At 57.5% G+C, this 904,698-nt stretch carries 851 protein-coding genes, 10 tRNA genes, 3 rRNA genes, 1 other RNA gene and 25 pseudogenes (2 of these 890 running past the window's edge); 468 read left to right on the top strand and 422 right to left on the bottom strand.

Annotation, left to right across the window (positions count from 1 at the left end; all coding sequences use genetic code 11):
• The 3 genes in view from rnr to dapE are tightly spaced (at most 36 nt apart) and all read right to left on the bottom strand, a layout consistent with a single transcriptional unit that may run on beyond the window.
• Positions 1–1,731 carry the 5' portion of a ribonuclease R gene (rnr, locus tag ACZ1G7_RS13955; protein WP_472659992.1) on the bottom strand. 525 nt of this gene lie to the left of the window's left edge, so only the first 1,731 of its 2,256 coding nucleotides appear in the window; its start codon is at positions 1,729–1,731; the stop codon falls past the left edge of the window.
• A 36-nt stretch (positions 1,732–1,767) separates the two neighbouring features.
• Positions 1,768–2,355, bottom strand: coding sequence for a TIGR04282 family arsenosugar biosynthesis glycosyltransferase (locus ACZ1G7_RS13950; RefSeq protein ID WP_472659991.1), 588 nt, complete (start codon positions 2,353–2,355; stop codon positions 1,768–1,770).
• Positions 2,324–3,472 (bottom strand): succinyl-diaminopimelate desuccinylase, encoded by a 1,149-nt coding sequence (gene dapE, locus ACZ1G7_RS13945; RefSeq protein WP_472659990.1) that lies wholly within the window; start codon positions 3,470–3,472, stop codon positions 2,324–2,326. Before dapE ends, ACZ1G7_RS13950 begins: the two co-directional genes overlap by 32 nt.
• Positions 3,473–3,767: 295 nt before the next feature.
• On the opposite strand from dapE, the gene ACZ1G7_RS13940 reads away from it, so the two are divergent.
• Together ACZ1G7_RS13940 and ACZ1G7_RS13935 are read left to right on the top strand one after the other, a co-directional pair.
• The gene (locus ACZ1G7_RS13940) at positions 3,768–5,348 is read left to right on the top strand and encodes a Hint domain-containing protein (protein ID WP_472659989.1); all 1,581 of its coding nucleotides are present in this window, start codon (positions 3,768–3,770) and stop codon (positions 5,346–5,348) included.
• A gap of 135 nt (positions 5,349–5,483) precedes the next feature.
• Positions 5,484–6,131 (top strand): Hint domain-containing protein, encoded by a 648-nt coding sequence (locus tag ACZ1G7_RS13935; protein ID WP_472659988.1) that lies wholly within the window; start codon positions 5,484–5,486, stop codon positions 6,129–6,131.
• Positions 6,132–6,142: 11 nt separating this feature from the next.
• Here ACZ1G7_RS13935 and ACZ1G7_RS13930 read toward each other — a convergent pair whose 3' ends face one another.
• A complete protein-coding gene (locus tag ACZ1G7_RS13930; RefSeq protein WP_472659987.1) occupies positions 6,143–6,478 on the bottom strand; it encodes a hypothetical protein in 336 nt (111 codons plus the stop codon).
• Between the two features lie 85 nt (positions 6,479–6,563).
• Here ACZ1G7_RS13930 and ACZ1G7_RS13925 point away from each other — a divergent pair, with 85 nt between their 5' ends.
• Positions 6,564–7,616, top strand: coding sequence for a transporter substrate-binding domain-containing protein (locus ACZ1G7_RS13925; RefSeq protein WP_472659986.1), 1,053 nt, complete (start codon positions 6,564–6,566; stop codon positions 7,614–7,616).
• A 3-nt stretch (positions 7,617–7,619) separates the two neighbouring features.
• Here ACZ1G7_RS13925 and dapD read toward each other — a convergent pair whose 3' ends face one another.
• Positions 7,620–8,447 (bottom strand): 2,3,4,5-tetrahydropyridine-2,6-dicarboxylate N-succinyltransferase, encoded by an 828-nt coding sequence (gene dapD, locus ACZ1G7_RS13920; protein ID WP_472659985.1) that lies wholly within the window; start codon positions 8,445–8,447, stop codon positions 7,620–7,622.
• A 231-nt stretch (positions 8,448–8,678) separates the two neighbouring features.
• Between dapD and ACZ1G7_RS13915 the strand changes: the two genes are divergently transcribed.
• Both ACZ1G7_RS13915 and ACZ1G7_RS13910 read left to right on the top strand, forming a co-directional pair.
• Positions 8,679–9,296 (top strand): choice-of-anchor C family protein, encoded by a 618-nt coding sequence (locus ACZ1G7_RS13915; RefSeq protein WP_472659984.1) that lies wholly within the window; start codon positions 8,679–8,681, stop codon positions 9,294–9,296.
• 119 nt (positions 9,297–9,415) lie between these two features.
• Positions 9,416–10,252: an LOG family protein gene (locus ACZ1G7_RS13910; RefSeq protein ID WP_472659983.1), complete on the top strand. Its 837-nt coding sequence runs from the start codon at positions 9,416–9,418 to the stop codon at positions 10,250–10,252.
• Here ACZ1G7_RS13910 and ACZ1G7_RS13905 read toward each other — a convergent pair.
• The 4 genes from ACZ1G7_RS13905 to ACZ1G7_RS13890 all read right to left on the bottom strand — a co-directional run bounded on the left by ACZ1G7_RS13905 (position 10,249) and on the right by ACZ1G7_RS13890 (position 14,056).
• Positions 10,249–11,139, bottom strand: coding sequence for an esterase-like activity of phytase family protein (locus ACZ1G7_RS13905; protein ID WP_472659982.1), 891 nt, complete (start codon positions 11,137–11,139; stop codon positions 10,249–10,251). The two genes, ACZ1G7_RS13910 and ACZ1G7_RS13905, sit on opposite strands and share 4 nt — an antisense overlap.
• Positions 11,112–12,023, bottom strand: coding sequence for a penicillin-insensitive murein endopeptidase (gene mepA, locus ACZ1G7_RS13900; protein WP_472659981.1), 912 nt, complete (start codon positions 12,021–12,023; stop codon positions 11,112–11,114). Before mepA ends, ACZ1G7_RS13905 begins: the two co-directional genes overlap by 28 nt.
• Positions 12,005–13,411: an MFS transporter gene (locus tag ACZ1G7_RS13895; protein WP_472659980.1), complete on the bottom strand. Its 1,407-nt coding sequence runs from the start codon at positions 13,409–13,411 to the stop codon at positions 12,005–12,007. The genes mepA and ACZ1G7_RS13895 overlap by 19 nt, the downstream gene beginning before the upstream one ends.
• Positions 13,412–13,528: 117 nt before the next feature.
• Positions 13,529–14,056 carry an acyl-CoA thioesterase gene (locus ACZ1G7_RS13890; RefSeq protein ID WP_472659979.1) on the bottom strand — a complete coding sequence of 176 codons (528 nt, stop codon included), beginning with the start codon at positions 14,054–14,056 and terminating at the stop codon, positions 13,529–13,531.
• 134 nt (positions 14,057–14,190) lie between these two features.
• On the opposite strand from ACZ1G7_RS13890, the gene ACZ1G7_RS13885 reads away from it, so the two are divergent.
• The gene (locus ACZ1G7_RS13885) at positions 14,191–14,463 is read left to right on the top strand and encodes a YggT family protein (RefSeq protein ID WP_472659978.1); all 273 of its coding nucleotides are present in this window, start codon (positions 14,191–14,193) and stop codon (positions 14,461–14,463) included.
• Here ACZ1G7_RS13885 and msrA read toward each other — a convergent pair.
• The 3 genes and pseudogenes from msrA to ACZ1G7_RS13870 form a co-directional block, all read right to left on the bottom strand.
• Positions 14,460–15,093 (bottom strand): annotated as a pseudogene (msrA, locus tag ACZ1G7_RS13880) (peptide-methionine (S)-S-oxide reductase MsrA). The gene ACZ1G7_RS13885 and the pseudogene msrA sit on opposite strands and share 4 nt — an antisense overlap.
• 84 nt (positions 15,094–15,177) lie before the next feature.
• Positions 15,178–16,254 carry a M48 family metallopeptidase gene (locus ACZ1G7_RS13875; protein ID WP_472659977.1) on the bottom strand — a complete coding sequence of 359 codons (1,077 nt, stop codon included), beginning with the start codon at positions 16,252–16,254 and terminating at the stop codon, positions 15,178–15,180.
• Between the two features lies 1 nt (position 16,255).
• Complete coding sequence (locus tag ACZ1G7_RS13870; RefSeq protein WP_472659976.1) at positions 16,256–17,434, bottom strand: YjgN family protein; 1,179 nt, start codon at positions 17,432–17,434, stop codon at positions 16,256–16,258.
• Positions 17,435–17,571: 137 nt separating this feature from the next.
• Here ACZ1G7_RS13870 and ACZ1G7_RS13865 point away from each other — a divergent pair, with 137 nt between their 5' ends.
• Entirely contained in the window at positions 17,572–18,270 is a 699-nt protein-coding gene (locus ACZ1G7_RS13865) for a sulfotransferase-like domain-containing protein (protein WP_472659975.1), read from the top strand.
• Positions 18,271–18,341: 71 nt separating this feature from the next.
• On the opposite strand, the gene ACZ1G7_RS13860 is transcribed toward ACZ1G7_RS13865, so the two are convergent.
• Positions 18,342–19,565, bottom strand: a complete 1,224-nt coding sequence (locus ACZ1G7_RS13860) for an argininosuccinate synthase (RefSeq protein ID WP_472659974.1) — start codon at positions 19,563–19,565, stop codon at positions 18,342–18,344.
• Between the two features lie 142 nt (positions 19,566–19,707).
• Here ACZ1G7_RS13860 and ilvA point away from each other — a divergent pair.
• Positions 19,708–20,954: pseudogene (ilvA, locus tag ACZ1G7_RS13855) on the top strand (threonine ammonia-lyase IlvA).
• Positions 20,955–20,975: 21 nt separating this feature from the next.
• Here the strand turns inward: ilvA and ACZ1G7_RS13850 are convergent.
• Positions 20,976–21,257, bottom strand: coding sequence for an Hpt domain-containing protein (locus ACZ1G7_RS13850; RefSeq protein ID WP_472659973.1), 282 nt, complete (start codon positions 21,255–21,257; stop codon positions 20,976–20,978).
• Between the two features lie 161 nt (positions 21,258–21,418).
• Between ACZ1G7_RS13850 and ACZ1G7_RS13845 the strand changes: the two genes are divergently transcribed.
• Positions 21,419–22,720, top strand: coding sequence for a SpoIIE family protein phosphatase (locus tag ACZ1G7_RS13845; protein WP_472659972.1), 1,302 nt, complete (start codon positions 21,419–21,421; stop codon positions 22,718–22,720).
• Between the two features lie 17 nt (positions 22,721–22,737).
• On the opposite strand, the gene ACZ1G7_RS13840 is transcribed toward ACZ1G7_RS13845, so the two are convergent.
• Complete coding sequence (locus ACZ1G7_RS13840) at positions 22,738–23,181, bottom strand: NUDIX hydrolase (RefSeq protein WP_472659971.1); 444 nt, start codon at positions 23,179–23,181, stop codon at positions 22,738–22,740.
• A 157-nt stretch (positions 23,182–23,338) separates the two neighbouring features.
• On the opposite strand from ACZ1G7_RS13840, the gene hslO reads away from it, so the two are divergent.
• The 8 genes from hslO (at position 23,339) to ACZ1G7_RS13800 (ending at position 32,415) form a co-directional block, all read left to right on the top strand.
• Entirely contained in the window at positions 23,339–24,340 is a 1,002-nt protein-coding gene (gene hslO, locus ACZ1G7_RS13835; RefSeq protein ID WP_472659970.1) for an Hsp33 family molecular chaperone HslO, read from the top strand.
• Complete coding sequence (locus tag ACZ1G7_RS13830) at positions 24,324–24,929, top strand: CoA pyrophosphatase (protein ID WP_472659969.1); 606 nt, start codon at positions 24,324–24,326, stop codon at positions 24,927–24,929. The genes hslO and ACZ1G7_RS13830 overlap by 17 nt, the downstream gene beginning before the upstream one ends.
• On the top strand, positions 24,929–26,074 hold the full coding sequence (locus ACZ1G7_RS13825; RefSeq protein WP_472663738.1) for a CCA tRNA nucleotidyltransferase: 1,146 nt from the start codon (positions 24,929–24,931) through the stop codon (positions 26,072–26,074). The genes ACZ1G7_RS13830 and ACZ1G7_RS13825 overlap by 1 nt, the downstream gene beginning before the upstream one ends.
• On the top strand, positions 26,071–26,607 hold the full coding sequence (locus ACZ1G7_RS13820) for a LysE family translocator (protein WP_472659968.1): 537 nt from the start codon (positions 26,071–26,073) through the stop codon (positions 26,605–26,607). Before ACZ1G7_RS13825 ends, ACZ1G7_RS13820 begins: the two co-directional genes overlap by 4 nt.
• 83 nt (positions 26,608–26,690) lie before the next feature.
• Complete coding sequence (locus ACZ1G7_RS13815; protein ID WP_472659967.1) at positions 26,691–28,535, top strand: ABC transporter ATP-binding protein; 1,845 nt, start codon at positions 26,691–26,693, stop codon at positions 28,533–28,535.
• Positions 28,532–30,406 (top strand): ABC transporter ATP-binding protein, encoded by a 1,875-nt coding sequence (locus ACZ1G7_RS13810; protein WP_472659966.1) that lies wholly within the window; start codon positions 28,532–28,534, stop codon positions 30,404–30,406. The genes ACZ1G7_RS13815 and ACZ1G7_RS13810 overlap by 4 nt, the downstream gene beginning before the upstream one ends.
• 6 nt (positions 30,407–30,412) lie before the next feature.
• The gene (locus tag ACZ1G7_RS13805) at positions 30,413–31,624 is read left to right on the top strand and encodes a class I SAM-dependent RNA methyltransferase (RefSeq protein WP_472659965.1); all 1,212 of its coding nucleotides are present in this window, start codon (positions 30,413–30,415) and stop codon (positions 31,622–31,624) included.
• 23 nt (positions 31,625–31,647) lie between these two features.
• Entirely contained in the window at positions 31,648–32,415 is a 768-nt protein-coding gene (locus ACZ1G7_RS13800) for an ion transporter (RefSeq protein ID WP_472659964.1), read from the top strand.
• Here ACZ1G7_RS13800 and dxs (ACZ1G7_RS13795) read toward each other — a convergent pair.
• The 6 genes from dxs (ACZ1G7_RS13795) to ACZ1G7_RS13770 are packed head-to-tail and all read right to left on the bottom strand — an operon-like array spanning position 32,412 to position 37,558.
• A complete protein-coding gene (gene dxs, locus ACZ1G7_RS13795) occupies positions 32,412–34,340 on the bottom strand; it encodes a 1-deoxy-D-xylulose-5-phosphate synthase (RefSeq protein ID WP_472659963.1) in 1,929 nt (642 codons plus the stop codon). The two genes, ACZ1G7_RS13800 and dxs (ACZ1G7_RS13795), sit on opposite strands and share 4 nt — an antisense overlap.
• 18 nt (positions 34,341–34,358) lie before the next feature.
• Positions 34,359–35,222, bottom strand: coding sequence for a polyprenyl synthetase family protein (locus ACZ1G7_RS13790; RefSeq protein WP_472659962.1), 864 nt, complete (start codon positions 35,220–35,222; stop codon positions 34,359–34,361).
• Positions 35,223–35,465: an exodeoxyribonuclease VII small subunit gene (locus ACZ1G7_RS13785; protein WP_472659961.1), complete on the bottom strand. Its 243-nt coding sequence runs from the start codon at positions 35,463–35,465 to the stop codon at positions 35,223–35,225.
• Positions 35,462–36,397, bottom strand: coding sequence for a histone deacetylase family protein (locus tag ACZ1G7_RS13780; protein ID WP_472659960.1), 936 nt, complete (start codon positions 36,395–36,397; stop codon positions 35,462–35,464). Before ACZ1G7_RS13780 ends, ACZ1G7_RS13785 begins: the two co-directional genes overlap by 4 nt.
• Before the next feature lie 27 nt (positions 36,398–36,424).
• Positions 36,425–37,126 (bottom strand): response regulator, encoded by a 702-nt coding sequence (locus ACZ1G7_RS13775; RefSeq protein ID WP_472663737.1) that lies wholly within the window; start codon positions 37,124–37,126, stop codon positions 36,425–36,427.
• Between the two features lie 9 nt (positions 37,127–37,135).
• Complete coding sequence (locus tag ACZ1G7_RS13770) at positions 37,136–37,558, bottom strand: MarR family winged helix-turn-helix transcriptional regulator (RefSeq protein WP_472659959.1); 423 nt, start codon at positions 37,556–37,558, stop codon at positions 37,136–37,138.
• A 256-nt stretch (positions 37,559–37,814) separates the two neighbouring features.
• Between ACZ1G7_RS13770 and ACZ1G7_RS13765 the strand changes: the two genes are divergently transcribed.
• Complete coding sequence (locus ACZ1G7_RS13765) at positions 37,815–38,684, top strand: branched-chain amino acid aminotransferase (protein ID WP_472659958.1); 870 nt, start codon at positions 37,815–37,817, stop codon at positions 38,682–38,684.
• 56 nt (positions 38,685–38,740) lie between these two features.
• On the opposite strand, the gene ACZ1G7_RS13760 is transcribed toward ACZ1G7_RS13765, so the two are convergent.
• Positions 38,741–39,673: a DMT family transporter gene (locus ACZ1G7_RS13760; RefSeq protein WP_472659957.1), complete on the bottom strand. Its 933-nt coding sequence runs from the start codon at positions 39,671–39,673 to the stop codon at positions 38,741–38,743.
• 11 nt (positions 39,674–39,684) lie between these two features.
• Positions 39,685–40,836, bottom strand: a complete 1,152-nt coding sequence (locus ACZ1G7_RS13755; protein WP_472659956.1) for a HupE/UreJ family protein — start codon at positions 40,834–40,836, stop codon at positions 39,685–39,687.
• Between ACZ1G7_RS13755 and ACZ1G7_RS13750 the strand changes: the two genes are divergently transcribed.
• The gene (locus tag ACZ1G7_RS13750; protein WP_472659955.1) at positions 40,835–41,644 is read left to right on the top strand and encodes a DUF4198 domain-containing protein; all 810 of its coding nucleotides are present in this window, start codon (positions 40,835–40,837) and stop codon (positions 41,642–41,644) included. The genes ACZ1G7_RS13755 and ACZ1G7_RS13750 overlap by 2 nt on opposite strands.
• A gap of 235 nt (positions 41,645–41,879) precedes the next feature.
• A complete protein-coding gene (locus tag ACZ1G7_RS13745) occupies positions 41,880–42,224 on the top strand; it encodes a DUF2794 domain-containing protein (protein ID WP_472659954.1) in 345 nt (114 codons plus the stop codon).
• A gap of 3 nt (positions 42,225–42,227) precedes the next feature.
• Here the strand turns inward: ACZ1G7_RS13745 and ACZ1G7_RS13740 are convergent, their stop codons facing one another.
• From ACZ1G7_RS13740 to ACZ1G7_RS13730, 3 genes are all read right to left on the bottom strand, one after another.
• Positions 42,228–43,055 carry a C40 family peptidase gene (locus ACZ1G7_RS13740; protein ID WP_472659953.1) on the bottom strand — a complete coding sequence of 276 codons (828 nt, stop codon included), beginning with the start codon at positions 43,053–43,055 and terminating at the stop codon, positions 42,228–42,230.
• Positions 43,052–44,434 carry a leucyl aminopeptidase family protein gene (locus ACZ1G7_RS13735; protein ID WP_472659952.1) on the bottom strand — a complete coding sequence of 461 codons (1,383 nt, stop codon included), beginning with the start codon at positions 44,432–44,434 and terminating at the stop codon, positions 43,052–43,054. The genes ACZ1G7_RS13740 and ACZ1G7_RS13735 overlap by 4 nt, the downstream gene beginning before the upstream one ends.
• A 71-nt stretch (positions 44,435–44,505) precedes the next feature.
• The gene (locus ACZ1G7_RS13730; protein WP_472659951.1) at positions 44,506–44,886 is read right to left on the bottom strand and encodes a hypothetical protein; all 381 of its coding nucleotides are present in this window, start codon (positions 44,884–44,886) and stop codon (positions 44,506–44,508) included.
• Positions 44,887–45,038: 152 nt separating this feature from the next.
• Between ACZ1G7_RS13730 and ACZ1G7_RS13725 the strand changes: the two genes are divergently transcribed.
• Together ACZ1G7_RS13725 and ACZ1G7_RS13720 are read left to right on the top strand one after the other, a co-directional pair.
• Positions 45,039–45,686, top strand: a complete 648-nt coding sequence (locus ACZ1G7_RS13725) for a carbonic anhydrase (RefSeq protein ID WP_472659950.1) — start codon at positions 45,039–45,041, stop codon at positions 45,684–45,686.
• A gap of 109 nt (positions 45,687–45,795) precedes the next feature.
• Positions 45,796–46,500: a hypothetical protein gene (locus ACZ1G7_RS13720; RefSeq protein ID WP_472659949.1), complete on the top strand. Its 705-nt coding sequence runs from the start codon at positions 45,796–45,798 to the stop codon at positions 46,498–46,500.
• A 4-nt stretch (positions 46,501–46,504) separates the two neighbouring features.
• On the opposite strand, the gene ACZ1G7_RS13715 is transcribed toward ACZ1G7_RS13720, so the two are convergent.
• Both ACZ1G7_RS13715 and ACZ1G7_RS13710 read right to left on the bottom strand, forming a co-directional pair.
• On the bottom strand, positions 46,505–48,139 hold the full coding sequence (locus ACZ1G7_RS13715; protein WP_472659948.1) for a DUF4139 domain-containing protein: 1,635 nt from the start codon (positions 48,137–48,139) through the stop codon (positions 46,505–46,507).
• A gap of 64 nt (positions 48,140–48,203) precedes the next feature.
• A complete protein-coding gene (locus tag ACZ1G7_RS13710) occupies positions 48,204–49,226 on the bottom strand; it encodes an aspartate-semialdehyde dehydrogenase (RefSeq protein WP_472659947.1) in 1,023 nt (340 codons plus the stop codon).
• A gap of 171 nt (positions 49,227–49,397) precedes the next feature.
• Here ACZ1G7_RS13710 and ACZ1G7_RS13705 point away from each other — a divergent pair, with 171 nt between their 5' ends.
• On the top strand, positions 49,398–51,575 hold the full coding sequence (locus ACZ1G7_RS13705; protein WP_472659946.1) for an ABC transporter ATP-binding protein: 2,178 nt from the start codon (positions 49,398–49,400) through the stop codon (positions 51,573–51,575).
• On the opposite strand, the gene ACZ1G7_RS13700 is transcribed toward ACZ1G7_RS13705, so the two are convergent.
• Genes ACZ1G7_RS13700 through ACZ1G7_RS13690 form a run of 3 tightly spaced genes read right to left on the bottom strand, consistent with a single transcriptional unit; the run spans position 51,572 to position 53,000 of the window.
• On the bottom strand, positions 51,572–52,060 hold the full coding sequence (locus ACZ1G7_RS13700) for a glycosyltransferase family 4 protein (protein ID WP_472659945.1): 489 nt from the start codon (positions 52,058–52,060) through the stop codon (positions 51,572–51,574). The two genes, ACZ1G7_RS13705 and ACZ1G7_RS13700, sit on opposite strands and share 4 nt — an antisense overlap.
• A 35-nt stretch (positions 52,061–52,095) precedes the next feature.
• Complete coding sequence (locus ACZ1G7_RS13695; protein ID WP_472659944.1) at positions 52,096–52,608, bottom strand: hypothetical protein; 513 nt, start codon at positions 52,606–52,608, stop codon at positions 52,096–52,098.
• An 8-nt stretch (positions 52,609–52,616) separates the two neighbouring features.
• Positions 52,617–53,000, bottom strand: coding sequence for a hypothetical protein (locus tag ACZ1G7_RS13690; RefSeq protein ID WP_472659943.1), 384 nt, complete (start codon positions 52,998–53,000; stop codon positions 52,617–52,619).
• 87 nt (positions 53,001–53,087) lie between these two features.
• Here ACZ1G7_RS13690 and ACZ1G7_RS13685 point away from each other — a divergent pair, with 87 nt between their 5' ends.
• Entirely contained in the window at positions 53,088–54,083 is a 996-nt protein-coding gene (locus tag ACZ1G7_RS13685) for a LacI family DNA-binding transcriptional regulator (RefSeq protein ID WP_472659942.1), read from the top strand.
• Positions 54,084–54,138: 55 nt separating this feature from the next.
• Here the strand turns inward: ACZ1G7_RS13685 and ACZ1G7_RS13680 are convergent, their stop codons facing one another.
• The 3 genes from ACZ1G7_RS13680 to ACZ1G7_RS13670 are packed head-to-tail and all read right to left on the bottom strand — an operon-like array spanning position 54,139 to position 57,302.
• Positions 54,139–55,296 (bottom strand): Gfo/Idh/MocA family protein, encoded by a 1,158-nt coding sequence (locus tag ACZ1G7_RS13680; RefSeq protein WP_472659941.1) that lies wholly within the window; start codon positions 55,294–55,296, stop codon positions 54,139–54,141.
• 9 nt (positions 55,297–55,305) lie between these two features.
• Positions 55,306–56,193, bottom strand: coding sequence for a sugar phosphate isomerase/epimerase family protein (locus ACZ1G7_RS13675; protein ID WP_472659940.1), 888 nt, complete (start codon positions 56,191–56,193; stop codon positions 55,306–55,308).
• Between the two features lie 14 nt (positions 56,194–56,207).
• A complete protein-coding gene (locus ACZ1G7_RS13670; RefSeq protein ID WP_472659939.1) occupies positions 56,208–57,302 on the bottom strand; it encodes a Gfo/Idh/MocA family protein in 1,095 nt (364 codons plus the stop codon).
• A 121-nt stretch (positions 57,303–57,423) separates the two neighbouring features.
• Here ACZ1G7_RS13670 and iolD point away from each other — a divergent pair, with 121 nt between their 5' ends.
• Genes iolD through ACZ1G7_RS13650 form a run of 4 tightly spaced genes read left to right on the top strand, consistent with a single transcriptional unit; the run spans position 57,424 to position 61,953 of the window.
• Positions 57,424–59,295 (top strand): 3D-(3,5/4)-trihydroxycyclohexane-1,2-dione acylhydrolase (decyclizing), encoded by a 1,872-nt coding sequence (iolD, locus tag ACZ1G7_RS13665; RefSeq protein ID WP_472659938.1) that lies wholly within the window; start codon positions 57,424–57,426, stop codon positions 59,293–59,295.
• A 1-nt stretch (position 59,296) separates the two neighbouring features.
• Positions 59,297–60,280 carry a 5-dehydro-2-deoxygluconokinase gene (iolC, locus tag ACZ1G7_RS13660; RefSeq protein WP_472659937.1) on the top strand — a complete coding sequence of 328 codons (984 nt, stop codon included), beginning with the start codon at positions 59,297–59,299 and terminating at the stop codon, positions 60,278–60,280.
• Positions 60,281–60,289: 9 nt separating this feature from the next.
• Positions 60,290–61,132 carry a 5-deoxy-glucuronate isomerase gene (locus ACZ1G7_RS13655; RefSeq protein ID WP_472659936.1) on the top strand — a complete coding sequence of 281 codons (843 nt, stop codon included), beginning with the start codon at positions 60,290–60,292 and terminating at the stop codon, positions 61,130–61,132.
• A complete protein-coding gene (locus tag ACZ1G7_RS13650; RefSeq protein WP_472659935.1) occupies positions 61,129–61,953 on the top strand; it encodes a class II fructose-bisphosphate aldolase in 825 nt (274 codons plus the stop codon). Before ACZ1G7_RS13655 ends, ACZ1G7_RS13650 begins: the two co-directional genes overlap by 4 nt.
• Before the next feature lie 196 nt (positions 61,954–62,149).
• On the opposite strand, the gene iolG is transcribed toward ACZ1G7_RS13650, so the two are convergent.
• The 9 genes from iolG to ACZ1G7_RS13605 form a co-directional block, all read right to left on the bottom strand.
• Positions 62,150–63,151 (bottom strand): inositol 2-dehydrogenase, encoded by a 1,002-nt coding sequence (gene iolG, locus ACZ1G7_RS13645; protein WP_472659934.1) that lies wholly within the window; start codon positions 63,149–63,151, stop codon positions 62,150–62,152.
• Positions 63,152–63,925: an ATP-binding cassette domain-containing protein gene (locus ACZ1G7_RS13640; RefSeq protein WP_472659933.1), complete on the bottom strand. Its 774-nt coding sequence runs from the start codon at positions 63,923–63,925 to the stop codon at positions 63,152–63,154.
• An 11-nt stretch (positions 63,926–63,936) separates the two neighbouring features.
• A complete protein-coding gene (locus ACZ1G7_RS13635) occupies positions 63,937–65,010 on the bottom strand; it encodes an ABC transporter permease (RefSeq protein WP_472659932.1) in 1,074 nt (357 codons plus the stop codon).
• 75 nt (positions 65,011–65,085) lie between these two features.
• Positions 65,086–66,024, bottom strand: coding sequence for a substrate-binding domain-containing protein (locus ACZ1G7_RS13630; protein ID WP_472659931.1), 939 nt, complete (start codon positions 66,022–66,024; stop codon positions 65,086–65,088).
• A gap of 88 nt (positions 66,025–66,112) precedes the next feature.
• Positions 66,113–66,892, bottom strand: coding sequence for a TIM barrel protein (locus ACZ1G7_RS13625; RefSeq protein WP_472659930.1), 780 nt, complete (start codon positions 66,890–66,892; stop codon positions 66,113–66,115).
• Between the two features lie 182 nt (positions 66,893–67,074).
• Entirely contained in the window at positions 67,075–68,106 is a 1,032-nt protein-coding gene (locus ACZ1G7_RS13620) for a LacI family DNA-binding transcriptional regulator (protein WP_472659929.1), read from the bottom strand.
• A gap of 76 nt (positions 68,107–68,182) precedes the next feature.
• Positions 68,183–69,160 (bottom strand): DMT family transporter, encoded by a 978-nt coding sequence (locus ACZ1G7_RS13615; protein WP_472659928.1) that lies wholly within the window; start codon positions 69,158–69,160, stop codon positions 68,183–68,185.
• A gap of 18 nt (positions 69,161–69,178) precedes the next feature.
• Entirely contained in the window at positions 69,179–70,288 is a 1,110-nt protein-coding gene (gene leuB, locus ACZ1G7_RS13610) for a 3-isopropylmalate dehydrogenase (RefSeq protein ID WP_472659927.1), read from the bottom strand.
• A 60-nt stretch (positions 70,289–70,348) separates the two neighbouring features.
• Positions 70,349–71,284 carry a LysR family transcriptional regulator gene (locus ACZ1G7_RS13605; RefSeq protein ID WP_472659926.1) on the bottom strand — a complete coding sequence of 312 codons (936 nt, stop codon included), beginning with the start codon at positions 71,282–71,284 and terminating at the stop codon, positions 70,349–70,351.
• Positions 71,285–71,373: 89 nt separating this feature from the next.
• Between ACZ1G7_RS13605 and ACZ1G7_RS13600 the strand changes: the two genes are divergently transcribed.
• Positions 71,374–72,327, top strand: a complete 954-nt coding sequence (locus tag ACZ1G7_RS13600) for a Rossmann-fold NAD(P)-binding domain-containing protein (RefSeq protein ID WP_472659925.1) — start codon at positions 71,374–71,376, stop codon at positions 72,325–72,327.
• Here the strand turns inward: ACZ1G7_RS13600 and ACZ1G7_RS13595 are convergent.
• The 4 genes from ACZ1G7_RS13595 to leuC form a co-directional block, all read right to left on the bottom strand.
• Positions 72,217–73,116, bottom strand: coding sequence for an endonuclease/exonuclease/phosphatase family protein (locus ACZ1G7_RS13595; protein ID WP_472659924.1), 900 nt, complete (start codon positions 73,114–73,116; stop codon positions 72,217–72,219). The genes ACZ1G7_RS13600 and ACZ1G7_RS13595 overlap by 111 nt on opposite strands.
• A gap of 95 nt (positions 73,117–73,211) precedes the next feature.
• A complete protein-coding gene (locus ACZ1G7_RS13590) occupies positions 73,212–74,048 on the bottom strand; it encodes a hypothetical protein (protein WP_472659923.1) in 837 nt (278 codons plus the stop codon).
• A 363-nt stretch (positions 74,049–74,411) separates the two neighbouring features.
• Positions 74,412–75,017 carry a 3-isopropylmalate dehydratase small subunit gene (gene leuD / locus ACZ1G7_RS13585; RefSeq protein WP_472659922.1) on the bottom strand — a complete coding sequence of 202 codons (606 nt, stop codon included), beginning with the start codon at positions 75,015–75,017 and terminating at the stop codon, positions 74,412–74,414.
• A 199-nt stretch (positions 75,018–75,216) separates the two neighbouring features.
• The gene (gene leuC / locus ACZ1G7_RS13580; RefSeq protein ID WP_472659921.1) at positions 75,217–76,626 is read right to left on the bottom strand and encodes a 3-isopropylmalate dehydratase large subunit; all 1,410 of its coding nucleotides are present in this window, start codon (positions 76,624–76,626) and stop codon (positions 75,217–75,219) included.
• Between the two features lie 235 nt (positions 76,627–76,861).
• Between leuC and ACZ1G7_RS13575 the strand changes: the two genes are divergently transcribed.
• Positions 76,862–78,229: a mechanosensitive ion channel family protein gene (locus ACZ1G7_RS13575; protein ID WP_472659920.1), complete on the top strand. Its 1,368-nt coding sequence runs from the start codon at positions 76,862–76,864 to the stop codon at positions 78,227–78,229.
• Here the strand turns inward: ACZ1G7_RS13575 and ACZ1G7_RS13570 are convergent.
• Together ACZ1G7_RS13570 and ACZ1G7_RS13565 are read right to left on the bottom strand one after the other, a co-directional pair.
• Positions 78,226–78,432: a helix-turn-helix domain-containing protein gene (locus ACZ1G7_RS13570; RefSeq protein WP_472659919.1), complete on the bottom strand. Its 207-nt coding sequence runs from the start codon at positions 78,430–78,432 to the stop codon at positions 78,226–78,228. The genes ACZ1G7_RS13575 and ACZ1G7_RS13570 overlap by 4 nt on opposite strands.
• The gene (locus tag ACZ1G7_RS13565; RefSeq protein WP_472659918.1) at positions 78,432–78,971 is read right to left on the bottom strand and encodes a hypothetical protein; all 540 of its coding nucleotides are present in this window, start codon (positions 78,969–78,971) and stop codon (positions 78,432–78,434) included. Before ACZ1G7_RS13565 ends, ACZ1G7_RS13570 begins: the two co-directional genes overlap by 1 nt.
• 71 nt (positions 78,972–79,042) lie before the next feature.
• Between ACZ1G7_RS13565 and ACZ1G7_RS13560 the strand changes: the two genes are divergently transcribed.
• The 6 genes from ACZ1G7_RS13560 to ACZ1G7_RS13535 all read left to right on the top strand — a co-directional run bounded on the left by ACZ1G7_RS13560 (position 79,043) and on the right by ACZ1G7_RS13535 (position 84,147).
• Positions 79,043–79,576, top strand: a complete 534-nt coding sequence (locus ACZ1G7_RS13560; RefSeq protein ID WP_472659917.1) for a hypothetical protein — start codon at positions 79,043–79,045, stop codon at positions 79,574–79,576.
• A gap of 71 nt (positions 79,577–79,647) precedes the next feature.
• On the top strand, positions 79,648–80,547 hold the full coding sequence (gene chlG / locus ACZ1G7_RS13555) for a chlorophyll synthase ChlG (RefSeq protein WP_472659916.1): 900 nt from the start codon (positions 79,648–79,650) through the stop codon (positions 80,545–80,547).
• Positions 80,544–81,827: a BCD family MFS transporter gene (locus ACZ1G7_RS13550; protein ID WP_472659915.1), complete on the top strand. Its 1,284-nt coding sequence runs from the start codon at positions 80,544–80,546 to the stop codon at positions 81,825–81,827. Before chlG ends, ACZ1G7_RS13550 begins: the two co-directional genes overlap by 4 nt.
• Before the next feature lie 2 nt (positions 81,828–81,829).
• The gene (locus ACZ1G7_RS13545) at positions 81,830–83,008 is read left to right on the top strand and encodes a geranylgeranyl diphosphate reductase (RefSeq protein ID WP_472663736.1); all 1,179 of its coding nucleotides are present in this window, start codon (positions 81,830–81,832) and stop codon (positions 83,006–83,008) included.
• A 13-nt stretch (positions 83,009–83,021) separates the two neighbouring features.
• Positions 83,022–83,546 (top strand): isopentenyl-diphosphate Delta-isomerase, encoded by a 525-nt coding sequence (idi, locus tag ACZ1G7_RS13540; RefSeq protein ID WP_472663735.1) that lies wholly within the window; start codon positions 83,022–83,024, stop codon positions 83,544–83,546.
• A gap of 280 nt (positions 83,547–83,826) precedes the next feature.
• Positions 83,827–84,147, top strand: a complete 321-nt coding sequence (locus ACZ1G7_RS13535) for a hypothetical protein (RefSeq protein WP_472659914.1) — start codon at positions 83,827–83,829, stop codon at positions 84,145–84,147.
• A gap of 167 nt (positions 84,148–84,314) precedes the next feature.
• On the opposite strand, the gene dxs (ACZ1G7_RS13530) is transcribed toward ACZ1G7_RS13535, so the two are convergent.
• The 14 genes from dxs (ACZ1G7_RS13530) to ACZ1G7_RS13465 all read right to left on the bottom strand — a co-directional run bounded on the left by dxs (ACZ1G7_RS13530) (position 84,315) and on the right by ACZ1G7_RS13465 (position 96,672).
• Positions 84,315–86,219 (bottom strand): 1-deoxy-D-xylulose-5-phosphate synthase, encoded by a 1,905-nt coding sequence (gene dxs, locus ACZ1G7_RS13530; RefSeq protein WP_472659913.1) that lies wholly within the window; start codon positions 86,217–86,219, stop codon positions 84,315–84,317.
• A 229-nt stretch (positions 86,220–86,448) separates the two neighbouring features.
• Positions 86,449–86,688, bottom strand: coding sequence for an RC-LH1 core complex protein PufX (gene pufX / locus ACZ1G7_RS13525; protein WP_472659912.1), 240 nt, complete (start codon positions 86,686–86,688; stop codon positions 86,449–86,451).
• Between the two features lie 12 nt (positions 86,689–86,700).
• Positions 86,701–87,624: a photosynthetic reaction center subunit M gene (gene pufM / locus ACZ1G7_RS13520; protein ID WP_472659911.1), complete on the bottom strand. Its 924-nt coding sequence runs from the start codon at positions 87,622–87,624 to the stop codon at positions 86,701–86,703.
• Positions 87,624–88,472 (bottom strand): photosynthetic reaction center subunit L, encoded by an 849-nt coding sequence (gene pufL, locus ACZ1G7_RS13515; protein ID WP_472659910.1) that lies wholly within the window; start codon positions 88,470–88,472, stop codon positions 87,624–87,626. Before pufL ends, pufM begins: the two co-directional genes overlap by 1 nt.
• A 115-nt stretch (positions 88,473–88,587) precedes the next feature.
• Positions 88,588–88,752: a light-harvesting antenna LH1, alpha subunit gene (pufA, locus tag ACZ1G7_RS13510; RefSeq protein WP_472659909.1), complete on the bottom strand. Its 165-nt coding sequence runs from the start codon at positions 88,750–88,752 to the stop codon at positions 88,588–88,590.
• Positions 88,753–88,764: 12 nt separating this feature from the next.
• Positions 88,765–88,923 carry a light-harvesting antenna LH1, beta subunit gene (gene pufB / locus ACZ1G7_RS13505; protein WP_472659908.1) on the bottom strand — a complete coding sequence of 53 codons (159 nt, stop codon included), beginning with the start codon at positions 88,921–88,923 and terminating at the stop codon, positions 88,765–88,767.
• A gap of 155 nt (positions 88,924–89,078) precedes the next feature.
• Entirely contained in the window at positions 89,079–89,306 is a 228-nt protein-coding gene (gene pufQ / locus ACZ1G7_RS13500; protein WP_472659907.1) for a cytochrome PufQ, read from the bottom strand.
• The gene (bchZ, locus tag ACZ1G7_RS13495) at positions 89,303–90,763 is read right to left on the bottom strand and encodes a chlorophyllide a reductase subunit Z (RefSeq protein ID WP_472659906.1); all 1,461 of its coding nucleotides are present in this window, start codon (positions 90,761–90,763) and stop codon (positions 89,303–89,305) included. Before bchZ ends, pufQ begins: the two co-directional genes overlap by 4 nt.
• 91 nt (positions 90,764–90,854) lie before the next feature.
• Positions 90,855–92,417, bottom strand: a complete 1,563-nt coding sequence (gene bchY / locus ACZ1G7_RS13490) for a chlorophyllide a reductase subunit Y (protein ID WP_472659905.1) — start codon at positions 92,415–92,417, stop codon at positions 90,855–90,857.
• Positions 92,414–92,581: a hypothetical protein gene (locus tag ACZ1G7_RS13485; RefSeq protein ID WP_472659904.1), complete on the bottom strand. Its 168-nt coding sequence runs from the start codon at positions 92,579–92,581 to the stop codon at positions 92,414–92,416. Before ACZ1G7_RS13485 ends, bchY begins: the two co-directional genes overlap by 4 nt.
• Positions 92,574–93,593, bottom strand: a complete 1,020-nt coding sequence (locus ACZ1G7_RS13480; RefSeq protein ID WP_472659903.1) for a chlorophyllide a reductase iron protein subunit X — start codon at positions 93,591–93,593, stop codon at positions 92,574–92,576. Before ACZ1G7_RS13480 ends, ACZ1G7_RS13485 begins: the two co-directional genes overlap by 8 nt.
• Positions 93,590–94,531: a chlorophyll synthesis pathway protein BchC gene (gene bchC, locus ACZ1G7_RS13475; RefSeq protein WP_472659902.1), complete on the bottom strand. Its 942-nt coding sequence runs from the start codon at positions 94,529–94,531 to the stop codon at positions 93,590–93,592. Before bchC ends, ACZ1G7_RS13480 begins: the two co-directional genes overlap by 4 nt.
• A 125-nt stretch (positions 94,532–94,656) precedes the next feature.
• Positions 94,657–95,781 carry a methyltransferase gene (locus ACZ1G7_RS13470; RefSeq protein ID WP_472659901.1) on the bottom strand — a complete coding sequence of 375 codons (1,125 nt, stop codon included), beginning with the start codon at positions 95,779–95,781 and terminating at the stop codon, positions 94,657–94,659.
• Between the two features lie 6 nt (positions 95,782–95,787).
• Positions 95,788–96,672 carry a polyprenyl synthetase family protein gene (locus ACZ1G7_RS13465; protein WP_472659900.1) on the bottom strand — a complete coding sequence of 295 codons (885 nt, stop codon included), beginning with the start codon at positions 96,670–96,672 and terminating at the stop codon, positions 95,788–95,790.
• Between the two features lie 115 nt (positions 96,673–96,787).
• Here ACZ1G7_RS13465 and crtD point away from each other — a divergent pair, with 115 nt between their 5' ends.
• Both crtD and crtC read left to right on the top strand, forming a co-directional pair.
• A complete protein-coding gene (crtD, locus tag ACZ1G7_RS13460) occupies positions 96,788–98,311 on the top strand; it encodes a 1-hydroxycarotenoid 3,4-desaturase CrtD (RefSeq protein ID WP_472659899.1) in 1,524 nt (507 codons plus the stop codon).
• A gap of 29 nt (positions 98,312–98,340) precedes the next feature.
• Positions 98,341–99,177 (top strand): carotenoid 1,2-hydratase, encoded by an 837-nt coding sequence (gene crtC / locus ACZ1G7_RS13455; RefSeq protein ID WP_472663734.1) that lies wholly within the window; start codon positions 98,341–98,343, stop codon positions 99,175–99,177.
• Here crtC and tspO read toward each other — a convergent pair.
• The 3 genes and pseudogenes from tspO to ACZ1G7_RS13440 form a co-directional block, all read right to left on the bottom strand.
• Complete coding sequence (gene tspO / locus ACZ1G7_RS13450) at positions 99,174–99,653, bottom strand: tryptophan-rich sensory protein TspO (protein ID WP_472659898.1); 480 nt, start codon at positions 99,651–99,653, stop codon at positions 99,174–99,176. The two genes, crtC and tspO, sit on opposite strands and share 4 nt — an antisense overlap.
• A gap of 20 nt (positions 99,654–99,673) precedes the next feature.
• A complete protein-coding gene (gene crtB / locus ACZ1G7_RS13445) occupies positions 99,674–100,696 on the bottom strand; it encodes a 15-cis-phytoene synthase (RefSeq protein ID WP_472659897.1) in 1,023 nt (340 codons plus the stop codon).
• Positions 100,693–102,241: pseudogene (locus tag ACZ1G7_RS13440) on the bottom strand (phytoene desaturase). Before ACZ1G7_RS13440 ends, crtB begins: the two are co-directional and overlap by 4 nt.
• Before the next feature lie 123 nt (positions 102,242–102,364).
• Between ACZ1G7_RS13440 and crtA the strand changes: the two are divergent.
• The 5 genes from crtA to hemF all read left to right on the top strand — a co-directional run bounded on the left by crtA (position 102,365) and on the right by hemF (position 107,516).
• Entirely contained in the window at positions 102,365–103,069 is a 705-nt protein-coding gene (crtA, locus tag ACZ1G7_RS13435) for a spheroidene monooxygenase (protein ID WP_472659896.1), read from the top strand.
• The gene (gene bchI / locus ACZ1G7_RS13430; protein ID WP_472659895.1) at positions 103,066–104,073 is read left to right on the top strand and encodes a magnesium chelatase ATPase subunit I; all 1,008 of its coding nucleotides are present in this window, start codon (positions 103,066–103,068) and stop codon (positions 104,071–104,073) included. The genes crtA and bchI overlap by 4 nt, the downstream gene beginning before the upstream one ends.
• Positions 104,073–105,704, top strand: coding sequence for a magnesium chelatase subunit D (locus ACZ1G7_RS13425; protein WP_472659894.1), 1,632 nt, complete (start codon positions 104,073–104,075; stop codon positions 105,702–105,704). The genes bchI and ACZ1G7_RS13425 overlap by 1 nt, the downstream gene beginning before the upstream one ends.
• 36 nt (positions 105,705–105,740) lie before the next feature.
• The gene (gene bchO / locus ACZ1G7_RS13420; RefSeq protein ID WP_472659893.1) at positions 105,741–106,562 is read left to right on the top strand and encodes an alpha/beta fold hydrolase BchO; all 822 of its coding nucleotides are present in this window, start codon (positions 105,741–105,743) and stop codon (positions 106,560–106,562) included.
• Positions 106,563–106,646: 84 nt separating this feature from the next.
• Positions 106,647–107,516, top strand: a complete 870-nt coding sequence (gene hemF, locus ACZ1G7_RS13415) for an oxygen-dependent coproporphyrinogen oxidase (protein WP_472659892.1) — start codon at positions 106,647–106,649, stop codon at positions 107,514–107,516.
• A 135-nt stretch (positions 107,517–107,651) separates the two neighbouring features.
• On the opposite strand, the gene hemE is transcribed toward hemF, so the two are convergent.
• The gene (gene hemE / locus ACZ1G7_RS13410; RefSeq protein WP_472659891.1) at positions 107,652–108,686 is read right to left on the bottom strand and encodes a uroporphyrinogen decarboxylase; all 1,035 of its coding nucleotides are present in this window, start codon (positions 108,684–108,686) and stop codon (positions 107,652–107,654) included.
• Between the two features lie 100 nt (positions 108,687–108,786).
• Here hemE and hemC point away from each other — a divergent pair, with 100 nt between their 5' ends.
• Entirely contained in the window at positions 108,787–109,737 is a 951-nt protein-coding gene (gene hemC / locus ACZ1G7_RS13405) for a hydroxymethylbilane synthase (protein ID WP_472659890.1), read from the top strand.
• Between the two features lie 25 nt (positions 109,738–109,762).
• Here hemC and ACZ1G7_RS13400 read toward each other — a convergent pair whose 3' ends face one another.
• The 15 genes and pseudogenes from ACZ1G7_RS13400 to bchF form a co-directional block, all read right to left on the bottom strand.
• Positions 109,763–110,158 carry an ACT domain-containing protein gene (locus ACZ1G7_RS13400; RefSeq protein ID WP_472659889.1) on the bottom strand — a complete coding sequence of 132 codons (396 nt, stop codon included), beginning with the start codon at positions 110,156–110,158 and terminating at the stop codon, positions 109,763–109,765.
• 62 nt (positions 110,159–110,220) lie between these two features.
• Complete coding sequence (gene hemA, locus ACZ1G7_RS13395; protein WP_472659888.1) at positions 110,221–111,435, bottom strand: 5-aminolevulinate synthase; 1,215 nt, start codon at positions 111,433–111,435, stop codon at positions 110,221–110,223.
• Positions 111,425–112,225, bottom strand: coding sequence for a putative photosynthetic complex assembly protein PuhE (gene puhE / locus ACZ1G7_RS13390; protein WP_472659887.1), 801 nt, complete (start codon positions 112,223–112,225; stop codon positions 111,425–111,427). The genes hemA and puhE overlap by 11 nt, the downstream gene beginning before the upstream one ends.
• Positions 112,225–113,352 carry a magnesium-protoporphyrin IX monomethyl ester (oxidative) cyclase gene (gene acsF, locus ACZ1G7_RS13385; RefSeq protein WP_472659886.1) on the bottom strand — a complete coding sequence of 376 codons (1,128 nt, stop codon included), beginning with the start codon at positions 113,350–113,352 and terminating at the stop codon, positions 112,225–112,227. Before acsF ends, puhE begins: the two co-directional genes overlap by 1 nt.
• A complete protein-coding gene (locus tag ACZ1G7_RS13380) occupies positions 113,349–113,645 on the bottom strand; it encodes a hypothetical protein (protein ID WP_472659885.1) in 297 nt (98 codons plus the stop codon). Before ACZ1G7_RS13380 ends, acsF begins: the two co-directional genes overlap by 4 nt.
• Before the next feature lie 25 nt (positions 113,646–113,670).
• On the bottom strand, positions 113,671–114,141 hold the full coding sequence (gene puhC / locus ACZ1G7_RS13375) for a photosynthetic complex assembly protein PuhC (protein ID WP_472659884.1): 471 nt from the start codon (positions 114,139–114,141) through the stop codon (positions 113,671–113,673).
• A 5-nt stretch (positions 114,142–114,146) separates the two neighbouring features.
• Complete coding sequence (gene puhB, locus ACZ1G7_RS13370) at positions 114,147–114,791, bottom strand: photosynthetic complex putative assembly protein PuhB (protein ID WP_472659883.1); 645 nt, start codon at positions 114,789–114,791, stop codon at positions 114,147–114,149.
• A gap of 57 nt (positions 114,792–114,848) precedes the next feature.
• The gene (gene puhA / locus ACZ1G7_RS13365; protein ID WP_472659882.1) at positions 114,849–115,622 is read right to left on the bottom strand and encodes a photosynthetic reaction center subunit H; all 774 of its coding nucleotides are present in this window, start codon (positions 115,620–115,622) and stop codon (positions 114,849–114,851) included.
• Between the two features lie 34 nt (positions 115,623–115,656).
• Positions 115,657–117,057, bottom strand: coding sequence for an MFS transporter (locus ACZ1G7_RS13360; RefSeq protein ID WP_472663733.1), 1,401 nt, complete (start codon positions 117,055–117,057; stop codon positions 115,657–115,659).
• A 23-nt stretch (positions 117,058–117,080) separates the two neighbouring features.
• Positions 117,081–117,753 (bottom strand): annotated as a pseudogene (gene bchM, locus ACZ1G7_RS13355) (magnesium protoporphyrin IX methyltransferase).
• Positions 117,754–118,644 (bottom strand): ferredoxin:protochlorophyllide reductase (ATP-dependent) iron-sulfur ATP-binding protein, encoded by an 891-nt coding sequence (gene bchL, locus ACZ1G7_RS13350; protein ID WP_472659881.1) that lies wholly within the window; start codon positions 118,642–118,644, stop codon positions 117,754–117,756.
• A 19-nt stretch (positions 118,645–118,663) separates the two neighbouring features.
• Positions 118,664–122,206, bottom strand: coding sequence for a magnesium chelatase subunit H (locus ACZ1G7_RS13345; RefSeq protein ID WP_472659880.1), 3,543 nt, complete (start codon positions 122,204–122,206; stop codon positions 118,664–118,666).
• Positions 122,196–123,746, bottom strand: coding sequence for a ferredoxin:protochlorophyllide reductase (ATP-dependent) subunit B (gene bchB / locus ACZ1G7_RS13340; RefSeq protein WP_472659879.1), 1,551 nt, complete (start codon positions 123,744–123,746; stop codon positions 122,196–122,198). The genes ACZ1G7_RS13345 and bchB overlap by 11 nt, the downstream gene beginning before the upstream one ends.
• A 112-nt stretch (positions 123,747–123,858) precedes the next feature.
• Complete coding sequence (locus tag ACZ1G7_RS13335) at positions 123,859–125,142, bottom strand: ferredoxin:protochlorophyllide reductase (ATP-dependent) subunit N (protein ID WP_472659878.1); 1,284 nt, start codon at positions 125,140–125,142, stop codon at positions 123,859–123,861.
• The gene (bchF, locus tag ACZ1G7_RS13330) at positions 125,139–125,627 is read right to left on the bottom strand and encodes a 2-vinyl bacteriochlorophyllide hydratase (protein ID WP_472659877.1); all 489 of its coding nucleotides are present in this window, start codon (positions 125,625–125,627) and stop codon (positions 125,139–125,141) included. Before bchF ends, ACZ1G7_RS13335 begins: the two co-directional genes overlap by 4 nt.
• A gap of 358 nt (positions 125,628–125,985) precedes the next feature.
• Here bchF and ACZ1G7_RS13325 point away from each other — a divergent pair, with 358 nt between their 5' ends.
• From ACZ1G7_RS13325 to ACZ1G7_RS13315, 3 genes are all read left to right on the top strand, one after another.
• The gene (locus ACZ1G7_RS13325) at positions 125,986–126,681 is read left to right on the top strand and encodes a cobalamin B12-binding domain-containing protein (protein ID WP_472659876.1); all 696 of its coding nucleotides are present in this window, start codon (positions 125,986–125,988) and stop codon (positions 126,679–126,681) included.
• Between the two features lie 37 nt (positions 126,682–126,718).
• The gene (gene ppsR / locus ACZ1G7_RS13320; protein WP_472659875.1) at positions 126,719–128,122 is read left to right on the top strand and encodes a transcriptional regulator PpsR; all 1,404 of its coding nucleotides are present in this window, start codon (positions 126,719–126,721) and stop codon (positions 128,120–128,122) included.
• A 123-nt stretch (positions 128,123–128,245) separates the two neighbouring features.
• Entirely contained in the window at positions 128,246–129,073 is an 828-nt protein-coding gene (locus ACZ1G7_RS13315) for a cobalamin B12-binding domain-containing protein (protein WP_472659874.1), read from the top strand.
• Between the two features lie 129 nt (positions 129,074–129,202).
• On the opposite strand, the pseudogene ACZ1G7_RS13310 reads toward ACZ1G7_RS13315, so the two are convergent.
• The 3 genes and pseudogenes from ACZ1G7_RS13310 to ACZ1G7_RS13300 form a co-directional block, all read right to left on the bottom strand.
• Positions 129,203–129,763, bottom strand: a pseudogene (locus ACZ1G7_RS13310) (LysE family translocator).
• Between the two features lie 112 nt (positions 129,764–129,875).
• Positions 129,876–130,310, bottom strand: a complete 435-nt coding sequence (locus ACZ1G7_RS13305; protein WP_472659873.1) for a RidA family protein — start codon at positions 130,308–130,310, stop codon at positions 129,876–129,878.
• Positions 130,311–130,582: 272 nt separating this feature from the next.
• Positions 130,583–131,032, bottom strand: coding sequence for a c-type cytochrome (locus ACZ1G7_RS13300; RefSeq protein WP_472659872.1), 450 nt, complete (start codon positions 131,030–131,032; stop codon positions 130,583–130,585).
• Positions 131,033–131,308: 276 nt separating this feature from the next.
• Here ACZ1G7_RS13300 and rsfS point away from each other — a divergent pair, with 276 nt between their 5' ends.
• The 5 genes from rsfS to ACZ1G7_RS13275 all read left to right on the top strand — a co-directional run bounded on the left by rsfS (position 131,309) and on the right by ACZ1G7_RS13275 (position 133,950).
• Entirely contained in the window at positions 131,309–131,656 is a 348-nt protein-coding gene (gene rsfS, locus ACZ1G7_RS13295) for a ribosome silencing factor (protein ID WP_472663732.1), read from the top strand.
• Positions 131,656–132,126 (top strand): 23S rRNA (pseudouridine(1915)-N(3))-methyltransferase RlmH, encoded by a 471-nt coding sequence (gene rlmH / locus ACZ1G7_RS13290; RefSeq protein WP_472659871.1) that lies wholly within the window; start codon positions 131,656–131,658, stop codon positions 132,124–132,126. The genes rsfS and rlmH overlap by 1 nt, the downstream gene beginning before the upstream one ends.
• Positions 132,127–132,129: 3 nt before the next feature.
• Positions 132,130–132,915 carry an NAD-dependent epimerase/dehydratase family protein gene (locus tag ACZ1G7_RS13285; RefSeq protein WP_472659870.1) on the top strand — a complete coding sequence of 262 codons (786 nt, stop codon included), beginning with the start codon at positions 132,130–132,132 and terminating at the stop codon, positions 132,913–132,915.
• Between the two features lie 2 nt (positions 132,916–132,917).
• On the top strand, positions 132,918–133,601 hold the full coding sequence (locus ACZ1G7_RS13280) for a sugar transferase (RefSeq protein ID WP_472659869.1): 684 nt from the start codon (positions 132,918–132,920) through the stop codon (positions 133,599–133,601).
• Positions 133,602–133,689: 88 nt separating this feature from the next.
• Entirely contained in the window at positions 133,690–133,950 is a 261-nt protein-coding gene (locus ACZ1G7_RS13275; RefSeq protein WP_472659868.1) for a spike base protein, RCAP_Rcc01079 family, read from the top strand.
• A 2-nt stretch (positions 133,951–133,952) separates the two neighbouring features.
• Here ACZ1G7_RS13275 and ACZ1G7_RS13270 read toward each other — a convergent pair whose 3' ends face one another.
• Positions 133,953–135,173, bottom strand: coding sequence for a polysaccharide pyruvyl transferase family protein (locus ACZ1G7_RS13270; protein ID WP_472659867.1), 1,221 nt, complete (start codon positions 135,171–135,173; stop codon positions 133,953–133,955).
• Positions 135,174–135,215: 42 nt separating this feature from the next.
• Entirely contained in the window at positions 135,216–136,460 is a 1,245-nt protein-coding gene (locus ACZ1G7_RS13265) for a Coenzyme F420 hydrogenase/dehydrogenase, beta subunit C-terminal domain (RefSeq protein ID WP_472659866.1), read from the bottom strand.
• 39 nt (positions 136,461–136,499) lie between these two features.
• On the opposite strand from ACZ1G7_RS13265, the gene ACZ1G7_RS13260 reads away from it, so the two are divergent.
• A complete protein-coding gene (locus ACZ1G7_RS13260) occupies positions 136,500–137,738 on the top strand; it encodes an oligosaccharide flippase family protein (RefSeq protein ID WP_472659865.1) in 1,239 nt (412 codons plus the stop codon).
• Here the strand turns inward: ACZ1G7_RS13260 and ACZ1G7_RS13255 are convergent.
• Positions 137,735–139,966 (bottom strand): hypothetical protein, encoded by a 2,232-nt coding sequence (locus ACZ1G7_RS13255; protein ID WP_472659864.1) that lies wholly within the window; start codon positions 139,964–139,966, stop codon positions 137,735–137,737. The two genes, ACZ1G7_RS13260 and ACZ1G7_RS13255, sit on opposite strands and share 4 nt — an antisense overlap.
• Before the next feature lie 200 nt (positions 139,967–140,166).
• Entirely contained in the window at positions 140,167–140,679 is a 513-nt protein-coding gene (locus tag ACZ1G7_RS13250) for an acyltransferase (RefSeq protein WP_472659863.1), read from the bottom strand.
• A 54-nt stretch (positions 140,680–140,733) separates the two neighbouring features.
• Here ACZ1G7_RS13250 and ACZ1G7_RS13245 point away from each other — a divergent pair, with 54 nt between their 5' ends.
• Together ACZ1G7_RS13245 and ACZ1G7_RS13240 are read left to right on the top strand one after the other, a co-directional pair.
• Positions 140,734–142,029: an O-antigen ligase family protein gene (locus ACZ1G7_RS13245; RefSeq protein WP_472659862.1), complete on the top strand. Its 1,296-nt coding sequence runs from the start codon at positions 140,734–140,736 to the stop codon at positions 142,027–142,029.
• The gene (locus ACZ1G7_RS13240; protein WP_472659861.1) at positions 142,029–143,003 is read left to right on the top strand and encodes a glycosyltransferase family 2 protein; all 975 of its coding nucleotides are present in this window, start codon (positions 142,029–142,031) and stop codon (positions 143,001–143,003) included. Before ACZ1G7_RS13245 ends, ACZ1G7_RS13240 begins: the two co-directional genes overlap by 1 nt.
• On the opposite strand, the gene ACZ1G7_RS13235 is transcribed toward ACZ1G7_RS13240, so the two are convergent.
• The 3 genes from ACZ1G7_RS13235 to ACZ1G7_RS13225 all read right to left on the bottom strand — a co-directional run bounded on the left by ACZ1G7_RS13235 (position 142,950) and on the right by ACZ1G7_RS13225 (position 144,604).
• Positions 142,950–143,471 carry a glycosyltransferase gene (locus tag ACZ1G7_RS13235; protein ID WP_472659860.1) on the bottom strand — a complete coding sequence of 174 codons (522 nt, stop codon included), beginning with the start codon at positions 143,469–143,471 and terminating at the stop codon, positions 142,950–142,952. The two genes, ACZ1G7_RS13240 and ACZ1G7_RS13235, sit on opposite strands and share 54 nt — an antisense overlap.
• Entirely contained in the window at positions 143,417–143,848 is a 432-nt protein-coding gene (locus ACZ1G7_RS13230) for a UDP-N-acetylglucosamine--LPS N-acetylglucosamine transferase (protein WP_472659859.1), read from the bottom strand. The genes ACZ1G7_RS13235 and ACZ1G7_RS13230 overlap by 55 nt, the downstream gene beginning before the upstream one ends.
• Positions 143,849–143,980: 132 nt before the next feature.
• Positions 143,981–144,604, bottom strand: a complete 624-nt coding sequence (locus tag ACZ1G7_RS13225; RefSeq protein ID WP_472663731.1) for a polysaccharide biosynthesis/export family protein — start codon at positions 144,602–144,604, stop codon at positions 143,981–143,983.
• A 265-nt stretch (positions 144,605–144,869) separates the two neighbouring features.
• Between ACZ1G7_RS13225 and ACZ1G7_RS13220 the strand changes: the two genes are divergently transcribed.
• The 8 genes from ACZ1G7_RS13220 to ACZ1G7_RS13185 all read left to right on the top strand — a co-directional run bounded on the left by ACZ1G7_RS13220 (position 144,870) and on the right by ACZ1G7_RS13185 (position 152,552).
• Positions 144,870–146,057, top strand: a complete 1,188-nt coding sequence (locus ACZ1G7_RS13220; protein ID WP_472659858.1) for a GumC domain-containing protein — start codon at positions 144,870–144,872, stop codon at positions 146,055–146,057.
• A gap of 16 nt (positions 146,058–146,073) precedes the next feature.
• Positions 146,074–146,907: a P-loop NTPase family protein gene (locus tag ACZ1G7_RS13215; protein ID WP_472659857.1), complete on the top strand. Its 834-nt coding sequence runs from the start codon at positions 146,074–146,076 to the stop codon at positions 146,905–146,907.
• Entirely contained in the window at positions 146,888–147,499 is a 612-nt protein-coding gene (locus ACZ1G7_RS13210) for an acyltransferase (protein WP_472659856.1), read from the top strand. Before ACZ1G7_RS13215 ends, ACZ1G7_RS13210 begins: the two co-directional genes overlap by 20 nt.
• A 29-nt stretch (positions 147,500–147,528) precedes the next feature.
• Positions 147,529–149,046, top strand: a complete 1,518-nt coding sequence (gene gpmI, locus ACZ1G7_RS13205) for a 2,3-bisphosphoglycerate-independent phosphoglycerate mutase (protein WP_472659855.1) — start codon at positions 147,529–147,531, stop codon at positions 149,044–149,046.
• A complete protein-coding gene (locus ACZ1G7_RS13200; RefSeq protein WP_472659854.1) occupies positions 149,043–150,056 on the top strand; it encodes a murein hydrolase activator EnvC family protein in 1,014 nt (337 codons plus the stop codon). Before gpmI ends, ACZ1G7_RS13200 begins: the two co-directional genes overlap by 4 nt.
• Positions 150,057–150,173: 117 nt before the next feature.
• Positions 150,174–151,511 carry a S41 family peptidase gene (locus ACZ1G7_RS13195; protein ID WP_472659853.1) on the top strand — a complete coding sequence of 446 codons (1,338 nt, stop codon included), beginning with the start codon at positions 150,174–150,176 and terminating at the stop codon, positions 151,509–151,511.
• Complete coding sequence (locus tag ACZ1G7_RS13190) at positions 151,511–151,999, top strand: RNA pyrophosphohydrolase (RefSeq protein ID WP_472659852.1); 489 nt, start codon at positions 151,511–151,513, stop codon at positions 151,997–151,999. Before ACZ1G7_RS13195 ends, ACZ1G7_RS13190 begins: the two co-directional genes overlap by 1 nt.
• A gap of 79 nt (positions 152,000–152,078) precedes the next feature.
• On the top strand, positions 152,079–152,552 hold the full coding sequence (locus tag ACZ1G7_RS13185; protein WP_472659851.1) for a hypothetical protein: 474 nt from the start codon (positions 152,079–152,081) through the stop codon (positions 152,550–152,552).
• A 19-nt stretch (positions 152,553–152,571) separates the two neighbouring features.
• On the opposite strand, the gene ACZ1G7_RS13180 is transcribed toward ACZ1G7_RS13185, so the two are convergent.
• Positions 152,572–153,465, bottom strand: a complete 894-nt coding sequence (locus ACZ1G7_RS13180) for an AraC family transcriptional regulator (protein ID WP_472659850.1) — start codon at positions 153,463–153,465, stop codon at positions 152,572–152,574.
• Positions 153,466–153,623: 158 nt separating this feature from the next.
• Here ACZ1G7_RS13180 and ACZ1G7_RS13175 point away from each other — a divergent pair, with 158 nt between their 5' ends.
• Positions 153,624–154,571 carry an SDR family oxidoreductase gene (locus ACZ1G7_RS13175; RefSeq protein WP_472659849.1) on the top strand — a complete coding sequence of 316 codons (948 nt, stop codon included), beginning with the start codon at positions 153,624–153,626 and terminating at the stop codon, positions 154,569–154,571.
• Between the two features lie 139 nt (positions 154,572–154,710).
• On the opposite strand, the pseudogene gltB reads toward ACZ1G7_RS13175, so the two are convergent.
• From gltB to ACZ1G7_RS13160, 3 genes and pseudogenes are all read right to left on the bottom strand, one after another.
• Positions 154,711–159,235, bottom strand: a pseudogene (gene gltB / locus ACZ1G7_RS13170) (glutamate synthase large subunit).
• An 82-nt stretch (positions 159,236–159,317) separates the two neighbouring features.
• Positions 159,318–160,085 carry a hypothetical protein gene (locus ACZ1G7_RS13165; RefSeq protein WP_472659848.1) on the bottom strand — a complete coding sequence of 256 codons (768 nt, stop codon included), beginning with the start codon at positions 160,083–160,085 and terminating at the stop codon, positions 159,318–159,320.
• Between the two features lie 39 nt (positions 160,086–160,124).
• On the bottom strand, positions 160,125–161,558 hold the full coding sequence (locus ACZ1G7_RS13160) for an NAD(P)-dependent oxidoreductase (protein WP_472659847.1): 1,434 nt from the start codon (positions 161,556–161,558) through the stop codon (positions 160,125–160,127).
• A 212-nt stretch (positions 161,559–161,770) separates the two neighbouring features.
• Here ACZ1G7_RS13160 and ACZ1G7_RS13155 point away from each other — a divergent pair, with 212 nt between their 5' ends.
• Positions 161,771–162,574, top strand: a complete 804-nt coding sequence (locus ACZ1G7_RS13155; RefSeq protein WP_472659846.1) for an undecaprenyl-diphosphate phosphatase — start codon at positions 161,771–161,773, stop codon at positions 162,572–162,574.
• Here the strand turns inward: ACZ1G7_RS13155 and ACZ1G7_RS13150 are convergent.
• Positions 162,571–163,548, bottom strand: coding sequence for a complex I NDUFA9 subunit family protein (locus ACZ1G7_RS13150; RefSeq protein ID WP_472659845.1), 978 nt, complete (start codon positions 163,546–163,548; stop codon positions 162,571–162,573). The genes ACZ1G7_RS13155 and ACZ1G7_RS13150 overlap by 4 nt on opposite strands.
• Before the next feature lie 138 nt (positions 163,549–163,686).
• Here ACZ1G7_RS13150 and ACZ1G7_RS13145 point away from each other — a divergent pair.
• Both ACZ1G7_RS13145 and ACZ1G7_RS13140 read left to right on the top strand, forming a co-directional pair.
• Positions 163,687–163,772, top strand: a tRNA-Leu gene (locus ACZ1G7_RS13145).
• Positions 163,773–163,885: 113 nt separating this feature from the next.
• Positions 163,886–165,145, top strand: coding sequence for a tyrosine-type recombinase/integrase (locus ACZ1G7_RS13140; RefSeq protein ID WP_472659844.1), 1,260 nt, complete (start codon positions 163,886–163,888; stop codon positions 165,143–165,145).
• Positions 165,146–165,234: 89 nt separating this feature from the next.
• Here ACZ1G7_RS13140 and ACZ1G7_RS13135 read toward each other — a convergent pair whose 3' ends face one another.
• From ACZ1G7_RS13135 to ACZ1G7_RS13120, 4 genes are all read right to left on the bottom strand, one after another.
• Positions 165,235–166,143 carry a hypothetical protein gene (locus tag ACZ1G7_RS13135; RefSeq protein ID WP_472659843.1) on the bottom strand — a complete coding sequence of 303 codons (909 nt, stop codon included), beginning with the start codon at positions 166,141–166,143 and terminating at the stop codon, positions 165,235–165,237.
• Between the two features lie 3 nt (positions 166,144–166,146).
• Positions 166,147–166,695, bottom strand: coding sequence for a hypothetical protein (locus tag ACZ1G7_RS13130; protein WP_472659842.1), 549 nt, complete (start codon positions 166,693–166,695; stop codon positions 166,147–166,149).
• Positions 166,696–167,892: 1,197 nt separating this feature from the next.
• Positions 167,893–169,374, bottom strand: coding sequence for a recombinase family protein (locus ACZ1G7_RS13125; protein WP_472659841.1), 1,482 nt, complete (start codon positions 169,372–169,374; stop codon positions 167,893–167,895).
• A 223-nt stretch (positions 169,375–169,597) separates the two neighbouring features.
• On the bottom strand, positions 169,598–170,758 hold the full coding sequence (locus tag ACZ1G7_RS13120; protein WP_472659840.1) for a type IV secretory system conjugative DNA transfer family protein: 1,161 nt from the start codon (positions 170,756–170,758) through the stop codon (positions 169,598–169,600).
• Between the two features lie 188 nt (positions 170,759–170,946).
• Between ACZ1G7_RS13120 and ACZ1G7_RS13115 the strand changes: the two genes are divergently transcribed.
• The 9 genes from ACZ1G7_RS13115 (at position 170,947) to ACZ1G7_RS13075 (ending at position 179,761) form a co-directional block, all read left to right on the top strand.
• Entirely contained in the window at positions 170,947–171,477 is a 531-nt protein-coding gene (locus tag ACZ1G7_RS13115) for a DUF3768 domain-containing protein (RefSeq protein ID WP_472659839.1), read from the top strand.
• A 193-nt stretch (positions 171,478–171,670) separates the two neighbouring features.
• On the top strand, positions 171,671–173,929 hold the full coding sequence (locus tag ACZ1G7_RS13110; RefSeq protein WP_472659838.1) for a hypothetical protein: 2,259 nt from the start codon (positions 171,671–171,673) through the stop codon (positions 173,927–173,929).
• On the top strand, positions 173,914–174,357 hold the full coding sequence (locus ACZ1G7_RS13105; protein ID WP_472659837.1) for a hypothetical protein: 444 nt from the start codon (positions 173,914–173,916) through the stop codon (positions 174,355–174,357). Before ACZ1G7_RS13110 ends, ACZ1G7_RS13105 begins: the two co-directional genes overlap by 16 nt.
• Positions 174,358–174,733: 376 nt before the next feature.
• A complete protein-coding gene (locus ACZ1G7_RS13100) occupies positions 174,734–175,081 on the top strand; it encodes a helix-turn-helix transcriptional regulator (protein ID WP_472659836.1) in 348 nt (115 codons plus the stop codon).
• Positions 175,082–175,091: 10 nt separating this feature from the next.
• Positions 175,092–175,553, top strand: a complete 462-nt coding sequence (locus ACZ1G7_RS13095) for a hypothetical protein (protein ID WP_472659835.1) — start codon at positions 175,092–175,094, stop codon at positions 175,551–175,553.
• Positions 175,554–175,677: 124 nt separating this feature from the next.
• Positions 175,678–176,295, top strand: a complete 618-nt coding sequence (locus tag ACZ1G7_RS13090; protein WP_472659834.1) for a hypothetical protein — start codon at positions 175,678–175,680, stop codon at positions 176,293–176,295.
• A 211-nt stretch (positions 176,296–176,506) separates the two neighbouring features.
• Positions 176,507–176,860 carry a hypothetical protein gene (locus ACZ1G7_RS13085; RefSeq protein WP_472659833.1) on the top strand — a complete coding sequence of 118 codons (354 nt, stop codon included), beginning with the start codon at positions 176,507–176,509 and terminating at the stop codon, positions 176,858–176,860.
• Entirely contained in the window at positions 176,860–178,935 is a 2,076-nt protein-coding gene (locus tag ACZ1G7_RS13080) for a type IV secretory system conjugative DNA transfer family protein (RefSeq protein WP_472659832.1), read from the top strand. Before ACZ1G7_RS13085 ends, ACZ1G7_RS13080 begins: the two co-directional genes overlap by 1 nt.
• A gap of 19 nt (positions 178,936–178,954) precedes the next feature.
• Entirely contained in the window at positions 178,955–179,761 is an 807-nt protein-coding gene (locus tag ACZ1G7_RS13075) for a replication-relaxation family protein (protein ID WP_472659831.1), read from the top strand.
• Positions 179,762–180,244: 483 nt separating this feature from the next.
• Here ACZ1G7_RS13075 and ACZ1G7_RS13070 read toward each other — a convergent pair whose 3' ends face one another.
• Entirely contained in the window at positions 180,245–180,634 is a 390-nt protein-coding gene (locus ACZ1G7_RS13070; protein ID WP_472659830.1) for a hypothetical protein, read from the bottom strand.
• Positions 180,631–181,443, bottom strand: coding sequence for a VPLPA-CTERM sorting domain-containing protein (locus ACZ1G7_RS13065; protein WP_472659829.1), 813 nt, complete (start codon positions 181,441–181,443; stop codon positions 180,631–180,633). Before ACZ1G7_RS13065 ends, ACZ1G7_RS13070 begins: the two co-directional genes overlap by 4 nt.
• 18 nt (positions 181,444–181,461) lie before the next feature.
• On the opposite strand from ACZ1G7_RS13065, the gene ACZ1G7_RS13060 reads away from it, so the two are divergent.
• Positions 181,462–181,956 (top strand): tyrosine-type recombinase/integrase, encoded by a 495-nt coding sequence (locus ACZ1G7_RS13060; RefSeq protein ID WP_472659828.1) that lies wholly within the window; start codon positions 181,462–181,464, stop codon positions 181,954–181,956.
• Positions 181,957–182,174: 218 nt separating this feature from the next.
• Here the strand turns inward: ACZ1G7_RS13060 and ACZ1G7_RS13055 are convergent, their stop codons facing one another.
• Both ACZ1G7_RS13055 and ACZ1G7_RS13050 read right to left on the bottom strand, forming a co-directional pair.
• Positions 182,175–182,540, bottom strand: coding sequence for a hypothetical protein (locus ACZ1G7_RS13055; protein WP_472659827.1), 366 nt, complete (start codon positions 182,538–182,540; stop codon positions 182,175–182,177).
• A 9-nt stretch (positions 182,541–182,549) separates the two neighbouring features.
• Positions 182,550–183,605, bottom strand: a complete 1,056-nt coding sequence (locus ACZ1G7_RS13050) for a hypothetical protein (RefSeq protein WP_472659826.1) — start codon at positions 183,603–183,605, stop codon at positions 182,550–182,552.
• A gap of 509 nt (positions 183,606–184,114) precedes the next feature.
• On the opposite strand from ACZ1G7_RS13050, the gene ACZ1G7_RS13045 reads away from it, so the two are divergent.
• Positions 184,115–185,440, top strand: coding sequence for an SIR2 family protein (locus ACZ1G7_RS13045; RefSeq protein ID WP_472659825.1), 1,326 nt, complete (start codon positions 184,115–184,117; stop codon positions 185,438–185,440).
• Positions 185,427–187,439, top strand: coding sequence for an ATP-binding protein (locus ACZ1G7_RS13040; RefSeq protein WP_472659824.1), 2,013 nt, complete (start codon positions 185,427–185,429; stop codon positions 187,437–187,439). The genes ACZ1G7_RS13045 and ACZ1G7_RS13040 overlap by 14 nt, the downstream gene beginning before the upstream one ends.
• 242 nt (positions 187,440–187,681) lie before the next feature.
• Here the strand turns inward: ACZ1G7_RS13040 and ACZ1G7_RS13035 are convergent, their stop codons facing one another.
• The 4 genes from ACZ1G7_RS13035 to ACZ1G7_RS13020 all read right to left on the bottom strand — a co-directional run bounded on the left by ACZ1G7_RS13035 (position 187,682) and on the right by ACZ1G7_RS13020 (position 190,997).
• Positions 187,682–188,818 (bottom strand): XRE family transcriptional regulator, encoded by a 1,137-nt coding sequence (locus ACZ1G7_RS13035; RefSeq protein ID WP_472659823.1) that lies wholly within the window; start codon positions 188,816–188,818, stop codon positions 187,682–187,684.
• 103 nt (positions 188,819–188,921) lie between these two features.
• The gene (locus ACZ1G7_RS13030; RefSeq protein WP_472659822.1) at positions 188,922–189,638 is read right to left on the bottom strand and encodes a hypothetical protein; all 717 of its coding nucleotides are present in this window, start codon (positions 189,636–189,638) and stop codon (positions 188,922–188,924) included.
• A 322-nt stretch (positions 189,639–189,960) separates the two neighbouring features.
• Positions 189,961–190,509, bottom strand: coding sequence for a hypothetical protein (locus ACZ1G7_RS13025; RefSeq protein ID WP_472659821.1), 549 nt, complete (start codon positions 190,507–190,509; stop codon positions 189,961–189,963).
• A gap of 311 nt (positions 190,510–190,820) precedes the next feature.
• Positions 190,821–190,997 carry a helix-turn-helix transcriptional regulator gene (locus ACZ1G7_RS13020; RefSeq protein WP_472659820.1) on the bottom strand — a complete coding sequence of 59 codons (177 nt, stop codon included), beginning with the start codon at positions 190,995–190,997 and terminating at the stop codon, positions 190,821–190,823.
• A 246-nt stretch (positions 190,998–191,243) separates the two neighbouring features.
• Between ACZ1G7_RS13020 and ACZ1G7_RS13015 the strand changes: the two genes are divergently transcribed.
• The gene (locus tag ACZ1G7_RS13015; RefSeq protein WP_472659819.1) at positions 191,244–191,591 is read left to right on the top strand and encodes an H-NS histone family protein; all 348 of its coding nucleotides are present in this window, start codon (positions 191,244–191,246) and stop codon (positions 191,589–191,591) included.
• A 104-nt stretch (positions 191,592–191,695) separates the two neighbouring features.
• Here ACZ1G7_RS13015 and ACZ1G7_RS13010 read toward each other — a convergent pair whose 3' ends face one another.
• From ACZ1G7_RS13010 to ACZ1G7_RS12980, 7 genes are all read right to left on the bottom strand, one after another.
• On the bottom strand, positions 191,696–193,006 hold the full coding sequence (locus ACZ1G7_RS13010) for an HlyD family type I secretion periplasmic adaptor subunit (protein WP_472659818.1): 1,311 nt from the start codon (positions 193,004–193,006) through the stop codon (positions 191,696–191,698).
• Positions 193,003–194,742, bottom strand: a complete 1,740-nt coding sequence (locus tag ACZ1G7_RS13005) for a type I secretion system permease/ATPase (RefSeq protein WP_472659817.1) — start codon at positions 194,740–194,742, stop codon at positions 193,003–193,005. The genes ACZ1G7_RS13010 and ACZ1G7_RS13005 overlap by 4 nt, the downstream gene beginning before the upstream one ends.
• A 58-nt stretch (positions 194,743–194,800) precedes the next feature.
• Positions 194,801–195,358, bottom strand: coding sequence for a calcium-binding protein (locus ACZ1G7_RS13000; RefSeq protein ID WP_472663730.1), 558 nt, complete (start codon positions 195,356–195,358; stop codon positions 194,801–194,803).
• Positions 195,359–195,447: 89 nt separating this feature from the next.
• Complete coding sequence (locus ACZ1G7_RS12995; protein ID WP_472659816.1) at positions 195,448–198,021, bottom strand: calcium-binding protein; 2,574 nt, start codon at positions 198,019–198,021, stop codon at positions 195,448–195,450.
• Positions 198,022–198,056: 35 nt separating this feature from the next.
• Positions 198,057–198,578 carry a hypothetical protein gene (locus ACZ1G7_RS12990; protein WP_472659815.1) on the bottom strand — a complete coding sequence of 174 codons (522 nt, stop codon included), beginning with the start codon at positions 198,576–198,578 and terminating at the stop codon, positions 198,057–198,059.
• Complete coding sequence (locus tag ACZ1G7_RS12985) at positions 198,559–199,086, bottom strand: hypothetical protein (RefSeq protein WP_472659814.1); 528 nt, start codon at positions 199,084–199,086, stop codon at positions 198,559–198,561. The genes ACZ1G7_RS12990 and ACZ1G7_RS12985 overlap by 20 nt, the downstream gene beginning before the upstream one ends.
• Before the next feature lie 12 nt (positions 199,087–199,098).
• On the bottom strand, positions 199,099–199,440 hold the full coding sequence (locus ACZ1G7_RS12980) for a hypothetical protein (RefSeq protein WP_472659813.1): 342 nt from the start codon (positions 199,438–199,440) through the stop codon (positions 199,099–199,101).
• A 402-nt stretch (positions 199,441–199,842) separates the two neighbouring features.
• Here ACZ1G7_RS12980 and ACZ1G7_RS12975 point away from each other — a divergent pair, with 402 nt between their 5' ends.
• The 7 genes from ACZ1G7_RS12975 to ACZ1G7_RS12945 all read left to right on the top strand — a co-directional run bounded on the left by ACZ1G7_RS12975 (position 199,843) and on the right by ACZ1G7_RS12945 (position 207,424).
• Positions 199,843–200,676 (top strand): FAD binding domain-containing protein, encoded by an 834-nt coding sequence (locus ACZ1G7_RS12975; protein WP_472659812.1) that lies wholly within the window; start codon positions 199,843–199,845, stop codon positions 200,674–200,676.
• On the top strand, positions 200,666–203,404 hold the full coding sequence (locus tag ACZ1G7_RS12970) for a molybdopterin-dependent oxidoreductase (protein ID WP_472659811.1): 2,739 nt from the start codon (positions 200,666–200,668) through the stop codon (positions 203,402–203,404). The genes ACZ1G7_RS12975 and ACZ1G7_RS12970 overlap by 11 nt, the downstream gene beginning before the upstream one ends.
• The gene (locus tag ACZ1G7_RS12965; protein ID WP_472659810.1) at positions 203,401–204,891 is read left to right on the top strand and encodes a 6-hydroxynicotinate reductase; all 1,491 of its coding nucleotides are present in this window, start codon (positions 203,401–203,403) and stop codon (positions 204,889–204,891) included. The genes ACZ1G7_RS12970 and ACZ1G7_RS12965 overlap by 4 nt, the downstream gene beginning before the upstream one ends.
• Positions 204,891–205,751, top strand: a complete 861-nt coding sequence (locus ACZ1G7_RS12960; protein ID WP_472659809.1) for a UPF0280 family protein — start codon at positions 204,891–204,893, stop codon at positions 205,749–205,751. Before ACZ1G7_RS12965 ends, ACZ1G7_RS12960 begins: the two co-directional genes overlap by 1 nt.
• Complete coding sequence (locus ACZ1G7_RS12955; protein ID WP_472659808.1) at positions 205,744–206,325, top strand: amino acid synthesis family protein; 582 nt, start codon at positions 205,744–205,746, stop codon at positions 206,323–206,325. Before ACZ1G7_RS12960 ends, ACZ1G7_RS12955 begins: the two co-directional genes overlap by 8 nt.
• Positions 206,322–206,906, top strand: a complete 585-nt coding sequence (locus ACZ1G7_RS12950; RefSeq protein ID WP_472659807.1) for an amino acid synthesis family protein — start codon at positions 206,322–206,324, stop codon at positions 206,904–206,906. Before ACZ1G7_RS12955 ends, ACZ1G7_RS12950 begins: the two co-directional genes overlap by 4 nt.
• An 80-nt stretch (positions 206,907–206,986) precedes the next feature.
• Positions 206,987–207,424: a MarR family winged helix-turn-helix transcriptional regulator gene (locus ACZ1G7_RS12945; protein ID WP_472659806.1), complete on the top strand. Its 438-nt coding sequence runs from the start codon at positions 206,987–206,989 to the stop codon at positions 207,422–207,424.
• 67 nt (positions 207,425–207,491) lie between these two features.
• Here the strand turns inward: ACZ1G7_RS12945 and ACZ1G7_RS12940 are convergent, their stop codons facing one another.
• The 7 genes from ACZ1G7_RS12940 to ACZ1G7_RS12910 form a co-directional block, all read right to left on the bottom strand.
• Entirely contained in the window at positions 207,492–208,655 is a 1,164-nt protein-coding gene (locus ACZ1G7_RS12940) for an amidohydrolase family protein (RefSeq protein ID WP_472659805.1), read from the bottom strand.
• A gap of 102 nt (positions 208,656–208,757) precedes the next feature.
• Positions 208,758–209,453 (bottom strand): ABC transporter ATP-binding protein, encoded by a 696-nt coding sequence (locus ACZ1G7_RS12935; protein WP_472659804.1) that lies wholly within the window; start codon positions 209,451–209,453, stop codon positions 208,758–208,760.
• Positions 209,446–210,177, bottom strand: coding sequence for an ABC transporter ATP-binding protein (locus ACZ1G7_RS12930; protein WP_472659803.1), 732 nt, complete (start codon positions 210,175–210,177; stop codon positions 209,446–209,448). The genes ACZ1G7_RS12935 and ACZ1G7_RS12930 overlap by 8 nt, the downstream gene beginning before the upstream one ends.
• Positions 210,165–211,109, bottom strand: a complete 945-nt coding sequence (locus ACZ1G7_RS12925) for a branched-chain amino acid ABC transporter permease (protein ID WP_472659802.1) — start codon at positions 211,107–211,109, stop codon at positions 210,165–210,167. The genes ACZ1G7_RS12930 and ACZ1G7_RS12925 overlap by 13 nt, the downstream gene beginning before the upstream one ends.
• A complete protein-coding gene (locus ACZ1G7_RS12920) occupies positions 211,106–212,032 on the bottom strand; it encodes a branched-chain amino acid ABC transporter permease (protein ID WP_472659801.1) in 927 nt (308 codons plus the stop codon). Before ACZ1G7_RS12920 ends, ACZ1G7_RS12925 begins: the two co-directional genes overlap by 4 nt.
• A gap of 34 nt (positions 212,033–212,066) precedes the next feature.
• The gene (locus ACZ1G7_RS12915; RefSeq protein WP_472663729.1) at positions 212,067–213,359 is read right to left on the bottom strand and encodes an ABC transporter substrate-binding protein; all 1,293 of its coding nucleotides are present in this window, start codon (positions 213,357–213,359) and stop codon (positions 212,067–212,069) included.
• Positions 213,360–213,454: 95 nt separating this feature from the next.
• Positions 213,455–214,216 (bottom strand): hypothetical protein, encoded by a 762-nt coding sequence (locus ACZ1G7_RS12910; protein ID WP_472659800.1) that lies wholly within the window; start codon positions 214,214–214,216, stop codon positions 213,455–213,457.
• Positions 214,217–214,897: 681 nt separating this feature from the next.
• Here ACZ1G7_RS12910 and ACZ1G7_RS12905 point away from each other — a divergent pair.
• The 10 genes from ACZ1G7_RS12905 (at position 214,898) to ACZ1G7_RS12860 (ending at position 228,443) form a co-directional block, all read left to right on the top strand.
• Positions 214,898–215,665, top strand: coding sequence for a copper chaperone PCu(A)C (locus ACZ1G7_RS12905; RefSeq protein WP_472659799.1), 768 nt, complete (start codon positions 214,898–214,900; stop codon positions 215,663–215,665).
• Positions 215,666–215,970: 305 nt separating this feature from the next.
• Positions 215,971–218,703 (top strand): serine/threonine protein kinase, encoded by a 2,733-nt coding sequence (locus ACZ1G7_RS12900; protein ID WP_472659798.1) that lies wholly within the window; start codon positions 215,971–215,973, stop codon positions 218,701–218,703.
• Between the two features lie 39 nt (positions 218,704–218,742).
• Entirely contained in the window at positions 218,743–219,615 is an 873-nt protein-coding gene (locus ACZ1G7_RS12895) for an FHA domain-containing protein (protein ID WP_472659797.1), read from the top strand.
• Entirely contained in the window at positions 219,599–220,618 is a 1,020-nt protein-coding gene (locus tag ACZ1G7_RS12890; RefSeq protein ID WP_472659796.1) for a PP2C family protein-serine/threonine phosphatase, read from the top strand. Before ACZ1G7_RS12895 ends, ACZ1G7_RS12890 begins: the two co-directional genes overlap by 17 nt.
• Positions 220,619–221,902, top strand: a complete 1,284-nt coding sequence (locus tag ACZ1G7_RS12885) for a hypothetical protein (protein ID WP_472659795.1) — start codon at positions 220,619–220,621, stop codon at positions 221,900–221,902. It begins immediately after the preceding gene.
• A 191-nt stretch (positions 221,903–222,093) separates the two neighbouring features.
• On the top strand, positions 222,094–224,271 hold the full coding sequence (locus ACZ1G7_RS12880; RefSeq protein WP_472659794.1) for a dynamin family protein: 2,178 nt from the start codon (positions 222,094–222,096) through the stop codon (positions 224,269–224,271).
• Complete coding sequence (locus ACZ1G7_RS12875) at positions 224,268–225,461, top strand: dynamin family protein (protein WP_472659793.1); 1,194 nt, start codon at positions 224,268–224,270, stop codon at positions 225,459–225,461. Before ACZ1G7_RS12880 ends, ACZ1G7_RS12875 begins: the two co-directional genes overlap by 4 nt.
• A 77-nt stretch (positions 225,462–225,538) precedes the next feature.
• The gene (locus ACZ1G7_RS12870; protein WP_472659792.1) at positions 225,539–225,880 is read left to right on the top strand and encodes a hypothetical protein; all 342 of its coding nucleotides are present in this window, start codon (positions 225,539–225,541) and stop codon (positions 225,878–225,880) included.
• Positions 225,873–226,646 carry a hypothetical protein gene (locus tag ACZ1G7_RS12865; protein ID WP_472659791.1) on the top strand — a complete coding sequence of 258 codons (774 nt, stop codon included), beginning with the start codon at positions 225,873–225,875 and terminating at the stop codon, positions 226,644–226,646. The genes ACZ1G7_RS12870 and ACZ1G7_RS12865 overlap by 8 nt, the downstream gene beginning before the upstream one ends.
• A gap of 210 nt (positions 226,647–226,856) precedes the next feature.
• Positions 226,857–228,443 (top strand): phosphate ABC transporter substrate-binding/OmpA family protein, encoded by a 1,587-nt coding sequence (locus ACZ1G7_RS12860; RefSeq protein ID WP_472659790.1) that lies wholly within the window; start codon positions 226,857–226,859, stop codon positions 228,441–228,443.
• 57 nt (positions 228,444–228,500) lie between these two features.
• Here the strand turns inward: ACZ1G7_RS12860 and ACZ1G7_RS12855 are convergent, their stop codons facing one another.
• The 3 genes from ACZ1G7_RS12855 to ACZ1G7_RS12845 form a co-directional block, all read right to left on the bottom strand.
• On the bottom strand, positions 228,501–229,595 hold the full coding sequence (locus ACZ1G7_RS12855) for a LysM peptidoglycan-binding domain-containing protein (protein WP_472659789.1): 1,095 nt from the start codon (positions 229,593–229,595) through the stop codon (positions 228,501–228,503).
• A gap of 42 nt (positions 229,596–229,637) precedes the next feature.
• The gene (locus ACZ1G7_RS12850) at positions 229,638–231,149 is read right to left on the bottom strand and encodes a PstS family phosphate ABC transporter substrate-binding protein (protein WP_472659788.1); all 1,512 of its coding nucleotides are present in this window, start codon (positions 231,147–231,149) and stop codon (positions 229,638–229,640) included.
• A 251-nt stretch (positions 231,150–231,400) separates the two neighbouring features.
• Positions 231,401–232,147 (bottom strand): SDR family NAD(P)-dependent oxidoreductase, encoded by a 747-nt coding sequence (locus ACZ1G7_RS12845; RefSeq protein ID WP_472659787.1) that lies wholly within the window; start codon positions 232,145–232,147, stop codon positions 231,401–231,403.
• Between the two features lie 411 nt (positions 232,148–232,558).
• Between ACZ1G7_RS12845 and ACZ1G7_RS12840 the strand changes: the two genes are divergently transcribed.
• A complete protein-coding gene (locus tag ACZ1G7_RS12840; RefSeq protein ID WP_472659786.1) occupies positions 232,559–235,180 on the top strand; it encodes a M10 family metallopeptidase C-terminal domain-containing protein in 2,622 nt (873 codons plus the stop codon).
• Positions 235,181–235,418: 238 nt separating this feature from the next.
• Here the strand turns inward: ACZ1G7_RS12840 and ACZ1G7_RS12835 are convergent, their stop codons facing one another.
• Genes ACZ1G7_RS12835 through ACZ1G7_RS12820 form a run of 4 tightly spaced genes read right to left on the bottom strand, consistent with a single transcriptional unit; the run spans position 235,419 to position 239,488 of the window.
• Complete coding sequence (locus ACZ1G7_RS12835; RefSeq protein WP_472659785.1) at positions 235,419–236,168, bottom strand: glycosyltransferase family 2 protein; 750 nt, start codon at positions 236,166–236,168, stop codon at positions 235,419–235,421.
• Positions 236,169–236,172: 4 nt separating this feature from the next.
• Positions 236,173–237,294, bottom strand: a complete 1,122-nt coding sequence (locus tag ACZ1G7_RS12830; protein WP_472659784.1) for a DegT/DnrJ/EryC1/StrS family aminotransferase — start codon at positions 237,292–237,294, stop codon at positions 236,173–236,175.
• Between the two features lie 5 nt (positions 237,295–237,299).
• Positions 237,300–238,244: a Gfo/Idh/MocA family protein gene (locus ACZ1G7_RS12825; protein ID WP_472659783.1), complete on the bottom strand. Its 945-nt coding sequence runs from the start codon at positions 238,242–238,244 to the stop codon at positions 237,300–237,302.
• A gap of 8 nt (positions 238,245–238,252) precedes the next feature.
• Complete coding sequence (locus ACZ1G7_RS12820) at positions 238,253–239,488, bottom strand: nucleotide sugar dehydrogenase (RefSeq protein WP_472659782.1); 1,236 nt, start codon at positions 239,486–239,488, stop codon at positions 238,253–238,255.
• 142 nt (positions 239,489–239,630) lie between these two features.
• Between ACZ1G7_RS12820 and ACZ1G7_RS12815 the strand changes: the two genes are divergently transcribed.
• The 5 genes from ACZ1G7_RS12815 (at position 239,631) to ACZ1G7_RS12795 (ending at position 243,550) form a co-directional block, all read left to right on the top strand.
• The gene (locus ACZ1G7_RS12815) at positions 239,631–240,290 is read left to right on the top strand and encodes a hypothetical protein (protein ID WP_472659781.1); all 660 of its coding nucleotides are present in this window, start codon (positions 239,631–239,633) and stop codon (positions 240,288–240,290) included.
• A gap of 332 nt (positions 240,291–240,622) precedes the next feature.
• The gene (locus ACZ1G7_RS12810; protein WP_472659780.1) at positions 240,623–240,919 is read left to right on the top strand and encodes a hypothetical protein; all 297 of its coding nucleotides are present in this window, start codon (positions 240,623–240,625) and stop codon (positions 240,917–240,919) included.
• Positions 240,919–241,992: a glycosyltransferase family 4 protein gene (locus tag ACZ1G7_RS12805; RefSeq protein ID WP_472659779.1), complete on the top strand. Its 1,074-nt coding sequence runs from the start codon at positions 240,919–240,921 to the stop codon at positions 241,990–241,992. The genes ACZ1G7_RS12810 and ACZ1G7_RS12805 overlap by 1 nt, the downstream gene beginning before the upstream one ends.
• Positions 241,989–242,897: a DapH/DapD/GlmU-related protein gene (locus ACZ1G7_RS12800; RefSeq protein ID WP_472659778.1), complete on the top strand. Its 909-nt coding sequence runs from the start codon at positions 241,989–241,991 to the stop codon at positions 242,895–242,897. The genes ACZ1G7_RS12805 and ACZ1G7_RS12800 overlap by 4 nt, the downstream gene beginning before the upstream one ends.
• Positions 242,894–243,550: a PIG-L deacetylase family protein gene (locus ACZ1G7_RS12795; protein WP_472659777.1), complete on the top strand. Its 657-nt coding sequence runs from the start codon at positions 242,894–242,896 to the stop codon at positions 243,548–243,550. Before ACZ1G7_RS12800 ends, ACZ1G7_RS12795 begins: the two co-directional genes overlap by 4 nt.
• Here ACZ1G7_RS12795 and ACZ1G7_RS12790 read toward each other — a convergent pair.
• From ACZ1G7_RS12790 to ACZ1G7_RS12780, 3 genes are read right to left on the bottom strand one after another with little or no spacing between them, the layout of a single operon-like run.
• The gene (locus ACZ1G7_RS12790) at positions 243,474–244,673 is read right to left on the bottom strand and encodes a glycosyltransferase (protein WP_472659776.1); all 1,200 of its coding nucleotides are present in this window, start codon (positions 244,671–244,673) and stop codon (positions 243,474–243,476) included. The two genes, ACZ1G7_RS12795 and ACZ1G7_RS12790, sit on opposite strands and share 77 nt — an antisense overlap.
• Positions 244,670–245,335 carry an ABC transporter ATP-binding protein gene (locus tag ACZ1G7_RS12785; protein WP_472659775.1) on the bottom strand — a complete coding sequence of 222 codons (666 nt, stop codon included), beginning with the start codon at positions 245,333–245,335 and terminating at the stop codon, positions 244,670–244,672. Before ACZ1G7_RS12785 ends, ACZ1G7_RS12790 begins: the two co-directional genes overlap by 4 nt.
• Positions 245,332–246,423: a KpsE/RkpR family capsule polysaccharide export protein gene (locus ACZ1G7_RS12780; RefSeq protein WP_472659774.1), complete on the bottom strand. Its 1,092-nt coding sequence runs from the start codon at positions 246,421–246,423 to the stop codon at positions 245,332–245,334. The genes ACZ1G7_RS12785 and ACZ1G7_RS12780 overlap by 4 nt, the downstream gene beginning before the upstream one ends.
• Before the next feature lie 155 nt (positions 246,424–246,578).
• Between ACZ1G7_RS12780 and ACZ1G7_RS12775 the strand changes: the two genes are divergently transcribed.
• The 6 genes from ACZ1G7_RS12775 to rfbA all read left to right on the top strand — a co-directional run bounded on the left by ACZ1G7_RS12775 (position 246,579) and on the right by rfbA (position 252,185).
• Positions 246,579–247,421 (top strand): ABC transporter permease, encoded by an 843-nt coding sequence (locus ACZ1G7_RS12775; RefSeq protein ID WP_472659773.1) that lies wholly within the window; start codon positions 246,579–246,581, stop codon positions 247,419–247,421.
• An 88-nt stretch (positions 247,422–247,509) separates the two neighbouring features.
• Positions 247,510–248,832, top strand: a complete 1,323-nt coding sequence (locus ACZ1G7_RS12770; RefSeq protein WP_472659772.1) for a UDP-glucose dehydrogenase family protein — start codon at positions 247,510–247,512, stop codon at positions 248,830–248,832.
• Positions 248,833–248,861: 29 nt separating this feature from the next.
• Positions 248,862–249,416: a dTDP-4-dehydrorhamnose 3,5-epimerase gene (rfbC, locus tag ACZ1G7_RS12765; protein ID WP_472659771.1), complete on the top strand. Its 555-nt coding sequence runs from the start codon at positions 248,862–248,864 to the stop codon at positions 249,414–249,416.
• A gap of 21 nt (positions 249,417–249,437) precedes the next feature.
• Complete coding sequence (gene rfbB, locus ACZ1G7_RS12760; RefSeq protein WP_472659770.1) at positions 249,438–250,475, top strand: dTDP-glucose 4,6-dehydratase; 1,038 nt, start codon at positions 249,438–249,440, stop codon at positions 250,473–250,475.
• A 1-nt stretch (position 250,476) separates the two neighbouring features.
• A complete protein-coding gene (gene rfbD, locus ACZ1G7_RS12755) occupies positions 250,477–251,322 on the top strand; it encodes a dTDP-4-dehydrorhamnose reductase (protein ID WP_472659769.1) in 846 nt (281 codons plus the stop codon).
• On the top strand, positions 251,319–252,185 hold the full coding sequence (gene rfbA / locus ACZ1G7_RS12750; RefSeq protein WP_472659768.1) for a glucose-1-phosphate thymidylyltransferase RfbA: 867 nt from the start codon (positions 251,319–251,321) through the stop codon (positions 252,183–252,185). The genes rfbD and rfbA overlap by 4 nt, the downstream gene beginning before the upstream one ends.
• 6 nt (positions 252,186–252,191) lie before the next feature.
• Here the strand turns inward: rfbA and ACZ1G7_RS12745 are convergent, their stop codons facing one another.
• The 5 genes from ACZ1G7_RS12745 to ACZ1G7_RS12725 form a co-directional block, all read right to left on the bottom strand.
• On the bottom strand, positions 252,192–253,388 hold the full coding sequence (locus tag ACZ1G7_RS12745; RefSeq protein WP_472659767.1) for a hypothetical protein: 1,197 nt from the start codon (positions 253,386–253,388) through the stop codon (positions 252,192–252,194).
• Between the two features lie 29 nt (positions 253,389–253,417).
• Positions 253,418–254,512 (bottom strand): hypothetical protein, encoded by a 1,095-nt coding sequence (locus ACZ1G7_RS12740; RefSeq protein WP_472659766.1) that lies wholly within the window; start codon positions 254,510–254,512, stop codon positions 253,418–253,420.
• A 176-nt stretch (positions 254,513–254,688) separates the two neighbouring features.
• The gene (locus ACZ1G7_RS12735) at positions 254,689–255,312 is read right to left on the bottom strand and encodes a 3-oxoacid CoA-transferase subunit B (protein WP_472663648.1); all 624 of its coding nucleotides are present in this window, start codon (positions 255,310–255,312) and stop codon (positions 254,689–254,691) included.
• Entirely contained in the window at positions 255,309–256,004 is a 696-nt protein-coding gene (locus ACZ1G7_RS12730; protein WP_472659765.1) for a CoA transferase subunit A, read from the bottom strand. The genes ACZ1G7_RS12735 and ACZ1G7_RS12730 overlap by 4 nt, the downstream gene beginning before the upstream one ends.
• Positions 256,005–256,113: 109 nt before the next feature.
• On the bottom strand, positions 256,114–257,736 hold the full coding sequence (locus tag ACZ1G7_RS12725; RefSeq protein ID WP_472659764.1) for a thiamine pyrophosphate-binding protein: 1,623 nt from the start codon (positions 257,734–257,736) through the stop codon (positions 256,114–256,116).
• 168 nt (positions 257,737–257,904) lie between these two features.
• Here ACZ1G7_RS12725 and ACZ1G7_RS12720 point away from each other — a divergent pair, with 168 nt between their 5' ends.
• The 12 genes from ACZ1G7_RS12720 (at position 257,905) to ACZ1G7_RS12665 (ending at position 267,007) form a co-directional block, all read left to right on the top strand.
• Positions 257,905–259,710: a CHASE domain-containing protein gene (locus tag ACZ1G7_RS12720; protein ID WP_472659763.1), complete on the top strand. Its 1,806-nt coding sequence runs from the start codon at positions 257,905–257,907 to the stop codon at positions 259,708–259,710.
• Positions 259,711–260,151 carry a response regulator gene (locus ACZ1G7_RS12715; protein WP_472659762.1) on the top strand — a complete coding sequence of 147 codons (441 nt, stop codon included), beginning with the start codon at positions 259,711–259,713 and terminating at the stop codon, positions 260,149–260,151.
• A 30-nt stretch (positions 260,152–260,181) separates the two neighbouring features.
• On the top strand, positions 260,182–260,643 hold the full coding sequence (locus ACZ1G7_RS12710; RefSeq protein WP_472659761.1) for a response regulator: 462 nt from the start codon (positions 260,182–260,184) through the stop codon (positions 260,641–260,643).
• Positions 260,644–261,345 (top strand): sensor histidine kinase, encoded by a 702-nt coding sequence (locus tag ACZ1G7_RS12705; RefSeq protein ID WP_472659760.1) that lies wholly within the window; start codon positions 260,644–260,646, stop codon positions 261,343–261,345.
• A gap of 92 nt (positions 261,346–261,437) precedes the next feature.
• Positions 261,438–262,088, top strand: coding sequence for a response regulator (locus ACZ1G7_RS12700; RefSeq protein ID WP_472659759.1), 651 nt, complete (start codon positions 261,438–261,440; stop codon positions 262,086–262,088).
• Positions 262,089–262,225: 137 nt separating this feature from the next.
• Complete coding sequence (locus ACZ1G7_RS12695; protein WP_472659758.1) at positions 262,226–262,837, top strand: ribonuclease D; 612 nt, start codon at positions 262,226–262,228, stop codon at positions 262,835–262,837.
• Between the two features lie 19 nt (positions 262,838–262,856).
• Complete coding sequence (locus tag ACZ1G7_RS12690) at positions 262,857–263,822, top strand: KpsF/GutQ family sugar-phosphate isomerase (RefSeq protein WP_472659757.1); 966 nt, start codon at positions 262,857–262,859, stop codon at positions 263,820–263,822.
• On the top strand, positions 263,822–264,421 hold the full coding sequence (gene lptC / locus ACZ1G7_RS12685) for an LPS export ABC transporter periplasmic protein LptC (RefSeq protein ID WP_472659756.1): 600 nt from the start codon (positions 263,822–263,824) through the stop codon (positions 264,419–264,421). Before ACZ1G7_RS12690 ends, lptC begins: the two co-directional genes overlap by 1 nt.
• An 8-nt stretch (positions 264,422–264,429) precedes the next feature.
• Positions 264,430–264,939: an LptA/OstA family protein gene (locus ACZ1G7_RS12680; protein WP_472659755.1), complete on the top strand. Its 510-nt coding sequence runs from the start codon at positions 264,430–264,432 to the stop codon at positions 264,937–264,939.
• Positions 264,939–265,700 (top strand): LPS export ABC transporter ATP-binding protein, encoded by a 762-nt coding sequence (lptB, locus tag ACZ1G7_RS12675; RefSeq protein WP_472659754.1) that lies wholly within the window; start codon positions 264,939–264,941, stop codon positions 265,698–265,700. The genes ACZ1G7_RS12680 and lptB overlap by 1 nt, the downstream gene beginning before the upstream one ends.
• Before the next feature lie 237 nt (positions 265,701–265,937).
• Positions 265,938–266,513: a ribosome hibernation-promoting factor, HPF/YfiA family gene (gene hpf, locus ACZ1G7_RS12670; RefSeq protein WP_472659753.1), complete on the top strand. Its 576-nt coding sequence runs from the start codon at positions 265,938–265,940 to the stop codon at positions 266,511–266,513.
• Between the two features lie 29 nt (positions 266,514–266,542).
• Positions 266,543–267,007, top strand: a complete 465-nt coding sequence (locus ACZ1G7_RS12665; protein WP_472659752.1) for a PTS sugar transporter subunit IIA — start codon at positions 266,543–266,545, stop codon at positions 267,005–267,007.
• Here the strand turns inward: ACZ1G7_RS12665 and ACZ1G7_RS12660 are convergent.
• From ACZ1G7_RS12660 to cysQ, 8 genes are all read right to left on the bottom strand, one after another.
• Complete coding sequence (locus ACZ1G7_RS12660) at positions 267,004–268,419, bottom strand: sulfotransferase family 2 domain-containing protein (RefSeq protein ID WP_472659751.1); 1,416 nt, start codon at positions 268,417–268,419, stop codon at positions 267,004–267,006. The two genes, ACZ1G7_RS12665 and ACZ1G7_RS12660, sit on opposite strands and share 4 nt — an antisense overlap.
• Positions 268,420–270,120, bottom strand: a complete 1,701-nt coding sequence (locus ACZ1G7_RS12655) for a DUF5927 domain-containing protein (protein ID WP_472659750.1) — start codon at positions 270,118–270,120, stop codon at positions 268,420–268,422.
• Complete coding sequence (locus ACZ1G7_RS12650; RefSeq protein ID WP_472659749.1) at positions 270,117–271,127, bottom strand: glycosyltransferase family 2 protein; 1,011 nt, start codon at positions 271,125–271,127, stop codon at positions 270,117–270,119. The genes ACZ1G7_RS12655 and ACZ1G7_RS12650 overlap by 4 nt, the downstream gene beginning before the upstream one ends.
• Positions 271,128–271,255: 128 nt before the next feature.
• A complete protein-coding gene (locus tag ACZ1G7_RS12645; protein WP_472659748.1) occupies positions 271,256–272,245 on the bottom strand; it encodes a glycosyltransferase family 2 protein in 990 nt (329 codons plus the stop codon).
• Between the two features lie 52 nt (positions 272,246–272,297).
• Complete coding sequence (gene galE, locus ACZ1G7_RS12640) at positions 272,298–273,281, bottom strand: UDP-glucose 4-epimerase GalE (RefSeq protein ID WP_472659747.1); 984 nt, start codon at positions 273,279–273,281, stop codon at positions 272,298–272,300.
• 20 nt (positions 273,282–273,301) lie between these two features.
• Positions 273,302–274,195, bottom strand: coding sequence for a UTP--glucose-1-phosphate uridylyltransferase GalU (gene galU, locus ACZ1G7_RS12635; protein ID WP_472659746.1), 894 nt, complete (start codon positions 274,193–274,195; stop codon positions 273,302–273,304).
• A gap of 130 nt (positions 274,196–274,325) precedes the next feature.
• Positions 274,326–275,126 carry a 3-deoxy-manno-octulosonate cytidylyltransferase gene (gene kdsB, locus ACZ1G7_RS12630; protein WP_472659745.1) on the bottom strand — a complete coding sequence of 267 codons (801 nt, stop codon included), beginning with the start codon at positions 275,124–275,126 and terminating at the stop codon, positions 274,326–274,328.
• Positions 275,126–275,923: a 3'(2'),5'-bisphosphate nucleotidase CysQ gene (gene cysQ / locus ACZ1G7_RS12625; RefSeq protein ID WP_472659744.1), complete on the bottom strand. Its 798-nt coding sequence runs from the start codon at positions 275,921–275,923 to the stop codon at positions 275,126–275,128. Before cysQ ends, kdsB begins: the two co-directional genes overlap by 1 nt.
• A 117-nt stretch (positions 275,924–276,040) precedes the next feature.
• Here cysQ and ACZ1G7_RS12620 point away from each other — a divergent pair, with 117 nt between their 5' ends.
• A complete protein-coding gene (locus ACZ1G7_RS12620) occupies positions 276,041–276,862 on the top strand; it encodes an ABC transporter permease (RefSeq protein ID WP_472659743.1) in 822 nt (273 codons plus the stop codon).
• 3 nt (positions 276,863–276,865) lie between these two features.
• On the opposite strand, the gene ACZ1G7_RS12615 is transcribed toward ACZ1G7_RS12620, so the two are convergent.
• Complete coding sequence (locus ACZ1G7_RS12615; protein WP_472659742.1) at positions 276,866–277,471, bottom strand: alpha-ketoglutarate-dependent dioxygenase AlkB family protein; 606 nt, start codon at positions 277,469–277,471, stop codon at positions 276,866–276,868.
• A gap of 227 nt (positions 277,472–277,698) precedes the next feature.
• Here ACZ1G7_RS12615 and dnaK point away from each other — a divergent pair, with 227 nt between their 5' ends.
• Together dnaK and dnaJ are read left to right on the top strand one after the other, a co-directional pair.
• Complete coding sequence (gene dnaK / locus ACZ1G7_RS12610) at positions 277,699–279,627, top strand: molecular chaperone DnaK (protein WP_472659741.1); 1,929 nt, start codon at positions 277,699–277,701, stop codon at positions 279,625–279,627.
• Positions 279,628–279,708: 81 nt separating this feature from the next.
• Positions 279,709–280,845, top strand: a complete 1,137-nt coding sequence (gene dnaJ, locus ACZ1G7_RS12605) for a molecular chaperone DnaJ (RefSeq protein WP_472659740.1) — start codon at positions 279,709–279,711, stop codon at positions 280,843–280,845.
• Between the two features lie 37 nt (positions 280,846–280,882).
• Here the strand turns inward: dnaJ and ACZ1G7_RS12600 are convergent, their stop codons facing one another.
• Positions 280,883–283,141, bottom strand: coding sequence for an NADP-dependent malic enzyme (locus ACZ1G7_RS12600; protein WP_472659739.1), 2,259 nt, complete (start codon positions 283,139–283,141; stop codon positions 280,883–280,885).
• A gap of 157 nt (positions 283,142–283,298) precedes the next feature.
• Between ACZ1G7_RS12600 and mutS the strand changes: the two genes are divergently transcribed.
• A complete protein-coding gene (gene mutS, locus ACZ1G7_RS12595) occupies positions 283,299–285,923 on the top strand; it encodes a DNA mismatch repair protein MutS (RefSeq protein WP_472663728.1) in 2,625 nt (874 codons plus the stop codon).
• Here the strand turns inward: mutS and ACZ1G7_RS12590 are convergent.
• Together ACZ1G7_RS12590 and hrcA are read right to left on the bottom strand one after the other, a co-directional pair.
• Positions 285,906–286,460 (bottom strand): nucleotide exchange factor GrpE, encoded by a 555-nt coding sequence (locus ACZ1G7_RS12590; RefSeq protein WP_472659738.1) that lies wholly within the window; start codon positions 286,458–286,460, stop codon positions 285,906–285,908. The two genes, mutS and ACZ1G7_RS12590, sit on opposite strands and share 18 nt — an antisense overlap.
• Before the next feature lie 9 nt (positions 286,461–286,469).
• Positions 286,470–287,532, bottom strand: a pseudogene (gene hrcA, locus ACZ1G7_RS12585) (heat-inducible transcriptional repressor HrcA).
• A 103-nt stretch (positions 287,533–287,635) separates the two neighbouring features.
• Here hrcA and rph point away from each other — a divergent pair.
• From rph to hemW, 3 genes are read left to right on the top strand one after another with little or no spacing between them, the layout of a single operon-like run.
• Positions 287,636–288,346 (top strand): ribonuclease PH, encoded by a 711-nt coding sequence (gene rph / locus ACZ1G7_RS12580; protein ID WP_472659737.1) that lies wholly within the window; start codon positions 287,636–287,638, stop codon positions 288,344–288,346.
• Positions 288,343–288,954, top strand: a complete 612-nt coding sequence (gene rdgB, locus ACZ1G7_RS12575) for an RdgB/HAM1 family non-canonical purine NTP pyrophosphatase (protein ID WP_472663727.1) — start codon at positions 288,343–288,345, stop codon at positions 288,952–288,954. The genes rph and rdgB overlap by 4 nt, the downstream gene beginning before the upstream one ends.
• Positions 288,944–290,101 (top strand): radical SAM family heme chaperone HemW, encoded by a 1,158-nt coding sequence (gene hemW / locus ACZ1G7_RS12570; RefSeq protein ID WP_472659736.1) that lies wholly within the window; start codon positions 288,944–288,946, stop codon positions 290,099–290,101. Before rdgB ends, hemW begins: the two co-directional genes overlap by 11 nt.
• On the opposite strand, the gene ACZ1G7_RS12565 is transcribed toward hemW, so the two are convergent.
• The 7 genes from ACZ1G7_RS12565 to ACZ1G7_RS12535 form a co-directional block, all read right to left on the bottom strand.
• On the bottom strand, positions 290,098–291,000 hold the full coding sequence (locus ACZ1G7_RS12565; protein WP_472659735.1) for a ParB/RepB/Spo0J family partition protein: 903 nt from the start codon (positions 290,998–291,000) through the stop codon (positions 290,098–290,100). The genes hemW and ACZ1G7_RS12565 overlap by 4 nt on opposite strands.
• A gap of 10 nt (positions 291,001–291,010) precedes the next feature.
• Positions 291,011–291,790 (bottom strand): ParA family protein, encoded by a 780-nt coding sequence (locus ACZ1G7_RS12560; RefSeq protein ID WP_472659734.1) that lies wholly within the window; start codon positions 291,788–291,790, stop codon positions 291,011–291,013.
• 3 nt (positions 291,791–291,793) lie between these two features.
• Positions 291,794–292,429 carry a 16S rRNA (guanine(527)-N(7))-methyltransferase RsmG gene (gene rsmG / locus ACZ1G7_RS12555; RefSeq protein WP_472659733.1) on the bottom strand — a complete coding sequence of 212 codons (636 nt, stop codon included), beginning with the start codon at positions 292,427–292,429 and terminating at the stop codon, positions 291,794–291,796.
• Complete coding sequence (gene mnmG / locus ACZ1G7_RS12550; RefSeq protein WP_472659732.1) at positions 292,426–294,300, bottom strand: tRNA uridine-5-carboxymethylaminomethyl(34) synthesis enzyme MnmG; 1,875 nt, start codon at positions 294,298–294,300, stop codon at positions 292,426–292,428. The genes rsmG and mnmG overlap by 4 nt, the downstream gene beginning before the upstream one ends.
• Before the next feature lie 5 nt (positions 294,301–294,305).
• Positions 294,306–295,580 carry a tRNA uridine-5-carboxymethylaminomethyl(34) synthesis GTPase MnmE gene (gene mnmE, locus ACZ1G7_RS12545; RefSeq protein ID WP_472659731.1) on the bottom strand — a complete coding sequence of 425 codons (1,275 nt, stop codon included), beginning with the start codon at positions 295,578–295,580 and terminating at the stop codon, positions 294,306–294,308.
• Between the two features lie 54 nt (positions 295,581–295,634).
• Complete coding sequence (gene rho, locus ACZ1G7_RS12540) at positions 295,635–296,939, bottom strand: transcription termination factor Rho (RefSeq protein WP_472659730.1); 1,305 nt, start codon at positions 296,937–296,939, stop codon at positions 295,635–295,637.
• Between the two features lie 133 nt (positions 296,940–297,072).
• A complete protein-coding gene (locus ACZ1G7_RS12535) occupies positions 297,073–297,471 on the bottom strand; it encodes a CopD family protein (RefSeq protein ID WP_472659729.1) in 399 nt (132 codons plus the stop codon).
• A gap of 434 nt (positions 297,472–297,905) precedes the next feature.
• Here ACZ1G7_RS12535 and ACZ1G7_RS12530 point away from each other — a divergent pair, with 434 nt between their 5' ends.
• Genes ACZ1G7_RS12530 through dnaQ form a run of 4 tightly spaced genes read left to right on the top strand, consistent with a single transcriptional unit; the run spans position 297,906 to position 300,652 of the window.
• A complete protein-coding gene (locus tag ACZ1G7_RS12530; protein ID WP_472659728.1) occupies positions 297,906–298,505 on the top strand; it encodes a Maf family protein in 600 nt (199 codons plus the stop codon).
• Positions 298,502–299,335, top strand: a complete 834-nt coding sequence (locus ACZ1G7_RS12525; protein WP_472659727.1) for a shikimate dehydrogenase — start codon at positions 298,502–298,504, stop codon at positions 299,333–299,335. The genes ACZ1G7_RS12530 and ACZ1G7_RS12525 overlap by 4 nt, the downstream gene beginning before the upstream one ends.
• Complete coding sequence (gene coaE / locus ACZ1G7_RS12520; protein ID WP_472659726.1) at positions 299,332–299,931, top strand: dephospho-CoA kinase; 600 nt, start codon at positions 299,332–299,334, stop codon at positions 299,929–299,931. The genes ACZ1G7_RS12525 and coaE overlap by 4 nt, the downstream gene beginning before the upstream one ends.
• The gene (dnaQ, locus tag ACZ1G7_RS12515) at positions 299,924–300,652 is read left to right on the top strand and encodes a DNA polymerase III subunit epsilon (RefSeq protein ID WP_472659725.1); all 729 of its coding nucleotides are present in this window, start codon (positions 299,924–299,926) and stop codon (positions 300,650–300,652) included. The genes coaE and dnaQ overlap by 8 nt, the downstream gene beginning before the upstream one ends.
• 135 nt (positions 300,653–300,787) lie before the next feature.
• On the opposite strand, the gene ACZ1G7_RS12510 is transcribed toward dnaQ, so the two are convergent.
• The 3 genes from ACZ1G7_RS12510 to ACZ1G7_RS12500 all read right to left on the bottom strand — a co-directional run bounded on the left by ACZ1G7_RS12510 (position 300,788) and on the right by ACZ1G7_RS12500 (position 303,158).
• Complete coding sequence (locus ACZ1G7_RS12510) at positions 300,788–301,390, bottom strand: GNAT family N-acetyltransferase (RefSeq protein WP_472659724.1); 603 nt, start codon at positions 301,388–301,390, stop codon at positions 300,788–300,790.
• Between the two features lie 65 nt (positions 301,391–301,455).
• A complete protein-coding gene (locus tag ACZ1G7_RS12505) occupies positions 301,456–302,109 on the bottom strand; it encodes a hypothetical protein (RefSeq protein WP_472659723.1) in 654 nt (217 codons plus the stop codon).
• 107 nt (positions 302,110–302,216) lie between these two features.
• Positions 302,217–303,158, bottom strand: coding sequence for a homocysteine S-methyltransferase family protein (locus tag ACZ1G7_RS12500; protein WP_472659722.1), 942 nt, complete (start codon positions 303,156–303,158; stop codon positions 302,217–302,219).
• Positions 303,159–303,315: 157 nt separating this feature from the next.
• Between ACZ1G7_RS12500 and ACZ1G7_RS12495 the strand changes: the two genes are divergently transcribed.
• Positions 303,316–304,842 carry a winged helix-turn-helix domain-containing tetratricopeptide repeat protein gene (locus ACZ1G7_RS12495; protein ID WP_472659721.1) on the top strand — a complete coding sequence of 509 codons (1,527 nt, stop codon included), beginning with the start codon at positions 303,316–303,318 and terminating at the stop codon, positions 304,840–304,842.
• A gap of 114 nt (positions 304,843–304,956) precedes the next feature.
• On the opposite strand, the gene ACZ1G7_RS12490 is transcribed toward ACZ1G7_RS12495, so the two are convergent.
• On the bottom strand, positions 304,957–305,775 hold the full coding sequence (locus tag ACZ1G7_RS12490) for a GNAT family N-acetyltransferase (RefSeq protein ID WP_472659720.1): 819 nt from the start codon (positions 305,773–305,775) through the stop codon (positions 304,957–304,959).
• Between the two features lie 83 nt (positions 305,776–305,858).
• On the opposite strand from ACZ1G7_RS12490, the gene ACZ1G7_RS12485 reads away from it, so the two are divergent.
• A complete protein-coding gene (locus ACZ1G7_RS12485) occupies positions 305,859–306,092 on the top strand; it encodes a hypothetical protein (protein ID WP_472659719.1) in 234 nt (77 codons plus the stop codon).
• Positions 306,093–306,326: 234 nt separating this feature from the next.
• Here ACZ1G7_RS12485 and secB read toward each other — a convergent pair whose 3' ends face one another.
• Positions 306,327–306,824 (bottom strand): protein-export chaperone SecB, encoded by a 498-nt coding sequence (gene secB, locus ACZ1G7_RS12480; protein WP_472659718.1) that lies wholly within the window; start codon positions 306,822–306,824, stop codon positions 306,327–306,329.
• Between the two features lie 80 nt (positions 306,825–306,904).
• Entirely contained in the window at positions 306,905–307,408 is a 504-nt protein-coding gene (locus ACZ1G7_RS12475) for an FxsA family protein (protein WP_472659717.1), read from the bottom strand.
• 108 nt (positions 307,409–307,516) lie between these two features.
• On the opposite strand from ACZ1G7_RS12475, the gene ACZ1G7_RS12470 reads away from it, so the two are divergent.
• From ACZ1G7_RS12470 to ACZ1G7_RS12460, 3 genes are read left to right on the top strand one after another with little or no spacing between them, the layout of a single operon-like run.
• Positions 307,517–308,185: a Tim44/TimA family putative adaptor protein gene (locus ACZ1G7_RS12470; protein WP_472659716.1), complete on the top strand. Its 669-nt coding sequence runs from the start codon at positions 307,517–307,519 to the stop codon at positions 308,183–308,185.
• A 9-nt stretch (positions 308,186–308,194) separates the two neighbouring features.
• Complete coding sequence (gene mltA / locus ACZ1G7_RS12465; RefSeq protein WP_472659715.1) at positions 308,195–309,232, top strand: murein transglycosylase A; 1,038 nt, start codon at positions 308,195–308,197, stop codon at positions 309,230–309,232.
• A gap of 3 nt (positions 309,233–309,235) precedes the next feature.
• Positions 309,236–309,805, top strand: a complete 570-nt coding sequence (locus ACZ1G7_RS12460; RefSeq protein WP_472659714.1) for a Smr/MutS family protein — start codon at positions 309,236–309,238, stop codon at positions 309,803–309,805.
• A 7-nt stretch (positions 309,806–309,812) separates the two neighbouring features.
• On the opposite strand, the gene ACZ1G7_RS12455 is transcribed toward ACZ1G7_RS12460, so the two are convergent.
• The 3 genes from ACZ1G7_RS12455 to hslU form a co-directional block, all read right to left on the bottom strand.
• Complete coding sequence (locus ACZ1G7_RS12455; RefSeq protein WP_472659713.1) at positions 309,813–310,160, bottom strand: hypothetical protein; 348 nt, start codon at positions 310,158–310,160, stop codon at positions 309,813–309,815.
• A 133-nt stretch (positions 310,161–310,293) separates the two neighbouring features.
• Positions 310,294–311,514, bottom strand: coding sequence for an MFS transporter (locus tag ACZ1G7_RS12450; RefSeq protein ID WP_472659712.1), 1,221 nt, complete (start codon positions 311,512–311,514; stop codon positions 310,294–310,296).
• 115 nt (positions 311,515–311,629) lie between these two features.
• Positions 311,630–312,937 carry an ATP-dependent protease ATPase subunit HslU gene (hslU, locus tag ACZ1G7_RS12445; RefSeq protein WP_472659711.1) on the bottom strand — a complete coding sequence of 436 codons (1,308 nt, stop codon included), beginning with the start codon at positions 312,935–312,937 and terminating at the stop codon, positions 311,630–311,632.
• A gap of 176 nt (positions 312,938–313,113) precedes the next feature.
• Here hslU and ACZ1G7_RS12440 point away from each other — a divergent pair, with 176 nt between their 5' ends.
• Positions 313,114–313,485, top strand: coding sequence for a DM13 domain-containing protein (locus tag ACZ1G7_RS12440; RefSeq protein ID WP_472659710.1), 372 nt, complete (start codon positions 313,114–313,116; stop codon positions 313,483–313,485).
• Here the strand turns inward: ACZ1G7_RS12440 and hslV are convergent.
• The 11 genes and pseudogenes from hslV to pip form a co-directional block, all read right to left on the bottom strand.
• The gene (gene hslV, locus ACZ1G7_RS12435) at positions 313,482–314,039 is read right to left on the bottom strand and encodes an ATP-dependent protease subunit HslV (RefSeq protein ID WP_472659709.1); all 558 of its coding nucleotides are present in this window, start codon (positions 314,037–314,039) and stop codon (positions 313,482–313,484) included. The two genes, ACZ1G7_RS12440 and hslV, sit on opposite strands and share 4 nt — an antisense overlap.
• A gap of 162 nt (positions 314,040–314,201) precedes the next feature.
• Positions 314,202–316,691, bottom strand: coding sequence for a translation initiation factor IF-2 (infB, locus tag ACZ1G7_RS12430; RefSeq protein ID WP_472659708.1), 2,490 nt, complete (start codon positions 316,689–316,691; stop codon positions 314,202–314,204).
• Positions 316,688–317,323: an RNA-binding protein gene (locus tag ACZ1G7_RS12425; RefSeq protein WP_472659707.1), complete on the bottom strand. Its 636-nt coding sequence runs from the start codon at positions 317,321–317,323 to the stop codon at positions 316,688–316,690. The genes infB and ACZ1G7_RS12425 overlap by 4 nt, the downstream gene beginning before the upstream one ends.
• Positions 317,324–317,347: 24 nt before the next feature.
• Positions 317,348–318,967: a transcription termination factor NusA gene (gene nusA / locus ACZ1G7_RS12420; protein WP_472659706.1), complete on the bottom strand. Its 1,620-nt coding sequence runs from the start codon at positions 318,965–318,967 to the stop codon at positions 317,348–317,350.
• A gap of 3 nt (positions 318,968–318,970) precedes the next feature.
• Positions 318,971–319,543, bottom strand: coding sequence for a ribosome maturation factor RimP (gene rimP, locus ACZ1G7_RS12415; RefSeq protein ID WP_472659705.1), 573 nt, complete (start codon positions 319,541–319,543; stop codon positions 318,971–318,973).
• Between the two features lie 172 nt (positions 319,544–319,715).
• On the bottom strand, positions 319,716–321,764 hold the full coding sequence (locus ACZ1G7_RS12410) for a DEAD/DEAH box helicase (RefSeq protein ID WP_472659704.1): 2,049 nt from the start codon (positions 321,762–321,764) through the stop codon (positions 319,716–319,718).
• Positions 321,765–321,880: 116 nt separating this feature from the next.
• The gene (locus ACZ1G7_RS12405) at positions 321,881–323,422 is read right to left on the bottom strand and encodes an ABC transporter substrate-binding protein (protein WP_472659703.1); all 1,542 of its coding nucleotides are present in this window, start codon (positions 323,420–323,422) and stop codon (positions 321,881–321,883) included.
• A 75-nt stretch (positions 323,423–323,497) separates the two neighbouring features.
• Complete coding sequence (locus ACZ1G7_RS12400) at positions 323,498–325,144, bottom strand: ABC transporter ATP-binding protein (RefSeq protein WP_472659702.1); 1,647 nt, start codon at positions 325,142–325,144, stop codon at positions 323,498–323,500.
• Between the two features lie 10 nt (positions 325,145–325,154).
• A pseudogene (locus ACZ1G7_RS12395) lies at positions 325,155–326,352 on the bottom strand (ABC transporter permease).
• On the bottom strand, positions 326,349–327,350 hold the full coding sequence (locus ACZ1G7_RS12390; RefSeq protein WP_472659701.1) for an ABC transporter permease: 1,002 nt from the start codon (positions 327,348–327,350) through the stop codon (positions 326,349–326,351). Before ACZ1G7_RS12390 ends, ACZ1G7_RS12395 begins: the two are co-directional and overlap by 4 nt.
• Before the next feature lie 121 nt (positions 327,351–327,471).
• Entirely contained in the window at positions 327,472–328,437 is a 966-nt protein-coding gene (gene pip, locus ACZ1G7_RS12385) for a prolyl aminopeptidase (protein WP_472659700.1), read from the bottom strand.
• A gap of 54 nt (positions 328,438–328,491) precedes the next feature.
• On the opposite strand from pip, the pseudogene ubiG reads away from it, so the two are divergent.
• Positions 328,492–329,228, top strand: a pseudogene (gene ubiG / locus ACZ1G7_RS12380) (bifunctional 2-polyprenyl-6-hydroxyphenol methylase/3-demethylubiquinol 3-O-methyltransferase UbiG).
• Here ubiG and ACZ1G7_RS12375 read toward each other — a convergent pair.
• From ACZ1G7_RS12375 to ACZ1G7_RS12360, 4 genes are read right to left on the bottom strand one after another with little or no spacing between them, the layout of a single operon-like run.
• Positions 329,225–329,677: a MarR family winged helix-turn-helix transcriptional regulator gene (locus tag ACZ1G7_RS12375; protein ID WP_472659699.1), complete on the bottom strand. Its 453-nt coding sequence runs from the start codon at positions 329,675–329,677 to the stop codon at positions 329,225–329,227. The pseudogene ubiG and the gene ACZ1G7_RS12375 sit on opposite strands and share 4 nt — an antisense overlap.
• The gene (locus ACZ1G7_RS12370) at positions 329,670–330,506 is read right to left on the bottom strand and encodes a carbon-nitrogen hydrolase family protein (protein WP_472659698.1); all 837 of its coding nucleotides are present in this window, start codon (positions 330,504–330,506) and stop codon (positions 329,670–329,672) included. Before ACZ1G7_RS12370 ends, ACZ1G7_RS12375 begins: the two co-directional genes overlap by 8 nt.
• Positions 330,507–330,761, bottom strand: coding sequence for a glutaredoxin 3 (gene grxC / locus ACZ1G7_RS12365; protein ID WP_472659697.1), 255 nt, complete (start codon positions 330,759–330,761; stop codon positions 330,507–330,509). It lies immediately after the preceding gene.
• A 35-nt stretch (positions 330,762–330,796) separates the two neighbouring features.
• Positions 330,797–331,510 carry a ComF family protein gene (locus ACZ1G7_RS12360; protein ID WP_472659696.1) on the bottom strand — a complete coding sequence of 238 codons (714 nt, stop codon included), beginning with the start codon at positions 331,508–331,510 and terminating at the stop codon, positions 330,797–330,799.
• A 49-nt stretch (positions 331,511–331,559) separates the two neighbouring features.
• Between ACZ1G7_RS12360 and ACZ1G7_RS12355 the strand changes: the two genes are divergently transcribed.
• Positions 331,560–332,402, top strand: a complete 843-nt coding sequence (locus ACZ1G7_RS12355) for a methyltransferase domain-containing protein (RefSeq protein WP_472659695.1) — start codon at positions 331,560–331,562, stop codon at positions 332,400–332,402.
• Entirely contained in the window at positions 332,402–333,457 is a 1,056-nt protein-coding gene (hemH, locus tag ACZ1G7_RS12350) for a ferrochelatase (RefSeq protein ID WP_472659694.1), read from the top strand. Before ACZ1G7_RS12355 ends, hemH begins: the two co-directional genes overlap by 1 nt.
• A 225-nt stretch (positions 333,458–333,682) precedes the next feature.
• Here hemH and mutT read toward each other — a convergent pair whose 3' ends face one another.
• Genes mutT through ACZ1G7_RS12335 form a run of 3 tightly spaced genes read right to left on the bottom strand, consistent with a single transcriptional unit; the run spans position 333,683 to position 336,171 of the window.
• Complete coding sequence (gene mutT / locus ACZ1G7_RS12345) at positions 333,683–334,081, bottom strand: 8-oxo-dGTP diphosphatase MutT (RefSeq protein ID WP_472659693.1); 399 nt, start codon at positions 334,079–334,081, stop codon at positions 333,683–333,685.
• Positions 334,078–335,310, bottom strand: coding sequence for a bifunctional glutamate N-acetyltransferase/amino-acid acetyltransferase ArgJ (argJ, locus tag ACZ1G7_RS12340; RefSeq protein ID WP_472659692.1), 1,233 nt, complete (start codon positions 335,308–335,310; stop codon positions 334,078–334,080). Before argJ ends, mutT begins: the two co-directional genes overlap by 4 nt.
• 21 nt (positions 335,311–335,331) lie before the next feature.
• A complete protein-coding gene (locus ACZ1G7_RS12335) occupies positions 335,332–336,171 on the bottom strand; it encodes a peptidylprolyl isomerase (protein ID WP_472659691.1) in 840 nt (279 codons plus the stop codon).
• A gap of 193 nt (positions 336,172–336,364) precedes the next feature.
• Here ACZ1G7_RS12335 and secA point away from each other — a divergent pair, with 193 nt between their 5' ends.
• From secA to ACZ1G7_RS12320, 3 genes are all read left to right on the top strand, one after another.
• The gene (gene secA, locus ACZ1G7_RS12330) at positions 336,365–339,058 is read left to right on the top strand and encodes a preprotein translocase subunit SecA (protein ID WP_472659690.1); all 2,694 of its coding nucleotides are present in this window, start codon (positions 336,365–336,367) and stop codon (positions 339,056–339,058) included.
• 113 nt (positions 339,059–339,171) lie between these two features.
• A complete protein-coding gene (locus ACZ1G7_RS12325) occupies positions 339,172–340,008 on the top strand; it encodes a hypothetical protein (RefSeq protein WP_472659689.1) in 837 nt (278 codons plus the stop codon).
• A gap of 135 nt (positions 340,009–340,143) precedes the next feature.
• Entirely contained in the window at positions 340,144–341,565 is a 1,422-nt protein-coding gene (locus tag ACZ1G7_RS12320; protein ID WP_472659688.1) for a phosphate ABC transporter substrate-binding/OmpA family protein, read from the top strand.
• A gap of 3 nt (positions 341,566–341,568) precedes the next feature.
• On the opposite strand, the gene radC is transcribed toward ACZ1G7_RS12320, so the two are convergent.
• Both radC and map read right to left on the bottom strand, forming a co-directional pair.
• Positions 341,569–342,321 carry a RadC family protein gene (gene radC / locus ACZ1G7_RS12315; RefSeq protein WP_472659687.1) on the bottom strand — a complete coding sequence of 251 codons (753 nt, stop codon included), beginning with the start codon at positions 342,319–342,321 and terminating at the stop codon, positions 341,569–341,571.
• Positions 342,322–342,357: 36 nt separating this feature from the next.
• Positions 342,358–343,194, bottom strand: coding sequence for a type I methionyl aminopeptidase (gene map / locus ACZ1G7_RS12310; RefSeq protein ID WP_472659686.1), 837 nt, complete (start codon positions 343,192–343,194; stop codon positions 342,358–342,360).
• An 84-nt stretch (positions 343,195–343,278) separates the two neighbouring features.
• On the opposite strand from map, the gene ACZ1G7_RS12305 reads away from it, so the two are divergent.
• The 4 genes from ACZ1G7_RS12305 to ACZ1G7_RS12290 all read left to right on the top strand — a co-directional run bounded on the left by ACZ1G7_RS12305 (position 343,279) and on the right by ACZ1G7_RS12290 (position 346,200).
• Positions 343,279–344,001: a competence/damage-inducible protein A gene (locus tag ACZ1G7_RS12305; RefSeq protein ID WP_472659685.1), complete on the top strand. Its 723-nt coding sequence runs from the start codon at positions 343,279–343,281 to the stop codon at positions 343,999–344,001.
• A 178-nt stretch (positions 344,002–344,179) separates the two neighbouring features.
• Positions 344,180–344,713: a GNAT family N-acetyltransferase gene (locus tag ACZ1G7_RS12300; RefSeq protein ID WP_472659684.1), complete on the top strand. Its 534-nt coding sequence runs from the start codon at positions 344,180–344,182 to the stop codon at positions 344,711–344,713.
• A gap of 12 nt (positions 344,714–344,725) precedes the next feature.
• Positions 344,726–345,289 carry a peroxidase-related enzyme gene (locus tag ACZ1G7_RS12295; protein WP_472659683.1) on the top strand — a complete coding sequence of 188 codons (564 nt, stop codon included), beginning with the start codon at positions 344,726–344,728 and terminating at the stop codon, positions 345,287–345,289.
• Positions 345,286–346,200, top strand: a complete 915-nt coding sequence (locus ACZ1G7_RS12290) for an OmpA family protein (protein ID WP_472659682.1) — start codon at positions 345,286–345,288, stop codon at positions 346,198–346,200. Before ACZ1G7_RS12295 ends, ACZ1G7_RS12290 begins: the two co-directional genes overlap by 4 nt.
• A gap of 49 nt (positions 346,201–346,249) precedes the next feature.
• On the opposite strand, the gene ACZ1G7_RS12285 is transcribed toward ACZ1G7_RS12290, so the two are convergent.
• The 6 genes from ACZ1G7_RS12285 to ilvD form a co-directional block, all read right to left on the bottom strand.
• Entirely contained in the window at positions 346,250–347,155 is a 906-nt protein-coding gene (locus ACZ1G7_RS12285; protein WP_472659681.1) for a LysR family transcriptional regulator, read from the bottom strand.
• Between the two features lie 401 nt (positions 347,156–347,556).
• On the bottom strand, positions 347,557–349,581 hold the full coding sequence (locus ACZ1G7_RS12280; protein WP_472659680.1) for an FAD-dependent oxidoreductase: 2,025 nt from the start codon (positions 349,579–349,581) through the stop codon (positions 347,557–347,559).
• Positions 349,582–349,741: 160 nt separating this feature from the next.
• Positions 349,742–350,110 carry a hypothetical protein gene (locus ACZ1G7_RS12275; RefSeq protein WP_472659679.1) on the bottom strand — a complete coding sequence of 123 codons (369 nt, stop codon included), beginning with the start codon at positions 350,108–350,110 and terminating at the stop codon, positions 349,742–349,744.
• 12 nt (positions 350,111–350,122) lie between these two features.
• On the bottom strand, positions 350,123–350,896 hold the full coding sequence (locus tag ACZ1G7_RS12270) for a DUF6478 family protein (protein ID WP_472659678.1): 774 nt from the start codon (positions 350,894–350,896) through the stop codon (positions 350,123–350,125).
• An 89-nt stretch (positions 350,897–350,985) separates the two neighbouring features.
• Positions 350,986–351,708 carry a hypothetical protein gene (locus ACZ1G7_RS12265; RefSeq protein WP_472659677.1) on the bottom strand — a complete coding sequence of 241 codons (723 nt, stop codon included), beginning with the start codon at positions 351,706–351,708 and terminating at the stop codon, positions 350,986–350,988.
• A 4-nt stretch (positions 351,709–351,712) separates the two neighbouring features.
• A complete protein-coding gene (gene ilvD / locus ACZ1G7_RS12260) occupies positions 351,713–353,476 on the bottom strand; it encodes a dihydroxy-acid dehydratase (protein WP_472659676.1) in 1,764 nt (587 codons plus the stop codon).
• A 120-nt stretch (positions 353,477–353,596) separates the two neighbouring features.
• Here ilvD and ACZ1G7_RS12255 point away from each other — a divergent pair, with 120 nt between their 5' ends.
• From ACZ1G7_RS12255 to ACZ1G7_RS12235, 5 genes are all read left to right on the top strand, one after another.
• Complete coding sequence (locus ACZ1G7_RS12255) at positions 353,597–354,490, top strand: lysostaphin resistance A-like protein (protein ID WP_472659675.1); 894 nt, start codon at positions 353,597–353,599, stop codon at positions 354,488–354,490.
• Positions 354,487–355,404, top strand: coding sequence for a lysostaphin resistance A-like protein (locus tag ACZ1G7_RS12250; protein WP_472659674.1), 918 nt, complete (start codon positions 354,487–354,489; stop codon positions 355,402–355,404). Before ACZ1G7_RS12255 ends, ACZ1G7_RS12250 begins: the two co-directional genes overlap by 4 nt.
• Before the next feature lie 54 nt (positions 355,405–355,458).
• Positions 355,459–356,382 (top strand): acetyl-CoA carboxylase, carboxyltransferase subunit beta, encoded by a 924-nt coding sequence (gene accD / locus ACZ1G7_RS12245; RefSeq protein ID WP_472659673.1) that lies wholly within the window; start codon positions 355,459–355,461, stop codon positions 356,380–356,382.
• The gene (locus ACZ1G7_RS12240; RefSeq protein ID WP_472659672.1) at positions 356,379–357,665 is read left to right on the top strand and encodes a bifunctional folylpolyglutamate synthase/dihydrofolate synthase; all 1,287 of its coding nucleotides are present in this window, start codon (positions 356,379–356,381) and stop codon (positions 357,663–357,665) included. Before accD ends, ACZ1G7_RS12240 begins: the two co-directional genes overlap by 4 nt.
• A gap of 159 nt (positions 357,666–357,824) precedes the next feature.
• Positions 357,825–362,948, top strand: coding sequence for a Hint domain-containing protein (locus ACZ1G7_RS12235; RefSeq protein ID WP_472659671.1), 5,124 nt, complete (start codon positions 357,825–357,827; stop codon positions 362,946–362,948).
• A 27-nt stretch (positions 362,949–362,975) separates the two neighbouring features.
• Here the strand turns inward: ACZ1G7_RS12235 and zapE are convergent, their stop codons facing one another.
• Positions 362,976–364,046, bottom strand: coding sequence for a cell division protein ZapE (gene zapE / locus ACZ1G7_RS12230; protein ID WP_472659670.1), 1,071 nt, complete (start codon positions 364,044–364,046; stop codon positions 362,976–362,978).
• Between the two features lie 82 nt (positions 364,047–364,128).
• On the opposite strand from zapE, the gene ACZ1G7_RS12225 reads away from it, so the two are divergent.
• Complete coding sequence (locus ACZ1G7_RS12225; RefSeq protein ID WP_472659669.1) at positions 364,129–365,370, top strand: MFS transporter; 1,242 nt, start codon at positions 364,129–364,131, stop codon at positions 365,368–365,370.
• On the opposite strand, the gene ACZ1G7_RS12220 is transcribed toward ACZ1G7_RS12225, so the two are convergent.
• From ACZ1G7_RS12220 to ACZ1G7_RS12210, 3 genes are read right to left on the bottom strand one after another with little or no spacing between them, the layout of a single operon-like run.
• Positions 365,367–365,990, bottom strand: coding sequence for an HAD family hydrolase (locus tag ACZ1G7_RS12220; RefSeq protein WP_472659668.1), 624 nt, complete (start codon positions 365,988–365,990; stop codon positions 365,367–365,369). The two genes, ACZ1G7_RS12225 and ACZ1G7_RS12220, sit on opposite strands and share 4 nt — an antisense overlap.
• On the bottom strand, positions 365,987–366,817 hold the full coding sequence (gene fghA / locus ACZ1G7_RS12215; protein WP_472659667.1) for an S-formylglutathione hydrolase: 831 nt from the start codon (positions 366,815–366,817) through the stop codon (positions 365,987–365,989). Before fghA ends, ACZ1G7_RS12220 begins: the two co-directional genes overlap by 4 nt.
• A gap of 27 nt (positions 366,818–366,844) precedes the next feature.
• On the bottom strand, positions 366,845–367,771 hold the full coding sequence (locus ACZ1G7_RS12210) for an AEC family transporter (protein ID WP_472659666.1): 927 nt from the start codon (positions 367,769–367,771) through the stop codon (positions 366,845–366,847).
• Between the two features lie 140 nt (positions 367,772–367,911).
• Here ACZ1G7_RS12210 and ACZ1G7_RS12205 point away from each other — a divergent pair, with 140 nt between their 5' ends.
• Together ACZ1G7_RS12205 and ACZ1G7_RS12200 are read left to right on the top strand one after the other, a co-directional pair.
• Complete coding sequence (locus tag ACZ1G7_RS12205) at positions 367,912–368,154, top strand: hypothetical protein (RefSeq protein WP_472659665.1); 243 nt, start codon at positions 367,912–367,914, stop codon at positions 368,152–368,154.
• Positions 368,155–368,285: 131 nt separating this feature from the next.
• Positions 368,286–368,903, top strand: coding sequence for a TetR/AcrR family transcriptional regulator (locus ACZ1G7_RS12200; protein ID WP_472663726.1), 618 nt, complete (start codon positions 368,286–368,288; stop codon positions 368,901–368,903).
• Positions 368,904–368,906: 3 nt separating this feature from the next.
• On the opposite strand, the gene ACZ1G7_RS12195 is transcribed toward ACZ1G7_RS12200, so the two are convergent.
• The gene (locus ACZ1G7_RS12195; RefSeq protein WP_472659664.1) at positions 368,907–370,019 is read right to left on the bottom strand and encodes an S-(hydroxymethyl)glutathione dehydrogenase/class III alcohol dehydrogenase; all 1,113 of its coding nucleotides are present in this window, start codon (positions 370,017–370,019) and stop codon (positions 368,907–368,909) included.
• A 136-nt stretch (positions 370,020–370,155) separates the two neighbouring features.
• On the opposite strand from ACZ1G7_RS12195, the gene ACZ1G7_RS12190 reads away from it, so the two are divergent.
• On the top strand, positions 370,156–370,464 hold the full coding sequence (locus ACZ1G7_RS12190; protein WP_472659663.1) for an I78 family peptidase inhibitor: 309 nt from the start codon (positions 370,156–370,158) through the stop codon (positions 370,462–370,464).
• On the opposite strand, the gene ACZ1G7_RS12185 is transcribed toward ACZ1G7_RS12190, so the two are convergent.
• Positions 370,465–370,875: a c-type cytochrome gene (locus tag ACZ1G7_RS12185; protein ID WP_472659662.1), complete on the bottom strand. Its 411-nt coding sequence runs from the start codon at positions 370,873–370,875 to the stop codon at positions 370,465–370,467.
• Between the two features lie 220 nt (positions 370,876–371,095).
• Here ACZ1G7_RS12185 and mtgA point away from each other — a divergent pair, with 220 nt between their 5' ends.
• The 5 genes from mtgA (at position 371,096) to ACZ1G7_RS12160 (ending at position 374,913) form a co-directional block, all read left to right on the top strand.
• A complete protein-coding gene (mtgA, locus tag ACZ1G7_RS12180) occupies positions 371,096–371,722 on the top strand; it encodes a monofunctional biosynthetic peptidoglycan transglycosylase (RefSeq protein ID WP_472659661.1) in 627 nt (208 codons plus the stop codon).
• A gap of 57 nt (positions 371,723–371,779) precedes the next feature.
• Entirely contained in the window at positions 371,780–372,445 is a 666-nt protein-coding gene (fzlA, locus tag ACZ1G7_RS12175) for an FtsZ-binding protein FzlA (protein WP_472659660.1), read from the top strand.
• Positions 372,446–372,447: 2 nt separating this feature from the next.
• Positions 372,448–373,470 (top strand): tRNA epoxyqueuosine(34) reductase QueG, encoded by a 1,023-nt coding sequence (gene queG / locus ACZ1G7_RS12170; RefSeq protein ID WP_472663725.1) that lies wholly within the window; start codon positions 372,448–372,450, stop codon positions 373,468–373,470.
• The gene (locus ACZ1G7_RS12165) at positions 373,467–374,327 is read left to right on the top strand and encodes an SDR family oxidoreductase (RefSeq protein ID WP_472659659.1); all 861 of its coding nucleotides are present in this window, start codon (positions 373,467–373,469) and stop codon (positions 374,325–374,327) included. Before queG ends, ACZ1G7_RS12165 begins: the two co-directional genes overlap by 4 nt.
• Positions 374,328–374,409: 82 nt before the next feature.
• A complete protein-coding gene (locus ACZ1G7_RS12160) occupies positions 374,410–374,913 on the top strand; it encodes a L,D-transpeptidase family protein (protein ID WP_472659658.1) in 504 nt (167 codons plus the stop codon).
• A 22-nt stretch (positions 374,914–374,935) separates the two neighbouring features.
• Here ACZ1G7_RS12160 and dalA read toward each other — a convergent pair whose 3' ends face one another.
• Positions 374,936–375,445, bottom strand: coding sequence for a divisome-associated lipoprotein DalA (gene dalA / locus ACZ1G7_RS12155; RefSeq protein ID WP_472659657.1), 510 nt, complete (start codon positions 375,443–375,445; stop codon positions 374,936–374,938).
• Positions 375,446–375,600: 155 nt separating this feature from the next.
• Between dalA and ACZ1G7_RS12150 the strand changes: the two genes are divergently transcribed.
• Both ACZ1G7_RS12150 and ACZ1G7_RS12145 read left to right on the top strand, forming a co-directional pair.
• Positions 375,601–376,182 carry a L,D-transpeptidase gene (locus ACZ1G7_RS12150; protein ID WP_472659656.1) on the top strand — a complete coding sequence of 194 codons (582 nt, stop codon included), beginning with the start codon at positions 375,601–375,603 and terminating at the stop codon, positions 376,180–376,182.
• A gap of 150 nt (positions 376,183–376,332) precedes the next feature.
• Complete coding sequence (locus tag ACZ1G7_RS12145; protein ID WP_472659655.1) at positions 376,333–376,518, top strand: hypothetical protein; 186 nt, start codon at positions 376,333–376,335, stop codon at positions 376,516–376,518.
• Between the two features lie 63 nt (positions 376,519–376,581).
• Here ACZ1G7_RS12145 and rlmN read toward each other — a convergent pair whose 3' ends face one another.
• Together rlmN and ACZ1G7_RS12135 are read right to left on the bottom strand one after the other, a co-directional pair.
• Entirely contained in the window at positions 376,582–377,769 is a 1,188-nt protein-coding gene (gene rlmN, locus ACZ1G7_RS12140) for a dual-specificity RNA methyltransferase RlmN (RefSeq protein ID WP_472659654.1), read from the bottom strand.
• 98 nt (positions 377,770–377,867) lie between these two features.
• Complete coding sequence (locus ACZ1G7_RS12135) at positions 377,868–378,395, bottom strand: invasion associated locus B family protein (protein ID WP_472659653.1); 528 nt, start codon at positions 378,393–378,395, stop codon at positions 377,868–377,870.
• A gap of 183 nt (positions 378,396–378,578) precedes the next feature.
• Here ACZ1G7_RS12135 and ACZ1G7_RS12130 point away from each other — a divergent pair, with 183 nt between their 5' ends.
• Complete coding sequence (locus tag ACZ1G7_RS12130; protein WP_472663724.1) at positions 378,579–379,556, top strand: asparaginase; 978 nt, start codon at positions 378,579–378,581, stop codon at positions 379,554–379,556.
• Here the strand turns inward: ACZ1G7_RS12130 and ACZ1G7_RS12125 are convergent.
• The gene (locus ACZ1G7_RS12125; protein WP_472659652.1) at positions 379,531–381,648 is read right to left on the bottom strand and encodes an ATP-binding protein; all 2,118 of its coding nucleotides are present in this window, start codon (positions 381,646–381,648) and stop codon (positions 379,531–379,533) included. The genes ACZ1G7_RS12130 and ACZ1G7_RS12125 overlap by 26 nt on opposite strands.
• A gap of 135 nt (positions 381,649–381,783) precedes the next feature.
• Here ACZ1G7_RS12125 and ACZ1G7_RS12120 point away from each other — a divergent pair, with 135 nt between their 5' ends.
• Entirely contained in the window at positions 381,784–387,222 is a 5,439-nt protein-coding gene (locus tag ACZ1G7_RS12120) for an alpha-2-macroglobulin family protein (RefSeq protein WP_472659651.1), read from the top strand.
• Positions 387,219–389,254, top strand: a pseudogene (pbpC, locus tag ACZ1G7_RS12115) (penicillin-binding protein 1C). The gene ACZ1G7_RS12120 and the pseudogene pbpC overlap by 4 nt, the downstream one beginning before the upstream one ends.
• Here pbpC and ACZ1G7_RS12110 read toward each other — a convergent pair.
• Entirely contained in the window at positions 389,251–390,426 is a 1,176-nt protein-coding gene (locus tag ACZ1G7_RS12110) for an acetyl-CoA C-acyltransferase family protein (protein WP_472659650.1), read from the bottom strand. The pseudogene pbpC and the gene ACZ1G7_RS12110 sit on opposite strands and share 4 nt — an antisense overlap.
• Positions 390,427–390,562: 136 nt before the next feature.
• Between ACZ1G7_RS12110 and ACZ1G7_RS12105 the strand changes: the two genes are divergently transcribed.
• Together ACZ1G7_RS12105 and ACZ1G7_RS12100 are read left to right on the top strand one after the other, a co-directional pair.
• Positions 390,563–390,721 carry a hypothetical protein gene (locus ACZ1G7_RS12105; protein WP_472659649.1) on the top strand — a complete coding sequence of 53 codons (159 nt, stop codon included), beginning with the start codon at positions 390,563–390,565 and terminating at the stop codon, positions 390,719–390,721.
• 26 nt (positions 390,722–390,747) lie between these two features.
• On the top strand, positions 390,748–392,310 hold the full coding sequence (locus ACZ1G7_RS12100) for a hypothetical protein (protein WP_472659648.1): 1,563 nt from the start codon (positions 390,748–390,750) through the stop codon (positions 392,308–392,310).
• Here ACZ1G7_RS12100 and ACZ1G7_RS12095 read toward each other — a convergent pair.
• The 3 genes from ACZ1G7_RS12095 to ACZ1G7_RS12085 are packed head-to-tail and all read right to left on the bottom strand — an operon-like array spanning position 392,297 to position 395,787.
• Positions 392,297–393,019 carry a metallophosphoesterase family protein gene (locus ACZ1G7_RS12095; protein ID WP_472659647.1) on the bottom strand — a complete coding sequence of 241 codons (723 nt, stop codon included), beginning with the start codon at positions 393,017–393,019 and terminating at the stop codon, positions 392,297–392,299. The genes ACZ1G7_RS12100 and ACZ1G7_RS12095 overlap by 14 nt on opposite strands.
• A complete protein-coding gene (serA, locus tag ACZ1G7_RS12090) occupies positions 393,019–394,614 on the bottom strand; it encodes a phosphoglycerate dehydrogenase (protein WP_472659646.1) in 1,596 nt (531 codons plus the stop codon). The genes ACZ1G7_RS12095 and serA overlap by 1 nt, the downstream gene beginning before the upstream one ends.
• A 33-nt stretch (positions 394,615–394,647) precedes the next feature.
• Complete coding sequence (locus tag ACZ1G7_RS12085; RefSeq protein ID WP_472659645.1) at positions 394,648–395,787, bottom strand: phosphoserine transaminase; 1,140 nt, start codon at positions 395,785–395,787, stop codon at positions 394,648–394,650.
• 158 nt (positions 395,788–395,945) lie between these two features.
• On the opposite strand from ACZ1G7_RS12085, the gene serB reads away from it, so the two are divergent.
• Complete coding sequence (gene serB / locus ACZ1G7_RS12080; RefSeq protein WP_472659644.1) at positions 395,946–396,821, top strand: phosphoserine phosphatase SerB; 876 nt, start codon at positions 395,946–395,948, stop codon at positions 396,819–396,821.
• On the top strand, positions 396,818–397,441 hold the full coding sequence (locus ACZ1G7_RS12075; protein ID WP_472659643.1) for a class I SAM-dependent DNA methyltransferase: 624 nt from the start codon (positions 396,818–396,820) through the stop codon (positions 397,439–397,441). The genes serB and ACZ1G7_RS12075 overlap by 4 nt, the downstream gene beginning before the upstream one ends.
• Here the strand turns inward: ACZ1G7_RS12075 and ACZ1G7_RS12070 are convergent.
• From ACZ1G7_RS12070 to ACZ1G7_RS12055, 4 genes are read right to left on the bottom strand one after another with little or no spacing between them, the layout of a single operon-like run.
• Positions 397,438–398,226, bottom strand: coding sequence for a carnitinyl-CoA dehydratase (locus ACZ1G7_RS12070; protein WP_472659642.1), 789 nt, complete (start codon positions 398,224–398,226; stop codon positions 397,438–397,440). The two genes, ACZ1G7_RS12075 and ACZ1G7_RS12070, sit on opposite strands and share 4 nt — an antisense overlap.
• The gene (locus ACZ1G7_RS12065) at positions 398,223–400,244 is read right to left on the bottom strand and encodes an acetate--CoA ligase family protein (protein WP_472659641.1); all 2,022 of its coding nucleotides are present in this window, start codon (positions 400,242–400,244) and stop codon (positions 398,223–398,225) included. Before ACZ1G7_RS12065 ends, ACZ1G7_RS12070 begins: the two co-directional genes overlap by 4 nt.
• Before the next feature lie 3 nt (positions 400,245–400,247).
• Complete coding sequence (locus ACZ1G7_RS12060) at positions 400,248–401,408, bottom strand: acyl-CoA dehydrogenase family protein (RefSeq protein WP_472659640.1); 1,161 nt, start codon at positions 401,406–401,408, stop codon at positions 400,248–400,250.
• A gap of 48 nt (positions 401,409–401,456) precedes the next feature.
• Positions 401,457–402,206 (bottom strand): class II aldolase and adducin N-terminal domain-containing protein, encoded by a 750-nt coding sequence (locus tag ACZ1G7_RS12055; protein WP_472659639.1) that lies wholly within the window; start codon positions 402,204–402,206, stop codon positions 401,457–401,459.
• A 98-nt stretch (positions 402,207–402,304) separates the two neighbouring features.
• Here ACZ1G7_RS12055 and ade point away from each other — a divergent pair, with 98 nt between their 5' ends.
• The 4 genes from ade to ACZ1G7_RS12035 all read left to right on the top strand — a co-directional run bounded on the left by ade (position 402,305) and on the right by ACZ1G7_RS12035 (position 407,025).
• On the top strand, positions 402,305–404,107 hold the full coding sequence (gene ade, locus ACZ1G7_RS12050) for an adenine deaminase (RefSeq protein WP_472659638.1): 1,803 nt from the start codon (positions 402,305–402,307) through the stop codon (positions 404,105–404,107).
• The gene (locus ACZ1G7_RS12045) at positions 404,104–405,588 is read left to right on the top strand and encodes an AMP nucleosidase (RefSeq protein WP_472659637.1); all 1,485 of its coding nucleotides are present in this window, start codon (positions 404,104–404,106) and stop codon (positions 405,586–405,588) included. Before ade ends, ACZ1G7_RS12045 begins: the two co-directional genes overlap by 4 nt.
• Positions 405,589–405,717: 129 nt before the next feature.
• Entirely contained in the window at positions 405,718–406,008 is a 291-nt protein-coding gene (locus ACZ1G7_RS12040) for an HU family DNA-binding protein (protein ID WP_472659636.1), read from the top strand.
• A 150-nt stretch (positions 406,009–406,158) separates the two neighbouring features.
• Entirely contained in the window at positions 406,159–407,025 is an 867-nt protein-coding gene (locus ACZ1G7_RS12035; protein WP_472659635.1) for a DMT family transporter, read from the top strand.
• A 69-nt stretch (positions 407,026–407,094) separates the two neighbouring features.
• Here the strand turns inward: ACZ1G7_RS12035 and aroC are convergent, their stop codons facing one another.
• Positions 407,095–408,189, bottom strand: a complete 1,095-nt coding sequence (gene aroC / locus ACZ1G7_RS12030) for a chorismate synthase (RefSeq protein ID WP_472659634.1) — start codon at positions 408,187–408,189, stop codon at positions 407,095–407,097.
• A gap of 169 nt (positions 408,190–408,358) precedes the next feature.
• Positions 408,359–408,541 (bottom strand): hypothetical protein, encoded by a 183-nt coding sequence (locus ACZ1G7_RS12025; RefSeq protein ID WP_472659633.1) that lies wholly within the window; start codon positions 408,539–408,541, stop codon positions 408,359–408,361.
• Between the two features lie 176 nt (positions 408,542–408,717).
• Between ACZ1G7_RS12025 and ACZ1G7_RS12020 the strand changes: the two genes are divergently transcribed.
• Positions 408,718–409,134: a VOC family protein gene (locus tag ACZ1G7_RS12020; protein WP_472659632.1), complete on the top strand. Its 417-nt coding sequence runs from the start codon at positions 408,718–408,720 to the stop codon at positions 409,132–409,134.
• A 66-nt stretch (positions 409,135–409,200) separates the two neighbouring features.
• On the opposite strand, the gene ACZ1G7_RS12015 is transcribed toward ACZ1G7_RS12020, so the two are convergent.
• The 3 genes from ACZ1G7_RS12015 to petA are packed head-to-tail and all read right to left on the bottom strand — an operon-like array spanning position 409,201 to position 411,939.
• Positions 409,201–410,010, bottom strand: a complete 810-nt coding sequence (locus tag ACZ1G7_RS12015) for a cytochrome c1 (protein ID WP_472659631.1) — start codon at positions 410,008–410,010, stop codon at positions 409,201–409,203.
• A gap of 14 nt (positions 410,011–410,024) precedes the next feature.
• Positions 410,025–411,368, bottom strand: a complete 1,344-nt coding sequence (gene petB, locus ACZ1G7_RS12010) for a cytochrome b (protein WP_472659630.1) — start codon at positions 411,366–411,368, stop codon at positions 410,025–410,027.
• A 13-nt stretch (positions 411,369–411,381) separates the two neighbouring features.
• Positions 411,382–411,939 carry a ubiquinol-cytochrome c reductase iron-sulfur subunit gene (gene petA, locus ACZ1G7_RS12005; protein ID WP_472659629.1) on the bottom strand — a complete coding sequence of 186 codons (558 nt, stop codon included), beginning with the start codon at positions 411,937–411,939 and terminating at the stop codon, positions 411,382–411,384.
• A 151-nt stretch (positions 411,940–412,090) separates the two neighbouring features.
• Here petA and ACZ1G7_RS12000 point away from each other — a divergent pair, with 151 nt between their 5' ends.
• A complete protein-coding gene (locus tag ACZ1G7_RS12000) occupies positions 412,091–412,552 on the top strand; it encodes a tRNA (cytidine(34)-2'-O)-methyltransferase (protein ID WP_472659628.1) in 462 nt (153 codons plus the stop codon).
• Here ACZ1G7_RS12000 and ACZ1G7_RS11995 read toward each other — a convergent pair.
• The 7 genes from ACZ1G7_RS11995 to ACZ1G7_RS11965 are packed head-to-tail and all read right to left on the bottom strand — an operon-like array spanning position 412,549 to position 417,628.
• Complete coding sequence (locus ACZ1G7_RS11995; protein WP_472659627.1) at positions 412,549–412,974, bottom strand: GNAT family N-acetyltransferase; 426 nt, start codon at positions 412,972–412,974, stop codon at positions 412,549–412,551. The two genes, ACZ1G7_RS12000 and ACZ1G7_RS11995, sit on opposite strands and share 4 nt — an antisense overlap.
• Positions 412,971–413,582 carry a glutathione S-transferase gene (locus tag ACZ1G7_RS11990; protein WP_472659626.1) on the bottom strand — a complete coding sequence of 204 codons (612 nt, stop codon included), beginning with the start codon at positions 413,580–413,582 and terminating at the stop codon, positions 412,971–412,973. Before ACZ1G7_RS11990 ends, ACZ1G7_RS11995 begins: the two co-directional genes overlap by 4 nt.
• Positions 413,583–413,601: 19 nt before the next feature.
• On the bottom strand, positions 413,602–414,216 hold the full coding sequence (locus ACZ1G7_RS11985; protein ID WP_472659625.1) for an FMN-binding negative transcriptional regulator: 615 nt from the start codon (positions 414,214–414,216) through the stop codon (positions 413,602–413,604).
• Positions 414,217–414,272: 56 nt separating this feature from the next.
• Positions 414,273–414,899: a glutathione S-transferase gene (locus tag ACZ1G7_RS11980; protein WP_472659624.1), complete on the bottom strand. Its 627-nt coding sequence runs from the start codon at positions 414,897–414,899 to the stop codon at positions 414,273–414,275.
• A complete protein-coding gene (gene mtaB, locus ACZ1G7_RS11975) occupies positions 414,896–416,155 on the bottom strand; it encodes a tRNA (N(6)-L-threonylcarbamoyladenosine(37)-C(2))-methylthiotransferase MtaB (protein ID WP_472659623.1) in 1,260 nt (419 codons plus the stop codon). The genes ACZ1G7_RS11980 and mtaB overlap by 4 nt, the downstream gene beginning before the upstream one ends.
• Positions 416,145–416,987 (bottom strand): diaminopimelate epimerase, encoded by an 843-nt coding sequence (gene dapF / locus ACZ1G7_RS11970; protein WP_472659622.1) that lies wholly within the window; start codon positions 416,985–416,987, stop codon positions 416,145–416,147. Before dapF ends, mtaB begins: the two co-directional genes overlap by 11 nt.
• A gap of 41 nt (positions 416,988–417,028) precedes the next feature.
• Positions 417,029–417,628, bottom strand: a complete 600-nt coding sequence (locus ACZ1G7_RS11965; protein WP_472659621.1) for a COG3904 family protein — start codon at positions 417,626–417,628, stop codon at positions 417,029–417,031.
• A gap of 119 nt (positions 417,629–417,747) precedes the next feature.
• Between ACZ1G7_RS11965 and ACZ1G7_RS11960 the strand changes: the two genes are divergently transcribed.
• Positions 417,748–417,823, top strand: a tRNA-Lys gene (locus ACZ1G7_RS11960).
• Positions 417,824–417,955: 132 nt separating this feature from the next.
• The gene (locus ACZ1G7_RS11955; RefSeq protein WP_472659620.1) at positions 417,956–418,135 is read left to right on the top strand and encodes a PLDc N-terminal domain-containing protein; all 180 of its coding nucleotides are present in this window, start codon (positions 417,956–417,958) and stop codon (positions 418,133–418,135) included.
• Here ACZ1G7_RS11955 and ACZ1G7_RS11950 read toward each other — a convergent pair.
• Together ACZ1G7_RS11950 and ACZ1G7_RS11945 are read right to left on the bottom strand one after the other, a co-directional pair.
• On the bottom strand, positions 418,132–418,908 hold the full coding sequence (locus ACZ1G7_RS11950; RefSeq protein ID WP_472659619.1) for a sigma factor-like helix-turn-helix DNA-binding protein: 777 nt from the start codon (positions 418,906–418,908) through the stop codon (positions 418,132–418,134). The two genes, ACZ1G7_RS11955 and ACZ1G7_RS11950, sit on opposite strands and share 4 nt — an antisense overlap.
• Before the next feature lie 103 nt (positions 418,909–419,011).
• Positions 419,012–420,043, bottom strand: a complete 1,032-nt coding sequence (locus ACZ1G7_RS11945; protein ID WP_472659618.1) for a LacI family DNA-binding transcriptional regulator — start codon at positions 420,041–420,043, stop codon at positions 419,012–419,014.
• Between the two features lie 213 nt (positions 420,044–420,256).
• Between ACZ1G7_RS11945 and ACZ1G7_RS11940 the strand changes: the two genes are divergently transcribed.
• The 3 genes from ACZ1G7_RS11940 (at position 420,257) to ACZ1G7_RS11930 (ending at position 421,652) form a co-directional block, all read left to right on the top strand.
• Positions 420,257–420,333, top strand: a tRNA-Arg gene (locus ACZ1G7_RS11940).
• Positions 420,334–420,576: 243 nt separating this feature from the next.
• A complete protein-coding gene (locus ACZ1G7_RS11935) occupies positions 420,577–420,891 on the top strand; it encodes a Dabb family protein (RefSeq protein WP_472659617.1) in 315 nt (104 codons plus the stop codon).
• An 8-nt stretch (positions 420,892–420,899) separates the two neighbouring features.
• Positions 420,900–421,652 (top strand): phosphate/phosphite/phosphonate ABC transporter substrate-binding protein, encoded by a 753-nt coding sequence (locus tag ACZ1G7_RS11930; RefSeq protein ID WP_472659616.1) that lies wholly within the window; start codon positions 420,900–420,902, stop codon positions 421,650–421,652.
• A gap of 34 nt (positions 421,653–421,686) precedes the next feature.
• Here ACZ1G7_RS11930 and ACZ1G7_RS11925 read toward each other — a convergent pair whose 3' ends face one another.
• Positions 421,687–422,415, bottom strand: coding sequence for an SDR family NAD(P)-dependent oxidoreductase (locus ACZ1G7_RS11925; RefSeq protein ID WP_472659615.1), 729 nt, complete (start codon positions 422,413–422,415; stop codon positions 421,687–421,689).
• A gap of 681 nt (positions 422,416–423,096) precedes the next feature.
• On the opposite strand from ACZ1G7_RS11925, the gene ACZ1G7_RS11920 reads away from it, so the two are divergent.
• Together ACZ1G7_RS11920 and ACZ1G7_RS11915 are read left to right on the top strand one after the other, a co-directional pair.
• Positions 423,097–428,958: a DUF7507 domain-containing protein gene (locus ACZ1G7_RS11920; protein WP_472659614.1), complete on the top strand. Its 5,862-nt coding sequence runs from the start codon at positions 423,097–423,099 to the stop codon at positions 428,956–428,958.
• Between the two features lie 11 nt (positions 428,959–428,969).
• Positions 428,970–432,506 (top strand): hypothetical protein, encoded by a 3,537-nt coding sequence (locus tag ACZ1G7_RS11915; RefSeq protein WP_472659613.1) that lies wholly within the window; start codon positions 428,970–428,972, stop codon positions 432,504–432,506.
• Positions 432,507–432,524: 18 nt separating this feature from the next.
• On the opposite strand, the gene ACZ1G7_RS11910 is transcribed toward ACZ1G7_RS11915, so the two are convergent.
• A complete protein-coding gene (locus tag ACZ1G7_RS11910; RefSeq protein WP_472659612.1) occupies positions 432,525–433,223 on the bottom strand; it encodes a winged helix-turn-helix domain-containing protein in 699 nt (232 codons plus the stop codon).
• Positions 433,195–433,488: a hypothetical protein gene (locus ACZ1G7_RS11905; protein WP_472659611.1), complete on the bottom strand. Its 294-nt coding sequence runs from the start codon at positions 433,486–433,488 to the stop codon at positions 433,195–433,197. The genes ACZ1G7_RS11910 and ACZ1G7_RS11905 overlap by 29 nt, the downstream gene beginning before the upstream one ends.
• 150 nt (positions 433,489–433,638) lie before the next feature.
• On the opposite strand from ACZ1G7_RS11905, the gene ACZ1G7_RS11900 reads away from it, so the two are divergent.
• From ACZ1G7_RS11900 to ACZ1G7_RS11885, 4 genes are all read left to right on the top strand, one after another.
• Positions 433,639–434,073: a hypothetical protein gene (locus tag ACZ1G7_RS11900; protein ID WP_472659610.1), complete on the top strand. Its 435-nt coding sequence runs from the start codon at positions 433,639–433,641 to the stop codon at positions 434,071–434,073.
• Positions 434,074–434,174: 101 nt separating this feature from the next.
• The gene (locus ACZ1G7_RS11895) at positions 434,175–434,786 is read left to right on the top strand and encodes a ribonuclease HII (RefSeq protein ID WP_472663723.1); all 612 of its coding nucleotides are present in this window, start codon (positions 434,175–434,177) and stop codon (positions 434,784–434,786) included.
• Positions 434,787–434,895: 109 nt separating this feature from the next.
• Complete coding sequence (locus ACZ1G7_RS11890) at positions 434,896–435,996, top strand: DNA methyltransferase (RefSeq protein ID WP_472659609.1); 1,101 nt, start codon at positions 434,896–434,898, stop codon at positions 435,994–435,996.
• 149 nt (positions 435,997–436,145) lie between these two features.
• Positions 436,146–437,174 carry an NADP-dependent oxidoreductase gene (locus ACZ1G7_RS11885; protein WP_472659608.1) on the top strand — a complete coding sequence of 343 codons (1,029 nt, stop codon included), beginning with the start codon at positions 436,146–436,148 and terminating at the stop codon, positions 437,172–437,174.
• A 105-nt stretch (positions 437,175–437,279) separates the two neighbouring features.
• Here ACZ1G7_RS11885 and ACZ1G7_RS11880 read toward each other — a convergent pair whose 3' ends face one another.
• On the bottom strand, positions 437,280–438,419 hold the full coding sequence (locus ACZ1G7_RS11880) for an alkane 1-monooxygenase (protein ID WP_472659607.1): 1,140 nt from the start codon (positions 438,417–438,419) through the stop codon (positions 437,280–437,282).
• A 58-nt stretch (positions 438,420–438,477) separates the two neighbouring features.
• A complete protein-coding gene (mutY, locus tag ACZ1G7_RS11875) occupies positions 438,478–439,530 on the bottom strand; it encodes an A/G-specific adenine glycosylase (RefSeq protein ID WP_472659606.1) in 1,053 nt (350 codons plus the stop codon).
• A gap of 82 nt (positions 439,531–439,612) precedes the next feature.
• On the opposite strand from mutY, the gene ACZ1G7_RS11870 reads away from it, so the two are divergent.
• Both ACZ1G7_RS11870 and ACZ1G7_RS11865 read left to right on the top strand, forming a co-directional pair.
• The gene (locus tag ACZ1G7_RS11870) at positions 439,613–440,158 is read left to right on the top strand and encodes a DUF721 domain-containing protein (protein WP_472659605.1); all 546 of its coding nucleotides are present in this window, start codon (positions 439,613–439,615) and stop codon (positions 440,156–440,158) included.
• Between the two features lies 1 nt (position 440,159).
• A complete protein-coding gene (locus ACZ1G7_RS11865; RefSeq protein WP_472659604.1) occupies positions 440,160–440,816 on the top strand; it encodes a DsbA family protein in 657 nt (218 codons plus the stop codon).
• Here ACZ1G7_RS11865 and lpxK read toward each other — a convergent pair.
• From lpxK to ACZ1G7_RS11840, 5 genes are all read right to left on the bottom strand, one after another.
• Positions 440,813–441,790 carry a tetraacyldisaccharide 4'-kinase gene (gene lpxK / locus ACZ1G7_RS11860; RefSeq protein ID WP_472659603.1) on the bottom strand — a complete coding sequence of 326 codons (978 nt, stop codon included), beginning with the start codon at positions 441,788–441,790 and terminating at the stop codon, positions 440,813–440,815. The two genes, ACZ1G7_RS11865 and lpxK, sit on opposite strands and share 4 nt — an antisense overlap.
• Positions 441,787–443,079 (bottom strand): 3-deoxy-D-manno-octulosonic acid transferase, encoded by a 1,293-nt coding sequence (locus tag ACZ1G7_RS11855; RefSeq protein WP_472659602.1) that lies wholly within the window; start codon positions 443,077–443,079, stop codon positions 441,787–441,789. Before ACZ1G7_RS11855 ends, lpxK begins: the two co-directional genes overlap by 4 nt.
• A gap of 9 nt (positions 443,080–443,088) precedes the next feature.
• Positions 443,089–443,331: a DUF4170 domain-containing protein gene (locus ACZ1G7_RS11850; RefSeq protein ID WP_472659601.1), complete on the bottom strand. Its 243-nt coding sequence runs from the start codon at positions 443,329–443,331 to the stop codon at positions 443,089–443,091.
• 85 nt (positions 443,332–443,416) lie between these two features.
• A complete protein-coding gene (locus ACZ1G7_RS11845; RefSeq protein ID WP_472663722.1) occupies positions 443,417–444,196 on the bottom strand; it encodes an inositol monophosphatase family protein in 780 nt (259 codons plus the stop codon).
• Positions 444,189–445,535 (bottom strand): TldD/PmbA family protein, encoded by a 1,347-nt coding sequence (locus tag ACZ1G7_RS11840; protein WP_472659600.1) that lies wholly within the window; start codon positions 445,533–445,535, stop codon positions 444,189–444,191. Before ACZ1G7_RS11840 ends, ACZ1G7_RS11845 begins: the two co-directional genes overlap by 8 nt.
• Positions 445,536–445,640: 105 nt before the next feature.
• Between ACZ1G7_RS11840 and ACZ1G7_RS11835 the strand changes: the two genes are divergently transcribed.
• Together ACZ1G7_RS11835 and ACZ1G7_RS11830 are read left to right on the top strand one after the other, a co-directional pair.
• Positions 445,641–446,249: an enoyl-CoA hydratase/isomerase family protein gene (locus ACZ1G7_RS11835; RefSeq protein WP_472659599.1), complete on the top strand. Its 609-nt coding sequence runs from the start codon at positions 445,641–445,643 to the stop codon at positions 446,247–446,249.
• Entirely contained in the window at positions 446,242–447,417 is a 1,176-nt protein-coding gene (locus ACZ1G7_RS11830; protein ID WP_472659598.1) for an FAD-dependent monooxygenase, read from the top strand. Before ACZ1G7_RS11835 ends, ACZ1G7_RS11830 begins: the two co-directional genes overlap by 8 nt.
• On the opposite strand, the pseudogene ACZ1G7_RS11825 reads toward ACZ1G7_RS11830, so the two are convergent.
• The 5 genes and pseudogenes from ACZ1G7_RS11825 to ACZ1G7_RS11805 form a co-directional block, all read right to left on the bottom strand.
• Positions 447,414–448,008, bottom strand: a pseudogene (locus tag ACZ1G7_RS11825) (glutathione S-transferase family protein). The gene ACZ1G7_RS11830 and the pseudogene ACZ1G7_RS11825 sit on opposite strands and share 4 nt — an antisense overlap.
• Position 448,009: 1 nt before the next feature.
• Complete coding sequence (gene holA / locus ACZ1G7_RS11820; RefSeq protein ID WP_472659597.1) at positions 448,010–449,032, bottom strand: DNA polymerase III subunit delta; 1,023 nt, start codon at positions 449,030–449,032, stop codon at positions 448,010–448,012.
• Position 449,033: 1 nt separating this feature from the next.
• Complete coding sequence (locus tag ACZ1G7_RS11815) at positions 449,034–449,510, bottom strand: LPS assembly lipoprotein LptE (RefSeq protein WP_472659596.1); 477 nt, start codon at positions 449,508–449,510, stop codon at positions 449,034–449,036.
• Positions 449,497–452,026 (bottom strand): annotated as a pseudogene (gene leuS / locus ACZ1G7_RS11810) (leucine--tRNA ligase). Before leuS ends, ACZ1G7_RS11815 begins: the two are co-directional and overlap by 14 nt.
• Positions 452,027–452,100: 74 nt before the next feature.
• Positions 452,101–452,634: a DUF3576 domain-containing protein gene (locus tag ACZ1G7_RS11805; protein WP_472659595.1), complete on the bottom strand. Its 534-nt coding sequence runs from the start codon at positions 452,632–452,634 to the stop codon at positions 452,101–452,103.
• A 254-nt stretch (positions 452,635–452,888) separates the two neighbouring features.
• On the opposite strand from ACZ1G7_RS11805, the gene ACZ1G7_RS11800 reads away from it, so the two are divergent.
• Together ACZ1G7_RS11800 and ACZ1G7_RS11795 are read left to right on the top strand one after the other, a co-directional pair.
• Complete coding sequence (locus ACZ1G7_RS11800) at positions 452,889–453,872, top strand: porin (protein WP_472659594.1); 984 nt, start codon at positions 452,889–452,891, stop codon at positions 453,870–453,872.
• Between the two features lie 107 nt (positions 453,873–453,979).
• Positions 453,980–454,633 (top strand): YggS family pyridoxal phosphate-dependent enzyme, encoded by a 654-nt coding sequence (locus tag ACZ1G7_RS11795; RefSeq protein WP_472659593.1) that lies wholly within the window; start codon positions 453,980–453,982, stop codon positions 454,631–454,633.
• On the opposite strand, the gene ACZ1G7_RS11790 is transcribed toward ACZ1G7_RS11795, so the two are convergent.
• Both ACZ1G7_RS11790 and ribA read right to left on the bottom strand, forming a co-directional pair.
• Positions 454,624–455,121, bottom strand: a complete 498-nt coding sequence (locus ACZ1G7_RS11790; protein WP_472659592.1) for a L,D-transpeptidase family protein — start codon at positions 455,119–455,121, stop codon at positions 454,624–454,626. The two genes, ACZ1G7_RS11795 and ACZ1G7_RS11790, sit on opposite strands and share 10 nt — an antisense overlap.
• On the bottom strand, positions 455,118–456,188 hold the full coding sequence (gene ribA, locus ACZ1G7_RS11785; protein ID WP_472659591.1) for a GTP cyclohydrolase II: 1,071 nt from the start codon (positions 456,186–456,188) through the stop codon (positions 455,118–455,120). The genes ACZ1G7_RS11790 and ribA overlap by 4 nt, the downstream gene beginning before the upstream one ends.
• Before the next feature lie 160 nt (positions 456,189–456,348).
• Here ribA and ACZ1G7_RS11780 point away from each other — a divergent pair, with 160 nt between their 5' ends.
• From ACZ1G7_RS11780 to ACZ1G7_RS11755, 6 genes are all read left to right on the top strand, one after another.
• Positions 456,349–457,035 carry a response regulator transcription factor gene (locus ACZ1G7_RS11780; protein WP_472659590.1) on the top strand — a complete coding sequence of 229 codons (687 nt, stop codon included), beginning with the start codon at positions 456,349–456,351 and terminating at the stop codon, positions 457,033–457,035.
• A gap of 111 nt (positions 457,036–457,146) precedes the next feature.
• Complete coding sequence (locus ACZ1G7_RS11775) at positions 457,147–458,106, top strand: alpha/beta fold hydrolase (RefSeq protein WP_472659589.1); 960 nt, start codon at positions 457,147–457,149, stop codon at positions 458,104–458,106.
• A gap of 95 nt (positions 458,107–458,201) precedes the next feature.
• Positions 458,202–458,990, top strand: coding sequence for an exodeoxyribonuclease III (gene xth / locus ACZ1G7_RS11770; RefSeq protein ID WP_472659588.1), 789 nt, complete (start codon positions 458,202–458,204; stop codon positions 458,988–458,990).
• Between the two features lie 51 nt (positions 458,991–459,041).
• On the top strand, positions 459,042–459,956 hold the full coding sequence (trxA, locus tag ACZ1G7_RS11765; protein WP_472663721.1) for a thioredoxin: 915 nt from the start codon (positions 459,042–459,044) through the stop codon (positions 459,954–459,956).
• Between the two features lie 26 nt (positions 459,957–459,982).
• Positions 459,983–460,624 (top strand): LON peptidase substrate-binding domain-containing protein, encoded by a 642-nt coding sequence (locus ACZ1G7_RS11760; RefSeq protein WP_472659587.1) that lies wholly within the window; start codon positions 459,983–459,985, stop codon positions 460,622–460,624.
• Positions 460,621–460,806 (top strand): Trm112 family protein, encoded by a 186-nt coding sequence (locus tag ACZ1G7_RS11755; protein WP_472659586.1) that lies wholly within the window; start codon positions 460,621–460,623, stop codon positions 460,804–460,806. The genes ACZ1G7_RS11760 and ACZ1G7_RS11755 overlap by 4 nt, the downstream gene beginning before the upstream one ends.
• Here ACZ1G7_RS11755 and ACZ1G7_RS11750 read toward each other — a convergent pair.
• On the bottom strand, positions 460,803–462,062 hold the full coding sequence (locus tag ACZ1G7_RS11750) for a UbiH/UbiF/VisC/COQ6 family ubiquinone biosynthesis hydroxylase (RefSeq protein ID WP_472659585.1): 1,260 nt from the start codon (positions 462,060–462,062) through the stop codon (positions 460,803–460,805). The genes ACZ1G7_RS11755 and ACZ1G7_RS11750 overlap by 4 nt on opposite strands.
• Before the next feature lie 48 nt (positions 462,063–462,110).
• Between ACZ1G7_RS11750 and ACZ1G7_RS11745 the strand changes: the two genes are divergently transcribed.
• The 4 genes from ACZ1G7_RS11745 to ACZ1G7_RS11730 all read left to right on the top strand — a co-directional run bounded on the left by ACZ1G7_RS11745 (position 462,111) and on the right by ACZ1G7_RS11730 (position 468,218).
• Positions 462,111–463,442: an amidase gene (locus ACZ1G7_RS11745; protein WP_472659584.1), complete on the top strand. Its 1,332-nt coding sequence runs from the start codon at positions 462,111–462,113 to the stop codon at positions 463,440–463,442.
• 127 nt (positions 463,443–463,569) lie between these two features.
• Positions 463,570–464,751: an aminotransferase class I/II-fold pyridoxal phosphate-dependent enzyme gene (locus tag ACZ1G7_RS11740; RefSeq protein ID WP_472659583.1), complete on the top strand. Its 1,182-nt coding sequence runs from the start codon at positions 463,570–463,572 to the stop codon at positions 464,749–464,751.
• 16 nt (positions 464,752–464,767) lie between these two features.
• Positions 464,768–467,533: a DNA translocase FtsK gene (locus ACZ1G7_RS11735; RefSeq protein ID WP_472659582.1), complete on the top strand. Its 2,766-nt coding sequence runs from the start codon at positions 464,768–464,770 to the stop codon at positions 467,531–467,533.
• 76 nt (positions 467,534–467,609) lie between these two features.
• Complete coding sequence (locus ACZ1G7_RS11730) at positions 467,610–468,218, top strand: LolA family protein (protein ID WP_472659581.1); 609 nt, start codon at positions 467,610–467,612, stop codon at positions 468,216–468,218.
• On the opposite strand, the gene ACZ1G7_RS11725 is transcribed toward ACZ1G7_RS11730, so the two are convergent.
• Complete coding sequence (locus ACZ1G7_RS11725; RefSeq protein WP_472659580.1) at positions 468,215–468,799, bottom strand: transglycosylase SLT domain-containing protein; 585 nt, start codon at positions 468,797–468,799, stop codon at positions 468,215–468,217. The two genes, ACZ1G7_RS11730 and ACZ1G7_RS11725, sit on opposite strands and share 4 nt — an antisense overlap.
• Before the next feature lie 87 nt (positions 468,800–468,886).
• Positions 468,887–469,768 carry an AEC family transporter gene (locus ACZ1G7_RS11720; protein ID WP_472659579.1) on the bottom strand — a complete coding sequence of 294 codons (882 nt, stop codon included), beginning with the start codon at positions 469,766–469,768 and terminating at the stop codon, positions 468,887–468,889.
• 86 nt (positions 469,769–469,854) lie between these two features.
• On the opposite strand from ACZ1G7_RS11720, the gene hspQ reads away from it, so the two are divergent.
• Positions 469,855–470,184, top strand: a complete 330-nt coding sequence (hspQ, locus tag ACZ1G7_RS11715; RefSeq protein WP_472659578.1) for a heat shock protein HspQ — start codon at positions 469,855–469,857, stop codon at positions 470,182–470,184.
• A gap of 6 nt (positions 470,185–470,190) precedes the next feature.
• Here the strand turns inward: hspQ and ggt are convergent, their stop codons facing one another.
• The 3 genes from ggt to ACZ1G7_RS11700 form a co-directional block, all read right to left on the bottom strand.
• Entirely contained in the window at positions 470,191–471,771 is a 1,581-nt protein-coding gene (ggt, locus tag ACZ1G7_RS11710; protein WP_472659577.1) for a gamma-glutamyltransferase, read from the bottom strand.
• A 517-nt stretch (positions 471,772–472,288) separates the two neighbouring features.
• The gene (locus ACZ1G7_RS11705; protein WP_472659576.1) at positions 472,289–472,669 is read right to left on the bottom strand and encodes an ATP-binding protein; all 381 of its coding nucleotides are present in this window, start codon (positions 472,667–472,669) and stop codon (positions 472,289–472,291) included.
• An 87-nt stretch (positions 472,670–472,756) separates the two neighbouring features.
• A complete protein-coding gene (locus ACZ1G7_RS11700) occupies positions 472,757–473,101 on the bottom strand; it encodes an STAS domain-containing protein (RefSeq protein ID WP_472659575.1) in 345 nt (114 codons plus the stop codon).
• A gap of 93 nt (positions 473,102–473,194) precedes the next feature.
• Here ACZ1G7_RS11700 and ACZ1G7_RS11695 point away from each other — a divergent pair, with 93 nt between their 5' ends.
• Both ACZ1G7_RS11695 and ACZ1G7_RS11690 read left to right on the top strand, forming a co-directional pair.
• Positions 473,195–474,367, top strand: a complete 1,173-nt coding sequence (locus tag ACZ1G7_RS11695; protein ID WP_472659574.1) for a thiolase family protein — start codon at positions 473,195–473,197, stop codon at positions 474,365–474,367.
• On the top strand, positions 474,364–474,822 hold the full coding sequence (locus ACZ1G7_RS11690; RefSeq protein ID WP_472663720.1) for a GAF domain-containing protein: 459 nt from the start codon (positions 474,364–474,366) through the stop codon (positions 474,820–474,822). Before ACZ1G7_RS11695 ends, ACZ1G7_RS11690 begins: the two co-directional genes overlap by 4 nt.
• Positions 474,823–474,889: 67 nt before the next feature.
• Here ACZ1G7_RS11690 and ACZ1G7_RS11685 read toward each other — a convergent pair whose 3' ends face one another.
• Positions 474,890–475,516, bottom strand: coding sequence for a hypothetical protein (locus ACZ1G7_RS11685; protein WP_472659573.1), 627 nt, complete (start codon positions 475,514–475,516; stop codon positions 474,890–474,892).
• Positions 475,517–475,809: 293 nt separating this feature from the next.
• Here ACZ1G7_RS11685 and ACZ1G7_RS11680 point away from each other — a divergent pair, with 293 nt between their 5' ends.
• The 10 genes and pseudogenes from ACZ1G7_RS11680 to ACZ1G7_RS11635 all read left to right on the top strand — a co-directional run bounded on the left by ACZ1G7_RS11680 (position 475,810) and on the right by ACZ1G7_RS11635 (position 485,906).
• Positions 475,810–476,382: a helix-turn-helix domain-containing protein gene (locus ACZ1G7_RS11680; protein ID WP_472659572.1), complete on the top strand. Its 573-nt coding sequence runs from the start codon at positions 475,810–475,812 to the stop codon at positions 476,380–476,382.
• Positions 476,382–477,002 (top strand): LysE family translocator, encoded by a 621-nt coding sequence (locus tag ACZ1G7_RS11675; RefSeq protein ID WP_472659571.1) that lies wholly within the window; start codon positions 476,382–476,384, stop codon positions 477,000–477,002. The genes ACZ1G7_RS11680 and ACZ1G7_RS11675 overlap by 1 nt, the downstream gene beginning before the upstream one ends.
• Entirely contained in the window at positions 477,002–477,385 is a 384-nt protein-coding gene (locus ACZ1G7_RS11670; protein ID WP_472659570.1) for a GFA family protein, read from the top strand. Before ACZ1G7_RS11675 ends, ACZ1G7_RS11670 begins: the two co-directional genes overlap by 1 nt.
• A 5-nt stretch (positions 477,386–477,390) precedes the next feature.
• The gene (locus tag ACZ1G7_RS11665) at positions 477,391–478,014 is read left to right on the top strand and encodes a LysE family translocator (RefSeq protein ID WP_472659569.1); all 624 of its coding nucleotides are present in this window, start codon (positions 477,391–477,393) and stop codon (positions 478,012–478,014) included.
• Positions 478,015–478,025: 11 nt separating this feature from the next.
• Positions 478,026–480,478, top strand: a pseudogene (locus tag ACZ1G7_RS11660) (GcvT family protein).
• Positions 480,479–480,557: 79 nt separating this feature from the next.
• Positions 480,558–481,427: a homocysteine S-methyltransferase family protein gene (locus ACZ1G7_RS11655; protein ID WP_472659568.1), complete on the top strand. Its 870-nt coding sequence runs from the start codon at positions 480,558–480,560 to the stop codon at positions 481,425–481,427.
• The gene (locus ACZ1G7_RS11650) at positions 481,424–481,879 is read left to right on the top strand and encodes a pyridoxamine 5'-phosphate oxidase family protein (RefSeq protein WP_472659567.1); all 456 of its coding nucleotides are present in this window, start codon (positions 481,424–481,426) and stop codon (positions 481,877–481,879) included. Before ACZ1G7_RS11655 ends, ACZ1G7_RS11650 begins: the two co-directional genes overlap by 4 nt.
• Complete coding sequence (locus ACZ1G7_RS11645; protein WP_472659566.1) at positions 481,876–484,317, top strand: GcvT family protein; 2,442 nt, start codon at positions 481,876–481,878, stop codon at positions 484,315–484,317. Before ACZ1G7_RS11650 ends, ACZ1G7_RS11645 begins: the two co-directional genes overlap by 4 nt.
• A gap of 61 nt (positions 484,318–484,378) precedes the next feature.
• Positions 484,379–485,265, top strand: a pseudogene (gene rarD / locus ACZ1G7_RS11640) (EamA family transporter RarD).
• Positions 485,262–485,906 (top strand): pseudouridine synthase, encoded by a 645-nt coding sequence (locus tag ACZ1G7_RS11635; RefSeq protein WP_472659565.1) that lies wholly within the window; start codon positions 485,262–485,264, stop codon positions 485,904–485,906. The pseudogene rarD and the gene ACZ1G7_RS11635 overlap by 4 nt, the downstream one beginning before the upstream one ends.
• On the opposite strand, the gene ACZ1G7_RS11630 is transcribed toward ACZ1G7_RS11635, so the two are convergent.
• Positions 485,903–486,523, bottom strand: a complete 621-nt coding sequence (locus ACZ1G7_RS11630; protein ID WP_472659564.1) for a class I SAM-dependent methyltransferase — start codon at positions 486,521–486,523, stop codon at positions 485,903–485,905. The genes ACZ1G7_RS11635 and ACZ1G7_RS11630 overlap by 4 nt on opposite strands.
• A gap of 84 nt (positions 486,524–486,607) precedes the next feature.
• On the opposite strand from ACZ1G7_RS11630, the gene ACZ1G7_RS11625 reads away from it, so the two are divergent.
• Positions 486,608–487,501 carry a LysR family transcriptional regulator gene (locus ACZ1G7_RS11625; RefSeq protein ID WP_472659563.1) on the top strand — a complete coding sequence of 298 codons (894 nt, stop codon included), beginning with the start codon at positions 486,608–486,610 and terminating at the stop codon, positions 487,499–487,501.
• Between the two features lie 7 nt (positions 487,502–487,508).
• Here ACZ1G7_RS11625 and ACZ1G7_RS11620 read toward each other — a convergent pair whose 3' ends face one another.
• A complete protein-coding gene (locus tag ACZ1G7_RS11620) occupies positions 487,509–488,936 on the bottom strand; it encodes an aldehyde dehydrogenase family protein (protein ID WP_472659562.1) in 1,428 nt (475 codons plus the stop codon).
• Positions 488,937–489,194: 258 nt separating this feature from the next.
• Here ACZ1G7_RS11620 and ACZ1G7_RS11615 point away from each other — a divergent pair, with 258 nt between their 5' ends.
• Entirely contained in the window at positions 489,195–489,845 is a 651-nt protein-coding gene (locus tag ACZ1G7_RS11615; protein WP_472659561.1) for a peroxiredoxin, read from the top strand.
• Positions 489,846–489,916: 71 nt separating this feature from the next.
• On the opposite strand, the gene ACZ1G7_RS11610 is transcribed toward ACZ1G7_RS11615, so the two are convergent.
• From ACZ1G7_RS11610 to rbfA, 13 genes are all read right to left on the bottom strand, one after another.
• Positions 489,917–490,483, bottom strand: a complete 567-nt coding sequence (locus tag ACZ1G7_RS11610; RefSeq protein ID WP_472659560.1) for a L,D-transpeptidase — start codon at positions 490,481–490,483, stop codon at positions 489,917–489,919.
• Positions 490,484–490,668: 185 nt separating this feature from the next.
• Positions 490,669–492,549 carry a PhoX family protein gene (locus ACZ1G7_RS11605; RefSeq protein WP_472659559.1) on the bottom strand — a complete coding sequence of 627 codons (1,881 nt, stop codon included), beginning with the start codon at positions 492,547–492,549 and terminating at the stop codon, positions 490,669–490,671.
• 174 nt (positions 492,550–492,723) lie between these two features.
• Complete coding sequence (locus ACZ1G7_RS11600; protein ID WP_472659558.1) at positions 492,724–493,548, bottom strand: spondin domain-containing protein; 825 nt, start codon at positions 493,546–493,548, stop codon at positions 492,724–492,726.
• A 351-nt stretch (positions 493,549–493,899) separates the two neighbouring features.
• Complete coding sequence (locus tag ACZ1G7_RS11595; RefSeq protein ID WP_472659557.1) at positions 493,900–494,922, bottom strand: SGNH/GDSL hydrolase family protein; 1,023 nt, start codon at positions 494,920–494,922, stop codon at positions 493,900–493,902.
• 126 nt (positions 494,923–495,048) lie between these two features.
• Positions 495,049–497,181, bottom strand: coding sequence for a polyribonucleotide nucleotidyltransferase (gene pnp, locus ACZ1G7_RS11590; protein WP_472659556.1), 2,133 nt, complete (start codon positions 497,179–497,181; stop codon positions 495,049–495,051).
• A 200-nt stretch (positions 497,182–497,381) separates the two neighbouring features.
• Complete coding sequence (locus ACZ1G7_RS11585; protein WP_472659555.1) at positions 497,382–497,759, bottom strand: DUF6404 family protein; 378 nt, start codon at positions 497,757–497,759, stop codon at positions 497,382–497,384.
• Positions 497,760–498,148: 389 nt separating this feature from the next.
• The gene (locus tag ACZ1G7_RS11580) at positions 498,149–499,084 is read right to left on the bottom strand and encodes an NAD(P)H-binding protein (RefSeq protein ID WP_472659554.1); all 936 of its coding nucleotides are present in this window, start codon (positions 499,082–499,084) and stop codon (positions 498,149–498,151) included.
• A 185-nt stretch (positions 499,085–499,269) separates the two neighbouring features.
• Positions 499,270–499,539, bottom strand: coding sequence for a 30S ribosomal protein S15 (gene rpsO / locus ACZ1G7_RS11575; RefSeq protein WP_472659553.1), 270 nt, complete (start codon positions 499,537–499,539; stop codon positions 499,270–499,272).
• Positions 499,540–499,654: 115 nt separating this feature from the next.
• Positions 499,655–500,161 carry a DUF1643 domain-containing protein gene (locus tag ACZ1G7_RS11570; RefSeq protein WP_472659552.1) on the bottom strand — a complete coding sequence of 169 codons (507 nt, stop codon included), beginning with the start codon at positions 500,159–500,161 and terminating at the stop codon, positions 499,655–499,657.
• A gap of 32 nt (positions 500,162–500,193) precedes the next feature.
• Positions 500,194–500,682, bottom strand: coding sequence for a hypothetical protein (locus ACZ1G7_RS11565; RefSeq protein WP_472659551.1), 489 nt, complete (start codon positions 500,680–500,682; stop codon positions 500,194–500,196).
• Between the two features lie 202 nt (positions 500,683–500,884).
• Entirely contained in the window at positions 500,885–501,790 is a 906-nt protein-coding gene (truB, locus tag ACZ1G7_RS11560) for a tRNA pseudouridine(55) synthase TruB (protein WP_472659550.1), read from the bottom strand.
• 61 nt (positions 501,791–501,851) lie between these two features.
• On the bottom strand, positions 501,852–502,499 hold the full coding sequence (locus ACZ1G7_RS11555; protein WP_472659549.1) for a phosphodiester glycosidase family protein: 648 nt from the start codon (positions 502,497–502,499) through the stop codon (positions 501,852–501,854).
• A gap of 70 nt (positions 502,500–502,569) precedes the next feature.
• Positions 502,570–502,968, bottom strand: a complete 399-nt coding sequence (gene rbfA, locus ACZ1G7_RS11550) for a 30S ribosome-binding factor RbfA (RefSeq protein WP_472659548.1) — start codon at positions 502,966–502,968, stop codon at positions 502,570–502,572.
• Positions 502,969–503,047: 79 nt separating this feature from the next.
• On the opposite strand from rbfA, the gene dapB reads away from it, so the two are divergent.
• Together dapB and ACZ1G7_RS11540 are read left to right on the top strand one after the other, a co-directional pair.
• Positions 503,048–503,857 carry a 4-hydroxy-tetrahydrodipicolinate reductase gene (gene dapB, locus ACZ1G7_RS11545; protein WP_472659547.1) on the top strand — a complete coding sequence of 270 codons (810 nt, stop codon included), beginning with the start codon at positions 503,048–503,050 and terminating at the stop codon, positions 503,855–503,857.
• Between the two features lie 99 nt (positions 503,858–503,956).
• Positions 503,957–504,289, top strand: a complete 333-nt coding sequence (locus ACZ1G7_RS11540) for a dihydrodipicolinate reductase (protein WP_472659546.1) — start codon at positions 503,957–503,959, stop codon at positions 504,287–504,289.
• A 13-nt stretch (positions 504,290–504,302) separates the two neighbouring features.
• Here ACZ1G7_RS11540 and ACZ1G7_RS11535 read toward each other — a convergent pair whose 3' ends face one another.
• Entirely contained in the window at positions 504,303–504,482 is a 180-nt protein-coding gene (locus ACZ1G7_RS11535) for a DUF1674 domain-containing protein (protein ID WP_472659545.1), read from the bottom strand.
• Positions 504,483–504,520: 38 nt separating this feature from the next.
• On the opposite strand from ACZ1G7_RS11535, the gene ACZ1G7_RS11530 reads away from it, so the two are divergent.
• The 9 genes and pseudogenes from ACZ1G7_RS11530 to ACZ1G7_RS11490 all read left to right on the top strand — a co-directional run bounded on the left by ACZ1G7_RS11530 (position 504,521) and on the right by ACZ1G7_RS11490 (position 516,189).
• Positions 504,521–505,837 (top strand): RsmB/NOP family class I SAM-dependent RNA methyltransferase, encoded by a 1,317-nt coding sequence (locus ACZ1G7_RS11530; RefSeq protein WP_472659544.1) that lies wholly within the window; start codon positions 504,521–504,523, stop codon positions 505,835–505,837.
• A 119-nt stretch (positions 505,838–505,956) separates the two neighbouring features.
• Complete coding sequence (locus tag ACZ1G7_RS11525; protein WP_472659543.1) at positions 505,957–507,612, top strand: heparinase II/III family protein; 1,656 nt, start codon at positions 505,957–505,959, stop codon at positions 507,610–507,612.
• Between the two features lie 53 nt (positions 507,613–507,665).
• The gene (gene purH, locus ACZ1G7_RS11520) at positions 507,666–509,252 is read left to right on the top strand and encodes a bifunctional phosphoribosylaminoimidazolecarboxamide formyltransferase/IMP cyclohydrolase (RefSeq protein WP_472659542.1); all 1,587 of its coding nucleotides are present in this window, start codon (positions 507,666–507,668) and stop codon (positions 509,250–509,252) included.
• Between the two features lies 1 nt (position 509,253).
• Positions 509,254–509,736, top strand: coding sequence for a signal peptidase II (gene lspA, locus ACZ1G7_RS11515; RefSeq protein ID WP_472659541.1), 483 nt, complete (start codon positions 509,254–509,256; stop codon positions 509,734–509,736).
• Between the two features lie 55 nt (positions 509,737–509,791).
• A complete protein-coding gene (locus ACZ1G7_RS11510) occupies positions 509,792–510,316 on the top strand; it encodes a DUF3035 domain-containing protein (protein WP_472659540.1) in 525 nt (174 codons plus the stop codon).
• 96 nt (positions 510,317–510,412) lie between these two features.
• Positions 510,413–511,756: a M16 family metallopeptidase gene (locus ACZ1G7_RS11505; RefSeq protein WP_472659539.1), complete on the top strand. Its 1,344-nt coding sequence runs from the start codon at positions 510,413–510,415 to the stop codon at positions 511,754–511,756.
• Positions 511,753–513,063 carry a M16 family metallopeptidase gene (locus ACZ1G7_RS11500; RefSeq protein ID WP_472659538.1) on the top strand — a complete coding sequence of 437 codons (1,311 nt, stop codon included), beginning with the start codon at positions 511,753–511,755 and terminating at the stop codon, positions 513,061–513,063. Before ACZ1G7_RS11505 ends, ACZ1G7_RS11500 begins: the two co-directional genes overlap by 4 nt.
• 56 nt (positions 513,064–513,119) lie before the next feature.
• A pseudogene (gene mutL / locus ACZ1G7_RS11495) lies at positions 513,120–514,966 on the top strand (DNA mismatch repair endonuclease MutL).
• The gene (locus tag ACZ1G7_RS11490; RefSeq protein WP_472659537.1) at positions 514,963–516,189 is read left to right on the top strand and encodes a DNA recombination protein RmuC; all 1,227 of its coding nucleotides are present in this window, start codon (positions 514,963–514,965) and stop codon (positions 516,187–516,189) included. Before mutL ends, ACZ1G7_RS11490 begins: the two are co-directional and overlap by 4 nt.
• Before the next feature lie 362 nt (positions 516,190–516,551).
• Here ACZ1G7_RS11490 and ACZ1G7_RS11485 read toward each other — a convergent pair whose 3' ends face one another.
• Positions 516,552–517,199: a ChrR family anti-sigma-E factor gene (locus tag ACZ1G7_RS11485; protein ID WP_472659536.1), complete on the bottom strand. Its 648-nt coding sequence runs from the start codon at positions 517,197–517,199 to the stop codon at positions 516,552–516,554.
• Positions 517,200–517,207: 8 nt separating this feature from the next.
• Positions 517,208–517,744: a sigma-70 family RNA polymerase sigma factor gene (locus tag ACZ1G7_RS11480; protein ID WP_472663719.1), complete on the bottom strand. Its 537-nt coding sequence runs from the start codon at positions 517,742–517,744 to the stop codon at positions 517,208–517,210.
• A 225-nt stretch (positions 517,745–517,969) separates the two neighbouring features.
• On the opposite strand from ACZ1G7_RS11480, the gene ACZ1G7_RS11475 reads away from it, so the two are divergent.
• The 6 genes and pseudogenes from ACZ1G7_RS11475 to fdhF all read left to right on the top strand — a co-directional run bounded on the left by ACZ1G7_RS11475 (position 517,970) and on the right by fdhF (position 525,473).
• A complete protein-coding gene (locus ACZ1G7_RS11475; RefSeq protein WP_472659535.1) occupies positions 517,970–519,265 on the top strand; it encodes an NAD(P)/FAD-dependent oxidoreductase in 1,296 nt (431 codons plus the stop codon).
• Complete coding sequence (locus tag ACZ1G7_RS11470) at positions 519,262–520,020, top strand: DUF1365 domain-containing protein (protein ID WP_472659534.1); 759 nt, start codon at positions 519,262–519,264, stop codon at positions 520,018–520,020. Before ACZ1G7_RS11475 ends, ACZ1G7_RS11470 begins: the two co-directional genes overlap by 4 nt.
• Positions 520,017–521,255: an MFS transporter gene (locus tag ACZ1G7_RS11465; protein ID WP_472659533.1), complete on the top strand. Its 1,239-nt coding sequence runs from the start codon at positions 520,017–520,019 to the stop codon at positions 521,253–521,255. The genes ACZ1G7_RS11470 and ACZ1G7_RS11465 overlap by 4 nt, the downstream gene beginning before the upstream one ends.
• A gap of 3 nt (positions 521,256–521,258) precedes the next feature.
• The gene (locus tag ACZ1G7_RS11460) at positions 521,259–521,837 is read left to right on the top strand and encodes a DUF3833 domain-containing protein (RefSeq protein ID WP_472659532.1); all 579 of its coding nucleotides are present in this window, start codon (positions 521,259–521,261) and stop codon (positions 521,835–521,837) included.
• Positions 521,834–522,571, top strand: a complete 738-nt coding sequence (locus ACZ1G7_RS11455) for an SDR family NAD(P)-dependent oxidoreductase (protein ID WP_472659531.1) — start codon at positions 521,834–521,836, stop codon at positions 522,569–522,571. Before ACZ1G7_RS11460 ends, ACZ1G7_RS11455 begins: the two co-directional genes overlap by 4 nt.
• Positions 522,572–522,711: 140 nt before the next feature.
• A pseudogene (gene fdhF, locus ACZ1G7_RS11450) lies at positions 522,712–525,473 on the top strand (formate dehydrogenase subunit alpha).
• A gap of 26 nt (positions 525,474–525,499) precedes the next feature.
• On the opposite strand, the gene ACZ1G7_RS11445 reads toward fdhF, so the two are convergent.
• Positions 525,500–525,664: a hypothetical protein gene (locus ACZ1G7_RS11445; RefSeq protein WP_472659530.1), complete on the bottom strand. Its 165-nt coding sequence runs from the start codon at positions 525,662–525,664 to the stop codon at positions 525,500–525,502.
• A gap of 163 nt (positions 525,665–525,827) precedes the next feature.
• Here ACZ1G7_RS11445 and ACZ1G7_RS11440 point away from each other — a divergent pair, with 163 nt between their 5' ends.
• From ACZ1G7_RS11440 to ACZ1G7_RS11400, 9 genes are all read left to right on the top strand, one after another.
• The gene (locus ACZ1G7_RS11440; protein ID WP_472659529.1) at positions 525,828–527,795 is read left to right on the top strand and encodes an AMP-binding protein; all 1,968 of its coding nucleotides are present in this window, start codon (positions 525,828–525,830) and stop codon (positions 527,793–527,795) included.
• 55 nt (positions 527,796–527,850) lie between these two features.
• Positions 527,851–528,669 carry an ABC transporter ATP-binding protein gene (locus ACZ1G7_RS11435; RefSeq protein WP_472659528.1) on the top strand — a complete coding sequence of 273 codons (819 nt, stop codon included), beginning with the start codon at positions 527,851–527,853 and terminating at the stop codon, positions 528,667–528,669.
• On the top strand, positions 528,662–529,162 hold the full coding sequence (locus tag ACZ1G7_RS11430; protein ID WP_472659527.1) for a hypothetical protein: 501 nt from the start codon (positions 528,662–528,664) through the stop codon (positions 529,160–529,162). Before ACZ1G7_RS11435 ends, ACZ1G7_RS11430 begins: the two co-directional genes overlap by 8 nt.
• Positions 529,163–529,165: 3 nt before the next feature.
• A complete protein-coding gene (locus ACZ1G7_RS11425; RefSeq protein WP_472659526.1) occupies positions 529,166–530,152 on the top strand; it encodes a branched-chain amino acid ABC transporter permease in 987 nt (328 codons plus the stop codon).
• Positions 530,153–530,224: 72 nt separating this feature from the next.
• Positions 530,225–531,301, top strand: coding sequence for a branched-chain amino acid ABC transporter permease (locus ACZ1G7_RS11420; protein WP_472659525.1), 1,077 nt, complete (start codon positions 530,225–530,227; stop codon positions 531,299–531,301).
• A gap of 67 nt (positions 531,302–531,368) precedes the next feature.
• Complete coding sequence (locus ACZ1G7_RS11415; RefSeq protein WP_472659524.1) at positions 531,369–532,643, top strand: ABC transporter substrate-binding protein; 1,275 nt, start codon at positions 531,369–531,371, stop codon at positions 532,641–532,643.
• Between the two features lie 60 nt (positions 532,644–532,703).
• Entirely contained in the window at positions 532,704–533,534 is an 831-nt protein-coding gene (locus ACZ1G7_RS11410) for an ABC transporter ATP-binding protein (RefSeq protein WP_472659523.1), read from the top strand.
• Between the two features lie 41 nt (positions 533,535–533,575).
• Positions 533,576–534,724, top strand: coding sequence for a phenylacetate--CoA ligase family protein (locus tag ACZ1G7_RS11405; RefSeq protein ID WP_472659522.1), 1,149 nt, complete (start codon positions 533,576–533,578; stop codon positions 534,722–534,724).
• Positions 534,725–534,974: 250 nt separating this feature from the next.
• The gene (locus ACZ1G7_RS11400) at positions 534,975–535,265 is read left to right on the top strand and encodes a hypothetical protein (RefSeq protein WP_472659521.1); all 291 of its coding nucleotides are present in this window, start codon (positions 534,975–534,977) and stop codon (positions 535,263–535,265) included.
• 182 nt (positions 535,266–535,447) lie between these two features.
• Here the strand turns inward: ACZ1G7_RS11400 and ykgO are convergent, their stop codons facing one another.
• Positions 535,448–535,573 (bottom strand): type B 50S ribosomal protein L36, encoded by a 126-nt coding sequence (gene ykgO / locus ACZ1G7_RS11395; protein WP_348495204.1) that lies wholly within the window; start codon positions 535,571–535,573, stop codon positions 535,448–535,450.
• 86 nt (positions 535,574–535,659) lie between these two features.
• Positions 535,660–535,734: transfer RNA gene (locus ACZ1G7_RS11390), tRNA-Val, on the bottom strand.
• A 146-nt stretch (positions 535,735–535,880) separates the two neighbouring features.
• On the opposite strand from ACZ1G7_RS11390, the gene ACZ1G7_RS11385 reads away from it, so the two are divergent.
• Together ACZ1G7_RS11385 and ACZ1G7_RS11380 are read left to right on the top strand one after the other, a co-directional pair.
• Complete coding sequence (locus tag ACZ1G7_RS11385; RefSeq protein WP_472659520.1) at positions 535,881–536,741, top strand: N-formylglutamate amidohydrolase; 861 nt, start codon at positions 535,881–535,883, stop codon at positions 536,739–536,741.
• Between the two features lie 258 nt (positions 536,742–536,999).
• On the top strand, positions 537,000–537,953 hold the full coding sequence (locus tag ACZ1G7_RS11380; protein ID WP_472659519.1) for a type IV pili methyl-accepting chemotaxis transducer N-terminal domain-containing protein: 954 nt from the start codon (positions 537,000–537,002) through the stop codon (positions 537,951–537,953).
• A 28-nt stretch (positions 537,954–537,981) separates the two neighbouring features.
• On the opposite strand, the gene ACZ1G7_RS11375 is transcribed toward ACZ1G7_RS11380, so the two are convergent.
• The 3 genes from ACZ1G7_RS11375 to ACZ1G7_RS11365 all read right to left on the bottom strand — a co-directional run bounded on the left by ACZ1G7_RS11375 (position 537,982) and on the right by ACZ1G7_RS11365 (position 542,651).
• Positions 537,982–539,235, bottom strand: a complete 1,254-nt coding sequence (locus tag ACZ1G7_RS11375) for a DNA polymerase IV (RefSeq protein ID WP_472659518.1) — start codon at positions 539,233–539,235, stop codon at positions 537,982–537,984.
• Positions 539,236–539,747: 512 nt separating this feature from the next.
• A complete protein-coding gene (locus ACZ1G7_RS11370) occupies positions 539,748–541,181 on the bottom strand; it encodes a hypothetical protein (protein WP_472659517.1) in 1,434 nt (477 codons plus the stop codon).
• 618 nt (positions 541,182–541,799) lie between these two features.
• Positions 541,800–542,651, bottom strand: coding sequence for a ParB/RepB/Spo0J family partition protein (locus tag ACZ1G7_RS11365; RefSeq protein WP_472659516.1), 852 nt, complete (start codon positions 542,649–542,651; stop codon positions 541,800–541,802).
• A 138-nt stretch (positions 542,652–542,789) separates the two neighbouring features.
• Here ACZ1G7_RS11365 and ACZ1G7_RS11360 point away from each other — a divergent pair, with 138 nt between their 5' ends.
• The 3 genes from ACZ1G7_RS11360 (at position 542,790) to ACZ1G7_RS11350 (ending at position 544,557) form a co-directional block, all read left to right on the top strand.
• The gene (locus ACZ1G7_RS11360) at positions 542,790–543,683 is read left to right on the top strand and encodes an SPFH domain-containing protein (RefSeq protein WP_472659515.1); all 894 of its coding nucleotides are present in this window, start codon (positions 542,790–542,792) and stop codon (positions 543,681–543,683) included.
• A complete protein-coding gene (locus ACZ1G7_RS11355; RefSeq protein ID WP_472659514.1) occupies positions 543,683–543,970 on the top strand; it encodes an NfeD family protein in 288 nt (95 codons plus the stop codon). The genes ACZ1G7_RS11360 and ACZ1G7_RS11355 overlap by 1 nt, the downstream gene beginning before the upstream one ends.
• A 296-nt stretch (positions 543,971–544,266) precedes the next feature.
• Complete coding sequence (locus tag ACZ1G7_RS11350) at positions 544,267–544,557, top strand: hypothetical protein (protein WP_472659513.1); 291 nt, start codon at positions 544,267–544,269, stop codon at positions 544,555–544,557.
• 86 nt (positions 544,558–544,643) lie between these two features.
• Here ACZ1G7_RS11350 and ACZ1G7_RS11345 read toward each other — a convergent pair whose 3' ends face one another.
• The gene (locus ACZ1G7_RS11345; RefSeq protein ID WP_472659512.1) at positions 544,644–545,792 is read right to left on the bottom strand and encodes a M24 family metallopeptidase; all 1,149 of its coding nucleotides are present in this window, start codon (positions 545,790–545,792) and stop codon (positions 544,644–544,646) included.
• 290 nt (positions 545,793–546,082) lie between these two features.
• Between ACZ1G7_RS11345 and ACZ1G7_RS11340 the strand changes: the two genes are divergently transcribed.
• Positions 546,083–546,373, top strand: coding sequence for a hypothetical protein (locus tag ACZ1G7_RS11340; protein ID WP_472659511.1), 291 nt, complete (start codon positions 546,083–546,085; stop codon positions 546,371–546,373).
• A gap of 85 nt (positions 546,374–546,458) precedes the next feature.
• Here ACZ1G7_RS11340 and ACZ1G7_RS11335 read toward each other — a convergent pair whose 3' ends face one another.
• From ACZ1G7_RS11335 to ACZ1G7_RS11325, 3 genes are all read right to left on the bottom strand, one after another.
• A complete protein-coding gene (locus ACZ1G7_RS11335) occupies positions 546,459–547,169 on the bottom strand; it encodes a hypothetical protein (RefSeq protein WP_472659510.1) in 711 nt (236 codons plus the stop codon).
• A gap of 98 nt (positions 547,170–547,267) precedes the next feature.
• Positions 547,268–547,957 (bottom strand): orotidine-5'-phosphate decarboxylase, encoded by a 690-nt coding sequence (gene pyrF / locus ACZ1G7_RS11330; protein ID WP_472659509.1) that lies wholly within the window; start codon positions 547,955–547,957, stop codon positions 547,268–547,270.
• 57 nt (positions 547,958–548,014) lie between these two features.
• Positions 548,015–548,323 carry a hypothetical protein gene (locus ACZ1G7_RS11325; RefSeq protein ID WP_472659508.1) on the bottom strand — a complete coding sequence of 103 codons (309 nt, stop codon included), beginning with the start codon at positions 548,321–548,323 and terminating at the stop codon, positions 548,015–548,017.
• A 243-nt stretch (positions 548,324–548,566) separates the two neighbouring features.
• Here ACZ1G7_RS11325 and clpB point away from each other — a divergent pair, with 243 nt between their 5' ends.
• The 4 genes from clpB to ACZ1G7_RS11305 all read left to right on the top strand — a co-directional run bounded on the left by clpB (position 548,567) and on the right by ACZ1G7_RS11305 (position 553,261).
• Complete coding sequence (clpB, locus tag ACZ1G7_RS11320) at positions 548,567–551,182, top strand: ATP-dependent chaperone ClpB (RefSeq protein ID WP_472659507.1); 2,616 nt, start codon at positions 548,567–548,569, stop codon at positions 551,180–551,182.
• A gap of 72 nt (positions 551,183–551,254) precedes the next feature.
• A complete protein-coding gene (locus tag ACZ1G7_RS11315; RefSeq protein ID WP_472659506.1) occupies positions 551,255–551,902 on the top strand; it encodes an HAD family hydrolase in 648 nt (215 codons plus the stop codon).
• Positions 551,903–552,161: 259 nt separating this feature from the next.
• Positions 552,162–552,452 (top strand): hypothetical protein, encoded by a 291-nt coding sequence (locus ACZ1G7_RS11310; RefSeq protein WP_472659505.1) that lies wholly within the window; start codon positions 552,162–552,164, stop codon positions 552,450–552,452.
• A gap of 518 nt (positions 552,453–552,970) precedes the next feature.
• A complete protein-coding gene (locus tag ACZ1G7_RS11305; protein ID WP_472659504.1) occupies positions 552,971–553,261 on the top strand; it encodes a hypothetical protein in 291 nt (96 codons plus the stop codon).
• A gap of 56 nt (positions 553,262–553,317) precedes the next feature.
• Here the strand turns inward: ACZ1G7_RS11305 and ACZ1G7_RS11300 are convergent, their stop codons facing one another.
• On the bottom strand, positions 553,318–554,076 hold the full coding sequence (locus ACZ1G7_RS11300) for a vWA domain-containing protein (protein ID WP_472659503.1): 759 nt from the start codon (positions 554,074–554,076) through the stop codon (positions 553,318–553,320).
• Positions 554,077–554,132: 56 nt separating this feature from the next.
• On the bottom strand, positions 554,133–554,615 hold the full coding sequence (locus ACZ1G7_RS11295) for a fasciclin domain-containing protein (RefSeq protein ID WP_472659502.1): 483 nt from the start codon (positions 554,613–554,615) through the stop codon (positions 554,133–554,135).
• 273 nt (positions 554,616–554,888) lie between these two features.
• Between ACZ1G7_RS11295 and ACZ1G7_RS11290 the strand changes: the two genes are divergently transcribed.
• From ACZ1G7_RS11290 to ACZ1G7_RS11220, 15 genes are all read left to right on the top strand, one after another.
• The gene (locus ACZ1G7_RS11290; RefSeq protein ID WP_472663718.1) at positions 554,889–556,385 is read left to right on the top strand and encodes an FMN-binding glutamate synthase family protein; all 1,497 of its coding nucleotides are present in this window, start codon (positions 554,889–554,891) and stop codon (positions 556,383–556,385) included.
• Positions 556,386–556,499: 114 nt separating this feature from the next.
• On the top strand, positions 556,500–556,796 hold the full coding sequence (locus ACZ1G7_RS11285; protein WP_472659501.1) for a hypothetical protein: 297 nt from the start codon (positions 556,500–556,502) through the stop codon (positions 556,794–556,796).
• A gap of 72 nt (positions 556,797–556,868) precedes the next feature.
• The gene (gene msrP, locus ACZ1G7_RS11280) at positions 556,869–557,783 is read left to right on the top strand and encodes a protein-methionine-sulfoxide reductase catalytic subunit MsrP (RefSeq protein WP_472659500.1); all 915 of its coding nucleotides are present in this window, start codon (positions 556,869–556,871) and stop codon (positions 557,781–557,783) included.
• On the top strand, positions 557,783–557,992 hold the full coding sequence (locus ACZ1G7_RS11275) for a mercury resistance system transport protein MerF (protein WP_472659499.1): 210 nt from the start codon (positions 557,783–557,785) through the stop codon (positions 557,990–557,992). The genes msrP and ACZ1G7_RS11275 overlap by 1 nt, the downstream gene beginning before the upstream one ends.
• The gene (locus ACZ1G7_RS11270) at positions 557,989–558,639 is read left to right on the top strand and encodes a protein-methionine-sulfoxide reductase heme-binding subunit MsrQ (protein WP_472659498.1); all 651 of its coding nucleotides are present in this window, start codon (positions 557,989–557,991) and stop codon (positions 558,637–558,639) included. Before ACZ1G7_RS11275 ends, ACZ1G7_RS11270 begins: the two co-directional genes overlap by 4 nt.
• 683 nt (positions 558,640–559,322) lie before the next feature.
• Positions 559,323–560,788, top strand: a 16S ribosomal RNA gene (locus ACZ1G7_RS11265).
• A 153-nt stretch (positions 560,789–560,941) separates the two neighbouring features.
• Positions 560,942–561,018 (top strand) — tRNA-Ile (locus tag ACZ1G7_RS11260).
• An 18-nt stretch (positions 561,019–561,036) separates the two neighbouring features.
• Positions 561,037–561,112: transfer RNA gene (locus ACZ1G7_RS11255), tRNA-Ala, on the top strand.
• A gap of 410 nt (positions 561,113–561,522) precedes the next feature.
• A 23S ribosomal RNA gene (locus ACZ1G7_RS11250) occupies positions 561,523–564,354 on the top strand.
• 93 nt (positions 564,355–564,447) lie between these two features.
• Positions 564,448–564,562 (top strand): 5S ribosomal RNA (rrf, locus tag ACZ1G7_RS11245).
• Together the 16S, 23S and 5S rRNA genes with 2 tRNA genes alongside form the textbook arrangement of a ribosomal RNA operon.
• A 289-nt stretch (positions 564,563–564,851) precedes the next feature.
• Positions 564,852–565,376 (top strand): hypothetical protein, encoded by a 525-nt coding sequence (locus tag ACZ1G7_RS11240; protein WP_472659497.1) that lies wholly within the window; start codon positions 564,852–564,854, stop codon positions 565,374–565,376.
• Positions 565,377–565,535: 159 nt separating this feature from the next.
• Entirely contained in the window at positions 565,536–566,504 is a 969-nt protein-coding gene (locus ACZ1G7_RS11235) for a glycine betaine ABC transporter substrate-binding protein (protein ID WP_472659496.1), read from the top strand.
• Positions 566,505–566,562: 58 nt separating this feature from the next.
• Complete coding sequence (locus tag ACZ1G7_RS11230; protein ID WP_472659495.1) at positions 566,563–567,594, top strand: ABC transporter permease; 1,032 nt, start codon at positions 566,563–566,565, stop codon at positions 567,592–567,594.
• Between the two features lie 7 nt (positions 567,595–567,601).
• Positions 567,602–568,642 carry a quaternary amine ABC transporter ATP-binding protein gene (locus tag ACZ1G7_RS11225; RefSeq protein ID WP_472659494.1) on the top strand — a complete coding sequence of 347 codons (1,041 nt, stop codon included), beginning with the start codon at positions 567,602–567,604 and terminating at the stop codon, positions 568,640–568,642.
• A 75-nt stretch (positions 568,643–568,717) separates the two neighbouring features.
• Positions 568,718–568,794: transfer RNA gene (locus ACZ1G7_RS11220), tRNA-Met, on the top strand.
• A gap of 62 nt (positions 568,795–568,856) precedes the next feature.
• Here the strand turns inward: ACZ1G7_RS11220 and manD are convergent.
• From manD to ACZ1G7_RS11200, 4 genes are all read right to left on the bottom strand, one after another.
• Positions 568,857–570,083: a D-mannonate dehydratase ManD gene (gene manD, locus ACZ1G7_RS11215; protein ID WP_472659493.1), complete on the bottom strand. Its 1,227-nt coding sequence runs from the start codon at positions 570,081–570,083 to the stop codon at positions 568,857–568,859.
• The gene (locus ACZ1G7_RS11210) at positions 570,080–571,954 is read right to left on the bottom strand and encodes an ABC transporter ATP-binding protein (protein WP_472659492.1); all 1,875 of its coding nucleotides are present in this window, start codon (positions 571,952–571,954) and stop codon (positions 570,080–570,082) included. The genes manD and ACZ1G7_RS11210 overlap by 4 nt, the downstream gene beginning before the upstream one ends.
• A complete protein-coding gene (locus ACZ1G7_RS11205) occupies positions 571,951–573,249 on the bottom strand; it encodes an MATE family efflux transporter (RefSeq protein WP_472659491.1) in 1,299 nt (432 codons plus the stop codon). Before ACZ1G7_RS11205 ends, ACZ1G7_RS11210 begins: the two co-directional genes overlap by 4 nt.
• A gap of 129 nt (positions 573,250–573,378) precedes the next feature.
• On the bottom strand, positions 573,379–574,071 hold the full coding sequence (locus ACZ1G7_RS11200; protein WP_472659490.1) for a GntR family transcriptional regulator: 693 nt from the start codon (positions 574,069–574,071) through the stop codon (positions 573,379–573,381).
• A gap of 146 nt (positions 574,072–574,217) precedes the next feature.
• Here ACZ1G7_RS11200 and ACZ1G7_RS11195 point away from each other — a divergent pair, with 146 nt between their 5' ends.
• The 7 genes from ACZ1G7_RS11195 to ACZ1G7_RS11165 all read left to right on the top strand — a co-directional run bounded on the left by ACZ1G7_RS11195 (position 574,218) and on the right by ACZ1G7_RS11165 (position 582,216).
• The gene (locus ACZ1G7_RS11195; protein ID WP_472659489.1) at positions 574,218–575,294 is read left to right on the top strand and encodes an ABC transporter ATP-binding protein; all 1,077 of its coding nucleotides are present in this window, start codon (positions 574,218–574,220) and stop codon (positions 575,292–575,294) included.
• A gap of 4 nt (positions 575,295–575,298) precedes the next feature.
• The gene (locus ACZ1G7_RS11190) at positions 575,299–576,270 is read left to right on the top strand and encodes an ABC transporter permease (RefSeq protein ID WP_472659488.1); all 972 of its coding nucleotides are present in this window, start codon (positions 575,299–575,301) and stop codon (positions 576,268–576,270) included.
• A gap of 13 nt (positions 576,271–576,283) precedes the next feature.
• Entirely contained in the window at positions 576,284–577,165 is an 882-nt protein-coding gene (locus ACZ1G7_RS11185) for a carbohydrate ABC transporter permease (RefSeq protein WP_472659487.1), read from the top strand.
• 36 nt (positions 577,166–577,201) lie between these two features.
• The gene (locus ACZ1G7_RS11180) at positions 577,202–578,743 is read left to right on the top strand and encodes a type 2 periplasmic-binding domain-containing protein (protein ID WP_472659486.1); all 1,542 of its coding nucleotides are present in this window, start codon (positions 577,202–577,204) and stop codon (positions 578,741–578,743) included.
• Between the two features lie 94 nt (positions 578,744–578,837).
• The gene (locus ACZ1G7_RS11175) at positions 578,838–581,132 is read left to right on the top strand and encodes a DUF4962 domain-containing protein (protein ID WP_472659485.1); all 2,295 of its coding nucleotides are present in this window, start codon (positions 578,838–578,840) and stop codon (positions 581,130–581,132) included.
• A gap of 15 nt (positions 581,133–581,147) precedes the next feature.
• Entirely contained in the window at positions 581,148–581,891 is a 744-nt protein-coding gene (locus tag ACZ1G7_RS11170; protein ID WP_472659484.1) for an SDR family NAD(P)-dependent oxidoreductase, read from the top strand.
• Between the two features lie 13 nt (positions 581,892–581,904).
• Positions 581,905–582,216 carry a cupin domain-containing protein gene (locus tag ACZ1G7_RS11165; protein ID WP_472659483.1) on the top strand — a complete coding sequence of 104 codons (312 nt, stop codon included), beginning with the start codon at positions 581,905–581,907 and terminating at the stop codon, positions 582,214–582,216.
• A gap of 67 nt (positions 582,217–582,283) precedes the next feature.
• Here the strand turns inward: ACZ1G7_RS11165 and ACZ1G7_RS11160 are convergent, their stop codons facing one another.
• From ACZ1G7_RS11160 to ACZ1G7_RS11135, 6 genes are read right to left on the bottom strand one after another with little or no spacing between them, the layout of a single operon-like run.
• Entirely contained in the window at positions 582,284–582,760 is a 477-nt protein-coding gene (locus tag ACZ1G7_RS11160) for a hypothetical protein (RefSeq protein ID WP_472659482.1), read from the bottom strand.
• 15 nt (positions 582,761–582,775) lie between these two features.
• Positions 582,776–583,507 (bottom strand): flagellar type III secretion system pore protein FliP, encoded by a 732-nt coding sequence (gene fliP / locus ACZ1G7_RS11155; protein WP_472659481.1) that lies wholly within the window; start codon positions 583,505–583,507, stop codon positions 582,776–582,778.
• A gap of 7 nt (positions 583,508–583,514) precedes the next feature.
• Positions 583,515–583,787 (bottom strand): FliM/FliN family flagellar motor switch protein, encoded by a 273-nt coding sequence (locus ACZ1G7_RS11150; protein ID WP_472659480.1) that lies wholly within the window; start codon positions 583,785–583,787, stop codon positions 583,515–583,517.
• The gene (locus tag ACZ1G7_RS11145; protein ID WP_472659479.1) at positions 583,780–584,373 is read right to left on the bottom strand and encodes a FliH/SctL family protein; all 594 of its coding nucleotides are present in this window, start codon (positions 584,371–584,373) and stop codon (positions 583,780–583,782) included. The genes ACZ1G7_RS11150 and ACZ1G7_RS11145 overlap by 8 nt, the downstream gene beginning before the upstream one ends.
• Positions 584,373–585,410 (bottom strand): flagellar M-ring protein FliF C-terminal domain-containing protein, encoded by a 1,038-nt coding sequence (locus tag ACZ1G7_RS11140; RefSeq protein WP_472659478.1) that lies wholly within the window; start codon positions 585,408–585,410, stop codon positions 584,373–584,375. Before ACZ1G7_RS11140 ends, ACZ1G7_RS11145 begins: the two co-directional genes overlap by 1 nt.
• Positions 585,411–585,438: 28 nt before the next feature.
• On the bottom strand, positions 585,439–585,966 hold the full coding sequence (locus ACZ1G7_RS11135; protein ID WP_472659477.1) for a hypothetical protein: 528 nt from the start codon (positions 585,964–585,966) through the stop codon (positions 585,439–585,441).
• Positions 585,967–586,101: 135 nt separating this feature from the next.
• Between ACZ1G7_RS11135 and ACZ1G7_RS11130 the strand changes: the two genes are divergently transcribed.
• From ACZ1G7_RS11130 to ACZ1G7_RS11085, 10 genes and pseudogenes are all read left to right on the top strand, one after another.
• Positions 586,102–586,578: a flagellar basal body-associated FliL family protein gene (locus ACZ1G7_RS11130; RefSeq protein WP_472659476.1), complete on the top strand. Its 477-nt coding sequence runs from the start codon at positions 586,102–586,104 to the stop codon at positions 586,576–586,578.
• Positions 586,579–586,685: 107 nt separating this feature from the next.
• Entirely contained in the window at positions 586,686–586,997 is a 312-nt protein-coding gene (locus tag ACZ1G7_RS11125; RefSeq protein ID WP_472659475.1) for a hypothetical protein, read from the top strand.
• 47 nt (positions 586,998–587,044) lie between these two features.
• Positions 587,045–587,575 carry a MotE family protein gene (locus ACZ1G7_RS11120; protein ID WP_472659474.1) on the top strand — a complete coding sequence of 177 codons (531 nt, stop codon included), beginning with the start codon at positions 587,045–587,047 and terminating at the stop codon, positions 587,573–587,575.
• Positions 587,576–587,612: 37 nt separating this feature from the next.
• Positions 587,613–588,481, top strand: a pseudogene (gene motA, locus ACZ1G7_RS11115) (flagellar motor stator protein MotA).
• Positions 588,478–590,550, top strand: a complete 2,073-nt coding sequence (locus tag ACZ1G7_RS11110; protein WP_472659473.1) for a hypothetical protein — start codon at positions 588,478–588,480, stop codon at positions 590,548–590,550. The pseudogene motA and the gene ACZ1G7_RS11110 overlap by 4 nt, the downstream one beginning before the upstream one ends.
• Before the next feature lie 71 nt (positions 590,551–590,621).
• Entirely contained in the window at positions 590,622–590,954 is a 333-nt protein-coding gene (locus ACZ1G7_RS11105) for a hypothetical protein (protein WP_472659472.1), read from the top strand.
• Positions 590,941–593,019, top strand: a complete 2,079-nt coding sequence (flhA, locus tag ACZ1G7_RS11100; RefSeq protein WP_472659471.1) for a flagellar biosynthesis protein FlhA — start codon at positions 590,941–590,943, stop codon at positions 593,017–593,019. The genes ACZ1G7_RS11105 and flhA overlap by 14 nt, the downstream gene beginning before the upstream one ends.
• A complete protein-coding gene (locus ACZ1G7_RS11095; protein ID WP_472659470.1) occupies positions 593,016–593,792 on the top strand; it encodes a flagellar biosynthetic protein FliR in 777 nt (258 codons plus the stop codon). Before flhA ends, ACZ1G7_RS11095 begins: the two co-directional genes overlap by 4 nt.
• Positions 593,792–594,874, top strand: a complete 1,083-nt coding sequence (locus tag ACZ1G7_RS11090) for an EscU/YscU/HrcU family type III secretion system export apparatus switch protein (protein WP_472659469.1) — start codon at positions 593,792–593,794, stop codon at positions 594,872–594,874. Before ACZ1G7_RS11095 ends, ACZ1G7_RS11090 begins: the two co-directional genes overlap by 1 nt.
• Positions 594,871–595,212 carry a hypothetical protein gene (locus ACZ1G7_RS11085; protein ID WP_472659468.1) on the top strand — a complete coding sequence of 114 codons (342 nt, stop codon included), beginning with the start codon at positions 594,871–594,873 and terminating at the stop codon, positions 595,210–595,212. The genes ACZ1G7_RS11090 and ACZ1G7_RS11085 overlap by 4 nt, the downstream gene beginning before the upstream one ends.
• On the opposite strand, the gene ACZ1G7_RS11080 is transcribed toward ACZ1G7_RS11085, so the two are convergent.
• The 9 genes from ACZ1G7_RS11080 to ACZ1G7_RS11040 are packed head-to-tail and all read right to left on the bottom strand — an operon-like array spanning position 595,209 to position 599,738.
• Complete coding sequence (locus ACZ1G7_RS11080) at positions 595,209–595,712, bottom strand: flagellar basal body-associated FliL family protein (RefSeq protein ID WP_472659467.1); 504 nt, start codon at positions 595,710–595,712, stop codon at positions 595,209–595,211. The genes ACZ1G7_RS11085 and ACZ1G7_RS11080 overlap by 4 nt on opposite strands.
• Before the next feature lie 9 nt (positions 595,713–595,721).
• Positions 595,722–596,450 carry a flagellar basal body L-ring protein FlgH gene (gene flgH / locus ACZ1G7_RS11075; protein WP_472659466.1) on the bottom strand — a complete coding sequence of 243 codons (729 nt, stop codon included), beginning with the start codon at positions 596,448–596,450 and terminating at the stop codon, positions 595,722–595,724.
• A gap of 9 nt (positions 596,451–596,459) precedes the next feature.
• Complete coding sequence (flgA, locus tag ACZ1G7_RS11070; protein WP_472659465.1) at positions 596,460–596,885, bottom strand: flagellar basal body P-ring formation chaperone FlgA; 426 nt, start codon at positions 596,883–596,885, stop codon at positions 596,460–596,462.
• A complete protein-coding gene (gene flgG, locus ACZ1G7_RS11065; RefSeq protein WP_472659464.1) occupies positions 596,882–597,667 on the bottom strand; it encodes a flagellar basal-body rod protein FlgG in 786 nt (261 codons plus the stop codon). The genes flgA and flgG overlap by 4 nt, the downstream gene beginning before the upstream one ends.
• 13 nt (positions 597,668–597,680) lie before the next feature.
• Positions 597,681–598,397: a flagellar hook-basal body complex protein gene (locus ACZ1G7_RS11060; protein ID WP_472659463.1), complete on the bottom strand. Its 717-nt coding sequence runs from the start codon at positions 598,395–598,397 to the stop codon at positions 597,681–597,683.
• A 3-nt stretch (positions 598,398–598,400) separates the two neighbouring features.
• The gene (locus tag ACZ1G7_RS11055) at positions 598,401–598,667 is read right to left on the bottom strand and encodes a flagellar biosynthetic protein FliQ (protein WP_472659462.1); all 267 of its coding nucleotides are present in this window, start codon (positions 598,665–598,667) and stop codon (positions 598,401–598,403) included.
• Positions 598,667–598,942, bottom strand: a complete 276-nt coding sequence (gene fliE / locus ACZ1G7_RS11050; RefSeq protein ID WP_472659461.1) for a flagellar hook-basal body complex protein FliE — start codon at positions 598,940–598,942, stop codon at positions 598,667–598,669. Before fliE ends, ACZ1G7_RS11055 begins: the two co-directional genes overlap by 1 nt.
• An 8-nt stretch (positions 598,943–598,950) precedes the next feature.
• Positions 598,951–599,343 (bottom strand): flagellar basal body rod protein FlgC, encoded by a 393-nt coding sequence (gene flgC, locus ACZ1G7_RS11045; protein ID WP_472659460.1) that lies wholly within the window; start codon positions 599,341–599,343, stop codon positions 598,951–598,953.
• Positions 599,344–599,351: 8 nt separating this feature from the next.
• The gene (locus ACZ1G7_RS11040) at positions 599,352–599,738 is read right to left on the bottom strand and encodes a FlgB family protein (protein WP_472659459.1); all 387 of its coding nucleotides are present in this window, start codon (positions 599,736–599,738) and stop codon (positions 599,352–599,354) included.
• A gap of 92 nt (positions 599,739–599,830) precedes the next feature.
• Between ACZ1G7_RS11040 and ACZ1G7_RS11035 the strand changes: the two genes are divergently transcribed.
• Entirely contained in the window at positions 599,831–601,183 is a 1,353-nt protein-coding gene (locus tag ACZ1G7_RS11035; RefSeq protein ID WP_472659458.1) for a FliI/YscN family ATPase, read from the top strand.
• A 42-nt stretch (positions 601,184–601,225) separates the two neighbouring features.
• Here the strand turns inward: ACZ1G7_RS11035 and ACZ1G7_RS11030 are convergent, their stop codons facing one another.
• Genes ACZ1G7_RS11030 through ACZ1G7_RS11005 form a run of 6 tightly spaced genes read right to left on the bottom strand, consistent with a single transcriptional unit; the run spans position 601,226 to position 607,270 of the window.
• Complete coding sequence (locus tag ACZ1G7_RS11030) at positions 601,226–603,199, bottom strand: thiamine pyrophosphate-dependent enzyme (protein WP_472659457.1); 1,974 nt, start codon at positions 603,197–603,199, stop codon at positions 601,226–601,228.
• The gene (locus ACZ1G7_RS11025; protein ID WP_472659456.1) at positions 603,192–603,473 is read right to left on the bottom strand and encodes a hypothetical protein; all 282 of its coding nucleotides are present in this window, start codon (positions 603,471–603,473) and stop codon (positions 603,192–603,194) included. The genes ACZ1G7_RS11030 and ACZ1G7_RS11025 overlap by 8 nt, the downstream gene beginning before the upstream one ends.
• The gene (locus tag ACZ1G7_RS11020) at positions 603,473–604,234 is read right to left on the bottom strand and encodes a hypothetical protein (RefSeq protein ID WP_472659455.1); all 762 of its coding nucleotides are present in this window, start codon (positions 604,232–604,234) and stop codon (positions 603,473–603,475) included. Before ACZ1G7_RS11020 ends, ACZ1G7_RS11025 begins: the two co-directional genes overlap by 1 nt.
• The gene (locus ACZ1G7_RS11015; RefSeq protein WP_472659454.1) at positions 604,231–605,289 is read right to left on the bottom strand and encodes a Rieske 2Fe-2S domain-containing protein; all 1,059 of its coding nucleotides are present in this window, start codon (positions 605,287–605,289) and stop codon (positions 604,231–604,233) included. Before ACZ1G7_RS11015 ends, ACZ1G7_RS11020 begins: the two co-directional genes overlap by 4 nt.
• Positions 605,286–605,663 (bottom strand): hypothetical protein, encoded by a 378-nt coding sequence (locus tag ACZ1G7_RS11010; RefSeq protein ID WP_472659453.1) that lies wholly within the window; start codon positions 605,661–605,663, stop codon positions 605,286–605,288. The genes ACZ1G7_RS11015 and ACZ1G7_RS11010 overlap by 4 nt, the downstream gene beginning before the upstream one ends.
• On the bottom strand, positions 605,660–607,270 hold the full coding sequence (locus ACZ1G7_RS11005) for a glutamate synthase-related protein (protein ID WP_472659452.1): 1,611 nt from the start codon (positions 607,268–607,270) through the stop codon (positions 605,660–605,662). The genes ACZ1G7_RS11010 and ACZ1G7_RS11005 overlap by 4 nt, the downstream gene beginning before the upstream one ends.
• A gap of 322 nt (positions 607,271–607,592) precedes the next feature.
• On the opposite strand from ACZ1G7_RS11005, the gene ACZ1G7_RS11000 reads away from it, so the two are divergent.
• From ACZ1G7_RS11000 to ACZ1G7_RS10985, 4 genes are all read left to right on the top strand, one after another.
• A complete protein-coding gene (locus ACZ1G7_RS11000) occupies positions 607,593–608,105 on the top strand; it encodes a CoxG family protein (protein WP_472659451.1) in 513 nt (170 codons plus the stop codon).
• A 13-nt stretch (positions 608,106–608,118) separates the two neighbouring features.
• Positions 608,119–608,601 (top strand): (2Fe-2S)-binding protein, encoded by a 483-nt coding sequence (locus ACZ1G7_RS10995; RefSeq protein WP_472659450.1) that lies wholly within the window; start codon positions 608,119–608,121, stop codon positions 608,599–608,601.
• A 4-nt stretch (positions 608,602–608,605) separates the two neighbouring features.
• The gene (locus tag ACZ1G7_RS10990; protein WP_472659449.1) at positions 608,606–609,397 is read left to right on the top strand and encodes an FAD binding domain-containing protein; all 792 of its coding nucleotides are present in this window, start codon (positions 608,606–608,608) and stop codon (positions 609,395–609,397) included.
• Between the two features lie 118 nt (positions 609,398–609,515).
• Complete coding sequence (locus tag ACZ1G7_RS10985) at positions 609,516–609,956, top strand: carboxymuconolactone decarboxylase family protein (protein ID WP_472659448.1); 441 nt, start codon at positions 609,516–609,518, stop codon at positions 609,954–609,956.
• Here the strand turns inward: ACZ1G7_RS10985 and ACZ1G7_RS10980 are convergent.
• On the bottom strand, positions 609,941–611,293 hold the full coding sequence (locus tag ACZ1G7_RS10980) for an aminotransferase class III-fold pyridoxal phosphate-dependent enzyme (protein ID WP_472659447.1): 1,353 nt from the start codon (positions 611,291–611,293) through the stop codon (positions 609,941–609,943). The genes ACZ1G7_RS10985 and ACZ1G7_RS10980 overlap by 16 nt on opposite strands.
• 127 nt (positions 611,294–611,420) lie before the next feature.
• Here ACZ1G7_RS10980 and ACZ1G7_RS10975 point away from each other — a divergent pair, with 127 nt between their 5' ends.
• From ACZ1G7_RS10975 to ACZ1G7_RS10945, 7 genes are all read left to right on the top strand, one after another.
• Positions 611,421–612,221, top strand: coding sequence for a S49 family peptidase (locus tag ACZ1G7_RS10975; protein WP_472659446.1), 801 nt, complete (start codon positions 611,421–611,423; stop codon positions 612,219–612,221).
• A 168-nt stretch (positions 612,222–612,389) separates the two neighbouring features.
• Entirely contained in the window at positions 612,390–613,352 is a 963-nt protein-coding gene (locus tag ACZ1G7_RS10970; protein ID WP_472659445.1) for a calcium/sodium antiporter, read from the top strand.
• Positions 613,353–613,355: 3 nt separating this feature from the next.
• Positions 613,356–614,138, top strand: coding sequence for an SDR family oxidoreductase (locus ACZ1G7_RS10965; RefSeq protein WP_472659444.1), 783 nt, complete (start codon positions 613,356–613,358; stop codon positions 614,136–614,138).
• Between the two features lie 309 nt (positions 614,139–614,447).
• Positions 614,448–616,325, top strand: coding sequence for an excinuclease ABC subunit UvrC (gene uvrC / locus ACZ1G7_RS10960; RefSeq protein ID WP_472659443.1), 1,878 nt, complete (start codon positions 614,448–614,450; stop codon positions 616,323–616,325).
• A gap of 149 nt (positions 616,326–616,474) precedes the next feature.
• Entirely contained in the window at positions 616,475–617,140 is a 666-nt protein-coding gene (pgsA, locus tag ACZ1G7_RS10955; protein ID WP_472659442.1) for a CDP-diacylglycerol--glycerol-3-phosphate 3-phosphatidyltransferase, read from the top strand.
• Entirely contained in the window at positions 617,140–617,388 is a 249-nt protein-coding gene (gene moaD, locus ACZ1G7_RS10950; protein ID WP_472659441.1) for a molybdopterin converting factor subunit 1, read from the top strand. Before pgsA ends, moaD begins: the two co-directional genes overlap by 1 nt.
• 3 nt (positions 617,389–617,391) lie before the next feature.
• Entirely contained in the window at positions 617,392–617,838 is a 447-nt protein-coding gene (locus tag ACZ1G7_RS10945; protein ID WP_472659440.1) for a molybdenum cofactor biosynthesis protein MoaE, read from the top strand.
• Here the strand turns inward: ACZ1G7_RS10945 and ACZ1G7_RS10940 are convergent.
• From ACZ1G7_RS10940 to ubiA, 4 genes are all read right to left on the bottom strand, one after another.
• Positions 617,835–618,791, bottom strand: a complete 957-nt coding sequence (locus ACZ1G7_RS10940) for a DMT family transporter (RefSeq protein WP_472659439.1) — start codon at positions 618,789–618,791, stop codon at positions 617,835–617,837. The two genes, ACZ1G7_RS10945 and ACZ1G7_RS10940, sit on opposite strands and share 4 nt — an antisense overlap.
• Positions 618,792–618,881: 90 nt before the next feature.
• Positions 618,882–619,208 (bottom strand): hypothetical protein, encoded by a 327-nt coding sequence (locus ACZ1G7_RS10935; RefSeq protein ID WP_472659438.1) that lies wholly within the window; start codon positions 619,206–619,208, stop codon positions 618,882–618,884.
• On the bottom strand, positions 619,195–621,084 hold the full coding sequence (locus tag ACZ1G7_RS10930; RefSeq protein ID WP_472659437.1) for an OmpA family protein: 1,890 nt from the start codon (positions 621,082–621,084) through the stop codon (positions 619,195–619,197). The genes ACZ1G7_RS10935 and ACZ1G7_RS10930 overlap by 14 nt, the downstream gene beginning before the upstream one ends.
• A gap of 60 nt (positions 621,085–621,144) precedes the next feature.
• Positions 621,145–622,116 carry a 4-hydroxybenzoate octaprenyltransferase gene (gene ubiA / locus ACZ1G7_RS10925; protein ID WP_472659436.1) on the bottom strand — a complete coding sequence of 324 codons (972 nt, stop codon included), beginning with the start codon at positions 622,114–622,116 and terminating at the stop codon, positions 621,145–621,147.
• Positions 622,117–622,127: 11 nt separating this feature from the next.
• Between ubiA and ACZ1G7_RS10920 the strand changes: the two genes are divergently transcribed.
• The 3 genes from ACZ1G7_RS10920 to ACZ1G7_RS10910 are packed head-to-tail and all read left to right on the top strand — an operon-like array spanning position 622,128 to position 624,799.
• On the top strand, positions 622,128–622,853 hold the full coding sequence (locus ACZ1G7_RS10920) for a 16S rRNA (uracil(1498)-N(3))-methyltransferase (protein WP_472659435.1): 726 nt from the start codon (positions 622,128–622,130) through the stop codon (positions 622,851–622,853).
• Positions 622,850–623,371 (top strand): hypothetical protein, encoded by a 522-nt coding sequence (locus tag ACZ1G7_RS10915; RefSeq protein ID WP_472659434.1) that lies wholly within the window; start codon positions 622,850–622,852, stop codon positions 623,369–623,371. The genes ACZ1G7_RS10920 and ACZ1G7_RS10915 overlap by 4 nt, the downstream gene beginning before the upstream one ends.
• Before the next feature lie 57 nt (positions 623,372–623,428).
• Positions 623,429–624,799, top strand: coding sequence for a glutamate--cysteine ligase (locus tag ACZ1G7_RS10910; RefSeq protein WP_472659433.1), 1,371 nt, complete (start codon positions 623,429–623,431; stop codon positions 624,797–624,799).
• A 3-nt stretch (positions 624,800–624,802) separates the two neighbouring features.
• Here the strand turns inward: ACZ1G7_RS10910 and ACZ1G7_RS10905 are convergent, their stop codons facing one another.
• From ACZ1G7_RS10905 to ACZ1G7_RS10880, 6 genes are all read right to left on the bottom strand, one after another.
• A complete protein-coding gene (locus tag ACZ1G7_RS10905; protein ID WP_472659432.1) occupies positions 624,803–625,159 on the bottom strand; it encodes a DUF805 domain-containing protein in 357 nt (118 codons plus the stop codon).
• A 77-nt stretch (positions 625,160–625,236) separates the two neighbouring features.
• Positions 625,237–625,848: a glycerol-3-phosphate 1-O-acyltransferase PlsY gene (gene plsY, locus ACZ1G7_RS10900; protein WP_472663717.1), complete on the bottom strand. Its 612-nt coding sequence runs from the start codon at positions 625,846–625,848 to the stop codon at positions 625,237–625,239.
• Positions 625,848–626,474: a hypothetical protein gene (locus ACZ1G7_RS10895; RefSeq protein ID WP_472659431.1), complete on the bottom strand. Its 627-nt coding sequence runs from the start codon at positions 626,472–626,474 to the stop codon at positions 625,848–625,850. Before ACZ1G7_RS10895 ends, plsY begins: the two co-directional genes overlap by 1 nt.
• A gap of 15 nt (positions 626,475–626,489) precedes the next feature.
• On the bottom strand, positions 626,490–627,779 hold the full coding sequence (gene pyrC, locus ACZ1G7_RS10890) for a dihydroorotase (RefSeq protein WP_472659430.1): 1,290 nt from the start codon (positions 627,777–627,779) through the stop codon (positions 626,490–626,492).
• A 19-nt stretch (positions 627,780–627,798) separates the two neighbouring features.
• Entirely contained in the window at positions 627,799–628,329 is a 531-nt protein-coding gene (locus ACZ1G7_RS10885) for a hypothetical protein (RefSeq protein WP_472659429.1), read from the bottom strand.
• Between the two features lie 109 nt (positions 628,330–628,438).
• A complete protein-coding gene (locus ACZ1G7_RS10880) occupies positions 628,439–629,389 on the bottom strand; it encodes an aspartate carbamoyltransferase catalytic subunit (protein WP_472663716.1) in 951 nt (316 codons plus the stop codon).
• Between the two features lie 199 nt (positions 629,390–629,588).
• On the opposite strand from ACZ1G7_RS10880, the gene ACZ1G7_RS10875 reads away from it, so the two are divergent.
• From ACZ1G7_RS10875 to ACZ1G7_RS10860, 4 genes and pseudogenes are all read left to right on the top strand, one after another.
• Entirely contained in the window at positions 629,589–630,359 is a 771-nt protein-coding gene (locus tag ACZ1G7_RS10875) for a uracil-DNA glycosylase (RefSeq protein ID WP_472659428.1), read from the top strand.
• The gene (gene moaB, locus ACZ1G7_RS10870) at positions 630,356–630,886 is read left to right on the top strand and encodes a molybdenum cofactor biosynthesis protein B (protein WP_472659427.1); all 531 of its coding nucleotides are present in this window, start codon (positions 630,356–630,358) and stop codon (positions 630,884–630,886) included. The genes ACZ1G7_RS10875 and moaB overlap by 4 nt, the downstream gene beginning before the upstream one ends.
• A gap of 88 nt (positions 630,887–630,974) precedes the next feature.
• Complete coding sequence (locus ACZ1G7_RS10865) at positions 630,975–632,432, top strand: efflux RND transporter periplasmic adaptor subunit (protein WP_472659426.1); 1,458 nt, start codon at positions 630,975–630,977, stop codon at positions 632,430–632,432.
• Positions 632,433–632,435: 3 nt separating this feature from the next.
• Positions 632,436–635,824 (top strand): annotated as a pseudogene (locus ACZ1G7_RS10860) (efflux RND transporter permease subunit).
• Here ACZ1G7_RS10860 and ACZ1G7_RS10855 read toward each other — a convergent pair.
• Positions 635,821–636,627 (bottom strand): protein-disulfide reductase DsbD domain-containing protein, encoded by an 807-nt coding sequence (locus ACZ1G7_RS10855; protein WP_472659425.1) that lies wholly within the window; start codon positions 636,625–636,627, stop codon positions 635,821–635,823. The pseudogene ACZ1G7_RS10860 and the gene ACZ1G7_RS10855 sit on opposite strands and share 4 nt — an antisense overlap.
• A 134-nt stretch (positions 636,628–636,761) precedes the next feature.
• On the opposite strand from ACZ1G7_RS10855, the gene ACZ1G7_RS10850 reads away from it, so the two are divergent.
• On the top strand, positions 636,762–637,337 hold the full coding sequence (locus ACZ1G7_RS10850) for a YqgE/AlgH family protein (RefSeq protein ID WP_472659424.1): 576 nt from the start codon (positions 636,762–636,764) through the stop codon (positions 637,335–637,337).
• Between the two features lie 7 nt (positions 637,338–637,344).
• On the opposite strand, the gene ACZ1G7_RS10845 is transcribed toward ACZ1G7_RS10850, so the two are convergent.
• On the bottom strand, positions 637,345–638,298 hold the full coding sequence (locus ACZ1G7_RS10845) for an L-threonylcarbamoyladenylate synthase (protein ID WP_472659423.1): 954 nt from the start codon (positions 638,296–638,298) through the stop codon (positions 637,345–637,347).
• A 147-nt stretch (positions 638,299–638,445) separates the two neighbouring features.
• Here ACZ1G7_RS10845 and ACZ1G7_RS10840 point away from each other — a divergent pair, with 147 nt between their 5' ends.
• The 6 genes from ACZ1G7_RS10840 (at position 638,446) to ACZ1G7_RS10815 (ending at position 642,679) form a co-directional block, all read left to right on the top strand.
• A complete protein-coding gene (locus tag ACZ1G7_RS10840) occupies positions 638,446–640,152 on the top strand; it encodes an acyl-CoA dehydrogenase (RefSeq protein WP_472659422.1) in 1,707 nt (568 codons plus the stop codon).
• Complete coding sequence (locus tag ACZ1G7_RS10835; RefSeq protein WP_472659421.1) at positions 640,149–640,376, top strand: hypothetical protein; 228 nt, start codon at positions 640,149–640,151, stop codon at positions 640,374–640,376. Before ACZ1G7_RS10840 ends, ACZ1G7_RS10835 begins: the two co-directional genes overlap by 4 nt.
• A complete protein-coding gene (locus ACZ1G7_RS10830; RefSeq protein WP_472659420.1) occupies positions 640,369–641,400 on the top strand; it encodes an MBL fold metallo-hydrolase in 1,032 nt (343 codons plus the stop codon). Before ACZ1G7_RS10835 ends, ACZ1G7_RS10830 begins: the two co-directional genes overlap by 8 nt.
• A 4-nt stretch (positions 641,401–641,404) precedes the next feature.
• Positions 641,405–641,863, top strand: coding sequence for a DUF6173 family protein (locus ACZ1G7_RS10825; RefSeq protein WP_472659419.1), 459 nt, complete (start codon positions 641,405–641,407; stop codon positions 641,861–641,863).
• A 74-nt stretch (positions 641,864–641,937) separates the two neighbouring features.
• Complete coding sequence (locus ACZ1G7_RS10820; RefSeq protein WP_472659418.1) at positions 641,938–642,072, top strand: aa3-type cytochrome c oxidase subunit IV; 135 nt, start codon at positions 641,938–641,940, stop codon at positions 642,070–642,072.
• Between the two features lie 10 nt (positions 642,073–642,082).
• Positions 642,083–642,679: a hypothetical protein gene (locus ACZ1G7_RS10815; RefSeq protein ID WP_472659417.1), complete on the top strand. Its 597-nt coding sequence runs from the start codon at positions 642,083–642,085 to the stop codon at positions 642,677–642,679.
• Positions 642,680–642,729: 50 nt separating this feature from the next.
• Here the strand turns inward: ACZ1G7_RS10815 and ACZ1G7_RS10810 are convergent, their stop codons facing one another.
• Positions 642,730–644,268: a peroxidase family protein gene (locus tag ACZ1G7_RS10810; RefSeq protein WP_472659416.1), complete on the bottom strand. Its 1,539-nt coding sequence runs from the start codon at positions 644,266–644,268 to the stop codon at positions 642,730–642,732.
• A 274-nt stretch (positions 644,269–644,542) separates the two neighbouring features.
• Here ACZ1G7_RS10810 and ACZ1G7_RS10805 point away from each other — a divergent pair, with 274 nt between their 5' ends.
• Positions 644,543–646,237 (top strand): peptidoglycan-binding protein, encoded by a 1,695-nt coding sequence (locus tag ACZ1G7_RS10805; RefSeq protein WP_472659415.1) that lies wholly within the window; start codon positions 644,543–644,545, stop codon positions 646,235–646,237.
• Positions 646,238–646,283: 46 nt separating this feature from the next.
• Positions 646,284–646,706, top strand: a complete 423-nt coding sequence (locus tag ACZ1G7_RS10800) for a hypothetical protein (RefSeq protein ID WP_472659414.1) — start codon at positions 646,284–646,286, stop codon at positions 646,704–646,706.
• Between the two features lie 156 nt (positions 646,707–646,862).
• On the opposite strand, the gene rpsU is transcribed toward ACZ1G7_RS10800, so the two are convergent.
• Positions 646,863–647,069, bottom strand: a complete 207-nt coding sequence (gene rpsU, locus ACZ1G7_RS10795; RefSeq protein ID WP_298294005.1) for a 30S ribosomal protein S21 — start codon at positions 647,067–647,069, stop codon at positions 646,863–646,865.
• A 105-nt stretch (positions 647,070–647,174) separates the two neighbouring features.
• On the opposite strand from rpsU, the gene ACZ1G7_RS10790 reads away from it, so the two are divergent.
• Positions 647,175–647,867, top strand: coding sequence for a COQ9 family protein (locus ACZ1G7_RS10790; RefSeq protein WP_472659413.1), 693 nt, complete (start codon positions 647,175–647,177; stop codon positions 647,865–647,867).
• 23 nt (positions 647,868–647,890) lie between these two features.
• Positions 647,891–648,859: an NAD(P)H-quinone oxidoreductase gene (locus ACZ1G7_RS10785; RefSeq protein ID WP_472659412.1), complete on the top strand. Its 969-nt coding sequence runs from the start codon at positions 647,891–647,893 to the stop codon at positions 648,857–648,859.
• 318 nt (positions 648,860–649,177) lie between these two features.
• Here the strand turns inward: ACZ1G7_RS10785 and ACZ1G7_RS10780 are convergent, their stop codons facing one another.
• Positions 649,178–649,807, bottom strand: a complete 630-nt coding sequence (locus ACZ1G7_RS10780; protein ID WP_472659411.1) for a ribonuclease T2 family protein — start codon at positions 649,805–649,807, stop codon at positions 649,178–649,180.
• Between the two features lie 127 nt (positions 649,808–649,934).
• On the opposite strand from ACZ1G7_RS10780, the gene ACZ1G7_RS10775 reads away from it, so the two are divergent.
• The gene (locus tag ACZ1G7_RS10775; protein ID WP_472659410.1) at positions 649,935–650,693 is read left to right on the top strand and encodes a DUF1013 domain-containing protein; all 759 of its coding nucleotides are present in this window, start codon (positions 649,935–649,937) and stop codon (positions 650,691–650,693) included.
• Positions 650,694–650,811: 118 nt separating this feature from the next.
• Here ACZ1G7_RS10775 and ACZ1G7_RS10770 read toward each other — a convergent pair whose 3' ends face one another.
• The 3 genes from ACZ1G7_RS10770 to clpS are packed head-to-tail and all read right to left on the bottom strand — an operon-like array spanning position 650,812 to position 652,995.
• Positions 650,812–651,618: an SDR family NAD(P)-dependent oxidoreductase gene (locus ACZ1G7_RS10770; protein WP_472659409.1), complete on the bottom strand. Its 807-nt coding sequence runs from the start codon at positions 651,616–651,618 to the stop codon at positions 650,812–650,814.
• Positions 651,619–651,660: 42 nt separating this feature from the next.
• Positions 651,661–652,653, bottom strand: a complete 993-nt coding sequence (locus ACZ1G7_RS10765) for a class I SAM-dependent methyltransferase (protein ID WP_472659408.1) — start codon at positions 652,651–652,653, stop codon at positions 651,661–651,663.
• A gap of 21 nt (positions 652,654–652,674) precedes the next feature.
• Positions 652,675–652,995: an ATP-dependent Clp protease adapter ClpS gene (clpS, locus tag ACZ1G7_RS10760; RefSeq protein ID WP_472663715.1), complete on the bottom strand. Its 321-nt coding sequence runs from the start codon at positions 652,993–652,995 to the stop codon at positions 652,675–652,677.
• 105 nt (positions 652,996–653,100) lie between these two features.
• Here clpS and ACZ1G7_RS10755 point away from each other — a divergent pair, with 105 nt between their 5' ends.
• Positions 653,101–653,799, top strand: coding sequence for an HAD family hydrolase (locus tag ACZ1G7_RS10755; protein ID WP_472659407.1), 699 nt, complete (start codon positions 653,101–653,103; stop codon positions 653,797–653,799).
• Between the two features lie 85 nt (positions 653,800–653,884).
• On the opposite strand, the gene recR is transcribed toward ACZ1G7_RS10755, so the two are convergent.
• From recR to ACZ1G7_RS10730, 5 genes are read right to left on the bottom strand one after another with little or no spacing between them, the layout of a single operon-like run.
• Positions 653,885–654,481 carry a recombination mediator RecR gene (gene recR / locus ACZ1G7_RS10750; protein WP_472659406.1) on the bottom strand — a complete coding sequence of 199 codons (597 nt, stop codon included), beginning with the start codon at positions 654,479–654,481 and terminating at the stop codon, positions 653,885–653,887.
• On the bottom strand, positions 654,481–655,650 hold the full coding sequence (locus tag ACZ1G7_RS10745) for a TraB/GumN family protein (protein WP_472659405.1): 1,170 nt from the start codon (positions 655,648–655,650) through the stop codon (positions 654,481–654,483). Before ACZ1G7_RS10745 ends, recR begins: the two co-directional genes overlap by 1 nt.
• 20 nt (positions 655,651–655,670) lie before the next feature.
• Positions 655,671–656,015 carry a YbaB/EbfC family nucleoid-associated protein gene (locus ACZ1G7_RS10740; protein ID WP_472659404.1) on the bottom strand — a complete coding sequence of 115 codons (345 nt, stop codon included), beginning with the start codon at positions 656,013–656,015 and terminating at the stop codon, positions 655,671–655,673.
• A gap of 19 nt (positions 656,016–656,034) precedes the next feature.
• Positions 656,035–656,511, bottom strand: a complete 477-nt coding sequence (locus ACZ1G7_RS10735) for a hypothetical protein (RefSeq protein WP_472659403.1) — start codon at positions 656,509–656,511, stop codon at positions 656,035–656,037.
• A complete protein-coding gene (locus tag ACZ1G7_RS10730) occupies positions 656,504–658,252 on the bottom strand; it encodes a DNA polymerase III subunit gamma/tau (RefSeq protein WP_472659402.1) in 1,749 nt (582 codons plus the stop codon). The genes ACZ1G7_RS10735 and ACZ1G7_RS10730 overlap by 8 nt, the downstream gene beginning before the upstream one ends.
• A gap of 180 nt (positions 658,253–658,432) precedes the next feature.
• Here ACZ1G7_RS10730 and ACZ1G7_RS10725 point away from each other — a divergent pair, with 180 nt between their 5' ends.
• Positions 658,433–659,362 carry a calcium-binding protein gene (locus ACZ1G7_RS10725; RefSeq protein WP_472659401.1) on the top strand — a complete coding sequence of 310 codons (930 nt, stop codon included), beginning with the start codon at positions 658,433–658,435 and terminating at the stop codon, positions 659,360–659,362.
• A 90-nt stretch (positions 659,363–659,452) separates the two neighbouring features.
• On the opposite strand, the gene ffs is transcribed toward ACZ1G7_RS10725, so the two are convergent.
• Positions 659,453–659,551: signal recognition particle sRNA small type (gene ffs / locus ACZ1G7_RS10720), an RNA gene on the bottom strand.
• A gap of 74 nt (positions 659,552–659,625) precedes the next feature.
• Between ffs and nudC the strand changes: the two genes are divergently transcribed.
• Positions 659,626–660,603, top strand: coding sequence for an NAD(+) diphosphatase (nudC, locus tag ACZ1G7_RS10715; protein WP_472659400.1), 978 nt, complete (start codon positions 659,626–659,628; stop codon positions 660,601–660,603).
• Positions 660,604–660,635: 32 nt separating this feature from the next.
• Positions 660,636–661,115, top strand: a complete 480-nt coding sequence (locus tag ACZ1G7_RS10710) for an SRPBCC family protein (RefSeq protein ID WP_472659399.1) — start codon at positions 660,636–660,638, stop codon at positions 661,113–661,115.
• Between the two features lie 114 nt (positions 661,116–661,229).
• On the opposite strand, the gene ACZ1G7_RS10705 is transcribed toward ACZ1G7_RS10710, so the two are convergent.
• On the bottom strand, positions 661,230–662,063 hold the full coding sequence (locus ACZ1G7_RS10705; protein WP_472659398.1) for a prephenate dehydratase: 834 nt from the start codon (positions 662,061–662,063) through the stop codon (positions 661,230–661,232).
• 132 nt (positions 662,064–662,195) lie between these two features.
• Here ACZ1G7_RS10705 and ACZ1G7_RS10700 point away from each other — a divergent pair, with 132 nt between their 5' ends.
• The 5 genes from ACZ1G7_RS10700 (at position 662,196) to ACZ1G7_RS10680 (ending at position 668,600) form a co-directional block, all read left to right on the top strand.
• Complete coding sequence (locus ACZ1G7_RS10700) at positions 662,196–662,720, top strand: c-type cytochrome (RefSeq protein WP_472659397.1); 525 nt, start codon at positions 662,196–662,198, stop codon at positions 662,718–662,720.
• A gap of 170 nt (positions 662,721–662,890) precedes the next feature.
• Positions 662,891–664,801, top strand: coding sequence for an extracellular solute-binding protein (locus tag ACZ1G7_RS10695; RefSeq protein ID WP_472659396.1), 1,911 nt, complete (start codon positions 662,891–662,893; stop codon positions 664,799–664,801).
• Between the two features lie 15 nt (positions 664,802–664,816).
• Entirely contained in the window at positions 664,817–665,908 is a 1,092-nt protein-coding gene (locus tag ACZ1G7_RS10690; protein WP_472659395.1) for a microcin C ABC transporter permease YejB, read from the top strand.
• On the top strand, positions 665,905–667,011 hold the full coding sequence (locus ACZ1G7_RS10685; protein ID WP_472659394.1) for an ABC transporter permease: 1,107 nt from the start codon (positions 665,905–665,907) through the stop codon (positions 667,009–667,011). Before ACZ1G7_RS10690 ends, ACZ1G7_RS10685 begins: the two co-directional genes overlap by 4 nt.
• Entirely contained in the window at positions 667,008–668,600 is a 1,593-nt protein-coding gene (locus tag ACZ1G7_RS10680) for an ABC transporter ATP-binding protein (RefSeq protein ID WP_472659393.1), read from the top strand. Before ACZ1G7_RS10685 ends, ACZ1G7_RS10680 begins: the two co-directional genes overlap by 4 nt.
• Here the strand turns inward: ACZ1G7_RS10680 and ACZ1G7_RS10675 are convergent, their stop codons facing one another.
• The 4 genes from ACZ1G7_RS10675 to ACZ1G7_RS10660 all read right to left on the bottom strand — a co-directional run bounded on the left by ACZ1G7_RS10675 (position 668,601) and on the right by ACZ1G7_RS10660 (position 673,532).
• Positions 668,601–669,938, bottom strand: coding sequence for a D-alanyl-D-alanine carboxypeptidase family protein (locus ACZ1G7_RS10675; protein ID WP_472659392.1), 1,338 nt, complete (start codon positions 669,936–669,938; stop codon positions 668,601–668,603). It lies immediately after the preceding gene.
• Positions 669,939–670,240: 302 nt separating this feature from the next.
• Positions 670,241–670,615 (bottom strand): hypothetical protein, encoded by a 375-nt coding sequence (locus ACZ1G7_RS10670; RefSeq protein ID WP_472659391.1) that lies wholly within the window; start codon positions 670,613–670,615, stop codon positions 670,241–670,243.
• A gap of 43 nt (positions 670,616–670,658) precedes the next feature.
• Complete coding sequence (locus tag ACZ1G7_RS10665) at positions 670,659–672,050, bottom strand: mechanosensitive ion channel domain-containing protein (protein ID WP_472659390.1); 1,392 nt, start codon at positions 672,048–672,050, stop codon at positions 670,659–670,661.
• Positions 672,051–672,101: 51 nt separating this feature from the next.
• Complete coding sequence (locus tag ACZ1G7_RS10660) at positions 672,102–673,532, bottom strand: FAD-binding oxidoreductase (protein ID WP_472659389.1); 1,431 nt, start codon at positions 673,530–673,532, stop codon at positions 672,102–672,104.
• Between the two features lie 78 nt (positions 673,533–673,610).
• Between ACZ1G7_RS10660 and ACZ1G7_RS10655 the strand changes: the two genes are divergently transcribed.
• Positions 673,611–673,687, top strand: a tRNA-Met gene (locus ACZ1G7_RS10655).
• Between the two features lie 64 nt (positions 673,688–673,751).
• Here the strand turns inward: ACZ1G7_RS10655 and ACZ1G7_RS10650 are convergent.
• From ACZ1G7_RS10650 to ACZ1G7_RS10610, 9 genes are all read right to left on the bottom strand, one after another.
• A complete protein-coding gene (locus ACZ1G7_RS10650) occupies positions 673,752–675,653 on the bottom strand; it encodes a beta-galactosidase (protein ID WP_472659388.1) in 1,902 nt (633 codons plus the stop codon).
• A complete protein-coding gene (locus ACZ1G7_RS10645) occupies positions 675,650–676,501 on the bottom strand; it encodes an SMP-30/gluconolactonase/LRE family protein (RefSeq protein ID WP_472659387.1) in 852 nt (283 codons plus the stop codon). The genes ACZ1G7_RS10650 and ACZ1G7_RS10645 overlap by 4 nt, the downstream gene beginning before the upstream one ends.
• Positions 676,498–677,103: a 2-dehydro-3-deoxy-6-phosphogalactonate aldolase gene (locus ACZ1G7_RS10640; protein ID WP_472659386.1), complete on the bottom strand. Its 606-nt coding sequence runs from the start codon at positions 677,101–677,103 to the stop codon at positions 676,498–676,500. Before ACZ1G7_RS10640 ends, ACZ1G7_RS10645 begins: the two co-directional genes overlap by 4 nt.
• Positions 677,100–678,005: a 2-dehydro-3-deoxygalactonokinase gene (locus tag ACZ1G7_RS10635; protein WP_472659385.1), complete on the bottom strand. Its 906-nt coding sequence runs from the start codon at positions 678,003–678,005 to the stop codon at positions 677,100–677,102. Before ACZ1G7_RS10635 ends, ACZ1G7_RS10640 begins: the two co-directional genes overlap by 4 nt.
• Positions 678,005–678,775 carry an SDR family NAD(P)-dependent oxidoreductase gene (locus tag ACZ1G7_RS10630; RefSeq protein WP_472659384.1) on the bottom strand — a complete coding sequence of 257 codons (771 nt, stop codon included), beginning with the start codon at positions 678,773–678,775 and terminating at the stop codon, positions 678,005–678,007. Before ACZ1G7_RS10630 ends, ACZ1G7_RS10635 begins: the two co-directional genes overlap by 1 nt.
• A gap of 97 nt (positions 678,776–678,872) precedes the next feature.
• Positions 678,873–680,972, bottom strand: coding sequence for an alpha-galactosidase (locus ACZ1G7_RS10625; RefSeq protein WP_472659383.1), 2,100 nt, complete (start codon positions 680,970–680,972; stop codon positions 678,873–678,875).
• 9 nt (positions 680,973–680,981) lie between these two features.
• The gene (locus tag ACZ1G7_RS10620; protein WP_472659382.1) at positions 680,982–681,827 is read right to left on the bottom strand and encodes a carbohydrate ABC transporter permease; all 846 of its coding nucleotides are present in this window, start codon (positions 681,825–681,827) and stop codon (positions 680,982–680,984) included.
• A gap of 1 nt (position 681,828) precedes the next feature.
• Complete coding sequence (locus ACZ1G7_RS10615; RefSeq protein WP_472659381.1) at positions 681,829–682,749, bottom strand: carbohydrate ABC transporter permease; 921 nt, start codon at positions 682,747–682,749, stop codon at positions 681,829–681,831.
• A gap of 147 nt (positions 682,750–682,896) precedes the next feature.
• Positions 682,897–684,156: an ABC transporter substrate-binding protein gene (locus tag ACZ1G7_RS10610; protein ID WP_472659380.1), complete on the bottom strand. Its 1,260-nt coding sequence runs from the start codon at positions 684,154–684,156 to the stop codon at positions 682,897–682,899.
• A 118-nt stretch (positions 684,157–684,274) separates the two neighbouring features.
• On the opposite strand from ACZ1G7_RS10610, the gene ACZ1G7_RS10605 reads away from it, so the two are divergent.
• The 8 genes from ACZ1G7_RS10605 (at position 684,275) to ACZ1G7_RS10570 (ending at position 691,861) form a co-directional block, all read left to right on the top strand.
• Positions 684,275–685,072: an IclR family transcriptional regulator gene (locus ACZ1G7_RS10605; protein ID WP_472659379.1), complete on the top strand. Its 798-nt coding sequence runs from the start codon at positions 684,275–684,277 to the stop codon at positions 685,070–685,072.
• Between the two features lie 21 nt (positions 685,073–685,093).
• Complete coding sequence (locus tag ACZ1G7_RS10600) at positions 685,094–686,152, top strand: ABC transporter ATP-binding protein (RefSeq protein WP_472659378.1); 1,059 nt, start codon at positions 685,094–685,096, stop codon at positions 686,150–686,152.
• Positions 686,153–686,254: 102 nt separating this feature from the next.
• Entirely contained in the window at positions 686,255–686,917 is a 663-nt protein-coding gene (locus ACZ1G7_RS10595; RefSeq protein ID WP_472659377.1) for a c-type cytochrome, read from the top strand.
• A 267-nt stretch (positions 686,918–687,184) separates the two neighbouring features.
• On the top strand, positions 687,185–687,940 hold the full coding sequence (locus ACZ1G7_RS10590; protein WP_472659376.1) for a DeoR/GlpR family DNA-binding transcription regulator: 756 nt from the start codon (positions 687,185–687,187) through the stop codon (positions 687,938–687,940).
• Between the two features lie 185 nt (positions 687,941–688,125).
• Positions 688,126–688,629, top strand: coding sequence for a P-loop nucleotide/nucleoside kinase family protein (locus ACZ1G7_RS10585; protein WP_472659375.1), 504 nt, complete (start codon positions 688,126–688,128; stop codon positions 688,627–688,629).
• A gap of 192 nt (positions 688,630–688,821) precedes the next feature.
• Positions 688,822–689,412: a TRAP transporter small permease gene (locus tag ACZ1G7_RS10580; protein WP_472659374.1), complete on the top strand. Its 591-nt coding sequence runs from the start codon at positions 688,822–688,824 to the stop codon at positions 689,410–689,412.
• On the top strand, positions 689,412–690,755 hold the full coding sequence (locus tag ACZ1G7_RS10575; protein WP_472659373.1) for a TRAP transporter large permease: 1,344 nt from the start codon (positions 689,412–689,414) through the stop codon (positions 690,753–690,755). The genes ACZ1G7_RS10580 and ACZ1G7_RS10575 overlap by 1 nt, the downstream gene beginning before the upstream one ends.
• A gap of 32 nt (positions 690,756–690,787) precedes the next feature.
• A complete protein-coding gene (locus ACZ1G7_RS10570) occupies positions 690,788–691,861 on the top strand; it encodes a TRAP transporter substrate-binding protein (RefSeq protein WP_472659372.1) in 1,074 nt (357 codons plus the stop codon).
• A 99-nt stretch (positions 691,862–691,960) separates the two neighbouring features.
• Here ACZ1G7_RS10570 and ACZ1G7_RS10565 read toward each other — a convergent pair whose 3' ends face one another.
• Positions 691,961–692,428, bottom strand: coding sequence for a tetratricopeptide repeat protein (locus tag ACZ1G7_RS10565; RefSeq protein ID WP_472659371.1), 468 nt, complete (start codon positions 692,426–692,428; stop codon positions 691,961–691,963).
• Positions 692,429–692,479: 51 nt separating this feature from the next.
• Between ACZ1G7_RS10565 and ACZ1G7_RS10560 the strand changes: the two genes are divergently transcribed.
• The 11 genes from ACZ1G7_RS10560 (at position 692,480) to hisD (ending at position 705,222) form a co-directional block, all read left to right on the top strand.
• Positions 692,480–693,694, top strand: coding sequence for a cytochrome-c peroxidase (locus ACZ1G7_RS10560; protein ID WP_472659370.1), 1,215 nt, complete (start codon positions 692,480–692,482; stop codon positions 693,692–693,694).
• Positions 693,694–694,566, top strand: coding sequence for a PfkB family carbohydrate kinase (locus ACZ1G7_RS10555; protein ID WP_472659369.1), 873 nt, complete (start codon positions 693,694–693,696; stop codon positions 694,564–694,566). Before ACZ1G7_RS10560 ends, ACZ1G7_RS10555 begins: the two co-directional genes overlap by 1 nt.
• Entirely contained in the window at positions 694,557–695,582 is a 1,026-nt protein-coding gene (locus tag ACZ1G7_RS10550) for a tagatose 1,6-diphosphate aldolase (RefSeq protein WP_472659368.1), read from the top strand. Before ACZ1G7_RS10555 ends, ACZ1G7_RS10550 begins: the two co-directional genes overlap by 10 nt.
• Positions 695,583–696,938: an L-fucose/L-arabinose isomerase family protein gene (locus tag ACZ1G7_RS10545; protein WP_472659367.1), complete on the top strand. Its 1,356-nt coding sequence runs from the start codon at positions 695,583–695,585 to the stop codon at positions 696,936–696,938.
• Complete coding sequence (locus ACZ1G7_RS10540) at positions 696,935–698,026, top strand: Gfo/Idh/MocA family protein (RefSeq protein WP_472659366.1); 1,092 nt, start codon at positions 696,935–696,937, stop codon at positions 698,024–698,026. The genes ACZ1G7_RS10545 and ACZ1G7_RS10540 overlap by 4 nt, the downstream gene beginning before the upstream one ends.
• The gene (locus ACZ1G7_RS10535) at positions 698,023–699,009 is read left to right on the top strand and encodes an aldose epimerase family protein (protein WP_472659365.1); all 987 of its coding nucleotides are present in this window, start codon (positions 698,023–698,025) and stop codon (positions 699,007–699,009) included. Before ACZ1G7_RS10540 ends, ACZ1G7_RS10535 begins: the two co-directional genes overlap by 4 nt.
• A 5-nt stretch (positions 699,010–699,014) precedes the next feature.
• Positions 699,015–700,457, top strand: coding sequence for an NAD-dependent succinate-semialdehyde dehydrogenase (locus ACZ1G7_RS10530; RefSeq protein ID WP_472659364.1), 1,443 nt, complete (start codon positions 699,015–699,017; stop codon positions 700,455–700,457).
• Positions 700,458–700,570: 113 nt separating this feature from the next.
• Positions 700,571–701,554, top strand: a complete 984-nt coding sequence (locus ACZ1G7_RS10525) for a membrane dipeptidase (RefSeq protein ID WP_472659363.1) — start codon at positions 700,571–700,573, stop codon at positions 701,552–701,554.
• An 8-nt stretch (positions 701,555–701,562) separates the two neighbouring features.
• Complete coding sequence (locus tag ACZ1G7_RS10520; RefSeq protein ID WP_472659362.1) at positions 701,563–703,194, top strand: hypothetical protein; 1,632 nt, start codon at positions 701,563–701,565, stop codon at positions 703,192–703,194.
• Positions 703,170–703,796: a hypothetical protein gene (locus ACZ1G7_RS10515; RefSeq protein ID WP_472659361.1), complete on the top strand. Its 627-nt coding sequence runs from the start codon at positions 703,170–703,172 to the stop codon at positions 703,794–703,796. Before ACZ1G7_RS10520 ends, ACZ1G7_RS10515 begins: the two co-directional genes overlap by 25 nt.
• Before the next feature lie 118 nt (positions 703,797–703,914).
• The gene (hisD, locus tag ACZ1G7_RS10510; protein ID WP_472659360.1) at positions 703,915–705,222 is read left to right on the top strand and encodes a histidinol dehydrogenase; all 1,308 of its coding nucleotides are present in this window, start codon (positions 703,915–703,917) and stop codon (positions 705,220–705,222) included.
• A 189-nt stretch (positions 705,223–705,411) separates the two neighbouring features.
• On the opposite strand, the gene ACZ1G7_RS10505 is transcribed toward hisD, so the two are convergent.
• The 8 genes from ACZ1G7_RS10505 to pdxR form a co-directional block, all read right to left on the bottom strand.
• Complete coding sequence (locus tag ACZ1G7_RS10505) at positions 705,412–706,290, bottom strand: dimethyl sulfoxide reductase anchor subunit family protein (RefSeq protein WP_472659359.1); 879 nt, start codon at positions 706,288–706,290, stop codon at positions 705,412–705,414.
• A complete protein-coding gene (locus ACZ1G7_RS10500) occupies positions 706,290–707,030 on the bottom strand; it encodes a 4Fe-4S dicluster domain-containing protein (RefSeq protein WP_472659358.1) in 741 nt (246 codons plus the stop codon). Before ACZ1G7_RS10500 ends, ACZ1G7_RS10505 begins: the two co-directional genes overlap by 1 nt.
• Positions 707,027–707,653 carry a LysE family translocator gene (locus tag ACZ1G7_RS10495; protein WP_472659357.1) on the bottom strand — a complete coding sequence of 209 codons (627 nt, stop codon included), beginning with the start codon at positions 707,651–707,653 and terminating at the stop codon, positions 707,027–707,029. Before ACZ1G7_RS10495 ends, ACZ1G7_RS10500 begins: the two co-directional genes overlap by 4 nt.
• The gene (locus ACZ1G7_RS10490) at positions 707,650–710,460 is read right to left on the bottom strand and encodes a molybdopterin oxidoreductase family protein (RefSeq protein ID WP_472659356.1); all 2,811 of its coding nucleotides are present in this window, start codon (positions 710,458–710,460) and stop codon (positions 707,650–707,652) included. Before ACZ1G7_RS10490 ends, ACZ1G7_RS10495 begins: the two co-directional genes overlap by 4 nt.
• Before the next feature lie 10 nt (positions 710,461–710,470).
• On the bottom strand, positions 710,471–711,232 hold the full coding sequence (locus tag ACZ1G7_RS10485; protein ID WP_472659355.1) for a TSUP family transporter: 762 nt from the start codon (positions 711,230–711,232) through the stop codon (positions 710,471–710,473).
• Positions 711,229–712,167: a phosphate acyltransferase gene (locus ACZ1G7_RS10480; RefSeq protein ID WP_472659354.1), complete on the bottom strand. Its 939-nt coding sequence runs from the start codon at positions 712,165–712,167 to the stop codon at positions 711,229–711,231. Before ACZ1G7_RS10480 ends, ACZ1G7_RS10485 begins: the two co-directional genes overlap by 4 nt.
• 89 nt (positions 712,168–712,256) lie before the next feature.
• Positions 712,257–714,026 carry a sulfoacetaldehyde acetyltransferase gene (gene xsc, locus ACZ1G7_RS10475; protein ID WP_472659353.1) on the bottom strand — a complete coding sequence of 590 codons (1,770 nt, stop codon included), beginning with the start codon at positions 714,024–714,026 and terminating at the stop codon, positions 712,257–712,259.
• A gap of 240 nt (positions 714,027–714,266) precedes the next feature.
• On the bottom strand, positions 714,267–715,733 hold the full coding sequence (gene pdxR / locus ACZ1G7_RS10470; protein ID WP_472659352.1) for a MocR-like pyridoxine biosynthesis transcription factor PdxR: 1,467 nt from the start codon (positions 715,731–715,733) through the stop codon (positions 714,267–714,269).
• A 500-nt stretch (positions 715,734–716,233) separates the two neighbouring features.
• Here pdxR and ACZ1G7_RS10465 point away from each other — a divergent pair, with 500 nt between their 5' ends.
• Complete coding sequence (locus ACZ1G7_RS10465; protein ID WP_472659351.1) at positions 716,234–717,442, top strand: aminopeptidase P family protein; 1,209 nt, start codon at positions 716,234–716,236, stop codon at positions 717,440–717,442.
• Positions 717,443–717,594: 152 nt separating this feature from the next.
• Here the strand turns inward: ACZ1G7_RS10465 and ACZ1G7_RS10460 are convergent, their stop codons facing one another.
• On the bottom strand, positions 717,595–719,010 hold the full coding sequence (locus ACZ1G7_RS10460; RefSeq protein ID WP_472663714.1) for an aminotransferase family protein: 1,416 nt from the start codon (positions 719,008–719,010) through the stop codon (positions 717,595–717,597).
• 489 nt (positions 719,011–719,499) lie between these two features.
• Here ACZ1G7_RS10460 and ACZ1G7_RS10455 point away from each other — a divergent pair, with 489 nt between their 5' ends.
• From ACZ1G7_RS10455 to ACZ1G7_RS10440, 4 genes and pseudogenes are all read left to right on the top strand, one after another.
• Entirely contained in the window at positions 719,500–720,492 is a 993-nt protein-coding gene (locus ACZ1G7_RS10455) for a taurine ABC transporter substrate-binding protein (RefSeq protein WP_472659350.1), read from the top strand.
• Between the two features lie 97 nt (positions 720,493–720,589).
• Positions 720,590–721,396 (top strand): ABC transporter ATP-binding protein, encoded by an 807-nt coding sequence (locus ACZ1G7_RS10450; RefSeq protein ID WP_472659349.1) that lies wholly within the window; start codon positions 720,590–720,592, stop codon positions 721,394–721,396.
• Positions 721,397–721,401: 5 nt separating this feature from the next.
• Positions 721,402–722,703 (top strand): ABC transporter permease, encoded by a 1,302-nt coding sequence (locus ACZ1G7_RS10445; protein ID WP_472663713.1) that lies wholly within the window; start codon positions 721,402–721,404, stop codon positions 722,701–722,703.
• Between the two features lie 91 nt (positions 722,704–722,794).
• Positions 722,795–724,194, top strand: a pseudogene (locus tag ACZ1G7_RS10440) (L-serine ammonia-lyase).
• Positions 724,195–724,476: 282 nt separating this feature from the next.
• Here the strand turns inward: ACZ1G7_RS10440 and ACZ1G7_RS10435 are convergent.
• Positions 724,477–725,460 (bottom strand): ester cyclase, encoded by a 984-nt coding sequence (locus tag ACZ1G7_RS10435; protein ID WP_472659348.1) that lies wholly within the window; start codon positions 725,458–725,460, stop codon positions 724,477–724,479.
• Positions 725,457–726,176 carry an aspartate/glutamate racemase family protein gene (locus tag ACZ1G7_RS10430; RefSeq protein WP_472659347.1) on the bottom strand — a complete coding sequence of 240 codons (720 nt, stop codon included), beginning with the start codon at positions 726,174–726,176 and terminating at the stop codon, positions 725,457–725,459. The genes ACZ1G7_RS10435 and ACZ1G7_RS10430 overlap by 4 nt, the downstream gene beginning before the upstream one ends.
• Positions 726,177–726,269: 93 nt before the next feature.
• Between ACZ1G7_RS10430 and ACZ1G7_RS10425 the strand changes: the two genes are divergently transcribed.
• From ACZ1G7_RS10425 to ACZ1G7_RS10390, 8 genes and pseudogenes are all read left to right on the top strand, one after another.
• Entirely contained in the window at positions 726,270–727,955 is a 1,686-nt protein-coding gene (locus ACZ1G7_RS10425; protein WP_472659346.1) for a thiamine pyrophosphate-binding protein, read from the top strand.
• Positions 727,943–729,079, top strand: coding sequence for an enolase C-terminal domain-like protein (locus ACZ1G7_RS10420; RefSeq protein ID WP_472659345.1), 1,137 nt, complete (start codon positions 727,943–727,945; stop codon positions 729,077–729,079). Before ACZ1G7_RS10425 ends, ACZ1G7_RS10420 begins: the two co-directional genes overlap by 13 nt.
• 142 nt (positions 729,080–729,221) lie before the next feature.
• A pseudogene (locus ACZ1G7_RS10415) lies at positions 729,222–730,482 on the top strand (NAD(P)/FAD-dependent oxidoreductase).
• Positions 730,483–730,540: 58 nt separating this feature from the next.
• Complete coding sequence (locus ACZ1G7_RS10410) at positions 730,541–731,524, top strand: TRAP transporter substrate-binding protein (RefSeq protein ID WP_472659344.1); 984 nt, start codon at positions 730,541–730,543, stop codon at positions 731,522–731,524.
• 65 nt (positions 731,525–731,589) lie between these two features.
• Complete coding sequence (locus ACZ1G7_RS10405) at positions 731,590–732,105, top strand: TRAP transporter small permease (protein WP_472659343.1); 516 nt, start codon at positions 731,590–731,592, stop codon at positions 732,103–732,105.
• Between the two features lie 5 nt (positions 732,106–732,110).
• Entirely contained in the window at positions 732,111–733,424 is a 1,314-nt protein-coding gene (locus tag ACZ1G7_RS10400; RefSeq protein WP_472659342.1) for a TRAP transporter large permease, read from the top strand.
• Positions 733,424–734,356, top strand: a complete 933-nt coding sequence (locus ACZ1G7_RS10395) for a hypothetical protein (protein WP_472659341.1) — start codon at positions 733,424–733,426, stop codon at positions 734,354–734,356. Before ACZ1G7_RS10400 ends, ACZ1G7_RS10395 begins: the two co-directional genes overlap by 1 nt.
• Before the next feature lie 36 nt (positions 734,357–734,392).
• On the top strand, positions 734,393–735,223 hold the full coding sequence (locus tag ACZ1G7_RS10390) for an NAD-dependent epimerase/dehydratase family protein (RefSeq protein ID WP_472659340.1): 831 nt from the start codon (positions 734,393–734,395) through the stop codon (positions 735,221–735,223).
• Between the two features lie 58 nt (positions 735,224–735,281).
• Here ACZ1G7_RS10390 and ACZ1G7_RS10385 read toward each other — a convergent pair whose 3' ends face one another.
• Complete coding sequence (locus tag ACZ1G7_RS10385) at positions 735,282–736,043, bottom strand: DeoR/GlpR family DNA-binding transcription regulator (protein WP_472659339.1); 762 nt, start codon at positions 736,041–736,043, stop codon at positions 735,282–735,284.
• Between the two features lie 95 nt (positions 736,044–736,138).
• On the opposite strand from ACZ1G7_RS10385, the gene glpD reads away from it, so the two are divergent.
• Genes glpD through ACZ1G7_RS10370 form a run of 3 tightly spaced genes read left to right on the top strand, consistent with a single transcriptional unit; the run spans position 736,139 to position 740,618 of the window.
• Entirely contained in the window at positions 736,139–737,722 is a 1,584-nt protein-coding gene (gene glpD / locus ACZ1G7_RS10380; RefSeq protein WP_472659338.1) for a glycerol-3-phosphate dehydrogenase, read from the top strand.
• Positions 737,719–739,203, top strand: coding sequence for a glycerol kinase GlpK (glpK, locus tag ACZ1G7_RS10375; protein WP_472659337.1), 1,485 nt, complete (start codon positions 737,719–737,721; stop codon positions 739,201–739,203). Before glpD ends, glpK begins: the two co-directional genes overlap by 4 nt.
• Positions 739,204–739,220: 17 nt before the next feature.
• The gene (locus ACZ1G7_RS10370; RefSeq protein ID WP_472659336.1) at positions 739,221–740,618 is read left to right on the top strand and encodes an MATE family efflux transporter; all 1,398 of its coding nucleotides are present in this window, start codon (positions 739,221–739,223) and stop codon (positions 740,616–740,618) included.
• Here the strand turns inward: ACZ1G7_RS10370 and ACZ1G7_RS10365 are convergent.
• A complete protein-coding gene (locus ACZ1G7_RS10365; protein ID WP_472659335.1) occupies positions 740,574–741,161 on the bottom strand; it encodes a gamma-glutamylcyclotransferase family protein in 588 nt (195 codons plus the stop codon). The genes ACZ1G7_RS10370 and ACZ1G7_RS10365 overlap by 45 nt on opposite strands.
• Before the next feature lie 108 nt (positions 741,162–741,269).
• On the opposite strand from ACZ1G7_RS10365, the gene ACZ1G7_RS10360 reads away from it, so the two are divergent.
• Positions 741,270–741,473, top strand: coding sequence for a dodecin family protein (locus ACZ1G7_RS10360; protein WP_472659334.1), 204 nt, complete (start codon positions 741,270–741,272; stop codon positions 741,471–741,473).
• Positions 741,474–741,547: 74 nt separating this feature from the next.
• Here ACZ1G7_RS10360 and ACZ1G7_RS10355 read toward each other — a convergent pair whose 3' ends face one another.
• The 5 genes and pseudogenes from ACZ1G7_RS10355 to ettA all read right to left on the bottom strand — a co-directional run bounded on the left by ACZ1G7_RS10355 (position 741,548) and on the right by ettA (position 745,211).
• Positions 741,548–741,754 carry a cold-shock protein gene (locus ACZ1G7_RS10355; protein ID WP_472659333.1) on the bottom strand — a complete coding sequence of 69 codons (207 nt, stop codon included), beginning with the start codon at positions 741,752–741,754 and terminating at the stop codon, positions 741,548–741,550.
• 190 nt (positions 741,755–741,944) lie between these two features.
• On the bottom strand, positions 741,945–742,163 hold the full coding sequence (locus ACZ1G7_RS10350) for a hypothetical protein (RefSeq protein ID WP_472659332.1): 219 nt from the start codon (positions 742,161–742,163) through the stop codon (positions 741,945–741,947).
• A 110-nt stretch (positions 742,164–742,273) separates the two neighbouring features.
• Positions 742,274–742,642, bottom strand: coding sequence for a hypothetical protein (locus ACZ1G7_RS10345; RefSeq protein WP_472659331.1), 369 nt, complete (start codon positions 742,640–742,642; stop codon positions 742,274–742,276).
• 134 nt (positions 742,643–742,776) lie between these two features.
• Positions 742,777–743,433, bottom strand: coding sequence for a glycine zipper 2TM domain-containing protein (locus tag ACZ1G7_RS10340; RefSeq protein WP_472659330.1), 657 nt, complete (start codon positions 743,431–743,433; stop codon positions 742,777–742,779).
• A gap of 121 nt (positions 743,434–743,554) precedes the next feature.
• A pseudogene (ettA, locus tag ACZ1G7_RS10335) lies at positions 743,555–745,211 on the bottom strand (energy-dependent translational throttle protein EttA).
• Between the two features lie 119 nt (positions 745,212–745,330).
• Here ettA and mgrA point away from each other — a divergent pair.
• Both mgrA and ACZ1G7_RS10325 read left to right on the top strand, forming a co-directional pair.
• Positions 745,331–746,362: an L-glyceraldehyde 3-phosphate reductase gene (gene mgrA / locus ACZ1G7_RS10330; protein WP_472659329.1), complete on the top strand. Its 1,032-nt coding sequence runs from the start codon at positions 745,331–745,333 to the stop codon at positions 746,360–746,362.
• Positions 746,362–746,961, top strand: coding sequence for a nicotinate-nucleotide adenylyltransferase (locus ACZ1G7_RS10325; RefSeq protein WP_472663712.1), 600 nt, complete (start codon positions 746,362–746,364; stop codon positions 746,959–746,961). The genes mgrA and ACZ1G7_RS10325 overlap by 1 nt, the downstream gene beginning before the upstream one ends.
• Here ACZ1G7_RS10325 and ACZ1G7_RS10320 read toward each other — a convergent pair.
• A complete protein-coding gene (locus tag ACZ1G7_RS10320; RefSeq protein WP_472659328.1) occupies positions 746,936–747,784 on the bottom strand; it encodes a DMT family transporter in 849 nt (282 codons plus the stop codon). The genes ACZ1G7_RS10325 and ACZ1G7_RS10320 overlap by 26 nt on opposite strands.
• A gap of 65 nt (positions 747,785–747,849) precedes the next feature.
• On the opposite strand from ACZ1G7_RS10320, the gene dacB reads away from it, so the two are divergent.
• On the top strand, positions 747,850–749,370 hold the full coding sequence (gene dacB / locus ACZ1G7_RS10315; protein WP_472659327.1) for a D-alanyl-D-alanine carboxypeptidase/D-alanyl-D-alanine endopeptidase: 1,521 nt from the start codon (positions 747,850–747,852) through the stop codon (positions 749,368–749,370).
• Positions 749,371–749,377: 7 nt separating this feature from the next.
• Here the strand turns inward: dacB and ACZ1G7_RS10310 are convergent, their stop codons facing one another.
• Together ACZ1G7_RS10310 and ACZ1G7_RS10305 are read right to left on the bottom strand one after the other, a co-directional pair.
• Positions 749,378–750,451, bottom strand: coding sequence for a sensor histidine kinase (locus tag ACZ1G7_RS10310; RefSeq protein WP_472659326.1), 1,074 nt, complete (start codon positions 750,449–750,451; stop codon positions 749,378–749,380).
• A gap of 86 nt (positions 750,452–750,537) precedes the next feature.
• Positions 750,538–750,972 carry a tellurite resistance TerB family protein gene (locus ACZ1G7_RS10305; protein WP_472659325.1) on the bottom strand — a complete coding sequence of 145 codons (435 nt, stop codon included), beginning with the start codon at positions 750,970–750,972 and terminating at the stop codon, positions 750,538–750,540.
• Between the two features lie 125 nt (positions 750,973–751,097).
• Here ACZ1G7_RS10305 and ACZ1G7_RS10300 point away from each other — a divergent pair, with 125 nt between their 5' ends.
• The 3 genes from ACZ1G7_RS10300 (at position 751,098) to ACZ1G7_RS10290 (ending at position 754,198) form a co-directional block, all read left to right on the top strand.
• The gene (locus ACZ1G7_RS10300; RefSeq protein ID WP_472659324.1) at positions 751,098–752,675 is read left to right on the top strand and encodes a lysine--tRNA ligase; all 1,578 of its coding nucleotides are present in this window, start codon (positions 751,098–751,100) and stop codon (positions 752,673–752,675) included.
• A 232-nt stretch (positions 752,676–752,907) separates the two neighbouring features.
• The gene (locus ACZ1G7_RS10295; protein WP_472659323.1) at positions 752,908–753,738 is read left to right on the top strand and encodes a LysR family transcriptional regulator; all 831 of its coding nucleotides are present in this window, start codon (positions 752,908–752,910) and stop codon (positions 753,736–753,738) included.
• A gap of 49 nt (positions 753,739–753,787) precedes the next feature.
• Positions 753,788–754,198, top strand: coding sequence for a DUF4864 domain-containing protein (locus ACZ1G7_RS10290; RefSeq protein WP_472659322.1), 411 nt, complete (start codon positions 753,788–753,790; stop codon positions 754,196–754,198).
• A 5-nt stretch (positions 754,199–754,203) separates the two neighbouring features.
• Here the strand turns inward: ACZ1G7_RS10290 and ACZ1G7_RS10285 are convergent, their stop codons facing one another.
• From ACZ1G7_RS10285 to ACZ1G7_RS10275, 3 genes are all read right to left on the bottom strand, one after another.
• Positions 754,204–754,512, bottom strand: coding sequence for a hypothetical protein (locus tag ACZ1G7_RS10285; protein WP_472659321.1), 309 nt, complete (start codon positions 754,510–754,512; stop codon positions 754,204–754,206).
• A 185-nt stretch (positions 754,513–754,697) separates the two neighbouring features.
• Positions 754,698–755,036, bottom strand: a complete 339-nt coding sequence (locus ACZ1G7_RS10280; protein WP_472659320.1) for a DMT family transporter — start codon at positions 755,034–755,036, stop codon at positions 754,698–754,700.
• Positions 755,037–755,112: 76 nt separating this feature from the next.
• Positions 755,113–755,538: a hypothetical protein gene (locus tag ACZ1G7_RS10275; protein ID WP_472659319.1), complete on the bottom strand. Its 426-nt coding sequence runs from the start codon at positions 755,536–755,538 to the stop codon at positions 755,113–755,115.
• A gap of 164 nt (positions 755,539–755,702) precedes the next feature.
• Between ACZ1G7_RS10275 and ACZ1G7_RS10270 the strand changes: the two genes are divergently transcribed.
• Positions 755,703–756,713, top strand: coding sequence for an SIR2 family protein (locus tag ACZ1G7_RS10270; protein ID WP_472659318.1), 1,011 nt, complete (start codon positions 755,703–755,705; stop codon positions 756,711–756,713).
• On the opposite strand, the gene uvrB is transcribed toward ACZ1G7_RS10270, so the two are convergent.
• On the bottom strand, positions 756,710–758,917 hold the full coding sequence (gene uvrB / locus ACZ1G7_RS10265) for an excinuclease ABC subunit UvrB (protein WP_472663711.1): 2,208 nt from the start codon (positions 758,915–758,917) through the stop codon (positions 756,710–756,712). The genes ACZ1G7_RS10270 and uvrB overlap by 4 nt on opposite strands.
• A 160-nt stretch (positions 758,918–759,077) precedes the next feature.
• Here uvrB and ACZ1G7_RS10260 point away from each other — a divergent pair, with 160 nt between their 5' ends.
• From ACZ1G7_RS10260 to ACZ1G7_RS10245, 4 genes are all read left to right on the top strand, one after another.
• On the top strand, positions 759,078–759,611 hold the full coding sequence (locus ACZ1G7_RS10260) for a Pvc16 family protein (RefSeq protein ID WP_472659317.1): 534 nt from the start codon (positions 759,078–759,080) through the stop codon (positions 759,609–759,611).
• On the top strand, positions 759,608–760,345 hold the full coding sequence (locus ACZ1G7_RS10255; RefSeq protein WP_472659316.1) for a hypothetical protein: 738 nt from the start codon (positions 759,608–759,610) through the stop codon (positions 760,343–760,345). Before ACZ1G7_RS10260 ends, ACZ1G7_RS10255 begins: the two co-directional genes overlap by 4 nt.
• A 15-nt stretch (positions 760,346–760,360) precedes the next feature.
• Complete coding sequence (locus tag ACZ1G7_RS10250; protein WP_472659315.1) at positions 760,361–761,914, top strand: phage tail sheath family protein; 1,554 nt, start codon at positions 760,361–760,363, stop codon at positions 761,912–761,914.
• A gap of 82 nt (positions 761,915–761,996) precedes the next feature.
• Entirely contained in the window at positions 761,997–762,308 is a 312-nt protein-coding gene (locus tag ACZ1G7_RS10245) for an ETC complex I subunit (protein WP_472659314.1), read from the top strand.
• Between the two features lie 82 nt (positions 762,309–762,390).
• Here the strand turns inward: ACZ1G7_RS10245 and ACZ1G7_RS10240 are convergent, their stop codons facing one another.
• Positions 762,391–764,346 (bottom strand): acyltransferase family protein, encoded by a 1,956-nt coding sequence (locus tag ACZ1G7_RS10240; protein WP_472659313.1) that lies wholly within the window; start codon positions 764,344–764,346, stop codon positions 762,391–762,393.
• 69 nt (positions 764,347–764,415) lie between these two features.
• Between ACZ1G7_RS10240 and ACZ1G7_RS10235 the strand changes: the two are divergent.
• Positions 764,416–764,879: pseudogene (locus ACZ1G7_RS10235) on the top strand (DDE-type integrase/transposase/recombinase).
• 99 nt (positions 764,880–764,978) lie between these two features.
• On the opposite strand, the gene ACZ1G7_RS10230 reads toward ACZ1G7_RS10235, so the two are convergent.
• The 7 genes from ACZ1G7_RS10230 to ACZ1G7_RS10200 all read right to left on the bottom strand — a co-directional run bounded on the left by ACZ1G7_RS10230 (position 764,979) and on the right by ACZ1G7_RS10200 (position 771,119).
• Positions 764,979–765,938, bottom strand: a complete 960-nt coding sequence (locus tag ACZ1G7_RS10230) for a phosphatidate cytidylyltransferase (protein ID WP_472659312.1) — start codon at positions 765,936–765,938, stop codon at positions 764,979–764,981.
• Positions 765,935–766,576, bottom strand: a complete 642-nt coding sequence (locus ACZ1G7_RS10225; RefSeq protein WP_472659311.1) for a lysophospholipid acyltransferase family protein — start codon at positions 766,574–766,576, stop codon at positions 765,935–765,937. Before ACZ1G7_RS10225 ends, ACZ1G7_RS10230 begins: the two co-directional genes overlap by 4 nt.
• Before the next feature lie 279 nt (positions 766,577–766,855).
• Complete coding sequence (locus tag ACZ1G7_RS10220) at positions 766,856–768,436, bottom strand: Hint domain-containing protein (protein WP_472663710.1); 1,581 nt, start codon at positions 768,434–768,436, stop codon at positions 766,856–766,858.
• The gene (locus ACZ1G7_RS10215) at positions 768,331–769,179 is read right to left on the bottom strand and encodes a hypothetical protein (RefSeq protein WP_472659310.1); all 849 of its coding nucleotides are present in this window, start codon (positions 769,177–769,179) and stop codon (positions 768,331–768,333) included. The genes ACZ1G7_RS10220 and ACZ1G7_RS10215 overlap by 106 nt, the downstream gene beginning before the upstream one ends.
• A 212-nt stretch (positions 769,180–769,391) precedes the next feature.
• On the bottom strand, positions 769,392–769,682 hold the full coding sequence (locus tag ACZ1G7_RS10210; protein ID WP_472659309.1) for a hypothetical protein: 291 nt from the start codon (positions 769,680–769,682) through the stop codon (positions 769,392–769,394).
• 27 nt (positions 769,683–769,709) lie between these two features.
• Positions 769,710–770,387 (bottom strand): PspA/IM30 family protein, encoded by a 678-nt coding sequence (locus ACZ1G7_RS10205; protein ID WP_472659308.1) that lies wholly within the window; start codon positions 770,385–770,387, stop codon positions 769,710–769,712.
• A gap of 96 nt (positions 770,388–770,483) precedes the next feature.
• The gene (locus ACZ1G7_RS10200; protein ID WP_472659307.1) at positions 770,484–771,119 is read right to left on the bottom strand and encodes a TetR/AcrR family transcriptional regulator; all 636 of its coding nucleotides are present in this window, start codon (positions 771,117–771,119) and stop codon (positions 770,484–770,486) included.
• Positions 771,120–771,189: 70 nt separating this feature from the next.
• Here ACZ1G7_RS10200 and ACZ1G7_RS10195 point away from each other — a divergent pair.
• Positions 771,190–771,266, top strand: a tRNA-Arg gene (locus tag ACZ1G7_RS10195).
• A 154-nt stretch (positions 771,267–771,420) separates the two neighbouring features.
• Here ACZ1G7_RS10195 and ACZ1G7_RS10190 read toward each other — a convergent pair.
• Entirely contained in the window at positions 771,421–771,831 is a 411-nt protein-coding gene (locus ACZ1G7_RS10190; protein ID WP_472659306.1) for a hypothetical protein, read from the bottom strand.
• Between the two features lie 157 nt (positions 771,832–771,988).
• Here ACZ1G7_RS10190 and ACZ1G7_RS10185 point away from each other — a divergent pair, with 157 nt between their 5' ends.
• From ACZ1G7_RS10185 to ACZ1G7_RS10175, 3 genes are all read left to right on the top strand, one after another.
• Positions 771,989–773,578 (top strand): tetratricopeptide repeat protein, encoded by a 1,590-nt coding sequence (locus ACZ1G7_RS10185; protein WP_472659305.1) that lies wholly within the window; start codon positions 771,989–771,991, stop codon positions 773,576–773,578.
• Positions 773,579–773,700: 122 nt separating this feature from the next.
• Positions 773,701–773,967: a hypothetical protein gene (locus tag ACZ1G7_RS10180; protein WP_472659304.1), complete on the top strand. Its 267-nt coding sequence runs from the start codon at positions 773,701–773,703 to the stop codon at positions 773,965–773,967.
• A gap of 45 nt (positions 773,968–774,012) precedes the next feature.
• The gene (locus ACZ1G7_RS10175; protein WP_472659303.1) at positions 774,013–774,423 is read left to right on the top strand and encodes an HAD family hydrolase; all 411 of its coding nucleotides are present in this window, start codon (positions 774,013–774,015) and stop codon (positions 774,421–774,423) included.
• Here the strand turns inward: ACZ1G7_RS10175 and ACZ1G7_RS10170 are convergent.
• Genes ACZ1G7_RS10170 through ACZ1G7_RS10145 form a run of 6 tightly spaced genes read right to left on the bottom strand, consistent with a single transcriptional unit; the run spans position 774,416 to position 777,140 of the window.
• Positions 774,416–774,919, bottom strand: a complete 504-nt coding sequence (locus ACZ1G7_RS10170) for a hypothetical protein (RefSeq protein WP_472659302.1) — start codon at positions 774,917–774,919, stop codon at positions 774,416–774,418. The two genes, ACZ1G7_RS10175 and ACZ1G7_RS10170, sit on opposite strands and share 8 nt — an antisense overlap.
• The gene (locus ACZ1G7_RS10165) at positions 774,870–775,271 is read right to left on the bottom strand and encodes a hypothetical protein (protein WP_472659301.1); all 402 of its coding nucleotides are present in this window, start codon (positions 775,269–775,271) and stop codon (positions 774,870–774,872) included. The genes ACZ1G7_RS10170 and ACZ1G7_RS10165 overlap by 50 nt, the downstream gene beginning before the upstream one ends.
• Before the next feature lie 26 nt (positions 775,272–775,297).
• Entirely contained in the window at positions 775,298–775,522 is a 225-nt protein-coding gene (locus ACZ1G7_RS10160; RefSeq protein WP_472659300.1) for a hypothetical protein, read from the bottom strand.
• Positions 775,519–775,761, bottom strand: a complete 243-nt coding sequence (locus ACZ1G7_RS10155) for a hypothetical protein (protein WP_472659299.1) — start codon at positions 775,759–775,761, stop codon at positions 775,519–775,521. Before ACZ1G7_RS10155 ends, ACZ1G7_RS10160 begins: the two co-directional genes overlap by 4 nt.
• Positions 775,762–775,793: 32 nt before the next feature.
• A complete protein-coding gene (locus ACZ1G7_RS10150) occupies positions 775,794–776,492 on the bottom strand; it encodes a hypothetical protein (protein ID WP_472659298.1) in 699 nt (232 codons plus the stop codon).
• Between the two features lie 57 nt (positions 776,493–776,549).
• On the bottom strand, positions 776,550–777,140 hold the full coding sequence (locus tag ACZ1G7_RS10145) for a hypothetical protein (RefSeq protein ID WP_472659297.1): 591 nt from the start codon (positions 777,138–777,140) through the stop codon (positions 776,550–776,552).
• Between the two features lie 104 nt (positions 777,141–777,244).
• On the opposite strand from ACZ1G7_RS10145, the gene ACZ1G7_RS10140 reads away from it, so the two are divergent.
• From ACZ1G7_RS10140 to ACZ1G7_RS10130, 3 genes are all read left to right on the top strand, one after another.
• The gene (locus ACZ1G7_RS10140) at positions 777,245–777,481 is read left to right on the top strand and encodes a helix-turn-helix domain-containing protein (protein ID WP_472659296.1); all 237 of its coding nucleotides are present in this window, start codon (positions 777,245–777,247) and stop codon (positions 777,479–777,481) included.
• 83 nt (positions 777,482–777,564) lie between these two features.
• A complete protein-coding gene (locus tag ACZ1G7_RS10135; protein ID WP_472659295.1) occupies positions 777,565–777,822 on the top strand; it encodes a hypothetical protein in 258 nt (85 codons plus the stop codon).
• A 244-nt stretch (positions 777,823–778,066) separates the two neighbouring features.
• Positions 778,067–779,599, top strand: coding sequence for a diguanylate cyclase (locus ACZ1G7_RS10130; protein WP_472659294.1), 1,533 nt, complete (start codon positions 778,067–778,069; stop codon positions 779,597–779,599).
• Positions 779,600–779,809: 210 nt separating this feature from the next.
• Here ACZ1G7_RS10130 and ACZ1G7_RS10125 read toward each other — a convergent pair whose 3' ends face one another.
• Entirely contained in the window at positions 779,810–780,559 is a 750-nt protein-coding gene (locus ACZ1G7_RS10125) for a DUF4259 domain-containing protein (protein ID WP_472659293.1), read from the bottom strand.
• Between the two features lie 411 nt (positions 780,560–780,970).
• Between ACZ1G7_RS10125 and ACZ1G7_RS10120 the strand changes: the two genes are divergently transcribed.
• Complete coding sequence (locus ACZ1G7_RS10120; protein WP_472659292.1) at positions 780,971–781,879, top strand: helix-turn-helix domain-containing GNAT family N-acetyltransferase; 909 nt, start codon at positions 780,971–780,973, stop codon at positions 781,877–781,879.
• Between the two features lie 75 nt (positions 781,880–781,954).
• On the opposite strand, the gene ACZ1G7_RS10115 is transcribed toward ACZ1G7_RS10120, so the two are convergent.
• A complete protein-coding gene (locus ACZ1G7_RS10115; RefSeq protein ID WP_472659291.1) occupies positions 781,955–782,089 on the bottom strand; it encodes a hypothetical protein in 135 nt (44 codons plus the stop codon).
• A gap of 396 nt (positions 782,090–782,485) precedes the next feature.
• Positions 782,486–782,701, bottom strand: coding sequence for a hypothetical protein (locus tag ACZ1G7_RS10110; RefSeq protein WP_472659290.1), 216 nt, complete (start codon positions 782,699–782,701; stop codon positions 782,486–782,488).
• Positions 782,702–782,968: 267 nt separating this feature from the next.
• Here ACZ1G7_RS10110 and ACZ1G7_RS10105 point away from each other — a divergent pair, with 267 nt between their 5' ends.
• Entirely contained in the window at positions 782,969–783,139 is a 171-nt protein-coding gene (locus ACZ1G7_RS10105; protein WP_472659289.1) for a hypothetical protein, read from the top strand.
• Between the two features lie 301 nt (positions 783,140–783,440).
• Here ACZ1G7_RS10105 and ACZ1G7_RS10100 read toward each other — a convergent pair whose 3' ends face one another.
• Complete coding sequence (locus tag ACZ1G7_RS10100) at positions 783,441–783,605, bottom strand: hypothetical protein (protein ID WP_472659288.1); 165 nt, start codon at positions 783,603–783,605, stop codon at positions 783,441–783,443.
• Between the two features lie 736 nt (positions 783,606–784,341).
• Here ACZ1G7_RS10100 and ACZ1G7_RS10095 point away from each other — a divergent pair.
• Positions 784,342–784,530, top strand: a complete 189-nt coding sequence (locus ACZ1G7_RS10095) for a hypothetical protein (protein ID WP_472659287.1) — start codon at positions 784,342–784,344, stop codon at positions 784,528–784,530.
• A gap of 106 nt (positions 784,531–784,636) precedes the next feature.
• Here the strand turns inward: ACZ1G7_RS10095 and ACZ1G7_RS10090 are convergent, their stop codons facing one another.
• The 10 genes from ACZ1G7_RS10090 to ACZ1G7_RS10045 form a co-directional block, all read right to left on the bottom strand.
• Complete coding sequence (locus tag ACZ1G7_RS10090; RefSeq protein ID WP_472659286.1) at positions 784,637–784,939, bottom strand: hypothetical protein; 303 nt, start codon at positions 784,937–784,939, stop codon at positions 784,637–784,639.
• Complete coding sequence (locus tag ACZ1G7_RS10085) at positions 784,939–785,223, bottom strand: hypothetical protein (RefSeq protein ID WP_472659285.1); 285 nt, start codon at positions 785,221–785,223, stop codon at positions 784,939–784,941. Before ACZ1G7_RS10085 ends, ACZ1G7_RS10090 begins: the two co-directional genes overlap by 1 nt.
• Positions 785,220–785,585 carry a hypothetical protein gene (locus ACZ1G7_RS10080; protein WP_472659284.1) on the bottom strand — a complete coding sequence of 122 codons (366 nt, stop codon included), beginning with the start codon at positions 785,583–785,585 and terminating at the stop codon, positions 785,220–785,222. The genes ACZ1G7_RS10085 and ACZ1G7_RS10080 overlap by 4 nt, the downstream gene beginning before the upstream one ends.
• Positions 785,582–786,019 (bottom strand): hypothetical protein, encoded by a 438-nt coding sequence (locus ACZ1G7_RS10075; RefSeq protein ID WP_472659283.1) that lies wholly within the window; start codon positions 786,017–786,019, stop codon positions 785,582–785,584. The genes ACZ1G7_RS10080 and ACZ1G7_RS10075 overlap by 4 nt, the downstream gene beginning before the upstream one ends.
• Before the next feature lie 318 nt (positions 786,020–786,337).
• On the bottom strand, positions 786,338–787,456 hold the full coding sequence (locus tag ACZ1G7_RS10070) for an AAA family ATPase (RefSeq protein WP_472659282.1): 1,119 nt from the start codon (positions 787,454–787,456) through the stop codon (positions 786,338–786,340).
• 238 nt (positions 787,457–787,694) lie between these two features.
• Entirely contained in the window at positions 787,695–787,913 is a 219-nt protein-coding gene (locus ACZ1G7_RS10065) for a transcriptional coactivator p15/PC4 family protein (protein ID WP_472659281.1), read from the bottom strand.
• A 114-nt stretch (positions 787,914–788,027) separates the two neighbouring features.
• The gene (locus ACZ1G7_RS10060) at positions 788,028–788,333 is read right to left on the bottom strand and encodes a winged helix domain-containing protein (RefSeq protein WP_472659280.1); all 306 of its coding nucleotides are present in this window, start codon (positions 788,331–788,333) and stop codon (positions 788,028–788,030) included.
• Positions 788,334–788,457: 124 nt separating this feature from the next.
• Positions 788,458–788,658 (bottom strand): hypothetical protein, encoded by a 201-nt coding sequence (locus ACZ1G7_RS10055; protein WP_472659279.1) that lies wholly within the window; start codon positions 788,656–788,658, stop codon positions 788,458–788,460.
• 55 nt (positions 788,659–788,713) lie between these two features.
• Positions 788,714–789,550, bottom strand: a complete 837-nt coding sequence (locus ACZ1G7_RS10050; protein WP_472659278.1) for a hypothetical protein — start codon at positions 789,548–789,550, stop codon at positions 788,714–788,716.
• Positions 789,547–790,794 carry a tyrosine-type recombinase/integrase gene (locus ACZ1G7_RS10045; protein WP_472659277.1) on the bottom strand — a complete coding sequence of 416 codons (1,248 nt, stop codon included), beginning with the start codon at positions 790,792–790,794 and terminating at the stop codon, positions 789,547–789,549. Before ACZ1G7_RS10045 ends, ACZ1G7_RS10050 begins: the two co-directional genes overlap by 4 nt.
• A gap of 404 nt (positions 790,795–791,198) precedes the next feature.
• Here ACZ1G7_RS10045 and ACZ1G7_RS10040 point away from each other — a divergent pair, with 404 nt between their 5' ends.
• From ACZ1G7_RS10040 to ACZ1G7_RS10020, 5 genes are read left to right on the top strand one after another with little or no spacing between them, the layout of a single operon-like run.
• Positions 791,199–792,179: a glycosyltransferase family 2 protein gene (locus ACZ1G7_RS10040; protein WP_472659276.1), complete on the top strand. Its 981-nt coding sequence runs from the start codon at positions 791,199–791,201 to the stop codon at positions 792,177–792,179.
• Positions 792,180–792,182: 3 nt separating this feature from the next.
• Entirely contained in the window at positions 792,183–793,856 is a 1,674-nt protein-coding gene (locus ACZ1G7_RS10035; RefSeq protein WP_472659275.1) for a hypothetical protein, read from the top strand.
• A gap of 8 nt (positions 793,857–793,864) precedes the next feature.
• Positions 793,865–795,055 (top strand): glycosyltransferase, encoded by a 1,191-nt coding sequence (locus ACZ1G7_RS10030; RefSeq protein WP_472659274.1) that lies wholly within the window; start codon positions 793,865–793,867, stop codon positions 795,053–795,055.
• On the top strand, positions 795,052–795,891 hold the full coding sequence (locus ACZ1G7_RS10025; RefSeq protein WP_472659273.1) for a class I SAM-dependent methyltransferase: 840 nt from the start codon (positions 795,052–795,054) through the stop codon (positions 795,889–795,891). The genes ACZ1G7_RS10030 and ACZ1G7_RS10025 overlap by 4 nt, the downstream gene beginning before the upstream one ends.
• A 3-nt stretch (positions 795,892–795,894) precedes the next feature.
• On the top strand, positions 795,895–796,869 hold the full coding sequence (locus ACZ1G7_RS10020; protein WP_472659272.1) for a hypothetical protein: 975 nt from the start codon (positions 795,895–795,897) through the stop codon (positions 796,867–796,869).
• Here the strand turns inward: ACZ1G7_RS10020 and ACZ1G7_RS10015 are convergent.
• Both ACZ1G7_RS10015 and irrA read right to left on the bottom strand, forming a co-directional pair.
• Positions 796,866–797,447: a hypothetical protein gene (locus ACZ1G7_RS10015; protein WP_472659271.1), complete on the bottom strand. Its 582-nt coding sequence runs from the start codon at positions 797,445–797,447 to the stop codon at positions 796,866–796,868. The two genes, ACZ1G7_RS10020 and ACZ1G7_RS10015, sit on opposite strands and share 4 nt — an antisense overlap.
• Before the next feature lie 21 nt (positions 797,448–797,468).
• On the bottom strand, positions 797,469–797,885 hold the full coding sequence (gene irrA / locus ACZ1G7_RS10010; protein ID WP_472659270.1) for an iron response transcriptional regulator IrrA: 417 nt from the start codon (positions 797,883–797,885) through the stop codon (positions 797,469–797,471).
• A 174-nt stretch (positions 797,886–798,059) separates the two neighbouring features.
• On the opposite strand from irrA, the gene fabA reads away from it, so the two are divergent.
• The 4 genes from fabA to ACZ1G7_RS09990 all read left to right on the top strand — a co-directional run bounded on the left by fabA (position 798,060) and on the right by ACZ1G7_RS09990 (position 801,669).
• A complete protein-coding gene (fabA, locus tag ACZ1G7_RS10005; RefSeq protein ID WP_472659269.1) occupies positions 798,060–798,569 on the top strand; it encodes a bifunctional 3-hydroxydecanoyl-ACP dehydratase/trans-2-decenoyl-ACP isomerase in 510 nt (169 codons plus the stop codon).
• A 287-nt stretch (positions 798,570–798,856) separates the two neighbouring features.
• Positions 798,857–799,483 carry a hypothetical protein gene (locus tag ACZ1G7_RS10000; protein ID WP_472659268.1) on the top strand — a complete coding sequence of 209 codons (627 nt, stop codon included), beginning with the start codon at positions 798,857–798,859 and terminating at the stop codon, positions 799,481–799,483.
• Between the two features lie 163 nt (positions 799,484–799,646).
• Positions 799,647–800,876, top strand: a complete 1,230-nt coding sequence (gene fabB, locus ACZ1G7_RS09995; protein ID WP_472659267.1) for a beta-ketoacyl-ACP synthase I — start codon at positions 799,647–799,649, stop codon at positions 800,874–800,876.
• Between the two features lie 4 nt (positions 800,877–800,880).
• Positions 800,881–801,669, top strand: coding sequence for an enoyl-ACP reductase FabI (locus ACZ1G7_RS09990; RefSeq protein WP_472659266.1), 789 nt, complete (start codon positions 800,881–800,883; stop codon positions 801,667–801,669).
• An 87-nt stretch (positions 801,670–801,756) separates the two neighbouring features.
• Here ACZ1G7_RS09990 and ACZ1G7_RS09985 read toward each other — a convergent pair whose 3' ends face one another.
• Positions 801,757–802,140: a VOC family protein gene (locus ACZ1G7_RS09985; protein ID WP_472659265.1), complete on the bottom strand. Its 384-nt coding sequence runs from the start codon at positions 802,138–802,140 to the stop codon at positions 801,757–801,759.
• Positions 802,141–802,241: 101 nt separating this feature from the next.
• On the opposite strand from ACZ1G7_RS09985, the gene ACZ1G7_RS09980 reads away from it, so the two are divergent.
• From ACZ1G7_RS09980 to ACZ1G7_RS09965, 4 genes are read left to right on the top strand one after another with little or no spacing between them, the layout of a single operon-like run.
• A complete protein-coding gene (locus ACZ1G7_RS09980) occupies positions 802,242–802,928 on the top strand; it encodes a haloacid dehalogenase type II (protein WP_472659264.1) in 687 nt (228 codons plus the stop codon).
• Positions 802,925–803,749 (top strand): alpha/beta fold hydrolase, encoded by an 825-nt coding sequence (locus ACZ1G7_RS09975; RefSeq protein WP_472659263.1) that lies wholly within the window; start codon positions 802,925–802,927, stop codon positions 803,747–803,749. The genes ACZ1G7_RS09980 and ACZ1G7_RS09975 overlap by 4 nt, the downstream gene beginning before the upstream one ends.
• Positions 803,746–804,726 carry a threonine ammonia-lyase gene (locus tag ACZ1G7_RS09970; RefSeq protein ID WP_472663709.1) on the top strand — a complete coding sequence of 327 codons (981 nt, stop codon included), beginning with the start codon at positions 803,746–803,748 and terminating at the stop codon, positions 804,724–804,726. Before ACZ1G7_RS09975 ends, ACZ1G7_RS09970 begins: the two co-directional genes overlap by 4 nt.
• Entirely contained in the window at positions 804,723–805,901 is a 1,179-nt protein-coding gene (locus ACZ1G7_RS09965; RefSeq protein WP_472659262.1) for an endonuclease/exonuclease/phosphatase family protein, read from the top strand. Before ACZ1G7_RS09970 ends, ACZ1G7_RS09965 begins: the two co-directional genes overlap by 4 nt.
• Before the next feature lie 97 nt (positions 805,902–805,998).
• On the opposite strand, the gene ACZ1G7_RS09960 is transcribed toward ACZ1G7_RS09965, so the two are convergent.
• Positions 805,999–807,213 carry a TCR/Tet family MFS transporter gene (locus ACZ1G7_RS09960; protein WP_472659261.1) on the bottom strand — a complete coding sequence of 405 codons (1,215 nt, stop codon included), beginning with the start codon at positions 807,211–807,213 and terminating at the stop codon, positions 805,999–806,001.
• 59 nt (positions 807,214–807,272) lie between these two features.
• Positions 807,273–808,061, bottom strand: coding sequence for a 3-oxoadipate enol-lactonase (gene pcaD, locus ACZ1G7_RS09955; protein WP_472659260.1), 789 nt, complete (start codon positions 808,059–808,061; stop codon positions 807,273–807,275).
• Between the two features lie 146 nt (positions 808,062–808,207).
• Between pcaD and ACZ1G7_RS09950 the strand changes: the two genes are divergently transcribed.
• Together ACZ1G7_RS09950 and ACZ1G7_RS09945 are read left to right on the top strand one after the other, a co-directional pair.
• Positions 808,208–809,296 carry a zinc-binding dehydrogenase gene (locus tag ACZ1G7_RS09950; protein WP_472659259.1) on the top strand — a complete coding sequence of 363 codons (1,089 nt, stop codon included), beginning with the start codon at positions 808,208–808,210 and terminating at the stop codon, positions 809,294–809,296.
• Between the two features lie 120 nt (positions 809,297–809,416).
• Complete coding sequence (locus tag ACZ1G7_RS09945; protein ID WP_472659258.1) at positions 809,417–810,649, top strand: mandelate racemase/muconate lactonizing enzyme family protein; 1,233 nt, start codon at positions 809,417–809,419, stop codon at positions 810,647–810,649.
• A gap of 9 nt (positions 810,650–810,658) precedes the next feature.
• Here the strand turns inward: ACZ1G7_RS09945 and ACZ1G7_RS09940 are convergent, their stop codons facing one another.
• The 4 genes from ACZ1G7_RS09940 to ACZ1G7_RS09925 all read right to left on the bottom strand — a co-directional run bounded on the left by ACZ1G7_RS09940 (position 810,659) and on the right by ACZ1G7_RS09925 (position 813,926).
• Positions 810,659–811,426 carry an FCD domain-containing protein gene (locus tag ACZ1G7_RS09940; RefSeq protein ID WP_472659257.1) on the bottom strand — a complete coding sequence of 256 codons (768 nt, stop codon included), beginning with the start codon at positions 811,424–811,426 and terminating at the stop codon, positions 810,659–810,661.
• A 96-nt stretch (positions 811,427–811,522) separates the two neighbouring features.
• Positions 811,523–812,173 (bottom strand): YiaD family glycine zipper/OmpA-like lipoprotein, encoded by a 651-nt coding sequence (locus ACZ1G7_RS09935; protein WP_472659256.1) that lies wholly within the window; start codon positions 812,171–812,173, stop codon positions 811,523–811,525.
• Between the two features lie 118 nt (positions 812,174–812,291).
• Positions 812,292–812,927 carry a YiaD family glycine zipper/OmpA-like lipoprotein gene (locus tag ACZ1G7_RS09930; RefSeq protein WP_472659255.1) on the bottom strand — a complete coding sequence of 212 codons (636 nt, stop codon included), beginning with the start codon at positions 812,925–812,927 and terminating at the stop codon, positions 812,292–812,294.
• 150 nt (positions 812,928–813,077) lie between these two features.
• Positions 813,078–813,926, bottom strand: a complete 849-nt coding sequence (locus ACZ1G7_RS09925) for a methylated-DNA--[protein]-cysteine S-methyltransferase (RefSeq protein ID WP_472659254.1) — start codon at positions 813,924–813,926, stop codon at positions 813,078–813,080.
• Between the two features lie 119 nt (positions 813,927–814,045).
• Here ACZ1G7_RS09925 and nth point away from each other — a divergent pair, with 119 nt between their 5' ends.
• The gene (gene nth / locus ACZ1G7_RS09920; protein WP_472659253.1) at positions 814,046–814,690 is read left to right on the top strand and encodes an endonuclease III; all 645 of its coding nucleotides are present in this window, start codon (positions 814,046–814,048) and stop codon (positions 814,688–814,690) included.
• On the top strand, positions 814,687–815,679 hold the full coding sequence (locus tag ACZ1G7_RS09915; RefSeq protein WP_472659252.1) for an adenosine kinase: 993 nt from the start codon (positions 814,687–814,689) through the stop codon (positions 815,677–815,679). The genes nth and ACZ1G7_RS09915 overlap by 4 nt, the downstream gene beginning before the upstream one ends.
• Before the next feature lie 16 nt (positions 815,680–815,695).
• Here ACZ1G7_RS09915 and ACZ1G7_RS09910 read toward each other — a convergent pair whose 3' ends face one another.
• Positions 815,696–816,514 (bottom strand): sulfotransferase family protein, encoded by an 819-nt coding sequence (locus tag ACZ1G7_RS09910; RefSeq protein WP_472659251.1) that lies wholly within the window; start codon positions 816,512–816,514, stop codon positions 815,696–815,698.
• 167 nt (positions 816,515–816,681) lie between these two features.
• Between ACZ1G7_RS09910 and ACZ1G7_RS09905 the strand changes: the two genes are divergently transcribed.
• The 3 genes from ACZ1G7_RS09905 to ACZ1G7_RS09895 all read left to right on the top strand — a co-directional run bounded on the left by ACZ1G7_RS09905 (position 816,682) and on the right by ACZ1G7_RS09895 (position 818,950).
• Positions 816,682–818,259 (top strand): DUF5928 domain-containing protein, encoded by a 1,578-nt coding sequence (locus tag ACZ1G7_RS09905; protein ID WP_472663644.1) that lies wholly within the window; start codon positions 816,682–816,684, stop codon positions 818,257–818,259.
• A 13-nt stretch (positions 818,260–818,272) separates the two neighbouring features.
• Positions 818,273–818,644 (top strand): histidine triad nucleotide-binding protein, encoded by a 372-nt coding sequence (locus ACZ1G7_RS09900; RefSeq protein WP_472663643.1) that lies wholly within the window; start codon positions 818,273–818,275, stop codon positions 818,642–818,644.
• A 114-nt stretch (positions 818,645–818,758) separates the two neighbouring features.
• Positions 818,759–818,950, top strand: a complete 192-nt coding sequence (locus tag ACZ1G7_RS09895) for a zinc-finger domain-containing protein (protein WP_472663642.1) — start codon at positions 818,759–818,761, stop codon at positions 818,948–818,950.
• A gap of 10 nt (positions 818,951–818,960) precedes the next feature.
• On the opposite strand, the gene ACZ1G7_RS09890 is transcribed toward ACZ1G7_RS09895, so the two are convergent.
• Positions 818,961–819,332 carry a hypothetical protein gene (locus ACZ1G7_RS09890; RefSeq protein WP_472663641.1) on the bottom strand — a complete coding sequence of 124 codons (372 nt, stop codon included), beginning with the start codon at positions 819,330–819,332 and terminating at the stop codon, positions 818,961–818,963.
• Between the two features lie 50 nt (positions 819,333–819,382).
• Here ACZ1G7_RS09890 and polA point away from each other — a divergent pair, with 50 nt between their 5' ends.
• Entirely contained in the window at positions 819,383–822,181 is a 2,799-nt protein-coding gene (gene polA / locus ACZ1G7_RS09885; protein WP_472663640.1) for a DNA polymerase I, read from the top strand.
• A gap of 74 nt (positions 822,182–822,255) precedes the next feature.
• Here the strand turns inward: polA and ACZ1G7_RS09880 are convergent, their stop codons facing one another.
• The 3 genes from ACZ1G7_RS09880 to ACZ1G7_RS09870 all read right to left on the bottom strand — a co-directional run bounded on the left by ACZ1G7_RS09880 (position 822,256) and on the right by ACZ1G7_RS09870 (position 824,058).
• Positions 822,256–822,957 (bottom strand): hypothetical protein, encoded by a 702-nt coding sequence (locus ACZ1G7_RS09880; protein ID WP_472663639.1) that lies wholly within the window; start codon positions 822,955–822,957, stop codon positions 822,256–822,258.
• 104 nt (positions 822,958–823,061) lie between these two features.
• Positions 823,062–823,337: a DUF2798 domain-containing protein gene (locus ACZ1G7_RS09875; protein ID WP_472663638.1), complete on the bottom strand. Its 276-nt coding sequence runs from the start codon at positions 823,335–823,337 to the stop codon at positions 823,062–823,064.
• Between the two features lie 121 nt (positions 823,338–823,458).
• Positions 823,459–824,058 (bottom strand): DUF1285 domain-containing protein, encoded by a 600-nt coding sequence (locus tag ACZ1G7_RS09870; RefSeq protein WP_472663708.1) that lies wholly within the window; start codon positions 824,056–824,058, stop codon positions 823,459–823,461.
• Between the two features lie 61 nt (positions 824,059–824,119).
• On the opposite strand from ACZ1G7_RS09870, the gene ACZ1G7_RS09865 reads away from it, so the two are divergent.
• From ACZ1G7_RS09865 to ACZ1G7_RS09850, 4 genes and pseudogenes are all read left to right on the top strand, one after another.
• Positions 824,120–825,127: an AAA family ATPase gene (locus tag ACZ1G7_RS09865; RefSeq protein ID WP_472663637.1), complete on the top strand. Its 1,008-nt coding sequence runs from the start codon at positions 824,120–824,122 to the stop codon at positions 825,125–825,127.
• Positions 825,124–826,026, top strand: coding sequence for a DUF58 domain-containing protein (locus ACZ1G7_RS09860; RefSeq protein ID WP_472663636.1), 903 nt, complete (start codon positions 825,124–825,126; stop codon positions 826,024–826,026). The genes ACZ1G7_RS09865 and ACZ1G7_RS09860 overlap by 4 nt, the downstream gene beginning before the upstream one ends.
• A pseudogene (locus tag ACZ1G7_RS09855) lies at positions 826,023–828,772 on the top strand (DUF4159 domain-containing protein). Before ACZ1G7_RS09860 ends, ACZ1G7_RS09855 begins: the two are co-directional and overlap by 4 nt.
• A gap of 1 nt (position 828,773) precedes the next feature.
• On the top strand, positions 828,774–830,840 hold the full coding sequence (locus tag ACZ1G7_RS09850; protein ID WP_472663635.1) for a hypothetical protein: 2,067 nt from the start codon (positions 828,774–828,776) through the stop codon (positions 830,838–830,840).
• 4 nt (positions 830,841–830,844) lie between these two features.
• On the opposite strand, the gene ACZ1G7_RS09845 is transcribed toward ACZ1G7_RS09850, so the two are convergent.
• Together ACZ1G7_RS09845 and ACZ1G7_RS09840 are read right to left on the bottom strand one after the other, a co-directional pair.
• Positions 830,845–831,201, bottom strand: coding sequence for a hypothetical protein (locus tag ACZ1G7_RS09845; protein WP_472663634.1), 357 nt, complete (start codon positions 831,199–831,201; stop codon positions 830,845–830,847).
• A gap of 1 nt (position 831,202) precedes the next feature.
• A complete protein-coding gene (locus ACZ1G7_RS09840) occupies positions 831,203–831,913 on the bottom strand; it encodes a DUF599 domain-containing protein (RefSeq protein WP_472663633.1) in 711 nt (236 codons plus the stop codon).
• Positions 831,914–831,999: 86 nt separating this feature from the next.
• Between ACZ1G7_RS09840 and ACZ1G7_RS09835 the strand changes: the two genes are divergently transcribed.
• The 19 genes and pseudogenes from ACZ1G7_RS09835 to ACZ1G7_RS09745 all read left to right on the top strand — a co-directional run bounded on the left by ACZ1G7_RS09835 (position 832,000) and on the right by ACZ1G7_RS09745 (position 854,650).
• Complete coding sequence (locus ACZ1G7_RS09835) at positions 832,000–833,433, top strand: FAD-linked oxidase C-terminal domain-containing protein (RefSeq protein WP_472663632.1); 1,434 nt, start codon at positions 832,000–832,002, stop codon at positions 833,431–833,433.
• A 43-nt stretch (positions 833,434–833,476) separates the two neighbouring features.
• Entirely contained in the window at positions 833,477–834,583 is a 1,107-nt protein-coding gene (gene glcE / locus ACZ1G7_RS09830) for a glycolate oxidase subunit GlcE (RefSeq protein WP_472663707.1), read from the top strand.
• Positions 834,584–834,586: 3 nt separating this feature from the next.
• Positions 834,587–835,906: a glycolate oxidase subunit GlcF gene (glcF, locus tag ACZ1G7_RS09825; protein WP_472663631.1), complete on the top strand. Its 1,320-nt coding sequence runs from the start codon at positions 834,587–834,589 to the stop codon at positions 835,904–835,906.
• Between the two features lie 66 nt (positions 835,907–835,972).
• Complete coding sequence (locus ACZ1G7_RS09820; RefSeq protein ID WP_472663630.1) at positions 835,973–836,788, top strand: trypsin-like serine peptidase; 816 nt, start codon at positions 835,973–835,975, stop codon at positions 836,786–836,788.
• Positions 836,789–836,940: 152 nt separating this feature from the next.
• Complete coding sequence (locus tag ACZ1G7_RS09815; protein ID WP_472663629.1) at positions 836,941–837,420, top strand: Hsp20 family protein; 480 nt, start codon at positions 836,941–836,943, stop codon at positions 837,418–837,420.
• A gap of 375 nt (positions 837,421–837,795) precedes the next feature.
• Positions 837,796–838,794 carry a hypothetical protein gene (locus tag ACZ1G7_RS09810; protein WP_472663628.1) on the top strand — a complete coding sequence of 333 codons (999 nt, stop codon included), beginning with the start codon at positions 837,796–837,798 and terminating at the stop codon, positions 838,792–838,794.
• A 311-nt stretch (positions 838,795–839,105) separates the two neighbouring features.
• Positions 839,106–840,785 (top strand): 30S ribosomal protein S1, encoded by a 1,680-nt coding sequence (rpsA, locus tag ACZ1G7_RS09805; RefSeq protein WP_472663627.1) that lies wholly within the window; start codon positions 839,106–839,108, stop codon positions 840,783–840,785.
• A 414-nt stretch (positions 840,786–841,199) separates the two neighbouring features.
• Positions 841,200–841,487 carry an integration host factor subunit beta gene (ihfB, locus tag ACZ1G7_RS09800; protein WP_472663626.1) on the top strand — a complete coding sequence of 96 codons (288 nt, stop codon included), beginning with the start codon at positions 841,200–841,202 and terminating at the stop codon, positions 841,485–841,487.
• Positions 841,488–841,493: 6 nt separating this feature from the next.
• The gene (locus ACZ1G7_RS09795; protein WP_472663625.1) at positions 841,494–841,844 is read left to right on the top strand and encodes a lipopolysaccharide assembly protein LapA domain-containing protein; all 351 of its coding nucleotides are present in this window, start codon (positions 841,494–841,496) and stop codon (positions 841,842–841,844) included.
• Between the two features lie 9 nt (positions 841,845–841,853).
• Entirely contained in the window at positions 841,854–842,495 is a 642-nt protein-coding gene (locus ACZ1G7_RS09790) for a phosphoribosylanthranilate isomerase (RefSeq protein WP_472663624.1), read from the top strand.
• A gap of 212 nt (positions 842,496–842,707) precedes the next feature.
• Positions 842,708–843,403, top strand: a complete 696-nt coding sequence (locus ACZ1G7_RS09785; protein ID WP_472663623.1) for a VPLPA-CTERM sorting domain-containing protein — start codon at positions 842,708–842,710, stop codon at positions 843,401–843,403.
• 90 nt (positions 843,404–843,493) lie between these two features.
• Positions 843,494–844,747 (top strand): tryptophan synthase subunit beta, encoded by a 1,254-nt coding sequence (gene trpB / locus ACZ1G7_RS09780; RefSeq protein WP_472663622.1) that lies wholly within the window; start codon positions 843,494–843,496, stop codon positions 844,745–844,747.
• A gap of 115 nt (positions 844,748–844,862) precedes the next feature.
• Positions 844,863–846,095 (top strand): helix-turn-helix domain-containing protein, encoded by a 1,233-nt coding sequence (locus tag ACZ1G7_RS09775; RefSeq protein ID WP_472663621.1) that lies wholly within the window; start codon positions 844,863–844,865, stop codon positions 846,093–846,095.
• A gap of 147 nt (positions 846,096–846,242) precedes the next feature.
• A complete protein-coding gene (locus ACZ1G7_RS09770; RefSeq protein WP_472663620.1) occupies positions 846,243–846,425 on the top strand; it encodes a hypothetical protein in 183 nt (60 codons plus the stop codon).
• A gap of 418 nt (positions 846,426–846,843) precedes the next feature.
• The gene (locus tag ACZ1G7_RS09765; protein WP_472663619.1) at positions 846,844–847,824 is read left to right on the top strand and encodes an efflux RND transporter periplasmic adaptor subunit; all 981 of its coding nucleotides are present in this window, start codon (positions 846,844–846,846) and stop codon (positions 847,822–847,824) included.
• 7 nt (positions 847,825–847,831) lie between these two features.
• Positions 847,832–850,884: pseudogene (locus ACZ1G7_RS09760) on the top strand (efflux RND transporter permease subunit).
• Positions 850,885–851,328: 444 nt separating this feature from the next.
• On the top strand, positions 851,329–852,360 hold the full coding sequence (locus ACZ1G7_RS09755; RefSeq protein ID WP_472663618.1) for an amino acid ABC transporter substrate-binding protein: 1,032 nt from the start codon (positions 851,329–851,331) through the stop codon (positions 852,358–852,360).
• Positions 852,361–852,432: 72 nt separating this feature from the next.
• A complete protein-coding gene (locus ACZ1G7_RS09750) occupies positions 852,433–853,569 on the top strand; it encodes an ABC transporter permease subunit (RefSeq protein WP_472663617.1) in 1,137 nt (378 codons plus the stop codon).
• 1 nt (position 853,570) lies between these two features.
• Positions 853,571–854,650, top strand: coding sequence for an amino acid ABC transporter permease (locus ACZ1G7_RS09745; RefSeq protein ID WP_472663616.1), 1,080 nt, complete (start codon positions 853,571–853,573; stop codon positions 854,648–854,650).
• Positions 854,651–854,726: 76 nt separating this feature from the next.
• On the opposite strand, the gene ACZ1G7_RS09740 is transcribed toward ACZ1G7_RS09745, so the two are convergent.
• Complete coding sequence (locus ACZ1G7_RS09740) at positions 854,727–855,365, bottom strand: VOC family protein (protein WP_472663615.1); 639 nt, start codon at positions 855,363–855,365, stop codon at positions 854,727–854,729.
• A 3-nt stretch (positions 855,366–855,368) separates the two neighbouring features.
• Positions 855,369–856,553, bottom strand: coding sequence for a cystathionine beta-lyase (gene metC, locus ACZ1G7_RS09735; RefSeq protein WP_472663614.1), 1,185 nt, complete (start codon positions 856,551–856,553; stop codon positions 855,369–855,371).
• Between the two features lie 103 nt (positions 856,554–856,656).
• On the opposite strand from metC, the gene ACZ1G7_RS09730 reads away from it, so the two are divergent.
• Together ACZ1G7_RS09730 and ACZ1G7_RS09725 are read left to right on the top strand one after the other, a co-directional pair.
• Positions 856,657–858,963 (top strand): molybdopterin-dependent oxidoreductase, encoded by a 2,307-nt coding sequence (locus ACZ1G7_RS09730; protein WP_472663613.1) that lies wholly within the window; start codon positions 856,657–856,659, stop codon positions 858,961–858,963.
• A 29-nt stretch (positions 858,964–858,992) separates the two neighbouring features.
• Complete coding sequence (locus ACZ1G7_RS09725) at positions 858,993–859,760, top strand: IclR family transcriptional regulator (RefSeq protein WP_472663612.1); 768 nt, start codon at positions 858,993–858,995, stop codon at positions 859,758–859,760.
• A gap of 13 nt (positions 859,761–859,773) precedes the next feature.
• On the opposite strand, the gene ACZ1G7_RS09720 is transcribed toward ACZ1G7_RS09725, so the two are convergent.
• Positions 859,774–860,175 carry a rhodanese-like domain-containing protein gene (locus ACZ1G7_RS09720; RefSeq protein ID WP_472663611.1) on the bottom strand — a complete coding sequence of 134 codons (402 nt, stop codon included), beginning with the start codon at positions 860,173–860,175 and terminating at the stop codon, positions 859,774–859,776.
• Between the two features lie 118 nt (positions 860,176–860,293).
• On the opposite strand from ACZ1G7_RS09720, the gene ACZ1G7_RS09715 reads away from it, so the two are divergent.
• The 19 genes and pseudogenes from ACZ1G7_RS09715 to ACZ1G7_RS09625 all read left to right on the top strand — a co-directional run bounded on the left by ACZ1G7_RS09715 (position 860,294) and on the right by ACZ1G7_RS09625 (position 877,647).
• On the top strand, positions 860,294–861,568 hold the full coding sequence (locus tag ACZ1G7_RS09715; RefSeq protein WP_472663610.1) for an NAD(P)/FAD-dependent oxidoreductase: 1,275 nt from the start codon (positions 860,294–860,296) through the stop codon (positions 861,566–861,568).
• A 3-nt stretch (positions 861,569–861,571) separates the two neighbouring features.
• Entirely contained in the window at positions 861,572–862,702 is a 1,131-nt protein-coding gene (locus tag ACZ1G7_RS09710; RefSeq protein ID WP_472663609.1) for a hydantoinase/oxoprolinase N-terminal domain-containing protein, read from the top strand.
• Positions 862,699–863,505, top strand: coding sequence for a hydantoinase/oxoprolinase family protein (locus ACZ1G7_RS09705; RefSeq protein WP_472663608.1), 807 nt, complete (start codon positions 862,699–862,701; stop codon positions 863,503–863,505). The genes ACZ1G7_RS09710 and ACZ1G7_RS09705 overlap by 4 nt, the downstream gene beginning before the upstream one ends.
• Entirely contained in the window at positions 863,492–863,659 is a 168-nt protein-coding gene (locus ACZ1G7_RS09700; protein ID WP_472663607.1) for a hypothetical protein, read from the top strand. The genes ACZ1G7_RS09705 and ACZ1G7_RS09700 overlap by 14 nt, the downstream gene beginning before the upstream one ends.
• A pseudogene (locus ACZ1G7_RS09695) lies at positions 863,656–864,927 on the top strand (hydantoinase B/oxoprolinase family protein); the annotation flags it as partial. The gene ACZ1G7_RS09700 and the pseudogene ACZ1G7_RS09695, both read left to right, overlap by 4 nt.
• A gap of 107 nt (positions 864,928–865,034) precedes the next feature.
• Complete coding sequence (locus ACZ1G7_RS09690) at positions 865,035–865,301, top strand: hydantoinase B/oxoprolinase family protein (RefSeq protein ID WP_472663606.1); 267 nt, start codon at positions 865,035–865,037, stop codon at positions 865,299–865,301.
• Between the two features lie 3 nt (positions 865,302–865,304).
• The gene (locus ACZ1G7_RS09685; RefSeq protein WP_472663605.1) at positions 865,305–866,051 is read left to right on the top strand and encodes an SDR family NAD(P)-dependent oxidoreductase; all 747 of its coding nucleotides are present in this window, start codon (positions 865,305–865,307) and stop codon (positions 866,049–866,051) included.
• 9 nt (positions 866,052–866,060) lie between these two features.
• Complete coding sequence (locus ACZ1G7_RS09680) at positions 866,061–867,974, top strand: propionyl-CoA synthetase (protein ID WP_472663604.1); 1,914 nt, start codon at positions 866,061–866,063, stop codon at positions 867,972–867,974.
• On the top strand, positions 867,971–868,321 hold the full coding sequence (locus tag ACZ1G7_RS09675; RefSeq protein WP_472663603.1) for a RidA family protein: 351 nt from the start codon (positions 867,971–867,973) through the stop codon (positions 868,319–868,321). The genes ACZ1G7_RS09680 and ACZ1G7_RS09675 overlap by 4 nt, the downstream gene beginning before the upstream one ends.
• Positions 868,322–868,333: 12 nt before the next feature.
• Positions 868,334–869,071 carry an amino acid ABC transporter ATP-binding protein gene (locus tag ACZ1G7_RS09670; protein ID WP_472663602.1) on the top strand — a complete coding sequence of 246 codons (738 nt, stop codon included), beginning with the start codon at positions 868,334–868,336 and terminating at the stop codon, positions 869,069–869,071.
• Positions 869,072–869,379: 308 nt separating this feature from the next.
• Positions 869,380–869,958 (top strand): hypothetical protein, encoded by a 579-nt coding sequence (locus ACZ1G7_RS09665; protein WP_472663601.1) that lies wholly within the window; start codon positions 869,380–869,382, stop codon positions 869,956–869,958.
• The gene (locus ACZ1G7_RS09660) at positions 869,958–870,626 is read left to right on the top strand and encodes an ABC transporter ATP-binding protein (protein ID WP_472663600.1); all 669 of its coding nucleotides are present in this window, start codon (positions 869,958–869,960) and stop codon (positions 870,624–870,626) included. Before ACZ1G7_RS09665 ends, ACZ1G7_RS09660 begins: the two co-directional genes overlap by 1 nt.
• Entirely contained in the window at positions 870,623–871,792 is a 1,170-nt protein-coding gene (locus ACZ1G7_RS09655) for an ABC transporter permease (RefSeq protein ID WP_472663599.1), read from the top strand. Before ACZ1G7_RS09660 ends, ACZ1G7_RS09655 begins: the two co-directional genes overlap by 4 nt.
• 15 nt (positions 871,793–871,807) lie before the next feature.
• Positions 871,808–872,575: a DUF4198 domain-containing protein gene (locus ACZ1G7_RS09650; protein ID WP_472663598.1), complete on the top strand. Its 768-nt coding sequence runs from the start codon at positions 871,808–871,810 to the stop codon at positions 872,573–872,575.
• Complete coding sequence (locus ACZ1G7_RS09645; protein WP_472663597.1) at positions 872,572–872,907, top strand: hypothetical protein; 336 nt, start codon at positions 872,572–872,574, stop codon at positions 872,905–872,907. Before ACZ1G7_RS09650 ends, ACZ1G7_RS09645 begins: the two co-directional genes overlap by 4 nt.
• 2 nt (positions 872,908–872,909) lie before the next feature.
• On the top strand, positions 872,910–873,800 hold the full coding sequence (locus ACZ1G7_RS09640) for a metal ABC transporter substrate-binding protein (protein ID WP_472663596.1): 891 nt from the start codon (positions 872,910–872,912) through the stop codon (positions 873,798–873,800).
• Between the two features lie 1,272 nt (positions 873,801–875,072).
• Positions 875,073–876,623 (top strand): hypothetical protein, encoded by a 1,551-nt coding sequence (locus ACZ1G7_RS09635; protein WP_472663595.1) that lies wholly within the window; start codon positions 875,073–875,075, stop codon positions 876,621–876,623.
• A 97-nt stretch (positions 876,624–876,720) separates the two neighbouring features.
• Positions 876,721–876,796: transfer RNA gene (locus ACZ1G7_RS09630), tRNA-Trp, on the top strand.
• Positions 876,797–876,855: 59 nt separating this feature from the next.
• The gene (locus tag ACZ1G7_RS09625; protein WP_472663594.1) at positions 876,856–877,647 is read left to right on the top strand and encodes an alpha/beta hydrolase; all 792 of its coding nucleotides are present in this window, start codon (positions 876,856–876,858) and stop codon (positions 877,645–877,647) included.
• Here the strand turns inward: ACZ1G7_RS09625 and ACZ1G7_RS09620 are convergent.
• The gene (locus tag ACZ1G7_RS09620) at positions 877,644–878,195 is read right to left on the bottom strand and encodes a hypothetical protein (protein ID WP_472663593.1); all 552 of its coding nucleotides are present in this window, start codon (positions 878,193–878,195) and stop codon (positions 877,644–877,646) included. The two genes, ACZ1G7_RS09625 and ACZ1G7_RS09620, sit on opposite strands and share 4 nt — an antisense overlap.
• A 146-nt stretch (positions 878,196–878,341) precedes the next feature.
• Between ACZ1G7_RS09620 and secE the strand changes: the two genes are divergently transcribed.
• The 11 genes from secE (at position 878,342) to rpoC (ending at position 893,257) form a co-directional block, all read left to right on the top strand.
• Positions 878,342–878,530 (top strand): preprotein translocase subunit SecE, encoded by a 189-nt coding sequence (gene secE / locus ACZ1G7_RS09615; protein WP_472663592.1) that lies wholly within the window; start codon positions 878,342–878,344, stop codon positions 878,528–878,530.
• A gap of 119 nt (positions 878,531–878,649) precedes the next feature.
• Positions 878,650–879,885, top strand: a complete 1,236-nt coding sequence (locus tag ACZ1G7_RS09610) for a sensor domain-containing phosphodiesterase (protein ID WP_472663591.1) — start codon at positions 878,650–878,652, stop codon at positions 879,883–879,885.
• A 177-nt stretch (positions 879,886–880,062) separates the two neighbouring features.
• On the top strand, positions 880,063–880,596 hold the full coding sequence (gene nusG / locus ACZ1G7_RS09605) for a transcription termination/antitermination protein NusG (RefSeq protein WP_472663590.1): 534 nt from the start codon (positions 880,063–880,065) through the stop codon (positions 880,594–880,596).
• A gap of 105 nt (positions 880,597–880,701) precedes the next feature.
• Entirely contained in the window at positions 880,702–881,127 is a 426-nt protein-coding gene (gene rplK, locus ACZ1G7_RS09600) for a 50S ribosomal protein L11 (RefSeq protein ID WP_472663589.1), read from the top strand.
• Positions 881,127–881,825 (top strand): 50S ribosomal protein L1, encoded by a 699-nt coding sequence (gene rplA / locus ACZ1G7_RS09595; RefSeq protein WP_472663588.1) that lies wholly within the window; start codon positions 881,127–881,129, stop codon positions 881,823–881,825. Before rplK ends, rplA begins: the two co-directional genes overlap by 1 nt.
• A 235-nt stretch (positions 881,826–882,060) precedes the next feature.
• Positions 882,061–882,450, top strand: coding sequence for a zinc metalloprotease (locus tag ACZ1G7_RS09590; RefSeq protein WP_472663587.1), 390 nt, complete (start codon positions 882,061–882,063; stop codon positions 882,448–882,450).
• A gap of 11 nt (positions 882,451–882,461) precedes the next feature.
• Positions 882,462–883,127: a matrixin family metalloprotease gene (locus tag ACZ1G7_RS09585; protein ID WP_472663586.1), complete on the top strand. Its 666-nt coding sequence runs from the start codon at positions 882,462–882,464 to the stop codon at positions 883,125–883,127.
• A 282-nt stretch (positions 883,128–883,409) separates the two neighbouring features.
• On the top strand, positions 883,410–883,928 hold the full coding sequence (gene rplJ / locus ACZ1G7_RS09580) for a 50S ribosomal protein L10 (RefSeq protein ID WP_472663585.1): 519 nt from the start codon (positions 883,410–883,412) through the stop codon (positions 883,926–883,928).
• A 70-nt stretch (positions 883,929–883,998) separates the two neighbouring features.
• Positions 883,999–884,379 carry a 50S ribosomal protein L7/L12 gene (gene rplL / locus ACZ1G7_RS09575; RefSeq protein WP_472663584.1) on the top strand — a complete coding sequence of 127 codons (381 nt, stop codon included), beginning with the start codon at positions 883,999–884,001 and terminating at the stop codon, positions 884,377–884,379.
• Positions 884,380–884,620: 241 nt separating this feature from the next.
• Positions 884,621–888,760, top strand: coding sequence for a DNA-directed RNA polymerase subunit beta (gene rpoB, locus ACZ1G7_RS09570; RefSeq protein ID WP_472663583.1), 4,140 nt, complete (start codon positions 884,621–884,623; stop codon positions 888,758–888,760).
• A gap of 255 nt (positions 888,761–889,015) precedes the next feature.
• Positions 889,016–893,257 (top strand): DNA-directed RNA polymerase subunit beta', encoded by a 4,242-nt coding sequence (gene rpoC, locus ACZ1G7_RS09565; protein WP_472663582.1) that lies wholly within the window; start codon positions 889,016–889,018, stop codon positions 893,255–893,257.
• 80 nt (positions 893,258–893,337) lie between these two features.
• Here the strand turns inward: rpoC and ACZ1G7_RS09560 are convergent, their stop codons facing one another.
• The 3 genes from ACZ1G7_RS09560 to ACZ1G7_RS09550 all read right to left on the bottom strand — a co-directional run bounded on the left by ACZ1G7_RS09560 (position 893,338) and on the right by ACZ1G7_RS09550 (position 895,868).
• Positions 893,338–894,264 carry a type IV pili methyl-accepting chemotaxis transducer N-terminal domain-containing protein gene (locus ACZ1G7_RS09560; RefSeq protein WP_472663581.1) on the bottom strand — a complete coding sequence of 309 codons (927 nt, stop codon included), beginning with the start codon at positions 894,262–894,264 and terminating at the stop codon, positions 893,338–893,340.
• A gap of 354 nt (positions 894,265–894,618) precedes the next feature.
• Entirely contained in the window at positions 894,619–895,470 is an 852-nt protein-coding gene (locus ACZ1G7_RS09555) for a glycosyltransferase (RefSeq protein WP_472663580.1), read from the bottom strand.
• Positions 895,371–895,868: a hypothetical protein gene (locus tag ACZ1G7_RS09550; RefSeq protein WP_472663579.1), complete on the bottom strand. Its 498-nt coding sequence runs from the start codon at positions 895,866–895,868 to the stop codon at positions 895,371–895,373. Before ACZ1G7_RS09550 ends, ACZ1G7_RS09555 begins: the two co-directional genes overlap by 100 nt.
• A 417-nt stretch (positions 895,869–896,285) precedes the next feature.
• Here ACZ1G7_RS09550 and rpsL point away from each other — a divergent pair, with 417 nt between their 5' ends.
• Genes rpsL through tuf form a run of 4 tightly spaced genes read left to right on the top strand, consistent with a single transcriptional unit; the run spans position 896,286 to position 900,507 of the window.
• Complete coding sequence (gene rpsL, locus ACZ1G7_RS09545) at positions 896,286–896,657, top strand: 30S ribosomal protein S12 (RefSeq protein ID WP_472663578.1); 372 nt, start codon at positions 896,286–896,288, stop codon at positions 896,655–896,657.
• A gap of 12 nt (positions 896,658–896,669) precedes the next feature.
• The gene (rpsG, locus tag ACZ1G7_RS09540) at positions 896,670–897,140 is read left to right on the top strand and encodes a 30S ribosomal protein S7 (protein WP_472663577.1); all 471 of its coding nucleotides are present in this window, start codon (positions 896,670–896,672) and stop codon (positions 897,138–897,140) included.
• A 15-nt stretch (positions 897,141–897,155) separates the two neighbouring features.
• A complete protein-coding gene (gene fusA, locus ACZ1G7_RS09535) occupies positions 897,156–899,276 on the top strand; it encodes an elongation factor G (protein ID WP_472663576.1) in 2,121 nt (706 codons plus the stop codon).
• A 55-nt stretch (positions 899,277–899,331) separates the two neighbouring features.
• A complete protein-coding gene (gene tuf / locus ACZ1G7_RS09530) occupies positions 899,332–900,507 on the top strand; it encodes an elongation factor Tu (RefSeq protein ID WP_472660257.1) in 1,176 nt (391 codons plus the stop codon).
• A 284-nt stretch (positions 900,508–900,791) separates the two neighbouring features.
• On the opposite strand, the gene ACZ1G7_RS09525 is transcribed toward tuf, so the two are convergent.
• Positions 900,792–902,438: a sulfatase-like hydrolase/transferase gene (locus ACZ1G7_RS09525; protein ID WP_472663575.1), complete on the bottom strand. Its 1,647-nt coding sequence runs from the start codon at positions 902,436–902,438 to the stop codon at positions 900,792–900,794.
• A complete protein-coding gene (locus ACZ1G7_RS09520; RefSeq protein WP_472663574.1) occupies positions 902,435–902,944 on the bottom strand; it encodes a MarR family winged helix-turn-helix transcriptional regulator in 510 nt (169 codons plus the stop codon). The genes ACZ1G7_RS09525 and ACZ1G7_RS09520 overlap by 4 nt, the downstream gene beginning before the upstream one ends.
• Positions 902,945–903,077: 133 nt before the next feature.
• Between ACZ1G7_RS09520 and ACZ1G7_RS09515 the strand changes: the two genes are divergently transcribed.
• On the top strand, positions 903,078–904,133 hold the full coding sequence (locus ACZ1G7_RS09515) for a TAXI family TRAP transporter solute-binding subunit (protein WP_472663573.1): 1,056 nt from the start codon (positions 903,078–903,080) through the stop codon (positions 904,131–904,133).
• A gap of 31 nt (positions 904,134–904,164) precedes the next feature.
• A protein-coding gene (locus tag ACZ1G7_RS09510; RefSeq protein WP_472663572.1) for a TRAP transporter permease crosses the window boundary here: on the top strand, positions 904,165–904,698 show its beginning. 1,773 nt of this gene lie beyond the right edge of the window; only the first 534 of its 2,307 coding nucleotides appear in the window; its start codon is at positions 904,165–904,167; its stop codon lies off the right edge, out of view.

The raw sequence follows: 904,698 nt of genomic DNA, 5'->3' as shown, positions 1-904,698 counted from the left end.
TGCCGCGATCAAAGCGCGGTGCACGATCAGGTCGGCATAACGCCGGATGGGTGAGGTAAAATGCGCGTAGTTGCGCAAGGCCAGCCCAAAATGTCCGAAGTTTTCGGGCGCGTAATAGGCCTGCGTCATGGACCGCAAAGCACTGATATTCATCAGCTCCGCGTGTTCCGTGCCCTCGGCCTGTTCCAACAGGCGGTTCAGATGCCGTGTCTGCAACACCTGGCCCTTGGCAAGGTTGAACCCCGCGCTGCCGGCGATCTCCCGCAGACTTTCCAGCTTCTCAGGTGACGGCTCCTCATGCACGCGGAACAGCAGCGGCATTTTCTTTTCATCCAGCGTCTCGGCGGCGGCAACATTGGCCAGCACCATGAATTCTTCGATCAGCTTATGGGCGTCTAGCCGGTCGCGAAAGGCAACGCTTGTCACATTGCCATCGTCATCCAGCTGAATGCGCCGTTCCGGCAGGTCCAGCTCCAACGGTTGGCGCCGCTCCCGCGCCGACTTCAGCGCCGCATAGGCCGCGTATAGCGGCGCAATCACGCCCTCCATCAGCGGGGCCACTTTGTCATTTGGCTGCCCGTCTTGGCCGGCCTGCACCTCCTCATAATTCAGAGCAGCGGGGGAGTTCATGAGCCCCCGCACAAACCGGTGCGACAGCTTGTTGCCCTCCGCGTCCAGCACCATCCGCACCGCGACGCAGGCCCGCTCTACACCCTCATGAAGCGAGCACAGATCGCCTGACAACGCTTCTGGCAGCATCGGCACGACGCGGTCCGGGAAATAGGTCGAATTGCCCCGTTTCCGGGCCTCGATATCCAGCTTCGATCCGGGCCTCACGTAATGCGCCACATCCGCAATCGCGACCCAGACCACATGGCCGCCGGGGTTTTTGGGGTCATCATCCGCGCTTGCAAAACATGCGTCGTCATGGTCGCGCGCGTCGCTGGGGTCAATCGTCACTAAGGGCAGGTCGCGCAAATCCTCGCGCGCGCCCAGAACGACTGGCTTGGCGGCCTCCGCCTGCGCAATCACATCCGCCGGAAATTCATCGGGAATGTCGTGCTGCTGGATCGCAATCAACGACACGGATCGCGCCGCGCCCGGATCGCCCAGCCGTGCCACCACCTTGGCCACCGGAAGCCCCATTCGCGCTTTCGGCCCGGTCTGTTCGGCTTCCACCAGCTCGCCGTCTTTTGCGCCCTCGGTCGCACCGGCAGGCACCCTCCATTCCTTGTCAGACCCTTTGTCAATCGGTGTGATCCGCCCGCCCTCAGACGCGGCTTTGAAAATCCCCAGAACCTTTTGCGGCCCGGTCCCGATGCGCCGGATCAGACGTCCTTCATAGGCGTAACCCTCGCCCGCAACTTTCGTCAGCCGCGCCAGAACGCGGTCGCCTGCCGCAAGAGCGGGGTCGCCCTTCTTCTCGATGAACAGGATCCGCGGGGCGTCGCCGTCGCCCTCCCACTCCACCGGGGCCAGAAACAAGTCGCCATCCCCGTCCGCGCCCATCACGCGGCACACGCTGACGGGCGGCAGGCTGTCGGGGTCGCGGAACGTCTTGCGCCGCTTTTCCAAATGCCCCTCGGATTCCAGTTCCTTCAGGATGCGTTTCAGGTCGATCCGCGCCTGACCCTTGATGCCAAACGCCCGCGCAATGTCGCGTTTCGAGGTCTTGGTCGGGTTGTCAGAAATCCACTGCAGGATGTCGGCTTTGGTGGGAAGTTTGCTCATGGTTCAACGCCTAACACGCGCGCTGATCGGGCGCACTCACAGATCGTCAACCGTGTCCACATCGCGCAACACCGCCACCTCGGCAATACGCAACCCGCGCAGACTGGCCTTGCTGTCGGCCAAAGCATCCGCACTCGACCAGCGCACGCGATCAAACATCGCCCTCGGCGGGCGGGCCTTCAAACCAACCAACCAATACCCGCCATCTTCCGACGGCCCGAACACCGCATCCGCCGCGCCCAAAGCGGCAAAAGCCTCAGCAATATGAGGACGACGAATGCCCGGAATATCCGCGCCAATGATGCACACCGGCCCCGGCGGGGCATTCATGAACACGCGCTTCATACGGTCACCCAGATTGCCCCCACCTTGCGGGATACGCGGCAAAGAGACAGGCCAAACCCGGCTCAACAGACCTTCCCGATCCGGGGCAACGGCCAAGACGACGTCCCAACGCGGGTCGCTCACCTCCCGCAACAGCCGCCGTACTTGATGGCGAAACCACCACGCGGCGGCGATCAGACCAATGCCCGCACCGAGCCGCGTCTTGACCCGGCCCGGGCGCGGCTCCTTCACCATGACAACGAGGGTTTTATGCAAAATAATCCCGCAAAATGCGGCCATAAATCGCCTTCAGCTGGTGGATTTGCGCGATTTCAACGCGCTCATCAACCGCATGCATGGTCTTGCCCACAAGGCCAAATTCCACCACCGGGCAATGATCCTTCACAAACCGCGCGTCGGAGGTTCCGCCCGTCGTCGACATCTCCGGCACCACGCCGGTTTCGGCCTCAACAGCCGCGCCGATCAGCGCCGACAAGGCGCCCGGCGGCGTGATAAAGCTCTCCCCGGAGACCTTGATCGCCACCTCAACACCCGCGCCGCTTTCCTCAGCGATCCGCGCGGCCTCCGCCCGCAGCCAGTCCGATACTGATGCGGAGCTATGCGCGTCATTGAACCGGATATTCACCGTCGCGCGACACAGGGCCGGGATCACATTTGTCGCCGGGTTGCCCGTATCAATCGTGGTCACCGCCAGAGTGGAGGCATCGAAATGATCGGTCCCCTGATCCAGCTCATGGGTGGCCAGCCGGTCCATCAGCCGCGCCATCACCGGCACCGGGTTCAACGCCCGGTGCGGGTAGGCGGCATGGCCCTGCTTGCCGCGCACGGTAAAAAACGCCGTCATTGAACCACGCCGCCCGATCTTCATCATATCGCCCATGGTCTCGGGGCAGGTCGGCTCGCCCACAAGGCAGTCGGTCATCCGCTCGCCCTGCGCGGCCATCCAGTCCAAAAGCGCGGTGGTGCCATCTGTCGCAGGCCCTTCCTCGTCGCCCGTAATGGCCAAAATCACCGCACCATCAGGCGGTGTATCTCGCACAAAATCAACGGCGGCGGCGGCAAAGGCCGCGACGCCCGACTTCATGTCAGTCGCCCCACGGCCGTAAAGATACCCGTCCTTCACCTCGGCCCCGAACGGGTCAACGCTCCACGCGTCCAGATCGCCAACCGGCACCACATCGGTATGCCCGTTGAAACCAAAGCTGCGGTTCGCGCCCTTCGCGCCCCATCGGGCATAAAGATTGCTGACCTCGCCGCGGTCCACCCGTTGGCATTCAAACCCGGCGCCGCTCAGCAATGCCTCCAAAAGCGCCAATGCGCCGCCCTCCTCAGGCGTGACGGAGGGGCATTTGATCAGGTCAGCGGTCAGCGCAACCGGGTCAATCTTTGCGGACATCAGGCTATCCTTACGTCAACCATTTCAGGGGTTTAGGTCTCGCATGCGGTCCAAAGGCGCGCAACCGTGGCAAAATTGTGTCATCTGGGTCGCAATCACCCGTGAAATCCTTAATAGAGTGTTAACACCCCTTTCTTTTAAGGCTCCGGGGCCTCTAACTACCCCCAATAACAATGCCCGAGGCAGGGCAAGCGGCGCGCAATAGTGTCGCAGAGCAGATCAAGAGTAAGCATTTCGTGCCAAGGCAAACGCCTTGCATCAGTGGCTCGCCTGCCTTTCGGGGACGGAGGCTGATATGGTCGCAGCGGCAGAGCTGACCTACAACACTGGTGCGTCTGCAGTGCAGATGGCGAATGCGATATTCGGCAACGGCGCCACCGTTGTCGGCGCGACCTATTCAGGGTGGAACCAGTCCTCGGCGATTTATTCAGATGGCGACCTGCTGGCACCATTCGCAACACCGGGCGACACAGGTGTTATCCTGTCGACCGGGCGCGCCAGCAGCTACACCAACTCCACAGGCGACTCCAATCAGCGCACCAACACCACCACCAACACGCCGGGCGCCAACAACGATCCCCTGCTCAATGCGGCCGCAGGAACCAGCACATTTGACGCCAGTATCCTGACGGTCGATTTCGTGCCGGATTCCGACAAAATGTCGATCCAGTTCACCTATTCCTCCGAAGAATACCCAGAATTTGTGAACTCCATCTACAACGACGTCGTGGGCGTCTGGGTGAACGGCAACTATGTCGACATCGCGGTTGGTTCCGGCACGAACAACATTGCCAACATCAATGCGGGCAACAACGCCAACCTCTTCGTCGACAACGGAAATGACGCCTATAATACCGAGATGGACGGGTTCACCCTGTCCTTGACCTTGACGCTGGATGTGAACCCCAACGTGGTGAACACCATCCGCATCGGTATAGCTGATGTTGGCGACAGCAATTACGATTCCAACCTCCTGATCGCCGCCGACAGCATCCAAAGCGACGTGCTGCTGGGTGATGACACCTATGACATCGTCCAGGGCGGCACGCGGACCATCGATGTGTTGGGCAACGATACCGACAACACCGGCGGCACGCTGACCATCACCCATATCAACGGGCAGGAAGTCAACGCAGGCGACACCGTAACCCTGTCCACCGGTCAGGAAATTACGCTCAACGCGGATGGCACCTTTACCGTTGAAACCGACAACGATATTGAAAGCATCAACTTCACATACCAGGCCGAAAATGCCAGCGGCGTGGATGATGTGGCCTTCGTTACGATCAATACGATCCCCTGTTTCGTCTCAGGCACCCGCATTCTGACCGATCGCGGCGAACGCCCGGTGGAGGCATTGCAGGCAGGGGACTTGGTGCAAACTCTCGACAACGGGATGCAGCAAATTCGCTGGGTCGGGCAGCGCACCGTTGAGGCGCAGGGGGTGATGGCGCCCATTCAAATCGCGGCTGGCGCGTTTGGTCCGCATCGCGCGCTCTCGGTCTCCCCCCAGCACCGTGTGATGCTCAGCGACATGACGGCCCAGCTTTACTTCGGGCAGGCCGAGGTGCTTGTCGCTGCCAAGGATCTGGTCAATGACCTGACCGTGCGCCGCGTCGCTGACGGAACCCCCGTCACCTATGTCCACGTGCTGTTTGACGAGCATCAGGTCATCTATTCCGAAGGGTTGCTGACCGAAAGCTTCCTGCCAGGGCCCCAGACCATGCAGGGCTTCGCGCAAGAAACCGTTGACGAAATCTGTACACTCTTCCCCGAAATCGACCCGGAAACCGGGCTCGGCTACGGCGCCGCCGCGCGCACATCTCTTAAGGCCTTCGAAACCCAACTGCTGCTAAGGCAAGCCCATGCAGCATAGCCTCGCTCCATCTCTTGTAGAAATTGTCTCAAAATTTCCACAAAAAGACCCTTTGCGGTTCATGATTTGGTTCAGCTTGTCGCGTACTGGATGGGTGTTGAAGCGGTGTATCCGCTCGTTGTTGGATAAAGAGTTATGACGAAAAACAAGAAACACACGGGCAATAAGCTCGCGATCTTGGGGGCACTCGACGCAGTGTTTGAGGTCAAAGCACAGGTAAACGGCTACGAATTTGACCAAACCCCAGCAAATTGGGGTCCGGCCAATTTGGACGACCGTCCGCAAGCGCAGCCGCATACAGGCTTCTGCGGCGATACGCGTGTCATGACGCCCTCGGGCCCAAAACGCGTCCAAGACCTGACCCCGGGCGACGAGATTGTCGATACTGACGGGCACGCGGCCAGATTGCAGCATGTTTTGCGCACGCCGGTGACAAAAACCGCCATCCTGATGCGCGCGCCCTATTTCGGTCTGAACCAGGACCTCGTGGTCGGCGCGCAGCACCGCATCGCCATCACCTCAGACGCCGCTGATTACTTGTTTGGCGAAGAAACTGTCCTCGTACCGGCCTGGGCCATCAAGGACGGGCGCCGCGCCCAGCATTGGGAATTAGCGCCGAAATCCTGCCTGTATCAGCTGCAACTCGACCGCGCCTGCGCGCTGAAAATAGGCAATTGCGCCGTCGAATCCATGCCCAAATCCGGGCAGTCCGTCGGCAAAATTCTCAGCGAGGCTGAGGCGCGTTGCTTCGCAACCGAATACCGCACAGGCATTCACAGCTAAGCTGATTTCAGCTAGGCGTCGCCGTCTTCAAACAGCGTCGTGGTTTGCGCCACAACAACGGAATTTTCGTCAAGCGCCCTTTGCATCAAGGCGCGCTCATCATCGTCGATGTCATGGCCTTCCGCCAATCGCTCATCCAGGCTGCCATAGCCGGTGACGTCCAACGGCGCCAACCCGGCCTGCTTAAGCAGCGCCACGCATTCGCGCACCGCCTCCGCCTCATCAACACCGCTGGAATAGCACACCAAGGCCGCACCGCTGGCGTCCGCCGGCAGGTCGTCACCTTCTTTGCGCCCGATCTGAACCAGCAAAGTGTATACCTTATGGGTCTTTCCCGACTTGGCCATCATCCACCCCCGTTTGCAGTCCCCCTTGTAAAGGCCATTGAGCCTTTGAGGGCAAGGGGTTAGCCTCCCCGCCGGAGGGGTTCAAATGATACGTATGCTATGTCTCGTCTTTTGGACGATGCTGCCAAATATTGTCGCAGCGCAATCCCAGCAAATCACCGTTTCAACCGTCACCCGCACGCCGTTTTCAATGGAAAACAACGGCGCGCACACAGGCTTCAGTATCGAGCTGTGGCAGCTCCTCTCTGCTGAAATTGGCGCGGAAACCACCTTTCAAAGGGCCGATACCTTCCGCGAAATGCTCGATCAGGTGACCTCCGGCACCGCCGATGCCGCAATCGCCAATATCTCCATCACCGCCGAACGCGAAGCCGCGCTTGATTTCACCCAGCCGATTTTCGACAGCGGTTTGCAGATCATGCTGCCCTATGAGGCGGCGACCGGCTCAGTGCTTGGCGCGCTATTCACCCGCGACATCCTCACTGCCGTGGTCATCGCCATCGGGCTTTTGTTTGGCGCCGGTATGGTAATGTGGGTGTTTGAACGTAAAAGGCAGCCATATTTCGACCGAACCGCCCGCGACGCAATCTTTCCGTCCTTCTGGTGGGCGCTCAATCTGGTGGTCAATGGCGGGTTTGAGGAACGCATGCCCATCTCCCGCCCCGGACGGGTTTTCGCCGTGCTTCTGGTGGTGGCCAGCCTCTTTGTGGTGTCGGTCTTCGTGGCGCAGGTCACCGCCGCGCTCACGGTCAAAGCTTTGCAATCCGACATCTCGTCAATCAATGACCTCGACGGCAAGCGCGTGGGCTCGCTTGATGGCTCCACGGCCGCCTTGTTTCTGGAACAGCGCGAAGTCCGGGTCATCACCTTCGCAAATCTAAACACAATGCTAACCTCTTTTGAGGCGGGCGAGCTTGACGCTGTCTTCTTCGACGGCCCGATCCTGTCTTATTACGCGGCGACGCAAGGCGCCGGTAAAGCGCGCATGATCCCACGCGTCTTCAAGCCGGAAAACTACGGTATCGCTTTGCCCAGTGGCAGCGCGCTGCGCGAACCACTGAACCAAAGCCTGCTCAGGCTGCGCGAAGACGGCCGCTATGACACGTTGCGCAAGAAATGGTTTGGCCTTGGGAACTAGGGCCTAGTCGCGCAGCAGCTCGTTGATACCAGTCTTCGACCGGGTCCGCTCATCCACACGCTTCACAATCACCGCGCAATACAGGTTGATCCCGTTCTTCGACGGCATGCTGCCTGCCACGACGACCGAATAGGGCGGCACCTCGCCATACATGACCTCGCCGGTCTCGCGGTCCACGATCTTGGTCGACTGGCCGATGAACACACCCATTCCCAAAACGGACCCTTCGCGCACGATGCAGCCTTCGACCACCTCTGACCGCGCGCCGATGAAGCAATTGTCTTCGATGATTGTCGGACCCGCTTGCATCGGCTCCAACACGCCGCCAATGCCGACGCCGCCCGACAGGTGCACGTTTTTACCGATCTGCGCGCAGGACCCGACCGTGGCCCATGTATCAACCATCGTGCCCTCATCAACATAGGCGCCAAGGTTCACAAAAGACGGCATCAAAACCACGCCCGGCGCGATAAAGGCCGACTTGCGCACAACGCAATTTGGCACGGCACGGAAACCCGCGGCTTTCCACTGATCATCGCCCCAGCCTTTGAATTTGCTGTCGACCTTGTCCCACCAACCAGTGCCTTGCGGCCCGCCGTCTTGCTGCTCCATGTCCTTGATCCGGAACCCCAGCAGCACCGCTTTCTTGGCCCATTGATTGACATGCCAGCTGCCATCATCTTGGCGCTCAGCAACGCGCAAAGACCCGCCATCCAGCGCGTTCAGCGTGTCTTCAATCGCGTCGCGCTGTTCCCCGGTGGTCGCTGGCGTGATCGTGTCGCGCGCCTCCCAGGCGGCCTCGATTGCGGTCTCAAGTTGGGCGTTGGACATGGGTCATTTCCTCGTCTGAATTTTCCCCGGCAATAGAGGCACGCGCCCTCCGATGCAAGGCGGGTCAGACCCGTGCTTTCCGGGCACAAGGGGCCGCAGGCAAAATATGTCGAAACAATTTGTTCTAAATTTAGGGGGCTGTTTGCACAATTCCGCCGCAATGCAGCCGCCCGCCCGCCGCGTTTTCCCATCAAATCGGGGGCAATATGTAATGTATAGTAGGGTAACGAAATGAAACATGTAATTGCAGCGGGTTTTGCCGCGGCCATGATAAGCACAGGCGCACAAGCCGCCGTGGTCAATGGTAGCTTCGAGGATCCGGGCCGCGTTGTCGGCAACTGGGCCACTTACGGTGTCGGCTCATCCGCTCTGACGGGTTGGGATATTGAACGTGGGTCGATCGACCTGATCAACGCGTTTTGGGAACATTCTGAAGGTCGGTACAGCATCAACATTGATGGTGGCAGCCCAGGCACGATTGCGCAAACTCTGACGGGTTTGAAAATCGGCCAAAAGTACCAGCTGGCCTTTGACCTCGCCGCGAACACAGCGGATCCCAATGATGTGGTCTCCGTGACCGCCGCTGTTGGCGCTGATAGTGGCTCCTTCGCATTCGACAGCACCGGAAAAAGCCGGTCGAATATGGGTTGGCAAACATACACGTTAGGCTTCACCGCGTCCGCCGAAAGCCTGCGGATGAGCTTTGCCTCCGACAGCACAAGTGGCCCCTATGGCGCCGCTTTGGACAATATCACGCTGACCGCTGTGCCATTGCCAGCTTCCGGCCTGCTTTTGCTGGGCGGTGTTGGTGCATTAGTTCTGCGCGGGCGCAAAAAAGCAAACGCATAATCGCGCCTGATATCGCGACATCAGACTTGGCCCGTCCCGTTCAATCGGGGCGGGCCTTTTACGTGGCGCAGCGTGGCACGACGCGTTAGCCTGCCGAAAAACAAGCCGTCGGAGACCCTATGTCAGAGCATTCCCTTACCAACCCATTGCGCCATTCCCATCAAGACATCACCGAGGCGCGCGCGGTTCCCGACACGCCCCAAACCCGCTCACCTGCCTATGCGCTTGCCTTTGCAGATGAAGATTTTCTCTGTCAGGACGCGCTGCGCCCGGTGCGATTGCAGCTTGAGCTTTTGAAGCCCGAAATGGGTATGGACGAGCAGAAAATTCGCTCAACCGTCGTGCTGTTTGGCGGTGCCCGTATTCCTGAGCCCGCCAAGAAAGACACCGCCCGCACTCAGACACTGTCTGATCTGTCGCAATACTACGAAGAGGCTCGGATTTTTGCCCGCCTCATGACCGAACGTTCCGACGGGCATGAAAACGTCATCGTCACCGGCGGCGGCCCCGGCGTGATGGAAGCCGGAAATCGCGGCGCGCTTGACGCCGGTGGGCGATCCATCGGGCTCAACATCGTCTTGCCACATGAACAGGCCCCCAACGCCTATGTCACGCCCGAGCTGTGCTACAATTTCCACTACTTCGCGATCCGCAAAATGCACTTTCTGATGCGCGCTTCCGCCCTCGCCGTCTTCCCCGGCGGGTTCGGCACGCTCGATGAAACGTTCGAGGCCCTGACCCTGATCCAGACCGGCCGGATGGAACCCGTTCCTTTCTTGCTCTTTGGCGAAAAGTTCTGGCGCTCCATCATCAACTGGGAGGCGCTCGCCGATGCGGGCACTATCTCTGACGAGGATCTGAAGCTCTTCAAGTTTGTCGAAACCGGCCAGCAAGCCATGGACGTCATCGACGCTTGGGAAAAAGCCCCAGCGCGCGATGCCATTCCGGGCCGCTAAGGCACCAGCCGATATTCGACAAATTCCGTCCTCTGGAAAAACTTGAAATTGTCGTCCGAAATCATCGTGACGCGGGTGACGCCATCCGCGTCACCCCAAACCGAAATGCCCTCAAGGTTGTCATGCGCGCCCGTCGCGGTGGTCAGCAAGATCGTCTCATCGCTCAACGCGTCATTGCCAACCTTGAACCGCCGCACCCGGCTGGCGAACCCGGCAACCCCGTTGAAATACCGCTCCAGCACGTATAGCAGCCCGTCCGGCCCAAAATCCGCGCCGACCAGCAAAAACCCGTCACGGCGCGGGATCTGCAAACGGTCGTCCCACACCCCATCGGCGAACCGCCACACCGGGAACGGCCGGTTCAGCAACCCGGAACGTTCCGGCATCGTATAAAGCCGTCCCAGATCATCTACCGCCAAAGCCTCCAAAGACGAATTTGGCTGCATCGAACTAAAGCTGCGCGGCACGATCACGATCTTTGAAGCACCCTCCACCCGGTCATAAAGCCGGATCATATGCACCCCCTCAAAGGACACATAAATCTCGCGCCCGCGATGCACTGCCAGCCCCTCCGCGTCGCGGTAGCCGCCCGGCAGCACTGCGCCCAACGTGTCCCGCAACGCTTCAAACCGCGCGCCTTTGACGCCCACAATCTCGCCGCCCCGGCGGACCAAAACGCCCTCCGCAAACAGCCCGCGGTCGTTGGTCGCCAGAAAGCTGGTGCCATTGGCCGACAGCTCAAGCGACGAAAACCCGCCAAACCGGTCCATAGGTTCCGACCAGGTGTAGCGCCCGACCAGTTCCAACCGCGCCGCATGCGCGTTTAAAGCCCAGCCCAGCAGCACCAAAAGCGCCAATGTCAGTTTGATTGCAAAACCTCCACGCACTGGCCCGGCAAATCAGCCAGGCGCAGCTCCCGGCGCGGTTTGGGCGCGGGGGCGTTCGGGTCAGGCGGCGGCGGGTTCAAAATGTTGTCCACCCATTTCTGCGCATCGGCGCAACCGTCGCCCGGCGGCGGCGGGGTTTGGTTCACGCAGCCGCGCGCCCCCGCAGGGCAGTTCAGCCGCACGTGAAAATGGTAATGATGCCCCCACCAGGGCCGAATTTTGCGCAGCCAGTTCCGGTCGCCCGTCGCGTCCTTGCACATCTGCACCTTGGCGCCCGGGAACACAAAAATCCGCGCCACCCGTGGGTCGGAGGCCGCAGCCTTCAGCACCTCATGATGGCCGCGCGTCCATTTGTCGTTCACAAAAGCACCGTTCGCGCGGCGCATCGAAATTGCCGAAATGCCTTCGCGCTGCGAGCGATCCAGCGTCATGCTCTTGGCCGGGTTCATCCAGATATCGGCATCCAGCCCGATCTGGTGCGAGCGGTGCCCGGTCAGCATCGGCCCGCCGCGCGGCTGGCTCAGATCGCCCACATACAGCCCCGCCCAGCCTTGCCTGACGGCTACGCGGCTCAGATCCTTAACCATGTCGATCGTGTCGGGATGGCCCCAGTTGCGGTTGCGCGACAGCCGCATCGCCTGCCAGGTCGGCCCGGTCTCGGGCAGTTGCTGCAAGCCCGATGCGCAGCCTTTGGCATAGGAGCCAAACGCGGCAGGCGGTTGCGCCGAGCCGTTGGTTTTCGCCCCAAATAATGTCTTGGCAATCAGCTTGCCTTGCGGGCCAAGGTCGCGCCGCACCTCAGGCGCCGCGTCGCGTTCAGATGGCGCACCGCAGGCCAATAACAAGGCCAAAGCGCCGCAAGGAATTAGTTTTCGGAGGCCCATACCGCGTCATCCTCGCCTTCTGGTTTCACCCAGATTAGCAGGATGAGGCCCAAAAGAAAGAGGGCGATCAAAGGTGTGACGCCAATCCGCTGGCTCTCGGTCAGCGCCGTCACAAGCGCGATCAAACCGGGCGCCAAAAAGGCTGTGGCCTTACCCGCAAGCGAATATAACCCAAAGGCTTCCGTCATCCGGTTCGGGTTAGCCTGCTTGACCAACAGCGCGCGGGAAGACGCTTGCACCGTGCCACCCGCCGCCCCGACCAAGGCGCCGCAAACATAGAACGCCAGGTCAGAGATTGTGCGCCCGGCGATCATCGGGTCTGCGCTGACGCTAATCCACGCCACTTCGCCCGGCGCGATGGAAGCGATCCCAACGGTCGCAAAAATCAAAACAAGAATGGAACCCACAACGACGTTCTTAGAACCGACCCGCTTATCTGCATGCCCACCAAGCCACGCAAAAAGCGCCCCGGTGAGAACTGCAAGAATGCCGAAAATCCCAATGTCGATGACGCTCCAATCTAAGACCAACTTGGCGTAGACACCGCCAAAGGCGTACAGCCCGTTCAACGCGTCCCGGTAGACCATTGAAGATGCAAGATATGCCGTAAGGCTGGGCGTCTTCGGCAGTTTTTTGATCGTATTTTTCAACGCAGAGAGCGCGCTCGATACACCGCCAGAGACGGGTACTTGGGGTGCGCGATCTTCCTTCACCCACAAAACGAAAGGGATCATAAAGACCATATACCATATCGCGGCAAACGGCCCGACCAGACGCGTGCCTTCGCGTGCGTCGGGGTCCAGTCCAAACAGCGGCGCTATGCCCAAAAGCGTCTTGCCCGCGCTGTTTTCAGCAAAAAACAGCAGCATGATCACCAAAGCAACAAGCCCACCTAAATAACCCACGGCCCAGCCTGTACCCGATATCCGGCCCGTTTCCGACGCGGGCCCAAGGTCTGGCAACATGGCATTGGTAAATGTCGTGGCGAATTCCATGCCGATAAAGCCAATTCCGAAGACGATCAGCACGAAGGCAATATTGAAATCATCCGGATAGGCCAGCCACAGCCCCATCGCGCCGAGAACGTAAAGCGCAGAGAACACCCAGATATAGGGCAAACGGCGTCCCGTATTGTCGGCAAGCGCGCCAAGGACCGGAGCAGAAATAGCGATAATCAAGCCGATCACCGATTGCCCCAAGCCCCAAATACTTTGCGCTTTCGCATCAGCAGCGGTCTCGTCCAAACCGCCATTCATATAGAGGTCCGAGACGATTTCCGCGAAATACGGTCCGAAAATAAATGTAAGCAAAAGCGTGTTATATGGTTGGCTGGCCCAATCAAAAGCCATCCAACCGCGCACGCGCTTCTGCAACGGTATTGCCGACATTTGTCCCCCAGACTTTGAGGGGATTAACCACCGCAGCCCTGTTAGAGGCAAGGAAAAACTTACCTTAACTGGTTAATAAGGGGGTATTGCTTTACCCTTAAAAAATTGACGTAAACGTCAGAATGGGGGCCAAGGGCGCTGTGCTTCGGCCGCAATCCATGCGGCAATCCAATCTGGCATCACGGGTGAGACCGCATCGGGCGCCAACACCTCGATCACACGTTCAGGCGGAACAATCCCCGAAGCGTCCGTCACCGCCGAACGATACAGAATATGCGAGGTCGCCTGCCCTTTGCTCCACATCGATTGCTCTAGATACAGGAACTTGTCGTCCCAGCAGACTGCGCGGGACCTGATCTCAACCTTTTGAAACATCCGAACGCGACGCCGATACCGCACCGAAGCGCCTGCCATTGTCAGCCCCCATCGCTGGGTCTTCAGGACTTGGATCAAGCCGACGCGTTTTGCCAAAGGCAGACGCGACAGATCATACAGCGTCAGCGTGCGCCCGTTGTTCAGCTCCATCCAGAGGTCAATGTCCCAGGGCCAGCAGATATGATGCGACACATGTGTGTCGGTCAGGCCCAAATCAGGGGCGTTTCGAAATACAAAAAATTCTTTGATCAAACGAATGAAGGGATACATGGGGGCACTCCTTTTCAGTGCTCAACATGCGTCCCTTTACGTTAACGTCAACGATCACCTAACGTCACCTGCCGCTTGCGAAACCCAAGCAAGCACCCTAGCTAAAGCGCAGCGCGTTTTAAGGAAAAGACCCAATGAGCCAGATTGCCTTCGTGATTCAGCCCCTGTTCTCGGTCATCAAGACCGTGATCTTCATCTATTTCATCATGAGCTGGCTTCTTAGCTTTCAGGTCCTCAACCTGCGCCAACCCTTGGTCGCGCAAATCTGGAACGGGCTGACCATGCTTCTGGAGCCGCTGTTCCGCCCCATCCGCAATCTATTGCCCGCGACCGGCGGCCTGGATTTCAGCCCGCTCGTCGTGCTGCTGATCATCTTGATGCTGGAACGGCTGCTCTACGTCATCTAACCGGCAAACGGCGCAGCACTACCCCAAAGCTGCTTGACCCGCGCGTCGCGCCCGCAGGCGCTGCGGTATTTCTTGTAGGCCCGCGCCTTGCTGACAAGCCCGAACCGGGTCAGCACTTTGTCTTTGCTCTTGTAGTAATCCTGATGCGACGCGTCCGCCGCGTAAAATGGCGCGGCCTTCAAAATCGGGGTCACAATCGCCTGCCCCAAGGCTTTTTCGGCCCGCGCTTTCGCCGCCTCCGCCGCCCGCTGCTCCGCCGCGTTGCTCACAAAGATCGCTGTGCGGTAGCTCCCCCCGGTCGCAGAACTGCCCACCCGCATCCGTCGGATCGATGGACCGGAAAAACATGTCAAACAGCGCAGGCAGCGGCAAGGTCCCCGGGTCGTAGCTGATCTGCACCGCCTCGTAATGCCCGGTGCCGCCCTTGGTCACCTGCTTGTAGCTCGGCTCGGCCACGCGCCCGCCGGTGAAGCCCGACACCGCCTCGCTCACCCCGCGCACGCTTTCAAAATCAGACTCGACGCACCAAAAACACCCGCCCGCGACGGTGATGGTCTTCGATTGCGCAAAGGCGGGCACCGCCAGGCAACTGATCGCGGCGGCAAGAAAAACGGGCAGAAATGGCTTCATGACGGATCTCCTATGGGTCACCGCCAAAATGGTGCAGGCGCCCGGCAAAGCAACCAACAGAACTGTGAGCTCACCGCTTGGTGATCACTCCAACGCCTCGATATAGCCCTCGATCTGCTCAACCCTCGTGTCGCTGTTGGGATGTGTCGACAACCATTCCACAGGCTCCGCGCCCATCTCGGACACGAATTCAAAAAACTCTTTCAACCCGGCAGGCTGGTACCCGGCGGCGCGGGTCAACGCTACGCCAAACTTATCCGCCGACGCTTCGTGCTGGCGCGAGAAATTCAGCGATAGCAGCAGGTTCCCTTCCAGCAATACCTCTTCCAGAAACGGGCCCGTGTCGCCCGCCAAGAAGCCCACCAGCACATAGATACCCAGCGAGCGGTAGGTCTGCCGCATGCCATGCTGTTCAACAACATGGCCGATCTCATGTCCCAAAACGCCTGCGATAATGTCCTCGCCCGGGAAACGTTCAATGAACTCGTCGGTCATGATCACCGTGCCGCCCGGCAGGGCAAAGGCGTTCGGACCAATGCGCGGCATCGAGCGGAAATTCATCGAAAAATTATGCGCGTTCACCTGATCTTCCGGCAAAGCGGCCAGAAGATCGCTGAAAATCCCGCGCACGCGCTCTTGCTCAGCCTCGCTCAGCTGCGTCTCCTCGGCCTTCATCGCAAATTCAATCGTTTGCATGCTGCCGCGGTCAATCTGCTCGACCACAAAGGGCGGCGTTAGCGCCAAGGCCGCGCTCACCAGCAAATCCAGCCCGTAGCGCCACAGCAGAAAACACGCCAGAACCAGCGCGCCAAAAACGCCGATCAGACGGGGGCGAAACGCCTCCCAGCCGTGCAAGGCGTCGCCCGCGGTCTGGCCGGTCAAAACCTCAATCCCGGCGCGATCCGTGCTTTCAAACAATGCACCGTCGGGGAAATGCAGCTTGCGCGCCACCGATCCTAAGACCGGGTCTACCGTGATCTCGGACAGCGGCGCCGCCGTGATCACGACCCCGTCCGCGTCGACAATATCGACATGCACATCATCCGCGCCCAGTGCGGCGCGGGTCAAAAGCCGCGCCTGCGTCAAGGCAGAGCTGTTGGCCGCATAGGCCTGCCCCGCCACGTCCAGCGCGAACCGGTCGCTATGCCCCCCGGCGCTCATGTTACAAAGGCAGCCCGAAATCGACGCCTTCAAGATCGGTATAGGCATCCGCCACCGACATGCCCTGCGCCTCCTGATCGCCAATAAACGCATCAAGCGAAGATCCGGGGATCAAATAGGTTTGATTGGCCATGTATTTGTGCATCCGGACATGTGCCCAGGGCAGCATCAGACCCAATGTGCACAGCGCAACCACAGCGTTCGACACTGCGATCCAGAACAAGACCAAAGGCTTGATCGTCGACCGGAACCGGTGGTTCCCTTCAAGTGCTGCATGGTTGTAGATCGCATTGCGCACGATCGCTTGGTAGATGAATGTCGCAGGCAGAAAAGCCAGGAAGAAGGCGACGTAGATCACGCCAACCATCCCGATAATCTCAGCGCCAGGTTCGCCGCCCGGGGCGTCAAACCCCTGAAAAACCGCGACAACAGTGGCGCCGAACAGGATCATCAAAATGACGCCGACCAAAACCACCCAAGCCAGTGCTGCGGCCATCGCTTTCACAAAAGGCGCAAGCCCGACATCGAGTGCGAACTCGGCTTTGCCCAGCCGCGCGTTGTTAACGACGAAAAGTTTCACGGCCTTGTCGACAATCGGGAAGGCCAAAAACATCACAGCAACCGCCGCGATGCCCAAAAGCGTCGGCAAAATAAAATCGCCAGTTTCCGCCCCGAGATAGGCCGCGCCAAAGATGAGTCCAATCAAGGCCGCATAAGCCAAAATCGGCAGCAGGACGAAGACCACAAAGGCGCGTCCCGTTTTGCCAACGAAGTTAAAGCGCACATTCGAAAAGCTCGACATACGGGCGTTGAACTGCATGGATTTGACAATCAGCCATGGTACCAAAACCAATAAAACAACGGTCAAGACGCCGCCGATAATCGGGCTAAGCGAGAACGAGACCGAAAAGATCACATATCCCACAATGAAGATCAGGCGGCCGATCAGGATTTGCTTGCCGGTCGCGTGGTAGTCGAAATTTCGCCCGGCAATATAGGTGTGATTGTAGAAGTATTTCTTGCGCCGCACCTTGGCCCAGGCCGAATAAATGCCAAATGTCACGATGCTCAGAAGCAGATTGACCAGCCAGATGCCGAACCATTCCTTGGCACTGCCGCGAAACTCAAATTGCTGCGTTTCGCCCGGATGCGTATCTGCGACATTGGCGTCAAAACTCATCGACTTATTCCTCAATCTATAAACTTCGTTTTTTATCAGGTTATACGTTGCTCACGCGGCAGTGAATCCCCAAAATGGGGTGAAAATGAGACCGCTCCTGCGCGCGGCCGCACCCGTGTTGCGAAAAGGAAACCATCATGAGAATCGCCTGTTGGTCCGGCCCGCGGAACCTGTCTACGGCAATGATGTATAGTTTTGGTAATCGCGCCGATTTTTCCGTGATGGATGAACCGTTTTACGCGGCTTATTTGCGCGAAACCGGGCTCGATCACCCGATGGCCGCGCAAATCATGGCCGCGCATGAAACCAATTGGCACAAGGCCGCGGCCCAATGCGCGCGCACGGGGCCGGCGCATGTCTATCAAAAACACATGTGCCAGCACATTCTCGACACCACCCCGCTGGACTGGGCGGAAGAGTGCAAACATGTCTTTTTGATCCGTCACCCCGCACGCGTTTTGGCCAGCTATCAAACCAAGCGCGAAACGGTGACGCTCGACGATATCGGGTCAGAGCAGCAGATTGCTTTGTTCGAAGAATTTGGCGGCATCGTCGTCGACAGCGCAGATCTTCGTGATGCCCCCGAACCCATGCTGCGTGCGCTTTGCGCGGCACTTGAGCTGGATTTTGACCCCGCCATGCTCCGCTGGCCCGCCGGTGGCCATGCCGCAGATGGGATCTGGGCCGAACACTGGTATAGCGCTGCCCATGACAGCACCGGATTTTCCGGCACTGACGGCCCTCTGCCCGAACTGTCCGGCGCTCTGGCCGAGCTGTGCGAAGACGCTCTACCCGCCTACGCCATCCTGCGCACGCAACGGCTGCGGGCAGGTTAATATCGGGTAAAGAAATTTCGAAAGCCGTTTGGTTTGAAAGGCTTACAAGATTCCCCGCATGCGGGGCGGCCTCATTTCAGCCGCTTATCCCGCGCCGCGAGCAATTTCAGACGCAACGCATTGAGCTGAATAAAGCCCGCCGCATCTTTCTGATCATAGGCCCCGGCATCCTCCTCAAAGGTGACGTGAGCTTCTGAGTAAAGCGAATGATCCGACCACCGCGCCACCGTCCGGGCAGAGCCTTTATAAAGCTTCAATTTCACCGACCCCGTCACATGCCCCTGGCTCGCATCAATCGCCGCCTGCAGCATCTCCCGCTCCGGCGAGAACCAGAACCCGTTATAGATCAGCTCCGCATACCGCGGCATCAGCTCATCCTTCAGATGCGCCGCACCCCGGTCCAACGTGATCGATTCAATCCCGCGATGCGCCTCCAAAAGCAGCGTCCCGCCCGGCGTTTCATAGATCCCGCGCGACTTCATCCCAACGAAACGCCCTTCAACAAGATCCAGCCGCCCGCAGCCATGCTTCCCGCCCAGCTCATTCAGTTTAGTCAGGATCGTGGCCGGGCTCATCGCCTCACCATTGATCGAGACGGCATCACCCTTCTCAAACCCGATCTCAACATATTCGGGCTCATCAGGCGCATCTTCGGGATGCACAGTCCGTTGATAGACGTAACCCGGCGCCATCTCCGCCGGGTCTTCCAGAACTTTGCCCTCAGATGAGGTATGCAGGAGGTTCGCATCGACCGAGAACGGCGCCTCACCCCGTTTATCCTTCGCAATCGGAATCTGGTTTGCTTCCGCAAACTCCAACAATTTGGTGCGCGACGACAGGTCCCACTCCCGCCACGGGGCAATCACTTTGATGTCTGGGTTCAAAGCGTAGGCCGAAAGCTCGAACCGCACCTGATCATTGCCCTTACCCGTCGCCCCATGCGCCACAGCATCCGCGCCGGTCGCCTCGGCAATCTCAACCAAACGCTTCGAGATCAGCGGCCGCGCGATTGAGGTGCCCAACAGGTACAGCCCTTCATAGACCGCATTCGCACGAAACATCGGGAAGACGAAATCGCGAACAAATTCTTCGCGAACGTCCTCAATGTAGATGTTGTCGGGATTGATGCCCAGAAGCTCGGCTTTCTTGCGCGCGGGCTCCAGCTCTTCGCCCTGCCCCAAGTCGGCGGTGAAGGTCACAACTTCACAGCCGTATTCAGTTTGAAGCCATTTCAAAATGATCGAGGTATCCAGGCCGCCGGAATAGGCAAGGACGACTTTTTTGGGGGCAGACATGCGCGCGATCTCCATCTCGTTTGCGGGCGGGTTACCGCGCGTCCCGCTCAGGTGCAAGGCCAAGGAGCACCCAGATTGACCTCTGCCGCAAATCCAGCGACAGTTTCATGCCATACCTTCGAGCCCGCGGAGCCCCAAAAAGATGAGCGAATTTGAGACAGCAGCCCGCGTCGCCATGCTTGCTATGCGAGATGTGTTCGAGCCGACCCCGCTGCAACGCAATGATTATCTGTCGAAGAAGTTTGGCGCCGAAATTTTCCTCAAACGCGAAGACCTGTCGCCTGTCAGATCTTACAAAATCCGCGGTGCGTTTAATGCCATGCGCAAACAACGGGCACTAAACCCGGATCAAACGAAATTCGCCTGCGCGAGCGCCGGAAACCACGCCCAAGGCTTTGCGTATGTGTGCCGCAGCTTTGGCGTCTCCGGCGAGATTTTCATGCCAATTACAACGCCACAGCAAAAAATCGAAAAGACGCGTGCATTTGGAGGCGATGCGATCAAAATCCGGCTCACCGGGGATTATTTCGACCAAACACTTGCAGCCGCACAAGCCTATTGTGAGGAGAGTGGTGCCCATTTCCTAGCACCCTTTGATGATGCAGATGTTATTGAGGGGCAGGCCTCCGTCGCGATTGAAATGCTCGACGAGCTTGGTCGCGCGCCTGACATGTTAATCCTGCCTGTGGGCGGCGGCGGCTTGTCTTCTGGCGTAACGAAGTTTTTGAAAACCGCATCCCCTGAAACCTCCATTCGCTATGTCGAGCCGGAGGGCGGAAAGAGCCTCGCAGCCGCATTGGAGCAAGGCGCGCCTGTCACGCTGCCCCATGTCGATTCTTTTGTGGATGGCGCAGCCGTTGCGCGCATCGGAGCAAAAAATTTCAGCGAGTTGTCGCATGTGAACACAGCCCATGTGCTCGCCGCGCCAGAGGATCGGATTTGCGAAACGATCCTTGAAATGCTCAATGTAGAGGGGATCGTCTTAGAACCTGCCGGCGCACTGGTGCTGGATGTTCTTGAGGGGTTACGAAGCCAGATCAAGGGAAAGACAATTGTTTGCGTGACGTCAGGGGGAATTTTGACTTCGAGCGTCTTCCCGAAGTCAAAGAACGCGCCATGCGCTATTCGGGCCGTAAGAAATACTTCATCTTGCGCATGCCCCAACGCCCCGGTGCCTTACGCGATTTTCTTGATTTACTGGGGCCGAATGACGATATCGCGCGGTTTGAATACCTTAAGAAGTCGGCCCGGAACTACGGCACGGTTCTGATCGGGATTGAGGCTAAAACGGCTGATGAATTCACCGATCTGTTCAAGCGTATGTTGGAGAACGGTTTCGAATACCGAGACATCACAAATGACCCGGTGCTTTCAGAATTTCTGATTTAATCGCGCGGGTTTTGCTGGGCCTTACTGCGTCTGCGCGAGGAAGCTCTCCTTTGATTGCAAAAACACAGTTTGCACTTTTTCGAGGATGTCGCGACCGCCTTCTGCCTCCGCGTTCGAGCACACTTTTTGCAAATCCTTGAAACCGAGATTGGCCGCACCGCCCTTTAAGAAATGGTACCCCTCTGACAAGTTCTGCGTCTCCTCTTGGTGCATTTCTTCAAGCTTTTCTTCGACCTCAGCGATGAACATAGATACGATTTCAAGGAAATCATCCTCGCCGAAATCAGAACGCAACTCACTCACTCGATCCCAATCTATCATCACTTTACCAATCCAAACTGCCCGCCCCCAAAGCGCGCAAAACCTCTAGTGCCGCAGAGTTAATAAGTCGTGTTCGAACATCGGAAAGCCTCGCTAATTTTAGGCTTCACCGCTTATTAAGCCCTTGCCTGTGATATGGCGGCATGAACGAAATTAATCCAATACAACGATCCGAAACCGAACAGGCTTTGAGTTGGGAACACGAGAGTATTACCAACTCCGAGACACCACATCTTGTATTGATTGTCGACGATAGCGCTATGCAGCGGAAAATGCTGACCAAGGCGCTGGTGAAATGGGGCTATGAGATCATAGAAGCCGATTCGGCGATCAAAGGCCTTGAGATTTGTAAAACCCACGATGTGACCATGGTCATCAGCGATTGGATGATGCCGGGTATGAATGGTCCTGAATTTTGCCATGCGTTCCGCCAGCTCGACCGTGAGGGATATGGGTATTTCATCTTGTTGACGAGCAAAGGCGAAAGCCGGGAGGTCGCGGCAGGCTTGAATTCCGGGGCAGATGATTTTCTCGTCAAACCCTTTGTGTTTGGGGAATTGAAGGCGCGGATGCGCGCGGGCGAGCGTATTGTTGAAATGCACAGCCAGCTCATTCAAAAGAACCGCCTTGTTAACGAAGCATTTGAGACGATCAGATCGCTCTACGACTCTGTCCAGAGCGATTTGGTCGAGGCGCGCCGTTTGCAGGCTTCGTTGGTGCGCGAGACCCATATTGAGTATTCGGGCGGGGCCGCCTCAATGATGTTGCACCCAAGCGGACATGTCGGCGGCGACCTTGTCGGACAGTTCCAAGTCAGTGAGAATATTGTTGGCGTCTACTCGCTAGACGTATCGGGTCATGGTGTCGCCTCCGCTTTGATGGCCGCGCGTTTGGCCGGGTATCTCAGCGGGCTTTCCCCATCGCAAAACATTGCCTTAATCGACAATGGCGACGGCACATTTGCTGCGCGCGATCCGTCTGAAACAGCTGAACTATTGAACGAAACGCTACTGCGTGAATTAGAAACTGACCATTACTTCACAATGGCTTTGGCTATTGTCGACATGTCGACGGGCAAAGCAATCGGCGTTCAGGCCGGTCATCCGCATCCAATGATCCGCCGCAGAAATGGCGATATCTTATCGATTGGTCCCGGTGGCATGCCCATTGGTCTGATCCCCGGCGCAGAATTTGAAAGTTTCGAATTTCACCTCGCCCCGGGCGAACAGATCATTTTGTTTTCCGATGGATTGACCGAAGCCGAGGACCCTGAGGGCACCCAACTGGAAGAGTCTGGACTGGAGGCTCTATTGCAAAAACATGAGCAACTGCGCGGCGAAAAACTTTTAGACACGCTTTATGATGAACTGAAAGTTTTTGGCCAAAGCGACGACTTTGGTGATGACGTTTCGGCACTGATCTTCGAACTCAAGGCGCAAGACTAGCTACGCGACTTTCTGGTTTAAAGCAGATTGCGCCACATACGTAAAAACGCGCGATCTCCATCATTTCCGAGAAGGCCGACCGCCTCATCCGGGTGCATCCAAAGGGCCGTATGTGAGGCCTCCAATGGCGCACTTCGTTGGAGAACGGGGCGCGCAAAATAGATGTGACATAGCTTCTCAGCCCAAAGATCATATTCAGGCATATACGCAAAACGACGAAACGCCCCCAAACGACGAGGTGTGGCGATTGTCCAACCGGTCTCCTCCATCACTTCGCGGTGCAGCGCTCTGATCGGCGTCTCCCCCGGGTCGATACCGCCGCCGGGCAATTGAACTTCGGGGTCAGGTTCAGACTGAAATGTTGTCAAAAGCCCATGCCCATCCCACAGGATTGCGTAGGCGCCCGGGCGATGCACGTAGCGTTTCGCAGAATTACGAGGCTCTCCAAACCGACGGATCATGACATACTCCACCCTTGTTTCTGCAGGAGCCTTAGCAAGAACCGCGCGAGCCATGCAAAAACTAGTTTGTCGCTTTGTATGTATAGCCCCCTTGGACGCGCCATTGCCCCGCCTATATAGACGCGATAAGCCGGTCCCCGGCGAAAAAGGTACCCCAATGACACTAGGACAAAAAATCGCGTGGGACGACACGGTCCTACCCTTCCAACTTGATCGCTCCGACATCCGCGGGCGCGTGGCGCGTCTTGACGGGGTGTTGGATCAAGTGTTGGCACAGCACAATTACCCGCCCGCCGTAGAAGCCGCGGTCGCCGAAGCCGCAATGCTGACAGCGTTGATCGGGCAGACGATTGATCTGCGTTGGAAACTGTCACTGCAAATCCGCGGCGACGGCCCTTTGCGCCTGATCGCAACTGATTATTATGGGCCCACGAAGGAGGGCGCTCCCGCCCGCATGCGCGCCTATGCTAGCTATGACAAAGACGAGCTGATCCCTGATGCCCCTCATTTCGAGCAGATCGGCAAAGGCTTCTTTGCCATTTTGATTGATCAAGGCAATGACATGAAACCCTACCAAGGCATCACCCCCTTGGCGGGCGGCAGTCTTGCGGATTGCGCGGGAACATATTTCGCTCAATCAGAGCAGCTGCCGACCCGGTTTGCGCTGACTTATGGTCAAAGCCAGGAACCTGGCGAACGACCCAGCTGGCGCGCAGGCGGCGTGATGTTGCAGCATATGCCAAAGGCGTCCCCATTGATGGCCAAGGACCCGGCAACGGGCGAGGGTGGTTTGTTGGACAGCTCAGATTTGTTGCAGGGCGAAGAGGATGACAATTGGAACCGCGCCAACATCCTGCTCGACACGATTGAGGAGATGGAACTGATTGGCCCTTCTGTGTCGCCCACCGACGTGCTGGTCCGCCTGTTTCATGAAGAAAGCCCGGTGGTCTATGATGCACAGCCCGTTACCTTTGGATGCACCTGTTCGGAAGAAAAAGTTCGGTCTTCTATGTCGATCTATTCGGCGAAGGATATCGCGCATATGACGACCGATGAGGGCGTACTGACGGCGGATTGCCAATTCTGCGGCGCGCATTACGAGCTTGACCCAAAGACGCTTGGGTTCGAGGCGGAGGGTCTGGATGACCCGCTCAAGTGAGCTGATAGACCGGATTGAGGCCGCGCTAGGGAAACCCGGCGCGGCCTCATCAGATTTTGATCTGAACCCGGACACGGTCTTGCCCGACAACCGCGTCTTGCGTGATGCGGCCGTTTTGATCTTGCTGAACCATCTGGGTGATGTGCCGGTCGTCACGCTAACCAAACGTGCCTCGGGCCTGAAACATCACCCTGGCCAGATCGCATTTCCTGGCGGCAAACGGGACGCGGCAGATGCAAGCCTGGAGGCCGCGGCCCTGCGTGAAGCGCAGGAGGAGATCGCTTTGCCAGAAGGCGCCGCCCGCATACTTGGCACCTTGCCCCCGCACGAAACGGTGACGGGCTTCACGGTCACGCCATTTGTGGCGCAACAGACGGCACCATTCACGCCAAAATCAGAGATTTGCGAAGTCGCGGAAGTGTTCGACGTCCCGCTTGCGCATCTGCTTGAGCCGCGCAACTACGTCATTGAAGGGCGTCGCTGGCGCGGTGCGCGCCGGTACTACTACACTGTGCCCTACGGCCCCTACTACATTTGGGGCGCAACGGCGCGGATGTTGCGCGCGCTTGCCGACAGGGTCTCGCAATGATCCGCGCAACAGGCGACTGGCTAACACAAAAGCCGACGCAAGACATGTTCGCGTATTTCGCAGAGGCGGGACACAGCTTGCTTTGCGTCGGCGGCTGCGTTCGCAATGCGCTTTTGGGCGAGCCAGTTGCCGATATCGACATGTCCACCGACGCCTTGCCCGAAGCAGTGCTGGAATTGGCGGAGAGGCATGGCTTGCGCCCCGTGCCAACGGGCATTGATCATGGCACTGTAACGATCATTCATAGCAATATTCCTTTTGAAATCACAACATATCGCAAGGATGTCGAAACCGACGGCCGACGTGCGGTCGTAGCCTTCGCAAACACCATTGCGGAGGACGCAGTGCGGCGTGATTTGACCATTAATGCGCTCTATTGCGGCGCAAAGGGCGAGGTCACTGACCCGGTCGGCGGGCTCAACGACATTGCAGCGCGCAGTGTGCGTTTCATTGGCGATCCCCATGCACGGATCCGCGAAGATTATCTGCGCATCCTGCGTTTTTTTCGCTTCTACGCGTGGTATGGCGCAACTGACGGCGGGATTGACGCCGACGGATTGGCGGCTTGCGCCGAGCTCGCCGATGGGCTCGATACCCTGTCGCGGGAACGGGTCGGGGCCGAGATGATCAAGCTTCTTTCTGCCCCGGAACCCGCGCCAACCGTCGCGGCCATGGCGCAGTCAGGCGTTTTGCACCGCGTGATGCCCGGCGCGGAACCCTCGGCATTGACCATTTTGAACCATTTTGAGAACAGGCTCACGCCAGATTGGCACCGGCGCGCATTGGCTCTGGGCGGGGAAGATATTTCGCAAAACTGGCGATTGCCAAATGCAGATGCGCGCAGTCTGGCGCAAATGCGTGTAGACCTTGAGGCAGGAACTGATTTGCGCGAGTTGGCCTACCGTAACGGGCCAGACCATGCCCGCAGCGTTGCATTGGTTCGCGCCGCCAGTACCCAGCAGCCACCCGCGCCCGAACTTGAAGACGTGATCTCAACCGCCTGCAACGCCACGTTCCCAATCAATGCCGCCGATCTGATGCCGCAATTTGAAGGCCCAGCACTAGGCGCCGAACTAAAACGGTTGGAGGCACGCTGGATCGCTTCGGGTTTCACGCTGGGCAAGGCGCAGCTGCTCGGGCAATGATCGACCCGCTCTACGTCTTTGTGTTCGCAGGCCTCTTTTCGCCGGGGCCAAATGTAATACTGCTCACTGCGTCGGGCGCTCGCTTCGGCCTGAAAGCGACATTGCCCCACATTTTGGGTGTGGCGGCTGGTGTCGGCGTCACTTCCGGGCTGACCGCGCTTGGTGTTGGTGGCGCCCTTCTGGCACAGCCCGCACTTGCGTTCGCGTTCAAATTGATCGCAGTTGTCTGGATCTTATGGATGGCATGGGCACTGTTTCGATCAACCCAAAGCCCCGATGCCAAAGCAAAGGAACGCCCTTTTACGTTCCTTGAAGCGGTCCTATTCCAATGGGTTAACCCCAAGGTTTGGGCTGTGGCACTTGCGGCATCTGCCGCTTACGGCGCGGGCATACCACCCACGCAAGAGGCGCTACGCCTCGCCTTCGCGTTCTCGGCGATAAATCTGTTTGTTTGCCTGTTTTGGACCTATGCGGGATCTTTGCTGACTTATCTTTTGACCACCCCCAAGCGTGGACTATCTTCACAACAGTGATGGCCGCCGCGCTCGCCGCCTCGGCCCTGATGGTATTCCTGTCATAAAACTCGGATACGGAACGGCTTATTAAAGGCGCCCGCATGTTTCGGTACTTTGAAAACTTGATCGACCCCTATGTGGCGTATGACGAGGTCGACGCCCCGCCCACCAAGCTGTGGCCGTTCATGCGCGCCTATTCGCAACCGTTCAAGAAGCTGTTTTTCTGGACGGCGCTAATGTCGATTGTCGTGGCGGCGGTTGAGATCTGGCTTATCTACTACATGGGCCGCGTGGTTGACCTGCTCGACACCGCTGACCGCGCGACGTTCTGGCAGGCCCATGGCTTAGAGATCGTGGTCGTCGCGCTGTTCATAATCTTTTTGCGCCCTGTGCTTCAGGCGCTTGACGTGGCTTTGCTAAACAACGCGATCCTGCCCAATTACGGCACATTGTTCCGCTGGCGCGCGCATAAACATGTTCTGCGTCAATCGGTCGGCTGGTTTGAAAACGATTTTGCCGGGCGTATCGCCAATCGGATCATGCAAACGCCGCCCGCCGCGGGTGAGGCGATCTTTCAAGTGTTTGACGCCATCACTTTCGCGCTCGCTTATTTCGTGGGCGCAGCAATTCTGTTGGCCGATGCGGATCCCCGCCTCGCGCTGCCTTTGGCGGTTTGGATCATCCTGTACGGGCTGTTGGTAGCATGGACAATGAAGCGGGTGGGGCCTGCGTCGAAAGCGGCGTCTGACGCCAGGTCCGAAGTCACGGGCCGCGTCGTGGACAGCTATACCAACATCCATTCCGTGAAGCTGTTCGCCCATCACGACCGTGAAATCGACTTCGCTAAAGTGGCGATTGAAAAAACCCGCAAAACCTTCGCGAAGGAAATGCGGATTTTCACCTTGATGGACCTGATGTTGATGACCCTGAACGGGTTGTTGATTGTGGGCGTGGTCGGCTGGGCCATCTGGCTTTGGGCGCAAGGCACGGCCTCCGTCGGTGTCGTTGCGGCTGCGACCGCCCTGACCTTGCGCCTCAATGCCATGACCGGCTGGATCATGTGGGCCATGTCATCTTTTTTCCGCTCGCTTGGCGTCGTGTCCGAAGGGATGGAAACCATCGCGCAACCCGTCACTCTAGTCGATGCGAAAGACGCCAAGCCGCTTCTGCTTAGATCGGGTCGGATTGAAGTGAAAAACCTCAGCCACCACTATGGCGGCGCTGTAAACGGGCTCGACAGTCTGACGATGAGCGTCGCCCCCGGTGAGAAGGTCGGCATTGTCGGGCGGTCCGGCGCGGGCAAATCAACGCTCGTGAAACTGCTCTTGCGGTTTTACGACGCGGAGGCTGGAGAGATCTTGATCGACGGCCAAAACATCACTTCCGTGACGCAAGACAGCCTTCGCAGCTGCATTGGTATGGTCAGTCAGGAGAGCACGCTGTTGCACCGCTCCGTGCGCGAAAACATACTTTACGGTCGCCCCGACGCGAGTGAAGCGGACGTGATAGACGCCGCCAAACGCGCAGAGGCGCATGAGTTCATCCTGACCCTGTCTGACCCTCAAGGACGCACGGGCTATGACGCCCATGTCGGTGAGCGCGGCGTGAAACTGTCTGGCGGGCAGCGGCAGCGCATCACGCTTGCCCGCGTCATGTTGAAAAACGCGCCGATTCTGGTGCTGGATGAAGCCACAAGCGCGCTCGACAGTGAGGTCGAAGCCGCCATTCAAGACACGCTCTACGGCGTCATGGAGGGTAAAACCGTCATCGCAATCGCGCATCGCCTGTCTACGATTGCTCAGCTCGACCGGATCGTTGTTATCGAAGATGGCCGCATTGTTGAGAACGGCACACATGACGCATTGCTCGCCGAAGGTGGGCTTTATGCTGGGTTCTGGCAACGGCAATCGGGCGGGTTTCTCGACACAAGTCAGGCCGCAGAATGAGCGGCATATTGATCGAGAAACTAAGGCCCGCCCTGGACCGCCTTGCCGGTCTCATCGACCCGTTTACCCCTGCAGAAGGCCCGCCCCCGCGCACACTTTGGGCCTTCTCGCGATGGTGCCTCAGCGGCACCTGGCCGATTGTGATAATTGCCGCGACTGTTTCCGCGATCGCGGGCACGATGGAAGCCGTCACGGCACTGCTGTTGGGTTGGGTGATCGACGCCGCCGCGTCCGGCACGCCAAGCAGCTTTTTTGCAGACAATATTGGCCTCGTCGCCACATTCATCATCTTCTTTCTGGTGCTGCGCCCCATGGCCTTTGGCAGCTCGGCTGCGTTCAATAGCATTACCGTACCACCGAACATCTACCCGTTGATCCAAAGCCGTCTGCACCGCTGGACGCTGGGCCATGCCGTCGACTATTTCGACAATGATTTCGCAGGGCGCATCGCGCAAAAGCAGATGCAGACCGCCCGCGCCCTGACCGAGGTGGTAGTCGAGGTCATCAACGTCGTCTTCTTCGCGCTTGCGTCGCTTGTCGGGTCGGTCCTGCTGCTTTTGACCATCGACACACGTATCGCGCTCGCGCTCACTGTATGGCTTGCTGGCTACTTCATGATGATCCGTTGGTTCATGCCGCGCATCCGGGCACGATCCAAGGCCCGAGCCGGCGCGCGCACGATGGTAACGGGTCAAGTGGTCGACACGATCACCAATATCAAAACCGTTAAACTGTTCGGTCATGCACAGCATGAGGATCAATCCGCGCTCGACGCCATGGCTGTGCTTCGCGACAAATCCTTGGCCTTTGGTCGGCTCTCAACCGGGTTCCGCTTTGCCTTGATGACGACGGCAGGCATTTTGCCCGTATTGCTGATCGGCGGCACCGTGATGCTGTGGCAAAACCGCACCGCCAGCCCGGGCGATATCGCAGCCGCGGGCGCAATCGCGATCCGCATTTCGCAAATGACGGGCTGGGTCAGCTTTGCGCTCATGGGGATGTACGCCAATGTCGGCGAGGTTGAGGACGGCATGAACACCCTGACCCCGCCACACGGGCTTACAGACGCTTTGACCGCAAAACCGCTGAATGTGACACAAGGCGCCATCCGCTTCGACGACGTGAGCTTCCAGTATGGCAAAGAAGCTGGCGGTATTGATAACGTCACCTTGCATGTTGAACCCGGTGAGAAACTGGGGCTGGTTGGGGCGTCAGGCGCCGGGAAATCAACGCTCGTAGCCGCTTTGCTGCGGCTTTATGACGTTGAAAAAGGCGCGCTGACGATTGACGGGCAGAACGTCTCCGAAGTCACACAAGACAGCCTGCGCCAGCAGATCGGCATGGTCACGCAGGAAACGGCGATGTTCAACAGGTCCGCCCGCGACAACATTCTTTATGGCCGCCCTGACGCATCTGAGGACGATTTGATCGCCGCTGCCAAAAAGGCCGAAGCGCATGAGTTTATTCTTGGGCTTGAGGACCACAAAGGCCGGAAAGGATATGACGCACATCTGGGCGAGCGTGGCGTCAAGCTATCCGGCGGGCAGCGCCAACGGATTGCCCTTGCCCGCGCCATGTTGAAAGACGCGCCGATTTTGGTTTTGGATGAGGCGACAAGCGCGCTCGATAGCGAGGTTGAGGCCTATATTCAGGACGCGTTGGAAACTGCGATGCAGGGCAAAACCGTCATTGCGATTGCGCACCGCCTATCCACAATCGCCCGCATGGACCGCATCGTCGTTCTAGAGGCCGGACGTATTGTCGAGCAAGGCACCCATGCGGCGCTTCTGGCGCAAAACGGTCTTTATGCTCGCTACTGGCAGCGCCAGTCAGGCGGGTTTATAGGGTTGAGCGACGCAGCCGCTGAGTAATTCAATATGAGCATGATCATCACACGACTGACCGCCGTCGGCGACGGCATGGCAGGTGATCAGGGCCCATTTCCCCGCGTGTTGCCCGGGGAAGAGATTGAACTGGCGCCAGATGGTTCGCCACGCGTCCTCACGCCAACTGCGACACGTGTGAAGCCACCCTGCCGCCATTTCAAAAGCTGTGGCGGCTGCGCGATGCAGCATGCTGACGACGCCTTTGTCGCCGATTGGAAAACGCAAGTGATCGAAACCGGTCTGAAAGCGCGCGGTATCACAGCAGAGATCAAGCCAATCCTCACCTCACCGGCGCAAAGCCGCCGGCGCGCGACGCTGCATGGCAAGCGCACCAAATCAGGCGCAATGATCGGATTTCACGCACGCGGCTCAGACCTGTTGATCGAAACACCAGACTGCCAATTGCTCGACCCTGCACTTGTCGCGGCGATCCCAGCGTTCGAACTGCTGACAATACTCGCCGCGTCGCGCAAAGCGGAACTTGAGCTTGTCGCAACTGTCAGCGAAAACGGGATCGCCCTAGACATGCGCAATTGCAAACCGTTGGGGCCACAACTGGCCCTTCAAGTTGCAAGCCTTGCTGAGAAACACCGTTTCGCCCGCATCGCATGGGATGGTGAAGTTATTGGCCTGCGCGCGCCACCGTCACAAAGTTTTGGCTCAGCGAAAGTCAGCCCGCCACCGGGCGCCTTTTTGCAGGCAACACGGCACGGACAAGACGCGCTGACCGCATGCGTTTTGGAGGCACTTGGCGATGCCAAAAAGGTGGTCGATCTTTTTGCAGGGTGCGGCACCTTCTCCCTTCCGGCCGCGGAAAAGGCAGAGGTCTGGGCGCTGGAAGGCGAAGATGCCCTGATCGCAGCGCTCGACCAGGGTTGGCGCAACGCGACTGGCCTGAAACGCATTACAGCCCAGACGCGCGATCTGTTTCGCAGGCCGGTTCTGACAGACGAATTCAAAAGAACAGATGCCATCATAATTGACCCTCCGCGCGCAGGTGCTGAAGCACAAAGCCACGAAATCGCTCAATCAAACGTGCCCCGCATCGCCGCCGTGTCTTGCAACCCCATCACGTTTGCCCGTGATGCAGAAATATTCATAAATAGCGGTTATCGCCTCGAATGGGTGCAACCTGTCGACCAGTTCCGCTGGTCGTCTCATGTGGAACTTGCAGCGCTCTTCACCAAGACCCATATCGCGTGACAACAAATGAAAGGTGAAGCTGAGTGACCCGAGAGAAAATCCAAAGATTTGTTGAAAGCAATCGGTTCCGCTACTCGATCCTCGGCGTAATCTTGTTCAACGCGGTCCTATTGGGTCTGGAAACAGTAAAGCCGGCTATGGACATGGCGGGGCCATTGATCCTGTTTCTCGACAAGCTATGCCTGTGGATTTTCACCGTCGAGCTTGTGCTGAAACTATATGCCTTAGGCGGCAAATTTTTCCGCGACGGTTGGAACATCTTTGACTTCATCATCGTCGCGATCTCATGGGTTCCCGGATCAGAAGGGCTGTCTGTTCTTCGCGCTCTCCGTGTCTTGCGACTTTTGCGCGTCGTCTCGGTTGCGCCGTCTTTGCGCCGCGTGGTCGAAGGGTTGGTCACGGCGTTGCCCGGCATGGGTTCCGTCTTTTTGCTGATGGCGCTGATCTTCTACATCGGCTCTGTCATGGCCACGAAACTGTTTGGTGCATCCTTCCCCGAATGGTTCGGCGATTTGGGACGGTCGGGATATTCTCTGTTTCAGATCATGACCCTGGAAAGCTGGTCCATGGGCATCGTGCGCCCGGTGATGGAGGTCTACCCCTATGCCTGGATGTTCTTCCTGCCGTTCATTTTGGTCACGACATTCGCGGTCGTGAACTTGCTTGTGGGCTTGATCGTGAATTCCATGCAAGATGCTCACGCCACGGAAGACAACGAGAAAACCGACGCCTACCGCGACGAAATCAAGGAGCGTTTGGAAAAGATCGAGGCGCTTCTAAAAGACCGCTAGGCCCGCTTCGCGTCCAGATCGGCCACGCCCAAAGTATTCAGGACTTTTGCCACGATATGCTCCGCGTTCATCGCGGCGCTTGCGTACATGTCCGCTGGGCTGGCCTGATCGATAAACGTATCGGGCAGCACCATGGAGCGGAATCTCAGGCCGCTGTCGAACACGCCTTCTTCCGCCAACAACTGGCTGACATGGGAGCCGAAACCGCCAACTGCACCTTCTTCGATGGTGATCAGTGCCTCATGGTTTGCGGCCAAATCCAAGATCAGATCACGGTCCAACGGCTTGGCAAAGCGCGCATCCGCAATGGTCGGTGTGATCCCCTTGGCATGCAGGTTTTCTGCCGCCTCTTGCACCTCTTTCAGCCTTGTGCCGAAAGACAGGATCGCAACGCGGGCACCGTCTTGGATCATGCGACCTTTGCCAATTTCTAGCACCTCACCCGATTCGGGCAGGTCGACGCCGACGCCTTCCCCACGTGGGAAGCGGAAGGCAATCGGGCCCTCATCATGTGCCACAGCGGTCGCCACCATATGCACCAACTCTGCTTCGTCGGCGGCGGCCATGACAACCATGCCGGGCAAGTTAGCCAGAAACGCGACGTCAAACGAACCCGCATGTGTTGCGCCATCCGCGCCAACGAGCCCGGCCCGATCAATCGCAAAGCGCACAGGTAGGCGTTGCAGCGCCACGTCATGCACAACTTGGTCATACCCGCGCTGTAAGAAAGTCGAATAGATCGCACAAAACGGCTTCATACCACCCGCTGCAAGGCCAGCGGAAAAGGTCACCGCATGCTGTTCAGCAATTCCGACGTCAAAACAGCGCGACGGATAGCGTTGATCAAACAGGTTCAATCCGGTGCCATCCGGCATTGCGGCGGTGACGGCGACGATTTTGTTGTCGGCCTCTGCTTGCTTGATCAATGAGTTCGCGAACACCTTGGTGTAGCTTGGCGCGTTCGATTTTACTTTCTGCTGCTTGCCCGTGACGACGTCGAATTTCGCCGTTGCATGGCCCCTGTCCATTGCCGCTTCAGCAGGCGCATAGCCCTTACCTTTGCGCGTGATGGCATGGATCAGAATTGGTCCGGTCGCCCGATCTTTCACAGTGCGCAACACGGCCAAAAGCTGCTCCATATCGTGCCCATCAATCGGCCCGACATAGGAGAACCCAAGCTCCTCAAACATTGTCCCGCCAACTGTCATGCCCTTTAGCATTTCCTTGGCACGGCGCGCGCCTTCCTGAAATGGCGGGGGCAATAGCGACACCGCGCCTTTCGCGGCAGCTTTGAATTCCTGAAACGGCGCACCGGCGTAAAGTCGGGACAAATAGGTCGACATTGCGCCGACAGGCGGGGCGATGCTCATCTCATTGTCATTCAGAATAACGATCAGACGCTTCTTCAAATGCCCCGCGTTATTCATCGCCTCATAGGCCATGCCCGCGCTCATCGAGCCGTCACCGATCACTGCTATGCAATCACCAATCCCGTGCTCCGGGGCGCCGCCAAGATCACGCGCAACCGCCATACCCAAAGCCGCCGAGATCGAGGTCGAACTATGCGCAGCCCCGAACGGATCATAAGGCGACTCGGATCGTTTGGTGAAGCCAGACAACCCGTCCTTCATCCGCAACGTGCGGATGCGGTCACGCCGCCCGGTCAGGATTTTGTGGGGATAACACTGGTGCGACACGTCCCAGATCAGCCGATCCTTGGGCGCGTCAAACACTGCATGCAGCGCTACGGTCAGCTCGACGACCCCAAGCCCGGCACCCAGATGCCCACCGGTTTCCGACACTGCAGAAATCGTCTCCGCGCGCAGTTCGGTTGCAAGCTGCGTTAACTCCGCATCCGTCAGACCCTTCATGTCTGCCGGAACGCTGACGCGGTCCAAAACGGGGGTTACGGGGCGGTCGTTCATATCATTCTCTTTCCACGCTCACGCGTCGCGCGAGATCACAAAACGTGCGGCGGCTTTCAGGTTATCCGCCTCTGCGCCGTAGGGCGCAAGCGCCGCTTCGGCCTCATCCACCAGCGCTTTGGCGCGAGTTTTGGCCGCATCCATTCCAAGCAGCGACACGAAGGTCGCTTTACCCGCATCAGCGTCTTTTTGCAGACGCTTGCCCGCTTTCGTAGCGTCGCCTTCAATATCCAAGATGTCGTCTGCAATCTGAAACGCAAGACCCAGCGCTTGGGCATATTGGCGCAGTGGGGTGGGGTCAGCGCGGCCAAGAATAGCGCCCGCGCAAGCGGACCATTCGATCAGAGCCCCTGTCTTTCCTGCTTGCAGCCGCGTGATCTGCGCCAAGTTGAGAGGACTCCCGGCGCTTTCCGCTTCAATATCAAGCATCTGCCCCAGAACCATTCCTTGCGCGCCCGAAGCTTTGGCCAGCGTGGCGATCAATGCAGATTGTACATCCGCCTCGCCGGTGCGCGCATCCGCCAGGACCTCAAATGCCAGTGTTTGCAAAGCATCCCCTGTCAGCACCGCGACGGCCTCATCCCACCTGATGTGTACGGTTGGGTTGCCGCGCCGCAGGTCGTCATCATCCATGCAAGGCAGGTCGTCATGTACCAGCGAATAAGCGTGGACAGCCTCAATCGCCGCCGCGACACGATCGGCCTGCGAAGGGGCGACACTATGAAGGCGCGCGCTTTCCATAACAAGAAACGCCCGCAGCCGTTTGCCACCCTGACACGTGTAACGCATCGCATCAGCGACAGTCCCATCGAGCCCGGCCATTGCCACATCCAAAGCAGCTTGCACGCGCGTTTGCGCGTCTTTCAACGCGGCATCGAACATTTACATGCCTTCAACAGGGGTAGTCCCCGTCGCTTGGCCCTTCGCATCGGTGGAGATTTTAGCGACCTTTTCTTCGGCCTCTGCCAGCTTGGTGGCACAATGCGCTTTCAATTCGGCCCCGCGCTCATAGAGCTTAATCGAGTCTTCCAAGGGCACGTCGCCGCGCTCCAGCTTGTCGACAACGCTTTCCAGCTCCGCCATGGCTTGTTCAAAGGACATGGTCTTTACATCGGCTTCGCTCATTTGCCCCTCGCGATCAAAACTTCCAAATGCGCCTTGGCTGAGGCGCTTAGCGCCTGCAAATCATATCCGCCCTCCAAAGTCGAGACGACGCGGCCCGCGCAATGTGCGTCGGCGATGTTGCAGAGCTGCTCGGTCACCCAGATGAAGTCATCCTCGACCCAGTTTAGATTGGCCAACGGGTCGCTCGTATGTGCATCAAACCCAGCTGAGATCACCAACAGCTCTGGTTTAAAGTCTTGCAGCGCCGGGAAAACAACCCGCTCATAAGCTTTGCGCATGTCCGCGCCGCCCGTTTCTGGCGTCAAGGGCACGTTCAGCACATTGCCATGCGCGCCGCTTTCCTGCGCCGATCCGCTGCCCGGCCAAAGCGGCATCTGATGGGTTGACGCAAAGAGCGCGCGCGGCTCTTCCCAAAGCAAATCCTGCGTCCCGTTTCCATGATGCACGTCAAAGTCCACAACGGCGACACGCGACAAGCCGTGGCGTTCCATCGCATGTCTCGCAGCAATCGCAGCATTGCCAAACAGGCAAAACCCCATCTGCATCGCCTTTTCGGCATGGTGTCCTGGTGGTCGCATCGCGGCGAAAGCATTGTCAGCCTCGCCCCCCAAGACCATATCGACGGCTTTTGTCATCGCGCCGACCCCGCGCAAAGCGGCGGTGAAAGAACCAGGCGACATATGCGTATCGGCATCCAGGCTCGCAAAGCCCGTCTCAGGTTCTGCCGCGCGGATCGCGTCAATATGGTGCTGCGGGTGGGCCAGCAGAATATCGGCTTCGGTGCCCAGCGGTGCATCGACGCGGACCAACGCCGCATCGTCAATTGTATCGACAGCCGCATAGATCGCCATCAACCTATTCACCCGTTCGGGATGGCCAGGCGGCGTCACATGTTTCAAGCAATCAGGATGGGTCAGCAGGGCTGTGGTCATGGTTTTTGCCTCAAGAAATTTGACGCCTCAATCGGGCGCCAACATGTAGCCCGCACCGCGCACCGTCTGTAGGTAACGTGGCTGCTTTGGGTCGGCTTCAATCTTGCGGCGCAGCCGGGTGATCTGAACATCTACCGCGCGTTCCTGAGCCTGACCTTTGTCGCGGCCCAAATCTTCGACCAGCTTGGCGCGCGTCACTGGTTCCCCCACCTTGGCAGAAAAAATCCGCATCAAAGACACTTCCGTGGCGGTCAGGCGGATCAAATCCTCACCTTGCCACATCTCGCCGCGATCAATGTCATAGCGGATCTCGCCCAACTGCAAGACCTTGGGCAGATCCGCTACCTCGGATGATTGCGGCACACGGCGCAAAATGGCGTTGATCCTAAGCAACAACTCTTTCGGCTCAAACGGCTTTGGCAGATAATCATCCGCGCCCGCTTCCAGCCCAGAAATCCGATCACTGGACTCTCCTTTAGCGGTCAGGAGCAAGATCGGAGTGTCCTGCGTCTGGCGCAGCTCCTTGGTAAAGGTGATCCCGTCATCACCGGGCATCATTACATCGAGGATAATTAGGTCGAAGTCCAACCCTTCGAGCAAGCGACGCGCATGGTCAGCGTCCCGCGCAGCTGTCGTCCAAAACCCGTTGCGTGAGAGGAACTGTTTTAGAAGCGTCCGGATCCGCTCGTCATCATCGACGATCAGTAAATGCGAGTCGTTTTGCGTCAAATCCACCATCTAAGACCCGTCCTTCAATTGCTCGAAATGCTCGCGCAGTTTTGGATCCATAATCTGTTGCAGCACATGTTGGAACCCTGCAACCGCTTCGGGCCCCGCTTCGCGGTAAGCTGCGCGCATCCGTTTGCGCTGCGCCTCACTGAGCACGCGTTCCAGATCGCGGCCGTCATCTGTCAGGAAAAGATGCCGTTCCCGGCGGTCTTTTACGCCGACTTTCGACACCACTAAACCGTCTTCAATTAGCGTGCGCAGCACCCGGTTGAGCGATTGCTTCGTGACGCCCAGAATATCGAGCAGGTTGTTGACTGTCGTAGCCGGCGCACGATGAATGAAGTGAAGGGCGCGATGATGCGCTCGGCCATATGATTTTTCCGCCAAGATACGGTCCGGGTCCGCCGTGAACCCGCGATAGGCGAAAAACATCGCTTCAATCCCGCGCCTCAGCTGATCATCCGTCAGGAAAAGTAGGTTCTCTGCCTCGGGGCGGGATTGCCCCCCATGCTATTGTCTGCCATCGTCCCCCTCCTTTGCTTCAGATCGGGGCGTCGGCTGCAGTTTATGTCAGCCTTGTTGACTTTCCAAGACGCGAATGCTAGCGATTCTTACGATTTCTGAAATATTATGTCCGATACGGACGTGTTTTGCGCAATAAATGGAAAGCGCTAGAGAGGATACGGCAATGACTGGTGGCTATGATGATCGTGACGGCGTCATCTGGATGGATGGCAAATTGTTAGATTGGCGTGAGGCCAATGTGCACATTCTGACCCATGGGATCCACTATGCCTCCTCTGTGTTTGAAGGGGAGCGCTGCTACAACGGCACGATCTTCAAATCGCGCGAGCATTCCGAACGTCTGCGGTTTTCCGGCGCAGAGATCGATATGCCAATCCCCTACACGGTCGACGAAATCGAGGCTGCGAAATACGAAGTCCTGAAGGCCAACAGTCTGACCGACGCATATGTGCGCGCAATTTGCTGGCGCGGCGCGGGCGAAGATATGGGTGTCGCTTCCGCCAAAAACCCAGTCCGAATGGCCGTGGCCGCTTGGGAATGGGGCAACTACTACGGCGACGCCAAGATGAAGGGCGCCAAGCTCGACATTTCAAAATGGAAACGCCCGAGCCCGGAAACCATCCCCTGCCACGCCAAGGCCGCCGGTCTTTATATGATCTGCACCATGTCCAAACACGCCGCCGAAGCAAAAGGCTGCTCTGACGCGATGATGTTCGACTATCGCGGCTATGTGGCGGAGGCGACCGGCGCGAATATCTTCTTCGTCAAAGATGGCGAAGTTCACACGCCCACCCCTGATGCCTTCCTCAACGGCCTCACCCGCCAGACGGTGATCGGCATGCTCAAGGATCGCCAGATCAAAGTTCACGAGCGCCACATCATGCCAGAAGAACTTGAAGGCTTCGAGCAATGCTGGCTCACCGGCACCGCCGCCGAAGTCACTCCCGTCGGCCAAATCGGTGACTATAATTTTGAGGTCGGCGCCTTGGCGCGTGACGTCTCCGATTGCTATGAGAAGCTGGTCCGGAGCTAAGGCAACTCGACAAAGATTTTTGAGGGCGCGATTACCGCGCTCTTTTCTTTTCCCGCTTACCCCTGCGGCGTCATCACCTTGCGGGCTTGGGCGCGCTCTTTGCCCAGCTGACGTTCGCGCCAGATGATCAAAATACCGGCTGCCACAATCAAGGCGATACCCACCAGCATGATCAGCGTCGGCACCTCGGCGAAGACAAAATAGCCGATACCAATCGCTAGCAGGATCGAAGAATATTCAAACGGCGCCACCACGGAGGCGTCCGCGTAGCGGTAGCTCGACGTGAGCAATATCTGTCCGATACCGCCCACCAGACCCATTGAGATCAGAAGCAGAATTTCGTTTGTATTTGGCACCACCCAACCGAAAGGCATGGTGATCAATGACAGCGTGGACGCAGTCACACCGAAATAAAACACAATCGCGGCGGTCGGCTCCGTTGCCGTCAGTTTGCGCACGAAGACATGGGCCAAACCCGCAGCGACAGCGGAGCCGAACGCCAATACCGCGCCAAGCGCCAGAAACGGATCGACACCCGCGTCGCTGAACGCCGTGAGCCGTGGCCACATGATGACCAACACACCGGTCATTCCCAATGCGACAGCGCTGAGACGAAAAATACGAACGCGTTCGCCCAGAAACATTGCGGCAAAGATAACCACCAGCACCGGCTGCGCATATTGGATTGCTTTGACCTCAGACAATGGCAAAAGGCCCAGGGCTGCAAAACCAAGCGACATGCCCATAGTGCCAACCAGACCGCGCCACACGTGGCCTTGCAGGTTCGATGTCTTGAGCCCTGTTGCAAGTTCACGCCGCCAACTCAGCCAAACCAGAATAACCGGCAAAGCGCAAAAGGAGCGAAAGAACACGATCTCGCCCGCCGGGATCGTGTCAGAAGCGATTTTGACCAGCGTCGCCATCACAATGAAACAGGTCACAGCCCCCAACTTAGCGAAGATTGCCCGCGCAATATTGGGCTTTGGCATAGAAATTTCGCTCAAAGTAACACGCGCTCAAGTGCCCAGTAGGCCCCAATAAGGGCGATTGCGACAGAGGCCGGGATCGAGATTCTGGCGCGGTACCAGGGCTTGTCACCAAACCAGTAGCCTACGGCCAGATAGGCGAGGCCAATGACGGTCAGTTGCCCGACCTCGACCCCAATATTAAACCCGATTAAGCCCGCCACGAAGTGTCCCGGTGCAAGTCCAAACTCCCCAAGGACGGATGCAAAGCCCAACCCATGCAGCAATCCGAAGGCAAAAATGACAATCGGACGCCACCAGGTGATCTTATTCGTGAAGATGTTTTCTACGGCAACATAGACAATAGAGGCTGCGATCAGAGGCTCCACAATCACGGGGTTGACGGTAACATACCCAAGGCTCGCAAGCGCCAACGTGATTGTATGAGCCAAGGTGAAAATTGTGATTTGGGTAACTAACGGACGAACCTTCAGGCTCAGGAAGAACAGGCCCAAAACAAACAAGATATGATCCAGGCCTTTGGGAATGATGTGATCGAAACCCACGCCTATGTAACGCACAAAGACGTTGAAGGCGGACCCTGTCGCAACGCCCACACGGGGCAACGGATCGCTTAATGCACCGCCATCGAGGAACCCCGCATAGGCGTCATCGCCACCCCCGGTTTGGCGCATGATGATCGGACCGTATGCCGCAATCCAGCCCAGCCGCACATCGGCACCGTTATCCGGCAGCACGCCAGAAAGTTTGATCACCGTATCGCGAGGCAGTTCCAAATCGGACTGCGGCTCGACCTTGACACCGTCCAATTCCAACAAGGTTCGCTTACCATCTGCATCAACAATCACGCCCTCGCGCAGTGTCGGCCACGCGTCACGCACCCTTTCCGCGAAAGCGTCATCTGGCAAAGCGCGCAATGCGTCATAGGCTTCCGCCCCAGGCGCATCGTTGGTGTCTTCGAGCCCTTCAAGGTCGATTCCCGCGACCAGCGCCTCAGCAGAAAGTCTAATTTCCAGCTCTATAAGCTCGGGGTTTAAAGTTGCATCCGCAATGGCAGGCCTGATTTCGTGCGCGAACGCCTGAGACAAGAACGTGATCAGCACGCCCATTGACAGCAGCGCTGCAAGCACCACCCTTGGTGCACTGCATTTAGAAAGGTGTGACATGCGAACGTTTGAATCCGTTTTGATGCTTCTGGTTCTCGCCTGCGTTGCCGGTGCGGCGCAAGCCCATGAATTTTGGATAGACCCAGCCGCCTATCAAGTGCAACCCGGAGATCCCCTAAAGGCGCGCCTCATCGTGGGTCAGGAGTTCAACGGTTCAAGCTACCCATATAGGCCCAGTCAAATCGAGCGGTTCGATTTGGTGGAGGGCGATGTCCCGACCAAGGTCGCGGGCCGGATTGGTGACAACCCCGCGCTTGATACGACAGCACCCGGTGATGGTCTTTTGATCATCGCGCATGAGACCAAGGATAATCGCCTCACCTACACCGAATTCGCTAAGTTCGAAAAATTTGTGGCCCACAAGGCCTTTCCAAACGTCATCGCACAGCATGATGCGCGCGGGTTAAGCCGCGACAAATTTGTCGAAAGCTATCGCCGCTACGCCAAATCGCTCGTTGCGGTTGGCAGCGGTGCGGGATCGGACAGACCCGTCGGGCTGAAAACAGAAATTGTAGCCCTCGCGAACCCCTATACCGACGCGCTTGATGAAATGCCAGTCAAGGTCCTGCTTGACGGCGAGCCGCGGGTGGGCGCGCAGGTCGAGCTGTTTGAAAAAGATGCCAGCGGCGCGGTAGCCATCACACTCTATCGCACCGACGCGCAAGGCATCGCGCGCTTCCCGGTCACATCGGGTCACAGCTATCTTGTCGACGCGGTTTGGGCCGAAGCACTGCCAAATAATGATGTCGAGAAAGGCGCCGTTTGGAAAACCCATTGGGCCGCTTTGACCTTCGCAGTCCCGAAATAAGAAAAAACCCGACACTGAACATCAGTGCCGGGCTTGTTTGCTTTGTAGACCCGACGCGGCCGTCTGGGTGGGGGCTGATCAGACCACGCCGGGCTGAGACTTAACTCGCTACAAGGACAGGTATCGCTTTTGATTTGGGCGCAATTGAGATGCGATTAGGAAGCTTGTTGGCTTTATCAGCGGCATTTTTGGGGCAATGCTTGATTTGATCCACAGATGCGGCCAATCTGGTGTCATGAATGAGGTTACACCATTGCCATTCGTCGCGGCCAAACAGCCCGATAAAGTAGCTTTTCACCGGCTTGAGCTGGGTCCGATCATGACCATCTACGGGCGCATGGTCGCAGCAGGGGAGTGGCGCGACTACGGCATTTCAATGCTGAGGGATGTTGCTGTTTTCTCGATCTTTCGACGCTCAGCCGAACACCCGATCTACAGGATAGAAAAACGTCCCAAACTTGCCGCCAAACAGCAGCAATACGCGGTGATAGGGATGGATGGGCAAATCCTAAAACGTGGATCAGACTTGCGGCAGGTCCTGCGCGTCCTCGAAAAAAAACTGATCCGCGCGATTGATTGAGGCTTAAGGCCGCTTGACGCTGGTTATCGGCCCGCCGCCGTTTTTCTCAATGCGCGCAACCGCTTCATCCAATGGCTCATAGGCCACGGCCATGTGAAACGCGTTCGCATGCAGCAACCGGTTTTGATCTGCAACAAACCCGACATGGCCTTTCCAGAACACCAAATCACCGCGCTGCACGGACGCGGTTTCTGGCAGCGCTACACCAAGCGCCGCTTCCTGCATGTCGCTGTCGCGTGGGCACTCCCGACCGCAAACGCGCCAGGCCAACTGTACCAGCCCAGAGCAATCAATTCCGTAGCGCGACCCGCCACCCCATAAATAGGGCGTACCCAAAAACAGATCTGCCACACCAACCGGGTCATCCCACCGCGCGGTGAGCGGCAGCAAATGCGAACTCGGCACGTAATTCCCGTTGGTAAGCTTTGTCCAAGAACCTTCCTGCGCTTCAACCGCGACCTCAGAACCAAAATACAATGCGCCCTGTGTCATCAGGCGCATATTCGGACCGGGATAGAGATGCGTTTGTGGCACGGAGACCCAATGTGTCGTGTCTTGTGCGGGTTCCAAAAGGTCGGCGCGGACATAACCGCAATACCCGTCATGCACACATTGGCCGAACATATGCCCCGCGCGCCGCTCCAAGCTCAAGAACAGATCACCATAAAGCAGCTGCGATGTCCGCCGCCCGCCCGGTTTGCCCAAGATATCCGCCGCCGCCGCATGGCATTGCATCATCTCGCCCTCGACGAATTTGGCCGACGCGACCTGCCCTTCGAGATGAGAGGCCGCAACCCGACCATTTGCAGGTACCAGGCGGGTATCCGTCATAAGCCCAAAACCTCTGGCAGGGCCTCAAACAACGCTCGAGTACCTTGGCCGACACCGCCTTTCGGACGTGCCGGGGCGGCTGCTGGCTGCCAGCCATAGATATCGAAATGTGCAAAACGGGGCGTCTTTTCGACAAAGCGCCGCAAAAACAATGCCGCCGTTATGCTGCCAGCGAACCCACCCTTGGGCGCATTGTCCAAATCCGCAATCCCGGGTTCAATCATTGCCTCATACGGGTCATGAAACGGCATGCGCCAAACCGGGTCGCGGGCCGCTTCGCCACCCCGAGTAATCGCCTGCGCCAAATCATCGTCATCAGTGTAAAACGGCGCAAGATCTGGTCCGACGGCGACCCGCGCGGCACCGGTCAGCGTCGCCATGCAAATCATAAGGTCCGGTGGGGTTTCATCGGCAAAGGCCAAAGCGTCCGCTAGAACCAGCCGCCCCTCAGCGTCAGTGTTGTTGATCTCAACCGTCAAACCTTTGCGGGAGGTCAAAATATCCTGTGGCCGGAACGCAGTGCCATCAATGGCATTCTCCACAGCCGGGATCAGGACCCGCAGCTGCAATTTCAGCCCTGCGGCCATAATCATATGCGCGAGTCCCAGTACCGCAGCTGAGCCACCCATGTCCTTTTTCATCAGCCCCATTGAACCGGCCGGTTTGATGTTCAGCCCGCCGGTGTCAAAACAAACGCCTTTTCCGACCAGAACAAGGTTTGGACCCGCCTCGCCCCAACGCATGTCGATCAACCTCGGGTCTTGGGACGATGCGCGGCCGACCGCGTGAATCATCGGAAAGTTCTGTGACAGAAGCTCCTCGCCCTCGATCACCCGTATATCGGCCCCGTGCTCTTCCGCCAGGTCGCGCGCGGCACGTTCAAGCGCATCGGGGCCCATATCGCTGGCAGGCGTATTGATTAGGTCTCGTGTCAGCGCTTCGCCGGTTGCGATCTGTTCCAAGGCTGCACCGTCAATACCGTCGGGACAAACCAGCCGCGCCAGATGCGGGGGCGCAGGTTTGTAGCGTTCGAAACTGTATTGAGACAGCAACCACCCCAACGCATGTTCGCGCAGCTCCGCCACTGGATGCGCAGAAGCGATAGCATAGATGCCATCAGGCAACGTCGCCGCCGCGCGCGCCAAGACGAACCGCCCACGCGCCCGCGCCTCATCGCCGCCGGCACCTGCAAGTGCACAGATCACAGCGCCGTTCTTGCCCGGGATCAGGCAGGTTTGGCCGGGCTTACCGGCAAATCCCGACGCATTCACCCAGGCACCATGCGGCTCCGGCTGGCCAACGGCCCAGTCGTCGATCTGGTTTGGTTCAAGAATAAAAAGTGGAATGGCATTGGTGGCGGGGTCGGCGAAACGCAGCATCTTTGCTCCTGCAACTGGATTTGCCCCAGCGTAGCGGGCGCGACCATAGGTGCAAGCGCCGTCGCGCTGCGCTAGCTGGTGATGTCACACAAATCCCATACCGAATTGATCGATTGCCCAGCCACACGTTGCAGGCGGTTTAAACAACTCGCCAATGCCGGAGCATCCGCACGACGCGCACAAGCTTCAACATCCCTTGCAACCTTTGCAAAAAGCCACAGACCCAGATTGTCAGCAATCTGCGACAAGCCTCGTGCCTGTTCAGCCATCACTTCATATTCGTGTCGCCTATGCGCTCCGGCAAGCGCCTCAAGCCCACGCCAGAGATTGTCTACGGAAAGTCCGATCATCTCCTCCGCCCGGGCTTGGCCCATGCTGACCCAAAGCTCGACCAGCCGGTCGCCATCCACGCGCACCGGTTCTGTTACAGACAGTTTCGACAATTGTCCCACGCTCGTCCCATTCCGCGCCCCATGCGCACCTTTCCGGAGCCTCATTGCAATAGTGGCATGAAGAAAGTCTTTCAGCGGAATCCAATTACCGCTCGAATTATTTGAAATTCTTATCTAGTTTCGCCGCCAAAGAACGAGAACGGGACAGAGCTATGCATTTGGCCAAGCCGCTACCAGGCATTTTAGTGCAGCGTTATCACGGTTGGAAAGCAACCACTTATGCCGAGAACGAAACGTGGTACCGCCACCTTGCCGAAGAGGGGCAAAACCCTCGTGCAATGATCATTTCCTGCTGCGACAGTCGGGTTGATGTGATCTCGCTTTTGGGCGCCACCCAAGGGGAGTTCTTCATTCACCGCAATATCGCCAACCTAGTTCCGCCATTCAAGCCGGGTTCTGATCATCATGGCACATCCGCAGCTGTTGAATATGCCGTTACAGCGTTGAAAGTAGCGCATATTATTGTTCTTGGGCATTCCAATTGCGGCGGCGTCGAAGGGTGCCATGAAATGTGCGCGGGACGTGCGCCTGAACTGGAACAAGACACGAGTTTCATTGGCCGCTGGATGGATATTCTGCGCCCGGGTTATGAGCGTGTTCAACATCTCGAAGATAACGCCGCTCGCAAACGGGCCCTTGAAAAGGAAGCCGTTCTGGTCTCGCTCGAAAACCTCCTTGGATTTCCGTTCGTTAATTCTGCTGTTGAGAGCGGACATCTTAGCCTGCATGCGCTTTGGACCAATACTGGCGAAGGCACGTTGGAAAACTACACCCCTGCAACGGGTTTCATACCTGTCTGAGCACTTTGACTAAAGTTAAGGCTAGAAATGCGTCGCAATCGCCCTCGCGTTTAAACTGCGTTCAGAAATCGCGGATTAAGGTCCAACCCGTTCAGTAAAGGGTTGGCCGATGGCAACGTTCACTATCAGCGGATATCAAATGCGCTCAAATGAAGCGCATATGGTTGAAGACATACAACACTCTGAGGTGCAGATCGTATCCTCTTTGGGCATGTCGACGCTGGATTGCAGCTATGTGGGAAGCAGACCAGGGGCAGCCGAGGTTTCTCTGAGCGACTACAACCTGATTTTAGATGGCACTCATCTCAATGATGGGCAATTGCCGGATCGAATCGAGCTGTTTGACCTAACTTGGGGTGTCGAAGGTGAAAGTAGCACCTCGCGCGTTCTCAACCTGGTCTTTTCAGATGCCGAAGGTTGGCGAGATCAAGTCTTTTGCGTTGACCAAAGCCCGCTACCCACATTGTCTAGCCCTGCGCAGGCGAATGCGTTTCTAAGCGCATCTAAATTCGCCCTGGTCGACACGCAGGACACAGACGGATCCTTCCAGATTGCGTTAGATAAGATCCCCAGTGTCGAGATCCGTGGCGTCTTGCTGAAATTGTTCGAAGACGACACGAGCGAAACTGACAGTTTCGCATTCTTGCAGCCTTTCGACGCCGAAGTGGCAAACCCCGGGCTCACAGAGATGGAGTTTCAAAGCGACGATATTCTGTCAGAAACCATCCCGCTTATCCCACTTGCCGAACACGAAGACACACAAAATCAAGATGACTTGCCAGACGATCCCGCTATTGACGAATTTAGTTTTTAGGCTGTCACGGCTGCCACAAGAGTTCTGATCCTTCAGGCCACGTAAAGCCCACGCGAATGCGCACAGTTGTTTTTTGTCCCGGCTCCAGCTCTAGGTCCCAACGTCCGACGCCGCGTTTTTGGTCAAAATCGCCTTCATCCGGCGCTGGGCGCGCAGCAACGCCAAGTTCTAAATCTTCTTGTTCGGCGAAGGGCAGCGCAAACAGTGTTTCAACACTCTTGGTTTCTGTCGTCAGGTTCTCGACGGTGAATTCCATATTTTGTTGCCGAGTGTTGGAGGAGCTCAAGAGACCGCGGTCACCCGTATCATTGTCGAGCAATTCAAAGCCCAATCGAATGCCCTCAAGAGGTCCAAATGACAACTCCGCATCCCCACCCGCTGGTATGAGCGCTACTGCGGATTGGCCAACATAAACACCGTCGCGCATCACTTGCACATCGCCCGGCAAAAGGGGCTCTGACAGGCTGTTGCGCAGCCGGGCGATCGTGAAAGCCGTCCGGTCGAAGCGCGGGGCGGCTCTGTTGAACACGTCCGCCTCCAAGACAGTTTCATCGAGAGTGAGTGCCAATGCGGCACCGCCGGAGGAAATGCTGACAGGTTGCGGGTAGTCGTACCGAACGCTTTCACCCTCAAGTTGCAGCACGGCGCGCTCTTCCACAATCAAGGCTTCCGCGAGCTCGGGCGCAGCTGTATCGTCACGGGATTTGCCACTGTAGGACGACACGCTGCCGCGTCGTGACAGATCAGCCAGAAAGGCGCCACGCGGCTCAACTGGTTGGGGCGAAATCTGTGCAAACGGGTCAGCCGTCGAAAGCGTCAATGCAACGTCTGACCAAAGCTCTTCCGTCCACTGGGAAACAACGACTTTGCGCTCAATCTCGACAACCCCCTGGCCGCGATCCAAATTCATCACATAACTCGGTCGCCAAGACGCCTCAGACACCAGATGAGTCATCGTCAAATTCGCAAAAATGGCATCCGGCGCATCGAGCGTAATCGCCAAAATATCAACGGGGGCCATAGGCGGCGTCAGTCGGTCCAAATCTCGTTTGGCCTGCGCGAGCAAAAGTTCTGCTTCTGTTACAGCAGTCTCGCCTAACCGCGCCGCCTCGATTGCCTGCTGCAAGGCAAGCTGGGCGGCGGCCATCTCTTGCCCCAACATATCACCGATTTCGCGGATATCGGCGGCTTTCAAACCACTTTCGGTACTCGCGGTGACTGAGGTCAGAAAGGCAATCCGCGCCTCATCAGACGCGACCGCTGCCTGTAGCCGGGATAGCTGGTCCCGCACGGTTTGTAATTCATCCTCGGCTGCGCGCTTGGCCTCCAATGCCAAGGTTTGTGCCGGTGAATAGACGCGTTCGGCATCAACAAAATGGCCCGGCAAAACCTCGAAAGCGCCCACTTTCAAATCGCCCAACCCGCCGATCTGCGGCGGCGTATCGAACCGCATTCCGCGTGGCATCGGTAGCAAAACACGATGCGTACCGGCGGGTAGATCGACCAAGAACGCCCGCGTTAATGTCGCGCCCTGCGGGTAGATCTTTGCGGCCAGAACCGGTGCGTTGACTTGAAAATCAGCGGCCAAACCGGGAGCCGAAAGCAAACCGGTTGCCAGAATAAATGCAGTGCGCAACATGAAAAGGGCCTCAAATCAATGCGATCTGAGGCCCAGTCTTCAATGTCTCATACAATTAGGCAAGTCAGCCTTTTTTAAGCACCCGATTGCCAAGTAGCTCTGCGATTTGTACGGCGTTCAGCGCAGCACCTTTGCGCAGGTTGTCCGATACGCACCACAGGTTCAGCCCATTTTCAATCGTCACATCCTGCCGGATGCGCGAAATGAACGTCGCGAAGTCGCCGACACATTCGATTGGCGTGACATAGCCGCCATCTTCACGCTTATCGATCACCATGATGCCGGGCGCTTCACGCAGGATGTCGCGCGCTTCGTCTTCGTCAAGGAAATCCTCGAATTCGATATTCACCGCTTCGGAATGACCCACAAAGACCGGCACGCGTACGCATGTTGCTGTGACTTTGATCGCCGGATCGACGATCTTCTTCGTCTCCGCGACCATTTTCCATTCTTCCTTGGTGTCACCACCATCCATGAAAACGTCGATCTGCGGGATCACGTTAAACGCGATTTGCTTTTGGAACTTTTTCGGCGGCTTATCATCTGTTGGGTTGTAGATCGATTTGGTCTGATCCCAAAGCTCGTCAATCCCATCCTTGCCGGCACCCGACACCGATTGATAGGTCGACACAACAACGCGTTTGATCGTGGCACGGTCATGTAATGGCTTCAACGCGACAACCATCTGCGCGGTCGAGCAGTTCGGGTTCGCGATGATATTCTTGTTTGAATACTGCTCAATCGCGTCTGGGTTCACCTCTGGAACAATCAGCGGGATCTCTGGGTCGTAGCGGTATAGCGACGAGTTATCGATGACAACGCAACCTGCTGCCGCAGATTTCGGCGCATATTTCTTTGTAGCCTCTGAGCCAACGGCCCAAAGCGAGATATCCCAGCCAGTAAAATCAAACGTATCCAAGTCCTTCGTCGTGAGCGTGGTGTCGCCAAAACTGACCTCCGTACCAAGCGAGCGGCGCGACGCAAGCGCGACGATCTCGTCTACGGGAAACTGGCGTTCGGCCAGGATATTCAGCATTTCGCGGCCCACATTGCCTGTGGCGCCAACGACGACGACTTTATAGCCCATGATCCTAAGGGTCCTTTGGAGTTTTAAGAAATGTCCTTGCGGACGCGGCTGCATACCCCCATGTGACACCGGTTAAAACCCCTATTGCGCGGGCAAGCTTGCCGCAAATGGCGCAATCACGCTAAATGTGACCACCAATTCGGCGCTGACGCCGCAAAAAGGCAGGTAAACTTGCAAATTCAGGCGCCCGATCAAGCCCTTTCCATCTCGTCTCAACCGGCCACTCAGCTGTTTGGCCGACTTTGGCGCGGGTATCTACACAAGCATCTTGGATGGATTGTGCTGGCCATGCTTTTGATGGTCATCGAAGGCAGCACGCTGGGCCTGCTCAGCTACATGCTGCAACCGATGTTCGATGTGGTCTTTGTCGAGGGTCAAACAGACAAAGCATTCCTTGTGGCAATCGCGATTTTTGCGCTGTTCGTCGTCCGCGCCTTTAGTGGACTCGCGCAACGCGTGTTGATGACCCGCACATCTTTGATTGCTTCGACCGAGCTACAAGTCGATCTTCTGGGGCACACTCTGGATCTAGATAACGGATTCCACTCCAAGTCATCGCCGGGCGCTTTGATTGAACGGGTGCAAGGCGATGTCAGTTCGATCCAAAGCCTTTGGAACATCATCATCACTGGGGCCGGGCGCGACGCAATTTCGTTGATCTCATTGATGGCCGTCGCGATCTCCATTGATTGGAAATGGGCCGCGATTGCAGTCGTCGGTGCGCCTATCTTGCTGATGCCGTCAATTATCGTGCAGCGCTATATCCGACGCAAAAGCCACCAACTACGGGAAATTGCGGGCCGCCGCACCACCAGGCTAGACGAGATTTTCCACGGTATCACGCCGATCAAACTGAACCGGATGGAAACCTATCAGACCGGCCACTTTTCCGAGCTATCGCGCCACTGGGTAAGGTCGTCAGTAAAAACGACCGCAGGCCAAGCCACGGTGCCAAGCCTTGTCGACATCGCGGTGGGTTTCGGCTTTTTCTGCGTCTTGCTTTATGGCGGGCCAGAAATCGCCAGTGGGGAGAAAACCGTCGGTCAGTTCATGTCTTTTTTCGCGGCGATGTCATTGGCATTTCAGCCATTGCGCAGGCTCGCCGATGTCGCTGGCTATTGGCAGGTGATGCAAGCCAGTCTGGCACGTATTTTTGGGTTGATGGACACCCAGCCAGAGGTCAAAGACGCAGCTTCAGGCACCGTCGAGCTACCGAAAGATAACTCCGTCAGCTTCGAAAACGTATCGCTCGCATATGGCGACCTTCCCGTGCTGAACGATCTTAGCTTCACCGTCCCCAATGGCACCACCACGGCCTTGGTCGGGCAGTCTGGCGCGGGCAAAAGTACGGTGTTCAACGTGCTCACCCGCCTGATTGATGCCCAGTCTGGTAATGTAAAAATTGGCGAAACCGCCACAACTGACCTGAAACTCGAACAGTTGCGCGCGCTTTTTTCTGTCGTCAGCCAGGAGGCTTTGCTTTTTGATGAGACGTTGCGTGAAAACATCGTACTGGGCCGCAAAGACGTCAGTGACGCCCGCCTGCAAGAGGTGCTCGACGCAGCCAATGTCAGCCAGTTTCTCTCAAACCTACCCGACGGTCTAGACACCCAAGTTGGGCCGCGTGGATCCAACCTGTCTGGCGGCCAACGTCAGCGCGTCGCCATTGCGCGCGCTTTGTTGCGCGACACACCGATCCTGTTGTTAGATGAAGCCACGTCAGCGCTTGATGCGGAGTCCGAAAAAGTCGTGCAAAACGCACTCGACCGGCTCGCACAGGGCCGCACCACTTTGATCATTGCGCATAGGCTTTCAACCATTCGCAATGCTGATCAAATCATCGTCCTGGACAATGGCAGCATGTCTGAGGCCGGGGATCATGACGCCTTGATGAATGCAGGTGGCATCTACGCCAATTTGCATGAGTTGCAGTTCCGTACACCCGACGCACGGCCTGAACTGCCTGCCTTTGCGACGGCGCCAAATACCGACGCAGCAATTGCTATTCTGCCAATAACCCAGCGCCCCGGATTGCGCCTCGGACTTGTGCCGTTGGACACATTGGAATGGCCACTAGGACGGCCAGAACGATTGTTGCATGGCACCGTGGCCGATATGGAAGGGACCGATCACCTTATCATCTCCGAGGGCGCTGGAGCGTTCTTGCCCCGCCCTTTCCTTAAGGCGAACCTGTCCTTGATCGCTCATGATGGTCGCAGCAAAGCACGCAAATTTTGCAAGAAATTTCATCGTGTACTGACGCGCAATGAGGCACTCGCAAAACAACTGCCCAACGGGCGATATGTGAGCGCGGCGGATACCCCCGCATCTGCTTTGCAGCGCGGCTAGCCTCCCGCCCAAAGCCCCTCATAAACACCGGCGATGCCGTCGACCTCGGTTTGAATACCATAGCTTTCACATGCAATTTGTCTGGCTTCGGCACTCATCTTGTCCAATCTCGCGGGCTCCGACAGAAGCGTGTTCACTGCATCAGCCGCCTCATCCGGCGCGACCACCAAACCGGCGCGACATTGCCCGGAGAATGCTTTGAAATAACCCGTATCAGTGGCCACAAACGGCACACCCGAGGCCATCCCTTCAAGCGGCGTCATACCGTAGCCTTCATAACGTGGCAGCGGCACCAAAAGCGACAAAGCGCGCATGACGTCTGGCATCCGCTTTCCCTCGATCTCACCTACGAAGAGCAAACGTTCCGACAATCCAGCCGACGCCACTTTCTGTCTCAACCCGTCCAAGAAACCTTGATCCCGTCCGCTTGCTTGCCCGATCACCAACGCTGTCACGTCGGGCTGCTCGGGCAATATTCGCAGCATGGCGTCAACGAAGCGATCTGTCCCTTTTTCCGCCCTTATCCGTCCAACGCAGGCCACACCACGCGTGCCACCATAGCCAAGGGCTTTCCAAGCCGACACACGATCAGGGTCAGAAAAAAGCGTTCTGTATCAACTCCATGCGGCACGACAGCCTTCACGTGGGGCACAAAGCTCGCAGCTTCATCGGTCGTAGCGATCACCGCATCCATCTTCGAAATCAACCAACGTGGAAACGCCGAATGCCGGCGTTGCGCCGCGCTAGTAAAAACCAGCTTTACGGGCCTACGCAGCACGTCCCGCACCCAGATCCCCGTGCGCATTTCAGTGTTGCGCCGCACATGCCAAATCGCAAACGGACGAGCTTTTGGGGCAGTTTGCGACAAACGCTGCGCGTCCGCCCGAGTAATTGGCGCAGGACATCCCGGTAGGGCCTCCCCAACCAAACGCAGATCGAACGTCTGGGCTGTCACAACTCCGGCAATCGTCGCCGAAACACCCGTAAAATTTGGGTTGAAATTAGTGACATATAGCTCTGGCGACGCGCTCATACCGCCACCTAGCCCGCCTTAGACCTTCGCCGCAAGAGCGCCAGAACCACCAACGCCCAAGCCATCATCCCTTGCCCATGTTCTGTCAGCGTCACACGATCAGTGAAGGTCATGATCCGTATCAATTTCAACGGATCTGGCGGTCGCTGGATCACGATTTGCCACGGCAATCCATCGTTCAGAATGAGGTAGAAGATGTAATAGACTTGCGGAGACACCCACAAAAACGCCCAAAATATGCCGAGCGCCAGCAAGACGCGCCACACCCGTTTCAAACCTTCAGTGCCGTACCAGACCAGCCATAAACACATCGCGAACAGAGCCAGCGATAGGCAAATGAGCCCAATGCGGCCTCCGGTACCCAAGGTGAAAAAGCTGTCTTCCGCATACATCGCGCCACTCCTTTGCAAAAGATGATGCAACCGGTTGCAGGATTTTGCAAATCTTTGCTACGATACCGCTGAATTTTAGGAGCACCCATGGCCGTTACCCTCAAAGAAGTTGCCCTGCGGGCGGGCGTGTCGCGCTCCGCCGTTTCGCGGACTTTCACCGAAGGTGCCTCCGTCTCCGCCAAAACGCGTGCCAAGGTTCAAAAGGCCGCGTCGGCGCTTGGCTACCGCCCCAATGCGCTTGCGTCGTCGCTCACGACAGGGCGTACAAAGCTTATTGGGCTGGTGTCTGACAACTTCCACAACCCGATTTTTTTGGAGGTATTCGACCTTTTCACACAAGGTTTACAAGAACGCGGGCTCCGGCCGTTGCTAGTCAATCTATCGCATCAGAAAGACCGCGATCAGGCGCTCAATTTGCTGCGGCAGTATTCTGTCGATGGGGTGATCGTCGCATCGTCAACGCTGCCACCAAGTTTCGCAAAATCCTTCCTCGATGCCGGCATGCCCGTCGTCAATTCTTTTGGTCGACACACGACCAGCCCGGACGTGCATGTCGTTGGAATCGACAACGTTGAATGCGGTCGCATGGCCGCACGCACCCTTGTTGAACGCGGGTATCGCAAGCTGGCTTTCATGGGCGGACCGGAACAGGCCACCTCGACGCAAGATCGGCTGTCCGGCTTCCTGGAAATCGTACGGACGACCCCTGGTGTCAGCCAAACACATAGTTTCGCGACCGCTTATAGTTTCCAAGCAGGGCGATCGGAAATGGCGAAGCTAATCAAAACCGGACCTGCCCACGCATATTTCTGCGGCGATGACGTGCTTTCAATCGGGGCGCTCAGCGCGATCCAATCTGCCGGGTTGAAGACGCCAGAAGACATCGGCTTGATCGGTTTGAACGACATGGAAATGGCAGGTTGGAACAACATTGGGTTAACAACGATCCACCAACCCATTCAGCAGATCATCGCCTCATCAATTGAGCTCGTCACTGCGATGATGGACGATCCCAACCGCTATCCAGAGGCCCGGCTTTTCCCATGTCATATCGTCGAACGAGAGACCTTAAAGCCCAGCTAATATCATCAATCTACACGAAGGAGCTTGTTCGAGGTATGTATGCCGCTTTTCGAATTCAGGTTAACGAATGCGGAGTGGCGTTAACCCATTCCCCATTGTTTTTGGCGGATGCAACGCAGGCATGCACAGCTGCCATTGACCGTAACCCATCGACCGCTTTTGGGTAGTGGGTTGCTGCTGGATCGGGGGCTCGACCTTCTTTCTCAGCCCGGATCACTTCGGCCAAATCGGAATAAATGTTCGCGAAAGCCAAAGGCATCCCTTCAGCATGGCCTATGGTCACACGCGTCGCACGATCCGCCTCGGGCGAAAGGTCTGCCTCACCCCGCTCGATCACCTGAACTCGACCGTTCGTAGGCGTCCAATACAGCTGGTTTGGTTGCTCTTGCGCCCAACGCAATCCACCCTTTTCGCCAAAGACCTGAATCGTCAAACCATGCATCCGACCCACAGCAACGGCAGAAGTCCAAAGCCGACCAACGACCCCACCAGTCATTCTGAAGTTGACCATTGCATCGTCTTCAAGCTCACGGCTGGTGATCGTTGACGCGAAATCTGCGGAGAGTTTTTCGACTTCTTGTCCGGTCACAAAGGACGCCATGTGCATCGCGTGAATGCCGCAATCAGCAAACTGTGCGGAAGCACCCATTTGCGCCGGATCATACCGCCAGCGTATGCGGGGATTGTCCGCCTGCGCCGCATCGGCGTGGTGCCCATGCGAAAACTCAGCGACCACAACACGCACGGCTCCCAAGTCCCCACGCGCGACCATCGCCCGCATATGCCGAACCAATGAATAGCCAGAATAACCATAATTCACAGCGCAAATTTTACCCGATGCAGCGGCGATTTTTGTGATCTCCTCACCCTCTTCGACTGTCATGGTCATGGGTTTTTCGCAGAGCACGTGAAACCCCTTTTCAAGGAAGGCTTTTGTGATCTCAAAATGGGTTGCGTTTGGCGTCGCGACTGTGACCAAATCAATGCGATCTTCGCGCGCGCTTTCGCCCGCGAGCATGTCCTTCCAGTCCCCATAGGCGCGATCCTCAGCGATCCCAAGGCGCTGCGCATAGGCACGTCCTGCGTCCGGGTTATAATCCAAAGCCCCTGCAACCATTGAGAAATCTCCGTCGAGACCGGCCCCAAGCCTATGCGCGGGCCCAATCTGAGATCCTTCGCCGCCGCCAATCATTCCCCAATTCAAACGTGTCATGTCAGCACCTCAAAAGCCGATGGATTGCAGATAACCACGGTTCTTTTTCGCGTCCCCTAGCGGGTCTGGGTCAAGTAGCGGATCGCAGTCTTGTTCAACAGTACACCATCCCTCAAATTCCGCATCGACAAGCACCTGACGCACAGCCGGAAAGTCGACATCGCCGTCGCCGAGATTGCAGAAAATACCTTGCCCACAGGCTTTGTAAAAATCCGTACGATTAGCAACGACATCGGCCTTCACCTTTGGATCGATGTCTTTGAAATGCATGTAGCTGATCCGATCCATATGGCGCGTCATAAAAGCCACTGGGTCGAAGCCCGCATAGGAGTGGTGGCCTGTGTCAAAACAGATTTTCAAGATGCATTCATCGACCTCGCTCAACAGACGTTCAAGCTCAGGTTCGAAATCCATGAAACCGCCAGCATGAGCGTGGATACCAACCGTTAACCCGTACTCCTCCGACCCCATTTTGGCGATTGTTGCGATCTTGTCGCGGAATGCAGTCCATTCTTCTTTGCCCATCTGCTCCGCCTCGTCAGCGCGGCCCGCGGTAGGCGCGCGGCCTGCGGCAATCGAGTCGATCAACACGAGATGTTCAGCACCGTGCGCCTTCAAAGCCTGACATGTTCGCACTGCGCCATCCATCACATCATCCCATTGGTCAGGGTCATGAAAGGCGCGAAAAACAACACCACCGATCAAGGTTTGATCAGCCTCGGAGAGTGCGTCTGCTAGCAACGACACGTCCTCCGGCATGAAGCCGACGGGGCCCAGCTCGATGCCTTTGTAGCCTGCTTCCGCATTCTCTTTCAGGACTGTCCGCCACGTCGGATTACGTGGGTCATTCGCAAATTCTACGCCCCACGAACATGGAGCATTGCCAATTTTGATCATGTTTCTATTCCCGACTAGACCGTCACCCAAGCATTCGCCGCACTCGATGCGAGCGCCGCATGGACCACCTTGTTTACGTTTAAGCCCTCTTCAAAACTGGGCCAAATATCCTCACCAGAGGCAATCGCTGTGAGGAAATCCTTAGCTTCAATGATGATTTGATCCTGATACCCTGTCCCATGCCCTGGCCCTTGGCAAAACCCCAGATAATCCGGGTGTTCGGGGCCGGTCAGTACTTTGCGAAAACCGCGTTCTGCTTCGGGCCCTTCTGCCAAATAGAGCCACAAAGCATTCTGATCTTCTTGATCAAAACGTATGGCGCCCTTCGTTCCATGTAGCTCATAGGCGTAGCCCATTTTTCGGCCTGTCGCGACGCGGCTGAAGAACATGCTTCCCATCACACCATTCTCAAATCGGCACATGATTTGCGCCTGGTCATCATTGGTCACAGCGACCCCGTCGCGGGTTTTGTGAACTGTCTCCACTTCGGCGATCAACTTAGAAATCGGGCCCAACAAAGCATGCGCCGCGTTGATCATATGCGGCGCCAGATCGCCCATCGTACCATTTGACACGCCCTGGCTGCGCCATGTCGCTGGGCCATTCGGATCGGCGTCAAAGTCTTCGGTATGCTCACCCCGAAAATAGGTCACATCACCGATCCGCCCCTCCGCAATCAGCTGTCGGGCGTATTGCGTTGCCGGTGTTCTGACATAGTTAAAACCGACCATATTACGGCATCCGCTGGCCTTTGCTGCGGCCACCATCGCCTCGCTATCCGCAACGGAGGCACCCAATGGCTTTTCGCACAGCACATGCAAGCCACGCGCAAACGCGGCCTCCGCGATTTCGCGATGTGTTCCTTGCGGCGACGCAATTACGATCGCCTGAACAGTGGGATCTTCGATCAAATCGCGCCAATCCACCGCCGCGCGGCGGAACCCGAACGCTTGGCGGTAGCGTTCTGCGGACGCCTGGCTAGAGGCCGCGACCACCTCAAGGCGCGGTCGAAGCTGAGTCCCGAACACAGACGCAACGGATGACATAGCAACCGCATGGGCCTTACCCATGTAGCCACCACCAATAATCCCAATGCCGATTTCAGACATGTCGGGCGTTCCTCCAAAAACGGTTTGCAACCGGTTGCAAAATGGTTATCCTGCTGTCGACCGTCAGGTCAATAGGGCATTCGACTGATTTAGAGATCTTTGTGCTACAGGGAGCAAACAGGTGAGCAAAACATCCGAAACTGTTCGTCTTACAACAGCGCAGGCTATCATTCGGTATCTGGCTGCCCAGTACATTGAAATTGATGGGAAAAAGACGCGCCTCTGCGGCGGCGGTTTTGGTATTTTCGGACATGGGAATGTCACCTGCCTTGGTGAGGCCCTTTACGATCACAAGGATGAACTGCCCCTATATCGCGGGCAAAATGAACAAAGCATGGGGTTCGCCGCCGCCGCATATGCAAAATACCATCTTAGACAGCGGTTTATGTTCTGCACGGCCTCGGCCGGGCCGGGTACTGCGAATTTGCTAACCGCTGCAGCTTTGGCACATGCAAACCGGCTTCCGATGTTAATGCTCTGCGGCGACGCGTTTTTGACCCGCTTGCCCGACCCGGTGCTGCAGCAATTGGAGCATTTCGGCAACCCGACACTGGGCGTAAACGATGCGTTCAAAGCGGTGTCGCGATTCTGGGACCGCATCACACATCCGGCGCAGGTGATCCAGTCGCTGCCCGCCGCGATTGCGACTATGCTGGACCCCGCAGATTGTGGACCCGCCTTCTTGGGCCTGCCGCAGGATGTTCAAGGTTGGGCCTATGACTTCCCAATCGAGATGTTTGAAGAAAAGTTGCACTATATTCGTCGCCAAAGCGCAGATGAAGCTGAAGTCATGGCAGCCGCGAAACTTCTGAAATCTGCCAAGCGCCCTGTGGTGATCGCTGGTGGTGGGGTCCAATACTCCCGCGCTGTCGCGGAGATGACGGCTTTCGCGGAAACGCACGAAATTCCGGTGATCGAAACCATAGCCGGGCGCGCGAATTTCACCAATGAACATGCGCTCAATATTGGGCCGGTTGGTGTGACGGGGTCGGACTCGGCCAATGCAATCGCAGCGGAAGCTGATGTCATTTTATCTGTAGGGTGCCGGCTGCAGGACTTCACAACAGGTTCTTGGACCGCGTTCGCGAAAGATGCGCAGATCATTTCGCTCAACGCCGCGCGTCACGATGCAGGAAAACACCGAAGCCTGCCAGTGGTCGGCGACGCAAAGCTTGGGCTGATTGCCATTGGCAAAGCCCTTGGCAGCTACAAAGCGCCCGAAAGCTGGACGACCCATGCCCAAGCAGAACGCGCGCGCTGGGACAGCTACGTGGCTGAGAATGTTGCACCCGGCAATCGCCCGAATTCCTATGCGCAAGCCATCGGTGTGGTGAACGCCCTTTGCGACCCGCGCGACCGCGTTGTCGCTGCGGCGGGTGGTTTACCGGCGGAGGTCACAGCGAATTGGCGCACCCTCGATATCGGAACCGTGGACGTAGAATTTGGGTTTTCTTGCATGGGGTATGAAATCGCCGGCGGCTGGGGCGCGCGTATCGCGCAATCCGAGCATGAGCCCGATCAGGACACGATCGTATTTTGCGGCGACGGCTCTTACCTTTTGATGAATTCGGACATCTACAGCTCCGTTCTGACCCGCAAGAAGATGATTCTACTGGTGTTGGACAATGGCGGCTTCGCGGTCATCAACAAACTGCAAAACAACACTGGCAACGAGAGTTTCAACAACCTGATCGCTGACACGCCAACCGTACCCGAGGCGTTTGGCGTCGATTTCGAAGCGCATGCCCGATCCATGGGCGCGAATGCCGAAACTGTATCTAACCCAGCGGAATTGGGCGACGCGTTCAAACGCGCAAGAGCGGCGGACAAAACATCCGTCATCGTCATGCAGGTCGACCCCTATGAAGGTTGGACCGATCAGGGCCACACATGGTGGGAAGTTGGAACGCCACATGTGACCGACAACCCCAAGGTCAAAACCGCTCATGAAGACTGGGAAAGCAGCCGCTCCAAACAACGAAGGGGCGTCTGAGATGAGTGCGCTTCTTGACGGCATAAAGCAGAACAATTTTCTGGTTATTGGCCGCGCAGGGATGGATGTATTCCCGCACCCACCCGGCACAAGAACTGAAGACGCAATCGAATTTCGATCTGGCCTGGGCGGATCAGCGGCAAACACAGCAGCTGGAATTTGCCGGTTCGGCGGCAAAGCTGACCTGGTGACATGTGTATCAGACGACAGCGTCGGCAGGTTTTGCACAAGCCAGCTGGAGTCTTACGGCGTTGGGCGCAAACACGTGCGCCCCGTTGGCGGCGAATTTCGCAACTCGCTTGCCGTCTATGAAACGCGCGTCGAAGAGCATCAATCCGTGATTTATCGCAACGGCGCCGCAGATTTCGAAATGTCCGTCGAAGACGTCGAAGCATTGGACTATGGCGCATATGGCGCTTTAATCACCGCAGGTACGGTTTTCGCGGCGGAACCCTCGCGCAGCGCAGCTTTCCGGGCGTTTGATCTAGCCCGTGAGGCCGGTTTACCGATCATCTTTGATATCGACTATCGACCCTATTCCTGGCCATCCCCGCAGGTTGCACAAGACGTGCTCAGTCGCGCAGGCGCTTTGGCTGATATGATCGTGGGGAACGATGAAGAATTCGGTTTTATGGCAGGCGACATCGCGACAGGCCAGGCCAAGGCACAGGAATTGGCGAACAGTTCGGCCAGCATCGTGATCTACAAAATGGGCGAAAAAGGCGCAGTGACCTATGCTGACGACCACGTGATCACAACTGGCATCTACAAAGTCGAGGCTTTGAAGCCCACAGGCGCCGGCGACAGTTTCATGGCCGGTTTGATGGCCGCCATTGCGGCAGGGCATGATCTAAAGGACGCAATCCATCGCGGTTCGGCTTGCGCGGCAATCGTCGTCGGCAAACCCGGATGCGCACCTGCATTGCCCGATTTGGCAGAATTAGAGACATTTTTGAACGCCCACCCCGGCCCAAGCCAACCGTAAGAGGACCCCATGCATATCGCCCCTTTCGACAACCAAAACAAACCCATCGTTGATATCGACGACAGCACCGTCCCGCTCAACTATTTCAATATTGTGAAGCTTAAGAAGGGCGAAGCGTTCGAATACCAGGTGCCGGGCTATGAGACCTGTATCGTGCCTGCAACTGGCAGCGTGAATGTCGAAATCGAGGGTTTCAAAGCTGACGGGATCGGCGGTCGCGTCGGCGATGTTTGGGGCGGAGAGCCTGAAGGCGTTTATGTACCGTCAGGCGCAAAAACCACCTTCGTCTGTACCTCCGATGATACGGAGGCTTTCATTGCAGGTGCGCGCTACGACGAAACTTTGGAGCCTTTCGCCGTGCGCTCCGACGAGCTTGACCATGTGCAATATGGCTCTGATGACACGAAGACACATCGCAAAATCAAGCATATCCTAGGCACAAAATACCACGACAAGGTGGGCCGACTTCTGGTGAGCGAACTGTTCACGGTCGGGGCCGGCGGATGGTCGGGCTTTCCAAGCCACAAACATGACACAGACCGTCTTCCGATAGAAACACGTCATGATGAGACCTATAATTTTCGCTTCAAACCCGACCACGGCTCAGGCGTTCAGATGCTGCAACGGCAAGACGGCAAGCCGGGCGACGCCTATCACATTGTCGACGGCTCCACGATTTGCCTCGATAGCGGTTACCATCCCTGCGCGGTGCTACCGGGTTATGAAATGTATTACTTCACGATCCTGGGCGGGTTGTCGCAGCGCAGCCTGATCCAATATTTCCAGCCTTCGCACGCCGATCAGTTGGAAACGATCCCCGGCATCAAAGACATGATCGCGAAGTTTAAATGACACTGGCCACACTCGCGGAGGTCCTCCAACCCGCCTTGAAGGACGGTTATGCAGTTGGCGGATTGGTGTGCCTCGGCTGGGAAGATATGCGCGCTTATGCCTACGCAGCGGAGGCTGAGGGCTGCCCCGTCATCTTGCAAGCCGGGCCAGGATGCCGCGAACACACGCCGTTGCCCGTTCTGGGCGCAATGTTCCAACATCTGGCAGATGAGGTCAGCGTACCCGTCGTGGCCCATCTGGATCACGGCTACACGTTTGAAGAGTGTAAGGAAGCGCTGGAAAGCGGCTTCACCTCGCTCATGTTCGACGGCTCACGGAAGCCTTTGCAACAAAATATCGACGAGACCGCGGCAATAGTGGAGATGGCGCACAACGCGGGTATCTCCTGCGAGGGCGAGATCGGTTTTGTCGGCTACGCAAATGGGGAGAGATCGGCAGGAACAGACCCGAGTGAAGCCGAAATCTTCGCGCGCGAAACAGGTGTCGACGCCATGGCGATCTCAGTCGGAAATGTGCACCTGCAGGAAGACGCGGGCGCCGGGCTGGACATGGAACGCATCCGCGCCATTGAAGCGGTGACCGATGTACCGCTTGTGATCCATGGCGGCTCGGGCGTGCCGCTTGCGCAGCGCAAAGAACTGGCGACAGGTTCCGCCATTTGCAAGTTCAACATCGGAACAGAGCTGCGAATTGCCTTTGGCGCCGCCTTACGTGACAGCCTAGGATCGGATGAAAAACGTTTCGACCGCGTGCAAATCTTGCGGGACACACATGCGCCTATGGTCACTGCGGCGCGAAAAGTGCTGGCAGGCCTGCGCTAGTCTTCTTTCGGTCCTTCACGATGCGGGTTCTGGATAAAGAAGTTGTATCCAGCCCATCCGCCAAGCCCCCAAAAAAGCGCGCCCCAAAACGTATTTCCGTTTGAGAATTCGAGCAGCCCCCAGCCAATGCAAACCGCAAATGTCGCAACCCGCCGCCACAACGGGTCAAAAAAGGGATGGTCGAAATCGAAGCCTTTCACCCCAGAATCTCCGACATCCGGACTTCGCGCCGCTCCTTGATCGACAAAAGTGCCGCCTCGGCCATAGCGAGCGCGCGCAACCCGTCCTCACCCGTGGTCGGCGGCGGGGCACCATCGCCAACCGCCTTCACAAAAGCCGCAATCTCATTGGCGTAGGCCGCCGTGTAGCGTGTCATGAAAAAGTCCAGCGTCGGGGGGCGATGATAGCCATCCTTATCAGCGACAGTAATATTCGCCTCCAACGTGTTTTCCGCTGAAACAGAGCCTTTTGAGCCATGCACCTCGATCCGCTGATCATACCCATAGCTAGCGCGTCTGCTATTGGTGATCGTGCAGTGTTTGCCCGTTGCCGTACGCATCGTGACATTGGCGCTGTCATAGTCACCATGCTCCCCGATCTTGGGGTTCGTGAGAACCGAAGCGGAGGCGTAAACCGTTTCAACCTCCTCCCCCAGCATCCATCGGGCAACATCGAAATCATGGATCGTCATGTCGCGAAAGATACCGCCCGAGCGGTCGATATAGTCCAAAGGCGGCGCGCCGGGGTCGCGAGAGGTGAGCGTCACCATCTCCACCTCGCCAATCTTGCCGTCATCAATCGCCGCTCTCAGCGCATTGAAATCTGGGTCAAACCGGCGCTGAAACCCGAGCATCAGAGTGCCGTTGGTTTCGGCAACGACATCCAAACAGGCCTTGACCCGCCCCAAATGCAGATCAATCGGCTTCTCACAAAACACGGCCTTGCCAGCCTTGCAGAACTGCTCGATTAGGTCCGCATGGGTATCAGTCGGCGTGCAGATCACAACGGCGTCGATATCGTCGGAGGCCGCGATCTGTTCGATGCTGCGCAAATCGCACCCATATTCAGCCGCAACCTGGTTGGCGACAGCCTCCACCGGCTCTGAAAGTGCGGCAAACTCGGCGCCACGCACCGAGGCAATCGCTTGCGCATGCACCTGCCCGATGCGTCCGGCACCCAGCACTCCAAACCTGATCATCTAGGCCGCACCTTCATATTCCGCGCCCGTCTTGGCGCCAGTGATATAGGCCACCACGTCTTGGCCGTCGGTTTCCTCTTTCCGAAGGTTTGCCACTATCCGACCCCGACGGAAAACGATGATACGATCCACCAGATCAAACACCTGCCGCATGTTGTGAGAGACGAGGATTAAGGGCTCGCCCGCCTCTTTTAACGTGCGGATGATATTCTCCACCTGCGCCGTCTCCTGCACGCCCAAAGCTGCAGTCGGCTCGTCCATGATGGTCAGCTTGGAGGCAAAAGTCGCGGTACGCGCAATTGCAACGCACTGACGCTGCCCACCAGACATGTTCTGGATGGAGTTGCGGATGTTCGGGATCTTAACACCTGTCTTCACAAGCCCCTCCATCGTCGCCTGACGCATAGCCTTATAATCGAGAAAGCGGAACGGCCCGAGCCAGTTGAACTTGGTGATCTCGCGGCCCAGAAACAGGTTGTCGGGCACATCGAGGTCATCCGCCAAAGCCAATGTCTGGAACACAGTTTCAATGCCGGCTTCGCGGGCTTCAAGCGGGCCTGAAAAATTCACCTCCTCACCGTACAGAGAAACCTTGCCACTGGTTCGCTGTTCAACGCCGGTAATCTGGCGCACGAAAGTGGACTTGCCCGCGCCGTTGTCGCCCATGATGGCGACGTGTTCGCCCTTTTTCATCTCGAAGTTGGCACCGACCAACGCGTGAACACCGCCGTAATGCTTGGTCAGGTTTTCGGTCTTTAGAACAATATCGCTCATGTCAGTATCTCCTAAGCCCGATTTCGCTGTCGGTATTGGTCAAACAGGATCGCTGCGATGATAATGCCGCCCATGGCCATCAGTTGATAGGACCCGTCCAGTTTGATGTAGGTAAAACCAGAGCGAATGACGCCCAAAACCATCGCGCCCAATACTGTGCCAATGATCGAGCCACGACCACCTTGCAAAGAGATGCCACCGATGACGGCCATGGCGATTGCGAAGAGTTCGTAAAATTCCCCCATACCAGCCTGCGCGGTTTCGCTCTTGGCGGCGAGGACGACGCCCGCGAAAGCCGCGAGCATTGAGGCGATCATGTAGACCGTCACCTTGTGGCGTTTCACATTGATGCCCGACATACGCGCGGCTTCCTCATTCGAGCCAATCGCGTAGGTGTGTTTGCCATAGACTGTGTAGCGCATGATCACGTGGAATATGACTGCAAGTGACAAGAACCAGACAACCGGCATCATGCCGGAGCCGATGAATTTGAAACTTTCAGTCGGGAAGGAGATCGGGTTACCGCCAGACCACCAGAGCGCGATGCCACGGCAAATCAGGAACATGCCCAATGTCGCGATAAAAGGTGGGATCCGCATATAGGCGATAAACACGCCATTGATGGCGCCGATAAATGCGCCAAAGGCCAAACCCACAATGACCGGGACGAGGACAGGCAAATCCATGGCCCATATACCAAAGAGCGCTTTCGGGTTTGGAAAGCCATTGACAAGCTCGGTCTGTGCGAAACTCATAGCAATCATGGCAGTGGCGGCGACCAAGGGGCCGGAACTTAGGTCAATCCCCGCAGTAATAATGACCTGCGTCACCCCAAGCGCAATAATGCCGATAATGGCGACCTGCAGGATAATGATCTGTAGTCGCGCCTCGTTAAAGATGCTGTCAAAACGGTCCCTTGTGTCGAACAGGAAGCTTTGATCGTTCATGTAGGGCAGCGTCTGCCCAAGAAGTTCGAAGATCGCGATAATCACAAAAAGCGCGAAAAGGATGTTCAGCTCGTTGGGCCAGGATTTCTTGGTTTTGTCGAAGGTTAGCCCGCCAGTGCCGTGGCTGGTATCTGTCATTGGTGCCATTCCCTGTTCAGCGCTTAGGTAGGTCGGGACGGCACAAAAGCGCCGCCCCGTGTCTTGCAATTCGACTTAGTTTTTGTCGAGGAAGTCGCCCATATTCGCAGGTGTAACCAGCTTGAACGGGATGTAGACCTTCTGGTCCACTTTCTCGCCATTGATCAGCTTGATCGCCGCATCAATGGAGCCTGTGCCTTGACCAACAGAGTCTTGGAAAACTGTGACGTCATAGTCACCAGCGGCCATCACCAGCAAAGCGTCCTGAGATGCGTCAACACCGCCAACCTGCACGTCAGCCATGTCCATGCCAGCAGCCTTCATCGCCTGGATCGCGCCGATAGCCATCTCGTCATTGTTGGCCAGAACGAAGTCAAACGGCTCGCCGGAAGACATCCAGTTGGTCATCAAGTCTTGCGCTTCATCGCGCGACCAGTTTGCAGTTTGTTCATCGATGATGGTCATGAAGTTACACATGTCCATGCCGATCACGTCATGCACGTCTTTGGAACGCTGAACAGCCGCTTGGTTCGAAAGCTGACCGTTCATCAGGTAGCCGCGTGCTCCGCCAGCTTTGCCAGCTGCGCGCAGGTTTTTACAGACCTCAAATGCCGACAACGTGCCGGACTCGATCTCGTTGGACGCCACGAACGCTTGGGTCGGTGGCAGTTCGTTTACGTTGTCAGGCTCACGGTTGACGTAGACGAGTGGTGTGTCGCCAGCCGCAGCCGAAACAGCCGCACCCGCAGATGTGTCGACGATGTTCACGATGATCGCATCAACGCCGTTCGCAACGAAGTTTTTGACCTGGTCAATTTGCTTTGCCAGATCGTCGGTCGCATCTTCTTGCTGGTAGTTCAGGCCATCAATTGTCGCGGCATATTCGGTCATGCCGTTACGCAGAACAGTCAACCAGTTGTCATCAAAACGCGAGAATGTCGCGCCGATGTCTTGTGCTATTGCTGATGTGGTCATCAAAGCGGCAAGCGCGCCGCCAATAAGAAGTTTCTTCATGGTCTTCCTCCCAAAATTTGGTGTCCGGCACACCAGTTCTGTTTCGCCGGAGCCCCGTTTTCGGGGGCGTTGATCCATCTCGCCCCGGTCATGCAGCTAGAACCGCAAGGCTGGACTCGATGAAAGAAAGTGACTGCGAAAGTTCTGCTTTCGGGTCGGTGAATGCATGCACTTCGGGCGCAAACGCCTCGATTGAGATCGGCCCCCGATACCCTGCGTCAATCAGCGCGCCAATCTGCGGCAAGTTCCCCAGACGGTCATTTCCATCAACCAAAACGCGGTGCGCATCGACCATTTCAAGGACCGAAAGGGATGTATCCGTAACGCCGGAGACGTGAACAATGGCCGTGTGCTGCGCAAAAACGGGGCCGCCACCAGCCAGATGGTGATGAAACGTGTCATGGATCAGCTTGATCCGGTCCACGGCACGTAAGGCTTCAATGATTTCGACCGCCTCGGATTTGTACTGCATGGAGCAATGCTCAAACCCGAGCGGCTCGACGAGGCCGATCAAATTATGCGCTTCTAGCATCGGTTTCAGCTCGCGCAGGGCGATACGCAAATTGGCCTGACGTTCGCCATTGCCAAGCCCGTAGCCGTCATTCCGCGGAATAAGGCTGATCGCCTTGGCGCCGCTTGCCGCGGCAATTGTCAGCAGCGCTTCCGTCTCGCGCGCCTTGTCATCCGACCAGTCGTTAAAGGCCTTAATCTCGGCTATCGCAAGAATGTCCAGACCTGCGGCGCGCGCGCTTGCGCCAGCCTGCTCAGCCGAGGCGCCATCGAAAATTGCGCCACCAAGATCATTGCGCAACTCGATCCCGCTGCATCCTATGCTAGCGGCAAGCGACACAAGGTCGTTAAACCCCATCCCAGGCGCAGTTGCATGGTTCAAAGACGTTGGCAGTCGCAAAATTCGGGCCTCCCTGCCCAAAGAATGGGCACCCAGTTAATGCTTATGCTGGGGGAGGAGGGGCATCACCGTCAACAAATTGAGTCATTCCGTCTCAATCATGATACTTTTGCAACCGGTTGCATGATATGAAAGTATCATTATGAAAGTTCAGGTATATGCAAAACCGGTTCGAGAAAATGCTGTCCTGCAATCATTGACCGTTCGCCAAGCGCCGCCTTTGACATCAGGTTGAATAGCTCAACACAAAAACTTTGCAGCGGCGTACCAATTGCAGCAGTGACATATCCATCGGCAAGCCCGGCGCGCGAGTCAGGTGTCAGATCGTTGACAACCAAAGCAACATCGCGCGGGGTACGTTCCTCGCGCAGCGCACTGATGGCACCTTCCATCCCTCCACCGGCGACGTAAATTCCAACGATGTCGGGATGTCGCGACAACAGGTCTAGCGTGGCCTCATGGGTCAATTGTTGTGTTTCCAGATTGACCAACGTGTCCAAAACGTCAAAGCGCGGAAGATGCTCACGGAAGAAAGACCGAAACCCGGCCTCGCGCAGATCATGCCCATGCCAACGATGTCCACCGACAAAAATTGCAAGTTTTCCGGGCTTCCTTGTCGTTGAAGATAGCAACCAAGCAGCGCCGCGGCCGACCTTTAAGTTATTGAGACCAATATAGTTTATGCGCTCTCCTTGAGCAAAATCTGATAGCATTGCAAAGGTCGGAACGCCTTTGGCAGACAGGGTGCGTACGGCATCATTGACCTGATGGTGATTGACTGCAGTCGCTCCGACCACATCAACGTCATCCCCCATCGCCAACAACGCAGCGGACACGTCCTTTGGGGATTGCGACGGCGCAAACTCAACAACGACCTCACCGTTTATTCCAGGAATTTGTCCGACAGAGCTCTCAAGCTCCTCAGCCATCATTTGATAAAAGCTCTGCCGTTCCTTTTGCAGCACAAACCCAAATCGGACACGCGGTAGGTCTGGGCGTAGGCGCTGCTCAATCAAATTGGTGCCATGATAACCAATTCGATGCGCCGCTTCCGAAACGCGGCGACCGGTCTCTTCGCGGACAACGACATTGCCCGCCAGAACCCGGTTTACCGTAGCAACACTAACGCCCGCAGCCTGCGCTATATCTTTGATCGTGGGTCGTCGCGCCATGAAGTCATCACATCTGATATTTCTGTGTCATTCCAGGCTATCATTCGTGACACAATTCTCAGATCTGGCAACCACTTTAACCGTCGTCATCCTTATTGTGCCGCAGGTGGTCGGGCAACATAGGGCTGATGCGTGGCGTTGTTCCGGTCTCGGGCCGTGATCTGGTGCGCAGAACCGGTGTCTCCGAGTCGCTGCTGCGGCTCTCACGCAAGACAATGTAAAGCCCGCTGGCGATGATCACGCCAGACCCTAACGCAGTCCCCATATCCGGCGTCTCGTCAAAGAACAAAAACCCATAGGCTGTCGCCCAAATAATCTGCGAATATTGCATTGGGGCGACGATCACCGCCTCACCGGAATTGTAAGCTGCGATCAGAAACCGCCCGGCAATCCACGCAAATACCGCGACCACGCCGACGCGACCCAGATCCTCAATTGGCATCGGGACATAGACCAGCGGCAGCATAGCAGCCATAATCACAAAGTTGGCCATCATCGGATAGAGCAGGAGGACAACGCTGCGCTCCTCCCGTCCGATCTTGCGCACCACAATCGAAGAAAAAGCGCCCCCAATAGCCGCAGCCAAAGCTGCAAGATGGCCCAGTTCCAGCTCTGTCTGCCCGGGACGCAGCACGATCAAAACGCCGCTCAGACCCACCAATACGGCGATCCAACGCCTTATCCGTACCACCTCACCCAGAATGGGGATGGCCAAAATGGTGATCAACAGCGGAGACGCAAAGATAATCGCGTAGACCTGCGCCAGTGGAAGCACCGAAAATGCATAAAAGGCCGAAAACCCGGTCACAACCGCCGCCACAGTCCGCGCGGCCATCCAGTAGGGGTGCTTGGGGATCAACGTCCCACTGGTCGCGTCCCGCATCAGATACAGCATCGCCAAAGGAAAGCTAAACATGACGCTAAAGAAAACGATCTGCACGGGTGAGTAGGTTCCCCCCAGCACCTTAATGAACACGTCATGAGTTGAGAAAATCCCAAACGCGGCAAGCGCAAATAGCGCGCCGCGAGCGTTGGATTTGCTTGGGTCACTCATGGCGTGAGCTTCGCAGGTTTACAGGCTCGCGTCGAGCGCCGCCAAAACCGCATCACCCATCTGGGTGGTCGAAATCGGGTCTTTATCACCGGCCTGCATCAGATCCGCGGTCCGAACACCGCTTGCCAGAACATCCTGCACAGCGGTTTCCAGACGCGTGGCCTCATCGCCTAGGTCAAACGAATACCGCAACGCCATAGCAAAGCTGAGCAGACATGCCGACGGGTTGGCCTTGCCTTGGCCCGCAATGTCGGGGGCAGACCCATGCACCGGTTCATATAGCGCTTTCGGACGACCATTTGCATCCGGTGCGCCCAGCGACGCGGATGGCAGCATACCAAGTGATCCGGTCAGCATCGCTGCGCAATCGGACAAGATGTCACCAAACAGGTTATCCGTTACAATCACATCAAACTGCTTGGGCGCGCGCACCAGCTGCATCGCGCCATTGTCGGCATACATATGGCTCAGCTCGACCTCAGGGTATTCATTTTCATGAACCCAGGTGACTTCCTCCCGCCACAAGATGCCCGACTCCATGACGTTAGCCTTCTCCATCGAGCAGACTTTGTTGTTGCGACGCTTGGCCAGTTCAAAAGCCGAGCGTGCGACACGGCGGATCTCGTTTGTTGTGTAGCGCTGCGTGTTCACCCCAACGCGACCGCCTTGATTGTCGTCCTGAATGCCGCGCGGCTCCCCAAAGTAGACGCCAGATGTCAGCTCACGCACGATCATGATGTCGAGCCCGGCAACGATATCCTTTTTCAAGGACGAAAAATCGGCCAAAGCGTCGAAGCACTGCGCCGGGCGCAGGTTGGAAAACAAATCCATCTCTTTACGCAAACGCAGCAGGCCGCGTTCGGGCTTCAGGCTGAAATCCAGCTCATCATATTTGGGCCCACCGACGGCGCCCAGCAGTACCGCATCGACTTCCATGGCGCGGGCCATGGTTTGATCTGCCAAAGGCACGCCATGCTTGTCATAGGCCGCCCCACCAACAAGGTCGGTCTCCACATCAAACTTCAGCCCGCGCTTTTCGCCAAACCAGTCAATGATGCGTACAACCTGATCCATCACCTCAGGGCCGATGCCATCACCAGGCAGAATAAGAAGGGAAGGATTGGCCATGGGAAGTCTCCGCTACAGTATATGGTGTTTCCAGCGGCCTAGCGCGGGGTGCTCATAGCGTCAAGACGAGCCTCGTCTGTTCATGATCTGGATCGAGCTGTCATGACTGAGCCATGGCGCCAGCCCCTGCTCTAAATACCGCCAAACAGCGTTGACCCGTGGCGTGCTGCGCAGCGCCTCATGCGAGGTCAACCAAAGCTCTAGGCCTGGCATCGGAAAGTCAGGCAACACCGGGACTAATCCCATCTTATGTGCAATATCGCATTGCAAAATTCCGATGCCGCATCCGGCGCGGATCATTTCGCCATGGATAGATTGCTGATCACACCGAAAGACGAAGTCATTCCGCGTCAACGTCCAACCAAGCTCAGCCGCGCCACGAATAAAGCGCTCAGACCGATCGTATCCCAACAGGTCATGATCCATCAGCTCTTCGATCGAGTTTGGAACGCCACGAACCGCCGCATAGTCGTCTGAGGTGAAAAAACCCAGACGCAAGACGCCAAGTTTCTTGGTCACAACCTCCAGCTGGGTTGGGCGAAACATACGCAGTGCCACATCAGCCTCCCGAAACAGCAGATTGTCGGTTTGATCGGTGGCGTTTAGTTCAATTTGGATGTCGGGATGTGATCGTCTGATCTTGGCAACAATCTCGGGAAGGACATATTGCGCAACGAACTCACTTGCTGTGATCCGGACGGTGCCAGAGACCGACATGTCCCGTCCTGCCGCTGTCGTTGCGAACTTGTTTGCAGCTTCGGCCATTGCCATGGCGGCCGGCAACAAAAGCTGGCCTGCCTCAGTCAACACGAATCCTTTTGCCTGCCTCTGGAACAACGTTACGCCAAGCTGAGCCTCAATCGCTTTAATCTGCCGTCCCAACGTCGGTTGGCTGCTGCCAGTTTCACGCGCCGCAGCGGAAAGCGAGCCGCTGTTTGCAACCGCGATAAAGGCCTGAACCAATGACCAATCTAGGCTGTGGAGTCCATCTAGCATTCAAAAATGAATACCATATCATCAAAAAATCTCAATTCCCTTTCACAGATGAATGCCTACCTTAGCGTAAACAGAAGCGAGGGTACGTCATGCAAAAGACAGTCTTGATACTGGGCGCAACGGGTCGATTTGGCCGCAACGCGCAAAGCTCTTTCTCTTGGGCCGGGTGGGATGTGCGGTGCTTTCACCGTGCCAAGGACACGCTTGCCGATGCGGCCTGGGGCGCCGACCTGATCATCAACGCGTGGAACCCGGCATACCCCGATTGGGCTCGCGATGTGCCAGTATTGACGCAAGAGGTGATCGACGTCGCCAAGAACACCGGAGCCACGGTATTGATCCCTGGAAACATCTACAATTACGGCCATGACATGCCGGAAGCCCTGTCCGAGACGACACCGCATCGCGCCACAAATCCGTTTGGCCAAATTCGCATCGATATGGAACGCGCCTATCGCGACGCAGGCGTCAAAACCATTGTTCTGCGCGCAGGCGACTACATTGACACGCAGGCCAGTGGAAACTGGTTCGACAAGATTATCACAGCTAAGGCGCATCGCGGTAGGATCAGCTACCCGGGCAATCCAAGCATTCCGCATGCGTGGGCATTTTTGCCAGATGTCACCGACATGGCAGCGCAGCTCGCAGAGAACCTTGACGACCTAGGCGTCTACACTGAAATTTTTGCTCCGGGTTTCACCCTCACTGGCCACGAGCTAACACAGGCCATTGCGCGTGTCTCTGGGCGGCCACAAAAACTGTTTGAAATGTCTTGGCTTCCCATCAAGATCGCCAGCCCATTTTGGCCAATGGGAAGGGCCTTGCTGGAAATGCGCTATCTCTGGGACACGCCTCACCAGATCGCATCAGTGGCCAAAGATTCCCTGCTGCCTGACTTCATACCAACACCTTTGGAAGATGCGCTTGCCGCGTCACTTCCAGAAGAGGTCAACCCAGACGGGTTTATGTGCCGTCCAGTCTCCCAGGTCGCCGGTTTGCTCTCCACGTTCCACTGCCGCTGCCGCGACTCCCAACCCGGCTGACGGCAAAATATAGTCGACACGCAGGCTGCCAATGTCGCGCGCCCAATCGACAGTGTCACAAGCGTCCGAGCCCGCGAGCCCGGGCGCCTTTGGTTGTACATCTTGCAGGAGCGGATCGTTGAGTAACGCTAGTAAACTTGGCTTCAAACCTTCGCCATCAAGCGGATCGTTGTTCAGCCCGCCCATTAGAACAAATAACGCATCAAGCTGTTGCACATAGTTCGTCCAAAACCTGATCTGGTCGCTATTCCGCAGCCCATTTCTATCCTCGGGTCCATCAAAAACGGGCGGCCCGGTTTGCGCCAGAAGGATATGAAGCCGCCCTTCCGGAAACTGAACAGGCACGTCCCAAGCGCCGATGTCGTGCAGCATCACAACGTCCAGCTCATCGGGCGAGAAATACCCTTGCGGCAATTCTGCGTCGTCGAAATCATTCCACAGAAGTTGCGACAAGTCGCGCGCCTGCCCATGTTCGATGGGGAAACGCGACAGCATCGCGACGCCACCTTGACCGCGAAACAACCCGTAACCCTGACGATCACGCGCCGTATCAAGTTTTCCGTCTCGGTCCAAATCCAACCCTGTCGATAGCCCCGCATTTGGCGCGCCTGAAAAGGAGAATGGCATTTCGTGACCAAGCGCATCTAGCCGCTCTTGCAGCAGCGTCAAAGCAACGCCCTCATAATCATAGTCGAAACTTTGAAGCGCAATCACATCCGGCGCCAATCGTGCAATCCGTGTGAGCGTGGCGACCAAAAGCGCGTCCTCAAACCGCATCAAATCGCGCACCAGAAGGCCCGGGCCCTTTCGGGTCAGCTCCGCGTTATATGTTACAAATCGGTAGGGTTCCGCGCTTGCAGGAGGGCTCCCCGCAAGCAAGCAAATTAGGCCGTAAGCAAGCCAGCTTGCACAGCGCGTGCGCCAAGTTGCCGTTTGTCGTCGATCATGCCCGCAATGCGGTTCATCGCGATGCCACGCATGAACAAGCTTGCCGGCAAAAAGGCCCATATTGCGATCATCCAAACCAAGGTCTGCGGCGTCGCCATCATCGACGCGTCAAATAACCCAGACGCCGCCCGGGCGACTGCTGGCATGAAGAATGGCAGGAAGAAACCTAACATGATGTTAATCCGCGCATCGCGATTCAGGCGTGCCACGATATCGCCGCCCATGGTGGGGTCGAAGGTGGGGAGGTTGGTCCAGAAGTTGAAAGGTTCGGTCTTGTTGGGCCAGCCGCCGAGGCGGAGGGCGATGAGGAAGACTGCGAGAGTGATAAGGGAAATCAAATAGCTCAGGCCCGCGGCGGCGCGGATCAGGCTGACATGCTGGGTGTTCGACGTATCCGGCAGGAGCAGGATCAACAGGCGCACGGGGCTGTAAGGGAAGTCGATCACATGGCCGATCAGCAAGCCAATTGCGGCGACAACGCGGGTCAGCGTCGTCGGCTCGTATTGCCCACGGAACAAAACAGCCAGCAAAAACAGCGTCAAAAAGAGAGAGCAGAAGCGGATCCGGTTGAACGGTGGCGCGTTGCGGAATTCGATCAGGCTTGGGTAGCGTGAGCCATATTCAATCAGTGTGATTGCGGCACCAACGATGGCGAGAAGGCAAATGACCTGACGCGAGTCTTCTGTGACGCCCGGCAGCAAAAGAGCTGGCGTCATCAACAAAAGCATGACGAAAAACGCCCGGACAATCGCCCCAGATACGCGTGCAAACACGTCTACAAACCCCTCAAACTGGCCGAAAGCGATGCTTAGCCGCCCTCTGTTCCACCTTGTGCCTTTGGCTATTGCCGAAAGGTGCCTCATTTTTGCCTCAGTTTTGCCCAGATTCATAAACTCCTTCAACTCTCTGATAAGACTGAGGGATTTTATTGGGAGAATTAGTGGTATTCTTGTGTCACCGGAATCTCGGAGATTCCAGATATGGGCGTCCATAGGCCCTAACCACCTATATATACGACAAAAAGTGGCGCATAAGTGGCGCTAGGATGAACAGCCCCACAAAATTAACGTTAACACCTTTTCAACGAAAAAGGCCGGCTCGCAACGGAACCGGCCTAAAATCGCGCATGTTTCGGATTAGACCCAGGGGCGGTCTGCCGCTGCTTTCGCCTCAAACGTGTCAATTGAGGCGGCTTTTTCCATCGTCAGTCCGATATCGTCGAGCCCTTCGATCAGGCAGCGCTTTTTGAAGCTGTCCACCTCAAAGCTAAACACCTCCCCGTCCGACGAGGTCACAGTCTGCGCTTCAAGATCCACGGTCATTCGTGCGTTCGACCCCTTCTCAGCGTCTTTCATCAACACATCAACGGCCTCTTTCGGCAGCACGATGGGCAGAATGCCGTTCTTGAAGCAGTTGTTGTAAAAGATGTCAGCAAAGCTGGTGGAGATCACGCAGCGAATGCCGAAATCCTTGATCGCCCAAGGTGCGTGTTCACGTGAGGAGCCGCAGCCGAAATTGTCACCGGCGACCAAAATCTCCGTCTCGCGATATTGCGGCTTGTTCAGCACGAAATCGGCAATCTCGTTGCCCTGACGATCAAAGCGCATTTCATCAAACAAGTTCACGCCAAGCCCTGAGCGCTTGATGGTTTTCAGGAACTGTTTGGGGATGATCATATCTGTGTCGATATTCACCAACGGCATCGGCGCCGCGATCCCGGTGAGGGTTTCGAATTTATCCATTTTTGAGTCTCCTGCCGGAAATCCGGCGTACACATTGCGTACACATCCCGTACACACCCTGTAGTGACACGCGCGTCGGCAAACCTTGCCAATTGGTTAAGGTAAACGCTTCGTGTCCGTACGGTGTGGTCAAGTGTCGCATGATTGATTTTCCAAGAAAGAAATTTGGAGAGCGCAACAAGGCGTCACGCCCGTCAAATTACATCATCTCCCGCACATCGGTCAGTTTGCCGGTCACTGCTGCTGCCGCTGCCATGCCGGGGCTTACGAGGTGGGTGCGGCCTTTGTAGCCCTGACGTCCCTCAAAATTGCGGTTGGAGGTGGAGGCGCAGCGTTCGCCCTCGGCCAGTTGGTCGGGGTTCATCGCAAGGCACATGGAACAGCCCGCGAGGCGCCATTCGAAACCGGCTTCTTTGAAGATATCGGCCAGACCTTCTTCTTCCGCTTGCGCGCGGACGAGGCCGGAGCCGGGCACGACCATGGCGCGCATCCCGTCTTTGACCTTCTTGCCTTTGACGATCTCAGCCGCGGCGCGCAGGTCTTCGATGCGGCCGTTGGTGCAGGAGCCAATGAAGACTGTGTCGATTTCAATGTCCGACAGCGGCGTGCCGGGCTCAAGACCCATATAGTCGAGCGAGCGCTGGACAGCGTCCACTTTGCCACCTTCAAAATCGCCGGGCGCCGGTACGGTCGCAGTGATCGGAAGGACGTCTTCGGGTGAGGTCCCCCAAGTGACGGAGGGCGCGATATCTTCGCCTTTGATGGTGATCACCTTGTCGAAATGCGCGCCTTCATCGGTGAAGAGCGTTTTCCAATAGGTGACCGCTGCCTCCCATGCGGCGCCTTTTGGCGCGTGCGGGCGGCCCATGCAGTAATCATAGGTTTTCTGGTCAGGCGCGATCAAACCGGCGCGTGCGCCGCCTTCGATGGCCATGTTGCAGACTGTCATGCGGCCTTCCATCGACAGGTCACGAATGGCCTCACCACAATATTCGATCACGTAGCCGGTGCCGCCAGCCGTGCCGGTCTCACCAATCACAGTCATGGTGATGTCCTTGGCCGTGACGCCGGGGCGCAACTTGCCGGTGATCTCAACCTTCATGTTCTTGGATTTCTTCTGGATCAGCGTTTGCGTGGCCAGAACATGTTCGACCTCAGACGTGCCGATACCATGCGCCAACGCGCCAAAGGCCCCGTGGGTCGCGGTGTGGCTGTCGCCGCACACAACCGTCATGCCAGGCAGGGTCCAGCCCTGTTCGGGGCCAACGATGTGGACGATGCCCTGACGCACGTCAGAGACGGGGTAGTAGTGAATGCCAAAATCCTTGGCGTTCTTATCGAGGGCCGCGACCTGAATGGCGCTGTCCTCTGTCATGTTTTTGGGGTCGTTGCGCCCGGCAGTGGTGGGCACGTTGTGATCAGGCACCGCGATGGTTTTTTCCGGTGCACGCACGGCGCGGCCCGTCATGCGCAGGCCTTCGAATGCCTGCGGCGAGGTCACCTCATGCACCAAGTGGCGGTCGATATAGAGCAGGCAGGTGCCATCTTCGGCCTCATGGGCGACATGGGCATCCCAGATCTTGTCATAGAGCGTTTTTGGGGAACTCATTGGTTCTCTCCTGATGTCTTTGGAAATGGTCTTGGCGTCGGGGGCGGCGACTTAACGTAGCCGCGCCAGAACGGCATGGGTTGCGCCGTAAAAGCGTTCGTTCAGACGTGCGCGGTCATCCATGTCGAATACGGGTGTCATAGCAGTGCGGATACACGGTCGGGCTGAGTCCCGCAAGGGCATGTGCCTTGTCCGCTTGGGGTTTGCGTGGCAGGGTCGGGGAAAAGGGCACCGCATGGCGAACCACACCGAGCAGACGGACGGCATCAACACCACCGAGCAGGTCGAAGAGCTGTTGGACGTGGGCCAGTCGCTGTTTGGGCAGGCCGAAGCGCTGCTGACATCACTGATGCGACCATGGAGCGCCTATCAGCTGGGCATTGCCGTTGGCGTCTTCGCCCTGGCCTTTGTACTGCACCTGATCCTGGGGCCGCGGATCCGCGCCTGGATGGGCACCCGCGAGGGCTGGCCCAAATGGCGGATGCGCATTCTGGTGGTGGTGCACCAGCGATTGCGCGCCATCTTCTTCGTCGCGCTAATGTGGGCCGTGGTGATGACCATGCAGGAGGTCACATGGCCGTCGCGCAGCCACCTTTTGGGGATCATCGCGACGTTGGCCACGGCCTGGCTGCTGGTGGCCCTGACCACCCGCCTGATCCGCGCGCCGTTCCTGCGCCAGATGGTGCGCTACGGCGCCTGGGCCTATGTGACGCTTTATGTGCTGGGCATTCTGGACGAGACGGAACGCGTGCTGGACACCGCCGCGATTGAGGTTGGGGAATTCCGCATATCCCTGCTGTTGATCGTTCAGGGGTTCGTGATCATCGGCGCCTTGTTCGCGCTTGCCCGGTTTGTGACCAGCACCACGACGGCGCGGGTGCAGTCGAACGAGAACATCTCGCCGTCCATGCGGGTGCTGATCGTCAAGGTCATCCAGATCGTGTTCTACGCGCTTGCGTTTTACTTTGGCGTCAAGGCGGTGGGGATCGACCTGACCGGGCTGGCGGTGCTGTCGGGCGCGATTGGTGTGGGCTTGGGCTTTGGCCTGCAGAAGGTGGTGTCGAACCTTGTGTCCGGCGTCATCATCTTGCTCGACAAATCGATCAAGCCGGGCGACGTGATCTCGCTTGGTGACACGTTCGGGTGGATCAACACTCTGGGCGCGCGTTACGCCAGCGTGGTCACCCGCAACGGCAAGGAATACCTGATCCCGAACGAGGACCTGATCACCAATCAGGTGGTGAACTGGTCGCATTCCAACGACTTCGTGCGGCTCGATATCTACTTTGGCACTGCGTATGGCGACGACCCGCATGTGGTGCGCAAGCTGGCGATTGAAGCTGCCAAGGGCGTGGACCGGGTGCTGGCAACCAAGCCGCCCGTTTGCCACATCGTGGGCTTTGGCGACAGTTCGGTCGACTACATCTTGCGCTTCTGGATCCGTGATCCGACGGGCGGGCTGACCAACATCCGCGGCAATGTCTATCTGGCGCTTTGGGACATCTTCAAAGAGAACGAGATCTCCATCCCGTTCCCGCAGCGGGAGGTTCGGGTTTTGGGGGAAAGCGGCAAGGCGCCTGAGGGAAACATGGCGCTCGATTAGTCGCGCGACGCTTCCAATAGATCGCCCGGTTGGCAGTCCAGGACGTCGCAAATCTTTGCCAGCGTCTCAAACCGAATGCCTTTAACCTTGCCCGACTTCAGCAACGACAGGTTTTGTTCGGTGATCCCGATCTGCTGGGCTAGGTCGCGCGACTTCATTTTGCGCATCGCCAGCATCACGTCGAGGCGGATGATGATCTGCATTAGACAAAGGCCCGGTTTTCTTCGGCCTGACGGGACGCTTCCTGCATGGCGCTACCGACCAGGATCAGCATGGCGCCACCAAGCGCGCCTGCGATCTCGAAGGAAGAGAACCCTATGCTGAGCTCCCGCTCACCCGCCGCGTTTCCGACGGTCAACAACACCGAGGAGGCCATGTAATAGAACACGCCCGCGACCGGATAGATCAACAACCCGAAACCCGCGCGCGAGATATGTTGCGCACAGGCGCGGCTGAGCGCTTCGCCCTCAGCATATAGCGCGAACAGGCAGCGCATATGCCACAGAACAAAGAGCTGAATAGCCACGGAAATGCTGCCAACCACAAGCAAAGCGTAAACGATAACCGTCGATGGCGGCGTCTGGATGTTCAGCCCCTGAGGCGCATTATCAACCAGAACCGTGCGGGCCAGTTCAGACAGCATGAACAATCCAACCGTCAGGACTGCCAACCCAATCATCGCCAGCGTCGTCAAATAATAAGACACCCGGGCAATTGAAACAAACCGCGCAGAGAAGGCCATGTGATTTCCTCTTTTCGAATCATTTTTTATTGTTTTACATTAAGTTTTTATTCTCATCAATAGAGGCCATAATGAAATACGTTCTTCCCGCGCTCCTTATCGGGCTGAGTGCATGCACCAACCTTGTCCCCGGGACAGTCGCCCAGCTTTCTGCCCTGTCACCGCTGGAGGCTGATCCGGCAGACATTGCTGTAGCGCTTCGGCTGCCAGACGGCGTAGCTGTTCAACCCGATAGCGCGCAGATCATACTTACAGCCGAGCGGAAGGATACGGGCGAGACAAGCGCCGCCACCTACACGCTTTCTGCCAGCAAAACACCCGATGGCGACAGTATTTACCAAATCGCCGAAGCCGACCACGTCCGACTTCGCGCGCAGCAAAAGCTCATTGCCGGATGGGAGACGGAGAATGCGGATGCAAGTGAGGGATCGCTGGGCGTGCAATTGGCCGGGTGCAAAACACCTGACGAACTAGACCCTGACGCCACACTGGATATCAGCATCCGGACACGCCAAGACGGCGCATTCATGCCCCTTATGCGCGGCGCAAAAGTGGCGCGCGTGTTCAAAGTGGCCGGGATCACCAACCTGCCGCCCTGCGCATGAGGTCGCGACCCCAGATGTAAAGCAAACATAACACTTGCCGACTCTCCATGTGTAACGCTAAGTTTACACTTATGAGTATGTCGAGTTCTCTGCCAGACCGGCGGCTGCCTGAGCCAGCAGCGACACTGCGTCTGATCAAACCCATCACATGGTTTCCGCCTATGTGGGCCTATCTGTGCGGAGTTGTCTCCGCCGGGGTGCCCGCAAGCGGCCATTGGGGTCTTATTTTTCTGGGCGTTTTGCTGGCCGGGCCGATCACCTGCGGGATGAGCCAAGCTGCCAATGACTGGTGCGACCGTCATGTCGACGCGATCAACGAGCCCGACCGTCCGATCCCGTCAGGCCGCATTCCGGGGCGTTGGGGGCTATACATTGCGCTTGCAATGTCGGTCTTATCGCTGACTGTCGGCTACCAGCTTGGCCCTTGGGGGTTTGGTGCGACCATCATTGCGGTGATCGCGGCCTGGGCCTATTCGGCCGAACCCGTGCGGATGAAGCGCTCTGGCTGGTGGGGTCCGGGGCTTGTTGGCCTGAGCTATGAGACATTGCCGTGGTTCACCGGGGCGGCTGTTCTGGCCTCCGGCGCGCCACGCTGGGAGACGGTTTTGATCGCGGTGCTTTACGGCATCGGCGCGCATGGGATCATGACCTTGAACGATTTCAAGGCGCTTGAGGGCGACACGCAGATGGGGGTGAACTCCCTGCCCGTGACGCTTGGGCCCGAACGCGCGGCAAAACTGGCCTGTTGGATCATGGCCGTGCCGCAACTGGCAGTGATTGCGCTGCTGTTTGTCTGGGACAAGCCGTTGCATGCTTTGGGCGTTTTGGCCGTTTTGGCGTTGCAGGTTGCCGCGATGCGCAAGCTGCTGCGCGACCCCAAGCAATACGCGCCTTGGTATAACGGGACGGGCATCACGCTTTACGTGTCCGGCATGATGATCGCGGCCTTCGCTTTACGGGGGCTGGTATGACACTGGGTTGGGGGCAAATCGCGCGGCTTGGGCTAGTGCAGATGTGCCTTGGGGCCGTGGTCGTTTTGACCACCTCGACCCTGAACCGGCTGATGGTGGTGGAGTTTGCTTTGCCCGCCGTTCTGCCCGGGCTGTTGGTGGCGCTGCATTACGGCATTCAACTGTCGCGCCCGCGCTGGGGGTTCACCTCCGACACGGGCGGCAACCGGACGAAATGGATCATTGGCGGCATGGTGGCTTTGGCCCTCGGCGGGTTTTTGGCGGCTTTCGGCGTGACGCTGTTTGCCTCAAGCTACGCGCTTGCATTGGGGCTATCCGTGATCGCTTATGCGCTGATCGGGTTGGGCGTTGGGGCGTCGGGCACCTCCCTTCTGGCATTGTTGGCGACGGCGACCGCCCCGCACCGTCGCGCGGCGGCGGCGACCATCACCTGGCTGATGATGATCTTCGGCATCGCCATGACCGCCGGGCTGGCGGGCAGCTTTCTGGACCCTTATTCCCCGGCGCGGCTTTTGACGGTCGTGGCCGTTGTGACCGGCTTGGCCGTAGCGATCACCGTCTTGGCCATTGGCCGGATCGAACAGCGCGTGGACGCTGTGCGCGCAGCCGCGCCAACACCTTTCATGGACGGCATGCGCGAGATCTGGGCGGAGCCCAAGACCCGCAACTTCACCATCTTCGTGTTCCTGTCGATGAACGCCTATTTCATGCAGGAACTGATATTGGAGCCGTTCGCCGGGCTGGTCTTCGACTTCACCCCGGGCCAGTCGACATCGCTGAGCGGGGCGCAGAATGGTGGCGTGTTCATCGGGATGTTGACCGTCGGCATCGCCGCAACAGGTCTGAAACTGGGCGCTTTGCGGCATTGGGTGATTGCGGGGTGCTTGGGCTCCGGCGCGGTGCTGACGCTGATTGCGTTGACCGGGTTCGGGTCACTGGCGCTGCCGCTGACCGCGCTTGTCGTCGGTTTGGGCTTCTTCAATGGCATGTTCGCCGTCGCGGCCATTGGCGCGATGATGGCGCTTGCCTCTGACGGGCGCGAACAACGCGAGGGCACGCGGATGGGCCTGTGGGGCGCCGCGCAAGCGATTGCTGCGGGCTTTGGCGGGCTGACGGGCGCGGCGGCGGTCGATGTGGTGCGCGCCACCATGGCGGACGGGCCGGCCTTCGGCGCTGTTTTCACCTTTGAAGCACTACTCTTTCTGGCGTCGGCTGTGATGGCCGCGCGCATTATGGACGATAACCGCGCCGCCTCAGGCGCCATGGTACCGGGGGAATGACGATGTATGACGTGGTGGTGGTGGGCGCAGGCCCATGTGGCGCGACAGCGGCGGAAGATCTGGCGCGCTCCGGCAAACGTGTGGCGATGCTGGACCGGGACGGGCGGATCAAACCTTGCGGCGGCGCGGTGCCGCCCCGGCTGATCCAGGACTTCCGTATCCCTGACGGCCAGATTGTGGCGCGGATCAACACCGCACGGATGATTTCACCGACACAGCGACAGGTCGATATCCCGATTGAGAATGGCTATGTCGGCATGGTCGACCGGGAGCATTTCGACGAATTCCTGCGGCTGCGCGCCAAGGGCGCGGGCGCGCATCGTTATACCGGCACGTTTATCCGCATTGACCGCGACGAGGACGGCCCAAAGGTCATCTACCGCGATAAGATCAGCGGCAATGAGCTGGAGCTGGCGACCAAGCTGGTGATCGGTGCAGACGGCGCGCGCTCCAAGGTCGGCCAGCAGGAAGTGCCGGGCGGCGACACCATTCCTTACGTGATTGCCTATCATGAGATCATTGAGGCCCCGGAGCCGACCGCATCCTACGACCCATTGCGCTGCGACGTGATCTATGACGGCGCGATCAGCCCGGATTTCTACGGCTGGGTCTTCCCGCATGGCGCGCAGGCCTCTGTGGGCATGGGCACCGGCATTGACGGCGTGGATCTGAAAGAGGCGACCGCAGCATTGCGCGCGTCATCGGGGCTGTCGGACTGCAAAACCATCCGCAAGGAAGGCGCGCCGATCCCGTTGAAGCCGCTGGACCGATGGGACAATGGCAAAGACGTCGTCTTGGCAGGTGATGCGGCGGGCGTTGTGGCGCCGTCATCGGGCGAAGGCATCTATTATGCGATGGTCGGGGGCCAAGTCGCCGCCATGGCCGCAAGCGCCTGTCTGGCCAGCGGACGCACCCGCGACCTGCAACTGGCGCGCAAGATGTTCATGAAGGAACACAAATCCGTCTTCAAAGTGCTGGGCGCGATGCAGAACGCCTATTACCGCTCGGACGAGCGGCGGGAGCGGTTTGTGTCCCTTTGTCACGATATTGATGTTCAACGTCTGACCTTTGAGGCTTATATGAACAAAAAGCTGGTGGCCGCACGGCCCTTGGCGCATTTGAAAATCGGTATTAAGAACCTAGCGCATTTAACAGGATTGGTGAGCCAAACCCGTGTCTGACACTGCCCAAATCATGATCCCCGCCTGGGTCGACGGCGTCCTGACGCCGGTTGAGAAGCTGGACGCCCATTTGCGGGGGTTGAAGCATAAAGCCGTGTCGGTTTTCGTGCTGAACACGCGGCAGGAAGTTCTGATCCAGCAGCGCGCCATGGGCAAATACCACACGCCTGGGCTGTGGGCGAACACCTGCTGTACGCATCCTGAGTGGGATGAAAGCGCGTCTGACTGTGCCGTGCGGCGGCTGAATGAGGAGCTTGGCATCACAGGCCAACGGGTCGAGCATCGCGGCCAGGTCGAATACCGCGCTGATGTGGGCGGCGGGCTGATCGAGCATGAGGTGGTCGAGGTGTTTCTAAGCCGCGCCACGCCGGATATGCCCCTTAAGCCCAACCCGTCCGAGGTTATGGCCACCCGCTGGGTCGACTATTACGACCTGATGGCCGAGGTGAAACGCCACCCGGATCGGTTTACGCCATGGCTGGCGATCTACCTTGAGAAACACGCCGAGCTTATCTTTGGGGATTTGATTGGGGTTTGAGGGCTTCTTCTTTCGTTGAATGGCTTTGGATAGTTTCATATCTTTTTAGGCGCGGCTTGTGAGCTGGAACCCAATTATCGGCGCATTCTTACTATGTGCGATCATCATTTTCGTTGGAATTTGGGTTCCCGTTCAGCTTTACAACCTCGTTCGGTGTCCAGTATCTGTTTCGGTCCCGTTTTTTGTTTTTCTATCGTTGGCAGACGTTTTTTTGGTTTTTAGAAGGCTCGAATTCTGAGACTGTATGCATCAAAGATCTTCCATAGAATAGGAAAATTAATTGAACAAAACTGACTTCGAGTCGGCCGCGGACAAAACCGTCGAGGCACTAGAGTGTGTCGTCGATGGTCAGACATTCTTGGTGTTCTTGAAAGCCCTTCTAGCCGATTGGCGCGTCGCTAAGAGTTCCGAAGAAGTATCGCCCTCTGGTCCTTATAGTTCAATGTATGGTTGGGAAAATCTTGATATTGAAAGCTTCTTCGAGGCCGCAATTGCAGGTTCCGAAGATCACAAACTGGGGTTTCCTGAAGGTACTTTCTCTAACAACAATCCATGGCGGCAAGCTGCTGAAGCGTTGCTTTTGGGAAAACTCTACGAGTGAAAGGCCCGGAATCAAGCCGAAGGCGCCGGGCCAGCGGCTGCCCGCCCGGACGGGCTGACGCTTTTGCCATCCTCGCGCGCCGTTTGAATGGAAGATGTGTTTGGCTGCCATAAAAGGCTGTAGAAAGACCGATGCAGCGTCATCCCGCGGGCAGCCGCTGGCCCGGCTTAGGTTGCTTTTTCGCCGACTTGCACTCCAGCCGCTTGCAACGCTGTTGCTGCGATGTCGGTCGCTGTGAGCCCCGCGTCGGCATACATTGCATCAGGCGCGGCTTGGTCGATGAAACGATCCGGCAGAGTCATGGTGCGGATGGCGAGGTTGCCGTCCAGAAACCCCTCCCCTGCCAATGCGTGCAGCACCATGGCGCCGAAGCCGCCTTGGGAGCCTTGCTCGACCGTCACCAGCGCGCGGTGGGATTTGGCGAGTTTGCGGATCAGCCCCATATCCAAAGGCTTGGCGAAACGGGAGTCGGCGATGGTGACGCTTGCGCCTTGCGCCTCTATCAGCTCGGCCGCTTTCTCTGTCTCTGCCAGATGCGCGCCGAAGGACAGGAGCGCGATGTCGGAGCCGGTCTTCACAATACGGCCCTTGCCGATTTCCAGCACCTCGCCCACTTCCGGCATTTCGACGCCGTTGCCTTCGCCACGTGGGTAGCGGAAGGCAATCGGGCCATCCTCATAGGCGGCAGCGGTGGCGACCATATGGACCAGCTCGGCTTCGTCTGCGGCGGCCATAACAACCATGTTCGGAAGCGCAGACAGGTAGCCCACATCGAACGCGCCCGCATGGGTCGCGCCGTCGGCCCCAACGAGGCCTGCGCGGTCAATCGCGAAGCGCACGGGCAGGTTTTGCAAGGCCACGTCATGCACGATCTGGTCGTAGCCGCGCTGTAGGAAGGTGGAATAGATCGCGCAGAACGGCTTTAGACCGCCAGCGGCCATGCCGGCGGCGAAGGTCACGCCGTGCTGTTCGGCAATACCCACGTCGAACATGCGTTTCGGGTGGGCTGCCGCGAAAATGTCCATGCCGGTGCCTGAGGGCATGGCGGCGGTGATGCCCACGATCTTCGGATCGCTATCGGCCAGCTTGGTCAGGGCCTGACCGAAGACTTTGGTGTAGCTGGGCGCGTTGGGACGGGATTTGTTTTGGGTGCCGCTTGCGACGTCGAATTTGGAGACGCCGTGGTACTTGTCGGCCGAATTTTCCGCAGGCGCGTAGCCCTTGCCTTTGACCGTGCAGGCATGGATCAGCACCGGCCCGGTGGCCCATGTACGAGTGGAGCGCAGGACCTGTAAAAGCTGGCCCATGTCATGCCCGTCAATGGGGCCGATATATTGAAAGCCCAGCTCTTCGAACAGCGTGCCTTGGCCACCCACAGCCCCCGTCACCAACTGACGGGCGCGGCGCGCGTGGTCGCGTAGGGGACCGGGCAAAGCGGCCTCGAACCCTTCGGCCATGTGGTGCAACTGACCCATGGGGGAGGCGTAAAGCGAAGACAGGTATTTGGACATGGCACCGACCGGAGGCGCGATGCTCATTTCATTGTCGTTGAGGATGACGAACATGCGGCGGCCTTCGGCACCTGCATTGTTCAATGCCTCATAGGCCATGCCCGCACTGATAGACCCGTCACCGATCACAGCAACCGCGTCGCCCGTGGGCTCCCCCATATCGCGCGCGATGGTGAAGCCAAGGGCGGCAGAAATGGAGGTGGAGCTATGCGCGGCACCGAACGGGTCATAGTCAGACTCCGACCGTTTGGTGAATCCGGAGATACCGCCTTCTTGGCGCAAAGTGCTCATCCGGTCGCGGCGACCGGTCAGCACCTTATGCGGGTAACATTGATGACCCACATCCCAGATGATCTTGTCGCGGGGCGTGTCGAACACGGCGTGCAACGCGACGGTCATCTCGACCACACCCAGCGAGGAGCCCAAATGCCCACCAGTCGTGGCGACAGCGGCGATGACCTCGGCGCGCAGTTCATCGGCCAAGGCGGAAAGCTCACTATCCGTCATGCCCTTCAGATCAGAGGGCAGCGTGACGCGGTCCAAATGCGGGGTGTTGGTCATGATGTGTCCTTTCTCGACGGTTGGACAGGTCTCGACTTTGGCAAATGTCCTGTTGGCCCGGGAACAGGGACACCAATACGGGAACGCACGGTGCCACCTGTCTCCCGTAGCCAACAGGAGGGTGCTGGGGTGTCGAGCCCCCAGCGTTTCCAGGCAACCCAAGGGACCGGGCAACCTGAAAGCGGGTCGGCGCAAGCGGGCGAGGCCGCGCCGGTTTTCTCAGGCCCGCCTAGAGGCGGGTCACCTCGTCACCGGGCAGCATATAGCTGAGCGGTGTTGGGTCGGAGGCATCGCGGGATTCCTCTGGCAGCAGCAAGCCGATGCCGTAGAGCGCCCAGATTGCAAAGACGGCGATCAGGCAGAAGATTGCCGCGTAGCCCGCCCCTTTGAGCTGCAAGATCAGCACGCCGGCTTTCAGCTCAAGGTTGGGGTCTTTCTCCATTCCGAGGTAGTCGTGATTGTCAGACATGTGTCTCTCTCCTTAGAGGTCAGGGTCCGCGAAGCCATGCTCCTGCGCCCAGACGAACCAGTTATCAACGACCGTGCCGGTGAGCAGGATGCCGATGCCGCCGGTAAGCGTCGTCAGCACCGCAAACCACCACGCCCAGCGGTGAATGCCTTCCATCGTGGCGTTGAAGCCCATGGTCCAGCGCCAGAACAAAGCGGCGCGCTCGGACGCTGTGCCGCGATCCACGATCTGCTCGATCTCCCGCTCGCCGCCGTAGCGGCTGACCGCCAGAATGGTCGCGCCATGCATGGCGAACAGCAGGGCGGAGCCATAGAGGAACGCGATGCTAAGCGCGTGGAACGGGTTGTAGAACAGGTTGCCATAAGTCAGCGAAAACAGGTTCGTCCAATCCAGATGGCTGAAGATGCCGTAGGGCACGGCTTCCTCCCAACTGCCCATCATGATCGGGCGGATGAGGCCCAGAACCAGAAACAGCCAAATGGCGGAGGCGAAGGCCCAGGAAACGTGTTTTCCCATGCCCAGTGCTTCGGCCCGCAGGTAAGTGCGGATCCACCATGAAATGACGGAGATCAGCAAGAAGAAGGACGCAATGACCCATGCCCCGCCTTCCGCCAAAGGCGCCATGCCAAGGCCGTATTCAGACGAAGGCGGCTCAAGCGAGAACCAGAACAGGTCGCGCAGGAACACGCCGGGGTTATAGCCCGCCTGCGCCCAGAAGCTGATGCCGCAGATCATGAACCAGATGGCACCGGTGGCCAAAGACACCGCGCCGAATGGTCCCAGATAAATCGGTCCCAGCTGCGCGTTGCCAAAGAGGCCGGCGAGGCTGTTAAAGCTTGCGCCCTTGGTGCGTTCGCGGGCGATGTCGCCCGGGTCCACGCCCATTTCGGGTGGGCCTTGGACCTGAACTTGGGTGAAGATGTTTTGATATTCCATTACCCGTTTACCCCTCCTTCAAGGTTTGCCCACCAAGGCAATTCAAGCCACCAGTCCCACCACTCGGCCCATGTGTCGAACCAGATGGTGCCAGAGATGACGATACAAATCGCGGACCAGATGACCGCCTGCAGCGCCAGGAACAGGCCCAAACGGTGGATGCCCAATGGCCCGATCGAGTAGCCGATCAAGTCGCGGAAATAGGTGTCTTCATGATCCGGGCTGGCAATCTCTTCGCCCTTGGGCGTGTTCACCGCCGACAGCACCAACGAGCCGTGCAGCGCAAGCGCCAGACAGGTGGTGAAGAAGAAGGTGATCGCGATCATATGCGCGGGGTTGTAGTGGAAGTTGCCATAGGCGTAGCCCACGTTGTTCACCCAATCGAGGTGGCTGAAAATCCCGTAGGGGAAGCCGTGGCCCCATGCGCCCATCAGGACGGGGCGGATGATGACCAGCGTGACATAGGCCAGAATGGCAATGCTGAACGCGAAGGGCACGTGGTAGCCCATGCCCAGTTTGCGGCAAATCTCCACCTCGCGCATCATCCAGCTCAGGAAGGCGAGCGTGGCGCAGAAGGTGACGATCTGCCAGATGCCCCCCTCAGCCAGTGGTGCGACGCCCAAGCCCACGTCCAGCGACGGCGGGTCAATGGAAATCAGCCAAGGGTTCCAAGTGTCGCCCAAAGCGGCACCGTAAAAAATCATTATCGTGCCTAGCGCGGCAAAAAAGAACGTCGTGACGCCGAAGAAACCGACGTAAAAGGGCCCAACCCAGAAGTCGAACAGATCCCCGCCGATCAACGTGCCGCCCCGAACGCGATATTTTCTTTCGAAGGTGAGCTGTGCCATCTTCTGTCTCCTTATGCGCGTCCAGAGCCTGTCCGGGCCGGTCGCGCCAATCTGTTGGGTCGATTGCTACGGGCAGAGGGTCGCCCCGCCCGCAGCTGTTTTCTTGAAGCTGAGCTTACTCGGCTTGTTCCGCACCAAAGGCGCGGTCAAACCAGTTGGTCTCTGGGTTGCTAAGCAGGACGAGATGAATCATCGCTGCCAGCAAAAAGAGGAACACGCCCTGTGCCACGAATACGCGGCGCGGGTCGAAGATCAGCCAAATCTTGTAGAATTGTGCCATTCTTGATGCTCCTTAACCCCAGCTGAACCAAGGCAGTTTGAAATAGGTCAGAATGTGAGCGACCACTGCAACCGCAGCGAAAAGGTAGAAACCGCTCAGATAGACCGCATGCAATTCCTGCGCTTGCTCATCTGTAAGACCTGTGAAGGACAGGTCGGTTTTATCAGCCATATTTTTTCTCCTTCGAAAAAATCATACTGACGCCGCGAGCCCCCCGCGGCTGGGTTACGACAACGGCTCATCCGCTGCCCTAATCCACCACCCCGGGGGGAGTGGCGAACCTCATGTAACCCATCGTCTCGACCCGACAGATTGAAAGTCGATGCTTACGCTGAGAAGATTCTCGGCGTAATTATCTGCGCTTGGCTCCACGCAGATTTGATGGGGCCGCGTTCCGGCAGCTCCATCCTGCGGGCTGCGGACAGCCCCCAAGTCAAAATGGACAGCGGCAAAGTTGCCACGAAGATCAGGGCAAAATACGCGTAGTATTCGCGTTTCGGCACCGAGCTTGTCCGGCGCGGGCGCGCCGGTGTCTCATGTGTAAAATCAGTCATAATGCTCCTCCCGAAGCTGGCTGCAGACCTTCCACGGTTTCCAAGACAACCCGCTCAGCGCCCTGATCCAGCGCGCGCTTCTCGGCGGCGTCTCGCAGGGTTTTGGCGGCGGAAATCCGTGTCAGGATTGGGTGGCTGGCGACGATCTCGTCCAGCTTTGCTTGCGCATCGGCGTCCCATGGGAAATCGCGTCGCAAGGTCGTGGGTGTCGCCTCGGCCGCGTCCATGTCGGAGGCCAGAGGCAGAATGTGGAACAGGCTGTCGAAAAGGCCGTTGCAGACCTCTTGCACCAAATAAGTTGCGCCCGCGTAGCCCATGAACGGCGTGCCCGTCGCGCGACGGATCGCGGCACCGGGGAAGCTGGCGGGGATAAAGGCCGGGGACGGGCCAAAGCCCGCTTTCATCTCGGCTAGATACATTTTCTCGTTGATTGAGCCCATTACAATCAGCGGGCGTTTCTGGTGCATCCAGGCGCGCACTTCGTCATTGTTGGTCTTCTTGCCAGCGGTCCGCGCGACCGCGAAAGCGCAAGGCAGCCCGAGGTCGTTCTCGAGGAAATTGCGAACCCCGCGCGCGTAGGTTTCATTGGCGACAATCGCGAAGGACGCGGTCGCAAAGAAATCCTGCGTGACGGAGCGCCACAGATCCCAAACGGGCTTGATGGTTGAATGCTTCTCACGCTCGATGAACGGCTCTGGGTCAAGGCCCAGCATCTCGCCCAGCTTGCGCAGGAATTTCGTGGTGCTGTCTACCCCGACAGGCGCTTGTAGATACGGCTTGCCAAGGACCTCGCACAGTCCACGGCCAAATTCCCGGTACATGCAGATATTCACATCCGCATTCACCAGATTGCGCATCTCGGCCACATGGCTGCCCAAAGGCATGACCATGTTGACCTCCGCACCGATCCCCTCGACCAGTCTACGGATTTCGGCAAGGTCCGAGGGCATGTTGAATGTGCCATACATCGGACCCAGAATATTGACGCGGGGGGCGGCGCCCTCTTCGCGTTTGGCCTCCTTCGGCATCCGTCCCTTGGTCATGCCAAATTCGGTGAAAATCCACGTCATCGCGCGGTCCGCGCTTTCCCACTGATCCTCATCAATGGTGCGCGGCAGGAAGCGTTGAATGTTGGTGCCCGCAGGCGTCACGCCGCCGCCGATCATCTCAGCAATTGATCCGGTGACAACGACGGCAGGCAAAGCTGGATCGAGCGTTTTCCAGGCACGTTTCATCGCGTCTTCAGTGCCTGCGCCCATCTCACCTTCGCCCAAGCCGGTCACCACAATCGGCAGCTCATGCGGCGGAAGCGCGTCGGTGTAATGCAGCACGGAAGTGACCGGCAGGTTTTCGCAGCCCACGGGTCCGTCGATCACACATTGCAGGCCTTTGGTGGCGCAGAACGCGTAGATCGCGCCCCAATATCCGCCTGCGCGGTCGTGGTCTTGGATCAGCATGGAGCGCCCTCCTGACCACGGTGTGCAGCCGCAACTTTCTTTGAACGCCGCTTACCTGCACCGGTGGCAAAATATGTCTCATATTTTGCCACTAAATCATCTCCGCCGCTTTGGCGGCCTTGGCGGCGCGTTCCAGTTTCTTGGCATTCACCGCACGGAATTGAGGCTGCTCATTCGGAGACCCTTCCCAGACGCCAGCGGTATCTTCGCGGCCCACACCTTCAAAGAAGGCGCGCATGTGTTCCATGCGGTCTTTGTTGGCCATGGCACCGTTCACGACCTGCGCCAGCGAACCCGCCCCCGCAACGCCCATCAACGGACGCGCCGAGATCAGGTTGGTGAAGTAGAGCGACGGAATACCCAGCTCTTTGCCCTTTTGGACAACCGGTGTGGTGCCAATGGCGAGGTCCGGCTTGATCGCTTCCATCGCCGCGCAATCATCTTCAAGCGAGGCGCGGAATTTGACTTTGACGCCCTTGCTTTCTAGCCATGCGCAATCATCGGCAGACCATTCGGACTTGGCGCAGGCGGTGCCCACGTAAGGAATGTCCGCGCCGCTTTCGATCAGCAGGCGGGCAACCAAAAGCTCGCTGCCTTCATAGCCGGACAATGTGATCGTGCCTTTGACAGGCATCGCCGCAAGCGCGCCTTTGATCGCGGGCAGGAACTGGTTCTGAGCGGCGGCAATTTTGTCTTTGTGGATGTTGAACGCGTCACCAATACCGGCAAGCCAAGTGGCAGTCCCGTCATGACCGACAGGGGCGGAGCCAACAACAGGCCGACCAGCTGCCTGGAATTCACGCACAGCAGCGGTGTAGAACGGGTGGATCGCCGCAACCGCCCCGCAATCGAGAGCGGCATAAAGTTCACGCCATTCGCGGCAGGGCACCACTGGGCCCACGGCCAAATCGAGCGGGGCCAGCATTTGCCCGATCATCATTGGGTCCGCCGGGAACATTTCACCAAGCAACGACACGGTCGGGCGGTCAGATTTGCCGGATGCGGGCATGGCCACCGGACCCGCCTCAATCTCCTTGCGGGCGTAATTGAGCATCGCACCTGCGAGCACGTCTTTCGCCTCTGCATGGGTTGGGATGCCGAAGCCCGGCACGTCGATGCCAACGATGCGCACGCCGTTGATCTCATCGGGCAACAACCGCAACGGAACGCCAGAGGCGGTCGGCACGCAAAGATTTGTCACGACAATCGCGTCGTACTTTTCCGGGTCGGCCATGTCGTGGACGCTTTCGCGGATGTCTTCGAACAGCTTGCCCGTGACCAGCGTTTCCGAATTGAACGGCACGTAGCCCACAGACCGGCGCGCGCCGTAGAAATGCGACACGAAGGTCAAGCCGTAGACGCAGCAGGCGGAGCCCGACAAAACCGTCGCGGCCCGCTTCATCCGCAAACCGACGCGCAAAGACCCGAAGGCGGGGCACATCGATTGCGGCTTGTCATGTGGTCCTTGCGGATAGTCGGCGGCGTATTGATCCAAGATGTCGGAGGCACCGGCCATGCGAGCAGCCTCCTCCATCTTCGCGCCGGAATGGCAGCCCAAACCATCAGCCGGAAGCGGCGCATCGCGCCCTTCAACAGCTGTGCCGGTTTCGACCTCTACCGCGTCAGCGTGGTCATATTTGACCTCATCACTCACGTGGACGAATATTCCTCGATCAGCTTTTTTGAGTAAAGGACTGCAGCTTGTGCACGTTGGCGCAAGGCCTCCCCAGCTTCCCTACGCTCAGCTGCGCGTTGTTGGATGGTTTTGATCTTGTCCAAACCATCTTCCAATGTTGTCAATTTTTGAAGATCAAGCATCGTCGTATACAACCTCCAAGCTTTCTTTGGGTTTCGAATTCTTGCCGCGCATATCCGCGTCTGTTGCTGGCTCTAACACCACGTCGCCGCCGGTTTCGGACGCATCAAACAGGCCAAGCAAACCGTCTTGATCCAGCGGCGCGGGGCGCACGGGAGGCGCGTCAGCGACGTTGTCGCCAAGCGAGGCAAACAAGCTGCCCCATTTGGACGCGTCGGTTCCAACAATTTGGTAATTCGCCGATTTCTTGCGCAGGTCATCGTCTTGCGGGATCGACGCCAGGATCGGGATATCTACGGCTTGTGCGAAGGCGGCTGCTTCGCCGGTGCCGTCATCTTTGTTGATGACCAATCCCGCCACCCCAACGTTACCACCAAGCTTGCGGAAATATTCGACTGCCGAACACACATTGTTAGCAACATAGAGCGATTGTAGATCATTAGACGCCACCAAAATTACCTTCTGAGCCATGTCACGCGCGATCGGCAGGCCAAAGCCGCCGCAGACCACATCGCCGAGGAAATCCAGCAGCACGTAGTCGAAATCCCAGTCGTGGAAGCCCAGCTTTTCCAGCAGTTCGAACCCGTGGATGATGCCACGCCCACCGCAGCCGCGACCGACCTCTGGCCCGCCCAGTTCCATCGCGAAGACGCCGCCGCGCTTGAAGCAGACATCGCCGATTTTGACTTCTTCGCCCGCCAGCTTTTTCTTGGAGGACGTCTCGATGATGGTGGGGCAGGCTTTGCCGCCAAACAGCAAGGATGTTGTGTCAGATTTGGGATCACACCCGATCAGCAACACGCGCTTGCCCTGCTCCGCCATCATGTGGCTGAGATTGGCCAGCGTGAAGGATTTGCCAATGCCACCTTTGCCGTAGATGGCGATGATTTGCGTCTTCGAGGTCGGCTCCTCGTTGATAATATCCGCCAAGTCTTCCGCCGCCTCGTCGCGCAAGCGTTGGTCAAAATCGGAAATCGAGCCGCCATCTTTTAGATTTGGTATGTCGAGCGTCATGCGAAGCCCTCCCAGTCCAGGATCATTTTGAGGCAATTCGTGTCGGTGAACGCCTTTTGATAGGCCTGCGGTGCATCCGCGGCCTTTTGGTGGTGCGTGATAAGTCCGCCCAGCGACAGCGCCCCGCATTCGACCAGCGCACGGGTCGCGATCAGGTCGTCGCGCGTCCATTCGGCGGCGACGCGGAACCGTGCCTCTTTCATGAAGGCGGGCGGAAAGGCAAAGCTGATCGGGTCAGAATAGAAACCGGCAAGGACGATCTCGCCGCCCTTTGCGATCCGCCCAATCAAATCAGCCAGAATGCTGGACTGACCTGAGGCGTCATAGATCGAATTGTAGTCACGGCGGGTGTCTTGCTCGGGATCGAGCACCGCATAGCCTTTCGCGCCGCTACGGCGGGCGGGGTCAATGTCCCAAACCACGGGCGCGGGTGCGCCCGATGCGATGGTAAGCCGTGCAAGCAGGCGCCCCAATACGCCGTGTCCGACAATGAGATCGGGCACTGTATTATTTGGCCCGGCTATCGCGTGGCGTGCGGTTGCGGCCAAGGCCAGCAACGCACCTTCCGGACCCATCTCAGGATCGATCCGGGTCGCGCGTTTGGCATCCGTCACCAGCAAGCTGGACGCACCGCCAAACAACCCAAACGCCCCATCGTAGCAATTTGCGCCCGGCACAAAGACCCGGTCGCCCACTTTGAAATTCGCCTCCGGTCCGGCCTCAACGACTTCGCCTGCGGCTTCATATCCGGGAACCAGCGGGTAGCCCATGCCTGGAAATGGCGGCATTTCACCGGTCCAAAACAGCTTCTCAGTACCAGTAGAAATACCCGAATGGGACACACGCACCACAAGCTGGTCAGCTTGAGGGTCGTTCAATTTAAGGCTCGAAAGCCCCAGATCTTTTGGACCTTGTAGTGTTACCGCCGTAGCGCGCACCGGCCCCTCCCAGTTCAGTTTTTTGGCCTGACCAAGACGCAGAGACTCAGCGTCAGATCGGGTAGAGTTATACGTAAGGTAAAACTGACATACTAATGTGTCAACTTAAATAGACACTTTCCGTGTCAGGGTTTTTTGCAGTGAATGCATTGCGTTATGAAAGGCCGCGCGGCGCGTGGGGCCTGAACATCAACAAACCCGGCGGCTTCGCATAAGCCCCTGATTTCACCGGCAGACCTTGCCTTACCGGTACCCATCGCCATCGTGTAAATTGCGAAATACGCGTCCCCTGCGCGGGTTGGCTTGTCGCCGCCGGACATGGGCTCGGAGATGATCAATTGCCCGCCTGAGGGCAGCGCTTTGGCGCAGTTTTCCAGCAGGGCCACGACCGTCTCATCTGTGTGGTCATAGAGCACTCGGATAAGCGAAATCGCATCCGCGCCGGTTGGCAAATCTTGCGTCCGAAACGACCCAGACAGCGCATCAAACCGCGCGCTCATTCCCGCCTGCGCAAAACGTTCCTGCGCGGCAGGTGCGACTTCGGGCAAATCAAACAGGCGCAGCGCTAGGTCGGGATAGGCGCGGCCCACGGCTTCAAGAAACGCGCCCGTGCCGCCGCCCACATCCATCAGTGTCTTGGCGCCGCCCAGATCAATGGCGCGCAGCGTATCTTCGGCGACCAGAACCTGACTTTGCGCCATCAGGTCTGAATAGTCGCGCGCCACATCTGGGTCCATGTCGCCGCCAAACACGTAGGGCCAAAAGGCGGCAAGCTCCGTCGTGCCCTCGCCACGAAAGAAAGCAACCGGATCCTCAAGATCACGGTAGAGAACATCGTGATGCGCAATCATCTGCGTCAACCCCGGCACCCCGGTCAAAGCCGCGCCGCGTTGCGTCAGGGCCCAGTTTTCGTTGCGCTTTTGTTTGACCAATCCAAGCGCGGTTGCGGCCTTTAGCAAGACGAGCATGCGGGGTTCGGGCACGCTGCAGCGATGCGCAAGCATGCGTGTCGCAGTGGGCCTTTCCATCAAAACGCCCAGCACGTCGAGCTTGACCAGCGCCATTAACACTTGCGAATGGCAGAACCCGGCCAGCAGGTCGAACAGCGCCTCACCTTCCTTGCGCACGAAGCGCCGTGTGAACGGAAAATGCGCGGCCCATTTCTGAAAGCCGCGCGACGCGCTGAGCCGGGCAATCCAGCCCGCGCCTTGCCTTTGCTTTGTCGGCAAATCGGTACGAACGCTGCTCATTGCGGGCTATTCGCCCGGCACAGCCGCGCGGGTCGCACGCCATTTGATCGGCGTCAGCATTTCGGCCTGTGCGGTGACCATCTTGGCCAGGATCGCCTCTCCCGGACATTTCGGGATCGACGAGATCGCGCCACCCAGAATGTCGCGCATCCGGGCGATCGCGCCTTCAACGCCCAGCTCGGTGACCGCATTGGGCCGCCCGTGCAGATCATCTTGGCCAACAGGTTTGCCGAGTGTTTCTTCGTCATAAAGCGCGTCGCGCAAATCGTCGGCGACTTGAAATGCCTCACCAATGCGCGCGCCAAGCTCTTCCCATTGATCGGCATCTTGCCCGGCGGCAATTGCGCCCATCTGCGTGGCGGCAATAAACAGCGCGCCGGTTTTGGCGCGGTGATATGCCGACAAGTCAATCTCGTCTTCGCTTTCCCAGCCTTGGCCGGCACAAATACCATTCGGCATGCCGGTACGGTTGGCCAGCACATCAATCAACTGCGTTGCCCGGATCGGGTCATGCACGGCGGCGCGCGCCAGCACCTGAAACGCGAGAATGATCAGGCTGTCGCCTGTCAACACGGCCAAGGGTTCCCCAAAGGCGCGGTGCACAGCGGGTTTGCCACGGCGGGTGTCGGCATTGTCAAAACACGGCAGGTCATCATGAACAAGGGACGCGCAGTGGATCAGTTCCAACGCCGCCGCCGCTGCATTTGCAAGCTCGGGCTGGTCGTCGCCGCAGGCAGCCGCAACGCTCATCAAGATCGTTGGGCGGATGCGCGCGCCACCGGGCGTGACGGTGTAGTGCAAAGCGGAGGCGAGCTTGGCGGGCGACGGCGCCGCCTGACCCGACCGGATCGCAGAGGAAATCGCGTCATCGATTCGAGTAGCAAAATCCATCAGATACTCCCATTTCACGCCGTGTCAGTATTTTGGTACAGACATGTGTCAACTAAACTGGACACAATATCCGCATCATGTCAATCTCTTCACAGGTGAGGAGACCAAACCAGACATGTCCGAAAGCAGGCCACATATCGGGATTATCGGCGCGGGCATTGGCGGGCTGGCCGCCGCCGCGCGCCTGTCGCATGCCGGTCTGAAAGTCAGCGTGTTGGAACGACACAAAACCGTCGGCGGCAAGATGCGGACGATGGAAACGGTCGCCGGTCCGGTCGACGCAGGGCCGACGGTGCTGACAATGAAGCCCGTGTTTGACGCCCTGTTCGCGGATATTGGCGAGGATATCGAAGACCATGTGACGCTGGAGCAAGAGAGCCTGCTCGCGCGTCATTTCTGGTCGGATGGCACTACACTTGATCTGATGGCAGATCAGGCCGAAAGCGCGGCCAATGTCAGCGCGGTTTTTGGCAGCAAATCCGCGCGCGACTTCCAACAGTTTTCCAAGCGCGCCGCCACGCTGTTTGACGCTTTCGATGCGCCAATGATGCAAGCGCAGGCCCCATCGCAATCGACCCTAACCAAACGCGTTTTGCGTCAGCCGAGCCTTATCGCCGCAATGGCGCCGCATCGGTCCTTGGCCTCAACCCTGCGCGCGCAGTTCAGCGAACCCAAGCTTGCGCAGCTTTTTGGGCGCTATGCGACCTATGTTGGCGGGCGGCCCGACGCCTCCCCCGCGATATTGTCGTTGATCGCGCATGCGGAGGCACGCGGTGTCTGGGCCGTCAAAGGCGGGATGCATAAGCTGGCTCAAGCCATTCGCAGCTTGGCCGCAGCACGCGGCGCAGAATTTTTGTTGGGCCAAGATGTCCAACACATTGCCCCGCGCCCAGACGGCGCGTTTGACGTGTCGACGCATGACGCAACACACCGCTTTGATCAGGTTCTGTTCAACGGCGACCCGCGCGCTCTGCGCAGCGGGCTGCTTGATGAGGAAGTCGTGTCGCACAAAGAAACCGAACCGCGCAGCCTGTCGGCCTACGTCTACAGCTTTGCTGCTGAGGTTTCCGCCCTGCCATTGGCGGGTCACAACGTGTTCTTTGGTGACGATCCCAAAGATGAATTCGGGCCGTTGGCCAATGGCGAGATGCCGCATGACCCAACGCTTTACATCTGCGCGCAAGACCGCCTCGGCGGGCACCAACCCACTGGGCCCGAGCGCTTTGAAATCATCATGAACGGGCCGCCCGCCACAGACGGCGCGCGCCCACGTGAAGAGGAAAAACAGCAATGTCAGACACTCATTTTGGATCAACTGGCGCGTTTCGGGCTGGGCTTCACCCCACCACCGACGCCAGACAGCCTGACAACACCGGCGGAGTTCGGGCAGCTGTTCCCGGCAACGAACGGGTCGCTTTACGGGCGATCCCCACATGGGCTGATGGCCGCGTTTCACCGCCCGACAGCGCGGACACGCTTGCCGGGGTTCTATCTGGTGGGGGGCGGGGCGCATCCGGGGGCGGGGGTGCCGATGGCGACCATCTCCGCCAAGCATGCGGCCGAGGCGATCTTGAGCGACCTCACTTCGACATCGATGTCCCCGCAGGCGGCTACGCGTGGTGGTATGTCGATGGCGTAAGCGATGACGGCAGCCACGCGGTTTCCGTCATCGGCTTCATCGGGTCCGTATTCTCGCCCTGGTATCATTGGTCAGGTCGTGGCAACCCAGCCAATAACTGCTGCATCAACGTGGCCACCTACGGGCCCGGCGGGCGGTTCACGATGACCGACCGGGGCGAAAGCGCGCTGAGGCGCAGCGACACGACCTTTCAGGTCGGACCATCCTCGATGCACTGGACCGGGTCGGAGCTGGTGATAGAGATCAATGAGGTCTCATCCCTGCCTCTCGTCTCACGCGTGCGGGGACGGATCACGGTGACGCCATCGGCACTAACGGAGGTTGAGCTGCCGCTGACCCAAGATGGCGCGCATGTCTGGCGGCCTTTCGCGCCAACGTCGCGCATCAAGGTCGATTTAGAAGCCAAGGGCTGGCAATTCGACGGGCACGGCTATTTCGACGCCAATTTTGGCACCCGCAGCCTGGAAGAAGATTTCAGCTACTGGACCTGGGGCCGCTACCCGACCGGAGCCGGATCGACCTGTTTTTATGACGCCAAGCGCCGCGACGGCACAGCATTGGACGCAGCGATTGCCTTTGATCCGCAGGGCCGCGCGCAAATGATCGACGCGCCGCCCGCCAAGCCGTTCAAACGCACGCTTTGGGCTTTGCGCCGCGAAACGCGGGCCGATCCGGGCACCACCGCACGACAGATCAAACCGATGCTGGATGCTCCGTTTTATTCACGCTCTGTCGTGGAAACGCAGATCAATGGGGAACGCGTGCAAGGCGTCCATGAAGCGTTGGATCTGGACCGTTACGCGCAGCCGCTGTTGAAGCCGATGTTGGCCGTGCGCGTGCCGCGTCGCGCCAAATGGCGGTTCTAGATTTTCGACAGGTCCAGCGGCGGCACGTCTTTGTTCATCCGCCAAACCGTGAAATTCAGCGCGGCGGCAACCGTGACCCAGACCAAATAGGGCAGGAAGGCGAGACCCGCCCAGGTATCGATCTGAAAATGCGTGATCGTAGCACCCAAAACCGCTAGCCAAAGCGGCCCCATGACAAACAAAGCGCCTTTCATCCGGCGCAGCCCGAAAAAGACCGGGGTCCAAAGCGTGCTGAACCCGGCCTGCATCGCCCAAAACGCCAAAGCATAACCGCTGCCATCAAGCCCCGCGACACGTGCGCCCGCGAAGGAAATCAGCAAGTAAATCGACGTCCATGCGACCGGGAACACCCAGTCCGGCGGGGTCCAACTGGGCTTGTTTAGGGTCTTGTACCACTCCCCCGGGGGGAAGGCCGCGCCCGTTGCCCCGGCTGCGCCGCATGTGATGAAAAATATGATGAAAAGCATGATATCCATGCCTAGGGCATAGCCTGTTCTTACTCCGCGGGGAAGCCGTTGCGCGTTTCCTGCGCTTTCAATTCCGCCAAGATGTTTAAAAGCGCGGCTGTCCGCCCGGATTGCGCGCTTGGTGCGTGCGACGCTGCCGCATCGACCAAAAACGCAACCTCTGGAAGTGGTTTGGCGTAAATCACCGGTGATTTGGGCAATGCGACTGTTCCGCCCGCCCGCAACGCCGATTTGGTGATCAAGGCCAGCTTTTGTGCTTTGGTCGTGCGCGCGCGCTGCGACACGGAATCAAACCCGTTGCGCGTCACCGCGCCGCCGATGCCTGCATAGATGTAACGCGCGGCAAAAATCCCTGTTCGTGCGGCGACGGGCAAAGCGCCGATGCCCGCCTCGGACCGGATATAGAGCCTATGCGCTTCGGCCAGCAGTTTACGCACGCAGCGCTTTAGCGCCGGCGTGGCCTGTGGGTTTTCAAGGAAGGCTGCGGGGTCGATGCCCGCCTCCGCCAACCAGTCAAGCGGGAGGTAAATCCGGCCCATCCGAGCGTCTTCGCCGACATCACGCGCGATATTCGTCAGCTGCATCGCAACGCCCAGATCGCAGGCCCGCGCAAGCGCATCCGCGTCGCGCACACGCATCAACACGCACATCATCGCTCCAACAGCCGAGGCCACGCGCGCGGAATAGTCCCGCACACCTGACAGCGTGTCATAACGCTTCTCGACGGCGTCCCATGCAAGGCCTTCTAACAGCGCCTCGGGCAAGGCGCGCGGCATATCAAATTCTTCAATGATCGCTGCAAAGGCACGATCTTCAGGCGCGTTGCGCGGCGTGCCCGCATAGGCCAAATCCAACCGTTCTTGCAGCTGCAACACCGCGCGGGCTTTATGGTCGCCCTCGTCCACCTCGTCATCGGCCAGACGGCAGAACGCATAAAGCGCAAGCGCGGGGTCGCGCACGGTTGCCGGCAATAGTTTAGAGGCCGCATGAAACGACAATGACCCCGTCCGGATCACCGCCCGGCAATGGTCCAGATCTTCTTGCGCAATCATTCAGCGGCCATCCTGATTTCGGTCTTCGCGCGCGCCATATCCGGGACCATTTTCGCGACAACTTCGGCGCTTGCAACGACGCCCGGCAAACCCGCGCCCGGATGGGTCCCGGCACCGACCAGATAGAGGCCCCTCGCCTCCTCACTGACATTGTGCGGCCGGAACCAAGCACTTTGCAGGATGCGCGGCTCGATCGAGAAACCGCAGCCATGGGGCGACAGGTAGCGGGTTTTGAACGTCTCGGGAGTAAACACCATTTCGGTTGAAATCTTGTCGCGGAACCTCGGCATAACAGTCTCTAACACAGCTGAAACCTTGTCGCGGTACCGTGGCTCCTCAGACGCCCAATCGACCGCGTTTTTCCAACCCAGATGCGGAACGGGCGACAAAACGTAGAACGTGTCATCACCTTCAGGCGCGACCGATGGGTCGGTTTTGGCCGGGCGATGAATATAGAGGCTCATATCATCTGACAGATTGCCCTTGATGAAAATCTCCTTCAGCAGGCTCTGAAACCCCTGCCCGTTCAGGATCGTATGGTGCCCCAAATCCGGCCAATCCTGCGCCGTGCCTTTGGTGCCAAAATACCAAACGTAAAGCCCCATCGACCAACGTTTCTTGGCCAGCTTGGTGGTCGTCCAACGCTTGCGCTTATGGTTGCGCAAAAGTTGGTTATAGGTGTGGCCGGCATCGGCATTGCTGACCACCAAAGGCGCTTCGAACAGGCGTCCATCTGTAAGTTTGACCCCAGTAGCGGCCCCATTAAACGTTAGAATTTCGTCCGCTTCGGCACCAAATTCGATCTTGCCACCTTGGCTGCGAATAACGGCGGCCATGGCCTTTGCAATAGCTTGCACACCGCCCATCGCGTAATGCACGCCGAACTCTTTTTCCAGATAGGCCACCAGCGCGTACATTGATGTCACATGCATCGGGTCGCCGCCGATAAACAGCGGATGAAACGACAGCGCCATGCGCAGTTTTTCGTTTTTGACCTCGCTTCGCGGCGAGGCCATAGATTGATGTATCCGCGCGCAGCATCGCAAATTCGGGCAGCACCTTGATGGTTTCCCAAAGCCGGTGCATGGGCTTCGTCAGCATCCCCTCAAAGCCCAGAACGTAGCGTTTTTGGCTGTCTTTGAGGAATTTTTCGTAGCCCGCAACGTCATCAGGGCTGATCTTGGCAACCTCTTGCTTCATCCGATCCGTGTCGGGAAAAGCTTTGAACTTGGTGCCATCGGGCCAGCGAATGTCGTAAAACGGTTCAAGCGGGCGTAGGTCGACATCTTTGTGAAAATCGAGCCCACAGGCTTCCCACAGGTCCTCAAACACTTGCGGCACAGTAACAATCGTGGGGCCAAGATCGAAGCGGTGCCCGTCTTGTTCCAGCGCGCTGCCGCGTCCGCCGGGTGTGTCGAGCCGGTCGAGCACGGTAACGTCATAGCCCTTCGCCCCCAGCCGCATCGCAACGGAAAGCCCACCCAGACCGGCACCAATGACCAGCGCGCGATTGTCGGGCTGCGGGGAAGCTGAGTCTTGTTTCATTTCAAAAGACTACGCATCCACCAACAGACTGTCTAGTTTGCTTTACAGATTGACTGTCAGAATTCTTTGCATTCATGCGAAAATGTGTAAACTCTGACTTACAGCCAAGGGATTCCAACAAAGATGCCACAAGTCGTCTGCCTGAGCTTTTTTCGCTTCGACACCGTCGCGGCACGCGGGTGGGCCTTTGCGATGATGGGTCTTGCACGTGGCGCTATGTCCCGCCTGCCGGGGGTTGGGTTTTGGAAGCTATGCGGCTCTGGCACGGGCGAGGGATTCACTCCGATCCCCAACACCAGCGTCTATGCCATTCTGACCACCTGGCCCGACATGAAAACAGCACGCGCGCAGGTCGAAAACGCCGCCATATTTGAGCGTTACCGCGCCAAAGCCATTGAAAACTGGACCGTCTACATGTCGGCCAGTTCAGCGCGTGGTTATTGGAGCGGTAAGAACCCGTTTGTAGTGTCTAACACACCAGAAAATGGCCCCTTGGCAGCGCTCACTCGCGCAACCATAAAACCGTCAATCCTGGCGCGGTTTTGGCAGCGTGTGCCGAATATCTCCGGCGTGATCGGCAAGGATCCGAACGTCATGTTCAAGATCGGCATTGGGGAGGTCCCATGGCTGCACCAGGTCACATTTTCGATCTGGCCCGACGCAAAGAAAATGGCCCAATTCGCCCGCACCGGATACCACGCAGAAGCGATCCAAGCCGTGCGCGATGAGGGCTGGTTTCGCGAAGAACTTTATGCCCGCTTCCATGTGCTTGCCGATCACGGCAGCTGGAATGGTACGTCCCCACTCAAAACACTGGAAAGTGCATGAAACAGCCCTTCCCCTTCTCGGCCATCGTTGGCCAGTCAGACATGAAACGCGCGATGATCCTGACCGCGGTGGACCCGTCCATTGGCGGCGTTTTGGTCTTTGGTGACAGGGGCACAGGCAAATCTACCGCCGTGCGCGCGCTTGCCGCCCTTTTGCCGCCCATCAAGGCCGTCAAAACCTGCCCCGTGAACAGCGAACGCGCCGCTGATTGTCCCGAATGGGCCGGGGTGAAGACCAAAACGACGCACACGATCCCAACCCCTGTCGTCGACCTGCCCTTAGGCGTGTCAGAGGATCGTGTCACCGGCGCACTGGACATTGAAAAGGCTCTAACAAGCGGTGAAAAGGCTTTTCAGCCGGGTCTATTGGCGAAGGCCAACCGCGGGTATCTCTATATTGATGAGGTCAATCTGCTGGAAGATCACATCGTTGATCTGTTGCTGGACGTCGCACAGTCGGGTGAAAACGTGATTGAGCGCGAGGGCCTGTCGATCCGTCACGCCGCGCGGTTCGTTCTGGTCGGTTCCGGCAACCCGGAGGAAGGTGAGCTGCGTCCCCAATTGCTGGACCGGTTCGGGCTTTCGGTCGATGTAGCCTCCCCTACCGATATTGATGAACGGGTTGAGGTGATCAAACGCCGCGACGCGTTTGAAAATGACTACACCGCCTTCATGCTTCGTTGGCAGGCGGAAGATGCGATGCTGCGTGATCAGATTTTGCAGGCAAGAAAGGCTCTAACCAAGCTGAAAACGCCAGAAAAGGTGCTGCGTGACGTGGCGGAGCTTTGCATCAAATTGGGCTCAGACGGGTTACGCGGTGAGCTGACATTGCTCAAAGCGGCGCGCGCCTATGCCGCCTTCCGCGATGACACCGCGCTGACCCGATCCCATATTCGCGACGTCGCGGGCCTTGCGCTGCGCCATCGTCTGCGCCGCGACCCGTTGGACGATGCGGGAAGCGGCACCCGCGTCACCCGTATTGTCGAAGACGTTCTGGGCGCTTGATGGACGCTTGGGCGCATAGCCTGACGGCACTGTCATTACTGGCCATTGACCCCAAAGGCCTGGGCGGTGCAGTGCTGCGGGCGCGGGCTGGCCCCGTGCGCGACAGGTTTATGCAACATGCAAAGACCCAACTTCCAACCCAAGCGCGATTGCATCCGGCGATGACGCATGAGGATCTGCATGGGGGGCTCGACCTTGCCGCCACGCTTAGCGGCGGCACTCTGGTTAAGCGCGTCGGGCTGCTGGACCAAAAGGGGCGCTGTATAATTCTTCCCATGGCCGAACGCGCTGACCCCGCTATCGTAACCGCATTATCCCAAAAGCTCGATGCGAAAACCGGGCAACTTGTGCTGGCACTCGATGAAGGGGCCGACGAGGGCGAGCGGATCGCAGCCGCCCTTTCTGATCGGCTGGCTTTCCAGATTGATCTGAACGATGTCGCGTTTGGGGGCACCAGTGAGGCGCCCGAACACGCGACATCGGCCGAGCTGACCAAGATCGCCATCCCGGACGCCCTTTGCGAACAGATCGTCACGCTTGCCGTCCAATTGGGCATTTCCAGCCTGCGTGCACCCTATTTCGCATTGCGCGCCGCGCAGGCGCATGCCGCGTTGAATGGACGAAACGAGATCACCGAGGATGACGTGACCCTTGCGGTGACCCTCGTCCTGGCGCCGCGCGCAACGCAGTTCCCAGCGGAACCAGAGGACCAAACAGGCGATGCGCCAGAACAAAGCGATCTGCAGACGTCCCAAGGGTTTGAGATCCCGGAAGAGATCCTGCTCGATGCCGTGAAAGCGGCGTTGCCGGACGGGCTTTTGGCCCAGCTTCAAAGCGGCGCTGCGCGTCAGGCGCAAGGCGCGGGCTCCGGCAAAAGCAAGATCGGAAACAGGCGGGGGCGCCCGATGCCCGCACGGCAGACCCGCGCCAAATCAGATGCGCGCGTTGATTTGATGGCGACCCTGCGCGCGGCGATCCCGTGGCAAAAGATACGCAAACAGGCGCAACCGGACCGCACCGGCGCGATCATCCGCCCCGAGGATTTGCGCGCAAAACGCTACAAAGAGCTGTCCGATCGGCTGCTGATTTTCACGGTTGACGCCTCCGGCTCCGCCGCATTGGCACGGTTGGGCGAGGCCAAGGGCGCGGTCGAACTGTTGCTGTCCGAGGCCTATGCCCGCCGCGATCATGTCGCCTTGATCGCCTTTCGCGGCACTGAGGCGGACGTGCTTTTGCCGCCCACACGCTCACTGGTTCAAACCAAGCGCCGCTTGGCGGACCTGCCCGGCGGCGGCGGCACGCCAACGGCAGCGGGGCTGAACGCCGCGATGAATATGGCAGATATTGCCGCCCGTAAGGGCCTGACACCGACGGTGGTATTGCTCACCGATGGGCGCAGTAATATCGCACTGGACGGCAGCGCCGACAGGCAAAAGGCAGGCGAAGACGCCGAGACCATGGCGCAGGCCTTGCGCAGGAATGGCGTGGACGCATTGATAATAGACACCGGCAACCGCCCGGAGGCGGCGCTTGCAAAGCTCGCAAGCAGTATGGGCGGTCACTACATTGCAATGCCACGCGCCGATGCGAGCAAACTGTCCGCCGCCGTGACCGAAGCGATGGACAGCTGATCCGTGGATTGGGCGCGCCACAAAGACGACTGGCCGATGTCTGAGCATTCGCGCTTTGTGCTGTGCAAACCACATAAATGGCATGTGCAAGAGCTGGGCGAAGGGCCTCTGTTACTGCTGATCCATGGCGCGGGCGGGGCCACCCAAAGCTGGCGCCATTTGATGCCAAAGCTGGCCAAAAATCACCGCGCCATTGCCATTGACCTGCCGGGGCAAGGCTTCACCAAACTGGGCGCGCAACGCCGCTGCGGTTTGGATGAAATGAGCGAGGATCTGCGGCGCCTCTGCGATCAAGAAGGTTGGAAACCGGTCGCCATCATCGGGCATTCCGCTGGCGCCGCAATCGCACTGCGGATGGCCGAAGACATGCAGCCCATCCCGCGCATTGTCGGGATCAACGCGGCTTTGGGCAATTTCAAAGGACTGGCGGGCATGCTGTTTCCGATCATGGCCAGGGCGCTTGCTGCGGTGCCGGGGGTGACGCGCATGTTCACGGCCTCCACCTCCCGACCCGGATCGGTCACACGCCTGATCGACAGCACCGGATCAAACCTATCAAACACCGAAATACGCCATTACCGCGCTTTGGTCAGCGACCGGGCGCATGTCGATGGGGCGCTTTCGATGATGGCGCAGTGGAGCTTGGATGGGTTGCTGTCACGCCTCGGCTCGAACATGGCGCGCACGCTTTTGATCACGGGAAGCAACGACAAGACCGTTCCTGCCAGAACCTCAGCCGAGGTCGCCCGCGAGATGCCAAACGCCAGCTATGTGGAGATCGCAGGGTTGGGGCATTTGGCCCACGAAGAAGATGCCGACGCGGTGTTGAGGCCGATCACGACATTTCTGGCGGCTTGATGTGGATCAAGGAAAACCCGTGGCGCCGCGCCATAGATATGCGACAAGATGAACAGCGATGAGACGAATGACATGTTGGACAGAATGACCGAGTTTGAAACTGAGAAAACCCGCGCCTCCGATTGGTTCCGCAGCTTGCGCGACCAGATCGTGGCGGAATTCCACGCGCTTGAAGACCGCCATGGCGGGTCGGGGCGCGTTGAGGTGTCCAAGACCAAACGCACGGCGGAGGATGGATCAGATGCGGGTGGCGGCGAGATGAGCGTCATGCGCGGCGGCACCGTTTTTGAGAAAGTCGGCGTCAATATTTCCACCGTTTACGGCACGCTGGGCGAGCGGGCGCAGATGGCCATGGCCGCGCGCAAAGGTATTCCGGGGATGAAGGATGATCCGCGGTTCTGGGCGTCGGGTATCTCGCTGGTGGCGCATATGCAAAATCCGAACGCGCCGGCGGTGCATATGAACACGCGGATGTTCTGGACGCCGCATGCGTGGTGGTTTGGCGGCGGGGCGGATTTGAACCCGTGTTTGGAATTTGACGAGGATACCGCGCATTTCCACGCCGAGATGAAGCGCGCTTGCGATCCGCATGGGGACGGGCTGTATGACGAGTTGAAAGCCTGGGCAGACGAGTATTTCTATATCCCGCACCGCCACCGGGCGCGCGGGGTGGGGGGCATCTTTTATGATGACCGCAACACGGGCGATTGGGAGGCGGATTTCAAGCTGACCCAGGATGTCGGATCAGCCTTCCTGCCGGCCTATGTCCCGCTGGTCGACAAGCGGCATCCTGATCCTTGGGGGGAGGATGAAAAGCACGCGCAGCTGGTCCATCGCGGGCTCTATGCGGAGTATAATCTGGTCTATGATCGGGGTACGAAATTCGGGCTGGAAACCGGCCATGATGCGAATGCGGTGCTGATGAGCTTACCGCCTTTGGCGAAATGGGTGTGATTCCCCGCATGCGGGGAATCCTGTAACACCTTGTTTTGACAAGATGATCGAATTTTGTTTACCGGATAGTAACCGTTGCTTGGGGCTCTGCCCCAGGCTGCGCCTTCCCCGGAATATTTTTAAAACAATGACGCCCTAACCGCCGCGCACTGTGTCGATCATCAGTTGAACATTTTCGGGATCGGCGTCGGGTGTGATCCCATGGCCCAAGTTGAAAATATGGGGACCGCCCTTAAGCGCACCCACGATGCGGCGCGTCTCGGAGACGAGCGCGTCGCCGCCGGTGACCATGTGAGATGATTTGAGATTGCCCTGCACGCAGCCGCCGGGCTGCACATAGTCGGCGACCCATGCCGCGTCCACCCCGTCATCCACAGCAATGCAATCAGCGCCGATCGCCGCATGCGCGTCGACATATTTTTCGCCCGCGCCGCGCGGGAAAGCGATGATTGGCACGTCGGGGTGCTTTTCTTTCAGGGCGGCGGTGATTTGCTGCATGGGTTTTATGGAATAATCGGCAAAGTCCGCGCCTGTCAGAGACCCGGCCCAGCTGTCGAAGATTTTGATAACCTCGGCCCCGGCCTCGATCTGTTTGGACATATAGGCGATGGTAGCCTGTGTGATACGGTCCATCAGCCCGTCGAACACGGCGCGGTTTTCCGCCTTCAGCGCATGGGCCGGGCCCTGATCAGGCGTGCCTTGCCCCGCGATCATATAGGTGGCGACGGTCCATGGCGCGCCCGCGAAGCCGATCAGCGTGGTTTCCGACGGCAATTCACGCGACAGGATTTTGACCGTCTCATAGACCGGCGCGAGGTGGTCGTGGATATCATCGGCGGGTTTCAGTTTGGCCAGCTCATCCGCCGTGGTGATGGTCGACAGGCGCGGGCCTTCGCCGGTGACAAACCACAGATCGGCGCCCAAAGCCTGCGGGACCAGAAGGATGTCGGCAAACAGGATCGAGGCATCAAACCCGTAGCGGCGGATTGGCTGCAATGTGACCTCAGCGGCCAGTTCTGAATTGTAGCAGAGCGACAGGAAATCACCGGCTTCAGCGCGGGTGGCGCGATATTCGGGCAGGTAGCGACCGGCCTGGCGCATCATCCAGATGGGGGGTGTATCAAGCGTCTCGCCAGCAAGAGCCCGGAGGATGGTTTTGTCTTTTGTCATAGCGGCGCAGGTCCTGTCTAAATTGCCTGCCCATCATGCTTTTTCATGAAGCGCGACACAAGAGTTGTCAGGCTAGATTTACAGCATTAACAAGGTTGTTATGAGTTATGAATTGCCCAGCCCCGCCAAGCCTTTGAACATCGGTACCCGTGGATCTCCGCTTGCTTTGGCGCAGGCCTATGAGACGCGCGAAAGGCTGGCGAAAGCCTTCGATCTGCCCTTTGAGGCGTTCGAGATAGTGGTGATCAAAACCACCGGCGACAAGATCATTGACCGGCCCCTCAAGGAAATCGGCGGCAAGGGGCTGTTCACCCGCGAGATTGAGGACGATATGCTGTCGGGGCGCATCGACATCGCCGTGCATTCGATGAAGGACATGCCGACGGTGCAGCCGGACGGGTTGCTGTTGGACACCTATTTGCCGCGCGAAGATGTGCGCGACGCATTTATTTCGCCGCGCGCAGGTGGGCTGTCTGAACTGGCAGCGGGCACTGTCGTGGGCACATCTTCTTTAAGACGCAAAGCGCAGTTGAAGCTGCGGCGGCCCGATCTGGAGGTGGTGGAGTTTCGCGGCAATTTGCAGACGCGCCTGAAGAAGCTGGAGGACGGCGTGGCAGAGGCGACATTTCTGGCCATGGCCGGGCTGAACCGGCTGAAAATGGACGAGGTGCCGAAATCCGCGATTGAGGTAGAGGACATGCTGCCTGCCGTCGCCCAAGGCGCGATTGGGATCGAACGGCGCGAAAACGATACGCGCGCGGCAGACATGCTGGCGGCGATCCATGACGGACCGACCGGCCAGCAGCTGGCAGCGGAACGCGCGTTTTTGGCGGAACTGGACGGGTCGTGCGAGACGCCAATTGCCGGGTTGTCAGAGCTGAACGGCACCGCCATGCGCCTGCGCGGCGAGGTATTGCGGCCAGACGGGTCGGAATCAATTGACGACGATATGAGCTGCGCGGTGGAAGACGGCGCCGAGGCCGGGCGCGAAATGGCGCGGAAGCTGTTGAAGCAAGCCGGACCCAGTTTCTTTGAATGGCGGCTTAGCTGAGAAAGCTGACCGCTGGCAAAGCCGGTTAAGAGTTCGACATCTCGTTCAGAACGCGCATCGCGTCCCTCTGCCTGCCATCGGGGACAAACAAATGATCGTGGAAGTATCCCGACACCGGGTTCACGCCCATATCGTGCTTGGCAAGTTCCGTCGCGATGCGGGCCATGAAGCCGACCGCGTCAAGCGAGGAATGAATGTTCAACGTGATCATCCGGCACGGGAAGTCATATGTGAGATTGAGCGCGTCCGCTTCTGATTTCAGGAGGATGTAGGTCGTGCCTTCCGCCTCCGTGAAAGCCATGCGCGGGGCGATGTCGGGGGTTTTCTGACCGGGCGGAACTGTTGCAAAGACGTATAACCCGTCGACAAGAGTCGCAGACATCGACGCAATCAAGACGTCGAGATTTGTCTCACCATTCATTCTGGCAATCCCTGCGCTGCGTTTTGCGGCACGCGGCTGGCGCGCCAAAGGCGTTGTCTAGGTTAGGCCACGGCATGCGCGATGGCGCATTGCTTCCACAACACGGTGAGCGCGGTCAGAAGATGCGCGATGTCATCGTCGGAATGCAAAGGTGAGGGGGTGAAGCGCAGGCGTTCAGTTCCCTTTGGGACGGTCGGGTAGTTGATAGGTTGGACGTAGATGCCCCATTCATCCATCAGGTAATCCGCCAGCATTTTGGTTTTGACCGGATCCTTGATCATCACCGGCACGATATGGCTGTCATTCATCATATGCGGGATGCCCGCGCGGTCGAGCCCGTCGCGCAGCTTGGCGACCTGTTGGCGTTGCCGCATACGCTCCGCATCGGATTGCTTGAGATGCGCGATGGAGGTTTTTGCGGCGGCGGCCACGGCGGGTGGCAGCGCGGTGGTGAAGATGAAGCCGGAGGCAAAACTGCGGATGAAATCGCAGAGCGCGGCAGAGCCGGTGATGTAGCCGCCGACCACGCCGAAGGCTTTGCCGAGCGTGCCTTCGATCAATGTGATGCGGTCCATCAGGCCTTCTTGTTCGGCCACGCCCGCGCCGCGGGGGCCGTAAAGGCCGACGCCGTGGACCTCATCAAGATAGGTCATGGCGCCGTATTTCTCGGCGACCTCGACGATTTCGCGGATCGGGGCGATGTCGCCGTCCATGGAATAGACGCTCTCAAAGGCCACGATCTTTGGGACGTTTGCGGGGAGGGCTGCGAGCTTGGCCTCCAGATCGGCCACATCATTGTGCTTCCACAGCACCTTGTCGGCGCGGGAGTGGCGGATGCCTTCGATCATGGAGGCGTGGTTGCCGGCGTCGGACAAGATCACGCAGTTTTCCAGGCGGCTGCCTAGCGTGGACAATGCCGCCCAGTTGGACACGTAGCCGGAGGTGAACAGGAGGGCTGCTTCCTTTTGGTGCAGGTCGGCGAGTTCCGCCTCCAGCAACAGGTGGTCGTGGTTGGTGCCCGAGATGTTGCGCGTGCCGCCCGCGCCGGTGCCGGTGCGCTGCACGGCCTCGACCATCGCGTCGATCACAATTGGGTTCTGGCCCATGCCGAGGTAGTCGTTCGAACACCAGACGGTGACGTCGCGCTGTTCGCCGTCGACATGGTTGGCGCAGAGGGGGAACTTGCCGCATTTTCGCTCAAGCTCCGCGAAGTAGCGGTAATTTCCCTCTTCTTTCAGGGCGTCGAGCTGGGCATTGAAAAGCGCATCAAAGTTCATGGGTTTTATCCTGTGGTAGAGTGGGCGCGGGAAGCATCCAGCGCCAGAGCTTTGCGTCGGGCAGTGGGACGACCATCAGCCAATGCTCGATTGCGGCAAGCAGGCTGAGGGCGGTGAGCAGGGCGAAGCCTACGATGAAGGGCGCGGTTTCCGACGCAAGCGTGCGTTCGAGAAAACAGGCCGAGGCGAGCGTCAACACGGTGACACCAACCGGGAATGCGAAGGTGAGGCCACCTTGGCGGAAATAGGATTTGATATGCTGCAAAGGCAGCGGCACGAATTCGGTATTGATCCGCGGCACCCCGAAAAACAGGTTCAGCTTGGCGGAGATGCGGGCCACGAACAGCACCAGATAGACCCACATACCAAACGTATTTTCGGCGCCGGTGGACAGCAGCACGATGATAAGCAGCGTCGCGAACAAGAGCAGTTCGTGATGGGCCACGGTATTCCAGGCGCGGGTGAAGCGCGCCATGCCTGTCAGGCCGGGTGGGCAATCGCGGCGTTCCGGCCCGGTGATGATACCGGCGAGAAAGGCCAATTCGATCCAGCCCCAGATCAACAAGACCGACAGGAAGGAAATGTAGACATTGGTCAACGTCATGTCCGCCTGAGACACGACCAGACCCGCAAAGCCCAAAGCCGCCACTGGCACGCTTAGAAACACGGAACGTGCATGCGCGACGGCTTTGCCCCCATCGGACCTGCGCACGATCAGCAGGATCGCCCCGGTGAAGAACCACCAGGCGAACACTGCGAAAATCGCGGCTATCCAGGGGGAGGCCATCATCAGTATGCGGGCTCCATCACGGGGCTTTCGGGCACTTTATGGTGAATTGCCGGAATGGTCAGGATCGAGACAAAGGCGACAGCCGCCTTGGCCATGCCAGCCAGACGAATAGCTGTGCCGCCGATGCCGCCCTCTTCCTTGCCCTTGGCGACTTGGCGCGAGGCCGCTTCCATCCGGTCGAGATTTGGCCGCCAGCGGGGGTGGTCAATATCCAGCGTGAAGGGGAAGACCTGCTTGGAGATTTCCGACGTCTTGCGGAACACTTCTTGGCCGTACCATGTCACGTCGACGCCAAGTGCATCATGGAACAACGGGCGCTGGTGGTCGCGCACCCACATGGTGGAATAGACCGCCGTCAGGAAGAACTTGATCCACATTTTGTTGACGCGGCTTTCCGTCAGCGCCGGATCGGTTTTCATCAGCAGCGCGAAGGCTTCGCCATGCGAAAACTCATCATTGCACCATTCGCGGAACCACTGGAAAATTGGGTGGAACCGCTTGTCCGGGTTCTGTTCGAGATGACGGAAGATGGTGATGTAGCGCGCATAGCCGATCTTTTCGGATAGATAGGTCGCGTAATAGATGAATTTCGGGCGGAAATAGGTGTATTTCTTCTGCTGGGTCAGGAAGCCCAGATTTACCCGGATGCCCGCCTCACGCAGCGCGTCATTGATGAAGCCCGCATGGCGTGCCTCGTCCCGCGCCATCAGCTGGAAGAGAGTGGTGATATCAGTGTTCGAGCCACGACGCTTCATTTCTTTGTACAGCACGCAGCCGGAGAATTCGGCGGTGCAGGATGAGATCAGGAAATCGATGAATTCCGCTTTCAGGGCGGGATCCATCCCCTCCCAATTGGCATCCCAGTCATCGTTTTTCTTGAAATGGCCCTTGTTCGGATCGGCCTTCATACCTGCAATGAGCTTGTCCCAGTCTTCGCGAACGGGGGAGACGTCGATCGCGTCCATCTCATCAAAATCAGTCGTATAGAAACGCGGGGTCAGCAGCGTGTTCTGCATCGCGACTTCGGTGGCCATTTCCGAGGTCATTTCTGGCCCGTCCAAAGCATCCTGCGCGGCGATGGCTTCTTCAGCGGTGTTGGCGAAGGCGGAATGTGTTGGCTTGTTCATGACAGCACCTCTTCGCTGAAGCTGAATTCGCACAGCTCCATAAATTCGAAATCGCCGGTCCAGCGGGTCCATTGGCGTTCAATCCATGAGGCCCGCGTGATGGTGGCGGTGCGCGGCTCGACAACCACTTCGCCGTAGGGGGCCATGATCTCGGCCCCGTGGACCAAGACTGAATCGCCGGGGTTCACGACCGCCCCGTTGAGGAATTTCACATGCGCAGACAGCTCTTCAAACCGGTGCGAGATCGTCACCTCGCAAGGTGCGGTTTCCTTGGTTCGCGTTATCAGTCCCATTTCGAAGTCCCTTTCAAATGAGGTTTCAGTCGATCAGCGTGGCGAAGGCTGCAACATTGTCTTTCCCGTACCCGATCAGCTCGATGCTCCAACCGGTGGCGGGGTCGATGACAGCGGTGTGGCCGTTTTCGCGGCGCACGACGCGCAGCGGGTCATTTCCTGTGACGTCATGGACGAGGCGCTCGCGCTCGATAGAGGTGGCGATCACGTCGATGAAGCCTTTTTTGTCTTCCTTCGAATGCGCAAGCTGAGTGCCATTGGCATCGATCACGGCGAAGCCTGTGTCACGTGTGCCGGTCAGGGTGACTTGCAGCTCCTTGACGACGGGGCTGTCGGGCACGACGCCCGATTGCGGCACGTCGGCCCATTGCGCGTAGCCGACCATGGCAATGGCCGCGACCATCAGCCCGAACATGGCGCGCACCAGCACGCGCGGCACCATTTCGCGGTCGCGATGCTTCATTTGATTGGCGAGGGAAGATGTTTGGCTGGCCATGATGCTTACTCCGCCGCGACAGCGCCTGCGGCGCTATGATCTGGATCAATTCGGGTGATTTTTGGCTGGCTGACGCGGGTTTCTGCGGCATCGGCAAAGATCGCGGCCACTTTTGCGGCATCCGGGATCGACCGGAAGGCGGGCTGCGTCTTGGCCATATGCCACGGGCGCACATGCGGCCATGTCATCAGGTAGGATAGGCGCGTGTCGCCGATCAACTCAAAAGTCAGCGTACCGAGACCGGATTTGCGCGTGCCCAGATCGGCATTGCCGATGCACACATAAGGCAGGTTCAGCGTCATGGTCAGCGCGGCCCCGATGCGCATGGCGACCCGCTTGTTGGTCAGCGTGTAGACGGTGGATTTAGCCTGCACATAGGCCAGCCCGTATATGATGAGCGCGGCCAAAAGCGCGGAGGCCAGAAAGGGGACGCCGTGGCCCATCGCCTCGGTCAGCGGCACGGTGGTGGAGGAAACCCCGATGCGCCAGACCGCAAGCAGGACGAAATACCCGATGACCCAGTTCAACCCCCACGCATCCTTGGCCAGGCGCAGCGCGTTGGGCTGGCCCTGCCACAAGATGTGCTCATCCGCGGGCAATGCCTCTGGCAAGCCGCGAACCGGTTCGAATTTGAAGTCATCATGGTGCATTTTACTGTCCCCTTGGTCGGAACCGGGCCCCGGCTAAGGGCCCGGCTTTCAGATGGTTTAGATCAGCGGCTCACCGCGTTTCGGATCGGCATAGAGCGTGCCACCACCGAAGAAGGCCATGATCTTTTCTTCCTCCAGCAACGTGATGGAGTTGGCCTTTTTGGCCTTCGGGATGTCGCCGATATTGTGCGCGTAAAGCGACCGGATCACGACGCGGTCGCCCTTGATCTTGGCGAAGTTCATCGGGATCAGGCGCGTGTTGCCGTCGCCTTCGGGGTTCACGTCCATGGTCAGGTAGCGCACCATTTGCTCTGGTACGTCGACCCACATGTCGATGACGCGGCCCACGACCTCCCCGTCGCCGGTGACGACCGGCTTGCCGCGCGGGTCCATCCCGGCGGAGACGTGAAAATCGCTCAGCTCGGACATTGGCTGGATTTTGACATGGCCATGCGCGTCCAGCTCTGCGTGGTCCTTGCGCGGCGCCCAGGAGGCGGGGCCAACCCCGTCCTTCATCGGATCACCGGTTGGCACATAGGGGGAACCGGCGGCCTCAGCGGTGCGCTGCAAAGCCAGACTGTCGCGATCACCGCGCTGGCCCGACGGCACCGTCAGCTCACCACGGCCGTCGCGCAGGAGGAAGGTCTTGTCCTTTGGCACCGGGAACGGGCCCTGATTTGGCGCAGGCGCCCCGTCATCATCGGTCATCGGGTAGCCTTCGCGCATGTTTTCCGTCTGCAGATAGAAAATCAGCAACGCGAAGAAGAGATAGAAAAGCCAGATCGCGGCGCTCGCCAGATCGAAATTTCCAAAGAATGTGTTGCCAAGCATAGGGTGTAACCTCCGTCTTATCTTTTTGTGCCGGTCATGTTGGGAAATCAGCCAAGCCGACCGGCCCCGCCTGCGTTTGTGAAATGGCGCGGGCTTTGACCAATGGCCCGAGCGCGATGAGAGTGACAAAGAGCAATCCGATCTCGGTGTGGTAGACCACCGAATAGCCGGTTGCGTTTGAACTGAGCGCCTCGCCCAGTGTGCCGTTTGTGGCGGCGGTGTTGACCAGATCACGCACCGCGCCGCCAATGAAAATAGACAGCCCCGCCGCTGTGGCCTGCGCCGCGCCCCATGCGCCAAGTGCCAGACCCTTGCCAGCCGCGCCTTCGGTGTTGAGCGTCATCGCCGCCGTCAGCGTGGCGACCGCGAACAGCCCGCCGCCTAAGCCGATGCCAAAGGCGCCTATGAAGAAAATCGTGGCGCTGTTCAGCGGGGCCGCGAAGATCACGGCGCTGAAGGCCACGAGGCCTATCAAGATTCCGCGCGCGGCCATGCGATGCGGATCAACCGACGCTTTCAGCCATTTCGCGGCCAGCCCGAAACCAAGCAATGCGCCTGCCGCCCAAAGCGCGGTCAGAAGCGTTGTGGCAGACACTGACAGACCCAGAATTTCGCCGCCATAGGGTTCAAGCAACACGTCCTGCATGTTGAATGCCATCGTGCCGAGGAACACGACCACCAGCAGCCGCCCGGCGTCGCCACCCGAGGTCAGATCATTCCATGCGTCGCGGAAGAGCGGACGTGGGGCCGCGCGTTCTTCACGGCTCATCGGGGTGACTTTTTCCTGCTTCCACAGGGCCACGATGTTCAACAAAAGCGTGACCACCGCCGCGCCTTGTACGACCTGGACCAGCCGTAGAGCGGAGAAGTTTTGCAAAAGCGCGCCGACGATCACGGCAGACACGCCCATCCCGATCAGGAACATCACATAAAGCAACGCGACGACCTGCGGGCGGGTTTCTTCCGTCGCGCGGTCAGCGGCCAAGGCAAGGCCAGCTGTCTGCGTCATATGCATGCCGATGCCGGTCAGCAGGAAGGCCAGCGCCGCGCCCACTTCGCCCGCCCATTCCGGGCCCGCGGCCTGATCGCCTGAGAGAACCAAAAGCCCCATCGGCATGATCGCCAAACCGCCAAACTGCCAGAGCGAGCCGAACCAAAGATAGGGGATGCGTTTCCAGCCGATGGCGGATTTGTAGGTGTCCGACCGGAACCCCAGAAGCGCCCGGAAGGGCGCAACCAGCACGGGGATCGCGATCATGATGGCCACGATGGTGGCCGCGACGCCAAGCTCCACGATCATCACGCGGTTCAACGTGCCCAGCAGCATCACCGCCGCCATGCCGACCGAGACTTGAAACAGCGACAGTCGGAGCAATTGGCCCAAAGGCAGCTGCTCGCTGACCGCATCCGAGAAAGGCAGCATCCGCAGGGTCATGCCTTTTATGGCCTGCTTTGGGATCACGGGCGGAACTCCAACGCTTGGGAGATATAGAAACCGGAGGTCACACGGTCGATCGGCGTCAGCGCGCCGGATGTAACCTTTGTGGCAAGTTTGCTTGCGCTATGGGGCACCATTGTGGGGGACCGATCAGAGCGCGGGAACAGCTTGCCGACGCGCCACATCGCCATCAAAAGCGGCGTGCGCGGCGCAACGGTGAAGACCATCGTTGCGCGCAAACGCGGCTCTATCCGGGCGAGGATCGTGGCGATGTCGTCGGCAGAATAGTAAATCATCGAGATCCATCGCGACGATATGGTCGAAGACGCCCAGCTCTGGGTCGAGCATGTCGCCTGCGTGAAAGCCCATGCTGCCGGGCAGGCCTTTGGGCGCACGTTTGCGCGCGATCTCAATCAGCTGCGGCGAGATATCGACGCCGACCACATCGGCGCCTTTCGAGGCCAGCTCAAACGCCAAAGCGCCGGTGCCACAGCCCGCATCCAGAATGCGCAGCCCGGTCAGGTCCTCGGGCAATTGGTCAATCAGCAGCTGGCGCATTTGGTCACGGCCCGCACGCACCGTCGCACGAATGCCAGAAACGGGCGCGTCCGAAGTCAGACGCTCCCATGTCTTGGTCGCGGTGCTGTCGAAATAGGTTTCGACCTGTGTGCGTGTGGACTCGTAGGTTTGCATTTAGTCGAACCCAAGCAATTCAAAGATTTCGCGGTCGGGCAGCGGTGCGGGCGCCAAAGGTTCGGTCCCGTTCCACAACGTCTCAGCGAGGCGGATATATTCTTTCTGGACGGCGACGATGTCCTCATCGGCGTCCATTTCAAACAGCGTCTTCTTCTTCAGACGGGAGCGGCGGATTGCGTCCAGATCGGGCATATGCGCGATGCGGTTGAAGCCCACGGTTTTGCAGTAGCGGTCGACCTCATCCGTGTCTTTGGAGCGGTTGGCGACGCAGCCCGCCAGACGGACTTTGTAGTTGGTGGATTTGGCCTGCACGGCGGCGATGATCCGGTTCATCGCGTAGATGCTGTCGAAATCATTGGCCGTGACGATCAAGGCGCGGTCGGCATGCTGCAAGGGGGCCGCGAACCCGCCGCAGACCACATCGCCCAGCACGTCGAAGATCACCACATCGGTGTCTTCCAGCATGTGGTGCTGCTTGAGCAGTTTCACCGTCTGGCCGACAACGTAACCGCCACAGCCTGTGCCCGCAGGCGGGCCGCCGGCCTCAACGCATTTGACGCCGTTGAACCCTTCGAACACGAAATCTTCGGGGCGCAGTTCTTCAGAGTGGAAATCGACCTCTTTGAGGATGTCGATCACGGTGGGGACCAGCGACCCGGTCAGCGTGAACGTGCTGTCATGCTTCGGGTCGCAGCCGATTTGCAGCACGCGTTTGCCCAGCTTTGAGAACGCCGCTGACAGGTTCGACGAGGTCGTCGACTTGCCGATGCCGCCTTTGCCGTAAACCGAAAACACCTTCGCGCCTTCGATCTTTGAGGTGTCATGCACTTGCACGGATCCTTCACCGTCGCCCCCGAGATTCGGAATGCTTTTGTCGAGTGGGCTCATGATATTTCCCTTCTGAGGTTCATTCGGCTGCAATGCCCTCTAGTTGATCTTCAATCGCGTCGGCTGCGTTTTGCAGCGCGGCGAGCGTGTCTTCGTCTGGTGTCCAGTAGTCGCGGTCCGACGCCTCCAGCAGGCGGTTGGCCATCCGCATGGAAGCTTGCGGGTTCAAATCGGCCAGCCTTTGGCGCATGTCGTCATCGAGCACGAAGGTCTCCGACAGGCGCTGGTAGACCCACGGATCGACCTTGCCGGTGGTCGCGGACCAACCGACGGTGTTGGTGATATGCGCCTCGATCTGGCGCACACCTTCATGGCCGTGCTGCAAGAGCGGCTCAAAGAATTTCGGGTTGAGGCTGCGCGAGCGGGTTTCAAGCGCGACCTGATCCTGCAAGGTGCGCACCTTGGCGCCGCCACGGGTCTGGTCGCCGATATAGACCGGCGTGTCGTCGCAGCCCTTGGCGCGTTTGACGGCGGAGGCGATGCCGCCCAGCGTGTCGAAATAATGATCCACCGTGGTGACGCCCAGCTCAACGGATTCGAGGTTTTGGTAGGCAAGGTCCACGTTTTTCAGCGTGTCTTGCAGCAAGGCGGCTTGCTGTGTTGCCTCCCCATCTGTGCCGTAGGCGAAGGATTTGCGGGCCTGGTAGGCGTCGGCCAGATCGGCGTCATCGGAAAAGGCGGAGCTGTCGACCAACTGGTTGACGTTGGAGCCGTAGGCGCCCTCAGCATTCGAGAAAACCCGCAGCGCGGCGGTGCGCATGTCGCAATCTTGGGCTTGGGCAAAGGCAAGCGCGTGCTGGCGGATCGGGTTCAGCTCAAGCGGCTCATCGGCCATGGCGCATTGGTATGCGGCGTCAGCGAGCAGTTTGGTTTGCAAGGGCAGAAGGTCGCGGAAAATGCCGGACAGCGTCATGATCACGTCAACACGCGCACGGCCCAGCTCTGCCAGCGGCACCAGATCGGCACCGCAGAGGCGGCCATGGCTGTCAAAGCGCGGCTTGGCGCCCATCAGCGCAAGGGCCTGACAGATGGGACCGCCATTGGATTTAATGTTGTCGGAGCCCCAGAGCACCAGCGCAACAGTGCGCGGCAGGCTTTCATGGGTTTCGATCAGCGCTTGCGCCTGCGCGGCGCCATCTTGCATGGCAAAGGCGGTGGGCATGCGGAACGGGTCAAAGGCGTGGATGTTGCGGCCCGTGGGCAGAATTTCTGGCGCGCGGATCACGTCGCCGCCGGGGACAGGTTTGATGAATTGACCGTTCAACGCGCGCATGAGGGCGGGCAACTCATGATCTTGGGACAGGTTGGCGCGCGCGGCGTCGCGGGCCTGATCGCTGTCAAAGCTCATCAGGTCGAGCATGTCTTCAATGCTGGCCGCAGAGTGCGGCTTGCCGACGATATGCAGCCCGTCAGGGATCAACGCATCTTCGGTCTCGAGCAGTTTCAGCCAGAGCGTGTCCAGATCGGAGGCGTCCAGATCAACAGCGTCGGCTTGTGCGCGGATAAGTTCTTCCAACCCGGTGCGGTCAGGGCCTGCCCGTGCGGCACGCCACTGCGTCAGGCTGTCTTTCAGATCAGCCAGCCCGCGATAGAGGCCGGAGCTTTGCAAAGGCGGCGTCAAATGCGTGATCGTGACCGCGTTGGAACGCCGCTTGGCGAGCGTGGCCTCAGACGGGTTATTGGCAGCATAAAGATACACGTTTGGCATGTTGCCGATCAGGCGTTCGGGCCAGTCATTGCCGCCCAGCCCGTTTTGCTTGCCCGGCATGAATTCCAGCGCGCCATGCATGCCGAAATGCAGCAGCACATCGGCCTCAAAATCATGCTTGAGATATTGGTAGAAGGCGCTGAACGCATGGGTCGGGGCAAAGCCCTGCTCAAAGAGCAGCCGCATCGGGTCGCCTTCATAGCCAAAGCCCGGTTGCACGCCGACAAAGACCTTGCCGAATTGCGCGCCGAGGATGAACACCTCACGCCCGTTGGACTGCACGCGGCCGGGGGCGGGGCCCCAAGTGGCCTCTATCTCATCCAGCCACGGGGTGCGCGCGACGATTTGATCAGCGGAGACTTTGGCGGCAACATTGGCCTCTTGCCCGAAAGTCTGTGCGTTGCCTTTTAGCACAACCGCGCGCAGCGCATCGACGCTGGCGGGCGGTGTCACATCATAGCCGTCCCGCGCCATCTGGTGCAGCGTGTTGTGCAGGCTCTCAAAGACCGACAGATAGGCGGCGGTGCCGACCGCGCCCGCATTGGGCGGGAAGCCGAACAGCACAACGCCAACATTCTTCTGTGCGTTTTCGCGGCGGCGCAAACTGGCCAGCCGATGGGCTTTTTCAGCAAGTGCGTCGATCCGTTCGATGCAGGGCGCCATGGCTTTGACCTGCCCCTGCGCCGCGCAGTTGATCTGGCACCCGGCACAGCCGTCAGGGCCGTGGCGACCGGCAAAGACCGTTGGGTTTGTGGCCCCGTCAATTTCGGGCAAGGCCACCAGCATCGTGGCCTCAATCGGGCTGAGGCCCTGACCGCCTTGCGCCCATTGCTCAAGCGTTTGAAATTCTAAGGGCTGGGCCGCGATATAGGGCACATCCAGCGACGCGAGCGCTTCAACGGCGGCGTCATTGTCGTTGTAAGCCGGGCCGCCCACCAGCGAGAACCCGGTGAGAGAGACCAGCGCATCAACCTGACCCGCCATATAAGCGTCCATCGCCGGGCGCCCGTCGAGGCCACCGGCAAAAGTGGGGATGACGCGCATGCCGCGCGCCTCCATCGTGCGGATGACATGGTCGTAATGCGCAGTGTCGCCGGCAAGAATATAGCTGCGCAGCATCAGCACACCGACCGTGACCTGCGCGTCTGAGTGCGGCAAATCGGCGATATCTGTTGCAATGTGATCGCCCGGCAAATCGGGGTGGTAGAGGCCCACATCGGGGTATTCCACCGGCAGCGCGGCATCGTGTTTTTCCCAAGCCGGGTTGCTCGCATAGCGCCCGATCAGGAAGCGGATCATGTTTTCAATATTGTCGTCGCTGCCGCCCAGCCAGTATTGCATCGCCAGAAACCACGCGCGCAGGTCCTGACTTTTGCCTGGGATCAGGCGCAGGATTTTCGGCAAGCGGCGCAGCATCTTCATCTGCCCAGCGCCGGATTTGCCGGACGCCTTGGACGGTTTGAGCTTTTTCAACAAGCTCATCGCGCCGCTGGCGGGCTTGGACATGTCCAGATCGCCCATCTTGGTCAGCTGGGTGATTTCCTGATCGGAAACCACGCCGACCATCGCATCGCAGGCGTCACGGCGGGCGGTGAGATCGGGCAGGATCGCTTTGATATGGTCTTCAAGGAAAAGCACGCAATTGACGACAATGTCGGCCTCAGCAATCGCGTCTTGTGCTTTCTGCAGTGCTTTAGGGTCTTTTTCCCATTCGGCAGCGGCGTGAATGGACAGGTTCAGGCCGGGATAATCCAGCGCCAGCTTCGGCGTCACCCGCGCGGCAGGCCCGGCGACGTGCCGGTCCAACGTCACGATGACGAAGTTATAAGGCTTATGGATCACCTCATCGCGCATAATGGGCCTTTGCCTCATAGAGCGTGTCGAGCGAGATTTCCTGCAGGCCTTTTTCGGCGGCGAAGGTTTCGGTGTTGCGGCGCGCCTTGCCGCGCACGAAGAACGGGATTTTCTTTAGCTCTTTTTCGGCGTCAGCGAGCCATGTGATGACATCCGTGGCGGGGGTGACATGTGCGGTCTCGGCGGGCATCGAGCCCCCCTCACCCGCGGCCGGGCTGAGCGGTTTGGGCGCGTGGCCACCGTGATGGCTTGGCCCGGCTGCGTCATGGAATTCGAAATCATCGCGGAACATGTGAAGCAGATGTTCCTCCAGCCCCATGACCAGCGGGTGGATCCAGGTGTCAAAGATCACATTCGCACCCTCAAACCCCATCTGAGGCGAGTAGCGCGCGGGGAAGTCCTGCACATGCACGGGCGCGGAGATGACGGCGCAGGGGATGCCCAGACGCTTGCCGATATGGCGTTCCATCTGCGTGCCGAGGATCATTTCGGGTTGCAGCGCCTCGATCGCGCGTTCGACCTCTAGGTAGTCATCGGTGATCAGCGCTTCGAGCCCGTATTCCTTGGCCGTGGCGCGAATGTCGCGGGCGTATTCGCGGTTGTAGCAGCCCATGCCCGCCACCTCGAACCCCATCTCGTCGCGGGCGATCCGCGCGGCGGCTTTGACATGGGTGCCATCGCCAAAGATGAAGACGCGCTTGCCGGTCAGGTAGGTGCTGTCGACGGACCGGGTCCACCATGTCTGGCGCAAGGCCTGCGTGTCGATCTGGGCGGTGCTGCCGGACAGCGCCCGGATTTCAGCGATGAAATCCTGCGTGGCGCCGACGCCGATGGGCACGGTTTTGGTATAGGGCTGGCCGAAGGTTTTCTCGCAGTAACGCGCGGCCTGTTCGCCGGTTTCGGGGTAGAGCAGCACGTTGAAATGGGCCTGCCCCATCTTGGCGATATCAGACGGCGTGGCGGTCATGGGTGCTGTGACATTGACCTCGACGCCCAGCTCATAGAGCAGGTTGGTGATTTCCTGAATGTCGTCGCGGTGCCGGAAGCCCAGCGCGGTCGGGCCCAGCAGGTTGCAGGTAACGCGCTGCGTTTTTTCCATCGGCTTGGCGAGGTGGCGCACGATCTGAAAGAACGTCTCATCCGCGCCAAAATTTTCTTTGCGCTGGTAGCTTGGCAGCTCAAGCGCGATGACGGGGATGTCGAGCCCCATGGTTTCGGCCAGACCGCCGGGGTCGTCCTGGATCAGCTCAGCCGTGCAGGACGCGCCGACGATAATCGCCTCCGGCTGGAACCGGTCATAGGCGTCCTGGCAGGCGGTTTTGAACAGACCTGCCGTGTCAGAGCCCAGATCGCGGGCCTGAAAGGTGGTGTAGGTGACGGGCGGGCGGTGGTCGCGCCGTTCGATCATTGTGAAGAGCAGATCGGCGTAGGTGTCGCCTTGCGGGGCGTGTAATACGTAATGCAAGCCCGTCATGCCGGTGGCCACGCGCATCGCGCCGACATGGGGCGGGCCTTCATATGTCCAGACCGTTAACTTCATGGAGTTCCTCCATGAAGTTCGGTCGGTGCGGGTAAGCGGGTTTCAAAGAAACCTGCGGCCGCACACCCCTGATCATCTGGGCGCTTCTTGAGTATTTTTGACAGAACGAAGCTCATTCGGCGGCCACCCCCAGAATGTCCTTGCGCCGGACGGGTCGGGCAAAGAGGGAGGCGAGATCGCCGGCCTGTTCGTAAAAATGGACCGGGGTGAAGACCAGCTCGATCGCCCATTTGGTGCTGAGACCTTCGGCTTCCAGCGGGTTGGCAAGGCCCAAGCCGCAGACCGTCAGATCGGGGCGCGCTTCGCGGCAACGGTCGAGCTGCAGATCGACGTCCTGCCCTTCTGAGATTTGCGGACCGGACGGCAGCAGGTCCAGATCGGGGCCGTGCAGCGCGTCATGGATATAAGGCGAGCCGACCTCGACCGCGCTCATCCCGCATTCGCGGGTCAGAAAGCGGGCCAGCGGAATTTCTAGCTGACTGTCAGGAAAGAAGAAGACGGATTTGCCGTTCAGCGGCTGGGCCGCCTGCGCAATGGCTTGGCGGGCGCGGCGACGCGGGGCTTCTGTCACGCGGCTGAAGACCTCTTCGCTGACGCCGAATTCCTTGGCAATCGCGGCGAGCCATGCGGTGGTGCCCTCTTCGCCAAAGGGGAAAGGCGCTGCCAAATGGCGGGCGCCGCGGCGCTCTAACGCGGCATGGGTGTCGCCAAGGAAGGGTTGGGTCAGGGCAAAGACGGTGTTTTCGCCGACTGCTGTATCCGCGTCGATATTGCGGGCGGGCAGGACGCGGACCGGGCCAACGCCCATCTCATCCAAAAGACCCAGCATCTGGTCTTCGACCACGTCGGGCAATGCGCCCACAACCATGAGCTCACGCGCGTCGGTTTCGGGCAAGACTGGGACCATGGAGGCAAGGCAGGCGTCTTCGCCTTGGGTGAATGTCGTCTCAATGCCCGAGCCGGAATATTCCAACACGCGGACTTTTGGCGCATAGGTCTGCGTCATCCGCTCGGCGGCGCGCGACAGGTCCAGCTTGATCACCTCCGACGGGCAGGAGCCGACAAGAAAGAGCTGGCGAATGTCAGGGCGGCGGGCAAGCAGCTGTTCAACGGTGCGGTCAAGTTCGGCATGGGCGTCGTTGAGGCCTGCAAGGTCCGATTCCTCCAAAATTGCCGTCGCGAATCGCGGTTCGGCAAAGATCATGACGCCAGCCGCACTTTGCAAAAGATGCGCGCAGGTGCGCGACCCGACGACCAAAAAGAAGGCATCCTGAATTTTGCGGTGCAGCCAAATAATGCCGGTGAGGCCGCAAAACACCTCCCGCTGGCCACGTTGCTTAAGAACCGGGGATTGGCGGCAGCCGAGTGTGGGGGGCGGGATCATTTGATCGGTCATGCGGGCACCTGTGATTGCAAGCGCGCGACGCGCAATTTCCACAAGAACTGACCCGCGTTCACCACATAGGCGGCATAGGCCGCCAGCGCGATTGCGATCAGGGCCGCTGGCGAAAAGCCACCAAGGAAAAGCCCATATAAATAAAGCGTATGAAGTGCGATGACGACGAAGCTGAACACGTCTTCCCAGAAGAAGGCGGGCGCGAAAAGCCACTTGCCAAACACCACTTTTTCCCAGATCGAGCCGGTGATCATGATGGCGTAGAGAAAGCCGGTTTTGATGATGATCGAAAGGGTGGCGATCTCATATCCGAGCCCGGTCGCGAGATAGCGCAGGACCAGCGCCAGAGAGACCAAAAACACCACAAATTGCACCGGCGCGAGCACACCTTGAACAAGGGTCCAGATGCTCTGATCGCGGCGCGCACGTTCTTGCGACGTGTAAAGCGGCTTGGCGTGTAGCTGACGCGGATTTGCGTCGATCATAAGGTCCCCCGATGTCTAACCGTGTCAAAATTTAGTCATTTGCTACACCATGTGTCAACTTTGATTTACATATTGAGAAATCCGTCATTCGGCTGAGGGTTGGAATTTTATTTATATATTGCAGATGCTTATTGGCGCTTTGGCGCAGAATGTCATAAGCATTTGACATATTGCCCGCACTAATAAACCATCTACCCCCAAATGGGTTGGTACGGCGCGCGCGGTACCAATTTCTGACACTTCATCGCAGGGAGGATAGTTTTTGTCGCAGCGCTCCCCCAAAATGGTACCAAAAACGGGCGTGAATTCTGGCGAATTCGCTGTTAGAGCGCTATCACTACTGGCGAAAAACCTGCGCATGGCTGGCCAATTGAAACCGAAACGGATCCCGACCTTCTCCCGCGAACTCAGACGCGCAGTGTCGTCGCGCGACATGGATGCCGGACGCGTGGTGATCGAAAAGATGCGGACGGCGGGCATCACGAGCTTTGACATCGCCGACAATTACATCCCCGAAGTCGCACGCCATCTGGGTGAGGCCTGGTGCGCAGACACGATGGATTTTGCGACCGTCACCATCGGCTCCGCCCGGTTGCAAGGCCTGTTGCGCGGGCTGGGGCCCGATTGGTGCGCCGAGGACCAGCATGTGATCCGCACCGCGCCGCGCTGCATGGTAATCGTCGCGCCCGGCGCGCAACACACATTGGGTGCAACGATCCTGGCAGGCCAGCTGCGCCGCGCCGGAGTGTCGGTTTCTCTTGAAATTGGCAAAGATGTCGCCGCTTTGGGTGAAAAAGCGGCACAATCGCAATATGACGCGTTTTTGATTTCAGCCTCAGAGCATGAGAGCCTTGAAGTCATAAAAAGCATCGTGCACATGGTGCGGCAGCCCGCGTCCAATGCGCCGGTGGTTGTTGGGGGCAATGTTCTTTCCGTGACAAATGATGTGGCACGTGAAACCGGCGCGGATCTGGCAACCAGTGATCTGGAGACCGCAATTCGTTTTTGCGGCTTTAACGCGCGCTTGCTGCACCTTGTGACGGAAGAGGCCTGACCCTGATGCCGCAGCCAAACTCACAGGACCGCCGCGCATGATGACCCGGGCAAACCACAACTGGACCTCGGGCCTTGTCCCGATGATTGAGCCGCAGCAGTTGTCGGACATTCTGGCGCAGGTCTCCGACCTGGCTTTGTTTGTGACCCCGGACGGCGAGATTTCGGGTGCTATGAGCAACCCTAGCTTCATGCCAAAGACCGATTTTTCCAGCTGGGTGGGGCACAACCTGTCCGACAAGCTGACCGTGGAAAGCGTGCCGAAATTCCGCAATCGGCTGGGCGATATTGCCGGTCAGGGCGGCGCCACGAATGCTGTTGAGGTGAACCACCTCGCAACCGACGCCTTCCCCGAATTCCCGATGCGCTACAGCTTCCATCCGGTGGAACAGGGCAAAACCATTCTGATGCTGGGCCGCGACCTGCGCCCGATTGCCGAGATGCAGCAGCAGCTGGTTGCCGCCCAAATCGCGCTGGAAAAAGACTACGAAGCGCAGCGCGAATACGACACCCGTTTCCGCGTGCTGATGACCTCAAGCAGCGAAATCACGCTGTTTGTGAACGTAGCCTCCGGCGCTATCGCCGATTGCAACACCGCTGCCGCCAACTTCTTTGGCAAAAGCCGCGACGAGCTGATGGGCGCGAATTTCGTCAAGCTTTTTGACGCCCAACAGGGCAACGGGCTGATCCGCGCCTTGGTGGATGCCGAAAGCTCCGACCGGGCGGCCCAGATCGGCGCGACGGTCAAAGGAACAGGGCAAAGTGCTGCGATCCGGCCGACGCTGTTTCGGTCTTCCGGCGATCAGGTCGTGCTGTGCCGTATCAACGCCGATGGCGGGGCCACGACACGGTCCAACGAATTGCAGGAAAGCATGGCCGCGCTTTACAAGGACGGGGTCGATGCCATCGTCTTTGTCAACGCGACAGGCGGCATTCTCAGCGCCAACCCGGCCTTTTTCAAGCTTGCCGACGTGACCCATGCGCAATCTATCCGCGGGCGCCCGATCTCGGAATTTCTGAGCCGTGGCAGCGTTGATTTGAACGTGCTGCTGGAAAACACCGCGCGGTCGGGCTCGATGCGGCTTTATGCGACGCGGCTGGTGGGGGAACATGGCACGGAACGCCCGATCGAGGTGTCCACCACGCGGCTAGGCGCAAGCGGCGAGCATGTGTTTGCCCTGATCATCCGCGATGCCAGCCGGGTCGAGGCCGTGCGCACGCCAGCCAGCCAGCTGACCGAGGCCGACATGCGCTCCGTCATCGAGCTGATCGGCAGCCAGACGCTGAAAGACATTGTCGCCAGCACCACCGATGTGGTCGAGAAGATGTGCATTGAAACGGCTGTAGATCTGACCTCAAACAACCGGGTCGCTGCCGCCGAAATGCTGGGCCTGTCGCGCCAGTCGCTTTATGTGAAGCTGCGCAAATACGACCTGCTTTAAAGGGGTCAGAGAAAAGGTAAGCAAAGCCACGCTTGCCTGAATCAGACTCCGCGCTACATTCAACATACTGAGTAAATCAAATTGACGTGAACGTGCACTTAGTTTGTCGAAGGGGCTAAGTTTGTGACGAATGACGACAATGACCTTTTTGAACCGGTAGTGTTCGAACAAAGCTACTCTGAGATTAGCAATCTCAAAGCGCGATTCCCTGAGGAAGTCGTCGCGTCATTGGCGCGTGAGGTCATTGCGCGTTTGGCGAAACACCGAAGCGCATATGAAACGACACCTGCTCCCGTAGCCGACACCCTCATAGAAAGCTTGGCCACCGCCCTGATCAGTCCCGACCAGCGCGCGGCGGCGAAACTGATCCTTGGATTGCGCGCAGATGGCGTCCGCGACGAGTCGCTCTATCTGCGATATTTGTCTGCCGCCGCGCGCAAACTTGGCGATTGGTGGACCGAGGACAAAATCACATTCGCCCAAGTCACAACCGGCAGCGGGCGCATTTATGCGATCATGCGCAGCCTCAAGCCAATCACGTCAACCGGGCCGGTCGCGACGCAGGGCCGGTCCGCCTTTTTCGCCAGCGTCCCGGGTGAGACGCACACGCTTGGCATCAAGATGGCCGCCGATCTGATGCGCAGCGATGGCTGGCATGTCGACCTGTCGTTTGATCAGGATCATGACGCCGTGATGGAAAGCATTGCCGCAGCCAATCACCCGATCGTCGGGCTGTCCGCCGCTGGCGCGCATGCAGTGCCCATGCTGGCCAAGCTGGTCCTCGCAATCCGCATCTGGTCGCCCGGCGCGCTTATTCTGGTCAGTGGCAATGTAGTGGATGTGGCCCGCGACACCGTCGCCTTGATGGGCGTCGATGCAATCACCAGCGACATAGACAATGCCCGATCTGAGCTGGAGCGCCTGTGGTCCGTCGTGGAAAACCGCGCCTAAAAGCCATCGAGACCCGCACGGCAAACGGATCTTCGCTGCAGGTGCAATTTTCGGACTACTGGAACTCACGCATTGCGGGACTTTTCTGCCGCTCAGAAACTTTGGCTGAAGGTCCGCTTTGCTTGCTGTTCACCGTTGGCCATCAAATACGAGCCTCGCCGCCAGACCCCCGAATACCAGCCCAAGGAAATACCGTGGCCATTTCGATATAGCGGCTGAATTTGCAGACAAACTTCTGACGCCACCAGCCAGCCAGATCACCACCGCATGCACGAGAAAATCAATGACCTGAAGAATAATCGCCAGCACCATGATCTGAACAGCGACCGAGCCTGTTTCCGGGTTCAGAAACTGGGGAAAGAGGGCCAGGTAGAAAAGCGCAACCTTTGGATTCAGTAGATTGGTGAGCAAGCCCTGTCTGAAGATTGTCATGAGCGACAATCATTTCGATGGTTCCGAGCTAGAAGCGAAGCTCTCATGCGCCATGAAAGCCTGCCATGCAAGATAGAGCAGGTAGGCGGCTCCGAGGTATCTGACAACGTCGTAGGCGTAGGGAACGGCCAGGAATAGCTGCGATAGACCTAGCGCCAGAATGGCCGCGTGAATGAGCGATCCAAGGGTAACTCCAAGCTGAGTCACCAGACCGGCCACGCGCCCCTGCGCCGCGCTTCTCGCCGCGACTAAGACCATATCTGGCCCCGGGGTTACGCAAAGTGCCAGGCTGGCGGCGCTGAAAAGAAGTACTGTCTGCAAATCCATCATCTAAGAACCCTGCTATGAGCCACCGCGAATGTCTTGCGATCTATTGATGTTTCTCCTGCGCCCCCTCGGGCATGACAAAGCGGTCTGTCGGTATCTCGGCGACGGCCGTGATCTCGACAAGCAACCTGGGATCATAGAGCGACGCGACTTCAAGCGTGGTTGTCACAGGATAGGGTGCCTCAAAGAACCGCGTTCGAATTTCACCACAGCGCATGAAAGCTTGAATATCCGTTGTGAACTGTTGGAGGGAAACGATGTCGCTTGCTCTTCCACCCATCGTGCCAAGAACGTCGCTGATGTTCTGCAAAACTTGGGTGACTTGAGCTGCCATATCGTCTTCACCGACAATTTCCCCGTCCGGTCCAAGCGACACCTGACCCTTCAGGTAGATCGTCTTCCCTTTACCGCCGATCACTGCCTGTGAGAAGGCTCCAAATGGGCTCCAAACGTTCGGAGGGTCGAAGCTGTGTGCCATTTTGGGTATCAGTCCTTTCGGCGGTTGGCCCGGTTCGATTGTGTTAGACTATCTCACGTAGACGGAGGCCTGAAAACCACGTTGTAAGCTGGGTTGAGCTTTACGCCAAAGCGGACGTTCATTTGCAGTGCAGCATTTTGAAGAGTGGGCTCAACGCCGACATTTTTAGCCGGGTTATGCCCTCGCAGCATTGCCAGCGACGCTTGACAGTTGTCCAAATAAAAAGGCCCCCGCATCAGCAGGGGCCTTTCTAAACGCATGAGGCAAAAGCCTTAGCTGGCCGGGCCGACCGAGACCAAATAGGCCCACAGGTTCGCGGCATCGTCAGCGTTTTTCAACTTGAACTGCATTTTGGACTTGGCCTTTTTGTCGTCCAGCACGCGGGCCAGCCACTTCTTGGGGTCCGCGACATACTCAACGAAGTTTGCCTCGTCCCAACCATCTGGGAGCGCGCCGCTTTCGCCGACAGCCGCGATCGACTTGCCATATTTGGTGTAGCCCTCATAGGCGCCCGGTACGCGCTGATACAGGCCGTACAGGTTCGGGCCGGTCTTGCCGCCTTTTTGGATCGCGGTGCCGTCAGCGGCTTCGATCATGTGGCAGGACTTGCACTTCTTGAAAACGTTTTCGCCTTCGGCAGCGTCGCCTGTCGCGTGCCCGTCAGCAAAAACTGGGGCGGCCGCCAGTGACAATGCGAATGTCGCTACAGTCATGAATTTCATAAGAATCACTCCCTTTCGTGTTCGGAACTAACCTAGTGCCCACAGCGAAAGGGTAAAGGCCCGTCTCAGTATTTCCCTTAAAATTGATGTTACTGTGGGATCTCAATTTTCCGCTAAACGTTGAGATTACCCAAAACTATTGCTATCTTAGGGCTATCCACGGTGCCGGGATGGTGCGGCACCTTTTTAACGGAGGTTTGAGCACTGTCTCAACAAGCTGATCTGGGCGCAGTTACCGCCCCGAATAAGACCAACCCGGTCGACACTGACGCACCCCTGTCCAGCGAAGCATTGCTGGAGTGGATTGTAACTTCTTTGAATGACGAAAAGGCCGAAGAGATCGTGCAGATAGATCTGCGCGGGCGCTCTGAGATTGCTGACTACATGGTCATTTGCTCTGGCCGGTCCACCCGGCAGGTCTCGTCGCTGGCCGACAAGCTCACCGCGAAGCTGAAGGAAGATTTCGGCCGCGCCTCCAAGGTTGAGGGCAAAGCCGCCGGCGACTGGGTGTTGATCGACACCGGCGACGTCGTGGTGCATGTCTTCCGCCCGGAAGTGCGCGAATTCTACCAGCTGGAAAAGATGTGGCTGCCCGCGGGCGACACTGACGCCACCTCAAGCTGATGCGCGTGCATGTTTGCGCCGTTGGCCGCCTGCGGGCGGGGCCCGAACATGACCTGATTTCAGACTATCTGACCCGGTTCGACCGCTCTGGCCGCGCCTTGGGTCTTGGCCCGGCCACAATCACGGAGGTCGAGGACAAGAAAGGCGGCAAGCAATCGGTTGAAGCCGATTTGCTGCGTCGCGCCATCCCCAAAGGCGCGCTGGTCTGCGGGCTGGATGAACGCGGCAAAACCCTGACCAGCCCAGAATTTGCAGCGCTTTTGGCCAAGTGGCGCGATGCCGGGAGGCAAGATGTGGCGTTCGTCATTGGCGGTGCTGACGGGATTGCGCCTGATCTGCGCGGCGAGGCGGATCATCTGATCTCCTTCGGGAAGATGGTCTGGCCGCATATGCTGGCCCGCGTGATGCTGTCCGAACAACTTTACCGCGCCGCATCTATTCTGGCCGGCACGCCCTACCACAGGGCGTAGGTGATGCGGCTGTTGGTCCTTGGCGCTGCGGGAAAACTGGGCCGCTTGCTGCGCGCCGCCTGGCCAAACTCGGGTGAAATAGAGCCTATTTGGCACCAAACCCCGCCCTTCGACATTTTGCGCGACACCGACCAATTGGCCGCTGCCATGACGCAGGCAGACGCCGTTCTCAACCTTGCGGGTGTCACCCACGAACGCCCCGGCCGCAGCTTCGCCGACAACCCAGCCATCGCCGAACGCATCCTGGAACAGGCCGGACATCGTCCCGTGCTGCTATGTTCCAGCGCCGCCGTATACGGCGACACCGATGCGCTGTGCCGCGAAGACATGCCGCTGGCGCCACTTTCGGTCTATGGGCGGTCGAAACAGCATATGGAAGATGTTGCCCGCCCGTATCAAAACGCCACCTGCCTTAGGATAAGCAATGTGGCTGGCGTCGATGCGCTGTTGGGCCAGGACCGCGATCACTACACGCTCGACCAATTCCCGGATGGCAGCGTCCCGTCGCGCAGCTATATCGGACCGCATCATCTGGCGCTGGTGTGCCGTGATCTGCTGGTGCTTGCAGGTCAAGGCCACGCGCTGCCCGATGTGCTGAATGTTGCCGCAGACCCGCCCGTCAGCATGGCCGAATTGCTGGACGCGGCGGGCAAAAACTGGACCCCTGTTCCGGCGCCCGAAACCGCAATCGCGCAGGTCCATCTCGATATCTCACGCATGACTAACCTAATCGCAACCAAATCGCCCTACGCTTCCGTTATCGAGGATTTAAACGGTATCAATAGGTAGCTATGCGTCCGGGAAAACGGCTGTTCGATTTTGTCTGCGCCACGGCGCTTGCCCTGCTTATTTTGCCCTGGATCGGCTGGATTGCTTTCCGCATTTGGCGCCAAGGCGACGGCCCCATTCTGTACCGCGCGGAACGGATGCGCGGGGTCGACCGCCCGTTTACGCTGTATAAATTCCGCACGATGCGGCCCGCTGAACAGGCGGAAGATGGCGTCACGGGCGGGCATAAATCGGGCAGAATCACAGAATTTGGCGCGCGGCTACGACGCAGGCATCTTGATGAGCTGCCCCAGCTTTGGAACGTCATTCGCGGCGATATCAGCTTTGTGGGCCCTCGCCCGCCGCTGCGCGCCTATGTCGACCGTTATCCCGCGATTTACCGCGACGTTTTGAAAAATCAGCCGGGCGTCACGGGCTTTGCCACGCTCATCTTCAGCCAACGGGAAGAAGCCTTGTTGGCAACCTGCGCCGACCCTGATGAAACCGACCGCGTCTATAGAACACGCTGCATCCCCGCCAAAGCGCGGCTGGATCGCATCTATCGCCGCAATGCCAGCTTTGGGTTTGATCTTTGGATCATCTGGACAACACTTCGCCAAATCTCGGGACGCGCACCCGACCAGCCGCGCGTGCAAAAGCGCCGAAGCAACGCGCGCAGGTCTTCCCCTTTGTTAACCTCAAACTGAGACAACCCTGTCCGCGCGACGTTTTCTTGTCGCGCCCTTAGTTTCCGGCGTCACCCCATGGCGCCATCACATGGATTGGCAGGATTTTATGGACAAATTTTCGAACTTCCCCACGACCCCGATTTCACCCGCACGCGGCGGCGAACAGGTCACACCCAGCGACACAACGGCGCTGACCCAAATCAGCCGCGCGCTTTATGTTGGTCAGGGCGGCGATGTCAGCGTGATTATGGCTGATGGCGCTGCCCTGTTGTTTGAAGCAGTGCCCGGCGGATCCATCCTGCCTGCCCGCGTTGAACGCGTAGCGTCTTCGGGCACGTCCGCCACTGGCATTGTCGCGCTCTGGTAGACCTATTTTAGCGCGAGGCTATGATCCAAACCTGTCGCCTCCCGTGCGGCAGGTTTTTTCTGTTCTGAGATCACGTCGCGAAACAGCCGCTCAAGCGCTTTTTCATACAGCTGCAACCGCGCCAACCCGTTCAGATGGCCGTTGCGCGCCTCATCCGCCAAGGCATCACGGCGCGCGTAGCCATCCATCACCTGCGTATGGATTTCCGCACCAGTTTGCGCGCAGCAATCGGCCACATGATCATAGCCCAACGCGCCAAACAGTCCCGCGAATTTGCGGCTATAGGCCAAGGGCACGACCGCGACGCCACTGGAAAACGCGGCAATGCAGGAATGCATACGCGCGCCCGTGAAAAACGACATCTGCGCAATGTAGCTTTTCGCCTCTGACGGCGTGTCAAAGGCCGGGGCGCAAACAACGTCGGGAAAACGCGCGGCCAGCTCCCGAATGGCGTGCATATCATCCTCCACCGGCATATCAGGGCTGATCACATGCGGGATCAGATGCACCTCAGGCCGGTCGGGATGCGCCAAAAAGCTTTTGATCATGGACGCACATAGCGCCCCATAATCCACATCCATCCCAAACTGGTTGCGGCCGGTATAGCCGCCCGCCATCAGCAGGCCCGAGACGTTGATCCCAACTTTGGGGCGCCCGGTATTCACCGCGCGGGGTCGCCCGGGCAGCCGCAAGGCCACGTCACACGCAACCAGAACCTCGCGCCGCACCCCCATCGCACGCAAATGCACGGCGGAGGCAACGTCCCGCGCCACAACCAATGCCGACCGGCTTAGAATGAACCGCGCCAACAGCTTACTGACAGGCCGGTTGAACGGCCCAAATGTCTGCGGCGCATGCACCAGCGGCGTGCCCGAGGCCAGACATAACAGCTTCATCCAAATCATCCGTCGCAGCCGCTTGGGCCCATAAATATCGGCAAAACTGTCGCCAGCGCCGATGTCCAGAACCACATCCGCCGCGCGCATGTGTTTGAACACGCCCGATGGTGCCAACAGGTCGCGCCCGGTCACAGTCACGATCTCAAGATCATCGCCCGAAACGCAGGGCGCGCCGCTGTCATTCCAGTCCAGAATGGTGACTTTTAGCGGCTGTCGCAGCCGCTTGGCGATCGAGCGCACAGCGTCCAGCTGCGCGGCCGTCAGCGCGCCGACACCCAAATTGCGTGACCGTGTCGCGTGCATGATGAAACAAATATGAAGCATGCTTAACCCTGTTGCGATTCCGGTTAACGAAGCGTTACGCGCTTAAGAGTTGGACCCGCGTTGTTGCAGGCTGCGCCGCATCATACCCAACGCCACCCGCATCATCCGACCCAGCCCCAAGCTGCGCGAATTGCGCCAAATCCCGGCCTGCCGGTAGCGCGGCGCAGGAAACCCGGCCAAAACACGCCCGATCAGCCGCGCCAGCAGCTCTTGCCGGCGGCGCACCTGACCGGGCTGCATCGGCTCAACCGCATCAATCGGCATCGCGCGCACCACCAACGCGCCCGCCTGACCGGCGTCATGCACCAGCCGCAATCCCAGTCGGGAGCGCGCAAGGATCAGGCTGCGCCCGTCGCGTTCTTCAAATTTCGGGTAACCTTCCGCATCCGTCTCCCAGGCGTCGGCAAAGACGATATCGGCCTCAAGCCCAATCCCGTCCGCGCAAATCTTGCACCGCGTCTGCACATGTTTTGACAGCACGTCGCCCCAGCTTTGCGCGTAGCTGAGCGTGTGTTGCTGCCCGGATTTCAGGGTCAGTTCGCTGCGCCCCGGCCAGCCGCGCCCGCGATAGCGAAACTGCGCAACCTCTGCCAATTCGGCGCCCATCTGCGACACCAAAGCCTCCGCGCCGCGCTGCGACGGGACACCGGCACAAAAGAACGACAGTTTGATGGGAAAAACGGCGTCAATCCGGGAATCAATCCGCGCCCAGTTGCGCAAGCCCGCAATGTCGCAGGGCTTGCCTACAAACGCGTAACGCGCGGTGCCCTCAAGCAATCGTGGCACCTGCAACAAAGGGGCCGACGGGGCATAGCGCGACGCGGCCTGCGCCAGCAACGCGTCACGCGTCCGGCTGACCACCACAGCGTTGCCCAATGGATTGCTCGGATCCGCCGCGACGCTGACGACGCCGTCAACTTCCCCCGTATCCAACAAATGCGCCAAAACGCCGGTTAACGCCCCGCCCGACGCCGCGTCAAACCGGATCGCGGCATCGGTCGACCACCCCTGAAACACTTTGCGGTAAGAGCCCCAAAGCGGGTGCGACTGGTCCCCCAATTCGGTCGGAACCTGCTGCTGGCCGGGGCAAATCTGCGCAATGTCGCGGCGTTGCTTGCGGGTCAATCTGGCGCGGGTGTCGGGGCGCAAAAACCCACTCTCGCCAAGCGAGATCGAGACCGACTTGGGCGCCAAAGCCGCACAGGCGCCGCAGCCCGTGCACAGACCGGCGCTGACGATCCGGTCGGTAATGTCTTGCGCTTGCACCACACGAAGCTCCTCGCCCATTTACGCCTCGTTAACCGTGAACTGGTTAAGCATGTGTAAATGGAAACGTTGACAGGCCCCTTTCCGCGCCAAAACAGGCTCTATCCGCTGCTTGCGCTTTTATCAGGCCACAGCGTCATTGCGGCGCTGACCCTGCTGCGCAATATCTTTGCGGCGCGTCTTATTGGGGTGGAACAATTCGGCATCGCCGCAGGCCTTGCCATCGTCGCAACGGGCGTCGAGATGGCGACAAATCTCGGCGTGCATCAAATGCTGGTCCGCGACGGGCGCGGCGATGCGCCCCGCTTCCAGGGCTCTCTGCATGCCATCCAGTTGCTAAGGGGGCTTTGTGGCGCGGTGCTGATCTATGGTCTCGCCGGGCCAATCGCCGCGTTCTTCAACACGCCGGAGGCCGCATGGGCGTACCGTACCCTCGCCATTTTGCCGGTATTAACCGGTTTGGCGCATCTTGACGCATATCGTTTTCAACGCGCGCATCGGTTCGGCCCGTCCATCGTAATCGGGGTTGGCCCGGCCCTGCTGGCCCTGCTTCTGATCTGGCCCCTTTACCAAAAATATGGCGATTTCAGGGTCTTGCTGACTGCGGCATTTGTCCAAGCCGCAGGCAGCCTGCTAATGTCGCACCTTGTCGCCGAACGCCGCTTCACCATAGCAATCGACAAAAAACACCTGTGCGCCGTGCTGCGCTTCGGCACACCAATGGCTTTGAACGGGCTCTTGCTGCTTGGCGTGTTCCACGGCGAAAAAATCCTGGTCGCGCATCTTAAAAGTCCGGTTGAGTTGGCGTTTCTGGCAATGGGCTTCACCTTGACCCTGACCCCCGCGCTCATCATCGGGCGCAGCTTGCAAACCTTTGCGCTGCCGCGCTTATGCGCTGTGAAAAGACCTGAAGACTTTCGCGAACAGGCCAACCAGCTTATCGCAATTTGCGCCATGATCGCAGTTTGCCTTGCCTTGGCGCTAAGCCTGTTGGGCCTGTTCGTCCCGGTTTTATTGGGGGACGCATTTTCCCCGCTTGTGGCACTTTTTCCCCTGCTCGCGGTGCTGCACGGGCTGCGCGTCGCCCGAACAGGGCCATCCACCGTCGCCTTGACCAAAGGCTGCACGCTGAACGCAGCGCTTGGCAATCTGCCACGCATCTGCGCCTTGCCGATTGTCTATTTTTGGCTGGCAGAGGGCGGCAGCCTGACAGGCATGTTGTGGATCGCAATCGCCGCAGAGACCGCGGGTCTGGCACTGGCCTTTCTGCGCCTGCGCCAAACCCTGAACACAGCCTAGGTCGCGTCGCCACCGACTTTCCAGGCATCCGCATTCACAAGGGCGGGCGGCCCCAGATATTCTTTGTAAGGCGCCCCGCCCGGGTGCGATCCATCGCCCAAAGCATCTTTCCAAACAGCCAGCCGGTCGACATCGGCCACAACCTGATTGGCCCCACTCGCCGTGGCCATCAACAACAAACGTCGGTTGCTGGGCAACGTCGGCGTGGCCGAGGTGAAACCTTCGTCCATAACCAGCACGCCATTGACCCAGATGCGCGCAAAGCCTGCGGCAAGATCAAGCGCGAACCGGATATCTGCCTGCACCCCGTTGATGATCGTACCCGACGCCGTCTGCGCATAATCCACATGGACCACCCCGCCCGTATCGCGCACGCGCAAACGCAGCTTGCCATTGGGCAAGACCTCCAGACGCAGATAGTTGCCCGTCGTTGTCATCAGCATGATCGTCCCGGAGCCCGGCACGGTCGGCGCAAGATCGAAATGGAACTGCATCGCGCCGACGCCCGCGCCCAGCGTCGCCGGGTCATAGAAGAACGGCCCTGACGCGCTGGTCGAAAAGCCCCCGGCAGGGGCGGGAAGCGTGTTGGTCAACACAGCGTCATCGGGCAAGGGTCGCACCGGCACACCGTCAAGCCCCGCCAAGCCGTGATCGACCACCGGCAGGTTCAAATGCGTGCCCGCGAAATGGTCCTCAGGGAATTTGATCATACCCGTGGCCCCGCCTTCGCCAAAGCGGATCACATCGCTTGAGACGAAAATTCCGGCATTGGGGAACAACCGCACGCGGCCTCCGACCACCTCCGCTCGCTCAGCGGGTTGGCCGTTGATTTGCCAGCCCAGAACATCCGTCCAATGCGGCTGGCCGCTTCCCAAAGCGGGCAAGCCGCGTTTCAGGCGTGGCGTGGTGATGTCGCCCGCGCTCGACCAGATCTCGACATAGGTGCCCGATGGCTCCCATTCGGCCTGATCAAAGACCGGCATCGCCCAGCTGGTCAGGCCCGCCGACTGCAAAATCGCATGCGCCATCAAGCGGCCAAACATCGGCGAGCCGTCATCCGTGTTCGCCGATGGGTGGCTTTGATCCGTCCAGCTGCCCGCGCCGTCATCATAGCCGTTTTGATAGGTCAGCGGCTCCAGTCCCAAGGGCAGGAAAAGCCCGTCAGCATTGGGGTTCACCACCATCTCACGCCAGCTTTCACGCGCCAGCTGTTTGTTCAGAAGGTTATTCTGCGTGGCACCACCGGCTAGCACCGTGGCGCTTTGCATGTCGGCCCCAATGTCGAACTTATGCGGGCCAAAGGCGATCCAGCGCGTATGGGCCGGGTCATAGAATTCGCCAAACCAGTGATCCGCCTGGTAGCTGGACGCGGTGCCATAGGGGATCGTGGTCGGGAAGCTGACCGGCGTGCCGTCGCTGGTTTTGCCGGTAAAGAGCGGGAACAGACCCTCTTCATAGCTCGATGAGAAGGACCCCGGCGTCGCAAACCACGACACGGACGGCATGCCCACATGTTGCCCATCCGCCGTGGCAAAGGCGTGCAGCGCGGCGTCATTGGCCCAAAGCCGAGACGGCTCCGCATCATCCACAAGGTCGCGGAACCCGGTGCCTGCGACGGCCTGAAACACCAGCGCAAACTTTTCGCCCGGCCGCTCCGCCATGAACACATTGGCCATCGCCGCCAGCGCCGCCGTGTGCGGGTCCGCATTCGTCAGATACTTGATTTGCGGGCCGCCATCGAACCACATCGCCTGCACGCTATTCTCGTTCAACAAGGGTTCGGCGGGCAGTTGGTCGTAGAAGGTCGAATGCAGCCGCACGACTTCCGATTGCCCCCAAAGCGCGATCACATGGCCAATCCCGAAACGGTGCGGCGTGGTGGCACGGGTCACCGGCTCTGACTGGATACGCGCCTCAACCCGCAGCCACCGCGTATCCCGCGGCAGGGTCAGGGTACCTGACCAGTCGCCCGACCCGTCAATCACGCCAAAAACCTGCCAATCCTGCGGCGCGTCGCCTTCGGGCAGCAGCCGGATCTCGACGGTCTCGCCCTCCGTCCCGGTGCCGCCAATCGCCACGTCCGCCTCTGCGCGGCCAAACGCAGCACCACTGTCAAACAGCGTCATGTCGCGCGAGAAATTGTTGATGGTGATTTCGGTCAAGGGCACGAAAACGCCACCCTTCGGGTTCGAGGTCGCGGCCAAAGGCAGGCCAAGCATCGTGATCATAAGGGTCACCTTCGTTTGGCTCGGCCGAGGGGGCACCGGCGCCAAAGGCGGTTGGCACGTCAGGCCCGCAGAGGGCCCCGTCCTGCGGGAACGAGCGGACTCTGACTGGGAAAGGCGCAGAAATGTCGCCCGAGCAGGCTGATAACACGACAAATTTCAGCGTTGCGCGCGCATATTATGCTGCGCGCCTTGCGTTAACCTTAGGTCAAACCCGCCGCCGCCAGCTCATGTTCGCGCAAATCGGCCTCAGGCAAACGGCCATACGCCCCGGCGCGAATGCCGCGCCGTATCACCTGCGCGGGGTTGCCGGCCACGATGCAGTCGGGGGGCACGTCCCGGGTCACGACCGCACCCGCAGCCACGATGGACCCCGCCCCGATCTCAACACCCGGCAAAATCATCGCCCGCGCGCCAATGAAGCAATCCGGCCCGATCCGGGTGTGCAGATACATCCCGCGCGTGCGGTCATGCGTCAGCACCATCGCCTGCAACGCCACATAGCTGCGCGCACCCACATGCACGCCAATCGGGAAGGTCCGGTCAAGCCGCGCCGACAGCGACAGCTGCGCGCTGGGATCAATATCCATGCCGTAAACCTTCACCAACCAAAGCCGGCGCAGACCCACCAAGCCCGCCCGAAAATGGCGAAGCCGGTTCAGCCCGCGTCGTCGCGCTTTTTGCAGCCCTTGGCTTGGCATCGGCAGGTCGGTCACGGCGCTTTCCTCTTTCCAAAGCAAACGCAAAATAACCGCGCAAATCTTTACAGAATGATAACGGTTAACCGGCAATTTACCTTCATGTTGTCGCGCCAAAACCTCCCGCTTCCGGTCATTCTGTATCTCGCCGTCGTGGTGCTGCCTGTCCGCTTCATGGCCGGGCCCCTGCAAATGACTAGTGTTAGGCTCTATTTGGCTGTGCTTCTGGTCCCGCTTTTGCTGTCACTGGTGCGCCACCGTCCCACCGCAACCGACATTCTGCTGCTGCTTTTTGTGCCTTGGGCGGGCGTCGCGATGTGGATGAACACGCCCAGTCAAGCGGTGGAGCATACTGGCGTCATGCTGCTGGAGATGTTCTGCGGCTACCTTCTGGCGCGCCGCTACATCACAAATGCCGCGCAGTTTCTGGCCCTGATTAAGGCGATCACAGCTCTGGTGCTGCTCTGCCTACCGCTTGCAATCTATGAAACGCTGACCGGCTCGCCGCCCCTGATTGACGCCATCCGCGCGCTGCCGGGCATCACAAGCGTCGACATCGTCGATATCGAGGCGCGCTTGGGCCTCGAACGCGTCCAGGCTATCTTCGCCCACCCGATCCATTTTGGTCTGTTCTGCGCCTCCGCCACCGCCATGGCGTTTGTCGGCCTTATGAAACAGCTGTCTTTGCCGCGCCGCCTCGCCATTTTGGCGCTGACCGTGCTGACCGCCTTCCTGGCCCTGTCCAGCGGCGCGTTCTTATCCGTGTTGATCCAGCTTTTCCTGATCGCATGGGCCGCGTTTTTCGTCCGTAACGCGCAGAAATGGTGGTGGCTAGTGGCGGCGATGCTGGCAGCTTACATTTTCATCGATCTGGTCTCCAACCGCAGCCCGATCCGCGTCTTCCTCAGCTACGCCACCTTCTCGGCGCACAATGCCTATTGGCGGGGCATCATCTTTGAATGGGGCATGATCAATGTCTGGACCAACCCAGTCTTCGGCCTCGGGCTGGAGGAATGGCTGCGCCCCCATTTCATGTATTCCGGCAGCATGGACAATTTCTGGCTGGCCCTTGCCGTGCGCTACGGCTTGCCCGGATTTGCGCTTATGGGGCTGGCCATCTGGCGCGTCGCGCGCAGTGGTACCGCGCCGCAGCACCTAAAAATGGCGTGGCTCTATTGTATGATCGGGCTGACTTTCACGCTGTGCACCGTCCATGTCTGGACCGCGATCTATTCCTATTGCTTCTTTCTGCTCGGCGCAGGTCAATGGATGGCCCTGCGCACCGGGTCAAACCCAAGCCCACAATCCGAAACTTTGCCCTTTGCGCGGCCCTTCCGGCCCAATTTCCAACGCGTGGCCCCCGCCTGATGCTTGGTGTCGTCATCGTCACCTACAACGCGACGGACGTCATCGAGGCCTGTTTAGACACGCTTTTGGCCAGCGATCAGCCGCTCAAGCTGGTGATTGTCGACAACGCATCGCCCGATCACACGGTCGCCACCATCACAAACTGGCGCACCGCGTCTGGCAGCACTGCGCGCGATCTGCCTTTTGTAAAGCCCCGCGCGATCCCGCGACACCGCCGCGCCGCCGTCAGATTGATCGAGGCCGGTCAGAACGCAGGCTTCGCCGCCGGGGTCAATATTGGGCTCAAGCACCTGCGTGCGGTTCCGCAGATTGACCGGTTCTGGATTTTGAACCCCGACACGCTGATCCCGCCGGGCACGCCCAAAGCCCTTGCGGACGCCCCGGATGGTTTCGCGCTGATGGGCTGTCGTTTGCTCTATGCGGACGCGCCCCACCGGGTGCAAATCGACGCGGGCACCATCAACCGTTGGACCGGCGTGACCGGCAACCTGTCCCTCGGCGCGCCTGCTGATGCCCCGCTCGCCGACGCCGCACGGGCCGATTTCATCTCCGGCGCCAGCATGGTGGCCTCCCGCGCCTTCATTGACGCCGCAGGCCCCATGCCCGAGGACTATTTTTTGTATTATGAAGAAGTCGATTGGGCCCAAAGCCGCGCAGACATGCCGCTTACCCTATGCGAAAACGCGCCCGTCTATCACCGCGCGGGCACCGCCATCGGCTCACCCACGCTGGGCAGCACCGCCGCGCCGTTTTCTGTCTATCACAAAAACCGCGCCCGGATGATGTATCTGCGCAAGTTTCACCCGTGGTCCCTGCCCACCGGGTACCTCTATGGACTGGCCAAATCAGGGCAATACATGGTCGAAGGCAATACGGCGCAGGCCACTGCGCTGATGCGCGCCATGCATGGGCTGCCGTTGCTAGCCGATATAGCTGCGCAGCGTCGTGACCAACCCGTCCAAAGACGGGCCTGACGCGATCGGTGGCTCAGGTGCTGCAAATTCCGTCCGGACCAGCGCCTCAAGCTTGTTGGTGTCCCATATCCCGGTAATCCCGTCCCGCCCCAAAAGCTGGCGCACGGTGCCCTGCTGGTGGTCGTTGCGATGCTCACCCAGCGAGGCCCTTCGCGGCACCAAAATCACCGGCACCTGCGCCTGACGCGCCGCCAGCACCGTGCCAATCCCGGCATGCGCCACGACCAGCCGGGCGCGTTCAATGACATCCCCATACCGTTCGCTGCTCATATAGGGCTCTACAATCAGGTTCGGGTAGGGCGTGCCCGCATCGCAGGTTTGCGCAATAACAGGCTCGCATAGCTTGCCCGCAATGCGGTTCATTTCTTCAACGAGGCGCGGGAACGGCAGCTGGGTGCCGACCGTCACAAAGATCATAGCACCGCCCCCGCATAGATCGCGCCAGTCTTGCGCGACACGTCGGGCCATTGTGTCAGCCAAAGCCCGGCAAACGGGCGCGAGAGGCGGCCCGACAGCGACATCCCTTCAGTGTTGGCAATGGAATCGATCCAAATGGTGCGCGCGCGAAACATCCGCGCCACGATCAGCGCGACCAGCCCCGGCAAAGCGCCCGTGGACACCACCACATGCGGCCGAACCCGCAAGATGATCCACGCCACCTGCAAAGCCACCAAAATGCCGCGCCACCATTCGGTGCGGCTGCATTCGCTGATGCAGAATTCGGCAATGTCGGGGTCGGTCGACACGAAGCGGACGTCATGGCCGTCAAAGGCGCCGGTCATGGCGTTAAGTTGGCGCCAATGGCCGCCCTTAGAGGCGACGGCGAGCACGCGTTGCGTTTTCATGGATAGGGCTCCTCCAGGCTATCCGATGTTTCCACCTGGCCCGGATATGGTTGCGGCCAGATGCCCCTATCTTCGCCTGCGCGACCGCACCCTGCGTTCACGAAGCTGGCCGTCGCGCGGCCAGCCGGTCCTTCATTCAAAGAGCTTGCGCTCCGGGACGACAATCACGTCGCCTTGTTGCAAAACCACCATCTGCGCGCCGCCATTCATCATGGATTTGGCGTCGATCCGGTAGGATTTGATCGTCTTGGTCTTGCGGTCCACGCGGCGCAGCATGACGCGGCTGGACGCAGCAAACCGGGTGAACCCGCCCGCCTCCGCCAGGAACTGCATCATCGTGGTGCCACGCGGCACCACCAGCTTGCCAGGCTTGCCCAGCTCGCCCATCGCGAAGACCGAAATTCCGGCAACCCGCGCGGTTCTGGGCGCGGACGCCCGGGCCCGCGCCGCCACGCTGCGCTTCGGGTCGGCCAGCCGCGACACGGAAATGTGGATCGTTGGCAGGTTCACGTAATTGGGCCCGATCTTCTGGCGCACCATCGCTTCGACCTGCGGAACGGTGCGCCCCGCCACCGGGATCGTGCCCGCCAGCGGCAAGGACACGCTGCCATCGGGCAGCACCAGCACGGACCGGCGCATCGCTTCGTCTTCCAGAACTTCCAAGACCAAAGTGTCGCCGGGCTGTATCAGGTAATCCTTTGCGGATGCTGGCACGCCAAAAAGGATCGAGATCAGTATCAAGACTGATTTCCACATCACAATGCGCTCCTTCTCTCAGCTTTTTTCCAAGCGCCAGACGCCGACTCACTGCCGTGTCATGTCGCTGTTCGGATTAAGAAAAGAAACGATTTCGATTAATTATGTCTTAAACTGTCTGCGTTCTTTTCACAGCTATCGTAGCCAGTGAGTAAGGACGCAACATGCTCTATGACAGCTCAGAATTCGAATGGCCCCGGCGCTCAAAGCCGAGCCTGCTTAGCCGCCTTTTCGCTAAAATCACCGCGCCGTTTGGTCGTAACGCATGAGCAACGCACGCATCAGATACTGGCGCTGGAAGCTGCTACGGCAGGTCCCGCTTTCGGTTGGGGTAGCGCTTGTGGGCGTCGCCGCCAGCCTCACCGCGATCGAATTTCTACCAGACCGCTACACCGCCACCACGCGACTGTTGGTCGAAGCCACATCCGTGTCTAACACAGCCCGTGTCAGCGCCGAATCGATGCAACACGCGGCTCAGCTGCAAAGTATTGAGGCGCGTTTGATGACCCAGCCGCGGCTCACCGCGCTGCTCAAGACATTGGGCAGCGACGCCGACCCCAAGACCCTGCAAGACGCGATCAGCTTCGACACGTCCAGCGGGCGCGGCAAGCCAACGACGCTCGAAATCGCCGTCACCGACGCTGACGGCGCCTTCGCCGCCGCGATTGCAAACGCCTTGGCCGATCAGGTCCTGTCGGAACACAGCCAGATCAAAACCGGTCGCGCCGAAAGCGCGTTGTCCTTCTACAGGGAGGAGGTCGTCGATCAAAAGCTGCGCCTCGACGCCGCTTTTGAGGACCTGTTGCGCTTCAAGGAAGCCAACGCAGGTGCCCTACCCGAAGACGCGCCACGCTACCACGACCAGCGCAAAGCACTGTTGCTGCAACGCGCCTCGCGCGGGTTGTCGGTCTCTGCCGATCCGACCCGTGACCGGATAGCGTCTGAATTGCGCTCCGCCGCCGCACTTTATTCAGGCCAGCACCCCAAGGTGCGGTCGCTGTCAGCACAGCTTGAACGCTCCGACGTGCCCGAACAATCAGGCCCGCCCAAGCTGATGAACTCCACCGATATTTCCAAGATCGACGCGGCACTTGCGCTGATCCCAGCCAATGCACTGCGGCTTGAAACGCTGGAAAACGCCCACGCGCTTGCCCTGACGCAATATGAAGACGCCGTCGCGCGGCTGGAAGATGCCGCCGTCGAAGAACGCATCACGCTGACCAGCAAAGGCGACCGTCTGTCCATCGTCGAAGCCGCCACCCTGCCAGACCTTCCCGCTGGGCCACGCCGCAAAATCGCGCTGGCACTGGGCATCGCTTTGTCCTGTCTGGCGGGCCTTGGTCTGGGCATCCTGCGCAGCCGGGGCGATCTGGTGTTGCGGCGCCCCGAAGACCTGATGAACAGCCTGAAAATTGCGCCTTACGCCGTGATCCCCCTCCCAAAACCCGCCTGAATATCGGAGCCACCACATGCAGCATGCCGCCCAAGACGCGACCGCCCCGGACCCCACATTGGAGGACACCACCCAACACGCCAGAGAACCGGTGATCGACAATGCGCGCCCGGTCTCCTTCACGCATAACCCTGATGACTACAAAGTCCTCACCGACCCGACCCGCGCGTGGATGCGGCTGAACGAGGTCTCGATCCCCGCCCATGCCAAGATTAACGACCCGCAAGGCATCGCGCATGAGCGCGCCATTGACCTGATGCGCAGCCGGTTGCTGCGCCAAACCCGCACCGATGGCATCAAGCGTTTGGCCGTGACCGCACCCACCAGCGGCGGCGGCGCAGGCAAGCTGACGGCGCAATTGGCGCTTAGTCTGGCGCGGCAAGATGATCTCAGGATCATGCTCTTTGACTTTGACCTGCGTGATCCAAAGCTGGCGACGCGATTTGGCCTATCGTCTGTCTCCCCAATCTGGAGCGCCCTGACCGGCATCCGCCGCGAATTTGACAGCTCCTGCCTGCGGGTCGGCTCAAATCTGGCGCTCAGCCTGTCGACCCAACCCGCCGAATCCCCGGCGGAACTTCTGGCAACCACCAAATCAACCGCGCTCATGACCCAAATCGAGGAAGACTTCGCGCCAGACCTCATGCTCATGACCCTGCCGCCGGTGCTCAGCACTGACGACGCCGTCAGCGCGGCCGGGCTCTATGATGCGGCGCTTCTGGTGGCACGCGCCGACCACACCACGCGTCCGCAGATCGACCAAGCCGAAAAGCTGATCGCCGAACAAAAGCCCTGTCTGGGCGTGGTCATGACCAATTGCCGGTTCACCGATGACCACACATCTCACTGAGCTGCCCGCCACTTTCATCGAGCGCCCCAAGACCTTCCGTGGCCCGAAATTGCGCGCCTTGCGGGCCGTGGCCTCGCTCGTTGATCCGCGGGCCTGGCTGCATCTGGCAAAGCTGATCAATTACTACAACTACACCCATGTCACGCCCCGCCGCGCGCTCACCTGCGGGCCCGGCACCGCGATCAGCCCGACCGCGTCTTTCGCCAATGCCCATAACATCGCCTTGGGCGCAGGCGCCCATATCGGCGCCCATTGCGCGCTTTGGGCTGGAGAGCATCGCGGCGCAATCGTCGCTGGCGACAACCTGCTACTGGGGCCCAATGTCATGATCACCGCCGCCGGATACCGGTTCAATCACGGCAGCCCAGTCACCAAGCAACCCATGCGGGAGGCTACCGTGCGCATAGGGCGCGACGTCTGGATCGGGTCGCATGCCGTGATCCTGCCCGGCGCTGAGATCGGCGACGGCGCAATCATCGGCGCAGGCGCCGTGATCCGTGGCAAAGTGCCCGCCGCCGCCGTCATCGCCGGTGCGCCGCCCACGCAGATTTCAACACGCGAAATGGTTGAAGGCAGCCGCGCCCCGGCGTAGCGTGCGCGCAACCTCAAAAGGCGCGCGTCATGACCAGCAAAAAACCCGTAGTTCTGTGCATTCTCGATGGCTGGGGCCTGTCTAACAGTGAAACGGGCAACGCCCCCCTGCTGGCCAAAACCCCAAATATCGACCGCATCACCGCCGAATGCCCCAACGCCACGCTGCTGACCTTCGGCCCGGATGTGGGCCTGCCCAAAGGCCAAATGGGCAATTCCGAGGTCGGCCACACCAATATCGGCGCGGGCCGCGTCGTGGCCATGGACTTGGGCCAGATCGACCTGGCCATCGAGGACGGCAGCTTTTTCAAGCGCGAGGCGCTGACCACCTTCATCCAGGACCTCAAAACCAGCGGCGGCACCGCGCATCTGATGGGCCTGGTGTCTGACGGCGGGGTGCACGGTCATACCTCCCACATGCTCGCGGCCGCCAAGGCGCTAACGGATGCGGGCGTCCCGGTGGCGGTCCACGCCATCACCGACGGTCGCGACGTGCCGCCAAAATCCGCCAAAACCTTCCTGCGCGACATCAAGGCGAACCTGCCCGATGGCGCGCAGATCGTCACCGTCAGCGGCAGGTATTTCGCCATGGACCGCGACAATCGCTGGGACCGGGTCGAAAAAGCCTATCAGGCCATGGTGCATGCCAAAGGCGCCGACTATGCCGACCCGCAATCGGTGGTGCGCGACGCCTATGCCCGCGACAAAACCGACGAATTTATCGAGCCCGCCACTATCGGCGGCTACAAAGGCATGAAGGACGGCGACGGCATCTTCTGCCTCAACTTCCGCGCCGACCGCGCCCGCGAAATTCTGGCTGCGATGGGCGATATCCGCTTCGACGGGTTCTCAACCGCGCAGCTGCCCAAGCTGGCCGCAAGGCTGGGCATGGTCGACTATTCCGCCAGCCATAACGACTACATGACCACCGTTTTCCCCAAGCAAAAGATCGACAACACGCTCGGCGCGTGGGTCGCGGCCCAAGGCTTGCGCCAGTTCCGGCTGGCGGAAACCGAAAAATACCCCCACGTCACCTTCTTCCTCAATGGCGGCCGGGAAGAGCCCGAAGAAGGCGAAACCCGCTACATGGCCCAAAGCCCCGCCGTCGCCACCTACGATCTGCAACCTGAAATGTCCGCGCCGGAGGTCACCGAAAAGCTCGTCGATGCAATCTACGAACGTTACGACCTGATCGTGGTGAATTACGCCAACCCCGATATGGTCGGCCATACCGGCGATCTGGACGCCGCGATCAAGGCCTGTGAAGCCGTCGATCAGGGGCTGGGCCGCGCGCTCAAGGCGCTTGATGTGACCGGCGGGGCGATGATCGTGACGGCGGACCACGGCAATTGCGACATCATGATCGACCCTGACACGGGCAATCCGCACACCGCGCATACGCTCAATCTGGTGCCTGTCATCATGGTCGGCGGCCCCGATGGGGCCAAGCTGACCGACGGTCGTCTCGCTGATCTGGCACCCACAATTCTGCAACTGATGGGGCTCGACCAGCCAGAAGATATGACCGGAAAGTCGCTGATCTCGTGATCCGCGCCGCGCTCACCGCATTATTGCTCACACTAAGCGCACCCGCTTTCGCGCAATCCGACCCCGTCACCACCGCCAAACGCGCGGCGCAAATGCTGCAAAAAGCGGCTGACCAGCTTGATAGCGCGCAAAAATCCTCGACCCGGATCAAGGCCCTGACCGAGACCGTGCGCGCCTATGAAGAAGGGCTCGGCGCTCTGCGCGAAGGGCTCAGACGCGTGGCCGTGCGCGAACGCGCGATCCTGCTGGATTTTGAAGCCAAGGAAGACCGCTTGTCGCGGCTGCTGGGCGTGCTGCAAACCATCGGGCGATCCCCCGCACCGCTGCTGATGATGCATCCAAGCGGGGCCATCGGCACGGCGCGGTCAGGCATGATCCTGTCTGATGTCACCCCCGCCCTGCAGGCCGAGGCCGAACAACTAAAAGCGCAGCTGGGCGAACTGTCACTGCTGCGCATCTTGCAAGAAGACGCCGCAGGCCAGCTGACCGCAGCACTTGATGAGATGCAAATCGCCCGCACCACGCTGGCCCAGGCCGTCGCCGACCGGACCGAGCTTCCCGACCGCGTCATCACCGACAGCGCAAAGATGACGCAGCTCGTCTCTGCCGCCGATACGCTGCAAGGCTTTGCCGACAGCCTCGCCACGCTCAGCATCGCTGAAACCGCCAATGCCGCCGACTTCGAAACCGCCAAAGGCAGTTTGCCGCTGCCCGTTGCGGGCACCGTCTTGCAACGTTTCAATGAAGTTGACGCAAACAACCTCTCCCGCCCCGGCTGGACATTGGCGACACCAACGCGCGCACTGCTCACGGCCCCATGGCCCGCAACCGTGCGCTACGCAGGCCCGCTTCTGGACTACGGATCGGTCGTCATTTTGGAACCCGGACGCGGTTATTTGCTGATTCTCGCGGGTCTCAGCCAGCCGCTTACCGAAAGCGGGCAGATCGTGTCACAAGGCGACGCATTGGGTCTGATGGGGGAAATCCACCCGACAGTGACGGTTTTTTGATCTCCGCAAGCAAAGGTGGTGGCGGTAATCTGCAAGAGTCGCTTTATATAGAGCTAAGAAAAGATAACACGGCCATCGATCCGGCAGGCTGGTTCACGGCAGAGTAAGGATAGAAAAATGAAAAAATTCATGCTGGCAGCATTGCTGGGAACAGCCGCAGGCGTTGCTGTGACAACTCAGGTAACAGGGCCCCTTCTGGCGCAGGAATCGGAAAGCAAAGCCAATGTCTACGAACAGCTCGATCTGTTTGGCGACATTTTCGAACGCATCCGCGCGCAATATGTCGAAGACGTCGATGAATCCGAGCTGATCGAAGCCGCCATCAACGGCATGCTGACCTCACTCGACCCGCATTCCAGCTACCTATCCGCCAGCGACTTCGAGGACATGCGCACACAGACCTCCGGCGAATTTGGCGGTCTTGGCATCGAGGTCACGCAAGAAGAAGGCTACGTCAAAGTCGTCACCCCCATGGACGACACGCCAGCCGACAAGGCCGGCATGGAAGCCGGTGACTTCATCACCGCCGTCGATGGCGACAGCATTCTGGGTTTCACGCTGGAACAAGCGGTTGAGCTGATGCGCGGCCCCGTGGGCTCCGAGATCATCCTCACCGTCGTGCGCGAAGGCATGGATGAGCCATTCGACGTTTCCATCATCCGCGACACGATCAAGCTGACCGCCGTGCGCGCCCGCACGGAAGGCGACAGCGTCGTGCTGCGCGTCTCCACCTTCAACCGCCAGACCTACCCCAACCTTGAGGCGGGTCTGAAAAAGCAGATCGAAGAGCTTGGCGGCGACGACAAGGTCAACGGCATCGTGCTGGACCTGCGCAACAACCCCGGCGGCTTGCTGAACCAGGCCATCGCCGTGTCTGACGCCTTCCTCGATCAGGGCGAAATCGTCTCCACCCGGGGCCGCAACCCCCGCGACAGTGAACGCTACAACGCCACCGAAGGCGATCTGTCCGGCGGCAAACCCATCGTGGTCCTGATCAATGGCGGCTCGGCCTCTGCCTCCGAAATCGTCGCAGGCGCGCTGCAAGATCACGGCCGCGCCGTGGTCGTCGGTGAAAACAGCTTCGGCAAAGGCTCGGTGCAAACCGTGGTGCCCGTGCGCGGCGACGGCGCGATGCGCCTCACCACCTCGCGCTACTACACCCCGTCGGGCCGCTCCATTCAGGCGCTCGGCGTGTCGCCCGACATCATCGTCGTGCAACCCCGCCGCCGCCCCGATGAGGAAAACGCCGAGGAAGAAACACGCTCAAACCGCTCCGAGGCGGACCTGCGCGGCTCCCTCAGCAACGACTCCATCTCCGAAGATGAGCGCGCCATCATCGAGGCAGAACGCGAAAAGGCCGAAAAAGCCGCGGAGCTGCGCGAAGAAGACTACCAACTGGCCTACGCGCTCGACATTCTCAAAGGTCTCGAAGCCATCGCGGCCGCGGGCAAATAATGACGCCTGAAGACATCGCGAAACTGCCCTACCGGCCTTGCGTCGGGCTGATGGTGGTCAACAAAGCGGGCCGCGTTTTCGCGGCCCAACGCATCGACAACCCGGGCCCGGCCTGGCAAATGCCCCAGGGCGGCATCGACAAGGGCGAAGCCCCCCGCGACGCCGCCTTGCGCGAGCTGGAAGAAGAAACCGGCCTCACCCCCGACAAGGTCACGATCCTCGCCGAAACGGAGGAATGGCTGCCCTACGACCTGCCTCATGATATGGTCTCCAAGCTCTGGAAGGGCAAATATCGCGGCCAAGAGCAAAAATACTTCCTGCTGCGCTTCGAGGGTCAGGACAGCGACATCAACATCGAAACGGAAGAGCCCGAATTCTCCCGTTGGACCTGGATGGCGATGGACGATCTGGTGGACAAAATCGTGCCCTTCAAGCGCGACACCTATTCCAAGGTCATTGCCGAATTCCGCCCGCTGGTGGGCAGCTGACCCGGCGACACATCGCTCAATTCGCGCCCCCAAAACGCGCCGCTTGAGCCGCCCGGGCAAACCGCGAAAAGATACCGTCATGACACGCCACCTTGCAGCCCTCCTGCTCTTCGCGCTCGCGGCCCAGCCCGCGATTGCGCTGTCCTGCCTCAGGCCGGACGTGGCGAACTCCTACAAAGAGGCGGTCGCCTCCGACAAAACTTACTTCATCCTGAACGGCAGCTTCGCCTTCACCCCGCCCGACGACGCGCAGCCAAAAGGCGCCACAAAAACCTTCATCGCCGATTTCCGCGGACGGGTCCTGACAAAGGCGGGATTCACCCAGAATTTTGAGGTCCCCGTCACGGTCAACCTGACCTGCGCGGCCACGTGGTGCGGCGATCTGGACCCGCAAAGCCCCTACATCGCCTTCGTCGAGCGCACCGGTGAACGCGCCCTGACATTCAACGTCGACCCGTGCTTCACCTTCGCCTTCAAGGATCCCGATGTCGAAACGGTCAAACGCCTCGAAAACTGCGCCCAAGGCGGTGCCTGCACGCCGCTGGCCGACTAAACCTCAAACTATCACAACGCTATTTTATGCCCGCCGGCACGTGTTGGGCGTCGGCCCATTGTCGGGGCGATTGTCCATAGACGCGCTTGAATTCCCGGCTGAACTGAGACGGGCTCACATACCCCACGCCCATCGCGGCTTCAGTGACGGCCAAACCACCCGCAATCTTCATCGCAGCAGTGTTCAGGCGCAATGATTTCACAAATTGAATAGGCGACATCGTTGTCACCTGTTTGAATTTGCGATGAAACACAGCCCGGCTCATGCCTGCACGCATGGCCATGTCATCTATTGAAACCGGGGCATGCAAATTGGACGACACATGCGCGATCGACCGCGCGACGGCATTCCCAGCGCCGAAAGCATGTCGCGCAAAGGCACCCGCCTCGCCTTTCAATATTGCATAATACAGCTCGCGCAGGCGCGCCTCGCCAAGGACCGCTGTATCGGTTTCGCTAGACCCAAGCTGCAACAGCCGCAGCAAAGCATCAGTAAAGGAGAAATCCCATTCAGCAAGCTTGATCGCCTGCGCGCGCAAACTGCCCTTGGCAGACGGTAGGGCACCGCTGGCATTTTCCATTTCCATCGCCAACTCGCCCATCATGCGTGGGTCAAGTGACACGAAAACCCCATAAAGCGGGGCGTCCGGCGATGCTTTGGGCGTTCCTGCAATCACCGGCATCGACATCGGACAACACAGATACTGGCTGTCGTCATAAATGTATCTATGACCGTCCAAAACGGCTTCTTTCGTCCCGCTTACAATAGCCACGACACATGGTTCATAAACCGCCGGCACGCAGGGTATTGAGGTCGTAGCGCGGAACAACCGCACCCCATTTACGCCGGTTTCTGTCAGACCGTCTTTGTCGGTTCGGCTTTCGATAAACTGTTTGATCTGAAGTTTGCTCATACAGTTTATCTAGCGCCGCTCATACGAAGAAAACAACCGTCGTGATACAATTGGGCAAGTATATGCGAGTATGTCGCCTATTTTTTCTCCCATCAGAGACGTATCTACCTAGTCAACATGATCTGCAGCCGCTGGCTGGAAACACAAGGAACACGTCGATGGCAGATACGACATTCGGGCCCAAAGGATGGACGCCAGAACGCCTCAACTCATGCGCGGGGCAAACTTATGTCATCACCGGCGCCAACGCCGGTGCGGGCTTTCAAGCCTCCCGCATCCTGCTGTCAAAAGGTGCAAAAGTGGTGATGCTGAACCGTAGCTCTGAGAAATCAGTTGCGGCAATCAATGATCTGAAAGCAGAATTCGGCCCAGATGCGGATGTCAGTTTCATCCGCATGGATCTGGCTGAACTCGCAAGCGTCCGCGCCGCAGCGACAGAGGCGTTGAGAACCCTGCCCAAGATAGACGCGCTGATCTGTAATGCCGCCATCGCGCAGGTCCCAACACAGAAATTCACCAAGGACGGTTTCGAAAGCCAACTTGGAACAAATCACTACGGCCATTTTGTCCTTTGCGGGATGCTATTTGACCAAATCGAAGCCTCAAAAGGTCGGATCGTCGTTGTCGCCAGCCTCGGCTACAAGTTGGGGATCAGAACGATCCAGTTCGACGACATGAATTGGGACAAAAACTACAGCGCCAATCCCGTCTATAGCCAAAGCAAGTTGGCGCAGATGATGTTCGCTTATGAATTGCAGGATCGCATTGCAGCGGCAGGCAAAAATGTCGAGGTCTATGTCTGCCATCCCGGCTCCTCCGCGACGTCATTGATCAGTACCAGCGGCGGTTTGATGACGCGGATCGCCTGGTGGCTTATGACCAAATCCCCAATGGTGCAAACAGCCGAAAAAGGCGCATACCCCGAGATCATGTGCGCGACTGAAAACGGCTTAGAACAGCGCGCGATCTACGGCCCCACAGGCCGGATGGAATTTGTAGGCCCGGTTGGAAAAGGCACACTAGAACCGCATGCCTATGACAAGGGCGTTATGGAAAAACTGTGGGACAGATCAGAACAGGAAACCGGCTTCAGTTGGGGGCTATAGTTGACCAAAACTGGCAACGCGCCTCGGCACGCAGCGCGTTGCCCATCATCAAGTCAAAAAGGTTAACGCCGCACTAACAGCGCGGCGTTACTTGTTTTTTATCAGTGCCTTACAAGATTCCCCACATGCGGGGGATCGGCTATTCGGCCGGAATTGCCTCGTCTTCGATGCCCAAAGGCGCCGGGATATGCTTGAGCATCTCAATCGGGCAAATCTGCACGAAATGCCGCTTTTCAAGGTCCCAATCCCGCAGCAGACGGCCCGCTTTCTGGCTGCCCGTCTCCAAAGCATGCGCCTCGATCAGACCCTTCAGCTGAGCCTCCCAATGATCGACCGTGACCGGGCACGTGACCAGCGTTTCCATGTTGATCAAGTCAGCCGCCTTGCCATCCGGATCGTAAAGATACGCCATCCCACCGGTCATCCCAGCCCCAAAGTTGGCCCCGATAGATCCCAGAATAACAGCAACCCCTCCGGTCATGTATTCACACCCATTGGTCCCGCATCCCTCAATCACGACCTGCGCGCCTGAGTTTCTCACAGCAAACCGTTCCCCAGCACGACCCGCGGCAAATAACTGCCCATCCGTCGCCCCATACAGAACCGTGTTCCCAATGATCGTGTTCTCCGAAGCCACCAACGGGCTCTCCTGCGCAGGACGCACCACGATCCGCCCGCCAGAAAGACCCTTCCCGACGTAGTCATTCGCATCGCCAAACACTTCCAGCTTCAACCCCGGCGCCGCGAACGCGCCCAAAGCCTGCCCCGCAGAGCCAGTCAGTTTCACCGTCAGATGATCCGGCTGCAAATCATTGCGCATCCCAAACCGTTTCACGATATGGCTCGACACCCGCGTGCCCACCGTCCGGAGAGTGTTTTGCACGGCGTAAGACAGCTGCATCTTCTCCCCATCATTCAGGAAAGGCTGCGCGTCTTTCACGATCTCCGCATCCAGCGTGTCGGGTACAGTATTCCGCGGCTTGTTACGGTCATACTTGATCGCATGCGCCCCATCGACGGTGATCAGCAGCGGGTTCAGATCCAGATCATCCAGATGCGCTGAGCCGCGCGAAACCTGCGTCAGCAGATCAGCCCGCCCGATCACCTCATCCAAGGACCGCGCCCCGATGGAGGCCAGAATGTCCCGCACTTCCTGCGCGTAGAAGGTGATCAAATTGACCACCTTGTCGGCGTTGCCGGTGAACTTCTCACGCAATTCCTCGTCCTGCGTACAGACCCCCACCGGGCAGGTATTCGACTGACACTGCCGCACCATAATGCAGCCCATCGCGATCAGCGCCGCGGTGCCGATGCCGTATTCCTCGGCCCCCATCATCGCAGCCATAACAATGTCACGCCCCGTGCGGAGCCCGCCATCGGTGCGCAAAGTAATCCGCTCCCGCAGGTTGTTCATCGCAAGGACTTGATGCGCCTCTGTCAGGCCCATTTCCCATGGGAGGCCCGCATATTTGATCGAGGTCGCAGGCGACGCACCCGTCCCGCCATTATGGCCGGAAATCAGGATCACATCTGCCTTCGCCTTCGCCACACCCGCAGCAATTGTGCCGACGCCAGAGGCCGCGACCAATTTCACCGTCACCTTACAGCGCGGGTTGATTTGCTTGAGGTCGTAAATCAGCTGCGCCAGATCCTCGATCGAATAGATGTCGTGGTGCGGCGGCGGCGAAATTAGCGTCACGCCCTTCGTCGAATGCCGCAGCCGCGCGATCAGGTCTGTCACTTTCATGCCCGGCAGCTGGCCACCTTCGCCGGGTTTGGCACCTTGGGCGACCTTAATCTCAAGCTCTTCGCAATGGTTCAGGTATTCGGCGGTCACGCCAAAGCGCCCGGACGCCACTTGCTTGATCTTCGCAGACGGGTTGTCACCGTTAGGCTCTGGTACGAAATGCGCCGGGTCTTCACCGCCCTCACCTGAATCCGACTTCGCCCCAATCCGGTTCATCGCCACATTTAGGGTCTTATGCGCCTCAGGGCTCAGCGCCCCGAGCGACATGCCGGGCGTCACGAAACGTTTGCGGATGGAGGTGATGCTTTCCACCTCCTCAATCGCAATTTGCTCACCCAACGGTTTGATATCCAACAGGTCGCGCAAATGAATGGGCGGGTTGGATTTCATGGTCTGGCTGAACTGCTTCCAAAGGTCGTAGCTGGCGCGCGAACAGGCGGCCTGCAGCAAGTGCATGGTCTGCGCCTCCCACGCGTGCTTTTCGCCGCTGCGCCGCGATTTGTAGAAGCCGCCAATCGGCAAAACATCCTGCCCGCCACGCCAGCCGAGCGTGTGAACTTCCATCGTTTTGGACTGAATACCAGTCACCCCGATGCCGGAAATACGCGACTGCATGCCGGGGAAAAATTCATTGACCATCGCGCGCGACAGGCCAACAGCCTCAAAGTTCAGACCACCACGGTAGGAGGAGATCACCGAGATCCCCATCTTCGCCATGATCTTCAACAGGCCTTGATCAATCGCGTTGCGATACCGCGAAACCGCTTCGGTGAGGGTGCAATCAAGCAGGCCCCGTTCGATACGGTCAGCGAGAGAGTCTTCCGCTAGATAGGCATTCACAGTCGTCGCACCGCACCCGATCAGCACCGCAAAGTAATGCGGGTCCACGCATTCCGCCGCGCGCACATTGAGCGAGCAGAAGGTCCGCAAACCTTTTTGGGTCAGCCACGAATGCACGGCAGATGTTGCTAGGATCATCGGCATGCCGACACGGTCCGCGTCCTGCGCGTGGTCCGTCAAAACGATATGGCCAGCACCGGAACGCACTGCATCCTCTGCCTCATCGCGAATGCGCTTCAATGCATCGCGCAAGACACCACCATCGCGTGGGAACGTGCAGTCAATCGTCACCATTTCTGCGTTGAACTGCTCGCACATTTTGTCGAATTGAGCGTTTCCAACAAACGGGCTGTCGAGCACAAGAATTTCTGTCTGGCTCAGAATCTTCGTCCAGCACGTTCTTCAGGTTCCCGAACCGCGTTTTCAGGCTCATCACCCGGAATTCGCGCAGGCTGTCGATGGGCGGGTTGGTTACTTGGCTAAACGCTTGCCGGAAATAATGGCTAAGCGGGCGATATTTTTTCGACAAGACGGCGGAGGGCGTGTCGTCGCCCATAGAGGCCAGCGTCTCTTTCCCATCTTCGGCCATGGGCGCCAGGATTTGTTCCAGTTCTTCAATCGAATAGCCCGCCGCGATCTGGCGTTTGCGCAGCTCAGCGCCGCTGAACATCGCTTTTTCCTGCACGCCCATCGTGATCTCATCAAGGTGGGTGATCCGTTCACACCATTCATCGAACGGCAAAGCCGCAGACATTTTGTCTTTCAGCTCTTCATCGTGGAACAGCTTGCCTTTGCCCATGTGCACGCCGATCATCTGGCCCGGGCCCAACGCGCCTTTTTCGCGCACGGTGGCCTCGTCAGTTGGGACCATCCCAGCCTCTGACCCTGCGATCATCAAACCGTCGCCAGTCACAACGTAACGCATCGGGCGCAAACCGTTACGGTCAAGCCCCGCAACAACCCAGCGGCCATCGGTCATTGCCAATGCAGCGGGGCCGTCCCACGGCTCCATCACGGCGTTGCAGTAGGAATACATGTCCTGCCATTTCTTGGGCATTTCGTTTTGCTGCGACCAGGCCTCGGGCACGAGCATTGTCTTGGCCATGGGCGCAGAACGACCCGCACGTACCAATACTTCAAAAACCGAATCCAGCGCAGCGGAATCGGACGAACCGGACGCCACGATTGGTTTGATATCCCCCGCCATGTCGCCAAATGCGCCAGACGTCATGCGAATCTCATGGCTTTTCATCCAGTTGAGATTGCCTTTAAGCGTGTTGATCTCACCATTATGCGCCAGCATGCGGAAGGGTTGCGCCAACCACCATTGCGGGAAAGTGTTGGTCGAATAGCGCTGGTGGTAAATCGCAAAGGCGCTTTCAAAACGCGCATCCATCAGGTCGGGATAAAAATCTGCGACCTGCTCCGCCAGCATCATGCCTTTGTAAATGATCGACCGGCAGGACAGGGAACAGATATACAGGTCTTTGACATGCGACGCGGATTTTTCGATCCGGCGGCGAATGACGTAAAGCTCCCGCTCAAATTCTTCCTCATCCACGCCTTTGCTGTTGGAGATCAGGATTTGCTCGATCTCGGGCCGTGTCGCATTGGCTTTGTCGCCCAGGCATTCGACATTCACCGGTACATGGCGCCAGCCATAGATGCGGTAACCCATGCGCAGCACTTCGGTCTCAACGATTGTGCGGCATTCTTCCTGTGCGCCAAAATCGGTGCGCGGCAAGAAAACCTGACCAACGGCGATCATCTGGTCTTTGTCCGGCGTATGCCCCGTGCGTTCAATCTGGTCATAGAAAAAAGGCACCGGGATCTGGACATGAATGCCCGCTCCGTCGCCAGTCTTCCCATCGGCATCAACCGCGCCGCGGTGCCAGATCGCTTTCAACGCGTTTATCCCGTTCTCAACCACTTTGCGAGACTTCTTGCCGTCGATGGACACCACAAGACCAACCCCACAGGAGGCATGTTCCTCCTCCGCACGATAGAGGCTGTTCTTAGCCATCCATTCGCGTTTGGTTTCTTCCTGAGCCACCCAGCCTTGGTCGAACGTGGTCATGTCTCGTCTCCTTATTGTGTCGGTGCAGCTGTGCAGCACCCGTTGTCCATTTGGGCGTGGTTGCGCCCGATATTTTGTGCGCTTATGACGCTAACCCTGCGGGCCGATTCGGCCTTGGGTGATCTCTGAAATAGTCCTGCGCCGCTTCGAACGCGTCGTAATGCGCACGTTTCATCCCGCCTGCGCGCGCCACGACCTTGCCCATCCGGCCAGGTCTGTTGTGAATCGCCGCTGTCACGATCTTGCGCAAAACAGAACCCTGCTTGAGACGCGTGACGAAGTCATGATCCGCCCCTGCAAAGATGTAGTGCTTTAGGTTGTCCGCGCGACCAAAAAGGCGCCAATGGCGCTGCTCATCTTCGGTATCACCGTGAAACATGTAAATTTCCGCAGGTGCAGCGGGCAGGGTATCAATCGCCGGATAGGGCCAATCTTCGATCTCCTTACGGAACCACCACCAACGTGTTTCCTCGGGCAAAATCTCGGGATGCACCGAATATTGCGGCGCGAAAGCGATAATGCGGGTCAGAGGCATCAACCGTCCAAGGATGAGCGCGCAATAGGCGCCCATACTTGTACCCAGCGCCATTACCTGCGTGATGCCATGCGCAAGAACATAGTCGCTGATCACCGATTGCACGCGCCACGCTATCCCTTTGCCGTTCATCCAGGATCGGCTGATATCGGTCACAGTGATCACGTGATTGCGGCCTTGCTGCGAGGCCATGCTCACAAATTCCTTTTGTGGCCATGCCTTTCGCTTGTTGCCCACGGAGGTAAAGCTCACCAGCAACCGCCGCGTGGTGCCACGCGCGGCTTCGATCCGCAAAGGATCGCTGTCATGGAGCATTTCAAACTCCAGCAGATCTGGCGCGTGATGCTGCCCCATCTATTCGGCAGCGACCTGCGCGCTTGCATTCATTTGCGCGATCATCGCATCAGCCGCCTCGCGCCCATCGCGAATAGCCCAAACGACAAGGCTCGCGCCGCGCTGAATGTCACCGCAGGCATAAACGCCCGGCAAGTTGGTCTCATGCGTCTCGAAATCGGCCTTAACCGTGCCCCAGCGGGTCACACCTAGTTCTGGAACGCCCCAAAGTGTCGGCAATTCTTCCGGCTCAAACCCCAGTGCTTTAATGACCAAGTCAGCGCCCTCGACATAGTCAGCGCCTTCGATGATTTCTGGCATCTGGCGACCCGTCGCGTCGGCAGCCCCAAGCCGCATCTTGGAGACCATGACACCTTCTACAGCGTCCCCGGTGAACCCCTTTGGCGCGGTAAGCCAGACGAATTCGACGCCTTCTTCTTCGGCATTGGCCACCTCGCGCTGTGAGCCAGGCATGTTGGCCTTGTCACGGCGATAGAGGCATTTGACGGATGTGGCGCCCTGACGGATCGCGGTGCGCACGCAATCCATAGCCGTATCACCGCCGCCAATGACCACGATCCGCTTGCCTTCGGCATTCAGCTCACCGGAGTCAAATTCAGGGACAGCGTCACCAAAGCTCTTGCGGTTGGAGGCGGTCAGATAGTCAATCGCTCGCACGATCCCTTTCGCACCAGCGCCGGGACCCGGCAGGTCGCGCGATTTGTACACGCCCGTGGCAATCAGAATAGCGTCATGGGTGTCTTGCAGTTCAGAAAATGAGATATCCTCACCAACATTGCAGTTCAGCTTGAATTGCACGCCGCCCTGTTCCAGCTGGTCAATGCGCTTCATCACGACATCTTTTTCCAGTTTGAAACCCGGGATTCCGTAGGTCAGCAGGCCACCCGCGCGGTCATAGCGATCATAGACAACCACCTGAACGCCGGCGCGGCGTAAACGGTCAGCAGCCGCCAACCCACCGGGTCCCGCACCGATAATGCCCACGCTCTCCTGACGCTCAAGCGACGGCGCGGCGGGCTTCACCCACCCGTTTTCCCAAGCGGTGTCAGTGATATACTTCTCGACAGAACCGATCGTAACGGTGCCATGCCCGGATTGCTCGATGACGCAATTGCCCTCACATAGCCGGTCTTGCGGGCAGATGCGGCCGCAAATTTCGGGGAACGTATTCGTCGCTTGGCTGATTTCATAGGCTTCTTGCAAACGGCCTTGTGCGGTCAGACGAAGCCAGTCCGGGATATTGTTGTGAAGCGGGCAATGCGACTGGCAATAGGGCACGCCGCATTGGCTGCAACGGCTCGCTTGTTCTTCGGCTTTGGCCTCGGCATATTCTGCATAGATCTCGTCAAAATCCTGCGCCCGCAGGTTCGGAGGACGCTTCTCAGGCATGTCACGCTCGACAGAGACGAATTTGAGCATTGGGTCTTTGGCCATGGGTCACTCCTTTGGTCAGAGGTGTTTGTTACTGGCCTAGTGGATTAAATAAAAGTCATAATAGCTGACCTAAATGAAATATTTTTGTGATTTTGACAAAATATTTCCCCTCAAAGACGCACTTAAAGATCCGACTCGGACCTAAATGGGGACTTTTCTTATGATTCCAATCCTTTAGGTTGGCGCTCGAATAGGAACCTCTCGGACGCGAAATGTCGCTCTTTCATCTTATATTGGTGGCTCTGATACAGGGGCTTACGGAATTTCTTCCCGTTAGCTCGTCAGGTCACCTGATTCTGCTTCCTGCGCTGACTGATTTGCAAGATCAGGGTCAGATGATCGACATTGCGGTGCATGTCGGAACGCTTTTCGCAGTGATCCTATATTTCCGCGCCGATGTTCGGGTTGCAGCAAATGGCGTGCCACGCCTGATCCGGGGAAAAATCGACACCCAAGGCGCTTGGCTCGCAATGTTGCTGATCGTATCGACGGTACCAGTGCTGCTGTTCGGCTTGATCCTCAAACTCACCGGTTTCGATGCTTACTTGCGATCCGTCGCGCTGATCGGCTGGACCATGCTAATCTTTGGGCTGGTGCTTTATTGGACAGACCAAAAGGGCGCCGTCACTAAAACCGCGCCGCAATGGTCGATCAAAGACGCGTTTCATATGGGGCTGTGGCAAGCACTTGCGCTGATCCCTGGCACATCGCGGTCCGGCGCGACGATCTCCGGCGCGCGGTCCTTAGGCTACGCGCGGGAGGACGCGGCGAAGCTTGCCATGCTGATGTCGATCCCGACAATCCTCGCCTCTGGTCTTTTGTTAGGCATCGAAGTGATCGGCGACGCAAACGCAGCGCTCGCAAAAGACGCGGCCATTGCGGCCTTACTGTCATTCATCGCGGCGCTGTTCGCTTTGACCTTAATGATGCGTCTGCTGAAATCGGTTAGCTTCACGCCCTACGTGATCTACCGTGTCATCCTTGGAATTGTGCTGCTGGTCTATGCCTACGCCTAATCCGCGCGCAGGTTCTTGGCGGAATCCTTAATGGCCGCATATTGTCCTGATGGGCGGAACCGCCACAAGTAATCCGGTAGAACCGCTTCCAGAGACGTCGGCGTGATCCCCAGATCCGAAAGCGTCTGAGCCCCTTCACTGACAACGTTGTCCGCGCGCAGCGTGCGCACCTGATCGGCAGTCACAGGGCCTTTGATCAAACCACCGGACAACGCCTTCAGCAGATCAAATGTGCCACCCATTATCGCGCCCACAAAAAATGGAATGTTCAGAACAAGACGGCGACGTTGGATCATCGAAAGCATCTGACGCATCAGCTCGCGGAAGGTACTGACGTCGGGGCCGCCCAACTCATAGGTGCCTTGCGCACCGTCAACCCCGGCCATGGCCGCTTTTGCGATGTCATCGACATAGACAGGCTGGAATTTCGTCTCAGCGCCAATCACCGGCAACACCGGCCCAAGCTTTGTCATATCGGCGAACCGGTTGAAGAATTCGTCCTCGGGTCCGAATACGACTGAGGGGCGCAGGATCATCGCTGCCGGGAAATGCCCCAGCACACCTTCTTCGCCTAGCCCTTTGGACTTGCCATAAAGCGTCTCGCTTTGCGCGTCAGCACCAATGGCGGAGATATGAACCAAACGCGAAACGCTCAGCTCGGTCGCCAAACGCGCGATGCGTTCCGCGCCTTCATGCTGAACCGCGTCGAAATTGTTCTTGCCACCTTTGTCAAAAGTGCCGACGCAGTTGATGACGGCATCGGCGCCTTGCATCACCGCAGCTACGGATGCGTCATCACGGATGTTGCAAAAGACAGGCTCTACCTGACCAACAACGCCGTAAGGTTTCACAAAGATCGCCTCATTTGGACGGCGCACCGCCACCCGCACACGCCAACCAGCCTTGGCCAGCCGACGCACGACATAGCGCCCTACAAAACCTGAACCGCCGTAAACCGTTGCGAGCTTGGACATGGAAGACCTCTTTGAATTGGCTAAAACGGGTTTACCCACCTGTCTGCGCCCAGACAAGTTGGATTTGTGTCGCATTTGCCAAGCGAATCCCGTTGACACGCCACCGAACCGAGCTTAATCACCGCGCTCACGACACCTGCCCAGGTGGCGGAATGGTAGACGCGCTAGCTTCAGGTGCTAGTACTGGCAACGGTGTGGAGGTTCGAGTCCTCTCCTGGGCACCACTCATCCCGAACATAGTTGCTCAAAATCGTTGAAAAAAAAGGGTTTTTCGGCTATACAGCTGAACATAGCTGATCGCCGATACCCGCACAATCGCATCGTTTTACGGGTACTGATGTGGGTATCAGCCGACAATTTAGCTGATTTGGATTCGATACCCGCAATGCCTCTATCTGATCTACAGATTCGCAAAGCAAAACAAAAGGATAAGGCCTATCGACTGAGTGACGGTTTGGGTCTGCATTTGACGGTGAAACCAACTGGATCAAAGCTGTGGCAGTTTCGCTACCGATTCATGGGGCGCGAGAAGCTTCTTAGCCTGGGGCAGTATCCTTTCATCTCTTTGGCTGACGCACGAAGCAAACGAGATGACGCCAAACGACTCCTGGTGGATGGTCTTGATCCCTCTGTCCAGAAGAAGCTCGATGCCATCGATGCTCATGTGAAGGCGCGTATGACCTTCAAAGAAGTGGCGGATGAATACTATGACGCACTGGTAGATCGTGGCCTAGCTGACGCCACTCTGCGCAAGAAGCGCTGGCACATAGATGATCTGGCGAAGCCACTCCATGGCCGTCCTATTGATCAGATAACTGCTGCTGAGCTCTTGCACCTCCTCAAGCCTATCGAGCGCTCAGGACGCCGTGAGACCGCCAAGAAGCTGCGCGCGACCATCTCGGCCGTCTTTCGCTTGGCCATGGTCACCATGCGCGCTCCAGCGGACCCTTCTGCGGCACTCAAGGACGCACTTTTGCCACCTAAGGTGACCGGACGCGCAGCGATAATCGATGAGGTCGAGTTTGGGCAGCTCCTGCGCCGCCTTGATGAGTATCCTGGCTGGCCGGTCATTCCCGCGGCCATGAAGTTCCAAATTCTAACGTGTACTCGTCCTGGCGAGACTAGAGGCGCGCGACTGCATGAGTTTGACCTCGAAGCCCGTACTTGGATCATCCCAGCCATGAGAATGAAGATGCGCCGGGAACACACAGTGCCCCTGTCCCGACAGGCATATGAGATTGTCTTGGAGAACTGGTCTGAAATCAAAGGCGTAGAGCTCCTGTTTCCGTCTCTCCAGTCAAATCGCAAGCTGCTATCCGAGAACGCATTTAACACAGTATTGCGGCGTCTAGGGTATTCGGGGAAGGAGGTGACAGCCCATGGCTTTCGAGTGACCGCAAGCACCATTCTAAATTCGCGGGAGCACAACCCGGATGTAATCGAGGCCATGCTGGCTCATCAAGACCCTAATGCCATCCGTCGCACATATAACCGCACAACCTACTGGGAACAGCGAGTGCAGCTGATGCAGGTATGGGCGGACTTGTGTGACGGGTTTCGTGATATGGAAGCAGGGTCAGAAACGGCGCCCATTTAATTCGATCATCCTCGATGCAAAAATCAACTGCCTAGTCTTAGTGTTCAATATTTAAAGGAAATAATGAATGCGCCGTAACGATGGCAGCCTCAGGCGGAATAACGAGATTTTTCTATAAAAAACACAAAGCTAGCTATAGGTCTCAGACCAACAATACGGAAAAACTGACAAACAAACACCAGGAAAGGTACCAAGAAAAGTGCTAAAAATGACCTGACAGGATGCATTTCAATGTACTGCCCAACTGCGGTCATCTTAACAAAATCGAAGGTTACGAAGTGTAAAAGTGAAAGCACCAAGTAGGCGACGAGAACTAAGACTGTCTCTTTTCCTATGTCATGCAAGTAGAATTTCTCGTCGTCTTTGAAGTCCTCAGCCCTCCGGTGGGTAGAGTTGATGTGAGGAATCCTATGAAGTCTCAAAGCGACTAGAATGAATACAATTCCAAAAACAAAATAAGCCCAATAGCTAAACGCATCTCTTGCGTTTAATACAGCGTACGCTATAAGAATCGTCGATTCAATTGTGAGCAAAATATTGTATTTACTGCTGGTCATCGCGGGTACGGTTGACCAAAAATTTTCGTCTCGTATGACTGTCCAGATGAAGTAAGTCGGATAAACAAACAAAAGGGTCAAAAGAAGACCCCAAATCATCTCAATGTTTTGAATGTTTGCACCAACGAATTTGAACGATGTCACGGTCACTGCGACTACCAACAAAGTCATAGCAACCGATGTGTTACAACTTATTGATTTGCCAACTTTCTCAAGTTTCTTAGTTCTCTCAATCTGGAACTTATGCAGCCTAGCCGTATGCTCTTTTGTGAGTTTCCCACTCTGATCATCATTCATTTCGTAGCCAAATGGGATGATACTAAATGCAAGTTCAATAACGAACTTGACGATCTTCTCAAACAACCCTTGCGAGAATACTATTGATAAAAATAACCCAAAGAACGCAAGTATGATATCTTTGGACTCAAGTACGCTGTCCATCTTTTACCCTATACGTTTTTCAGCCTTAAGGCCTTCAACGGTTTGAGCTTTAAGATGCGTTAGCATTATTGGATCATTGAAGTTCACATCAGCGTTAGCATGTGTCGAATAGTCACCCGTCTTTTGAAACGAACGCCTGCGATACATTCTGTCATCACCAAACGAAACACTTGGAAGCTCTTTCAGGAATGAATCATCTGATCCATCGTAAAAATTCAATTCAAATTTGTCGGTGCCACTGCTAGCGTCTGTCACTGTTCTGTAGAACTCGGTGGAAGTAACTGGAGTGGTGTCTTGGGGATTCCGCAAAGAGACATCAAAGATCAGCTTTGAATTTGGTAAGGACAAAAACTTCGCTACCGCAGCAAGTACGTTACTTCTTTCGAATATCTCGCGCTTGAGACCACGCGCGACAATCCATACCTCGGCTTCGCTATCAAGAAAAAAGCGCTCATAAACCGAGGACGAATCCTCAAACGTGTCATTTTCGATAATCCGATTTATCTTATTCACGGAATGCTCGCGAAGAATAGCCCGATATGTATCTGCCATGGATGGCTGTTTTAAAAGCTTATTGCCATCAACAGAAAAAGGGTCCTTATAAAGTCCAAACACCTTACATACTTTCTTCGATTGCGTTTATTGCATGCCTCAAAATCGGCTCTAAAAATGACTTCATTGAGTAGTCCCCCCAAACCTTGTTTACGATATTTTTATACCTTTTCCTTTTTGATCGCCTCCTTAGGACATGGCTTTCCCAAAGCCCCGAGCGTTTCCTGTGTAACCAAAATAATTCTGTTCACGCTGACCTCGCCCGCGCCTGACTTGTTTAGAGCCGCGGACCAGGTCCGAGCACCCACGTTCCTTGGCCCGACTACCTTAAAAGCCTCTTGCAAGAACTCCGTAATCGTCATGCCGAGAGAGGCCAGGTGAGCTTTTAGGTTTGGAAGCCTGTATTTATCCATCTTTACGCATCATTTCGAGATATATCAAGAATTTTCACGCATTTATGCGCAATTGCGCGCAATTGCAAGCTCTATCGTAAAAGAAACGCACGCTTTGCCTTGCAACAGGCGCCTAACTAAAACGAGACCGAAGCTTGTTCGGTCTCGCTTGCCCATTTCACTTAGCCAAGATGAGCTGTACATGCTTAATTATATATCGCAATAACAAGCACTTGAGAGAGATGGGCCACAAAAGAAAGACCAGATTAAGGTCTTCTGCGCGTTCTGGGGCGTTTCTAGTTTTCGAGCCCACTTGTCTTGGCTCAATACTCAAGTGACCCGCAACGAACATTTTGATGAGCACGGCGTAACCAATCAGCCAGACCAAAATAAGTGAGACAACCAATAGAAGTGACAACTTTTTGTTTCTCCTCTGATAGCTGGACAACATCGTCATGATGATTCATCCAGCTCGCAGAGGAGAACTGTCATGACAGGGCTCAATCTACGTACGACCCATGTCAGTGTAACATACTTTTGGTGTCTTGGTAAAAAGTGCTATTTGCCCAAGCGAATAGATCGCGCAGTTTTAGAAAGAAAGAGTTAAGAAATCAAAAACAACTCGTTAAAATAAGATAGCAAAAACATGCTAGTTAGAGGTCGAAATTCTGTTTCAAGGTCTAATTGTCAAAGCGGGGCGACACGCTCATCGGGCCAAGCCTTAGAACCTCCAACCGTCTTTGCAAAGCTCGCGTTAAATGGGATCAGCGGCCAGGCCAATATTGCAAGAATACACAGTGTTGAACTAGCCTCGTAGCGTATGGGTTGTTCGGTTCGAACTCTCGCGAGAGATACCAGATTTTGATAAAAGTTCGAGAAGTGGTGCGAGCTGGTGCACCTTAGGGGACAGTTCGTCAAATTTTCGACTTACAAGCCAAAAATATGGCTCAAACAAAGGCTCGCTTGCGTGCACCTGCAGGTTCGAGAAGCAATTTTTAAGCAGGAGGCGTTTTTCGTCGCTATCTAGCGAAATATGAAGCTCTGCAACGCTAGAAACAAGTTCGAGAAATTTCACAAGGTTGTCGCGCGAAAGGTCTGATTTCTCTAATTCTGCAAGCTCTTCGCGCAGACTAAATAACTCAAGCGTCAGTTTATGCTTGCGGTCATTGTATGTGTCACGACTAACGACGCCGTCAATTAATAGGTCAGTAAGGCTTTGCTGCCGTTCTTCTACTTTGGCGATGCGGAGTTCGATAGAGTGTTTCAACCCGTTTCTTTCTTCCGCTTCCAAATGTGCAAGCCACGCTTGTGAATTGCTTTCAATATCTTCAGGTTTCATAGCGAGACGTCCATACTCAGCCTGTATTGCCGCTTCTAAACGGTCCTCGCGGATCGTGTTTTTAGGACAGTCTTTCGTTTGGCAGCGATAGTATACGTGCGACTTCTGTTGTTCGGGAACCATCGAGCGTCCACATTCCGCACACGTAAACAATCCGCGATACAAGTGATTGTGGCGCGTGACCTTTTTTCCCGCTCTTCCCGACTTGATATCCTGTATCCGCTTAAATTGGCGCATCGTTACAAGCGGTTCATGGGCCCCGTCATAGGTATCGTTAGTGCGCCTAATGTGAATTATTCCGGTGTAAAATGGGTTGCGAAGAATTGTCTCGATCCCACGCCTTGAAACAGGCTTTCCGCTATGATTGGTAAGGCCGCGCCTTGCCATCTCGGCATGCAGCGAGCTGATGGAGTGCGAACCAGAGAGATATAGTTCGAAGGTAAGCTTGATGAGTGGAGCTTTCTCAGGACACGGCGTTTTGGGTTTGCCCCGTCCATTGTCTAGATAACCAATGGGCGCGCGAAAGGGATACAGACCTTGCTTCAATCGACCGCGCAGACCCTTGATGCATTCTTCTCGCAAGTTGTGGATGTAGTCTTCGGCGATCACTGCTTGTAGGTTCGCAGAAAGGCGTCCGCCGCGTGTCTCCATATCAATGCCATCAACGGCGAAGTATGGCTTAACCCCATGCTTAGGAAGTTCCGACACGAGCGCCCAATCCCGCAGGTTGCGCGCTGAGCGGTCAATTTTGTGCATGACAAGCCCTTGTGCCTTGCCTTGCTTTAGTTGCTGCAACATTTGATTGAAAACAGGACGCCCAGACTTGGCAGCGGTTTCTTTTTCTTCAAACCACTCGACAATTGAGAGACCGTTTTGACTCGCAAAAACCATGATAGAGTCTTTTTGTGCTTCGAGCGATACCCCCTCGCCTTGCTTCTGGGTCGACACTCGGATGTATCCAAAACAAGGTTTCATGGATTATTAGCGTTGTCTTTGGACTCTACCATGTTTGATGAATTTGGCGAATCTGGCTCTTCCTTCCATGGCCAAGAACCATCGCGTTTCATGCGCTCATATACGCGTTTGCACAGTTCGAAATGGCGTTCTAGGTGTTCGTCTCTCGTCATACTGCTCAGCATACGCGGCAGGCTAAGCCTTCCTAGCAGTCAACTTATGCGTTCCCATGATATGGCGGATACATTGACGCAGTGAATGGCTTTAGTCGCGCGGCTCGATGGGTGAGCAAGACATTGGCGCGGTGGTTGGGTTGGTTCTGGAAGTCAAAGGCTGAGAAGGCGGGCATCTGGGTGGAAAAGAACGGCGCATCACTCGCACCGACACGAAATACGATCTGGCTGCCGACGTTCCCAATTATGGCGTCGCGCACATCGGTATCTATCTGCGATAAGTGTTGATGCGCCAAAATCAGACCAAGACCGTACTTGCGAGCCTCAGACAGCATGCCGGCGAACGTCTTGGTGGTAAAGTTGTGAAACTCATCCACGTAGAGGAAAAATGGCCTGCGAGCGACTTCTGGTACGCCGTTACGCGTGAACGCCGCTTGCAGTATGCTAGAGGTGATAAGACCGCCCATTACGTTAGATACGTCCGCACCAAGCCGACCCTTGGCTAAGTTCACTATCAGTATCTGTCCCTGATCCATGATGGACCGAAAGCTGAGAGGTTTTTGCGGTTCACATAGAGCATTTCGTACGGCCGGATGTGCCAGAAACGCACCCAGCTTATTGGCAATCGGTGAGACTCCGTCCGCGCTGGTCTGATAGTTCAACGCTGGAAATTCATGCTTCCAAAAGAACCGTACCTGCGGATCGGTGAGCGCTTCGGTGACCTGTCTACGGTATCCCTTGAAAACAAAAAGGCGCATGAGGTCGCGTAAGTCGGCCTGTGGTTGCTCTAATAGTGCCAATATCGCGTGACGTAGCAAATGCTCCATGCGCGCGCCCCAGGCGTCTGGCCATTGTTTTTTGAGCGTCTCGATCAGGCCGGAAGCTACTAATGGACGGTATTGCTCACTGACGCGTTTGAGTGGGTTGTATCCAAGTCGGCAGGCGGGGTCTGCAACCTCCCAATATAGGTGGGGCGACTTGATGTGCTCGTGCAGGCTATCGGCGAGATCGCCGTGCGGATCAATCAGGCAAAAACCGTTTCCTAACCGACCATCTTGCCAGGCCAGGTTCTGCAACAGCGTTGTCTTGCCAGTGCCCGTCTGGCCGATGGCGTAGGTGTGGAGCAGGCGGTCATGAAAGGCAATGCCAAACGCCGCCGGTTCTAGATAGCGACGGAATGCCAGGCCGATGATAGGAGTGCGCATAATCTAAGTATTGTCGATCTAGCGGTTCCAACTAGCAGCCAAGACATTCGGCATAATTTGAGCGTATTTTTTGACTGCTATGTATCACACGTGAGCACCGGCAAAATACTCCCAGACCGGTCTTCCATCGCCTTCAGCGGAGCGTGCGGGAATTCCTCCTGCTCGCTCCATGCTGAAGGAGATAAACCATGGGAATACTGCAAGAAAACGTAGCTGGCGATATCGGCTCTGTACCGCGTTGCAAGCTTTGTGGATCAGAACGGGTGGTACAAGAGGCTTGGACCTGCTGGAATTTAGAAACCGGATTGTGGGAGCTCGAAACCACCCACGACCAGGCGTTCTGCCGTAGATGTGAGAACCAGACAGAGTTGGTTTGGTCCCGTCCCGAGCAACCGCCAAATAACCGCATCCGTGAACTGAATGATCAGTTTCGAACCACAGGCCAAGGTCAAGGGTCAATCATGCTCACCGCAGGCATTCAGACAAAAGGCGGCGAGTTCGCCGTTGCCGCGGTTAAGGCCGTGCGAGAGTTCGACGAGTTCTCAGGTGATAATGACCCGTGGGGAGAGCACGACTTTGGCGCAATCGATCTAGACGGCGAGAAGGTTTTCTTTAAGCTCGATTACTACGATCCCACAATGCAGCAAGGCTCCGAGAACCCTGCCAACGAGGGCTGCACGCATCGCGTTCTCACGATCATGTTGGCATCTGAGTACTAGATTATGCCGCTCCAGCAGGGGCGGCTTTTACGTTGCGACATCATAGCAGCTAGTAAATCGAAACAAAGGGCTCAGCGTTGGGAACTAGGCCCTTCGGAGGAATTTGAAGACTTTGAAAAGTTGACAAAATGACGAGTAGCCTAAAAACTCTCCGAAAGCCGAATTTATACTGTGTATTGATGGAAACCACTTTATGCGGATCGTTACTTGCATTGCGATTGGATTATCTTGCTTTCTGACCACTTTCCTCGGGCAAAGAGCTGAGGCCTACACCGAGGCTCTTCGAGAACTGCATTCGGAAGGACGATTAGTTCTTCGGGAATCGGACTACGAATTCATCAACAGGTCGTTGCCGCCCAGCTTTAGCTTGGTGCTTGGATATCAGACGGACAGGAATACGGGCTGGCTTCACATCAATATTCAGGGGCTCCCACAACCGGAATTGGTAAATGTCTACATTTTGCCGAAGGAAGACCTTGTACGACTTGGGCTCAATGATGACTCAGTGTGTAAGGCGATAAAGCAAGACGAGATTAGGTATATATTTTGTGATCTTGCTGCCCTCAGGTTTGCCACAAATGAAATGGTTGAATTATTGGGTGGCAGCGTCGAACCCACGTTCTTTTCTCGTTTGGTGCTCGGTCACGAAATGGCGCATCATTTTTATGACCATTCCACCCTGGACCCGAGGTTTTCAACAGATGCGGCGACGGTTCGGGAGTGGGAACGTGAAGCAGACAACGAAGCCGCAATAATGTTGGCAGAACCAGCGTTCAGAGAAGCATTTTTGGAAGCCGTTTTTTCGAGTGCAAAGCCTCCAACGGACCGCAATTTTCTGAACCGCGCGTGGGAGTTTCTTAACCAAAACCGGGCGCAGCACGACAACCTCTCACATCGTTTCGAAAGCATAGCAGCACGTAGTGTCCAAGTTTTTGGTAGCGAAAATGGCTTTTTGGGCCTGGTACCAGAAGTTCCTGAGATCGATCCAACCGATTGTGGCGCACCCTGCTCACAGTCATTTGCTCCGGCAAGCTTGCAGTCCGTAGCGTTTGCTTGGTTTCGCTCCTCTTGGGAAGAGCGCAGGAACCTCGCACAACATGTTATTGCGCGTCGAGATCAAATCGATGGTTCCCCAGAAGAGGCATGGGACCTCTATTTGATGGAATGCCAAGCTCAGTTACTGTTGGGAAACCCATCAAGTTGCGCTGTTGAGCCTGTAGCAGTGATGCAGGCAATGAGAGACATCGCTCCGCTAGAGCACTTTTTCTGGGTAGCGCTTGCCCAAACGATTTTATTGGACCCCAATGACGAGGGATTTGAATGGGCGACACAGTTCATCAACGGAGCGGGGGCAGAGATAGACCAACGGCTTTGGTTTGCATGGTACGGAGATCGCGATTGGTCTCAAACTCCTGGACATCCAATCTACAGTTACTTGGCTTTCTTAGGTGGCGAGGGTATGTTTGTCGATTGTGGCGCGGACTACATGGGGCTACATGAAGAACCTTCTTTCAACTGCGTTGAGTTCGCAGAACAAGTTCGTTGGAACATGCAGCAATGGTCAATATCCGGGATTCACTCACTTAACGTTGCAATGTCTGAGGACCTCAGCATACCTTTTGCACAAGAAAAAGTACTGAAAATTGCGAGCGTTTCGCTAACAAGTGAGTTTGAAGGGACCGTTGTTCCCGCTTGGTTTGCACTATTGCGCGATTTGTCAGCGCGTGATGATATTGCAGATCGCTTCAATACCGATCTGACGCTTGGATTTCTGTATGGGGAGCTGCAAGTTATAGAGCCTGTTCGTAAACATCTGGAATCGGTCGCGCAAAGTTCAGAATTAGAAAACCTGTCATCAGATTTACGCATTCAAATGTTGTTCGAAATATTGTTCGAATGCGAGCGAGACTATGATACTGAATGTGCCTCACCTATCGCCGAGCAAATTCTCGATTTGGTCGATGAATTTGCGGCCAACGACGATAGTTTCGATGTAGAATGGGTTAGCAATCGACGGCAAATAGCCGAGTTCAAGTTGGCCCGTATACACATATTACGAAACGAGGCAGACAAAGCAGTTGAAATTCTTCAGCGGCAAATCGGAGAGACCTCTGACGCTAGGTCGCTAATCGGCATCTGGGAAACCCTGGCCGAAGCGCATATTCAACTTTGTGATGGCCCCAACGCTTCGGCAGCCATGGTGGAAGCTGAAAAAGCCATTGAGAACTATGGAGTGGCGCGCACCGACAGCGAACGACTAAACACCCTAAGTTACAAAAATTCAGCTGCTTTCCTGCTCGGAGATAAAGCCGAAGTGCGAAAGTTGATAAACGAAATCGATCAAATCTCGGTAAGAAATTTTGCTTTCACCTATAGCGGAGCTGAAGTGAGGGTTGCAAAGTGCGGTGACTTCGAGCCGTTAAGTAGCATGTTGGCATGGGCAGAGAACTAGGAAATACGATGACTTTATTACTACAGTTATTTGCATGCATTTTGATGGTTGGAGCAATCATTTTTTCCTTTGATTTCCTTCCAGCGTACGGCGCGAACTTTGACAGTTCGGGTGCTTCAATTTTGGATGGGATTATTTGGATTGCAGTTCCACTTTTTTGTGGGATCGTACTTGGACAAGCGTTTAGATATGTATGGACGCGAAAGACCTCTCGGATACCCTTCTCGCACATTGTGAAATCATTTCGAAACTCTCGTGACACCTATCTCTCAATATTTGTTTCTCCGCTTGTGTTTTTTGCTATCTTTCAAACTGCTGATGGTGGAGTGGAAACAATGCAGACGGTCGCCTTGAGCTTTCAGAATGGTTTTTTCGTCAATCACTTGATTGCAACAGTGGTCACTAAGAAGCCCGGTGATTTAAGTTGATATCTAGTCCAAGCCCTTGCCAAGTGTTCGAATCTGTCCCGCACTGAAATAATTATTTTTCAGTCGCGTATACTAGACAGTCAGCCTCGGCTAGTTCAGCCGCTCTCCGGGGCTTAGAAGCATCAGTCGCGAGATGTTGCTGAGCCCTGTTCTTTTGCATGGAAAAGACGAACACGCAGTTGCGAGCGTTCGCTGGTGGCCGGACCCGTTAGGGGTCCGGTTCCGCGCACCCGCACTTCGCGATACGTTTGCCCTCTCTATCGCGATCCCGCCGAACCTATAATGTCAGATCATAACTTGCCTGCTAGAGACAGGCACCTTGGCGACATAGACTGAGTATCCTCGTGCACGAGGAATTAATCAGTAAGTACAAAGTATGAGTTCTCAATTTGCCCTCGACTTGCGCTTGGCACGCAAGAAAGCGGGCTACACCCAATATGATCTAGCACATTTGCTAGATACCCATCAGCCAGTGGTTTCACAGCTAGAACACGGCAATCGCCGCCCTAGCCTCACCGAAATCATTGATCTGTCGCTCCTCTATGGCCGGTCTTTTGAAAGCCTCTTCGATGAGATGATGACCGAGCGGAAGAAGCACTTATCGGTAAGACTCACAACGCTTCCAGAACCTGGCCGGAAGGCAATGGGCACCTTTAACCGCCGCAGTTCGTTAGCGCGTATGAAGCGCCGATTAAGCGAGAGCCAAGCTCATGGCAGCGCTTAGGGTTCTATCGGTGGCAGTATCGTCTGGTCGTGTTGGTTATGTGTTCCTTGAAGGCACGCAGTTGCTCGATTGGGCGGTAACGACGACCGTCTCAGGCAATGCCACTGATCTCGTTGCCTTCGTCCAAAAACTGATCAACACGCTCAAGCCTGGTGTGGTCGTGACCGAGAAGTGCGACAAGGATTGCCGCAAAGGCAGTCGCTCTCGCCAGCTCATTGCCTCCATCGCGGAGTTGGCTAGCCACAACTATGTTCTTGATGTCGAGGTACCCCGACCGCGCGTCTTCCAATCGAAGTATGAGGAAGCCAAAAACGCTGTGGCGCGACATCCCGACTTAATCGGATACCTGCCTCAGAAAAAGCGCCGCATCTTTGAAACGGAGCCGCGCAACATGATTGTCTTTGACGCCTTAGCGTTGGCCGAGGAGGTGATCGACGGCCCGCCGGATAGGCTGGCTGCCGCCATGGGATAAGCAACGTCTCCATCAGGCGTTGTATCCTCAGAGAAAGCCGCCCGTTCTAACCGGGCGGCTTTTTGGTTGACATAAAACCGGCCACGCGGGCAGCCTTCGATTATATTAGAAGGGAGAAATTTTAATGCGTTCATATGAAGCCGCGCGAGGCCTATTTAGTTTTTTGAGTATTTGCAGCTGGGTTGTGATTGTTGTCGGCGGGATCGTCGCGTTTGGTGGATTGTCGGCGGGATCAAGCTTGGGGAGGAATGCGGGTGCGATGCAGGCAATACTCGCGGCTGCTCCCGGTATCATTATTTCCATGATAGGCTTCTACGGCCTTGCTCTAGTGCAGATGGGACGGGCAGGCGTTGATAGCGCCGAGTATAGCCAGCAATCGCTTCAGGTCGCCCGTGACCAATTGGAAGTCTCAAGACAAGCGCTGCAACAAGGCAAGAGTTTGGCCGCCTCATACACAGGTATGAGCCCTAAACCAGTGCCCAGCGAAACACCCGCAAGCGACGGTATGGAAACTGCGACCTATAAAGGGCGTGATCACTCTAGTGCCTCACTGGAAAACGCGGCGCCAACTGCCGTGCTTCCAGCAGTTGGCGAAGGTCACAGTACCACCGACACCGCCGCAATTCCGCAGATAGTGCACAAAAACGGCGTGTATATGGTCGGCGATCAAATGTTCCAAAGAGAGCACACAGCAAAAGCGTACTTGCAAGAGTTGACCCAAAAGATGGCGGGCCAAGAGTGACCTTCATGACCCCCATACGCACCCCCACCCCCTGTGTGGGTAAAGTATGGGTACCAGCGCGACACTTGGATGAACATAGCGGAGTATTTTGGGAAAAGTTGTTCCCTGACTTCATCTGCTTTTCGCAGATGAAGTTCGCTCGCGCGAAAAATGCTCCCACCAGCGCCCTTGAACCGCCCACCCGTCCATATACGGAAGCTGTGACGTGCGGGTGAGCCTCAAACATAAAACTGTCACTCGTGGTCTTTTGTTTAAGAAAACACTCTATCAAGTGGCTTGTACGGTTCTCTTCACTCATGAAGAAATCCAGGTTTTGCGACTACGCAAACTGTTGGCAACCAAGCTGCTTGATCGACGACCTGCCACCGCCAAAGTCGACGACCGGGACGCGAAATTTGAGCTGGTAATCAACGATCTCATCAACGGCAAAACCGACCGGTTTCTCGCTGCCAACCCAGCGCACGCCAAGCGTTATGAGGAGGCGTTGCTCGATGCCTTGCAACAGCTCAAACTATATATCAGTGACAACGCTGAGCTGGCTGATGACTTCGTAGTGGAATTTTAATGGGTCGTGAGTTTGGTGAACTTTTTGGCAGCTTAGTCGGCGCTGCCTTGATCTGCATTGGCCTGGTGATTTTGGCGATCGTAGTCACCCCACTTTTCTTAATTGGCATCGGCGCTTATGTCGGCGTGCGATTGTGGCTCGAGAGCCCCACGCGGCTCGAGAATCTCGCAAAAGCCGAAACTATGCAACTCTACCGGCATGCCATATTAGGGCAGGTCAGGCTGAGCGACGCAGAGCTTGAAGCTGCGCTCGCGGAGCACTGGCCAAGCGCTACCCCAGAAGCGCTACGCATCCAGTTGCTCGAAATTGGTCGTGCCTTATACGAGGCAGAAGGTCTCTCGCCCGATATTCCACCACCGCCAGAGCTCTGCAACACGGTTGAAGGCGGACGCTATCGCGATCTTCTAGCGCGCCAAGGGCAAGCTAGAAATGACCGAAAAATGCTTTTGTCTGCCCTGGCGGTGATCAGTCAATCACTTGCGCCCATTGCGCGAGCAGCTCCGCCGATGGAGGGAGATGTTCTCGTGTCGGTCGAGCAATTCCTGACACCTCATGGGCCGACCATTGATGAAGTTATCAGCCCGTTATTTCAGGACACCGGATACAACCACTTTAAAGCGCTACGGGATCAGCTGGATCGCAACTTGCGCCAGACCCACCGCACCAACCCGATATACCCGAACGACTATACCGGTGATGATGCGGTTGCCACCTACCTCAAAGGCACCTTGCTGGCTGATCTCTTCGCCTTAAAGACGCCTTTTGCCATTCCCGCTAAGCTACGCTTTGAGCATATGCACGTGGTGGCAGGCAGCGGCCACGGCAAGACGCAAACCTTGCAGCATCTGATCGCAGATGACCTGCCGGACATCGCCAGCCACCAGAAGTCAGTGGTGGTGATAGATAGCCAGGGTGACCTCATCCGCACGATCTTGGCGGCAAAACACCTGCCGCCCGAACAGATCGTGTTGATCGATCCCGAGGACATTGCCTTTCCGGTTTGTCTCAACCTCTTCTCTGTGGGGATGGAGCGCTTTGGTGACTATTCCGCCCTCGAGCAAGAGCGGCTCACCAACTCAATTATTGAGCTCTATGACTTTGTTCTCGGCTCACTCTTGTCCGCCGGGATGACCGCCAAACAAAGCGTGGTGTTCCGCTATGTCACCCGGCTGATGTTCCATATTCCAAATGCCACCATCCATACCTTGCAGGAGCTCCTTGAGCCCGGCGGCACCGAGCAATACCAGGCGTATATCGACAAGCTGGAGGGGACCCCGCGCCGGTTCTTCCAAACCGAATTTGACAGCAAAGAGTTCAATGCCACCAAGACGCAGGTATTGCGGCGGCTGTATGGTGTGCTCGAGAACCAGACGTTTGAGCGGATGTTTTCCAACCCGCGATCTAAATTCGATATGTTCACTGAACTGAATGCCGGGAAACTCATTCTCATCAATACCAGCAAGTCTCTGCTCAAAGAGCAAGGGACCGAAATCTTTGGGCGGTTCTTCATCGCGCTCATCACCCAGGCAGCCCAGGAACGCGCCACCATTCCTGATTGGGAGCGGCTGCCCGTCCACGTCTATATCGACGAGGCGCAAGACTACTTCGACGCCAATATCGGCATAATCCTGAGCCAAGCACGCAAGTATCGGGTGGGCCTCACCATGGCGCACCAATTCCTAGGACAGCTATCTGCTGGCCTGCCCGACGCGATGGAAGCCAATACCTCGATTAAATTAGCCGGTGGCGTCTCCGCTAAAGATGCCCGCGCCTTGGCGAGCCAAATGCACGCCGACGCCGCCATGATCCAAGGCCAACCAAAAGGCACCTTCGCCACCTTCCTGCGTGGATCGACCCAAAAAGCGGTTCCGATTGCCTTCCCGTTTGGCGTCCTGGAGCGGATGCCGAAAATCACAAAAGACGAACGTGAAGCGATCGTGCAACACAGCCGAAAATGCTATGCCGAACCATGGCGGCCCACTGCTGCTCATAGCGAACCAGACGCAGAGAAACCGGAGGTGACGCCGCCAAAAAACGATGGTGACGACCCAATCGCTCCTTCGCCTGAGCTCTAAAACCAGCGATGGTGCGGCTATGACCCACACCAAAGCCACTGTTTCTCCTAATCTCTGTCCCACCGCTCGAGAACTGCGTTGGTTTGCGCAGATTGACCGTCACGGTCCCCAGAGCAGTGAATTTCTTTATGAGGCAACGCGCGATACGCATCGCTGCAAAGACACAGCACTTCGTCGCCTGCAGGCGCTGCGAGAGGCCGGGTATCTGCGTCTGCCACAGCAGCAAGAAGACATCGCCAAGGCCGACTTCAATCCGTATGCCTATGACCTGGGGCCGCGAGGCTTTGAGTGTCTCTCATACCACCAAACACTTGAGCGGAGCACGCGCCCGACCGGACATTGGTGGCATGGGTTTTGGGTGTCGAGTGTCTCAAGTGCGATTGCAATAAACGTCGCCAAGGCTGGCCTTGAATACATCGAAGCGGCGCGCATCCTCGCGATTAAAGATGTACCTGTGGGTATCCGGCTCAAGCGCGGTACTGTCGTCCCCGATCAGCTCTTTGCGATCAAATATGCAGATGGGTACCGAGCTTTTGCACTTGAGGTGGATCGCGGCACTGAACCAGTCCGGTCACCGGCGGCTAGGAAGTCGCTCAAGCGATCAGTCTCGCAGTACCAAGAGGTACTAGATCAGAAATTGCATCATCAGCACTACGGCCTTAAGAGCCCACTCTTTGTCCTGTCCGTCTTTATGAGCAAGGCGCGCGAGCGTCAGTTTAGCGAACTGGTCGGAAACAACACTGCACGGTTTCGAACAATGGTGTTTGCTGGCGGATTTCCAAGGTGGCAAGACGTTTGTGCTGCGTCGCGCTTGGTCGCGTTCTAAGTCGATGGAAGTTCGAAAGTCAAAAGTTAAACAACATTAACTTGCCAATAGCTATTCGTAGCTGCCGATAGCGAGCCTAAAGACTGAGCGACGCGCCAAAAAAGCGATTTCTTGCAGTAGTGAAGGAATTGTTCGGTAGCCGAGCGTACGCTTGACATACGAACGCTCGACGTCACCACTGAGGAGCAGCAGGGCCGACGGAGGTACCAGGACAGCGGAGATACCTAGCTCGCCGATGAGACAGTTATTTGTGTCTACACCTCCGGATAAAAATCCAACCCTCTGTAAACCCTTATACAAGCATACTTAGAACGTCAAAGGACCTTACCAGATTACCCTTGTGACAAAGGCTAGAAGCAGCTGCTAGCCCGCTCCTAGCCCTGCTCGGGTGAGTGTACTTAAGCCATGCTTTCGTTCTATGAACGAATGGGACGATACTGGTTTGTAACAGAAGAGCCGTTGCAGGTGTAGCAACCGCCGCCCCTACCCCTCGTACTTCTGCCCTACTATCTTCGCGCAAGCGATATACGCCTGCACCGCCTCGATAAACGCATCATCAGCGGTGCGCCCAGGTTTAGGGTTCAGCACCATGTCTGGGAACGTTTTGCCGTCGCTAAAGTGCTTCCGTACCGCCCAAATCCGCACGTGGTCACTGCTGGTGCCACAAGTGTTGATCGCATCATGAGTGAAGACCCAAAGGTCTTGGCTGATCGTGCGGTCATGCAGGATCGGATATTGCGGCATGGTGTTGGCCCAGGCAGCCGGTGTGCTGGCCACCTGGGTAACGGCTGGTTTTTCGTCAACCCTTGTTTCCGTCGTGGTCTGGCAGGCTGCCAGAGCAAGGACGCTGAGACTTAGTATTGCTCGCATCATGCGCGCACCCGTCGCAGCAGCCCTAAGCCGCCCATACCGGCGAAGAGCAGCCAGCCAGCTGCAGCCAATGGCACAGTCGCCGGGTTGGGTGTGAGCGCAGCTCTGAGGTCGTCTGTGTACTCAGGTTCAAAGGCAGCGAAAGCCCAGTTGATGGCAGCGGCACCGAGTGCATCACGGATGTAGTACGTGCGCTTTGACATCGGTGGCGTCCCAAAGCCGTTGCTAGTGAAGGTGATAGGATTGCCACCAATGACGATCGTGCGGGTGATATCAGTCCAGCCGAACACGGCTGGATTGGAAGTGCCTTGCAGCTTCGCGCCGGGCTGATCTTCTACCCGTACATTAAACAGAAATGTATCCGACGGATTATCGACATCGAACCGCACGACTTCAAAACCGTCGATCTTCTCCAGCGAAAAATCGACCGTCGCACCAGACAGGTTGGTTGGCAAAATAAGAGCGGCAGCCAGTGCTACCGCAGACAGAAACATACTCTTCACGTTCAGGTTCCCCTGTTGGAGCGTGCCTCTATCCCCAGCTGAGCCTGATACAAAATTGGCAATTTTGTACAATGTCTTCGTTAGCAATGTCTTAGGTAGGTTTTTAACCAGTTTGAGACGCCTTAAAATGAAGTCGCGTCGCCTATATCCCATTGGCAGATAACGATAAAATCGTTGCTGATACAAAATTGCCAATACTGTATCAATCAAAATGTAGGTGGTGTGGCACTCCGCATGCCCATGACACATCAAGCTAGAAGCGATATGCGCTTGTATAACGAGCGCAATGAACGCCTCTATCTCAACCAAAGTGAGGTGAAGCGCTTTATGAGGGTTGCTCGAAAGCGCCCCCCGCCCGAGCGCCTGTTTGCCCTGACACTTGCCCATACCGGGCTGCGTATCTCGGAAGCGCTGTCTCTGACGACCGAGAGTTTTCAGCTTGAAGAGCGGGTGCTGTCGGTGCGTACGCTTAAGCGCCGCAAGTTCGTGATGCGTGAAGTGCCGCTACCAGAAACTTTCATTCCTGAATGTGCGCCCTTTGTACAAGGCGGAAGCGGTTTGCTGTGGGAAGAAGAAGGCAAACCTATCGCCCGCATCACCGCCTATCGTTGGATCAAGGGCGTCATGAGTGAGGCTGGGATCACGGGGGCTAAAGCCTGCCCCAAGGGCCTGCGCCACGCCTTCGGTGTGCGGGCTGTTCTGGCGTCCATCCCGCTTCACATGATCCAACTTTGGATGGGCCACGCGTCCATGAAAACGACGGCGATCTACGCAACCGTGCTCGGGAAAGAGCAGTTGGAGTTGGCGGATCGGATGTGGTGAGTGAGTACGTTTGCAGGTTTTCTACCTGACAAGTTTTGGAGCTGCTACAAACAATCGAAGACCTCGAGCCAAAGCCTTTTCTGGTCAGTAATGCAAACTTTGAGGCTGATAGGTTTCATTATGTTAAACCCCGGCCTTACGGGAGCCGCTTATGGGAGGGGACGAACAGATAGCAAGAACGCCAAACAGACCTTTTGGGAAGATATGGCTTTAGTGTGTTATTTGGCTTTGGACTTAGGCTTGAAAGCGAGGGCCACCTGCAGCAGTTGATCCACAGCGGAGAAGAGAGCAGTCGCTTCTTCAACTTTTGCAATCACACTTTCCAGTTTTAGCAAATCCGTTTCCACGATGCCGATGTTGGTGCGAACCACTGCTGCCGCGTTAGTGTAGTCAGCAGTAGCGAGATTGAAGCGAGAGGCTTCCAGTTCAATCCATTGATCGAGGAGTGCATTAGCAATGCCGTTAATCAGTTTGCGTTCGGGGAATTTCAGCCCATGCTCTGTGCTCATGGCGAGGCTTTGAAGTGTTTCGATGATGTCGTGCAGGTCATCGCGGAGGCTACGTTCGGCTTTTCTGAGTGACATGGACGGCCCTTAATCCTCTTTTTTCGTTATCTCTAAAAATTGCTTGGTCAATTGAGCATAGCGGTCAGTTAAATAGATGAATTGGGCGAGGTCTTCGCGGGTTTTCTCAGAGCGCGCGTAGGTGGTCAGGCCGTCGATGGCTTTGTCGAAACTGTCCATCACCGCCACAAAAGCGACGCGTTGTTTCGCGGCCGTTTCATCTGCGCGCAGGAAGGTGTTGAGGGCGAGAAGGGCTTTTTCGCGCTTCGCGTCAGCAGCTTTTTGGGCTTTCTCGATTACTGCGTCGGTGAGGGAACTACCTTCGTCGTCTTTAGTAGGAATGGTCGTGGCGGCGTCAACCGCATCGCCATAGGCAAAGATGAGCGCGTTTTTCTCTCTGGTTGCGAATAGTGCGCGGGATTGGGATGCAGCCGTGAAATCTTCAACTAGAAGGGCGCTGATGCGTTTGATCTGTGGGTTGATACGCGTAACAGCAGCATCGAGGATTTCAGTGCGTTTTGGGTTAAGCCAAGTGTCCTCGCTGAGCCGCGACGCGATTTGGGTCAGGGGGCCAGAGCCATCGGTACCGACGAGCTGTTGGATCGTGCCGGGGTCTGCCTGAGCCTGGGAGTCTTCTAGTGTTTCGACCAGGCCTGCAACCGAGGTGCCAAGGCTTTGGATTGCGGCGCGCCAGCGCGTTGGAACATCATCTGAGGCGACACTTGAGAGTAAAGCGCTATATTCGGCCATGACCTCGAAGGCCTCGCGGCGGGCTTGAAGAGCTTCTTCGCTGAAACGTCCTTCTTCAATGAGCTTGGCCGCAGCGACAGCACAATCTGCGGGTCCCGCGCCTGCTTCGGCGCGAAGGCGGACAGCGACCACGTCGCATGGATTTGCAGCGGTTTTCAGGTCAGCAAGAATACGGTCTTGGTCCTCTGCGCGAACAGAGAGGATACTTTCTGTCGCAGCTGTTGAAACGACCGTGGTTGCATCTTGGAAATCCGTGATAGCCCTCTGATAAAGGTCAAAATCAGCTGTAGGGGCACATCCAGTGAGGAAAAAAACTGCAACAAAATAGTGTCGCATGGTGCGGTATCCTTAAAATAACTTCACGTAAACCTGTGAGATACACCGCGAGTAAGTCAATTATTTTATGAGTCCGCCACAGAAACGATAGAGCCCGCGCCCGGCATCTACCACCAATGGGTGAGCATAATTCTTGGTTTTTGCACGCCATATGTGATCCGCACCGAAATTGTACACACCCTATCCTGTTGATTTTATTGACGTGAACATATGGTGCGCAGGGCATGATCTATACACCACGCGGTCCAAAGCTGCCCTTAGGGTAGAACACATATAATGACCGGTGCCAGCCCGGAGCAGACCTTTGTTTGGCCTCGCCAGACCAACCCTTTGCAGCAGGGCGGGCGGAAAGCTGTCGTTCGCTGCGTATTGCAGTGCCCGCACTACGTAGGGCAAAAGCGGCCGTTCCGACCCTTCAGGCTGGCATTCACAATCCAAGCCGAAGTATCGTTTTGTGGTAAGACCGACCTATCCCCCCAACATTAGGGAAAAATCCGCACAGTGTATTCGTGGCGAAGGTCGACATTAGGATTGGAGTAAGAGAATTGGTTAACTTTAGAAAAGGGAGCAAAGACGAGTTTGATAAACTCCCGGCCGACACCAATTTCATAGAGCGCGTCGACATCATCCAACGGCATTTGGCAGAGGTTTTCGGCTCAAAGAATCTGTCTTTTCTCATTGGCTCAGGATGCTCCTCATTTATGCAAGGTGAAGAAGAGTTGGGTATACCGACCATGGGACCGCTTGCGCAGGAGTTCCAAAGCACTCTGCAAACGCCAGCCGGTTTGCCACCTGCTGTCAGCTACGTTTCAAATGCGCAACAGGAGACACTCCTCGAGAAACTCGGCATCGACCTGACTCACCAAGATTTCCATTGGAACTTAGAACGACTGATGGAAGTACTGATGACCGCACAACAGTTCTGCAGAACGAGTAACAAAGTCGATGTGAAAGACGCAATCGATACTGTTGACGGAGTAATTGCTGGAATAAAGAAATTCATTCTCCAAAAATGTACTGAAGGCCGTTTCGCACAAGGCGACGAAAGCGTAGTGTCTCTTTACCGCCGCTTCTATCAGTCACTCTCAACTCGATCTCGCGGGCTTGCGCCACCTTGGGTGTTCACCACCAATTACGACCTTTTCAACGAACGGGCGATGGATCGATCCGGTATTCCCTACTCTAACGGGTTCGCCGGCACTGTAGAGCGCCGTTTCAACCCTGCTACCTACCGGCGGGCACTGGCCGAACAGCTCGATATCTCATCGAAGAGGTGGGCTGCAGTCGATGGCTATGTCCATCTCTGTAAACTGCATGGCTCCATCAATTGGACCGAAGAAGAGACCGGCCTCTATCCGATCCGTGAGTCAGCCGGCAAACTCGATCCAACGCAGGATCGCGTCATGATCTATCCAACGCCTTCCAAACAAACGGCGAGCTTTGGTTCGCCCTACTCAGACATGTTCCGAGAGTTTCAGAGGCAGATCGTTCAAGATCAAAGCGTCTTGTTTGTTATGGGTTTCAGCTTTGGTGACGAACACATCAACAACATCATATTTCAGGGGCTCACACTCCCTAGCTTCAGGCTCATCGCATTTCTCAATCCTGACGATGCGAATAATCCAGTGACAAAGGAGCTAGCGGCACTCGGTGATCCTCGAATCTGGTTCATATGGGGCACTGACGAAGGGAACCAGAAAAAGGCACACTACTTCGATACCATCGTGCAAGATTTGATGCCGCTCAGCGTTGATCAAAAGGAAGATCAGGCCATCGAAAAAGTGTTCAAGCGGCTGCTTTCAAAACAACAAGGCGTTGAAGATGGCGAAGAGTGATAAAAGCCGCGCCATCGGCAAGATCGTCAGCGTGTCTGCCGACCGTTTGGTTGTCGAACTGCACAGAGGCAGTGACAACTTCACAGTGGTTGGGTTCGATGACGTTCACTACGTCGCGACCCTCGGTTCATACTTAATTGTGCCTATGCAATCTGAGAGTATCGTACTTGAAGTCATAGGCCTTCGTGAGAAAGACCATTCTCCATCTCTCGGCGGTGGAGCTGAGATGGATAAGGCGACGGCAGCAAAATATCTTGATGTTATTCCGGTAGGCTCGATGCCTGTCCAAGGTGGCTCATTCAAATTTGGTGTATCCACTTTTCCACCACTTTATGCCGATGCGCTCTATGCACGCGACGAGGACTTGGACCGAATATTCAATGTAGAGCAAGTACCTGATGGCGCTACGAAGGTTGATGCTGACGGAATAGAGAAGCTAGGAACAATCCCACATACAATTGAGATTGGCACTTCTGCGATCTTCAAGAACTATCCTGTCAAAGCACAGCTCGACGCCCTTTTTGGTGGGCACGTTGCAGTTCTTGGAAACACAGGAAGCGGGAAGTCCTGCACTGTTGCATCAATTATCCAGTCTGTCTTTGAGCGCGTGAATGAGTTTTGGGCTATAGGCGCTTCGTTTGTAATTTTCGACGTCAACGGCGAGTATCGTCAAGCTTTTGAAGATATGCCCTGGCAAATCGATGCCAGCTACTTCAAAGCAACCAGTTCGGACGCTGAAGCAGAAGGACTTGAGGAGGGCTTCATCGGTGCCGGTTTAGTCGACCGCTTTCGTCTTCCGCATTGGTTCATGACTGTTGATGAATGGGCTCTGTTGTTGCGGGCGAGCGAGCGCTCTCAGCAACCTGCTCTTCGCACCGCACTCGGCCTCACGACCTTGTTCTCTGAACAAGACGAAGGGGTCGTTGAGAGTGCAAACGGTATCGCAGAGATACGCAATCATGTATTGGCGAAAACCTTGCTGGCGATCCTCCAGAGTGATGCCAGCAGCCCAAGCAAGTCAGATCGTCTTGCCGCAATCTTGGCGTCATTTCATACTGACGAAATCAACATCGCACAAATTAGGCATCAGCTTGGTGTGAATTTCGGATCCCTTGCTGACGCGGTCGGTTTGTCCGAGTTCCTGTCTGTTTTTGTTAAGGACGAACCTGTCTTACCGACCTATGCCAACAAGCCTTTCTCATTCGAGAGGCTGCAGGCCGCACTGGATCTCGCTCTCCACTACGAGGAAGCGAACGGAAACAAACAAATTAGAGACTACTGCTCTCAGATGGTTACGCGGCTGAAATCCGTGTCGGACAACCCAGATTTTGAGTTTCTGCGCGCTTCAGTCGAAGACTTGAGTGACCACGACAGAGAACCGACTCAATTTGTTGATAGGCTTCTTGGTCTCGTTCCAGATGGCGCCAGGTACCGAAAGGATCGACAAATCTGCATCATCGATCTCAATGATGCTGCGGACGAAATTGTGGAACTTGCTTCTGCTGTAGTTGCCAGGCTGATCTTTGAGCGGATGCGCCGCGCAGACCCGCGAAACAAGATGCCGGTGCATCTGATCCTCGAAGAGGCGCATCGTTATGTTTCGGAACGTCCAAGTCGCTTCGCTATCGACGCAGGGATTACTTTTCAACGGATCGCAAAAGAGGGCCGGAAGTACGGAGCTTTCTTGGTGGTTGCATCACAGCGGCCGAGCGAGCTCTCGAAGACAGTGCTGTCACAATGCAACAATTTCATAGTTCATCGCATACAGAATCCTGATGACCTATCGCAGATCAGGCAAATGACGCCTTTCATCTCCGATACCGTCTTGAGACGACTGCCGTCCCTACCAAAACAACATGCACTGATCTTTGGCAGCGCGGTAAAGATACCGACGACATTTAGAGTTCGAGACGCCAATCCCACGCCAAACAGCGACGACACTGAGGTGAGAGACCTTTGGTATGTACCCCAAAACCCCGTCTTGCATTGGGATCGCTAGCTGAATTTAATCCATGTTCAGGCGATCTAAGTGTCATGCAGTATAGAAATTGTCTTCATCGAACGGGCATTCTTCCCGTAACATGACGGCGCCCCGCTTCACCGAGTTATCTTCTGTCCCAAATACTTCCACCGAGTGGCGACAGCGGGTGCAGGTGATGACCAGCCCTAGCACTGTCCCGTAGTCTCCGTCCAAATCCTCTTCTGAAATGTCGATGGGTACACGCATGACCTGGCTTTCTCTTAAGACGATTCACGCCGAGAAAACTGGATGACCGATCCCCCTGCAGGAGAAATGGTTTCGCGCGAAGCATCAGATTTAAGGGTCAGAGACACCACATCACCTGTCTTCTTGCTAAACCAGCCAGACGGGAGATTGACCAGGTTCTCGATGTCACCGGGGTGCATGGTGAACTCGACGGACAATAAATCCTCTTTGGTACGCGTGCCGGAATCCACGATCAAGCACAGAGCATCACGCAGCACACGCGGCTTTGGCACCGCCCATTCCTTGTCCATAGGTTCCTGCCGGTTCCAGCCTTTGGCAGAATAGGTCTTATAGAGCTGCGTTGCGTGGTCCTGAGGGATGATTTCCAGATCGACTAGGCGCTTGATTTGGGCTTTTACAGATACCCGCCAGCGTTCTTTCAGCGACAGCAGACCGGCAAGTGAATAATTCGGAATCTCCGGGACATAGGTGGTCTGAGGCATCAAAAATGCGCTGGCGAACCGGAAAGCCTGACGCTCGATCTCCTTCAGATCGTCGCGTAACGCTTCGGCGCTGACGTTCCTATGCAAAACAGCATGGCCCAGTTCATGCGCCGCATCCATCTGGCGCCGAGGTAAATTCATCTTGTCTGAAGAAAGCAATATGTGAGGCCGGTCTTCCGATTTCGACCAACTGCATACTCCGTCCAGCTTTGAGGTACCAATCTCAATAGAGCCGACAACACAACCGATCTTTTCCAGCACGGCAACAACATTGGTGCAGGGGCCTTCCCCCAACTGCCAATGGGCACGCAGGTAACCCGCAATGTCTTCAATATCCTCATCCCGGAGCTGGCTGTAGCTGGCTCCGTCCAAAACGTCAGGGATATCGAGTTCCGGAAAATCCACATAGTGCTGCAAGACATCGCCAATCTCATGCAACCAGTTCACCTGGGATGCCTGATATTCGCGGTCGCGTTTCAGTGTGCTGACCAGCTTGCGGTAAAACAGCGGGCGCGGGCTGTCGAAAACAGGGCGCAAGAAGAATTCACGCCGAACGCGCAAAGCCTTGGCAAGCTCTGCCAAGGCTTCCGCTTCAGGGGCTTGTTTGCCGGTTTCCCAGCGCGATACTGAGCTGGGACTGACGCCCAACATGCGGGCCAGCTCTTTCATGCTTTGAACGCGCCGAGCTGCGCGGGCCTCAACGAGACGTTCCGGCACGAAGCCGGGTGTTCCCACACGCATTTTTCCCTCCTGTCAGTGCCGATGGCACTCTTTACGCCTTGCCGTCCTTTTCGTCATCCGTAGATGGCGATTCTGGGGGCACAAAATTCTTTATTGTGCGTTTCAGACGGACAGCACCGCTGGCAGGCGACGCAGGAGGTGTGGGAAACGGCGAGCTGGGTTCCGACACATCCCCGTCATCCGCGAGGTACTGGTCGATCCGTTCGTAAAACAGGTATTGTTCATAATCGGAGTCAATGACGCCAATGGCCATTTCTTTGATCTTGCCTGCTTGTTCGGGATCACGGGCAAAAAGAAACAGAATGCAAATGTCACCGACTTTCGGAGCGGTCCCGTCAAAGTCGAAATGTGGCGAGAGACGATAGTTCAGCGTCACGCCAGCCTTCCGAGACTTGTTCTTCACTGGCAGCTTGCTGGGTTCCGGCATTGCAGCAAGGCCAAGGATAAAGCCCTGCCCTTCATGTTCGAAACGCATGAACGGCTGAAACACCTTGAAGTCCGTACCGGGAATGATGCCACCATCGAGCAACTTACCGCCATGAAGTTCACAGACTTCCTGAAACCCTTTTTCGTTCATGAAGAAACGCGACATTCCCTCAAGACGTCGTGCACGGAGCGTATCAAGACCCGAGTGGTCCTGAACCATACGATGTGCTTTCAGCGTTTCACCACGGAGGCGGTCTTCCAGATCAATAACAAGGCCGCGATAAATGGCGACGGGAAAGCGGGTTTTCACAAAATCCCCCATAACTGCTCCGATTCTTTGGGGTTGCGTTTTTGGGGATTTTTGCACTCAGAATTGCGTTATGTCAACAGGGCAGTAGTTCGACGAGGCATATTTAGCGGATCAACCCGATGGGTACGCCGCATTTGGCCTCTTCGTGGGTGCCTTTGGAATCAAGGTCTGCTTTTGGCAACGCGGCAATGCAGCGTCTTGACGATGACGAACGGCCGGTATGGGCCGAGCGTGTTAGGCAAATCGGTACTGACCTGGCTGATGCTGCGATGCATCCGAGGTCTGCTTTGAGCCCAATTTGACCAATGCTGCGCGAGCTACCAACGGCTGCTCTTCAACTCTGCTGTGGTGAAACAGCAAATGCGCGCAAGTGCAGTAACCAAAGAATTAGCAATGCCTCGACAACGGGGAGAACCTGCAAAAAAGGACGTCGAAGAGACACTGTTATTTCCTCGGCCCGACCCGCACAGTCTTCTGTCCACGTCTGTACAAAAAGTGCGTCGAAGATGTAGTGCCCTATGTCGTAGACCAATGGTGCAATCAAAATCGCAGCTACAAGAGTGACGAACAAATTCCACACAGATTTGCGCACTCGAAGATCGAAAATATCTTTGCCACCAAGCCTTTTCCTCGTTGAAACGAAGGTGAGTAGGCCGGAAAGAAGAAGAGCGAAGATAGCGTATGGTAGTGCCAGTCGGTAGGCTTGCATTAGCGGAATACCTAAGCTGTCGCACTGCCAGTGTGGCGCGAACCATTGTGGCGCAATGAAAATGTCAGCAACGCTGGCAGGGATCGTCAGCCACACAAGGAAAGCACCACGAAGCCAGTAGAAAATTGGTGTGTGATCAGAGGTCCGCCACCGTTTTTTTGAGCCAGTCGTCATGCGGCCATGATCCGGCAAAACTTGGGTAGTGCAACTGTAAAGCCGCCGTCGGTGCAACTATGGTGAAAGGCAGCAAAGTCCCGCATGACTGTCGTCTAGGCAACTAGAACCAATGTCGGCTTTGCAGACCAAAAAGCGCATAAGCCCTTATATGAAAAACAAACGATAACTTCAGAATCCAATGACTGCCTGATCGTTTTTTTGTTGAGTTCGGCACCGCAGCGGGCTTTCATTTACCGCGCCCTCGGGTCGGACGGCCAGGTTTGCAACCCCGGCCGCCCAGCTCCTTAATACAGGAGTGTCGATTTGATTTATCGCCGCGAGAGGCGCTCTTCGAGCCAGTCCAGAATCTCACGTTCAACCCAGCCCACCCGGTTCGGGCCCAGCGGTACCCGCTTAGGGAATTGGCCTGCCTTCTCAAGGCGAGCAATATGTTGGGGTGAGTACAAGACAAGCTCTTTTACCTGACGTTTTGATAGTATCTTCATCACGATATCTCCAGAATTGAAGAGCATCGCGATGCTCGGGTTTCGACAAGTCTCCCGAGAGACCGTCAGTTTATCTGGGCGAAGTGAATAAGCAATAATTCGATGCAGGCGTTACCACTCATTTTACAAGCAAGGCTGAACTCCAAACGACAAGAACAGCACCGCCGAGCTAAAAGCTCGAAATCAAAACCTTGTATTGGAATGCCACTTTTTGTTAGACGGTGCTACCACCACGAAGGAACCAAAATGAGCATCTCGATCAAAGACCTAGATCGCAAAGAACTACTGAAGCTTGAGAAACAAATTCAAGCGCGACTAAAGCGACTGGAAGAACAAGAGAAGAAGCAAGCCCTTGCTGCGCTCAAAAAGGCGGCCAATGCTAGCGGCTTTACACTGGAGGAACTGCTCGGCGCTCCATCCCACGCACCAACGAACAAAAAGACCAAAAGCGCCAAACCAAAAAACCCAGGTAAACCTGTTTACGCTCATCCAGAAAACCCAGCCCTTACATGGACTGGTAAAGGCCGTCAGCCTGCTTGGTTCAAGGAAGCGCTTGAAGCGGGCAAGAAAGCGGACGAGCTAAAAATCAAATAGCCTTCGTGGCCTGTGCAAAATAATCGGAAGCGGCTTCGTTTGGAGCCGCTTTTCTTATATGGGTATTAAACGGAGCTATTTTTGGCATCCTAAAAAAAACGCGCTCAACTTTCTCTAAACGCCCGCGTAAAATAATCTGTCAGCGGTTTCGCGAGATAGCTCAGCGGAGAGCGGTCACCAGTTTTAATGTAGGCCTCGACCGGCATGCCAGGTAGTAGGTCTTGGCCTCCGAGCTTGTCGAGTTCGCCGTCATCGGGCAGGAGCTCTGCCTGGTAGAAGGACAGACCCGTGGCCTCATCGGTGAAGACATCGGCTGAAAGGTTGGCTACGCGGCCGAATATCTCTGGCGTGAGGCGTTGGTCGAATGCGGTGAAGCGCAAAGAGACTTCCTGCCCAATCTGTACCTGATCAATATGGATCGCCTCGATCCGCGTGGCGACAATCAGCGGTTGGTCTTGCGGGATCACATACATGATGGGCTCGGCGGGTGAGACGACGGCTTGGCGAGCGAAGACGTTTGATCCGTAGATGACACCGGAAACGGGCGCGCGAATGTCCATACGCGACAGGGTCTCGCGCACAGATAAACGTCGCTCGGCCAGCTCAATCTCACGATACTCAAGGTCGCGCAAGGTCGCGATGGCCTCTTCCTGCCGGGCGGTGGTGAGCTTTATGACTTGTATGTCGAGCGCCGCGAGCTGGCCGCGAAGCTGCGCAATAGTTGCATCCAGTTGGCCAATCTCACCCAAGAGTCGGGCTTGCTCCCGTTGCAAAGACGAGACGCGGGAGGCTTGGATCAAGCCCTTCTCGAACAGCTCAGCGCTATCGGCAAGCTCATTGCTGATCAGCTCATCCTGGGTTTTGAACGCTTGCAGCTGCGCTTGAGCCCCAGCTATCTGGTTATGGGCTTGGGCAATCTGTTCCTGAAGTTGTTTGGCTTCGCGTGCCAACGAGTCCACGCGCGCGTCAAACAATCGGGTTTGCCCATCAATCAGATCTTGCACCTCGGGCCGCTCACCAGCAGCTTCTCGAAGTTCGTCTCGCAGAGTCAGTTCTAGCGCACCATCGCGCTCTGCTTCTAGCCTGGCCCGCCGCGCCATTATCTCAAACAGCTGGCCCTCGACGATGGCGAACTCTGATTGCAACAATGTCTTGTCGAGGCTCAAAACAATATCACCGGCCGCCACAGGGTCACCATCACGCGCTAGAATACCGCCCACGACACCGCCTTCAGGGTGCTGGATCACTTGGCGATTGCTTTCCAGTTGGATCAAGCCAGACGCGATCACAGCCCCCGCAATCCGAGACTGAACGCTCCACACGCCAATCACACCGATCAAGATCACCAGAGCTAGAAAGCCAATCGCTAGCGGCAGTCGCGCCCGCCAAACTGGTTTTTGGTATGCGTCGCTCACGCTTCTGCCCCAGTCTGGACCGATGTATTGATCGATTTGTGAATGTCATCAGCATTGCGCAGCATCGAGCGCATCACCTCATCGCGCGGGCCGTCCGCTTCAATTTTACCTTCCTTCATCACGATCAACCGGTCGCATTCGGCAATGGCGCTCGGACGGTGGGTCATGATCACAACTGCCTTTTCTTCCCCCTTAAACTCGCGAATGGCGCGGTTCAGCGCGGCTGACCCCTCTGCATCCAATGCCGAATTTGGTTCATCCAGGACAAGAAGCACCGGGTCTTCATAGAAGGCGCGCGCTAGTGCAATACGCTGGCGTTGCCCGCCTGAGAGCTGACTGTCCTGGCCTTGAATGATGGTCGTATAACCAACGGGTAGGTTCAGGATCATCTCATGCGCGTTAGCTTTTTGCGCGGCTTGGATCACCCGCGCCTCATCAGGGCTGTCTGACATGCGGGCGATGTTCTCGGCCACAGTGCCGTTGAAGAGGGTCACCTGCTGCGGCAGGTATCCGATAAAGCCACCCAGATCGTCGGGATCATATTGATCAAGGGTGGCGCCCCCAAAGCGCACATCGCCTGCTGCTGGGCGCATGAGACCGAGAATGGTTTTGGCCAACGTTGACTTTCCCGCTCCACTATTGCCAATGACGCCCAAAACTTGTCCCGGCTGCACGTCAAGCGTGATCCCGTAAAGCGTCGGACGCTTTGCATCAGGAGCGAAGACCGAAACGCCTTTGAGCCGAAGCTGCGCCTCTGGCCGCGGTAGCTTGATCGTCTCTGCATCCGGCGGCGTTTCTTCCAAGAGCTTGCCGAGCAGGGACCAACCGGAACGGGCGCGCTGCACCGTGGGCCATTGTCCAATGGATTGCTCAATAGGCGCTAGAGCGCGACCTAACAGTATAGAGCCCGCGATCATGGCCCCGGCTGTGAGTTCGCCGCGCAGGACAAGCCAAGCCCCCATGCCCAGCATCGCTGATTGCAACAATAGCCTGAAGGATTTGGTGAGTGCGGAGAACAGCCCTGTCCAGTCGCTGGCCCGGATGGTTTGCTGAACCGCGCTGTCGCGCACTTTGTGCCAACGACCTGCAATTGATCTGCTCATCCCTTGTGAGCGCACGATCTCTGCTGCAAGCCGCGCTTGCTCCGAGAAGGCATGCGCTTGTGCGGAGGCTGATTGCGCCTCAAGCGTTTTGGAACGGGTCAACCAATTGTTCAAAAGCGTCACGATGATCAGTGTCACACCGCCTGCCAGCGCCATCCAGCCCAAAAGCGGATGAAACACAAAAATCGCAGCAATGAATAGCGGCGTCCACGGCACATCAAACAGCGCGAGCATCGCCGGAGAGGTGAAAACCGATTGCATAGCCTCAAGATCACGCAGACCCGATGACGGTGCAGACCGAAACTTCGGCAATAGCGATCGCTTCATCACTGCATCAAAGACACGCCCATCTAATTCCGTCTGAAACCGCGCGCCAAAGCGGGCCAGGACCCGCCCACGGGCATAGTCGAGCACCCCCATCAACATATAGAGTGCTGCCACCAGCAGAGACAGCGCCACCAGCGTCTCCTCAGACCGCGACGCCAGCACCCGGTCATAGACCTGAAGCATATAAAGCGGGCCCGTCAGCATCAGGATATTTACAAAAACACTGAACAAAAACACACTACCCAACAGCCAAGTGCCGGCTCGACGCGCTTGGCGAAGTTCGGGAAGGCCGGGTTTAAGCGCCATTTAGTCGGTACCCGCGCCTAAGTTCTTATAGTCTTCCACGTCAAATGATGCTCGGTTCCTATACAAACAGGAAGTCCTCTTCGGTTAGAAGCGAAAAATCTACCCCTTGAATTGAAACTGCCCCGTTGGTCCAAGACACTAGTGCGTCGGAGCCATTCTGAGAAATGCCCAAATCATTGAAATCAAGACCAGCAATTTGTAGCAAATCACTTCCGTCTTCGAAATCAACGATTGTGTCGGTTCCACTGTCTTCGTTGGAATAAAAAACAAATAGGTCTGCGCCAACGCCACCATCCAAGGTATCATCTCCAGTCCCACCAATAAGTGTATCGCGTCCTATCGCACCAATGAGGTGGTCATTGCCATCCCCACCATTTAGGTAGTCTCCTGCGTCGGAGTCAGAAAGTGAGACAAAACTCCAGATACCGGTTGTTCCAGAGTGCGTAATAACCAGATCGTCGACACCGTCGCCGTCAAAATCGCCTACGTCGTTTGTGAAACTGCCACCGACATCTGGAAGGCTATTGGTCAGTTGGTGTTCAACAACACTTTCAAAACCTCCTAGCCCATCACCCTCAGCCAGGTAAGCTGTGAGCCCTCCCGACGATGAGTAAATTACGGCTAGGTCCGAAAAACCGTCTCCATTAAAGTCGCCGATCCGTTTATCAAACTGGTTAGTTGACCCAAAAGTAGCACTCCCAGAATCTATCTGTCCTGATGTGTTGCCAAGGTATACACCATCTCCAGAACCGGTGACCGTCTGAAATGTTCCATCTCCGTTACCGAGTGCGGTGTATGCCCAAACTCCGGCTGAGCCGGAATAGAACACGACAAGATCGGCGACCCCGTCACCATTAAAATCACCAACATCATTTTGGTAGGTGCTATTGCTGCCAAACGAAGCTCTTTCAGAAGCAAGCTGGCCCGAAGTTCCTCCCCGTATTGGCCGGAACCCGCGCCGATTAAGGTCTGGTAACTTCCATCGCTGTTTCCCAAAGCAGTATAAGCCCATACACCTGAACTTCCGGAATAGATCAGACCAAGATCGTCGATACCATCACCGTTAAAGTCAGCAAATTTTGAAGTATAGAGATTGGTGCTGCCAAAATCAGTTCGTTCAGAAGAGAGCTCACCTGATTGCTCCCCGTTATAAGTGCCTACACCTCGGCCAACCAGTTCCCCAAACGACCCATCGCCGTTACCGAGAGCAGAATATACCCAAACACCGTTCGAACCTGTGTGGACGATCCCAACATCTCCCAATCCATCACCGTTAAAATCGCCCGTATGCTCAACATACGATGTTCCAAAGTTCGTTCGAGCTGAAAGCAGCTGGCCAGAAACACCACCTTGGTATTCGCCATGGCCGCCTGCGACGACTGGTTCGAACGTGCCGTCGCCACGGCCTAAGGACGAATAGACCCAAACCCCACCATTACCAGAATGGATGTTCAACAAGTCGTCGACTTGATCACCATTCAAGTCATTTACGTGATCACTATAAGTGCCGGTCGAACCGAAATTTGATCGATATGAAGCTAATTGTCCCCCAATTGTAGATTCAAATCCATTTGAGACGCCGCCACCGTTGAGCACATCGTTACCAGCGCCGCCGATCAAGATATCGGAGTCGTTACCTCCAATCAGATTGTCAACTCCATCTCCACCATCCAGAATGTCTTGATAGGCGCCGCCGAAAAGCTGATCAGAGCCGCCTTTCCCCTCGATGAAAACGCCCAGAGAAGCCATAGAGGCATCAATGGAATTGCTAGCGTTATCACCCACCGCTCCATTGAAGCCCACCGAAAGAACAGCGTTAGCTGGATATTCTTCTACAATTGATGCATCTACATCGTGTAAAAGCATGTAGGAACGAGATTCTGAAAAATGTAATCCATTTAGCATCTTATTTAAGTCGAGAAATTCCACGTTGCGGCCATTCTCAAAATTATACCGGTGACCAATGGAAGTGACTTCGCGAATAAAACCTATTCCTTCATACAGGAAGGAAAAGTCGCCAACACCCCCAACAATCTTTTCATCTCCTTTATAGTATGAAGAAAAACCATGCCTGGTCACTCCAAAAAAGAAAACATCGTCTTCGATGTCATCAAATGGTGATTGATCATCATATGTCAGATCAATTTGGCTAATTCCCACTTCTGATAGTGTCTTAAGCTCACCATCATCGGTCTCACCATTCAAATTGGAATCTTGCCATACATGTAACTCGCTCCATACCGAATCCGCACTATCGAGCTTAGTGTCATTGTTTAAATCGAAAGCTCGACTGATTGCTTGAAGATCAGTATCACCTTCATTCCCCCAATTTGACCAAACTATTTCCTTAGCTTGATCAATAACTCCGTCGCCACTTCCTCTTGACCCATCTGAGTTCAAATCAATGACAAGAAATCCGTCGTCTTGTCCAATCCAAGAGCCAAACTCTCGCGAACCATCTGCGTCCCAATCAAAAGCTACCGATCCGTTAACTAAAACCTCGACACCATCACCATCGAGATCAAGTAAAATAGGTTTTGCAGTACCGTCAGTCGAATTATCTGGCCGTGGCTGTGGGCGAGGACTTTCTTCACCATCCTCGTTTGTTGTTGTATCACTTGCCCAATCTCTGTAGTCAGCAGACAAGTCTCGCGTGTAGTCATAACTATATTCATCGCCGACAACGTTGTCTCCTATTGCACCATCAACAAATGAATATGGGCGGGCGTTCCCATTTGAATCATAATAGATACCAGTTTGCCCGTTTGTTGCTGCTTTAACCGCTTCGTTAAGGTCAATAGGTGGGTTTCGATCGATAATTTTGTCAATAGCCGTCGTCATCCTAGGATCGTTGAACTCATCAACGATCAGATCGCCGTTGAACGCAGCGTACTCTATGGCTTTTTTGACTTCTTCCCACGACAAGCCTAGTTCCCGCCCTATACTCCCAATCTTTATTCCAACTTCGTTATTGTAAAGGTCTTTAATTGCATCTGGGTTTGTTACACCCTGAAGCCCTTCGCCTGGACTATAGTCTCCGCCAAGAATCTCTTTGGCATACCCCAAATCTCGAGCGTTTTGATCCAGCATAGGTCCAGGGACCCTTGGGCTACCAAATGCTATTTTGGCCGTATCGTATGCGTGAGCCAGTGCATTCGTCTCATAGCGCCCGTTCTGTAGGCCATCAAAACCAATGTTCGACGCAAATTCTTCCGCCTCTCTAGCCTTAAAGGCGACAATTTTGCCCCATGTGTCTCTAACTATATCTTTAATACTCAAGACTAATCCCCCGTATAAATCCAGATTTGACTTACTTATTTTTCTGCAATTATTACTCTTATGACCTCTCGTGATGGAATTTGAACTGAACCAGTATTCTTGGGCAATCCCTTTACTGGCACACTCATGTTTCTTTCAATAGTTACTACTGACTTGAAGTCAGAAAAGCACGTGTTGACCGGCCAACCTAAAATATATTTCTCAGTATCGGCCTCTCTGAAAAGTCCATTGGACAATTCAGAAAGCAGAATTTTGTTATCTGATATTAAGTAGAAATAGGTTTCATTTTCTAGAGCAAACCTGTCGTTCCAGTATGGGTATGAAACACCGAAACTCTTTAGTACTTTCTTACTACTATTAAACTCGCCTATTCCACATATCATACTCGCTTCTGGAAAAATTTCCTGTAATTGAAAGCCGGAGCCTTGAACTAATCTAGATAGTATTTTGTCCTCATTCGGTTCACTTTGGGCGGAAGAAAATCGATATAGAGTAATAGCCCCCAAAAACAACAGGGCGATAATCGAGATCACCTTCTTATTGAATATTTTTTGCATAGTTTCCTCCTGCAAAGTCATACCCTATACGCTTAATAAATTTATGTGTTCGCCCCAAATCGACTCCTGATGAGACGTGGAATAGGACCTCAGAGGCTCCGCGCGCTCGCGACCAACTCTCAATGCCTTTGAGCAAACCAAGTGCGACACGCCCACCTCTAAGTGAATGACGAACGTCTTTAACGACATTCAAATTGTGCACGGTCGTGACTAATACACCAGTTCCAATATGATACTCACCAACAGTACAATGAGCGGCCCCTGCAATCTTGCCATTATACCGACACAGCAAGATACCATGGCGTTTGCGATCGGACAGAGCGCGATTGATAATTAACCGAACTTTTTCTGGTGCGAATTGTATATATGAAAACCGGCTTTCTGCATGGGATTTCTCAGCCAGATCAACTAATTCTTCAATGGCTGCAGGCGTTTCAAGTACTTCAAATGCCACCCCAGAAGCGATGCGCACATTTGGCGCCGCGTCCGCCCCCGCTACATATTTCACTCGCGAATACCCTCAGTATACCTTCTGATCCGCTGTTATCACAGGCGCATCTGGGCGGTCAACAAAGGCAGGTGCGAGATGTTGGGAGTAGGTAATTTCGCGTTCCCATTCACCAATCAGGTATGTTGCTTCAAGCTCTAGATCAGAACGCTTGATGATATAGTCCTCGGGTTTTGGCAGATGGTCTGATAATGTCCAACAAAACGTGAGCCTGTTGCCATCATTATCAGCGACGCAGCCATCTTTCGTTGGCATATCGCCCATAGAGAGTATGGTATCTTGCCGTGATACATCCTGTCCATCGCTCAGGAATAATCGTGTAACTAGCTTATCACCGATGGTCTCCTTGACCAACTTAGCGATCTTGTGTCGCTTGAACTGGGTTGCGAACGACTACACTCTAAGCGTGGAAATGCCCGAATTTGGGTCAGGACTCGAACCTCTAAACTAAAATTGTGCCCGGGTACCGGTGTGTATATCAGGTATTTTCAAAACAAGCATATTCGTTTTTATTCAGATACTTAAGGCTGCTGTATTGAGTCCTCTCCTGGCACCAAATCACTCAAAAATCCCCAAAATGGTTGCGAATAAGTAAGCTGGCATCTGCCTTGCCGGGTCTTTCGGTGTCCGACAAGAGTTTCAGGCAGTTTGCGGCTAGCTTTTTCATCTTTCAAATGCGCTGAACCATGTTGACAACGTGAACAGCGCATCAATATCATTTGCATGCAAACAAAACTCAGATCTTGGGCGAGGTGCATGTACCACACTCCTGTAAAACTGGCTGAGGCGTTGCAGATCGTCGCAGAAGGCAACGGGAAGATCGTCGCAGGCGGGACGGACGTCTACCCCTCTGCACAACAAGGCAAACCCCCGGCCTTTTTTCTGGATGTGACACGGATCGAGGGGCTGAATACGATATCTGTATTTGACGATGGGTTTCGGATTGGGTCTGCGGTGACTTGGTCTCAGCTTATCAAAGCTGACCTACCGCCTGCTTTTGACGCGCTCAAGCAGGCAGCCCGCGACGTTGGAAGTGTTCAAATTCAAAACGTCGGAACTCTTGCGGGGAACCTTTGCAATGCGTCGCCAGCGGCGGATGGTGTACCGCCCTTGTTGACGCTGGACGCGTTGGTGGAAATGGAAAGTTCAGCTACGGGAAAACGCGTTCTGCCACTTTCAGAATTCCTGTTGGGGGCAAGGCGCACAGCGCTTGCGCCAGATGAAGTTGTTACGACTATCATTGTGCCAGCTCAGCCGCCAGGTATGGCGTCCGCATTTGAAAAGCTCGGAAGCCGCCGATACTTGGTGATCTCTATCACGATGACGGCCGCGAATATTGCCTGCGATGACACCGGAAAAATTACTGAGGCGCGTATTTCTGTTGGGGCCTGCTCCCCTGTTGCTCGCCGGTTGTCGGCGCTCGAAGCCAGCCTGATTGGGCAAACTGCCGATAACGTCACTATTGATACACAGCATCTCAAGGAGCTCGCGCCTATTCATGATGTGCGTGGAACCTCGGAGTTCAGGTTTGATGTGGTCGCGGAACAATGCGCCCGCGCCATCAAAAGGGCGGCCAGAAATGGACGATAGCGTTTCCTTGAAAGGCTCCGCTTTTGTCTTGAACGGTGTCCCCGTTGAAGGCTTTCCCGCCCCCGGCACCCGTCTGTCCGAATTGCTGCGCGAAGACATGGATGCGCGGGACGTCAAAATTGGCTGCAATGCGGGCGATTGTGGTGCGTGCACCGTGTTAGTCGATGGCGCGCCGGTCTGCGCCTGTCTTATGCCTGCCCAACAGGCCGAAGGCAAAAATGTTGAAACGCTGCGCGGGTTGCGCGGGTCTGACCCAGTCGCGGAAGCGTTGGCAGACAGTTTTCAAAAACAAGGCGCCGCACAATGCGGGATTTGCACGCCGGGCATGATGGTCTCGGCGGTCGCACTATTGCGCGAAAACCCCAACCCCACCGAAGAAGATGTTAAAGATGCGCTCGGCGGCGTTCTATGCCGCTGCACGGGTTACCGCAAAATAATCGACGCCGTTATGTATGCTGAACCGTCAACACAGGAAGCGTCAGGACAAGTTGGCGATGCAATAGAACGCGTCGATGGCGCCGGAAAACTGGCAGGCACTGAGGCCTTTGGTGATGACGTTGCCCCTTCAGGCACGCTTGAGATTTTTGTCATCCGTTCGCCCTATGCGCGGGCTAGGTTTAAGCTTGGCGATCTACAAGCCTACCTCGCAACGCATCATGGGTTTGAGGCGGTGATTTCAGCCGCAGACATTCCGGGACAAAACGCCTTCGGCGTGATTCCGCAATTTGTCGACCAACCCGTTTTTGCCGAAGACGAAACCCGATACCGCGGGGAGGCGGTCGCCGCCGTGATCGGTACGCCGGATGCGATCAACGCCTTGGACCCAGATGATTTCCCGGTGACATGGGAGGAGCAAGACGCCGTATTGGACGTCACGTCCGCGCAGCAGGCACAAGCAGGCCAATTGCACGCGGGGCGGGATCGCAACGTGATGTGCAGCGGCTTTGTACAATGTGGTGATGCGCAGGCGGCTTTGGCCGATGCGGACATTGTGGTTGAAGGCCACTATGAAAGCGGATTTGTCGAACATGCCTATATTGAGCCTGAGGCCGGATATGCTGAGGTGATTGACGGCCGTGTTGTCGTCCATGCCTGCACCCAGGCCCCGGTGATGGACCGCGACGCACTGGAGGCGATCCTGGCGATGGACGCCTCCCAAATCCGCATCGTTCCAACGGGTGTTGGCGGCGGATTTGGGTCCAAACTGGATATTACGGTGCAGCCATACCTTGCCCTTGCAGCGCTGAAGACGGGCAAGCCCGTGCGCCTGACCTATACCCGTACTGAATCAATGCAGTCGTCGACCAAACGGCACCCGTCCGACATTCGCCTGCGGATCGGGGCAACGCGGGCAGGCAAGATTTCTGGGTTTGATTTTTATGGCGAATTTGACACTGGCGCCTACGCAAGCTGGGGGCCAACCGTGGCCAATCGAGTGCCAGTCCACGCGTCCGGCCCCTACCGCGTCGCGGATTACCGCGCCGAATCCAAAGGCATCCACACAAACAACCCACCCGCAGGCGCATTTCGCGGTTTCGGGGTCCCGCAATCCGCGATTGCGCAAGAAAGTCTGTTTGACGTCTTGGCCGAGAAACTTGGTATGGACCCGCTTGAATTCCGCATTCTCAACGCGCTTGAAAACGATATGCCAACGGTATGTGGCCAAATGTTCAAGCAGGGTGTTGGCATAAAGGCCTGTTTTGAAAGTCTGAAACCCGCCTGGGCGCAGGAACGCGCAGACGCCGCCGCCTTCAACACAGACAATGCCACCGTGAAACGCGGGGTCGGTATAGCGGCTGGGTGGTATGGCTGCGGGAACACTTCTTTGCCAAACCCGTCCACGATCAAATCCGGTGTGTTGGCTGATGGCACAGTCGTATTGCACCAAGGCGCGATGGATATCGGGCAGGGCGCAAACACCGTGATTACACAGATTTTTGCAACCGCCCTTGGCGTTCCGGTGGCACAGATCAAAATCATTGGACCCGACACAGATGTCACCCCGGATGCGGGCAAGACCTCTGCTTCCCGTCAGACCTATGTATCTGGAAATGCCGCCCGCCTTTCGGGTGAAGCGCTGCGCGCCAGCATTCTGGAAAAGATGAACGTGGCGCCCGACGCTGAGCTAACAATTGGGAATAGTCGCATTGTCGCGACAGACAGCGCTGGGTCACAAGAATTGCTGCTAAGCTCACTCTCGCCGGACACAGAAGCCTTCGTATTTCGCGCTGAAGAAACCTACGACCCGCCCACACTGCCACTGGATGAAAATGGTCAGGGCGTGCCCTACGCCCAGTTTGGCTATGCTGCGCATTTGGTCGTGGTTGAGATTGATACCGCACTGGGAACAACCAAGCCGACAAAGTTCGTCGCCGCCCATGATGTCGGCAAGGCAATCAACCCAATGCTGGTCGAAGGTCAGGTTCATGGCGGGATAGCGCAGGGTCTTGGTATGGCCTTGATGGAAGAATACCTGCCCGGGCGCACGGAAAATCTGCACGACTACTTGATCCCCACCATCGGCGACATTCCCCCAATCGAAACCATCATCATCGAAGAGCCGGACGAACACGGGCCCTACGGCGCCAAAGGTTTGGGGGAACATGTTCTTATCCCCACGGCCCCGGCAATTTTGAACGCGATACATGATGCAGTTGGCGTTCGGATCACGCAGGTCCCGGCGACTCCGTCCCGAGTGCGCGCAGCGATAAAGGCAAAAACGCAATGAAGGATGCCACAAAGCCCGAAAAAATCCGCTGCGACGCTTGTCCTGTCATGTGCTTCATCGCGGATGGTAAATCTGGTGCATGTGACCGCTATGCAAATCACGGCGGCGATCTGATCCGTCTTGATCCGCTGACGATCATCGAAGGAACCGATCAGAAACTGGTTCCGTTCCTCAAAGATGGCACATCAGATGATTGGGACGGCGATATCGTCAAAGGGGACCGCCCGTTCGTGACCGCCGTAGGCGCTGGCACGACCTATCCTGACTATAAGCCCGCGCCCTTTATCGTCAGCCAAGAGGTTGAAGGCGTCGATATGGTCACCATCGTGACGGAGGGGATTTTTTCCTACTGCGGCGTCAAAGTGAAAATCGACACGGATCGCCACATTGGACACGAACGCGACGTCGTGCGGGTGGACGGCGAACCCATCGGGCATGTCATGACCTCCGAATACGGGTCGAAGATGTTGTCTTTGGGTGGCGTCGAACATCTGACAGGTGGGTCCAAGAAGGAAGGGCGTGTCACCTGTGACGCGCTTTTGGGACTGTGCAATCGCGAGGCCGTCGAGGTGCAGATCGGCGACGGCGATCAAACAACAACCGTTGTTATTCAAGCGGGCCAGGCACCGATCATCAATGGGACGCCAGAAAAACTGATGCGGGTCGGATGCGGGTCGGCCACCATCGGGATGTTTGCAAAGCAATGGCTCCATCATGCCGACGATGTTGTGGTCGTCGACGATCACATCACAGGCGTCCTGTCCGAGCACGAAGCCGGCAAACAATTGGATGTTCCGCCAACAGGCATCAAAATCATCGGTCGCAGGTCCACGCCCGGACGCTATTTTCAGGTAGCGCAGCCGGGCACCGGATGGGGCGGGACAGACATCGATGATCCGCTGAAAATCCTTGGGCCATTCAAACCGGCCGTGGCCTGGGAAGGCTTGCGGCTTTTGATGGTATCAACGACCGGGGAGCAATTCGCATATTACGAGCTGGACGCAGACCTCATCCCGCAACCAGCCGCGATGCCGGACACACTGACCGCTTCGGCCGAGCTGATCGCAGAGAATTGCGAGCCTTCGATATGCTCGGTGCTGTTCATGGGCGGCGCGGGCGGCAGCCTTCGGGCTGGCGTGACAGAAAACCCGATCCGCCTAACCCGGTCGGTCAAGGATTCATTAACCCACGTGTCTTGCGGCGGCGCCGACAGCTATGTTTGGCCCGGCGGCGGGATCACCGTCATGGTTGATGTTCTTGATATGCCTTCAGGCTCATTTGGATATGTCCCAACCCCGGCACTGGTTGCCCCAATCGAGTTCTCCTTGCGCGTCAGTGACTATCGCACACTCGGTGGTCACATGGACGAAATCCGACCTATTGCCGCGACCCAGACAGAAGACCTGCGCAAAGTCGGGAAAAACACCCGTGGCCATGACCCCATGTCACATGCCAATTTTCGTTGGTCCAAGAAGGACGGGTCTTGATGGGTCCGACAGCGCACTTGTTGTCTGGCGGGACCCGGCTTCATTTGCAGCATGGGCCGATAGATTTGATTATTGGCGTAGACGGTGACAAGCCCCGCGCATTTGCAGCAGCCCAAGATCGGTTTGCGACGATTCTGGAAACGCTTGTGACGGAGCTTGCGATATTACGCGCGCCTATCACACCAGTAAGCGACAGGCCGCAAGGCGCAGTCGCAAGGCGTATGGATCACGCGACCCGCGCCCATGGCACAGGCGTTTTCGTAACACCCATGGCCGCCGTCGCAGGCGCCGTCGCGGATGAGGTTCTAAGCGCCATGACGGCCGCCGCAGAAATGCAGCGCGCCTACGTCAATAACGGCGGCGACATCGCGCTGCATCTTTCCGCTGGCACGACCTACACGACAGCTATTGCAAGCCATGATGGCCGTGACTTGGGTCGCGTAGAAATCAGCTATGACGATCCAGTACGCGGGATCGCGTCCAGCAGCCGCCATGGGCGCAGCCTGAGCCTAGGGATTGCCGACAACGTCACGGTTTTGGCCAGCAACGCCGCCAAAGCGGATGTCGCAGCGACCCTGATTGCAAACGCGGTCGATATTGGGGACCACCCCGCCATCCTGCGCCGCCCTGCCAGTGATCTTGTAGACGAAAGTGATCTGGGTGATCAGCTTGCGGTTGCGAACGTTGGCGCGCTTTCCAAAGCCGAAATGCACAAAGCCTTGGGTAAAGGCCTCACCTATGCAAATGGCTTGGTCGCGCATAAACAGATCCTGGGCGCGGCGCTGTACCTTGGCGCTGAAAACTGCACCACCCGGTCGCCCCAGTTCTTAGGTCCTGAAAGGATACTCGCACATGCCTGACGTCGTCTTGCGGAAAATGGTCACCTCGACCGAAGAGGTTTTTCACGAAGGCGGGCCCGTCCCGGCGGTCTCACTTCGACGCGCGGCTACGCTCGCCATCATCGAGAATCCGTTCGCCGGGCGGTATGAGCCTGACATCCAACATTTCATGGAAGACCTTAAGCCGCTTGGCCTGCAAATGGCGCAAAAACTGATCGAGGCGCTGGGCGGTGCGGACCAGATCGAAGGCTACGGCAAAGGCGCGCTGATCGGCGAAGCAGGTGAGCTTGAGCATGGCGCGCTCTGGCACGCACCTGGCGGCTACGCGATGCGTCAGTTGTTGGACAATTCGAATGCAATCGTTCCGTCCTCCAAAAAAGTGTGCGGTTTAGGCGGGCGGTTAGATGTTCCGATCACGCATATCAACGCCTCCTATGTGCGCAGCCATTTTGATTCCATGGAAGTCGGAACCAGTGACGCGCCGCGCGCCAATGAACTTGCTTTCGTGCTGGTGATGAGCACAGGCGCGCGCATTCACAATCGGGCCGGTGGTCTCGCAGCTGCCGATATTGAGGGAAAGGATGGTTTAAGATGAGCGCTAAAATCAGAAAAATCGCGGTCAATATTGAAGAAACCCATCGCGAAATCGGACGCGAGATTTTGCCAGCGACGCGAAAGGCCGTCGCTGTTGCCGTGATCGAAAACCCCTTTGCCGGGCAGTATCAGGAGGACCTGACCCTGCTCATGGATATCGGCGCGGAGCTTGGCGCGTTGCTGGGCGATAAATGCGTTGCGGCACTGGGCATCGCACCCGCCGATGCGGAAAGCTACGGCAAATCCGCAATGGTCGGCGAGAACGGAGAACTCGAACATGCCGCCGCGATCTTGCATCCAAAGCTGGGCGCGCCGTTGCGTGCTGCCGTGGAAAAAGGGGCAGCTTTGGTGGCGTCTTCGAAGAAAATGGGAAGCCCGGGTCAAGTGCTGGATGTGCCGCTGGGCCACAAAGACGCGGCCTATGTGCGCAGCCATTTTGACGGTATCGAGGTCCGGCTGAATGACGCACCACGCGCGAATGAAATAATGGTGGCGGTTGCAGTGACGGACAGCGGGCGCCCGCTTCCCCGCGTCGGCGGTCTGACACATGAAGATGCCACAGGCGAGGACGGACTCCGCTAGGTTTGACACCCAGTCTCGGCGTGCATGCCCAACCGGGTTATGCAATCATGTGACAGCTATCGCTTCAAAGGCCATTTCAAATGGACTCTGCCCAGAAAGAAAAAAACCAAACCTACAACCTGGACGATCAGGTGGGTTTTTTGTTGCGTCTGGCGAGCCAGAGGCATGCTTTGATCTTTCAAAATCACATTTTCGGTAACCTGACCCCGACGCAATTTTCGACCCTGATGCGTCTGTCAGAGCATGGGCATGTGACCCAAAACCATCTGGGCCGCTTGGCGGCGATGGATATCGCAACAACCAAGGGCGTTGTCGACCGACTGAAAACCAAGGGATTGGTGCGCTCAGAAGCAGACAAAACCGACAAACGGCGGTCGGTCATATCTTTGACCGCGGATGGCTTGGCTTTGATTTCCGAACTTGAAACGGTCGGAAAAGCAATCACGCAAGAAACGCTGTCTCAGCTCAACAAACGTGAACAAGACACGCTGCTTTCGCTTCTCAAAAAACTGTCCTAGCGCAACATCAGGCACAGGGGCGGTCCAAGGTCCCCGGAAATGCGCAAAAATTTTGACCTCTAGAAGATCACAAAAGCCGCTCAGGCAGTCGCTGTGCTGGTGGGGTGTTCCTGCTGCGCTCGCTCCTGACGACGCCGTCGATGACGGTCATCCCAACACCCGGAAGATTTCCAAGCTGCACAGAGTCGAGCATTGTCTTGCCCGGCGCGTGTTGCGCCTGATCCAACAACACAAAGTCAGCGCACATACCCGCCTCGATCAACCCGGTGTCTAGCTTCCGCTGTCTAGCAGTATTACCGTTTCCAAAGCAAAAAGCGATCTCCGCCGGGACGTTGCCGAACGCCGACAGCATCGCGATCATCCGCAAAATGCCCAATGGTTGCACACCTGACCCGGCTGGTCCGTCAGTGCCAAGAATGACCTGATCCAATTTGCCCAACTCGCGCGCGGTGTTGACCGTAAGCACCGCCGCGCGTTCGTTGCCGTTATGGACAATCTCGAACGCTGCTTTGCAACTTTCGCACAGACAAATGATCTGGTCGTCGGGCAGAGCGGAATGGCCACCATTGATATGTCCGATCACATCGGTGCCGGTTTCTATGACCATGTCCGCGTCAATCAATCCCGACCCAGGGATCGACGGCCCGCCCGTGTGGATCGTGCTTTGCATGCCATATTTGCGAGCCCAGCCCACCATCTCTTGCGCGGTTTTCCCGTCTTTGACAGTGCCAAGCCCCACTTCGCCCAGAAGTTTGACACCCGCATCGGCCATGTCCTTGAAGTCTTGTTCGACCATGCCCTTTTCAATGACGGGTGCACCCGCATGCACCTTCATGCCGGAGGGGCGGAAATTTTCGTACCAGCGCTGCGATGCAATCGCCATTGCTTTCAAACCAACTATGTCTTTCGGCCGGCCCGGCATATGAACTTCGCCGGCGGAAATAAGCGTCGTCACACCGCCATGCAGCGTTGAATCGATCCAATGCAATTGCTGCTGCCTAGGGGTGTAGTCGCCAACGACTGGATGAATGTGGCTGTCGATCAAACCGGGCGCCAGAGTCACGCCATGCGCGTCAACAACGGTCGTCGCCTCGTCGCAATCCAGATCGCTCTCTTTCCCCCAAGCGGTGATCTTGCCGTCAATGGCGACCATGCAATCGCCGTCATAAATCGGGTCTTCCATCTTGCCAGACAGAATTTGACCAATGTTCTTAATGACAAGCTTTTCCATCGCGACCAGTCTCCCTTGTTTTATTATTAGCATACAAACATTTGGCACTGATACGTCAAGCCAGTCAGATCGTGATGAAGCTCATCCGTTTGGCGCAGGCCGTCAGACGCCCAAATACTTGGTCAACATAGCCGGTTCGGACCGCAGCGCAGACGCGTCGACAGTTTCACGATTTTGTCCGTTTTCAATAAACGTCACGCGATCAGCGATCGACAGAACAGCCTCAACCCGTTGTTCAACAAGGATGATCGCGTAGCCTTCGGCTTTCATCTTAACCACAACCTGACGGATCAATTCGATCATGGAGGGCTGCAACCCTTCGGTCGGTTCATCGAGCAAAAGAACCTTTGGGCGCAGGCACAGCGCCCGCGCCGTCGCCAGCATCTGTTGTTCCCCGCCCGACAGCGTCCCCGCAACTTGATCCAGCCGTTCGCGCAGACGCGGGAACAGATCAAGCACCCAATCGCGGGTATCTGCCCCTTCGCCGCGGGCCATCAGGCCCATTTCGATGTTCTCCGCCACTGTCAGTTCTTTGAACAATCGCCGACCTTGCGGGATGTAGCCCACCCCTTTGCGCGGAACCAAATGCGCAGGGATATCGCTGAGCAATTCACCGTCCAAACGCACCTCCCCCTGCGACAAAGGAAGCTGTCCCATGATGGCTTTCAAAATGGTGGACTTGCCCGCCCCGTTTCGGCCCATCAAGCAATGAATTTCGCCCGGATTGACCGACAAAGATACGCCAAACAGGACTTTGACCTGATCGTAGCCCGAATGAATATCGCTAATCTCAAGCATCGGGAGTTGACCCCAAATAAGCCGCCTGAACAGCTGCGTTCTTGCGAATTTCAGCAGGGGTTCCCGACGCAAGAAGGCGCCCTTGATCCAGGACCGTCACATAGTCTGCGGTCTCATTCACGACACGCATATTATGTTCGATCAGCAAAATCGTTGTCTCGCCTGCGAGCGATTTCATCAGCGTCACAAAGTCATCTACTTCTTGCTCGGACAGGCCTTGGGTGGGTTCATCGAGAATGAAGACCTTTGGATCCTGCGCCAAACCCATAGCGATTTCCAGAACGCGTTGGTGGCCGTAGCTTAGATCGCCCGCCGTCTGCTCTGCACGCTCAGCAAGTCCGATCCGGGCCAGAACCTCACGTGTCTTGGCATCATGGGCCTGTTTGTCTGTCGCCAGTTTAAGCCCCGCCGCCAAAGCAACATTGTCATAGACCGTCAGCCCCGGAAATATTGAGGTGATCTGAAACGTATATGCCATGCCCAATTGAATGCGCCTATGCGCAGGCAAGTTGCTGATGTCTTGTCCCTCAAATCTGACACTCCCGCGGGTTGGCATGGTGCGCCCGCTGAGCATTCCGACAAAGGTGGATTTGCCTGCGCCATTGGGGCCTATTAGGGCCGTGATCGCGCCTTTGCGTAGCTGAAAATCGATATCGACATTCGCTTCCACGCCGCCATAAATCTTTGTCAGACCCTGCGCTTCAAGAACACTTACGGAAGCCATGCGAACGCCCTCTTGCGTAGTGTTCCGACCAGCCCTTGCGGAGCGAACAGGGTCAAAAGGACCAGTGCGACACCGGCGATCAGCATGTAAGCGTTGGTATAGCTGCTTGAGACGTCAATCAGATAGAACATGAATATGACACCGATCAGCGGTCCAATGGTTGTCCCCGCACCACCCAGCAGAACCCAAAGCAGCGGGAAGATGGAATAATGCACCGCGGCAAAGCTGGCCCCGACATACCCAAACAGCAACGCATAAGCGGCACCGGCGACGCCCGAGAACAGCCCTGAAATAACCAGCGCCCTTAGCTTCAAACTGGTCGCATCATAACCCAGCATTCGAGCGCGTTCCTCATTTTCACGGATCGCAACAAGGCGTTTGCCAAAGGGCATCTGGACCAGTTTGGCGATCACAAGAAAGCTGACCGCGAACAGAATGTATGCCGTGAAAAACCGCGCTGTTTCGGTCGTCAGATCGATACCGGCCAGACTGCGCTGCGCTTGCTGGATCACAAACCCCTCGTCGCCGCGCGTGTATTCACCAAAATACAAGATCACCAGATAGACGGTCTGCGCAAACATTAGCGTCACAATCATGAAGGCGACACCGGCGGTGCGCAGCGCCAAGGACCCAACGATGAAGGCTAGCAAAGCCGCCGCCGCAATCCCAAGGGCAAAGGCCAATGCGACAGGCAACCCAAACAGGTTCACACCCAGGCCGAAACCGTACATGCCCGCCGCAAAAAACATCGCGTGGCCCAGGCTCAGAAGGCCCGTGTAGCCAAACAACAGGTTAAACCCCATCGCATAGATCGCCAGCAACATGATCCGTGAGAAGACCCCGACATGATAGGTCGGCAAGACAAAGAACAGGGCCAGAAGAATGGCCAATACGCTGACATGCAGAATGGTGGACTTCGTCGCCTGCGTCATGTCTCGGCTCGCCCAAGAAGACCCTGCGGGCGAAACACCAGGACCATCGCAACAAGGAACGTCGCTATGATCTTGGCAAGTGTTGGTGAAAAGAACACCGAAATGATCCCATCGCTCATGCCGATCAAAAGGGCTGCGATCACGGTTCCTGGCATGCTGCCGAGCCCGCCAATTATGACAACGATGAAGGCCAGCAACAGCGGGTCGCCGCCCATCAAATAATGTGCCTGTTGAATGGGAACCACCAGCACCGCGCCCAACGCAGCCAATGCCGCGCCCAAGCCAAAGACGTAGGAATAGACTTTGCCCACCGGCACCCCGAAGGCTTGTGCCGTGTCGCTATCTTGTTGCGTGGCGCGCATGATCAGCCCGATCTTTGTGCGCGTCAGAACCAACCAAAGCGCGACAAGTACGGTGGCGGCGGCCGCGATCACGAATAATTTGTAGCTAGTGGTACTCAGCCCCCACGGCCAGATCATCGCAAAACCGTTTTCGCCAAATTCAAACCACGGCAGGGACAGCCTCGTGTTGAACGGCGCTTGCACCGGGCGGGCCTCCGGGCCGTACAGGATCAGCGTCGATTGCTGGATGATGTAGAGCATCCCGATCGTGGCGACGATGGTCCGGTCAGGGTCATAGTTGAGCCGTTTCAAAATCAACCTGTCCGCACCGGCGGCAAGGCAGCCCACCATCACAGGGACAATCAACAATGCCGCGACAAACCCAATCGCCGGATGACCGCCAAGCGTCGTTGTGACCACCCAAGCAAGGACCGCCCCAAGCATAAAGAATTCGCCATGCGCCACGTTCACAACGCGCATGACCCCAAAAACAATGCTCAGGCCCATAGCCGTCAAAACAAGGATAGCCGAGATGACCGCCCCTTCAAGAGAGGCGAGCATCAAGTGAGGCCCAAATTCCATTGGCGGTCTCGCTTACTTGATGGTCATCAGCGGACTAGAAAGACTGGGCCGTATAGTCGACCTCATCCTCGTACAGTCCATCTTCAATGGACGCCGTATGCTCCAGAACAAGGCGGCCATCCGTGACCTTGGAAATGTACTGCTTGCCAAAGACCTGATGCGTTTTGCCGTTAAAGAGCTTGTCACCCTGGGGATGATCCTCTGAAGCAGGAAAATCTGTCATCGCCTCCACCGCCTCAATCAGCTTCGTGCGATCAGCCGGTCCTTGATAGTCCGCGGCCTCCATCCCGGCCTTGATAATGTTGAGCGTTTCCCAGCAGCCAAACATATGCGCATAGGTCGACACATTGGCAGGGTCATCAATCGATGCGCCACGATCATCAACGCCCACAGCCGTGCGATACGCCTTTTCGTAGTCAGCCTGATCCGCCTGCGCATAACGCGGCATGCCCTCCCAGAAATACGTCCCCTCAAGGAACTCAAGGCCGGGGCTTTGGATATCAACGGCCTCTAGGCTGTCGATGAACCCGAAAATCTCTGGTCGGCTGGGCCCGAAAAACTCGCCAAGCTCTTTCACAAATGTCAGCACGGCGGGGCCGACCATGACGTGATAGACCACTTCGGTTTCGCGTGGAATGCTCGGGAAGTAGCGCGTGAAGGTCGTCTCAGTCGGTGGAATGGCAATCTTCGCCACAACTTCGCCGCCCTGCGCTTCAATCGCGGCCGAGAAGAAATCGCGGTGATCATGACCAAAGGCAAAGTCGGGGTAGATCATCGTGACCTTCTTGCCGAGGTTGTTACCGACAAAAGGTGCCATCGATTGAACCTGACTTTTGACGTCCGTGATACCCGGCTGAAGCGTGTAGCGGTTCAACATTCCGCTGGCCACATGGTGCCCCTCGGAGACAACAAAATATGGCAGCTTAAGTTCGCCCGCGCGCGGTGCGGACCCAATGACCACATGGCTGAACAAGGTCCCAAAAGCGACATCGCAATCATGCTGGTTGGCGAATTTCTCCAGAACTTCGGCGCCGCGACCCGGATCCGTTGCATCGTCTTCGACCACGATCTCAACTGGGCGGCCGTTGATGCCACCATTGTCGTTGATCCGTTTGACGGCGGCATCTGTTGTGGCACCGTACCAGCGGCCATAAGCGGCGCCGATGCCAGTCGCGTGCTTTTGAAACCCGATCTTGATGGGGGCCGAGCTTTGGGCCTGCGCGAAACCAAGTGATCCCGGCAAAACACCAGTCGCGGCCATCGCACCCGCGCTGGCCCCAAGGCCAAGCAACGTGTTTCGACGATTTATTTTAGTCGGTTTCTTGATCTCGTGTGTCACAGCAAGTCTCCCCAGTTTGGTTTTTGACCTTTGTCGATTTGATGTCAGCTTGTGTGTATGCAAACAAAAAGTCTAGATTTTTTTCAAACACCGCGCGGGCTTGCCAAAAGCCACAGTCCGAAGATCGTGTAAGCAACCATAAGCAATGACAAACCAATTTGAATGCAGAACACGTCACGCCGGTTGTCGCATAGGCGCTCCGCCGCTCTGTGGCTTAGCAACACCGCAAGAATGTGTGAAAAAACAACGACAGCCGCCTGCGAGATCCAAATGACTTTGACCGTGCTCGGAACCGCCAAAAACCCGACCTTGACCCGCATGCTATCGAGCCAAAACAGGTTCCACCCAAGCGCGAGCGGATCGGCCACCGTGGCCAGAACCACCTGAAACTGGACTAGGAAGGTGACCAGATAGTGAGCAAAGTGATACCCGATTGCTATCGGCAGAAGCGAAATTGAAAACGCGATGAACGCCTCCTTTAGGGTGACTTGATTCGCTACATCACCACGCATCACAGCCAAAAGACCAATCCAGACCGAGGCCGCAAAAAGCAAAATCAGAAGCGGTATTGCGCTGAATAGCCCAATCGTCGTTGTCCAAAACATCGCGGTGCGTCCGGGAAATTCCAGTGGGTTCACGCCCACCTGCCCCAGCCACCAGAATGTTTCATACAATCCGTCAAAGCTGCCCGCTGCCAGAAGGATGAGAATGAAAACCGCTTGGCTCATATCCACGCGCGCTGCTTGCCAACCTGGTACACCAAATCTGACTGTTTCTCCGCTGTTAAAAATGCGCACCTTTCCTATGATATCAAAAAGAACGCTGAAGCATTCAACCTGGCGCATCCAGGCTTGCCTGCCAAAAAGGCTCATCCCGACAAGCGTGAACCCCCAATACCCCAGTGTGAAGGTGGCCAGTCTTGTCGGATCGTTCGGGGCGACATCCGCCAGAACAAATCCTTGAAATGCAGCAAACACGACCACCGCTGGCCAAACGGACAAGCGTTCTGGAAGGTGCAGCACCGGTCGGTCCTGCGGATCAATCAACAGGTGCAGGCCAACCCAAGGGTTTGCCCAGCGCCAGATATCAAAGAAAAACCCCTGCACCACAAACAATGCCATCCAAACGACAGTCCATAGGACGAGCGGCAGAAGGTTCGCTTGCGGATCAGTCGGGCCAAACAGCCCGATAGCAACCAAGCCACCCAGCACAAGCGATGCCCCAAGAGATGTCCAATGCTGGGGCGCAAACCAACGCATATCCAGACCCGTGTCTCGCGGCCTGAAGAGCCGCTCAAGCTGGTTTCCCTTCAAGACAAGCAACAGTAATATCGTGACCACGACCGCGCAGGTTCCCGCGGTGATATAGGCCGTCGTCGGAAGCAGCAGAACAAACCCCTGTTCCGCTGCATGTCCCCACGCAGGTCCCCCGAGAACCGAAAAAGTGATAGCGAAAAGAGAAAGGCTCTTTCGAAAGCAATTCATTTTGTTAGCATACACACAATTAGATCTTCGAGGACAAGCTCAATGAAACGATGGATCGCTGTTCTGGCAATGGTTTTGATTGGCGCCGTCGCTTATTTTCAGTTCGCCCCCAAGCAGAATGCAATCACCATCACAGACGCCCGCGCTATCCCAATAGGGAATGGCGGACAAATGTTCATGGTCACGCTGAACATGCAAAACGACGGACCTGCGGTTGCCTTGACCGGAGTGTCATCTCCCACAGGTGCAAATGTTTCGATGATGAGCCCGAGCCGGACCGGACCCTTGGTTGTTCCGCAAAACTCAAACGGTATCCTTGCAATGGATGGCGCCCATATCATGCTGTCTGTGCCCGCTGGCAGCTTCGCAGAAGGCGCATTCCAACCGATCTCACTGATGTTCGATGACGGGACTGAGCTGGCAACCAGGGTAATGCGCCACACGGCCGAAGACGGAATGGGTGCAATGCAGCACGGGATGGCGCATTCGGTTCAGGTTGATCCTTCCCCCATACTCATCCTGCAACCACCCAAAGGTGTCGACGCGGACGGGTTTGACATCACTCTCGACGTCGAGAACTTCGAATTTGTCCTGGTTGAGGACGGCGCGGCGCATGTTCCAAATCAAGGCCATGCCCATATCTACCTCAATGGTTTGAAGCTCGGGCGGTTGTATGAAGACAGTTTTAGTATCGGGGGACTAAAGGCGGGGGACTATACTCTGCGTGTTGGTCTGAACACCAATGACCACCGTCCTTACGCAACAGCGGACGGTCCCATCGAAGCAATGTTCACGTTTCAAATACAATAACCGGCTTGGTCAACCTGCGGTCAGCGCAGGGTTTTAGAGTCCATATTCGCTGACTTCCGCTGCGCATTCCCACGTAAACACCGAACTTGTTCACAAGCCGGTATTGGCGAAATCTCGCTGTTTTTAAGGGCAATCGTGACGGGCACTACGGAAATTGCGGCACAATCCAAGGTAAAAAAGACAAAGTGTTTCCGTCTCAGAAACATCAAACGTCTGCCCATATTTAGACATTATTAACTGTAAAAAATCCCTCCAAAGGCAGCAGGTTTAGCTGTGGTCTAACTAGGTTGAAGGTAAGTCTTGCTATGGGCAATGCGCAGGAAAAACAGATCGAAGACGAAAGTTTCGTAGACGAGCTCGCACCGGGCACGGAACTTTTGCACGGACAATTCAAGATCGAGAAATTTCTGAACTCGGGTGGGTTTGGCATAACATATCTTGCTCGTGACAGTTTGGACCGTCGGGTAGTCATTAAGGAATGCTTCCCGTCATCCTTCTGCCACCGGTCGCGTGCAATCGTGCAGCCACGCTCACGTGCGCACACCAAAGAGCTGAAATCGGTCGTTGACCTGTTCGTCCAAGAGGCACGCAGCCTCGCGAAGCTGGAACACCCCAATATCGTCGGTGTGCACCAGGTATTCGAAGACAATGCCACGGCTTACATGGTTTTGGACTTTGTTGAAGGGCGCGATCTTCTGGATACGCTTGAAGACAAAAACCACGGCCTGACCGCACCACAGATCAAGGGCATTCTTAAAGACGTGCTCGGCGCTGTTGGCTACATTCACAGCCAGGATATCCTGCACCGCGACATCTCGCCCGATAATATTCTGATCGATGCCGACCTGCGCCCCGTGCTGATTGACTTTGGCGCCGCACGTGAGGAAGCGACCAAGAAAAGCCGCGTCCTATCTGCACTGCGCGTCGTCAAAGACGGCTATTCGCCGCAAGAATTCTATGTTCAAGGCAGCGCACAGACGCCTTCGAGCGATCTCTACGCTCTTGGTGCCACGTTCTATCACCTCATCGAAGGTGACGTGCCGCCCAACAGCCAGGCACGCCTCGCTGCAATCGCGGCAGGTGAAAAAGACACGTATGAGCCGCTCGTTGATCGGGTAAAGGGCTACGATAAGAAATTCCTCGCCGCGATTGATAAGTCGCTTGGCATCTTGCCCAAGGACCGCATCCAGTCGGCACAAGAATGGCTTGATATGATGGAAGGTAAGCGCCGGATGTCACGTGTTGTGACCCCGATTGCAGCGCCACCATCTTCCGCCGCAGCCGAAACAGTTGCCGCAGAGAAAAAGCAAAACTCCAAGCTTGTGCCATTGCTCGGCTCTGCCGCAGTCATTGCGATCTTGGCCGTTGGTGGCCTTGTCGGCACAGGCATTATTCAATTCCCAGGTGGAGCGAACTCAGAAGCAGAGGTGGTGGACGCCACCCCAGCCGTAACTCCAACGCAAGACGTCGCTGCAGCCCCGACTGAGGTTGATGCCGACGCTGCAGGAACGCCATCATCTGATGACATCGGCGCGGTAGCGGAAGCGGACACTGCCGTTACCACACCGTCCTTCCTTGATATCATCGGCTCCGGCACTGAAACGCCTCAGTCAGGGGACGGAACACCGCCTGCCGCGACCACAACCGACCAAACAGCCGAGGAAGCGAAAGCGATCCTTCAGGCTGAAATGGAAGCAGCTCAACTCGAAGCCGAGCTAGAGGCAGAAGCGGCCCGTATCGCAGAAGCCGCGGCCGCTCAAGCAGAGGCACAGCGCCAGGCTGAAATCGCTGCCGCAGAAGCTGAAGCGCAACGCCAAGCTGAAATCGCAGCCGCAGAAGCCGAGGCTGCAAGCCTGGCAGAAGCCGCCGCCGCAGAAGCCGAGGCGCAGCGCCAGGCTGAAATCGCAGCCGCGGAAGCAGAAGCTCAGCGTCTCGCAGACATCGCAGCAGCAGAGGCCGAAGCGCAGCGCGCAGCGGAAGTCGCCGCAGCGGAAGCAGAAGCACAACGCCAAGCTGAAATCGCAGCCGCAGAAGCAGAAGCTCAGCGCCTCGCAGAAGTCGAAGCTGCAGAAGCCGAAGCTCAACGCCAGGCCGAAATCGCAGCAGCCGAAGCAGAAGCTCAGCGCCTCGCAGAAATCGAAGCTGCAGAAGCAGAAGCTCAACGCCTCGCAGAAATCGAAGCAGCGGAAGCAGAAGCGCAACGCCTCGCAGAAATCGAAGCAGCAGAAGCAGAAGCTCAGCGCCTCGCAGAAATCGAAGCCGCGGAAGCCGAAGCTCAGCGCCAAGCCGAAATCGCAGCAGCCGAAGCAAAAGCGCGCCAAGAAGAGGCCGATCTAGCAGCAGCAATCGCTGAGACCAAGCGCCAAGCTGAGGCTGCAGCCGCCGCAGAAGCTGAGGCCACGCGCCTCGCGGAAGCAGCTGCCGCAGAGGCCGAAGCGAAGCGTCAGGCGGAAATTGCCGCAGCCTCAACGATTGGAACAACAAATGTCTTGTCGGCATGGTCTCTGGACCTGCCCTTCACCGGCCAGAACGGCACTAACGTAATCGGCGAAGTCGATATCGTGGCACCAACATGGGCCCAGCCGGGCACCAAAGTGGTCGCCGTCAATGGTCAAGCCGTCGAAAGCATGTCTGACATTTCCGACGTCCTGCGCAACAGCGCCCAGCCAAGCGACAACGCTTTGCAGCTGGTCTCGCTGATGCTCAAGCCGGAAGGTGACGGTCAACTCTTTGAACAGACTTGGGAATTCCCGATTGTTCAGGAAACCGCGCTGCTGAACGGCACAAGCTTTGTGACCCGCTTCAACGGGGAAACCTGGACCACAGTGGTCTCGGCCCTGCCAAACGGATCATCTGAGTTTGAGATTGGTGACGAGCTTATCGCCCTGATGACAACATCCGAGCGGATCGAAGATCGCACGTCCTTGAAGGATGTCATCGACCGTGAATTGTCGAACGGTCAAACCGAATTCAGCTTTGCCGTTTCGCGCGAAGGATCAATGTGGGTCGTCGCGATGACCTATGCCGGCGGCGTCTAAGACCGCTTTGAAAGAGTAGTGAAAAGAAAGACAGGACCCATGAAATTCATTCGAGATCTTCTTTCCCGCAAATCCGCGAGCGCGCCCAAACCCAGTACTCTGGCAGAGGATCTCGCAGAGCCGCGCAAAGCGAAGACACCTGAAATCGCTCCGGTGATGGAAGAGATGGCTGCGCCCGATGCTGATAGCGAGGTGACGCTCAAAGTTGTCGCTGACAATGACGCCGAGGCCAAGCCAGCGGAAACACCCGAGGCGCCCGAGCCTGAAGCTCCTGACGCCGCTTCCGCGGAGATTTTGGAAAAAATCAACGCTCAGGTCGCCGATGAGGCCGCGCAAAAGGCAAGTGCCGCGCCGGTCAGCATCTGGGATCTTGATGGCGATGACGCAGCAGCTGAGGTACCAGAAGAAAAGCCTACGCCACGGCGTCGGCGGCGCAATCAAACCCGCTTGCTAGGCTTTGACGACAACGAAGGGGACGTAGTTTCCGCCTTTGAAAAAGCCGAAGCAGTCGCGCCAACCGCACGGGCTAAATTCCCGGTCGGCTGGGTGATGGTGGCCAGTGGCCCCGGACGCGGCGAGTGCTTTAACCTAGAAGCCGGCATGTCGCAGATCGGGCGCGCCGAAGATCAGGCAATTCAGCTCGATTTCGGCGACAATGCGATTTCGCGCATGAACCACGCCGCAATCGTCTACGACCCGGATACCCACAGCTATATTCTGGGGCACGGCGGCAAAAAGAACATCGTTCGGTTGAATGGCAAGCCCGTCATTTCAAACGAGGACCTGAAAACGGGCGACGAGATCAAGGTTGGCGAAACAACCCTGCGCTTCGTGGCTGCGTGCTCGGAAGAATTCAACTGGGTCGATCAAGACTCTAGCGACGAGGAGACAGACGATGTGGCGATCGCCTGAACCCCGATTTGATGTGGCCTCTGCGATTTGCCAAGGCGGTCGCAGCTACCAAGAAGACGCGATTACGACCGACTTCCCGTTCGGCGCCGACACTGGCATTGTCGTGTTGGCCGACGGTATGGGCGGGCACGCGGCAGGCGATGTCGCCTCCAAGATTGTCGTCACTGAGGTCTTCTCAGAGCTGAAGTTCCAAAGCGCGAATTTCGTGCAAAAGGAAAAGGAAATCCCGGATTTCATGGCCATTGCGACGGCCAATGCCAACACCGCGGTAAAAGACCATGTCAAAGAGCACCCAGAGGTGCGCGGCATGGGCGCCACGCTGGTTTCCGTAATCATGGTTGAAAACCGGATGTTCTGGATGTCCATCGGTGACAGCCCGCTCTATCTGATGCGCGGTGGCAAGCTGAGCCAGCTCAACGAGGACCATTCCATGGCCCCGCAGATCGACTTCATGGCCAAACAGGGCCTGCTGGACGAAGAAGCGGCCAAGAACCATCCCGACCGCAACTGCCTGACATCAGTAATCCTGGGCGACCGTGTTGCAAAATCGGATTGTCCGACGACACCGTTTGAGATCAAAGTCGGCGATATCGTTGTCGTCTCCAGCGACGGGTTGCAATATCTTGAGGAAGCTAAAATCCAAAAGATCCTGCATCGCTACCGCCGCCGGAAATCCGCCGAGATCGCGGGCTACCTTCTGGAAGCCATCTACGCCCTCGCGGACCCGGAACAAGACAACGTTTCCTTTGCGGTGATCAAGCTGAACCACAACAAGCCGATGGAACGGGTCATCGCCCCGAAACCAACGGATGTTGTGGAAGAGCACACCTCCAGCGTTACCCGCGTCGTGCAGCTTGACGAGGTCAAGAAAGACATGCCCGCGTTCAAGTCAAAAAACAGCAAGGCCGCGAAAACAGGTAAGGACGTCAAGGAGCCAGAGATCGAGGCCGAAGCAGAAGCCGAGATCGAACCGCCCGCAAAGATTTCAGTCGGAGAGAAGTAAATGTCCGCACAAGGTGACGTGCAGGAAGCGCATCACGACCTGAAAGAGGCAATCGCCTCGGGAACCCTCTCCGCGCCGCTGCAAAGCCGGGCGGAGAGTATTCTGCAACGCATTGAACGCCCGTTCCGACTTGGCGTTCTGGGTTTGCCGGGCAGCGGCAAATCGACTTTGTTGAACCTGCTTTTGGGCACAAATGTCATCCCTGAAGGTCTGCGTCTGCCGACGTTGCAGCTGTCGCATGGCGCCGAGCCGTCGATGCAATGCACCCTGGGCGATGGGTCCACCCAGACGATGGAAGGCAACGATATGACCGCGCTTGCCGCGCTAAAACCGGCTTTCGCGGAAATGTCGCTGCCGCTTCCGTCGCTGACAAAACTTTCAATGATGGAAGTCGTCGCAGGCGCCGACCCAGCAGAGCAGAAACGCGCCATCAACTGGGCCACAAAGCGTATCGACATCGCTCTTTGGTGCAGCAGCGGTAGCTTTGACGAGGACGAGCAAGATCTGTGGAGCTACGCACCCGAGAAGGTGCAAGACCACGCGTTCTTGATGCTGACAAAAGCCGACGACCCCGCCGGACAAGCGACCCTGAGCCAACGTCTTGGCCATGGCAAAGCGCAAGGCCGGGATTTCTTCAAACAAGTGCTGCCAATCGGTACAAAAACCGCCGTCGCCGCACGCAAGCCCGATGGGTCCGTCGACAAAGACGCGCTGCGCAGCTCTGGCGGTATGGCACTGATTTCAGCAATTCTGCGCGACGTTGAAGCCGCGCGCCAAAGCGCCGTGGATCAGGCCCATGTATTCTTGCGTCAGGTCGATTTCTCATCAGCGAAAGCCGCAGCGGTGCCCGAGACGCCTGTCGAACCTCAGGAAGAAATCGCGCCCGTCGAACCAGAAGCTACGGTTGAGCCGGTTGAGGCCGTCGAAACTGTCGAGCCCGTTGCAATCGAAGCCTACGCTCCGGAATCAAAAGCTGCGATTGAGATCGCCGTTGAACAGCTCTCAGCTGAAGGCGGTGTGATGATCGAAGGTCTCTCCGCCGGTACACTGAACGACGCGACTGTGATCGACACTTGCGTCGACACCGTCACTTGGCTGGCGGACTACCTGTCCAATAGCGGCGTCAGCAACGACGCGGTTTACACGCGGACTTGCGACGCTGCCGTTGATGCAGCCGATCTGATCCAACTGATCCAGTTGGAACCCGGTGACAGCGTCGCCTCCGACGCGTTGAGCTTGATGGTGCAGCTGAAGCAGGAAATGCAGACGAGCCTCGCCGCTTAGGACAGGACGTTGATCGGGACACCATTTCGCATACCGAGACTGTTTGTTTCCAATTTAAATCAAATTGGTGCCACAAAAATGCCGCGCGGAGTCAGTCTTACTAACTCTCAGGGGCCTCATGCCAAAGCTGCGGTGGAGCTCTTACTGAGAAAACGAACGAGTATCGACGGACTGTGTGTGGGAGCCGAGCAATGAAAATAGAGAACATCGCGCCTGATGGCGAAGAACCGGTCGACGCACCGGAAGCATATAACACGGATGCCCTGGCGCCCGAGTTTGCGCGCAATGGCCTGGGTGGCTTGGATATGTTCCAAGAAGAATTGCTCGACCTGCGCGAAGCTCTGCTCGACATCGAAAGCTTCGGCGGCCCTGAGGCCACCAAGAAAGCGCAGAAACTTCTGAATTCTCTTGATGAATTTGAGCCCTCGATCACCATGATCGGGCAGATCAAATCGGGCAAGACTTCACTGGTAAACGCCATGGCGGGCCGCCCCGAATTGCTGCCAGCCGACGTCAACCCATGGACCTCTGTGGTCACGTCGTTGCACTTGAATACCCCGGTGACCGAAGCCGGAACCGTCGCATCCTTCCAATTCTTCGACCAATCCGAATGGGACCATCTGGTCGAAAACGGTGGTCGCATCGGCGAGCTGTCCAGCCGCGCAGGCGCCTCCGACGAATTTGAAAAAGTCCGCACACAAATCGCCGAGATGCGCGAGAAAACCAAGGCACGCCTTGGCCGCAAGTTTGAGCTGATGCTCGGTCAGACCCACAATTACCGCCATCTCGATGATGAGCTGATGCAGCGCTACGTGTGCATGGGCGACGATTTTGGTGACCCCGCGCTACTGGACGCGCAAGGCCAGTTCGCCGACATCACAAAATCCGCAGACCTCTATTTGAACGCGCCGTCGATGCCTGTGCCGCTGTGCATCCGCGACACGCCCGGCGTGAACGACACGTTCATGATGCGCGAACAGATCACGATTAACGCGCTGCGCGGCAGCCGCATCTGTGTCGTCGTTTTGTCCGCCTCTCAGGCGCTCAGCTCGATGGATATGGGGCTCATTCGCCTGATCTCCAACGTCAAAGCGCGTGAGGTCGTCATCTTCGTCAACCGCATCGACGAGTTGGCCAACCCTAAGGACGAGATCCCTGAAATTCAGGCCTCAATCCTGAAGACACTGGCCGACAATCACGGCCCGGAAAACATCGAAGTGCTGTTCGGATCAGCGTACTGGGCCAATATGGCGCTGCGCGAAACTGTGGAGGACATCGTTGAAGACAGCACCGCCGCGCTCAAGAACTACGCGGGCGCAAGTGACGACGCACAAGATCTGCTGACAGCCGAACAGGTCTGGGACCTCTCAGGCGTGCCTGCTCTCTATGACGCAATCGCCCGTCGCATTGTCGCTGGCGAGGGCCGCGAGATGATGAACGCGATCCGCAAACGTGCAACGAACCATTTGCACGGGCTTAAAGCGTCAAGCTCGATCGTCTCCCTGCGTCTCAACGACCAGCAATTGAAGATGATCGACCCCGAGATGCTTGGAAAACGGCTCGACGGGATAGAAGAACGCTTCCACGCGACCCTGAACGAACAAATCAACGGGTTGGTCGAAGGCTATTCGCGGCGCATCGAGCAATCGCATAAGCGCTTCCTTGACCGTGCCCTTGAATCCCTGCTCCAGCACCTTGAAACCAAGGGCGAGAGCGAGCTTTGGCAATACTCCCCCGACGGGCTGCGGATCCTACTTCGTTCCGGCTACCAGTCGATGCGAAAGTCTGTGTCCGGCGCATGCGAAGCGGTATTCGATGCCGCCGCAAAAGAGCTGACCCATACCTATCACAATCTGCTGTCGGCAGATGTCGACGGGTTCACGATCACACCGCCTGCAGTCCCTGAATTCCCGCCACCCGTGACGCTGGGCCAAACCATCGCGCTGGATTTGCAAACTTCCTGGTGGGATGGCTGGTGGAAACGCCGCAAAGGGTACCGCGCCTATGCAGATGCATTCTATGAACTGATCGAAGCCGAAACGCTTCCTATCGTGAACGACCTCAAGGATGGTCAGGTAGAGGACATTCGGCGCATGGCGCTGGAAGAACTCAACGAATTCCTGTCCGAACAGGCCGGGATCCTGACCGATGTCAGCAACAAGTCGCAAATCTCGGTGCGCGAACTCAAAGACCTGTTTGGCATCACCAAGCAGGAAGAACGTGACGCATTGTTCGATATTCTGTTCGAAGAATTCGCCGTCGATGATGACATTCCGGCAGAGGCCGAACTTGACACAGATCGCCCGGCGCGGCCCGCCCGCCCGACCGCAACAGCACAACCAGACCACAACGAAGGAGACGCTGCATGACCGACGCAGCCCGCAAACCACGTATTGCCTTGATGGGTGAATTCAGCGCCGGCAAAAGCACATTGTCCAACCTGCTTCTGGGCGCACGGCCGTTGCCGGAAAAGGTGACCGCGACGCGCCTGTCGCCGGTCTGGATGACCCACGGCACCGACGCCCCGTTCCGCGTTGACGTCAGCGGCGCGGAAGAACCCGTTTCCCTCGATCAGCTCGAAGGCATTGATGTGGACGCTACCCGCGTCATTCGCCTGTTTTTTGAGGCCGATATTTTGCAGGTCTGCGACCTGATCGACTTCCCGGGCATTTCCGATCCGAACATGTCGGCCGAGGTTTGGCAGCGCATGCTGGGCGAAGTTGATGCGATCCTTTGGTGCACCCATGCCACACAGGCATGGCGTCAGTCCGAGGCCGCCGTCTGGGAGACAATCCCAGAAGCAGTGCGCGAACGCTCGGTCCTGCTTGTAACGAAATTCGACAAGCTTACATCTGAGCGCGACAAGTTCCGTGTGCTGGCCCGTCTCGGCAAGGAAACCGAGGGCAAATTTGGCGCGACCTTCCCAATCTCGCTGACAGCGGCGCTCGCAGCTGGTGAAGATTTCGAAGCGTTTGAGCAAAGCGGCGGCGGTGCCTTCCTGGAACACCTCATCCCCCTCATTGACGATCTGAACGGCACCGTTTCGGGCATGACCAAATCCGTCTTTGAAACGGCTTCATCACAAGATGTCGAACCGGTCAAATCCCCGGAAGAGACCGCACAGGCACAACCTGAGCCCGCACCCGCCGCGGAACCAAGCGTTGTAAACGCGCCGATGACATCGCTGAAACAGGCGGTCGACACACAACAGCGCGAAGACCCCGCGCCCGCGCAGCCAGACCTTTCGATGGATGACGGCCCCGCCGTGATGGTCGACAGCGCGCAGCCAGTCATCACCGTTGACAGTTCCGAGCCGGTCATAGCTCCGCCCGCCAGTGCCAATGCAGGTCGGATCATGCCCAAGCGAGTGCGCTCCGGTACCGGCACGCCCTCCGCCCGCCCACGCAGGCCAGCCGCAACCGGTCAGGTTTTGTCGATGAGCGATATGGCAGACGACGCATCTTCCGTGCCGCAACGCAAATCTGCAGAGCCCAATCAATTGCGTTCGATCTTCTCGGGCGAGCAAGGCAGCGCAAAAGATGCACCCGCGTCCCATTAAATTCGGCAACAGCCTGCTTCCATTTCAACGGCGATTGCCTTACCCAAGACGGGACAGGTTAACACGTCGGATAAACGATGGTTCAAAAACTACTCGATACATTGTGCGAGCAGGTGACTGGCTGCGAAACGCTGGCCTTTGTTGATTTGGCCACGCGCATGGTTCTGATTACAAATTCTAACACGGCCGAAAGCCAGGACACATTGAACACGATGTGCCTTGAGGCTGATCTTATGCTCGAAGGCGGCAACACCGCTTTCGTGGCATCGCGCGACAAGATGTGGTTGTTCTTGCGGGCATCGCAGGAACCCACAGATGCGCTTTGCTGTGTTTGCGCGTTGGACACGGATTTCGCTGCGCTCGTGCCAAAGGCACAGAAGTGCCTGGACGAGATTAGCGGCGGCGACGCCAATGAATGACGACCTTCAACGCAAACTTGATGCGCTCGCCGAACCCGGCACGTTCAAGGATGGGGCAATGGTGCTTGGTCCCTCGAACTCGCCCTCTGCGATGGCGGAGGTATTGCATACCGTCGATAACACCATTCTGCCCCGCGTCATCGTGCTCTCAGTGGGCGCGTCGTCTGTATCTTTAAACGCCGGCGGACGGCGTCTGCGCAGCGTCGCGAATGCATCGGATGATCTGACCCCGCCGCAAGACGTGATCGGACAAACGCTGTCAGCCGATGAAGGCGATCTGCTTCAAACAGTTGGAAAGCTATTGCAGCAGCTGATGGCCAGCGACGGCACCTTGATGATGAAGCGCACCACCGAAGCCGCCTCATCCGGGCAGTCTGACGCCGGTGTCGGCATCAGAAAGCTGGCGGAGCTTTGGTCGGTCGACGTCGACGCAAAGCCCCCAACTCTGTTGGAACAATTTGAGGCGTTGTTAGGCGACGCTTTTATTGCAAGCGTCGAATTTGACGGGGCGGAGGCGCTCCGCTCCACTGGCGATGCCGCGATCATCGACAGCCTGCAAGGCACCGCGATGCCCAAAATAAGCGAGCTGGAAGCCAAGCTGACTGAAAAGAACATGCAGCGGAAAAAACCCTTTTTGATGTCCGTCGATGGCCGGCTGCCCGACGGCATCTTGGTCAATTTCTTTGTGTCTGAAACAACCAAAGCCTTGGTTGCAAGCGCACCAAATTCAGTCGCGTCCGTCGCCACTGCTTGGGCGCGCGCCTAAACGACACCGTCGGAAATTGTCGGTCAGACCAATAATTAAGAATTGCCGCCAATTTTCCGCGCTTAAGCCTAAAAAACTTCTCATTTCACCCAAAAAACAGAGCGTGGAGTAAGGAAACCCATACCCTCGCGAAGGTGCTGCGGGCGTCCTTGCAACAGGTTGCGCTTACCCCGCGACCGCTTGTGAAAAGTGTGAACGAGGACCTTGTTAGTGAAGCGCCACCAAACCACCCGAAATAAATCCGCGCTCTGTGGCGCAGCACTTGCAGCCGCAACGCTGTTTCCGACCACAGGGTTGGCAGAAACCGTCAGATTGAAATCCGCCGACGGCACTGTGAATTTCGTGGCAGAGCTGATCGACTTCCGCGATGATCACTACTACGTCAAAACCGGCCTGGGCGATCTGCGCATCGCAGCCTCCCGTGTCCGTTGCGAGGGCGACGCCTGCCCCGTTTTTGAAACAACAACCGCCGATGTCACCTTCGCCGGGTCGGATACGGTTGGACTTGGTGTTATGCCGCTCCTTATGGAAGGCTACGCCTCATTCCGCGACGCGGAGGCCACCATCACCAATACAAATGGCGAAATGCTGGCGAAGCTGGTCGCGCAGGATGGGTTCGGGGAACCCGTCGGCAGCTATTTGGTGACCCCAACCTCCTCAAGCACTGCATTTAAAACGCTGCTCGATGGTACCGCCGACATCGGCATGGCGTCGCGCCGCATCAAACCCGAAGAGGCCAAAGCGCTCGAAGACAGTGGCGCCGGGCAAATGATGGCGGCGGCGCAGGAACATATCATTGCTGTCGACAGTCTGGTCGTCATCACCCATCCCAAAAATCCCATCGATGCCATCACAATGGACCAACTGCGCGATGTCTATTCCGGCGCAATCACAAATTGGTCGCAGCTCGGTGGGGTGGACCAGCCAATCACGTTGATATCGCGTCAGAGCGGATCGGGCACACGTGCCGTGTTCGAAAATCGGCTTTTCGCGGACAGTGACGCCAAACCAAAGCGCGATGCGCTAACCGCAGAGAACCACAACGAAATGGCCGCCATGGTCAACCGCGACGAATCCGCAATCGGATTTGTCGGCTACGCGTTCCAGCGCGGCGCCAAGCCTTTGAAACTTATTAATGAATGCGGCATCTTGACCAGGCCTGACGCGTTCTCAGCCAAGACCGAAGAATACGCCCTTCAGCGCCGGCTCTACATGTACACGCGCAAGGACCGCCCCTCGGAAAGCGCTTCCTCGTTTCTCGATTTCGCCATGTCGCCAAGCGCTGACAACGTGATCGCGAAAGCGGGTTTCATCGATCTCGGCATCAAAACCAAGCCCCAATCCGGGCGGAGCGCCCGGGCCGAAGCCTTGGCTAATCCGACCGCCGATCCGCTCGAAGAAGACACAATGCGCGATATGCGCGCCCGGATGGTCAACTATGATCGCCTTTCAACCACATTCCGCTTTGATACGGGGTCCTCGCTACTGGACGGGCGGGGTGAACTGGATATGGTTCGCCTCGCCCACTACCTTGCCGATCGGCCCCAAGGGACGCGCGTCATGTTCGTGGGCTTCACCGACAGCGTCGGCGCCTTTGAAGACAACCGCGCCCTCTCCACAGACCGCGCCGGTCAGGTGCTCAAAACCTTCTCCGACATTGTCGGAAACAACCTGCCCGCCATTAAAATGGGGCATATAGGTTTTGGCGAAATCGCACCAACCGCCTGTAACACCACCGAAACCGGTCGCGCCGTGAACCGCCGTGTCGAGGTTTGGATCAGCAAAGGTTGGAGCTGACGGCACAAAGAAACGGCGCGCCAGCACAGCGCGCCGTTTCTTTGATTTAACAGGCGCCTAAGTGGTCGATTTGGTCCGGTGCGCAACCATGTGACGGCGCACGATGCCAAACCAATCGCCCGATTCCTTGATCTTCGTCAGCCCGGAATTGAGTATGTCCAGATATTCCTGCATCCGCGGATGCGTGTTTGAAATCACCGCATGCATCGTCACAACCTGGCTTACAGACTCGTTGAACGTGACCATATCGCCAATTTTGAGCTCATTGATCAACCCGGCTGCAGCGTCGGTCGAAAAAGCAACCGCGTCTACGCGACCCGCCTTCAAATCCTCGAAACACGCTTTCGCGGAGGGTGCGCGCACCAAGGTGATGTTCGGCTCAACCAGGTTATGCTCTTCCAGCTGAAACAGCGAGAACGCCGCAGGGCGGCAAATGGTCTTGCCCATTAGGTCGTCATGCGTGTTCAGAACAAGCTCTTCCTTACGGGTAAAATACCCGAAAACCTGTTCAAAAAGCGGCTGTGACCAACCCAAGTTGTTGCACCGGAATTTGGACCCGTCGCCCAAACGCTCCTTGATGTCGCAATTCGGGCGGTACCAAGCCAGCGAGAAATCATAAGCATGATCCGAGATCAGTGGCTGTAAATGCGCGCCCCAATCATTGATAAAATCGATCTGGTAGTTTTCCCCGCCATCAGCGTTCTCCATCGCGACATTGGCAATTTCGACCAACATGCCGCCCTGCTCTTGATCTTCATTGGTAAAAGGCGCCCAGTCGGTCGCTACAACGAAGCGGATCGTACTTGGATCCGGCAAGGGAAGCGCGCCCGTCGTCGTCTTAGGCGCTATCGTCGAAGCGTCCGCTGTCGACGGCGCGAGCGCGGCGTTGAGGCACGGAATTTCAAATTGCATCCCGATCTCAATCGCGCCCGGATTGGGTCCGATCACTTGGGAATTGGCAGTGTAGATCGTCGAAAATTCCTTGGTCGAGCCATAGGCGCGCGCCGAAATACTGCCCAAAGTGTCCCCTGTTTTGACGGTATAGGGAACGCCGCATTGCACTGCGTCCTCCGCCAATGCAGACGCGGCGGTCGAGCTGAGCCCGACAGCCGCAAACAGCGCGCAAGTCGCAAGCCTCTTGGTAGTGCGCATGGTGTGTGTCTCCGTACTAAGTGTGCGACGCCAATGTTTGCGTCAGATTTTTGGCCTGACCCATATTTCGATGAAGCTCTCTTCGCGTCCCGCCACAGAGGCTACGCATTCAACACCCACGCTTCCGTATCCATGGGCGCTCAGGCTAATGGCTTCATTATCCCAGGCCGCCGGGGCGACATCTTTGAAGGCCGCCAGAACATCTTGTGCAGCCTGTTTTGAGCTTTGAATCGCCCGCGCCGCAGTATCGAGGTTCGAAAACCCGACAAAGATGATCTCATGGTTGTCAAAATCGCCCCGTTCAATCGCCTCGGCCAAACGGACAAAGTCGCCACGCATCCGGCCCCGCGCGGCATCCGTAGCAGGGTCGGCATCAAATCGCAGCGACAATTGCTCTGCCACAAACAGCTCGTTTAACATTTGCCCAGCGGTGATTTTCAGGTCTTCCGGCCATTCGGCCGATAAGATCGACGCAAGCCGTTCGCCCTTTATCTCAGAAGAGATCTGGTCGATCCGTTGATGCGCAAAACCTGATGCTGAGATCACGTTTTGGATCGCGTCGCCTGACAGGCTGTCCAGCAGCTTCGTCGTCGCGTCCGGACCAGAGGTCGGCGCAAGGGCGGCATAGCTCGAAACCGTCAGTGGGTAGGTTCCCGCAGAAATTGTGGTGGCGTTTGGATAAACCAGCCCGCCGCAAGCATTGCGGATCGGCGTCGCAATTGATGGATCAATTGCAGTCAAAGTTACCAAACCAATCCCACCGATTGTTTGCGTGGTGGCCAAGGCAAGCTCTTGATCATTTCTCATACGCGAAATCGCCTTACTTGGCGTCAGGCCAAAGGGCGCAAGCACTCCGGCCTCCAAGCTTTCAAGCTGGCTTTGCGCCGTCGCGGCAACAAATGGTTTGATCTCGGTATTGCTGCCACCGAGTTGTTCCCAATTGGTGTAGTCGCCCGAGAAAATCATCGCGACGTCTTCATAGCGCAGCGCATCGACCCCGGTTTTGGCACCCAAGACGATACCAAACGGTTCAATCGCCAGCTCAAAAACCTGACGCTCCGGCGGGCTGCCAGCCGCCAATGGAAGCGCCGCCGCCGTGGCCCGGCTCCCAAGTTCAAAGCGCAGATCTGCACTTCCAGCATCATGGGTATAGTTCAGGGTCGAAATGCCCGACGGGTTCTCAGACTCGATCACAACGCTATCGCTCGCGGTCGTGATCGATACATCCGCGTTGGATGCTACGAAATCCAGTGACAGCAAAGCCTTAAACAACGCCTTCTGCCGCTTGCCTTCAAATGAAACGGTCCATTCTGTGTCGTTCAGCTCAACGGCAACGCCCGGCGGACATGCGCCTTTGCAAACCACCTCGGACGCCGGAACACGAATGACGCCATAGCCGGTTTTGACAGCAATCATCGTGCCATCAAATCCCTGGAACGTCCCTGCAACGCTCAAAAGCCCGTCATCGGTCAGCAATTCAATCTGCTGCGCAGCTGCAAGCTGAGGGCTTGCCAGCACCCCAAACAAAACAACCAAATGCGAAACAGTTTTCATGAAAAAACTCCACCAATTCAAAATCATGAACAAAATCGTCGTGAAATATGGCCAAAACTGGCACGCTTTAAGGTTTTGTTAAGAATTTGGGGTCGTTTGACCTACAATCCGCCCGTTTTCCCCAAACTGTTGAAAATCGTCTGAAACGCGTTTTGTCGCCTCGACCCTCGCGTGGCACCGGCCTGAAACTCGCCGCAGTCTTCATGCCCATCGGGGTGGGGCGTCCAAGGGGCGAGCGACCTGGACGGGCGCTAGTTGCGCAAAGCGGGCAGCCCGACGCCGGTGCTTTCAAACCCGCCATCTGAGGCGATAACCTGCCCCGTCACGTAGCTGGCCTTCTCAGAACACAAAAATACGATCACCTCAGCAATCTCCTGCTCGGTGCCATAGCGGTTCAGCGGAATCGCGTCATGGTAGGCGTCAATAATCTCCTGGGTATGCACCGCCATCGCCAGCTTGGTGCGCACCGGACCGGGGCAAACGCAATTGGCGCGGATGCCAAACTCGCCCAGCTCCGCCGCCTGCTGCTTAGTCAACTGGATCACCGCCGCTTTTGACGTGCCATAGGCCACGCGCAATGTGGACGCTCTCAGCCCCGAAATAGAACCAATATTGACCAATGCCCCGCGTGTTTCTTTCAAAGACGGGATCGCCGCCTGAGAAACCAAAAACACACCATCCAAATTCGTCTCCATCACCCGGCGCCAGCGGGTAAAATCCGTCTCCTCAATCGGGCCGAAATCGGCAACGCCCGCGTTGTTGACGACCGCGTCTATGCGTCCAAATGCGGCGCTAACCGCTACGATCAGCGCCGCCACCGCATCCGGGTCCGAGACATCGCATAGGAATTGCTGCGCGCCCTCAGACGTGGCTTGCGTCAAAGCCTCCGTGTCGCGGTCCACCATCGCGACCGCCCAACCCTGATCCAGAAACAACCGCGTCGTTGCCAACCCGATCCCACGGGCCGCGCCCGTCACCAATGCAACCTTTGTGTCCATGCTCACCCCAAAACCTGACCGCGCCCATCAAAACCAACGCACCACGAAAAGGCCAGCAATAGCTGCAAATAACCCGGTCAAACTTGGCCTCATACACCCCCGGTTGATCCAAATTTTAAAGAGTTTGAGCTTTACGAAACGCCCTCGAATTTGCGATCCAATGCGCGGGTGGCGTGAAACTGTAAACGGTATGAAAATGGCTGTCGCCAATCTGGATCTTCCTACCCACAAGCGGTTTTTCGCCAATAATTTTGCGCCCCACGATCTTTGCGCGATGTTAACGGACCGGATCATAGAAATCAGGCCAATTGAGTTTTTACGAGTATTGCGGCGATCCGAAAACATGCGGATCAAAGCCACTGGTCCCTGCCAGGGCGTCGCGCATCTTTCTGCGAACCGAAAGGGGTTGGCATGATCTTAGCACAGGAAAGTCAAAACGGACGCGGCGCAAATGAAGCAGCGCATCAGCACGGACCCGGCGGCCACGATCCGTCCGCCGCTGATAGTCCATGCGGCTGCGACTATGCCTGCGACTGCGCCTCCAATGAGGTCAATCAAACCATAAACGAAAACGGCGATCAGCCCGGCACGACAGCCAGCACAGCCGCAATTTCCGATGGTGACGTGTTTAACGGCGCCATAGACACAATTGGTGACACCGATTGGATCCGCATCATCGTCCCCGCACAAACCGCCGTCGACATCGTTATGACAGCGTCAGGCGCCGGGTCGGTGCAGGATCCATTCGTGCGGCTGTACGATTCAGAAGGCAATTTTGTCAAAAATGAATCCAGCTACACGGCTGACAGCTCAACGCTGAACTTCAACAACACCAGCGATACAGACCGCACCTACTATATTTCGGCGGAGGATTACGGCAATAACGACACAGGCACCTACGCGCTTACTGCAACCTTTAGCGAAGCGCCGGAGGTTGAAACCTACACGGTCGCGCAGGTCGTCGAGCAGCTGACCGAAGATTTTTGGGTCTGGTCCGGCCAATCCTCGACACCGACCACTTACTCTTGGGATGTTAGCCCCGGCGACGACATTGATGTCGATATTTCAGCACTGGACGCGGGCGGGCAAGCCTTCGCGCTCGCCGCCATGAGCGCATGGACCATGGTTACCGGCATCGGTTTCAACCTGACGTCGCTGACCAGTGGCCAATACGGCATAACCTTTGACGATGCGGTCGCCGGCAGCGCCTATGCCAGCTATTCAAGCTCGGGCGGCGATATCGTAAGTGCCTCCATCAATATCGGCGCCGACTGGATCCAGAATGACTGGTCAAACGATGGCGCAGGCGGCGCAAATCTCGACTATTCCAGCTATTCGCTTCAAACCTATATCCACGAAATCGGCCATGCCATGGGGCTTGGGCATGGCGGCAATTACAACGGCAGCGCGCGCTACGGCGTCGACAACAATTACACCAATGACAGCTGGCAAATGAGCGTCATGTCGTATTTCAGCCAGTCTGAAAATACGGCAATCGACGCGTCATTCGCCTATGTCATGACCCCGATGACAGGCGACATCGCGGCGATGCAGGCGCTCTACGGCGTCGATGGCGCAATCCGCGCTGGCAACACTGTCTATGGCGACGGCTCAACCGCCGGCGGCTACTACAACGACATGTTTTCCGAAAACAGCGCGACATTCACGATCATCGATGATGGCGGTGTCGATCTTTTGGATTTCTCGGACATCACCACCGCAAATCGCATCGACCTCACACCCGGTTCCATTTCCGATTATCGCGGATTACGCGGAAATTTGTCGATCTACACGGATACCGTGATCGAAAACGTCATTCTTGGCAGCGGCGATGATGAGGTTTTGGGCAATGATGCCGACAACATTCTGGTCGGCGGCGCGGGCAATGATGACCTCAACGGTGGCGCTGGCCGCGATGTGATTTACGGCGGCGGGCAAGATGACACGCTCACCGGTGGCGCAGCCAACGACGTTTTCGTTTTCGGCGCCAATCGCGGCCAAATTCTCGATTACAGTTTTTCCGATGTGAACACCCAAACAGGCGTGCTGACTGGCGATATTGTCCACCTTGAAGGGCAAGAAACCTATACGCTGGGCACGGTCGGCGGCATGGTTCAAATCGGGGATCTGGCCATTCAGGCCGTTGCCGCAACTGGCAACATCGCTGTCGTCGCATCGCTGACCACCAACCTGACCAGTGCATGGGACCTCGGCGATCCTAGCTTTGACGACTTTTCGCTCGCCGGAAAGACAGTGAAAGTCCACGACGCCGGTACGGAAGAAGCATTCGCGCAACGCAGCTTCACCTATGACAACAATGCCAACCTGACCGTCTATACAACAAGCAATGACGATGGCAGCTCCGTCACCATCGATCTCGACTCTGATGGCACTCGAACCTGGGAACAAATCTCGTCCTACAAAGACGAACAGGGCCGGGAATATGACTATCGGATCGACTACGACAACGGCATTCAGATACGCACGATCTCAGACGTCGAGGCGATCAACACATGGGATACCATTGAGGAATATCGCGATGGTGACGATGTGCTCTACGACAAACGCACAAATTACGACAATGGCACTCAGCTGCGCGTTATCTTCGACGACGCCAACACCGAAATCTGGGATACAATCCTCGAATACCGCGACACAGCCGACGCGCTCTACGAGAAGCGAACCAACTATGACAATGACACGCAGCTGCGCGTGATTTTTGACATAGACTCCACTCAGACCTGGGAAACGATCTTCGAATACCGCGACGAGAATGATGCGCTCTACGACAAACGCACCAATTTCGATACCGGCGAGCAGACGCGTCTGATCTTTGACGTCGCAGATTCCGGAAACTGGAACTTCATCAATGAGACGCGCGACGCTGCAGATCGGCTCACCAAGAAGGTCACGGATTTCGAGAATGGCAACCAGCGGGTCGCTTTGTTTGACGTCGATGACGAATATACTTGGGACATTTATAATCGAGTATTCGACAGTTCCGGCACACTCTTGTCAGAAGAATACCTCTAGGATCAGACGTCACAGATCTGACCGAGACGACAATCCCGTGACCCCTTTGAAACTTCTCGGACCATTTGGGTTACATTCGCGACATCGTCTAGGTACTCAAAAGAATTAACCGGCAATCACGCAACTTATTTGCGATGCCGAGAATTGCGACAAAATTCCAGTGGACCTAGAAATCCTACGACATAATAGGTGTCAAACCATCGCCGCCAGATTATGCCCAAGCCATGCAATTCAAAGGTTAGCCTCGCACCAACCTGCCAATCGAATGCGACAGAACCGCACCAGTCGCCGCGACCGGCCCAAGTCCGGCCTCTTGTCTCAGCATCGACCAGGTCGCAACTGTCGCTTTGCGAACATCAGCGCTAAGCGACCCCTTGAACCTGCGGTGAACAGCCAATGGATCCGAAAGACCGATGCATTTTTCGGTCCGGCCAAGCAGCTTTAGCCAAAGCGCAAAATCATGGCGCATTGCGATATCTGGCATCGGCTGCTTGCCCAACTGTCGCGTATCATAGACCGCCGTAAGACACCCAATCCTGTTTCCCCACAAAAGGGACTGCCGTGTTATCGCAGGCGGCGGAACCCGCCGGATCGTGCGGTGCGGTGTCTTTTCGACATAGTATCCCGTGCAGGAAAACGCAGCTTCGGTGCGGCACATTTCGTCAATCTGCACATCCAGTTTGCTCGGCAACCAAAGATCATCCGAATCCAAGAAAGAAATGAAGCGCCCCCGCGCGCGTTTAAGGGCCGCGTTGCGCGCACGCGCTGCGCTGTCATATCTGAACGGGTCCAAAATTTTGATCCGCGGGTCATAGATCGCGTCACCCAAATATCGGGTCGCCAAATCCGCGACCCCGTCTTGCGCGATCAACAGCTCCCAATCCTCAAAACTTTGAGCCCGCACAGAAGCAACAGCCTCCGCAACAGTCCCCTGTGCCGCATGAAAAGGCATCAAGATCGACACCAGTGGTCTATAAAGAACACCCATGCTTTCAGGTCACACATGCTTTGAGGCTACGAATGACTGTCTCCTGATCATCACTCGCCAAGTAAGGGTGCATTGGTAAACTCAGAACGGTCTTTGAAAGCTGTTCGGAACAATCCAAACCAGATGGGTCTTTCGGGAAATCCTGATAAGCAGCCAGCAGATGCAGAGGCGTCGGATAGTAAATCTGGGTTGGCACATGTGCCTGTGCCAGTTCTTGTTTGACCCGATCACGCGCTACCAAATCTGGCAACTTGATGGTATATTGCGCCCAGCTCGACACTCGCCCATCGGCAATCACAGGTGTTTTGACATAGTCTGCAAGCGCCGCTGAATAGGCCGTTGCGATATCTTCACGCACCGCCAGTTCATCCGAAAAAATCGCCAGTTTTTCGCAAAGAATTGCCGCTTGAAGCGTGTCTAAACGGGAATTTAGGCCAACCCGCAGATTCTCGTATTTGTGGGTTCCTTTCCCATGAACGCGGAGCGACCGTAGCCGTTCGGCCAAATCTTCATCGTCACAAAAAATCGCGCCGCCATCGCCGTAACATCCCAAAGGTTTCGCTGGAAAAAACGAGGTCGTCGTCAGCACCCCATTTTGGCCGGACGCTTTCCCATTGTAACGACTGCCAAATCCCTGCGCGCTGTCTGAAACAACATGCATTCCAAACGACATAGCGATCTCGGTCAGCGCATCGTAGTCTGCGGGTTGGCCAAACAAATCGACCGCAATCACCACCAACGGGCGCAATCCAAGTGAAACTGCGAGTTCAACACAACGAGCAAGGCTATTTGGATCGATCGTGAATGTAGACAGGTCGCAATCGACCAATACGGGCGTCGCGCCAACCAGTGGTGCCACTTCGGCTGTCGCGGCAAAGGTAAAACTTGGGCAAAATACCGCATCACCTGGCCCGACCCCGAGAGCCATTAAGGAAAGTTGCAACGCGTCCGTCCCATTCGCGCAACTGATCGCGTGTTTCGCGCCGTTGAATTCGCAAAGCGCCTGTTCCAGCTCCTCAATTTCTGGGCCCATGATATAGTGACCATGTGCCAAAACCGACGCGATACGTTGATCAAGCTTGTGTTTGATGCGTTCCTGTTGGGCCGCGAGGTCAATGAACTGCATCAGACCTACTCGACAAGCTGCGCTAAATCTGGGTGCGCCTCACCTGCCTTTGGCTCTAGCTTTGCCCTACGGATCGCTTCGACCATATCAATCGACGGGCGCGCAACATCCAAGCCAAAACCACGCCCATCCAAAACCGCGCTGTAGCTTGCCGTATGCAAATCCGTAAACCCGCCTGAAAACTCGATCTCGGCGCCGTCCACAGTTATGGATCGATAGGTCGACTGCCCGTCAGGTGTTTGCCGGGGCAAATGCGCCCGGTTGATTGACAATAGCCAACGCACTTTCGCCCGCTCGAACTGCAAAAACCCAGCCGCGCAATCATCAGCTCTATGATGGACCGCGCTGTGCTCCAACGCGCCAAAAACGAAGCCGAGCATATCAAAGAAATGGACGCCAATATTGGTTGCGATGCCCCCAGATTTACGGTCATCGCCCTTCCAACTGGAATGATACCAAGCACCGCGAGAGGTGAAATAGCCAAGATCAACCTCGTGCATCTTGCCTTTTGGCGCAGACAAAACACGCTCTCGCAATTCTAGAATTGACGGGTGCAATCGCAGCTGGAGTATGGAATTCACACGCCTTTTCGCGGATGTTTCCAATGCCCCAAGAATGTTCAGATCGTCTGAATTCAGCACCAATGGCTTTTCGCAAATGACATCCGCACCAGCACGCAGCGCGAAACTGATATGTGACCGGTGCAAAAAATTCGGCGAGCAAATGGACACGATATCGACGGCCCGTTCGCCATCCTTCGCCGCGTGTACATAGTCTTCGAATTCTTCAAAAACGGTGAAAAATTTTGCATCGGGAAAGTATCGATCCATGATGCCAACGCTGTCATTGACATCAAAGGCGCAGTCCAAAACCCCGCCGGTCGCTTTGATCGCCTCTAGATGGCGTGGCGCGATATAGCCCGCAGCACCGATCAGGGCGTAGCGTTTCATAGCGCTGCTCAAGCCCGCACGACATTTGTTGCATCAGGAAATTTGCCGCGCGTGTCGACAATCATCTGCGCGTTTTGAGCAATCAGATCATAGTCAAAATCACTATGATCCGTCAGCAAAAGAACCCCGTCATAGCTGGCAATCACATCGGGCGACAAATCAACGGAGGACAAGTCAAAGCTATGATCACGCATTTTGGGGAAAGACGGCACATTAGGGTCTGAATAGGCCACATTCGCCCCCCATTTCTGCAAGATATCCATCACAAAAACCGACGGGCTTTCGCGCATATCGTCAACATTGCGCTTATACGCCACACCCAACGCCAGCAGTTTGGCGTCCTTCAAGCTTTTCCCGTTTTTATTGAGCGCGCGGACGGTCTTATCAACCACATATTGCGGCATGGAGGCATTCACCTCCCCCGCCAGCTCAATAAACCGCGTGTGAAGCCCGTATTCGCGGGCTTTCCACGTCAGATAAAACGGGTCGATTGGGATGCAATGCCCGCCAATTCCTGGGCCCGGATAGTAGGCGGTAAACCCGAAAGGTTTGGTCTTGGCCGCGTCAATGATCTCAAAAATATCCAGGTCCATCGCATCGGTGACCGTCTTCATCTCATTGACCAGGCCGATATTGATAGACCGGTGGATGTTTTCCAGCAGTTTCACCATCTCCGCCGCGCGGGTGGAGCTGACAGGAACCACCTTGTCGATAAAACGCCCATACAAAGCCTGACCCTTTTCAAGACAGGCCTCCGTATGTCCGCCAACAATCTTCGGGATCGCGCGGGTCGGGAAATTCGCGTTGCCCGGGTCTTCGCGCTCGGGCGAATACACAAGATAGAAATTCTTGCCCACTTGCAGGCCGGAATTGATCACGTAAGGCAGCAAAACCTCTTCGGTCGTACCAGGCCAGGTCGTGCTTTCCAGGCTGAGAAGCTGGCCGGGGCGCAGATAGGGCGCAATCGAGTCCATCGTCGCCGTCACATAGCTCAAATCGGGCTGCCTGCGGCTATCCAAAGGCGTCGGCACGCAGATAATCAGCGCGTCACATTCAAGCGCGCGCGAAAAATCCAGCGTCGCTTCAAAACCGTCGCGCCGCATCGCTGCAATCTCGGCATCTGCGAGATGTTTGATCGGGCTGCGACCGGCATTCAATGTTTCAATCCGTTCCGGCTCGATATCAAAGCCAATCACGGATCCACCGGTTTCAGAGATCTCGCAAAGCCAGCGGAATTCCCACATAGCCCAGTCCAAAAATTCCAACAGTTTGCATCAGGGTCCTACTCAGTAACAGGCATGGATCGTCAGGCGGCACGCTTGAAATAACTCCCCGAAAAATGTTAAAAACGAGTTTATTGAAATAACGCGAAAGCCGTTTGGCTGCATGTTCACCAACCGCACGATCCTGCTTTCCGACTTGTTAAAATCCTGCGACCTGACGGTGGTGCGTGACGCTGAAATTGCCTTCGCGGGCAAGCTCTCGACCCCTCTTGAAAACCGAATTGCGCCCGTCGCAAACGCGCAACATTTAGAAACAGCGCTTGCTGAAACAGGCATCACCGCGCTGATCGTGCCCCCGGATTTGGTAGATGAAATTCCGCCCGCTCTTGGCGTCGTCAGCGCAGCCAAACCCTTGATCGGATTGGCGCAAATTCAACATGCCCTGGTGGCACAACCAGACCTGCAATGGACCAGTTTCAAAACCCGGATCGATCCAAGCGCGCAGATCGACGGCACTGCAAAAATTGCGCCCCATGACGTGATCATTGGCGCCCGAACCACCATCGGGCCCGGCGCTGTCATCGAGCCACGCACGCGCATTGGGTCAGATTGTCATATCGGTCCGCACACGCATTTGGGCGCCCCGGGTTTCGAACGGGACGCCACCAGATCCGGGCAACTTTTGCCGCAATCAGGGGGCCTCGACATTGCCGACCGGGTCACAATTCAATCCAGCTGCACCATATCGCGCGCCATTTTTGGCGGCTTTACCCGGATCAGCACGGGCAGTTTGATCGATTCTGCTGGTCTCGATTTCGCATGACTGCCAGATTGGGCCCGACGCAACCATTTGCGCAAAGGCCAGCCTTTCGGGGCGCGTTGTCATCGGCGCGAAAGCTTATATCGGGCCGCAAGCCGCCATTTCCAATGGGATCGCAATCGGCACTGGCGCGCATGTCACCATCGGTGCCACGGTCACCCAAGATGTTCCCGACGGTGCAAAAGTCTCCGGCAATTTCGCACTGCTCCATGACAAATGGCTCAAGCTGATCCGCCAGTTCCGCTAAGAGCTTATTAACCAACTTCCACTCTTATGCCCGTGTTTTGGTGCAAATTCCGGCAACGTCCGGGGCAAGAAGGGTGTGTGTCGCGGCCATGCTGCAAAAGGTCAAAAACAAGCGGGTCGCGATGATCGTCCCGAATATCTGCAACCTCGATTACCGGGTCGTGAAGGAAGCCGAAGCGCTTGCCTCCTGCGGCTATGAGGTGCGGGTTTACTGCATTTGGAAACCCGGCATCAAACTGCCCATCCGCGAAGAGCTGAACGGCGTCACCTATATCCGGCGGGAATGGAACCTCGTGGGGCTGGTCAAACACCAGCTCTTTGGTACGCCGCTTCCGTCAGACACGGTTCGCATCAAACACCGCTACCAAGAGGGGGAGGACACCTAATGAACCCCATCAGACCCCTCGCAAAGCTTGGCAGCCGCTTGCTAAACGCGCGGTTCAAAAAGCTCAGCCTGATGTTTCATACGTGGTTCTGCGACATGTCTCTACGCATGGTGTTTCAAGACGAAATTGCAGAATGGCAGCCCGATATCGTCCACGCCCATGACGGCATCGCGCTGCCGGTTGCCGCCAAAGTCGCGCAAAAATGCGGTGCCAAGCTGGTTTTTGACAGCCATGAACTGGAGGCGCACCGCAATCCACCTCTGCCATGGATCCGTAAAATGCAGGTGGTGCGGCTGGAAAAAACCTATCTGCCAAAAGCCGACATCGTGCTCACTGTCGGCCACAAAATCGCGGAATATCTAGAAAAAACCTACAAAATCCGGCGGCCTATCGTGCTCTATAACAGTCCCCGCCGCGATCCACTGCCGATCCCCGAACGGCTGCGCACACGCGACCGCACGGACCTGCGCGATGAATTGATGATCCCCCGGAACGCTTTCCTGATCGTCCACACTGGCAACGTCACATTCAACCGCGGCATAGAGCAATCGGTCATTGGACTGTCCAAAGCCGCCGAGGACCCTGAATTTCGACGCACTTATAAAGGCGGCATCCACTTCGCGATGGTCGGCAACACCGTTCCCGCGGTCGTCAACCGGATCAACGCGCTACACAAGAAATACGGCGCGGCGATCAGCCTGCACTACGTCCCGCCCATCGCGCCGAACCAGATCATCGACTATATCAAAACCGCCGATGCCAGCATCTCCCCCGGCATTCCGCTGGTTCTGTCCTACGAATTTGGCATGCCCAACAAGCTGTTCGAGGCGATCCTCGCCGGTCTTCCCATCGTCGCCGCCGATTTGGTCGAAAAGAAGAAACTGGTCCACGATTATGGGCTGGGGCAAAGCTATCAAGCCGACGATACCGACCGACTTGCCGACGCGTTCCTGGAGGTCGCGTTGAACTACGAAACCTACCGCCGCGGCGCAAACCGCCAAGCCGAACTGAACGAGCTGTTTTCATGGGAGGCGCAGGAGCAAAAGCTCATCGACGCTTACAGCGAACTATGACCCAACCAACCATCGAAAGCCTCACCACCTATCTAAGCGCCTCATTCAATGGCACCCCAATTGCAGCACCCGGCACGCCCATCGCGAAACCAGTCCCTCTAGGTCGCTTTTCAGCCGGAACAGTGTCTTTTTGTACGAAACCGCAAATCCCTAATTCCGCGCTCAACGTCACGTCTGGCCTGCTTCTTTGCCAACCGGAAGCGGTGCAAGACAACGCCAGCTCAACCCTGTTCCCCGTCGACAACCCGCGCCTTGCATTCGGCAAACTGGTCGCCAAGTTCTTCGCGCCCGAAACGCCGCCAAGCATTCACGCCAGCGCCGTCATTGACCCCTCCAGCTCGATTTCTGACGCCGCCTCCATCGGTCCCGGCGCCGTCATCGGTCCGTCTTGCAAGATCGGCGCCCACACCCAGATCGGCGCCAATACCGTGCTCGAACGCGACGTGCAGGTCGGCGCCCATTGCATCATCCGCGCGGGCTGCGCCATCGGGCAGGCGGGGTTCGGCATAGAAACCGATCTCGACGGCTCCAATTTCCAGCTCCCCCATATCGGCGGCGTCGTGATCGAGGACAATGTCACCATCGGCTGCCTTACGACCATCGCCGCCGGCACGTTAGAGCCGACCCACATCTGCGACGGCGCCATGATCGACGATCAAGTTTTCCTCGCCCATAACGTGCATGTCGGCGCACGCTCCCTCGTCATCGCCTGCGCAGAGGTCAGCGGCAGCGTCCATATCGGCGAAGGCTGCTGGATCGGCCCCAATTCATCCATCATGAACAAGGCCACCATCGGCGCGCGCAGCTTGGTGGGGCTCGGCGCGGTTGTCACCAAATCCTGCCCCGAAAACGTGATTCTGATCGGCTCCCCGGCCCGCGTATTGAAGGAACGTTACCCCGAATGATCCTACAAACAGGCCCTAACAAAGCCAAACACGCCCTCCTTCTGTCGGCCCACACCGATGATTGCGAGATCGGAATGGGCGGCACCATCGCCCGGCTCGTCGAGGCCGGGTTCACCATCAGATGGCTGATCTTTTGCAACGCCTGGCAATCGCTGCCCAAAGGCTTTGACAAGAAGACCCTTCTGTCCGAACAGCACGCCGCCGCCCGCGCCTTTGGGATCAGTGACGGTGCGCTCGACATTTTCGACATCCCGGTCCGCCACTTCCCCGAATTCCGGCAGGAGGTCTTGGAAACCCTCGTCGCCGAGGCCCGCGCGCATCCCCCGGATCTGGTCTTCTGCCCGTCACTGCAAGACCGCCACCAAGACCACCTCACCCTCGCGCAGGAGGCCGAACGCGCCTTCAAACGCACAACCTTGCTGGGCTACCATCTGCCATGGAACCTGACCCACAGCATTCAAAACGCCCATATCGCGATTGATAAGCCGCATCTGTCGAAGAAACTCAGCGCCGTTTCTTGCTATAAAAGCCAGGCCGACCGGCTCTATTTTCAGAAAGGTGCGATCGAAACGATGCTCAGATCCGCCGGTCTTGCCTCCGGGCACGCAATGGCGGAACCGTTCGAGGTAATTCGCCTTCATGCGCCAATTTAGACCCTAAATTAGCCAAAATACTATCATACAGCGCCAACAAAACAGGCGCTTCCCGCTGCCAGCTATACGCGTCCAGCACGGTTTCACGCAGCGCAAAGCGCACCGCGTCCGGCGTCTCAACCGCCGCCTGAATAGCCTCCGCCACATCTATGGCAGGCGCGCCCCATGGCACCAAATGAACGCCATCCGCGAAATCCGTTTCACGCCGCAATCGCTCCGTATCGGTCGCCACGACGGGCAATCGCATCGCAAAATATTCCAGTAATTTCACCGGCAAGGACGACCGATACGCCGGCAACGGCTCCGGCAGGCACAATGCCACATCGCAGCCCGCAAGCCGCTGCGCCACATCTGCCCGCGACAGGGCGCCATGCAGAAAAACAAGGTCGCGCGCCGGATGGGTTTCCAACTCAGAGAAAAGCGCCGGCGCCATGGGCCCGACAAGCTCCAACCGCATCGCAATTCCGGCGTCACGTGCTGCCTGCATCGCATCGAACATCCGAAAAGCACCGCGCGCCCGGGTGATGTCGCCTACATAGATGCATCGGGTCACAGGATCATCGCGTTTTTTCCCCGCAACATCCCATTCAGCACCGACCAGAAAATTGCGCAAAACATGCGCGCCCTGAAACCGGTGTTGAAGCTGCACATCCGCCACGATGACAGCATCCGCACGCCCGGCAGCGTAGCGTTCAACATGATCAAACACGCGCGCCACAATCCGGCGCAACCAATGCGGACCCAGCCAGTCGCGCGACAGCGGCGCTTGGCTGAAATCCTCATGTGCGTCATACACAACCTTGATCCCGGCACGGCGCAACGGGCCGATCAAAGGCAGCAGGTCGGGGTCATGCAGATGTACGATCAGCGGGCGGAAATCCAAAACCCGTATATATAGAGTCTGTTTGAACAGCGTAAACCGCTGCAGACGTCCCTTTGGCCGCGGCTCCGTCAAAAGCCGAACGCCATCTTTGACCCGATCCCGAACGCCATCGCCCGGACCCAAAACACCCACGCGGTAGCCCGCCTGCGCCAGCGTCCGCGCCTGCTTCACAAAAATCCGCGTGTCCGTGACATTATGCGCTGACGTAACATGCAGCACGTCCAATCCGCGCGGGGTCATGCGACGGGCACTTTCATATTCGCGCTGTGATGTTCCAACGCTGCATCCAGATCGTCGTAATAGTGCAAAACCCCTTGCTCCAGCACTGCACCTGACGAACACAGCGACTTCAGAACTGACTCGCTATGCGACACCACAACAGACCCGGCACGGTCCAAACGGTCCTCCAAAACGGCACGGCATTTATCCTTGAAAGACGCGTCACCAACAGACGTGACCTCATCAATCAGGTAGTATGAAAACGGAATACCCATAGAGACGCCAAAAGCCAGCCGCGCCCGCATGCCCGAACTATAGGTGCGCACAGGCATCCAGAAACTGTCCCCCAGCTCCGAAAAATCGAGCACATAATCCTCTAGACCACCGGTATCGATCCCGTAAACGCGCGCAATGAATCGCGTGTTCTGCGCCCCGGTCAGGTCGGGGTGAAAACTGCCCGCAAAGCCGATCTGCCACGAAATGCTGCCAGTGCTCGACACTTCGCCGGAATCAGGGCGCATCGTGCCACCAATGATCTTTAACAGGGTCGATTTACCGGCCCCGTTGCGCCCCAGCAGTGCGACGCATTTGCGTTCCGGAAACACGGCAGAGACATCCCGCGCGATATATTTGCGCCCGTCGCCGATCCGGAAAGATTTGGTCAGGTTCTTCAGCACAATCATCGCCGGTCCCGGATCGAATAGGCGACCATCAAGAAGACCGACCAGATCAACACCAGCAGCGTGCCAGCCACGACGGAGATCAGGATGGTGCGCGGGTAAAGCGGTGCATCGGCAATCGTCGGTTCAATATGCACCGCCAGATACTTGGTCCGCCGTTTTGCATCCGCACGCGCGCTGTCAAAGGCGGCGGCCGCAGACAGAAAGGCCTGTTCCGCAAATTCGCGCTCCACAATCAGCGCCTCATAACTCCCAACAATGGCCACCATGTCGCGATCCACCTCGGACGCCAGGCTCGCGCGCTCGCCCTCCAACCGGGTTTTGATCGCCTCAATCCGACGCCGCGCCTGTTCCAGCCGCGTGTCATTTCGGTTCGAAGTACTTCCTTGCAACAGGTCCAGATCAATCATCGCTTCCGCCAGCTGCTGTTGCAGCGCGGCAGACACGCCGCCCTGGCTTTGCACGTCAATCGTTGGGTCAATCAGCTGCGATTCCGCCCGAAACTGGCTCAGCTTTTGTCGCGCGCGCTTTAACCTTTCGCTTGCGTCATTCAGGTCTGCTTCGGCGTATTTAGTGGCATCCTCGCGTGCCCGAAAGCTCAACGTATCCACCAGTTCCTGCGACTGCCGCAGGATCGCTTCATTGATGTTTTGCGCTGAAACAGCGTCGAAAGCGAAGCTGATCACATGGATCAGGCCGCTTCCTTTGTCCAGATTGGCCTGCACCATCCAACGCCAATGCCGCACCAGCTCCTCAACCGGTACATCGGGCGAAATGGTAAACACCGGATCGTCATCAGACCCCGCATATAGCGCGCGCAGCCCAAGCTCTGCATCGATGCTGCGCACGATCTTCTGGCTGCCGATAAATTCATACACGATCTCTGCATCTGCGGTCGTGCCCGTCGACAATTGCCCGAGCCCAGACAACGACTCCAGCGGGTTCACGAACTCCTCCGACCGGATCGAAAACGACATCTCTGAGGCAAACTGGTCCTGCGACCGCTCATGCAGATACCAGATAACGCCCGCCAAAGGTCCAACAACCATCATCAAGAACGACACAACCAGCAGCCGGTGTCGGCGGCGCATCCGCGCTTTTCGGGCCGCGCGGCGCGGGGAATGGCCTTGTCGGGCATGGAATGTGCGGCCTTTATCGCTAGCGGCCCGGGCGGGGCACAAGAAACTGGTTAATCCCACTGTGCCGCGAAACCCTTACTTAATCCTTTCCAAGGATAACAAAGCTGATGAGCCAACCCGCCGCCAATCCATCCTCCCGCTTCCCGCCGCTCGCCCCAGCGGCGCCCAAGGTGATGCGCCGCCATGTTCCGTTTCAAACACTCCGCGTGGTAGCGGCCCTACTCCTGCGGGAGATGACAACAAGCTTCGGTCGCTCCTCCCTTGGCTATCTTTGGGCCTTGTTAGAGCCTATCGGCGTCATCCTCATCTTCACTCTGGCCTTCTCGCTGGTGTTCAAGCAGCCGCCGCTTGGCAGCAGCTTCCCGCTCTTCTATGCAACCGGCTACCTGCCCTTCGGTATCTACAACGCTGCGCAATCCAAAATTTCGGTCTCGCTCAGCCAGAACAAGGCGCTGCTGTTCTACCCCTCCGTCACCTATACCGACGTGATCCTGGGTCGGTTCATCCTGATCAGCATCACGGAGGTGGCCGTCAGCCTGATCCTGTTCACCGGGCTGCTTGTCCATTCCGGCACCACAATCGTGGCCAGCATCCCCTATATCGCCGCCGCTTTGGGCATGGCGCTGCTGCTGGGGGTGTCAATTGGGCTGATGAACGCCACGCTGTTCGAAATCTTCCCGTCCTGGCGCAGCATCTGGCGCATCATCACCCGGCCGCTCTTTTTCATTTCCGCCATCTTCTACCTGTTCGATTCGCTGCCCGCCGCGATCCAGTCACTCCTGTGGTGGAACCCGCTGGTCCATATCGTCGGCACCTTGCGTGCGGGTTTTTACCCCGAATATGAGGGCGCCTATATCTCCTGGCTCTATGTCTGCATGCTGTCGCTGGCCCTGATGGTGATCGGGCTGGTGAACCTGCGCACATCCAACAAATTTATCATAAACAACTGACTGTTTCCGCCCGCGCCGCCCTAACCTGTTGACAGCTGTAGTCAAAATTCGCATCCCCTGAGCGCGTATCTATTTAAGGATTTGGCTCATGAAGATTGCGATGATCGGAACCGGCTATGTTGGCTTGGTCTCTGGGGTGTGTTTCTCAGATTTCGGCCATGACGTGATCTGCGTCGACAAGGACCCCCGCAAGATCGAGCTGCTCGATCAGGGTGAGGTCCCGATATATGAGCCCGGGCTCGACACGCTGATGCATAAAAACGTCGAAGCGGGCCGCCTGTCCTTCACCACCGACCTCAAAACCGCCGTCGATGGCGCGGAGGCGGTTTTCATCGCCGTTGGCACGCCCACGCGTCGCGGCGACGGGCATGCGGATCTTACCTATGTCTACGCCGCCGCCGAAGAAATCGCGAAAGCCGCGACCGGCTACACCGTCATCGTCACCAAATCCACCGTGCCGCTCGGCACCAACCGGCAGGTGAAAGACGTCGTCAGCAAGGCCGCGCCGTCGCTTGAATTTGATGTCGCCTCCAACCCAGAATTTCTGCGCGAAGGCGCCGCGATTGAAGACTTCATGAAGCCCGACCGCGTGGTCGTTGGCGTCGAATCGGATCGCGCAAGCAAGGTCATGGCCGACATCTACCGCCCGCTATACCTGCGCGACTTCCCGATCATGACCACCGATCTTGAAAGCGCGGAGATGATCAAATACGCCGCGAACGCCTTTCTTGCGACCAAGATCACCTTCATCAACGAAATCGCTGCGCTTTGCGAAAAAACTGGTGCTGACGTCAAATCCGTGTCGCGCGGCATGGGGCTCGACAATCGGATCGGCAATAAATTCCTACATGCCGGGCCCGGTTATGGCGGGTCATGTTTCCCAAAAGATACCAGCGCGCTCGCGCGGATCGGGCAGGAACATGCAGCCCCTATGCAGATCACTGAGGCCGTGATGCGCGTCAATGAAGGCGTCAAAACCCGCATGATAGAAAAGCTGCGCGATATTTGCGGCGGCTCTTTTAATGGCAAGACCATCGCGGTGCTGGGCGTCACCTTTAAGCCCAACACCGATGACATGCGCGACGCGCCGTCGTTGACCATCGTCCCGGCGCTTGTCGGTGGTGGCGCAAAACTGCGCGTCGTTGACCCGCAGGGGCAGCACGAAGGCGAAGCACTTTTGCCCGGCGTCGATTGGCAAGATGACCCTTATACAGCCGCGAAAGACGCCGATGCGCTGGTGATTCTTACTGAATGGAACGAATTTCGCGCGCTCGACTTGACCAAAATGGCACGTGCCATGGCAACTCCGCGAATGGCCGACCTGCGTAATGTCTACGCGCCAAAAGACGCAAAAGACGCCGGGTTCGAGGCATATTGCTCCATTGGTCGCGCTGATTTTGGGATTGAATGAGGTCTCTTTGAAAGAGTTTCGGGTGTTAAATGCAGATTGAGAAGACAAAGCTTGATGGAGTTCTGATCTTAACGCCGAAACGCTTCGGTGATGATCGCGGCTATTTCTCGGAAACGTGGAACCGCAACTTGCTGCGTGACCACGGCATTGACTTCGATTTCGTGCAGGACAATCACTCGCTCTCCGCCAATCCCGGAACGGTACGCGGCTTGCATTTCCAGGCGCCCCCAAATGCGCAGGATAAGCTCGTGCGCTGTGGCGGCGGCGCGGTGCTGGATGTCGCGGTCGATATCCGAAAATCCTCGCCCACCTATGGCCAATCGGTCTCAGTGGTTCTCAGCGCGGAAAACGGCAAACAGCTTTTGGTGCCCAAAGGCTTCCTGCACGGATTCTCCACGCTAGAGCCTAATTCAGAGCTTCTGTATAAGTGCACCGATTTCTACGCGCCCGAAAGCGACGGCGCCGTTCACTATGCCAGCGCATCGTTGGGCATTGACTGGCGACTGGGCGATAACACCCCGGAACTGTCCGGCAAGGACGCCGACGCCATTGATTTTGCCGATTTTGAATCGCCCTTTCCCTAGCGCCAACCCAAGGATGACGAGATGAAGATTTTGGTAACAGGGGGCGCGGGCTTCATTGGTTCTGCTGTTGTGCGTCAGGCCATCGCAGACGGGCATCAGATCGTAAATGCCGACAAACTGACCTACGCCGCCTGCCTTGAAAACCTTTCGATGGTGGCCGGTTCCGACGCGTATGTTTTCGAACAATCCGACATCTGCGACGCCACCGAAATGGCCCGCGTGTTCGACGCCCACCAACCTGACGCCGTCATGCATCTCGCCGCCGAAAGTCATGTCGACCGTTCAATCGACGGCCCACGCGACTTTCTTGAAACCAACATCATGGGCACATTCACCTTGCTGCAAGCCGCGCTGACCTATTGGAACACCCGCGGGAAGCCACAAGGTTTTCGCTTTCACCACATCTCCACCGATGAAGTTTATGGCACATTGGGCGCCGAAGGCCAATTCACCGAGGACACACCCTACGCACCAAATAGTCCCTATTCCGCCTCGAAAGCGTCCTCAGACCACTTGGTTCGCGCATGGGGTGAGACTTACGGTCTGCCTTTTGTGATCACGAACTGTTCCAACAATTACGGGCCCTACCATTTCCCTGAAAAGCTGATCCCGGTTGTGATCCTGAATGCGCTCGCGGGCGAAGATATCCCGGTCTACGGCAAGGGCGAAAACGTGCGCGACTGGCTCTATGTTGAAGATCATGCCGACGCGCTCCTGACCGTTCTGCAAAAAGGCCATAACGCGCGGACCTATAATATCGGCGGTGAGAACGAAGCCCGCAACATTGATATCGTCACCACGATCTGCGCCCTGCTGGATGAGCTGCGCCCCAAAAACAAACCCTACGCCGAACAGATCACTTATGTCACCGACCGCCCCGGCCATGATCTGCGCTATGCCATCGACCCCGAGCGCATCCGCACAGAACTTGGCTGGCGCCCCTCTGTAACGCTGGAACAGGGTCTAAAACAGACGGTCGAATGGTATCTGGCCAATGAAGACTGGTGGCGCGCATTGCAATCACGCCAAGGCGTCGGCGAACGCCTCGGAAAGGCCTGACATGACCATCCTCGTTTTCGGCAAAACCGGCCAGGTCGCGACAGAGCTTGCGGCCTTCCCCCAAACAAACTGCGTCGGGCGTTACACCGCCGATCTCTCCGACCCTGAAAGCTGCGCCGCGCTGATCATGGCCGAACGGCCAACCGCCGTCATCAACGCCGCCGCCTACACCGCTGTCGACAAGGCCGAGGAAGAAGAAGCCCTCGCCACCATCATCAACGCCGAGGCCCCGGGCGCCATGGCCAAGGCCTGCGCGACGCTGAACATCCCTTTCGTCCATATTTCCACCGACTACGTCTTCGACGGCACCGGCACCGCGCCGCACACCCCGACCCAGCCCACCGCGCCCATCAATGCCTATGGCCGCAGCAAGCTGAAAGGGGAGCAGCTCATCGCAAGCGCCGGCGGCGTCCACGCCATCCTGCGTACCTCCTGGGTGTTCTCCGCCCATGGCGCGAACTTCCTGAAAACCATGCTGCGCCTCGGTGCCGATCGCGACGCGCTCAGCATCGTCGCGGACCAAATAGGCGGCCCGACCCCCGCCGACGCCATCGCGCAGGCCTGCATCACCATCGCCGAAACCCTGACCAAAGACACCACCGGCATCTACCATTTCTCCGGCGCGCCCAACGCCAGCTGGGCCGAGTTCGCCGAGGCCATCTTCCAGGCCGCCGGTCAATCCGTCCAGGTCACCGGCATCCCCACCAAAGACTACCCAACCCCCGCGCAGCGCCCACTCAATTCGCGGCTCGATTGCGCCAAGATAGGGTCTAACTTCGCCATAAATCAGCCAGATTGGCGTGACAGCGTCGCGCAAATCGTGCAGCAACTGAAAGCATCCTCATGACACGCAAGGGCATCATCCTCGCAGGCGGCTCCGGCACGCGGCTCTACCCGATCACCATCGGGGTCTCCAAGCAGCTGATGCCGGTCTATGACAAGCCGATGATCTACTACCCGCTCTCGGTGCTGATGCTGGCGGGTATCCGCGAAATCGCGGTCATCACAACGCCCGACGATCAGACCCAGTTCCAGCGCCTGCTGGGCGACGGCAGCCAATGGGGGCTCGACCTGACCTTCATCACCCAGCCCAGCCCCGATGGTCTGGCGCAGGCCTATCTGCTGGCGGAGGATTTCCTGGCCGGCGCCCCCAGCGCGATGGTTCTGGGCGACAATATCTTCTTCGGCCACGGCCTGCCTGAGCTGCTCGCCGCGGCTGACGAAACCACCACAGGCGGCACCGTCTTTGGCTACCGCGTCACCGACCCGGAGCGTTACGGCGTCGTCGCCATGGACGAAAACGGCACCGTCACCGACATCATCGAAAAGCCCGAGGTACCGCCCAGCAACTACGCCGTCACCGGCCTCTATTTCCTCGACGGCACCGCGCCGGAACGCGCCAAATCCATTCAACCGTCAGAGCGCGGGGAGCTGGAAATCACCTCGCTCCTGCAAACCTACCTCGCCGATGGCGCGCTCACCGTCCAACGCATGGGCCGCGGCTTTGCCTGGCTCGACACCGGCACCCATGGCAGCCTGTTGGAGGCCGGAAATTTCGTCCGCACCCTCCAATCCCGCCAAGGCCTGCAAACCGGCTCCCCCGAAGAAATCGCATTCGAGCAAGGCTGGATCACCCCCGACCAACTCCGCGCCCGCGCCGAGTTGTTCAAAAAATCCGACTACGGGCAATACTTGCTGGGGTTGCTCTAGGCGGCCTCAAAGCAGGGTCAAAGCGCCGACAAACACCGTGGCCAGCACAAAGCCCAGGATCTTCTGCAGGTGGAAAAAGCTCTCCGCCCATTCATCCCCATGTTCCATCGTTTTATGGGCTTCTTTCAACTCGACTAGCGGCAGGGCGTTCTCCATCGAATACCACAGCTTCTGCGTCGGTCGCTCTAAAATCGGGGCCTTGCTCCGATAGGCCATCAAAATTCCGGCCAACACCAACAGCGAAAACCACGTCAAAAGATGCAAATAGGGCCGCACACCGGTTCCGTGTCCGATAAACCAGCGCGACACAAACAGCCCCAACTTTTCGCTCAAAGGCGTCCCGTCATAGCGACGCTGGTGTTCAAATTTTTCAAACCGAATATCCTCAGCAATCGCGCCCGCGCCCGAAGCTTCTAACGCGACCGCCAATTGTTCAAACGGCTGGGGATCATAACGCGTGCGCCCCAGCCGCTGCCCATCTGAAATCCAACTAATCAGCTGCGCCGATGTCGCATCCGCCATATTGACATCACTCTCGCTCTCTTCCGCGTTCAGGCCCCCGAGCCGTTCATATCGAAATCCGGTCAAATCCGTCGCAACCCAAGTACCGTGATCCCGCTGCCAAGCACCCATCTCCGCCTGCAAAGCATGCACATCCACGTTGCGCAGAATGAGGCGTACATCTGACCCCCAATTTGGTTTTCCATGAATATCTCGCGGTGAGGAAAGAAGCAGCTCATCTTCAATACGTGCTCCTGTCAGGTCAATCTGACCTTCATAGGTGCTTCCAGAAAGTTGTAGATGTCTCCCAATGCGAGCTCCGATCAACGAAACATCATCTTCATATGACCCGCCTCGCAAAAATAGATGTCCTGAAATGACGATACCGTCGGCAGATAAACCTCCGCCAAAGTTGGACTGTTCTGCATTCAAATCGCCGCCAATTTTGGTTCCAGACAAATTTACCAAACCAATGAAGGTAGCGCCGCCGCTTAGAAACAAGGAACCTACTACATCTAGGTTATTGGCGGTGAATCGACCTTTAAACGTCGAGCCGGTCGCTTCAAGGCTGCCTTCAACCTTAGCGGAAGAAAAAATAGTCTCCTTGTGAAAAATTGCCCCGCCTCGCAGAAAAACAGAGCCTGAAACCTTAAGGTCGTTGCCATTGAAATTCCCCTCAAAAATTGAGTCGACCGCATCCAAGCTGCGCCCAATTTTAGCGGAAACAAAGCCTACTTCGTCTTTGAAGGTTGCCCCCCATTCAAAAATGCTGAGCCAGCTAAATCAATACTGTTGGCTTGGAAAGCGCTTTCAAAGGTGGAACCAGTTGCCTCAAGATTGCCCGCTATCTTGGCATTCAAGAAGTCGACCTTTTCTTTAAATATCGCGCCATCGCGCAGAAAAACCGAACCAGAAACGCTAAGCCCACTCGCGCTAAAATCACCTTCAAAAGTGGAGCCAGTCGCTTCAAGATTCTGACCAATCCTCGCGTTTAAGAAATTAACTTTCTCCTTGAAAACAGAACCCCGGCGCAGAAAAACGTAGCCTGCAACGTCGAGGCCACTCGCGTTAAATTCGCCCTCAAAGATCGACCCGGACGCTGCAAGTGTTCCTTTGACCTGCGCACCCGATAAATCCAGCCAAGACTTAAAATGAGACCCATTTCTCATATGAAGGGGGCCATTTAGATCCACCCGATCTGCTTCAATAGCGCGCTCAAAAACGGACTTATTGAACGACAAAAGCCGGTCAAACTTCGCTTCGATCATGTTAACGCCGCTAAGGACATGGCTGTCCCAAAGTGCAAATGACGGCTCAATATGTTTGTAGTTCAGCTGGATTTGGCCAACGATCTGCGCGCACTGAATATGCAATTTGTTGTCGCGAAAAAGCGGGCGGAAGCTCGGATCCCCAAGCAAGCGTGACAAGGCTTGGCCAGAAATCTTGCGGTGGGACGGGACAATCCCTTCGATGTCAGCCGGGTTGCAGGGCAGGTCTTCTGTTTCGTCCCAGTTTCGATGATCGACATACCCGTCATCAAAGCACAGGCTTTCCAGAACCAACTCAAGGCCGTCAGTCCAGACCAGCCCAACCTCATTGATGACCGCATCGATCTTAGCGACTTCATCACCGCTGAGCGCAAAACACCGCGTCAGCTGTTCCAAAACGTCGGTCCAGCCCACGTCCTCCTCTACAACAACAATCGGCTCGATTGTTTGCGTGGTTTGCGCCAACGAAAACAGGGGCCATAGCGAAAGCCAAACAGCTAAAACAAAACGCATCCCAAAATCCCAAGACTTACAATGACGAAAGACTAGGACAGCCACGCGCGTCTGGCCAGATTTTACGGATCCTAAGCGTTATTTTCGCGTTTAATGGCGCCCTGATTTAGAGCTTACCAAATCGTAAAGAAATTTTTCTTTCTCAATAATAACAATACGTAACAAAAACCCCCGCATGCGGGGCGCCTGCGGGGGTTTGGTATTTCAGGTCATTGAGGCTCTCAAACAATCTTCGCTTCCGTCGCCGCCCTCAGCTGCTCCTCAGAGACGCCGTCGGCCAGCTCGAGGATTTTCAACCCGCCCTCGACCACCTCCAGAACGCCGAGGTTGGTGATGATCATATCGACCACCCCTTTGCCCGTCAGCGGCAGGGTGCAGGCTTTCAAAAGCTTGCTGTCGCCATGCTTGTTCGTGTGGTCCATCACCACGATCACCCGGCCGACACCCGCCACCAGGTCCATCGCGCCGCCCATGCCTTTGACCAGCTTTCCGGGGATCATCCAGTTCGCCAGGTCACCGTTTTCAGCGACCTCCATTGCCCCCAGAATCGCCGCCGCGATCTTGCCGCCTCGGATCATCCCAAACGAGGTCGCGCTGTCGAAGTAAGAGGTCCGGTTCAGCTCCGTGATCGTCTGCTTGCCCGCATTGATCAGGTCCGGGTCTTCCTCGCCCTCAATCGGGAACGGGCCCATGCCCAGCATCCCGTTTTCCGACTGCAGCGTGATGTCCTTATCGCCCACATAATTCGCCACCAGCGTCGGGATCCCGATGCCAAGGTTCACATACATGCCGTCTTCCAGCTCCGCGGCGGCCCGCTCGGCCATTTGATTGCGATCCCACATTATGCTGCCCTCGTCGTGCGTTGTTCGATACGTTTTTCATGCGTGCCCTGGATCAAGCGATGCACATAGATGCCCGGCACATGGATCAGGTCCGGGTCAAGGCTGCCCGTCGGTACGATTTCCTCGACCTCCGCCACGCAGACCTTGCCGCACATCGCCGCCGGAGGGTTAAAGTTCCGCGCCGTCTTGCGGAAGATCAGGTTGCCCGTCTCATCGGCCTTCCACGCCTTCACGATGGAAAGATCAGCAAAGATGCCTTCCTCCATAATGTAGGTCTCGCCGTTGAACTCCTTATGCTCCTTGCCCTCGGCAATCACCGTGCCGACGCCGGTCTTGGTGTAAAACCCCGGAATACCCGCACCGCCCGCGCGCATCCGCTCCGCCAGAGTGCCCTGCGGGTTGAACTCGATCTCCAGCTCACCCGCCAGATACTGCCGCATGAACTCGTCATTCTCGCCCACATAGGAGGACATCATCTTGCTGATCTGCCGCGTGTCGAGCAGCTTGCCCAAGCCAAACCCGTCAACCCCGCAATTGTTCGACGCAATCGTCAAACCCGTCACCCCACTCGCCACAATCGCATCAATCAACAACTCCGGGATCCCGCACAAACCAAACCCACCAGCCGCTATCTGAATGTTGTCTTGCAACAAACCGTCAAGGGCTGACGCCGCATCAGCGTAAATCTTATTCATGCCATATCCTCTGTCAGTCTAAGGGCCCGCCACAGCAAAAACGCGCGGCGTGCGCCCTAAAATTCGGGTACCGCCCGCATTTGCCGCCAAAAGCGCATACTGTTCAACCCTAGATACGCCCATCATAGGCATTGCGACCGATGACAGCCGAAATAAGGGTGAAGCTGTCGCGTGCAAAGGCATCTGTGATTGCGGCATTCAGGCTTTCGCGATCATGGCATTCAGCCCCGTAGCCGCCCATCGCCTGCGCCACGGCGGTAAAATCTGTTCCGCCAAATTCGACCCCAAGATTGGGCATTTGGCTGCCGCGCTGTTTCAGTTCGATCAGGCCAAGTTGCTCATCGACAAAGACCACAATAGGCACGCCAAGTTTCAAATCGCGCGCGGTTGCAAGCTCCCCCAGAAACATCTCAAGGCCCGCATCGCCGACGAAGGCAATGACCGGGCGGTCTGGTTCTGCAAGCTTGCGGCCCATTGCCAAAGGCACGGCGCACCCCATCGTACAAAGCGCGGTCGACTGGATCAGCCCCCGTGGCACATCGGCCTGCCAGATCTGCGACAGCACAATCCGATGCGCGCCGCTATCGACAGTTGCAATCGTGCCGGGCGGGCAGGCGTTTCGCGCTGCATCGACAACTGCTGCCGGGCCCCATTCCTCTGATGATCTGAACGCTTCAAGCAATGCCGCTTTGGCCTCCGCCACATCGCCTTCGACCCACGCACGCGTCGCGCCAGACGGGCCAAGCAAGTCAAGTGTTTCGGCAATACCGCCAACAAAATTCAAAGCTGATTGGTGCATGTAATGCGTGTTGCCCTCGGCAGTGATGTCAATCACCTGCTGATCCGGCGTCACAACATCGCGCCATCCCGGGCGCATCTCAATAGGGTCATAGCCCGCCATGATGATACAATCCGACTGCGCCACCAGGGGCAGCAAAATCTTGTCAGCAACCGGCGACAGCCCGGCGCCACCAAGCGCCAAAATGTGATCCTCAGGCAAAATTCCTTTGGCCTTGTAGGTCGTGATCAGCGGTATATTTCGACCCTGACAAAAGCCAGCAACTGCCTGCGTATTCGTGTCGTCTAACGCATCAACACCTGCAATCACCAATGGTCGTTTGGCCGCTGCTAACCATTCATCGGCTTGCGCGAGCGGCCCCGGCGCCGGCACCATCGCCGCCTCGGGTTGGTGGCGTGGCTGTATCCAGTCTGTGCGGGTCTCCCGTTGGACATCAATCGGGATATCTAGCATCACAGGGCCCGGCCGCCCCGACGTCGCAATTTTCAAGGCCTTGTCGATCAGAATGCCCGCGGTCCCGGATTCGACCCTAAAGCTAGCTTTAGTGACAGGTCTAAGCATCGCGACATGATCAAAAACCTGATGTGTGTAGGTATGCGCATCCGTCGCCGGAACGCATCCGGTCAAAACAATCAGCGGCACGCGATCTTGCCAAGCATTGGCGATTGTATTGGCCGCGTTTGCGATACCCGGCCCAATTGTCGCGAACAACACCCCTGGTGCGCCGGTAGCATGATAAGTGCCCTCAGCCATGAACCCGCCAGAATTTTCATGCTTAACCAAATTCACCGACAGACCCGCGCGGTCCAGCGCATCCATGATCGCCAGGACTTCGCCACCGGGGATCCCAAACGCATATCGTGCGCCAGCCGCATAAAGCTGTTGCCCAATGATGTCTGCCGCCGTTGGCTGCGTGTTCAAATCTTGGGTCATGGCGCTATGTTTCTCCGCAAATCTAACCGGGATTTTCGGCACGCTAAAGCCTGCGCTTTGGAAGCTCCAGCAAATTGCGGTCGACGCGAGAGGAGCTCACAACGACGTGAGAAAACAGGTCCGGTTCGCCTACACTAAATCTTAAATTCTGTGTCTTACGTCGGTTTCATGAAGCCTGAGACGCCAGATGTCGCGATTCCGAATGTTGACTTGGAAGACAGCGTTCCACTTTCGGTGTCGCATATCATCGTGGTGATCGCCTCCTTTCTGCTGACAATCACGGCGTGGCAACTTTCAAAGAACCAAATTAGTTCTCGCGTGGAAGCCCGGTTCGAAACCGCAGCCGACCGCTCTATCGGGCTTTTGCACGACCGGATGGAACGCTATGAGGACGCGCTTTGGGCCGGTGTCGCCGCAATCGATGCGCATGGTGAAACGGTCCCGCATTCCGAATGGACACGTTTTGCCGACAGTTTGCGGCTCCCCGAACGATATCCCGGCATTAATGGGATCGGTGTCATTCGGTTTGTGCCATCCGACGAACTCTCACAGTTTGAGGCTGAGCAGCGACGTCAACAGAGGCAATTCTCGGTCTACCCCAAACACACGCAACCGCTTGCGATGCCAATCACTTACATTGAACCGCTTGCCATGAACCGCGCCGCGCTGGGCTTGGACGTGGCCCATGAGGAAAACCGACGTACTGCCGCACTTGCAAGCCGGGATACAGGTGCCGCACAAATCACCGGTCCGATCATTTTGGTGCAGGATGAAAGCAATACACCGGGCTTTTTGTTCTACGCCCCGTTTTATCGAAACGGCCGCCCATCAGACATGAAGACCCGTCAAGACAGCGCCTTAGGGGCTGTCTACGCGCCGTTCATCGTTCAAGAGCTTATGGAAGGCCTTTTGGCCAAATCCAACCGCGATGTGCGTTTCAGCATCCGCGACGAAAGCACCTTGATTTATGATGAACACAGCGATGAAGATCCACAAAACGATCCCAATCCAATGTTTCGGCGCGACTACAATTTGGATCTATACGGCAGAACTTGGACGCTTGACATAGCGACCAACCTGAACTTTCGGAACCAGAATTCCTATGTTCAGCCAAATGTCGTTCTCTTTGGCGGGCTAGTGATCGAGGGGCTGATTGTCGTCATCCTTTTTGTGATGACCCGCGCTAATAAAAAAGCACGAACCTATGCCCGAAAAGTGACCGCGGCGCTGCGCCGCGAAAAGGAAAAGCTCGCCGCCACCAACCAAGAACTGGAGCAATTCGTCTACGTCGCATCCCACGATCTGAAGACCCCAGTGCGCGGGATTGGGGGGCTCACCGAAATGATCCAGGAGGATTTGGAAGACTATACGCGTTCCGACATCGCGAAGCCCGAAGTTGCCCATAATTTGACCCGTATTCTGGAGCGCGTAGACCGGATCAATGCGCTGACTGACAGCATCATCGAGTTCTCAAAGATAGGCCATGACGCCACCTTTTCAGACCACGTCGTCTCGTCAGAAATCGAACACATGCTACGCTTGGACTTCAATCTGAGCGAAGAGCGCATGCAGTTCACTTCAGATGTCGCATCCGTGCGGTTCGACAGCCGCAATTTCATACGGATTCTGGAGAATCTTGTTGGCAATGCTGTCAAATATCACCACCAACCAGATGCTCTGAAAATAGATGTTTCCATTCGAGACCTAGGGAACTCTCTCGCCGTCACTGTGATTGATAACGGGCCCGGTATTCAAAAGGCGTTCCAGACCAAGGTATTCGAGCCGTTTCAGACCTTGGTCGACAAACCAACGCCCGGCAGCACTGGCATAGGGCTGGCCTCAGTCAAGAAAACCGTCGAGCAGCACGGTTTTAAAGTGCAGCTTACCTCCAACAATGGTCAGGGCTGCCGGTTTGAATTCCAATGGCCCAACCCAATTGAAACACCCACTACATTGCAAAAGGACGCAGCATAGATGCAGGACCAACCGAATATTCTGTTGGTGGACGACAACGATTTGGACGTCGAAATCCTCCAACGCGGATTCACAAAAGCCGGGATGAAGGGCGCCGTCACGCGCGCGCGTGATGGTCTCGAAGCGCTTGATTTATTGAAGAAACATGCGAGCCAACCATCCCTGCCGGAGCCTTTCGTCATTTTGCTTGATATCAATATGCCGCGTATGAACGGGCATGAATTTCTCGAAGAAATGCGGGCGACATCTGGCATCTCAACACACCAGGTCGTTGTGTTCAGCACATCCAGCAGTGCTACGGATGTCAACAAGGCCTACCAAAACCTTGCGAACGGCTACTTCGTCAAACCCAACTCATCAGCCGCACTGTACGACATGCTGGAAGCCATCAAGCAGTATTTCGTCCATTGCGAACTTCCAACATCACAGCACGTGCACTGATGTTCAGAAACACTCGGGGGTAAGGACAACATGGCGGACCAAGATTATTTTTTCGACAGCATTATGATTGTCGACGACGATGAGCTCGACCAGGTCGCATGTCTTCGCGCCTGCAAGAAGGGCAATATTTCCAGAAAGACGATTGCATTCAAAACAGTCGAAGCCGCTTTGACATACCTCACCCATCCAACATCTAAGCAGCCGGATTTGCTGCTGATGGATGTTAATATGCCGCGCATGAATGGTTTGGAATTGTTGGAGCGGGCGCATGATAATCTCGCAAAAAAACACGTCAACGTTGCCCTAATGCTGGCTTGCCCCCTGCCGCGCAGTTTGCACCAGCGCGCTGTTTCGAACCCGAATATTAAGGCGTTTGTGAAAAAACCACTTCGCGAGCATACCATGATCGAGTTGGCCCAGTCTTTGTTGGTGACCGAAGCTGCATCGCCTCAAACGAGCGATAGGTCCGACGTCACGAGGGGCGCAATCTAAATGTCCGTTGGTCAAGATACACTTGATGAATTTATCTACATCGTTAGCCACGATGTCCGCGCAAGCCTACGCGCCCTGCGTGAGGTCCCCAATTGGATCGCCGAAGATATCGTGGCCGAGGGGCATTCGCTCAGCGACAACACGCGTCAAAACGTCGAGCTGCTGACAAAACACGCCCGCAGGCTCGACCAAATGATGGAAGATTTGCTAACCTATTCGCGCGCCGGGCAAAGCGTTGACTCAGCGGAAACCCATATGGGCGCAGCGCTTGACATGGCGCTAGAGAAATTTCCTCTCCCTGATGGGTTTGAACTGACCGTGGATCTGCCTACGGAACCCACTCATGTCGCACAGAGTGAACTGGTTACACTGTTGTCGGCTCTCATCTCAAATACAATCATTCATCATACTGGCAAGCACGGAAAAATCTCTGTCTCTGCGTCAATTGACAACGGTTCGCTCTACATCGATGTGATTGATGACGGCCCAGGAATTAGTCCCAATGACAGGGATCGCGCGCTGAAAGTCATGTCGTCTTTGAACGCAAGTAGCTTGTACCAGAGAACGGGTATGGGGCTTCCGATATCTCAAAAAATAGCTGAGCGCTACGGTGGGTCTTTGTCGCTGCACACGGCCCCCAACGAAAGGGGCCTCCATGTTCATGTCGAACTAGCGCAAAAGCAAAGTGAACATGTTTGCTAAAACCCTCCTCAAATTGAATCCTAAACGGCATCGATCTTTAGACCCTTTTTGTAGAATTGAGCTACTTCAAATGCGAAAGCAAAGGTAAGAAAATGAATAGCGTAAAGAGTGTAAGCATTGAGCAAGCAACGCCCCCAACCCCGCAGATGATCCATGCACTGTTGGTTGATGATAGTGAATTTGACCGCAAGCATATCAAACGTCTCAGCGCGCAATCTGACCTCAACATCCATGTCGTCGAGGCAGGCTCTCTCGACGAGATGAAGCAAAACCTGGCGTCATCAGAATTCGACCTGATCCTACTGGACTATAACTTGCAAGATGGCGACGGGCTTGATGCATTAAACTTCCTGCACACACACGACCGGCCAACCAAAGCTGGCGTTGTTGTCATCACAGGCGACAATCAGACAGACATCGCCGTCTCTGCCTTCCGGGCCGGTTGCCACGATTTTGTGTCAAAGGACACAATGTCGCCTGCGGTGATCAAAGACGCGATCTTAAGGTCTTTGAACGGCGCAAACTCTCGAGCACCAGAGCCCGACGTCGATCTTGAATCGAAAATCGAAACACTAATTGTCAAATCCATTGAAGGAACGCTGCGCGACACCGTCATGCTGCAAAACCAAGTCGGAAGGCAGAATGTGGTTAACGCCTTCATTGCAGAAGATGACCATGTGAAACTTGTCGAATATCTCAACGCGCTTGATGACGACGACGATTCTTTCAATTTCCACAACTAGGGCTAGGTCGCTCAAGGAAGTCTTAGCGTTCCCGCTAAAACTGCTTTTGACGCCCTGCGATCAGGTTGCGTTGCTGCGTTATTGAATATCCATCGCAAAGCAACTATCCCCCGACAGGGCAATACAGGAATTTTTGAATGGCCAACCACTTACATGTCGGCGACCTTCCCGGTGATCTAGATCTGGGCGCTATCGTTGCCATTGACTGTGAAACGATGGGGTTGAACCCGCGTCGAGACAGGCTTTGTGTTGTCCAACTGTCGGGCGGCGACGGCGATGCACACTTGGTTCAGATCCGACTCGGCCAGTCAGAGGCCCCAAATCTGTGCAGACTTCTGGTTGACCCAAACGTTCTGAAGCTTTTCCATTTTGGTAGGTTCGATATTGCGGCAATGTTCAATGCATTCGGCGCGCTGACGGCGCCCGTTTATTGTACAAAGATCGCTTCTAAGATGGTCCGCACCTATACCGACCGGCACGGTTTGAAATACCTGCTTCAAGAGCTCACGGGTGTCGACATTTCAAAGCAGCAGCAATCCAGTGATTGGGGCGCATCTGAGCTTTCGAAAGCCCAGCTAGACTATGCTGCGTCTGATGTTTTGTATCTGCATGAACTAAAACAAAAGCTCGACATCATGCTCGCACGAGAGGGGCGAACAGAAATGGCCCAAGCCTGTTTCGACTTCCTGCCAATGCGCGCACGCCTGGATTTGGCAGGCTGGCCAGAAACTGATATTTTCGCGCATTAAGTCAGCAGTGTAGGACAAAATGACCAAAAGCGAGCTTATGAACACCGGCCGCCGCGTCATTGCGCGTGAGGCGGAGGCCTTGGAGCTGCTCGGTCAGTCCCTCGACGAGAATTTCGTAAAAGCCGCACAAGCCCTGATGTCCACAAAGGGCCGGATCATCGTAAGCGGCATGGGCAAATCTGGCCACATCGCGCGAAAAATCGCGGCAACATTTGCCTCAACGGGCACGCCCGCACATTTCGTGCACCCGGCCGAAGCCAGCCACGGCGATCTTGGAATGATGGCGGTTGGCGATGTTGTGTTGTTGCTTTCGAACTCTGGTGAGACACCGGAGCTATCAGACGTGATTGCCTACACACGTCGCTTTGGGATCCCGTTGATTGCAATCGCAAGCCGAGCTGGATCGACATTGATGACCCAAGCCGACATTGCCTTGCTGCTTCCACAGGCGGAAGAAGCCTGTGGCACCGGCATCGTCCCAACAACCTCAACCACCATGACACTCGCGCTCGGCGATGCGCTCGCGATTGCGATGATGGAATCGCGCAAATTTACGCCAGAGAATTTTCGCGAATTTCACCCAGGTGGCAAACTTGGCGCAAAGCTCGCAAAAGTGTCCGACATCATGCATGTCGGCGATGATTTGCCAACCTGCGCGCGCGGCGACGCAATGGCAGACGCGCTTATCGAAATCAGCCAAAAAGGGTTCGGCGTCGTGGCCGTTCTGAATGAAGATGGAACCTTGGCAGGTATCATCACAGATGGCGACTTGCGCCGCCATATGGATGGCTTGCTTGACCAAACTGCCGAGGCCGTGATGACACCAAACCCTAAAACTGTGCCCGGCAATGCTCTTGCTGAACAGGCGGTGCGGCTCATGGATGAAGGGCAAATCACCTCGCTCTTCGTCACCCGCGTCGAAGAGGACGCGACCCCAGTTGGTTTGATCAAGCTCCAAGACTGCCTCAGAGCAGGCGTGATTTAATGGCGGTCGCGGACAACAGCTATTCCCGTTTTGTCCAATTCGCTAAAATCGCTTTGCCACTTCTTGCATTGGGATTGCTGTCGACCCTTTTCCTGTTTTCGCGCTCGATCAACCCAGAAGACGCGATCCCGTTTGTTGAAGAAGACGCCGAAAGCATCGCCAAAACACAGCGCCTGGCAGCACCAAAATTTTCTGGCGTCACATCCGATGGCGCACGCGTGACGGTCACCGCCGATTACGCGACGCCGAATGCCAGCAACCCGAAAAAAGTCGTCATCACAAATGCAATGGCATCCGTCGTGTTAGACACTGGCACCGAACTAACCGCGACGGCGACCGCGGCTGACTATGACGGCGACGCTAACTTGATGACGCTACGCGGCATGGTCGATATCACCACCTCAAACGGGTATCGTCTGCGCTCTGAAAAACTGACCGCGTCTTTGACCGAAACGCAATTCACCTCGCCTGGTCCGGTCATAGGTGATGCCCCCGCAGGGATTTTGACCGCCGGTAGAATGGAATTGACAGCACTGAACGGTCGTCAGGTTCTGGTTTTCAATCAAGGCGTAAAGCTGGTATACGAGCCAAAGAATTAGAGGGTTCCATGACGTTATTTCGCTCTTTCATACTCATTTGCGTCACACTTTGCTGCGCAGCCACTGCGGTATTCGCCCAAGGCGCAACCGTGGCATTTGGCGGTTTGAAACATGATGCATCGCTGCCGGTCGAAATCACCGCCGATGAGCTAACGGTCGATCAATCCTCAGGACAGGCCACGTTCAGTGGAAATGTCGTCGCGGGGCAGGGAGAAATGCGGTTAAGCGCAGGCCAGGTTCAAGTAAAATACGCAACGACGAATGGCGAAGTGACGGGCCGGATTGATCAGTTGATCGCGACGCAAGGCGTGACGCTTGTAAACGGAGCAGAGGCGGCCGAGGCCAAAGAAGCGATTTACTACGTCGGCCAGTCGCAAATTGTCATGTCTGGCGACGTCATTTTGACCCAAGGGCAAAACGCTCTGTCGGGCGAACAGTTAACCGTCGACCTGACAAATGGCAGCGGCAAAATGACGGGCCGCGTGAAAACGATCTTCCGCAGTGGGGGCACCGACTGATGGCGACCGCGCCAAACTTTCAGGTGACGGAAGGTCTTTCGGGCCTCAAAATCCATGGGCTGCGGAAAAATTACAAAAGACGGCCCGTGATCCGTGATGTATCGCTCGACCTTGCGCGCGGCGAAGTCGTCGCCTTGCTCGGTCCAAACGGGTCCGGCAAAACCACCTGCTTTTACTCTATCGCCGGCCTCGTAACGCCGGAGGCGGGAACAGTCACGATTGACGGTCGCGACGTGACCCTTTTGCCAATGTATCGCCGGGCGAAAATGGGCATTGGCTATCTGCCGCAAGAGATGTCGATCTTCCGTGGCCTAAGCGTCGAGGACAACATCCTCGCCATTCTGGAGATCGCAATTCGCGATCGCACCAAACGCCGCGAACGTTTGGAAGAGCTTTTGAACGAGTTCTCGATCGGTCATTTACGGCGTGCGCCCGCTCTTTCACTGTCGGGCGGTGAGCGCAGACGCGCCGAAATCGCCAGATGCCTCGCGGCCGACCCAAAATACCTGCTTCTGGATGAGCCATTTGCCGGCGTCGACCCGATTGCGGTGGGTGAAATTCGGGGCCTCGTGTCTGATCTTAAGAAACGCGGGATCGGAGTGCTGATCACAGATCATAACGTGCGCGAAACGCTCGAAATCGTGGACCGCGCCTATATTTTGCACGATGGGCACGTACTGATGAGCGGAACAACCGAAGAAGTGGTTAAGGACGAAAACGTACGACGCGTGTATCTGGGCCAGAACTTTCGAATTACCTGAAATTCGCGGAACCAAGCACGAAACCGCGACGTTTTTCGACACGACTCAGTTGACTCAAGGCCCCCTCCTACCGCCAAATGGGGTCAATGACATCGCGAACCTCCTTGGTTTTGGCCATACCTATTTTGAACGGCCCTGCGGAAACGCCCACTCTCTGGGCGCATGTCATTGATCAACCAAAATCTTCAATACATGCGGCAGGTCCCGACCAGCCAAGTGTCGAATAAAGGAGACGCCATGCGCTACCAGATCAGCGGCAAACAAATCGATATCGGAGAAGCACTTCAGAGCCATGTTCAACAGGAACTCTCTGGAATGTTGGGAAAATATGCGGGTCGCCCGACCGATGCGACAGTCGTCTTTTCAAAAAGCGCGCATGAATATGTCTGCGAAGCCACCGTCCATCTCAGCACTGGGTTAACGACTCAGGCCAAGGCCCATGAAACCGAAATCTATGCCGCCTTTGACGGGTGTTCCGAGAAGATGGACAAACAGTTGCGCCGCTACAAACGCAGGCTGAAAGATCACCACAAAGAACGCTCACAACCAGTTGAACTCTCGGAAGCTTCCTCCTATATCCTCGCCGGAACAGCAGATTCGGAAGAGAGCGAACCAGACACGCTGCAACCTATGATTGTTGCCGAAATGGAAACTAAGATTCCATCGCTTTCTGTCGGCGAAGCTGTTATGCAAATGGAGATTGCGGGGGCCCCTGTGCTGGTATTCCGCAACGAGGGAAACAAAGGGATCAACGTCGTGTACCGGCGTGAAGACGGTAATGTCGGCTGGATCGATCCTTCCAGCACCAACTGACGGCCTTGCGCCGTAATTTGAGAGCGGTCATGAAAATTAACGACATTCTGCAACCCGGCTCAGTTCGGAGCGTGTCCTCTATTTCCAGCAAGAAGCGGCTGTTTCAGGAACTGTCTGAAGTCGCTGCCTCTTGCTATGACCTTTCTCAGTCCGATGTGTTTGATGCGTTGCAAGACCGTGAAAACCTTGGGCCCACCGGTGTGGGTCAGGGCGTAGCGCTGCCACATGCCCGCATCGATAGCCTGGACCATGTTGTTGCGGTGTTTTTGCGCCTCGATAAACCTGTCGATTTTGATTCCGCAGACCGGCAGCCTGTCGATCTGTTTTTCTGTTTGTTGGCGCCCAGCGACGCAGGTGTTGAACATTTGAAAGCGCTCGCCTTGGTCTCGCGCACACTCAGACAACAGCAAATTTGCGCCAAGCTACGCGCCAATGACGACGCAACCACCTTGCTCACGATCCTGACCGATACCGAAAATAGTCAGGCAGCTTAACTTTGCGCCCAATCGGTAAAGCCGAAATTTATATAGTCTTTGCGATACGCCTGTCGGCACAAGCGCTCTAGCTCCGGATCATAGACCTGTGCCAAGGAAAATGGCGAAGCCTCCTCTGGAATATGAATATCCGGCGCGTCATATCCGATATCCTGCGCCAAGCGACCCAGATCGCGGTGCAGATCAGTGTCCCGGATCAAAAGATCGGGCGATTGGACCGATGAAATACCTTCCAGAACCGAAGACTGGGTGGCCCAGCGTGGCTCAACCCGCAGACTGGTTTGACCAGCAAGATGGCCTTTCAGAAATGAAAGAAACGTTCCGAAACTAGAACGATGGGCGTCTAAATCTTGGACCGATTGCGGAGGCGTCTCAACCCCGTAACGCTTGGCCATCACACACCGCGCAACGGCAAAGTCTTCATCCTCATGGGACAAAATCTTGTCGCAAAACGCATGGTACGCGCGCGCAAAAGGGTGACGCACCGCTGTAAAGCTCCGGTGGCCCGGGTGCGCTTTTTTCCAAACCCGCAAATCCTTCTGTGAAAAACCGCTTTGCAAATCCGCAGGCGTTGCGCCATCCAACTGTGCAAGCCAGCCAGCAAGCTGATGTTCCAATCCATTCTCTATGGGAAGGTAAATCAGCGGCGCAGAGGGCGCGACAAGATAGCCCGGCACTCCAGGTCCACGTCTTGGTTCAAAATTCGGCAGTTCCGACAGAGCGAAATGGTCAACCGCAGACAGCGCAGAGACCATATCTTCATAGTTCGCGACTTTGTCTCGCAGACCACCAGGATTTTGCTTTTTCGTTTTGTTAGACACTGATTTGATACGATCTTCAGCACCAAGATATGCCGCGAGCCCGTTCAGAACCTCAACATCACCAACGTCTTCATAAGCGATGTAGAACGCCGCTTGGCCGCTTGCTTGAAGTTGGCGCAAAACCTTCTCCTGAAGCTGGCGCCTGGCGCCCAATTCCTTTCGAAATTCTGTGTTATCAAACGTGATCTGTGCCTCGCGGCGCTGGCGCATATCCGACAGTTTCCATTGCCCAGTTGCGGCAGCGATTTTCAACGAAACGTAGCTGTCCAAAGGGTTTCGCGTCAGAACGATTTTCGCGCATTCCCGGTCGTTGAGAACATGGTCTAGAACACGCGCATCATGGTCACGGAACAATCGAAATCCGGCCAAGCCATCCGTGTTTTCCCGCAGAGCATCAAGCAGCGCTAGCGGCTCAGCCTCCCGCGCATCCAACCCAATCCCGAACAGGGCATCCTTATTGTGTTGCCCCACGAAATGCGGATTAAACACCTCGCCATAGCTCGAAATGCCCTCAAAACTGTTCAAGCTCGCCTCAAGGAAATTAGAGCCGGTTCGCATTTCAGCGAGGATCACAAAAGACGTAAACCGCATCTATTTCACCAAATAAGGACGCGACCCGCTCGCCGCATCCGACAGGGTATCCTGATCAACAACAGGGAAATCACCCATCAAATACGGGCTCATCCCCTGATTTTTGAGTTCCTGCAAAAATTGTCCAAAGCCTGTAAGATCCGCCATCTTCGGCACTTCTTTCAAACGACGCTGCGCGCCGCCGCCCAATTCATCTAGCAACATCTGAAGCTTCTCCATTGGGTCCTCGATAAATTCCGCAAGGCTCCACATATTCACGCGCGCTTTCACCCAAGTCAGCTTGAGCGTCTCAAGATACTTCGCTTCGATGCGCTGCAAATAAGCCGCCTCACGGCGGATATCCTCAAATGAGCGTTGAGAATGGAAAAGCGGGATCGCCCATGCGCCTGTGATGATCGAAATCTGGGCATTCTGGTCTGCGACGAAAAACTCCGACACATCTTGCGCGTCATGTGGTCCGAACATGAAGCATTGATGTTCCCCGCGCGTGTTCCAGATCAGGTTCGTAAGAAAGGATTCCGGATTGTAGTCACGCAGCGAAGCACTGTTAGACAAGCATCCGTTAAAGAGCGGCTCATCGCCCGTAAATTCGACCTTTTCCTTCGAAAAAAGATGCCCATGAACGCGGTTGCCGGTGCGCCTGCTCAACCAGGCCTCAAAATCTTCAAAGAGGTAGTCAAACCCCTGAAACACAGAATACCGGCTCGCCGTGCGACTGGTTTCCAACCCGACACCCGGATAGCGCCCTTGCATGTAAAGCCCCGACCGTCCGCGCGTGCGACGTTCCGTGGCCCTGGAAAACAAGCGGTCAATCTTAAGTGGGTTGGGTTCAACACGCTTTAATCCACGATCCGCCGGTGCCAGGAAGGTGCTGTAGAGCTGCTCTGCCTCTGGCCAAATTTTGCGCGCCACAAAGCAGTCAGAGCGCCGCAAAAGTTGCATATGATCATCATAGAAAACATGCGGCTTCCCTTGGAAATCAAATTTCGACAGTGTCAGTGATCTGCTCTCAATTGAGCTGGAATAGAGCCTTGCAAGCGTTTGAAAGTAACTTTCGTCAGGGATCCAAACGCGTTTGAAATAAGTCTCAAACTCCTCACGCCGGGGGCTCTTCAAGATCGCCGTCAAGGTCGCCCGGCTGAGACACCACCACTGAGACCCAAGATGTGGGACCATCCCGTCCGGGATCTTGCGTCGCATCTTCAACCGACGCTGCAGTTCAACATAGCGGTCAAACAATCGCCGCTGGCGTTTCCATGAGAACGGAAACCGCAAGGTGAACCGTTCTCGATCAAGGCCGCCAACAGTCCAATCGACCTCATCAGTCATCACAGATTCAACAAAATCAGTCTCAGGGCGTTCATCCAGATAGCTCTGCAATTCCTCGATTGGTCGCAAAGGCAGGCACGACCCACTCGACAGGTAGACATGGCTGACATGCTCAAACCGGTCGAGCATCATCTCGCTTGCAGTTTGTGTCGCGCTGACAATGCTCCAGCTGCCCCAATCGCAGGCGTGCCGCTCCGAAAAGAGCACATTTTCGCAATCGGAGAGTTTACGCTTCAACCAATGATATTCCTCATCAGCCACACGAAGATCGACATGGATGACAATGGGTTTTCCGTGATCATGCAAATGCCGTGCAACCTGCGCGGCGCGGTCCAGCGCCTCATGAACCAGCATCACAAACCCGACGCTCATGCCCAATTTCCTTTTGACATAAGCCCTAAAATCTCAAGCTGTCGCCAATTGATATAGCGCTCTGACCATTGGCACCAAAGATCAGGATTTTCGTCCAATTTCTGATTGTAGGCCTGATACTCGCGGCTATTCGCATAATGCTGTTGCCGCTTCATTTCTTCCGACGATTTATCGCCAAAGGTATCAAGAAACTTTGCATGCAACAGGCAGCCCGAGGTCTTCTCACCGCCCTTCGCATCATAAACCAGGTTCAACCCTCGCGGTAAAAGCATGTGAGTTGAGCTAAGATAGACATAGCTGCGGTGCCACTTCACCAGCGGAATTTTGTTCATCGCCGGTGCGTGTTTCGCATCCTCCGCGAAAAACTGCCGCGCACGTGGCCCACCTTGAATCCACAGGTTCCAGTAATACGGATTGCGTTCGATTGTGTAGTTGCCGCTGTCGAACCACGGCGCGATCTCGATAGGGTCCTCACCCTCCTCATACACAACCGAATTGATCGGACCCTTTGGGTACATATCCAACATTAGACATCCAAAAGACCGGATCGACGACGCATCCAACCAATCCGTTAACGCGCGAATGGGTCGGGTATCGCAAAACGAATAGACGAAAAACTCATCTGCATCGACCGTCAGGCACCAATGGTCATGTCCGTATAGACGCTGTAACCATTGCATCCAATCGACCCCAAACCGGGCCTTTTTGTAGCTATGAGTGGAATAGAACAGCGACACATCAGCCTGTGCTTTCAGGTACTCGGTCGTCCCGTCATTGGATCCGTTGTCGACGAAGAAAAAATGGTCAACGCCGAGTTCACGGTAATATTTGATGAAGTACGGAAGTCGCCTTCGCTCATTGCGCAGCGTGCAAAACAACAAAACATCAGTGGGGGCGATTTGCGCAGTGCGGTCGACAAGAGTTTGCACCTCCCGCCGCTTGCGGAAAGCACGCAGTCGATATCGCAGACGCTCCCGCCGCAATCGATGTCGTTCCAGCAACTTCACGTTCTTTGCTCAGGCCTCTTATTTCGGCGCCACCGCCGCGTATAACATCCGTTTGGCGAAACAATGTGCCTCAATTATGATTTATTGTCTCAAATATTAAAGAGAATTGAAAAAACGTCATATTTCTATCACGTCCAGCCACCTGATCGGATCAATCCCAGCGTTTCCAGCTGTTCAGGCCCCTCGTAGCGTTGCGCGCCCTCAAACCATAAGGTCGGGTTTTCGGACAGAGCGTCATAAAAGTCGTCAAACTGAACGCTGTTGGTAAAATGCTCGCCACGGCGCTTTTCGATACCCGCACGCGCAACGCTCATCGGCAGAAATTTCGTGTGCACCAGCGCCAAGCTGGGTTGAAGGTTGCCTTTGGCATCAACATAAGCCTCGTTCATCCGCGGCGGCAGCATCGAATGCGTCGAATTCACGTAAACATATCCCGGGCGCCACCTGACCAGCGGAATCTTATTCAGTGTCGGCGACTTCTCCGGCGCATCTTGAAAAAACACGCGTTCCCGCATCCCGCCCTGCACCCAAAGATTTTGCATCGGCCTCTGACGACGAGCGCGGTATGGGCCAGCATCAAAATGGGTCAAAACCTCCAATGGGTCATCACCGCTACTAAACTGTGTGCCACCAATCCGACCTTCGGGATACAGCTCGACCATGAGCCCACCAAGGGTTGGCAATTCTTGCGACGTCATCCAATTCGTCAAGCCACCAAAATAGACCCTATTCATGCCCGAAAAGGCGATATGTTCATCCATATCTACCGTGACGCACCATCGACCGGACCCGTATCTGCGCAGCAGATAATTCATCCAATCCATGCCGAACCGAGCCTGTTTGTAACTAGCGCCAGTGCGCCAAATCGAACAATCCACCTCACCCAACACCAGATCAGACGAACCGTCATCGCTGTCGTTGTCTACAAAGACAAACCCAGTCGCGCCCAATGCGCGGTAATGCCTCAGAAAGGCGGGGAGCCGCTCGATCTCGTTTCGAAAGGTGCAAAACACGATGATAGACTGCGCATCAAACGCATCCGTGTTGTCTTGAACCAGTTTCAGCGAATGCCGGGACCGAAACGCGCGCCACAAGAACCTGCGACGCTTCCACCGCATACGGTACCCATCCAAGGCGCGCCTCCAAAAAGCACGCGGCGGCAAGACCGCGTTACTTGTCGTAATGCCCGTTTTGGTGCCATCGCCAGGCATCGCTCACCATCGCTTCCATCGTCGAGCGCGTCGGCGTCCAGCCAAGTTTTTCACGCGCTGCGTCACTACCAGAAACAAGCTTAGTGCAATCGCCCGGCCTGCGCGCGCCTTCAATGATCGGCACCTCGCGATTTGTGATCGTGCTACTGCTATCAATTACCTCACGCACCGAAAATCCGCTGCCTGTGCCAAGGTTGAACGCGGCGCTGCCTTTGCCGTCAACCAACCATTTTAGACCCAAAACATGGGCCTCGACCAAATCCATCACATGAACATAGTCGCGAATGCAGGTGCCATCAGGCGTATCATAATCCGTCCCATAGATCGTCAGTGCGTCGCGTTTTCCATCGACCGCATCCAGAACCAATGGAATGAGATGTGTCTCAGGTTGATGAAATTCGCCAACCTCCCCATCCGGATCCGCACCCGCGACGTTGAAATACCGAAAAATCACATGCTGCAAGCCGTGGCTGGCTTCGAAATTCTCCAAAATGTCCTCTATAGCGCGTTTGGATGCGCCATAGGCATTAATCGGCGCTTGCGGGCTGTCTTCAGTCAAGGCCACTCCATCCTGTTCGCCATAGGTGGCGCAAGTCGACGAAAAAACGAAGTTTTTGCATCCAGCAGCAACGCTTGCCTCTATCAGGGTCAGCGACCCAATGACGTTATTGCGCCAATATAGACCCGGATCCGCCATGGATTCACCGACCTGGCTAAACGCCGCAAAATGTAGGATGGCTTCTGGTTGATGCGTCGCAAAAATCTCGTCCAAGCGCGCCCGATCCTGCAAATCGGCCTGCTCGAACGGACCGAATTTCACAGCATCCTTCCAACCGGTGGACAGGTTATCGACAGTGACCGGAACGTAGCCCGCCTGCGCCAAAACCTTGCACGCATGCGAGCCAATATAGCCAGCGCCGCCGGTCACCAATACTTTCGTCATTCCACCAGAGCCTTTTGGGACTATTCGGCCGCCTGCCGCATCGAGACCATTTCGTCCAGATAGGAGCCAAATTCGTCCCTCAGCTCTGCACGCGCAAGGCCAAATGCCACAGTTGCTTGCAAATAGCCCGCTTTAGAGCCGCAATCAAAGCGTTGTCCGCGGAAACGGTAGCCATAAACGCCGCGGTCGCTTTCAATTTCCTGCGCGATAGCATCGGTCAATTGAATCTCACCACCCGCGCCCTTTTTGATCTTGTTGAGGTTTTTCAACACATCAGGCGTCAGAATGTAGCGGCCAATCACGGCCAGGTTCGACGGCGCATCTTCGAGCTTGGGTTTTTCAACCATGCCGTTCACCGACACAATTGATCCCATGTCTTCGCGCACATCCAAAACACCGTAAGACGGCGCTTTTTCTGGCGGAACTTCCATTGCGGCTACCATACAGCCACCGGTCTCGGCATGTGCTTCGACCATTTGTTGCAAACAAGGCGTTTCCGCCGCGATCACGTCATCCGGCAAGATCACTGCGAAAGGCTCATTGCCGATCAAGCGACGGGCGCACCACACAGCATGACCAAGGCCCAGCGCCTTGTACTGGCGCATGTACGCGATCGCACCGCTTTCCATATTGGTATTTTTCAGCGCAGCCAGCAGGTCTTTCTTGCCCTTCTTGCGAAGCGAGGTTTCCAGCTCTGGCGCGTGATCGAAGTAGTCCTCAAGCGCGCCTTTGCCGCGCGAGGTTACAAAAATGAATTCCTTAATTCCGGCGGCCCGCGCCTCGTCAATCGCATATTGGATAAGCGGTCGGTCCACCAAAGTCATGATCTCTTTCGGGATCGATTTGGTTGCAGGCAAAAAACGTGTTCCAAGCCCCGCGACGGGGAAAACAGCTTTCGTTACTTTGCGTTTCATTCTGGCCTCAATATTAAGAGTCTACGCTGATATCATTAATCAGGTCGTTAATCGCGAAACATCACGTCATATTTGTGACCGGTGTACCATAATCTTAGGCGATTATGTGTCACGGGGAAACAAACGGGGATTATCCCAGTCCCATCTCACGCATCATTTTTTCTAAGCGAGGAACGTCCTCAGGGTTATTCAATTCCCAAAACTGTCGGTCACGGGCGTCTACTTCGACGCATAAAATCACGTGGCCGTTCTCTAAAAATCTAAGTTGTTCAAGGCCTTCAAGCGATTCGAGCGATCCAACCTGCCACGATATATACTCGGACAAAGCCTGTGGTCGATAGGCATAAACGCCAACATGGTGGAACACCGGCGTGACATCGCTATCGGCGTAATCTTGCGACGTAAACGGGATCACTTCCTTCGAGAAATACAAAGCATGTCGATTCGCATCAAAAACCGCGGTCGTCCCACCAACGCGCCCGGCGCGGCGATCTTCCAGAAATCCATTTAACGCAGCACCATCGGTTGCCAAAACCGGGGTCGCCACCATGCTCGCCGGATCCTTTTGCATTCCGTCAACAAGCGCCTCGATAAACCAGGCGGGCGTCAAAGGTGCGTCACCTTGAAGGTTCACCACAATATCATAGCCGCCGCCAAGCGCATCGTGCGCCTCGGCGCAGCGTTCCGTCCCATTGGCGCAATCGGGGGACGTCATCACAACCTCAGCCCCAAACCCCTCAGCCACATCCTTGATGCGATCATCATCGGTCGCGACAACAACGCGATCTATGCCCGAAACCTCCATCGCCGCCCGCCAGGAGCGCTCAATCAGAGTCTGTTTCTGCCCAGAAGCCCCTTCAAGCGCTACCAAAGGCTTGCCCGGATATCGAGTCGACGCATAGCGGGCAGGGATGATGATAATGACCGACACTAGGCAGACTTCAATGTCACGCCCGGCGCATATGCAATGAAGAACGGGTTTTCATAAATGGGCTTGCCATAGGTGAAGACCGAATGGTCATCAAAGCGAACAACCGACCCACCAGCACCGCGCAAAACCGCGTCGCCGGCAGCCGTGTCCCATTCCATCGTGCGCCCCAGACGCGGGTACAAATCCGCCTCACCCGTCGCCACCAGGCAGAATTTCAAAGACGACCCAGCACCCGTCATGTCGGCAACAGCGTATTTATTGATGTAGTCATCCGTCGCTTGGTCGCGATGCGATTTTGACGCCACAACAATCAGCGCGTCATTGTCAGGCGTCTTCACCGAAATTGCTTTTGTTAGACCCTGTTTTTCAGCATCAAACGGCCCTTCTTCTTCCATCGACACGCCGCTCGCGTCAGTGAAGAATAGCCGGTTCTTCGCCGGGGCATAAACGACGCCACGCGTCGGTGTACCATTCTCCACCAAAGCAATATTCACCGTGAAGTCGCCCCGACGTTTCACAAACTCTTTCGTGCCATCGAGCGGGTCCACTATAATGAAGTCTTTCGCGCTCTCAGAATGGCTGGCGGCCTGTTCCTCGGTCACCACCAAAATGTCCGGGAACGCTTTGGCCAAACCGGCTGAGATATGCGCGTCCGCCGCTTCATCCGCCGCTGTCACAGGGCTGTCATCCGATTTTGACTTCACTTCAAAATCGTCGGAATTGTAGATATCCATAATGATGTCACCCGCCTCCAAGGCGAGCGTGCGAAATACGGTGGCGATTTTTTGATAATCCATAGGGCCTCATCAGCGTCCGAGTTGCTTTGCAATTTGGGGCCCCTTATGATGTGTCCCTAACCAAACGGCAAGATTTCTGACCTAAGATCAGACACCGAAGGCAAAAGGCAGGCAAAAATGTTCAGGACGGAAGAACGCAGTTCGCATTTCCGCTCGGCGCTCGGGCTGTCAGAGCTGATCTATTTCTCGACCGTCCGGCAAATCAGAAAAACCCATCGCAATGCCTTCGTGGGGCTTGCCAGCAACGTGTTCCAAACCGTTGTCTTTGTCGCAGCATTCTATCTGATGTTTACCGTTCTTGGCATGCGCGGCACCGCGATCCGGGGCGATTTCATCCTGTATTTGCTGTCCGGCATTTTCCTCTTTCTAACCCACACAAAAGCCGTCGGCGCAGTCATGAGCTCGGAAGGCCCGACATCCGCGATGATGAAACACGCGCCGATGAACACTGCGATTGCCATTACATCGTCCGCTTTGTCCTCACTCTATCTGCAAGTGCTGTCAGCCGCGCTGATCTTGTTTTTCGTGCATGTCGCCTGGCACCCGGTTGTCTTTTACAAGCCGATCCCAACTGTCGGCATGTTCCTGGTCGCTTGGTTCACAGGTGTCGCAGTCGGCATGGTGTTCTTGGCCATCAAACCGTGGTTTCCCGGTGTCGCGCAGACCCTACAGATGGTCTATAGCCGCGCCAACATGATCGCGTCGGGCAAAATGTTTGTTGCCAACACTATGCCCGGCTACATCCTGGCCTTTTTCGATTGGAACCCACTGTTTCATGCGATCGACCAAGCGCGCGGATTTGCATTCATCAATTACAACCCGCATTTCAGCTCGGTCAGCTACCCGATCTATGTTGGCATCGTTTTGATCATGATTGGCCTGATGGGCGAATTTTACACTCGCAAGCACGCATCCATCAGCTGGATGGCCGGGCGCTAAAACTTAACCGGCAACCCGCATCGTCAGGTTCAACCGACCGCCTTGCTTCAACAGTGAGGACGAACCAAATCGGATCCGGTCGATCCCGTGAAACGCCAAGCGGGCCGCGCCGCCCATCACGACCACATCGCCGGATCGCAGCCAAATGCTCTCCGTTTTGCCTCCGCGGGTAGTATTGCCCATCCGAAACAGCGCCTCGTCCCCAAGCGAGACAGACACGACCGGTCGGTCAAAGTCACTCTCACCCCGATCCTGGTGCATCCCCATTTTGGCCGTATCGCTATAGTAGTTCATTAGACAAGAATCCGGGCGCGTTTGTACCTCGGACACCGCCTCCCAAATCTTCAGCAAGGCCTGTGGGATCGGGGGCCATGGCCTGCCGTTTGGGTGACGCGGTCCATATTGATAGCCGCGTTGATCCGGAACCCAGCCCAGCTGCCCAAACGAGGTGATCCGCACCGACATGCGTTTGCCGCTGGACAAAATCGGCTGAAAGGGCGGCGTATCCGCAATCGCCGCCCGCAGCTCCCCCACAAGGCTTTGCTGTTTGGCAAGCGTTAAGAATTCTGGATAAATTTTGAATCCGCGAAGTTCGATAGGGCCCTGCATGGCCTCACCTAAGGGTCCCACGCCCGGGAGCTCAAGAAAATTGGTTAAATTCCGAGTCTTTTCAGCAATTTCCTGTCCAAACGCGCCTTGCAGCACCTGAGCCCCGTACCTATATACCGCCAGAACTCCGAATGGGGAGCCATCCCCGGTTCATTGGGATTGGAGGGCAGGGGCCACAAAGGGTCTGTCTTCCGCCACATCGCCGAAAGAAAGAAGGACCTACATCTATGGCCAAAGTCATTGGTATTGACCTCGGAACAACAAACTCTTGCGTCGCAATCATGGACGGCTCGCAGCCTCGCGTTATCGAAAACGCTGAAGGCGCTCGCACGACCCCATCCATTGTGGCCTTCACTGACGATGAGCGTCTGGTTGGCCAAGCCGCCAAACGCCAAGCGGTGACCAACCCATCCAACACAGTCTTCGCCGTCAAACGCCTGATCGGCCGTCGTTTCGACGACAAGGATCTCGCGAAAGACAAAAAGAACATGCCGTTCGATATCGTAAATGGCGGTCAGGGCGATGCGTGGGTCGAAGCTGGCGGCGACAAGTATTCGCCCGCGCAAGTTTCTGCCTTCATCCTGCAAAAGATGAAAGAAACCGCTGAAAGCTATCTCGGCGAAGATGTCACTCAGGCGGTCATCACCGTACCAGCCTATTTCAACGACGCCCAACGTCAGGCCACCAAAGACGCCGGCAAGATCGCGGGCCTCGAAGTGCTGCGCATCATCAACGAGCCGACTGCCGCGGCGCTTGCCTACGGTCTCGACAAAAAAGAAACCAAAACCATTGCCGTTTATGACCTTGGTGGCGGTACATTCGACATCACCATCCTTGAAATCGACGACGGCCTCTTTGAGGTGAAGTCTACCAACGGCGACACGTTCCTCGGCGGTGAAGATTTCGACATGCGCATCGTCTCCTACCTAGCGGATGAGTTCAAAAAGGAAAACGGTGGCGTCGATCTGACGAAAGACAAAATGGCGCTGCAGCGTCTGAAAGAAGCTGCCGAAAAAGCTAAGATCGAGCTGTCCTCCAGCCAGCAGACAGAGATCAACCAGCCGTTTATCTCGATGGACCCGAAAGGTGGCCAGCCACTGCACATGGTCATGAAGCTGACCCGCGCCAAGCTGGAAAGCCTCGTCTCCGACCTGATCAAAAACTCGATCAAGCCATGTAAAGAAGCGCTGAAAGACGCGGGACTTTCGACTGGTGATATCGATGAGATCGTTCTTGTCGGTGGTATGACCCGGATGCCAAAGGTTATCGAAGAGGTTACAAAATTCTTCGGAAAAGAGCCTAACAAAGGCGTAAACCCGGACGAAGTAGTCGCCATGGGCGCCGCCGTTCAGGCCGGTGTTTTGCAAGGTGACGTCAAAGACGTTGTTCTGCTCGACGTGACCCCGCTGTCTCTGGGTATCGAGACTTTGGGCGGTGTCTTCACACGCCTCATCGACCGCAACACCACCATCCCGACCAAGAAGTCGCAAATCTTCTCAACCGCTGAAGACAACCAAAACGCGGTAACGATCCGCGTCTTCCAAGGCGAGCGCGAGATGGCCTCCGACAACAAAATGTTGGGCCAGTTCAATCTGGAAGAAATCCCACCAGCACCACGCGGCCTGCCGCAGATCGAAGTGACCTTTGACATCGACGCCAACGGCATCGTGTCGGTCGGCGCCAAAGACAAAGGTACCGGTAAGGAACAGGCGATCACGATCCAGGCCTCCGGCGGTCTCAGCGACGACGAGATCGACCAAATGGTCAAGGACGCCGAAGCCAATGCAGAAGCCGACGCAGAACGCAAAGAGCTGGTCGAAGCCAAGAACCAGGCCGAAGGTCTGATCCACGGCACCAAAAAGTCGCTCGAAGATCACGGCGACAAGGTCGACGGCTCCACTGTGGAGGTCATCGAACTGGCAATCAAAGCGCTTGAGGAAGTTCTGGAAACAGAAGACGCTGGCAAGATCAAAGGCGGCATCCAGAACCTGACGGAAGCGTCGATGAAACTGGGTGAGGCCATCTACAAGGCCAGCCAGGATGAAGCGGCCGCCGCACCCGATGGCGACGCCGAGCCCGACGACACGCCACGCGGCGTAGATGACGATATTGTCGACGCTGATTTCGAAGACCTCGACGACGACAAACGCGCGTAAGTGGCGCTGAAACCCAAACTGTTTGAGGCCGGCCGAACTAAAGCGGCCGGTCTCATGGGTTTTCAGGGGAGACCTGTGTAAATGGCAAAACGTGACTATTACGACGTACTTGGCGTCCCAAAAGGGGCCTCAGCCGATGAGTTGAAAAAAGCCTATCGCGGCAAAGCGAAGGCGTTGCACCCAGATCGCAACCAAGACAATCCAGACGCAGAAGCGCAATTCAAAGAAGCCAATGAGGCCTACGAAGTCCTCAAAGACGCTGACAAAAAAGCGGCTTATGATCGCTATGGCCACGCCGCGTTCGAAGGCGGAATGGGCGGCGGCGGGCAACGCGGCCCCGGTGGCGGCGATTTCTCAAGCGCGTTCTCGGACGTATTCGAAGACCTGTTTGGCGACTTCATGGGCGGGCAGCAACGTGGCGGGCGCGGACGCGCCTCGCGCGGCTCAGATCTGCGTTACAACCTGCGCATCACGCTCGAAGACGCGTTCAACGGCCTGCAAAAAGCGATCACCGTCCCAACATCTGTGTCCTGTACCTCCTGTGACGGCACCGGGGCCGAAGGCGGCGCCGAGCCGCAAACCTGTCCGACCTGTTCCGGGATGGGCAAAGTACGCGCGCAGCAAGGCTTCTTCACTGTTGAGCGTACGTGCCCAACATGTTCCGGCGTCGGCCAGATCATCAAAAACCCATGCAAAACCTGCGGCGGGGCAGGGCGGGAACAAAAAGAACGCTCCCTCTCTGTCAACATTCCTGCGGGCGTCGAAACAGGCACACGGATCCGCCTTGCTGGTGAAGGTGAAGCCGGTTTGCGCGGCGGCCCATCCGGTGATCTCTACATTTTCATCGAGGTTGCACAGCACGATCTATTCGAACGCGACGGCGCTGATCTGTTCTGCCGCGTGCCCGTCTCCATGACCACCGCCGCGATGGGTGGCGATGTCGAGGTGCCGACAATCGACGGCGGAAAATCCCGCGTCAAAGTCCCGTCAGGCAGCCAATCCGGTCGCCAAATGCGCCTGCGCGCCAAGGGCATGCCCGCGCTGCGCGGCAGTGGCCAAGGCGACATGTTCATCGAACTTGCGGTCGAAACCCCGGTCAATCTGACCTCCAAGCAGAAAGAACTGCTGAAGGAATTTGAACAGATGAGCCAGGAAAACAACCCAGAGCTGTCCGGGTTCTTCAAGAAGGTCAAATCCTTCTGGGACGGCTCAGCGTAGCAAAACGCCGGGTGGGTCACAGGCCCACCCGCCCGCCTTACCCGACCTTACACGCAGCCATCACTGCCATGTTCAAAATGTCATTGGCTGTCGACGTATAGGCGCAAAGCTGGACCGGTTGATCCAACCCGCTCAAGATCGGGCCAATCACTGTCGCGCCAGCCATTTCCTGCATCAATTTGACAGAGATCGACGCCGAATGCCGCGCCGGGACCACCAGAATATTCGCAGGGCCCGTCAATTTGCAAAACGGGTAATCCGCCATCACATCAGGGTTCATGGCAACATCAACAGTCATCTCGCCGTCAAATTCAAAATCGACGCCGCGCCGCGCCAAAACCTCTGGCGCATGCGCCATTTTCTCAGCCCGCTCACTGACCGGGTACCCAAATGTCGAAAAGCTGACAAATGCCACGCGTGGCTCTAGCCCCAATGACCGCGCAGCGCCCGCCGCACGTATCGCAATATGTGCCAAATCATGCTCGTCAGGCCATTCATGCACCAGAGTGTCGGAAATCAAGACAATCCGCCCCTTGTGCAGAAGCGCTGTCACACCAACGGCGCCATCGGCCTCCGACACATCAAAAACGTGGTTCAATAGACCCAAAACCTGCGCAGATTTGCGTGTTGCGCCCGTTACCAAACCGTCGCCATGCCCATGCGCCAGCATCAAGGCCGCAAACACATGCCGGTCACGCGCCGCAAGCCGATGCACATCCTGATGATCATAGCCTTTGCGCTGCAAGCGCTGATACAGGAAGTTCCGGTACTCGTCCAAATGCTCCGAATTGCGCGCGTTTACGATTGTTAATTCGCGGTAAGCGTCTGACAACCCGACAGAATCCAACTTCTCGCGTACATCATCTTCGCGCCCCACGACCAAGGCCTGCCCAAGGCCAGACCGCGAATAAGACACCGCCGCACGCAACACCCGCACGTCATCGCCTTCGGCAAAAATCATTCGCGCTTGCGTCTTTTTCGCCCGGTTGAACAACCCGTCCAACATGCTCGCCGTCGGGTCCAGCCGCGCACGCAGGTCGGCCTCATATTGTTCAAAATCAACAATCGGTTTTCGCGACACCGCCGTATCAATCCCGGCCTTCGCAACCGCTGGCGGGATCGTGAAAATCAACCGCGGATCAAACGGCGTCGGAATAATGTAATCACGCCCAAATGTCAGTTTGCGCCCATAGGCCATGGCGACCTCGTCGGGCACATCCTGACGGGCAAGCTTCGCCAAAGCCTCCGCGCAAGCGATCTTCATCGCGTCATTAATCGTGCGCGCGCGGATATCCAACGCCCCCCGGAAAAGATAGGGAAAACACAGTACGTTGTTGATTTGATTGGGGTAATCCGACCGTCCAGTCGCCACAATCGCATCCGGCCGCACCTCATGCGCATCCTCTGGCGTGATCTCTGGATCGGGGTTCGCCATCGCAAAGATCACGGGGTTGTCCGCCATGGATTTCACCATCTCCTGCGTGACAGCGCCCTTTGCCGACACGCCCAGAAACACGTCAGCCCCCTTCATTGCGTCTTCCAATGTCCGATCCGTGGTCTTCGCCGCATGTGCCGATTTCCACTGATTCATGCCATCGGTGCGCCCTTGGTAAATGACGCCCTTCGTATCGCAAGCGATGCAATTGTTGTGCTTGGCCCCCATCGCCTTGATCAGCTCAACACACGCAATCCCAGCGGCCCCCGCACCATTCAAAACGATCTTCACATCTTCGATTTTCTTGCCCGTCAGGTGCAAAGCATTCAGCAACCCCGCCGCACAAATCACGGCGGTCCCGTGCTGGTCGTCATGGAAGACGGGAATGTCCATCTCCTCACGCAGCCGCTGTTCAATAATGAAACACTCCGGCGCCTTGATGTCCTCAAGGTTAATCCCGCCAAAAGACGGCCCCATCAAACGCACCGCGTTAATGAATGCATCGGCGTCTTCAGTGTCTAACTCTAGGTCAATCGAGTTCACGTCGGCGAAACGCTTAAACAATACCGACTTGCCTTCCATCACCGGCTTGGACGCAAGCGCCCCCAAATTGCCCAGCCCCAAAATCGCTGACCCGTTTGAAATGACCGCAACCATGTTGCCTTTGGTCGTGTAGTCATAGGCCGTGTCAGGATTTTCCGCGATCGCTTCCACCGGCACGGCAACGCCCGGCGAATACGCCAGCGAAAGGTCGCGCTGCGTTGCCATCGGGGTCGAGGCGTTGATCTCGATCTTCCCGGGTGTCGGTTCAAGGTGGTAGCTCAGCGCCTCTTCGGGCGTCACGCGCGTGCTTTTGGTCATGATTTAGTTTCCTATTGGGCCGAGGATCATTGTTAACCACGCATTTCCCGTCACACAACCGATTGCCCCTTTCACCCGCCGAACGGCGTTTGTAGACTCGCCCGAACACGCGACCAGGGGGATATTCGTGGCCACGACCAGCGCATCCGTGACGCCCATGATGGCACAATTTCTGGAGATCAAAGCCCAGTACCCCAACGCGCTGCTTTTCTACCGCATGGGCGATTTCTACGAGATGTTCTTCGACGATGCCGTCGCAGCCGCCGAAGCGCTCGATATTGCCCTCACCAAACGCGGCAAACATCTGGGCCAAGACATACCGATGTGCGGCGTCCCCGCGCATTCGTCTGAAAATTATCTGCTGTCCTTGATCCGCAAAGGCTTTCGCGTCGCCGTTTGCGAGCAGATGGAAAACCCGGCAGAAGCGAAGAAAAGAGGCTCTAAATCAGTCGTTCGACGCGATGTTGTCCGCCTTGTCACCCCAGGCACGCTCACCGAAGACACCCTGCTCGACGCCCGGCGCAACAATTTTCTTGCCGCTTTCGCGGATATTCGCGGCGAATGCGCTTTGGCTTGGGTCGATATCTCGACGGGCGCATTTCGCGTCACGCCTTGCCCCTTAGTGCGGCTCGGGCCTGACCTCGCACGGCTTGCCCCACAAGAATTGCTGCTATCAGAAGCCAGTTTCGACAGTTTTGATGAGCTGATTACAGACACCGGCCTCGCCGCGATCCCACTTAGCCGGTCCAGTTTCGACAGCACGTCGGCCGAGAAACGCCTGCTTAACCATTTCGAAGTCGGCTCACTCGACGCATTTGGAAGTTTCACCCGGGCCGAGCTGTCCGCCATGGGCGCGATCTTCGACTATCTCGAAATCACCCAAATAGGCCAAATGCCGCGCCTCAATCCGCCGGTGAAAGAAGAAGCCAGCCGCGTCATGCAAATCGATGCCGCGACGCGACGAAATCTTGAGCTGACACACGCGCTTTCAGGCGGGCGCGAGGGATCGCTGATGTCCGTCATCGACCGCACCATGACAGCAGCGGGCAGCCGTTTGCTCGACCGCCGTGTCGCGAGCCCAACAACCCATTTGGCAACATTGCACCAACGCCAAAGCGCGGTGACCTTTTTCTTCGACACGGCAAAAGCCCGTGACCTGGCGCGCGACGCACTTCGAAAAGTCCCCGATATTGACCGCGCGCTCTCGCGCATCTCACTGGAACGCGCGGGGCCGCGCGACCTGGCATCTGTACGAAATGGACTGGAACAGTGTCTATTCTTGCAAGAAACACTCTCGCAATTTGACCTACCTGATCTCCTGTCAGCGGCTTTGAACAATCTAAAAGGGCACGATGATCTGATCGCGCTGCTAACTGACGCTTTGGTCGCCGAACCGCCCCTGCTCGCCCGCGACGGCGGTTTTGTGGCCAGCGGCTACGACGCCGAGCTTGATGAAATGCGCCACCTGCGCGACGAGGGCCGCAAAGTCATCGCGGAAATGCAGGCAGACTACTCAGAAACAACTGGCATCACCGCGCTCAAGATCAAGCACAACAACGTCCTTGGCTACTTCATTGAAACCACCAGCACCCACGCCGAAAAGATGCTGTCCGCGCCTTTGTCGGAAACCTTCATTCACCGCCAAACCACCGCCAATCAGGTTCGATTCACCACGGTTGAGCTGTCCGAATTGGAAACCAAAATCCTCAACGCCGGCGGTCGCGCGACAGAAATCGAAAAGCGCATTTTTGCGGAACTCAGCCAAAAGGTCGCTGAAGCCGGTGCGCAGCTCACCCAAGCCTCCGACGCATTGTCCGAAATTGACCTCGCATCCGCGCTTGCTGATCTTGCGGTTGCCGAAAACTGGACATTGCCCAAAGTTGACGAAACCCGCGCCTTTGATATCCGCGATGCGCGTCACCCTGTGGTCGAACGCGCCCTGCGTGCGCAAAGTGGTGCGCCGTTTGTCGCAAACTCCTGCGACCTCAGTGTAGAGGACGATAAATCAAACATCTGGTTGCTCACTGGCCCCAACATGGCCGGTAAGTCGACCTTCCTGCGTCAAAACGCAATAATCGCGCTTTTGGCCCAAATAGGGTCTTATGTGCCCGCCTCCAACGCCCATATTGGCCTCGTTTCGCAACTGTTCAGCCGGGTCGGCGCCTCAGATGATCTCGCACGCGGTCGCTCGACCTTTATGGTCGAAATGGTCGAGACCGCCGCGATCCTGAACCAGGCCGATGCCCGGGCCTTGGTCATTCTCGATGAAATCGGGCGGGGCACTGCCACCTATGACGGGCTGTCCATCGCTTGGGCCACGATGGAGCATCTGCACGACGTCAATTCCTGCCGCGCGCTGTTCGCGACGCATTACCATGAACTCACCGCGCTCGCCTCAAAGCTCGACGGTGTCGATTGCGCCACCGTCGCCGTCAAAGAATGGGAAGGCGACGTGATCTTCCTGCATGAAGTGCGCAAGGGGGCGGCCGACAGGTCGTACGGCGTTCAGGTCGCCAAACTTGCTGGATTGCCCGACGCCGTTGTCGAACGCGCGCGCGTGGTTCTGGATGCTTTGGAAAAAGGCGAACGAGAAGGCGCTGCAAATCCAAAAGCCCTGATCGATGACCTGCCGCTCTTTGCTGCGACCCCGGCCCCGGTGCCTCAAAAGCAAAAGGCTTCGCAGTTGGATGCCCGGATGGAAGACATTCTACCCGACGAGCTGACCCCCCGCGAAGCCTTGCAGCTTCTTTATGAACTTAAGGACCTAGCCGGGCGTGGATGACACCCCGACCTGCGCCGCGCGCAGCAGCCGGTCATGCAACATGAACCCTTCGGTCATCACCTGAATGATGTCGCCCGCCTTCGTGTCAGGCAAAGGCGCTTCAAACATCGCCTGATGCAACTGCGGGTCAAACTTATCGCCGACTTCCGGCACAATAGGGTCGATTTTGTGCTTCCCGAAGACCGAAATCAGCTCCCGCAGGGTTAGCTCAACGCCCTCAAAAACGCCCTTCGCGGCTTCGCGTTGCGCCTCGTCCGCCGAATCCAGCGCGCGTTTCAGATTGTCGTAAACAGGCATCAAATCACGGGCCAGTTTTGAACCGCCATACTGCTCAGCTTCACGCCGATCACGTTCGCCCCGTTTGCGAATATTCTCCGCATCCGCCATGGCGCGCAGCAGCCGGTCTTTCAGCTGCTTGTTCTCGTCGCGCAGCTCATCCAGCTCATCAGCAGATTCTTCAACGATATCGACCTCTTCCTCGGCATAAGCCTCAAGCGGGTCTTCCAAAAATTCTTCTTCGTCTCTCATGTCACTCATGTCCGGGCCTTAACCATCCGAAATCATCTTGCCGATCAGTTTCGCGGTGTAGTCGACAATCGGCACGATACGTCCGTAATTCAGACGTGTAGGACCAATCACACCAACGGCGCCAATCACCTTTCGATCAGCGTTCATATAGGGACTTACGACCAGAGAGGAACCCGAAAGTGAAAAGAGTTTGTTCTCTGATCCAATAAAAATGCGCACACCCTCGCCATCTTCGGCCAGTTCCAGAAATTCGGCGATATCGCGCTTACGTTCGAGGTCATCAAACAGCGTGCGGATCTCGGTCCAGCCCTTCGTCATCTTCCTCACCCAACAGGTTGGCACGGCCCCGTACCATCAGTCGTTCGTTGCGCTCACCCTCATTTTCCCAAACCGCGATCCCGGCCTCGACCATATGACGGGCCAGTTCATCAAGCTCTTGCCTGCGGATTTTGATCTCAGCAACGATCCGGTCCTGAAGCTCTGATATCGTGCGCCCCTCAGCCATAGCGTTCAGAAAGTTTGCGGCCTCTCGCATCGACGACGGCGTTTGCCCCAAGGGCGGCTCAAACACGCGGTTCTCAACATGCCCATCCGCAAAGACCAACACCACCAAGGCACGATCCGGGGCCAGGCTGACAAATTCGATATGCTTGATCGGCGCTTCATGTTTCGGCGCCAAAACAAGGCTTGCGCCCTGTGTTAGACCCGAAAGCGCGTTGCCGACATTGTCCAGCATCGTGGTCACATCAGGCTGATTGGTCTTCACCGTCCGCTCAATCTGGCTGCGATCCGCATCGTTCAGATCGCTCACTTCCAGCATGCCATCGACAAACATCCGCAAGCCTTGTTGCGTCGGAATCCGTCCCGCAGACACATGCGGGCTGCCCAACAGCCCCAGATATTCCAAATCCTGCATCACGTTACGAATGGTTGCAGCGCTGACTTTTTCAGACATTTCGCGGGTCAGCGTGCGCGATCCAACCGGATCGCCGCTCACCAGATACCCCTCAACAATCCGCTGAAACACCTCCCGGGAGCGGTCCGTCATTTCGTTCAGAAGGCTGGCGTTTTCAATGCTCATTCAAATGCTCCGACGACATGCCTTTTTAAGGAGCGCCAAAGGTGCTTGCAACCCGAACGGCGCGGGGCGTATGCATCAGACAACCCAATTTACAGGAGCCGGCATGCGACCTTCAGGACGAGATTTAGACACGATGCGCCCGATTTCAATCGAAACCGGCGTCACCAAATATGCCGAAGGGTCCTGCATGATCAAATGCGGTGAAACCCACGTGCTGTGCACCGCCACTTTGGAAGAACGTGTGCCCCCGTTTTTGCGAAATTCCGGCCTTGGTTGGGTGACTGCGGAATACGGCATGCTGCCACGGGCAACCCACACCCGCATGCGACGCGAAGCGAAGAACGGTCAGTCGGGCCGCACACAAGAAATTCAACGCCTTATAGGCCGCGCACTGCGCGCAGGTGTCGACCGCGTTGCCCTTGGCGAACGTCAGATCAGCATCGACTGTGATGTCATTCAGGCCGATGGCGGCACGCGCTGCGCCTCAATCACCGGCGGCTGGGTTGCGCTGCGTTTGGCCGTTAACGCGCTGATGAAAGCAGGCGACATTACATCTGATCCCCTGACCGATCACGTCGCCGCCGTCAGCTGCGGCATCTATGCCGGTCAGCCGGTCCTTGATCTTGACTACGTCGAAGACAGCGATGCCGGCACCGACGCCAATTTCGTCATGACAGGTGCCGGTGGTTTGGTTGAAATCCAAGGCTCCGCAGAAGGCGCGACCTTCTCCCGCCCTGAATTCAATCAGCTTATGGATTTGGCCGAAAAAGGTGTGGCGGAACTGGTCGCGGCCCAGAAAGCCGCTGTCGCCTGATGCGTAAATTCACCGGCGATACCTTGCTTGTGGCCACGCATAACGCGGGCAAGCTGGAAGAAATGGTGCATCTTTTCAAACCCTTGGGCATCACCGTCCAAGGCGCGGCGGAGCACAACCTGCCCGAACCCGAAGAAACGGAAACCACCTTCGTCGGCAACGCCCGAATCAAGGCCCATGCCGCCGCCAAAGCAACCGGCCTGCCCGCCTTGTCTGACGACAGCGGTATCGAAGTCGACGCTTTGGACGGTGCCCCTGGTGTGTACACCGCCGACTGGGCGGAGACGGAAAATGGCCGCGATTTCGTGATGGCCATGACCAAAACCCATACCAAAATCATTGAGACTGGCGCACCAAAACCATGGACAGCGCGGTTTCGCGCAACCCTCGTATTGGCTTGGCCCGATGGCCATGACGAGGTGTACGAAGGCAAAGTCGAAGGCACGCTCCAATGGCCAATGCGCGGCGCAGATGGCCATGGATACGACCCAATGTTCCAACCTCAAGGTTATGACATCACCTTCGGCGAAATGGATTGGGCAGAGAAAAACCGCATCTCCCACCGGGCCGACGCATTCGCAAAACTGGTGAAAGCCTTTGACGCCTGAACCTTGGCGCACAGCCGGTTTCGGGCTCTACATTCACTGGCCCTATTGCCAGGCGAAATGCCCCTATTGCGACTTCAACAGCCACGTAGTGAAGTCCATCGATCAAAACCGCTGGGCCCGCGCGTATCTGAGCGAACTGGATCGCGTCGCAGCCGAAACCGATGGACGCGTCCTCGACACGGTTTTCTTTGGCGGCGGCACACCAAGCCTGATGGATCCGGACTTGATCGACCAAATCATGGATCGCATCCGTCGCAACTGGTCCATCGCCAATGATTTCGAAGCCACGATGGAGGCAAATCCATCATCGGTAGAAGCCGCCCGTTTCAAAGCCTACCGCCATGCCGGCATCGACCGCGTCTCGCTTGGGATTCAGGCCTTAAAAGACATCGACCTAAAAGCTCTCGGACGTCTTCATTCTGTGGCGGAAGCGCAAACCGCGCTCGACATCGCCAGAACCACCTTTGACAGGGTCAGTTTTGACCTGATCTACGCGCGGCAAAACCAGACACTGGACGACTGGCGCACAGAGCTTAACCAAGCCCTCTCTTTTGAAACCAGTCATATGTCGCTTTACCAGCTGACGATCGAGGACGGCACGGCCTTCGGCGACCGCTTTGCAGCCGGGAAGCTGCGCGGCCTACCCGACGAAGATCGCGCCGCCGATATGTATGAGCTGACGCAAGAACTCACCCAAGCCGCCGGCATCCCCGCTTATGAGGTGTCCAATCATGCGCGCCCCGGTCAGGAAAGCCGTCACAATCTGATCTACTGGCGCGGCGGCGACTATCTGGGCATCGGTCCGGGCGCACATGGGCGGCTGACTATCGGCGCAAACCGCATCGCGACCGAAACCAGTCTTATGCCAACGGCGTGGCTGTCGGATGTTGAAACCAAAGGTACAGGCGAAAGCGCGCGTGAAACGCTCACAACCGACGCGCGGGACAACGAATATCTGATGATGGCGCTGCGCATTGATAAAGGTGCTGATTTGAACCGGCTTTCAGACGGCTTCATGGAAAATTATTCCAATAAAATCAATAGCTTGGTAGAAATGGGTTTCCTTAACCTAGGCGCGGACGTGCTCTCCGTGCCAGCCCAGAAACGTCCCCTGCTCAATGCAATCCTGAAAGAGCTCTTAACCTAGCCCGTCACTGTCTTCGAAAGCTTGCGGCACAGTTCGTCCAACTGCTCAAAGCTCTTGTAATTGACAGTCAGCTTACCCGACTCGCCATCTTTGACGTGGTCAATGTTGACCTTCATCCCCAGCGCGGCTTCCAAGTCGCTTTCCAGCGCCCGCGTATCAGCATCTTTCATCTCGGCAGGCGCTGTCGCCGCAGACTCTTTGGCACTTTTCGTCACGCCAGATTTCGCAAGCTTTTCCGTCTCACGCACCGACAGACCTTTTGTGATCACAATTTTGGCAAGACCAGTCGGATCATCTGCCGTAATCAAAGCACGCGCGTGCCCGGCAGACAGCTTGTCCTCCCGCAACCAGGTCAAAACCTCCTTCGGCAGGTTCAACAACCGCATCAGGTTCGCAATATGGCTCCGGCTTTTTCCCAATGCCGTCGACAACTGCTCCTGCGTGTGGCCATAGGTTTCCTGCAACTGCCGGTAGCCCAACGCCTCTTCCACCGCGTTCAGGTCGGCACGTTGCACATTCTCAATGATCGCAATCTCAAGCACTTCGCTGTCAGAGAAACTGCGGATAACAACCGGAACCTCATGCAGCCGCGCCATCTGCGCCGCCCGCCAGCGGCGTTCCCCCGCAACAATCTGGTAGCGCCCATCTGATTTCGGATCAGACCGCACGATAAGCGGTTGAATGATCCCCTTCTCAGCAATCGACGCCGACAGCTCTTTCAGCGCTTCCTCGTCAAAATCGCGGCGCGGCTGGTCCGGGTTCGGGACAACCTGTTCGATCGGCAAGCTCTGATCCGCGGCCTTTGGCGCAGCCCCACGCCCGTCGCGATCCGAAACATCCACATCCGCCATCAATGCCGACAAGCCCCGGCCCAATCCGCGTTTTTCTTTTTCGGCCATTGCGAACCCCCTAAGCTCGTTCAGAAATTTCGCGCGCCAGCGCTTTATAGGCAACAGCGCCACGCGATGTCGGGTCGTAATTGATAACCGGCATCCCGAAAGATGGGGCCTCACTCAGCCTGACATTGCGCGGGATCATCGTTTTGAAAACGAGGTCCTGTAAGTTCTCCCGCGCGTCTTGCTCAACCTGATAACACAAGTTGTTGCGGCGGTCATACATGGTCAACACAATACCTTCGATGCGCAGCGCTGAATTGGCGGTTTCCCGCACTTCCCGCACCGATAGCATCAACTGCGACAGACCTTCCAACGCGAAGAATTCTGCCTGCAACGGGACCAACACAGAATCAGACGAAACCATCGCGTTCAATGTCAAAAGGTTCAACGAAGGCGGGCAATCGATCAGGATGTAATCAAACCCCATCGCGCTCGCGTCCGCGCTGCGCAGTGCATCCTTCAGCAAGAACACACGCCGCGCTGTTGAGACCAGCTCCAAATCGGCGGAACTCAAATCCGTCGTCGCAGGCGTAATCCATAAGTTGGGCGCTGCCGTCGGGATCGCCACGCGCTCCAGCGGTGTTTCGTTCAAAATCAGATCATAGGTCGAGACTTTGCGGTCTTTTTGCTCAATCCCCAAACCAGTAGACGCATTGCCCTGCGGATCCAAATCAATCAGCAAAACCTTCTTGCCCCGCGCTGCAAGCGCTGCGCCCAGATTGATCGTCGTCGTGGTCTTCCCGACCCCACCTTTTTGGTTGGCCACTGAAATAATGCGCGGTGTCGTGGTCATTAATCAGCCTGGCCCAATGTTTGAAACTTCAAGAATGCACGCATCGCTCAGCGTCCTGCTTGGATGTTTTTGAAGATCAAACGCCCGTGACGCAAGCGCTTCCTCTATCTCAGCGTCAACATTCGCGCCCTTCATCAACAAGCCACGCCCAGCAGGGTCCAAATGACGCTCAACCATGCCAATAAGCTTGGGCAACGGGGCAAGCGCCCGTGCAGAAACAACATCTGCGGCCTGCGGATCAGCGTGCTCGATCTGCTTTGCTAACACCGTCACACCTAAATCAAGCTGGGCAGAGACCGTCTGAAGAAACGCACATTTCCTCAGATCAGATTCGATCATGCTGACCTTCAAGTTCGGATGGCTCTCAGCCGCGACAATCGCCAGAATAAGCCCGGGTAAACCGCCACCTGATCCGATATCACACAATGTGCCCGCTGTTTCGGGCAAAAATCTTGCGACTTGGGCAGAATCAACAATGTGGCGCTCCCAAAGATTAGGCAGCGTCGAAGGCGACACCAGATTGATTTTCTGGTTCCATTTCACCAAAAGCGCGGCAAATTCTTCTAATCGGTCGAGTGTTTCACGTGAAACATCGGCGACCTGCTGTAGAGCCCTCTGAGCCGTCTCATCAGCCCTCATGCAGATTTCTTGGCCTTATTCTTCAATGTCGCCAGGATAAGCGTCAAAGCCGCCGGTGTAATCCCGTCAATTTTTGCTGCTTGCGCGATACTCTCGGGCCGGTGCTTCAAAAGCTTCGACTTCATTTCATTCGACAGGCCTTCAATCTCAGCAAACGGAAAATCCACCGGAATCGTAACGCGTTCGTCTTTTTTCAAAGACATCGCATCGCGGTTTTGCCGGTCAATGTAGTTCGCATAAAGTGCATCCCGTTCGATTTGTTCAGCGATCTCGCTAGGCACATTTGCCAGTTCAGGCCAAATTTCGGCAACCTTTGCAAAATTCACATCCGGAAATGCCAGCAAATCCAGCCCACTGCGCCGCTTTCCATCTGCTTTGATCTTTATTCCAGATGGAGCTACGTCCTGCGGTGAAACGGCTTTATCTTCCAAAACGCCCCGCGCATTGTCCAACTGATCCATTTTCGAATGGAAGCGTTCCGCACGCGCATCACCAACCAGGCCCAGTGAAATACCACGTTCCGTTAACCGTTGATCCGCGTTATCCGCCCGCAATGTCAGTCTGAACTCAGCCCGTGACGTAAACATTCGATAAGGTTCGCTCACACCGCGCGTCACCAAATCATCCACCATGACACCGATATAAGCATCAGACCGGCTCAAGCTCACAGCGTCTTGGTATCGCGCAGCCCGCGCCGCGTTCAAACCAGCCAACAAGCCTTGGGCACCAGCTTCTTCATATCCGGTGGTCCCGTTTATCTGCCCGGCTAGGTAAAGCCCTGCGACATCCTTTAGCTCCAAACTGTGTTTCAAAGCACGCGGATCGACATAATCATATTCAATCGCATAACCCGGCTGCAGAATTTCAACCTGCTCCAACCCAGCGATAGATCGGACATAGGCTTCCTGCACGTCCACGGGCAATGACGTCGAAATGCCGTTGGGATAGATCGTCGGATCATCAAGCCCCTCAGGCTCCAGGAACACCTGATGCGAGGTTTTATCAGCAAAACGAACGACTTTGTCCTCGATGGACGGGCAATATCGTGGGCCAACACCGTCGATATGACCGCCATACATGGCCGAGCGTTCTAGGTTTTCACGGATAATCTCATGCGTTTTCTCGTTGGTATGCGTGATTCCGCAGGAGATTTGGTCCGCCTTCGCCCGATCGGACATGAAGGAAAACAGCACCGGGTCCGCGTCACCCGGCTGCATTTCAAGCGCGTCCCACTGAATAGTACGCCCATCCAATCGCGGCGGTGTGCCTGTTTTCAAACGACCAAGCGGCAGACCAAAGCTATCGATCCGCTCTGCAAGCGTTACTGACGGATCATCGCCGACACGCCCACCGGGCCGCGAAACGTCTCCCACATGGATAACACCGCGCAAAAACGTGCCGGCCGTCAAAACAACGGCTTTTGCAGAAATCTCAGACCCGTCGCCCAAGATAACACCAGCCACAGCCCCATCGCTAATCTTTAGGTCTGCAACCTCAGCCTCTATCACATCCAACCCAGCTTGCGCGGCAATCGCGCTTTGGATGGCTCTGCGATACAACGCCCGATCTGCCTGCGCCCGCGGGCCTTGCACCGCGGCGCCCTTGCTACGATTAAGCAAGCGAAACTGAATGCCCGCCGCATCAGCAGCACGGCCCATAAGCCCATCCAGCGCGTCGATCTCCCGAACCAGATGCCCTTTGCCAAGCCCACCAATCGCCGGGTTGCAGGACATAACGCCAATGGTGGCCGCTTTATGCGTCACCAGCGCAGTCTTGGCGCCAACGCGTGCAGACGCAGCAGCCGCCTCCGTCCCTGCGTGGCCGCCACCGATCACAATCACATCGAACTCTGAATGTTTCACGTGAAACATGTCCCTTACTTACCGAGGCAAAAGCTCGCAAAAATTTCGTCTAGCAGAATTTCCGTATCGATACGACCGACCAAGGATTCGAGCGCGCGGATAGCGATTCTTAGCTCTTCCGCCGCCAATTCTGATCTTTCCATGCCGCGATCTAATTCATCCAACGCGTTTTGCAAAGAGGCAGCGCCCGTTTCCAGCGCCTCCAAGTGCCGCGCCCTGATCGCCAGTGAAGCGCCGCTTGCCTTCATTTCAAGCTGCGCAGTCACCTGATCAACCAAATCCGTGACGCCTTCCCCGGTAAGGCCAGAGACGCCAGACCCCGACACATCCGCCTTGCCTTCGACAACCAGATCATTCGGGCCCGGTTGAAATCCCGCTGGCCGCACATCCCCAGCCGTCAGCAAGATACGCAGGTCGGCCCTGTCCGCGCGCTGCAATGCGCGTTCAATACCCAGCGCCTCTACCACATCATCCGTGTCGCGCAAACCTGCCGTATCAAGGAAGGTGACCGGCAACCCGCCAAGGTCCATCCGCACCTCGATCACGTCCCGGGTCGTCCCCGCCACTGAGGACGTAATCGCCGCGTCGCGACCCGCCAGCGCATTCAGCAAAGTCGACTTGCCGACATTGGGCTCCCCCAAAATCGCCACCTCGAAACCGTCCCTGATCCGTTCCGCAGCACGCGCGCCTGATGCCTCATCCTGCAGCTGCGCAAACACGCCAGCTGTCAGCGACTTCACCTCTGGCGTCACATCAACCGGAACGTCCTCATCCGCAAAATCAATCGTCGCTTCCAATAAGGCCGCAGCCCGGATCAAATCACGCCGCCAAGCTTCAACCCGTTCCCCCAGCGCCCCGTCAAACACCCGGATCGCCTGCAGCCGCTGTGCCTCCGTCTCCGCATCGATCAGATCAGCGAGCCCTTCGACCTGCGCCAAATCCAACCGCCCGTTCTCCAACGCACGGCGGGTAAACTCACCTGCCTCCGCCAAGCGAAGACCTTCGACCCGACCAAGCGCTGCAAGAACCGCGGAAATAATCGCGGGGCTGCCATGGGTTTGAAACTCGACAACGTCTTCGCCGGTGAAGCTACGACCGGCCTCAAACCCCAGCACCAAAGCCTCGTCGATCAGCACTCCGTCCGCGTCTGTCAACCGTCGCACACTGCGACCGTTCACCCGTGCCCCACACAAAGACACACACGCATCCTGCGCCAAAGGACCGGACACGCGGATAATCGCAACCCCCGCCTTCCCCCGAGCCGAGGCTAACGCATAAATCGTATCCATCCCAATTAACCTTTTGTTTTAAAACAAAAAATCAGGGATGAGCGCCCGAATAGCCTAGGCGTTCATCGAATCGAAGAATTCATCATTGGTCTTTGTTTGCTTGAGCTTGCCCAGCAAGAACTCAATCGCATCCGTCGTCCCCATCGGGTTCAGAATACGGCGCAGCACAAAGGTTTTCTGCAGATCTTTCGCATCGACAAGCAGCTCCTCTTTCCGCGTACCGGACTTGAGAATATCCATCGCCGGGAAGACGCGCTTATCAGCCACCTTACGGTCCAGAACGATCTCGGAGTTACCCGTGCCTTTGAATTCCTCAAAGATCACCTCATCCATGCGCGACCCGGTATCGATCAGCGCTGTCGCAATGATCGTCAAGGATCCACCTTCCTCGATATTCCGCGCGGCACCAAAGAACCGTTTCGGACGTTGCAGCGCATTCGCATCCACACCACCGGTCAGAACTTTACCCGAAGACGGAACAACCGTGTTGAACGCACGACCAAGTCGCGTGATCGAATCCAGCAAGATGACAACATCGCGTTTATGCTCGACCAAGCGCTTGGCCTTCTCAATCACCATCTCAGAGACGCCCACGTGGCGCGTGGCAGGCTCATCGAAGGTAGAGGACACAACCTCCCCCTTCACACTGCGCTGCATGTCTGTGACCTCCTCAGGGCGCTCATCGATCAGCAGAACGATCAGATAGCACTCAGGATGGTTTTGCTCGATGCTCGACGCGATGTTTTGCAGCAGCACGGTCTTACCTGTGCGCGGCGGCGCCACGATCAGCGACCTCTGGCCTTTCCCAATCGGCGCCACCAGATCGATGATCCGGGCAGAGCGGTCTTTGACCGTCGGATCCGCCGTCTCCATTTTCAGCCGCTCATCAGGGTAAAGCGGCGTCAGGTTGTCAAAGCTCACCTTATGACGCGCTTTCTCAGGCTCCTCGAAATTGATCGAGGTCACCTTGTTGATCGCGAAATAGTTCTGACCTTCTTTCGGCGCATCCATCACACCGTCAACTGTATCCCCCGTCCGCAAGCTATGCTGACGGATCATCTCGGGCGAGACATAAATATCATCCGGGCCCGGCAAATAGTTGGCCTCGGGCGAGCGCAAAAAGCCGAAACCATCCTGCAGCACTTCCAACACGCCATCGCCAGAAATCTCCCATCCATCATCCGCACGTTCCTTAAGGATGGAGAACATGATGTCCCCCTTGCGCATGGTGGACGCGTTCTCAATCTCAAGCTCTTCGGCCATATCAACCAGATCAGCCGGCTTTTGCTTCTTGAGATCAGACAGGTTCAGTTTTTCGTCAGATGTCGGTTCTTCGGACATCTCAATTTCATCAGACATGAAAGTGTTCCTATGACACGCGCCAATCGACCCAGACGGGCCCGCACGATGTTTCAATGTAAATTCGGAAATCAGCCACACCGGACGGCGCGCTGTTTTTTTCTCAACTAAGCGCCCGTACCCTGCGAGTCAATCAAAACGGTCTCACGACGACCGAGATCACGATGACGATCATAAGCACAGTCGGCACTTCATTCATCATCCGGTACTGTTTGCCCGTCAGTACATTCTGACCAGCGACAAAGTCTTTGCGCCGCTTTCCCAGCCAGTGATGAAACCAGGTCATCGCCAGAACGCAGATAAGCTTCAGCCAAGGCCAGACCTCAGACCAATCGATCACCCCAAGCGCCACCATGTATAACCCAGCGGCCCAAGTTACGATCATCGCCGGGTTCATGATGACACGCAGCAGCTTCATTTCCATCATTTGAAACAGCGCGTCCGTCGCGCCACCCACACTGACTTTCTCAGTATGATGGACAAACAGACGAGGGAGGTAGAAGATCCCAGCCATCCAGGAGATCACGGCCATGATATGGACCGCCTTCACCCACGGGTACAAAGAATAGAAAAAGTCGGACAAGTGCCTCTCGCTTTCAAGTATCCCTCTTAAATACAATAAGAAGAAAGAAAAGATGTTGTTGTATGTAGGGCCTGTGGATAACGGGGATCAAATAGGTGTCCACAGTTTTGCGTCATGTGGGAAAAGCCAGAAAACTTATCACGAGAAGTATATTTAATCTTTATATTTCAATGTATTAGATAGATTGAACTCTGTTGATATCCTGTTGGGTAACTCCCGCGTCACCGATTCCCACACAGCCCATCTTTGCAACAGCACACATCCAATAACCTCTGGGACCAAATTAGAGCATTGTTAATGAAACCACTCTTCTGCCAAACAGGCGGGGATAACTAAATATTAATCCATTCGTTTTCCTGCCACTTCCCCTCAGACTTACCCACATGCCCGCGCCGCTTTTGCTTGCCTCTCAATCCGAAATTCGCCGCACGCTGCTGGAAAATGCCGGCGTGATGATAGAAGCTATGCCCGCCCGCATTGATGAAGACACGATCACCGCCAGCCTTTTGGCCGAGGGCGCCAAGCCCCGCGATATTGCCGACGCATTGGCCGAATATAAAGCCCAAAAACTGGCGTCGAAGTATCGCGACCGTCTTGTTCTGGGCAGCGACCAAGTGCTCGATCATGATGGCACCCTGCTGTCAAAACCCCAAAGCCAAGATGACGCCATCGCGCAACTACAATCCTTGCGCGGCACATCGCACCGGCTGTTTTCGGCGGCGGTCATCTATGAAGATGCCAAACCGGTCTGGCGCGCGGTGAAAGAGGCAAAACTCACCATGCGCCATTTTTCCGACGCATATTTGCGCGATTATGTAGACCGCAATTGGAATGAGATTAAATATTGCGTTGGCGGCTATCAGCTGGAAGCCGAAGGCGCGCGACTGTTTGCTCACGTGATGGGCGATTACTTCACCGTGTTGGGGATGCCATTGCTGGATATCCTGAACTACCTAAGTCTAAGAGGGGCGATAGACGGATGAGCCTTCCACCCATCCCTTTGGCCGGTGTCATCGGGCACCCGATCGCGCATTCCAAATCACCGCAGCTGCATGGGCATTGGCTGAAACGCTATGGCATCAATGGCCACTATGTGCCAATGGATGTCGCCAGCAGCGATCTGGCCCATGTGCTCGACATTCTGCCCAAGGCCGGGTTTCAGGGCGTCAACGTCACCATCCCGCATAAAGAGCCCGTGCTCGATATCGCCGACGTCATTTCTGACCGCGCCGCTCTGATCGGGGCCGCCAACACGCTGACCTTTCAAAGCGACGGCAAGCTGCACGCCGACAACACTGACGGCGTCGGCTTCATCTCGAACCTCAAGCAAAACGCACCGCATTGGCAGGCAAGCGATGGCCCGGCGATTGTGCTGGGCGCCGGTGGCGCCGCCCGCGCGGTTGTCGCGGCCCTTCTGCATGAACGCGTCCCGCATATCCTGCTCGCCAACCGCACCCGCGCCCGCGCTGATGCGCTCAAAGCCCATTTCGGCGCCAAGATCGAAGTCGTCGATTGGAACGGCATCACCGCCCGCCTCGATGAAGCACATACCCTGATCAACACCACCTCGCTCGGCATGGCGGGGAAGGAGGATCTGAAACTCTCCCTCGACAACTTGAACGCAAACGCGCTCGTCACCGATCTGGTCTACACGCCGCTGACAACGCCATTGCTCGCCGCCGCGCATGCCAAGGGCTGCGCTGTGGTTGACGGGCTCGGCATGCTGTTGCACCAAGCAGCACCGGGGTTCGAACGCTGGTTCGGCAAAACCCCCGAAATCGACGAAACGCTGCGTAAGGAAATGCTAAGGTGACACAGGGCCCAATCTTGATTGGCCTGACCGGGTCTATCGGGATGGGCAAATCGGCAACCGCGCAAATGCTGGCCGATCACGGCTTCCCGGTCTGGGATGCCGACGCCGCCGTTGGTCGCCTGTATTCTAAGGGCGGCAAGGCGATTGAACCCATCCGAACCCTCGTGCCCGCCGCAATCGTGGACGGCGCGGTCAGCAAAGATGTCCTCAAGGCGGAAATCAAGAAATCCCCCGACCTGCTGCTCAAAATCGAAAGCCTCGTCCACCCGCTGGTCAAGCAAGACCGCCGTGACTTCGCCGAGCAAAACAACGGCGCCGAGATGATCGTGTTCGACGTCCCCCTGCTCTTTGAAACCGGGGCCCACAAAAAGGTCGACCACGTCGTTGTCGTCTCCACCACGCCCGAAAATCAGCGCGCCCGTGTCCTCGCACGCGGCACGATGGATGAGCCGACCTTCAACATGATCATGCGCAAGCAAACCCCGGATGCCGAAAAACGCGCACAGGCCGATACCGTCATCGACACCGCCACGCTGGACGGCGCCCGCGCGCAGGTGCAAGACTTGGTCGAAAGACTAAGGGCAGCACATGCGTGAGATCGTACTCGACACCGAAACCACAGGCTTTGAGCCGGGCGAAGGCGACCGCATCGTCGAAATCGGCGCGGTTGAGCTCAGCGGTCACATGCCCACGGGCCGCGTCTACCACCAATATATCAACCCCGAACGCGCAATGCCCGCCGGCGCGTTTGAGGTGCACGGCATCGGCCCCGATCTGCTGACCCCGCCACAACCCGCGCAACCCGGTCAGGTAATCCTGAAAGACAAACCTGTCTTCGCCGATATCGCGCAGGCCTTCCTTGATTTCGTCGGCGACGCCAAGCTGGTCATCCACAATGCCGCTTTCGACATGAAATTCCTGAATGCGGAGCTCGGCTGGTGCAACAAACCCCTGCTGCCCAATGATCAGGCCCTCGACACGCTCGCCATCGCGCGCAAGAAATTCCCCGGCTCCCCCGCGTCGCTCGACGCGCTATGCCGCCGCTTCGCCATCGACAATACCGCCCGCGAAAAACACGGCGCCCTGCTCGACAGTGAAATTCTGGCGGAAGTCTATCTGGAGCTGATCGGCGGCCGCCAACCCGACCTGGTCCTGAGCGGTACAGGCGGTCAAAACGCAGGCGGCCCCTCCGACGACTGGCGCCCCACCGCCCGCCCGACGCCACTGCCAAGCCGTCTGACAAGTGAAGAAAAAAATGCCCACGACGCTTTCCTAAACCAACTCGGCGACGCACCACTTTGGAAGCAACTGCACTGAATTCAAAAGTCCGCTTAGCACACATAGCAGACATTTTTTTCAGGCTTCACTGATGCAGCATTTGTTTGCGTTTGCGACGGTTCAGATTTTGCGACGCAGCGCCTGTCATCAAACCGGTTGTTGACGCTACCCAGTTCACTGGTCAGCCAATCGCTTGAGTAGCAACAACACATCGCCCGTATAGTAAGGCGGCGCTGGATGGAGCCTTACCGGTTCTTGAGTGCTAGTTGCATAGCCCAGGTTTCGGTAGAGCCGAACAGCGCCAGTGTTTTGGCCGTAGACCTGAATGCTCATAGTGTTAAATCCGTTGAGAACTGCCACGTCTTCTGCCGCTTTGATAAGGCTCGAGCCAATGCCTTTGCCACGATGACCCTCAAACACGGCCAGTGCATTGATGTACCAGGTACCGACCGACAGCTTTTCCAGTGCAACGAAAGGCGCAATCGGGGCTGGTAGATCGTCGGGGTTTTCTGTTGGTGCCTGTGTAATTGCGTAGCTTAGCACCATACCGAGCGCGGCGCCGTTATCTTCTGCGACAAGCGCATTGGTGTATGAGAATCCGTCTTTTCCACGACGGGCGCGCTCTGTGCCTATGTCTAATGGCGATTGGCCTCCAACACAGGATTTGGCCCAGAGCCAGGTTGGAATGCCCTCACCTGCGATATCAATGAGCCGCGCAAGCGCGGTAGCGTCGTCACTGGTTGCGGGACGGATTAGGTGGCGGTTTTTTACATTCATTGTTTTTCTCTTTGGCGTGAGCGCCCGAGAAGCCGTCGACCTCTCGGGTGCAGGGTTTGGGAGGATCAGCTGTTGTCGATCGGACCGACCGGAAAGCCGGAGTCCCAGTCAAGATGAGAGCCCGCAGCGTGCTGGCCGTCGTTATTCCCTTCACCTTGATCATCACGATCCAGGAATGCGGAATCCTCACCTTCAGGCATCTCAAAAGACACATTCACGCCCATGAACTCAGTGAAGCCCAGTAGGGTTTGTGACATGGCACCCTCGATCTGTGCGTAGTCTCCGGTTGCCCCAGTGATCGGGCGCAGATTTGGCACGTTCACATCGGCGATCTCAGTACCTTGTGTGATCACCACCTCGCCGGTGTTGAACTGCATCACCTGACGGGAGATCAACCAGACGCCAGAGGTCGCATCGCCACCTTCACCGACAAACCACCCATCGCACGTCCATGTGCCCAGCACCTTGTCAGGATAGGCCGGACTGCCATCTTCAAGCACGCCGGTCTTGTTCCCAGCCAGCGTACCAGCTGGGTAGATATATCCTTGCGTAACGAACGGATTGCCATGGGCGGGCATGCCGCTGTCATGCACCGGCGTATCCGCAAAAGCGAAGCGCGTGTGATCTTCGGCCACGTCAAAGCCCGATAGAGCCTCGGCTGAAGATTGCGTGGCAAGACCTGCTACAAGGGAGGCGATGAGAAGGGTAGTTTTTAACATTATTTTGGTCCTTAAGTTTGGGTTTTCAGATGTGAGGCAGACGAGCGGGAGCACCCGACTGCAGGTGCAGCCAGTTCCGTTACGTGGTCGGAAACGGGATCGGGGTGTTAGGGCGTCTTAAGCGCCCTGCTCATTTCCGCAACATGGCGGTGATCAGTGCCGCAACAGCCGCCAATCACGGTCAGATTTGGCAAGCGTTGCGCGAGATCACGGTAGAGCGTGCCCAGTTCTTTCGGGTCGCCATCGTCGAGCGTTTCGCAAGCATCAAGCTCGGCGTGGGACATGCGGGAGGCATTGGCGCGCACACCATAGATCCGGTGCTGCCAAGCCTTCTCTCCCGAGAGAACCTCTCTGAAGTGATCTGGATGTGCGCAGTTGACCATAAAGAATGCCGGGCCATCCGCTGTCTCGGAATCTACCTGCGCAATAGCTTCACCCAGGGTTTGGCCACTTGGCAGGCATCCGTCGGTTTCGACTGTGAAGCTAATTGCAACTGGCAACCCGGAGGCCTGTGCAGCGCGCGTAATTCCTATTGCTTCATCTGCATAGGTCATTGTCATAGCCGAAGCCATGTCTGCGCCCATCTCGGTGAACCAGATGATCTGTTGCGCGTGGTACTCCAGCGCCTCAGCGGCGGTAAGGGTCTGCGCCGGTTGATAGCCATCATCCTGCGGACCAATGACACCGTTAATCACAAAGGGCGACGCAGGCGTTTCATACTCGCCGCGCAATGCCAAGAGATAGGCGATTGCTTCGCGGTGAACCTCTTTCAGCTCTTCGGCGGTCATCCCCAGCTCTGCCGCCCATTTCGCGCTGGCCCGCCATGTGGGCGTGTCGAGCACGAAGCCACAGCCCTGCGCCACGGCAAGCTCGGCATAGCGCCGCATGTATCGGTCCATCGCAGCGCTGCCCGCTTCGGTGTCGAAGGCTTTAAAGGCAGCAAAGAGCGGCAAGTCGATTTCGTCATGGAAAATCAGGGTCGTTTCCAATCCGCCGTCGGTCAGCATGCGCTGGCCGTTGAGTTGAGGAAGATGATTTCGGTATTTCATGGCATGTGCCTCTTTCCAGTTTTCTGAGGGCGTTATGCTGCGGTGCCGGGCCTCATGCTTGAGGATTGCCTGAGAAAGACCTGAGAAAATGAAGCCAGTTCTGAGACTATTTGCATTTTTATGGGTTCACAGGTCAAATCTTCTTATGGAACGCGTGATGAACTTCGAAGGCTGGAGCTTCGACCGTGACCGCTTCGTCGTGCAACGGGCGGGGCAGGATCAAGCCTTGACCCCACAGGTTTTCCGGTTGCTGGACCATTTGATCAGTCACAGCGACCGGGTTGTCAGCAAAGACGATCTGATTGAAGCGGTCTGGGGCGACCGGATCGTGACTGAAGCGACGGTGTCGACAGCGATAAAGGAAGTGCGACGCGTGGTTGGCGATACGGGCAAGGCTCAGAGGGTCATCAAGACCATCCATGGGCGCGGGTTCCAATTCGTCGCGGCCCCAATAAAGATAGCAGCCGCGCAGCCGAGGCAGGTACCAATCATCGCAGTCTTGCCCTTCCGCAGCCTCAGCGCTGCGCCCGAAGACAAGTATATCGCCGATGGGTTCAGTGAAGAGATCATCGCAAACCTCACGCGGTTTCGGGACTTGCGGGTGCTCTCGCATCTCACGGCGATTCACCTCCAAAGGTCAGAGATAAGTGTCGAAATGATGCAAAAGACCCATCGGGTCGATTTTGTCATCGAGGGCAGTTTGCGCCGCTCTCCGCAGCGCCTTCGCGTGACGATACAGGCCAGCGATACACGAACAGGCGCGCTGATCTTCACCGAACAGTTCAACCGAGACGCGACGCCAGATGCGATTTTCGACATCCAGGACGAGATTGGCCAATTGACCGCCGGGCGCATCGCGAGCCGCCACGGCGAGGCGGGCAGCCTGATCCGGCGCGACCGTTCGGAGGCACAGACCGCCACCTGGGATGTCTATGCCGCCGTGGGTCAGTTTTATGAGTTTTACAAGACCTATGATCCGACGCTGCACGCTGAACTACGCACGCGCCTGCCGCAGTTGCTGGAGAGCGACGAAGCCTCGTCGGAGGGCTGGTCAGCCTACGCGTTAGTTTTGTTGGAGGAGCGCCGCTATCATCTGAATGAACGTCAGGATGTAGAGTCCACAAGGCTTGGGCTAGAGGCCGCGAAACGCGCCGTTGCCTGCGACCCGCAAAGCGGGTTTGCCCATATGGTCTTGTCGCTTTGTCAGTTTCATACCGGTGATTTGCCGGGCTTTCGCCTGTCGGCACAATCAGCGCTCGACCTGAATCCCGGGCATGCAGATATTCTGGCCGAGATCGGCCATTGTTATGCATTCCTCGGTAATTTCGACAAAGCCATACCCTTGTTGGATAAGGCTATCGACCTCAGCCCGATCCATCCCGGCTGGTATCATTATGCCCACGCCTGGCGTTTTGCTTTGGGTGATTTCTGGCAGGCCGCACTGTTAGAAATTGAGAAAGTCCCGATGCCCGGCTTCGCATGGTATTACGCGCATCTCGCTTGGTTTCACGCGGAGCTTGGGCATGAGGAACGTGCCGACGCCGCCAAGGCTGATCTTCTCAAGGTGTTTCCAACTTTCGAAGCGCACATCCAACATGAGATGGTGTTTCACTACTTCACCGGGCCATTGGTAAAGAAGGCGTTTGCGGGATGGCAGAAGGCTGGGTTGAATGTGCATCTGTAAAGTGCCAGCCAAGCCATATGAGAGCGCGGTTTCGACCAAAGCCGGAATTAACCCGCTACGACAAAACGCGCGCGAAGAGGCACAAGTCATGCCTCTCCCTTGTGCGGGAAGCCATTAATGCTCCGCAGTCATTTGTGAGATATTCATCTCTGTTCTGATCTCAAACCCCATAGAGCGGTAAAGGTCGATCGCGACGGTATTGTCCGCGAATGTATGAAGGAATGGCTTTGCTCCGGATTGGTGAATTCTGTCGATCATGGACGTGACCAATTGCCGGGCAATCCCACGTTTCTGAAAGTCGGGATGAACGCAAACCGCGCTGATCTCGGTCCACCCGCCAAACCTCATGCGTTGACCGGCCATTGCAACCAACGCGCCATTGACGCGCAGGCCGATGAAATCGCCAAGTTGATAGGTCTTCAAGGCAAACGGTCCCGGCTGCGTCATCTGAGCAAGATCCAACATTTCAACCGCATCGGCCGCACCCAAAGAGGCAAACGCGACAACCTGATCCACCGATAGTGCCCGCGTGGGAACCATTTGGACCCCTCGGAGGCGGTTTAGCTCAATTAATCCGCGGGGCACGGTGATTTCGTGCTGATGCACAATAAGGACAGGCGATACGCGTGTTTCTACCAACGAAGTGAGATCATCTAGGGCAGAGGGCGTCGCTTCATCTACAGCAGCAAACGGGCCCATCGTCTCAGGCAAAGCATGGGCCGCACCAAAGCGTTCCGAAACGGTTTTCCAGTTCGCGTTGAACGACGACAAAACGGGGTTCTCTAAGGCCTCAAGCTCAACAGCCAACGGCTGACAATCTAACATTTTCATTCTCCAGACAGGTTTTTGACAATGGTCTTGTGAGGCTTTCTTCGCATTTGGGTCTGGCCGATGCTTGAGGAAGGCGTGGAGGTTTTGTGGAGAAATACCCAAGAATTCCCCATGAGCCCTGCAAGCTTCGAAAGTGAGGGCCGCCTATTCAGACTTCAGTGAAATACCAGCACATGGAGCCCAGAATGAGTATCCAAATACTGCCGTCGGCCACGCGGGAAACCTCTTCGTTTGTCGAGTTTTGGAACGAAATCCTCCCGCCATATATCATCAAGTATCAGCATATCCTGGTCGGTGGCTTGTCACACCACAGCGCTGTCGTCATGCCCACACTTAATGTCAAACGTGGTGATCGCGTTCTGGATGTCGGTTGCGGATTTGGTGCCTCTGGCTTGTTGCCGTCAACGCATCTTGTCTGACGTACATTATCCATGTCGAAGCGCAGGTTGTTCTTGCCGTGACCGGTGTAGCCGTACTGATCCAGACCGCCATGTATCAACGCAAGGGGTTCATCCGCCTGCTTGCGTAGCATCAAAGGGAAATGTGCAGCATCGTGACGTTGGTCTCGAAGCTGAGCTTCATCACTTTCGCCTACAAAACAAAAAAAGCCGCGCTGGGTGAGCGCGGCTTTGAGTGTGATTGTTCGCGCAATTTTAGGCGGTGCCGACCGGTGCTGCACCTTCGGCGGCCTGACGGCGCGCGATTTCGTTGCGGTAGAGTGCGAGGAAATCAATGTTTTCAAGGTTCAGCGGCGGGAAGCCACCGTCGCGGGTCACGTCAGATACGATGCGGCGGATGAACGGGAACAGCATGCGCGGGCATTCGATCAGCAAATAGGGGTGCAGCTGCTCGTCAGGTACATTTTCCACCATGAAGACGCCGGTATATTCCATTTCCAGCAGGAAGATCGGTTTACCGGCTTCCTTGGTCTTGGCGTTGATCTCCAGCTTGACGGTGACGTCATACTGGTTCTCTTGTCCGCGCTTCTTGGCATCGAGGTTCACCTGAACCTGAATATCCGGCGTCGGGTCGCCCTCGCCCAGCCCTTTTTGTGCGGCGATGTTTTCAAAGCTCATGTCTTTGATGAACTGCGCCATGATCTGCATTTTGGGTTGAACTGGTTCTGCGGCGGCGCCGTTTTCTTCGGCCATGTTGGCTACTCCTGAAGCGTGTAAATTCGTTTTGATCCCTCTAACAGGAAGCTGCTCGGGTCTCAACTGGCGTCCTGAGACTAGTGCCGTGTCCAGCCAGAGGGCGGCCCGGATGGCTTATGCGTTGGGTCTTCCAGATCGGTAAATTCGCCGTCAATAATGTCGCCGCCAGTGTTTCTGCTAGGGTTTGGTCGCGGCTGATGGCCCGGATGCTGTCCGGTGTCCACAAAGCTCTGCACTTTCACCCGTTTGCGCACCCAATGAAAAATTGCCAGCCGCACCGGCGGGATCAGCAACGAAAAGCCGACAGCATCGGTGAAAAACCCCGGGGTCAAAAGCAGCAGTCCAGAGGCCAGGATCATCGCGCCATGCGCCAAAGCTTCCGTCGGGTCGCGCAGCTCGTTGAGGTTGGTTTTGATCTGCCCCATGGCCTGCAAACCCTGCGCGCGCACCAGCACGGTGCCCAAAATCGCGGTCAGTATGACGATCCCCAACGTCGGCCAAAGCCCCAGCCAGCCGCCGACCTGGATGAACAGCGCGATCTCCACAATCGGGATCGTGACAAAAAGCAGAAAAAGCCACATAGGCCAGACCTCAGGTTTTGTTTCGCTTAGGTGGACTCGGGGCCCCCTTGCACCTACATAAGGACGGAACCAACGATTTTCCATTCCGCGCCCCCACAGAGGACCCTAATGAGCAGCGAAATGATCCAACTATTAGTGCTGGCCGGCATCGCGGTCTTTCTTATCCTGCGTCTCAAAAACGTGCTGGGGTCCCGCGAAGGCTTTGAAAAGCCGCCGCTTCCCATGCCCGGTCAAAATGACGCAGCCGCTGAGGCCCGCCGCGGGTTTGAGGTGATCGAAGGCGGCCCCGACCGCGACATCACCGACAACGTGCCCGAAGACAGCTCCGCCGCCGACGCGCTGGCCAAGATGAAGGGCGTCGAGCCCTCTTTCGGCGTCAGCGACTTCATGGGCGGCGCCAAGCAGGCCTATGAAATGATCCTCATGGCGTTTGAAAGCGGCGATATCGACGAAATCGCGCCGTTCCTGTCCAAGGACGTCTTTGAAACCTTTCAGGAGGTCATCGACCAACGCGCCGAGCAGGGCCTCACCGTCGACGCCACCTTCGTGGGCGTGCGCGAAACAACGCTGCTGGACGCCGAATTCGATGATGACAGCAAGCTCGCCGAGCTGAAGCTGCGCTTCGTGGGGGAGCTGACCTCCGTGGTGCGCGACGCCGCTGGCGACATCGTCGATGGCGACCTGAACGAGGTCAAACGCCAGAAAGACATCTGGACGTTCGAGCGGGTCATGGGTTCCGACAACCCCAACTGGCAGCTCGTCGCCACGGGCGAATAGGGCCATTGTATGCGCTGGCTCGCGGCCTTGGCATTGGGGGCTTTTATGTCCGCTGATCCTGCCGCCGCGACGCCGGAGACCAAGCCGGACTACGAAATCCTGACCTTCGACCAGCTCAAGGGCTGGGCCGATGACGATCATCAGGCCGCGCTCGATGTGTTCCTCGACACCTGCCCCGATATGGATGACCCGGAATGGGCCTCGCTCTGCGCGCTGGCCACCAGTCAGCCCGACGCCCGCACCTATTTCGAGCTGTTCTTCCGCCCGGTCGCCATCAACCCCAACGACACCGCGCTGTTCACCGGGTATTACGAGCCTGAGCTTCAAGGCTCCCGTCGCCGCACTGGCCCGTACCAGCACCCGCTTTACAAAATGCCGCCTGAGATCACGCCCGGCACCAGCTGGTTCACCCGCGAAGAAATCGAAACGCAGGGCCTGTTGAAAAACCGGGGCCTCGAAATCGTCTACGTCAACGATCCGGTCGATGTGTTCTTCCTGCAAGTTCAGGGGTCGGGCCGCGTCGCCCTGCAAGAAGGCGGTGCCCTTCGTGTTGGCTACGCGGGCAAAAACGGGCGCAACTACAAATCCATCGGGCAGGAACTCGTCCGCCGGGGCGTCTACCAGCCGCATCAGGTCTCCGCGCAGGTCATCAAGCGCTGGGTTCGCAACAACCCCGTCGATGGCCGCGCGCTTTTGCAGCACAACCCGTCCTACGTTTTCTTCCGCGAAGTGTCGGAGGTCCCGGCCCATAAAGGCCCGCTCGGCGCGATGAACCGCTCGATCACGCCAATGCGCTCTATCGCGGTCGACCCCGCTTTCACAAAACTTGGCGCGCCGGTCTGGATCGAAAAGCGCGGCAAGGAGCCGTTGAACCGCCTGATGATCGCGCAGGACACGGGGTCCGCCATAAAAGGCGCGCAGCGTGCCGATATTTACTACGGTACCGGTTCCAAGGCTGGCCGTCGCGCCGGAACAATCAAAGACCCCGGTCGCCTTGTCGTGCTGATGCCGATCCAGATCGCCTACGCCCTCGCGCCGGAGGGTTGATGCATGTCACGCCGCAAACCCCGTGGTCTCAGACCCGATGAACAGGACCTATGGGCCCGTGTGACAGAAACGGCTGAGCCGATCAAAACCCCGCAAACCCTGTTTGTCGACCGACCCAAACCCAAGCCCGCGCCGCCTGCCAAAGCGCCGCTCAAAATGCAGCCTTTCAAGATTGGTGAGAAGGCAAAGCCCGCACAAACGGCCCTGCCGCCGCCCACAGCGCCCGTGGCGATGGACCGCAAAACCTACACCAAGATGAAGCGCGGCAAGATCAGCCCTGACGCCAAAATTGACCTGCACGGTATGACCCAGGACGAGGCGCATCCAGCCCTTGTTTCAACCATTCTGAACGCCCACGCCGCTGGCAAACGCTTGGTATTGGTTGTCACCGGCAAAGGAAAAATGCGCGACGACGGTGGCCCGATCCCTGTGCGTACCGGGGTGTTAAAACACGCCGTGCCGCAATGGCTACGCCAGGCCCCGTTGTTCCAAGTCGTGCTGCAAGTCACCGAGGCCAGCCAAAACCAAGGCGGTTCCGGCGCGCTCTTTGTCTATTTGCGAAGGTTGCGGTAAGGCGGTTCTAGTAACCCATACCTTCGTCACGAACCGGCGCATTCGCATCCCGAAGTTGTCTGCCAAACTCTTTTTCGCAACCTTTCGTTAGATCCCAGCATACAGCCGATATATTGTCTGTTCGGCGCGCATTTTTGCTGGTGCCTTCCGGGAATAGGACCAAGCCTTTTTTCTCAACATCCTTATCTTCAACTGTCGCGGTGGCCGTACCCTCGTAGACATCATAGCGCTTTCCTTCGTACACAAAGACTTGTCCCGTTGAGGTAAATGTGTCCCAACGAAAACCCGGCGTGACCAAACTGCACCCGGCAATGATGCTTATGATAAACAAAGCGCTGAACGTTTTTAGTGCCATTTAACTTCCCCCCAATTAATGAAAAATTCATTGTTGAATACGCAATGCATACAGTATTTTTGCTGCAAAGTCACCGAGGCCAGATTATGGCAACATCTTCAGGTTGTCGCGACACTGAACAAAGGGGCTGAATTTACCCCTTAGTTAGACCCTTCTCAGCCCGCGAAATCCCAACAAAGGCCATCCCGGCGGCAATCACATAGAACGCCGCCACCCACACCATCTGCGCGGCATAATCTACGCCCAAATCAATCACCCAACCGGTCAATCCCGGCCCGATGGCTGACCCCAAAACCATCAAGGCAGTCGCAAGCGCTTTGATTGCGCCCAGATGCCGTGTCCCAAAATATTCCGCCCAAAACGCCGAAGGCAGCGTCGCGTTCATCCCGCTTGAGACACCAAATAAGATCACCCCAATCGCAGCCCCAGTCAGCCCGCCGCTGACTGAGAAAATGAAAAACCCAATAGCTGCCGGGATCAGCACAAAGGGCAGAATCCGCCCCGCGCCAAACCGGTCGATCGCAAATCCGGTGACCAGTGAAATCAGTGTCGCCGTGACCGTGTAGACAGGAAACAGCGCCACCATTTGCAAATGCGACCAACCTTTGATCTCGGCCAGATGCACCTGATGAAAGAAGAATGCTGTGCCAAAGGCCGACGGCCCGGCGATGACCGGCACAAGCATCCAGAACAGCCAATGTTTGACCACCTCGGGTCGGGTCCAGTGTTTGCCGCCAAGTCCGACCGATTGGTTTTCTTCTGCAACGGCCTGCGGCGTGCGCTCTGCCGTCAAAAGGTACAAAAGCACGGGCAAAATCACTGCGACGACGCAAGCCGAGATCACCCAGGATGTGCGCCAGCCGATCACGGTTAAGGCCGCAACCACGATGATGGGCAGCAATGCCTCCCCCAGCAGAAATCCGAAAGATGCAAGGGCAAGCGCGCGTCCCCGCGCCGCCACATACCAGCGCGCCATGGCCACGGACGCCAAATGTGACGCCATGCCTTGGCCTAGAAATCGCAGCAGGAAAATCACAACCGGCAAAAGCCATATGACTGGGTTTATCGCCATGAACAGGCACGCGGCCACCAGCGCGCCCAGCACCAAAGCGCCAAGGCGGCGCACGCGGAACACATCCGTCAGCGCCCCCGCCCAGACCATCAGGATCGCTGAGGCCAACGTGCCGATCATATAGATCCCGCCCCAGCCGCCATGGCTCAGTTCAAACTCCGCCATGATCTCGCCCGCGAAGATCGAAATGAAGAATGTTTGCCCAAAGCATGAGGCAAAGGTCAGCAGGAACCCCGCCGACAGGAATTTCAGGTTGTCACGGATGAAGTGGAGCGTGCCCATATCGACCGCTATAGCGCAGGCGCGCGCCCCCCGATAGGGCGGGTTAATAAGGTCTTAAAAAATTTGAGAAGTCGTTTTGTTTCAGAGGATTACAAGATTCCCCGCATGCGGGGCTCTATAAAACGTAGCGGCTGACATCGGTGGAACGGGAAAGTTCACCCAGATGTTGCTCCACAAATTCAGCATCAACCGTGATCTCTTCCCCTGCCCGATCAGGCGCCGAAAAGCTCAGCTCCTCAAAGACTCGCTCCAGCACCGTATAGAGCCTCCGGGCCCCGATATTCTCGACCGCCTCATTCACATCCGCCGCGATCTTCGCCAGTGCTTTGATCCCGTCAGGAACGAAAGAAACAGTCACCTCCTCCGTCTTCATCAGCGCCGTATATTGCAAGGTCAGCGCATTGTCTGTCTCCGTCAGGATCCGCACGAAGTCATCCTCCGTCAGCGCCCGCAGCTCCACCCGGATCGGCAGCCGCCCCTGAAGTTCCGGCAGCAGATCAGACGGCTTGGCCACATGAAATGCCCCCGACGCGATGAACAGCACATGATCGGTCTTCACCGGGCCATGCTTCGTCGAAACAGTCGTCCCCTCAATCAACGGCAACAAGTCCCGCTGCACTCCCTCACGCGATACATCGGCCCCCCGCGCATCCGCCCGGGCACAGACTTTGTCGATCTCATCCAGAAACACGATCCCGTTCTGCTCCACCGCTTCAATCGCTGTAAGTTTGATACTGTCATCATCCAACAGCTTGTCCGCCTCATCTGCGATCAACAGCTCATAGCTGGATTTGACGGTGGTTTTCACCTTCTTGGTGCGCCCGCCCATCTTCCCGAATAAATCGCCCAGGTTCATCATCCCGCCGCCGCCCATCCCGGGCTGACCTGGGATCTCCATCCCGCCAAACGGGTTGGAGGTGTCGGCGATTTCCAACTCGATCTCTTTGTCGTCCAGCATTCCGTCGCGCAGTTTCTTGCGGAACATCTCCCGTGTTTGTTCACGGGCGCCTTCACCGGCGAGTGCTTCAATCACGCGCGTTTCAGCTGCTTCATGAGCGGAAGCTTTCACGTCCTCACGCATATGTTCGCGCGTCATCACAATTGCCGCGTCAACCAGATCGCGGATGATTTGTTCCACGTCGCGCCCCACATAGCCAACCTCGGTAAATTTCGTCGCTTCGACTTTCAAAAACGGAGCACGTGCCAGCCTGGCCAGACGTCGCGAAATTTCGGTCTTGCCGACGCCGGTGGGTCCGATCATCAGGATGTTCTTGGGATACACCTCGTCGCGCAAATCATCGCCCAACTGCTTGCGCCGCCACCTGTTGCGGAGCGCGACAGCGACAGCGCGTTTGGCGTCTTTCTGGCCGATGATGAACCGGTCAAGTTCCGAGACGATTTCGCGCGGGGTGAGGTCTGTCACGTTGTCTACCTTTGTTTGTCGAGCGTCCCGTAGACTTATGCGATGGGTCGGGAAACTCAAGGCCCTGATCACCGGTCCGCGCACGGAAGATGACGTTTGCGTGTGAAGGGCTATGCGTGGCGCTTGTATTGGATCAATATCGCTACCAAATCAGAATGATATCTAGGAGATCTGACATGACGACACGTCGCACCGTTTTGCAGGGTTTCGCCGCCCTGTCCGCCCTTGCTGCCGCCCCTGCTTTTGCCGGTGGGCATGGGCGTTTGGGTACATTCAAAGGCGCAAGCAACCACGTCACAAGCGGCACGGTCGAAGTGCTGAAAGATGAAGTCGTACTGCTGGATGATTTCTTCTTCGACGGCGCGCCTGACCCGAAAGTGGCCTTTGGTAAAGATGGCTATGATGCAAAGACGTTGATGGGTCCGTTGACGTCGAACTCTGGCAAATCCACCTACAAGATCCCGGCAGGCATCAACCCGGATGACTACAACGAGGTTTGGATCTGGTGCGAGAAGTTCAACGTGCCGTTGGGTGTCGCCAGCATTTAATCGCCAATCGCCTCTACTGTGAGGTTTCCATTGGTGTAGACGCATATGTCTGCAGCAATGGCCATGGCTTCACGCGCGACAGTTTCTGCATCCTTGTCCGTGCCCATAAGGGCGCGGGCTGCTGCCAAAGCGTAGTTTCCGCCTGAGCCAATGGCTGCAACATCATGTTCTGGCTCAAGCACATCGCCCGCCCCGGTGATGACAAAGAGGTCTTTGCCGTCTGTGACGATGAGCATCGCTTCGAGGTTTTTCAGGTATTTATCTGTGCGCCAGTCTTTGGCGAGCTCTACCGCCGCGCGGGCAAGCTGGCCTGGTGTTGTTTCAAGTTTGGCTTCGAGGCGTTCAAGAAGCGTGAACGCATCAGCGGTGGAACCAGCAAATCCGGCGACCACATCATTGCCGCCTGGAGAAAGCCTGCGCACCTTGCGCGCTGTGCCTTTGATGACAGTTTGACCTAGGCTAACTTGACCGTCGCCCGCGACAACCACCTTGCCGCCCTTGCGTACGCCAATGATCGTTGTGCCATGCCAGCCGGGGAATTCTTCTTGTGCCATTGACGTGCTCCTTCACCTGTTGGTTTCATATAGGGGGCCATGGCGCGAAGCGCAAAGTGAACGAATGGCACGCATTCGGCGCACACCAAAATTTATTTGAGTATTTGAGAATCAAATGGAGATGAAAAAACCCCGCCGGGTGTGGGCGGGGTTTTCTGTGTTCTAGGTGAGGGTGCGTTCGACTTCTTCTCGGGTGAAAATCTCGATCACATCATCGGATCGGATATCATCGTAATTTTCAAATGCCATGCCGCATTCCTGACCGGAGATCACCTCGGGCACCTCGTCTTTGAAGCGCTTGAGCGTTTTCAGTGTGCCTTCATGGATCACCACGTTGTCTCGCAGCAAGCGTACCCCGGCTGAGCGGCGTGCGACGCCTTCGGTGACCAAACAGCCTGCAACTTTACCGACGCCGGTGACTTTGAAGACCTCTTTGATCGATGCGTAACCAATGAACGTCTCTTTGATTTCGGCAGAAAGCAGGCCAGATGCGGCTTGCTTCACATCGTCCACCAGGTCGTAGATCACCGAATAGTATCGGATTTCGACGCCTTTTTGGTTGGCGGTGTTACGTGCGGGTGCATTGGCCCGGACGTTGAAGCCAAAGACGGGTGCGCCGGAGGCTTCGGCCAGGCCGATGTCGCTTTCTGTGATCGCGCCCACACCTGAGTGCAGCACGCGGACGCGGACCTCATCATTGCCGATTTTTTCCATCGCTTGCACGATAGCCTCGGCGGAGCCTTGTACGTCAGCCTTCACCACAATCGGCATTTCGGAGACGTCTTCGTCTGCTTTTGCGTTTGCCATCAGCTGTTCGAGCGTTGTGGCAGCACCGGCGGCGGCACGTTTGTCCTTGGCGGCTTTCTCGCGATATTCTGCGATTTCGCGCGCTTGTGCTTCGGTCTCAACCACGTTCAGCACGTCACCGGCCTCAGGTGTGCCGTTCAGGCCAAGAACCTCGACAGGTACCGATGGTCCGGCTTCTTTGACGCGCTTGCCTTGGTCATTTTCCATGGCACGAACGCGACCCCATTGCTCACCAACAACGAAGATGTCGCCTTGCTTGAGCGTTCCTGTTTGCACCAGGACGGTGGCGACCGGGCCGCGGCCTACGTCGAGCTGTGCCTCGATAACGGCGCCAGTGGCGGCGCGATCTGGGTTGGCCTTTAGCTCAAGAATTTCGGCCTGCAAGGCGATGGATTCGAGAAGCCCATCCAGGCCCTGACCTGAGATCGCAGAAACCTCGACGTCTTGCACTTCGCCGGACATTTTCTCGACGATGACTTCGTGCTGCAGCAAATCGGTGCGCACTTTGTCGGGGTTTGCTGCGGGCAAATCGATCTTGTTGATTGCAACGATCATCGGCACTTCGGCAGCTTTCGCGTGGGCAATCGCCTCTATCGTTTGCGGCATAACGGCGTCATCGGCAGCGACGACCAACACGACAATGTCAGTGACCTGCGCGCCACGTGCCCGCATCGACGTGAACGCCGCGTGACCGGGCGTGTCGAGGAAGGTCAGCTTTTGGCCACCCTGCTCAACCTGATAGGCGCCAATATGCTGTGTGATACCGCCTGCTTCGCCAGCAACAACGCGGGCATTGCGGATCGCATCCAACACAGAGGTTTTGCCGTGGTCGACATGGCCCATGACGGTGATGACAGGTGGACGTGGGGAAAGGTCTTCGTCCTTATCCTCGGTCGCTTCGATCACGTCTTCCACGTCGGAGTCTGAAACGCGCACGACGTTGTGGCCAAATTCTTCGATGATCAGTTCAGCCGTATCGGCGTCAATCGTCTGGGTTTGGGTCACCATCATGCCGTTTGTCATGAGCGCCTTGACGACGTCAGCGACACGCTCGGACATACGGTTTGCAAGCTCAGAGACGACAATCGCCTCAGGCAGGTTCACATTGCGGATCACCTTTTCGCGTTCGATATTTCCGCCCATTGCCTTTTGGCGAGCGCGTTCTTGTTTGCGCTTCATCGCGGCCATGGACTTGTGACGGCCTTCGCCGCCGCGAAGCGCTTGGTTCACGGTCAACTTACCGGAACGGCGACCGTCATCCTGGCGGCCTTTGCCTTTGTTGCGGTCGTCTTCGCGCTCGCGGCGCACTGGCGTCGGAGCAGCTTTGCCACCACCACGCGGGCCAGATGGCGCAGCAGCGGGCGCGGCTGCATCCGCAGGAGCCGCTGCTGCTGCAGCTGGGCGTGCTTTGGCAGCTTCGGCTTCGCGTTTCTTGGCTTCTTCTTCTTCAGCCCGGGCGCGCAACGCGCTTTCGCGTTCTTTGTCTTCACGCTCTTTGGCTTCGGCCTCGGCGCGGCGACGTTCGCGGTCTGCTTCGCGCTTCTTCTCTTCTTCTGCACGGCGGGCGACGTCTGCCGCCTCTTGTTCTTTGGCGGCTTGCAACGCCTTCATTCGGCGCTCCATCTCCGCGTCCGAAATGCCAGCCGGGCGTTTCGACGGGTCGGAACCACGTGGCGATGCATTTGGCGCAGGCGCATTTGCGGCACCGGGTTTCGGTACCACAACGCGCTTGCGCTTGGTTTCCACCACCACATTCTTGGTGCGCCCATGGCTAAAGCTTTGCTTCACATTGCCGGGGCGGGCGCCTTTTAGGCCCAGAGGTTTTTTGCCGTCACTATCGCTCATGCGTCGTCTTTTCCTTGCTTGAGGGCCTTTTTGCCGCTCGTCATTCCGCGGACGCCCTTCAAACGAATGCCCTCAGCTTTGACTTGCTTGCTGAGTCCACCCGCCGTTAAGGCGCCATGTATCACACTTTCGCGGCCGAATGCCAAACCCAATTCCTGGGCGGTCAAACTGCCGATAAATACGTCTTTTCCCTCTGGCGAGCGCAGGCGCGATTTGCCCCGCTCTGACCCGTCAGAGGCCTGAACCAAAAGACGGGCGCGTTCCGTCTCCAGCAGGCCTTTTACTTTCTCATATCCAGTCACCGCTTGGCCCGCTTTGCGCGCCAGAGAGATCAAATCGATCAAGCGGCGCGCCAATAGGGCTTCCGTCTGATCAAAAAGATCATCAGGGACCACGACCTGCATCTTGGCAGAACGCGAAAACGCCTTTTTCTTTATCGCCGTCGCGAGCGCGTCTTTGGTTGCACTGACCCACATGCCACGACCAGGTAACTTGCCCATGACATCGGGGACGACCTGATTTTCAGGTCCCACAACGAAACGGATCATCCGAGCAGGATCGCCTACCTCACCGGTTGCGATGCAGCGCCGCTCTGGCCCGTCCTGGTTCTTTTCTCGACCGCCGCGGCTCATAGCCGGCACTCTCGAGGCCTGAAATCAGGCCTCGGTCCCTTCTTCAGCGGCTTCAGTCTCTTCGCCTTCTTCTTCCGAGACGAGATCGGCAGGATCAACCCAACCAAGCTGGATACGCGCCGTCATGATAAGATTCTGCGCCTCCTCCAGAGACATGTCAAATTTCTCCAATACGCCGTCATCTTTTACGCGCTCTTCGCCAACTGTGGTCCAACCACCGGCAAGCTCCCAATCGGCGCAAGTCGCAAAGTCTTCCAGCGTTTTGACATCATCCTCGGCGAGCGCTTCCACCATTTGGGGTGTCAGGCCTTCGAATGCAATAAGGCTGTCCTCAACACCCAATTCACGAGCATGATCTAGCGCCTTCTTGTTCTGCGCTTCCAGATAGTCGCGGGCACGCGCCTGCAGCTCAGACGCAGTGTCATCATCGACGCCATCGATTACCAAAAGTTCGTCGACCTCGACATAGGCAACTTCCTCAAGGGAGGTAAAGCCTTCGGAAACAAGCAGTTGTGCAAAAAACTCGTCGAGGTCGAGGGTGGAGACGAACAGCTTTGTACGCTCCTCGAACTCGGCCTGACGGCGCGCGCTTTCTTCTTCCTCGGTCATGATGTCGATATCAAGGCCCGTCAGCTGCGATGCCAGACGCACGTTTTGACCGCGACGGCCAATGGCCAGCGACAGTTGCTCTTCGGGGACAACGACTTCGATACGCTCAGCTTCTTCGTCCAGAACAACTTTGGACACCTCGGCGGGTTGAAGCGCGTTCACCAAGAAGGTCGGCGTGTCTTCGTTCCAAGGAATGATGTCGATTTTTTCGCCCTGCAGCTCATTCACGACTGCCTGAACGCGGGAGCCGCGCATACCAACACAGGCGCCAACTGGATCGATAGAGTTGTCGTATGAAATCACGGCAATCTTTGCGCGTGAACCGGGGTCGCGTGCCACTGCTTTGATGTCGATGATGCCGTCATAGATCTCAGGAACTTCCATCTTGAACAGCTCCGCCATGAATTGCGGGTCGGTCCGGCTCAGGAAAATCTGCGGGCCGCGCTGTTCGCGACGCACATCCTTGATGTAGACACGGATCCGGTCATTTGGGCGGTACGCCTCGCGACCAATCTTCTCATTCCGGCGCAGGATCGCCTCGCCACGGCCGATATCAACGATAACATTGCCGTATTCCTCGCGTTTGACCTGACCGTTGATGATTGTGCCAGCCTTGTCTTTGAATTCTTCGTATTGGCGGTCGCGCTCAGCTTCGCGGACCTTCTGCAAAATAACCTGCTTAGCGGATTGTGCGGCGATGCGGCCCATTTCAACAGGGGGTACCTCGTCCACAATCGTGTCACCGATTTCCGGGTTGTCCAGATAGTCCTTGGCGTCCTCAACATTCAGCTCAGCACGGTCATTTTCGATCTCGTCATCAGCGACAACGGTGCGCACCCGGGTGAAGGTTGCTTTGCCGGTCTTGCGATCGATAGAGACGCGAATGTCCAGCTCAGCCCCGTAACGCGACTTGGCGGCACGGGCGAGCGATTCTTCCATCGCTTCCACGACCAGCTCCGGGTCGATCATCTTTTCGCGGGCCACGGCTTCTGCAGTTTGCAGCAGTTCCAGCTGGTTTGCTGAGGTAATTGCCATTCTTTATTCCTCCTCACCATCGACGATCTGTTGGACTTCGTCGAATTGGGTTTCGTCAATCTCGCCCGCGTCTTTGCGGTTTTTAAGCACGTCGCGGATCAAATCATCCGTCAGCACCAGTTTTGCGTCGGTCAGCCAGTCGAATTTCAATCCGACCGTGCCTTCTTCAATATTGATAAGAACCTCGTCGCCATCCGTACCGGCAATTTCGCCCTTAAAGCGGCGGCGGCCGTCGATCAGCTCTTCTGTTTCAATCTTGGCCTCATAACCTTGCCACATGTCGAAATCCTTCAACCGTGTCAGGGGCCGGTCGATGCCGGGGCTAGAGACTTCAAGGTTATATTCGCCTGAAATAGGGTCTTCCACGTCCATCACCGCCGACAAAGCGGTTGAGATGCTGGCAAGGTCTTCGACCTCGATCCCGCCTTCGGGCTTTTCCGCCATAACCTGCAAGATATCGGTCTTTCCGCCCATCAACCGTAGGCGCACCAACTCAAACCCCAACCCTTCGATAACGGGCTTGGCGATCTCGGCCAGACGGCGGTCGATAGCGGCTTTTGCGATCAGGTCGGACATGGTTTCCTTAGGCTACGTTTTGAAACTAAAAGTTGAGGCACAAAAAAACGGGCGCGCGGCCCGTTGATGTTTCCCGGTGGGCGCTGGGGGTGGAGACCAGCGCGCCGCTGTTGCAAGCGATATAGGGGAAGGTTTTGCCGACCGCAAGGGCCAAGCGGTTAACGTTCTGCGATTAACGCGACGGTCCCCGCCGTTTCGGGCGCGCATCGCCACCCTTTCCTTTGAAAGCCTTGGGTTTGCCGCGTGACCGCAGTGACTTTGACGGATCGCCTGCGAACTTTGGCTTTGGCTTACCGGCAGGTTTCGCCTTCGCTACCGGCTTCTCATCGTGTTTTGGTTTGGCCGCCGGTTTTGGTTTGCTGTCGTAGCTTGGTTTCCCGCCGGGCTTGGCGTCATATTTCGGTTTCGGCTTACCTTTAGGCTTGTCGTCGTAGCGCGGCTTGCCAGCAGGTTTGCCCTTAAAATCAGAAACGGTTTCTGGGTCGCGCTTCGGCTTCTTTTCTTTCCACTCGCGCGGCTCTTTCGGTGCTTTTCGTGGATCGCCGGCGTCACTTAGTGGTTTGCGTCGGTTCGAAGCCATGCCGCCATGCGGTTTGCCACCGGGCTTTGGCCCTTTGTCGAAGCGCGGCGGGCGCGCAGAAGTATCAGGAACATGGTCCAGTTTGGTGACTTTAGCGCCTTCTTCGAGCACCATGTTGGGGCCAAGTGCGGCCTCAAATCCAGCAACAGAGCCTTTTTTCAGCTCAACAAAGGTTTCCGTTTCCTGCACCCGGATCGCACCGATATCGTCTTTGGAGATATCACCCATCCGGCATAGCATCGGCAGCAACCAGCGTGGTTCTGCCCGCTGATCGCGACCAACTGAGATTGAAAACCACTGTGACGGACCGAATTCTTGACGCGGTTTCGGGGCGTCCTTGGTTGATGGTTTTGCCAAATCTTCCGGCGCGGTTTGACGCGAACGGTAAAGGCGCAAATAGGCAGCAGCGATTTGCTCGGACGTAAAGGTTTCCGCCAATTTAGAGACGAATTCGACCTCGTCTTTCGCGGGTTCATCAGTGAAAGATGGGTCCGCGAACATGCGTTCCTGATCGCGTTCCAAGACCTCATCGGCGGTTGGTGCGGCACCCCATTCGGCCTGAACTTTGGCAAATTTCAGTAAACGCTCTGCTTTTTTCGACCAACGCTGTGGCACGATAATTGCGGAAACCCCTTTGCGCCCCGCGCGCCCAGTGCGGCCCGAGCGGTGCAGCAGCGTTTCGCCGTTATTAGGCAGCTCTGCGTGTACTACCAGTTCCAGATTGGGCAAATCGATCCCGCGTGCGGCGACATCGGTGGCGACACAAACCCGTGCGCGTCCGTCGCGCATGGCTTGTAGGGCATGGGTGCGTTCGTTCTGGCTTAGCTCACCTGATAGAGCCACCACTTGAAAACCCCGGTTCGAAAAACGCGCCGTCAGCCGGTTCACCGTCGCGCGGGTGTTGCAAAACACGATCGCATTCTGCGCTTCATAGAAGCGCAACACATTGATAATGGCGTTCTCGGGGTCGTTCCCGGCGACCAGCATGGCACGATATTCAATGTCAGAGTGTTGGGATTTTTCTGCCGCTGTGGCCAAGCGCACGGCATCGGGTTTTTGGTAATTCTCGGCTAGCCGCGCGATCATTTTTGGTACTGTGGCGGAAAACATCAATGTGCGCCGCTCTTCCGGGGCCTCCGACAGGATAAATTCCAAGTCCTCACGGAAACCGAGGTCCAGCATTTCATCCGCTTCGTCCAGAACCACGGCGCGGATGTCTGACATGTCCAAAGAACCGCGTTTGATATGGTCAACCAAACGGCCCGGGGTGGCGACCACGATATGCGCGCCCCGTTCCAGGGCACGTTTTTCGGTCCGCATGTCCATGCCGCCAACGGTTGATGCGACAGTTGCGCCGGCAAATTCGTAAAGCCAGTCGAGTTCCCGTTTGACCTGAAGGGCCAGTTCGCGGGTTGGTGCGACGATCAATGCCAAAGGTGCGGCGGGGCGGTCGAATCTATCCGATGTGCCTAAAAGTGTCGGCGCAATCGCCAACCCGAACCCGACGGTCTTGCCAGACCCGGTTTGCGCCGAAACCAAAAGGTCTTTTTCCGCATGATTAGGGTCTGTTACAGCTTCCTGAACCTGCGTCAGGGTCGTGTATTCGCGCTTTTCAAGCGCGCGGGCGATGGTCTCGATCATGGGAGGCTTTCTGAAAACTCAAGCGGCTCACCTACGCCCCTTTCGGGCGAATGTATAGGCAAAGAAAAACGCCCCTCCTTTCGAAGGGGCGTTCTATTCGGTCGACTGTCAATCGCTTACGCGAACCACCAGCGCTCCATCAAGCGAGAGCTGTCCATCTGGAACACGTTGCCGATTGTGCCGGAGTTGGCCAGTTTGGTCGAATGCGCATCCACATAGTTCGCGTACATTGGAACCACTGTACCGCCATTGGTGGACATCAGCATCTGCATTTCGGTGTACATCTCACGACGCTTGCCGGAATCGAGCTCCGCACGTGCCGTCAGAAGCAGCTCTTGGAAGCGGGCATTTTCCCAGCCTGTGTCGTTCCAAGGAACGCCGGTTTCATAGGCGGTCGAGAACATCCAGTCCTCGGTGGCGCGGCCGGACCAATAGCAGGCGCACCATGGCTTTTTCAGCCAGACGTTGGACCAGTAACCATCATCGGGCTCTTGCACCACGTTGATGTTGATACCCGCAGCTTTGGCGGAGTTCTGATAGAGCTGCGCTGCGTCAACGGCACCTGCGAAGGCGGCGTTTGCGGCAGACAGGTCCACGTTCAACCCGCTCAGACCGGCTTCCTTGATCAAAGCTGCTGCTTTGTCTGGATCATAGTCGTTTTGCGCCAAGTCGGCTGCGAAGTACTGGTTTGCAGGCCCGATTGGGTGGTCATTGGCGACTTTACCGTGACCCAGCAGGATCTTGTCGACCATTTCCTGACGGTTCACAGCGTGCTTCAGCGCCTGACGCACTTTCAGATCAGAGAACGGATCGAGACCTGTTTGCATTGGGAAGGTGTAGTGCTGGTTGCCAGTCACTTCGAAGATTTCGATTTGCGGGTTGGCTTTCAGCAGCGCTTCGGTTTTGAAGTCCACTCGGTTCACGGCGTCAACCTGGCCGGTCATAAGAGCGTTCATCCGTGCGGAAGCATCGTTGATCGCGATAACCTCGACTTCGTCGAAGTAGCCCGCGTCGTCTTTATAGTGGTTTGCGTAGCGTTTGCCGACAAACCGTACACCTGGGTCGAAGGATTCAACAGTGTAGAGGCCCGTACCGTTGCCTGAAGCAATGGCTTCGTCGATCTCGCCGGCTGGGAACATCAGGATGTGATAATCCGAGAGCAAGAACGGAAAGTCGGCGTTGCCGGCTGCCAGTGTCATCTGGATTTCGTGATCGGAGATTTTTTTCATCTCAGAGATTGCGGAAACGATTGGCTTAGCGGCAGATTTTGCACCTTCAGCTGTGTGCATTTCCAGCGACGCGATCACATCGTCCGCACCAAATGGCTTGCCGGAGTGGAATGTCACGCCCTTGCGCAGCTTGAATGTCCAGGTTTTCGCGTCAGCGGAGGCTTCCCAGCTTTCGGCCAATTCGCCTTTCAGTTGGCCGTCTGCACCCACTTCGGTCAAGCAATCGAACACAGCGCCGTGGGCGCACATGATCATGAAGCTGTCCGAATGCGTCCGACCATCCCAGCTGTCCGAGGTGTTGGCGCCAGCCAAACCCAGACGCAGGCGGCCGCCCCGTTTTGCTTGTGCCATGACAGGCATGCCGGTGGCTGAAAGCACACCTGCTGCGATACCTGATTTTAGCAGGCCGCGTCTTGAAATTTGTGACATGTATAGTCTCCCAGTTGGTAAATTTTTGACGGCGTCCCCGTCCGTTGTCCCGTCACTCTTTCTGAGTGATTCGCGTTACATCTTATCAACAGCTGCGTCGCCGATGTTATCAACTCCGCGTTGTTCGAGCAGATTATCCAGCCAATCGGGGTCCATTTCGGGCACCGAGCTTAGCAGAAGATCTGTATAAGGGTGATGCGGCGGTTGGAACATATCCGCCTTCTCGCCTTGTTCCACGACAACCCCGTCCTTCATCACAACCACCTCGTCGGAGATAGCGCGAACAGTCGCAAGATCGTGCGTGATAAACATATAGCTCAGCCCTAGCTGGTCTTGCAGCTTGGCGAGCAGTTTCAAAATACCCTCGGCGACCAACTGGTCCAGGGCCGATGTTACTTCGTCGCAAATGATGAACTTGGGCTCAGCCGCAAGCGCGCGGGCGATCCCGATGCGCTGTTTTTGCCCGCCCGACAGTTCTGACGGCAGGCGGTGGAAATACTGCGTTGGCTCAAGCTCAATCTCTTCAAGAAGCGTGTCCACTTTGGCGCGTTTTTCTTTGCCTTTGAGCCCAAGGTAGAATTCGACGGGCCGACCAATGGTTTCCCCAATGGTTTTGCGTGGGTTAAGCGCGGTATCAGCCATCTGGTAGATCATCTGCGCCTGACGCAATTGCATCTTGTCGCGTTGGCGGTAATCCAGTGGCAACTGTTTGCCATCAAATTCGATATGGCCAATGCGGGGCGGCAAAAGCCCGGTGATGCAGCGCGCGGTAGTTGATTTTCCGGAACCAGATTCGCCAACCACAGCGACAGTGCGCCCTTCATGGATGTCAAAGCTGACATCGTGCAGAACATCGACCGTTCCATATGCCGCGGTGACGTTTTTGACCGACACAACAGGCGTGGCGCCAGTGATCACCGAAGGTTTCGCGGGGCGTTCAAAGCTGCGAACCGCCCAAAGCGACTTGGTGTATTCTTCGGTCGGCTGTGACAGCATGGTCCGGGTATCAGCTTCCTCAACCTCGTCGCCTTTGAGCAAGACCTTAATCTTGTCCGCCATCTGCGCCACAACAGCGAGGTCATGGGTGATGTAAATCGCGGCAGTGTCGAACTGTTCCACGATATCGCGGATAGACGCGAGCACCTCGATCTGGGTGGTAACGTCCAGCGCAGTTGTAGGTTCGTCGAAGATAATCAGATCCGGGCGGCAGGCCATGGCCATGGCGGTCATCGCGCGTTGTAGCTGCCCGCCGGACACCTGATGCGGATACCGGAAGCCAATTTCTTCCGGATTGGGCAACCGTAGCCTACGATAAAGCTCGATCCCGTCTTCCTGGCTTTCGGCACGTCCCGAAACGCCGTGCTGCGTTGGGCCTTCGGTGTGCTGGTCAATCAGTTTGTGTGCCGGGTTGAAGCTGGCGGCGGCAGATTGTGCGACATATGCAATGCGGCTTCCAAGTAGCGCGCGCTTGTCGGCGGCCGAGGCAGTCACCAGATCGACGCCGTCAAAGACAACAGACCCTTCTGAAATGCGCACACCGTCCCGGGTGAACCCCATCGATGCGAGCCCAATAGTGGATTTACCGGCACCGGATTCGCCGATCATACCGATGACTTCGCCCTTGTTCAGGTCAAGATCGACGCCCTTGATGATTGGGTTCCAGGTCTCGTCTGAACGACCTTCTATCTTGAGGCCACGAATTTTGAGAAGCGGTTCGCTCATTCTTGTGTCCTCACTCTTTCAGGCCCGAAGATTTATGCAGCATCCAGTCCACCACAAAGTTCACGGCCACGGTCAGAAGCGCGATTGCGCTTGCTGCGAGCAATGGAGCCAAGGCCACATTTGGTGCGAAGGCTGCGAAGTTGATGAACTGTGCAAGGTCGCGCACCATTGTGCCCCAGTCAGCCAACGGCGGCTGGATACCGACGCCGAGGAAGGACAGTGATGCGATGGTGAGAAACACAAAGCAAAACCGTAGCCCGAATTCGGCCAGAAGTGGTGCATACGCGTTTGGAAGCATCTCGCGGAAGATAAGATAACCCAAACCTTCGCCACGCAATTTCGCGGCCTCAATGTAGTCCATTACGACGATGTTTAGGCCAACAGCGCGCGACAATCGAAATACGCGGGTCGAGATCGATGACTGCGATAATGATGATCATGTAAATCGTAACTTGCCACGAAGCCGATCCGGCCCAAGCCGTGGCAATTGTGATCAGCAACAAAGCGAAGATCAAAGCCGGAATTGCCATCAGAGCGTCAACTGCGCGCGACAGAAGCTGGTCAAGCCAGCCGCCCAGCGTCGCCGCCAGAAATCCCAGTGAACCGCCGATGAGGAAGGCTAAGCATGTGGTGACAAATGCGATGCCAACCGTGTTTTGTGCCCCAAAGATCAGGCGGGATAAGATATCGCGGCCAATTTGGTCGGTACCAAGTGGGTAATCCGGATTGCCGCCCATGGCGACGTTGCCACCAGGCACGACATTGGCGTTGCCAAGGACTTCTTCTTGTCCATAAGGCGCGATGGCCCCGGCGAAAATCGAAACGACGGCGTAAAGGATAATGATCAAAATCCCAAAAGCAGCGGTCAAAGGCATGGAGCGGAACAGCTTCTTCGAACCTTCTGTCCCAACGCTGCGACCCAAAAGCCTGAACAGGAAGGCAGCAATCGCGAAAACGATGAAGAGTTGAACCGCCCAGCGGAAGAACATCACGCCGGCTTGCGGCACGCCATCCACGTTTTGTGGTTGAACGAAAAGCCAAGCCCCAAAAACCAAAAGGACGGCCGCAAAAACATATCCGTATGCAACGCCGAAGGGCATGTCACGGAAGAACGGCGCATTGGAAGTGGCGGATCGCCCACCCATGCGGAAGACATAGGCAATGCCTGCCAGAACGATCGCTGCTAAGATGAGATAAATCAAAGTCATTTCGGGTGCCTCAGACGTGGGTTGGAGACAATCGAAAGGATGTCAGCGGTGAGGTTAAGCAAGATGTAGACAGCGGCAAAGAGCAGACAGCAGGCTTGCACAGCAGGGATGTCGCGAATTTTGACGCTATCGACGAAATACTGTCCGATGCCGGGATAGACAAAGACCACTTCGACCACGACGACCCCAGTAACAAGGAAGGCAAGGTTTAGCGCGATCACGGTAATAATTGGGGCCAGTGCGTTTGGCAGTGCGTGTTTCACGATCACCCGCATCGGGCTGAGTCCTTTCAGGCGCGCCATCTCAATATAAGGTGATGCCAGAAGGTTGATGATCGCAGCACGTGTCATCCTCATCATTTGTGCGGTCACGGCTAGCGTCAAAGTCAGCGCGGGCAACATAGTGCGATTCAAGCGTTCCGAGAATTCCATCCCTTCAAACACATTCGACAGTGATGGGAAGATCGGGTTCAACACGGCAAGGAAAAGGATCAACACATATGCGATGAAGAATTCTGGGCTGGAAATCGCAGAAAGCGTTGAGACATTCATAGCACGGTCAAAGGCGCTGTTGCGATACAGCGCAGTCAAAATGCCAAGTGTCACGGCCAAAGGCACCGCGATTGCTGCGCTCACACCGGCAAGGAAGAAGGTGTTTTTCAGCTTTGGGATGATCTGATCAACAACGGTGATTACGTCGGGACCGGTCGCTGTGGTGCCAAAGTTCCCTGCAAACAAGGCCTGGCTGAGCGGAACGCCCAAATCACCGCGTAGAACGCCACCAAGCCAAGTTATATAGCGAGACACAGCATTTTGGTTGAGGCCAAGTTGTTCCCGTATAGCGTTAACAGCCTCCGGCGTTGCGCCTTGCCCCAGGATTGCTTCCGCGAAATCACCCGGAAGCGCGTTGACCGCAACAAAGATGATGATGGAAACGACGAATAGGGTCACCAGACCCAGCAGCAAACGCTGCACAATAATTCTCAGTATTCCTGACACGTGTTCGCAAATGCCCCCGTATGTCCCTGAGCCACTAGGGTAACGGGTGAGTGGCGGCTGTAAACCCTAAGCCCCTAAACTGGAGTCATTAAATCTCAATTTTGGGGTCAAACCCCTTATTTTATCCACGCAGCATATTTGTAATACGTACCAACTCGGCAGTAATTCCTGGTTCGGACAGTGCATGCCCTGCTGCTGGCACCATGCTCAACGTGGCTTTTTCCCATCCTTGTGCGAGCGCGTAGGCGGATTGCGGTGGGCAGATCATGTCGTAGCGGCCTTGAACAATCGACGCGGGGATATGCTCAATTGCGGCTCGATTTTCAAGAATCGCATTGTCGGTCTCGAGCCATCCTTGATTAACGAAGTAATGGTTTTCCAGACGGGCAAAGGCGCGCGCATAGTCCGAGGGGCTGTCGCCTGAACTGCGAACGTGCATTGCCGCCAGCGAATTTTCCCACCCTGCCCAGCTGCGTGCAAACCGTATCTCTTGCTGCATGTCGCCGGAAAACAGACGTCGCGCATAGGCCGCGATCAGATCTTGGTGCTCATCCTCGGGGACCAGTTTGACGAATTCTGCCCAACGTTCCGGGAAAAACTGCCCGGCGCCGCCGCCATAGAACCAGTCGAGCTCTCGTTTGGTCATCAAAAAGACACCGCGCAGGATCAAGTGGGAAACCCGGTCGGGATGCGTTTCGGCGTAGATCAAGGCAAGTGTGGCGCCCCAGCTGCCGCCAAAAACGATCCAATCATCGATATCGAGCCCTTCGCGGATCGTCTCGGTATCGCGTACGAGATGCCAGGTCGTGTTGTTTTCAATCGAAGCATGTGGGCGAGACCGGCCACAGCCACGCTGATCAAACAGGATGATCCGGTAGTGTGTAGGGTCGAAATAACGCCGCATGGCAGGGCTGCAACCGCCGCCCGGTCCACCATGCAAAACGACTACAGGTTGCCCATCCGGGTTGCCGCATTGCTCCACATAAATGCGGTGCCCGTCGCCCACTGACAGCATGCGCTGGTCGAACGGCTCAAGGGCCGGGTAAAGATGCGCGGCTGCGCGGTTTTGTCCTGCGGTTCTGTCCATAACGCACTATATAACTACCAAGCGCGGCGAAACCATGCCGAAAAGAGGATACAGATGACGACAACTGTTGACGCAGGAGAGATTGCCAAATTTGAGGCGATGGCCGCCGAATGGTGGGACGTAAATGGCAAGTTTAAGCCACTTCATATGCTCAACCCATGCAGGTTGGATTACATCACCAGCCAAATTGCGGCGGAGTTCGACCGTGACCTTAAAACCCGCAACGCTTTTGCGGGTTTACGCATCCTTGATATCGGCTGCGGCGGTGGGTTGTTGTCCGAACCTATGGCGCGCCTTGGTGCCGATGTCGTGGGCGCCGATGCGGCGGAGCGCAACATCCCAGTTGCGCAGGTTCACGCCGAACAATCCGGCTTGCAGATCGACTACCGTCACACCACGGCTGAAGCTATGGCCGCAGCCGGCGAACAGTTTGATGCAATCCTGAATATGGAAGTCGTCGAACATGTCGCCGATCCGCTGGCCTACCTAACGGCTTGTCAGCAGCTTTTGAAACCGGGGGGATCATGATCTGCTCGACCATTAACCGGAACCCCAAAAGCTATCTTATGGCCATCATCGGGGCTGAGCATGTCATGCGTTGGTTGCCGAAGGGCACGCATGAATGGAGCAAATTCATTACCCCCGACGAGCTGTTCGATTTGCTGAAAAACGCCGGGTTAGACCCTGTTGACCGGACCGGCTTCGTCTTTAACCCAATCGCTTGGAGCTGGTCATTGTCTGAACGTGACCTGTCGGTGAACTACACCACCGCAAGCGTGAAACCTGCTTAGTCGGACTTGCCTAACCGCACGCGGATTTGGCGCAGGATTGGTAGTGTAGCTTTGATCTGATCGCTGCCGACGGCTTCTACGATTTCCGCGATCAGCGGCGTGATGGCTGCCAATGCAGCGTCGCGGGCTGACCTTCCGGCTGGGCTGATGACAACCTGCTTGCGGCGCGCATCGTCCCAATCGGGACTGACATGAATGTGCCCGGCCCATTCCAACTTATGCAGTGTATTTGTCATTGCGCCCCGGGTTAGGTGAAACACCTCAGCCAAACGCGCAGGGCTGCGTGGCGCGTCAACATGCGCGAGATGGTTCAACACAGAAAAATGCGAAAGCTCCATACCTTTGGGCAATGCGCGGCTTAAACGATTGCGCGCCAATTGGTCGGCCATGAACAGCTCTGAAAACAGCGCCGTGGCCAATGGGTCATTTGATGTCTTCGTGTCACTCATCGCCGCGCAGTATAGGTGGTTCGAACGCTCTGTCATGTGAAAGTGACGGGACACGGCGTCGCGCGTCTTGAACGGTGCTTAGGTCAATATCGACGCATGCAACGCCGGGGTCAGTCCCCATATCCAACAGGACTTCACCCCAGGGCGCGACAACCAGTGAATGTCCATAGGTGCTGCGCCCATTATGTTGTCCGGTCTGGGCAGGCGCGATCACAAAGCACCCGGTCTCAATCGCGCGGGCGCGCAGCAAAACATGCCAATGCGCGGCCCCGGTAACGGGCGAGAACGCAGCGGGCACGGTGATTATTTCCGCACCGGCTTGCGCCAATGCCCGGTAAAGATGGGCAAAACGGACGTCGTAGCAGATGGTCATCCCAATCTTGGCGAAGTCGGTCTGCACCAAACTGGTCGCCGTACCCGGGCGGTAGCCATCCGATTCTTTGAATGTTTCGGTCGGGCTGACCTGAACGTCGAACATGTGGATCTTGTCGTAGCGCGCAGCGACGGTGCCCTTGGGCGAAATCATCAGGCTGCGATTGGCAAATCGACCGTCTGTATCTCCGGTTTTCACCCCAAGCGAGCCGATAAGCAGCCAAAGCCCATGCTTTTTCGCGGCTTCGCGCAGAGTGGGAAGCGACAGGTCGTCTTCTTCGAGCGCCAAAACCTTGTTCTGATGTGTCCGGCTGAGCGACAGACAATTGGAGACTTCTGGCGTAAGAACAAAGTCCGCCCCATCGGCTACGGCTTGATCAATGCCGTCCAGCATAGCTTTCAAATTCTCGGAAGGCCTATCGCTGCTATTAAGCTGGATCAGGCCAACACGGGTCATTTAGGCCAACATAGGGTCTAGTTTTCCCGCTTGCTCCAACGCGTAAAGGTCATCACAGCCACCCACATGGGTCCCATCAATAAAGATTTGTGGCACGGTGCGCCCACCATTTGCGCGCTGGATCATTTTGGCTTTCTCGCCCGGGTTCAACGCAACGTTGGTTTCTTCAAATTTAACGTTCTTTGACTTCAAAAGCCGTTTGGCCGCATGGCAAAAGCCGCAAAGCGGTGAGGTGTAGATTTCAACTTTAGCCATGGGGTATCCTTTCGATCTGGCGCGATCATAGGGATTTACGCATCCTTCGCAACGCGCGCCAGTGTCAGCACATCAACGTGATCGGCCCCGGCTTGGTGGCAAGATTCGGTGCACGCCGCCAGCGTTGCGCCCGAGGTCATGACATCGTCCACCAACACCACCGATTTTCCGGCGAGAGAGGCCGCGTGCTTAGGGTTTGCGTGGATCGCATCTTGCAAGACGATGAACCTTGCTTCACGCGTGTGCCCGTCCAGTGGTTTGGTTGGCTTTGGGCGGTGCAACGCGTCAGGAACATAGTCTAGCTTGGCTTGTTTTGCGATCTCGCACGCCAAAATCGCGGCCTGATTGTAGCGCCGTTTCAGAAATCGCCGCCAATGCAGTGGGACCGGTACGACAACGCTTTCCGGCGCAATATCAGGTAATGCCGCAATCATCCACTTTGCGGCCGGTGCGGCCAAATCCGTCCGGTCGCCATATTTGAGCGCCATAACGACGCGCCGCCCTGTACCACTGTACATCAATGCTGCCGCTCCGCGTTCCCAGGGTCGCGCAATGCGGATGCAATCGTCGCAGCGCAGTTGCGCCCCATCTTCTTCGCCCGGCAAAGGGACGCCGCATTGACTGCATTTTGCGCCCCGAATGAAGCTGGCGTCTCGCCAGCAGGTTCCGCACAACGCACCGTCTTCTTCGACCAACTCGCCACATGTCAGACATTGTGATGGGTAAAGCAGCTTTAAGACGGTTTGCATTCGCTCTCCCGAGACTTAAGTACCTGACCAATTCAACTGCGAGGCAGCAATGTCCACCCCGCCCCTTCTTTTTGACCGCAAGGCCCTGCTGGCGCGTCGTTCACGTGCGCAGGCCGGAGGTGCCGCGTTGTTTTTGCATGCGGAAGCAGCGGTTGAGCTAAAGGAAAGACTGAAAGACATTAACAGGACGTTTACCAAGCTAGCGATCGTCACTGGTTTTTGTGATTTCTGGCAAGCTGAATTCCCTAGTGCGGTTGTCGTTACGGATGACGATACGCTTGATCTGCCCGTGCAAAGCTTTGATCTAGTGATTCACGCCATGTGCCTGCATCAGGCCAATGATCCGGTCGGCCAGTTGGTGCAGTGCCAACGAGCGCTGAAGCCGGATGGTTTGCTGCTGGTCACGATGTTAGGCGGGCAAACCCTGACAGAGCTGCGTGGAGCGATCAGTGAGGCTGAAGTTGCGGTCACCGGTGGGCTTTCGCCGCGCATCTCGCCCATGGTTGATATCCGCGATGCAGGCGCACTGCTGCAACGCGCAGGGTTTGCGCTGCCAGTGGCCGATGCCGATCCGCGCGCCGTCAGCTACGCGACGCCTTTGGCATTGATGCAGGATCTGCGCGCGATGGGCGAAACAAATGCCATGGCCGCCCGCGACAAACGGTTTGTCCGGCGCGCTATGTTTGACCAAATGGCGACACTTTATCCCAGGTTGGGCGATAGGGTGGTCGCGACCTTCGAGTTGCTCTATCTGACAGGCTGGGCGCCGGATCACAGCCAACAAAAACCGCTGAAACCCGGGTCCGCCAAGGCGCGCCTCGCCGACGCGCTCAAGACCGTCGAAATGGGTGAAGACGCCCGACCGCTCAAGACTGACGAAAGAGATATTTGATGAAAGACGGCGCCTTTACTGACCTCCCACATGCTGATGTCGATCACCCAAAGGTGCGGTTTGGCAAGGTTGGCATCTTGCTAGCCAATCTAGGCACGCCGGATGATTATACCTATTGGCCGATGCGCCGCTATCTCAGCGAATTTCTGTCAGACAAGCGTGTGGTCGACTATTCAGCCTGGCTTTGGCAGCCGTTGCTGCAGGGCATCATCCTGACAAAACGCCCGTTTTCTAGCGGTGCAGCCTATAAATCTATCTGGAACCATGAGGCCGGCGAAAGCCCGTTGCTGACCATTACCAAGGACCAGACAGCTGCGATCAAAGAGCAAATGCACAAGCAATTCGGCGACAAAGTTGTCGTTGATTTCTGTATGCGCTACGGCAACCCGTCAACAAAATCCAAGGTCCGTGAGCTGGTAGAGCAGGGGTGCGACCGCATCCTGTTCTTCCCCCTCTACCCGCACTACGCAGGTGCAACATCTGCGACCGCAAATGATCAATTTTTCCGCGCTTTGATGGAAGAAAAATGGCAACCCTCTGTGCGCACGGTTCCCGCATATTATGAGCATCCAAGCTATATCGACGCGCTTGCCCGCTCCGTTGAGGAGGCCTACGAAAAGCTCGAACACAAGCCCGACATCCTTGTGACCTCCTACCATGGGGTGCCTAAGCGTTATCTGATGGAAGGTGATCCCTATCATTGCCAATGCCAGAAAACGTCGCGCCTGCTGCGCGAGCGGTTGGGCTGGGACGAGGGATCAATTCGTACAACATTCCAATCCAAGTTTGGACCGGAAGAATGGCTGCAACCCTACACAGTCGAAGAGGTTGCACGCCTTGCCGAAGCGGGCCGCAAGCGGATCGCGGTCATTGCGCCGGCGTTTTCGGCTGATTGCATCGAAACGCTCGAAGAGATCAACGAGGAGATAAAGGAAAGCTTTGAGGAAGCGGGCGGTGAGGACTTCACCTATATTCCGTGCCTCAACGATCAACCGGCGCATATTGCTGCGTTGTCTGAAGTGATCACAGAAAATGTAAAAGGCTGGATCGCGTAGACCCAGCCTTTAATCTTTTATCCGGCTGTTACCGGCCGCCCTTGAAAGAGCTGCTCGCCTACGCGAATGCAAATGCGTCCGTCCGACAGAGCTTTAACAAAAATACCTTGAATCGACACACAAGACCCTATGGTCACAGTTTTTAGCATGGTGTCTTTCCCCCAAAAGAGTATCTGTCAAAATAACGCCACATTTTTGGAAGGCCAGAGGTTTTTTTGCATAGAATCAGATCAAATCACGTAACATTGCAATGAGCGGGATATCCGCAGGCGGCATCGGATAGTCACGCAGGTCTGAGACGCGAACCCACTTGAGAGTTTGGCCCTCTTTCGGCTGCGGCGTCCCGTGCCATTTTCGGCAGGCGAAAAGCGGCATCAACAGATGAAAATCTTCATAGGCGTGGCTGGCGAATGTCAGGGGTGCGAGGCAGCTTTCCCAGGTGTCGATGCCCAATTCTTCGTTTAATTCCCGTATCAAAGCAGTTTCCGGGCTTTCGCCCGCTTCCACTTTCCCGCCTGGAAATTCCCAAAGTCCTGCCATCGATTTCCCCTCGGGCCGTTGGGCCAGCAAGATGCGTCCGTCGATGTCGATCAGGGCGACGGCGGAGACCAAAATGACCTTCATGAGCGGTAGTCTGCATTGATGGAAATGTAGCCATGAGTCAGGTCGCAGGTCCAAGCGGTAAACCGCCGATTGCCCAATCCTAAGTCAACAGTGATCTGGATATGATCTCTTTTCATATAGGCGCTGGCGGCTTCCTCCGAATACCCGGGAGCGCGCCACCCTTTGTCGGCAACCAAAATATCGCCAAAGGAAATGCTCAGAAGGTCGCGATCCGCTTGCGCACCGGATTTCCCCACCGCCATAACGATGCGGCCCCAGTTTGCATCCTCGCCCGCAATTGCTGTTTTCACTAAGGGAGAGTTCGCGCAGGACATCGCCACGCGTTTCGCGTCTGATTGCGTGGCAGCGCCCGTCACTGAAATCTCAACAAATTTTGTGGCACCTTCGCCGTCGCGAACGACTTGATGCGCCAAATCCATCATGACTGAGTACAATCCGGCCTCAAACGCTTCGCTACCTGTCACATCAGCACCTTTGCCCGTCGCCACAGCCAAAAGCGTGTCGGACGTAGAGGTGTCGCTGTCCACGGTGATCGCGTTGAAGCTTGTCTCATTCAAGCGCGACACCATTGCCTGCAGATCAGCCTGCGCGATCTTCGCGTCGGTGAAAATGTAGACCAGCATCGTCGCCATGTCTGGCGCGATCATGCCTGAGCCTTTTGCAATCCCCGTGATCGTCACTGTTTCGCCGTTTATGAGAACATGGGCGCTGCTACCCTTGGCGAACGTGTCAGTTGTCATGATCGCATGGGCCGCAGCTTTAATAGCCGATGCCTCAAGACTGGTTGTTAATTGATCGAGGACATCAACAACCCTATCATGCGGCAACGGTTCCCCGATCACGCCGGTAGAACTGGTGTAGACATGTTCAAGCGGGATCGACATCTTTTGCGAAACGGCCTCAGTTATGGCTGAAACAGACTCTATTCCAGCTCGACCCGTGAACGCATTCGAATTTCCAGAATTGACCAGAATGCCAAATCCGGCCTTCGGCTCGATGACCTTTCCCAACTTGGCTTGGCAATCCAGAACTGGCGCTGACCGCGTTGAAGAGCGCGTGAACACGCCTGCTACAGAAGCACCCGCGCAGACCTCCGCAAGCATCACATCTGTACGGCCCCGATATTTGACGCCCGCCGCATAAGTCGCAAAGCGGATGCCGTCAACGGCTGGCAGGTTTGGGAACCCGCCAGCTGGCGCAAGCGGGGACAGGTCGGTGATCGTAGCCATGCAGCAGGCTCCTTGGTCAGATTATTCCGACAGGAGGTCTACATTGCGAATGATGGAAGGATCAATCTCTACAACGGTCCGCGATACATCCGCTTCCTCTACAACCCGGTCGATTGTCGCTGTCAGTGCCATGGAACGAAGTTCGTTTTCAATCGACTCGCGTACGTCGTCCAAGCTAGGTGCAGCCGTGTTGCGGCTGTCATTGCGCTTAACAACGTGCCAGCCGAATTGCGTCTCTACAGGCGGCGAGAATGTGCCATTCTCCAGAGAAAGCACTGCGTTCTCAAAAGCAGGCACCATTTGACCTTTGCCAAACCAGCCCAGATCGCCGCCGCGTGGGCCGGAAGGACCGGTGGAACGTTCTTTCGCCAATGTCGCAAAATCTGCGCCGCCTTCGAGCATTCCGACAATTTCCAGCGCCTCTTCTTCGGTCTCGACAAGAATATGCGCGGCAGAAAACTGTTCTTCAGGCACAAACTCGGCGAACCGTGCGTCATAGGCAGCTTGGACCTCGGCTTCTGGGAGGTCGGCGCTGCCTTCGCGTGCCAAGAAAGAACTCGATAGGAATGCGTTCACTTCGTTTTCCAGCGCCAGGGTTACTGCGGGCTCTGTGCTGTCTCGAACTTGATCCGCAAGTGCGGCTTGTTGGATCAACTGATCCAGTATGCCGTCAAACAGCACTTGGTCGTCGAGCTCTGCATATTGCGCTGGCAACCGTTCGGTCAGCGCGATCACATGGCCGACGGTAATGTCCTTGCCGTTCACGTTGGCCAGAACGGTGCCCGCGTCCTGCGCGGCGGCAGGCATCGCGACAGTGACGGCAAGGCCGGTGGCACGCAGAAGTGTAGTGAATTTGCCCATTAATCTTGGCTCCTGTTGGGTCGCGGGACCCCCGCGCCGTTGACACTATATCTACCGCCTCTTACATCCCCTTAGGTCTGCAGGCGGCATCGTCTTGGGCAATGAGATATGGGTCCGCCGCCAATGAGGCAAGGCGAACCGTCACACGATGATGTTAAGCGGTCCCTAATGCGCCGCAGTGAGGCTATAGAATATGCTCGGTTTGGGTTCGATTTCCAAGAAGGTGTTTGGCACGCCGAACGACCGCAAGGTCAAGGCTGTGCGCCCGCTGGTCGCCAAGATAAATGAGTTAGAGCCCGAGTTTGAAAAGCTCTCCGACGAGGAGATGAAGCAAAAGACCGAAGACTTGTCGATGCGCGCCCAACAGGGTGAGGATCTCGACAACCTTCTGCCGGAAGCCTTTGCCAATGTGCGCGAAGCGGCCAAACGCGCCTTGGGACTGCGCGCCTTTGACACGCAGCTAATGGGTGGGATTTTCCTGCATCAAGGCAATATCTCTGAAATGAAAACCGGGGAGGGCAAAACCCTCGTTGCTTGTTTCCCGGCTTATCTGAACGCGCTCGCAGGCAAAGGCGTCCATATCGTTACCGTCAACGAATACCTCGTGAAGCGTGACGCAGAATGGATGGGCAATGTCTTCACGCAGCTGGGCCTGAAAACTGGCGCGGTCTATCCGCAACAGCCCGACGACGAAAAGAAAACGGCCTATGCCGCTGACATTACCTACGCCACCAACAATGAGCTAGGTTTTGACTATTTGCGCGACAACATGCGGTCCTCGCTCGAGGAAATGTCCCAGCGTGGCCATTTCTTCGCCATCGTGGACGAGGTCGACTCGATCCTGATCGACGAAGCGCGGACACCGTTGATCATCTCCGGCCCTTCGGAAGATCGCTCGGACCTGTATATCATGATCGACAAGCTTATCCCCGAGATTCAAGACGATCACTTCAAGCTCGACGAGAAAACCCGTGCTGTAACTTTCACCGATGAGGGCAACGAGTTCGTAGAAGAATGGCTGCACCACAACGAGCTGCTGCCAGAGGGTCAAACGCTATATGATCCCGAAAGCACCACCATGGTCCACCATGTGACCGAGGCGATGAAAGCCCACAAAGCCTTCCACAAAGACAAGGACTACATGGTTCGCGATGGGCAAGTGATGCTTGTTGACGAGTTCACAGGCCGCATGATGCAAGGGCGCCGCCTGTCGGGCGGTTTGCACCAGGCGATTGAGGCGAAAGAGGGCTGCGATATCCAGCCCGAAAACGTCACACTCGCCTCTGTCACATTCCAGAACTACTTCCGTCTCTATTCGAAGTTGGCCGGAATGACAGGGACCGCGGCGACAGAAGCTGAAGAGTTTCTCGAAATCTACGGCCTCGGCGTTGTCGAAGTGCCCACCAATAAACCTATTGCTCGGATCGACGAGCATGACGCCATCTACCGCACCGCACAGGAAAAATATGCGGCCATCGTCGAAGAAATCGAAACGGCGCACAAGGTCGGCCAGCCAGTTCTGGTCGGCACAACGTCGATTGAGAAATCCGAATACCTGTCGGACCTGCTGAAAAAAGCGGGTATCACGCATAATGTCTTGAATGCGCGCCAGCACGAACAGGAAGCCCAGATCGTCGCTGACGCTGGCAAGCTGGGCGCTGTCACCATCGCGACCAACATGGCGGGACGTGGTACCGATATTAAACTCGGTGGCAATGTAGAGATGCAGATCATGGAAGCGCTTGCCGCTGATCCTGAAGGCGACGCCGACGCGATCCGCGCCAAGATAGAAGCCGATCATGCCAAGGCAGAAGAAGAAGTCAAAGCCGCTGGCGGTCTGTTCGTTTTGGCGACTGAACGCCACGAATCTCGCCGCATCGACAATCAGTTGCGTGGTCGGTCTGGTCGCCAAGGGGACCCTGGCAAATCTTCGTTCTTCTTGTCGCTGGAAGACGATCTCATGCGCATCTTTGGATCGGACCGGTTGGATAAAATGCTCAATACATTGGGCATGAAGGAAGGCGAAGCAATCGCCCACCCTTGGGTCAACAAATCGCTTGAGAAAGCGCAAGCCAAGGTCGAAGGTCGCAACTTTGATATTCGCAAACAACTGCTGAAATTCGACGACGTGATGAACGACCAGCGGAAAGTCATCTTTGGCCAGCGGATGGAAATCATGGAGGCCGAAGAGGTTGGCGAGATTGCCCAGGATATGCGCCATCAGGTGATCGACGATCTGGTCGACCAGTACATGCCGCCCAAAACCTATGCCGACCAGTGGGACACCCAAGGGCTCTATGTTGCCGTGATGGAAAAGCTGGGCATCGATGTACCCGTCATTGACTGGGCCGATGAAGAAGGCGTCGACAACGACGAGATCGCGGAGCGGCTTTACAAGGCGTCTGACGAATTCATGGCCAAGAAAGCCGTTGATTTCGGCCCTGAGAACATGCGCAACATTGAAAAACAGCTTTTGTTGCAGACAATTGATGGCAAGTGGCGTGAACATCTTCTGGCACTCGAACATCTCCGCTCGGTCGTGGGCTTCCGTGGGTATGCGCAACGCGACCCGCTAAACGAATACAAGAACGATAGCTTCCAACTGTTTGAAGGGATGCTCGACGGTTTGCGCGCCGATGTGTCCGAGAAACTGTCCCGTGTGGTGCCGTTGACCGAAGAACAGCAGCAGCAAATGATGGAGCAGTTTCTTGCGCAACAAAACGCGGCTGCCGGTCTCGCGCCTGCCGAACCCGAAGCGCCAGCCGGTGAAGCGCTACCGGGTTTCGACGAGAACGATCCGTCAACGTGGGGCAACCCTGGTCGAAATGCGCCCTGCCCCTGTGGTTCTGGCAAGAAATTCAAGCATTGCCACGGTTCTCTAAGCTAGGAAAACAAGGCGGATTGGCGCACATCACGCCGGTTTGCCACATTTTCGCCACATTTCGACGTCACTGCTGATTGTAACGTGAACCGAAACAATTCGGTCGATGAGGCAGTATTATGAGCAGTTTTCGCGCCAATGTTTTGGCGGCGACTTTCGCATTCTTACCCCTTTGCGCGCATGCAGACGGAATTCCGCTGACAATACGCGCGTCTCTACCCAACGTTGAAGGTCCCCTTCCAATCCTGCCGCCTGCGCCAAACGGGTTTCAATCTCTCGCGAAATTTGAGCTGCCTAGTGACGAAAGCACCAAGGCCCGAATCCGCGACCAAGCCAATATCAGTGCGTTTGGTTTCCCGTGTGATGAGACCCTGACAGTAACCGCGCAGCCAAGTGCTATGCTGCGTGTCGATATCTCTGCGCCATGCAAACCGGATGCGCGCGTAACCCTTACCCATGCGGGTCTCAGCTTTGACGTGACCCTTCCCTATTCGGGGGAGCTAGTGCTTGAGCTGCCAGCACTTGAGGCCAGCGGGCGCATAGAGCTGCGCTTTGGGCAAGAACAGGGCCTTTTTTCGGAAGCCTATGTTCCCGATCTTCAAGACCACACCCGCATCGCAATCGCCTGGAAAGCCGGTTCGGAGACTGAACTACATTCGAACGCGCCCAAATATCTTACTATGTCCGAATATCAGCTGGGCGACGGCGGTACGTTGCAGATCTTGTCGCATCACACCGATCCAGAACAAACGCCCGGCACCGTGCGCTTGTCACTCTCACGGGAAATTCGCGCTGAAACTTGTAGCCAAGGGTCCGAGGGAGAAGTTCTAAAGTTTTCCCCCGGCCTACCATCCGTGCGATATGCATTAAAACTGGCGGCACCTGGTTGCGCCCGCGTTGGTGAGATGTTTTTGTTGAAAAACATCCTGCAAGATCTGAGACTTGCAGCGGGATAAAAACAGGCCACCTTTTGACCAAGATCAAACGCATGCTTTGCGCAGCCCTGCTCTGCGCGGCTCCTGCCTTTGCGCAGGATGTTTCGCTGACGTCGCGCGATGGCGCAATCCAGATCGATGGGACGCTGCTTAGCTATGACGGCGAATTTTACCGTGTCGATCTCGATCTACGGGCCCCTGACGTTGGATGGGGAAGGCGTCACCTGCAATGGCCCCGGCTGCCCGGATCTGGATGCCTTCATCGCGGAGGTCACCTTCTCCGGTACGCGCCACATGGGCGATGTGTTGATCCCTGCGCTGATCCAAGCCTTCGCCGCACGGAACCAGTTTTCCGTAACGCGAGAGGTCGAGGACGATACGCACTCCACATTTCTGCTTAGCGATGACACACGCGTCCGCGCGCGTTTTGCTTTGAGGTCCAGTACAACATCTGAGGGATATGCTGATCTGATAGCGGAAGCCGCGGATATCGCGATGGTCCTGCGTGAGCCTTCGAAGGCGGAAATAGATTTGGCCAAAAACGCTGATCCGAGCCCGCTGTCACATAACAAGCGCGCCCGCGTCCTCGCGCTTGATGGTCTGGTTGCAATGACGGCGTTGGAACAGCCAATTCAGGCTCTATCATTGCAGAACTTGGCCAATGTGTTTGCGGGAGACATAAAAAACTGGTCTGAGCTCGGGGGTGGAGACGCCCCGATAGTCGCGTTGGCACCGACGTCAAACAGCGGTGTTTTCGAAGCATTTGAGGAGCGCGTCTTGCTTCCGTTCGGCGCAAATAAGCCAAACACAGCAAAGCAAACCGTCGACCCTGATAAACTTGCAGATATGGTTGCAGACGACGTATTCGCGCTGGGACTTGGAACACTAAGCAGTGTGGGCAATGCGGTTCCGATGCGTTTGTCGGGTCAATGTGGTTTCGAACAAATGGCCCGCGTCGCGACCCTGCGATCCGAAGATTACCCACTCACACTGCCGCTCATGCTTTACATACCACCACGCAGGCTTCCTTTGCTGGCGCGGGAATTTCTGGCCTTCACCAGCTCTCCTGCCGCTGACCTCGTGATCCGTCGAACGGGCTTCGTGGACCAAGCAATCACGCACACGGATTTCAACGATCTTGGTGATCGCCTTGCCAATGCCATCACGCAAATCAATTCAGAGACACCTCTGCCCGAATTGCAGCGATTGATCCAAGCGCTACGCAGTCGTGACCGTCTTTCTACAACATTCCGGTTCGAAGGCGGCGTCCGCCTCGACGTGCAATCGAGTGAAAACATTCAGCGTCTCGCCCAAGCGCTTGAAACCGGCCGGTTCGATGGAAAATCGCTGATGTTTGTGGGCTTCAGTGACAGTGAAGGTCCCGCAATTGCCAACAAAGCATTAGCCCTTGAGCGTGCGGAACTGGTCCTTTCTCGCGTGCGGGAGGCTGCCCCCATTGCCGACTTCAGCCAAATTCAACTCTCTGCCAATGGATTTGGGGAGTTGCTGCCGATGGCATGCGACGATACCGATTGGGGCAGAGCCATAAATCGTCGGGTCGAAGTTTGGCTTAAATAGGGTCTAAATGTAGCCTTCAGCACGTAGGGAGCTATGCCGCGACTTACCGATCACCAGATGGTCATGCAGCACAATCCCAAGCGTATCTCCGGCCACTTGAACCGCCTTTGTCATCTCGACATCTTCGGGTGAAGGCGTCGGGTCGCCTGACGGGTGATTATGCAACAAAATCAATGCCGCGGCATTAAGCTCCAACCCGCGTTTGATGATCTCTCGTGGATAAACGGGCACATGGTCGATCGTGCCCGTGCCCTGCGCCTCATCCGCAATCAACACGTTCTTGCGGTCAAGGTACAGGACACGGAACTGCTCGATATCCAAATGCGCCATACGGGTCTGGCAATAGTCTAGTAGGGCGTCCCAGCTCGATAGGACTTCGCGCTTCATGATCTTGGCGCGCGCCATCTTATGTGCGGCGGCTTCTACGATCTTCAATTCTTGGACAACAGCACTTCCGGCGCCCTGAACTTCCGACAGACGTGCCGGGGCTGCCGAAATCACACGGTTGAAATCGCCAAACCGGAAAAGCAGGCGCCGGGCAAGCGACCGAACTTCGCGACGCGGAATCGCGCGGTACAAGATCAATTCTAGCACTTCTTGATCATCAACCGCTTCAGGTCCGACGTTCATGAAACGTTCACGAAGCCTTCCTCGATGACCATCCAAACGAGCCTCGGGCGCATCGATATGCGGTAGGCGAATGGGTTCAAAACCTGGCAGCGTGGCTGCCTCAAACTGGTAACTCTGATCTGTCATGGGAACAGAATAGGAACGATTCTATTTAAAACCGTCTTAAGCCGTGTAAGTTGGGTGGAACTTATTGCTCGGCGACAGCGTAAAAATCTCGACGCCAGTGGCGGTGACGCCAACTGAATGCTCAAACTGCGCTGATAGCGACTTATCGCGGGTCACGGCGGTCCAGTCATCAGCTAAGACTTTGGTCTCAGGCCGTCCCAAGTTGACCATCGGTTCAATGGTGAAGAACATACCTTCTTCCAACACCGCGCCGGTGCCGCTGCGCCCGTAGTGAAGCACGTTGGGTGGGGCATGAAAAACGCGACCTAGGCCGTGGCCACAGAAATCACGAACCACAGACATGCGATGCGCCTCTACATAGGCTTGGATTGCATGGCCAATGTCGCCAAACGTGTTACCGGGTTTGACCGCCTCAATACCCTTGAACAGCGCATCATGCGTGACTTGGATCAAGCGTTCCGCTTTACGGCTCAGCTTGCCAGCGACAAACATTCGCGACGTGTCGCCAAACCATCCGTCAACAATCACAGTGACGTCGATGTTCAGAATGTCGCCCTCTTTCAGCGTCTTGGGTCCTGGGATCCCATGACACACGACATGGTTCACCGAGATACAGGACGCGTGTTCATAACCCTTATAACCAATCGTGGCGGAGGTTGCGCCGGCCTTGACGACTTCGGCCTCGATGAACGCATCCAGTGCCTCGGTCGTGGTGCCAGGAACGACTAAATCTGCAACGTCGTCCAAAATACGCGCCGCCAATGCGCCAGCCTTTTTCATGCCAGCGAAATCCGCGTCCTGATAGATGCGGATGCCCTCTTTGGTGATGCGGCCCTGATGCGTGTCGTCCACTGTGCAAATGCCCCGAGTCATGGTGTTATCGCCCATATAGGAGAGAATGCTGGCAGCTTCCACCCCGGCGCGCTACATCTCGCGCGAGCTTGAAGGAACGCACCCATGACCAACCCCACCGCAGCCATGCTTGTGATCGGCGATGAAATCTTGTCAGGGCGCACCCGCGACGCAAATATGCACCATCTTGCGGGTCAATTGACGGATGCGGGCATCACGTTGCAAGAGGTACGCGTCGTCGCAGATGAGCATGATCGCATCATCGACGCCGTCCAAGCGCTGAGCGCAGCCTATACCTATGTTTTCACATCGGGTGGCATAGGGCCTACGCATGACGACATCACCGCTGATGCAATCGGTGCGGCGTTCGGCGCGAATGTAGATGTTCGCGAAGACGCGCGGGCGCTTTTGGCAGCACATTACGCCAAAACAGGGTCTGAATTAAACGAGGCGCGGCTGCGCATGGCCCGTATCCCGGACGGCGCCACATTGATCGACAACCCGGTCTCAACTGCGCCGGGTTTCAAGCTGAGCAATGTGCATGTGATGGCTGGCGTGCCGGCGATCTTCAACGCCATGGTTCAAAGTGTACTGCCGACATTGACAGGTGGCGCGCCACTACTTTCGAAGACTTTGCGCGTCGAACGCGGCGAGGGCGACCTCGCGGGACCATTGGGGACCATCGCCGCAGCGATGCCGGAGCTGTCCTTTGGATCATATCCCTTTCAGCGTGACGGAATACACGGATCAAATATCGTGGTGCGCGGCACCGATCGGGCGGCGTTACAGGATGCTTTGTCGAAATTGTCGGAGGCGCTGGGCCTCTAATGGATCGCCCAAGACTCATGCGCGCGTTGGAAGTGACCTGGCCCCCGGAAGCTTTGATCAGTGACGGGCCATGGGTATTGCGCCAAAGCGCAGGCGGGGGAAACGTGTCACAGCCGCAAACGCGACTGGTCCTTTTTCATTGTCAGATATCGCTCATGCAGAGGCGCGGATGACGGCAATGGGCCAGACACCACTTTTCACCTTACCGTATGATGACAAATTAGACCCTATTCTAGCCCAAATTGGCTATGAACTCGTTGACGAGACCCTGCTTTACCAAGCCCCAATCGGCCCAATTGCGCAGCAAGATTTACCTTTGGTCACAGCATTTCCGATTTGGCCGCCATTGCAAATCATGCGCGACATTTGGGCTGATGGCGGTATTGGTCAAGATCGGTTGGCCATCATGGAACGCGCCAAATGCGAAAAGACCGCTATACTAGGTCGCATTGATGGCCGCGCAGCGGGATCAGTCTATGTGGGCCTTTGTGCTGGTTGCGCGATGATCCATGCACTCGAAATTCTGAAGCCCCATAGGCGGAAAGGCCTTGCCCAATCGCTTGTGGTCGCTGCTGCGCAATGGGGACAGGCACATGGTGCTGACACACTTGCGCTGCTTGTCACCAAGAAAAACATACCTGCAAATGCGCTTTATCAGGTGCTGGGCATGTCAGCGCAGCCCGGCTATCATTACCGCGTTAAACCTTCATAAAGGCACGCCCAGATGAGCCAAGTCACCGCACTCGACCTGCCGATGATCGACCCGCTACCGGAGCGCGTCGAGAAGTACTTTGATATTTGTCAGGAAAAGCTCGGCCTTGTTCCAAATGTGCTGCAGGCCTACGCCTTCGACGAGGAAAAGCTCAATGCATTCTCCGGACTATACAATGATGTCATGTTGGCGGATTCGGGTCTAACAAAGCTAGAACGCGAGATGATCGCGGTCGCCGTCTCTGCTGTTAACCGCTGCTTTTACTGCCTTACGGCCCATGGTGCTGCCGTGCGGCAATTGTCGGGTGATCCCCATTTGGGTGAGGCTTTGGTTATGAATTACCGCGTCGCTGACCTGTCCGCCCGGCAACGCGCCATGCTCGATTTTGCGGTCCTGATGACAGAAGCCAGCCACACAATCGAAGAACAGCATCGTGAGGAATTGCGCAAGGTTGGCTTCACAGACCGTGATATTTGGGACATCGCGTCTACCGCTGGATTTTACAACATGACCAATCGCATGGCGTCGGCGGTCGATATGCGCCCCAACGCGGACTATCACGCCGCATCTCGGTGAGATTCTTTCTGCCATATGCTTGGGCGCTAGGTCTGGCGCATCCCGCCCTTGCGCTAGAGCTCAGTTTTTCCGGTCCGGCGGAACAGACATTTGCCCAGACGCAGGATTTCGCCAGCTACAAACTACCGATTGGCCCCTACAAGGGCGGGCTGATCCCAACGTTGGTCGCTGAAGGCCCGCAGCAAAGCGTGTCTTGGAAGGTGCAATCTGCATCCGGTACGACGCTCGGCATTGCCGACAATCTGCGTCAACAGATCGAGTCTATAGGGTTCGAACTGCTTTATGAGTGTGAAACGCGCGCCTGTGGTGGATTTGATTTTCGTTTCGGTACACCGGTCCTGCCCGAGCCGGATATGCATGTCGATTTGGGCGACTTTCGCTACCTCGCTGCGCAACGTCTGGGCGGGGCTGTGCCCGAATACCTCAGCCTCTTGATCAGCCGTAGTGACACAATTGGCTACGTGCAGATGATCCAAGTTGGTGGCGGCGATGCGCCAGTGGCGATTGCTGCGCCAAATCTGCCTTCTGGACCGATTTCGCCCCTGATCGACCGTTTGGAAAAACAAGGTTCCGCCGTTCTACAGGACGTGCAATTTGGAACCGGCTCTTCGGAATTGGTTGAGGAGAGGTACGACACACTCGACACTCTGGCTGCGTATCTTATCGCGAACTCAGATCGGAGTATTGCTTTGGTGGGGCACACCGACGCAGACGGCTCCCTCGAAGGTAACATTGCGCTTTCGCGTCGACGGGCGCAGGCAGCACGGACCTGGCTGTTGTCGCTTGGGGTGGATGCGGGCCGGGTTGAGGCTGAAGGCGTTGGCTACCTCGCGCCCGCAGCAAGCAACCTTACGGAAGAGGGCCGCACAAAAAACAGACGGGTCGAGGCAATACTCACCTCGACCCGTTAAGTTGTGCCGCCAACCACGGCCGGCACGAGGGGGAATTCGTACTCTGGCGCTACCAGTTCTCGGGGCCTTTTTCCTTGAAGGCCTCAACCAGGAAATCGATGAAGGTCCGCACTTTTGGCTGCGTGTAGCGGCCGGGTGGGTAGACTGCATAGATGCCTTGTTCCTCAGTGGGCAAACCGGGCATTGCCTCTTCAACAAGACCCTGTTCAAGCGCTTCTGCGTATAGAAAGCTTGGCAAATAAGCGATGCCGAGGCCAGAGACGCAAGCATTCAGCAGGGATTGTCCGTCATTCACAGTGAGCCAACCTTGCGTGCGAACCTGACGCTTTTCTCCCGAGGGTGCGGTCAGCTTCCAGACATTGCCGGCGGACTGGTTCGAATAATGAAGAAGTTTGTGATCATTCAGATCGTCGATCTTTTCGGGGCGACCATATTGCTCAAAATACCCGGGTGCGGCGATCAGGCGTTTGGTGGTTTCGGTCAGCTTACGAGCCCGCAAGGAGCTGTCTTCCATCTCGCCAATACGGATTGCGAGGTCGAACCCTTCTGAAATCAACTCAACATAGCGGTTGTTCAGGACCATGTTCACGGTGATATCTGGGAAATCGGCCAGAAAATCGCCCAAGATTGGCGACATATGGTTCACACCAAAATCAGTCGCAACGGAGATACGCAGCAGCCCAGAAGGCGCAGATTGCATGGAGGACACCAAAGCGTCCGCTTCCCCTGCATCATTTAGAACGCGACGTGCGCGATCATAATAAGCCAACCCAATTTCGGTCGGTGAGACGCGCCGGGTCGTCCGGTTCAGCAAACGGGCCCCCAAGCGACTTTCCAACGAAGACACGTGTTTGGAGACCGCTGATTTGGAAATCCCCATTTTCCGTGCCGCGTCGGTGAAGCCGCCTTGGTCCACCACCGTGGCGAAGGCTTCCATTTCTGTCAGACGATCCATTAGGGACCCCTCAGTTAACTCTTGACGTTTGAGGGATGTTTGATCGCCAATTGGGGCAGAACCGTGATCTGACTGGGGCTATTCAGCGGTTTCTCTAGGGATTGGTTATGGCGCGGAAACAGCGAAACCTCCATTTCCCTGTTTTTCTTAACGAATATTAACTTTTTAAGTGTGGCACGAGTCACCTTGTACAGCAGATCTGATGCGCCGTTTTACGCTTCCTTGCCACATCCGCGCTCTCAAAATTAGGCCTGAACAAAGGGTTCGCTGAGCATGGCTCGGCTATTTTCCGCTTATGTATTTTTGTGGAGATACCCGGCCCCGGTGCACCCGAACAAGTCAAAACCTTCGGGTCTTAAGGTCCATGACACTCGCTCAATGGAAGGTCCTCCCGTTGCGGTTCACAGCATTGCTGCCAGGCGCACGCCTTGATCGATTGCGCGTTTTGCGTCGAGTTCGGCCGCAACGTCTGCCCCGCCAATCACATGGGGCGTCACACCCTGTTCGATCAGTGCGTCGGCCAACCCGCGTTCGCTGATTTGTCCTGCGCAAAGTACAATCGTGTCAGCTTCGATCACCTGTGGGTTCTCGCGCGCCTCACCGTAGGACACGTGCAACCCTTGGGCGTCGATACGTTCGTAATTTACGCCGCCGATCATCTCTACCTGCTTTAATTTCAATGCTGCACGATGAATCCATCCGGTTGTCTTACCAAGATTCCGTCCCAATTTCTCCGACTTTCGCTGCAAAAGCGTGACTTGCCGCGCAGGTTTTTCAGGGCGGGGGCCGGTCGGCACCAGACCGCCGCGCTCATCGCTAGGGTCCGTAACGCCCCATTCTGCCAGCCAAGCGTTCAAGTCTTCGGTCGGGCTGTCCTCTGTCACCAAGTATTCAGCCACATCGAAGCCGATGCCACCTGCACCAACAATAGCGACTTTGTCGCCCGCTTCGACCTCTCCGCGCAAAAGCTCCCGGTAGGACACCGTGTTTGGCCCGTCCTGGCCTGAGATGCCGGGGTCACGTGGGACGACGCCCGTGGCGATCACCACTTCGTCGAAACCCACCAGATCATCGGCGTTGACTTCGGTATTTAATCGAAGATCGATATCACTTTCGCTCAGCATGGTTCGGTACCAATCGACGAGCCCCCAGAACTCCTCCTTACCCGGCACCTGCTTGGCCATGTTCAGCTGACCACCGATCTCAGATGCGCGCTCGAACAGCGTTACTTTGTGTCCTCGGTCTGAGGCCGTCAAAGCGGTCGAAAGCCCAGCGGGGCCGGCGCCAACGATGGCGACTGACTTTGTGGTTTCAGTCGGTGCAACTACCAGCTCGGTTTCATAGCACGCCTGCGGGTTAACAAGACAGGAGCTGATCTTGCCGCCAAAGGTGTGATCAAGACAGGCCTGATTGCACGCAATACAAGGCGCGATCTGCGCGGCGTTGCCCGCCATAGCTTTCGCTACAAAATCCGGATCTGCCAAAAATGGCCGCGCCATCGATACCATGTCAGCGCAGCCATCTGCCAAGACTGCCTCTCCGACCTCAGGCGTGTTGATACGATTGGAGGTGATCACTGGGATCGAAACTTCTCCCATCAGCTTCTGCGTAACCCATGTGAACGCACGACGTGGCACTGAGGTCGCAATCGTGGGAATCCGCGCCTCATGCCAGCCAATGCCCGTATTGATGATCGTGGCGCCCGCTTTCTCGATTTCTTTGGCTAACAACACGACCTCTTCCCAGGTGGAGCCTCCGGGGATCAGGTCAATCATGCTCAGCCGGTAGATCACAATAAAGTCGTCGCGTACGGCGGCGCGTACGCGTTTTACTACTTCAATGGGCAGCCGCATGCGGTTTTCATAGGACCCGCCCCAGCGGTCGTCGCGTTTATTGGTATGGGTCACAAGGAACTGGTTCAGGAAGTATCCTTCGGATCCCATCACCTCGACGCCGTCATAACCCGCCTCGCGGGCGCGCGCCGCTGCGGTCGCTATGTCGGCGATCTGTTTCTCTATCCCTTCCTCATCCAGCTCTTTCGGTGGAAAGGGTGAAATTGGGGATTTGATTGCAGACGGTGCGACGCATTCGGGCCCATACGCGTAGCGTCCGGCATGCAGGATTTGCATCGCTATCTTGCCGCCTGCGTCATGCACCCGGTCGGTCACGATCCGGTGGTTGGCAATGTCTTCGTCAGTAAATAAACCTGCGGCACCTGGAAAGACGCCACCCTCTCGGTTTGGTGCCATGCCGCCCGTGACCATCAAACCGACCTCGCCGCGTGCCCGTGTTGCGTAAAATTCGGCCACCCGGTTCCAATCTTTGGTTTCTTCCAACCCGGTATGCATCGAACCCATCAACACGCGGTTCTTCAAACTGGTAAAACCCAAGTCCAAAGGCGCCAATAGATGCGGATAGGTGGCCATCTGTGTCTCTCCCATATAACACTGCCAATCTGGCGGAAGGTGACGCACACGTCACCCAGAACGCCGCGTCACATTCATTGTTTCAAAAATATTCCGGGGGTGCGGGGGCTGGCCCCCGCGGACGAACTATCGGGGATAAAATGCGGTTAGGGCAGCCGCCTTAACTCGTTTCAACGCAATGACGACGGAAGGCTTTCTTCAGCATGTCCAGCTCCGCGCGTAGCAAATCGACCTCTCCGCGCAGATCATCCTCTACCGGTTGCCCAGTCAGAATAGAAAAACTGTCCAAAACTTCATCGGTCGCGGTATCAACCAAAAGCACGGTTTGGAGGCCATCGGTCAAGATCGTGGCGGGCACAGTGAGGCGCAGGTTCCATCGCGCCGTCCGTTCGGGGACGGGCGTCAACACCACTTCTCCCATTGGCGCATTGGCAAACCGCGCCTCGACGCGTGGCTCTGTTTCGCTTTGAACGACGCCTTCATAAACACCGGCTTGAATGCGCGTCCTCGTCAGAACCATGTCACTCATTGGGCGCCCTCCTCAAAAATCAGCGCGGCGGCGGCGGCTGAACGTCACGTCGCGCAGGTTGATTTCATTCATTTCCGGTCCTTCGAAAATCAGGTCCAGCCACATCCGTTCCAACCGCTTTTCGCTGAGTTTGGTGTGGGCGAGGTCAAATTCTACAGCCGCTATGTCATTGCCAATCGGCATTTCGCGCACGACCTGCTCGACATTTGGACCATATTTGATGTTGAGCCGTGCAAATACCTCTAACGGTTTTTCGGTCTCGATCTCCGCATCAACACGAAGAATGTGGGTACGCTTTAGCCCATCAATGGCATCTGGCGGTAGGTCAAGCACAAGGCTCAAGAAAGAACCGTCAAACTTGAACACATCCATGCGCAGCCCAAATGGGGCCAAATCGCTTTCGCGGCTGTTGCGCACTTGGCGCAGCGTCAGCTCTGAGATTTTGCAATCATGAAATAAAGTGACGGCGCTGCCGATGCGAGTGCGTGTCTTGATTGCAGAATGCCCAACCGGGGAGACCGGGCCCCGCCAAAGCTCCGGCCGGTAGGCCCAGTCCGATTGGGCCGGTTTGCGCATGGCGTTTGTCCCGATCCTTGGCAAGGCCAAGCGGCCATCGGCAATGTGGCTGACCAGATCGACCCGTTTGCGTAGCTGTTTGGCTTGATTGCGCATTTGCCGCAATTGCGACAGATCGATATGAGCGGCGTCGCGCGCGGCCGCTTCCCAGCGCCGCAGACTGTAGCGATGCACCCGGCGTCGGAAAAATTGTCTGACCCGGTCAATCATCTAAGTCCCGTGATCCTGAAAGCTGCCCGCATACGGGTACCATTGTTTCTATATTGCAAACAATGGTTTCAAGGAAATAAACAACTCGCCTAGCGTTGGGTTGGCCGCTGTATCGGGCGTTGTGCGACGTCATTCGGGGACGTTGCCGCTACTGAAAACGGGGCACGCGCGTTGCGGTCTGTAAACCGGCGCAGCACGCTTAGCCCTTCGGGTCCCGAGATCGGCGCATCCTGCAAACCAATGACTGACAAAGCCACCACGGCACTGCCCGCATCGAAATAGCCGCGCCAGTAACTTGTCATTGCGCCGGTGACATGCGGTGGGCTGCGATCGGCAACTTGCAGGTAAACCGCGCCATCTTCTGAAAATCCATCCGCGATCTGAACAGTGCCAGGATCCGCGCTGCGGCTTAAGACCGTTTTGCCAGCATTGCTTTGGAAGAAGCCGACCAACGCGTCAGTTTGCGGCGCAATCGCGCCCTCGCCGGTCAATCCGCTGCTCGACACGGTCGCTGTGACAACTGCCTTAACATAGGGTTGCGCCTGCTTGTTGTTCCCGGTGATCGCTGCGCAATTGCCGAAAACCACAAAGGCCTCAGCCGCGCCGTTTCGGGTTGAAACAGGATCGACGCAAAATCCTTCGGGCGCTGCGAGCGATACGTTGTTGCGCGTCACAGTGATCTTGTTTTGCCCTTTCGGGCCATCATCCACTGCGCCCGACATCAACCCGCCCAGGTCCGGAAACCCGCCCGCGCATCCTGCCAGTGCGAGGCTCGCCAAAAGCAGCCCCGCTTTCATCCCCCAATCAGCCACGCCCTCAGAGGTCCATATAGATGTGTTTTTCTTTGGCGGCGCCGGGATGGGTGCAGGCCCCAAACTTGGCGCTGCCCACAAGCTGCGCATATTTCCAGAGAGCACCGGAGGCGTATATCGTCTCACGGTCGCCTTTCCAGTTTTCTTTGCGGGTGGCCAGCTCATCATCGCTGAGGCCGACCGAAATTGTGCCCTCGATCGCGTTCAGCGTGATCACGTCGCCGTCTTTCAGCAGTGCAATCGGCCCACCATGTGCGGCCTCTGGTCCAACATGGCCGACACAGAAACCGCGCGTCGCGCCGGAGAAACGCCCATCCGTTATCAGCGCAACTTTCTTGCCCATGCCCTGGCCCGACAAAGCGGCGGTGGTCGCCAGCATCTCACGCATTCCTGGTCCACCTGCAGGGCCTTCGTTGCGGATCACCAGGACCTCGCCCTCTTCATAGGCGCGTTCCTGCACGGCGGCGAATGCGTCTTCCTCTGACTCAAACACCCGTGCCGGGCCGGTGAAAATCTGGTGTTGAACTTCCATACCCGCAACTTTCACAATCGCGCCGTCCGGGGCCAGATTGCCTTTTAGGCCAACCACACCGCCCGTTTTCGATAGTGGGTTTTCAACCGGGTAGATCACTTTGCCGTCCGCTTCACCTTTGCAGTCGTCCAGCGTCTCGCCGATGGTCTTGCCCGTCGCGGTGATGCAATCCTCGTGAATCAGCCCTGCCTTGCGCAGCTCTTTCATCACCACAGGAACACCGCCTGCCTCATAGAGGTCTTTGGCGACATACTGACCGCCCGGCTTCAGGTCGACGAAATACGGCGTGTCGCGGAAAATCTCGCACACATCTTCGAGCGTGAATTCAATTCCTGCCTCATGCGCAATGGCGGGCAGATGCAAGCCAGCATTTGTGGAGCCACCGGTGCAAGCCACAACCCGCGCCGCGTTTTCCAGCGACTTACGCGTCACAACATCACGGGCACGGATGTTCTTTTCGATCAGGTGCATCACCGCTTCACCAGACGCGATGGAATACTGGTCGCGGGATTCGTACGGCGCAGGGGCGCCAGAGGAATTTGGCAGTGCCAGCCCAATCGCTTCGGACACGCAAGCCATAGTATTGGCGGTAAACTGCCCGCCGCAAGCGCCCGCCGATGGGCACGCTACGCGCTCCAAAACGTCCAATGCTGCGTCAGACAGGTTGCCAGCTTGGTGGTTGCCCACGGCTTCGAACATATCCTGCACTGTCAGGTCGCGATTGGCATATTCGGCGGGCACATCCGCACCCGCCGGCACTTTGCCCGGCAGAATGGAGCCGCCGTAGATGAAGACCGACGGCGTGTTCAGTCGAACCATGGCCATCATCATGCCTGGCAAGGACTTGTCGCAGCCCGCCAGTCCGACAATCGCATCATAGCAGTGGCCACGCATTGTCAGCTCAACCGTGTCGGCAATTGCTTCGCGTGATGCGAGTGAAGACCGCATCCCTTCATGCCCCATAGCGATGCCGTCAGTAACGGTAATAGTTGTGAACTCTCGAGGGGTACCGCCACCTTGCTTGACGCCAAGTTTTACCGCTTGTGCTTGCCGGTTCAGCGCGATGTTGCAGGGCGCGGCTTCGTTCCAGCAAGTCGCCACGCCAACCCAAGGTTGGTGAATTTCCTGATCGCCAAGACCCATGGCGTAGAAATAAGACCGCTGCGGCGCGCGTGCGGGCCCCTCGGTCACATGGCGGCTGGGCAAGTTGGTTTTGTCGGTGGGTTTCTTAAGCATGGAGGCCTCCCGGTAAGCGTTGCAATTGGGAATAATCGCCCCGCGCATGCGGCACAAGCGTGATTGCACGCACCTAGCGGGGCCATTACGCTGATTTTCAAATCAAAAGAGGCCCAAGCCATGTTCCGCACCCCCGAATTCGAGGCCTTTGTTGAGCCGGCAAAGGCATATCCAAGCATCGTTCGGATCATCGCGGGCATTGTGGTGGCAGCTTTCGTCTACATCGTCCCGATTATAGCGCTGTTCGTGCTTGCCGGGATCATGTTCCCCGAACAGGTCTTTGCCTTGCAAGCCGGACTTACCAGCGCTGTTACCCCCGAGGCGATGTTTGTGCTTCTTGGTACCTTCATCTTCATGGGGCTGGCGGCGATTGCGGCGGCTGGGGCGCATGGCCGCGGACTTGCATCGCTGATCGGGCCGTTTCGCCCGGCTTGTCGTAACTTTTCACGTGCCGTCGTGGCCTGCGCGCTCACCTTTGTGGTCGTTGGTGGTGTCACCTCGGTGGTGTTGCCCGACGAGCTGACCCCAAATCTGGAGCTGTCTCGCTGGCTGGCGCTGCTGCCGGTCGCACTTCCGCTTTTGTTGATTCAAACCGGATCGGAAGAGCTGATCTTTCGCGGCTATCTGATGCAGGCGCTCGCCGCACGGTTCAAATCCGGGCTGATCTGGTTCGTTATTCCGGCGATCCTGTTTGGTTTGGCGCATTACAACCCGGAAGTTGATGACACCCTCGCCCTCGCTTTCATCGCCGCCACCGGGCTTTTTGGCTTTGTCGCCGCCGATTTAACCCGGATCACGGGTAATCTTGGCGCGGCGATAGGCTTCCACTTCACCAATAACTTTTTCGCGCTGTTCCTAGTCTCAATCGAGGGGGAGATGTCCGGCCTGTCGCTTTATCTGACATCCTTTACTATGGCGGATGTCGATACCCTGCTGCCGCTCATAGCGGTAGACATGGTTGCGGTTGTGCTGGTCTGGTGGATGCTGCGCCGCTGGTTGGCGCCAGAAGGATGACAGCGCTCAGAACGCCGGAGTTTGAGAGTTTCATCGCCCCCGCCCGCCGATACCCACAGATTTGGCGCATGGTCTTGGGCATCCCTTGCGGTATCGCCGTGTTCATTTTCGGCTACGGGTTTGTCATTGGATTTTTCTATGCCTTGTTGGGCGACGGCGCTTATGACGTCACTGAGGATTTTGAGGCGCTGAATTCCGAGATCGTGCAAGCTGCCGCCCCAATCGACATGGCTGTGGTTTTGGCGACGTTCATTCCCTACGCGTTGGGGGTCTGCACTATGGCCGCGTGGCATAAGCGCGGGCTGGCGACGCTGTTTGGACCGACGCACACAGCGATGGAAGACTTTGCCCGGGCGGGTCTGGTAGTAGCCGCGCTGTCGTTCCCGTTTCAAGTCACCATTTTCTTTGGGCTGCCTGAAGAGTTGACGCAGCAGCATATGTTCTCTGTTTGGGTCCTAAATTTGCTTTGGGTGGTCCCACTGTTCCTTATCCAGATCGGCGCTGAGGAGCTGCTGTTTCGCGGCTACCTCATGCAGCAATTGGCGGCGCGGTTCCGTTCCCCGTGGATTTGGATGTTCGTGCCGTCCCTGCTGTTCGGCCTCACCCATTGGGAGCCTGAGATGAGCACGGAGCGCATGATAAGCACCGTTGGGGTGCTGACCGTATTTGGGCTGATTGCCGCAGATTTCACACGCATCACCGGCAATCTGGGTGCTGCGTTTGGGATGCATCTGATCAACAACCTGTCCGCAACATTGTTTGTCGCATCTCCCGGTGATCTGTCAGCTGCAGCCTATGCGTTGATGGAGCCTATGCCCGCGAATGATGCCTTCCACCCAATTGGTGTCATATTCAATCTGCTCTTTCTTTTTGTCATCTGGGGGCTGACCCGGCTTTGGCTCAACCGTCGCTGATTGCAATTCTTGCGCGCGACGATTAACTGATTTGCAACCAGACAAGAGGGTGCAATGAACTGGATCTCCAACTACGTCCGCCCCCGGATCAATTCGATCTTTTCCCGCCGCGAGGTGCCGGAGAACCTTTGGACGAAATGCAGCGAATGCGGGACCATGTTGTTCCACCGGGAGCTGTCGGAAAATCTTCATGTCTGCTCCAACTGCGACCATCACATGGTCATCACGCCGCGCGAACGGTTCGGTGCTTTGTTCGATGGCGGAATTTTCACTGAGGTGAAGGTTCCCGAGCCTACCGCCGATCCGCTGCAATTCCGCGATCAGAAAAAATACCCCGACCGTATGAGAGACGCCCGCAAGAAAACCGGTGAGGTCGAAGCGATGCTTGTCGCCGAGGGTGAGATTGGTCGCACTCCTATTGTGGCGTGCGCGCAGGATTTTTCCTTCATGGGCGGCTCCATGAGCATGTTTGTCGGCAACGCCATCATCGCCGCAGCTGAACGTGCGGTGAAGCTCAAACGCCCGTTGATCCTGTTTTCCGCCGCTGGGGGCGCGCGTATGCAGGAAGGCATCCTTGGCCTGATGCAAATGCCACGCTCCACCATCGCGGTCGACATGCTGAAAGAGGCGGGGTTGCCCTACATCGTGGTCCTGACCCATCCCACAACGGGCGGCGTTACTGCGTCCTATGCGATGTTGGGTGACGTCCATATCGCGGAACCTAACGCGTTGATTTGCTTCGCTGGGCCGCGTGTTATCGAACAAACTATCCGCGAAAAGCTGCCTGAAGGGTTTCAGCGCGCAGAATATCTGTTGGACCACGGCATGCTCGACCGTGTCACCCACCGCAAAGATATGAAGGATGAGTTGGTGACGATAACGCGCATGTTGATGGGCGTGGGACCGGCGATCAAAGGTGACCTGCCCGCGCCAGAGGCCGAAAAAGAACCCGCCGGACAGGCGGACGCCAAAAAGTGACCGCGCAGACCAGCGACGCCATTCTCGACCGGATGATGGCCCTGCATCCCAAGATTATTGACCTGACGCTTGACCGGGTTTGGCGGTTGCTCGACGCGTTGGGCAACCCGCAAAATGATCTGCCACCGGTGATCCACATCGCGGGCACCAATGGCAAAGGTTCAACCCAAGCCATGATCCGCGCAGGGCTCGAAGCTTCAGGCAAGACGGTTCACGCCTACACCTCGCCGCATTTGGCGCGCTTTCATGAACGTATCCGCCTCGCGGGTGAGTTGATTTCCGAGGAGTATCTGACCGAGGTGCTCGACGAATGCTACGCCGCCAATGGCGATGAGCCGATCACATATTTCGAGATCACAACCGTCGCTGCAATCCTAGCATTTAGCAGGGTTAGAGCCGATTTTTGTCTTCTTGAGGTCGGCCTCGGGGGGCGGCTTGATGCTACGAACATCCTCGAAAACCCGCGTCTTACCATTATCACCCCCGTTTCCTTCGATCATCCGCAATTTTTGGGCAACACTGTGGCTGAAATCGCGGGCGAAAAAGCTGGTATTCTTAAGCGGCTCCGTCCTGCCATCATCACGGCACAAACCGACGATGCAATGGAGGTTATCGAGGCCCGCGCCGAAAAGCTCGGCTGTCCAGTGATGGTGCAAGGACAGCATTGGCATGTGTCGGAAGAACGCGGTCGATTGATTTACCAAGACGAAACCGGTTTGCTTGACCTACCGCCCCCTGCGCTGATCGGTGCGCATCAGTTTCAAAACGCAGGTACCGCGATCACGGCGCTCCGGCATCTGGGCTTTGATGAAGCGGCGTGCGAGGCGGTTTGCACCAATGTTGACTGGCCCGCGCGGATGCAGCGCCTCGGGCAAGGGGCGCTTACCAACCGTGCGCCCAAGGCTGAGTTCTGGCTCGATGGCGGCCACAACGCTGCTTGCGCGGAAACTTTGGCTGAGACGCTGACGCGCCTGCCCAAGCGAAACACGCATCTCATCTGTGGGTTGATGAACACCAAAGATGTCGCGGGCTATATGGCCCCGCTCGTGCCTCATGTCACAACGTTGCAGGGCGTCTCTATCCCTGGGGAGGTAAATACACTCCCGGCCGACGACACGGCGCAAGCCGCGACTGAAGCTGGTATCAACGCGCGAATAGCGACCGATGTCGGGACAGCCATTGATCATATCGTTGCACGGGATCCTACGGCACGCATTTTGATCTGCGGGTCGCTCTATCTGGCGGGATCGGTTCTGCGCGACAATGGATCGGCGATGCAATAGTGGGCTTCAGCTCGGGCCAATTCATCCCAAAACCAACTTAAATTTTCCATACTTTTCAAACCGCTAACGAAAGCGTTTGCCCGCGATTTTAAACGTTTCTTGGCGCGTGGGCCTTACTCACAAAAGAGCTTTTTTAAAAGTTTGAGTGGGGAAATCGCCATGGCAGTCTATTCGATAACAACGTCCAATTGGAATGATCCATCTTTTTGGGCGACGGTTTCGGAAACGGAAAGCGGGCATACGCTGGATTTCAGCGGCTTGCCCATGACCTATTCCGTTGTGTCTGTTCCCGATGCTGGAATGGTTCAGATCAGTGATGGATCGACGACCTACACGGTTGGCGATGGGAACTATGCGGGAACGCCTGATGTGTCGCTGGGTGGCGCCACCTTGGTTCGATATTTCGACACGACGCAAAACGGTACTGGTAACGACGTCATTGCCGGTAGCTTAGACACGGACACCATCATTTTCACAGGAAGTGCGTCTGAGTATGAATTTCGTGCCGATGGCGTCGGGAACTTTCTGGTCTCAGGCCCCGAAGGCGACGACACAATCTCGGCGGTCGAAACTTTGGAATTCGCCGATGGGACCTATACTGTTGACTGGTATTCGGCCGGGCTTGTTCAGGTCACAGGACCAGATGGACGCATATCGCGGTTTGGACGCGACACGGCCGACGACAATATCCATTTAGGAAGTAGCTACACCGGCCATGGTGGTGACGGAAATGACACGATCACGACGTCTTCTTCGACCTCAAATGCCATCGGTCATGGTGGTAGCGGGGACGACTATCTCTGGGGCCACAATCTAAACCAGACTTTCTATGGCGAAGCCGGGAATGATACACTTGGAAGTGGCGACGACTACGGCACGCAAGACGTCGACATATTGGATGGGGGCGCAGGCGATGACAGTATTTTCTCTGGCTTCTCTGACGCAAATGATACCCATGTTTACGGCGATAAACTTATCGGTGGCGATGGTGACGACACCCTTATAGGTGGCACGGCGCGCGACACGCTTGAGGGTGGCGCCGACAATGACAGCATCGAAGGTGGGTTGGGCAGTGATTTCATCGTCGGTGATTTAGCGGGTATTGCTTTCAATGCGTCTGGTGTGGACGGTGTCGCGACAGCGAGCAACATAGCCGATTTCCCGACTGATAGACTGACATTTGAGATCACTTTCGCATCAACCGATAATTCGAGCGGATCATCATTGATATCCTATGCTGTACCGGACGAAGCCAATGAGTTTTTGGTGTATTTCGACCAATCAAACGCCCTCTTGGTGCATGTTGCAGGGGCTACGCTAAACACGGGCGTCGACACATCTGGGCTGTTTGATGGCAATATCCATACGTTGGCCTTGACTTGGGACAGCGGGAATGGCGCGTTAGAAATTTTCGTCGACGGGGCTAGTGTCTTCGCGGGTACGCATCAGGCAGGTGTTTTGCTCGAACAGGGCGGTACCCTGGCGCTTGGCCAAGAACAAGATTCCGAAGGCGGAACTTACGATACCACTCAAATTTTCCAAGGTGAGATTTACGGGGTCAGCCTCTATGATCAGGTCCGCTCAAATAACGAAATCTACAACTCTGCGTTGACCCCAAACGCGCCGCCGACCAGTGGCGGTCTTGTGGCTAATTGGTTGGTCGATGAAACGACGGGAGCATTTGAAGACGCAATTGGTGGTCATACAATGACCGTCTCCGGCGATGCCCTTCTAGCTTTCACGGAAGGCGAGGACACGATCGATGCGGGTGATGGTGATGACACCATTCTCGCGGGTGGCGGTGCAGATACAATTTTGGGTGGCGCCGGCGCCGACAGTATCGAAGGCGGTGCAGGCGCCGACACGATTTCGGGTGGAGATGGTGATGATTATATCGAGGGTGGCACCGGTGCGGACCTTCTGAAAACAGGTATTGGCCAAGACACGCTGATGGGTGGCGAGGGCAATGATACATTGATGAATTCCGCTGGTGACGACAGCCTCGTTGGCGGTGCCGGTGATGATCTGATCGTGGCCACTGCAGGTCGTGACACGCTAGAGGGCGATGACGGCAACGACACGCTAATGGGCGGCACCGATGGTGACAGTCTCGACGGCGGGGCGGGCGATGACCTGTTGCAAGGCGACTTGGCAGGTGTGACCTTCAATGAGACTGGCACCGACGGGGTCGGTGTCGCGTCAAATATAACGGACTTCCCGTCGACGGCACTGACTTACGAGATCACATTTAGCTCTACTGCCACACTCGATGGGTCAAACTGGCCGCCGCTTGCGTCTTATGACACCGGCACCTACGGCAATGAGTTTTCCATTGCCATTGAGGGTAGTGGTGAATTTCGCATTGGCATAAACCACAGCTTTGTCGACACCGGAGTGCTGGCAGCCCCGTTTTTCGACGGCAATGTACAAACTATCGCCGTGACCTGGGACAGTGCGTCCGGCGAATTGGAACTTTTTGCGAATGGTGCAAGCGTTTACAGCGGGACCCATGCAACCGGCGCGAGCATCGCTTCGGGTGGCACGTTTGCCCTTGGGCAGGAGCAGGATAGCCCCGGTGGCGGATTCAGCGACACACAAATTTTCGAAGGGACGATTTACGGCACCCGGCTTTATGGCGACATCCGTTCACCGGGGGAGCTGATCAATTCGACCCATGGTACGGTTGCTGACGGTTCTGATCCCAATCTGGTAGCGAACTGGGTCGCTGATCCCGCAAATGGGGGCTTCACGGACCTAACCGGAAGCTATGCCATGGCGATGTCCGGCAACGTCTTCATTAGCTACAGCGCGGGCGATGACACGATTTTGGGCGGCGCTGGTGATGATACGATCTATGGCGGCGGTGGGGCCGACGTAATTGACGGCGTTTCTGGCGCTGACTCCATCGAAGGTGGGGACGGGAATGACACGATCTACACCGGTGACGCAGATGCGGCGGCCCCTGTAGGTACAACCATTGTCGATGGCCAGAACGAAACCGGAACCGCCGGTGGCGACAGCTACATCTGGGATACAGATGGCGGTTCGACCACGAACATTGTGCTCGGTGAAGGCGTCAGTACTGGTGGGGCGAATGCTGGCGACGGCGCGGCTGACACAGTGTATGTGGCCGATACGGACGACGGCGGCAGGTTGCAACTTCTGCAGTTTGATGCGGGCATCGATCAGATCGTTTTGCCTGAGGCGCCGACCACTATTGCCAATACGGGCTCTTCGGCAGGGCGCAACGACTTCCTAGTCACCTATGCCAATGGCAACACCCAGACCTTCCGCATTTTTCACAATGGCGGTTCCACGACAGATGACACGCTGTTCTTTGGGGTCGGATCAGGCTCGGGTGGCGCTGGTACTACCGTCTTGGGCGGCGCGGGCGACGATTTGATAACCGGCGGCACGGGCGATGACAGTCTCAGCGGAGGCACCCAGAATGACAGTATTTTCGGTGGCGACGGGGCCGATACGATCTCTGGTGGAGATGGGGACGACTATATCGAGGGTGGCGCAGGCGACGATCTGCTGACAACAGGTCTTGGCCAGGACACCCTGATCGGGGGTGACGGCAACGACACGTTGATGAATTCCGACGGTGATGACAGTCTCGATGGGGGCACGGGCGATGACAGTATCGTCGCGACAGGTGGCAACGACACGCTGCGCGGCGGCACCGGGGCCGACACAATGTACGGCGGCGATGACGCCGACACGTTCATCATTGAAGATGGGTTTGGCAGTGACAGCATCGCCGGTGGCGAGGGTGGAACTGACCACGATGTGCTCGATCTCAGCGCGCTAACTGGTCCTGTTACGGTGACGTATACTGGGGACGAGGAAGGAACGGTCACAGACGGAACTGACACACTGAATTTCGCAGAAATCGAAAAGCTCATCCTGACCGATCAGGCCGACGTGGTTGATGGCTCAACGGATAGCGTAGGGCTAAACATCTTCGGCGGGGCCGGTAACGATACCCTTGTCAGCGGGACCGGAGCTGACAGCCTGGATGGTGGTTCTGGGCAAGACAGCTTTGTTATTAATGATGGTTTCGGCACCGATACCATCACGGGCGGGGAGGCGGGAACCGACGAAGATGTGCTCGACCTTGGGGCGCTAACGAGCGGTGTTACGGTCGTTTATTCCGGCGATGAAGCAGGGACCGCCACAGATGGAACCGATACGCTGGATTTCGCGGAAATCGAAAAGCTTGTTCTGACCGATCAGGCCGACGGCGTGTTTGCATCATATGACACCGCAGGGATCAGCATCGATGCAGGCGCAGGCGACGACTCTGTCGAAGGCGGCAGTGGCGAAGACACGATTGACGGCGGCACCGGCGATGACAGTCTGACTGGCGGCGGCGAGGATGACATCTTCGTTTATGAGGCAGGGGATGGTGACGATACCATCGCCGACTTCAACTTTGGCAATTCGGGAGCGCTTGGGGACAGCGATACGACCAATAATGACTTTGTGGACCTTGGCGATTTCTACTCCAGCTTGTCAGAGCTGCGCGCCGATTTTGACGATGACGGGATCCTCAACCAATCCAACTCCATCGCCAATGGCGGCACAGCAGATTATTCCGACAATACCGACATGGGGGGCGGGAGCCTCAGCTTCACAGGTGCAAACCGCCAAAGCTTCACAACCGACAACACGGGGGTCGTCTGCTTTGCGGCAGGTTCAATGATTGCAACGCCGAGCGGAGAGGTCGCTGTCGAAGCGTTACGTCCGGGCGACATGGTCTTGACCGCTGACAATGGCCCGCAGCCGATTGCTTTGGTGGCCTGCCGCAGATTGCGCAGACCTGAGCTTGAGCAGCACCCCGAATTGCGGCCAATTCTGTTCCAGTCCGGCGCACTTGGGGCGGAACGGTCGCTGATCGTGTCGCCGCAACATGCAATGTTGATCCGCTCTGAGCAGGGCGAGCAATTGGTGCGTGCGCGCCAGCTCTCCCGGTTGAAAGGTGGTTTGGTGCGCGAGATGAAGGGCTCCCAGTCGGTCACGTATGTCCATTTGATCTTCGAGCGCCATCAGATCATTTTTGCAAATGGCCGCCCGTCTGAAAGCTTCTATCCGGGGACACGCGCGCTTGCGGCACTAGACCCATTGGTGCGAGATGAGCTTTTCAAGCTATTCCCGGATTTAATAGGGTCTACAGGCCCCGCGGCCCAGCCTGCATTTCTAACGCCTTCGCGCTCATGGTTGGCCACAAAGCACTTGCCACCGAAACTGAATTATCTCGGGCATCCTTGCTTGGTTTGACGAGGACTGTGTGGAGGGCGCATTGCGTTAGATCACGGCCCAATCCGCGCTTTGCATTTCGCGCAGGCGCGACGCGGTCCGTTCAAATTCAAACAAGCCTGCGCCTTCGATATAAAGCCGTTCGGGCACATTCGCGGCAGACGCGATGAGCACGACTTTCGCCTCATAGAGCGCGTCCACCAGTGTGACAAACCGCTTGGCTTCATTGAAGTTCGAGCGTGACAATTCAGGGATGTCTTCAAGGATCAAAACCCGCACGGATTCGGCCAATGCAAGATAATCCGCAGCCCCGAGTGGCATACCACAAAGATCGAAAAACTTTGCCCGCGCCACCCCGCCAGAGAAAGCCGGCAGAACAACATCGCGCCCTTTGACGCGCAGGGAAAGTGGGGCGGTATCCGGGCCCGCAAGCTTGTTCCAAATCTCAGATATCTGTGCCCGGGCTTCAGCATTGGCAGGGCTGAAATAGACCTTTGATCCGGCCAGCCGATCTTGCCTGTAATCGGTCTCACTGGCCAGTTCATGGACTTCGAGCCGATCCATGATCAGTTCGATGAATGGCACAAACAGGTTGCGGTTTAACCCGTCTTTATAAAGATCATCCGGCACCCGGTTCGAGGTCGCAACGATCACGGTCCCAGCCGCGAAAAGGCTTTCAAACAAACGCCCGACAATCATCGCGTCGGTGATGTCGGTGATTTGCATTTCGTCAAAACACAACAACCTGGCGTCTTTCGCGATCTGGTCTGCGACGGGTGCAATGGCGTCGCTGACGCCTGTTTTGCGCGCAGCAGTCATCCCTTCATGCACCTCTTGCATAAAGGCATGGAAATGCACGCGGCGCTTGCGAGGCTCCGGCGCAAAATCATAAAACATGTCCATCAACATGGACTTGCCGCGCCCCACGCCACCCCACAGATACAAGCCCTTTACAGGAACCTCGTCTGTGCCAAAGATCCCCAGGAACTTTTTCTTGCCGGTCGCCTGATCCATCTCCGTCAACACGCGGTCAAAAAGCGGCATAGCGGCCAGTTGCACCGGATCGGCGGTCAACGTGCCGGCGGCGACGCGGTTGTCATATTCGGTTTTCAAACTCATCTTGGTTCTCATTAGGAACACTTATGATGAACCGCAATAATGTTGAATTGACGCCATAGCGTTTTTCTTGGACCGTCGCCCCATGTCTGAAACACGCGGCTCCCTGTTCACCCCGATCCTGATCGGCGGATGCATCATCATGATGGTGGGTTTCGCCGTGCGGGCCAGCTTTGGGGTGTTCCAAATCCCGATTGCTGAGGAGTTCGGTTGGCCACGCGCCGAATTTAGCCTGGCCATTGCCATTCAGAACCTTGCTTGGGGCATTGGGCAGCCGATTTTCGGAGCGATTGCAGAGAAAATCGGCGACCGCAAAGCAATCATACTCGGCGCGCTGATGTATGCGGCTGGGTTGGTCCTGTCGAGCTTTGCCGTGACGCCTGGGGGGCACCAACTTCTTGAAATACTGGTGGGTTTCGGCATTGCTGGCACTGGATTTGGTGTGATTCTGGCCATGGTTGGCCGGGCCACATCGGACGAAAACCGGTCAATGGCGCTGGGCATTGCAACGGCAGCGGGCTCAGCAGGTCAGGTTTTTGGCGCGCCAACGGCTGAGGTGCTTTTGGGCTTTTTCCCATGGCAAACCGTTTTTTTGATTTTCGCCGCCGTGATGCTTTGCACCCTTTTTGCCCTGCCGATGATGCGGGCGCCTGTCATGGCGGGCAGGGCCGAGCTTGAAGAAAGCATGGGCGCGGTGCTCACACGGGCGTTCAAAGACCCGTCTTATCTGATGATCTTCATGGGTTTCTTTTCTTGCGGGTACCAACTGTCTTTTGTGACAGCGCATTTTCCTGCCTTTGTGACGGAGATTTGCGGACCAATTGATCCGGGTGGCACACTGGCTGGGTTGGGCGTGACCACAACCTCCGCGCTTGGCGCACTCGCAATTTCGTTGATCGGGCTCGCCAATATCGGAGGGACAATTCTGGCGGGATATCTTGGCAAGCGCTATACTAAGAAGTACCTGCTTGCGGGCATTTACACAGGTCGGACGATCCTCGCGGCTTGGTTCATTCTGACCCCCATGACACCAGAAACTGTGATCATTTTCAGTCTCGCGATGGGCTCCCTTTGGCTGGCGACTGTGCCGCTGACCTCTGGCCTGGTCGCGCATATTTACGGGCTGCGCTACATGGGAACGCTCTACGGGATCGTGTTTTTCTCACACCAGCTGGGGTCGTTTATGGGCGTTTGGTTGGGTGGTCGGCTATATGACGTCACAGGCGACTACACGTTGGTTTGGTGGATTGGTGTGGGCGTCGGTGCTTTCAGCGCGCTTATCCATTTGCCAATCCGTGAAAAACGGCCTGAACTGGCGCCCGCTTAGTACGCAGCCTCTTCACGGGTCAAAAGCCCATGTGAGATGAGGCATTCAGCCCACCCCGCAGGTCCGTCAAACAGGTACGTTTGCCATCCGCGCGCTTCTGCTGCTGCGATATTTTCAGCCCTGTCATCGGCAAAGAGAAGCCGCGCGGGTGCGATGTCGCAATCCTGTTCGACCATTTCGTAAATCCGCGTGGCCGGTTTGATGACCTTCATATGGCCGGAGACATATTTTCGGTCAAGCTCATTGAGAAACGCATAAATACTTGCGGCGTAGTCGAAGCTTTCAACACCAAAATTCGTCAGGGCAAAGACCGGAACACCCTTTGCGCGGAGGCTGCGCAGCAAATGCACCGAATGCGGGATAACGGGGGAGGCAAGCGCGATCCAGTCGCGATGCCAGCGAATAATTTCGTCGCGCCATTCGGGGTATTGATCGGCGGTCTCATAAATCACATCGCGCCAGTTTTCACCGCTGTCGATCCGATCATTCATGGCATGTAGATCAACGTCGGCAAACATTGCTTTGCGGCGATCTTCGCCGATCCAATAGTCGTAATGTCGCTCTGGCTGCCATTCGATCAACACATTGCCGATGTCAAAAATGACGGCCTCGATGGTCATGTGTAAAGCGCTTCCGCATGGAAGGCGATGTGGTCTTCCATGAAGCTGGCCACGAAGAAGTAGGAATGATCATAACCCGGTTGATACCGAATGATCGCTTGCTGGCGTTTGGTGGACGCGGCGGAGGCGAAGGCCTCCGGCATGAGCAGATCCATGAACTGGTCCTTGGTGCCGGTGTCGAGCAACATTGGGCCGTCAAACCCCTGTTTGAGCATCAATAGGGTCGCATCATGGTCGACCCAAGCGCTGTCATCGGTCCCAAGATAGGCACCGAGTTGCTTTTTGCCCCAGTCCGAGGCCGTTGGATTGCAGATCGGTGAAAAGGCGGAAACGGATTTGAACCGGCCTTCTTCGCGCATCGCAATCGTCAACGCGCCGTGTCCGCCCATCGAATGGCCCGTAATCGCCTGGCGTGTTGCATCCAAAGGAAATTCCGAAAAGACCAACGCGGTCAGGTCTTTGGTGATGTAGTCATACATCTGAAAATGTTCGGCCCAAGGTGCCTCGGTTGCGTTGACGTAAAAGCCTGCGCCTTGGCCCAAATCATAGGCCTCGTCGTCTGCGACGCCCTCGCCCCGGGGGGAGGTATCGGGAAAAATCAGCGCGATGCCTTGTTCCGCCGCCCAAGCCTGCGCGCCAGCTTTGATCATCGCGTTTTCATGCGTGCAGGTCAGGCCCGATAGATACCACAAAACCGGCACCGGGCCGTCGCGTGCTTCCTCCGGTAGGAACACGGCGAATGTCATATCGCAATTGGTCGTCGCAGAGGTGTGGGTGTAGACGCCCTGTGTGCCGCCGAAGCAGGCATTTTCAGATACAGTTTCCATGGCAAATCCCTTTCGCTTGCCCAAGGGCTAAACGGCGACCCAGCCTATGACAAGCGAAACGGTGATGATGCTGATCATAGTCGAAATCAAAATGGATGCCGACACCCTGGCCGGGGCAACCCCGTAGTGTTGCGCGATCATGAAAACGTTGCCAGCGACCGGAAGTGCTGCGGCTGAAATCAGGACAGCGGCCGCATATCGGTCCACGGGCAAAAGCCAAAGCGCGAAGATTGCAACGGCGAGCGGATGCAAAACCAGTTTGCAAAAGCTCAGCCAGCCCGCGACTTCAATCCGTTCCGCGGATTTGGAGGCCAGCGATGCGCCAATGGCGAATAGCGCGCCAGGTGTAGCCGCACCGCCGAGAATTGTCAGAAATTCGTTCACGGGATTTGATATTGGAAGTGAAGATGCCGACCATGCAAAGCCAAGGCAAATAGACACTATCATGGGGTTTTTGATAAGCCCCAACCCAACTGTTCTTAGCACAGATGGTGACAATCGTCCGTCGCGGGAACCTGTGATCAGGATGACGACAAGGCTGCCAAAAAAGATCAAATCAACCGCAAGCACCATCATGATTGGCCCTAACGCGGCTTCCCCCAACAGCAGCGCGAGCATCGGGATACCCAAAAAACCCACATTGCCAATGACCGCACACTGCGCCTCAATCGCGACCTGTTCGATTGGCAGATGGCGGAATAGGGAAGCACCGCTCGCGATCAAGTAAACGCAAAGGGTGCCGAAGAAATACGCCAAGACCACTTTCGAATCGAATGCGTCAGTCAGGCTCAGGTTCGCCGAGAAGCTGAACAACATGGCCGACAGCGCGAAGTAAAACACGAACTTTGTCAGGTAGGCTGTGGCCTCTTGGCTGAAAAAGCGCGTGCGACCGGCCCAATACCCAAGCCCAATGATCGCGAAAAAAGGCAGTGTTTTCAGGAATATCTCCAGCATGGGCGCTAGCTAGCATGGGTTTTTCGCTGGCGCTATCTTTCAAAATGAACCGATCAGTTCAATTTTGGGTTGATGCGCTAAACTGATCGGTCTACTTATGGCGTAATGAACCGATCAGTTTAGCTTTCAGGAGAGATAAGATGTTATCGAAATCAACTGTTTTTCATATCGCAGCTGCGGTTGCGTTTTTGAGTGCCACACCGATGATTGCCGGTGGGTTTGGTGGGGTGTTCCTGCCAGATTTGACCTTCCCAGAACCGGTCACAGCTCCGACGAAATCAGCGCCCGCGTCGCCGACGGCTTTGCCAAGTATTGAATTGCCAGCAACTGGTGAGGACCGTTTTGGCGGCTGGATTGTCGAGATTCCGGTCGGAAAAGGTTAATACACCAACGGCGAAAACTGATGGCGCAAGCGCAGGCTTGCGCCTTTGTTTTTCGTGAAATGTCGGGCAAGGCTTGTCGGAACTAAACCGTGTGGTCTAAGTTGGTGTCGGGACGGACTGGGAGAATGCTGTTGGACGGCAACGCGGCAGAAATCAAACGTGGGCGCAAATACGAGCAAGTTGTAGCTGGTGCGCGTAAGGTGTTTTTGGCCGAAGGGTTCGAAGGCGCAAGCGTTGACTACATCGCGCGCGAAGCCGGCGTGTCGAAGGCGACTCTCTACAGCTATTTTCCAGATAAACGCATTTTGTTCGTCGAAGTGGCCAAGGAAGAATGCGCGCGCCAAGCGGACCGCGCCATTCAGGTAGAGCGCAAGGACCTGCCTGTACGCGAAGTTCTCAGCCATATGGCACATTCGATGATGGAGTTCCTGACGTCAGAATTTGCGCAACGTATCTTTCGAATTTGCGTTGCTGAATCTGACCGCTTCCCGGAGCTTGGTCAGGAATTCTACATGTCTGGCCCACAATTGATGGAAGACCGGCTGAGCGAATATTTCACTCATGCTGTGGAGCGTGGGGAACTAAAGATCGATGATGTACGGCTCGCGGCGCAACAATTTGAAGCGCTCATGAAAGCGGACATTTTCGTTAAGAAAGTGTTCAATATGCTTGAAACACCACAGCCCGCGCAAATCGACCGCGTCATTGACGGCGCGATCGAAACGTTTTTAGCCAGATACGGCGTTTAGACCCTAATACAGCACAACTGAGCGGATCGACTTGCCTTCGTGCATCAAGTCAAACCCTTTGTTGATGTCATCAAGACCCATCGTGTGGGTGATCATCGGGTCAATTTCAATCTTGCCGTCCATGTACCAATCCACAATTTTCGGCACATCTGTACGACCTGACGCACCGCCAAATGCGGTTCCGCGCCAAACGCGGCCCGTCACAAGTTGGAACGGTCGGGTTGAGATCTCGGCCCCCGCAGGCGCGACGCCGATAATGACGCTTTCGCCCCAGCCTTTATGCGCTGATTCCAAAGCAGTCCGCATCACGCCGACATTGCCTGTTGCATCGAACGTGTAGTCACCGCCGCCGCCGGTCAGCTCCACCAGATGGGCGACCAGATCACCGTCAATCTCGCTTGGGTTCACAAAATCGGTCATCCCAAATTTTTCGGCCATTGCGACTTTGCTGTCATTCAGATCAACACCGACAATCTGATCCGCGCCAGCAAGCCGCAAGCCTTGGACTACGTTCAAACCGATGCCACCCAGTCCGAACACAATCGCGCGCGACCCAATCTCAACTTTGGCTGTGTTGATCACCGCGCCAATACCGGTCGTAACCCCGCAACCAATGTAGCAAATCTTGTCGAACGGTGCGTCCTTGCGGACCTTCGCGAGCGCAATTTCAGGCACAACAGAATGGTTGGCGAAGGTAGAACATCCCATGTAATGCAGGATCGGCGTCCCATCGAGCATGCTGAACCGCGACGTGCCATCAGGCATAACCCCAGCCCCCTGGGTTGAGCGAATCTTCTGGCACAGGTTTGTCTTGGGGTTCAGACAATATTCGCATTCGCGGCATTCGGGCGTGTAAAGTGGGATCACATGATCACCAACCTCAAGGCTGGTCACACCTGCGCCCACTTCGACAACGACACCGGCACCCTCATGGCCCAGAATTGCTGGAAACATGCCCTCGGGATCCGCACCTGACAGTGTAAATTCGTCGGTATGGCAAATCCCGGTCGCCTTCATTTCGACCAACACCTCGCCTTCTTTCGGGCCTTCTAGATTGACCTCCATAACTTCCAGCGGTTTGCCCGCTTCGATGGCGACGGCGGCTCTTGTGCGCATGGCTGTGGTCCTTTCTTCTTAAATTCAGGGCAGCTTCATCCATCATTTGCGCGAAATCAATTCCAATCATGCCGAAAAGTCATGTGTTCCCGCTGAATGCTTGCCGGTACATGTGCCTTGGGGTAACCCTACATTTATGACCAGATTGATGTATTTGCTGCCCGTCCTCATGCTTGCCTGCACACCGGTTGATGACACCGTCGACGCTGAAATCAGCGGTGAAGAAGACGTTGTGAGCGGCCTCGAAGAACGGTTGCCTGACACCTGCAAACTCGGCGATTTCGAAGGGTTTGTAGGTCAACAATTTGCCGCGGTGACCTTTCCAGAAGGTGCAAATATCCGCGTCGTGCAGCCTGGATTGATCGTCTCACAAGTTTACGTCGCTGATCGCGTCAATCTGCATGTAAACGGGAACGGCGAGATCACAAAGGTGATCTGCGGCTAGTCATTTTGCCAAACGGTAACTTTTGTGGCACGCGGTGCAGCTTTGCCCAAGCTGCGTGAAAGCTGCTTTCAACGCGTCCGTCGTTTCGCTTGCCTCGACCCTAAGCGCGGCCTCTTGCATCGCTTCGTTTGCGCGTAGAAATCCGGGCCAATCAGCCCAGATCGCATCCTTTGCTTCGGATTTCGGATCATGCGCTTCGGCTTCAAACAGTGGTACAACTTGGTCTGCATGCGCGCTTAACCTACGCCCGATTTGCTGTACGACTGCAGGTTCAAAGGCACGTATGCCCTTAATAAATTCGCCCAGCTGCTTCGTGTCATCTGCGATCTTGCTCATGACTTGCATCCGCGCCATCACTTGCGGGTCCTTGACCCCGCTATGTGCAAAGGCCGCCCCCGCGAGCAGTAGCATCGCTATCCCAAGTTTAGTGGTCTTCCGCAGCATTTTTCACCCGATCCGCATCGGTCAGACTTGACCAACGCCCTTTGTGTCGCTTTGACACGTTTAAAGATCAAGATAAGGTTTTGTCGTGGCAAAGGCAGCAAAAAACAAAAAGCCTAACAGGACTTTTTTCTGGTGGATCGGTGTTGTTCCGTTTCTGGCTCTCAGGTGGGGGTTGCGTGCTGTTGGCGTGATACTGGTTTTGGTGCTGGTGCTGATTGGCGTCTACGCGTTCGTAAATCCGCCCACGACGATCTACATTGAGCAAGAGCGGAAACGCAACGACAACATCCGCCAAATGTGGCGCGATTTTGAGGATATTTCCCCGCACATGCCCCGCGCTATCGTGGCCGCAGAGGATGCAAACTTTTGCAATCACTGGGGCTTTGACATGTCCGCAATTCGTGTCGCACTTGAGGAAGGATCAGGCCGCGGGGCCTCTACCATTTCGCAACAGACAGTAAAAAACGTGTTCCTTTGGCACGGCCGCAACTACACCCGCAAAGCCTTGGAAGCCGCTTTGACCCCGATCGTTGAAACCTTTTGGTCGAAACAACGGATCCTTGAGGTCTATATGAATGTCGTTGAATTCGACGAAGGTGTCTTTGGCGTTGCCGCCGCTGCTCCTTGGTATTTCGGAGTAGACGCAAAAGACCTGACCGCCCGCCAAGCAGCTGCGCTTGCTGCGGTGCTGCCAAATCCCAAGGCGCGGTCAGCGAAACGGCCCACCGCTTTCTTGCAACGTCGGGCGCGTCAGATCATGAGCGGCGCCGAAACAATCCGCCGAGACGGGCGCTCAACCTGTTTCGAAACTTGAAAAACCTCGGCAAGCTTGCGAAGAGTGGGCACTCAGCTCTTTCGGTCGGATTTTTGAATGAACCGCTTGTACCACGTCCCGCTTTCCCCGTTTTGCCGCAAGGTTAGGCTCGTTTTGGCCGAAAAGAAGGTCGAAGTAGAGCTAATCGAAGAGCGGTATTGGGAACAATCCAGCGAATTCATGCGCCGCAACCCTGCAGGTAAAGTGCCGGTTCTAAAAATTGACAGTCAGACGCTCAGCGACAGCCAGGCAATTTGCGAATACCTTGAAGAAACCCTGCCAGACCCCGCGCTTCTGCCCAAATCGCCTGAGGATCGCGCAGAAGTACGCCGCCTCGTCTTTTGGTTCGATGACAAGTTTCATTCCGAGGTCACGTCGAAACTGCTGTATGAACGCGTGAACAAGAAAATCATGGGCCAAGGCTACCCCGAGAGCCGAAATGTGAAACTTGGGGCGCAGAAGATTAAGTACCACATCGACTATATGGGCTGGCTACTGGATCAGCGTCGCTGGCTTGCGGGCGACCATATGAGCCTCGCAGATTTCGCAGCAGCGGCGCATTTTAGCTGTTTAGACTATATTCGTGACGTCGATTGGAACCGCAACGCTAATGTCAAAGACTGGTACGCGAAGATAAAATCGCGACCAGCCTTTCGGGGACTTCTTGCCGACCAGGTCTCTGGATTCCCGCAACCCACGCATTACTCGGACCTCGATTTTTGAGCTTGAAGGCGCGCTTGCGGGCGCAAACTGAGGCCGAGGGTTTTGCGAAGATGGGCATCTGCCGCCCGGACGCCATCCCTGAGGCCATGCCACGGCTGACCGCATTTTTAGATGCAGGCAACCACGGTCAAATGGGTTGGATGGCTGACCGCAAACACTGGCGCGGCGATCCAAGCGCGCTGTGGCCCGAGGCAAAAAGCATCATCATGTTGGCAGAGCCGTACACGCCTGATCATGATCCGATGGACAATCTGAAAGCATGCGATCGTGCCAATATCTCTGTCTACGCCCGCAACCGCGACTATCATGATCTGGTGAAAAAGCGTTTGAAACGCGTCGGGCGCTGGTTGATTGAGCAGTCGGAAGGCGCTGAGATCAAGGTGTTTGTCGATACCGCCCCGGTTATGGAAAAGCCACTTGCGGCTGCTGCGGGTCTCGGCTGGCAAGGTAAGCACACCAATCTTTTGTCGCGCGACCTAGGAAACTGGTTTTTCTTGGGCGTAATTTTTACGACGGTCGAATTAGACCCTGATGCACCTGAAAGCGAGAACTGTGGCAGCTGCACCGCTTGTCTGGATGTCTGCCCAACCGATGCGTTTACAGCGCCATTTCAGTTGGATGCGCGGCGCTGCATTTCTTACCTGACGATTGAGCATCACGGGCCCGTCGATGAAAATCTGCGCCCGATGATGGGCAACCGTATCTATGGTTGTGATGATTGCTTGGCGGTGTGCCCTTGGAATAAATTTGCCAGCGATGCGCGAGAACTGCGTTACGCCGCGCGCAAGGATTTGGTGCTGCCCGATTTGGCTGAGATGGCCGCCTTGGACGATGCGGCTTTTCGCGCCCGTTTTAGCGGCTCGCCCATCAAACGCATCGGGCGTGATCGCTTTGTGCGGAATGTGTTGTACGCTATCGGAAATTCTGGATCAGAACGGTTGAAGCGCTCTGCTCAGAACTTAGCGCAAGACAAGGACGAGACGGTTGCCGATGCCGCACGCTGGGCCGTCGGGAGGTTGCAATGACACATCATTTGCTAAGCTTTGGTCATGGCTATTCCGCTCAAGCATTAACGCCGCATCTATTGGTCGATGGTTGGAAGGTCACTGGTACGACGCGCAAACCCGAAAATGCCTCGGACTTGGCCGGTTCAGGTATACATGCAGTTGTTTGGCCGGGCGCCGAGATTGATCCATTGCTTGAACAAGCGACTCATATCCTGATTTCCGCTGGCCCGACGGCGGATGGCGATCCTGTCTTGCTCAGCGTTCGGGAAAAGATCGCCAAGCATTCCGAACAGTTTCAATGGGTAGGATATCTGTCAACGACCGGCGTTTATGGCGATCACAAAGGCGGTTGGGTCGACGAAAACACCCCGCTGGCCCCAAGCACGAAACGTGGACAGCTACGTGTCGAGGCGGAGGCCGCCTGGCAAAGGCTCGCAGAAGAAACCGGGCTTCCGCTGCATATATTCCGTCTCGCGGGCATCTACGGGCCGGGCCGGGGGCCATTTGCAAAAGTTCGCAATGGCACAGCGCGCCGTATCATCAAACAGAGTCAGGTGTTCAGCCGCATCCATGTCGAAGACATCGCGCAGGTGCTGTACGCATCAATTAAGCGTCCGCGCCCCGGTGCGATCTACAACCTTTGCGATGATGACCCGGCACCGCCTGAGGACGTGATTGCCTATGCAGCAGAGCTGCTTCAACTTCCAATTCCACCTGCAGTCGCGTTTGAAACTGCTGACATGACCCCGATGGCGCGCAGCTTTTACGCTGAATCCAAGAAAGTCAGAAACGATTTGCTAACCTCTGAGCTGGGCGTCAAGCTACGTTATCCAGACTATCGGACCGGTCTCAGGGCTTTGTTAGAGTCTGAATAATACATTTTCCCTAAATCAATTCAGGCGATTCCCGTAACGGAATTTTTTTGTTAGTGTCGCCCGAAAAAGGGTAGTGGTTCGCATGGTTTCGGCAGTGTTTCGGGGGCTTTTGTTGGTGGCGTTCTTTGCGTTGTCGGCATGCTCATCAAAGTTTATTGACTACGATGGCCCGCAGGTGACGCGCATTCTGGTGCAAAAAGAAAAGCGCAGGATGTACCTACTTAACGGCACACGTGTTTTGAAAGCCTATGATTTCGATCTGGGCTTTGCCCCAAATGGTGACAAACAGTTTGAAGGCGACGGTCGTACGCCGGAGGGGCGATACTATATCGACCGCCGCAATCCCAACAGCTCGTTCTACCTATCGATTGGCATAAACTATCCCAATGCCCGCGACCGTGCGGAAGCACGACGGCTCGGCAAACCGCCGGGTGGTGACATCTTCATACACGGGCAGCCAAACCTTAATCCGAACAAGCGACGCGGGCCTGATTGGACTGCTGGATGTATCGCGGTGACGAACAAAGAAATGCGTGAGGTTTACGCGATGGTCAAAACTGGCACAGTTATCGATATTCTGCCTTGACCCATATGCGGCCAGGATTGGCCTAGGTCCCAGTGATCAACGTCCACCAAATCTTGCCTGTATCTTCCTGGAACCAAGAAAAGCCAAGCTTGCGCGCATCCGCGTCAAGGATCACGTCGCGCGTTTGCGGAAGTTCCATCCATGCGGCGAGCGTTGCCGTCTCATTCTCATAGGTTTCCGAGATATTTTCGCCCACAAGCTTGCCAGTGTAGCCTGCCCGCGCAACACGGTCCAAAGGCGAAGAGCCGTCAGAGCCGAAATGCCAAGGGCGGTTTTGCACCGACATATCGCGTGCATGGGTGGCCGCAGCGGCATTGAGTTTGCTGTCCAGTTCAAGTGGCGATTGCCCTGCACCGGCACGCAACGCGTTGATCGAGTCTAACACGCGGAACTGAATTTTAGCGGTGTCGGAAGACTTGATTCGATAGACCTGTGGCAAGGCTTGCCCATCAGGGCCAATTGCAGGTGGCTGCGGCGTACAAGCAGCCAGAACACCCAAAGACGCAATCAAAAGTAACGCGGAGCGGATCATAATCAGCCATCCCAATTTCAACGCATCACCCTTAGACCGTTCGCAACTGCTGCGCAAATCAACCTGCAGGAAACCGCCAAATGCAAGATTCTTTGATTTGCGACTGCGGCCAAAACGCCATAGCGTCCGCTGCAAATACTTCGGAGATTACCGCTATGACAGATTCATCCAATTTTAAATTCGACCGCAGGACTTTTCTTCTGAGCGCAAGCGCCGGCTTGCTTGCCGCACCCGCCATTGCGCAATCGACCGATCCAATCGGTGGTGGTGATGCCACACGGCGTAACATTTCCAGCTTCCGAGCGCTTGATTGGCGCCCCTATTTTGACACGTTGAAAAATGGGGCGATCCTTGTCGATCTGGACAGTCGCGCCTTGCACATGTGGACCCAAGATGGGGGCTATGCGCTTTACCCGTCTAGCGTCCCGTTGTCGGAAGATTTGACGCGCCGCGGTCGGACTTCCGTTATCCGCAAAGTCGACGGCCCAACTTGGAGCCCGACACCTGCAATGAAGCGGCGCAATCCCGAGTGGCCGGATTTTGTACCCGCCGGCCCTGACAATCCGCTTGGAACTCATGCCTTGTATCTGACCTGGACCTATTATCGCATTCATGGGACCCATGACACGCGCAAGATCGGGCGTCGGTCATCGAATGGCTGTATCGGGCTCTATAATGAGCACATTGCTGAGGTTTTTGGGAAAACCAAAATTGGCACACAAGTGTTGCTAATTTGACGACAATTGGGCGAGCGACTTGGCATTGTAGGCGCATTTCGTTGTAAATTCACCGTCTCTATGGAAATAGAACTCTGTTAGGTAACACTCGAATGTCTGCACATGAGCCGGGGTGGCCAGTGAAGCGGGCATCGTATGAAGGAAAACAAAATGAAAAAAATCGCACTTGCAAGCGCATTTGCTTTGGCAGCGACATCTGCGTACGCTGGCAACCTTGACGCGCCAATCATCGAAGAAGAGCCCGTAGTAGTTGTTGAGGAAACAACATCCTCCGCAGGCGGCGTTCTGGTCCCAATCCTGTTCCTGGTTTTCGCAGCGGCTGTTGCTGCGAACTAAGCGAAACGGGTTAGACATGATTCAAGGCGGCGGGTTATTCCCGCCGTTTTTTTGTTGCGACGGTTAAGCGTTCCCGAGACCGGCTTCCGCTTCGATCTGTTTGCGAGACTTCCGTTCGCGTTGGGTCGCAGACTTCAGCTGACCGCACGCGGCCATAATGTCCTCTCCCCGTGGGGTACGAATTGGGGATGCGTAGCCCGCCTTATAGACGATCTCTGAAAACTCTTTAATCCGCTTCCAGTCGGAGCGCTCGTAGGGCGCGCCGGGCCACTCATTGAAGGGGATCAAGTTGATTTTCGCCGGAATGCCTTTGATCAGGTCCACCAAACGTCGTGCGTCTTCGTCGCTGTCATTCACGCCTTTGAGCATCACGTATTCAAAGGTAATGCGCTCGCTGTTGGACTGCTTTGGATAGGCTTTCAACGCAGAAAGTAGCTCTTCGATATTCCAACGTTTGTTGATCGGCACCAGTTTGTCGCGCACCTCATCAGTCGTGGCGTGAAAAGAAACGGCCAGCAGGCACCCGATTTCTTCAGCGGTGCGCGCGATTTCTGGAACCACACCCGAGGTCGACAATGTGATGCGGCGACGGCCGAGGCAAATCCCTTCAGGGTCCATCGCGATTTTCATCGCATCGCGCACATTCTCAAAATTATAGAGCGGTTCGCCCATGCCCATCAGCACAATGTTGGATAATAGTCTGGGGTGTTCCGCAGGGTTTTGCCCGGGTTCGGGCCACTCCCCCAAATCGTCTCGTGCCAACATAACTTGGCCGATAATTTCGCCTGCTGTAAGGTTGCGCACCAGCTTTTGTGTGCCTGTATGGCAGAAAGAACATGTCAATGTGCATCCGACTTGGCTGGACACGCAAAGCGTGCCGCGCCCCTCTTCGGGGATATAGACGACCTCTACCTCATGCCCGCCGGCAATACGTACCAGGTACTTCCGGGTGCCGTCTTCGCTCACATGGCGGGACACAACCTCGGGCAGTTCAATGACAAAATGCTCAGCCAGTTCAGCGCGATAGGCTTTGGCAAGGTTGGTCATCTCGTCAAAATTGCGCACGCCTTTTTGATATAGCCATTGCCATATCTGGTTGCTGCGCATTTTGATTTGTTTTTCAGGGGTACCCGCTTGGCCCAACGCATCTTTCAACTGCTCACGAGTGAGCCCAACAAGGTTGATAGGCCCGGCCGGCAATTTACGCGGTAGGGTCAATACATCTTGGGTGATCGGCGCGGTGGTGGTCATAGCACTGTCCAAAGGGGGCGATTGCGCTGATATAGGGCCTCGGCCTCGCAATTGCACCCCCGATTTCGCGACGCACAGCGCCCCGACCGGTTTAGAACCTAGCTTGAACAGCGTTTTTCGGCATCTTCCAATGCGGCGGTGAAGCCCAAAAGCGAGAACTTGTCGCGCGTGTTCGTTTCGCGCGATGACACACCTGAGATTGTCGCATCCGCGCCGCGTTTCATTGCAGTGATGATTTTGTTGTCATCGTCAGCGGAGGCGGCCCAAGCGGTTTCTCCATTTGTGAACAGCTCAAACTTGGTGTCGCCGATTTGGAGACTGACGGTACTGCCATCAGCGAACGGGTAGCCTCCGGTGAATGAGACTTCGCCCATTTTACCAGCGCCGGGCCAGTAGCTAACAAACATCAAAATATCACCGCGGTTAACGGCAACAACGCGGCCTTCCTTGGTGTTGACGGTCTCTTTCGGGCTGCTGACAACCCAGCATTGCGTCGGGCTGTCTTCGACAAACACGCTCCAATCGGTGACTGCGTTCACGCGGTTCGTCGATTCTTCTTGTGCAAAAGCGTTCCCAGACACGACCAGGGCGCTTGTTACAACAATGCATTTCATCAGTGTTTTCATAATTCTACAGCTCCAGCTGTGTCTGCCTCTTGTCGCGTGAGCGGGTGTTTTCACCTCGTATCGTTCTGCGCGACCGGTTAACCTGTTCGATAGCGTTAATATAGCGCAAAAAGAAGCGTATGGGGAAGTCCCATTGGCGGAATTTCGCATCCAAAGAGGATCACAAAAGTGGCAGCCGTAAATATGGTCGAAATCTGGCGTGGGGAGCGCCTTGAATCTGTGCATCAAGGCCATGCGGTGATCTGCGATTCTGACGGGCAAATCATCGAAAGCTGGGGTGATGCGGAGAGACTGATCTTTCCGCGGTCTTCTTGCAAAATGCTGCAGGCATTGCCACTGGTCGAAAGTGGCGCAGCAAAGCGTTTTGGTTTGAACCAAGCGCAATTGGCACTGGCTTGCGCGTCACATTCCGGCGCCGCGATCCATACCGAAAAAGTCACGGATTGGTTGGAACAGCTTCAGTTGACAGAAGAGGCATTTCGGTGCGGGCCGCAAGAACCCCAAGACTTACCTGCGCGCGATGCTTTGATCCGGAAACATGAAAGCCCGTGTCGGCGTCATAACAATTGTTCTGGCAAACACTGTGGGTTTTTAACTTTGTCAAAACATCTAGGGGCAGGTCCCGACTATGTGGATATTGACCATCCGGTACAGCGCGCCGTTCGCAATGCGTTTGAAGATGTCACCGGGATGGCCTCGCCCGGATATGGCATCGATGGATGCTCCGCCCCGAATTTCATGACAACGGTTCACGGATTGGCGCGCGCCATGTCTGCAATGACCAAAACGGGATCTGGCGCACGCGCGCAGGCCGCGCATGGTTTGGTTGAGGCTATGATGAAGTATCCTGAGCTTGTCGCAGGTGAAGGGCGCGCTTGTACGGAACTGATGCGCGCCATTGGGTCCAAAGTCGCCATCAAAACAGGTGCTGAGGCGGTCTATGTCGCGATACTGCCGGAAAAACAAATCGGGATCGCGCTCAAAATTGCTGATGGCGGTACACGCGCGGCCGAGGCCGCAATCGCGGGACTTTTAATCAAATATGGGGTGCTGGATGCCAATCACCCGGCGGCGAAAAAGTATACGATTGGCCCAATTCAAAACTGGGATGGGCTGGTGACGGGGTATATGCGCTTTAGTGACGGGTTTCTTCCAAATTGAGCCTTACATGGCCTGCGATCTCGCGTTCCGTTTGTTCAATGTATGCGCTGAGCTCTGCCTTCTTTAGCGGTTTCGTCATGTAGTGGTCGAACCCACCACCCTTGATACGTTCTTCATCGCCAGCGAGCGCATGCGCGGTCATGGCAACCATCGGGATGTGCATGTCGCCCTGTGTCTCCCGGATCAATCCGGCCGCTTCGAGCCCGTCCATCACTGGCATTGAGATATCGAGAAAGATGATATCTGGCCGATCTGCTTTGAACGCGTCGACCGCTTCCTGCCCGTTTTCGACCAAAGTCAGATCGATATCGAGATGCGCCAGCATTTTTGTAAGCACCAGTTGGTTCGTCTTGTTGTCCTCGGCAGCTAGCACTTTGACCGGGCGCGTTTGTTCCAATGGTTCATTGGCGCGGCTCAAAACATTCAACAAACCCGATTGCGTGAAGGGTTTTGGCAGGTCGGCCACTTCATCAAATTGCCCGGCGAAGCTGACAATTGCGACCGTTTTCTGCGTCTCCACAAGGAGCTGTCGGACCGCATCTTGGTCATTGGGGCGCGTCAGGAGCACTTGAAAACTACTCTGGAGCAGCGCTGTTTTGCAGTCTTCTACTGTGGCTACAAACTGTGCGTTCAAGCCCAGTAAATTGAGCTGCCGTTCCAACAACGACCGTTCAAGCGTGTTGTCAGTCAGAACGAGCACATCCGTTAGATTGGTCGGAACATTTGGCCGGGCACCTTCGCCAATGGTGGCGCAGGGCAACGTGACCTTGAACCCAAAGCATGACCCATGGCCGGGCAGACTATCGAGCCAAATGTCGCCTTCCATCGTCTCAACAAGCTTGCGGGTGATCGCAAGTCCGAGCCCGGTACCCTCATATTTGCGATTGGCCTCATCCTCAATTTGGTTGAATTCGCCAAAGACGTGATCCACCATTTGGAGCGGGATCCCGATGCCCGTGTCTTCGACCGTGAAATGCAGCTGACATGCGGAATCGTCGGCATCGCTTAGGCCGACAATGCGCAACATAATCGTCCCAGATTCGGTGAACTTCACGGCATTGCCCAACAGGTTTAGCAGGATTTGGCGCAGCCGGCCTGCGTCGCCCATAAACTCCGTCGGCAGGAATTGGTCATAATCCATCAGCAGCTCGACCGGTTTGTCACGCAAAGAAGGGCCCAGGATCAGGCAGACGTTCTGTGCCAGCTGTTCCAGATCGAATGGTGCAATGTTCAGCTCAAACCGATCTGCTTCGATCTTTGAGAAGTCGAGAATGTTGTTGATGATATCCAGTAGGGCGTGGCTCGAATTTTTGATCGTCTCGGAATAAAGCGTCGCCTCTTCATCCAACTCACGTTCAAGCAGCAGGTCAGCCATCCCGACAACACCATTCATCGGGGTACGCAACTCATGGCTCATCTTGGCAAGGAAGGCAGATTTCGCACGATCTGCGGCCTGCGCCTTGTCACGCGCTTCCGTCAGCTCTTGCTCGCGGTGCATGTCGCTGGTGATGTTGAGCACGAGCGAGACAACACCGCCATCAGCCGTACGTCGATCATTCAGCCGCACATACATGCCGTTCCAAAACCGCAGTGTCGCAGGTTCGATTGTAGGGTGACACCAGCGATCAAGCATCATGTCGTACCAGTCATCTTCTGGCACGCCGCCCAAATCGATCAGCCCGTCATCAATGCAAAGCTCAACGATGGATTGGAAACTGTCGCCCGGTTCAATCCCGCCAGCATCCTCGAACACTTGTAGATAGGGTTTATTGGCGGCGATTAGGCGGTCTTCCGGGTCAAAGATCGCAAACCCGTCCGGGATGGATTCGAGCGCTGCCCATAGCAGGCGTTCCATTTCGACCGCCTTGACGGTGGCGCGTTCCAGATCCTCACTGACGCGGGAATTTTCGCCCTGCAAGTTGGTGACGACTTCGCGTTGGTCGATAATCTGGCCCGATAGCGTCAACGCATGTTCGGACAATTGCCGATTGGCGGTTACCAATTCTTCTTTTTTGAGTTCGAGCATACGTTCGGCGGCAAGCCTGCCGCGCCGTTCCTTCGCCAGCTCTTCTTCAAATTGGTCGCTGTCCATCGGTTCCGAACGTGGTGAATGCGTCTACTCGCGCGTGGTATAGGCTTCCGAAGGTGAAGGGCCGATTAATGGATCTACGTTGATTGATGGCGACCTGCATGCCACGGTTGGGGCATTGTCAGAAGGATTTTGCCCATGTCGATGCGTCTTGCGCTTGCCGCTGCCCTGGTTGTTTTAATCCCGCTACAGGGCGCCGCCCAAAGCGCAATCCCTGAGCGGACCCTGACGATAACGCCCGATGTCGATTTTTTCGGAAATGACCTGACAAGCATTTTCGACACCAGTTTGGAGGCTTGCAAACGGGCTTGTCTGCTTGATCAGAAATGTCAGGGATTTACTTTCAATCAAAGCTCGAATGCGTGTTTCCCTAAAGCTGAGGTAAACCAAAGCGAGGCTTTTGTAGGCGCAGTTTCCGGGCAGGTACGGCAGGCGAGCGCGCAACAGATTTCACAGGCCGAAACCCGCGCGCCGCAGCTAACCTACCTGTCGCAGTCTGATTTGCAGGCCGCACGGGTGCAGGCAAACACGTTGTCGGATCGGCACACGGTTGGCGCGTTTTTTGCGGTTGAGGACTACACAGCCGCCGCAACAAGGGAACGCAACGCCTTGAAATTCGATGCGGCGTTGAATTTTGTCGGTGCGGGTCTGACTTTAACTGACAGCTCCGACCTCTGGGCGCAATACGCGCGCGATGCGTTTGATCACGCGCGCGCAACCGCCCGGCAGCGTGGACGCTTCAATGCCACAGGGTTTTCGGCGGCAATCAATGCCTATCTGCGCGCTGGGTCCGATGCTGAACAGATCAACGCATTGTCTTTGATCGCAAGGGGGTTAGAGGCAAACCGGCGGGGCCGCGATATGATCGCCCCACTTAGGGCCGCAAACCAAATCGCGGCGCGTTCCGATATCGCCAAGCAGCTCGATCGCGCCTTGCGCCTGTACGGGTTCAACCTGTCTGAGACCCGCGTTGAAAGTGACAGCCTGGCGCCGCGAATCTGCGCCGTTTTTACCGAGGCTTTGGATCAGCGGGTTACCTATGATGATTTCGTGCAATCGGCGACGTCAGGCATCAGCGTCGACGCCGAAGGTAAGCAATTGTGTTTCGCCGGGTTGTCGCATGGCACGCGCTATGTGTTCACCTTGCGTCAGGGGCTGCCATCCGCCTCTGGTGAGGTTCTACAAAAACCTATTGAAATCGCCCAATATGTGCGCGACCGGACCCCAGCAGTCCGGTTTCCCGGCAGGGCCTATATTTTGCCCCCAAGCGCTGAGCCTGCGATCCCAGTGGTCGCAACCAATACCGGCCAACTTGATTTAACGCTCTACCGGGTCAGCGATCGCAATATCCTGCGCGCGATGCAAAGCGGGTCCTTTGGTCGGCCTATAGGGGCTTACAATTTGGACCGGTTCGAAAGCCAGCTCGGTGCCGAAATCTGGAAGGGTACGGGGGATGTGCAAACAACGCTGAACCGCGATGTGACGACCCGGTTGCCGATCCGGCAAATGACCGATGAAATGCGCCCGGGCGTCTATGCTTTGATGGCCAGTATTCCGGGCGTCGACCGTTTCCAAAGCCCACCTGCCACGCAATGGTTTGTTGTCAGCGATTTGGGCGTAACTTCGCTTTCGGGAACCGATGGGCTGCATGTCTTTGTGCGCGGGTTGACCGACGCATCGGCGCAAGATGGGGTCGAGGTTGCGCTGCTGTCCCGCGGAAATGAGGTGCTCGCCGAGGCGCAAACGGATGATCGCGGCTATGTTCGCTTTGATCCGGGTCTCACGCTAGGTGTGGGCGCACAGAGCCCGGGCTTGATCACGGTCAAGAAGGGCGACGACTTCGCATTCATGAGCTTGACCGATCCGGAATTCGACCTGTCTGATCGTGGTGTGGAAGGCCGCTCGGCCGCGCCACCTGTCGACGTTTTCCTGACCACTGAACGTGGCGCTTACCGCGCCGGTGAAACGATCCACGCTTTGGCTTTGGCACGGGACGCGCGTGCCAATGCGCTTCTAAGTCTGCCGCTAACAGCAGTGCTGACACGTCCCGACGGTGTTGAATACACCCGTTCCACCTTGGCAGATCAAGGCGCGGGAGGGCGTGTTTTTGCGCTGCCCTTGTCGCCTTCAGTGCCACGCGGGACGTGGCGGCTTGCGGTGTTTGGTGATGTCGATGCCGCGCCGCTCGCCGCACAAAAACTACTGGTCGAGGATTTCCTGCCCGAACGCATAGATGTCGCCCTGTCTATGCCAGACGGCCCGATCACCGCGCAAAACGCACGACCAAGCGTATCTGTGCAGGCCGATTATCTCTTTGGTGCCCCGGGTGCGGGCCTGGCGGTTGAGGGTGATGTGACCCTACAGCCACTTTCCGCATTGGAAGCTTTTCCGGGCTTTGTATTTGGTCGCTATGACGTGCCTCTGCGTGCGCAACGCGGGGGCCTTGAGGGTGGAGTGAAAACCGATCGAGAGGGGTTGGCCCAAGTTGCGCTCACCCTGCCTGAGCTTCAAGAAGTCATGCAGCCATTGGAAGCCGCAATCACCGTGCGTGTTCGCGAAGGTTCCAACCGGCCGGTAGAGCGTCGCATGACGAAATCAGTGCTGAGTGAAGCTGCGTTAATCGGGATCAAACCTTTGACTGACGGCGTCATGCCCGAAAACTCGGAAGCGGCGTTCGATCTGATTGCTGTGGCCCCTGACCTGACACGCACTGCGATGCGGGTGCGCTGGACGATCAACAGGGTCGAGACGCGCTACCAATGGTATTCCAGCTTCGGAAATTGGTCTTGGGACCCGGTGACGACGCGAAGCCGCATTGCGACCGGTCAGATTGAGCTGAGCGCTGATCAACGCGTCACAGTCTCCGCCCCGGTCGAATGGGGGCGCTACGAGATCAAGGTCGAACGGATCGACGGGCCTTATGTCGCCAGCACGGTGGAGGCATATGCAGGTTGGTATGCGACCGCTGATGCCAGCGACACACCCGACCTGTTGGAGGCGTCTTTGGATCAACCCAGCTACCGGCCCGGTGATACGGCGCGGTTCCGCATCGTTCCGCGCCATGCGGGCACAGCACTTGTTACGGTCATGTCAAACCGGCTCATTGAAATGAAATCGGTTGAAGTTGCCGCCGGCGAGAATGTGATTGAGCTGCCTGTAACCGATGATTGGGGCAGCGGCGTCTACGTCGCGGCACAAGTTCTACGTCCTATGGACAGTGCGAGCGGTCAAAACCCGTCACGCGTGCTGGGTCTTGCTCATGGGACTGTCGATCCTGGCACCGCAGCACTGTCAGCTACCTTCCAAGCCCCGGTCGAGGCTATGCCCCGCGCACCATTGGATGTCGCGTTGAAAGTGGACGGCATCCAACCGGGGGAGACGGCCTATGCGAAGATCGCGGCTGTGGATCTGGGCATTTTGAACCTGACCGGTTTCAAACCACCTTCCGCTTCTGATCATTATTTCGGGCAACGCAAGCTGGGCATGGCGCTGCGCGATATCTACGGCCGTCTCATTGATGGCCAATCCGGTGCTATGGGGCGTGTTCGATCTGGCGGCGACGCGCAAGCAGGCCTTAGCGCGCAATCCCCGCCCCCAACGGAGGCATTGCTGGCCTATGTCTTGGGCCCGATCACTGTCGGCTCCGACGGGATGGCGCATGCGCGTTTCGATCTGCCGGAATTCAACGGAACCGTGCGTCTGATGGCGGTTGTTTGGTCAGAAACCGGTGTTGGCCAGGCCGCGCAAGACGTGTTGGTGCGCGATCCGGTCGTTGTATCCGCTAGCCTGCCACGATTTCTGGCGCCCGGGGATGAGAGCCAGCTGTTGCTTGAGATCATCCATGCTACCGGACCAACAGGGCAGATGCCGCTTACCGTAACAGCCACTGGCGCGACGCTTGGTCTGCAGCCGTCTTCGGTAACGCTCGGAACACAAGAAACGCGCGTTTTATCAATACCGCTTCGCGCCGGGAAAGCTGGCGCCGCACAGATCGAAGTTGGATTGAAAACCCCCAACGGAATGGTTCTGAAAAAGACCCTAAACCTCGCAATTCGACAAAATGACCCAGTCGTGCAGCAGCGCCGACAATTCAAACTGGCGGCGGGCAGCACCTTCACGCTCGATCAAAACCTATTTGCAGAATTCAAGCCCGGAACAGCACGCGCGACGCTTTCTGCAGGGCCATTGGCACGGTTCGACGCGCCGGGCCTGCTGGATGCTCTCGATCGCTATCCTTACGGATGCACGGAGCAAACAACCTCCCGTGCGTTGCCGCTTCTCTATCTCGATCAGGTCGCTGTCGCGATGAAGCTCGATGCGCGCGATGACCTGAAAACACGCATTTCTGTGGCGGTCGACAAGATCTTGACCAACCAATCAGCGAACGGCGCGTTTGGGCTGTGGCGACCCGGGCGGGGCGATTTCTGGCTTGATGCCTATGTCACCGATTTCCTCAGCCGCGCAGCGGAGCAGGGCTATGATGTCCAGCCGCGGGCATTACGCCAGGCGCTCGATAATTTGCGCAATCAAGTCAACCGAGCACCGGATTTCGAGAGGGGCGGCGAAGGGCTGGCCTATGCGCTTCTTGTTCTGGCGCGCAATGGCGACGCTTCAATCGGTGATCTACGCTATTATGCAGATGTCAAAGCCGACAGTTTCGCCACCCCCATGGCGCTTGCCCAACTGGGTGCGGCGCTTGCTGCCTATGGTGATCCCACGCGCGCAGATGCGATGTTCCGTCTTGCAGATGGACGCTTAAAGCAGACCACACCCACGACGCAAAGTTGGCGCAGTGACTACGGTACGCCCTTGCGGGATGCTGCGGCTGTTTTGACCCTTGCCGCAGAAGCAGGTTCAAACGCGGTTGATTTTGCGATCCTGTCGGACCGTGTCTCACCAAAGGCAGGCATTGACGAGGCGCGATCCACACAGGAACAAGTTTGGTCCCTTTTGGCAGCAAACGCGCTTTTGGACAGTGGTAGATCAAACCTATCGCTCAACGGTGAGGCGGTCACGGGTCCGTTGGTGCAGGTCCTTGAACAAGAGGCGTTAACGCCGGTTGAAATTCAGAATGTGTCAAACGAGAACACCCGCGTCACGCTCACCTCATTCGGCGTGCCAATTCAAGCGCCCGCTGCAGGTGGCAACGGCTACAAGATCGAGCGCGCTTACTACACGCTGGAAGGTGTCCGCGCCTCACCGGCGGAGGTCGTATCAGGCGCGCGGCTGGTTGCGGTTCTGACCGTCACCCCGTTCAATGACGGTGAGGGGCGGTTGATGGTAAACGATCCATTGCCTGCAGGTTTTGAGATCGAAAACCCCAATTTGTTGCGCGGAGGCGATGTCGCAGCACTTGACTGGCTAAAGATCAGCGATCGCGTCCAGAACACGGAATTTCGTGATGATCGCTTCTTGGCGGCGGTTGATCACGCTGGGTTAGAGCCTTTTCAACTAGCCTACATGCTGCGCGCCATTGCCCCCGGAACCTACCATCACCCTGCCGCAAGTGTCGAAGACATGTATCGTCCAATCTACCGCGCTTGGACATCAACGGGCCAAGTCGTCGTTACCAAATGAAATCCGGTGCACGTCAGATATTTGTATTGGCCGCCGGGCTCTTTCTTGCCGCTACTAGCAGGGATCAGATTGATGCATGGGTTTCTGATACGCAAATCCCACCGCTCGTCGTTTCGACCGGGGTTGAGGTGCAAGACCGGCACGGTGATCTGCTGCGCGCATATCAGGTCGATGATGGCCGTTGGCGGCTGCACGTTCCGGTCTCAGAAGTCGATCCGCGCTATTTAGAGATGCTGATCGCCTACGAAGATAAGCGCTTTTACCGCCATCACGGGGTTGATCCGATTGCGGTGTTGCGAGCATTGGGGCAGGCGATTTTTAATGGCAAGGTTGTCTCTGGTGCGTCGACCCTGACGATGCAAACCGCGCGTCTTCTGGAAGACAGCGGAACCGGCGATCTCAAAGGAAAACTGCGTCAGGTTCGTGTGGCGCTTGCACTGGAACGCAGGCTCAACAAGCAGCAAATATTGCATCTCTACCTTCAGCGTGCCCCTTTTGGCGGCAATCTTGAAGGTGTCCGAGCGGCCTCTCTGGCCTACTTTGGCAGGGAACCCGGCCGCCTAACCACGGCTCAGGCTGCTTTGCTGGTGGCGCTGCCGCAATCCCCGCCGCGCGGCGGCCTGACAGGCACCCTATCATTGCCGAAAAAGCGCGCAATCGGGTGTTGGAGCGCATGGTCAAGTTTCAAGCCTTAGACCCTAACATAGCTCAATCTGCAAAGACTGAGGAAATATTGGGGCAACGCCGCCGCTTTCCGGCACATGCCCCGCATCTGGCTGACAGAGTACGAAAGAACACCCCAAACGAGCGTGTTCGGACAACAATTGATGGGCTACTTCAGCGTGGATTGGAACAGCTCGCAACGCAGCAATTGACGACCCTTGGGTCACGTAGTTCCCTTGCTGTCGTAGTGGCCAATCATGAGACGCGGGAGGTCTTGGCATCCGTTGGGTCGCCAGATTATCAAAGTGACGCCCGGCTCGGCTATGTTGATATGACGCGTGCTTTACGATCCCCCGGCTCAACGCTCAAACCATTGATATACGGGCTAGGGTTTGACCGCGGCATGATCCATCCTGAAACGCTGATCGATGACCGACCACAATTGTTTGGTAACTACGCCCCGCAAAACTTTGATGGAACCTTTCGCGGGCAAGTCAGGGTGCGAGAAGCACTTCAATTGTCGCTGAACCTGCCAGTCATCGCCTTGCTGGATCGTATTGGGCCTGCGAACCTGACTGCGGCCTTGCGACGCTCCGGCGCGGATATCGTTGTGCCGGGGGAGCAGCCCGGGCTTGCGGTTGCATTGGGTGGCGTCGGGGTGAATTTGCATGACCTCACGCAGCTCTATGCCAGCCTTGCGCAAGGTGGTCCTGTCGTATCGCTACGGGAGATCCAAAACGACCCTAACTCTGCCAAAAAGCGACTTATGTCTTTGCGATCTGCTTGGTATGTCGGTGACATATTGGCAGGCACGCCAAAGCCAATATCTGGCGGCAGAGCGGGTTTGGCTTATAAGACCGGAACCTCCTATGGGTACCGCGATGCCTGGGCAGTTGGGTATGACGGCGCGCATGTTGTTGGCATTTGGATAGGGCGCCCAGATGGAACGCCAGTGCCCGGCGCATTTGGGGCTTCGCACGCCGCGCCACTTCTGTTTGAGGTCTTCGACCGGATCAAACCCGAAGTCACATCCTTGCCGCCGCCGCCATCAGATGCCTTGATGGTCGCGAATGCTGATTTGCCCGCGCCTTTGCGCATCTTCGAAGCTGGCACATCGGAAAAGGTCGACCGGACCCATCCTAAGATCGCTTTCCCACCCGATGGTGTCCGCATTCCCTATGAAAGCGACCTTTTCGTCCAAGTTCAGGACGGGGCCGCTCCGTTCAGCTGGCTCGCGAATGGCAATCCGATCCAGACCGGCAGTTGGGAACGGCAAATGCAACTCACTGCCGCCGGTCGAGGCTATCTGACAGTGACGGTCATTGACGCCAAAGGACGGTCCGCAAAGACGCAGGTATTCCTTGATTAGAGCCGTTCGATGGCCAAAGCGATACCCTGACCGCCTCCGATGCACATAGTGATCAATGCCTTGCTGCCTTGGATGCGCTCCAGCTCGTAAAGGGCTTTTACGGTGATGATCGCACCGGTGGCACCTACCGGGTGTCCTAATGCGATCGCGCCGCCATTTGGGTTCACTTTGGCAGGTTCCAAGCCAAGCCCTTTGGTCACAGCGAGCGCTTGCGCCGCGAATGCTTCATTGGATTCAATCACGTCGAAATCACCCGCCGACAGCCCTGTTTTGGCGAATAGCGCCTCGACCGCCGGAACCGGGCCAATCCCCATGACTTCGGGTCGCACGCCAGCGTGGGCGTAGCCAATGACCCTTGCACGTGGTTTCAGCCCAGCTTTCTCTGCCGCGTCAGCGCGGGCAAACACCAATGCCGCCGCGCCGTCATTGATCCCCGATGCATTGCCTGCGGTGACCGTGCCGTCCTTCTGAAATACCGTGCGCAATCCGCTTAGCGTTTCTAAAGTAGAGGCTTTCGGATGCTCATCGATCTCAAAATTCACCGTGTCGCGTTTGACGCGAACCTCAACAGGGGTGATTTGTTCCGCAAAATACCCTGCCTCAATTGCCTTCGCCGCGCGGGTTTGGCTTTCGAGGGCGAAGCTGTCTTGTGCCTCCCGTGAAATGTCATGCTCACGCGCGACATTTTCTGCAGTGACACCCATATGGCCGGTGCCAAAGGGGCAATTCAAAGCGCCAAGCATCATGTCCTGCGCGCCCGCATCACCCATTTTCTGGCCCCAACGGGCTTGTGGCAAAATATATGGCGCGCGGCTCATATTCTCTGATCCGCCGGCCAGCCCAAAGTCACAATCGCCAAGCATCAGAGACTGAACGACCGAGACAATTGCCTGAACACCAGACCCGCAAAGGCGGTTCACATTCATCGCTGGGGTAGTGTCAGGGATTCCCGCATTCATAGCGGCGACGCGGGACAGGTACATATCGCGGGGTTCGGTATTGATCACATGCCCAAAAGCCACATGCCCGATCTGGCCGCCTTCGACGCCGGAACGCTCCAAGGCCGCTTTTGACACGATGCCGCCCAGGTCAATGGGGGTGGTTCCCGCCAAAGCCCCGCCAAAGGTGCCTATTGCTGTGCGGGCGCCGCCCAGAATAACGATATCGCTCATGATGTGATCCTTTCGATTTGGCGCAGCGTAACCCAGAACGAACCCACCGGCAGCAATAACGCAGCGTGACTTCCCGCGCCCAAGCCTTAACTTTGCGATCATGAGCAAATACGGACCCACCCGCGCAGAGCATAAAATGCGCGTTGTCATCAGCCTGATTATTTGCGGGTTGATTGTGGCAACTTTTGTTGTCCGAGGCGTCCCCACGGGACTGGTCGGGATCGAACTTTTCGTCTTTGGCGGTAGTTTTGCAGTTGGCACCGGCGCATGGAGCCTGTGGAAGCTGTTGCGGTAGCGGCACCTGCATGCTTACGTCGCGCCATGACAGTACTTGAGATCTTCGCCCCTTTCACCCTTGCCGAACAAAAACTGATTGATGAGGCGGGCGATCCCAATCGCACAACGCTTGCTGACGGCACCTTACCTGCAAATTCTGACGATGGCGTCACGATCCGCGCTGATCTGATCCGGTATCTGCTGCTGTCTGCGCCGCTGCATGACAAAGGCGTGCGATTGCGCGGCGCTTGGATCAAAGGCGCGCTTGATCTGCAAGGTTGCGATTGTGCCCGCGACATTTCAATGACCGCCTGTCACGTGTCTGAGCCGATCAATCTGACAAATGCAAATCTACGTGGGTTGCATGTGTCAGGGTGCCATATCGGTGGGTTGGTTGCTGACAACGCGCGCTTCTCCGGGTCGATCTATTTGCGGGCAGGCACACATATTCGCGGTGAAGTCAGCCTCGCAGGCGCCACGATTGACGGCGATCTGCAGATTTGTGACGCGCAAATCACCTCGACCTCTCAAGATGCCATATTTGCGCCGTCGCTACGCGTCGCAGGCTCGCTGTTTCTGGGCAATTATCCTTATGCGGATGGCGATACGAGCCTTGTGACTTCGGGCCAGATTTTCTTGTCTTCGGCACGGGTTGAGCATGACCTGTTCATCTCCAACGCTGCCATAAACCTCAATGATCTGACACTGTCCGGTGCTGTGTTCGGCGCGACGGAGGAGCACGGCTCAAACATCGCCATCAGCCTTGCCCGCGCCAAAGTGGGCGGCATCCTATTTCTCAAGGACAATCAAATCTCGCGGGGGGTGTTTAACCTCGCCGGAGCGCATGTCGAACGGCTTAAAGACGAACCTATCGGCCCGGGCGCCGCCTATCCGATCCGGCTGGACGGATTTACCTACACCGATTTTTCCCGCCACGCTGAGACCAATATCAAGGCACGGCTTGAATGGCTCGCCCGCCGTCCCGAGGACACGCCCTTTACAGCCCAACCCTATGAGCAGCTCGCATACGTCATGGGGCGCATGGGACATCGGAACGACGCGCGCACCGTGTTGATGAACAAGGAACGGCTTCTGAAGGCCGAGAACCGTAGGCTCGCGGCGGAGCGTGGCAGCTTTGCCGGCTGGCGGGCGTTGTCTTGGACGGTCGACAGTTTTCTGCGTTTTTCGATTGGGTATGGCTACCGTCCGGCGCGCGCTGTCGTCATCGCAGTGTTGCTGGTCTTGGGCCTAGGCTGGTTCTTCGATCAAACCTGGGACGCGGGTGACATGGCCCCAAACGCGGCCCCGATTTTGGTCTCAACGGATTGGATTTCCGCGACGCAAACCCATGCGTCTAATCCGGCCGAATTTTGGGCCGCGCCCGGACAAGCTGGTCAGGACTGGGAGACATTCAACGCATACGCCTATGCCGCTGATCTGTTGGTCCCAATTGTGTCTCTGGGGCAGGAGGACGCATGGGCGCCCTCAACCTCCCGTTCAGACTGGGGGCGTGCAGGGTGGTGGATGCGTTGGATTGCCAAGGCCGTTGGCTGGATTGTGACTGCCTTGGGCGCCGCTGCAATCACAAGCCTGATCAGGCAGGATTGAGCGCAATAGAGCCTTGATCGGTCAAAAGAACGCAAGTTGTCCCGTCAAAGCGCGCGGGCCATAAATCGCGTCCGTACCCGGCGCCACCGTCGAGGTTGATCCGGTTTCCGCGATGTTCGGGGAAATCAACAACCGTATGACCATGCACAATCAACTTTGGATGTGGGCGTGTGTCTTCCAGAAACTCTGACCTGATCCAGAGCAAATCATGCTCGGATTGCTCTGTGAGCGCGACGCCCGGTCGGATACCGGCATGTGCGATGAACAGTTCAGGCGTTTCATGTGACAAGGCGCACTGGTCGAGAAAGTCGATATGAGCCCGCGGTACCAGTTCGCGCGCTTGCGCATGGACATCGCTTAGGCGCGGACGGCCGCCAACATCGACCCCGTAGGAGGCCAATGTCGTCAGTCCGCCCAAGCGTTCATGCTGCCAGGTCAGGTCAACGGGTAAATAAGGTTCCTGCCTTGGAAAAACCTCCATGAACCACGAGAACATGCGGTCATGATTGCCCTTCAGGCACGTCCAGTTTCGACCCTGTTCCAGCCCAAAGAGCAGTTTTTCAATGACGCCTTTGCTGTCGGGGCCACGGTCCGTGTAGTCACCCACGAAGACCACGGGCGCATCATGCCCACCATCCGCCTCGATCAACGCAAGTGCACGCTCAAGCTGTGCTAACTGCCCGTGGATATCCCCGACAACATACAGCACTAGGCGACGTCAAATCGCAGGGTTTTGACCTGCTGGAACATGCCTGTTGCTGACAGTTTCGCAAGGATCGGATCAGGCACCGGTGCGTCTACGTATAGCAACGCAATCGCTTCCTTGCCTGCGCCTGCTCGGCCCAAGGTGAAGTTCGCAATGTTAACGCCATTCTCGCCCATGGTCTGGCCGAGTGTACCGATGATGCCGGGGACGTCTTCGTTGGTTGTGTAGAGCATATGCTCCCCGATCTCCGCATCGATATTAATGCCTTTGATCTGGATAAAACGTGGCTTGCCGTCCGAGAAGACTGTGCCCGCAATCGAGCGCTCGCGCTGATCGGTGACAACGTTAATCTTGATGTAGCCATCAAACACGCCGGATTTATCCTGCGTCGTTGTACTGATCTTCACGCCGCGTTCCTTGGCGATCACCGGGGCTGAGACCATGTTCACGTCGGGGTTTGTGGCCTTCATAATGCCAGCTACGCCTGCGCAGTTCAGCGCTTCTAGGTTCATGGCAGAAACGGATCCGTTATAGGTGATCTGTATTTCCTGCAGCACTTCGTCTGTCATCTGACCGATGAAAGCGCCCAAATGCTCGGCCAACTTCACCCATGGGCCCATGACCTTGGCCTCTTCAGCCGTCACGGACGGCATGTTCAGCGCGTTAGACACGGCGCCTGTCAGCAAATAGTCCGACATCTGTTCCGCTACTTGCAGGGCCACGTTTTCCTGCGCCTCGGTGGTGGCGGCACCCAGATGCGGGGTTACGACGACATTTGGAAGGTTGAAAAGTGGGCTCTCGGTCGCGGGCTCTACTGCGAACACGTCAAAGGCAGCACCAGCGACATGGCCGGATTTCAACGCGTCGGCCAAGGCGCCCTCGTCAACCAGACCACCCCGCGCGCAGTTCACGATCCGCACGCCAGGCTTCATCTTTGCAATATTCTCGGCCGAGATCATTCCACGTGTCTTGTCCGTTGCGGGTACGTGCATGGTAATGAAGTCAGACCGGGCAAACAGCTCATCCAACTCCACCTTAGTGACATTCAGCTTTTCCGCGCGCTCTTCGCTGAGGAAGGGATCATAGGCGATGACTTTCATTTTCAGGCCAACAGCGCGGTCGCAGACGATACCGCCAATGTTGCCGGCACCAATGACGCCGAGCGTCTTGCCTGTCAGCTCAACACCCATGAACTTTGACTTCTCCCACTTGCCTGCATGGGTCGACGCCGATGCTTCTGGGATCTGACGCGCGACGGCAAACATCATTGCAATCGCATGCTCAGCAGTGGTGATCATGTTGCCAAAGGGCGTGTTCATCACGATGATCCCCTTCTTCGAGGCCGCCGGAATGTCGACATTGTCGACCCCGATCCCGGCGCGGCCAATGACTTTAAGATTGTCCGCCGCAGCGATCAGTTTCTCAGTCGCCTTGGTGGCCGACCGAATGGCCAAACCGTCATATTGGGCAATAATAGACTGTAGTTTCTCTTTGTCTTTGCCCAGCTCGGGCATGAAATCCACATCGATGCCGCGGTCACGGAAGATTTGAACAGCGGTTTCAGACAGCTTGTCAGAGACGAGTACTTTGGGGGCCATGGTCAGGCTCCTTCTAAATAGAAATTGGAGAAGTTAAGCCGAAATCTCGGCGTCAAAAGCGTGGGCGATCCAAGGCATCAAGGCCTTGATGTCCGCCGTCTCAACCGTGGCACCGCACCAAATGCGCAGGCCGGCAGGGGCATCGCGATAGGCGCCGATGTCATAGGCGACACCTTCGGTATCGAGCCGTTTGGCGATTGCCTTGGCGAACGCCGCGCCGTCGGTGATCCGGTCATCGGTGAATTTTAGGCACACAGAGGTGTTGGACCGCGTGGCAGGGTCAACGGCGAGGTTAGCGAGCCAATCGGTCGCATCAGCAAAGTCATTCACGGCTTTCGCATTGGCGTCGGCCCGCGCGATCAGGCCCTCAAGCCCGCCTACGGATTTGGCCCAGTTGAGAGCGAAGATGTAGTCCTCAACGCAGAGCATGGATGGCGTGTTGATCGTCGCGCCCGTGAAAATGCCATCAATCAGCTTGCCGCCTTTGGTCAGGCGGAAAATTTTTGGCAGCGGCCACGCAGGTGTGTAGCTTTCCAACCGCTCCACCGCGCGAGGTGACAGGATCAAAACGCCATGCGCGGCTTCGCCACCGAGCACTTTTTGCCAGCTAAAAGTTGTTGCGTCCAAACTGTCCCACGGCAGGTCCATCGCAAAGGCAGCAGAGGTCGCATCGCACAGGGTCAAACCAGCGCGCTCCGCAGGAATAGAGTCTTTTGATGGCACCCGAACACCGGAAGTTGTGCCGTTCCAGGTGAAGCAAACATCTTTGTCGAAATCGACCGTCGCGAAGTCTACGATCTCACCATAGTCTGCGGTTTTGACCTCAGCCTCGATCTTGAGCTGTTTGATCGCATCGGTAACCCAGCCCGAGCCGAAGCTTTCCCAGGCGAGCATCTCTACCGGGCGTTCGCCCAGCAAATTCCACATCGCCATTTCATAGGCACCTGTGTCTGACGCGGGCACAATGCCGATCAGGTAATCATCCGGCACGCCCAATACTTCGCGTGTCAGGTCGATTGCCTCTTTCAACTTCGCCTTGCCGGGCGCTGCGCGGTGCGAGCGGCCCAAAGGCGCGTCGGCCAGTTTGGTCAATTCAAATGTGGGGGGCTTGGCGCAAGGGCCAGACGAAAAACGCGGGTTAACCGGCCGCGTGACCGGAGCTTGAGTAGCCATTGATGGTATCCTCACAGATATATGCCCTTCGTTGGGGAAGGGTGTCCCACTCGCGGGGATAATCGCACGCAGCGGGTTCCACAACCGCGAATCCGGGGCTATAGCGGCGATTGAGATAGTTTTTGCGACGCACCTGACTACGATTGGAAACTTCGCGCATGTTCGTGGCCACTCTTCTGACCTCGGCTGAAACGCCTGTTCTCGAACCCTCTTTGGTCGAGTCACTGCGCAACGCTTGGGGCGGCGGGGATGCTATCTGGTTGATGCCGGATGTCGCGGCAGAGTTTCCGATCCATGCGCAGCCAGACAATTTTGACACCGTCTGGAACGACCTGCAAAAGATGAAACTGGACGTAGCCGTGCACCCGGCGGCCGGTCGCAAGAAAAAGCTCCTGCTTGCCGATATGGACAGTACGATGATTCAGCAGGAATGTATCGATGAGTTGGCTGCGCGCGCCGGTATTGGCGCGAAAGTGGCAGAGATCACTGCTCGGGCCATGAATGGTGAGATCGCGTTTGAAGGGGCATTGCGAGAACGGGTTGCGCTCTTAAAAGGACTTGATCAGGGCGTGATAGAGTCTGTCTTGAACGATCAGATTACCTATATGCCAGGCGGAAAAACACTACTATCGACAATGAAATCACACGGTGCATATGCCGCGCTGGTTTCAGGTGGGTTTACCTCCTTTACGGGGCCCGTCGCGGAGCATTTGGGGTTTGATGAACATCGATCCAATCAGTTTGTGATCAGAGATGGAAAGCTGACGGGCGATGTGGTCCCACCGATCTTTGGCAAAGAGGCCAAAGTTGATGCATTGAATGATCTGACCGCTAAGTTAGCCCTGACAGATAACGACGTTTTGGCCGTCGGCGACGGGGCCAATGATTTAGGCATGCTGACCCGTGCCGGGATGGGCGTCGCGTTGCACGCTAAACCGGCAGTCCAGGCTGAGGCACAGTTCAAGGTAAACCATGGCGATCTGACGGCGCTGTTGTTCCTACAAGGCTACAGTGCGGATGAAATTACGACATGACCAAACCGAACCTCGACACCGCCTATGACCTGAAAACGCCCGAAGACTCACTCAAGCTCTACGGCGAATGGGCGGAAACCTATGACACAAGTTTTGCCGAAGCATCGGGCTACCAGTTGCCTCTAGCGGTCGCAGAAGCTTTCGCGCGCAGCGGTGGTAAAGGTCCGGTTCTGGATGTGGGCGCCGGTACCGGTTTGGTGGGTGTCGCATTGAAAGAACTGGGTATCACCGACGTCGACGGCACAGATATTTCCCAAGCCATGTTGGCCGAAGCCGCTTTGAAGGATTGCTACGAAAACCTTTTTGAAGGCGATCTGACTGGCCGTTTGGAACTGGAAAACGGCCAGTATCGCGGCATCGTCAGCGCCGGCACTTTCACCCACGGACATGTTGGGCCAGAGGCATTTGACGAGCTTTTGCGCATCGCCGCCAAAGACGCGGTTTTTGCGCTAAGCATCAACGCTGAACATTTCGCTGCACGCGGGTTTGAAGCAAAACTGGGAACGTTGAAAAACCAAATAAAGAGTCTAACCCTGCGTGAAACGCCAATATATAACGATACCCAACAAGGCGCACATGCTGGCGATACAGCCTATTTAGCGATTTTCACAAAGGCCTAACGGCCTTTCCAGACCGGGTCACGCTTTTCGGCAAAAGCCTTCGCGCCTTCCAGTTGATCTTCGCTGGTATACAGCGTTTTCACGGTTTCAAAACTGCTGGACGTGATCTGATTCATCGTGTCCTGAAATTTCTCATCTTCAGCCGCGCGCACGATTTCCTTGATCGCGGCATAAACCAATGGCGGCCCGGAGGCCAAAAGCCGGGCAAGTTCCCAAGCGCGGTCCATGAGTTTGTCGGCAGGCATGATTTCATTGACCAGACCCCAGCGATGCGCCTCGTCAACATCGAACCAACGCCCGGTAAATAGCAACTCCATCGCAATGTGGTATGGGATGCGCTTGGGCAATTTGACAGATGCGGCGTCAGCCACTGTGCCGGAGCGGATTTCTGGAAGGGCAAAACTGGCGTGGTCAGCAGCGAGGATCATGTCAGCGCTCAATGCCAGTTCTAGCCCGCCGCCGCAGGCAATGCCATTCACCGCGGCGATGACGGGTTTGTTGAGGCCCGGCAATTCTTGCAAACCGCCAAAACCGCCGACGCCGTAGTCGCCATCGACCGCATCACCATCTGCAGCGGCTTTCAGGTCCCAGCCGGGGCAGAAGAACCTTTCCCCCGCGCCGGTGATGATAGCGACACGCAGTTCTGGGCTATCGCGGAAATCAGCAAATACGTCTCCCATGATGCGGGAGGTCGCGAGGTCAATTGCATTGGCCTTGGGACGGTCCAACGTGACCTCCAAAATGGCGCCTTCGCGTCGTGTTTTCACTGGATTAGGCTCTGTCATGGCGCTTTCCTGATCAGGACGTCCGCCGCGACGGCGTCGGTCTGGGTGCATAGCAACGGATTAATCTCTATCTCTTCAAGCTTTTCGGCATTTTCACCCACATAGGCCTGCACGGCGTCAATAGCTGCCAGAATGGAGGGACGATCGCAGCCGGGCTTGCCGCGATAACCGTCGAGCAGTGGCGCAATTCGCAGGCGACGCAGCGCGTCATCAATGGTGTCCAGTGAAGCTGGGATTAGCATCGAAACCGTGTCATCCCAGAGCTCGGCCAAGGTCCCACCGGCGCCAAGGGTCATTACAAACCCATGCACCGGGTCGCGCACAACGCCGACCAGTAGTTCCGCCAAAGTGCCGGTGACCATTTCTTCCAACAAAACCGGGCCATCCGTCAGTGTTGGCAAACAGTCTTCCAGCGCTTCAACAGTGTCTAAACCAAGTGCGATGCCCCCTGCGCCTGTTTTGTGGGCCAGACCTTGCACCTTGGCCACAAGGGGAAAGGCAAGTGCGGCGGTTGCGGTCAAATCGGTGCGATCATCAAGCAAAATGCCTTCAGGGATTGGCAGCCCATAGGCCCAAAGCGCGCGCTTGCCCTCAACCTCGCTGAGAAGTTCGGACGTCCTGTCCCCGCCCGGCAACAGTAATGAGCTATCTGCCCTTTCGGGCAAACAAGCGGCGCGGATCGCTTCCGCAGCTTCGCGTAACCCGTTGAAGGGGATGACGCTGCCGGCGATTAGGCGGTCTGCCACCTCTTCGGGCATCAACTCAGGCAGGCTGGCAACCATTGCAAAGGGTCGTTGCGTTTCTTGTCGTACCCGGATCGCGGCATTCACCGCGCAATCCCAGTCTTTTGGATCGCAGCGATCACGGCGGGGCACATCAACAATTGTCATGGTGATCGCAATGTCCGGCCCGGTCATGGCTTTCCAAGCCTCGGTCATCGTATCCTCGTCCCGCCAGATGTAGGTATGGTAGTCCAGCGGGTTGGCGAGTGCGACTTTGGGTCCAAGTGCCTTACGTAGAGCCTGTTTTTGGCCGTCCTTGGGTGCTGGGAAGGTTAGGCCAGCCGCCTCCCCCAGATCTGCGGCAAGCGACGCCTCACCGCCAGAACAGCTGATCGACGCCGCGTTGCGCGAAGGAAGCGCGCCCGCCATATGCATCAATTTCAAGGTTTCCAAAAAGCTTGGCAGGTCGGGGCTGCGCGCGATCCCAAGTCGGTCCAACAGCGCTTGCGCGCCGCTATCTTCGCCCGCCAGAGACGCGGTGTGTGACACGGTCGCAGCACGTGCTTGTTCAGACGTTCCGACCTTCAGCGCGACCACAGGGATATTTTGTTGATGCGCTTTGGCGCTGAACCGTTCCCAAGCGCGTAAGTCGGAAAAACCCTCTACATGCAAGCCAATGGCCGTGACGCGCGGGTCGTCTAGCAAGGCTTCGGCGATTTCCGCCTGACTAAGCTGTGCCTGATTTCCGCAGGCGACCATGTACCCGATGGGCAAGGAACGCGCCTGCATTGTTAGATTGATCGAAATATTTGATGATTGGGTCAGGATCGCGACACCCTTTTCGACGGGCACCAAACCGTGTTGATCAGGCCAAATTGCGACCCTATCAAAGGCGTTTATAAAGCCGTAGCAATTGGGGCCCAGGATCGGCATATCGCCCGCTGCGCGTAGTAACCGTTCCTCTGCGTCGGCGCCTGTTGCGTCCTCCGCCGTGGCTTCAGCAAAGCCCGACGCAAAACATACCGCGCCGCCGCAGCCTTTCTTGAACAAACGTTCCGTTGCGCCGACGCTGGCCTCCCGGTTGATCCCGATAAACGCGGCGTCAGGAGCGTCCGGTAGCAGGTGCGCGCCTGCCCAGGCTTTGACTCCTGCCACCTCAGGTTTCGCCGGGTGCACCGCGTAAATCGTGCCGCCAAACCCAAATTTTTGGACCTGTTCCAGCACGGCTTCGCACCATGCACCTCCTCCGATCACAGCAATCGAGCGCGGATCAAACAATCGAGAAAGTGAGTTCACGTCCTAGGCTCCGAGGGGTCGCAGTAAGTCACGGCTGATGATGTGGCGCTGGATTTCCGACGTGCCATCCCAAATGCGTTCAACGCGCGCATCGCGCCAGAACCGTTCAAGCGGGTAGTCATCCATCAGTCCCATACCACCGTGAATTTGTATGGCAGCGTCGGTGACGCGCGCTAACATCTCGGTCGCATAGAGCTTTGCGGATGCAATCTCACGGTTGGCCGGCATTTTCTTATCGAGCCGGTCTGCGGCGGCCAGTGTAAGCAGGTCTGCGGCGTCTATCTCAGTGATCATATCGGCGATTTGGAAGCCCACGCCTTGAAACTTGCCAATCGGCTGGCCGAACTGCTCCCGCTCCGCCGCGTAGTTCAGTGCATAGTCAAACGCTCGCCTCGCGCGGCCAACAGACATAGCCGCAACCGTGATCCGGGTGGCATAGAGCCATTCGTTCATCACCGCAAAGCCGCCATCTACCTCCCCCAGAACCTGTGCTTCAGGAAGGCGACAATCGTCGAATTCCAGGATCATGTTTTTGTAACCGCGATGGGACACAGACTTGTACCCGTCGCGCACTGTAAAGCCGGGGGCGCCCCGATCAACAAGGAAGGTCGTGATACGTTTTTTGGGTCCGCGTGGCGTGTCGTCTTCACCAGTCGCGACAAAGACGATGAAGAAGTCGGCATGCTCCGCGCCTGAGATGAAGTGTTTGCTGCCATTGACCACCCAATCGCCGCCGTCTTTCACGGCGGAACACTTCATACCCCTTACGTCCGATCCTGCGCCGGGTTCTGTCATCGCGAGCGCGTCCATCTTCTCGCCGCGCACGGCAGGCATAAGATAGCGTTCCACCTGATCGTCCTTGCACGCCATCAAGATGTTTTGGGGGCGCCCAAAGAAATGGTTGAGCGCCATCGATCCCCGCCCAAGCTCCCGCTCCACCAGTGCAAAATCAACGTGGTTCAATCCTGCGCAACCGACGCTTTCAGGGAAATTGCAGGCGTAAAACCCCAAATCTAGGGTCTTCTGTTTGATGTTATGCGCGATTTCCTCGGGGACTTCGCCGGTGCGTTCCACAAGGTCCTCATGCGGGTAGATCTCATTCTCGACAAAGCTGCGCACGGTCGAGACGATCATCTCCTGCTCTTCATTCAGGCCATATTGCATGAAAGGTCTTCCTATTGATTCCCGGCTGCGACGCACGCCTCAGAAAGTTTATTTGGCAAAGTTAGAGCCTTCTTCTTCCAAAATCGCTTTTAGTTCGGCCAGGTGACGAATGTCCTGTTCAGGATAGTTTTCAATCTCATCGGCGGTTTTCGCTGCGATATCGTCGGGCAAAATGTCCAAGGGTTGGCCGGTTTGCAATGCCCGAATATAGACCTCGCAGGCCCGTTCAAAGAAATACATCCGGTTGAACGTCTCAGCCACAGTGTCGCCGATCACCATGATGCCATGGTTGCCCATGATCATGACCTTCTTCTTCGGATCATCGAACAGCTTGGCGCAGCGTTCGCCTTCTTCCTCGAAGGCCAAACCGCCATAGTTGTCGTCAACCACCTGACGATTATAAAACATCGCCGCATTCTGTTCGAGTGGCGGCAGCGTTTTGTCTTTGAGGCAAGCCAGCACGGTCGCATGCACAGAATGCACATGCATGGCGCAGCGTGCATGCGGGCAATGTCGGTGCAATCCGCCATGCAACCCCCACGCCGTCAGATCCGGCGCATTGGGCCCTTCAAGTGCATCAGGGTCATTCACGTCCAGCAACAGCATGTCAGAAGCTTTGATGCGCGAAAAATGCACCTGGTTGGGATTCATCAGGAACTTTGTACCGTCTTCATTCACCGCAAGTGAGAAATGGTTCGACACGCCCTCATGCATATTCAAGCGTGCGGTCCATCGGAAACTGGCGGCCAGATCGACGCGTTCTTCCCAATGGTCAATATTTGTACGGGTACCATCCATGATATGCTCCTTCTTTGAAGTGACCAAATCACGCCGAGCGCACCAGTGCTACCACAATTGCGACTTGCACAACCCGTGTCTGTCATGACACTTGGTACATGGGACGGCACTCACTTAAATCTTGGTCTGATTGCACGGCGACTTTGGTTGCTGTTGCCGCTGGCCGTATGGCGGCTGACACGGTGATCCGTGGCGGCAAATTGGTAAACGTTCACACGCGCGAGGTCTTGGATGGCTGGCAGATTGCCATCTCCGAAGGTCGCTTCGCCTATGTCGGCCCCGACGCGTCCCGTTGCATTGGTCCCGATACCAAAGTGATCGAAGCGGATGGGCGTTACCTGATCCCCGGCCTGTGCGACGGACACATGCATATTGAAAGCGGCATGCTGACACCGGCTGAATTTGCCGCCGCCGTGATCCCGCATGGCACGACGACCATGTTCACTGATCCGCATGAGATCGCGAATGTGTTGGGCCTCGAAGGTGTACGCATGATGCATGATGAGGCTCTAATCCAGCCCATTTCGATCTATACGCAAATGCCCAGCTGTGCACCCTCCGCGCCAGGTTTGGAGACGACAGGGTATGAAATCGGCCCGGATGATGTGGCGGAGGCCATGTCTTGGCCGGGCATCATTGGCTTGGGGGAAATGATGAATTTCCCCGGTGTCATCAATGGCAGCCAGCAAATGCTGGCCGAAATTGCTGCAGTTCAAAAGGCCGGAAAAACTGTTGGTGGACACTATGCGTCCCCCGACCTTGGCCCCGATTTTCATGCCTATGCCGCTGGTGGCCCCGCGGATGATCACGAAGGTACGTGTGAGGCCGACGCGATTGCGCGTGTGCGCCAGGGCATGCGGTCGATGATGCGGCTCGGCTCGGCTTGGTATGACGTGGAAACCCAGATCACAGCCGTGACCGAGAAGGGCCTCGACCCGCGCGGGTTCATCCTGTGCACGGATGATTGCCATTCGGGCACGCTGGTGAATGATGGCCATATGAACCGTGTCGTTCGGCACGCGATTGCTTGCGGTTGCGATCCGCTTGTCGCGTTGCAGATGGCCACGATCAACACGGCCACTCATTTCGGACTGGAACGTGAACTAGGCTCCATCGCGCCCGGACGTCGTGCTGATGTGATCGTCACCTCTGACTTAGCGACGCTGCCAATCGAAACGGTCATTGCGCAGGGTCAGGTGGTTGCCGAAGCCGGTCAGATCAAAGTCGATTGCCCGCATCTTGAATGGCCGGTCCATGCGCGTGAGACGGTGAAGCTGGGCAAACAGCTCGTCGCCACAGATTTTGAGATACATGCGCCCAAGTCTTCGACAGAGCTGACCGCCAATGTCATAGGTGTCGTTGAAAACCAGGCACCAACGAAAGCGCTAAAACGGCAAGTTCAGGTAGAACAGGGTCTTATTTCCAGTCAAAACGGTATCGCTCAGATTGCCTTGGTCGAGCGCCACCGTGCGACCGGTGATGTGGTCAATGCGCTGGTCGAAGGCTTCGGCTACCAGGGCGAAATGGCTATAGCCTCCACCGTTGCGCATGACAGCCACCATATGATCGTCATCGGCACCTCCCGTGAATTGATGGCGAAAGCAGCAAACCGGCTGGGGGAGGTTGGTGGCGGCGTCACGGTCTGGAAAGACGGCGCAGAGCTGGCCCTGATCGAGTTGCCCATCGCGGGCCTGATGTCGGATCGTCCTGCCAAAGAGGTAGCGGCTAGAGCTGACCAAATGGTCGCGGCGATGCAGGCCTGCGGATGCACATTGAATAACGCCTATATGCAGCATTCGCTGTTGGCGCTCGTTGTCATACCGGAGTTACGGATTTCTGATCTGGGCTTGGTGGATGTGACGAAATTTGAAATGACCGAACTATTTGAGGACCGCGCATGATTATTTCCGACGCAAACTTGCCGATTGAAACCATCTATGTTCCGGATCCCGAGATGTTTTCTGACGCAAAACAAGCGGTCGACCGGCTCTGTGAGCTTTACCTGTCAGCGACGAATTTTCTGACCGCGAAATTCAATGATGCCCTTGCCGGCGGTCATCCTGCGACGCGGTATCGTGCCTATTACCCCGAAATACGGCTGACGACGACGACATTTGCGCAGGTTGATAGCCGGCTGAGTTTTGGCCATGTGGCCTCCCCCGGGACGTATTCGGCCACCATCACGCGGCCCGATCTGTTTCGGCACTATCTTGAGCAGCAGATTGAGCTTTTGATGGATCATCACGGCGTTGACGTGCAAATCGGCGTTTCCGAGACGCCCATGCCTGTGCATTTCGCTGCCGCTGCGGGCGACGCTATGACCGTCCCGCAAGATGGGGCAATCGCGTTCACGTTGCGTGATGTCTTCGATGTTCCCGACCTTTCGACCACGAATGATGACATTGTAAATGGTCACAGCGCGACGCATCCGGACGGTTCTAGCCACCTTTCGGGTTTCACTGCGCAGCGGATCGATTACTCGCTAGCGCGGTTGTCGCACTATACAGCGACCGATCCGGAGCATTTCCAAAACCATGTTCTGTTCACAAACTACCAATTCTATGTCGATGAGTTTGAGGCCTATGCGCGTGCAATGCTGGCCGATGCCGACAGCGGCTACACCGCCTTTGTGAGCACCGGAAATCACGTCTTGTCAGATGCCGAATCTGCTATCCCCACGGTGGCGAAGATGCCGCAGATGCCGACCTATCATTTGAAGAAAGAGGATGGGTCCGGGATCACATTGGTCAATATCGGCGTCGGGCCCTCCAATGCCAAAACAGCGACGGATCATATTGCCGTTTTACGTCCGCATGCCTGGCTCATGGTTGGGCATTGCGCGGGGCTGCGAAACTCCCAGTCTTTGGGTGATTTCGTGCTCGCGCATGCTTACCTGCGTGAAGACCATGTGCTTGACGATGACCTGCCGGTCTGGGTGCCTATTCCTGCCTTGGCTGAGGTGCAAATCGCGCTGGAAGATGCCGTAGAAGAGGTGACAGAACTTCAAGGCTACGATCTGAAGCGGATTATGCGGACGGGCACCGTTGCGACCATCGATAATCGCAATTGGGAACTGCGCGACCAATCTGGCCCAGTCCATCGTTTGAGCCAGTCGCGCGCCATTGCGCTTGATATGGAAAGCGCAACTATCGCGGCAAACGGCTTCCGGTTTCGGGTGCCCTACGGCACTTTGCTTTGTGTCTCAGACAAGCCGCTGCATGGGGAATTGAAGCTGCCCGGAATGGCCTCAGATTTCTATAAAACGCAAGTCGCGCGCCATCTTTTGATTGGGATTAAGGCGATGGAGCGCCTTGCCGAGATGCCTCTTGAACGGCTTCATTCCCGCAAATTGCGTAGTTTCGAGGAAACTGCCTTCCTTTAAATGACAAAAACAGCGGAAAAACGCAGAAAAATAAGGGTTTTGGCACACTAATTGTTGTGCGGCCCCACTATATTCAGCTAGATTCGCGCAATAACGCCCAAATAATGGGATACTAGAGGGAGACAGCTTATGGCGTCGAAACCAATGACCAAGACACAACTGGTCGCAGCCCTGGCCGAAGAAGCCGGAACCGACAAAAAAGGCGCCGCGGCGGCTTTGGACGGGATCATCAACATCATCACCAAGGAAGTATCCGGTGGTGGCGCGGTGACTTTGCCCGGTGTTGGCAAAATCTATTGCCGCGAGCGCCCAGCACGTATGGTGCGCAACCCGGCCACGGGTGAGCAGATTTCCAAAGAGGCGGACAAAGTGGTCAAAATGACCATTGCGAAAGCTTTGAAGGACAGCGTGAACGGCTAAGCCCGTCCGCATTTACAGAGTTTTGAGGGTCGCCCACGGGTGACCCTTTTCTTTTGGCGCAATTGATCCGAATGTGCGCCTTGCGGCGCGCTCTATTTTTTTGCGCCTCCGGCGGGAGTATTTCTGCCAGAACGAAGCCAAGGAGCTCGGGTGGATATCAAAGCAATTGTGATGGGGTTGGCCTTTGCGCTGATCTGGTCGTCGGCCTTCACCTCAGCGCGGATAATCGTGACGCAAGCGCCGCCGTTGACGGTGTCGGCGCTGCGCTTCTTGGTGGCGGGTGTGATTGCGATCGCGATTGCCTGGGCGATGGGACAGAGCTGGCGCCTCACGCGGGGGCAGTGGCGGGCGGTGGTGATCTTTGGAGTCTGCCAGAACGCGATCTACCTGGGGCTTAACTTTGTGGCGATGCAGACGGTTGAGGCGTCGCTGGCGGCGATTATTGCGTCGACAATGCCGTTGCTGGTTGGGTTGATTGGCTGGGTTGTTTTGAAAGACCGTTTGCCGGCGTTGGGGATTGCAGGGTTGATTACGGGGTTTCTTGGCGTGGCGATCATTATGGGCGCGCGGTTGGGGGGGACGTTGGATCTGGCTGGGCTGGGGCTGTGTATCATTGCGGCGCTGGCGCTGGCTGTCGCGACCCTGGCGATGCGGGGGGCGTCGAGCGGTGGGAACTTGATGATGGTGGTCGGGCTTCAGATGCTGGTGGGCGCGGCGGTGTTGGGCGTGGTCGCGTCATTTCTGGAAGACATGACCATCGATTGGAATGTGGAGTTGGGTCTGGCTTTCGCCTACACGACCTTGGTGCCCGGGGTGATTGCGACGTTTATCTGGTTTGTTCTGGTGGGTCGGATTGGCGCCGTTAAGGCGGCGACGTTTCACTTTTTGAACCCGTTCTTCGGGGTCGCGATTGCCGCCGTGTTGCTGGGCGAGGCGCTGGGAATTTGGGACGTGATTGGGGTCGCGGTGATCACGGCTGGTATTCTTGCGGTGCAACTATCGAAGCAAAAACAATGATCCCCCGCATGCGGGGAATCTTGTAAGGCGTTGGCTTCAAAGCATTTCCAGAATTTTTTAACCGGTTGTTTACCCGATCGAACCTTGATTTCCGCCGTTCTGGCCGCGGTGTAAAAGGATGTGATCGAGGATCACGCAGGCCATCATCGCCTCCCCCACCGGCACGGCGCGAATGCCGACGCAGGGGTCGTGGCGGCCTTTGGTGATGATTTCGGTGTCTTCGCCGGATTTGGTCACGGTTTTGCGGGTCGTCAGGATGGACGAGGTCGGCTTGACGGCGAAACGCACCACCAGATCCTGACCGGTGGAAATACCGCCCAAAATGCCGCCCGCGTGGTTTGAGCTGTAGACGGGCCCGTCGGGCCCCATGCTGATTTCATCCGCGTTTTCTTCGCCTGTGAGCATGGCGGCTTGCATGCCTGCGCCAATCTCGACGCCTTTGACGGCATTGATCGACATCATCGCTGCGGCCAGATCAGTGTCTATCTTGGCGTAAATCGGCGCCCCGAGGCCCGCAGGCGCGCCAGAGGCCACAACTTCGATCATCGCACCGACAGAGCTACCGGATTTGCGCAAACCATCGAGATAATCTGCCCAAACACCAGCGGCATCGGCATCTGGCACCCAGAACGGGTTCTGGTCTATCTGCGACATGTCGCGCGTGTCAGTCTTGTGAATGCCCATCTGCACCATATAGCCGGTGATGGTTAGGCCCGGTGCGAGCGCTTTGATGGCTTCGCGTGCGACGCCACCTGCGGCGACGCGGGCCGCTGTTTCACGGGCTGAGGAGCGCCCGCCGCCGCGATAGTCGCGGATGCCGTATTTCTGCCAATAGGTGATATCGGCATGGCCGGGGCGAAATTTCTCGGCGATATCGCCGTAGTCTTTGGAGCGCTGATCGGTGTTTTCGATCATCAGCTGGATCGGCGTGCCGGTGGTCTTGCCTTCAAACACGCCCGACAGGATGCGCACCTGATCAGCTTCGCGCCGTTGGGTGGTGTATTTGTTTTGGCCGGGTTTGCGCTTGTCGAGCCAGACCTGGATCATGTCTTCCGTCAGCGGCACATTGGGCGGGCAGCCATCGACCGTGGCACCCAAAGCGGGGCCGTGGCTTTCGCCCCAGGTGGTGACGCGGAAAAGATGGCCAAAACTGTTGATCGACATGCGGAAAGCTCCTGAGTGAGCTTCCAAATAGCGGGCTGTTTGGCAAATGCCAAGCGCCGCCAATGACTGTTGCCAAAGTGGGGGCGCTGCCCCCGCGCCTTCGGCGCTCCCCCGGAATATTTTTGAAACAATGAAGGGGGAGGCCGTGCGCTTTTTATCCCGAGCGGCGCTAGGGTTTCAAACGCGCGCGTCTGCGTTTGGCGAAAGATGTGATGGAAGTGACGGTGCGATCGACGATGATGACCAGAAGGGCGGTCAGCCAGATCGGCAGGTTATGCTCTGTCGCGACACCGAAAGCGAAATAGATGAGCCAGACAAAAGCCAGCTCAAGACATATGATAATTACAGACAATCCCCCAAGGGCGCCTCCTTTCTCCTAGCGATTTTAGAATGTAAATAGATGTTACATTGTGAGAGCGGAAAAAGCCAGTCTTTTGTCTCGGCGTCACGCCTTCATTGTCTGGAATACTGGGTTGGCATAGCGTGAGTGCACTGCCGTAACTGAAAACCCTGAAAGGAGCCGTTCGTGTGATCGCTTATGTCACTATTGGTGCGGATGATATCGCACGTGCGAAACGGTTCTATGCGGCGTTTTTGCCTGCTCTTGGGTATGTCCTATCTGAGGGGCCAGAAGGGTTGAGCTATGCGTTGCCAGTGGTGTCGGCACAGACTGTGAGATTGCCAGATTTCTACGTCAAACCCACTTTCAATGGGCGTCCGGCATCTGCCGGGAATGGGACGATGGTCGCGTTTGAGGCGGGTACCCAGGCGCTTGTCCGTGATCTTCATGCCGCAGCCCTTGAAGCAGGCGGCGTTGATGAGGGTCAGCCGGGATTTCGCGCCAGCTACGGCCCGCAGTTTTATGTCGGGTATTTGCGCGACCCACAGGGCAACAAGATTGCTTTGTTTTCTAGCAACCCGAGCGAGCCCGGTCGCGACAGCTAGCAATGCGCAGGCCATAAAAAAGGCGCGCCGTTGCGGGCGCGCCTTTTGGAAAGTCTTTGAGAAGAGTTACTCTTCCTTGCCTTTAGCGGCAGCCCAGAGGCGTTTGTTTGTCAAGTACAACAGCACCGAGAGCACGGTCAGGAAGAACACGGCGACAAAGCCGGTTTCCTTGCGGGCGATCAGTTTTGGTTCAGCCGTCCACATCAGGAAGGCGGAGACGTCTTCCGAGATATGGTGCAGGTCATTGGCGTGGCCGTCGTCAAATTCGACATCCTCGCCATAGAGCGGCGGCGCCATGGAAATCCAGCCGCCCGGGAAGGCCTTGTTTTCATAGAGCGTAACGCCAGCCTCTTCCTTCTCCTCACCAGTGTAACCGGTCAGCAGCGAGGCGATGTATTCCGCACCGCCCATACCTTTGACGAACTGGTTGATCCCGGTGCCATATGGCCCGTGGAACCCGGCGCGCGCCTTGGCCATCAGGGACAGATCGGGCGCACCCGCGGAATTGACCGCCGGGAAATGATCGGTGGGCGCGAGCGCCCGAAGCTCTTCCGTTTCGGGGTCATAGAGGTGCTGGTTGGCGGCCTCATCGGCGATGAACATGGCGTCCACATAGGCCTTCATCTGATCTTCAGGCAGGTGCGGCCCGCCCTCGTCTGCCAAAGTGCGCAGCGGCACGAATTTCAGGCCGTGGCAGCCAGAGCAGATCTCCGTGTAGACCTTGAGCCCGCGCTGCAGCTGGTTTTGATCATAGGTGCCGAACGGACCCTCGAAGGAGAAATCGAAATCCTCGACATGGCCGGCGCCACCCGCCGCGAAGGCGGCGGAGGACAGGCCCAGTGCAGTTGCTGCTGCGAGTGAGAGTGATTTGAGCATTGGTCTTGTTCCTCTTACTCAGCTGGCTGCGCCGATGGCGCGTCAGATTTGGACTTGGCGGGGTAATGCGCCGCGAAGTCTTCCTCGATGGTGGCAGGCCGTGGTAGTGGCTTCTCGATCACGCCCAAGAGCGGCAGGATCACCAGGAAGTAGGCGAACCAGTAGGTCGAGGCGATCAGCGAGAAGGTCGCGTAAGGCTCCTCCGCTGGCATGGCGCCGAGCCACATCAGAGCGAAGAAATCGACCACAAGCAGTGCGAACCACCATTTGAACATCGGGCGGTAGCGGCCGGAGCGGACCGACGATGTGTCGAGCCACGGCGCGAGCGCCATCACCGCTATTGCGCCGAACATGGCCGCGACCCCGAAGAACTTGGCGTCCACAATGCCGCCGGTCACGAAGGCCACCAGCTGCACCAGCCAGACATCCGCAGTGAAGGCCCGCAGGATCGCGTAGAACGGCAGGAAGTACCATTCGGGCACGATGTGGGCTGGCGTCGCCAAGGCGTTTGCCTCGATGTAGTTGTCGGGGTGGCCCAGATAGTTCGGCATGAAGCCGACGATGGCCCAGAACACCACCATGATCACGGCGAGAGCGAACAGGTCCTTGATCACGAAATACGGCCAGAAGGGCAGCGTGTCCTTTTTGGCGTCTTCCTTGGAGGTGCGGCGGACCTCAACCCCGGTAGGGTTGTTGTTGCCAGTGGTGTGGAAGGCCCAGATGTGCACGATCACCAGCCCGGCAATCACGAAGGGCAGCAGGTAATGCAGCGAGAAGAAGCGGTTCAGCGTGGCGTTATCCACCGCTGGTCCACCGAGCAGCCAGGTTTGCAGCGTCTCGCCGATACCCGGGATCGCGCCGAAGAGGCCGGTGATCACAGTTGCGCCCCAGAAGGACATCTGACCCCATGGCAGCACGTAGCCCATAAAGGCGGTGCCCATCATAGCAAGGTAGATGATCATGCCGATGATCCACGTGACCTCACGCGGGGCTTTGTAGGAGCCGTAGTAGAGGCCGCGGAAGATGTGCGCGTAGACCGCCACAAAGAAGAGCGAGGCGCCGTTGGCATGCAGGTAGCGCAGCATATAGCCGCCATTGACGTTACGCATGATGTGTTCGACGGAGGCGAAGGCCTCATCGACATGCGGCGTGTAATGCATTGCCAGCACAATGCCGGTGACGATTTGCAGCACCAGACAGAATGTCAGCACGATGCCCCAGATCCACATCCAGTTCAGGTTCTTGGGGGTCGGGATCATCAATGTGTCATAGAGCAGGCCTACGACGGGCAGCCGAGAGTGCAGCCACTTTTCGCCGCCCGTTTTTGGTTCGTAATGGTCGTGTGGGATACCAGCCATGAGTTTCTCTCCCTTAACCGAGTGTCAGCGTGTCGCCGTCGAACGCAGCGACGGGAACGGGCAAGTTTTTAGGCGCAGGGCCCTTACGGATACGTCCAGCAGTGTCGTAGTGCGAACCGTGGCACGGGCAGAACCAGCCACCAAAATCGCCAGCGTCGCCCAAAGGCACGCAGCCCAGGTGCGTACAAACGCCGATCATGACCAGCCATTCGCCCGCTTCGTCCAGCGAGCGGTTTTCATCGGCGGCATCAGCGCCCGGCAAGTTCGCATTCTCGGCGCCCTGATCTGGCAGTTCGCTCAATTCAACGGCGCGCGCTTCCTCAATCTCTGTCTCGGTGCGGCGGCGGATAAACACAGGTTTGCCGAGCCATTTGACTGTCAGCTGTGTGCCGGGCTCTACCTCGGACACATCAACGTCGATCGAAGCCAAGGCCTGAACGTCGGCAGATGGGTTCATCTGGTTGACCAAGGGCCAAATGGCGGCCCCTGCGGTCACGGCACCCGCGCCTGCGGTTGCGTAATATAGAAAATCGCGGCGTGTGTTGCCTGCGTGATCGTCTGCGTTGGACACGGACACTTCTCCATTAGCTCTTCGGCGCTGGACATATTGCCGAACAAATTCACGTAACCCACCCACGGAATCCGTGCATAGGCCCTCGCGCGGTTGATAAAGGTAAGCTAGGTCTCTCGTCCAGTCAGGAAAGCACCCAGAGGCAAGCCAATTGTCGCACCATTGCGTAAACAGAGTCCAAATTGCCGCGTTTCAGCCGGATCTGGCCCCGAATCTGGGATCTTTGGTCCGGTTGGGGGTCTGTTTTGATGCGCCTTTGCATGTGATTGAACCCTGCGGCTTCCCGTTTTCGATGAAATTACTGCGCACCCGTGCGTTGGATTACGGCGAAAAGGCCGATGTCCGACATCACAATGACTGGGATGCCTTTCAGGCGGAGCGTCAGGGCAGGCTGGTTTTATTGAGCACCAAAGCCACCACCGATTTGTGGGATTTTACATTTCAACCGGGCGATTGCCTTTTGGTCGGTCAGGAAAGCGCGGGCGTGCCAGACCATGTCGTGGCGGCGGCAGATGACGCCTTGCGGATCGACATGCCGGGTGGCGGGCGTAGTTTGAATGTGGCGATTGCAGCCGCGATTGCCTTGGGGGAGGCCACGCGGCAATTGCGCTAAAGCGCGCGGGTCATGTCGCGATGCGGGATACCTGCGTCGTCATATTCAGGACCAAAGGCTGTGAAACCCAGCTTTTCGTAGAAACCTATCGCGTGGGTTTGGGAGCCGAGAATGGCACTGTTGAATGCGTGGTTTTCGCGCAGATCATCAAGAATGGCGCGCATCAAAATAGACCCTATTCCGCCTGAACGTGCTTCCTTTAGGACGGCCACGCGTTGAATCTTTGCCACCTCGCCTTTGGGTAGCACACGCGCGGTCGCAACGGCTTTTTCGCCCTGCCAAAGCAGGTAATGCAGACATTCAGGGTCGCGGCCATCGACTTCTTCATGCTCTGGGACGTTTTGGCCTTCGATGAACACCACCCGCCGGATAGTGAGGCAGGTGGTGAGGTCTTCGTCACATGTTGCGCGGCGCACAGTCATTGCGCGGGCGGCACCGTGGATGTCATGCTGTCGCGCTTGGCGAACTCTTCGAGCCAGGCCGCAAGCGTGTCATGCCCTTTGCGCCATTCGCGATCCGGGTAACGCAGGTCGAGATAGGCCAAGGCGCAGCCAACGGCGATCTGGCCGATATTCAGCGGACCCGAAAGATGGCTCATCCAACGGGTTTCCAACGCATCGAGGCTTTGCGCAATTTTGGCCCATTGGGCGTCGACCCATGGCTGATAGCGCATGTCTTCGGGGCGCAGCCGCGATTCGTAGACGCCCAGAATGGCGGCATCCATCATGCCGTCGGCGGTGGCCTCCAGCGTCAAAAGCTCCCACTGCCGCGCGCCGGAGCTGTAGAGCCCGGCCTGAACGCGGTCATCGAAGAAGCGGCAAATTACCCGGCTGTCGTAAAGCGCAGGGCCTGCGGCACGTTCCAAGGTTGGGATTTTACCGATTGGGTTCAGCTGGATTGGGTTCGGACCGGGATCGATTGGGGTGCCGCCTGCGGTGACCAGTTCGACGTCATCGAATTGGCCGGTTTCCTTCAAAAGCACGACGACTTTGCGCACATAGGGCGAGGTTGGGGCGTAATAGAGCTTCATAATTTGTCCTCCGATTGCGTTATTTTGCGCCGCGCATCAGGGCGGCGAGCGTTGCGATTTCCAAACCTTGGCCGAAGGCTGCGACATGATCTGAAGCGGCGATACGGACCTCATCCGGCTTGTTTTGGCCCAGCTTCCATGTGCCTTCGATATCGGTGACCTCAAACCGGAAAGGCAGGATCGCGCGCATCATTTTTTCCATGACGCCGTCGCTCATCTTTTCGCTTTTCCAAGGTGTTTTGGGCAGTAATAGAGTCTCAAAATGCGCGCTGAGTCGGTCGAGCATGGCGTGCAGATCTGCATGTGGCATCGGATGCAACACGCCTTTGAGCCGGACGGATACATAGTTCCAGGTGGGCACCTGATCGGGCACCCCGTACCAATCGGGCGAGATATAGCTGTCGGGGCCCAGGATGGTGATGACGGCTTTTTCAGGGGCGGTGATGCGCGCAATGGGGTTGGAGCGGACGAGGTGCAGCTCGGCCTCTGCCCCGCTTTCATTCAGCAGCACCGGGATGTGGCTGGTCAGGGGGCCATCATCGCCGTTGATGGCCAGCGTCCCGAAGGCGCGGTCGCGGGCGAAAGCGATGTTGCGCGCGGTGTCCTCTTTTCGGAAAGCGGGGTTTGGGTGCATCGTGTCGTCCTCTTTCGCCGGAGCCTAGGGGAGCGCGCGGGGCAGTCCAAGGGCGATTATTGCGGGAAGAGCGTGACCGGGTCGCCGGCCTGCCATTTGGGAAATTTCGGCATGATGCGTGCGAACCGGTCGCTGACGAGGAACGCGTCGAGCCAGCGGATCAGGTCGGGCCAGGGCTGCGCGTCGAACCACGCACGATCGGTGTTGGCGAATTGGCGCACGAAGGGCAGGATTGCCATGTCGGGCTGCGTTGGGTGCGGGCCGTATAGATACGGTTTGCCGGCCAGTTGAGCGTCGAGCTGGCGGAGGAATTTGGCGGCGTTTTCACGTTCAATCGCGGGGTCGCTGTCGTGGCGGGTGTGGTATTTGGTGCGGTCGAGCGCGGTTTTGAACGGGCCGTCCGAGGTGGCGATCAGGGCGCGGCCCTCAGCAGGGTAATCAAGCCAGTTTTCGGGGTCATTTTGGGCGAGCGCCCAGTCCATGACGTCGAGGCTTTCCTCAATGACCTGATCTTTGGTGACAAGCACCGGTACCGTGCCCTTGGGGGACGCCTCAATGAATTCAGGGGCTTTGTTACGGAGAAGGATTTCGCGCAATTCAGTCTCTATTCCTGCAGAAACCAGCGCCAGACGCCCGCGCATTGCGTAGGGGCAGCGGCGGAAGGAATAGAGGATGGGCTTCATGCGACGAGCTGGTTTTTGGCCACGGATTTGATGGTTGTGCGGACGATTTGCCCTTCGGGCTGGTCTTGTTCGAAGGCGACTTCCGCGAATTGCGCGGTGCGGCCCATGCGGGGGTTTTCCATCAGGATTTGGTGGGGTTTCCCGACTTGCTTGGCGAGGTGTTTGGCAACTTGCGCTTGGCCTGCGTCGCGAAGCGTGGCGGCGCGTGATTTTATTGCCTTGCCATTCACCTGCGGCATCTTGGCGGCGGGCGTGCCGGGGCGTGGGGAGTAGGGGAAGACGTGCAGCCACGTGAGATCGCAATCGGTGACCAGCTTGAGGGAGTTTTCGAACATGGCGTCGGTCTCAGTCGGGAAACCGGCGATGATATCGGCGCCAAATGTCATGTCGGGGCGCAGCTTTTTGGCGTCTTCGCAAAACTTGATGGCGTCGTCGCGCAGATGGCGGCGCTTCATTCGTTTGAGGATCATGTTGTCACCAGCCTGCAAGGACAGGTGCATATGCGGCATGAGGCGCGGCTCGGTCGCGATGGCCTGCATCAGCGCCTCGTCCACCTCAATCGAATCGATGGAGGAAATGCGCAGGCGCGGCAGGTCAGGCACCAGTTTGAGGATGCGCATGACAAGATCGCCGAGTTTTGGCGTGGCGGGCAGGTCGGCGCCCCAGCTGGTCAGATCGACGCCGGTCAGGACGACCTCGTTAAAGCCGGTTTGCACCAGGCGCTTGATCTGATCGACGATGACGCCTGCGGGAACGGAGCGCGAGTTGCCGCGACCATAAGGGATGATGCAAAAGGTGCAGCGGTGGTCACAGCCGTTTTGGACCTGCACATAGGCGCGGGACCGGGTGCCGAAACCGTCTATCAAGTGCTGGGCGGTTTCGGTAACGGACATGATGTCGTCAACGATGACCTTTTCGGTCTCACCGATGAAATCGCCCGCGAGGCCCGCCCATGTGGCGGGGTTCATCTTTTCAGTGTTGCCCATGACCACATCGACTTCGTCCATGGCGGCGAAGGTTTCAGGCTCTATCTGGGCGGCGCAGCCGGTGACGATCATGCGGGCGGTCGGATTGTCGCGACGCAGTTTGCGGATTTCCTGACGGGCTTTGCGGACGGCTTCGGCCGTTACGGCGCAGGTGTTGACGACGACGGCGTCGCTGATGCCAGCCCCAGCGGAAAGCTCCTTCATCGCTTGCGTCTCATAGCTGTTGAGACGGCAGCCGAGCGTGGCGAAGATGGGCGGCTTAGTGGTCATTGATCTGGCAGAGAAAGGCAGGGGTCAACTCACCCGAAAACACATGCGCGGTTGGGCCCGTCATCCACACACCGTCGTCGCGCCAGTCGATTTCTATCCGACCGCCGTCGAGGTCAATTGCCACTTTGCGCGATGTTAGACCCTTTCGGGCAGCGGAAACACCGACAGCGCAGGAGGAAGAGCCGGAGGCCAAAGTCACACCGACGCCGCGTTCCCAGACGCGCATACGCAAGTGATCCGGGCCGATCACTTGGGCGAATTGCACATTGGTGCGTTCCGGGAAAAGCGGGTGATGTTCCATCTCTGCGCCGCGCGCGTCCAGATTGACGGCCATCACATCATCTACAAAGAAGGTGCAATGCGGGTTGCCCATGCCAGTGGCCGACGGTGCGCCGTCGATGGGCAATGCGAGCGTGTCCATGGCCTGCGCAAGCGGCACATCCTGCCAGTCCAAAAGCGGCGCGCCCATATTGACGCTGACAAGACCAGGTGCGGTTTGCACAGCTTGCAAGAGGCCGCGTTCGGTTTGCAATGTCATCGCGTCAGTGTCTAATCGGGACATTTCATATTGTGCGATACAGCGTGTCGCGTTGCCGCAGGCCCCGGCTATAGAGCCGTCTGCATTGTAGAATGTCAGGCCAATATCGGCGCCATCGACGTTGTCCAACACGGCGAGCTGGTCAAAGCCGACGCCGCGGTGCCGATCGCCCAGCGCCCGGGCAAGGCTGGGCGTGACTTTGGCGTCACCGTCCCGCTGGTCGATGACGACAAAATCATTGCCGAGCCCATGCATTTTCATGAAGGGCAAAGGATGTGTGCTGCCTTTGGTCATAGCGCTGCATATAGCGACGCAAATATGGTCTGGAAAGTGGGCTAGCCGTTTGGCGCGACTATTTCGGTCGCCAAACGCAGACTGCGTGCGCGTTTTGCGTCAATCACCCACATTTGTTTATGCGGCACCTTGAAGGCTTTTTGCATGATGGAACGCGGATACCCCATTTCGACCCAATAGCTTTGGGCGACGGCAAGCGCTTGCGCCTGCGAGGTGCCACCTTTCCAGGAATGAAGCCCAAGCTTGCCCGCATCTGTGATAATGCGTTTTTTGCCAGCGGCAAACAGGTCAACGCAGGCGGAGAAACAGCCTGCAAGCACAAGGGTGTTGATCTTATTGGCGCGAATCGTGCGACCGATCTGATGCGCGGCGGCTGTGTTGCCGCCCGGGCTATAACCGATGATCAGCCCTTCGACCTTGTTCTGTGCAGCAAATGCCTGAAAGATGAAGGAGGTCTTTGGCGTGATCTCACCGTTGAGCACCAAGAACCCGTCACCACCCAATGCTTTGTTTTTGTTCGGCACAATGAACAGGTTTCCACCAACAGCTTTTGCGCCGTCTGACATTTTTGTTTCATTGACCGGCGAGCAGGCCGCAAAGGCTAGGAAAGAGGCAAAAACAAGCAGGGATTTGAGGTGCATAACAAGGTCCGTTCTTATCAACTATTGATGGTGTGAAAATACAGGTCGACAGCGTTACTGTTACTTTAGATTTAGCCCTTGACGGGTCCGTGCCGTGGTATTAGTTGGGCACCTCACGTGGGCCCTTAGCTCAGTTGGTAGAGCAACTGACTTTTAATCAGTAGGTCGATGGTTCGAACCCATCAGGGCTCACCACTTCTCCCCCAGAAGGCGGTGAAAAACAAATCACAAGAGCGCGTGATTTCGCCGCGTGCGCGGCAAGAGATCGACATCGCGCCTGGGCTTGTTAAGGTGCCCATGAACGGGTCACGCGAAAAGGGGAGTGCCATGTTTCAATCTCTAGGTGGGTTGATCGTTTTCGTCCTGGATATCTGGGCGATCGTGTCGATCTTCAATTCCAACGAAGAGACGCCCAAGAAGGTCCTTTGGATCCTGCTTGTCCTGATTTTGCCGATCATCGGCTTCATCATCTGGTATTTTGCTGGGCCAAAACCGGCCGCGCGCTAGGCGCCGCTAAGGATGAAGGACTGGCTGACCGCGCTGCGCACCTGATCATCGAGGCAAGGTTTCGCGATGATGAAGACCGGCTCACCAGGCACGCCGGTTAGCAGACGCTCGGGGTAGGGCGAGACGAAAACCGCATCGAGCGCGGGATTGGCATGCGTCAGCTGCCGCACCGCGCTGAGCCCGGAGGATTTGTCGGCCAGCTCCGTGCTGGCGATCACCAGCTCGGGCTGCGTATCCTTGCCCATTTCCACCGCCTGCGCCGCGGTGCGCGCCACGCCGGTGACAATGCAGCCCATATCGCTGACGCAATTGGCCATATCCATCGCGATCAAGACGTCGTCCTCGATGAGCAGGATGCGCGTGCCGGTCCGATAGGGGATTTCGTTGAGCGCGGTTTCGAACAGGTCGGGCACCGCCTCGGGCGGCGTTTCAAGAATTTCGGCGATGTCGGCGAAGGAGAATTCCTCAATCGTGCGCAAGAGCAGCGTCTCCCGCGTGTGCGGGGTCATCCGGTTGAGCTTGTTGAGCGCGGCGACCTGGCTGAGCGAGCCGTTGCGCGGGGTTTCCCATGTGCGGTTCAGCCCTTGAAACAGCGCGATGCGAATGGCGCGCACGGACACTTCGCTGATATGGGGCCGGACGCTTTTCTTGGCGCGGGCGGCGAGCGCATCGCCGGTGGCCCGGCATCCTGACAACGCACGCCCGTAGCGCCGCAGAAAAGGCATAACCGCGTCAACAATGTCTCCTGCTGCCCGGCTTGCGCCGTTGGCCATCTGCAGTGCCTCAACATTGGATTGCGATTCAGGATTGGGTGGCGAATTTAGTCAGCAAACATGAAGAATTTGGTAACTTTTGGCTGAGAAAGCCGGTTTTCTTTTACCGGACCGTGTCGCCGGGCGCGAAAACCGGTGAAATTTCAACATGGCGCGAGCCCTGTTCCGCCGATTTGTCGAGGCTTGCCAGAACCAGCTCCGCCGCCTTTTTACCAATCTCGGATCGGCAGCTGTCCATCGTCGCGAGCCGCTTTGGCAGCCCGTCGATCAGCTCGACCCCGTTGAAACCTGCCATGCCGATATCATCGGGCACAGCGACACCCGCCTCAAGGCAATAGAGCAGCCCGCCGGCGCCGATCATGTCATTGGAATAATACAGAAAATCCAAATCACCGGAGCGCTTCAAAATGGCTTGCGTCATCTCACGCCCCTTGGCGAGCGCGGAGCCACCCGAATAATATTCCTCGTCAGCAAGCGTGATACCGGCCTCGTTCAGTACTGCTGTAAATCCCTCAAACCGTTTCCGAGCACGGTGGTCGAGCGGCATTTTGGTGCCCAGTAACCCGATCTTTCGGTAGCCGCGTTTCAGGATTTCGGTCGCTGTTTCGCGTCCGGCTCGCTCATGGCTGATCCCCACGCAGGCATCAATCGCGGCGCCGTCCACATCCATAATCTCGACAATCGGCACGCCTGCATTTTCCATCATTTTGCGGGCTGCGTCCGTATGCTCAAGCCCCGCCACGATCAGGCCGGAGGGCCGCCAGGAGAGCATCTCAAAGATGACCTCCTCTTCCTTTTCGGGTTCATAATACGTGACGCCAACGACGGGTTGCAGCGGCGTGCCTTCAAGCACGCTGGAAATGCCCATCATCACCTCAGGGAAGACCATGTTGGACAGGCTGGGGATGATAACGCCGACCAGATTAACCCGGTTGGAGGCAAGCGCGCCCGCGATTTTATTGGGCACATAGCCCAGCTCACGCGCGGCATTAAGTACTTTTTCGCGTGTCTTATCAGAAACTTCACCCCGGTTTCGCAACACACGGCTCACCGTCATCTCGGAGACGCCAGAGGCTTCTGATACGTCTCTTAAGGTCAGTTGCGGGCGGTAGTCGGGGTCTGATCTACTGGTCACGCTTCAGCCTTTGATCGTAAGAGATTATCCCTTGATACCGCGTATCAAAGGGCTTGTCCAAAGGCGATTTCCTGTCTATGTTAACGCTAACAATTTCGGTTTGGCCCGGGCTTCCCCTGTGCCTTACCACACTAAAGGGAGCGCGCTTGGGCCAATCTGTGCGCTCCCTTTTTTGTTGCCTCCCGCCAATGATCATCGCAGAACGGACAAAACGGCCCCGTGGCTCAACTGGATAGAGCAGCCCCCTCCTAAGGGGCAGGTTGCAGGTTCGAATCCTGCCGGGGTCACCAAAACTGCCTGAAAAATATCCTTTGCCGTTTAGTCGGACTAAGGGACGAGGCGACCGCGTTTTGACAATGTGTTGGCGCGTTTTGGGGGATCAACAGGTATTCTGCGCCAGCGACAAGCTGCGCTCGAACCTGTCGCGACTTGGCTTGGGATTTGAAGCTACTATTGGCGTCGAAGCGTGTATAGGGAATGTAGTGGCGGGGCATCGTTTGCCGTCCCGACTTGTAACAGAAGGCCCGAGATAAATGATAGTTCACTGCGTCTTTCTTGCTCTGAAACCTGATGCTAACATGGGGCAGCTTGAAACGCTCATGACGCGTTTGGTGCAACTGTCGGGCATCGTCGACGGGATGGGTTCGGTCACCTACGGACCAAACCGTGATTTTGAGAAAAAATCCGAAGGATATCACTATGGTTTCGTGGCGCATTTTTCGGATGCCGACGCGCTTGCGGTTTACGCGGAGCATCCAGAGCATAAGCTGATCGCGCAGGGTTTGGTGGCATCTTGCCAAGGCGGTGCCGACGGCATCACGGTCTTTGACCTAGATCATGCGAGCTAGAACGCGGTGTGTCACCTATAGGACCTGTCGCGAGCCTGCCGATGTATGCGCGCCCCGAATTGGACGCGGCGCACCTGTCATTTTGGGCGGCGATCCGCGACGCCCTTCGCCAAAACGGAATGGGTGCGCCTGAAACCCTTAGCACTGATGGCGTCGGCGATGAATTTTGGCTGAACCCTCATCTTATGCTGAGCCAGACCTGCGGCTACCCGTACCGTACGCGTCTGCGCGGTCAGGTGAAGATCGTCGGCACGCCGGATTACGGATTGGAGGGCTGTCCGCCTGGCTTCTACAATTCTGTCTTTGTGGTTAGCGCGAATTCTAAACGTTTCGAGCTTGCAGGGCTTGATGGTACCTCGCTTGCCTTCAATGCTAGGGACAGCCAATCGGGCTATCATGGGCCGATCTCATTTCTGGCCAAGCGGGGTATTGGGTTTTCAGCGAAATTGGAAACCGGCGCGCATCGATTGTCTGCACGCGCTGTGGCTGACGAGCTTGCGGATGTGGCCGCTATTGATGCGGTGACATGGCGGGATATCGAGCGTTTTGACACCGTGGCACGAAAACTTCGCGTCATTGGAAAGACACCGCCCGTTCCGGGGCTACCATATATTTGCGCGTTGCAGTTTGACGAAACGCTCATCGCGCGGGCCGTTCAGGCCGCAATTCGTTCCGAGATCAGCAAGGGACGCACGGATCTGAGCATTCGGGCGTTGGTGCCATTGCGGCCCAGCGATTATGACGACGCGGCGTTTGAATAGTTCGGAAAATTCAGGTTTTGGGCGGGGTTAGGGTCTAATACGTCGCCCGCCCACCGGATAGGTCAAAGGCGGCGCCAGTGGTGAAGCTGTTCTCTTCCGAGCAAAGCCAGCTAATCATCTTGGCGGCCTCATCAACCTCAAGAAACCTGCCGCGCGGAATTTTCGACAGCATGTAGTTGATATGTTCTTCGCTCATCTGATCAAAGATGCGGGTCCGCGCGGCGGCCGGGGTCACGCAATTGATCGCGATATCAAGATCGGCGCATTCTTTACCGGCCGATTTGGTCAGGCCGATCACCCCTGCTTTTGAGGCCGAATAGGCCGACGCGTTTGGGTTTCCTTCCTTGCCCGCCACAGAGGCGATCAGCACGACGCGTCCGTAGCCGCGCTGTTTCATGCCCGGTAGCACCGCGCGCAACAGGTGGAAGGAGCCTGTGAGGTTCACCGACACAATCGCGTTCCAGTCGTCGAGCGGGTAGTCTTCTATTGGCATGTTGGGGCCGGCGATGCCTGCAGAATTGACCAGCTGAGTGATCGGGCCGAGCGCGGCCTCGGTCTTTGCGACGGCCTCCGAGACGCTGGTCCAATCGCTGATATTGACGGTTACAGTGGCAGTGTCCGGCCCGAGGGCCGTTTTTGCCTCCGCCAGTGCTGACGGGTCCATGTCCCACAGCGCGATTTTGCTGCCTTGGGCGGCCAAAGCCTGTGCGCAGGCAAACCCAATGCCGCGGGCACCGCCTGTGATTACTGCGAGCTGTTCCATGTGTTTTCCCATCGGATGTTGCAGGTGAGAACGATAGTGAATTCAAAGAACATGCGCGCTCTGAGATAGCTAGGTGTCTTTTGGCTTGTCATAAATGTGTCATATTTAGCTCAGTTGATGTGAAAAAATACACTTCGCGCTGTGCGTCACTGCACAGCTGACTTTCCCCCTAACCCTGCAAGCGACTACGGTTACGCCGAACCGATGACCGGCCGAACTGCGTTCCAGCTAGAGCGCGCATAGAGCCAAAGAAATGTCGGACGAAACGATGGGGAGAAGAGCATGACGCCATTTGGTTGGGTTAGTTTCTGTGTGCTATGCCTTTGGCGCAATGCGGTGCTTATATTTGCGAGTGTTGCTTCCCGTCTATTGAAGCGCAGCCTTCGAAATCTAGCCCAAATACTGGCGTTTCTGCTTTTGCCGACGGGCGCATTTGCGCAGGCGGCGTGTAGCGTTGCGGACATGACCGCGCTTGGCACGGTTTACAGTCAAGACTTCGGGACAGGACCAGGCCGGACATCTGACCCAAATGTGTTGAACCATGGTTTCAGGGCGTCGGGCACAATCGGGGATGATTTTTATGCGGTGGGGCGCTCAATTGATCTTTCTGCCAGTTTTATGCGGACCGCGGGAGATGTAGATGCCGATGGGAATACAGAAGGCCGTTTCCTAGGCGTCAACATGCGCGGGAGGAACGAACCAGGCCAATTCTGGCAGGGTGAGTTTTACCGGGTCAACAACGTCAATTTGACCCCGGGGGCGATTCCGCCCGGTGCATCACTGGCAGGTTTCCAATTGTCGACCGCGCTTGCAGGGACATGCGCAGGCTGCCGGGATGTGCCAAACTTTACCCTTATCATCGAAGATACGGGAACCGGTTCGCAGCTTGCGTCGCGTAACAGTTCGGTCGTCGGTGTCGCCAATGACGATATTTGGCGCACAACGACGGTAGAGGTCGTCCCGGCACCAACGGGGACCAGCAACGTCAACCTAGTGTTGTTCAACTCGCAGCCCAACGGGTCTAGCGGCAACGACGTCGGCGTAGACAATATCGTTTTTACATCCTTGATTTGTGTGCCACCCGAGCTGGATTTGACGAAGGCCTCACAGCTGATCACCAATATTGTTGGCGACGCGGGCACAGCGCAGGCCGGCGACATCATTCGCTACACCTATACAGTGGCAAATAACGGCACGACCACGGCCTATAACGTGGCAATCAGCGAGACCACCTTTACGGGCACAGGCACGACACCGGTCCCTGGTTTGCAGAGCGGTGGCAACGATCTTGATGGTGGCAATGGGACCCCAACCGATCTGCAGCCGGGCGCTTCAATGGTCTACACCGTAGACTATGTTCTGACCCAAGCCGATATCAACACGGGCTTTGTCGATAATCAGGCGACGATCACCTACGAAGACTTGATCCCCAATTCCTACAGCACAGTGTCAGACAGCGATGCCGGGCTTGCCGGTGAACAGGTTGAGCGGACGACCATTCCAAACACTGCCGCGCTGAATGTTGGCAAAGGAGCCGTTGTTGGTCCGCTGCAAAGCGATGGGACATTCGACGTGACCTTCACGGTCACGATCGAAAACACCGGCAACCTGAGCCTCACGCCTATTACGCTGGTCGATGACCTAACGGCGGGCGACCAACTGGGCACTGCGTTCCAAAGCGTTGTCGCAGCCCCTGTGGTGGCCCTGACGAATACCTCAGGCAGCTCAACCGCGCCGACAAGCACGGGCGCGGGCTACAATGGCTCCAACGCGCTTTTGACCGGGGCGGATGGCCTTTTGCAGCCCGGCGACGTGGTGACAGTGACCTTCGGAGTCAATGTCAGCAACAACGCTGCCGGAGCGCCCACGGTTTTGCAAAATACAGCGCGCGCCACTGGCACACCGCCGAGCGGGCCCGCGATCGGTGACGATTCCGACACCGATACGCAACCTGATGGCAGCGCTGATACGACGCCAAATGACCCCAATGATCCTATTGGGGGCGGCGTTCCGACGCAGATCACCATCCCGACGCCGCCACAAATGCTCAACCCTGTGACGCCGCAGACAACGAGCCAGTGTACCCCGACATCCACCCTGTATAGCGAGCTGTTCGATGCAGGTACCAATGCGGGTTACACATCGAGCCAGACCGTGAACCCACCGGTTGGCTACTTGGAGCCGCAAAACAACGTTGGAAATGTCAACGGGACCATCACGGATGCGACCTACCACCCATCGCTGAATTCCGGCGGCGGTGTGGTCAGCCCCTCCGGCGGCGGCTTTATCTCCAGCTTTGATAGCAGCAATAATTCACCGATCTGGACCAGCCCGTCTCTGGGTAATGTGGATTGGTCGGGTGCGGTCAACGGCGCGATCTATTTCGAGCGATTCAATTGGGCGCCGGGCGTCGTCGCAGGCAATTACCAGCAGACGCGCCCCGAAATCGTCATCAACGGTGCGGGCGGAAGTCTGGAGCTGGTGATCCCAATAGGATCAGCAAGCGCGGCATTGGCGGCGGGACAATGGGTTCCTGTTGAGGCCCGTCTGGCACCTTCGCCGGAATGGACATTTGACCCGACATCTGGCGCGGACCGGCCTGCGACATTGGCAGATTTCGCCAGCGTTTTGAGCAGCGTCCAAAGCATCGAAATTGGCCCGGAAAAAATCAATGGGCGCCAATTCCCGGGTGGTGTCGCGACTGCTGATCTTGCTGAGCGCTATGCGATAGACGCCGTTCAGGTTGTGGCCTGCGATGTGCCGGGCAGTCTGAACGCGGGCAAGGGCGTGTCCGTTGATCCGCTTCTGGCTGACAGCACCTTTAATGCGACCTACACGATCACCGTGCAGAACTCTGGCACCGTGCCGTTGACGCCGCTGACCCTGGTCGATGATCTGACGGCTGCGGACAATCTGGGAACCGCTTTTAACAGCGTTGTGTCGGCCCCTGTTGTGACGCTGACCAATACGTCTGGTACATCCGTTGCCCCGACCACCAATGGTGGCGCGTATAACGGCACCAATGGGTTGATTACCGGGACAGACGGGACCTTGCAGCCGGGCGACAGCTATACTGTGGTCTTTGAGGTCAATGTCGATCCGAACGCCGCTGGCCGACCAGCGGCGCTGCAAAACACAGCGCTTGCTGGGGGCACGCCGCCCACCGGGCCCGATGTGTTTGACGAAACGGATACCGACACGCAGCCCGATGGCAGCGCCGATACAACGCCAAACGGGCCGGATGACCCTCCGGGTCGGGGTGTGCCAACTGTTCTGGCACCGCCCGCGCCAAGCCCTTCGATGAACGTGGGCAAAGGCGCCTCCGTCGGGCCGGTTGATCCTGATGGCACGTTTGAAGTCACGTATACGGTCACATATCTCAACACCGGGACCGGGCCGGACGTTTTGTCCCCCGTCACGCTTGAGGACAATCTGGCCGCTGCGGGTCAGCTTGGCAGCGCCTTTAACGGGGTGACGTCGGCGCCGGTTGTGACGCTGACCAATACCTCGGGGACCTCTGTGGCGCCGACTACGAATGGCGCGGCTTATAACGGCACCAACGGGCTGATCACAGGCCTCGACGGAACGATTCAACCCGGCGACAGCTTTACCGTGGTGTTTACCGTCGATGTGGATCCGAACGCCGCTGGTGGACCTACAACGTTGCAAAACACCGCGCGCGGCACCGGTATTCCACCTTTGGGGCCACCCGCTGTGGGCGACGATTCCGATACCGACACCAACCCAGATGGCACGCCGGAAACGATCCCCAATGAGGCCGATGACGGACCGGGCGAGGGCGTTCCAACGGTGATCAACGTACCGCAAGTGCCGCAACCGCCGACCCCGACCGGTTCGGATCAGGCACAATGTACCCTTCCCGATATTTTCTCGGGTGCTTCACTGAATGTCTCGGGTCTGTCGGGCGCAGGTGGCTCTTTCAGCCAAGACATCGCGGGCGACCCCGTGGTTGCAACGACTGTCTCCGGGACCACCAGCTTCAATGATCCAAATCACAGCGTTTCCGGCTCGGGTGCTGTCATTCGCTATGAGGACCGAGCGCCGGCAAATATCGATCAGGCCTATACCTACAACCAGTACGAATTTGCGCAAAAAATACCTGTGCGTATCGTTGCTGGGCCCACCTTTGGCGCTGTTGGGTCGAACATGAACCAGAATGGCGACATACTTACCATTACGGCCATTAACCCGACGGTCGGCTTCACCTGGGTTGTGAACGGGTCAAACGCTGCCACGACAAGCACAACGATTTCACCGGACGGTCGGACTATTGAGATTATCGGCCCTGTGGGGGCGGGTTTGTCGAACTTTGCGGAGTTTGATGTCGGAACGAGTGGCGAACTGACTGGGTTCCAAGTTATTCATAAGACGAACGGAACGGCTTTTAACGGGCTGAACTCGACACAGTTCGAGCTGAAAGTACCTTTCTGCCCAACCCCTTCTTTGAATGTTGGCAAAGGAGCCTCCGTTGGCCCCATCCTCGGGGATGGCTCGGTTGATGTGACCTATACGGTCAATGTGGCCAATACGGGCGACACAGCGCTTTCGCCGTTGACCCTGGTGGACGATCTGACAGCCGCTACTCAACTGGGTAGCGCGTTCCAAAGCGTGACCGCCGCACCCGTTGTCACGCTTACCAACACCTCCGGTAGCTCAACGGCGCCGACGACAAACGGGGCTGCTTATAACGGGACAAACGGTCTGATCACGGGGGCGGACGGCAGTTTGGAGCCCGGTGACAGCTATCAGGTTGTTTTCACGGTCAATGTAGACGCGGCAGCTGCGGGCGCGCCAGCAACGTTACAAAACACAGCGCGTGCAACTGGGCTAACGCCCGGGGGCGTTGCGGGTGTTGACGACGTTGGCGACGATTCCGATGCGGATACACAGCCAGACGGTACAGCCGACACCACACCCAATGACCCCAACGACCCTGTGGGTGGCGGTGTGCCGACAGTGATCACAACGCCAGCGGTGACCCCTGAGATTGGCGCCACTAAATCGGTGCTCGCCGTGGGTGGGGTTCAGGGCGATGGCAGCTATGACGCCACCTATGAGATCACGGTGACTAACACGGGCAATGTTACGCTCGACACGCTGACGCTCGAAGACGACCTGACAAGCGTGGCGCAGCTGGGCAGCGCCTTCCGGCGGGTGGCCGTGGCGCCAGCCGTGACGGCGGGTACGATCAGCGCGGGCTCGACCTTGCCGACGGCAAATGGGGGCTATGACGGGACCAACGGGTTGATTACACCCAGCGGTACCCTGATCCCCGGCGACAGCTATGTGGTGACCTTCACCGTTAATGTGAACCCTGCCTTCACGGGCGCGCCCGTGACGCTGCGCAACATGGCGACGGCGGGTGGCGACGACCCAGCGGGCACGACACGGACGGACGATTCTGACGCGGGCACCAATGCATCTGGCGGTCCGGATACAGTTCCTGATGTGCCGGGCGGCCCAGGTGTGCCGACTTTGCTGCCGGGTCCGTCGGACCAAAGTGGTGTGACGATTGCCAAGCAAGTGACGGGCAATCGCACCGATTTCCGGCTGGGCGAGATTGTGCCTTACACGATTGTGGCGTCGAACGCTCTGTCCGGCCCGGTGACCAATATCAGCGTCGTTGATACGATGCCGGTCGGGCTGACCTTCATCCCGGGCTCCGCGACCGTTGACGGTGCGCCTTTCGCGCCAAGCAGCGTCATTTCCGGGCGTCAGGTGAGTTTCGATAGTCTCAGCATTCTGCCGGGCGGTACGCTGACGATCACTTTGTCGGCCCGCGTTGCAGCAAATGCGCCGGTCGGCGCGCTGACCAACCAGGCGGGTGTCTATGACAACACAGGCACGCTGTTGTCCAACATCGCAGAGGCGACAATCCAACGGATCCCGGATGAGATTTTCGACTGCACGGATATCATAGGTAAGGTCTTCGATGACTTGAATTCCAATGGGTATCAGGATGGGCCGGAATATCGCGGCACCGGTGATAACCGGGTCTTGGTCCATGAGGGCGAGCCGGGTCTGGCCGGGGTTCGTGTGGCCACCGTGCGCGGCACGTTGATCACGACGGATGAATATGGCCGGTTCCACGTGCCATGCGCCGAGCTGCCCGACGGGGCCATCGGTGGGAATATCATCCTGAAAGTCGACACCCGCACTCTGCCGAGCGGCTACCGCATGACCACGGAGAACCCACGCGTCCTTCGTGTGACAGCCGGTAAGCTAGCGAAGATCAACTTCGGGGCCTCAATCTCGCGCATCGTTGACATTGACCTGACCGGCACCGCGTTTGAGCGCAGCAGTGACGAGCTGAAACAGCGCCTTGAAAAGGGGCTGGACCGGTTGATGCAGCGCATGCAGGACCAGCCGTCAGTGATCCGGATCGCCTATTACCACAAGGGCGAGGACCGCAAGCTGACCCAGGCCCGAGTACGCGCCGTGGAGGATTACATACGTGAACGTTGGAAGCGTTATGGCCGCTACAAGCTTGATGTCGAAATTACCGTTACGCGTGTGCAGTGAGGATGTTTGAGATGCTGAATTCACCGTCCTTAAAGGCCAAAACCGCCCTTCTTGGCAGTGTCGCTTGTCTTGTGTTGGCCAGCCCTTCTGGGGTGCTTGCGCAAGATGGGGAGCCGGACATTTGCGCGGCGCCCTATACCACGCTGCCGGAGGGGTGCGAGCAGGACAATGCCGAGCTGGTCGTGCGCACACCCACCGGCGCCAATACCGAGTTGGAAGGCCGAAAGGTCAACAATGCAGACGGGTTTGTCTTGTCGATCGACGGCGTCCCAATTGACGCCGACCCGCGCATTATTGACACCGTGCGACGCACCGACGTGGCCTTGGAAAAGGCGGACATCCGGGTGCAATTCGATGGGCTTGGCGCAGTGCCACGGCTTGATCTGGGCATTTTGGGCCCGGATCGGGCGCGCAAACCGGGTGAAACTGTCACCTTCCAAAGCCGCCTGAACTACCCCGCCTTCGTCAAACGCGGCGAGATACGGATCATTGACCGCCAAGCCACGGGCGGGCCGCGCCTTGTGGCGCGCGCGCCGATCACACCCGGTGGGCAAGCAAAGCTGACCCTGCCTCAGGGCCGTGATTTGGTCGTCGTGCACCGTGTGTATGACAGCCGTGGGCGCTTTGATGAGACCGCGCCGCTGGTGCTGAGCGAAAAGAACGGACGCGAGTTGGTGGACGGCGTTGAGCAAGGCGTGGACACAACGGCGATAAGGCGCATTCCGGTAAATGGCGGGGCGGTCACCGTGTCGTCGAATTCCGTGCCGCAAGGCGCGCGGGTCAATGCGCTTGGCCAATCCGTGCGTCCCGACGCGAGCGGCAACATGGTGATCCAACGCATTCTGCCGCCGGGCCGCCACGCGATTGATGTGCAAGTGTCGGGAACCGGCCAAAGCTTTACGCGGGACGTTGAGATCCCGCGGTCCGAGGCGTTCAGCGTGGGCATAGCCGAGCTGACATTCGGGTTCCGCGACAGTGATGACCCGCTGGTTGACAGCACTTATGAACGCGGCCGTTTGGCCTTCTACACGAAACGCAAATACGCCAGCGGCCTGACCGTGACGGCGTCTGCGGACACGCGTGAAGAAGACCTGAGCGACCTATTGTCGAATTTCGACGAAAAGGACCCGCGGTCGCTTTTGAACCGGATTGATCCCGATGAAACCTATCCGGTCTTTGGTGACGACTCGACCTCCGTCAATGATGCGCCGACCTCTGGCCGGTTCTTTGTACGGGCTGAGAAAGATGGCAATTTCGCCCAATGGGGCGATTTCCAAGCGCGTCTGAACGGCAATGAGTTTGTTCGCAACGAGCGCAGCCTTTACGGCGCGCAGGGCTATTATGCGACGGAGCAGCAAACGGGGGAGGGCCAACCGACCTTCCAAATTCAAGCCTATGCGGCCAACCCGGATACCTTACCCGGGCGTGACGTGTTCCAGGGCACCGGCGGCTCGCTTTACTTCTTGCAGCGCCAAGATTTGCTGGTCGGATCAGAAACCCTGACGATTGAGGTGCGCGACCGCACCACAGGCCGCGTCATCGAACGCGCGACCCTGCAACCGGGGCGCGACTATGACATCAACTACATTCAGGGCTCCATCATCCTGACCAACCCGCTGAATGATGCCGGGACCAACGGGATTATCAGCACCAACCCCGGCGGGGATGTGCAGTACAATCTTGTGGCTCAGTATGAGTTTTCGCCCACAGCCAGCGATGTGGACGGGTTTTCCTACGGTGGTCGGGCGCAGATGCAAGTCACCGAACAGCTGAGCTTTGGTCTGTCGGCGATCAAGGAAAGCACCGGTACCGCTGACCAACGTGTCGTTGGCGCGGATGTGGTCTACAGCTTCGGTGATCGCAGCTACGCGCGGCTTGACTATGCGCGCAGCTCGGGTCCGGGTTTTGGGTCGTCCTTTTCGACCGATGGCGGTTTGATCATCAACAACACGGCGGCAACCGGCGGCTCTGGTGAGGCGATCAAGGCCGAGATAAAGGCCGATTTCGCCGATCTTGGTTTGGCCACGCCGGGCTTTGTGTCGGCCTATGTTGAGCAACGCGAACAAGGGTTCTCATCCCTCGATTATCAAGTCACGGCCACCACTGGCGACGAAGACCTTTGGGGCTTTGCCGTCGAAGTTGCGCCAAACGAACAGCTGAAGTGGGCCGCGCGTTACGATGACTACAGCAACGCCGTAGGCGACCATAACCGGGAGCTGGCGGTTGAGCTGAGCTATGCACCGACTGAGCGCGTGACCTATAGTTTCGCGGCTGAGCATATCGACAAGCTTACGGGCGCGACCAATGGTGACCGTACCGACGTTGCGGCGCGCGTTGACGTCAAGGCCAATGAGCGGTTGAGCTACTATGTCTTCGCCCAAGGCACGGTTGAAAATAACGGGCTGCGTGACAACAACCGGCTTGGTGTCGGCGGCAGCTACCGGTTCTCCGACAAGTGGAAGGTTGATGCTGAAATCTCAGATGGCAGCTACGGCGTCGGTGGGCGCCTGTTGGCGACCTATGAGAGTGATGCGTCCAATAGCTTCTACTTTGGCTACGAGCTGGACCCGGGTCGTCAGATCGGCAACGGCACCAGCTATGGCAGCGACAAAGGGCAATACATCGTCGGTGGCAAGAAGCAGGTCACCGATCAGCTGAGCTTCTATGCGGAGAACACCTATGACCTGTTTGGCCGCCACAACAGCCTGACCAGCGCTTACGGCGCCGAATACGCTGTCAGCCAGTATCTGAGCTATGATGGCGCGATCAAGCTGGGCCGGGTGCAGGATGACGTGGACGGCGATTTTGACCGCACCGCGCTGTCGTTGGGCGTCAGCTACAAGGATGAACAGCTTTCGGCGCGCGGTAAGGTCGAGTACCGGCATGAGCGCGGTGTTCTGTCGGGCACCAGCCGCGATGCCGACACGTTCCTGCTGGACGTCACGGCGCGCTACAAGATCGACGAAGAGCGCCGCTTGCTGTTCAACTTCGAGTACGCCGATACCAACACGGATCAATCGTCGATCCTTGATGGTCGTCTGACAGATGTGAGCCTGGGCTACGCCTACCGACCTATCGACAATGACAAGCTGAACCTGCTGTTCAAATACCGGTATCTCTACGATCTGTATGGGCAGCGCATCGATGGCACCGATACGCCGGGCGCGCAGCAAAAGAGCCATGTGCTGAGTGTCGACGCGATTTACGATGTGAACCGTCATTGGACCATCGGTGGCAAGTTGGGCGCACGCCTGTCTGAGACATCATCGGGCGCTGGTACGGCCTTTGTCAGCAATGACGCGGTGCTGGGCGTAGTCAATGCGCGCTACCATCTTGTCCACAAATGGGATCTGCTGGTTGAGGGCAGGATGCTTGATTTGACCGATGCAGGGTCGAAGAATTTCGGCCTGCTGGGTGCGGCTTATAAGCATGTCGGCAACAACGCCAAGATCGGGATCGGGTACAACTTTGGCCGCTTCTCCGATGATCTGACGGATGTGACGCTGGACGACAAAGGTATGTTCATCAACCTGATTGCAAAGTTCTGATCGCGACCTCGGTCGCGATCAGACCATCTTGATGGCGTCAGGCTCAACGGCCAGCACGTAGCCTTTGCGCGCGATGTTTTTGATCAACAGCTCGCTCATCATCTGATTGCCCAAATGGTCGCGAAGCCGTTTGATGCGCACAGCGCCTGCGGCCTCGTCGCAATCGGTGAGGGGCTTGCCTGAGATCACGCTTTCAATCTCAATCCCTGACAATATGTCGTCGTCGATCCGGGCTTCCGCAAGCACCGACAGCGTTTCCAATGCGGCCTCGGTCAGTTTGAATTCCATATCGTTGATCTGCACGATCCGTTCGCCGCGATGGACCGTCAGCGCGTTGACCTGAATGCCGGACTTTTCGACCTCCGCCATGCGCCGGGCGAGGCCAACGAGTGAGACCAACGACACCAAGGTTGCGATCAGCAGCGCCGTTGCAAAAACCATCAGCACGAAGATGATGAAGCGGTAGCTGGCCAATGTCTCGGAAAACGCGGTGCCTGATCCTGCGAGGATTTCCAGAAGCTTGATTTCGGCCGGGCCGGTCAGCGTGTCATTCTCAATGAAGAGCTGTTCAACACGTGCGTTGAATGCGTTGGCATCAGGCAAGTTGGCAAAGAGCACCACGGCGGCCACAACGAGGATCAGCACAATCGCCGCGACACCCACCGTGATCACCCGCCCGGGCGTCATCTTAGAAGCGGAGGTAGTAGCGTCCGGCACTGGCTTTCCTTTCCGCAAGTCCCGCATCGTCAAAGACCGATAGCACATTGAGCAACGTCCAGCCCGCTTTGGCAAGGCGCGGCGCAATGGCCTGGGCGGCGCTGGAGGCACTGCCACAGGCGGAGGCCGGCAATTCCATCACCCCGTAATGCAACTGCAAAGGGTCGTCCTTCTTGGCTTTGTAATCGGCGTAGCATCCGGCCTGCGCCGCACCCGCCATTGCGACCCAAATCAGGGCGGCACTTAAATATATACGATGTTTCATAGGGTTGAGATGGGGCAAGTCGCGCGGGTTATTCAATAACAAACTGCCGCAAGCCGGTTTCAGCGTGGCGAAATTGTTTAGCGCGGCGATGGGGCTTCAATTTGGATGTATCCGGTCATCACGGCCGCATCCAAATCGGAGGAACGCGTTATGAAACGCTCATTTATCGCCATTGCACTTAGCACCGCGCTCGCCGCGACATCCCTGACCGCGACGCCTGCCCGCGCCGATGAAGATGTCTTCAAAGTGCTGGGCGGGCTTGTGGTGCTTGGCATTATCGCCAACCAGATTGAGAAAAAGAACGAGCGCAAGCAGGCCGCACGGCAGCGTGCACAAACCAGCAAAATCTACACGCCGCGATACGGTAACACGGTGAAACAGCGCGCCATCAAACGCGCCCCGTCGAGATGTGTGCGTGAACAATGGACCCATCGCGGCACGCGCGAAGTCTACAGTGCCCGCTGCATGCAACGCCACGCCACAGCACAACTGCCACAAGCCTGCCTGCGCCAGAACAAAACCAATAGCGGACCGCGCTATTTCTATACACGCAGATGCCTGTCCGACAACGGATGGCGCCTGTGAACAAGGTCGTCCCCTTTAACGAGTGTAAGAAGTGGGGGGTGACCGCTCAGGTCGCCCCTTTTCTCTTTGCCTTTCCCGGCTGGCCGGTGTTTGAACAAGACATGGCAGGACCAGATTTTTCATTTGAGGCGGCGTTGATCGCAGATGGCGTGACCTGCATTGCTGGCGTTGATGAAGCGGGTCGTGGCCCGTTGTCTGGCCCCGTGGTCGCCGCGGCGGTCGTATTGAACCCAAACGATATTCCCGAAGGGTTGAACGATTCCAAGAAGTTAAGTGCTGCCAAGCGCGAGGCGCTGTTTGACGAGATTCAAGCGCGCGCAAAGTTTTGCATTGCCGAGGCAAGTGTCGAAGAGATCGACGCTCTCAATATCTACCATGCGTCGCATCTGGCGATGTGCCGCGCTGTGGCGGGTATTTCTGGCGTTGGCCATGTGCTGGTCGACGGCAACAAAGTGCCCCGTGACCTAGACCTGCCCGCGACGCCCTTGGTGAAAGGCGACGGGCGCTCGCAAAGCATTGCCGCCGCATCAATACTGGCGAAAGTCTCGCGAGACCGGATCATGTGTGCATTGGCGCAACAATTCCCCGTTTACAATTGGGGCAAAAATATGGGCTACCCCACCAAGGAGCATATGAGTGCATTAGAGCAACACGGGGTCACACCACATCATCGGCGATCCTATAAACCGGTCCACAATATCTTGTGTCGATGATTTTTTCTAACCAATTGAAATTTATAAGTTTTGACTGACGAATCGGTTTGACTCATCTTAGTCCCAACAAATGAACAAGCGCCGCAAAGGCGCAGCATTGGGGCTGATAATGGGAAAGATTTCCAAGGTGACGCATGAGGCGTTGCCGCTGAATACAATATTGGATGGCGACTGCATCGAGGCAATGAACAGCCTCCCAGAGGCCTCTGTAGACCTGATTTTCGCAGACCCGCCCTACAATCTGCAGCTACGCGGCGACCTGCATCGGCCCGACAATTCCAAAGTTGATGCGGTTGACGATGACTGGGACCAATTTGCGAGCTTCAAGAAATACGATCAGTTCACCCAAGCCTGGCTGAAGGCAGCGAAACGGCTTTTGAAGCCAAATGGCGCAATTTGGGTCATTGGATCCTACCACAACATCTTCCGCGTCGGGAATGAACTGCAGAACCAAGGGTTCTGGATGCTGAACGATGTGGTGTGGCGCAAGTCGAACCCGATGCCGAATTTCCGTGGCAAACGCCTGACGAACGCGCATGAAACCCTGATTTGGGCCTCGAAAGCTGAGGGCGCGAAATACACGTTCAATTACGAGGCGCTGAAGGCGTTGAATGAAGGCGTGCAGATGCGATCCGACTGGGTGCTGCCGATTTGTACCGGTCATGAACGCTTGAAAAACGAGATGGGCGAGAAGGCACATCCGACACAAAAACCTGAATCGCTTCTGCACCGTGTGTTGGTGGCGACGACAAACCCCGGCGATGTCGTGCTGGACCCGTTCTTTGGCACGGGCACGACCGGTGCTGTCGCCAAGAAATTGGGCCGTGATTATATCGGGATCGAGCGCGAAAAAGCCTATCGCGACGTCGCCGAGAAGCGCTTGAAAGCGGTGCGCAAATTTGACCGCTCCTCTCTGGAAGTGACGCAATCAAAGCGAGCACAGCCCCGCGTGGCCTTCGGCGTTCTGGTTGAACGTGGCCTGCTGAACCCGGGCGATGAGCTATGGTCGCTCAATCAGCGTCACAAGGCAAAGGTGCGCGCTGACGGGACGTTGATCGCCGACGATGTGAAAGGCTCTATTCATCAGGTTGGTGCGCATTTGGAAGGCGCGCCCAGCTGCAACGGCTGGACCTATTGGGCCTTCAAACGCGATGGCGTTTTGGTGCCAATTGATGTGCTGCGCCAGCAAATCCGTGCGGAATTGCATTGATCTAAAGAATTACACGAGGTTACCGCCCGTGCCTGCGGCTCCGCCCGCGGCACAAAACTTAAGCCCTGCCTGCTCCCCCAAAAGAGCGGTAGGGCTTTTTTTTCCCGCATAGGGCTAGGGTGGCGGCAATCGTTTTTTGGAGCCCTTTCATGACATCTGCCACATGCATCACGCTTGCCTCACGCCCGTCAGGGTCGCCCATCGCTGAGAACTTTGCGCTTGAAACGCGCGAGCTTGCCGCGCCGGGAGACGGAGAATTTCTGGTACGCATCATTTGGCTGTCGCTTGATCCCTATATGCGCGGGCGAATGGATGACGTGAAATCCTATGCCCCGCCGGTGGCGATCGGCGGGGTCATGGAAGGCGGTGCTGTGGGCGAGGTTTTAGTCTCTAACCATAGGGAATTTGCAGTTGGCGACATTGTGACGGGGCAATTTGGCTGGACCAACCATGCGGTGTCAAACGGGGACGGTGCGCGCAAGGTTGATCCATCTGTCGCGCCGATTTCGACGGCAGTCGGCGTGTTGGGCATGCCGGGGATCACGGCCTGGGTCGGGTTAAACGAGATTGCAGCTGCGCAACCGGGTGAAACGATTGTGGTTTCCGCCGCAACCGGGGCTGTGGGCGCCATGGTCGGGCAACTTGCCAAAGCCAAAGGCATGCGCGTGATAGGGGTAGCCGGTGGGCCCGAGAAATGCGCCTTTGCGGTCGAAGAACTTGGCTTTGACGCCTGCTTCGATCACCGGGCCGCCGAAGCGAAAAGCTTGTCTGCCGCCATTCAGAGCAAAGCGCCCGATGGCGTAGACGTCTATTTCGACAATGTGGGCGGCAAGACGTTGGAGGCGGTCTTGACCCGTATGAACACCGGCGGGCGGATCGCAGTATGCGGTGCGATTTCGTGGTATTCGGGACAAGGGATCGCGGAAGCGCAGCCTTTGCCCGCCGTTTGGCGCAACATCCTGACACGGCGCTTGCGGGTGCAGGGGTTCATCATTTTCGACCACTTCCACCTGATGGGGGAGTTTCAGCAAGAGGTCGGGCCGTTGGTGGGCAGCGGCGCCATCAAGGTACGCGAAAGCGTGGCCGAAGGGTTGGAACATGCACCTAAAGCTTTCATGGAAATGCTGAAAGGTGGCAATTTTGGCAAACAATTGGTGAGGGTGGGCCCTGATCCCTAACCCAATTGTGCGGCTGCGCCGCGCGCTATGTTTTCTGCTCTTGGAGAGTTTAACTCTCCGCCGCAGAGGCATCCTCACAGGGTACTTTCAACCAAATGGAGCGGGCTAGCGCGGCATTGGATTGGTTGCTGTTTTGTAGGGCATCCAATCGGTGATGTCGGGGTAGTATTGTTTGCGCCAGGCGCGCACGCGTTTGTTCATGATGCGGCGGAAAACCGGAGGGACCATCGCTGCAAGCGTCATGACCGGATAGCCATAGGGAAGCTGTGGCGCGTCGGTTTCGTCGTAGGTTTGCAGCAGCGGGAAGCGCCGGTCGGGTTTGTAGTGGTGGTCTGAATGGCGCTGAAGATTGATCAAGAGCCAGTTCGACGCCTTTTGTGCGGCATTCCAGCTGTGACGGGGTTTGACGTGTTCGTATTTCCCGTCGCCGAGATGTTCGCGGGTGAGGCCGTAATGCTCAATATAATTGACGAGCTCTAGCTGCCAGATCGCGACAAAGGCTTGGAAGATGAAAAGACCCAGCCCGGCCCAGCCGCCGATGAGCGCCGCCAATACGAGAAAGATGAGTTGCAGCGCAGTGTAGCGCCAGAACGGGTTTTTCAGGTCTGTGGGCTTGGCGCCTTTGCGTGCGAGGAGTTTCGTTTCGGCCTCCCATGCGGTTTGGGGGCAGTCACGCAGCACGCGGAAAAAGAACCGGTGGAAACCTTCATTGTAGCGCGCGGTGACGGGGTCTTTTGGCGTGCCAACATAGCGGTGATGGTTGAGGAGATGTTCGGACCTGAAATGGCTATAGAGGACCGAGGCGAGGAGCAGGTCGGCCAGCCAACGTTCGAGCTTATTGCGCTGATGCATTAACTCATGGCTAAAATTGATGCCGATGACGCCGGTGACGATGCCAATGCCGAAAAACAGCCAGATCACCTCCCGCGTGGAGAGGTGTTCAGCGCTCAGCGCGTAGGCCATCGTGCCGTAGATCGTGATGAGTTGGATGGGCAACCAGAGCATCGTGATCGCGCGGTACCAGAACAGATCAGCATCGCTGGTATTGAGATCAGCATTGTCCGTGTCGAGCCCGACAAACGCATCGAGAATGGAAAACATGCCCCAGCCGTAAAGCGGGATCAGCGCGATGATCCAGCCACCTTGGGTCGCCGCGAGGATGACCAGCGGGATCAGCATCATCGACAGCGCGAAGGGCGCGGCCGTGGTGAATTTGGATACCTGTGCGGGGCTTAGAGTTGTCATGATGCTCTGTTTTACGACGTTTGGCCTAACGTTATGTTAGCCTAGCACTGAATTATGCTCAATTCTGGACAAGCAGAGGCGACGCCGCGTCATAGACTTTGCGCATGACCGTCGGCAGGCTTGCCGGACGGAAGTCATTATGTGCGATGAATTGGCCCAAATTAGGCTCTGTTTCGGCCCAACTGACCATAATTTTCAGCTTGAGATGGAAATGCGTGAAGGTGTGGCGGACCTCCATTCCGGCGTCTTGCCATTCGGCAGTGAGCGGCGGGTTCGGCGCGGGTGCGTCGCCCCAATCGGAGCCGGGCCAGCCAAGCATACCACCCAAAAGCCCCTTTTCGGGGCGGGTTTCCAAAAGCCAGGCGCCATCAGCGCGGCGCGCGACATAGGCGATGCCATGGCGGGTCGGTTTCGCCTTTTTGGGCAGCTTTTTCGGCAATTCAGCCGCGATACCGGCATCGCGGGCAATGCATGGTGCGCGCCACGGGCAGATACCGCAGGCAGGGGAGCGCGGCGTACAAATCGTGGCACCGAGATCCATGACGGCCTGATTGTAATCGCCTTGTCGCGTCGTTGGGGTAAGCTGCGTCGCAAGCTCAGTCAGTGCGGGTTTGGAGGTGGGCAGCGGTACCTCAACAGCGAAGAGCCGGGACATGACACGTTCGACATTGCCATCCACCACCGTGGCTTGTTGGTCAAAGGCGATTGAGGCAATTGCTGCGGATGTATAGGGCCCGATGCCCGGCAGCGTCTGAAGCGCTTCCTGGGTGTTTGGGAACTGGCCAGCGTGATCAGCGGTAATCGTCCGGGCGCATTTCAGAAGGTTCCGCGCGCGTGCGTAGTAGCCAAGCCCGGCCCAAGCGGCCATGACATCAGCGTCCTCGGCCCGTGCGAGGTCTGTGATGTTGGGCCAAAGCGCTATGAACTTGGTGAAATAGTCGCGCACGGCGGCGACGGTGGTCTGCTGCAACATGATTTCCGACAGCCAAACATGATAGGGGTTTGGTACCACACCTGCCTGTTTGTCGGCGGGCCCTATGCGCCAGGGCATCGCGCGTGCGTTGCTGTCGTACCAGGCAAGCAGCTCAAAAGGGTCGGGCAAATCACGCAAAGTTTATAGTTCCGTTATCGCAGTTCAGGTGCTTCACAGCCGGGTCAAAGGTAATGTAGGGATAAGTGAGCGAAAGGACAGCATGGCAGCCAAATCGACATATGCGAAACGCAGCGGCGCGCCAAGACGTGGGCGCGGGTTTGCGGCGATGTCGGGGCTGATCAAAACGCCGGTCAAAACCGCAGGTGAAAAGCGCGGATTTGCAGTGATGCGGCTGTTGACCCATTGGCAGGAAATTGTGGGCAGCGATATCGCCAAGCTCGCGACGCCGGTGAAGATGGGCTATTCGCGCGATGGGTTCGGGGCGACGTTGACCATTCTGGTGACCGGAGCGAATGCGCCGATGGTGCAAATGCAGCTGCCGCAGATCCGAGAGCGGGTAAATGCCTGCTATGGCTATTCGGCGATCAGCCGCGTTGCGATCACGCAGACCGCGCCTGTTGGCTTTCACGAGGGTCGCGCGCGGTTTGAACATGCGCCTACGCCGGAAAAGCCAGCCGTATCTGAAGAAATCAAGCAAGCCTCCGCCGCGCTGTCGGATGGGGTCGAGGATGAGGGTCTACGCCGTGCCATAGACACGCTGGCCCAGAATTTTTTACAGCGCCATGGCGCGCAAGAAGGGAACTAGAATGAACCGCAACACTATTTTGTCAGGGGCGGTGATCCTGGCCGCTGCAATTGGGGGTTTCTTGATACTGGAACGCCCGACCACGCTGGATTTGCCAACGGGTGCTGCGCAGGCGCAAACCGCAGATGACATCGACACCTCCATCGTGCAGGAAATGACGCTGGGCGACGAAGATGCGCCTATCACGATGATCGAATACGCGTCTTATACCTGCCCGCATTGCCAACGGTTCCACAAGGAGGTCTTTCCGCAACTCAAGGCCGACTATATCGACACTGGTAAGGTGCGCTTCATCTACCGCGAGGTCTATTTTGATGGGCCGGGCCTTTGGGCTGGCATGACCGCACGGTGTGGTGGCGAAGAACGCTTCTTTGGGATGGTTGATCTGATCTATGAAAACCAGCGCGACTGGACCCAAGGGGCCCCGGCGCAGATCGCGGCGAACCTCAAGAAGATGGGCAAATTGGCCGGGATGAGCGATGCTCAGCTAGATGCATGTCTGCAAGATGGTGACAAAGCGCGCGCGATGACAGCCGTGTTTCAGGAAAATGCTGAAGCCGACGGTATCCGTGCGACCCCGAGCTTTGTCATTGACGGGGAGTTACAATCCAACATGGCCTATGCCGATTTGAAAGAACTGTTGGACTCCAAGCTCTAAAGCGCATCGAGGAGCGCGTCCAACGCGCTCCAATCTTCGATTTGCAGCCTTACGGGCACGGTCAGGACTTGTGATCTAAAGGACGCGGGCATGCGCACCGCGTCCTTTTCTGTTGTGACCAGTTGCGCGCCAAGCTGCGTGGCCTCTGCCGCCAATCGGGTCAGCAATGCGTCAGATAAGGGTTGGTGATCGTCGAGCGGTTCTTGCTTCACAATATCCGCGCCTAGGCCACGCAAGGTGGCAAAGAACTTCTCCGGCATACCGATACCCGCAAAAGCAAGCGCGTGCAGGCCCTGCCAGTCCATACCGGTCTGTAGCGGGGTTAGTTGGCCAACCAGATGCGGTAGGGCGTCAGGGACATCATGAAGCCCGGCAAAGCGCGCCTGCGCCTTTGGTGTTCCGATGGTTAGCAGCGCGTCGGCACGTGCCAGCCCAACTGCAGACGGTTCGCGCAATGGGCCTGCAGGCAGAACGCAACCATTGCCGAACCCGCGCACCGCATCAGCGACAACAACAGATATATCCTTGTATAGAGACGGGTTTTGGTGCCCATCATCGAGCAGCACGATATCGGCCCCGGCCTCAGCGGCACGGCGCGCGCCCGCTGCACGATCTTTCGCAACCCAAACCGGCGCGAAGGCTGCAATAAGCAAGGGCTCGTCACCGACCTCTGGCGCTTTGTGGGTATTGGGGTCGACCTGAACAGGCCCCTCAAGGCTTCCTCCGTAACCCCTGCTGACAATATGCGGGGTTTTGCCACGTGCAATCAGCCGCTCGGCAAGCGCAATCGTCGTGGGGGTTTTGCCAGTGCCGCCTGCATTAATGTTGCCAATGCAGATGACCGGAGTATCAAGGCGTTGCGGCGTTGCGTTTCGCAACCGCCGCGCGGTGCCGGCGGCGTAAAGCCGGGACAAAGGTGACAATGCCCGGGCCTGCCATCCTTTGGGCTGATACCAAAACGCCGGCGCCTTCACCGCATGGCCTCAACCGCGTCGATCATTTCTGTGATGCGTGCGAATGCGCGTTCCGTCGCGCTCGCCCCGCTTGAGGTGACTTCCCATGCGGCATGCGCCAGTGTTGCAGCCTTATTAGGCTCTAAAAGATCGATCACGGCCTCACCAAGTTCGGACGCGTTGCGCACCAGCTGCGCGCCTGCGGCCTCATCAAGGCGGCTGTAGATTTCGGCCGCATTTTCCGTATGCGGCCCGTGCAATATGGCTGATCCCAGAGCCGCAGGCTCATATGGGTTGTGCCCGCCAATATCGGCAAGCGAGCCCGCAAGAAAAGTCACGGGCGCCAACCGGTACCAAAGCCCCATCTCCCCCATCGTGTCGGCCAGAAAAATCTGAGTGGACGGGTCGGGGTCGCGGCCTTCGGATCTGACGCAGATTTTCCAACCGTCAGCGCGCAGCTTGGTCGCAATTTCAGGCGCACGTTCCGGATGGCGCGGTGCAATGATCAAAAGCAGCCGGTGGGAGGTTTTCAAAGCTATACGATGCGCGGCGGCGGCTGCGTCCTCCTCGCCCGGATGGGTTGACGCCGCTAGCCAAACAGGCCGTGTTTTCAGAATTTCGGCGAGGCGCTGTCGCTCGGCCTCGTCATGGGGCAATGCGCCGCTGGCGGCTTTCAGCGAGCCCGTGACTTCAAGCGTTTCACGCGCGGCTCCAAGGCGCCGCAGTCGAAAAGCGGTTTTCTCATCCTGCACAAATATATGGTCAAAGCACCGCAGCACTGCGCGCGAAATACCCGGTACCCACCGCCAATTCTGATGCGATTTCTGAGACATGCGCGCGTTGAGCAGGAACATAGACGTACCGCGCCGCCGCGTCTCTGAAATAAGCGATGGCCAAAGTTCGCTTTCGGTCCAGATCGCAATATCGGGCTGCCAGTGGTCAAGAAACCGCCGGACATAGCCACGCACATCCAAGGGGACGAACTGATGGATTGTATCGGGCGGCAGTCGCGCTTCCAGCAGATCAGCGGATGTGCGCGTGCCCGTGGTGATCAGGGTGTTGGCGTCGGGGAATTCGTCCTGAATTTGTTCAATCAGGTTCAGAAGCGAGAGGGATTCCCCGACGGACGCTGCATGAAACCACAGCAGCAGCCCGTCCGGGCGCGGCTGCGCGGGGATGCCGCGCCGCTCATCAATGCGGTCTGCATCTTCTTTCCCGCGCGCCAGCCTGTCTTGTAGCTTGCGTTCCGCATAGCCCGACAGCCTGTCGGTGAGCGCAAGATAGATCGCGAGCCCAGGTGAAAGGCCCATCGGCATGGCTTAATCAAGCTCTTCCGTCGGGCTGGCGGCTTCGGCTTCGTCGCGCAGACGGTGAATATGGGCGATGAAATAGCGCATATGGGCATTATCAACCGTCCGCTGAGCGGCTGACTTCCAAGCGTTATATGCGGTTTCGTAGTCGGGAAACATGCCGACAATATCGATATCTTCAACGTCCTTGAAGGCGTTTTTGGTGGGGTCGATCAGCTCGCCGCCGAAGACAAGATGCAGCCGTTGTGCCATATGGGGTCTCCCGTTGTTCTTTGCCGCGACCATAGTGCAATGATCTGCCCCGCGACAGAGGGGACCGGCCCCGGTGAGAAAAAGTTCAGCTGGCGGGACGCAGACGGTCGATGATTTGTGGGTGCAAGGCCTGACCGGATGCCACGCAGCCGTTGGTTTTCGGATGCGGATTGTTGAAGCGCAACTCAGCGCCCGACATATCGGTGCTGACGCCACCGGCCTGACGCACCAAAAGATCCCCCGCCGCGATGTCCCATTCCCAACAGTCGCGCAAGGTCAGCATAGCGTCGAACCGCCCATGCGCCACAAGGCTTAGCCGATAAGCAAGAGAGGGCCGAAAGTGCCGCGCAAGCGGCGGGGTGCCATCTTTCCAAAACTCTGGCTGCAGGTTTGGCTTGGCCGCCAGCACGGTCGCGCCGTCGATGTTTTCCTGCTTTGACGCTTGGATGGGCGTTTCATTCACACGCGAAATATCGTCTTTTGAGGCGGAATAGAGCCTTTCGAGCATCGGAACATAAACCGCTGCGGCGATGACCTTGCCCCGTTCTGCAATCGCGAGGGAATGCGACCATGTCTTCTCCCCCGCTATGAACGCGCGTGTGCCGTCGATCGGGTCGACGATGAACACACGGTCGGCTTTCAGGCGTGTCTGATCATCTTCGGTTTCCTCTGACAACCAGCCATAATCAGGCCGCGCGGCCATCAAATCCGCCTTTAGCATTGCGTCGATTTCCAGATCAGCCTGGGTTACGGGACCTTGGCCGCCGGATTTGTCCCAAACCTCCGGCGTTTGTTTGAAATACCGCTTGGCGATTTCAGCCGCGGCGCGTGCCGCGTCAGCCAATAGTGTCAGGTCGTCATTCACCGGCAAGGATCAATCCTTCAACCGCTAGGCTGGGAACGACGCGGCCCAAATGCGTCCGCGCGTCATTGGCCGGGCGAATGGTTTTCATCATGTCGCGTAAGTTGCCCGCGAGCGTGCATTCATTGACCGGATAGGCGAGCTGCCCGCCTTCAACCCAGAACCCCGACGCCCCGCGCGAATAGTCACCGGTATTGGGGTTGATGGTGGACCCGATCATAGATGTCACGAGCAGCCCAGTGCCCATATCTTGCAACATCTCATCAAGACTTTGTTGGCCCTGCGTTAAGGCCACATTTGTCAGTGACGGCGACGGTGGCCCGCCTGTGCCGCGCGATGCATTTGCGGTGCTGTCCATCCCAAGTTTGCGCGCATTGGCCAAATCCAGCGTCCAGCCTTGCAGAACGCCGTTTTCGATAATTGTGCGCGGCGCGGTTGCCAGCCCTTCACTATCAAACGGGCGGGAGCCCGACACGCGTGCGCGCAGCGGGTCTTCCACCAAATCAAGGCCCGCAGGCAAGACCTGTTCGCCCAGCGCATCTTTGAGCCAGCTCGACCCGCGCGCAATCATTGCGCCATTGGTCGCGCTCAGCAGGTGGCCGATCAGGGATGACGCGATCCGTTCTTCAAAGATCACTGGAAAGGCGCCCGTTTTGGGCTTGCGTGCGCCCGCGCGGGCCACAGTACGTTCGCCTGCGATACGGCCAATAGTTTCAGGGTCCGGCAAGTCGGATTGGTAAATGCGGCTTTCACCGAAGTAGTCGCGTTCCATTCCGGTCCCTTCACCGGTGATCGCCACGCAGGATGTCGACCGGCTGGATCGATGAAACCCGCCGGCAAAGCCATTCGACGTCGCCAAATGAACGCGGCGGCTGCCGTAACCCGCGCTTGCGGCCTGAACCTGTGTGACGCCTTTGATGGCTAAAGCTGCGGCTTCAGCGCGGCGCGCGTCGTCTTCTAGCGTTGCGGCGTCTGGTTCGGGGCTGGGATCGAAAAGATCCAGCCCGTCAGCATTTGTTTTCTTTGAAAGCTGGTTCGCATCGGCCAGCCCGATATAGGGATCTTCCGGCGCCTCGCGGGCCATGAAAACGGCGCGTTCAGCTACCTCTTGCAGTGTATTAGGGTCTATTAGGGATGATGAGACGCAGGCCTGTTGCTGCCCGATGAGCACGCGCAGGCCAACGTCGATACCTTCCGCACGCTCCGCGTGTTCCAGTTTGCCACCCAGCACGTCAATCGAAACAGCTGTGCCATCAATAGCAATGACATCGGCGGCGTCCGCCCCGGCCTTTTTGGCATGCGCGAGCAGAGTTTGAGCGAGGTCGGAAAGGGAAAGCGTCATGGCGGGGCCTTTTACTGCGGTTGCAAGGGAGGTAGTCCCCTAAGCAGGCGCGTGCAAGTCGTGCGCACCAGCTATAGGCTGCGGCAAGTTTCGAAAGTGTGACCGATGATTGAACAGAAGCGCGACGGCGACGTGTTGGTGCTGACGCTGAACCGGCCCGAAAAGGCGAACTCCCTGACGGCGGAAATGTTGCAAGCGTTGGTAGACGCGGTGCGCGGTTTCGACGGCAAAGTGCTTATCCTGACTGGTGCGGGCAAGGTTTTCAGCGCCGGTGCGGATTTGGAGGCAGCCAAAGCTGGACTCGCGACCAGCCCTTTGTGGGAAGACCTGTCAGGCGCAATCGCGGCATTTGACGGGCTCAGCATCGCCGCGCTGAATGGTACGTTGGCGGGTGGCGCCTGCGGTATGGTTTTGGCCTGCGACCTGCGCATCGCGGTGCCGGATGCGAAACTGTTCTACCCTGTGATGAAGCTGGGCTTTTTGCCGCAACCCAGCGATCCACGCCGCATGGCCGCGTTGATAGGCCCTGCTCGCACGAAGTTAATCTTAATGGGCGGGCTGAAGGCTACGGCAGAGGAAGCGCTGTCCTGGGGGCTGTTTGATCGGCTTGTTGCACAGGACGCGTTGATCGACACAGCGCATGAGCTGGCGCGTGATTGCTGTGCGGCGGATGCGCCCCACGTTGCGGCAATCAAGGGGATGATCGGTGCCTAGCGCTTTGGTCATAGGTGCGGGTCCAGCGGGCTTGATGGCCGCGCAGGTCATGGCGCAGGCTGGGTTGGCGGTACGTGTGGTGGACCAAAAACCTTCCGTCGCGCGGAAATTTTTGATGGCAGGTAAGTCGGGCTTGAACCTGACCAAGGACGAAAAAGACGCTGACTTTTTGCGGGCCTATGGCGACAGCGCTGATTGGCTGGCCCCAATGATAGACGCCTTTGGTGTCGCTGAGGTCATGGCATGGGCGGAGGAACTGGAGCAGCCAATCTTCACTGGCAGCACGGGTCGGGTGTTTCCCAAAGCAATGAAGGCCTCGCCCTTACTACGTGCCTGGCTTGCGCGTTTGCAGGATTTGGGCGTTGCCTTTGATACTCGGCTGGTCTGGACCGGGTGGGATGGTGCGGACACGGTGTTTGAACGCGCTGATAGCATCGAAACCATTGCATCAGATGTCACCATTTTCGCACTTGGAGGGGGCAGTTGGGCAAGGTTAGGGTCTGATGGGCACTGGATTGACAAGTTCCACGCGCAAGACGTGCCCGTTGCGCCGTTCCAGCCATCCAACACTGGGCTACGCGTCGCTTGGAGCGCGCATATGGAGCGCCATTTCGGCGCGCCCTTAAAGAATATTGCATTGAAAGCCGGCAATCAGGTTAGCCGAGCTGAGGCTATCATCACAAAGTCAGGGCTGGAAGGCGGGGGCATCTACAGCGTGACATCCGCGCTGCGTGCGAATGCTGAACTGAGCATTGATTTACTGCCTGACCTGTCCGAGCAAAGTGTAGAAAAGCGGCTGACAAAGCCGCGCGGCAAGATGAGCATGGGAACTTACCTGCGCAAGGCGTTGAAGCTTGATCCGGTCAAGATCGGGTTGCTGAACGAGGTCTTGCGCCCCATGCCCACAGGTGCGGGTTTGGCGGCGCAGGTCAAATCGCTGCAAATTCCCTATGATGGGCTTGCGCCGATAGATCAGGCGATCTCGACAACGGGTGGCGTGACGCGTCAGGCCGTCAACGCAGACCTGATGCTGAAAACCCGCAAAGGAACATTCGTTGCTGGGGAAATGCTGGACTGGGACGCCCCAACGGGTGGGTATCTGATCACGGCGTGTCTGGCTACGGGCGCTTGGGCAGGTACGGCTGCGGCGCGGTACGCGCTGCGCTAGGCGGCTTTTTCGCGAGCGGTTTTGTAGGCGTTGCGCGACTTCATACGGTTCAAGTAATCGGACAAAACTGGCTCTGATACGCGGAATTTGGCTGTGATTGCCCAGCCTAGGCAATGGGTCAGGACGATATCAGGCACGGTGATCTCTGCCCCCATCAGGAAGGGTCCGTTGCCCATATCGCGCATCAAGTTGGCTTCCGCGCGCGCAAATTCCCACTTGAGCGTCGGTTTAACGTCTGGGATGCGGTGTTCCTTCGGCAGCACAAAGCTGTGGCGTGCGGCGGACCATAGGCAAGCGTCAAACTCGTCCAAAATACGGTGCAGCATCGCATCCTGTCGCGCGCGCGCCAAACTGCCGGACGGGGCGGTCAGCGCGCCGTGCTTGTCGGCCAGGTAAGTGAGAATTGCTGACGAGATCTGTGAGCGTTGCCTCACCATCAAGCAGCACTGGGATTTTGCCTTGCGGGCTACGGGCCAATACCTCGGCGCTTTGTGGCATAGCTTTGAGATGGGTGTAGTCTTGGCCGAGTTCCTCTAGCATCCAAAGGACGCGGAAAGCACGGCTGTTGAGTGTTCCGATGACGGTGTACATGTCAGCTCCTTGCCATCATGGCCAGACGGATCAGCGCGCGTTCCATCACCGCCATTTGCGGCACGGGCTGAGCGGATCGAAGTTGTAAATCAGTATCCACGAGAAGTCGTAGAGCCTGTTCCAGCTTAATTGCCCCCCATCCGCGTGCCTGACGCGCCAAACGGTCTTTGCGCATATAGGGCACAGGCGGGCGCGCGCGGGCGAGGCCTGCCTCCGGACCACTGGGGTCTGAGGCGGCGGAATAGAGCTTACGAAAATGCTGGTTCGCGCCGATGCACAGTCGCACGGGTTGAACGCCTTGCCCTTCCAGCTTCGTCAGGATCGGGCCAATTTCTGCAAAGCGCCCTTCCGCCACGATATCGAGTGCGTCATCGAGCCCGGCCTCTGTGATTACGGGCGCGCAGTTGCTTACATCTTCTGCGCCAACCGGGGTCGTGTCACCGTGTTTGTAGAGGCTCAGCTTTTCAACGGTCTGTCGGAAATCGCCCGGATCAAGCACGCGGCCAAGGTCAACTAGGTCGGACATGGCCTCCGAGCTGATCTCAACCACACCGGCTTTTCGCAACGTCTCCTCGATCTCATCGCGACCGGGCGGGTCATTGTAGATCGCAGCGGCATAGGCGTTGTTATGCGCCTCAAACAGCTTGCGAAGCTTGGAGGTCGGTTTGAGCTGCCCGGCAGTGATCACGATAAAGGCATCGCCGTCGCGCCATTCAGCCATGGCGGCTTCAATGGCTTTGATTGCGGTGTCGTTTGCCTCTTCAACAAAGGCGACACGCTGTCCGGGGAAGAAACCTTGCGCGGTGATCGCGTCCAACAGCATCGACGGCTCTTTGCGCAGTTCGGCGCCAGACATGCGGGTCAGACGCATTTCCTCATCGCCATTTGGACCGACCAGTGCTGTGATCACATCCTGACGCTTGAGCGCGACGCGCATCGCATCGGGGCCATAAATCAGTAAACCGGCCCGTTTAGGGTCTGGTTTAGCGAAGAAACCGCGCGCGTCGCGTGCGTTCAGCTTCATCCTAAAGCGGCCCTGCGAGGAGCAGTTTGGAGACAATCCTGTCGGCCAAGGCGGTCATCAAACGCGCGCGTGCGTCACGTGCTGCCGACAAGGTCGCAACGGGTTGCTGTGATGCGGAATAGGCGGTGAACGTGCTGACGCTATCGCTAAGCACCGGCGTGTTCGTCGCGATTTCGCGCAAAACGAAATCCGCTTCGCCAATCACGTTATAGCGCTCGATGTCGTTCGAGCCTGTGATCGCCAGACCTTCTTCCGCGATATCGAGCCGCACGGTGAGCCCGTATCGCGGATCAACGCTGCGCCCAAGCCGCAGTTCCAACTGCTCGTTCAACTGGAACAAATTGCGCGTGTCGGGCGTATCCAGCTTAATGGCGCCACGCAGATTGGACGCAGAGCCCCGTTCGCCATAGACAGGTTCAAACCCGCAGGCCGGAAGGGCTGCGAGACCAAGCAGAATTGTGCGTCTAGATAACGACATTGATAATGCGCCCCGGCACTACGATCAGCTTTTTGGGCGTGCCGCCGTCTAAAGCCTTGATCACAGCTTGATCGGCGAGGGCCAGCTTTTCAACCTCTTCCTTCGGCAGATCAGCGGGCACCTGAATTTCTGAGCGGCGTTTGCCGTTGATCTGGATTGGCAGCGTGACCGTGTCTTCTTTCAGCAGGCTTTCATCGGCGACAGGCCAAGGCGCTTGTGCAATCAGGCCATCATGACCGAGATGCTGCCAGATCTCTTCGCTAAGATGCGGGGTCATAGGGGACATCAGCTGAGCAAGCGCACTTACCGCTTTGCGTTTGGCGCCGGGCCCGGCTTTCGACTTTTGGATCGCATTTGCGAATTCATAGAGCTTGGCCACGGATTTGTTGAAGCCGAAGGTCTCAATCCCGATTGTGACCTCGTGGATCGCCTTTGCTGTTTCGCGTTCCAGCGCCTCATCTGTGTCGTCGCCGTTCTCAAGATCTGCCGCCAGCCGCCAGACCCGGCCAAGGAATTTCCATGCGGCCTCAGCACCCGATGCGGTCCATTCGACGTCCCGCTCGGGGGGAATCGCTCAGCACGAACCAGCGAGCAGTGTCGGCGCCATATTGGTCGATGATATCGACCGGATCGACGACGTTCTTCTTGGATTTCGACATTTTGGCCGACGGGATCACCTCAACCGGCTCACCCGTGGCGCGCAATGTGGCGTTTGCTTCATCGACATCTTCGGGCAGGTGGTAGACGGCGCGGCCTTTGTCGTCGCGGGTTTGGTAGATTGCGTGTGTCACCATGCCTTGGGTGAAGAGCGCGTCGAACGGTTCTTCCGTGCCTTGGGGCAAGTGGCCGGTTTTGCCCATCGCGCGGGCAAAGAAGCGTGAATAAAGCAGGTGCAGGATAGCGTGCTCAATGCCGCCAATATACTGATCGACATTCATCCAATAGTCGGCGTCATCAATATCGGTTGGTGTTTCCGCACGGGGCGCGGTGAAGCGGGCGAAGTACCACGAGCTGTCAACGAACGTATCCATCGTGTCGGTTTCGCGCTTGGCCGGCTCGCCGCATTTAGGGCATGGCGTGTCACGCCATGTCGGGTGGCGGTCCAAAGGGTTGCCCGGAATGTCAAAAGACACATCGTCGGGCAAGACAATCGGCAGGTTCTCCTTCTTCTCAGGTTCCACGCCGCAAGTGTCGCAATGAACGACCGGGATCGGGCAGCCCCAATAACGCTGCCGCGACAAGCCCCAGTCGCGCAGACGGAACTTGGTTTGCCCGGTGCCAAGGCCCTTCGCCTCGAAATAGTCAATTGTGGCGTCGATACCCTCTTGGCTTGTTGCTTCCGTCAGGCCGGCAAAATGGTCGATATAGACGACATTCTCAGACTTGGTGGGAACCAAAGCTTCATCCGCGACTTCGGTTTCGTCACCGGGCATGTAAAACGCGTTTTGAACCTTCAGGCCGTATTTCCGCGCGAAATCAAGATCTCGCTGGTCATGTGCGGGGCAGCCAAAGACCGCGCCCGTGCCGTAATCCATCAACACGAAATTGCCGACCCATACGGGCAGCTCAACGCCGTCATAGATCGGGTGCTTGACCGTCAGCCCGGTATTGATGCCTTTCTTCTCGGCCTTTTCCATCGCGGCCTCGGTCGTATCCATCTTGCGGCATTCGTCGATGAAAGCCGTCAGCTCAGGGTTCTCTTCGGCCAAAGCGCGAGACACGGGGTGTTCGGGTGAGATTGCGATAAAGCTTGCGCCGCGCATCGTGTCGGGCCGGGTCGAGTAGCAATTGATCGCCGCCTCACCATCCATGCGGTGGAACGGGATTTCAATGCCGCGCGATTTACCAATCCAATTGGATTGCATCAGCTTGACCTTGGCGGGCCAATTGTCGAGCCCGTCAATGGCCTGCAAAAGCTCATCCGCCATGGACGAGATGTTGAAGAACCATTGCGTCAGCTCGCGGCGCTCGACCGGCGCGTCGGAGCGCCAGCCTTTGCCATCGATCACCTGCTCATTGGCCAGCACGGTCATATCGACCGGGTCCCAGTTCACCATCGCATTTTTGCGGTAAACCAGATCGGCATCGAGCATATCTAGGAACAAGGCCTGCTGTTGCCCGTAATATTCCGGATCACAGGTCGCAAATTCGCGGGTCCAGTCAATTGACAGGCCCAACGGCTTCATCTGGCCCCGCATCGCCGCGATATTGTCATAGGTCCAGGTTTTGGGGTGGCCACCAATGGCCATAGCTGCGTTTTCGGCAGGCATCCCAAACGCGTCCCACCCCATCGGATGCAGCACCGAAAAGCCGCAGGAGGATTTGTAGCGCGCGATCACATCGCCCATCGTATAGTTGCGCACATGCCCGATATGGATGCGACCTGATGGGTAGGGGAACATCTCAAGCACATAGTATTTTGGCTTGGATGGGTCGCGTTTGGCGAGGAAGGCCTCAGCCTCGTCCCAAGCTTTTTGCCATTTGGGTTCGACGGTGCGGGCGTTATAGCGGGACATATTGTTTCCTCGGGGAACGAAAAAGGCCGGGCGAATAGGCCCGGCGCTTTACTATGGTGTGTTGGTCGCGGGGTCTAGAGTTTCGTATCGCGAATACGTAGCTGGCGCGCCCGGGTCAGAATGGCATCCTCAATGGCGCGGACGGTTTCCGCGCTGACTGCGGATCCATTCTGGCCTTGCAACGCGACACGCAGCGAACGGGCATCAAGCGCCGGGTCAGTGATATAGACGGTTGCGCGATACGCACGGCTGCCACCTTGCGGACGTCCATAACCCGTAGAGATCGTGCCAGTGAACGGGTCAGCGCGCTGCACAGGCATGAAATTCAGCACATCCAGCGACGCGTTCCAGAGGTACTTGTTGACGCGAAGGGTGACATTCGGATCGTCACGATTGCCGAAGAGGTCAAAGATGGAATCGCCTCGCTCCGCTGCGGCTTGGCGGGCGGGGCTGTCGAATGTCCGCGGGAATTCTTCGCCTTTTTCGCCGCGATCCTGGCCACTTCCGCCACCGCTGAACGGCCCACTGAAATTTGAGCCGCCACATGCAGCAAGCGTCAAAACGCAAGCAACAGCGCTTAGGTTCTTGAGTGTTTTCGCAACTGGCATCGTGCCCCTACCCTTTATATATAGGCTTGTGCTTGTCTTATCGGACCTCAGGCGGCGTCACAAGAAATATGTGTTGCGTTATCTACGGGCATGCGTCGTTTGACGTGTGTGGCAAAGGCGCACCAGTTGAGGCGTGAGATATAACAGGCCGCTCAGAGAAACTTGCAAACGCGATGGGATGGGCAGAAATAGGGGACAGCTCAATTCAGATTCCTGTATTGAGGTGCACTAATAACAACCTTCGAGGGAAAACGATGAAAAAAGTTCTCTTCGCATCCACTGCATTGGTAGCCTTCTCTGGCGCCGCAGTTGCTGATGTATCCCTGTCCGGCCGCGCCGAGATGGGTATCTTTGACCAAGGCATCGCCGGTCGTTCCACAGAATTCTTCACAGACATCGACGCGACATTTACCATGACTGGTGAAACTGACGGTGGCCTTGAGTTCGGTGCGTCTGTAGACATCGACGAAGCTGGTGACGCTTCCATTGCTGGTGGTGTTGCAGTTAACAACCAAGCAACCAACAACAACACTGACGACGGTGGCGCGACCATCTTCATCAAAGGTGGTTTTGGTACAGTCACAATGGGTGACACAGACGGCGCTCTGGACTGGGCACTGACTGAAGCTGGTAACGTTGGCAACCCAGGCTCCCTGGCTGACGACGAAACTGCGCACGCTGGTTACGTTGGCTCCTACCTGGACGGTTCCGCTGACGGCCAAATCCTGCGTTACGACTACTCGTTCGGCGATTTCGGCTTTGCTGTATCGATCGACGATGACAACGGCACTGGCGAAGTTGGCTACGCTGTTGGTTTCAAATACAACGTAGACTTGGGCGGCACAACAATCGCTCTGGGCCTTGGCCACCAAGAAGGCGGTCTTCTGGCAACTGGTACACAAGCTGAAGCAACCGGTATCTCCGCGACAGCAACACTCGCAGGCGGCTTGTCCGTTGGCGTTGTTTACGCTGACTGGGATGACAACGACGGCTTGGCAAACGGTGGCGCGGACAACAACCTGGGTGTGGGTATTGGTTACTCCTCCGGCGCGTTCTCTGTACACGCAAACTACGGCGAAGTTGAGTTCGACGACGGCACCGACGCAGATGGCTTCGGTATCGCAGCAGCTTACGACCTGGGCGGCGGTGCAGTTGTGCACTTCGGCTACGGCGACGGCGAAAACGCAGCAGGCGTTTCCACCGACACATTCTCGCTGGGTCTTGGCCTGAGCTTCTAAGCTTAGCCTTCCTAGAGAAGACTTTAGAGAGCGGGCCTTGTGCCCGCTCTTTTCTTTTGTGCGGGGATGTGGTGATCAGTGAGTACAACGACCGCAGGAGCCCGCCCATGTCATTGCACGAAATTCAATCCCGTATTGAAGCCGAAGAGGCGCGCACGGGGCGCAGTGTTGGCGGCACCAAACTGATTGCGGTTTCCAAGGTTCAACCGAACAAGCGTGTCGAAGCCGTGCTGGGTCAAGGGCACCGCGTCTTTGGTGAGAACAAGGTGCAGGAAGCGGCGGGCAAATGGCCTGACTTCCGCGCGCGGTATGACAAGGTCGAGCTGCATTTGCTTGGCCCACTACAAACCAACAAAACCAAACAAGCGATGGAACTTTTTGACGTGATCCACGGCGTCGACCGGATCAAGCTGGCCCGCAAACTTGCCGCGCTAAGCCAGGAGTTGGGCCATTGCCCAGACCTGTTCATCCAGATCAACACTGGAAAAGAGGACCAAAAAGCAGGCGCTATGCCTGAAGACGCGGATGCGTTTATAACCGAATGCCGCGACCTAGGCCTTCCGGTGATTGGTTTGATGTGCATTCCGCCAGCTGAGGAAGAGCCAAGCCTACATTTTGCGCTGCTGGCTAAGATCGCCGCTCGCAATGGTCTTAGTGGGCTGAGCATGGGCATGAGTGGTGATTTCGAACGCGCGATTGCTCAGGGCGCGACCCATGTGCGCGTAGGATCTGCCATTTTTGGGGCGCGCGACTACGGTTGAACAATCAGCCGAGTTTGGTGGCGCACCCGCGCCGCGATCCAATGCAAATGGTCGGGGCGAAATGCCACGCAGCCTTCGGTGGGGTGTCTCGGTTTGCGCCAAGCATGGATGAAGATGGCTGACCCACGACCTTTGACGGCATAGGGCCAATTCCAATCCGTCAGCATCACCAGATCATAAAGCGGGTCCGCGCGGGCCAGCCGTTCATGGCTATGGGGGTAGGGCGCGCGCACCATGAGGTTGTAGTCTTCATGCCCCATATCGTCAGACCACAGATCAGTTGGTCTGATTGGCAGCGCCCAGTTTGCAGGTCGGCTCATACGATCTGGTCGGTACAGCATGCCGACAATACGATGTGTGCCAACAGGGGTCGCGCCGTCGCCCTCCTTCTTGCGATCAGAGATCCCGCCTTTGCCGATTGCGCAGGGAAAGTTACGACCCATGAACCGGCAGCCCCAACGGGTGACAACCAAGTCATGCGGGCTCACAACAGATGGCCCGATTTCTTGGCCTTGGTCGCCAGATAGTCGCGGTTGAACCGCCCTTCACCTACTTTAAGTGGCACGCGTTCAACCACCTCCATGCCGCTTTTGGTCAGCCGGTCGACCTTGCGCGGATTGTTGGTCATCAGCCGGATTTTTGAGAACCCCATGGAACGCAAAATCTCCGCACCAATGCGGAAGTCACGCTCATCATCTTCAAAGCCCAGCCGGTGGTTGGCCTCAACCGTGTCGAAACCCTGATCCTGCAACGAATAGGCGCGCATCTTATTGGCCAGCCCAATCCCACGGCCTTCTTGGCTGAGGTACAAAAGCACGCCTTCGCCGTCCTGGCCCATTTGCGCAAGCGCGCCGCGTAGCTGCGGCCCACAATCGCATTTGAGTGACCCAAGCAGGTCCCCGGTGAAGCACGCCGAATGCAAGCGTGTCAAAACGGGCTTCCCTCGGTCGGGGCGGCCGATCTCGACCGCATAATGTTCTTCCCCGCCGTCATCTGGGCGGAAAACATGCAAGCGTCCAGCCTCGGAGACCTCCAGCGGCAAGGTCGCGCTGACCACGGGCGCAAGCGGACGCGCCTGTTCGATAGCCATCTTCGCAGCCTGCGCATCGATCCGGGTCAGCATCGTCAGATCGAGGCCCGTTAGAATCGGTGCGCTTAAAACCGCAGGCAACAGCCGCGCGGACTTGGCCAGATCAATCGCAATGCGTTCAATTGTGGCATCGCCGTCGCGCAATGTCTTGAGCGGGCCTTTCATGGGTGCGTTCAGATCATCGGCAGGGTCGGCTAAGGCCTGAAGCCAGCTCATCGGCGCATCGCCCGGCACCTGAATACGCGCAACGTCGCCGTCATATGCGGCAGTTTTCAATGTCCGCGCGCGCCACCCGGTGATCGTCAGCACCAGTGCGCTATTGGCTGCATGCAGGCTTGCCAACCGGTCGGCGCCCAGTGTTTCTACCGCAAGGATCATGCGCGTGCCCAAGATCACGGGAACGCCCATGCGCAGGTCGGCGCGGGCGCGGGCGAGAAGCTCATATATGTCGGGCAGCAGACTCATCGCGGCTCATTTTGTAACAATTCTCCGCTATCCATACGCCGAAGTGACAGAATTTGAAACATTTGACGTCCTGCCCACACGACGGCGTGACATAACGGGCGCGTGAGTTGTCCGTGTCGTCCATTTTGCAGATGTTCGTTCCAACCAAGGAGGACCAATCATGGCTAACCTGAAGAAAATCCTGCTCGTCGACGATGATGACGATTTACGCGAAGCCCTTTCAGATCAACTGGTTATGACTGAGGATTTCGACGTGTTCGAAGCCGCAAACGGCACCGACGCGATGGAGAAGGCCAAGGAAGCCATCTACGACCTCGTCGTCCTTGATGTCGGCCTGCCTGACACAGATGGCCGTGAGCTTTGTCGCCTGATGCGTAAACAAGGCGTGAAATGCCCGGTTCTGATGCTGACGGGTCATGACAGTGATGCGGACACAATCTTGGGTCTCGACGCCGGCGCCAACGACTATGTGACCAAGCCGTTCAAGTTCCCGGTCCTGTTGGCCCGCATCCGGGCGCAACTGCGCCAGCATGAACAATCTGAAGACGCCGTTTTCCAGCTTGGGCCATATACGTTCAAACCCGCGATGAAGATGCTCGTCACTGAGGATGAAAAGAAAATCCGCCTGACGGAAAAAGAAACGAATATCTTGAAATTCCTCTATCGATCCACCGATGGTGTGGTGGCGCGCGATGTGCTGCTGCATGAGGTTTGGGGCTACAATGCGGGCGTGACAACGCACACATTGGAGACACATATCTACCGTCTTCGCCAAAAAATTGAACCAGAACCGTCAAATGCGCGCCTTCTTGTGACCGAATCCGGCGGCTATCGTCTAAACGTATAAGAGTTCCCCTGGTCGCGTCGGGGTAATGATGCGGCACCTCCCTGTTGGACTGCCCGGGCCTTGCGCCCGGGCGTTTTTTTGGCCAGATCGCGGGAGAAAGCGAGCCAATTCATGCGCATCATTGTTAAGTCCTTAGTCGTTCTAGTCGCGGTGTTAATTTGCGTCTGCGCCGGGTTTCGCGGCGCTGCGGTGCTGCGCGAAAGCGACTACCGGTTCAGCGACGTGCCGGCTGGCGGATATTTTGTTGTAACGGAGATGGGCGAGGTTTACGTGCGCGAAACAGGCCCAGAAACGGGTACGCCGGTTTTGCTGGTGCATGGGTCAGTCGGGTGGTCAAAGTTTTGGGATGAGACCAGCACCGCTTTGGCGGCAGAGAGCTACCGCGCCATCAGCTTCGATCTGGCGCCGATGGGGTATTCGCAACTGGACAAGACAGGCGACTACAGCCGCACCAAGCAAGCCGCGCGTATTCTGGCGTTGACGCAAGCGATGCGCATCAAGCCAGCGCTGGTGGCGCATTCCTTTGGGGCAGGTGCGGCCACGGAAGCTGTGATGCGCGAGCAAGATGCTTTCGCCAGCTTTGTGATCGTGAACGGGGCTTTGGGATTGGGCGCTGACCCGGACAAAACCCTGCCATGGCTGTTGCGCCCGCTCTGGCTGCGGGAGGTGGCGGTGTCGCTTACCATTACCAACCCGTTGGCGTTAAAGCCGCTGCTGAAACGTTTCTTGCACCGCAAAGACGCGGCAAATGATGCCAACCTAGCCATTCTGAAAGAGCCGTTCAAAGTGAACGGCGCAACGGAAAGTATTGCGCAATGGTTGCCGACCCTGTTGGTCCCGCCGAAAGGCGCGCTGAGCGCGGATAGGGCGCACTATCAGACCCTAACCCTGCCCGTTGGTATCATTTGGGGGCGGGAGGACACTGCTACACCATTGGCGCAGGGTGAAGAACTGAACGCGCTTATACCAGGCTCTGAGCTGATAGTTTTGGATGATCTCGGGCATATTCCCCAAATTGAGGGCCCCGCAGAATTTCAAGCTGCGCTGACTAGATATCTCGACGGTCTATAGCGTTCTGGCGCCGTTTGTTTGGTGCGGCAAAGCTCCGCTGGCAACTCCGCCGCGCTCAGATTAACGTGACGCCAAATCAACGCAGGAGCGCCGCCATGTCTTTCACGATCTGCACCTGGAACATCAATTCCGTCCGTCTGCGTGAGCCGATTGTCCTCAAGCTGCTGGAGGAAGAAGCACCCGACGTGCTTTGCCTGCAGGAATGTAAAAGCCCGGTCGATAAAATCCCGGTCGATGGGTTCCATGCGCTCGGCTACACTCACATGGTTGCGCGCGGCCAGAAGGGCTATAATGGCGTCGCAATCCTGTCGAAAATTCCTATGGTCGAGGCTGGAGCCGAAGACTTCGCCCAGCTGGGCCATGCGCGTCATATTGCGGGCAAATTGGAAAACGGTGTGACCATTCACAACCATTACGTGCCAGCTGGTGGCGACGTTGCTGACCGTGACGTGAATGAGAAATTCGGCCAAAAGCTCGATTATTTGACCGATATGCGCGACGCTTTCGCCGCTACAAACCCACAAAAGTCGATCCTTGTTGGGGATCTCAACATTGCCCCGCGTGAAGACGATGTCTGGTCGCATAAACAACTTCTGAAAGTCGTGAGCCATACGCCGATTGAGGTCGAACATCTCAGCGAAACGATGGAGGCGGGCAAATGGGTCGACATCACACGGCAAGATATCCCTGAAGGCCAGCTTTATTCCTGGTGGTCTTACCGCGCCCGTGATTGGGACGCCGCTGACAAAGGCCGCCGTCTTGACCATGTTTGGGCGACGCCGGATATCTCAAGCGCCGCGCACGGCTCACGCGTTTTGCGCGATGCGCGCGGTTGGGAAAAGCCGTCAGATCATGCGCCGGTTTTCGCGACATTTGATCTTTAGCACCTGCGCCCTCATATAGGCGCTAACAGAATTTTCATGACCGAGGCCGATATGCTCGAATTAAACGCAGGCAGTGCTGCCCCCGCCGGAGACCTAATCAAAGATGGCTCAGAGATGAGCTTCATGGCCGATGTGATCGAAGCGTCGCAAGAAGTTCCGGTGATCGTCGATTTCTGGGCGCCATGGTGCGGCCCGTGCAAAACGCTGGGCCCTGCATTGGAAGAGGCCGTGATCGCCGCCAAAGGTGCGGTCAAGATGGTCAAACTGGACGTGGACCAGAACCAAGGCATCGCCGGGCAGTTGCAGATCCAATCGATCCCGACGGTTTACGCCTTCTTTCAAGGCAAACCTGTTGATGCATTCCAAGGCGCGCTGCCCGGATCGGAAATCAAGGCGTTTGTCGACAAATTGGTGGCACTTGGTGGTGGCGAACCCGGTGGCGGTCTGGACGAAGCATTGGAGGCCGCGGAAGCAATGCTAGAAGAAGGCGCAGCTGTCGATGCGGCCCAAACCTTCGCGGCGATCCTGGGCGAAGACGCGGCAAGCGCTGCGGCCTATGGCGGTTTGATCCGCGCGCATCTGGCAATGGGTGAGGTTGATCAGGCTGAGGCGTTGATCAACAACGCGCCCGATGAACTGAAAGAGACACCCGAGCTGGAAACTGCCAAAGCGCAGCTGGATCTGAGTAAGCAAGCCGAAAGCGCAGGCCCCTTGGCGGAGCTGGAAGCATCAGTCGCCGCCGATGAAAATGACCATCAGGCGCGGTATGATCTGGCAATTGCGCTGCATGCGTCTGGCAATGCCGAAGGTGCAATTGACCATCTGCTTGAGCTGTTCCGCCGCGATCGCGACTGGAACGACGGTGCTGCCAAAGCCCAGCTCTTTACCGTCTTTGACGCGCTCAAGCCGGAAGATCCGTTGGTGCTGAATGGGCGCCGTCGCTTGTCGTCAATGATATTTGCCTGATCGTGGTGGCGCGCTAGCTGTAGGTCATGTTTTCAGCCGCTGACCTCCCCGACACGATCCCGGTTTTCCCGTTGCCCGGTGCGCTTTTGCTGCCCCGCGCGCGCTTGCCGCTGCATCTCTTTGAGCCGCGCTATTTGCAGATGTTTGAGGACACGCTCAAAACCAGCTCCCGACTGATTGGCATGGTGCAGCCGCATGACGGACCCGGCGGGAAATCGCAATTGCATGCCATCGGGTGTGCCGGCCGCGTCACGCAGTTTTCCGAGACGGAAGATGGGCGTTACATGATCACCCTGTCAGGTATTTCGCGGTTTCGCGTGCAGGAAGAAATCACTGGTTTCAGTCCGTATCGCAAAGCAAAAGTCAGTTGGAGCGGCTTCGAACGTGACCTCGGGTTTGTCGAGAAGGACAAGGAATTCAACCGCGATAAGTTCCTGATCCTGCTGGAGAAATACTTTGCTGATCAAGATCTCAAAACAGATTGGGACAGCTTGAAAGAGGCTGAAGATGAGCTGTTGATCAATTCGCTGTCCATGCTGTGCCCGTTTGAGCCGGAAGAGAAACAAGCGCTGCTAGAAGCTCCATCTTTGTCCACGCGGCGCGAAACTTTGGTCACGCTGATCGAATTTGCCCTGCGCGGCGGCCATTCCGAGGAATTGTTGCAATGAGTGATCTGGGATTTGATCGCCGCATGCTTGACGGGTTGGTTTGCCCGGTTTCGCAAGGCACACTTAGCTATGATGGGGAACGTCAGGAATTAGTGTCTAAAGCAGGCAAAATCGCCTTCCCAATCCGCGACGGCATCCCAATCATGCTGCTGGATGAGGCGCGCAACCTCGACAAAGACTAGAGCGGTTGCCCCTTTAACAGCCGTGGCAAGTCGCCGGTCAATCCCGCCGCTTCCCGCATGAAACCACGACGGAGTGTTGGGGATGCGTTCACCACTGCCAGCCCAATATCACGCACAGTGCGAATGCCGGGGTTATCATTTGAAAACAGGGTGTTGAATGTGTCCGTCGCGCGCGCAAGCAGGGTCGCATCAAAGCGACGCCACTGCGCGTAACGTTCCAGAACATCCATCGCGCCGATATCTTCGCCGCGGCGCATCGCATCTGTGACCACCTCCGCCAAGGCAGACGCATCACGCAGCCCTTGGTTCAATCCCTGGCCTGCAATCGGGTGGACGCCATGTGCGGCATCGCCCACCAAGGCGACCCGCGCTGTTGTGAGGGTTTCAGCTTCTGTCAGGTTCAACGCGTAGGAAAAGCGCGTGCCTGCAAGGCGGATATCGCCAAGAAAATCACCAAAAGCTGGCTTGAGCGCGTCGATGAATGCGTCATCAGTCATCGCGCTCAATTCTGTGGCGCGGGCCGTGCTTTCGGCCCAAACGATGGCGCTGCGATTGCCGGTCAAAGGCAAGATTGCAAGCGGTCCCGCAGGCATGAAGAACTGATGCGCAATCCCGCCATGTGGTTTTTCGTGGCCAATCGCGGCAACCAGCGCCGTTTGCCCGTAGTCTTTGAAGCTGCGTTTGATGCCTGCACGTTCTGCCACGCCGCTGCGTCGTCCGTCACAGCCTACCAAAAGGCGCGATTTTAAGGTCTTGCCGTCGGCGGTAACCTCTGCCCAACCATTTGCGACGTTTTGATCTGTGACGGTCGCCGGGGTGATATGCGTGATCGTGTCCATTGCATCGACCGCGTCCAAAAAGGCGCGGCGCAGGTGACGATCTTCGACCATGTGGCCCATTGGGCCCTCTTCCAGTTCGGCATGATCAAAATGCATGAAAAACGGCGCAGGGCCTTCGCCGGCGCGTCCATCTGTGACTTTGATTTCTAGCATTGGTTGTGCGTCAGCGGCGATTTTTTCCCAGATACCAATCGCTTGCAGCGCCCGGATCGACGCAAGCGCAAGCGCGTAGGACCGTCCGTCAAACTGCGCCAAACTGCGTGTATCGACAGGCAGACTGTCTACAAGCGCTACGTCAAAGCCGGCCTGCCCGAGCGCAATTGCCAATGCGGTGCCGTTCAAGCCCCCGCCGACGATAGTGATATCAGATTGATCTTTCATGCCCTGCAATATGAGGGCCTTTGCGGGATTGTCCATGCGCCGATGCGCCGCTACCGTCGTAAAAGCATCCAAGGGAGAGAGCATATGTCTGAGGCGTGGTTAACCATGACAGCATCGGATTTGGGCCGGGGGATCGGCGCGGGAGAGATTGATCCGGTTGCCCTGACGCAAGCTTATTTGGCCGCAGCCAAGACGCATAAGTTCTCCGACAGGATTTACGCGCGGCTGACTGAACACCGCGCGCTTGCGGAGGCCGAGGCGGCCGCAGAACGCGCCAAGCTGGGCCTGCGTCGTAGTGTGCTGGATGGTGTTCCGATTTCCTGGAAAGACCTGTTTGACAGTGCGGGCACGGTAACTGAGGCGGGCTCAAAATTGCTGGAAGGTCGCGTGCCGAACCAAGACGCGGAAGTCCTGCGCAACGGGACGGAAGCTGGCCTTGTGTGCCTTGGCAAAACCCATATGTCCGAACTTGCATTTTCTGGTCTTGGCCTCAACCCTGTCACGGCGACATCGCCTTGTGTGAATGATCATACTGCGGTGTCTGGCGGGTCTTCTTCGGGTTCCGCGACCTCGGTCGCCTTCAACCTTGCGGCGTCCACAGTAGGGTCTGATACAGGTGGATCGGTACGTATTCCGGCGGCGTGGAACGACTTGGTGGGCCTGAAAACCACCATCGGGCGTGTGTCTGTCAAAGGCACTGTGCCGCTTTGCGCCGGGTTCGATACTGTTGGGCCTTTGTGCCGCTCCGTCGAGGATGCCGCCCAGATGCTGGCGGCGTTGGAAGGTGGTACACCGGCCGATTTGCGCGGCGCATCTTTGGACGGCGCGCGGTTGATGGTGTTGCAAACAGAGGCTTTTGACGATATCCGCGACGCCCCCAAGGCCGGTTTCGATGCTGCGCGTGCGCGGTTGAAACAGTCCGGCGCGCAGATCACACATTCTGAAATTCCGGAGGTCTCCGAAGCGCTTGCGTTGTCCGGCGTACTTTTTGCCACGGAAGCATACGCCCAATGGCAGACTGAGATTGAGGCCAACCCTGACACGATGTTCCCTGAAATTCTGAACCGATTCCGGTCCGGAAAAGACACGCTTGCACGCGATTTTCTGGCGGCTTGGGCCAAGTTAGAGTCTCTTCAGCAGGTCTGGCACGAGAAAACAGCGGGTTTTGACGCTGTGATCTTACCGACCTCGCCCATTCTACCGCCCAATTTGGATCGCTTGATGAATGACAGCGATTATTACGTGACCGAGAACTTGTTGGCCCTGCGCAATACGCGGATTGGCAATCTGATGGGGCTTGCCGGGTTGAGCTTGCCGACAGAGGTACCGTCGGCTGGAATCATGTTCCTCTCTGCTCCGAATTCGGAGGAACGGCTCCTAAGATTGGGGGCGGCGGCTGAGACGACTTTGGGCTAAAAAGACACAACTGCCAAAGCGCTTTGCCAAAACGCCCCGGGTTTTGCTGGACCGAAGCGTGGTGGCTGGGTAACTTGAGGAAAACGGGGCAAAAGATCCCGTTCCTTGAGGCAGTAAAAGCGGTCCAATGACCTATCCAGAGCGGTTTTCGAACCTGCCCCCATACGCGTTTCCGCGTCTTCGCACGCTGTTGTCTGGCCTTGAGCCGGGTGGTGCACCTATCAACATGACCATCGGCTCCCCTTTGCATCCTTTCCCGCATTGGATCACCGAGATCATCACGCAAAACACTGACGCTTTCGGCCCTTACCCGCCAAATGATGGGACGCCCGAGCTGCGCGCGGCGATTTCCCACTGGATCAAACGGCGCTATGGCGTCGATTTTGACGCGGATACGCAAATCTTTCCGCTGAACGGCACGCGGGAGGGGTTGTTTAACGCCTCGCTCGCGCTGTGCCCCGAGAAAAAGAATGGCGAAAAACCGGTCATTCTAACGCCAAACCCCTTCTATCAGGTCTACGCGGTCGCGGCGCTCGCCGTTGAGGCGGACCCTGTCTATGTGCCCGCGACGCGTGAGACTGGGTTCCTTCCCGATTTCCGCGCTTTGCCTGAAGACGTGCTGAACCGTACTGCGATCTGCTACATTTGTTCACCGTCCAATCCGCAAGGCGCGGTTGCCACACGCGACTATTGGGCCGATTTGATCGCGCTTGCTGAGCAGTATGACTTCAAGATCTTCGCAGACGAATGCTATTCGGAAATTTACCGTCAAGACGCGCCGACCGGCGTTCTAACTGTTGCCGCAGAAATCGGCGCAGACCCGGAACGCGTGGTGCTGTTCAATTCGCTCTCGAAACGTTCAAATTTAGCTGGCTTGCGGTCTGGCCTGTGCGCGTCCGGCCCGGAAAACATCAAACAAATGAAAAGCCTGCGCAACTACGCGGGCGCCCCATTGCCGCTGCCCTTGCAGCGCGTGGCTGAGAAAATCTGGGCCGATGAGTCCCATGTCGAAGCTAACCGCGCGCTCTACCGCGAAAAGCTCGACTTTGCCGATGAGCTGTTTTCAGGCGTTCAAGGCTTTGAAGCGCCGGAGGCCGGGTTTTTCCTTTGGTTACCTGTCGCCAACGGCGAAGAAGCCACGAAAAAGCTCTGGACCGAAACAGGCGTCAAAGTGCTGCCCGGCGCGTATCTGGGGCGGGATGCGGCAGGCGGCAACCCAGGCGAGACATATATCAGGGCGGCGCTTGTCGCCCCAATGGAAGAATTGCAGCCGGGGCTCACGGCCCTGAAGAACTGCATCTACGGTTAAGGTGAGGAACAAGCATATGGCGTATCAGGCAAGGCAACGCGATCCGTTTTTGGACAGCGACATGCAAGCAGCGATTGAACAGCGCGGCAAGGAGCTGTTTGGCCTCGCCTTGCTGGCATTCGGGGTCTTGGTCACGTTGATGCTGGTGTCTTATGTGCCCGAAGATCCAAGCTGGTTGTCTGCCACGGACGAGCCTGCGCAAAACTGGTTGGGGCGTTTTGGTGCGTCGTTGGCCTCCCCGCTTTTTGTGATTGTGGGTTTTGGCGCTTGGGCGATTCCGACCATTGCTTTGGTTTGGGGCCTGCGCTTCGTGCTTCATCGCGGCGAAGAACGCGCCGTCAGCCGCTTGCTTTTTGCACCGCTGGCGGTCGCTTTGGCCTCTATCTACGCGTCGTCCCATGTGCCGCTCAGCGAATGGACCCATTCCTTTGGCCTTGGTGGGCTGTTCGGCGACACGGTGCTTGGTGCCGTTTTGGGTGTTTTGCCCATCAGCGCTGTGTTTGGTCTGAAAGTCATGGCCGCAATCGTTTTTGTTGCGCTGTTGGGGCTATCGCTGTTCGTCTTGGGCTTCGACAAGGAAGAAATTCGCACCGCCGCGCGCTTCGCATTCGTTGGCGTGATCCTGACCTATGCCAGCATCGCGAAAGCGCTTGGTTTGGCCTCCCGCGGGGCAGCCAAAGGCACGGTGATGGCGGCGCAGAAGGCCTCCGCCGTGCGCGCGGCTCGCAAAGAAGCACGGCTTAACGCCCCTACCTATGAAGATGAGATGCCCGTGGAAGGCCCATCGCTGCATCGCCCTGTGATGGCGGACGCAGTGGTTGATCCCGAAATTGACAACAAGCCCGGCCTTTTTGCCCGTATGCCGGGATTGGTCAAACGCGTCACTGAGCCCACGCCGGAGCCAGAACTGGACGAGGTGATGATCCACGAACTGGACCCCGAGGATCGCATCAAGTCCCGCATCACCGATGTCATCAAAAACCGTGCCCGGCGCGTACCGGTTCTGGAGGCGGACACCAGCGCGCCCATGATGCGTGCTGAACCACAGCTTACACGCGGTCGTGGCCCTGATCCTTTACACATTTCGCCAGCGGAGCCTGTGCAAGACGCGTATTTTGAAGAACCGGAAATCGCGCCAGAGGTTGAACGCCAAGTCTACACCCCGCAGCCAAAAGCCGTTGTGCAGCAACCGGTCCGCAAGGCGCCCGCGCCCTCGACCCGTGCCAAAGCCGAGGCGCAACCTGCGTTGAATTTCGGTGACGGCCGTAGCGATTTTGAACTGCCTCCGCTTGCGCTTCTCTCCAGCCCAGCGGTTGTTGAGCGCCACGTGCTGTCTGACGAAGCGTTGGAAGAAAACGCGCGCATGTTGGAAGCGGTGCTTGATGACTACGGCGTCAAAGGTGAGATCGTCTCGGTCCGTCCGGGCCCAGTCGTCACCATGTATGAGCTTGAGCCAGCACCCGGCTTGAAAGCCTCCCGCGTTATCGGCTTGGCCGATGATATCGCCCGTTCCATGTCCGCGCTAAGTGCGCGTGTCTCAACTGTGCCGGGCCGCTCCGTCATCGGGATCGAGCTGCCAAATGAAAAGCGCGAAATGGTCGTGCTGCGCGAAATCCTTGCCTCCCGCGACTTTGGCGATGGTACGCAGAAACTGCCGCTGGCCTTGGGCAAGGATATCGGTGGCGAAAGCATCGTCGCAAACCTTGCCAAGATGCCCCACCTGCTGATCGCGGGGACCACGGGTTCCGGTAAATCCGTGGCCATCAACACGATGATCCTGAGCTTGCTCTATAAGCTGACGCCGGAAGAATGTCGGTTGATCATGATCGACCCTAAAATGCTGGAACTCAGCGTTTATGACGGCATCCCGCATCTTTTGTCTCCGGTTGTAACAGACCCCAAAAAGGCCGTTGTTGCGCTGAAATGGACCGTCGGCGAGATGGAAGAGCGCTATCGCAAGATGTCCAAAATGGGCGTTCGCAACATTGACGGATACAATGGCCGCGTGAAGGAAGCGCTTGCGAAGAACGAGATGTTCTCGCGCACCGTACAAACCGGGTTCGACGATGAAACTGGTGATCCGATCTTTGAGACTGAGGAATTCCAGCCCGAAGCCATGCCCTATATCGTCGTGATCGTCGATGAGATGGCTGACCTGATGATGGTCGCAGGCAAGGAGATCGAAGCCTGTATCCAGCGTCTGGCGCAAATGGCGCGTGCCTCCGGTATCCACCTGATCATGGCCACGCAACGCCCCTCGGTCGATGTGATCACCGGCACGATCAAGGCTAACTTCCCAACGCGGATTTCTTTCCAGGTCACGTCGAAAATCGACAGCCGCACTATTCTGGGCGAAATGGGGGCTGAGCAGCTGCTGGGCATGGGCGACATGCTTTACATGGCTGGCGGGTCCAAAATCACACGCGTGCACGGCCCGTTTGTGTCCGATGAGGAGGTTGAGGAAATCGTTAACCACCTCAAATCCTTCGGGCCACCTGCATACATGTCTGGTGTCGTTGAGGGTCCGGATGAGGAAAAATCCTCAGATATCGATCAGGTTCTAGGCCTTGGCGGCAACACGGACGGCGAAGATGCACTCTATGACACAGCGGTGCAGATCGTTATCAAGGATCGCAAATGCTCAACCTCCTACATTCAGCGCAAACTGGCGATTGGCTATAACAAAGCCGCGCGGCTGGTTGAGCAGATGGAGGAGCAAGGCCTCGTATCTCCTGCCAACCACGTAGGCAAACGCGAAATCTTGGTCCCAGAGCAAAACTAGGCGATGTGTCGCAACATTTCAGAATTGTGAAGAGGGGTGGGTTTTAACCCGCCCCTTTTTGCTTAACTAAGAGTGTATGATGATGAAACACATGTTCCTCGCGCCTTTGATGACGCTGGCTTTGGCCGCGCCTGCTTTGGCTGACAAAATCCCGCTCAACGATCTTGCGCGCTATATCAACGGCATAAAATCCGCAACAAGCGCCTTCACGCAGATCAACGATGATGGCTCTATCGATACGGGTACGATTTTCATCAAACGCCCGGGCCGGGCACGGTTTGAATATGATCCGCCCAATAAAAGCCTGGTCCTCGCGGGCGGCAGCACGGTCGCTATTTTCGACCCTAAATCGAATGTTGCACCCGACCAATTCCCGCTGAAACGCACGCCCCTGAACCTGATCCTCGCGCGAAATATTGATTTCAATAAATCACGCATGATCGTCGGTCATTCTGAAGAAGGCGAAGCGACGGTTGTCACTGCGCAAGACCCTGAAAACCCGCAATACGGCAATATTCAGCTAAAGTTCACGGGCGATCCGGTGCAGCTGCGCCAATGGGTCATCACTAATGAATACGGCTCAAAAACGACCGTTATTCTGCAGGAACTTAAGGAAACGGCCTCAATCCCGGCGATCAAATTTAGCATCACCCAGGAAATGAATTCACGCGGGCTGTCCGACTAAATCTTGCCGCAACCAATCAGTTGTGCGCGGTAGGTTTCGCCGCGTGCAGCGACTTCGTTCGAGACGCGCAATAGCCAGGATTTGCTGTTGTAGCTGCCCCGCGAAAAGCCGGTCCGCCCTTCGTGATAGGCCAGATACTGGTTACGGGTGTCGAATTTTGAGATGCCCAAGCGCCGCTCGCTGCCATCCATATACCAGCCCATGAAATCAACGGCGTCACCAAAGCGATTGCGCTTGGCGCGGAACCCGCCCTCGGCCTGTTGATATTCCTTCCAAGTTCCATCCAAAGCCTGGCTGAACCCGTATGCGGACGATTGCCGCCCCTTCGGGATGATCCCAAGCGCGTATTGATGTGGTGTGCGTGCGTCGGCGATGAATTTGCTCTCTTGGTAGATCGTGGCCATCAACACATGGGTCGGCACGCCCCACTTACGTTCAACCTGCTTCATTTCCCGCAGCCAACTGGGGTTCTGGTTGAGGATCGCGCATGCATTGTCGAGATTGCGCGGCGCGTTGCCGCCAGATGAACCGCATGCGGCCAAAAACAAAAGAAGCGCCATAGCGCGGAAAGGTCGAAACATGAGCCTGCTCGTATTAATGCCTGTTTACCGGCGTTTGTTCGATGATACGCCAAAAGGCGCGCTTCGCAAAGCGTGTGATGCCTCAGCTTAGATCAAAAATGCGAGAAGCAGCGGGATAAAGCCTACCGACATCAAGGTAGAAACGACGACAAGCCCTGCAACAGGGTCTGAATCCGCCTCATATTTTGCCGCCAAAAGGTAGGATGTCACCGCCACGGGCGTCGTCGCTTGCAAGATCAAAACCGCCAAAGCCACCGGCGGCAATGCGAAATACGTGCCGGCACCCCAGGCCGCCGATGCACATATGACCACCTTCACGGCTGACAAAACAATCGCGCGCGTCACGGCCCCGGGGCTCAGCCGTGCAACGGCGACGCCCAAGGTGATCAGCATCAAAGGGATGGCCATCTGGCCGATAAGCTCGATTGTGTTGGTCAGAAACCGTGGCGTTTCCCAGCCTTGCCACAAAAAAAATGCGCCGAGAAGCGTGGCGCCGACCAAAGGTTCTTGCACGACCTTCCGCAAATCGCCCCCGCCTGACACCAGCCAAACACCGTATGTGAAGGAATAGATGCCCATCATCGCAAAGATCACGACGGCATAACCCAAACCCTCATCGCCAAACGCAAACAGCGCCAAGGGCAGGCCAAGATTGCCGGTATTGCCAAAAATCAGCGGGGCCAGAAAGGTTCGGGTTTCCAACTTGCCCAGTTTCACCAAGGCGAAACAGGCCAGCGTAATGAGCCCATAAGTGACGATCGTGGCCAGAAACACAGTTGTTAATGCGCTCGGCGCGATGTCGGTTTGCATCAGGGCCGCGAAAATCAAGCAAGGCACAGACAGAGTCATGGCCATGCGCGTGACGAACTCGATTCGGTACTCAAAACCCAGCTTGACCCAGGCAAAACCGATCCCCGCCAAAAGGAAGACCGGCGCCACGATTTCCAGCACTGTCAGAGCCAGGTTCACAGACTGTTTCCTTAATTTTGAGACTGATTTTATAGACAAACCCGCCTTGCTCGGTCTATCTAGCGGTACAAGGGGTTGCAATTGTTATGCTTAAACAGTCCGCCAAATATACGCTTGGCCAAATCGTTCGTCACAAAAAGCACTCGTTTCGAGGCGTAATTTTCGACGTCGATGCCGAATTTGCAAATTCAGATGAGTGGTATGAGAAGATCCCTGAGGCCTCGCGCCCGCGGAAGGATCAACCTTTCTATCACCTCTTGGCGGAGAATGACGAAAGCTACTACGTGGCCTATGTGTCCGAGCAAAACTTGATTTTGGATTCAACTGGCGAGCCTGTCCATCATCCGGATTTGGGCGCGATGTTTGGCACATTTGACGGGCGCAGCAGCTATCCGTTGCAATTCGACTTTAACTAAGCGCGTTCAGTAACCTAGGGCACAGCCATCTTTGCGCGGGTCCGATGCGCCTTGAAGCATGCCAGTGTCAGGATCGATATAGATCGCTTGCGCGCCGCCAATCGGTGTTTCGGGGATACTGACCGAATGCCCCATATCACTCAGCTCTTGCCGCACGGCATCTGAATATCCACGTTCAACCTTCATGTCGCCTGCGTCTGAGAAGCTTCGCGGTGCGTCAATCGCCTGCTGCGGATGCATGCCGAAATCGACCATGTTTGTCATGAACCGAGCATGTCCATTGGGCTGATACGCCCCGCCCATCACGCCAAATGGCATGATGACCTTACCATCTCGTTTTAACATGCCGGGAATGATGGTGTGCATGGGCCGTTTTCCACCCTTCGCCTCGTTGGGATGTCCGTCTTCCAGCGTGAAACCTGCGCCTCGGTTTTGGAACAAGATACCGAACTTATCCGATGCAATGCCGGAGCCGAAGCTGTGGAAAATCGAATAGATCAACGACACCGCCATACGGTCGCGATCAACAACTGTCAGGTAGATTGTTTCTTTGTGAACCTGCTCGGTTAGTTGTGCGGCTGATGGCATCGCGCGTTTGGGATCGATCAGCGCTGCCAATCTAGCGGCCGTTTCAAGTGAAACCATGTGATCCAGCCGCGCCATGTGGTCCGGATCTGACAAGAAACGGTTGCGCGCGTCATAGGCGAGTTTCGCGGCCTCCGCTTCAATATGCGCTCGGGTGGCCCCCATAGGGTCCATCGTCGCCATATCGAACTGCGCCAAAATGTTGTTCATCAAGATTGCGGTCGCGCCTTGGCCGTTTGGTGGGTGCTCGACCAACTCAGTGCCCTTGTAGTCGCCTGAAATTGGATCTGTGTAGTCGCTGGCGGTTGCTGCAAAATCATCGAGTGTATGCGTCCCGCCAGCGGCTTGAAGCGATGCCACCATGTCTTGCGCGACTTCGCCTTCGTAGAATCCAGCCCGCCCGTGTTCGCCGATCAAACGAAGCACCTCTGCCTGGGCCGGGGCGCGAAACACCTGACCGGGCGTAGGCGCAGAACCATTCAAAAGATAGAAATCTTTTGCTGCGCCCTGCGGCGTTGCTTCCGCCTCCACCCAATCAAAACTTGTGCGGGGTCCAACCGGGACGCCCTTCTCGGCATAGTAGATCGCCGGAGCGACAGTCGCTTTAAGCCCAATCTTGCCGTGGTCTTTTGATAGGCGGCAAAATGCGTCGATCGCACCCGGGACGGTCACAGCTTCAGCGGTATAAAGAGGGACAGTTTTCTGACCAGCATCGCGTAGTTTCGCTGCATCAAGCCCCGCTGGGGCACGGCCCGACCCATTGAGCGCTATGATATCTTCGCTGCCAGCGGGTTTGACCAAAACAAAACAGTCACCCCCGATCCCGGTCATTTGCGGTTCGCAAATTCCCAGCAAAAGCCCGGCCGCGATGGCTGCATCTACTGCGTTTCCACCCGCTTCTAGCATCTGGATCGCGACCTTAGCCGCCAAAGGATGCGACGTGGCACACATGCCGTTTTCAGCGAAAACCGTTGAACGGCCGGGAAGATGGAAATCGCGCATGGGGACCTGCTGTGAATTCGTTTAGGGATCGTACGATAAGAGACGCGGGGCGATTGTCTAGACGCAGGCTGAATAAATCGCACGGCTTGGGAGCAAATTCCGCTCGATATCAATGATTTGCGAGTTTCTGATTGTTTAAGCTAAACCATCCCGCTGCAGTGGAGCGAATGGATAGCACCGGCTTATGCCAAGCGATCCAGCATCTCGACTACCAGTGTCTATGAGGGTTTAGCGAAAACAAAAAAACGCGACATTGCAATATGGCGTTGAGCAACGATGCGTCATAAATTGCGGGGATTTAGGTTCCTCGGCGCCACGCATCTGGGTGGGGGCTGATAAACGCGACGCCGAGGGAAGCTATGCAGCTACCCTTCCTGTATCGCGTCGAATTGGGCCGTCCATTGGTGAAAAGCATGTCAGAAATTAGGCATCGCGATGTTTTGAGAAAACAATCTCTGGCGAACGTTTATCCGATGGAAACAGTAAGCTCTTTGGCATTGGCTCCCAATCCGCTGTTTCAATCCTCATGAAGCCTAAACGTCAGAATATTGCGCCGCCCAACCCGTTCATATGTCGTTTCTGGAGCGAGGGTATGGATAAGAAACCAGCCAAACCCGCCCTCGGGCAGGTCTTCTATCGGGACGTCTGTATTTGGCAGGCTTTTGGGCGGCAGACTTAGCCCCGGCATCGGCTCGCCGAAATCCTGGGTTTCGACTTCCAGACTGTTATTTCCCATAAGCGAGACAGAAACACGCAACGGGCAGTCTGGCTCAAAACCGTAGCTGTGTTCTTCAATATTGTTGAGCACTTCGCTGATCACAAGCTCTGCATTGCTGAGCAATTCCATCGAAAGCGTTTCTTTTTCTTGCAGCGCTTCACGTATTTCAGCCATCAGCATGCGGATGCCATACCCGCCTGTTTGCCCTTTGAATATAGCAAGCAGTGTCCCTGGACCTTGCTGGTTTAGCGTGGCTTTGGGGGGTATTCATGCTGCATTGGCGCCATCGGCGTTTAGCGCAGCGCCCAAGTTTTCATGAATAATAAACACCTGGTCCATGCGCGTGAGTTTAAAAACTTTCGCGACGACAGGTGTCAGGCCCGCAAGTTCCAACTTGCGCCCTTTTAGCAGTTTCAAGGCGGACACCATAGCGCCCAACCCGCTGCTATCCATAAAGCTGATCCCTGACAGGTCCATAACCACCCTGGTGTTGCAATCTTCGACAGCGGCACGAAACTGATCCTTAAGATGGATGGCGCTTGCTGCATCGATCCGGTCGGACTCTGGCGTGAGTATCAAAAGATTGTCTTCGTGACGGCGGCTAAGGTCCATTGTTCGGCTCCGAAAATTCAACAGCGTCACGTCTAGACTCCATTCGTTACCATTCGGTATGCAACAACGGACAATTTTCGGAGGAGTTTAGCGATGAGGCGCGTTGTGATTTCCGGGGCCAGCCGGACCCCGATGGGCGGCTTTCAGGGGGATTTCGCAAATCTCAGCGCATCGACGCTTGGCGGGGCGGCGATTAGTGCGGCTCTGGAACAGGCAACAGTTTCAACTGTTGATGAACTTTTGATGGGATGCGTTTTGCCTGCAGGGCAAGGGCAGGCGCCCGCGCGGCAAGCAGGTTTTGCAGCAGGTCTGGGCGAAGATGTACCGGCAACAACCCTAAATAAAATGTGCGGATCAGGGATGAAGGCCGCGATGATGGCCTATGATCAAATTGCGCTGGGCCATGCGGATACAATGGTCGCAGGCGGCATGGAAAGCATGACTTCTGCGCCGTATCTATTGCCGAAAATGCGGGGCGGCGCGCGGATTGGGCATCAAAATGTGCAGGATTCGATGTTTCTGGACGGGCTTGAGGACGCGTATGACAAGGGCCGCCTTATGGGCTCCTTTGCTGAGGATTGCGCCGAAAAATTCCAGTTCACGCGGGAGTCTCAAGACGCCTATGCGCTTGCTTCGCTAAACCGCGCGTTGGCGGCTGAGAGCGTGGGCTCATTCGCCCAAGAGATCACGCCAGTGACCCAGTCGACGCGCAGCGAGCCCATCACGATCACGACAGATGAGCAGCCAGCTAAGGCGCGCCCCGAGAAAATTCCGCAGCTTAAACCTGCCTTCCGCGAGGGTGGTACGGTTACGGCAGCCAACTCTTCGTCAATCTCCGATGGGGCAGCAGCAATGGTGATAACGTCGGAACAAACCGCGGCAGATCATGGCTTGCCAATTCGCGCGCGCATCGTCGGGCATGCTTCCCACGCGCAAGCGCCAGGCTGGTTCACGACCGCACCGGTTCCGGCTGCCCAATCGCTGCTGACACGTATTGGCTGGACAAAGGACGACGTCGACCTGTGGGAGGTAAATGAAGCCTTCGCCGTTGTGCCAATGGCCTTCATGCATGAAATGGGGATCGACCACGACAAGGTGAACGTCAATGGCGGGGCATGTGCGTTGGGCCACCCGATCGGCGCGTCTGGTGCGCGTATCATGGTGACATTGCTGAATGCGCTGGAAACGCGCGGGCTGAAACGTGGGGTCGCCGCGATCTGCATTGGCGGCGGCGAAGGCACTGCAATCGCGATTGAGCGCGACTGATGGTCAATTACACCGAACTCGCCCAGGTTATCGCCAGCCTGACTGAGGGCGAAACCGACGCGGTCGCGTTGATGGCAACTATCGCCTGCGAAGTGCATCACAGCGACGCGCGGTTTGACTGGACCGGGTTTTACCGCGTCGTGGGGCCTGAGCTTTTGAAGATCGGGCCCTATCAAGGTGGGCATGGCTGCCTTGTCATCCCGTTTTCGCGCGGGGTCTGCGGGGCGGCGGCGCGTACGGGCGAGGTGCAGCTGGTGGCGGATGTGGACGCATTCCCAGGTCACATCGCCTGTGCGTCCTCAACCCGGTCAGAACTGGTACTGCCTGTCGTCAATGGCGCAGGCGATTTGCTTGCGGTGTTTGACATCGATAGCGACCAACCAGACGCGTTTTCGCAAGAGGATGCAACGCAGCTTTCGCGCATTCTGGATGCATGTTTCGCACAGGCATCCTAGCGCTGCTCTGACCTGAATGAGCGCCCGCGGCGCGCATCTTTGCCTCGTCGTTGTCTGCGGCGCCTCCTCAGGCAGGGCTATGATTGCGAACATTGCGCGACATAGCGCGCAACATCAAAGACAGCAGCAGTGTCGCGGCGATGGTCAAACACCCATAGACCGCCAGCAGTTCATACATCGGGACGGTGTTGTTAAGTTGAGAGAACGCACCCAATGCGACTGGAAAATACCAAGACGTCGCGGACACTGCGGCGCAAATGATAAACAGCGATCGCCGCCGCCGGGACAAGCCGGGCAAAATGGGCTGCCCGATTTGGCTCTGCATCGTGGGCAAGACCAGCGTGTGTATCAGGCGGCCGATGAAGGTTAGAACCAAAACGATCAGCAGTTTGGCATGCACCTTGGGGTTGCTCAGTTTATCCGGTTCAAAATTTGCGTAATATACCAAAAATCCCAATCCGGTGACCCAAAGTACAACAAGTCCGGCGGTCACCACTTTTGCGGCGAAGGCCAGATCTGCGGCCGTTTCGGGGGTAAAAGGTTTGGCGTGGAGGAAGCGCAGCATGATCAGGTCCATCAAGGTCGCGCCGCCCAGCCCCAAAGCCATTCCGATGAAATGAATAAATCTTAGGCTGGTTTTTAGGAAGGTTTCTGTGTCGCTTAAAACCGTGTCCGCGAGTGAATGAAGGCTCATTTTGCAATAGCTCCCAATAAAAAATTCGATCCAAAATCCGTAAAATAGGAGATTTGCGCGGTTCATTTTTTTCAACCGCGCCGGAGGCAGATGCGCGACTTTTGGCAGGTTTGTCGGCTAGGGCGGCGCGGCTATCCGCCGGTTTCAAAGTGATCGCCCGATCTCCGTAGCGGCGCTGCTTTGAGGACGCCAGAGATGCATAAAATAGTGGCGTTGCGAAAAAGCTTGCACGACTCGCGTTTTTTCCATTACGTGAAATTCGGAGACAAAATTTCACGAGATCGCAGCGCTGCATGAAACTCGACACGCCATCCCGGACCCAAACGCTTGGCGCAGACCTCCGCGCCCTGCGAAAGGCGCGCGGGATGACATTGATCGAGCTGTCAGACAAATTGGGGCGGTCTGTCGGTTGGCTCAGCCAAGTGGAACGCGACAAATCCGAACCCGGTGTGACCGATCTAAGGATGGTTGCTAAGGCGCTCGATGTCTCCGTCTCCAGCCTGTTTCGCCAAGGCGCGGTCCCGTTCCAGGAGCAAGGCTACGTCGTGCGTGCTGGTGCGCGCCGCCCGATTGGCTCACGTGAGGCTGGGCTGGTCGAGGAGCTTCTTTCCCCGGATCTGACCGATGATTTTGAGATGGTGCATTCCACTTTTGAGCCCGGTGCCGAAATCGTCGACCCGGTTATGCGACCGACGCAGGAGGTCGGTTATGTGGTCTCCGGTAAGCTAAACCTTTGGATTAACGGCACCACCCACCTCCTGAACGCAGGCGATAGTTTTCGTGTGAAGGGTGAACCGTTCCGTTGGATGAACCCGCACCCAGATCCGGCCGTTGTGATCTGGGTTATTGCGCCGCCGGTGTACTGATGTCGTTTGAGGGCTGGGTCATATTCGCGCTTTTCTGGGTGGTCTTAGTCACCACGCCGGGCCCCAATGCGGTCAATTGCGTGACCAACGGCATGACGCACGGATTTAAGCGTTCGCTTTGGGGTGTGTTGGGTATCCTGACCCAAGCCACGATATTTTTGCTGCTTTCAGCCGCGGGCATCACGGCATTGCTGGCCTCCGTCCCCGAAGCATTTTTCTACGGCAAGCTGATCGGCGCCGGTTTCTTAATCTATCTCGGCATCCGTGGCTGGCTCAACGCGGGCAAGCCCGTTGCACCTGGCTATGTGTCCGCCCGTTCGATTTACGGTCGTGCGTTTTTGATCGCGACAATCAACGTTAAATCCGTCGCAGGCTACTTCGCTGCCTTTACCCAATTTGTGCAACCCGATGTGCCGGTCTGGTCGCAAATGTGGGTGATCATGCCTACAGCTTTGGCCATCACCGTCGCCAGCTATCTGACCTACACGGCCATCGGCGCCGGGCTTGGTCGGTCCGCTATGAGCGCAATTCTGAATATCTGGGTCCGCCGCGTGATGGCGGCTTGCTTTGTCATTTACGGCGTCCTCTTGGGCAGTGCCTCCACACCGGGGAGGGCGTGATGTATCGAGGCAGTTGCGAATGCGGGTCGGTCGCTTTTGAGGTTCCTGAACTGCGGCGCGAAGTCACCTTCTGTCACTGCAGCCAATGCCGCCGTACCAGCGGGCATCAATGGGCCGCAACGCGCGCGCCTTGGGCTTCGTTGAACTTCACCGCTGATGAGGGGTTGACGTGGTACACCTCGTCCGATTTCGCCAAGAGGGGCTTTTGCAACGCCTGCGGCTCCAGCCTGTTTTACCGGATGAACGATGAGGACGGCGTCGGCATAGCCGCGGGCTGCATCGAAGAGCCCAATGATTTGAAGCCCGGCAAGCATATCTTCACCCGCGACAAAGGCTGCTACTACGCGCTTGCGGATGATGCGCCCCACATTGAGAGGTACTGATACATATGCTTGAGGTCTTCTTCAGCTTTGATCCGGCCCTATTGGTGGCGTTCGTCCTCGCGGGCTTGCTGCTGAACATCACACCTGGTGCCGATTTTGTCTTCATCAGCGCGTCTTCAATCGCAGGGGGCCCAAAAGTTGGCATCTGCGCGGCGCTTGGAGTGAACATTGGTGTTTTGGTGCATATTGGCGCGGCGGCGGCCGGTCTGTCTGCGGTCTTGATCGCAAATCCAGCGGCCTATGATTTGGTGCGCTATGTCGGCGCGGCATACCTGCTCTATATCGCGTGGCAAAGCTGGACCGCGTCCGGTGCTCTTGCAGACACGAAATCCGCGCAAAGTATGAAGCGCGCCTTCGGGCGTGGCTTTGTCACGAACGTGCTTAACCCCAAAACGGCGCTGTTTATCTTTGCCTTCATTCCACAATTTACGGACCCAGCGATTGGTCCGATTTGGATGCAAATCTTGATCCTTGGCGCGATCTTTCTAGTAAATGGTTTCATCTTTGCGATGACGCTTGCGATCATCACCGGCACCTTTGCGGACGCCTTGCGCACGCGGGTGCGCATCTTGAACAAAATCACTGCAATACTCTTTGGCGGCCTAGCGGCGCGTCTGATAATCGACTGAGGGAGACAGCCATGTCAGATTTTCCAACAACGGCCCGTGTGGTCATCATCGGCGGTGGTGCTGTCGGCACCTCGACGCTTTACCATCTGGCCAAGGCCGGTTGGAAAGACTGCGTTCTGCTTGAAAAGAATGAGCTGACAGCCGGGTCCACATGGCACGCGGCGGGCAACTGCCCGAACTTCGCGGGCTCATGGGGGTGATGAACATCCAACGCTACGGGTTGGAGATGTACCGCACGCTGGCGGACGAGGTGGACTATCCGATGAACTACCACGTCACGGGTGCGCTGCGTTTGGCGCATTCCAAGGAGCGGATGCAGGAGTTTGAGCGCGTCGCCGGTATGGGTCGGTATCAGGGCCTGCAAATGGACATCATGACGCCCAAGGAAATGCAGGAGCTCAACCCATTCATGGAAATCCATGATCTGGAAGGTGGGCTCTGGGATCCGCTCGATGGTGATATTGACCCGGCGCAGCTGACGCAGGCTCTGGCAAAGGGCGCGCGCGACGCAGGCGGACGGATCGAACGGTTCTGCCCCGTGACCGGCATTGACCGTGACGGCGACGAATGGATCGTGAAAACCGACAAGGGCGATATCCGCTGCGAGAAGGTCGTCAACTGCGCCGGTTACTACGCGCAGCGCGTGGGCGAGATGTTCAAGCCCTTCGGTGGCCGCACCGTGCCGATGGTCGTCATGTCGCACCAGTATTTCCTGACTGGACAGATACCGGAGCTGGAAGCATGGACCAAGGAGAAGGGCCATAAGATGCCCATGATCCGCGACGTGGATATCAGCTACTACCTGCGTCAGGACAAAGCAGGGCTGAACCTTGGCCCGTATGAGCGCAATTGTAAGGCCCATTGGGTCACGCCAGATGATCCGATGCCGGAAGACTTCTCCTTCCAGCTTTACCCCGATGATCTGGAACGCCTTGAGTTCTACATCGAAGATGCGATGGAACGCCTGCCGCTGCTGGGCGAAGGCGGGGTCGAACGCAACATCAACGGGCCAATTCCTTATGCGCCCGATGGCTTGCCGATGATCGGCCCAATGCCCGGTGTCAAAAACGCTTACGAGGGGCATTCCTTCACTTTCGGCATCGCCCAAGGCGGCGGCGCGGGCAAGGTGTTGTCGGAATGGATCATGCATGGCGAAACTGAAGACGACATGTGGGCCGTCGATCCGCGTCGTTACACCGATTACGCTGACCACGACTACTGCCTGTCGAAGGCGCTGGAAACATACGGCCACGAATACGCGATGCATTTCCCGCATCACGAATGGCCCGCCGGGCGCGACAAGAAGCTATCGCCAAACCACGCCACGCTGCTGGCGTCTGGTGCGCAAATGGGCGCCTACAACGGCTGGGAACGCGCCAATTGGTTCGCCAAAGACGGCGATGACACCTCCGAGGAGGCGACACATACCTGGGACCGCAATGGCCCTTGGGAAGCTCGGATCAAGGAAGAGGTTGAGGCCTGCCGCGACAGCGCCGGCGTCTTGGATATGCCGGGTTTCTCTCGCTACACTCTGTCAGGTGAAGGTGCCGCTGAATGGCTGCGCGGCCAGATCGCGGGGGCGCTGCCAAAAGCGGGCCGGATGAACCTTGGCTATTTCACGGACTCGCGCGGGCGGATCGTGACAGAGGTGACCATCATTCGCTTCGGTGAGGATGATTTCTGGCTGATGACAGCGGCGGTTGCGCAGTGGCATGATCTGGAATTCCTCAAAGGGCGTTTGCCAGCGGACGGCTCCTTGACGATGACCGACATCACCAAGGATTGGTCCGTGGCGCTGGTCACAGGCCCCAAATCGCGCGACATGATCGCAAGCCTTGCGCCCGATGCGGATCTGACCACCGGCTGGCTGACCCATCAGGACAGCGAGATCGCGGGCAAGCCTGTGAAGCTGATGCGCATCTCCTTCGCGGGGGAGTTGGGCTGGGAAATCCACAGCGCCTTTGATCACAGCGCCACTGTCTATGACGCGGTGCGTGCGGCTGGTGCAACGCCGTTTGGGATGTACGCACTGAATTCCATGCGTTTGGAGAAAGGTTACCGCACCTGGAAAGGCGATCTGTCCACGGATTACACCCTGCTCGAAGGCGGAATGGAGCGGTTCATTCGTTTCGACAAGCCACAAGACTTCCCCGGCAAACAGGCGCTGCAGAACGAAAAGCAGCAGGGACGCAAAAAGGGTTTTGTCACTATGGTGATGGAACCCGGGGAGCAGGATGCGCCATATATGTCGACCGTCTGGAATGGCGACGAGGTCGTGGGCGAGGTCACATCCTCCGGCATGGGCTACCGCACTGGCAAATGCATCAGCCTTGGCATTGTGAAAGCCGAACTGGCCGCTCCCGGGACAGAGCTTGAGGTGGAAGTCTTCGGCAAACGCTTGAAGGCAGTGGTGCAAGAAGACCAACCGGTCTGGGATCCGGCCAACGAGCGTATCCGCGCATGATGAGCGTTTCGCATGTGACCGGCGGCGGACCCGCCCACCTCCCTTCCGCGCCTTGCGCGTCACCAAAGGGGGCGCGCTCATGAGTGTGACGATCCTTGATGGCGGCATGGGGCAGGAACTGATTGCCCGCACAGGCAAAGCGACGGGCTTGTGGTCGGTTCAGGCCTTGTTGGACCAACCCGACTTGGTGCGCGCTGTTCATGACGATTTCTTCGCTGCTGGCGCTGAGATTGCCACGACCAACGGCTATTCGGTGTTGCCGGACCGTCTGGTTTCTCATGGTTTGGAAAACCGCCTGCAACAGCTATCCGATCTGGCCTGCCAGATGGCATGTGATGCACGCGACGCGCATGGGTCTGGGCTGGTGGCCGGCGGCATGGGTCCGCTTGGTTTTTCCTACCAACCCGACAAGGCCCCGCCTGCCGACGAGGCGGCTGAAATCTATGCGCAGATCGCCGCGTATCAGTTGCCCTATGTCGACATGCATATTTTGGAAACCATGGCCTCGGTGGATCAGGCAAAAGGCGGGTTGATGGGCGCGGGAACAACCGGCAAGCCCGTTTGGCTGGCCGTTTCCGTCGATGACAATGACGGCACCAAGCTGCGGTCAGGTGAGCCGCTGGTCGATCTGTTGCCCCTTATTGAGCAATTCCAGCCAGAGGCGCTTTTGGTCAACTGTTCCCGCCCCGAGGCAATCACGCAAGCAGTGCCGCTCATTGCAGGCTCTGGCCCGTTGATCGGGGCCTATGCCAACGGTTTCACGTCGATTGCCGATACGTTTGACCATATCGGCGCCACTGTTGATGTGCTCGACACCCGCACCGATCTGGGTCCGGAGGCCTACGCAGACCACGCGCAAAGCTGGGCCGACGCAGGCGCGCATATCATCGGCGGCTGCTGCGAAGTTGGCCCCGCCCATATCGCCGAACTGACGCGGAGGTTCAAATGATCCCGGTCACGACGCAAGAGCTGATCACCCGTTGGCGCCTTGGCCATATCGCCACAATCACGCCGGGCGGGCATCCGTCCGTGTCGCCTAAGGGAACCTTCATTGTGGTTGACGACAAAACCATCGCGTTCGGTGAAATCCGGTCGCCGCAAACGGTCAGCAACCTTACGCATAACCCCGAATGCGAGGTCAATTTTGTCGATGCTTTTACGCGTAAGGGTGCCCGGCTTCGCGGCACCGGGGCGATGGTGCGCCGCGATACGGCGGAATTTGACGCGATCTTCCCGCGCTTCCAGCAGGTCTGGGGCGATCTGTGCGACCGCATCAACCTAATCGTTAAAATCACTGTCTCAGAGGTCAAACCTCTGACGACCCCACCTTATGACACCGGCGCCACAGAAGAGGACATGATCGCCCTCTACAAAGCCAAGTTTTCGGAGATGTACCCATGACCCTTCCTACCTCTGCCCGCGTCGTCATCATCGGCGGCGGTGTGATTGGTTGTTCTGTTGCTTACCATCTGGCCAAACAGGGCTGGAAGGACATCGTGCTGTTGGAACGCAAACAGCTTACCTCTGGCACCACGTGGCACGCCGCCGGTCTGATCGCGCAGCTGCGGGCGACCAAGAACATGACGAAGCTGGCGAAATACAGCCAGGAGCTTTACGGAAATCTGGCCGCTGAAACTGGCGTTGAAACGGGTTTCAAACGCTGCGGTTCGATCACGGCCGCGCTGACCGAAGAACGGCTCGAAGAGATCAACCGACAGGCTGCCATGGCGCGCAGCTTTGGCGTTGAGGCAGAGCCGATCTCCGCCGAAGAGGTCAAGAAACGCTACGAACACATCAATATCGAAGGTGTCACAGGTGGGGTCTACTTGCCACTCGACGGCCAAGGCGATCCGGCAAATATCGCGCTCGCGCTTGCCAAAGGGGCGCGCCAAAATGGTGCGTTGGTAAAGGAAGGGTATCTGGTCACGGGTATCCAAAAAGAAGGCCGCCGCGTCACGGGCGTGACATGGGAAGACAAGAACGGCGAGACGGGTGAAATCACCGCTGATCACGTCGTCAATTGCGGCGGCATGTGGGGTCACAGCGTCGGCAAAATGGCGGGCGTCAACGTGCCGCTGCACAGCTGCGAGCATTTCTATATCGTCACTGAAGCCATTCCCGGCCTGACCCAAATGCCGGTGCTGCGTGTTCCTGACGAATGCGCTTACTACAAAGAAGACGCAGGCAAAATGCTGCTGGGCGCGTTTGAGCCTGTGTCCAAGCCATGGACGCTCGACATCCCGAAGGATTTTGAGTTCGACCAGTTGCCCGAGGATTTCGACCACTTTGAGCCAATCCTTGAGGCTGCCGTCGAACGCCTGCCGATGCTGGCAGAAGCTGGCATTCACACCTTCTTCAACGGGCCCGAGTCCTTCACACCCGATGACGCCTACCACCTGGGCCTCGCGCCAGAGCTGGACAATTTCTGGGTCGCGTGTGGCTTCAACTCCATCGGGATCCAATCCGCTGGTGGCGCGGGCCAAGCGCTTGCGCAATGGATGGACGCGGGTGAAAAACCTTTCGATTTGGGTGATGTCGATATCTCCCGCATGCAGCCATTCCAAGGCAACAAGACCTATCTGTTCGAGCGCTCAAAGGAGACGCTGGGCCTGCTCTACGCCGACCACTTCCCTTATCTGCAAAAGAAAACCGCGCGTGGCGTGCGGCGCACGCCGTTCCATCAGCATCTGCTGAATGAAGGCGCGGTGATGGGCGAAATCGCGGGCTGGGAACGCGCCAATTGGTTCGCGAATGAGGGCCAGGACCCGGCCTATGAATATTCATGGAAGCGGCAAAACTTCTTCCCGAATGTCGCGGCGGAACACAATGCGATCCGCACCAATGTCGGCATGTATGACATGTCCTCCTTTGGGAAAATTCGGGTGGAAGGCCGCGATGCGGAGGCCTTTATGAACTATGTCGGCGGCGGCGATTATTCCTGCCCCGTGGGCAAAATCGTTTACACGCAATTCCTGAATTCCAAGGCCGGGATCGAGGCCGACGTCACGGTCACTCGCCTGTCGGAAACTGCCTATCTGGTTATCACCCCGGCAGCGACCCGGCTGGCAGATCAAACCTGGATGCAGCGCCATGCGGGCGATTTCAACGTGGTCATCACCGATGTCACGGCGGGTGAGGGCGTTCTTGCGATCATGGGTCCCAACGCGCGGACATTGCTTGAGAAGGTCTCCCCCAACGACTTCACCAATGCCACAAACCCGTTCGGTACCGCGCAAGAGGTCGAGATCGGAATGGGCCTCGCCCGCGCGCACCGCGTGACCTATGTGGGTGAGCTTGGTTGGGAAATCTACGTATCCGCCGATCAAGCCGGACATGTCTTTGAAACGCTGCACGCGGCGGGCCAGGAAATGGACCTGAAGCTCTGCGGTATGCATATGATGGATAGCTGTCGCATCGAAAAAGGCTTCCGCCATTTCGGCCATGACATAACGTCAGAGGATCACGTGATGGAAGCGGGCCTCGGCTTTGCGGTGAAAAAGGACAAGCCCAACTACATTGGCCGCGATGCGATCACCAAGAAGCAAGACGAAGGCCTGCAAATGCGACTGCTGCAATTCAAGCTCTCTGAGCCTGAGCCGCTCTTGTACCATGCAGAGCCTGTCTTCAGGGATGGTGAATTTGCTGGCTACCTAACGTCCGGGTCCTATGGCCACCATCTGGGTGCGGCGATGGGCATGGGGTATATCCAATGCCCCGGCGAGAAACTTGCCGATGTTCTGGCCTCGGACTACGAGATCGATGTCGCAGGCACGCGGGTCAAGGCGGAGGTCTCCTCGAAGCCCTTCTATGATCCAACGTCGGAGCGGGTGAAGGTTTAGATCGCTTCGTAGCGGCGCAAGGCCCCTTGCGCCGCCCGTTAAATCAGTGCTCAAAGTCCGCATGGCACAGGACACTTCCAATGATACTGGCGATACGTTTGCGGGTTTTGGCTTTGCGCTGTCGGCCTACCTTTTTGGGGGTTCCTGCCGCTTTATATGAAGCTGTTGTCCCACATCCCGGCGGTTGAAATCGTGGCCCACCGCGTGATTTGGTCAATCCCGATTGCAGGGGCCGTGCTGATTGCGTTGGGGCGCACAAGCGACATCAAAACCGCGTTGATGAGCCCGAAAATGTTGGCCATGGGCTGCGTCACGGCCACGCTCGTTTCCATCAATTGGGGCATCTATGTCTGGGCGATTACCTCCGGCAACGCGATGGAGGCTGCGCTGGGATATTACATCAACCCGATTTTCAGCGTTTTTCTGGGCTTCGCCCTTTTGAAGGAACGGCTGACCAAGCTGCAATGGGTCGCAATTGCTTTGGCCTTCGCGGCGGTCTGCGTGCTGACATATGACGCCGGGCGTCTGCCTTGGGCGGCTTTGGGGCTGACGCTGTCATGGGGGTTCTATGCCCTTTGCAAGCGTTCACTGCCAATCGGCCCAAACCAGGGTTTCTTGTTGGAGGTGCTGATCCTCGCACTGCCCGCGCTGGGGTATTGGATCTATTTGGGACAGGCAGGCGAAAGCAATTTTTCCGCCAATATCTGGCTGCTGGTAGGGGCAGGGGTCGTGACCGCCGTGCCCTTGATGCTCTACGCAAATGGCGCCAAGGGCTTGCGCCTCGCGACCATCGCTATGTTGCAATATGTGGCGCCGACGATGATCTTTCTGGTCGCCGTGTTCATCTTCAAAGAACCCTTTGGCCAAGCCCGCGCCATTGCTTTCCCGATGATCTGGGCGGCGTTGGTGCTCTATTCCGTCTCAATGCTGCGGGGGCGCAAAACATGAGCGACGACTACAACCCACCTCAAGACCCGCTTGATGTGATCCACGAGGATGCGGAGCTGCTTTTGGTCAACAAACCCGCCGGGCTGCTGTCGGTGCCGGGCAAGGGAGCGCATTTGGCCGACTGTCTGATCGCCCGGATCCAGACCGCGTTTCCGACCGCGCTGCTTGTGCATCGGCTCGATCGCGACACGTCCGGCGTCATGGTCTTCGCGCTGACCAAATCCGCACAACGCCATCTCGGCCTGCAGTTCGAAAAGCGCCATACCAAAAAGGCCTATGTTGCGCTCGTTCATGGTGAGGTCGCCGAAAAGTCAGGTGAGATTGACCTGCCCCTGATCGTCGACTGGCCCAACAGGCCCCTGCAACATGTCAATTTCGACACTGGCAAGCCCGCACTTACCGAATGGCGGCGCGGGCCGGTCAAAGACGGGGTCACCCGCATGCGGCTGTTTCCGAAAACCGGTCGATCCCACCAATTGCGCGTGCATATGAAGGAGATCGGGCACCCAATTCTAGGCGACCCGTTCTATTCAGAAAACTGGCAAGCCCATCCCCGCATGATGCTGCACGCCGAAAGCCTGAAACTGCGCCACCCCGAAGGCGGGCGGCACGTTGAATTCAAAGCCAAAGCGCCCTTTTAGCGTTTTCGTGCAACGATAAACCGGCTCGGCGGTTTGGCCGGGTATGACCCGGTTTCGATAATCTCAAACCCGGCTTGCGAAATGGCATTTTCCAGCTGTTCCGTTGTGAAGATCAGCACCGATTTCGGCGCCTTACCGACCAATTGCATCATTGGGATCAGCAAGCGGATCAGTGGATTGAAATGGCGCAGGCATGGGGTTTTTGAGACAAACAAACCACCGGGTTTTACCAAGGCGGCGGCCTGTTGGACGAACTCGTCCAAATCGTCGACAAGATGCATCAGGTTGAAGGCGGTGACGACATCGGCCGTGGCCTCCGACCCCGTCAACGCCTCCGCTTTGGCGACTTTGAAGCTAACGTTTTCCCCACCCGTCAGCCGCGCCTCAGCCTGCGCGATCATGCCTGGCGAGATGTCGGTTGCGGTGATGCGGGCGGCGTGCGGCGCAAGCAGCAATGCGGTCGCGCCGGTCCCGCAGCCAAGCTCTAGAACATTGTCACTTTGCGACAAATGGCTGCGAACGCGCTCCATCGTCTGTTCATACGCGTCCACGTCTTTGATTGGGTCTTTTGCATATTTGGGCGCGATCTTGTCCCAGAAAGCGGCTGATTGGGTCATTGGTGTCTCCTTTCAGCCAAGGCATACCCATGCGTTTGGCAGCCGTGAATTGCCTAAAAACGCCGGTATGATATGCATATATGCATGAATTGGCAGGCGATTAACTTTGATTGGAATCAGGCCCGCGCCTTTCTCGCAACTGCGCAGGAAGGCTCGCTCTCTGCCGCCTCCCGCGCCCTCGGGCTAACACAGCCCACGCTGGGGCGTCAGGTCTCAGCGCTCGAAGACAGCCTTGGCGTAACGCTTTTTGAGAGGGTGGGCCGCTCGCTGGTGCTTTCAGATGCAGGGCGCGAGCTGCTGACGCATGTGCGCGCGATGGGGGATGCGGCCGGCCATGTCTCCATGACCGCGTCGGGGCAGTCGCAGCGGGTTGACGGGCATGTTGCGATCACCGCCACGGATATCATGTCCGTCTATCACCTGCCGCGCATGCTGCTGAAGCTTCGCGAATTGGCGCCAGGCATCAGCATCAATGTGATCGCGGAAAACTCTGTCCAAAACCTGCTCCGGCGGGAGGCCGACATCGCCATTCGACACGCCCGCCCGACGGAACCCGACCTGATCGCGCGCAAAGTTGGTGAAACCACCGGCCATCTCTTTGCGACGCCGGGCTATCTGAAACGCGCCGGTTGGCCCAAAACCGCACAAGAGATCTCTGGCTGCGACTTTATCGGCTACGATGACCATGCTGAAATGGTACGCATCCTCAACGACCAAGGCTTGTCGATCAGTGAGGCCAATATCCGCTACGCCTCTGCCAACGGGCTTGCGGCATGGGCCATGGTTCGCGCCGGCCTCGGCATTGGCGCGATGAGCCGGGATGCGGATGTACTCGCCCCGGAAGTGCAGATGGTGTTCCCGGATATGTCGATTCCGATCCCGATCTGGTTGGTCGCCCACCGGGAGCTTCACACTTCAAAACGCATCCGGCTTGTCTATGATCTGCTTGCCGATGAGTTGAGCAAGCAGACCACGTAGAGTCTGCTTAGCTGTTCCAAGCGCTGACGGCTTTGACCTCAAGGAATTCCTCAAGCCCAAACGCGCCGCCCTCGCGGCCATTGCCCGACTGCTTGTAACCGCCAAACGGGGATCCTTGCGCAAAGCCCGACCCGTTCGTCTCAACCATGCCCGAGCGCAAACGGCGCGCCACGCGGCGGCGTTTTTCAAGATTCTCGGTCTGGATGTAGTTGGTCAGCCCATAGGGGGTGTCATTGGCCAGTTCAATCGCATGCGCCTCATCCTCAAACGGCATGATCGACAGGACGGGGCCGAAGATCTCTTGCTTGTAGATCTCCATATCCGGCGTCACGTCCGTAAACACGGTCGGGCGGCAATAATAGCCGCGGTTCAAATTCTCAGGCCGCCCAACGCCGCCCGCTACAAGATTTGCGCCCTCATCAATACCCTGCTGGATCAGGTCCTGCACCTTGTTGAACTGCATCTCGCTGACCAGCGGGCCGATATGCTTGCCTTCCTCGGATGCGGGGCCGACTTCGGTCTTCTCCGCCATGGCAATCGCCTGCTCGACAGCTTGTTCGTAACGCGAGTGTTCCACCAGCATCCGGGTAGGCGCGTTGCACGACTGCCCTGTGTTGCGGAAGCAGCGCACGACGCCTTGCGTCACTGCCTTTTCATTCGCATCCGCAAAGATGATGTTGGCGCCCTTGCCGCCCAGCTCCAGCGACACGCGTTTCAGCGTTTCGGCGGCGGCGACTGAGATCAGTTTGCCCGCGCGCGATGATCCGGTGAAGGACACCATGTCGACCTCCGGATGCGCCGACAGTTGTGATCCTACGCCCGGCCCGTCGCCATTGACCATGTTGAACACGCCTTTGGGGAAGCCTGCTTCATGGATGAAATCTGCAAACAGAATGCCCGATAGCGGCGAAATTTCCGATGGTTTCAACACGGCGGTACACCCTGTCGCCAAAGCGGGGACGGCCTTCAAAACAATCTGGTTCATCGGCCAGTTCCACGGTGTGATCAACGCACAGACCCCGATGGGTTCATACAGCGTCGCTTCGGTCGCGGTGTGCATCCGGTCAAATTCAAACGTCTCCATCGCCTTCAGGAAGCCGCCCAAATGCCACGAACCTGCGCCAACCTGCTGCGCCCGCGCCAGATCTTGCGGTGCGCCCATCTCAAGGCTAATCGCCTGCGCCATTTCCTCGGCGCGGTCATTGTAAACCTCCGACAGGGTCTTCAGCAGTGCGATGCGGTCTTGCTTGGGTGTCTGTGACCATTCGTCAAACGCAGCGCGCGCGGCGGATACTGCGGCATTGGTGTCGGCTTCGCTGCCCAAAGAGATCGTGTCGCAGACTTCCTCGGTCGAGGGGTTGATCACGTCAAAGTCGTTTGGCTGCGACGGGGCCACCCAGGCGCCGTCAATATAGAAGTTCTTAGCGTTTTTCATGGGGCAGGTCCTCCGGTCCATCGTGGCGCACATTGGGGGTGGTTTAGGAGATCCGCAACCCGCCTTATCCGACCCGAGCGACAAGCTTTATAGATGCCGCGACACGGACCTCCGGCAAGCACTGGCGACGCGCAATTCCCCTGTTTTAGGTTGCACGCCATGCCGGCGCGGCCCACGAAGTCACAGATAGGGGGCTGTAATTCGCCCCACGCGTCGTATATCTTGGTTAATGCAAATTTCTGGCAAAGGAGCTCCGCGATGGGCCTGCGTATCAACGACACCATACCAAATTTGACTGTCACGACTGATCAGGGCGAGATTTCGCTACATGATTGGGTTGGCGACAGCTGGGCCGTGATTTTCAGCCACCCCAAGGACTTTACGCCTGTCTGCACGACTGAATTTGGCGCCGTGGCGCAACTGGCAGATGAATGGGCCAAACGCAACACCAAGGTGCTGGGCGTCTCTGTCGACGGCGTCGCTGACCACGTCAAATGGAAAGCCGATATCGAAAAAGTGGCCGAAGCAAAGGCGGAATTCGCCATCGTCGCCGACGAAGGTCTGGAATTGGCTAAAGCCTTCGACATGCTGCCGGCTGAATATGTGCTTCCCGATGGCCGCACACCGGCTGACAGCGCCACGGTTCGTTCCGTTTTCATCATCGGACCTGACAAGCAGGTCAAACTGATGATGACCTACCCGATGACAGTTGGACGTAATTTCGCGGAAATCATCCGCGCTTTGGACGGGCTGCAAATGTCGGCCAAAGGCGTCGCGACCCCCGCCAACTGGGAGGTTGGCCAAGACGTGATCGTGCCACCTGCGGTCTCGACCGAGGATGCAGAAGCAAAATTCGGTACTGTCACAACCGTGCTGCCCTACCTGCGCACGGTCAAAGCGCCGGGCTAACGTCAAACGCCCCAAAACACAAAAGGCCGGGTCATTGTGATCCGGCCTTTTTCATTTCTGAAACGCGAACCCTATTTCGGGTGCAGTACCACTTTCACGCCAAGTGGTACCTGCTGATACAAATGTGCGATATGCGCGTTGGTCAGCCGCACACAGCCATTCGACACTGCGGAATTAATGGTCCATGGCGCGGTCGTGCCGTGAATGCGCAGGAACGTGTCGCGCCCGCCGCGTGTAAACAGGTATAGCGCGCGCGCGCCAAGCGGGTTGCCGGGCCCACCGGGACGGCCATCTTCCCATTGCTTGTACTTATCAGGCTCGCGCTCGATCATATCTGGCGTGGGCGTCCAGGACGGCCATTCCTTCTTAGCGCCCATCCAAAATGTGCCAGATTCGTACAAATCACCGCGCCCGACGCCGCAGGTGTATTTGATGGCTTTGCCTTTCGGCAGGGTCCAATAAAGCGCGAAGGTCTTGGGATCGACATGTATCTCGCCTGCTGGCAACTCGCCCTGCAAGGTAATCACGCGTGGTTTAAATTCTTCCGGCAGGCTCCAAACCCGCCGTTGCGCCAGGGCAGGTGTCGCAAGCGTTGCAGCTGCAGCCGTACCCGCCGTCAAAAATAGACGTCGATCCATAGTCAAATCCCCTTTGGCCCTCTGGCAGTTCTTCGCGAGGGCAGACCGCCGGCAGCATAGCGGTAATCCGCTGAAGAAATAATAACAGCGTTGTGAGCGCCAAAAATTGTGGCGCAACGGCCACGCACATGAAAAAGGGCCCCGGCGCGCAAACGCCGAGGCCCCTAAATTTGTGGGCTAAAAGCCTATCCAACCATCGCGTTATCGTCGCGTTTGATCGCCACGATGGAGGATCGTGCAAGCTTGCCTTCGCCATCCGGGAACGGTGCCGCGGGGTGCTGAATGCCAACAAACATCGTGCGCTTGTCCGCCGACCATGTAATCCCCGTCACCTCAGAGCCATAGGGCCCGGTCATGAACCGCTCAATCTGGCCCGTCACCGGATCGCCCGCGAGCATCTGGTTGTTGCCCATACCCTCAAAGTCACCTTCGTTTTTGTAGTCGCCATCGGTCTGGATCCACAAAAGGCCGGTGCTGTCGAACATCATCCCGTCAGGCGAGTTGAATAGATTGCCCGCATTGATGTTGCTTGACCCCGCCTTGGCATCGCTATGCACGTTCGGGTTGCCCGCCATCACATACAGATCCCATGTGAATTCTTCCGATGTATGATCTTCATCCGCCGGGAACCAGCGCACGATCTGGCCGTATTTGTTGGCCTCACGCGGGTTCGGGCCACCGACCGGGGTTTCGTCACCACCTGCATTGGTTTTGAGGCCGCGGTTCTTGTTGTTGGTCAGGCAGCAATAGCCCTCAACAGAGATCGGGTTCACCGCGACCCATTCCGGGCGGTCCATGGTCGTCGCGCCCACCTTCGAGGCCGCCATGCGGGTGAAGATCGCAATCTCCGCCTCGCCCATGCCGGTGCTCGATGGCGTCAGAGCCATCCACTTGCCGCGCCCATCCACGTCAAACCGCGCGGCGTAAAGCTGGCCGTCATCCAGCAGCGTCGAGGCGTCACCGCCCGGCGTGTAGATGCCGTTGGAGACGTATTTATACATGAATTCCCCACGCTCATCATCGCCCATATAGACGACGACGCGCCCATCAGGGGCGATGGTGGCCGCCGCGTTTTCATGTTTGAAGCGACCCAAAGCGGTGCGCTTCACCGGCATCGAATCCGGGTTGGCCGGATCGATCTCAACGATATAGCCAAAGCGGTTCGGCTCATTTGGGTTCTTTGACACGTCATAGCGCGGATCAAACCCTTCGTAATTGTACCGCCCTTCGCTCTTGATGCCGTAACGGGCGTATTCAGCGGGCAGCTCAAAGCCGTCGTCGGTCGACCCGAAATAGCCGTTAAAATTTTCCTCGCAGGTCAGGTAGGTGCCCCAAGGCGTTTTGCCGGCCCCACAATTGTTCATCGTACCTAAAGCGGTCATGCCCTCTGGATCAGCCGGCGTTTTCAACAAATCATGCCCAGCAGCAGGCCCCGAGATCTTCATCGGCGTGTTATGCGTGATGCGGCGGTTCAGCGGGCTGTCGATCACAACGGACCAGCCGTCATCACCTTCAGCAACCTCAAACACGGCGACGCCCTGCAGGTTCTGCAATTTTAGAACGTCATCGGCGCTCGCCACCTTGCCCTCTTCGTTTTGCGGCAGGTTAATCTTGGTGTTCACATATTCATGGTTCACCGCGATCACTTGGCGGCTGCCAATGGTGAACAGTTCCATGCCATCCGTGTTCTCGCCAAATACGCGGTCAGATGACGCAACATCGCCGCCGGTCGCATGATCAAACTCAGGCGCGTCGGAAAACAGCGGGTCACCCCAGCTGACCAAAACGTCCCAGGAATACCCTTCTGGCACATGCACCAAGGCGTCTGTCGCGATCGGAACCGGCTTGAAGCCAAAGCGCGACGTTGCCGCTTGTGCCGAGGTTGTCCCCATCAGCGAACCTGCGCCCATCACGGCGGCACCGGACCCAAAAGCCAATACACCGCTCAAAAAGCCACGGCGGCTCAGGGCCACTTCTACAACGTCATCGAAATCGGTTTCATCCGGGCGGGGGCTCTGCAATTCGTCCCATTCGTCCCAAGACAGATCGTAGGTGTCGTCTCTCATCTAAAATGCTCCTTAGTAGCTGGTTTGGCAAAAAAACTTGCTGTGAAGAACTTAGAAAAAACGCGACTCGAAACTGTGACAGTCGCGTAACGGCTTTGTAACACAGGCGCTGCGCTCCAACAAAAAAGCCCCGTTTTTCAACGGGGCTTTGGATACTCGTGACGTCTGTGTCTTTTAGTCGCGGGCGGCTTTTCGGGCGCGCCAGCCAAGCAGCGCCAGACCCGCCAACAGCATCGGAGCAGACGCTGGAAGTGGGACCGGAGCGACCTCACTGATCGAGATGCGGAAGAATTCCGTATCGCGGCTAATAGAAGACACATCACCAAGCCCGAACAGCTGGGCCAGGTTTTCAAATCCGTTGTCACCATCGCCATCCCTGTCAAAGATGGAGGTGATCAAACCATTCTCTTCATTGCTGAGCAGGATGTCCGCAGCCGTGGAGGTTGCGAACTCGTTCACTTCCGTGCCCGCGTCATAGATCATTCCGGCGGTGATGCTGATATTGTTCAGGATCAGATTGCCGGCATCGTCAAACAAACGATACGCGAGCGGGTCGTCATTGCCAAAGAACGTGTCATTGGACGGCACGACCATTGCCAGGAAGGACGCGTATTGGTTCACGCCGGGATTGGCGATATCGACCTCAATCGTGGCCGAAGCGCCATCCGCAATAGGCCCGCCATTGGCGATAAACGCGCCTTGGGAATCCACGCCGTCACCGTTTTGGTTCGCGATCCGCTCAGCTGCCAAACGGTTGCCTTGGGTCGCAATGAAAGGTGGGATTGGCAGCTCAGCAACCTGTTCGACGCCTGCGCTTGCAGCGTCACCTGCGTCGAACGCGTCAAAACCGCCATCATGGAAACCGGCATAGACAGGCGTCGTCAGAAAACCAAAGCCATTGTCGTTTTCAAAAGTGATGGAAAGCGTCGTGGCGCCAGCCGCACCCGCTCCAAAAAGAAGGGCCGTGCTTGCGGCCAGAAGGGTAGATTTAGTGATCATATTTACACATCCGCTGTTGAATACATCTCGGTCGCGTGCCCCGCCAGAACAGCGAACCGCGCCAAGTTCGGGCAGGTTAGGCAGGAAAATGCCGCGGGTGGTTTCACGTGGGCGTGAGACGCCGCTAGCTCTTGCAAACGTGAGGTTGCGGGCATTTGCAACGCGAACATGAATTTTTAGGAGGAAATAAAAGTTAACAAAAACAGAATGTTAACGATTTCTGCCCTGTAGGTCTTCACGCAGCTGTCAAATGTCTGAGCCTGCTCAGTGTGCTTAATGTGGTCTGCTCACGAAAACGTAAAAGGCCCCGGCGTATCCACCGGGGCCATGGTTTGGGCGTCGATTGAAGTCTTACGCTTGGGCGCGTCGGCGCGCTTGCCATCCAAGCATCGCAAGCCCTGCGATCATCAAAGGCGCTGAGGCTGGAAGCGGCACGGCATTCAGCTCCGTTTCAACGACCGCGATTGAGCGCTCAGCGAGAAATGCATGTGCCGGGCGCGTCGGGTGTACGAGGTCTTGGAACAAGAAATGGCTTGCAACGCTTGGGTCCGTCGGTGCGCAATTGAAAGAGACGGCTTCAAAGACACATGGGTTGGTCCGGTCAAGATATCTCAGCGGGTTGTCGGGCCCGTTCACTGTGTCAAACAGGGCGTTCACATCCACTTCGAAAACGTTGATCCCCAAGCTGCTTTCCAGAAACGCCATGTTGCTCGACAAGGCCGTGTTGTAGGCTTCCGTCACGATGGCCGCGTTCTGCGCATATTGTGGCGATGCCAGCGTGTAGAGTGGCGAAGCGTCCAAATCTGGTAAGTTCATCACAATGAAATTGTCAAAGTTTTGCAACGGATTAAGCGCTAGCTGGCCGATAGATTGCGCGACCAGCCCCGCGACACCTTGCGCCAAGGCTTTCAGGCCAGCCTCGGTATCGGCCAAAGGCATTGAAAGCGGGGTCCCGGCGATGCCGAACAAGTCATTCGCGCCCATCCAAACGGACACCAAAGGGTTGGCACCGGGCTGAATAGCGGAGCTGACGACATCTTCTAACATCGCGCCGACCTGACCGCTCAGCGTCGAGGCGCGCGCAGGGTTGCCAGCACCTAATTCCGGCCCATTCGCCGTTGCACCGCCAAGCGCGTAATTCTCAGTGTCCTTCGATTGGCCGATGAACAGATTTTCGATGTCTTCCGCCCAAACTTCGCCATTGGAATATCGCGTGCCAAAATAGGGTGAGGCAGTTGGCCCCCGCCCTTTGCCGTCATCGCTCAGGCTGTCGCCCAATGAATAGAAGCTAGTAAACGCGTCGGTGATCGTAGTCGCTTGTGCGCCCGCACCAATCGCAATGCAGGCCGTTGCTACGGCAAATATGTGTTTCATAGTTAATCCTCCCAGATTGCCATCAGTGTTAACGGCAAAATCGTCGATTCTGGAAAAGACGTTACGTAAACGTAAAAAGCCCCGGCGTCGCAGCCGGGGCTTCTCAAAATCATCAATCAGAAGGGCTTATTCAGCCGTTTCTTCTTTCTTGATCTCTTCGCCAGTTTCCTGGTCGACCACTTTCATCGACAGGCGCACTTTGCCGCGATCATCGAAGCCCAACAGTTTGACCTTCACTTCCTGGCCCTCTTTCAGGACATCGGAAGGATGGTTCAGACGGCGGTTCTCGATCTGGGACACGTGCACCAGCCCGTCGCGCTTGCCGAAGAAGTTCACAAAGGCGCCGAAGTCGACGATCTTCACGACGGTACCGGTGTAAACCATACCTTCTTCTGGCTCAGCCACGATCGAGTGGATCATGTCATAGGCCTTCTTGATGGCCTCGCCGTTTGGCGAAGCGATCTTGATGATGCCGTCGTCGTTGATGTCGACCTTGGCGCCGGACACTTCCACGATCTCGCGGATGACCTTACCGCCCGTGCCGATGACTTCGCGGATTTTGTCCGTTGGCACCTGCATGGTCTCGATCCGTGGCGCGTGGACAGAAAACTCGCTGGCCGAGGACAGCGCTTTGTTCATTTCACCCAGGATGTGCATCCGGCCCTCTTTGGCCTGCGCCAGAGCGGTCTTCATGATCTCAGGCGTGATGCCCGCAACCTTGATGTCCATCTGCAGCGACGTGATCCCGTTCTCGGTACCCGCCACTTTAAAGTCCATGTCGCCCAAGTGATCTTCGTCACCCAGAATGTCGGACAGAACAGCGTAGCTACCGTCTTCTTCCAGGATCAGACCCATGGCCACACCGGCAACCGGCGCTTTCAAAGGCACACCTGCGTCCATCATGGACAGCGAACCGCCACAAACGGATGCCATCGAAGACGAGCCGTTCGATTCAGTGATCTCAGACACCAGACGCACTGTGTATGGGAAGTCGGTCGAGGCTGGCAGAACCGCCTGCAACGCACGCCAAGCCAGTTTCCCGTGACCAATCTCACGACGGCCGGGAGGGCCGAAGCGACCCACTTCGCCAACCGAATAGGGTGGGAAGTTGTAGTGCAGCAGGAAGTTCGACTTATACATGCCTGACAGGCTGTCGATCATCTGCTCGTCGTCGCCGGTGCCCAAAGTCGTGACAACCAGACCTTGTGTCTCGCCACGCGTGAACAGGGCGGAACCGTGTGTCCGTGGCAGGATGCCAACTTCGGAAACGATGTCCCGGATTTCGTCCAAAGCACGTCCGTCGATGCGCTTCTTGTTCTTCACGACATCGCCGCGCAGCACAGTGGATTCCAGCTTCTTCAAAGCGGAGCCGAGGTTTTCGTCCTCAAGCTGCTCTTCTGTCAGCTTCGACATCGCCGTTTCTTTTGCGGCAGCGACAGCGGCGGTACGCTCTTGCTTGTCGGTGATCGCGTAGGCGGCGCGCATGGCCTTCTCACCGGCTTTCGCAACGGCCTTGTACAGGTCGCTGTAATCTGGCGGTGTGAAGTCAAACGGCTCTTTCGCGCAATCTTCGGCAAAATCGACGATCAGGTCGATGGCAGGCTGAATTTGCTCATGCGCAAATTCAACAGCGCCCAGCATTTCGTCTTCAGTCAGCTCGTAGGCTTCGGATTCAACCATCATCACGGCGTCTTTGGTGCCCGCAACAACAAGGTCCAAACGCTGCTCAGGGTTCTGACGCAGCTCATGCATGTCGTCCATTTCCGGGTTCAGGATGTATTCGCCATCCTCAAAACCTACGCGGCAGGCCGCGATCGGGCCCATAAACGGCGCGCCCGAAATGGTCAGCGCCGCGGACGCCGCGATCATCGCAACCATATCTGGGTCGTTGACCAGATCGTGGCTCAGCACAGTACAGATCACCAAAACTTCGTTCTTGAAGCCAGGTACAAACAAAGGCCGTATCGGGCGGTCGATCAGACGCGATGTCAGCGTCTCTTTTTCGGTCGGGCGGGCTTCGCGTTTGAAGAAGCCACCCGGAATTTTACCAGCTGCGTAATATTTTTCGTTGTAATGAACAGTCAGCGGGAAAAAGTCCTGACCGGGTTTTTGCTGTTTCGCAAAAGTCACGGCGGCCATAACGGAGGTCTCGCCGTATGTGGCAATCACGCAGCCGTCCGCTTGACGGGCTACTTTGCCGGATTCGAGCGTAAGAGTCTCCTCACCCCACTCGATGGATTTTTTGGTCACATTGAACATGTATCGTTTCCTATCAGGGAGCACTCGCGGGCCTTCCCGCGTCTCCCATTTTCAATGGCGGCCCCATTGCCGCCGACCCCTCTTTCCTTTGTATGGCACCGGGGTCGGGGTGCCACGTCTCAGATAAGCCCGCGTATATAGGGGTTTTGAGCATTTGGAAAGTGTGGGATTGCTGCGCCTTTTGGCGCTGCAGCGACGGCTTACAAGTCATCCCAGCGGCTTAGCTGATACTTCCATCGTCCATAGGCATAATAGCAGCCCATGTAGGTGCCAATCAGCGGTCCAAGCCACAGGGTGAGGGTCACGGCCTCGGAACGTGGCCCGTCATCCGAGCCCCAAAAGGGCAGAACAGAAATCAAGCCAATCAGAACGGTGAAATATATGATCGACCCCAAAAAGCTGCGCCACATCGGTTTGTAATGCGGCGGGATCGGGGTGAGCCCGAGTTGCCGGAAAAACCGCATATAGGGTGGCACCGCGTTCGAGGGCCAAATGCCCGCCGCGTCGAGCTCGCAGGTCGCGGCATCAAACCGGCGTTCATAGTCGGACGTTGCGTCCCAGTTAGCAGAAGATTTCATGCCGCACACTTAACAGAATTGGGGTGTTTCTGATAGCCGAGACGCAACCCGGCGGCGCGCTCTCGCCGATGGCTGATCTCGATATCGGCAGCAATTTCAGAAGGTAAGGGAAGCCATACTATGCGAATCTAGGTTCGAGTTGGTAAACCAATGATTGTTAGAGGGCGGCCAGCACGAACTCTTTAACCCCACACACTTGCTTCCAGGCAAAATCGTTACAGAACGCTACATGGTGCTAACCTGTAGCGTTTTTACGTTCTGGGGACCTTGGCGAATAGCCCGAATTCGGAAACAGTGCGTTTTTCAAAATTTTTGGGACTTTTTCGACATTTCGGGCGGGCGTCCCCACGTTTTTGTGACTTATCAGCCGCAGGTTGACGTTAACGTCACTAAAACACCGCATGCGCGCCACGCTCGTCCACGAAATCGTCACGTTTCCCTAACGTAAAGTGGTCGCAAAGTCGGTCTGTTCCGAACTCTGGCGTCGCCTCAGCATCGTATTTCTGGGCCTCTGGGTCCCACACCAGCATCGATTCTGTAGCGTAGTAGTGCCCAATCCGCGCCAACTCAGCTTTTTCGGCCATACGCGGCGCAACTTTGCCCAATATGCTCAACACGGCAATAACGCCTTTGATCGCCGCGACAGGAACTTTGCGAAACTTCGGTGCCATTTCCAAAGCCTCAAAAAGTGCTGCTCCTTGGTCGAGCGGCGTCAAGGCGGGCCCAGGTCCGCCAATCGGCAAAACGCGGTTGGTTTTGTCGGCATCTGTGACGCAGGTCGAAAGGAACCGGCCCAGATCGCCGTCGCTGATCGGCTTACAAGCCGTCAACGTCCCGTCGCCGAAGACCAGATACGGCTTGCCCGCTTTCACCCGTTCAATCTGGCCTGACAAGGATTTGAAAAACGCCGTCGGGCGCACGATGGTCCAAGTCATCCCGCTGGCGCGTAGTTTCGTCTCAAAGGCCAGCTTGGCTTTCTGAAATGCAAGATGTGGTTTTTGTACGCAGATGGCCGATAGCAAAATGAACTGCTCTATCCCGGCCGCTTGTGCCTGCGCCATCACCGATAGCTGTAGGTCATGCTCGACAGCCCAGGCATCTTTGGGCGCGCCCGTTCGTGACGCAATGCAAGAAATCACTGCGTCATAGGCGCCTTCGGCCAGCTTCATCTGCTCCAGATCACCCAGCATAACCTCGCAGCCCGAAAGCCCGACTGCTTCTTTCCGCAAAAAGCACGTCACCCGATGCCCATCCGCCAAAAGCGCCTGCGCCGCCGCGCGCCCTATCGTGCCAGAGGCACCAAGAAGGAGGACATGTTTATTCATCGCCACAGCCTATGCCGATGCAACGCGCGGGCCAAGCCGTCGCGTTAACCCGATCTTAACCATGAAATTCTGTGCAAATTGGGGTGGGGCAATTTTTAAGTTGCCCCATTTTGTACAAAACAGCCCCGAAACGAAAAACGCCCGCCAGAGGCGAGCGTTTGAAATTCTTCGTATGCAAGGCCGTCTTAGCGACGAATGCCCAGCTTTTTGATCAGCGTCTGATACCGCTCTTCGTCTTTGGCTTTGGTGTAGTCCAGAAGCTTGCGACGCAGAGCAACCATTTTCAAAAGACCACGGCGACCGTGATTGTCTTTCTTGTGGGTTTTGAAGTGCTCGGTCAGCGTAGTGATGCGCGATGTCAGGATCGCGACTTGCACCTCGGGGGAACCGGTGTCGCCTTCTTTGGTGCCGTATTCTTTCATCAAGCGTGCTTTTTCTTCAGCAGTAATCGACATCGGGGTCTCCTTTAAAGGTTAAGGGTTATGGCGCAGGCCGGGATGTCGTCCAGCAAGGCCCGTGGAGGTAGAACCGCGCGTATAGGGCGACCAGATTAAAAAGGGAAGCGATTCCTTAGTCCCAAAGCTCAGGCTGCTGTGCATAGGCAATATAAAGCGGATGTTTCGGGTGCCCGGCCTTGCTTAAGCCCAAGTGATACAAGGGTTTACCGGTTGCGCGCATCAAGACCTCAACCTCCGGGCCACGGTTCAAATGCGCGCCATGCGTACCCCAAGCCGCGACGATCCTGTCCGCCCAGTCGCAGGCCTCAGCTATGGCAGTATCATTCATGGGGCCAATCGGTTCTGCCGTTTTGCGCATTTTGAACGGATCGGTGTCGCGCCAGGCGAAGATGTTGCAGACCCGAAACGCGCCATATCCCAAAGTCCGCGCCCGGCGCTCACAGCGTTCAACTGTTGGGTCGTTCTGCACCTCAGTGGCTGTCGATGGGTTCAGCATCACAAACGCGATTTTACCGCCCGCCTCATCCCAGATTCGGGTGAGGGCGTAGCGGTAACACTCGCAATCCGAATAGGTTGCCGTGCTGGCTGCGTCGTCTTTAAGATGCGTCCGGGTGATCATGGCCCGCCTTGTCGCAGGCCATGATCCGTTGTTCAAGCGGCTGCTGGTGCTTGTTGGCGTTGTGACTGACTGAAAGGTTTCATTTCAATCACATAGGCCGCGACCAAGGCGTAGATGATGTGCCCCCAAAGCGCGACCCAAGTGATCCCGGTGAAGCCCAGGAACGGCTTCATGCCGACAACAAGATGCGCGACGCCGTAAAGCGCAAAGACCCAAAGCCCAACGCCGTAGACCACTGCTGTGATCAGCCAGTGCAGCTTGGGCATGATCAGCTTTTGTAGGGGGCGGGCAACCAGAACCCAGCCCAGCGAATAGACCAGCATGCCGGTCAGGATGTGCATCGCGTCGGCTGCCCCTTTGGGCGAAGCGCCGAAAACAGTTTTCAACGTCCCGGAAGCAAGACCAACGGGGGCCAGTTTGGCAAAGCCAAAGAGCGGGGCAAGCCCTTGGCCAAACAGATCGAAAGCGATGGTGGCGAGCGCGCCGCCGGCGAGGATGGTCCAGATAGAATTGCGTGTCATTGTGAGAAGTCCTTGGGAAAGAGTTAAGTTGCCCAAGGTGTAGTCTGGCGCGGGTCGCCCAAGATAGCCCAGCTCACGCGGTGCTTATCACCCGCTCATTTCCGTGATCACTTTTGTAACAAAGCCCACCAGAATCGACGGTTTCTTCGCTTCTACGCCGATTTTTGGTGCGCCAGTGCACCAAATTGAAATAAATGGCACACTACTGATTGAAAACGCGGCTTGGATGCAGCTCCCCGGCCTTGTAGCGCCCCACGGCAACTGCTTGCCCATCAAGCGATGCCCAGGCTTCATCGCCATAGGTTGCGTCGGCTGCAAGCACCATGCCGGGGTTCCCATTGCGCAGCTTTGCGGCGCCATCGGCGGTTGTGGGCAGTTCAGGCAAATCTGCCAACCCGGTCTCCAGCGGCAGCAGCAACGCGTCGAGCTCGGGTTGTTTCGCCAGCTCTTCCACGCGGTCCAGCGTGATTGCATCTTCCAGCTCAAACGGCCCCGACCAGACGCGGCGCAGTGACACGACATGGCCGTAGCATCCGAGTGCCTCACCCAAATCACGCGCGATCGAGCGGACATAGCCGCCCTTGCCGCAAACCATGTGCAGAACCACGTGATCCACGTCAGGCCGCGCAACCATTGTCAGCTCGTCAACAAAAAGCGGACGCGCTGCCAGCTCCACATCTTCGCCCCCGCGCGCCAGAGCGTAGGCGCGTTTGCCATCCACTTTGACGGCCGAAAACTTTGGCGGCACCTGCATGATATCGCCACTGAAACCGGGCAAGGCGTCGATGATGTCTGCGTCAAACGGGCGCAGGTCCGAGATTGCAATTGCCTCACCCTCCGCATCATCTGTGTTGGTTGCTTCACCCAAACGCACTGTAAACTCATAGGCTTTCAACGCGTCGGTGATAAACGGCACGGTCTTAGTGGCCTCGCCCAAAGCCACAGCCAGAATACCTGTAGCTTCCGGGTCCAACGTGCCCGCATGGCCCGCCTTGTTGGCATTAAATGCCCAGCGAATTTTACCGACCACGTTGTTCGAACTGATGCCAGCAGGCTTATCGACGACAAGCCAGCCAGAAATGTCGCGTCCCTTTTTGCGGCGTCCCATGTGCTTACCTGTCCCTTGAAGCTAGAGCGCGCCTGCTACCGCTGCCGCCCTTGCGCGTCAATCACCTAGACGTCACAACACCCAGAATGGGGCCCATCCGTGCGCCACCATCGCTGCGATTCATCGCTGGCGCATGCATCCGCGAAATCGAGCCATCCAAAAACAGCGCATTTGGCACGTTCAGCACATCGCGAAACAGCGTCGCAAAATCGTGGAACCGCACGGCGTTGTCCGAGATGACAAAGTAAGTCGTCCCATTCGCATCAACACCAACCCCGTTGCGCCGTTTCTTCGAGGTGCTGTCGGCCAGAAATTTCGGATGCAAGTCGCCATCTATGACCAACATCGGCCCCGACTGCGTTGCGATCCGGCATTTTGGCGCAAGATCTGCAAAACGCCTGCTTTCGATCACGCGGGCGCGCGTGGCATTGACGCAAAAAACGCCATTTGGCAGCAGCCCGAAATTGCCGGGCCCTTCCCGGGTCATCAGGTTTTGCTGCTGGCCTTGATCGTTGATGAACAGCCCGACCGCGCGTCGGTCATCGTGATACATCCCCCCGTTCATCGCAAACTCGAGTGTTTTACCCGTTTCAGAAAGTGTTTGGTCGAGTGTATCAAACTCGCCAAACGGGATACCTTTTGGATCGTTCAACCACAGCCCGATCCGGTCAACCTCGGCTACCGCGCAAACCGTATACCTGTCGCCCAAATGCGTGGTCTGCGCGCAGGAGGTTTGTGCGACCCCAGCGCCCGAAAAGACACAAACGAGAAGGAGGGCCCTAATCGCTGTCCACATCGCGGCGCACATCATCTTGGCGGAGCAGGCGGCTCGTTTCATCCATCCGGTCAAAGCTGTCATCCAGAACAAACCGCAGATCGGGCGAGTATTTCATCGTCATCTCTTTGCTCAGCGCGCGGCGCAGCTCACCTTTGTTTCGCGCCAGGGCCTCAATCGCCTCTTTGCGCTTTTCGCCGCCCAAGGGCAGCACAAAAACAGTGGCGATTTTTAGGTCGGGCGAGGTGCGCACTTCCGATACGGTGATCGACATGCGGTTCAGATCGGGGTCATGGATGTCACCCCGATTGAGCACATCGGCCAGCGTGCGGCGGATCAATTCGCCCACACGCAATTGCCGTTGAGAGGGGCCGCCCCCCGAGAAATGAGAATTCTTTGCCATGGCCTGCCACTTAATCCCCTTGCGCGGGTGGCGCAATGGGGCCTAGATCACACCCGCTTGTAACAAAAAGGGGCGTGCTATGACCAGCTTGCCAGGGATTGTCATCACCGGAGCGTCGGGCCGCATGGGCCAAATGCTGATCGAGACGGTGAACGCCTCGGACAAATGCCGCCTCATTGGCGTGACCGAACGCGACGGCCATGCTTGGATCGGACGCGATCTTGGCACTTGCATGGGCGGGGCGGAGACAGGCGTGCCGGTCGTCTCTGACGCCATCGAAGTGGTCAAAGACGCCCAAGCAATCATCGATTTCACAACGCCAGCAGCTACAGTGGCCCATGCCGAATTGGCAGCGCAGGCCCGTGCGGTGCATGTCATAGGCACCACCGGCATGGCTGATGAGGACCTTGCGAAACTATCTGCCGCCGCCCGTCATGCGCCGATTGTACGTGCTGGCAATATGAGCCTCGGGGTCAATTTGCTGACCAAGCTGACCAAAATGGTGGCGCAGGCCCTAGACGATGACTTCGACATTGAGATTGTTGAGGCCCATCACAAACACAAGGTTGATGCGCCCTCAGGCACCGCTTTGATGTTGGGTGAGGCCGCTGCAGAAGGACGTGGTGTGGCCTTGAAAGATGTACGCGACAGTGGGCGTGATGGCATCACCGGCGCGCGCAACCGCGGCGACATCGGCTTTACGGCAATTCGCGGCGGCGACGTGGTGGGTGAACATGACGTGATTTTTGCCGCCGCTGGCGAACGCATCGTACTGCGCCATCTGGCCACAGATCGCGCGATATTTGCACGTGGCGCGGTCAAAGCGGCGCTTTGGGGTCAGGACAAAGGCCCAGGCGAATATGACATGATGGACGTGTTAGGGCTCTAGACCGGCAAATTTCCGCTATGGTATGAAACCAAAACGGGCATCCGTGCGTATCTCTAACACAACCGTGGAGGCACAATGTCCAAATTTAGGTTTTCAGCAATGATTGTGGTGGCGTTATTTGCCGCCTCTCCGGCGTTCGCGTTCGAAAAGGTCGATTCACGTGATGCGTTCCTGGAACTTGTTGACGGTAAAACCCTGCGGCTCACTGGGATCAAGGTGCAAGTCTCGCCATCTGGGCAAATTACCGGCCGCGCGTTTGGACGCGGCGTGCGCGGCGCATGGCAATGGCAAGACGGCTTTTTTTGTCGCTCGCTCTACTGGGGCAAACGCGATTTGGGTCCCAATTGCCAAGAGGTGCGCGCTCATGGCAGCAAAATTCGCTTCACCTCCGACCGGGGCACTGGGCAATATGCGGACCTGAATATCAGATAGCACGGCCTGCTAGTTAAAAGTCGACCGCAATCCCCTTGCGTTCCCAATCGCCATAGCGAACCGGCTCGGGCCCGTCGCGGCCGCCCAGCTCGACCGGCAATTCCATGTCTTTGGCCTTTTTCTTCCGCTCCGCCGCCTCGGCAAGAGCGCGCTTTGCAGCGTCTGGCAAGTCTTGGTCTGGTTCTTTGCTCATACCTGCTGATATACGCCGCAAATCGAAGGAGACAAGGCATGGCCGACCGAGAGCGCGCAACATCGAAACCGGACAAGGGCGGGTTTGCGGCCCGCGAAGGCGCGATTGGTTTGCTCGATGGTGTCACGGAAGACCGGGAGCAGCTTTCCGATCTGACGCGCGGCATTGGTCCGCTGTCCGGGCTGTCGCCCGCCGACAAAGCCCGCGCACAGCGGTTAACACTGTCGACTTTACGCCACCTCAGCCGCGCCGATGCGATCATTACCCGCTACGTCAACCGGTTGCCACCGGTCACAGCATTGAACGTTTTGCGCCTTGCGGTTGTCGAGTTGTTGGTTGAGGGCGAGGCGCCGCATGGCGTCGTCGACAGCAGTGTGACCTTGATGCGCCGTAACCGTCAATCACGGCGCATGTCGGGGCTCGCCAATGCCGTGTTGCGGCAGGTCGCGGTCGAGGGGCCCGAGATTTGGCCGACCTTGCCGGTGCCGACGCTCCCCAAATGGTTGCGCCGTCGGATCGTGCATATTTTTAACGAAGAGATTGTTCAGCAGATAGAGGCGGCCCATCTGTCCGGCGCGCCCCTGGATATCACGCCGAAAGACCCGGCGGGTGCAAAAGAACTCGCCGCGCAGCTGGGTGGCGATTTGCGCCCAACGGGTTCGATCCGCCTGCAAAACGCAGGTCAGGTGTCCAGCCTGGAAGGCTTTGAGGCAGGTGATTGGTGGGTGCAAGATGCTGGTGCGGCGCTTGCGGTGAAATTGCTTGATCCGCAGCCGGGTGAACCGGTCCTTGATTTCTGTGCGGCCCCGGGCGGCAAAACCATGCAGCTTGCGGCTGCGGGTGCGCAGGTCACGGCGCTTGATGTCAGCAAGCCCCGGATGGCGCGGGTCCGCGAAAACCTTGAACGCACGGGGCTTAGCGCGGAATTGGTCATCGCCGACGCGATGGAATGGGAGGCGGATCAATTCTACGACGCCATCCTGATTGACGCGCCATGTTCTGCCACGGGTACGATCCGTCGCCATCCCGACCTACCTTTCGCCAAGTCCGGCAAAGACCTTGACGAGCTGTTCGCGCTGCAAGCCGCAATGATCGACCGCGCCCTGATTGCGCTCAAACCCGGCGGGCGGTTGGTTTACTGCACCTGTTCGCTGTTGACGGAAGAGGGGGAACGGCAAGCCAAAACGGCGATTGCGCGGCATGATTTGGAAGAAATTGTCCCCGATCTGGACGTTTTGGGAATTCCGGCGGACTGGAGGCATCCCGGTGGTGGGCTTCGATTGCGCCCTGATTTCTGGGCTGAGTGTGGCGGAATAGACGGCTTCTTTATGATTTCACTGCGCAAACCGGGCTGAGCCGTGACAGGCCGCGCAGCTGCACGTTAACAACAATATCAAAGTCGAATTTGGGCACAGGTCATAGGTTTGGGCGCTTTCAAAAACTCCCCCTCGACGCAGCGCAGCGGGCGCCGCTTTTGGGTCGCGTCCAATCCCGGCTCAGCGGCAAACCCGCCCCTGTCAAAGGCTTCGTGCACCAGCCAGAACCGCGTATGAAGGGCTCCCAAGCGCGTGGGCGGCAGTTGATCGCAGGGAATTTCCGTTTCGCAGGACATTTGATCCAACAGCCTGACAGCTCAATCTGGGACCTGACCGTGCCCGACGGCGCTTTTGCCGAGGCGCTGCATGGATTTGAATGGCTCGATGATCTAGCGGCGCTTGGCGACGGCGCGGCGCGAAGGCTGGCGCAGGCTTGGGTTCAAGGCTGGATTGAAAAATACGGCATGGGACATGGGTTGCCATGGACTACTAACCTAGTTGGCAGGCGGCTCATCCGCTGGATCAGCCATGCGATTTTGTTGATGAACGGCCAAAGTGCGGAACAAAACAAGCGCTTCTTCTTCGCGTTGTCGGTTCAGGCCAAACATCTGGCGCGAAACTGGGATGGCACGGCGCCCGGTTTGCCACGGTTTGAGGCGCTGACCGGGCTACTTTACGCAGGCATCAGCTTGGATGGACTGGGGCACACTGTAGCCCAAGTATCGCAAGCACTTGCGCGCGAATGCGAGACGGAAATCGATGCCAGTGGTGGGTTATCCACCCGCAATCCAGAAGAGCTTTTGGAGGTCTTCACGCTGCTGACCTGGGCGGCGCTTGCAGTGCGCGATGCGGGCCACCCGGTACAACCTGCCCATAGCGAAGCCCTGCTGCGCATCGCCCCGACCTTGCGTGCATTGCGGCATGCGGATGGCGGGTTGGCGCGGTTTCATGGCGGCGGACGTGGCGCAGAAGGGCTGCTTGATCAGGTGCTCGCCAACTATCCTGAAACAACCAACACAGTGCCCATGATGCCGATGGGGTTTGCGCGGGTGCAGCTGGGAACAAGCAGCGTCATCGTCGATGCTGGCAGTTTTCCAAAGCAAAAAAGCAGTGCGGAGGCACATGCGAGCTGTTTGGCATTCGAGCTAACCTCCGCGCGCAATCCGGTCATTGTGAATTGCGGGTCGGGGACGATGTTGGGGCCGGACTGGCGCCGTGCTGGCCGGGCGACGCCTTCGCATTCCACATTGTCGATTAATGGTGTTTCATCAGCCCGCCTGAAAGCGCATGCCGGGAGCGAACTTCTTGTTGGCGGTCCGAAAAAGGTGACAGCCAAGCAAGAGGGCGCAACCTTGCTGCTTAGCCATGATGCTTACCTTAAGACCTTCGGGCTTACCCATGTTCGCAGGCTCGAAATGGAAGCAGACGGCAGGCTGATCAAAGGCGATGATACGCTGGGGGCGCTGGACGAGGCCGCGCGCGCTAGGTTCGAAGACCACATGGATCAGAACGCTTTGTCTGGCGTCGATTTCTCGATCCGCTTTCACTTGCATCCTGACGTATCGCCGTCACTCGACATGGGCGGAACCGCGATTTCCCTCACGCTCAAAAACCGGGAGGTTTGGGTCTTCCGCACCGCCGGTGAGGTCGAAATGCGGCTTGATCGGAGCGTTTTTCTGGAAAAAGACCGTTTAAAGCCGCGTCCGAGCCAACAGATCGTTTTATCTTCGCGGGTGATGGAGTATGGGGCGCGGGTCAGCTGGGTTTTGGCCAAGGCGCAGGAGCCGCCAACTTCCATGCGCACCACCGCCTGAAACCAGGCAGCTGGCATCGGACCCGAAGCCCTAGATCCCGATGAAGGACAGATATGACCGATCTTGCGCCCCTGCGCCGCGCCCTGCTTTCCGTTTCTGACAAAACCGGCCTGATTGAGCTGGCCAAAGCGCTCCATGACCGTGGGGTCGAGCTGCTCTCAACCGGTGGGTCAGCCGCCGCGATCCGTGAGGCGGGTTTGCCCGTGCGTGACGTTGCCGACGTCACCGGGTTTCCCGAGATGATGGATGGCCGCGTGAAGACGCTGCACCCAATGGTGCATGGCGGGCTGCTGGCACTGCGCGATGATGCGGGTCACCTCGCCGCCATGGATGAGCATGGGATCGGCCCAATCGATCTGTTGGTCGTCAATCTCTACCCGTTTGAGGAAACCGTCGCCAAAGGCGCGGACTACGACACCTGCATCGAAAACATTGATATCGGTGGCCCCGCGATGATCCGGGCGGCCTCCAAGAACCACAAATTCGTCAGCGTTGTCACGGATGTTGAAGACTATGATGCATTGCTCGCTGAACTGGACTCCAATGAAGGCCAAACCACCTATGCGTTTCGCCAAACACTTGCTTTGACCGCCTATTCGCGCACCGCCGCCTATGACGCGGCCGTTTCGGCCTGGATGGCGGATGCTTTGGGCAAGACACCGCGCCGCCGCGCGGTCGCAGGCAAACTGGCTCAAACCCTGCGCTACGGGGAAAACCCGCACCAATCCGCAGCCTTTTACACTGATGGTAGCGCGCGGCCGGGCGTGGCAACGGCCACCCAGCATCAGGGCAAGGAGCTGTCTTACAACAACATCAATGATACCGATGCCGCATTTGAACTGGTCGCGGAATTTGACCCCAAAGACGGCCCCGCCGTTGCGATCATCAAACATGCCAACCCTTGCGGTGTCGCGCGCGGCGCGAGCTTGGCGGACGCCTACGAGAAAGCGTTTCAATGCGACCAAACCTCAGCCTTTGGCGGGATTATTGCGCTAAATCAGCCGTTAGACGGTCAGACTGCTGAGGCGATCAGCGGTATCTTCACAGAGGTCGTGATCGCGCCCGGCGCGGACGCAGTTGCCTTGGAGGTTTTCGCCAAGAAGAAAAACCTGCGTTTGCTGACCACAGACGGGCTGCCCGACATTCGGCAAGGCGGTTTGACCTACAGGCAAGTCTCGGGTGGCTTGTTGGTGCAGGATAAGGATGTCGGCCACATCGCGGCAAGTGACCTGAAAGTGGTGACCAAACGTGCGCCTACTGATCAGGAGGTCGCCGATATGCTATTCGCGTGGACCGTGGCCAAACACGTCAAGTCCAACGCGATCGTCTATGCAAAAAACGGTGCCACGGTCGGCGTCGGCGCAGGCCAGATGAGCCGTGTGGATTCCACTCGCATCGCAGCGCGCAAGGCTCAGGATATGGCCGATGTGATGGGGCTGTCTGAAAGCCCGACCATCGGCTCGGTCGTCTCGTCAGACGCGTTCTTCCCATTTGCAGACGGATTGATCACGGCGGCGGAGGCCGGGGCGACAGCCCTGATCCAACCAGGCGGCTCGATGCGCGACGATGAGGTAATCGCGGCAGCCGATGAGCTTGGCCTCGCGATGGTCTTCACCGGTATGCGGCATTTCCGGCACTGATATGCGGCACGTCTTCCTGGCCTTCCTGTTCGCCTTTGCCACCGACCAGTTGTCGAAACTGTGGGTGATGCGCGGGCTTGGCATGCAGGTGGGCGAACGGCTCGATATCTTGCCGCCGCTTCTGGTGTTCAAGTTCGGTTGGAATGACGGGATCAATTTTGGGTTCTTTGGCGGAAACCCGGATGGCGCGCGCTGGGTTCTAATTGCCCTCGCACTTGTGATCTCAGCGCTTCTACTCTGGTGGGCGAACCGTTCGATCACGCGGCCTATTGCGTTGTTTGGGGTCGGATTGATCATCGGCGGGGCGCTCGCAAATGCGTTGGATCGCGTGCTCTACGGGGCGGTCGCGGATTTCCTGAACATGTCTTGTTGTGGGATCAACAATCCGTTCATTTTCAACATTGCCGACATTTGGATCTTTGTTGGCGCCTTCGCCATTGTGCTATTCGATGAGGCGAAAAAAGACGGTGCAAACACCGCGTGACGGCCCCGCGCAAATCGGATAAACACAAAATCAAAGCGGGCTAAGGAGGCAGACAATGGAACCAAATAGCAAAATCCTGATCGGGATGGTGCTGGTGGCATTGACTGTGACGGCCTGCGGGCGCAACCGCGAGCCGAGCCTCCTCAACATCAAATCAAACACCGACGGGCCGGATGAATTCGCGATCCTGCCCAACAAACCTTTGACGCAGCCTGAAGATTACGCGGCCCTTCCGCAGCCCACACCGGGTGGTGCCAATCGTGCCGATGCCAACCCGTTGGCAGATGCGACACTTGCGCTTGGCGGTAACCCCAATGGTGGCATTTCCGATGGCGGTTTGGTCAACTATGCGTCGCGCTACGGCGTGACCCCCGGCATCCGTGAGCAACTGGCCAAAGAAGACCTTCAATTTCGGCGTGACAACAATGGGCGTGTATTGGAGCGCTTGTTTAACGTGAATGTCTATTTCGAAGCCTATGAAAAGCAATCGCTCGACCAGTATGGCGAGCTGGAGCGGTTGCGCCGGCTTGGTGTGCGGACGGTTTCTGCGCCGCCCGAAGGCATTGAAGACCCGTCTTAATTCTACACAATGTCTTCACGAGCGCGTAGGCGGCGTTGAAACACGTGCCGCGCGCCCCATACTCTGAGCCAAGATATTTCTAACAAAGGACGCCCCATGCTGCGCAGATTGCTGACCCCTCTTGCGGCCCTTCTGACTTTTCCTGCCGCTGCTGCCGAAAATGTAACGACCTTCACATTGGAAAACGGGCTAGAGGCCGTGGTCATCGAAGATCACCGCGCGCCGGTTGTGGTCCATATGCTATGGTACAAGGCCGGCGCGGCCGATGAAAAACCCGGCGTCTCTGGCATTGCGCATTTTCTGGAACACTTGCTGTTCAAAGCGACCGACACTTTGGAGGCAGGCGAGTTCTCCGCCGTTGTTGAAGCCAATGGCGGGTCAGACAACGCCTTCACTTCGCAGGACTACACCGGATATTTCCAACGCGTTGCGGCCGACCGTCTGGGCCTGATGATGCAAATGGAAGCGGACCGGATGCGCAACATCCGTCTGACCGAGGAAGACATCATCACGGAACGCGACGTGATTTTGGAAGAGCGCGCGCAGCGCACCGACAGTGACCCGGGCGCATTATTTGCTGAGCAGCGCAGCGCCGCGCAATACATCAACCACCCCTACGGCATCCCAATCATCGGCTGGCGCCATGAGATGGAGCAGCTTGATATGGAAGATGCGCTCGATTTCTACCGTACTTACTACGCCCCGAACGCGGCTATTTTGATTGTCGCGGGCGATGTGGAGCCCGCCGAAGTCGAAGCTTTGGCAAAAGAACACTATGGCCCGCTTGCCCCAACCCTTGATCTGCCCGAACGCGAGCGCCCGCAAGAGCCGCCACAACTAAGCGAACGCCGGCTGGTCTATGAAGACCCACGTGTGTCGCAACCCTATGTGATCCGCACCTACCTTGCCCCTGAACGCGACAGGGGAGATCAGGAAACGGCTGCGGCGCTGACAGTGCTGGCCGATATTCTGGGCGGCAGCGCTGCGACCTCCGTTTTTGGTCAGGCGCTCGAGTTGGAGAACCCGAAAGCGGTCTATACCTCGGCTTTCTATAGTGGCGTAAACTATGACGACACGACCTTCGGCCTGGTGATCGTGCCTACGCCTAACGTCACCCTGCAAGAGGCGGAGGATGCAATGGATGCAGTCGTCGCGCAGTTTATCGAGGACGGCGTTGACGCCGAGCAGCTCGAACGTGTGAAAACGCAAATCCGCGCCTCCGAAATTTACGCGCAAGACAATGTTGGTGGATTGGCGCGCCGGTACGGCACCGCACTCACATCCGGCCTGACCGTCGAAGACGTGCAAGCCTGGCCCGACATTTTGGAGGCCGTGACTGAGGAGGACATCATAGCCGCGGCGAAACTGGTGTTTGATCGCAACAAGGCTGTGACGGGTTGGTACCAGAAACCCACACAAACCGGGGAGGTGACCCAATGATCCGTTTTGTCCTGACCGCAGTTACGCTGGTGTTTCTAAGCGTTCCGGCGCGCGCCATCGATATTCAGGAAGTCACAACACCGGGCGGCATCACCGCTTGGTTGGTTGAAGAACACTCCATCCCTTTTGCGGCACTTGAAATCCGGTTCAAAGGCGGCGCATCGCTGGATCGCGAAGGCAAGCGCGGCGCGATCAACCTGATGACCGGCTTGATCGAAGAAGGTGCTGGCGATTTGGATGCAACCGCCTTCGCTGCCGCGCGGGAGGCCTTGGCAGCCAGCTATGGTTTCGATGTGGGCGACGACTCGTTTTCCATCTCAGCGCAATTTCTCAGCGAGAACCGGGACGAAGCCGTTGCTCTGCTGAAACTTGCCCTCACTGAGCCGCGGTTTGATGAAGCCGCTTTGGAGCGGGTGCGGTCGCAGATCCTGTCGATTATTGGGTCCGATTCCAAGGACCCGAACTCCATTGCCAGCAACACTGCCGCACGCCTGAACTGGGGGGACCACCCTTACGGCTCAGACAGCAATGGAACGCTGGAAAGCGTCGCTGCCCTGACTCGCGATGATGTGGTTAATGCGTTCGGCGATGTACTAGCCCGCGACCGGCTTTATGTTGGTGCTGTTGGCGATATCACCGCTGAGGAGCTTGGCGTGATCCTTGATGATCTGCTGGGCGGATTGCCCGAAACCGGCGCACCCATGCCTGAGCAGGCGAGCTACCTGCAATCGCCCGGCATCACTGTGGTCCCTTTCAACACCCCCCAATCGGTCGCTATTTTCGGCCATGAGGGCATTGATCGGCATGACCCTGACTTTTTTCCGGCCTACGTGATGAACCAGGTTCTGGGCGCTGGTGGCTTTGGCTCACGCCTCATGGAAGAAGTGCGTGAAAAGCGTGGTCTGACCTACGGCATTGGATCTTACCTTGTGCCAAAGGATTACGGGTATCTTTATCTGGGCCAAGTGGCCTCATCAAATGACCGTATCGCGCAAGCCATTGACGTCATTCGCGATGAGTGGGCACGGCTCGCGAGCGAAGGTGTGACGGAAAAAGAACTGGAAACGGCCAAGAAATACCTGACCGGCGCCTACCCGCTGCGTTTTGATGGCAATAGCCAGATCGCAAGCATTCTTGCTGGCATGCAAATGGATGACCTGCCGATTGACTACGCAGACACGCGCAATGACAAGGTGAATGCCGTCACACTGGACGATATCAAACGTGTCGCCGCGCGTTTGTTGCGGCCAGAGGATTTGCATTTCGTCGTTGTTGGTCAGCCCGAAGGGCTCGAAAGCACCAATTGAGTTCCAAACCGTTCTGACATAGCCGAATCGACATATCCCATGCTAAACCTTGGGGTATGAATGCCCAAGACCGCAACATAAGCCAAAATCTGCCCGCAATCAGGCAGCTAGACGAGGTCGCTGTGAACCGCATCGCGGCGGGCGAGGTTGTTGAACGTCCGGCCTCTGCCGTGAAAGAATTGGTGGAGAACGCGCTCGACGCAGGTGCCACCCGGATCGAGCTGGCGATCAAAGACGGCGGCAAAACCCTGATCCGCGTCACCGATGATGGGCATGGTATGTCGGAGGCAGACCTGCCACTTGCCCTGTCGCGCCACGCGACATCGAAGATTGATGGGTCGGACCTGCTCAACATCCATACGTTTGGGTTCCGGGGGAGGCTTTACCATCCCTCGGTGCGGTTGGCAGGCTGTCGATAACGTCCCGAGCCAAAGGCTCCGACACAGCGTTTTCCATCGCGGTCAATGGCGGAAAACAGGACGCTATCCGCCCCGCCGCGTTGAACGTGGGCACCGTGGTAGAGCTGCGCGATTTGTTCTACGCGACCCCCGCGCGGTTGAAGTTTTTGCGCACAGACCGGTCCGAAACCCAGGCCATCAGCGACGTCGTGAAGCGCCTCGCAATGGCGGAGCCCTATGTCGGTTTCACAATCCGCGACATCTCTAGCGGTGATCAGGGTCGCGTCACTTTCCGTGCTGATCCGCAAACTGGCGATCTGTTTGCAGCTATGGGCGCTCGACTGCGCCAGATCATGGGCGCGGATTTTGCCGACAATGCGCTGCAAATCGATGCTGAACGCGACGGTATCACGCTGACCGGGTTCGCGGCTTTGCCCACCTATTCGCGCGGTGCTGCGACAGCGCAATACCTGTTCGTCAATGGCCGCCCCGTGCGGGACAAGTTGCTTGTTGGTGCGTTGCGCGGTGCTTATTCCGACTTCCTGTCGCGCGACCGCCACCCCGCCGTCGCCTTGTTTTTGGAATGCGATCCGCAAAAGGTCGATGTAAACGTGCACCCCGCCAAGGCCGAAGTCCGGTTTCGTGATCCTGGAATTGCGCGCGGGCTGATCGTCTCCGCCCTGAAACATGCATTGGCCGAGGCCGGACATCGGGCGTCAACGACTGTCGCCGACGCGACGCTTGGCGCGTTCCGGCCAGAACCACAGCTTGCGCCGCAGGGCCGCATTTATCAGATGGATATGCCGTCTCAGCAAGCGTTGCGCGGATCTTACCACATGCAGTCGCCGGGCTTGGCCGAAGCACCGGCGCCTTTTGCACCGGCATCCGCGCGTGTCGAAGACGTGATTGAAGACGCCCCGCAAGACACGCCCTTGGGCGCGGCCCGCGCGCAGGTGCACGAGAACTACATCATCGCGCAGACGGCTGACGGAATGGTCATTGTTGATCAACACGCCGCCCATGAGCGGCTGGTTTACGAAAAGCTCAAACGCCAGATGTCGGAGAACGGTGTTGCAACCCAAGCCCTTCTGATCCCGGAGATTGTTGAACTGTCAGACGGCGACGCGGCGCTTTTGTTGGAACATGCGGCGAGCCTCGCCAGCTTCGGGCTGACGATTGAACCCTTCGGGAAAGGCGCGATTGCCGTGCGCGAAACGCCTGCCATCCTTGGGGTGATCAATGCGGAAAACATGCTGCGCGACATTCTTGATGAGATTGACGATCTGGGCGACACCCAAACCCTTGCTGACAAGATCGAAGCGGTGCTCAGCCGCGTCGCATGCCATGGCTCGATCCGGTCAGGGCGGATCATGCGCGGTGACGAGATGAACGCACTTCTGCGCGAAATGGAAGCGACCCCGCATTCAGGTCAGTGCAACCATGGCCGCCCAACTTATGTGGAGTTGAAGCTTGCCGACATAGAACGATTGTTTGGGCGCACATGATCCAGATCGGCGACATGGAAATTGACTTGAGCGACCCGTTCGTCATGGCTGCGCTCATTGGGGCAGGGCTGCTTTTGCTGATCGTGCTTCTGCTGATTTTTGCATTGCGCGCGTCAGCAAGGTCTGCGCGCGCAGCTGAACCTTTGGCGGGACAGGTAGGCCAACTCGCACACGTCGTGCAATCGCTAAGTCAGGGGCAGGCGCAGCTCAGCGGTGGGCTCGATTCCGTGTCAAAAAGTCAGGCGATGACCTTGCAAGCTATGGAAGTGCGTATGGCGGAAGTGCAGCAGAAAATGTCCGAACGTCTGCATGAAAGCGCGATGAAATCGGCGAGGTCCATGTCTGATCTGCAGGAACGGATGAACGACACGCTGCACGGGTCTTCCGAGAAGACGACCAAGTCACTAACTCAGCTTCAAGAGCGGCTCGCGACCATAGACAAGGCACAGACCAATATCGAAAAGTTGTCAGGCGATGTGCTGTCGCTTCAGGATATCCTGTCGAACAAACAGACCCGCGGGGCTTTTGGGGAAATTCAGCTAAACGATATCGTGTCCAAGGCGCTTCCCGCCGACAGCTATTCCTTCCAGACCACGCTTTCCAACAACAAGCGGGCCGATTGCCTGATCAAATTGCCCAACCCGCCGGGTCCCATTGTGATCGACGCGAAATTTCCTCTGGAAGCGTATGAAGCGCTGGTAAATGCCGACACCAAAGACGCGCAGGCCCGCGCGCGCACAGCCTTGGGCCAGGCGGTGCGCGTCCATATCAAAAAGATTGCAGAGAGCTACTTGATCGAAGGCGAAACCGCCGATGGGGCGTTGATGTTCCTTCCGTCAGAGGCTGTGTACGCTGAACTGCACGCTAAGCTGCCCAACATCATTCGTGAAGGCTTTGCAGCGCGTGTCTGGATCGTCTCGCCCACAACCTGCATGGCAACGCTCAACACAATGCGGGCAATCTTGAAAGACGCGCGGATGCGGGAACAAACGGGCGAAATCCGAAAAGCCTTGCGGCAATTGCACCGAGACGTGGAAATCATCGGTGAGAAGGCGGGCAAGCTGGAAACGCATCTGCGTCAGGCGGGTGATGATGTGTCCGGTGTGATCACCGCCGCCACACGCGCAGGAAAGCGAGCAGATCGATTGGATAACTTCGATTTTGAAGAACTGGCCCCGGAGGCGGACACCAATGTGGTCCCACTGGGTAAGGCTCAAGAGTAACGCTTTAGCAGGTCATGATGACCATGTGCAGCGCCGAGATATCCATGCTCACCGGCGCGTCGCAAAGCGGCTCCGTCTCATCGCCCGAGGAGAAAACGATTAACGGAAGCACGTGCCTCGCAACGCGCCGGGAACGAAGAGCTTCTGGTGCATAGATACGAGTGTAGCGAGTCTCGCCAAATATGGTCACCCCAGTGGCCCTTCTGCTTAGAGCCCCCACTCATAACCTCAATCTGACGACCGGGGTCAATCAAGACAAGTAGTTGATTCCTTACTATAAAGATGGGGTGGGCGGATATGCTTAGCCCTTAAACCCAAAGAGACCGCCGTTAGGCAGCCCCTCTGTCAGTCTTTGCAAAACGCTAGATGCGCGCGAATTTTTGCGCAATGCGGGCAATCACGCCCTGGAACTTCAACGGCGCGTCGGTCGCGGCGAGGCAAATGCAGGCGGCACCTTCCTCAGCAACAGGTGTATGATGATCCGCTTCGGTCGCAATCTCAATGTCGCCGCGTGCGAAACGGTCGGCCTCGTCCCTGAACGCGCCTTGTAGCACCAGAGTCAATTCGGTCCCGCGATGCCCATGATCCGGCATTTGTGCGCCAGCTGGAATATGCAACAGCCGGACGGATGCCGATTTTGACGTCTCAAGAATAGCTTGTTTCACGCCCATCCCAACGGATCGCCATTTTACGCCGTCCAGATCGCTACCGACATAGTCGCGAAGCACATCCGGGAAAACATCCGATTTGGGTGCTTTGGGTTTTGAGCGCATCTGGGGTGCATCCGTGTCGATGATGTCAAACACGTCTGACAGTGTTGAAGACATGTCGGCAGTGCCAACTTTCTCCAACACTGCGCCGCCGACAGCCTCAAACGCGCCTAGGCGCGCCCGGCATTCATCACAAAGCGAAATATGAGTAGCGACGACAAGATTGAAGGCTTCAGGCAGCGTGCCTGCTGCGTAGCCCATCAAGAGTGCGTCGGATAAATGATGTTTGATCGGTGTCATGTCACTGTTCATTTCATTACATGCCTCAGGCGCTCTAGTGCGAGGCGGATTCTTGATTTGATCGTGCCGAGTGGCAGACCTGTTTCTGCGGCAATTTCTGAATGTGTCAGGTCGCCAAAATATGCTTTTTGGATCAACTCGCGCTGCTTTTCCGGCAGCTCGGCTATTGCGGCCACAAGCTGTTTGCTCTCTTGCTGCAACCCCAGAACCTCAGAAGGTTCTGGTTCCGCCTCAGGACCCCAAGTCAGTTCATCTGGTTCGGGCCTGCGTTCTTTGCGGATCAGGTCGATCCGCCGGTTGCGTGCAATGGTAAAAATCCAGGTCGACACAGATGCGCGTGAGGGGTCGAACATATGCGCTTTGCGCCAGAGCGTGACCATCACGTCCTGTGTACATTCCTCTGCCATTGACATGTTCGATCCTGATTTCATCAGAAACGCTTTCACCCTAGGTCCAAAGTGGCTGAATAACTCGGCAAATGCTTCCCGATCTTGGGAGGCTTTGATCCGCGCCATGCAGTCAATCCAATTTCGTTCTTCAGTCATATTGCTCGATGTTTTTCGCCGCTTTTTTGACTTGTCGACAGCCATCTTAATGGCTGCACCTTTTAAGGCGGTTGGCAACCCGGAAGGCACTTCAACGGTCTCTACTTCGCTCAACATGTGATGATTACGGCGCCAATGCGCAATTGGATCAGATATTTCTCTTTAATCCGGAAGGCGCGCGTGACCGTATGACATACAACGAAAAATTCCGTGCTGGAGATATGAATGCCTTTTGAAAATTTGCCCGTCGCGCCGAGGCGCATCGCTGTAATCGGTGGGGGCATTTCCGGGATGGGGGCGGCACAAAGACTGGCCGCGAATTGCCATGTGACACTGTTTGAAGCTGACAAGCGCCTTGGTGGACATGCGCGAACCGTGATGGCAGGCAAGTCTGGCCAACAGCCGGTGGATACTGGATTTATCGTATATAACGAAGTGAATTACCCCAATTTGGTCAAGCTATTCGCAGAGCTGGACGTGCCCACTATCGACAGCAGCATGAGCTTTGGTGTGTCTGTCGCGGGTGGCAAGTTGGAATATGCGTTGCACAGCGTTGATGCAATTTTCGCGCAGCGCCGCAATGTCGCCGATCCGCGCTTCCTTCGGATGCTGCGTGATATCCAACGTTTCAATGCCCGCGCGAGCGAGCTGACATCGGACTCGGACCAAAGCATCGGCGATTTTCTTGCCCTGCTTGGCACCGGAAAGTGGTTTCGCGACCACTACTTGCTGCCACTCACCGGGGCGATTTGGTCAACGCCACTGGAACGAATGATGGATTTCCCGGCCCAGGCCTTGGTGCGGTTCATGAAGAACCATGGGCTGATGGGATATTACGATCAACATCAATGGCGCACCGTCCAAGGCGGCTCCATCCAGTATGTCACGCGGCTTGAAAATGATCTGCGGCAGAAGGGCGTAGATATTCGCCTCGGCGCGCCGATATCTGGCGTCACTCGTGGCCCGGTCAGTGCCTCTGTCACACCCGTTGGCGGCGTCGCGGAAGAATTTGATGAGGTGATCTTCGCCACACATTCTGATCAGGCGCTTTCGCTTTTGGCAGATGCTTCCCCGGTTGAGGCGGCGTCGCTCGGAGCGGTGCGCTATCAGCCCAACACGGCCGTCCTGCACGCAGACACGTCTTTGATGCCCAAACGCCGTAAGGTCTGGGCCAGCTGGAGCTATTGCGAAGATGTGATCGGTGCGCGTGATGAGATCGATCTGACCTATTGGATGAACTCGCTGCAACCAATCCCGGCTGATGACCAAATGTTTGTCACGCTGAATTCGACCCGCCCGATCCGCGAAGAGCTGATCTACGATACCAATACATTCATGCACCCGGTCTTCGATTTGGGCGCATTGAAGGCTCAGAAAGACATCGCTGCCACAAACGGCACCAACCGCACATGGTTCTGTGGTGCGTGGATGAAGAACGGCTTCCATGAAGACGGGCTGTCCAGCGCGATTGACGTCGCGGATGCATTGCTCGCCCATGACGTCAGCGTGGCGGCAGCTTGAACACCATCCAACATATCGCCGGCACGACATTCCACGGGCGCAAGGGCGACATTGAAAACGCCTTCTCTTACGGCGTAGATTACGTTTTGCTCGACCTTGAGCGCGACACACGCGGCCCCGCATTGTTTTCCCGTGACCGCGGCAATCTCATTTCGCTTTGGACAAGTGATCACGGCGGCGCGCCGAAGCAGGGGCAAGGCGCGGCGTGGTTCCGCGACGTGATCGGGGCACATGGTTTAGCCGATGTTGTGGTCCGCACAGCATTGCTGGCGCAACCGCGGGTCTTGGGCCATGTCTTCAATCCGGTCAGTTTTTGGCTGGGTTTCGACGCCCAAGACAAGCTGCGCGTCGTCGTGTCCGAGGTGTCCAACACCTATGGCGACCGCCACTCCTACATATGCGCCCATTCTGATAAGCGCGTTATCGAACCCACCGACACGCTGGAAGCCAGCAAGATTTTCTACGTGTCACCGTTTCAGCCGGTCGAAGGTGGTTACCAGTTCCGCTTTGATATTCGGGACGACAAGATTGGCATTTGGATTGACTATAATGCCGGCAAGAACGGGCTTTTGGCCACGCTCACTGGTAGGCGTGCACCTCTTACAAATCTGTCGATCTTGCGCGCCTGCCTGCGACGTCCGCTCGGGTCGCGCCGCGTTCTGGGCCTGATCCACTGGCAGGCATTAAAGCTCTGGTGGAAAGGCGCATCTTTCCGCACCCGGCCAGAACCCCCTACGGAAGAAGTCTCAAGATGAGCGCGCTTGCCACAGCTCAAGCGGCCCGCCTGCCGGCGTGGTCGTTGTTTGGCGCAGTGCTTTCTGGCGCCGGGCTTCCGATCTATATTTATGCGCCTAAATTCTACGCAGACAATTTTGGGATCAGCCTGACGCTGCTGGGCTTGGTTCTGTTCGGATTGCGCTTGTTTGACGTGGTGCAAGACCCCGTCTTGGGCTGGATAAGCGAACGATTAGGCAAACTGCGCAGCGTAGCGGTTTGGGGGGCGGGGCTTGTTCTAGCCGCCTCCATGTACGGATTGTTCGCAGTGTCGCCGCCGATCAACGCGGTCTGGTGGTTTGGCCTGATGATCACCGGGCTCTTCACGGCATTCAGCTTTCTGACCATTAATTTCTACGCCGAAGGCGTCACCAAAGCCAGATCGCTGAACAACGGACACACCCGCCTTGCTGCCTGGCGGGAAACCGGTGCACTGCTTGGCGTTTGCCTCGCTGCTGTCGCTCCAAGTGTTTTGGAACCTATTTTCGACGCCCCTTTTGCCATTTTCGCGGTCTCCTTTTGCCTGTTCGTGTTGGCCGCGCTGATCTGGATGACGCCCGAATGGACCGGTGGGGGCACGCAAGACCCTGCGCCGATAAAGATGATCCTGGCAGACGTTACCGCAAAGCGCTTGTTAATACTGGCGTTGTTCAACGCAACGCCATTGGCGGTTAGCTCAACTCTGTTTCTTTTCTATGTCGAAAGCCGCCTCGGCGCGCCCGGATGGGAAGGCCCGCTGCTGGTGCTTTTCTTCCTGGCTGCTGCTGCATCGGCGCCGTTTTGGGCACGGTTATCCGACCGGATCGGCCCCAAGAAAACACTGCTGAGCGCCATGGCGCTCGCAATCGCCTCCTACTCCATCGTCTTGGCGTTGGGGCAGGGCGATCTATGGATTTTTGCGCTCGTCTGTGTGGCCTCTGGGGCCACGATTGGCGCTGACCTGACGCTTTTGCCCGCGATGTTCGCGCGGCGCATGGCGCAGGTGTCACCAAATGGCGGGCAGGGATTCGGGCTGTGGTCCCTTGTGTCGAAATTTACGCTCGCCTTCGCCGCCGCCGTGTTGTTGCCGATTTTGCAACTTGCAGGGTTTACGTCTGGCGCGGCGGACAATTCTGACACAGCCCTTCAGGCGCTTACGCTTCTCTACGCGTTGGTGCCTTGCATCCTGAAACTCGTAGCCATGGGCCTTTTGGCCATAACCCCATTGGAGGACTGACGTATGGAAGTTCTAACATATTTGTTGATCGGCGCGATTGTCGTGCTCTCGCTGATCCTTTTGCATCAACGCAAATTAAGTTTCACAGCACAGCAGCCTGACGATTACGTCGATAGTGGACCTGCGCTGAACCTGCGCGAGCATTTGAGCGGCCCACTTTTGTGCGAAGGCATCATCTACGGCCCATCTGGCCGCGTTTCATCGCGTTTTACTGCCGATATGAATGTCACTTGGGATGGGAATGTCGGGACGATGACCGAACGTTTTTACTATGACAGCGGCTCCGTACAGGATCGTTGCTGGACCCTGACGCTCGGCAATGACGGCTCGGTCAAAGCGACCGCGCCCGATGTCATCGGCGATGGTCGTGGGGAATCAAAGGGGTCGGCCTTGCAATTGCTCTACAAGATTAAACTCGCAGACGATGCGGGCGGCCACGTGTTGGACGCGGTTGACTGGATGTATCTCGTTGAAAACGGCACCATCATGAACCGCAGCCAGTTCCGTAAGTTCGGCATAAAAGTGGCTGAGCTGGTCGCCACCATGCGCAAAGTCGATGTGGATCAGAAAGAAGCTGCGTGAGGTCTTTCAAAGACAAGACCTACTGGCTGGTCGGCGCCTCTGCTGGGCTGGGCGAGGCGCTTGCGCATAAGCTGGTCGCGGCCGGCGCGCAGGTTATCGTCTCCGCACGGGGCGAAGATGATCTAAAGCGTGTTGTTGCTGATCTTGGTCCGGCTGCGCGCTATGTCACCATCGATGTAAGTGATGCCGACGATGTTGCCCGAGCGGCCAAGGACGTAGGCGAGATCGATGGCTACGTTCATCTTGCAGGTGTCTATTGGCCCATGGGCGCGCAAGATTGGGATGTTGCGAAGGTCACTGCGATGCTCGACATCAACATGACGGGTATGGCTCGGGTTTTAGGTCATGTCGTACCCCCGATGGTTGCGAAGGATGACGGGCACATTGTTATCACATCCTCGCTCACCGGGTTTCGGGGCTTGCCCGGCTCCATCGGCTACACCGCCTCCAAGGCGGCTGCGATGAGCCTTGCAGAGTGTATGGAATGCGACCTGCGCAAGACCGGTGTTGACGTCCAGGTCGCTAATCCAGGCTTCATCAAAACGCAGCTCACGGACAAGAACGATTTCAACATGCCCTTCCTGATGCAGCCTGATGAGGCCGCGCAGATCATGTTCAACCACATGAAATTCGGCGGTTTCAAGCGTAGTTTTCCGACGCTTTTCAGCCTGATTTTCCGCGGCAGCCAATTCCTGCCCGACTGGCTATATTTCCGCCTGTTTGGAAAATCCTAACCTCGACAACTTTCCTCATATGCGTCGGATGTCTCCGAACGGAAACGCCCATGGCGTAAAACCGCGTCTCTAGGTCGCCTGTGAACGGCTAAACGCGCGCGGGTTTCAGGCTAAACTCCCCGTCAAGGGAGACTCTGACTATGTCTGACACCATCAAATTCACGCTCGACGGCACCGAAGTAGAAGCGAACGCGGGCGAAACCATTTGGGAAGTCGCCAAGCGTGCGGGCACGACGATCCCACATTTGTGCCACAAGGACGCGCCGGGCTACCGCAGCGACGGCAATTGCCGGGCCTGCATGGTGTCAATTGATGGCGAGCGCGTCTTGGCGGCCTCGTGTATCCGCGAACCCTCCGAAGGTATGGTCGTCTCCTCACAAGGGGAACGCGAAACGAATGCCCGTCGCACTGTGATGGAGATGCTGGTCACTGACCAGCCAGAGCGCGATTCGGCGCATGATAAATCCTCGCATATGTGGGACATGGCTGACGCCCAAGGCGTCGCTGAAAGCCGTTTCCCCGAATTGGAAAAAGACCGCGTCCCGCTCCTGGACAATTCCCACGTCGCGATGAGCGTCAACCTGGATGCCTGCATCAGCTGTGGTCTATGCGTGCGCGCCTGCCGCGAAGTTCAGGTCAATGATGTGATTGGCATGGCCGGTCGGGGCCATGATGCCTACCCGGTTTTCGACATTGATGATCCTATGGGCGCGTCGTCCTGCGTGGCGTGTGGCGAATGTGTGCAGGCCTGCCCAACAGGGGCTTTGATGCCCGCCACGGCCGTGGACGAAAACCAGAAAGGCGATTTGAAAGATTTCGACCATGAGGTGAAATCAGTTTGTCCCTATTGCGGTGTGGGTTGCCAGCTGTCCTACAAAATCAAAGATGATAAAATCGCATGGGTTGACGGTATTGACGGCCCGGCGAACGAAAACCGCCTTTGCGTCAAAGGCCGGTTCGGTTTCGACTATGTCGACCACAAACACCGTCTGACGAAACCCTTGATCCGCCGCGAAGACGCGCCCGCCAAGAGTCTGAACGTTGATCCGTCCGACCTGTCCACCCATTTCCGCGAAGCAACATGGGATGAGGCGTTGGATTTCGCTGCCAACGGCATGAAGGGCCGTGGACGTGAAATTGCGGGCTTTGGCTCGGCCAAATGTTCGAATGAGGAAGCGTACCTTTTCCAAAAGCTGATCCGTCAGGCGTTCAAGCACAACAATGTCGATCACTGCACGCGGCTGTGCCACGCGTCTTCCGTGTCTGCGCTTCTGGAAAACGTGGGGTCTGGCGCTGTGACCGCGACATTCAATGAAATTGAAAACGCCGATGTGGCCATCGTGATTGGCGCGAACCCGACCGAAAACCACCCCGTCGCCGCGACCTATTTCAAGCAATTCACCAAACGCGGCGGTAAGCTGATCGTGATGGACCCGCGTGGGCAGGGGTTGAAACGCTACGCCTCGCATATGCTGCAATTCCGCCCCGGCGCGGATGTCTCGATGCTGAACGCGATCATGAATGTGATCGTCGAAGAAGGTCTTTATGACGAGCAATATATCGCAGGATACACAGAAAATTGGGAAGAGATGAAAGCCCATCTTTCCGATTTCACGCCTGAAAAAATGTCAGAGATTTGCGGCATCGCGCCCGACGTTCTGCGTGACGTGGCGCGAACATTCGCAGGCGCCCAAGCTGGTATGATTTTCTGGGGCATGGGCGTGTCGCAACACATCCACGGAACCGACAATTCCCGTTGTTTAATCAGTCTCGCACTGATGTGCGGCCATGTCGGTCGCCCCGGCGCAGGCCTGCACCCGCTGCGCGGTCAAAACAACGTACAGGGCGCGTCTGACGCTGGCCTGATTCCGATGTTCTTGCCAGACTACAAGTCGGTCACCGACGATGGTGTGAGATCAGCCTTTAACGATGTGTGGCAGTCCGAAGACTTCTCGAATGAGAAAGGTCTGACAGTCGTTGAAATTATGGACGCGATCCACAATGACGAAATCAAAGGCATGTACGTCTTGGGTGAAAACCCGGCCATGTCCGATCCCGATGTAGATCACGCCCGCGACGCCTTGGCCAAGCTCGACCATTTGGTTGTGCAAGATATTTTCCTTACGGAAACCGCGAATTATGCTGATGTGATCCTTCCCGCCTCTGCCTGGGCCGAAAAAACCGGCACTGTCACCAACACCAACCGTCAGGTCCAAATGGGCCGCCCCGCGATCTCGCCCCCGGTGACGCCAAAGAAGACTGGTGGATTGAGACCGAATTGGCAAAGCGGCTTGGGCTCGGCTGGACGTATACGCATCCCAAACAGGTCTTTGCAGAGATGAAGATGAATATGGGATCGCTCGACAATATTACGTGGGAGCGGCTTGAGGGTGAGGCGGTGACCTATCCGTCGCTCAGCCCCGAAGACCCGGGCCAGCCTATTGTGTTTGGCGACGGTTTTCCGCGCCAGGGCGGCCGCGCGCGGTTCACGCCTGCGAATGTGATCGCGCCCGACGAAAGCCCGGATGCGGATTATCCGTTCATTCTTATTACTGGCCGTCAGCTGGAGCATTGGCACACGGGCTCTATGACGCGGCGCGCCAGTGTTTTGGACGGGCTTGAGCCGGAAGCGAACTGCTCCCTGCATCCGAAAACGCTGCGCAAGCTGGGTGTTGAACCGGGCGGTATGATCCAACTGACAACGCGCCGGGGAACGGTCACGGTTATGGCGCGCGCAGATCGGGCGGTGTCGGAGGATAACGTGTTCCTGCCTTTCGCCTATGTGGAAGCCGCAGCCAATATTCTGACCAATTCTGCGCTCGACCCCTACGGCAAAATTCCTGAGTTCAAATTCTCCGCCGTGCGAGTCGAAAAGCCGGTTGAGGCCGTGGCCGCCGAATAATTTGCCGAACAAAGGATCGGGCGGCGTCAGTAGTCGCCCATCATACCGCGCACCAGCGGCAAAACGACGGCTGATACGGCACCGACAGCAGCGCCTACACCTAGGCGTACATAGATCGTGCCCAATTGCGGCGCGAAAATGCTAAGAAGCCCGCAGACACAGGCATAAAATCCAAGAGCAATAATATCCATGTTTCATGTCTTAGCATGGAATCTTGGATGCGTCAGGTCGGCCTTTTTCTAATTATATGAACGATTGTTCAAAAAACTATTTGACGGATGCCGCCCCGCCCGCACAGTATTGGGCTCGCATCGGACATAAATCCGGGCAGGTGACTTGTTCTGGGAGGATATCTTGGCACCAACTGAAACTGCATCCGCAGAGTTTCAGACCATTCCGCAGCTTCTCGCGCGCAACGTCGCACGCCATGGGGGGAAGCCTGCATACCGCGAAAAAGAATTCGGTATCTGGCAAAGCTGGAGCTGGGCTGAAACGGAACAGGAAATCGACGCGCTCGCCTTGGGTCTGATGACGCTTGGCATCAACGAAGGTGACCACGTGGCCATTATCGGGCGCAACCGGCCGTATTTCTATTGGTCGATGGTCGCCGCGCAGAAATGTGGGGCCGTGCCGGTGCCGCTCTATCAAGATGCGGTTGCAGAAGAGATTGCCTATGTGCTCGACCATTGCGGGGCACGCTTTGTTATTGCGCAGGATCAGGAGCAGGTCGACAAGGTCATTGAAGTGCAGGACCAGCTGCCCGGCCTCGACCATATGATCTATCTCGACCCGCGCGGCCTGCGAAAATACGATCACTCGAAACTGTCCAGATTCGAAGACTTACAGAAGGCAGGTTTGGCGGCAAGTGCTGACCATCAAAACGTGTTGAAGGCGCGCTTGGCGACCCAAGATGCCGATACGACCTGCGTCATGCTTTACACGTCCGGCACCACCGGGCGGCCTAAGGGCGTGGTGCTGTCGAACCGAAATGTGGTGGAAACCTCAAAGAACTCATCCGAATTCGATGATCTCAGGCCGGGTGATGAGATCCTTGCGTATCTACCAATGGCATGGGTTGGCGATTTCATCTTCTCCATCGGGCAGGCTTATTGGACCGGGTTCTGTGTCAATTGTCCCGAAAGCCCGGAGACCATGCATCAGGATCTGCGTGAGATCGGGCCGACTTATTACTTTGCGCCGCCACGCGTGTTTGAAACCCAGCTGACCAATGTGATGATCCGCATGGAAGATGCGGGTCGCTTCAAGCATTGGTTGTTTCACCATTTCATGGCCCATGCCAAGAAGGTAGGGCCAGCGATGCTGGATGGGGAGGCTGTCGGTTTCCTAGACCGGCTAAAATACAAGCTCGGCGATTTGATGGTGTATGGCCCATTGAAAAACACATTGGGGTTTAGCCGTGTGCGTGTGGGTTATACCGCAGGCGAGGCCATCGGGCCTGAGATATTCGACTTCTACCGCTCGCTTGGGATCAATCTCAAACAGCTCTACGGCCAGACAGAAGCCTGCGTGTTTATCACCCAGCAACCGGATGGCGAGGTGCGATCCGATACGGTCGGCGTGGCATCACCGGGCGTAGAGTTGAAAATTGCCGATAGTGGAGAGGTGTTCTACCGCTCCCCCGGTGTCTTCGTGAAGTATTTTAAGAATGACGAAAGCACCGCGGATACCAAAGATGCTGAGGGTTGGGTCGCGACAGGTGATGCGGGTTTCATCGAAGAAGGGTCGGGACATCTTCGGATCATAGACCGAGCCAAGGATGTCGGGAAGATGCAGGACGGAGCGTTGTTCGCGCCGAAATATGTTGAAAACAAACTGAAATTCTTCCCGAATATTCTTGAGGCTGTTGTATTTGGCAATAGCCGCGATCGCTGCACAGCCTTCATCAATATCGACCTGACCGCCGTAGGGAACTGGGCGGAACGCAACAACATAGCCTATTCGTCTTACCAAGAATTGGCGGGACATGAGCAGGTGTTGAACACGATCCAGGCCCATGTTGAGGACGTGAATGCCTCCGTCGCTGAGGACCCAATGCTGGCAGGATGTCAGGTGCACAGGTTTATCGTGCTGCACAAACAACTTGATGCGGATGATGGGGAGCTGACGCGGACCCAGAAGGTGCGCCGTCGGATCATTGAAGAGAAATACGCCGATTTAATCGCGGCGCTTTATGATGGGTCGGCACGTGTCTCGACCGAGACGGAAGTGACCTATGAAGACGGACGCAAAGGGTCGATTAAGGCCGATTTGGAAATTCGCGATGCGCGGGTTGTGGCGCCGATGAAGGTGGCTGCGGAATGACGGTGCGACGCTCATCTTCGATATCGCCCCGCCCGCCATCCCGAGGGGGATACTCATGAACGCAATGTCGGGAAACTATGTGACGTCAGACGGTCGCCAGATCGGTAACACCTTGATGGAGATGAAGAATATCACGCTCCGCTTTGGTGGGGTGGTTGCGATTAAGGACATTTCGTTTGACATCCACGAGGGTGAAATTCGCGCGATCATTGGGCCTAACGGGGCCGGAAAATCCTCGATGCTCAATGTCATTTCGGGGTTCTATCATCCGCAAGATGGCGAGGTTTGGTTTCGTGGCTCAAAACGCCCGGCAATGAAGCCCTACCAGGTGGCCCAGCAGGGCATTGCACGCACCTTTCAGAACATCGCTTTGTTCAACGGGATGAGCGTTTTGGACAACGTTATGACGGGACGGTTGACCCATATGAAGACCGGGCTGTTTGCGCAGTCTTTCTGGAAAGGAAAGGCCGAGCGGGAAGAGGTTGAAAACCGGGAAGTCGTTGAGAAGATTATTGATTTCCTTGAGATTCAAGCAATCCGAAAAACCCCTGTTGGGCGGCTTCCATACGGTTTGAAGAAACGCGTGGAGCTGGCGCGGGCCCTGGCGGCGGAGCCGAAATTGCTGCTTCTGGACGAACCGATGGCGGGAATGAACGTTGAAGAAAAAGAGGATATGTCGCGCTTTATCCTCGACGTGAACGACGAATTTGGCACCACGATTGCGCTGATTGAACACGATATGGGCGTCGTCATGGACCTGTCCGACCGGGTCGTTGTGATGGATTACGGGCGCAAAATTGGCGACGGGACACCCGACGAAGTGCGCAACAATCAGGAGGTGATTGATGCGTATTTGGGGGTCTCACATGACTAAAATCGGCGTACACAACCCGTACACACCCCGTGCACACCCTGTAGTGACGTTTTGCGCAGCGTTGATGCTGGCCGGCGGCGCGCAGGCGGGGGCGTGGGACGAGTTTGAGCAGCGGTGTTTGTTGGCCTTTGAAAACGGAGTTCCTGCGATCACGCAAGGATTGTCCGAAGTGCCATTGCCAGGATTGGCGGAGAGTGAAACGGCCTTCGCGGGACTGCAGGGTGGCGCGTTGATGATCTTGGAAAAACGACCCAGCGACGGGTTCAGTGCATGCCGGGTTTTCTTTTCGCAGGGCGAAGAGGTTGCACCGTTCGATGCTTGGGCTCGCGCTCAACTCACCGATCAGCGTTATGTGCCCGACACTGTCACGGGCAGTGACGCAGAGGTGGCCCTTTTGAGCCATGAGTGGATTGAACCTGTCATCGGCGTCCAGAAGCGTCAAACGCGCGGTGGGCATGAGCTGCGTGTCGTTGAAACGGAATTGGAGAGCTAAGCGATGCCTGACCAACTTCTTTTTGCGATGGAAGTGACGCTGAACGGGCTGATGGCGGGGGTGCTCTATGCTCTGGTCGCTTTGGGGTTCGTTTTGATCTTCAAGGCGTCGGGGATATTCAACTACGCGCAAGGGGTCATGGCGCTGTTCGCGGCCCTGACGCTGGTGGGGATCATGGAGGGGCAGGTGCCGTTTGCGCATCTGATCAACGCGATCTTTGGCACGGATATCCACCATTTTGGATGGCATGTGCCCGCGCTGCTGGCGATTTTTTTGACGATGGTTGTGATGGTCGCTCTCGCTTGGGCGGTGCAGCGGTTTATTTTCCGGCATCTCGTGAACCAAGAACCGATCTTGTTGTTTATGGCCACGATTGGGCTGGCCTTCGTGATGGAAGGCGTCGGCGACATCATGTGGGGCGCCGATATCAAGAAGCTTGATGTCGGCCTGCCGCAGGGGATCAATGATTGGATTGATGTCACCACGTTTGAGGCCTTTGGCTACGGGTTCTTCATCGACAACCTCGATATCTCAGCAACCATCGTGGCAATCATCCTCGTGGCCGCGCTGATTGCGTTTTCCCAATATACCAAGCAAGGCCGCGCTTTGCGGGCTGTGGCCGATGACCATCAGGCGGCCTTGTCGGTGGGCATTTCGCTGAACTTCATCTGGATTTTGGTCTGGTCGATTGCGGGGTTCGTCGCGCTTGTGGCGGGCATCATGTGGGGGGCCAAATCCGGCGTTCAGTTCTCCCTGTCATTGATCGCCTTGAAGGCGCTGCCGGTGCTGATGTTGGGTGGGTTCACTTCGATCCCCGGCGCAATCATTGGCGGGCTGATTATTGGCGTGGGCGAGAAGCTGTTCGAGTTCTTGATTGGGCCGATGGTGGGGGGCGCTACGGAGAACTGGTTCGCTTACGTGCTGGCGCTGCTGTTTTTGGTTTTCCGCCCGCAGGGGCTGTTTGGGGAGAAGATCATTGAACGCGTTTGACGGGGCAGCCGTGGATTTGAGTATTTTTGACAGAACGAAGCGTGTTGAGCGCGTTTTGGGAGGGCGGGGCTGATGTTCTACCGTGAAGCCGGGGATTTCTCGACTACCTATTCGCAGGACAGCCAGACCTTTCCGATCCGGTTTGACCGATACCGCTACTATGCGGTTTTGCTTGTGGCTTTCTTGGTCGTGCCGTTTTTCATCAACGACTATTGGGCTAACGCGGTGTTTGTGCCGTTTTTGATCTACGCGATTGCGGCGATTGGGTTGAATATTTTGACCGGCTATTGCGGGCAGGTCTCGCTCGGGACCGGTGGGTTTATGGCTGTGGGGGCCTATAGCTGCTACAAGCTGATGACGGGGTTTCCTGAGATCTCCATTGTGATCCATGTGATCTTATCGGGTGGTATCACAGCGGCGGTTGTGACGTTGTTTGGCCTGCCGTCGCTCAGGATCAAAGGGTTTTACCTGGCCGTGGCGACGCTGGCGGCGCAGTTTTTCCTGGTCTGGCTGTTTAATAAGGTGGCGTGGTTCTACAACTACTCCGCCTCCGGCCAGATTTCAGCGCCGGAGCGCAGTGTGTTCGGTGTGATCGTGACCGGGCCCAATACGGATGCTTGGGCGAAATACATGATCTGTCTGGTCTTCGTGACCTTCTGCGCGATTGTGGCACGCAACCTGACGCGTGGCTCGGTCGGGCGCAAATGGATGGCGATCCGCGACATGGATATTGCAGCTGAGATCATCGGTGTGAACCCGATGAAGGCGAAGCTGACGGCATTCATGGTGTCGGGCTTTTTCGTTGGTATCGCAGGGGCGCTGTTTTTCAGCGTCTATCTGGGGGCCGCGGAAGTGGGCGAGAGCTTTGGGATCGACAAGTCGTTTCTGGTGCTTTTCATGATTATTATTGGCGGGCTGGGGTCGATCTTTGGGTCCTTCGCTGGCGCTGCTTTCATGGTGCTGCTGCCCGTCTTTTTAAAGAACGTGTTTGTGGGCGGATTGGGGTGGCCCACCGATCTGGCGGCGCATTTGCAATTTATAGTCTCGGGCAGTCTGATCATCATTTTCTTGATCATGGAGCCGCACGGGCTGGCGCAGCTTTGGCGTCTGGCGAAGGAGAAATTAAGACTGTGGCCGTTCCCGCATTAGCGGCGGCGCACATAACAAGGCCGGGGCAACCGGCACTATCGGATAAACCAATGGGAGGAAATAACTGATGAAATTACTGAGCATGACCGTGGCGGCCGTGATGGCCGCGAGCCCGGTGATGGCGGACCTTGTGTTCCCGTCGCTGAGCTACCGGACCGGGCCTTACGCCTCGAACGGCATCCCATTTGCGGATGGATATGAGGATTATTTCACGCTTTTGAACGAGCGTGACGGCGGCATTGGTGGGGTGCCGGCGCGCGTGTTGGAGTGCGAGACCGGCTACAACACTGAGAAGGGGATTGAATGCTACGAATCCACGAAAGGTGAGGGCGCCTTGGTGTACCAACCGCTGTCCACCGGCATCACCTATCAGCTGATCCCAAAATCTGCGGCGGACGGCATTCCGATTCTGACGATGGGCTACGGGCGGACGTCGGCCAAGAACGGTGCGGTCTTCTCGCATACGTTCAATTTTCCGGCCAACTACTGGGACGGGGCCAGCCACGCGGTCAACCATGTCTTGGATGTGAATGGCGGCGACATTTCCGGAAAGAAAATCGCGCTTGTGTATCACAACTCCGCCTATGGGAAGGAGCCGATCCGCACGCTTGAGGAGCTGACCAAAAAGCATGGCTTTGAGCTGATGCTGGTGCCTGTCGACCATCCAGGTCAGGAGCAGAAATCGCAATGGCTGCAAATTCGCCAGCAGCGCCCGGACTATGTGTTCCTCTGGGGCTGGGGGGTGATGAACCAAGTCGCCATTCAGGAAGCAACCAACATTCGTTTCCCGATGGAGAATTTCATTGGTGTCTGGTGGTCCGGGTCTGAAAACGATGTGCTTCCGGCCGGTGACGGCGCGGATGGGTATAAGGCGCTTGCCTTCCACAACCTCGGGATGGACTACCCCTTGTTTGAGGACATGCAGAAATACGTGATTGATGCTGGCAAGGCTGCTGGCGCGGGCGATCAGATTGGTACCGTGCTTTACAACCGGGGCATGTACGCGGCGATGTTGGCTGCGGAATCCGCCAAGACCGCTCAGGAAATCCACGGCACTGCAGAAATCACGCCAAGTCAAATGCGTGATGGTATGGAGGCCCTGGAGATCACAGAAGCGAAAATGGCTGCGCTGGGTCTGCCGAACTTCGGCCCGGAATTCAAAGTGTCTTGCGAGAACCATGGCGGCAACGGCTTAGGTGCCGTGGCGCAGTGGGACGCAAAAGCCGGTGAGTGGAACCTGATCACGGGCTATGAGCCATCGGATCAGGAGGTGATCGGAGCGCTGGTTGCCGAAGATTCCAAGGCATATGCGGATGAGGCCGGCATTACGCCAGCTTGCTAAATTTCAACCCCGGCCCGTGGATTGCGGGCCGGGGTTTTCAACCTTTGACGGAGTGCTGACATGCTGGATGGTTCTGGTGAGAGCGAGACCAAGACCCTCTTGGAGGTCAACAATATTGAGGTGATCTACAATCACGTCATTCTGGTGCTGAAGGGCGTCTCGCTGAAAGTGGCAGAAGGCGGGATCACGGCGCTGCTTGGCGGGAATGGCGCGGGAAAGACCACGACGCTGAAGGCTGTGTCGAACCTGCTGCATTCTGAGCGCGGTGAGGTCACCAAGGGCTCTATCGCCTATCGTGGGGACAGTGTCGCGGGACTGGACCCGGCGGACATGGTGAAGCGCGGCGTCATCCAGGTTATGGAAGGGCGACACTGCTTTGAGCATCTGACCGTTGAAGAGAACCTGATGACAGGCGCCTATACGCGCGGTGATGGGCGTGGCGCGATCGCGGCCGATTTGGAGAAGGTTTATACCTATTTCCCCCGACTGAAAGAACGGCGTACCAGCCAGGCGGGCTATACCTCCGGCGGGGAGCAACAGATGTGCGCCATTGGCCGCGCGCTGATGAGCCGGCCCGAAACGATCTTGCTGGACGAACCGTCAATGGGGCTGGCGCCGCAGCTGGTCGAAGAGATTTTCGGGATTGTGAAATCGCTGAACGAGCAAGAGGGCGTGTCCTTTCTGCTCGCAGAGCAGAACACAAATGTCGCACTGCGCTTCGCGCATTACGGCTACATTCTTGAGTCGGGACGGGTTGTGATGGACGGCCCCGCGCACGAGCTGCGCGAGAACCCGGATGTCAAAGAATTCTACCTTGGGGTCAGTGAGGAGGGGCGCAAATCGTTCCGCGACGTGCGCTCTTATCGTAGACGGAAGCGCTGGTTGAGCTGACCGGGATTTGAGTATTTTTAACAGAACGAAGCGGGTGTGGGATGCGCTATTTCGATGAATTAGAGACACGCTCGGCCGATGCCCGCGAAGCGGATCATCTGTCCAGGCTGCGATCCCAAGGCGTTAGCATTACGTCGCTTTCTGAACTGGCCTCCTTACCGGTTTTTCGAAAGGCGGAGCTGAGCGAGAAGCAGAAAGCGGACGCGCCGTTTGGGGGCCTTTATGTCGGTGATGTCGCGCATGTGTTCCAATCCCCGGGGCCAATTTATGAGCCCGGCGGCGTGACCCATGACTGGTGGCGTTTTGGACGTTTCCTGCATGCGGCTGGTATCGGGCGTGACGACATCGTGCAGAATTGCTTTGGGTACCACCTGACGCCCGCAGGAATGATGTTTGAAAACGGAGCCCGGGCTGTTGGCGCGAAAGTGCTTCCGGCGGGGACCGGTCAGACCGAACTGCAAGTGCGCGCGGCCAGTGACATCGGCTGTACGGCCTATGCCGGGACGCCGGATTATTTGAAGGTCATTTTGGACAAAGCCGAAGAGATGGGCGTCCCCCTGAGATTCTCAAAAGCCGCTGTATCTGGCGGCGCTTTGTTCCCGCAATTGCGGCAGGCCTATGCAGACCGCGGCATCACCTGCCTACAATGCTACGCGACCGCCGATTTGGGCCATATCGCCTATGAGAGCGCCGCAATGGAGGGGATGATCCTCGATGAGGGTGTGATCGTCGAAATCGTGACGCCGGGCACAGGTGATCCTGTCGCTGAGGGTGAGGTCGGTGAGGTCGTCGTGACGTCGCTCAATCCCGACTATCCGCTTATACGGTTTGGGACTGGCGATATGAGCGCTTTCATGTCGGGGATGTCACCTTGCGGGCGGACGGGCAAGCGCATCAAAGGCTGGATGGGGCGTGCCGACCAGACCACCAAGATCAAAGGTTTGTTCGTGCGTCCCGAACAGGTAGCGGCGCTTGTAAACCGGCATCCCGAGATTGGGCGTGCTCGGGTGATTGCAACGCGCGAAGGCGATGCTGACGGTATGATCGTCCGTATCGAGGCGCCATCGGGCGGTGACTATTCAGTGTCGGTTCAAGAGCTCTTAAAGCTCCGCGGCACGATTGAAATTGTCGCTGCAGGCAGTTTGCCCAAAGACGGTGTGCTGATCGAGGATTCGCGCAGCTACGACTAAGTCGCGATCAAATTTGGTCGAATTTTCTCAATATTTCACCATTCTCACGCGTTGTGATCGGCTTCTCACGCGGGCGTGAGGGGTTGCGCGGTCGGGGGAACTGTATGTGCGAATACGCACTTAAATATGCTATTTTAGATGTTTTGGTGTATTGAGATGGGCCCACACAAGGCGCATATTCATCTCATCAAACGGCAACACGCCGATACACATAACGGCCCAAGAGGCCAACACACACTGGAGAAACACAATGAAAACCATCATCGCAACCGCCCTCGTATCCCTGTCCCTGGCCGCTCCTGCTGCCGCTGAAACTGCGCAAGAGTTCTTCGCTCTGGGCAACGACTCAGCCGCTGAGCGCATCGTCTCGGAAACATCTGTCGGCAACCCAATCGGCGCCGCTGAAGCCCTGGCTCTGGTGAACGACAGCCCTGCTGAGAACACAGTAAACTTCGACCGCGCCCGCTCAGTAGACGTCAAAGAAGTCCAAGCGTTCTTCGCACTGGGCAACGACTCAGCCGCTGAGCGCCACGTGAAATAAACTGAACAACCAGATGGACCTAACCCTCAGGTTGATCCATCTTCAGTGGCCCGATCTTCGGATCGGGCGGGGCGCGCCTTGGTGATGCGAGGCGCGCTTTTTTAATGGCGACAACGAAAAAAGCCGCCCCAGTTTGGAGCGGCTTTTTCTAGTCTTTGGTTCGTCTCAACCCTGGTTTCGGCTTAACCTTGGCGAGCTTTGAACCGGCGCTGTGTTTTGTTGATCACGTAAACACGGCCCTTGCGGCGCACAATCCGGCAATCCCGGTGGCGCGACTTCAGGGAGCGAAGCGAGTTCTTGACCTTCATGTCAGTCTCCAATTGTCGTCCAGCGCGCTTGCGCCGTCTGGTTTCAGTTTGCCCCGCCCGGTTTGGGCAATGGGGCGGAATTTCGATGGTGGGCACTACTAGGTTCGAACTAGTGACCCCTTCGATGTCAACGAAGTGCTCTACCACTGAGCTAAGCGCCCATCTAACCCTATTTTCCTTGCAAGTCCACAGCCAGTGGTCTGCGCAAAAGCACAGGGGTCCGCGCTCTATAGAAGGAGTCGGAATATGGTTCAAGGGCTTTTGAAGCCGCCATAAAAAGGCCTATACTCTTGTGTAGAGGAGCTGCATGAACACCGACGCCTATAAATTGCGATTGCCCGACGTGCAGACCACGTCCGTGGTCTTTGCCAGCCCCCATAGCGGGCGGCACTACCCGTGGTCTTTCATGCGCAAAACAGTGCTCGACGAGCTGGCGATCCGGTCTTCGGAAGATGCGTTCATGGATTTGCTGGTTGCGTCGGTGGTCGATTTTGGGGCGCCGTTGATTTGCGCCAACATGCCGCGCGCATTTCTGGATTTGAACCGCGCGGCCGACGAATTGGACCCTGCGGTGATCGATGGCGTGCGCCAGATCGCACATAATCCGCGCATTGCAAGCGGCCTTGGGGTGATCCCGCGTGTGGTTTCCAATGGCCGCGCGATTTATCGCGGCAAGCTGAAGCTTGCGGAGGCGCATGAGCGGATCAGCGGCTATTGGCGTCCCTATCATGATCAGTTGGCGGCACTGGTCGGCAACGCCAGACGCGACTTTGGCGAAGCTATTTTGGTTGATTGCCATTCGATGCCACATGAGGCGGTTGATGCGGTGACGCAAAACGGCATGCCGCGACCTGAGGTTGTCTTGGGCGACCGGTTCGGCGCCTCAGCGGACGGCGAAATTGTTGATCGGATCGAGAGCATCTTCCTGAACGCGGGTCTTCGTGTCAGCCGCAATGCGCCTTTCGCCGGTGCCTTTACCACGCAGCACTACGGATCCCCGTCGCGTCGGCAGCACGCCATTCAAGTGGAGATCGACCGTTCGCTCTACATGAATGAGCTCAGGGTCCGCCCCAACGGAAATTTTGATAATTTCCGGACGTTGATGACGCAGATCTTGGGAGAAATTGCCGAGATAGGCCGCAAGGATTTGCGAGTCGCTGCAGAGTAGACGCGACCGCACCGACAGGCCTGCGGACATTTCAGAGCCAACAATTGTGGTTCGTAAAATGAACAAATTACGGGCAAATGCCGTAAATTTCGACGCCGAAAATCGCTGTTACTTTCACGGCGTCTAATTTTTGCGACAGATTGACTGTAAGTTTTAACTTTCACATTCAGATCACATCAGTGACGCAAATTTTCCCAAATTCAAACTATAGAGTTGCCGCAAACAACACCACTGCTGCCACTAAATTGTGAGACAAAAATGCAAACGTTTACTCTATTGGGAACAACACTTTTGGCCGGGATGCTCTCGGTCGCATCGACAAGCGACGCACTGGGAGACCGAAAGGAAGCGCTGGAACGCCTTGCCGCGATCCACGACTCTGATGTGCTGGTACAGGGCATTGAATCGGACAGCGCTGACCGCATTCGCTATTCCGAACGCCTATCCATGCTAACGCAGCGTGTTGCCGCCGCGTCTTGTAGCCTGACCTCCGATGTCGCGGTGGAAGAAAGCCATTTCCACTTGGAAGAGGCCATGCATGAGATCGACATCATTCTGGAGGCACTTCGTGTTGGCAATGACAAGCTACACATCTTTGGCCCGGAGAAGCGCAGACGGACGCTGCATGACATCGACTTGCTTGAAGAGGAATGGAAAGAGACCCACGGCGCGGTGGAAGCCGTTCTGAAGGACGGTCACGACGTCGATAGCGCGCATGTCATTGACGACCATAACCTCAGCCTGTTGGAAAAAGCGCAGGTGCTCGCCACCGACATTTCGGGCCAATACACACATCCGTTTGAGATCACTCAAGCCCATGCGATGCTGATCAGCATTGCAGGCCGTCAACGCATGCTAACCCAGAAGATGGCAAAAGACGCATGCGAAATCTGGACCGCCTACCATTCGGAAGAGGGTCGCGCCGATCTGACGAAGACCATGCTTATCTACGAGAATTCATTGGTGGCGCTGCGCGACGGTCTGCCCGCCGCTGGCATCGAAGCAGCCCCAACGCAGGTGATCCGCGACGATCTTGACCGCATTTTGGACCGTTGGTGGGTCATCAAGGGTAACCTGGAGAAATTGGTCGAGGGCGAAGAGCTGAACATGGATCAGAAATACGAGATATTCCATGACTTCAATGTGGAGCTCGACGAGCTTGAGCACTTGATCCATGACTACAAAGAATTTGCCGAAAAGCATCACACCTGATCGCAGATGACCGCGTGCTGCGTGTACTCTATCGCAGTGCGCGGCCTTTGACGATGGCGTCGGCGCCGAAGCGTTCCTTGATCTTGTCTGTGGCGCGCTCGGCCTCGGCGCGTTTTCCGGCCTCCGGGTCGAGCAGATCACCAGACCTGTCGGCCTCACCCTCCGGGATGAGGTCCGAGAGACCCACACCAAGCAACCGGTAAGGGCCCTGATCGCCCAGTTGGTCAAACAGGTCTCGCGCGGTGCGGTAGACCTTGTCTGCCATTTGCGTCGCATCCCTGAGCGACAGCCGCCGCGTGATCAATTTGAAATCAGCAGTTTTCAGTTTGAGCGTCACCACCCGCCCGGCAATGCCTTTTGCCTTCGCGCGGTCTGACACCTTCTCGGACATACGCCAGATATGGCCGTCGAGAATAGCCAGGCTGGCGGTGTCATCGTGAAACGTTGTCTCGTTTGAGATGCCCTTCACCGGCGCATGCGCGCTGACGCGGCGCTTGTCCTGACCGCGCGCAAGATGCCAGAGCCGGTCGCCCATGGAACCGAAGCGCGCGCCAAGCTCCTTGCGGTCCCAGCGCAGCAGGTCGGCGAAGGTGCGGATGCCGGCTTTTTCGAGCCCCTCGCGGGAGACAGCACCAACGCCCCAGATCAGGGAGACAGGTTTGTCACGCAGGAAGTCATCCGTTTCGGCCTTGCCGATGATGGAGAACCCGCGCGGCTTGTCGAGGTCGGAGGCGACCTTGGCGAGGAACTTGTTGTGGCTGAGCCCGATAGAGCCGGAGATGCCAAGCTCGGCCTCCATGCGTTTGACCAGCCTGGCCAGCATCACGGCGGGCGGGTGGCCGTGCAGGCGCTGGGTGCCGGTGAGGTCGAGGAAGGCTTCGTCCAGAGACAGGGGTTCGATGTCGGGGGTGAGTTCTTCCATCATCGTGCGGATTTGTTTGGAGACGGCGACATATTCGTTCATCCGGCCGCGGACGACGACGGCTTCGGGGCAGAGCTTGAGGGCCTGAAACATCGGCATGGCGGAGCGGACGCCTTTGATGCGGGCGATGTAGCAGGCTGTGGAGACGACGCCGCGGCGGCCGCCGCCGATGATGACGGGCTTGTCGCGCAGGTCTGGGTTGTCGCGCTTCTCGACGGAGGCGTAGAAGGCGTCGCAATCCATGTGGGCGATGGAGAGGGTTGCGAGCTCGGGGTGAGACAGAACCCTTGGAGAGCCGCAGGCAGGGCAGCGCGGGCTTTCAGGAATCTCAGACAGGCAGGCACGGCAGAGGGCGGGCATGGGGCGATTTTAACATGGCCTGACAGGGGGCGATAGCGGTGGATTTGACCGGTTTTCGAGGGCCTGGGGCCCCGGATACACCCTCCCCCGCATGCGGGGAATCCTGTATCATACTGATTTTATATGGTTTTTAGAATTTTTTAGGGAGTTGTTAAGGTTTGTTTTTTGGGTTGGGGTGGTGGGCAAGTATTGCCCACCCTACGGGTGCTGTTTTTGAAAACCGGCGTTTGATTAGCACCTGATATTTGCGTGACAGTTTTGCATTGATTTATCAGGCAGGGCAGGATCGGTGCGTTTTTTATGAGATATGCACCAAGGTGCGAATGTCGCGTTCGTGCATCATCCCGAAGCGGCCATTCATATAATAGACAGGGCTTTGTGCGAACCGAGGTCGGGCGTATAGCGCCCACGTCCACTTCAACAACAGCGCCATGGTTGAAGCAGCGGAAAACGCGGTCCAGATGTTGCCGAATAAGATGCATGCCTGACCAGGCTTCTGCATAGTTCGAAAACTAGATCAGGCCAACCAGAGACATAGCCGCCCCCAGCAGCGCACCGGAGATCGCAAAGGGGGCGCGGAGAAAGAACTTCTTGATGCGGTTCGTTCCTCGCACAACCTTTGAGAAGCACACCGTGACGATGGCTAGAAGGATGATGGCCAGATAGAAGAATGCTGTCGGAAGTATGCTGGTGATCAGCAAGGTATTGAACGGCACCCGGTAGCCATCGGTGTCCCTGCCGACAAGCGCGAAGTCCCCGTCGACCCGGTTGGCCCAGAAAAAATCAACGACCATAAAGTCGCTGCATTTTCCCAGAGACTCCACTGTGGCAGGGGTCAATTTGAAGCGCGCTGTCGGCAGTCCGTCCTTGAAGCAGAGGACCGTTGCGTGCAGCGAGGTCGGCGCGGCAACCGTGTTTTTTATCAACGTCGAAAGTTGGGGCAATTCTATAGGACTGGCCACTGAGGCAGGGAAGCCATCTTCAAGCTGGTCTGTCAGGAAAAACGCCGCTGTGTAAGCGCCGGACAGCGAGCCTCCTCCGAATACGGAGGCGTCGATGGAGAAGTTCAGCCTTACCAGTCCTGTCTCGTCGTCAGGTTCCCCGTCCAATTGCCTTCGGAGGTCGGACTTCAACTCGTCGAGGGCGGCGAAATACGCCCCGCGTTCCGCTTCGTCCTCTATCACCGAAGCGTCGATGTCGCTGATGTTCAGGAGGGCCAAGCTGGTGAACACATACACCTTCGTTTCCGCCATTCGCGGATCGAATGTCGACAGATACGGTAAGAGGATGTCGTCCACCTGTTGCTCATCATCCCGCGAAAGTAGAGCCGCAGTCAGGTCGCCCGAGAAGACAAGCCGTTCTGCGAACTCCCGCTCCTCGAGACCATCGAAAATCCGCCGATCAGTCCGAGGCTCGACCTCTGCGTCAGGCGCGCTGTCTGTGGCAATGAGGCTGGCGGGTTCGGGGGATGCTACGAATGCCTGCACAACGATGAGCACAAAGAGCGCGTAGCTGAGGATGAAAGTGTTCATTGTCACGATCAGGTCGGAGACTATCAGAACAAGCGCTCGGAAGATGCTGTTCACCTTCAGGGCGGTTTCAATGAAGATTTTCGTCTGGATGATCGTAGCGTAGTCGAAGGAGATATTGAAAAGGATGAAAACAAGAAAGAGCATTAGCTGTTTGGTGTCGTATCGTAATTGCGAGAACTGCTCTGGAAACAGATACAACTGAGTGCCGAGGACGAGGCAAAACGAGCAGACGGAAATAGCGGCAGCAGAAAATAAGAATTCGCGCGAGAAAAGTCGAGCCGAGAAGAACCTCCCGAAAATCACGGAATGCGCCCTCTCCAAGAAATTTGAGAATCTTTGCGACAGAGTAAGGTCGTCGGTGCCACTTTCGAGGTAAGCAGCGATCTTCTCCCGCTCCTTTTCGGTGATAAACACACTATCTAGTAGCACCCCAAGACCCGCTAGAAGCGTTATTTCAGTGAGAAAGCTGTTAAGCATTAATTATTGTGTTCCAAAGGCTTAGAGAAGTGAAGTATCGCGCAAATTGGTGAAGACGACCTGTAGGCGCAATCCGAGTTGGTCAGTGACGTGATTTACTTACGATGCAGCTTGGCCTTTCTAAAGATCGTTTGAAAGTCCGCTTGCACAACTTTCGTGAGTACCTGACGCACCTGCGCCGAATGACTGCTTCGCCGACGTGTTGAAAACTAACGTCCGCTTGGGGCTAGCACTGGTCATAAAGAGAACATACTGCCAGTCGCGAACATCGGCACGAAGGCGTACAAGCCCTTATATGTGTGCACCCCGCTTAGCTCAGATTGAATTTGGCCCGGACTCAAGCCGAAGGCGCCGGGCCAACACCTGACCGCCCCACGGGCAGGTGTTTTGGTTGCTGCTCCACTCATAAATTCTGGGGGATGTGCTTGGCTGCCATAAAGTGCTGTAGAAAATGTGTCGCGACACCCGCCCTCGGTCAGGTGTTGGCTCGGCTTGGGTGGGGCGTTTTGGTATGCGGTGGGCACGGGGTGCCCGGCCTACGGATGGTCGGGGGCGTTAGTCGGGCGCTGAGAGTTTCCAGATAATCTCATCCATGACCTCCTTGACCATGACGCCGGTGGCGCTGGGGCCGGTCATGAGGAGGGCCCAGCCGTCGGGGCGGTATTCGCGGCGAATGTGCAGGTTTTTGGCGAGCGCGCGGCTGCGGGTCGGCGTGCGGGGACGGCGGAGGCGGGGGTTACCGGCCAAGAGCTGCTCCGCCTCATCGATGATGGGCATCATCAGCTGGTAGGTGGCCTCCGTGGTTTTGGGCTTGTGGCGGCGGATCGCCTCAAAAGCCAGTTCCAGCAGATCGGCGCGCTCCAAAGCGGCGAGGCGCAGGAGTTTGCGTTCTGACAGGCCGTGCGGTTCCCGCAGGATATGGCGGAAGGTCTCCACCACGGCGCAGAGCGTGCGCAGGCGGCTGTTTTTCTGGGTGGAGCCGGTGGGGTGCAGGGCGGCGATGGCGGCGTCGGGCGTGTCGAAAATCCCCTCCGCGATGGCGTCGATGATGGTGCGGGCCCGGTCCCAGGGCGTGATCTGGGCGCGGATTTCGTTCTCCGCGATCATCTCCGCCATGGCCTGGGGGATGGTTTCGGGGGCGCGGATGAAGGCGTTGATGGTGCCGGGCTGGCCGGTCATCTCAGCGATTTCTGTGACGGCGGCGAGCCTGCGGTGGCCGGAGATCAACCCGTAGCGATGATCATTGCGCGGGGTCTTGAAGGCCCAAAGCTCTATCGGCTGGCGCAGCCCGTCGCGCATGATGGAGCGCAGGAGCTGCTGGTCGTCCTCGGGCGTGCGGGCCTCCCGGTCACGGGGCAGCGCGTCGCGCTGGATTTGAGTGACGGGAATTGCGTGGATTTCGGTCATTGGAGCCTCCTCTTTCGGGGAGGGGTAGGGCCGTGTGGTTAATGCCGCATGAGCGCCGCGAACGGTCTGTTTCCAGCTCATTTACCTTCAAATTTGGGCAAAAGCCCCCATATGTAGCGTAACAGAAAGGGATATTGCATGGATATTGAAGATTTTTTGCTGAGCTTTGTGGGGAACAACATCGTGTTCCTGCTTCTGGCCGCGCTGATTATTACGGCGATTTTTCTGGGCGTGCGCATCGTGCCGCAATCGGAGAAATACGTGGTGGAGCGGTTTGGCAAGCTGCGGTCGGTGCTGGGGCCGGGGATCAACCTGATCGTGCCGTTTTTCGACCGGGTGGCGCATAAGATCTCCATTTTGGAGCGGCAGCTGCCGACCAACAGCCAGGACGCGATTACCAGCGACAACGTTTTGGTGCAGGTCGAGACCAGCGTGTTCTACCGCATCATTGAGCCGGAGAAGACGGTGTACCGGATCCGCGACATTGACGCAGCGATTGCGACCACGGTGGCGGGGATCGTGCGCTCCGAGATCGGGACGCTGGAGCTGGACGAGGTGCAGTCGAACCGCGCGCAGCTGATTGTGCGCATCCAGGGTTCGCTGGAGAAGGTGGTGGACGACTGGGGCATCGAAGTGACCCGGGCGGAGATTTTGGACGTGAACCTGGACGAGGCGACCCGGGCGGCGATGCTGCAGCAGCTGAACGCAGAACGCGCGCGGCGGGCGGCGGTGACCGAGGCCGAAGGGTCGAAGCGCGCCGTGGAGCTGAACGCGGATGCGGAGTTGTACGCCGCCGAGCAGACCGCCAAGGCGCGGCGCGTGCAGGCGGATGCGGAAGCCTACGCGACGGGCGTCGTGGCCCAGGCGATTGCCGATAACGGGCTGGAGGCCGCGCAATACCAAGTGGCCTTGAAGCAGGTTGAGGCACTGACCGCCGTGGGCGCGGGCGCGGGCAAGCAGACGGTCCTGCTGCCATCCGCAGCGCTGGACGCCTTTGGCGACGCGTTTGGGCTGCTGAAAGGACGGTCGTGATGATGTGGTCTGACTATTGGGTCTGGGTTGCGGCAGCCTTGGTGCTGGGCATTCTGGAAATCCTGGCGCCGGGCTTCATCTTGCTGGGCTTCGCCATCGGCGCCGGGGTTGTGGGCGCGATCCTATATATAGAGGGCGGGCTGGGCGCCTATCTGGCCGGGTCCTTGCCGATCACGCTGGTGGTGTTCGCCGTGGTGTCGCTGCTATCATGGATCGCCATGCGCCGCATCTTCGGGGCGCGCGGCGGGCAGGTCAAAGTCTGGGACACAGACATCAACGACGATTGAATGCGACCAAATCGATTCCTGAAAGGCGCGGGTTAAACCCGCGCCTTTTTCCATATTGGATCACTTATTTCACGTTTTTCACAGGTTGTGATCGGTGTCTCACGCGGCCGTGAGGGGCTGCGCGGCAGGGGAACCAATATGTGCATGAACGCACCAATATTCGCAATTTCTCGCGCTTCCGTGTATTGAGAGTTACCGATCCGAGGCGCATATTCATCTCATCAAACGACAACACGCCGAAACACACACCGCCCCGAGCATCACATAACAGGGGCAACACACACTGGAGAAACACAATGAAAACCATCATCGCAACCGCCCTCGTATCCCTGTCCCTCGCCGCTCCTGCTGCCGCTGAAACAGCGCAAGAGTTCTTCGCTCTGGGCAACGATAGCGCCGCTGAGCGCATCGTGTCGGAAACATCTGTCGGCAACCCTGTTGGCGCCGCTGAAGCCCTGGCTTTGGTTAACGACAGCCCGGCTGAAACCACAGTGAACTTCGACCGTGCCCGTTCGGTTGACGTCAAAGAAGTCCAAGCCTTCTTCGCACTGGGCAACGACTCCGCCGCTGAGCGTCACGTGAAGTAAGCGACCCCTCAGATACGGATCGGACCCTCCCTCAAGATCCGCGTCCCCAAGACGGCCTCCCGGTATCCCCCCGGGAGGCCGTTTTTTTATAGCTCATAGAGATCAGGCGCGTGCCGGGACAGGCGTTCGCAGCCGTCTTCCGTTACAAGAACGGAATGACCCAGGCACATGGCTGCGCCCGCGTCGCTATCCATCAAGATCATATGCAGGAAAAACACCTGCCCTTGCTGCATGATCAACGGATTGCCTTCATAAAACATCGGGAAGTCGACCCAAATCGGGTTGTAGATCGCGCCCATTCCATAGCCGCAGGCCTGCAAGCGCGCATGGGACAAACCGGCACTATCGAAGATTTTTGCATGCGCATCATAAACATCACCCATCGGTTTGCCGGGTTTGATCGCAGCTTCGCAGGCCTCAAGCGCGTTGCGCGCGGTTTGATGGAAATGTCTGTGGGTCTGGGAGGCGGCCCCAACGATCAGGGTTTGCATCATCGCGGCGTGATAGCGCGCATATGCGCCGGACCATTCGATCGTGAGCTGATCGGACGGGTCCAAATGTCTGCGCCCGGAGAAATACCGACATAGGAGCGCGGCCTCCCCCGAGCCGATGACAAATTCATTGCCGGCATAATCGCCACCACCTTTGAACACTGCACCTTGCATCGCTGCCAGAATATCGCCTTCGAACGCGCCGGCTTTGGTTGTCGAAAGAGCCGCATCAAACGCGTCATCGGATAAGGCGGCGGCGCGGCGGTGCATATCGATCTCGGCAGGGGATTTGAGGCGGCGCAGGGCGCGGATCAGATCGGAGGCTTCGCTCAGATCACCGAGCGTCTCGCGAACCATGCGGCCATTATAGTCGGTGAGCCCGGCGGTTTGGCCTTCAATGCCGATTTTCCCTTTGCCGACGCCAAGCGTGGTCAGCAGGGCTTGCAGGTCATCGGCGGGGCGGGATCCTTCGCGCTCGTGCCAAATATGGATCTCGGTGTCGGCAAGTATAGAGGTGTACTGCGCTTGACGCAGATCCGGCATCCGCGTCAGCAGCGCGAGCTGCCCGTCCCGCGTGAGCACCATGCATTGAAACATGGCGAAGCCGAACGTGTCGTAGCCGCTGATCCAATATTGGCTTTCGGGCGCGAACATAAGCAAGGCATCCAGGCCGCGCGCGTTTAGGGCCGCGCAAGCTTTGGCGCGCCGCGCGGCAAATTCCGCGTCGCTGAAGTGAATTGGCATATGTGATCCCCGTTTCTCTGTCCTGAGAACAGGGTAGGGGTGAGTCGCAATTTCAGCGAGTCTCTTTGCGACATTTCACCAATCTCACGCGTTGTGATCGGCTTTTCACGCGGGCGTGAGGGGTTGCGCGGGAGGGGGATCTTTATGTGCGTATACGCACCTAAATATGCCAATTTGGATGGTTTGGTGTATTGAGATGAGCCCGCACAAGGCGCATATTCATCTCATCAAACGGCAACACGCCGATACACATAACGGCCCAAGAGGCCAACACACACTGGAGAAACACAATGAAAACCATCATCGCAACCGCCCTCGTATCCCTCTCGCTGGCCGCTCCTGCTGCCGCCGAAACTGCGCAAGAGTTCTTCGCTCTGGGCAACGACCCCGCCGCTGAGCGCATCGTGTCGGAAACATCTGTCGGCAACCCAATCGGCGCCGCTGAAGCGCTGGCCCTGGTCAACGACAGCCCAGCTGAAACAACAGTGAACTTCGACCGCGCCCGCTCAGTAGACGTCAAAGAAGTCCAAGCTTTCTTCGCACTGGGCAACGACTCCGCCGCTGAGCGTCACGTGAAATAAGAGACCCTTCAGATACGGATCGTGCCCTCCCTCACGATCCGCGTCCCAAGACGGCCTCCCGGTATCCCCCCGGGAGGCCGTTTCTTTATGGGATCAGGGATTTTATCGCTGCGAGCGCTTTGCCTTTGATCAACCATGAGACGCCGAAGGCGAAGACGGCGACGGTTTCGACCCAGAAGACGTAGTGCAGCGCATCGAGCTTTGCGGCCGTCGCGCAGGAGACAAACGCGATCGGGATGAGGGCGGCGATGGCGCCGCAAATGATCACGCCGCAGGTCAGGTAAACGGGATGTTCGGCCATTTTGTAGTCAACCTTTCCGCTTGGGGTTTTGGGGAAGAGGCGCAGGCAAAAGATCGCGAGGCAGGCGAAGAACAAAAGCGCCGAGCCGAAATGCAGCCAGACCAGCCCCTGCCAATGCAATGTGAAACCCTGGACGATATAGCCGGGCCCGAGCGCGCCACCTGTGGTGCAGGATTTCAGGGGCGCGGGCGCGGTAGAAAACAGCGCGACGCCGATGGCGCCAAACCCCGCGAGCGCTGCGACGACGCGGTCGGACAACCGCTCGCCCGGGCGTCTTTTGTAGCCCTGGTAGGAGATCAGAAAGAAACCAGCGGCGACGAGCGATCCCACGAGATAGTCGCCGAACGCGGTGTGGTAGAAGTCAGAGATCGAGGGCTGCATGTCATCTGCGACGCGGCCATAGACGAACAGCACCACCGGCAGGGCGATGCCAAGAAGGCCGATTGCGCGGCGAGTAGCGAGGTAGGAGAAGACGCGGGCGTCGTGTTGGGGCATGAAAAACCCTCCTGCATGTCATTAAGAACTTGGGTTCAATGCAGGGAGGATAGCGCCGGCGCCGGGATCGTTGCGTGTTTGTGCAGTGACGCGCGCGTCTATGTCAGCTCCGCGACCACGCTTTGTGCGGCTTGGCGCGGGGCGCTGGCCTGCCAGATGGGACGGCCAACGACGATATGGTCGGCCCCGTTCTGGATGGCTTGGGCGGGGGTTGCGACGCGCTTTTGATCACCCAAAGCGGCGCCGGTCGGGCGCACGCCGGGTGTGACGATGAGCCGGTCCGCCGCGCTGGGCAGTGCGCGGATGGCCTTGGCTTCCCGCGGGGAGGCGATGACGCCGTCGGCCCCGGCCCCGAAGGCGGTATCGGCGCGCTCTAACACCAAATCCTGCATCTCGCCGGTTTTGATCAGGCCCGCATCCAGATCAGCGCGGTCCATTGAAGTCAGGATCGTGACAGCGAGGATCTTCATGTTGCTGCCAGACGCGCCTTCTTTAGCGGCGCGAACCACATGTGGATCGCCATGGACGGTCAGGAAGTCGATGTCGAACTGGGTGAAGCCACGCACCGCGGCCTCGACGGTGGCGCCGATATCGAAGAGCTTCATGTCGAGGAAGATGCGCTTGCCGTGCTCGGTTTTGAGTTCATTGGCGAGAGCCAGCCCGCCGCCAGTTAGCATGCCGAGCCCGATTTTATAGAAGGAGACCGCATCGCCGAGCTGCTTGGTCAGCTCCAGCCCCTCAAGCACGTTAGGGACATCAAGGGCGACAATCAGGCGGTCATCAGACATGTGGGCGGGCCTTTCACTGGTGCGATTGGCCCTGATTGCGCGCGCAACGGTCTGGCGTCAAGCCGCCCGGTGGGTTGAGATGCGCAAGCTGTCGGTCAATTGCCGCGCGAGATCGCCCAGATGAGCGAAACGGGCTTGCCCGCGCGGGGTGCGCGACACCAATTGGCCTGCGTTTTCTTTGCGGCGCTTTTTGGCGAGCGCGACCAGCTTATGGGACACGAAGGTGAAGTCGCTGGAGATTGGCAGTTCGATGGAGATCGCGAATTTGAGGGTTTCGGCGCCCTCATGCATGACAACCAGCGCCTCAAAGCTGCGGGTGGCGGCGTTGTAGCGGATATTCTGGACTTCTGTTCTGTAGCTGCTCATGGCCTTGTCCTTACATTCTGGTGCAGGGTCTTACCCCACGAAGATAGAGATCGGATCGGCCGAGAATAGGGGGCTCGCGCAGGTGTGAATCCGTGTGAGTCGGGCGAATTCGTTGTAAAATTGTAACAGAATGCCCTTGCGAGTTAAGCGATGAGTTTCCATATCAGATGCAAGGTTCGCCAAATCGAGGTGCCGCATAGCGGGCCACGCAACCGGGCGAATGCTTCATGAGAGGACATTGATATGAATTTGGAAAAGTTCACCGAACGGTCGCGCGGTTTTATTCAGGCGGCTCAAACGATTGCGATGCGCGAAGACCATCAGCGCATTGCCCCCGAACACATCTTGAAAGCGCTGATGGATGACGACCAAGGGTTGGCGTCCAACTTGATTGCCGCCACAGGCGGTGACGCGCGTGCCGTGGCCGCAAGCGCGGATCTGGCGATTGAAAAGACGCCGAAAGTGTCCGGCGACACGGGCCAAGTCTATGTCGACACCCAGACCGGAAAAGTGCTGGCCGAGGCCGAAAAGCTGGCCAAGAAGGCAGGCGACAGCTTTGTGCCGGTTGAACGCATCTTAACCGCTTTGGCGGTTGTGAAGTCGAAAGCCAAGGACGCGTTGGACGCGGGCGGCGTGACGGCGCAAGGCCTGAACGCGGCGATCAACGACGTGCGTAAGGGCCGGACGGCGGATAGCGCGTCGGCTGAGGACAGCTATGACGCGTTGAAGAAATACGCGATGGACCTGACGGAACGCGCGCGGGAGGGCAAGATTGACCCAATTATCGGGCGCGACGAAGAAATTCGGCGTACGATGCAAGTGCTGTCGCGTCGGACCAAGAACAACCCGGTGCTGATTGGTGAGCCCGGCGTTGGTAAGACCGCGATTGCGGAAGGGCTGGCGCTGCGGATCGTGGATGGCGACGTGCCGGAATCCTTACGCAACAAAAAGCTGATGGCGCTGGACATGGGCGCTTTGATTGCTGGCGCGAAGTATCGCGGCGAGTTTGAGGAGCGTTTGAAAGCGATCCTGAACGAGGTCACGGACGCGGCCGGCGAGATCATTCTGTTCATCGACGAGATGCACACGCTTGTCGGCGCGGGCAAAGGCGAAGGCGCGATGGATGCGTCGAACCTGCTGAAACCTGCGCTTGCGCGGGGCGAGCTACATTGTGTGGGCGCCACCACGCTGGATGAATACCGTAAACATGTTGAGAAAGACGCGGCTTTGGCGCGGCGGTTCCAGCCTGTTTTGGCTGAGGAGCCGACGGTTGAAGACACGATCTCCATCCTGCGGGGCATCAAGGAAAAGTACGAGCTGCACCACGGCGTGCGGATTTCCGACAGCGCCTTGGTGGCGGCGGCGACCTTGTCGCACCGCTATATCACCGATCGGTTCTTGCCCGATAAGGCGATTGACCTGATGGATGAGGCCGCATCGCGTCTGCGCATGGAAGTGGACAGCAAGCCGGAGGAACTGGACGCGCTGGACCGGCAGATCATGCAATTGCAGATCGAAGCCATGGCGCTTGAGAAAGAAGACGACGAGGCCTCCAAAGATCGGCTGGACGCGTTGCGCAAGGAATTGTCGGAGTATCAGCAGCGATCCTCCGAGATGACGGCGCAATGGCAGGCGGAACGCGACAAGCTGGAAGGCGCGCGGGAGCTGAAGGAACGGCTGGACCGCGCGCGCGCGGAGCTGGATATCGCCAAGCGTGAGGGCAACCTCGCCAAGGCGGGTGAGCTGTCTTACGGCGTAATCCCAGAGTTGGAAAAGAAGCTGGCCGAAGCCGAAGCGTCGGAAAACGACGTCGTGGTTGAGGAAGCCGTGCGGCCTGAACAAATCGCGCAGGTGGTTGAACGTTGGACCGGCATCCCCACGACCAAGATGCTGGAAGGCGAACGCGACAAGCTGCTGCGCATGGAAGACGAGCTGGGCCGCCGGGTGATCGGGCAACGCTCCGCTGTGACCGCCGTTGCGCGCGCCGTGCGCCGGGCACGCGCCGGGCTGAACGAGGAAACACGGCCTTTGGGAAGCTTCCTGTTTCTCGGGCCAACCGGCGTGGGCAAGACGGAACTGACCAAGGCCGTGGCCGAGTTTCTGTTTGATGATGACAGCGCGATGGTGCGCATTGATATGTCGGAATTCATGGAGAAACACGCGGTTGCGCGTCTTATCGGCGCCCCTCCCGGCTATGTTGGCTATGATGAGGGCGGCGTTTTGACGGAAGCCGTGCGGCGCAGGCCATATCAGGTTGTGCTGTTTGACGAGGTCGAAAAGGCGCACCCGGATGTGTTCAACGTGCTGTTGCAGGTTCTGGATGATGGGGTGCTGACCGACGGTCAGGGCCGGACGGTTGATTTCAAGCAGACGCTGATCATCCTGACGTCGAACCTTGGCGCGCAAGCGCTGAGCCAGCTGCCGGAGAACGCCGATAGCTCAGACGCCAAGCGCGACGTGATGGACGCGGTGCGGGCGCATTTCCGGCCCGAGTTCCTGAACCGGCTGGATGAGACGGTGATCTTTGACCGGCTTGCCCGCGAGGACATGGCGGGGATTGTCGACATTCAGCTGGGGCTTTTGGAGAAGCGTTTGGCCAGCCGCAAGATTGCGGTCGACCTGGACGATGCGGCGCAGAAATGGCTGGCTGATGAGGGCTACGACCCTGTCTTCGGCGCGCGGCCCTTGAAGCGCGTGATCCAGCGGGCGCTGCAGGACCAACTTGCTGAGATGATCCTGGCTGGCGACGTCAAGGACGGAGACGTGATTTCCGTGAGCGCCGGGGTTGACGGTTTGATCGTTGGCGACCGGCTGTCGGCCTCCAACCGGCCCAAGCCGGATGAGGCAACAGTGCATTAAGCTTGCGCCTGCGCGCGCGGTGCGATGAAAAGGCCCGGTCTGCAACCTCTGCAATGACCGGGCCTTTTTGATATGCGCAAGTTTGACATGGTGATTTTTGATTGCGACGGCGTGCTGGTGGACAGCGAGCCGCTGACCAATCTGGTGATGCAGCGCAGCCTGGCCGCGCATGGGTTGGAGATGACGCTGGACGAGGTCATGGCCAGCTTTGTCGGCGGCACGATTGCGGGTGTCTTTGACAAGGCGCGCGGCATGGGCGCGGATTTGCCGGGTGACTGGGTCGACCGGATCTATGCCGAGATGTTTGAGGTGCTAGGCCGCGAGGTTGAGGCGATCCCCGGCGCTACGGCGGTTCTGGATGCGTTGGACGCGGCGGGCATTCCTTATGCGGTGGGCTCCAACGGGCCGCATCGCAAGATGCAGATCACGCTGGCGCGGACTGGGATGTTGGCACGGCTGCAAGGCCGCATCTATTCGCGTGAAGATGTGGCCAACCCCAAGCCTGCGCCGGATGTGTATCTGAAAGCCGCTGGTGACGCCGGGATCGCACCCGGCCGCTGCGTTGTAATCGAAGACAGCGCCAGCGGCGCGCTGGCGGGCAAGGCGGCTGGGATGACCGTGTTTGGATTTGCGGCTGAGACGCCTGCCGAAAGGTTGGCGCCCATCTGCGACTCGGTCTTTGACGACATGGGCGCGCTGCCGGGTTTGTTGGAACTTTAACCCGCGCCTTTTTCCATTTTGGATCACTTATTTCACGTTTTTCACAGGTTGTGATCGGTGTCTCACGCGGCCGTGAGGGGCTGCGCGGCAGGGGAACCAATATGTGCATGAACGCACCAATATTCGCAATTTCTCGCGCCTCCGTGTATTGAGAGTTACCGATCCGAGGCGCATATTCATCTCATCAAACGGCAACACGCCGAAACACACACCGCCCCGAGCATCACATAACAGGGGCAACACACACTGGAGAAACACAATGAAAACTATCATCGCAACCGCCCTCGTATCCCTGTCCCTGGCCGCTCCTGCTGCCGCTGAAACAGCGCAAGAATTCTTCGCTTTGGGCAACGACAGCGCCGCTGAGCGCATCGTCTCGGAAACATCTGTCGGCAACCCAATCGGTGCTGCTGAAGCCCTGGCTCTGGTGAACGACAGCCCGGCTGAAACCACAGTGAACTTCGACCGCGCCCGCTCAGTAGACGTCAAAGAAGTCCAAGCGTTCTTCGCACTGGGCAACGACTCCGCCGCTGAGCGCCACGTGAAATAAAAGACCCCTCAGATACGGATCGAACCCTCCCTCACGATCCGCGTCCCCAAGACGGCCTCCCGGTATCCCCCCGGGAGGCCGTTTTTCGTTGTGGCTTGGGTTTCTGTTCCTGATCGGGCCTAACCGTTGGGAAGCCTCTCAAACCAATCGATCACCAAATCTGACCAGCCCTTCGGCACGCCATGCGCGCCGCGCGGCAAATTCCGCGTCGCTGAAGTGAATTGGCATATGTGATCCCCGTTTCTCTGTCCTGAGAACAGGGTAGGGGTGAGTCGCAATTTCAACGAGTCTCTTTGCGACATTTCACCAATCTCACGCGTTGTGATCGGCTTCTCACGCGGGCGTGAGGGGTTGCGCGGTCGGGGGAACTGTATGTGCGAATACGCACTTAAATATGCCAATTTGGATGGTTTGGTGTATTGAGATGAGCCCGCACAAGGCGCATATTCATCTCATCAAACGGCAACACGCCGATACACATAACGGCCCAAGAGGCCAACACACACTGGAGAAACACAATGAAAACCATCATCGCAACCGCCCTCGTATCCCTGTCCCTGGCCTCTCCTGCTGCCGCTGAAACTGCGCAAGAGTTCTTCGCTTTGGGCAACGACAGCGCCGCTGAGCGCATCGTGTCGGAAACATCTGTCGGCAACCCTGTTGGCGCCGCTGAAGCGCTGGCTTTGGTCAATGACAGCCCAGCCGAGACCACAGTGAACTTCGACCGGGCACGTTCGGTTGATGTCAAAGAAGTCCAAGCGTTCTTTGCACTGGGCAACGACTCCGCCGCTGAGCGTCACGTGAAATAAAAGCTGGCAGGGTTTCCTCCCAAACCCACGCCACCACCACCGCGAACGGCCTTCCCTTAACCGGGAAGGTCGTTTTCGTTTTGAAGGGACCCGATCAGCGCGCAGCCGAGGGTTTCATTGAGGGCGGCGACCAGCTCTTCCACGGTTTCGGTGGAAACGAAAGTGCCGCCCGTCGCGTCCGAGAGGCATTTGGCGACGGTGGCCCGACCATCGACGATTTGCTGTTCGGGGTTGTCCCAGCCGAAGTGATCGAACCGGAACTTGAAGCCGATCACATGCACCGTCAGATCATGGCCGGTTTCGGCGAGGCTTTGGCCAAGGGCGCAAGGCGTGCCGCCGCAGGTTTCATTTCCGTCAGTGACCAGCACGATGGTGCCGGGTTCTTGGCGATAGTTCAGCGCCTCCGCCGCGCGCCGGACAGAGGCGGCGATGGGGGTCATGCCACCGGGGGCGAGCGTGTCGACCGCGTCAATGATCGGGCGCGCAGCATTGGGTTGTGGCATCAACCGCAGATCGATGTTGGTACACCCATCCTGCGCACCCGGGCCGTAGATCAGCAGACCGATGCGGCGAAACTCTTCGATCTGGGGCAGCGCGCGCGCGACGGCTTTGCGCGCGTAGGTGATGCGCGGCGTCGAAAATTCCAACCCGATTTCGGCCATCGAACCTGACCCGTCGAACACGATCATCGCATCCGCCGCGCAGCTGCTTGTTGCATGGACGGGCTGCGCGAGGATGGCGCAGGAGAGGGTGAGCTGTCTGAGCATGACGCGCAGCGTGACATGGGGCTGGCAGCCCTGTCCACGTCTGGACACAAAAAAGCCCCGCGCGCCATGTGACACGCGGGGCCGTATTGAACCGTGTTCTGGCCTTAGCCTTCAGCGGGCAGGATCACCTTGTCGATGACATGGATCACGCCGTTCGAGGCCTCGATATCTGCCGACACGACGGTTGCGTCATTGACCATCACGCCATTGTCGAGATCGATCGTCACGTCGCCGCCCTGAACGGTGGCGGCTGTCATATCGTCTGTCAGATCACCTGACATCACTTTGCCGGGCACCACGTGATAGGTCAGGATCGCGGCGAGCTGGTCCTTGTTCTCGGGCAGCAACAGGTTTTCGACGGTGCCCTCGGGCAAGGCAGCGAAGGCCTCATCCGTCGGGGCGAAGACTGTGAACGGGCCCTCACCTTTCAGCGTGTCGACGAGACCGGCTGCTGTGGCCGCGGCCAACAGGGTTTCAAAGCTGCCTGCACCGGCGGCTGTGTCGACGATGTCTTTCTTCATGCCAGCAAAGGCAGGGGCGGCAAGCGCGGCCGTTGCGGCCAGAGCGAAAACTGTCTTACGGATCATTGTCTGAAATCTCCTTGAGTTAGCTACTGTGACACCTGCCTCGTGCAGATATCGCAGGCGATACGCACCAACCCCGCGGCAGGTTTTCGCCACCTATATAGATATTGCATTTGACCAAAATTCGGTCTGCGCTAAGCCGCGCGCCTTCGCGATTTCAAATCACAAAACTATGAGCCGTCGTGAGTGAACCGGGCGCCTGACGCCAAGGGGTTTGCGCCGGTTTGCGGCTGTGACAGAGTGGGGGCAGCAAGCAAGTGAGGAGCGCGCGACATGATGGATTGGGCCGGCTGGGTGTTTCAATTTCTGGCCTTTGGATTTGTGTTCGTGGTGGGCGCCGCCGCACTTGTGGCGGTGATCCTGTTCGTCATTGACCGCTCCCAGACCGAGGACGCGGTGCGGCGCAACTACCCGGTGATTGGGCGGTTCCGGCATATCTTCACCGAGCTGGGCGAATTCTTCCGCCAGTATTTCTTTGCGATGGACCGCGAGGAGCTGCCGTTTAACCGCGCGCAACGCGATTGGGTGAAGCGCGCCACCAGCGGGCAGGGCAACACGGTGGCCTTTGGGTCGACCCGCAACATCGCCGTGCCGGGCACGCCGATTTTTGTGAACGCGCCGTTCCCGCCGCTGGACAACCAATTTGCCAAATCCGAGCCGATGCTGATCGGGCCGGGCGCGCGAGAGCCGTTTCTTGCGGGGTCATTCTTCAACCTGTCGGGGATGAGTTTTGGGGCGATCTCCAAACCCGCGGTGCAGGCGTTGAGCCGGGGCGCGAAAGAGGCAGGCATCTGGATGAACACAGGCGAGGGCGGGCTCAGCCCGTACCATCTGGAAGGCGGCGCGGATATCGTGTTTCAGATCGGCACCGCCAAATACGGGGTGCGCGAAAAGGACGGCAGGCTTGATGACGACAAGCTGCGCGCCGTTGCCGCCCATGAACAGGTCAAGATGTTCGAGCTGAAGCTGGCGCAGGGCGCCAAGCCCGGCAAAGGCGGCATCCTGCCCGGCGCCAAGATCACGCCGGAGATTGCCCAGATACGCGGGATCGAGGTCGGCACGGATTCGATCAGCCCGAACCGCCATGTCGAGATCAGCAATTGGGATGAGCTACTGGAGTATCTGGCGCGCATTCGGGAGGTGACGGGCAAGCCGGTGGGCATCAAGACGGTCTATGGCGCGTCCGCCCCGTTTCGCGACTTGTTTGAGACGATCAACCGGCGCGGCGCGGAGCTTGCGCCAGATTTCATTACACTGGATGGCGGCGAAGGGGGGACGGGTGCCTCGCCCTTGCCGCTGATGGATTTGGTCGGCGTGTCGATCCGGGAGGCGCTGCCGGAGGTCGCGAACCTGCTGCGCGAATACGGGTTGAAAGAGCGGATCAGGCTTGTGGCATCGGCCAAGCTTATGGTGCCGGGCGATGTCGCCTGGGCGCTGGCGGCGGGAGCGGATTTCGTGACGAGTGCGCGCGGCTTCATGTTTTCGCTGGGCTGCATTCAGGCGATGAAATGCAACAAGAACACCTGCCCCACGGGCATCACCACCCATGACCCACGGTTCCAGAAAGGGCTGGTGCCGGAGGACAAGTATAAGAAGGTCGCGCGCTACGCCAAGAACATCGTCAAAGAAGTCGAGACGATTGCCCATTCCGCCGGGGTGCCGGAGCCACGGCTGTTGCGGCGCGAACATGTGCGGATCGCGCAGGACAGTGGCAGCTCCGTCCCGCTGAGCGATCTGTTCCCTGACGCCAAGGAAAAAGCGCCGGTTTCTTAATACAACGTCAAAAATAGGCTGATTGCCGTTAGCGCGTCGTGAAATTTCGGGGCAGGCTCTAGGCGGCGCGGCGCGGGCGCTGCTAGCCAAGTGTCATTGTATCAAGGTGACACGATGTCTGAGATTTTAGCCTATATTGCCTGCGGGTTTGTTTTGTTTTCCGCGACGACGAATAACGCCAAGTGGTTCCGGCTGGCCTCCCTGTGTTCGAACATTTGTTTTGTAACCTACGGGTTTTACCTTGATCTGACCCCGATCCTGCTGTTGCACGGGGTGTTGCTGCCGATGAATTGCATGCAGTTTTTGCGTGCCTGGCTGGATGAACGGGCAGCGACAGACGGCACAAGCCGTGGTCAGGCGCCCAGACATGCTGCGGTGCGCGCCGTTCACCATTTGCCAACATCTTCGTGAGCAGCCCCGGTTTTTCTTTGTAGAATGCGCCGCCCGGTCCATACCGTGTCGCAAAGAGAAAAAGGACACCCTATGGCGCACCGTTTTAAATCTGACCTCAGCTGGTCCGATGTCACCCCCGAACATGTCTACCTGAACCGCAGGGCGTTCATGACAGGTGCGACCGCATTGGCGGCGGGCAGCATTGCCGCGCCGGGGCTGGCGGCGGCGAATTATTCGACCGACGAAGAGGCAAACGCCTGGGACGAGATTACACAATATAACAACTTCTACGAGTTCGGCACTGGCAAGAGCGATCCCGCGCAATATGCGGGCGATCTGACGACGTCGCCTTGGGCGGTTGAGATTGACGGGATGGTCGACAAACCCGGCAGCTACGCTTTTGAGGACATCATGTCCCAAATGACCGTAGAGGAACGCATCTACCGCTTCCGCTGCGTCGAGGCCTGGTCGATGGTAATCCCGTGGAACGGCTTTGAGCTGGCGGACCTGTTGAATATGGCGGGCGTCCAAGAGGGCGCGAAATACGTGTCCTTTGAAACCGTCTTCCGCCCGGAAGAGATGTGGGGCCAGAAACGCAACTTCATCCCGTGGCCCTACCGCGAGGGGTTGCGGCTTGACGAGGCGATGCATCCGCTGACCATTATGGCGACCGGCATTTACGGCAAGGACATCCCAAAACAGAACGGCGCGCCTTTGCGTCTGGTGGTGCCGTGGAAATACGGGTTTAAATCCATCAAATCGATTGTGAAGATCACCCTGACCGACGAACAGCCCGAGGCCAGCTGGAACCAGATCAACCCGCGCGAATACGGGTTTTATAGTAATGTAAACCCAGAGGTGGATCACCCGCGTTGGAGCCAGGCGTCTGAACGGCGCGTCGGCGGCGGGCTTCTGGCCAAACGGATCCCGACATTGATGTTCAACGGATATGAGGACGAGGTCGCCAGCCTTTATGAAGGCATGGACCTGACCCAGAACTATTGATGCTCAAAGACAAGTGGTTTCGGATCGGCCTGATCGGGGCGGTCCTTGGGGGCCTGTGTTGTTTCACCCCGCTGGCCGTACTGGCGGTCACCGCTGTGGGCCTGGGTGCGTACACGATGTGGATCGACGCAATCGCATTGCCAATTTTGTTAATCGGCATGGGATTACTCATAGCATCTATAATTAGGCTCCGCCAAAGTAAGGTATGAGCCACGCCCTGACAGTCTCCGAGCGGATCAACACCGTTCTCCGCCCGATCCCGAAATGGTTGATCTACGTTTTGGGCGCTGCCCCCGGTCTTTATATTATAGTAGGGGTCGCATTGGCGCTGAGCGGCACTTACGACCTGTTCGGCAACAGCCTTGGCATCGACCCGGCAAAGACCATCGAACATTGGCTTGGGGAGCTGGCGCTACAGTTCTTCATCGCCACCATGCTGATCCGCGTGCTGCGCGATATGTTCAAACTGAAGCTGATCAAGTTTCGCCGGGCGCTGGGGCATCTGACCTTCTTCTATATAGTGCTGCATCTGGGCGTCTGGCTGTGGCTGGACCTACAATGGAACTGGGCCCTGATGTGGTCCGACATTGTGAAGCGACCCTACATTACGATCGGGATGGTTGGGTTCTTGATTCTGATCCCGGTCATGGCGACCTCAAACAACGCGGCCATCAAGAAATACGGCCCGCGCGTTTGGCAGAACATTCACAAGCTGGCTTACCCCGCGATCCTGCTGGGCGGCATCCACTATGTGATGGTGCAACGGGTTTGGCTGGTTGAGCCAATTCTCTATCTGTGCGTGATTGTGGTGCTGTTGGCGATGCGCGGCCGCGCCCTTTTGCCGGTACGCGGGTAGGAATCGAGTCGTCTGATTCCGCGGATTCGGGATGAATCGGCGGTGAGTCTGCTAAATCGGGGCAGAGTCGGGGCTAGATTCATCCACATCGCCCTACGAGTCTGTGGAAAACCCGTATTTCAGCGCGATCTGACCCAGGGGCAGCTTGAAAATAAACGACAATTTAAAAGGTTATTCAAAAGAAATACACGCCTAAGCCATTGAAAATAAACGATCTACAAGAAAAATGGCAAAAAAATGCGGCTTCATGCAAAAAAGTGGTTGCGGGGATCAGCCACTAGGCCTAGAACCCACTTCACCGGCGGCGCAGAGATGCACCAACGGGGCGCCAGACAGGCCAAACGGTCAAGAAAGCGGAACAAAAACAGAGACTTATGCAGGCTGGCGCGCCAAACAAGATTAGGCGCTTCGGTTGGTTTTTGTCTCTACGCTCTTTGAAATTGATAGTAACTGAAGAGATATGTGGGCGGTTTGGCCATTTCGATGGATCAACCTCTTTCATATCGACTTACTAGGGCTTCGGTCCGATTATGTAAGGTCAGCTTCACTGTTTGGACGGCTTCTAGTTATCTTTGATAACTTCAAGCACAACAAACAGAAAGAATGGTCAGCACGTTTCAGTAAGGCGTGTTGATTGATATGTGCAGAGGTTCGACGTCAAGGTTAAGCATGCAAATGCTTTTCAACTTGAGAGTTTGATCCTGGCTCAGAACGAACGCTGGCGGCAGGCCTAACACATGCAAGTCGAGCGCACCTTCGGGTGAGCGGCGGACGGGTTAGTAACGCGTGGGAATATGCCCAAAGGTAGGGAATAGCCTCTGGAAACGGAGAGTAATACCCTATGTGCCCTTCGGGGGAAAGATTTATCGCCTTTGGATTAGCCCGCGTTGGATTAGGTAGTTGGTGGGGTAATGGCCTACCAAGCCTACGATCCATAGCTGGTTTGAGAGGATGATCAGCAACACTGGGACTGAGACACGGCCCAGACTCCTACGGGAGGCAGCAGTGGGGAATCTTAGACAATGGGCGAAAGCCTGATCTAGCCATGCCGCGTGAGTGACGAAGGCCTTAGGGTCGTAAAGCTCTTTCGCCAGAGATGATAATGACAGTATCTGGTAAAGAAACCCCGGCTAACTCCGTGCCAGCAGCCGCGGTAATACGGAGGGGGTTAGCGTTGTTCGGAATTACTGGGCGTAAAGCGTACGTAGGCGGATTAGTCAGTCAGAGGTGAAATCCCAGGGCTCAACCCTGGAACTGCCTTTGATACTGCTAGTCTTGAGTTCGAGAGAGGTGAGTGGAATTCCGAGTGTAGAGGTGAAATTCGTAGATATTCGGAGGAACACCAGTGGCGAAGGCGGCTCACTGGCTCGATACTGACGCTGAGGTACGAAAGTGTGGGGAGCAAACAGGATTAGATACCCTGGTAGTCCACACCGTAAACGATGAATGCCAGACGTCGGGGGGCTTGCCCTTCGGTGTCACACCTAACGGATTAAGCATTCCGCCTGGGGAGTACGGTCGCAAGATTAAAACTCAAAGGAATTGACGGGGGCCCGCACAAGCGGTGGAGCATGTGGTTTAATTCGAAGCAACGCGCAGAACCTTACCAACCCTTGACATGTGTATCGAGATTTCTGGAGACAGATTTCGTCAGTTCGGCTGGATACAACACAGGTGCTGCATGGCTGTCGTCAGCTCGTGTCGTGAGATGTTCGGTTAAGTCCGGCAACGAGCGCAACCCACATCCTTAGTTGCCAGCAGTTCGGCTGGGCACTCTAGGGAAACTGCCCGTGATAAGCGGGAGGAAGGTGTGGATGACGTCAAGTCCTCATGGCCCTTACGGGTTGGGCTACACACGTGCTACAATGGCAGTGACAATGGGTTAATCCCAAAAAACTGTCTCAGTTCGGATTGGGGTCTGCAACTCGACCCCATGAAGTCGGAATCGCTAGTAATCGCGTAACAGCATGACGCGGTGAATACGTTCCCGGGCCTTGTACACACCGCCCGTCACACCATGGGAGTTGGTTCTACCCGACGGCCGTGCGCTAACTCTTCGGAGAGGCAGCGGACCACGGTAGGATCAGCGACTGGGGTGAAGTCGTAACAAGGTAGCCGTAGGGGAACCTGCGGCTGGATCACCTCCTTTCTAAGGATGTTCCTAGCATCTTGAGCTTGCTCTTGATCGTGGAACACTTAGCAGTGCTTTAAGCACAAACGTTGGCACCTTCGGGTGACTGACACACGGTCCAGGCCGTCCTCATATCTCTTCAGTCTAGAAAACACGGGTTACCACCCGTTTGGGTCGGTAGCTCAGGTGGTTAGAGCGCACGCCTGATAAGCGTGAGGTCGGAGGTTCAAGTCCTCCTCGACCCACCAATAATCCTTCGGGACAATGGGGCGTTAGCTCAGCTGGGAGAGCACCTGCTTTGCAAGCAGGGGGTCATCGGTTCGATCCCGATACGCTCCACCATTACCCGAATTGACCGTTAAGAGCCCACGGGCTTTTAACCGTCCATTCGGACGAATTGACATCGTATAGAGAGATACAACATCAGTTTTTTACGTGATGTTCCAAGTAGGGAACATCAGCAGCTTCGGTTGCAACGTAAAAGACATACCGTGTTGCGTATGATTGGAATGGCCTTCCCGCCGGACTGATCTGGGTTTCGAGCCCGCGTACGTAACACAATCCAAGTCAAGTAAAATACAACCTAACTAATGGTATCAGAGCTTTGAACCAGCGCTGATACCTGGGAAAAATTTACTCTTTTGATTGGATAGGGTCTCTAGCCGAGACAAGCCCTATCCGACTATAGGAAGTTCAAAAGGCCTATAGGTCAGAAAAGACGGTCCTGCACGGGTCTGTCTTCTTCTGGATCAAATCAAGCGCGAGAAGGGCGTTTGGTGGATGCCTTGGCAGTAAGAGGCGATGAAGGACGTGATACTCTGCGATAAGTTGTGGTGAGCCGAGAATAGGCTTTGACCCACAAATTTCCGAATGGGGCAACCCACCTGATACTTTGTTATTATTGCTCTTCGGAGCAGCTAATAATGAGGTAAACCAGGTATTTATAACCTGAATACATAGGGTTATAAAAGCAAACCCGGGGAACTGAAACATCTAAGTACCCGGAGGAAAGGAAATCAACAGATACTCCCCTAGTAGCGGCGAGCGAACGGGGACCAGCCGAGCTGTGATTGTGATTAGAATGGTCTGGAATGGCCAACCATAGTGGGTGACAGTCCCGTATAAGAAGCAAGATCAGACGTATTAAGTAGGGCGGGACACGTGAAATCCTGTCTGAACATGGGGGGACCACCCTCTAAGGCTAAGTACTCCTTACTGACCGATAGCGAACCAGTACCGTGAGGGAAAGGTGAAAAGCACCCCGACAAGGGGAGTGAAACAGTTTCTGAAACCGGACGCCTACAAACAGTTGGAGCCCCCTTGAGGGGTGACAGCGTACCTTTTGTATAATGGGTCATCGACTTGGTCTATCTAGCAAGCTTAAGCCGTTAGGTGTAGGCGCAGCGAAAGCGAGTCTTAATAGGGCGCATGAGTTAGATGGATCAGACCCGAAACCGAGTGATCTAGGCATGATCAGGTTGAAGGTAAGGTAACACTTACTGGAGGACCGAACCCACACCTGTTGAAAAAGGTCGGGATGAATTGTGCCTAGGGGTGAAAGGCCAATCAAACTCGGAGATAGCTGGTTCTCCGCGAAATCTATTTAGGTAGAGCGTCATCCGAATACCCCGGGGGGTAGAGCACTGGATGGGTAATGGGGCCCCACAGGCTTACTGATCCTAACCAAACTCCGAATACCCGGGAGTAATAGATGGCAGACACACGTCGGGTGCTAACGTCCGGCGTGGAGAGGGAAACAACCCTGACCTACGACTAAGGCCCCTAATTCATGGCTAAGTGGGAAAGCAGGTGGGACGACCAAAACAACCAGGAGGTTGGCTTAGAAGCAGCCATCCTTTAAAGATAGCGTAACAGCTCACTGGTCTAATTTAAGTTGTCCTGCGGCGAAGATGTAACGGGGCTCAAGCCATGAGCCGAAGTCTAGGATGCCGTAAGGCATGGTAGCGGAGCGTAGTGTGACATAACTCTACGCCTCTTTTGTAGCTTTCGGGCTATATTGGAGGCATTGAGTTTTCTGTGAAGCCGGGGCGTGAGCCATCCGGTGGAGAGATCACTAGCGAGAATGATGACATGAGTAGCGACAAACAGGGTGAGAGACCCTGTCGCCGAAAGTCCAAGGGTTCCTGCTTAAAGCTAATCTGAGCAGGGTAAGCCGACCCCTAAGGCGAGGCCGAAAGGCGTAGTCGATGGGAACCAGGTTAATATTCCTGGGCCAGGAGATGGTGACGGATCCCGAAGGTAGTTCATCCTTATCGGATTGAATGGGCTGCTTAGGGGTTCCTGGAAATAGCCCTCCATGAGATCGTACCCTAAACCGACACAGGTGGACTGGTAGAGAATACCAAGGCGCTTGAGAGAACCACATTTAAGGAACTCGGCAAAATACCTCCGTAAGTTCGCGAGAAGGAGGCCCGGTTAGAACGCAAGTTTTGGCCGGGGGCACAAACCAGGGGGTGGCGACTGTTTACTAAAAACACAGGGCTCTGCGAAGTCGCAAGACGACGTATAGGGTCTGACGCCTGCCCGGTGCCTGAAGGTTAAAAGGAGGAGTGCAAGCTCCGAATTGAAGCCCAGGTAAACGGCGGCCGTAACTATAACGGTCCTAAGGTAGCGAAATTCCTTGTCGGGTAAGTTCCGACCTGCACGAATGGCGTAACGACTTCCCCGCTGTCTCAAATGTGGACTCAGCGAAATTGAATTGCCTGTCAAGATGCAGGCTTCCCGCGGTTAGACGGAAAGACCCCGTGCACCTTTACTACAGCTTCACACTGGCATCAGGCACAATATGTGCAGAATAGGTGGTAGGCTTTGAACCAGGAACGCCAGTTTCTGGGGAGCCTCCTTTGAGATACCACCCTTGTTCTGCTTGATGTCTAACCGCGGTCCGTTATCCGGATCCGGGACCCTGTGTGGCGGGTAGTTTGACTGGGGCGGTCGCCTCCCAAACAGTAACGGAGGCGCGCGAAGGTTGGCTCAGAGCGGTCGGAAATCGCTCGTTGAGTGCAATGGCAGAAGCCAGCCTGACTGCGAGACTGACAAGTCGAGCAGAGTCGAAAGACGGCCATAGTGATCCGGTGGTCCCGAGTGGAAGGGCCATCGCTCAACGGATAAAAGGTACGCCGGGGATAACAGGCTGATGGTGCCCAAGAGTCCATATCGACGGCACCGTTTGGCACCTCGATGTCGGCTCATCTCATCCTGGGGCTGGAGCAGGTCCCAAGGGTACGGCTGTTCGCCGTTTAAAGAGGTACGTGAGCTGGGTTTAGAACGTCGTGAGACAGTTCGGTCCCTATCTGCCGTGGGTGTAGGATACTTGAGAGGAGTTGCCCCTAGTACGAGAGGACCGGGGTGAACGATCCACTGGTGGACCAGTTGTCATGCCAATGGCAGTGCTGGGTAGCTATGATCGGACAGGATAACCGCTGAAGGCATCTAAGCGGGAAGCCCCCTCAAAACAAGGTATCCCTGAGAACCGTAGTAGACCACTACGTCGATAGGCCGGAGATGTAAGCGCAGCAATGCGTTCAGTTGACCGGTACTAATTGTTCGATAGGCTTGATTTGATCCAGTAGAAGCGAGACTTCTGCGAGATAAATCGAAAGAGTACACACTACAAAACGTAGTTTACTGACTTGGTTATGATGTTGTTCCTTTGGTTTGGTGGTCATAGCGAGAGCGAAACACCCGATCCCATCCCGAACTCGGCCGTTAAGCGCCTTTGCGCCGATGGTACTGCGTCTTAAGACGTGGGAGAGTAGGTCACCGCCAAACCTAACGAGCAACATCAAGTATCTCTCTGACGATGATCAAATGAAACGGCCGCCTCTCGAGGCGGCTTTTTTGTGTTTTAGGCCCGCATTTTTGAGACCTAAGCGCCGCGCGACCGCTTAGGGTTTTCCCGTTTTGCGGGAATGGTCAGGGCCGTTGCAGTTCGCGCGCGTATTTTGCAAGCTGCGCATGTTTTTGTTTCATAATGCGAGGATTTCACCCGATGAATAGCTGTCGTACCGTTTATACTTTAGCGCTTTCAGCGTGCCTTACCCTTTTTGGCCAAGCAGCTTTGAGCTGGTCATGTGATGTCGGGAAATGCGCACCTGACATAACCCACGGCGCGGTCGATGTGGCGATGTCCTGCAAAGCCGGTCAAAAGTCTTTCCACGTCACTGATATCGAAAACGCAACGTCTGGCCCGCATAGTGGCACGTTCAATATGATCGGCGCGCTCAAGAATGAGCTAGATAGCTGGACGATCGATATGGACTACGCGGCGGGCGACAAGGCCGGGTATCTGAAGAACATGATGCTGACGATTTACGGCCCTGGAAGTGTCGCTGGCACCCAAGTGCCGCTGTCAGATGGCAATGGCGTTCTGCTGGGTAATGAGATTAAAGACCATGCCACTCAGGGCGCGCCCAAAACGTTATTTTGGTCCAATGATATCGATGTCAGCAAGGCAAAGGGCGAAACCATTTTGTTTGAAATACAAGGCGACGCGGTATTGGGCACCCCTGACCCGCAAGACCAATATCAGGAACGCCCGGCCTTCTGGCTGAACATATTCGGCACGGGATGCCATTTGCGCTAGCGAAAGAACTGCACCCCAGTCATAAGTCGAGCATGTTTTTTGTCGATTGACGCCGAAAGGCATGTCGCAATTGGGCTTTGAACCGGTCCCAAACGAACTTCAAGAGGTGCGACTCATGTAACTATGACGCACGCACCGACACTCAACATGGAGACACAAATGAAAAAATGGAAAACTCTGGCCTTGTCCGCAAGCGCTGCCGGGTTGGTTGCTACCGCCGCCCATGCCGATTGTGGCGAAGTCTCGATCACGGAGATGGATTGGGCGTCTGCAGCAGTCGTCACCTCAGTCGCCAACTTCCTGATGACCAATGGCTATCAGTGTACGGTGAATGTCGTGCCGACCACGACTGTGCCCGCGATGACATCGGTTGCTGAAACGGGTCAGCCGGACATCCTGACAGAGCTGTGGACCTCATATACCGAGGTTTACGACGACTTGGTTGCCGAAGGAAAACTCACCGAAATGTCGAAGGTGCTGTCCGATGGCGGCGTAGAAGCCTGGTGGATCCCACAATATCTGGTCGACGAGCACCCAGAGCTCGCGACGCTGGACGGTATCATGGCCAACCCGAAGCTTGTCGGCGGGCTGTTTCATGATTGTCCATCGGGATGGGGCTGCGACGTGACCAATTTCAACAATTTCAAAGCCGCGGGACTGGCGGAAGCTGGTATCGAGCGCTTCCAGCATGGATCGGGCGAGACGCTGGCAACCGCGATCGCCGCCGCCTATGCCGCGAAAGAGCCGTGGTTTGGCTACTACTGGGCGCCCACATCCGTGTTGGGAAAATACCCGATGGTGCAAATCGACCTTGGGGATTACGACGAGGCGGTTCACACCTGCAACGGGCTTGAAGATTGTGCCACGCCCGGCATGTCCAATTACCCAAGCTCGAATGTCGTCACGGCTGTGACGCCGTCTTTCATCGAGCGTGAGCCCGACGTCGCCGCGATGTTGGAAAAGATGAGCTTCACCAACCAGCAAATGGGCGAAGTTTTGGCCTGGCAGGACGACAACAACGCCTCATATGACGAGGCCGCCGTGTACTTCCTGACGACCTACAAGGATACATGGGGCGCTTGGTTGAATGACGATGCACGTGGCAAGCTGAGCGCGCTGCTGAAATAAAGCAAAAAGGCCCGGCAGAACCATTGCCGGGCCTTTTTTGCCTCAAGGGACAGGGAATATGGCATTTTACGACAGCGTTTTTGACGTGCTCGGCCTGCGCGACTGGTGTGACGCCAATGCCGATAGCGCGCCGATGTCCATGGCCGACCTGCTCGCCCAAGCTGGCGGCGCGGATGCAGACGCGGGTGAGGCGTTCCCTTTCCCGTCTCTCGACAATCTCAATGAAAGCTGTGACCGGATCGGGCAGACCCGCGATTTTACGGCCAATATCGAAGACGGGTTTCTAGCCATTAAAGACGGGCTCAAACTGGTGCTTGACCCGCTGACACAGCCCTTGTCCTGGATGCTGGACGGTGCGCTGTGGCTGTTCACTGCGACGCCATGGTGGATCATCGTTCCGCTTCTAATCGCCTTGGCCCATCTGGTGGGCCGTTCCATCGGTGTGACCCTGCTTGTGGCGTTTTCTTTCCTGTTTCTGGGCGCGATTGACCATTTGGACGTCGCCCTGCAGACCCTTTCAATCATCTTTGTGTGCACCAGCCTGTCCGTGCTGCTTGGCGTGCCGTTGGGCATCGCCATGTCGCGGTCGAACACGTTTCAACGCGCGATGGTCCCGCTATTGGACCTGCTGCAAACCTTGCCGACCTTTGTGTATCTGATCCCGCTGATTTTCTTGTTCTCGGTGACGGAATCGAAGCTCTACGGCATCGCAATTATTCTTTATGCCATTGTACCCGTGATCCGGCTGACCGATTTGGGGATCAGGCTGGTCGATAAGGATGTGATCGAGGCGGCGGACGCCTTTGGCATGACCAAACGACAGAAGCTTTGGGGTGTACAGCTGCCATTGGCGTTGCCCAACATCATGGCGGGCGTGAACCAGACGATCATGATGAGCCTTGCAATGGTCGTGATCGCGTCACTGGTGTCTGCGCCGGGGCTTGGCGTGCTGGTGCTGCGCGGCATTCGCAACCTTGAGCTGGGCGTCGGGATCGTCGCTGGCGTGGGGATCGTATTGCTGGCCGTCGTGCTGGACCGGACGTCTAAAGCCGCGCTGTCGCGCATTGACAAGAACCATTCCACACGATGAGGCGCGGATGAGCGACATGCCAAAATTGCGTCTGCGCGGCGTCTACAAAGTTTTCGGGCCGGACGACAAAGCCATGATGGCCCATGTGCGCGCGGGCGTCGGCAAGGAGTCGTTGCTGGCCGACCATGGCCACGTGCTGGGCTTGCAGGACATCAATGTCGATATGCAGGCGGGCGAAATAACCGTGGTGATGGGGTTGTCCGGGTCGGGCAAATCGACGCTGATCCGGCATCTCAACCGGCTGATTGAACCGACCGCGGGGGAGATTCTGCTAGACGGTGAGAACGTCATGGACCTGTCGCCCGGTGATTTGCGCGAAGCGCGACGCACCAAAATGTCGATGGTGTTCCAAAAGTTCGCCTTGCTGCCGCACCGCACTGTTTTGCAAAACACAGCGACCGCGCTTCAGGTGCAGGGTGCGGATGCGTCCACACAGGACAAACAGGCGCGCAAATGGCTCGACCGGGTGGGGCTGAACGGCTACGAACATCACTTCCCGTCACAGCTATCGGGCGGCATGCAACAGCGGGTCGGCATTGCGCGGGCGCTGACGGCGGGCACAGATATCATGCTGATGGATGAGGCGTTTTCTGCGCTGGACCCGCTGATCCGCACCGATATGCAGGACCTGCTTTTGGAGCTGCAGCTTGAGCTGCAAAAGACCATTATTTTCATCACCCATGATCTGGATGAGGCGCTGAAGCTGGCGGATCATCTGGTGATTTTGAAGGACGGCGCTGTGGTGCAGCAGGGGGAGCCGCAACATATTTTGCTCAACCCAAGCGATCCTTATATCGAGGATTTTGTCAGCGACATTAACCGCGCCCGCGTGCTGAGGGTCCGATCCATTATGGGGGCTTTGACAGATGGCGATGTCGCAGGCGAGGTGGACGCAAACGCAACGTTGGAACAGTTGATCGCGCGATCGGGCGGCGACACAACGCAGGTCTACCGCGTCACCGAGCAGGGCAGCCCAATTGGCACGCTGGATATGAAAGACCTGGTGCGGGCGCTGGTCCCGCGTGTTTCAAGCGGGGCTGACGCGTAAAAGAAATGTAACGAAATGGGTTTTTCCCTATTGAAGACTCAGAATCCCTTGCGTAGACACAGGGCTCGCGATTGGCGCGGGATGGAGCAGCCCGGTAGCTCGTCAGGCTCATAACCTGAAGGTCGTAGGTTCAAATCCTACTCCCGCAACCAACGCTAGATTAAGCCCCGGCCTTTACAGGCTGGGGTTTTTCATTTTGTGATGGGCCGTCCGTTTAGTAGTTCCACAAGGTTCCGTCTTTGAGGCGCACAACCGGGTGGCTTCCGGGTTTGTAGGAATATTGCGCGGCTTCCGCTTCGTTGAAATCGACGCCGAGACCGGGGGCGTCGCTGACGTGGAACGCCCCGTCTTTGGCGCTGTGCTCGGATGGAAACAGGGCGTCGCAAGCATCGGTGCCGAGGACAAGATATTCCTGAATGCCAAAATTTGGCGCCCATGCGTTCAGATGCGCCTGGGCGGCCATCGAGATCGGTGAGTGGCTGGGGGCGCCGTGAAACCCGGTGCGAACATGATGCATGCCCGCCAGATCGACGATCCTGCGGGTTGGCGTGATGCCACCGGCATATGTGACGGCGACGCGGATGAAATCGATCAGCTCTTCTTCGATCAGTTTGTTACACTGCCAGATCGAATTGAACACTTCGCCAATCGCGATAGGGGTAGTCGCGTGCTGGCGGATCAGGCGTAGGGCGTCCTGATCTTCTGCAGGTGTCGGGTCTTCGAGCCAGAACAGCCGAACAGGCTCAACCGCTTTGGCGAACTCCGCCGCCTCGCGTGGGGTTAACCGGTGATGGACGTCGTGCAGAATCTGCAGGTCATCCCCGAAACGCGCACGGATATCGGCCAACGCGCCGGGCATGTAGCGCATGTAAAGGTCAGTATCCCAAATTTCGGTCTTGGGCCGGATGCCGGAAAAGTCAGTCATGTAGTCCTTACGCCCGTGTTTGGCGTCAGGCGTCGCATAGCTGGCCGTGGGCATGCCGGGAATGCCGCATTGAACGCGCACCGCTGTGTAGCCCTGTTCGACATAGCCGGCGACGCTGTCCATCAGATCTTCGAGATCACTGCCGGCGGCATGGGCATAGAGCAGCGCGCTGTCGCGGCTTTTGCCACCGAGCAGGTCATAAACGGGCAGCCCTGCGAGCTTGCCCTTGATGTCCCAGAGCGCCATGTCAATCGCCCCGATTGCGGCCATGGCGATTGGCCCGCCCCGGAAATAGGCGCCGCGATAGAAATATTGCCAGATGTCTTCGCTTTTGCGCGGGTCCATCCCGATCAAGGCGGGGATTAGGTAGTCCGTGAGATAGGCCGCGGGCAGTGTTTCACGATTGTTGAGCGTGGCATCACCCAAACCGTAGACGCCCTGATCGGTGAAGATTTTGAGCGTGACGTAGTTTTTGCCGGGCCCGCCGACAAACACTTTGGCATCTGTGATCTTCATGGCGTGTCGCCTCCTTCGATTGTGCCGCCTGATTGGCGTTCCCAGAATTCGGCATAGAGGCCGTCTTGCCGCAATAGCGCATCATGGCGACCTTCTTCGCGAATGCGCCCTTCATCCATCACAACAATGCGGTCCAGTTCTGTCACCGTGGACAGGCGATGCGCGATTGCGATGACCGTTTTGCCCTTCATCACCTCATGCAAGGCGGCCTGAATTTCAGCCTCAACCGTGCTGTCGAGCGCGCTTGTCGCCTCATCCAGGATCATGATCGGCGCGTTTTTGAGGATCACGCGCGCCAAGGCGATGCGCTGCCTTTGGCCGCCGGATAGTTTTACGCCGCGTTCGCCGACATGGGCATCATAGCCGCTGCGCCCTTTTGAATCCTTCAACTCGAGAATGAAGTCATGTGCACGGGCCTGTCGGGCGGCCTGTTCGATGTCGCTTTGGGACGCATCAGTTTGACCCAATGCGATATTGTCACGCACGGAACGGTTCAAAAGCGCTGCTTGCTGGCTGACCATCCCAATGGCGTGGCGCAGGCTTTCGGGGTGAACGGTCGCGGTGTCCTGACCGTCGATCAATATCCGCCCCCGTTCGGCGGCATGAAAGCGCAAGATCAGATTGACGAGCGTTGATTTGCCAGCCCCGGACGGGCCCACCAGCCCGATCTTTTCTCCGGGGGCAATGGACAGGTCTATGTGGTCGAGCCCGCCTTTTTCATTGCCATAGTGATGCCCAATACCCTCAATCTCTATTGCGCCTTTGGTGATCTGCAGCTCAGGGGCGCTTCTATCGTAGTCGATGGCCAAGGGCTGGCTGAGCGTTTGCAACGCCTCACGGACGGAGCCGACTTGCTGAAAGATTGACCAGATCGCTTCCATCACCCAATCGGCGAGCGTCGTAATTCTGAGCGATAAAGCGACCGCCGCGCTAACCAATCCAATGCTGGCAGCGCCGCTTGACCAAAGCCAGATGCCGTAGCCCACGAAACCCACGATGATGATGCTTTCAAGCAAAACGGTTACCGTGCGCATGCCGACGCTGATCTGGCGGGCGTAGAAAAGCTTGGCGCGGGTCTGTTCCAGCGCGTTGCGGTGATCGGCCTCAAGTTCGGTACGTTTGGCAAACAGGCTGACCGTGTCGAAATTGGTAAACACATCGACGACCCGGCCCAGAAGGGTCGATTTCGTCGCCATGAAATCTTCCATCGCCTGCACCATGCGCGGGACAATCCAGATCATCAGGCCAAAATAGAGCGCCAGCCACAGCAGCAAAGGCGCGGCCAGCCGCAAATCGGTGCCTGCCATGAAGGTCACAATGCCGATCATGTAGACCGCGCCAAAGGCGACGGCGTTCAGCGCATGGAAAATGACATCGGTCGCATAATTGCCCATCAGGACGAGGCGCGAGGCGGTCTTGCCGGCCAGATCTTCCTGAAACCAACCCACCGACTGACGGGTCAGGTGGTCATGGGCGCGCCAGCGAAACAGGTTGGCTGCGTTGCATTGCAGGCCAATGTCGTTCATCGCCAGCCGGCAGAACTGAGCGGCCGGGCGCAGGATCATAAGCATCAATGCCGCAATGATCAGACTGCCGCCGTGATCAGCCCAAATCTGACCGGGTGTGCTGGCAATGAGCATGTCGATCAACCGGCCCGCAAAGCTGATCAACCAAACCTCGATACTGGCGGCGATGACCGTCATCATGAGGCTGCACAGGATCACCCAGCGCAACGGAAAGAGATGCGCGCGCAGGTAGGGCCAAACGCTTGCGGATTGCACCGCGCCGTCGCTGTGAACGTAGGGATCGACCATGTTCAGGGCGATGCGGGTCACACGGTCATAGGCACGGTGCAAAACAGATCCCCTCATGACGCGACATCCGCCCGTTTCCATGCGCCACGCCAGAGCCTGCGGTGGAACAGCGGGAATTTCAGCAGCTCTTCCCAGAACAAAAGTGAGAGCACCCATAGGGCGGGAAGCTCCAAATAGAGAACGGCAAGAGCCGTTGCAGGCACCCGAAAGAGCCATTGCGTCCAGACGAAAAGATGCATGACGTAGATCGTATCACCGCTGGCGCGCAGTGTATTGCCACAGATTGCGTTGGATTGTTTGGGGAAGGGCAGGACGATCAAAACAACCGCGAAGCCTGCCAAAATGCTGCGGGTTTGTGCGCCTAGTGCGGGGTAAAGCAACGGCGATGCAAGGCAGATCACCATGTAGACCAGCGCGACCAGTGCCGCCGCGATAAAGGACGCGCGCCATGCGGAGGACAGGAAACCGTCTAGCTCTGCCTCTGTGCGGCGCTCGCCCAAAAGCTGGGCGACCAATATGCCTGTGGCTTGCGCCCATTGCATGCCGATTGTTCCGGCCACCATGACCCAAGGCATGATCAATGTCATAGCCGCGAATGCTGCGATGCTCATTTGCGCATAGATCAACATGCAAACCCGCGCGGCGTAGTTTGCGCTGACGAAGGTCACGGCGATGGGCCAGGAAAATGCGACGTGACGCTTTAGCGACGCGGTGAATGTGCCATTGCGCCAGCCCGCGACGGCACGCAGCGCCCCGTCAGTGCGGTTCAGCTGAACGACCAGGTAAAGCGCTTGAAGGGCGACCGCCGCAGCACTGCCAATGGCGGCCCCCGTGATGCCGAGCGCAGGGGCGCCCCAGAGCCCGTGGATCAGCGCGACGCTGACCAAAATATTGATGGGCACGGAGGCGCAATATCCATAGAGCGGCAGTTTCGCACGCCCGCAGCCGTTGAAGTGGCTGGCCAGATTCTGGCCGACGGCCTCTGCCAGAATAACGATTGCGAAGACCGACAAATATGACCAGGCGAGGTCTGCAATTTCTGCGGTTGGCGCGGTTGCACCAAGGATAGCACGGCCAAAGAAGACGATCACAAACACACCGAGCAAGCCAATGCCCAGCCCGATACATAAGCCGGAGGCAAGGACCGACTTTCGAAACACGGCATCCCCTGTTCCGAAAGCTTGGGCCGTGCGCAATTGCAGTGCATTCGAAAACGCGAAGATCGCGCCTGAGACCAGCCCGCCAATCGCCGCGGCCAACCCCATGGCTGCCAAAGACGTTTCCCCAAGGGCGGAGACCAGCACCCCATCAATCACCACTGTGCCGTGCAAGAACATAGCCTTCAGCGTCATCGGCCATGCCAGTGAGACAACCTGCCTGGCGCCGGGAGCCGGACTAGGAGGCAGGGTATCTGAGAGTGTCGTCATGATGTCGGTCCGGGTCCTTCGAGGCATGCTCGACGGGATCAAAACCCGACGTAGTCAAGAACGGGCACGCTCAAAGTAATTTGCGTTGGATTGGGAGATCCGCTCGATGGTTTCATCAATGCGGGACAGATGTACGGCGCAGGCACGCACCGCGGCATCCGCGTCATGGTTTTTGACGGCCTCAGCAATGGCGCGGTGATCGTCAATCAGATCGGGCACGCGTTGCTCTTTGGACAGGCCCAAGACGCAAAGCCGGTCGACCTTGGCTTTTTCTTCAAGGATGACGTCGAATGCGTAGTCGGCCTCAGCAATCGTGCAAAGGGTTTGGTGAAACGCGTAGTCCAATTTGCCAAATTTATTATTGTCCATGGACTCGAGCAGTGCGGTTTGCTTGGCTATTTCGGCGTCAAGCGCATCGGCGCCGGCGGGTGTGCATAGCTTTGCCGCGCGGCGTATCACCTCTGTGTCTATGGCGAACCGCACGAAACGGGCTTTTTCGATATCGCGCATGGAAAAGCGCCGCACTTCGGTGGCGCGCTGCGGGCGGATTAGAAGCAGGTCGAGATTGGCCAGACGGTTAAATGCATCACGGACTGGCTGTCGCGAGACGCCGAACCGCGCCGCAATCTCTGCCTCTGAGATACGATCGCCGGGTTTCAGTTCCAGCGAGCCGATCTCTGCATGCAACGCATCAAAGATGTCATCGACGCTGGTACGCCGTTCACCGAGTTGAGTTGCTTGTACCATGATCCTGTTCCTTACACGGAGATCGGCCTTGATGTTAGCAATAAAAAAATCGAACACCAGACTAGTATCCCAGAAAATAGACTAGTATACCAGTTGCTATGCGTTCGATTCGTGGAGGTTTCGAGCGGGGCGTTGAGGGAGGCACAATGGCCGGCGTTAAACTGGATGGCATCGTTAAAGCCTATGGCGCGCTTCAGGTCGTGCATGGCATCGATCTTGAGGTAAATGAACGGGAGTTTGTGGTCCTTGTGGGCCCGTCTGGCTGCGGTAAATCCACTACGTTGCGGATGGTTGCCGGGCTTGAGGAAATCACGGCTGGCGATGTGACCATCGACGGGCGGCGGGTCAACCGGATCGCCCCCAAAGACCGCGACGTGGCGATGGTGTTCCAAAATTACGCGCTCTACCCACATCTCAACGTGGCTGACAATATGGCCTTTGGATTGCGCATCCGCCGGATGCCCAAGGCCGAGATTAAGACAACAATTGACGAAGTGGCGCAAATTCTTGGGCTGACCGAGTATCTGGACCGTCGCCCGGCGGATCTATCTGGTGGCCAGCGGCAGCGTGTTGCGATGGGCCGCGCCATCGTGCGCCACCCCAAAGTGTTCCTGTTTGACGAGCCTCTGTCCAACCTGGATGCGAAGCTGCGCACCCAGATGCGCGCAGAGATCAAACGCCTGCACAACCGGCTTGGTGTGACGTCGATCTACGTGACCCATGATCAGGTTGAAGCGATGACGCTGGCAGACAGGATTGTCGTCATGAATGACGGCCGGATTGAGCAGGTTGGAACGCCGATGGAGCTGTTTAACAACCCGGTCAACACGTTTGTGGCAGGCTTCCTTGGCTCGCCCCCGATGAACCAGGTCAAAGGCGTTTTGACGGAGACGGGCGCCCGGATCGGCGACAGCGAAATCAGACTTGATGCAAACATCAATGGTCAGGCCGGGCGCGCCGTGATTGTTGGTATCCGCCCCGAACATGTCAGCCTGAGCGCGGGCGATCAAACCTCGCCCTTGCCGGTGGATTTGGACCTTGTCGAGCCGCTTGGTTCTGAGGCGCTTCTTCATGCGCGGTTTGGCGATGAACCGGTGGTGTTCAAGACAGAAACCGGCGGTGATATCGCGCAGTTTTCTGGCGTCGATCATGTTCATGTTCCTGCGTCGGCGGTCAAAATTTTTGACGCCGAGAACGGGCAAGCCTTGAGCCTGGGGGCCTAAGGATATGGCGGATCAGACATCCTCCGCCGTTGGTATGAAAACTCAGGACCACATCGTCCAAGACGGGCGCTGGGTGCGCATCATCGACCATTTCAAACGCGAATGGCAGATTTACGTGATGCTATTGCCGATGATCATCTGGTTCGTCGTGTTTTTGTATAAGCCGATGTACGGGCTGCAGGTGGCCTTCAAAGACTATTCGATCTTCCGCGGCGTTGCGGGCAGCCCCTGGGTCGGGTTTGAGCATTTCGAGACGTTGGTCAATAGTGACCAATTTGGCCGCGCGCTTAAAAACACGTTTATGATCAGTATGTTGAGCCTATGTTTCGGCTTCCCTGTACCGATCATATTGGCGCTGATGTTCAACGAGATCACGAACCAGCTGTTCAAACGCACCTCGCAGACCATTGTGTATCTGCCGCATTTCATCTCGACGGTGATTATCGCGGGTATTGTGATTACGGCGTTTTCGCCGTCGGCCGGGATCGTGAACCAGTTCCTGCAATGGCTGGGGCTCGATCCGATTTACTTCCTGATCAAGCCGGAATGGTTCCGTCCGATCTTCATCGGCTCTGGTATCTGGCAAGAGGCGGGTTTCTCGTCGATTGTGTTTCTGGCGGCGATTGCCGGGGTGAACCCGTCGCTTTACGAATCCGCTGTGATTGATGGGGCCAGCCGGTGGCAGATGATGTGGAAGATCACGTTGCCGTCTATTCTGCCCACAATCATCATCATGCTGATCATCCGCATCGGGAACCTTTTGGAAGTCGGATTTGAGCTGATCATTTTGCTCTATCAGCCCGCCACCTACGAGACCGCCGACGTCATCAACACGTTCATCTACCGCCAAGGTATTCAGGGCGCGCAATATGACCTTGCGGCTGCGGCGGGTCTGTTCAACGCGGTCGTGGCCTTCGTGCTGGTGATGACGGCGAACACCGTCTCGCGGCGGCTGTCAAACACGTCGCTGTGGTGAGGGGGAACAGGCAATGGCAAACATGAATCTCTACTCTCGCGGCGACAAAATGTTCGTGCGGCTGAACATGCTGCTGATCGCGATCTTCACGATTTCGACCCTGTATCCGTTCATCTATATCGCCGCCGTCTCGATGAGCGAGGGATCAGCGGCGAGCGCGGGGACGGTGTTCTGGCGGCCCATCGGGTTGACGCTTGCGGCTTATGAATACGTGCTGTCTGAGCCGCTGTTCTGGTCGTCTTACCGCAACACCTTCATCTACACGTTCGGCGGCACCTTTGTGAGCATGCTGATCATTGTGCCGGGCGCCTACGCATTGTCGAAACCGCAGCTGTTTGGGAGACGCTATTTCAACCTGTTTGTGGCCTTCACCATGTGGTTCAACGCAGGCCTGATCCCGTTCTTCCTGAACATGCGCGACCTGAACCTGATGGATAGCTACTTTGGTCTGATCATCGCCTTTGCCTGCAACGCCTTCAACATCATCTTGCTGCGCAACTTCTTCGAGTCGATCCCGCAGTCTTTTGAGGAAGCCGCGCGCATGGACGGGGCGAATGAATTTCAGGTGCTGTGGAAAGTCTACATGCCGCTGTCAAAACCCGCGCTGGCGACGATCATTCTGTTTTGCATGGTGGCGCGCTGGAACGGCTTTTTCTGGGCGATGGTCTTGCTGAAAGATGAACAGAAAATCCCGCTTCAGGTCTATCTGCGGCAGGTCATCGCCACTCTTGCCGATGATGAGGAGTTCGGGCTGTCGATCATCGAAGCGTCCTATTCGGTCGAAACGGTGACGGCAGCGATCATGGTCTGTTCGATCATCCCGGTGATGATCTTTTACCCGTTCATTCAAAAGTACTTCAACAAGGGCATCATGCTTGGTGGTGTCAAAGAATAACGACCCAAGAAATGAAAGCGTAAAAGGGAGGAAATTATGCGCATTCTAACAGTCCTGGCGGCGACCTTGCTGTCGACCTCACTCACCGCGCCCGCGGTTGCGGATGGTCATCTGAAAATCACGGATGAGCCTGTCGAGTTCACCGTACACCTGCACAACAAGCGTTATTTCTATGACGAAAACTGGCCTGTCGAGCAAGCCGCACGCGCGCTGACCGGCGTCTCGCTGAAAGGCGCGACCTTCGGCACCAATACGCCAAGCTCGAAAGAGGCGCATAACCTTATGCTGGCCTCGGGCGAAATCCCGCATATCGTTGGTGGCGACAAGATCAAAGACATGGTCAACGAATATGGTCCCCAAGGCGCCTTCGTTCCGCTCAATGATCTGATCGACGAGCACGCGCCAAATATCAAAGCGTTCTTTGAGAAATATCCTGAAAAGCAGGCGGCCGTGCAGTCTTTTGACGGCAACCTGTACTACATCCCGTATCTGCCAGATGGCAAATATGGCCGGGCCTATTGGATGCGCCAGGACTGGCTTGATGCGCTGGGACTGGAAGTGCCCAACAACGTCGATGAGCTTTATGAAGTTCTGACCGCGTTCCGCAACAATGATCCAAATGGCAATGGCAAAAAGGACGAAGTCCCGTTCTTCGCGCGCCAATGGCCAGAGTTGCTGCGCCTTGTGACGCTTTGGGATGGCCGGTCGTCCGGGTCAGACACCTACCACGACTTCGTCGTTATCGATGGTAAGGTTACCCATGGCTATGCTGGCGAAGGCTACCGCGAAGGTATCAAGAACATCGCGAAATGGTATGAAGAGGGTCTGATCGACGCTGAAGTTTTCACGCGCGGCTCATCTGCTCGGGAATATCTTCTGTCCGAAAACCTTGGCGGTATGACCCATGATTGGTTCGCGTCAACATCGGGCTACAACCCGAAACTGCGTGACAAGATCGAAGGGTTTGACCTGGCGGTTATTGCGCCACCTGCGTCGATCTCCGGCGTTCGCATGGCCGAACATCGCCGCATTCCGGTGAAACCAGATGGCTGGGCGATCGCGCACACCAACCCTGATCCGGTCACGACCATCAAGTATTTTGACTTCTACTTCACCGAGGAAGGTCGCCGTCTGGCCAATTTCGGGATCGAAGGCGAGCAATACGACATGGTCGATGGCAAGCCGATCTTCAAGAAAGAGTTCATGGAAGCCGGTCCGGTGAACAGCCAGCTATACCAAGTCGGCAGTCAGGTTCAGCGCGGTTATTTCCAGGATTTCGACTATGAAATCCAGTGGACAAACCCGAGCGCGCTGAAAGGCATCGAGCTATATGACGCGGGCGATTACCTAGTACCCCAATTCCTGGGCGTGGCGTTCAACGAAGAAGAGCAGGGCGTCTACGACAAGAAATGGAGCCAGGTTCGCGACTACATGCTTGAGAAGCAGCAAGCTTGGGTGCTTGGATCCGCTGACATCGAAGCGGAGTGGGATGACTACCTCGCAACGCTCGACAAAATGGGCTTCAACGACGTTCTCGCGGCGATGAATTCAGCCTATGCGCGCCAATACGGCGGTTAAGCAAACGACAGGAGCGGCCGTATCCTTGGCCGCTCCAACCCTTTTTCCACACCACTAGATGATGAGCATCCTCATGCCGGGCGACGCACTTCCTATGCTTGATGAACCCAAAGCGGGCCGTTTGACCATTGAATATGGACCGACCAGCGATACGGATGTGACGGAAAACCCGCCGCGCTTTACATGGTTGCCGGTGATTGATGATGACGCGCGCTATGTGCTGCGCGTCTCTGCTGACCCTGCCTTTCCGAAAGGCAAAACGCAGGTCTTTGAGAACCTGCCGCTGAATTTCTTCACGCCGGATACGCTGTTTGAGCCCGGCGACTATCACTGGTCCTACGCGACTTGGGGGCCTGAGACCAAGGGCGCGTCCAGCGCTTGGAGCAGCACGCGCAGCTTTACATTGGGTGCGGGTCTTGCCGAAACGCCGCTGCCAAGTCGTGCGGACCGTTTGGCGCAATCGCCAATGACGCATCCACGGCTTTGGATGACCCAAGACCGTTTAGGCGACTTCAAAGCCGCCGTGACCAAAGACCCAAGCCATTGCACATGGTCGACGTTCTACGAAAAATCCGTTCTGCCATGGATGGACCGCGATGTGATGACGGAGCCCGCGGGCTACCCGGATCATAAACGCGTGGCCGCCGTCTGGCGCCAGACCTATATCGACCTGCAAGAGCTATGGTACGCGATCAGGCACTTGGCGATTGGCGGCAAAGTCACCGATGATGCTGAGATGACCGCCCGCGCCAAGGCGTGGCTGTTGGAAGCCGCCAGTTGGGACCCGATGGGCGTGACGTCGCGCGCCTATACCGACGAATGGGCATATCGTGTCTGCAACGCGCTGGCTTGGGGCTATGACTGGCTTTATGACGATCTGACAGATGAAGAGCGTGAAACTGTGCGCGCGGCGCTACTCGAACGCACGCGCGACATTGCCGAACATGCGATCCTGAACGCCAAGATCCATCTGTTTCCCTATGACAGCCATGCCGTGCGATCCGTCTCGCTGACGATCCTGCCGGCCTGTATCGCGCTTTTGGGGGACGCGGATGAGGCCGAAGACTGGCTGCATTATTGCGTCGAATTCCTGGCCAACCCCTACACCCCGTGGGGTGACAGCGATGGCGGCTGGGCCGAGGGCACGCATTATTGGATGATGGGGATCGCCTATCTGATCGACGCCGCGAACCGGTTGAAATCCTACACCGGCATCGACCTGTATAAGCGGCCCTTCTTCCAGAATACCGGTGATTTTCCGCTGTATTGCAAAGCGCCCAACACGCGGCGCGGCACGTTTGGCGATGACAGCACGATGGGTGACTATGCCTGCATCAAGACGGGCCTGAACCTGCGCCAGTTTGCGGGCGCCACCGGCAAGGGCGCCTATCAATGGTATTGCGACGAGAATCTGCGCCTGAACCCAGGCACCGAGATGGCGTTCTACAATTGGGGCTGGTGGGACACGAATTTTGACGAGCTTGTCTTTCAAACCGATTTCCCGGTGATTGAGGCCACGCCACCCGAAAGCGGGTTGCGTCACTTTAAGGGCATCGGCTGGGTCGGCGTTCAGCACGCGATGGACGACCCGGATGCGCATATTCAGTTTGTGTTCAAATCCTCACCATTCGGCTCGATCAGTCACAGTCATGGCGATCAAAACGCGTTTTGCATGTCGGCTTTTGGCGAAGATATGGCGATCCAATCCGGCCACTACGTCGCGTTCAATTCATCCATGCACCGCAATTGGCGCAGACAAACGCGGTCCAAAAACGCGGTCCTGATCAACGGCAAAGGCCAATACGCCGAAAAAGACAAATCCAAAGCCATGGCGGCGACAGGCCGGATCATCGCTGCGGAACAGCGCGAGGATCATATCTTCATCCATGGCGACGCGACCGCCGCTTATCAAAGCCTCTCACCCGAGGTGACCCTGGCCGAGCGCGAGATTTACTTCGTGCGCAACAGCTATTTCGTCTTCATCGACAAAATCGACGCCGAGACGCCCGTGACGGTCGACTGGCTGCTGCACGCGAACGCCCCCTTTGAGCTAGGAAAAACCTCGTTCCGCAATACAGGCGAGCGCGCGGGTTTCTACGGCCAGGTCGTCTGGTCGGAAGGCGGCAAGCCCGAGATGTCGCAATTCACGGATTTCCCGGATGTTGACCCGGTCGACTACGAAGGCCTGCCGGTCAGCACCTGCCTGACCGCCCGTTACCCAGCCGCCACACGGCACCGGATCGCCACGCTTTTGGTGCCTTACAAACTGGATGCGCCAAAGCGGATTTTCAACTTCATGGATGATCAGGGGTACGACGCTGATCTCTATTTCACAGACGCCGACGAGAACACCTTCAAAGTGGTGCTCAAGAAATTGGCCAACACTTAAGTAAGAGGGACTGACATGAAACTGACTGGGAAAACCGCGATTGTCACAGGCGGCGGGCGTGACATTGGGGCTGCGGCTGCGCTGAAACTTGCGTCTGAAGGTGCCAATATTGCCATCAGCTATTTCGCAAGTTCTGCGGGTGCCGATGACGTGGTTGCAAAAATCGAAGCATCGGGTGGAAAAGCCGTGGCTGTGCAAGCGGATCTCAGCACGCAAGAAGGCGTGGACGCTTTAGTTGGCAAGACTGTTGAGACCTTTGGCGGTATTGACGTGTTGGTGAACAATGCTGGCGGGTTGGTCGAACGCCAGAAGATCGCTGACATGTCACTCGCGCATTGGAACACGGTGCTTGATCTGAACCTGACATCGACCTTCATGATGACGCATGCCGTTTTGCAGCACATGAAAACGGGCACAATCGTAAATCTCGCCTCGCAAGCTGGGCGCGATGGCGGCGGGCCGGGCGCTGTGCCTTATGCCACCTCGAAAGGGGCGGTGATGACGATGACGCGCGGGCTGGCCAAAGAGCTCGGGCCCGATATTCGCGTCAATGCGCTGTGTCCCGGCATGATCGACACCGATTTTCACAACATCCATACGCCGGATGCGGGCCGGCGCGGGTTTGAAGCGGCGGCGCCGGTAAAGCGTCAGGGCAATGTCGATGACGCAGCCAATCTGGTGCTGTTTCTAGCCTGCGATGAAAGCGCCTTCATCACGGGCGCCAATATCGATATCAACGGCGGTATGCTGTTTTCATAATTTGGAGGCCGAAATGTCCGATTTTCCAATCGTAGAAACCGGGGAAAACGTGACCCGGCAGGTTCTGTCAGATCATTCGGATTTGATGGTCGTCGCCTTCCGGTTTGGGGCCGAAGGCGCGGAGGGCGCGCTGCATAACCATCCGCATGTGCAATCGACCTATGTTGAAAGCGGCCGGTTTCGTTTCACGCTTGGCGAAGAGCAGCGCGATGTGGGCCCGGGCGACAGTTTCGTTGTCCCCACCATGATGACGCATGGATGCGTGTGCCTTGAACCCGGGACCCTCATTGACAGTTTCACGCCGCGCCGTGACGACTTTCTGTAGGGCTTTCGGGGTCGCGGTTTTCGCAATCTGAAAGTCAGGACGCGGCGAATTTGCAAGCGACCGACGCTTAGTGCCGTGCCATCAGAAATGAGACCTGGCGCGCAAGCGAGCCGGGCATGCTTTTCAGTGCTTTGGTGCGTTCATTGGGCGCCAGGTTCACAATTTGCCGCGTCAGGACAGCAGGGTGTTCATCAGACATGCCCTCAGGCGACCAGGAAGGGATGTCCTTTTGCAAGGCGCCCAGCACTTTCTGCTTCGCGTCTAGAATACGGTCGCCATCACTGGGCACGGGCGTATTGCGCGTGCGTTTGGGAGGGGCGTTCTTTGGTTCTGGCAGAAACTCCAGCAACGCACGTACACCTCGTTCACGTGTTTTAGGATCAAGCATGCGGCCCGCTTTATTGCTGTCTGCCGCGATCTGGCTCAGCTCCGTTGCCAGCTTTTTTCCCAGTTGCGTTTCGCCTAGGTTTGGAAACACATCGAGGATCAACCTCGCCTTTTCATTTGGGCTGAGACGGTCCGATGGTCTGGATTCTATCGGCATGAAATCAACTCCGGTCTAAAAATAGCTCCGCACCAGGGCGGATGCGATCAGGCTCCACCCATCGGCGACGGCAAAGAAGGCAAGTTTGAACGGCAAGGAGATAATGGCCGGCGGCACCATCATCATCCCCATCGACATTAGGACGGCAGCGACCACAAGGTCGATGATCAGGAAGGGCAGGAATATCAGAAAGCCGATTTGGAAGGCACGCTCGATTTCGCTCAACATGAAAGAGGGGATAAGCAGCGAAAGTGGCGCTTCTGTCGGGCTCGTCACAAGCGTATCGGGGCGCAGGTCCGCAAGTGCTGCGAACGTGTCGGGATCAAGCCGCGCAGCCATAAAGGTCCTGAACGGGCCCAATGTGCGCAAAAAGGCGTCCTCAATCTCGATATCACCGTCAGTTAGCGGTTTTAGCCCCTGCTGCCAGGCCGCCTGAAAGACCGGGTCCATGACAAAATATGTCAGGAAAAGCGCAAGCGAAATGATCAGCATATTGGGCGGCGCTTGCTGCAATCCTATGGCCTGCCGCAGGATCGACAAGACCGTAACGATGAAGGGAAAACAGGTGATCATGATGGCGATGCCGGGCGCGAGGCTCAGCAACGTGACCAACGCGATCAACTGCAAGGCCCGGGCGCTTAGCGAGCCCTCATCGCCAAAATTCAACGCGATATCCTGCGCCGTGGCAGGCGATGCCAAAAGGACAAATCCGACGACAACCAGACCTAGTTTTGTGACGATAGACACAACCGGTCTAGGTTTGATCGAAGATTTGATTGATCCGCACAGCGACGCCGCCGGCATCCCCATTCTCGACCTCTTCCAGCACGCCTTCTGCGACGAGCCGGTTGCCGACATAAAGGCTCACCGGATCATCAATGCTGCAATCCAGCGGGAACACTGAATCGACGGCCATTTTACTGAGCTCATTCATCGGCACTTTCGCTTTGCCCAATGCGACGGTGACTTCGATCTTGACGGAACGCAAAATCGCCTCGCCACTAGAGGTTTCTGTCGCACTATCCATGGTTGCGGACCTCAATTTCTGTACTGCTGAAAAAGCTTTCCATCGCATTTTGTATGCGTGTGACGGCGGCATCCATATCGACGCTGGTCATCCCGTCGGAAAACCGAAGTTGGACCTGAGACGCTGTCAGTGTTTCTTCCGGTTTGATCTGGATCGGTGCTTTGGAATGTTCCTCGATCTGCTTTGAAAGATGCTGAGCTGTCGCCGGTGCGCAGTAAATCTCGATCGAAGCATCCATTTTAGAAGCCATCTTATCCAGCTCTTCCTGGACCAACGGTACCAACGCGTGTTGCGCTGCTGCAGGCAACACTGCGCCCATCACCGCTTCCAAAAGCGGTTTGAAGGAATTCATGATGTGTTGGCGCGCCTCAAAATAGGTAAAGTCGAGTTCTTGAAGCGCAGCCGCGCAATCGGCCTTGGCCTTTTGGTCACTCGACTTTGCCTCCTTTACGGCGTCTTCCCAGCCAGCGTGATAGCCTTTGTCAAAACCTGTCTTTTCAATGGCTTTTACGGATGCGGGGTCTGAATTGCCTTGCGAAATTTGCTGCGCAACCGCGAAGTCTTCAAGCTGTAAAACCTGTCCCATTATGCTGTCCCCTCCGGTGTCTCAATCCATCCACGCAGAATTTCCACGGTCTCGTCCTGGCGCTCATCAATCAGCGCTTTGAGCCGTTCGACGGGGTCTTGTGACAGGTCAGATTTTGGGATTTGAGTCAGCGCCGAGGTCTGTTGAGCCAACGGCTCGCTACTCGCGACCGGCGGTTGGATTTCACCGGTCAGTGCAGGCTCACCAGTGGGCAGAGCGTTGGCTGAGGCCACGGTCAATGCCGGATCGGGCTTGGCCAAAGCGCCGACCACGATCGGGCGTAAGACGAACAGGCCCAGGATCAAAACCACAGCCGCAGTCACGCCAAGCTGCGCGATTTTCATTACGTCCAGCTGACGACCAGTGGCCCATCCGGCTGCAGCCGCGTCGCCAGTAACCTCGATCGGGGCTGGCAGTTCCATAGACCGGATGGTCACGCTGTCACCACGTTCAGCGTCGAAACCGATGGCCGATTTTACCAATTCCTCCAGCATGGCGAGTTCATTGTCCGGGCGCGGTGACCAAACCGTATCGCCTGCGTCACTTTCCTGCGGAATGCCGTCGACAAGCACCGCCACACTGATGCGTTTTATCGAACCTGGTGTCTTGCGCAGCTCACGCGTTGTCTCCGACAGCTCGTAGTTGATCGTTTCTTGCGTTTCCGAACCCTGGCTTTGCGACTGGTCGCCGCCCGCAGCATCGCCATCTGGCAGGTTTGAAGCTACCGTGACATCGCCGCCTGCAGCATTTTGGCTGGTATTGGACGTCTCTTGCGTTTGGGTGCTGACGACGACGCGTCCTTCGGGGTCAAAGCGGCGTTCTTTGATAATCTCATCATCAGTCAGGGTCTCTACGTTGACCTCAACGACGGCTTTTCCGGTGCCTGTCCGCGCCTGTATGATACGCTCGACATTGCGCTTAAGAATGGCGGCGCGATCCAGACCCATTTGATGTGGTGTCGCAGTGTCGTCTTGCAGAATAACGGTGCCCAGATCGGCGTTGATGATCGAAACATTGGCCGGTTGAAGCCCTGACACGGCAGAGGCGACCAGGAAGCGGATGGCCTCAGCGGATCTCGTTTGAAATGCCTGTTCCCGCGCCCCGCAAAGATACCGATGCAGTAGCCGCCGCAGATTTGCGGAACGGGGAGGAGTCGTTTTGCGCGATATGAACACGCGCGGCCGTGATATTTGGATTGGCGAGGATTGTGCGTGCCAATTCGCCTTCCTTGGCGCGTATATAGGCCGCGTCGAACATTTGCGACGTGGTCCCAAAACCGGAAAGATTGTCGAGAAGCTCATATCCATTGACTTCGCCGGTCGGAAGACCTTCAGCCGCGAGCGTCAAACGCAGCGCATCGCGCATCGTTGTATCGACATAGATCGCCGAATTTCGGACGTCATATTGGACGCCCTGCGCATCCAGCGCCGCCAAAACCTCACCCGAGGCTTTTTGCCCGAGACCGCTATAAAGCAGCGCGTAATTTGGCTGCGCCGCCATTCTGCTCAAAAAAATCACCCCGAAAACGACAATCAGCGTTGCGCCGATCACCGTGATCCGGCGCCGATTGTCGAGCTGGTACCAAGTATTCATAAACTGTTGCACTTCTTGCCCCTGATTCTGGACGCGCCCTTCTGGCCGGTACCCCCAATTAGATCGAGCAGGCTTAACAATCGGTTAGCCAGTTGGCGGCTATAGGACAAAAAGTGAACTTCATGAGAGATTCGAATGTCCGAAGAAGAAACAACCGAAGAAGAGCCACCGAAAAAGGGCAAGAAAGGGCTTTTGATAGGTCTTGTACTTGCTGTGCTAGGCGGCGGCGGGGCGTTTTACGCTGTTTTCAGTGGCATGATCCTCGCGCCTGAAAGCGAGGTGGTCGAAGCGGAGCCGGTGTTGGAACAGACGGAACTGGCAACTTTTGTACCGATCGAGCCCATGATGATTTCACTTGGTCGCACCGCGCAGCATACGTTGCGGTTTCAGGCGCAGCTGGAAGTGAATTCGGAAACGAAGGCAGAGGTCGAGAACGTCATGCCGCGCATCGTTGATGTGTTGAATGGGTATTTGCGGGCGGTCGATTTGCAGGAAATCAAAGACCCGGCCGCCCTGATCAGGCTGCGCGGCCAAATGCTGCGCCGGATCGAGCTCGTGACCGGTAAAGGGCATGTCAAAGATTTGCTCATCACCGAATTTGTTTTCACCTAGTGGTGGTTGGAATGGAATATATCTCAGATATCTTGTTGGGTCTCGGCGCGTTAGCCGCGGCATTTTATTGTGTTGTTTTATCAAGGAAATTAAACCGGCTCAGCGGTTTGGATCAGGAATTAGGCACCGCAATTGCGCTCTTGTCGCAACAGGTCGATGAGATGACGAAGGTGTTGCAAGACGCCCAGACATCAGCCGACGCGGCCCGAACTGAGCTTACCGAAATCACCGAACGCGCCGAACATGTGGCCTTGCAACTGAACGCGACGACACCGCCCGTTGAGCCTGCCTTTGCGACAGCCGCAATAGCAGAGCCGCCCGCGCTTCAAGAAACGGGCATCGAGGCCAGCCCTGATGAAGGCGGCCTGACCGAAGGCGCACCGTCCCTGTTCTTAAGACATTCGCAGGCCGCACAATGAAAAACGCAAAGAAAAGCAGGCTCTCGTTTGGGGCCCTCCCTTGTATTGTGGCACTTCTGGTTTTGTCGGGCGGCTTTCGTATTGGCGGCATTGGCCTCGCGGTTGCCAATGAGACACCCGAAAGCACTGTCGCTGAGTTTGCCGATGATACCCAGCAGTGTGAGGTCGGCCCAGACAACCGCGCATTGTTGGATAGAATATCTCAACGGATGATTGAACTTGATACGCGCGAACTTGCCTTGTCGAAACGCGCGGAAGATTTGAATGCCGCAAAAGTTTTGATTGAAAAAAACCTGGCAAGACTGGCCCAAGCGGAAGAGACGCTCGCAAATACTATCGCGAAGGTAGATGGCGCATCTGAAGGGGATTTAGGCCGCCTCACAACGGTTTACGAATCCATGAAACCCAAGCAGGCCGCGGCATTATTCGAACAAATGGAAGCAAATTTTGCGGCCGGATTTTTGGGGCGCATGAACCCGCAAGCCGCGGCAAGCATCATGTCAAACCTACCAACGGACAAAGGCTATGCGATCAGCGTTGTCCTGGCGGGCCGAAACGCCCTTGCCCCCGTGGAATGATCAAACCCAACTGTCTTAACTTACGAGTGAAATTCGAATGATTGGTATTGTCGGCATAATTATCGTTTTCGTCATGGTGTTCGGCGGGTATATCGCCGCTGGCGGGAAAATGGGTATTATTATCAAAGCCTTGCCTTTTGAGATGACGATGATCGGGGGGCGGCTCTAGGCGCGTTTGTGATCGGCAACGATATGTCAGGGATCAAACATACGGCCAAAGATATCGGCAAGGTTTTCAAAGGGCCAAAATGGGCAAAGTCTGACTATCAAGACCTACTGTGCCTTTTATACGAACTGATCCGAATAGCCCGGAAAAACCCGGTTGAGTTGGAACCACATATCGAAGCCCCTGAAGATAGTGCGATTTTTGCGCGGTATCCAAAAATCCAGGGTGATCGCGAATCCGTCGAACTGATTTGTGATACTTTGCGGTCCGCCGGAATGAACTATGATGACCCACATCAGGTTGAAGAAGTTCTCGAAAAGCGCCTTGAAGCCAACCAACATCACGCCTTGCATTCAAGCCATGCTCTGCAGACCATCGCCGATGGTCTACCTGCGCTAGGCATCGTTGCTGCGGTTTTGGGTGTTATCAAGACCATGGGCTCCATCGACCAACCCCCTGAGGTTCTGGGCAAGCTCATCGGTGGCGCGCTGGTAGGTACCTTTCTGGGCGTTTTCCTTGCATATGGTTTCTTCGGCCCCTTCGCGGCAAAAGTGAAAACGATTACCGAACAAGATGGTCAATTTCACCTGTTGATCCGGGAGGTGCTCGTCGCAAACTTACACAATCATGCGGTAAATATTTGTATCGAAGTCGGACGGCAAAATACGCCGGGTCATGTGCGCCCAAGTTTCAGTGACCTTGAACAAGCTTTGAAAGAAACCAAACAGGCCGCGGCATGATGAGAATTCTGTTCCTTGTGGGTCTTATGTTTGGGGCTTCCATCGGGCCAGTTTCGTCTGAAGTGTTTGTAAAATCAGGCAGCCATCCGGGGTTCGACCGGCTGGTGATCTATCTGGATCAAGACCAAGATTGGAATATAGAACAGTTTGACGGCCAGCACGTCTTCACCGCCTCAGGTGTCACAGACGGGTTTGGGATTGAGAATGTTTATCCAACGATCGGTCGCGGGCGAATGCGGTCATTGAGAAGCAATCGCGACAGTATCGATATTGAAATCGGTTGCGACTGTCGCCTCGTCGCCAATGAGCTAGCAACAGGGCAGGTTGTGATTGACGTTTTTGGCGAACCCGACCTGTCGGACTCTGGTCGCCCAAGCCCGGATAGCGCGGCGTCAACACTGCCGTTCGGCGGACAAAAACCTGTACGCAGCCCTGAGGCAGAAAGAGACATTGCCGAATTCCGAAAGAGACTTCTGACAGACCTTGGTCGTTCTGTGAATCTATCCATTCTCGAAGTGCAGCAAAAGACTGATGATGGGGAAGTGAAGCAAGAAAAACGCCCCCCTTCGGTATTCGACCGTTTGCGTGCCACCGAACGCATCCGCCTATATAACGCCATAGAAGAAGCACGTGGTTTGGCGGCGATTGCCCGGGTGGAACCAAAGCAAGCCCAATGTCCCAACCCTTCATTTTTTGCAGTCGAAAGCTGGGGAACAGAAGATGCGTTTTCAGAGCACATCGCACAACTGAACTTGGGCCTGATCGATGAATTTGACGGGCTGCGGCAACTGGTAATGCGTGATTTGACGCGTGCCTATATCTATTATGGGCTTGCCCCCGAAGCCCGTGCTGTACTGCTACAAGCCAGTTTTCCAGACCAGGATCGCGATCTGTTGAGCGCGATGATTTCGATACTGGGTGCCGATCAAGCTGCCGCAGTTCCTCACTTGGAAGATTTTCAACATTGCGTCGGGTCAATCACACCCTGGATGATTTTGGACGACCCAAGACGGGCCAACTTAAGCAATGAGACGCGCCAAATACTCGTTTCGGAGTTTTCCAACTGGCCAGATACATTGGTTGAGCAATTGGGCCCGCGACTTATTCAAGCTGTGACCGGACGTGGGTTTTCGACGACGGCGTCGGTATTGGAGAGTTTGCTCAAAGGAAACATGTTGGAAGACGCACTTCAGGAAATGAAGCTTACGAGCCTATCTGCGTCAGAACTTTTCGATATTGCAAATTCCGGCGGCGATTTGTCGGCGAATGCGCTCAACCTCTATCTGGAACGCGCCATCGAACAACGGCTTTCAATTTCAGAAGAAACGCTCGAACTTGCCGCGGCTTTTGAGTTTGAAACCAAAGGCTTGGAGATTTCAGAGCTGCTACTAAAAAATCGAATAAAAGCCCTAGCCTACCTTGGCGAAAACGCTGCTATGATCGAGGCTTTGAATGAATTCGTTACGACTAAGGATCAAGACGCAGAACCTTTGCTCAATGACGTTGTTTACCTTGTTCTGCGAAATGAGGATTCCGAGCAGCTGGCTCTTTTCGCGGAATATGTGAAACGTAGTGGTGCGTTCACGCGATTGAGCGCCAAAAACCAAGTCGATGTCGTGTCGGGCCTTGTGGATTTGGGGTTGCCAAGTTTGGCACAGGGTTTTGTCGATACTCTTTCTTACGGTGCTGGCAGATCGAACTACGTTGCAAAAATAGGCTTGAGCGTAGGAGACGCCTCAAAGGTTCGATCCGCATTGATCAATGTGTCGTCCCAAGACCTTCGGGAACGATCCGCTGAATTCTTACTTAACACAGATGCTGCAGATGATTTGCCTGCCGAAGTGATTGATGAACTGCCCCGCACGCTCCTGGACAGGATGGCTTATTCACGCTCAGAATGGTCTGATGTTGAGTTGGACGGGCGAGAGAAGTCACTGGCGTCAGCGATACTTGAAGCAGAAATTTCCGACCTGCAGGACACGCCACTGACGATGGCGCGGGAAATGTCTGAACAAAGCCGAGCAGGGCGTACTTTGATCAGCGAAATGATTTCCGAACCTCTGCCGTAGAGATCGATTAGATACAGTTTTTAAACGCTTTCGATTTAGATGTTTCTCAACTCATTTTTCGGTTGAGGCACATGCAGTTACGTTACAAGCCGCCACGTTTTCTTTTCTTTTCAATCCTGATGATTTGCGCGCTGGCGATCCTGTCGGTTGAAGTATTTAGTCGCTCATTTTTGTGTTCTGAAACGTCATTGGCCTGTTTTCATGGAAGCGAAAAACTAACTCGGAAAAGCGATTATAGGACGTTTGCGACGGTCAATTTAGGTGAAAACGACTCGGAGTATAATTCGCCCTCAAATAGTGAATTCAACCGCTCAGCAGAACAGAGTCTGAGGTTTGGAACAGGGTTTCAAGCCGGACTTCATAAGGCCAAGAATAAATGGGGAAGCGCAAATGTTGAGCATTAAAGCCCTTTTCCAACCGACCGTAATTCTTGCGATAGCGCTCATGGCGATCATCGTCATGATGGTTTTGCCGATGCCGGCCTGGGTTCTCGATCTAGGTTTGGCGGCGAGCTTTGGGTTAGCGATCCTGATTTTCACCGTCACCTTGTTTTTGGATAGGCCGCTCGATTTTTCTTCGTTTCCGACGATCTTGCTTGCATCGTTGATGTTACGCCTGTCGTTGAATGTGTCCTCAACTAAACTCATAATCGGGAACGGTCACAGCGGGACAAACGCGGCCGGCGAAGTGATCGAAGGCTTTGCCATGTTCATCATGGGCGGCAGCATCGTTTTGGGTCTTGTCGTGTTTTGTGTGCTTTTGATCGTTAACTTTATCGTGATTACAAAGGGCGCTGCCCGGATGGCCGAAGTCGGGGCTCGGTTCGCTCTTGATGGTATGCCGGGCAAGCAGCTTGCAATTGACAGCGATATGTCAGCGGGCGCGATTGACCACGAAGAAGCAAAGCTGCGGCGCGAACGAGAACAACAAGAAACGACGTTTTTCGGGTCACTTGATGGTGCATCAAAATTTGTCAAAGGGGATGCCGTCGCGGGCCTTTTGATTACTGCGCTCAACCTGATCGTTGGCGTGGTCATCGGCGTGAGCATCCACGGCATGCCAATATCAAGAGCCTTTGAAACTTACGCAATCTTAACGGTCGGTGATGGGCTGGTCACGCAGATACCAGCCGTCATTATTTCGATCGCAACTGCACTATTGCTGGCACGCGGCGGCGTCAAAGGAGCGACCGACACAGCATTGAGCGCCCAACTTGGTCGCTATCCCGCCGCGCTAGCGACAGTTGGAATTTTGATGGCGTTCTTTGCGATGGTGCCGGGTTTGCCGTTTTTCCCGTTTCTGTTTGGTGCAACCGCTTTGCTGGGATGCGCCTGGATGGTCCGAGGTGGAGCCACAGACGGGAAAAATGATGAGCCTGAGCCAGCCCAAGAAACCACGCTCATCGTCGAGAAATCCATGGGTGACATTCTTGATTTAGATGATATTCACGTCGAGTTCGCGCCGGATCTGGTCACAATGGCGCTTGATCCCGCAACGGGCCTCGATACGCGTATTGCAAACATGCGCAAACATGTCGCGAGCAGCTTTGGTTTGGTGCTTCCGGAGGTTCGACTGACCGACAATCCAAGCTTGGAACGGGGTCACTATTCTATCCGCATACAAGGTGTCGAGCATGGCGAAGATAGCCTGCGGCCCGAACGTGTATTGGCTTTGTTGCCACCGGGTGGCCATTCGAGCTTGGCTGGGGAAAAGGTTAACGAGCCAGTTTATGGCGCACCGGCCATTTGGATTGATAAAATGCAGCAGGAAGAGGCTGCAATTGATGGGTGCACCGTTGTTAATTCCGCTGAAATCTTGGCCACGCATTTATTGGAGGTGATAAAACGCAATCTGTCGCGTCTGCTCACGATGCGTGCGTTGCGACGATTGTTAGATGAATTTACCAATCTCAGCGATGAAGCACGCAATGAGGCCAACCGCAGGCTTTTGGCTGAACTTGTTCCGGAAAAGGTGTCGGTTGATCTGCTTTTGCAAGTGCTGCGTCTACTGCTGGATGAACAGGTGTCGATCCGAAATCTGGCGCTTATTTTGGAATCAATTGCTGAAGGGCGGGCTGTTTTCACGACTGCAGAAGCGTTGTGTGAACATGTGCGCCAACGTCTTGGGTTTCAAATTGTGGCCGAGCTCCGTCGGACAGACGGCTCACTTCCATTGCTACAATTGGCGCCAGAGTGGGAAGAGCGTTTCCAGAAATATCAACTGGACCCCGATCACGTCTCAGATGTGGCTCTGCCACCCGAAGAATTCACGCGTCTGGCGACCAATGTTTCGGAAAAACTTACTAAGTCGAATGACGAAGGGGTGTTCCCGGCGATCGTCACATCACTGCAAAGGCGGCGGTTTATTCGCACAGTGTTGCAGGCCAAAGGCATCAGCGCGCCTGTACTGTCTTTTGAAGAAATCGCGCGCGACGCAAAGCCATCGGTTGTTGGGCTTGTCGCGGGATGAATGCCGAGCTGGCGCAATTGCTATCCTATTCTGAAACCGGTGTCTGGGTCGCGGCGCTGGTTTTCATACGCATATCGGCGGCGATGGCGTTGCTTCCGGCGTTTGGGGAACAAGTCACGCCGATGCGCGTGAAGCTTGTCGCGGCCTTGGCCTTCGCGCTTGTGGTTGGACCAGCGGCGTGGGCTTCGGTCGCAGTCGCATATGCAAGCTTTGGATGGACGCGCTTGATTGCGACAGAGGTTGTTGCCGGATTGGCCATCGGAATCTTATTCCGGCTTTTCGTTATCGTTTTGCAAGTCGCGGGCACAGTCGCCGCGCAATCCACATCGCTATCGCAAATTTTCGGGGGCGGATTGGGTGCCGAACCGCAGCCAGCGATCAGCACTTTGCTTGTCGTGGCAGGGCTTTGCCTGGCTGTTATGACGGGCCTTCACATCCAGATCGCCGAAGCACTGATCTTGTCATATGATCTTTTTGAGCCCGGAAACCCAATCTCAGCGCTCGACTTGTCGCAATGGGGTATTGGGCGGATTTCGCACGCATTTGCGTTGGGGGTCAGCTTGGCAGGCCCGTTTATTCTTGCGTCAATTCTATACAATTTGGCTTTGGGGGCCATCAATCGCGCCATGCCGCAGCTGATGGTTGCATTTGTTGGGGCGCCGGTGATCAGTTTGGGCGGGCTGGTGATCTTGTTCGTGGTCGCGCCCCTTATGATCAGTATCTGGCTGGCTATTTTCTTCGAGCAGACTGATTTGTTGCGGGGCGCGTTTTAGTGGCCGATCAAGACGACTCCGCCGAAAAGTCATTTGAGGCAACGCCGCAAAAGCTGGAAGAAGCGCGCAAACGTGGCGAGCTGCCGAAGTCGACAGATCTGAACGCCGCAGCCTCTTACTTGGGCCTGATCCTCGCGGTGATTTTGGTTGCTCCGTGGTCTGTCAGCCGGTTGGGAGAAACCTCGTCGAAATTGCTGTCATCTGCGGATCGGCTCGCGGAGAATAGCTTCGGAATTTCCGGCATTCCTTTGCTTGGCACTTTGCTTTGGGAGGTGACAGTCGCGCTTGGCGGATTGTTTGCGATCCCGGCAATTGCTGTTTTGATCTCTCTCACGGCGCAGCGCGCTTGGGTTTTTGCGCCAAAGAAGCTGGCGCCCAAACTCAGCCGGATTTCCCCAATCACGGGGGTCAAAAATAAACTCGGTGCCAACGGGCTTTTCGAATTTGGGAAATCCGTCGTCAAGCTCGTGGTTGTGTCTGTTTTGTTGGTCTGGTTCGCGCGCAAAGACACAGATTTGATCGTCTCCTCGGTATCGCTCACTGTCGCGCAGACAGCTATGATCATGGGCGATCTGATTGCACGGTTCTTATTGCTCATCTTCCTGATGTCTTTGATCATTGGCGGCATTGATTACCTTTGGCAAACCGCAAGCCACCTTCGCAAGAATCGTATGACGCGCAAGGAGGTCGCGGACGAAACCAAATCCACCGAGGGTGACCCGCATCACAAGCAGACCCGAAAGCAACGGGGCTACGAGATTGCGATGAACCAGATGCTTTCGGAAGTCCCGAAAGCTGACGTCATCATTGTAAACCCGACGCATTTCGCCGTTGCGCTGAAATGGGACCGTTTGTCGCCAGGAGCGCCCGAATGTGTGGCAAAGGGCACTGATCATATCGCCGCGCGAATCCGCGAAATTGCAGAGGCGTCGCAAATTCCGATCCATTCGGATCCGCCCACAACGCGCGCGGTCTTCGCAACAGTCGAAATCGGGCAGCAAGTCTTGCCGGAACACTACAAGGCCGTCGCCGTTGCGATCAGGTTTGCCGAAGCCATGCGCAAGAAGGCGGCCAAGACATGAAATTGGATCACAAAAAGCTCAAGCGTTTAGCGGCCTTGCAAGAGATCGTGTATACTCGCGACGCTGCTCAGTTTCAGGCCGATATGACGCATGTTCAAGCGCTTGAGGCTGAAATCGAGGACTTGCGGGCCACCCTGCGTACGGTTCCGTCGTCACTTGGCCTGGACGGCTCAGAGTTGATGTATTGGAACAACCACCGCGGATGGATCGAAAAACGTATCAGGTTTCTCAATCAAAACCTTGCTACGGCCCGTGCCGTGTCAGCAGAGCGGCGCCAACAATTGCTTCAATCGAATGGTCGCCGAGATGTCATCAAAAAGCTGCGCGGCGGCGACTAAGTGTCTTGTCGGATAATGTCGGTGATCAAAACGTCCGCGACCACGTCAGATGCAATGACGTTTACCGCCTGAACCAACTGACTGCGCAAACGATCAAGTTTATCAGGGGCTGTAAAATGCCCGTCGAACCCGCCTGCATAGGCGTGGTTGAACAAGACCCGAAGCGCTGCGTCACGGATTTTTGGCTCGAGACTATACAGCGCATCCGTGGATTCTGGCGTCGTCTCTAGCGTGAGCGACAACACGACCAGCGCAGATACATAGTCACCCGCGACGACAGGCACGACAAACTGGTTGTTCAGCTTGACGAAAGCGGGTTCCGCGCCTTCTTCCGGCACTTTGGCTTTGGCGGTTTTCTCAGACTTTTTTGCGTCCTCGGATGCGACCATACCCTCCGTCTCTTCGACGGGTGGTTCGGGTGTAGGGCGCAAAAAGAACCCCGCCCCACCGCCGCCGGCGACACCTAGAATAATCAAAATGAGTGGGAGGATTTTTCCCATGAAGCCACCTTAAAATGGAAGAAGAATATCGGTGATTTGTTGGCCGTAGCGCGGTTGCTGCACGTCCGTGATTTGCCCACGGCCACCATAGGAAATGCGCGCGGCGGCGATCTTGTCATATGAAATTTCGTTCTGCCGGCTGATATCTACCGGGCGCACATATCCCGACACCAGCAGCTCACGCAGCTCGAAATTGACGCGCACCTCTTGCGAGCCCTGCAATGCCAGCACGCCGTTTGGCAGCACATCAACAATCGTGGCCGCGACGCGCAATGTTAGCTTTTCGTTGCGGCGTACCGACCCGTCGCCATTGGACGCACTTGAGGAATTGGTCCCAACGGCGTTGTCGAGGGACGCACCGGCCGGGAGAAACTCGTTCAACCGCTGCGGGATGCCGATCAAATTTGGCACGCTGAGGTTTTCAGACCCGCTCCGCGAGCGGGAGGTGCTGTTAGAAATTTCGGCCTTGTCGTCAATCTCAATGACGACTGTCAGAATGTCGCCGGGCTGCTCGGCGCGTTGGTGTCCCAAAAGGGATTCCCGGCCGGATTTCCAAAGCGACGCCTGCGCGACAGGACGACGGGCGACGGTTTGATCGGGCAAGGGTTGGCGCAACATGGCGAAGTGCTCATTGCCACGTTGCGGTGACTTGAACTCTGGTGCTTTGCCAACTTGGTTCAACTTGGCGCATCCCGACGCGCAGGCCGCGATTGCAATGGCGAAACATAGATGCCTCATGACTTTGTCCTACTCATTTACCCATACGATGCCGTCACCGCCGACGATGCCAGTGACAGAGGTTTTCGAATCCAGGTTCATCACCCGAACACGTTCGCCATAGCCGCCGCGCGACAAGGCGCGGCCTTCGGTCTTGATGACCATTCCATTTGTCCTGAAGCCCAGTTGAACCAAAGCGTTTCGCTCGATCAGCGCGGGTGCGCCCAGATCGCTAAGCGAGATCGGACGCCCGGCATAGATTATCTTTCTGGCTTCAAACCCTGCGACCTGTTCAATGGCCTGTGCGGCCCCGGCCGTCGTGCCCTGTATGATGCTGAGATCGTCGATGCCAATGACCTGCTGGGCGCGAATAGTGCGTTTGGCGACGACCGTTTCTGCAAGCGCAGGCGCGGATATCATCAGCAAAATCAGGGAAAGAAGCGCCGTTAATCTCATCTGATCTGCGTCGTCGCGCTGAGCATTTGATCCGCAGCTGTGATTACTTTGGCGTTAAGCTCATAGCCGCGCTGCGCCTCAATCAATCCGGTGATTTCAAGCACCGGATCTACCGAGGAATCCTCCAAAAACCCGTGCCGCAACGTCCCAAGCCCATCTGTTCCCGCTGTGCCAACAACGGCGGGGCCGGAGGCGTTGGTCTCTACAAAAAGGTTGCTGCCGATGGCCTCAAGTCCTTTTTCGTTCGTGAAACCCGCAAGCGACATCGTTCCCAGAAGCTCTGGATCGACCTGATCGATGAAATAGGCGTAAATCTCACCATCCGGGCTGACAGAGATCGACCGCGCGTCTTCTGGGATCGTGACATTGGGGACAACCGGATAGCCGTCAGAGGTCACGATCAAACCTTCGCCTGTGCGCTTCAACCCACCATCGCGGGTATAGGCCGAAGTCCCAGAAGGAAGCGTGACTTCGATATAGCCGCGCCCCTCAATCGCAATGTCGAGATCACCACCCGTTTGCGACAATGACCCTTGGGCGATGTTCACGCTGACAGCGGTTGGACGAACCCCAAGGCCCAGCTGCACACCAGCCGGGATCGTAGTGCCGTCGACAGCGTTGATCGTGCCCGCCCGCGTGACCTGTTGATAATGCAAATCCGCAAATTCGGCACGACGGGTGTTGTAGCCAGTGGTCGACATATTGGCGAGGTTGTTCGAAATCACCTCAACCCGGGTTTGTTGCGCGGACATGCCCGTCGCCGCAATCTTAAGCGCATTCATACCATTCTCCTCGTTAACGTGTGATCAGGGACATGATGCCGCGGAGGCGCTCATCTTCCTTTTCCATAAAGCCTTGACCCATCTCATAGGCGCGCTGCACTTGGATCATGCGCGCGATTTCACTGACCGGATCGACGTTGGAGCTTTCCAAAAAACCCTGAAAAACAACCGGTGCGTCGAGCTGTTCGATCTCGCCTTCTACGACGAAGCGGACCCCGTCTTCGCGTACCAGCTGCGCGCCTTCAGCAGGGCGCATGATGCCGACCTGTCCCAAAGGCTCGCCATTGACGCTCAGTGTGCCATCGGCCGCCAGTGCGATCTGACCGGCATCGGCCGGCACAAAGACCGGCGCGCCGCTGGGATCGAGAACCGGGTAGCCTTCCGCTGTGACCAGTTCCCCTTCGGCTGAGGCAAAAAACGCGCCGTTGCGCGTCAAACGTTCGCCTGCTGGCGTCAGAATTTGAAAAAACCCTTCGCCCTCGATGGCGAAATCATAGGTGCCGCCGGTCTGCGTCAATGCGCCTTGTGCCAGCTTGGTGACATGCGCGTTCGCCGTCGCGAAGGAGATGGATGGCTGCTGCGCACCCATCGATTTGATGCTTTCCGAGAAAATCACGTTCTCAGAGCGATACCCGGTCGTCGCCATATTCGCGATATTGTTGGCGACGGTCTGCATTTCTTTCATCAGGCCCGATTGGCGGGTCAGGGATGTGTAAACTGTGTTGCCCACGGCCTAGCCCCCCATAACGAGCGGAATGATATTGTCGCTCCAAAAGCTGGTCAGGGAACGGGTCATGAAGCTCATCGAGACCCAGAACACAGCCAGCATGGCGGCGACTTTTGGGACAAAGGTCAGCGTCATTTCCTGGATGGACGTCAGGGCCTGAAACAGCCCCACCAACAATCCCACCGCAAGCGCAGCTGACAGGATCGGCGCTGAGATCACCACCGACACCCAAAGCCCTTGGCGCAGAATGTCAAAGTACTCCGCTTCGCGCATTAGACAGGCATCCGCAAAATTTCCTGGTAGGCCTCAACCACTTTGTCGCGTACGGCGACGGCGGTTTGTACGGCCAGCTCCGTCTGGGCCAAAGCTTCGACCAAAGTGTGCGGGTCAACGCCGCTGGTCACGGCTTTTTCCGCCGCAACCTCGCCCCGTTGCAAGACCGCTGCAAAGTCGCCCGCAGCCTGGATCAGGCCTTGGCCTTCGCCCGGCGACGTCGCCTGTTTCAATGCCCCGTAACGCTGGGCTGCGAATTGTGATGTGATATCCATGGAACCTCCTACCGGCGAAGCAGATCAAGAACGGCGGAAGACATCTTCCGCGTCTGCTCGAACATTTTAAGATTGGCCTCATAACTGCGCTGCGCCTCACGCGCGTCGGCAATTTCAACGATGATGTTGACGTTTGACCCGTCATAATAGCCTTCCTGATTGGCCATCGGGTGGGACGGGTCGTAGATACGGGTCAGATCGGCACGATCCAAACGCACATTGCCTTGTTTGACGGCGCCTTGCGTTTTCCCCATTTGCATTTCCTGCTCGAAAGAAGCGGTCTTGCGGCGAAACCCGGGCGTGTCGGTGTTGGCCATGTTTTCAGAGACCAGCCGCAACCGCGACGCCTGCGCCTTCATGCCGCTGGCGGCCATCATCAGGGATTTACTCAAATCATTCATGGTGATCCTCAGCGTCCGATGCTGTTGCGCAAGACCGTGAGCGCGCTTTGGTAGACGGTCATTGCGCGTTTGTGGTGGCGTTCGGCCTCGATGGATTTCAGCATCTCGGTTTCAAGCGAAACGCTGTTCCCGTTGGGCGACATTTGCGCGGATTTATCGACCACGGCATCGGGGGAGCTTGCCGTTCCGCCCAGTTGAAAATGCCCGGCGCGCGGCCCACCGTCGCGGGTGCGCATGGCCATTGATCCGGTGTCCGCGACCCGGTCCGGCACAGTCATAGCTTTGAAATCAGGGGTATTGGCGTGGGCGATATTGGTCGCGACCACGGATTGTTGTTTTGCGGCGTGCCGCGCCATTGCTTGGGCGGACTGGAATACGTCTAGCGATGTGAACATCGGGGCTTCTCCCTCGATTGGTTTCAACGAACCATTAAGGGTGATTCCTTTAGAAACAGTAATCGAGGGAGCAAAAAAGGAAGGTCGCAAACATGCCCATCACCAGCTTCGCCCCGCTGATCAGCGAGGTTCAGGAGGTCAGCGCGATCCAGAATTATGGCCGGGTCACGCGCACCGTTGGCGGCATGATCGAAGTGAGCGGTCTGTCAAATTTCGCGCGTGTGGGCGACCTTGTCTCCTTGCAAACAAGGGGAAACCCGGGTTTGGGGGAGGTCTTGGCCTTGAACCAAGGGATGGTGACAGTGCTGCCATCATCGGGGCTGAAAGGCGTCGCCATCGGCGATCACGTTCTCTATCTGGGGGAAGGCGGCATCCGCCCGGATCTGTCTTGGGTGGGGCGCGTCCTTGATTCCTATGGCCGCCCGCTGGATGGCATGCCATTGGCGAAAGGCGCCGAAACACGCGCCCTTTTGTCGCCGCCGCCCGAGGCCACAACACGCCGCAGGTTGGGCGACCAGGTGGAAACCGGGCTCGCCGCATTCAACACGTTTCTCCCCGTCGTGCGCGGGCAACGGGTCGGGCTTTTCGCGGGTTCAGGCGTCGGAAAATCGACGCTTCTAGCGCAGCTGGCGCAAAATATTGACGCGGATTACACGGTCATCGCCCTGATCGGGGAGCGGGGCCGCGAAGTTCGCGAATTTGTCGAAGACACGTTGGGCCCCGAAGGCTTGGCGCGTTCGATCATTGTTGCGGCAACGTCGGATAAATCGCCCATCGAACGGCGTCGCGCGGCCTGGACGGCCATGACAATCGCTGAGTTTCTACGCGACAACGGCGCCCATGTCCTGTTTTTGGCCGACTCCGTGACCCGGTTTTGCGAGGCGCATCGCGAAATCGCTGTGTCCTCGGGTGAGGCTGCCGCGCTCGGTGGCTACCCGCCTTCGACCTCCCAAACGGTGATGGAGCTGTGCGAACGCGCAGGCCCCGGTGCGCAGGGGCAGGGCGATATCACGGCTGTCTTTTCCGTCTTGGTTGCGGGCTCCGACATGGATGAGCCGATTGCCGATTTGGTGCGCGGGGTGCTGGACGGCCACGTGGTGCTCGACCGGAAAATTGCTGAACGCGGGCGGTTCCCGGCCATTGATGCGCTGAGATCGGTTTCTCGCAGCTTCGCCCATGCGCTGGACGCGCCGGCGCAAGAAACGATCCAAAACGCCAAAGAGCTGATGTCGCTGTTTGACGAGGCAGAACTGATGATTCAGGCCGGACTCTACAAGGCGGGCTCGGACGCGCGGCTTGATGCCGCGATTGAGCTTCGCCCTAAATTTGAAAGCTTCCTGGGGTCAAAGCCGTCGAAAGAGCTGTCGACAATTGCCCATAATTTCAAACAGCTCCAAGACATATTGGAAGCGCCTCGCGGACAGGGTGGACGCCGGTCATTCTGACCCCGAACCAAGAAAAAGGCGTGCAATGCGTGGTTGCGATGCTTAGACCAACTCCGCATCCGTCATGATTTCAACCAAAGCCGGGCCTGCGTGATCCAACGCCTCTTTTATGGCGGCTTCCAATTCTGCCGGGTCCGTCACCTTCACCCCGTGCCCGCCGCACAGCCGCGCAAAGGCCGCGAAGGACGGGTTGTGCAGGCTCGTCTCCCAAACTGGCCATTCGCCAGACCGCTGTTCCTTGGAAATCTTCCCGAGCTCACCGTTGTGCAGCAGGATATGTGTCACATCCATGCCGTATTTAACCGCCGTGGTGAAATCCATCGGGTATTGCCCGAAGCCGCCGTCGCCCGAAATTGACACGACTTTGCGCCCGCGCAGATGCTCAAAATCTTGCGTCGCGGCCCAAGCGCCCATACCCGCGGGAAAACCAAATCCGATGGAGCCCAGATAGCCCGACATCAACACCCGCTGGCTGCCTTTGGTTTCCAGATAACGGCCGAAAGAATAAGTGTTGTTGCCCACATCCACGGCGAAAATCGTGTCGTCGGGCACCAGCTTGCCCAGAATGTCGAATATCGCGAAGGAATGGATGCCGCGGCCCAAATCTTCCGCCAATCGCGCATGCTTTTCGGCGCGCCAAATGTCCCAACGCTCTGCCAGCTCGGCGATTTGGTCATCGGCCCCGTCGTTTCTGCCGACCGAGATGCCCTCGCAAAACGCGCCGACTTCGCCCCAGACGGGCAGCGCGACAGGATGAAATTTGCCCAGCTGCATCCGGTCATAATCGACCTGAATGGTAGGCTTGCCTGCGTTGACGCCGGTGTGGTTTGAAAAGCTTGCGCCCAGGGCGATGATCAGGTCGGCCTCGTTCATGAACCAGCTGGCAATCGGTGTGCCTGACCGTCCCAAAACCCCGCCAGCGGTGGGATGATCATCGGGCACCAGCCCCTTCGCCTTGAACGTGGTCAGCACGGGCGCGCCCAGTTTCGACGCCAAAGCTGCCACTTGGTCGCGCACATCAAATGCCCCGTGGCCGACAACGATCACCGGACGTTTCGCCGCTGCGATCAGCGTTTCGGCTGCATCCAGATCGCTCTGCGCTGGTCGGATCGCGGTTTGCGAAACGCGGCCCGCCGGGGCGCCTGCTTTTTGGTCCGACGGCAAGGTTTGCACGTCATCGGGGAAAATCAGATGCGATACGTTTTGTTCCACGATCGCGGTTTTGCACGCAAGCGCGGCCAGTTCAGCATGGTTCGAACTGCTCAAAACGGGCTGCGAAAACGCAGAGACGGCTTGAAACGCCGATTTCAGGTCGATGTCCTGAAACGCGCCGGGCCCCATCACTTGCGTCTGAACCTGTCCGGTCAGTGCCAGGATCGGCGCGCGGTCAACCTTGGCGTCCCACATGCCGGTTAACAGGTTCGTTGCACCCGGCCCCGCGATGGTCAGACACCCCGCGGGCAGCCCGGTCAGCTTGCCATAGGCCGACGCCGCAAAGGCCGCTGCCCCTTCATGGCGGATGCCGTAGTAGCGCATCTTGCCGTCGCCCACAGACAGTCGGATCGCGTCCGACAGGCCAAGGTTCGAATGCCCCACCATCCCGAAAACGGTTTTCAGGCCCCAATTGTTCAGCGTCTCAACCATCACGTCGGTCACCGTGCGCTCATGCGGCGGCTCGGGCGCTATGCCCACGAAAATCTCCCCATCGCGAATGTCGACCGGGTACATCTCCTGGCCCGTATCCTCATGCCCGCCGGGTGGCTTGCCGGTCAGCGGGTCGAAATCCCAACCATGCCAAGGGCAACGGATCCAGCACTGGTCATCGACGCCTTTCTCGATAGAGCCCTCACCAAGGGGCCCGCGCTGATGTGGGCAGTGGTTGTTCATAGCGGCCCATTGGCCGTCGAAATGCACAAGGCAAATCGATGTTGTGCGCGCCGTCACCGTCTTGACGCGCCCGTCGGGCAGGTCGTCGATATGGCCCACGCTGATCCAGTCCAAGCTCGCTTCAGTCATGATCGTCTCCTGCCTCTTTGGGTTGGGTCGCACGGTCATAAAGCTTCTGCGCCCAGGTCAGCACCAGAAAGCAAAGCACCGCCCATAATATCAGTTCGAAAGGCGCCGCATCCGTGCCGCGCAGCCACGTGCCCAAAAGCCCGCCTTGGGGTCGCAACGCCTCGATATCCAGCAGGCCGGAGCGCGGCCAAAGCGACAGAAACCAAAAGCGTGACAGGTAAAACAGGATCGCAGCAAGGATCGCGGTGATTGCCAGGAACACGATTTTGCGCATTAGCCCAGCTCCCCGACTGTCGTGGGGTCGACACGAAAGAGCAGCAAGTCGCCCCGTCGTTCAACATCGCCCTCTATGGTAACGAATTCGCCCACACGGTCGTAAAGCGCACTCGGCAACGCCGTGCCATCCGGGCCGGTGATCAGCAAAAACTCTGAGCCATCGACCGGTTTGGACGAGACAAAAACAGGCGGCACACCCCCAATCAAACACAAGTTCGCGCAGGCCTTATGTGCCAGCCCTGTGCCGGGCCGCATCGCGCCCGCCAGGCATTTGCCGTCGCAAATCTCGCCTGCCAGCTTCCAGCGCCCCAAGTCTTTTGCGTCCTGCAAAGGGGCATCCCCTTCGGCGGCAGAAAGACCATTCCGCCCACCGCGCAGCTGCAACATGTTCAGCGTCCCGCGCTGCAACACGATGCCGGAAACCTGCGCAAGCTGCCCTTCCAATGGCGCGGCGCGCTGCTCAACATTCGACTTTCCTTGGCCCGACAGCATAAGCGTGGTGCCGGGTTTGATCCGGTCATTGCCTTGGGTCACGCGGACCAGAGGATATGGCGTCAATTCGATCACGCCGGTTACGGTCTGACGGCCATAGTCAAACCGGAATGCGCCGGGTCCGGGGTCATCCTGCGCCGTGCCCATGGCCAAGCCGACAGCGGCCATGCCCAAGACCAACAACGCGCTGACGATTAATAGCCATTGCTTCAACCCTTGCGGGATCGGCAGGTAGCCCACGAAAAATGGCGTGTGCTTGTCGCTCATGATGCTGGCCTCCCGGGGATGGTGATCGGGTCCACCGCGGTGCCCGGCGGGTTGGCGTCCGGGTCGACTTGCACAGCGGTGCCCTGCAGGCGCAGGTTGTAAGTCGGCACCATCTCAGTGAAGGGCGCAGGTGACCGCCCGTTGCGCACGTCATACTGAAACCCATGCCACGGGCAGGTGACCAAACAGTCGATCACGCGCCCTTCGCCCAACGGTCCGTTTTGGTGCGCGCAGGCGTTCGAGATCGCGCTGAGCGCCCCGTCCATCAAATACACGGCCACCCGGTCCCCATTTGGCAGCAATCGGATTTTGGCGAAGCCGTCTTCAAAATCCGACACATCTGCGATGTCAAACCATTCCGCCCCTTGCGCGGTCAGTGCGGCGTCGCGCTGCCGCTCTTTCAGCGCGGCCATCAGGTGCAACAGCGCGACAGCCGCGGCCCCCCCGATGAACAACACGGTGAAGGCGTGCTTTTGTTGGTCTTGCATGATCCCAAGGCTGACATGCGCGACGACCGCCAGATAGGCCGGGTAAATCAGGTAGTGAATGCGTTTCCAGACCGGTGGCGTCAGGAATTTCATCCAGAAATCATGGCTGGTCGTGGCCAGAATGATCAGCACAATCAGCGCAAAAATGCCAAAGGCCTCGAACGGGAAACCCGCCAGCTGCCCGTAGGACGTATTCGCAAAAAGCAGCGCCTCGTATTTGTTCGACATCGAAAAGGCGAAATACCAATCCACGATGTAGGAGGCATGTGTCATCGCAACGAAGACCGTCATGACCCCGAAATGGCGCCGATTATAAAGCAGCGGCAAGAACCGCTCATCCAAACGTGCAAGCGGGCCAATGCACAGGATCACAGTCAGCATCGCGAAGGCGCAAGCTCCAAAGGCGCGCGCGTTATGCACCTGCGGGTTGATCGCGGGGTCATACCCCAACAGGCCTGGCGACAGGTTCAGGAAAATATACAGAAACAGCACGATACCCACGAGCATCACCGCGTCGTAAAGCCATTTGTTCCGGTTCCATTGAACAGGGATATATTTAACGCTCATTGGCTGGCCTCTGCGGGCGCGGAGATTTGCACGGGCTCGAAATCAGCGGGCCATGTCTGGCGCACCATCAGACCCGCGCCGATGATCAGCGCAACGCCCACGGGCAAGATCAACCCAACGGCAAAATGGCTTTTGCGGGGCGGGTCATAGCGGCGGGCCCAAACCTCCGACCCGGTCTCGTAGACATACCAGCGCCACAAGACCAACGGCCAGATCACCAAAATGCCCGGGATCAAAAGGACGCGGAAAATATAGGCGCCGCGCGCGTCCTCATCGATCCGGTCAATGCCGATGGTCAGGAAAATCAAGGCCACGGCCGCACCGGTCCAGCCCCAGATCTGCACCCCCATGAAAATTGCCTCAGCCGCATTCATGCGACGCCACCATAGGCCACGCCCGTCAAATCGGACATGTTGCGTTTCCATGTGACAAGGTCGTCTTGATTGAATTTCGACAGGTGGTCATGCCCGCAGGCCCGTGCCATGACCTGCATCAATTCGGTCGAGGCGTCGAAGAAATTGGCCAGTTGCTGTGCGGAGCGGTCGACAAGCAGTCGGCTGACCAGATGCGGTTTCTGCGTCGCGATCCCGACCGGGCAATTGTTGGTGTGGCAAGCGCGCATAGCCAGGCAGCCAATGGCTTGCATGGCGGAATTCGACACGGCAATCGCGTCCGCCCCCATCGCCATGGCCTTGATAAAGTCAGCCGGTTTGCGCAACCCCCCGGTGATCACCAGCGTGATGTCGCTGCGCCCAAGCGCGTCAAGATGGCGTCGCGCCCGCGCAAGCGCGGGGATTGTCGGGACCGAAATATTGTCGCGGAAAATCACTGGTGCCGCACCCGTGCCGCCGCCCCGCCCGTCGAGGATGATGTAATCAACCCCAACCTCTAAAGCCGCGTCGATATCTTTTTCAATGTGCTGCGCGCTCAGCTTATAGCCAATCGGGATGCCGCCGGTCCGGTCGCGCACCTCATCGGCGAATTCCTTGATCTGGCTGACCTCGCTCCAATCCGGGAAACGCGGCGGCGAAATGGCCGAGGTACCCGGCTCCAACCCGCGCACTTGCGCAATCTTGCCTTGCACCTTTTCGCCCGGAAGGTGCCCGCCCGTCCCGGTCTTGGCGCCTTGGCCGCCTTTGAAATGGAACGCCTGCACCCGGTCGAGCTTGTCCCAGCTGAACCCAAACCGGCCTGAGGCCAGCTCATAGAAATAGCGGCTATTGGCGGATTGTTCCTCTGGCAGCATCCCGCCTTCGCCGGAACAAATTCCCGTGCCCGCCATCTCCGCACCGGTCGCAAGTGCCACTTTTGCGGTTTCCGACAAAGCGCCAAAAGACATGTCTGAGACGAAAAGCGGGATCTTCAGCACCAGCGGTTTCTGCGCGTTTGGCCCGATCACCACCTCCGTGCCGACCGGATCATCATCAAGTAGGGGCGGCTTGTGCAACTGCGCGGTGATCACTTGGATATCGTCCCAATCCGGCAGCTCGGTGCGGGGCACGCCCATGGAAGTCACGACGCCATGATGCCCCGTCTTGCTCAACCCGTCGCGGGCGTATTGCTGGATCAACCCGGTGTAAGGCTCCTCCGCCGTCCCGTGGCTCGTGTCGGCATACAGCCCCAGATAGGCGTCGCGATTGAAAGGCTGCGGGTTCTGCTCCGCCCAGGCATTGATTTCATCGGCATCGACGCAAATCTCGTCGCCCTCAACCCAGGACGCAAATTTTGGCAGTTTCTCGTCATTGGCATAGGCGGAGACGCCGGTATCAAGCCGGTAGTCCCAATCATGCACCCCGCAAATCAGGTCATTGCCCCGCACATGCCCGTCCGACATCAGTGCGCCGCGATGCAGACAGCGTCCGTAGAAGACCGAAATCTCGTCATCAAATCGCACCACGACCAGATCGACCTCGCCTACAAGCGCGTATTCAGGGCTGCGGTCGGCCAGTTCGCTGGATTTGAAAATGGGGGTCTTCTGCATCTATAGCTTCCTGCAATTGGTGGCGTGGGATCAAAGACTGGGCGCGGCTGTCCATCGGTTGTGTTCTGCGTCTGCTCCGGTCATCCGCTGAGCGTGTGTCGCAATCTCTGGGCAAAGCTTAGACGCAAGCCGCCGAGATCTGATAACAATTTCTTCGTGATCGTCCGGCGCGCTAAAATCACAGGCCCGTTAGGCGACCTGTCTCAGTTTTGAAGCAGACGGGGCCGCGGAATTGTTGCCGCTGGTGGCAATCTGCTAGACCTCCCCGCAAATTTACCTACTGTCGCAAGGCGAAACACCAACGCCACCGGAGGGCGCGCCAATGAATCTGTCAGACAGCCGCACCATCAATGCCGATATCGACACCGTTTGGGCCGCGCTGCTTAGCGTCGATGTTTTGCGCGAATGCGTCCCGGGTTGCACGGAAATGTCCGGAAACGCCGAGGATGGGTTTGAGGCCACGGTCGTGCAAAAAGTTGGCCCCGTGAAAGCGACCTTCAAAGGTCAGGTGGAACTGGCAGATCAAAACCCGCCAAACAGTGTTAAAATTTCCGGCGCAGGCAAAGGCGGCGCGGCGGGTTTCGCCAAAGGCGCCGCAGACGTGCGCCTTGAGGCGGAGGGCGATCAGACCATTCTGCACTATGATGTCGAGGCCAAGGTTGGTGGCAAGCTGGCGCAGCTCGGCTCCCGTATCATCGACGGGTTCGCCAAGAAAATGGCTGACGAGTTTTTCACCCGGTTCCAAAACGCCCTTGAACCAGAGGACGCAGGCAGCGAAGAAGAATCCGATGATGACACGCCCAAAAAGGGCTGGTTCAAGCGGCTGATCTCCTAAGAAGGATACGGACATGAAAGTCTCGCTCACCGTCAATGGCGCGCCCGTGACCGCTCAGGTCGAAGGCCGCACTTTGCTGGCCACGCTCTTGCGTGAAAACCTTGATCTGACAGGCACGCATCTGGGCTGCGACACGTCTCAATGTGGCGCATGCATGGTGCATGTCAATGGGCTGGCTGTGAAATCCTGCACCATGCTCGCGGCTGAGGCCGACGGCTCAGACGTTACCACCATCGAAGGCATCGCCGCGCCGGATGGTACTCTGTCGCCCGTGCAAGCCGCGTTTCAGGAGTATCACGGGCTGCAATGCGGGTTTTGCACCCCGGGCATGGTGATGGCGGCGACCGCGCTTTTGAAGGAAAACCCCAAGCCAAGTGAGGCCGAGGTACGCGACTACCTCGAAGGCAATATTTGCCGCTGCACCGGCTACCACAATATCGTCAAATCGGTCATGGCCGCCTCCGGTCAGGACGTGGCCCCTGTGGCGGCGGAGTAAGCGCATGTATGAGTTCGACGTCACCCGCCCCGCCACGATCAAGGACGCTGTCGCCGCTTTGCAAGCCGAAGACGCCCAGGCGCTGGGCGGCGGCCAAACCCTGATCCCAACGCTCAAACAGCGACTCGCCAGCCCCTCGACGCTGGTCAGCCTGTCCAAAGTGCCTGAAATGATCGGCATCTGCACCGATGATCATGGCCGCCTCTGCATTGGTGGGGCCACCACCCATGCCGCTGTCGCGCGGGACGGAAGCTACCCCGCGCTAGCGGCCATGGCGTCCCATATTGGCGACCCGGCTGTCCGCAACCGTGGCACCATCGGCGGCAGCGTCGCCAACAATGATCCCGCCGCGTGCTACCCGGCGGGTGTTCTGGGATCCGGCGCGACAGTCACTACGAATACGCGCGAAATCGCCGCCGATGACTTCTTTGTCGGCCTGTTCGAGACGGCATTGGACGAGGGGGAGATCATCACGGAGGTGAAATTCCCCATCCCCGAGGCCGCGAATTACCAAAAGTTCATCCAACCCGCCTCCCGCTTCGCTTTGGTCGGCGTCTTCGTCGCCAAATTCGCGGAAGGCGTCCGCGTCGCGGTGACCGGCGCATCCGAGGAAGGTGTCCACCGCTGGACCGCCGCCGAAGAAGCGCTGAGTGCCGATTTCGTCCCTGACGCACTGACGGCTCTCACCGTCCCATCCGACACCCTGATCACCGACACCCACGCAAGCGCCGACTACCGCGCGCATCTGGTAAAGGTCATGACCGGGCGGGCGGTGAAGGCGGCCCGCGACGCTTAGTTTAGGGCGTCCGTTCGCCGGGGTGGGCAGACGCACAACCTGCGCCACGGGTCACGCCACAATTTGAGCCCGCATCTCAAATCGAGTAGATTCAGAATACCCAGAATTGGAATGCAAGATGATCGAGCGCATCGACTATGTTTCTGTGAATGGCCCGGCAATTGCGAGCATGGCAGAATCCAAAACCAAAATGTCGTCAATAGATGCTAAGCTTCGGGCCTTGGTCGAACTTCGCATCTCACAGATTAACGGGTGCGCCTATTGCGTTGATCTTCATACCCAAGAAGCACGGAAAGCCGGTGAGACTCAACAGCGCCTAGACTGCCTCACAGTCTGGCGAGAGGTGGCATTTTTCGATAGTGCCGAGAAGGTAGCTCTCGATTGGGCCGAAACGGTAACGCACATCTCAGCCAAAGGTGCGCCGCAACACCTATATGATAATCTTCTTCAGCAATTCACTGAGCAACAGGTTGTCGACCTGACCCTTATTATTGCGCAGATGAACGCTTGGAACCGATTGGCGATAAGTTTCGGGCAGAAGCCTCAACTCACCGCCTGAACCCCAGCCTCCAAAGCGCCTAGCAGCATATCCACCTCCGCTTCCGTGATAATCAACGGCGGGGAAATCATCAGGTTGTTGCCGCCGATCCGCACCATCGCGCCGGCCTCATAACAGGTTTCAAACGCGGTTTTCAGGGTCGCAGGTGCGGCGGGGGTCTTGTCCGTGTCGCTGACAAATTCCACCGCAGTCATCAGCCCGTGCCCGCCGCGCACGTCGCCGATCACCTCGTATTTGTCTTTCAGCGCCATTAGCCCGTCATAAAGCTGCGTCCCGCGCGGGGCGGCGTTCTCGTTGATTTTCAAACGCTGGGATTCCCGAATGCACGCCAAAGCCGCCGCAGCGCCGACGGGATGGGCGGAATAGGTGTAGCCGTGGAAAATGCTGGCCATGTCAGGGTCGCCCGTTTCAAACACCTCCGCAAACGCATCCGACACCATGCAGGCCCCAAACGGGAAGTAGCCCGACGTGATCCCTTTCGCGAGTGTCATCATGTCCGGCTGTACCCCCCAATGGCGCGAGCCTGACCAATCGCCGGTGCGTCCGAACCCGCAAATCACCTCATCGGCGATCATCAAAATGCCGTAGCGGTCGCAGACCTCCCGCATCGCGGGCATGTAGCTGGCAGGCGGCACAATGACGCCGCCCGCGCCCTGAATGGGCTCCATGATAAAACAGGCGATGGTGTTCGGGCCCTGAAACTCGATCTCGTCAATCGCGGCTTTGACGCAGAGCGCGCCCAGCTTTTCGGGGTCGGCCTCGTCAAACGGGTTGCGGTAGCCATAGGGCGTCGGCAGGTGGAAGCAGCCGGGCATCAAAGGCTCATAATTGATGCGAAACCGGTTGTTGCCGTTCACCGAAGCGCCGCCGAAATGCGTGCCGTGATAGCCCTTCTTCAAGGACAGAAATTTGGTCCGCCCCGGCTCGCCCTTCACCTTGTGGTACTGCCGTGACAGTCGCAACGCCGTCTCCACCGCGTCCGACCCGCCTGAGGTGAAAAACGCGCGCCCCATACCGTCAGAGGCGAACATCTCGCGCAGCTCATAGCTCAGCTCAATCGCGGGCTCGTTGGTGGTGCCGCCGAAGGCAGAATAATAGGGCAACACCTGCACCTGATCGGCAATGGCTTTCTGGATGGGCTCGCAAGAATAGCCGACATTGACGCACCACAGGCCGCCGACGCCATCAATGACCGTGTTGCCGTCGCTATCCGTGATTGAGGACCCCGACGCTTTGCTGATAATCCGCGGCGGATGCTCTTGCATTGCACCGGGATGCGCCATCGGATGCCACATATGGCGAGCGTTATTTTCCTTCAGAAAGTTGTCGTCTTTCATGGCGCGCCCTCTTTTTTGTCTCATTTTCCGGCTCAGCGTGGGATAAGTGCGTCCTTGCCGCAAGCCCGTTTCCGACAATAAGGGTCGCGCCCTTGTTTCAACGCACGCGCCCCTCTACATCAGCCACATGAAACGCTTCATCCCCTTTATGAAATCAGACCCTTTGGTTGCTGTGGTCAAGCTCAGCGGCGTCATTTCCGCCGGTGGGCGCGGGCAGGTCTTAAATGACGCCAGCACTGCGCCGCTGCTCGAAAAGGCCTTTCGCAAGGGCAAGCCAAAGGCCGTAGCGCTGGTGATCAATTCGCCCGGCGGCAGCCCGGTGCAATCCTCGCTGATCGGTGCGCGGATCAAGCGGCTGGCCGAAGAACATGAGGTCAAAACCTACGCCTTTGTTGAGGACGTCGCGGCCTCCGGCGGCTATTGGCTGGCGGCCAGTGCGGATGAAATCTGGGTCGATGACAGCTCAATCACCGGTTCCATCGGGGTGATCTCCGCCAGCTTCGGCTTCAATGAGCTGATGGAACGCTACGGTGTCGAACGCCGCGTCCACACCGCTGGCAAAGACAAATCCATGCTCGATCCGTTTCGGCCTGAGCGACCAGAAGATGTGGAACGCCTCAAAGCATTGCAAAAAGACATCCACGACAATTTCATCGCCCATGTCAAAGCCGGGCGCGGTGATCGGTTGACGGAAGACAAAGACCTGTTCACCGGCGAGATTTGGGTTGGCGACCGCGCGCGCGAGGTTGGTCTGGTCGACGGTGTCGCCCATGTGGTTCCAAAAATGAAAGAACTATACGGCGATAAGGTGCGCTTTCAGGTCTACGGCCAGAAGCGCCCGTTTCTGGCGCGCTTCGGCGCGCAGATGATGGGCGAGGCCATCGGGCAAATCGATGACCGCGCGCTCTGGTCACGGTTCGGGCTCTGAGATGCTATTCAAAATCATAACCTTTTTCCTGATAGGTATGGCGGTGCTGGCCATGTTTGGGAAATTGCGGATGCCGAAAATGCCGGTCCTGACAAAGCGCAAATGCGCTAAATGCGGGTCCTTCAAGATCGGCAAATCCTCTTGCATGTGTGAAAGACCCAAAAGCTGATGCACCTGATCGTGAACGAGTTCACCCTGGCCGCACTGGGGTTGGTCCTGCTGCTTTTCGCAGGCGACGCGCTGGTCAAAGGCGCGGTGAACCTGTCACTTCGCTTGGGCGTGCCCGCGTTGATCGTCAGTCTGACGGTTGTGGCCTTTGGTACCTCCGCGCCGGAGCTGTTGATTTCCGTGCAATCCATCCTCGACGGCCAGCCCGGGTTGGCCATCGGTAATGTCGTCGGCTCCAACACGGCCAATGTGTTGCTGGTTTTGGGTATTCCGGCGCTCTTGGCGGGGCTGGGTGCGTCTGCGTCTGACACAAGAAAAAGCTACATCACCATGCTTGCGGGCACCGTGCTGTTTATGGTTCTGGCCTATTTTGGCCCGATCACGTGGTGGCACGGGTTGATCTTGCTGACGGCCCTGGCGTTGTCGCTGTTTGACAGCTTCCGCGACGCGCGCACCCATATGAAAAAGGGCGAAGAAGAGGAAGAACCAGAGGGCGCAGACCCGAACCTTGCGGGCTGGAAAATTGCGGGGTTCCTGATCGCGGGCCTGATCGGGCTGCCGCTTGGCGCAAAGCTTCTGGTCGACAATGCGGTGATCATCGCCACCGATTTTGGCGTTTCCGCCACGGTGATCGGGCTGACCTTGGTGGCAATCGGGACATCGCTGCCTGAGCTGGCTACGACCGTTATGGCTGCCTTTCGCAAAAACGCGGATGTGGCGATTGGCAACGTCATCGGTTCGAACATGTTCAACCTGTTGGCGATCATGGGGATCGCTGCGCTTGTTGGCCCGATGCCGGTGCCGCCTGCCTTTTTGACGCTCGATTTGTGGGTCATGCTGGGCGCGTCGATCCTGATGGCACCGGTTGTGTTTCGCAATCTGTCGATGGGCAAAACATGGGGCATTGGGTTGACGCTGGCCTATATCGCCTATCTCTACATGGTGTTGAACAGCGGGGCGTAAATCATGAACAATGCAGCACTTGTGACCGGGGCAGGTGGCCGACTGGGCCGCGCAATGGCTGTGCGGTTGGGCGCGCGCGGCTACCGCGTTGCTGTCCACTTTGCGGGCTCGAAAGACGGCGCCGCAGAGACGGTCAAACTGATCGAAGGCGCGGGCGGCCAAGCCGTGGCGCTGCAAGCGGACCTGCTGGATATGGATGCGACAGAAGCGCTTGTCAGCCGCGCAGCGCAGGCGCTGGGCACACCACTGACTTGCCTGATCAACAACGCGTCTATCTTCGAATATGACACGATAGAAACGGCGACACGCGATAGCTGGGCGCGTCATATGGGCTCGAACCTGCAAGCGCCGTTTATTCTGGCGCAGGAATTCGTCAAACAAGCGCCCAAGGCGGTACCGGACGACATGGACGAACCTGAGGCGCAATGCGCGATCATCAACATGCTCGATCAGCGCGTGCGCAAGCTGACGCCGGAATTCATGACCTATACGATCGCCAAGATGGGGCTTTGGGCCTTTACCCAGACCGCCGCCCGCGCGCTGACGCCCGACATTCGGGTCAACGCCATTGGGCCGGGGCCGACACTACGTGGCGGGCGGCAATCGGAAGAGCATTTCGCCAAGCAGCGCGCCAACACGATCTCTGGCCGTGGGTCCAATCCCGCCGACATCGTCGCAGCGATGGACTATATCCTGTCCGCGCCAGCCCTGACTGGGCAGCTCCTTTGCATAGATGGCGGGCAGCATTTGGGGTGGCAGACCCCTGATGTTGTTGGCGTCGAATAGCGAAAAAATATCAGGAAAAAGTGGGTAGCGGCATTGACTTGTCCACTTCGAAAAAATCCGTCACGAATCTGTCATTAAATTGTTAATGTTTTCAGTGACTTGTAGTTTCACGGAAAAGTATCTATTGAAATCAATAACTTAAAAACTGCCTAAAAAATAGGCATTTAGATGTATCCGTAGAAAATTAACGAAAAAATCGGACTCAAAGAAGTTTCCCCACAAGGTTTTCCACAGAAGACGGGGACAGCTTTCTTCTTGATCCCATACCGCCCAAAGTGCAGGGCAGGAACAGAATCGGCTCGGAGAGGCATGCAAGACCACGCTGCAAATGATGAAGAAGGTGTGAAGAGCGGCCATGAGGTCGTCCAAGCCTATCTTAAGACGCTCGACAACTCGCCGGGTGTCTACCGCATGCTCGATGACCAGCAGCGCGTGCTCTATGTCGGCAAGGCACGGAACCTGAAAAAACGTGTCTCCAACTATGCCAAACCGTCAGGGCATTCCGCACGGATCGCGACCATGATTTCGCGCACGACGTCGATGATGTTTTTGACCACGCGGACGGAGACGGAGGCACTGCTTCTAGAGCAAAACCTCATCAAGCAGCTCAAACCCAAATACAACGTTCTGCTGCGCGACGACAAAAGCTTTCCGAACATCCTGGTGACCAAACATCACGGCTTCCCACAAATCAAAAAGCATCGGGGGGCGAAGAAAGAGAAGGGGGATTATTACGGCCCGTTTGCGTCGGCAGGTGCGGTCAACCGCACTCTTAATCAGCTGCAACGCGCCTTCTTGTTGCGCGACTGCACCGACAGCAATTTTGAAACCCGCTCGCGCCCCTGCCTGCAATACCAAATCAAACGCTGCTCCGCACCTTGCGTGGGGCATATCAATGAGGCCGACTACGGGGCTCTTGTCAAAGACGCCGAACGTTTCCTGACGGGGCGTTCAACCAAAGTGCAGGAGGTCCTGGCGCAAGAGATGCAAAAAGCATCTGAGGACATGGAATTTGAACGCGCAGCAGCTCTGCGCGATCGTATCCGCGCACTGACACAAGTTCAGACCGCGCAAGGCATCAACCCCAAAACCGTGTCAGAGGCGGACCTGATCGCCCTGCATATGGAACACGGTCAGGCCTGCGTGCAGGTGTTTTTCATCCGCGCCAATCAAAATTGGGGCAACAAGGATTACTACCCAAAGCTGCCCAATGACAGCTCGGCTGCGGAGGTGATGGAAGCCTTCATGGGGCAGTTCTACGGCGACAAAGAACCGCCACGCCAGATCATCCTGAGCCACGATATCGAGAATGATGACCTGATGGTCGAAGCCTTGTCGGAGAAGGCCGGACGCAAGGTCGAGATCCTTGTGCCGCAACGCGGCGAGAAGCTGGAGCTGATCGCAAGTGCCGCCCGCAACGCGCGCGAAAGCCTTGCGCGCAAGATGAGCGAAAGCGCCACGCAGAGCAAACTTTTGAAAGGCTTGGCTGAGGCGTTTGAGCTGCCAGAGCCGCCCAAACGGATCGAGGTCTACGACAACTCCCACATTCAGGGCACCAACGCCGTGGGCGGGATGATTGTGGCGGGGCCCGACGGGTTCATGCGCAACCAATATCGCAAGTTCAACATCCGTGGCGAGGAGCTGGTGCCCGGCGATGATTTCGGAATGATGAAAGAGGTGTTGGAGCGCCGCTTCAAACGCCTGCTTAAAGAAGACCCGGACCGCGATAAGGAGATGTGGCCTGATCTTCTGCTGATCGACGGTGGCGCGGGCCAGGTCAGCGCGGTGCGGGAGATTATGCGCGAGATGGGCGTGGAAGACATCGCCATGGTCGGCGTCGCTAAAGGCGTGGACCGCGACGCAGGGAAAGAGGAATTCCACCGCACTGGCCAACGGCCTTTCGCGCTGCGCCACAACGACCCGGTCTTGTATTTCGTGCAACGCCTGCGCGACGAGGCGCACAGGTTCGCCATCGGCACCCACCGGGCCAAACGCGCAAAAGCGCAGATCAAGAGCCCGCTTGATGAAATCGAAGGTGTCGGCCCAAAGCGCAAGAAAGCACTGCTGCAACATTTCGGCTCCGCCAAGGCCGTGGGGCGCGCGAATTTGGCCGACCTGCGTGCTGTCGATGGGGTCTCGGAGGCCATGGCGCAAAGCATCTACGACTATTTCCATGAAAAAGGATGAGGTTTCGCCCCGCTAACGCGGGCCGATCCGCTGGGGGAGGGCTTTGCCCTCCCCCAGACCCCCTCCCAGAATATTTTTGAAACAATGAAGGGAGCTGCGGCGCGCGAAGATGGCTTCCCCCTTTCAGCCATGCGCGTTAGAACCCTGCTATGAACTGGAATATTCCCAATATTCTGACGTTGTTGCGTCTGCTCGCCGCCCCCGCCGTGGCGATCATGTTTCTGTATTTTTCGCGGCCCTGGGCCGATTGGTTCGCGCTGATCCTTTTTGTGGGCGCTGCGATCACCGACTATGTCGACGGTTACCTGGCGCGTGCCTGGAAGCAGGAAAGCAAGTTTGGCGCGATGCTGGATCCGATTGCCGATAAGGCGATGGTGATCATTGCGCTTTTGGTAATCACCGGGTTTTCGGGCATGAACCCGTGGATCTTGCTGCCCGCAACCGTGATCATTTTCCGCGAAACCTTTGTGTCCGGTCTGCGTGAATTTCTGGGCGATACGGCAGGCACGCTTAAGGTCACCAATCTGGCCAAGTGGAAGACCACCATGCAGATGGTGGCGATCGCCGTATTGTTCGCCACAGGGCTGTTTGAGCATGAGTTCCTGGATCGCACCACCGGCATGGATGACGCGGTTCTGGCGGGCATCATGGAGGGCAGCGCGCCGGACCCTCTGGGGCTTTTGTGGTACGCAAATGCGTCCAACGTGACCTTTCTGATCGGTACCGGGCTGCTGATCGTGGCGGCCGTGCTGACGCTGGTGACCGGCTTTGATTATCTGCGCAAGGCGATGCCGCATCTCAGGGAGGATGCATAATGCTGGACGTGCTTTATTTTGCTTGGGTGCGCGAACGGATTGGCCTACCCAAAGAACGGGTTGAGACATCCGCCGCCACAGTGATGGATCTGGTCGAAGAATTGCGGGCGCGCGAGGCGCGCTACGCCGCAGCTTTCGCCGATATCAGTGCCCTGAAGGTTGCGATTGACCAAGAACTGACCGAGTTCGACGCGCCACTTGCAGGTGCCCGCGAGGTTGCGTTTTTCCCGCCGATGACAGGCGGTTAACCCATGACTGTGCGCATCCAGCAAGAGCCGTTCGACCCGGGCGCGGAGCTGAACGCGTTTTCCCAAACGACATCAGATGTGGGTGCGGTGGTCAGTTTCACTGGCTTGGTGCGCGACGTGGCCAACGGGTTGGAGGTGATGGAGATCGAGCATTACCCGGCCATGACCGCCCCCGCGATTGATGCCATGCTGACTGAGGCCCGCGCACGGTGGACCCTGTCGGACGTGTTGGTCATTCACCGCTTCGGTCCGCTTCGGGCGGGCGATACGATCATGATGGTGGCGACGGCGTCCAAACACCGTGCCGATGCTTTTGCGGCGGCTGATTTTTTGATGGATTACCTCAAATCCCGGGCACCGTTCTGGAAGAAAGAAGTGACCGGGGCAGGGTCCAGTTGGGTCGACGGCAAATCCGAGGATGAAGACGCGCTCAAACGCTGGCAGCCTTAGCGGCGTAGCGGCTTGGCCGAGCTTACTTGCGTGGCCAACCTGTTTTCCCGCCAGACGGCGTAGAGCCCGGAACATAAGATCAGCACGATGCCAATCCAGGCGAGTAAATCCGGCCATTCGCCGAACACCACGATGCCCCATAAGATGCCGAATGGAAGCGCCAGATATTCGAATGGCGCGACCAGCGCCGCCTCCCCCAAACGGTAGGCTTGGCTGATGCAGTATCCGCCGATAGACGCGAAGACGCCGAGCGCCAACATGATGATAAGGTCAAGCCGGGCGGGCCAGCCCCAAGGCCGGAACAGAAAATCCAGCGAGGCGGCGCCCGTCTCATAAAATTGCCCGTCGCCCATCACCAGCCCCAAAACGGAGCAGAGCACCAGAAACATGACTTGGATGTAGAATGTCATCGACACTGCGTTCTCCGTGTCGCGCATGTAGCGCGTCATAATGTGCAGGCCCGCATAGCCAAACGCCGCGGCAATCGGCAAAAGGGAGGCGATCTGAAAGCTGTCTGATCCCGGGCGCAGCACGATGCCCACGCCCAGTAAGCCGACGGCAATGGCCATCCAGCGCCGGGGTCCCACAGTTTCGCCCAAAAACAGAACCGAGAATATGGTGATCAGAAACGGGCTGACGAAAAAAAGCGCCACGGCGTCGGCCAGAGGCAGCACCGCCAACCCCAAAAAGAAGGTCATGTTGGCGAAAAACACGCAGGCGGCGCGCGCCATGTGCAGCATGGGTCGGCCTGTGCGTAACAGGTGAAACCCGCCCGCCAGCGGCGCCATGATTAGCACCGTCAGCAGCAGCCCCATGATGGACCGCGTCAACACGATCTGATGCAGGGCATAGTCGCCGCTGAGAAATTTCATCAGCACGTCGTTCATGGAAAACAGTGTAACGGCGATGCCGGCAAAGGCCGGGCCGATCATAGTGGGGGACAGTCTGGGCATGGAAGCTGCGCCTTTCACAGGCAACACTGATCCTTTTTCAGCCAAGGTCTAGCCCTGACGCGACACGCGTTTGGCAATTCGGTGTCGGGCCTAGCTGGTGCCGGCGCGTTCCAGCATGCCGCGCAGTTCCTCGGCGTCGCGACGGGCGTCGCGCAACCCGTCCATGGCGGCGCTCAGCTCGGCCTCCGTCTGTGACAGCTGGTTGGTCAATTCGGCCTCGCGCTGCTGCAGGTAGGTGATCGCCTGATCGCGCGTTTCTTCTGCGTCATGCAGCGCTTTCGACATCTGGTCCAGCTCTGCGACATCCGCGGTCGAGACGCGGCTCAGGCGTTGCACCAGCCAGCAGGTCAGGTAGCCGACGGTAAAGGCCACCAGCAAAATGATCGTGGTGGCGATGACAAACTCAGTTCTGTTCACTCTCGGCCTCGGTTTCCGTGTCAGTATCGGGCGCAGCTGCTTCAGCAGTGGGCGCGGCGCGTGCGTCTGTCAACAGTTTGAACTCGATCCGGCGGTTGGCTTCGCGCCCGGTCTCGTTGTCATTGTCGGCAATCGGTTCCGCTTCGCCGTAGCCCTTGGCGGTCATGTTGCTGGTCAAAACCCGGCGTTCCTGTAGGGCAAACAGGACCGAATCCGCGCGTTGCTGGCTGAGGGTTTCGTTCATGATCTCGCGGCCCTGGCTATCGGTATGCCCGCCAATTTCCATCTTCACGCGGTCGCATTGCTTGGCGATCTCGGCCATGGCGTCCAGCGTGCCGGTCGCCTCCGGCGGGATCTCGGCTGAGGATGGCGCGAACACAATCTTCCCAGCCGTCAAAATAGCGTTGATCCGGCTTACGCATTCCTGCGGTGTCGGAATGTTCAACGTGGTATCAAGCAGCTCGTCATAGCGGATCGCCAACTCGAAATTCTCGGCGTTCTGCAATTTGTCGGCCAGCAGACGCGACACGGTGTCGGACGCGTTTTGGTCCCCGCTGACCCCGCGCAGCTCCAAATAGTCTTCCTGGACGATCAGCGCGCCGTTTTCCAAAAGGGCGAGCGCTTCTAACCCCGCCAAAACCCGCACCGGCCAATCGGCGGCCAGCGTTTCATCATCGCGGGTCGCAAGATAAACATTCTCGCTCCCAAACTGCGCCCGCGCGAAGGAGCCGACGATCTCTTCAACCCCGTCATTGGGCAGACGGCCCCGCAATTGCAGCAAACCTTCGGGGCTGTGGGTGGCCACGAATTCTTGTATTTCGGGCTCGCCTTCGCCGTTCACTTCGGGGGTCTCGGGCAAGGTGGCGTAAAGCGAAAAAACTTCCGGCAGGGTCGCGTCCAGATCGCCCACAACGCGGTCAAACGTGGCCTGCGACGTGCCCTCCAACGCGACAAGCGAGACATCCGCGTCCGAAAATGTCAGCGACCCGCCACCCATGGCTTTCAAGCCCTGCATCGCGATGCCCACGGCTTTGGCCCAATTGGGCGACGGCACGCCCAATCCAAGCGCGCAGCTAGGGCGCGGCGGCAAGCTGCCCGCGTCGGCGGCGGCCCGCAAAATCGCGCGGCGGGTCTCTTCTGTATCCGCAGAACAAGCATCAAACGAGCCCGCGCCGTCCACAAGCTGGTAACGCAGGGTAAACGGGCTGATCACCGGGCGCGGCGCGCTGATATTCAGCAAGAGCTGCACATTTGTAGGCGCGGCGCGGGCCAGTTCCGCCTCGATCCGGCGCTTTTCTTCAGGGCTGTCGCTGATCGCAGTGATCTCGACCCGCCTGGCCGACACCGAAATCTTGGACCGTGGCAGGTCGTTTAACGCCCGCGTCGCGTAGCCAATCGCCGCCTCCCAGCCGCGCGGGGTCGGGAAATTGGCGGTCTCCAGCATCTCGGTGACCTTGCTGTCGTCGGTCATCACCTTCTCAATCGTGTCGGTAAACGCTTCGCGCCCGGCCTCTGCAGGGATCAAGCCGATCAGGGAAATGCCGGACTCGTTGCGTAGCATCTCAACCGTAAATTCCGGCGCTTCCAGGCGGGCGGAAGCCGCCACGCCCATATCGTCAACAATGCGGTCCGGATCGACCGTGCGGCCAACAATGCTGACCACGCGGAACCGGGTCGCTTCATCGGGGGCTGTGCCGCTCAAGATCACTTGCAATCCGTCCACGGCCACATCGGCCCAGTCATGCGTGCCGTTGATCAATGTGGTCCGAACCGCTTGTTCGGTGCGCTGCTCGATCCAGTCAAGCGCCAGCACCGCACCGCCGACAGAGGCGGCAGCACCGAACAAAAAGGCGACAATCGTCTTGGGTGTGATCACGGGTTAAAACTCGTCATGTGTGGCTCGCACTGTCTTAACGGTGGCGCCGGGTGGTTTCAATCAAAGCAACGCGGCGACGGCAAGAAACAGCACGGGGATCAGCCCTGCACCGCGGTTCGAGCGAAACAGCCGCATGCAGTTTTCCCAATCATCTGTATCAAGCTGGCGTAGCTGCCACAGCATATGCCAGCCAAACCCCCAGGCCCCTGCAAGCGCTAGGACCAAGGCCAGTACATTGCGATCCGCCACCAGCGCCATCATGATGGCAAGTCCCATCAAGACCACGCTCGCGATCAGGAAAAACCGCAGCCACGGCACCGTATTCTCGCCAAACAGCCGCGCCGTGGATTTGACCCCGATCAACGCGTCATCTTCTTTGTCCTGATGGGCGTAGATCGTGTCGTAAAACAACGTCCAGGCGATGCCCGCCACGTATAAAACAACCGGCGGCCAGCTCAGCGTGCCGGTATGCGCCACCCACGCCAAAAGCGCGCCCCAGTTAAACGCCAGCCCCAAAAACACCTGCGGCCACCAGGTAAATCGCTTTGCAAAGGGGTAAACTGCCACAGGCAGCAGCGACAGAACCCCCATGCCGATTGCGGCCCAGTTGAACGTGAACAAAATGCAGCAGGACACCAAGGCCTGAATGACCAGCCAGATAAATGCGCCGCGCACAGTCACTTGCCCCGACGGAATGGGCCGTGACCGGGTCCGCGCCACCTGCGCGTCAATCTCGCGATCCGTGATGTCGTTCCACGTGCACCCCGCCCCGCGCATCAGGAATGCGCCAATCGCGCAGCCCAGCATGATCCACAGATCAAACAGCCGAAATTCGGTCGCCGCCGCCGCCAAAAGAACACCCCACCAGCACGGCAAAAGCAGCAACCAGGTCCCAATAGGCCGATCCGCCCGGCTCAGCCTGAGATAGGGCCGCGTCCAAGCGGGCGCCAACCGGTCGACCCAATTGTCCTGAACCGCGTCAATAACTTGGCCCGCAACTTCATCCTCTGGCGTTCCAGCACTCTCGGTCATAGGTTGCCCTCATGGCAAATGCGAAGATCAGATTATCTGTAGACCACGACCTGTCCCCGGGCAATTCGGTTCCCGTCGACCGGGATCAGGCCAACTATCTATTCAACGTCATGCGCCTGAGCGTGGGCGCGTTGATTTTGCTCTTCAATTCCCGTGACGGCGAATATTTGGCCGAGGTCGCGGATGCGGGGAAACGCCGCGGCCTGCTGCTGGTGAAGGAGCAAACCAAGCCCCTGCACATGCCCCCCGACCTTTGGCTGCTTTTTGCGCCGATCAAAAAGGCCCGCACTGATTTCATCGTTGAAAAAGCCGCCGAGATGGGCGCCGCCCGCATCTGCCCCGTCTCGACGGAGTACACAAATTCCGACCGCATCCGTCAGGACAAGCTGCATGCCCACGCCATGGAAGCCGCCGAGCAATGCGGCGGCACTTATGTCCCCGAAGTGGCTGAACTGACCAAGCTCAGCGCCGTTCTGGACATTTGGCCCGAGGACCGCCAGCTCATGTTCTGCGACGAGGCGCGCATCGGCCCCGCCGAGACGCTCAGCACCGCCAAACCAGGCAAATGGGCCATCCTCATCGGCCCCGAAGGCGGCTTTTCCGACACGGAGCGCACCCGCCTGCACGCCATGCCCCAAACCACCCCCATCAGCCTCGGCCCCCGCATCCTGCGCGCCGACACCGCCGCCGTCGCCGCCATGACAATCTGGCAAGCGGCATTGGGGGATTGGACATGATCCGCCCCGAAATCGCAGCCCTATTCATCAAATACCGAGAGGTCATCGCGGCCGTAGCGGCGGCCTTCGCCGGCATTTGGGTGATGAGCTGGACAGGCTGGTTCTGGACAGCGATTGGCGCCGTGATCGTGCTGGCGGGCGCGACGCTGGCCTATACCGCGCTCAGGCGCATGCGGTTCCAGTCCGAGCAGATCGGCCCCGGGGTCGTCGAGATTGACGAACGCCAGATCAGCTACTTCTCTGCCTATGAAGGCGGGGCGGTGTCCATCAACCAGCTCGCGCGGATCTCGATCATCGGCAATCAGGGCGGGCAATGGGGCGACACCAAACATTGGGTGCTGGAGGAAGACGGCGGCACGCTCATCACCATCCCCAGCTCCGCCGCCGGTGCCGAGAAGTTGATCGACGCCTTCGCAGCGCTCGATGGTGTCGATTTTGACCGTGCCAGCAAGGCCCTGAACAGCTCCGGTGCGGCATCGCACATCATTTGGCAAAAGCCGCGCACTGCGTTGCATTGACTTCCCCGCCCGCGCGTTTCATCCCTTACGCTCCAGCGACCAGATCGGAGCCAGCACATGTCCATCCCTCAATCCGGCGGCGGCCCAATCACCGACCATGCGCAGCTTGCGGGCTACCTGGAAGACGGCTGTAAGCCCAAAGAAGACTGGCGCATCGGCACCGAGCACGAGAAATTCGGCTATTGCAAAGACACCCAATTGCCGCTGCCCTATGAGGGCGAGCGTTCGATCAAAGCCATTCTCACCGGCCTCAAGGATGAATTCGGCTGGGAGGCCGTAAACGAAGGCGACAACATCGTGGGCCTCGTCAAGGGCGGCGCAAATGTCTCGCTGGAACCCGGCGGTCAGTTGGAGCTGTCCGGCGCACCATTGGAGACCATCCACGAGACCTGCGATGAGGTGAACCAACACCTCAAGGAAGTTCAAACCGTCGCCGACCGCATCGGCGCGCAATTCATCGGGCTTGGCGCAGCACCCGAATGGACGCATGAGCAAATGCCGCTCATGCCCAAGGGCCGCTACAAGCTAATGGACGCCTATATGGGCACCGTCGGCACCCACGGCACGCAGATGATGCGCCGCACCTGCACCGTGCAAGTGAACCTCGATTTCTCGTCCGAGGCAGACATGGTCAAAAAAATGCGCGTGGCCGTGGCATTGCAACCCGTGGCGACCGCGCTGTTCGCGAATTCACCGTTCTTCGAAGGCAAACTGAACGATCACAAATCCTGGCGATCCCGCGTTTGGCGCGGACTGGACAACGCCCGCACCGGCATGGTGCCGTTCATCTTCGATGAAGGGTTCGGGTTTGAAGCTTGGGCCGAATGGGTGCTCGATGTGCCGATGTACTTCGTCTACCGCGACGGGGTTTATATCGACGCTTTGGGCCAGTCCTTTCGCGATTTCCTGAAAGGGGAGCTGCCCGCGCTTCCCGGCGAAACCCCAACGCTGTCAGACTGGGCCGACCACCTGACCACCGTTTTCCCCGAAGCCCGCGTTAAGAAATTCATTGAAATGCGCGGCGCGGATGGCGGTCCGTGGCGGCGCCTTTGCGCGCTTCCTGCGTTCTGGGTGGGGCTGACATATGACCAAACCGCGCTCGATGCGGCATGGGATTTGGCCAAGGATTGGGATGCGGAGACGCGTCAGGCGTTGCTCGTCGAGTCCTCAGAGCGGGGACTACAGGCCGAAGCAAACGGGATCAAAATGCACGATCTCGCGCGGGAAGTTCTGGATATCGCCGAGCTGGGCCTCAAAAATCGCGCCCGCCCCGGTGCTGGTGGTCTGGTCCCCGACGAGACGCATTTCCTCAATGCCCTGAAAGACAGTGTTGAAAGTGGCGAAGCCCCCGCGGACGAGCTGCTCCGCCACTATCATGGTGATTGGAATGGCGACATATCCAAAATCTATGACGCCTTTAAATACTGAAGCTTAGGCGACCGGATCGGGGCCGAACCGGTTCTCACCCTCTGTGCCTTTCATGGCGCAGATGATCAGCAAAGCAATAGCGCCGATAAACGGGAAGAAGATCATCAACACCCACCAGCCGGACATATCCTTGTCGTGCAAACGGCGCACGGCAACGGCAAGGGACGGCAACAAGAGCGCAAGTGAGATCAGCAATCCGACGACACCAATTTGCGAGCCGAGGATCCCGTCCAAAATCCCTCCGACAATCTGAACCAGAAAGCTGAACAAGAAGAACCACCAGAACTCAGCGCGTCGCGCCCGACCATTAAAGTCGACATATTTATTCAAACAGATTTTGACGGCGTCCATAAAGCCCATGGATCAGATCCCTTTTTCTTTTTTAACTTTGGTTAACGTGACGCAGCTTTGTGCTGGGACCAAGGCGAAAATTGGGACTATTTCGACTTTTTGCCAATGCGTGACTCGGTGCCCGCAAGAATACGTTTGATATTCGGTGTGTGACGCATCCAGATCAGTGCTCCCAGGCATATTGCCAATGCAATCATCTGCGGCAGTCCCAACAGCGCCAGCCAGACCGGAACCAGCAGTGCCGCGACCAGGGCCGCAAGCGACGAGATGCGGAAAAGAGCGGCGACAACAAGCCATGTTAGGCAGGCGGCAAGGCCCGCGAGAAACGACAGCGCGATCAACGTGCCCAGATAGGTCGCCACGCCCTTGCCGCCTTTGAAGCCCAGCCAGACAGGGAACAAATGGCCCAGAAAGGACATCAACCCCGCAAGCTGCGCCGCGTCTTCGCCCACCAAAGCCCGCGCCGCCAAAACCGCAATCGCGCCTTTTCCTGAATCAAGCAATAACGTCGCCAAAGCGGCCGGTTTCGACCCCGTCCGCAGCACATTCGTCGCCCCAATATTGCCCGACCCGATCGCGCGCAAATCGCCCAGTCCAAACACCCGCGTGATCACCAAACCGAATGGGACCGATCCCAAAAGATAGGCCAGCACAGCCACGACGCCCAAAACGGGCAGGGCGGTCACAATCTCAGGCATCATGCCAAATCCCCCGTCAAACGCTGCGGCTCTCCACCGGCCGGGACAAACAAATACGGCTGCAACGCGCCACCCCGGCGCAGGCAGTAAACATAGTCCGACTGTCGCAACGCGCTAGCCGCGATACCGTCCAAAGTCGCAATCATCATGTCTTCAACCCCGTTCAGACCGGCAGGCGCCACAAAAATCTGGGTCTCAAAAGGATGCGTCAACAGCAGCGCATCAGCGCCGCAGCTGTCGAGAAAGCCGTCAAACACTTGCGGCATCGCCAGGATCATCGGCGTCGCCTGTGCCATTCCCACGATCTCAATCATGCTCAGCGCGGGGGTGCCATCTGCCGGTCGCATCCGTGTTTTGTGCCCGGCCGCAGAAAACGCCTTCAGCGCCTCTTGCAAAGCGGTCGCACCACGTGAGCCGACCGCGTCATGTGCCACGAAGCCGCCCTCCGGGTCGCGCAGCATGAACACCAGATCCGCCATAAACGGCGCGGCCCATGGGCCGGAGTATTCTTCCGGCAGCCCGTTGGTTTCAATCATATGCACCATCAACGCGTCCGCCTCCGGGCCCAGCTGGTCAAAATGGCGGATCGCGGGTTGCCACCCCGTCCGCGCCTTCTTCTGCCCCAAGCCAAACACCGGCGGTCAGGACCCGTGGGAATAAACGCAGGCACCGCCAACAAACGTCATCAAAACCCGTCCCTGCATGCGCTGCCCGTCAAACGGGGTGTTCTTCGATTTCGACTGTAGCGTCAGACGGTCAAGCACAAAGGGCGCGTTCGCGTCGAACAGCACCAAATCCGCCGGGGCACCGGCCTCCATACGTCCGCCAGCCAGCCCCAGCCGCTGCGCCGGATTGAAAGACATGGCGCGAAACAGCGCGGGCAGGCTCAACTGCCCTGCATGAAACAGCCGCATCGCGGCGGGCAGAAGCGTCTCCAACCCCACCGCGCCGGAGGCCGCCTGCTCAAACGGCAGCCGCTTGCTTTCTTCGTCCTGCGGGGTGTGCATCGAGCAAATGATGTCGATCAGCCCGGCCCCCACAGCCTCAACCATCGCGACGCGGTCTTCCTCAGACCTGAGCGGCGGTTTCACTTTGAAAAACGTGCGGTAGTCGCCGACATCCAGCTCATTCAGCGTCAAATGGTGGATCGACACGCCCGCCGTCACATCCAGCCCCGCCGCTTTGGCGCGCTCCAATGCGGGCAGGGCGGCGGCGCTTGAAATCTGGTCCGCGTGGTAGCGCGCGCCCGTCGCCTCCACCAAGGCCAGGTCGCGCTCCAACCCCATCCGTTCGGCCAGGGGCGATACCGCGGGCAACCCGCGCAATGAGGCGAACTTGCCAGACGTCACCGCCGCCCCGTCGCTTAGAATCGGCTCCTGCGGATGCCCCATCACCAAAGCGCCGAGGGAGCGCGCATAGACCATCGCCCGGCTCAGCACCTTGGTGTCGCGCACCACATGGTCGCCATCCGAAAACGCCACGCAGCCCGCGTCTTGCAAGAAACCCATCTCGACCATCTCGCGCCCCGCGCGTTCCTTGGTCAGCGACGCCATTGGCGCCAGCCGGACAGCCATCATCTCCGCGCCGCGCCGTTTGGCAAATTCCAGCGTCTCGGGCGTGTCGACCACCGGGATCGTGTCGGGCCGCGTCACCATGGTCGTGACCCCGCCCGCCGCTGCCGCTGCCCCCGCCGTGCGGAAGCTTTCCTTATGCCGTTCACCCGGTTCGCAAACCTTGACGCCAATGTCGATAATGCCCGGTGCCAGGTACTTGCCCGCGCAATCTGTCCGATCAACGGCTGAAAATCTTTGGTCGTTTAGATCAGTCTCTTGCGCAAGAACCGCGCCAATCTGCCCGTCCTCAATCAGGAGGTGTCCCGGCGTTTCGCTTCCCTCGTCCGGGTCGATCAGGATGGCGTTGGTCAAAAGCATCACAAAAACCCTCTCATCATCAGAAAAACTCTCGTCCGAATACGATGATTGCGGCCAAGATGAATGCGGTCACAATGGCCAACATCCGCATGCGCCCGCGCGACATCGGCTCTTTGTTTGGCTCGGGCTTTGCTTCGGGTTCAGGGGCCGGGGGAGACGTCGGCTCTGCAGCTGTAAGAGCGCTCGTGGAATGGTCTGGTTGAGCCATCGGCAGGTTTGCAATCAATGTCAGCTCCACCCCGGTTTTGACGTCGCCGGCCAGGGCCTGGCTTGGGGTCAAAAGCACATGACCTTCCAATGCATTCATCCGGGCGCACAGCGCCGCCTCTGGCGCTGCCTCCAGCTCAAAGGCCTTGGTCACATAGTCGGACAGGAGCATTCCGGCCAGATCGCTTGTTGGAAAGAGTTCAATCTCATCGGTGTTCAAACCGCCCTGACGCAGTCCCAACCAACCGGCCAGATCGGGCAACTTTGGCGTGTCTTCTGAGGCGCGGCTGAGAAAGGTGTGGCGCACCTCCAGCGGCACATTTACCGCAAATATATTAAGCATCTCCGCCATCACCCACCAAACCAGATCAAAAAATAGGTAAACGCCGCAAGCCCCAGCAACGCGTACATCGCCACCTTGCCCGACATGCGCGGATCTTTGGGCTCTTCGCTCACACCATCACCCCTTGCGGCTTCATTTTGCGGGCGCGCACAAGTAGCTCCATGCAAGCCATGCGCACTGCGACGCCCATTTCGACCTGCTCTTGAATGACGCTTCGGTTGATGTCGTCGGCCAGCGTGCCGTCAATCTCGACGCCCCGGTTCATGGGGCCGGGATGCATCACAATCGCGTCCTCTTTGGCATGGCTCAGCTTCTCGGCATCCAGCCCGTAGCGGTGGTAATACTCGCGCTCTGACGGGATAAAGCCGCCATCCATGCGCTCGCGTTGCAGCCGTAGCATCATCACCACGTCCACGTCCTCCAACCCTTCGCGCATGTCCTCAAAAACCTCGACCCCGAAATGGTCGATCTCGGAAGGCATCAGCGTCGGCGGGCCTACCAGCCGCACCCGGTTTTCCATCTTGCCCAGCAGCAAGATGTTCGACCGCGCCACGCGGGAATGCGCGATATCGCCGCAAATCGCCACGCTCAAACGGTGCAAACGCCCCTTGGCGCGCCGGATTGTCAGCGCATCCAGCAACGCCTGCGTCGGATGTTCATGCTTGCCGTCACCCGCGTTCAGCACCGCGCAATTGACCTTTTCCGCCAGCAGGTTCACCGCGCCCGAATGCGGGTGGCGCACGACCAGCAGATCGGGATGCATCGCGTTCAGGGTTAGCGCCGTGTCGATCAGGGTTTCGCCCTTTTTGATGGATGAGGCCTGCATCGCCATATTCATCACATCCGCGCCAAGACGCTTGCCCGCGATCTCAAAGCTGGCCTGCGTGCGGGTGGAGTTCTCAAAGAACATGTTGATCTGGGTCAGCCCGGCAAGGGTATCACCATGTTTGCGGTCGGAGCGGTTCAGCGCCACATATTGTTCGGCCAAATCCAGAATTTCAGTGATTTCAACGGGGGAGAGATGTTCGATCCCAAGCAAATGCTGCGCGCGGAATGTCATGTCTGCCCTTTCGCTATTCACGGCGTTATAGGGCCGGGGCCGGGGTCGGGCAAGCGTTGAAGCGATCCGCCCGGCATCGCCGGGCAGCGCCCGGACCTCCCCCATGGGGAGGGCGCTTTGCACCCACCCCGAGGTCCGGACGCCGCCCTGTGTCACCAACCCATTTACCCCATCCCACCCGCGCCCTAGTTTGATCCCAATGGAATCATCCCTTTCATACGCGGAAGCCAAAGCGCTCTTGGAATGGCAGGTCGACCTCGGCGCGACTGAGGCGATCTCAGAGACGCCCATAAACCGTTACGAGACCCCTGCCAAACAGCCCAAACCAAAGCCGGAACCCGCAGCGCAACCAAACATCGTCCAAGCCCCCAAACTCGACCCGATAGCAATTGCCGGGGCCGCCGCGCAGAACGCCGCTGATCTCGATGCGCTTAAAGCTGCCATGGCCGGGTTCGACCACTGCGAGCTGAAAAAAGGCGCCCGCTCGCTGGTCTTTTCTGACGGCAACCCAGCCGCCCGCGTCATGATCATCGGTGAGGCCCCCGGCCGCGATGAGGACCGCGAAGGCAGGCCATTTGTCGGCCGCGCGGGCCAGCTGCTGGACGCCATGTTCGCCGCCATCAACCATGGCCGCGCCGACGCCGAAAACCCGCTCTACATCACCAATGTCATGCCGTGGCGCCCGCCCAATAACCGCGAACCCACGCCCGATGAAATGGCGATGATGCTGCCCTTCCTTGAACGCCACGTGGCCCTTGCTGATCCCGAAATCCTGGTCCTCATGGGCAATGTCCCCTGTCAGGCGGTGCTGGGCAAAAAAGGCATCACCAAGCTGCGCGGCCAATGGGCAGAGGCCTGGGGTAAGCCCGTGCTGCCCATGTGCCACCCCGCCTACCTGTTGCGCCAACCCATGGCCAAGCGGGAGGCATGGGCCGACCTTCTGGACCTGCAAGCAAGGCTGCGCCCATGACCGAACGCCACTTCATCCCTATCCGCATCGCGGTCCTGACCATCTCAGACACGCGGACCGAGGCTGATGACAAATCCGGCAACACCCTCGTGGACCGGCTGCAAAACGCGGGCCACATCCTCGCCGTCCGTATGATCCTGCCAGATGAACGCGCCCAGATCGCCGAGCAGCTTCGCGCATGGTGCGCCGACAAAAACATCGACGTGGTCCTGTCCACCGGCGGCACCGGCCTGACCGGGCGCGATGTCAGCGTCGAGGCGCACCGCGATGTCTACGAGAAGGAAATCGACGCGTTCGGCACCGTCTTCACCCATGTCTCCATGGCCAAGATCGGAACCTCCGCCGTGCAAAGCCGCGCCACGGGCGGGGTGGCGCAAGGCACGTACCTGTTTGCGCTGCCCGGCAGCCCCGGCGCGTGCAAGGATGCATGGGACGAAATCCTCGTCCACCAGCTCGATTACCGTCACAAACCGTGCAATTTCGTCGAAATCATGCCCCGTTTGGACGAAAATCAGCGACGGAAATAACATTCTCGCGCGTTTAACCCCTGAAAATTGGACGCCTCGCGCCCAAAGGCCTACATATACACTCGTGTCGTAACCCGGAGCCTACCTCATGCGTTTCTTCCGTCGCAGCCTTACGGGCATGTTTTTGCTGGCCCTGACCGTGGGTCTGCTCAGCCTCGCGGGCGACATGGTCTACAGCGCGTTGCAGGCCAGCTGGGCCGAAGAAGACCGCGCACGGCCCGCGCGCGAACGCGTGTTCTCCGTGGCCGTCGCGCCGCTCGAACCCACAGAAATCACCCCCGTCCTGACCAGTTTCGGCGAAATCCGGTCCCGCCGCACGCTCGATCTGCGCGCGCCCACCGGCGGTCGGGTGGTCGAATTGGCCCTGAATTTCGAAGAAGGCGCGACCGTCACCGAAGGCCAATTCCTGGCCCGCATCGACCCATCCGACGCGCAGGCAGCACTCGACGTGGCGGAAACGGACCTGCTGGAAGCCCGCGCCGATCTGATCGAAGCTGAACGCGCCATTTTGCTGGCAAAGGATGAGCTGCAATCAGCCCTCGACCAGGTCGACCTACGCGCCCGCGCGCTGGACCGCCAAAAAGACCTGCTTCAGCGCGATGTCGGCACCACCGCTGCTGTCGAGACGGCGGAGCTTTCCGCCTCAACCGCCCGCCAATCGGTCCTGTCGCGCAGGCAGGCCCTGCAAACCGCCGAAGCGCGTTTGGAACAGACCAAAACCCTGATCACCCGCCGCGAAATCGCCCTGCGTGACGCCGAACGCAAGCTCGCCGAAACAGAAATTTTCGCCAAATTCGACGGGCGCCTTTCCGACGTTGCGGTCACGGCGGGCGGGCTTGTGGCCAACAACGAACGCCTCGCCCAGCTCGTTGACCCGGACGCTTTGGAGGTCGCATTCCGCGTCTCCACCTCGCAACACGCGCGCCTGATTGATGAAGCGGGCCGGCTGACCCAAACCCCTGTTGAAATCCGCCTCGAAGTGCTTGGCGCCGATCTGGTCACTACCGGCCAGCTCACCCGCGAAAGCGCCGCCGTGTCTGAGGGCACAATCGGGCGCCTGTTATTTGCCGAAGTCGACAGCGCCAGCGGCCTGCGCCCCGGCGATTTCGTCACCGTGCTTGTGCAAGAACCCAGCTTGCGGCGTGTGGTGCGTCTGCCCTCCGCCGCCGTGGCCGCCAATGGCACGATCTTGGTTCTGGGCGATCAAGACCGGCTAGAGGAAGCCCCGGTTGACCTGCTGCGCCGCCAAGGCGATGCGGTCATCATCCGCGCGCGCGGCCTCGCCGGGCGTGAAGCGGTGCAAGAACGCAGCCAAAATTTGGGCGTGGGTATCAAGATCAAACCGATCCGGGACGCGGGTGGCGCCGCCCCGGCGGAGCCTGAGCTGGTCGAGCTCGACGACGCGCGCCGCGCCCGGATCATCGCCTTTGTCGAGGCCAATTCCCGCATCCCCGACGAGGTCAAAACTCGCATGCTCGGCCAGTTGCAGGAGGCCAAAGTGCCTGCACGCATGGTCGAACGGCTCGAATCCCGGATGGGCAGCTAAGCCATGCGCGCGCGGATCAAATCCGGGGCAGGCGGCGCGCTGTCTTACTTCACCCGGCACCGGACGGCGGCAAACCTGCTCCTCGTGATCCTGCTGGCATTGGGCGTCGCCGCCGTGCCGAACATGCGGACGCAATTCTTCCCTGATGTCATCGTCGACAGCGTCAATATCAACGTAAGCTGGGACGGCGCGGGCGCTGAAGACGTAGACCGCGCTATCGTGCAATTGCTGCAACCCGCGCTCTTGGCGGTTGAAGGCGTCGAAAGCTCCGAAGCCTCGTCGCGCGAAGGCCGCGCCAATATTTCGCTCGATTTTGAACCCGGCTGGGACATGGGCCGCGCCTCAGATGAGGTGCAAAGCGCCGTCGATGCCGTCACCGATCTGCCCGAAGACGCAGAAGAGCCAGAGGTGCGCCGCGCCGCGTGGCGTGACCGTGTCACCGATGTGGTGATCACAGGCCCCGTCGATGTGGCGCAGCTTGGGCGCTTCTCGGACGAATTTGTCACGCGCCTGTTCGCGGCGGGCGTCACCCGAACCACCATTCGCGGCATCGCGGCCCCGCAAACCATCGTAGAAGTTCCCTCGCAGGCCCTGATCCAGCATGACGTCACCATGGCAGAGATCGCGACTGCCATCCGGGGGAGGCCTCAACAGACCCCGCCGGTGACGTCGCAAGCGGCGGCGCGCGGGTGCGCACCGGTGTCGCAAAGCGCGATGCGGTCGAAATCGGCAACATCGTCTTGCGCTCCAACGAGGACGGCTCGCAATTGACCGTTGGCGACGTGGCGCGTGTCATTGTTGAAGGCCCCGACCGCAACCGCGCTTATTTCCGGGGCGACAATCCCGCCATCTCAATCCGGGTCGACCGCAGCGGGCAGGGCGACGCAATCGGCATGCAGGCCAGCGTGCAACGCGTCGCCGATGAACTGGCCGCAACCTTGCCGGAAGGCACCTCAATCGATCTGATCCGCACCCGGTCGGAGGCCATCACTGGCAGGCTCGACATCCTCGTCGATAACGGTCTGATCGGGCTTGGCCTCGTCGTGTTGCTGCTGTTCCTGTTTCTCAACGCCCGCACCGCGTTTTGGGTCGCCGCAGGGGTCCCCGTCGCCATGCTGGGCGCAATCGCGTTGATGTATATCGCGGGGCTGACGATCAACATGATCTCGCTTTTTGCGCTGATCATCACGCTGGGCATCGTCGTTGATGACGCCATCGTCGTGGGCGAGCACGCTGATTTCCGCAACAAGTCGCTGGGCGAAGACCCCGTCACCGCGGCCGAGAACGCCGCGCGCCGCATGGCCGCACCCGTGTTTTCGGCGACTATCACCACCGTCATCGCCTTTTTCGGACTGGTCGCAATCGGTGGCCGGTTCGGCAACCTGATCGCCGATATCCCCTTTACCGTTATCGTGGTGCTGATCGCCTCGCTGGTTGAATGCTTCCTGATCTTGCCCAACCATATGAGCCATGCGCTCAAAGCCTCCGCCAAGGAATATTGGTACGATTGGCCCTCGCGCACCGTCACCAAAGGCTTCAACTGGGTGCGCGAAAAGGCGTTCCGCCCGGCCATGCGCTTCGTGATCTGGGCGCGCTACCCGGTCTTCGCGCTCGCCTTCGTGGCGCTTGCCAGCCAGGCGGCGCTGTTCATCAAGGGCGACGTGACGTGGCGGTTCTTCAACGCGCCCGAACGCGGCTCGGTTTCCGGCAATTTCTCCATGCTGCCCGGCGCCACGCGGGCCGACACGCTGGAGATGATGCAGGAAATGCAGCGTGCCACCGATCAGGTCGCTGCGGATTACGTCGAACGCTACGGCACCAGCCCGCTGGTCTATGTGCTGGCCGAAATCGGCGGCACATCCGGTCGCGGCCTATCGGGTCAGGACAGCAAGGACGCCGATCAACTAGGCTCCGTCTCGATTGAATTGATCGACGCCGATCTGCGCCCCTACTCTTCGTTTCAATTCGTGGGGGAGCTGCAAGACGCCGTCCGCCGCCACCCGATGGTTGAGGAAATCAGCTTCCGCCGCTGGCGCTCCGGCCCCGGGGGCGACTCGCTCGATGTGCAGCTCTTCGGTGCGGACGCGCAAACGCTGAAAGACGCGGCTGAGGCCTTCAAAACCCAACTCGCCCAATACCCCGAAATCTCCGCCGTCGAGGACAGCCTCGCCTATGATAAGGAAGAACTCATTCTCGATCTGACGCCGCAAGGTCAGGCCTTGGGCTTCACCATCGACGGGCTGGGCCGGGTGCTGCGCAACCGCCTGAACGGGATCGAGGCCGCCAGCTACCCCGACGGCCCCCGGTCCGCCACCATTCGCGTCGAACTGCCCGCCGGTGAGCTGCAGGCCGACTTTCTGGAACGCACCTATATGCGCGCGCCCGCCGGCGCCTACGTGCCGCTCGAAGACATCGTCAGCGTCACAAATCGCGTGGGCTTTTCCACCGTGCGCCGCGTCGACGGGGTGCAGCTGATCTCCGTCACTGGTGAGATATCCGAAGACGACCCCGCCCGCGCCGCCGAGCTGACAGAGATCATAAATACCCAGCTCTTGCCCGCGCTAGAGCAGGATTTCGGCGTCGCCTTCCAGCTGTCAGGCCTGGCCGAGCAGGAAAACCGGTTCCTAAACGAGGCGTTCACCGGTTTCGTGCTGTGCCTGCTGGGCATCTATCTGGCGCTCGCCTGGGTCTTCGCCAGTTTCAGTCGACCAATCGTGATCATGGCGATCATCCCCTTCGGGCTGATCGGCACCATCTACGGCCATTTCGCCTGGGACGTGCCGCTGTCGATGTTCACGGTGGTCGGGCTCATCGGCATGACCGGGATCATCATCAACGATTCCATCGTGTTGGTCTCGACAATCGACGAATATGCCGAGGATCGTGGCATGATCCCGGCCATCATCGACGGTGCGGCGGACCGGCTGCGCCCGGTGATGCTGACCACGCTCACAACGGTTTTGGGCCTCGCGCCGCTGCTGTTTGAAAGCTCGGCGCAGGCGCAATTTCTCAAACCCACTGTCATCACGCTGTGCTACGGGCTGGGCTTTGGGTTCTTCCTGATCATGATCGTGGTGCCCTCGCTGATGGCCATTCAGGAAGACATCTCCCGCCAAAGACGCGCGCTGCGCCGCGCCCTGCGCCGCCACGGTGCGCCAAAGCTGCGGTTGCTGACGGCGGCACAGATGTTGGCATTGGCAGGCGTCTTTGCGGCCACGGTCGGCGTCGCGTTCTGGCAAGGCGCGCCGCTGCCGATCTTCGGGGCGGCAGTCGCATCCATGCCGCCGGTTTTGGGTGGGGTTGTGCTGTTTTTAGGGCTCAGCGCGGCGCTGTTGGTTGCGGTCTGGGCCGCTGCCGCCATGGCGCACGCTTTGCAGCGCAAACAGGCCTAGCCGCAGCCGCGCAGCTCAACCGCATCGGTGGTGGTCAGCAGGGTAAAGCGCAATGTCGTCAGATCAATCTCGCTGCTCACCGCTTGTGGCAAAAGCCGCACTTTGGCGCTGACCCGGTCGCCGTCGCGGGCGAAAACCGGCTCGCTGATCCAGATCGCGGGGTCATCCAGCTCTACGACCGATGCTTCGCTGCGCCCTTCCAAAACGGGGATATCAGCGCTGAGCGACAGGAAATATTCACCATCCTTGCGCGTCAAACGGCAGCTCAAAGGCGCATCCAGCGGCGCGGGGCGCTGCGCCAAGGCCAGCCGGATCGGCTCTACGGCTTGTGTGGCGCCAGCGGTCAGGGTCGCGCTCACGCGCATGTCGACCGGCAGGCACACCTCTTTGCACACACCCAGTCGCAACCGCAGATCAGCCTTTATCGGGGCGTCCTGGGCGGGGTGAAACAGGATTGGCAGCACGACATCGCCCGCATAACCAAGCGAACGCACGCCATTGTCGCGGTACACGCGCGGGCGCGGCCATAAAATATGCGCCTCCGCAAGGTTTTGCGACCCGTCCCACGACATCAATGTCGGCAAGCCGCCATCCCCGGGCGCGCGCCAATAGGTCTTCCAACCCGGCGCCAGCTCAAGTTTTAGCGCGCCGTAATGCGCCCCGTCCTCATGCCGCCAGCCATGCAGGAAGCTCACTTTGATCACGCTGCTGATGGCGTTCACCTCCTGCGCGCGCGCGGGCAAGCTCGCGGCGTAAAGCAGCGTCAGGGCCATAAGGGCGGTATGCAGACTCGCTCGAAACATCTGAGGCACCCTATTAAACAGGGGTTCACACGGGAAATCACGTCTAAGCGAGACTTTGCTACAATGCGCTTAACGCAACAGGTGCGGCAGTCTTCCCCCTTGAACCTTGCCGTCGCAGGCCACAGCCTAGGGGTATGGCTGATACATCCGAATCCTTCGACCTTAACGGTAAACTGCTGATCGCGATGCCCTCGATGGGCGATTTGCGCTTCGCCCATAGCGTCGTTTTCATCTGTTCGCATTCTGACAAGGGGGCGATGGGGCTGATCGTCAACAAGCCTGCCGAGGACCTGAAATTCAAGGACCTGCTCAAGCAACTGGAAATCGAAAGCCCGCCCGGCGCGCGGTCCATCCGGGTGCATATGGGCGGTCCGGTCGAATTTGGCCGTGGCTTCGTCCTGCACACCGCCGATTACGGCGAGACCGACAGCACCCTGCGCGTCGATGACGGCTTCGCGATGACCGCAACGCTGGATATCCTCGAAGATATCGCGATGGGCAGCGGTCCTGATCAGGCGCTTCTGGCCATGGGCTACGCAGGCTGGGGTCCGGGCCAGCTGGAGGGCGAAATCGCCCAAAACGGCTGGCTTATCGGGGATGCCACGCAAGGTCTGGTCTTTGGCCGCAACGATTCTCGCAAATGGCAAGACGCGCTTGAAGATATGGGGATTAACCCGCTTTTGCTGAGTGCTGAGGGCGGGCGGGCTTAACCCCTCCCTAGCCTCTCGGCGCTGCCGCGCGCCCTAGCCGATCACGAATTGCGTAGCCCAAACCCTGGCCCGGTATTGGGGCCACTGTAAAATGGTCAAACCCGCCTGAAACGGCCAAATGATCCATCTCCCGCAACATCGCGAACAGGTTCGCCGCCGCCTGCACAAGGTCGCCGCTCGCCGACAGATTTAAAACGGCGTCCCCGGTCCCAAACCCAAGATGCGGGGCCTCCCCGGCTTCCGAGACGTCCAAGATCACGCCAACCTCCGGCGCGTAATGGGAACTCAGTTGCCCCGGCGCGCTTGGCGCATCGGTCGTGATCGCAGACGCCGCGACGTCATATCCCAGCACGCGAGAAGCCGCCTCAGCGCTCACGCCGCCCGGGCGGAGCAACGCAATAGGATCGCTGCCAAAAATACTTGATTCCAACCCAACCTTGCAGGGGCCGCCATCCAATACGGCCGCAATCCGGCCCGACAAGCCCTCCAAAACATGCGCCGCTGTGGTCGGGCTGATTTTGCCCGATGGATTTGCCGATGGCGCCGCAACCGGGCGCCCCACCGCGCGCAGCAAGGCGCGTGCCACTGGGTGGGCCGGGACCCGCAAAGCGACCGTATCAAGCCCTGCAGTGACCAGCGGCGACAATCCGTTATTGGCGCGCAATGGCAGAACCAGCGACATCGGCCCGGGCCAAAAAGCCGCCGCCAAAGCGCGTGCGTCGGGCGTCATCTCGACCAGCCCCTCTGCCAGCGATGCATCCGCCAAATGCACAATAAGCGGGTTGAAACTGGGCCGCGCTTTGGCCTCAAATATCCCCGCAACCGCTTGGTCGTTTGTCGCATCCGCGCCCAGCCCGTAGACCGTCTCTGTCGGGAAGGCCACGCATTCGCCCGCGCGCAGCAGCGCCGCCGCAGCGTCCAAATCCGCTTCCGTCAGCCTCTGCGTCACCCTGTCGCTCACCTGTTTTCCCCGTTATGACGCTGCGTCGGTCTTGATGCATACCGGCGCACGCGGCACTCTTTGCCTAGATTTTGAAGCCTTTAGCCGATCCCGGCCGCCACTGCAAAGCGCCCGAGCCCCCAAGGCCCGGACCTCATGGAGACTGACATGCCTTTTCGCGCCCCTGCCAACGAGTACCAATTTCTCTTTGACCATGTCGTAGGCTTCCAGCGGCTCAGCGCGACGGACCGCTTCTCTGAGGCCACCCCCGATGTGACCTCCGCGATCCTCGACGAGGCCGCCAAAATGTCCAACGAGGTCCTGGCCCCGCTCAACCGCGCAGGCGACCTGCACCCGGCCAAGCTGGAAAACGGCGTCGTGCGCACCAGCCCCGGCTTTGGCGACGGCTACGCCGCAATCGCCGATGGCGGCTGGGTCGGCATGGCCGCGGACCCCGAATATGGCGGCATGGGCCTGCCCCAGTCGCTGGTCAACGCGGTCAATGAAATGATGGGCGGCGCCTGCCTGTCTCTGCAGCTCAACCCGCTGATGTCCCAAGGCCAGATCGAGGCGTTGGAGCACCACGCCTCCGACGAAATCAAGGCGCTCTACCTGCCCAACCTGATCTCCGGGGCGTGGTCCGGCACGATGAACCTGACGGAGCCGCAGGCCGGTTCCGATGTCGGCGCGCTGCGCACAAAAGCCGAACCCAATGGCGACGGCACCTACGCCGTCACGGGCCAGAAAATCTACATCAGCTGGGGCGACAACGACTTCACCGAAAATGTCTGCCATCTGGTGCTCGCCCGGCTGCCCGACGCGGCCCCCGGCACGCGGGGCATCTCGCTCTTCATGGTGCCCAAGCTGATCCCCGATGAAAACGGCAAGCCCGGCGTGGCCAACAGCCTGAAAGTCGTGTCGCTGGAACATAAGATGGGGCTACACGGATCGCCGACCGCCGTTATGCAATATGACGGCGCGCAAGGCTGGCTGATCGGCGAGGAAAACAAGGGCATGGCCGCCATGTTCACCATGATGAACAACGCGCGGCTGGGCGTCGGCGGGCAGGGCATCGCCGTGGCGGAGGCCGCCTATCAGCACGCGCTTGGCTACGCGATGGACCGCAAGCAGGGCAAAACTGTCCAAGGCGAAACCATCATCGGCCACGCCGATGTGCGCCGCATGCTGGCCGAAATGAAGGCCGATATCTTCGCCGCCCGCGCCATTTCCGCCGATTGCGCGCTCGCCATCGACATGGCCAATGCCACCGGCGACGCCGCGTGGAAGGCCCGCGCGGCGCTGCTAACCCCCATCGCCAAGGCCTTTGGCACCGATGTCGGCATCAACGTGTCGCAGCAGGGCATTCAGGTCCATGGCGGCATGGGCTTCATCGAGGAAACTGGCGCCGCGCAATACCTGCGCGATGTGCGAGTCACTGCGATCTATGAGGGCACCAATGGCATTCAGGCCGCAGACCTCGTGGCCCGCAAAATGATGGATGGCGGGGAGGCGGCCTACGCCCTGATAGACGAGATCGAGGCGCAAGCCGAGGATTGCAAAACAATCGCGCCCTACGCGTCTGAGGCGTTGTTCGACGCAGCGGAAACCCTGCGCGAAACCACCGAATGGCTGGTTGCGCAGGACATGACCGACCGCATGGCCGGGTCTGTCGCGTATCTGCGGCTCTTTGCGCGGGTGCTGGGCGGGAAATACCACCTCTGCGCTGGGCACGCGATGGGCGCCGGAAGCACCCGGGCCAAGCTGGCGCGCGTCTATGTCCAACGCCTCTTGCCCGAACATCGCGGTTTGGCCGATCACGTGCGCTGCGGCGCGGATGATCTCTATCAGCTGAGCGTGGAAGATCTCGTCGCATGAACAAACCAAGTGGATTCGACTGGTCAACTCGCAAAGGGGGCGCTGTTCAGATCACCCATAATGGCCGTCCAGCGACGATGTTGCGTGGCGATGCCGCGCATGATTTTTTGTCGGATGTCGAAGCAATGGATACCGACGACCAGCAAGAATTAATGGCGCGACTTACGGGGAATTACCGACGCGGAAACGAACGTCTTGCCAAGTCGCATCCCCGAAATGCCTGAAAGTCTGATCTACCCGTTCGAGGATATCCCACCCGAAGGGGCGGCCGTCGAGGTGGCAAAAGGCATCCTGTGGATGCGCCTGCCGCTGCCGATGAAGCTCGATCACGTCAATATATACGCCATCGAGGATGGTGACGGCTGGGCCCTAATCGACACTGGGTTTTATTCCAAACGCGGGGTGGCGATTTGGCAAAAGCTGATGGCGGGCCCTTTGCAAGGCAAGCCTGTCAAAAAGATGGTCGTGACCCATCACCATCCCGATCATATTGGCATGGCTGGCTGGTTTCAGACCGAACATAATACGCAACTGATCACCACGCGAACGGCGTGGCTCCTGGCGCGGATGCTGCGCTTTGATGAACAACCCGTCCCCTCGCCCGAGGCCATTACTTTCTACACACGCGGCGGCATGGAACCGGATATCCTTGAGGCGCGCAAAAAAGAACGCCCCTTCAATTTCGCTGATTGCGTCGCCGCCCTGCCGCAGGGCTACACCCGCATCAAAGAAGGCGACCAGCTGCGCCTCGGCTCCCGCGTTTGGGATATCCGCATCGGCAACGGCCACGCGCCCGAACATGCCACGCTTTGGTCCGATGATGGCATCGTCCTTGGTGGCGACCAGCTGCTGCCCTCCATCTCCCCCAATCTGGGCCTCTACCCGACTGAACCTGAAGCTGACCCGGTACAAGACTGGTTGGAGGCCTGCGAACGGCTCAGCCACCATGCCACGCCGGATCAACTGGTTCTACCGGGCCACAAGCTGCCTTTCACAGGCCTTCCGTTGCGCCTGCGCCAACTGATCGACAATCACCACGGCGCGCTTGATCGCCTCATCGACTTCCTCAGAACGCCCCACAGCGCGCACGAGTGTTTCGTCACGCTTTTCAAACGCGAAATACGCGGCGGCGAATACGGTTTGGCGCTGGTGGAGGCTATGGCCCATTGCCATCACCTCTATTTGTCTGGACAAGTAACCCGCTCCATGCGCGAGGATGGGGCCTACCTCTACCAGACAAAAGGCTGAACCCATGGGCAAAGATATCAAGACAACCGCCGAGGCAATCGAAGGCGCGGCGCTGCCCAAGGCCCGCGTTGTCCATACCGCCGAGGGCGCGAAATCACCCGAACAAGATGCGCTGCCTGAAGCCGTCGCTGCCACCAATCTTGAAAACAAAAGCCCCGCCGAATGGGCCTATATCCGCCTCGTGCTCTATATCAAAAACTTTGAAGAACAGCTCGACAGCGATCATGAAGTCGCAATGGGCTTCACCGGCGGTGAGGCGGGCGTCATGCGCATCGAAGGCATGGGATTTTACGCCCCCGACATCCTGACCTTTTATGGAAGTGACCCGTCAGGCGCAAAAACCCAGCAAATTCAACATGTCAGCCAGCTAAACGTTTTGTTAAGGGCTTTGCCCAAACATATCGACCAGCCGGAGCCCAATCGGATTGGCTTCCGTCTCGCAAAGGCGTTGGAGGAGGAATAATTCGTACCAAGTCTGCGTGACACTGCAAAAAGAATCCGCTAAATCACCCTCAACACTTCAGACGGGAGGCCAACATGGCTGAACATGAGCACGGCTCCATGGACATCAAAGCTCAGGAAAAGACATTTGACGGCTTCGTCAAATTCACCACCTACACTGTGATCGGCATTTTGGTCTTTCTGGTGCTGCTGGCGATGATCAACGGCTAATCGCCGCGCGATGCTTCGCCGTATCTGCCTTGCCCTGACGCTTCTGACAGGGCTGGCCGCTTGCGGCGCCGAACCTATCTGGTCCGAACAGCACGAAATTGACCGCGTGGCGACCCGAATGCCGGGACCGGCCACGCTTAACCTCATCACCGTACTCAACAACAGATCTGGCGCCGGTGCGCATAGCGCCCTGCTGATTAATGGGCCGCAATCGGTGATCTGGGATCCGGCGGGCACATGGTGGAACCCGGATGCGCCTGAACGCAATGATCTGCATTACGGCATCACCGACGCCATGATGCAGACCTATCTCGACTATCACACCCGCCAAAGCTTCGATACGGTGGTGCACCGCTTGCAGGTCTCCCCGCAGATCTCCGCCCGCGCACTGCAACTGGCCGCCAGCTACGGCGCGGTGCCTAAAACGCAATGCGCTGTGTCGACCGGTAAAATTCTGCGTCAGCTGCCAGGGTTCGAAGCCATGCCGTCAGGCTATTCACCCAAGAAGCTGATGACGGCCTTTGGCGCATTGCCCGGGGTCACAACCCAACGTCTCCGCGACACTGACGCAGATGACAACGCATCGCTCCTGCCCCCCAAAACCTAATGACGCTGCCGCCGGGGCCTAACCGTCCCGGCGGCAGCGCATTCGTGTCGTTAGTTGCGCCCAGTGGCGATGGTGTTGGCCACATCGGTGTCGTTGATCGGCGCGCCCGACGCGCGGATCAGGTCGCCCACCTCCCAGTCGCCGCCATTGACCGGTGCGCCCGCGTCCAGCAGCGCCATCAGATCGGCGTCGCTGTCGGGGGTCCAGTCCGGCATGTTGCGCACATAGGACATCGGGTCGCCGTCCAGCAGCCCGCCAAACACCTCCGCCACAATCGTGCCGCCCACCTGGCCCAGCATGCGCCCGGCATTGGCGGCGGGAAGGGTCTGCGCCTCCTTCAGGATGTAGTGCCACAAGATGTCCTCATGCGGGTCGCCAATCGCGTGCGGGGTCAGCCCCATCCGGTGCGCCACATCCGTGCCGCTCGGCAGCGCCAGCCGCATCGACCGCAGCAGGTTCAAGAACGCCAGCATGTTGGGATGCGGGTTCGGCCCCTCATCCAGCGCAAACACCGCAGAGGACAGCTTCACGTCAATGCGTCGCGCCGGCTGCGGGAACGGCCCGCCCGAGTTGATGTCGAAGAACCAGTCCCACTGCACGGTGTGGCGGTGCGGGAAGAACCGGAAGCCCTTCAAGTCATGCCCGCCCGCGCCATTGGGGTCGAAAATCGGCAGCTCCTTGTCGGTGCCAAAGCCCAGCCCCACGTCGTCATTCAGGTTCACCTGGTAGCCCGGGCGGATCAGCGAATGCCCAAACCGGTAGGCCGCCACGGAAAACTCCACCGGCATGAACGGCTGCTCTTTCCAGTTGTAGACGGTGCCGTTGAAGCTGTGGTTGTCGGTCTTGTCCAGCACGCGCGCCCAGATGGTGTTGCTGACCATGCGTTTCACAAAGTCGTTCCACACCACGTATTGGTAGAACCACCGCACCTTGCGCTGCGCCTCGCGGAACTTGTCGCCGTCAAACCCGAAGGTGGCTGCGGTGTCGTCGGGGTCAACGCCCATCACCTGCCGCATCACCCGGTTGTGCAGCCGCAACATCGCCAGCTGAAATTGCGACACGATGACATTCTCGTCGTTGCGCATGTCGCCGATGATGGCGCGCCCCTGCCGGTTGCGCAGCAGGTCCGGCTCGTTGGACCCAGCAATGTCGTTGCCCGCCAGATCCTTTTGCACCGTGCCCAACAGGAAGCAGCCGCCTTGGTTGGCGTCATACATGAACGGCTCGTCCGAAGGGCCTTCGCCGTAAAGGCAGTCCAGATCCAGCCGTGGGGTGCGGAAATTCTCCAGCTTCTCCGGGTCGCTCGCCCGCATCAAGGATGAGGTCGGGTCAAACGTGATGTCATGATCCACGAACTGCCCGAAATAGGTGTAGCCCGCAGGCAGATTGGCATTGTCGAGATTGGCGGTGCCGTCGGTCTCGCTCATGGCGTTGGTTGCAAAATCCTTCAGCGCCTGAACCGCGTCCATGTCATTGGCAGCGGGGGAGGTCCAGGGCGGCAGCTCCCGAAACAGACGGCCAAACGGGCCCTTATATTGCTTCGATCGCGGAAGGTTGGATAGGGCGTGGTTATATGAAGAAACGCTCATAAATGACTCCTAAAATAGGCTTTAAAAACAAATAGTCGTATCGCTCTGAGAAAAGAGTGACCGTTGGGTAGTCTAAAATTTGGACATCTCAGCCCGACAAAATTTCGGGCGTCTTTCTTCAAAACAATGCTTAAAAATATAGCAGAAAAGACAGGCTGCGAAAAGACAGCAAGCCTTACGTTTAATCGAAGCACGTAATTTGCCACCATCGGGCGCAAAACCATGCTAGGCTCCGCGGCACTATTTTTACGATACCGAATTTTGGATTAAACCTATGTCTTTGAAACGCCTCGCGCCCTCTGCCCCCCTCTTGATCCTGCTTGCAACGCCCGCTCAGGCCCAGATGAACAGCACCGAAGAACGGCTGTTAACCTTGCTGAATTCCAAGCCCAGTTTCCGGGCTGCCCTGCCGCCCGGTGCGCGCGGAAAAAGCCTCAGCTTTTCGGGCAATGCGTTGCCCAACCCTATCCAATGGGGCGCCTCGCCCGAGGCCACCCAATTCAAGCCTGTCGCCATCGGGGGTACCGTTGTGGCCAATTGCGACGACAGCCTCACCATCACGAAAAGCGACTTCATCGAGGCCGACTATACCGCAAAACAGACTTGGGAATTCACTGATCAAACGTCCCATAATATTGGCTTTTCTATCGGCGGAACGATTGGAGCGGCCGATGTCTCTGCCTCGTATGACATCGAAATCAGCTCATCGGAATCAGAGGGCGGGGAAACCAGCAAAACCATTACATACAGGTCTGGCTTCTCGCTGCCGATGCCGCCCGGGCGCGAGGCGGATGTGCAGCTACAAGTGCTGGAACAGGTCATAAAAGACACGCCCTTCACCATTGAGATGGAGCTGACTGGCAAGGTTGATGTGATCCCCACCGGCCAAACTGATTGGGTCCGTTGGCGCGGCAGCCTGCCCGCCAATGCGGTCAAAGCCGGGTTTGAACGGCTCAAGGCTGGCGGTACGCGCGATCTTTATGTCTGCCGGTCGATGGGCAAACAGCTGGGCAAGATCGACCGCAAACGCTGCAAATATGGCTTTGCCGGTGAAGAAAAAATCACCAGCGCGTTTGAGGTGCTCGTTGTCCCCGAAGGTCAGATAAAGTGGGTCGACCGTGACACGTTTGAGGCCAAAAACAGCGCCCAATCCGTGATCGACCGCACGGCAAGGGTGTTTTACGGTGCGGATGAGGCGCGCAAAGACCGCTATGCCGGGCAAACCTTCGTCTGCCGTGCGTCGCACAAAGAAAAGGACGAGTACCATTCCGGCAAGGTCGTCATAAATGACTGTATGTTCGGATATGGCGGGCGCGAGATCGAAAAGAGCAAATATCAGGTCCTCACCCGCGAAGGTGTCACGGGTGCCAGCGTGGCCGTAAATATCGAAGATCACCTGACCCTGGCGGAACGCATTTTCGTGGTTGAAGGCATCGCGGAAGATGCCCGCTCGCTCACTTCGTCGACTGTGTTGGGTCGATCGCGCCCGGTCTCACCTGCGCGGTGCCCTGGCATCATTTTATCCTCCGAAGACGTCACTATCCGCGACGTCGATATTGTGGAAACCCAGCAAACCCGACTGGCCCCGGCGGGGTCTGCCGAATTGCAAATAGCGGCTGGAATTAACGATGGCCGCTCTGTCATCGGCGAGGGCAACAGTGACCCTGCTGAAGGCGCCGCGCCTCTGGCACTTCTGGGTGACGGTACGCCCCTGACAGAAGTGACAATTGACGGCGGCGTGGCCAAGGTAAAACTGATCTCCCGCCCGCTGCGTTACAAGGAAAACTACATGTTCGGCGCCGATGTCTTGGCCGTGCAACAGGCTCTAACTGATGCAGGCTGGCCGGTGCGCGAGGACGGGTTTTTTGGCGATTACACAGCGCAAGCTCTCGTGCACTTTCAACGTGCCAACAAGCTGGACGCTGACGGCGTCGTCGGCCCCAAAACCCTGCGCGCATTGGGGCTCTGATGCCCCATGTTTTGGCGTCAGTTATTGTAAAGAAGGACCTTTTTTTATGACCCCCAATCTCCGATCCCTTAGGGCGCTTGCCGTCACGTTTGTGGCACTCTGTCTCGCCCCGCTGCCTGCGCTCTCGCAAGACCAGCTTCTGGCTCAATATGTCGCCGATCTTGGGCCGCAGGATCACTACAACTCATCGGGCACCCGCCTGACCAGCTTCGCCGCACTCCTCGCGCAGGACCGCGCCAATTACCATCGCTTCGGTATCCGTCATCCCAATGATGGCGACGATCCGATTTTTGGCGACAGGGCGGTGCGCGCTCAGATCGGGCCCGCAGTTTTGGATATTGAAGACTATTACGCGCAGTATCTCGAAAACATCTTGGCCAGCGACGGGGTCGGCGGGACCTATTTCGTGGTCTATGTCCACGGCGTTCCCGGTAAGATCAATCGCATCTCAATTGTGGTCCCGGGCTAGGGCGGCGCGGGTTAACAATTAGTGAAGATTTTTGAAAAGGCGTTTTTTGTCAGTGGTTTATAAGATTCCCCGCATGCGGGGCGGCCTCACTTAGGCAAAACAAACCCCCGGAGCGGTGCTGCGGGGGTCGTTTTTTGTCTCGCAATGAGGGAGGGACTACATCCCGCCTTCGCGCTGAGCTTTTTTACGAGCCAGCTTGCGGGCGCGGCGGATGGCCTCGGCCTTCTCGCGTGCTTTCTTCTCAGAAGGTTTTTCGAAATGCTGCTTGAGCTTCATTTCCCGAAAAACGCCCTCGCGCTGAAGTTTCTTCTTCAGAGCGCGCAGTGCCTGATCGACATTGTTGTCGCGAACGCTTACCTGCATGTGGTGTCACCACCTTCCTAGGTTAAAGTTTGCAAAAGTTGCAGGAAGTGGGCCTATAGCAAGATCGTGCTATCTTGTCCACCAAGGATATAGAGGAGCTTCAAGATGGACCAATCCGACAAGAACCGCCTTCTGGACGCCGCCCTGAACCACGTCATTTTCGACGGCTGGAGCGACCCCGCCTTCGACGCCGCCGTGGCCGAGACTGCGATTGATCCCGCGCTTGCAGCGTCTATTTTCCCACGCAAAGGCACCGACATGGCCGTGGCCTTCCATCAGCGCGGCGACGCCGACATGATCGCGCGAATGGAAGCCGAGAACCTGTCGACCCTTCGCTACAGCGAACGCGTGGCTGCAGCGATCCGGTTCCGATTGCAGGCCGTCGCGGACCACAAAGAAGCCGTCCGCCGCGGCTCCGCCCTGTTCGCGTTGCCGCAGCACTCGGTGCAGGGTGCCTCTCTGATCTGGGGCACCGCCGACGCAATCTGGACCGCTTTGGGCGACACATCAGACGACTACAACTGGTATACTAAACGCGCTTCCCTGTCGGGCGTCTACGCCGCAACCGTGCTGTATTGGCTCGGTGATGACAGCGAAGAGCACATCGACACGTGGGCCTTCCTTGATCGCCGAATTGACAACGTAATGCAGTTCGAGAAGGTCAAAGCGCAGGTCAACAACAATCCGGTTGCCTCAAAACTACTGGCAGGCCCGAATTGGTTGTTGTCAAGGATCAAGCCCCCGTCGAAATTTGCGGCCAGCGATTTGCCCGGCTCCGTGCGAACTGGCAAATTCTGAGACTGAAAGAAGAACGAAACATAATGCGCGCAATCGAGATATCAAAGCCGGGCGGACCGGAGGTACTGGTTCCGACCGAAGTGCCGATGCCGCAACCCAAAGCAGGTGAGCTGCGCATTAAGCTGGCCTTTGCCGGGGTGAACCGTCCCGATGCATTGCAGCGCGCCGGCGCCTATGATCCGCCGCCTGGCGCGTCGCCTTTGCCGGGGCTCGAAGGCGCCGGTGTCGTCGATGCAATCGGCCCCGGTGTCAGCCAATGGAGTGTCGGAGATCAGGTCTGCGCCCTTCTGCCCGGCGGCGGCTACGCTGAATATGCGACCGCGCCCGCGTCTCATTGCTTGCCTGTCCCCAAAGGGTTGGGTCTTGCGCAAGCGGCTGCCCTGCCAGAGACGTTCTTTACAGTCTATTCCAACGTCTTCATGCGCGGTGGGTTGCGGGCTGGGGAACGGTTTTTGGTGCATGGTGGGTCAAGCGGCATTGGCACCACCGCCATTCAACTCGCCCACGCTTTTGGCGCCCGTGTCTTCACGACAGCCGGCAGCGCAGAAAAATGCGCAGCATGCCGCGACCTAGGCGCTGAATTGGCGATCAACTACCGCGAACAGGATTTTGTCGCGGCCGTCAAAGCGGAAGGGGGCGCGGATGTCATCCTCGATATGGTTGGCGGTGACTACCTGCCACGCAATGTCAAAACGCTCGCCATGGACGGGCGGCTCGTACAAATTGCATTCCTGCAAGGCCCCAAGGTCGAGCTGAATTTCGCGCTGATGATGGTGCGCCGATTGACCCTGACCGGCTCCACCTTGCGCCCGCAGAGTGATTTGGCCAAAGCACGGATTGCGGAAGCGCTTCACGAAGTGGTTTGGCCACTGATCGAGGCAGGTCAGGCCGCACCCGTCATGGACAGTGAATTTGCCCTAGAGGATGCGGCGAAAGCCCATTCGCATATGGAAAGCTCGAACCATATCGGGAAGATCATTTTGCGCATTTAGATTGCGCATTTAGAATGATCGGGGCAAATCGGTGGTCATCGGTGGAAACTGGCCGCCGATGACTGTCTTTGTGACTTCAGGCTCTACCTAACTGAAACAATCAAACCCAATATTAAGCCCGAAAACAAGAAAAGGCGATGCCGCTTTGGCATCGCCCTTTTGAAATCCTGTCGCGTCACCCCTCCAAGGACGCCGCAACGTCATACTCGCTAAAAACTCAATCACTCGTTCGCTACATGTAGTAGATAACCCACCGGAAAACCGCAGGGTAGGGGGAAACCATCGAGAAAATTCACACTTTAATAAAACGCCCAGTTTTTAGCGGATTGGCGTAAATAGAGCGTCTTTTTGGGTGCAATCCGTGCGCGTGTCGGCCCCGCATTGGCGGAACTCAAGGGATTTGCTCAAGCATACCCGTGCTTCTTGTATGTAGCGTTGCTTGCAGGTGATGGTGATAGCGTCTTTGTAAAGCTTTGGATTGGCTTCCAAAAACGCGTCCTCGATCACCTCGGCGGGAAGTTTTACCGATTCTGCTAGTCTCCGCAGGATTTCAGGGCGTTGAACTGTTGCATATGCATCACGCGACAGCGCAAAATAGTCCTCCGCGCTCAGGCCAGTGCACCGACCGTGCTTTTTCCACTGATGCCAGGCCAGTCCACCCGTCCCCATGATGTCCGCCATGGCGTTGGTTTGCCCGCGCGACGGGTTGCGCGCAACGCTATTGCAATAGGATGGCCAACCGCGTTCGAACTGCGGCCAAAGCCCATGCAAAATCCAGCCATGGTCGTGGCGCGGGTCACATTGATCTGAATTGCGGGCATCGCCTTCAAGTGCGCACCAGTTTGGTGACCAGCTGAGCGCCATGACGTAATAGTCGAACTCGCCGGCTCTTTCGCCGTCTGCCCAGGCGGCGGCAGTCAATCCTATCCAAATCAGCAGCACGCGCATTTGCACTTCCCCTTTTCGCTTCTGCGCCCTATATACGCGTCAAGTTCCCCAACACCACGAACTTGTTCCTTCCGGGACAGCCCCTGAGCCGGGTGACGGGGAAGATGTGTCTAAAGGAGATCGAAAAATGGCCCTACCGATTATGGCAAAAGCGACCGCTGTTTGGCTGGTCGACAACACGACGCTGACTTTCAAGCAGATCGCCGATTTCTGCGGGCTGCATGATCTTGAGGTACAGGGCATTGCCGATGGTGATGTCGCAGCAGGCGTCAAAGGATTTGACCCGATTGCCAACAACCAACTGACGCAGGATGAGATCGACAAAGGTATTGCTGACAAGCGCTACAAGTTGAAGCTCAAGCACAACGCCGCTGCTGTTGGTGAAGAAAAACGCCGCGGCCCGCGTTATACGCCGCTGTCGAAGCGTCAGGATCGCCCGGCCTCGATCCTATGGCTGGTGAAATTCCACCCTGAGCTGTCGGATGGCCAGATTTCCAAGTTGGTGGGCACAACCAAGCCAACAATCAATGCGATCCGCGAACGGACCCATTGGAACATCCAGAACATCCAGCCGATCGACCCGGTCGCCTTGGGGCTGTGCAAGCAATCCGAGCTGGACGCCGCCGTTCAAAAAGCCAATGCGAAGAAGGCCAAAGAAGGCGCGGTCATGAGCGACGATGAACGCCGCAAATTGGTTTCGACCGAACAGTCTTTGGGCGCGCCCGAAGAACCTGCGCTACCCTCGTCGATGGCGGGCCTTGAAACCTTCACATTGGGCGACGCACCAGAGGCGGACGACGAAGATGAGGAGCTGCTGGTTGACGCAGATTCGCTTTTCAACTTGCCAGAAGGTGACGACCAACCAGAGGTTGAGGACGAAAAGTAAGCCCTAGCTCAGAGATTTGATTAGGACCGTCCGGCATACAGATGTCGGGCGGTTTTTTGTGCCTGAATGTTTGGGTGCGGCCCCGCGTCTTAACGGATATGATCAACTGGCTTGAGCGTTAATGCGCGGCAGTCTCAACCGGGTCCAACAACGTGCGTCCGCCATCAACCGTCATGATTTGGCCCGTGATGAACCCTGCGGCGTCTGATGACAGGAATTGCGCAGATTCCGCGACCTCACCAGAGCTGCCGATACGGCCCAGAGGCGTGTGTTTTGTGATGTCTTCCCGCAACCCCGGCGTGTCTTTTAGCGATTGTTTGAGCGACGCTGACATGACCGACCCGAACGCAATCGCGTTGACTCGGATCAAGTTGGGCGCAAGCGCTAGGGCCAAAGTGCGCGTCATCTGATCCATCGCCGCATTGGCGATGGAAAACCCCATCAATCCAGTGCGTGACCGTTGGCTGGCAATCGAAGACAGGTTGACGATCGAACCCGCAAGCTCACCGGGCTCATTATCCTCGGCCTGTTCGATCATTTTCTTGGCCACTTGTTGTGACAGTTTCAGGCTAGAGAGCAGGTTTTGCTGCAACATGATCTCGACACTGTCGTCATCAACATCCAAAGCGTCCGTCGTCAGCACCTGCCGGGAGGCGTTGATAAGAATATCAACTCGGTCAAACGCGTCGAGCGTTGCGTTGATCAGGTTCGAATGGCTTAGTTTCTCGCGCAGATCACAGGCGAAGACATGGGCATTGCCGCTTTCATCCTCGTCGTCGGGCACCTCTTTTTTGAGCCTTTCCTCGTCTCGGTCGGCCATCATGACATTGGCCCCCTGATCGACGAAATGACGTGCAATCGCGAGGCCGACGCCATTGGCGGCGCCGGTGATGATTGCTGTTTTTCCGGAGATTGAGAAGGACATCGGGCGATTCCTTTGAAGTGGCTTCGGCCACGTTAATAGATGCTACCGCCCCGTGCGAGTGCTTTTCGGAAGGCTCGCATGAATGACCTTAAACCCGCCGTTTTGAGCTTTCAGGGCCACTTTGCGGAACCGCGCCTCGAGCGTGGCCTCATAAGGCAGGTTGCGGTTTGCCACCATCCACAGCTGTCCCTTTGGCGCCAACATATCGGCGGCCTTCTCAATGAATGCGGCCCCGAGCGTCGGGTCCGGTTTGCGGGTGGTATGAAAAGGCGGGTTCGTGACGATTGCGTCAAAGCCGTTCTCTTTCGCTGCAAGCACGTCACCCCAGATGAACTCCGCACGCGGGTCTTGTACATTGTGTGTCGCGCAAGCGACTGCGTGGAAGTCAGCCTCGATACCAAGCAGTTCTGTCACGGCCTCAGATTTCAGGATTTCACCCGACAGATATCCCCAACCGGCACCCAGATCAGCAACACGGCCTTTAAGCGGCGGCAGGATCTCTGCCAAGGCTTTGGACCCTGCATCTGGCCCATCGGCCGAAAAGACGCCCGCGCGCGTGGTCCAACCATTTGGGAAAACATATGCGATCTCTTGCCAGGTGCTCAGGTCCGGCGGGTTTTCGGGGCGGGTAAACCAGATCAGTTTGCCATGCGCCTTTGAATAGCTTTGCACGTCATCAAACTGGCGTTTCAGTTCTTTGGCGAGGCTCTCAATCCCGTTTGTCTTGTCGCCATCCACAGCGATTATTCCACTCGGTGGCACGGCATCTACTGCGCGCGCGATCAGGTCTAGCGTGAAAGGTTTGGATCGATGGGCCGTGATCAAGGCATTGTCGGGGTAGTGGTTCAAATCAGGTGTCACCACGACACCGCGCGCCTCAAGCGCTGCATAGTTGGGAAAGAAGTTTTGGGTAGCTTGAAATTGCGCCTCTGGTAGCCCGCAAATCCCATCACCCGGGGCGTTCAGCCATGTCAGGCGCTCGGGCAGCGAAATTTCACCGCTCTCAGCCGCGAGGAGAAGTCTGGAGGTTTGCATCTTTCAGGAAGGCCGTCCGGCCTATTCCTTTTCCATCGTGCATTGCAGCGGGTGCTGGTTGCGCCGTGCAAAATCCATCACCTGCACCACTTTGGTTTCGGCAATTTCAAAGGCAAACACACCGACCACGGCCATGCCTTTTTTGTGGACCGTCAGCATGATCTCAACCGACTGCGCGTGGTTGATGCCAAAGAATCGCTCCAGCACCAGCACAACGAATTCCATTGGCGTGTAATCATCATTCAAGAGCAGCACCTTATACATAGGCGGCTTCTTGGTTTTAGGCTTGGTTTTCAGGGCGGTATCGATCCCGGTTGCCGGGTCGTCGTCGTCCTTTGCCATGATGAAATCAAATTCTGTCACGTGGTTGCCTTGCCGCTCAAGTGCTGTGCTGAGATGCTAGTATATAGGAAGCGATACCCAACAGAAAAGGGCTCAGAGGTTAACATGTCACAAACAATCACAACCATCGGGTTCGATGCGGATGACACGCTGTGGCAGAATGAGGAGTTTTTCCGTCTTACCGAGGCGCGTTTTGCTGAGCTGCTGAGCGATTTTGCCGACCCGGCCCATCTTGCCGAGCGGTTGTTGCAGGCGGAGCGGCGCAATCTGGGGAAATACGGGTTCGGGATCAAAGGCTTTGTGTTGTCGATGATCGAGACGGCTATTGAGGTGACGGATCAGAAAGTTCCGGCCTCGGTGATCGCGGAGATTATCGCGGCGGGGCAGGAGATGTTGGGCCATCCGATCCATTTGTTGCCCCACGCGGATGAAATCGTTGCCACGTTGGCGGGCACCTACAAGCTGGTTTTGATCACCAAGGGCGACCTTTTGGATCAGGAGCGCAAGCTGGCGCAGTCGGGGTTGGGCGACAGGTTCGACGCGATTGAGATCGTTTCAGAAAAGGTGCCGCAGACCTATATTCGGGCATTCATGCGGCACGGGGACGGGCCGGAGCGGGCGGTGATGGTGGGGAATTCAATGAAATCGGACGTCGTCCCGGCAATCGAGGCGGGGGGCTGGGGCGTTCATGTGCCGGCGAAATATGAGTGGGAGATTGAGAAGGCCGAGGCGCCGGAAAATCACCCGAGATTCCGGGTCTTGCCTGATTTGAGCGGGTTGCCGGGGCTGATTTTGGGCTTGTAAAACACCCGCCCCGCATGCGGGGAATCTCATAACGCATTGAAAAATATAAATACCTATATTTCTATTTACCACATATTAACCACGTTCAGATCGCCTTGCGGGCCTTCAAAGCCGCTGAGATCGTGCCGTCGTCGAGATAGTCCAACTCCCCGCCAATTGGCACGCCTTGGGCCAGGGAGGTGACGGTGATGCCGCGTTTTTCCAATTCGCCTGCGATGTAATGCGCGGTGGTCTGGCCGTCGATTGTGGCGTTGAGCGCGAGGATGACTTCGGAAATGCCCTCACTTTCGATGCGGTCGAGGAGTTTGGGGATGCGCAGCTCTTCTGGACCGACGGCGTCGAGCGCTGAAAGCGTCCCGCCCAGTACATGGTAGCGGCCTTTGAAGACCTGCGCGCGTTCCATCGCCCAAAGGTCGGCCACATCTTCGACGACGCAAATCTCGGCTGTGGCGCGTTTGGGGCTGTCGCAGATATCGCAGATATCCGAGGTGCCGATATTGCCGCAGCTGATACATTCGCGCGCTGTGGCGGCGACGGTTTGCAGTACATCCGAGAGCGGCGTCATCAACAGCGCGCGCTTCTTGATCATGTGCAATACCGCGCGCCGGGCCGAGCGGGGCCCGAGGCCGGGCAGCTTGGCCATCATGTCAATCAACGCGTCGATATCTTTGGTGTTGGACACTATTGCGTTTCTTCTTCTAGCGGGCGGCGCGCAACAAGGTAGCCCCTGCGTTTGAGCATCTCGACCAACCCGCCCTCACCCGGCAGGTGATAGGTGCCAACAGCCATAAACACACCGCCATCTTTCAGATTGCGATCAATGCGGTCCAGAAAATTACGATTTCTCTCGGTAAGAAGATAGTTATTCACCAAATCGAGATAGGTGTCCCCATCCTGCTGGCCAAAGACGGAACGCGTATAGGAACGTTCCCACGCCATCAGCACCCCGATTTGCCCTTGTCGGTAAAGCGCGAAGCCGGTCTTCCGCTCGGCGTTGGTCAAGGTCGGCTGATGGTAGGACGCGAATGTGTTTATGAGTGCAGACGCCAATGCTGCGTGCTCGGGGGCTGCAAGCTTGCGGAAGAAATCTCCCTGATCCTCCAACCCCAGCGTCGCTACGCCAGCGATCTCAGCGAGCATTGAGATACGATCATCCTGGATTGGGAAAATTGCTCCTGTGAAATCCTCGCAGGGATCGCGGAGCAAGGCTTCAGCGACGCCGGCAGGGTGAAAGTAGTGGAAAATGGTTTCTTCATCATACACGTCTGCGCCGAAGAGGGCCAAACTTGCCCAACTCAGGACCCGAGGATCAATTGTGACCTCATGTTCAACTGGAACGCCAAGATCGTTAAACCTGAAGGTGTCGAGCGGGGAGCCTAGCTCAAGTTCTTTGCGCGACTTCGGGCGAAAATCAATCTCGGTCGCGACCAGTTTGGCGCTTTCAATTTCGCGAATGACGCTTTCGGGCAGTCGCAGGATCAGCGGATCGCTTGAATGAAATGTCCCCCAAAGGTGAGAGACCGCCCCGTTAGGTGCCGTTATTTTCCAAAACTTGCCTTCGGAATTCGGAATGGACTTCGCAGCGCTTTTGAGAGCGTCATAAGTATCTGGCGCAAAAGCGCTTTCAACTATTTCGAGTTGGTCGACGCTGCAAACCGCTTTGGTGGCATGGCTTTGGGCCTGCGCGACATCGGGCGCGCTGAAAAGGGCAAAAAGCGCGCAAGCTGTGATCAGAGGCTTTGCAAACCGTTTTAGCAAGATCGAGGCCTCCGATGTGGGGTTATTGAACGCATTGCCAGTTTCGGGGGCGCGGGGCCCGCCAAAAAACCCTGATTTTTCGCTACACCCCACCAAACTGCTTTCTGACAGGGTCAGAAAGGCAGTTTCATACCAGCGGGCAGCCCCATGCCTTCGGTGAGCTTGCCCATTTCTTCGGCGGCTTTTTCCTGCGCTTTGGTCTGGGCGTCTTTGATGGCGGCGAGGATCAGGTCTTCGACGACTTCTTTTTCGTCCGGATGAAAGATCGACGGGTCGATGTCGAGCGCCGTGATGACGCCTTTGGCGGTGGAGGTGGCTTTGACCAGACCGGCGCCGCTTTCGCCTGTGACGGTCATAGAGTCGAGCTGTTCCTGCATTTCGCCCATTTTGGCCTGCATTTCCTGGGCCTTTTTCATCATCCCGGCCATATCGCCGAGCCCGCCTAGTCCTTTGAGCATTGTCTGTCTCCGTCTGGTGTCAGAGCCGCGTTTCACGCGGCAGGGTGTATAAGATCATTGCAGTACATATTGCAGCGACGGCCCCGATGAACAAGGCGGGCGAGCCGATACAGCCTTCCGCAATGGCAAGCGAGCTTGTCAGGCTTTCGCTTGCGAAGGTGATGAGCGTGACCAGCCCTGACCACAACAGCACCACCCCGAGCGCGCCCCATTGGCTGCGTTTGAGCACCACCAACACGCTGGCCACCAGCAAGACGAAGGCGGGCAGGGAGCTGAAAAGGTGGAGCGCTTCGGCGAGGGCTGTGGGCTGCGAGCCGGGCTGCCAGTCGGGACGCAGCGTGGCGCAGCTTTCTGCAAGGGCGTTTGTCGGGGTGAGAAGGAGGGTGAGTGTCGGGAGGATCGTACGACGCTCCCGCTTGCGCGGGTCGCCCCGCCCGCCCTCCCGTTTGGGGGCGCAATTGGCTATACCGCACTTTTTGAAGATGGCTTTAGCCATCTTCAAATGGGTCCCATTCGTCCTCTACCTCGGGAAGGGCCTCGATTGCGGCCTCTTGGATCAGCTCGGCAGCGGTGCGGATCTCGACGATCTTTGCGCCGGGGAACGCCTGTAGGGTTGCCTGAAACATCGGATGTTCTGCGGCTTGCTCTTTGAGCGCGTTTTCCTCGGCGTCGCGGACGGCTGCAATGGTTGCCGCGCCGCCTTCGTTGACCACCGTCACCGCCCAGCGATTGCCGGTCCATTGTTGCAGCCTTGCGCCAAGTTTTGCGGCCAGATCGCGGGGCGCGTTTTCGGTGGGCACGAATTCGATGCGGCCCGGCGCGTAATTGGCCAGCTGCAGCGTGGTTTCAACCTCCACCAGCAATTTCACATCGCGGTTGGTGCGGATCAGCTCAACCACCTGATCGAAGCGTGCAAAACGCGCGAGCGCCTCTTCGGGATCATGGGCGAGCGCGGTTGCGGCGCTGGAGCCTTGGACATGGCCCGTGCTGGCCTGCGCGCGCGCTGTGGTCATGCCGCCTGTGGATTGCGGTGCCTGCCCGCCTGCGGGGGGCGTGGGCGGCGGCGCGTCTTGCAGCTTGCGCACCAGATCCTCGGGGGAGGGCAGGTCGGCCATGTGGGTGAGCCGGATGATCGCCATTTCGGCGGCCATCATGGCGTTCGGGGCGCTTGCGACCTCCTCCAGGGCTTTGAGAAGCAGCTGCCACATACGGGTCATCGCGCGCATGGGGAGCTGTTCGGCCATGGCTTGGCCCCGGCTGCGTTCGTCGGGGCCGATGGTTGGGTCTTCCGCCGCCTCGGGCGTGATTTTGATGACGGAGACCCAATGGGTGATTTCGGCCAGATCGCGCAGCACGGCCATGGGGTCCGCGCCGTCGGCATATTGCGCGGAGAGCTCTTGCAGGGCGCCTGCGGCATCGCCCTTCATGATGAGGTCGAACAGATCGAGCACGCGGCCCCGGTCGGCGAGGCCCAGCATGGCGCGGACCTGAAGGGCGGTGGTTTCACCCGCGCCGTGGGAAATGGCTTGATCCATCAGCGACATGGCATCGCGGACAGAGCCTTCTGCGGCGCGGGTGATGAGCGCGAGCGCGTCTTGCGCGATTTCGGCCTTTTCCTGGGCGGCGACGGAAGACAGATGGGCGATCATCACCTCAGGCTCGATCCGGCGCAGATCGAAACGTTGGCAGCGCGACAGGACCGTGACGGGGACCTTTTGGATGTCGGTCGTGGCCATGATGAATTTGACGTGCTCGGGCGGCTCTTCCAGCGTTTTCAGCAGCGCGTTGAACGCCGCTGTCGACAGCATGTGTACCTCATCGATGATGAATATCTTGTAGCGGCCTTCCGCGGGGCGGGTGGTGGCCATGGCGTTCAATTCGCGGATGTTGTCGACACCGGTTGAGGATGCGGCGTCGATTTCCAGCACGTCGAAAAAGCGGCCTTCGGTGATGCCCATACAGGGTTTGCAGACGCCGCAGGGTTCAGTCGTCGGGCCGCCTTCGCCGTCAGGGCCGATGCAGTTCATGCCTTTGGCGATGATGCGCGCGGTGGTGGTCTTGCCGGTGCCGCGAATGCCCGTGAGCATGAACGCGTGGGCGACGCGACCCGTGGCGAAGGCGTTTTTGAGGGTGCGGACCATGGCATCTTGCCCGATCAGGTCGGCAAAATTGCCGGGGCGGTATTTGCGCGCCAGCACCTGATATTCCGTTTGCCCTGTCTGCGCCGAATCCGACATTGCGCCCCCTTATGCATTCTCGCCAGAGACTAAAGCGCGGGCGCGGGGAGGTCTACCGCCCTTCGCTTTGGGCCGGATTTGGAAATTAACTGTTTCTGTCAAAATTGTGCCGATTTGTTGGCACCAGCAAGGCAGTGCCGTAATGTCGGATGAGGAATTTTTGATGAGTGAGATATTCAAATGGCTGAATTACTGTTGTTGCTTGGGCTCGGGGTGCTTATTGCGGGCGCAGGCTCTGGCGGGGGCGACGACGCGTTGAGCGCACCACCACGCGAATTTGACGACGATGATCAGACCATTTTGCCCGAGGATGTGCGGCCCGGATTGCAGCAGTTCCTAGACCAAGAAGTTGCCGGCGGTGACCTGACCCAGCAGGAGGCCGATGACGCATTGGCTCAGATCGACTTTATCGACGGGCCAATGAATATCGCGACCAATGGCGGCAATGACGCGGTGCTAGGCAGCACTGGCAACGACCAAATTGATACCGGCGAGGGCAATGACCTTGTCTATGGCGGCACCGGCGACGACATCATCGAGCTGGGCGACGGTGTTGATGCATACGGTGTTGACCTGTCCGATGTGACCAGCACCGAGGAATTTATCGCGGTTCTGACCGATGAAGGGAATGCCAATCTGGAAGCGGGCAATGACTGGGTGCGCGGTGGTCTGGGCAATGACGTGATTGCGGACCGCTACGGATCGGACCGGCTGGCAGGCAATCAGGGCAATGACATCATCGTGGCGCTGGATCGTGACGACGCGGCCCCTGATCAGGTATTTGGCGGCTTTGGAAATGACATCATGCTCGTCGATGAAGGTGATGCAGTCACCACTGGCGAAGGCCGGGACGACGTTGTGGCGGTCTTTGATAGCGCCGTGGACCCGGATTATGACCCCATCACCATCACCGATTTTGCGCGCAGCGATGATGTCTTGTCCATCGAGGCACCCGCATCTGTGCTTGGCGCTGACCCGGCGAGCGCTGTCGCGGTCGCGGCTTTGGCAGATGGCACAGGTTCGGTCGTGTCGATCAACGGGACACCTGTTGTCATCGTGACCGGCACCATCGGGCTGGCGCAAAGCGATCTGGCGATCACGGTCGTCTAGATTCGGTCAGCGATTGGGCGCGCGCATATTCTGCGCCAACCCGATGCTGGGCCCTGTGCGGACCCATCAACGCAAAAAAGTAAGTGGAAAAGGTGAGAGGTTGGACATCGACCCAAGTGGGGCTCGTTGTGGCTGCTTCCTTCCGGACCTGACCAGGTTGGCGAGGCACTTGCCCGCGCCAACCCCTCGAAATCTGATATAAGCGGCGCTTGCCATTCTTGCAAGGTGATGCATGTTGCGATTTCAAAAGAGGGGCGCGTGGCATGAAATTGGCGGAAACGGTGACATTTGGGGGTGCAGGGCCAGATGGCGGGTTGGAACGGGCCGCGCATCTGCGTGGTGATGCCGGCGAGATTGCCGAGATGCTGGCGGACCCCAAGACCGGCGTGATGGCGATCTGGCGCGGCAAACTGTTGTTGACCGGGACCGAGAGCAAGCAGATTGGCTGGCTGCCTCACAGCCACGAGATTTTTAACGATGCCGACGAAGCCCCGGTGTTTCTGGGGCTGGATGAAGGCGTTGCCCGGTTCGCGCGCGATATCTCAAACTGGGAGCCCACCGACGACATCGAGACGGTCGGCGCGTTTTTTGATCCTTCACAGCAACGCCACCCGGCCGCGCCGACCAGCCACGCGTTTTGCGAGTTGCGCAGCGTGATGACCCTGCTGACCCCACGCGTGGCAGAGCTGGTGGCCACGGCGAAGGCGATCACCAGCTGGCATGAAACCCATGGATTTTGCGCGCGCTGCGGCGCCAAGTCATCCATCACCATGTCCGGCTGGCAACGCGATTGCCCGTCCTGCGGGGCACATCACTTCCCGCGCACCGACCCGGTGGTCATCATGCTGATCACGCGCGGCAATTCGGTGCTGATGGGCCGGTCCCCCGGCTGGCCCGAGGGGATGTATTCGCTGCTGGCGGGCTTCGTGGAGCCGGGCGAGACAATCGAGGCCGCCGTGCGACGCGAAACTTTTGAGGAGGCAGGCGTCAAAGTAGGGCGGGTGACGTATCTGTCGTCACAGCCCTGGCCATTCCCCGCTAGCCTGATGTTTGGCTGCCATGGTGCCGCGCTGAGCGAGGAGATCAAGATCGACCCCGAAGAGATTGAGGACGCGTTCTGGGCCACCCGCGAAGAGATGCTGGAGACATTTGCGGGGAATAACCCGAAGATAAAACCCGCGCGCGAAGGCGCGATTGCGCATTTTCTATTGCTTAACTGGTTGAAGGATACGCTAGAGTAGCCGGAGGCTTGGGGGGAGGCGCATAAAGGCCAATGAAGTTTTCGACCAAAGAAGATCTGGAAGTGCCCATTGAGACGGTGTTTGACATGCTGTCCGACTTCGAGGGGTTTGAACGCGCAGCCATGCGCCATGGCGCCGATGTTGTGCGCGCGGGCCCGGCTGGCGCGGTTGAAACGGGTCAGGTCTGGCATGTGAAGGCCAGCTTTCGCGGCCGGAGGCGGGAGTTCGACGTCACCCTTGCCGCGTTTGACCGGCCCGACCAGATGGTTTTTGACGCCGCATCCGAGGCGATGAAAGCCAGCTTTTTGGTCGAGCTGGTGGCGCTGTCGCGCAAACGCACCCGGATGCGGGTTGAGCTAGATGTCCGCCCCAAGACGCTGGCGGCGCGGCTGCTGATGCAATCCGCGAAACTTGCGCGCAACACGCTGAACCGCCGCTACAAGACCCGGATCGCGCATTTTGCCGAGGATCTGGAAGACCGCCACAAGCGCGGCACCCGCATGACCAACTAAATTGTGCGCCTGCGGCGCGCGCCATGTTTTGTAAGAGGTGGGGCTCTGCCCTCGTCCTGCGGACGCCTCCGGAATATTTTTGAAACAATGAAAGGTGGCGCGCGCCCTACCGGATCAATCGCGGGTGAAGGCGGCGGGGTAGGTGCCGAGGATTTTCAGCTCTGACGTGAAGTAGCTGAGCTCCTCCATCGCGCGCTGCACCTCCGGGTCGTCGGGGTGGCCGGCAATGTCGGAATAGAACTGCGTCGCGGTGAATTCACCATCGACCATGTAGCTTTCGAGCTTGGTCATGTTGACGCCATTGGTGGCGAAGCCGCCCATAGCCTTATACAGCGCGGCCGGGATGTTGCGGACGCGGAAAACGAAGCTGGTGAGCATATGCGTGTCGCCGCGCCGCGCCATATCGGCCTGGCGCGACATCACCAGAAAGCGGGTGGTGTTGGTGTCCTGATCCTCAATATCGGTGGCGAGGATTTCCAGCCCATAAGTGTCGGCGGCCAGCTTGGAGGCGAGGGCGGCGACACCTTTTTCCTGCCTTTGCGCAATCTCGGCGGCGGCGCCGGCGTTGTCGGCATGCGCCTCCGGGCGGATGTTGTGGGCGTCCAGAAAGCTGCGGCATTGCGGCAGGATCACCAGATGCCCGCGCGCGACCTTGACCTGATCGAGTGTTGTGCCCGGCAGCGCCATCATCGCGATGCGCACCCGCACGAAGGCCTCATCGACGATGTGCAGGCCCGATTGCGGCAGCAGCCGGTGCATGTCGGCGACGCGGCCATAGGTGGTGTTTTCAACCGGCAACATGGCCAGTTCGGCGCGATTGTCGCGCACCGCGGCGATCACATCCTCAAACGTGGCGCAGGGCAGCGGGTCATGGTCCGGGCGAGCGGCGGCGCAGGCCTCGTGGCTATAGGCGCCAAGCTCGCCCTGGAATGCGATTTTCGGAGCCATTTGCTCACTTTCAGAAAATTGGTCGTTTCGTCGCGCCTTCTACACCTTGATAAAGGGCAGGGGAACCCGCTACATACCGCCAGAATCTAGGCGCATGGGACAGTTGCGCAGGTAGCCAAGGTAAGACGAGCCATGTTCGACACAATGACATCCACCAAAATTCTGGGCGCAGGTTGCGGCGCGCTTTTGCTGTACATGCTGGGCGGCTGGGGCGCGGAGCTGATTTACCATGGCTCTGGCGGGCATGGTGACGGCGAGGATCACGCGCAGGGCTACCTGATCGAAGTTGAAGGTGGCGACGAGGTTGCTGAAGCAGAACCAGAGATCGACTTCATGGCCGTCATGGCTGAGGCCGACGCCAGCAAAGGCGAGGGCGTGTTCAACAAATGCAAAGCCTGCCACAAGCTGGAAGATGGCGCGAATGGCACCGGCCCGCACCTGTATAGCATCGTCGGGCGCGACATCGGTGTGGTTGACGGCTTTGGCTATTCCGAAGTGCTGGCCAGCAGCGAAGAGGCCTGGTCTGAGGAAAACCTCAACGCGTTCCTGGAAAACCCCAAAGGTTGGGCACCGGGCACCAAAATGGCGTTCAGTGGTCTGAAGAAGATCAGCGACCGCGCCAACCTGATCGCCTATTTGCAAGGTATCGGCGGCTAAAGCCGTTGCCAATTTCGACCTTTTGAGGCCGCCTTGTTAGGGCGGCCTTTACTTTTGGCACCCACAAATTTGCTCACGTTCGCGCAATCGGCGCTTGATTGTTGTGTGAATCGGACTTTTTCTGAGTTAACTCGTTTACCAAGAACAGAGCCTCGTAGGAGACCGCCACAATGACACACGCCAAAACCCGTGCCCTTGCCGCCACCAATACGCCCGTAGGTGAAAGGGTCATATGGTGGTCAGGTCTGGCGCTGTCAGGAGCTTTGGCGTTTGCGGCGACGCACGTACAGGCGCAGGACGTAAAGATCAGCCATGCCTATTCGAACTTCGGTGAGGTCAAGTACCCTGCCGATTTTGAACGGCTGGATTACGTCAACCCGGACGCGCCCAAGGGCGGTGAGATTTCTACGTGGTCTTTCGGGACTTTTGATAGTTTCAATCCTTACTCGCGGGATGGAAACAAGGCAGCTCTTACCGATCTGGGGAGTGAGGCGTTGTTAACGTCAACTGCGGATGATCCATATGGCGTCTATTGCTTCTTGTGCACGACAATGGAGTATCCGGAAGATCTTGCCTTTGTGACATTTAACTTGCGTGATGACGTTACATTTGCAGATGGAAGGCCGATGACCTCGGCCGATGTGGAATTCAGTTTCAACCTTTTCCTCGAACAGGGCATTTCGGAATATCGGCGTATCGTCGAGGGCTTTATTGACCGCGTTGAAGTAGAAAACCCATATCGCATTACCTTCTACTTTCAACCCGAAGCTTCATTTCGAGATCGAATTGGCTTTGCGGGTGGAACGCCGATCTTCTCTAAGGCTTGGTTTGAAGAAACAGGGGCGCGGCTTGATAAAGCCAGCAAAGCGCCCTTTATGAGCACCGGCCCATATGTTTTGGAAAGTTTTGATCCCAACCGCCAAGTAATTTACGTCCGCAACGAAGACTACTGGGGTGAGGGCATCCCATTCAACATAGGTAGAAATAACTTCGATCGCGTGCGAACGGAATACTTTGCAGACCGCACGGCCGCTTTTGAAGCTTTCAAAACTGGGGCCTACACATTCCGTGCTGAAACCGACCCCAAGGAATGGGCCACAGGTTATAACTTTGCACATGTTCAAGATGGTAGCGTAAAACTAGACACCCCGAGTGATCGGACTGTTGGCAGTGCGCTTTCGTTCATTTTTAATACCGACAACCCTAAGTGGAGCGACATACGCGTACGCGAAGCTGTTGGGCTGATGTTTAACTTTGAATGGTCTAACGAAGCATTGTTTTATGGGCTTTATGAGCGTCCAGACTCCTACTGGCCCAACACAGAACTGGCTTCATCGGGAACGCCCAGCGCCGGAGAACTGGAGATTCTGACACCTCTGGTCGAAGAAGGTCTATTGCCAGAGAATATCTTGAGTGATGAAGTAACTAAACAGGTCGTCCAAGACGCCGCGCGAGCGAAGCCGTCTCGCGCCATTTTGCGAAAGGCGTCAAGATTGTTGGAGGACGCTGGATGGGAAGTCGGGGACGATGGAAAGAGACGGAAAGATGGTGAATTGCTTGAACTTGAAGTTATGCAGTTCAACCCATTTTACGACCGTGTCGTAAACCCGTTCATTGAAAACCTGAAACTACTGGGGATAGACGCGACGCTCGACAGGATTGATCGCGCTCAATACGTCGAACGTCGTAGAAATGGCCGATTTGACATGATGAACCAAGGCATCCAAATGCCTTTTGAGCCGTCAATCGGGTTGTACCAATGGTTTGGTTCCAAGACCGCAGACGATAGTTCCCGAAACGCGATGCGTCTGCGTTCTGAGGCCGTTGACAAAATAATTCCATATGTGATCGAGGCGAGCACTCTTGAGGAGATGCAGACGGCTGTCCATGCGCTAGATCGGGTACTTCTGTCACTGCGTTTCGCGGTTCCTCAGTGGTATAAGAAGGAGCATTGGCTGGCCTACTACGACATCTACGATCGCCCCGATGAGCTGCCGCCTTTGGCCGTAGGGCTCTACGATTTCTGGTGGTATGACGAAGACAAGGCGCAGGCACTGCGCGACAAGGGCGTCCTGCGCTAAGCGGGGAACAGCACCTTGGGCGCCTATATTCTTCGCAGGTTACTGCTGGTCATCCCCACTCTGATCGGGATCATGATCGTCAATTTCACCCTGACCCAATTCGTGCCGGGCGGACCCGTAGAGCAGATCCTTGCCAATATTGAAGATGGCGGCCAGACCGACGCTTTTGTTGGCATCAACGGCGGCGCGGCGCAACAGGATTTGCAAAGCGAAACCGTGGGCTCGAAATATGAAGGTGCGCAGGGTCTGCCGCCGGAGTTTATTGAAGAGTTGGAACGCGAGTTTGGCTTCGACAAGCCGCCCTTGCAGCGCTTTTTCATCATGATGTGGAACTACCTGCGGTTCGACTTCGGGGAGAGCTATTTCCGGTCCGAGGGCGTGTTGTCGCTGGTGGCCGACAAGCTGCCCGTGTCGATCACGCTGGGGCTTTGGTCGACGCTGATCACCTATCTGGTCTCGATCCCCTTGGGTATCCGCAAGGCGATCCGCGACGGGTCGCGGTTTGATACCTGGACCTCCGGGCTGATCATCGTGGCCTACGCGATCCCGGGGTTTTTGTTCGCGATCCTGCTGCTGGTGCTGTTTGCGGGCGGGTCGTTTTACCAGATCTTCCCGCTGCGGGGCCTGACCTCGGACAATTGGGAGCAGCTGAGCCTTGTGGGCAAGGTGCTGGACTATCTGTGGCACATCATCCTGCCGGTGACAGCGGTGACGATTTCGGGCTTCGCCACGATGACGCTTTTGACCAAGAACAGCTTTCTGGACGAAATCTCCAAGCAATATGTGATCACCGCCAAGGCTAAGGGTCTGTCGGAACGTCAGGTTCTTTATGGCCACGTGTTCCGCAACGCGATGCTGATCATCATCTCGGGCTTCCCGGCGGTGTTTTTGGGGGTGTTCGTCTCGGGCTCCCTGATCATTGAGACGGTGTTCTCGCTGGACGGGTTGGGGCGGTTGACCTTTGAGGCGGCGGTCGCGCGGGACTACCCGATTGTGTTCGGCACGCTCTATTTCTTCGGGCTGATCGGGCTGGTCGTGGGGATCCTGTCGGACCTGATGTATGTGTTCGTGGACCCGCGCATCGACTTTGAAAGCCGCGAGACATGAGGTTGTCGCCGCTCAACCAACGCCGCTGGTCGAACTTCAAGCGCAACAAGCGGGCGTTTTGGTCGCTGATCGTCTTCTCGACCCTGTTCATCCTGTCGCTCTTTGCCGAGCTGATCGCGAATGAGAAGCCTATTTTGGTGAAGTATCAGGGCGAATATTTCACGCCGTTCAACACATTTTACCCCGAGACAGCCTTCGGCGGCGATTTCCGGGCAGAGGCGGTGTACCGTGATGTTGAGGTGCAATGCCTGATCATCACGGGCGGCTTGATCGATTGTTTCGACGCCCCCGAGCAGTTCATCGAGGACGCCGCCGACGGGGTGATCGCGGGGGAGGAGATCCAGAAGGGCTGGCTGATCTGGCCGCTGATCCCGTTCAAATACAACACTATCGTCGACAAGCCGGGCACAGCTCCGGGGCCGCCCGACGCGATGAACTGGCTGGGTACTGACAATGCTTCACGCGACGTGCTGGCCCGGGTGATTTATGGCTTCCGGCTGTCGATCTTGTTCACGCTTATGGTCACGGTGGCCTCGTCGATCATCGGGGTGATCGCAGGCGCGGTGCAGGGGTTTTTCGGCGGGCGCACCGACCTGATCTTTCAGCGCATTTTGGAGATTTGGGCCTCCACCCCCAGCCTCTATGTCATCATCATCATGTTCGCCATTCTGGGCCGCAGCTTCTGGCTGCTGGTCTTTCTGTCGATCCTGTTTGGCTGGCCTGCTTTGGTGGGCGTGGTGCGCGCAGAATTCCTGCGGGCGCGCAACTTTGAATATGTGCGCGCGGCGCGGGCTTTGGGCGTGTCGAACACCACGATCATGTTCCGCCACATGCTGCCCAACGCGATGGTTGCGACGCTGACGATCCTGCCCTTCATCGTAACCGGCACCATTGGCGCGCTTGCGACGCTGGACTTTTTGGGCTTTGGGCTGCCGTCATCGGCCCCGTCGCTGGGGGAGCTGACACTACAGGCCAAACAAAACCTGCAAGCGCCGTGGCTGGCCTTCACCGCATTTTTCACCTTCGCGATCATGCTGTCGCTGCTGGTCTTCATCTTTGAAGGCGTGCGCGACGCGTTTGACCCCAGAAAGACCTTTCAATGAGCCGCTTGCTGGACGTCAAAGACCTGAAAGTGGCCTTCAGCCAGGACGGAACCGTGACCGAGGCCGTCAAAGGTGTCAGCTTCCATGTCGACAAGGGCGAGACTGTCGCGCTGGTCGGCGAAAGCGGCTCAGGCAAGTCCGTCTCTGCGCTGTCAACAGTGCGGCTTTTGGCGGATAGCGCGCGCGTGTCAGGCCAGATCAGCTATGACGGGCGCGACCTGTCCAATGCGTCGGAGCGGGAGCTGATGGGCGTGCGCGGGAATGATGTGAGTTTCATTTTCCAAGAGCCGATGACCTCCCTGAACCCGCTGCACACGCTGGAAAAGCAGATCACCGAAAGCTTGACATTGCACCAAGGCCTGAGCGGCACGCCTGCGCGCGACCGGGTGATTGAGCTGCTGGAAAAGGTCGGCATCCCGCAACCAGCCGAGCGCCTGTCATCCTACCCGCATCAGCTGTCCGGTGGGCAACGGCAGCGGGTGATGATCGCCATGGCGCTTGCCAACGGGCCCGAGCTGCTGATCGCGGATGAGCCGACGACGGCGTTGGACGTCACCATTCAAGCGCAAATTCTAGAACTGCTGGCCGATCTGAAAAACGAACAAGATATGGGGATGTTGTTCATCACCCATGACCTTGGCGTCGTGCGCAAGATCGCGGACCGGGTCTATGTGATGCAGCATGGCGAGATCGTCGAACATGGGACGACGACTGAGATTTTCGACACGCCAAAGCATCCCTACACCAAGATTTTGTTGGAGGCAGAGGCGACGGGCGAGCCGACCCCGGTGCCGTCCGAAGCGGCGGAAATGGTCAGCACGGTAGACCTGCGCATCTGGTTCCCGATTGAACGCGGACTGATGAAACGCACCGTGGGCCATGTCAAAGCGGTGAACGCGGCCAGCATCAGCGTGCGCGCGGGCGAGACGCTGGGCATCGTTGGCGAAAGCGGGTCGGGCAAAACGACGCTGGCTTTGGCTGTGATGCGGCTGATTTCGAGCCAGGGTCCGATCATCTTTCAGGACCGTGATATTCAGGGGCTAAAGTCGCGCGATCTGCGCCCGCTGCGCGCCGATATGCAGATCGTGTTTCAGGACCCCTATGGCTCGCTCAGCCCGCGCATGACGGTGGAACAGATCATCGCCGAAGGGCTCAGCGTGCATGGCACCGAGCCGGGCCGGGACCCGCGCGACATGGTGGCCGAGATTATGGAAGAAGTCGGCCTCGACCCGGACATGATGCACCGCTACCCGCATGAATTTTCTGGCGGGCAACGCCAACGAATCGCGATTGCGCGGGCGATGATTTTGCGCCCCAAACTGGTGGTGCTGGACGAGCCGACATCGGCGTTGGACATGACCGTGCAGGTGCAAATCGTGGACCTGCTGCGGGAGCTGCAACGCAAATACCAGCTGGCCTACCTGTTCATCAGCCACGATCTGAAAGTCGTGCGTGCGCTGAGCCACAAGGTGATGGTGATGAAGCAGGGCGACGTGGTGGAAACCGGGCTGGCGGAAGACGTGTTCTCAAACCCGCAGACCGAATACACGCAGCAATTGCTGGCGGCGGCCTTGGATCACACGCACTAACTAGCCTGCTGGGCCGCGCGCCTCGCATTGGACGCCGCGCGCTGACAGTCTTGCGCAGGCGAGCTGGGCCCGATCCGCCGACAGGCCTACGAAATTCGCTTCCCAGCCTTTCGGCTTGTTGGCGACTTTGCGCAGCGCTTCGTCCAGCGTTTCAATCTCTTGCAACGCGGTTTGCAGAAGCAGTTTTTCGGCGTCATGGCGCGTGTTGTGATAGCCCAGAGTGATCGACCAATGCCGCCCGCCAGAGGTGGTCGCGCGGGTGATCACGCGCGGCTCTGCTGGTTTTTTGGGCACAATCGTCGGCAAGATTTTGGCGGCAATGCCTTCAGGCCGTTTGATCGGTGTGACCAGCGGGGTCGCTGTGGCGCGCGCGACTTGCACCTCCTCACGGGAGGATTGAACGTTCTTGTCCACGTCCTGCACCAGGGCCATCAGCATCTCAGCCGACGGGGCTTTTTCGGGGCGCATTGTGGGTTTGCGGCTTTTCAGGACAGCGGTGATGGTCGGCTTCACCTTGATCACTTTGGGCTTTGCCGCGTTGCCCTGATAGGCGGGCAGTTTCGGTTTGCGCAGGGCGACGCGCGATGGTGCGCGTTTGAAGCCCATGTCCAGCAATTCGGCCACGCGGGCGTTGCGTGCGGCTGTTGAGCTGCCACCGAACATGGTTGCGATGATCCGCTCGCTGCCGCGTTCGGCGGAGGCGACCAGATTGAACCCTGCCGCGCGGGTGTAGCCGGTCTTGATGCCGTCCGCACCGCGGTAATTGCCCAGGAAACGCCGGTTGGTGTTGTTGACCTGTTTCACGCCCGCATGGGTCGTTTTGCGCGAGAACAGGTTGTAATATTGCGGGTAGTCATACAGCACGTGGCGGCCCAGGATGGACATGTCGCGCGCGGTGGACAGATGGCCTTTCTCGGTCAGGCCGTGGGCGTTTTTGAAGGTCGTTTTGGTCATGCCCAACGCCTTGGCGGTGCGGGTCATGCGGCGGGCAAAGGCAGCCTCCGACCCGGAAATCGCCTCACCTATCGCCGTGGCTGCGTCATTGGCGGATTTCACCGCTGCGGCACGGATCAAGTAGCGCAGCGCGATGCGCTGCCCGGCCTTGAGCCCAAGTTTGGACGGTTGTTCCGCTGCCGCCTTGCGCGAAATTTTGACCTTGGTGTCGAGGGTGATCTCGCCTTTGCGGATCGCCTCAAACGCCACGTAGAGCGTCATCATTTTGGTCAGCGATGCGGGATGTAGCCGCGTATCAGCGTTGCGCGCATGCAGCACTTTGCCGGTTCGCGCATCCATTACCAAAGCCGCGTAGGGCGCGGCGCCACTGGGGCTTGCGAACATCGCAAACGCTAAAACACATAGGCCCATGCGGACCCATTCCAAACGTCGTGAAAAATACACGCGACTACCCGTTTCTGCCTCGGGGCACGTCGTTGCGTGGCCCCTTTGTTTTTGCCGTTATTCGGCGATTGCTCGGAGGTTACCACAGAGGGGCGTTTCAGAAAACAGTTTAGTTTCAATGGTTTTGCAGAAAGTTTTGCAGCCTAAATTGCAGATGTTGTGGCGTGTCAGCGCGTGTCCACTACATCTGCCCAAACTTAACCGGTTGGTCATAAATCGGGCAATTTCGCAATATCGCTGGCCTACGCCTTTTCGCAGCGTGCCAATGCGGCTGGAATCCCTTCCAGAAGGCGCGCTTCGCGACGCTTCAGTTCCCGCAATTTGCGCCGCTCGGACGCCACGTCGATGGCGACGGGCGTGCGATCAACCACGGGTTCGGAGCGGTTGCAGAAAGACACGCCGACATTGCGCCCGCCACTGCCGATGCAGAAATCTGTGAAGACGACATTGCGTTCACGGGTTTCGACGGCATAGCCGCGCGCGAGGTTTGCTTCGGTCTTGGCGATCAGGTTCTGAACAATTTTCAGGTCTTTGGTCGCGTCTTGAATACACAGCTTTTCGGGCGTGGCGCAGGCGCCGAGCGCGCAGATCAATAATATGGGGGCAAAACGGGTCATACGGCTATCCTACACGGTCTCGGTTAAATTTGGGTGGGAAATTCTAGCTTTTCTCCCCCAGAAGGTCGGTGTCGTTTTCTGGGATGGCGTTGGTGGCGGCGGCGATTTCAACCTCATCTTGTTCATTGGCCAAATCGGCCTCCGCGTGTGAGACGCTTGGCTCGTCAATTGCGGCGTCCTGCGTGCTTTCGGCGATGTCGCGGTCGGCGAGCGCTTTGGCCTTCGCTTCGGCCACGCCACCCAATTGCACGATGGGCACGCCTTGCGGGAAGATCACTTCGCGGGCGTCGTCCGGCATGGAAATGCCTTCCTCCGTCAGCACGCGTTTGACCTGCCGCAGGATCGCCGATTTGACCTTCAGGACCGAGAAATTGCGCGCGTCGATCCAGAAATAGGCTTTCATATTGACCGTTGAGGCCCCGAGGCTGTCGACAAGGATCATTGGATGCGGCTCATCGGTGACGGCTTCATGGGTTTCCAACATGTCCATCACAATTTCCTGCACCCGCGCGATGGAGGCGTCATAACCCACACCCACATCAATCGTCTCGCGCCGGATGGGGGAGGCCGAATAGTTGATGATCGTGCTTTTGAAGATCGTCGCATTGGGGATCTGGATATGGTTGCCCTCCACCGACAAGAGCACGGTGGAACGCGTGTTCATCGACTGGACGGAGCCCAGATTGCCAGACACTTCGATAAAATCGCCGGCGCGGAAGGGGCGGCGGATGCTGAGCAGCAGCGAGGCCAGAAAATTCTCCGCAATGTCGCGGAAGGCAAAACCCACTACGATCCCCAACACCCCGGCCCCGCCAAGAAGCGAGAAAGCGATCTTGGTCAGCCCCGCCACCTGCAGCACAACATAGAGCCCGATCAGGAAGATCGGCAGCGCCAGCAGGCGGGAGACGATGTCGCGCAGCAAGGGCGATTCCATGCCGCCCAAGAGCCAACGGCGCAGCAAATGCGCAACGCGCGCTGACAACCACCACGCGACGGGCAGGATCACAATGGCAAGGATCACCAGCGGCAAAGATGTTGTCGCGCGGATTACGACCTCCCGCACCTCGCGCAGGGCGGGGGCGAAGGTCCAGTTGGCTTCCTGCACGACGCTGATGCGGTTCACCACGGCGACCACATCTTGCGTGTTCGCCGCCAGATCGCGCGCCCAGGCCTTGTTTTCGTCGCTGTCGGTTTCACCATCAAGGAAGACGATCCCATCCGTGGCCTCTACCCGCGGGGCGGTGAACCAGCCGGTGGTGCGCAGGATTTTCAGGATGCGCGTCTCGATTTCCTCATCGCGCGCAACCGGCGTTACTGCGACGGAGCCAGTCGGCGCAGTGACTTCGGCCTCAACCTCTGTCGTGGGCGATGTCTGTTGCTGCGCAAGCGCGGGCGTGCTTAGCAGGGCGAGGGCAAAGAGAATACGGATCAACATGTGTGCCAGCCTAGAGCGAGCTTTGCCCCTGATGCCAGCCGAAAAATGCGCTTATGGCTGCGGGACAACCTTGCCCGGGTTCATAATATTCTGCGGGTCCAGCGCGGCCTTGATTGCCCGCATCGCATCAAGCGCGACAGCATCCTTGTTGCGCGTCATGGAGGGCAGCTTGGTCAACCCGATCCCATGTTCCGCCGAGAAACTGCCGCCAAGCGCGCTGACAGTATCGTCCACGGCTTTGCGCATGGCGTCGCGCAAATCGGCATCATCGCGGCTGGGGTAGACTGTGTAATGCAGGTTGCCGTCGCCCAGATGCGCAATCCCCAACTCTTTCGCACCAGCATCAAGCGCTTGTATCTGCGGGCTGATACGTTCCAAAAACTCCGCGACTTGATCAAGCGGGACGGCCACATCCGTGTCGACCAGATTTGGGGTGGTCAGAGTGATTTCGGCCGCCTGTTCGCGCCGTTCCCACATCGCGCGGCGCTGCGCCTCCGACGTCGCCACGACGGCGTCCAGCACCTCGCCGCTGTCCAACATGTCGCCAAGCACCGTTTCAAGATAGGTCGTGATGGGCACGCTGCCATCGGGGCCAGGGGTCGCATCGCGCGGGGCCGTGGCGCCGATATCCACCAGAATGTTGACGTCGTAGTTGTCATCAAACGGCGCGCGGGCACCCGGGATATGCGCCATATGCCGTTCCATATAGTAGCGCGGCATGTATTCGAACGCCTCAACCGCGCCACCCGTGGCCTGCTGCAACGCGTTGAGCAGACGCAACGCGGCCGCCAAATCAGGGCAGGCCACCATCGCCGTCGCATAGGCGCGCGGCTTGGGGCTAAGCTTCAACACAGCGGCGGTGATCAGGCCCAACGTGCCTTCCGCCCCGATCATCAGCTGGCTGAGGTTATAGCCGGAATTGTCTTTGCGCAGCGCGCTCATGACATCCATGACGCGCCCGTCGGGCAGCACCACCTCAAGGCCCAGACACAGCTCCCGCGTATTGCCGTAGCGCAGGACGTTGGAGCCGCCGGCATTGGTCGACAGCGCCCCGCCGATCATGGCCGAGCCGCGCGCGCCGAAGGTCAGCGGGAAGACCAGATCATGCGCGTCGACGGCGTCGTGGATGTTTGACAGGATCGCGCCTGCCTCGACTATGGCGGTGCGCGCGTCAGGGCGGATGTCGCGGATGGCATTCATCCGGGCGAGAGAGATCATCACCGCGCCTTCCGCCATCGTCCCGCCGGTCAGCCCTGTGTTGCCCGACACCGGCACAATTGGGGTGTTCGCGGCGGCGCAAGCCTTGACGACGGCGCTGACCTCACCCGTGTTAGCCGGGCGCACCACGCAGAGCGGGTGCGAGACATATTTCCCCGTCCAATCCTGACCATAGGGGGCGGCATCCGCGCCGGTCAGCACATGATCCGGCCCGACAATAGCCGTGCAGGCCTCGATCAAATTTGTTGAAACAGTCACCTGCATTGATTTGTCCCCGCCTTGCGCGCTGCTGGTCGATTCTCGCTTGACCCTGCCGCGCGCTTTTCATATCCCCCGCCCATTGGCGTTATAGCTCAGTTGGTTAGAGCGAACGACTCATAATCGTTAGGTCGGTGGTTCAAGTCCACCTAACGCCACCAAAAAACCCGTGTGCCGAAAGGCGCGCGGGTTTCTTGTTTTTGTGCGCATTGCATGCAGGCCCGGTTAGCGGTCTGTCCAGTAGACGCCAGCGGGCGGGATGGTCTGCCCGTTGAAATTGGCGGGCTTCAGCCCGTAGTTGAACGCGAACACGTGATCTTCGGTGCGGCGCAGGCGCAGCCCGTCGCTGACCGGGTGGGTGGCGATACCGGCCTCGGTGCACAGGTCCGACAGGATGCGCGCCAATGCGGTCTCGTCCAGCCAGGCGGTCAGATAGCGCATCGGGCCTTGGCCGATCAGCACGGGGTCGCCGTTCTGCGTGGCCTCGCGCACGGGCTCTGGTGTCACAACGTGATCCAGCCAGTGTCGGATTGCACCGCCGTCTTTCAAAGGCCGATCCATATCGGCGCGGAAGGTTTCTGACCGGGTGATGGTCAGATCCAGCCCGGGCAGGTTTGGCGGCAACGGGTCGGGAATGCTCAGCTCAGGCGTTTTGGAATTGCTGCGCGGGCCGATGACGGCCACGCCCTTGTAAGCCGCAAAAGCTGCTTTCAACGGGTCAGACATGCTGAGCAGCCCGGGCGCTAGCACAAGCCCGTAGGCAGACAGATCGGTGGCGTTTGACGGCACGATATCGACGTCCAACCCTAGCTTGCGCAACCCGCGATAGGTCTCAAACACCAGCCGGAAATAGTCAAACCCGGTGCCTTGCGGCTGCACGTCCCAACCCCATGCTGAGGGGTAATCAAAGACGAGCCCGACCTGCGCTGTGGCGGTGCCGACCTCCGGCATTAACGCCATTTCCTGTGCCACCTGCGCGGCTTCGGCCAATGCAGGCGCAGGCGCGCGGTCCGGGCGCAACAGCCCCGCATGCATTTGTTCCTGCGCAAACGGGGCCTGCCGCCAGCGGAAATACAACACCGCCTCGGCCCCATGGGCAAAGGCCTCCCACGCCCAAAGGCGGGCCATGCCGGGCAGGGGCGCGGGGTTCACGGGGGCCCAGTTCACGGGCCCCGGTTGCTGTTCCATCACCCACCAGCGCCCCTGACAGGTCGCGCGGTACAGATCATGGTGGAAGGCCTGAAAATCCGGATCGCCCTGCTGGGCGTAGGCGCGTTTATGGGCGTCCGTGTCTTCGAGACGGTCCTCAAGAAAGCCCAGCGGGTAGCTGTCCCACGAGGCGATATCCAGATCGGCGCCCATCTCGAAATGGTCGAATTCGACGATGCGGCCCATGAAATTGTGGATGATCGGCGCCTTGGAATGGCGCTTGAGGATCTCGCATTGCTCGCGGTTGAAGTTAACGACCTGATCGGAGCTGAACCGCCGAAAGGCCAGATCGTGGCTTGGGTTCGGCTCGGTCACGGTCAGGTTGGGCAATCCAATTTGGTCGAACGTGTCATAGTCCATGGACCAGAAGATGTTGCCCCAGGCGCGGTTCAGCGCGTCGGTGCTTTGATACTTCTGCGCCAGCCAGTCCTGAAACGCGCCGCGCGCGGCGTCAGAGTAGCTGATGACCGTGTCATGGCAGCCATATTCATTGTCGGTTTGCCACGCCGCGACATGGGCGTTTGCGCCGTAGCGTTTGGCCAAGATTTCCGTGATCCGCCGACTTTCCGCGCGGTAACCTTCATGGCTGAAGCAGTAATGGCGGCGTGAGCCAAACCCGCGCGGATTGCCCTGCGCATCAACAGCAAACATATCGGGATGCTTGTCGGCCATCCACCGGGGTGGCGTGGCGGTTGGCGTCCCAAGGATCACTTTCAGGCCCGCCGCGCCCAACACGTCAATCGCGCGGTCGAGCCAGTCGAGTTGCAGATCACCGGGCGCGGGTTCCATCCGCGACCAGGCAAATTCGCCAATCCGCACCCAGCTGAGCCCGGCTGCGACCATGTCGGCGGCGTCTTGCGGCCAGATCTCTTCAGGCCAATGTTCGGGGTAGTAGCAAACGCCGAGGCCGCGTTTCATAGGATCACCTGATATTCGGGAAGACCGATGACGCCCGTTTCAATGGAAAATGTCTGGCCCGCAAGCGGCTCAGCCGCCAGTTGATCCGACGTCATGCCTTGGCGGGCGGATGTCGCAAACAGCGTCGACATATCGGGGCCACCGAAGGCCGGGCAACTGATCTGCGAGGCGGGGAAGGCGAAGGCTTCGATCAACTTGCCTTCCGCCGAATAGCGCGCGACGCGCGATGCGCCCCATTGCGCGTTCAGATAACTGCCATCGGCGGCCACAACCGCGCCGTCTGGGTTCAGCTGTTCAATCGACAGATCCAGAAACAAGCTGGGTGCGGCGGCGGGCCAGCCTGTGTCATCCAAAGGCACCCGAAACACCTTCTTCGCGGCGGTGTCGGCCCAATAGGCACAGCTTTTGTCTGGCGCGAATGCAATGGCGTTGGTGATGGTGAGCGGTGCAAACAGGCGGCGCAGCTCGCCCCGGTAGTAGCGGTAGATCGCGCCCGCTGCAGGTTCCGCCATTTTGCCCATCGTGCCGATCCAGAACCCACCCCATGGGTCCGCACGCCCATCATTGCTGCGGGTCTTGGCGTCGTCGGCCTCTAGGTCGCACAAATGCGTTTGTGTTTTGCTTTCAAGGTCATAGGTGAATAGCGCCACTTCGCTGGCGATCAGCAACGTGCTGCGATCCACCCACCCGGCGGCGGAGACATGATGCTCAAACCCCCAGCTGTCACCGCTGTCGCAATGCAGCTGCTTGCCAAGAATATCGAACCAGAAAAGCTGTGCGCGTAGCGGATGCCAAAGCGGGCCTTCGCCCAGCTTGCAGGGCCGGGCGTCATGGACCTGCGCGCTCATCCGTAGGCGGCGTCATAGGCCGCGACCATCTCCCGCGCGATGGGGGTGATCTCGTCCGGCGTGCGGCCCGGTTTGTACAGCGCTGAGCCGATGCCGAACCCGCTGGCGCCAGCTTGCTTCCACTCCGCAAACCCGTCCGGGCCCGCGCCGCCAACCATATAAACCTGCGTCTCTGGCGGTAAAACGGCGCGCACTGCTTTCAGCCCGTCAATGCCCATCGCAAAACCCGGGAACACCTTCAAACCGCTGGCCCCGGCTTTCAAAGCGGCAAAACATTCGGTCGGCGTCAGCACGCCGGGCCAGCTTTCCAGCCCGGCCGCTTTGGTGGCGGCGATTACCTCCGCGTCGGCATTCGGTGACACGATCAGGCGTCCGCCGACACCTGCCACGGCGGTCACGTCCTGCACGCTCAACACGGTACCCGCCCCGATTAAGGCCTTGTCGCCAAAGGCTTTTACCATCGCCCTGATGCTGTCCAACGGGTCAGGGGAATTCAACGGCACCTCGATCTTGTCGAAGCCTGCGTCGATCAGCGCGCCGCAGACCGGAACGGCCTCGGACGGGGTGATGCCGCGCAAAATGGCGATCAGGTTACGGCTCATGCGATCAATTCCTTATATGCGGCGGCGAGGCCTTTCAGGGTCATCTCGTCGCCTGTGTGTTGTGCGGCCACAAGCCCCTGCACCGACAGCGCGTCGGCATAGAGCGCGTTCAGCGACGGGTGGCCGACAAGGGCGATGTTCTGGCCCAGCCAATAGGGCTTAGTGGCGGCCAGTTCTGCGCCGATCAGCAGCCCTGACAAACGGGCGCGGGAGGTTGCACTATTCGTGCCCTCCAACAGATGCGAGGCGCGGATTTCAAACAGTTTCGCGGCGAGGCTTTCGGGCCGGGACATGGTCTGGGACACCGTTTCGCGAAACGCGTCGTGATCGATGTCCTTGCCGCTGACGGAGTGGCGCAGAACCGAATGATCCGACAGCAAAGCAAACAACTCTCCCGTCATAACGGTTTGAAAAGATACGATTTCCTTTGCAGAAATATGGACCCATTTTGTATGCGTGCCCGGCATACAAATCACGCCATCGAAATCTGGTTGCTCGGCCAGAAAGCCCGCGATCTGAGTTTCTTCGCCGCGCATGACGTTTGGGGACGTGTCTTGTTTGAGCCCGGGCAGTATATGCATGGAAATGCGGCTATTGCCGGTGGGCACAGAGCTGAGCGCGCCAAGTGGTGTTGTCGGCACTGTGCGGTAAGGTGCCTCCGCCCAGCCTTGGCGCGATCCGACCATGCCGCAAGCAATGACGGGCACAGCGTCCGTGCCGAGCCAAGGCTCAATCAGTGAAATCAGGGTCGGTTCGAACTCCGATTGTGAGAGTCCGGACATGCCTTTATCGCAGGATTTTTTGTCCTTGATGCTGCCGTCAGCCGACATCGCCCATGCGCGCAGGTTGGAGGTGCCCCAGTCGACCGCGATCCAGTCGGCATATGATTTTTCGCCTGACATCAACCCGTTACGACCACGCCGCCATCGATGACCATGGCTTGCCCGGTCATCATCTTGGAGGTCTTGGAGGCCAGAAACAGCACGCCGTTGATCATGTCATCGGGGTCCAGCGTGTCTTTCAGGCATTGGCGTTCCAGATGTGCGGCGAGCCCGTCTTCCGTGACCCAAAGGTCCTTTTGCTTTTGCGTCAGCACCCAGCCTGGGGCCAATGCGTTGACGCGGATCTTGTCGGGGCCAAATTCGCGGGCCAGTGAACGCGTCATGCCGTTGATGCCGGAATTGGCCGTCGTATAGAGCGGATAGCCTGCGTTGCCCATCATGTAGCTGATGGATGAAAAGTTGATGATCGAGCCGAAACCGGCTTTTTTCATATGTGGAACAATGGCTTGGCAGGCGAAGAAATAGGCCTTGAGATTGACGGCCATCATCCAGTCGAAGAAGTCGCTGTCGACCTCCGCCGTGGTGTGGCGCTTGTCATTGGCGGCGTTGTTCACGAGGCAGGTGATCGGGCCATGGGCCTCAGCCGATTGATCAATCGCGGCGGTTAGCGCGTCGGTGTCAGTGATATCTCCCTTGATAAACAAGGGCTTACGGCCGTGCTTCTTCTCCATCTCAGCCACAAATTCAGTCGCGTCTGAGCGGCCAATGAAGGCCACCTGCGCGCCTTGCGCCATGAAGCCATCCGTCAGGGACGCGCCGATGCCGGAGCCGCCGCCGGTGATAAACACAGACGCGTCTTTCAAGTCGTGGAATGTAGCAATCTCGGTCATGTTAACCTCTTTTCTGACGTACACATTGCGTACACAACCCGTACACACTCTGTAGTGACAGCCGCGTCGCAACGCAAAATTGTTAACGTCGCGCGGATCACAGCTTTTCGCCCTCAACCACCCACATGGTTTCCGGGAAGGACCATGGCAGCGTGATGCCATTGGTCATCAGCCAGGTGCCCGACACCTCAATCGCCTTTTCCTTCAGGATTGGATTGGCGCGCGACAGCGTCGGTGGGGCCATGTTGTTGCGGTTTACCAGATTGACGCGGTAATGCGCATCGGGGTCGAGCCGAGTCAGGCGCAAGGGTCGTGGCGCGATCTGGCTGGAGGTTTCCGCCTTGCCCGCAAAAACGACAAAGCGCGACCCGTCGCGCGCTGATTGCTGTTCGGCGATGACAGCGGGATCGGCGCTGTCGAGCAGCAAGATATCGGCGCCTGTCATCCAGTCGCGATTGTATTTCCACCAACTGGTGACTTCGCTGAGCACGGCTTCTTCATGCGCGTTCAGTTCGCGCGGGTCCATCTCAAACCCCATATGGCGCTGTGCTGCAACCCACGCACGGAAGGAGATATCGAGGATCCGTCCCGAGGTATGGCATTGGCGCGGCCCGACATGCGAGCCGGTAACGGACAGCGGCAGGAAAAGCGCCGCGTTATGTTGCATCTTCAACCGCTCAAGCGCGTCATTGCTGTCCGACAACCACACACGTTGGGTGCGTTTCAGAATGCCGAAATCAATGCGACCGCCGCCGCTGGCGCAGCTTTCAATCTCGACATGCGGAAAATCGGCGCGCAACCGGTCAAGCAGCGCATAAGAGCCGCGGGTCTGGTCCGCATCAGGCGCGGGCAGCACGCGATTGTGGTCCCATTTGATGTATTCGATCTCATATTCCGACAGGATCGCGGCCATCCGCTCATAGACGAAATCGCGCACATCCGGCAGGCCCATATTGAGCGCCTTTTGCTGACGGCCCAGCACCTGATCCTCCGCGCCCAAGGCCCAGCTTGGGTTGGCGCGGTGCAGGTCGCTGTCTTCGTTGATCATCTCGGGCTCAAACCAGATGCCGAAGCTCATGCCTTCCTTGTGAACGTGATCAATCAGCGGTCCCAGCCCGTCGGGATATTTTCGCGGGTCAACCTGCCAATCAGACAGCGACGTCGTGTCGTCGTCGCGCTGCCCGAACCAGCCGTCATCAAGAACAAACCGCTCGGCCCCAAGTTTGGCGGCGCGGGTCGCGATATCTTGCAAAATGTCGAGCTTGTGGTCGAAATAGACCGCTTCCCAGCAATTGTAATGCACCGGGCGCGGCTTGTCGTTGGCAGGCGTGACGATGCGGTCGCGCAGGTGGCGCTGAAAGGCCACGGCGCAGCCGTTCAAACCATCGTCGGAGAAGGTGATATAGAGCGTCGCGGTTTCAAAATGTGTGGCTGCGTTGACCTCCATCCGCGCGGCATGGCCGAACTGGATTTGGCGGCGGCCATCTGGCAGCTCCTCCGCGATCATCTTGTGACCGCCGGACCAGCCGTAATGAAACGCGTAGGCATGCCCTTGCGTGTTGGTGGCCCCGCGGCACGGCACGATCAGCCCCGGGAAATGTTCGTGGCCCGTGCGGCCCGTGCGGTTTTCACGGTAGCGCATGCCCGGCGACCAAGCGGTGCGGTTGAGTTGGAATTCGCCCGTCCAGCGGCCCGCGACATCGATCATCTCATCTGACAGTTGCGGGCCCGGAATAACGGGCGCGGATAGCCAATGCAGATGCACAGGATCATCCGCATCCAGCATCGCCTTGGCGGTGATCACCCGTGTGTCTGGGTTGGTCTCAAAAATCGCGGTGTAGCGCAGCCCGCAATCGGCGTCCTTATAGTGCAGGGTAAGGCTGTCATCGGTTTCTTCCGCGCCCTCGAAACAGAACTTCGGCAGCAGCGGCGTGCCGTTTTTCGAGCGGACAATGAGGCCCGGCTGGCCCGGGAAGGTGCGCGATGCCTCCGGCAGCAGCGACAGGTCAGGGTTTTCGTCCAACATGCCGCCGGTCACGTCCAACGCATTGGCGTGATACAGCGTGCCCAGGTCTTCATCCGTAGGCAGAGGCGGTCCCCAATAGACCACCTCCGGCAAACGCGTCCTGCGCGCGGCAAGCACCAAAGTTTGCCGTTTATCATCCAGGCGCCAGGCCTGGAACGTGTCGTCGATCATGCGTGTCTCTTACTTAACGGCACCGAGGGTCAGGCCCGCGATGAAGTGTTTTTGCATCAGGAAGAACATGGCCACGGGTGGCAATGCTGCCACGATCGAGCCCGCGCTCATCAAGTGATATGCCGCACGGAATTGCGCATTGAAAGAGGTAATTCCCGCTGTAACAGGTTGTGATTCAACACCCTGCGTCAACACCACCGCCCAGAAGTAATCGTTCCAGATGAAGGTGAAAATTAGGACAGCAAGCGCCGCCAATGCCGGTTTCATAAGCGGCATGATAACGAACACGAAGATGCGCCATTCGGAGATGCCTTCGACGCGTGCGGCCTCGACCAGCTCGAAGGGCAGTGCGCGGATAAAGTTGCGCATGAACAGCGTGCAGAACCCGGTTTGGAACGCGATGTGGAACAGCACGAGGCCGGGGATTGTGTTGTAGAGCCCAAGGTCCAGCGTCAGGTCGCGAACCGGCACCATCAGGATTTGGAACGGCACGAAGTTGCCCGCCACAAACATGAAGAAGACCCAGATATTGGCCTTGAACTTGTAGATGCCCAGCGCAAAGCCGGTCATCGAGCTGAGGATGATACAGCCGATTACCGTGGGCACCGTGATCAGCACCGAATTCAGCATGTAGCGCGGCATGTCGGAGCCAAAGACCAGCCCGTAATTGGTGAAGCCCTCAAAGCTGGATGGCAGCCCCCAGTAATTGCCTGAAGTGAAATCGCTATCGGGCTTGATCGAGAAGAGTGCAACCGCGAGTAGCGGCGCCAGCCAGACCAGAAGGGAGATCGGCAGCAGCGTTTTGTAAGCTATCTGGACGCCGGGGGTCGATTTTTCGATTGGTGTCGGAAACATCTTAGCGTCCCTTCTCTTCGTTATACATCGACCACAGGAAGTAGGTGATGAAGATCAGCATGATCAGGAACAGCACCACCGCGATCGCGGCGCCATAGCCCATGCGGAAGCCGTATTCCGACAGCGCGACCTCAAACATGTAGAAGCTGAGCACCCGGCTTTCCCCGAACGGGCCGCCATTGGTCATGATGGAGATCAAATCGAAGGACCGCAGCGCGCCGATGATTGTCACCACGAAGGCGATGAAGGTGGCAGGCTTCAATTGCGGGATAACCACGTACCACAGCATCTTGAGGCGTTTGGCGCCATCGAGGCGCGCGGCCTCGATCTGCTCGGGGTCCACGGCGTTGAGGCCGGTGAGATACAGGATCATACAGTAAGCCGTTTGCGGCCACAGACCGGCGGCGATGATGCCGTAGGTCACGTAAGTATCATCGCCCAAGACGTTGATCGGCCCCAGACCGATCCAGCCCAGCGCGATGTTGAGCAGCCCGAAGGTGGGGTCATAGAACCATGTGAACACCAAGCCGACAACGACCTGAGAGATCACAAACGGGAAGAAGAACAGCGACTTGTAGAGCCGGATGCCAAACACGGTTTGGTTCAGCAAAAGCGCGATTAGCAGACCCGCCGGGATCGCCAACAGATACAGCACCAGCCAGATCAGGTTGTTGCGCAGCGATATGTAGAACGCATCATCATCCCAAAGCTCTGCATAGTTGGCCATGCCGATGAATTCCGGCGCGCCCAGCCCGTCCCACGCCAAGGTGGAATAATAGAAAGACTGAAAAATCGGAATGATCACGTAGACCATGAAGAAGATCACGCCGGGGATCAGGAACAGCCAAGGCGTCACCGCGATCTCGTTGCGTTTATACCAGCCGCGTTGGCTGGCCCCTGTTGAGACTGTTGCGTCTGCCATGACGGATCCTCCCACGGATTAGTCCTGCTGCGGCTGTTTTAATACTCAGCGCATGTGAAAGGGCCAATGAAACGGGGCGCTTGCAGATGGGCTGGGGGTGAATGGGGCGGCGCGGGGCCGCCCCAAAAAGTCGTTCAAGCGATGCGCTTACTTGTAGATACGCTCGGCAGCTTTGTCCAAACGGGCCAGGATCTTGTCCAGGTTGTCTGGCTTAACCATGAACTCTTGCAGGCCTTCCATGCCAACTTTCGCCATTTCAGCAGGTGCGTCACGGTCGAAGAACTGTGCCACGCCGCCCGGGCTGTTGGAGGAGAGCATTTCGAAGCCTTCCAGCAGGAACTTGTCGTCATCGACCGACGAGTTTGCGTTGACGGGCAATTGGCCCAGCGCGTCGCCTGCGTTGATGATGGTTTGGTTCTCAGCCGACACAACGAACTTCAGGAATGCTTTCGCATTGTCTTTGTTCGAGGCACCCGATGGGATGTGGAACGTGTCGGTTGGCGCGTCTTCGGCCAGTGCCACATCAGCGTTGATTGCTGGGAATTGGTAGAAGTCCAGCTTGCTGTCATCCAGACCCGCTTCGCGCAGTGGTGGCACGGCGAAGTTGCCTTTCAGGATCGCAGCCGCTTCACCTTTAACGATGAACGGAAGGCTTTCCTGCCAGCTGTAGGACGTGTGGTTGTCGATGAACGCACCCATGTCCAGCAGCTCTTTCCAGTTGGCGAAGGTCTGACGCACTTCTGGGCTGTCCCAGTTGTGCTTGCCGGCCATCAGCTCCGAGTGGAAGTCATAGCCATTGGTCCGCATGTTGAGGTAGTCGAACCAGCCGCCAGCAGTCCAAAGGAACTTGGTGCCGATTGTGTAGCACTTGCGGCCCGAATCCAGGATTGCTTGGCAGTTGGACTTCATTTCTTCGAAGGTCGCAGGCTCGTTCAGGCCCAGCTCTTCGTAGATGTCTTTGCGGTAGTAAACGCCCCACTGGTAGTATGTGTAAGGCACACCCCACTGCTTACCGTCGAGTGTCATTGCGCCTTTGGTCGATGCCAGAGCAGCAAGCTCTTCATCCGCCCAAACGTCCGAGATATCTTCGAACAGGCCTGCATCCACGTAGGGGCGCATCCGGTTGGCGGCGTACCAGTTGGCAACGTCAGGCGTGTTCGCCGTCAGGAAGTTGCGGATCTGGGTTTTGTAAGCTTCGCGGTCGATGACCGTCAGCTCGATGTTCAGGTCTGGGTGCATTGCACCGAAACGCTCGACCATGCCTTCCATCACTGCGCGTGGCGCAGGGTTGGACATGTCCGAGAAGATGACGAGGTCGCCTGACAGCGCGTGGCCGTCTGCGTTCGCACCGGTGGCCGCAACGGCCAAAGCAAGCGTCGCAGCGGACGCCTTCAGGAATTTATGCATGTGTTCCTCCCTAGGAAGTTTCGAATAATGAAACTTGGTTTTGCATATTGAAAACTTAACAGCGACTCGGTTAGGGTTGTCAACAGGCAACTCGGGGAGGAGTTGCCCGGGAGGACATATGTCAGAACGCGCCAACGAGGCTGGAACGGTGGGTAAAGCATTGAATGTGCTGGACCAAATTGCTGCGTTCGGCCGCCCGGTAAAGTTCGCCGAACTGCTCGAATCAAGCGAGTATCCAAAAGCGACCCTGTACCGGCTGCTGCAGACTTTGGTGCAGCAAGGGATGGTGTCGCACAATCCGGCGAATGGGGCTTACGCGTTGGGGGTGCGGCTGGTGCGTCTCGCGCATCAGGCCTGGCAGACCTATTCGCTGGCCCCCGTCGCGCGCCCCTATCTTGACGCGCTGTCGCTTGAAATCGGCGAGACGGTGCATTTGGCGCAGCTTGATCACGCGCAGGTGCTTTATGTCGACAAGCGCAACGCCGCCGTCCCCGTTGAGATGTATTCCCAAGCCGGCAAGGTCGGCCCGGTCTATTGCACCGGCGTCGGCAAGGCGATGCTGGCATGGAGCCCGCTGGCCGAGCAGTCCCGCATCATCGAGCAGCAAAGCTACCACGGGTTCACCCCGCACACCGTCACCACCCGCCGCGCCCTGCGCACTGAGCTGGACGCCATCCGCACCCGCGGCTTCGCCTTCGACAATGAAGAGCATGAGCCCGGCATCATCTGCGTGGCCCTGCCGATCCTGTCGCAATCGGGTCAGGTGCTGGGCGGGCTGTCAGTCACGTCAACAACCGCGCGCCACAGCCTCGACAGCCTGGCCGCGCTGGTCCCGCATATGAAGAATACTGTCAGTCGCATTGCAGAGGACGCCGAAAGCTGGCGTTTCCCAGAACAAATTAGAGAACGCGCCTAAACTCCAGAAAGGGAGATTTCCATGTCAGGTTTGACAATCAGAAACGTCATTAAACGCTACGGCGACGTGCAGGTGATGCACGGGGTTGACCTCGATATCGGTGATGGGGAGTTCTGTGTGTTCGTGGGTCCATCGGGCTGCGGTAAATCCACCCTGCTGCGCATGATTGCGGGCCTTGAGGAGATCACCGAGGGCAACGTCTCCATCGGCGAACGCGACGTAACCCGCATGGACCCGTCCGAGCGCGGCGTCGCCATGGTGTTCCAGACCTATGCGCTTTACCCGCATATGACGGTGAAGGAAAATATGGGCTTTGGCCTCAAGATGAACGGCCACCCCAAAGCCGTCATTGATGAAAAGGTCGCTGAGGCCACGCGCATCCTGAAACTTGAGGAATATCTGTCGCGCAAACCCGCCGCCTTGTCGGGTGGTCAGCGGCAGCGGGTCTCCATCGGGCGCGCGATTGTTCGCGGCCCTGAGGTGTTCTTGTTCGATGAGCCGCTGTCGAACCTCGACGCCGAGCTGCGTGTCGAGATGCGTGTCGAGATTGCGCGCCTGCACAAGGAAATCGGCGCGACCATGATCTACGTGACCCACGATCAGGTTGAGGCGATGACGCTGGCCGACAAGATCGTCGTGCTGCGCGCGGGCCGGATCGAACAGGTCGGCGCACCGCTTGAGCTGTACCGCAACCCCGACAACAAATTCGTGGCAGGCTTCATTGGCTCACCCGCGATGAACTTCCTCGATGGCACCGTCAAAGGCGGGCAGGTCGATGTGCCGGGTCTGCAAAAAGCGGTTTCGGTCGATGTCACAATGCCCGCTGATGGCACCGATGTCTCAATCGGTCTGCGGCCTGAGCACCTGATCATCGATCCGAATGGCGACACTCATACTGTTGAGCTGACCGAAGCGCTGGGCGGCGTGTCTTACGCGTATTTGATGAGCAAATCGGGCGAGAAGATCATCGTGGAGGAGCGCGGCGATGAGCGTTCCGTTGAAGGGACGACCGTGGGCCTGACCCTCGATCTGCCGCGCGCGATGCTGTTTGATGCCGCAACGGAGGCACGTATCCGCTGACCCTGCGACAAAACTTCGCTTTTTAAGGACTCTTTTGGCGCTTTTGCTTGCTTGATCGGTTTCTAACCCCAAATCAGGGGTTCGGAACCGTTGAGGAGCGTTATGAATACCTTTGTCAAAGTGACTTTCGCCGTGGGCATCCCGCTGATGATTTTGCTGGGGATGAAAGACATGGTTGCCACCTTCTATCGTCCCGACGATCCGGGCCGGCTCGCCTATCAAGTGATTGAACCGGTGGAGATTGAAGAGGTCGAGGTCGAAGAAGAGCCTGAGCCCGAGGTGATCGAAGAAGAGGTTGCTGAGGCCGAGGAAGAACCTGCGGAAGACACCGCGCCGCTTGAGGTTGCGGAAGAGCCTGAGGTTGACGCGACCGAAGACGTCGAGATGGAAGCGCCCACTGAGGTCGCAGAGGCGGACAGCGCGGAGGCACCTGCTCCGACGGCGATTGCGCTGACCGATGATGAGATGGCCCAGGCGGAGCGTGCCTTGCGGAAATGTAAAACCTGCCATCAGGTCGACCAAGAACGCAATCTTGCAGGCCCGCATCTTGTGGGTGTGATCGGTCGCGAGATCGGCAGTGTAGACGGGTTCCGCTACTCTGGCGCGCTTGAAGAACTGGGCGCTGCAGGTGAGCTTTGGAACACAGACAACCTGCAGGTTTGGATCACTGACCCTGCCGCCTTTGCGCCGGGCACCAAGATGAATTTCAAGCTGCGCGACGAAGAAGAACGGCGCTTGATCGCGGGATGGTTGGCCGCGCAGTAAAGCCCACCACCGCATTTTGCAGAACTTAAAAATGACCCCACGCCCGAAACGGCGTGGGGTTTTTCGTTCCGAACTGCCAAAAATAAGTCTGTACAAAGTGGGGTAGCGGCCTCTGAAAACAGCCCAGTTTTGTACAAAACCGGATACAAAAGGCGGCTCCCGTCCGGGCAGCCCGCGTATGTGGTTCAAAAGTTAAACGAAAGTAGAGTTTTCTAAAATACTTTCGTTTCTTTCGAAATTATGCCATAGTCACGCCGGGAGGTTGGCATGCTCAGCCAAAGACAACGAAAGATTCTGGCGCTGATCGAGGCGCAACAGCGGGTGCGCGTGGATGATTTATCCGTCCAATTCGCCACCACGCCGCAAACCATTCGTAAAGACCTGCAAACGCTCGCGGAGCTGCACCATGTGGTCCGCTTCCATGGCGGCGCGGCGGTCGTGGGCGGCGTCGAATATACCAGCCCGGCCGAGCGGGAAACGGACGCCTTGGCCGCCAAGCGAGCGATCGGGGCTGCGGTCGCCGGACGTATCCCGCAAACCTGCGCCGTGTTTTTGAACGCCGGCACCACAACGGCGCAAGTGGCGCGGATGCTGTCGGGCCACAGCCAGTTGCGGGTGATCAGCGACAACGTCGATCTAGCTGCAGAGATGCGCGTGTTTCCGGGGGTCGAGGTGATCGTGCCGGGCGGCGCCGTGCGCCGCAGCGACGGCGCAATCTTGGGCGCTGAGGCCGTGGATTATATCCGCCAATTCCGCGTCGACTACGCTGTGATCGGCGCGGCGGCGCTGTCTGAGGATGGCACTCTGCTCGATTTCGACCTCGCCGAAGTCCAAATCTGCCGCGCGATGATGACCCATGCGCGCCATGTCATACTGGCGATTGATAGCGGCAAGGTTGGGCGTAGTGCGCCCGTAAGGCTTGGGGGGCTATCGGACGTGCACACTTTGGTGACGGAGGCCGCCTCAGAAGGTTGGCTTAAACCTTTATGCGCAGCACATGAGGTCGAGTTGGTGTTGGCTTAGTCGTCTGTTTGGCGGGCAAAGTCGCTATAGGATCGTTGCAGTTGAACGTCTGCTCCACCGATAGACATCGAGAACACCGCGTGAAACTAGAATTGCAGGAAGGCCCACGTAAATAAATTTTGTTTTCAGGACCAAAGCCGAGTTATCTTCACGGTATGAAAACCGCGCCGGACAAGGTGATTAATATGTCCTCAACAAAACCAACCCTGCATTTGTTGTGCGGAAAAATTGCTTCTGGAAAATCAACTCTGACTGCCGAACTTGGTCGCGCGGCTGGAACTGTTGTGATTGCCGAAGATGATTGGCTGAGCGGTCTATTTTCTGAAGAAATTTCTTCGATTTCAGAATACATGCGGTGCATGATGAGATTTCGCGAGGTCATTGGTCCGCACGTCGTGTCATTGCTAAGTGAGGGGATTTCGGTGGTCTTGGATTTCCAAGCGAACACAATTGCCTCACGTGACTGGATGCGAAGCATCTTGGAGCAGACAAATGCCGCACATAAACTTCACGTTTTGGATGTCCCAGACGAAGTTTGCATCGCACGGCTTCACGCACGCAATGCGCAAGCTGATCATCCGTTTGCGGCAACCGAAGAGCAATTTCGACAGATTTCAAAGCACTTCGTTGCTCCTTCACCCGAAGAAGGATTCAATATCGTTCTGCATCATGCTGACGCGAAGCTTTGAGCTAATCGTACCTTCGTGGGTGGTGCAGCGATCGTTAAAGTGGGCTCAAAGCGGCCAATCGCAGGTTTCGCGTCTCGCGCTCACGTAGCCGATGAAATGTTCTTCAGTGAAGCTTCGCCCTTGACTCACGCTTTCGTTTTGCGGCTAATCGAAAGAAACGCGCATTGACGCGTCTTCGGGAGGAAGACCAACATGCCAGTGATCCTACTCGCCGCCCGCCTTCTGGCGGGCATCAACGCTCCGATTTTGGCCGCCGGCCGCTGGATCGCGGTGGTTTTGATGGCGTTGATGGTGCTGGTGATCCTGCTGCAAATCTTCATGCGCTTTGTGATGAACGACGCGCTGCCCTGGTCGGAGGAGGCGGCGCGCTTCATGATGTTGTGGGTCGCGGGTGTCGCGGCGCCAACAGCGTTCCGGCGGGGCGGGTTTGTGGCGATTGATATGGTGGTCTTGATGCTGCCCAAGATCATTGGCGGGTTGTTGACACTGGCTTTGTTGTTCTTGTCGCTATTGGTTCTGGTCGTGGCCGTTCAAATCGGCTGGGGCGAGGTGACGGGCTTTGGCGGGCGCTTCGCAACGGCGGCGTTGAAATATCCAACGGATTTAAGCTTTGAGACATGGGTGAAAGTGCCTCGCAGCTGGATGATGGCGTCGCTGCTGGTGGGCGTGACGATCATGACGGTCGTCAACGTTGAGCTAATCTTGCGCTACATTGCTATTCTGGCCGGACGGGAGGGCGACTTGCCCGTCATTCCCGAAAGCGCATCGGTGGGGGCTGAATAATGCTGGTCTGGTTCCTTCCGCTCTTTCTGTTGTTCCTGATGGTCGGCCTGCCGGTGTTCTTCGGCCTGCTGGCCGCGCCCGGCATCATGTTGTGGCTGAATGGCGACGCGAAGGACATCACGCTGCTTTATCGCAACGTTTATAACGGGATGGACAGCTTCCCGCTGATGGCGATCCCGTTCTTCATGCTGGCGGGCGAGATGATGAACCGGGGCGGTATCACGATGCGGCTGGTCGAGTTCAGCCAAGCTTGCGTGGGCCATTTCAAAGGCGGCTTGGCGCAGGTGAACATTCTGTCGTCGATGTTGTTTGCGGGGCTGTCGGGCTCGGCGGTTGCCGACACCTCTGCCCTGGGTTCGATGCTGATCCCGGCGATGGAGAAGGAAGGCTACACACGGCGCTTTGCGGCGGCTGTGACAGCGGCGTCTTCGGTCATTGGGCCGATCATTCCGCCGTCGGGCATCATGATTATCTACGCCTATGTGATGGGCGAAAGCGTTGCGGCGCTGTTCCTGGCGGGCATCGTGCCGGGCATTTTGGTGGGCATCGGGCTGATGAGCGTGACGCGGTATTTGGCCAAGAACGGTGAGTACCCGCCCTCGCGCCCGCGTGCGACTTGGGGCGAAAAGGGGCAGGCGTCGTTGAAGGCGTTCTTCCCGCTGCTGACGCCGGTGATCATTCTGGGCGGCATCTTGGGCGGGGTGATGACCCCGACAGAAGCGTCGGCTGCGGCTGTGGCTTATGCGCTGATCGTGTCGATGTTTATCCTGCGGTCGATGAAATGGTCGGACCTGCCGGATGTGTTGCTGAAGGCGGCTTTGACGGCGTCGGTGGTGTTGCTGCTGGTGGGCGCGGCCATGGCGTTCAAAACGGTTGTCTCGCTCAGCCATGCACCTGAGGCTTTGGCGGAGTTCATTCTGACGCTCAGCAACAACCCGTTGATCCTGCTGCTGCTGATCAACCTGCTTTTATTCGTCGTCGGCATGTTTCTGGATGCGGGTCCGGCGATTATCATTCTGGGGCCGATCCTGGCGCCGATCTTCATCTCGCTTGGCGTGCACCCGGTGCATTTCGCGGTGGTGATGAGCGTGAACCTGACCGTGGGGCTGGCGACGCCGCCGATGGGACTGGTGCTGTTCGTGGCTTCATCCGTTTCAGGCGAGAAGGTCGAGACCATTGCGCGCGCGATCTTGCCGTTCCTGGCGGTCGAGATCGCTGTCATATTCCTGATAACATATCTGCCGCAAATTTCGATGACAGTGCCTTGGCTGACCGGCCATATCGCCTGCGCGGAAGGGGCCAGCTACATGCAATGCATCAGCCCAGAACCGATACCAAGATAGACTTAGCAAAGAAATCCAAGGGAGGATTACATATGAAACTAGGAACCACTTTGAAGGCGCTTGGCCTGGCCGCGATGATGGCCACGACCAGCGTCGCCGCTTGGGCGGACGGTCACGCGATGACCATCCGTGCGACGGCGAACTCTAATGAAAACGACGAGGATTATGACGGCCTCGTGGTCTTCAAGAACTACGTTGAAGCTGCCTCAAACGGCGCGATCACGGTTGAGCTGTTCATCGGCACGCAGCTGTGTGGCAACGGTGCGGAATGCTTGCAAGGCGTGGCTGACGGCACGATTGACGTCTATGTCTCCACCTCGGGTGGCGCGTCGGGCATCTTCCCGTTCATTCAGGTTCTGGACCTGCCATATCTGATGAGCGATGACCGGATTGCGGAGGCCGCATTGGCATCTGGCACCGAGTTCATGAAGACAATGCAAGGCATGGTCAAAGAGGCGTCGGGCGACAGCATCCGCCTGATGACGATTGGTAACACCGGCGGCTGGCGCAACTTTGCCAACACCAAACGCCGCGTTGCCAACCCTGAGGACATGGAAGGCTTGAAGATCCGCACCGTTGTGGCCGACCTGCCGCAAGAGCTGGTCAAAGCACTTGGCGCCGCACCAACGCCGATCCCATGGCCTGAGCTGTTCACTTCGTTCCAGACGGGCGTTGTGGAAGGCTCCAAAAACGGGATCACCGACATCATGGGCATGAAATTCCCAGATGCCGGCCTGCAATATGTCACGCTGGACGGGCACGCTTACATGGGCGCGCTGTGGTTCATGAACAACGAGAAGTTCCAAGGCATGGATGACGGCTTGAAGCGCGTTGTGGTCGACGGGTTCTACCAACTGCAGCAGGCGACATTCGCCTCGCCGAAGCGCAAGTCGATCCAGGCATATGAAGATTTCGTGGCCGGTGGCGGCGATCTTTACGTGCCAACCCCAGAGCAGAAAGCGGCGTTCAAAGCAGCGGCCGAGCCTGTCTACGGTTGGTTCAAAGACAATGTCGACGGTGGCCCAGCGGCGTTTGACGCTTTGAGCGCCTCCGTGGCGGCGGCGGAAGCATCCGTGGGTGCTGCGCGCGACGCGGACCTGAACTAAATGAATTGGTGCGGCGGGCGATCTGTCCGCCGCGCTAACCCCGCCCGTGGGGGTCTTGTTTGATATGCCACTTTCGGAGGTATTTCAGGTAAGACCGCGTCAGCGGAACGGATACATCCACACTTTGTAATCGGCGATCAGCTCATGCGCATGCGCAATTTGCTCCTTGGTCATCTTCTTGACCACCTCTTCCTGAGAAATAGCCGCGTCGGGGTCACCCCCGATGGCGCTGAGCGCGTACCACATATAGGCGCGGACCAGATCGGGGGCGGGCATGCCGATGCCTTCCTCATAGTACCAACCGATGCCCGATTGCGCGCCGGGATGCCCTTTCATGGAGCTGCGCAGATACCATTCGAAGGCGCGGACCGGGTCCTTTTCAACACCGAGGCCGAGGGCGTACATGACGCCGATCAGCTCCTCCGCGTCGGCATTGCCGGAACGCGCGGCGGGCCAGAGCGCCTCCCGCGCTTCTTCGAATTTATGGGCTTCCATCAGGTCGCGCGCGGCCTCGATATCGGCAAGCGCCGGACCGGTCATGAGGGCAAGGGCAAGAAGAATTCGCATAGTAGCCTCCGTCTGTTGGGGGCAGTTTGGCTGGGCTTGGCGGCGCCTGCAATGGCCGAAGCGCCCGATGGCATGTTCGACCCGATTGACGAAGGGATGGCCGCGATTGGCCAGCTTCTGTTTTACGATCCCGTCCTGTCGGGCAACCAGAATATCAGCTGCGGGACGTGTCACAATCACGACCATTTCAGCGCAGACGGGGTGAGCCTAGGCATTGGCGAAGGCGGTGTTGGTGTGGGCCCGAAACGGGTGACGCTGGACGGCCCTGACAAGATCAAAAAGCGCATCCCGCGCAATGCGCAGGCCTTGTTCAACGTGGGCGCTTTGGAGGTTTTCTTCCATGACGGGCGGCTTGGTGCTTCACCCGATTATGGCAACGGGGTAAATTCCCCGGCTGAGGAATGGCTGCCCGAGGGGCTTGATAGCCTGTTGGCGGCGCAGGCGCTGTTCCCGATGACATCGCAGTTTGAGATGGCGGGCAACCCGAAGGAAAATGAAGTTGCAGGCGCGATCCATGACCGGATTGACGCGGCCTGGCCGATCATCGCGAAACGCGTGCGGATCAATGAAGAATACGCCGCATTGTTTGCGCGTGAGGGCGTGAATGAGGTCTCGATTGCCGATATTGGCAACGCTTTGGCGGCGTTTATGGATGCGGAATGGCGCAGCTTTGACAGTGCTTATGACCTTGGCGAGATGACCGTCGCGCAGGAACGCGGTGCCGCGCTATTCTTTGGGAAGGCCGCGTGCAGCAGCTGCCATTCGGGCGATTTGTTCACGGATGAAGGCTTTCACGCCATTGGCTTGCCGCCCTTTGGGCCGGGGCGCACGCGGCGCTTTGATCCTATGCCGCGAGATGTGGGGCGGATGGCCGAAAGCGACGCGTTGGAGGATGCCTACCGGTTCCGTACGCCGTCGCTTCGCAATGTCGCGCTGACCGGGCCCTACGGGCATAACGGGGCTTATCCGACGCTGGCGGGGATCATTCGCCATCATGCGCGACCTTTGGAAAGCCTCGATGCATGGGGGCCGGAATTGGCACAATTGCCTGCGGTCCCGTGGTTGCAAAAGGCGGATTTCATCATCCACGAAGACACGCGTGAGATGGCTCGGGTACGCGCCAATATCGACATTGAGCCGAAGGATTTGAGCGATGCTGAGATCGCGGATCTGGTGGCCTTCATGGGCGCTTTGACGGGCAAAAAGTCCATTCATGGGCGGCTGGGCAAGCCCGACGCTGTGCCCAGCGGGCTGAGGGTCGACTGATGGGCGCGCGGGTTATGGTAGCCGGTTCTGCGGCTTTGGATTTTGTTTACAGCGTCGATGCGTTGCCGGAACGGGCCGAAAAATACGCCGCACAGGCTGTGGATATAGTTGGGGGTGGATGCGCGGCGAATGCGGCTGTTGCGATATCCCGGCTTGGCGGAAAGTCCCAATTATTGGCAAGATTTGGTAAAGATGAGGTCTCTGAGATCGTTCTTGGGGATATCTCGGCGGAAAACGTGGATACTTTCCCCTGCGTCATCACGGAAGGCGCGCGCTCGGCCATGTCATCGGTTTATGTGGATAAGTCGGGCGAACGGCAGATCATGGCGTTTCGCGGCTCGGGATTGGCTGTTGATCCGGGGTTGGCGCAATTGTCTGCCGATGCGGTCTTGGCCGACACAAGATGGCCCGAGGCCGCGCGGCAGGTGCTGGAAATGGCACGGGCTTTGGGCATTCCAGCGGTTTTGGACGGGGAAGCCCCGGTCCCGATCGACTTGGCAGCTGCTGCGAGCCATGTTGTGTTTTCCGAGCAGGGCCTGATGGACTTCACGGGCATTGATGATGTTGAAAAAGCCTACTCCGCGTTGGATTTGCCCGGCTGGGCAGCGGTGACCATGGGCGCTGCCGGCGTTTTGCACCCGGGCGGCGTTTTGCCGGGGTTTGAGGTGGACGTGAAAGACACGCTTGGCGCGGGCGATGTGTGGCACGGGGCCTTTACCCTGATGCTGGCAGAAGGCGCGCCCGAGTTAGACGCGATGCGGTTTGCCCATGCGGCGGCCGCCCTGAAATGCACGGGCTTCGGGGGGCGCAAAGCCGCGCCGTCACGCCCGCAAGTAGAGAATTTTCTGAAAGAGAGGACGCCATGCAACTGACAGCAGGCAAACTATGGGGCATGCGTCGCATGGCCGACGAGAACGGGTTGTTCAAGATGACCGCCGTGGACCAACGCCCGCCGATCAAGGGTCCGATTGCGGCGCATTATGGGACGGATGAGGCGCCCTACGAGGACGTCGCGCGCTTCAAGGCTATGCTGGTGGAGACTTTGCAAGGTGGTTCAAGCGCCATGCTTTTGGACCCGCATTACGCGATCCCGGTGGGGTTGAAGCACCTGTCGCCCACCAAAGGGCTGATCGTCACGCTGGAAGATTCGCTGTTTGAAGAGACCGGCATGGGCCGCAGATCGTCGATGATCGACGATTGGGACGTGGGCAAGATCAAGCGGATGGGTGGCGACGCGGTGAAGGTGCTGGCCTGGTACCGGCCCGACGCAAGCGACGAGGTGAACCAACACCAGAAGGACTGGACCAAGCGGATTGGCGAAGCCTGCGCCAAATATGACATTCCGTTCCTGTTTGAGCTGCTGGTGCATCCGATTGACAGCGATAGCGAGCAGACCAGCGAATATATCGAGATGAACACCAAACGCGCCGACGATGTTCTGAAATCGGTTGAAGCATTCGCGCATCCCGATTTTGGTGTTGATGTGTTCAAACTGGAAAGTCCTGTGCCTGCAAAAGACGTCGCCGCGACCGACGGCGTTCAGGCGATGTTTGACGAGATGGGCCGCTTGGCCGGGCGTCCTTGGGTGATGCTGTCGGCGGGCGCGGGCAAGCCGGAATTCAAGCAGATTTTGGACCATGCCTTTGCCGCCGGGGCGTCGGGCTTTCTGGCGGGCCGCGCGATCTGGTTGGATGCGTTTCAGGCCTTTCCCGATTGGGAAGCGGTGCGCGTGGGCCTTGAGGGTGAAAGTGCAGCCTATATGGCGGAGATTTCCGCGCTTGCGGATGCGAAGGCCACGGCTTGGGACAAACACGCGTGTTGGGGCGACGGTGGCGCTCAGTTTGCGCCTGCGGATGCCTCTTTCCGGCACGGTTATGAGGGCATCTGAATGAAGATCGGGTTATTGCCGCTGGGCCGTCCCACTTTTGACGTGCCCTATGCGGAAGAGAAACTGGCCGGGATGCTGGCCGATATCGACGCGCTTGCTGCCGCAGAGGGCCACGAGGTCATCGGGCCGCGCGCTCTGCTGATGGACGCGTCGCCGTCTGCTTTGGCGGATGTCGCGTCGGCTGATCTGGTGTTGGTCTTGCAAGTCACCTTTACCGACGCGTCTTTCGTCGTAGAGGCGTCGAAGCTTGGTGTGCCGCTGGCGATCTGGGCGGTGCCGGAGCCGCGCCTTGGCGGACGGCTGCGGCTGAACGCCTTCTGCGGGTTGAACCTGGCGGGCCATGCTCTGGGGCGCAATGGGGTCGGCTTTGGCTGGCTCTATGGCGATCCAGGGGATGCGGACCTGACGGGGTTGCTGGCGGGCAAACATCAGGTCACGCGCATTGATGGTAACGCTGCCGGTTCGGAGGCTGCCGACAACCCAGTGCCGGAATTGAAGATCGCACGCATTGGCGCGCGCCCGGACGGGTTCGACACTTGCGACTATGACAAGGCCGAGCTGAAGGCGCTGACGGGGGCCGAGGTCGATGAGCTTGAGCTGTCGGACATGTTCGATGCGGCGCGTGGCCTGAGCGATGCTGCGGTCGCGCCCTACCGGGAGAAAGTCGCGCAGATCCCGAACCTGACAGACATGGATAAGGGCGAGTTGGACCGGTCATTGAGGCTGGTAGGCGCGCTGGACATGCTGCGCAGCGAAAACAGCTATGACGCCTTCGCCATTCGCTGCTGGCCGGAGACTTTCACAGAATATGGCGGGGCTGTTTGCGGGCCAGTTTCGATGATGGGGGAGGCGCGGGTGCCCTGCGCTTGTGAGGCCGATGTGTACGGCGCGGTCACGCAGGCAATTTTGCAGAAAGTTGCGGATGCCCCCGTTTTCTTGGCTGATTTGGTCGATATGGATGTGGAAGACGACACTGGCGTGGTGTGGCATTGCGGGCAGGCCCCGCTGTCCATGACCGAGGATGAGCCGATGGCGACGGTGCATACCAACCGCAAGCAGGCGTTGCTGTATGAGTTTACATTGAAGCCGGGGCGGGTGACGTTTTTCCGCATTTCGCAGGCTTACGGCGAACCGAAAATCGTGATTGGCAGCGGTGAAATGCTGCGCAGCGAAATGGCCTTCACCGGAACATCCGGTGTCGTTCGTTTCGACAATGCTGCGCAGAAAACTCTGCAAGATGTGATGGACTCGGGACTGGAGCATCACATGGCAATTGCTTATGGCGACCACCGGTCTGCATTACGCGGTGTCGCCGCTGGCATGGGTCTTAACGTTATAGAATTGGGTGCAGCATGATCAGATACGGGATCATCGGCTCCGGCATGATGGGCCAGGAGCATATTCGCAATATCGCGTTGTTGGAGGGAGCGAAGGTTTCGGCCATCGTGGACCCGAATGAGCAGATGCGGGCGCAATCCACCGGCGCAACGGGCGCGGCCGGATACGTCACGATGGACGAGATGTTGGCGGCGGATGCCTGCGATGTGGTGCTGATTGCGGCGCCCAATGACACGCATGCGGGGATCATGCAGAAATTGCTGGCAACGGATAAACCAATCCTTGTGGAAAAACCGCTGGCGACCTCAAGCGCCGATTGCCGCGATTTGCTCAATATGAACAAGGGACGTGTTGCGCCCGTTTGGGTCGCAATGGAATACCGCTACATGCCGCCTTTGCAGCGGCTTATGCAGGCGATTGACCAGGGCGCGGTCGGCACGCCGCGCATGATGTCGATACGGGAGCATCGCTTTCCGTTCTTGCCCAAGGTGGATGATTGGAACCGGTTCAACGCGCGCACGGGCGGGACGCTGACGGAGAAATGCTGCCATTTCTGGGATCTGATGCGGCTGGTGCTGGGCGCGGACCCGGTGCGAGTCTATGCAAGCGCGGGCGTTGATGTGAACCATCGCGACGAACGGTATATGGGGCAGATGCCCGACATTATCGACAACGCCTATGTCATTGTGGATTTCGCCAATGGATCGCGCGGGATGCTGGATCTTTGTATGTTCGCGGAGGGTTCTTTCTGGCAAGAAACCGTCGCGGTGACGGGCGAAAAAGCGCGGGTGGAGGCGTTTGTGCCCGGGCCTGCGCGGTTCTCCCCCGATGGGAAGGAACGCGAGGCTGAGTTTGTAATGTCGCTGCGCGCGTTGAAGGAAGAGGTGCGCGAAGTGGTCCATGTGCCTGAACATATTCTGGCGGCGGGTGACCATCATGGGTCGACCTTCTTCCAACATGAGAAGTTCATTGATCTGGTGCGGACCGGCAAAGGGGAGCCTGAAGTGTCCTTGATGGACGGATATTGGTCTGTGCTGGTCGGTGAGGCTGCGGAGGAGTCCGCACGCTCTGGTCAAGCGATAGATTTGCGCGGGAAAGGCCCATGAGTTTTGGTGTGATGCCTGATGGCAGCGCGGTTGAGCGGCACCGGATTGAGGGCGGCGGGCTAACGGCTTGGGTGCTGAGCTACGGCGCGGTTTTGCAGGATTTGCGGCTGGATGGCCATGACGCGCCATTGGTGCTGGGGTTTGAGGAGTTCGCGCCCTACCTGACCGACAGCCCGTATTTTGGCGCCATTGCCGGGCGCTGCGCAAACCGGATCGGCGAGGGGCAGTTTGAGATTGACGGGCGGGCCTATCAGGTCGACCGGAATTTCATGGAGACGCATCATTTACATGGCGGGCGCGCGGGCGTGGGCAAGCGGAATTGGACGGTGGAAAGCGTTGCTGCTGATCGGATCACGTTGCGCATTGAGCTGGCAGATGGCGAGATGGGCTATCCCGGCAACATGGTGGCGCGCTGCACCTATGCGTGCCTTGAGGGTGGTGTTTTTGATGTGCAGATCACGGCGGAAACAGATGCGCCGACGCTTTGTAACTTCGCCCATCACACCTATTGGAACCTCGATGGTGATGAGACGACGGATCACCACCTCATGCAGGTGGATGCGGATCGTTGGACGGTCGTAGACGATGGGTTCATCCCCACGGGCGAGAGCGCGGATGTCGCCGGCACGCGCTATGATTTCCGCCAGATGCGTCCGATCAAAGACGACATCTTCATTGACCACAATCTATGCCTTTCGGATGAACGTACGAATTTGCGCAAAATTGGGACTTTGATCTCTCAAAAATCGAAGGTTTCGATGGAAATGCGCTCGACCGAGCCGGGGTTGCAGGTCTATGACGGATTCAAGCTGGCGGTGACGCTGCCGGGTCTGGGAGGGCGAAATTACGGCAAGAACGCAGGCGTCGCGCTTGAGCCGCAGGTCTGGCCGGACGCCATTAACCATTCCGAGTTCCCCAACGCGGTTTTGCGACCGGGCGAGCTTTACACCCAACACACGCAGTTTGCGTTTTCGAAAGGATAGTCGCGATGAGCTACTCAACATTCATGAAAGAGGCGAACCTGATCGGCGGCGCTTGGGTCGGGGCCGATAGCGGCGAGACGATTGACGTGACCAACCCGGCGACGGGCGACGTGATCGGCACGGTCCCAAATTGCGGCGACGTTGAAACGCTGCGCGCAATTGATGCGGCGGATGCGGCATTTGACGGGCTGGCGGGCATGGCGCTGATGGAGCGCGTGACCATGCTGATGAAAATGCATGACGCGTTGATGGACAACCAGAAGTCACTGGCCGAATTGCTGACCATCGAGATGGGCAAGCCACTGGCGGAATCGATGGGGGAGATCGGGATAGGCGCCGCCTATGTGCGCTGGTTCGCCGAAGAAGTACGCCGCGCAAAGGGCGAGATCGTGCCTGCGCCAACCAATGGCCGCCGTTTCCTTGTGACCAAGCACCCGATCGGTGTGGTGGGCATGATCACGCCGTGGAATTTCCCGTCCTCGATGCTGGCGCGCAAAGTGGCGCCTGCTTTGGCGATTGGGTGTTCGATCGTGGCAAAACCGGCGACGGCGACGCCGTTCAGCGGCCTTGCCTGGGGCGCGCTTGCTGAGGAGGTTGGCTTCCCGGCGGGCTCCGTCAACATCGTCACCGGCTCCGCGCGGAAAATCGGCGGCGCGATTATGGACGATCCGCGGGTACGTAAGGTGACATTCACGGGCTCTACCGAAGTGGGTAAAGAGCTGATCCGCCAATCGGCCGGGACGGTGAAGAAAGTTTCCATGGAGCTGGGCGGCAACGCGCCATTCCTTGTTTTCGACGACGCCGATATCGACGCAGCGGTACAGGGCGCCATGGTGTCGAAATTCCGCAACTCCGGCCAGACATGTGTCTGCGCCAACCGGATGTATGTTCAGGCGGGTGTCTATGACGAGTTTGTCGAAAAGCTGACCAAAGCCACGGCGGCCATGAAAGTTGGCAACGGCTTGGAAGATGGCGTCGAACAAGGCCCGCTGATTGACATGGACGCGGTCGAGAAGGTCGAAGAGTTCATCACAGACGCGACATCCAAAGGCGGCAAGGTTGTCCATGGTGGCGCGCGCAATGGCAATGGGCACAGCTTCTTTGACCCCACGATTATCACTGAGGCGACGCAGGAGATGATGTTCGCCAAGGAGGAGATCTTTGGCCCCATCGCGCCTGTGTTCCGGTTTGAAGATGAAGATGACGCGATTGCCTGGGCGAATGACACCGAATTCGGGTTGGCATCCTACGCCTATACCCGCGACGTGGGCCGCATCTTCAAGCTGAACGAGAAGCTGCAATACGGGATGATCGGTATCAACTCTGGGTTGATCACAACCGTTGAGACACCCTTTGGTGGCGTGAAGGAAAGCGGCTTGGGCAAGGAAGGCGGCTGGCAGGGTCTTGAGGACTACATGGAGACCAAATACATGGCTGTCGATTTCTGATCAGGGTTTTGTGAAAACCCTGAGCCTCCGGCGGGAATATTTATGAAACAATGAAGGGGCGCTGCGGTGCCCCTTTTTCTTGCTTTCGATTTGATTTCTGACAGGGTGACGAAATGCGAAGCCCGGTCATTGATAACCTTCAATATGTGAACTGGTCTGAGACGGCGTTTCGCCAGCTCAGAGAAGGCGGTGTGGATGCGATCCACGTCACAATTGCCTATCATGAGAGCTTTCGCGAGGCCGTGTTGAATGTGTCCCAGTGGAATCGTTGGTTCGAGCAATACCCGGATCTGATCTTGCGCGGCTCGCGCGCTGAGGATGTGACAACGGCGATGCAAACGGGCCGCACGGCGGTGTTTTTCGGGTTCCAGAATCCGTCGCCCATTGAAGATGACATTGGGCTGATCGAAGTCTGGCACCAACTGGGCATCCGCTTCATGCAGCTGACCTATAACAACCAGTCGTTGCTGGCGACGGGGTGTTATGAGCCAGACGACACCGGGCTGACGCGCTTCGGCAAACAGGCCGTGGCAGAGATGAACCGGGTTGGGATGGTCGTTGATATGAGCCATTCGGGCGACCGGTCGACGTTAGAGGCAATCGCGCAGTCGACGCGGCCCATTGCGATCACCCACGCCAACCCCGACTGGTGGCACCCGGCCCTGCGAAACAAATCCGACGAGGTGATACGCGCTTTGACGGAAGCGGGCGGCATGCTGGGATTTTCGATGTATCCGCATCACCTGAAAGGCGGCACTGATTGCACGCAGGAAAGCTTTTGCGAGATGATTGCCGAGGCCGCGTCGCGCTACGGGGCGGAGCATCTTGGGATCGGCTCCGACCTGTGCCAGGACCAGCCTGACAGCGTGGTCACATGGATGCGCAACGGGCGTTGGTCGAAGGAAATGGATTACGGGGAAGGCTCAGCCGCGCAAGCCGGTTTCCCGCCACAGCCCGACTGGTTTGTCGACAACCGGGATATGCCGAACCTGCCCAAGGGGCTTGCGGCTGCGGGCTTCTCGAAATCTGAGATCAGTGGTATCATGGGCGGAAATTGGTTGCGGTTTTACCAGTCTTCGTTTGGTCCAAGCTCATGACAGTTTCAATGCCCCCACAAGAACCATTGCGCGCGCCGGATCAGGTGATGCGGTTGGACCGCATGGGGTCTATGTTCCCGTCCCGCTTGAGCTTTTTGCGCACGCTGATGCGGCGTCTATCGTCAGAAAACGTGATGGTGACACGCCCGATCTGGCAGATGGACGCGGAGGGTTTCGGCCACGCGGTCTACAGCCTTGATCTGGGCGGCTACACCTATTCGTTGGTGGCATTTTCCAACAAGTTGGACCCCGACCAGCGCACCGACCGCGTCATCGCCGAGGCCTGGGACAGCGCCTATGTGCTTTATGACGGCGTGCCGGACGCGACCGAAATTGCGCGCCTGAAGGCCAATGCGCCGTTGCAGGAGGCGGGCCGGTTCACGGAGCGGGATTTGGTGTTAAGCCGGGCCAATAAATCGGTGCGCTTGTTTGCCCAAGTGGCCGAGGCTTTGAAAACGGGTGCCGCTCCCGACGTCGAGATGGTTGCAAAAATCGGCTATCTGATGCGTACCACCGCCGTCTATGGAAACGGCAAGTTTGGCATTGCGGATCGCGAACAGATCGAAAACCGCCCCGGTTTGGACGGCCCCTTTATGGCCGAAATGCTAACCGTTTGGCTTATCCGTGGGTTCACACATGACCTGGTCGAGCATGTCGGTGGCGGCGTGCTGCCGCGCGCGTTGAAGCGCCATATAGGGGTGGGAAACTCGACGGGGCTGGGGATGGCACCGTTTCTGGTGTCGCATCCCGAGCTGTTGAACAATTGGATGATGGCCAAGGAAACGGCGCTTGCGCGTGTGCGGGCAATCATGAGCTTGTCCGATGCGCAGCAGGCGCGACTGTTGGAGCTTGCGCAGCGGGCCGCGCGGCATCTTGATGAGTGGACCGTCCCCGACCCTGTGCATCAAGCGCGCATCGAGGCTTTGCGCGCCGATTGGGCCGATCTGACCGCGTCGCTGCCCGAGCTTTTGGACCAGCCCAAGCCGCTCGATCAGCTTGTGCGTATCAGCCAGGCTTTCACGCTTGATTGCCAGGAACTGGTGGTGAGCTTTGTGTTGGAACCTTTCGGCGATATGGTCGACGGGCTGACAGACTGTATGGGAATGGCAGACCCGCAACCCGTTGACCCAAAAATGAAAGTCGAAACACTTCGCGTTCTCATTGATCAGCATTTCCATTGGGCGCTGCCAATTGATTTCACGGACGAACGGGCAACGGCGCAGTTCTGGTATGTTTCCGAAGAAAAGTTGGAGCCCCGTTTGGGGTTGCGATATGAGGAGCCGGGCGGCGATCTGGAAAGCCCGCTTGACGTGGCGCGTCAGGTGCAGGCGATGTCGTTCGATCTGAACGATTATGAGGGTGATTTGGTGTCCTTTCTGCGCGCCTATCCGCAGCACCGGGCCGCGATCCTGCGGGTTCAGCGTTTGGCGGCATACCCGTTTGCTGAGATACGCGACAACCTGATCTGTGAGACCTGCAAACCGATTGATATGCTGCGCTGCAAATTGTCGTTTTTTGGGGCAGCAAAGTTCGACCCAAAATCGGACCGCTGGACACGGATCACGCTGGCGCAGGGCGCGCCTTTGGCCGATGAACTCGATAAGGCGGATGATTGGTGGTTGCCCGTTTTTGCGGCATGACCGGGGCCGATTGGTATGACGCATTTGTTGCTGATGGGCCTGACTATCCGGCGCAGCGACACTCGGCAGCGGAACTGCAGGCGCTGCTTCTGAAAGCCGGCATCGGGGCGGGTCTGCCGCTTGGACATGCGCAGGATTTGAGCGTGCTTGCGTCGCTTCTTATGAGCGACCCGCAGCTTTTGGCAATGGCTGCCGCTGCGCTGGATTGTGCGCATCACCGCGTCGCACTTGAAGGCACGGACGAGCATGTCGTGATCGAGCGCTGCACCGTCCTGATGGCCGGGCCGATCCTGATCGATCAGCTTGTGGCGGGCGCCAAGCGTGTGATCATTCACGAGATAGACTGGCCGTTGCTTTTGTGGCCTATGCTGGCCAAAGCGCGTGACGTTTATGGCGTGAAAGTCGACATCGAAACGGCATCCAAGGGGATACTGACCATTAACGCTGCACAGCAGGACGGCTTGGATTTGTTTGGACCGCAACAAGCGGTGCCGCGTGCGGTCAGCGACAGGCTCAACCTATATGCCGCACGAACCTATGTCCCCGCGACCGAGGCATCTCGCCTGTCGGGCGCTGGTGCCGGTTTGACTGACAATGATTGAGCGGTGAAGCCTACTTTCAGCTTTCCTGATATGGGCGCTTCCGCCCCCGAAACAGATTGCCCGCGCCCGAGCAGCTGCCCCAATTGGAGGCAAAGCATGTCTCCTAAAGGGTCCCTGTATGAAACATATCAAAACGCCGGTCGTTGATGCCGTTGCGGAAGACACCAAAACGCGTGGTCTGGTCACCGACATGTTGGCCAGAATTCGGGAAGGCGGTGAAGACGCGGTACGCGATTACGCTAAACAGCTCGATGGTTGGGAGAGCGGCTTCGTCTTGAGCGACGCGAAACGCGAGCAGTTGATTGCTCAAGTGCCGCAGCAGGCCAAGGAAGATATTCAGTTCGCGCATCGCCAAATTCAACGCTTTGCCAAAGCGCAGCGCGCGAGCCTGACGGATTTTTCGTTGGACACGGAGCCGGGGGTGACATTGGGCCAGAAATGCGTGCCGGTCGATGCGGCAGGCTGTTACGTGCCCGGCGGGCGCTATGCGCATGTGGCCTCCGCGCTGATGAGCGTGACGACGGCGCGGGAAGCGGGCGTGCCTTTCGTGATCGCCGCCTCACCGCCGCGCGGCGACGCGATTGACCCGGCAGTGTGCTACGCGATGCATTTGGCGGGCGCAGACGTGATCTTGGAGATGGGCGGCGTTCAGGCCGTGGCCTCGATGGCATTTGGACTGTTTGGCACGCGCCCGGCGGATATTTTGGTGGGGCCGGGCAATGCTTTCGTGGCTGAGGCGAAGCGCCAGCTTTTCGGCGGCGTGGGCATTGATCTGTTTGCTGGGCCCACGGAAAGCGCGGTGATTGCCGATGAAACGGCGGATCCGATGACGGTGGCGATTGATCTGCTGTCGCAGGCGGAGCATGGGGTGAATTCGCCGGTTTGGTTGTTCACCACCTCGGCCGAGCTGGCGCGGACGGTTGAGGAGATCATTCCGAAAGTGGCAGCTGATTGGCCGACCGGTGAGGTGGCGATGATTTCCTGGCGTGACTACGGCGAGATTGTTCTGTGCGACGATGATGAGCAGATGGCGGAGGTGTCCGATAAATATGCTTGCGAGCACTTGCAGGTCCAAACCAAGGACCTGATCTGGTGGCGCGATCGGCTGCGCAATTATGGGTCGCTTTTCCTAGGCGAGGGGTCGACTGTCAGCCATGGCGACAAATGTTCGGGGACCAATCATATCCTGCCGACGCGGCAGGCGGCGCGGTATACGGGGGGCCTCAATGTGATGAAGTTCTTGAAGATCCTGACCTGGCAGGAAATTCGGACGGATGCTGACCCGCAGATGTCTGAAGTGGGATCGCGATTGTCCCGGCTTGAGGGGATGGATGGGCATGCGCGGGCGTGTGATTGGCGGCTTCAGAAATTCAGTGGGCGGAACAGTTTTGATTTTGAAGTGGCCCATCAGGATCGCCACGATTGATCCGAATGGGGCTGCGCCACGCCTAGCTTTGCGTTCTTTGAGGGGCTTTCAGCCCCTCAGCCACGCGGGCAAGCTCCCCGAGAGTATTTTTGACAAAACGAAGCCAAAATTGCAGGCCCCGCATGCGGGGAATTCTGTAAGTCTTTGAAACTAAGCGGCTTCTCGGAATTTTTAACTGTTTGGAAAGATCTAGCCGCGCTGCCCGTAGTAGAGCCCGACTGTGTGCTCTGCCTCTGCGAAAAACAGCCAGCGGATCGTGAGCGCCCCTGCGATATGCAGCAGTAAAGCGATCAGCGCCATCACATGGCTGAAATAGACAAACATCAGGATCGCCCAAGGCAAGAGGCTCATGAGCAGTAGCCCGATGATGCGCAGCTTAGTGGCGTGTTTGCGCCCGATCTGGTGGACCATTTCGGTCATCAGGTAGTTTTTGGAGCTGTGCGGCGCCTCAAACATGCGGGTTTTGCCGATGCGGCCCAGACCGGTTGCGGTTTCAATCGTTGAGCCGGATTTCGCAAAACGTCCATCACCGATGCCCCAGGCGATCAATTGGAACAGTCCGAGCGTGATCAACCCGGCAGCGGCAATGCGGACCTGACCTGTCATGAAAGCGCCGCCTGTGAGGGCGTAGCCCATGAAGAGCAGGGGCACGGTCCAATGGTTCCAGCGCGGCACAGTTTTGATCTGGGTGTAGATCATCGATGTGGCAAACACGGTCAGCAGGCTGAGCGCGGCCCCAAGGAGGCCCAAGGCCGGGATCCGGGTGTTGAAGAAGATGATCGCAATCGCATAGAGCCCCATCACGCTGAGCGCCGCGACAGAAAGGCAGCCTTCGCGCGACAGCCAGCTTGTGCGCCATTGGCTGAAGGCTTTGAGCGCGCGTTGCGGATTGCCGAGGTGGAAGGTTGAGGAGATCAGCCCGCCCACGGCCATTGCATAGGCGATGAAGAAGAAGACGAAGCCGGTGAAGCCGGACACGTCGGGTTTGCCCAAGCCCAAGAAGGCCAGCATGCCGAAGCCCAGCCCGGAGAAGACGGTGAATGCGATAATGGATGGTGCGGGATGCATCAGATTTTCTCCAAAGCTTTGTCGAGCCAGCCGAGGAAGCCTTGCGGCTCTGCGGCCACAGGTTCGAGGAGTGGCGCGAGGATGTCGATTTGTTCGTCCTTGGGGCGGGGCGGCAGGTATTTATTGACGGGTTTGGTGCCCTGTTCGGGCATCAGGTCGAACCCGCCGCGTTCCTTGACGAGCATGGAGACATCGGAGGTCTCATCGCCCAGATCGCCAAAGTGGCGCGCGCCTGCTGGGCAGGTTCGAACGCAAGCTGGTTGGCGGTCTTCCTCTGGCAGGTTTTCATTGTAGATGCGGTCAACGCAGAGGGTGCATTTCTTCATCACCCCTTCGGCTTGGTCCAGTTCCCGCGCGCCGTAGGGGCAGGCCCAGGCACAAAGCCCGCAGCCGATGCAGTCGCTTTCATTAACCAGAACGATCCCGTCTTCGACCCGCTTATAGCTGGCCCCAGTGGGGCAGACGGTGACGCAAGGCGCGTCTTCGCAATGCAGGCAGGATTTGGGGAAGTGGATGGTTTGGGCGGCGCCGACCTCTGGCTGGACCTCATAGCTGTGGACGCGGTTGAGGAACGTGCCGGACGGGTCCTTGCCATAGGCGTTCTGATCGCTGAGCGCCGCGCCGTAGTTTTCCGTGTTCCAGCCTTTGCAGGAGACGACGCAGGCGTGGCAGCCCACGCAAGTGTCCAGATCGATGACGAGGCCGAGTTTCTTTTCGGTTTGGGTGGGCAATGTGGTCATTTCGCTGTCTCCATCTCGCCGCGTGCGCCTATAGCGATTGCCGCGAGGATCAATCCAACACCCGAAGAGATGCTGAGCCATTTTTCGAATTTTGACCCGAAGGCTGCGACCAGCTTGGTGGCGAACGCGCCCATGGCCAACAAGATTGCCCCGTCGATGATGATGTAGGTGATGCCAAGAATGGCAACCTGTGGGGCAACTGCAATCGTGGGGTCAATGAATTGCGGGAACAGCGCCGCGAAGAAAACCACTGCATACGGATTTGCGGCCGAGGTCATGAAGCCCCGCCGGAACAACACCCCGCGCGAGGGCGCCGGTCGGGCTGCGCGCGGGTTGGCGGCGTCGCGGATCATACGCACGCCCATCCAGATCAAGTAGGCGACGCCTGCCCATTTGATCGCTGTGAAGGCGGAGGCAGATAGCGCGATCAGGCTGGCCAGCCCAAATCCTGCTATGATTATTTGGATCGCATTGGCGCTGAGATCGCCCGCCATGATTGGCAACGCGCGTTTGAGCCCGTGCTGCATGGAGCCGCCGATAAAGAGAAGCTGGCTGGGGCCGGGCGGGTGCGCGAAGAACAGCAGCACCGTGCCCAGATAAATGATGTATGTCTCTATACTCATTGTCCCAGCTTCCATGTCAGATTTTTTGGGCCGGTGCCGACGGGCGATTTTTGCGCTGGGATGTCGGGTTTGGTTTGCTCCTGTGGCGGGGCTTTTTCGACGCGGACTTTTAGGTCGAACCACGCCGCCTGACCGGTGATCGGGTCGGAATTGGCCCAGCGTAGGCCGTCGCCTTTTGGCGGCAGCAGCTCATGGATCAGGTGGTTCAGGAGGAAACCCTTGGTTGTTTCCGGTGCGTCGTCCTCCAGCGCCCACGCGCCTTTGCGTTTGCCGATCGCGTTCCAGGTCCAGATCGTGTTTTCGTTCAGCGCCGCTTGGTGCGCGACGGGGACGGTGATCTCTCCGTGGGGGGAGGTCACCTTGGCCCAGTCGCCTTCTGAGAAATTGTTTTCCTCCCAGATTTTTGTCGGCACGTAGAGCGGGTTGTGGCCATGAATTTGTCTGAGCCACGCGTTTTGCGAGCCCCATGAGTGGTACATCGCCATGGGGCGTTGGGTCAGGGCGGTGACGGGGTAGTCGTCGGCTTTGTTCTCGTCCTCGTTTGAATACCAGATTGGCAGCGGGTCCATCGTGGCCTTGATACGCTCGCGCAGGTGGTCCGGGGGCTGGCGGGTACCGTGGCCTTCGGCGGCGAGTTGGAATTTGCGCATAGGTTCGACGTAGAGGTTGAACAGGTAGGGCATGGGCTTGTCGAAGAAGCTCTTTTTGACGGCCCAGTCCTGGTAATTCATGTTCCACGGTTTGAAGAAGGCGGCATCCTCGGGGACGTGTTCCATCCAGAAGCCGCCGTTTTCAATGTAGGCGTCGAGCTGGCCGGGATTGCTTTCACCGCGCCCGTGTTCGTCGCCATTGCCACGGAAACCGGCCAGCGGGCCGACGCCGGGGCGGCGGATGTGGTTGGTGATGTAGTCGGCATAGTCCTGGTATTTCTGGGAGCCGTCCTCATTAATGAAACCGGGCAGGCCGAGGCGTGCGCCGAGATCGCAGAGGGCGGATTGGAAGCCTTTGACGTCGCGGTCAGGCTCGACCACGGGCCAGCGGATTGCGTCGGCGACGGCGTCGGCCTCGCAGATCGGGCGGTCGAGGAGCGAGATGCAGTCGTGGCGTTCTAGATAGGTCGTGTCGGGCAAGATCAGGTCGGCGTAGCTGACCATTTCCGAGCTGTAGGCGTCGGAATAGATGATGTTGGGGATGACGTAGTCGCCGTTTTCGTCCTTGTCGGTGAGCATGTCGATGACGCCGCGCGTGTTCATCGACGAGTTCCACGACATGTTCGCCATATACATAAACAGCGTGTCGATTTTGTAGGGCACCCCGGCATGGGCGTTGGAGATAACCATATGCATCATGCCGTGCGACGACATGGGGTTTTCCCAGGTGAAGGCCTTGTCGATGCGGGCGGGGGAGCCGTCTTCTTTGAGCGCCAGATCGTCGGGGCCGTGGGTGAAGCCTAGGTGCGGGCCGTCCAGCGCCTGGCCGGGTGTGACCTTGCAATGAGGCTTCGGATGCGCCTCGGGCGGCTTGGGGTAGGGCGGCTTGAAGCGCATGCCGCCGGGGGTCTCGACCGTGCCGAGGATGATCTGCAGCATGTGCAGCGCGCGGCAGGTTTGGAAGCCGTTGGCATGGGCGGAGATGCCGCGCATGGAGTGGAAGGAGACGGGGCGGCCGACGAATGTGTCGTGGACCTCGCCGCGGAAGTCGGTCCATTCCTGCTTGACCTCGATGGCCTGGTTGAAGGCGACGTCGGCCAGTTCTGCGGCGATGCGTTTGATGCGGTCGGCGGAGATGCCGGTTTTGGCGGCGACGGCTTCGGGGGCGTATTGCGGGTCGAGATATTTCTCCGCCATGTGCTGGAATACGGAGCGGTGGGTGACGCCTTTGACGCGTTGCGATCCAGCCAGATCGGGTTTGACGCCCTTCTTGTCAAAGGCTGCGGGCTTGCCGGTTGTGCGGTCGATGACCATCAGCTTGTTGTCTTTGTCGCGCATCAGAAGGCCGAAATCCTCGGATTTCTCATCGCCATTCACCAAGACGGGCGCGTTGGTCCATTGCGCGAGGTAGTGCAGGTCGATCTTGCCGGCTTTGAACAGCTCATGGACGAGGGACAGGATGAACAGCCCATCGGTGCCCGGCGTGATGCCGACCCATTCATCCGCGACGGCGTTGTAGCCGGACCGGATCGGGTTGACGCCATAGACCTTGGCGCCCCGCGCTTTGACCTTGCCGAGGCCCATTTTGATTGGGTTGGAGTCGTGATCTTCCGCGACGCCGAAGATCATCACCATCTTGGTGCGGTCCCAGTCGGGCTGGCCGAATTCCCAGAAGGCGCCGCCCATGGTGTAGATGCCAGCGGCGGCCATGTTGACGGAGCAGAAACCGCCATGCGCGGCGTAGTTGGGGGTGCCGAAGCCCTGCGCCCAAAGGGAGGTGAAGCTTTGCGATTGGTCGCGGCCTGTGAAGAACGCGAGCTTTTCGGGGTTGTCGCGGCGGACGGGTTCCAGGATGCCGACCGCGATGTCGTAGGCTTCTTCCCAAGTGATTTCTTCGAATTCACCCGACCCGCGTGGACCGACGCGCTTCATGGGCGCTTTCAAGCGCGACGGCGCGTTGTGCTGCATGATGCCAGCGGAGCCTTTGGCGCAGAGCACGCCTTGGTTGACCGGGTGGTCTTTGTTGCCCTCGATATAGGCGACTTTGCCGTCCTTCATGTGCACGTTGATCCCGCAGCGGCAGGCGCACATGTAGCAGGTGGTCTTGCGCACCTCATCGGAGACTTTTGGTGACAGGTCGATCACTGGCTGGTTCATGGCGGATCTCCTAATTGGATACGGTGCGGATGAGGCCGAGCGAGGCGAGGCCAAGCAAAAGCGTCAGGCAGAAGGGTTTGTAATAGGGCTCCAGGCGCGGAATGAAGAGCGCGCGGCCAGCGTAAAGGCCAAGGAGCGTTGGGATGATGAAGAACAGGCCCCGGGCCATGGCGGTCTGGTCCATGGTGCCGACGAGGATATGGGTGGTGATCCCCAAGGTACCCGCGCCGAGCAGGAAGATGCTAAGCGTGCCGCGCATGGTGCGCGCGGGTAGGTCGCGCGCCAATGTGTAGAGCGCGATCAGCATGCCGCCTGCGCCCGCGAAGCCGGTGACAACACCCGCGCCGAAGCCCGTTCCGTAAGTGCCAAGTGTGGTGGCAAGGAAGGGCAGTTTGACCTTGGCAAGCTGGCTCAAGGCCAGAACGATCAGTATGGACAGGGCGAGCGCCTTGGAGGTCTGAGTTGCCAGCTGCATGTTGATCAGAAGGCCGATAGGCAACCCAAAGGCTGCGCCTAAGATCAGGCCCTTGGCGGTGGGTCTGTCTGCATCCGCGATGCCGCCTTTGAACATGGCAAGGCTGCCTGCCATTTCCAGAAACCAAAGCATCGGGATCAAGGCGAGGGGTGGGAGGATGAAGATTGCCGACGCCATGACAACCGCTGACAGGCCAAACCCGGAAAAGCCGCGCACCATGCCTGCCACGAAGGTGATGCCGGTGAGCAGCAGTACCTCCAGCTGTGTCAGATTGGTGAGATCGGCGAGGAGGTTCATTTTGCGGCGTTCACAATCGACGCAAGACAGATTGAGGCCATACGCGCGGCTGGTGGATCGGCACGCGACGTCAGAAGAATAGGCACTTTGGCCCCCATGACGATGCCTGCGGCGCAACCACCTGTGAGATAGACGAAGGCTTTGAACAGCGCGTTGCCCGACACAATATCGGGCACCATGATTGCATCGGCCTGGCCTGCGACCGGATCGCTGGTGAGTTTTTTGGTGGCGACAGCTTCGGGGCTGAGGATCAGGTCGAGCGCGAGCGGGCCGGAGAAGTCGGCCCCTTCGACGTTTTCCTTGGCCCAAGTCGCGAGCGCATCAGCGTCAACCGAGCTGGGCACGCTGTCGATCACGCTTTCCGTGGCCGACAGGAATGCGACTTTCGGGCGCGCATTGCCAATCAGGTGCAGAAGCTTGACCACCTCGCGGGTTGCGTCGTGGCGCGTTTCCAGATTGGGAGACACGTTTACGGCGGCGTCCGAGATCAGCATCGGTTTGCCGCCGTCCGGGTGCGTGATGTGGAAGATATGGACCAAGCGATTGCCGGTGCGCAGACCGGCATCGCGGTTGAGCGCGGATTTCATGAACGTGTCCGTGTGCAGCTGGCCCTTCATCAGAACGTCTGCGCGCCCTTCACCACAGGCAAAGGCGGCCGCTTTCCCGCTGTCTTCTTCGCCTTCAGCTTCGATGATGTCGAACTGCGAGATGTCCCAGTTCAGTTTCTCAGCTTCCGCCTCGATCATCGCGCGTTCGCCAGTGAAGACGGGTTCCATAATATTGAGGGCGGCGGCGTCGCGGGCGGCCTCCATCGGCAGGGGGGCACCGGCGCGGGCAATCGCGACGCGAGGGCTTTTCGCCTTTTGAGCCATCTCAAGCAGATTGGCGGGGCAGACGGCGTCGCGGGTCGACAGGAACGGGTTTTCTGATGTCATATCGGCACTCTTTCCCAAATCGCGCGGTCTTTCACCTAAAAACCCACCCCGATCTCTCGGAGTGGGCAGGATCGCGGTATTTAGGTGCCTTATTCGGCGGCCATATCCGTTGCAGTGACGCCAGCCACTTTGACAGGCTTTTTCATGGCGTCGCGGCGGAACGGCTCGCCCAGCTCTTTGTTCAGGAGCACTTCGATGAAGGTTGTGACGTTGCCTTCCATCTGGCCTTTGACGGCCTCGTTCAACGCGTCTGTCAGTGCTTCCATGCTGTCGACCTGCACGCCTTTCAGACCGCAGGCATCTGCGATTTTGGCGTAGGAGACGTTGGTGTCCAGCTCGGTGCCGACGAAGTTGTCATCGAACCACAAGGTCGTATTGCGCTTTTCCGCGCCCCACTGATAGTTGCGGAAGATGATCATGGTCATGGCGGGCCAGTCGCCGCGACCGACAGAGACCATTTCGTTCATCGAGATGCCGAACGCGCCGTCGCCCGCGAAACCCACAACCGGCACATCGGGTTTGCCGATTTTTGCGCCGACGATGGCCGGGAAGCCGTAGCCGCAGGGGCCAAACAGGCCGGGGGCCAGATATTTGCGGCTTTCCTCAAAGGACGGGTAGGCGTTGCCGATGGCGCAGTTGTTGCCGATGTCGGACGAGATGATCGCGTTTTTCGGCAGGGCCGACTGGATCGCGCGCCAGGCCTGACGGGGCGACATTTTGCCGGGCTCCGCTGTGCGGGCACGTTCGTTCCATGTGGTGCCTGGATCGTCTTCCTCGTGGTCGAGCGAGGTCAGTTCCTGCGCCCAGGCCGATTTGGTCTGCGCGATCAGGTTCTTGCGATCCGCGCGGCCTGCGTCGCCTGCGCCGTCCGACAGTTTGGCCATGATGCCTTCGGCGACTTTCTTGGCGTCGCCGACGATGCCGACAGTGACCTTTTTGGTCAGGCCGATGCGGTCAGGGTTGATGTCGACCTGAATGACTTTCGCATCCGTGGGCCAGTAGTCGATGCCATAGCCGGGCAGGGTCGAGAACGGATTGAGGCGGGTGCCCAAAGCAAGCACGACGTCGGCCTTGGAAATCAGCTCCATCCCGGCTTTCGAGCCGTTATAGCCCAGCGGGCCCGCGAAAAGCGGGTGGTTGCCGGGGAAGGCGTCATTGTGCTGATAGCCGACGCATACAGGCGCATCGAGCGTTTCGGCCAGCTTGGCGGAGGCTTCGATGCCGCCGGCCAGAACCACGCCAGCCCCGTTCAGGATCACCGGGAATTTGGCGGAGGACAGCAGGTCGGCGGCTTTGGTGACCGCGTCTTCGCCGCCCGCGGGGCGTTCGAATTCAACGGCGACGGGCAGCTCGATATCAACGACCTGCGTCCAGAAATCGCGCGGGATGTTGATTTGCGCGGGGGCGGAAGCGCGGTAGGCCTGCATGATCACGCGGTTCAGCGTCTCGGCGATGCGGGATGGGTCGCGCACTTCTTCTTGGTAAGCCACACAATCGGCGAACAGGTTCATCTGCTCCATCTCCTGGAAGCCGCCCTGACCGATGGTCTTGTTCGCCGCTTGTGGCGTGACCAGCAGCAGCGGCGTGTGGTTCCAGTAGGCGGTTTTGACGGAGGTCACGAAGTTGGTGATGCCCGGGCCGTTTTGCGCGATCATCATCGACATTTCGCCGGTGGCGCGTGTGTAGCCATCGGCCATCATGCCGGCGGTCATTTCATGCGCGCAGTCCCAGAACTTGATGCCAGCGGCAGGGAAGATGTCGGAAATGGGCATCATGGCGGAGCCGATAATGCCGAATGCGTGGCGGATGCCGTGCATTTGCAGCGTTTTGACGAAGGCTTCTTCGGTCGTCATTTTCATGGAAATCTCTCCCTGGGGCGTGAGTAAAACGAAAGGCAAAATGGCCGGTGTTGTCGTTGCGGCTAATGTAGCGCGAAGAGCTTGTCCAGATTAGAGCCAGTTGCCCGCCTGCTTATATCCAAAATTTCTCAGAGATCGTAGGTTTTCATTAAAATTGGGACTTTTGTTGCGGCCGAATTTCTGTGGTTTCGTTGGCGCGGCAGTTTGACAAAGAATCAATTAATGAGAAGGCGAGTCTCACTATTGTGACGGGTGCTGGGCGATCGCATCTGCGATTTTGGCAATGCCGGGCGCGATTTGGGGGGCGGATATTGACGAATAGGCGAGGCGGTAGTGGCGATACACGCGGCCCGCTCCTTCACAAAATGGCGCGCCGGGTTCGATCAGGACGGAGTCCTCCTTGAGCCGCTCTGCCAGCCGCATTGTGTCGACCCCGGCAGGCGCGCGCATCCAGTAGCTGGAGCCCCCAAAAGTGCCGACCCCTGCGATTTCGAGCCCGTGGTCTTCAATCGCTTTGTCCATCAACCGGCGGCGGTCGTGAAATGCATTGCGCAAACGGCGCACCAGCGCGTCGTAATGTCCCAAGGAAAGGAAGTAGGCGGCCGTGCGTTGAACATGGCCGGGCGGGTGGCGCAGCACGGCTGAGCGCAGCGCGCGCGCCTCGCGAATGAAGGGTGCGGGGCCAACGAGGTAGCCCAGACGCAGGCCGGGAAAGAGCGATTTGGAGAAGGAGCCGACATAGATCACGCGCCCATCCTCATCGAGCGATTTGAGCGCGGGCGAGGGCGGTTTCAGGAAGGACATTTCAAATTCGTAGTCATCCTCCACGATCAGAAAATCGTCATCTCGCGCGCGTTTCAGCAGCGCCTGACGGCGATCAATTGGCATGGTCGCGGTGGTCGGACACTGGTGGCTGGGGGTGGTGAATAACACATCCGTCTCTGACGGGACCTGCTCAGGCGGCAGGCCGTGTTCATCGACCGATATCTTAACCCGATGGCAACGCGACTGCTTCAGGATCGCGCGCAGGCCGGGATAACAAGGGTCCTCATGCGTGGCCATCCGGCGCTGGGTCAGCAGGACCTGGGCGGTGAGCCAGAGGGCGTTTTGCGCGCCGACGGTTACAAGGATTTCATCTGGCTTTGCCAATATCCCGCGGCGCGGCAGGGTGTTGCGTGAAATGAATTCGATGAGCTGCGGGTCGTCGCGGTCCAGCTGATCTGCCGTCAAACTGTCAAAATCACGTTGCCCCAAAGCCCGGATTGCGCAGAGCCGCCAATTGGGGCGGTCAAACAGCGACGGGTCAACCTGACCGTAGAGAAACGGGTATTTATAGCTGCGCCAGTTGAGCGGTTTTTCGACCTGCAAACTGCCCGAATACCTGGTGCCGATGGCGCGGTTCCAATCGACAGTATCTTGGCTGGCGCGCCCCGTGATCTGCGGAGGTTCTGGTGCATTTTCAGAGACATAGTAGCCCGACCGCCCGGCGGAGGTGAGGTAGTCATCCGCCATCAATTCATTATAGGCCAGCGTCACCGTGATCCGGCTGACACCCAGATGCGTGGCAAGTTTGCGCGACGATGGAAGCTTTTCGCCGGGGCGAAATCGACCTGACAAAACCCCGCCCGCTACCAGTTGCTGGATCTGCTGCTGCAGGGTTCCTTCAAAGCTTGGATCGAGAAAGAAGGTTTCAACGGCTATCGACATAGGCTGGCTATATTTTGGCTATCTTCTGGATATAGCACCTAGAGGCTTGAAGCAAAAGCGCGCCCTTGAAAAACGTCCTTATTTACGAAGAATCCGGCGTACACTTTGCGTACACACCCCGTACACAGCCTGTCGTGACATCGTGTCGGGGCGTCTCAAAGGTTAACGGCTGCGGAATTTGAGTATTTTTGACAGAACGAAGCTGAAGAAGGGCGTTGTATCTCGCGCATATGTTTTGAACGATCATCTTAGCGGTGACGGTCCGCTTCGAGCCCAAATTACCATTTTTCTGTTAAGCGGCGAAGGTTCGCGTTCTAGAGCCTTGCCAGATCCTGCCGACGTGATGCATAAATAAGCACGGGTCGGCGATGGCGTCGCCAGCATGTATATGCATACCCATTTTCCCTTCCTGAACGCCGGGATTTTTCTTTGCTGCGGTGCAGTCGAGGAAGGTCGCCTTCTTCTGACCGCTTTGCGGCATGATGATGAAGGAGCCAGCAATGGATCGTCCAGAGTTTTACCGTTTCCATCAGGGTGAGAAGACCCTTCCGTTTGCGCCACAAGAGTATGAAGCTCGTCTTGCGCGCCTACGTGCAGAAATGACAGCCAACGGAGTCGATGCCTACGTTTTCACCTCGATGCACAACGTCGCATACTACTCAGGCTTTCTTTACTGTGCGTTCGGGCGACCTTACGCGCTTGTTGTGACGCAAAGCGAAGACATCACCATCAGCGCTGGGATTGACGCGGCGCAACCGTGGCGGCGCAGTCATGGCGATAACATCACCTACACCGACTGGCAGCGAAACAACTATTGGCGGGCTGTTCTGTCCGTAACAGGTGTGGGCAAAATAGTCGGGTATGAAGCTGATCACCTTACTCTTGCGCAGCACGATCTGATGCAAAGCTTCCTGACGCCGGAGGCAATGGTGGATGTCGCCCCGATGACAATGCGTCAGCGGATGCACAAGTCTGCGGCAGAGATCGCGTTAATCCGATCCTGTGCGCAAGTGGCCGACGTTGGCGGCTATGCGATCAAGGACGCTATCAAGGCAGGCACCCGTGAAATTGACGTGGCCATGGCGGGCCGTGACGCGATGGAGATGGAGATTGCCAAGCGATTTCCCGATGCCGAATACCGCGATACCTGGGTTTGGATTCAGTCTGGTATCAACACAGACGGGGCGCATAACCCAGTAACAGGGCGAGTGCTGCAACCAGGTGATATTCTCAGCCTCAACGCGTTTCCGATGATTAGTGCCTATTACACGGCGCTTGAGCGAACGCTGTTTGTTGAAAGGGTAGATCAAGCCAGCCTGAATATTTGGGAAGCCAACGTTGCCGCTCATGAACTTGGCATTGGCCTTTTGAAGCCCGGCACCAGCTGTGCGGAGGTAACAGAACAGATAAACACGTTCCTCGCCGAACGTGACTTGCTGCAATATCGCACCTTTGGCTATGGGCACTCATTTGGCGTGCTGTCCCACTACTACGGTCGTGAAGCCGGGCTGGAATTGCGTGAAGACATAGACACAGTGCTCACGCCGGGGATGGTGATTTCGATGGAACCCATGCTGACCGTTCCAGAAGGTATGCCCGGTGCAGGCGGATATCGTGAGCATGACATCTTAGTCATTACCGACGACGGAAACGAGAACATTACCGGCTATCCATATGGGCCTGACTTCAACGTCGTTGCCTTACGATGATGTAAGCGGGTTATGAAAAACTCTTGTGCTGTCACCTAAATCCGACCTTGGCGCAGCCACAGCGTATGGCAGCAAAGTCCGCCTAGCCGCTAGTTGAAAAGCCCGCACCTTTCGCAAGGTACGGGCTTTTTTTGTGCTTTTGGTTACTGGTTTTAGCCCATCACAGCTGTCAGTGCGCCGTCGACCGATGTCAGGATCTGGTCGATATCATCCTTGGTGGCGATCAGTGCGGGCGAGAAGCAGAGCGTGTTGTTTAACCCCGGTATCGACCGGTTGGTCATGCCGATGATAACCGCGTCTTGCTTCATGCAGTGGCCGGTGACGGCGGCGACGGTTTTCTCGGGCAGGGGTTCGCGGGTGGTGCGGTCGGCGACAAGCTCCATCCCGGTGAAGAGGCCCTTGCCGCGGACCTCCCCGATGCAGGCATGCTTGTCCTGCAAGGCGCGCATCTGGTCGACCATGTAATCGCCCATGGCCACGGTGTTTTCGAGCAGGTTTTCACGCTCGATGATCGCCATATTTTCAAGCGCTGCCGCCGGGCCTGCGGTGCAGCCGCCGAAGGTGGAGATGTCGCGGAAGTAGTTCAGGTGATCAGAAGTGTCGTCCTTGAACATGTCAAAGACCTCTTCCGTCGTGACGCAGCAGGAGATCGCGGCGTAGCCGGAGGCCACACCTTTCGCCATGGTCACGATGTCGGGCTTGATGCCGTAATGCTGGTAGCCAAACCATGTGCCGGTGCGGCCCACGCCGCAGACGACCTCATCGATATGCAGCAGGATGTCGTATTTTTTGCAGATCTCTTGCACGCGGTCCCAGTAGCCCGGCGGAGGCGTGATGACGCCGCCACCAGCGGTCACGGGTTCAAGGCAGAGGGAGCCGACAGTGTCGGGGCCTTCGCGCAGGATGACCTCCTCAATCGCGTTGGCGGCGGCGATGCCGTATTCCTCAGAGCTGAGATCGGCCATACCTTGGTCGCCCTTGCGATATTCAAGGCAGTGAGGCACGCGGATGAAGCCCGGTGTGAAGGGGCCGTAATGCGCGTTGCGCTCGTCCTGACCGCCACCTGACAGGCAGGCGATGGTGGTGCCGTGATAGTCGCGCTCACGATACAGGATTTTGTGCTTCTTGCCGCCGTAGCGCTGATGCGCGATCTGGCGGACCATTTTGAAGCCCTTCTCATTGGCCTCGGAGCCGGAGTTTGCGTAGTAGACGCGGCTCATACCGGGCATTTTGCTGAGCAGCTTTTCGGAGAACATCGCGGCGGGGATCGAGCCCACGGTGCCACCGAAGAAGTTCATTTTAACGAGCTGCTCGCGTACCGCGTCTGCGATGGTTTCGCGGCCGTAGCCCACATTGACGGTCCAGACGCCGCCGGAGACCGCGTCGATGTGTTCGCGACCGTGCTGGTCCCAGACGCGCAGGCCTTTGCCTTCGACAATGATTTTGGGGTCCGTGCGCGCGTCGCCTTCTGCCATGTAGCTCGCGTGCTGGCTGAGGTGGTGCCAGACATGGGCGCGGTCGGCCTCAACGATGCCAGACAGATCATTTGGTGTAAGCGTGCCGTCCATTGGAAAAACCCCCGGTTTGCGTTGCGATGCGGTGCGGGCCGCAGATCGAATCTGTGGCATGGCCCGATGATACCTTAATTTCCAAGCAGCACAGAGTTTGAGCAGAGAAATAGGGCCAGATCTTTCTAAGGATAGGTCCAAAAGACGCGTCAAAAAGCGACACGTGCCAGTTTTTTGGGCGGCATCCCAATAAAAATCAGGGGCTTAGCCGCGATGTTCATGTCGTTCTTGTAACAAGGCCAGCTTTGCTGCGTGGTGCGACATGATTGACTCAAGAGGGATTATTTTCCCCTGTATGCCAGTCCGCCCGCCCGAACCTCTGTTCCGGAGTTTCGAAATAGGCTGGCTCCGCGAAGCATAGTGATTGGCATTCGATCCGGCGCTGTGCTTTGTTTCAAACGCCCCGCTAACGGGCCCGAAGGCACAAAAAGCAGCCCCGGGCCACGCGCGGACACATAGTCGCTTGTTCAACATGGGAGATGAACACTTATGAAACTGACTACAAAATTGATGGGTGCCGTTGCTGGCGTCGCAATGCTGGCAGGCGCGCAAGCGGCTTCCGCTGATGGCCACGGCATCACCGTTGGCTACTTCCTCGAGTGGCCAATGCCATTCCAGTTCGCGAAAGTGAACGGAACTTATGACGAAGCGCTTGGGACCACAGTAAATTGGGTCGCCTTTGACACCGGTACCGCAATGTCGGCTGCCATGGCGTCTGGCGACGTTCAGCTGTCCGTCAGCCAAGGTGTTCCACCATTCGTGGTTGCAACATCCGCTGGTCAGGACCTGCAAATCGTTGACGTGGCTGTGTCCTATTCCGAGAATGACAACTGCGTTGTGTCCGCCGCACTGGAGATCGACAAAGGCTCCGCAGGCGAGCTGGCCGGCAAGAAAGTTGCTGTTCCACTGGGTACCGCGGCTCACTATGGCTTCCTGAAGCAAATGGACCACTTCGGCGTGGCTCTGGACAGCCTGACCATCGTGGACATGGCACCTGCTGAAGGCCAAGCGGCTTTGGCGCAGGGTTCGGTTGACATGGCATGTGGCTGGGGTGGCGCGCTGCGTCGCATGAAAGACTCCGGCAACGTGCTGCTGACCGGCGCTGAAAAAGAAGAGCTGGGCATCCTGGTGTTTGACGTGACCACTGGCCCGTCTTCCTTCCTGGCCGAAAACGCCGACATGGTCGCCAAGTTCCTTGACGTGACCGCTGAAGCAAACGCGATGTGGGCTGATGAAGCCAACCACGCCAAAATGCTGCCAGTGATCGCAAAAGACGCGGGTATGTCTGAAGAGGACACAATGTCGACCATTTCGACATTCGTCTTCCCAACTGTTGAAGACCAGCTTTCGGGCAAATGGCTTGGCGGTGGTGCTCAGGACTTCATGAAAGGCGTTGCAGACGTCTTCGTGGCGGCCAACTCCATCGACGCGGCAAAAGCATCCTATGCAGACAACGTGAACACCGGCCCGCTGGGTCAGTAAGCGTTTAGCGACCGAAGGAGGGCGGGCGCGCGGGTAACGCGGGCCCGCCCTTCCTTTTTCACCACATGTGCGACGGTAAATCCGAGAGGGGACGACTGTGGAAGGCCTTCTGATAGATGACATTTCCATGCGCTTTGACCTGCCCAATGGCGGTCATGTGCAGGCGTTGAAAAACGTCACGCTGGACATCAAGTCCGGCGAATTGATGAGCGTGCTGGGCCCGTCGGGCTGCGGCAAGACGACGTTGCTCAACATCGTGGCGGGATTTTTGGCGCCGACCGAGGGCACCATTACCCTGAACGATAGTGTTGTCACCGGCCCAAGCCCTGAGCGCGGCATGGTCTTCCAACAAGGCGCATTGTTTGAATGGATGAATGTCCGCGACAATGTCAGCTTCGGCCCGGATATGAAGGGCATGAGCCGCAAGGAAAGCGCTGAGAATGTCGAGCACCTGCTTGATGTCGTGGGCCTGTCGGATTTCAAGGAAAAAGCCGTCTACGAGCTGTCGGGCGGTATGCAACAGCGGGTCGCACTTGCCCGTTGCCTGGCCAATGACCCAGATGTGATCTTGATGGATGAGCCGCTTGGCGCGCTGGACGCGCTGACGCGAGAGAAGATGCAATCGCTGGTGCTGGACCTGTGGAAGGACACCGGCAAAACGATCATTCTGATCACGCACTCCGTCGAAGAAGCGCTGTTGCTGGGCGAACGGCTGCTCGTCATGGCGCCGCGCCCCGGCCGCGTGCACAAGGAATACAACTTGCCATTCGCTGATCTGGGCGTGGGCAATGACCTGCGAGAGGTCAAAAAGCACAAAGACTATAACAGCACCCGCGAAGAAATCCTGTCCATGATCTGGAACATGGAAGAAGAGATTATGGGCCGCACGGAGGAAAGCGCATGACCGGTTTGCTTGTCCTATTTCTGTACCTAGCGGCCTTTTTTGGCAGCTATCTGATCCTGTCGCGCCTGCTGAAACGCTTCTTCCAACGCGAAGGCTTTAACAAACTGAAGACCGTGACCTTCGGCGACGAAAGCGCCGTGGTTGCCAACCGGATCGCCAGCGTTCTGTCGATTGTAACGGTGTTTATGCTGTGGGTGGCGTTCACGAACTCCTCCATTCCCTTGCCGAAACTGCCGGGGCCGTTTTCGGGCGATGTGACCTTCACCTACACGGCAACTTTGGAGGACGGCACCAGCGATGATGCTGAGGTGACGATGCGGGTCTACCGCGAAGACATCCAGCAAACGGTTGATGCCGACGGCAACCCGGGGCGGGAACCGTCACCGGTTGAGGTTGAGCCGGGCGAGGGCTTTGCCAAGAATGACAGCCTGACGGTCGCACGCTACGGCTTCAAAGTGATCCCCGTCTGGAACAATGACGAGGTCAAGAAAGCCGACGGATCAACCATCACCGCGATCAACGGCCAGCCGATTGCGCCGGGCGAAAAGATAGAGATCCCCGAAGGTTTGGTTGGGTTGACCGACAAGGGCACGCCGACCTTTGAGCCCAAGACGGGCCTACGCATGGCGCGGCTTTACCTGCCCGCCCCGGAAGTGGTGCTGGAGCGGTTCATCCGCCTCAACAAAGAAGGCTATCAGGGCTTCACATTGTGGGAGCATACCTGGTTCTCGCTACAGCGGGTCTTGCTGGGCTTCCTCATCGGGTCGGTGATCGGCATCCCAATCGGCTACGCCATGGGCCTGACCAACTGGTCGCGCGGCTGGTTTGACCCGATTGTCGAATTCATGCGCCCGGTGCCGCCCTTGGCCTTGATCCCGCTGATGATCATCTGGTTCGGGATTGGCGAGGTGAGCAAGGTGATCCTGCTGTTCTTGGCGGCCCTGTGGATCATGATCATCGCGGCGCGCTCCGGCGTGTCGGGCGTGGCCATTTCCAAGGTGCATGCGGCCTATTCGCTGGGGGCGTCCAAGTGGCAAATTCTCAGCCGGGTCATTGTCCCGAATTCCCTGCCGGAGATTTTCACCGGCGCGCGGGTCGCCATGGGCGTCTGCTGGGGCACCGTTGTGGCCGCCGAGCTGGTGGCCGCGGAAGTGGGCTTGGGCAAGATGATCGTTGTGGCGTCTAAGTTCCAGCTGACCGACATTGTGATTGTGGGCATCATCCTGATCGGGGTGATCGGCTTCCTGATCGATGTGGGCGTGCGCGCCTTGGAGACCTGGCTGGTGCCCTGGAAAGGGAAGGTCTAGCCTCCCCTTGAAAAGCCATTCAGTCGCAAAATCACCGCCGCCCGTCGCAAACCCGGGCGGCGGTTTTGCGTGACGCCTATAGGAAACACGCATGTTTCTGAGCATCTTCGATATCTTCAAAGTGGGCGTCGGCCCGTCCTCCTCCCACACGATGGGGCCGATGACCGCCGCGGCGCGGTTTTTGGACCAATTGCGCACCGGGGAGCGCGAACCCGGCGCGGGCGATGTGGCCGGATTGGCGGCGTCCCTGCACGGCTCGCTGGCCTTTACGGGTAAGGGCCACGCGTCTGACAGGGCGGTGATGTTGGGCTTCATGGGGTTTGTCCCGGCGACGCTGGACCCGGACGCCGTGGAGGGGCTGATCGCGGATTTGAAGACCCGCAAATCGGTCGAGGCGGAGGGCCTGGGCGTGCTGTCCTTTGACCCGCCGTCAGATTTGGTTTTTGACTACGACCTGACGCTTGACGGTCACGCCAACGGGATGATCTTCAAAGCCTTCGACGCAGCGGGGAACCTGTATCTGCAGGAGACATATTATTCCATCGGCGGCGGTTTTGTGGTGGCGGAAGCCGAGCTGTCGGGCGTGCACACCGACCTGCATGCGCAGAAGGAAGAAGCGGGCTTCCCGTACCCGTTCGGCTCCGCTTCGGAAATGCTGGCGATGGGGGCTGCGTCGGGCAAAACCATCGCACAGATGAAAGAAGCCAACGAGCTGTCGCAGATGAGCCGGGACGCGTTGGACCGCGATCTTGAGACCCTGCGCCGCGCCATGTTCGATTGCATCGACCGCGGCCTGCGGATGTCAGGCGAGCTGCCCGGGGGTTGCGCGTCAAGCGCCGCGCTAAGCATATCCATGACCAGCTGAAGGCCGAGGAAGGGCTGAACCGCAGCCAGCCGCACACGATCAACGACTGGATGAGCGTCTACGCCATGGCCGTGAACGAGGAAAACGCCGCCGGTGGCAAGGTTGTGACCTCCCCCACCAATGGGGCGGCGGGTGTGCTACCGGCGGTGCTGCGCTATTACCGCGATCACTGCGTCGGCGCGTCCGAGGCGGGCATGCGGGATTTCCTGCTGACGGCTGCGGCGATTGGCGGGCTGATCAAGCACAATGCATCGATTTCAGGCGCCGAGGTCGGCTGCCAGGGGGAGGTCGGGTCAGCCTCATCCATGGCCGCCGCCGGGCTTTGCGCGGCCTTGGGCGGCACGAATGAGCAGATCGAAAACGCCGCTGAAATCGCGCTTGAGCATCATCTGGGCATGACCTGCGACCCGGTTGCGGGCCTTGTTCAGGTGCCATGTATCGAACGCAACGGGCTTGGCGCGATCAAGGCGGTCTCCGCCGCATCCCTGTCGCTGCGCGGCGACGGCACCCATTTCATGCCGCTCGACAATTGCATCGAGGCGATGCGCCAGACCGGCATCGACATGAGCACGAAATACAAAGAAACCAGTCAAGGCGGGCTGGCGGTGAATATCCCTGAATGCTGACGGCGCGTAAATTCCGAAGTCAGGGCAGCTTGCGCGGGCAGGAGCCTCCGGCGGGAATATTTTTGAAACAATGAAGGGTAGGTCCACCGCCCCGGTTCAAACGACCCGAGGCGGCTTCATCGTTTACGGCCATCGGCATTCCTGCCTGTACCGCCAAGGCAGAACAAACGATTCTCCCTAAAAGATCGTTATCGCTTCATTGTTTCAAAAATATTCCGGGGAGTCCGAAGGACTGGGGCAGAGCCCCCACCACCGCGGCGCGCGTAGCGCGGCGCAATCTCTTTACGGGTCAAGACGCCCGGTTCGGGCTTTCGCCATTTCCCGCATACGCGCCATCACATCGACGCCAATCTGCGCATAGACATGAAGCAAATCGACAAGCACCCAATTTTCGCGGATCATCCCATTCTCGACCCGCCAAAAATCAAGCGAGCGCATGGTGATCTCTTGCCCCGACGGGGCGATCCCAAGCCATCCGTCCCCCGTGATCTTCGCGTGCATTCCGGGCCATGCGGTGAAGCCGACATAGTCGCCTTGCGCGAAAAGATGGCCGGTCTCTTTGCCGCCGACCCGGTTGGGCATAGCGTTGAGAAACGGGATCTGATGCCAGTTTCTGAACCCTGCAATACCGCGCCCAGTACCTATGCCGGAGGGGCCATACCAGCTGGATTTCGGGTGCCAATAGCGCGGCAGATCCATCGCTTCGGCCCCGTGCTCTTTGAACCGGCCGAGCCCGACAAGCATATCATTGACCACCTGCATGGCCGCGCTGCCGTCACCGCTGACGCGCAACCCGTCCTGTGTTGCCGGACCGGGGACATGCCATTCGCGGCCAAGGGATGGTGACATCGGCCAGACGCCGGCTTGCATCATCACCTCAGGCAGGTCCCACAGGGCCTGCATCTCCACAATCTTGCCGCCCTCGATGCGGAAGAATTCGTGAAGGCGCATCGCGACCTGGTGGCCTGTGGGCGGGATGCCGAGCCATGGTTTTTGGAAGCTGCCCGTATAGTATCCGCAGCATCCAACCCAATGCGCGTCGCCACTATCGCCTTCCATGACGATCGTCTCGCGCCGTTCAAGATCGGGCCAGGCGGCGTGTAGCGGGGCAAGTGCTGTGTCATAAAACGCGGCGGGCCCGTCAAGCGTTTCAAACGGGTGGGCAAGGTGAACAGGCGCATCGGGCGCGAAGGCTTCCAACAGCGCGGCACGCGCGGCGTCAGGTTCAAAATCATAGAGTGCGTTGCGCAGAGCTGTCAGCGTCATGGGGCGGGGTAGGTCCTTGGGGAGAGGCCGGATTGGAACCAGCTGATGAAGCTTTCAATGGTGAAGACCGGCAGGCCGGTGGCCGCGCGGATATCTGCGGCATAGGGGATCATGTTCGTACATTCCAGCACGATAGCACCAAGGTCTGGATGTCGTGATGCGAGCTCCAGTGCGGCAGAAACATTGTCCGCGCGTGCGAGGGCCACGTCGAGCTCCAGCTCATTGCCCAAAATGGCGCGCGTGAACTCTTGGCCGCCCTCAGTTGAATGGATCGGGGTGCCCTTTGGCACACCTGCTTTGCTCAAATGCGCCTCAGTCAGGGTCGACGCGGAGATCGTCAAAATGCCGGCCCGTTTGCCCGCAGGCAGCACCGCGTTGACCATGGCGACCTGCATCAGGGACGAGGTCGCGACAGGCACGGGGACCGCCGCCGCCAGCTCCGCCTGATAGAGCGACAGGAACCCGCAATTGGTGGTGATGCCGTCGACACCGTCTGCCACCAGCTCCCTTGCGGCGGCGATGAAATTGTCCAAAAGCCCCGCAGCACCCTGACGCACCACACGGTCTGGCGAGGCATCCCGCACGATTTTGTAGTGGACCGGAAATGGCCAGGTCAGCGCGTTGCCCATATCGCCAGGGATGCGAGGGAACTGCGCGTCCAGCATCAAGATGCCGACGGATGCTCCGTAGATGGATTTACCACCCCGCACCTTCATGAAACCAAAACTTTCATAACCCCTCGCTTTCGCAAGAAGATTTGACACGACTCAGCCTGCGCGCGCAACATCTGCGGCAGGAATGGGGGCATAATGAAGAATGAGATGACCGGGGCCGAGGCCGCCGTGCGCATGTTGCAGGCCCATGGGGTCACCGACATGTTTGGCCTGTGCGGTGACACGACGCTGCCGTTTTACGACGCCATGTCCAAGCTTGATCACGGGATCACCCATATCCTGACGCGCGACGAACGGCATGCTGGCTATATGGCCGATGCCTATGCGCGCGTGACGGGCAAACCGGGCGTTTGCGAAGGGCCGTCTGGCGGCGGAGCGACTTATATTCTGCCGGGCGTGGTTGAGGCGAATGAAAGCTCGGTGCCGATTTTGGCGATCACGACGGATGTGGCGACCACCTCACGCGGGAAATACCCGCTGACGGAGCTTGATCAGGTGGCGTTGTTTCGGCCTTTGACCAAGTGGAATGCGAGCCTTGACGATGCGACGCGGCTGCCCGCGATGATGCGCGCGGCGTTTCGGGCGATGACCACGGGGCGGCCGGGGGCCACGCATTTGGCGCTGCCGTTTGATACGCAAAAAGCCTTTGTCGATGCGGGTGAGGTCTGGGCCGATGCGCGCCACCAAAGCTACCCGGCGGAGCGGGCGGCCCCCGATATGGACGCGGTGCGGGAGGCCGCGAAACTGCTGGCCGGGGCCAAGTCAGCGATTGCGATTTGCGGCGGGGGGCCGGTTATCTCCGGCGCGTTTGACGTGTTGCAGCAACTGGCGGGGATGCTGGATTTGCCGGTGGCCACGACCGTGTCGGGCCAAGGCGCGATTGCAGAGACGGACGCGCAAGCCCTGGGGGTTGTGGGATCGAACGGCGGCAACCCGGCGACGCGAGCCGTGGTAGACGCTGCGGATGTGATCTTGTTTATCGGTTGCCGCGCGGGGTCGGTGACCACGGAACGGTGGCGGTCACCCGCGCCGGGCAAGGTGATCATTCACATCGATAGCGATCCGATGGTGATCGGGGCCAATTACCCCACAGAGGTAGCGATTTGCGCCGATGCCAAGTTGGCTTTAGAAGCTTTGGTGCTGGAATTGGAACTGCTGGACTGCGCGGGCCAAGATGGCCGCACGCGGGCGGCAGCAGCTTGGGAGAGCAAGCTTGCGGCGTTTAACGCGCTTGCGGCCTCTACAGAAACACCGATTAGGCCTGAGGCGGTCGTGGCCGCTTTGATGGCTCAGCTGGATGAGGACGCGATCGTTGTGGCAGATCCGGGAACGCCATGCCCGTATTTCAGCGCGCATTACCGGTGGCGCAAGGCCGGGCGCAATTTCATCACCAACCGCGCGCATGGGGCCTTGGGCTATGCGCTTGCTGCGAGCATGGGCGCGCATGTGGGCAGGCCCGATGTGAAGACGGTGGCGGTGATGGGCGACGGGTCGTTCGGGTTTTGCTGCGGGGAGTTTGAAACGATTGTGCGCCACAAAATGCCGATCACCTCGATCGTGTTTTCCAATGCGACATTTGGCTGGATCAAGGCGGGGCAGGATAGCGGCTTTGGCAAGCGTTACTACAATGTGGACTTTGGGCGGACGGACCATGCCAAGGTGGCCGAGGCGTTTGGCGTCAAGGCGTGGACGGTGCACGACCCGCGCGACCTGCCGGGCGTCTTGAAACAAGCGCTTGCCCATGATGGGCCGACATTGGTGGATGTGATCAGCCAGCCGCTGCATGAGGCGGCAGCGCCGGTGTCGGAATGGGTGGCGTGAACCTGGATCAGACCATTGTGGGGTTTGACCTGTGGCATCTGGCCTTGCCGGTCACGACGCGGCGCGATCATGGCATCGGCTCCGTCGAGGGCGCGTGCGAGATCGTGGTGCTGCGCCTAACAGCAGAAGGCGGGGAGACGGGGTTCGGGGAGGCAAGCCCGTGGGTGGTGTTCACCGGGTCCGTTGAGGCGAGCTTTGCTGCGTTGGACCGCTACTTGCGCCCGATCGTGCTGGGTCGGCGGATCGGCGACAGCGCGGCGATCATGGCGGAGGCGGCGCGCGCCGTCGCGCATTGCTCGGAAGCCAAAGCGGCATTGGAAAGCGCGCTGCTGGATTTGGCCGGGCGTGTCTCTGGCGTGCCGGTTTGGGCGCTTTTGGGCGGCAAGTGCCGTGATGTGATCCCTTTGTCGGTCTCTCTGGCGAACCCGGATTGGGGGCAGGAACAAGACCTGTTGGCTCGGATCAGGGAGGATGGCATCGGCATCGTGAAAGTGAAAGTGGGCTTTGCCGATCACGCCTTTGACGTGATGCGGATGGAGGCTTTGGCGCGAGATTACCCCGATCTAGATGTGCGCATTGATTTCAACCAAGGGCTTGAGATCGAGGAGGCGATGGAGCGTGTTCTAGCGCTTGCCACGTTCAAGCCGAGCTTCATCGAGCAACCCGTGCGGGCGCATCAGTTCGATATGATGGCGCGGCTGCGGGCCGCGACCGACGTGCCGCTTTTGGCCGATGAAAGCGTCTTTGGCCCCGAAGATGCAGCGCGGGCAATCCGTGAGGGGATCGCTGACGGGTTTTCGATCAAGATCATGAAATCGGGCGGACTACGGCGGGGGCAAGATGTGGCCAAAATGGCCGCCGCCAACGGGTTGAGCGCCTATGGCGGCGACATGTTTGAAGCCGGGCTCGCGCATTTGGCGGGCGCACATATGATCGCCGCGACGCCTGAGATCACGCTGGGCTGCGAGTTCTATCAGGCGCAATATTACCTGCGCGAGGACATCTTGGAGACGCCATTCCCAAGCCAAGGCGGGCAAGTCTGGGTGCCGGACGGGCCGGGGCTGGGGATCAGACCTGAGCTGAACAAGCTTGAACATTATGCAGTGACCAAAAGAGTTGGCTAAAACGAATGCAAAACGATGACAAAATGTAAATGTATTGTTGACATAACGTCAAATATGACAATTGTGGTGCCAGAAACTGTGTACGGGACCCAAAAGAATCGTGAGCTATCAGCAGCCAATACAAGCCGACGAGGCTGTGCCAATGGATGATCTGGGCGTGAAAACCGTCGCGATCATCGGCGCAGGGATTGTCGGCGTGTCGACAGCACTTTGGCTACAGCGCGATGGACATAAGGTGATCCTGATCGACAAGGCGGGCCCGGCAGAGGGGACGTCTTACGGCAATGGCGGGGTCCTGGCCTCGTGTTCTTGCGTGCCCGTCACGGGGCCGGGTCTGATCAAGAAGGCGCCGAAAATGGCGCTGGACCCGAACCAGCCGCTTTTCTTGAAATGGGGTTATTTGCCCAAGCTTGCGCCGTGGCTGTTCAAATATCTCAGCCATGCAAATGCCGCTGATACCAAGCGGATCGCGGCGGCTGTGGCGGGGATTGTCGGTGACAGTCTCGCCGATCATCAAGCGCTTGCGGCAGGGACTGGGGCCGAGAAATGGATCGTGCCCAGCGATTACGTCTACATCTACAATGACCGGGCGCATTTTGAGGGCGACCGTTTCGGCTGGGACATACGCGCGACGCACGGCTTTGAGTGGGACGAGCTAGAAGGCGCGGCATTCGCTGATTATGACCCGATTTTCGCGCCCGCTTTGGGCATGGGCATCAAGATGGGCAATCACGGGCGGATTGCCGATCCGGGGCAATATGTCAAAGACCTTGCCGCGCATTTTGAACGCGAAGGCGGTGAAATACGCAAAGCCATGGTCGAGGATGTGATTGTAGAACATGGTGCGGCGACGGGCCTGCGCGCGGGCGGCGAAACGGTGGCGTGCGACGCCTGCGTGGTGGCCACGGGCGTCTGGTCCGGGCCGCTCGCCAAAAAGCTGGGCGTCAACGTGCCGCTGGAATCTGAGCGCGGCTACCATATCGAGCTTTGGGAGCCGAATTTCATGCCGAAATCACCTGTCATGGTGGCCTCGGGCAAGTTTGTGGCGACCCCGATGGAGGGCCGATTGCGGCTGGCAGGCGTGGTCGAGTTTGGCGGCCTGGACGCAGCCCCGTCACGCGCACCGTTTGAACTGCTGAAGAAAAATGCGATTGCCGCGATGCCGGGCCTGACCTGGGCGCGCGAAGAAGAATGGATGGGCCACCGGCCCGCACTGGCGGATCTCGATCCCCGTGATTGGGGAGGTTCCACGCGCCAAAGGCGTGTTCATGGGCTTTGGGCACCACCATATCGGGCTGACTGGCGGTCCCAAAACCGGCCGTTTGCTGTCGCAGCTCATTTCCGGGCGCAAACCCAACATTGACCTGCAAGCCTATTCGCCCGCACGCTGGGCACCTGATTGAGAGAGCACGAATGACCCCAAAACCGGGGCTGAAAACAACCAACCTGGGAGAAAGACCAATGAAGACATTTACAAGCCTGATGATGGCGACCGCGCTGAGCGCGAGCGTCGCACTGCCTGCCCTGGCCGACGGCCACGCGCAGAAATGGGACATGCCGATGGCCTACTCGGCGTCAAACTTCCATTCGGAAAATGGCGTGAAATTTGCGGATTGCGTGCGTGCTGGCACCGATGGCGCGATTGACATCACCGTGCATCCGGGCGGTTCGCTGTTCAAAGGGGCCGACATCAAGCGCGCCATTCAGACCGGTCAGGTTCAGATCGGCGAGCGCCTGCTGTCGGGCCACCAGAACGAGAACGCCGTCTTTGGTTTTGACAGCGTGCCGTTCCTAGCGACCTCGTTCGACGCATCGGCGAAACTGTTTGATGCAGCCAAGCCGAAACTGGAAGAGATCCTGGCCGACCAAAACCTGACGCTGATCTATTCCGTTCCGTGGCCGCCGCAGGGTCTGTATTTCAAGAAGGAAGTGAACTCTGTTGCTGATATGGCGGGGGTCAAGTTCCGGTCCTACAACAACGCGACCGCGCGGTTGGCTGAGCTGACCGGCATGCTTCCTGTGACCATCGAGGCCGCTGAGATTTCGCAGGCCTTTGCAACGGGTGTGGCGGAATCGATGATCTCGTCTGGTGCGACCGGCTATGACCGCAAAGTGTGGGAATCGCTGACCCATTTCTACGAAGTGGACGCCTGGCTGCCCTATAACCACGTGATGGTGAACAGTGACGCCTGGGGTGGGCTTGATGCCGACACGCAAGCCGCCGTGATGGCTTGCGGCGCGACAGCTGCGGCTGAGGGTTTGGAAGCGTCCAAGGCCTATACTCAGTTCACGCTGGACGGGTTGAAAGACGGCGGGATGACCGTTGGTCGCGCTGGTGACCAGCTGGTGTCTGACCTTCAGGGCGTGGGTGAAACCATGACCGCTGAATGGCTGGAAGCCGCAGGCGATGATGGCGCTGCCATCGTGGATGCGTTCAAGAACTAAGAAACCTACAAGCGCCCCGGCCCGATCAAGCCGGGGCGCTTTCTTTTCCAAAATTGGGGACGGGGATGTTACGCAAATCATTGGATGGGCTCTACACGGCAGCGGGTGTGCTGGCGGCGTTATGCCTGATCGTCATTCTGGGCCTGATTGTGGTGCAGATGGTTGCGCGCTGGACGGGTGAGGTCTTCCCGGGGGCGCCGGATTATGCGGGCTATGCGATGGCGGCGGCCTCCTTCCTGGCCTTTGCCCATGCGCTGAACAAAGGCAGCCATATCCGGGTGTCGATCCTGCTGAACGCGGTGGGGGAACGGACAAAATACTGGCTAGAGGTCTGGTGCTTTGGCGTGGCGACCGCCGTGTGCTGGTACATTGCCTATTACATCTGGGTCATGCGCGGCTATGCGATCCGGTTCAACGACGTCAGCCAGGGCCAGGACGCGACCCCGATCGCGGTGGCGCAGTTTCCGATCCTCGTGGGCTCGATCATCTTGGCGATTGCGGTGACGGATAACCTGATCTCGCTGTTCATAAACGGCAAACACAACATCGTGCGCGATGTAAGCGACACGCAGGCGGAGTAGGGCGCATGGATCAGGCTTACGTCATCATTTTATTTCTTTTCGTTCTTTTCGCGCTTTTGGGCACCGGCGTCTGGGTTGGACTTGCCTTGGTAGGCGTGGCTTTTGTGGGCATGGAGCTGTTCGCCTCGTCCGGCTCCACCGGCGACCGTATGGCCACCGAGCTTTGGAGCGCATCGTCAAGCTGGACGCTGACCGCCTTGCCGATGTTCATCTGGATGGGTGAAATCCTGTTCCGAACGCGGCTGTCACAAGACATGTTCAACGGGCTCAGCCCGTGGCTCGCGAAGCTACCGGGCGGGTTGGTGCACACAAATATCATCGGCTGCACCGTCTTCGCGGCTGTGTCGGGGTCCTCTGCGGCGACGCTGACGACCGTGGGCAAGATGTCGATCCCGGAGCTGCGCAAGCGCGACTATCCGGAGCATATGGTTATCGGCACGCTTGCGGGCGCCGCCACATTGGGGCTGATGATCCCGCCCTCGCTGGCGCTGATTGTCTACGGGGTTTCAATCAACGAAAGCATCATCAAGCTGTTCTTTGCGGGCGTGCTTCCGGGGTTGGTTCTGGCGGGCATGTTCATGGCCTATGTCGCCGGGTACTCGTTCATTTCCAAGGACTGGTCGCCGATCCAGGAGACGGGGATGAGCATCGCCGACAAGATCAAGAACTCCCGCTTTTTGATCCCTGTGATGTTGCTGATTGTCGCCGTGATCGGTTCCATGTTCATGGGGATTGCGACGGCAACTGAGGCGGCGGCCATCGGCGTGATTGGGGCCTTGGTTCTGGCCGCGGTGCAAGGCTCGCTGAACTGGTCCACCTTCACGGAAAGCCTGATGGGGGCGACGCGGACCTCGGCGATGATTGCGCTGATCCTTGCGGGGGCGGCGTTCTTGAAGATGGCAATGGGGTTCACTGGGTTGCCGCGCGAGTTGGCGGATTCCATCGCGGCGATGGAGCTGTCGCGCTTCCAATTGCTGATGGCGCTGTTAGTCTTCTACATCGTGCTGGGGTGCTTTCTGGACGGTATTTCCGCGATTGTTTTGACCATGGCGGTGGTCGAGCCGATGGTGCGCGAAGCGGGCATCGACATGATCTGGTTCGGAATTTTCGTGGTCGTCGTCGTGGAGATGGCGCAGATCACGCCGCCGATTGGCTTCAACCTGTTCGTGCTGCAAGGCATGACCAATCATGAAATGGGCTACATCGCCAAAGCGGCGATCCCGATGTTTTTGATCATGGTGGTGATGGTCTTCGTGCTGATCCTGTTCCCCGACCTAGCCACCTGGCTGCCGGAGAATGTGCGGCAAGGCCCCAGATGATGCTGAGATGGCTTGCGGACCGGGGCCCTTGGGTTCTGGTCGCGGGCATTTTAGCGGGGCTTTTGCTGCCGGGGTTAGCGGCGCTGCTGGTTCCCTACATCCCGCATATGGTGGCGGGGCTGTTGTTTCTATCGGCATTGCGGATTGGGCCCGCGCGGATGCGCGCCTCGATGAAGGGCAATTTGTGGGCGACATTGGCGGTGCTGCTGCTGGCGCAATTGGTCTTTCCGCTTGCTGCGATTGCGGTGATGGCGGCGTTTGGCTGGTTGGGCAGCCCGTTTGCCTTGGCCTTTGTGATCATCGCCATGGCGTCATCGATCTCGGGCGCGCCGAACATGGTGGCGATGATGGGGTTCGCGCCGGAAACGTCGATGCGGTTTTTGCTTGTCGGGACCGCCATTTTGCCCGTGACGGTGATCCCGGTTTTGTGGCTGATGCCCGCTTTGGGCGGGTTTGCGGAGGTGATGCTTGCGGCCCTTCGCCTGCTGGTGGTCATCGGGCTATCGTCGCTTTTGGCCTTTCTGATCCGCGGGTTCGTCTGGCGCGACCCCAGCGCGGAGGAGTTGCGCAGCATCGACGGCGTGTCGGCCCTATTGCTGGCGGTTATCGTGGTGGGGTTGATGTCGGCGGTGAACGCCGCCCTGATTGACGCGCCGCGTCTGTTCTGGCTGTGGCTGGGCTTCGTCATGGTGGTCAATTTTGGCCTGCAAGGGATTGCATTTTTGGGGCTGCGCGGTGGGGCCGATACTGACCAGGTTGCGGCGCTGACGGTGATGGCGGGCAACCGAAACATTGCGCTGTTTTTGGTGGCCTTGCCGGAGGCAGTGACCGCGCCGTTGTTGATCTTTATTGGTTGCTACCAGATCCCGATGTATCTGACCCCGCTGGTGACGGGCCGCGTGCTGAAAGGACTGGACCGCGGCGTTGGGTGAGGTCACTCTGCGCGCCAGGCAAGGGAGAACACTCATATGAAAAAGATCGTACTGACAGGCGCCAATGGCAATCTGGGGCAAGAGCTGCGCGGCATGTTGGCCGGGCTCTGCGAAGAGCTGGTATCCACCGATATTGCTGAAAGCGGCGGCGATCTGCATGCAAATGAGACCTTCGTTCAGGCCGATCTTTCGTCCATGGAGGCGATCCGTCCGCTGCTGGTTGGCGCGGATATGGTCGTGCATTTCGGTGCCATTGTGGATGAACTGCCCTTTGATCAGATGTGGGGGCCGAATTTCATGGGGTCCTACAATATCTGGGAAAGCGCGCGGCAATTGGGGGTTCGGCGTGTGATCTACGCGTCCTCCATCCATGCGATGGGGATGTATCCCAAGACGACGCGGATCGATACGGAGATGCCGCATCGGCCCGACACCTATTACGGTTTTGCCAAGTGCTTCACCGAGGATCTGGGCCGCATGTATTGGGAGAAGGAAGGTATCGAAAGTGTGCATCTGCGGATCTATTCCGCGACCTCCAAACCCGGAAATGCGCGTGCGCTGGGCTCATGGTTGAGCTTTGACGACCTGCGCCAGCTGGTGGCGCGCAGCATCGACACGCCGCATGTGGGGTTCACTGTGGTCTACGGTGTATCGAACAATGACCGTTGCCCTGTCGACAATTCGGCGGCGGCCTTTTTGGGGTACCGACCGAAGGACAATGCAGAAGCGTTTGCGGAAGAAGTGTTCGCGAAAGAACCGCCTGCGGATCATTCCGATCTTGCGCAGACCTGCCATGGCGGGCCGTTTGCCTCAGCCGTTTTGGGGGTGTCGCCGATGGCGAAGATGGCAATACCTGACAAGGAGTGAGGGGGCTCTGCCCCCGGCTTCGCCTCCCCCGGAATATTTTTGAAACAATGAAGAGCGGTCAGGGGCTGCGGGCGATCTCGGTCTTCCAGCGTTTGCATTTGTTCTGGATCGGCTGTGATGGCACCGCATCGGTGTAAAATCGCGTGATGTCTTTGAGCGAAGCGATGCGGACCGGGGCTGCGCGACTGAATTTGGTGTGGTCAGCGACGAGGAAGCGTTCGCGCGATTGCGCAATGATGGTTTGGCTGACGCCCACCTCGGCGATGTCAAAATCCAGAATGTCGCCATCCTGATCCAGGCCGGAGCAGCCGATCACTGCGTAGTCAAATTTGAAGGCCTGGATCATTTGCACGGTTTGCGGCCCTGTCAGCCCGCCATCTGAACGACGCAGAATGCCGCCGGCGACGATGACTTCGCAGGTCTGATTTGCCGCGAGGATCTGGGTGATGTTCATGTTATTGGTCACGACCATCAGGTTGCGATGGGTGAGAAGTTCACGCGCGACGGCCTCCGTGCTGGTGCCGATATTGAGAAAGACAGAAGCGTTGTCGGGAATGTCGGCGGCGCAGCGTTTGGCAATGGCGGCTTTGGCAGCTCGGTTGAGGTCCTGCCGCTCGGAATAGCCGATATTGGTGACCCCGGAGGGCAGGATCGCGCCGCCATGGACACGGTCGAGCTTGCCCGCATCGGCCAGCTGCGTGAGGTCTTTGCGGATCGTTTGAACGGAGGTGTTCAACCGCGCCGCGAGGTCATCGACGGAGACGCGCCCTTCGCTTTGAGCGATCTCCAGAATGTCGGAATGGCGAAAATTGAGGGTCATGATCTTTCAATACGAAGCTAAACCGAAACATAACCTTGACGAAACGAAAGTAAACCTATGAAGAAGAGCCCAAGCAGGAAAAAGTGAGTCGAGACATGTCAGACGCGAAAATCACCGATCTTTTTGTCGCCGATCTTTTTGTCATTGGCGGCGGCATCAATGGCTGTGGTATCGCGCGCGATGCGGCGGGCCGCGGGATGAGCGTATCGCTGGCGGAGATGAAGGATTTGGCTTGGGCGACGTCCTCTGCCTCGACCAAGCTGTTCCATGGCGGGTTGCGCTATTTGGAATATGGTGAAATCCGGTTGGTGCGCGAGGCGTTGATCGAGCGCGAAACGTTGTTGAAAGCGATGCCACATATCAGCTGGCCGATGCGGTTTGTGCTGCCCTATCACAAGGATATGCGGTTTGAAGGCTCGACCCCGGTGTCAAAACTGCTGAGCACCGTGATGCCGTGGATGAAGGGGCGCAGGCCCGCCTGGATGATCCGGTTTGGGCTGTTTCTTTACGACAATCTTGGGGGACGGGACATTTTGCCCGGGACCAAGACGCTGTTTTTGAAGCGCGTCAAAGAAGGGGAGCCTTTGGAGGATCGGTTCGAGCAGGCGTTTGAATATTCTGATTGTTGGATTGAGGACTCCCGCCTTGTTGTGCTGAATGCGCGCGACGCGGAGGCGCGGGGCGCTGAGATCATGACACGCACCAAAGTTGTCTCCGCTGAGGTGGTGGACGGCATCTGGGTAGTCACGCTGGAGCGCGGCGGCGAGACGTTTGAACGCCGCGCCAAGATGCTGGTCAATGCAGGCGGGCCTTGGGTCGGAGATCTGATCCACAACACGGTGCGGATCAACGCGACCGAGGGCGTGCGTCTGGTCAAGGGCAGCCATATCGTGACCAAGAAGCTGTTTGATCACGAGAAATGCTATTTCTTCCAGGGCGAGGATGGCCGCATCATTTTTGCCATCCCCTATGAGACCGATTTCACCCTGATCGGGACCACGGATGCGGAGCATTCGGAGCCTGATGTTGAGCCTGAGTGTTCGGATGAAGAACGCGATTATTTGCTGGCCTTCGCCAACCAGTATTTCAAGCAAGACATCACGGTGGATGACATCGTTTGGAAATATTCGGGCGTGCGCCCGCTTTATGATGACGGGGCGAAATCCGCGACGGCGGCGACACGGGACTATGTGCTGAAGGTGAACCGCCAAGCGGGTGCGCCGATGCTGAATGTGTTTGGCGGCAAGATCACGACGTACCGCAAACTGGCCGAGCATGCGTTGGACAAAATCTGCCCGGAGCTTGGCGCGAAAAATGACCCTTGGACGGCGGGCGTGGCGATGCCGGGCGGCAATTTCAAAGTGTCTCAGGTGGATGCGCTGATCGCAGCGCTGAAACGCGATTATGATTTTCTGGATGATTTCTGGGCGCGGCGCATGATCCGCGCCTACGGGACCGAAGCGCGGGTTGTTTTGGGCGATGCCAAAACCGCGGATGACATGGGGCAGGATTTCGGCGCGACCCTGACCGCGCGCGAGATCACCTGGCTGATGCAAAGCGAATACGCGCGGGAGGCGGAAGACGTGGTCTGGCGTCGCACGAAGCTGGGCTTGCGGATGAGCGGGGATCAGATCAAGGTTTTGGACGATTGGATGAAAGCTGCGGGAGGCAACGCATGACCCATATTCTGGCCATTGACCAAGGCACGACGTCGAGCCGGGCGATTATCTTTGACGCGGATATGAAGATTGTCGCCTCCGCGCAGGAGGAATTTGCGCAGCATTTCCCGAAATCGGGCTGGGTGGAGCATGAGCCGGATGATCTTTGGTCGACCACGGCTGGCACCTGTCGCGGGGCGTTGGAACGGGCCGGGTTGAAAGGCGATGATATCACCGCGATCGGGATCACCAATCAGCGCGAGACGACCGTTGTTTGGGACAAGGCCACCGGCAAGCCCGTTTATAACGCGATTGTCTGGCAGGACCGGCGGACCTCGGACTATTGCCGTGAGATGCGCGAGGCGGGGCATGAGGAGATGTTCACCGCGAAAACCGGGTTGTTGTTGGACCCCTACTTTTCGGGCACCAAGCTGCGTTGGATCCTGGAGAATGTGGACGGTGTCAGGGCGCGGGCCGAAGCGGGTGAGCTGCTGTTTGGCACTGTCGACAGCTACATCATTTGGAAGCTGACCGGCGGCGCGCGGCATGTGACCGATGCCACCAACGCGGCGCGGACCTTGATGTATGACATTCACAAGGGCCGGTGGAGCACCAGCATTTGTGAGGCCTTGGGCATCCCGATGGGGATGCTGCCGGAAGTGCTGGATTCTGCGGCTGAATTCGGGATGGCGCGTAGCGACCTGTTTGGCCGCGAGATACCAATCCTTGGCGTCGCGGGCGACCAACAGGCGGCCACGGTTGGGCAGGCGTGTTTTGAACCGGGCATGTTGAAATCGACCTATGGAACGGGATGTTTTGCGCTGCTGAATACGGGCGACACCCCGGTAAAATCCGAAAACCGGCTGCTGACGACGATTGCCTACCAGTTTGACGGAAAGCCAACCTACGCGCTTGAGGGCTCCATCTTCATTGCGGGCGCGGTTGTGCAATGGCTGCGCGACGGGTTGAAGATTATCCGCGAGGCGTCCGAGACGCAGCCTTTGGCGGAGGCGGCGGACGCGGGCCAGGATGTGATCATGGTGCCTGCTTTCACCGGGCTTGGCGCGCCTTATTGGAACGCCGATTGTCGGGGCGCGATCTATGGTCTGACGCGCGGTTCGGGGCCGGAGGAGTTCGCGAAAGCGGCGCTTGAAAGCGTGGGCTATCAAACGCGCGACCTGCTGGAAGCGATGACAGCAGATTGGGAGCCGGACGGCGAAAACGTGCTGCGCGTCGATGGCGGGATGACCGCCAGCGATTGGACGATGCAGTTCTTGTCCGACATTATTGGCGCGCAGGTCGACCGGCCCGAAGTGCTGGAAACTACCGCCTTGGGTGCCGCTTGGCTGGCGGGAATGCGGGCCGGGCTGTATCCGGATCAGGCCGGGTTCGCGGAAAGCTGGGCGCTTGAGCGCCGGTTTGAGCCGGGGATGGACGAGGGGGTTCGTTCGGGCAAATATGGGGCTTGGAAGAAGGCCGTGGCGGCGACGCTGTCGGTCTAGGCGCTTTAGGGGGCGGGATGGCACAAGAAACCGCAAAGTTCCTTGAAGGCAATCTGTTTCGCCATATCACGGTGATGTCGCTTACGGCCTCAGTCGGGTTGATGGCGGTGTTCTTGGTCGATTTTGTCGACATGATCTTCATCTCGATGCTGGGCAACGCGGCTTTGGCTGCGGCGGTGGGCTATGCCGGCGCGATCTTGTTTTTCACGACCTCCTTCGGGATCGGGATGGCAATTGCGGCGGGCGCCCTGGTGTCGCGCGCGCTGGGCCAAGATGACGAGGCACGCGCGCGGCAACTGATCACAAATGGGCTGGTCTACGGCGTGCTGTTTGGGACCGCGTTTGCGGCGCTTGTCTGGGTTAATTTGCCCTTCTTGACCAGTCTTGTTGGGGCCACAGGCGACACGCAGGTGCTGGCAATATCCTACCTGCAAATCATCGTCCCGAGCCTGCCTTTCCTGATGATCGGCATGATGGGCGGTGCCATCCTGCGCGCTTACGGTGACGCCCGCCGGGCGATGATGGCCACGATTTACGGCGGGCTGGTCAATGCGGTGCTTGATCCGATCCTGATCTTTGGGCTGGACTTGGAGCTTGTCGGTGCGGCCTGGGCCAGCGTTGCGGCGCGCGTGGCAATTGCCGCGACCGCGCTGTTACCGATCATCCGTCATCACGGGGGTATCAGCGCGCCGCATTTCCCCACGATGATGCGTGACTTTGCGCCTATTTTTGGCATCGCACTGCCTGCGATCCTGACCCAATTGGCCACGCCTATTGGCCAAGGCTACGTCACCCGCGCCATGGCCGAATTCGGTGAGGCGGCCGTGGCGGGCATGGCAGTGGTTTCACGTTTGACGCCAGTGTCCTTTGCGGTGATCTTTGCGCTGTCAGGCGCTTTGGGCCCGATCATTGGGCAGAATTTTGGGGCCAAAAAGCACGACCGGGTGGCGGAGGCGTTTCGCTACGGGCTGATCTTCATCGCGCTTTACGTCGTTCTGGTATCGCTGGTTTTGTTCGTCTTACGTGGCCCCATTGTGTCGCTGTTTCAAGCAGAGGGGATTGGCGTGACGCTGATCTACCTGTTCTGCGGGCCGCTGGCTTTGGTGTTTTTCTTCAATGGCGCGATTTTCGTGTCCAACGCGGCGTTCAACAATCTGGGCCATCCGTTCTATTCGACATGGATCAATTGGGGGCGGCACACGGTCGGGACGATCCCGTTGGTCGCTTTGTGCGCCTATCTCTTTGGTGCGCCGGGGGTGCTGATCGGGCAAGCTTTGGGCGGCGTCATTTTTGCCGCGATTGGGATTTGGTTTGCGCTACGCGTCATGCGCGGGGAAGCTGATGGGGCGGGTAAAACGTCAGAACCGTTTTCAGCCCATATCCGGCTTATGCAAGTCTTGCACATGCGCCGATAACGCGGCGAGGTGCCGGTCAACCAATGCGGTTTCAGTCAGGGTAAGCACTTGATGCCTGGGGTAAATTGGCGCGCTACGATCATTTAAAATTGGCGCGTCCCAACCGGATGTGGTGTCAAAGAACCGCGCAACGCCTTCGAGCCCGAAAACGTTCAAATATCCCTGCACGACGACATCCAGATAGCTCAAGATGATCGGGAATTTATCGGTGGGCGGGGCGTCCTGGTCTGTTCGGGTTTGGTAGATCTGGACCTCCGCATCGCGCGGCTGAGACAGTTTTAGATGGTCTGGCTCCAATGGCTCACGCCAATACGCATATTCGCGCTGGTCCAGCGCGTCCCAATCATGGCCCGGCACTTGTGCGATCAACCCGTCAAGTGATGTGTTTGGATCGCGTACCACGCTTAGATAGGCGACATCGCGCAGTTTCGTATGCCGCCAGATGCGGCGCCAGCCTTGCAGTTTGGCCGGGAGCGCGTCGGGGTAGTCATGCGTCGCGGTGTTCACCAGCGAGCCGTACCCGAAGAAATAAGGGTGTGCCATGGATCGCATTTGCCCGCGGTTTGCGGGGAAGGACAAGGGGGTGTTCACCTTGCCGTTCATAGATTTGGCCGCGACACTGCGTCCATTGCCAACACAAAGGAGGTTAAAATGTCAGTTGCACGTGTTACCGAAATTATTGCGTCATCGTCAAAGAGCTTTGAGGATGCTGTCGAAAACGGGGTTGAGCGCGCGTCGAAGACGCTGAAAAACGTCACCAGCGCTTGGGTTCAGGATATGAAATGCACCGTCAAAGGCGGCAAGATCGACGAGTACCGGGTGATCTTGAAAGTCACGTTTGTGCTCGAAGACTAGCGTCTCGGTTTTACCAATGAAAAGCCGCCCGGCAGCAGGACTGCGGGCGGCTTAAGAAACTGCTAAAAAGTGGCTTACGCCAGAGCGATATTGATCGCGCTTTCGCGGCCGTCGCGGCCTGCTTCGACGTCGAATGTCACTTTCTGATCGTCGGCAAGGCCTGTGAGACCGGCGCGCTCAACAGCAGAAATGTGAACAAATACGTCCTTGCTGCCGCCGTCTGGTGCGATGAAGCCGAAGCCCTTTGTGGTGTTGAACCATTTTACTGTGCCTGTGGCCATAGTATTGATCTTCCATAATAAATCGCTGCCCACGGAGGTGTGGCAGCCCGGCATAGTCAGTCTGGAACGAAAGACTGGCAGCCGCAATAAATGGGAGGTCAGTGGTCGTAATAGCCAAACGTAGCGCCGCCCGTTTCGCAGGTTAGGCATCAAATGTAAAGCATTGCTTGCGCTGCCCCGGCCCGTTCTTTCAGCGAAAAACGTGGGTTTGGGCGGCAATTGAGCGGGGTTTCGCGCGCAGATGCAGGCCGGGCATAGTGCCGAGCAGCAAAAGCAAAACTGTGGTTGCGATACCGGTCAGGGAGTACAGTGCGAGGGCCGATAAGAAGCTTGTGCCAAAGATGGTGAGCGCGCCCAGAAAGCTGCCAAAGCCTATCAAACCGCCAATCAATACCGCCACTAAAGCCATTTTCGTGTCCTCGCAGATACCCCTGCATCAACCTTAGGAAACGAACCTTTAACAAAAGTTAATGAAATTCCCCGGAACCATGACAGCTTTAGGACAATTTTAACGATTGGCTATTTGCGCGTGTAGACACTTCTGCGTCCCTTGCCTTGTTGCCGGATCGTGGCAATTTGAGCGCCATTTCGCTGCACAACCACGCAGTCGCTTGGTACTTTTTTACCGCCCAACGCGCGGTCGAAACATAGATAGCCACTTTTCCATGCCCAAGCGCCGGTCAGTTCATCCTTGCCTGCCGCGCCAGCCAGCTTGCCATTGCGCTTCAGCCGAAACCAGGCGTTGTTTTTGGGATTGACCCAGTTCTTACCGACGACGTGTTTTTTCAAATCTGCGGCGCTTGCGACCTTGGTCCAGTCCGCTAGGGCTGGGGTCGCGGTGCTCAACACCAAAGCGGCGATCATGTAGGACAGGCGCATCTCGTTCATCCTTCTCATCATTACGCAAGAAACTGTAGGCGAGGTCGGTCAGCATTGCAAAATGGGTTGGATTCCGCGGCGATACATACATCGCCGCCCGGTCCAACATGGCGGGCGGCGTCGTTTTTTAGTTCGTGAGCAGCCTAGTAGCTGAACAAATCCAACCCGCCGCTTACAGGATCAAAATGGTAGGCCTTTAAGCGTGCGCAATTCATTTGGGATTTTACGCCGGCTTTGTTTTTGGCGCTGATCACTTCATAGCTGGGTGAGAGCGTGTATTCCTTGGTTTGGTGACCGGTCTTGAAAGACTGGTCAAAGCGAACGCGCGGGACCGGCATTTTTGCGCCAGCTGTCACATAAAGCCAATGCCACTGATCACCCGTGACCGTGTTGCTTTCCCATTCTTTCCCGGGCCATTTGAGCGCGTAGTTGACCTTTTCGGTTTTGGATTTGTTGCGCAGACAGAACCCATAGGCGTAGAAAAGCTTGTTGGCAGGTTCCGCTTTGGGGCGGTCGCGCTTTGGTGCCACGATCTCTTTCACAACCGGGAGCACAACCTGTTGCTTAACTTCATTTGCAAACAGAAACCCGGTGATCTGTAAAATCAGCACGACCACGGCCAGTATTAAAGCAATTGCGAAGAGGATTATGTGGCCCGCAATCGCGCCGAGAACGCCGCCGGCGACGATACCCACAATGTAGGCGCCGCCTTCCCCGTCAGCGTTGTTGACGACAATTGCGCCGCCGATAGCGCCGATAACGGCGCAAAAATTGACAAAACCCTGTTTATCATCAGCCATTTTTCCCCCTTAAATAATGTATGCAATAGTATACATTTAGGGAGAGCAATGCATGTTTTCAAGGCGTCACCATGTCTGGACGCCTTGGTTTGCTATGCGTGAATTTGCTTAAGTCGCTGAATTATCGTGTAAATTTCTTGTGCTTGATCTCGCTTTGGTTCAACCGCATCCGGGCCCAGTCTGCGGATTTTGTCTTCCTCATAGGCCTCGAAATTGCCTTCGAACCATTCGACATGCGCCTCGCCTTCAAAGGCCAAAATATGGGTGCAAAGACGGTCGAGGAAGAACCGGTCGTGGCTGATGACCACGGCGCAGCCGGCGAAATCTTCGATCGCGTCTTCCAGCGCGCGCAGGGTTTCAACGTCGAGGTCGTTGGTTGGCTCATCCAGCAGCAGCACGTTACCGCCGGTTTTCAGCAGCTTCGCCATGTGCACGCGGTTGCGTTCACCACCCGACAGGCTGCCAACTTTCTTTTGCTGATCCCCACCTTTGAAGTTGAAAGCGGAGCAATAGGCGCGTGAGTTCATTTGCGCGTCGCCCAGCTGGATAATCTCGCCGCCGTCGGAGATTTCTTCCCAGACATTTGCGTCCGGTTTCAGCGCGTCGCGGGATTGGTCGACATAGCTAAGCTGTACGGTGTCGCCGTAGCTGACGGTGCCGGAATCCGGCTGTTCTTGCCCGGTGAGCATACGGAACAGCGTGGATTTACCGGCGCCGTTGGGGCCGATCACGCCGACGATGCCACCCGCAGGCAGGCTGAAGCTGAGGTCTTCGACCAGTAGCTTGTCGCCGTAAGCTTTGGTGAGGTTTTCGACCTCGATCACTTTGTTGCCCAGACGCGGGCCGTTGGGGATGATGATCTGGGCGCGGCCGAGTTTCTCTTTCTCGGACTGATTGGCCATCTCGTTATAGGCGTTGATGCGGGCCTTGCCTTTGGCTTGGCGGGCTTTGGCACCGGAGCGCATCCATTCCAGCTCACGCTCCAGCGTTTTTTGCTTGGATTTGTCTTCCTTGGCTTCGCGTTCCAGACGCTTGGCTTTTTGCTCCAGCCAGCTGGAATAATTGCCTTCGTAGGGGATGCCGCGTCCACGGTCCAATTCGAGGATCCAGCCGGTGATATCATCCAGGAAATACCGGTCGTGGGTGACGATCAGGATGGTGCCCTTATATTCGATCAGATGCTTTTGCAGCCACGCGATGGTTTCTGCATCAAGGTGGTTGGTCGGCTCGTCGAGCAGCAGCATGTCAGGCGCTTCGAGGAGAAGCTTGCACAAGGCCACGCGACGACGTTCACCGCCTGACAGATGTTCGGGCATGGCGTCATCCGGTGGGCAGCGCAGGGCCTCCATCGCGACGTCGATCTGGGCGTCGAGGTCCCAAAGGTTGGCCGCGTCGATCTCATCCTGCAGCTTGGCCATTTCTTCGGCTGTCTCGTCCGAGTAATTCATCGCCAGCTCATTGTAGCGGTCGAGAATGTCTTTCTTTTCCTTGACGCCAAGCATGACGTTGTCGCGCACGGTCATGTTTTCTTCAAGCGTGGGTTCCTGCGGAAGGTAGCCGACTTTTGCGCCCTCGGCAGCCCAGGCCTCGCCCGTGAAATCTTTGTCCTGACCGGCCATGATCCGCATCAGCGATGATTTACCGGTGCCGTTCACGCCGACAACGCCGATTTTAACGCCGGGCAGGAAGTTCAGCCGGATGTTTTCAAACACCTTTTTGCCGCCGGGATATTGCTTGGACACGCCGTCCATGAAGTAGACGAATTGATTGGCAGCCATGTGGTCGCTCCGGTTCGAGGAAATCGTTTTGCCCTGTTTAGACAGGGTTGCGGGCAAGGGCAATCAGGCGCAGATTGCCAACGATGACAAAAACGAAACGCCCACCTAAAGAGATGCCAATGCCCTATACCCCAGCCGCCAATCGTTACGAGGCGATGCCGTATCGTCGCTGTGGCCGCAGCGGGTTGAAGCTGCCCGCGATCAGCTTGGGACTTTGGCACAATTTTGGCGACGATAGTCCGCATGAAAACAAACGGGCGATGTGCCAAACGGCTTTCGACCACGGGATCACGCATTTTGATCTGGCCAACAATTATGGCCCGCGCCCCGGCGCCGCAGAGGAGGCGTTTGGTCAGATTCTGACGCAAGATTTCGCGGGCTATCGTGATGAGCTGATCATTTCTTCAAAGGCCGGATACCTGATGTGGCCGGGGCCATATGGCGAGATGGGCAGCCGCAAATACATGATTGCGTCCTGCGATCAGTCGTTGAAGCGGATGGGGCTCGACTATGTCGATATCTTCTATTCGCACCGTTTCGACCCCGAGACGCCGCTTGAGGAAACGATGGGGGCGCTTGACTATATCGTGCGTTCTGGCCGTGCGCTTTATGCCGGTATTTCGTCCTATAATTCCGAAAAGACGCGGGAGGCAGCGGCGATTTTGAAAGACTTGGGCACACCCTGTTTGATCCATCAGCCGTCATACAACCTGCTCAACCGCTGGGTGGAGCGGGATGGCCTGTTGGATACGCTTGATGATTTGGGGATCGGGTCGATTGCGTTCACCCCATTGGCGCAGGGCATTCTGACCAAGAAATATCTGGGCGGCATCCCCGATGGCAGCCGCGCGACACAAGGCAAATCGTTGCTTGATGGGATGATCAATGAACGCTCCCTCGCCAGTGTGCGGGCTTTGAACGACATCGCAGCGGCGCGCGGGCAGACGCTGGCGCAAATGGCTCTGGCTTGGGTTTTGCGTGGCGGGCGGGTGACGACCGCATTGATCGGTGCCTCCAAACCCAGCCAGATTGAGGACTGCGCAGGTGCCGTGAAAAACCTTGAATTCACAGCCGATGAGCTGGCCGAGATAGACCGCATCGCGCAAGAAGAGGATATCAACCTTTGGGCCAAATCCTCCGAAACGGAATGATGCAAACGGGGTGGCCACGGGCCGGGGCCGGGCAAACGGTTGGCTTGCTGGGCGGATCGTTTGATCCCGCGCATGCGGGCCACGCCCATATCACCCGGCAGGCGCTGAAACGGTTCAGACTTGATCATGTCTGGTGGTTGGTTTCACCCGGCAACCCGCTGAAAGCGCGCGGCCCTGCGAGCATGCAGGCGCGGCTTGGCAAGGCACGTGCGGTGATTGACCATCCCAAAGTGCAGGTCACAGACCTGGAGGCGCGGCTGGGCACCCGCTATACGGCGCAAACATTGCGCAAGCTTTTGCCGCGCTACCCTGGTGTCCGGTTTGTCTGGCTGATGGGCGCGGACAATTTGGCCGGTTTTCACCATTGGCAGGACTGGCACGAGATCATGGAGATGTTGCCCGTGGGCGTCATTGCCCGGCCGGGCGACCGAATTTCGGCCCGCAGGTCCATGGCGTCGCAGATGTTTGACACCGCTCGACTGCCTGGCCCCTATAGCCAAATCCTTGCACACCACGCGGCCCCGTGTTGGTGCTATATCAACGTCCCGCTCAGCCATGCGTCTTCTACGGAAATCAGGCGTCGCGGGGACTGGTCCTGAGAAACAGGGTCGCAAACCCGGCGGCGAAAATGATCATAAGACCGAGGCCCGCGACACTATCCGGCCAATTGCCAAAAAACGCGACGCCGTAGGCCACAGCACCCACAAGCTGCACATATATGAAGGGCGCCAGAAACGACGCCCCGGCGCGGGCATAGGCAAAGACCAAAAGCAAATTTCCCAGAAGTGACGCGGCGGAGGACCACGCCAACAGCCCCCAAGACAGCGTCTGCGGCACATTGCTCAGCCCGAATGGCAGCAGCAATACGGAGCCAATCACCAATTGAGCCAGAAGCAGATGCATCGGCTTGCCCAAAGGCTGCACCCAGCGCGACGCGGTCAAATACATGCCGTAAAAGCAACCAGATAGCAGTGCCCATGTCAGTCCCGGCGTCATTCCAAAGCCCGGTTTCACGACCAGAAACACGCCGCCAAGCCCGATCACCAGCAAGATCAGGCGCAAGGCGTGCCCCTGTTCTTTGAGCAGCCAGACCGACAACACATAGCTGACAACCGGGCCCAAAAAGAACGCGCCATACACGTTGGCCATGGGTTCGCTCAGCAGCGCCGTCAGGATCGTGACGATGGTCAGGGTTTGCACCGCCGAACGTGCCCATATCCGCCAATCGAGAAACAACGGAAGTGCTGCGCGGCGGAAAAACAGCGGCACAATCAAGAGCATCCCACCGGTATAGCGCGCCCATGCGACAAACAGCGGGTGCACGCCCTCAGCCGTCATCATCTTTCCCGCAGTGTCCCCCAAGGGGATCATCAACATGCCGATTGACATGATCGCGGAAGCGAAGAGCAGCTTGCGGTCCATCACTCTTGCGTATCAGGGCTTTTGACGTCTTGCCAGCACGACGCGGCTGGGCAATTGATACCGGCATGAGTTTTTTGAATGCCAGATCCGTTGCCCGCCGCGTCGTCCTGTCTTTGTTGGGGGTCGCGCTTGCGGGGGCGGTCTTTGCGAATGCGCCGGAAACCTCGCTGCGCCCGATTGCCAAGCCGGGCAACGCGGCCAAACTGTCCGTTCCTGCGGCGTTGCGGATTATGGAGGAGGCAGGCGACGGCGGGCATATCAGTTTTGTGGTGGCTGATGCCGCCACGGGCGTTGTGTTGGAAAGCCATTCCGCGTTGCGCGCGCATCCACCCGCCAGCGTGTCGAAAGCGGTGACGGCGATCTATGCACTGGAAACACTGGGTGCGCAGCATCGGTTCAAAACATGGTTGATGGGCACCGGCCCGGTTGAGAACGGGACACTTAAGGGTGATTTGATCTTGGCGGGCGACGGCGATCCGGTCTTGACCAGCGACGATCTGCTCGACCTTGCGGGCGCGTTGAAAGAGGCGGGTGTCACGGGAGTGTCGGGGCAGTTTCTGATCTATGATGCCGCCTTGCCATGGGTGCAGGAAATAGATGCGCTGCAACCGGTGCAGGTGGGCTACAACCCCGGCATCTCGGGGCTCAATTTGAATTTCAACCGGGTGTTTTTGGAATGGGAACGTCAGGGCGATGACTACGAGATGACGCTTGAAGGGCGCAGCGAGCGGGTGCGCCCGGATGTTACCTTCGCGCGCGCGGAAGTGGTTGAGGGCAGCGGGCCGGTCTTTACCTATACCCAGACGCCATTCTTCGAAAACTGGACGGTGAAGCGCACGGCGCTGGGCAAAGAAGGTGGCAGATGGCTGCCTGTTCGACGGCCCGGCATCTACGCGGGTGATGTGATGCAAACGCTCGCGCGCAGTCATGGGATCGTGTTGGATCAGGCGAAGCGCATTGATGACCTGCCCGAGGGTGCGCAGGTTCTGGTGTCCCATGCGAGCCCGTCCCTGGACGAAATCGTGCGCGGCATGTTGAAGTTTTCGACGAACCTGACGGCAGAGGCAATTGGTTTACGGGCAAGCGGCGCCGATGGATTGGCATCCTCAGGCGCGGCCATGTCAGACTGGGCAAAAACGCGTTCGGCGGCACGGCGTCCTGGCTTTGTGGATCATTCCGGGTTGGGCGACCAAACGAAGGTGACGGCATTTGACATGGTCCACATCCTGACGGCCCCCGGCGCGCAGGCGCTGTTGCAACCGCTGCTCAAGGAGATCAAGGTTTTGGATGACAAAGGCGATCTCGACACCAAAAGCGGACGTCGGATTTTCGCCAAGACCGGAACATTGAACTTCGTCAGCGGCCTTGCGGGATATGTGCAAACGCCCGGTGGGCGCGATTTGGCCTTTGCGATCTTCCGATCGGATGCTGAGCGGCGCGCCAAGCTCTCAAGGGCGGAACGCGAACGCCCCCGCGGCGCGCGCGGCTGGAACAGCCGGTCGCGACGCATGCAGCAACGCTTGATTGGCAGATGGTCAGCGCTTTACAGCGACTTGGATCAGAATGCGCAAGCCACAGGTCAGTAAAGCATCGCTAGGCGGCATCGTTTTCTTGCTGTGCGACGACATGACCGGGCAGTGAGAACCGTACAATACCACCGGCGCTATCAACGCCGTTTGCGGCGCTGATACGTCCGCCGCGTTCCTGGATCATGCGCCGGATGCCCAGCATCCCGTAGCCGCTATCCATCCGGAATTCCCCGCCATCCAAAAACGCGAGAGACGGGTCTGAGAACCCGCTGCCATTGTCGGCGATCACGAAATCAAGCTCCCCGTCCGCGCCGGGGGTAACAGAAAAGCTGGTTCTCAGGTTGCTTCGACCACCATGTTTTATTGCGTTATCAAGCAGATTTCGAACAACGATCTGCACAGCGGGTTTTTCGGCTTCAATTGTGACCGGATCGACGCTGATGTGATGCTCGTGTTGCGGGTCAACGACAAGGTGAATGTCTTGACACAGTATATCAAACCGGAACTGTTCCTTTGCCTGTTCGCCAGACGTCGCTTGCGTATGCGATAGCACATCGGAAATCAGGCTGGTCGCCTTGATCGCCACATCTTCGAGCATGTCGATCAATTCCAGCTTTCCATCGCCCATATCGACAAAGCCGTCGCGCAGCATGTCGGCCAGATGCTGAGTATTGCGCATGGGCGTGCGCAGGTCATGCGCTGCCATAGAAATAAACTTCTCCATTTCATGCATCAATTGGGTTTCTGTGGCGGAGCTTGGTTCAGCGAAGCCCGCTTCGACCGAGTTTTGCCGCTGAATTTCGCTGGCGACGCCTGTCAGCAATACGGTGTCGCCGTCCGCATCAAGTTTTGGGACATAATTGATAAGAATGTCTGTCTGACCGCCCAAGTCAAAGCTGTGATGCGTTTGGGCTTTGGATTTGAACCCGTTGCGATGCGCGCGGTTCAGTGCGGTGCCCTTTTCATTGGGCCAAAAATCAAGTGCCGTGCTGCCGACTATTGCGTCCATTGGAAAGCCGAGCAGCGACGCCCATGCCGCGTTGCAGTCCGCAAAAACAAGATCGCCCATTTCAGAGGGGGCGACGACAAAGGCAGGAAGCCCCACCTGTTCTAAAAATTCGAAATTCTTCGATCTCACATCTGTTACCTGCCTGCAGCGGTCACCCGGGGCATAGCAAAAAACGTTTTAAGAATTTGTGTATTTGTTCAGGAAAGCCGCTGGTTTTATTGCGATGCGGGCAAGGTCGCGTAACGCGCGCGCGCGCCGCGTTCGATGGCGGCGGCATGCAGCCGGTCAAGGTTCAGCTCATAGCGAACCTCTTCGAGCAAACGCAGCTCTTCCTGGCTGATATGGGTGTCGCTGGCCGCCACATCGCAAGCGAGCGCATAGGCCGTTTCATTTAGCTCTTCTGGCAACACATCGCGGGTCAGCCCGAAAAGGGCGTCCAGGCCGTCTTCTTCCTCGAACAGCTCAAAAACGATTTGGACCACAGTGTTGAACCGGTCCGGGTCGTAATCGGCAAAGATGGGCAAATGATTCACGATCTGTTGGATCGCCACTAACTCTGCCGTGCGAATGTTGGCGTCCGAGATCGAAACCGAAATCATGATCGCGACCAGACAATCCTGCGATGACAGGGAGGGGGCATCAAATGTCATGTCTGTGCTTTCTGAGCGGAGGTCATGTTGCAGTGCAGAATATTGACGTGCGGGGTGGGGCACAATAGGTAGCAGCACTCGGTTGCACATAGGGTGCACCAAAAGGATCTCGAAAGCGAAAACCCATGTCTGATTTGCGCGACGCCGCTATGAGCTCCAAAGCCTGGCCTTTTGAAGAAGCGCGCAAGCTTCTCAAACGCTACGCGCAAAAGCCGCCAGAGAAAGGCTATGTGCTGTTTGAGACAGGTTATGGCCCCTCGGGCCTGCCCCATATCGGTACGTTCGGGGAGGTCGCGCGCACCACGATGGTCCGCCGCGCGTTTGAGGTTATCTCGGACATCCCGACCAAACTGATCTGCTTTTCCGACGATCTGGACGGCATGCGCAAAGTGCCGGGCAACGTACCCAACCCTGAGCTGCTTGAGCCGCATTTGCAGCGGCCGCTGACTGATGTGCCGGACCCGTTCGGCACGCATGCAAGCTTTGGCGCGCATAACAACGCCAAGCTGAACAGCTTTCTCGACACGTTCGGGTTTGAGTATGAATTCATCAGCTCTACCGAGTTCTACCGCAGCGGCAAGTTTGACGAGGTGCTGCTGCGCGCCTGCGAAAAATACGACGCGGTGATGGAGGTGATGCTGAAATCCTTGCGCGAAGAACGGCGCGAGACCTATTCGATCTTCTTGCCGATCCACCCAGAAACGGGCCGGGTGCTTTACGTGCCGATGAAAAACGTCGACGCCGCCAAGGGCGAGGTCACTTTTGACGACGAGGACGGGCGCGAATGGACGCTGCCTGTCACCGGCGGCAATGTGAAGCTGCAATGGAAGCCCGATTTCGGCGCGCGCTGGGCCGCGCTGGACGTAGATTTTGAGATGTACGGCAAGGATCACTCGACCAACACGCCGATCTATGACCGCATTTGCCAAATCCTCGGCGGCAAGAAACCGGAGCATTTTACCTATGAACTGTTCCTGGATGCTGACGGCCACAAGATTTCCAAGACCACCGGCAATGGTGTCTCCATTGACGAATGGCTGACCTATGCGTCGTCGGAATCGCTGAGCTATTTCATGTATCTCAAGCCCAAAACCGCCAAGCGGATGCATTTTGACGTGATCCCCAAGGCCGTTGACGAATACCACCAGCAGCTGCGCGCCTACGCGGACCAAGATGCGGCGAAACGCATGGCGAACCCGGTGTTCCACATCCACGGACACAACGTTCCGGCGTCGAACATGGTGGTCCCGTTCTCGATGCTGCTGAACCTGGCATCTGTCGCCAATGCCGAAGAAAAGGCGCAGCTCTGGGGCTTCATTCAGCGCTATGCGCCCGAGGCCTCGCCCGAGACGCATCCTGACCTCGATCAAGCCGCTGGTTTTGCTGTGGCCTATTACAATGACTTCGTTAAGCCTGCGAAAGTGTTCCGCGAGGCCACCGATCTGGAACGCGAAGCGCTGCTCGATCTGCGGGGTCGTCTGGCCGCCTGGGATGGCGGTTTGGACGCAGAAGCCCTGCAATCAGAGGTTTTCGCTTGCGGTCGTGAGCGGTTCGACCCACTGCGGGATTGGTTCAAGGCGCTTTACGAGGTGCTGCTCGGCGCGTCACAAGGGCCGCGTTTTGGCGGGTTTATTGCCCTTTACGGCGTCGAAGAAACCATCGCTTTGATCGATGACGCTTTGGCTGGCAAGTTGGTGGCGTGAGACACGTCGACAGCCAGTAGATGAGCCGGGGTCCGGGTCCGGCATGTTCGAGCAGAAACAGGTCCAACTCGCGTTGCGCGCGTGTTGGTTTTGCATGCGGAAATGGCGTAGGGCCCTGCCCAAGATTTGGGGTGCGTTTCATTGTAGCCTCCGGTTTTGCTGGACTTGACTTCGTTGCAAAATAACGGCTGGCTAGCTCCAACTAAATGAAACGTATTGGCAAGATCATTTCATGGATGAAAAGAACTGGGACGATCTCCACCTTTTTCTCGTTGTCGCGCGGGAGGGTGGGCTGTCCCCCGCCGCCCGCGCAACAGGACGAAGCGCGGCCACAATCGGTCGGCGGATGCTGGCGCTTGAACGCCGTCTGGGACGGGAGCTGTTTATTCGCCACGACCGCGGCTATGAGCTTACGTCTGACGCCAAAGCCTTGCGCGACAAACTTGCCGATGTAGAGAAACAGATTGCACAAGCCACAGACCCGCTCGAAGGCTTGAAGACGCCGCCGATCAAAGTCTCGGCGGGCACTTGGACAACACTTGCGTTGATCCGAAATATCGACGCCATTATTGGCGGTTCAGAGGTGACGCGTCTGCAATTCGTGGCGTCGGAAAGCGTTTTAGATATCGCCCATCGCGAGGTTCTGATCGGCATTCGCAACGCGCGCCCAACGGATCGCAGTCTTGCCGGGCGCCAGCTGTCTCAAGTGGAGTTCGTCCCCTACGCAACCCCGGATGCGCCAGAGCGTTGGATCAAACTTCGCGCTCAGACACCCTCTGCGCTGTGGTTGGAACGGCATGTCGGGACCGACGCGATTTGTGAGGTGACATCCCCGCGCAATAGCTTGGATTTGGCACGCCAAGGCGTTGGTCTCGCGCTACTGCCCAGCTTCATTGGTGATACGGAACCCAACTTGATCCGACGGGGCGATCCGGTTCATGAGTTGACACACCACAGATGGTTAGTCGCGCATCACGACGATCGACACCTTCCAGAGGTAAGGCGCGTGATCAACAGGCTCTGTGCGGCGTTGGAAACCAAGACGAAATTCTCCAGTCGTTGACCAAAAGGAACGGTGAGCTAGCTATTTGCTATCCCAACGGAGTGTCCCAATGATCCGACTGCTCGCCGCCATCGCCCTGAGTTTCAGCATGAGCCTACCGCTGAAGGCCCAAGATACGCGTGCGGAGGCTGTTGTTGGCACGATCCAAAACCAGCTTGACGCGTTTCAGGTCGATGATTTTGCGACAGCGTTCACCTACGCCTCGCCCAACATCAAGCGCCTGTTTGGTAACCCGTCGCGGTTTGGGCAGATGGTGCGTAACGGATTTCCGATGGTCTGGCGCCCGTCCGAGGTGCAGTTTCTGGAATTCAAAGATCAGGCGGGCCGGGTGTCGCAGACGGTCTTGTTTCGTGACGCGAACGGGGTGCCGATTGTATTGGAATATTTCATGATCCAGACGGATGCGGGCTGGCAGATTGACGGCGTGCAGCCTGTCGAGGCGCCTGACGTGGCGGCCTGAGGCGGCTAATGCACGATCTCTGCCATTTTTAGCTCCGCCAAGCGGCCTGCAAAGAAAAGCTCTGCCTTGCTGAGGCTGCTTTCAAGCGGTTCGAACCAGCCATTGATCTCGGAAATGGGGAAATCCTGACGCCGGATTTCGGAGCGGCGCAGCACGCGTAGTTCTGATTTAAGCTGTCGCATCTCGGCCAGTTTGGCGGAGGCCGCGCGGCCTGTGACGCCGGTTTGGGCGCTGATCCGGGCGGAGCCAATGCAGGTCCAGGCATCCAGAACAAAGGCGCCGTGGCGCATGGCGAGCGGGTCGTTGGGGGGCATGTGGTGGTCTCCGATATGTTGGCGGGATCGGTGTCGGAGATTCGGGTTTCGTTTGAGTTAAATCTGGTGAAATCCGTCCGAAAATTGGCCCCACCCGGCATCCCCCGCATGCGGGGAATCCTGTAAGCCCTTCATAAAAAACAGTTTCCGAGATTTGTTAGGCGGTTGTTAACGATTGAAGCGCGTCACGCGATGCGGCTCATCAGCACCATGGCGAGGCAGGCGCAGCCGAGGCCGAGATATTCGCGCAAAGCCAGCGTTTCGCCAAAATAGAGCGTGCCAATCACGGCGAGCGCAATGAGGGTGAGCATCGAATAGGCCACGCCCGCTTGCGCCAAGCTGATGTGGCGCATCGCGAAATACCACAGCAGCGCAGAGGCGGCGTAGATCGCAGCGCCGAACAAGACGTGGCGGGAGGTCAGCGGCATCTGCCCGTCCGCTGCATATTTCAGGGCGACGTCACCGGCGATCACGAACAGGGCGGTAAACAAGGCAAAGCCGTAGCCAAAGGCAAATTGGGTCATGGAAACACTCTTAAAGACATAAAATAATGCGGGGAGTGTACCACATCTGCGCGGCCTGACCTAGAGAGGCAGCGCCTCAGGCCCCGGCGGCGCGTTCGCATGCGCGAAACTGCGCTGTGGGCTCAGCCGCGCCGTCCAAGGGGAAGCGCAGGGTTGTGTCGCCCAAGATCGCCTCCGCCATGTCATTGAATTGCAGCCCGTCGAGCACATTGCCAAAGCCGCGATCCTGCGCTGTGACGGCTGTGCCATCGTTTGAAAAGCTGTGCCGGTCGGTGGAGATTGCCCGCCCTGCAGGGCCAATGAAGCGCATCGAGAAGATGGTCTCACGCGGCAGCGGCGCGGGGGTCGTGACAGTGACCGAATAAAGCGGTGCGCTCGGGTCATAGGTCAGCTCAATCGCGGCTGTGGGTGTTTCGTGGGTCAGTCGGCAGATCAGGCCGGGCGTGAAGGTCCATGCTTGGGCTTGGAGGGGGATGAGAAACGGGAGGAGGATTAAGACCATTAGGAGACGCATATAGCGATGGTAGTGCTGCATTATGTGCTGTCATCCCCGCCTAAATAATTTGCGCTAGGCCGGAAACCTTAGGTTGAAAAAATAATCTGCGGCCATAGGTCATTATCAATAGAATTAAGGGACGCTTTGTCTTCGATCGACGGCGTGATTTCATGAGAAAACTCATTGTATTCGGTAACGGTCTAGGGCGCGCTCTAGACAATGATTATTTTGATTTAGAGGTCGCTCTGCAAGCGGCATGGGATGATCCTTTGGTTCTGAATGAAAACCAAAAACAGCTAATTTGGCAATGCTTACCAGAAGAGGTAGTTGAAGCGAATGAGCTGAGTGCGCCGAAGAAGGAAGACGAGCTTGATCGCCTTCAAAGAGTACTGGCTGCATGTGATGAGATTTCAAAGTGCGAACTTCGAGGTGGTGCGGATTGGTTAAATGAACACGGGAAAATGTTCCCATTCGCAATTAGAAGCTATGTTCATCGCGCTGCTTGCTACTTTCATCAAGGTGACCATGTGCTGAAAGGCGAGTTTACTGCGCCTCTCATTGATTTTGTCGAAAAAACAAGGAGCCATATTGCCACGCTTAACTATGACGAGCTATTGTATAGGGCATTTATCGGCACGAATGTGTTTAGTGGCTATAGCTGCTTGCTGGATGGTTTTGTATCTCATTTTGACCCTGATCATCTCGCCCGGTACTACCCAAGTTCGCAGAGTTTCTATCTTCACCTGCACGGATCGCCGCTTTACTACTCTTCGATAGATGGAAGCCTTCATAAATCATCCTTGAGTGCTTTGCCTCAAATCCAAGGCCACTCGAGCACTCATCTTGTTCTAACAGAAGTGAATCATAAGATCGCTGTGATCAACTCGTCTCTAATTTTGAGAACTTATTGGTCCCGCTTGCAGACTGCGATGGAAGAAGCATCATCTATAGTCCTTTTCGGATACGGGGGAGGCGACACCCATCTGAACGATATGATTCAGTCGAATTTCTCAAATAAGCAGATAGAGGTAGTCGAACGCCATCACCCGGAGTATTCGGCAGACCCCGGGAAGTCAGAGCGGTTTGCCTTTTGGACTAAAGTGCTTGGCAAAGCTCCAACAGGAATTTTTTGGCATGAAAATATCTTGAGCCACACTAATTGGGATTGGAAGCCAAGCTAACCTCGCCCCCGCCGCTTCACACCACCCCTTTGGCCCGGCCTGCCAGCGGTACTCCGGCCAGCCATTTTCTTCTGGTCACTCACCGCTTTCTCCACCGCATATTGCCGGGCCAGAGGGTCATCTGACACGACCAGATCGACGGTCTCCAAGCGTTTGACCTCGTCGCGGAGACGGGCGGCTTCTTCGAACTCTAGGTTCTCGGCGGCTTTGCGCATGTCGTCTCGGAGGCCATCCAAGACCGCTTGCAGGTTGGCTCCCGCCAGAGGCGCGTCGATGGTGGCGGTGACGCGGTTCATGTCGACGTCGCCTTTGTAGAGGCCGGCGAGGACGTCCTCGACATTCTTTTTGACGGTCTCGGGCGTGATGCCGTGTTCCTCGTTATAGGCGATCTGCTTGGCGCGGCGGCGTTCGGTTTCACCCATTGCGCGCTCCATCGAGCCGGTGATTTTGTCGGCATACATGATGACGCGGCCGTCGGCGTTGCGCGCGGCGCGGCCGATGGTTTGGATGAGGGAGGTTTCCGAGCGCAGGAAGCCTTCCTTGTCGGCGTCCAGAATGGCGACGAGGCCGCATTCGGGGATGTCGAGACCCTCGCGCAGAAGGTTGATGCCGATCAGCACGTCGAAGGCCCCGAGGCGCAGGTCGCGCAGGATTTCGATGCGTTCGATCGTGTCGATATCGGAGTGCATGTAGCGGACTTTGATGCCGTTCTCATGCAGATATTCGGTCAGATCCTCGGCCATGCGTTTGGTCAAAGTGGTGACCAGCGTGCGCATGCCCTTGGCGGTCACAGCGCGGATTTCGTCCATGACGTCATCGACCTGCGTCTCGACGGGGCGGATTTCGATGATGGGGTCCAAGAGGCCTGTTGGACGGATGACCTGTTCGACGAAGACCCCGCCGGTTTGTTCAATCTCCCACGCTGCCGGGGTGGCGGAGACGAAGACGGATTGCGGGCGCATGGCGTCCCATTCCTCGAACTTCAGGGGGCGGTTGTCCATGCAGGACGGCAGGCGGAAGCCGTGTTCGGCCAGCGTGAATTTGCGCCGGTAGTCGCCCCGGTACATGCCGCCGATTTGCGGGACGGAGACGTGGGATTCATCCGCGAAAACGATGGCATTGTCTGGGATGAATTCGAACAGGGTGGGGGGCGGCTCACCCGGGGCGCGGCCGGTGAGGTAGCGGGAGTAGTTTTCGATGCCGTTGCAGACGCCGGTGGCCTCCAGCATCTCGAGGTCGAAATTCGTGCGTTGTTCCAGTCGCTGGGCCTCAAGCAGTTTGCCGTCATCGACGAGCTGTGGCAGGCGGGTGGCGAGCTCGGCTTTGATGCCTTTGATGGCCTGCTGCATGGTGGGGCGGGGCGTGACGTAGTGGGAGTTGGCGTAGATGCGGACGCGGTCAAAATCGTCGGTTTTCTGGCCTGTCAGCGGGTCGAACTCGACGATTTTTTCCAGCTCCTCGCCGAAGAAGGACAAGCGCCAGGCGCGGTCGTCGAGGTGGGCGGGCCAAACTTCGAGGCTGTCGCCGCGAACCCGGAAGGAGCCGCGCTGGAAGGCCTGGTCGTTGCGCTTGTATTGCTGGGCGACGAGGTCGGCCATGACCTTGCGTTGGTCATATTCCTGGCCGGAATGCAGGTCTTGCGTCATCGCGCCGTAGGTCTCAACCGAGCCGATGCCGTAGATGCAGGAGACAGAGGCCACGATGATGACGTCGTCGCGTTCGAGCAGTGCGCGGGTGGCGGAGTGGCGCATCCGGTCGATCTGTTCGTTAATCTGGCTCTCTTTTTCGATGTAGGTGTCGGAGCGGGCGACATAGGCCTCGGGCTGGTAGTAGTCGTAGTAGCTGACGAAATATTCGACGGCGTTTTCGGGAAAGAAGCCTTTGAATTCGCCGTAAAGCTGGGCGGCGAGCGTTTTGTTGGGCGCGAGGATGATGGCGGGGCGCTGGGTTTCCTCGATCAGCTTGGCCATGGTGAAGGTCTTGCCGGTACCGGTGGCGCCCAAAAGCACTTGATCGCGGTCGCCCTCGTTGATGCCAGCGGTCAGCTCGGCGATGGCGGTGGGTTGGTCGCCGGCGGGCTCAAATTCAGTATGCAGTTTGAACTCAATCCCGCCTTCCATCTTGTCGCGCGTTTTGACGTCAGGGGCCGGGTGGCTCAGGATCGGCTGCTGCTCGGGCATGGCTTCGGGCGAATTATTATGCATTTCGGGCGATTCCTTGGACTGCCCTCTATAGATGACGCATTTGGGCGCGGCTTCAAGATGCGTGGGATGGCTCCTGACACGAGGTGTCAGGATGTCGGGCGTTGTAATCGCGCGGATCAGCTCTAAGCTGGCGTGATATTTTTCCGGGAGGGCGGTCACAATGATTGATCAAGCTTTGAAGCTGGTTTGCGCCCGGCTGAACGAACATTTGCAAAATCATTTCTCCGTCACCGAGGACTTGGTGCGGCTACAATCTTCCGGGACCGCGCAAAACCGGCTTGTGATGTTTGTCACCAATATTTTTCATGATCAGGCTGCGCGCGGGATGCAGCGTTCCACAGGCGGGTTTCCGGCGCAACCAGAGCCGTTGCACCTTAACCTCTATGTCATGCTCGCCGCTGACTATGCGGCGGAGATGTATGTCGAGGGTCTGAGGCTGATCTCGGAGGGGTTGGTCTTTGTACAAACGAACCCGGTTCTGACACCGCAGAACACGCCTGACATGCCCGCGGGCCTGTCGCAGTTGCGCCTTGAGCTGGTCAATCTGAGCACGGAGGAGCTGGGCGCGATTTGGAACCTGCATGGCGAGCCATATGCGCCATCGATGATGCTGAAAATTGGGTCCGTGGTGCTGGATACGAGCACAATCACTGAGGTTGAACCACTGATACGCCGTCCCGGGTCGCCTTCATGAGCGACGTCACCGAAATCCTGCGTCTAACTCTAGAGCATGACTATTATGGCGATTTGCCTATTCCCATCGTGGTCAAACCAACGCAGCCCGCGCGGCTGGCGCGTGCTGGTATGGTTCTGCGCCAGACTGGCGCGCTGGCACAGGTTTTTTTGCGCGAGGGGTCAGAGGATTTGCCCTACGACATCGCGTTTGATTTGATAGCGCAGCACCCCGATCTGACGATCGTCACCAAAGAGTTTCGGCATGACGCGTTGGCGCTGCTGGGCGTCATTCCAGGCCAAGAAGTCGCGTCGTTCGGCGAGGCGGATTTGATCGAACGGCCGCCCAGGCAAAAAGATCTGCTGGGCCGCATAACAATCGCGTTGGGGCAGGATGTGGAGCAGGATGGCGCGCGCGCAGTCAGATGCCGCTTTCAAGCGGTCGAAGCCTATTGGGCCTATCATGTGATCGGTGCTGAGCGACGCAGCGAATTGGCGGTCGTAGATACGGAAAACCGGGTCTTGTTTGAAAGCATCGGCACGGAGGTTCTGCCTGATGGGCGCCCTTCACATGTCATCCGCTCCACCACCCCGATTGCTGCGCGTGCGCGACCAACGCAGAGTTTTGCGCTGCAGGCACAAAGTGTTTTTGGCCCCAAAACGTTGATTCCTGTTCTGCCCAGCGCGTCTGCCGTGTTTACGCAAGCGGCCGACAAGGACGCGCTGCAATCTGACATTTTCATTTCCTTGTTTTAGGCCGGAGACCGCATCATGACCATGAAATCCCCCGGCGTGTATATCGTCGAAAAAAGCGCATTCCCCAATTCGGTCATGCAAGTTGAAACGGCGGTGCCAGCTTTTGTGGGCTATACCGAGATGGCAGCACATGGCACCGAACCGTTGACGATGGCACCGACACGCGTGACCTCGTTCAGCGAATTTGAACAGAAATTTGGCGGCGCACCCGAGCAGGTTTTTGATCTGGTGGATGACGCCCCAGTCAGCGTGTTGCCTGACGCGCGCTACCGTGTGGGCGCGGCGCTGCGCTACCTGAAGCCCACCAAACCTGACTTTTGCCTCCATACGGCGATGCGGATGTTTTTCGCAAATGGCGGGCAGACTTGCTACATCGTCTCGGTTGGTGACTACACGGCGGAGGCGATTGACGCCGAAACTTTAGGCGCCGGGATCGACGCGCTGGAAAAAGCGCCAGAGGTGACGATGCTGGTTGTCCCGGACGCCACGCGGCTTTCAGCGGTTTCTGGCAGGTCAGAGGCCGCGCTGACGGGCGCGTTTTCCAACGGTTCGGTCAGTGATGTACACAAAAAGATGCTGCGCCATTGCGGTGAAAAGATGAAAAACCGCATTGCGATTTTGGACGTGCATCGGGGGTTTTTTCCGCAAGACGGATCAGACACCGACCCGATTGCCGTGTTTAGGGGCGGCGTTGGCAGCGATAATCTGGGCTATGGCGCGGCCTACTACCCGTGGTTGCACAGCGCGGCATTTGCGTCGGACGGCTTTACGTTTGAACGGATCGCGCCCGGCTCACGCGCCACTTTGGTTGCAGACTTGCAGGCCAGCTTTGCGGGACGGGACACGGCCGCCGCCGACAAGATCGCGCATCTTTTGCCCGTTGAGCCCCCAGACGGCCCCACGCCGGGCGACCTGGTACAGATCGACAAGGCCTTGCGCAAACTTTGTCCGACTTACGTGGAGGTGATGGAGGCGATTTCCGCATTCGCCAATGCAGTACCGCCCGGCGCGGCGATGGCAGGGATTTATGCCGCGGTGGATGGCGCGCGCGGGGTCTGGAAGGCGCCAGCGAATGTGGCCGTGAACGCGATCCGCGCCCCGATGGTGGCGATTGACGACGCGGCGCAAGAGGGGCTGAACCAGCATCCCGCGGGCCTGTCGGTCAACGCGATCCGGCCGTTTGTCGGACGAGGCACACTCGTTTGGGGCGCGCGGACGTTGGATGGCAATTCCGACGACTGGCGCTACATCAACATGCGCCGGACGATGATCATGATCGAGGAAAGCATCCGGCTCGCCTGCAGGGCCTATGTTTTTGAACCCAACACGGCGGGGACCTGGGCTGTGATGCGCGCGATGATCGAGAATTTTCTGACCAGTGTCTGGGCGTCAGGCGGGTTGGCGGGCGCCCGGGCTGAGGACGCGTTTTCCGTGCACATTGGGCTGGGCGAGACGATGACCGCCGCAGACATTTTGGACGGGCGGCTGATTGTCGAGGTGATGGTGGCGGTGGCGCGGCCTGCGGAATTTATGACGATTGCGCTGACCCAGCAGATGCAGACATCTTGAGCCGGATTGCGCGCATTTGTCCGCTTGTCGGGGCCGTGGGTGATGGGTTATGAGGAACGCAGCTAGTCGAGAAGGTTTGCCCATGCGTGCACGTATTTTTCAACCCGCCAGAACGGCCATGTCGTCGGGACAGGCGAAGACCAAGTCCTGGGTGCTGGAATTTGTGAATGACACCGGCCGCGACGTGGACCCGCTGATGGGGTGGACATCCTCCAGCGACACGCAGGCGCAGGTGCGCATGACGTTTGACACCAAAGAGGCGGCGCTGAGCTACGCGCAGGGCAAAGGCATCGATGCGGTCGTGACCGAGCCCAAGAAGCGCAAACCGGTGATCCGGCCCGGCGGGTATGGCGAGAATTTCGCGACCAACCGGCGCTCCGTCTGGACGCACTGACCGACAACAAGTGAGTGGTTTCGCCCTGCCTTGTGGCAGACATTTCCGCTGATCCCAAACTTTATGAGCAGAGCCTATCTGCTTAGAGGTCGCGCTCAATAGCCTCGAAGACCGGAGCGAGCCAGTCGATCTCTGACATACGCAGGCCAAAGAATGCCGCGCCCGACAATGTCGTGTGGTGTTCGTCGTAGAAGTGTTTTGTGAGATTATCGTCCATGGCAAGGCAACGTTCCTCGTCGGGGATACACATAAAATCGAGTCGATCAAGATAGATAGCGCCACTTGTCTCGGCCAACTCCGCTTGAGCGCGATTGACAGTTTGGCGTTCTCGCTGCCCGTCATTGTCCAGATCGATCCAGAACTGCGCATTTACCGCTTCTGCAAGTTCAGGAAAGGTCTTTGGCGTACCATGTATGAGAGAGGGAAGGACGATATCATCGGCGCGGGTGCGTACTGAATTGCCCCAAAATTTTGGGCTGTTGCCGACAATGACGACAGTTTTGCCATCCTCCTGCATGCGCGCAATCGCCTCTGGCATGACCTCTGTATCTGCCCTCCGATAGTAGGAAGAAAAGAACACGACGTCGGCGTCACGGTAATTCGGCGCTGTCCAGAACAGATGGTCAGGCTCTGCGAGGTTTTCAATCCTGATCCCGTACCGAGCGATCTCCACGCCGACTTGCAAGTTTGGGTTGTTGATCAGCGCATTATACAAGTCCTTCGAAAGGGAATTGCCTATCGCCAGAAACTGCATCGCTTCAAGGTCTTGAAATGTCGAAAGGTTATCACGAACGTCACCCGTAGGTCCGCGGTGCGAGGAGCCGGCGCGCAGGGGCCCCCAACTTTGACGCTGGAGCCGGATATTGTCCCAATCAAAGCCCGCCATATTTATCTTATCGAAGCTGTTGCGGAAGCCTTCCTTGCGGTCACCAACAACACCGATGCCCGTAAATAGAACGATCACGATGCCAGAGGCAAGAAAAACGGATGATCGTGATGCGAAGGAAACAAACCTCGCCTTTTGTATTTGGCGCTTTGGGGCATGGCGGACTGGCTGCTCTATAAAGCGCCACGATAGCCCTGCGAGAACGAAAGTCGCCACTATAAGCGCAACAGTTACACTAGGCGTAAGCTCACTAAAACGCATCCGTGCGAAAGCAAAAAGCGGTTGGTGCCAGAGGTAAGCCGAGTAGCTGATAAGCCCGATAAAAACGAACGGGCGCCATGAAAGAATACGCTGCGTCACCGTTCCTTTTTGTGCGCAGAGGATCAAAAGCATCGTGCCCAGAACCGGCAACAGCGCCCATTCCGACGGAAAAAGCGTTTCATGGTCCAAAAGAAACACCGCGGCGATGATAGCTAACAACCCAATCATAGAACCAGTTTCGCTTTTGAAATTGCGTCGCGTCATCAGCGCAAATGCTGCAAGCGACCCAAGCCCCAGCTCCCATGCACGGAACGGCAATAGGTAGAAGGCGGTAGATGCGTCCCAGCGTACGGTAAAAAGGCAAAGGGCGAAGCTTAAGACAACGAGGGCAATCACAATCTTCCAAGGCAAGTGGCTGCCCTTTCTGATCAAACAGATTAGAAGAAGTGGGAAGAATAAGTAGAATTGTTCTTCTACAGCGAGGCTCCAAGTGTGAAGCAGGGGCTTCAGTTCGGAGGCAAGCCCGAAATAATCGTCTTCGGCCCAGAATAGAAGGTTGGAACCAAAAAGATTGACCGCAACAAGGCTTTGAAAGAAATCATGCCGCTGAAAGGGTACCATCCACATGATGGCAAAAGGAATACAGGCCAGTTGGACGATAAAAAGCGCCGGTAGAATCCGGCGCGCGCGGCGCTCATAGAAGTCGATGATCGAAAACCGACCTTCCAAAAGCGCCGCCGCGATAAGCGTAGTGATTAAGTAGCCCGATATAACAAAAAAAATGTCGACACCGACATAGCCGCCCGTAAAGGGCCAAACACCTGCGTGGAACAATATGACGGGCACAACTGCAAACGCGCGCAGCCCATCGATCTCGGAGCGGTAGTCCATGAAGATCATCTACCAGCGACTGTTATATTAATCTAGCTATTTGGCGGCGATCAAATTTTGAGCTCGATCATGCCGCGGGAATCAGCCTTCAAGCATTGCCGTGTTCCACGGGAAATTATCCAGTTCGCGGTGCGATGGTATTTTCGCTACCCGCTGTCCTACCAGTACGTGGTTGATTTGCACGCAGAGCGCTGGATCGCCGTTGATAGGTCGACCGTGTATCGCTTGGTTCTGAATTTTGTGCCCGAACTCATCAAGCGCACGGAGAAACATCTGCGTCGCGCCAGCAGAGATTGGCACGTCGACGAAACTACATCCGTGTCGGCCTCAAATGGCGCCACTTATGGCGCGCAGTCGATGCGAACGGCTAAATGATCGACTTTCGCCAAAGTTTCCGGTCATTGCGAACAGCAAAGGCGACCCTAAGCGGAAGCGAAACTATCAGAACCATCAAGCGCGGCCATATCCACAACAAGCAACCTGGCGTTAGCGCCGAAATCACGTTCATCAGCCAGCTGTTTGAGGCCGCTTGATATGCCGGAACATCTCAGCAGTATTTTGACTGAGGACAATTAATGCAACAGTCCTGCGCATACAGGCCTTGCCGTAAATATAGAGTGCGTTTGGCATAGTTAGCTGCCGTAGAAATAGCGCGTGAGGTGGAAGAAGATGGGGGCGGCGAAGACGACGCTGTCCATTTGGTCGACAAACCCGCCTTGGCCGGGAATGAGGTGGCCCCAGTTCTTGACGCCCCGGTCGGCCTTGATGGCGGCCAGAACCAGCGACCCGCCGACCCCGAAAAGATAGATCAACAGGGCGGTGATGGCGGCCTCCCATGCCGCAAAGGGCGTGATCCATGTGAGCAGCAGCCCGGTGAGCGTGGCGATGCCTGCGCCCGCCAGCACGCCGGTCCGGGTTTTGGGCGAGATACTGGGCGCGATGCGGGTTTTGCCGAAGCGGCGGCCTGTATAATATTCGGCCAGATCGCCCAGCTGCACCACCAGCACCAGAAAGGCTATGAGCAGCACCGAGCGCCCGGTGGAGCCCTGCAGATCGAGCGTGACCAGTGCAGGGATATGCGAGGCGCAAAAGACGCAGATCATCAGGCCCCATTGGGTTTCCGACACGCGCGACAGAAAATTGGTGCCAGCGCCGCGCAGTGCCGACAGGATCGGCAGGATCAGAAACGCGTAGACCGGGATGAAGATGGAATAGAGCCCGTAAGCCCCCATCCAGACGAACAGATATTGCAGCGGGAAGGCCACATAGAATGCCGCGATCAGCGCCCAGTGATCCGCCTTGGTTTTGCGTGTGAGCGTCAGAAATTCGCGCAAGGCCGCGAAGGAGGCAAAGGCGAAAAGGATCACCACGCCGGTATGGCCGATCAGCAGCGCGACGGAGAGCAGAAACACCATGCCCCACCAGGAATGCAGCCGCGTTGTGTAAATCTCGACCGTGGGATGATCGCTGAGCGGCGCCAACCTGCGGCGCAGGATCGCGCCGCCGATTGTGGCCATGATCAGTAGCGCGCAGGCCGCGGAGATCAGCACGACGATGGAGCCGGTGGTCTCTGATACGAGGTCGGGGATCATGTGCGGCCTTCCGGGTTTGGCTGGAGGGCGGCAAGCGCTGAGGCGCAGCGGGCGAGAAACGCGTCCTTGCTTTCATCTTTTTCGACGTGAAGCGGCGCGCCGAAAATCACGGTGCAGCCAAGGGGGACCGGGATCACCTCGCCCGAGGGCATGACGGAGTTGATATTGTCGATCCATGTGGGGACGAGATCGACCTCGGGGCAGTCTTTGGCGATGTTGTAGAGCCCGGCTTTGAAGGCCATGAGCGGCTCATCCGTGCGGTTACGACCCCCTTCGGGAAAGATGATGATTGAGGAGCCTTCGTTGATCGCGGCGACGATCTTGGCAATGGGGTCTTCCGTCTGATGATCGGAGCGGCGGTCGATCAGGACGGCGCGAAACACCTCCGGGCCGATAAAGGCGCGGGCCTTGGTTTTCAGCCAGTAATCTGCGGCGGCCACGGGCCGTGTGACGCGCCTGAGCGCGGGCGGCAGCACGGTCCAAACGATGGGCAGATCGGCGTTTGATGTGTGATTGGCAAAATAGATGCGTTGAATATTCACGGGTTCAACGCCGCGCCAATCGGCCCGGGCGGCGGTGATGAACTGAGCGAAGAGGGCCAGCAATTGACCCGCGAGAGTGGCAGCGATACGGCGCATAGAAGCTTACGTTAGACCTTTTGATGCAGCCTGCGGGCACAGGCGGAGTTAATCAAGAAAAACCGGTTTGGTTGCCGGCCAGTGCGCCGAATTTTTGACTGTTGAGACCAGCGGAGAGGGCTTGGGCGCGTCATGGCGCGTGAGCGCCTCCGGCGCTGAATTTTGCCAAGGGCAGCACTTGCGCAGGCTGCGTAGCGCTGCGTGTCTTGCTGAGATGGGGGCGGCGCGGGGTGCGATGCGGCGTCTCAGGACAGATGTGGCACGGTTTGGTTTTTGGGCTTAGCTTGCCAGAAGCTGTGCTTCAAAACGGCGCAGAACCGGGCGCGCTGTTGGGAAGGCTGCGGTGTTTTGCCGTTGGGCGAGTTCAGGAAACAGCGCCATAAGCTCAGCGCGTGCATCGTCATCAACGCCTTCTATGCTGCGCGTGTTGGGATGGAAGCTTTCGCTGTAGATACCGGCGCATTTGATCAGCTCATGATCGTCGAACATGATGTGGTGGTAGGTCACATCCGGGCAGGGGCAGGGCAGAATGGTCGTGCCGTTGACAAGATGCTTGGCGGCGACGAGCACTTCCTGCTCACCCGTGGCGACCTCTGCCTGCCAGCTGGAGACGAGGATGCGGTGCTGCGGGGAGACCAAGAAGGCGCCTGTGTTTCCGATGGCGTTGGGGGCGAAGAGGATCGGGGCGAGTTTGCCCTGCGCCTCGACAGTGCGCGCGGCGGCCCAACGTACAGGCCGGGCGCCATTGTCTTTCGTCAGGACCAAATCGCCGGGTTTGATATGCTCAATCGGACAAACGCCTTGCGGCGTTGCGATCATGGTGCCGGTTACGAAACAGGCGACATTCGTGTTGTCGAATGTCAGGTCCTGATCGCCGACGCCGGTCATGGTGATCGAGCCGCCAAGCAGGGAATTGTCGCTGAAATCGCCGGTGGACTGGTTCAGGATGCCGTCGTCGCGCTGATCGGCGCGCAGTTCAAATATGTCGGTGTAAAAGGCGCTGAGATCGACGAAATCATTGTTGGTCTGATCGCCGTCATTGATGTCCTGACCGGTGGCCGTGTTGAAATCGGTGATCGTGTCATCGTCATCGCCGGCGGTATAGATGAACGTGTCAAAGCCTTCGCCGCCGGTCAGCGTGTCGTCATCGGCGCCGCCGGTGATGGTGTCATCATCCGTGCCGCCATCGATTGTGTCATTGCCCGCGCCGCCGAGGATCGCGTCATCCCCTTCGTCGCCAAACAGCATGTCGTTTCCGCCGCCGCCGTCGATTGTGTCATTGCCCGCGCCGCCGTGAAATTCGTCATTGCTGGCGAGCGTGAGCGACACATTGTCGAGCATTGGGCCGAGCCCGTCGCTTTCGGAGGCAAGCTCGCGGAATTCGAGCCGGTCCATCCCGCCGGTGCCGGTGACAGTGTAGGAATAGGTCAGGAAATCGGTCGTCGCGGGGTTGATCGTGTCGATGAGGACGCCGTTCCAGTAGACCTCCACCGCTTCGCCCTCGGAGCCCTCGCGCGCGGCGGCGTCGAAGGTGAAGGCATAGGGTTCACCGGCCTCGGTCTGCACATCCTGATAGAGGTTGTCCGCGCCAGAGCCATTGTCCAGCTCAACGAAGTTGCCACCATCTTTGGAGTTCAGGCCGAGATAGGTGTTGCCCCAGCCCTCAATATTGCCGGCATCATTGGTCCAGCCGGTTGGGTTGGCGCTGGTGTTAAAGGTGTTGTCGGGGACACCCGCCTCAAGCGAGCCGTTGGTCAGCAGGTTTGGCCCGTCGGAGATATTGTCGTCGCCGTCGCCACCCTCGGCGTAATCCTCGCCAGAGCCGCCGGTGATCGTGTCATTGCCGCCATTGCCGTAGATTGTGTCGTCGCCCGCGCCGCCATTGAGAATGTCATCGCCCTCAACCCCTGCGGGCGTTCCGGTGACGGAATAATCGGGGCCGGGCGGCAGCCCGAGCAGGGGGAGGTCAGCAGATCTTGCGTGGCACCGCCAGTGTCGGGGCCGGTGATGGTGGCCGACATGGCCTCGTTGCCCGCGTTTTCCCAATAGCGGATTTGGACGGTATAGGTCTCATTCGGGTCCAGCACCGCATCGCCGAAGCGCGTGGTCGCCGGTTGGTGGAAATCGTTGTTGAGATAGTCGAGCGTGCCGCCGGTCTGGTTGTTGAACGAGACCGGGTTGCCCGCACTGTCAAAGAGCTGGATCGTGGAGCCGTCGTCAGAGCGGGTCGTGAACCGGTAAGTGCCGCCCGCGGTGATGTTCAGCGTTGAGGTGTAGATAACCCCGAAATCATTCTGATCGCCTGATGTGCCGCGGATGGTATTGGTGAGACCCTCGACGTCGAAATCCGTGACATAGCCGGATGCGGAGCGGGTGCCGGTTTCAATGTCGAATGCCTGACCGGCGGCGGACGAAAAGTTGTAGTCATAGGTCTCGTAATGCCATGCGCCCGGGACCGGGCCGTCGCCCGCGATGATGTCATCGCCGTCGCCTGCATTGATGGTGTCATTGCCCAGACCACCGCTGAGCGTGTCGCCCCCGGACGTGCCTGTGAAAACGCTGTCGCCTTCGGTTGCAGGCGTGTCATTGTCATTGGTCGCCATAAAGCGATGCCCCTAATTTTGATACTGGTGAACCGCGGCAGCAGGTCTTTTACGCGACCTCCGTCGCATAAGAATGCGCTGAAAAAATGGCATTCCTTTACGCAAATATAGGCGGAACCGTTGGTTTCGCGGGGAATTTTAGAACAAAGTGAACCGCGCCCGGCAGGGGCCAGGCGCGGTGGGGAGGCTGCGTTTTGACGCGGTGGCCGGGGTTAGGCGGCCTTGTCGGTGGAGACGAAATCCTCCAGCAGCTTTTCGTTTCGGGCCTCTTCGATGCGCTGGATACGGTCGGACGCGATGCGTTCGTCAAAGCGGTATTTTACGAAATTCACCAGGCTGATGCAGAGCATCAGGACGGCGATGGCCCAGTACCCTTTGGTCGATAGCGGCACATCGGGTGACAGGTAGAGCGACAGGGCCAGCATGCCGAGTGCAATCAGGGCACCAGCCAGATTAACGAACATAATCAGGGCGTTGTCATTTTTTGTGTTGGAACCAAACATGGGTTTCTCCTTTGAAAGATCTGAATATTAGGATTTGGATTTGAGGCGCTTGAGGACGTCGGCCCCGGTGGTTTTGTCGGAGGCGCCGTAGCCTTGGTCGGCCATACGCGCGGTCAGGGTGTCATGGTTGAGATCGGCGTTGATCTCCCCCATGATTTGCGACTGCTCAAACGGGTCGTCCTTGGACAGAACCTGCGCGATCAGCTCTTCGGCCTCGTCGACGCTGGCGCTACCGCCGATGGTTGCTGAAAGCTTGGACTGTATCTGCTGCTCATGGCGCACGGCCTTGGCGGAGATCAGACCTTGTTTCAGGTCAACGATGCGGCGATGCCCGGTTTCGACGGATTGGCGCAGCTGGGTGATACGTTGATCGAGGCGCTGTAGCGTGGCGCGGCGCGCTTCCAGTTCATTTTCCAAGGCGGCAATCGCGTCAGCGGCTTGGCACGCCATGTCTTCATTGTCGTCCTTCAGCGCAAGGGAGGCGCGTTTGGTCAGGTCGGTGATCCGGGCTTCAACGCTGCCAACTTGTTTGGCTTCGCCGCGTTGGCGTTGAATGAGCGAGGCGAGCGTGCCTTTGGCGGCTTGCAGATTGGCCTGCGCTTCGCGGATTTTCTGCTCGATCAGTTCAATCGCATATGTGTCGCGGACCCGTTCTTCGGCGCGGGCGTTGGCGCCTGTCATCAGGGTCTTGAGTGTTCCGAACATGGTCTGTTTCCTTCCCAGTGTAATTTCGTGAACGTTGTTCATGAATTGAGCATGCGTGATTCCTGAACGCGGTTCAAGAAAAATATTGAACGCCGTTCAGGAAATTGCGGATTCTGGACTTAAGTTACTGAGAATAAGAGAAATCATTTTCTCTAATCGTTCTGTTGGAACGGCTGAAATACGCTTTTCCAGCCCCAAAAGGACGATTCCATGGATCGAGGAGAACAACCCGCGAGTCATCAGCTCCACCTCCTCGGGGTCCATATCAGGGAAGTTTTGCGCAACGGGCTTGGCGATGAGACCCAAGAGCTGGCGCATCTCTGTCAGGTACCAATCGGGCACCGTCTGATCGGTCGACATCTCAAGATCAAAAAGGGTGCGCCAGGCAGGGGTGTTGTGCTGCGCGAAACCCAGATAGGCATGCCCCATTGTCGTCAGCACGGCGACAGGGTCCGTGTCGGGGTTGGCGTTGACGGCTTCGAGGACAGCAGTACCCAGCCGTTTAAAGGTGCGCCCGTTCACGGCCATCACCAGTTCATTTAGATCGCCAAAAACATTGTAAATGGCGCCAACCGCGCAGCCTGCCTCGCTGGCAAGTTCACGCGCGCGCACCTGTTCGATCCCACCCGCACAAACGCGGGTTTCAGCCAGATCGATGAGCTTGCGCCGTAGCTCTTCCCGCTTCTTTTGAACTTTTCCGACCATCGCGGCCTCCGAATGAACATTGTTCATAACTAAAACCCGATGGCCAAAAAGGAAAGGGTTGCGTTTGAGCGTGCATCGCCGCAAAACCACGCCAAGCGGTCCCTTAGCTCAACTGGATAGAGCAGCTGACTTCTAATCAGCAGGTTGAGGGTTCGAGTCCTTCAGGGATCGCCATGAAATCAATGGCTTACGGGATTTCTGGAGGCCAATTTTTCGATTGTCCTGTTCTGGGGGACATATGGGGGACAAATCCAAGCCTTTCACGACATTCTAAGCAATGAATCAAAGACGCCTTCCAGCATCGTAGTAATACGCAATTTCAACGTCGCTATGTCCCCAGCCACTCATGCGTTCCACGCGCATTGAGTATCGCCGTAATCTTCCAAGAAACTCCAGTATCTGACAACAACACCGACGAGGTGTAAGGCCGTGTAGCTCTGAACTGACCCGACATTAGATGCGTCGTATAGGTTCCTATCATCGTACCGTCTTTGCAGTCTTCCAGCGAGACCGGGATACGGTAGATGCGGTCGATGTTGATCAGTTTACAAACCGAAATGTACTGCTCAAAGTTCGCTTGGAGCTCTTTGCGTGTAGTAAGAGTCGTGGGCCCTTTCGTGGTGATGAGCGAAAAAGGAAGGCGGATGTGGCCTTCCCATACAGAGAAGTCTCCCGTGACGAAGCATTCGGATATATCGTCCAGAAGGGTCTGAAACTGTTGTTTTGTTAGAATCTCCATATCGGCGTATCATATCGCTGATTTTAGAAATGATGACTGCTAACTGGTTCAGGCTTTTTGAACATACTTCGCGTGGCAGTCTTTGGATTTTCGGTGCCACGAGGATGATAAGGTGATAGGGCCAGCCAAGTTCGAAGAAGATGATATTGATCGATATATGGACCGCATCGAAGCGTCCGGTGTTTTAGGCAAGAGCAAACGAAGGCTTCGCCTTTTGAGCCACCTGATCCGCGCAGAAGCGCTTGGCGAGGGAGAAAACCTAAAGGCATACTCGATTGGTCTCGATGTGTTCGGGAAAGGTGATGACTTTGACCCGAGCTCCGACAGCATAGTTCGGGTTGAGATGGGCAGATTGAGAAATGCCCTCACTCTATTTGAAGCCTCCGAATCCCCCGACACGGCACTGAAGGTAGAAATTCCTGTTGGTACCTACCGACCGCAAGTCTCACTGCGTGAAAAAGAACGCACCAAGGTTTCTAGCATTGAAGGGAAAAAACGCGCGGTATCGCGGCTTAGGCTTGCGGTAGTCCTTGTTGGTTCGCTCATTTCATTTGCGTTGCTTGCCTACGTCCTGCTGAGCCCGCAAGCAAATGAGCGCCCACCACTTGGCGTTCAGATTGCCAAAGTAACTGACGGTAACCCAGATGGCTTTCGCGTTCGTACCGCGCTAGTGCAGGCTTTGTCGCGGTCTCAAATGATTACACTGTTTGATCCAGCTTCCGGCATTCATCAGAGTGCAAGTTTTCTGGTGACTCCCAACGTTGTTCCTGCAAGCGGTTCAACCAGGCTCGACATTACTCTTCGGGACTTGATCATAGATAGGGTTATTTGGGCCAAGACGTTTGAAGTGCCGTCCAATGCTGATATTGCACAAGTCGTCGAAGAAGGCCTTGCCCGCGAGCTTAGGGTTCGCCTCTACGGTGCATCGAAAGATAACCTAGCTGAGCTACCAGAAGACCAACTTTCTCCCGAAGCTTTGTTTGTGCTGGCAACTTGGGTGCCTGGGCCTGCACAATCAGCGATTGTCTGGGAAGAGCAGCGTATCGATTTGGCCAAGCAGGCGTTGGAGCTTGATCCAAACTTCGGGGCGGCTCATTCAGTTCTCGCGGACAAGCTTGCATACCTCTCGAACGTTTACGCCCCTTTTGACACCGAAGAAAACAGAGAAGCAGCATTGTTCCATGCGCGTCAGGCAATCGACCTCTCGCCACTAGACCCAGATGTGGTTTTCAACGTCGCACAGGCTCACTGGCATAGCGGGCTGATTGAAGAGAGCAGGGCGACGATGGCGCGTGTGACCGAACTCGATCCAAGCCATGACCTCGCTCGGTTTCTCTCAATTGTCATACCATTTACTTGTTCGCCCGCGCCCGATGACATCGTTCAGAGAGCTAGGAGTTTTGACGAAAAGCTTTCGCCTGACAACCCGATCCGATGGCTTACCCTGACGTGGATAGGTTGGCTGCACGCCTATCGGGAAGAGTGGAATGAAGCCCTCGAAGCGGAAGAACGCGCGGCGAGAATTTTTCAGATTCCCTATACCTACATGCGACGAGCAATGATCCTAAACCAGCTTGGCCGCCCAGACGAGGCTGCTGTGGTGATCAGCGGCCAAAGCGCAAAGTGGGAGGGGTTCGACCCGGCGCACTTTGCAAGTTCGACTATTCCGAGGCTTTGCCAAGAAAGCCCCGATAGCCAAAAATATACTGACTATTACGGTGATTTGGTCAAAGCGATTGCTCCTTAGTTAAAGCGTTCACCCTTAGAGGTTTTCGTCTTGTAACATGTGACTCACCCCTGAAACGTGGCTTTTCTTGAGGCAGGATGACAATTGAGGCGTTCTGTATGTCACTGCTTAGGAGCGACCACATGGCCAAGACAGCAAACGATCAAATGCTGCCGTTTTCCAAGGATGAGCTAAAGCTTATCGCACGCTTGAAAGAAGGCGTTCAAAGTGAATTGTTGGAGCTTTGCGTAGCCGATCAAAACCGCATCCTTCTGGGGGTGGCTAGCGAGCTTGTAGACGCTGCAGCTGAGCTAGAAGCCACGCTGAGGTTTGGCGAACCGGTCGTTCGACTCGGTTTGTTGGCAGAACGCCTGTCGCAACTGGCTCAGGGGCAAAGGGACTTTTTCTAGAGTTTTGGGGCGGCGCAATCGACCGCTTTGATTGGGGAAACCAACATGTTTTGGCACTACAAGAAGGATTTTGACGGGAGCATTCTCTTCGTAGACTGCACCGGTCGGAAAAATGTAACAATACCCGAACGCGGCGACATCGGACGGATGTGCCTCCTTGCTCGTACGCTTGAGGAGACAAGAGTCTTTGTCTCCCTTGGGATGGTTGATGGTGTTATCGCGGTCATTGATCCGCTGGAGGAAGACACCATTGATTTGTCTATCAATGTTATCAGGTTGGGAAATGAGTACGGAATACCTGTGGCCAGCATGTCAAACTTCAATCCGAAATGGATAGAAAACTTAACGGAACAGCTGGGTTTCGCTACTCACTTTCGAGGAGTGCCGAGCCCTGAGGAAATAGACATGTTTGCGCTCAATCGTGAAACCAAGACGGCCGCTTGCCTGCCTAGCTAAGTTTGGACGACCGCGCCACCACGAGCCTCGGCTCAGTCGGAAACGAGTTCACATCAAACCACTTGAAGCCTGTCCCATCCGCGTTGGTTCGGTCACCCATCCTGATCGGCCAACCATTCTGGGTGTGGCGTATGAGCCCGGCCCGGAAGGCTCTCAAGTCTATCAGCGACCAATGCTCTAACCTGTCCTGCGCGGCGTTGGAGTGGCCGTAGAACATCCAATCGCCCTTACCGTTCACTATCTTCGAAAGCTCTGTGGGGGCGCCTGAGGCGACACGTGAGCGGATCGTGAACTGATTGGGATACCTGCCAGCATAACCATGACGCCTCACCCTCGCAGCTATGCGCATGTCGCGGGCATCAAGCATCATCAGGTCAGTGGCGTTGAAGTGGTCCTCAGCGTCAGGCGCGGTTTCAAGCAAGTGCGCGCCGATGATCTGCTTAATCTCAGGTAAGAACCGGTCGGACCATCGTCTGTTGGATGGGTAACAATTCATACTGGGTACTCCGTGAACGCCTTAAAATACCGCGCTCAATCGTTCTCAAAAAGTCTTCTCTTAGTATGCCGACAGTCACGCCTCGGGCTTCCAGGCCTTCGATCAGGTTGTCTTGTTCGGTTGGGTCAGTGCTAAAGCAATCAGCCGAATACAGGACCAGCTTGTCGCCTTTGCGCAAGATGGCTGGATCGGTGAGCAGCTTGTATCCGTCTCGCTCTTCAAGTTCCGCATCCGGAAAATCAGAGAACACCGTCTCTGCACCAAGAAAGTAGAGCCTACGAGCTTTGCTGGTGAGCTCTGTAGGCGTCTTGCCGATAACATAGCCCCAGACGCGCCCATGGCCCTCACGCATGGCCTCCGGGATGCACGCTCCGCAGGTCATTGGTCGCCAGGCCCATCTGACAGCTCGACGCCGCAGGCCACGGCCTCAAGGCTTGATTCCATGTCATCAAAGGCGCGCCCCAAGGCAGTGAACAAACTTTGCTCAGCGATGCGCAAAACGGGTTCAATCTCGGCCCCATTCACTAGGCCTTGCAGGTTGACGAGAAGTCCGCGCTGGTAGGCGACTTCTTTCTTGAGAAATGAAAGCTGTTCATCGGTCATGACGAAACGTCCGTCAGCTCTGGTCGGTGTTTGGGTTCTTCGCCAATATAGACCCAATCGAGCGTCAGCCCGTGCACAGCGCAGTAGTTCAGCACCTCGGCTGATGGCTCCCCGCTACAGGCCAACAAGACGGTTGGCGCGATAGCATTGTGAGTTGCCGCATGATCCGCAAGACGGGTCAGAGCTGCATCTCGTGCCTGAACTGTCATACTTGGCAAAGCATCGGGGCTCTGTTCCATGTCGGAGTCTCCTGTTTGTGAGTGCTCGGAAGCTAAACCGGGTTGTCGAGATTTAGCCTCGGACGGTCAGCGCCGTAGCGATAATCGCCATTGAGTCCGGCAACCACGGCAGCACCGTCTCTGAGCTTGCTCAAGATTTGGAACTCAAATGTGTTGCGTTCCTTCTCCCAATCTTCCGTGCCCGTGAGGCAGCTTGGCCCGACATCGCGGAAGTAAAGGTCAGCCAGAGCTGCTACACCGGCGGGCGTCATTGGCGTCATCGTCCGGAGCTCGCATTCGCAACTATGCAGCCAAAACTCCAGCTCCCGAATCTCTGGGACGTCAAAGTTGCCAGTTGGACATTCCGACAGGAGCTCCCGATACCTCGCCTTTACGCGCTTATGGCGCTCGCAAAGCTCAACGACTGGGTCAGCCGTTTCGAGCAGCTTTTCGGCCTGTGTGGCGAGCTCAGCAAGCTCTGAAGGGCTTGGGTCGCATGTGATGACGGCGGCCATCTTCGCAAGCATCTGCTCGGCAGTGTATGACTTGTGCGCGACCAGTTTCGACTTGGCTTCATCAAGCTTTGGCAGTGAGGCCGAAACTTCCCGCTTTGCGCGCTCCGTTTGATTTTCATCGGCTTCCAGCTTGTCAGAGAGCATGTCGAGCAACTTCACGGCTGCGTCTCGGCTGGCCCTCGTTTTGTTGAATTGCTCGATTGCATCGGCGCTCTTGTCACGTTCAGTTGTTAGCATGGTTCCTGTCCTTCTGCGGCCTTCAAACCTAGGGGTAAACTTAGGGTGGCGTTTGTCTCAGTAAGCGTGGCAATGGCCGCCAACTGCGATTTGAGTGATGGTCTTGAGATTGATTGAGCGCGGGGCCTGAGCTTCCACATCCCAGACCGCGTAGAGGTGAGGGTGACGGGCTTTGCGGGTCGCTGTGGCCTTCTTGCCCGCCTCAGACGCATCTTCGCCTTTGATGTGGAACTTGAGCTTGGCAGGCTGCACCTTCATTGTCCGCTCTGATCCGTCCTTCTTGATGAACGTCACACTGCAAATCTGACCCTTGACCGCTTCAATCCGCTCTCGTTTATCAGCCATGTCAGCAGCTTCCTCGGCGGCCCTGATACGCAGGATAGCCCCTCGCAAGGCGTCGATGCGCTGGAAGTGTTCGTGCGTCAGCCGGGTGCGGTTCTCTATGTCGTTGATCTCCCATTGCATGCTGTCAACGTTGCGGCTCAAGAGCGAGACTTCGTCACGTTCAGCGGCCCAAGCCTTTCGTAGTTCAGCCGCAAAGACACTGCGGAGCTGATGGGCCGCATAGCGAAACATCGTCATGAGCTCGCGGGTTGCGGCCCAGGCTCGGATCATGACTGAGCGTTTGTTGATAGCGATAGCTGACATTAGTAGCTCCACGGGTTGCTTTGTTGTATCTGTGTGATAACTATGTGCATCAGGGACACTAAAGTCAATACCCTGTGATAACTTTAAATGTCAGGGATATAATAATGACGCCTGAACAACTAAGGATGGCTAGAGCAGCAGCTAAAATTGGGGTTCGTGAGTTGGCCGAATTGGCCAAGGTCGCACCTGCAACGATCACTCGATTTGAAACGGAGAAAGGCGGCATTAATCTGAAAAGCATGACTTCTCTTCAGGAAGCTCTTGAAAGCTTAGGCGCTGTATTCGTTCCCAAGAATGGTGGACCGGCAGGCGTGAGATTTTCTTCCCCTACCGAGACCTAGACCGCAAACATGTCTGAAAGATGAAAGTAGGGAAAACGGACCTTCCCTAGTTTCAGCGCTAAAGACAAAATTGGAGGGGCGCTTTGAGATTTTTACTTAAAAAAAGGCACGCAAAAGCACTGAGTATTCTTGAGTACGAATGCGAGTACGAAGACGCCCACAAGGGCGGGATCGACAACTTCATAAATAGAAATAAATTGTCACCTGGTATCGGCGAGAAAACTATTTTGGAACTCATTAGCTGGCGTCTAGCTGTTGAAGGTGTCGACAAGTGGCACAAGAAGCGAGGCTTTCGTATCACAGAAGAAGGTCGCGAAGCGCTTAGGCTGTGGCATAAATAGTCAATCAGGCTTTGCAATTTCAGAAGCGCGCCGGGATTGCTTTCAATTGTATAGGTCTCCTGACTCATCCCTGAGAACGGTGGTGGAGCTGGGGTAAGGTTGCGGGATCGGTCTGGGGATTGAGGCGAGCGATTGGTTTCGATGCCCTATTTCTCAAAGGATCGGAACAATTTTAGTACCGAATTAAACAGCATATTATGGATTTGCGTGTAGCCGAGCAAAGGAGCAAAGGTCGCGGGAATGCATGAAACAGACAGATCATTCGAAAAGGTATGATGACGAAAGTGCTCCGACACTAAGCGGTTTAAATTCGGCATCTTTGGACCCTAGTTTCCTCGGTCGCGTCGCGGACGGTATGGAGCAAGGCGTGCTCGTGTGGGATGTTGACGGTATCTGCACTTTGTTTACAGACCGGGTTTTTGACATCCTAGAATTGCGCCCGATAGATTTGGAGATTGGGACCAAGAGGATTGATTTCCTAGCGAACGCACTTCGTCGTGGCGAATTGGATCAAGAAGCGGTCAACAGAACCCACGAACGATTTGCGCGAAAAACTCCGTTTCGTTTCGATAGAAAACTTCGGTCTGGGCGGACTGTCTCTACAGCAGCACGTCCTATGAGCGATGGTGGGTACGTGGTCACGTTTACCGACGTTACGCAGCAACGAATGGCTTCTGCTGATCTCGACGAAGCCAAAAGAACCGCAGAGCTAGCGCAAACGGAAGCAATGCAGACACTAGAGAATGAGAAGGCACGACAACGTGACGCATCGATGCTCGCAGAACTGGGTGACTGGTTGCAGACGTGCAAGTCACTTAACGAGCTCTACATCGTTCTGAAGGAATGTATGCGTCAAATGCTTCCCAGCAGCCGTGGCGAGCTTTATATATATTCCAACTCTAGAGACGTTTTGGACGGAGCCGTTTCTTGGGGTTCAACAGATATGCACGAGCACATAAAGGCGGATGCCTGCTGGGCTTTGCGGCGTGGTCGAAACTACGCCTTTACACCTGACCAAATTTCGTTCGAATGCCCTCACGTTCAAAAGCAGAGAACCCCTTCATCTGACGAGTATATTTGTGTTCCGATCATTGCGCATGGTGATACGGTGGGTTTGCTTCATGTCCAAGGTCTGACAAACGAATGCGAAAAGACAAGTACAAGGTCCCCCCACAAGTTCGTCGCCCAATGTGGCGAACTAATAAGTCTGGCCATTGCCAATGTTAAGCTCCGTGATGAGCTACAAGATCAGTCTACTCGCGACCCATTGACGGGACTCTTCAATCGCAGGTTTTTTCTTGAGTCATTGCGTGAAGAACTCAACCTCCAAGAACGCAAGAACGGTTCGTTTAGTGTCATTTCGTTCGATGCGGACAAGTTCAAGTCTTTTAACGACAATCACGGTCATGATGCAGGCGATATGGTCCTACGAGAAATCTCTGAAACGATGCGCGCACTTTTTGCTGACGACGAGGTTTTATGTCGATACGGCGGAGAAGAATTTATAGTTTTGCTTCGGGCAACTGAGCGGGGAAAAGCTATTCAGGCGGCGGAACTCTTGCGTGAACGTGTTCAGTCTTTGTCGATAGCATACTCCGGTCGAAAGCTCCCCACGGTAACGATTTCCTGCGGTGTGGCTTCATACCCTCATGACGGAAAACTGCTTCAAGACATTTTGAAGAAAGCCGATGACGCGCTTTACCTAGCAAAGAAAGAAGGGCGCAATAGGGTCGTAGACACCTCCAAACTTGAGTTGGTTGAGATCAAGGTGGTCTAGAAAATTTGCGCGTTTGGCTAGGAGCAAGCTTCGCCCCTCATGTTGGTCTTGGAAGGTTTCAGGCAAGCGAACAGTACCTTCGGAAGCGAACAAATGACCGGTTTGAGCCCATTATGACAGATGCTGAACCACGCACGAACGACGGTGGAGCGACAAAACCGCAATGCGCCAAGCCTTCGCACCCATCTCGCCCCCCCATGCTTTAGCGCCCTAAGGTTCGCTTGACTTAAGGTGCCCGTCCTCGGTGAGGTCACTTTCCCTATAACCCACCTCTAGCCTCATGCGACGCCGCGCTGCTGGCAGGATATCTCCATTCGGCATCAGGTCTTCGGGATCATAGCCCATGTCCACCACCAACTGGCGCCGCGTCGCCGGTAGAGGCGCGCCGTCGGGCGCCCAGTGAGGGCCAGGGCCGTCCAACTTAGCGTCGATACAGGCCCGGTGCGGGGTCGTACCCAACACACCGCCACCATCGTCGTACTCAAAGGCCAGACCATCGCGTTCTGTCACAACCTTGTAGCAGACATAGCAATGCCCGATGTGGTCGGCAGGTAAATCTAGCTCCGGCTCCGGCGGGGCATAAGGTGCCGAGGGCGTCAGTCGGATCAGCAGCGCATCGAGCGACTCGTACCACGCCTCCAGGTCGTCCTCCCACAACTCCGCCAACTCTGAAACAGCGCGCACATGCTCGACCAAGGCCTTGGCCTTTTCCAACGTATCTTCAGAAACCGCGTGCAATTTAATATCCGGCAGCTCCGGTAGGTCCGCAGAAGGCCGTCCCAACCCCGCCGCCAGCAAGTCACAAGCCGCGAGCGCCACACAGGCGTCGCCGGCCTCCAACCCCACTGGCTGGGCCGAGAAGGCAGCCACTGTCTCAGTCACTGCGTCGAAACACGACAGGCCTTCGACATAATCTAGGGCGTCGTCGTTGCCGAAACTGCCTGCGCTCCAGGCTCCCATCTGATTCCTCCTTGCGTTGTCCCTTTGCAGGTTGTCTACGAATTCAGGCGCATTTGTGGCTCCTCGCGCGGGCCTGCCCTGCGTCGCTAGTTACGATACATGTAAAGAGGTCGTCCAAATGGGGAACGGAAATGACGGCTTCGTCCCACAAACTGTGGTCATCGGGGCAGAGGATTGACCAGCGGCGCGACAACAGTCTGGTCTGATAACCAAACAACTTCCCCTCGACGCTGCGGCTTATGTCTGGTTTGAACCCAAGTTTCCAAATTGTTCCCACGCAGCGAAGGTCGGCTATCGGTAGACGAGGCATCAAACTAGTTGTATAGTACAACTATGAATCATTCAGTATCCTTAAAGCGTATCGACACATTGCGCGCAGTATCACGTGACATTGTGCGGGAGCTTGGCTTCATGCAACGCGGGCTGGCTGGAACTCAGCTCTCTCCATCAGCTGTGCATACCATTTTAGAGTTGGGCTACGGTACAGTTACAAACGCAAGTGATCTGGGTGACATGCTTCACTTGGAGAAGTCCACGGTCAGCCGCCTTGTCCAGAACCTCCTCAAAGACGGATTGATCAAGGGAGAGGCAAATCCCGCCGACCGCCGGTCTCGCCAACTCGGTCTGACTGGGGACGGAAAAGCACTTTTCAGGACGCTCGAAGACTTTGGACGGCAACAAATGAGGTCGGCCTTTGATCATCTGGCAAGTGATGATCTAACGGCTGTCGAAACAGGTTTGACGCTTTTCGCCAAGGCGCTGCGAGAAAAAGAAACCAAGGCTTATGGCTCTGATGCAGTCGAGATTCGCGAAGGGTATTGCTCAGGCTTAATTGCCTCCGTCGTTGGCCTGCACGCCGCGTACTACGCGACCAACTACGGCTTCGGTTCGGTCTTTGAAAGAAAGGTTGCAACCGAAGTGTCAGAGTTCATGGGGCGCATAGAAAACCCTATGAACAACAGCTTCTCCGCTTTCCTTGGGGATGCACTTCTCGGCTCGGTTTCGATTGATGGAGAAAACCTTGAGGAAGATGTCAGCCATCTAAGGTGGTTCATCGTTAGCCCCAAATCTCAAGGCATGGGTATTGGCAATTTGCTTCTTGAAAAGGCGACGTCGTTTGCTGATGCGGCAGGCTTCGAGAGGACGCGTCTTTGGACGTTCAAGGGGCTCGATGCGGCGCGCCACCTGTATGAAAAGCATGGATCTCGAACTGGTTTGCGAAAACCGCGGCAAGCAGTGGGGCACGGAAGTTATCGAACAAGAGTTCGTGCGAAAGCGGACCTAGCCCATTTGGTTTCGAATGACAGCAATGTCCGCTGAGCTGACATCCGAGTCGCTCTGTGTCAAACTTCGCTTTTGACAATTTGAGTGACTCCAAACATGCGATTGGCCTCATTAACCCTCAAAATAGCGCTGATAGCTGTTCCGGCCTTTGCCCAGCAAACCGCTCGCATAATCGATGGTGACACGGTCGAACAAGACGGGATCACCTACCGCATCCACGGCATAGTCGCCCCTGAATACAGTCAAAAGTGCGGACGCTCGCCGTGCGGGAAGCTAGTCGTTGAGGCAATGGCCGTGCGGCCGAAGGGAAGCGCCTAGAGTGCGAGCGTCTCGACGAGGATGTTATGGCGCGTGATAGCGAGTTGCTACGCAGACGGGCTTGATATCGGCGCTGAGATGGCATGGCTAGGGCAGGCATGGGTCGTTCTTGATAGCTGATACAGACCAGCTACCATTTTATCGCTGAGCTGACCAAAAGAAGCAAAATTGCAAGGTTTCCAAAAACTGAATAAGCAAACATTGCTTGCCAGACACCATAGTCTGCCACGATAAGACCCAAGGCTGACAATAGCCCGATAGCCGCCCCGACTAAGACTAGTGCTAGTGCGTTGAAGTTCGTTTCCATAGATCAAACTGTGACTATCAAGATAAAAACCGGGCTTCTTCAAGCATCGAGGCTTTTGGCTTTGAAGCGTTGAGCGTCTTGTTTGCAAACCTCTTATGCCGATGCTTGCTGATAAGTTCTTCTTTGAAGACATTCTCAATTGCCGCAATCTTCCAGAGCAGTTTTTGATCTTTTTGCACCACAGCCTCTGCACGTAGGCTGTTTATCGCATCCACTAGACAATCAATGCTCATCAATATCCCCTCAGGTTGGGCAGGTTGGCCTCGCACCCGTTGCATCTTGGATGGGCCGATTCCCCTAACAAGTCGTTACTACGGCGATCATTTAGCGGCTTAATACTGATCGCAAGGTCTTGAGCGGGACGCAGATCAGCCAGTTAGGGAACGAGCGGTTTTCCACAGCCCGAGAAAATCTGTGGGTAGGTAAGAATTTAATGTATACATTAACGTTTTGTTAAGACCTAGGGCAGAAGACGTGCTCAGAACTTTCTGGGGACACCAATGAACCACCACTATTTAATAGAAGCTGCCATGCAGGCCGCTGCTAGAGCTAACGCCGATGGTTTCAAAGAAACGTCTGCGGCACTGATTGAGCTTGCTCGTGATCTCAATGAGGCGGGACAAGGGGAAAGCAATGCTCGATTGCTAGAAACATCACTAGACACACCATAACATTGTTTCCGTTTGGGAAACAAAAAAGTAACCCTTTGTTAACAATTCCAACTGAACCTGAAATCGACAGGGAAGCCCTTGGACAAGAGGGTTGAAATTGGAGATTAGGGATTGATGGAAGAAGTAGATTGGCTAGCAGACATGCTAGACGAACTTCGCGGTTTTGCAGTGCAAGTACGAGACAACGAAATGCTATCGCGTATCGACCGTATTCGACAGATTTACGGACGCGAGCTACAAGAGCGTACCCAGCGTTGTCGGAAAGTCGAATGCGTCCAGTAAAAGCGTTAAGCGCGACCTTCTAAGTGCAAAGCACTATGTGGTTTGATGCAGAGCGAACATCACGTATTTCTTCTTTTAGTTCTGCCAGAAAGCTCCTCAAGGCCTTCTCTGTTTCTGAGAATCCGTTCACCTCTGCTGCCAGCAAAGCTTGGTTCACATGTTCGATGAATTCACTTTTCGACATTTTAAGCCTCCACATTACGTACGGGTAAGCTGCTCGCCAATGCTTAAGAGAGTATTAATGCTCTACTGGGTTCTTCATGGTTGGGCCAAAACTCGCAAATACGTGTACTTGCGTGAGCGGTTTGTTGCCAGAAAATGATCGGTTGCGCCAACATAGGGTTGAGAGTCCGGGGTAGCTGGATGTCAGCGCAACCACAAAAACTTTCGCTTTACGATTGTTAACAGGACGTTAATTTTTTTCCTTGAACGCAAAGTAGCAAAACGATCCGTGAAACTGTTGCAAATCAGCACAGGAGAGCGTCGTCCAGCAACCGAAAAAGACGGCGATTGCCTACCAGTGGCCGAATCTATCACCCGCCCTGGTCTCACCGTTCCAAGTGTTGCTTCATACGAAATGAACGTTCTTCACAAAGCTCTGGTAGTGACCTAGGCAGCGTTCATAGTAGAGAATGCTACAGAGCCGAGCTGAAGTGCGAAGGGGCGAGCAGCGCTACTGCGAGTAATTCGATTAGTCAAAGGTTCGACCATTTTTCTGTGCAACTTGGGCTAGTACTGTTCGAGCTTCGCACGACTAATTTGCTCCTAGACGCGTGAAAGTCAAAACAGTCAGTTTCTAATTTTGGAACCAAATGCCTAGATTACGACCACTTTTTGACGATTAGTCTCAATATACACACTACCTATCCGAGCAAGCCAAATCTCAAGGCCGTATGTGTTAGACCGAAGTGAGAGAACCTATGATCCAATTATTGCGGAGTTTTCAGGAAGACCAGGCTGGCGCAGTCACTGTGGACTGGGTCGTGCTAGCTGCAATACTCATAGGGCTTTGTTTGGCCGTAATGGTGGCAGTTGGCGATGGAACTGAGGATTTGACCGAAGACCTAGATGCACAGCTAAGCTCCCAAATGATATCGACGACGTTCTAGCTCAATTTGCCCATCGAGTCTTTTGGGCGTCACCTCTCCCGCCAATGCCGCCTTAAACGTGCTGCCTTCTTCCTACAGCTTTCACAGCAATAGAGTGGGTCTGCACCTAAACGGCGATAGTCTCACCAGCCATTAGCCGTGCTTTCAACCTAACGGCTTCCTCGATCACTTCCTTTAGTTGGATATAACTAAGAACCTTCTCGATGCCAGCATCTGCATAACGCAAGACAGTCCGTGCCAAAAATGATGCCTCGCTTTCTGCTGCGAGCCGATCCAGACGTTTCTGTGCGCCTGCATACAAAGCTCTTAACCAATCATTTCCGTCCTCGTTTGTTTCATAGACCAAACGCCAAGTGCCATCCGAGCCGCTTCTGGCTTCAAGCCGATTTAAGCGTGATTTTGCTGTCATCAAGCGTTCTCCAGATAAGCGCTAGCTATCTTCGCGGCGGGACTATCTGAAGCCACGATTTCTTCGAGCAGCTTGCGTATTTCGTTTGTAACCGGCTGTGGGCCGTAAAGTGCTATCGATATTGCCTCGATAGGCGAAAGGTTTGTTCTCTTATCAGCGCCCGATCCTTTTAGTCTCTCCCATGTTTCTGAGAGGAGCTCCTGCAACTTCTCCTTCGGGTTTTCCATCGTCTCTGGCGACACCTTTTTAGCCTCAAGGCGTTTCAATCTGCTGTCAGGATTCATGCGGCCTCTCCTTTGCTACGAAGACGGACTACGGTTTCGTCCGAGAGCTTGTCTGCGTTGATCCACTCCAGTGCGGCATGATGATCAGAAGCTACTGCCTGAGCGCTGATCTTTTGGTCTCGCAAAGCAGCTTCATTCAACAGATGCGGATAGTTGGTATAGACCCGGCTCATGAACGCGCCTTCTGTTTCGTCCTCGCGGATCGTCATGCGCTCAAACCCGAGCACATCCAGACAGTGAATCCTATGAACGAGGCCATCTCTGAGGTTTCCGCTCGTGACCCGGAAAAGAACCAATTTGGGTAAAGTCATTTGGTCTGTAGGATTGTCGAACTTTCTTAGCCGTCTCATGAGCGGGTTCATTTCGCGTTCTCCAATTCCGCGATGCGCCGTTCAATTTCCGTGGTTTCGAGCGTGCGGCGGTATTGCTCGATCAAACTCATCAGCGATGCACCTTCGAGCGGGGTAAGCTCAGCTTGCGAAACGGCCCTGAGGACTGCGGCTGCGGCTTGCGCGGCTTCCTCGGCACTGGTCATCTCTGGAAGGTCGAACTCAACTGGGTTGTCTTTTCGAACCGGCGCGATGCGTTCGAGACAAAGACGGAGTGCTACCGTATCGCCGCTCAGGGCCATCTCTAGCGCCTTCTCAGTCAATTCCTTGCCTCGCCCTGCCAAGATGCTTTCAACGGCCTGTGTGGCTTTGTGACGACTCCCTTTGGGCTTTCCGGGATTGCCGGGAGCAAAAGTACCATCGGCATTCCGCCCATCCGTTTTTGCACCGCTGTTTCGGTCAGTCATGATGCGCTCCAGCCAGAGCTTCGCTGGTGAAAGCCTTTGAAAGAGGTTCCGTGAGAATAGTGCGTGCTTCGCCTTCTAGAGCTCGCAATGAGCCGTTCAAATTCCGCCTGACGGTGGGCGCTTTCAGCGCCGAATTGCAAATGAGACTGTTGCTTTCCCAGAGACAGAGAGGGGTGCGCATCGCCTCCAAGGGCGTGCGTACACCCCTAGGGGGTATGGGGGTGGTGGAACCCAGGGGTTGGAAGGGGGTTGGAAGGGGGTTGGAAGCCACTATGGAAGGGGTTGGAAGCGAGGGTTGGAAGGGGGTTGGAAGGTTAATCATTGGACTACCTCCGCCAAGAAAGAGCGCGGTTTTGAGGCTGGTCCTTCTCGGTCAATTTTGACCTTTCCGCTGGCGAGAAGCTCTTCCATTGCGGACTTGAAAGCGCGCTTGGTCATGCCCTCACTGTCAGGATGTTCGGCAAACAGCTTGGGCGCATAGGTCGTGCCACCAGCGTGATTGACGCGCCGTCCCTGCGCTGTGAACAGGGCTAGCAACTTCATAAAGACCCGCTGCGCCTTCGCGCCCTGTGCGAGTTTGTCCAAACCTTGCTCAGACGCTTCGACCACAAAGACGCCCGCTTGCCACTTCACATGCGTTTCTTCTCCCACGCGTCCGTAATTGGCCTTCATGGTAGTCATCACGCGGCGGTCTGGGTCAGCTTCAAAGCCCCCATCGGTGATGCGGGAGAGGTACAATCGTGAGCGCACAGAGTTGTTCCAAGCGGTCGAGCCAGAGGTGCCAGTGCCATTCCCCAAACCAGTCAATGAAGGGTGGCCAAGCAAGAGGACAGCACAGTCCCTCTTCAAGGCCAAGCCACGAAGAATGCCGATGAACTGGCGCACCTTCGCGCGGTCGTTTTCGTTGGCCGGATATACATCGGCAAGCGTGTCGATCACAATTAGGGTGGGTGCTTCATCAGCCGCACGTTTGTCGAGTTCGTTGAAAAGCTCCGACTGCAAAAGGCTCACTTGCCCGTCAATCGCCAGCAGTGCGTCCTCACCCGCCAGCGAGCGCAGGGTTAGCCCCCCTACGTCTTCATAGTTGCGCCCGTCCGCCCTTAGAATGTCGTCCAGCCGCCGATGAAGTTCATCGTCATCGTCTTCAGCGCTCATATAAATCACGCGGCCCTCAGAAGTGGCCTTTCCAATCCATCCGCGCCCCGTGGAGACACCAGCGGCGAGTTGCAAGGCCAGCAAGCTCTTGCCCGTGCCACCATCACCAGAGAACAGGGTCACAGTCTTTTGCGGTATCAGACCATGTACCAACCATTCTCGCGGCTTGACGTCTTTGCCAGCCAGTATCGCGGCACTGTAAAACCGAGAAGGCTCGCCAGCTTTGGGTCGATCCGATGGACAACCATTGTGAACCCAGTTGTCAAAGTCGCCATCCATCATGCGGCCACCTCCATTGTCGGCGGTGACAACGCGGTGTCCGCGACAAGAGCAGCTTGGTCAGGATCGAGCGACCGCAGGGCCATAAGAGCGAGAGCGCTGCGTTGCCTCACTGTGAGACGCGCTGTCAGAAAGAGCGAGAAAGCTTGCCAATCTGCCGGAGTGTCTAACAGAAGAGCATAGCCAACCATACGTGCAGTACCTTTGTAAGGTGCTGGCATATGAGCCTGAAGAACCTTGCTCATTGCGCCACCTCACAGTTCGAGGCTTTGCCCAAAGCGCTGAGAACGTCTGGGAGCAGGGCTGCCTTGAAGGCGACCCCCTGCTTTCCTGGACGCATCACGCCTTCGCCAGCGTCATAGAAGACGCGGATATTGATCAAGTCATGACCGTTGTAGTCATCACGACTGATGCGGATTTCTTCCCGGCTGTTCTTGGGGATTGAGGCCAATTCAGTCATTGAGCAGCCCCCCATAGTGAAGGCGAGCTACCAACATAGCTTGGTGCTGGTTCAGCCCAAACTTGTGGCGCCCACGACGCTCCTGACGACGGCGGATAGAGGAGACGGCAATGCTCATGCTGCTACCTCGCCCAAGAAGCGGATTTCCGAACGTAGATGATATTTTGCGTGTGTGCCTGGATAAGCGCCACTATGGGGTTCGTGTTCTGTTTCGATTTCGACGCCTTCACCACGCAGTCGGAACACGTAGTCACTCCAGCGAGGTGCCGGGCGGGTGATCGGAGTGCATGGCCCTTGCGAAAGTTGTTCGAGCGCCCAAAGTGCGCGCCCTGTTGCAATAAAGGTCTTTGAACCTTCGCCCTTGTTTGTGATCTCGACGATCACTTTGCGCTCATCGCGTTTGGTTTCTTTGTTGGCCATTTTCTGGTCTTTCCTGCTCTGCCCGTTAGGGCGGTTGAAAGGACTGCCAAAAAGCGTTAGTGTCAGATCACCGCTGAAAAGAATAACGCCCCAGTCAGTCCTACGGATTGGTTGGGGTTTTTCTTTAGGCGGCTAGGGGTGTGGCGCGTTTGTTGAACCAGCGGTTTGCTTCAGCGTACTCGACCAAAGTTGATCCATCGACCTTCAGGAAAGTGATGCGGCCTGCTTTATGCTCTTCGTAAAGCTTTGATCGCGAAACACCGCAATAGGCTGCGATTTCAGGTACTTTCCCCGCGCGCGGTTGACTTGTTAGTTTCGTTTTCACGTGTCCGTCTCCATCCAAGGGTTGCCAAGATGGGACAGGCGTAGCAGGCGCTTCTTCACTCACTCGAACGAGTGCGGGATATTTTTTTTAGGGACGATAACCAGTTTTGTATAGTTCTTTTCTTGGGGCGCTCTTTTGGAGAGCCGGGTACTTTGTCCCATCGGCTGAGGACTAGCTCTGCCTTTCTTGAGTCGCTGATTTCATTATCGACCCTTTCTAGTATCTTCGTTGCGTGTGATTGCCAGATTTTTGCGTTTTCTTGGCGCTCATTGTTCTTTGCCGTACGACCTTCGTTTGAATTTGCGAGGGCCGCTTTGGCCTTCTGACGCTGCAAGGAGTTGTCTTTATGACTTCGGCTAAGCATAAGCTCGCGAGCCATGCCACCCATCAGAAACGAGCTTTCGAATACCAAGTGAGGTGAGCCTCCTGTCGTGTACAAGTTCGAGAGCTCAAGTGTGCGCAGGTAAATCGAGTAACAAAGCCACTCTTCACTCCCTTCGGGTACGGTTGCAGCTTCATCTATAAGTCGCGGAAGAATTATTTCGAGAACTTCGTCCGAAACTGGAACCACCTGGCCAAGCGTCGGAGTAGTGAGGGAAATGAAACCTGAGTCGGCTACCCATTCAAGTGCAGCCTCACAAACGTCTGTCCATTCAAGTCCATAGAACAGTAAGTTTTCCCTGCGGCCCAGAGAGTAGTCCTTCTGAAGCCCGATAGTTACCTCGCCTTCGGAAAACCTGTCTTCAAAGAATATGGTTCGATCATCTATTTGGTGTGGCTTTTCTCGACTGTGGTCTTGTTGGCCTAAAACCTTGGCCGCTCTCAACTTTGATTGTTTTTCAATCTTTCTGTGTCGCAAGAATATGTCGTGCCAAGTTTGAGCCTTGCTCATTTGGAAAGTCTCACGATTTTAGCTCCTTCGCCCGTCACCAACTCAGCCCACTTGTTCAGCGCATTTGCCCTTTGTGGAAGCATTTCAGCTTGGTTGTAGACCCTTGAAACAGCGCTCGGAGCTGAGCCTCCTGCAACGTGGTTTAGGACACGGTCGGCTACAGCTTCGGGAATGTCAGCATCCGCCATCGCTGTTGAAAACGCGGTGCGTAGATCATGGATGCGCCACGCACCAACACTGTCATGCAACAGCGCATCAAGGCGTTCTTTAGCTCTACTGATACCGGACACGGCGGTTCTGCCAGTCGTCGTAAAGACGTAATCCGGCTTATAACCCTTAACCACACCTTCGGTCTGGGCCCGTTCAACTGCCTTTTTGAGCTCTTTTAAAGCGGGGTCAGATAAGTGTGTGATGTGCGCTTTATCGTTCTTAGTCAGAGAGCCTGGCTTCACTATGCGTTGTCGATCAAGCTCGCACTCTGCAATCCGCAGGCCAAGAACCTCGCCGCGCCGTTGAACTGTAAGAATGAAAAGTCGGAACACCGGCCCCCAAAGTTCGCCTAATCCATACGTTGCTTCCCAGATGCTGCGAACTTCTTGAATGCTCAGCACTCGTTCGCGCGCCGATTCCTTTCCGGCCCTTGGCACGCCCTTGGCAATATCGTCTTCAATGTAGGCTCTGCCGAATGACCAAGAAGAAAAGGCCATGAAGGCGGCTCGCAATCGGTTCGCTGAAACGACTCGGCCGGAACGGGCTTTTTCGTCTATCGCTTTCTGAAGGTCGCCACGTTTTAGGTTCCCGATTGGAAGGCCTAAGTGCGCTTCGAGCGCCGCTTCGATTTCCCGCTTTCGCTTCGCGCCCGTGTTCAAGGATGAAAGGTGCAAGTTGTCATAGATGTCGATGACAGACTGAAGGGTCTTTTCCCTTGCACTTGCGGCCTCTGCTTCAAGTTTCGCCGATTTCTGTGCTGCAATGCGGTCAATGCCCCTCATTGCTTCTGCTTCTAGTTCAAGCGCGAGTTGGCGAGCCTGAGCCAGACCAACTGGCTCGGGGTATCTACCTAGTGTGTGCTTTCGCTTGGGTCCGCCCTTAATCCGCTTCTCGTACATCCAGACGTCTTTGCCGGACGCATACACCCGCAAACGCAATCCAGGTCGCTTGGTGTCTGAGACCTCAATGCGGCCCTCGGAAGGACGGTCTTTGATGATCCTTTTCAGTTCGCCTGTAGTGAGCTCTATCTTCATAGTGGTCCATTCTGGGGGACACCTGGGGGACAAAATGCACCAGATTAAGGTGGACTTCTGTGGACAACTATAGACGCTTTTCGACTGGGGGACAAGCAAGAAGAGGTGATTTTCACCTTATATATATGACTATTATTGAAACGGCTCTGAATGCCGACAGACGGCTGTGGATAGTCGGCACTTTAAAATGACGCGGTGACTTCTAATCAGCAGGTTGAGGGTTCGAGTCCTTCAGGGATCGCCATTCAGCTTTCATGTGGTGCGTGCGGGTATTCCGCGTCGCTGTTGGGGTGGCCCTTTGGGCCCCGCCGATTGTTCTCATTTACGTAAAAATACCGATCTTAGGTCACAGTGTTGACGATATTTGGAACAATTCAGGGAGGGTGTCCGAAGGGGAAAACACCATGAAACTGATTGTCCAGATACCCGCGCTGAACGAAGAAGAAACGCTGGCCGAGGCCGTGGCCGCCATTCCGCGCGAGATAGAGGGCGTCAGCACTGTTGAAATCATGGTGATTGACGATGGCTCGACCGACAAAACGGTCGAGGTGGCGCGCGCTGCGGGTGTGGATCACATCCTGCAGATGAGCAGCCATGTTGGGCTTGCGCGGGCGTTCTGTGCCGGGGTTGAAGAGGCTTTGTCCTTGGGCGCCGATATCATCGTGAACACGGACGCGGACAACCAATATTGCGCCGATGATATTCCCGCGCTGATCGCGCCGATCCTTGCGCGTAAGGCACAGATTGTGATCGGGGAGCGCCCGATTGCCGATATTGACGATTTTTCGCCGCTGAAAAAGGCGCTGCAGAAATGGGGCTCATGGGTGGTGCGACTGGCCAGTGGCACCGACATTCCTGACGCCCCCAGCGGCTTCCGCGCCTATTCGCGCGATGCGGCTGCACGGCTCTGCGTGGTGAACACTTATACCTACACGATTGAGACGATCATTCAGGCCGGGCGCAAGCATATCCCGATGATGTCGGTCCCGGTGCGGGTCAACAAAGTCACCCGCCCGTCACGCTTGTTCAAGACCATGGGCGAATATCTGCGCCGCACGGGCCGCACCATCTTGCGGGTTTTCGTGATCTACGCTCCGCTGCGCTTTTTCATGACGCTTTGCGCGATTTTCGCGCTGCCGGGCCTGTTTGGGGTGTCGCGCTTTATGTATTTCTACCTCACCGATGGCGGGGCCGGGCACATCCAGTCCGTGGTTTTGTCGGGCGTGCTGTTGGCTATGGCCACGATTATGTTCGCCGTCGGCGTGCTGGCGGACCTGATTGCCACCAACCGCAACCTGCTTGAAGACATCCGCGCCCGGGAGCTGTTGCGCGCGACGCGCAAACCGGCCCCGGTGACCAATTTGACGCGCTCGAAAGTCGCGTAGATCGTGAGCGATCACGCCATAGTGGGGGCGGGTGCAGGGCCTGCGAGCCGGTCGCTACCGGTTGAAAAGCTGGGCATCGCCGCAGCTTTTTTGGCGCTTTTGGTGCTGTCTTTCACGCGCAACGTCAATTGGGACGAATTCTACTTTCTGTCGCATATCCACGCCTGGCTGGACGGGCGGTTGGACCGGCCAATGCAGACCGGGTTCGTTCACGCGTTCGGCTGGCTTGACCTGCTGCCGGGCCACGAGATCACGCAGATCACCGCCGCGCGGCTGGTGATGGTGGCCTGCCTTGGCGTCACCGCCCTGTCGATCCACCGCATGGCGCGGCATCTGAGCACGCCGTCTTTGGCCAATCTGGCGGTGCTGGGGTTCTTGTGCTCGGGCTTTGTGCTAGGCCATGGCGCCAGCTTCCGCGCCGACCCGATTGCGGCGGCGCTGCTTTGCGGCTCCCTCGCGCTTGCGATGACCACCCGTCTGTCGGCCGGACAGATGCTATTGGCGGCGACGTTGCTGGGCTGCGCCTTCCTGGTGACCATTAAATCCGCGCTATATTTACCGGCCTTTCTGGGCGTGATGATCTGGCGCATGGGCAACCGCGCAGTGCTTGCGCGGCTGGTGCTGACGGTGCTTTTTGCCGCCTGCATTGGTGCCGGGCTTTACGTTTGGCATGCCTCGGGCATCGAAGCGGCGGACGGCAATGAGACCGCCACCAACGCCAAGGAGGCCGTGCAGACGACACTGCTGAAAAGCGGGTTGTTCCCGCGCCGCGATATGATCCTGAGCTGGGCCATCTTCAGCCTGCCGCAGTTGTTTCTGGCCGCACTTGGTTTTACCGTGGCAGGCCGGTCGCGGCTGATTGTGGTCTTGTGCCTGTTTGCGACCCCATTGCTGAGCGTGGTGATCTACCGCAACGCATATGTGTATTTCTTCCCCTTCGCGGCGCCGCTTTTGATGGTGGCGCTGGCGCTCGGCGCGCAACGGATCGGATCCGCGCAGAGCCTGCGTCTATTGGCCGTCACCATGCTGGCCGGTGCCGGGTTGCAGCTGGTATTGATCGCGCCTGAGCACAACCGCCACCAGCGCGCCACGCTGGCGGAGGTGCATCGCCTGTTTGAGGAACCTGTGCCCTATATCGACGCGCATGGCTTTGTCGCCTCCTTTCCCAACACCGCATTTTTCATGTCGAGTTGGGGCGTCGCCCGGTACCGCGCTGAGGGCCAGCCCGTCTTTGCCCCGATCATCGCGGAGCATAAACCGCCGCTCTTGCTGGCACAGCGCCGCGGTCTGGATTCCGCTTTGCGCCCTGACCGCTACACCGCAGTTTCCACGCGTGACCTGCTTGCGCCGGATCGGGAGGTCTTGCGGGCGACCTATATTCACTATTCCGGTAGCATTTGGTTAGCCGGGGCGGAAACCACCTTGGCTGACGTCGCCCAACCACTGCGTTTGCCCTTTGCCGGGCGCTACAGGGTGGAGGCCGACGGCCCCGTTACCATTGATGGCACCGCCATGGCGAACGGCGATGTGTTGAATGTGGGCGATACGCTCGACTTGAACGTGTCCGGCGCGCCGGGCGCTCAGTTACGCCTGATCTGGGACACGGGCGTGGCCCCGATCGCGCGTGACGGACTAGCGCCGAGCATCTATGCTGGTTTTGGAAGCCTTGTGCTATGACAGTGCCGATGGTTGCTCAGACACACTTAAGCGGAGCAAATGCCCCTGCAGCCCGGCTGGGACAGGCCAAACAGCTGGTCTTTTGGGGCACTTATGATTTGTCCAAACCGCGCACCCGCATTTTGCTTGATGGGCTGCGCGACATTGATGCCGATGTCACCGAAATTCACGCCCAGATCTGGCCAGACCACGCCGACAAAAGCCAGATGGGCGCGAGTGCGCTGGCGGTCGCGCTGATCCGCGCGCTTTTGTGCTACCCGATGTTGATCTGGCGCTTTCTAGCCAGCCCGCGCGACGCGGTGGTCATCGTGCCCTATCTGGGCGCGCTCGACGTGCTGGTGCTTTGGCCCTTTGCCAAGCTTCGCGGGCAACGCATTGTCTGGGACATGTTCCTGTCGCTCTTCGACACGGTGGTCAATGACCGCCAGATGGTCGCCCCGCGTGGCCCTGCTGCCTTTTTGCTGCGGGCCGTGGAATGGCTGGCCGCACGCGCGGTGGACCGGGTGCTTTTGGACACGCAAGCGCATGCCGACTATATCGCGCAGCTCTTTGGGCTGGGCGAAGCCAAAACCGCCGCCGTGCCGGTTGGCGCGGAGCTTGACAGCTTCCCGCGCCTTGACCCGCCTGCGGCGCATGGTGGCCGCCCCAAAGTGCTGTTCTATGGCCAGCTGATCCCGTTGCACGGGGTTGAAACCATTCTGCAAGCAGCGCTCAGCGAGCGCGGCCGCGCGATTGACTGGCACATTATCGGCACCGGGCAGGACCGCCCCAAGCTGGAGGCTGCTTTGCGCGATACCGGGGACGGTACGGCGCACATCACATGGCAAGATTGGGTGCCCTACCCATCACTGATCGACGCGATTGCCGCGTCTGACATTTGCCTCGGCATTTTTGGGGCGTCGCGCAAGGCGGCCTCGGTGGTACCAAATAAGGTCTATCAGGCGTTGTTTGCCGGGCGGGCCGTGATCACCCGCAGCTCCGCTGCGATGACCGAAAGCTTTGCGCCGCAAGACAGCCTTGCGCTGGTGCCCCATTCGAACCCCGACGCCCTGTTGGACGCCATTGAGGCGTTGCAAGCCAAGGGCTACCCGCCGATGCCGCTGGGCCAATTGGAACAGGCCCGCCCGGCCGATATTGCCACGCGGTTTCAAAGCGTGATCGGCAACGGACCCACACAGACAGAGGGAACCACCTCATGACCGACACGACCGAGACCTACATGCCGCCCGAACGCGCGCCTTTGGTGCAGCATCACCCGCATTACGGCCCCGCCTTGCCCGGGCTGCAATGGGTGCCTGCACCGCGTTACCTGATGCGGCGCGATGTGATCTTACGGCTGGCACGCGGCCTGACACCGGGCCGCTTTCTTGAGCTGGGGTGCGGCGCGGGCGCGTTGCTTGATGACCTAACGCGGCTGGGCTTTACGGCCGTGGGAGCGGATCAATCGGCATCTGCCTTGCGGGTCGCGCATGCGCTTTTGAACGACAACCCGAACGCGGAAGCTCGCGCTTCCTGCGACGGGTTGGAGGAGGAGAGCTTTGACCAGCTTGCAGCGTTTGAAGTGCTTGAACATATTGAGGACGATCTTGAGGCGCTGACCGATTGGGCGCGCTATCTCAAGCCAGGCGGCACGTTGATGGTGTCGGTTCCTGCCCATCCCGAACGGTGGAACCCCGCCGATGTCTGGGCCGGGCATTACCGGCGCTACACGCGCGACGATCTGCAAACGCTGGTGCAACGCGCCGGGTTCGAGGTTGAACAGGTGCAATGCTACGGCTTTCCCGTCGCCAATATCATGGAACGGTTGAGCGCGCGCATCTACGCCCGCCAAACCGCTGAACGCGGTGGCGACGACATGGACCAAGACGACCGCACCAGCGCCAGCGGTACAGACCGCAGCCTGTTGACCCGGCTTTGGCCGTTCTACAGCGCCTGGCCCGCCAGCCTGGCGATGCGGCTGATCTGGCGCGTGCAACGGCTGTTTTTGAATGGCGACCGCGGGATCGGGTACCTCGTCGTAGCGCGCAAGGCCTGACGGATGTGGCGCGCGGCGCGATATATCGGCACCGTTCTGGCGCTGGGCTTTGTCGCCACCCTTTTGTGGCGCAGCGCTTCCGAGATCCCGCCACTTGATCTGAGCGCCAGCAAAGTCTGGCTTGGTTTGGCTGGTGGCTTCTTGCTGTACGGTGCATCGCAGTTTATTGGCGCCGGGGCGTGGCGCGCGACGCTGCGTGTTTATGACGTGCATCTGCCGCGTGGCCGCGCCGAGAGCCAGCTTCTGGTCTCGCAAATTGGCAAATATATTCCGGGCAATATTGCCCATCTGTTGGGCCGCGCTGTGCTAGCGCGCGCTGACGGGGTGGGGGGTGCCAGCATTGCCGGCGCCATGCTGTTAGAGGTGGCGTTCCTGCTGATCGCCGCCGTTTTGATTGTGGGCACGATGCTGCTGGGCGCGCCCGGGTTGATGGCGCTTCTTGCCGCCGGGCTGCCGGAGGCGGCAATGGGCTGGCCCGTTGCAGCGGTTGGATTGGCCATCGTGGTCTGCCTTGTGGCAGGGCAGCTATACCTGTGGCGCCGGGCGGGCAGGCCTAAGCTTGTACTGGCCCGCGTGATACAGCCGGTTGCACGACATCTGAGCAATTTCGCTGTGCTGGGCGTGTCGCTTTGGTGCGTGGCGCTTGTGGTGGCGCCGCAATCCGGATCAGAAACGGGCATTGGAATTGGGCATTGCGTGGCGATTTTCGCAACCGCCTGGGTGGCGGGTTTCCTGCTGCCGGGCGCACCGGGCGGCGTCGGCATGCGCGACGGCATCATCGCCATTGGGCTTGAGCTGTTTATGGCCCCGGGTGCCGCGCTGGGCGCTGCGTTACTGCATCGCGCGGTTTCCGTCGCTGGTGATGTGACTATTTTTGGGATTGGGATGGTGATGCGGCGGCGCTTTGGGGCGGCGGCCCCGGATCTGCCACGTCGCCCGCGCAGCGCCAATGTGTCATCTGGCGGCGCCGGGACTTAAGCCGGGCTGCGTGACAGGATCGCGCGCCTGCGCCACAGCACCGCAATCAAGGCGAGCGCGATGCCAAAAAGTTCGATCCAATCGGCCACGTGAAACGGCCCCAGGTCACGGGAATAGTAGGCGGCCAGATCGTGGTGGCTGATGCCTTTCACGATGGTGAAACCCACAGTGATGAACAGACCAAGCAGCAACAGGGCGTTGCGCCACAGCACCCGCCGGAACAAGATGCTAAGCACCAAAAACGCAATCGCAAAACTGCTCACCAGAATGACCAAAGCCGCAAATTGTATCTCGCGCTTGGCGCCGTAGACATCCATCGCGCGGGCCAGGCATTTGCCAAAGGTCCAGCCAAACGCATGCAAATCCAGCGGGGTGTTGAAGGCTTGAAAAATCATCACGCCGCCGCAAATTGCCCAAAGCAGACGTTCGCGCCCGTGCAACAGCTTGCGATACCGCAGCAACATAAGCCCGGTCAGCGCATAGCAGATCACCATGATGGTGCCGCTCAGAAGCGGGTCGCCCCAAATCTCATTCCATCGGGAAAAGCCGCATTGGGCCGAGGACCATAACACGTCCATACGGCCCCCTCGCCAAGCGCCTTAGGTTTTGCGCAGCCGGATCACCACATCGACGGATGCGATCTCGGTGCCCGCGGGCGCGTTTGGCAGCCCGCTGATTTCAAGTTCTTCTTTCGGCGCGTCGGTCAGGATACGGTCATCCTCCCAAAAGTAATGGGGATGGTCGTCGACGCGGGTGTCGAAATAGGACTTGGTACCATCGACCATGACTTCACGGATCAGCCCGGCGTCGCAGAACGCGCGCAATGTGTTATAGACGGTCGCCAGTGAAACGCTGTTTCCGCAGCCATCGGTGGCGGCATGCAGGCTTTCGGCGGTGACGTGACGGTTTTGCCCGTCGCCCACCAGCAATTCGGCCAATGTCAGGCGCTGCCGCGTTGGGCGCAGGCCTGCCCCGGCCAACCATTCGGTGCTGCGTTTCATTGTTTCGGTCGTCATTTTGGGTCCGATCATCGCGTTCCTTACCTACATATAAGGTGCATACCCCCTCTGTTTCAAACGAAATTCGCATCTGCGACACTGCAGCCATGCGCCCGGCTGGCCTTGCGCCGCCCAAACCGCCAATGCTAGAGCTTTGCTTAGCAAAACAACAACATCTAGGGGCAGGGCCGCATGTCAGACTATCCAACGAGCTTCGACCGCGAGGGTCTATTGAAATGCGCGCGCGGCGAGCTGTTTGGCCCCGGAAACGCCCAATTGCCCGAACCGCCGATGCTGATGATGGACCGGATTACCGATATTTCGGGTGACGGCGGCGCGCATGGCAAAGGTCATGTGCTGGCCGAGTTCGACATCAACCCGGAGCTTTGGTTCTTCGATTGCCACTTCCCCGGCAACCCGATTATGCCCGGATGTCTGGGTCTGGACGGGCTTTGGCAACTTACTGGCTTCAACCTTGGCTGGCGTGGCTGGCAGGGGCGCGGCTACGCATTGGGCGTGGGCGAGGTGAAGCTGAAAGGCATGGTGCGCCCCGACCGCAAAATGCTGACTTATAAGATTGACTTCACCAAAGCGATCCAAACCCGCCGCCTGACCATGGGCGTGGCCGACGGCATCGTCGAGGCTGACGGCGAGGTGATCTACGAGGTCAAAGACATGAAAGTTGCCCTCAGCGAAAGCTAAAATGCCCGGGGGCAGAAGCCCGAGACATTCTAGAATGTCGCCAGCACCTTGGATGCGTGATCGCTACCGCACAGCTGCGAGCTGATTAATTAGGCAGATATGGCGCCATTGTTTCCTTTTTGGGGACAACAGTGCCATTAAGCTTCGGGAAACTACAGTTTTCCTTACTCGCGCCCCCAGATTTCAGAAATTAACCTTTTGGTAAGTGTGGGGAGTCGTAGTTGACTCGACGTTTGCCAACAGCGCTAAGCTGACGGCATCAAGCCTGTGGGGGCGGGTCAGTACATATGTCGCAAGAAGTTGTCGATCTTATCAGAATTGCTCATTTGGTTTGTTTTGCCCTTGGCATGGGCGCGGGTCTCTATTTCGACATGCGCACGCTGCGGCGCATCAATACGCCCTTCAGCGAAACCGATCTGGCGGAATTTGGGCGGGTCCATCGCTATGTCTTGGGTGCGCTCATGGGGATGTGGGTCTCGGGGTGTGCGCTGATCTATGTGCGTACCGGCTTCGTCTTGGCGGAGTTTTCGCCGAAGCTGTGGATGAAACTGATCCTTGTCACGGCCCTGACCTTCAACGCGTTCGTCATCGGTGCCTATGTATTGCCCCGGGTGCGGCAGGCTGTTGGCCGTGCCGCCATCGATCTGCCCCTTCGCGACATGCTTCCGATGACTATGAGCGCGTCCGCGTCGATGTTCTGCTGGCTGGGCGGGCTGGTGCTGGGCGCCAGCGTGACGCTGAAGACCGCGAACTGGGTAACGCTAAGCCAGTTTTTCGTGGTCGAGTTTGTTGTCATCGTTCTGGGCGCGCTGATCGGCGTGCTGGCCCTTCGCGCGCTCTTCCACCGTAGCAACGGGCAAAAGGGGCGCAGGCCCAAACTGCCAAGAGCTGTATCGACGCGCCAAAGCCTATGACGTTTACCTCTGCGATGCGGCTCTCGATGCGTGGTTCGGATAGCCGCCGCTATAACTAGCCCGCTAAGACCCCGCTGCCGTCCGCGCACCCACTCACCCCCTTTCGGCTTGCACCCCAACGCGCCGCTGTCCTACACAGATCTTGCTTACAGGAGGAGTGCGCATGCGCCGCGTCGTCGTTACAGGACTGGGGATCGTCTCCCCCATCGGGAATTCCGCGGCGGAGGTTACGGCCGCGCTGAAAGCGGGCACATCCGGCATTGAGGCTAGCCCCGAGATGGCTGAGCACGGGTTCCGGTCGCAAATCGCGGGCACGCTGAAGATTGACATCAAGGAGCATGTCGACAAGCGCCGGTTGCGCTTCATGGGACCGGGTGCCGCCTATGCGCATATCGCAATGGAGCAGGCGATTGCGGATGCAGGGCTGGAAGAAAGCGACGTCGTCAACCCACGCACCGGGCTGATCGCGGGCTCTGGCGGGCCATCGACATCTGCAATGCTGACGGCGCATCAATCTGTACTGTCGACAGGTGCGACCAAGCGGATCGGGCCGTTTGCGGTGCCAAAATGCATGTCGTCGACCATCTCGGCCAATTTGGCCACGGCCTACCAGATCAAGGGGATCAACTATTCGATCACCTCGGCCTGCTCGACCTCCCTGCATTGTATCGGGGCGGCGTCGGAGCAGATCATGCTGGGCAAACAGGACGTCATGTTCGCCGGCGGCGGCGAGGAGCTGGACTGGACGCTGTCATGCCTTTTCGATGCGATGGGCGCGATGAGCAGCAAGTATAACGACACGCCCGAACGCGCCAGCCGCGCCTTTGACGCCGATCGCGACGGGTTCGTGATCGCTGGTGGCGGCGGCATCGTGGTGCTGGAAAGCCTTGAGCACGCGCAAGCGCGTGGTGCGAAGATTTACGCCGAGGTCACGGGCTTTGGAGCCACCTCAGACGGGGCCGATATGGTCGCGCCATCGGGCGAGGGCGGCGAACGCGCGATGCGCATCGCTCTGGACACGATTCCAGAGGGCCGCCGCGTCAGCTACATCAACGCGCATGGCACCTCGACGCCCGTGGGCGATGTGGGCGAAGTTGAAGCCGTACGGCGCGTTTTCGGGCAAGGGTCGACCCCGCCGATCAGCTCGACCAAGTCGATGACGGGCCATTCCCAAGGGGCCACAGGCGCGCAGGAGGCGATCTACTGCCTGCTGATGCTGCAAGGCGATTTTATTGCGCCGTCGATCAATGTCGAAACGCTCGACCCAGCGCTGGATGCGGCTGAGATTGCCACCTCGCTGGTCGAAAATGCCGGGCTAGACACGGTGATGACAAACTCGTTTGGGTTTGGCGGCACCAACGGATCCATGCTGCTGTCCACATTCAAGGAATAACCAGATGTCACTTTCAATGCAGGGCAAACGTGGCCTGATCATGGGCGTGGCGAATGAACGCTCCATCGCCTGGGGTATTGCCAAGGCCATGTCCGAGGCGGGCGCGGAGCTGGCGTTTTCGTATCAGGGTGAGGCGTTCGGCAAACGGGTTGAGCCTTTGGCGGCCTCCCTCGGGTCCGACTTGCTGGTCGATGTGGATGTGACCGATGACGCGTCGTTGGATGCGTGTTTTGGCATGTTGCAGGATAAATGGGGGACGCTTGATTTCGTTGTCCACGCGATTGCCTTTTCCGACAAGAATGAGCTGACGGGGCGTTTCGTTGACACGTCGCGGGACAATTTCAAAAATTCGATGGTGATCAGCTGCTATTCCCTGATCGACGTGGCCAAGCGCGCGGCCCCGATGATGACGGAAGGTGGCACTTTGCTGACGCTGACCTATCAGGGTTCGAACCGGGTGACGCCGTTCTACAATGTTATGGGCGTGGCAAAGGCGGCATTGGAGGCCGCCGTGCGGTATCTGGCCAATGACCTTGGCCCCGACGGCATCCGCGTCAACGCGATTTCACCCGGCCCGATGAAAACACTGGCTGGCGCGGCCATTGGCGGGGCGCGGAAAACCTACAAACACACCGACCAAAACGCGCCCATGCGTGCCAATGCGACGCTGGAGGCCGTGGGCGGCACGGCGGTCTATCTGGCCTCCGACGCGGGCGCCTGCACCACGGGCGAGATCATCCGTGTCGATGGTGGCTACCATGTGCTGGGCATGCCCCAGAGCGAAAACCTCTAACCCTTCATTGTTTAAAAAATATTCCGGGGGAGGCGCAGCCGGGGGGCAGAGCCCCCTACCGCGGCGCGCTTGCGCGGCGCAACCACTCTAGCCTTCTAACGGCGTCATCGCCCCGAAACCGGCGCCTGTTGGGTCGGCCAAGATCGCCACACGCCCGACGCCGGGCACATCCCACGGCGCGCGGTAGACTTTGCCGCCGATGCTTTCGGTTTGCGCGGCCATGGCGTCGATATCGTCGACCGCAATGTAAGTCAGCCAATGTGCGTCCATATCCTTCATCTCGGGCATAGCCGCGAGATCGAAAATACCCGCAACCATCTGCTCGCCGACCTTGGCGACATGATAATCGCCGCCTTCCTCCATCGGCATGCTGTCAAATTCCCACCCACAGACCTTGGCGTAATAAGCCTTTGCTGCTTCGACGTCGTTGGTGTTCAACTCGGTCCAGTGAATGGTTCCATGCGCTGTCATCGTCGTATCCTCCGTGATTGCGCATAAGTCTTAGCACGATCTCGGCGTTTTCCTCGCCCCCTGCCTGTGTCAGGCTTCGCACCAAAGCCGGAGGATCGCCCATGACCATCACCACCTGCATTTTCGACGCCTATGGCACGTTGTTCGACGTCGCCGCCGCAGCGCGTCAGGCCGCGAACGAGCCGGGGCGCGATGATTTGGCGGCCTGCTGGCAAAAACTGGCGAATGATTGGCGGTTGAAGCAGCTACAGTATACGTGGCTGCGCGCGGTCGCTGATGCGCATTGCGATTTCTGGGACGTCACGCAAGACGGGCTTGATTGGGCGATGGAAAACAACGGGTTAGATGATCCTGAGCTGCGCGAACGTTTGCTTCAACTCTATTGGGAGCTGCAGGCCTATCCTGAGGTTCCCGACATGTTGGCTGCGATGAAAGGCGCTGGGCTGAACACCGGGATCTTGTCCAACGGATCGCCCCCGATGTTGGACGGCGCAGTGCAATCGGCGGGGTTGTCGGAGCTGTTGGATGACGTGCTGAGTGTTGAAAGCGTTGGCGTCTTCAAGCCGCATAAATCGGTCTATGACCTCGTGGGTAAGCGTTTTGGATGTGAGAGGCATGAGGTGCTTTTCGTCTCGTCCAACGGCTGGGATGCCGCCGCTTCCGCCGGGTACGGGTTCCAAACTGTCTGGGTGAACCGGGCAGGGGAGCCGATGGACCGCCTGCCCTGGACGCCTTCAAATGTCCTGAGCGATCTGACACCTATCCCCAACTTGGCTGCGAAATTATGACAACATTTACCGCTTCTGACGGCGCGCGTTTGCACTTCACCGATGAGGGCACCGGCCTGCCTGTACTTTGCCTTGCCGGGCTGACGCGCAACGGCACGGATTTCGACTATGTCGCGCCGCATCTCGAAGATGTGCGGCTAATTCGGCTGGATTATCGCGGTCGGGGGAAGTCCGATTGGACGGGGCCTGACACCTATACTTTGCAGCGCGAAGGCATGGATGCGGTAGAATTGCTCGACCATCTGGGTCTGGAGAAGGCGGCGATCCTTGGCACATCACGCGGCGGCATTATCGCGATGGGATTGGCCGCGACAGTGAAGCATCGGCTGATCGGGGTTTGCCTGAATGATATCGGGCCGGAGCTGGCCGCTGGCGGGTTGGACGCGATCAAGGATTATCTGGGGCGCAGGCCGGTTTTCAAAACGCGTGAGGCGGCGGTCAGCGCCTTGTCGACCCGCATGGCAGGCTTTGACAATGTGCCTGAAACCCGCTGGCGCGCGGAGGCGGATAAGCACTATATCGACGATAAGAAGGGTTTGAATTTCAACTATGACCCGAGCTTGCGAGATGCGGTCTTGAACAGCGCCGCCCAGAACCTGAACCCGGACCTATGGCCGTTTTTCGATGCGTTGCAGGATTTGCCATTGGCGCTGATCCGGGGCGCGAATTCTGATCTTTTGACGTCGGAAACAGCCGAGAAGATGCAGGAGCGGCGCCCGGATATGCTGTTCGCCGACGTCCCGGATCGCGGCCACGTGCCCTTTTTGGACGAACCCGCATCGCTGCTGACGATCAAGGCATGGCTAGGGGAATGTCGGTGAATATCGAGATGATCGAAGCCGCCGCCGAGCGGCTCAAAGGCCACGCGCGCGTTACGCCGTTGCTGTCTTCGCCCTTCCTTGACGAGATCGCGGGGCGGCGGGTGTTTGTGAAGTCGGAGGCCCTGCAACATACCGGCTCGTTCAAATTTCGGGGCGGTTGGTCGGCGGTCTCAAACCTGACAGACAACACGTTGAAGGCGGGCGTCATCGCCTTTTCAAGCGGCAACCATGCGCAGGGCGTGGCTTTGGCCGCGCGCGAGCACGGGGTCGCGGCAGTGATCGTGATGCCCCAAGATGCGCCCCAGGTGAAGATCGACAACACCCGCGCCTTGGGCGCCGAAGTTGTGCTGTACGACCGCGCCAATGAGGATCGCGAACAGATCGGCGCTGATTTGGCGCAAGAACGTGGGCTGACCCTTATTCGCCCCTATGATCAGCCAGAGGTCATCGCGGGCCAAGGGACATGCGGGCTGGAAATTGCGGCCCAAGCGGTCGCGCAGGGGGTGAGTGCAAGCGATGTTTTGGTCTGTTGCGGTGGCGGTGGGCTGACATCGGGCATCGCGCTGGCCTTGGAGAAACACGCGCCCGATCTGCGCGCCCGCCCGGTGGAGCCCGAAGGGTTCGACGACGTGGCGCGGTCTTTGGAAGCCGGAATGCACAAGCGCAATGACAAACTGTCGGGATCCATTTGCGACGCGATTGTCACGCCAACACCCGGGGAACTGACCTTCCCGATCATGCAGAACCTGTGCGGGCCGGGCATTGTGGTGCCAGACGAAGACTGCCTTCGCGCCATGGCTTTGGCTTTCACGCGATTGAAGCTGGTGCTGGAACCTGGTGGCGCGATTGCGCTGGCGGCGGCACTGTTTCATGGCGATCAAATTGAGGGCGATGACGTGATCACTGTCGCCTCCGGCGGCAATGTCGATCCGGGCATTTTTCAAAACGCATTGACCAAATATGGGAGCGCGGCATGAGCGACTTCACCATCGCCAGTTTCAACGTCAAAAACCTGATCGGGGCGGAGGCGGAATATTACCGCTTCCAGAAATACACGGTTGAGGAGCACGCCTGGAAAGAAGACTGGCTGGCCGAAATGCTGGTCACGATGAACGCCGACATCGTGGGTTTTCAGGAGATTTTCGAGCTGGACGCGTTGCAATCTGTGGTGGACGCAGCGGACACGATCGGGCTTGCGTCAAATGAATTGGTGGTGCCGGACGCATCCAAACGCTACCGCAAACGCGCGATTTTCAGAAAGCTGGCCTATAGCGACTACCGCGAGGCCAAGATCGCATTCGCGCCCAATGCCAATGATGGGGACCCAGGGCACAGGCGCCCCGGGCTGGCGATCCTGTCGCGGTTCGGCTTTGTGGGGGAGCCGGAAATCATTCAGGATTTGTCGCCCGAATTGCAGGTTGATTTCAGCGGCGGGGAGGCTGGACATTTCAAACTGACCCGCGTGTCGCGCCCGATCCTGAAAGCGCGCATTCCGGTCGGCGATACGGTGATCACCGTGTTTAACTGCCACCTCAAATCCAAATTGGGGGAGTTTGACCGACCTGAGGGCGCAGAGTTCGCGCCTGAGGCGGATGTGACCGAATATGATCCGGTGGGCCGCGCCTTGGGCGCTTTGCGCGCCGCAACACGGCGCATGGCAGAGGCCTGGGTGCTGCGCCGCTTGATTGTCGCGGAGCTGGAGGCGGGACATCCGGTGATGGTTCTGGGAGACTTCAACGACAGCGAGAACGCGGTGAGCTCCGAGATTATTTCTGGTGAGAAGCCGTTCAAGAATTATTCCTGGATGCTGCGTCATGACGCCAAACACGCGGCTGACCGCTATACCAGTGCTGAGAATGAGGCGATCCAAGAGGCGGTGGAACGCGTCCGGTTGGAAAGCTGCGAGAAGCTGTTCGTGCAGAAATCGCTGCGCGACATGGTCTATACGTCGGCTTTTGGCGGGGTCTATGAAAGCATCGACCAAATCCTGATCTCACGCCATTTCCGTGACAGCGACGCGCAGATTGGAGAGATGGAATATTTCTCCGTGTTCAATGACCACCTGACCGACGGCTCCCATCCTGAGGCGCCTTACAACAAGCTGGCCTCGGACCATGGCCAAATTATGGGGCATTTCAAGCTTTGGAGATGAAGGGATTGCGCCGCGCTGCGCGCGTCGCGGTGGTGGGGGCTCTGCCCCTGGCCTGCGACCTCCCCCGGAATATTTTTAAAACAATGAAGCGTTGGGGCTAGCTGGGCTTGCCGGTTGGATGGCGTAGGCTGGCGGAATAGACCATCCATGAGATCACCATCAAGACCATCGCGAGCAGGAAGGGCGCGCCCGCGAGGCGGATCGGAGTGGCGTCGGAGGTAAAAAGCCAGAACACCTGGGTCATGACCACCGGGGCCACGATCATGCCGATGGAGTTGATCGAGGAAAGAACGCCTTGCAATTCGCCCTGCTGGTTGTCGTCAGCGCGGCCTGACATGACCGCCGTTAGAGCCGGGGCCACCACCGCGCCAAGGGCTGCGAACGGGGTGAGTGCCAACAGCATCCAGCCTTGCGTGACGAAGCCCATGAAACTGAGCGTCACAGCGTTGTAGAGAAGGCCGAAATAGACGGTTTTACGCTCCCCCAGCCATGCGATGATGCGCCCGATGACCAGGCCTTGGGTGACGGCTATCGAGATGCCGTAGATTGCCAGCGATGCCCCGATCATGCCGGGCGACCAGCCAAATTGCGCGCTGGTGTAATAGGCCCAGACCGCCGGGTAGACCATGTTGGAGATCTGGTAGAAGAAATAGACGACCATCAGCGCCGTCAGCCCGGGCAGGGCGCCGATATAGCGAAACGCGCCAAGGGGATTGGCGCGCTGCCATGAGAAATCGCGCCGCGTTTCAGGCGTGACTGTTTCAGGCAGAACGAAATACCCGAATGCAAAATTTGCCAATGTCAGGATCGCGGCGGCCCAAAAGGGCGCGCGGGGCCCGAGCTCTGCCAGAAGGCCACCAATGACGGGGCCCAGTACGAAGCCCAAGCCAAACGCGGCTGAGATCAGCCCGAAATTCTGTGCCTTTTTGTCCTGGGGCGAGATGTCGGCGATGAAAGCCGAGGCCGTGGAATGCGTCGCGGCGGTAATGCCGCCGATGATACGTCCAAACAGCAGCAGCCAGATCGTGCCCGCCACGGCCATCAGCACGTAATCCAGAGCCATGATTGCCAGCGAGACCAGCAAGATAGGTCTGCGCCCGTACCGATCCGACAGGCTGCCCAGAACCGGCGAAAACAGGAATTGCATCACCGCAAACACTGCCGACAGGATGCCGCCCCAGATCGCGGCCTGGCCAATGTCGGCGGCGCGTACCTGCAAGATCAGCTCGGGCATGACGGGCAGGATCAGCCCGATGCCCATGGCGTCCAGCATGACGGTGACAAGTATGAAGGTGACGGCATTATTTTTCATCGGTTTCGCAGTCAGAGCGTGAAACGATGGTGGAGGCAAGTACTAGGTTGCGGCGCGTGTCAGATATGCCCGATCTCTGTCATGAAGCGGGTCAGGGCTTGCGCGTATTCCTCGGGCTGCTCGACGCAAGGCAGGTGGCCTGCACGCCGGATCAGGTGGAACTGGCTGCCATGGATCAGCTGCTGCGTTTCGCGGATCAGGTCGGGGGGCGTGGCCCCGTCCTCCGCCCCTGCAATGGCCAATGTGGGCAGGGTGAGCGCCGCAGTCGTTGTGTAGAAATCCGTGCCGGAAATCGCGGTGCCGCAGCCGATATAGCCATCAGGCGCCGTCGCAGTCAGCATGTCGCGCCATGGGGTGATCTGAGGGCTATTGTGCCAATCTTTTGAAAACCAGCGCTGCATTGTGGCGTCGGCCACGGCCTCCATCCCGCCGGCGTGGATTAGGTCAAACCGGTCCTGCCAGATCTTTGGCGTGCCGATTTTGGCGGCGGTATTGGACAGGACCATGCCGCGCATCAGATCGCGGCGTTTGGTGGCAAGGCCTTGCGCGACCAATCCGCCAATCGACAGGCCCACAAAAAGCGCGTCTTGGACCTTTAACGCATCCATGAGCGTTTCCGCGTCGCGCACCAAAGCGCCCATCGAATAGGGAGGTTTGGGGACCGATGTTTGCCCATGCCCGCGCATGTCGTAGCGGATGATCCGCAAGCCATCCGGCAGATGCGGCAAGATCGGGTCCCACAGGGTCATGGTCGTGCCCAGAGAGTTGGCAAAAACGATGGGCGGGCCACCCGGTGCGCCCTCATCACGGTAGTGCAGTGTGATATCGGCAAGCTTTAACATTGGCATGGCGTCAGTCTTCCTGTTTGATCGGGAGCGATCCTAACCTTGGGTCAGTCACGGCGCAATCGCGGCAGCCGTGTCGCAAACCGGCGCGCAGGGCGCGTTGAGCGCGCACAGGGTTTGGAGACGAGTTGTTGGGAAGGACCTTATTCATGCCTTTGGTGAAAGCCGCCGTATGCCACGCGTTCAACGCGCCACTTTCGATCGAATTGGTGGAGCTGGCCCCGCCGAAGACCGGCGAGGTTGAAGTCACGTTGGAGGCCTGCGCGATTTGCCATTCCGACCTGTCCTTTATTGATGGCGGTTGGGGGTCGACCTTGCCTGCGGTGTTTGGCCATGAGGCGGCGGGCCGGATCACGGCGCTTGGGGACGGCGTGTCGGGCTATGCTTTGGGCGATGCCGTGCTGGTCACGCTGATCCGCGCCTGCGGCTCTTGCGCACCCTGCGCCACGGGCCAACCGGTACAATGCGCGACGGGATATGACCGCGATGCAGGGCCTTTGAGCACAGCCGATGGCGGGGTATTGCAGCACGGTTTGGCCTGTGGTGCCTTCGCGGAAAAGGCCGTCGTCGACCAGTCGCAAATTGCGAAAATCCCGGATGATATGGCGATGGATGCGGCGTCATTGCTGTCATGCGGCGTGATCACGGGGATGGGCGCGGTGATCAACACCGCGCAGGTGCGACCGGGGCAAAACGTGGTCGTGATCGGTGCGGGCGGGGTCGGTCTGAACGCCATTCAAGGGGCCGCGATTGCGGGGGCTGCGCGGATCATTGCCATGGATGTCTTGGAGGAAAAGCTGGATGTGGCACGCGAGTTCGGGGCCACGGATGGCATCTTGGTGAGTGCCGAAAAGCCGTGGAAACGGGTGTCTGAGATCACTGACGGGCGGATGGCCGATGCGGTATTTGTCACCGTCGGCGCGATCCCCGCATTTGAGCAGGCGTTGCGCTACCTAGCGCCCGCGGGCAATGTCTACATTGTGGGCATGCCGCATTCAGGCGCCAAGGCGGAATATGAGCCGGTGATCCTGGGCGCTTTGGGGCAGGGGATGAAAGGCACTAAGATGGGCGACACGGTCTTGCGGCGCGACATTCCCTGGATGGTGGATTTGTACCAACAGGGGCGGTTGAAGCTTGATGAGCTGATTTCGGGGCGGTGGTCTTTGGAGCAGATCAATGAGGCGATTGCCGACACGCGCTCGGGTGCCGCGCGGCGCAATGTGATTATGTTTAAATGAGCGCTGACGCGCATATGAGGTTTTGCGTGGCCCCCACTTCGTGTTGGCCCCGCGATGACGGGGAGGCGCTGCCTCCCCGCACCCCACCGGAATATTTATGAAACAATGAAGGGTGGTGTGATGCGCCTTGTTGATCTGGAGTGCTTTATTGTGGCGCCGCCAGCGCCGGGTTGGGGCGGGCGGTATTGGATATTTACCAAGCTGACCACCGATGACGGGATTGTGGGGTATGGCGAAGTCTATGCCTCCGCCGTCGCGCCCGAGGTGCAGGTGGCCGTGGTGCGCGACGTGTTTGAACGGCACATGAAGGGCGAGAACCCCGAGAATGTTGAGCTGATGTTTCGCCGCGCCTATTCATCGGGGTTCACGCAGCGGCCTGACCCGACCGTTATGGGTGCTTTTTCGGGACTTGAGATTGCGTGTTGGGACATTCTGGGCAAGGCCCGGGACCGGCCTGTCTGGGCGCTTTTGGGCGGCAAGATGAATGACCGTGTACGGGCCTACACCTATCTTTATCCGCTGCCGGAGCATGACATGGGGGCGTTTTGGACCTCGCCTGAGATGGCGGCGGAGGCGGCGGTCGCGCGTGTTGGCGAGGGCTATACGGCGGTAAAGTTTGACCCGGCGGGGCCTTACACAATGCGCGGCGGCCATCAGCCGGCGATGAGCGATATTTCCCTGTCTGTGGCGTTTTGTAAGGCGATCCGCGAGGCGGTGGGCGACAAGGCAGACCTTCTGTTTGGCACCCATGGCCAGTTCAACACGCATGGTGCGATCCGGCTGGGTCAAGCGTTGGAGCCTTACAGCCCACTTTGGTTTGAGGAGCCGATCCCGCCGGATAATCTGCTGGAATTCAAGGCCGTGGCCGACGCAGTGCGCATCCCGATTGCGACCGGCGAGCGGATGACGACGAAGGCGGAATTTGCGACCGTGCTGCGCAGCGGCGGGGCGAAGATTTTGCAACCTGCTTTGGGTCGTGCGGGGGGCATTTGGGAGATGAAAAAGCTGGCTGCGATTGCGGAAGTGTTCAATGCCGAGATGGCGCCGCATCTGTATGCCGGGCCGGTGGAATGGGCCGCCAATATCCATCTGGGGGCCTCCATCCCGAACCTGTTGATGTGCGAAAGCATCGAAACGCCGTTTCATGACGCGCTGATTGGCGGCGCGATCCGGGTTGAGAATGGCTATATCACACCACCGGAAGCGCCGGGCCTGGGCATTGCGTTCAACGAAGAGCTTGCCCGCGCGCATCCCTACACGGGCCATGAGTTGCACCTGCAGATGCAAGAGGAGCCGTGCAATTACCAAGGCGGCAACAGCTTTGCAGGGGGAGCGCCGCCCGTCGAAGACTAACGCCTGATGCTAGCGAGCCGCTTCCTGTTCGAGACGTTGCAGCGCGATTGCTTCATGCCGGTCGGCGACGCGTTGATCTGAGAGGCTGTCTTCCACATAGCTGAGATGCGCTGACACGGCTGCGCGCGCGGCCTCAGGGTCACGGGCCTGCAATGCGTCATTGATTGCGCGGTGTTGGTCCAGAAGCATGTCGCGCGTCGTGCGCTGCTTGAACATCACTTGCCGGTTGTAAAACACGCCCTCGCGCAGAAGCTGGAACATGGCCCGCATCATGTGCAGCATCACGACGTTGTGGCTGGCTTCAATGATGGCGAGGTGAAATTCAGCGTCGAGCTGCGCTTCTTCAGCCGGGTTGCGCTTGGTATGGGCCGCTTCCATTTTGGTGAAAACCGCGTTGATCACCTTGAGATCCGTGTCTGACCCCAATCGGGCGGCGCGTTCGGCGGCCATGCCTTCCATATCGCGGCGGAAGGAGATGTAGTCGAACATTGCCTCTTCATGGTCGGAAAACAGACGCACCAGCGTGTCTGAGAACTCTGCGCCCATGACGTTGCCTACGAAAATACCTGCGCCTGCGCGAGCCTCCAACAGCCCGCGGTCCTGCAAGGTCGAAACGGCCTCCCGCAGAGACGGTCGCGACACACCTAGTTTTTCAGCAAGCTCGCGCTCGGATGGCAACCGGTCGCCCGGGCGCAAAATGCCACGCAGGATCATCAGTTCGATCTGTTTAACGATCGCACCTGAGAGCTTTTCAGCGTTGATTTTTTGAAATGGCATGGGGCCTCGCGCAGAATTGGTCAAATTATATGACCACGGATGCGGCGCGGCAAATGAAAACGGCCCCCTCGGTCGAAGGGGCCGTTTTGGGTCTGGTTATGCGGCGTTCGGGCGGATGATGATTTCCACGCGCCGGTTTTGTGCTTTGCCATCCTCGGTAAGGTTCGAGGCGACGGGCTGCGTTTCGCCCATGCCGACAGACAACAGCCGAGAGCTGAGTACGCCTGAGCCTTTCAAGACCCATGCAACTGCGGCCGCACGGCGGTCCGATAGCTCATAGTTATGCGCGTCAGAACCACTGTCATCAGTGTGGCCGACCACGCGGATTGTGCTGTCTGGATAGCTGTTCAGATTGCCCGCGAGCGCACGTAGGTCACTTTCCAACGCGGGGCTGAGGGTGGCGCTGTCTGATGCAAACAGCAGGCCTTGCGGCAGTGTCACTTTCAGCTCGGAGCCGGTGTTTTCAATCGCGATGTCCTTGTTGGGAATGTCGCGGCGCAGCTCTTGCGCTTGTTTGTCCAGTTGCTGGCCGAGCACACCGCCCGCGGCCGCACCGATGCCCGCACCAACGACGCCTTTGAGCAGCTTGTTGTCGGAGCTTGACGCGCCTAAAAGCCCGCCCAAGACGCCGCCAATTGCCGCGCCAGTTTGCGCTTTGTTGGCGTTGCGTGTGTCAAATTCGGATGTATCGCATGCGGTCAGCGATACCATCGCCACAGCGCATATACCCAGTGTTTTAAGGGTCATAGTTACCTGCCTCGGTTATGTGTCCCGCCGTTTCGGCGTGGTTAATAATGGCAAGATACGCGCTGTGGCAGAGTTTGTTAAGGGGAAAGACCTCGCAAAAAGTCCGGGTCAGCGTCGACTATGCGGCATTGGGACGAATGATGATCTCTACCCGGCGGTTTTGCGCGCGCCCCGCAGCAGAGCCGTTGGAGGCCACCGGCTGCGCCTCGCCCTGGCCGATGCTGCGCAGGCGGGCGGACGAGACGCCCTCGCCGCGCAGGACGTTCGAAACGCTGATCGCGCGTTGTTCCGACAAGGTCTGGTTGTAGCCCGCCGCACCCGTGCTGTCGGTATGGCCGATCACCAGGATCGTAGAGTTCGGGTATTCGTTCAGGCTACGCGCCACAGTGCGCAGATCGGCGACCAGATCGCCGCGCAAACGGGCGCTGTCCGTGGCAAAGAGCAGGTCTTGCGGCATGGTCACGCGCAGCTCGGAGCCAGTGTTCACGACACCAACTTCGCGGCCTAGGTCGCGGCGCAGTTCGCCTGCTTGCTTGTCCAGCTCATTGCCAATGGCCCCGCCAATTGCGCCGCCGATAGCTGCACCGATCAATCCGCGCTCAAGCTTGTTGTCGCTGGTGGAGTTGGCGCCAAGCGCGCCGCCGATGACGCCGCCAATCAGTGCGCCGTTTTTGGTGCGTTGGTTCGAAGTGCTGGCGTCGCAAGCGGTCAGCAGCAAGGCCGCGACGGGTAGGGTGAATACGATGTGTTTCATGACAGGCTATCCTTTCGTGCTTCGCAAAATGCGAGGGATGCCTAGACATGTCGGGAGGACGGGCTCACGTTCAACTCACGAAAGAGTGGTGATAGGAAGCGATCCGCCGAGGCGTTCAATTCTCTGAAACACTCAGGAAACAGGCGGTTTTTAGCCTGTGGCTTCTGCCCGCGCGGATTCGTAAGCCAGCAAAGCACGCTTGACCGGCAAGCCCCAATGATAGCCCCCAAGCCCGCCCGATTTGCGCAGGGCCCGGTGGCAGGGCACCAGCCAGCTGATCGGATTGCGGCCCACGGCGGTGCCGACGGCGCGCACGGCTTTGGGGGTGCCAACGTGGCCCGCGATCTCCGAATATGTGGTGATGTTGCCTGACGGAATGGCCAATAAAGCTTCCCACACTTTGATCTGAAACGGCGCGCCGATCAGGTAGAGCGGCGTCGGGTTGGACGGATCCGGTTCGCCAAAGGCGGCCAGAACCCAAGGGCGCAGCATCATGGGATCCTCGACAAAACGCGCCTTGGGCCAGCGGGAGGTCAGGTCGATCATCGCGGCCTCCTCACCCGTTTCCGCGGCAAACCCGATCCCGCAAATGCCCTTGTTGGTTCCCATCACCAAGGCTGGACCGAACGGGCTTTCAAACCAGCCCCAATAGATTGTTAGGCCCGCGCCTTTCAGGGCGAAGTCACCGGGGCTCATCGCTTCCCACCGGAGGAACAGGTCGTGGAGACGGCCCGAGCCTGACAGGCCCACCGCATCGGCTGTGCCAAGCGTCGTGAAATTCGCATCCAACAAAGACTTGGCGTGGCCCAGCGTCAGATATTGCTGGTAACGCTTGGGCGACACGCCTGCCCATTTGCTGAAGACACGTTGGAAATGCGCGGGGCTCATATTCATCTGGCTCGCCAGGTCATCCAGCGACAAATCACTGCCGCCCGCGTCAATCACGTCGATGGCGCGTTTGATTACGCCGTAATGGTAGGAAAGGGTTTCGTCACTCATGGCATTCGTCCTGTTTGCGTGGCTTCAATCTATGCGGCCCTGCGCGGCCAATCGACCCGAAACATGATCATTGTTTGATCTGACTTGCCCGACCCCAGCCGGTTTGGCATAGGGGCGGGATGGCAAAGCAACTTGGCTACAATGAGATAAACGAGATTTTCGCCCGGTTTCAGGCCGCGGAGGCGGAACCGAAGGGCGAGCTGAACCATACCAATGCCTACACGCTGGTTGTGGCCGTTGCGCTATCCGCGCAATCGACCGATGTGGGTGTGAACAAAGCGACTGAAGAGCTGTTCAAGATCGCCGATACGCCGGAAAAGATGCTGGCGCTTGGCTTGGATGGCGTCATCGAGCATATCAAAACCATCGGGCTTTACCGTAATAAGGCCAAGAACGTCATCAAGCTGAGCCAGATTCTGGTGGATGACTTTAATTCTGAAGTGCCCAGTTCGCGCGCCGCGTTGATTTCCCTGCCGGGGGTGGGCCGCAAGACCGCGAATGTCGTTCTAAACATGTGGTGGGGGCACCCGTCACAAGCGGTCGACACCCATATTTTCCGCATCGGCAACCGCACGGGCATTTGTCCGGGCAAGGATGTCGATCAGGTCGAACGCGCGATTGAGGATAACATCCCGGTCAAATACCAACATCATGCACATCACTGGCTCATCCTGCATGGCCGTTACGTGTGCAAAGCCAGAAAACCTATGTGCAGCAACTGCTTAATCCGCGATCTCTGCCCTTTTGAGGACAAAACCTTATGAGCAAATCCTACCAGGTCGTGGGCATCGGCAACGCCGTGTCAGACGTAATTTCGCAGGCGGAGGACACATTTCTCGACCATATGGGGATTGAGAAAGGCATTATGCAGCTGGTCGAACGCGAACGCGCTGAGGTGCTTTACGCTGCGATGCAGGAACGCGTCGAGACGCCCGGCGGTTCCGTTGCCAATACGCTGGCGGGGCTTGGGGTTTTGGGCGCGAAGACCGCCTTTATCGGCCGTGTCGCCGACGATGCGCTGGGCCGCAAATACGCGGGCACGTTGGCAGATGAGGGCACCGCGTTCCCCAACCCGCCGATCCCGCAAGCGGAGCTGCCGACCTCACGCTCGATGATCTTTGTCTCGCCTGACGGAGAACGCTCGATGAATACCTATCTTGGCATCTCGTCCGAGGTCAGCGCGCAAGACGTGCCGCTGGATGTGGCAGGCGATTGCGAGGTGCTGTTCCTGGAAGGCTACCTTTTTGACAAGGACCCTGGCAAAGAGGCGTTCCGCACCGCTGCCGACGCGGCCATAAAATCCGGCGCGCAGGCTGGGATTTCGCTGTCTGACCCGTTCTGTGTCGATCGGCACCGCGATGATTTTCGTACATTGATCCGCGACAACCTGAGCTTTGTCATCGGCAATGAGGCGGAGCTGCTGTCGCTTTATCAAGTTGAGTCTTTAGAGGACGCGCTTGAAGCCGCCTCGCAGGAATGCGCCCTGGTTGTCTGCACCCGTTCCGGCGATGGGGTGTCGATCCGCCAAGGGGACAAGCAGATCGACGTGCCAGTTGAAACGGTGACACCGGTGGATGCGACCGGCGCGGGCGACCAGTTTGCTGCGGGTTTCATTTACGGAATGATCACCGGTGCAGGGTTGGAGAAAGCGGGCCAAATGGGCTGCGCGGCGGCGGCGGAAGTGATTTCCCATATCGGGCCGCGCCCGGAAGTTGATTTGAAGGCGCTGTTTGAGGAAAAAGGTCTGATCTGAGCAGGCATAACCCCGCTCAATCGCCCAATTTCGCGTGCACCTCGTCTAGATCAACCTCACCTGTGGGCATTTTGTTGCCCGGGTTGTCGACATCATATTTGAACAAATTGAAGTCGCGTTTGTAGATTTCATAGACCAGATGCATCGATAGATCGTCGAAATAATCCTCTATCGGATGGGCGCGCTTCGGGCCGTGGCCTTCACTTTCGTTGAAACGTGGCACGTCGTTGATATCGACCGATACGGGCGTCTCAACCGCGCTCAAGACATCCGCCATCCCGTCATTAAAGGCCTCGGTGTGGAAGATTTTGTCATAGCGCCCGCCATTGACGATGAAGGTCGAGATATGACCCGACATGGCCGACCAGTGAATGTCGGGGTCCATCGGACGACGCCAGCGAATGGTGTCGCGCGCAAACAGCAAAAAGCGGCGAAAGCTCTTGATCTGATCGAATTCAAACCCGGTTTCGGGGTCGCCGACTTCGATCCCGTATTTTTGCACTAGGAGCGGCACCAGATTGCCACGGTAGCGTTTTCCATTGCGCTGAATGCCGCAAATTTTGTCAAAAAAGGAGCTGAGGATGCGCCCATATGGGTTACGCACGCAGGTAAACGCGTAGCTTTGATGCGACTTGGCGTTTGCTTCGATTAGTGGCTGGCTGTCTTCCAGGGCCCATTTGTGGATGCCCGCGCCTGCGTCGTGAATGTCGCCGTCGAAGTATTCGCCATGGTCCGAGTAATACATGATCTGGCCAATCGACGAGCAGGCGCATTTCGGCACCACGCGGTAGACCATGCTTTGCGATTCCGTCATCCAGGTGCCGGGAAACCCCATATGCTCACGTGCTCCTCACTACAGTCTTATTCTTATCGACCAATTGTTTACGATTTGGCCACAATTTAACTCACATAACCAAACAGGGGCTGTTTATTCAACAACCACTAAGGTTATGTGGACAAACCTAAAACAACCCTGACGCAAAGCGCGAGCCCTTATTCTGAATGGCAAAAATCGCATTCATTCTGCTGTGTCACAAGGATCCGGACGCCATTATCTCGCAGGCTGAGCGGTTGACGGCGGCGGGCGATTGCATGTCGATCCATTTCGACGCCTCTGCAAACCGGGCTGACTATAAACGCATCCGCGCGGCCTTGGCGGACAACCCCAATGTGACCTTTGCCAAAAAGCGGATGCGCTGCGGTTGGGGGGAGTGGTCGCTGGTTCAAGCCACGATCTATGCGATTGAGGCCGCCTTGGACGCTTTTCCGCGGGCCACGCATTTCTACATGCTGTCGGGCGATTGCATGGCGATCAAGTCGGCGGGCTACGCGCATGAGATGCTCGACAGCCAAGACGTCGATTTCATCGAAAGCTTTGATTACTTCGCATCAAACTGGATTCAGACGGGGATGAAAGAAGACCGCCTGATCTACCGCCATTGGTTCAACGAGCGGAAGCACAAGCGGCTTTTCTACGCCTCATACGAGCTGCAAAAGAAGTTTGGCTGGCAGCGGCAGGTGCCCGCAGATCTGCAGATGATGATCGGGTCGCAATGGTGGTGCCTGCGCCGCCGCACGGTCGAATGGGTGCTTGATTTCATCAAGACCCGCAAAGATGTCCGCCGTTTCTTTCGCACGACTTGGATTCCGGATGAGACATTTTTCCAGACGCTGGTGCGCCATCTGGTGCCCTCTGACGAGATCACGTCGCGCACGCTGACCTTTTTGATGTTCACCGATTACGGCATGCCCGTGACGTTTTACAACGACCATTATGACTTGCTGCTTAGCCAGGATTTTCTGTTCGCGCGCAAAATCTCACCCGACGCGCTTGAGCTGAAGGAACGGCTGGGCGATCTTTACGCATCCGAGCGGCTGGAATTTGAGACCTCGAACGAGGGCCGCACGCTGTTCAAATTCCTGACGGGGCGGGGCCGGATCGGGCGCCGTTTTGCGACCCGATTCTGGGAACGAGAAGCCAGCCTTGGGCGCGACCGAACCCTCTATGTCATTGCGTGCAAAAAGTGGCATGTGGCCAAACGGCTGCTGGCACGTATCCAAGACAAGACCGGCATTCGCGGCGTCGAGTATGTGTTTGATGAGGACGGCGCCGAGCTGCCGGATCTGGGCGGGATCGAGACCAGCCTCGACAAGCGCACACGACACAGGCGGGCGTTGATGCGGCTGCTCTATGACATGTACGAGACAGATCGCATGGTGATCTGCCTCGATCCCTCCAATCTGGACCTGCTACGCGATTTGTTTGCCGATAGCTGCACCACCAAATTGCTCGAGATTGAATGCAAATTCGGAGACGATTACTTGCTGGGTCACGCCGTTCGGGTCGGGCTTGCGGGCGAGATGACACCGCAAGACACCATTGACCGGCTTTTGCCCACCGTGCGGCAGAATTTCCTGTTTGAGGCGGACCAAATCCGCGACGCGGAGTTTGTGGGGTACAGAAGGCTGAGCGAGTATGACCCGGCGGATGCAAATATTTCCGCCTTGGCTGCCTTTTTGGAGGTGGCACCGGAGGTCGCGCGCGATATTCTGGACATCACCTACCTTTATTCCGACTAAAAGGACGCTGCCCGTGGCCTACAGCTATGACGACCAAAACATATTCGCCAAGATTTTGCGCGGCGAAATTCCAAACACCACGGTCTATGAAAGCGAGCACGCCCTTGCGTTTCGAGACCTCTACCCGCAGGCGCCCAGCCATGTACTGGTCATTCCGAAAGGGCCTTACGTGTCGATGGACCATTTCACGCAAGAGGCGTCCGAGGCCGAAATCGTCGGTTTCATGCGCGCCATTGGCGAGGTCTGCAAGCTGGAAGGCGTCAGCGAAAACGGATTCCGCGCGATTTCAAACGCGGGGGAGCACGGCGTGCAAGAGGTGCCGCACCTGCATGTGCACATTCTGGGTGGGCGCAACCTGGGCCGGATGCTCGCGAAAGAGGCGTGATCCCAATGCGCCGCTGACGCGGCCCACGATATTGGCACGTTTTGCGGGCCTGAGCCCCCTTGTGGGCAAGCGTAGCGCAGCTATGATGCGCCCAACTTTTGATGAGGACATGACATGGCCGAAACGACATCCCATGACGCACCAGAAACCGAAATCGTGGACGTCTGGCGCGTTGCTTGCGACGGCGGCGAAGGCGCCTTGGGCCACCCGCGCGTTTGGTTGCAAATTGCCAAAGACACGGGCTGGGTCGAATGCGGCTATTGCGACAAGCGCTACATCCACACCGACCACGCAGCGAGCAGCTAACCGGACTGGTTTATTTCTGGCAGGCAAGCGGCGCGGTGTCGGTCCAATACATCAATGTCGTATCGTCATTTAGGCGTACGGTGCCAGCGATTTTTGGGCGACTGGGATCAAATTTGGCTATATGGCCACGGCCGCGGCGCCCGTCATCACAATTGAGAGCGGCGAAGACTTTGCCCGTATTCATTGTGAACCATGCGCCGTTGCAGGACACACCTGTCTCTGACAAGGCCTCAATCTGCCCTCGGGTCTCATTGCCAGTGGCTTTCATATAGAAAGCTTCCTTGGTTTCCACAACGCAGCCTTTCAAAACCAGCGCTCGCGTGGTCTGGGCGGGCGCGCCATCTGCGGCGATCAGTAGAAAACACACGCCCCATCTCGTCATTGCCGGGCGACTCCTTTAAACAAAACGCAAACCAATCTGGGGAGCAGGCTATGTCTCAAACGCAATTCGGTAAAGGCTGCCATCTGCACCTGATTGACGGCTCGGCCTTCATTTTTCGCGCCTACCACGCGCTGCCGCCTTTGACGCGTAAATCGGATGGGTTGCCCATTGGCGCGGTTTCGGGCTTTTGCAACATGTTGCAGCGTTATGTCGACGGAAATACCGGCGCCGACGCGCCGACCCATGTGGCGGTGATTTTTGACAAGGGCAGCCACACGTTTCGCAACGACATGTATGATCTGTACAAGGCGAACCGGGAGGCGATGCCGGAAGACCTGCGCCCGCAGATCCCGCTGACCCGCGAAGCCACGAAAGCCTTCAACATCGCCTGCGAGGAAAAAGAGGGCTTTGAAGCCGACGACATCATTGCCACCTTGGCCGTCCAGGCGCGAGAGCTTGGCGGGCGTTGCACGATTATCTCCTCCGACAAGGACCTGATGCAGCTGGTGGGCGGCGGCGTTGAGATGTTTGACGCGATGAAGAACAACCGCATCGATACTGAGGGGGTGGAGGCTAAGTTTGGCGTCGGGCCCGACCGCGTGGTCGATGTGCAAGCTCTCGCGGGTGACAGCGTGGACAACGTGCCCGGCGCGCCGGGGATCGGCATCAAGACCGCGGCGCTGCTGATCAATGAATACGGGTCGCTCGAAGAACTTTTGGATCGCGCGGGTGAAATCAAGCAGCCCAAACGGCGCGAAACGTTGATTGAGCATCGCGCGCAGATTGAACTGTCCAAGAAGCTGGTGACGCTGGACGACAAAACCCCGCTTGATTTCACCATCGACGATTTGGAGGTGCGCGACCCGGACCCCGAAAAACTGATGGCGTTCCTTGCGGAGATGGAGTTCCGCACCTTAACCAAACGTGTCGCTGACAAGCTTGACGTCGAAGCGCCCACCATCGAGGACGCGCCCGCACAGCCCTCTGATGCGCCTGAGATGCCCGATCTGAAAGATGCGAGCTACCAGACTGTGCGCTCGGCCGCTGAGCTGAAACCGTGGATCGAAGCGATTTACCGCCGCGGATATGTCGCTGTGGACACGGAGACCACCGGACTTAATGAGATGACCGCCGATCTGGTTGGCATCTGCCTATGCGTCGAGCCCGGGGAGGCGTGCTATGTGCCGCTGACCCACAAAGATGGCGACGGGGAGGGGCTTTTCGGCTCTGACGAGCTGGCTGAGGGGCAAATGCCGTTGGACGAGGCTTTGGCCATGCTCAAGCCGGTGTTTGAGGATGACAGCATCCTCAAGATTGGCCAGAACATGAAATACGACGCCAAGATATTGGCGCGCAACGATATCGCAATTGAACCGATTGATGACACGATGCTGCTGAGCTACGCATTGCATGCGGGCCTGCACAATCACGGTATGGACGCGCTGTCAGAGCGGTATCTGGGCCACACGCCGGTTCCCATCAAAGAGCTTATTGGCACGGGCAAATCCGCCATCACCTTTGACAAAGTCGCCATCGACAAGGCATCGCATTACGCGGCTGAGGACGCAGATATCACGCTGCGGTTGTGGAAGACTTTTAAGCCGATGCTGCATGCCAAACAGGTCACCACCGTCTATGAAACGCTGGAACGCCCGCTGATCCCGGTGCTGGCGAAGATGGAAATGAACGGCATCAAGGTGGACCGCGACACGCTGAGCCGCATGTCGAACGCTTTCGCGCAGAAAATGGCAGGGCTTGAGGCCGAAATCCATGAGCTTGCGGGGCAAGATTTTAATGTCGGCTCCCCCAAACAGCTGGGCGAAATTCTGTTTGATAAGCTGGAACTGCCCGGGGGTAAGAAGGGCAAAACCGGAGCCTATTCCACCGGTGTCGACATTCTTGAAGACCTTGCAACAGAGCATGAACTGCCGGGCCGGGTGCTGGATTGGCGGCAATTGTCGAAACTGAAATCGACCTACACGGACGCGCTGCAGACGCATATCAACGCGGATACTGGCCGTGTGCACACGTCTTATTCCATTGCCGGGGCTAATACCGGCCGGCTGGCTTCTACCGATCCGAACTTGCAAAACATCCCTGTCAGGTCTGAGGAAGGCCGGCGCATTCGGGAGGCCTTTGTCGCCGAACCGGGGAACCTGCTTGTAAGCCTCGACTATAGCCAAATTGAGCTGCGTATCCTGGCCCACATCGCCCAGATTGATGCACTGAAACAGGCATTCAAGGACGGGCATGACATCCACGCCATGACCGCGTCAGAGATGTTTGACGTCCCGCTTGATGAGATGACGCCAGACATTCGCCGCCAAGCAAAGGCAATTAACTTTGGGGTCATTTACGGCATCTCGGGTTTCGGGTTGGCGCGTAATCTGCGGATCCCGCGCAGCGAGGCGCAGGGTTTCATCGACCGCTACTTTGAACGGTTTCCGGGCATTCGCGCCTATATGGATGAGACCGTGACCTTCGCCAAAGAGCACGGCTATGTGCAGACCCTGTTTGGTCGCAAGATCAATACGCCTGAAATCAGTGCAAAGGGCCCCGGTGCTGGTTTTGCGAAGCGCGCGGCCATCAACGCGCCGATCCAGGGCACTGCGGCAGATGTGATCCGCCGCGCTATGATCCGCATGCCTGATGCGATCAAAGACTTACCCTGCCGCATGTTGCTGCAGGTCCATGACGAGCTGATCTTTGAAGTGCCAGAAGGCGAGGTCGAACGCGTCGTGGAGACCGTGCGTGACGTCATGGAGAACGCGTCCGACCCGGCTGTTAAGTTTGATGTGCCACTGGTCGTTGATGCAGGGCAGGGCGCCAACTGGGCCGAGGCGCATTAAAGGGCGTATCAAACGAAAAGCCCCGCCGGGTTAAGGCGGGGCTTTCACATGTCACAGATTTTTCAATCGCAGGCTTACCGCGCGCGTTTCCGGCGCAACAGGCCCAGCAGAACCAGCCCACTTGCGAGCAATGGAATGCCTGCAGGCAATGGCACGCTGGAGATCGGTGCCGGGGCTGCTACTGCGGCAGCGAATTGTTGCTCTAGCACGGTTTCACCATTCGCGGCCTCTTCTGCGCTTGGGATAAGCGATGTCGGTGTCAGGCCTGATCCGCCCGAAGACGGTGAAGAGGGGATAACGAACCCAGCCAGATTAGGCGTTTTCGCGCTGTTCTTTTGTGGCGCCGCGAGGCTGCTATTGGCCAGCCGGTAAGAGTCTGGCGACAGAGAATTCGCAGTTTTGTCATAGACAGGTGCTACCGGATTAGCGAACACCAAGGGCTTCGGGCCTGCGCCCGGCAAGGTGGTGCTTACTGTTGCCAGATTGAGCGGTGTCAGCAGCTCTTCCGAAATTTCGGGCAAGTCAACGGCCTGCGGAGACGCGATATGCGTGATTTTTTCTGCGGCTGTTTGCGCTGGCGCAGCTTCCAACAGGCCTGCGCGATGTTCGGCGCGCTTTTTGAGCCCTTCACCAAGTGCGCTTAGGTCCAAAGACACCTTCTTCGCGGGCTCTTCGAAATCGAGCGCGATATCCAGATTAGACGTCGACAAAGATGATGTTACAGCCAAGGCCGCAAGCGGCGCGCTGTATAGACCAGCGAGAATCCATTTATTCATTCGGTTAACCCCACAACCGTATTTTCACTTTATTTATATAGGTCTTTTCCGAAAGATCCAAGTTTATGCTTATTTTTGCACCAAACGCGAAACAAACCGCCAGACTATGACGGATTGTCCACAGTTTCGGCGGATCCAGGCGCGGCGTCCGATAGCGGACAGCGGCAAGCGCGATACACGAATTTGCGTATAATCGGCCCGGCGAGCAGAATCACGACAAAGGCAACGGGCCAGGCTGTGGTCCATCCGCCCAACCAAATATGCATGAAAGCTGCGCTTAGCCCCGACATTTTGTAGGTCATCACGCCACACACAATCGCCGACATCACAGCGGAGGTGATGGCGCTAAAGACGATTAGGGCGATCAAAGTTCGAGGCACGTTGGGTTCCAATTCGATATTCCAGAAGCTTGTTAAACCTATTCAGGTGATCGAAAAAGCCTTTTGGCGAACGGGTTCTGTGCATTTTTGCAAGAAGCGATTGTTTGATCACGCTCGGATTCTATCCGGGCAGGTCGGCGCTTCGAATCATCGGGAAGAACGTCCCGCTAGAAAAAACGCCAAACCAATCCTCGCCGTCGTGCACGGCGTGACTGCCCAAATCGACCAACCGGTAAAAGCTTTTACGGTCGATCAATGCGTCTAAATTGCGTCGTACCAGAACGTATGGGCTTGGTTCCCCGTCGCTGGCATAACTCATGCGCAAAGGCGTTTCGGCGCTTGCAGTGACGAAATCGCCTACATGCGTCTCGAAGGTCAGGTTTTGTGCCTCCCCTTGTCCCGAAACCTCGAAATCCAGAGCTACGAAGGGGGCGTCTTCCACAGTGATGCCGACTTTCTCGACCGGGGTGACCAGAAAATAGTCATCGCCGTCTTTCCGCAGAATCGAAGAAAACAGCTTCACCAAACCGGGTCGGCCAATCGGGGTGCCCAGATAAAACCACGTCCCGTCACGGGCAATGCGCATGTCCAGATCGCCGCAAAAAGGTGGGTTCCACGTCTCAACGGGCGGCAAACCGCGTTTTCCAACCTCCTGTGCGCTTGCCGCAATACTTTCCGCTGACGGCATTTCAAGCTTTTGTGCACCGGTGCCTTTTGCCATTTCTTCATCCTGCCATAGCTCTATAGTCAGGATTCTATATAGCCGAATACGGAGCTCTGTCATGGCCGACGCCGACGAAATGATAAATGACATCGAGGCGCTTGGCGCAAAACTGGCTGAGGCGCGCGAAAGCATCGCCACCAAGATCATCGGCCAGCAGGAGGTCGTGGACCTTGCTTTGACGGCGATGCTGTCCAATGGGCATGCGCTGTTGATGGGGTTGCCGGGGCTGGGCAAAACCCTTCTGGTCGACACTTTGTCCACGGTCATGGGGCTTTCGACCAATCGGGTGCAGTTTACGCCGGACTTGATGCCCGCTGATATTTTGGGATCTGAAGTGTTGGAGACCGCCACTGACGGCGCGCGAAGCTTCCGCTACATTGAAGGCCCGATCTTTTCGCAGCTTTTGATGGCCGATGAGATCAACCGCGCCTCACCCCGGACGCAATCGGCGTTGTTGCAGGCGATGCAGGAACGTTCCGTCGCGGTTGCGGGCCAAGACCGCGCTTTGCCCGCGCCCTTCCTGGTGCTTGCCACGCAAAACCCGCTGGAACAGGAAGGTACCTACCCGCTGCCGGAGGCGCAGCTTGACCGGTTCCTCATTCAGATCAATGTGCGCTACCCCGACCGCGCTACTGAGCGTGATATTCTGATGGCCACGACCGGCAGTGTCAGCGCCGAGGCGCAGAAAGTCTTCTCACCTGAGGAGCTGATCGCTGCCCAAACGCTGGTGCGCCGCCTTCCGGTTGGCGATGCGGTTGTTGAGCATATCCTTGATCTGGTCCGCGCCTGCCGCCCCAGCGAAGAAGACGCCTCTGAACTGGTTCGGCAAACCGTTGCTTGGGGTCCGGGCCCGCGTGCAGCACAAGCCTTGATGCTGACTGTGCGCGCACGTGCGCTACTTGATGGTCGCCTGGCGCCGTCACTTGATGATGTCGCCGCTTTGGCAGAACCGGTGTTGACGCACCGCATGGCGTTGAGTTTTGCCGCGCGCGCCGAAGGGCATGAACTGAACGCAGTGATTGCCAAAACGCTGGACCTTGTCTCCGACCGGAAAGCTGCCGCTTGAACCAAGACCCCGCCACCACGCCTGCCGGGCTGCGCCACAGGGCGGAGGCGCATGCAAGCGCCTTGCCGCCGCTGCTGGCGGAGGCCGAGCATCTTGCTGCGACCGTCCTGCTGGGCGATCACGGACGCAGGCGCGCGGGCACCGGGGATGAGTTCTGGCAATACCGCCCGGCCGAAAATGGCGACGAGCTGCGCGTCATTGACTGGCGCCGCTCCGCCCGGGGCGACGCGCATTTTGTCCGGCAAAAGGAATGGCAGGCCGCGCAATCGGTGATGCTTTGGGTTGATGACGCGCTGTCGATGAATTTCACCGGCGGCGCGGACCGGCCAACCAAAGGCCACCGGGCGCGGGTCATCGCACTTGCGCTGTGTGTGCTGCTCAATCGCGGCGGCGAGCGGTTTGGTCTTGCAAATCGTGGCACCCCGCCGCGCCGGGGCGAAGCGCAGCTGACGCGTATCGCGGGTCATCTAATGGACGCCGCTTTCAACGGCGACAATGACATTGACTACGGCACGCCCAATGCCCGCGTTTTGCCTGCGGGCGCGCGTGCGATGTTCATTTCCGATTTCTTTGGCGATCTCGACCTTGTGTCCAAATCGTTGACCGCCGCCACGGACCGCGGCGTCAAAGGCGTGCTCGTTCAGGTTCTGGACCCCGATGAGGAAGCTTTCCCTTATGACGGCCGCACTGTGTTTGAGACGATGTCGGGCGCCGTCAAATTCGAAACGCTGAAGGCCGGTAGCCTGAAGGACGATTATCTCGCCCGGCTCGCCAAGCGTAAAGCCGACCTCAAAGACCTGTGTCGTGCGACCGGCTGGCGGTACCACTGCCACCACAGTGACAAACCAGCGCTGAACGCGCTGATGTGGGCCTATCAAGCCTTGGATCACGCGCAATGATCGGCGCAATCGCTTTCACCACGCCGCTTTTGCTGGCAGCCCTTTTTGCGCTGCCGATCCTGTGGTGGTTGCTGCGCGCAGTGCCGCCCGCGCCGATCAAGCGCCGCTTTCCTGGCATTGCGCTGCTGTTGGGTCTGAAAGACGACGAGAGCCAGACCGACACCACCCCTTGGTGGCTGCTTTTGCTGCGGGTTTTGGCCGTTGCTGGCCTGATTATTGGCTTCGCTGGCCCCATTTTGAACCCGCAGGAACGCGCCGCGGGGCAGGGGCCTTTGCTGGTTGTAATGGATGCAAGCTGGGCGTCGGCGCGCGATTGGCCTGCACGTCTTGCCCGTGCTGAAACCGTATTGGCGGAAGCCGCGCGGGAAGGGCGTCCGACGGCGCTGGTGTCCCTCAGCGACCCGAAATCGGATGCGCTGACTTTTGTCGCTGCTGACGCGATCCTGCCTGTGTTGTCGGGCATGACGCCAAGCGCGTGGGCGCCCGCGGATGACACGGCCAACACGCTGCAAACCCTGTCAGAGGATCAAGATTTCGACAGTATCTGGTTCTCTGATGGTCTCGCCTACCCAGCCCGTGAAGAGATCGCAACACTGCTGCAAAGCAAGGGCGAGCTGCGCGTCATACAATCCGCCCGCCCTGTGTTTGGCCTGCGCCCCGCGCGATTTGAGGGCAGCGATATCGTTGTAACCGCGCTGCGCAGCCCGGCAGAGGCGCCGCGCGACGTCACGATGATCGCTTTCGGCCCCGATCCGAACGGGATTGAACAAGAACTTGCCCGCGCCATTGTCAGTTTTGAGGCAGGCGCAGCGGAGGCCGACATTACGCTCAGCCTACCGAGCGAGCTGCGCAATCGCATTCGTCGATTTGAGCTGCAATCGACCCGCTCTGCAGGCGCCGTGTCCCTGACCGACGATGCCCTGAAACGGCGCGAAGTTGGATTGCTTGCAAGCAGCGACGGGCAAGAAGCGCAGGACCTGCTGTCGCCGCTTTATTACCTGCGCCGCGCGCTTGCACCGACCGCCGATCTGATTGATGGCGATCTGGAAGAAATGCTTATCGCGAGCCCGGATGTCTTGGTCCTGGCCGATATTGCCGCGTTGGGCGAGTATGAAACGGAGCTGCTGACCGATTGGGTCGATGCAGGTGGTTTGCTGGTTCGGTTCGCAGGCCCAAGGACCGCCTCCGCCGAATTTGAAACTGCTGACCCGCTAATGCCCGTGCGTTTGCGCGCCGGGGGGCGCTCCGTTGGCGGGGCGATGTCCTGGGGGAGCCAAAAGAGCTACGCGATTTCACCCGCGACAGCCCGTTTTTCGGCCTGCCTTTGCCCGAAGATGTCACCGTCACCAGTCAAGTCATGGCGCAGCCCGATCCTAATCTGGCCGAACGCACCGTGGCCTCCTTGGCGGATGGAACGCCTTTGGTGACGCGCCGGTCGCTTGGCCAAGGCCAGATCGTTCTGTTCCATGTTACCGCCAATGCGGAATGGTCGACCTTGCCGCTGTCAGGGCTTTTCGTCCAAATGCTGGAACGGCTGGCGATTTCGACCCGCCCTGTTGAGCTATCCGCTGAGCAGCTTGCAGGTACGACATGGCTACCTGAAGAAATCATTGATGGCTTTGGCCAGACCCGTCGCGCTGACGCATTCGCGGGCGTAGCGGGCGAGGCGCTTGCCGCGGGTATCACGGGCCCCGATCTGCAACCGGGGCTCTACAGCAATGACGCGCGCCGCATCGCCCTGAATGTTGTGGCATCCGACACCGTATTGGAGCCCGCGACTTGGGACAGCGCCATCCCCGTTGAAGGAATGGCCGTGGAAGGGGAAACACCTTTGGCTTGGATTTTTCTCGCAATCGCGCTGCTGCTGCTGATCTTGGATGTACTTGCGTCCCTCTGGCTGGCGGGTCGGCTGAATTTGAAGGGCACCGCAACAGCGGCGATGGTTCTGTTCGCGCTTGCGCTGCCGCAGCATGGCCAAGCCCAAACGGAGGATGCGCGCGCCCTTGAAGCCACGGCGGAGGTCGTCCTGGCCTATGTTGAAACCGGCGATGCGCGCGCCGACCAGATATCGCGCGAAGGATTGTCTGGCCTGTCGCAAAGCCTGTTTCGGCGCACCTCCATCGAGCCCGCGAGCCCCATCGCCGTCGATCTTGAAACTGACGAGCTGGCCTTTTTCCCAATGCTCTACTGGCCCGTGACCGAGGCGCAGCGACTACCATCTGATCGCGCCTACGCGAAGCTGAACAGGTACCTGCGCAGCGGGGGAATGATCGTTTTTGATACGCGCGACGGCAATTTGGCGGGTTTTGGCGGCTCGACGCCAACGGGCCGCAAGCTGCAATCCTTGGCCCGTCCGCTCGATATCCCGGCGCTTGAGCCGATCCCGACCGACCACGTTTTGACCCGCGCCTTTTACCTTTTGCAGGACTTTCCGGGTCGCCATGTTGGCAATGACGTCTGGGTTGAGGCGGCCCCCGCCGATGCCGAACAGATCGAGGGCATCCCGTTTCGCAACCTAAATGATGGGGTCACGCCGGTGCTGATTGGCGGCAACGACTGGGCGTCCGCGTGGGCGCGCAGCGATGACGGACGCCCGCTTTACCCGGTCGGGCGCGGCTATGGTGGGGAGCGTCAGCGTGAAATGGCGATCCGCTTTGGCATCAACCTGATGATGCATGTGCTGACCGGCAACTATAAGTCCGATCAGGTCCACGTGCCCGCGCTTCTGGACCGGTTGGGGAACTGAGATGAACGTCATCCTTGCGCCCCTTTTGCCGCTTGTCACGCTTGCCTTCTTTGGCGCGCTGTTGGTGGCGGTATTGGCCTTCGCGTCCTGGCGTGGATTGCCGGGCTGGTGGCTGCGCGCCTTGGCGGGCCTCGCGATCCTGATCGCACTTGCAAACCCTGCCTTGCAGGACGAAGACCGCGACCCGCTTGATGATATTGTGATGCTGGTCGTTGATGAGACCGCCAGCCAAGCGCTGTCCGACCGGGCAAGCCAAACGTCTCAGGCTGTAGAAGAGCTGACGCAGGACATCACCGCGCGCGGGATGGAGCTGCGCCAGATCACTGTTCCCGACGGTATTGGCGACGCGGGAACGGAGCTGATGACCCAGCTCGCCGACGCGCTGTCAGAGGAGCCCAACAGCCGCATCGCTGGCGCGATCACCATCACAGATGGCCAGTTGCATGATGTCGAGCGCGCACCGGACATGCAGTTTCCGCTGCACACGCTGTTGACGGGCAGAGCCGATGATTGGGACCGCCGTCTGATCATTCAGAACGCGCCCGCTTTCGCCATTTTGGACGAAGAAATCACCCTGACCTTGCGCGTCGAAGATCAGGGTGCCGTGCCGCGTGCGGCGGAAGGCGACGCCATTCTGTCCGTCGCTATCGACGGCGCGCCGCCACGCTCTTACCCGATCCCGGTTGGCGAAGACCTGGAATTTCCGATCACGCTGACACATGGCGGCCGCAATGTGCTGCAGTTTCAGGTCGAGACCGCAGATGACGAGCTTACCGACCGCAACAACGCAGCCTTGGTCCAAATCAATGGCGTGCGCGACCGGCTGCGGGTGCTGTTGGTTTCTGGTGAGCCGCATGCGGGCGAGCGGACCTGGCGCAACCTGTTGAAATCCGACGCTGCTGTCGATCTGGTGCATTTCACCATTCTGCGCCCGCCAGAAAAGCAAGACGGCGTCCCCGTGTCTGAGCTGTCGCTTATCGCCTTCCCGACGCGTGAGCTGTTTCTGGAAAAAGTTGATGAATTCGATCTGATCATCTTTGACCGTTATAAGCGCCGCGGCATCCTGCCTGCGCTCTATTTCGACTCGATCCAGCAATATGTCGAAAATGGGGGTGCGGTGCTGGTCGCTGCGGGCCCTGATTTCGCCTCAGCTGACTCTATTTTCCGCTCGGCGCTTGGAAACATCATTCCCGCTGAACCCACCGCGCGAGTTTTTGAGGAAGGCTTCAAGCCGACGCTGTCCGATCTGGGCGAGCGCCACCCCGTCACGGAAGGGCTGGAACGTTTTGCCACTGGTCCTGCCACCGATGACGGCTCCCCCGCTTGGGGCCGCTGGATGCGCCAGATTGAGGTGTCCGAGACATCCGGCAACACCGTCATGACCGGCATCGATGACAAGCCGCTCTTGACGCTTGATCGTGTTGGCGAAGGTCGCGTCGCGTTGCTTGCTTCTGACCATGCATGGCTGTGGAACAGGGGGTTTGAAGGTGGCGGCCCGCAACTGGAATTGCTGCGCCGACTGGGCCACTGGATGATGAAAGAACCTGACCTTGAGGAGGAGGCGCTGACCGCCCTCGTCGAAGGCCAAACCGTTACTCTGATCCGTCGCACGTTAAAGGAAGTTATCGGGGAAGTTACCCTGACGGCCCCCGATGGCACCGAACGTCTGATCGAGATGGCGGAAACCAGCCCGGGCCGCTTTAGCGCCAGTTTTGAGGGTCTTCAGCAAGGTCTTTATCGTGCGGCTGAAGGCGACGTCGAAACGGTCTTTGGTCTCGGACCGGCTGCTCCGCGTGAATTTATCGAAACCGTGGCATCCGGCGACAAATTGGCTGATCTCGTGGCCGCGACCCGGGGTGGCGTTTTACGGCTTGAAGACGGTTTGCCGCGCCTACGTATGGTCGGCGAAGGTCGCAATGCGGCAGGGCGTGGCTGGATCGGGCTGACCCCGCGCGACGCTTACGTGACGACGAATATCACCGTCACGCCGCTGGTTTCACCTTGGTTGTTTCTTGCGCTTGCTGGTCTGCTGAGCATCGCCGCCTGGCTGCGCGAAGGGCGGCGCTAGTTCACTACTTCAAACGAACTGTGTAGCGCTGGTTCGACCAGCCATGGACGGAATCATGCGCGCGGATTTGTACCTCTGACAGGCCTGCCGGGACAGAAACGCCTGATAAAGACCGCGTAAAGGGCTGCTCGTTTTCATGCGGGTGGTGCAAGGTGCGATACCCTAATTCGGTGCCGTCTGGTGCCAAAACCGCCCAGCCGTCTGCATAGTGATCCCAACCCGTATCTGCGTGGCGGATTGTCACTTCAAACGTCCAGGTTGTACCTGACTTTCGGGCGGTCGCGTTCTCAACACTGGCCTCGCCAGCAAAGGTCGCGCTTGCCATCAGCATCAACCCTATCGTTGCAGCAGTCAGTTTCATGTCACGTCTCCTTGCCCGGCACATTCGCCAGCAGAATTTTTCGCGGCAACGAGGCGAATTCGCGCTGCCATATAAGAAAGGCAACCAACACCGTCGCTGCAATCAAGGCCCAGGGCCCAAGCAGCCATGCCATTGTTCCAAGCCCATAATATATGGATCTCAGCCCGCGATTAAAGTTCAGCGCCGCTCGAATGTTGATTTCTGCGGCTTGTTGGGCACGGGAATGCGCAAATTCATGCTCGATCTCGTTGGGCACTGCCGCCATCACTACGGCGCAATAGCCAAAAAGCCGGTTTGCCCAGACAAATTTCAGAAACGCGTGGGTCAAAAACAAAACAACCACTAGCAACTTTGCCTGCCACAGCAATACGGGTTCTTGGCCAATCGCCAGCTCAACAGCCACGCTGTGAAGTCGCTCAGTATTGCCGACAACGGCCAAAACGCCACCGATGGCAATCATACAGCCTGAGGCGAAAAAGGCGGTGCCCTGCCGTAACGCGTTCAAGATTGAGGCGTCAAAAATACGCGGCTGCCGGGTGATCAATTGCCGCATCCACTCGCGGCGGTAATTGGCCATTATGATTGAGACGGAGGGCGTTTTCTCGCTAGGATGTTCAATCCACCAGCCGATCAATGCCCAGCTGCCCCAAAGCAACAAAACGCCGCCCCAGTCCAGCGGAGAAATAAGTGCGATTGTGTCAGCGATATTCATCCGCGGACCGTATAACGCCCCACGCTCTTGCAATAGGTCAAAATTGGTAATAAGATTTTACCAATTCGTGAAGTCGGAGTCGTCCAATGGAAATGCCAAGCCCTGATAGCGCAGTTGTGTCGAAGAAAGCCCTGCTGGTTTCTCGCCTGCAGGAAGTGCTGGCTGAAGACGCCGTGATCCATGCAGAACGCGAGATCAAAGCCTATGAATGCGACGCGCTGACGGCCTATAAGTGCCCGCCGCTTTGTGCTGTGCTGCCCAGCACAACTGAGGAAGTCGCCGCCGTTTTGAAGTTGTGTCACGAGATGGGCGTGCCCGTTGTACCGCGCGGCTCTGGCACATCGCTAGCAGGTGGCGCGCTGCCGACGGCAGATTGTGTGATCCTGGGCGTGGCGCGGATGAATGATGTGTTGGAAACCAACTATGACGACCGCTACATCCGCGTGCAAACCGGGCGCACAAATCTAAGCGTGACCGGCGCGGTCGAGGAAAATGATTTTTTCTACGCTCCTGACCCGTCCTCCCAGCTGGCCTGCGCGATTGCGGGCAATATCGCGATGAATTCTGGCGGGGCGCATTGTCTGAAATACGGAGTTACAACAAACAATCTTCTGGGCGTCAAAATGGTCATGATGGACGGCACCGTGGTTGAGATTGGTGGCGCGCATCTGGACGCTGCGGGCTATGATTTGCTTGGTCTTATCTGCGGCTCCGAGGGACAGCTTGGCGTGGTGACCGAGGCCACCTTACGTATCTTGCGCAAGCCCGAAGGCGCGCGGCCGGTGTTGATGGGCTTTGACAGCAACGAGGTCGCGGGAGCCTGCGTTTCCGACATCATCAAAGCAGGCGTTTTGCCGGTGGCCATCGAATTCATGGATCGCCCCGTTATCCGCGCAACGGAAGCGTTCGCGGGCGCTGGTTACCCCGATTGCGAGGCGCTTTTGATTGTCGAGGTCGAAGGCTCAGACGCCGAAATCGACGAACAACTTGGCCTAATCCTGCAAATCGCGCGCAAACATAGCCCGGTGGAGCTGCGCGAAAGCACATCGTCCGAGGAAAGCGCCCGCATCTGGCTGGGCCGCAAATCAGCCTTCGGCGCGATGGGGCAGATCAATGACTACATGTGCCTGGACGGCACGATCCCGGTTTCGTCCCTGCCGATGGTTCTGAAGCGCATCGGTGAGCTGTCGAAGCAATACGGGCTGGATGTCGGCAACGTGTTTCATGCAGGCGATGGCAATATGCACCCGCTCATTCTGTTTGACGCCAACAAAGAGGGCGATCTGGAACTTTGTGAGGCTATGGGCGCGGATATTTTGAAACTCTGCGTTGAGGCCGGTGGCTGCCTAACGGGGGAGCATGGCGTGGGTATCGAAAAGCGCGACCTGATGGTCGAACAGTTCACGCCCGCGGAACTGGAAATTCAGATGAAGGTTAAGGACGTTTTTGACCCGCATTGGCTGTTGAATCCCGCCAAAGTGTTCCCGCTTGCCTCAAGTGAAACCCGCCGCGCGGCTTGAGGGCGCGGATGCCTTCGGCGAGAATATTTGGAAAACAATGAAGATGTTAACACCTGCGACAGAAGAGCAGCTATGCGATGCGGTGCGCGCGGCACAAGGCCCGCTGAAAGTCATTGGCGGCGGAACGCGGACCATCGGCAACCCTGTGACGGGGGAGGTTCTGTCCACGGCGAAGCTGAGCGGTATCACCCTGTATGAGCCGGGCGCCTTGACCATCGTGGCCCAAGCCGGAACGCCATTGGCGGAGATCGAGGCGGCCTTGGCCAAAGAAAACCAACGCTTGCCGTTCGAGCCAATGGATCACCGGTCAATTTTTGGCACATCCGGCACGCCGACCATTGGCGGTGTCGTTGCTGCAAACATATCCGGGCCGCGCCGTATTCAGGCAGGCGCGTGCCGTGATGCGCTGATCGGCGTGCGGTTCGTGGACGGCACGGGGAACGCGCTCAAGAACGGTGGCCGCGTCATGAAAAATGTAACCGGCTACGATCTAGTCAAGCTGATGGCGGGATCTTACGGAACGCTTGGGGTGATCTCGGAGGTCTCCTTCAAGCTACTGCCGGGGATCGCTGCGAGCGCAACGCTGACCATCGCGGGCCAGACTGTCGAGCAGGCGGTTGCCACTATGTCGAAAGCGCTTAGCTCACCCTTCGAAATGTCGGGTGCCGCGCATCGCGACGGCGACACGTTTCTGCGTATCGAGGGCTTTGCCGACTCAATTGCTTACCGCACCGCGCAGCTGAAATCTTTGTTGGGTGGTGATGTCGCTGTTGAGGCTGACCCGGGAGCCGTTCTGGCTACTTGGACCAATGTCGGCCAGCTCACCGGCTTTGCGCAGGATGGTCAGGACCTCTGGCGCGTTTCGGTTAAGCCTTCCGACGCGCCGCGCCTGATCGACGCTCTGCCCAACGCGCAAACGATGCTCGACTGGGGCGGTGGGCTGGTGTGGGTTGCCTGCGCGCCCGGTACTGATCTGCGTGCAATTGCGCCGGAAGTTGCGGGGCACCGCACGTTATTTCGAGCTTCGGACGCGACCAAAACAAAGCTTGGCAGCTTCCATCCGGAACCTGCGCCGCTTCAAAAAATCAACGCGGGCCTGCGCGAGAAATTCGACCCGCGCGGCATCTTGAACCCGGGTCTGATGGGATAAAACATGCAAACCACTTTCACGCCCGAGCAACTTAAAGACCCGGCCATCCAGCGTTCCAATGATATTCTGCGGTCTTGCGTGCATTGCGGGTTTTGCACTGCGACCTGCCCGACATACCAAATCCTTGGCGATGAGCTCGATAGCCCGCGGGGGCGCATTTACCTGATCAAGGACATGCTCGAAAACGAGCGTAAGCCTGACGAGAAAACCGTCAAACACATCGACCGCTGCTTGAGCTGCCTTGCTTGCATGACGACTTGCCCGTCTGGGGTGCATTACATGCATCTGGTTGACCACGCGCGTGAGTATATTGAGGAGAATTACGACCGGCCTTGGTCGGATCGGGCTTTGCGTTGGGTTCTGTCGAAAATTTTGCCGTTTCCGGGGCGGTTTCGGCTGGCGCTGCTGGGGGCCAAGATCGGAAGACCATTTGCGTTTTTGATGCCCGATGCGCGGCTTAAGGCGATGCTGGAAATGGCACCGAAAACCATACCGCCGGTGTCGCACAATGATGACCCGCAAACTTTTGCCGCCGAGATGGGTAAGAAGATGCGGGTGGCGCTGATGACCGGCTGCGCGCAACGTGCGCTCAACACTGATATCAATGACGCGACAATCCGGCTGCTTCGTCGCCACGGCGCCGAGGTGGTGATCGCCGAAGGGCAGGGCTGCTGCGGCGCACTGACCCATCACATGGGCAAAACCGATGAGAGCCACAAAGCCGCTGCCAAAAACATCGAAGCGTGGCATGCTGAAATGCAGCGCGGCGGGTTGGACGCCATCGTGATCAACACGTCCGGCTGCGGCACAACCGTCAAAGACTACGGCCACATGTTCAAAGGGACCCCGCTGGCCGCCAAAGCTCAGGCCGTGGCGAGCATCGCCAAAGACGTCTCCGAGGTGCTGATGCAGCTCGACCTGCCTACAGGTGGCGCGCAAGAGATGACCGTGGCTTATCACGCGGCATGTTCGTTGCAGCACGGTCAGCAGATCAAGACCTACCCAAAAGACCTTCTGAAAAATGCGGGCTTCACCGTGGTAGAACCCAGCGATCCGCATCTTTGCTGCGGCTCTGCAGGAACCTATAACCTGATGCAGCCTCAGATCTCAAAACAACTGAAAGATCGCAAGATCAAGACATTGGAGGCAAAGAACCCCGACGTGATCGCCGCTGGCAACATAGGCTGCATGATGCAAATCGGTTCGGGGGCGAAAATGCCTATCGTGCACACTGTCGAATTGCTCGATTGGGCGACAGGTGGGCCGAAGCCAAAAGCTATGACAGATCAGCCACATATTTCGGACATTCCCCAGCTTCGCTAAATCAAAGCCGCAATTTCGCCGCAAGCATGGGTAAGATCGTTCTCTGACTAAAGTTGCGGAGTATCCATGCGTCTGATTCAAGTGTTTCTTGCGAGCTTGTGCCTCGCGTCGCCTGTTCAGGCGGAAGACGGCTCCGCGCTGAAATCGCTCAGCACTTTGGATGACAACAAGGATTGGCAGGCCGTCGGGCGGCTCAATATTGGGCATGCCGGGTTTTGTACTGGTACGCTGATTGCCCCCGATCTGGTGCTTACAGCAGCGCATTGCCTCTATGATCTGGAAACCGGGCGTCGCGTGGCCGACGATGAAATCGAATTTCTGGCTGGATGGCGCAACGGGCGTGCTTCGGCTTATCGCGGAGTCCGTCAAAGCATTGCGCATTACAGCTACGCGTTCCGCGCGCGCGAAGATCAGGACAGGGTTGGGGCCGATCTGGCGTTGTTGCAGCTTGATCAACCCATTCGTCACCCATCAATAAGGCCGCTGAGCGCCGGGCAGCGCGCCCCGCGTGGTCAGGAGCTGGCAGTGGTTTCCTACGCGCATGACCGCGCAAACGCGCCTTCGCTGCAAGAGGCCTGCCATGTATTGGCGAAAGAGGGTGATTTGTACGTGACCTCCTGTGACGTCGATTTTGGAGCGTCCGGCGCGCCGGTTCTGGTGATCAAAGACGGCCAGCCGGTGGTCATGTCGGTTGTGTCCGCAAAGGCCGAATGGAAAACGCAGAAGGTCTCCCTTGCGGAGGGGGTGGAAACCCGCCTCAAGGAGATGAAAACGCAGCTTAGAAATCGCAGCCGCGAGGTGGCGACAACCGCGACCAACTCAAAAAGGCTGACATTCAAAAGCGGTATGCAGCCCTCAGGCGCGCGGTTTCTCAAGCCTTAAATTTCTTTGGGCGCCCTCTTGAACGCCCGGAATCTACTTCCCACATCATGATCACCGGATGCCAAAACTGGGTCCGGTGCTGAAGAAAATGCGGCCTGTCCGATGTGGAAGGCCGCGCCACATAACATTGCTTTTTCGAAAGGATGCATACCATGCGAGCATATGATTTCGCCCCCCTTTACCGTGCCACTGTCGGCTTCGACCGCGTTGCTGATCTGATGGACCGAGTCCTGACCTCCGAGGTCAATCAAACCACCTACCCGCCCTATAATATCGAGAAAACCGACGAAGATGCGTACCGCATTTCCGTCGCTGTTGCGGGCTTCTCCGAAGCTGATCTCAATGTTGAGCAGCGTGAAAATTCCCTGATCGTGTCTGCGAAGAAGGCCGACAATGATGCCTCTGAGCGCAGCTATCTGCACCGCGGTATCGCGACGCGTGCCTTTGAAAAGCGTTTCCACCTGGCCGATCATGTCCGCGTGACCGGTGCGTCGCATAAAGACGGTATGTTGCATGTCGATCTGGTCCGTGAAGTGCCCGAGGCGCTGAAGCCGCGCACCATTGAGATTGCTGGCAATGGCACCAAGGTGATCGAAGGCAAAAAGTCGAAGAAAGACACAGTCGCAGCTTAATCCTCCCCGAAGCTAGGACTGTCGATAGTGTGGCCCCCTATTTTGGTAGGGGGCCATGTTTCGTTTGAGGGATACGATTTGGCTCGATATTGGGCGGGGAGAGAGTCCCCCGCATGCGGGGAATCTAATAACCAGCTGTTTTATAATGAAAAATAAAAAAAATTAAGGATTTGGAAAGGTATGAAGCGTGGAGCGCTTTGCCGTTCTAACACGTGGCATAGAGCCTTTCATGGTCGGCCGCGAAATGAGGGCCTGGTGATACCCAAAGACTGTCTGCAATTGCCCGAAACTTGCAAAAAAGGGCAAAAATGAGCGATGCTGCGGCATAGTCCAATTAGACGAATTTTGTATTTTGATATTTTTTGAGGGTTTTTCATGAGTGATCAGACACCGCAGAACGATACGCAACAGGCCAAATCCAAGTGGGCCAAATACTATGAGGCGGACGAGGTCTATTTGAACAGGACCAGCACGTCGCGGCGGACGAAGGATGAATTCTTGCCGCTGTTTGTCGGGGTGCTGAGTTTGTTTCTAGCGCTCTTTGTCGCCGCTTTGGATGAGCTGTCCGGCGTGGGCTGCGCGCGCGACAGTATCAGCCACTACTATTACGCCCCTGTCGCCGGGCCCTATTTTGTTATCACGCTGGCCTTCGTGTCGGCGTTCATGTTCGCCTATCGGGGCCAGAATATTTACGATGGGTTGCTGACCACCGCAGGCGCTTTTGCAGCTATCTTGGTGGCCATGTTTCCGACCGCTGGCGTCGGCTGCGGGCACGGGCAAAGCTTTGATCACCGTCTGACCCAATCGATGGTTGGCACGGAGGTTAACGGGACGTATGAGACGTCCGCGCCTGAGCAGTTGCAAAGCTATCTATTCGAGACAATCGACATAGGCACCCAAACCTATTTCATCGCCAACGGGGTGTCGCAGAGCATTCATTTCTTCGGGGCGGTTGTGTTGATCGGATCGCTGATATTGCTGAGCCTGATCCATCTCAAAAGAGAAAATTGGATCGGCAACTACACCGACAAAGGCGGGAAAAAATATCGTATAGTCGGACGTGTCGAGCGCAATTTTACGCGGTTCTGCCTCATCGTGATGGTTGCGGGGGCTTTGCTTGTTGTGCTGGGTGGGACGACATTCGGACAGACGCTGTCACTTTGGTTTGATAAGGGCCTTGCGTTCATTCGCCATAACCTCTTCGGGATGAATGACATTGCGGTGTCACGTCCGGTTTATCACGGGGAATGGCTGGCGTTGGTTGGTTTTGGGCTGGCCTGGTTGGTTCAGTGGTTCAATTATTGGTTGTGGTTGGACAGGCTTCCATTGCTGCCGACATCTGACCCAGATATGGCCTCTCGTACCTCAAAATAGAGGTGGTTTTGGGATGGCGCGCCAACAGTCGCGCGCCCACTGCAGTTACGCCAGACCATTGGGGTTTGGCGGACGGCAGGCCCGCAAGCGATATTAAACGCGCCGCTTGCCCTTTGGGCGGAGCTCCGCTATACGCGCGTCTGTCTAAGGGGCGAGAACAGTCTCGGGCATAATTCAAGCGGGCAGGGTCGGTTTTTCCGGCCCTCTTTGTTTTGAAAAATGCCGCACTTCGAAGACCAACCGAAACCCAAAGACCGGCGGAGACAACCGCTCGGCCCGCATAAACATTAAGATTAGGAAACCTACGCCACATGGCTACAAACGCATCTATGGAGGAATTCGAAGCCCTCCTGAACGAAAGCTTCGAAATGGACACACCGGACGAGGGTTCGGTTGTCAAAGGCAAAGTGCTCGCCATCGAGGCCGGCCAAGCCATCATCGACATCGGCTACAAAATGGAAGGCCGCGTCGATCTTAAAGAATTTGCAAACCCTGGCGAAGCACCTGACCTGTCCGTTGGCGACGAGGTTGAAGTGTTCCTGGACCGCGTCGAAAACGCACGCGGCGAAGCCTCCATCAGCCGCGACAAAGCGCGCCGCGAGGAAGCTTGGGACCGTCTGGAAAAAGCCTACGCAGACGAAGAGCGCGTCGAAGGCGCCATCTTTGGTCGCGTCAAAGGCGGCTTCACTGTGGATCTGGGCGGCGCGGTTGCGTTCTTGCCTGGTTCCCAAGTCGACGTGCGCCCTGTGCGCGACGCGGGCCCATTGATGGGTCTGAAGCAGCCATTCCAAATCCTGAAAATGGACCGCCGCCGTGGCAACATCGTTGTGTCGCGCCGCGCCATTCTGGAAGAGTCGCGTGCTGAACAGCGTGCCGAAGTTATCGGCAACCTCACCGAAGGTCAGGCTGTTGACGGTGTCGTCAAAAACATCACTGAGTACGGCGCATTCGTCGACCTTGGCGGCGTAGACGGCCTGCTGCACGTCACGGATATGGCTTGGCGTCGTGTGAACGACCCACGCGAGATCCTGACAATCGGCGAAACGATCAAGGTGCAAGTCATCAAGATCAACAAAGAGACGCACCGCATCTCCTTGGGTATGAAGCAGCTGCAGGACGACCCATGGGAAGCCGTGGCCGCCAAATACGCGCTGGAATCCACGCATACTGGCCGCGTGACCAACATCACCGATTACGGCGCATTTGTAGAGCTGGAGCCGGGCGTTGAAGGTCTGGTCCACGTCTCAGAGATGTCCTGGACCAAGAAGAACGTCCACCCAGGCAAAATCGTGTCTACGTCCCAAGAGGTCGAAGTCATGGTTCTGGAAATCGACGGTGCCAAGCGCCGCGTTTCCCTTGGTCTCAAGCAGACCATGCGCAACCCGTGGGAAGTCTTCGCGGAAAACAACCCGGTCGGCAAAGAGATCGAAGGCGAAGTCAAGAACATCACCGAATTTGGTCTGTTCGTTGGCCTCGACAACGACATCGACGGCATGGTGCACCTGTCCGACATCACCTGGGAAGGCCGCGGCGAAGATGCGTTGGGCGACTTCCGCAAAGGCGACATGGTCAAGGCCGTTGTCACCGAGGTTGATGTTGAGAAAGAGCGTATTTCGCTGTCGATCAAGGCGCTGGACGGCTCGTTTGACACTGCCGTTGACGGCGTCAAGCGCGGCTCGATCATCACCGTTGCGGTTACCTCCATCGAGGATGGCGGCATCGAGGTTGAGTATGAAGGCATGAAATCCTTCATTCGCCGTTCTGACCTGTCGCGCGACCGTGCCGAGCAGCGCCCTGAGCGTTTCGGCGTCGGCGACAAGCTGGATGTGCGCGTGACCAATGTCGACGCCAAAACCCGCAAGCTGGGCCTGTCGATCAAAGCGCGCGAGATCGCCGAAGAGAAAGAGGCCGTCGAACAGTATGGCTCTTCCGACTCGGGCGCGTCTTTGGGCGATATCCTTGGCGCGGCTTTGAAGAGCGACGACGAGTAAGCCTTAACGGCTACGAAATTTTGAAAGGCCCTGCTGGCGACAGCGGGGCCTTTTTTTGGCGGACTGACGTCGATTGTTTATTTAGACATGTATTTTCAAAATTACGGTCGCGGTGATCACCCATCTGGTGATGCATGAAAACCAACCTGGTCTTGAGCAAAAGGGACCGCCGGTGGCGCCACATTTGGCAATGCGAATCGGGTTGGGTTGCGCCGGTATGAGGCGTTTGAGGAGGCTTGCCAGATTGGCAAAACATGTCGTTTTCTGAATTTCTGGCGCTAAATTTTGAAAATTCCCATGGTTAATTCGGCGCCGCGTGTGCCCTAAGCCCTTCCCTCCTTTGGTTTATTCGGCCTATAGTTCCTTATTAAGTGGGGCCAACCCCAAGCGGCATTCATCCTGGGGAGGATATTTATGATACGTTCAGAGCTGATCCAACAGATCGCTGATGATAATCCTCATCTGTTTCAGCGCGATGTAGAGCGCATCGTAAACACCGTCTTTGAGGAGGTCATCGACGCGATCTCCGAAGGCAACCGCGTCGAGCTGCGCGGGTTTGGCGCATTCTCCGTGAAAAAGCGCGAGCCCCGCACCGGGCGCAACCCGCGCACCGGTGAAGCCGTGCATGTTGAGGAAAAGCATGTGCCGTTCTTCAAAACTGGCAAACTGCTGCGCGACCGTTTGAATGGCCGCGAGGGATAAGCGGGTATGCGATACATCAAGTATCTGTTTCTTGCCGTCGTGGGCTTCTGCCTACTTATCTTGGCGCTTGCAAATCGCGGTACGGTCGGGATCAAGCTGTTGCCCGAAGAGTTGGCCGCCTATTTGGGCCAGCCGTTCAGCTATGAGCTGCCGCTGTTTATCATCATCTTCGCGGGGATCGTCCTTGGTCTTTTGATTGGCTTCGTGTGGGAATGGTTCCGCGAGCACAAGCATCGCGCCGACGCCCGCATCCAAAGGCGCGAGAAGGAAAAGCTGGCGCGTCAGGTTAAAGGCATGAAGGCCGAAAAATCGCGCGGACAGGACGAGGTGCTTGCGCTTCTCGACAACGCCACCTAAGCCCAACCAATGTCTGACATTGCAGTCAAAATCTGTGGTCTGCGGACCACCAAAGACGTTGCGGCCTGCGTTGAGGCGGGTGCGCGCTATGTTGGTTTCGTTTTCTTCCCAAAGTCGCCGCGCCACCTGTCGCTAGAGGCGGCGCGCCTTCTGGCCCATGAGGTTCCTGTTGGCATCGCAAAAGTGGCGCTGACCGTGGATGCCGATGATGCTGCTTTGGACGCTTTGGTCGAGACCGTGCCGTTGGACATGTTGCAGCTTCACGGTGCGGAGACACCTGAGCGCGTGGAGAAGGTCCGCGCGCGCTATGGCTTGCCCGTGATGAAAGCGATCGGCATCTCGGATGAGGACGATCTTGGAAAGATAGATGATTTTGCCAGCGTGGCGGATCAATTGCTGATCGACGCCAAGCCGCCAAAGGCCGCGGCACTGCCGGGCGGGAACGGTCTAAGCTTTGATTGGCGGCTGATTGCCGGACGCGATTGGACCTGCCCTTGGATGCTGGCTGGCGGGCTGACGCCCGAGAATGTGTCCGAGGCGATTGCGCGGACGGGCGCATGTCAGGTCGATGTGTCTTCGGGTGTCGAGACCCAGCCGGGCGAAAAATCCGCGACTCGGATCGCAGATTTCATCGCGGCTGCGCAGGCCTAGAATCACCTACGCCCGATTTATGACAAATTTTAAGGGGTTTTCGCGCCATTGATGGTGTCGCGAGATCCAGTTGAGCCGCGCGGGTGATATTGTTCAGGCGTGCGCAACATTAAACCCGGTTCGTTTTCTTAAATGCGCCCCATTACCCCGGTAATCATTAACCAATTCTAGTTGAAATACCGTGTGCTGCGCACGGGGAAGAGGGTTTAGAAATGCGTGTTTTATCTTACGCGACCATGGCTTTTATGGCGTTTGCCGCGCCGACACAGGCGGATGTGGTCTTCGCCTATAACTCGACTGCGTCATCTGACGGGATCGAAGCAACTGCGACAGGCTTGGGCGTTACTGCTGCTAAGTTGTCGCGCGGCTCGATGCTGGAAGAGCAGGCGAGCATTACATTCAATTCCAAAAATTGGCTGGGCGAGGGCGACAGCACGTCGGCCTTTGATGCCGGGTCCTACCTGACCTGGGGTTTTACCTCGACTGCTGGCTACGATCTGGGCACGTTGTCCTTTGGCTATGACACGTCAAACAAGGGGCCTAAGGCAATCGCCCTGGACGCGAATATTGACGGCACATGGTACCGCAACATTTTCTCGGCCAGCGGTTTGTCGCAATCGGGCGCCGTCGCGCTTGGGTTGGACCTGTCAGATTTCACCGGTGTGACATCCGCGTCCTTTTATCTGCTGGGTTGGGACGCCAAGAAGGCAAAAGGGACTTTTGACCTTGAAGATACGCTTGCCGATGGCACTGCCGTATCTTTGACCGGCACCGTGTCGGAAACCGGGTCGCGCCAAGGCGACATTGACCTGCGCCGTCTGGCACCGGCAGTCGTGCCGCTGCCCGCGGGCCTGCCGCTTCTGGCCGTTGGGATTGCCGCGTTTGGCCTGATCCGCCGCCGCGCTTAAGGCAAATTGCCGCAATGAAAAGATGATGGGTCGGGCTTGCGCTCGGCCCATTTTTTATGAACATGGGCGCTCCAACGCGAGGAGCGCTTCATGGCCAACGACCTTTTCAATAGCTTCATGACAGGCCCGGATGAACGGGGCCGTTTTGGCGATTTCGGCGGACGGTTTGTCTCTGAGACGCTGATGCCGCTGATCCTTGAGCTGGAAGAGCAATATGAACACGCTAAGACTGACAAAAGCTTCTGGGACGAGATGGATTTCTTGTGGAAGCACTATGTCGGCCGCCCGTCGCCCCTGTACCACGCGGAACGGCTGACCGAACGTCTGGGTGGCGCCAAGATTTACTTGAAGCGCGACGAACTGAACCACACCGGCGCGCATAAGATCAACAACGTGCTGGGCCAGATTATTCTGGCGCGCCGCATGGGCAAGACCCGCATCATCGCCGAAACCGGCGCGGGCCAGCATGGCGTGGCGACCGCAACCGTTTGCGCCAAGTTTGGGCTGAAATGCGTGGTCTATATGGGCGCACATGACGTCGAACGCCAATCGCCCAACGTTTTCCGCATGCGCCTTTTGGGTGCTGAGGTTGTGCCGGTGACATCAGGCCGTGGCACGCTGAAAGACGCGATGAATGACGCGTTGCGTGACTGGGTGACCAATGTGCGCGACACGTTCTACTGCATCGGTACGGTCGCGGGGCCGCACCCATACCCCGCCATGGTCCGCGATTTCCAAGCCATCATCGGCAAGGAAACCAAAGAGCAGATGCACGAGGCGGAGGGCCGCCTGCCCGACACCGTTATCGCGGCCATCGGCGGCGGGTCCAACGCGATGGGGCTGTTCTTCCCCTTCCTTGATGACAAAGAGGTCAACATCATTGGGGTGGAGGCCGGCGGCAAAGGCGTTAACGCAAAAATGGAGCATTGCGCGTCCCTGACCGGTGGCCGCCCCGGCGTGCTGCACGGCAACCGCACCTACCTACTGCAAGACGATGACGGGCAAATCCTTGAGGGCTATTCGATCTCGGCTGGGCTGGACTATCCCGGGATCGGCCCTGAACATTCCTGGCTGCACGAGATCGGCCGCGCCAAATACGTTTCGATCACGGATATGGAGGCGCTTGAGGCGTTCCAACTGTGCTGCGAGACCGAGGGCATCATCCCCGCGCTTGAGCCGTCCCACGCGCTTGCGCATGTGATGAAGATCGCGCCGGACCTGCCCAAGGACCACCTTTTGTGCATGAACATGTGCGGGCGCGGCGACAAAGACATCTTTACCGTCGCCAAGCATCTAGGCTTTGACATGAGCGACACTGAAGGGCGGACCGCAACGTCGGGATAGGCGCCCGCGCTATAGTGTAAGGCAGGTTGTCCTTTTCGGCAGGGACGGACAGATTTTGCGGCATAAGGTGCCTTGGGCCACTAGCCTCCCTGATGCGTTTGATGCAGCTTGGGGCATGGATCAAGTAATCGCAGAGATGATCAGCACAGCCACCATCGCTGTCGCTGTGTTTGGCATAGCTTTTTGCGCCATGCAGAGGACGTATTTGTCCGTTAGCCGCAGTCTTGCAGCATTTCTTGCAGCCGTAGCCGTGAACAACGCCCCGGAGGCTTTCAACCGCCTGACCCAGACCACGCAGGGCGCAAATATTCACCCGATTGATCTGTTGGTCGCGCTTCCCAGTTCCTTGTGCCTTGCACCGCTGTTTTGGCTCTATGTCTTTAGACTGACGTCAGCGGGGCAGGAGAATCCTTCGCATTTTTACCGGCACTTTGTGTTGGCTCTGCTTGCTGTCGCGGCGGGGTTGATAGCGTTTCTGGCACCGCAAGAGCTTTGGTCTGAAACCGTCCCTGACGATCCGTTATTGGCCTTCGGCTGGTGGAATTTACTTATCGTTGCGGTCGGGCTTTTGGAACTGGCCGTCTACATTCAGATGGCGGTTTATCTGTATTGGATCGTGCGCCGTATGATGCGCTATCGGCTGATGCTGCGCGACGTTTATGCCAGCACGGAAGAGCATGAACTGCGCTGGATCTATGTCATCGGCGGTTTGGGGGCTCTCTTTTGGGTGGCTCAGGCCGTTATTCTGCTGCTCGCTTTCAATTCAGAACAGCCAAGCACACCACCTGCTTTCGTGGCCATTGGCGGTCTTGCGAGTCTTTGCCTGGTGGCAACGACATTGCTTTGGGGGTTGAGGCAACGCCCACCATTGATGCCTGACCCTGAGGATGCGCAACAACCTGCGATCATGGAAAGCCCGGCGTCAGGCCACAAGGGTGACAAATATGAAAAATCCGCCCTCAGCGATGAGGCATCGACACGGATTGCGCGAAAACTGCGATCAGCAATGGAAGTCGACTATTTGTACCGGGATCCCAACCTGTCTTTGTGGGTCTTAGCCCGACATATTGGCGCGTCACCGAATTACATTTCTCAAACCTTGAATGAGGCGTTGGGCGAAAGCTTTTTCGATTTTATCAACGGCTACCGCATTGCAGAAGCCAAGGAACGCCTGTCGGCAACCGACGATACGGTTTTGGCAATCACATATGATGTCGGCTTCAACGCGCGATCATCATTCTACAACGCCTTCAAGCGTGTGACCGGCCAAACACCGACGCGATATCGCAAAACACTGTCCTATCGTGATGGGGTGGACGACCGGGACGGAAGTTTGCGCGAAATCTGAGTTCATAGCTGAGCATCAGAAGGAAACCGCACGACCACTCACTCCAACTGACAAGACAAATCTTCCGAAACGCGCGGCGGGATACATCCGAGCCGCGCCCACAATTTTCCAACGATACACGACGAAGCACGTGAGAAAGAAACCCCTATGAAACGTTACTTATTATTGGCCGTTGTCGGCTTAAGCGCATGCGAGTCGCCTGCAGAGATTTCAGCACGCAAACAACTCGACGCCGCTTGCGTTGCCGGTGACCTGCAAGCTTGTGCCGCGGTTCAGCAAAGAGTTGCTGCAGAAAATCAGGCCCTTGCAACAACAGCCGCTGGGTTATGAGAGGCACACGGTTTTCCACAAGCGAGGCGGATCTGATCAGGTCCGGGCCAATCTAGAAAGATCTTGGACGGTTGCAGCTGGGGGAATTCCTTAGCTGCACCGCTACCGCACAAAATGTGCCTGTCTACATCTGAAATTCATTCAGAACGCGATCAGTCGATTGCTTGAAATGTGAGCGCAATGCTAGGCTCACTGGGTAAGTCGAGCTCATAACCTACGGGCTTGGGCAACCCATCGTACATCTTCCCATCACCGCATAGTTAGTCATATAGTTTTAAATACTTTTGCTGCGGTACGACGCCGCCATGATGCATCAAAGGACAGGGCCATGCTTCACAACCGCTTTCAGATTTCACGCTCAAAAATGGCTCTTTTGATGGGCCTGTTTCTTCTTGTTCAGAGCCCTACTGCGCCCGCAATGGCACAAGAGCATTCGGTTGCGAAAATTCTAAGTGCTGAAGCCTTGGACGTGAAAACAAAGCGAGAGTTCTACGGACGCGTCGTAGCGCTAGAAACCGTGGACCTTGCGCTTCAAGTTGGCGGTCAGATCGTTGAATTCCCGGTTCGAGAGGGCGCCGTGATCGAAAGCGGCACGTTGATCGCTGCACTGGACTTGGTTCCTTTTGAGCTGTCGCTGTCACAAGCCCAGGCACAGTTTGATCAGGCGTCGCGTACGCTTGAAAGGTTGGAAAAGCTCACAGGCAACACAGTGAGCCAAGTGACCGTGGACGACGCGCGGACGAATTTTGAGCTTGCAAAAATTGCAGTTGAGAGCGCCGAGCGTTCTTTGCGGCAAGGCCGCCTGCTGTCGCCGTTTGATGCTTTGGTCTCGTCTCGGCTTGTCGCCAACCGTGCCACGATTGGGGCGGGAAGCCCTGTTGTGCGTTTGCACGACATGTCCGAAATTAGAATTGAGATAAACGTGCCCGAGGTCTTGTTTCAAAGCGCCGGGCGCGACCCCGATGTCGAGCTTTTTGCCAAGTTCCCTGCATCCGAAGAACGGTTCCCGCTTGAGCTGCGGGAATATAACGCGGAAACGGCGTCGGTCGGTCAAACCTATACGATTACTTTGGGCATGGCCCCGCCCGAGGACTTGATCGTCCTTCCCGGTTCTTCGGCGCTGGTCGAGGCTTGGGTCGGGAATGAACAAGCAAAGCTTACGATCCCAAGAACGGCCTTAGTCTTTGCCGCCGACGGGACCCCACAGGTCATGCTTTTTGAACCAACCACGGGTCAGCAGGGTGTCGTAAGCCCGGCCCCAATCGACATTGAACCGACCGACAATGGCGATGTCGCGGTGACATCAGGGTTGCAGAGCGGTCAGGAATACGTGGCCGCCGGGGCGTCAAAGCTGCAACCCGGGCAGACCGTCGTCAGGTTCCAGGGCTTCGGGCAATAGGTGCATAATGGATATCGCAAAACTCTCCATTGATCGCCCGGTTTACACCTGGATCATTATTCTGGCCTGCTTTCTGGGCGGGATATGGGGCTTCTCGTCGCTGGGTCGTCTCGAAGACCCGGCCTTTACGATCAAGACCGCTGTTGTCATCACCCAATACCCTGGCGCGACGGCTGAGGAAGTTGCCGAAGAAATCAGCGAACCGATTGAGTCCGAGATACAAAAGATGGGGGAGGTCAAAGAGGTCTCCACCATGAACCAGCCCGGTTTGTCGTGGATCACCGTCGACATGCAGGACCAATATGACGGCACCGAGCTGCCCGCCATTTGGACAAAGCTCAGAAATCGGGTCGGCGATGCGCGCCTTCCCAGCGGCGCGACGACGCCCTTTGTGAATGACGCCTTTGGAGACGTCTATGGCCTGTACTACGCGGTCACGGCGCCGGGGTTTTCGGATTCTGAGAAATATGAGCTTTCAACCTATTTGCGCCGAGAAATTCTGAGCGTCGCGGGGGTCGCGGACGTTCAGATCTCGGGCTTGATTGACGAACAGATTTTTGTCGAACCCGACACAGCGCTTTCGACAACGCTGGGTATCCCACCCGCAGCGATACAGGGCGCATTGGCGACAACCAACGAAGTTGTCGATGGCGGAACGCTGTTTGGGCCGGGCGGGCGTTTGTTGATACAGCGCCCTGACGGGTCAGACTCGGTCGCCGCCATTGAAAGCCTGACCCTAGGGGTCGGCGGCCGGATTGTGCAGCTTTCTGACTTTGCGCATGTTCACCGTGGCCCGACCGATGCGCCAAACTTGATCGTGCGCCACGATGGGCAGGCCGCGTTTACCCTTGGGATTGCTGGGCTGAGCACCGAGAACATTGTGGAAGTCGGCAAACGCGTTGATGCGAAGCTGGATACTTTGACCGGGGGCTTGCCCGTGGGTATCGACCTTCATCCGATCTATCAACAGCACGAGATCGTCGAAGAGGCCTCCAACAACTTCCTGGTGAACCTCGCGATGTCGGTTGGCATTGTTGTGGTTGTGCTGGCCGTTGCGATGGGATGGCGCGCGGCGATTGTTGTGGGATCGACGCTGCTTCTGACCGTCGTCGGAACGCTGTTGTTCATGGCGATCTTCTCCATCGAAATGGAGCGCATTTCGCTGGGCGCGTTGATCATCGCCATGGGCATGCTGGTCGATAATGCCATCGTTGTCGCTGAAGGCATGCAAATGTCTATGAAGCAAGGAAAGTCATCACGCAAAGCAGCCAGCGAAGCGGCAAGCAAAACGCAGGTCCCGCTTTTGGGGGCTACTGTCATTGGGATCATGGCCTTTGCCGGCATCGGGCTTAGCCCAGATGCGACCGGGGAATTCTTGTTCTCGCTTTTCGCTGTGATCGCGATCTCGCTTTTGTTGTCGTGGCTTTTGGCTATCACCGTAACCCCGCTGCTTGGCCATTACTTTTTCAAGGTGGAGACAGGCGGCACGGGCGACAGCTATTCTGGCGCTGTTTTCCGCGGGTATCGCAGCCTTTTGGGCGTCGCGATCAAGCTGCGGTGGTTGGTCGTCGCGGGGCTGATTGGGGCGACAGCGATCTGCTACGTGCTTTTTGCGGATATCAAGCAGCAGTTTTTCCCGGACAGCAATACGCCGCTCTACTTCGTTCATTTCAAACTGCAACAAGGCGCATCGATCCATCAAACCGCCGAAAATCTGGAGGTGATGGAGGCATGGTTGGCGGAACGCGAAGACGTCGTTTCCGCGACAGCCTTCGCCGGTACCGGCGCTGCGCGCTTCATGCTGACCTATCAATCCGAAGATCCAAATGCGAGCTATGGACACCTGATCGTACGCGTGTCGTCGCTTGATGTGATCGAAGCGGAGATGGCGGAGTTCGATGCGTTTGCGCAGGAAAACCTGCCGCAAGGCAGAACCCGTGTCCAGCGTCTGGCATTTGGTCCGGGGGTGGTTCGCCCGTCGAAGTCCGGTTCTCGGGCCCTGATCCTGCCGTTCTGAGAGACCTCAGCGACGAGGCAATCCGCGTCCTGAAGGAGGCGTCGCCCAATATTTTGGCCCCACGCAACGATTGGGCTGAGCAGGAACTGGTCATGAAACCTGTTTATGCCGAGGATCGGGCCCAAGTCGCAGGCATTAGCCGGACCGACGTGACAAGCACATTGCAATACGCGAGCGAAGGTCAACGGACAGGTGTCTACCGCGAGGGGGATCGCCAAATTCCGATTGTGCTGCGTGAACCGCAAGACACGCCTTTGGTTTTTGCAGACCTGCTTGTCTATTCGGAGAGTGGCGGCGCGTTTGTTCCGATTGAACAGGTAACGGACGGATTTGTTTTTGAGACCCAGAATACGATTATCCGCCGAATTGACCGACAAAACGTCATTACCGTGGGCGCCGACATCCCCCGTGGCGTCACGGCTGCCTCAGTTCAGGCGGAAGTCCAGTCCGCCATCGAAGCGATTGCTGTCCCCGATGGCTATAGTTTGGAATGGGGCGGCGAATATGAAAGCTCGAGCGATGCGCAAGCCTCTCTTGCGGGACAGCTTCCGCTTAGCATCATCGTGATGTTTGTGATCTCAGTGCTCTTGTTTAACGGGCTCAAGCAACCGCTGATCATTTGGCTGCTGGTGCCCATGGCCGTGAACGGGGTCAGCCTTGGGCTGCTTGGCGCCGGACTGCCGTTCACATTTACGGCTCTGCTGGGCCTGCTTTCGTTGGCGGGCATGTTGATCAAGAACGGCATTGTGTTGGTCGAAGAGATCGACCTGACCCGGGAGGCAGAGCCAGAGTTGCCTTTGGGCGAGGCAATTGCGCAGGCATCGACGTCCCGTTTGCGTCCCGTCATTTTGGCAGCAGCAACGACAATCCTTGGAATGGCGCCACTGCTAACAGATGCGTTCTTTCAGTCTATGGCTGTGACCATTATGGGCGGTTTGGCATTTGCCTCGGTCCTGACCCTCATCGCTGCGCCGGTTCTGTACTACATCTTTTTCGCACGCTCTGATGCCCGAGCGCGATCCGAACAGATTGAAATGGCATAAAGATCTAAGGATTGTTCTGACGCCGCCCTTGGGGTTTTGAGCCTGATTTTCGAGCCGGTCAATTTGACCGCGTCAATCGTGTGCTTGATGCGAGCAGATCCCGCCATTGTCGTGCAAAGAAAGGGCGTAGACTTCAAGTCGTTGGTGTTTTGTAGGGCGGTTGGGATTTGCCTTGCCAACTGACAATTTGATCCCACCATTCCTGACTTGGCTTTCAGGCTGGGGCACGCACACAGATGAGGCGCTCAGAAAAGCAGCGCTAAAAGCATCAGCGCGATTTCGATCCACTCATTTTTTCATCACTCGCAAGCCTGTGTGAGGGTTCATCCACGTGCGATTACGAAATCTGTTGACTCAAACAGATTTTCTCAACATTCTAAATATCAGTACGGTTGTTCTGATATATGGCACAATCTGCGCAAACCGCACAACAGGAGAGAGAAAATGAAAACTATTTTTGCAGCAGGCGCACTCGCCGCTCTAGCGACACTCGCGCCTCAGATGGCGACGGCCCAAAGCGCGACCGTTCAACAAATCGTTGAACGCGGGACGATGCTCTGCTCAGGCCATAACGGTTCCTACTTTGGCTTCGTCGAGGTTAACGATCAGAACGAATGGAAGGGTCTCGATATTGATCTTTGCCGCGCTCTGACAACAGCGATCCTTGGTGACCCAAATGCGAACCAGATTGTACCTCTCAGCTGGGCCCAGCGGTTCCCTGCACTTCAGTCAGGTGATGTTGATGTGATCATCAAGGCGACCGGTTGGACCATGGGGCGCGACACAGAGTTGGGTCTTCAGTTCAGCCTGCCATACTTCTTTGGCGGCACACAATTTATGGCCCATGGTGAGCTGGGTGTGACCAAAGCGTCCGAGCTTGAAGGCGGCGTGATTTGCGTTGAGGCCGGCACCACAATTGAGCGTCTGGCAGCTAACTACATGGAAACCATTGGCCTGAGCGCTGAAATGGTGTCCTACGAAAGCCAGGCCGAGCTGCGGTCTGCCTATCTTGCCAACCGCTGTGATGCCTTCGCGGGTTGGGGTCCAAACCTCGCCGTGTTGCGCGCTACCGAGTTGGACAATCCCGACGCGCACGTCATCCTGAGCGACCAACTGTCGTCAGAGCCGATTTCTGCCGCGATGCGTCAAGGCGATGAAGGCTTCGTCGACACCGTGAACTGGATGCTGGCGGCGCTGCTGATTGCCGAAGAAGAAGGTATCACATCTGCCAATGTCGAAGAAATGGCAGCCAACCCGCCAAACCCACGGGTTGCGCGTCTGTTGGGTGTTGAGCCGGGCATGGGTGAGCGCTTGGGTATGCGTGATACATGGGCGCGCGAGATGGTCGCCGCTGTCGGCAACTTTGCTGAAATCTATGATCGCAACCTTGGCAAAGACAGCCCGTATCAGCTTGAGCGTGGCCTCAACAGCCTGTGGAGCGAAGGTGGCGTGCTCTACGCACCGATCCTCGACTAAAACACATCGACCATGCGGGCCGCCCCATATCTGGGGGCGGTCCATTTCGTTTTAACGTTGGGAGGGGCCCCGATGTCGACAGCTGATGAACTTCGTACACGCGTAAAACGACGTAAACAAATCATACAAACTTCAATCATCGTGTTGGTGGTGCTGGCAATCTGGGGCGCCGTCACCAATGCACAGTACAACCTTGACCGGTTGAACATGACCAGCGGCTTTTCGTTTCTGGATCGTGGGACGGGGTGGAACTACTCGTTTTCGCTTCTCGAAAGGTCGATCAACGACCGTTATTATTACACGTTGTTTGTGGGGCTGCTGAACACGCTTTTCGTCGGGTTCATCTGTATCATCACCACGACAGTGTTCGGATTTATCATTGGCACTTTGCGCGACAGCCGCCATCCTGCGCTTAACTTTGCCTCGAACGTCTATATCCAGATTTTCCGCAATATCCCGCTGATCCTTCAGGCGATTTTCCTTTACGCGATCCTGATCCATCTGGGCGGGCCGCGTCAGGCGATGACGCTGGGAGAAGTAGTGTTCCTATCTGGCCGCGGCCTGATGATACCAGGGTTGAATATCTCGCCCGCCGCGGCAGTTGCCTTGTTGCTGGTATCCTTTGCCTTGGTCGTCGCGTTAATTGCTAAAGGCGTGTCGCTGTGGCGCGGCTTGGGATATTGGCTGACAGGGACCGTGGTCGTGACTTTACTGGCCGCCGTGCTGCTGCGCCCTGAGGGTGAGGGGCTTTTCACCATCCCCGCCATACAAGGCTTGCGTTTCCAGGGCGGCATCACCGTGTCAATCGAACTGCTGGCGATGATCGTGTCTATTACGCTGTATGGGAGCGCCTATATCGCGGAAATCGTGCGCGGTGGTCTGGCGCAAGTGCCAAGTGGGCTGGTCGAGGCGGGCGAGGCACTAGGTCTGAACCGGTTTTCAATCTGGTCGCGCATCAAGGTACCAATGGCGCTGCGCAGCATCATCCCGCCGCTTGGAAACCAGTGGATTTTCATGATGAAGGCCACGACCATCGGTATCGCCATCGGCTTTAGTGACCTGTTCTACATCACCGTGAACTCCATCAGCCAATCGGGACAGACATTGGAGCTTATCCTTATATTGATGCTGACCTTTTTGGCGGTGAATTACTGCATCGCGCTTTTCACCAATTGGCTCAACAATCGCCTTCAGTTGAAGGAGCACTAGCATGGCTGTCACTGACATCACCCCGCCAAACCGCTTCGATGTGGCCCGCAAACGGTTCATAAAAAACGCGTTTGGTTCCTCCACGGCGATTGCGATCTCCGTCGTGGTATTCGCCTTGCTGGCCTATATCGCTTGGTTGTTTCTGGATTGGGCCGTGTTCCGTGCAATTTGGTCCGCCGATAGCGTGGGAAATTGTACAGGCCACGAGGCTTGTTGGTCCGTCATTGATGCGCGCCACCGGTTGATCCTATTTGGCACCTATCCGTTTGATCAACACTGGCGATCTACTTTGGCTGCGATAGCCATTGTGTTAACGGTTTTGATCTCGTGCTTTCCGATCATGTGGGGGGGCAAACGGCTGGCCGCGCTGTGGGTTGTCGGGTTCGCGTCATATTATTTCTTAATGGAAGGCAGCCTGCTGGGGCTGGAACAAGTGACCACTGATGGGTGGGGCGGGTTGTCGCTGACGCTGTTCCTGTTTGCGGCCGTGGTGTTGCTGGGCATGCCTATGGGGTTGGGGCTCGCCCTGATGCGCCGCGCTGAGATGCCGGTGGTCAAATGGTTTGCAATCATCGTGATCGATACAGTGCGCTCTCTGCCGTTGGTGACGACGTTGTTCACTGCCGCAGTGGTTGTTCCGCTGTTTCTGCCGACCTGGCTTGAGGGTGACAAAATTTGGCGCGTCATAATCGCATTCGCGCTGTTCTTTGCCTGCTACCAAGCCGAGGTGTTTCGCGGCGGGTTTCAAGCCATTCCGAAAGGTCAGTTTGAAGCAGGCCGCGCATTGGGGTTGGGACGTTTACACATCCTTAGCCGCATTATCCTGCCACAAGTGTTTCGCCACGCCTTGCCCAGTACCGTTAACATGATCGTGATCACGTTTAAAGAAACGGCGCTGGTGACCATCATTGGGTTCTTTGACATTCTGGCTTCGGGAAAAACGGCCTTCGGTACCGCCGATTGGGCACCTTATTACATCGAAGTCTATCTGTTCGTTGCGGCGATCTATTGGGTGTTCATCTTTTCGCTGGGACAATACGGCGAATACCTGAAACGCCGCATGGCGATTGCTCAGCACTGACGAGTGACAGATCAGTCAAAGGAAAAGGCCCGATGCGATCTGCGTCGGGCCTTTTTTCTTTGGTGCGATATGGGTGTCAGTCGAGCGTCGCAACCCCTTTGGGGCAGGACACTTCAAACGCAAGCGCCGCATCACCGGGCGTGACGTCGCACAGGTGATCGACCTCTAGCGTCTTCAGGATCGCAATCAGCGCTTCGGGATCGGGGTGTGTCAGCTTCACCTTGTCTAATGTTACGCCGAGATCTTGTTGACCAGTGCTTGGGTGTGGTCCGGGGGACCATTCGATAAACGCGGGCAGAAGCCCACCCATTGGCAAATGCCCGTCCACGGGCACTGTCAGGCGCCACGACCGATCCCCACGGGTGAACAACACAACCTCGCCCAGATCGACGGGGCTGGCGGCGATCACCGCGTCTAAATCGTCGGTACCTACAACCCAACACAATGCGCGAGGGCGGTCTGCGATGCGCTTTTGTGTTGTTGGATCATCAAGGGTGAACCAACGGGTGCGGCCGGGGGCGGCGGGTGCGTCGGGGTCAATCGCGATCAGCTCAAAAAAGCTCTCGTTGCCCGACTGCATGACGCAATTATGCGTGCTCATGGCGTCGTGTTTGCCGCCACGGGGTACAGTGACGCCAAGCTTGGCTTCCATTTCGCTGACGCCTTGGTCCAACGTGTCGGCGCCAATGGCGAAATGATCGATTTTGTTGTGCATGGTTTACTCCGCTGCGGTGTTCAAAAGGGGGAGGGCCGCCGCAAGGTCGGCGATCAGGCTGTCCGTGTTTTCCAGCCCGATGTTAAAGCGCACAAGCTGGCCGTCTGTTGTCCAAGTGCCGGCGCTGCGCGTGGGTGTCACGGGTAGCACCAGGCTTTCATACCCGCCCCAGCTAACCCCAATGCCAAAGTGATGCAGCGCATCAACGAAGGCGTGGATCTGATCGGTGCTACAAGGGTGAAAGACGACGGAAAACAGGCCCGGCGCGCCGGTGAAGTCGCGCTGCCAATGGGCGTGGCCGGGGCAGCTTTCGAAAGCCGGATGCAGCAGTGTTTTGACCTGCGGTTGCGCATCCAGCCATGTGGCAACGGTTCGACCGGCTTTGTCAAAATGTTCCATCCGCATTTGCAGGGTGCGCAGTCCGCGCAGCGCCAGAAACACCTCTTGCCCACCAGTTTTGTCGCCCACCGCCATGACGGTTTTGCGGATGCGTTCCGCATAGGCCTCATGGCTTGCAATCATTCCCATCATACAATCTGAATGCCCGCTGAGGTATTTCGACATCGACGCGACAATCACATCGACGCCAAGTTTAAGCGGCTGGCAAAAGATTGGCGTTGCCCATGTGCCATCCAAGATCGACGGCACGCCAGCGGCGCGGGCGGCGTCGGCAATAGCCGGTATGTCAGGGACCTCGAACGTGCCGGAACCGGGGGCTTCGAACATTACCGCACAAGTCTCGGGCCGGATCAACGTGGCGACATCGGCCCCAATCATCGGGTCGAAATATTCGGTTGTTACGCCCAGCTGCGCCAGCACGCCCTCGCAATAGGCGCGGGTGTTGCCATAGACGTGATCCGCCACTAGCAAATGCGCGCCGGGTTTGGCGAAGCTCAGCAGCGTCAAAGTGATCGCAGCAACCCCTGATGATGTCAGCGTGACACCATCCGCACCCTCAAGCTTGGCCAGCAGCTCTTCCAGCTTGGCTGTTGAGGCATTGCCATAGCGTCCATAGTACATGGTGCCGCTGTCATAGCGGGCGTCGCGAGCGGCCACAAAGGCCGCCATCGTGTCGAACACCATTGTCGAGCCAAGCTCGATTGGCATATTCACATGACGCGCCTCAGTGCGGTCAGGGCGGCCCATTTGGACCAGATCGTCGGACATGTTGGGGCGTGTTTTGGACATCGGCGCAGCCTTCGCAAAATCATCGAAGAAGAAGATGACAGCGCTATAAGGTTGTGTCAATATTCAGAAAACACGTTTTATATAATGGCACAAATCGCAACCTATGAGTGATATCGAAACCAAACTGACCGCGAACCATTGGGGCATTGGCGTGGCCAAAGTGCAAGACGGGCGTATCCTGTCGGTGGGGGGGCATGACAGTGATCCGGCGGCCTCTGAGATAAACGACAACATCGCCAGCAGCTTGCATGGCGACGCCCGCGTTCTGCGTCCAGCGGTGCGCAAATCATGGTTGGAGCGCGTGCCCGGCCAAGTGCCCCGCGGGCGCGACAGTTTTGTTGAGGTCAGTTGGGACCGCGTGCTTGATCTGATCGCCGCGGACCTGAAGCGGGTGCGCACAGAGCATGGAAACGAAGGGATATTCGCGGGTTCCTATGGATGGTCCAGCGCTGGGCGATTTCATCATGCGCAAAGCCAGCTAAAGCGCTTTTTGAATACTATCGGCGGCTTTGTCCGCTCTGAAGGGAATTACAGCTACAACGCTGCGCTGGAGCTGATGCCCCATATTGTCGGCCCGTTCCGCGCGCATGTGGCGCAAGCGACGCGCTGGTCGGTTATTGCAAAGCATACAGGGCTGGTGGTGATGTTTGGCGGCATGGCACTGCGCAACACGCAAATCAGCGATGGCGGCGTGTCCAAACACCGAATGGCAGGGAACCTGGCGGCTTGCGCCGAGGCGGGCGTTGATTTCGTGAATATCAGCCCGCTGCGGAGCGACGCCGAAGACATGCTGGGTGCTGATTGGATGCCCGTTCAGCCTGGCAGTGACACCGCCCTGATGATGGGGTTGGCCCATACGCTGCTGGTCGAAGGCTTGCATGATACGGCATTTCTGGAACGCTACACCGTCGGGTTTGATCAGATTGAGGCCTATCTGCTGGGGGAGAACGACACCCCCAAAGATGCCGAATGGGCCGCGCAACAGACGGGCATCGATGCGGAAGCAATCCGGGTGTTGGCGCGGCGTATGGTAGCCAATCGCACAATGATCAGTGTGGCCGCAGGCGTTCAGCGCACGGATTATGGCGAGCAGCCGATGTGGATGGCAATCACGCTTGCCGCAATGCTGGGCCAAATCGGACTACCCGGCGGCGGCTATACAGTTGGATACGGCGTAAACGCCAATGTCGGCAATATTGAACGTCCGTTCCGCTGGGGGACATTGCCGCAGGGCAAGAATCCAGTTGCGGACTTTATCCCCGTGGCAATGATTGCCGAGATGTTGCTGCATCCGGGAGCGACTTATCCCTACCAAGGCCAAACTCGCACGTTTCCCGATGCGCGGCTGGTCTGGTGGGCCGGCGGCAACCCGTTCCATCATCACCAAGACCTTGGCCGCCTGCACAGCGCGTTTCAAACCCCTGAAACAGTGATTGTGAATGAGGTGAACTGGACCGCCACAGCACGCCACGCCGACATCGTGCTGCCCGTGGCTGCGGCGCAAGAGCGGACCGACTTTGGCGCAGGCAAATCCGACAATGCGCTGGTTCCGATGCGCGCGCTCGTGCCACCACCGGGTGACGCGCGCGTCGAATATGAAATCTACGCTGACCTCGCCGCGCGGATGGGCACGTCTGAGGCGTTTACCGAAGGCAAGACCAGCGATGATTGGCTGCGCGAAATTTGGGAGGTGACGCGTCAGCGTGGCCGCGATGCGCGCTGCGATCTGCCGGGATGGGACGACTTCATTTCAGGTGACGTGATCTATCTGCCGGACCCCAGCCCCAATCAGGTGTTTCTGGCCAATTACCGTGCGGATCCAGACGCGAATTCGCTGCCAACCCCGAGCGGTCGGATTGAGCTTTTCTCGGAGGTGATCGCGGAGTTTGATCTGCCTGACTGCAAAGGGCATCCGTCTTGGTTCCCACCCCGCGACCGGGCGGCGGGCTTGGATCAAACCTACCCGTTGGCGTTGATTTCGGGCCAACCCAAGACGCGGCTACACAGCCAATTAGACAACGGCGCCTATTCGAAAAGCCACAAGATAAAAGGGCGCGAGCCTGTGTTGATTCACCCAAATGACGCCGCTGCGCGGGGTATAAAAGACGGTGAAGTCGTTGAGCTTTTCAATGGCAGGGGCAGATGTCTTGCGGGCGCGCGTGTGACAGACGAAGTGCTGCCGGGTTGCGTGTTTTTGTGGACTGGCGCTTGGTACGATCCAGATTTTGACGCTCCTGCTGCGCGCGATCGGCACGGTAACCCAAATGTGCTGACCCATGATTTGCGCACATCAACGCTGTCGCAAAGTCCCGCCTCGCATTCGGCAATGGTAGAGGTACAGCGCTTTGATGACGCATTGCCTGACATCACCGTGCATCGCCCCCCACCTTTTGATACACCGCCGTCATGAAACTGGAACAGGACATGCCGATATGAGCGATGACGCCGCCAAAGCACCCAAGGTCGATCTCGACCTTGTCCAAGGGCCTCGCAATCCTCGAAAACCTCGTCAGCGCTCGGCAAGGCAAAGGCGTAACGGAGCTGTCCAAAGAGCTGGGATTGACCAAATCCAACACATTTCGCCTGCTGCAAACTTTGACGACGCTTGGCTACGTCCAACATCGCGCCGACAAAACTTATGAAGCGACGCTGAAAACCTGGCGCGTCGGGCGCGCTTCTGTGGAAAGCCTAAACCTGCGTGAACTCTCCGCTCCCGAATTGAACTACCTTTCGCAGGAAAGCGGCGAAACGGTCTATCTGGCCGTGCGGGAAAACCTGTCGGTGATCTATATTGCCAAAGTCGACAGCCAGAAACCGATCAGTTCTTGGAATGCAATTGGTGGCATGGCCCCACTGCATTGTGTGGGGACGGGCAAGGCAATCCTGGCTGCTGATTTCACTGCGCTGAAAGACCAGATCAGCAACGCCTTGACGCGCCACACGGACCGAACGCTTACGACGATGCCCGAACTTGAGGCCGACATAGAAACGACACGCGCGCGCGGTTACGCCTATGATACCGGAGAGTTTCGGGACCGAATCCTAAGCTTTGGGGCGGCGATTACCTTGCCGAGCGGCGAACCAATCGGGGCGCTTGGAATTTCTTTGCCAGACATCAATCTTCCGCCCGATGACGGGGCGGAGCGGTTGGGTGGGTTGGTGATGCACGCCGCGCGAGCTGTGTCATCAAAGCTCGCGCGGGCGTAGCCACGAAAGGCGTTTAAGCTTTCCTTTCGGGAATTTCGACTGGGCCGCCCTGCTTTTCCCAAGTCGAGAAGCCTTCTTTCAGGTGCGCCGCCTCAAACCCCATATCCTGCAAGGTTGCCGTGGTGATGGCCGAGCGCCAGCCCGATGCGCAATGGAACACAAATTTCTTGTCCTCTTGCGCGAAGATATCTTTGAAATAAGGGCTGTCAGGATCTACCCAAAATTCGATCATGCCGCGCGGCGCGTGAAAACTGCCCGGGATATGGCCGCGTTGGCGTTCGCGGATGTCGCGGATATCGACAACGACGACATCTGGGTCGTCCAGCATGGCTATGAGTTCGGGAGTTTCGATTTCGGTGATGCGGGCGCGGGCCTCGGCCACCATTTCGGCGGATGATTTCTTGAGTTTAGGCATCGGATACTCCTAATATTGTGCTGATATGTAGAACGCTTATTTCGCATATTGACACGCGTGAGTTGGCTGTGCAAGCCTTTGCGCAACGAACGGACACTTCGCAAACAGGACATTTGACATGGGTGCTCAGGACGCGATTTCACTTTGGGATGCTTCGGCGGTTGAACCTGATTATACCGCGCCGTTGGACGCCGACACCACGGTAGATGTAGCCATCGTGGGTGGCGGTTTCACCGGGCTTTCGACCGCGCTGCATTGCGCCGAAAAAGGCCTGTCTGCTCATGTGCTTGAGGCCGAACAGATTGGTTTTGGCGGCTCGGGACGCAATTGTGGTTTGGTCAACGCCGCCCTGTGGTTGCCGCCCCAAAAGGTGCGCGAACAATTGGGGGACGTTTATGGCCCACGGTTCATCAAGAAGTTCGGGGGTGGGCCGGGGTATGTGTTCTCACTGATCGAAAAGCACCAGATTCGCTGCGAGGTGACCCGCACTGGCACCATTCACGCAGCTCACGGCCCCAAAGGCTATGCTGAATTGGCTGAGCGCCACAAAGAATGGCAGCGCCTCGGTGAACCGGTCGATCTGGTAAGCCGCGAGGAAGTGTCCGAGATGATCGGTACCAAACATTTCCATGGCGGGTTGGTTGATCATCGCTGCGGGACAATAAATCCGATGGGCTACTGTCGTGGTCTGGCGCGCGTTGCTTTAGGCGCTGGCGCAAAAATCAGTACTGGCGTGCGCGCAACCAAGCTTCGCCGCGCGGGCGATGACTGGATCGTTGAGACCAACCAAGGCATGCTCAAAGCCAAGGCTGTCGTGCTGGGCACCAATGCCTATACGGACGATCTGTGGCCGGGGTTGAAACGCATCTTTACGATGATCCATTATTTCCAATTGGCGACCAAGCCGCTGGGTCCAGAAGCAGACTACATCCTGCCCGGCAAGCAAGGCCTTTGGGACACAGGCCAGATCATGTTCAACATTCGCCGCGACGCGTTTAATCGCTTGCTGGTCGGATCGATGGGCAAGGTTGTGGGCAGCAAAGATAGCGGGCTGTCACACCGCTGGGCGCGCAAGCAAATTGCACGGATATTTCCCGATCTTGGCCCGGTCGAATTTGACGAGGCCTGGCATGGCCAGATCGCGATGACGCCTGACCACCTGCCGCGCATTCATGAACTAGATAAGAACCTTTTCACCCCAATCGGCTATAACGGGCGTGGCATCACGACGGGCACGATGTTTGGCGAAACTATGGCTGGTTTGCTGACGGGTATGGACCGTGCTGACCTGCCTCTACCTATGTCGAAATTGCAAACGGTGCCGAGCGCGCCGATTGTGTCGCGAGTTTTTCAGACTGCCTTTACTGCAAATCAAATCCTCAAGGCTATCTAACCCATGACATCCCAAATGAACCGCGTTGGCGTTGATATCGGCGGCACTTTCACCGATGTGGCACTTACCCACGCAGGCGGGCTTGCCACGTGCAAAGTGCTGACGAATTACGCGCAGCCAGAACAGGCCATTCTGGACGGTATCCAAACCGCCGCTGAACAGGCGGGTATCGCGATGTCCGATATCACCCAAGTGATCCACGGGACTACGCTTGTCACCAATGCGCTGATCGAGCGGCGTGGCGCAAAACTGGCGTTTATCACGACCGAAGGGTTTCGCGATGTTATCGAGATGCGCGCAGAAAATCGCTTCGAGCAATACGATCTGAACCTGCAACTGCCTGTGCCCATGGTCCCGCGCGAGGATCGTTTGACGCTGAATGAACGCATGGGGCCGAGCGGTGAGGTGCTTCTGCCGCTGGAGCAGGCAGAAGTTGACGCAATGGTCCAAACCATTCTGGCTGGTGGCTATGAAGCCGTCGCCATTGGTTTGATGCATTCCTATGCCAATACCGCGCATGAGGATCAAATGGCTGCCGCGCTGCGTGCCGCCGCCCCTGATTTGTCGATCTCGCTATCGTCCGTGATCTCGCCGCAAATGCGCGAGCTGCCACGCTTTAACACCGTCATCGCAAACGCCTATGTGCAGCCGCAAGTTGCTGACTATCTGGGCCGCTTGGTGGATCGGTTGCGCGAGAACAGCGTGACGGCGCCAGTGTTTATGCTGCATTCAGGTGGTGGGTTGATTTCAGTTGATGTCGCCGCCGAACAGCCGGTGCGTTTGCTTGAATCTGGGCCTGCCGGTGGCGCAATTTTTGCCGCCGAGTTTGCGCGCGGGCATGGGTTGGATAGCGTTTTGTCCTTCGACATGGGCGGTACAACGGCCAAGATTTGCTTGATTGAAGACGGCGCCCCTAAGACCGCCAATACGTTTGAGGTTGCTCGGACGTACCGCTTCAAGAAAGGGTCGGGTATGACGGTCTCGACGCCCGTGGTCGAGATGGTTGAAATTGGCGCAGGCGGCGGTTCTATCGCGTCTATTGATGTGATGGGCCGCATTCAGGTCGGGCCACGCTCGGCGAGCTCTGAGCCCGGGCCCGCATGCTATGGGCGCGGGGGGCAGAGCCGACGGTGACCGATAGCAATCTGTTGCTAGGCCGCCTTGATCCTGAAAATTTTGCGGGCGGAGCAATCCCGCTTTCAGTGGATGCATCCGAGGCTGCAGTGGCTAACGTGCTGGCAGAACCGCTCAAGATGCCGTCGCAAGATGCGGCCTTTGGTGTGACCGAAATGGTGGATGAAAACATGGCCAATGCGGCCCGTGTTCACACCGTCGAAAACGGACGCGACATTGAACATTTCACCATGATCGGCTTTGGCGGCGGGGCACCGCTGCATGCTTGCCGCCTATGCGAAAAATTGGGGATCAAGGAATTGATCATCCCGCCGGGCGCGGGGGTAGGCTCGGCCATTGGGTTCCTGAAGGCCCCGTTCAGCTATGAAGCCACGCGCGGCTTGTTCCAGCGCCTTGACGCTTTTGACTCCGCATCCGTGAACGCCGCGCTGTCAGAACTTGAGGCAGAGGCGACAGAGTTCGTCAACAAGGGTGCTGAGGGCGCCGAAACGACACATCGCCTGACCGCCTTCATGCGCTATTCTGGACAGGGTTGGGAAATTCCAGTTGTGCTGCCTTACAAGACATTTGCCGATAGCGACCGTGACACAATCTTCACCGCTTTTGAGGCCGCGTACCGCACATTGTTTGGGCGCGTCATCGATGGGCTCGGGATCGAAATCACAAATTGGTCACTGGTCGTAGCTACGAAACTGGACGCGACACCCCCCGTTATCCGCCATGACGCAGGCACGGCCGCACCGGTAATCCGCAGTCGCCAATTCTATGACGCGGCCCTACGCAAATTGGTTGATTCTGACTGAGGTTGCACGGGAAGACATGACGCCGGGCAAGTCGGTCGCGGGCCCTGCGATCATCGTCGAGAGTGAAACGACTACCATCGTCACATCCAGCTATAGCGCTGTGGGACAAGGCGACGGCAGCCTGCTCCTGATCCGTAAGGGAGACAACGAATGACCCCGACATCGATTGATTATCAAATCATGTGGAACCGCCTGATCGCGGTGGTCGAAGAACAGGCAACGACATTGATCCGCACCGCGTTCTCGACCTCCGTGCGGGAGGCCGGGGACCTCTCTGCTGGGTTGTTTGACCAAAGCGGTCGGATGATTGCCCAAGCGGTCACCGGCACGCCGGGTCATGTGAATGCGATGGCGGAAAGTGTCACGCATTTCGCGGCACGTTTTGGTCCGCAAGAAACCTTCGATAGCGACGTTTTTATCACCAACGATCCTTGGTTAGGGACCGGGCATTTGCACGACATCACCGTTGTCACGCCCGTGTTCCGCAAGGGTGCCCACATCGGTTATTTCGCTTGCACCGCACATGTCGTTGACATTGGCGGGCGCGGTTTTGGTCCCGATGCGAGTGAGGTGTTTGAGGAAGGGTTGCTGATCCCGATCACGAAATTTGCCGAGCGTGGGCAAGTGCAAACACTGCTCGTAGACATGATCCGCGCCAATGTGCGCACGCCCGATCAAACTGTCGGCGATGTTTATTCGCTGGCCGCGTGCAATGAGGCGGGTGATCGCCGTTTGCAGGCAATGATGGACGAATTCCGCATTGATGATTTGACAGGCCTGTCCGAATTCATCGTTGAAACCTCGCGCAAGGCGACGCAAGCGGCGATTGCCAAAGTGCCAAATGGTGCTTTCAGTCACGACATGCAGGTCGATGGTTATGACGCACCGGTGCATATGCAGGTCGCGCTCACCATCGACGGCGACCGTTTGCGTGCTGATTTTGCGGGGACATCAGGGATGTCCCGGTTCGGTGTCAACTGTCCTGAGGTCTACACCCGCGCCTATGCCTGTTACGCGCTGAAATGCGCAATCGCGCCGGAAGTGCCTAACAACACCGGATCTTTGGAGCCGTTCGAGATCACCGCGCCTGAAGGCTGCATCCTCGCCGCCCGCCGTCCGGCGCCTGTTTCCGTGCGGCACGTCATGGGGCATTTGGTGCCCGATGTGGTGCTGGGCGCTTTGCATCAGGCCTTGCCAAACACGGTACCTGCCGAAGGGTCCAGCGCACTTTGGAACATCCAGATTTCTGCCCGGCCGAGCGACACCTCCAGTGATCTGCCAAACCGCGAGATTTTGATGTTTAACTCTGGTGGCACTGGCGCGCGACCTTCGGTAGACGGGTTGTCTGCCACGGCCTTCCCGTCTGGCGTGTCGACCATGAGCGTTGAAGCGACAGAACATGTCGGCCCGATCACCGTCTGGCGCAAGGACCTGCGTGAAGGATCAGGTGGGGCAGGGGCGACGCGCGGGGGCTGGGTCAAACGATCGAGATCGAGGCGCGTGAGGGCTACGATTTTTACTTTAACGCGATGTTTGACAGGGTCAAAAACCCAGCGCGTGGCCGCGATGGTGGCGGAACCGGCGCGGCAGGCGCCGTGGAACTCGCCGATGGGACCACGCTGCGCAGCAAAGGGCGGCAAATGGTCAAAAATGGCCAACGCCTCAAGCTGAGTTTGCCTGGTGGCGGGGGCTATGGCCCTCCGAACGCGCGGCAAGACGACCACATTGCACAGGATTTGCGCGCAGGGCTGATTACCCCGGCGCAGGCCAAAGAAGACTATGGATATGAGGGATAACAGATGACTGCCAAACCAATCGCATTGATCACAGGGGCCGCGCAGGGCATCGGGTACGCTTGTGCTGAGTCCCTAAAGGAAGACGGCTTTGACGTGATCCTGTCCGACATCAACGCCGAGGGTGTGTCCGAGGCGGGCAAGACGCTTGGCGCATTGGCAGCGATCACTTGCGACATGGGTGATCTTGATCAGATCGAGGCGATGTTTTCACAGGTCGCCAAGATCGGCCCTGTCAGCGCATTGGTAAATAACGCGGGCGTGGCGATGCCCGGCGATTTCCTATCCTACGACGTCGAAACCTTCGACAAGGTGATCAACATCAACCTGCGTGGCGTTTTCGTCGCTACGCAAATGGCAGCACGCACCATGGTCGAACACAAGATCGAAGGAGCCATCGTCAATATGTCTTCGATCAACGCCCAAGTCGCGATCCCGGCGATCCCGGCCTATTGTGCGTCCAAAGGCGGGGTGATGCAGCTGACAAAAGTCGCCGCTTTGGCCCTGGCCAAAGACAACATCCGCGTGAACGCTGTTGGCCCCGGGTCCATCGATACCGAGATGATGGCAGGCGTTAACGCCAACCCGGAAGCTTTCAAAACCGCCATGTCACGCACGCCGTTGGGCCGCGCTGGCGAAGCGCGTGAGATCGGTGATGTTGTCGCCTTCCTGTGCTCAAAGAAAGCCAGCTATGTCACAGGTGAGACGATTTATGTCGATGGCGGCCGTCTTGGCCTGAACTACACCTGCTGAGGCGCGCCAATGTCCCGTTACGCTGAAACCTACGCACGTTGGAAAGCCGATCCAGAGGGGTTCTGGGCCGAAGCTGGACAGGATATCGACTGGTTCACACCCGCCACCAATACCTTCAACCCTGACAGCGGCGTCTATGGCCGATGGTTCGACGGGGCGACGTGCAACACGTGCTATAACTGTGTAGACCGCCATGTCGACGCCGGGCATGGCGAGCGTCAGGCGGTGATCTATGACAGCCCTGTGACCGGGCAAATGCGCCGCTATAGCTTTGCCGAATTGCAAAGCGAAGTCAGTGCTTTGGCCTTCGTGCTGCGCGGGCTGGGCGTGGAAAAGGGCGACCGGGTCGTAATCTACATGCCGATGGTGCCACAGGCTATTTTTGCCATGTTGGCCTGCGCCCGGCTGGGCGCAATCCATTCAGTGGTATTTGGTGGTTTCGCTCCGCAAGAACTCGCCACGCGAATTGATGATGCTGCGCCCAAAGCGATTATTTCGGCCTCCTGCGGGATCGAGCCGGGGCGCGTGATTGCCTACAAACCTTTGCTCGACGAGGCAATTGAACTGTCGAACAACAAGCCCGACCATTGCGTGATCTTGCAACGCGAGACGCAGACCTGCGATCTGACACCCGGCCGCGATGTGGATTATGCCCAATCGGTTGAGGCCGCTATCGCGCAAGGCCAAGGCACGGAATGCGTTCCTGTGGACGCCACAGATCCGCTTTATATCCTCTATACGTCTGGCACCACCGGCCAGCCCAAAGGCGTCGTGCGTGACACGGGCGGGCATATGGTGGCGTTGAAATGGACGATGGAACACCATTACGGCATCAAGCCGGGCGAAGTGTTTTGGGCGGCCTCCGATGTGGGTTGGGTCGTCGGGCATTCCTACATTTGTTATGGGCCTTTGCTGCACGGTGCGGCCACGGTCGTCTATGAAGGCAAGCCTGTCGGCACCCCTGATGCGGGCGCCTTCTGGCGCGTGATCCAGGATCACAAGGTCGCGGCGATGTTCACAGCGCCCACCGCCTTTCGCGCGATCAAAAAAGAAGACCCCAAAGGCGCGTTGATTGGCGATTATGACCTGAGCGAATTTCGTACTCTTTTCTTGGCTGGTGAACGGTCCGATCCAGCAACTATCGAATGGGCGCAAGCCAAGCTGGACCGCCCGGTGATTGATCACTGGTGGCAGACCGAAACCGGATGGGCCATGTCGGGCAATCCGGTGGGGCTTGGAACGTTTCCGGTCAAGCTGGGATCGCCGGGCAAACCTATGCCGGGCTATGACATTCGCGTGCTGGACGACGCAGGGCAGGAGGTCGCCCCCGGTACTTTGGGCAATATCGTATGCAAACTGCCGTTGCCGCCCTCTGGCTTTCCGACATTGTGGGGCGCGCCGGAACGGTTCCTCACGTCTTACATGGACGAATACCCCGGATTTTACGCGACCTCGGACGCAGGTATCATCGACGAGGACGGCTACGTTTTCATCATGGCGCGGACGGATGACATCATCAACGTGGCGGGCCACCGTCTGTCAACGGGCGCTATGGAAGAGGTCATCGCCGGCCATCCCGACATCGCCGAATGTGCGGTGGTGGGCAAAGCGGATGCGCTAAAGGGACAAATGCCGCTGGGATTCTTTGTGCCAAACGACGGGGCAGACCGCGCAGCGGACGATCTGGAACGCGAATTGATCAAGCTGGTGCGCGAAAAGATTGGTGCTGTAGCCGCGTTCAAATGCGCGCTGGAAGTCAAGCGCTTGCCCAAGACCCGCTCTGGCAAAGTCTTGCGTGGAACGGTGCAGAAGATCGCGGATGGGGCAGAGTATAAAATGCCCGCGGCCATCGACGACCCGGCCATTCTTGACGAAATCACAACCGCGCTGCATGCGCGCAACCTAATCGGAGAGCCCACATGATTGAACGCGCACAAACATCCGCCCGGATGAGCAAAATCGTCAAACATAACGGGACGATCTATCTCAGTGGACAGGTCGGCGAAGGAGCCACCGTAACAGAGCAAACCCAAGACTGCCTTTCACGGGTCGATGCGCTTCTCAAAGAGGCAGGATCAGACCGCGAACACATGTTGCAAGCCATAATCTGGCTCTCGGACATGAAACACTTTGCAGAAATGAACGCGGTTTGGGACGCTTGGGTGCCCGCAGGCCACGCGCCCGCCCGCGCTTGCGGTGAATCCAAACTGGCACGCGATGTTCTGAATGTTGAGATCACCGTCATTGCCGCTGAAAAGTCGGACATTTAAGGGAGAAATTCTATGTCGCTTGCTGTTGAAATGCGAGATGTGAACAAATTTTATGGCACGTTTCACGCCCTCAAAAACATTAACCTTTCCGTAACCAAAGGCGAAAAAATCGTCGTCTGTGGGCCGTCCGGGTCGGGGAAGTCCACGATGATCCGCACGATCAATCAGTTGGAAGAACACCAGTCCGGCGACATCCTCATCAACGGCGAGATGATCAACGCTGATGCGCCAAATATCGAAGAGATGCGCCGCGAAGTTGGCATGTGTTTTCAGCATTTTAATCTGTTCCCGCACCTCAGCATCCTGGATAACTGCACTTTGGCTCCGATGCTGGCGCGCAAGACGCCCAGAGCCGAAGCAGAAGAGATCGCCATGGGGTTCCTCAACAAGGTTCAGATCGGGAACCAGGCGGCAAAGTTCCCCGGTCAGCTTTCAGGTGGGCAACAACAACGCGTCGCAATCGCCCGGGCATTGTGCATGAAACCCGAAATCCTTTTGTTTGACGAACCGACCTCGGCGCTCGACCCCGAAATGATCGGCGAAGTGCTGGATGTGATGATCACACTTGCGGAAGAAGGCATGACGATGGTCTGCGTTACGCACGAAATGGGTTTTGCGCGCAAGGTCGCCGACCGCGTGATCTTTATGGATGCAGGTGAGATCATTGAAGAAAATGACCCCGAAACCTTCTTCACATCGCCGCAAAGCGACCGCACCCGCACTTTCCTCGATCAGGTACTCACGCATTAGTCGTATCAACATCGGTAGCGTCAGCCTTTAAGCCGCTGTAAACACCAGGATGGCGCTTGGGCAAACGATTTTAGTACGGACCTTAAGTTTGGGGCGGTTATTGTCGTCGTAAATCGCGGGCGACTGTTGAGGTCTTCGCGCGACCACCTAAATGTTTATTGGCGCGTTAGCAGCAAACCTCACTTAGATGCCGCCAATAGATGAGCATTTGCTCATCGAAATGTTGAAGTGTCATGGCCTTGCAGTCCGGGGCTGTCGGCAACACAATGCGTCGCAACACTTCTGATTTGCCAGGGCGCGCTTCTTTGATGAAACCAATACCTCTTCTTGCGGGCCTTGCGCTGCTCGTCGCTGCTGGCATTGCCGCAGTATTGCTGTTGCCCGGCCAAAATCAAGTGTCGGAGACCGCAGAATTTACCGCGCCGGGCCTTGATCCTTTGACGATTGAGGACGCGCGCACCGAGTTTTGGCGGCTGACGCCCGCGCTGCTTTTGGTTGTCTATGACGCGTTTGGGCAGACCGAGGAAGACACGATCTACGACACCTTGGCCAGCGTCACCCATGGCGACGCTTTGGAATTTCTCTACCTTGAACGCGTGGGGGCAATGGCGGGCGGCGGTTTGGAGGAGGCGGATCAGACGATCCATGAGATCAAGCTGCTGAACACCCAGGTTGCGCGGGAAGGCGGAACATTGGCGATCAATGCCTCATGGCAGGTGATTGGAACCGTCGGACATGCAGAGCACCTACATGTGCGCGGCAACACCTACAGCGCGGATTTGTCCGTATCGCCGGTTGATGGCGCTTGGCGGATCACGGATTTTGAGCTGCTACAGGTCAATAGGGACGCGGCGGGCGAGACATTCCTTGCCCCGCAAACGAACTGATGATCACACTTGAAAACGTCACCTTCTGCTATGGCGGCAGCGATTTCCGCCTGCGCGTGCCGGAGTTTTCACTGGCCGACACCGAACGCGTGGCCATCGTGGGCCCGAGCGGGAGCGGCAAAACCACGTTGTTGAACCTGATTGCAGGTATCTTGACGCCGGAGGCCGGAAAGATTGACGTGGCGGGTACGGATGTTGCTACGCTGTCTGATCCGGCGCGGCGGCGCTTTCGGGCCAGCACGATTGGGTTTGTCTTTCAGGACTTTGCGCTGCTTGACTATTTGTCGGCCCGCCAAAACATCCTTTACCCCTACCGCATCACCCCCGCGCTGACCCTTGACGCGGCGGCGCGAGACCGGGCCGACGCTTTGGCGGAGGCCTGCGGGATTGGCGACAAGCTGGATCGCCACCCAAACGCCTTGAGCCAAGGTGAACAACAACGCGTCGCGATTTGCCGGGCGTTGGTGACCCAACCGAAACTGATCTTGTCGGATGAGGCGACCGGCAATCTGGACCCGGCCAGCAAGACGCGCATCCTTGATCTGCTGTTTGAACAGGCCGCAGAGGCGGGCGCGCCCGTGCTGGCTGTGACCCATGACCACGAATTGCTGCCACGATTTGAGCGGGTGATTGATTTCGCGCAATTCCGCGAAGAGGCCCCGGCATGAATGCGCTTTATCTGGCCTTTGCCTATATGCGCTACCATTGGGGGCGCAGCCTTGTGCTGACATTGGTGGCGGCGTTGATCCTGTTTGTGCCGATTGCCACGCAAATCTTGCTGTCGACCAGCGAACGTTCGCTGGTGGCGCGCGGCGATGCGACGCCGCTTTTGCTGGGCAGCCGTGGGTCGCAGCTGGATCTGACGATGGCCGCGCTTTATTTCTCGGACGAGCGGCCGGACCCGGTGCCGATGCGCGAGGTGGAAGCCGTTTGGGATAGCGGCCTGGGCATTCCAATTCCGCTGCATTCCGCGTTTTCGTCTGGCGGGTTCCGGATCGTTGGCACGACGCTGGACTATTTCGATTTCCGCGGCCTCAGCCTGACGGACGGGCGGGGATTGTCGGTGCTGGGCGATGCCGTGATCGGGTCAGATGTGGCGGCATTGCTTGGCAAGGGGGTGGGGGACACGTTGGTGTCATCGCCGGAGAACCTATTCGATCTGGATGGGGTCTATCCGCTGGAGATGCCCATTGTCGGCGTGCTGGCGCCCACAAACTCACCCGATGATCAGGCGATTTTTGTCGATATCAAAACGGCTTGGGTGATCCAGGGGATCGGCCACGGGCATGAAGATGTTGTGACGGCCTCGCAAGTGGCGGCGGGCACCGCGGCGCTGTCCAATGCGGCTGTCGTGCAATACCAGCGCATTACCGACGACAATATCGACAGCTTCCATTTCCACGGCAGCCAGGACGAATTCCCGACATCTGCGGTGATTGTGGTGCCTAATGACACGCGGTCGGGAACCATCCTGAAAGGTCGATACCTTGATAGCGAAAGCCCGACCCAGCTGATTGAGCCCGCTGGGGTGATCAAAGGCCTGGTGGACCGGATTTTCCGGATCAAATCCCTGCTCGACGCGGTGACCATGATTATCGCCGTTGCAGCAATGGCGGCCATCGGCTTGGCAGTTTTTCTCAGCTACCGGTTGCGCGCAAAGGAAATCGCAACAGCTGTAAAATTGGGCGCCAGGCGCGGCATGGTCCTTCGGCTGTTGTCGGCAGAAACAATCACATTACTATCGCTGTCAACGCTCATCGCTTTGGTGGGGGCTGCGATCGTCTCGCGCAATGCCGAGGCTTGGGTCGGCTGGCTGCTTGCCCTTGGTTCATAATCAACAGAGGTTCCTATGAAACGCCATTTTCTCACTGCATCAGTCGCGGCTTTTGTCGCAGCAACGCCGGCGCTTGGTCACTACGGGATGATTATCCCAAATGACTCGATGATTAGTCAGGAAGATGGGCGAACTGTTGCGTTGACCATGTCGTTCTCGCACCCGTTCGAGCGGGACGGAATGGTGCTGGACACGCCTGTTGCGATTTCGGTGACGCATGAAGGGACGACGTCAAACCTGCTGGGCGATCTGACCAGTGCCACGGTTATGGACGATCAGGGCTACACGCTGGATTACCGTTTGGATCGTCCCGGCACCTATATCTTTGCGATGGAGCCGCAGCCCTTTTGGGAGCCTGCCGAGGATTCCTTCATCATTCATTACACGAAGACCTATGTGACCGCTTTTGGCGATGACGAAGGTTGGGATGCGGAGCTGGGGCTGAAGACCGAGATCGTACCACTGTCCAAGCCCTTCGGCCTGTGGGAACACAACGTGTTTCAAGGCATCGTGAAAATGGATGGCGCGCCCGTTCCTTACGCTGAGGTCGAGGTTGAGTTTTTCAATGATGCCGGGGCCACCGTGCCCGACGAGCTGATGATCACCCAAACCGTGAAAGCGGACGCGTCCGGCGTCTTCACCTACGCGCCGCCCTCTGACGGTTGGTGGGGCTTTGCAGCGCTGAACACCGCTGATTACACCTTGCCGCAGGATGGCGAGGATAAGGCGGTTGAGCTTGGCGCGGTGATCTGGGTCCATTTCGAAGAATGGACCGGGCAGTGATCCGAACCGCGGCCTTTGCTGCTATCGTTGCCACGCTCCCATTTGGGGCGGCGGCACATCAGCTGATCGTTTTCGCCTCAGTCGATTGTGAGGCCGTGACCGTGGAGGCCAAGTTTTCCAACGGCAACCCGGTCCAACTGGCGGATGTGCGTGTTCTTGACGGCCAGAATGATCTGCTGGCCACCGTGCCGATTTCAAAGGACGGAACCGTTGCCGTGCCGCTTGAAAGCTTGAACCATTCCGAAGGTCTGGTGATCGAAGTCGATACCGGCAGCCACGACAATTACTGGATCGTCACACCCGACGACATCGCCCGAAGTTGTCAGAGTTGACCATGCTGCGCCCCTTTCAAACCTTGCTGGCCGCCGGGCTGATCTTTGCTGCCAATATCGCCACGGCACAGGATCAGCCCCGAATTGTCACCGTGAACTACCCGCTGCAGTATTTTGCAGAGCGCCTAGCGGGCGATACGGCTGAGGTTGTGTTTCCGGTTCCTACCGAAGTGGACCCATCATTTTGGCGGCCATCCATTGCCGATATCAGCATGATCCAATCCGCTGATCTGATCGTGCTGAATGGCGCGGGATTTGCCACTTGGGTCGACCGGGTGTCTTTGCCGCGCTCCAAAGTTGTGAACAGCTCAGCCGCGATCGAAGATCAGTTTATCATCACCGAAAGCATCACCCACAGCCATGGCGACGGCGGGGAGCATTCGCATGAAGGGTTGGCGTCCTATCTCTGGCTCGACCCGATGCTCGCGATTGCACAGGCAGAAGCTATGGCTGCCGCAATTACAGCCCGAGATCTTGCGCCGGCGGAGGACGTTGCGGCGCGGCTGGGCAGCTTGCGGGCCGATTTGGAAGCTATGGATGCCCAAGCGCGCGAGGCTTTGGATGGCCTGCAAGATATGACACTCATTGCGACCCACCCTCGCTATGAATACCTGGCCCGGCGCTACGACCTTACGATGAGATCATTGGAATGGGACGCCGGGGCTATGCCAAGTGACGCCGAGATCGAAAACCTGCGCAGCCTGGTCGCGGAAACGCAGGCACAGGTTTTGGTCTGGGAAGCAACGCCGCCGCGCGAGGCGTTCGAGGTCACAAGCGCCATGGGGATGCGCAACATCGTATTCGCCCCACTTGCGCACAGTGTCGACGGGCGCACCTATGTCGAAACCTATTCTGATGCGACTTTGGAGATGTCAAAGGCCGCAGCGCAATAGGTAAAGTGGATTTGCAACGGCAACCGGCAATTGCGACGCTGCAGCGCTACTTCCATTGGAATTGGACACTTCGGCACGCCGCTATAATGCGTTCGCAAGCTCACGACTTACTGTCCTCCGACTAGGATCTAAATGGGCGCCGGCCTAAGCTAAACACATCGATTAACACTGGCTCATTTGGGTGCGCGGTGCCGAAACGGTGTAACAAAACTGGCATTGGTTCACCAAGCGGGTTCATTCTGCGGGCACAGCTGACTTTAGCCTACCTGACCACTACATCGTAAGTCAGTGTCCCCCCTCCTGATGGGGTTGAAATCTTTGCCGTAAAACTGTCTGAGCCTCGAAAGCCTCGTGAGGGTTGATACCAAATCTGTGTCGCCCCCACGGTTTTTCCATTGCATGAGCCGATATCACCACCGCGTAGTTGCCCAGCGCCAATTTTAGAGGCTCCATTCCGTAGTAGGATTTTGCCGTTTTGAGGCTCTCTGACTATGAAAATCTCGACAAATGCAGTTTTGCACATTCCGTCCCACGCGGCGTGCTGTGTCACCAGCTCTTCCTTTTCAAAAGAAACTATGGTTGCAGCCCCGCTGCTCGGGACAGCCGTCTCTACGGGGTCGCATGCGGCTAGGACAGCCAAAAAAAAATAGGCTTTAAGCATTTTGAATATAACACAGTCCAATCTCCTTGGAGCGCACTCTTAACTCATGGAAAGCTGACAAGGTCAAACTTGTCCGGATCAAAGCGACTTAATAATTGTGGATCTAGGTCGATCTCTGCCAGAGGTCTATTTTTCAACTTCATTGCGATGCTAATATCGGAGGAATAGGCGCAACTGTTTCGCGAATGAGATGCTCTCAGAATAGCGTAACGAGAGACAGAGGCGATTCAAAGAACTCACGTCAATCTTTGCAATTTGTTGTTACCATATTGAACAGCAGGCTTTTGGAAAAATTGCAGCATCCGGTAACTTTGGGTTCAAAGCAGACATTCAATCGAAGTAGAGCACCCACCTGGGATCAAGCGGTTTTGTCCCCGCCGGGCACCGCCAAATCGCCCGGCGGGGTTGGCGACCGGTCTGGTCTTGGCGCTTCTAATATTTGGAAGAAGTGTTTGGCTGATATTGAACTCGGGCGAACAGTGGTGAGATCGCCATCCTCAGGTCTGGCGAAGTGCAGTGGGTGCTCGCAATCGCGGATCGCAGACATGCATTAACCCGGCCTAAATCTCTCCATGTCCAATTGGGCGCGTGAAGGTTCGGAGGCGTCAAATATGTATGATCCCCAGCAGTTGCGCGCGCTGAGAGCTGAGGTCGCGCAAGCAGTGAAGGCACAAGACCCGGTGGCGGCCTTGGAGGCGCCTCCCAAATCGGTCGAATGCGGGGATACGCTCATTCATCTCGCGGCGGAGTGCGGGGTTTTGGCTGAGGCCGCGTTGAACCGCTATATCGGCACGTTTTTTCAGCGCAAAGATCGCGCCCAATTGGCCTGTGCTGCGTCAGACGAAAGGCTTGGGCACCCCAGCTTGCGGGCATACTGGGATTTTTCGGCGCGGTTTCGCGACAGCGATCCGACGTTACGATTGGACGACATGATTGCGGCCTATCGGACCTGCTCACCGGGATCGAGTAGCCGGTTGCGGTTTGTGCATTTGTTGTGCGGGCAATCCTACCGGGACCGTGCGTTTGACTTCATTTCATCCTGGGCCGCGGGCGCGACAAACCCTGAGCTGGCCTCCATCCCGAACCGCTATCTTTACGGGCTCTTGATCGGGTTGATACATGACGGGCGCAAGGCGCTTGCGCGTGATTTGCTGGCCCGACGCGGAGCCCAAATGAGCGCGCTTGATCATCTGTTTTTCACAGTGCCCCGATGGATGCTGGCGGAACGCGAAGAAGCGCCGCCCACGACCGACGCGCTTGTGGCCGCGCTTCACGCGGCATTGCCGGATCGGGGGCCAGAATGGGATTGGTTTTGTAGAGCCTACCGCGACAAAATCCGCTCAGCCGGGCAGGACTTCACCAACATCCGAATGGAGCCAGACCAGGCACAGGCCCTGCGCGATATCCTCTTGCAAGCGGTTCGTGACCGGCAACCGCTCGCCTTTCAGCGCATGGGGGACGGCGCGGCTTACCGCATGGCGCTGCCCGATTGCGCGCAAAGCGCGTCCGCGAAGCTGCCGGGCGACGACCAATTGCGGGAGGAGGCTTGGTGGCAGCACCGCATCGCACCAGAGCGCGGTGACTTTTTTGCGCGCGAGATTGCACAAGCCCTACAAGGTGCGGACGTACTGGGTGTGTGTTCGGCGCATCGCTTGATCCGCGACGCGGCACCGGGCACATCAATGACCGACACGACAACCGGGCGTGCCCTTTTGGCCCATGTTCATGCGCTTGGTCGCGTCATCAGCTTGGCCGACAAATGCGTGACGGAAGATCGCGCGCACACGATCCTGTATACGCGGGCATTTTTGTCCCAGCTTATCGCTGCTGCCGAACATGTCGTTGTCGTCGGGGGGCTGTCGCCCGCGCAGATGCGGCTGCCAAATGCGGAGGCGATGACGTTTATTTCGCTGGTCCCGGAACAAAACAAAGGCCTGCCTGTTGCAGATTGTGCGGCCTCCATCACCGAAGAGTTTGAGGCGACCAAAGCCCGCGTCACGGCCGCCTGCGCGCCGGGCCGTGTGCTGCTGGTATCAGGCGGCTATGTCGGCAAGGCGTTGGTTCATGAAGGAAAACTGGCTGGCGCCGTGGCGCTAGATATCGGATCGCGGGCCGACAGTTTGGCGGGTTACCACACGCGCAGCCCGGCCGATGCCATATAAACCTGCGCGACGACCGCATGCTGCATGCATATAAACCCATTGCGCATTTCACGGCTTGCATTGCAGCCTTTGCTTTCGTAAGCACCAAACCCAGTGCAGGGGCTTAGCTCAGTTGGTAGAGCATCGGTCTCCAAAACCGAGGGTCGTGGGTTCGAGTCCCTCAGCCCCTGCCAGTCCATATGCCGCGCCGCGCTTTCTGACGGACGGCCATGCGCCACAATAGGCCGCTGCTATGAAATGCGTTCCCGACATCCCCTTTGACCCCGCCAGCGAGCTGATGCTCGACATGTATCTGCCCAACTCGTTGACGGCGCAGGCTTGCATTATTTACGCGCATGGCGGCGGGTTTCGCAAAGGCACGCGGCAGGACGAGGCCGTGCCGCATTTTGCCAAGAAACTGACCGATGCAGGCTACGCTGTGGCATCCGTCAGCTACCGGCTTGCGACCCCGTTGGCCGCATTTTCGGAAGCCGATCAAGCCTACATTGCGGCCTACCAAAGGCGCAGCGAGGGGATCCGTTTTGGACTATCCTCCAAGCTTTACGGACCGGCCTTTATTGCGGCGCTGGAAGATCTGTCGCGCGCGATTGAATTTTTGTGGGTTGAGGGCAACAACCTCGGCATCGCGACGCGAAAAATTGGGGTTTTGGGCGTCTCGGCTGGCGGAATTGCCGCTTTGTCGCTGGCCTTCCCACCCAGCCATTGGCGCGCGCGTTTGGCAATGCCCGACGCGGTTGTGGCGATTTCGTCGGCTATTGTGCAGCCTTGGCGGCTGTCATCCAAGGGTGTGCCTTGCCTGATGTTTCACGGGCCCAATGACCGCATCATCGATATCCAGGATGCCCAGTTTGGCGCCTCGCGCGCGGCGCAGGTGGGGGCACCAGTGACTTTGGTCGACACCCAAGTGCCGGGCCATGCCTCACAGGTCGACGCTGTTTTGGATAAATCGCCACATGACGGCGGCGCCAGCTATATGGAAATGGTTTTGCGCCATTTCGGCAGTGCGCTGTTGGTACGCGACTAAATATCCTGACCGCGTTCCAAAAGCCGGTCGATCAACTGGCGTTGCAACGGGATTGAGTCGCCGCCCCCAAAGCTCATCGCGCCACCGGTATAGAGAGAGCCATACGTCTTCGCTAGGTTCACCGCTTGTCCAAGGCCCGAGATCAGCTGATCTTTTTCCAGCGGCGAAAGCGGGTGGATAAAAACGCCCCACAACCGGCCCTGAGCAATCGCATAGCGTGCATCAAGGGCCGTATCGAAATTCGCCTGCATGACCCGCATGACCTCTTCCGCATCCATATCGGCAGCCGCGCGGATTGGCACCATCGCCCGCATCCGATCGGCGCTGTGATCGGTGATGATCAGGACCGGCACGTCCTCGATTGTCAGCTGAAACTGAAACCCGTTGGTCTGGCTGTCGGGGTCAAGGGCCAAGACGATCTCACCCAAGCGTGATACGGTCATTGGGGCTTCGGGCAGCGGTGCGGCTTCTGGTTCGGTGATTTGTTGAGCCAGGGTTTGGGTTGCAATCACGACGGCAACGCCCAAGCCGCACAATAGCTGTTTCATGTTGGGTCCTCTCACGGATGCTTACGACAAGGCTAGACCAGCACAGCGCGCATCGCCAAGGCACCTTTTGGTGAGCGCCCCTTGCAAAAGCGCGCTCGGAGCCGTATTTGCCTTTCAAGCACCAGAATCTGACAGGGTCATGATCCATGACGAACCCAGCACAATTTATTCAGCAAACGCGCGCCGAGGTTGCCAAGGTCGTTTGGCCGACGCGCCGTGAGGTTCTGCTGACGACGGTGATGGTATTCATTATGGCGACGCTGACCGCGATTTTCTTCAGCCTTGTGGATCTAACAATTCGCACCGGCTTGAACAGCGTATTTGGCCTGTTCTAAGCCGTCTATCCTATCAAAATTGACCTAAGTTCAACGTGTCTTTCGGTGCGGTGGTAAGGATTGGTTTGTCTTTGGCTCTTAGGGACGAAGAAAGTCCCGAGTGTGAAAGAGACCTGCCCATGACCGCTGCCGCCATCTTGTCAAATGTCGCTTCTGAGCAGGTCCCGGATAGCGACGTCATTCAGTCCGCGCTTCGTTTCGTGCGCAACCATCTGGACATGGAAGCAGCATATCTTTCCGAATTTGTGGGCGATGATCTGGTGTTCCGCGCCGTGGATGCGCCTGGGTTCGAAGACCTTGCCGCGCCGGGCAAGTCCATTCCGCTCAATCAGGTTTATTGTCAGCATATTTTGGCGGGGCGCTTGCCGGAGATTATGCAAGACACGCAAAACATCGCTCTGGCAAAGACTGTTCCGATCACAGACGCTGTTGGCATTAGGTCGCATGTCAGCGTGCCGATTAAACGGCGCGATGGGTCCAACTACGGTATGTTTTGCGTGTTGTCGCGCAGCCCAAAAGAGGATCTGAACGCGCGCGATCTGGAAGTCATGCGCGCCTTCGCGGATATTTCCGCCGATCAGGTGAACGAAAAAATCAGCGTCAAGACCGAGTTGGAACAATTGCGCGGCGATCTGGAACGCGTGATCGCTGAGCAGCGCTATTCGATCCTATTGCAGCCGATCATGGATATCGCGACGCGCCACCCCGTTGGGTTTGAGGCGTTGACGCGTTTCAAGTCGGAACCTTACCGCCCCCCAAATCTGTGGTTCGACGACGCGCAGCGCGTGAATATGCAGGTTGAACTGGAACTCGCTGTCATCGTGACTGCGCTTAAAATGCTCCCGTATTTGCCCGAACCCGCATACATTTCCGTGAACGCCTCACCCGTGACTGTCGCATCCGGGCAGCTTTTCGACGTCTTGAACGCCGCCCCGCTTGATCGCATTGTGCTTGAGGTGACTGAGCATGCCGAGATCACAGATCCGGTTGCGATGCTGAACGAAATTTCAAAATTGCGAGCGCATGGATTGCGTTTGGCGGTCGACGACGCGGGCGCCGGGTATTCGGGCTTGCAGCAAATCGTTCAGCTGAACCCAGATATCATCAAGCTGGACATTTCTCTGACCTCCGGGATCGAAAAAGACGTTGTGCGCCGCTTCCTTGCCGAAGCCCTTGTTGGATTTGCCGATCAGACCAGCGCGAAAATCGTTGCCGAAGGCATCGAAACAGAGGCGGAGCTTGCAGCCTTGCGCGCGCTGCGCGTGCCGTTGGGGCAGGGCTATTTGCTCGGCCGTCCGGCAGATCTGATCTCCGCTCAATCTTGGTTTCCCGGTGCTGCTTTGAAACGCGCCTAGAGCCAAACGCAGCCTTATAATCGCACTCGATTTGGCAACCGATAGGCGCGCAAGCCCTTGATCTCTTATCTCTCTCGCGGTAGGTGAGCCTCCAATCCCAGACGAAAGCGCGCATAGATCTCGAGATGCGCGCTGTTTTCGTTTCGGCAAGGCACTGATAACAAAGGCAATTTGGCAATGGCAAAACGGTGGTACTCGGTCTCGGTCCTCTCGAATTTCGAGAAGCGCATCGCTGAGCAGATCCGCCAATCTGTTGAAGAAAACGGATTGCAGGAAGACTTTGGCGAAGTGCTGGTTCCGACCGAAGAGGTCATTGAAATTCGTCGCAACAAGAAAGTCACTGCTGAACGCCGCTTTATGCCGGGCTATGTCTTGGTGCACATGGAAATGTCGGATCGCGGCTACCACCTGATCAATTCGATCAACCGCGTCACTGGGTTTTTGGGTCCGCAAGGCAAACCAATGCCTATGCGCGACGCCGAAGTCCAAGCGATCCTCGGCCGCGTTGAAGAAGGTGCAGAGGCGCCACGTTCCACCATCGTGTTCGACGTGGGCGAGAATGTGAACGTGACCGACGGCCCGTTCGAAGGCTTCTCGGGCATGGTCGAAGAAGTCGACGACGACAACCAACGCCTGAAGGTGACGGTGTCGATTTTTGGCCGGGCTACCCCGGTCGAGCTGGAATACACGCAGGTCACCAAAACGACCTGACGTGCATCACGTGGGAGGCGAGGCGCGCGCGCGTGCCAGACCGGACCACTATAACGAAGACCCGGCGGGACGCGTTCCGCGCGGGAGTTGAAAAGGAGAAGGCCAATGGCCAAGAAGATCGCTGGCACGATGAAGCTGCAGGTTCCTGCAGGTCAAGCCAACCCATCGCCCCCCGTGGGCCCTGCGCTGGGTCAGCGCGGTATCAACATCATGGAGTTCTGCAAGGCGTTTAACGCCAAGACCGCAGACATGGAGCCTGGTGCGCCATGCCCGACCGTGATCACCTACTATCAGGACAAATCGTTCTCGATGGACATCAAAACTCCACCGGCATCGTATTACCTGAAAAAGGCCGCCAAGCTGAAATCCGGCGCCAATAACCCAAGCCGCGAAATCGTGGGTTCGGTCACATCCAAGCAGCTGCGTGAAATCGCGGAAGCGAAGATGAAAGATCTGAACGCCAACGATATCGAAGGCGCAATGCTGATCATCGCGGGCTCCGCTCGCTCTATGGGCATCGAGGTGAAGTAATGGCTAAGCACGGAAAACGCACAACTGCCGCACGTGAGCAGTTCGCAGGCAAGCGCGACGTCACTGTCGAAGAAGCCGTCGCATTGGTGAAAAACAACGCCAAAGCCAAGTTTGACGAAACCGTTGAGATCGCAATGAACCTCGGCGTTGACCCGCGTCACGCCGACCAGATGGTACGCGGCGTTGTTGCCCTTCCAAACGGCACCGGCAAAACCGTCCGCGTTGCTGTTTTTGCACGCGACGCGAAGGCCGAAGAAGCCAAAGCGGCGGGCGCGGACATTGTTGGCGCTGAGGACCTGATGGAGATCGTGCAAGGCGGCAAGATCGAATTTGATCGCTGCATCGCGACACCTGACATGATGCCAATCGTTGGCCGTTTGGGTAAAGTTTTGGGCCCACGCAACCTGATGCCAAACCCGAAAGTGGGCACGGTGACTATGGATGTCGAAGCAGCTGTCAAAGCGGCTAAGGGCGGCGAAGTTCAGTTTAAAGTCGAGAAAGCGGGTGTTGTACATGCCGGCGTCGGCAAAGCCTCTTTCGACGAAGGCAAGCTGGTCGAAAACGTGCGTGCCTTTGTTGGTGCGGTTGCGAAGAACAAACCGGCGGGCGCGAAAGGCACTTACATGAAGAAGATCGTCGTATCTTCAACCATGGGTCCAAGCGTCACGATCAACGTCGAAAACGCGACCGGCAACTAAGTCTGGCAGCTGAAGCTGGCACTACCTTTGTTGCGTCTCAAAATTTCAAAGACGGGCCTTTTGGCCCGTCTTTTTGTGCAATTTCCCGCCTGTTGGTAAATTTTGTTCAATTTATGTGGGCGTCGCCTCAATTTCGCCCTACTCGTATCGGCTAACAGAAGTTAACAGTGCGTTAACTAAAGGTTAGGGTCCGCGAGTTTCTGCATCGGACCTTCTAATAAAAGGGGACGAGGGCATGTCATTCGCGTTTTCGACGGCGGACAATGGATCGGCAATCAAGTGGGGCACGGCGACGTTGGGTACGTCAAGCGGGCCGGTTTATTGGGACGCCGATTTCATCGATGATCTCGACTTCAACAACGCGCTCTATTCCGAAACACAGTTTGAAGATGCCCTGTCAGACGCGTTCCAAGCCTGGGAAGATGTATCCGGCATCGATTTTGAAATCGCGAGCGCTTCTGACTCGCCTGATATCACCGTGTTCTCGGAATCGCTTGCAGGATCAACTGTTGGACAAGCGCGGTATTCATTCTTTGAAAAGCCCGGTGTCAGCACCATGGTCGACGCAGAAATCGTGTTCGATTCTGACGAAGAGTGGTCGCCACAGGGGGTGCTGGGACAGTAGATTTTTACGCCGTGGCCTTGCACGAAATTGGCCATGCACTTGGGCTGGGCCACGTAAACGATACGTCTGAAATTCTCAACCCTTTCATTTCGACAGATGAGCTTGGGGATGGCGATGTCGCTGGTGCGCAGGCGCTTTATGGTGCCGCTGCGGCCTCGGCTCCGACGCCGCCACCTGCGTCATCGCCAGCGCCAGCACCGACACCCACGGCTGAGCCTACGCCGACACCTGTTCCGGAACCAACACCGACGCCCCCCGCGGCGCCAACACCAACTCCGCCCGCTTCCGACCCGCCGCCTGATCCACCAGCCAGTGCCCCGGAAAGCGACCCAATCGATGATGGCGGCGGCGGTGGTGGATTCGCCGGTGTTCTTGCTTTGCTCGGGCTCGGCTTCCTTGCGGCCTTTGGTGGGCTTGCGGGTGTCGCTTCGGGCGCTGCTGCCGGACTGGGTCTTATTGGTGGTGGCGGCGGGGGCGGTGGCGCTGCTTTGGGCTTTGGTCTCGCCTTGGGGCGAACCGATGAGGATGATGATTCAGAAGACGGTGATGACCCGCTTGCGGACTTCCCTTTGATCACGTTCAGCACTGCCGGAATGGGCTGCCCTATCTGTGGGGACACCGGCCACGCCGGACCAGAAGACTTCAACAGAGGCGACGATGATGTCGAGTTTGTTTAGCGCCTGACCGGCCCCCAAAGAAAGTCATAAGAATTTGGGGTTTCCTTGACTGAGATATCGGTTTAAGGAACCCCTTTATGTGCCGCGCGATTCTTTGTGCGGCATATTTCGTCCTAGATGGTGGGTGACCCAAAAGGTCTTAATGTCCTGCCTGAGACGGGAAAGACCCCATTCGTACCGATGTTTCGGGCGATTTTGGCTAAATCCCGATGAGGACCCGAATGCCGGCTTGCCGGCACTACTGAGCCGGGGCCTTAGGGTCCCCAAATTTGGAGTAAAACTGTGGATAGAGCCCAGAAAGAGAAAGTGGTCGAGGAACTCGGCCAGATCTTTGAAAGCTCTGGCGTGGTGGTTGTAAGCCATTACGAAGGTCTCACGGTTGCTGAGATGCAGGACCTGCGCGCGCAAATGCGTGAAGCTGGTGGGTCCGTTCGCGTCGCCAAGAACAGGCTCGCCAAAATCGCTCTGGAAGGTCAGCCATGCGCAAGCATTTCTGAATACCTGACAGGGATGACCGTTCTCGCCTATTCCGAGGACCCCGTCGCCGCCGCGAAAGTGGTGAACGACTATGCCAAGGGCAACGACAAGTTGCAGATCCTTGGTGGGGCCATGGGCGACAACGCTCTGGACGTCGCTGGTGTCAAAGCTGTCGCCGCTATGCCGTCTCGCGAGGAGCTTATTGCTTCCATCGTGGGCTGTATTGGCGCGCCTGCTTCGGGCATTGCCGGCGCTATTGGCGCACCTGCTTCGAACGTCGCAAGCATCCTGTCAACCATCGAGGAGCGCGCAGAAGCTGCGTAATTCTCAATGAGACCTTCGTGGGTTGTAAATCTCGCGTTGGAACACATCTTAATAGAACGGAAACAGTAAAATGGCTGATCTGAAAAAACTTGCTGAAGAGATTGTTGGTCTGACCCTTCTCGAAGCACAAGAACTGAAAACCATCCTTAAGGACGAGTATGGCATCGAGCCCGCAGCTGGCGGCGCAGTGATGATGGCTGGTCCTGCTGGTGGCGACGCTGGCGGCGCTGCTGAGGAGAAATCTGAATTTGATGTTGTTTTGGTCGCTGCTGGCGCATCCAAAATCAACGTCATCAAAGAAGTCCGCGCCATCACTGGCCTGGGCCTCAAAGAAGCAAAAGACCTGGTCGAAGCTGGCGGCAAAGCTGTCAAAGAAGGCGTCGACAAAGCCGAAGCAGAAGACATCAAAGGCAAGCTGGAAGCAGCTGGCGCCGAAGTCGAGCTGAAGTAATCCGGGCGCGGTTCTGCCGCGTACCACTTAAAATGAGCTGGACCCGATCAAAATTCGGGTCCGGCTTTCCGCGTCTCAGAGAGGGCCTTTGCGCCATAAGGCCTTCTCTAAGGAACGGTAAACCACTCGGGAGCGCATTCGTGGGAAGATGCGCAGGTATTGAGTGACCGCCCTTGTCCAAGCGACATGCCGCCCGGCCCCGGGGTGACATGTCCGAGGAAACTGAAAGGCTGAGACGAGCATGGCTCAAACATACGTTGGTCAGAAACGCATCCGTAAATATTTTGGCAAGATCCGCGAAGTTCTCGCAATGCCAAACCTCATTGAAGTTCAAAAATCATCATATGACCTCTTCCTGAAGTCCGGCGACCAGCTGGAACCGATGGATGGCGAAGGCATCAAGGGCGTATTTCAGTCCGTCTTCCCGATCAAAGACTTTAACGAAACCGCCATTCTGGAATTCGTGAAATACGAACTGGAAGAGCCGAAATACGATGTCGAGGAATGTCAGCAACGCGACATGACCTACAGCGCGCCTTTGAAAGTGACGCTGCGCCTGATCGTGTTTGATATCGACGAAGACACCGGCGCGAAATCGGTCAAAGACATCAAAGAGCAAGATGTCTTCATGGGCGACATGCCGTTGATGACGCCAAACGGCACTTTCGTCGTGAACGGCACTGAGCGTGTGATCGTATCCCAAATGCACCGTTCACCCGGTGTGTTCTTCGACCACGACAAAGGCAAAACCCATTCCTCGGGTAAGCTTTTGTTTGCATGCCGTATCATTCCATATCGCGGCTCCTGGCTGGACTTCGAATTCGACGCCAAAGACGTGGTCTTTGCGCGCATCGACCGCCGCCGCAAACTGCCTGTGTCCACCCTGCTTTATGCGCTGGGCCTGGACCAAGAGCAGATCATGGATGCCTATTACGACACAGTGTCTTTCAAAGCTGTGAAGAAAGGTGGCTGGTCCACCAAATTCTTCCCTGAGCGGATCAAAGGCACCAAGCCTGCTGCGGACATCATCAACGCCAAAACCGGCGAAGTGATTGCGGAAGCTGGCAAGAAAGTCACCCCGCGCGCCGTCAAGGCGATGATCGACAGCGGCGACATTGAAGAAGTGTTGCTACCCTTCGAAGGTATTGTTGGCCGTTTCGTGGCACGTGACATGATCAACGAAGAAACCGGCGAGATCTGGGTCGAAGCCGGCGATGAGCTGACATGGGAGCTGGACAAAAAAGGCGAAGAGGTCATCGGCGGTACGCTGAAGACTTTGATTGATAACGACGTCACGGAAATTCCCGTCCTCGACATCGATAACATCAATGTGGGTCCCTACATCCGCAACACTGTCGCAGTCGACAAAAACTTCAGCCGCGATACTGCGCTGATGGACATCTACCGCGTGATGCGCCCGGGCGAGCCGCCCACCGTAGAAGCGGCATCCGCGCTGTTCGACACGCTGTTCTTCGATAGCGAGCGCTATGACTTGTCCGCTGTTGGCCGGGTGAAGATGAACATGCGCCTCGATCTGGACGCGGAAGACACCGTGCGCACCTTGCGCAAGGAAGACATCGTGTCCTGTATCAAAGCGCTGGTTGACCTGCGTGATGGCCGTGGCGACATCGACGATATTGACCACTTGGGCAACCGTCGTGTGCGTTCCGTCGGCGAGCTGATGGAAAATCAGTACCGCGTTGGGCTGCTCCGTATGGAGCGCGCGATTAAGGAGCGTATGTCCAGCGTCGAGATCGACACTGTCATGCCGCAAGATCTGATCAACGCGAAACCAGCGGCTGCTGCGGTGCGTGAATTCTTCGGCTCCTCGCAGCTGTCGCAGTTCATGGACCAAACCAACCCGCTTTCGGAAGTGACGCATAAGCGTCGTCTGTCCGCGCTTGGGCCAGGTGGTCTGACACGTGAGCGTGCGGGCTTTGAGGTGCGCGACGTGCACCCAACCCACTACGGTCGCATGTGTCCGATTGAAACGCCGGAGGGGCCAAACATTGGTCTGATCAACTCGCTGGCCACCTTTGCCCGTGTGAACAAATACGGCTTCATCGAAACACCATACCGCAAGGTTGTGGACGGTGTCGTCACCGACGAAGTCAGCTACATGTCCGCAACGGAAGAAATGCGTCACACCGTGGCGCAGGCGAACGCGAACCTCGATGAGAACATGAAATTCGTCAACGATCTGGTGTCCACGCGCCAGTCGGGCGAATACATGCTGCAATCGAACGCGAATGTTGATCTGATCGACGTCTCGCCAAAGCAGTTGGTCTCGGTTGCGGCCTCGCTCATCCCGTTCCTTGAAAATGACGATGCGAACCGGGCCTTGATGGGCTCGAACATGCAACGTCAGGCGGTGCCTTTGCTGCAAGCCGATGCGCCTTATGTGGGCACCGGGATTGAGGGCGTCGTTGCCACCGATTCAGGCGCCGCAATTCAGGCGAAACGCGGCGGGATCATCGACCAGGTGGACGCGCAGCGTATCGTTGTGCGTGTTACCGATGATCTGGAGCCGGGCGATCCGGGCGTGGACATCTATTCGTTGCGCAAATTCCAGCGTTCGAACCAGAACACCTGCATCAACCAGCGTCCGCTGGTGAAAGTGGGTGACGTCGTTCGCAAGCAAGAGGTCATCGCCGACGGTCCATCGACCGACATGGGTGAGCTGGCGCTTGGTAAAAACGTCCTCGTCGCGTTTATGCCTTGGAACGGCTACAACTATGAGGACTCGATCCTGATCTCCGAGCGCATCGCGCGTGACGACGTCTTCACTTCGATCCATATAGAGGAATTCGAAGTCGCCGCCCGTGACACGAAGCTCGGCCCAGAAGAAATCACCCGCGACATTCCAAACGTAGGTGAGGAAGCCCTGCGCAACCTCGACGAGGCGGGCATCGTCTATATCGGTGCCGATGTGGAGCCGGGCGATATTCTCGTTGGTAAGATCACACCAAAAGGCGAAAGCCCGATGACGCCGGAAGAAAAGCTTCTGCGCGCCATCTTTGGTGAGAAAGCTTCCGACGTACGTGACACCTCGCTGCGCGTGAAACCGGGTGACTTCGGGACTGTCGTTGAAGTACGTGTCTTCAACCGCCACGGCGTTGAGAAAGACGAGCGGACCGTCCAGATTGAACGCGAAGAAGTCGAACGTTTGGCGCGTGACCGTGACGATGAGATGGCCATTCTGGACCGCAACATCTACGCGCGTCTGCAAGGCATGCTGATCGGCAAGACTGCCGTGAAGGGCCCGAAAGGCGTCTCATCCAACTCGGAAATCACACCTGAGATGCTGGAAATGCTGTCCCGCGGTCAGTGGTGGCAATTGGCCTTGGCTGAGGAAACTGAGGCCGCAGCGGTCGAAGCTTTGAACAGCCAGTATGAGGCGCAAAAGCGTGCCTTGGAGGCCCGTTTCGAGGATAAGGTCGAGAAAGTCCGTCGCGGCGACGACCTGCCACCGGGCGTGATGAAGATGGTCAAAGTCTTCGTGGCTGTGAAGCGCAAGCTGCAGCCCGGCGATAAAATGGCCGGTCGTCACGGCAACAAAGGGGTTATCTCCAAAGTTGTTCCGATGGAGGACATGCCGTTCCTTGAAGATGGTACTCCGGTCGATTTCTGTCTGAACCCGCTGGGCGTGCCGTCGCGCATGAACGTGGGCCAGATTCTGGAAACGCATATGGGGTGGGCCGCACGTGGTCTGGGCCTGAAAATCGACGATGCGCTTGATGAATTCAAACGCACCGGCGACAGCCAGCCCGTTCGGGACGCTTTGCAGCACGCTTATGGTGACGAGACGTATAACGACGCGTTCGGCAACATGATCGAAGCCGACATGATCGAATCCGCTCAAGCCGTCAGCAAAGGTGTTCCAATCGCGACGCCAGTCTTTGACGGTGCGAAGGAAGCAGATGTGAACGACGCTCTGGCACGCGCCGGGTTCGACACATCGGGTCAATCGGTGCTGTTCGATGGTCGTACGGGTGAGCAGTTCGCGCGCCCTGTTACGGTCGGCGTTAAGTACCTGCTGAAACTGCACCACCTTGTGGACGACAAAATCCACGCACGTTCCACCGGGCCTTACAGCCTTGTCACGCAGCAACCTCTGGGCGGTAAAGCTCAGTTCGGCGGCCAGCGTTTCGGGGAGATGGAAGTCTGGGCACTGGAAGCCTACGGCGCGGCTTACACCTTGCAAGAGATGCTGACTGTGAAGTCGGACGATGTTGCGGGTCGGACGAAAGTCTACGAGTCGATCGTCAAAGGCGAGGACAATTTCGAGGCCGGTATCCCGGAATCGTTCAACGTGCTTGTGAAAGAAGTCCGGGGCCTCGGCCTCAACATGGAACTCCTTGATGCGGAAGATGAGGAGTGATCCCATGGGGGCCAATTCTCCTCTTCTTCGTAGCACCGCTATTCGTCGTGTGGCTGATATATTTCCGCGCAAGCCGTCAACTCTTGCGCGAAATGTATCCAACAGACACGCCAAGACGAATTGGCTGGCTACAAATGTCTCCGCGACACCGGCGTCGTCAACTTTTGTACAGCGCAGCCTTTGCGTTCGCACAATTTGGCGTCTTCTTATTTGCCGCTCGTATGATTTCGACGGCACCCTGAAAGGGAAAGCAGTATGAACCAGGAACTGACAACAAACCCGTTTAACCCGGTCACGCCGCCGAAGACCTTTGACGAGATCAAAGTCTCGCTGGCCTCGCCGGAGCGGATCCTCTCGTGGTCTTACGGTGAGATCAAAAAGCCGGAAACCATCAACTACCGGACGTTCAAGCCTGAGCGTGACGGCCTGTTCTGCGCGCGTATCTTTGGCCCGATCAAAGACTACGAATGCCTCTGCGGCAAATATAAGCGGATGAAATATCGCGGCGTTGTCTGCGAAAAATGTGGTGTGGAAGTCACGCTGCAAAAGGTCCGTCGTGAGCGTATGGGCCATATCGAGCTGGCAGCCCCAGTGGCACACATCTGGTTCCTCAAGTCGCTTCCATCCCGGATCGGCCTGATGCTGGACATGACGTTGCGCGATCTGGAACGCATTCTCTACTTCGAGAACTACGTTGTGATCGAGCCGGGTCTGACCGACCTGACATACGGCCAATTGATGTCCGAGGAAGAATTCCTCGACGCGCAAGACGCCTATGGCATGGACGCCTTCACCGCCAATATCGGCGCCGAAGCGATCCGCGAGATGCTGGCCGCGATTGATCTGGAAGCCGAAGCTGAGCAGCTGCGCGAAGACCTCGCGGAAGCTACTGGTGAGCTGAAGCCGAAGAAGATCATCAAGCGTTTGAAGCTGGTTGAGAACTTCCTTGAATCCGGCAACCGCCCGGAATGGATGGTTCTGACCGTCGTGCCTGTGATCCCGCCAGAGCTGCGCCCGCTGGTACCGCTGGATGGTGGCCGCTTCGCGACCTCTGACCTGAATGATCTCTATCGTCGTGTGATCAACCGGAACAACCGTCTCAAGCGGCTCATCGAGCTGCGTGCACCTGATATCATCGTACGGAACGAGAAGCGTATGCTTCAGGAGTCCGTCGATGCACTGTTCGACAACGGCCGTCGTGGCCGGACCATCACGGGTGCCAACAAGCGTCCGCTGAAGTCGCTGTCAGACATGCTGAAAGGCAAGCAGGGCCGCTTCCGTCAGAACCTTCTGGGGAAACGCGTCGACTTCTCCGGCCGGTCGGTCATTGTGACGGGCCCAGAGCTGAAGCTGCATCAATGTGGGTTGCCCAAGAAGATGGCGCTCGAGCTGTTCAAGCCGTTCATCTATTCGCGTCTTGAGGCCAAAGGTCTGTCTTCCACCGTGAAACAGGCCAAGAAACTGGTCGAAAAAGAGCGTCCCGAGGTTTGGGATATCTTGGACGAGGTGATCCGTGAACACCCGGTCATGCTGAACCGTGCACCAACGCTGCACCGTCTCGGTATTCAGGCGTTCGAACCGGTTCTGATCGAAGGTAAAGCCATCCAGCTGCACCCGCTGGTCTGTTCGGCCTTTAACGCCGACTTTGATGGCGACCAAATGGCGGTCCACGTGCCGCTGTCGCTTGAGGCGCAGCTTGAAGCCCGCGTTCTGATGATGTCCACGAACAACGTTCTGTCGCCCGCGAACGGCGCGCCGATCATCGTGCCGTCACAGGATATGATCCTTGGCCTCTACTACATCTCGATGGAGCGTGAGGGCATGACCGGCGAAGGCATGGTCTTCTCCGACGTTGAAGAAGTGCAGCACGCGCTGGACGCTGGCACCGTGCATTTGCACGCCAAAATCCAGGCCCGCCTGCCGCAGATCGACCAGGAAGGTAACGAGGTACTGACGCGCTTCGAAACCACGCCGGGCCGTTTGCGTCTTGGTGCGCTTCTGCCGCTGAACGCCAAGGCTCCGTTCGAGCTGGTCAACCGTCTTCTGCGCAAAAAGGAAGTGCAGCAGGTTATCGACACCGTCTACCGGTATTGCGGTCAGAAAGAGTCGGTTATCTTCTGTGATCAGATCATGACCATGGGCTTCCGTGAGGCGTTTAAGGCCGGCATTTCCTTCGGTAAGGATGACATGCTGATCCCAGACACAAAATGGCCCATCGTGGATAACACCCGCGAACAGGTCAAAGAGTTCGAACAGCAGTACATGGACGGCCTGATCACTCAGGGTGAGAAGTACAACAAAGTGATCGATGCTTGGTCGAAATGTAACGACCAAGTCACCGACGCGATGATGGGCTCGATCTCCGACAGTGGTCGTGCGGAAGATGGTTCCGAGAATGAACCAAACTCCGTCTACATGATGGCCCATTCCGGTGCGCGTGGCTCGGTCACTCAGATGAAGCAGCTGGGCGGTATGCGCGGCCTGATGGCCAAGCCGAACGGTGAAATCATCGAGACGCCGATCATCTCGAACTTTAAGGAAGGTCTGACCGTTCTTGAGTACTTCAACTCGACCCACGGTGCCCGTAAGGGTCTGTCGGATACGGCGTTGAAGACCGCGAACTCGGGGTACCTGACACGTCGTCTGGTCGACGTGGCGCAGGACTGCATTGTGCGTATGCATGATTGCGGGACAGAGAACTTCATCAACGCTCAATCGGCGGTCAATGATGGGGAGGTTGTCTCCTCCATCGGCGAACGTCTTCTGGGCCGCACGGCGGCTGAGGACATCCTTGTTCCCGGCACCGACGAAGTTCTGGTTGCACGTGGTGAGTTGATTGACGAGCGGAAAGCGGACGCGATTGATGCGGCCGATATTCCGAACGCCAAGATGCGCTCGCCACTGACCTGTGAGGCCGAAGAGGGCGTCTGCGCCATGTGCTACGGTCGTGACCTGGCACGTGGTACGCTGGTCAACACTGGTGAAGCTGTCGGCATCATCGCCGCGCAGTCCATCGGTGAGCCCGGTACACAGCTGACGATGCGGACCTTCCACATCGGTGGCGTTGCGCAAGGTGGACAGCAGTCGTTCCTGGAAGCCTCCCAAGAGGGCAAGGTTGCGTTTGAAAACGCCAACATCCTTGAAAACGCGCAGGGCGAGCAAGTCGTCATGGGTCGCAACATGCAGCTGACCATCACCGATGAAAACGGTGTGGAACGTGCGCGGCACAAGATCGACTACGGCTCCAAGCTGCACGTCAAGGACAAGGCAAAAGTCTCGCGCGGCGACAAGCTCTTCGAATGGGACCCATACACCTTGCCGATTATCGCTGAAAAAGCCGGTAAGGCCCGGTTTGTCGATCTGGTTTCGGGCATTGCTGTCCGTGACGAGACCGATGATGCGACCGGCATGACCCAGAAGATCGTAGTCGACTGGCGTGCGGCACCGAAAGGTAATGACCTCAAGCCTGAGATCATCCTTGAAGATGCCAATGGCGAGCCTGTGCGTTTGGACAATGACAACCCCGCGACATACCCAATGTCTGTGGACGCCATTTTGTCTATCGAAGACGGTCAGGATGTCAAAGCTGGTGACGTGGTTGCGCGTATCCCGCGTGAGGGTGCCAAGACCAAGGACATCACCGGTGGTCTGCCACGGGTTGCGGAACTGTTTGAAGCCCGCCGTCCGAAGGATCACGCGATCATCGCTGAGATTGATGGTTATGTGCGCTTCGGCAAGGACTACAAGAACAAGCGCCGCATCGCGATCGAAAGCTCGGATGATCCGGATCACAAGGTCGAGTACATGGTGCCCAAGGGCAAGCACATCCCGGTTGCGGAAGGTGATTTTGTCCAGAAGGGCGACTACATCATGGACGGCAACCCGGCGCCGCATGACATCCTGTCCATTATGGGTGTCGAGGCCTTGGCTGACTACATGATCGACGAGGTCCAGGACGTCTACCGCTTGCAGGGCGTGAAGATCAACGACAAGCATATCGAGGTGATCGTCCGCCAGATGCTGCAGAAATGGGAGATCAGCGAAAGCGGTCAAACAACTCTGCTCAAGGGCGAGCATGTCGATAAGGCTGAATTTGATGCCGCCAACGAGAAGGCAATCGCGCGCGGGCATGAGCCTGCGAAGGGCGAGCCGATCTTGTTGGGTATCACCAAAGCGTCGTTGCAGACACGCTCCTTCATCTCGGCCGCGTCCTTCCAGGAAACGACCCGCGTGCTGACGGAGGCCTCTACCATGGGCAAACGCGACAAGCTGATTGGTCTGAAAGAGAACGTGATCGTGGGCCGTCTGATCCCAGCCGGTACTGGCGGGGCGACCCAGCAGATGCGCAAGATCGCCGTGGATCGCGACAACGTCGTGATCGAGGCTCGCAAGGCTGAAGCGGATGCCGCATTGGCATTGGCCGCGCCGGAAGAAACCGTCAGCGATGCGTCTGAGGACCTGTTCGTGGAAACACCCGAGGAAAGCCGCGACGCGTAAGCGGCTTTCATCTGATACAAATTAGAAAGCCCCGCCTGAAAAGGCGGGGCTTTTTCTATCTAGGATGATGTGTGGCGGGCCTAGTTCAGCCGTTCAGCGTAAGTCGCATAGCGCTGTGCGAGCCTGTCGATACCACGCAGACCTGTCTTCAGATCATGAAGAATCGCAGCGAATTGTGCCTCATTCATCTCACCACGTCCAAAGGCGTCGAAATGATCATCTTTGATGCGGCGCCAGCCTTCCATAAGCCTGTCCAGGTCCGCCGCGATTTCGCGGGTCGGTGCGGGCTGAATGCCGACGCTTGGCAGTCCGCCGCGCAGGGCTGTCATCGACGCTTCAAAGGTATGGGCAAGTCGGTCAAACTCGGCGCCCATTTCATCAGATTGCTGCGACGTCGCTAATTCACATACGGCTTTTGCCATCTGGTGTGTCAGCATAGCTTGGCGCCCGGCAATGCTCAGCGCCATGGCGTCTGATTGTCTGATTTCGAACGGTTGGACATAGCGGCCCGAGACATCGGCCGCTAACGCCAAGGTCATGCCAAGCAATGCCTCGCTATGCGCGTCGATCAATGCCGCATTTTCTGTATCTTGAGGGTTCGCGATCACGGCGCGGATGGCGCGTCGCGTGTAGCTCCAGGCGTCGCGGACCAGGTCCAGATCGCTCACCACTTGCTGGTTTTGCTCCGGTCCTGCGATGTTCAGGTTTGGGTTTCCGAATGTCAGAGACAAAACAATTGCGTCGAATTCTTTGCGCGCTTGGCGCAGTGTCGCGCGTTGTTCTTCCACCGCGATGCCCGCGCGCAGCGCGCATGACGAAGCGGAGACTTTCTGGGTCAACACCGGCAATCTATCTGCCAGTTGGATGCGCTCAACACCATCTGACAGGATGTCCAGATTGGCGGGCAGGGCGGATGCGCCCGACACGGATTGTTCACCCGCAAAACTTGAAGTTGCAGCAAAGGCACCAAAACAGACGGTGCATAAGGCAAGGCGTAATCGCGACACTATCTAACCCCCCACAGGTTTTAACGCCCTCCCAGAACACGGGAGGCGACGACTCAGATTAGTAACAGGTTTGCATCCCGGTCGGAATAAACCCGTCGGAAACAGTCTTATTCTGAAGTTTAATTTCTTTCGAAATCGTTAATATTCAATGGCTTAACGTATTTCTCTTGGAGGCCGACATGCCTGATTTATGCCCTATTTTCGCCAAATTCCTGAAAATTGACTGGCAATATCGTGCCGCTTGCTGGCCACCGATCCAGGGTTAGACCCTACGCGAGTGCAAGCAATTTGCAGTTGGAACTATCGCCCTAGACCACATGGCTGCCGACGCACATCGTCTGTTTTCAGACCCGTTCATTCTGCTGCGATATGAGCTTCCGAAGTTTTGGCGGACAAATCCTCAAACAGCTTCGCCAGTTTTGGGTAGCACTGTTTGGTGTCATACTTTGCGCGGGCGCGGGCGCGGGCAACTTCGCCCATGGCGCGGGCGTGTTCGGGGTTGTCCAGCAGCGTGTTGACGCAAGCCACAATCTGCGCGACATCACCCGGCGCCACGGTCAATGCAGGCTCATCTGAACCCAAAGCTTCCAGCACCGGCGGCACATCAGTGACGACCATCGCGCAGCCGCTGGCCATGGCTTCGATCATTGACCATGACAGCACGAAGGGCCGTGTCAGATAAGCATGCACGGTACTACGCCGCAAAAGCTTGGCGTAACGCCGTTTCGGCATACGTCCGACGAAATGCAGACGGCTGCGGTCGAATTTGTGCCGGACGAGCACGTTTCGTTTGTGGCTTTGCCCGCGTTTGAGCTTGGGACCATATGCAGAACGATCTTCGCCCGCGACGACCACATGAAGGTCGGGGCGCTGCTTCATAAGTATTTCAACAGCAGCCATGAAATCATAGAACCCGCGCATAGGCTCCAGTGCACGCGTGGCAAAGGTCAGGATCGGCGCGTCGTCAGGCACGCCCTCTAACGACAGAACGGGTTCGCTGTTGTCCAAGGGGCGGAACATGTCGCAATCGACGCCGTCATGCTGCACGACGGTGCGTGACTTGATAAAGTCAGGCGCCTGGTTGGCCTGAAACGTGGTCGGTGCAATCACGCAATCGGCTTGTTGGAAATCCAGTAGAAATGGCAGGTTGCGAACCAAGGTGCGGGCATGATCGTCCTCTGGCGTTGGTCGTTTTTTGCCCGGCATCGCGTCAACGGGGGGTAATTGTACCACCATTCGAGATATTGAACGAGCTTGGTGTCTGGCCAAACAATCTTGGCAAAGCTGCCCGACCCCCAGCCGGAATGTGCGACAATGATATCTGGAACAAATCCGCCCTTGCGCAGCGCCGCCGCCAGGCGTGAAAAGCCCTGACCATTGCGGATCGCGCGTTCCGTTCCGGCCAGGTAGGGGTGCCCACTGCGCGAACTTCCCTGGTTTTCATAGCGTACCAGCTTGAAGTTTTCGATCTGGTGAGTTTTGCCGGGCTCAAATTCGTCGCGCGCGGTCGCAAAGACGACGTTCCAGCCAAGATCAGCCATGTAATGCGCCAGCCCCCCAAACTGGGCTGGAAAATTCTCATGTACAAAAAGAACTGAGGGCATGTCGCGTCCGCTGGTCATTCAAAACAGAGACAAGCTAGCTGTGATGAGCTAATAAATGGTGACCGCATTAAAATCTGTCGAAACCGCGTTGCCGGGCGCGCGATGTGACAGTCGGCGCCGCGGGCCAATGCGCCGCCGAAGTGGCGGCTGTTGACAGCCCCGTCGACTCCTTCTAGTAAGCGCGCAATTGGTTCGGGGTACGCCTGAACCGCTTTCAAATTTTGGACGGTCAAGTTCGGGGCGGCTATTGCCCTCAACCTCTGAAACTCCACCGCTCGGATCCCAGGTAGGGCAACCCGATGCGGGCTTTTGTGTTTGCGGACGCGTAAATACGACTTGAGACGAACCCGCCTTGCTGAGGTGGATGTATAGCGGGGCAGGGCCCCAAACGAAGACGCAAACAAGGGGAAATCCTTAATGCCAACGATCCAACAGCTGATCCGCAAGCCGCGGCAGCCAAAACGCAAGACCTCGAAGTCCATGCACCTGCAAGAATGCCCGCAAAAGCGCGGCGTCTGCACCCGGGTGTACACAACCACACCTAAGAAGCCGAACTCCGCGATGCGGAAAGTTGCAAAGGTTCGCCTGACCAACGGTTTCGAGGTGATCTCCTACATTCCCGGTGAAAGCCACAACCTGCAAGAGCACTCTGTTGTTCTCATCCGCGGCGGTCGTGTGAAAGACCTTCCGGGTGTCCGTTACCACATCCTGCGCGGTGTGTTGGATACCCAAGGCGTCAAAGACCGTAAGCAACGCCGTTCGAAATACGGCGCGAAGAAGCCGAAGTAAGGAGAGCAGCAGATGTCACGTCGTCACGCCGCCGAGAAGCGCCAAGTCCTGCCCGATGCCAAATTTGGCGATCTGGTTTTGACCAAATTCATGAACAACCTGATGATCGACGGCAAAAAGTCGGTCGCAGAACGTATCGTCTACAACGCCTTTGATCGTGTTGAAGACAAGCTGAAGAAAGCCCCAGTGGAAGTGTTCCACGAAGCGCTTGAGCTGATCAAACCGTCCGTCGAAGTGCGCTCGCGCCGCGTCGGTGGTGCCACATACCAGGTGCCTGTTGAGGTTCGCCCTGAGCGTCGCGAAGCATTGGCCATCCGTTGGTTGATCAAAGCGGCTCGTGCGCGCAACGAAAACACGATGGAAGAACGCCTTGCAGGTGAGCTGATGGACGCCGTCAACTCCCGTGGTTCGGCCGTTAAGAAACGTGAAGACACCCATAAGATGGCCGACGCGAACAAAGCGTTCAGCCACTACCGCTGGTAAGAGGACGCAAAGCATATGGCACGCGACTATCCACTCGACCGCTACCGCAACTTCGGTATCATCGCGCATATCGATGCAGGTAAAACCACCTGCTCCGAGCGCATTCTTTTCTACACCGGCAAATCCCACAACATCGGCGAAGTCCATGACGGCGCAGCCACGATGGACTGGATGGAGCAGGAGCAGGAGCGTGGCATCACGATTACCTCCGCTGCGACAACCACGTTCTGGGAACGCACCGAAGACGGCGCGACTGCGGATTCTGAAAAGCACCGCATGAACATCATCGACACGCCAGGCCACGTTGACTTCACCATTGAAGTCGAACGCTCCTTGGCTGTTCTCGATGGTGCCGTGACCGTTCTTGACGGTAACGCCGGTGTTGAGCCGCAGACAGAAACTGTCTGGCGTCAGGCGGACCGCTACAAGGTCCCACGTATCGTGTTCGTGAACAAAATGGACAAGATCGGTGCGGATTTCTTCAACTGTGTGAACATGATTGAAGACCGTACAGGCGCGACCGCCATTCCGGTTGGCATCCCAATTGGTGCCGAAACCGAACTGGAAGGTCTTATCGACCTCGTGACCATGGAAGAATGGTTGTGGCAGGGCGAAGATCTGGGCGCATCTTGGATCAAAGCTCCGATCCGCGACAGCCTGAAGGCGCAAGCCGATGAATGGCGTGGCAAAATGATCGAGGCCGCCGTCGAAATGGACGACGACGCGATGGAAGCCTATTTGATGGAAGGCACTGAGCCTGACATCGAAAGCCTGCGCAAATTGCTGCGTAAGGGCTGCCTGGCGCTGAAATTCGTGCCTGTCTTGGGTGGCTCTGCCTTCAAGAACAAAGGTGTTCAGCCTTTGCTCAACGCTGTGATCGACTACCTGCCCAGCCCGCTGGACGTGGTTGACTACATGGGCTTTAAGCCCGGCGATGAGGACGAAGTCCGTGACATCGCGCGCCGCGCCGATGACAACATGGCCTTCTCAGGTCTGGCGTTCAAAATCATGAACGACCCCTTCGTGGGCTCGCTGACCTTTACCCGCATCTATTCTGGTACCTTGAACAAGGGCGGCTCCATGCTGAACTCGACCAAGGGCAAGAAAGAGCGCGTCGGTCGGATGATGATGATGCACTCCAACAACCGCGAAGAGATCGATGAGGCATTTGCCGGCGACATCATCGCGCTTGCAGGTCTGAAAGACACCACAACGGGTGACACGCTCTGCGACGAGAAGGAACCGGTGGTTCTGGAAACGATGACCTTCCCCGATCCGGTGATCGAGATCGCGGTTGAGCCGAAAACAAAGGCCGACCAAGAGAAAATGTCACAAGGTCTGGGCCGTCTGGCTGCAGAGGACCCATCCTTCCGCGTGGAAACTGACCTCGAATCCGGTCAGACCATCATGAAGGGCATGGGCGAATTGCACCTCGACATTCTGGTCGACCGTCTGAAGCGTGAATTCAAAGTGGAAGCTAATATTGGTGCTCCACAAGTGGCCTACCGTGAGACCATTGGTCACGAGGTTGAGCACACTTACACGCATAAGAAGCAGTCCGGTGGGTCTGGTCAGTTCGGCGAAGTGAAAATGATCATTTCCCCGACCGAGCCTGGTGAAGGCTACTCGTTTGAGTCCCGCATCGTTGGTGGCTCCATCCCGAAAGAATACATTCCGGGCGTGGAAAAAGGCATCAACTCGGTCATGGATAGCGGCCCGCTGGCTGGCTTCCCTGTGATCGACTTCAAGGTTGCGTTGATCGACGGTAAGTTCCACGACGTGGATAGTTCGGTACTGGCGTTCGAGATCGCGGCACGTATGTGTATGCGTGAAGGCATGAAGAAAGCCGGCGCGAAGCTGCTGGAACCGATCATGAAAGTCGAAGTGATCACGCCGGACGAATATACTGGTGGTATCATTGGCGATCTGACCTCCCGTCGTGGGCAGGTTCAGGGTCAGGATACACGCGGCAACGCGATTGCAATCGACGCATTCGTGCCGCTGGCCAACATGTTCGGCTACATCAACACCTTGCGGTCGATGTCCTCGGGTCGTGCGAACTTCTCTATGCAGTTCGACCACTACGAGGCCGTGCCTTCGAATATCTCCGAAGAGATCCAAGCGAAATTTGCATAACCGGTGCGGCGGGGGAGACCCCGCCCTCCGCCTGAGACAATAAAGGAGCCACACAATGGCAAAAGAGAAGTTTGAACGTACGAAACCGCACGTAAACATTGGCACGATTGGTCACGTTGATCATGGTAAGACGACGCTGACGGCTGCGATTACGAAGTATTTTGGTGACTTCAAGGCGTATGACCAGATTGACGGCGCGCCTGAGGAGAAAGCCCGCGGGATCACCATCTCGACCGCTCATGTTGAGTATGAAACCGACGCGCGTCACTACGCGCATGTTGATTGCCCCGGCCACGCCGACTACGTCAAAAACATGATCACCGGTGCCGCTCAGATGGACGGCGCGATCCTGGTTGTGAACGCCGCTGACGGCCCAATGCCGCAGACCCGCGAGCACATCCTTCTGGGCCGCCAGGTTGGCATCCCGAAGATGGTCGTGTTCATGAACAAGGTTGACCAGGTTGACGACGAAGAGCTTTTGGAGCTGGTCGAGATGGAAATCCGCGAGCTGCTGTCCAGCTACGAATACCCGGGCGACGACATTCCGATCATCGCGGGCTCCGCTTTGGCGGCGATGGAAGGCAACAACCCTGAGATCGGCGAAGAGAAGATCAAAGAGCTGATGGCCGCTGTTGACGACTACATCCCGACGCCAGAGCGCGCCGTGGACCAGCCGTTCCTGATGCCGGTTGAGGACGTGTTCTCGATCTCCGGCCGTGGTACCGTTGTGACCGGTCGTGTTGAGCGCGGTGTCATTAACGTTGGTGAAGAGATTGAAATCGTGGGTATCCGCGACACCGCGAAAACGACCTGCACAGGCGTTGAAATGTTCCGCAAGCTGCTGGACCGCGGTGAAGCTGGCGACAACATCGGCGCGCTTCTGCGCGGCATCGACCGTGACGGCGTTGAGCGCGGTCAGGTTCTGTGTAAGCCAGGTTCGGTTCAGCCCCACACCAAGTTCGAGGCAGAGGCCTACATCCTGACCAAGGAAGAGGGTGGCCGCCACACGCCATTCTTCGCCAACTACCGCCCGCAATTCTACTTCCGGACGACAGACGTCACCGGCACAGTTGAGCTGCCGAGCGGAACAGAGATGGTGATGCCTGGCGACAACCTGAAGTTCGACGTCGAGCTGATCGCACCGATCGCCATGGAGCAAGGCCTCCGCTTCGCGATCCGCGAAGGCGGCCGCACTGTTGGCGCGGGCGTTGTGTCGAAAATCACCGAGTAACGACGGCTCCGCCGTCGGGTGGGCGGCAGGCGGTTTCCAACGGAAATCGCCGAGAGCCCACACCCCTGAAAACCTGGGGGACACCGGTTAGAAATAAAGAAAGGCCGCTTCCGAAAGGAGGCGGCCTTTTTTCTCGCTCGAAATGTCCGCCACGCGGGACTTTGCGGTCGTGGAAGTTTTGCATTTAAATGATCACTATCTGCCGCATTGTGCCACTAGATAAATCAAAAGAGTACTGCTGCTGAGCCTATGTGTTCAGTGGCGGGAAACGCGAGATTCCGCATTCAACTATTCCCAGACGGCTCCAAATCACTGAAGGCTTGCCCTGTCACACTCAGGTATTCCTCCTCATCCCAGAATCCGATGAGAATTCCATCTTTCGCGGCCGTTTTTTGGCGCGCCAAAACAGCAGGCGTGGCCGTGATCCTGGTATGATGACGCGTCGCCCACCTGAGCAAGGCGGCTTCCATTCGTGACCGCAACTCGACATGCTTCGTTGCTTCTGAGCGCCCAAGATCGTCGAGTTCGTCCGGATCATTCTCAAGGTCGAAAAGAACCGGCGCGAAGCCTTCACAATGGATGTATTTCCATCGGCCATCGAAGATCATGGTCGTGTGCGCATCTTCCTGCGAGACGCCAAGCGATGTCGCCATTTCGGACCAGTGATAGTCATGCTCGCTAACCACGTACTGGCGGGAAAACCCTTCGGTTCCGTGCAATAGCGGCGTCAGGTCGCGACCCTCGACCACATGGGGTTTTGGCGCGCAGCCGAGTGCTGTCATAAAGGTGGGTGCGAGGTCGATCATTTCAACAAGCGCGTCCGAAACCATGCCTCGGGTCGCATCGGCCGCGGGTCGGGGGTCCGCAACGATCAGCGGGACCTTGACCGCCATTTCATGGTAGAAATCCTTGTCACCCATCCAGTGATCACCCATGTAATCTCCGTGATCGGAGGTAAAGGCGACGATTGTGTTCTCACTGAAGCCTTTCTCATCCATCCAGGCGAACAACCGGCCCAGATTGTCGTCCAACTGCTTAATCAGACCCATATAGGCCGGGACGACGTGTTCGCGCACATGATCGCGGGAGAAACTGCGGCAGACGCGGGCGTCGAGGTAGGCACGCATGAGGGGATGGTCGGTCTCGCGTTCGATTTCAGAGCGGATCGGATCGACGATGTGCGTCTCGTTATACATGTCGTGATAGGGGGAAGGCACGATATAGGGCCAGTGCGGCTTGATATAGCTGAGGTGGCACATCCACGGGCGGCCGTCCTGCATCGCCTCTTCCATGAAATCCATCGCCCGATTGGTCATATAGGCGGTTTCGGAATGTTCTTCGGGGACGTTGGCGGGAAGGCGGGAGTTTTTCAGCAGCCAGGCAGAAAGCAATTCGCCATCGTCGTCGACACCGGAATTGGCGAAGTCTTCCCAAGGGTTTTCGCTGTCATAGCCATGGGCCACGAGGTAGTCGTCATAGGCAGACCATTGTTGGCGCGGGCTGTCAGGATGAAGGCCATCGTCACGCTCAAATGGTTCAAACCCGCATTCTGATCGGTGCACGCCTATTTCGCTTTCCGGATCGATACCGAGCCAGGCCATACCTTCTTTGTCGGCGATCATGTGGGTTTTGCCGACCAGCACCGCGCGGGCACCCGCGTCGCGTAGGTGATCGCCTAGCGTGGGTTCTCCGACCCGGAGCGGCATGCCGTTCCAGGTTGAGCCATGGCTGCGTACGTAGCGCCCGGTGTAGGCAGACATGCGCGAAGGGCCACAAACTGGCGATTGCACGTAGGCGCGATCAAAACGCACGCCGCGCTTGGCCAGAGCATCGATATGGGGTGTGTGAAGATGCGGATGGCCGTAGCAGCTTAAATAGTCGAAACGAAGCTGATCGGCCATTATCCAAAGTACGTTGGGCGTTTTGGTCATCTTTTGCCCTCTGTTGCTAGAGCGAATGATATGGGGTCTTCTACGAACTGCTCAAAACGGGTGATCAGGCCAAGGAATGCGTCAAGATCGGCTTCGGAAAATGCGCTTGAAAGTGCCGCTCGTCGTTTTGACATGATCACTGATGTTTCCTCGAAAACGGAGCGTCCTGCAGTGGTCAACGCAACCAGAGACGTCCTGCGATCCGTTGTGCCTGTCGTGGTCGCGACATAGCCTTTCTTAATCATGGTTGGGATCGTCCGGCTGATCAGGGCGTGATCGGTTCTTTGAATGGACGCCATCTCTGTCACCGTCAAAGGACCAGCCTCTGCCAAATCCCAAAGAACGCGCCATTCGGTAATCGAGAGATTTCCTTTCGATTTTAGCAATCGCTTGGCTTGCGTCCGGGAGGCCAAAGCCGCCGCCTGCAAACGCCCAAACAGGTTACGCTCCTGCGTGAGGCATCGTGCTTTGTAGCGATCAACGCGATCATTCTGGGCTGGTGTCATGGGTTCTCCTACTCGCAATAAGATCAGTAATTATTTTACGTGACAAGTCACATAATTTTTGCAAACCTTCCGTTGGGGCCCGCGACCAGCGGGAATACTGTGCGCGGCATGCGCACCGTTCAGGGAGGAAAACATGATCAAGACATCTATTGCAGGCGCGATCCTAGCGTTGTTGCCCGCTGCAGCTTTCGCTCAAGCGACACTGACCGCGGAAACCACCTCGCCGGGGTCCACGCCGCATTACATTGACACAACACTTGCCGCTGTTCTGGACGCGGACGGTGTGGCGACAATGCAGATCACCGAAGGGGCCACGTTGACGAACTCGGTTCAGGCTGTTGCCGAAGGCCAGCTTGATATGGCACCTGCGCCGCTGATCCTGCCCTTCCTGTTGTCGCGGGGCGTTGGGCCCTATTCCGGCGTTGGTTCCGAGAAGGGTAAGGAACTCGCCAGCAATCTTCGGGCATTGTTCTTCTCAGCCCCGTCTGCCCAGCTGTTCGGTCACTACAACAGCGGTGCAATTCAGGGGATCGAGGACATTGAAGGCAAGCGCATCTACAACGGTCCGCCGCGCGGTGCCGCTTTGACAACGGGGCGCGCGGCCATCCAGCTTTTGGCCGGTCTGAAAGACGGCGAAGGCTATGAGGGCGTTCAAACACCGTGGCCTGATACAGTTTCGACGATCACAGGTGGCGCGGTCGATGGCTGGACACTCCCGGAAGGTCTGCCGTCTGGACGCCAGATCGCGATTGCAGCGGCGGGTGGCACGACGATCTATGATATGCCGTCTGAGCTGCTGAACAGCGAGTTGGGGCAACAGATCGTCAACGCGCCGGGCAACGCTCCATATTCGATCCCGATTGAGGAATATCGCGCCGCCTACGCAGGAAACGACATCACAATCGTGACGGACGATGACACGTTCGACACGTTTGCCTTGGCCTTCGCCCAGATCGTGCCCGCGACGATGGACGAAGAGCTCGCTTATCAGATCACCAAATCCTACCTCGCTGGGCAGGACCGGTTTTTGACGGGTTCGCCCCGTGGGCCATATCTGTTCCTGAGCTTCGGGGACATCGACGGCACAAGCCAAGGTGTGTGCGGCGCGGTGACGATGAAACTGCACTCCGGTGCCGTTCGCGCCTATGAAGAGGCGGGCCACAGCATCGCGGATTGCGTCAAGCCTTAAGGTTTCTGGCAATCCGCAATAGGGTTCGGTCATGAACGACACGACCACCACCAGATCACGGGGGCAGCGCATCGCGCTGCTCCTCGCGGTTTTGCTGGTCTTAGTGGGCATGGTGAACACCCTGCCGGAGATACCCGGGCTTCAGAACTGGGCGCGCGACCTTACCGGTATACGGTTTTTCCGTATCTCGGGCTTTCCGACGGAATATCTGTTCCCGCCGCTTTTCGTGATGATGATGGTGATCGTCGCCCTTGATGCGAGCCTGTATCGGACCTGGCGCGACACCCGTCCCAAACGGGCGTGGCTGGGGGCCGTGCTCGACATCGGGCTGGTTCTCGCCGCCCTTCTGGGGGCTGTGGGGTTCTGGATCGAAATCGATTCCGTTTGCCTGATCGACCAAATCACCGGCGAACGCGCACGGCTGATCGAAGACGCCCTAACCCGGTCCGAAAATCTCATCCCCGGCCTGACGCTTGAGGCCGAAGTGCCCGCCTGTCAGGCCCGGCTGGGGGTGTGGAGCCTTCCGCTCCTGTTCACCATCATCCTGCTGTTTTTCCTATACAAC

This window comes from Litoreibacter sp. JB4-2 (assembly GCF_055693445.1).
This window is presented reverse-complemented; position numbering and strand designations above follow the sequence as displayed.

Excerpts from the sequence above, each read along its gene's own strand:
- ACZ1G7_RS13620 (WP_472659929.1), bottom strand. The coding sequence starts at position 68,106 with ATGGCGCGACGACCCACGATCAAAGATATAGCGCAGGCTGCGGGCGTT.
- ACZ1G7_RS10635 (WP_472659385.1), bottom strand. The coding sequence starts at position 678,005 with ATGTCAGGCGAAAAATCATATGCCGACTGGATCGCGGTCGACTGGGGC.
- ppsR (WP_472659875.1), top strand. The coding sequence starts at position 126,719 with ATGATGACCCGGGCAAACCACAACTGGACCTCGGGCCTTGTCCCGATG.
- ACZ1G7_RS13750 (WP_472659955.1), top strand. The coding sequence starts at position 40,835 with ATGCGAACGTTTGAATCCGTTTTGATGCTTCTGGTTCTCGCCTGCGTT.
- ACZ1G7_RS10100 (WP_472659288.1), bottom strand. The coding sequence starts at position 783,605 with ATGTCGAAAAGTGAATTCATCGAACATGTGAACCAAGCTTTGCTGGCA.
- rfbD (WP_472659769.1), top strand. The coding sequence starts at position 250,477 with ATGACCATCCTCGTTTTCGGCAAAACCGGCCAGGTCGCGACAGAGCTT.
- crtB (WP_472659897.1), bottom strand. The coding sequence starts at position 100,696 with ATGATTGCGCAAGAAGATCTGGACCATTGCCGGGCGGTGATCCGGACG.
- ACZ1G7_RS12940 (WP_472659805.1), bottom strand. The coding sequence starts at position 208,655 with ATGGAAAAGCTTGTCATTAAGAACATTGGTCAAATTCTGTCTGGCAAG.
- mnmG (WP_472659732.1), bottom strand. The coding sequence starts at position 294,300 with ATGTTTCACGTGAAACATTCAGAGTTCGATGTGATTGTGATCGGTGGC.
- ACZ1G7_RS11780 (WP_472659590.1), top strand. The coding sequence starts at position 456,349 with ATGGCTAACCTGAAGAAAATCCTGCTCGTCGACGATGATGACGATTTA.
- hspQ (WP_472659578.1), top strand. The coding sequence starts at position 469,855 with ATGCTTAAACAGTCCGCCAAATATACGCTTGGCCAAATCGTTCGTCAC.
- ACZ1G7_RS11990 (WP_472659626.1), bottom strand. The coding sequence starts at position 413,582 with ATGAAGCTCTATTACGCCCCAACCTCGCCCTATGTGCGCAAAGTCGTC.
- ACZ1G7_RS12950 (WP_472659807.1), top strand. The coding sequence starts at position 206,322 with ATGAGCGCTAAAATCAGAAAAATCGCGGTCAATATTGAAGAAACCCAT.
- ACZ1G7_RS09710 (WP_472663609.1), top strand. The coding sequence starts at position 861,572 with ATGACATCCCAAATGAACCGCGTTGGCGTTGATATCGGCGGCACTTTC.
- bchI (WP_472659895.1), top strand. The coding sequence starts at position 103,066 with ATGAAACAGCCCTTCCCCTTCTCGGCCATCGTTGGCCAGTCAGACATG.
- ACZ1G7_RS11530 (WP_472659544.1), top strand. The coding sequence starts at position 504,521 with ATGGCCGACCGAGAGCGCGCAACATCGAAACCGGACAAGGGCGGGTTT.
- ACZ1G7_RS09715 (WP_472663610.1), top strand. The coding sequence starts at position 860,294 with ATGGGTGCTCAGGACGCGATTTCACTTTGGGATGCTTCGGCGGTTGAA.
- ACZ1G7_RS11630 (WP_472659564.1), bottom strand. The coding sequence starts at position 486,523 with ATGACCCAATCAGCCGCTTTCTGGGACAAGATCGCGCCCAAATATGCA.
- dnaJ (WP_472659740.1), top strand. The coding sequence starts at position 279,709 with ATGGCAAAACGTGACTATTACGACGTACTTGGCGTCCCAAAAGGGGCC.
- ACZ1G7_RS09550 (WP_472663579.1), bottom strand. The coding sequence starts at position 895,868 with ATGCCCTCAGTTCTTTTTGTACATGAGAATTTTCCAGCCCAGTTTGGG.
- ACZ1G7_RS13260 (WP_472659865.1), top strand. The coding sequence starts at position 136,500 with ATGGAAACGTTGACAGGCCCCTTTCCGCGCCAAAACAGGCTCTATCCG.
- rph (WP_472659737.1), top strand. The coding sequence starts at position 287,636 with ATGCGACCTTCAGGACGAGATTTAGACACGATGCGCCCGATTTCAATC.
- fabB (WP_472659267.1), top strand. The coding sequence starts at position 799,647 with ATGCGCCGCGTCGTCGTTACAGGACTGGGGATCGTCTCCCCCATCGGG.
- ACZ1G7_RS13615 (WP_472659928.1), bottom strand. The coding sequence starts at position 69,160 with ATGAGTGACCCAAGCAAATCCAACGCTCGCGGCGCGCTATTTGCGCTT.
- rfbA (WP_472659768.1), top strand. The coding sequence starts at position 251,319 with ATGACACGCAAGGGCATCATCCTCGCAGGCGGCTCCGGCACGCGGCTC.
- ACZ1G7_RS13285 (WP_472659870.1), top strand. The coding sequence starts at position 132,130 with ATGCGGCTGTTGGTCCTTGGCGCTGCGGGAAAACTGGGCCGCTTGCTG.
- rlmH (WP_472659871.1), top strand. The coding sequence starts at position 131,656 with ATGCGCGTGCATGTTTGCGCCGTTGGCCGCCTGCGGGCGGGGCCCGAA.
- ACZ1G7_RS12460 (WP_472659714.1), top strand. The coding sequence starts at position 309,236 with ATGTCACGCCGCAAACCCCGTGGTCTCAGACCCGATGAACAGGACCTA.
- ACZ1G7_RS10130 (WP_472659294.1), top strand. The coding sequence starts at position 778,067 with ATGAAACAGACAGATCATTCGAAAAGGTATGATGACGAAAGTGCTCCG.
- irrA (WP_472659270.1), bottom strand. The coding sequence starts at position 797,885 with ATGACGACCGAAACAATGAAACGCAGCACCGAATGGTTGGCCGGGGCA.
- ihfB (WP_472663626.1), top strand. The coding sequence starts at position 841,200 with ATGATACGTTCAGAGCTGATCCAACAGATCGCTGATGATAATCCTCAT.
- xth (WP_472659588.1), top strand. The coding sequence starts at position 458,202 with ATGTCTTTCACGATCTGCACCTGGAACATCAATTCCGTCCGTCTGCGT.
- ACZ1G7_RS11005 (WP_472659452.1), bottom strand. The coding sequence starts at position 607,270 with ATGCAGAAGACCCCCATTTTCAAATCCAGCGAACTGGCCGACCGCAGC.
- ACZ1G7_RS09765 (WP_472663619.1), top strand. The coding sequence starts at position 846,844 with ATGGCACAAGAGCATTCGGTTGCGAAAATTCTAAGTGCTGAAGCCTTG.
- flgA (WP_472659465.1), bottom strand. The coding sequence starts at position 596,885 with ATGAGATTAACGGCGCTTCTTTCCCTGATTTTGCTGATGATATCCGCG.
- ACZ1G7_RS13190 (WP_472659852.1), top strand. The coding sequence starts at position 151,511 with ATGACGCCTGAAGACATCGCGAAACTGCCCTACCGGCCTTGCGTCGGG.
- ACZ1G7_RS10705 (WP_472659398.1), bottom strand. The coding sequence starts at position 662,063 with ATGGCTCCGAAAATCGCATTCCAGGGCGAGCTTGGCGCCTATAGCCAC.
- ACZ1G7_RS12375 (WP_472659699.1), bottom strand. The coding sequence starts at position 329,677 with ATGAGTGACACGAAGACATCAAATGACCCATTGGCCACGGCGCTGTTT.
- secA (WP_472659690.1), top strand. The coding sequence starts at position 336,365 with ATGCTCGGTTTGGGTTCGATTTCCAAGAAGGTGTTTGGCACGCCGAAC.
- hslV (WP_472659709.1), bottom strand. The coding sequence starts at position 314,039 with ATGGCACAAGAAGAATTCCCCGGCTGGCATGGCACAACGATCATTGGC.
- ACZ1G7_RS09670 (WP_472663602.1), top strand. The coding sequence starts at position 868,334 with ATGTCGCTTGCTGTTGAAATGCGAGATGTGAACAAATTTTATGGCACG.
- ACZ1G7_RS12590 (WP_472659738.1), bottom strand. The coding sequence starts at position 286,460 with ATGAGTGACATGAGAGACGAAGAAGAATTTTTGGAAGACCCGCTTGAG.
- ACZ1G7_RS12040 (WP_472659636.1), top strand. The coding sequence starts at position 405,718 with ATGGCGTCGAAACCAATGACCAAGACACAACTGGTCGCAGCCCTGGCC.
- ACZ1G7_RS10780 (WP_472659411.1), bottom strand. The coding sequence starts at position 649,807 with ATGCGCGTGCTGCTGATTTGGATAGGATTGACTGCCGCCGCCTGGGCA.
- ACZ1G7_RS11485 (WP_472659536.1), bottom strand. The coding sequence starts at position 517,199 with ATGACACCGATCAAACATCATTTATCCGACGCACTCTTGATGGGCTAC.
- ACZ1G7_RS12720 (WP_472659763.1), top strand. The coding sequence starts at position 257,905 with ATGAAGCCTGAGACGCCAGATGTCGCGATTCCGAATGTTGACTTGGAA.
- ACZ1G7_RS10670 (WP_472659391.1), bottom strand. The coding sequence starts at position 670,615 with ATGACCCGTTTTGCCCCCATATTATTGATCTGCGCGCTCGGCGCCTGC.
- dacB (WP_472659327.1), top strand. The coding sequence starts at position 747,850 with ATGAGTTTTTTGAATGCCAGATCCGTTGCCCGCCGCGTCGTCCTGTCT.
- ACZ1G7_RS10320 (WP_472659328.1), bottom strand. The coding sequence starts at position 747,784 with ATGGACCGCAAGCTGCTCTTCGCTTCCGCGATCATGTCAATCGGCATG.
- ACZ1G7_RS12565 (WP_472659735.1), bottom strand. The coding sequence starts at position 291,000 with ATGGCCGAAAAAGAAAAACGCGGATTGGGCCGGGGCTTGTCGGCATTG.
- mutS (WP_472663728.1), top strand. The coding sequence starts at position 283,299 with ATGATGGCACAATTTCTGGAGATCAAAGCCCAGTACCCCAACGCGCTG.
- ACZ1G7_RS13020 (WP_472659820.1), bottom strand. The coding sequence starts at position 190,997 with ATGAAGATACTATCAAAACGTCAGGTAAAAGAGCTTGTCTTGTACTCA.
- ACZ1G7_RS10400 (WP_472659342.1), top strand. The coding sequence starts at position 732,111 with ATGGATCAGGCTTACGTCATCATTTTATTTCTTTTCGTTCTTTTCGCG.
- ACZ1G7_RS13345 (WP_472659880.1), bottom strand. The coding sequence starts at position 122,206 with ATGCGCGATGAGGTGATCCATAAGCCTTATAACTTCGTCATCGTGACG.
- ACZ1G7_RS13035 (WP_472659823.1), bottom strand. The coding sequence starts at position 188,818 with ATGAAAGAGCTGGCCCGCATGTTGGGCGTCAGTCCCAGCTCAGTATCG.
- ACZ1G7_RS10155 (WP_472659299.1), bottom strand. The coding sequence starts at position 775,761 with ATGGAACAGAGCCCCGATGCTTTGCCAAGTATGACAGTTCAGGCACGA.
- ACZ1G7_RS10835 (WP_472659421.1), top strand. The coding sequence starts at position 640,149 with ATGAACAAACCAAGTGGATTCGACTGGTCAACTCGCAAAGGGGGCGCT.
- ACZ1G7_RS13830 (WP_472659969.1), top strand. The coding sequence starts at position 24,324 with ATGACCCGCTCAAGTGAGCTGATAGACCGGATTGAGGCCGCGCTAGGG.
- ACZ1G7_RS11230 (WP_472659495.1), top strand. The coding sequence starts at position 566,563 with ATGGCATTTTACGACAGCGTTTTTGACGTGCTCGGCCTGCGCGACTGG.
- mltA (WP_472659715.1), top strand. The coding sequence starts at position 308,195 with ATGCGCTGGCTCGCGGCCTTGGCATTGGGGGCTTTTATGTCCGCTGAT.
- ACZ1G7_RS12960 (WP_472659809.1), top strand. The coding sequence starts at position 204,891 with ATGGGTCCGACAGCGCACTTGTTGTCTGGCGGGACCCGGCTTCATTTG.
- ACZ1G7_RS10200 (WP_472659307.1), bottom strand. The coding sequence starts at position 771,119 with ATGAACAATGTTCATTCGGAGGCCGCGATGGTCGGAAAAGTTCAAAAG.
- ACZ1G7_RS13480 (WP_472659903.1), bottom strand. The coding sequence starts at position 93,593 with ATGACGCTCGACATACCAAATCTAAAAGATGGCGGCTCGATTTCCGAT.
- ACZ1G7_RS12530 (WP_472659728.1), top strand. The coding sequence starts at position 297,906 with ATGCCCGCGCCGCTTTTGCTTGCCTCTCAATCCGAAATTCGCCGCACG.
- ACZ1G7_RS09590 (WP_472663587.1), top strand. The coding sequence starts at position 882,061 with ATGTCATTCGCGTTTTCGACGGCGGACAATGGATCGGCAATCAAGTGG.
- ACZ1G7_RS10080 (WP_472659284.1), bottom strand. The coding sequence starts at position 785,585 with ATGAACCCGCTCATGAGACGGCTAAGAAAGTTCGACAATCCTACAGAC.
- secE (WP_472663592.1), top strand. The coding sequence starts at position 878,342 with ATGACGAACCCAGCACAATTTATTCAGCAAACGCGCGCCGAGGTTGCC.
- ACZ1G7_RS13025 (WP_472659821.1), bottom strand. The coding sequence starts at position 190,509 with ATGACGACTGGCTCAAAAAAACGGTGGCGGACCTCTGATCACACACCA.
- ACZ1G7_RS10360 (WP_472659334.1), top strand. The coding sequence starts at position 741,270 with ATGTCAGTTGCACGTGTTACCGAAATTATTGCGTCATCGTCAAAGAGC.
- ACZ1G7_RS13735 (WP_472659952.1), bottom strand. The coding sequence starts at position 44,434 with ATGCTGCGTTTCGCCGACCCCGCCACCAATGCCATTCCACTTTTTATT.
- ACZ1G7_RS12470 (WP_472659716.1), top strand. The coding sequence starts at position 307,517 with ATGAGCAGCGAAATGATCCAACTATTAGTGCTGGCCGGCATCGCGGTC.
- ACZ1G7_RS13015 (WP_472659819.1), top strand. The coding sequence starts at position 191,244 with ATGAGCATCTCGATCAAAGACCTAGATCGCAAAGAACTACTGAAGCTT.
- ACZ1G7_RS13605 (WP_472659926.1), bottom strand. The coding sequence starts at position 71,284 with ATGCTAGATGGACTCCACAGCCTAGATTGGTCATTGGTTCAGGCCTTT.
- ACZ1G7_RS10020 (WP_472659272.1), top strand. The coding sequence starts at position 795,895 with ATGTGGCGCGCGGCGCGATATATCGGCACCGTTCTGGCGCTGGGCTTT.
- ACZ1G7_RS12130 (WP_472663724.1), top strand. The coding sequence starts at position 378,579 with ATGGTCGAAATCTGGCGTGGGGAGCGCCTTGAATCTGTGCATCAAGGC.
- ACZ1G7_RS11170 (WP_472659484.1), top strand. The coding sequence starts at position 581,148 with ATGAAACTGACTGGGAAAACCGCGATTGTCACAGGCGGCGGGCGTGAC.
- ACZ1G7_RS13100 (WP_472659836.1), top strand. The coding sequence starts at position 174,734 with ATGAGTTCTCAATTTGCCCTCGACTTGCGCTTGGCACGCAAGAAAGCG.
- ACZ1G7_RS10105 (WP_472659289.1), top strand. The coding sequence starts at position 782,969 with ATGAACCACCACTATTTAATAGAAGCTGCCATGCAGGCCGCTGCTAGA.
- ACZ1G7_RS11650 (WP_472659567.1), top strand. The coding sequence starts at position 481,424 with ATGATCCCGGTCACGACGCAAGAGCTGATCACCCGTTGGCGCCTTGGC.
- ACZ1G7_RS11200 (WP_472659490.1), bottom strand. The coding sequence starts at position 574,071 with ATGGTACAAGCAACTCAACTCGGTGAACGGCGTACCAGCGTCGATGAC.
- ACZ1G7_RS11615 (WP_472659561.1), top strand. The coding sequence starts at position 489,195 with ATGGGCCTGCGTATCAACGACACCATACCAAATTTGACTGTCACGACT.
- ACZ1G7_RS09985 (WP_472659265.1), bottom strand. The coding sequence starts at position 802,140 with ATGACAGCGCATGGAACCATTCACTGGACCGAGTTGAACACCAACGAC.
- ACZ1G7_RS11490 (WP_472659537.1), top strand. The coding sequence starts at position 514,963 with ATGATCCAGATCGGCGACATGGAAATTGACTTGAGCGACCCGTTCGTC.
- ACZ1G7_RS13425 (WP_472659894.1), top strand. The coding sequence starts at position 104,073 with ATGGACGCTTGGGCGCATAGCCTGACGGCACTGTCATTACTGGCCATT.
- ACZ1G7_RS13600 (WP_472659925.1), top strand. The coding sequence starts at position 71,374 with ATGCAAAAGACAGTCTTGATACTGGGCGCAACGGGTCGATTTGGCCGC.
- ACZ1G7_RS10980 (WP_472659447.1), bottom strand. The coding sequence starts at position 611,293 with ATGAAAGACGACAACTTTCTGAAGGAAAATAACGCTCGCCATATGTGG.
- ACZ1G7_RS12920 (WP_472659801.1), bottom strand. The coding sequence starts at position 212,032 with ATGGAATTTGGGCCTCACTTGATGCTCGCCTCTCTTGAAGGGGCGGTC.
- ACZ1G7_RS10665 (WP_472659390.1), bottom strand. The coding sequence starts at position 672,050 with ATGTTGATCCGTATTCTCTTTGCCCTCGCCCTGCTAAGCACGCCCGCG.
- ACZ1G7_RS10695 (WP_472659396.1), top strand. The coding sequence starts at position 662,891 with ATGACACACGCCAAAACCCGTGCCCTTGCCGCCACCAATACGCCCGTA.
- crtD (WP_472659899.1), top strand. The coding sequence starts at position 96,788 with ATGTCCGAAAGCAGGCCACATATCGGGATTATCGGCGCGGGCATTGGC.
- ACZ1G7_RS10885 (WP_472659429.1), bottom strand. The coding sequence starts at position 628,329 with ATGCTTAATATATTTGCGGTAAATGTGCCGCTGGAGGTGCGCCACACC.
- accD (WP_472659673.1), top strand. The coding sequence starts at position 355,459 with ATGAACTGGATCTCCAACTACGTCCGCCCCCGGATCAATTCGATCTTT.
- mgrA (WP_472659329.1), top strand. The coding sequence starts at position 745,331 with ATGCCCTATACCCCAGCCGCCAATCGTTACGAGGCGATGCCGTATCGT.
- ACZ1G7_RS12695 (WP_472659758.1), top strand. The coding sequence starts at position 262,226 with ATGGCCAACCACTTACATGTCGGCGACCTTCCCGGTGATCTAGATCTG.
- ACZ1G7_RS12100 (WP_472659648.1), top strand. The coding sequence starts at position 390,748 with ATGACAGTACTTGAGATCTTCGCCCCTTTCACCCTTGCCGAACAAAAA.
- hslO (WP_472659970.1), top strand. The coding sequence starts at position 23,339 with ATGACACTAGGACAAAAAATCGCGTGGGACGACACGGTCCTACCCTTC.
- acsF (WP_472659886.1), bottom strand. The coding sequence starts at position 113,352 with ATGAACAAGCCAACACATTCCGCCTTCGCCAACACCGCTGAAGAAGCC.
- ACZ1G7_RS11290 (WP_472663718.1), top strand. The coding sequence starts at position 554,889 with ATGGATTGGGCCGGCTGGGTGTTTCAATTTCTGGCCTTTGGATTTGTG.
- ACZ1G7_RS12195 (WP_472659664.1), bottom strand. The coding sequence starts at position 370,019 with ATGCGCACAAGAGCCGCCGTCGCCATCGAAGCGGGCAAACCGCTGGAA.
- ACZ1G7_RS10765 (WP_472659408.1), bottom strand. The coding sequence starts at position 652,653 with ATGCAAACCTCCAGACTTCTCCTCGCGGCTGAGAGCGGTGAAATTTCG.
- ACZ1G7_RS12165 (WP_472659659.1), top strand. The coding sequence starts at position 373,467 with ATGACACATCATTTGCTAAGCTTTGGTCATGGCTATTCCGCTCAAGCA.
- ACZ1G7_RS10250 (WP_472659315.1), top strand. The coding sequence starts at position 760,361 with ATGACCATGAAATCCCCCGGCGTGTATATCGTCGAAAAAAGCGCATTC.
- ACZ1G7_RS12820 (WP_472659782.1), bottom strand. The coding sequence starts at position 239,488 with ATGTGGGAATTCCGCTGGCTTTGCGAGATCTCTGAAACCGGTGGATCC.
- ACZ1G7_RS11815 (WP_472659596.1), bottom strand. The coding sequence starts at position 449,510 with ATGTCGTTATCTAGACGCACAATTCTGCTTGGTCTCGCAGCCCTTCCG.
- dxs (WP_472659963.1), bottom strand. The coding sequence starts at position 34,340 with ATGAACGACCGCCCCGTAACCCCCGTTTTGGACCGCGTCAGCGTTCCG.
- ACZ1G7_RS09770 (WP_472663620.1), top strand. The coding sequence starts at position 846,243 with ATGAAACGTTACTTATTATTGGCCGTTGTCGGCTTAAGCGCATGCGAG.
- ACZ1G7_RS12680 (WP_472659755.1), top strand. The coding sequence starts at position 264,430 with ATGACGTTATTTCGCTCTTTCATACTCATTTGCGTCACACTTTGCTGC.
- pufX (WP_472659912.1), bottom strand. The coding sequence starts at position 86,688 with ATGTCTGACAATCACGACTACCTCGGAATGGAGAAAGACCCCAACCTT.
- ACZ1G7_RS11605 (WP_472659559.1), bottom strand. The coding sequence starts at position 492,549 with ATGAGAGACGACACCTACGATCTGTCTTGGGACGAATGGGACGAATTG.
- ACZ1G7_RS10810 (WP_472659416.1), bottom strand. The coding sequence starts at position 644,268 with ATGAGCGTTTCTTCATATAACCACGCCCTATCCAACCTTCCGCGATCG.
- ACZ1G7_RS12870 (WP_472659792.1), top strand. The coding sequence starts at position 225,539 with ATGGTTCAAAAACTACTCGATACATTGTGCGAGCAGGTGACTGGCTGC.
- ACZ1G7_RS09975 (WP_472659263.1), top strand. The coding sequence starts at position 802,925 with ATGACAACATTTACCGCTTCTGACGGCGCGCGTTTGCACTTCACCGAT.
- ACZ1G7_RS10500 (WP_472659358.1), bottom strand. The coding sequence starts at position 707,030 with ATGACCACATTGCCCACCCAAACCGAAAAGAAACTCGGCCTCGTCATC.
- ACZ1G7_RS12045 (WP_472659637.1), top strand. The coding sequence starts at position 404,104 with ATGATTATTTCCGACGCAAACTTGCCGATTGAAACCATCTATGTTCCG.
- ACZ1G7_RS09610 (WP_472663591.1), top strand. The coding sequence starts at position 878,650 with ATGACCGCTGCCGCCATCTTGTCAAATGTCGCTTCTGAGCAGGTCCCG.
- ACZ1G7_RS12690 (WP_472659757.1), top strand. The coding sequence starts at position 262,857 with ATGACCAAAAGCGAGCTTATGAACACCGGCCGCCGCGTCATTGCGCGT.
- ACZ1G7_RS11620 (WP_472659562.1), bottom strand. The coding sequence starts at position 488,936 with ATGAAAAACGCTAAGAACTTCTATATTGACGGCGCCTGGGTGGCCCCG.
- ACZ1G7_RS12160 (WP_472659658.1), top strand. The coding sequence starts at position 374,410 with ATGGTTTCGGCAGTGTTTCGGGGGCTTTTGTTGGTGGCGTTCTTTGCG.
- ACZ1G7_RS12060 (WP_472659640.1), bottom strand. The coding sequence starts at position 401,408 with ATGCAATATGGCCTGAATGAAGAGCAGGAGATGATCGTCTCGACCGTG.
- bchB (WP_472659879.1), bottom strand. The coding sequence starts at position 123,746 with ATGAAGTTAACGGTCTGGACATATGAAGGCCCGCCCCATGTCGGCGCG.
- ACZ1G7_RS10865 (WP_472659426.1), top strand. The coding sequence starts at position 630,975 with ATGCGTTTCTTCCGTCGCAGCCTTACGGGCATGTTTTTGCTGGCCCTG.
- ACZ1G7_RS13080 (WP_472659832.1), top strand. The coding sequence starts at position 176,860 with ATGGGTCGTGAGTTTGGTGAACTTTTTGGCAGCTTAGTCGGCGCTGCC.
- ACZ1G7_RS12810 (WP_472659780.1), top strand. The coding sequence starts at position 240,623 with ATGCTGCAAAAGGTCAAAAACAAGCGGGTCGCGATGATCGTCCCGAAT.
- ACZ1G7_RS10140 (WP_472659296.1), top strand. The coding sequence starts at position 777,245 with ATGACGCCTGAACAACTAAGGATGGCTAGAGCAGCAGCTAAAATTGGG.
- ACZ1G7_RS11950 (WP_472659619.1), bottom strand. The coding sequence starts at position 418,908 with ATGGCCAACGGCGCAAGCCGGGCAGCAGGAGACATTGTTGACGCGGTT.
- ACZ1G7_RS12075 (WP_472659643.1), top strand. The coding sequence starts at position 396,818 with ATGACCAAACCGAACCTCGACACCGCCTATGACCTGAAAACGCCCGAA.
- ACZ1G7_RS12945 (WP_472659806.1), top strand. The coding sequence starts at position 206,987 with ATGGACTCTGCCCAGAAAGAAAAAAACCAAACCTACAACCTGGACGAT.
- pcaD (WP_472659260.1), bottom strand. The coding sequence starts at position 808,061 with ATGCCAATGTTAAAGCTTGCCGATATCACACTGCACTACCGTGATGAG.
- ACZ1G7_RS12510 (WP_472659724.1), bottom strand. The coding sequence starts at position 301,390 with ATGAATGTAAAAAACCGCCACCTAATCCGTCCCGCAACCAGTGACGAC.
- ACZ1G7_RS11465 (WP_472659533.1), top strand. The coding sequence starts at position 520,017 with ATGAGCGCGCTTGCCACAGCTCAAGCGGCCCGCCTGCCGGCGTGGTCG.
- ACZ1G7_RS12475 (WP_472659717.1), bottom strand. The coding sequence starts at position 307,408 with ATGTGGCTTTTTCTGCTTTTTGTCACGATCCCGATTGTGGAGATCGCG.
- ACZ1G7_RS11730 (WP_472659581.1), top strand. The coding sequence starts at position 467,610 with ATGATGATGAAACACATGTTCCTCGCGCCTTTGATGACGCTGGCTTTG.
- ACZ1G7_RS13060 (WP_472659828.1), top strand. The coding sequence starts at position 181,462 with ATGAGGGTTGCTCGAAAGCGCCCCCCGCCCGAGCGCCTGTTTGCCCTG.
- ACZ1G7_RS11755 (WP_472659586.1), top strand. The coding sequence starts at position 460,621 with ATGAGTGATCTGGGATTTGATCGCCGCATGCTTGACGGGTTGGTTTGC.
- map (WP_472659686.1), bottom strand. The coding sequence starts at position 343,194 with ATGACTCGGGGCATTTGCACAGTGGACGACACGCATCAGGGCCGCATC.
- glpD (WP_472659338.1), top strand. The coding sequence starts at position 736,139 with ATGTCAGACGCGAAAATCACCGATCTTTTTGTCGCCGATCTTTTTGTC.
- ACZ1G7_RS12220 (WP_472659668.1), bottom strand. The coding sequence starts at position 365,990 with ATGACCATCGAGGCCGTCATTTTTGACATCGGCAATGTGTTGATCGAA.
- ACZ1G7_RS10875 (WP_472659428.1), top strand. The coding sequence starts at position 629,589 with ATGGAATCATCCCTTTCATACGCGGAAGCCAAAGCGCTCTTGGAATGG.
- ACZ1G7_RS10605 (WP_472659379.1), top strand. The coding sequence starts at position 684,275 with ATGTCAGAACGCGCCAACGAGGCTGGAACGGTGGGTAAAGCATTGAAT.
- ACZ1G7_RS13765 (WP_472659958.1), top strand. The coding sequence starts at position 37,815 with ATGACTGGTGGCTATGATGATCGTGACGGCGTCATCTGGATGGATGGC.
- ACZ1G7_RS09680 (WP_472663604.1), top strand. The coding sequence starts at position 866,061 with ATGTCCCGTTACGCTGAAACCTACGCACGTTGGAAAGCCGATCCAGAG.
- ACZ1G7_RS12975 (WP_472659812.1), top strand. The coding sequence starts at position 199,843 with ATGTACCACACTCCTGTAAAACTGGCTGAGGCGTTGCAGATCGTCGCA.
- ACZ1G7_RS12885 (WP_472659795.1), top strand. The coding sequence starts at position 220,619 with ATGTCCGCACAAGGTGACGTGCAGGAAGCGCATCACGACCTGAAAGAG.
- ACZ1G7_RS12560 (WP_472659734.1), bottom strand. The coding sequence starts at position 291,790 with ATGACCACGACACCGCGCATTATTTCAGTGGCCAACCAAAAAGGTGGG.
- serB (WP_472659644.1), top strand. The coding sequence starts at position 395,946 with ATGTTCGTGGCCACTCTTCTGACCTCGGCTGAAACGCCTGTTCTCGAA.
- ACZ1G7_RS12930 (WP_472659803.1), bottom strand. The coding sequence starts at position 210,177 with ATGGCTTCCGTAAGTGTTCTTGAAGCGCAGGGTCTGACAAAGATTTAT.
- ACZ1G7_RS13670 (WP_472659939.1), bottom strand. The coding sequence starts at position 57,302 with ATGTCTGAAATCGGCATTGGGATTATTGGTGGTGGCTACATGGGTAAG.
- ACZ1G7_RS11570 (WP_472659552.1), bottom strand. The coding sequence starts at position 500,161 with ATGATCACCCGGACGCATCTTAAAGACGACGCAGCCAGCACGGCAACC.
- ACZ1G7_RS10520 (WP_472659362.1), top strand. The coding sequence starts at position 701,563 with ATGCCCCCACAAGAACCATTGCGCGCGCCGGATCAGGTGATGCGGTTG.
- ACZ1G7_RS12125 (WP_472659652.1), bottom strand. The coding sequence starts at position 381,648 with ATGGACAGCGACCAATTTGAAGAAGAGCTGGCGAAGGAACGGCGCGGC.
- ACZ1G7_RS12815 (WP_472659781.1), top strand. The coding sequence starts at position 239,631 with ATGTTCACCAACCGCACGATCCTGCTTTCCGACTTGTTAAAATCCTGC.
- bchZ (WP_472659906.1), bottom strand. The coding sequence starts at position 90,763 with ATGCTGATCCAAGACCACGACCGCGCAGGCGGATATTGGGGCGCGATC.
- ACZ1G7_RS10345 (WP_472659331.1), bottom strand. The coding sequence starts at position 742,642 with ATGAACGAGATGCGCCTGTCCTACATGATCGCCGCTTTGGTGTTGAGC.
- ACZ1G7_RS12990 (WP_472659815.1), bottom strand. The coding sequence starts at position 198,578 with ATGCAAAAAATATTCAATAAGAAGGTGATCTCGATTATCGCCCTGTTG.
- ACZ1G7_RS11795 (WP_472659593.1), top strand. The coding sequence starts at position 453,980 with ATGTCATTGCACGAAATTCAATCCCGTATTGAAGCCGAAGAGGCGCGC.
- ACZ1G7_RS10970 (WP_472659445.1), top strand. The coding sequence starts at position 612,390 with ATGCACCTGATCGTGAACGAGTTCACCCTGGCCGCACTGGGGTTGGTC.
- ACZ1G7_RS11505 (WP_472659539.1), top strand. The coding sequence starts at position 510,413 with ATGCTGCGCAGATTGCTGACCCCTCTTGCGGCCCTTCTGACTTTTCCT.
- ACZ1G7_RS12370 (WP_472659698.1), bottom strand. The coding sequence starts at position 330,506 with ATGACCCGTGTTGGCCTGATCCAGCTTAATAGCAGCGATAGGCCTTCC.
- ACZ1G7_RS10975 (WP_472659446.1), top strand. The coding sequence starts at position 611,421 with ATGAAACGCTTCATCCCCTTTATGAAATCAGACCCTTTGGTTGCTGTG.
- ACZ1G7_RS11380 (WP_472659519.1), top strand. The coding sequence starts at position 537,000 with ATGCAAACGTTTACTCTATTGGGAACAACACTTTTGGCCGGGATGCTC.
- mutT (WP_472659693.1), bottom strand. The coding sequence starts at position 334,081 with ATGAAGGTCATTTTGGTCTCCGCCGTCGCCCTGATCGACATCGACGGA.
- ACZ1G7_RS13030 (WP_472659822.1), bottom strand. The coding sequence starts at position 189,638 with ATGGGGGATTTTGTGAAAACCCGCTTTCCCGTCGCCATTTATCGCGGC.
- ACZ1G7_RS12665 (WP_472659752.1), top strand. The coding sequence starts at position 266,543 with ATGAAAATTAACGACATTCTGCAACCCGGCTCAGTTCGGAGCGTGTCC.
- ACZ1G7_RS13560 (WP_472659917.1), top strand. The coding sequence starts at position 79,043 with ATGAAATACGTTCTTCCCGCGCTCCTTATCGGGCTGAGTGCATGCACC.
- ACZ1G7_RS11435 (WP_472659528.1), top strand. The coding sequence starts at position 527,851 with ATGAACGCAATGTCGGGAAACTATGTGACGTCAGACGGTCGCCAGATC.
- ACZ1G7_RS13325 (WP_472659876.1), top strand. The coding sequence starts at position 125,986 with ATGGCTGGCCAATTGAAACCGAAACGGATCCCGACCTTCTCCCGCGAA.
- ACZ1G7_RS13160 (WP_472659847.1), bottom strand. The coding sequence starts at position 161,558 with ATGGCCAAAGACCCAATGCTCAAATTCGTCTCTGTCGAGCGTGACATG.
- ACZ1G7_RS11430 (WP_472659527.1), top strand. The coding sequence starts at position 528,662 with ATGACTAAAATCGGCGTACACAACCCGTACACACCCCGTGCACACCCT.
- ACZ1G7_RS11335 (WP_472659510.1), bottom strand. The coding sequence starts at position 547,169 with ATGCCCCAACACGACGCCCGCGTCTTCTCCTACCTCGCTACTCGCCGC.
- ACZ1G7_RS12620 (WP_472659743.1), top strand. The coding sequence starts at position 276,041 with ATGTTCAGGACGGAAGAACGCAGTTCGCATTTCCGCTCGGCGCTCGGG.
- ACZ1G7_RS10830 (WP_472659420.1), top strand. The coding sequence starts at position 640,369 with ATGCCTGAAAGTCTGATCTACCCGTTCGAGGATATCCCACCCGAAGGG.
- moaB (WP_472659427.1), top strand. The coding sequence starts at position 630,356 with ATGACCGAACGCCACTTCATCCCTATCCGCATCGCGGTCCTGACCATC.
- ACZ1G7_RS13305 (WP_472659873.1), bottom strand. The coding sequence starts at position 130,310 with ATGGCACACAGCTTCGACCCTCCGAACGTTTGGAGCCCATTTGGAGCC.
- ACZ1G7_RS10850 (WP_472659424.1), top strand. The coding sequence starts at position 636,762 with ATGGCTGATACATCCGAATCCTTCGACCTTAACGGTAAACTGCTGATC.
- ACZ1G7_RS10880 (WP_472663716.1), bottom strand. The coding sequence starts at position 629,389 with ATGACATTCCGCGCGCAGCATTTGCTTGGGATCGAACATCTCTCCCCC.
- ACZ1G7_RS12335 (WP_472659691.1), bottom strand. The coding sequence starts at position 336,171 with ATGGGCAAATTCACTACACTTCTGCGTGCCACCGGCCTTGCCGTCACT.
- rpsO (WP_472659553.1), bottom strand. The coding sequence starts at position 499,539 with ATGTCGATTACTGCTGAAGAAAAAGCACGCTTGATGAAAGAATACGGC.
- pufM (WP_472659911.1), bottom strand. The coding sequence starts at position 87,624 with ATGGAATATCAAAACATCTTCACCCAAGTTCAGGTCCAAGGCCCACCC.
- fzlA (WP_472659660.1), top strand. The coding sequence starts at position 371,780 with ATGAACCGCTTGTACCACGTCCCGCTTTCCCCGTTTTGCCGCAAGGTT.
- ACZ1G7_RS10405 (WP_472659343.1), top strand. The coding sequence starts at position 731,590 with ATGTTACGCAAATCATTGGATGGGCTCTACACGGCAGCGGGTGTGCTG.
- ACZ1G7_RS12135 (WP_472659653.1), bottom strand. The coding sequence starts at position 378,395 with ATGAAAACACTGATGAAATGCATTGTTGTAACAAGCGCCCTGGTCGTG.
- leuD (WP_472659922.1), bottom strand. The coding sequence starts at position 75,017 with ATGGATAAATTCGAAACCCTCACCGGGATCGCGGCGCCGATGCCGTTG.
- puhC (WP_472659884.1), bottom strand. The coding sequence starts at position 114,141 with ATGGCCAGCCAAACATCTTCCCTCGCCAATCAAATGAAGCATCGCGAC.
- ACZ1G7_RS13280 (WP_472659869.1), top strand. The coding sequence starts at position 132,918 with ATGCGTCCGGGAAAACGGCTGTTCGATTTTGTCTGCGCCACGGCGCTT.
- ACZ1G7_RS13470 (WP_472659901.1), bottom strand. The coding sequence starts at position 95,781 with ATGAGCAGCGTTCGTACCGATTTGCCGACAAAGCAAAGGCAAGGCGCG.
- ACZ1G7_RS13265 (WP_472659866.1), bottom strand. The coding sequence starts at position 136,460 with ATGGGCGAGGAGCTTCGTGTGGTGCAAGCGCAAGACATTACCGACCGG.
- trpB (WP_472663622.1), top strand. The coding sequence starts at position 843,494 with ATGGCCAACGACCTTTTCAATAGCTTCATGACAGGCCCGGATGAACGG.
- ACZ1G7_RS13680 (WP_472659941.1), bottom strand. The coding sequence starts at position 55,296 with ATGACACGTTTGAATTGGGGAATGATTGGCGGCGGCGAAGGATCTCAG.
- ACZ1G7_RS11700 (WP_472659575.1), bottom strand. The coding sequence starts at position 473,101 with ATGGACCTTAGCCGCCGTCACGAAGACAATCTTTTGATACTCACGCCA.
- ACZ1G7_RS13815 (WP_472659967.1), top strand. The coding sequence starts at position 26,691 with ATGTTTCGGTACTTTGAAAACTTGATCGACCCCTATGTGGCGTATGAC.
- ACZ1G7_RS13335 (WP_472659878.1), bottom strand. The coding sequence starts at position 125,142 with ATGACCGATCAAATGATCCCGCCCCCCACACTCGGCTGCCGCCAATCC.
- zapE (WP_472659670.1), bottom strand. The coding sequence starts at position 364,046 with ATGAGTTTGAAAACCGAATATGACAACCGCGTCGCCGCCGGCACGTTG.
- ACZ1G7_RS12225 (WP_472659669.1), top strand. The coding sequence starts at position 364,129 with ATGTCTGAAACACGCGGCTCCCTGTTCACCCCGATCCTGATCGGCGGA.
- ACZ1G7_RS10785 (WP_472659412.1), top strand. The coding sequence starts at position 647,891 with ATGCGCGCAATCGAGATATCAAAGCCGGGCGGACCGGAGGTACTGGTT.
- galU (WP_472659746.1), bottom strand. The coding sequence starts at position 274,195 with ATGAAACGCAAAGTAACGAAAGCTGTTTTCCCCGTCGCGGGGCTTGGA.
- ACZ1G7_RS13245 (WP_472659862.1), top strand. The coding sequence starts at position 140,734 with ATGATAACGGTTAACCGGCAATTTACCTTCATGTTGTCGCGCCAAAAC.
- ACZ1G7_RS10410 (WP_472659344.1), top strand. The coding sequence starts at position 730,541 with ATGAAGACATTTACAAGCCTGATGATGGCGACCGCGCTGAGCGCGAGC.
- ACZ1G7_RS10075 (WP_472659283.1), bottom strand. The coding sequence starts at position 786,019 with ATGACTGACCGAAACAGCGGTGCAAAAACGGATGGGCGGAATGCCGAT.
- ACZ1G7_RS10340 (WP_472659330.1), bottom strand. The coding sequence starts at position 743,433 with ATGGCTGATGATAAACAGGGTTTTGTCAATTTTTGCGCCGTTATCGGC.
- ACZ1G7_RS10625 (WP_472659383.1), bottom strand. The coding sequence starts at position 680,972 with ATGATCGACGACACGTTCCAGGCCTGGCGCCTGGATGATAAACGGCAA.
- ACZ1G7_RS09665 (WP_472663601.1), top strand. The coding sequence starts at position 869,380 with ATGAAACCAATACCTCTTCTTGCGGGCCTTGCGCTGCTCGTCGCTGCT.
- ACZ1G7_RS13240 (WP_472659861.1), top strand. The coding sequence starts at position 142,029 with ATGCTTGGTGTCGTCATCGTCACCTACAACGCGACGGACGTCATCGAG.
- galE (WP_472659747.1), bottom strand. The coding sequence starts at position 273,281 with ATGACGAAAGTATTGGTGACCGGCGGCGCTGGCTATATTGGCTCGCAT.
- ACZ1G7_RS11915 (WP_472659613.1), top strand. The coding sequence starts at position 428,970 with ATGCTGAATTCACCGTCCTTAAAGGCCAAAACCGCCCTTCTTGGCAGT.
- ACZ1G7_RS13230 (WP_472659859.1), bottom strand. The coding sequence starts at position 143,848 with ATGAAAACGCAACGCGTGCTCGCCGTCGCCTCTAAGGGCGGCCATTGG.
- ACZ1G7_RS11010 (WP_472659453.1), bottom strand. The coding sequence starts at position 605,663 with ATGAATGCGGCTGAGGCAATTTTCATGGGGGTGCAGATCTGGGGCTGG.
- ubiA (WP_472659436.1), bottom strand. The coding sequence starts at position 622,116 with ATGACCGAGAGTGCTGGAACGCCAGAGGATGAAGTTGCGGGCCAAGTT.
- ACZ1G7_RS09520 (WP_472663574.1), bottom strand. The coding sequence starts at position 902,944 with ATGACACCAGCCCAGAATGATCGCGTTGATCGCTACAAAGCACGATGC.
- ACZ1G7_RS09655 (WP_472663599.1), top strand. The coding sequence starts at position 870,623 with ATGAATGCGCTTTATCTGGCCTTTGCCTATATGCGCTACCATTGGGGG.
- cysQ (WP_472659744.1), bottom strand. The coding sequence starts at position 275,923 with ATGGATTATCAAAAAATCGCCACCGTATTTCGCACGCTCGCCTTGGAG.
- clpB (WP_472659507.1), top strand. The coding sequence starts at position 548,567 with ATGAATTTGGAAAAGTTCACCGAACGGTCGCGCGGTTTTATTCAGGCG.
- ACZ1G7_RS11205 (WP_472659491.1), bottom strand. The coding sequence starts at position 573,249 with ATGACGCTGAAGGCTATGTTCTTGCACGGCACAGTGGTGATTGATGGG.
- ACZ1G7_RS12410 (WP_472659704.1), bottom strand. The coding sequence starts at position 321,764 with ATGATCGAGACCATCGCCCGCGCGCTTGAAAAGCGCGAATACACGACC.
- lspA (WP_472659541.1), top strand. The coding sequence starts at position 509,254 with ATGCGGCACGTCTTCCTGGCCTTCCTGTTCGCCTTTGCCACCGACCAG.
- ACZ1G7_RS11340 (WP_472659511.1), top strand. The coding sequence starts at position 546,083 with ATGAAAACCATCATCGCAACCGCCCTCGTATCCCTCTCGCTGGCCGCT.
- dapE (WP_472659990.1), bottom strand. The coding sequence starts at position 3,472 with ATGTCCGCAAAGATTGACCCGGTTGCGCTGACCGCTGACCTGATCAAA.
- ACZ1G7_RS12400 (WP_472659702.1), bottom strand. The coding sequence starts at position 325,144 with ATGAGCGAACCGCTTCTCAAAATTCGTGGCCTCAAGATAGAAGGTCGT.
- ACZ1G7_RS11180 (WP_472659486.1), top strand. The coding sequence starts at position 577,202 with ATGCGCATTCTAACAGTCCTGGCGGCGACCTTGCTGTCGACCTCACTC.
- dapD (WP_472659985.1), bottom strand. The coding sequence starts at position 8,447 with ATGTCCAACGCCCAACTTGAGACCGCAATCGAGGCCGCCTGGGAGGCG.
- ACZ1G7_RS12500 (WP_472659722.1), bottom strand. The coding sequence starts at position 303,158 with ATGAAATACCGAAATCATCTTCCTCAACTCAACGGCCAGCGCATGCTG.
- uvrB (WP_472663711.1), bottom strand. The coding sequence starts at position 758,917 with ATGCATAATAATTCGCCCGAAGCCATGCCCGAGCAGCAGCCGATCCTG.
- rplL (WP_472663584.1), top strand. The coding sequence starts at position 883,999 with ATGGCTGATCTGAAAAAACTTGCTGAAGAGATTGTTGGTCTGACCCTT.
- ACZ1G7_RS11225 (WP_472659494.1), top strand. The coding sequence starts at position 567,602 with ATGAGCGACATGCCAAAATTGCGTCTGCGCGGCGTCTACAAAGTTTTC.
- ACZ1G7_RS12425 (WP_472659707.1), bottom strand. The coding sequence starts at position 317,323 with ATGAGCCGCGGCGGTCGAGAAAAGAACCAGGACGGGCCAGAGCGGCGC.
- ACZ1G7_RS12875 (WP_472659793.1), top strand. The coding sequence starts at position 224,268 with ATGACCGACGCAGCCCGCAAACCACGTATTGCCTTGATGGGTGAATTC.
- rpsL (WP_472663578.1), top strand. The coding sequence starts at position 896,286 with ATGCCAACGATCCAACAGCTGATCCGCAAGCCGCGGCAGCCAAAACGC.
- nusG (WP_472663590.1), top strand. The coding sequence starts at position 880,063 with ATGGCAAAACGGTGGTACTCGGTCTCGGTCCTCTCGAATTTCGAGAAG.
- ACZ1G7_RS11415 (WP_472659524.1), top strand. The coding sequence starts at position 531,369 with ATGAAATTACTGAGCATGACCGTGGCGGCCGTGATGGCCGCGAGCCCG.
- ACZ1G7_RS10045 (WP_472659277.1), bottom strand. The coding sequence starts at position 790,794 with ATGAAGATAGAGCTCACTACAGGCGAACTGAAAAGGATCATCAAAGAC.
- ACZ1G7_RS13220 (WP_472659858.1), top strand. The coding sequence starts at position 144,870 with ATGAGCAACGCACGCATCAGATACTGGCGCTGGAAGCTGCTACGGCAG.
- ACZ1G7_RS10305 (WP_472659325.1), bottom strand. The coding sequence starts at position 750,972 with ATGACATTTGATGCCCCCTCCCTGTCATCGCAGGATTGTCTGGTCGCG.
- ACZ1G7_RS10300 (WP_472659324.1), top strand. The coding sequence starts at position 751,098 with ATGTCTGATTTGCGCGACGCCGCTATGAGCTCCAAAGCCTGGCCTTTT.
- ACZ1G7_RS09620 (WP_472663593.1), bottom strand. The coding sequence starts at position 878,195 with ATGAAACAGCTATTGTGCGGCTTGGGCGTTGCCGTCGTGATTGCAACC.
- rimP (WP_472659705.1), bottom strand. The coding sequence starts at position 319,543 with ATGTCCGACCTGATCGCAAAAGCCGCTATCGACCGCCGTCTGGCCGAG.
- pufB (WP_472659908.1), bottom strand. The coding sequence starts at position 88,923 with ATGGCTGATAAAACCGACCTGTCCTTCACAGGTCTTACAGATGAGCAA.
- rplA (WP_472663588.1), top strand. The coding sequence starts at position 881,127 with ATGGCTAAGCACGGAAAACGCACAACTGCCGCACGTGAGCAGTTCGCA.
- chlG (WP_472659916.1), top strand. The coding sequence starts at position 79,648 with ATGAGTATGTCGAGTTCTCTGCCAGACCGGCGGCTGCCTGAGCCAGCA.
- ACZ1G7_RS12280 (WP_472659680.1), bottom strand. The coding sequence starts at position 349,581 with ATGGCCACCTATCCGCATCTATTGGCGCCTTTGGACTTGGGTTTTACC.
- ACZ1G7_RS10120 (WP_472659292.1), top strand. The coding sequence starts at position 780,971 with ATGCAACGCGGGCTGGCTGGAACTCAGCTCTCTCCATCAGCTGTGCAT.
- ACZ1G7_RS11420 (WP_472659525.1), top strand. The coding sequence starts at position 530,225 with ATGTTCTACCGTGAAGCCGGGGATTTCTCGACTACCTATTCGCAGGAC.
- ACZ1G7_RS09865 (WP_472663637.1), top strand. The coding sequence starts at position 824,120 with ATGGCCGACGCCGACGAAATGATAAATGACATCGAGGCGCTTGGCGCA.
- ACZ1G7_RS11150 (WP_472659480.1), bottom strand. The coding sequence starts at position 583,787 with ATGGATAGTGCGACAGAAACCTCTAGTGGCGAGGCGATTTTGCGTTCC.
- rpoC (WP_472663582.1), top strand. The coding sequence starts at position 889,016 with ATGAACCAGGAACTGACAACAAACCCGTTTAACCCGGTCACGCCGCCG.
- ACZ1G7_RS10800 (WP_472659414.1), top strand. The coding sequence starts at position 646,284 with ATGACCCCCAATCTCCGATCCCTTAGGGCGCTTGCCGTCACGTTTGTG.
- nusA (WP_472659706.1), bottom strand. The coding sequence starts at position 318,967 with ATGGCAATTACCTCAGCAAACCAGCTGGAACTGCTGCAAACTGCAGAA.
- ACZ1G7_RS11675 (WP_472659571.1), top strand. The coding sequence starts at position 476,382 with ATGTCGTTTGAGGGCTGGGTCATATTCGCGCTTTTCTGGGTGGTCTTA.
- ACZ1G7_RS09815 (WP_472663629.1), top strand. The coding sequence starts at position 836,941 with ATGCGAGCATATGATTTCGCCCCCCTTTACCGTGCCACTGTCGGCTTC.
- ACZ1G7_RS10425 (WP_472659346.1), top strand. The coding sequence starts at position 726,270 with ATGAAGAATGAGATGACCGGGGCCGAGGCCGCCGTGCGCATGTTGCAG.
- ACZ1G7_RS11760 (WP_472659587.1), top strand. The coding sequence starts at position 459,983 with ATGTTTTCAGCCGCTGACCTCCCCGACACGATCCCGGTTTTCCCGTTG.
- ACZ1G7_RS10495 (WP_472659357.1), bottom strand. The coding sequence starts at position 707,653 with ATGAGTATAGAGACATACATCATTTATCTGGGCACGGTGCTGCTGTTC.
- ACZ1G7_RS10910 (WP_472659433.1), top strand. The coding sequence starts at position 623,429 with ATGTCCATCCCTCAATCCGGCGGCGGCCCAATCACCGACCATGCGCAG.
- ACZ1G7_RS10125 (WP_472659293.1), bottom strand. The coding sequence starts at position 780,559 with ATGGGAGCCTGGAGCGCAGGCAGTTTCGGCAACGACGACGCCCTAGAT.
- ACZ1G7_RS13720 (WP_472659949.1), top strand. The coding sequence starts at position 45,796 with ATGGCAACGTTCACTATCAGCGGATATCAAATGCGCTCAAATGAAGCG.
- ACZ1G7_RS10175 (WP_472659303.1), top strand. The coding sequence starts at position 774,013 with ATGTTTTGGCACTACAAGAAGGATTTTGACGGGAGCATTCTCTTCGTA.
- rfbB (WP_472659770.1), top strand. The coding sequence starts at position 249,438 with ATGAAGATTTTGGTAACAGGGGGCGCGGGCTTCATTGGTTCTGCTGTT.
- ACZ1G7_RS10820 (WP_472659418.1), top strand. The coding sequence starts at position 641,938 with ATGGCTGAACATGAGCACGGCTCCATGGACATCAAAGCTCAGGAAAAG.
- ACZ1G7_RS10775 (WP_472659410.1), top strand. The coding sequence starts at position 649,935 with ATGGCCCTACCGATTATGGCAAAAGCGACCGCTGTTTGGCTGGTCGAC.
- ACZ1G7_RS12145 (WP_472659655.1), top strand. The coding sequence starts at position 376,333 with ATGAAAAAAATCGCACTTGCAAGCGCATTTGCTTTGGCAGCGACATCT.
- ACZ1G7_RS13275 (WP_472659868.1), top strand. The coding sequence starts at position 133,690 with ATGGACAAATTTTCGAACTTCCCCACGACCCCGATTTCACCCGCACGC.
- ACZ1G7_RS13115 (WP_472659839.1), top strand. The coding sequence starts at position 170,947 with ATGGGAATACTGCAAGAAAACGTAGCTGGCGATATCGGCTCTGTACCG.
- ACZ1G7_RS11610 (WP_472659560.1), bottom strand. The coding sequence starts at position 490,483 with ATGGATCGACGTCTATTTTTGACGGCGGGTACGGCTGCAGCTGCAACG.
- ACZ1G7_RS13075 (WP_472659831.1), top strand. The coding sequence starts at position 178,955 with ATGACCCACACCAAAGCCACTGTTTCTCCTAATCTCTGTCCCACCGCT.
- ykgO (WP_348495204.1), bottom strand. The coding sequence starts at position 535,573 with ATGAAGGTCAAGAACTCGCTTCGCTCCCTGAAGTCGCGCCACCGGGAT.
- ACZ1G7_RS10270 (WP_472659318.1), top strand. The coding sequence starts at position 755,703 with ATGAGAAAACTCATTGTATTCGGTAACGGTCTAGGGCGCGCTCTAGAC.
- ACZ1G7_RS11985 (WP_472659625.1), bottom strand. The coding sequence starts at position 414,216 with ATGCACCCAAACCCCGCTTTCCGAAAAGAGGACACCGCGCGCAACATC.
- ACZ1G7_RS12730 (WP_472659765.1), bottom strand. The coding sequence starts at position 256,004 with ATGAATAAGATTTACGCTGATGCGGCGTCAGCCCTTGACGGTTTGTTG.
- ACZ1G7_RS09795 (WP_472663625.1), top strand. The coding sequence starts at position 841,494 with ATGCGATACATCAAGTATCTGTTTCTTGCCGTCGTGGGCTTCTGCCTA.
- ACZ1G7_RS13940 (WP_472659989.1), top strand. The coding sequence starts at position 3,768 with ATGGTCGCAGCGGCAGAGCTGACCTACAACACTGGTGCGTCTGCAGTG.
- ACZ1G7_RS13185 (WP_472659851.1), top strand. The coding sequence starts at position 152,079 with ATGACACGCCACCTTGCAGCCCTCCTGCTCTTCGCGCTCGCGGCCCAG.
- bchL (WP_472659881.1), bottom strand. The coding sequence starts at position 118,644 with ATGAGCCCACTCGACAAAAGCATTCCGAATCTCGGGGGCGACGGTGAA.
- ACZ1G7_RS13690 (WP_472659943.1), bottom strand. The coding sequence starts at position 53,000 with ATGTATGCGGAAGACAGCTTTTTCACCTTGGGTACCGGAGGCCGCATT.
- ACZ1G7_RS11195 (WP_472659489.1), top strand. The coding sequence starts at position 574,218 with ATGGCCGGCGTTAAACTGGATGGCATCGTTAAAGCCTATGGCGCGCTT.
- ACZ1G7_RS10420 (WP_472659345.1), top strand. The coding sequence starts at position 727,943 with ATGGGTGGCGTGAACCTGGATCAGACCATTGTGGGGTTTGACCTGTGG.
- ACZ1G7_RS13865 (WP_472659975.1), top strand. The coding sequence starts at position 17,572 with ATGAGAATCGCCTGTTGGTCCGGCCCGCGGAACCTGTCTACGGCAATG.
- ACZ1G7_RS11345 (WP_472659512.1), bottom strand. The coding sequence starts at position 545,792 with ATGCCAATTCACTTCAGCGACGCGGAATTTGCCGCGCGGCGCGCCAAA.
- ACZ1G7_RS12440 (WP_472659710.1), top strand. The coding sequence starts at position 313,114 with ATGACGACACGTCGCACCGTTTTGCAGGGTTTCGCCGCCCTGTCCGCC.
- ACZ1G7_RS10285 (WP_472659321.1), bottom strand. The coding sequence starts at position 754,512 with ATGCCCCCCAACGACCCGCTCGCCATGCGCCACGGCGCCTTTGTTCTG.
- xsc (WP_472659353.1), bottom strand. The coding sequence starts at position 714,026 with ATGAAAATGACGACCGAAGAAGCCTTCGTCAAAACGCTGCAAATGCAC.
- ACZ1G7_RS10485 (WP_472659355.1), bottom strand. The coding sequence starts at position 711,232 with ATGAACCTCCTCGCCGATCTCACCAATCTGACACAGCTGGAGGTACTG.
- ACZ1G7_RS11800 (WP_472659594.1), top strand. The coding sequence starts at position 452,889 with ATGAAAAAAGTTCTCTTCGCATCCACTGCATTGGTAGCCTTCTCTGGC.
- ACZ1G7_RS12890 (WP_472659796.1), top strand. The coding sequence starts at position 219,599 with ATGTGGCGATCGCCTGAACCCCGATTTGATGTGGCCTCTGCGATTTGC.
- ACZ1G7_RS13930 (WP_472659987.1), bottom strand. The coding sequence starts at position 6,478 with ATGGCCAAGTCGGGAAAGACCCATAAGGTATACACTTTGCTGGTTCAG.
- ACZ1G7_RS10260 (WP_472659317.1), top strand. The coding sequence starts at position 759,078 with ATGATTGATCAAGCTTTGAAGCTGGTTTGCGCCCGGCTGAACGAACAT.
- ACZ1G7_RS10630 (WP_472659384.1), bottom strand. The coding sequence starts at position 678,775 with ATGACCGAGATTGCTACATTCCACGACTTGAAAGACGCGTCTGTGTTT.
- ilvD (WP_472659676.1), bottom strand. The coding sequence starts at position 353,476 with ATGCTTAAGAAACCCACCGACAAAACCAACTTGCCCAGCCGCCATGTG.
- ACZ1G7_RS11105 (WP_472659472.1), top strand. The coding sequence starts at position 590,622 with ATGCAGTTACGTTACAAGCCGCCACGTTTTCTTTTCTTTTCAATCCTG.
- hemF (WP_472659892.1), top strand. The coding sequence starts at position 106,647 with ATGACCGAGTTTGAAACTGAGAAAACCCGCGCCTCCGATTGGTTCCGC.
- ACZ1G7_RS09750 (WP_472663617.1), top strand. The coding sequence starts at position 852,433 with ATGTCGACAGCTGATGAACTTCGTACACGCGTAAAACGACGTAAACAA.
- ACZ1G7_RS09925 (WP_472659254.1), bottom strand. The coding sequence starts at position 813,926 with ATGAGTGACGAAACCCTTTCCTACCATTACGGCGTAATCAAACGCGCC.
- glcE (WP_472663707.1), top strand. The coding sequence starts at position 833,477 with ATGTTAACACCTGCGACAGAAGAGCAGCTATGCGATGCGGTGCGCGCG.
- ACZ1G7_RS10685 (WP_472659394.1), top strand. The coding sequence starts at position 665,905 with ATGAGGTTGTCGCCGCTCAACCAACGCCGCTGGTCGAACTTCAAGCGC.
- gpmI (WP_472659855.1), top strand. The coding sequence starts at position 147,529 with ATGACCAGCAAAAAACCCGTAGTTCTGTGCATTCTCGATGGCTGGGGC.
- ACZ1G7_RS11095 (WP_472659470.1), top strand. The coding sequence starts at position 593,016 with ATGAATGCCGAGCTGGCGCAATTGCTATCCTATTCTGAAACCGGTGTC.
- ACZ1G7_RS13755 (WP_472659956.1), bottom strand. The coding sequence starts at position 40,836 with ATGTCACACCTTTCTAAATGCAGTGCACCAAGGGTGGTGCTTGCAGCG.
- rsmG (WP_472659733.1), bottom strand. The coding sequence starts at position 292,429 with ATGAGGGCTGATGAGACGGCTCAGAGGGCTCTACAGCAGGTCGCCGAT.
- ACZ1G7_RS12785 (WP_472659775.1), bottom strand. The coding sequence starts at position 245,335 with ATGATTGTGCTGAAGAACCTGACCAAATCTTTCCGGATCGGCGACGGG.
- pufL (WP_472659910.1), bottom strand. The coding sequence starts at position 88,472 with ATGGCACAGCTCACCTTCGAAAGAAAATATCGCGTTCGGGGCGGCACG.
- ACZ1G7_RS13360 (WP_472663733.1), bottom strand. The coding sequence starts at position 117,057 with ATGACCCTGCGGATGCTGCCTTTCTCGGATGCGGTCAGCGAGCAGCTG.
- ACZ1G7_RS10660 (WP_472659389.1), bottom strand. The coding sequence starts at position 673,532 with ATGCAGGTGACTGTTTCAACAAATTTGATCGAGGCCTGCACGGCTATT.
- ACZ1G7_RS09905 (WP_472663644.1), top strand. The coding sequence starts at position 816,682 with ATGGCAAAAATCGCATTCATTCTGCTGTGTCACAAGGATCCGGACGCC.
- puhE (WP_472659887.1), bottom strand. The coding sequence starts at position 112,225 with ATGATGGCCTCCCCCTGGATAGCCGCGATTTTCGCAGTGTTCGCCTGG.
- ACZ1G7_RS12935 (WP_472659804.1), bottom strand. The coding sequence starts at position 209,453 with ATGCTTGAGATTAGCGATATTCATTCGGGCTACGATCAGGTCAAAGTC.
- ACZ1G7_RS12780 (WP_472659774.1), bottom strand. The coding sequence starts at position 246,423 with ATGCGCCGCCGACACCGGCTGCTGGTTGTGTCGTTCTTGATGATGGTT.
- ACZ1G7_RS13155 (WP_472659846.1), top strand. The coding sequence starts at position 161,771 with ATGTCGCTCTTTCATCTTATATTGGTGGCTCTGATACAGGGGCTTACG.
- pip (WP_472659700.1), bottom strand. The coding sequence starts at position 328,437 with ATGGACAGAACCGCAGGACAAAACCGCGCAGCCGCGCATCTTTACCCG.
- ACZ1G7_RS10480 (WP_472659354.1), bottom strand. The coding sequence starts at position 712,167 with ATGACATCAGAAAACCCGTTCCTGTCGACCCGCGACGCCGTCTGCCCC.
- ACZ1G7_RS10030 (WP_472659274.1), top strand. The coding sequence starts at position 793,865 with ATGGTTGCTCAGACACACTTAAGCGGAGCAAATGCCCCTGCAGCCCGG.
- flgC (WP_472659460.1), bottom strand. The coding sequence starts at position 599,343 with ATGAATGATTTGAGTAAATCCCTGATGATGGCCGCCAGCGGCATGAAG.
- ACZ1G7_RS10770 (WP_472659409.1), bottom strand. The coding sequence starts at position 651,618 with ATGTCCTTCTCAATCTCCGGAAAAACAGCAATCATCACCGGCGCCGCC.
- ACZ1G7_RS09990 (WP_472659266.1), top strand. The coding sequence starts at position 800,881 with ATGTCACTTTCAATGCAGGGCAAACGTGGCCTGATCATGGGCGTGGCG.
- ACZ1G7_RS11015 (WP_472659454.1), bottom strand. The coding sequence starts at position 605,289 with ATGAGCGTTAAATATATCCCTGTTCAATGGAACCGGAACAAATGGCTT.
- ACZ1G7_RS12150 (WP_472659656.1), top strand. The coding sequence starts at position 375,601 with ATGACAGATTCATCCAATTTTAAATTCGACCGCAGGACTTTTCTTCTG.
- ACZ1G7_RS09640 (WP_472663596.1), top strand. The coding sequence starts at position 872,910 with ATGCTGCGCCCCTTTCAAACCTTGCTGGCCGCCGGGCTGATCTTTGCT.
- truB (WP_472659550.1), bottom strand. The coding sequence starts at position 501,790 with ATGGGACGCCGCAAAAAGGGACGCGACATTTCTGGCTGGCTTGTCGTC.
- plsY (WP_472663717.1), bottom strand. The coding sequence starts at position 625,848 with ATGCCTGAGATTGTGACCGCCCTGCCCGTTTTGGGCGTCGTGGCTGTG.
- ACZ1G7_RS11405 (WP_472659522.1), top strand. The coding sequence starts at position 533,576 with ATGCGCTATTTCGATGAATTAGAGACACGCTCGGCCGATGCCCGCGAA.
- ACZ1G7_RS11315 (WP_472659506.1), top strand. The coding sequence starts at position 551,255 with ATGCGCAAGTTTGACATGGTGATTTTTGATTGCGACGGCGTGCTGGTG.
- ACZ1G7_RS10570 (WP_472659372.1), top strand. The coding sequence starts at position 690,788 with ATGAAACTAGGAACCACTTTGAAGGCGCTTGGCCTGGCCGCGATGATG.
- ACZ1G7_RS09790 (WP_472663624.1), top strand. The coding sequence starts at position 841,854 with ATGTCTGACATTGCAGTCAAAATCTGTGGTCTGCGGACCACCAAAGAC.
- ACZ1G7_RS11535 (WP_472659545.1), bottom strand. The coding sequence starts at position 504,482 with ATGAGCAAAGAACCAGACCAAGACTTGCCAGACGCTGCAAAGCGCGCT.
- ACZ1G7_RS10025 (WP_472659273.1), top strand. The coding sequence starts at position 795,052 with ATGACCGACACGACCGAGACCTACATGCCGCCCGAACGCGCGCCTTTG.
- ACZ1G7_RS13165 (WP_472659848.1), bottom strand. The coding sequence starts at position 160,085 with ATGCTCCATGACAGCGATCCTTTGCGGATCGAAGCCGCGCGTGGCACC.
- ACZ1G7_RS10430 (WP_472659347.1), bottom strand. The coding sequence starts at position 726,176 with ATGAAGGTGCGGGGTGGTAAATCCATCTACGGAGCATCCGTCGGCATC.
- ACZ1G7_RS10465 (WP_472659351.1), top strand. The coding sequence starts at position 716,234 with ATGGATCGTCCAGAGTTTTACCGTTTCCATCAGGGTGAGAAGACCCTT.
- ACZ1G7_RS13180 (WP_472659850.1), bottom strand. The coding sequence starts at position 153,465 with ATGAGCAAACTTCAGATCAAACAGTTTATCGAAAGCCGAACCGACAAA.
- ACZ1G7_RS11890 (WP_472659609.1), top strand. The coding sequence starts at position 434,896 with ATGGGAAAGATTTCCAAGGTGACGCATGAGGCGTTGCCGCTGAATACA.
- ACZ1G7_RS11355 (WP_472659514.1), top strand. The coding sequence starts at position 543,683 with ATGATGTGGTCTGACTATTGGGTCTGGGTTGCGGCAGCCTTGGTGCTG.
- ACZ1G7_RS12705 (WP_472659760.1), top strand. The coding sequence starts at position 260,644 with ATGTCCGTTGGTCAAGATACACTTGATGAATTTATCTACATCGTTAGC.
- ACZ1G7_RS13910 (WP_472659983.1), top strand. The coding sequence starts at position 9,416 with ATGTCAGAGCATTCCCTTACCAACCCATTGCGCCATTCCCATCAAGAC.
- ACZ1G7_RS10560 (WP_472659370.1), top strand. The coding sequence starts at position 692,480 with ATGGCCGAAGCGCCCGATGGCATGTTCGACCCGATTGACGAAGGGATG.
- ACZ1G7_RS11850 (WP_472659601.1), bottom strand. The coding sequence starts at position 443,331 with ATGGCACAACGGCTGCATCTTGTCTTCGGCGGCGAGCTGATCGACCCC.
- infB (WP_472659708.1), bottom strand. The coding sequence starts at position 316,691 with ATGAGCGATAGTGACGGCAAAAAACCTCTGGGCCTAAAAGGCGCCCGC.
- ACZ1G7_RS10615 (WP_472659381.1), bottom strand. The coding sequence starts at position 682,749 with ATGGCAGACGCAACAGTCTCAACAGGGGCCAGCCAACGCGGCTGGTAT.
- ACZ1G7_RS12855 (WP_472659789.1), bottom strand. The coding sequence starts at position 229,595 with ATGCGCACTACCAAGAGGCTTGCGACTTGCGCGCTGTTTGCGGCTGTC.
- rbfA (WP_472659548.1), bottom strand. The coding sequence starts at position 502,968 with ATGGCAAAGAATTCTCATTTCTCGGGGGGCGGCCCCTCTCAACGGCAA.
- dalA (WP_472659657.1), bottom strand. The coding sequence starts at position 375,445 with ATGATCCGCTCCGCGTTACTTTTGATTGCGTCTTTGGGTGTTCTGGCT.
- hemC (WP_472659890.1), top strand. The coding sequence starts at position 108,787 with ATGAGTTATGAATTGCCCAGCCCCGCCAAGCCTTTGAACATCGGTACC.
- ACZ1G7_RS11055 (WP_472659462.1), bottom strand. The coding sequence starts at position 598,667 with ATGCGCGAAGCGGAGTACTTTGACATTCTGCGCCAAGGGCTTTGGGTG.
- nudC (WP_472659400.1), top strand. The coding sequence starts at position 659,626 with ATGAAATTGGCGGAAACGGTGACATTTGGGGGTGCAGGGCCAGATGGC.
- ACZ1G7_RS11270 (WP_472659498.1), top strand. The coding sequence starts at position 557,989 with ATGAGCCACGCCCTGACAGTCTCCGAGCGGATCAACACCGTTCTCCGC.
- ACZ1G7_RS09980 (WP_472659264.1), top strand. The coding sequence starts at position 802,242 with ATGACCATCACCACCTGCATTTTCGACGCCTATGGCACGTTGTTCGAC.
- ACZ1G7_RS11965 (WP_472659621.1), bottom strand. The coding sequence starts at position 417,628 with ATGCACCTCAAATCCCTGCTTGTTTTTGCCTCTTTCCTAGCCTTTGCG.
- ACZ1G7_RS13140 (WP_472659844.1), top strand. The coding sequence starts at position 163,886 with ATGTGGGTATCAGCCGACAATTTAGCTGATTTGGATTCGATACCCGCA.
- ACZ1G7_RS12320 (WP_472659688.1), top strand. The coding sequence starts at position 340,144 with ATGACGGCGAATTTTACCGTGTCGATCTCGATCTACGGGCCCCTGACG.
- ACZ1G7_RS10395 (WP_472659341.1), top strand. The coding sequence starts at position 733,424 with ATGCTGAGATGGCTTGCGGACCGGGGCCCTTGGGTTCTGGTCGCGGGC.
- ACZ1G7_RS12295 (WP_472659683.1), top strand. The coding sequence starts at position 344,726 with ATGAGCCAAGTCACCGCACTCGACCTGCCGATGATCGACCCGCTACCG.
- ACZ1G7_RS10040 (WP_472659276.1), top strand. The coding sequence starts at position 791,199 with ATGAAACTGATTGTCCAGATACCCGCGCTGAACGAAGAAGAAACGCTG.
- ACZ1G7_RS10585 (WP_472659375.1), top strand. The coding sequence starts at position 688,126 with ATGTCCTCAACAAAACCAACCCTGCATTTGTTGTGCGGAAAAATTGCT.
- ACZ1G7_RS13150 (WP_472659845.1), bottom strand. The coding sequence starts at position 163,548 with ATGTCCAAGCTCGCAACGGTTTACGGCGGTTCAGGTTTTGTAGGGCGC.
- holA (WP_472659597.1), bottom strand. The coding sequence starts at position 449,032 with ATGAAGCTGAACGCACGCGACGCGCGCGGTTTCTTCGCTAAACCAGAC.
- polA (WP_472663640.1), top strand. The coding sequence starts at position 819,383 with ATGTCTCAAACGCAATTCGGTAAAGGCTGCCATCTGCACCTGATTGAC.
- ACZ1G7_RS11625 (WP_472659563.1), top strand. The coding sequence starts at position 486,608 with ATGAATTGGCAGGCGATTAACTTTGATTGGAATCAGGCCCGCGCCTTT.
- ACZ1G7_RS13635 (WP_472659932.1), bottom strand. The coding sequence starts at position 65,010 with ATGACAGATACCAGCCACGGCACTGGCGGGCTAACCTTCGACAAAACC.
- ACZ1G7_RS13040 (WP_472659824.1), top strand. The coding sequence starts at position 185,427 with ATGGCGAAGAGTGATAAAAGCCGCGCCATCGGCAAGATCGTCAGCGTG.
- ACZ1G7_RS09740 (WP_472663615.1), bottom strand. The coding sequence starts at position 855,365 with ATGCACAACAAAATCGATCATTTCGCCATTGGCGCCGACACGTTGGAC.
- ACZ1G7_RS11035 (WP_472659458.1), top strand. The coding sequence starts at position 599,831 with ATGCCCATCACCAGCTTCGCCCCGCTGATCAGCGAGGTTCAGGAGGTC.
- ACZ1G7_RS11500 (WP_472659538.1), top strand. The coding sequence starts at position 511,753 with ATGATCCGTTTTGTCCTGACCGCAGTTACGCTGGTGTTTCTAAGCGTT.
- ACZ1G7_RS09625 (WP_472663594.1), top strand. The coding sequence starts at position 876,856 with ATGAAATGCGTTCCCGACATCCCCTTTGACCCCGCCAGCGAGCTGATG.
- ACZ1G7_RS13565 (WP_472659918.1), bottom strand. The coding sequence starts at position 78,971 with ATGGCCTTCTCTGCGCGGTTTGTTTCAATTGCCCGGGTGTCTTATTAT.
- ACZ1G7_RS12305 (WP_472659685.1), top strand. The coding sequence starts at position 343,279 with ATGACCAACCCCACCGCAGCCATGCTTGTGATCGGCGATGAAATCTTG.
- ACZ1G7_RS12355 (WP_472659695.1), top strand. The coding sequence starts at position 331,560 with ATGTCCACCCCGCCCCTTCTTTTTGACCGCAAGGCCCTGCTGGCGCGT.
- ACZ1G7_RS09890 (WP_472663641.1), bottom strand. The coding sequence starts at position 819,332 with ATGACGAGATGGGGCGTGTGTTTTCTACTGATCGCCGCAGATGGCGCG.
- ACZ1G7_RS11145 (WP_472659479.1), bottom strand. The coding sequence starts at position 584,373 with ATGGGACAGGTTTTACAGCTTGAAGACTTCGCGGTTGCGCAGCAAATT.
- ACZ1G7_RS10945 (WP_472659440.1), top strand. The coding sequence starts at position 617,392 with ATGACTGTGCGCATCCAGCAAGAGCCGTTCGACCCGGGCGCGGAGCTG.
- ACZ1G7_RS09675 (WP_472663603.1), top strand. The coding sequence starts at position 867,971 with ATGATTGAACGCGCACAAACATCCGCCCGGATGAGCAAAATCGTCAAA.
- rpoB (WP_472663583.1), top strand. The coding sequence starts at position 884,621 with ATGGCTCAAACATACGTTGGTCAGAAACGCATCCGTAAATATTTTGGC.
- ACZ1G7_RS12770 (WP_472659772.1), top strand. The coding sequence starts at position 247,510 with ATGAAGATTGCGATGATCGGAACCGGCTATGTTGGCTTGGTCTCTGGG.
- ACZ1G7_RS10085 (WP_472659285.1), bottom strand. The coding sequence starts at position 785,223 with ATGAATCCTGACAGCAGATTGAAACGCCTTGAGGCTAAAAAGGTGTCG.
- ACZ1G7_RS12360 (WP_472659696.1), bottom strand. The coding sequence starts at position 331,510 with ATGCAAACCGTCTTAAAGCTGCTTTACCCATCACAATGTCTGACATGT.
- uvrC (WP_472659443.1), top strand. The coding sequence starts at position 614,448 with ATGCAAGACCACGCTGCAAATGATGAAGAAGGTGTGAAGAGCGGCCAT.
- ACZ1G7_RS10215 (WP_472659310.1), bottom strand. The coding sequence starts at position 769,179 with ATGGCGACCAATGACAATGACACGCCTGCAACCGAAGGCGACAGCGTT.
- rplK (WP_472663589.1), top strand. The coding sequence starts at position 880,702 with ATGGCCAAGAAGATCGCTGGCACGATGAAGCTGCAGGTTCCTGCAGGT.
- ACZ1G7_RS12070 (WP_472659642.1), bottom strand. The coding sequence starts at position 398,226 with ATGACAGAGCCTAATCCAGTGAAAACACGACGCGAAGGCGCCATTTTG.
- ACZ1G7_RS12645 (WP_472659748.1), bottom strand. The coding sequence starts at position 272,245 with ATGCGGTGGAAGCGTCGCAGGTTCTTGTGGCGCGCGTTTCGGTCCCGG.
- ACZ1G7_RS11480 (WP_472663719.1), bottom strand. The coding sequence starts at position 517,744 with ATGACTGAAGAACGAAATTGGATTGACTGCATGGCGCGGATCAAAGCC.
- ACZ1G7_RS11475 (WP_472659535.1), top strand. The coding sequence starts at position 517,970 with ATGCCTTTTGAAAATTTGCCCGTCGCGCCGAGGCGCATCGCTGTAATC.
- ACZ1G7_RS13740 (WP_472659953.1), bottom strand. The coding sequence starts at position 43,055 with ATGACGGATACCCGCCTGGTACCTGCAAATGGTCGGGTTGCGGCCTCT.
- ACZ1G7_RS12840 (WP_472659786.1), top strand. The coding sequence starts at position 232,559 with ATGATCTTAGCACAGGAAAGTCAAAACGGACGCGGCGCAAATGAAGCA.
- ACZ1G7_RS13070 (WP_472659830.1), bottom strand. The coding sequence starts at position 180,634 with ATGATGCGAGCAATACTAAGTCTCAGCGTCCTTGCTCTGGCAGCCTGC.
- dnaK (WP_472659741.1), top strand. The coding sequence starts at position 277,699 with ATGGCCAAAGTCATTGGTATTGACCTCGGAACAACAAACTCTTGCGTC.
- ACZ1G7_RS10225 (WP_472659311.1), bottom strand. The coding sequence starts at position 766,576 with ATGCGCCGTATCGCTGCCACTCTCGCGGGTCAATTGCTGGCCCTCTTC.
- ACZ1G7_RS11360 (WP_472659515.1), top strand. The coding sequence starts at position 542,790 with ATGGATATTGAAGATTTTTTGCTGAGCTTTGTGGGGAACAACATCGTG.
- ACZ1G7_RS10015 (WP_472659271.1), bottom strand. The coding sequence starts at position 797,447 with ATGGACGTGTTATGGTCCTCGGCCCAATGCGGCTTTTCCCGATGGAAT.
- ACZ1G7_RS13300 (WP_472659872.1), bottom strand. The coding sequence starts at position 131,032 with ATGAAATTCATGACTGTAGCGACATTCGCATTGTCACTGGCGGCCGCC.
- ACZ1G7_RS10170 (WP_472659302.1), bottom strand. The coding sequence starts at position 774,919 with ATGAATTGTTACCCATCCAACAGACGATGGTCCGACCGGTTCTTACCT.
- tuf (WP_472660257.1), top strand. The coding sequence starts at position 899,332 with ATGGCAAAAGAGAAGTTTGAACGTACGAAACCGCACGTAAACATTGGC.
- ACZ1G7_RS13890 (WP_472659979.1), bottom strand. The coding sequence starts at position 14,056 with ATGTATCCCTTCATTCGTTTGATCAAAGAATTTTTTGTATTTCGAAAC.
- ACZ1G7_RS09960 (WP_472659261.1), bottom strand. The coding sequence starts at position 807,213 with ATGAAAAATAATGCCGTCACCTTCATACTTGTCACCGTCATGCTGGAC.
- ACZ1G7_RS13485 (WP_472659904.1), bottom strand. The coding sequence starts at position 92,581 with ATGCTTGATCTTCAAAAATTGACAACATTGGAAGATGGTTTGGACAAG.
- ACZ1G7_RS13630 (WP_472659931.1), bottom strand. The coding sequence starts at position 66,024 with ATGAAGAAACTTCTTATTGGCGGCGCGCTTGCCGCTTTGATGACCACA.
- ACZ1G7_RS13845 (WP_472659972.1), top strand. The coding sequence starts at position 21,419 with ATGAACGAAATTAATCCAATACAACGATCCGAAACCGAACAGGCTTTG.
- ACZ1G7_RS11870 (WP_472659605.1), top strand. The coding sequence starts at position 439,613 with ATGGCAGCCAAATCGACATATGCGAAACGCAGCGGCGCGCCAAGACGT.
- lptC (WP_472659756.1), top strand. The coding sequence starts at position 263,822 with ATGGCGGTCGCGGACAACAGCTATTCCCGTTTTGTCCAATTCGCTAAA.
- ACZ1G7_RS11135 (WP_472659477.1), bottom strand. The coding sequence starts at position 585,966 with ATGAATACTTGGTACCAGCTCGACAATCGGCGCCGGATCACGGTGATC.
- ACZ1G7_RS09880 (WP_472663639.1), bottom strand. The coding sequence starts at position 822,957 with ATGAATAAATGGATTCTCGCTGGTCTATACAGCGCGCCGCTTGCGGCC.
- ACZ1G7_RS11305 (WP_472659504.1), top strand. The coding sequence starts at position 552,971 with ATGAAAACCATCATCGCAACCGCCCTCGTATCCCTGTCCCTGGCCTCT.
- ACZ1G7_RS09690 (WP_472663606.1), top strand. The coding sequence starts at position 865,035 with ATGTTTGACAGGGTCAAAAACCCAGCGCGTGGCCGCGATGGTGGCGGA.
- ACZ1G7_RS09660 (WP_472663600.1), top strand. The coding sequence starts at position 869,958 with ATGATCACACTTGAAAACGTCACCTTCTGCTATGGCGGCAGCGATTTC.
- ACZ1G7_RS13810 (WP_472659966.1), top strand. The coding sequence starts at position 28,532 with ATGAGCGGCATATTGATCGAGAAACTAAGGCCCGCCCTGGACCGCCTT.
- ACZ1G7_RS12970 (WP_472659811.1), top strand. The coding sequence starts at position 200,666 with ATGGACGATAGCGTTTCCTTGAAAGGCTCCGCTTTTGTCTTGAACGGT.
- ACZ1G7_RS12015 (WP_472659631.1), bottom strand. The coding sequence starts at position 410,010 with ATGCTCAAATCACTCTCACTCGCAGCAGCAACTGCACTGGGCCTGTCC.
- ACZ1G7_RS13780 (WP_472659960.1), bottom strand. The coding sequence starts at position 36,397 with ATGACCACAGCCCTGCTGACCCATCCTGATTGCTTGAAACATGTGACG.
- ACZ1G7_RS11375 (WP_472659518.1), bottom strand. The coding sequence starts at position 539,235 with ATGCCCGCCCTCTGCCGTGCCTGCCTGTCTGAGATTCCTGAAAGCCCG.
- ACZ1G7_RS13545 (WP_472663736.1), top strand. The coding sequence starts at position 81,830 with ATGTATGACGTGGTGGTGGTGGGCGCAGGCCCATGTGGCGCGACAGCG.
- ACZ1G7_RS11685 (WP_472659573.1), bottom strand. The coding sequence starts at position 475,516 with ATGAGCCTTCATTCACTCGCGGACACGGTTTTAAGCGACACAGAAACC.
- ACZ1G7_RS13770 (WP_472659959.1), bottom strand. The coding sequence starts at position 37,558 with ATGTTTTTCGCCTATCGCGGGTTCACGGCGGACCCGGACCGTATCTTG.
- ACZ1G7_RS10070 (WP_472659282.1), bottom strand. The coding sequence starts at position 787,456 with ATGATGGATGGCGACTTTGACAACTGGGTTCACAATGGTTGTCCATCG.
- ACZ1G7_RS13650 (WP_472659935.1), top strand. The coding sequence starts at position 61,129 with ATGACACTGGCCACACTCGCGGAGGTCCTCCAACCCGCCTTGAAGGAC.
- ACZ1G7_RS12120 (WP_472659651.1), top strand. The coding sequence starts at position 381,784 with ATGTCGATGCGTCTTGCGCTTGCCGCTGCCCTGGTTGTTTTAATCCCG.
- ACZ1G7_RS12405 (WP_472659703.1), bottom strand. The coding sequence starts at position 323,422 with ATGTCACAAATTTCAAGACGCGGCCTGCTAAAATCAGGTATCGCAGCA.
- pyrF (WP_472659509.1), bottom strand. The coding sequence starts at position 547,957 with ATGTCTGATGACCGCCTGATTGTCGCCCTTGATGTCCCTAACGTGCTT.
- ACZ1G7_RS09840 (WP_472663633.1), bottom strand. The coding sequence starts at position 831,913 with ATGAATATCGCTGACACAATCGCACTTATTTCTCCGCTGGACTGGGGC.
- ACZ1G7_RS10240 (WP_472659313.1), bottom strand. The coding sequence starts at position 764,346 with ATGGACTACCGCTCCGAGATCGATGGGCTGCGCGCGTTTGCAGTTGTG.
- ACZ1G7_RS12275 (WP_472659679.1), bottom strand. The coding sequence starts at position 350,110 with ATGAGTGACATGGTTCTGACGAGGACGCGCATTCAAGCCGGTGTTTAT.
- fghA (WP_472659667.1), bottom strand. The coding sequence starts at position 366,817 with ATGGAAACTGTATCTGAAAATGCCTGCTTCGGCGGCACACAGGGCGTC.
- ACZ1G7_RS12895 (WP_472659797.1), top strand. The coding sequence starts at position 218,743 with ATGAAATTCATTCGAGATCTTCTTTCCCGCAAATCCGCGAGCGCGCCC.
- ACZ1G7_RS10840 (WP_472659422.1), top strand. The coding sequence starts at position 638,446 with ATGCCTTTTCGCGCCCCTGCCAACGAGTACCAATTTCTCTTTGACCAT.
- ACZ1G7_RS09775 (WP_472663621.1), top strand. The coding sequence starts at position 844,863 with ATGGATCAAGTAATCGCAGAGATGATCAGCACAGCCACCATCGCTGTC.
- dnaQ (WP_472659725.1), top strand. The coding sequence starts at position 299,924 with ATGCGTGAGATCGTACTCGACACCGAAACCACAGGCTTTGAGCCGGGC.
- ACZ1G7_RS13925 (WP_472659986.1), top strand. The coding sequence starts at position 6,564 with ATGATACGTATGCTATGTCTCGTCTTTTGGACGATGCTGCCAAATATT.
- ACZ1G7_RS10640 (WP_472659386.1), bottom strand. The coding sequence starts at position 677,103 with ATGAGCCGTAACCTGATCGCCATTTTGCGCGGCATCACCCCGTCCGAG.
- ACZ1G7_RS13090 (WP_472659834.1), top strand. The coding sequence starts at position 175,678 with ATGCGTTCATATGAAGCCGCGCGAGGCCTATTTAGTTTTTTGAGTATT.
- mnmE (WP_472659731.1), bottom strand. The coding sequence starts at position 295,580 with ATGGATACGATTTATGCGTTAGCCTCGGCTCGGGGGAAGGCGGGGGTT.
- ACZ1G7_RS09810 (WP_472663628.1), top strand. The coding sequence starts at position 837,796 with ATGAGTGATCAGACACCGCAGAACGATACGCAACAGGCCAAATCCAAG.
- ACZ1G7_RS10555 (WP_472659369.1), top strand. The coding sequence starts at position 693,694 with ATGGGCGCGCGGGTTATGGTAGCCGGTTCTGCGGCTTTGGATTTTGTT.
- rpsA (WP_472663627.1), top strand. The coding sequence starts at position 839,106 with ATGGCTACAAACGCATCTATGGAGGAATTCGAAGCCCTCCTGAACGAA.
- ACZ1G7_RS10275 (WP_472659319.1), bottom strand. The coding sequence starts at position 755,538 with ATGGTCTTAATCCTCCTCCCGTTTCTCATCCCCCTCCAAGCCCAAGCA.
- ACZ1G7_RS13895 (WP_472659980.1), bottom strand. The coding sequence starts at position 13,411 with ATGTCGGCAATACCGTTGCAGAAGCGCGTGCGCGGTTGGATGGCTTTT.
- ACZ1G7_RS13575 (WP_472659920.1), top strand. The coding sequence starts at position 76,862 with ATGGCGAACCACACCGAGCAGACGGACGGCATCAACACCACCGAGCAG.
- ACZ1G7_RS11900 (WP_472659610.1), top strand. The coding sequence starts at position 433,639 with ATGAAACGCTCATTTATCGCCATTGCACTTAGCACCGCGCTCGCCGCG.
- ACZ1G7_RS10490 (WP_472659356.1), bottom strand. The coding sequence starts at position 710,460 with ATGAACCAGCCAGTGATCGACCTGTCACCAAAAGTCTCCGATGAGGTG.
- ACZ1G7_RS09720 (WP_472663611.1), bottom strand. The coding sequence starts at position 860,175 with ATGCCTAAACTCAAGAAATCATCCGCCGAAATGGTGGCCGAGGCCCGC.
- ACZ1G7_RS13195 (WP_472659853.1), top strand. The coding sequence starts at position 150,174 with ATGAAAAAATTCATGCTGGCAGCATTGCTGGGAACAGCCGCAGGCGTT.
- ACZ1G7_RS10525 (WP_472659363.1), top strand. The coding sequence starts at position 700,571 with ATGCGAAGCCCGGTCATTGATAACCTTCAATATGTGAACTGGTCTGAG.
- ACZ1G7_RS11665 (WP_472659569.1), top strand. The coding sequence starts at position 477,391 with ATGCTTGAGGTCTTCTTCAGCTTTGATCCGGCCCTATTGGTGGCGTTC.
- ACZ1G7_RS09950 (WP_472659259.1), top strand. The coding sequence starts at position 808,208 with ATGCCTTTGGTGAAAGCCGCCGTATGCCACGCGTTCAACGCGCCACTT.
- ACZ1G7_RS11410 (WP_472659523.1), top strand. The coding sequence starts at position 532,704 with ATGCTGGATGGTTCTGGTGAGAGCGAGACCAAGACCCTCTTGGAGGTC.
- ACZ1G7_RS11565 (WP_472659551.1), bottom strand. The coding sequence starts at position 500,682 with ATGACACGCAATTCTATCTGGACCATCCTCGCCGGCGGCGCGCTCGCC.
- ACZ1G7_RS13875 (WP_472659977.1), bottom strand. The coding sequence starts at position 16,254 with ATGAGCGCCGGGGGGCATAGCGACCGGTTCGCGCTGGACGTGGCGGGG.
- ACZ1G7_RS12660 (WP_472659751.1), bottom strand. The coding sequence starts at position 268,419 with ATGCGGTTTACGTCTTTTGTGATCCTCGCTGAAATGCGAACCGGCTCT.
- ACZ1G7_RS11725 (WP_472659580.1), bottom strand. The coding sequence starts at position 468,799 with ATGTTTCGACCTTTCCGCGCTATGGCGCTTCTTTTGTTTTTGGCCGCA.
- ACZ1G7_RS11895 (WP_472663723.1), top strand. The coding sequence starts at position 434,175 with ATGGCAGGACCAGATTTTTCATTTGAGGCGGCGTTGATCGCAGATGGC.
- ACZ1G7_RS10680 (WP_472659393.1), top strand. The coding sequence starts at position 667,008 with ATGAGCCGCTTGCTGGACGTCAAAGACCTGAAAGTGGCCTTCAGCCAG.
- ACZ1G7_RS10460 (WP_472663714.1), bottom strand. The coding sequence starts at position 719,010 with ATGGACGGCACGCTTACACCAAATGATCTGTCTGGCATCGTTGAGGCC.
- petB (WP_472659630.1), bottom strand. The coding sequence starts at position 411,368 with ATGGCTGGTATCCCACACGACCATTACGAACCAAAAACGGGCGGCGAA.
- ACZ1G7_RS10000 (WP_472659268.1), top strand. The coding sequence starts at position 798,857 with ATGTCGCAAGAAGTTGTCGATCTTATCAGAATTGCTCATTTGGTTTGT.
- ACZ1G7_RS12485 (WP_472659719.1), top strand. The coding sequence starts at position 305,859 with ATGAGTATCCAAATACTGCCGTCGGCCACGCGGGAAACCTCTTCGTTT.
- pyrC (WP_472659430.1), bottom strand. The coding sequence starts at position 627,779 with ATGCTTTTGACCAACGCCATCCTGATCGACCCGGACGAGGGAAGCGAA.
- ACZ1G7_RS10455 (WP_472659350.1), top strand. The coding sequence starts at position 719,500 with ATGAAACTGACTACAAAATTGATGGGTGCCGTTGCTGGCGTCGCAATG.
- ACZ1G7_RS11235 (WP_472659496.1), top strand. The coding sequence starts at position 565,536 with ATGAAAAAATGGAAAACTCTGGCCTTGTCCGCAAGCGCTGCCGGGTTG.
- ACZ1G7_RS10650 (WP_472659388.1), bottom strand. The coding sequence starts at position 675,653 with ATGAAACGCGGCCTCGGCGTTTGCTACTACCCCGAACATTGGCCTGAA.
- fliE (WP_472659461.1), bottom strand. The coding sequence starts at position 598,942 with ATGGATATCACATCACAATTCGCAGCCCAGCGTTACGGGGCATTGAAA.
- ACZ1G7_RS09965 (WP_472659262.1), top strand. The coding sequence starts at position 804,723 with ATGAGCGACTTCACCATCGCCAGTTTCAACGTCAAAAACCTGATCGGG.
- iolG (WP_472659934.1), bottom strand. The coding sequence starts at position 63,151 with ATGATCAGGTTTGGAGTGCTGGGTGCCGGACGCATCGGGCAGGTGCAT.
- ACZ1G7_RS11445 (WP_472659530.1), bottom strand. The coding sequence starts at position 525,664 with ATGGATATTATTGCTCTTGGATTTTATGCCTGTGTCTGCGGGCTTCTT.
- ACZ1G7_RS13175 (WP_472659849.1), top strand. The coding sequence starts at position 153,624 with ATGGCAGATACGACATTCGGGCCCAAAGGATGGACGCCAGAACGCCTC.
- ACZ1G7_RS11385 (WP_472659520.1), top strand. The coding sequence starts at position 535,881 with ATGAACACCGACGCCTATAAATTGCGATTGCCCGACGTGCAGACCACG.
- ACZ1G7_RS11655 (WP_472659568.1), top strand. The coding sequence starts at position 480,558 with ATGAGTGTGACGATCCTTGATGGCGGCATGGGGCAGGAACTGATTGCC.
- ACZ1G7_RS10230 (WP_472659312.1), bottom strand. The coding sequence starts at position 765,938 with ATGATCCCCGACCTCGTATCAGAGACCACCGGCTCCATCGTCGTGCTG.
- ACZ1G7_RS12865 (WP_472659791.1), top strand. The coding sequence starts at position 225,873 with ATGAATGACGACCTTCAACGCAAACTTGATGCGCTCGCCGAACCCGGC.
- ACZ1G7_RS12800 (WP_472659778.1), top strand. The coding sequence starts at position 241,989 with ATGACCCAACCAACCATCGAAAGCCTCACCACCTATCTAAGCGCCTCA.
- ACZ1G7_RS11855 (WP_472659602.1), bottom strand. The coding sequence starts at position 443,079 with ATGGGCCTTTCACCTGGGCTCGCGATCTATCTTGCGCTCACCGACAGG.
- ACZ1G7_RS13400 (WP_472659889.1), bottom strand. The coding sequence starts at position 110,158 with ATGAATGGTGAGACAAATCTCGACGTCTTGATTGCGTCGATGTCTGCG.
- ACZ1G7_RS10940 (WP_472659439.1), bottom strand. The coding sequence starts at position 618,791 with ATGCCCAGACTGTCCCCCACTATGATCGGCCCGGCCTTTGCCGGCATC.
- ACZ1G7_RS12715 (WP_472659762.1), top strand. The coding sequence starts at position 259,711 with ATGCAGGACCAACCGAATATTCTGTTGGTGGACGACAACGATTTGGAC.
- ACZ1G7_RS09930 (WP_472659255.1), bottom strand. The coding sequence starts at position 812,927 with ATGAAACACATCGTATTCACCCTACCCGTCGCGGCCTTGCTGCTGACC.
- flgH (WP_472659466.1), bottom strand. The coding sequence starts at position 596,450 with ATGAGGCATCTATGTTTCGCCATTGCAATCGCGGCCTGCGCGTCGGGA.
- ACZ1G7_RS09850 (WP_472663635.1), top strand. The coding sequence starts at position 828,774 with ATGAACGTCATCCTTGCGCCCCTTTTGCCGCTTGTCACGCTTGCCTTC.
- ACZ1G7_RS13820 (WP_472659968.1), top strand. The coding sequence starts at position 26,071 with ATGATCGACCCGCTCTACGTCTTTGTGTTCGCAGGCCTCTTTTCGCCG.
- ACZ1G7_RS12910 (WP_472659800.1), bottom strand. The coding sequence starts at position 214,216 with ATGCGCCAGGTTGAATGCTTCAGCGTTCTTTTTGATATCATAGGAAAG.
- ACZ1G7_RS10190 (WP_472659306.1), bottom strand. The coding sequence starts at position 771,831 with ATGGAGATTCTAACAAAACAACAGTTTCAGACCCTTCTGGACGATATA.
- ACZ1G7_RS10210 (WP_472659309.1), bottom strand. The coding sequence starts at position 769,682 with ATGTTTGGTTCCAACACAAAAAATGACAACGCCCTGATTATGTTCGTT.
- ACZ1G7_RS09635 (WP_472663595.1), top strand. The coding sequence starts at position 875,073 with ATGTATGATCCCCAGCAGTTGCGCGCGCTGAGAGCTGAGGTCGCGCAA.
- ACZ1G7_RS10390 (WP_472659340.1), top strand. The coding sequence starts at position 734,393 with ATGAAAAAGATCGTACTGACAGGCGCCAATGGCAATCTGGGGCAAGAG.
- ACZ1G7_RS12085 (WP_472659645.1), bottom strand. The coding sequence starts at position 395,787 with ATGGCTACTCAAGCTCCGGTCACGCGGCCGGTTAACCCGCGTTTTTCG.
- ACZ1G7_RS09835 (WP_472663632.1), top strand. The coding sequence starts at position 832,000 with ATGGAAATGCCAAGCCCTGATAGCGCAGTTGTGTCGAAGAAAGCCCTG.
- ACZ1G7_RS09940 (WP_472659257.1), bottom strand. The coding sequence starts at position 811,426 with ATGCCATTTCAAAAAATCAACGCTGAAAAGCTCTCAGGTGCGATCGTT.
- ACZ1G7_RS13055 (WP_472659827.1), bottom strand. The coding sequence starts at position 182,540 with ATGTCACTCAGAAAAGCCGAACGTAGCCTCCGCGATGACCTGCACGAC.
- ACZ1G7_RS13950 (WP_472659991.1), bottom strand. The coding sequence starts at position 2,355 with ATGGCCGCATTTTGCGGGATTATTTTGCATAAAACCCTCGTTGTCATG.
- moaD (WP_472659441.1), top strand. The coding sequence starts at position 617,140 with ATGCTGGACGTGCTTTATTTTGCTTGGGTGCGCGAACGGATTGGCCTA.
- ACZ1G7_RS12900 (WP_472659798.1), top strand. The coding sequence starts at position 215,971 with ATGGGCAATGCGCAGGAAAAACAGATCGAAGACGAAAGTTTCGTAGAC.
- ACZ1G7_RS10730 (WP_472659402.1), bottom strand. The coding sequence starts at position 658,252 with ATGTCGGATTCGGCGCAGACAGGGCAAACGGAATATCAGGTGCTGGCG.
- ACZ1G7_RS11310 (WP_472659505.1), top strand. The coding sequence starts at position 552,162 with ATGAAAACTATCATCGCAACCGCCCTCGTATCCCTGTCCCTGGCCGCT.
- ACZ1G7_RS13570 (WP_472659919.1), bottom strand. The coding sequence starts at position 78,432 with ATGCAGATCATCATCCGCCTCGACGTGATGCTGGCGATGCGCAAAATG.
- ACZ1G7_RS13840 (WP_472659971.1), bottom strand. The coding sequence starts at position 23,181 with ATGATCCGTCGGTTTGGAGAGCCTCGTAATTCTGCGAAACGCTACGTG.
- bchO (WP_472659893.1), top strand. The coding sequence starts at position 105,741 with ATGTCTGAGCATTCGCGCTTTGTGCTGTGCAAACCACATAAATGGCAT.
- ACZ1G7_RS09915 (WP_472659252.1), top strand. The coding sequence starts at position 814,687 with ATGAGCAAATCCTACCAGGTCGTGGGCATCGGCAACGCCGTGTCAGAC.
- ACZ1G7_RS11920 (WP_472659614.1), top strand. The coding sequence starts at position 423,097 with ATGCGCGGGAGGAACGAACCAGGCCAATTCTGGCAGGGTGAGTTTTAC.
- ACZ1G7_RS11925 (WP_472659615.1), bottom strand. The coding sequence starts at position 422,415 with ATGGAACAGCTCGCAGTAATCACAGGCGGTGCCCGCGGCATTGGGTTT.
- ACZ1G7_RS12905 (WP_472659799.1), top strand. The coding sequence starts at position 214,898 with ATGAAACGATGGATCGCTGTTCTGGCAATGGTTTTGATTGGCGCCGTC.
- ACZ1G7_RS10145 (WP_472659297.1), bottom strand. The coding sequence starts at position 777,140 with ATGTCAGCTATCGCTATCAACAAACGCTCAGTCATGATCCGAGCCTGG.
- ACZ1G7_RS10815 (WP_472659417.1), top strand. The coding sequence starts at position 642,083 with ATGCTTCGCCGTATCTGCCTTGCCCTGACGCTTCTGACAGGGCTGGCC.
- ACZ1G7_RS10110 (WP_472659290.1), bottom strand. The coding sequence starts at position 782,701 with ATGAGCATTGATTGTCTAGTGGATGCGATAAACAGCCTACGTGCAGAG.
- glcF (WP_472663631.1), top strand. The coding sequence starts at position 834,587 with ATGCAAACCACTTTCACGCCCGAGCAACTTAAAGACCCGGCCATCCAG.
- ACZ1G7_RS12795 (WP_472659777.1), top strand. The coding sequence starts at position 242,894 with ATGATCCTACAAACAGGCCCTAACAAAGCCAAACACGCCCTCCTTCTG.
- ACZ1G7_RS12725 (WP_472659764.1), bottom strand. The coding sequence starts at position 257,736 with ATGACCCAAGATTTGAACACGCAGCCAACGGCGGCAGACATCATTGGG.
- ACZ1G7_RS10530 (WP_472659364.1), top strand. The coding sequence starts at position 699,015 with ATGAGCTACTCAACATTCATGAAAGAGGCGAACCTGATCGGCGGCGCT.
- ACZ1G7_RS10790 (WP_472659413.1), top strand. The coding sequence starts at position 647,175 with ATGGACCAATCCGACAAGAACCGCCTTCTGGACGCCGCCCTGAACCAC.
- trxA (WP_472663721.1), top strand. The coding sequence starts at position 459,042 with ATGCTCGAATTAAACGCAGGCAGTGCTGCCCCCGCCGGAGACCTAATC.
- leuC (WP_472659921.1), bottom strand. The coding sequence starts at position 76,626 with ATGAGTTCCCCAAAAACGCTCTATGACAAGATCTGGGATGCCCATGTC.
- ACZ1G7_RS11175 (WP_472659485.1), top strand. The coding sequence starts at position 578,838 with ATGCTTGATGAACCCAAAGCGGGCCGTTTGACCATTGAATATGGACCG.
- ACZ1G7_RS11980 (WP_472659624.1), bottom strand. The coding sequence starts at position 414,899 with ATGAAGCCCATCCTCTATTCCTTCCGCCGCTGCCCCTACGCAATGCGC.
- ACZ1G7_RS13235 (WP_472659860.1), bottom strand. The coding sequence starts at position 143,471 with ATGGCCCGACGTGTCGCGCAAGACTGGCGCGATCTATGCGGGGGCGGT.
- ACZ1G7_RS12600 (WP_472659739.1), bottom strand. The coding sequence starts at position 283,141 with ATGACCAAAAGCACGCGCGTGACGCCCGAAGAGGCGCTGAGCTACCAC.
- ACZ1G7_RS11645 (WP_472659566.1), top strand. The coding sequence starts at position 481,876 with ATGACCCTTCCTACCTCTGCCCGCGTCGTCATCATCGGCGGCGGTGTG.
- ACZ1G7_RS12535 (WP_472659729.1), bottom strand. The coding sequence starts at position 297,471 with ATGGCCGTGATCTCCTGGATGGCTGGGATCTTCTACCTCCCTCGTCTG.
- ACZ1G7_RS11085 (WP_472659468.1), top strand. The coding sequence starts at position 594,871 with ATGAAATTGGATCACAAAAAGCTCAAGCGTTTAGCGGCCTTGCAAGAG.
- radC (WP_472659687.1), bottom strand. The coding sequence starts at position 342,321 with ATGACAGATCAGAGTTACCAGTTTGAGGCAGCCACGCTGCCAGGTTTT.
- ACZ1G7_RS10205 (WP_472659308.1), bottom strand. The coding sequence starts at position 770,387 with ATGTTCGGAACACTCAAGACCCTGATGACAGGCGCCAACGCCCGCGCC.
- ACZ1G7_RS11365 (WP_472659516.1), bottom strand. The coding sequence starts at position 542,651 with ATGACCGAAATCCACGCAATTCCCGTCACTCAAATCCAGCGCGACGCG.
- ACZ1G7_RS13915 (WP_472659984.1), top strand. The coding sequence starts at position 8,679 with ATGAAACATGTAATTGCAGCGGGTTTTGCCGCGGCCATGATAAGCACA.
- ACZ1G7_RS11190 (WP_472659488.1), top strand. The coding sequence starts at position 575,299 with ATGGCGGATCAGACATCCTCCGCCGTTGGTATGAAAACTCAGGACCAC.
- ACZ1G7_RS11880 (WP_472659607.1), bottom strand. The coding sequence starts at position 438,419 with ATGACAACTCTAAGCCCCGCACAGGTATCCAAATTCACCACGGCCGCG.
- ACZ1G7_RS10185 (WP_472659305.1), top strand. The coding sequence starts at position 771,989 with ATGGACCGCATCGAAGCGTCCGGTGTTTTAGGCAAGAGCAAACGAAGG.
- ACZ1G7_RS09555 (WP_472663580.1), bottom strand. The coding sequence starts at position 895,470 with ATGCCGGGCAAAAAACGACCAACGCCAGAGGACGATCATGCCCGCACC.
- ACZ1G7_RS10610 (WP_472659380.1), bottom strand. The coding sequence starts at position 684,156 with ATGCATAAATTCCTGAAGGCGTCCGCTGCGACGCTTGCTTTGGCCGTT.
- ggt (WP_472659577.1), bottom strand. The coding sequence starts at position 471,771 with ATGCGCGATTTCCATCTTCCCGGCCGTTCAACGGTTTTCGCTGAAAAC.
- idi (WP_472663735.1), top strand. The coding sequence starts at position 83,022 with ATGATCCCCGCCTGGGTCGACGGCGTCCTGACGCCGGTTGAGAAGCTG.
- ACZ1G7_RS13725 (WP_472659950.1), top strand. The coding sequence starts at position 45,039 with ATGCATTTGGCCAAGCCGCTACCAGGCATTTTAGTGCAGCGTTATCAC.
- ACZ1G7_RS13745 (WP_472659954.1), top strand. The coding sequence starts at position 41,880 with ATGAATGAGGTTACACCATTGCCATTCGTCGCGGCCAAACAGCCCGAT.
- crtA (WP_472659896.1), top strand. The coding sequence starts at position 102,365 with ATGCCACAAGTCGTCTGCCTGAGCTTTTTTCGCTTCGACACCGTCGCG.
- ACZ1G7_RS13625 (WP_472659930.1), bottom strand. The coding sequence starts at position 66,892 with ATGGGGTTTAACGACCTTGTGTCGCTTGCCGCTAGCATAGGATGCAGC.
- aroC (WP_472659634.1), bottom strand. The coding sequence starts at position 408,189 with ATGTCGATCAACAGTTTTGGCCATCTTTTCCGCGTCACCACCTGGGGC.
- ACZ1G7_RS10180 (WP_472659304.1), top strand. The coding sequence starts at position 773,701 with ATGGCCAAGACAGCAAACGATCAAATGCTGCCGTTTTCCAAGGATGAG.
- ACZ1G7_RS12850 (WP_472659788.1), bottom strand. The coding sequence starts at position 231,149 with ATGAAAACTGTTTCGCATTTGGTTGTTTTGTTTGGGGTGCTGGCAAGC.
- nth (WP_472659253.1), top strand. The coding sequence starts at position 814,046 with ATGGCAAAGCAACTTGGCTACAATGAGATAAACGAGATTTTCGCCCGG.
- ACZ1G7_RS12955 (WP_472659808.1), top strand. The coding sequence starts at position 205,744 with ATGCCTGACGTCGTCTTGCGGAAAATGGTCACCTCGACCGAAGAGGTT.
- ACZ1G7_RS11885 (WP_472659608.1), top strand. The coding sequence starts at position 436,146 with ATGACATCTGCCACATGCATCACGCTTGCCTCACGCCCGTCAGGGTCG.
- ACZ1G7_RS13120 (WP_472659840.1), bottom strand. The coding sequence starts at position 170,758 with ATGCGCACTCCTATCATCGGCCTGGCATTCCGTCGCTATCTAGAACCG.
- tspO (WP_472659898.1), bottom strand. The coding sequence starts at position 99,653 with ATGGATATCATGCTTTTCATCATATTTTTCATCACATGCGGCGCAGCC.
- ACZ1G7_RS12235 (WP_472659671.1), top strand. The coding sequence starts at position 357,825 with ATGGCAGTCTATTCGATAACAACGTCCAATTGGAATGATCCATCTTTT.
- ACZ1G7_RS13860 (WP_472659974.1), bottom strand. The coding sequence starts at position 19,565 with ATGTCTGCCCCCAAAAAAGTCGTCCTTGCCTATTCCGGCGGCCTGGAT.
- ACZ1G7_RS10600 (WP_472659378.1), top strand. The coding sequence starts at position 685,094 with ATGTCAGGTTTGACAATCAGAAACGTCATTAAACGCTACGGCGACGTG.
- ribA (WP_472659591.1), bottom strand. The coding sequence starts at position 456,188 with ATGAGTCTGCTGCCCGACATATATGAGCTTCTCGCCCGCGCCCGCGCC.
- ACZ1G7_RS10920 (WP_472659435.1), top strand. The coding sequence starts at position 622,128 with ATGGCAAATGCGAAGATCAGATTATCTGTAGACCACGACCTGTCCCCG.
- ACZ1G7_RS13110 (WP_472659838.1), top strand. The coding sequence starts at position 171,671 with ATGCGGATCGTTACTTGCATTGCGATTGGATTATCTTGCTTTCTGACC.
- clpS (WP_472663715.1), bottom strand. The coding sequence starts at position 652,995 with ATGGCAAAGGACGACGACGACCCGGCAACCGGGATCGATACCGCCCTG.
- ACZ1G7_RS09945 (WP_472659258.1), top strand. The coding sequence starts at position 809,417 with ATGCGCCTTGTTGATCTGGAGTGCTTTATTGTGGCGCCGCCAGCGCCG.
- ACZ1G7_RS10985 (WP_472659448.1), top strand. The coding sequence starts at position 609,516 with ATGATCGAGCGCATCGACTATGTTTCTGTGAATGGCCCGGCAATTGCG.
- ACZ1G7_RS10255 (WP_472659316.1), top strand. The coding sequence starts at position 759,608 with ATGAGCGACGTCACCGAAATCCTGCGTCTAACTCTAGAGCATGACTAT.
- hemE (WP_472659891.1), bottom strand. The coding sequence starts at position 108,686 with ATGACAAAAGACAAAACCATCCTCCGGGCTCTTGCTGGCGAGACGCTT.
- ACZ1G7_RS11745 (WP_472659584.1), top strand. The coding sequence starts at position 462,111 with ATGTCTGAGGCGTGGTTAACCATGACAGCATCGGATTTGGGCCGGGGG.
- ACZ1G7_RS09845 (WP_472663634.1), bottom strand. The coding sequence starts at position 831,201 with ATGAAACTGACTGCTGCAACGATAGGGTTGATGCTGATGGCAAGCGCG.
- ACZ1G7_RS10550 (WP_472659368.1), top strand. The coding sequence starts at position 694,557 with ATGCAACTGACAGCAGGCAAACTATGGGGCATGCGTCGCATGGCCGAC.
- ACZ1G7_RS10595 (WP_472659377.1), top strand. The coding sequence starts at position 686,255 with ATGAATACCTTTGTCAAAGTGACTTTCGCCGTGGGCATCCCGCTGATG.
- ACZ1G7_RS11735 (WP_472659582.1), top strand. The coding sequence starts at position 464,768 with ATGGCGTATCAGGCAAGGCAACGCGATCCGTTTTTGGACAGCGACATG.
- ACZ1G7_RS12830 (WP_472659784.1), bottom strand. The coding sequence starts at position 237,294 with ATGCAGTTCATTGACCTCGCGGCCCAACAGGAACGCATCAAACACAAG.
- ACZ1G7_RS12655 (WP_472659750.1), bottom strand. The coding sequence starts at position 270,120 with ATGAGCGTCGGGTTTGTGATGCTGGTTCATGAGGCGCTGGACCGCGCC.
- ACZ1G7_RS10580 (WP_472659374.1), top strand. The coding sequence starts at position 688,822 with ATGCCAGTGATCCTACTCGCCGCCCGCCTTCTGGCGGGCATCAACGCT.
- ACZ1G7_RS10825 (WP_472659419.1), top strand. The coding sequence starts at position 641,405 with ATGGGCAAAGATATCAAGACAACCGCCGAGGCAATCGAAGGCGCGGCG.
- ACZ1G7_RS10365 (WP_472659335.1), bottom strand. The coding sequence starts at position 741,161 with ATGGCACACCCTTATTTCTTCGGGTACGGCTCGCTGGTGAACACCGCG.
- ACZ1G7_RS11510 (WP_472659540.1), top strand. The coding sequence starts at position 509,792 with ATGGAACCAAATAGCAAAATCCTGATCGGGATGGTGCTGGTGGCATTG.
- ACZ1G7_RS11865 (WP_472659604.1), top strand. The coding sequence starts at position 440,160 with ATGAACCGCAACACTATTTTGTCAGGGGCGGTGATCCTGGCCGCTGCA.
- ACZ1G7_RS11635 (WP_472659565.1), top strand. The coding sequence starts at position 485,262 with ATGAGCGACGACTACAACCCACCTCAAGACCCGCTTGATGTGATCCAC.
- ACZ1G7_RS10905 (WP_472659432.1), bottom strand. The coding sequence starts at position 625,159 with ATGGGCTTTATGGACGCCGTCAAAATCTGTTTGAATAAATATGTCGAC.
- ACZ1G7_RS13700 (WP_472659945.1), bottom strand. The coding sequence starts at position 52,060 with ATGCTGCGAATATTGCCCGAGCAGCCCGACGTGACAGCGTTGGTGATC.
- ACZ1G7_RS10325 (WP_472663712.1), top strand. The coding sequence starts at position 746,362 with ATGCAAACGGGGTGGCCACGGGCCGGGGCCGGGCAAACGGTTGGCTTG.
- rpsG (WP_472663577.1), top strand. The coding sequence starts at position 896,670 with ATGTCACGTCGTCACGCCGCCGAGAAGCGCCAAGTCCTGCCCGATGCC.
- ACZ1G7_RS10620 (WP_472659382.1), bottom strand. The coding sequence starts at position 681,827 with ATGTTTCCGACACCAATCGAAAAATCGACCCCCGGCGTCCAGATAGCT.
- rlmN (WP_472659654.1), bottom strand. The coding sequence starts at position 377,769 with ATGACCACCACCGCGCCGATCACCCAAGATGTATTGACCCTACCGCGT.
- ACZ1G7_RS10065 (WP_472659281.1), bottom strand. The coding sequence starts at position 787,913 with ATGACTGAATTGGCCTCAATCCCCAAGAACAGCCGGGAAGAAATCCGC.
- ACZ1G7_RS12505 (WP_472659723.1), bottom strand. The coding sequence starts at position 302,109 with ATGTTAAAAACTACCCTTCTCATCGCCTCCCTTGTAGCAGGTCTTGCC.
- flgG (WP_472659464.1), bottom strand. The coding sequence starts at position 597,667 with ATGAATGCGCTTAAGATTGCGGCGACGGGCATGTCCGCGCAACAAACC.
- ACZ1G7_RS11600 (WP_472659558.1), bottom strand. The coding sequence starts at position 493,548 with ATGATCACTAAATCTACCCTTCTGGCCGCAAGCACGGCCCTTCTTTTT.
- ACZ1G7_RS09870 (WP_472663708.1), bottom strand. The coding sequence starts at position 824,058 with ATGGCAAAAGGCACCGGTGCACAAAAGCTTGAAATGCCGTCAGCGGAA.
- ACZ1G7_RS12880 (WP_472659794.1), top strand. The coding sequence starts at position 222,094 with ATGAAAATAGAGAACATCGCGCCTGATGGCGAAGAACCGGTCGACGCA.
- bchF (WP_472659877.1), bottom strand. The coding sequence starts at position 125,627 with ATGATCGACGCAAATCCGCGTCAGCTACACGCCAAGCCGCTTTACACG.
- metC (WP_472663614.1), bottom strand. The coding sequence starts at position 856,553 with ATGTCCAAAACACGCCCCAACATGTCCGACGATCTGGTCCAAATGGGC.
- ACZ1G7_RS11080 (WP_472659467.1), bottom strand. The coding sequence starts at position 595,712 with ATGGGAAAAATCCTCCCACTCATTTTGATTATTCTAGGTGTCGCCGGC.
- ACZ1G7_RS12325 (WP_472659689.1), top strand. The coding sequence starts at position 339,172 with ATGAGCAGTTTTCGCGCCAATGTTTTGGCGGCGACTTTCGCATTCTTA.
- ACZ1G7_RS13655 (WP_472659936.1), top strand. The coding sequence starts at position 60,290 with ATGCATATCGCCCCTTTCGACAACCAAAACAAACCCATCGTTGATATC.
- ACZ1G7_RS10725 (WP_472659401.1), top strand. The coding sequence starts at position 658,433 with ATGGCTGAATTACTGTTGTTGCTTGGGCTCGGGGTGCTTATTGCGGGC.
- ACZ1G7_RS12110 (WP_472659650.1), bottom strand. The coding sequence starts at position 390,426 with ATGAGCGATATCGTTATTCTGGGCGGCGCCCGCACAGCAATAGGCACC.
- fabA (WP_472659269.1), top strand. The coding sequence starts at position 798,060 with ATGTCAGACTATCCAACGAGCTTCGACCGCGAGGGTCTATTGAAATGC.
- ACZ1G7_RS10280 (WP_472659320.1), bottom strand. The coding sequence starts at position 755,036 with ATGACCCAATTTGCCTTTGGCTACGGCTTTGCCTTGTTTACCGCCCTG.
- ACZ1G7_RS11595 (WP_472659557.1), bottom strand. The coding sequence starts at position 494,922 with ATGAAACACATATTTGCCGTAGCAACGGCCTGCATTGCGATTGGTGCG.
- ACZ1G7_RS11750 (WP_472659585.1), bottom strand. The coding sequence starts at position 462,062 with ATGGACAATCCCGCAAAGGCCCTCATATTGCAGGGCATGAAAGATCAA.
- hisD (WP_472659360.1), top strand. The coding sequence starts at position 703,915 with ATGAAACATATCAAAACGCCGGTCGTTGATGCCGTTGCGGAAGACACC.
- ACZ1G7_RS11425 (WP_472659526.1), top strand. The coding sequence starts at position 529,166 with ATGCCTGACCAACTTCTTTTTGCGATGGAAGTGACGCTGAACGGGCTG.
- ACZ1G7_RS13640 (WP_472659933.1), bottom strand. The coding sequence starts at position 63,925 with ATGAGCGATATTGTTCTAAAGACCGAAAACCTGACCAAGCATTACGGC.
- ACZ1G7_RS10990 (WP_472659449.1), top strand. The coding sequence starts at position 608,606 with ATGTATGAGTTCGACGTCACCCGCCCCGCCACGATCAAGGACGCTGTC.
- ACZ1G7_RS10295 (WP_472659323.1), top strand. The coding sequence starts at position 752,908 with ATGGATGAAAAGAACTGGGACGATCTCCACCTTTTTCTCGTTGTCGCG.
- ACZ1G7_RS13210 (WP_472659856.1), top strand. The coding sequence starts at position 146,888 with ATGACCACACATCTCACTGAGCTGCCCGCCACTTTCATCGAGCGCCCC.
- ACZ1G7_RS13225 (WP_472663731.1), bottom strand. The coding sequence starts at position 144,604 with ATGTGGAAATCAGTCTTGATACTGATCTCGATCCTTTTTGGCGTGCCA.
- ACZ1G7_RS10565 (WP_472659371.1), bottom strand. The coding sequence starts at position 692,428 with ATGCGAATTCTTCTTGCCCTTGCCCTCATGACCGGTCCGGCGCTTGCC.
- ACZ1G7_RS11350 (WP_472659513.1), top strand. The coding sequence starts at position 544,267 with ATGAAAACCATCATCGCAACCGCCCTCGTATCCCTGTCCCTCGCCGCT.
- pgsA (WP_472659442.1), top strand. The coding sequence starts at position 616,475 with ATGAACTGGAATATTCCCAATATTCTGACGTTGTTGCGTCTGCTCGCC.
- ACZ1G7_RS11210 (WP_472659492.1), bottom strand. The coding sequence starts at position 571,954 with ATGAGGGGATCTGTTTTGCACCGTGCCTATGACCGTGTGACCCGCATC.
- ACZ1G7_RS10700 (WP_472659397.1), top strand. The coding sequence starts at position 662,196 with ATGTTCGACACAATGACATCCACCAAAATTCTGGGCGCAGGTTGCGGC.
- ACZ1G7_RS10740 (WP_472659404.1), bottom strand. The coding sequence starts at position 656,015 with ATGCTCAAAGGACTAGGCGGGCTCGGCGATATGGCCGGGATGATGAAA.
- ACZ1G7_RS12185 (WP_472659662.1), bottom strand. The coding sequence starts at position 370,875 with ATGCTACTGCTCGCGGGGGCGGCCTTTGCACATAGCGGGGTCAAGGAC.
- ACZ1G7_RS10245 (WP_472659314.1), top strand. The coding sequence starts at position 761,997 with ATGCGTGCACGTATTTTTCAACCCGCCAGAACGGCCATGTCGTCGGGA.
- ACZ1G7_RS11025 (WP_472659456.1), bottom strand. The coding sequence starts at position 603,473 with ATGCGCAAAATCGTGTTCCTGGCAATCACCGCGATCCTTGCTGCGATC.
- ACZ1G7_RS11110 (WP_472659473.1), top strand. The coding sequence starts at position 588,478 with ATGATGAGAATTCTGTTCCTTGTGGGTCTTATGTTTGGGGCTTCCATC.
- ACZ1G7_RS12495 (WP_472659721.1), top strand. The coding sequence starts at position 303,316 with ATGAACTTCGAAGGCTGGAGCTTCGACCGTGACCGCTTCGTCGTGCAA.
- ACZ1G7_RS13870 (WP_472659976.1), bottom strand. The coding sequence starts at position 17,434 with ATGAGTTTTGACGCCAATGTCGCAGATACGCATCCGGGCGAAACGCAG.
- ACZ1G7_RS13935 (WP_472659988.1), top strand. The coding sequence starts at position 5,484 with ATGACGAAAAACAAGAAACACACGGGCAATAAGCTCGCGATCTTGGGG.
- puhB (WP_472659883.1), bottom strand. The coding sequence starts at position 114,791 with ATGCACCATGATGACTTCAAATTCGAACCGGTTCGCGGCTTGCCAGAG.
- ACZ1G7_RS11130 (WP_472659476.1), top strand. The coding sequence starts at position 586,102 with ATGTCCGAAGAAGAAACAACCGAAGAAGAGCCACCGAAAAAGGGCAAG.
- fusA (WP_472663576.1), top strand. The coding sequence starts at position 897,156 with ATGGCACGCGACTATCCACTCGACCGCTACCGCAACTTCGGTATCATC.
- ACZ1G7_RS13785 (WP_472659961.1), bottom strand. The coding sequence starts at position 35,465 with ATGAGCGAAGCCGATGTAAAGACCATGTCCTTTGAACAAGCCATGGCG.
- ACZ1G7_RS12925 (WP_472659802.1), bottom strand. The coding sequence starts at position 211,109 with ATGACGCAGGCGACGAAGTCCACCATTCTGCATGTCAGCGTATTGGCC.
- ACZ1G7_RS12700 (WP_472659759.1), top strand. The coding sequence starts at position 261,438 with ATGAATAGCGTAAAGAGTGTAAGCATTGAGCAAGCAACGCCCCCAACC.
- ACZ1G7_RS10675 (WP_472659392.1), bottom strand. The coding sequence starts at position 669,938 with ATGTTCGCAAGCCCCAGTGGCGCCGCGCCCTACGCGGCTTTGGTAATG.
- ACZ1G7_RS11030 (WP_472659457.1), bottom strand. The coding sequence starts at position 603,199 with ATGACTGAAGCGAGCTTGGACTGGATCAGCGTGGGCCATATCGACGAC.
- dxs (WP_472659913.1), bottom strand. The coding sequence starts at position 86,219 with ATGACCAACACCCCGCATTTGGACCGCGTCACGCTGCCCTCTGATCTG.
- ACZ1G7_RS11040 (WP_472659459.1), bottom strand. The coding sequence starts at position 599,738 with ATGTTCACATCGCTAGACGTATTCCAGTCCGCCCAAGCAATGGCGCGG.
- ACZ1G7_RS12190 (WP_472659663.1), top strand. The coding sequence starts at position 370,156 with ATGACCAGATTGATGTATTTGCTGCCCGTCCTCATGCTTGCCTGCACA.
- secB (WP_472659718.1), bottom strand. The coding sequence starts at position 306,824 with ATGGCCGAAGAAAACGGCGCCGCCGCAGAACCAGTTCAACCCAAAATG.
- ACZ1G7_RS10350 (WP_472659332.1), bottom strand. The coding sequence starts at position 742,163 with ATGGCTTTAGTGGCGGTATTGATTGGCGGTTTGATAGGCTTTGGCAGC.
- mepA (WP_472659981.1), bottom strand. The coding sequence starts at position 12,023 with ATGGGCCTCCGAAAACTAATTCCTTGCGGCGCTTTGGCCTTGTTATTG.
- ACZ1G7_RS10755 (WP_472659407.1), top strand. The coding sequence starts at position 653,101 with ATGTCACAAACAATCACAACCATCGGGTTCGATGCGGATGACACGCTG.
- ACZ1G7_RS10060 (WP_472659280.1), bottom strand. The coding sequence starts at position 788,333 with ATGGCCAACAAAGAAACCAAACGCGATGAGCGCAAAGTGATCGTCGAG.
- ACZ1G7_RS09730 (WP_472663613.1), top strand. The coding sequence starts at position 856,657 with ATGAGTGATATCGAAACCAAACTGACCGCGAACCATTGGGGCATTGGC.
- ACZ1G7_RS13105 (WP_472659837.1), top strand. The coding sequence starts at position 173,914 with ATGGGCAGAGAACTAGGAAATACGATGACTTTATTACTACAGTTATTT.
- ACZ1G7_RS11835 (WP_472659599.1), top strand. The coding sequence starts at position 445,641 with ATGATTGAACAGAAGCGCGACGGCGACGTGTTGGTGCTGACGCTGAAC.
- pdxR (WP_472659352.1), bottom strand. The coding sequence starts at position 715,733 with ATGTCGATAGCCGTTGAAACCTTCTTTCTCGATCCAAGCTTTGAAGGA.
- ACZ1G7_RS11775 (WP_472659589.1), top strand. The coding sequence starts at position 457,147 with ATGCGCATCATTGTTAAGTCCTTAGTCGTTCTAGTCGCGGTGTTAATT.
- ACZ1G7_RS10050 (WP_472659278.1), bottom strand. The coding sequence starts at position 789,550 with ATGAGCAAGGCTCAAACTTGGCACGACATATTCTTGCGACACAGAAAG.
- serA (WP_472659646.1), bottom strand. The coding sequence starts at position 394,614 with ATGGCCCCCAAAGTACTCGTCTCTGACAAGCTGTCTGAAACCGCTGTT.
- ACZ1G7_RS12845 (WP_472659787.1), bottom strand. The coding sequence starts at position 232,147 with ATGGACACAAAGGTTGCATTGGTGACGGGCGCGGCCCGTGGGATCGGG.
- ACZ1G7_RS12965 (WP_472659810.1), top strand. The coding sequence starts at position 203,401 with ATGAAGGATGCCACAAAGCCCGAAAAAATCCGCTGCGACGCTTGTCCT.
- ACZ1G7_RS12775 (WP_472659773.1), top strand. The coding sequence starts at position 246,579 with ATGAGCCAACCCGCCGCCAATCCATCCTCCCGCTTCCCGCCGCTCGCC.
- hemH (WP_472659694.1), top strand. The coding sequence starts at position 332,402 with ATGAAAGACGGCGCCTTTACTGACCTCCCACATGCTGATGTCGATCAC.
- flhA (WP_472659471.1), top strand. The coding sequence starts at position 590,941 with ATGTTGAGCATTAAAGCCCTTTTCCAACCGACCGTAATTCTTGCGATA.
- ACZ1G7_RS11275 (WP_472659499.1), top strand. The coding sequence starts at position 557,783 with ATGCTCAAAGACAAGTGGTTTCGGATCGGCCTGATCGGGGCGGTCCTT.
- manD (WP_472659493.1), bottom strand. The coding sequence starts at position 570,083 with ATGAAGATCACAGATGCCAAAGTGTTTGTCGGCGGGCCCGGCAAAAAC.
- ACZ1G7_RS12105 (WP_472659649.1), top strand. The coding sequence starts at position 390,563 with ATGCGCGTTGTCATCAGCCTGATTATTTGCGGGTTGATTGTGGCAACT.
- dapB (WP_472659547.1), top strand. The coding sequence starts at position 503,048 with ATGACCAGCTTGCCAGGGATTGTCATCACCGGAGCGTCGGGCCGCATG.
- glpK (WP_472659337.1), top strand. The coding sequence starts at position 737,719 with ATGACCCATATTCTGGCCATTGACCAAGGCACGACGTCGAGCCGGGCG.
- ACZ1G7_RS12250 (WP_472659674.1), top strand. The coding sequence starts at position 354,487 with ATGACAGCGCTCAGAACGCCGGAGTTTGAGAGTTTCATCGCCCCCGCC.
- ACZ1G7_RS13715 (WP_472659948.1), bottom strand. The coding sequence starts at position 48,139 with ATGTTGCGCACTGCATTTATTCTGGCAACCGGTTTGCTTTCGGCTCCC.
- ACZ1G7_RS11325 (WP_472659508.1), bottom strand. The coding sequence starts at position 548,323 with ATGAGCAGCTACAGAACAGAAGTCCAGAATATCCGCTACAACGCCGCC.
- ACZ1G7_RS13675 (WP_472659940.1), bottom strand. The coding sequence starts at position 56,193 with ATGATCAAAATTGGCAATGCTCCATGTTCGTGGGGCGTAGAATTTGCG.
- ACZ1G7_RS12710 (WP_472659761.1), top strand. The coding sequence starts at position 260,182 with ATGGCGGACCAAGATTATTTTTTCGACAGCATTATGATTGTCGACGAC.
- ACZ1G7_RS11695 (WP_472659574.1), top strand. The coding sequence starts at position 473,195 with ATGAGGCGCGTTGTGATTTCCGGGGCCAGCCGGACCCCGATGGGCGGC.
- ACZ1G7_RS12210 (WP_472659666.1), bottom strand. The coding sequence starts at position 367,771 with ATGCTGGAGATATTCCTGAAAACACTGCCTTTTTTCGCGATCATTGGG.
- ACZ1G7_RS13695 (WP_472659944.1), bottom strand. The coding sequence starts at position 52,608 with ATGAGCGCGTCGCCAGAGCTATATGTCACTAATTTCAACCCAAATTTT.
- ACZ1G7_RS09685 (WP_472663605.1), top strand. The coding sequence starts at position 865,305 with ATGACTGCCAAACCAATCGCATTGATCACAGGGGCCGCGCAGGGCATC.
- ACZ1G7_RS11670 (WP_472659570.1), top strand. The coding sequence starts at position 477,002 with ATGTATCGAGGCAGTTGCGAATGCGGGTCGGTCGCTTTTGAGGTTCCT.
- ACZ1G7_RS09745 (WP_472663616.1), top strand. The coding sequence starts at position 853,571 with ATGGCTGTCACTGACATCACCCCGCCAAACCGCTTCGATGTGGCCCGC.
- ACZ1G7_RS11840 (WP_472659600.1), bottom strand. The coding sequence starts at position 445,535 with ATGACGCTTTCCCTTTCCGACCTCGCTCAAACTCTGCTCGCGCATGCC.
- ACZ1G7_RS12790 (WP_472659776.1), bottom strand. The coding sequence starts at position 244,673 with ATGACCCCGCGCGGATTGGACGTGCTGCATGTTACGTCAGCGCATAAT.
- ACZ1G7_RS09515 (WP_472663573.1), top strand. The coding sequence starts at position 903,078 with ATGATCAAGACATCTATTGCAGGCGCGATCCTAGCGTTGTTGCCCGCT.
- ACZ1G7_RS10965 (WP_472659444.1), top strand. The coding sequence starts at position 613,356 with ATGAACAATGCAGCACTTGTGACCGGGGCAGGTGGCCGACTGGGCCGC.
- rho (WP_472659730.1), bottom strand. The coding sequence starts at position 296,939 with ATGTCTGATGAAATTGAGATGTCCGAAGAACCGACATCTGACGAAAAA.
- ACZ1G7_RS12615 (WP_472659742.1), bottom strand. The coding sequence starts at position 277,471 with ATGCAGGGCCCTATCGAACTTCGCGGATTCAAAATTTATCCAGAATTC.
- ACZ1G7_RS10535 (WP_472659365.1), top strand. The coding sequence starts at position 698,023 with ATGAGTTTTGGTGTGATGCCTGATGGCAGCGCGGTTGAGCGGCACCGG.
- ACZ1G7_RS12285 (WP_472659681.1), bottom strand. The coding sequence starts at position 347,155 with ATGGATCGTCTGACAGAAATGGAAGCCTTCGCCACGGTGGTGGACCAA.
- ACZ1G7_RS11185 (WP_472659487.1), top strand. The coding sequence starts at position 576,284 with ATGGCAAACATGAATCTCTACTCTCGCGGCGACAAAATGTTCGTGCGG.
- ACZ1G7_RS13805 (WP_472659965.1), top strand. The coding sequence starts at position 30,413 with ATGAGCATGATCATCACACGACTGACCGCCGTCGGCGACGGCATGGCA.
- ACZ1G7_RS10735 (WP_472659403.1), bottom strand. The coding sequence starts at position 656,511 with ATGGCTAAAGCCATCTTCAAAAAGTGCGGTATAGCCAATTGCGCCCCC.
- ACZ1G7_RS12055 (WP_472659639.1), bottom strand. The coding sequence starts at position 402,206 with ATGGATGGTACCCGTACAAATATTGACCATTGGGAAGAACGCGTCGAT.
- ACZ1G7_RS10545 (WP_472659367.1), top strand. The coding sequence starts at position 695,583 with ATGAAGATCGGGTTATTGCCGCTGGGCCGTCCCACTTTTGACGTGCCC.
- ACZ1G7_RS11165 (WP_472659483.1), top strand. The coding sequence starts at position 581,905 with ATGTCCGATTTTCCAATCGTAGAAACCGGGGAAAACGTGACCCGGCAG.
- ACZ1G7_RS10505 (WP_472659359.1), bottom strand. The coding sequence starts at position 706,290 with ATGCATCCCGCACCATCCATTATCGCATTCACCGTCTTCTCCGGGCTG.
- ade (WP_472659638.1), top strand. The coding sequence starts at position 402,305 with ATGGGACGGCACTCACTTAAATCTTGGTCTGATTGCACGGCGACTTTG.
- rfbC (WP_472659771.1), top strand. The coding sequence starts at position 248,862 with ATGCAGATTGAGAAGACAAAGCTTGATGGAGTTCTGATCTTAACGCCG.
- hpf (WP_472659753.1), top strand. The coding sequence starts at position 265,938 with ATGCGCTACCAGATCAGCGGCAAACAAATCGATATCGGAGAAGCACTT.
- dapF (WP_472659622.1), bottom strand. The coding sequence starts at position 416,987 with ATGACCAAAGGCAGCACACATCCTTTGCCCTTCATGAAAATGCATGGG.
- ACZ1G7_RS12525 (WP_472659727.1), top strand. The coding sequence starts at position 298,502 with ATGAGCCTTCCACCCATCCCTTTGGCCGGTGTCATCGGGCACCCGATC.
- ACZ1G7_RS13710 (WP_472659947.1), bottom strand. The coding sequence starts at position 49,226 with ATGGGCTATAAAGTCGTCGTCGTTGGCGCCACAGGCAATGTGGGCCGC.
- ACZ1G7_RS09895 (WP_472663642.1), top strand. The coding sequence starts at position 818,759 with ATGGCCGAAACGACATCCCATGACGCACCAGAAACCGAAATCGTGGAC.
- ACZ1G7_RS11460 (WP_472659532.1), top strand. The coding sequence starts at position 521,259 with ATGGAAGTTCTAACATATTTGTTGATCGGCGCGATTGTCGTGCTCTCG.
- lptB (WP_472659754.1), top strand. The coding sequence starts at position 264,939 with ATGGCGACCGCGCCAAACTTTCAGGTGACGGAAGGTCTTTCGGGCCTC.
- ACZ1G7_RS09525 (WP_472663575.1), bottom strand. The coding sequence starts at position 902,438 with ATGACCAAAACGCCCAACGTACTTTGGATAATGGCCGATCAGCTTCGT.
- ACZ1G7_RS13790 (WP_472659962.1), bottom strand. The coding sequence starts at position 35,222 with ATGTTCGATGCCGCGTTGAAAGACGCGCAAACGCGCGTGCAAGCTGCT.
- ACZ1G7_RS10385 (WP_472659339.1), bottom strand. The coding sequence starts at position 736,043 with ATGACCCTCAATTTTCGCCATTCCGACATTCTGGAGATCGCTCAAAGC.
- ACZ1G7_RS11585 (WP_472659555.1), bottom strand. The coding sequence starts at position 497,759 with ATGAAATCTTCTGCTAACTGGGACGCAACGTCCGACTATGAACGCCGG.
- ACZ1G7_RS13550 (WP_472659915.1), top strand. The coding sequence starts at position 80,544 with ATGACACTGGGTTGGGGGCAAATCGCGCGGCTTGGGCTAGTGCAGATG.
- ACZ1G7_RS09650 (WP_472663598.1), top strand. The coding sequence starts at position 871,808 with ATGAAACGCCATTTTCTCACTGCATCAGTCGCGGCTTTTGTCGCAGCA.
- ACZ1G7_RS12300 (WP_472659684.1), top strand. The coding sequence starts at position 344,180 with ATGGGCCAGACACCACTTTTCACCTTACCGTATGATGACAAATTAGAC.
- ACZ1G7_RS10645 (WP_472659387.1), bottom strand. The coding sequence starts at position 676,501 with ATGAGCGCGCAGGTCCATGACGCCCGGCCCTGCAAGCTGGGCGAAGGC.
- ACZ1G7_RS13885 (WP_472659978.1), top strand. The coding sequence starts at position 14,191 with ATGAGCCAGATTGCCTTCGTGATTCAGCCCCTGTTCTCGGTCATCAAG.
- ACZ1G7_RS11995 (WP_472659627.1), bottom strand. The coding sequence starts at position 412,974 with ATGACTGTGCGCCGCGCAACATGTGACGAAGACCTCACCACCTGCCTC.
- ACZ1G7_RS10370 (WP_472659336.1), top strand. The coding sequence starts at position 739,221 with ATGGCACAAGAAACCGCAAAGTTCCTTGAAGGCAATCTGTTTCGCCAT.
- ACZ1G7_RS10435 (WP_472659348.1), bottom strand. The coding sequence starts at position 725,460 with ATGACGCTGACAGCTCTGCGCAACGCACTCTATGATTTTGAACCTGAC.
- ACZ1G7_RS10575 (WP_472659373.1), top strand. The coding sequence starts at position 689,412 with ATGCTGGTCTGGTTCCTTCCGCTCTTTCTGTTGTTCCTGATGGTCGGC.
- purH (WP_472659542.1), top strand. The coding sequence starts at position 507,666 with ATGACCGATCTTGCGCCCCTGCGCCGCGCCCTGCTTTCCGTTTCTGAC.
- mtaB (WP_472659623.1), bottom strand. The coding sequence starts at position 416,155 with ATGACCACTAAGCCGCCCATCTTCGCCACGCTCGGCTGCCGTCTCAAC.
- ACZ1G7_RS11680 (WP_472659572.1), top strand. The coding sequence starts at position 475,810 with ATGAAACTCGACACGCCATCCCGGACCCAAACGCTTGGCGCAGACCTC.
- ACZ1G7_RS09725 (WP_472663612.1), top strand. The coding sequence starts at position 858,993 with ATGACGCCGCCAAAGCACCCAAGGTCGATCTCGACCTTGTCCAAGGGC.
- ACZ1G7_RS12805 (WP_472659779.1), top strand. The coding sequence starts at position 240,919 with ATGAACCCCATCAGACCCCTCGCAAAGCTTGGCAGCCGCTTGCTAAAC.
- ACZ1G7_RS10915 (WP_472659434.1), top strand. The coding sequence starts at position 622,850 with ATGATCCGCCCCGAAATCGCAGCCCTATTCATCAAATACCGAGAGGTC.
- ACZ1G7_RS10590 (WP_472659376.1), top strand. The coding sequence starts at position 687,185 with ATGCTCAGCCAAAGACAACGAAAGATTCTGGCGCTGATCGAGGCGCAA.
- ACZ1G7_RS10995 (WP_472659450.1), top strand. The coding sequence starts at position 608,119 with ATGAAAGTCTCGCTCACCGTCAATGGCGCGCCCGTGACCGCTCAGGTC.
- ACZ1G7_RS09820 (WP_472663630.1), top strand. The coding sequence starts at position 835,973 with ATGCGTCTGATTCAAGTGTTTCTTGCGAGCTTGTGCCTCGCGTCGCCT.
- ACZ1G7_RS11160 (WP_472659482.1), bottom strand. The coding sequence starts at position 582,760 with ATGCCGATAGAATCCAGACCATCGGACCGTCTCAGCCCAAATGAAAAG.
- ACZ1G7_RS10710 (WP_472659399.1), top strand. The coding sequence starts at position 660,636 with ATGAAGTTTTCGACCAAAGAAGATCTGGAAGTGCCCATTGAGACGGTG.
- ACZ1G7_RS13380 (WP_472659885.1), bottom strand. The coding sequence starts at position 113,645 with ATGGGACTGATAACGCGAACCAAGGAAACCGCACCTTGCGAGGTGACG.
- ACZ1G7_RS12450 (WP_472659712.1), bottom strand. The coding sequence starts at position 311,514 with ATGGGCACGCTCCACTTCATCCGTGACAACCTGAAATTCCTGTCGGCG.
- ACZ1G7_RS09785 (WP_472663623.1), top strand. The coding sequence starts at position 842,708 with ATGCGTGTTTTATCTTACGCGACCATGGCTTTTATGGCGTTTGCCGCG.
- ACZ1G7_RS10290 (WP_472659322.1), top strand. The coding sequence starts at position 753,788 with ATGATCCGACTGCTCGCCGCCATCGCCCTGAGTTTCAGCATGAGCCTA.
- ACZ1G7_RS09755 (WP_472663618.1), top strand. The coding sequence starts at position 851,329 with ATGAAAACTATTTTTGCAGCAGGCGCACTCGCCGCTCTAGCGACACTC.
- ACZ1G7_RS12455 (WP_472659713.1), bottom strand. The coding sequence starts at position 310,160 with ATGGCACTAAAAACGTTCAGCGCTTTGTTTATCATAAGCATCATTGCC.
- ACZ1G7_RS10805 (WP_472659415.1), top strand. The coding sequence starts at position 644,543 with ATGTCTTTGAAACGCCTCGCGCCCTCTGCCCCCCTCTTGATCCTGCTT.
- leuB (WP_472659927.1), bottom strand. The coding sequence starts at position 70,288 with ATGGCCAATCCTTCCCTTCTTATTCTGCCTGGTGATGGCATCGGCCCT.
- ACZ1G7_RS10095 (WP_472659287.1), top strand. The coding sequence starts at position 784,342 with ATGATCCAATTATTGCGGAGTTTTCAGGAAGACCAGGCTGGCGCAGTC.
- ACZ1G7_RS12270 (WP_472659678.1), bottom strand. The coding sequence starts at position 350,896 with ATGATTGACCGGGTCAGACAATTTTTCCGACGCCGGGTGCATCGCTAC.
- ACZ1G7_RS10540 (WP_472659366.1), top strand. The coding sequence starts at position 696,935 with ATGATCAGATACGGGATCATCGGCTCCGGCATGATGGGCCAGGAGCAT.
- ACZ1G7_RS11540 (WP_472659546.1), top strand. The coding sequence starts at position 503,957 with ATGATTGTGGTGGCGTTATTTGCCGCCTCTCCGGCGTTCGCGTTCGAA.
- pufA (WP_472659909.1), bottom strand. The coding sequence starts at position 88,752 with ATGGCACAATTCTACAAGATTTGGCTGATCTTCGACCCGCGCCGCGTA.
- pufQ (WP_472659907.1), bottom strand. The coding sequence starts at position 89,306 with ATGACTGATTTTACACATGAGACACCGGCGCGCCCGCGCCGGACAAGC.
- ACZ1G7_RS11805 (WP_472659595.1), bottom strand. The coding sequence starts at position 452,634 with ATGCCAGTTGCGAAAACACTCAAGAACCTAAGCGCTGTTGCTTGCGTT.
- ACZ1G7_RS11020 (WP_472659455.1), bottom strand. The coding sequence starts at position 604,234 with ATGAGCGACAAGCACACGCCATTTTTCGTGGGCTACCTGCCGATCCCG.
- ACZ1G7_RS11935 (WP_472659617.1), top strand. The coding sequence starts at position 420,577 with ATGATAGTTCACTGCGTCTTTCTTGCTCTGAAACCTGATGCTAACATG.
- ACZ1G7_RS13005 (WP_472659817.1), bottom strand. The coding sequence starts at position 194,742 with ATGGCGCTTAAACCCGGCCTTCCCGAACTTCGCCAAGCGCGTCGAGCC.
- ACZ1G7_RS13130 (WP_472659842.1), bottom strand. The coding sequence starts at position 166,695 with ATGGCAGATACATATCGGGCTATTCTTCGCGAGCATTCCGTGAATAAG.
- ACZ1G7_RS10090 (WP_472659286.1), bottom strand. The coding sequence starts at position 784,939 with ATGACAGCAAAATCACGCTTAAATCGGCTTGAAGCCAGAAGCGGCTCG.
- ACZ1G7_RS12205 (WP_472659665.1), top strand. The coding sequence starts at position 367,912 with ATGTTATCGAAATCAACTGTTTTTCATATCGCAGCTGCGGTTGCGTTT.
- ACZ1G7_RS09910 (WP_472659251.1), bottom strand. The coding sequence starts at position 816,514 with ATGGGGTTTCCCGGCACCTGGATGACGGAATCGCAAAGCATGGTCTAC.
- puhA (WP_472659882.1), bottom strand. The coding sequence starts at position 115,622 with ATGCTTGGCAACACATTCTTTGGAAATTTCGATCTGGCGAGCGCCGCG.
- ACZ1G7_RS13685 (WP_472659942.1), top strand. The coding sequence starts at position 53,088 with ATGGCCGTTACCCTCAAAGAAGTTGCCCTGCGGGCGGGCGTGTCGCGC.
- ACZ1G7_RS11955 (WP_472659620.1), top strand. The coding sequence starts at position 417,956 with ATGTTTCAATCTCTAGGTGGGTTGATCGTTTTCGTCCTGGATATCTGG.
- hemA (WP_472659888.1), bottom strand. The coding sequence starts at position 111,435 with ATGAACTTTGATGCGCTTTTCAATGCCCAGCTCGACGCCCTGAAAGAA.
- ACZ1G7_RS11580 (WP_472659554.1), bottom strand. The coding sequence starts at position 499,084 with ATGAATAAACATGTCCTCCTTCTTGGTGCCTCTGGCACGATAGGGCGC.
- argJ (WP_472659692.1), bottom strand. The coding sequence starts at position 335,310 with ATGGCTACGATCACCGACCTGTCCCCGCTTGCGCCAGCTGGCGGGTTC.
- ACZ1G7_RS11740 (WP_472659583.1), top strand. The coding sequence starts at position 463,570 with ATGACCTATCCAGAGCGGTTTTCGAACCTGCCCCCATACGCGTTTCCG.
- pnp (WP_472659556.1), bottom strand. The coding sequence starts at position 497,181 with ATGTTCAATGTGACCAAAAAATCCATCGAGTGGGGTGAGGAGACTCTT.
- ACZ1G7_RS11295 (WP_472659502.1), bottom strand. The coding sequence starts at position 554,615 with ATGATCCGTAAGACAGTTTTCGCTCTGGCCGCAACGGCCGCGCTTGCC.
- ACZ1G7_RS13135 (WP_472659843.1), bottom strand. The coding sequence starts at position 166,143 with ATGGACAGCGTACTTGAGTCCAAAGATATCATACTTGCGTTCTTTGGG.
- ACZ1G7_RS11705 (WP_472659576.1), bottom strand. The coding sequence starts at position 472,669 with ATGCTGATGGCTGAAATACGTGAAGCGCTGCAAGAAAAAGAAACGCTT.
- ACZ1G7_RS13050 (WP_472659826.1), bottom strand. The coding sequence starts at position 183,605 with ATGCGACACTATTTTGTTGCAGTTTTTTTCCTCACTGGATGTGCCCCT.
- ACZ1G7_RS09935 (WP_472659256.1), bottom strand. The coding sequence starts at position 812,173 with ATGACCCTTAAAACACTGGGTATATGCGCTGTGGCGATGGTATCGCTG.
- grxC (WP_472659697.1), bottom strand. The coding sequence starts at position 330,761 with ATGGCTAAAGTTGAAATCTACACCTCACCGCTTTGCGGCTTTTGCCAT.
- ACZ1G7_RS13270 (WP_472659867.1), bottom strand. The coding sequence starts at position 135,173 with ATGCTTCATATTTGTTTCATCATGCACGCGACACGGTCACGCAATTTG.
- rpsU (WP_298294005.1), bottom strand. The coding sequence starts at position 647,069 with ATGCAGGTAAGCGTTCGCGACAACAATGTCGATCAGGCACTGCGCGCT.
- ACZ1G7_RS11285 (WP_472659501.1), top strand. The coding sequence starts at position 556,500 with ATGTCTGAGATTTTAGCCTATATTGCCTGCGGGTTTGTTTTGTTTTCC.
- ACZ1G7_RS11000 (WP_472659451.1), top strand. The coding sequence starts at position 607,593 with ATGAATCTGTCAGACAGCCGCACCATCAATGCCGATATCGACACCGTT.
- ACZ1G7_RS12835 (WP_472659785.1), bottom strand. The coding sequence starts at position 236,168 with ATGGGTGTTCTTTATAGACCACTGGTGTCGATCTTGATGCCTTTTCAT.
- ACZ1G7_RS13255 (WP_472659864.1), bottom strand. The coding sequence starts at position 139,966 with ATGATCACGATGCTTGGCCTGCCTTTGGCCGCGACCTCGAACCCGAAG.
- ACZ1G7_RS11905 (WP_472659611.1), bottom strand. The coding sequence starts at position 433,488 with ATGAAACATCGTATATATTTAAGTGCCGCCCTGATTTGGGTCGCAATG.
- ACZ1G7_RS10160 (WP_472659300.1), bottom strand. The coding sequence starts at position 775,522 with ATGACCGATGAACAGCTTTCATTTCTCAAGAAAGAAGTCGCCTACCAG.
- ACZ1G7_RS10150 (WP_472659298.1), bottom strand. The coding sequence starts at position 776,492 with ATGCTAACAACTGAACGTGACAAGAGCGCCGATGCAATCGAGCAATTC.
- ACZ1G7_RS13760 (WP_472659957.1), bottom strand. The coding sequence starts at position 39,673 with ATGCCAAAGCCCAATATTGCGCGGGCAATCTTCGCTAAGTTGGGGGCT.
- ACZ1G7_RS12255 (WP_472659675.1), top strand. The coding sequence starts at position 353,597 with ATGTTCCGCACCCCCGAATTCGAGGCCTTTGTTGAGCCGGCAAAGGCA.
- ACZ1G7_RS10165 (WP_472659301.1), bottom strand. The coding sequence starts at position 775,271 with ATGCGTGAGGGCCATGGGCGCGTCTGGGGCTATGTTATCGGCAAGACG.
- ACZ1G7_RS10355 (WP_472659333.1), bottom strand. The coding sequence starts at position 741,754 with ATGGCCACAGGCACAGTAAAATGGTTCAACACCACAAAGGGCTTCGGC.
- iolC (WP_472659937.1), top strand. The coding sequence starts at position 59,297 with ATGAGTGCGCTTCTTGACGGCATAAAGCAGAACAATTTTCTGGTTATT.
- ACZ1G7_RS12825 (WP_472659783.1), bottom strand. The coding sequence starts at position 238,244 with ATGAAACGCTACGCCCTGATCGGTGCTGCGGGCTATATCGCGCCACGC.
- msrP (WP_472659500.1), top strand. The coding sequence starts at position 556,869 with ATGGCGCACCGTTTTAAATCTGACCTCAGCTGGTCCGATGTCACCCCC.
- ACZ1G7_RS13465 (WP_472659900.1), bottom strand. The coding sequence starts at position 96,672 with ATGGATTTTGCTACTCGAATCGATGACGCGATTTCCTCTGCGATCCGG.
- ACZ1G7_RS11400 (WP_472659521.1), top strand. The coding sequence starts at position 534,975 with ATGAAAACCATCATCGCAACCGCCCTCGTATCCCTGTCCCTGGCCGCT.
- ACZ1G7_RS10855 (WP_472659425.1), bottom strand. The coding sequence starts at position 636,627 with ATGTTTCGAGCGAGTCTGCATACCGCCCTTATGGCCCTGACGCTGCTT.
- ACZ1G7_RS13215 (WP_472659857.1), top strand. The coding sequence starts at position 146,074 with ATGCAGCATGCCGCCCAAGACGCGACCGCCCCGGACCCCACATTGGAG.